The sequence below is a fragment of the Streptomyces sp. CB02058 genome (assembly GCF_001905505.1).
GTDB lineage: Bacteria > Actinomycetota > Actinomycetes > Streptomycetales > Streptomycetaceae > Streptomyces.
The window spans coordinates 976,379-1,630,915 of the sequence record NZ_LIPG01000003.1; the positions used below are offsets into that span (position 1 = coordinate 976,379).

General features: G+C 71.3%; 529 protein-coding genes, 3 tRNA genes, 13 pseudogenes and 2 riboswitches (1 of these 547 running past the window's edge). Of the genes and pseudogenes, 300 read left to right on the top strand and 245 right to left on the bottom strand.

Annotation, left to right across the window (positions count from 1 at the left end; translation table 11 throughout):
* A protein-coding gene (locus tag AMK10_RS17885; RefSeq protein WP_073748784.1) for a CatB-related O-acetyltransferase crosses the window boundary here: on the bottom strand, nt 1-626 show its 5' portion. The gene continues 28 nt to the left of window position 1, outside the view; the window shows 626 of its 654 coding nt (coding positions 1-626); it begins with the start codon at nt 624-626; its stop codon lies beyond the left edge, outside the window.
* Nucleotides 627-724: 98 nt separating this feature from the next.
* Here AMK10_RS17885 and AMK10_RS17890 point away from each other — a divergent pair, with 98 nt between their 5' ends.
* Nucleotides 725-1,339 (top strand): TetR/AcrR family transcriptional regulator, encoded by a 615-nt coding sequence (locus AMK10_RS17890; RefSeq protein WP_073748785.1) that lies wholly within the window; start codon nt 725-727, stop codon nt 1,337-1,339.
* A gap of 19 nt (nt 1,340-1,358) precedes the next feature.
* Here AMK10_RS17890 and AMK10_RS17895 read toward each other — a convergent pair whose 3' ends face one another.
* A complete protein-coding gene (locus AMK10_RS17895) occupies nt 1,359-1,925 on the bottom strand; it encodes a TetR/AcrR family transcriptional regulator (RefSeq protein ID WP_073748786.1) in 567 nt (188 codons plus the stop codon).
* 159 nt (nt 1,926-2,084) lie between these two features.
* Here AMK10_RS17895 and AMK10_RS17900 point away from each other — a divergent pair, with 159 nt between their 5' ends.
* Together AMK10_RS17900 and AMK10_RS17905 are read left to right on the top strand one after the other, a co-directional pair.
* Complete coding sequence (locus AMK10_RS17900) at nt 2,085-3,554, top strand: MFS transporter (protein ID WP_073748787.1); 1,470 nt, start codon at nt 2,085-2,087, stop codon at nt 3,552-3,554.
* Between the two features lie 163 nt (nt 3,555-3,717).
* Nucleotides 3,718-4,635: an arginase family protein gene (locus AMK10_RS17905; protein WP_073748788.1), complete on the top strand. Its 918-nt coding sequence runs from the start codon at nt 3,718-3,720 to the stop codon at nt 4,633-4,635.
* 19 nt (nt 4,636-4,654) lie between these two features.
* Here the strand turns inward: AMK10_RS17905 and AMK10_RS17910 are convergent, their stop codons facing one another.
* From AMK10_RS17910 to AMK10_RS17920, 3 genes are all read right to left on the bottom strand, one after another.
* Nucleotides 4,655-5,008, bottom strand: coding sequence for a VOC family protein (locus tag AMK10_RS17910; RefSeq protein ID WP_073748789.1), 354 nt, complete (start codon nt 5,006-5,008; stop codon nt 4,655-4,657).
* Between the two features lie 60 nt (nt 5,009-5,068).
* A complete protein-coding gene (locus AMK10_RS17915; protein ID WP_073748790.1) occupies nt 5,069-5,878 on the bottom strand; it encodes a class I SAM-dependent methyltransferase in 810 nt (269 codons plus the stop codon).
* A gap of 100 nt (nt 5,879-5,978) precedes the next feature.
* On the bottom strand, nt 5,979-7,475 hold the full coding sequence (locus AMK10_RS17920; protein ID WP_073748791.1) for a bifunctional phosphatase PAP2/diacylglycerol kinase family protein: 1,497 nt from the start codon (nt 7,473-7,475) through the stop codon (nt 5,979-5,981).
* A gap of 214 nt (nt 7,476-7,689) precedes the next feature.
* On the opposite strand from AMK10_RS17920, the gene AMK10_RS17925 reads away from it, so the two are divergent.
* The 4 genes from AMK10_RS17925 (at nt 7,690) to AMK10_RS17940 (ending at nt 11,741) form a co-directional block, all read left to right on the top strand.
* Entirely contained in the window at nt 7,690-8,463 is a 774-nt protein-coding gene (locus AMK10_RS17925; RefSeq protein ID WP_073748792.1) for an IclR family transcriptional regulator, read from the top strand.
* Nucleotides 8,460-9,305, top strand: a complete 846-nt coding sequence (locus AMK10_RS17930) for an SMP-30/gluconolactonase/LRE family protein (protein ID WP_073748793.1) — start codon at nt 8,460-8,462, stop codon at nt 9,303-9,305. The genes AMK10_RS17925 and AMK10_RS17930 overlap by 4 nt, the downstream gene beginning before the upstream one ends.
* Nucleotides 9,306-9,418: 113 nt before the next feature.
* Entirely contained in the window at nt 9,419-10,645 is a 1,227-nt protein-coding gene (locus AMK10_RS17935; protein ID WP_073748794.1) for an aminotransferase class I/II-fold pyridoxal phosphate-dependent enzyme, read from the top strand.
* Between the two features lie 70 nt (nt 10,646-10,715).
* Nucleotides 10,716-11,741, top strand: coding sequence for an MBL fold metallo-hydrolase (locus AMK10_RS17940; RefSeq protein ID WP_073748795.1), 1,026 nt, complete (start codon nt 10,716-10,718; stop codon nt 11,739-11,741).
* Between the two features lie 26 nt (nt 11,742-11,767).
* Here the strand turns inward: AMK10_RS17940 and AMK10_RS17945 are convergent, their stop codons facing one another.
* On the bottom strand, nt 11,768-12,388 hold the full coding sequence (locus tag AMK10_RS17945) for a DedA family protein (RefSeq protein WP_073748796.1): 621 nt from the start codon (nt 12,386-12,388) through the stop codon (nt 11,768-11,770).
* Nucleotides 12,385-13,161: an MBL fold metallo-hydrolase gene (locus AMK10_RS17950; protein ID WP_073748797.1), complete on the bottom strand. Its 777-nt coding sequence runs from the start codon at nt 13,159-13,161 to the stop codon at nt 12,385-12,387. The genes AMK10_RS17945 and AMK10_RS17950 overlap by 4 nt, the downstream gene beginning before the upstream one ends.
* Before the next feature lie 179 nt (nt 13,162-13,340).
* Here AMK10_RS17950 and AMK10_RS17955 point away from each other — a divergent pair, with 179 nt between their 5' ends.
* Both AMK10_RS17955 and AMK10_RS17960 read left to right on the top strand, forming a co-directional pair.
* Complete coding sequence (locus AMK10_RS17955; protein ID WP_073748798.1) at nt 13,341-13,757, top strand: hypothetical protein; 417 nt, start codon at nt 13,341-13,343, stop codon at nt 13,755-13,757.
* A gap of 102 nt (nt 13,758-13,859) precedes the next feature.
* Nucleotides 13,860-16,112, top strand: coding sequence for a phage holin family protein (locus AMK10_RS17960; protein ID WP_241839571.1), 2,253 nt, complete (start codon nt 13,860-13,862; stop codon nt 16,110-16,112).
* Between the two features lie 30 nt (nt 16,113-16,142).
* Here AMK10_RS17960 and AMK10_RS17965 read toward each other — a convergent pair whose 3' ends face one another.
* The 3 genes from AMK10_RS17965 to AMK10_RS17975 all read right to left on the bottom strand — a co-directional run bounded on the left by AMK10_RS17965 (nt 16,143) and on the right by AMK10_RS17975 (nt 18,828).
* Nucleotides 16,143-17,195, bottom strand: coding sequence for a LacI family DNA-binding transcriptional regulator (locus AMK10_RS17965; protein ID WP_073748799.1), 1,053 nt, complete (start codon nt 17,193-17,195; stop codon nt 16,143-16,145).
* Nucleotides 17,196-17,202: 7 nt separating this feature from the next.
* Entirely contained in the window at nt 17,203-17,808 is a 606-nt protein-coding gene (locus AMK10_RS17970; RefSeq protein WP_073748800.1) for a DUF305 domain-containing protein, read from the bottom strand.
* Between the two features lie 84 nt (nt 17,809-17,892).
* The gene (locus AMK10_RS17975) at nt 17,893-18,828 is read right to left on the bottom strand and encodes a DUF1996 domain-containing protein (protein WP_073748801.1); all 936 of its coding nucleotides are present in this window, start codon (nt 18,826-18,828) and stop codon (nt 17,893-17,895) included.
* Nucleotides 18,829-19,076: 248 nt separating this feature from the next.
* Between AMK10_RS17975 and ligA the strand changes: the two genes are divergently transcribed.
* The 5 genes from ligA to AMK10_RS18000 all read left to right on the top strand — a co-directional run bounded on the left by ligA (nt 19,077) and on the right by AMK10_RS18000 (nt 26,546).
* Complete coding sequence (ligA, locus tag AMK10_RS17980) at nt 19,077-21,185, top strand: NAD-dependent DNA ligase LigA (protein ID WP_073749334.1); 2,109 nt, start codon at nt 19,077-19,079, stop codon at nt 21,183-21,185.
* A gap of 156 nt (nt 21,186-21,341) precedes the next feature.
* A complete protein-coding gene (locus tag AMK10_RS17985; RefSeq protein WP_073748802.1) occupies nt 21,342-22,166 on the top strand; it encodes a rod shape-determining protein in 825 nt (274 codons plus the stop codon).
* A gap of 780 nt (nt 22,167-22,946) precedes the next feature.
* On the top strand, nt 22,947-25,238 hold the full coding sequence (secD, locus tag AMK10_RS17990; RefSeq protein WP_073748803.1) for a protein translocase subunit SecD: 2,292 nt from the start codon (nt 22,947-22,949) through the stop codon (nt 25,236-25,238).
* Between the two features lie 149 nt (nt 25,239-25,387).
* Nucleotides 25,388-26,131, top strand: coding sequence for a YoaK family protein (locus AMK10_RS17995; RefSeq protein WP_073748804.1), 744 nt, complete (start codon nt 25,388-25,390; stop codon nt 26,129-26,131).
* A 109-nt stretch (nt 26,132-26,240) separates the two neighbouring features.
* Entirely contained in the window at nt 26,241-26,546 is a 306-nt protein-coding gene (locus AMK10_RS18000; protein ID WP_073748805.1) for a 4a-hydroxytetrahydrobiopterin dehydratase, read from the top strand.
* Nucleotides 26,547-26,559: 13 nt separating this feature from the next.
* On the opposite strand, the gene AMK10_RS18005 is transcribed toward AMK10_RS18000, so the two are convergent.
* The 7 genes from AMK10_RS18005 to AMK10_RS18035 form a co-directional block, all read right to left on the bottom strand.
* Nucleotides 26,560-27,522 carry a LysR family transcriptional regulator gene (locus AMK10_RS18005; protein ID WP_073748806.1) on the bottom strand — a complete coding sequence of 321 codons (963 nt, stop codon included), beginning with the start codon at nt 27,520-27,522 and terminating at the stop codon, nt 26,560-26,562.
* Between the two features lie 128 nt (nt 27,523-27,650).
* Nucleotides 27,651-28,148 (bottom strand): MarR family winged helix-turn-helix transcriptional regulator, encoded by a 498-nt coding sequence (locus AMK10_RS18010; protein WP_073748807.1) that lies wholly within the window; start codon nt 28,146-28,148, stop codon nt 27,651-27,653.
* A 167-nt stretch (nt 28,149-28,315) separates the two neighbouring features.
* A complete protein-coding gene (locus AMK10_RS18015; RefSeq protein ID WP_073748808.1) occupies nt 28,316-31,213 on the bottom strand; it encodes a BTAD domain-containing putative transcriptional regulator in 2,898 nt (965 codons plus the stop codon).
* Nucleotides 31,214-31,446: 233 nt separating this feature from the next.
* A complete protein-coding gene (locus AMK10_RS18020; RefSeq protein ID WP_073748809.1) occupies nt 31,447-32,253 on the bottom strand; it encodes a shikimate dehydrogenase family protein in 807 nt (268 codons plus the stop codon).
* Nucleotides 32,246-33,295, bottom strand: a complete 1,050-nt coding sequence (locus AMK10_RS18025; protein ID WP_073748810.1) for a 3-dehydroquinate synthase — start codon at nt 33,293-33,295, stop codon at nt 32,246-32,248. Before AMK10_RS18025 ends, AMK10_RS18020 begins: the two co-directional genes overlap by 8 nt.
* On the bottom strand, nt 33,292-34,209 hold the full coding sequence (locus AMK10_RS18030; RefSeq protein ID WP_241839572.1) for an ROK family protein: 918 nt from the start codon (nt 34,207-34,209) through the stop codon (nt 33,292-33,294). Before AMK10_RS18030 ends, AMK10_RS18025 begins: the two co-directional genes overlap by 4 nt.
* 61 nt (nt 34,210-34,270) lie before the next feature.
* On the bottom strand, nt 34,271-34,705 hold the full coding sequence (locus AMK10_RS18035; protein ID WP_073748812.1) for a type II 3-dehydroquinate dehydratase: 435 nt from the start codon (nt 34,703-34,705) through the stop codon (nt 34,271-34,273).
* 161 nt (nt 34,706-34,866) lie between these two features.
* On the opposite strand from AMK10_RS18035, the gene AMK10_RS18040 reads away from it, so the two are divergent.
* The 8 genes and pseudogenes from AMK10_RS18040 to mhpA all read left to right on the top strand — a co-directional run bounded on the left by AMK10_RS18040 (nt 34,867) and on the right by mhpA (nt 63,113).
* Nucleotides 34,867-36,033, top strand: coding sequence for a DegT/DnrJ/EryC1/StrS family aminotransferase (locus AMK10_RS18040; protein ID WP_073748813.1), 1,167 nt, complete (start codon nt 34,867-34,869; stop codon nt 36,031-36,033).
* A complete protein-coding gene (locus tag AMK10_RS18045) occupies nt 36,030-37,160 on the top strand; it encodes a Gfo/Idh/MocA family protein (RefSeq protein WP_073748814.1) in 1,131 nt (376 codons plus the stop codon). Before AMK10_RS18040 ends, AMK10_RS18045 begins: the two co-directional genes overlap by 4 nt.
* A gap of 40 nt (nt 37,161-37,200) precedes the next feature.
* Nucleotides 37,201-37,902 carry an HAD-IA family hydrolase gene (locus AMK10_RS18050; protein WP_073748815.1) on the top strand — a complete coding sequence of 234 codons (702 nt, stop codon included), beginning with the start codon at nt 37,201-37,203 and terminating at the stop codon, nt 37,900-37,902.
* 304 nt (nt 37,903-38,206) lie between these two features.
* On the top strand, nt 38,207-52,003 hold the full coding sequence (locus AMK10_RS18055; protein WP_198959717.1) for a type I polyketide synthase: 13,797 nt from the start codon (nt 38,207-38,209) through the stop codon (nt 52,001-52,003).
* Nucleotides 52,004-52,054: 51 nt separating this feature from the next.
* Entirely contained in the window at nt 52,055-57,499 is a 5,445-nt protein-coding gene (locus AMK10_RS18060; RefSeq protein ID WP_073748817.1) for a type I polyketide synthase, read from the top strand.
* Nucleotides 57,500-57,538: 39 nt separating this feature from the next.
* Nucleotides 57,539-60,622 (top strand): annotated as a pseudogene (locus tag AMK10_RS18065) (type I polyketide synthase); the annotation flags it as partial.
* 5 nt (nt 60,623-60,627) lie between these two features.
* A complete protein-coding gene (locus tag AMK10_RS18070) occupies nt 60,628-61,512 on the top strand; it encodes an arylamine N-acetyltransferase family protein (RefSeq protein ID WP_079180754.1) in 885 nt (294 codons plus the stop codon).
* Nucleotides 61,509-63,113: a bifunctional 3-(3-hydroxy-phenyl)propionate/3-hydroxycinnamic acid hydroxylase MhpA gene (mhpA, locus tag AMK10_RS18075; RefSeq protein WP_073748820.1), complete on the top strand. Its 1,605-nt coding sequence runs from the start codon at nt 61,509-61,511 to the stop codon at nt 63,111-63,113. Before AMK10_RS18070 ends, mhpA begins: the two co-directional genes overlap by 4 nt.
* Before the next feature lie 85 nt (nt 63,114-63,198).
* Here mhpA and AMK10_RS18080 read toward each other — a convergent pair whose 3' ends face one another.
* Entirely contained in the window at nt 63,199-64,494 is a 1,296-nt protein-coding gene (locus AMK10_RS18080; RefSeq protein ID WP_198959718.1) for a 3-deoxy-7-phosphoheptulonate synthase, read from the bottom strand.
* A gap of 5 nt (nt 64,495-64,499) precedes the next feature.
* Complete coding sequence (locus tag AMK10_RS18085; protein ID WP_198959719.1) at nt 64,500-67,292, bottom strand: helix-turn-helix transcriptional regulator; 2,793 nt, start codon at nt 67,290-67,292, stop codon at nt 64,500-64,502.
* A 278-nt stretch (nt 67,293-67,570) separates the two neighbouring features.
* On the opposite strand from AMK10_RS18085, the gene AMK10_RS18090 reads away from it, so the two are divergent.
* Complete coding sequence (locus AMK10_RS18090) at nt 67,571-69,481, top strand: multicopper oxidase family protein (protein ID WP_073748822.1); 1,911 nt, start codon at nt 67,571-67,573, stop codon at nt 69,479-69,481.
* 130 nt (nt 69,482-69,611) lie between these two features.
* Here the strand turns inward: AMK10_RS18090 and AMK10_RS18095 are convergent, their stop codons facing one another.
* Nucleotides 69,612-70,973 (bottom strand): NDP-hexose 2,3-dehydratase family protein, encoded by a 1,362-nt coding sequence (locus AMK10_RS18095; RefSeq protein ID WP_241839573.1) that lies wholly within the window; start codon nt 70,971-70,973, stop codon nt 69,612-69,614.
* Between the two features lie 319 nt (nt 70,974-71,292).
* On the opposite strand from AMK10_RS18095, the gene AMK10_RS18100 reads away from it, so the two are divergent.
* The 9 genes from AMK10_RS18100 (at nt 71,293) to AMK10_RS18140 (ending at nt 81,762) form a co-directional block, all read left to right on the top strand.
* Nucleotides 71,293-72,339, top strand: coding sequence for a Gfo/Idh/MocA family protein (locus AMK10_RS18100; RefSeq protein ID WP_073748824.1), 1,047 nt, complete (start codon nt 71,293-71,295; stop codon nt 72,337-72,339).
* Nucleotides 72,339-73,646: a lipopolysaccharide biosynthesis protein RfbH gene (gene rfbH, locus AMK10_RS18105; protein ID WP_073748825.1), complete on the top strand. Its 1,308-nt coding sequence runs from the start codon at nt 72,339-72,341 to the stop codon at nt 73,644-73,646. Before AMK10_RS18100 ends, rfbH begins: the two co-directional genes overlap by 1 nt.
* Nucleotides 73,647-73,847: 201 nt before the next feature.
* Entirely contained in the window at nt 73,848-74,789 is a 942-nt protein-coding gene (locus AMK10_RS18110; protein WP_241839575.1) for an ABC transporter permease, read from the top strand.
* Nucleotides 74,789-76,471, top strand: a complete 1,683-nt coding sequence (locus AMK10_RS18115) for a dipeptide ABC transporter ATP-binding protein (RefSeq protein WP_073748826.1) — start codon at nt 74,789-74,791, stop codon at nt 76,469-76,471. Before AMK10_RS18110 ends, AMK10_RS18115 begins: the two co-directional genes overlap by 1 nt.
* 47 nt (nt 76,472-76,518) lie before the next feature.
* Nucleotides 76,519-78,132, top strand: coding sequence for an ABC transporter substrate-binding protein (locus AMK10_RS18120; protein WP_073748827.1), 1,614 nt, complete (start codon nt 76,519-76,521; stop codon nt 78,130-78,132).
* A 32-nt stretch (nt 78,133-78,164) separates the two neighbouring features.
* Complete coding sequence (locus AMK10_RS18125) at nt 78,165-78,560, top strand: PPOX class F420-dependent oxidoreductase (protein WP_073748828.1); 396 nt, start codon at nt 78,165-78,167, stop codon at nt 78,558-78,560.
* A 16-nt stretch (nt 78,561-78,576) separates the two neighbouring features.
* Nucleotides 78,577-79,761: a macrolide family glycosyltransferase gene (locus AMK10_RS18130; RefSeq protein ID WP_073748829.1), complete on the top strand. Its 1,185-nt coding sequence runs from the start codon at nt 78,577-78,579 to the stop codon at nt 79,759-79,761.
* Nucleotides 79,758-80,789, top strand: coding sequence for an LLM class flavin-dependent oxidoreductase (locus AMK10_RS18135; RefSeq protein WP_073748830.1), 1,032 nt, complete (start codon nt 79,758-79,760; stop codon nt 80,787-80,789). The genes AMK10_RS18130 and AMK10_RS18135 overlap by 4 nt, the downstream gene beginning before the upstream one ends.
* 4 nt (nt 80,790-80,793) lie before the next feature.
* Nucleotides 80,794-81,762, top strand: a complete 969-nt coding sequence (locus AMK10_RS18140; protein WP_073748831.1) for an ABC transporter permease — start codon at nt 80,794-80,796, stop codon at nt 81,760-81,762.
* Nucleotides 81,763-81,843: 81 nt separating this feature from the next.
* Here AMK10_RS18140 and rfbB read toward each other — a convergent pair whose 3' ends face one another.
* The 4 genes from rfbB to AMK10_RS18160 form a co-directional block, all read right to left on the bottom strand.
* Nucleotides 81,844-82,836: a dTDP-glucose 4,6-dehydratase gene (rfbB, locus tag AMK10_RS18145; protein ID WP_073748832.1), complete on the bottom strand. Its 993-nt coding sequence runs from the start codon at nt 82,834-82,836 to the stop codon at nt 81,844-81,846.
* Entirely contained in the window at nt 82,833-83,900 is a 1,068-nt protein-coding gene (locus AMK10_RS18150) for a glucose-1-phosphate thymidylyltransferase (protein WP_073748833.1), read from the bottom strand. The genes rfbB and AMK10_RS18150 overlap by 4 nt, the downstream gene beginning before the upstream one ends.
* A gap of 159 nt (nt 83,901-84,059) precedes the next feature.
* Nucleotides 84,060-84,617 (bottom strand): NADPH-dependent FMN reductase, encoded by a 558-nt coding sequence (locus tag AMK10_RS18155; RefSeq protein WP_073748834.1) that lies wholly within the window; start codon nt 84,615-84,617, stop codon nt 84,060-84,062.
* A gap of 135 nt (nt 84,618-84,752) precedes the next feature.
* A complete protein-coding gene (locus AMK10_RS18160) occupies nt 84,753-85,562 on the bottom strand; it encodes an IclR family transcriptional regulator (RefSeq protein ID WP_073748835.1) in 810 nt (269 codons plus the stop codon).
* Nucleotides 85,563-85,712: 150 nt separating this feature from the next.
* Between AMK10_RS18160 and AMK10_RS18165 the strand changes: the two genes are divergently transcribed.
* From AMK10_RS18165 to AMK10_RS18180, 4 genes are read left to right on the top strand one after another with little or no spacing between them, the layout of a single operon-like run.
* Nucleotides 85,713-87,287, top strand: a complete 1,575-nt coding sequence (locus AMK10_RS18165) for a GMC family oxidoreductase (protein WP_073748836.1) — start codon at nt 85,713-85,715, stop codon at nt 87,285-87,287.
* Nucleotides 87,284-88,489: an LLM class flavin-dependent oxidoreductase gene (locus AMK10_RS18170; protein ID WP_073748837.1), complete on the top strand. Its 1,206-nt coding sequence runs from the start codon at nt 87,284-87,286 to the stop codon at nt 88,487-88,489. The genes AMK10_RS18165 and AMK10_RS18170 overlap by 4 nt, the downstream gene beginning before the upstream one ends.
* On the top strand, nt 88,486-89,538 hold the full coding sequence (locus tag AMK10_RS18175; RefSeq protein WP_073748838.1) for an ABC transporter substrate-binding protein: 1,053 nt from the start codon (nt 88,486-88,488) through the stop codon (nt 89,536-89,538). Before AMK10_RS18170 ends, AMK10_RS18175 begins: the two co-directional genes overlap by 4 nt.
* Nucleotides 89,535-90,245 carry a class II aldolase/adducin family protein gene (locus AMK10_RS18180; RefSeq protein WP_073748839.1) on the top strand — a complete coding sequence of 237 codons (711 nt, stop codon included), beginning with the start codon at nt 89,535-89,537 and terminating at the stop codon, nt 90,243-90,245. Before AMK10_RS18175 ends, AMK10_RS18180 begins: the two co-directional genes overlap by 4 nt.
* 69 nt (nt 90,246-90,314) lie before the next feature.
* On the opposite strand, the gene AMK10_RS18185 is transcribed toward AMK10_RS18180, so the two are convergent.
* From AMK10_RS18185 to AMK10_RS18195, 3 genes are all read right to left on the bottom strand, one after another.
* On the bottom strand, nt 90,315-91,151 hold the full coding sequence (locus AMK10_RS18185; RefSeq protein ID WP_073748840.1) for an aldo/keto reductase: 837 nt from the start codon (nt 91,149-91,151) through the stop codon (nt 90,315-90,317).
* Nucleotides 91,152-91,263: 112 nt separating this feature from the next.
* Nucleotides 91,264-93,063: an AMP-dependent synthetase/ligase gene (locus AMK10_RS18190; RefSeq protein WP_073748841.1), complete on the bottom strand. Its 1,800-nt coding sequence runs from the start codon at nt 93,061-93,063 to the stop codon at nt 91,264-91,266.
* 227 nt (nt 93,064-93,290) lie between these two features.
* Complete coding sequence (locus AMK10_RS18195; RefSeq protein ID WP_073748842.1) at nt 93,291-94,184, bottom strand: LysR substrate-binding domain-containing protein; 894 nt, start codon at nt 94,182-94,184, stop codon at nt 93,291-93,293.
* A gap of 115 nt (nt 94,185-94,299) precedes the next feature.
* On the opposite strand from AMK10_RS18195, the gene AMK10_RS18200 reads away from it, so the two are divergent.
* Nucleotides 94,300-95,331: a bile acid:sodium symporter family protein gene (locus AMK10_RS18200; protein WP_073748843.1), complete on the top strand. Its 1,032-nt coding sequence runs from the start codon at nt 94,300-94,302 to the stop codon at nt 95,329-95,331.
* A gap of 87 nt (nt 95,332-95,418) precedes the next feature.
* On the opposite strand, the gene fdhD is transcribed toward AMK10_RS18200, so the two are convergent.
* From fdhD to AMK10_RS18225, 5 genes are read right to left on the bottom strand one after another with little or no spacing between them, the layout of a single operon-like run.
* The gene (gene fdhD / locus AMK10_RS18205) at nt 95,419-96,267 is read right to left on the bottom strand and encodes a formate dehydrogenase accessory sulfurtransferase FdhD (protein WP_073748844.1); all 849 of its coding nucleotides are present in this window, start codon (nt 96,265-96,267) and stop codon (nt 95,419-95,421) included.
* Nucleotides 96,268-96,272: 5 nt separating this feature from the next.
* The gene (locus AMK10_RS18210; protein ID WP_073748845.1) at nt 96,273-97,133 is read right to left on the bottom strand and encodes a 2Fe-2S iron-sulfur cluster-binding protein; all 861 of its coding nucleotides are present in this window, start codon (nt 97,131-97,133) and stop codon (nt 96,273-96,275) included.
* Nucleotides 97,130-98,998 (bottom strand): NAD(P)H-dependent oxidoreductase subunit E, encoded by a 1,869-nt coding sequence (locus tag AMK10_RS18215; RefSeq protein ID WP_073748846.1) that lies wholly within the window; start codon nt 98,996-98,998, stop codon nt 97,130-97,132. Before AMK10_RS18215 ends, AMK10_RS18210 begins: the two co-directional genes overlap by 4 nt.
* Complete coding sequence (locus AMK10_RS18220) at nt 98,989-100,944, bottom strand: molybdopterin oxidoreductase family protein (RefSeq protein WP_073748847.1); 1,956 nt, start codon at nt 100,942-100,944, stop codon at nt 98,989-98,991. Before AMK10_RS18220 ends, AMK10_RS18215 begins: the two co-directional genes overlap by 10 nt.
* A complete protein-coding gene (locus tag AMK10_RS18225; protein ID WP_073748848.1) occupies nt 100,941-101,930 on the bottom strand; it encodes a 2-dehydropantoate 2-reductase in 990 nt (329 codons plus the stop codon). Before AMK10_RS18225 ends, AMK10_RS18220 begins: the two co-directional genes overlap by 4 nt.
* Before the next feature lie 286 nt (nt 101,931-102,216).
* Here AMK10_RS18225 and AMK10_RS18230 point away from each other — a divergent pair, with 286 nt between their 5' ends.
* The 17 genes from AMK10_RS18230 to AMK10_RS18310 all read left to right on the top strand — a co-directional run bounded on the left by AMK10_RS18230 (nt 102,217) and on the right by AMK10_RS18310 (nt 124,163).
* Nucleotides 102,217-103,167, top strand: coding sequence for a beta-ketoacyl-ACP synthase III (locus tag AMK10_RS18230; protein ID WP_073748849.1), 951 nt, complete (start codon nt 102,217-102,219; stop codon nt 103,165-103,167).
* A gap of 74 nt (nt 103,168-103,241) precedes the next feature.
* Entirely contained in the window at nt 103,242-103,919 is a 678-nt protein-coding gene (locus tag AMK10_RS18235; protein ID WP_073748850.1) for a GntR family transcriptional regulator, read from the top strand.
* Nucleotides 103,920-104,219: 300 nt separating this feature from the next.
* Nucleotides 104,220-105,401: an ROK family transcriptional regulator gene (locus tag AMK10_RS18240; RefSeq protein WP_073748851.1), complete on the top strand. Its 1,182-nt coding sequence runs from the start codon at nt 104,220-104,222 to the stop codon at nt 105,399-105,401.
* Between the two features lie 337 nt (nt 105,402-105,738).
* Nucleotides 105,739-107,262: a sugar ABC transporter ATP-binding protein gene (locus tag AMK10_RS18245; RefSeq protein WP_073748852.1), complete on the top strand. Its 1,524-nt coding sequence runs from the start codon at nt 105,739-105,741 to the stop codon at nt 107,260-107,262.
* Complete coding sequence (locus AMK10_RS18250; protein ID WP_073748853.1) at nt 107,259-108,311, top strand: ABC transporter permease; 1,053 nt, start codon at nt 107,259-107,261, stop codon at nt 108,309-108,311. The genes AMK10_RS18245 and AMK10_RS18250 overlap by 4 nt, the downstream gene beginning before the upstream one ends.
* Nucleotides 108,312-108,389: 78 nt before the next feature.
* Nucleotides 108,390-109,427, top strand: a complete 1,038-nt coding sequence (locus AMK10_RS18255; protein WP_073748854.1) for a substrate-binding domain-containing protein — start codon at nt 108,390-108,392, stop codon at nt 109,425-109,427.
* Nucleotides 109,428-109,474: 47 nt separating this feature from the next.
* Nucleotides 109,475-110,695, top strand: a complete 1,221-nt coding sequence (locus AMK10_RS18260) for a Gfo/Idh/MocA family protein (RefSeq protein WP_073748855.1) — start codon at nt 109,475-109,477, stop codon at nt 110,693-110,695.
* A gap of 12 nt (nt 110,696-110,707) precedes the next feature.
* Nucleotides 110,708-111,712: a sugar phosphate isomerase/epimerase family protein gene (locus AMK10_RS18265; protein ID WP_073748856.1), complete on the top strand. Its 1,005-nt coding sequence runs from the start codon at nt 110,708-110,710 to the stop codon at nt 111,710-111,712.
* Nucleotides 111,713-112,097: 385 nt separating this feature from the next.
* Nucleotides 112,098-115,805, top strand: a complete 3,708-nt coding sequence (locus AMK10_RS18270; RefSeq protein WP_073748857.1) for a ThuA domain-containing protein — start codon at nt 112,098-112,100, stop codon at nt 115,803-115,805.
* A 96-nt stretch (nt 115,806-115,901) separates the two neighbouring features.
* The gene (locus tag AMK10_RS18275) at nt 115,902-117,020 is read left to right on the top strand and encodes an inositol-3-phosphate synthase (protein WP_073748858.1); all 1,119 of its coding nucleotides are present in this window, start codon (nt 115,902-115,904) and stop codon (nt 117,018-117,020) included.
* Nucleotides 117,017-118,186, top strand: a complete 1,170-nt coding sequence (locus AMK10_RS18280) for an SCO3242 family prenyltransferase (RefSeq protein WP_073748859.1) — start codon at nt 117,017-117,019, stop codon at nt 118,184-118,186. The genes AMK10_RS18275 and AMK10_RS18280 overlap by 4 nt, the downstream gene beginning before the upstream one ends.
* The gene (locus AMK10_RS18285; RefSeq protein ID WP_073748860.1) at nt 118,183-119,037 is read left to right on the top strand and encodes a sugar phosphate isomerase/epimerase family protein; all 855 of its coding nucleotides are present in this window, start codon (nt 118,183-118,185) and stop codon (nt 119,035-119,037) included. The genes AMK10_RS18280 and AMK10_RS18285 overlap by 4 nt, the downstream gene beginning before the upstream one ends.
* Nucleotides 119,031-119,660 (top strand): EboA domain-containing protein, encoded by a 630-nt coding sequence (locus AMK10_RS18290; protein WP_073748861.1) that lies wholly within the window; start codon nt 119,031-119,033, stop codon nt 119,658-119,660. Before AMK10_RS18285 ends, AMK10_RS18290 begins: the two co-directional genes overlap by 7 nt.
* Complete coding sequence (locus AMK10_RS18295) at nt 119,660-120,508, top strand: TatD family hydrolase (protein ID WP_073748862.1); 849 nt, start codon at nt 119,660-119,662, stop codon at nt 120,506-120,508. Before AMK10_RS18290 ends, AMK10_RS18295 begins: the two co-directional genes overlap by 1 nt.
* Nucleotides 120,509-120,511: 3 nt before the next feature.
* Nucleotides 120,512-121,687, top strand: a complete 1,176-nt coding sequence (eboE, locus tag AMK10_RS18300) for a metabolite traffic protein EboE (RefSeq protein ID WP_073748863.1) — start codon at nt 120,512-120,514, stop codon at nt 121,685-121,687.
* Nucleotides 121,684-123,075 (top strand): nucleotide pyrophosphatase/phosphodiesterase family protein, encoded by a 1,392-nt coding sequence (locus AMK10_RS18305; protein ID WP_073748864.1) that lies wholly within the window; start codon nt 121,684-121,686, stop codon nt 123,073-123,075. Before eboE ends, AMK10_RS18305 begins: the two co-directional genes overlap by 4 nt.
* Nucleotides 123,076-123,116: 41 nt before the next feature.
* Nucleotides 123,117-124,163 (top strand): sugar phosphate isomerase/epimerase family protein, encoded by a 1,047-nt coding sequence (locus AMK10_RS18310; RefSeq protein WP_073748865.1) that lies wholly within the window; start codon nt 123,117-123,119, stop codon nt 124,161-124,163.
* Nucleotides 124,164-124,234: 71 nt separating this feature from the next.
* On the opposite strand, the gene AMK10_RS18315 is transcribed toward AMK10_RS18310, so the two are convergent.
* The 4 genes from AMK10_RS18315 to AMK10_RS18330 form a co-directional block, all read right to left on the bottom strand.
* A complete protein-coding gene (locus tag AMK10_RS18315; RefSeq protein ID WP_073748866.1) occupies nt 124,235-125,626 on the bottom strand; it encodes an OFA family MFS transporter in 1,392 nt (463 codons plus the stop codon).
* A gap of 123 nt (nt 125,627-125,749) precedes the next feature.
* Nucleotides 125,750-127,906 carry an acetate--CoA ligase family protein gene (locus AMK10_RS18320; protein ID WP_073748867.1) on the bottom strand — a complete coding sequence of 719 codons (2,157 nt, stop codon included), beginning with the start codon at nt 127,904-127,906 and terminating at the stop codon, nt 125,750-125,752.
* Between the two features lie 2 nt (nt 127,907-127,908).
* Nucleotides 127,909-129,147 (bottom strand): formyl-CoA transferase, encoded by a 1,239-nt coding sequence (frc, locus tag AMK10_RS18325; RefSeq protein ID WP_073748868.1) that lies wholly within the window; start codon nt 129,145-129,147, stop codon nt 127,909-127,911.
* Between the two features lie 16 nt (nt 129,148-129,163).
* The gene (locus AMK10_RS18330) at nt 129,164-130,855 is read right to left on the bottom strand and encodes a thiamine pyrophosphate-binding protein (RefSeq protein ID WP_073748869.1); all 1,692 of its coding nucleotides are present in this window, start codon (nt 130,853-130,855) and stop codon (nt 129,164-129,166) included.
* Nucleotides 130,856-131,021: 166 nt separating this feature from the next.
* Between AMK10_RS18330 and sucC the strand changes: the two genes are divergently transcribed.
* The 3 genes from sucC to AMK10_RS18345 all read left to right on the top strand — a co-directional run bounded on the left by sucC (nt 131,022) and on the right by AMK10_RS18345 (nt 134,694).
* Nucleotides 131,022-132,158, top strand: a complete 1,137-nt coding sequence (sucC, locus tag AMK10_RS18335) for an ADP-forming succinate--CoA ligase subunit beta (protein WP_073748870.1) — start codon at nt 131,022-131,024, stop codon at nt 132,156-132,158.
* 2 nt (nt 132,159-132,160) lie between these two features.
* Nucleotides 132,161-133,042 (top strand): succinate--CoA ligase subunit alpha, encoded by an 882-nt coding sequence (sucD, locus tag AMK10_RS18340; RefSeq protein WP_073748871.1) that lies wholly within the window; start codon nt 132,161-132,163, stop codon nt 133,040-133,042.
* Nucleotides 133,043-133,122: 80 nt separating this feature from the next.
* A complete protein-coding gene (locus AMK10_RS18345) occupies nt 133,123-134,694 on the top strand; it encodes an aldehyde dehydrogenase family protein (RefSeq protein WP_073748872.1) in 1,572 nt (523 codons plus the stop codon).
* 10 nt (nt 134,695-134,704) lie between these two features.
* Here the strand turns inward: AMK10_RS18345 and AMK10_RS18350 are convergent, their stop codons facing one another.
* Nucleotides 134,705-136,015: a DUF2254 domain-containing protein gene (locus tag AMK10_RS18350; protein WP_073748873.1), complete on the bottom strand. Its 1,311-nt coding sequence runs from the start codon at nt 136,013-136,015 to the stop codon at nt 134,705-134,707.
* A gap of 242 nt (nt 136,016-136,257) precedes the next feature.
* Between AMK10_RS18350 and AMK10_RS18355 the strand changes: the two genes are divergently transcribed.
* Nucleotides 136,258-136,345, top strand: a tRNA-Leu gene (locus AMK10_RS18355).
* A 190-nt stretch (nt 136,346-136,535) separates the two neighbouring features.
* Here AMK10_RS18355 and AMK10_RS18360 read toward each other — a convergent pair.
* Nucleotides 136,536-137,828, bottom strand: a complete 1,293-nt coding sequence (locus AMK10_RS18360; RefSeq protein WP_073748874.1) for a caspase family protein — start codon at nt 137,826-137,828, stop codon at nt 136,536-136,538.
* Nucleotides 137,829-138,188: an effector-associated constant component EACC1 gene (locus AMK10_RS18365; RefSeq protein WP_073748875.1), complete on the bottom strand. Its 360-nt coding sequence runs from the start codon at nt 138,186-138,188 to the stop codon at nt 137,829-137,831. It lies immediately after the preceding gene.
* A gap of 355 nt (nt 138,189-138,543) precedes the next feature.
* On the opposite strand from AMK10_RS18365, the gene AMK10_RS18370 reads away from it, so the two are divergent.
* The 6 genes from AMK10_RS18370 (at nt 138,544) to AMK10_RS18395 (ending at nt 145,178) form a co-directional block, all read left to right on the top strand.
* Nucleotides 138,544-139,560 (top strand): LacI family DNA-binding transcriptional regulator, encoded by a 1,017-nt coding sequence (locus tag AMK10_RS18370; RefSeq protein WP_073748876.1) that lies wholly within the window; start codon nt 138,544-138,546, stop codon nt 139,558-139,560.
* Complete coding sequence (locus AMK10_RS18375) at nt 139,557-141,116, top strand: sugar ABC transporter ATP-binding protein (protein ID WP_073748877.1); 1,560 nt, start codon at nt 139,557-139,559, stop codon at nt 141,114-141,116. Before AMK10_RS18370 ends, AMK10_RS18375 begins: the two co-directional genes overlap by 4 nt.
* Nucleotides 141,106-143,070 carry an ABC transporter permease/substrate-binding protein gene (locus AMK10_RS18380; protein WP_073748878.1) on the top strand — a complete coding sequence of 655 codons (1,965 nt, stop codon included), beginning with the start codon at nt 141,106-141,108 and terminating at the stop codon, nt 143,068-143,070. Before AMK10_RS18375 ends, AMK10_RS18380 begins: the two co-directional genes overlap by 11 nt.
* A gap of 20 nt (nt 143,071-143,090) precedes the next feature.
* Complete coding sequence (locus tag AMK10_RS18385; RefSeq protein ID WP_073748879.1) at nt 143,091-144,020, top strand: ribokinase; 930 nt, start codon at nt 143,091-143,093, stop codon at nt 144,018-144,020.
* Complete coding sequence (gene rbsD, locus AMK10_RS18390; protein WP_073748880.1) at nt 144,017-144,406, top strand: D-ribose pyranase; 390 nt, start codon at nt 144,017-144,019, stop codon at nt 144,404-144,406. Before AMK10_RS18385 ends, rbsD begins: the two co-directional genes overlap by 4 nt.
* A 340-nt stretch (nt 144,407-144,746) precedes the next feature.
* Nucleotides 144,747-145,178, top strand: coding sequence for a VOC family protein (locus tag AMK10_RS18395; RefSeq protein ID WP_073748881.1), 432 nt, complete (start codon nt 144,747-144,749; stop codon nt 145,176-145,178).
* A 16-nt stretch (nt 145,179-145,194) separates the two neighbouring features.
* Here the strand turns inward: AMK10_RS18395 and AMK10_RS18400 are convergent, their stop codons facing one another.
* Complete coding sequence (locus tag AMK10_RS18400) at nt 145,195-145,995, bottom strand: N-formylglutamate amidohydrolase (protein ID WP_073748882.1); 801 nt, start codon at nt 145,993-145,995, stop codon at nt 145,195-145,197.
* A 173-nt stretch (nt 145,996-146,168) separates the two neighbouring features.
* On the opposite strand from AMK10_RS18400, the gene AMK10_RS18405 reads away from it, so the two are divergent.
* Nucleotides 146,169-146,885 (top strand): haloacid dehalogenase type II, encoded by a 717-nt coding sequence (locus tag AMK10_RS18405; RefSeq protein ID WP_073748883.1) that lies wholly within the window; start codon nt 146,169-146,171, stop codon nt 146,883-146,885.
* A 219-nt stretch (nt 146,886-147,104) separates the two neighbouring features.
* Here the strand turns inward: AMK10_RS18405 and AMK10_RS18410 are convergent, their stop codons facing one another.
* Nucleotides 147,105-147,983: a septum formation family protein gene (locus tag AMK10_RS18410; RefSeq protein WP_073748884.1), complete on the bottom strand. Its 879-nt coding sequence runs from the start codon at nt 147,981-147,983 to the stop codon at nt 147,105-147,107.
* A gap of 237 nt (nt 147,984-148,220) precedes the next feature.
* On the opposite strand from AMK10_RS18410, the gene AMK10_RS18415 reads away from it, so the two are divergent.
* Entirely contained in the window at nt 148,221-148,733 is a 513-nt protein-coding gene (locus tag AMK10_RS18415; RefSeq protein ID WP_073748885.1) for an anthrone oxygenase family protein, read from the top strand.
* Between the two features lie 30 nt (nt 148,734-148,763).
* Here the strand turns inward: AMK10_RS18415 and AMK10_RS18420 are convergent, their stop codons facing one another.
* On the bottom strand, nt 148,764-149,270 hold the full coding sequence (locus AMK10_RS18420; protein WP_073748886.1) for a hypothetical protein: 507 nt from the start codon (nt 149,268-149,270) through the stop codon (nt 148,764-148,766).
* A 241-nt stretch (nt 149,271-149,511) separates the two neighbouring features.
* Here AMK10_RS18420 and AMK10_RS18425 point away from each other — a divergent pair, with 241 nt between their 5' ends.
* Nucleotides 149,512-151,053 carry a hypothetical protein gene (locus AMK10_RS18425; RefSeq protein WP_073748887.1) on the top strand — a complete coding sequence of 514 codons (1,542 nt, stop codon included), beginning with the start codon at nt 149,512-149,514 and terminating at the stop codon, nt 151,051-151,053.
* A gap of 226 nt (nt 151,054-151,279) precedes the next feature.
* On the opposite strand, the gene AMK10_RS18435 is transcribed toward AMK10_RS18425, so the two are convergent.
* From AMK10_RS18435 to AMK10_RS18445, 3 genes are all read right to left on the bottom strand, one after another.
* Nucleotides 151,280-151,759: a hemerythrin domain-containing protein gene (locus AMK10_RS18435; RefSeq protein WP_073748889.1), complete on the bottom strand. Its 480-nt coding sequence runs from the start codon at nt 151,757-151,759 to the stop codon at nt 151,280-151,282.
* A gap of 75 nt (nt 151,760-151,834) precedes the next feature.
* Entirely contained in the window at nt 151,835-152,347 is a 513-nt protein-coding gene (locus AMK10_RS18440; RefSeq protein ID WP_073748890.1) for a hypothetical protein, read from the bottom strand.
* 73 nt (nt 152,348-152,420) lie between these two features.
* Nucleotides 152,421-152,945 carry a YbaK/EbsC family protein gene (locus AMK10_RS18445; RefSeq protein ID WP_073749337.1) on the bottom strand — a complete coding sequence of 175 codons (525 nt, stop codon included), beginning with the start codon at nt 152,943-152,945 and terminating at the stop codon, nt 152,421-152,423.
* 201 nt (nt 152,946-153,146) lie between these two features.
* Between AMK10_RS18445 and AMK10_RS38690 the strand changes: the two are divergent.
* Nucleotides 153,147-153,227, top strand: a pseudogene (locus tag AMK10_RS38690) (SAM-dependent methyltransferase); the annotation flags it as partial.
* Nucleotides 153,228-153,369: 142 nt separating this feature from the next.
* Here the strand turns inward: AMK10_RS38690 and AMK10_RS18450 are convergent.
* Nucleotides 153,370-154,473 (bottom strand): ATP-grasp domain-containing protein, encoded by a 1,104-nt coding sequence (locus AMK10_RS18450; protein ID WP_073748891.1) that lies wholly within the window; start codon nt 154,471-154,473, stop codon nt 153,370-153,372.
* 299 nt (nt 154,474-154,772) lie between these two features.
* Here AMK10_RS18450 and AMK10_RS18455 point away from each other — a divergent pair, with 299 nt between their 5' ends.
* Nucleotides 154,773-155,792, top strand: a complete 1,020-nt coding sequence (locus AMK10_RS18455) for an alpha/beta fold hydrolase (RefSeq protein ID WP_073748892.1) — start codon at nt 154,773-154,775, stop codon at nt 155,790-155,792.
* Nucleotides 155,793-155,830: 38 nt separating this feature from the next.
* On the opposite strand, the gene AMK10_RS18460 is transcribed toward AMK10_RS18455, so the two are convergent.
* Nucleotides 155,831-156,631 (bottom strand): SAM-dependent methyltransferase, encoded by an 801-nt coding sequence (locus tag AMK10_RS18460; RefSeq protein ID WP_073748893.1) that lies wholly within the window; start codon nt 156,629-156,631, stop codon nt 155,831-155,833.
* 133 nt (nt 156,632-156,764) lie between these two features.
* Nucleotides 156,765-158,111: an MFS transporter gene (locus tag AMK10_RS18465; RefSeq protein WP_079180758.1), complete on the bottom strand. Its 1,347-nt coding sequence runs from the start codon at nt 158,109-158,111 to the stop codon at nt 156,765-156,767.
* 45 nt (nt 158,112-158,156) lie between these two features.
* Here AMK10_RS18465 and AMK10_RS18470 point away from each other — a divergent pair, with 45 nt between their 5' ends.
* Nucleotides 158,157-159,476 carry an aminotransferase class I/II-fold pyridoxal phosphate-dependent enzyme gene (locus AMK10_RS18470; RefSeq protein ID WP_073748894.1) on the top strand — a complete coding sequence of 440 codons (1,320 nt, stop codon included), beginning with the start codon at nt 158,157-158,159 and terminating at the stop codon, nt 159,474-159,476.
* Nucleotides 159,477-159,491: 15 nt separating this feature from the next.
* Here the strand turns inward: AMK10_RS18470 and AMK10_RS18475 are convergent, their stop codons facing one another.
* The 5 genes from AMK10_RS18475 to AMK10_RS18495 form a co-directional block, all read right to left on the bottom strand.
* Nucleotides 159,492-160,148, bottom strand: coding sequence for a YceI family protein (locus tag AMK10_RS18475; RefSeq protein WP_073748895.1), 657 nt, complete (start codon nt 160,146-160,148; stop codon nt 159,492-159,494).
* Nucleotides 160,149-160,268: 120 nt separating this feature from the next.
* Nucleotides 160,269-160,538: a helix-turn-helix domain-containing protein gene (locus AMK10_RS18480; RefSeq protein ID WP_073748896.1), complete on the bottom strand. Its 270-nt coding sequence runs from the start codon at nt 160,536-160,538 to the stop codon at nt 160,269-160,271.
* Nucleotides 160,538-161,023: a DUF2975 domain-containing protein gene (locus AMK10_RS18485; protein WP_073748897.1), complete on the bottom strand. Its 486-nt coding sequence runs from the start codon at nt 161,021-161,023 to the stop codon at nt 160,538-160,540. The genes AMK10_RS18480 and AMK10_RS18485 overlap by 1 nt, the downstream gene beginning before the upstream one ends.
* 165 nt (nt 161,024-161,188) lie before the next feature.
* Nucleotides 161,189-161,599 carry a VOC family protein gene (locus AMK10_RS18490; protein ID WP_073748898.1) on the bottom strand — a complete coding sequence of 137 codons (411 nt, stop codon included), beginning with the start codon at nt 161,597-161,599 and terminating at the stop codon, nt 161,189-161,191.
* An 82-nt stretch (nt 161,600-161,681) separates the two neighbouring features.
* Nucleotides 161,682-162,074 (bottom strand): helix-turn-helix domain-containing protein, encoded by a 393-nt coding sequence (locus AMK10_RS18495; protein WP_198959720.1) that lies wholly within the window; start codon nt 162,072-162,074, stop codon nt 161,682-161,684.
* 84 nt (nt 162,075-162,158) lie between these two features.
* On the opposite strand from AMK10_RS18495, the gene AMK10_RS18500 reads away from it, so the two are divergent.
* Nucleotides 162,159-162,536 (top strand): hypothetical protein, encoded by a 378-nt coding sequence (locus AMK10_RS18500; RefSeq protein ID WP_073749338.1) that lies wholly within the window; start codon nt 162,159-162,161, stop codon nt 162,534-162,536.
* A gap of 42 nt (nt 162,537-162,578) precedes the next feature.
* On the opposite strand, the gene AMK10_RS18505 is transcribed toward AMK10_RS18500, so the two are convergent.
* Nucleotides 162,579-162,806, bottom strand: a complete 228-nt coding sequence (locus AMK10_RS18505; protein ID WP_073748900.1) for a hypothetical protein — start codon at nt 162,804-162,806, stop codon at nt 162,579-162,581.
* A gap of 249 nt (nt 162,807-163,055) precedes the next feature.
* Between AMK10_RS18505 and AMK10_RS18510 the strand changes: the two genes are divergently transcribed.
* The gene (locus AMK10_RS18510) at nt 163,056-163,748 is read left to right on the top strand and encodes a hypothetical protein (protein WP_073748901.1); all 693 of its coding nucleotides are present in this window, start codon (nt 163,056-163,058) and stop codon (nt 163,746-163,748) included.
* Between the two features lie 342 nt (nt 163,749-164,090).
* Nucleotides 164,091-165,083 (top strand): phosphotransferase, encoded by a 993-nt coding sequence (locus AMK10_RS18515; protein ID WP_073748902.1) that lies wholly within the window; start codon nt 164,091-164,093, stop codon nt 165,081-165,083.
* A gap of 160 nt (nt 165,084-165,243) precedes the next feature.
* On the opposite strand, the gene AMK10_RS37325 is transcribed toward AMK10_RS18515, so the two are convergent.
* Nucleotides 165,244-165,639, bottom strand: coding sequence for a hypothetical protein (locus AMK10_RS37325; protein WP_143194964.1), 396 nt, complete (start codon nt 165,637-165,639; stop codon nt 165,244-165,246).
* A gap of 257 nt (nt 165,640-165,896) precedes the next feature.
* Between AMK10_RS37325 and AMK10_RS18520 the strand changes: the two genes are divergently transcribed.
* The 8 genes from AMK10_RS18520 (at nt 165,897) to AMK10_RS18555 (ending at nt 174,914) form a co-directional block, all read left to right on the top strand.
* On the top strand, nt 165,897-166,196 hold the full coding sequence (locus tag AMK10_RS18520; protein ID WP_241839578.1) for a hypothetical protein: 300 nt from the start codon (nt 165,897-165,899) through the stop codon (nt 166,194-166,196).
* 187 nt (nt 166,197-166,383) lie between these two features.
* The gene (locus AMK10_RS18525) at nt 166,384-167,673 is read left to right on the top strand and encodes a cytochrome P450 (RefSeq protein WP_073748903.1); all 1,290 of its coding nucleotides are present in this window, start codon (nt 166,384-166,386) and stop codon (nt 167,671-167,673) included.
* A gap of 32 nt (nt 167,674-167,705) precedes the next feature.
* Entirely contained in the window at nt 167,706-168,893 is a 1,188-nt protein-coding gene (locus tag AMK10_RS18530) for a cytochrome P450 family protein (protein WP_241839608.1), read from the top strand.
* Nucleotides 168,894-169,171: 278 nt separating this feature from the next.
* Nucleotides 169,172-170,092 (top strand): arabinan endo-1,5-alpha-L-arabinosidase, encoded by a 921-nt coding sequence (locus AMK10_RS18535; protein WP_107428463.1) that lies wholly within the window; start codon nt 169,172-169,174, stop codon nt 170,090-170,092.
* Nucleotides 170,074-171,528, top strand: coding sequence for a family 43 glycosylhydrolase (locus tag AMK10_RS18540; protein ID WP_073748906.1), 1,455 nt, complete (start codon nt 170,074-170,076; stop codon nt 171,526-171,528). Before AMK10_RS18535 ends, AMK10_RS18540 begins: the two co-directional genes overlap by 19 nt.
* A gap of 127 nt (nt 171,529-171,655) precedes the next feature.
* Nucleotides 171,656-172,450: an ATP-grasp domain-containing protein gene (locus tag AMK10_RS18545; RefSeq protein WP_073748907.1), complete on the top strand. Its 795-nt coding sequence runs from the start codon at nt 171,656-171,658 to the stop codon at nt 172,448-172,450.
* A 182-nt stretch (nt 172,451-172,632) separates the two neighbouring features.
* A complete protein-coding gene (locus tag AMK10_RS18550) occupies nt 172,633-173,718 on the top strand; it encodes a pectinesterase family protein (RefSeq protein WP_382563361.1) in 1,086 nt (361 codons plus the stop codon).
* A gap of 188 nt (nt 173,719-173,906) precedes the next feature.
* Entirely contained in the window at nt 173,907-174,914 is a 1,008-nt protein-coding gene (locus AMK10_RS18555) for a LacI family DNA-binding transcriptional regulator (RefSeq protein WP_073748908.1), read from the top strand.
* A 182-nt stretch (nt 174,915-175,096) separates the two neighbouring features.
* Here AMK10_RS18555 and AMK10_RS18560 read toward each other — a convergent pair whose 3' ends face one another.
* From AMK10_RS18560 to AMK10_RS18590, 7 genes are read right to left on the bottom strand one after another with little or no spacing between them, the layout of a single operon-like run.
* Nucleotides 175,097-175,804: a GH12 family glycosyl hydrolase domain-containing protein gene (locus AMK10_RS18560; protein ID WP_073748909.1), complete on the bottom strand. Its 708-nt coding sequence runs from the start codon at nt 175,802-175,804 to the stop codon at nt 175,097-175,099.
* Nucleotides 175,805-175,837: 33 nt separating this feature from the next.
* Nucleotides 175,838-178,057: a glycosyl hydrolase family 95 catalytic domain-containing protein gene (locus AMK10_RS18565; protein WP_073748910.1), complete on the bottom strand. Its 2,220-nt coding sequence runs from the start codon at nt 178,055-178,057 to the stop codon at nt 175,838-175,840.
* Complete coding sequence (locus AMK10_RS18570; RefSeq protein ID WP_073748911.1) at nt 178,054-180,030, bottom strand: beta-galactosidase; 1,977 nt, start codon at nt 180,028-180,030, stop codon at nt 178,054-178,056. Before AMK10_RS18570 ends, AMK10_RS18565 begins: the two co-directional genes overlap by 4 nt.
* Before the next feature lie 15 nt (nt 180,031-180,045).
* On the bottom strand, nt 180,046-182,283 hold the full coding sequence (locus AMK10_RS18575; protein WP_073748912.1) for a sialidase family protein: 2,238 nt from the start codon (nt 182,281-182,283) through the stop codon (nt 180,046-180,048).
* Between the two features lie 55 nt (nt 182,284-182,338).
* Nucleotides 182,339-183,262 carry a carbohydrate ABC transporter permease gene (locus AMK10_RS18580; RefSeq protein ID WP_073749340.1) on the bottom strand — a complete coding sequence of 308 codons (924 nt, stop codon included), beginning with the start codon at nt 183,260-183,262 and terminating at the stop codon, nt 182,339-182,341.
* Nucleotides 183,263-183,279: 17 nt separating this feature from the next.
* Nucleotides 183,280-184,305: an ABC transporter permease gene (locus tag AMK10_RS18585; protein ID WP_073748913.1), complete on the bottom strand. Its 1,026-nt coding sequence runs from the start codon at nt 184,303-184,305 to the stop codon at nt 183,280-183,282.
* 1 nt (nt 184,306) lies between these two features.
* The gene (locus tag AMK10_RS18590) at nt 184,307-185,980 is read right to left on the bottom strand and encodes an extracellular solute-binding protein (protein WP_073748914.1); all 1,674 of its coding nucleotides are present in this window, start codon (nt 185,978-185,980) and stop codon (nt 184,307-184,309) included.
* A gap of 414 nt (nt 185,981-186,394) precedes the next feature.
* Between AMK10_RS18590 and AMK10_RS18595 the strand changes: the two genes are divergently transcribed.
* Both AMK10_RS18595 and yicI read left to right on the top strand, forming a co-directional pair.
* A complete protein-coding gene (locus tag AMK10_RS18595) occupies nt 186,395-189,286 on the top strand; it encodes a glycoside hydrolase family 3 C-terminal domain-containing protein (RefSeq protein ID WP_073748915.1) in 2,892 nt (963 codons plus the stop codon).
* The gene (gene yicI / locus AMK10_RS18600; RefSeq protein WP_073748916.1) at nt 189,283-191,550 is read left to right on the top strand and encodes an alpha-xylosidase; all 2,268 of its coding nucleotides are present in this window, start codon (nt 189,283-189,285) and stop codon (nt 191,548-191,550) included. Before AMK10_RS18595 ends, yicI begins: the two co-directional genes overlap by 4 nt.
* Before the next feature lie 121 nt (nt 191,551-191,671).
* Here the strand turns inward: yicI and AMK10_RS18605 are convergent, their stop codons facing one another.
* Both AMK10_RS18605 and AMK10_RS18610 read right to left on the bottom strand, forming a co-directional pair.
* Nucleotides 191,672-192,409 (bottom strand): hypothetical protein, encoded by a 738-nt coding sequence (locus AMK10_RS18605; RefSeq protein WP_143194965.1) that lies wholly within the window; start codon nt 192,407-192,409, stop codon nt 191,672-191,674.
* Nucleotides 192,399-196,823, bottom strand: a complete 4,425-nt coding sequence (locus AMK10_RS18610; protein WP_143194966.1) for a CHAT domain-containing protein — start codon at nt 196,821-196,823, stop codon at nt 192,399-192,401. The genes AMK10_RS18605 and AMK10_RS18610 overlap by 11 nt, the downstream gene beginning before the upstream one ends.
* Nucleotides 196,824-197,203: 380 nt before the next feature.
* On the opposite strand from AMK10_RS18610, the gene AMK10_RS18620 reads away from it, so the two are divergent.
* The 6 genes from AMK10_RS18620 to AMK10_RS18645 all read left to right on the top strand — a co-directional run bounded on the left by AMK10_RS18620 (nt 197,204) and on the right by AMK10_RS18645 (nt 205,271).
* On the top strand, nt 197,204-198,736 hold the full coding sequence (locus AMK10_RS18620) for an aldehyde dehydrogenase family protein (protein WP_073748920.1): 1,533 nt from the start codon (nt 197,204-197,206) through the stop codon (nt 198,734-198,736).
* A gap of 77 nt (nt 198,737-198,813) precedes the next feature.
* Entirely contained in the window at nt 198,814-200,385 is a 1,572-nt protein-coding gene (locus tag AMK10_RS18625; protein WP_073748921.1) for a GMC family oxidoreductase, read from the top strand.
* Nucleotides 200,382-201,434, top strand: a complete 1,053-nt coding sequence (locus tag AMK10_RS18630) for a quaternary amine ABC transporter ATP-binding protein (RefSeq protein ID WP_073748922.1) — start codon at nt 200,382-200,384, stop codon at nt 201,432-201,434. Before AMK10_RS18625 ends, AMK10_RS18630 begins: the two co-directional genes overlap by 4 nt.
* Nucleotides 201,434-203,416 (top strand): ABC transporter permease, encoded by a 1,983-nt coding sequence (locus AMK10_RS18635; RefSeq protein WP_073748923.1) that lies wholly within the window; start codon nt 201,434-201,436, stop codon nt 203,414-203,416. The genes AMK10_RS18630 and AMK10_RS18635 overlap by 1 nt, the downstream gene beginning before the upstream one ends.
* A 1-nt stretch (nt 203,417) precedes the next feature.
* The gene (locus AMK10_RS18640) at nt 203,418-204,407 is read left to right on the top strand and encodes an ABC transporter substrate-binding protein (protein ID WP_073748924.1); all 990 of its coding nucleotides are present in this window, start codon (nt 203,418-203,420) and stop codon (nt 204,405-204,407) included.
* A gap of 258 nt (nt 204,408-204,665) precedes the next feature.
* The gene (locus AMK10_RS18645; RefSeq protein WP_198959750.1) at nt 204,666-205,271 is read left to right on the top strand and encodes a maleylpyruvate isomerase family mycothiol-dependent enzyme; all 606 of its coding nucleotides are present in this window, start codon (nt 204,666-204,668) and stop codon (nt 205,269-205,271) included.
* A gap of 30 nt (nt 205,272-205,301) precedes the next feature.
* On the opposite strand, the gene AMK10_RS18650 is transcribed toward AMK10_RS18645, so the two are convergent.
* The 8 genes from AMK10_RS18650 to xylB all read right to left on the bottom strand — a co-directional run bounded on the left by AMK10_RS18650 (nt 205,302) and on the right by xylB (nt 215,633).
* Complete coding sequence (locus tag AMK10_RS18650; RefSeq protein ID WP_073748926.1) at nt 205,302-206,492, bottom strand: low temperature requirement protein A; 1,191 nt, start codon at nt 206,490-206,492, stop codon at nt 205,302-205,304.
* 207 nt (nt 206,493-206,699) lie between these two features.
* On the bottom strand, nt 206,700-207,794 hold the full coding sequence (locus AMK10_RS18655) for a zinc-binding dehydrogenase (protein WP_073748927.1): 1,095 nt from the start codon (nt 207,792-207,794) through the stop codon (nt 206,700-206,702).
* Between the two features lie 39 nt (nt 207,795-207,833).
* A complete protein-coding gene (locus AMK10_RS18660) occupies nt 207,834-208,301 on the bottom strand; it encodes a DUF4334 domain-containing protein (protein WP_073748928.1) in 468 nt (155 codons plus the stop codon).
* 123 nt (nt 208,302-208,424) lie between these two features.
* Nucleotides 208,425-210,317, bottom strand: a complete 1,893-nt coding sequence (locus AMK10_RS18665) for an ABC transporter ATP-binding protein (RefSeq protein ID WP_073748929.1) — start codon at nt 210,315-210,317, stop codon at nt 208,425-208,427.
* A gap of 97 nt (nt 210,318-210,414) precedes the next feature.
* Complete coding sequence (locus AMK10_RS18670; protein WP_073748930.1) at nt 210,415-211,782, bottom strand: cytochrome P450; 1,368 nt, start codon at nt 211,780-211,782, stop codon at nt 210,415-210,417.
* A gap of 160 nt (nt 211,783-211,942) precedes the next feature.
* Nucleotides 211,943-212,788 carry a hypothetical protein gene (locus tag AMK10_RS18675; protein WP_073748931.1) on the bottom strand — a complete coding sequence of 282 codons (846 nt, stop codon included), beginning with the start codon at nt 212,786-212,788 and terminating at the stop codon, nt 211,943-211,945.
* Nucleotides 212,788-214,074 (bottom strand): VWA domain-containing protein, encoded by a 1,287-nt coding sequence (locus AMK10_RS18680; protein WP_079180759.1) that lies wholly within the window; start codon nt 214,072-214,074, stop codon nt 212,788-212,790. Before AMK10_RS18680 ends, AMK10_RS18675 begins: the two co-directional genes overlap by 1 nt.
* A gap of 71 nt (nt 214,075-214,145) precedes the next feature.
* Entirely contained in the window at nt 214,146-215,633 is a 1,488-nt protein-coding gene (gene xylB, locus AMK10_RS18685; RefSeq protein ID WP_073748933.1) for a xylulokinase, read from the bottom strand.
* A 220-nt stretch (nt 215,634-215,853) separates the two neighbouring features.
* Here xylB and xylA point away from each other — a divergent pair, with 220 nt between their 5' ends.
* The gene (gene xylA, locus AMK10_RS18690; protein ID WP_073748934.1) at nt 215,854-217,023 is read left to right on the top strand and encodes a xylose isomerase; all 1,170 of its coding nucleotides are present in this window, start codon (nt 215,854-215,856) and stop codon (nt 217,021-217,023) included.
* Between the two features lie 100 nt (nt 217,024-217,123).
* Here xylA and AMK10_RS18695 read toward each other — a convergent pair whose 3' ends face one another.
* From AMK10_RS18695 to AMK10_RS18715, 5 genes are all read right to left on the bottom strand, one after another.
* The gene (locus AMK10_RS18695; protein ID WP_073748935.1) at nt 217,124-218,383 is read right to left on the bottom strand and encodes an ROK family protein; all 1,260 of its coding nucleotides are present in this window, start codon (nt 218,381-218,383) and stop codon (nt 217,124-217,126) included.
* A 101-nt stretch (nt 218,384-218,484) separates the two neighbouring features.
* The gene (locus AMK10_RS18700) at nt 218,485-219,816 is read right to left on the bottom strand and encodes a phytase (protein ID WP_073749341.1); all 1,332 of its coding nucleotides are present in this window, start codon (nt 219,814-219,816) and stop codon (nt 218,485-218,487) included.
* A gap of 153 nt (nt 219,817-219,969) precedes the next feature.
* Complete coding sequence (locus AMK10_RS18705; RefSeq protein ID WP_073748936.1) at nt 219,970-220,632, bottom strand: DUF305 domain-containing protein; 663 nt, start codon at nt 220,630-220,632, stop codon at nt 219,970-219,972.
* On the bottom strand, nt 220,629-221,279 hold the full coding sequence (locus AMK10_RS18710) for a DUF3105 domain-containing protein (RefSeq protein WP_073748937.1): 651 nt from the start codon (nt 221,277-221,279) through the stop codon (nt 220,629-220,631). The genes AMK10_RS18705 and AMK10_RS18710 overlap by 4 nt, the downstream gene beginning before the upstream one ends.
* A gap of 118 nt (nt 221,280-221,397) precedes the next feature.
* Nucleotides 221,398-221,820 (bottom strand): hypothetical protein, encoded by a 423-nt coding sequence (locus AMK10_RS18715; RefSeq protein WP_241839579.1) that lies wholly within the window; start codon nt 221,818-221,820, stop codon nt 221,398-221,400.
* Nucleotides 221,821-221,891: 71 nt separating this feature from the next.
* On the opposite strand from AMK10_RS18715, the gene AMK10_RS18720 reads away from it, so the two are divergent.
* Nucleotides 221,892-222,764, top strand: coding sequence for a phospholipid scramblase-related protein (locus AMK10_RS18720; RefSeq protein ID WP_073748939.1), 873 nt, complete (start codon nt 221,892-221,894; stop codon nt 222,762-222,764).
* A gap of 83 nt (nt 222,765-222,847) precedes the next feature.
* Here AMK10_RS18720 and pcaDC read toward each other — a convergent pair whose 3' ends face one another.
* From pcaDC to pcaH, 4 genes are read right to left on the bottom strand one after another with little or no spacing between them, the layout of a single operon-like run.
* Nucleotides 222,848-223,999, bottom strand: coding sequence for a bifunctional 3-oxoadipate enol-lactonase/4-carboxymuconolactone decarboxylase PcaDC (gene pcaDC / locus AMK10_RS18725; protein ID WP_073748940.1), 1,152 nt, complete (start codon nt 223,997-223,999; stop codon nt 222,848-222,850).
* On the bottom strand, nt 223,996-225,336 hold the full coding sequence (gene pcaB, locus AMK10_RS18730; RefSeq protein WP_073748941.1) for a 3-carboxy-cis,cis-muconate cycloisomerase: 1,341 nt from the start codon (nt 225,334-225,336) through the stop codon (nt 223,996-223,998). The genes pcaDC and pcaB overlap by 4 nt, the downstream gene beginning before the upstream one ends.
* Nucleotides 225,336-225,908, bottom strand: coding sequence for a protocatechuate 3,4-dioxygenase subunit alpha (pcaG, locus tag AMK10_RS18735; protein WP_073748942.1), 573 nt, complete (start codon nt 225,906-225,908; stop codon nt 225,336-225,338). The genes pcaB and pcaG overlap by 1 nt, the downstream gene beginning before the upstream one ends.
* Nucleotides 225,908-226,693 carry a protocatechuate 3,4-dioxygenase subunit beta gene (gene pcaH / locus AMK10_RS18740; protein ID WP_073748943.1) on the bottom strand — a complete coding sequence of 262 codons (786 nt, stop codon included), beginning with the start codon at nt 226,691-226,693 and terminating at the stop codon, nt 225,908-225,910. Before pcaH ends, pcaG begins: the two co-directional genes overlap by 1 nt.
* Before the next feature lie 231 nt (nt 226,694-226,924).
* On the opposite strand from pcaH, the gene AMK10_RS18745 reads away from it, so the two are divergent.
* Nucleotides 226,925-227,377, top strand: a complete 453-nt coding sequence (locus AMK10_RS18745) for a MarR family winged helix-turn-helix transcriptional regulator (RefSeq protein ID WP_073748944.1) — start codon at nt 226,925-226,927, stop codon at nt 227,375-227,377.
* Between the two features lie 61 nt (nt 227,378-227,438).
* Here the strand turns inward: AMK10_RS18745 and AMK10_RS18750 are convergent, their stop codons facing one another.
* On the bottom strand, nt 227,439-228,191 hold the full coding sequence (locus AMK10_RS18750) for a VOC family protein (RefSeq protein WP_073748945.1): 753 nt from the start codon (nt 228,189-228,191) through the stop codon (nt 227,439-227,441).
* Between the two features lie 162 nt (nt 228,192-228,353).
* On the opposite strand from AMK10_RS18750, the gene AMK10_RS18755 reads away from it, so the two are divergent.
* From AMK10_RS18755 to AMK10_RS18790, 8 genes are all read left to right on the top strand, one after another.
* Complete coding sequence (locus AMK10_RS18755; RefSeq protein WP_073748946.1) at nt 228,354-230,042, top strand: FUSC family protein; 1,689 nt, start codon at nt 228,354-228,356, stop codon at nt 230,040-230,042.
* Nucleotides 230,039-230,545, top strand: coding sequence for a MarR family winged helix-turn-helix transcriptional regulator (locus AMK10_RS18760; RefSeq protein ID WP_073748947.1), 507 nt, complete (start codon nt 230,039-230,041; stop codon nt 230,543-230,545). The genes AMK10_RS18755 and AMK10_RS18760 overlap by 4 nt, the downstream gene beginning before the upstream one ends.
* Nucleotides 230,546-231,148: 603 nt before the next feature.
* On the top strand, nt 231,149-232,771 hold the full coding sequence (locus tag AMK10_RS18765) for a sensor histidine kinase (protein ID WP_073748948.1): 1,623 nt from the start codon (nt 231,149-231,151) through the stop codon (nt 232,769-232,771).
* Nucleotides 232,768-233,175: a roadblock/LC7 domain-containing protein gene (locus AMK10_RS18770; RefSeq protein ID WP_014049573.1), complete on the top strand. Its 408-nt coding sequence runs from the start codon at nt 232,768-232,770 to the stop codon at nt 233,173-233,175. Before AMK10_RS18765 ends, AMK10_RS18770 begins: the two co-directional genes overlap by 4 nt.
* Nucleotides 233,172-233,540 (top strand): DUF742 domain-containing protein, encoded by a 369-nt coding sequence (locus AMK10_RS18775; RefSeq protein ID WP_073748949.1) that lies wholly within the window; start codon nt 233,172-233,174, stop codon nt 233,538-233,540. The genes AMK10_RS18770 and AMK10_RS18775 overlap by 4 nt, the downstream gene beginning before the upstream one ends.
* Nucleotides 233,521-234,135 carry a GTP-binding protein gene (locus tag AMK10_RS18780; RefSeq protein ID WP_073748950.1) on the top strand — a complete coding sequence of 205 codons (615 nt, stop codon included), beginning with the start codon at nt 233,521-233,523 and terminating at the stop codon, nt 234,133-234,135. The genes AMK10_RS18775 and AMK10_RS18780 overlap by 20 nt, the downstream gene beginning before the upstream one ends.
* A gap of 76 nt (nt 234,136-234,211) precedes the next feature.
* The gene (locus tag AMK10_RS18785) at nt 234,212-235,735 is read left to right on the top strand and encodes a cytochrome P450 (protein WP_073748951.1); all 1,524 of its coding nucleotides are present in this window, start codon (nt 234,212-234,214) and stop codon (nt 235,733-235,735) included.
* Nucleotides 235,736-235,811: 76 nt separating this feature from the next.
* Complete coding sequence (locus AMK10_RS18790) at nt 235,812-237,158, top strand: 6-phospho-beta-glucosidase (protein ID WP_073748952.1); 1,347 nt, start codon at nt 235,812-235,814, stop codon at nt 237,156-237,158.
* Nucleotides 237,159-237,161: 3 nt separating this feature from the next.
* On the opposite strand, the gene AMK10_RS37430 is transcribed toward AMK10_RS18790, so the two are convergent.
* The 7 genes from AMK10_RS37430 to AMK10_RS18825 form a co-directional block, all read right to left on the bottom strand.
* Nucleotides 237,162-239,315: a hypothetical protein gene (locus AMK10_RS37430; protein WP_158070878.1), complete on the bottom strand. Its 2,154-nt coding sequence runs from the start codon at nt 239,313-239,315 to the stop codon at nt 237,162-237,164.
* The gene (locus tag AMK10_RS18800) at nt 239,312-240,562 is read right to left on the bottom strand and encodes a VWA domain-containing protein (protein ID WP_079180761.1); all 1,251 of its coding nucleotides are present in this window, start codon (nt 240,560-240,562) and stop codon (nt 239,312-239,314) included. Before AMK10_RS18800 ends, AMK10_RS37430 begins: the two co-directional genes overlap by 4 nt.
* Nucleotides 240,559-242,970 (bottom strand): DUF5682 family protein, encoded by a 2,412-nt coding sequence (locus tag AMK10_RS18805; RefSeq protein WP_073748953.1) that lies wholly within the window; start codon nt 242,968-242,970, stop codon nt 240,559-240,561. The genes AMK10_RS18800 and AMK10_RS18805 overlap by 4 nt, the downstream gene beginning before the upstream one ends.
* Nucleotides 242,970-244,109 (bottom strand): ATP-binding protein, encoded by a 1,140-nt coding sequence (locus AMK10_RS18810; protein WP_073748954.1) that lies wholly within the window; start codon nt 244,107-244,109, stop codon nt 242,970-242,972. The genes AMK10_RS18805 and AMK10_RS18810 overlap by 1 nt, the downstream gene beginning before the upstream one ends.
* Nucleotides 244,106-247,732 carry a DUF4132 domain-containing protein gene (locus AMK10_RS18815; RefSeq protein WP_073748955.1) on the bottom strand — a complete coding sequence of 1,209 codons (3,627 nt, stop codon included), beginning with the start codon at nt 247,730-247,732 and terminating at the stop codon, nt 244,106-244,108. The genes AMK10_RS18810 and AMK10_RS18815 overlap by 4 nt, the downstream gene beginning before the upstream one ends.
* Before the next feature lie 113 nt (nt 247,733-247,845).
* On the bottom strand, nt 247,846-248,286 hold the full coding sequence (locus AMK10_RS18820) for a hypothetical protein (protein WP_073748956.1): 441 nt from the start codon (nt 248,284-248,286) through the stop codon (nt 247,846-247,848).
* A complete protein-coding gene (locus AMK10_RS18825; protein WP_073748957.1) occupies nt 248,280-248,738 on the bottom strand; it encodes an ATP-binding protein in 459 nt (152 codons plus the stop codon). The genes AMK10_RS18820 and AMK10_RS18825 overlap by 7 nt, the downstream gene beginning before the upstream one ends.
* 204 nt (nt 248,739-248,942) lie before the next feature.
* On the opposite strand from AMK10_RS18825, the gene AMK10_RS18830 reads away from it, so the two are divergent.
* The 4 genes from AMK10_RS18830 (at nt 248,943) to AMK10_RS18845 (ending at nt 251,407) form a co-directional block, all read left to right on the top strand.
* Nucleotides 248,943-249,803, top strand: coding sequence for a helix-turn-helix domain-containing protein (locus AMK10_RS18830; RefSeq protein WP_073748958.1), 861 nt, complete (start codon nt 248,943-248,945; stop codon nt 249,801-249,803).
* The gene (locus tag AMK10_RS18835; RefSeq protein ID WP_014049581.1) at nt 249,803-250,039 is read left to right on the top strand and encodes a DUF397 domain-containing protein; all 237 of its coding nucleotides are present in this window, start codon (nt 249,803-249,805) and stop codon (nt 250,037-250,039) included. The genes AMK10_RS18830 and AMK10_RS18835 overlap by 1 nt, the downstream gene beginning before the upstream one ends.
* A gap of 64 nt (nt 250,040-250,103) precedes the next feature.
* Complete coding sequence (locus AMK10_RS18840) at nt 250,104-250,913, top strand: SAM-dependent methyltransferase (RefSeq protein ID WP_073748959.1); 810 nt, start codon at nt 250,104-250,106, stop codon at nt 250,911-250,913.
* A gap of 50 nt (nt 250,914-250,963) precedes the next feature.
* The gene (locus tag AMK10_RS18845; protein WP_073748960.1) at nt 250,964-251,407 is read left to right on the top strand and encodes a YchJ family protein; all 444 of its coding nucleotides are present in this window, start codon (nt 250,964-250,966) and stop codon (nt 251,405-251,407) included.
* Between the two features lie 17 nt (nt 251,408-251,424).
* Here AMK10_RS18845 and AMK10_RS18850 read toward each other — a convergent pair whose 3' ends face one another.
* Together AMK10_RS18850 and AMK10_RS18855 are read right to left on the bottom strand one after the other, a co-directional pair.
* Nucleotides 251,425-253,497: an MDR family MFS transporter gene (locus AMK10_RS18850; RefSeq protein WP_073748961.1), complete on the bottom strand. Its 2,073-nt coding sequence runs from the start codon at nt 253,495-253,497 to the stop codon at nt 251,425-251,427.
* A gap of 55 nt (nt 253,498-253,552) precedes the next feature.
* Entirely contained in the window at nt 253,553-254,389 is an 837-nt protein-coding gene (locus AMK10_RS18855) for a hypothetical protein (protein WP_073748962.1), read from the bottom strand.
* Nucleotides 254,390-254,496: 107 nt separating this feature from the next.
* Between AMK10_RS18855 and AMK10_RS18860 the strand changes: the two genes are divergently transcribed.
* Complete coding sequence (locus AMK10_RS18860; protein WP_073748963.1) at nt 254,497-255,723, top strand: cytochrome P450; 1,227 nt, start codon at nt 254,497-254,499, stop codon at nt 255,721-255,723.
* 159 nt (nt 255,724-255,882) lie between these two features.
* On the opposite strand, the gene AMK10_RS18865 is transcribed toward AMK10_RS18860, so the two are convergent.
* From AMK10_RS18865 to AMK10_RS18880, 4 genes are all read right to left on the bottom strand, one after another.
* Nucleotides 255,883-257,097, bottom strand: a complete 1,215-nt coding sequence (locus AMK10_RS18865; RefSeq protein ID WP_073748964.1) for an acyl-CoA dehydrogenase family protein — start codon at nt 257,095-257,097, stop codon at nt 255,883-255,885.
* A 4-nt stretch (nt 257,098-257,101) separates the two neighbouring features.
* Entirely contained in the window at nt 257,102-257,575 is a 474-nt protein-coding gene (locus AMK10_RS18870; protein ID WP_073748965.1) for an SCP2 sterol-binding domain-containing protein, read from the bottom strand.
* 69 nt (nt 257,576-257,644) lie between these two features.
* On the bottom strand, nt 257,645-257,908 hold the full coding sequence (locus tag AMK10_RS18875) for a hypothetical protein (protein ID WP_073748966.1): 264 nt from the start codon (nt 257,906-257,908) through the stop codon (nt 257,645-257,647).
* 201 nt (nt 257,909-258,109) lie between these two features.
* Nucleotides 258,110-259,324 (bottom strand): helix-turn-helix domain-containing protein, encoded by a 1,215-nt coding sequence (locus AMK10_RS18880; RefSeq protein ID WP_073748967.1) that lies wholly within the window; start codon nt 259,322-259,324, stop codon nt 258,110-258,112.
* 660 nt (nt 259,325-259,984) lie between these two features.
* On the opposite strand from AMK10_RS18880, the gene AMK10_RS18885 reads away from it, so the two are divergent.
* The 17 genes from AMK10_RS18885 to AMK10_RS18965 all read left to right on the top strand — a co-directional run bounded on the left by AMK10_RS18885 (nt 259,985) and on the right by AMK10_RS18965 (nt 277,442).
* Nucleotides 259,985-260,623: a hypothetical protein gene (locus tag AMK10_RS18885; protein WP_073748968.1), complete on the top strand. Its 639-nt coding sequence runs from the start codon at nt 259,985-259,987 to the stop codon at nt 260,621-260,623.
* A gap of 432 nt (nt 260,624-261,055) precedes the next feature.
* Nucleotides 261,056-262,501 carry a DUF6801 domain-containing protein gene (locus tag AMK10_RS18890; protein WP_107428440.1) on the top strand — a complete coding sequence of 482 codons (1,446 nt, stop codon included), beginning with the start codon at nt 261,056-261,058 and terminating at the stop codon, nt 262,499-262,501.
* 158 nt (nt 262,502-262,659) lie between these two features.
* Entirely contained in the window at nt 262,660-263,613 is a 954-nt protein-coding gene (locus tag AMK10_RS18895; RefSeq protein WP_073748970.1) for a hypothetical protein, read from the top strand.
* A 698-nt stretch (nt 263,614-264,311) separates the two neighbouring features.
* Nucleotides 264,312-265,295, top strand: coding sequence for an ABC transporter ATP-binding protein (locus AMK10_RS18900; RefSeq protein ID WP_073748971.1), 984 nt, complete (start codon nt 264,312-264,314; stop codon nt 265,293-265,295).
* A complete protein-coding gene (locus tag AMK10_RS18905; RefSeq protein WP_073748972.1) occupies nt 265,292-266,137 on the top strand; it encodes an MlaE family ABC transporter permease in 846 nt (281 codons plus the stop codon). Before AMK10_RS18900 ends, AMK10_RS18905 begins: the two co-directional genes overlap by 4 nt.
* Nucleotides 266,138-266,140: 3 nt before the next feature.
* Nucleotides 266,141-266,944, top strand: coding sequence for an MlaE family ABC transporter permease (locus AMK10_RS18910; protein ID WP_073748973.1), 804 nt, complete (start codon nt 266,141-266,143; stop codon nt 266,942-266,944).
* Nucleotides 266,944-268,239 carry an MCE family protein gene (locus AMK10_RS18915; RefSeq protein ID WP_073748974.1) on the top strand — a complete coding sequence of 432 codons (1,296 nt, stop codon included), beginning with the start codon at nt 266,944-266,946 and terminating at the stop codon, nt 268,237-268,239. The genes AMK10_RS18910 and AMK10_RS18915 overlap by 1 nt, the downstream gene beginning before the upstream one ends.
* Nucleotides 268,236-269,267 carry an MCE family protein gene (locus AMK10_RS18920; protein WP_073748975.1) on the top strand — a complete coding sequence of 344 codons (1,032 nt, stop codon included), beginning with the start codon at nt 268,236-268,238 and terminating at the stop codon, nt 269,265-269,267. Before AMK10_RS18915 ends, AMK10_RS18920 begins: the two co-directional genes overlap by 4 nt.
* Nucleotides 269,264-270,283 carry an MCE family protein gene (locus AMK10_RS18925; protein WP_073748976.1) on the top strand — a complete coding sequence of 340 codons (1,020 nt, stop codon included), beginning with the start codon at nt 269,264-269,266 and terminating at the stop codon, nt 270,281-270,283. The genes AMK10_RS18920 and AMK10_RS18925 overlap by 4 nt, the downstream gene beginning before the upstream one ends.
* 1 nt (nt 270,284) lies before the next feature.
* A complete protein-coding gene (locus AMK10_RS18930) occupies nt 270,285-271,409 on the top strand; it encodes an MCE family protein (RefSeq protein ID WP_073748977.1) in 1,125 nt (374 codons plus the stop codon).
* Nucleotides 271,406-272,548 (top strand): MCE family protein, encoded by a 1,143-nt coding sequence (locus tag AMK10_RS18935; RefSeq protein WP_073748978.1) that lies wholly within the window; start codon nt 271,406-271,408, stop codon nt 272,546-272,548. Before AMK10_RS18930 ends, AMK10_RS18935 begins: the two co-directional genes overlap by 4 nt.
* Nucleotides 272,548-273,780, top strand: coding sequence for an MCE family protein (locus tag AMK10_RS18940; RefSeq protein WP_073748979.1), 1,233 nt, complete (start codon nt 272,548-272,550; stop codon nt 273,778-273,780). The genes AMK10_RS18935 and AMK10_RS18940 overlap by 1 nt, the downstream gene beginning before the upstream one ends.
* Complete coding sequence (locus AMK10_RS18945; protein ID WP_073748980.1) at nt 273,780-274,301, top strand: hypothetical protein; 522 nt, start codon at nt 273,780-273,782, stop codon at nt 274,299-274,301. Before AMK10_RS18940 ends, AMK10_RS18945 begins: the two co-directional genes overlap by 1 nt.
* Entirely contained in the window at nt 274,298-274,879 is a 582-nt protein-coding gene (locus tag AMK10_RS18950) for a hypothetical protein (protein WP_073748981.1), read from the top strand. The genes AMK10_RS18945 and AMK10_RS18950 overlap by 4 nt, the downstream gene beginning before the upstream one ends.
* A gap of 13 nt (nt 274,880-274,892) precedes the next feature.
* The gene (locus AMK10_RS18955; protein ID WP_073748982.1) at nt 274,893-275,423 is read left to right on the top strand and encodes a nuclear transport factor 2 family protein; all 531 of its coding nucleotides are present in this window, start codon (nt 274,893-274,895) and stop codon (nt 275,421-275,423) included.
* Between the two features lie 50 nt (nt 275,424-275,473).
* Nucleotides 275,474-276,184, top strand: coding sequence for a hypothetical protein (locus AMK10_RS18960; protein WP_073748983.1), 711 nt, complete (start codon nt 275,474-275,476; stop codon nt 276,182-276,184).
* 19 nt (nt 276,185-276,203) lie between these two features.
* Nucleotides 276,204-277,442, top strand: a complete 1,239-nt coding sequence (locus AMK10_RS18965; RefSeq protein ID WP_073748984.1) for a lytic transglycosylase domain-containing protein — start codon at nt 276,204-276,206, stop codon at nt 277,440-277,442.
* Nucleotides 277,443-277,446: 4 nt separating this feature from the next.
* On the opposite strand, the gene AMK10_RS18970 is transcribed toward AMK10_RS18965, so the two are convergent.
* Nucleotides 277,447-278,508 carry an ATP-dependent DNA ligase gene (locus tag AMK10_RS18970; RefSeq protein WP_073748985.1) on the bottom strand — a complete coding sequence of 354 codons (1,062 nt, stop codon included), beginning with the start codon at nt 278,506-278,508 and terminating at the stop codon, nt 277,447-277,449.
* Nucleotides 278,509-278,603: 95 nt separating this feature from the next.
* On the opposite strand from AMK10_RS18970, the gene ligD reads away from it, so the two are divergent.
* From ligD to AMK10_RS19010, 8 genes are all read left to right on the top strand, one after another.
* Nucleotides 278,604-279,614, top strand: coding sequence for a non-homologous end-joining DNA ligase (gene ligD, locus AMK10_RS18975; RefSeq protein ID WP_073748986.1), 1,011 nt, complete (start codon nt 278,604-278,606; stop codon nt 279,612-279,614).
* The gene (locus AMK10_RS18980; RefSeq protein ID WP_241839580.1) at nt 279,611-280,762 is read left to right on the top strand and encodes an ABC transporter permease; all 1,152 of its coding nucleotides are present in this window, start codon (nt 279,611-279,613) and stop codon (nt 280,760-280,762) included. The genes ligD and AMK10_RS18980 overlap by 4 nt, the downstream gene beginning before the upstream one ends.
* A 186-nt stretch (nt 280,763-280,948) precedes the next feature.
* A complete protein-coding gene (locus AMK10_RS18985) occupies nt 280,949-281,968 on the top strand; it encodes a LacI family DNA-binding transcriptional regulator (RefSeq protein ID WP_073748987.1) in 1,020 nt (339 codons plus the stop codon).
* Nucleotides 281,969-282,086: 118 nt separating this feature from the next.
* Nucleotides 282,087-283,439, top strand: a complete 1,353-nt coding sequence (locus AMK10_RS18990) for an ABC transporter substrate-binding protein (RefSeq protein WP_073748988.1) — start codon at nt 282,087-282,089, stop codon at nt 283,437-283,439.
* Between the two features lie 64 nt (nt 283,440-283,503).
* Nucleotides 283,504-284,388, top strand: a complete 885-nt coding sequence (locus AMK10_RS18995; RefSeq protein ID WP_073749344.1) for a carbohydrate ABC transporter permease — start codon at nt 283,504-283,506, stop codon at nt 284,386-284,388.
* 11 nt (nt 284,389-284,399) lie between these two features.
* Nucleotides 284,400-285,284: a carbohydrate ABC transporter permease gene (locus tag AMK10_RS19000; protein ID WP_073748989.1), complete on the top strand. Its 885-nt coding sequence runs from the start codon at nt 284,400-284,402 to the stop codon at nt 285,282-285,284.
* Between the two features lie 195 nt (nt 285,285-285,479).
* Nucleotides 285,480-288,044 (top strand): carbohydrate-binding protein, encoded by a 2,565-nt coding sequence (locus tag AMK10_RS19005; RefSeq protein ID WP_073748990.1) that lies wholly within the window; start codon nt 285,480-285,482, stop codon nt 288,042-288,044.
* Between the two features lie 144 nt (nt 288,045-288,188).
* Nucleotides 288,189-289,802 (top strand): glycoside hydrolase family 13 protein, encoded by a 1,614-nt coding sequence (locus tag AMK10_RS19010; RefSeq protein WP_073748991.1) that lies wholly within the window; start codon nt 288,189-288,191, stop codon nt 289,800-289,802.
* Nucleotides 289,803-290,049: 247 nt separating this feature from the next.
* Here AMK10_RS19010 and AMK10_RS19015 read toward each other — a convergent pair whose 3' ends face one another.
* The gene (locus tag AMK10_RS19015; RefSeq protein ID WP_073748992.1) at nt 290,050-292,290 is read right to left on the bottom strand and encodes an OmpL47-type beta-barrel domain-containing protein; all 2,241 of its coding nucleotides are present in this window, start codon (nt 292,288-292,290) and stop codon (nt 290,050-290,052) included.
* On the bottom strand, nt 292,287-294,785 hold the full coding sequence (locus tag AMK10_RS19020) for a ThuA domain-containing protein (RefSeq protein ID WP_241839581.1): 2,499 nt from the start codon (nt 294,783-294,785) through the stop codon (nt 292,287-292,289). The genes AMK10_RS19015 and AMK10_RS19020 overlap by 4 nt, the downstream gene beginning before the upstream one ends.
* Before the next feature lie 231 nt (nt 294,786-295,016).
* Between AMK10_RS19020 and AMK10_RS19025 the strand changes: the two genes are divergently transcribed.
* Nucleotides 295,017-296,006, top strand: a complete 990-nt coding sequence (locus AMK10_RS19025; RefSeq protein ID WP_073748994.1) for a multicopper oxidase domain-containing protein — start codon at nt 295,017-295,019, stop codon at nt 296,004-296,006.
* A 13-nt stretch (nt 296,007-296,019) separates the two neighbouring features.
* On the opposite strand, the gene AMK10_RS19030 is transcribed toward AMK10_RS19025, so the two are convergent.
* Entirely contained in the window at nt 296,020-298,200 is a 2,181-nt protein-coding gene (locus tag AMK10_RS19030) for a DEAD/DEAH box helicase (RefSeq protein WP_073748995.1), read from the bottom strand.
* A gap of 202 nt (nt 298,201-298,402) precedes the next feature.
* Here AMK10_RS19030 and AMK10_RS19035 point away from each other — a divergent pair, with 202 nt between their 5' ends.
* On the top strand, nt 298,403-299,194 hold the full coding sequence (locus tag AMK10_RS19035) for a VOC family protein (RefSeq protein WP_073748996.1): 792 nt from the start codon (nt 298,403-298,405) through the stop codon (nt 299,192-299,194).
* Nucleotides 299,195-299,342: 148 nt separating this feature from the next.
* Complete coding sequence (locus tag AMK10_RS19040) at nt 299,343-299,615, top strand: WhiB family transcriptional regulator (protein WP_073748997.1); 273 nt, start codon at nt 299,343-299,345, stop codon at nt 299,613-299,615.
* Nucleotides 299,616-299,670: 55 nt separating this feature from the next.
* On the opposite strand, the gene AMK10_RS19045 is transcribed toward AMK10_RS19040, so the two are convergent.
* The 4 genes from AMK10_RS19045 to AMK10_RS19060 all read right to left on the bottom strand — a co-directional run bounded on the left by AMK10_RS19045 (nt 299,671) and on the right by AMK10_RS19060 (nt 304,132).
* Nucleotides 299,671-300,561 carry a chitosanase gene (locus AMK10_RS19045; RefSeq protein WP_073748998.1) on the bottom strand — a complete coding sequence of 297 codons (891 nt, stop codon included), beginning with the start codon at nt 300,559-300,561 and terminating at the stop codon, nt 299,671-299,673.
* A gap of 139 nt (nt 300,562-300,700) precedes the next feature.
* Entirely contained in the window at nt 300,701-301,678 is a 978-nt protein-coding gene (locus AMK10_RS19050; protein ID WP_073748999.1) for an acyl-ACP desaturase, read from the bottom strand.
* 156 nt (nt 301,679-301,834) lie between these two features.
* Entirely contained in the window at nt 301,835-303,481 is a 1,647-nt protein-coding gene (locus tag AMK10_RS19055; protein ID WP_241839582.1) for an ATP-binding cassette domain-containing protein, read from the bottom strand.
* Nucleotides 303,482-303,715: 234 nt separating this feature from the next.
* Entirely contained in the window at nt 303,716-304,132 is a 417-nt protein-coding gene (locus AMK10_RS19060; protein ID WP_073749000.1) for an SsgA family sporulation/cell division regulator, read from the bottom strand.
* Nucleotides 304,133-304,325: 193 nt separating this feature from the next.
* Between AMK10_RS19060 and AMK10_RS19065 the strand changes: the two genes are divergently transcribed.
* The 5 genes from AMK10_RS19065 to mmpA all read left to right on the top strand — a co-directional run bounded on the left by AMK10_RS19065 (nt 304,326) and on the right by mmpA (nt 307,433).
* The gene (locus tag AMK10_RS19065; RefSeq protein ID WP_073749001.1) at nt 304,326-305,405 is read left to right on the top strand and encodes a WD40/YVTN/BNR-like repeat-containing protein; all 1,080 of its coding nucleotides are present in this window, start codon (nt 304,326-304,328) and stop codon (nt 305,403-305,405) included.
* A gap of 79 nt (nt 305,406-305,484) precedes the next feature.
* Entirely contained in the window at nt 305,485-306,174 is a 690-nt protein-coding gene (locus AMK10_RS19070; RefSeq protein ID WP_079180763.1) for a sugar O-acetyltransferase, read from the top strand.
* Nucleotides 306,171-306,458, top strand: coding sequence for a hypothetical protein (locus tag AMK10_RS19075; RefSeq protein ID WP_073749002.1), 288 nt, complete (start codon nt 306,171-306,173; stop codon nt 306,456-306,458). The genes AMK10_RS19070 and AMK10_RS19075 overlap by 4 nt, the downstream gene beginning before the upstream one ends.
* A gap of 67 nt (nt 306,459-306,525) precedes the next feature.
* Entirely contained in the window at nt 306,526-307,203 is a 678-nt protein-coding gene (locus tag AMK10_RS19080; protein WP_073749003.1) for an endonuclease V, read from the top strand.
* A gap of 83 nt (nt 307,204-307,286) precedes the next feature.
* Nucleotides 307,287-307,433, top strand: coding sequence for a morphogenic membrane protein MmpA (gene mmpA, locus AMK10_RS37890; RefSeq protein ID WP_206745296.1), 147 nt, complete (start codon nt 307,287-307,289; stop codon nt 307,431-307,433).
* Nucleotides 307,434-307,453: 20 nt separating this feature from the next.
* Here the strand turns inward: mmpA and AMK10_RS19085 are convergent, their stop codons facing one another.
* A complete protein-coding gene (locus AMK10_RS19085; protein WP_073749004.1) occupies nt 307,454-308,644 on the bottom strand; it encodes a saccharopine dehydrogenase family protein in 1,191 nt (396 codons plus the stop codon).
* Between the two features lie 205 nt (nt 308,645-308,849).
* Between AMK10_RS19085 and AMK10_RS19090 the strand changes: the two genes are divergently transcribed.
* The 5 genes from AMK10_RS19090 to AMK10_RS19110 are packed head-to-tail and all read left to right on the top strand — an operon-like array spanning nt 308,850 to nt 315,641.
* Nucleotides 308,850-310,001, top strand: coding sequence for a CaiB/BaiF CoA transferase family protein (locus AMK10_RS19090; RefSeq protein ID WP_073749005.1), 1,152 nt, complete (start codon nt 308,850-308,852; stop codon nt 309,999-310,001).
* Complete coding sequence (locus AMK10_RS19095; RefSeq protein WP_073749006.1) at nt 310,001-311,035, top strand: LLM class F420-dependent oxidoreductase; 1,035 nt, start codon at nt 310,001-310,003, stop codon at nt 311,033-311,035. Before AMK10_RS19090 ends, AMK10_RS19095 begins: the two co-directional genes overlap by 1 nt.
* A gap of 1 nt (nt 311,036) precedes the next feature.
* Nucleotides 311,037-312,179, top strand: a complete 1,143-nt coding sequence (locus AMK10_RS19100; protein WP_073749007.1) for an acyl-CoA dehydrogenase family protein — start codon at nt 311,037-311,039, stop codon at nt 312,177-312,179.
* Nucleotides 312,180-312,216: 37 nt separating this feature from the next.
* Nucleotides 312,217-313,431 carry an acetyl-CoA C-acetyltransferase gene (locus AMK10_RS19105; RefSeq protein WP_073749008.1) on the top strand — a complete coding sequence of 405 codons (1,215 nt, stop codon included), beginning with the start codon at nt 312,217-312,219 and terminating at the stop codon, nt 313,429-313,431.
* 38 nt (nt 313,432-313,469) lie between these two features.
* Nucleotides 313,470-315,641, top strand: a complete 2,172-nt coding sequence (locus tag AMK10_RS19110; protein WP_073749009.1) for a 3-hydroxyacyl-CoA dehydrogenase NAD-binding domain-containing protein — start codon at nt 313,470-313,472, stop codon at nt 315,639-315,641.
* 22 nt (nt 315,642-315,663) lie between these two features.
* Here AMK10_RS19110 and AMK10_RS19115 read toward each other — a convergent pair whose 3' ends face one another.
* Entirely contained in the window at nt 315,664-316,404 is a 741-nt protein-coding gene (locus tag AMK10_RS19115; protein WP_073749010.1) for a MerR family transcriptional regulator, read from the bottom strand.
* A gap of 262 nt (nt 316,405-316,666) precedes the next feature.
* On the opposite strand from AMK10_RS19115, the gene AMK10_RS19120 reads away from it, so the two are divergent.
* The 4 genes from AMK10_RS19120 (at nt 316,667) to AMK10_RS19135 (ending at nt 323,091) form a co-directional block, all read left to right on the top strand.
* Nucleotides 316,667-317,701, top strand: a complete 1,035-nt coding sequence (locus tag AMK10_RS19120; RefSeq protein ID WP_143194967.1) for a helix-turn-helix domain-containing protein — start codon at nt 316,667-316,669, stop codon at nt 317,699-317,701.
* Between the two features lie 139 nt (nt 317,702-317,840).
* Nucleotides 317,841-320,543 (top strand): M4 family metallopeptidase, encoded by a 2,703-nt coding sequence (locus tag AMK10_RS19125; RefSeq protein ID WP_073749011.1) that lies wholly within the window; start codon nt 317,841-317,843, stop codon nt 320,541-320,543.
* A 207-nt stretch (nt 320,544-320,750) separates the two neighbouring features.
* A complete protein-coding gene (locus tag AMK10_RS19130; protein WP_073749012.1) occupies nt 320,751-322,574 on the top strand; it encodes an AMP-dependent synthetase/ligase in 1,824 nt (607 codons plus the stop codon).
* Nucleotides 322,575-322,614: 40 nt separating this feature from the next.
* Nucleotides 322,615-323,091, top strand: coding sequence for a macro domain-containing protein (locus AMK10_RS19135; RefSeq protein WP_073749013.1), 477 nt, complete (start codon nt 322,615-322,617; stop codon nt 323,089-323,091).
* A 27-nt stretch (nt 323,092-323,118) separates the two neighbouring features.
* Here AMK10_RS19135 and AMK10_RS19140 read toward each other — a convergent pair whose 3' ends face one another.
* The gene (locus AMK10_RS19140; RefSeq protein WP_073749014.1) at nt 323,119-324,282 is read right to left on the bottom strand and encodes an acyl-CoA dehydrogenase family protein; all 1,164 of its coding nucleotides are present in this window, start codon (nt 324,280-324,282) and stop codon (nt 323,119-323,121) included.
* A gap of 129 nt (nt 324,283-324,411) precedes the next feature.
* Between AMK10_RS19140 and AMK10_RS19145 the strand changes: the two genes are divergently transcribed.
* On the top strand, nt 324,412-325,044 hold the full coding sequence (locus AMK10_RS19145; protein WP_073749015.1) for a TetR/AcrR family transcriptional regulator: 633 nt from the start codon (nt 324,412-324,414) through the stop codon (nt 325,042-325,044).
* Between the two features lie 7 nt (nt 325,045-325,051).
* Here AMK10_RS19145 and AMK10_RS19150 read toward each other — a convergent pair whose 3' ends face one another.
* Genes AMK10_RS19150 through AMK10_RS37435 form a run of 3 tightly spaced genes read right to left on the bottom strand, consistent with a single transcriptional unit; the run spans nt 325,052 to nt 327,553 of the window.
* A complete protein-coding gene (locus AMK10_RS19150; RefSeq protein ID WP_073749016.1) occupies nt 325,052-326,491 on the bottom strand; it encodes an aldehyde dehydrogenase family protein in 1,440 nt (479 codons plus the stop codon).
* A complete protein-coding gene (locus AMK10_RS19155; RefSeq protein ID WP_073749017.1) occupies nt 326,488-327,369 on the bottom strand; it encodes an oxygenase MpaB family protein in 882 nt (293 codons plus the stop codon). Before AMK10_RS19155 ends, AMK10_RS19150 begins: the two co-directional genes overlap by 4 nt.
* A gap of 31 nt (nt 327,370-327,400) precedes the next feature.
* On the bottom strand, nt 327,401-327,553 hold the full coding sequence (locus AMK10_RS37435; protein ID WP_158070879.1) for a hypothetical protein: 153 nt from the start codon (nt 327,551-327,553) through the stop codon (nt 327,401-327,403).
* Between the two features lie 394 nt (nt 327,554-327,947).
* Here AMK10_RS37435 and AMK10_RS19160 point away from each other — a divergent pair, with 394 nt between their 5' ends.
* A complete protein-coding gene (locus AMK10_RS19160; protein WP_073749018.1) occupies nt 327,948-328,826 on the top strand; it encodes an oxygenase MpaB family protein in 879 nt (292 codons plus the stop codon).
* A 15-nt stretch (nt 328,827-328,841) separates the two neighbouring features.
* Here the strand turns inward: AMK10_RS19160 and AMK10_RS19165 are convergent, their stop codons facing one another.
* Nucleotides 328,842-329,894, bottom strand: a complete 1,053-nt coding sequence (locus AMK10_RS19165) for a LacI family DNA-binding transcriptional regulator (protein ID WP_073749019.1) — start codon at nt 329,892-329,894, stop codon at nt 328,842-328,844.
* Between the two features lie 263 nt (nt 329,895-330,157).
* Here AMK10_RS19165 and AMK10_RS19170 point away from each other — a divergent pair, with 263 nt between their 5' ends.
* Nucleotides 330,158-331,897, top strand: coding sequence for a BCCT family transporter (locus tag AMK10_RS19170; RefSeq protein ID WP_073749020.1), 1,740 nt, complete (start codon nt 330,158-330,160; stop codon nt 331,895-331,897).
* Between the two features lie 38 nt (nt 331,898-331,935).
* On the opposite strand, the gene AMK10_RS19175 is transcribed toward AMK10_RS19170, so the two are convergent.
* On the bottom strand, nt 331,936-332,883 hold the full coding sequence (locus tag AMK10_RS19175; RefSeq protein WP_073749021.1) for an FAD-dependent oxidoreductase: 948 nt from the start codon (nt 332,881-332,883) through the stop codon (nt 331,936-331,938).
* Between the two features lie 115 nt (nt 332,884-332,998).
* Between AMK10_RS19175 and AMK10_RS19180 the strand changes: the two genes are divergently transcribed.
* Complete coding sequence (locus AMK10_RS19180; RefSeq protein WP_073749022.1) at nt 332,999-334,639, top strand: ABC-F family ATP-binding cassette domain-containing protein; 1,641 nt, start codon at nt 332,999-333,001, stop codon at nt 334,637-334,639.
* Nucleotides 334,640-334,744: 105 nt separating this feature from the next.
* Here the strand turns inward: AMK10_RS19180 and AMK10_RS38055 are convergent, their stop codons facing one another.
* The 6 genes and pseudogenes from AMK10_RS38055 to AMK10_RS19200 form a co-directional block, all read right to left on the bottom strand.
* Nucleotides 334,745-335,542, bottom strand: a complete 798-nt coding sequence (locus tag AMK10_RS38055; protein WP_382564044.1) for a pectate lyase — start codon at nt 335,540-335,542, stop codon at nt 334,745-334,747.
* Nucleotides 335,519-336,058: pseudogene (locus tag AMK10_RS38060) on the bottom strand (RICIN domain-containing protein); the annotation flags it as partial. The pseudogene AMK10_RS38060 and the gene AMK10_RS38055, both read right to left, overlap by 24 nt.
* Before the next feature lie 180 nt (nt 336,059-336,238).
* On the bottom strand, nt 336,239-337,231 hold the full coding sequence (locus tag AMK10_RS19190) for a LacI family DNA-binding transcriptional regulator (RefSeq protein ID WP_073749348.1): 993 nt from the start codon (nt 337,229-337,231) through the stop codon (nt 336,239-336,241).
* A gap of 360 nt (nt 337,232-337,591) precedes the next feature.
* The gene (locus AMK10_RS19195; RefSeq protein ID WP_073749023.1) at nt 337,592-340,051 is read right to left on the bottom strand and encodes a Tex family protein; all 2,460 of its coding nucleotides are present in this window, start codon (nt 340,049-340,051) and stop codon (nt 337,592-337,594) included.
* Between the two features lie 159 nt (nt 340,052-340,210).
* Nucleotides 340,211-340,342, bottom strand: coding sequence for an LPFR motif small protein (locus AMK10_RS38510; RefSeq protein WP_274535344.1), 132 nt, complete (start codon nt 340,340-340,342; stop codon nt 340,211-340,213).
* A 127-nt stretch (nt 340,343-340,469) separates the two neighbouring features.
* Nucleotides 340,470-341,333, bottom strand: a complete 864-nt coding sequence (locus AMK10_RS19200) for an SCO6745 family protein (protein ID WP_073749024.1) — start codon at nt 341,331-341,333, stop codon at nt 340,470-340,472.
* Nucleotides 341,334-341,468: 135 nt separating this feature from the next.
* Here AMK10_RS19200 and AMK10_RS19205 point away from each other — a divergent pair, with 135 nt between their 5' ends.
* Both AMK10_RS19205 and AMK10_RS19210 read left to right on the top strand, forming a co-directional pair.
* Complete coding sequence (locus AMK10_RS19205; RefSeq protein WP_073749025.1) at nt 341,469-342,425, top strand: GlxA family transcriptional regulator; 957 nt, start codon at nt 341,469-341,471, stop codon at nt 342,423-342,425.
* A gap of 56 nt (nt 342,426-342,481) precedes the next feature.
* Nucleotides 342,482-343,117 (top strand): DJ-1/PfpI family protein, encoded by a 636-nt coding sequence (locus AMK10_RS19210; RefSeq protein WP_073749026.1) that lies wholly within the window; start codon nt 342,482-342,484, stop codon nt 343,115-343,117.
* Here AMK10_RS19210 and AMK10_RS19215 read toward each other — a convergent pair.
* Complete coding sequence (locus tag AMK10_RS19215; RefSeq protein ID WP_073749027.1) at nt 343,104-343,904, bottom strand: enoyl-CoA hydratase/isomerase family protein; 801 nt, start codon at nt 343,902-343,904, stop codon at nt 343,104-343,106. The genes AMK10_RS19210 and AMK10_RS19215 overlap by 14 nt on opposite strands.
* A gap of 80 nt (nt 343,905-343,984) precedes the next feature.
* Between AMK10_RS19215 and AMK10_RS19220 the strand changes: the two genes are divergently transcribed.
* Both AMK10_RS19220 and AMK10_RS19225 read left to right on the top strand, forming a co-directional pair.
* Nucleotides 343,985-344,599 (top strand): HdeD family acid-resistance protein, encoded by a 615-nt coding sequence (locus AMK10_RS19220; RefSeq protein WP_073749028.1) that lies wholly within the window; start codon nt 343,985-343,987, stop codon nt 344,597-344,599.
* 148 nt (nt 344,600-344,747) lie between these two features.
* Nucleotides 344,748-345,203, top strand: a complete 456-nt coding sequence (locus tag AMK10_RS19225) for an ATP-binding protein (RefSeq protein ID WP_073749029.1) — start codon at nt 344,748-344,750, stop codon at nt 345,201-345,203.
* A 24-nt stretch (nt 345,204-345,227) separates the two neighbouring features.
* Here the strand turns inward: AMK10_RS19225 and idi are convergent, their stop codons facing one another.
* The 3 genes from idi to galE all read right to left on the bottom strand — a co-directional run bounded on the left by idi (nt 345,228) and on the right by galE (nt 348,197).
* A complete protein-coding gene (gene idi, locus AMK10_RS19230) occupies nt 345,228-345,821 on the bottom strand; it encodes an isopentenyl-diphosphate Delta-isomerase (RefSeq protein WP_073749030.1) in 594 nt (197 codons plus the stop codon).
* A 272-nt stretch (nt 345,822-346,093) separates the two neighbouring features.
* Nucleotides 346,094-347,035 carry a cation diffusion facilitator family transporter gene (locus AMK10_RS19235; RefSeq protein ID WP_073749031.1) on the bottom strand — a complete coding sequence of 314 codons (942 nt, stop codon included), beginning with the start codon at nt 347,033-347,035 and terminating at the stop codon, nt 346,094-346,096.
* A gap of 175 nt (nt 347,036-347,210) precedes the next feature.
* Complete coding sequence (galE, locus tag AMK10_RS19240) at nt 347,211-348,197, bottom strand: UDP-glucose 4-epimerase GalE (RefSeq protein WP_073749032.1); 987 nt, start codon at nt 348,195-348,197, stop codon at nt 347,211-347,213.
* A gap of 305 nt (nt 348,198-348,502) precedes the next feature.
* On the opposite strand from galE, the gene AMK10_RS19245 reads away from it, so the two are divergent.
* From AMK10_RS19245 to AMK10_RS37700, 18 genes and pseudogenes are all read left to right on the top strand, one after another.
* Complete coding sequence (locus tag AMK10_RS19245) at nt 348,503-350,257, top strand: DUF5941 domain-containing protein (protein WP_073749033.1); 1,755 nt, start codon at nt 348,503-348,505, stop codon at nt 350,255-350,257.
* Entirely contained in the window at nt 350,254-350,991 is a 738-nt protein-coding gene (locus tag AMK10_RS19250; RefSeq protein ID WP_073749034.1) for a phosphocholine cytidylyltransferase family protein, read from the top strand. Before AMK10_RS19245 ends, AMK10_RS19250 begins: the two co-directional genes overlap by 4 nt.
* The gene (locus AMK10_RS19255; RefSeq protein ID WP_073749035.1) at nt 350,979-352,040 is read left to right on the top strand and encodes an iron-containing alcohol dehydrogenase family protein; all 1,062 of its coding nucleotides are present in this window, start codon (nt 350,979-350,981) and stop codon (nt 352,038-352,040) included. The genes AMK10_RS19250 and AMK10_RS19255 overlap by 13 nt, the downstream gene beginning before the upstream one ends.
* The gene (locus AMK10_RS19260) at nt 352,018-352,797 is read left to right on the top strand and encodes a CDP-alcohol phosphatidyltransferase family protein (RefSeq protein ID WP_073749036.1); all 780 of its coding nucleotides are present in this window, start codon (nt 352,018-352,020) and stop codon (nt 352,795-352,797) included. The genes AMK10_RS19255 and AMK10_RS19260 overlap by 23 nt, the downstream gene beginning before the upstream one ends.
* 8 nt (nt 352,798-352,805) lie before the next feature.
* Nucleotides 352,806-353,678 (top strand): glycosyltransferase family 2 protein, encoded by an 873-nt coding sequence (locus tag AMK10_RS19265; protein WP_198959721.1) that lies wholly within the window; start codon nt 352,806-352,808, stop codon nt 353,676-353,678.
* Nucleotides 353,679-353,780: 102 nt separating this feature from the next.
* The gene (locus AMK10_RS19270; protein WP_073749038.1) at nt 353,781-354,710 is read left to right on the top strand and encodes an ABC transporter permease; all 930 of its coding nucleotides are present in this window, start codon (nt 353,781-353,783) and stop codon (nt 354,708-354,710) included.
* On the top strand, nt 354,703-355,488 hold the full coding sequence (locus AMK10_RS19275) for an ABC transporter ATP-binding protein (RefSeq protein WP_073749039.1): 786 nt from the start codon (nt 354,703-354,705) through the stop codon (nt 355,486-355,488). The genes AMK10_RS19270 and AMK10_RS19275 overlap by 8 nt, the downstream gene beginning before the upstream one ends.
* A gap of 401 nt (nt 355,489-355,889) precedes the next feature.
* Nucleotides 355,890-356,810: a squalene synthase HpnC gene (gene hpnC, locus AMK10_RS19280; protein ID WP_073749040.1), complete on the top strand. Its 921-nt coding sequence runs from the start codon at nt 355,890-355,892 to the stop codon at nt 356,808-356,810.
* Nucleotides 356,811-356,839: 29 nt separating this feature from the next.
* Nucleotides 356,840-357,760 carry a presqualene diphosphate synthase HpnD gene (gene hpnD, locus AMK10_RS19285; protein ID WP_198959722.1) on the top strand — a complete coding sequence of 307 codons (921 nt, stop codon included), beginning with the start codon at nt 356,840-356,842 and terminating at the stop codon, nt 357,758-357,760.
* A gap of 55 nt (nt 357,761-357,815) precedes the next feature.
* A pseudogene (hpnE, locus tag AMK10_RS19290) lies at nt 357,816-359,270 on the top strand (hydroxysqualene dehydroxylase HpnE); the annotation flags it as partial.
* Nucleotides 359,267-360,370, top strand: a complete 1,104-nt coding sequence (locus AMK10_RS19295) for a polyprenyl synthetase family protein (RefSeq protein WP_073749041.1) — start codon at nt 359,267-359,269, stop codon at nt 360,368-360,370. The pseudogene hpnE and the gene AMK10_RS19295, both read left to right, overlap by 4 nt.
* Nucleotides 360,371-360,474: 104 nt before the next feature.
* Entirely contained in the window at nt 360,475-362,487 is a 2,013-nt protein-coding gene (gene shc / locus AMK10_RS19300) for a squalene--hopene cyclase (RefSeq protein ID WP_073749042.1), read from the top strand.
* A 4-nt stretch (nt 362,488-362,491) separates the two neighbouring features.
* Nucleotides 362,492-363,145 (top strand): phosphorylase family protein, encoded by a 654-nt coding sequence (locus tag AMK10_RS19305; RefSeq protein WP_073749043.1) that lies wholly within the window; start codon nt 362,492-362,494, stop codon nt 363,143-363,145.
* 6 nt (nt 363,146-363,151) lie between these two features.
* Nucleotides 363,152-364,171, top strand: coding sequence for an adenosyl-hopene transferase HpnH (hpnH, locus tag AMK10_RS19310; RefSeq protein ID WP_073749044.1), 1,020 nt, complete (start codon nt 363,152-363,154; stop codon nt 364,169-364,171).
* 325 nt (nt 364,172-364,496) lie between these two features.
* Entirely contained in the window at nt 364,497-366,407 is a 1,911-nt protein-coding gene (gene dxs / locus AMK10_RS19315; RefSeq protein WP_073749045.1) for a 1-deoxy-D-xylulose-5-phosphate synthase, read from the top strand.
* Nucleotides 366,404-367,801: an aspartate aminotransferase family protein gene (locus AMK10_RS19320; RefSeq protein WP_073749046.1), complete on the top strand. Its 1,398-nt coding sequence runs from the start codon at nt 366,404-366,406 to the stop codon at nt 367,799-367,801. Before dxs ends, AMK10_RS19320 begins: the two co-directional genes overlap by 4 nt.
* Before the next feature lie 67 nt (nt 367,802-367,868).
* A complete protein-coding gene (locus AMK10_RS19325) occupies nt 367,869-368,486 on the top strand; it encodes a helix-turn-helix domain-containing protein (RefSeq protein ID WP_073749047.1) in 618 nt (205 codons plus the stop codon).
* A gap of 66 nt (nt 368,487-368,552) precedes the next feature.
* On the top strand, nt 368,553-368,726 hold the full coding sequence (locus AMK10_RS37700) for a DUF6126 family protein (RefSeq protein WP_198959723.1): 174 nt from the start codon (nt 368,553-368,555) through the stop codon (nt 368,724-368,726).
* A 12-nt stretch (nt 368,727-368,738) separates the two neighbouring features.
* Here the strand turns inward: AMK10_RS37700 and AMK10_RS19330 are convergent, their stop codons facing one another.
* Entirely contained in the window at nt 368,739-369,563 is an 825-nt protein-coding gene (locus AMK10_RS19330; RefSeq protein ID WP_073749048.1) for a tyrosine-protein phosphatase, read from the bottom strand.
* A 415-nt stretch (nt 369,564-369,978) separates the two neighbouring features.
* Nucleotides 369,979-370,137, top strand: a riboswitch (cyclic di-AMP (ydaO/yuaA leader).
* Nucleotides 370,138-370,141: 4 nt separating this feature from the next.
* Between AMK10_RS19330 and AMK10_RS19335 the strand changes: the two genes are divergently transcribed.
* Together AMK10_RS19335 and AMK10_RS19340 are read left to right on the top strand one after the other, a co-directional pair.
* Nucleotides 370,142-371,050 carry a M23 family metallopeptidase gene (locus tag AMK10_RS19335; protein WP_073749049.1) on the top strand — a complete coding sequence of 303 codons (909 nt, stop codon included), beginning with the start codon at nt 370,142-370,144 and terminating at the stop codon, nt 371,048-371,050.
* Nucleotides 371,051-371,212: 162 nt separating this feature from the next.
* Nucleotides 371,213-372,040 (top strand): SGNH/GDSL hydrolase family protein, encoded by an 828-nt coding sequence (locus AMK10_RS19340; protein ID WP_073749050.1) that lies wholly within the window; start codon nt 371,213-371,215, stop codon nt 372,038-372,040.
* A gap of 4 nt (nt 372,041-372,044) precedes the next feature.
* Here the strand turns inward: AMK10_RS19340 and AMK10_RS19345 are convergent, their stop codons facing one another.
* The 6 genes from AMK10_RS19345 to AMK10_RS19370 all read right to left on the bottom strand — a co-directional run bounded on the left by AMK10_RS19345 (nt 372,045) and on the right by AMK10_RS19370 (nt 378,429).
* Nucleotides 372,045-373,031 (bottom strand): STM4011 family radical SAM protein, encoded by a 987-nt coding sequence (locus tag AMK10_RS19345; protein ID WP_073749051.1) that lies wholly within the window; start codon nt 373,029-373,031, stop codon nt 372,045-372,047.
* A gap of 14 nt (nt 373,032-373,045) precedes the next feature.
* Nucleotides 373,046-374,425, bottom strand: coding sequence for an STM4012 family radical SAM protein (locus AMK10_RS19350; RefSeq protein ID WP_073749052.1), 1,380 nt, complete (start codon nt 374,423-374,425; stop codon nt 373,046-373,048).
* Nucleotides 374,422-375,234 (bottom strand): STM4013/SEN3800 family hydrolase, encoded by an 813-nt coding sequence (locus AMK10_RS19355; protein WP_073749053.1) that lies wholly within the window; start codon nt 375,232-375,234, stop codon nt 374,422-374,424. Before AMK10_RS19355 ends, AMK10_RS19350 begins: the two co-directional genes overlap by 4 nt.
* Before the next feature lie 106 nt (nt 375,235-375,340).
* On the bottom strand, nt 375,341-376,516 hold the full coding sequence (locus AMK10_RS19360; protein ID WP_073749054.1) for an STM4014 family protein: 1,176 nt from the start codon (nt 376,514-376,516) through the stop codon (nt 375,341-375,343).
* Nucleotides 376,497-377,465 (bottom strand): STM4015 family protein, encoded by a 969-nt coding sequence (locus AMK10_RS19365; RefSeq protein WP_073749055.1) that lies wholly within the window; start codon nt 377,463-377,465, stop codon nt 376,497-376,499. The genes AMK10_RS19360 and AMK10_RS19365 overlap by 20 nt, the downstream gene beginning before the upstream one ends.
* Nucleotides 377,466-377,472: 7 nt before the next feature.
* Nucleotides 377,473-378,429 (bottom strand): STM4015 family protein, encoded by a 957-nt coding sequence (locus AMK10_RS19370; protein WP_073749056.1) that lies wholly within the window; start codon nt 378,427-378,429, stop codon nt 377,473-377,475.
* Between the two features lie 151 nt (nt 378,430-378,580).
* Here AMK10_RS19370 and AMK10_RS19375 point away from each other — a divergent pair, with 151 nt between their 5' ends.
* The 3 genes from AMK10_RS19375 to AMK10_RS19385 all read left to right on the top strand — a co-directional run bounded on the left by AMK10_RS19375 (nt 378,581) and on the right by AMK10_RS19385 (nt 380,793).
* Nucleotides 378,581-379,126, top strand: a complete 546-nt coding sequence (locus AMK10_RS19375) for an SMI1/KNR4 family protein (protein ID WP_073749057.1) — start codon at nt 378,581-378,583, stop codon at nt 379,124-379,126.
* A 230-nt stretch (nt 379,127-379,356) separates the two neighbouring features.
* Nucleotides 379,357-379,683 carry a hypothetical protein gene (locus tag AMK10_RS19380; RefSeq protein WP_073749058.1) on the top strand — a complete coding sequence of 109 codons (327 nt, stop codon included), beginning with the start codon at nt 379,357-379,359 and terminating at the stop codon, nt 379,681-379,683.
* A gap of 108 nt (nt 379,684-379,791) precedes the next feature.
* Nucleotides 379,792-380,793, top strand: a complete 1,002-nt coding sequence (locus AMK10_RS19385) for a DUF6745 domain-containing protein (RefSeq protein ID WP_073749059.1) — start codon at nt 379,792-379,794, stop codon at nt 380,791-380,793.
* Between the two features lie 53 nt (nt 380,794-380,846).
* Here AMK10_RS19385 and AMK10_RS19390 read toward each other — a convergent pair whose 3' ends face one another.
* Entirely contained in the window at nt 380,847-381,458 is a 612-nt protein-coding gene (locus tag AMK10_RS19390) for a TetR/AcrR family transcriptional regulator (RefSeq protein ID WP_267078534.1), read from the bottom strand.
* Nucleotides 381,459-381,515: 57 nt separating this feature from the next.
* Complete coding sequence (locus AMK10_RS19395; protein WP_073749060.1) at nt 381,516-382,715, bottom strand: Glu/Leu/Phe/Val dehydrogenase dimerization domain-containing protein; 1,200 nt, start codon at nt 382,713-382,715, stop codon at nt 381,516-381,518.
* A gap of 185 nt (nt 382,716-382,900) precedes the next feature.
* On the opposite strand from AMK10_RS19395, the gene AMK10_RS19400 reads away from it, so the two are divergent.
* Complete coding sequence (locus tag AMK10_RS19400; protein WP_073749061.1) at nt 382,901-383,341, top strand: PPOX class F420-dependent oxidoreductase; 441 nt, start codon at nt 382,901-382,903, stop codon at nt 383,339-383,341.
* 147 nt (nt 383,342-383,488) lie between these two features.
* On the top strand, nt 383,489-384,685 hold the full coding sequence (locus tag AMK10_RS19405; protein ID WP_073749062.1) for an MBL fold metallo-hydrolase: 1,197 nt from the start codon (nt 383,489-383,491) through the stop codon (nt 384,683-384,685).
* A 284-nt stretch (nt 384,686-384,969) separates the two neighbouring features.
* On the opposite strand, the gene AMK10_RS19410 is transcribed toward AMK10_RS19405, so the two are convergent.
* Together AMK10_RS19410 and AMK10_RS38695 are read right to left on the bottom strand one after the other, a co-directional pair.
* On the bottom strand, nt 384,970-386,325 hold the full coding sequence (locus AMK10_RS19410) for a DUF11 domain-containing protein (protein ID WP_241839583.1): 1,356 nt from the start codon (nt 386,323-386,325) through the stop codon (nt 384,970-384,972).
* Nucleotides 386,326-386,330: 5 nt separating this feature from the next.
* Nucleotides 386,331-386,611, bottom strand: a pseudogene (locus AMK10_RS38695) (hypothetical protein); the annotation flags it as partial.
* 361 nt (nt 386,612-386,972) lie between these two features.
* Here AMK10_RS38695 and AMK10_RS19415 point away from each other — a divergent pair.
* Nucleotides 386,973-387,386 carry a hypothetical protein gene (locus AMK10_RS19415; protein WP_073749064.1) on the top strand — a complete coding sequence of 138 codons (414 nt, stop codon included), beginning with the start codon at nt 386,973-386,975 and terminating at the stop codon, nt 387,384-387,386.
* Here the strand turns inward: AMK10_RS19415 and AMK10_RS19420 are convergent.
* The 6 genes and pseudogenes from AMK10_RS19420 to AMK10_RS19440 all read right to left on the bottom strand — a co-directional run bounded on the left by AMK10_RS19420 (nt 387,376) and on the right by AMK10_RS19440 (nt 394,132).
* Nucleotides 387,376-388,173 (bottom strand): helix-turn-helix domain-containing protein, encoded by a 798-nt coding sequence (locus tag AMK10_RS19420; protein ID WP_073749065.1) that lies wholly within the window; start codon nt 388,171-388,173, stop codon nt 387,376-387,378. The genes AMK10_RS19415 and AMK10_RS19420 overlap by 11 nt on opposite strands.
* 745 nt (nt 388,174-388,918) lie before the next feature.
* A pseudogene (locus tag AMK10_RS19425) lies at nt 388,919-389,358 on the bottom strand (hypothetical protein); the annotation flags it as partial.
* A gap of 492 nt (nt 389,359-389,850) precedes the next feature.
* Nucleotides 389,851-389,979: pseudogene (locus tag AMK10_RS38515) on the bottom strand (sigma factor-like helix-turn-helix DNA-binding protein); the annotation flags it as partial.
* Nucleotides 389,980-390,711: 732 nt separating this feature from the next.
* Nucleotides 390,712-392,856, bottom strand: coding sequence for a cellulose binding domain-containing protein (locus tag AMK10_RS19435; protein WP_073749066.1), 2,145 nt, complete (start codon nt 392,854-392,856; stop codon nt 390,712-390,714).
* A 300-nt stretch (nt 392,857-393,156) separates the two neighbouring features.
* Nucleotides 393,157-393,315: pseudogene (locus tag AMK10_RS38075) on the bottom strand (IS5/IS1182 family transposase); the annotation flags it as partial.
* Between the two features lie 49 nt (nt 393,316-393,364).
* Nucleotides 393,365-394,132, bottom strand: coding sequence for an SDR family NAD(P)-dependent oxidoreductase (locus tag AMK10_RS19440; protein WP_073749351.1), 768 nt, complete (start codon nt 394,130-394,132; stop codon nt 393,365-393,367).
* A gap of 582 nt (nt 394,133-394,714) precedes the next feature.
* On the opposite strand from AMK10_RS19440, the gene AMK10_RS19445 reads away from it, so the two are divergent.
* The gene (locus AMK10_RS19445) at nt 394,715-394,969 is read left to right on the top strand and encodes a hypothetical protein (protein ID WP_241839584.1); all 255 of its coding nucleotides are present in this window, start codon (nt 394,715-394,717) and stop codon (nt 394,967-394,969) included.
* Here AMK10_RS19445 and AMK10_RS19450 read toward each other — a convergent pair.
* Nucleotides 394,886-395,287, bottom strand: a pseudogene (locus AMK10_RS19450) (transposase); the annotation flags it as partial. The gene AMK10_RS19445 and the pseudogene AMK10_RS19450 sit on opposite strands and share 84 nt — an antisense overlap.
* Nucleotides 395,288-395,426: 139 nt before the next feature.
* Here AMK10_RS19450 and AMK10_RS19455 point away from each other — a divergent pair.
* Both AMK10_RS19455 and AMK10_RS19460 read left to right on the top strand, forming a co-directional pair.
* The gene (locus tag AMK10_RS19455; RefSeq protein WP_241839586.1) at nt 395,427-395,816 is read left to right on the top strand and encodes a hypothetical protein; all 390 of its coding nucleotides are present in this window, start codon (nt 395,427-395,429) and stop codon (nt 395,814-395,816) included.
* A 744-nt stretch (nt 395,817-396,560) separates the two neighbouring features.
* Complete coding sequence (locus AMK10_RS19460; RefSeq protein WP_143194968.1) at nt 396,561-397,529, top strand: WD40 repeat domain-containing protein; 969 nt, start codon at nt 396,561-396,563, stop codon at nt 397,527-397,529.
* Between the two features lie 66 nt (nt 397,530-397,595).
* Here AMK10_RS19460 and AMK10_RS38700 read toward each other — a convergent pair.
* Both AMK10_RS38700 and AMK10_RS19465 read right to left on the bottom strand, forming a co-directional pair.
* Nucleotides 397,596-397,812, bottom strand: a pseudogene (locus AMK10_RS38700) (IS5 family transposase); the annotation flags it as partial.
* 226 nt (nt 397,813-398,038) lie between these two features.
* The gene (locus AMK10_RS19465; protein ID WP_073749069.1) at nt 398,039-398,767 is read right to left on the bottom strand and encodes an SDR family oxidoreductase; all 729 of its coding nucleotides are present in this window, start codon (nt 398,765-398,767) and stop codon (nt 398,039-398,041) included.
* Between the two features lie 75 nt (nt 398,768-398,842).
* On the opposite strand from AMK10_RS19465, the gene AMK10_RS19470 reads away from it, so the two are divergent.
* The gene (locus AMK10_RS19470) at nt 398,843-399,220 is read left to right on the top strand and encodes a MerR family transcriptional regulator (RefSeq protein WP_073749070.1); all 378 of its coding nucleotides are present in this window, start codon (nt 398,843-398,845) and stop codon (nt 399,218-399,220) included.
* 112 nt (nt 399,221-399,332) lie between these two features.
* Here the strand turns inward: AMK10_RS19470 and AMK10_RS19475 are convergent, their stop codons facing one another.
* Nucleotides 399,333-400,184 carry a helix-turn-helix transcriptional regulator gene (locus tag AMK10_RS19475; RefSeq protein WP_073749071.1) on the bottom strand — a complete coding sequence of 284 codons (852 nt, stop codon included), beginning with the start codon at nt 400,182-400,184 and terminating at the stop codon, nt 399,333-399,335.
* A 131-nt stretch (nt 400,185-400,315) separates the two neighbouring features.
* On the opposite strand from AMK10_RS19475, the gene AMK10_RS19480 reads away from it, so the two are divergent.
* The 8 genes from AMK10_RS19480 to AMK10_RS19515 all read left to right on the top strand — a co-directional run bounded on the left by AMK10_RS19480 (nt 400,316) and on the right by AMK10_RS19515 (nt 411,713).
* A complete protein-coding gene (locus AMK10_RS19480; RefSeq protein WP_274535345.1) occupies nt 400,316-401,158 on the top strand; it encodes an NADPH-dependent F420 reductase in 843 nt (280 codons plus the stop codon).
* Between the two features lie 434 nt (nt 401,159-401,592).
* Nucleotides 401,593-402,573, top strand: coding sequence for an AraC family transcriptional regulator (locus AMK10_RS19485; protein ID WP_241839587.1), 981 nt, complete (start codon nt 401,593-401,595; stop codon nt 402,571-402,573).
* Between the two features lie 279 nt (nt 402,574-402,852).
* Nucleotides 402,853-403,941 carry a hypothetical protein gene (locus AMK10_RS37330; RefSeq protein ID WP_143194969.1) on the top strand — a complete coding sequence of 363 codons (1,089 nt, stop codon included), beginning with the start codon at nt 402,853-402,855 and terminating at the stop codon, nt 403,939-403,941.
* Entirely contained in the window at nt 403,938-405,221 is a 1,284-nt protein-coding gene (locus tag AMK10_RS19495; protein WP_073749074.1) for a hypothetical protein, read from the top strand. Before AMK10_RS37330 ends, AMK10_RS19495 begins: the two co-directional genes overlap by 4 nt.
* Complete coding sequence (locus AMK10_RS19500; protein ID WP_073749075.1) at nt 405,218-408,640, top strand: WD40 repeat domain-containing protein; 3,423 nt, start codon at nt 405,218-405,220, stop codon at nt 408,638-408,640. The genes AMK10_RS19495 and AMK10_RS19500 overlap by 4 nt, the downstream gene beginning before the upstream one ends.
* On the top strand, nt 408,637-410,526 hold the full coding sequence (locus AMK10_RS19505) for a hypothetical protein (protein WP_073749076.1): 1,890 nt from the start codon (nt 408,637-408,639) through the stop codon (nt 410,524-410,526). Before AMK10_RS19500 ends, AMK10_RS19505 begins: the two co-directional genes overlap by 4 nt.
* Before the next feature lie 238 nt (nt 410,527-410,764).
* A complete protein-coding gene (locus tag AMK10_RS19510) occupies nt 410,765-410,968 on the top strand; it encodes a hypothetical protein (RefSeq protein ID WP_073749077.1) in 204 nt (67 codons plus the stop codon).
* 127 nt (nt 410,969-411,095) lie between these two features.
* Entirely contained in the window at nt 411,096-411,713 is a 618-nt protein-coding gene (locus AMK10_RS19515; protein ID WP_073749078.1) for a hypothetical protein, read from the top strand.
* 174 nt (nt 411,714-411,887) lie between these two features.
* Here AMK10_RS19515 and AMK10_RS37440 read toward each other — a convergent pair whose 3' ends face one another.
* Nucleotides 411,888-412,631: a LamG-like jellyroll fold domain-containing protein gene (locus AMK10_RS37440; protein ID WP_158070880.1), complete on the bottom strand. Its 744-nt coding sequence runs from the start codon at nt 412,629-412,631 to the stop codon at nt 411,888-411,890.
* A gap of 291 nt (nt 412,632-412,922) precedes the next feature.
* On the opposite strand from AMK10_RS37440, the gene AMK10_RS19525 reads away from it, so the two are divergent.
* Nucleotides 412,923-413,426 carry a cupin domain-containing protein gene (locus AMK10_RS19525; RefSeq protein WP_073749079.1) on the top strand — a complete coding sequence of 168 codons (504 nt, stop codon included), beginning with the start codon at nt 412,923-412,925 and terminating at the stop codon, nt 413,424-413,426.
* A 68-nt stretch (nt 413,427-413,494) separates the two neighbouring features.
* Here AMK10_RS19525 and AMK10_RS19530 read toward each other — a convergent pair whose 3' ends face one another.
* From AMK10_RS19530 to AMK10_RS19540, 3 genes are all read right to left on the bottom strand, one after another.
* Entirely contained in the window at nt 413,495-415,348 is a 1,854-nt protein-coding gene (locus tag AMK10_RS19530) for an ATP-binding cassette domain-containing protein (RefSeq protein ID WP_073749354.1), read from the bottom strand.
* Between the two features lie 373 nt (nt 415,349-415,721).
* The gene (locus tag AMK10_RS19535; protein ID WP_079180769.1) at nt 415,722-416,279 is read right to left on the bottom strand and encodes a uridine kinase family protein; all 558 of its coding nucleotides are present in this window, start codon (nt 416,277-416,279) and stop codon (nt 415,722-415,724) included.
* 29 nt (nt 416,280-416,308) lie between these two features.
* On the bottom strand, nt 416,309-417,328 hold the full coding sequence (locus AMK10_RS19540) for a LacI family DNA-binding transcriptional regulator (RefSeq protein WP_073749080.1): 1,020 nt from the start codon (nt 417,326-417,328) through the stop codon (nt 416,309-416,311).
* Nucleotides 417,329-417,581: 253 nt separating this feature from the next.
* On the opposite strand from AMK10_RS19540, the gene AMK10_RS19545 reads away from it, so the two are divergent.
* Genes AMK10_RS19545 through AMK10_RS19555 form a run of 3 tightly spaced genes read left to right on the top strand, consistent with a single transcriptional unit; the run spans nt 417,582 to nt 420,495 of the window.
* Nucleotides 417,582-418,727, top strand: a complete 1,146-nt coding sequence (locus tag AMK10_RS19545; RefSeq protein WP_073749081.1) for a Gfo/Idh/MocA family protein — start codon at nt 417,582-417,584, stop codon at nt 418,725-418,727.
* Nucleotides 418,724-419,758, top strand: coding sequence for a PmoA family protein (locus AMK10_RS19550; protein WP_198959725.1), 1,035 nt, complete (start codon nt 418,724-418,726; stop codon nt 419,756-419,758). The genes AMK10_RS19545 and AMK10_RS19550 overlap by 4 nt, the downstream gene beginning before the upstream one ends.
* Nucleotides 419,755-420,495, top strand: a complete 741-nt coding sequence (locus AMK10_RS19555; protein ID WP_073749082.1) for a cupin domain-containing protein — start codon at nt 419,755-419,757, stop codon at nt 420,493-420,495. The genes AMK10_RS19550 and AMK10_RS19555 overlap by 4 nt, the downstream gene beginning before the upstream one ends.
* Nucleotides 420,496-420,539: 44 nt before the next feature.
* On the opposite strand, the gene AMK10_RS19560 is transcribed toward AMK10_RS19555, so the two are convergent.
* Nucleotides 420,540-421,610: a LacI family DNA-binding transcriptional regulator gene (locus AMK10_RS19560; protein WP_073749083.1), complete on the bottom strand. Its 1,071-nt coding sequence runs from the start codon at nt 421,608-421,610 to the stop codon at nt 420,540-420,542.
* 223 nt (nt 421,611-421,833) lie between these two features.
* Here AMK10_RS19560 and AMK10_RS19565 point away from each other — a divergent pair, with 223 nt between their 5' ends.
* The 6 genes from AMK10_RS19565 to AMK10_RS19590 all read left to right on the top strand — a co-directional run bounded on the left by AMK10_RS19565 (nt 421,834) and on the right by AMK10_RS19590 (nt 428,507).
* A complete protein-coding gene (locus AMK10_RS19565; protein ID WP_073749084.1) occupies nt 421,834-423,843 on the top strand; it encodes a beta-galactosidase in 2,010 nt (669 codons plus the stop codon).
* Between the two features lie 719 nt (nt 423,844-424,562).
* Nucleotides 424,563-426,497, top strand: coding sequence for a sensor histidine kinase (locus AMK10_RS19570; protein WP_073749085.1), 1,935 nt, complete (start codon nt 424,563-424,565; stop codon nt 426,495-426,497).
* A 7-nt stretch (nt 426,498-426,504) separates the two neighbouring features.
* A complete protein-coding gene (locus AMK10_RS19575) occupies nt 426,505-426,939 on the top strand; it encodes a roadblock/LC7 domain-containing protein (RefSeq protein ID WP_073749086.1) in 435 nt (144 codons plus the stop codon).
* A 2-nt stretch (nt 426,940-426,941) separates the two neighbouring features.
* Entirely contained in the window at nt 426,942-427,313 is a 372-nt protein-coding gene (locus tag AMK10_RS19580; RefSeq protein ID WP_073749087.1) for a DUF742 domain-containing protein, read from the top strand.
* The gene (locus AMK10_RS19585; protein ID WP_073749088.1) at nt 427,291-427,929 is read left to right on the top strand and encodes a GTP-binding protein; all 639 of its coding nucleotides are present in this window, start codon (nt 427,291-427,293) and stop codon (nt 427,927-427,929) included. The genes AMK10_RS19580 and AMK10_RS19585 overlap by 23 nt, the downstream gene beginning before the upstream one ends.
* A complete protein-coding gene (locus AMK10_RS19590) occupies nt 427,926-428,507 on the top strand; it encodes a GAF domain-containing protein (protein ID WP_073749089.1) in 582 nt (193 codons plus the stop codon). Before AMK10_RS19585 ends, AMK10_RS19590 begins: the two co-directional genes overlap by 4 nt.
* A 23-nt stretch (nt 428,508-428,530) precedes the next feature.
* Here AMK10_RS19590 and AMK10_RS19595 read toward each other — a convergent pair whose 3' ends face one another.
* Nucleotides 428,531-431,566 (bottom strand): ThuA domain-containing protein, encoded by a 3,036-nt coding sequence (locus AMK10_RS19595; RefSeq protein ID WP_073749090.1) that lies wholly within the window; start codon nt 431,564-431,566, stop codon nt 428,531-428,533.
* Nucleotides 431,567-431,920: 354 nt separating this feature from the next.
* Here AMK10_RS19595 and AMK10_RS19600 point away from each other — a divergent pair, with 354 nt between their 5' ends.
* Together AMK10_RS19600 and AMK10_RS19605 are read left to right on the top strand one after the other, a co-directional pair.
* Nucleotides 431,921-432,292 (top strand): MmcQ/YjbR family DNA-binding protein, encoded by a 372-nt coding sequence (locus AMK10_RS19600; RefSeq protein WP_073749091.1) that lies wholly within the window; start codon nt 431,921-431,923, stop codon nt 432,290-432,292.
* Between the two features lie 121 nt (nt 432,293-432,413).
* A tRNA-Pro gene (locus tag AMK10_RS19605) sits at nt 432,414-432,487 on the top strand.
* A gap of 88 nt (nt 432,488-432,575) precedes the next feature.
* Here the strand turns inward: AMK10_RS19605 and AMK10_RS38520 are convergent.
* The 3 genes from AMK10_RS38520 to AMK10_RS19620 form a co-directional block, all read right to left on the bottom strand.
* Nucleotides 432,576-432,704 carry a hypothetical protein gene (locus tag AMK10_RS38520; protein ID WP_274535346.1) on the bottom strand — a complete coding sequence of 43 codons (129 nt, stop codon included), beginning with the start codon at nt 432,702-432,704 and terminating at the stop codon, nt 432,576-432,578.
* Nucleotides 432,705-433,116: 412 nt separating this feature from the next.
* Nucleotides 433,117-435,012 carry an alkyl/aryl-sulfatase gene (locus AMK10_RS19615; protein ID WP_073749092.1) on the bottom strand — a complete coding sequence of 632 codons (1,896 nt, stop codon included), beginning with the start codon at nt 435,010-435,012 and terminating at the stop codon, nt 433,117-433,119.
* A 236-nt stretch (nt 435,013-435,248) separates the two neighbouring features.
* Nucleotides 435,249-438,035 carry a M4 family metallopeptidase gene (locus tag AMK10_RS19620; protein WP_198959754.1) on the bottom strand — a complete coding sequence of 929 codons (2,787 nt, stop codon included), beginning with the start codon at nt 438,033-438,035 and terminating at the stop codon, nt 435,249-435,251.
* A 220-nt stretch (nt 438,036-438,255) separates the two neighbouring features.
* On the opposite strand from AMK10_RS19620, the pseudogene AMK10_RS19625 reads away from it, so the two are divergent.
* Nucleotides 438,256-439,265: pseudogene (locus tag AMK10_RS19625) on the top strand (LuxR family transcriptional regulator).
* 11 nt (nt 439,266-439,276) lie between these two features.
* Here AMK10_RS19625 and aztA read toward each other — a convergent pair.
* Nucleotides 439,277-440,020 (bottom strand): zinc ABC transporter ATP-binding protein AztA, encoded by a 744-nt coding sequence (gene aztA / locus AMK10_RS19630; protein ID WP_073749094.1) that lies wholly within the window; start codon nt 440,018-440,020, stop codon nt 439,277-439,279.
* A gap of 14 nt (nt 440,021-440,034) precedes the next feature.
* On the opposite strand from aztA, the gene aztB reads away from it, so the two are divergent.
* The 4 genes from aztB to aztD all read left to right on the top strand — a co-directional run bounded on the left by aztB (nt 440,035) and on the right by aztD (nt 444,426).
* On the top strand, nt 440,035-440,925 hold the full coding sequence (aztB, locus tag AMK10_RS19635) for a zinc ABC transporter permease AztB (RefSeq protein WP_073749095.1): 891 nt from the start codon (nt 440,035-440,037) through the stop codon (nt 440,923-440,925).
* 28 nt (nt 440,926-440,953) lie between these two features.
* Nucleotides 440,954-442,174 (top strand): hypothetical protein, encoded by a 1,221-nt coding sequence (locus tag AMK10_RS19640; RefSeq protein WP_107428447.1) that lies wholly within the window; start codon nt 440,954-440,956, stop codon nt 442,172-442,174.
* A complete protein-coding gene (gene aztC, locus AMK10_RS19645) occupies nt 442,171-443,130 on the top strand; it encodes a zinc ABC transporter substrate-binding protein AztC (RefSeq protein ID WP_073749097.1) in 960 nt (319 codons plus the stop codon). Before AMK10_RS19640 ends, aztC begins: the two co-directional genes overlap by 4 nt.
* Nucleotides 443,131-443,223: 93 nt before the next feature.
* Nucleotides 443,224-444,426, top strand: a complete 1,203-nt coding sequence (gene aztD / locus AMK10_RS19650) for a zinc metallochaperone AztD (protein WP_073749098.1) — start codon at nt 443,224-443,226, stop codon at nt 444,424-444,426.
* A 120-nt stretch (nt 444,427-444,546) separates the two neighbouring features.
* Here aztD and AMK10_RS19655 read toward each other — a convergent pair whose 3' ends face one another.
* From AMK10_RS19655 to AMK10_RS19665, 3 genes are read right to left on the bottom strand one after another with little or no spacing between them, the layout of a single operon-like run.
* The gene (locus AMK10_RS19655) at nt 444,547-445,422 is read right to left on the bottom strand and encodes a sulfurtransferase (protein WP_073749357.1); all 876 of its coding nucleotides are present in this window, start codon (nt 445,420-445,422) and stop codon (nt 444,547-444,549) included.
* A 23-nt stretch (nt 445,423-445,445) separates the two neighbouring features.
* Complete coding sequence (locus AMK10_RS19660) at nt 445,446-445,880, bottom strand: OsmC family protein (protein WP_158070881.1); 435 nt, start codon at nt 445,878-445,880, stop codon at nt 445,446-445,448.
* Between the two features lie 16 nt (nt 445,881-445,896).
* Complete coding sequence (locus AMK10_RS19665) at nt 445,897-446,322, bottom strand: transposase (protein WP_073749100.1); 426 nt, start codon at nt 446,320-446,322, stop codon at nt 445,897-445,899.
* Nucleotides 446,323-446,676: 354 nt separating this feature from the next.
* Between AMK10_RS19665 and AMK10_RS19670 the strand changes: the two genes are divergently transcribed.
* The 7 genes from AMK10_RS19670 to AMK10_RS19700 are packed head-to-tail and all read left to right on the top strand — an operon-like array spanning nt 446,677 to nt 455,649.
* Nucleotides 446,677-448,299, top strand: coding sequence for an ABC transporter substrate-binding protein (locus tag AMK10_RS19670; protein ID WP_158070882.1), 1,623 nt, complete (start codon nt 446,677-446,679; stop codon nt 448,297-448,299).
* Nucleotides 448,300-448,303: 4 nt separating this feature from the next.
* Nucleotides 448,304-449,233 (top strand): ABC transporter permease, encoded by a 930-nt coding sequence (locus AMK10_RS19675; protein WP_073749102.1) that lies wholly within the window; start codon nt 448,304-448,306, stop codon nt 449,231-449,233.
* Nucleotide 449,234: 1 nt separating this feature from the next.
* The gene (locus AMK10_RS19680; RefSeq protein ID WP_079180774.1) at nt 449,235-450,116 is read left to right on the top strand and encodes an ABC transporter permease; all 882 of its coding nucleotides are present in this window, start codon (nt 449,235-449,237) and stop codon (nt 450,114-450,116) included.
* Nucleotides 450,103-451,803, top strand: coding sequence for a dipeptide ABC transporter ATP-binding protein (locus AMK10_RS19685; protein ID WP_073749103.1), 1,701 nt, complete (start codon nt 450,103-450,105; stop codon nt 451,801-451,803). Before AMK10_RS19680 ends, AMK10_RS19685 begins: the two co-directional genes overlap by 14 nt.
* Nucleotides 451,803-453,263 carry an NtaA/DmoA family FMN-dependent monooxygenase gene (locus AMK10_RS19690; protein ID WP_158070883.1) on the top strand — a complete coding sequence of 487 codons (1,461 nt, stop codon included), beginning with the start codon at nt 451,803-451,805 and terminating at the stop codon, nt 453,261-453,263. The genes AMK10_RS19685 and AMK10_RS19690 overlap by 1 nt, the downstream gene beginning before the upstream one ends.
* A complete protein-coding gene (locus AMK10_RS19695; RefSeq protein WP_073749105.1) occupies nt 453,260-454,627 on the top strand; it encodes an NtaA/DmoA family FMN-dependent monooxygenase in 1,368 nt (455 codons plus the stop codon). The genes AMK10_RS19690 and AMK10_RS19695 overlap by 4 nt, the downstream gene beginning before the upstream one ends.
* Nucleotides 454,628-454,635: 8 nt before the next feature.
* Nucleotides 454,636-455,649: an aldo/keto reductase gene (locus AMK10_RS19700; RefSeq protein WP_073749106.1), complete on the top strand. Its 1,014-nt coding sequence runs from the start codon at nt 454,636-454,638 to the stop codon at nt 455,647-455,649.
* A gap of 53 nt (nt 455,650-455,702) precedes the next feature.
* Here AMK10_RS19700 and AMK10_RS19705 read toward each other — a convergent pair whose 3' ends face one another.
* Entirely contained in the window at nt 455,703-456,608 is a 906-nt protein-coding gene (locus AMK10_RS19705) for a sulfurtransferase (protein ID WP_338014655.1), read from the bottom strand.
* A 93-nt stretch (nt 456,609-456,701) separates the two neighbouring features.
* On the opposite strand from AMK10_RS19705, the gene AMK10_RS19710 reads away from it, so the two are divergent.
* Nucleotides 456,702-457,742, top strand: a complete 1,041-nt coding sequence (locus AMK10_RS19710) for an aldo/keto reductase (RefSeq protein ID WP_073749108.1) — start codon at nt 456,702-456,704, stop codon at nt 457,740-457,742.
* Between the two features lie 182 nt (nt 457,743-457,924).
* Nucleotides 457,925-458,530: a hypothetical protein gene (locus AMK10_RS19715; protein WP_073749109.1), complete on the top strand. Its 606-nt coding sequence runs from the start codon at nt 457,925-457,927 to the stop codon at nt 458,528-458,530.
* Between the two features lie 106 nt (nt 458,531-458,636).
* On the opposite strand, the gene AMK10_RS19720 is transcribed toward AMK10_RS19715, so the two are convergent.
* The 5 genes from AMK10_RS19720 to AMK10_RS19740 form a co-directional block, all read right to left on the bottom strand.
* Nucleotides 458,637-459,545 carry a DUF2510 domain-containing protein gene (locus AMK10_RS19720; RefSeq protein WP_241839589.1) on the bottom strand — a complete coding sequence of 303 codons (909 nt, stop codon included), beginning with the start codon at nt 459,543-459,545 and terminating at the stop codon, nt 458,637-458,639.
* A gap of 190 nt (nt 459,546-459,735) precedes the next feature.
* On the bottom strand, nt 459,736-460,950 hold the full coding sequence (locus AMK10_RS19725) for an FAD-dependent oxidoreductase (protein WP_073749110.1): 1,215 nt from the start codon (nt 460,948-460,950) through the stop codon (nt 459,736-459,738).
* Nucleotides 460,951-460,999: 49 nt separating this feature from the next.
* Complete coding sequence (locus AMK10_RS19730; protein WP_073749111.1) at nt 461,000-461,728, bottom strand: maleylpyruvate isomerase family mycothiol-dependent enzyme; 729 nt, start codon at nt 461,726-461,728, stop codon at nt 461,000-461,002.
* A complete protein-coding gene (locus AMK10_RS19735; protein ID WP_073749112.1) occupies nt 461,721-462,557 on the bottom strand; it encodes a fumarylacetoacetate hydrolase family protein in 837 nt (278 codons plus the stop codon). Before AMK10_RS19735 ends, AMK10_RS19730 begins: the two co-directional genes overlap by 8 nt.
* Nucleotides 462,554-463,639, bottom strand: coding sequence for a cupin domain-containing protein (locus AMK10_RS19740; protein WP_073749113.1), 1,086 nt, complete (start codon nt 463,637-463,639; stop codon nt 462,554-462,556). Before AMK10_RS19740 ends, AMK10_RS19735 begins: the two co-directional genes overlap by 4 nt.
* Nucleotides 463,640-463,726: 87 nt before the next feature.
* On the opposite strand from AMK10_RS19740, the gene AMK10_RS19745 reads away from it, so the two are divergent.
* Nucleotides 463,727-464,482 carry an IclR family transcriptional regulator gene (locus AMK10_RS19745; protein ID WP_073749114.1) on the top strand — a complete coding sequence of 252 codons (756 nt, stop codon included), beginning with the start codon at nt 463,727-463,729 and terminating at the stop codon, nt 464,480-464,482.
* Between the two features lie 70 nt (nt 464,483-464,552).
* Here AMK10_RS19745 and AMK10_RS19750 read toward each other — a convergent pair whose 3' ends face one another.
* Complete coding sequence (locus AMK10_RS19750) at nt 464,553-465,224, bottom strand: response regulator (RefSeq protein ID WP_073749115.1); 672 nt, start codon at nt 465,222-465,224, stop codon at nt 464,553-464,555.
* Between the two features lie 2 nt (nt 465,225-465,226).
* The gene (locus tag AMK10_RS19755; protein ID WP_073749116.1) at nt 465,227-466,180 is read right to left on the bottom strand and encodes a HAMP domain-containing sensor histidine kinase; all 954 of its coding nucleotides are present in this window, start codon (nt 466,178-466,180) and stop codon (nt 465,227-465,229) included.
* 262 nt (nt 466,181-466,442) lie between these two features.
* On the opposite strand from AMK10_RS19755, the gene AMK10_RS19760 reads away from it, so the two are divergent.
* The 8 genes from AMK10_RS19760 to AMK10_RS19795 all read left to right on the top strand — a co-directional run bounded on the left by AMK10_RS19760 (nt 466,443) and on the right by AMK10_RS19795 (nt 472,677).
* Entirely contained in the window at nt 466,443-466,709 is a 267-nt protein-coding gene (locus tag AMK10_RS19760; RefSeq protein WP_073749360.1) for a hypothetical protein, read from the top strand.
* Nucleotides 466,710-466,790: 81 nt separating this feature from the next.
* On the top strand, nt 466,791-467,522 hold the full coding sequence (locus tag AMK10_RS19765) for a FadR/GntR family transcriptional regulator (protein WP_073749117.1): 732 nt from the start codon (nt 466,791-466,793) through the stop codon (nt 467,520-467,522).
* Nucleotides 467,523-467,658: 136 nt separating this feature from the next.
* Nucleotides 467,659-468,255: a TetR/AcrR family transcriptional regulator gene (locus AMK10_RS19770; protein ID WP_073749118.1), complete on the top strand. Its 597-nt coding sequence runs from the start codon at nt 467,659-467,661 to the stop codon at nt 468,253-468,255.
* The gene (locus tag AMK10_RS19775) at nt 468,252-469,253 is read left to right on the top strand and encodes a DMT family transporter (protein ID WP_073749119.1); all 1,002 of its coding nucleotides are present in this window, start codon (nt 468,252-468,254) and stop codon (nt 469,251-469,253) included. The genes AMK10_RS19770 and AMK10_RS19775 overlap by 4 nt, the downstream gene beginning before the upstream one ends.
* A gap of 35 nt (nt 469,254-469,288) precedes the next feature.
* Nucleotides 469,289-470,056: a (Fe-S)-binding protein gene (locus AMK10_RS19780; RefSeq protein WP_073749120.1), complete on the top strand. Its 768-nt coding sequence runs from the start codon at nt 469,289-469,291 to the stop codon at nt 470,054-470,056.
* Complete coding sequence (locus AMK10_RS19785; RefSeq protein ID WP_073749121.1) at nt 470,053-471,597, top strand: LutB/LldF family L-lactate oxidation iron-sulfur protein; 1,545 nt, start codon at nt 470,053-470,055, stop codon at nt 471,595-471,597. Before AMK10_RS19780 ends, AMK10_RS19785 begins: the two co-directional genes overlap by 4 nt.
* Nucleotides 471,594-472,232: a LutC/YkgG family protein gene (locus AMK10_RS19790; protein WP_073749122.1), complete on the top strand. Its 639-nt coding sequence runs from the start codon at nt 471,594-471,596 to the stop codon at nt 472,230-472,232. Before AMK10_RS19785 ends, AMK10_RS19790 begins: the two co-directional genes overlap by 4 nt.
* Nucleotides 472,233-472,320: 88 nt before the next feature.
* On the top strand, nt 472,321-472,677 hold the full coding sequence (locus tag AMK10_RS19795; RefSeq protein WP_241839590.1) for a hypothetical protein: 357 nt from the start codon (nt 472,321-472,323) through the stop codon (nt 472,675-472,677).
* A 109-nt stretch (nt 472,678-472,786) separates the two neighbouring features.
* Here AMK10_RS19795 and AMK10_RS19800 read toward each other — a convergent pair whose 3' ends face one another.
* The 7 genes from AMK10_RS19800 to AMK10_RS19830 all read right to left on the bottom strand — a co-directional run bounded on the left by AMK10_RS19800 (nt 472,787) and on the right by AMK10_RS19830 (nt 481,281).
* Nucleotides 472,787-473,446: a fascin domain-containing protein gene (locus tag AMK10_RS19800; RefSeq protein WP_073749361.1), complete on the bottom strand. Its 660-nt coding sequence runs from the start codon at nt 473,444-473,446 to the stop codon at nt 472,787-472,789.
* A 349-nt stretch (nt 473,447-473,795) separates the two neighbouring features.
* On the bottom strand, nt 473,796-475,685 hold the full coding sequence (locus tag AMK10_RS19805) for a DUF2264 domain-containing protein (RefSeq protein WP_073749124.1): 1,890 nt from the start codon (nt 475,683-475,685) through the stop codon (nt 473,796-473,798).
* The gene (locus AMK10_RS19810) at nt 475,682-476,710 is read right to left on the bottom strand and encodes a hydroxyacid dehydrogenase (protein WP_073749125.1); all 1,029 of its coding nucleotides are present in this window, start codon (nt 476,708-476,710) and stop codon (nt 475,682-475,684) included. Before AMK10_RS19810 ends, AMK10_RS19805 begins: the two co-directional genes overlap by 4 nt.
* Before the next feature lie 37 nt (nt 476,711-476,747).
* Nucleotides 476,748-477,623 (bottom strand): carbohydrate ABC transporter permease, encoded by an 876-nt coding sequence (locus tag AMK10_RS19815; protein ID WP_073749126.1) that lies wholly within the window; start codon nt 477,621-477,623, stop codon nt 476,748-476,750.
* Nucleotides 477,620-478,621 carry a carbohydrate ABC transporter permease gene (locus AMK10_RS19820; RefSeq protein ID WP_073749127.1) on the bottom strand — a complete coding sequence of 334 codons (1,002 nt, stop codon included), beginning with the start codon at nt 478,619-478,621 and terminating at the stop codon, nt 477,620-477,622. The genes AMK10_RS19815 and AMK10_RS19820 overlap by 4 nt, the downstream gene beginning before the upstream one ends.
* A gap of 45 nt (nt 478,622-478,666) precedes the next feature.
* Nucleotides 478,667-480,034 (bottom strand): ABC transporter substrate-binding protein, encoded by a 1,368-nt coding sequence (locus AMK10_RS19825; protein WP_073749128.1) that lies wholly within the window; start codon nt 480,032-480,034, stop codon nt 478,667-478,669.
* A 101-nt stretch (nt 480,035-480,135) separates the two neighbouring features.
* Nucleotides 480,136-481,281 carry a substrate-binding domain-containing protein gene (locus AMK10_RS19830; protein ID WP_073749129.1) on the bottom strand — a complete coding sequence of 382 codons (1,146 nt, stop codon included), beginning with the start codon at nt 481,279-481,281 and terminating at the stop codon, nt 480,136-480,138.
* A gap of 146 nt (nt 481,282-481,427) precedes the next feature.
* Here AMK10_RS19830 and AMK10_RS19835 point away from each other — a divergent pair, with 146 nt between their 5' ends.
* Nucleotides 481,428-482,195, top strand: a complete 768-nt coding sequence (locus tag AMK10_RS19835; protein WP_073749130.1) for a sulfite exporter TauE/SafE family protein — start codon at nt 481,428-481,430, stop codon at nt 482,193-482,195.
* Nucleotides 482,196-482,274: 79 nt separating this feature from the next.
* Here the strand turns inward: AMK10_RS19835 and AMK10_RS19840 are convergent, their stop codons facing one another.
* On the bottom strand, nt 482,275-483,804 hold the full coding sequence (locus tag AMK10_RS19840) for an amino acid permease (protein ID WP_073749131.1): 1,530 nt from the start codon (nt 483,802-483,804) through the stop codon (nt 482,275-482,277).
* Nucleotides 483,805-483,866: 62 nt separating this feature from the next.
* A complete protein-coding gene (locus AMK10_RS19845; protein ID WP_073749132.1) occupies nt 483,867-484,874 on the bottom strand; it encodes a hypothetical protein in 1,008 nt (335 codons plus the stop codon).
* Nucleotides 484,875-485,243: 369 nt separating this feature from the next.
* On the opposite strand from AMK10_RS19845, the gene AMK10_RS19850 reads away from it, so the two are divergent.
* From AMK10_RS19850 to AMK10_RS19860, 3 genes are read left to right on the top strand one after another with little or no spacing between them, the layout of a single operon-like run.
* Nucleotides 485,244-486,677 (top strand): FGGY family carbohydrate kinase, encoded by a 1,434-nt coding sequence (locus AMK10_RS19850; protein WP_073749133.1) that lies wholly within the window; start codon nt 485,244-485,246, stop codon nt 486,675-486,677.
* A complete protein-coding gene (locus tag AMK10_RS19855) occupies nt 486,674-488,095 on the top strand; it encodes an FAD-dependent oxidoreductase (protein ID WP_073749134.1) in 1,422 nt (473 codons plus the stop codon). The genes AMK10_RS19850 and AMK10_RS19855 overlap by 4 nt, the downstream gene beginning before the upstream one ends.
* On the top strand, nt 488,092-489,393 hold the full coding sequence (locus tag AMK10_RS19860) for an NAD(P)/FAD-dependent oxidoreductase (protein WP_073749135.1): 1,302 nt from the start codon (nt 488,092-488,094) through the stop codon (nt 489,391-489,393). Before AMK10_RS19855 ends, AMK10_RS19860 begins: the two co-directional genes overlap by 4 nt.
* Nucleotides 489,394-489,414: 21 nt before the next feature.
* On the opposite strand, the gene AMK10_RS19865 is transcribed toward AMK10_RS19860, so the two are convergent.
* The 3 genes from AMK10_RS19865 to AMK10_RS19875 form a co-directional block, all read right to left on the bottom strand.
* A complete protein-coding gene (locus tag AMK10_RS19865) occupies nt 489,415-489,903 on the bottom strand; it encodes a hypothetical protein (RefSeq protein ID WP_073749136.1) in 489 nt (162 codons plus the stop codon).
* 63 nt (nt 489,904-489,966) lie between these two features.
* The gene (locus AMK10_RS19870; RefSeq protein ID WP_073749137.1) at nt 489,967-490,389 is read right to left on the bottom strand and encodes a DUF350 domain-containing protein; all 423 of its coding nucleotides are present in this window, start codon (nt 490,387-490,389) and stop codon (nt 489,967-489,969) included.
* Nucleotides 490,390-490,494: 105 nt separating this feature from the next.
* Entirely contained in the window at nt 490,495-491,028 is a 534-nt protein-coding gene (locus AMK10_RS19875; protein ID WP_073749138.1) for a DUF309 domain-containing protein, read from the bottom strand.
* A gap of 108 nt (nt 491,029-491,136) precedes the next feature.
* On the opposite strand from AMK10_RS19875, the pseudogene AMK10_RS19880 reads away from it, so the two are divergent.
* The 4 genes and pseudogenes from AMK10_RS19880 to AMK10_RS19895 all read left to right on the top strand — a co-directional run bounded on the left by AMK10_RS19880 (nt 491,137) and on the right by AMK10_RS19895 (nt 494,740).
* Nucleotides 491,137-493,798, top strand: a pseudogene (locus AMK10_RS19880) (ATP-binding protein).
* 50 nt (nt 493,799-493,848) lie between these two features.
* Nucleotides 493,849-493,922, top strand: a tRNA-Pro gene (locus AMK10_RS19885).
* 112 nt (nt 493,923-494,034) lie between these two features.
* A pseudogene (locus AMK10_RS19890) lies at nt 494,035-494,238 on the top strand (LysE family translocator); the annotation flags it as partial.
* A gap of 46 nt (nt 494,239-494,284) precedes the next feature.
* Nucleotides 494,285-494,740 carry a PaaI family thioesterase gene (locus AMK10_RS19895; protein ID WP_073749139.1) on the top strand — a complete coding sequence of 152 codons (456 nt, stop codon included), beginning with the start codon at nt 494,285-494,287 and terminating at the stop codon, nt 494,738-494,740.
* Nucleotides 494,741-495,830: 1,090 nt separating this feature from the next.
* On the opposite strand, the gene AMK10_RS19905 is transcribed toward AMK10_RS19895, so the two are convergent.
* Nucleotides 495,831-496,631: a maleylpyruvate isomerase family mycothiol-dependent enzyme gene (locus tag AMK10_RS19905; protein ID WP_073749140.1), complete on the bottom strand. Its 801-nt coding sequence runs from the start codon at nt 496,629-496,631 to the stop codon at nt 495,831-495,833.
* A 99-nt stretch (nt 496,632-496,730) separates the two neighbouring features.
* Complete coding sequence (locus tag AMK10_RS19910; protein WP_073749141.1) at nt 496,731-497,315, bottom strand: S1 RNA-binding domain-containing protein; 585 nt, start codon at nt 497,313-497,315, stop codon at nt 496,731-496,733.
* A gap of 101 nt (nt 497,316-497,416) precedes the next feature.
* On the opposite strand from AMK10_RS19910, the gene AMK10_RS19915 reads away from it, so the two are divergent.
* The 7 genes from AMK10_RS19915 (at nt 497,417) to AMK10_RS19940 (ending at nt 505,122) form a co-directional block, all read left to right on the top strand.
* A complete protein-coding gene (locus AMK10_RS19915; RefSeq protein WP_073749142.1) occupies nt 497,417-498,415 on the top strand; it encodes an MDR family NADP-dependent oxidoreductase in 999 nt (332 codons plus the stop codon).
* A gap of 17 nt (nt 498,416-498,432) precedes the next feature.
* Nucleotides 498,433-498,912 (top strand): MerR family transcriptional regulator, encoded by a 480-nt coding sequence (locus AMK10_RS19920; RefSeq protein WP_073749143.1) that lies wholly within the window; start codon nt 498,433-498,435, stop codon nt 498,910-498,912.
* Nucleotides 498,913-499,181: 269 nt separating this feature from the next.
* Entirely contained in the window at nt 499,182-500,396 is a 1,215-nt protein-coding gene (locus AMK10_RS19925) for a helix-turn-helix domain-containing protein (protein WP_073749144.1), read from the top strand.
* A 125-nt stretch (nt 500,397-500,521) separates the two neighbouring features.
* A complete protein-coding gene (locus AMK10_RS19930) occupies nt 500,522-500,938 on the top strand; it encodes an ATP-binding protein (RefSeq protein ID WP_073749145.1) in 417 nt (138 codons plus the stop codon).
* Entirely contained in the window at nt 500,935-501,096 is a 162-nt protein-coding gene (locus tag AMK10_RS37450; RefSeq protein ID WP_158070885.1) for a hypothetical protein, read from the top strand. Before AMK10_RS19930 ends, AMK10_RS37450 begins: the two co-directional genes overlap by 4 nt.
* Before the next feature lie 302 nt (nt 501,097-501,398).
* Nucleotides 501,399-503,774 carry a beta-galactosidase gene (locus AMK10_RS19935; RefSeq protein WP_073749146.1) on the top strand — a complete coding sequence of 792 codons (2,376 nt, stop codon included), beginning with the start codon at nt 501,399-501,401 and terminating at the stop codon, nt 503,772-503,774.
* 79 nt (nt 503,775-503,853) lie between these two features.
* Complete coding sequence (locus AMK10_RS19940; protein ID WP_073749362.1) at nt 503,854-505,122, top strand: cellulase-like family protein; 1,269 nt, start codon at nt 503,854-503,856, stop codon at nt 505,120-505,122.
* Between the two features lie 61 nt (nt 505,123-505,183).
* Here AMK10_RS19940 and AMK10_RS19945 read toward each other — a convergent pair whose 3' ends face one another.
* From AMK10_RS19945 to AMK10_RS19965, 5 genes are all read right to left on the bottom strand, one after another.
* Nucleotides 505,184-506,170 (bottom strand): sugar kinase, encoded by a 987-nt coding sequence (locus AMK10_RS19945; protein WP_073749147.1) that lies wholly within the window; start codon nt 506,168-506,170, stop codon nt 505,184-505,186.
* Complete coding sequence (locus AMK10_RS19950) at nt 506,167-506,835, bottom strand: bifunctional 4-hydroxy-2-oxoglutarate aldolase/2-dehydro-3-deoxy-phosphogluconate aldolase (RefSeq protein WP_073749148.1); 669 nt, start codon at nt 506,833-506,835, stop codon at nt 506,167-506,169. Before AMK10_RS19950 ends, AMK10_RS19945 begins: the two co-directional genes overlap by 4 nt.
* Nucleotides 506,836-506,869: 34 nt before the next feature.
* Nucleotides 506,870-508,015 carry a galactonate dehydratase gene (gene dgoD / locus AMK10_RS19955; RefSeq protein ID WP_073749149.1) on the bottom strand — a complete coding sequence of 382 codons (1,146 nt, stop codon included), beginning with the start codon at nt 508,013-508,015 and terminating at the stop codon, nt 506,870-506,872.
* Between the two features lie 52 nt (nt 508,016-508,067).
* Complete coding sequence (locus tag AMK10_RS19960) at nt 508,068-508,853, bottom strand: SDR family NAD(P)-dependent oxidoreductase (RefSeq protein ID WP_073749150.1); 786 nt, start codon at nt 508,851-508,853, stop codon at nt 508,068-508,070.
* Nucleotides 508,854-509,005: 152 nt separating this feature from the next.
* Nucleotides 509,006-509,737: a FadR/GntR family transcriptional regulator gene (locus AMK10_RS19965; RefSeq protein WP_073749151.1), complete on the bottom strand. Its 732-nt coding sequence runs from the start codon at nt 509,735-509,737 to the stop codon at nt 509,006-509,008.
* Between the two features lie 344 nt (nt 509,738-510,081).
* Here AMK10_RS19965 and AMK10_RS19970 point away from each other — a divergent pair, with 344 nt between their 5' ends.
* Nucleotides 510,082-510,699 carry an SUKH-4 family immunity protein gene (locus AMK10_RS19970; RefSeq protein ID WP_073749152.1) on the top strand — a complete coding sequence of 206 codons (618 nt, stop codon included), beginning with the start codon at nt 510,082-510,084 and terminating at the stop codon, nt 510,697-510,699.
* A gap of 66 nt (nt 510,700-510,765) precedes the next feature.
* Here the strand turns inward: AMK10_RS19970 and AMK10_RS19975 are convergent, their stop codons facing one another.
* The 3 genes from AMK10_RS19975 to AMK10_RS19985 all read right to left on the bottom strand — a co-directional run bounded on the left by AMK10_RS19975 (nt 510,766) and on the right by AMK10_RS19985 (nt 514,810).
* Nucleotides 510,766-511,506, bottom strand: a complete 741-nt coding sequence (locus AMK10_RS19975; protein WP_073749153.1) for an esterase/lipase family protein — start codon at nt 511,504-511,506, stop codon at nt 510,766-510,768.
* Nucleotides 511,507-511,815: 309 nt separating this feature from the next.
* Entirely contained in the window at nt 511,816-512,217 is a 402-nt protein-coding gene (locus AMK10_RS19980; RefSeq protein WP_073749154.1) for a hypothetical protein, read from the bottom strand.
* A 244-nt stretch (nt 512,218-512,461) separates the two neighbouring features.
* Nucleotides 512,462-514,810 (bottom strand): beta-L-arabinofuranosidase domain-containing protein, encoded by a 2,349-nt coding sequence (locus AMK10_RS19985; protein ID WP_073749155.1) that lies wholly within the window; start codon nt 514,808-514,810, stop codon nt 512,462-512,464.
* Nucleotides 514,811-515,271: 461 nt separating this feature from the next.
* Here AMK10_RS19985 and AMK10_RS19990 point away from each other — a divergent pair, with 461 nt between their 5' ends.
* Entirely contained in the window at nt 515,272-516,675 is a 1,404-nt protein-coding gene (locus AMK10_RS19990; RefSeq protein ID WP_073749156.1) for a glycoside hydrolase family 43 protein, read from the top strand.
* A 21-nt stretch (nt 516,676-516,696) separates the two neighbouring features.
* Here AMK10_RS19990 and thiD read toward each other — a convergent pair whose 3' ends face one another.
* From thiD to AMK10_RS20020, 6 genes are all read right to left on the bottom strand, one after another.
* Entirely contained in the window at nt 516,697-517,494 is a 798-nt protein-coding gene (thiD, locus tag AMK10_RS19995) for a bifunctional hydroxymethylpyrimidine kinase/phosphomethylpyrimidine kinase (RefSeq protein WP_073749157.1), read from the bottom strand.
* Nucleotides 517,491-518,168, bottom strand: coding sequence for a thiamine phosphate synthase (gene thiE, locus AMK10_RS20000; RefSeq protein WP_073749158.1), 678 nt, complete (start codon nt 518,166-518,168; stop codon nt 517,491-517,493). The genes thiD and thiE overlap by 4 nt, the downstream gene beginning before the upstream one ends.
* On the bottom strand, nt 518,165-518,974 hold the full coding sequence (gene thiM / locus AMK10_RS20005) for a hydroxyethylthiazole kinase (RefSeq protein ID WP_073749159.1): 810 nt from the start codon (nt 518,972-518,974) through the stop codon (nt 518,165-518,167). The genes thiE and thiM overlap by 4 nt, the downstream gene beginning before the upstream one ends.
* A gap of 65 nt (nt 518,975-519,039) precedes the next feature.
* The gene (locus AMK10_RS20010; RefSeq protein ID WP_073749160.1) at nt 519,040-520,446 is read right to left on the bottom strand and encodes a purine-cytosine permease family protein; all 1,407 of its coding nucleotides are present in this window, start codon (nt 520,444-520,446) and stop codon (nt 519,040-519,042) included.
* Nucleotides 520,437-520,531: riboswitch (TPP riboswitch) on the bottom strand. Its footprint overlaps the gene before it by 10 nt.
* 252 nt (nt 520,532-520,783) lie before the next feature.
* Nucleotides 520,784-521,350, bottom strand: coding sequence for a type 1 glutamine amidotransferase domain-containing protein (locus AMK10_RS20015; protein WP_073749161.1), 567 nt, complete (start codon nt 521,348-521,350; stop codon nt 520,784-520,786).
* 192 nt (nt 521,351-521,542) lie between these two features.
* Complete coding sequence (locus AMK10_RS20020) at nt 521,543-522,001, bottom strand: DUF5709 domain-containing protein (RefSeq protein ID WP_073749162.1); 459 nt, start codon at nt 521,999-522,001, stop codon at nt 521,543-521,545.
* Nucleotides 522,002-522,408: 407 nt separating this feature from the next.
* Here AMK10_RS20020 and AMK10_RS20025 point away from each other — a divergent pair, with 407 nt between their 5' ends.
* The 4 genes from AMK10_RS20025 to AMK10_RS20040 all read left to right on the top strand — a co-directional run bounded on the left by AMK10_RS20025 (nt 522,409) and on the right by AMK10_RS20040 (nt 526,601).
* Nucleotides 522,409-524,160, top strand: a complete 1,752-nt coding sequence (locus tag AMK10_RS20025; RefSeq protein ID WP_073749163.1) for a diacylglycerol kinase family protein — start codon at nt 522,409-522,411, stop codon at nt 524,158-524,160.
* A gap of 1 nt (nt 524,161) precedes the next feature.
* On the top strand, nt 524,162-525,115 hold the full coding sequence (locus AMK10_RS20030) for a YihY/virulence factor BrkB family protein (RefSeq protein WP_073749164.1): 954 nt from the start codon (nt 524,162-524,164) through the stop codon (nt 525,113-525,115).
* The gene (locus AMK10_RS20035; RefSeq protein ID WP_073749165.1) at nt 525,116-525,898 is read left to right on the top strand and encodes a phosphatase PAP2 family protein; all 783 of its coding nucleotides are present in this window, start codon (nt 525,116-525,118) and stop codon (nt 525,896-525,898) included.
* 76 nt (nt 525,899-525,974) lie between these two features.
* Complete coding sequence (locus AMK10_RS20040) at nt 525,975-526,601, top strand: alpha-ketoglutarate-dependent dioxygenase AlkB (protein WP_073749166.1); 627 nt, start codon at nt 525,975-525,977, stop codon at nt 526,599-526,601.
* Nucleotides 526,602-527,131: 530 nt separating this feature from the next.
* On the opposite strand, the gene AMK10_RS20045 is transcribed toward AMK10_RS20040, so the two are convergent.
* Nucleotides 527,132-527,536, bottom strand: a complete 405-nt coding sequence (locus AMK10_RS20045; protein ID WP_073749167.1) for a cupin domain-containing protein — start codon at nt 527,534-527,536, stop codon at nt 527,132-527,134.
* A 186-nt stretch (nt 527,537-527,722) separates the two neighbouring features.
* Here AMK10_RS20045 and AMK10_RS20050 point away from each other — a divergent pair, with 186 nt between their 5' ends.
* From AMK10_RS20050 to AMK10_RS20105, 12 genes are all read left to right on the top strand, one after another.
* Nucleotides 527,723-528,316 carry a carboxymuconolactone decarboxylase family protein gene (locus AMK10_RS20050; RefSeq protein ID WP_073749168.1) on the top strand — a complete coding sequence of 198 codons (594 nt, stop codon included), beginning with the start codon at nt 527,723-527,725 and terminating at the stop codon, nt 528,314-528,316.
* 38 nt (nt 528,317-528,354) lie between these two features.
* On the top strand, nt 528,355-529,893 hold the full coding sequence (locus AMK10_RS20055) for a sugar ABC transporter ATP-binding protein (RefSeq protein ID WP_073749169.1): 1,539 nt from the start codon (nt 528,355-528,357) through the stop codon (nt 529,891-529,893).
* The gene (locus AMK10_RS20060) at nt 529,890-530,903 is read left to right on the top strand and encodes an ABC transporter permease (RefSeq protein WP_073749170.1); all 1,014 of its coding nucleotides are present in this window, start codon (nt 529,890-529,892) and stop codon (nt 530,901-530,903) included. Before AMK10_RS20055 ends, AMK10_RS20060 begins: the two co-directional genes overlap by 4 nt.
* A 33-nt stretch (nt 530,904-530,936) precedes the next feature.
* Nucleotides 530,937-531,893, top strand: coding sequence for a sugar ABC transporter substrate-binding protein (locus tag AMK10_RS20065; protein ID WP_073749171.1), 957 nt, complete (start codon nt 530,937-530,939; stop codon nt 531,891-531,893).
* Nucleotides 531,894-532,069: 176 nt separating this feature from the next.
* Nucleotides 532,070-532,981: a LysR family transcriptional regulator gene (locus tag AMK10_RS20070; RefSeq protein WP_073749172.1), complete on the top strand. Its 912-nt coding sequence runs from the start codon at nt 532,070-532,072 to the stop codon at nt 532,979-532,981.
* 158 nt (nt 532,982-533,139) lie between these two features.
* Complete coding sequence (locus AMK10_RS20075) at nt 533,140-534,063, top strand: VOC family protein (RefSeq protein WP_073749173.1); 924 nt, start codon at nt 533,140-533,142, stop codon at nt 534,061-534,063.
* Between the two features lie 37 nt (nt 534,064-534,100).
* Nucleotides 534,101-535,549 (top strand): NAD-dependent succinate-semialdehyde dehydrogenase, encoded by a 1,449-nt coding sequence (locus AMK10_RS20080; protein ID WP_073749174.1) that lies wholly within the window; start codon nt 534,101-534,103, stop codon nt 535,547-535,549.
* 6 nt (nt 535,550-535,555) lie between these two features.
* The gene (locus AMK10_RS20085; RefSeq protein ID WP_073749175.1) at nt 535,556-536,344 is read left to right on the top strand and encodes a fumarylacetoacetate hydrolase family protein; all 789 of its coding nucleotides are present in this window, start codon (nt 535,556-535,558) and stop codon (nt 536,342-536,344) included.
* Between the two features lie 28 nt (nt 536,345-536,372).
* Nucleotides 536,373-536,744, top strand: coding sequence for a VOC family protein (locus AMK10_RS20090; protein WP_073749176.1), 372 nt, complete (start codon nt 536,373-536,375; stop codon nt 536,742-536,744).
* A gap of 30 nt (nt 536,745-536,774) precedes the next feature.
* Nucleotides 536,775-537,566 (top strand): alpha/beta fold hydrolase, encoded by a 792-nt coding sequence (locus AMK10_RS20095; RefSeq protein ID WP_073749177.1) that lies wholly within the window; start codon nt 536,775-536,777, stop codon nt 537,564-537,566.
* Entirely contained in the window at nt 537,563-538,033 is a 471-nt protein-coding gene (locus AMK10_RS20100; protein WP_073749178.1) for a GlcG/HbpS family heme-binding protein, read from the top strand. The genes AMK10_RS20095 and AMK10_RS20100 overlap by 4 nt, the downstream gene beginning before the upstream one ends.
* A gap of 3 nt (nt 538,034-538,036) precedes the next feature.
* Nucleotides 538,037-539,086 (top strand): methionine synthase II (cobalamin-independent)-like protein, encoded by a 1,050-nt coding sequence (locus AMK10_RS20105; RefSeq protein WP_073749179.1) that lies wholly within the window; start codon nt 538,037-538,039, stop codon nt 539,084-539,086.
* 62 nt (nt 539,087-539,148) lie between these two features.
* Here the strand turns inward: AMK10_RS20105 and AMK10_RS20110 are convergent, their stop codons facing one another.
* Entirely contained in the window at nt 539,149-539,436 is a 288-nt protein-coding gene (locus AMK10_RS20110) for a putative quinol monooxygenase (RefSeq protein WP_073749180.1), read from the bottom strand.
* Nucleotides 539,437-539,639: 203 nt separating this feature from the next.
* On the opposite strand from AMK10_RS20110, the gene AMK10_RS20115 reads away from it, so the two are divergent.
* From AMK10_RS20115 to AMK10_RS20135, 5 genes are all read left to right on the top strand, one after another.
* Complete coding sequence (locus tag AMK10_RS20115; RefSeq protein ID WP_241839592.1) at nt 539,640-541,088, top strand: aldehyde dehydrogenase family protein; 1,449 nt, start codon at nt 539,640-539,642, stop codon at nt 541,086-541,088.
* A gap of 32 nt (nt 541,089-541,120) precedes the next feature.
* Nucleotides 541,121-542,332, top strand: coding sequence for an L-2-hydroxyglutarate oxidase (lhgO, locus tag AMK10_RS20120; RefSeq protein ID WP_073749182.1), 1,212 nt, complete (start codon nt 541,121-541,123; stop codon nt 542,330-542,332).
* A gap of 132 nt (nt 542,333-542,464) precedes the next feature.
* Nucleotides 542,465-543,325 carry an amidohydrolase family protein gene (locus AMK10_RS20125; protein WP_073749183.1) on the top strand — a complete coding sequence of 287 codons (861 nt, stop codon included), beginning with the start codon at nt 542,465-542,467 and terminating at the stop codon, nt 543,323-543,325.
* Between the two features lie 13 nt (nt 543,326-543,338).
* Nucleotides 543,339-545,066, top strand: a complete 1,728-nt coding sequence (locus AMK10_RS20130; protein WP_073749184.1) for a thiamine pyrophosphate-dependent enzyme — start codon at nt 543,339-543,341, stop codon at nt 545,064-545,066.
* 20 nt (nt 545,067-545,086) lie between these two features.
* Nucleotides 545,087-546,169 (top strand): Ldh family oxidoreductase, encoded by a 1,083-nt coding sequence (locus AMK10_RS20135; RefSeq protein ID WP_073749185.1) that lies wholly within the window; start codon nt 545,087-545,089, stop codon nt 546,167-546,169.
* Nucleotides 546,170-546,407: 238 nt separating this feature from the next.
* Here the strand turns inward: AMK10_RS20135 and AMK10_RS20140 are convergent, their stop codons facing one another.
* Both AMK10_RS20140 and AMK10_RS37455 read right to left on the bottom strand, forming a co-directional pair.
* Entirely contained in the window at nt 546,408-547,463 is a 1,056-nt protein-coding gene (locus tag AMK10_RS20140) for a YncE family protein (RefSeq protein ID WP_073749186.1), read from the bottom strand.
* 141 nt (nt 547,464-547,604) lie between these two features.
* Nucleotides 547,605-549,422, bottom strand: coding sequence for a hypothetical protein (locus AMK10_RS37455; RefSeq protein ID WP_073749187.1), 1,818 nt, complete (start codon nt 549,420-549,422; stop codon nt 547,605-547,607).
* A 194-nt stretch (nt 549,423-549,616) separates the two neighbouring features.
* Between AMK10_RS37455 and fes the strand changes: the two genes are divergently transcribed.
* A complete protein-coding gene (fes, locus tag AMK10_RS20150; protein ID WP_073749363.1) occupies nt 549,617-550,873 on the top strand; it encodes an enterochelin esterase in 1,257 nt (418 codons plus the stop codon).
* Nucleotides 550,874-550,880: 7 nt separating this feature from the next.
* On the opposite strand, the gene AMK10_RS20155 is transcribed toward fes, so the two are convergent.
* The 8 genes from AMK10_RS20155 to AMK10_RS20190 all read right to left on the bottom strand — a co-directional run bounded on the left by AMK10_RS20155 (nt 550,881) and on the right by AMK10_RS20190 (nt 560,622).
* Nucleotides 550,881-551,075, bottom strand: coding sequence for an MbtH family NRPS accessory protein (locus AMK10_RS20155; protein WP_073749188.1), 195 nt, complete (start codon nt 551,073-551,075; stop codon nt 550,881-550,883).
* Nucleotides 551,072-555,001: a non-ribosomal peptide synthetase gene (locus AMK10_RS20160; protein ID WP_073749189.1), complete on the bottom strand. Its 3,930-nt coding sequence runs from the start codon at nt 554,999-555,001 to the stop codon at nt 551,072-551,074. Before AMK10_RS20160 ends, AMK10_RS20155 begins: the two co-directional genes overlap by 4 nt.
* Nucleotides 554,998-555,225 carry a phosphopantetheine-binding protein gene (locus AMK10_RS20165; RefSeq protein WP_073749190.1) on the bottom strand — a complete coding sequence of 76 codons (228 nt, stop codon included), beginning with the start codon at nt 555,223-555,225 and terminating at the stop codon, nt 554,998-555,000. Before AMK10_RS20165 ends, AMK10_RS20160 begins: the two co-directional genes overlap by 4 nt.
* 5 nt (nt 555,226-555,230) lie before the next feature.
* Entirely contained in the window at nt 555,231-555,863 is a 633-nt protein-coding gene (locus tag AMK10_RS20170) for an isochorismatase family protein (protein ID WP_073749191.1), read from the bottom strand.
* Nucleotides 555,864-555,910: 47 nt separating this feature from the next.
* Nucleotides 555,911-557,560 (bottom strand): (2,3-dihydroxybenzoyl)adenylate synthase, encoded by a 1,650-nt coding sequence (locus AMK10_RS20175; RefSeq protein ID WP_073749192.1) that lies wholly within the window; start codon nt 557,558-557,560, stop codon nt 555,911-555,913.
* A complete protein-coding gene (locus AMK10_RS20180) occupies nt 557,557-558,756 on the bottom strand; it encodes an isochorismate synthase (protein WP_073749193.1) in 1,200 nt (399 codons plus the stop codon). The genes AMK10_RS20175 and AMK10_RS20180 overlap by 4 nt, the downstream gene beginning before the upstream one ends.
* 100 nt (nt 558,757-558,856) lie before the next feature.
* Nucleotides 558,857-559,645, bottom strand: coding sequence for a 2,3-dihydro-2,3-dihydroxybenzoate dehydrogenase (locus AMK10_RS20185; protein WP_073749194.1), 789 nt, complete (start codon nt 559,643-559,645; stop codon nt 558,857-558,859).
* Entirely contained in the window at nt 559,642-560,622 is a 981-nt protein-coding gene (locus AMK10_RS20190; RefSeq protein ID WP_073749195.1) for an ABC transporter substrate-binding protein, read from the bottom strand. Before AMK10_RS20190 ends, AMK10_RS20185 begins: the two co-directional genes overlap by 4 nt.
* A 162-nt stretch (nt 560,623-560,784) precedes the next feature.
* Here AMK10_RS20190 and AMK10_RS20195 point away from each other — a divergent pair, with 162 nt between their 5' ends.
* The 3 genes from AMK10_RS20195 to AMK10_RS20205 are packed head-to-tail and all read left to right on the top strand — an operon-like array spanning nt 560,785 to nt 563,779.
* Nucleotides 560,785-561,870, top strand: coding sequence for a FecCD family ABC transporter permease (locus tag AMK10_RS20195; RefSeq protein ID WP_079180778.1), 1,086 nt, complete (start codon nt 560,785-560,787; stop codon nt 561,868-561,870).
* Nucleotides 561,867-562,952: a FecCD family ABC transporter permease gene (locus AMK10_RS20200; RefSeq protein WP_073749196.1), complete on the top strand. Its 1,086-nt coding sequence runs from the start codon at nt 561,867-561,869 to the stop codon at nt 562,950-562,952. The genes AMK10_RS20195 and AMK10_RS20200 overlap by 4 nt, the downstream gene beginning before the upstream one ends.
* Before the next feature lie 8 nt (nt 562,953-562,960).
* Nucleotides 562,961-563,779, top strand: coding sequence for an ABC transporter ATP-binding protein (locus AMK10_RS20205; RefSeq protein WP_073749197.1), 819 nt, complete (start codon nt 562,961-562,963; stop codon nt 563,777-563,779).
* Here AMK10_RS20205 and AMK10_RS20210 read toward each other — a convergent pair.
* The 3 genes from AMK10_RS20210 to AMK10_RS20220 form a co-directional block, all read right to left on the bottom strand.
* Nucleotides 563,763-565,121, bottom strand: coding sequence for an MFS transporter (locus tag AMK10_RS20210; RefSeq protein WP_073749198.1), 1,359 nt, complete (start codon nt 565,119-565,121; stop codon nt 563,763-563,765). The genes AMK10_RS20205 and AMK10_RS20210 overlap by 17 nt on opposite strands.
* 44 nt (nt 565,122-565,165) lie before the next feature.
* Complete coding sequence (locus tag AMK10_RS20215; RefSeq protein ID WP_073749199.1) at nt 565,166-566,086, bottom strand: amidohydrolase family protein; 921 nt, start codon at nt 566,084-566,086, stop codon at nt 565,166-565,168.
* 129 nt (nt 566,087-566,215) lie between these two features.
* Complete coding sequence (locus AMK10_RS20220; RefSeq protein WP_073749200.1) at nt 566,216-567,241, bottom strand: amidohydrolase family protein; 1,026 nt, start codon at nt 567,239-567,241, stop codon at nt 566,216-566,218.
* 210 nt (nt 567,242-567,451) lie between these two features.
* On the opposite strand from AMK10_RS20220, the gene AMK10_RS20225 reads away from it, so the two are divergent.
* Nucleotides 567,452-568,120: a GntR family transcriptional regulator gene (locus AMK10_RS20225; protein ID WP_073749201.1), complete on the top strand. Its 669-nt coding sequence runs from the start codon at nt 567,452-567,454 to the stop codon at nt 568,118-568,120.
* A 162-nt stretch (nt 568,121-568,282) separates the two neighbouring features.
* Here AMK10_RS20225 and AMK10_RS20230 read toward each other — a convergent pair whose 3' ends face one another.
* The 7 genes from AMK10_RS20230 to AMK10_RS20260 form a co-directional block, all read right to left on the bottom strand.
* Nucleotides 568,283-568,966 carry an alpha/beta fold hydrolase gene (locus AMK10_RS20230; protein WP_073749202.1) on the bottom strand — a complete coding sequence of 228 codons (684 nt, stop codon included), beginning with the start codon at nt 568,964-568,966 and terminating at the stop codon, nt 568,283-568,285.
* Between the two features lie 127 nt (nt 568,967-569,093).
* On the bottom strand, nt 569,094-569,501 hold the full coding sequence (locus AMK10_RS20235) for an SHOCT domain-containing protein (RefSeq protein WP_073749203.1): 408 nt from the start codon (nt 569,499-569,501) through the stop codon (nt 569,094-569,096).
* A 71-nt stretch (nt 569,502-569,572) separates the two neighbouring features.
* Complete coding sequence (locus tag AMK10_RS20240) at nt 569,573-570,067, bottom strand: FBP domain-containing protein (protein ID WP_073749204.1); 495 nt, start codon at nt 570,065-570,067, stop codon at nt 569,573-569,575.
* 62 nt (nt 570,068-570,129) lie between these two features.
* The gene (locus AMK10_RS20245) at nt 570,130-570,660 is read right to left on the bottom strand and encodes a nucleotide triphosphate diphosphatase NUDT15 (protein WP_073749205.1); all 531 of its coding nucleotides are present in this window, start codon (nt 570,658-570,660) and stop codon (nt 570,130-570,132) included.
* A gap of 154 nt (nt 570,661-570,814) precedes the next feature.
* Nucleotides 570,815-571,714, bottom strand: a complete 900-nt coding sequence (locus tag AMK10_RS20250; protein WP_073749206.1) for a hypothetical protein — start codon at nt 571,712-571,714, stop codon at nt 570,815-570,817.
* Complete coding sequence (locus AMK10_RS20255) at nt 571,711-572,724, bottom strand: SPFH domain-containing protein (protein ID WP_073749207.1); 1,014 nt, start codon at nt 572,722-572,724, stop codon at nt 571,711-571,713. The genes AMK10_RS20250 and AMK10_RS20255 overlap by 4 nt, the downstream gene beginning before the upstream one ends.
* A 207-nt stretch (nt 572,725-572,931) precedes the next feature.
* Nucleotides 572,932-573,606, bottom strand: a complete 675-nt coding sequence (locus tag AMK10_RS20260) for a TetR/AcrR family transcriptional regulator (RefSeq protein WP_073749208.1) — start codon at nt 573,604-573,606, stop codon at nt 572,932-572,934.
* Nucleotides 573,607-573,771: 165 nt separating this feature from the next.
* On the opposite strand from AMK10_RS20260, the gene AMK10_RS20265 reads away from it, so the two are divergent.
* Together AMK10_RS20265 and AMK10_RS20270 are read left to right on the top strand one after the other, a co-directional pair.
* Nucleotides 573,772-574,584: a phosphatase PAP2 family protein gene (locus tag AMK10_RS20265; protein ID WP_079180779.1), complete on the top strand. Its 813-nt coding sequence runs from the start codon at nt 573,772-573,774 to the stop codon at nt 574,582-574,584.
* Nucleotides 574,581-575,630 (top strand): DMT family transporter, encoded by a 1,050-nt coding sequence (locus AMK10_RS20270; protein WP_073749210.1) that lies wholly within the window; start codon nt 574,581-574,583, stop codon nt 575,628-575,630. The genes AMK10_RS20265 and AMK10_RS20270 overlap by 4 nt, the downstream gene beginning before the upstream one ends.
* A 107-nt stretch (nt 575,631-575,737) precedes the next feature.
* On the opposite strand, the gene AMK10_RS20275 is transcribed toward AMK10_RS20270, so the two are convergent.
* Together AMK10_RS20275 and AMK10_RS20280 are read right to left on the bottom strand one after the other, a co-directional pair.
* On the bottom strand, nt 575,738-576,322 hold the full coding sequence (locus tag AMK10_RS20275) for a PadR family transcriptional regulator (protein WP_073749365.1): 585 nt from the start codon (nt 576,320-576,322) through the stop codon (nt 575,738-575,740).
* A gap of 34 nt (nt 576,323-576,356) precedes the next feature.
* The gene (locus AMK10_RS20280) at nt 576,357-578,372 is read right to left on the bottom strand and encodes an NADPH-dependent 2,4-dienoyl-CoA reductase (RefSeq protein ID WP_073749366.1); all 2,016 of its coding nucleotides are present in this window, start codon (nt 578,370-578,372) and stop codon (nt 576,357-576,359) included.
* 209 nt (nt 578,373-578,581) lie between these two features.
* Between AMK10_RS20280 and AMK10_RS20285 the strand changes: the two genes are divergently transcribed.
* On the top strand, nt 578,582-579,121 hold the full coding sequence (locus tag AMK10_RS20285; protein ID WP_073749211.1) for a DoxX family protein: 540 nt from the start codon (nt 578,582-578,584) through the stop codon (nt 579,119-579,121).
* Nucleotides 579,122-579,194: 73 nt separating this feature from the next.
* Nucleotides 579,195-580,016 (top strand): DUF1206 domain-containing protein, encoded by an 822-nt coding sequence (locus tag AMK10_RS20290; protein ID WP_073749367.1) that lies wholly within the window; start codon nt 579,195-579,197, stop codon nt 580,014-580,016.
* Nucleotides 580,017-580,235: 219 nt separating this feature from the next.
* On the opposite strand, the gene AMK10_RS20295 is transcribed toward AMK10_RS20290, so the two are convergent.
* The 4 genes from AMK10_RS20295 to AMK10_RS20310 all read right to left on the bottom strand — a co-directional run bounded on the left by AMK10_RS20295 (nt 580,236) and on the right by AMK10_RS20310 (nt 584,600).
* Entirely contained in the window at nt 580,236-581,615 is a 1,380-nt protein-coding gene (locus AMK10_RS20295; protein ID WP_073749212.1) for a cryptochrome/photolyase family protein, read from the bottom strand.
* Nucleotides 581,612-583,123: an SDR family oxidoreductase gene (locus AMK10_RS20300; RefSeq protein WP_073749213.1), complete on the bottom strand. Its 1,512-nt coding sequence runs from the start codon at nt 583,121-583,123 to the stop codon at nt 581,612-581,614. Before AMK10_RS20300 ends, AMK10_RS20295 begins: the two co-directional genes overlap by 4 nt.
* 120 nt (nt 583,124-583,243) lie before the next feature.
* Nucleotides 583,244-583,480, bottom strand: a complete 237-nt coding sequence (locus AMK10_RS20305) for a twin-arginine translocase TatA/TatE family subunit (RefSeq protein WP_073749214.1) — start codon at nt 583,478-583,480, stop codon at nt 583,244-583,246.
* A 127-nt stretch (nt 583,481-583,607) separates the two neighbouring features.
* Nucleotides 583,608-584,600, bottom strand: coding sequence for a sporulation protein (locus AMK10_RS20310; protein WP_073749368.1), 993 nt, complete (start codon nt 584,598-584,600; stop codon nt 583,608-583,610).
* Between the two features lie 178 nt (nt 584,601-584,778).
* Here AMK10_RS20310 and AMK10_RS20315 point away from each other — a divergent pair, with 178 nt between their 5' ends.
* Together AMK10_RS20315 and AMK10_RS20320 are read left to right on the top strand one after the other, a co-directional pair.
* Nucleotides 584,779-585,273: a MarR family winged helix-turn-helix transcriptional regulator gene (locus tag AMK10_RS20315; RefSeq protein WP_073749369.1), complete on the top strand. Its 495-nt coding sequence runs from the start codon at nt 584,779-584,781 to the stop codon at nt 585,271-585,273.
* 94 nt (nt 585,274-585,367) lie between these two features.
* Nucleotides 585,368-587,497: an MMPL family transporter gene (locus AMK10_RS20320; protein WP_073749215.1), complete on the top strand. Its 2,130-nt coding sequence runs from the start codon at nt 585,368-585,370 to the stop codon at nt 587,495-587,497.
* A 172-nt stretch (nt 587,498-587,669) separates the two neighbouring features.
* On the opposite strand, the gene AMK10_RS20325 is transcribed toward AMK10_RS20320, so the two are convergent.
* Nucleotides 587,670-588,341: a VOC family protein gene (locus tag AMK10_RS20325; RefSeq protein ID WP_073749216.1), complete on the bottom strand. Its 672-nt coding sequence runs from the start codon at nt 588,339-588,341 to the stop codon at nt 587,670-587,672.
* Between the two features lie 170 nt (nt 588,342-588,511).
* Here AMK10_RS20325 and AMK10_RS20330 point away from each other — a divergent pair, with 170 nt between their 5' ends.
* The 3 genes from AMK10_RS20330 (at nt 588,512) to AMK10_RS20340 (ending at nt 591,059) form a co-directional block, all read left to right on the top strand.
* The gene (locus tag AMK10_RS20330; RefSeq protein WP_073749217.1) at nt 588,512-589,180 is read left to right on the top strand and encodes a TetR family transcriptional regulator; all 669 of its coding nucleotides are present in this window, start codon (nt 588,512-588,514) and stop codon (nt 589,178-589,180) included.
* On the top strand, nt 589,177-589,953 hold the full coding sequence (locus AMK10_RS20335; protein ID WP_073749218.1) for an SDR family NAD(P)-dependent oxidoreductase: 777 nt from the start codon (nt 589,177-589,179) through the stop codon (nt 589,951-589,953). Before AMK10_RS20330 ends, AMK10_RS20335 begins: the two co-directional genes overlap by 4 nt.
* 65 nt (nt 589,954-590,018) lie before the next feature.
* Entirely contained in the window at nt 590,019-591,059 is a 1,041-nt protein-coding gene (locus AMK10_RS20340; protein ID WP_073749219.1) for an NAD(P)-dependent alcohol dehydrogenase, read from the top strand.
* 73 nt (nt 591,060-591,132) lie between these two features.
* Here AMK10_RS20340 and AMK10_RS20345 read toward each other — a convergent pair whose 3' ends face one another.
* The 10 genes from AMK10_RS20345 to AMK10_RS20390 all read right to left on the bottom strand — a co-directional run bounded on the left by AMK10_RS20345 (nt 591,133) and on the right by AMK10_RS20390 (nt 604,445).
* Nucleotides 591,133-592,617 (bottom strand): SulP family inorganic anion transporter, encoded by a 1,485-nt coding sequence (locus AMK10_RS20345; RefSeq protein WP_073749220.1) that lies wholly within the window; start codon nt 592,615-592,617, stop codon nt 591,133-591,135.
* Between the two features lie 266 nt (nt 592,618-592,883).
* A complete protein-coding gene (locus AMK10_RS20350) occupies nt 592,884-593,276 on the bottom strand; it encodes a hypothetical protein (protein WP_073749221.1) in 393 nt (130 codons plus the stop codon).
* A gap of 276 nt (nt 593,277-593,552) precedes the next feature.
* The gene (locus tag AMK10_RS20355; RefSeq protein WP_073749222.1) at nt 593,553-594,584 is read right to left on the bottom strand and encodes a hydroxyacid dehydrogenase; all 1,032 of its coding nucleotides are present in this window, start codon (nt 594,582-594,584) and stop codon (nt 593,553-593,555) included.
* Nucleotides 594,581-595,510 carry a carbohydrate ABC transporter permease gene (locus AMK10_RS20360; protein ID WP_073749223.1) on the bottom strand — a complete coding sequence of 310 codons (930 nt, stop codon included), beginning with the start codon at nt 595,508-595,510 and terminating at the stop codon, nt 594,581-594,583. The genes AMK10_RS20355 and AMK10_RS20360 overlap by 4 nt, the downstream gene beginning before the upstream one ends.
* Before the next feature lie 2 nt (nt 595,511-595,512).
* Nucleotides 595,513-596,412 (bottom strand): carbohydrate ABC transporter permease, encoded by a 900-nt coding sequence (locus tag AMK10_RS20365; RefSeq protein WP_073749224.1) that lies wholly within the window; start codon nt 596,410-596,412, stop codon nt 595,513-595,515.
* A 73-nt stretch (nt 596,413-596,485) separates the two neighbouring features.
* Complete coding sequence (locus tag AMK10_RS20370; protein WP_073749225.1) at nt 596,486-597,805, bottom strand: ABC transporter substrate-binding protein; 1,320 nt, start codon at nt 597,803-597,805, stop codon at nt 596,486-596,488.
* 267 nt (nt 597,806-598,072) lie between these two features.
* Entirely contained in the window at nt 598,073-599,854 is a 1,782-nt protein-coding gene (locus tag AMK10_RS20375; RefSeq protein WP_073749226.1) for a glycoside hydrolase family 35 protein, read from the bottom strand.
* 37 nt (nt 599,855-599,891) lie between these two features.
* Nucleotides 599,892-600,950 (bottom strand): LacI family DNA-binding transcriptional regulator, encoded by a 1,059-nt coding sequence (locus tag AMK10_RS20380; protein WP_073749227.1) that lies wholly within the window; start codon nt 600,948-600,950, stop codon nt 599,892-599,894.
* 120 nt (nt 600,951-601,070) lie between these two features.
* On the bottom strand, nt 601,071-603,515 hold the full coding sequence (locus tag AMK10_RS20385) for a polysaccharide lyase 8 family protein (protein WP_073749228.1): 2,445 nt from the start codon (nt 603,513-603,515) through the stop codon (nt 601,071-601,073).
* A gap of 186 nt (nt 603,516-603,701) precedes the next feature.
* Nucleotides 603,702-604,445 (bottom strand): heparin lyase I family protein, encoded by a 744-nt coding sequence (locus AMK10_RS20390; RefSeq protein ID WP_079180781.1) that lies wholly within the window; start codon nt 604,443-604,445, stop codon nt 603,702-603,704.
* 366 nt (nt 604,446-604,811) lie between these two features.
* Here AMK10_RS20390 and AMK10_RS37705 point away from each other — a divergent pair, with 366 nt between their 5' ends.
* The 5 genes from AMK10_RS37705 (at nt 604,812) to AMK10_RS20415 (ending at nt 610,128) form a co-directional block, all read left to right on the top strand.
* Complete coding sequence (locus tag AMK10_RS37705; protein WP_274535347.1) at nt 604,812-605,189, top strand: SDR family NAD(P)-dependent oxidoreductase; 378 nt, start codon at nt 604,812-604,814, stop codon at nt 605,187-605,189.
* Nucleotides 605,190-605,475: 286 nt separating this feature from the next.
* The gene (locus tag AMK10_RS37710) at nt 605,476-606,258 is read left to right on the top strand and encodes a hypothetical protein (RefSeq protein ID WP_198959729.1); all 783 of its coding nucleotides are present in this window, start codon (nt 605,476-605,478) and stop codon (nt 606,256-606,258) included.
* 317 nt (nt 606,259-606,575) lie between these two features.
* Entirely contained in the window at nt 606,576-607,508 is a 933-nt protein-coding gene (locus AMK10_RS20405) for a hypothetical protein (protein ID WP_073749229.1), read from the top strand.
* Nucleotides 607,509-607,778: 270 nt separating this feature from the next.
* On the top strand, nt 607,779-608,216 hold the full coding sequence (locus tag AMK10_RS20410) for a DUF6882 domain-containing protein (protein ID WP_241839593.1): 438 nt from the start codon (nt 607,779-607,781) through the stop codon (nt 608,214-608,216).
* Nucleotides 608,217-608,643: 427 nt separating this feature from the next.
* The gene (locus AMK10_RS20415) at nt 608,644-610,128 is read left to right on the top strand and encodes an alpha/beta hydrolase (RefSeq protein ID WP_073749230.1); all 1,485 of its coding nucleotides are present in this window, start codon (nt 608,644-608,646) and stop codon (nt 610,126-610,128) included.
* Between the two features lie 129 nt (nt 610,129-610,257).
* Here the strand turns inward: AMK10_RS20415 and AMK10_RS20420 are convergent, their stop codons facing one another.
* On the bottom strand, nt 610,258-611,541 hold the full coding sequence (locus AMK10_RS20420; protein ID WP_073749231.1) for an amidohydrolase: 1,284 nt from the start codon (nt 611,539-611,541) through the stop codon (nt 610,258-610,260).
* Nucleotides 611,542-611,710: 169 nt separating this feature from the next.
* Here AMK10_RS20420 and AMK10_RS20425 point away from each other — a divergent pair, with 169 nt between their 5' ends.
* On the top strand, nt 611,711-611,881 hold the full coding sequence (locus AMK10_RS20425) for a thiazolylpeptide-type bacteriocin (RefSeq protein ID WP_030757923.1): 171 nt from the start codon (nt 611,711-611,713) through the stop codon (nt 611,879-611,881).
* 81 nt (nt 611,882-611,962) lie between these two features.
* On the opposite strand, the gene AMK10_RS20430 is transcribed toward AMK10_RS20425, so the two are convergent.
* From AMK10_RS20430 to AMK10_RS20480, 11 genes are all read right to left on the bottom strand, one after another.
* Nucleotides 611,963-613,882, bottom strand: a complete 1,920-nt coding sequence (locus AMK10_RS20430; RefSeq protein WP_073749371.1) for a TOMM precursor leader peptide-binding protein — start codon at nt 613,880-613,882, stop codon at nt 611,963-611,965.
* 29 nt (nt 613,883-613,911) lie between these two features.
* Nucleotides 613,912-614,667 (bottom strand): ABC transporter permease, encoded by a 756-nt coding sequence (locus AMK10_RS20435; RefSeq protein WP_073749232.1) that lies wholly within the window; start codon nt 614,665-614,667, stop codon nt 613,912-613,914.
* Entirely contained in the window at nt 614,664-615,641 is a 978-nt protein-coding gene (locus AMK10_RS20440) for an ABC transporter ATP-binding protein (RefSeq protein WP_073749233.1), read from the bottom strand. Before AMK10_RS20440 ends, AMK10_RS20435 begins: the two co-directional genes overlap by 4 nt.
* Nucleotides 615,642-615,685: 44 nt before the next feature.
* A complete protein-coding gene (locus AMK10_RS20445) occupies nt 615,686-616,822 on the bottom strand; it encodes a metalloprotease (RefSeq protein WP_073749234.1) in 1,137 nt (378 codons plus the stop codon).
* Complete coding sequence (locus tag AMK10_RS20450; protein ID WP_073749235.1) at nt 616,819-617,961, bottom strand: lantibiotic dehydratase C-terminal domain-containing protein; 1,143 nt, start codon at nt 617,959-617,961, stop codon at nt 616,819-616,821. Before AMK10_RS20450 ends, AMK10_RS20445 begins: the two co-directional genes overlap by 4 nt.
* Entirely contained in the window at nt 617,949-620,720 is a 2,772-nt protein-coding gene (locus tag AMK10_RS20455; protein ID WP_073749236.1) for a lantibiotic dehydratase, read from the bottom strand. The genes AMK10_RS20450 and AMK10_RS20455 overlap by 13 nt, the downstream gene beginning before the upstream one ends.
* 12 nt (nt 620,721-620,732) lie before the next feature.
* On the bottom strand, nt 620,733-622,358 hold the full coding sequence (locus AMK10_RS20460; RefSeq protein WP_073749372.1) for a nitroreductase family protein: 1,626 nt from the start codon (nt 622,356-622,358) through the stop codon (nt 620,733-620,735).
* 44 nt (nt 622,359-622,402) lie between these two features.
* Nucleotides 622,403-624,310, bottom strand: coding sequence for a TOMM precursor leader peptide-binding protein (locus tag AMK10_RS20465; RefSeq protein WP_073749237.1), 1,908 nt, complete (start codon nt 624,308-624,310; stop codon nt 622,403-622,405).
* Nucleotides 624,300-626,528, bottom strand: coding sequence for a TOMM precursor leader peptide-binding protein (locus AMK10_RS20470; protein ID WP_073749238.1), 2,229 nt, complete (start codon nt 626,526-626,528; stop codon nt 624,300-624,302). Before AMK10_RS20470 ends, AMK10_RS20465 begins: the two co-directional genes overlap by 11 nt.
* Nucleotides 626,529-626,716: 188 nt before the next feature.
* Nucleotides 626,717-628,603, bottom strand: a complete 1,887-nt coding sequence (locus AMK10_RS20475; RefSeq protein ID WP_073749239.1) for an AfsR/SARP family transcriptional regulator — start codon at nt 628,601-628,603, stop codon at nt 626,717-626,719.
* Between the two features lie 69 nt (nt 628,604-628,672).
* The gene (locus AMK10_RS20480; RefSeq protein WP_073749240.1) at nt 628,673-628,894 is read right to left on the bottom strand and encodes a hypothetical protein; all 222 of its coding nucleotides are present in this window, start codon (nt 628,892-628,894) and stop codon (nt 628,673-628,675) included.
* 282 nt (nt 628,895-629,176) lie between these two features.
* On the opposite strand from AMK10_RS20480, the gene AMK10_RS20485 reads away from it, so the two are divergent.
* From AMK10_RS20485 to AMK10_RS20535, 11 genes are all read left to right on the top strand, one after another.
* Nucleotides 629,177-630,184, top strand: a complete 1,008-nt coding sequence (locus tag AMK10_RS20485) for a helix-turn-helix domain-containing protein (RefSeq protein ID WP_073749241.1) — start codon at nt 629,177-629,179, stop codon at nt 630,182-630,184.
* A gap of 986 nt (nt 630,185-631,170) precedes the next feature.
* A complete protein-coding gene (locus AMK10_RS20490; protein ID WP_079180784.1) occupies nt 631,171-633,168 on the top strand; it encodes an AMP-binding protein in 1,998 nt (665 codons plus the stop codon).
* Nucleotides 633,169-633,260: 92 nt separating this feature from the next.
* A complete protein-coding gene (locus AMK10_RS20495; protein WP_073749243.1) occupies nt 633,261-634,139 on the top strand; it encodes a diiron oxygenase in 879 nt (292 codons plus the stop codon).
* A complete protein-coding gene (locus AMK10_RS20500; RefSeq protein WP_073749244.1) occupies nt 634,139-634,399 on the top strand; it encodes a hypothetical protein in 261 nt (86 codons plus the stop codon). Before AMK10_RS20495 ends, AMK10_RS20500 begins: the two co-directional genes overlap by 1 nt.
* Nucleotides 634,392-635,231: an aminoacyl--tRNA ligase-related protein gene (locus AMK10_RS20505; protein ID WP_073749245.1), complete on the top strand. Its 840-nt coding sequence runs from the start codon at nt 634,392-634,394 to the stop codon at nt 635,229-635,231. Before AMK10_RS20500 ends, AMK10_RS20505 begins: the two co-directional genes overlap by 8 nt.
* Nucleotides 635,228-640,774, top strand: a complete 5,547-nt coding sequence (locus AMK10_RS20510) for a non-ribosomal peptide synthetase (RefSeq protein WP_073749246.1) — start codon at nt 635,228-635,230, stop codon at nt 640,772-640,774. Before AMK10_RS20505 ends, AMK10_RS20510 begins: the two co-directional genes overlap by 4 nt.
* Nucleotides 640,771-641,694 carry a DMT family transporter gene (locus AMK10_RS20515; protein WP_241839594.1) on the top strand — a complete coding sequence of 308 codons (924 nt, stop codon included), beginning with the start codon at nt 640,771-640,773 and terminating at the stop codon, nt 641,692-641,694. The genes AMK10_RS20510 and AMK10_RS20515 overlap by 4 nt, the downstream gene beginning before the upstream one ends.
* Nucleotides 641,695-641,708: 14 nt before the next feature.
* Nucleotides 641,709-642,575 (top strand): 4'-phosphopantetheinyl transferase family protein, encoded by an 867-nt coding sequence (locus AMK10_RS20520; protein ID WP_143194970.1) that lies wholly within the window; start codon nt 641,709-641,711, stop codon nt 642,573-642,575.
* Nucleotides 642,572-643,636 (top strand): methyltransferase, encoded by a 1,065-nt coding sequence (locus AMK10_RS20525; protein WP_073749248.1) that lies wholly within the window; start codon nt 642,572-642,574, stop codon nt 643,634-643,636. The genes AMK10_RS20520 and AMK10_RS20525 overlap by 4 nt, the downstream gene beginning before the upstream one ends.
* Complete coding sequence (locus tag AMK10_RS20530; RefSeq protein WP_073749249.1) at nt 643,633-644,868, top strand: M20 metallopeptidase family protein; 1,236 nt, start codon at nt 643,633-643,635, stop codon at nt 644,866-644,868. Before AMK10_RS20525 ends, AMK10_RS20530 begins: the two co-directional genes overlap by 4 nt.
* Nucleotides 644,865-645,500, top strand: a complete 636-nt coding sequence (locus tag AMK10_RS20535; RefSeq protein ID WP_073749250.1) for a pyridoxamine 5'-phosphate oxidase family protein — start codon at nt 644,865-644,867, stop codon at nt 645,498-645,500. The genes AMK10_RS20530 and AMK10_RS20535 overlap by 4 nt, the downstream gene beginning before the upstream one ends.
* Nucleotides 645,501-645,699: 199 nt before the next feature.
* Here AMK10_RS20535 and AMK10_RS20540 read toward each other — a convergent pair whose 3' ends face one another.
* The 3 genes from AMK10_RS20540 to AMK10_RS20550 are packed head-to-tail and all read right to left on the bottom strand — an operon-like array spanning nt 645,700 to nt 649,105.
* Complete coding sequence (locus AMK10_RS20540) at nt 645,700-646,986, bottom strand: cation:proton antiporter domain-containing protein (RefSeq protein ID WP_073749251.1); 1,287 nt, start codon at nt 646,984-646,986, stop codon at nt 645,700-645,702.
* A complete protein-coding gene (locus tag AMK10_RS20545) occupies nt 646,983-647,222 on the bottom strand; it encodes an acyl carrier protein (RefSeq protein WP_073749252.1) in 240 nt (79 codons plus the stop codon). The genes AMK10_RS20540 and AMK10_RS20545 overlap by 4 nt, the downstream gene beginning before the upstream one ends.
* A complete protein-coding gene (locus AMK10_RS20550; RefSeq protein WP_241839595.1) occupies nt 647,219-649,105 on the bottom strand; it encodes an HAD-IIIC family phosphatase in 1,887 nt (628 codons plus the stop codon). Before AMK10_RS20550 ends, AMK10_RS20545 begins: the two co-directional genes overlap by 4 nt.
* A 578-nt stretch (nt 649,106-649,683) precedes the next feature.
* Here AMK10_RS20550 and AMK10_RS20555 point away from each other — a divergent pair.
* The 3 genes from AMK10_RS20555 to AMK10_RS20565 form a co-directional block, all read left to right on the top strand.
* Entirely contained in the window at nt 649,684-651,438 is a 1,755-nt protein-coding gene (locus AMK10_RS20555; protein WP_198959730.1) for a B12-binding domain-containing radical SAM protein, read from the top strand.
* Between the two features lie 20 nt (nt 651,439-651,458).
* Nucleotides 651,459-652,280 (top strand): Rossmann-like domain-containing protein, encoded by an 822-nt coding sequence (locus AMK10_RS20560; protein ID WP_073749254.1) that lies wholly within the window; start codon nt 651,459-651,461, stop codon nt 652,278-652,280.
* 134 nt (nt 652,281-652,414) lie between these two features.
* The coding region (locus tag AMK10_RS20565; RefSeq protein ID WP_158070886.1) for a non-ribosomal peptide synthetase at nt 652,415-654,537 on the top strand (2,123 nt) is incomplete at its 3' end.

Genomic DNA, 654,537 nt, shown 5'->3' on the forward strand with positions numbered 1-654,537 from the left:
TCCTCCAGTTCGGCGACGGTCCCCGACATGATCGTCCGTACGTGGCTGGTGATGTGCGCCACGGGCCAGTCCCACCACGCCACCGCGAGGAGACGGGCGATGTCCGCGGCGTCGTAGCGGGTGCGGATGAGACGGGCGGGGTTGCCGCCGACGATGCCGTAGTCGGGGACGTCGCCGGTGACCACTGAGCCGGCGGCGATGACGGCGCCGTGGCCGATGCGCACACCGGGCATGACCGTGACGCCGTGGCCGAACCACACGTCGTTGCCGACGACCGTGTCGCCCCGGCCGGGCAGGCCGGTGATCAGGTCGAAGTGCTCCGTCCAGGAGCCGCCCATGGTTGGGAACGGGAAGGTGGAAGGGCCGTCCATGCGGTGGTTGGCGCCGTTCATGATGAACCGGGTGCCCGTCCCCAGCGCGCAGTACCTGCCGATGACCAGCCGCTCGGGGCCGTAGTGGTACAGGACGTTGCGCGTCTCGAACGCGGCAGGGTCGTCCGGATCGTCGTAGTAGGAGAAGTCGCCGACCTCGATCAGCGGCGACTTCACCAAGGGCTTGAGGAGAACCACGCGGGGGTGCTCGGGCATCGGGTGGAGCACGGTGGGGTCGGCGGGAACGGGCGTCATCGCGGAAGCGGTTCCTCTCGAGTGGACCTAGAGCGACAACTGTCGCGTTAGGATGCTGGCACAGCCCTGCCGCCTTGATCAACCGAAATCGATGGCCGATGACAGACTCACTGGACACGACGCCGGACCGCCGTCCGGGCGGTCGCACCGCCCGCGTCCGCGCCCAGGTGCTCGACGCGGTGCGCGCCGAACTGGCCGAAGGCGGTCACGAAGCACTCACGATGGAGGGTGTCGCGACGCGGGCCGGAGTGCACCGCGCCACGGTCTACCGGCGCTGGCGCGATGTCGGCGGCCTGCTCGTCGACGTCATCGACGCCGCCGGTGAGATCGACTGGCAGCCGCCGGACACCGGTTCCCTGCGCGGCGATCTGACGGCCCTCAATCAGGAGATCCAGGAGTCCCTGGTCGTACAGCCGTCGTTCGCCGTCGCGTTGATGGCCGCCTCGTTCCACTCGGAACAGGCCGCGCGGGCCCAGACGCGGTTGTGGGCCGACCGGTACGCCCAGTGCGAGATCCTCGTCGAGCGGGCCGTCGAGCGCGGTGAACTACCCGCACGGCACGCGGACGCGCGGAGTCTGCTGATCGCCGCCACGGCCCCGGTCTACCACCAGCTGGTGCTCCTGCGTGACGCTCCGGACCCCCGGCTCCCGCAACGAGCCGCGGAGGCCGCGTTCCTGGCGGCTGCCGCGGGCGCCTTCCGTCCCACGGCTTGATCCCGTGAGAGGTCCCGGGTCACAGGAGCCGGTCGACCAGCCCGTCGATGTACTCCGGGGTGAGCGGGACCATCCCGAACAGGACGCGGATGTACATCGGGGCCAGGATGTGGTCCAGCACGCCGTACGCGTCGGGTGCCCGCTCGCCGCGTTCGCCGGCGCGATCCAGCATGGACTGCAGCTGCCGCATGCGCTCGTCGCGAAGGCTGTCACCGGCCTGAAGGCCCTCCCGGCCGTTGCCGGACAGGGCGACGGCCAGGCGTACCACCGCCACGCCGTCGGGCCCGGTGATCTCGCGGGCCACATTGGCCGCGTAGGTGCGCAGGTCGCCGGCGAGGCTTCCGGTGTCGGGCATCGGTGACTGCGCGTTGAGACGGGTGAGCGCCACTTCGGTGAGCAGGGTCTCCAGGCTGCCCCACCGGCGGTAGATGCTGCTGTCGGCCACGCCCGCGCGGGCCGCGACCTCGCCGACGGTGAAGTTGCCGTAACCGCGCTCACTGATCAGTTCGGTGACGGCCTGGTGCACCTCCGCGCGCACCCGGGCACTGCGCCCGCCGGGCCGCCGGGCAGGCTCTCGCTCGTTCATGGACCCACCTTAACGCAGGAGTTACTTGCGTTTGTGGGTGACCCTCCCTACAGTCTCCTAACGCAGTCACTGACTGCTTTAGAGCGCCCGCTTGTATCGCCATCCGCGTCAGCCACGTGGGCCGCGGCCGGGCGCGACCATCGATCGAGAGGAATCCCCATGGCTGCACCGCACGCGGCCGTCGGCAGTCGGTCACACCGGACCGCGCTGCTCACGGTGACCTGCTTGGGCCAATTCATGGTTCTGCTCGACAACACGATCGTCGGAGCGGCGCTGCCCGACATGCAGCAGCGGCTGCACACCGAACTGACCGGTCTGCAATGGATCGTCGACGCGTACGTACTCCTGGTCGCGATGCTGCTCCTGTCCGGAGGGATCTTCGCCGACCGGTTCGGCCGCAAGCGGGTGTTCCTGACCGGCGTGGTGGTCTTCACCGCCGCTTCGGTGTGGTGCAGCCTCGCGCCCTCGGTCGGCTGGCTCGTCGCCGGCCGTGTGCTGCAGGGCATCGGGGCCGCGGCGCTGAGCCCCGCCTCGCTGGCCCTGCTCGCCGCCGCCCATCCCGTGCCGCAGGAACGGGTCAGGGCGATCGGACTGTGGGCCGGACTCAGCGGAATCGGACTGGCCGCGGGGCCCGTGGCCGGCGGAGTGCTGACCGATGCCTTCGGCTGGCAGGCCATCTTCCTGGTCAACGTGCCCATCGGCGTGGTCCTTCTGCTGCTCGGTCTGCGCACCCTCGAAGAGGCACGCAATCCGGGCGCCCCCGCGATCGATGTCCCGGGGACTGTGCTGTCCGTCCTGGGGGTGGGGGCGCTGACCTACGGGCTGATCGAGGGCGGTGCCCGCGGCTGGACCGCCCCGGTGGTCCTCGCCGGCTTCGCCGCCGCGGTGGTCATGCTCGCCGCCTTCGTCGCCGTCGAAGCGCGTCGTTCCGCTCCGATGCTGCCGTTGCGGCTGTTCCGGCAGCGGCTGTTCACGGTGTCCAACACCGCCATGGTCGTGGTGGGGTTCGCGCTCATGGGTTCGTCGTTCTTCTTCTCCCAGTTCTTCGTGTACGTCCAGGGCAGCTCGATCCTGCGCGCCGGCCTGCAGACCCTGCCGGCCTCCCTCGCCATGGTGGTCGTCAGCCCGTACGCGGGCCGGCTCGCTGCCCGGTACGGCTTCCGCGTCGTGGTGACCGTCGGCCTGGCCCTGGCCGGCCTGGGACTGCTGGCGCTCGGCATGGTGCACGCCGACACCGGCTACGGGAACGTGTGGTGGCGGATGGCGGTCGTCGGCATCGGCTTCGCCCTCGCCATGTCCCCGCTGACGGGAGCCGCCATGCAGGCGGTCGGCACGCAGGAGGGCGGCCTCGCGTCGGGCATCAGCAGCACCACCCGGCAGATCGGCGCGGTGCTCGGCGTGGCCGTACTCGGAGCCGTCGTCCGCACCCGGCAGTCCGGCGGTGCCTCCTTCGAGACCGGGCTCAACAGCGCCTTCGTCGTGGCGGGCGCCCTCACCTTGGCCGGCGCCGTGTTCACCGGCCTGTGGCTGACGAGGTCCGAGCCCGCGACGGGCTCCGCCCTGCCGCGGCGCTCCACCGGTCCGGACCCGGTCACCGCCTCGAACGGGGCCTCCGTGCAGAGCCGTTGACGACGGCCACCGCCCGGCCGGAAGGCGGGCCGGTCAGCTGCGCCGGCGTCGCGCAGGACATCGGCGCGGCCGTCCGGGCACGGCCGACACGGCCCCGGCCGGGAAGCGGATGACTTCCGCCGACACGGAGACACACCGGCCGGGGGCGGTGAGGATGGGGCGTATGCGTACTCGTGTGGTCATCGACGCCCCCTCCAACCTCGGGCTGCGGCCTCCCGCCCCCGGCACCGTGCCCGGCTGCTACAAACTCGCCGGCGCGCTCCGCGAGCAGGGCATCGTGCGGCGGCTCGGGGCTCTGGAGGGCGGGGTCGTCGTACCGCCGCGCTACGACCTCGGTGACTGGCGGGAGGGCGACGGGGTCTTCAACGCCGCCGCCGTCGCCCGCTACACCCGCACGCTCGCCGACCGCATCGAACGGCACGTCAGGGCGGGCGAATTCCCCGTCGTCCTCGGGGGAGACTGCTCCATCCAGCTCGGCGCCACCCTCGCGCTGCGGCGCATCGGCCGGTACGGGCTCGCCGCGATCGACGGCTCGGCGGACTTCCGGCACCCGGGGAACAGCGACCGGATCGGCGCCGCGGGCGGCGAGGAACTGGCGCTCTCGACCGGGCGCGGACAGGCCGACCTCACCGACCTGGAGGGCCTCGGGCCCTATCTGAAGGACGAGGACATCCGCCTCTTCGGCATGCGCGACTACGACGAGGACCGCGCCGAGATGGCCGCCCTGAAGATCTCCAACGCGACCGTCGGCGAGATCAGGGAGTGGGGTCCCGCCGACATCGCCCGTGCCGTGGTGCTCAGCCTGGAGGTTCCCGTCCTCGACGGTTTCTGGGTGCACCTCGACGCCGACGTCCTCGACCCGAGCGTGATGCCCGCCGTCGACAGCCCGGACGAGGGCGGACTGTTCCCCGGCGAACTCACCACGCTGCTGCGCACCCTCGTCGGCTCGCCCCGCTGCGTCGGGCTCAACGTCACGATCTACGACCCCGACCTCGACCCCGACGCCTCGGCGGGCGCCCTGCTCACGGACATCGTCGTCGACGCCTTCGCCGAGGAGGGGCAGGGCGGGGAGCGGCGCTGACAGGACGCAGGGCGGGGAATCAGGCGGAGACGTTGCGGTCCACGTACTCGAAGACCGAGCCGTCCGGGTGCAGCGCGATCAGATTGCGGCCCGCCGGGGTGGGCACCGGGCCGGCGATGACCCGGGCACCCACCCGGGTCAGCGCCGCGTGGGCCTCCTCGACGTCCTTGACCGCGATCGTCGCCGACACCTTGCGCAGCACCTCCAGCTCCGACTCGGGGCCGCTCATCAGCAGGAAGCAGCCGATCGCGGCCACCGAGACCCCGCCGCGCTCGAAGCGCAGTGCCGGAGTGCTGGTCAGGCCCTCGTAGAAGGCCACCGAGGCCTCCAGGTCGTCGACGCAGATACGCAGCGTGGTTCCCAGGATTTCCATGCGTACGAGGGTAGTTGCCGACCAGGCGTGATGTGATCGGTTCCTCGCCCCGTCACCGGATCACACCCGGCAGAGCGCCTCGCCGTGCGGCACCATGAACCATCCGTCGGGCTCCCCGCCCCACGCGCGCCAGGCCTCCGCGATCGCCGTCAGCTCCTGCGCGCGCGCGTGCCCGCCCTCGACCGCCAGCTCGGCGTACACCGATGCCGTCGTGCGGTCCGCCCACAGACCGCTCCACCAGGCGCGGTTCTCCGGGGTGGCGAAGCACCAGGCCGCCGCGGTCGGGGTGATGTCGGTGAACCCGGCCTCGCGGGCCCAGGAGAGCAGCCGGCGGCCCGCGTCCGGCTCGCCGCCGTTGGCGCGGGCCACCCGGCCGTAGAGGTCCTGCCACTCCTGCATCCCGGGCACCTCCGGATACCAGGTCATCGCCGCATAGTCGCTGTCGCGGGCCGCGACGACGCCCCCGGGCCGGCAGACCCGCCGCATCTCGCGCAGCGCCTGGACCGGATCGCCCACGTGCTGGAGCACCTGATGGGCGTGGACCACGTCGAAGGAGTCGTCGGGGAAGTCCAGGGAGTGGACATCTGCGGTGGCGAACTCCACGTTGTCCAGACCGCGTTCACGCGCCACCTCCGCGGCGCGCTCCAGTACGTCACCACTCGCGTCGACCGCGGTCACCCGGCCCGGCGCGACCAGCTCGGCGAGGTCCGAAGTGATGGTGCCCGGCCCGCACCCGACGTCCAGGACCGCCTGGCCGGGACGGAGTTCACCGATCAGGTAGGCCGCGGAATTCGCGGCGGTCCGCCACTGGTGCGAGCGCAGCACCGACTCGTGGTGGCCGTGGGTGTAGACAGCGGATTCCTTCGGCATGGCCGTACGTCCTCTCTCGGACCTCAGTCTCAGGCGATGCGCTCGACGGTACGCCGGGATGTCGAATTATGAGATAGGCGTCTCAATATGTGGTCATCAGTCAGATGGGCATCGGGCAGTACACCGTCAGCGCCTCGGGCAGCTTGTCGATCAGCAACTCGCTTCCGGAGTGCGCCACTTCACCGTCGTAGGCATACGGAGTCCCCGGCTTCAGGCCGGACAGCCGCACCTTGCGGCGGCGTACCGCCGCGTGGACGGGCGACCGGGTCAGGGGACCGGCGACCGCCGCGGCCAGCAGCCGGAGTCCGGGTGTGCGGCCTCCGTGGACCACGCGTACGTCCAGCAGTCCGTCCGCCAGGTTGTGGCGGCGGCCCGGCGCCGGGCCGACCCGCTGGAACAGTCCGTTGCCGACGAAGAGCAGCCACAGCGGCCGCCGCTTACCCTGGAGTTCGGCGGTCAGGGGCCGTGAGCCGCGCAGCGCCTCGAAGGCCGCGAGGACCCCCGCGGGCCATCCGCCGATCCTGGGGGACCAGTGCTCCCGGGTCCGTACGAGCTCCGGATAGACGCCCAGGCTGAAGGCGTTGAGGAAATATCCGTCCGCGCCGCCCGGCCCCTGGGGTCCCGGCCGGAAGCGGCCCAGGTCGACCCGGACCGCGCCGCCCGAGGTGAGTGCCGTCACCGTGTCCTGCACGGTCTCGATGCCGAGGTCGTACGCGAAGTGGTTGAGGGTCCCACCGGGGAACACGGCGAGCGGCACACCGTGGGTCGCCGCGACGGCCGCCGCCAGGTTGACGGTGCCGTCACCCCCGCAGATGCCCAGGGCCTTGCCCTGCCGTGCCGCCTCCTCCAGGCAGCCGGACAGGTCCGAGGGTGCGCACTCCACCGTCTCCGCGAGCGGCAGCGCGTCGCGGATCAAGGTCGCCGCGGCGGTCGCGGAGCCCGACTCCCGGTTGACGACCACCACCAGGTCCTTGCCGGCCGGCAGCGCCGGAGCCTCGGCGGGCGGGCGGCCGGGGGCGGGCAGCTGGCCACGGGTCGGTACGACGCCCCGCAGTGCGAAGGCGGCCCCTATGCCCAGGGCCGCACCGGCCACCACATCGCTCGGATAGTGGACCCCCGTGTAGACGCGGGACGCGGCGACGGCCACCGCCACCGGTGCGACGACCGCGCCCCAGCCCTTCGACTCCAGGGCGACGCCCGTCGCGAAGGCGGCCGCGGACGCCGCGTGCCCCGAGGGGAACGAGGTGGTGAACGGCTGCCGGTTCAGCTGCCTCACCATCGGGACCAGGTCCAGTATCGGGCGCTCCCTGCGCACCGCGCCCTTGCCCACGGTGTTGATCGCGGCGGACGCGACGGCCAGCGAGGCGATGCCGCGCAGCGCGGCCCTGCGGGACCGGGCGCTGCTGCCCAGGGCCGCCATGCCCGCGGCGGCCCCGAACCACAGCAGTCCGTGGTTGGCGCTGCGGCTCAGCCGGGGAAGGACGGGCTCGGCGCCCGGCCAGTGTCTGTCGGCCACGCGCTGGAACGCGGCAAGGTCGCGCTGGTGGAACCAGGCCCGCAGGCGGCCGGGAGATGGGAAGCTGCTCGATGTCGACATGGGACAGCGAATACCCTGCGACCGGTCGGTGAACCAGGAGGCGCGCACGGACGGCGCCGACAGATCCGGCCGAATCGCGAAGTACGTGGGGAATTGCCCCCTGTCCGCCCGCTCCGGCCTGTCAAGGGCGTTGCCCGGACAAGTTCCCTGCCGTTAGCCTGCGTTCGTGATTCCGGTCATTGGCCGGAGTGTCGAACGAGATTGGCGGGCGATCATGGGGCGACTCGTCCCTGCGGTGACCAGGGCGCTGGATGTTCTCGAACTCTTCCTCCAGGGTGAGGGAACCCTCTCCGCCCCCGAGGTCACCCGCAAGCTCCAACTTCCGCGGACCACGGTCCACGAGCTGCTCACCACGCTCGCCGCGCGCTCCTACCTGGTCACGGTCCCGGAGCAGCCGGGCCGCTACCGCCTCGGCGTGCGCACGTACCAGCTCGGCAGCCGGTACGCCGAGAAGCTCGACCTCGCGGCCGAGGGCCAGCAGGTCGCCAGGGAGGTCGCCGAGACCTGTGGCGAGACGGTCCATGTGGCGATCCTGGAGGGCACCGAGGTCATCTACATCGCCAAGGTGGACTCCACCCACGCCGTCCGCATGGTCTCGGCCGCCGGCCGAAAGCTGCCCGCCCACTGCACCTCCGTCGGCAAGCTGCTGCTCGCCGCGCTCCCCGAGGCGGAGCTCGACGCCCGCCTCGACGGACGTGAGCTCGTCGCCATGACCGACAACAGCCTCACCGACGCGGCGGAGCTGCGGGCGGCGCTCGCGGTCGTACGCAAGCGGGGCATAGCGGTCGAGCACCGCGAGTCCAACCCGGACGTGAGCTGTGTGGCCGCGCCCGTGCGCGACCGGTCCGGAAGGGTCGTCGCGGCGCTCTCCATCTCCGTGCCGATGATCCGCTGGAGCGAGGAGCGCGAGGCGGAGCTCGCGCAGCTCGCCTCGGGCGGCGCCGACGCGCTGTCCGGCCGCCTCGGACACCACCGGGGGCAGGTGTGAGTTCCCTGGAAGTGGCCGTGCGCGAGCAGGCCGAGCTGGGCGAGGGCCCCACCTGGGACCCGGCGGGGGAGCGGCTGATCTGGGTCGACATCCTCTCCGCGCGCGTCCACACCTTCGCCCCTTCGACGGGGCGGCGCACGGTCATGGCCACCGGACAGCACGTCGGCGCCGCGAAGCCGCGGGCGGGCGGCGGCCTCGTGGTCGTCCTGCGGGACGGCGTCGGGCTGTACGACGCCGACGGGGCCTTCTCCTGGCTGGCCCACGACCCCGTACCCGGCCGGCGGGGCAACGACGCGGCCGTGGCGCCCGACGGCGCGCTCTGGGCGGGCACCATGCGCTACGACGAGGCGGAGGGGGGCGGCAACCTGGCCCGCTTCGCCCCGGACGGCACGGTGACGGGCGTACTGGACGCGGTGACGGTCAGCAACGGCACCGGCTGGAGCCCGGACGGCCGGCTCATGTACTACACGGACACCCCCACGCGGCGGATCGACGTCTTCGACGTGGACGGGGAGCGCGTCGTGAACCGCCGCCCCTTCACCGTCATCGAAGAGGGTTCCGGCTGGCCGGACGGGCTCACCGTGGACGCGGAGGGCTGCGTGTGGGCCGCCTTCTGGGACGGCGCCGCCGTCCGCCGCTACACCCCCGACGGGAAGCTGGACCGGGTCGTGGAGCTGCCGGTCCCACGCCCCACGGCGTGCGCGTTCGGCGGTCACGGGCTGCGCGATCTGTACATCTCCACCGCCCGTACGGGCCTGGACGCGCCGCCTCCGCTGGCGGGCTCCCTGCTCGTGCTGCCGGACGCGGGGCAGGGGCTGCCCGGGACGCCGTTCGCCGGATGAGCCCGCCCGGGCAGGAGGCGTATTTCCGCCGTCTCCCGCGCCGGTGCGGGGGCGGACCCCGGGGAACCTCCGTATAAAGGCCCTGAGGACACGCAGGCGGAGGGAGGCCCGGGATGCGCGGGAGCGAGCACCCGCTCAGGGAGGACCGCGGCCCGGTGCGCTACGGGCCGCCCGCCCCCGACCCCGGCCTCCCCGTGCTGCCCGAGCTCGCCGCCGTACTCGCGGCCGCCGCCGCGCGGCCCCGTCCCGAGCCACCCGGTGGAGGAACGATCCTGCGGGAGGCCGCCCGCGCCTACTGGGAGCGGCGGAGCCTGCGTGGCAGTCCCGAGGACATCGTGGCCGCCCCGGGCGCCCAGCCCCTCGTGTTCGCGCTGATCGCCGCGTACGGCGGCGATGTGATCATGCCCAGGCCCTGCCCCGCCGGCTGGATGCCGCAGGCGCGGCTGCTCGGCCGGCCCGCCTACCACGTCCCGACCCCCGCCGAGTGCGGCGGCATCCCCGACCCGTACGCCCTGCTGGAGACCGTGCGCAGGGTGCGGGCCGAGGGCGGCAGGCCCCGGCTGCTCCTGATCTCGGTGGCCGACGACCCCACCGCGACCCTCGCCCCGCCGGAGCTGGTCCGCGAGGCTTGTGAGGCCGCCGTCTCCGAAGGGCTGCACATCGTCAGCGACGAGACCTGGCGCGACACCCTGCACCGCCCCCACGACACGGTCGTCCTCAGCCCCGCCGAGATGTGCCCCGACGACGTCACCGTGGTCACCGACCTGGCAGGGGCGCTCACCCCGTCCGCCTGGCCGGTCGCCGTCGCACGCTTCCCGGCCACCGCGCGCGCCGCCGCCCGGCGGGCCCGTGTGCTGGACGTCCTCACCGCGCTCGGTGCCGTGGTCGCGGAACCGGTTGCCAGGGCCGCCGCCCACGCGCTGGGCGAGCCCGAAGCCGTCACGGACCGGATCCGCCGGGCAGCGCACCTCCAGTCCGAGGTCGCCTCCGCCGCGCACCGCGCGGTGCTCACCGCGGGTGCGCTGGCCAGGCCGCCGCAGGCGGGCCGCCACCTCTACGCCGACCTCGGCCCGCTGCGCACCCGGCTCGCCGCGCGGGGGGTCACGGACTCCCTGGAACTGGAGGAGTACCTGACGGAACGCCTCGGTGCCCCCGTTCCCGGCGGGCACCGGTTCGGGGACGAACTGGGCGCGCTGCGGGTGCGGCTGAGCACCGGCCCGCTGCTCGGCTCAACCCCGGAGCGGCAGATGGAGTCCCTCACTGCGGTGGAGCCCCTGAAATTGCCCCATGTCGCCCGAGCACTGAGCATTTTCGCAGCAGCCCTCGACGAACTCCGATGACAGCAGCAGCCCTCGATGACCACCGACGGCAGCAGCAGCCCTCGATGAACTCCGAGACAGGAGCCTCTCGATGACGGAACAGACCGAGCGCCCTCCCGCCGCGGCCGGCCACGCGCCCTCGGGCCGCCGCGCCGCCGCGCCGCGCCGCCTCGGCGAGCTCCGGACCTGGCCCCGCAGTTTCGCCGACCGGCTCACCGCCCCCCTTCCGGGTGTCAGGGGCATGACCCGTCTGGCGAAGGAGCGCGCGCTCCGGCCGAACGCCGAGGGCCTCCGCGGCATCCACCGGCTGCCCTACGCCCCCCGGCCGCTGCCCCGGGTGGACACGGACACCACCGCCGTCACCTGGGCGGGACACGCCAGCTGGATCGTCCGCATCGGCGGTCTCACCGTCCTCACCGACCCGGTCTGGTCGCGGCGCATCCTCGGCACCCCCGCCAGGATCACCCCCGTCGGCGTCGGCTGGGAGGAACTCCCACGCGTCGACGCCGTCCTGATCAGCCACAACCACTACGACCACCTCGACGCCCCCACGCTGCGCCGGCTCCCCAGGGACACCCCGCTCCTCGTCCCCGCCGGACTCGGCCGCTGGTGCCGGCGCCGCCGCTTCACCTGCGTCACCGAGCTCGACTGGTGGGAATCGGTGGAACTGGGCGGGGTCCGCTTCGATTTCGTGCCCTCCCACCACTGGTCCAAGCGCACCCTGCTGGACACCTGCCGGTCCCTCTGGGGCGGCTGGGTGCTCACGGACTCCCGGGAACGGCGGATCTACTTCGCGGGGGACACCGGCTACGGCCACTGGTTCGAGGAGATCGGCCGCCGTTACCCCGGCCTCGACCTGGCCATGCTGCCGATCGGGGCGTACGAACCGCGCTGGTGGCTCTCGGACGTGCACACCGACCCCGAGGAGGCCGTGCAGGCCTACCAGGACCTCGGGGCCCGCGCGATGGCTCCCATGCACTGGGCGACGTTCCTGCTCTCCGCCGAACCGGTGCTCGAACCGCTCACCAGGCTCCGTACGGCGTGGCAGCGCGCCGGACTCCCGCGCGCCGACCTCTGGGACCTGCCGGTCGGCGGCTCCCGGGTCCTGGACGCCTGACCGTGCCCGGCCGGCGCACCCGCCCCTCAGCCGGCCATACGCGCCCGGAGCCGCCTCCAGAGCGCGGGCGCCCCGCTGATCAGCAGCGTCAGCGCGATCGCCGCGAGCACGCCCTCCCACGGCTCGGCGAACAGCGAACCGCCCAGGATCCCGATCAGCTGATACGTGGCCGCCCACGCCAGACACGCGGGCACGTCACCCCGGGCGAACTGCCGCAACGGCATCCGGCCGAGCAGACACGCCAGCATGACCGGTATGCGCCCGGCGGGCACCAGCCGGGACAGCACCAGCACCACCGTGCCGTGCTCGTCCAGCTTCTGCTGCGCCTGCGCCAGCCGTTCGGGAGCCGCCCGGCTGCTGATCGCCTCCAGCCACTTCGACCCGTTCCTGGACCGCACCCCGCGCTGCCCCAGCCAGTACAGGCATATGTCCCCCAGGAACGCCGCGCCCGAGGCCACCGCGAACACCACGAGCAGGGCGAACGGTGACGTCTGGTGGACCGCCACCACGGCCGCCGTACTCACCAGGGCACCCGTCGGCACCACCGGCACCAGCGACCCCAGCGCCACCAGCAGGAACAGCGACGGATAGCCGACGGCCTGCTGGGTCGACTCCGTCGGCAGCTGCCGCAGCACCTCATCGATCACTTACGGGCCTCCGGCCTCACATGCTCGCCGTGCCCCAGCCGGTGCACCGCCACCTCCGGTGCCACCCGCGCCGCCTGCCGTACGAACTCGTCACCCGGCGAGTGGAACTCGTGCGGCCGGACCCCGTCCAACCCGATCGGCCAGTACGTGCCGTAGTGCACCGGCACCGCGGACCGCGGCCCCAGCATGGTCAGCACCTGCGCGGCGCGCGCCGCGTCCAGGTGGTGGTGACCCAGATTGGGCCCCCAGCCGCCGACCGGCAGCAGCGCCACGTCCACCGTCCCCACCGCGTCCGCCATGCCGTCGAAGAGTCCGGTGTCCCCGGCGAAATAGGTGCGGGCCTCGCCCTCGACCACGTAACCGAGCGCGGGCACCCGGCGCGGGCCGACCGGCAGCCGCCGCCCGTCGTGGAGGGCCGGAACCGCGCGGACCAGGACCTCACCGACCGGAACCACGTCCCCCGGGCCGACCTCGGCGACCCGCAGTCCACGCGCCCGGCGCAGCAGCCGCAGCCCGGGCACCGCCGCCACCGCGCCCCGGGGCACGATCAGCAGACTGCCGGGGGCGAGGCGGGCCAGGGAGGGGAGGTGCAGATGATCGGAGTGCAGATGGGAGATCAGGACCGCGTCGGCGACCGCGGCCTCGGGCGGCGGCACCTCGCCCCGGCGGCGGCGCAGATGCGCGAAGCGCCGCGCGAACAGCGGATCGGTCAGCACCCGGACCCCGGTGTCCTCGATCGTGCAGGTGGCATGACCCCACCAGGTGACCTCCACCGCCCTGCCTCCTCGCACACGCCCCCGTCATCCCTCTACGCGTACGAGGGTAGGCGGTCCGCGCCCCTCCCACGCCCGAGTGCTCCTTTCCGCCGGTCCCCCGGCGGATACGCACGACTACACAGGGCTACGCCGGGGGTAGGGTCGTGGAGAGCAGCCGAGCGCGGGGGGATCCGTTCATGGGGGACGTCGTCGGGGACGTACGGGTGGCGGCCATCGCCAGTCTCACACCACTGGAAGAGCTCGACGGCGATCCCTTCCTCGTCGACACCCGCAGCCAGCACGCCATGTGCGCACGCTGGGCCGCCGACCAGGGATACGTCGTCACCCGCCAGCTGCGCGTGTACGGGCTGCGCCCCGACCACCACGCCCTGTGGGCCGGAGCCGAGGGCGGGCAGGTCGACGTGTTCGTGGCCCCCAACGACCGGGTGCTCGCCAGGGCGCTCGTCTCCGTGCCGGACTTCGCCGCCGAGTGCGAGCGGCGCGGCGTGCGGCTGGAACTCGCCGGTCTGGAGGAGCCCGTCTACACCGCGCGGACCAAGGCCAGCGTCCACCGCAGGCTCTCCATGCCGACCGCGGGGTACGACGGCTGCTGACCACGTGCGGGTGCCCGGGGCGCCGATGGATCGCGGAAGGGCTGTGACAGGCTTGACGCGGGCCCATGACGAACACCGGGCCCGGACGTGAGGTGGAACGGCGTGAGTGACGGGCGATGGCGTACGGCGGGCAGAACGCTGATACGCGTGGTCTCGGTATGGGCGGTCTCCACGCTCACGATGCTGGCCCTCGCGGGCATCCTGCCCGACTTCCAGCTCCAGTCGGACGACGGCGACACCGTCACCAGGACCGCCTTCACCGCGGCCTGGGGTGCGGGCGCCTTCGGCCTGCTCTCCGCCCTGGTGTGGCCCGTGCTCGTCAGAGCGCTGCTCATCGTGCCCGCCCTCGTGCTGGGCGCCCTGGTCTTCTTCCTCAACGGCTCACTGCTGCTCATCGCCCTGCGGCTCATCCCGGACGGCCGGGGCGACGCCAACGCGGAGACCGCCGTGGTCGTGGCGGCCGTCATGTCGGCCGTCGCCTCCGCGACCTCCACCTCCCTCGCGGTCGGTGACGACGACGCCTACCGGCGCAGGCTCTCCCGCCTCGCGGACCGCCGCCGCAGACGCAGCGGCACGCCGGGCAGCGCGGACGGCGGTCGCGGCGGCCCGCCCGGCATGGTGTTCGTCCAGCTCGACGGCGTCGGCCACGACGTGCTCGAGAAGGCGGCGGCCGACGGCATCATGCCGACCGTGGCGGGCCTGCTGGCCGACGAGGCGGGCCACCGGCTCACGCCGTGGACCACCGACTGGTCCAGCCAGACGGGCGCCAGCCAGCTCGGCATCCTGCACGGCAGCAACCACGACGTGCCGGCCTTCCGCTGGTACGAGAAGGAGAGCGGCACCGTCATGGTCTCCAGCAGACCGGCGAGCGCCCTCGAACTCCAGCGCAGGGCCATCGCCCGTACCCGTGACGGCGGCCTGCTCACCGTCGACGGCGCGAGCCGGGGCAACCTCTTCAGCGGCGGCGCGGACCAGCTCGCCCTGGTCCTGTCGATGGCGGCCAGGCTCGGCAAGGGCCGCCGCTCACGGGCCGGCTACTTCGCCTACTTCTCCGACCCGGCCAACGCCGTCCGCACCGCGCTGTCCTTCGTCGCCGAGGTGGTCCGCGAGGTGGGCCAGTCCACCCGCGCCCGGATCCGTAAGGAGTCGCCCCGGGTCAAGCGCGGCGGCCTGTACCCCTTCATCCGGGCGTTCGCGACCGTCGTGGAGCGCGACGTGGTGGTCGCCGCCGTGATCGGCGACATGTTCGCGGGACGCACCGCCGTCTACGCCGACCTGGTCGCCTACGACGAGGTCGCCCACCACTCCGGGCCGGACAGCAGGGACGCCCGGAAGGTCCTGGCGCGGCTCGACCGCTCGCTGGGTCTCATCATGAAGATCGCGGACCACACCCCGCGCGACTACCGGGTCGTGCTGCTGTCCGACCACGGCCAGAGCCCGGGGGAGACCTTCGCCCGGCGCTACGGCCTCACGCTCAAGGACCTCGTGCGGGCCGGCTGCGGGCTGCCCGTACCCCGCCGGGCGCAGCGGACCCGCAGCGCGTCCGAGGCACGTGACGCCGTGCGCATCGCGCTGCACAGGCCCGTCGACGGGGAGCAGGAGGCCGAGCACCCGGCGAAGTCGTCCGACCCGGTCGTGCTCGCCTCCGGAAACCTCGGGCTGCTGTCGTTCCCCGACATCCAGGGCCGTGCCTCGCGCGAACAGCTGGACCGCCGCTACCCCGCGCTGCTGGGCACGCTCGCCGCCCATCCGGGGATCGGCTTCCTGCTCGTGCGCAGCCAGAAGCACGGGTCCGTGGTGCTGGGCCGGGACGGGGCGGAGGTCCCGGTGGCGGAGCTCAGGGACGGCGAGGGGCCGCTCGCCGTCTTCGGTACCGGTGCCGCCGACGCGGTGCGACGGACCGACTCCTTCCCGCACGTGGCGGACGTGATGGTCAACTCGATGTACGACCCGGAGACCGGCCGGGTGCACGCCTTCGAGGAGCAGATCGGCTCGCACGGCGGGCTCGGCGGCGCGCAGTCCCGGCCGTTCCTGCTGTGGCCGCGCACGCTCACGGACCCGATGGACGTCGTGGCGGCGGACGTTCCGGGGGTACCGGCCACCGCGGGGCCGGTCGGGGCGGAGGCGGTGCACCGGGTGCTGGCGCACTGGCTGCGGGAGCTCTCGGGTCCCCAGGTGCCGCTGCGGCAAGAGGGCTTCGCGGGGTCGGTGCGGGCGGACGAACGCTTCCCGGAGACGACCGCTCCGGACGGTTACGTCCGTCTCACCGGAGCCGACCACGACCGAAGCGACCACGGCCGAAGCGACCCCGGCGTGCCCGACTCCGGCGACGCCGTCCCCGGCGCGCGCGGCTGACGGCCCCTGGGCACGAGCCCCCGGCAGAAGTCAGGCCGACTCGCGTCGTACCAGCGTCGGATGGAAGACCACCGACGGCTCGGGCAGACCGGGACGGCCGATCTGCTTCAGGAGGAGCCGGGCCATCTCGGAGGCCATCTCCTCCACCGGCTGCCGCACGGTCGTCAGCGGCGGATCGCAGGCCACCGCCGCGTTGCTGTCGTCGAATCCCACCACCGCGACATCCCCGGGCACGTCCCTGCCCGCACGCAGCAGCACCGGCAGGGCACCCAGCGCCATCAGGTCCGAGGCGACGAACACCGCGTCCAGATCGGGCCGTTCGCGCAGCAGCTGCCGCATCGCCGAGGCCCCGCCCGAGTGCGTGAAGCCACCCTCGGCGGTCGCCACGTCGCCGATCCCGTGCTGCTCCAGCGCGTCCAGGAAACCGGTCAGCCGCACCTGCCCGGCGGGCATGTCCTGCGGGCCCGTGATCGTCCCGATGCGCCGGCGCCCCAGCGCGGCCAGATGGTCGGCCGCCATCTGCGCCCCGGCCCGCTGGTCGGCCTCGACATAGGTGAGCGGAGAGGGCTTGCGGGGGCGGCCGGCCAGCACGGCGGGCAGCCGGGTGTCGTGCAGCAGACCGGGCAGTGGATCATCGGCGTGGGAGGAGATCAGCACCACCCCGTCGACATGCCCCTGGCGCAGATACGACAGCAGCTGATTGCGCGAGGCCTCGTCGTCGGCCAGCATCAGGACCATCTGGATCCCGGCGGGGCGCAGCACGTCCATCAGCCCGCCGACCACGCGCCCGAAGTGCGGGTCGGAGAACATCCGGCCTATGAACGGCTCGGAGACGGGGCGCCGTTCACGCTCGGACACCACCAGGGCGATCGAGTCCGTCCGCCGCGTCACCAGCGAGCGCGCCGCACGGTTGGGGACGTAGCCCGTGGTGGCCACCGCCTCCTCCACGACCCGCCGCAGCGCCGGGTCCACCGTCGTCGCACCGTTGATCACCCGGGACACGGTGGCCCGCGAGACACCCGCCACCGCGGCGACGTCCTCCAGGGTGGCGGGGCGTGCGGGCGGCGAGACATCGGCAGTCATGCAGTCTTTATACCGGGTGATCCGACCCGCACGCGAAGGGTTCCGGCACGTCAGCGGCCTTGCCCGCGCACAGGCCGGCCACCTGCTCACCGCGCGCCGTCACGAGCTCCCGGGCCCGCGATCTGGCCTCCGCGGCGCTGCCCGCCGAGGACTCGGACCGCGAGACCTGCGCCGACTGGCGCAGATGGTCGTGGATCTGCGTCACGAGCAGCCGGTCGAAGGCGGCTCCCCGGGCCGCTCGGGCGCGTACGAGATCCTCGGCCGTCACCATCCCGGGCATGTCGTGCCCCTTGTGCACATCGGTGTCCGGCAGCCCCATCCGGTCCCGCAGCGCTCGTAACGAGGCCAGTTCGGTGGCATGGGCACTGTGCAGCCGGGCCGCCCAGGAACGCAGGCCCGGCCCGGTGGCCTTCCGCGCCGCGAGGTCCAGCAGGGCCATGGCCTGCTCGTCCATCGGGATCATCAGCTGGACCCACGCGGAGTCGGTCGGGTCCGCGGAAGGAGCGCCGGACGGTTCCGCGCGCGGGCTCTCCGGCTTCTCCCCTCCCTCCGGGGAGCAGGCGGTCAGCAGGGCGAACAGGAGGACCACGGCCGTGGTGCGACGAGCCGGCATCGGAAGGAGCTCCTTGCTCCCGGGGCGCCCGCCCGGGCCGCTCGGACCTGGACGGGCGCCTGTGGAAAGGGTCATGACGAAACGTCAGGGAGTGCCGTCCGCGCCGCACTTGATGATCGCGTTGATGCAGTCACGGACCCGCTGCGCCATCTCCGCCTCGGGCCATACGTTGAAGAAGTCCCCGTGCATCGTGTATCCGCGCCCCGACGCCAGCCGGAAGCGGGCCGGATCACCGTTGACCGGATAGCGCAGGACCTGCCGCAGTTTGGGGACCGGGACGGGGTGGGTCGACGGGCAGGCGCCACCCACGGGATAGGCCATGTGGCTCTTGTGGTCGGCCGAATCCAGGTCCTTGCCGTTCCAGCACTGGGGGAAGTCCAGATAGCTCTCCATCATGGAGCCCGGCGGGCAGTTGACGAAGTCGTGGGACGGATCGACCTCGCCGTGGTGCAGGCACGACCATCGGGAGATGGTGTTGTCGCCGGGGCCGGTCGCCTTCGCGTTGCCCGCGACGATCCGCAGTCCCCGGGGGAACGGCTTGATGGTGCGGATGATGTCGTCCCGCACGCCTTCGCCGAGGTAGTAGAACGTCGTGCCGGTCGGCTCCACCTCCCTGTCGCCGTCGTACAGGGTGGGGACCCAGTAGGCGGAGAGGTCGGTCACGGGCGCGCAGCTGGTGCCGGCCTTCTCCAGGGACGTCAGATCCGAGTGGGCGTCGGTGGAGTCGTTGCCGAAGAAGCTGTGCATGTGCGAGGCGCCGGGCAGGTTGGGCAGGACGATCGGGTCGTCGGGCTTCCGGTGCGTGTAGGGGCACTCGGCGAGGAACTCGGCGACCCGGACCACGTCGGCCGCGGCCTTCGGTCCGCTCTCCGCGGCCCGGTCGCCGGCCGCGTTGCCCGCGGTGGCCTGGATGAGGGACAGGGTGAGCGCGGCGGCGGCGAGCCCCGCGATGCGACAGCGCCAGGACGGCAGGGATCTGCGCCGGTCGTGGCCCGTCGTGCGTCGTCTGAGGAAGAGCACGGCACTCCTGTTCTGAGGAAGTGGGGTTCCTTCGGTTGCCTCGGCCGGTGCCCCGACCGAAGTGAGAGAGCGCTCTCTTCGAGAACGTAGAAGTGTGACGCAAGCATGTCAAGACTTCGCGTCGCACCCTCAATTACCTGCTGGATAAACCGAGTTGCGGATGGCTGATCATGGGAGAGCGCTCTCTCATGCACGTTGCGAAACGGGACCGGAGGGCATTGTCAGTGGTGGGCGGCAGGATGGTGGTCATGACGACGAACTCAGTTGGTGCGCTCGCCGATACCGCCGCCTACGCCGCCGCGGTGGACGAGGCGAAGCGTGCCGCCGCCGCGTACTACACCGCAGGTGAGAGCACGCTCGACGACGATGCGTACGACCGCCTGGTGCGCGGGATCGCGGCCTACGAGCAGGAGCATCCGGAGGAGGTGCTGGACGCCTCTCCGACCGGGAAGGTCGCGGGCGGGGCGGCGACGGGCGACGTTCCGCACACCGTGCCGATGCTGTCGCTGGACAATGTCTTCTCCGCCGAGCAGTTCGTCACCTGGACAGCCTCCGTGGAGCGCAGGATCGGCAGACCCGTCGCCTCCTGGAGCGTGGAGCCCAAGCTCGACGGTCTGGCGGTCGCCGCGCGCTATCGGCGGGGCCGGCTGGACCAGTTGATCACCCGCGGCGACGGGACGGCCGGGGAGGACGTCTCGCACGCCATCGGGACGGTGCTCGGCCTGCCCGAGCGGCTCGGTGCCCCGGAGACCCTGGAGGTGCGCGGCGAGATCCTCATGACCAACGAGCAGTTCGAGCAGGCCAACACGGTGCGCACCGGGCACGGCGCCGCACCCTTCGCCAATCCGCGGAACGGCGCGGCGGGCACCCTCAGGGCCAAGGACCGTCCGTATCGCGTGGAGATGACCTTCTTCGCGTACGGAGCGCTCGCGCTGCCCGACTCCGGTGAGCTGGCCGAGGCCCTGGCCGGACTCCCGCACAGCGAGGTCCTGGAGCGCGTCGCCGGGCTCGGTGTGCACACCGCCGCGGACACGGCGGTCGCCCCGCGCGTGGTCACCACGGCCGAGGAGGTGCAGGCCGGTGTCGAGGAGATCGCCGCCCTGCGCGCCTCGCTGCCGTTCGGGATAGACGGCATCGTGATCAAGGCGGACCTGGCGGCCGACCAGCGCGACGCGGGGTCCGGGACCAGGGCTCCGCGTTGGGCCATCGCGTACAAGCTGCCCGCGGTGGAGAAGGTCACCCGGCTGTTGGGTGTCGAGTGGAACGTCGGCAGGACCGGCATCATCGCGCCGCGCGCCGTCCTGGAGCCCGTCGAGATCGACGGATCGACCGTCAGCTACGCCACGCTCCACAACCCGGCCGACATCACCCGCCGTGATCTGCGCCTGGGCGACCAGGTGATGGTCTACAAGGCGGGCGACATCATCCCGCGCATCGAGGCGCCCGTCGCGCATCTGCGGACCGGTGACGAGAAGCCGGTCGAATTCCCCGAGGTCTGCCCCCAGTGCGGCTCGGAGATCGACATGAGCGAGCAGCGCTGGCGCTGTACACGAGGGCGGGACTGCCGCCTGGTCGCCTCCGTCGCGTACGCGGCCGGACGCGACCAGCTGGACATCGAGGGACTCGGCGCCACCCGGGTCGTCCAGCTCGTGGACGCGGGTCTCGTCCAGGACTTCGCCGACCTCTTCACGCTGGAGCGGGAGCAGCTGCTCACCTTGGAGAGGATGGGGGAGACCTCCACCGACAATCTGCTGGCTGCCATCGACATCGCCAGGACCCGCCCGTTGTCCCGGGTCTTCTGCGCCCTCGGGGTGCGGGGCACGGGCCGCTCGATGTCCCGCCGGATCGCGCGCTACTTCGCCTCGATGGACCGTATCGTCGCGGCCGACGCGGAGGAGCTGCAGCGGGTCGACGGCATAGGCAAGGAGAAGGCCGCAGGTGTCGTCGCGGAGCTGGTGGAGCTGGCGCCGCTGATCGCCAAGCTCGTGGCCGCCGGAGTCTCCATGACGGAGCCCAACGCGACCCCGCCGCCGGAGCCCGGTGCCGAGCCCGAGCCCGGTGCGGACGCTCCGGGGGGCGGACAGCCGGCGGACGGCCTGCCGCTCGGCGGAATGACCGTGGTGGTCACCGGCGCGATGACGGGTGTCCTGGAGAAGCTCTCGCGCAATCAGATGAACGAGCTGATCGAGCGGGCCGGAGGGAAGTCGTCCTCCAGCGTCTCCAAGCGCACGAGCCTGCTCGTCGCGGGCGAGAAGGCAGGATCGAAGCGTGCCAAGGCGGAGGACCTGGAGATCAGGATCGCCACGCCCGAGGAGTTCGCGGAGCTCGTGGAGGCCTATCTGACACAGGAGGCGTGAACGGTACACACAGAGGTGGGCCTTGGAATCGTAGAGGGCTGGCGTTTATATGTCCCGTATTGCATAGTGAGGGCTCGGACTGGCCTCATTATCCGGGGTTGGCGTGGCGGTAAGTGGTGCATGGCCGCAGCGGCGGGCGCCGGAGGGTGAGGGGCGATGCGGTCTCCACGGGACGGCCGACGGCGCGGCCGGCCGGTCCTCGCGCGACGGGACGCACACGCCGGTGCGGCGCGCGGGGTGGCCATCGACCTGGGCAGTTCCGGGGCCCGCGCCTGGGTTCCGGGCCGGGGACTCGTCCCCGGCCCGGCGGGCTGGGACGACGGCACCGGCCGGCCGGTCCGGCGGGGACGCATCGTCGACGCGGACTCCTGCGCACGACTGCTCGGCCGCCTCGCGGACACCGCACTGGGGGCCCACCGGCAGGACAGCGTGATCGTCCTCAGCCATCCCGTGCTGGCCGGACCCGCGCACCGTGCTCTGGCGAGAGAACTCCTCGCCGCACTGGGCCCGTCCGGTGTCCTGGTCCTCAACAGCGCCAGTGCCGCCGCCGCGTGCGCCGGGCCGAAGGACGGCGGCCCGGTGCTCGTCGTCGACCTGGGCGCCGAACTGACCGAAGTGGCCCTGCTCGTGGACACGGTGGTCGTCGACGCCCGCCAGGCCGAGACGGGGCTGAGCGACCTCGGCCCGGAGTCCCTGCCCGCCGCACTCGTCCGGAACGTCTTCGATATGGTCACGTCCATGTGGCGCGAGGACAGAGACGGCGCGGTACGCGGGGCGCTCCGCCGAGGCCCCGTGCTCACCGGCGGGGGAGCACTGCGAGCCGACGTGACCGAGCGCATCGCTGAGACCCTCGGTGTCCCCGTCCGCGTCGACGAAGACCCCTCGACCGCTGTCGTACGGGGTGCCGGGCTCATCCTGGACTCCGTCCTGCGCCCCGGTGGCGCGGGCGCGGTGCCCTTCGTCCCGGCCCGGCCGAGGTGAGCCGCCTCCCGGGGGCGCCCCTGGGGAACCCGCCCCCGCGCGGGCGGCCCGATGCGCTGCCGTACGTCCTCTCCGCACTGCTGCTCGCTGTCCTCACCCTGCTCGGCGGCACGCCCGCGGCTGCCGCCGCCGCGCTGCCTCCGGGCTCCACTTCTGCTTCTGGCCCGGGCCTGGGCGTACCTCCGGGCGTACCTCCGGCTGTTGCGTCCGCCGCGCTGCCTTCGGGCTCCCCTTCTGCTTCCCTCTTCGGCGCGGGCGCACGTCCGGCCGCGGCTGCCGCCGCGCTGCCTTCGGGTTCCAGCACTGCCGAGCTCCCCGCGTCCGCCTCCGTCACACACACCACTCCGCCCTCCGCTGCCGCCACGCAGGTCTCCGGTCTGCCCGACGCCGCGCGCTGGGCCGAGGCCGTTCCCGTACCGGGGCCGCGTGCGGGGGTGGATCGTCCGCATGGGCCGCTCCACGTCCCACCGCCCGGACACGGTGCCCTGCCGGCGTACGCGCCCGGCCTCCCCTTCCCGCGCGGTGCCGTCCCGGGCGCCGTGGGGGCCGCCCTTCTCGTGCGCGGCCGGATCACGGCGCTTCCCGGTGTGCGGGGCCCTCCCGGGGTGACGGCCGGTCAGCCGGCCCGTCACCGGTCCTGTTCCACAGACCTGTCGAACCGCCCGCGTCGGTCTCTCTGAGCCACGGCCCCGCCGGGTCCCGAATCCTCCGGGACCCGGTCTCTCCGGGGCCCCGCCTCCTTGAGTCCCGGGCGGACGACGCCCACTCGAGGGGATACCCATGTCTCGCGCCACCACGGTGCGAGCGGTTCTGGCTGCCGCCGTGCTGCTCGTGTCCGTGTTCATCACGCTGACCATGTCACCCAGACTCGGCCTGGACCTCCAGGGCGGCACCCGGATGGTGCTCCAGGCCAAGGACTCCGGCTCCGCGAAGGCGGACCGCGAGAGCACCGACCGCACCCTGGAGGTACTGCGGCAGCGCATCGACTCCCTCGGTGTCGCCGAACCCGTCCTGACCCGCTCGGGCGAGGACCGCATCGTCGTCGAACTTCCCGACGTCCAGGACCCGCGCCAGGCCGCGGACGTGATCGGCAAGACCGCCCAGCTCGGCTTCCACGCGGTTCAGCAATCCGGTACGGGCACGGACGCGCACACCACGCTTCCCGACGAACAGGGCACGCCTCTCGCCCTCGGGCCCGAGCGGCTCTCCGGCGCCGGGGTCAAGGACGCCACCGCACAGTTCGACGCCCAGCAGGGCGCGGGCTGGACCGTCTCGCTCGACTTCCACAAGGACGCCGGCAAGCAGTGGCAGCGCCTCACCGGGGACGCCGCCTGCAACCCGCCCGGGGACGAGAAGCGGCGCGTGGCGATCGTCCTCGACGGGAAGGTCATCTCCTCTCCGCAGGTCGATCCTTCGGTCGGCTGCTCGGTGGGGCTGCCCTCCGGTTCCACCCAGATCACCGGGTCCTTCAGCGCCGACGAGGCGCGCGATCTCGCTCTGCTCATCAAGGGCGGCGCACTGCCCGTACCCGTCGAGATCGTCGAACAGCGCACCGTCGGCCCGACGCTCGGCGCCGCCGCCATCGACGCGAGCGCCCGTGCCGCCCTCATCGGTGCCGCGGCGACCGCGCTCTTCATCACCTTCGTGTACCGCCTCTTCGGCGCTCTCGCCGCCGTCGCCCTGGCCGCGTACGGCGTGATCTCCTACGCCGCTCTCGTCGCCCTCGGAGTCACCCTGACCCTGCCGGGCCTCGCCGGGTTCGTCCTCGCCATCGGGATGGCGGTCGACGCCAACGTCCTTGTCTTCGAGCGGGCCCGCGAGGAGTACGCGGACCGGAGGAACCGCTCGCTGCGCTCCGCGCTGACCGCCGGATTCCGTAACGCGTGGAGCGCGGTCGCCGACTCCAACGTCACGACCCTCATCGCTGCGGGCCTGCTCTTCTTCCTCGGCGCAGGGCCGGTCAAGGGTTTCGGGGTCACGCTCGCCATCGGCGTCCTGGCCTCGATGTTCTCGGCGCTGGTCATCGCCCGGGCACTCACCGAGCTGGCCGCGGGCTCCCGGTTCGTCAACGACTACCCGGGCGTCAACGGCATCGGACGGCCCGGCCGCGTCCGCACCTGGCTGAGCGCGCGCGACCCGCAGCTGTTCCGCTCACCGCGCCGCTGGCTGATGATGTCCGGTGCCGTCGTCCTCCTCGCCGTGAGCGGCATCCTCGTGCGCGGGGTGGACCTGGGCGTCGAGTTCACCGGGGGCAGGCTGATGGAGTACTCCACCAGCCGCACCGTCGACGTCGAGACCGCCCGCGACGCGATCGCCGCCGCGGGATTCGACGACGCCGAGGTCACCACGGCGGACGATCGTGACCTCTCCGTACGCACCGGGAAGCTCGACAACGACGGGGAACACGCCCTGCGGGCCGCCCTGGCCGAGGTGGGCGGCGAGACCACCAAGGTGCGTGACGAACTCATCGGGCCCAGCCTCGGCGACGAGCTGCGGCGCAACGCGCTGATCGCGCTGGGCGTCGCCGTCTTCGTGCAACTCGCCTATCTCGCCGCCCGGTTCCGGTGGACCTTCGCCGTCGCTTCGGTCGGGGCGCTCGTGCACGACGTCATCGTGCTGGTCGGTGCCTTCGCCTGGCTCGGCCGCCCCGTCGACGGCATCTTCCTGGCCGCCCTGCTCACCGTCATCGGCTACTCCGTCAACGACTCGGTGGTGGTCTTCGACCGGGTACGGGAGCTCTGGGCGAGGAACCGGCGCTCACCCGTCGCCGACGTGGCCAACCGTGCCGTGCTCCAGACCGTGCCACGCACGGTCAACACGGGGATGGGAGCCCTGTTCATCCTGGTGGCCCTCGCCGTGCTGGGCGGGGACTCGCTCGCGGACTTCGCGCTCGCCCTCCTCATCGGCATCTGCGTGGGGACGTACTCCTCCGTGCTCACCGCGATCCCGGGGGCGCTCCTCCTGGAGCGGAGCAGCAAGGCTCCGCCCCCGGCCAGGAAGCGCGCACCCAAGCGCGGGGCGGCGGCCGGACGGAAACGCAGGGATCCCGCCGACAACGGGGCACGCGTGTAGGACGCCTGCCGTGTCCGTGCCGCCCGGGCGGCACGGACACGGTGCGCCGGGCAGGGGCGGGACCCGTCCCTGCCCGGCGCGTACGGGCGGTACGGGCGCCGGGCTGCGGCACAATCCTGACCACATCCAGTGATCGGAGTGTGCCGCTCATGCCCCTCGTGCTGCGTGAGGCCCGGGACACGCTCGTACCCGACATGGCCGGTCCGCACGGTCCGCTGCCGCCGCTGATGCTCGCCCTGACGGTGCTCACCGGGCTCGTCGACGCGTTCAGCTATCTGCTCCTCGGGCACGTCTTCGTCGCCAACATGACGGGCAACGTCGTCTTCATGGGCTTCGCCTTCGCCGGAGCCCCGGGCTTCTCGCTGCTCGCCTCGGCCGTGGCGCTCGTGTCCTTCTCGGCCGGGGCACTGGTCGGCGGCATCGCCGTGCATCTGGCCCGGGCGCACCGGGGCAGACAGCTCCAGCACGCCCTGCTCGCCGAGACCGCCCTCGTGGCCGCCGCCCTGGTCGTCACGCTCGTCTCGGGCGAGCCGTACACCGGCGGCGTCCGTTTCGCGCTCATCGCGCTGCTCGGCCTCGGTCTCGGCCTGCAGAACGCGGCCGTACGCGCGCTCGCCGTACCCGACCTCACCACCACGGTGCTGACGCTGACCATCACCGGCACCGTCGCCGACAGCCGGCTGGCGAAAGGGCCGGGGAGCAGGGCGGGACGCCGGGTCCTCTCGGCCGCCGCCATGCTGGCCGGCGCCTTCGCCGGGGCACTCGCCGTGCTGAACGGGCACCCGTCACTGCCCCTGCTGCTCTCGGTGGTCCTCCTGGCCGCCGTGAGCACCGCCGCGACCCTGCTGGCCCGCAGCGACGCGCCCTGGACCAAGCCGCCCGCCGGCAGGTGAAGGTGCCGTCCGGCCCCGGCGAGGGAACCGTGTCGCACGAGACAGCCGACGCCCCGGACCGTAACGTCACGGGCACCGTTGACCCACCGATACGCCGGGGAGCCGCCGTATGCCCACCGAACCGCTGTCCGCGTCCGACATCGACGCGGGTCTGCGCGAGCTGCCGGGCTGGGAGCTGGAAGGGGACAGGATCACGCGCACCTACCGGCTTACCTCCCACTTCGCCGCCGCCGCACTGACCGTCCACGTCGCCCAGATCCAGGAGGAGCTCAACCACCACTCGGATCTGACACTGGGTTACAACACCGTGGCCATCGCCGTGAACACGCACGACGCGGGCGGCGCCGTCACACGGAAGGACCTCGCGCTGGCCGCACGGATCGAGGCCGTCGCCGCCGGCCACGGAGCGAAGTAGCGGCGTCGCGGGCTCATGGAGCCTCGCCGAAGCGAGGGTGTGCGGCGAGCCAGCGCGCATAGCTGTCGCTGCGCCGCACCGCCTCCGTGTACGCCGCGCGGGTGTGCCCGGCCACCGCGGCGGCCGTGGCGCTCGCGGCGGGGGAGCGTGGGTGCCGCCCCAGCAGGTGGCGCCAGCTCAGCGGTGTGCCCGCCAGGGGCCGGGTCACCACACCGGGGGTCGGCGGGAAGGTGGCCCGGCACAGTCCGATGGCCCGGCCCACCTGGACCAGGTGGACGACGGACGCCGTGTCCGTCTCGTACACCGACAGCGGAGTGAAGCCGGCCCGCGCGCACGCGGCGGTGAAGCAGTCGGCGAAACAGCCGTCGCCCGGCACATCGGCCCAGCACTCGTCCGCCAGCGCGGAGAGTTCGAGCTCCGGCTCGTCGGCCAGCGCGTGGTTCTCGGGCAGCATGACGAAGACCGGGTCGATGCCGATGACCTGCCAGACCAGCCGGTCCGCCATCGGAGGCGGACTCTCCCCGCAGGCACCGATCAACGCGAAGTCGAGTCTGCCGTCGAAGAGCAGGGAGGCGATCTCCGCCACCGACCACGAGGTGTGCGTCGTCACCGGCGCCGTTGGATGCGCGGTGGCGAGCCTGTCGACGAGACCGCCCATGAGCGGGCCGTGCGTGCCGCCGAGCCGGAAACGCTCCACGGTGGCCCAGGCGTTGGCGAAACGCACCGCCTCCTCCTGGAGCCCGCTCACCGCGGGCAGCACCACCCGGGCCCGCTCCAGGACCAGTTCACCCAGCAGGGTCGGCCGGGCACCCGTGTGGTCCCGGTCGAAGAGCGACCCGCCGAGCGCCTTCTCGATCCGCCGGAGCTGGGCGCTGAGCGCGGGCTGCGCGAGCCCGAGAGCCGCCGCGGCCTTCGTGAGGCTGCCGGTGTCGGCGATGGCCCGTACGGTGCGCAGGTGACGCAACTCCAGCTCCATGGGCGCACGGTATGGCCGATGGAACCCACCGGCAATAGCGCCGTCGTCCCGCCCGGCGAAGTCTCCTGAGGCCTTTCGTCCGGATCGGGCCAGGGCACACGAGCCCGGCCAGATGCGAACGACGGTCCTCAGCCGCAGCCGCCCTCGGCTCCGTCCTGCGCGCCGTCCGTGGTGCGCAGGTGGGCGAGCATGGTCTCGGAGATCTCGGTGAGGGCGTCGATCTGCCCCTCGTCCAGCGGCGCCGTGAGCGCGCGGCGGATGTGCTCGGCGCGCAGGGGCAGCGCGGCCTCGATGGCGCGGCGGCCCTCGGGGCTCAGCGCGATCACGGTGCCGCGTGAGGCGCCCGGACACTGTTCGCGGGTGAGCAGACCGCGCCCGATCATCCGGTTCAGATGATGGTGCAGCCGGCTCTTCTCGAACTGGGTGACACCGCTCAGCTCGAAGGCCCTCAGCCGGGTGTCCGGTGCCTCCACCAGCGCGCTGAGGATGGCGAAGTCGGGCTCCGACAGGCCCGTGTCCTGCTGGAGCTGCTGGGCGAGGCGCCGCCAGAACAGCACCTGCGTCTCGAAGTACGCGCGCCAGACGCGGTCTTCGCGCGCCGAGAGGTGGTCCGCGGTGCTGGTCATGGCCGGTGATTCTACCGGGAGACAGCCGCGGGTTGACGTGTCACCCCGTACTGCGGGTCGTACGTCTGCCGGCCGCGCCCGTGACATACGTCCGCGGGCCGCGCGCCCCTGAACCGTACGCCCGTGATCCGTGGGCCCTCGGACCGTACCCCGCGGGCCGCACCCTCTCAGCAGCACATCGGGTGCGCCATCCCGGCGGTCATCGGCTCCGCGTCCCGCGAACTCAGCAGCAGAAGCTGCCGTCTGGCCGTGCCCGCGCTGGGCGAGAGTTCGGCGGCGCTTCGGTAGCAGCGCAGGGCGCTCCGGTGGGCGCCCGCGTCGAAGGCCCGTCCGCCCGCGTCGGTGAGGGCCTGGGTGATGTGCTGGACGAGGGCCGCGGTCGGCCGGCCCGTGGAGGCGGTCAGCGAGAGGATCCGCCGGTAGTGGTGGACGAGCAGATCGCCCTGGTCGGCGGGGAGCAGGGTGATCCAGTCGACGGCCCGCCGGTGCAGCAGCACCCGGTCGCGGCGGGGCAGCTGGGCGTACGCGACCTCGCGCACCAGCGTGTGGCGGAAGACGTATTCGGCCTCCCGTCGCAGCGTGCTGTTCCGGACGCGGCGCAGGAACTCCTTCCGTTCCAGCTGCTTCAGCCCCGCCGCGACCTCTTCGGGATCGCGGTCCGACAGGGCGGCCACGCCGTCGGCCCTGATCGGTCCCCCGAGGACCGCCGCGTCCCGCAGCAGGGTCTTCCGCGTGGGCGGCAGCGTGTCCAGCCTGGCCGCGACGATGTTGCGAACCCGGGGAGGCACCGGAGGCATTCTGTCGCGTGGGTGGTTCCTCAGCTCATGCGCGTACTCCTCCGCGAACAGCGGGATGCCGCCCACGAGGGAGAGGAGGTCCGCGTCGTCCACCGTGTCGACCGGCCGGCCGAGCAGCCCGGTCAGCATTCCGGCGACGGTCTCGTCGGGGAGCGGGTCGAGGACGAACGTGGTCGCATCGCGTTTGCCGCACGTCCAGCGCGGTCTGCGCTCCCTCAGCTCCGGCCGTGCCGTGACGACGACGAGCAGCGGCACGTGGCCCAGACGCTCGGTGAGGTCCTCGGCCAGGTCGAGGAACGTGCGGCAGGCCAGGTGCATGTCCTCCAGCAGGAGCACGGTGGGCCGTTCCGCCGCCACCTCCTCGATGAGGCGCTGCACGGCCCGGAGCATCTCCTCCTCCTCGGGGGCGTCCATCGCGGGCCAGGGAGGGGAGATGATGCGGCGCAGCAGGCCCAGCATCCAGTCCGCCTCGTCGCCGGGGCCGATCAGCCGGCGGACGGCCGTGGTCAGCTTCTGCTCGGCGAGCGCGTCCGGCTCGCGTTCGGCGATTCCGGCGTACGACCGTACGACGGCGGCCAGAGGGGCGGAGGAGCTGCCGCCGCCGAAGGCCGGGACACGCACCGAGAACTGCCGTACGGGTTCGGGCCGGTTCTGCAGCGACCGTCCGAACTCCGCGACCAGACGGCTCTTGCCGATGCCGGACTCGCCGAGGACGGTGGCCAGATGCGGCCGGCTGCGGCGTAGCGCGTCGCTCAACAGGCCCGACAGGATGTCCAGTTCACGTTCGCGGCCGAGCAGCCTCGTGGCCGGCGGCGGAGTGGCGGGGGAGGGAAGCACGACGGAGACCTGCCGTCCGTCACCCGTGTCGCCCGGAGCGGAGTGGTCGAACAGGTAGCCGCTGGCCCGGAGTGTCGTGTCGGAGATGCGGACGCCCTCCCGGCCGGCGAGCGCGAGCAGGGCCTCGCACTCGTCCAGCACCGAGCCCGATACCTCCGCCGGCTCCTCGTCGTCGGTGTCGCGGTACGTCGCGAGGACCTCACCGGTGGCGACGGCCATCCGGATGGCCATGCACCGGCCGGGCCTGCCGTGGAGCCGGTCGCGGATGGCGAGGGCCAGCCGGACGGCCCGCCTGGGATCGTCCTCGTAGGTGCGGGGGACGCCGAAGAGGACCGACCGTACGGAACCGACGGCGCCCCGGACCAGTCCGCCGAAGCGGGCCGCCTCCTCCACGACGATGCGCGTGAGCACCCTCAGCGCCTCGTCGACCTGCTCGGGGTCGTCCCCGGCGGCCTCCACCCGCGCGCGTACCAGCAGCACACTGGCCTGCTTGCGCTCGGTCATCGCCCGTGGCCGGTGCTCGGCCGGGGGCGCGGCGGCCGGGCCCGCGGCTTCGGCCGGCTGCCCGGCGCCGCACGGGCCCGAGGCGGCGGGGAGGGAGAGCAGGCCGGGCGTCGGGGCGGAGCTCTCCTCGGCGGGGCCGTCGGGCGCAGCGGGCGCGGGCGGCTCGGCTCCCGGGTGCCAGGTGAGCGCCGGGCGCTGGTTCAGGATCGCGCGTTCCAGGTCCTGGAGCTCGGGGGCGGGATCGAGGCCGAAGCCGTTGACCAGCCTGTCGCGGATGCCCTGGTACACGGCCAGCGCCTGGGGCTGGCGCCCGCAGCGGTAGAGCGCCAGCATCAGCAGCCCGCAGAGCCGTTCGCGTACGGGCTCCTCCTCCGCCATGGCGGCGAGCTCACCGACGAGTTCGCGGTGGCGGCCGAGCGCCAGTTCGGCCTCGGCGCAGTCCTCGAAGGCCGTCAGCCGTGCCTCCCGCACCACGGCCAGTTCCGGCCAGGTCACGCCCGTCTCCAGGACGTCGGCCAGCACCGGACCGCGCCAGAGCGCGAGCGCCTCGCGCAGGGACCGTGCCGCCACGGCCCAGGACTCCGCGGCGAGTGCGGCGCGTCCGTGCTGCACCAGTTCCTCGAAGCGGGCCAGGTCGATGTCCGAGGGGGCGAGCCGCAGCATGTAACCGGGCGGGGAGGTCGACAGCGACACGGTGTCGTCCCCGGCCAGCGCCCTGCGCAGCCCGGCGATCGCGTTCTGGACCATCTTGCGGGCGGTGGGGGGTGCCCCGGCGCCCCACAGCCGCTGGACGAGCTCCCCGGTCGCCACGACCTTGTTGGGGTGCAGCAGGAGGTAGCCGAGCACCGCCCGCTGGTTGACGCCTCCCAGCGGCACGGGAACCCCGTGGTCCGTGGCTTCCAACGGCCCCAGCAGATTGAAACGCATACGCCCCCCGTTCTTGGCCGGCCACGCGGAACGGGCGAGGCGCCGCGCACACGAAGCCGTCGAGCCGGTCCGACAGCCATGCCGAACGATCCCGGGCGCCCAGCATAGGAGGGGCATGCCGGAGCCGCCGCCGCGTTTTACGGTCTGTTCACAGTCCTGTCGTGGACGGGGCAACGGCCCGTTCACAGTCCGGTGGCGGATGCGTGAAATCGCTGGTCAGAGGCGTGGTGCGGTCACGGGTCGGGCGTGTCGAGGCGGAAGAACTCGCGGTAGAGACCCACCTGCCTGTCCAGCATGTGGATGCCGTGATGGACGGAGAGCCCTCGCGCCGCGGCTTCCCGCAGCAGGGCCGTGTCCCTCGGGTGCATCACGATGTCGGCCACGACGGACCCGGCGGGCAGCTCACCCGGGGCGAACGGCAGCGGATCTCCGGGGCGCAGCCCCAGCGGTGTCGCGTTGACGGCCAGCCAGGCGTCGTGGGGGCGCGGCGCGGTGGCACCGACGACGCGGGCGGGTGCGGTGCCGCGCAGCCTGCCGACCAGTGCCGCCGAACGGTCGGGCGCGGGGTCGTACACCGAGAGGTGCGCGACGCCCGAGTCCAGCAGAGCGGCGGCGATCGCCGTGCCCGCGCCACCGGCACCGGCCAGGAACACCCGCCTGCCGCGCGGGTCGTGTCCGGCGCCCCGCAGCCCCGCGACGAAACCGGCACCGTCGAAGTTGTCGGCGTACCAACGGCCGTCGGGATCGCGGCGCATCGCGTTGGTGCTGCCGGTCAGCGCGGCGGCGGGGCTCAGCTCGTCCGCGTACCGGCAGGCCTCCATCTTGTGCGGGACGGTGATGAGGAGCCCGTCGAGATTGCCGATGCGCTGGAGCCCCGTGATGACCGGGCCGAGCCCGCCCGCGGGTGCGTGGACGGGGAACAGCACCGCGTCCAGGCCCAGCCGGCGGAAGACCGGGTTGAGGAGCGCCGGGGCCTGGACCTGGCTCACCGGATCCCCGAGTACGGCGAAGAGCCTCGTCGTGCCGCTGATCTCAGGCATGCGGGGCCGGTCCCGTGGGCATGGCGTCCAGGGCGGCCGCCACCGCGCGCTCGGGGACGTCCCGCACCAGCTCCGCTCCGCGCGGACCGTCCAGGACGAACGTGAGCCCCGATGTGGCCTTCTTGTCCAGCCGCATCAGCGCGATCAGCTCCGCCGTGGCCACGCCCGTCGGCAGCGCGGTCGGCAGACCGTAACCCGCCACGACCTCCTCGTGCTCGGCGACGCGGTCCGCCCCGATCCGGCCCAGCGCGCCCGCGAGCCGCCCGGCGAACACGGTCCCCACGGCGACCGCTTCGCCGTGGCGCAGCGCGAACTCGGTGGCCCGCTCCAGCGCGTGGCCGAGCGTATGGCCGTAGTTCAGGAGATGCCGGGGACCTGTGTCCCGCTCGTCGGACACGACGACCGAGGCCTTCAACGCGACGCTCGCCGCGATCTGTTCGTGCAGCGGGAGCCCGCGCAGATCGCCCGCGCCGATGAAGTGGCAGCGCGCGATCTCGCCCAGCCCGTTGATCCGCTCACGCGGCGGCAGGGTCTCCAGGTAGTCGGTGTCGCAGAGAACGGCACGGGGCTGCCAGTAGGCGCCCACCAGGTTCTTGCCCTGAGGGAGGTTCACGGCGGTCTTCCCGCCCACACTGGCGTCGACCTGGGCCAGCAGCGAGGTCGGCAGGTGGATCACGGGGACGCCGCGATGGTAGAGCGCCGCGGCCAGGCCGACCGAGTCGGTGGTCGTGCCGCCGCCGACCGAGACGACCGCGTCCGACCTGCTGAGCCCGAACGAGGCGAACCGGGAGCAGAGCTCCTCCACCCAGGCCAGCGTCTTGTCCCGCTCGCCGTCCCGGGCGGGCACCGTCAGGAACGGCACGCCCGGATCGGGGGTCCACCCGGCGGGCCTCGCCGTGACCACCGCCACCCGTCGCGCGCCCGTCGCGGCGACGACGTCGGGGAGCAAGTGGCGTACCCCCGGGCCGATATGGACGGTGTAGCCACGCCCGGCAAGCGGCACTTCTATGCGCCGGTGCGCGACGACGGGTACGGCGGTCATGTCTCTTCTCCGATTCTCTGCTGCTGAGGGCCGCCCCGCGGCCCGGAAGCCGTGGAACGCGCCAGGGACACCGCTCCGTACAGCGAGGAGAGGCCGCCCAGGGCGGCGGGCCTCACCGGAACCGGAGGCGAACCCGGCCGGGCCAGTGCACGGGTGTGCGCGGCCACGGCGGGAACCAGCTGCGGCAGCCCGGCCGCGAAACCGCCGCCGATCAGGACGAGTTCGGGGTGGGCGAGCTCGCACAGGCTCACCACCGCCGCTGCGAGGGCCGCGCTGCTCTCCGAGACGGCGGCCACCGCCCATGCCGCCCCCGACGCGTATCCGTCGCGCAGGGCCTCGTAGTCCACCGGACCGCCGCGGATGCGGGCGGCCAGCCGCAGCGTCGCAGGGCCGGACGAGAGGGCCTGCACGCAGCCGTTCCTCCCGCAGTCGCAGCGCGCTCCCCCGCGCTCCACGACGATGTGGCCGACCTCGCAGGAGCCCCGGCCGGCGCCGGGGAGCGGCCGCCCGTCCACGACGACGCCGCCGCCGATGCCGGTACCCACACCGAGATAGACCAGATTCCGGCATCCGGCCCGCTCCGCCTCGGCCAGGGCCGCGAGATCCCCGTCGTCCGCGATCCGCACCCCGGCGCCGGGGAACAGCTCCGCCAGCGCGTCCCGCAGGCCGAGTCCGGCCCAGTGCGGACGTCCCGGCCACACGGAGACGCGGCCCCCGCCGTCCAGCGTCGCGGGCATCGCGACACCGACCGAGCGGATGGGCTCACCCCACGCGGAGCACAACGACTCGACGGTGTCGGCCAGTTGCTTCCAGTCCCGGGCGCTGTCCGAGGACGCCTGCCAGCGGAGGTCCGACTCCAGCGACCTCGTGCCGCCGCAGTCCTCCACCCGCAGCGCCACCTTGGTGCCGCCCACGTCGATTCCCAGATGGCCGATGACGACTCCCGGTCGCGGTAGTGGCCGGCCCGAGGTGTCCTCAGGCCGGAATCCTGGCCGACAGCGCCTGTGCGGCGAGCCGGTAGCCGTGCGCTCCCAGGCCGGCGATCACACCGACGGCCAGAGGAGCGAGCACCGACTCGTGACGGAAGGCCTCCCGCGCCCACACGTTCGACAGATGGACCTCGATCCAGGGCCGCGGATAGGAGGCCAGGGCGTCACGGAGGCTCCAGCCGGCGATCATCAGGGCGCCCGGATTGATGATGGCGCCGACGGTGTCGTACGACTCCTGCACCGCCTGGATCAGTTCACCCTCGGACTCGCGCTGGACGGAGACGACCTTCCAGCCCCGCCCCGCCACTTCCCGGGCCACCGACTCCTCGATGTCCGCGAGCGTATCGGTGCCGTACACCTCCGGCTCGCGTCGGCCGAGAATCCCCAGGTTCGGTCCGTTCAACAAAAGCAGCTCGGTCATGTCCCCGTTATAACAGCCCTTCTCCGAGGCTTCCGTAAAACCGCTGGAAAGGAATCGGAACAGGAGAAACATAGGGGGGTCGCTAGGGGAAGTGACGGCTTGCCATTGCGTGGGTTAGCGTGCCGAAAAACCGCGTCCTCGACAAGAAAGGCAGCGGAATTATGGGTACGACCGAACACCAGGCTCCGGTATTTCCCGAGTGGCCGCAGTACGACGCCGATGAACGCGAAGGCCTCATCCGCGCACTCGAACAAGGCCAGTGGTGGCGCATGGGCGGCAGCGAGGTCGACTCGTTCGAGAGGGAATTCGCCGAATACCACGGGGCCGAGCGGGCACTCGCCGTCACCAACGGGACCCACGCCCTGGAGCTCGCCCTCCAGGTGCTCGGCGTGGGACCCGGGACCGAGGTGATCGTGCCCGCGTTCACCTTCATCTCCTCCTCCCAGGCCGCCCAGCGCCTCGGCGCCGTGGCCGTGCCCGTCGACGTCGACCCCGACACCTACTGCCTCGACATCGGGGCCGCCGAGGCGGCGATCAACGAACGCACCCGGGCGATCATGCCCGTCCACATGGCCGGTCACCTGGCCGACATGGACGCCCTGGACAAGCTGTCCGCCGACAGCGGGGTACCGGTGATCCAGGACGCCGCCCACGCCCACGGCGCGCAGTGGCGGGGACGCAAGGTCGGAGAGCTCGGCTCGATCGCCGCGTTCAGCTTCCAGAACGGCAAGCTGATGACCGCGGGAGAGGGCGGCGCCGTCACCTTCCCCGACAACGCGTCCTACGAGGAAGCGTTCCTGCGGCACAGCTGCGGGCGGCCGTTCAGCGACCGCAAGTACTTCCACCGGACCTCGGGCTCCAACTTCCGGCTCAACGAGTTCTCGGCGAGCGTCCTGCGCGCGCAGCTGCGCCGCCTCGACGGGCAGATCACCACCAGGGAGCAGCGGTCGCCGCTGCTCAAGCGGCTCCTCGCCGAGATCCCCGGTGTGGTGCCCCAGGGCCGCGACGACCGCGCGGACCGGATTCCCCACTACATGGCCATGTTCCGCATACCCGGCATCGGCGAGGAGCGGCGCAATGCCCTCGTCGACGAGCTCATCGCCCGGGGACTGCCCGCCTTCGTGGTCTTCCGGGCGATCTACCGGTCCGACGGGTTCTGGGAGACCGGGGCGCCCCAGGCCTCCGTCGACGAACTCGCCCGCCGCTGCCCGAACACCGAGGCGCTCACCTCCGACGGCATCTGGCTGCACCACCGCACGCTGCTGGGCTCCGAGCGGAACATGCACGAGATCGCCGAGATCGTGGCCGACGTCCTGGCCGCGGCGTGAGCGCCGCGACGGGGGACGGCAGGCCGGTCAGGGTCGCCGTGGTGGGGCTCGGCTGGGCAGGACGGACCATCTTCCTGCCACGCCTGGCCGAGCACCCGGGATACGCGGTGACCGCCGTGGTCGAGCCCGACGCCGAGGGCCGCCGGGCGTTCGCCGGCAGCGGCGGCCCCCAGGTGTTCGCCGACGACCGTGAACTGGACGCCTCCCTGGTCGATCTGGCCGTCGTGGCGGTGCCCAACCATCTGCACACCTCCGTCGCCACCCGGCTGCTCGCCCGGGGCATCCCGGTCTTCCTGGAGAAGCCGGTCTGCCTCAGCGTCGAGGAGGCGGACCGGCTGGCCGAGGCCGAACGGACGGGCGGAGCGGTGCTCCTCGCGGGAAGCGCCGCCCGCCACCGGTCCGATGTGCGGGCCCTGCACGCCATCGCCGCGGACCTCGGCCGGATCCGGCACATCGACGTGTCCTGGGTACGGGCCGGAGGCATCCCGGACGCGGGCGGGTGGTTCACCGACAGGAGGCTGGCCGGCGGCGGAGCGCTGGTCGACCTGGGCTGGCACCTCCTCGACACGATCGGCCCGCTGCTGGGCCCCTCGGAGTTCGAGCAGGTCGTCGGCACGGTCACCGACGACTTCGTCAACAGCCGCTCCCGGCAGGCACCCTGGCGCGGCGAGGGGACCGGCCTGCCTGACGGTCCCACGGCATCGGGGACCAGGGACGTCGAGGACACCGCGCGCGGCTTCCTGGTCACCGGGCAGGGCGTATCCGTGGCGCTGCGGGTGAGCTGGGCGTCGCACGAGGCCCGGGACGTCACCCGCGTCTCCGTCGAGGGAAGCGCCGGCAGCGTGACGCTCAGCTGCACCTTCGGCTTCAGCCCCAACCGGCAGGACCCCGTGCTCACCCGCACCGGCGACGGCAGGACGACCGAGATCCCGCTGACCCCCGACCCGGTCGGCGCCGAGTACGCCCGCCAGCTGGACGACATCCTCGTCCGGCTCGGGGATCCCGCCGGCCGCGGCACCGCCGTCGCACAGGCCCGGCGGACGATCGCCGTCATCGAACGCCTCTACGCCTCCGCCCGTTCCGCGGGCCCGTCCCGCCCGGTGCCGGCCGGCCGTGGCGCCCACTGAGGCCCGGACGTGGGCCGCCCGACAACCTACGGAGAGCTTCATGTACACCCCGCTCCAGCCTTCCGCCACGACCCCCTCGGCCGCCCTTCCCGAGCCCCGCGCGGTGATCTTCGATCTCGACGGTGTGATCGTGGACAGCTTCGCGGTGATGCGGCAGGCGTTCCTGACCGCGTACGCCGAGGTCGTCGGAGACGGCCGGGCGCCCTTCGAGGAGTACAGCCGCCACCTGGGCCGGTACTTCCCCGACATCATGAGCATCATGGGCCTGCCGGGTGAGCTAGAGGCCCCGTTCGTACGGGAGAGCTACCGGCTGGCCCACCAGGTGACCGTGTTCGACGGCGTACCCGAACTGCTCTCGGAGCTGAGAGGGCGAGGGCTGCGGCTCGCCGTCGCCACCGGCAAGAGCGGGCCCCGCGCCCGCTCCCTGCTCGACCGGCTCGGGCTCCTCAGCTCCTTCGAGCATGTCATCGGCTCCGACGAGGTGGCCCGGGCCAAGCCCGCCCCCGACATCGTCCTGCGCGCACTCGACCTGCTCGACGTGCCGGCGGCCGAGGCCATGATGATCGGCGACGCGGTGACCGACCTGGCGAGCGCCCGCGCCGCGAACGTGACGGCCGTCGCGGCCCTGTGGGGCGAGGCGGACGCCGCGGCCCTGCACGCGGAGGGGCCGGACGCCGCCCTGCACGCCCCCGGAGACCTGCTGACCCTGCTGCCCGCGCCCTCCCACCGAGTGACCCGCTGACCGAGTCCACTGTGCACCGTGGGCCCCGACACGTCCGACGTGTCGGGGCCCACGGTGCTACGGGGCCTCTTCGCGCCGGGACGCCGTTTTCCATTCCGGCAGACCTGAGAACGGCCCACAAGCAGTGGTAAGGGCTGGCATAGGGGGCTGGTTAGGGGAAGCCCCGCCTTCCCGCGCGTCAACACTGGACGTGCGAACGGCGTTATGCAGGGCGGCATTGTGAATTCCATGTGTACGAAGTCCCGCCCACGCATCGGCTCAATTATTCCGGCGTTCCACGTTACCGAGGGATGTGAAGGCATTGTTGCGTACGGAGCTCATTCGGCCACTGCCCGAACTGCTGGCGGAGCACGCCCGGCAATTCGGCGACAAAGTGGCCTTCCGGGACGCCCTGCGCAGCGTGACCTACGCCGGACTCGAGCAGCGCACCCGCCACCTGGCCGGCCACCTGGCCGAGCGCCGCCTGCATCCCGGCGACCGCGTGGCCATCCTGCTCGGCAACAGCGTGGAGACGGTCGAGAGCTACCTCGCCCTCACCAGGGCCGGGGTGATCGGCGTACCCATCAACCCGCGGATCACCGAAGCCGAGCTGAGCTACCTCCTCGACGACAGCGGCGCCCGCCTCGTGATCACGGACCCGACGCGCGCGGAGCAGCTCGCGCACCTCCTGGCCGCCCGCACCGACCTGCGCGTCCTGGTCACCGGTGACGGCCCTGTCCCCGTGGGCACGGACTCCTTCGAGACGCTGGCGGCCACCGAGCCCTCCACACCGCCCCGCGACGACCTCGGCCTCGACGACCCCGCCTGGATGCTCTACACCTCCGGCACCACCGGCCGGCCCAAGGGCGTGCTCTCCACGCAGCGCAACTGCCTCTGGTCGGTGGCCGCCTGCTACGCACCCATCCCCGCCCTGAGCGCGGACGACCGGGTCCTGTGGCCGCTGCCCCTGTTCCACAGCCTCTCCCACATCGTCTGCGTCCTGGGCGTGACCGCCGTCGGAGCCACCGCCCGCATCGTCGACGGGTACGCCGCCGCCGACGTGCTCGACGCGCTGCGCGAGGAGGCGTCCACCTTCCTCGCCGGAGTACCCACGATGTACCACCAACTCGTGCGCGCCGCACGGGAGGAGAACTTCGAGGCGCCCGACCTGCGGATGTGCCTCGTCGGCGGAGCGGTCACGACGGCGGCCCTGCGCCGGTCCTTCGAGGAGGCGTTCCACGCTCCCCTCCTCGACGCCTACGGCTCCACCGAGACCTGCGGTTCGATCACCATCAACTGGCCCACCGGCGCCCGGGTCGAGGGCTCCTGCGGCCTGCCCGTCCCCGGTCTCGGGGTACGACTCGTCGACCCCGAGACCGGCCTCGACGCGCAGGCCGGTCAGGAGGGCGAGGTCTGGGTCCGGGGCCCGAGCGTGATGCTCGGCTACCACAACCAGCCCGAAGCCACCGCGGAAGCGCTCCGCGACGGCTGGTACCACACCGGGGACCTCGCCCGCCGGGACGACGCCGGCTACTTCACCGTCACCGGCCGCATCAAGGAACTCATCATCCGCGGCGGCGAGAACATCCACCCCGGCGAGGTCGAGGAGGTGCTGCGCTCCGTCCCCGGCGTCGCGGACGTCGCCGTCGTGGGCAAACCCCACGACGTACTCGGCGAGGTCCCGGTGGCCTTCGTCGTGCCCGGAGCGACGGGCACCGACCCGGAGGGGCTGCTCGCCGCGTGCCGTGACCGGCTCTCATACTTCAAGGTCCCCGAGGAGCTCTACGAGATCGACCGCATCCCCCGCACGGCCTCCGGCAAGATCACGCGCCACGTCCTGCTCGAACTGCCCGCCAGGCTCCGCGCCGGCGGCGGAAGCCACTACGAGCAGCTGTTCCGCCTCGACTGGATACCCCAGTCGTCCGTGCCCGCACCCCGGCCGCTCTCCCAGGACTGGGCGGTCGTCGGCGCCGATGCCTTCGGTGTGGCGGACCGGCTGCGCGGGCTCGGCAAGGGCGTCGCCGCGCACCCGACACTGGACGCACTGCGCAGGGACACCGAGGCGGGCGAGTCCCTCCCGGAGGTGACCGTACTGGCCTGGGGAGCAGGAATCCGCAGGCCCGGCCGCCTCGCCGACGCCGTACGGGACACCGTCCGCACCCTGGGCGAACAGCTCGAAGGCTGGCTGGCCGACGACCGCTCGGCGACGTCCACCCTGGTCATCGCGACTCGGGGAGCGGTCGCCGTCGGCGCCGAGGACGACGTGACCGACCTGATCCAGGCACCCCTCTGGGGCCTCGTACGCAGCGTCCAGGCCGCGAACCCCGGCAGGCTCGTGCTCATCGACCTGGACGTCGACGACGACAACCCGGCCCACGCACTCCCCGACGCGGTGGCCTCGGGAGAACCCCAGATCGTCGTACGCTCCGGCGTCTGCCTGCACCCCCGGGCATCGCGGGTCTCCGCCTCCGCCGACACCGAGCAGCCCGCCGCCACCTTCGACCCCCGGCGTCCGGTGCTGCTCACCGGTGCCGACGGGCCGGCCGGGGCAACGCTGGCCCGCCACCTGGTCGGTGGCTACGGAGTCCGCCGTCTGCACCTCGTCAGCCCCACCGGAAAGGCGGACCGGGCAGCCGCCGAACTGGGCGCCGAGCTCACCGCACGGGGCGTCGACGTGACCCTGTCCGCCTGTGACATCGCCGACCGGGAGGCGCTGGAGAAACTGCTGCACCGGACGGGGAAGCGCCAGGGCGGCAGGCCCGGTGCGATCGTCCACGCGGAGGGCGCCCACCCCCGCGACCTCACGGCCGCCCTGGAAGGCGCCCTCAATCTGCACGAACTGACCTCCGACGACGATCTGTCGGCCTTCGTGCTGTACTCCTCCGTCACCGGAGTCCTCGGCGTGCCCGCACAGGGCGCCCCGGGACAGGGACGGCTCGCCGACAGCGACGAGGCCGTGGCCGGAGTCTTCCTCGACGCGCTCGTCCAGCACCGCGCCGCACGCGGACTGCCCGGACTCTCCCTGCGCACCGGCCCGTTCGAAGGAGACGGCAGGACGGCACCCGTGGGTCTGGGACGGCTGACCGAGCAGCAGGGCACAGCCATGTTCGACGCCGCCCAGCTCACCGACCGGACCTCGCTCATCGTGATGCGACTCGCCCCCGAAGCGCTGGAGGCCGAGGCGGCGGGCACCACCATCGCCCCGCCGCTCCGGGGTCTGATCGACGCCCCCACCCGCAGCTCCGCCCCGGACAACGCCACGTCCGCGGCACTGCGGGAGCGGCTCGCCGGCCTTTCCGAAGCCGAACAGGAGCGCCTGCTGCTCGACCTCGTACGCAAGGAGGTCGCCGGGCTGCAACCGGAGGACCGCAGTACACCCGCGCGTGCCGACCGGCCGTTCAAGGCCCTCGGCTTCACCTCGCTCGCGGCGGTCGAACTGCGCAACCGGCTCACCACGGGCACCGGCCTCCAGCTCCCGGCCACCCTGGCCTTCGACCACCCCACACCTGCGGCAGTGGCCCGTCACCTGCGCACCCGGCTCCTCGGCGCGGCCGCGTCCGCCGCTACGAAGCGCCCCGTGGGCGCCGCCGGTGGTGTGCGGCGACGCGACGCGGGCGACGAACCCATCGCCATCGTGGCGATGGGCTGCCGGCTTCCGGGCGGCATCGCGTCGCCCGACGACCTGTGGCGCCTCGTCGCCGAGGGCGGTGACGCCATCTCTCCCTTCCCCGACGACAGGGGGTGGGACCTCGAGGGCCTCTACGACCCGGACCCCGACAGCCCCGGCACGTCCTATGCCCGGCACGGCGGATTCCTCCAGGACGCAGGAGCCTTCGACGCGGAGTTCTTCGACATCTCCCCGCGTGAGGCGCTGGCGATGGACCCGCAGCAGCGGCAGCTGCTGGAGGTGTCGTGGGAGGTCTTCGAGCGAGCGGGCATCGACCCGACCTCACTGCGCGGCAGCGGCGTCGGCGTGTTCACCGGAGTGATGTACCACGACTACGCCACCGAGCTGGGCCGTGTCCCCGACGGACTCGAAGGCTATCTGGGCACGGGCAACGCGGGGAGTGTGGCGTCGGGGCGGGTGTCCTACGCGCTGGGGCTGGAGGGTCCCGCGGTGACGGTGGACACGGCGTGCTCGTCGTCGCTGGTCGCGGTGCATCTGGCGGCCCAGGCCCTGCGGGCGGGCGAATGCGCGCTGGCCCTCGCCGGTGGCGTGGCGATCATGGCGAAGCCCACCTCGTTCGTGGAGTTCTCCCGGCAGCGCGCGCTCGCGGCCGACGGCCACGCCAAGCCGTACGCCGAGGCCGCCGACGGCACGGCCTGGTCCGAGGGCGTCGGTGTGCTGCTGTTGGAGCGGTTGTCGGATGCTCGGCGGTTGGGGCATGAGGTGTTGGCGGTGGTGCGTGGTTCTGCGGTGAATCAGGATGGTGCGTCGAATGGTTTGACTGCGCCGAATGGTCCGTCGCAGGAGCGGGTGATTCGTGCGGCGTTGGCGGGTGCGGGGCTTGTTTCCTCCGATGTCGATGTGGTGGAGGGTCATGGGACGGGGACGTCTTTGGGTGATCCGATCGAGGCGCAGGCGTTGTTGGCGACGTATGGGCAGGGGCGGTTGCCTGGTCGTCCGTTGTGGTTGGGGTCGTTGAAGTCGAACATCGGTCATACGCAGGCTGCTGCTGGTGCTGCGGGGATCATCAAGATGGTTCAGGCGATCCGGGAGGGTGTGCTTCCTCGGACGCTGCATGTTGACGTGCCGTCCTCGAAGATCGACTGGGATGCGGGCTCGGTCGAGCTGCTGACCGAGGCTCAGCCCTGGCCCGAGGTGGACCGACCTCGCCGGGCTGGTGTGTCGTCGTTCGGCGTGAGCGGCACGAACGCCCACGTCATTCTTGAGCAGGCACCGGTTCGTCCCGACGACGAGGCACCCGCAGAATCCGGTGTCACGCCGGCCGTCGTGCCATGGATCGTGTCGGCACGCACGGCGCAGGCCCTGCGCGCTCAGACCGAACTACTTGAGGCCTTCGCGCGACGGACCGACGCGACGCCTGTTGCGATCGGGCGGGCGCTCGTGTCGCGGGCGGGGCTGGAACACCGTGCGGTGGTTCTGGGTGACCTGGATGGCTTGTCCGCGCTGGCGCGTGGCGAGGAGCTCGGTTCGGTGGTGTCGGGCCAGGCGGATGTTTCGGGGCGCACGGTGTTCGTGTTCCCTGGTCAGGGTTCGCAGTGGGTGGGGATGGGTGCGGCGCTGCTGGAGTCTTCCCCGGTGTTCTCCGAGGTGTTCACGCAGGTCAGTGGTGTGCTGGAGTCGGTGAGTGGTTGGTCGGCCCTGGATGTGGTGCGGGGTGTCGAGGGTGCGGTGGCGTTGGGCCGGGTGGATGTGGTGCAGCCGGTCTCGTTCGCGGTGATGGTGTCCTTGGCCCGGCTGTGGGAGTCGTTCGGGGTGCGTCCGGATGCGGTGCTGGGGCATTCGCAGGGTGAGATCGCGGCCGCTCATGTCGCTGGTGTGTTGTCGTTGGAGGACGCGGCGCGGGTGGTGGTGTTGCGCAGTCGTGCGATCGCGGACGGGCTGGCGGGTCGTGGTGGCATGGTCTCGGTCGGTCTGCCGGTTGCCGACGTGGTCGAACGCCTGGGTGAGGGTGTGGAGTTGGCGGCGGTCAACGGTCCGTCGTCGGTGGTGGTTGCCGGTGACGTGGGTGCTCTGGAGCGTTTGTTCGGGGAGTTGGAGTCCGAGGGTGTGCGGGTGCGCCGGATACCGGTGGACTACGCCTCGCACACGTCTCATGTCGAGTTGATCCAGGGCGAGTTGTCGAGGGTTCTGGAAGGCCTGCAGCCTGGTAGGGCGAAGGTGCCGTTCTTCTCCTCGGTGGAGGGTCGTTGGCTGGATGGTCCGGAACTCGATGCCGGTTACTGGTTCCGGAATCTGCGCGGCACGGTCGGTTTCGCCGAGGCCGTGGAAGCGCTGGTCGGTGAGGACTTCCGGGCGTTCGTCGAGGTCAGTTCGCATCCGGTACTCGCGCACAGCGTCCAGGAGATCCTGGACGAGCACAGCGAAGCCCCGTCCGTGGTCACCGGCACCCTGCGCCGCGACGACGGTGACCTCGACCGCGTCCTGAAGTCCGCGGCCGAACTACACGTACGCGGCGTCCACGTCGACTGGTCACCCGCCTTCGGCGAACACAAGGGCACACACGTCCAGTTGCCGACGTACGCCTTCCAACACCAGCACTACTGGCTGAGGCCGGTGGGCGGCACGGGTGATCTCGCTGCTGCTGGACTGGAGTCGGGCGGCCATCCGTTGCTCCACGCGGTCGTCACGCCGGCCGGTGGTGGAGCTGCGGTCTTCTCCAGCAGGCTGACTCAGGCCGGTCAGCCGTGGCTGGCCGATCACCGGCTGGGGGACGCGGCGCTGCTCCCGGGCACCGCACTGCTCGACGTACTCCTCCATATCGGGGAACGTCTCCAGCTCCCGGCCGTGGACGAACTCACGATCTCCGCTCCGGTCGTCATTCCCGACGGCGGTGGGGTCGACATCCAGGTCACCGTGGAGGAGGCCACCGACAGCGGGCGGGCCGTACGGGTGTACTCGCGGGAGGGTGCCGACGACCCGTGGACCGAGAACGCCACCGGTGTACTGGTGGCCTCCGCGGCACCGGCCACAGACGCGGTCCCGTACTCCTGGCCGCCCGCCGACGCCCGGCCGATCGGCCTCGACGGGTTCTACGACTCCCTGACCGTGGACTACGGTCCCGCGTTCAGAGCGGTGGAAGCCGTCTGGGCCCAGGAGGGCCGGCTCTACGCGGATCTCCGGCTTCCGGAGCCCGGCGCGGGCTCCGCCGACGACCCCGACGGCTACGGGATCCACCCCGCACTGCTCGACGCGGCGCTGCACCCGCTCGGGGTCTCCGGCTTCTTCGAAGATCCTGAGCAACCCCGACTGGCGTTCTCCTGGTCGGGCGTCCGACTCCACGCCGCCGGAGCGCGTTCGCTCCGCGTGGTCCTGGACCGGGTGGGCCCCGACACCGTGTCGATCAGCGCCTCCGACGACACCGGGGCGCCGGTGCTCGACATCGACGCGCTGACCGTACGGCCGGTGGACCCGGCGCGGATTCGCGGGGGCGCCGGGCGCACGGGAGGTTCCCTCTACGAAGTCACCTGGGTGCCCGTGCCGGAGGCCGCCGGAGCCGCCCCCGAGGGTGAGGAGTGGGCCTTCCACCCGCACACGGGTACCGGACCGGTGCCCCCTGTGGTGGTCCTCAGGGCAGGCGGCGGAGATCCGGAGCAGAGTGTTCCGGCCAGGGTCCACGCTGTCGGGCTGGAAGTCCTGTCGGCGTTGCAGGACTGGCTGGCCGACCCGCGTACCCAGTCCTCACGCCTGGTGGTGGCCACCCTCCGGGACGATCTGGTCCAGGAGCCGGTCGGGGGTCTGATCCGCACGGCCCAGTCCGAGCACCCCGGCCGGCTCGGCCTGCTCGAAGTCGACCGGTTCGACACCGAAACGGTGTCGGTGGGGCTCGGCGAAGCCTTGCGGGACGAGCCGCGGATCGCCGTGCGGGACCGCCGGGCGTTCGTCGCCCGGCTGACGCGGCCGGACATACCGGCCGTCCCCGCGCCTGTGCGGCTGGCCGAAGGAACCGTACTCGTCACGGGTGCCGGGGGAGGCCTGGGCAGACTGGTCGCCGAACACCTGGTCCGCTCCCACGGCGTGGCCGAGATCGTGCTGCTCTCCCGTTCGGGAATCGCGGACGAGCAGCTCGCAGCTCTCTCGGCTTCCGGCGTCCGCGTCACGGCGGTGGCGGCCGATGCCGCGGTCCGGGAGGAGCTGGCGAAGGTCGTCGCCTCGGTGGCGGACCGTCTGACCGCCGTGGTGCATGTGGCGGGAGTGGTCGCGGACGGAGTGATCGGTGACCTGAGCCAGGAACAGTGGCACACCGCTCTCCGGCCGAAGGTGGACGCGGCCTGGCACCTGCACGAGCTCACCCGGAATCTGGACCTCAAGGCCTTCGTCCTGTACTCGTCGGCCTCGTCGACCTTCGGGGGAGCCGGGCAGGGCAACTACGCGGCGGGGAACGCCTTCCTCGACGCCCTCGCACGACACCGTCGTGACCAGGGCCTGCCCGCCGTCTCACTCGCCTGGGGCCTGTGGGCCGAGCAGGCCGGGATGGGCGGCCGGCTCAGCGACACCGACCTGGCCAGGATGGCCCGCGCCGGTACGCGCCCCCTGTCCGCCGAGCAAGGACTCGCGCTGTTCGACACGGCACTTGAGAGCGCCAGTCCGGCACTGGTGCCGATCAGGCTGGACCTCGGCGCCGTACGGCGCGGCAGAGAGGTGCCCGCGCTGCTCCGTGCGCTGGTGCCCGAGTCTGCGCGGCGGACCGTACGGCGCGACCGGACGGACAACGGCGGTACCGGTGCGGCGCTGACACGTCGGCTCGCTGGGCTCGAAGCCCCGGAACAGCAGGACGTCCTGATCGAACTGGTCCGCAGCAGCGCGGCTTCCGTCCTGGGCCATGCCACCGCGGACTCCATCGACGCGCAGCGCGCCTTCAAGGAGCTTGGCGTCGACTCGCTCACCGCCGTGGAACTGCGGAATCGGCTGACGGCCGCGACCGGGCTCAAGCTGCCGGTCACCCTGGTCTTCAACTATCCGACGGTCACCGGGCTCGCCGTCCACCTGCACCGCGAACTGGTCGGCGACGCGGAGGCTCCGCTCGTACAGAAGCGCTCCGAGAGCGCGCCGCGCCCGACCACCGGGGAGACCGCCCGCACCGACGACCCGGTGGTGATCGTGGCGATGGGCTGCCGCTTCCCGGGAGACCTGTCGTCCGCCGAGGACCTCTGGCAGCTGCTCTCCGACGGCGGCGACGCCATCACCGGACTGCCCACGGACCGTGGATGGGACCTGGACGGCCTCTACGACCCGGACCCGGACGCCCCCGGCAAGACCTACGTCCAGGGAGGGGGATTCCTCCAGGGCGTGGGCGACTTCGACGCGTCCTTCTTCGGGATCAACCCGCGTGAGGCGCTGGCGATGGACCCGCAGCAGCGGCAGCTGCTGGAGGTGTCGTGGGAGGTCTTCGAGCGTGCGGGCATCGACCCGACCTCGCTGAAGGGCACACCCACCGGAGTGTTCGTCGGCACCCACGGTCAGGACTACGGCACCGGGGACACCGCTGGACAGGCCGACGAGGGGTACCTCGTGACCGGCAACGCGGGCAGCGTCCTCTCCGGCCGCGTCGCGTACAGCCTGGGTCTGGAGGGCCCGGCGCTGACCGTGGACACCGCCTGCTCGTCCTCGCTGGTGTCCCTGCACCTGGCCGCCCAGGCGCTGCGCAACGACGAGTGCTCCATGGCCATCGCGGGTGGCGTCTCGATCATGTCGACGCTCGAAGGAGTCGTCGGATTCAGCCGGCAGCGCGGACTCGCCACGGACGGCCGCAGCAAGGCGTACGCCGACAGTGCCGACGGGTTCGGTATGTCGGAGGGTGTGGCGGTTCTGCTGTTGGAGCGGTTGTCGGATGCTCGGCGGTTGGGGCATGAGGTGTTGGCGGTGGTGCGTGGTTCTGCGGTGAATCAGGATGGTGCGTCGAATGGTTTGACTGCGCCGAATGGTCCGTCGCAGGAGCGGGTGATTCGTGCGGCGTTGGCGGGTGCGGGTCTGTCGGCGGTGGATGTCGATGTGGTGGAGGGTCATGGGACGGGGACGTCTTTGGGTGATCCGATCGAGGCGCAGGCGTTGTTGGCGACGTATGGGCAGGGGCGGTTGCCTGGTCGTCCGTTGTGGTTGGGGTCGTTGAAGTCGAACATCGGTCATACGCAGGCTGCTGCTGGTGCTGCGGGGATCATCAAGATGGTTCAGGCGATCCGGGAGGGTGTGCTTCCTCGGACGCTGCATGTGGATGAGCCGTCCTCGAAGATCGACTGGGATGCGGGCTCGGTCGAACTGCTGAGGGAGGCGCGGCAGTGGCCCGAGGTGGACCGACCTCGACGCGCCGGTGTGTCCGCCTTCGGAGTGAGCGGGACCAACGCCCACGTCATCCTGGAGGAGGCGCCGGCGGATTCCGACGATCGGACTTCGGTGGATTCCTACGATCAGACGTCGGTGGATCCGGCCCATGCCCCGGCCGTCGTGCCGTGGGTGCTCTCCGGGGCGTCCGAGGGGGCGCTGAGGGGGCAGGCCGCGCGCCTTGATTCGTTCGTGAGGGAGCGTCCCGAGCTGAGTTCCGCCGCTGTCGGACGTGCGCTGGCGACGACACGGGGCACCTTCGCCCACCGTGCGGTGGTTCTGGCCGATGACCTGGATGGCTTGTCCGCGCTCGCGCGTGGTGAGGAGCTCGGTTCGGTGGTGTCGGGCCAGGCGGATGTTTCGGGGCGCACGGTGTTCGTGTTCCCTGGTCAGGGTTCGCAGTGGGTGGGGATGGGTGCGGCGCTGCTGGAGTCTTCCCCGGTGTTCTCCGAGGTGTTCACGCAGGTCAGTGGTGTGCTGGAGTCGGTGAGTGGTTGGTCGGCCCTGGATGTGGTGCGGGGTGTCGAGGGTGCGGTGGCGTTGGGCCGGGTGGATGTGGTGCAGCCGGTCTCGTTCGCGGTGATGGTGTCCTTGGCCCGGCTGTGGGAGTCGTTCGGGGTGCGTCCGGATGCGGTGCTGGGGCATTCGCAGGGTGAGATCGCGGCCGCTCATGTCGCTGGTGTGTTGTCGTTGGAGGACGCGGCGCGGGTGGTGGTGTTGCGCAGTCGTGCGATCGCGGACGGGCTGGCGGGCCGTGGTGGCATGGTCTCGGTCGGCCTGCCGGTTGCCGACGTGGTCGAACGTCTGGGTGACGGTGTGGAGTTGGCGGCGGTCAACGGTCCGTCCTTGGTGGTGGTTGCCGGTGACGTGGGTGCTCTGGAGCGTTTGTCCGGGGAGTTGGAGTCCGAGGGTGTGCGGGTGCGCCGGATACCGGTGGACTACGCCTCGCACACGTCTCATGTCGAGTTGATCGAGCATGAGTTGGGCTCTCTGCTCGACGGTCTGAAGCCGGGCAGCGTAACGGTCCCGTTTTTCTCGTCCGTCGAGGGTCGTTGGCTGGATGGTCCGGAGCTGGACGGTGGGTACTGGTTCCGGAATCTGCGGAGCACGGTCGGTTTCGCCGGGGCCGTGGAAGCGTTGGTGGGTGAGGGGTTCCGGGCGTTCGTCGAGGTCAGTTCGCATCCGGTACTCGCGCACAGCGTTCAGGAGATCCTGGACGAGCACGGGGATGTGGCCTCCGTGGTCACCGGTACCCTGCGTCGCGACGACGGTGACCTCGACCGTGTACTGAAGTCCGCGGCCGAACTCCACGTACGCGGCGTCCACGTCGACTGGACACCCGCCTTCGGCGAACACAAGGGCACACACGTCCAGTTGCCGACGTACGCCTTCCAACACCAGCGCTACTGGCTTGAGGCGCCGCACGGTACGAGCGATGTCTCGACCGCCGGGCAGACCCCGGCCGGACACCCTCTGCTCGGGGCGGTCGTCGGACTGCCGGATGCGAGCGGAGAGCTGTTCACCAGCCGGCTGTCGCTGCGCGCCCAGCCGTGGCTGGCGGACCACACGGTCTCCGGCACTGTGCTGCTCCCCGGGGCCGCGTTCCTGGAGCTGGCGCTCCGTGCCGGGGAAGAGGCCGGCCTGGACACCGTGGACGAACTGGTCATCGCCTCTCCCCTCGCCCTGCCCGAACACGGTTCTCTGCAACTGCGGTTGGCCCTCGACGGGAAGGACGAGTCGGGCCATCGGCCCTTGCGCATCTACTCGCGCCCGGAGGAGTCCGGTCCCGACGCCCTCTGGGACAAGCACGTCGATGCCCTTCTCTCGTCATCCGGGCGGACGCCGGACTTCGGCTACGAGCAGTGGCCTCCGGTGGGTGCGGAGCCGGTGTCCGTCGAGGGGTTCTACGACGGTCTCGCGGCGAAGGGGTATGCGTACGGGCCTGCGTTCCGGGGGGTGCGGGCGGCGTGGCGGCGTGGGCGGGAGGTGTTCGCGGAGCTGGCGTTGCCCGACGACCTGGTCTCCGAGGCCGGCCGGTACGGTCTGCACCCGGCGCTGCTGGACGCCGCGCTGCAGGCGGCCAATTTCGGCGCGGCGCCGACCGCGGAGCCCGGGCATGTGCTCCTGCCGTTCTCCTGGAACGGCACCGCGTTGCACGCCGTCGGCGCAACCACTCTCAGGGTGCACGCCAGGCCGACCGGCGAGGACGGCGTGTCGTTCACCCTCACAGACGGTGCGGGCCGGCCCGTCGCCGAAATTGGATCCCTGGTTCTGCGCTCGGTGCCGGCCGACCGTGCCACCGGTCGTGGCCCTTCGGTCCGGGACTCCCTCTACCGACTGGACTGGACCCCGCTCGGCACCGCACTACCGCGAGGCGGCGAGTCCGTCACTCCTGACAGGGTGCTCGATCTGACGGCCGAGCATGCGGCCCAAGACCCGCAGGCCGCACGTGACGTGGTGGTGCGGGCACTCGATTCGCTCCAGCGGCACACCTCCGATTCCGACTCCCCCGGCAGCGGGCCTCTCGTCGTCCTCACGCGGGGTGTGGTGGGTGATCCGGGTGGGTCTGCGGTGTGGGGTCTGGTGCGTTCGGTGCAGTTGGAGCAGCCGGGTCGGATCGTGTTGGTGGATGTGGATGCCGACTCGGTTGTGGGTGTGGGTGGGTTGTTGTCGGGTGTGGTTGCTTCGGGTGAGTCGCAGGTGGGGGTGCGTGGGGGGCGGGTGTTCGTTCCTCGGTTGGTGCGGGTTGTGGGGTCGGGGGTTGTGGGTCGGGGGTTGGATCCTGCGGGGTCTGTGTTGATCACGGGTGGTACGGGGACGTTGGGTGGGTTGGTGGCCCGGCATCTGGTGGTGGTGCATGGGGTGCGCAGTGTGGTGTTGGTGAGTCGTCGTGGGGTGGCGGCTGAGGGTGCGTCGGGTCTTGTGGAGGAGTTGAGGGCTGCTGGTGCGCGGGTTGCGGTCGTGGCTGCGGATGTGGGTGATCGTGAGGCTCTGGCGGGGGTGTTGGGAGAGGTTCCGGCGGAGCATCCGCTGACCGCTGTGGTCCACACCGCCGGAGTACTCGACGACGGAGTGCTGTCATCCCTGACACCGGACCGTGTCGATACGGTGTTCCGGCCGAAGGCGGATGCCGCGTGGCATCTGCACGAGCTGACGCGGGACCTGGACCTGGCGGCCTTCGTCCTCTTCTCCTCAGGCGCCGGGGTGCTGGGCAATGCGGGCCAGGGCAACTACGCGGCGGCCAACGGATACCTCGACGGACTCGCACAGTGGCGCCGTACGCAAGGGCTGCCCGCTGTCTCTCTCGCCTGGGGACTGTGGTCGCAGGCGAGCGGCATGACGGGACACCTCGACGCGACCGAGCTCGGGCACATGGCCCGGGGCGGCCAGGCCGGACTCACGTCGGCCGAGGCGCTGGCGCTGCTCGATGCGGCTCTCGCATCCGAGGAGCCGCATCTCGTGCCGACGAAACTCGACTTCACGGCTCTGCGGGCCCAGGCTGCCGCCGGGGACCTTCCCCCGCTCCTGCGCGGACTGGTCCACACGCCCAGGAAGGCCGCGGGGCCGGTGGCTGCCGACGAGGACCAGGGCGGTGGGCGGTCACTGACGGGCTGGCTGGCCGCCGTCGGGGAAGCGGAGCAGATACGTCTGCTCGTGGAACTCGTGCGGAGCGACGCCGCATCCGTACTCGGGCTGGCCGCACACGAGTCGATCAAGGCGAACCAGGCCTTCAACGAGGTGGGATTCGACTCGCTGACCGCCGTCAGGATGCGTAATCGTCTGGCGACGTCGACCGGTGTGCGGCTGCCGGCCACGCTGGTGTTCGACCACCCCACTCCGGCCGCACTCGCCCGGTACCTTCGGGACCGGCTCGCGCCGACGGAGGCAACGCCCGACGCACCGGCTGCCCTGGCCGAGCTGGACCGGCTGGAGCAGGCCCTCGCCGACCCCGCTCCCGACGCATCGCTCCGGGCCCAGGTCACCGCGCGGCTCGAAGCACTGACGGCGAAGTGGGCCGAGGCGCACCGCTCGTCGGAGCCCGCGGGCGGCATCGACCTCGACACGGCCTCCGACGACCAGATATTCGAGCTGATCGACAGCGAGCTCGGCTCCTCCTGACCGGCCGAACCAGCCGTTCCGTACAGCCGACCCGACACAAGGACGAACCGCATGTCGAATGACGAGAAGCTGCGCGACTACCTCAAGCGCGTGGTGGGTGAGCTGCAGCAGACACGCAAGCGGATCCGGGAGATCGAGTCCAGGACGAACGAACCCATCGCGATCGTGGGGATGGGCTGCCGGCTCCCCGGCGGGGTCACGTCCCCCGACGACCTGTGGCGCCTCGTCGCCGACGGCGAGGACGCCATGACCTCGTTCCCCACGGACCGGGGCTGGGACCTCGAGCGGCTCTTCGACCCGGACCCCGAGCGGACGGGCACGACATACGCCGACGAGGGTGGCTTCATCGACGACCCCGGTGGCTTCGATGCGACGTTGTTCGGCATATCGCCGCGCGAGGCGCTCGCCATCGACCCGCAGCAGCGGCAGCTGCTGGAGGTGTCGTGGGAGGTCTTCGAGCGTGCGGGCATCGACCCGACCTCGCTGCGTGGCAAGGACGTCGGTGTCTACTCCGGACTGATGTACCACGATTACGCCCACAACATCGACTCGCTGCCCGAGGGCCTGGAGGGCTACTTCGGCATCGGCAACTCGGGAAGCGTGGCGTCGGGCCGTGTGGCGTACAGCCTGGGTCTGGAGGGCCCGGCAGTCACCGTGGACACCGCCTGCTCGTCGTCGCTGGTGGCCCTGCACCTGGCGGTCCAGGCGCTGCGCAACGGCGAGTGCTCCCTGGCCCTTGCGGGGGGTGTCGCGGTGATGGCCACGCCGGAGGTCTTCGTCGACTTCTCCCGGCAGCGCGGGCTGGCCCGTGACAGCCGCTGCAAGGCGTACGCCGACGCGGCCGACGGCACAGGACTGGCGGAGGGTGTGGCGGTTCTGCTGTTGGAGCGGTTGTCGGATGCTCGGCGGTTGGGGCATGAGGTGTTGGCGGTGGTGCGTGGTTCTGCGGTGAATCAGGATGGTGCGTCGAATGGTTTGACTGCGCCGAATGGTCCGTCGCAGGAGCGGGTGATTCGTGCGGCGTTGGCGGGTGCGGGGCTTGTTTCCTCCGATGTCGATGTGGTGGAGGGTCATGGGACGGGGACGTCTTTGGGTGATCCGATCGAGGCGCAGGCGTTGTTGGCGACGTATGGGCAGGGGCGGTTGCCTGGTCGTCCGTTGTGGTTGGGGTCGTTGAAGTCGAACATCGGTCATACGCAGGCTGCTGCTGGTGCTGCGGGGATCATCAAGATGGTTCAGGCGATCCGGGAGGGTGTGCTTCCTCGGACGCTGCATGTGGATGAGCCGTCCTCGAAGATCGACTGGGATGCGGGCTCGGTCGAACTGCTGACCGAGGCTCAGCCCTGGCCCGAGACGGATCGACCCCGGCGGGCGGGTGTGTCGTCGTTCGGCGTGAGCGGCACGAACGCCCACGTCATTCTCGAAGAGGCGCCCCCTGCCGTGGAGTCCGAAGAGAGCCCGCGCGCAGTCGCGCCGACCGGGTACGTACCCTGGGCGCTTTCCGGTGCATCGGAACCGGCGCTGCGCGCACAGGCGAAGCAGTTGCTCGATCACCTCGTCGATCGCTCCGAGGACACGTCATCCGCTGCGATCGGGCGGGCTCTCGTAGCGGGTCGGGCGGGGCTGGAACACCGTGCGGTGGTTCTGGCCGGTGACCTGGATGGCTTGTCCGCGCTGGCGCGTGGTGAGGTTGCCGGGTCTTTGGTGTCGGGCCGTGCGGACGTGGATGGCCGGACGGTGTTCGTGTTCCCTGGCCAGGGTTCGCAGTGGGTGGGGATGGGTGCGGCGCTGCTGGAGTCGTCCCCGGTGTTCTCCGAGGTGTTCACGCAGGTCAGTGGTGTGCTGGAGTCGGTGAGTGGCTGGTCGGCCCTGGATGTGGTGCGGGGTGTCGAGGGTGCGGTGGCGTTGGGCCGGGTGGATGTGGTGCAGCCGGTCTCGTTCGCGGTGATGGTGTCCTTGGCCCGGCTGTGGGAGTCGTTCGGGGTGCGTCCGGATGCGGTGCTGGGGCATTCGCAGGGCGAGATCGCGGCCGCTCATGTCGCTGGTGTGTTGTCGTTGGAGAACGCGGCGCGGGTGGTGGTGTTGCGCAGTCGTGCGATCGCGGACGGGCTGGCGGGTCGTGGTGGCATGGTCTCGGTCGGTCTTCCCGCGTCTGTGGTGCGTGAACGTCTGCTTGAGGGTGTGGAGTTGGCTGCTGTCAATGGGCCTTCCTCGGTGGTGGTCGCCGGCGATGTGGGTGCGCTGGAGCGTTTGTTCGGGGAGTTGGAGTCCGAGGGTGTGCGGGTGCGCCGGATACCGGTGGACTACGCATCCCACACGTCTCATGTCGAGCTGATCGAGCATGAGTTGGACTCGCTGCTCGACGGTCTGAAGCCGGGCAGCGCAACGGTCTCGTTCTTCTCGTCCGTCGAGGGTCGTTGGCTGGATGGTCCGGAGCTGGATGGTGGTTACTGGTTCCGGAATCTGCGGAGCACGGTCGGTTTCGCCGGGGCCGTGGAAGCGTTGGTGGGTGAGGGGTTCCGGGCGTTCGTCGAGGTCAGTTCGCATCCGGTGCTCGCGCACAGCGTTCAGGAGATCCTGGACGAGCACGCGGATGTGGCCTCGGTGGTCACCGGTACCCTGCGTCGCGACGACGGTGACCTCGACCGTGTACTGAAGTCCGCGGCCGAACTCCACGTACGCGGCGTCCACGTCGACTTGACACCCTCCTTCGGCGAACACAAGGGCACGCACATCCAGTTGCCCACCTACCCCTTCCAGCACGAGAACTACTGGCTCGCCGGCAACAAGGCCGGCGGCGACCTCGGCTTGGTCGGGCTCAGGTCGGCCGAGCACCCCTTGCTCGGAGCGGTCGTCCACCTGCCTGAGTCCGGAAACGTGGTTCTCACGGGCAGGATCTCGCTCAAGGAGCACCCCTGGCTCGCCGACCACGCCGTCGCAGGCACAGTCCTTGTCCCCGGCGCCGCGCTGCTGGAGTTCGCCCAGCGGGCCGGGGAGGAAGCTGGGCTGGACACGGTCGAGGAGCTGGTGATCGAGGCTCCGCTCGTCCTGCCCGATCACGAGGGGGTGCAGATCCGGGTCGCCGTGGCCGACGAGGCGAGCGGATCCGACGAGCGTGAGGTCCGGGCGACCGTGTCGGTGTACTCACGCCCGGAGAGCGCCGACCAGGCAGGGGCATGGACCAGGCACGCGCACGGGTTCCTGACCGCAAGCGGTGACGCCTCCGCAACGCCGCCCGAACCGTGGCCTCCGGTGGGTGCGGAGCCGGTGTCCGTCGAGGGGTTCTACGAAGGCTTCGCGGCGAAGGGGTATGCGTACGGGCCTGCGTTCCGGGGGGTGCGGGCGGCGTGGCGGCGTGGGCAGGAGGTGTTCGCGGAGCTGGCGTTGCCCGACGACCTGCTCTCCGAGGCCGGCAGCTTCGGTCTGCACCCCGCACTGCTGGACGCCGCACTCCAGGCGACCAGCCTGCTCGGCCATGTGGAGCCCGATCCTGGCCATGTCGTCCTGCCCTTCGCCTGGAGGGGAGTGTCCCTGTCCGCCGAGGGCGCCGCGGCGCTCAGGTTGCGCGCGACCCCCTCCGGGCCGGATGCCATCGCGCTGACGCTGACCGATGCGACCGGCGCTCCTGTCGCCTCCGTCGACTCGCTCACGCTGCGGTCCGTCGAAGCCGGCCGGCTGACGTCACTCGGTACGGCTGCCGACGACCTGCTCTACCGAGTGGAGTGGGTGCCACTCGCCCTGCCCGAGTCCGGTGATCCCGTGCCGGAGGCCGCCGTACTGGATCTGACCGCGCGCGGCGGCACAGGACCGGAGGCGGCTCGAGAACTGGCGGCGGCCACCGTCGAGTTTCTCCACGCACGGCTCTCCGACCCCGAATGGGGCTCCTCACCGCTGGTGGTCCTCACGCGGGGTGTGGTGGGTGATCCGGGTGGGTCTGCGGTGTGGGGTCTGGTGCGTTCGGTGCAGTTGGAGCAGCCGGGTCGGATCGTGTTGGTGGATGTGGATGCCGACTCGGTTGTGGGTGTGGGTGGGTTGTTGTCGGGTGTGGTTGCTTCGGGTGAGTCGCAGGTGGGGGTGCGTGGGGGGCGGGTGTTCGTTCCTCGGTTGGTGCGGGTTGTGGGGTCGGGGGTTGTGGGTCGGGGGTTGGATCCTGCGGGGTCTGTGTTGATCACGGGTGGTACGGGGACGTTGGGTGGGTTGGTGGCCCGGCATCTGGTGGTGGTGCATGGGGTGCGCAGTGTGGTGTTGGTGAGTCGTCGTGGGGCGTCGGCCGAGGGTGCGTCGGGTCTGGTGGATGAGCTGACGGCTGCTGGTGCGCGGGTGGAGGTCGTGGCTGCGGATGTGGGTGATCGCGAGGCTCTGGCCGCAGTGCTTGAAGGAGTTCCGGCAGAGCATCCGTTGACCGCTGTGGTCCACACCGCCGGAGTACTCGACGACGGGATCATGACCGCCCTGGACCCCCAGTGGTTCGACACGGTGTTCCGGCCGAAGGCGGATGCCGCGTGGCATCTGCACGAGCTGACGCGGGACCTGGACCTGGCGGCCTTCGTCCTCTTCTCCTCAGGCGCCGGGGTGCTGGGCAATGCGGGCCAGGGCAACTACGCGGCGGCCAACGGATACCTCGACGGACTCGCACAGTGGCGCCGTACGCAAGGGCTGCCCGCTGTCTCCCTCGCCTGGGGACTGTGGTCGCAGGCGAGCGGAATGACCGGGCACCTGGACGTTGCGGGGCTTGCCCGGCTCGCGCGCAGCGGACTGCTCGGCCTGTCGTCGGCGGAGGGCCTCGCGCTGTTCGATGCCGCGCTCGGCTCCGAAGAAGCACTGCTGGTGCCGACCAGGCTCGACTACGCCGCTCTGCGGAACCAGGCAGCGACCGGAGACCTACCCCCGCTCCTGCGCGGACTGGTCCGGGCGCCGAGAAGGGCGGCGCAGGGAGCGGAAGCGGTTCAGGACGCCGCGACGTACGCCGACCGGCTGGCGGCCCTCTCCGAGGAGGACGGACTGCGGGACCTGCTCGACCTGGTCCGCGACGCCTCCGCCTCCGTGCTCGGGCACGCCACCAGGGGAGCGATCGGGGCCCGCCAGGCGTTCAAGGACCTCGGCTTCGACTCGCTCGCCTCGGTCGAGCTGCGCAACCGCATCACCCGGGCCACCGGAGCGCGTCTCCCGGTGACGCTCGTGTTCGACCACCCGACTCCCACGGCGCTTGCCCGCCATCTCCGCGCGGAGCTGCTCCCGTCGGCCGAGGGCAGCGAGCCGGCCGGTTCCGCAGCCGAGCGGGACGTGGACGAGGCCGGCATCCGCAGGGCTCTGGCGGCCCTGCCGCTGCGGAAGCTCGAGGAGCTCGGAGTTCTGGCCGCGCTCGAAGCCTCATGGTCGTCGTCCTCTTCGGCCGACCGTACGGCAACCGTGCGAACCCCTCAGGGCGCGAGGCAGGAGATCGCGGCGATGGACGTCGCAGACCTCGTCGAGAGGGCGCTCGGGGGCAGTCAGTGACCGCACTTCGGAGATCGGAAGAAGGTTCCCATGACCACGTCCACTGACAAGCTCGTCGAGGCCCTGCGCGCAGCACTGATCGACAACGAGCGTCTCCAACGGGAAGCCGAGCAGCTTCGCGAGGTCGCGACGGAGCCGATCGCGATCGTGGGGATGGGCTGCCGGCTCCCCGGCGGGGTCACGTCCCCCGAGGACCTGTGGCGGCTCGTCGCCGACGAACTCGACGGCGTCGCAGGCTTTCCGGAAAACCGCGGCTGGGACCTGGAGAGCCTCTTCGACCCGGACCCCGAGCGGACAGGAACCTCGTACGTCACCGAGGGCGGCTTCCTCCAGGACGCCGGTGGCTTCGACGGAGCGCTGTTCGGGATATCCCCCCGGGAGGCCCTGGCGATGGACCCGCAGCAGCGGCTCCTGCTGGAGGTGAGCTGGGAAGCCGTCGAGCGCGCGGGCATCGACCCGACATCTCTCGGAGGCACGGCGACCGGTGTGTTCACCGGCCTCATGTACCACGACTACGCCGCGGGCCTCGACGCTGTACCGGACGGACTGGAGGGATTCCTGGGCACGGGGAACTCGGGGAGCGTGGCGTCCGGGCGGGTGTCCTACGCGCTGGGCCTGGAGGGTCCCGCGGTGACGGTGGACACGGCGTGCTCGTCGTCGCTGGTCGCGGTGCATCTCGCGTCCCAGGCCCTGCGCGCCGGGGAATGCTCGCTCGCACTGGCCGGCGGGGTTGCCGTGATGGCGCACCCTTCACCCTTCGTGGAGTTCTCCCGGCAGCGCGGGCTGGCCCGCGACGGCCGGTGCAAGGCGTTCGCGGACGCGGCCGACGGCACGGGCTGGTCCGAGGGTGTGGCGGTGTTGCTGTTGGAGCGGTTGTCGGATGCTCGGCGGTTGGGGCATGAGGTGTTGGCGGTGGTGCGTGGTTCTGCGGTGAATCAGGATGGTGCGTCGAATGGTTTGACTGCGCCGAATGGTCCGTCGCAGGAGCGGGTGATTCGTGCGGCGTTGGCGGGTGCGGGGCTTGTTTCCTCCGATGTCGATGTGGTGGAGGGTCATGGGACGGGGACGTCTTTGGGTGATCCGATCGAGGCGCAGGCGTTGTTGGCGACGTATGGGCAGGGGCGGTTGCCTGGTCGTCCGTTGTGGTTGGGGTCGTTGAAGTCGAACATCGGTCATACGCAGGCTGCTGCTGGTGCTGCGGGGATCATCAAGATGGTTCAGGCGATCCGGGAGGGTGTGCTTCCTCGGACGCTGCATGTGGATGAGCCGTCCTCGAAGATCGACTGGGATGCGGGCTCGGTCGAACTGCTGACCGAGGCTCAGCCCTGGCCCGAGACGGATCGACCCCGGCGGGCGGGTGTGTCCGCCTTCGGTGTCAGCGGCACGAACGCCCACGTCATTCTTGAGCAGGCGCCGCCGGTGGAGGGGGCACCACTGGAAGAGGGGCCTGCCGCGTCGTCCGTCGTGCCGTGGGTGCTCTCCGCGGCCTCAGGGGAAGCGCTGAAGGGGCAGGCTGCAAGTCTGCAATCGTTGGTGGGAGAACGTCCGGACCTGAGTTCCGCCGCTGTCGGACATGCGCTGGCGACGACACGGGGCACCTTCGCCCACCGTGCGGTGGTTCTGGCCGGTGACCTGGATGGCTTGTCCGCGCTGGCGCGTGGTGAGGTTGCCGGGTCTGTGGTGTCGGGCCGTGCGGACGTGGACGGCCGGACGGTGTTCGTGTTCCCTGGTCAGGGTTCGCAGTGGGTGGGGATGGGTGCGGCGCTGCTGGAGTCGTCCCCGGTGTTCTCCGAGGTGTTCACGCAGGTCAGTGGTGTGCTGGAGTCGGTGAGTGGTTGGTCGGCCCTGGATGTGGTGCGGGGTGTCGAGGGTGCGGTGGCGTTGGGCCGGGTGGATGTGGTGCAGCCGGTCTCGTTCGCGGTGATGGTGTCCTTGGCCCGGCTGTGGGAGTCGTTCGGGGTGCGTCCGGATGCGGTGCTGGGGCATTCTCAGGGCGAGATTGCCGCGGCTCATGTCGCTGGTGTGTTGTCGTTGGAGGACGCGGCGCGGGTGGTGGTGCTGCGCAGTCGTGCGATCGCGGACGGGCTGGCGGGTCGTGGTGGCATGGTCTCGGTCGGTCTTCCCACGTCTGTGGTGCGTGAACGCCTGCTTGAGGGCGTCGAGTTGGCGGCGGTCAACGGTCCGTCCTCGGTGGTGGTCGCCGGCGACGTGGGTGCTCTGGAGCGTTTGTCCGGGGAGTTGGAGTCCGAGGGTGTGCGGGTGCGCCGGATACCGGTGGACTACGCCTCGCACACGTCTCATGTTGAGTTGATCCAGGGCGAGTTGTCGAGGGTTCTGGGAGGCCTGGAGCCTGGTAGGGCGAAGGTGCCGTTCTTCTCCTCGGTGGAGGGTCGTTGGTTGGATGGTCCGGAGCTGGATGGTGGTTACTGGTTCCGGAATCTGCGGAGCACGGTCGGTTTCGCCGGGGCTGCGGAGGCTCTGGTGGGTGAGGGGTTCCGGGCGTTCGTCGAGGTCAGTTCGCATCCGGTACTCGCGCACAGCGTTCAGGAGATCCTGGACGAGCACGCGGATGTGGCCTCCGTGGTCACCGGTACCCTGCGTCGCGACGACGGTGACCTCGACCGTGTACTGAAGTCCGCGGCCGAACTCCACGTACGCGGCGTCCACGTCGACTGGTCACCCGCCTTCGGCGAACACGACGGCACACAGGTCCACTTGCCTACCTATGCGTTCCAACACCAGCACTATTGGCTGAAGTCAGCCCGAAAGGGGCCCCAGATCGTGTCCGGAGATGTCGGGACGGAAGCCCCTGCAACCGAGGAGGTTCCCGGGGCGGCTCTGGCCCACAAGCTGGCCGAACTCCCCGAGGGGGAGCAGCGTCAGCTGATCCTGGACGTCGTACGGTCCGAGGCCGCGGCCGTACTGGGGCACGAGACTCCGGATGCCGTCGAGGCGGGGAGCGTCTTCTTCGAGGTCGGATTCATCTCGCTGACGGCGGTCCAGTTCCGCAACCGGATCTCGGCGGTCACGGGCCTGGAGCTCCCGGCGATGCTGATCTTCGACTACCCCACCCCCGGTGAGCTCGCCGGTCATCTGCACGTACTCCTGAACGAGAAGGGTTGAGCGCGGTGTTGACGGTCGAGACCTATCTTGAGGCGTTGGACTACGACGGTCCTGTCGAGCCGACGGTGGAGACGCTGAGGGAGCTCCACAAGCGGCATCTGGTCGCCTTTCCCTACGACAGCTCCCTCAACACCGCCCGGGGGACTTCTCTGTGGGCCGAGGTGGACATCGATGTGGATGCGGTCTTCGACGAGATCGTCGTCGGTGGCCGCGGGGGTGTGTGCTACGAGCTGAACGGCCTCTTCCGGGTGCTGCTCCAGCACCTCGGTTTCGACGCCGGGGTGCTCGCCGCGGGCATCCGGCAGGTCGACGACTCGTTCGGTCCTGACCTGGAGCACGTCTTCAACTATGCGAAGCTCGACGGCCGGCTCTGGCTCGTCGACGTGGGGTTCGTCGGTCCGTCGTATCTGGAGCCGCTGCCCGTGGTGCCCCATCAGATCACCCATCAGTACGGCAACCGGTTCAGGATCGTCCTCCGCGACGGCTATCACGTCGTGCAGCGGAGGGGGCAGGCCGGCGGCTGGCAGGCGGTGTACCGCTTCAAGCCCCGGCCGAGGGAGCTGTCGGAGTGGCTGGCGCCTTCCGAGGATCTCGACGCCTTCGCCCGGCAGCTCATGGGCGCGGGGACGGTCGTCCGGGGCCGTGCCTTCGAGACCGGGCAGCGGATCCTCATCGGGAAGCGCCTGCTGACCGTCGACGGCGGCCATGACACGGTGCGGGGCGTGATCGGCGCGGATGATCACGCGGCCGTCCTGGCTGACATCCTGCGCACCGGAGACACCGGAGACACCGGAGACAGAAGAGACAGAGGAGACAGAGGAGGCACCGCGGGCACCGGGGGCGCCGTGCCCACCGCGGCCACGGCGGGCACGCGGGAGACCGAGCGATGAGCGTCGTCACGACCGATGTCGCCGTGGTCGGCTACGGACCGGTGGGCCAGGTCACCGCGCTGCTCCTGGCCTCGCGCGGCTGGAACGTCACCGTCCTCGAACGCTGGCCCGCGCCCTATCCGATGCCCCGTGCCGTCTCCTTCGACGGGGAGTCCGCCCGGATCCTCGCCGCCGCCGGGATCGGCGACTCGATGAGTGAGCTTGCCGAACCGTCGAGGGACTACGTCTGGACGAACGCCGAGGGGCAGACGCTCTTCCACGTCGACGTCGCCGCATCGGGCAGGTCGGGCTGGCCCGACTCGACCTCGATGTACCAGCCGGGCCTCGAAGCCGCGCTGGCCGCCCGCGGTGAGGCACTGCCGAATCTGCGGGTGCTGCGCGGGCACAGGGTGACGGGGCTGGAGGACCGGGGCGACCGGGTGGATGTGACCGTCGAGAGCCCTCAGGGCGAGCAACGCGTCTCCGCCGGCTGGGTGGTGGGGTGCGACGGCGCCAACAGCTTCGTACGGGATGCCGTCGGAGTCACCGTGACCGACTTCGGTTTCTTCAACGACTGGCTGACCTGCGACGTCAAGCTCGATGAGCCCCGTGACTTCGTGCCCAACAACCTCCAGATCTGTGACCCCGCCCGCCCCCGGACCGCGGTGTCGGCGGGCCCGGGCCACCGGCGCTGGGAGTTCATGCGGCTTCCGGGCGAGCCGGCGGCGGAGTTCGGCACGACGGAGAACGCCTGGGAGTTGCTGGGGCTGTTCGGGATCGCCCCTGGCAACGCCACCTTGGAGCGGCACGCGGTGTACACCTTCCAGGCGCGGTACGTCGACGAGTGGCGGGTCGGCAGGGTGCTGCTGGCCGGGGACGCCGCCCACCTCATGCCGCCGTTCGCCGGGCAGGGGATGTGCTCGGGGTTCCGGGACGCGGCCAACCTGGCCTGGAAGCTCGACCTCGTACTGCGCGGCACGGCGGGCGACGCCCTGCTGGACACCTACACGTCCGAGCGGCGGGAGCACGTCCGCCACGCGCTCAAGATGTCGATGGACCTGGGCCGGGTCATCTGCGAGACCGACCCCGTGGCCGCCCGCGACCGGGACACGGTGATGATCGCGGTCAGGGAACGGGGCATCGGAACGGCCCAGCCGAGGTCCGCCGTCCAGGCGCTGACCACCGGGGTCGTGCACGCTCCCGCCGGGGCGCCGCCCACCGTGCCGGCCGGTGAACTCGTGCTCCAGGGGCGGGTACGGCGAGCTGGGTCCACCGGGCTCTTCGACGATGTCGTCGGCCGAGGCTTCGCCCTGGTCACCACGGTGCCGCCGGGCGATCTGCTGGACGCCGAACGGCTTGAGTTCCTCCACGGCATCGGCACGCGCACGGTCCACCTGGGCCCCGCCGGAGATGCCCCGGCAGGGCAGGTGACGGAGCCCGGCGTCGTCACCGACGTGGACGCCGTCTACCTGCCCTACCTGGCCGAGGCGGGTGGGGACGCGGTGGCTCTCCTGGTGCGTCCCGACTTCTACGTGTTCGGAGCGGCGAGGGACGCGCGAGGGCTCGTGGCGCTCGTCGACGACCTCCGCACCCGGCTCCGCGCCGGGGCCCTCATCGGCTGACCGTCCGCCCCGTTCGTTGACGGACCGCCTCCTCCGGCCGATGGGTTGCCTCCGTCGGCCGCCTCCGTCGGCCGGAGGAGCGTCCTCAACGGGCGACCGGCGGCGCGCCCGCTGTCCCGCTCAGCAACCGCGAGACGTGTCCGGCGAGTTCGAGGGACTGGCGGGCGTTGAGCCTGGGGTCGCAGGCCGTCTCGTAGCGCAGCGCCAGCTGTTCGTCGCGGATCTCCTGCGCACCGCCCAGGCACTCGGTGACGTCGTCACCGGTCAGCTCCAGGTGGAGTCCGCCGGGGTGCGTCCCGAGGGCCCGGTGCACCTGGAAGAAGCCGTACACCTCGTCCAGGATGCGATGGAAGTGACGCGTCTTGTAGCCGGTGGGGGACTGGTGGGTGTTGCCGTGCATCGGGTCGCACTGCCAGATGACCTGGTGTCCCGACGCGGTCACCTTCTCGACGATCGGAGGAAGGGCGTCGCGGACGTGCTCGGCGCCCATCCGGCTGATCAGCGTGAGCCGGCCGGGCCGCCGGTCGGGGTCGAGCCGTTCGATGTACGCGGTGACCTGCTCGGGGGTGGCCGAGGGGCCGATCTTCAGGCCGATCGGGTTGGCGATGTGCTCGGCGAAGGCGATGTGCGCCCCGTCCGGATCGCGCGTCCGCTCACCGATCCACAGGAAGTGCCCGGACAGGCCGTAGAGACCCCCGTCGAGACCTCCGCCAGGGAACGGCGACCCGGCGGCCACGTCACCTCCGCCAGGGAGCGGCATCCCGGCAGTCGAGGGGCCGACCCGCGTCAGCGCCCTCTCGTAGTCCAGCAGCAGTGCCTCGTGGCTCGTGAAGATCTCCGAACCGGACTGCTCCGCCTCCGCCCTGACGATCTCCATCGCCTCTGCCGCGACGGCATGGGCGTCCAGCATCCGCCGAGGGTCGGGCGTACGGGAAAGGGCTGTGGGAACAGGGGAGTTGATGATGTCCCCACGGTACGACGGCAGACCGTCCGGGCCGAACGGACTGGACCGGGGCTTGGCGAACTGGCCCGCGACCCGTCCCACGGACACCATCGGAAGTCCTGCGGAGGCGGAGAGGATCCCGGCCACACACATCAGCGTGCGGAGGTTGCCGAGCACGTGCTCGTCGGTGTTCCCGTCGAAGGTCTCGGCGCAGTCGCCCCCCTGGACGAGGAACGCCTCTCCCCGCGCCACCTTCTCCAGCCGGACGGAGAGGAGATCGACCTCCGACGGCAGCACCGTGGGAGGCAGCCGGCTCAGCGTCCGTGCCGTCTCACGCGCTGCCCCGGGGTCCGGCCATTCGGGCTGCTGGGCCGCGGGGCGGGCCAGGGCCTCGGTCAGCCAACCGTTCGCGTCGCGTTCACCGAGCGAAATCGTCATGGGTCTCATCCCGTCTTCCGGAGGTTGGCCCAGAGATCGGCCGGGAGGTCCTTGCGGCGTCGGATCTTGAGTTTCCGGTAGACCCGGGTGAGGTGCTGCTCGACGGTGCTCGCGGTGATGTACAGCTTCACCCCGATCTCGCGGTTGGTGTAGCCGAGCACGGCCAGCGAGGCGACCCGCCGCTCGGAGTCCGTGAGTGACGCGATGCCCTCCAGCCCGTCCGCCATGGACTCGGCGCCGCCCAGGTCGGCGGAGACCGAGAGCAGTTCCTGCGCGAGCGGCTTCATCTCGCACATGTTGGCGACATGCAGCGCCTGCCGCAGAAGCAGCCGCGCGCGCCGCTTGTCGTTGTTGGCGCGATGAGCCCGGCTCAGCTCGGCCAGCACCCTGACCTGCTCGAAGCGGTCGCCGGACGCCTCGGCCAGATCGATCGCCTCGGTGAGCAGCGGCAGCCGGCGGCCGGGCGGACCGGCGATCGCGAGCAGGCGCAGCGCGGGACCGCGGGTGCGGGACGTGCCCGCGCCCGGGCGGGCCAGCTGCTCGTGGATGAGCCGCCTGGCCTGGTCCTTGTTGTCCAGGCGCAGCCACGCCTCGGCGGCGTTGGTGCGCCACGGCAGCAGACCGGCCGCGTCCAGCCCCCAGTCGCGCAGGAGTTCACCGCAGGACAGGAAGTCGGCGAGTGCGGCATGGCAGTGGTTGGTGGCGAGGAAGTGGTGGCCGCGCGCGTACAGGTACTGCAGCCCGAACCGGCTCTGGAACATCGTGTCGCCGACCGAGTGGGTGAGCTGTCTGGCCGCCTCCTCGTGCTCGCCCGTCCGGGTCGCCGCCAGGATCAGTGTGCTCAGCGGCAGTCCGACGGCCACCCCCCAGGACCGGGGCGTCAGCAGCTCCAGGGCGCTCCTGGCGTGCCGCCGGGCAGCGGCGAGGTCCCCCTGGTGCACGGCCACATCGGCGCGAGCGGCGGACAGCACCGCCCGGGTCGTCGTCGCGTTGCGGGCATCGGTCGTCTCCAGGAGCCGGTCGCACCAGGAGGCCGCCGCGCTCAGCCGGTCCACCTGGATCAGCACCCGTACGGCGATCATGGCGGCTTCCTCGGCCCAGGGGCTCCTGCGGTGGAGGGGCAGATCGCGCAGCACCTGCTCGGCGTGGTCGGCCGCCTCCTGCGCCCGGCCCCGGGACAGCGCGTCCGACAGCGAGGCGGCGGCCTGGAGCTGAGGGTCGGTGCCCGGAGTCACCACGCCGTAGCGCAGGTCGGCCGGGAGCACCGGGGTGCGCCGGCCGCGCGCCAGCGTGGGGTGCGTCCAGGCGAGCCACACCTCGATGTCGCGCAGCGCCCCTGCCTCGGCGAGATTCACCGGCCGGGCCGAGCTCGCCCGTGTCCGCAGTCGGCCGAGTACGTCGGCGGCCTCCTCCCCGCGCCCGTGCCACAGCAGTTGGCGGATGAGCACGAGCCCGTCCGACAGGCCGAGGTGGCCCGCGCCGACCGCCGCGGTCAGCGGTGACAGGTGCCGGGCGGCGGACGACGGGCTGAGCTGCCACTCGGCCTGCGCCAGCCGCGCCCTGAGCGCGGAGCGGGAACGCTCGTCGGCGGCGGCCCGGTGCGCGGGCTTCAGGCACTCGACGGCGAGATCCGGACGGTCGTCCAGGAGTGCGTGCTCGGCGGCCTCGGACAGGACCGTCTCGGCCCACGGGACCTGCGTGTGGCCGGCCTCGATGAGATGGCGGGCCACCTCCAGCGCCCCCGCCCCCCGGTCGTAGAGCAGGTGTGCCGCCCGCCGGTGGAGATCGGCCCGCTCCTGCGACGGCAGATCGTCGAGTACGGCGGTGACGGCGACGGGGTGCCGCAGACGGCTGCCGTCGAGGAACCCGGCGGCGTTGAGGGCGCGCAGCGCCACACCCGCGCGGTCCGCGTCGGCCGCCTCACCGGCCATGAGCCGGCCGGTCTCGGCGGGCGTGGCATCCGGACCGAGCACCGCCAGCGCCCGGGCCGCCTGGAGCAGGCCCGGCTCGGCGCGCTGGAGCGCGCTCACCAGGGCCAGCCCGTATCCCTGCGCGAGAGGGGCCTCGCCGTGGCGGCGGTGGTCGTCGACCAGGGCGTGGAGCAGCAGCGGACTGCCCCCCGAGGCGCCGAGGAAGGCCTCACCCACCTCCCGCGCCGTCTCCTCGCCGAGCGCGTCGGCGATCAGCCGCTCCGATCCGGAGGGGGAGAGCGGGTCCACGCACAGCCGCTCGGCGTACGGCGGCCGGGACAGCTCACCACGGAACCTGCGGTTCAGCGGCCAGGGCGTCGTCTGATCGGTGAGTACGAGCAGGATGCGCGCCTGCCCGATACGCCGGACCAGATGGAGCAGGAACTCCAGCGACGGCACGTCGGCGTCGCGCAGATCGTCCACCCCGATCAGGAGCGGGGCCTCGGCCGCGAGGCCGAGCACGACGGCCGCGAGTTCATGGCAGGCCCGCAGCAGTTCCGGGGCCGGGAGGCCGGTGGCGGATCCGTCGCCGAAGTCGCCCGACCGGAGGGAGTCCAGCAGCGCGTCGATCCGCCCGCTCTGCTCCGCGGGCCAGACGGTGCCCCGGAACAGCTGGTTCACGACACCGAACGGCAGCGCCCGCTCCGCGGCGGAGCAGCTGGCTCCGAGGAAGCGGGCCCCGGCCTCCGTCGCCTTCGCCGCGAAGGTCCGCAGCAGTTCCGTCTTGCCTCCGGCGACCGGCCCCTCCAGCAGTACGGCGTGCCCCCGGTGGGCGAAACAGTTGGTGAGCAGATGGTCCAGGCGACGTATATGTGCGTCTCGTTCCACCAGCGAAGCCACTCGATCCCCCAGGGCGTCATGTTCGTGACCAACCGTTCCCATCATGGTCGGGAGCCGCCAACTGCCCGGGAACCGGTCACCCACGCCCTGCCTACTGGGGTCCAGGGTGACGGTGAGGGGGGTGCCTCAGGGGTGGCTGGATCCGATCCCTGGGTCAAGTCGCCCGAATACCCCTAAGACCCACTCTTTCCCTTGAGATTCGCCTACACCGTGCTGACGATCGGCTCCGTCGCCGACACCCGGCGACGCCGACCGAGGAGCCTCGTATGCCCAGTCGCCGCCAGTTCATCGTGGGGTCCGCAGCAGCCACCGTCGCGGGAGTAGGAGGTGGTGCCGCGCTGCTGAGCAGCCGGGGACCATCGGAATCGAGCGTGCCGGGAGAGAGAAGACCCGGCAGCGGAGGTCCCGTCGCGACCGGGGTCCCGCGCGCCACCTCGACCGATCTGACCAAGTTCGCCGACGCGCTCCGTATCCCGCCCGTGCTCACCCCCGCGGTCGGCAGCCTGCTGACCGTCCGCCAGAAGGCCACCACCGTTCTTCTGCACTCACAGCTCCCGCCGACCCCGGTGTGGGCCTACGAGGGCTCCGTCCCGGGGCCCACCATCGAGGTGCGCAGTGAGAAGCGGCAGCGTGTGGCGTGGCTCAACGAGATCACCGGCGACTTCCCCGTGACCGGGGTCCGGGTGCCCTTCACCGGCCTCGACTCCATCCTCGGCCCCGGCCGCGGCAGCGCGCAGCCGGACGCCTCGGTCGCGGCCCTGCCGTCCTGGACGGTCGTCCATCTGCACGGCGGGGTCACCGGAGGGAACAACGACGGCTGGACGGAGAACGGGGTGTCGCCCGGCGACGCGCAGCTGTCCGAGTACCCGAACATCCAGAGCTCGGCGGGCCTCTGGTACCACGACCACGCCATGAACATCACCGCGTTCAACGTGTACGCGGGCCTCGCCGGGACCCTGCTGGTCCGGGATGCGGAGGAGACGGCACTCAACCTCCCCTCCGGGGCGTACGAGATACCACTGGTGATGAACGACCGGAATCTGGACACCGACGCCGACGGCATACCCAACGGCCGGCTGCTGCACAAGATCGGATTTCTGGACACCGGCACCGCCTCGGCCCCCGCGCGGCTCAACCTTCCGTTCATCGGCCCGTACAACCTCGTCAACGGGGTGATATGGCCGTATCTGGAGGTGACGCCGCGCTGGTACCGGTTCCGGGTGCTCAACGCCGCCAACACCCGTCCGTACACCCTGGAGCTCCACACGGAGAACGCCGACGGCACGACGACCGCCGTCACCGGGGCACTGGTGCAGATCGGCAGCGACCAGGGGCTGCTGCCCGAACCTGTCACACTCGACGCTCTGACGCTCGGCACCGCGGAACGCGCCGATGTGCTCATCGACTTCTCGCAGTTCCGCGGCAAACGCCTCCGGCTGCTCAACACCAATCCCAACGGCCCGTCCCCACTCGGTCCGGAGGTCATGCAGTTCCGGGTCGGTGCCACGACGGTCGACAACCCTTTCACGCTGCCCGCCACCACCTCACCCTCGTTCACCCGGCTGACCCGCGCCGGCCTGCCCGCGGACCACACCGACCGGTGGATCGCGCTCTCGACCGCCGACGGCACGGCGCTGGGGCACCCGGAGATGTGGGAACTGGAGGAGATCGCGGCGGGGTACGAGCCCGGCGACGGCGACCGGATCGTCGAGGTCACGGACGCCGGGGGAGCGGTCCGCAGGTTCCGCAAGGCCGCCGCGGCATTCGACGACAAGGTCGGCTTCTTCGTGGAGAGCAGTGGCTGGGAGGTGTGGAACTTCCTCCACCTGGTCGGGCCGGGCCACCCCATGCACGTACATCTGCTCGGATTCCAGGCGCTGAACCGGCATGTCTACACGGTCACCAGTGCCGGACAGTCCGGGCCGGACGTGGTCACCTGGAGCGCGGACTACGACAGGGCGGGGGCGCTCGGCGACGAGGAACAGGGGTGGAAGGACACCATCCGCGTCGAGGAGCACGAACTCGTCAGCGTGGCGGGCCAGTTCACCCGTGCCACGGGGCGCTTCGTCTACCACTGCCACATCCTGGAGCACGAGGACGAGGGCATGATGCGGCCCTTCGTCGTGGCGCCGCGCGCAGTGCTCGACCGCATGCCCCACACCGCGCACCACCACTGACCGCCCGGGAGGGACTGCCCGGGGGCGGTGCCTGTCCGGCCGTGACGCTGCCCGCGCGCGGCCGGGCAGGCCCCCCGGGCGTGGAGTGCCGCTGCCGCGCGGCCGGACAGCCACCTGTCCGCCGGCCGGTTCAGGCGGTGGCGGGACCGCCGGTCAGGCTGTGCAGGCAGGCGATCAGGCTGCGTGCCTCCACGTTGACGTAATGGCTGTGCCGCAGGAGCCCGACCAGCTGGTGCAGTGTCAGCCACCGGAAGTCCGGTCCGGGGTCGGGTGCGTGGTCCGCGTCGGTCTCGATGACGAGATAGCGGTTGCGGGCGTGGAAGAAGCGTCCGCCCTCCTCCGACAGCAGGCTCTCGAAACGGATCCGGTCGGGGCGGGCGTCCAGCACGTCGTCCAGGAAGCGCGGGCGCGCTCCCGGCGGCAGCCATGTGTAGTTGTCCGGGGTGCACTGCACCGTCGGTGCCAGCTCGATGACATCGAGGAAGCCCGGCTGGACCCGTGCGTTGACCAGGGCGTGCAGGACACCGTCCACGCGCTTGACGAGGAACGCGTTGATGCCGGTGCCGACCGGCTCCACCACCGGCTGGGTCCAGCCGGTGACCTCCCTGCCCTCCGTCTCGACCTCGATACCGATGACCTTGAAGAACAGCCCGGAGTCGTGGACCACGGCGTCCGGGCGCCGGGTCCAGCCCGTCACCTCCCGCAGCGGAATCCGCCGGGCGGACACCTCGTGGCGGGTCCGGGTCTCGGTGATCCAGCTCAGGATCTCGCCCACACCGTGCAGCCCGGAGCGGTCGGCGCTGCTCGAACGGATGACGGACCGACGGAATTCCTGGCCTGGAAACGAGAAATTGTCGGCGAGCCCCACACCCGAGAAAGGCAGGCACGACAGAACGGTCCGGGAGTCCATATTGATCACCGCGTCGCCCGCGAGCAGACGGTGTATCTGCCCCAGGGTCAGCCATCGGAACCCGTCGCGGAGTTCCACCTCCTCGTCGGTCTCGACAATGATGTTGCGATTACGTTTCTGGAAGAACCAGGCGCCCTGTTCGGACTGGAGGACATCGGCGAGAACCTTCTTCGGGTCCTGCTGCTGAAAGTATTCGACGTACGGTACGAAATTCCCTCGGTGGACCCGTGTGTAGTTGCTCCGGGTGGCCTGGACCGTGGGTGACAGTTCTACGCCATGGACGTTTCCGGGCTCGTTCTTCGCCTGCATGAGGAAATGCAGTACGCCGTCGAACTCCTTCGCCAGAATCCCCAGGATGCCGATCTCCGGCTGATGGATGACGGGCTGGGTCCAGGCCGGCACCTCCCCGTCGGGCACCTCGGCCGCGAGCCCTTCCAGGCTGAAGAACCTGCCGCTCTCGTGCACGATGTTCCCCGTGGCGTCATCCGTGCGCCACCGGACCAGATCGTCCAGCGCGATCCGCTCCACCCGTGCCACGTCCGTGCGCCGGCGTTCCGCGAACCAGTCCCGTATCTCCGTCAAAGGAAATACGCCGTCGATACGGACTGCGGATTCAGCGATGCGTTCGGCAGTTCTCTGTTCTGCCGCCAGAGTTGACACGATTCCGGACATCGAGCAGCCTCCCTGTATCGCGCGATAGTGGGGACCACTATGGCGGCAGGAATTTTACTCGGGCCGTGGGGTGCGCATACTCAGGGGGCGAGTAGGGGGGTGCGGGCGGGTTCTCCGGCGAGGGACAGGGGGTTGACGGTGGAGGACGCGGTGCCTACCGTCGAGCCGAATTCAGCGAATCGAATTATGCCCCGGTTCTGAGGCCGGTCGGCCCGATGGAGGTCAGGCAATGCCGCATTCTTCGGAGGGGAGCCTTTCGAATCCCCGCGAGAATCCGAGGCCACTGAGAATCGGTGTGATCGGATGCGCCGGAATAGCCTGGCGGCGCATGCTGCCCGCGCTCGTGCGGAACCCGGACGTGGACGTCACCGCGATCGCCAGCAGGAGCGGGGACAAGGCCCGCCTCTTCACCGAGCGCTTCGGCGGCGCTCCCGTGACCGGCTACGACGAACTGCTGGCCCGCGACGACGTCGACGCCGTGTACGTCCCGCTGCCCGCGCTGCTGCACGCCGAATGGATCGAGCGGGCGCTCCTCGCCGGAAAGCACGTGCTCTCGGAGAAGCCCCTGGCCGCGACCCGCGAGGAGGCCGCGGCACTCGTGGCACTCGCGGAGTCCCGGGGGCTCGTCCTCCTGGAGAGCTTCATGTTCCTGTGCCACTCCCAGCACGCCCGGATCAGGGCACTCGTGGCCGACGGTGCCATCGGGGAACTGCGCACCCTCACAGCGGAGTTGGGCTTCCCGGCCAAGGGCGGGGACGACATTCGCTACCGGCCGGACGTGGGCGGCGGAGCCCTCACCGACATCGGCGTCTACCCGGTGCGCACCGCGCTCCTGTACCTGGGCGACGAGCTGGAGGTGCTCGGGGCGTCCCTCCACGTCGACCACACTCTGGGCGTCGACCTCGGAGGGTCCGCGCTGGTGGTGAACCCCTCGGGTGTCTCCGGCCATCTGACCTGGGGCATGGAACACGGCTACCGGTCCGCCTACGTGCTGTGGGGGAGCGCCGGGCGGATCTCCGCCTCATGGGCGTACACACCACCACCCACCCACGGGGCGGTCATCCGGATCGAACGGCAGGACCATGTCGAGGAGATCACCCTGCCCGCCGAGGACCAGTTCGAACGCGTCACCGAGGCGTTCGTCGCGCGGGTGCGCCACGGTGTGCCGTCCGGTCTGGAGGGCGAGTCCGTCCTCTCGCAGGCCGGACTTGTCGACCGGGTCCGGGAGCGGGCCCTCCTGAACCCCTCGCCCGTACGTGAGCCGGTGGGGTCCTGATGGGAGACAACGAGATCGACCGGATACTGGAACTGGTCAGGAAGCTCCACCGCGAACAGGAGGCGGAGAAGCGGTTCGTGCCCGGCGAGACGCCGATCCTCCCGTCCGGCGCCGTGTTCGACGAGGACGACCGGGTGGCACTGGTGGAAGCCGCCCTGCACATGCGGATCGCGGCGGGGCCGGCCGCCCAGCAGTTCGAGCGGGAGTTCGCGGCGCTGCTCGGCAGACGCAAGGCGCATCTGACCAACTCCGGTTCCTCGGCCAACCTCCTGGCGCTGACCGCGCTCACCCAGAAGGAGCTCGGCAAGCGGCGGCTGCGGGCCGGCGACGAGGTCATCACCGTCGCCGCCGGATTCCCGACCACCGTCAACCCGATCGTGCAGAACGGCATGATCCCGGTGATGGTCGACGTGTCGCTGGCGACCTACAACACCACCGCCGAGCGGGTCGCCGAGGCCGTGGGGCCCCGCACCAGAGCGATCATGATCGCCCATGCGCTCGGCAACCCGTTCCCCGCCGCCGAGATCCGGCAGATCGCCGACGACAACGGCCTGTTCTTCATCGAGGACAACTGCGACGCGGTCGGCTCCTTCTACGGAGGCAGGCCCACGGGCGGCTTCGGCGACGTGGCCACTTCGAGCTTCTACCCGGCGCACCATCTCACGATGGGCGAGGGCGGCTGTGTGGTCACCGACCGGGTGGCCCTCGCCAAGGTCATCGAGTCCCTGCGGGACTGGGGACGCGACTGCTGGTGCCCGCCCGCCGCCAGCGACACCTGTCACAAGCGCTTCGGCCACCAACTCGGCAGGCTGCCCGCCGGGTACGACCACAAGTACACGTTCTCCCGCGTCGGTTACAACCTCAAGACCACCGACCTCCAGGCGGCGCTCGGCCTGACACAGCTGGCCAAACTGCCCGAGTTCGGCGCCGCCCGCCGGCGCAACTGGAAGCGGCTCAAGGAGGGGCTCGACGGCGTCCGCGGACTCCGGCTGCCCGAGGCGACGCCCGGCAGCGACCCCAGCTGGTTCGGTTTCGTGCTGACGGTCGACGAGGACGCGCCGTTCGACCGGGGCGAGATCATCTCCTTCCTCGAATCCCGGAAGATCGGCACCCGCATGCTCTTCTCCGGGAACCTCGCGCGGCAACCCGCCTATCAGGACGTCGAATTCAGGGTTGTCGGCGATCTGCGGAACAGCGACATCATCACCGAGCGCACGTTCTGGATCGGCATCTATCCGGGGCTGACGGCCGAAATGATCGACTACGTCGCCGCCTCGATACGGGAGTTCACCGCGGGACGGAGATGACACTCCTGAAACACGTCCGACACCTTTCCTCACGAGGTCAGGGTGGGGACAGGGGGTGAGGTAGGGGGGTCGGTCCCCACATTCTCGTACAGGGTCGTCCCGACAAGAGTTCTCTGCGATTCACCGAGCGCGGCCATTCCGAGCTGCCGGGCGTATTGCGAACGACAGCGAATTGCGTAAGTCCGCACATCTGGAGAGGCCGTGAGATTGCTACCCGATTCCCCGCCGGGCGCGGTGACCGGGCCGGAGGGCACCGCTCCCGTCCCGGACACCGGGCAGGCGGAGCGTCCCGAGGCGGCCCGGCCCCGGCGCCGCCTCCGGTGGCCGGCGGCGTGGCCCGTGCCGGTGCTCCGGCCGGGCCTCGCGGTCGCGGTGCTCTGGCTGCTCGCGGCGGTCACGGCGGCACTGGCACCCGAACTGTTCACCTCGCGCGACCCGCTCGCGGTGGACACCCCCGACCGGCTGCTCGGCCCCTCCGCCGAGCACCCGCTCGGCACCGACCAGCTCGGCCGGGACCTGTTCGCGCGTCTGGTGCACGGCGCGGGCGTGTCGCTGCTGTCGGCCCTGATCGCCACCGTCATCGGCCTCACGGCGGGCGCGGTGCTCGGACTGCTGGCCGGCTTCCTCAAGGGCGTCACCGACACCGTGATCATGCGGCTCGTCGACATGCTGCTGTCGATCCCCGGACTGCTGCTCTCCCTGGTGCTGATCGTCGCGCTGGGCCCCGGTACCCGTAACGCGGCCATCGCGGTCGGCCTCACGAGCATCGCCGTCTGCGCACGCATCATGCGGGCCGAGGTGCTCAAGGTCCGCGAGAGCCTGTACGTCGAAGCGGCGGCGGCAGGAGGTGCCCGCTGGCCACGGGTCCTGCTCCGCCACGTCCTGCCCAACACCCTGGGGCCGGTCTGGGCGCTCGCCGCCCTGGAGTTCGGCACCGCGATCCTCGCGGTGTCCGCACTCAGCTTCCTCGGATACGGAGTCCAGCCGCCGACCCCCGAATGGGGCGCGCTGGTGTCCGAGGGCCGCGACTCGCTCCGTGTCGCCTGGTGGCTCACCACCTTCCCCGGCCTGGCCGTGGCCGCCACCGTCGTCGCCACCAACCGGCTGGCACGCGCACTCGACAGCGAGCGGAGGGCGGCCTGATGAGCACCGCCGAAGTGCCACACCACGAGACCGCACCGCTGCTGGACGTCCGTGACCTGGTGGTCCGCTACCGTTCGCGCCGCAGCGTCGTCGACGCCGTCAGGTCCGTCAGCTTCACCGTCGCACCGGGCGAGACCCTCGCCGTCGTGGGCGAGTCGGGATCGGGGAAGTCCACCACCGCCCACGCCGTGCTCGGCCTGCTCCCGCCCGCGGCCGAGATCGGCGGCGGCAGCATCCGCTTCGACGGCCAGGACCTGACCCGGCTCGGCGAACGGCGGCTGCGCACCCTGCGCGGCAGCGAGATCGCCCTGATCCCGCAGGACCCGGGCACCGCGCTGAACCCCGTGCACCGGATCGGCCGGCAGGTCGCGGAGGCGCTCGTCACGCACGGTGTCACGGACCGGCGGGGAGCGCCCGCCGCCGTGCTGGACCTCCTCGCCGACGCCGGGATACCCGACCCGGAGTGGCGGGCCGGGCAGTATCCCCACGAGCTCTCCGGCGGTCTGCGCCAGCGCGTCCTGATCGCCATCGCCATCGCCGCACGGCCCAGGCTGATCGTCGCCGACGAGCCCACCAGCGCCCTCGACGTCGTCGTGCAGCGCCGCATCCTCGATCACATCCAGTCGCTGACCAGCGCGGCGGGCACGAGCATGCTGCTCATCACGCACGACCTGGGGGTGGCGGCCGAACGGAGCGACCGAGTCGTCGTCATGTCGCGGGGCGAGATCGTCGAGGACGGAGAGCCCGGGCAGGTCGTCATCGCACCCCGCCACCCCTACACCAGGGCACTGGTCGAAGCCGTCCCGGGCCGCGGCCCCCACCGCCCGGCACCTCCCGCTCCGCCCGCCGCCGGCGCACAGCGCGCCGTGCGGGTGAGCGCCGAAGGCCTGGTGAAGGAGTACCGGCTGCCCCGTGCCGCCGGGGACCGCGCCGTCCTGCGCGCCGTCGACGACGTGAGCCTGACCGTCGAACCCGGCGAGACCTACGCGCTCGTCGGCGAGTCCGGCTCCGGCAAGTCGACCGTGGCCCGCATGCTGATGCGGCTCACCTCCCCGACCCGGGGCCGGGTGCACGTGGACGGCGAGGACGTCACGGCCCACCGCGGACGCGAACTGCGGTTGCTGCGCCGGAGGATACAGATCGTCCACCAGAACCCGTACGCCTCCCTGAACCCCAGGCTGAGCATCCGGCAGATCGTCTCCGATCCGCCGGCGTCGTACGGGCTGGGCACCGGGCGGGAGCGCCGGCGCAGGGCCGAGGAGCTCATCGACCTGGTGGCACTGCCCGCCTCGGTGCTCGACCGGCGGCCGGCCGAGCTGTCCGGGGGACAGCGGCAGCGCGTCGCGATCGCGCGAGCGCTCTCCCTCGACCCGGGCCTCGTCGTGTGCGACGAGCCGGTGTCCGCCCTGGACGTGTCCGTGCAGGCCCAGATCCTGGAACTGCTCGCGGACCTCCAGTCCCGCCTCGGACTGAGCTATCTGTTCATCTCCCACGACCTCGCGGTGGTGCGCCAGATCGCCCACAGAGTCGGAGTCATGCGCGAGGGCCGTCTCGTCGAGGACGGCCCCACCGAGCAGCTCTTCGCGTGTCCGGGCCACCCGTACACCGAAGCGCTGCTGGCCGCCATCCCCGGCCGCAGGCAGCTCGGGCACGCCGGACAGCCGTCCGCCGCACGCCCCTGAGCAAGGCCCCCAGAACCTTCCCAGATCAATGAGGAGACAACCCCGTCATGCGCTTCCACGTACGAAGACTCCGCTCCGCGCTCGTGGTGACCACGAGCCTCGCCGTGCTGCTCACCGCCTGCGGCGGAGCGGACGAGGAGCAGGGTGACGCCGCGAACGGCACACCCAGGAAGGGCGGGACGCTCACGCTCGCCCTTTCACAGGCCCCGCAGAGCGCCAACCCCCGCGCGTTCACCGACACCGGTGCCGTGTACGTCAACCGTCAGCTCTTCGACTCGCTGGTGGGCCAGGACCCGGAGACCGGGAAGATCGTGCCGTGGCTCGCCGAGTCGTGGGACGTCAGCAAGGACGCCACGGCCTTCACGTTCCACCTGCGCGAGGGCGTCACCTTCTCCGACGGCACCCCGCTGACCGCCGAGGTCGTCAAGGCCAACTTCGACGACCTGGTCAGCAACAAGGCGAAGGTGAACCCGTCGATCGCCCCCGTCCTCGCCGCCTTCAAGGGCGCGGAGGTCGTGGACCCCTCGACCGTGACGGTGTCCTTCAACACCCCCAACGCGCCCTTCCTGGTCGCCGCTTCCCAGACCGGGCTGTCCATCGTCGCACCGGCCACCCTCGCGCTCCCCTGGGACAAGCGCGTCGACAAGGTGATCGGCTCGGGGCCCTTCGTGCTGGACGCCTTCGCACCCGCGCAGGTGACCCTGTCCAAGCGCAAGGGGTACGACTGGTCCCCCGCGGGCGTGAAGCACAAGGGCGGCGCCTATCTCGACAAGGTCGTCTTCAAGGTGGTCCCCGAGGCGAGCGTCCGGACCGGCAGCCTGGAGTCCGGTCAGGTCCAGGCGGTCAGTGACGTGCCCCCGGGCGACATCGAGTCCGTACGCGACAGCGGCCTCGAACTCGTCACCCGCCCCAACCCCGGCCTGGTCTGGGGGCTCGTGCCCATCTCGGCACGCAAGCCGCTCGACGACGTGCGGGTCCGGCAGGCCATCGCCCTCTCGGTCGACCGCACCGAGGTGCGCGACGCCGTGCTGACCCCCGACTTCCTGCCGGCCACCAGCGTCCTCGCGTCCACCACCCCCGGCTACACCGACCTCGCGTCCGTGGTGAAGCACGACCCCAAGGCGGCGGGCGAACTGCTCGACGCGGCCGGCTGGACGCGCAGCGGTGACGGAGTGCGCACGAAGAACGGCAAGAAGCTCTCCCTCGTCGTCGGATGGTTCCCCGGCTACACCGCCAGCCAGAAGACCCTGGAGCTGATCAAGGCACAGCTGGCCAAGACCGGTGTCGACCTGGAACTGCTCCAGCAGACGGGCCTCCAGATCCTCGACGGGCTCAAGAAGGAGAAGTACGACTTCTTCTGGACCAACGGCACCCAGGCGGACGGCGACGTCCTGCGCACCTCGTTCTCGGGCGCCCCGCCGAACTACTACCGGATCGACGACAGCACGCTGGAGCCGCTGCTCCAGGAGCAGGTCGCGCTCGGTGACCCCGCCGCCCGCAACAAGGTCCTCGCCGACGCCCAGCGGCGCATCGTCGAACAGGTCGTGTACCTCCCGGTGTTCGAGCAGACCACGGTGGTGGCCACAGCCAAGCAGGTGCACGGGCTGACGCTCGGCGCGGGCGCCGGCCTGAACCAGCTGACCGCCGTCTGGCTGTCCTGAACCCCCTGTCCCGAGAAGGAGACGACACCGCCATGCCGGTGACACTCGACGCACGGACCCGTGCGCTGTTCGACGGCCGCAACTTCCCGGTCATCTCCACGGTGAACGCGGACGGAAGCCCGCAGTCCTCGGTGGTGTGGGTCAAGCGGGACGGCGACGCACTGCTGTTCGTGGCCCCCGCGGCGGGCCTCAGGGCCCGCAACCTGCGGCGCGATCCCCGTATCAGCGTCTCGGTCTTCGACGCGTCCAACCCGTACGAGTCCGCCGAGGTACGCGGCGTCGCGCACCTCTCCGACGACGGCGTGCAGGAGCTGTCCGACGACCTGGCCCGCGCCTACCTGGGCGAGACCCACGCGCCGCCGGACGACAAGGCGCGCCTCGTCGTCCGTGTCGTACCCGAGAAGGTCATCGCCTTTCCCCGGACCTGAAGCCAAGGAGGACACCATGACCACCCGAGCGCTGATCATCGACATCCCGTCCAACGGCCACCTCTTCCCGAAGCTCGCCCTCGTCGCCGAACTGGCCCGGCGCGGACACCACATCACCTATGTGACGATCGAGGAGTTCGCCGACAAGGTGCGCGCCGCCGGAGCGGAGGTGCTGGTCTACGATTCGGTGAAGCCTCTGGAGAGCCTCGCCGGCGACAGCTCCATCACCCCGACCGAGGCCTTCTTCCGCGAGAACGTCGCCATCCTGAAGGCCGTCGAGGCGCACTACGGAGACGAGCGCCCCGACCTCATCGCCTACGACGAAGCGGCCTTCCAGGCGGGGCGCGTGCTGCGCGCGGTGTGGGGGCTGCCCGCGGTGCATCTGGCACCGAGCGTCGTCTCCAACGAGCACTACTCGTACTTCGGCAGGATCTTCGCCCTCGCCCCCGACTTCGCCCTGACCGATCCGGTGGAGGAGATCACCGCCCTTCTCGCCGAGTACGGCATCGCCGACCGGATCGGCGAGTTCCTCTGGACGAAGCGGGAGCCCGACGAACTCACCGTCGTCTTCGTGCCGAAGCAGTTCCAGCCCGCGCACGAGACCTTCGACGAGCGCTTCGTGTTCATCGGCCCCAGCCTGGGCGACCGGGGCTTCCTCGACGACTGGCAGCCCCCCGCCGACGGGCTGCCGACCGTCCTCGTCTCGCTCGGCACCGTCAACAACCAGCACCTCGGCTTCTTCCGTACGGCGGTCGAGGCCTTCCGGGACCAGCCCCTGCACGCGGTGATCTCCGTGGGCAACGGACTGGACCCCGAGCAGCTCGCCCCGCTGCCGCCCAACGTCGAGGTCCACCGCTGGGTGCGCCACGTGAAGGTGCTCGAACACGCGGCGGCCTTCGTCACCCACGGCGGCACGGGAAGCCTCTCCGAGGCCCTCCACACCGGCACCCCGGTCGTGGTCGTGCCCCAGGGCGTGGACGTGCTGCCCTACGCCGAACGGGTCACGCAACTGGGAATCGGCACCGTCGTCGGGCCCGAGAACCTCAAGGCCGCGGACCTGCGCGAGGCGGTGCTCGCCGTCTCGCGCGACGAGGACGTGGCCCGGCGCGTGGAGGAACTGCGCAAGCACACGCACGAGTCGGGCGGACCCGCGCGTGCGGCCGACGAGATCGAGAACTACCTCAAGCGGGAAAAGCCATGAAATTCCTTCTCCTTCCCCATCTGCCCGACCAGAACAAGCCCGACGCGCTCCAGCTGAAGGAGCTCGTCGACTACGCCCTGCTCGCCGAGGAATGGGGGTTCGACGCCTACGGGATCGGGGAACGCCACGACCGGCCCGCCGTGTCGTCCGCACCGCCCGTCCTCCTCAGCCACATCGCCGCGAAGACCTCCACCATCCGGCTCTTCACCGCGGTGACGACCCTGGGCATGCTGGACCCGCTGAGGGCGTTCGAGGACTACTCCACGCTCGACAACCTCTCCGGCGGACGCCTCGACCTCATCGTCGCCAAGGGCGCCTACCCGCGCTCCAGCAAGCTCTTCGGCGTCACCCGCGAGAACCAGTGGGACCTGCTCCAGGAGAACTACGAACTCTTCAGGCGCCTGTGGAACGAGGACGACGTCACCTGGAAGGGCCGGCTCGGCCGCTCCCTGGACCACGCCGAACCGCTCCCGCGCCCGTACCAGAAGAACATCCGCATCTGGCACGGCAGCGGCAGCAGCACCGGCTCGGCCGACTTCGCCGCACTCCACGGGGACCCGCTCTTCTCGTCCAACGGCAGCGGCCCGATCGAGCGCTACGCCAAGCTGATCCACCACTACCGGGAACGCTTCGAGGCACACGGGCACGACCCCCGCCGGGCCCTGGTCGGCGCCGGCACCGCCGGATACTTCGGCGCGCGCACGTCGCAGGAGGCCGTCGCGAAATACCGGCCGGTCTTCGAGGCGCGCCTCGCCGTCAACCGCGCCTTCGACGGCGCGTCCATCACGTACGACACGGTGGAGGAGTGGATCGAGCACAGCTCGGTCCTCGTCGGCAGCCCACAGCAGATCATCGAGAAGATCCTCGGCCAGCACCAGCAGTTCGGCCACGAGCTCCTCCATGTGCACGTCGACGGCGAGGTGCTCGACCGCGCCGACTACGACGCCACCCTGGAGCTCTTCTTCGACAAGATCGCCCCGGTGCTCCGCCGCGAGCTCCCGAGCCGCCCACTGGACGGGAGCAGCTGAAGCGATGGCGCGCTATCTGCTGGCACGGGCCGGACAGGCGGGCTTCGTGATCTGGGCCGCGTACACCATCTCCTTCGCGGTGCTGTTCGCCCTGCCCAGCGATCCGGTGGCGGTCATGGCCGGCCCCAACTCCAGCCTCACCCCGGAACAGCTCGACGCGATGCGCGCCGACCTCGGCTTCGACCGCCCCGTCGCCGAGCAGTACGTCACCCGGCTCGGCGCCATCCTGCGGGGTGACCTCGGCCAGTCCATCCAGAGCCGGGAGGAGGTCTCCCACCTCATCGGGCAGGCCCTGCCCCAGACCGCGCAGATCACCGCCGCCGGTCTGGGGCTCGGCGTCCTGCTGGGCACCGTACTCGCGGTGGGGGCGTCCCTGACCGGGTGGAGGTGGCTGCGGCAGACGCTCATGAGCCTGCCGCCGCTCGGCGTCTCCCTGCCGTCGTACTGGGTGGGACTCCTGCTTCTGCAGCAGTTCTCGTTCCGGTGGCACGTCTTCCCCGCGATCGGCAACGAGGGGATCGGGAGCATCGTCCTGCCCGCCGTCACGCTTGCGCTCCCCGCCGGAGCGCTCGTCGCCCAGCTGCTGGGCAAGAGCCTGGAGTCGGAACTGCGGGCCGGCTATGTCGACACGGCTCGGGCGAAGGGCCTGAGCCGGACCGCCGTCCATGTGGGGCACGCCCTGCGCAACGCGGTGCTGCCCACGCTGACGATGGTCGGGCTGCTCGTGGGCGGGATGCTCTCCGGATCGGTGGTCGTCGAGACCGTGTTCTCCCGCGACGGGCTCGGCCGGCTCACCACCCAGGCCGTCAGCGGCCAGGACCTCCCGCTGGTCCAGGCGCTGGTGCTGCTCGGGGCCACCGTCTTCGCCGTGGTGAACCTCCTGGTCGACCTGCTGTACCCGGTGGTCGACCCGCGCATCACGAGGGAGGACCGGCGGTCCCGGGCACCGGTCGTCGCCGGAGCCCCCGGCTGAGGCCCGCGGCCGGCCCCCGTCCACCTGCGGCGGGGGCCCGCGGCGGGCCTCGGCGGTTTCTTGGCTCGGAGACTCCCGCTCTCAGCGGCTCCCGGCCGTCGCCCGTGCCTTCAGCGGCTCCCACCAGCCACGGTTCGCGCGGTACCAGGCGACGGTCCGGGCCAGCGCCTCGTCGAAGGCCACCTCGGGTGCGTACCCCAGCTCGTCCCGGATCCTCGTCCAGTCCACCGAGTAGCGCCGGTCGTGCCCCTTGCGGTCCTCCACATGCTCCACCTGGTCCCAGCCGGCCCCGCAGGCGGCGAGCAGCCGGCCGGTCAGATCCTTGTTGGTGAGCTCCGTGCCGCCGCCGATGTTGTAGATCCCGCCCGGCCTGCCCAGGGTGCGCACCAGCTCGATACCGCGCACGTGGTCGTCGATGTGCAGCCAGTCCCGGACGTGGAGCCCGTCCCCGTAGAGCGGCACCCGCTTCCCGTCGAGGAGGTTGGTGATGAAGAGCGGGATGAGCTTCTCGGGATAGTGGTGGTGGCCGTAGTTGTTGGAGCACCTGGTCACCCGGACATCGAGCCCGTGCGTGCGGTGGAAGGCCATCACGAGGAGCTCGGCGGACGCCTTGGACGCCGCGTAGGGAGAGTTCGGCCGGAGCGGGTCGTCCTCCGGCCACGAGCCCTCGGCCAGTGATCCGTACACCTCGTCGGTCGAGATGTGGACGAAGGTCTTCAGCCCGCCCCGGAGCGCCGCGTCCAGGAGTGTCTGGGTCCCCAGGACGTTCGTGGCGACGAACTCGCCCGCGGACTCTATGGACCGGTCCACATGGGACTCGGCCGCGAAGTGGACCACCTCGTCGTGCTCCGCGACCAGCGGGTCCACGAGTGCGCCGTCCCTGATGTCCCCCCGGACGAAGCGGAAGCCCGGGTGGGCGCGGACCGGTGCCAGATTGGCGAGGTTTCCCGCGTACGTGAGCGCGTCGAGCACGGTGACCTCGACGCCGGGGGGCCCGTCGGGGCCGAGGAGGGTGCGCACATGGTGGGAGCCGATGAAGCCGGCGCCGCCCGTCACAAGGATTCTGGTCGTCATGAGGAGATCTGCACCTTGCTGTAGTCGCCGAGCACCAGCCGGTGGGCGGCGCGGACTCTCGGGGCCGGAGTCACCTCGACCGACCGGCCCACCAGGGACGCCTCGACACGGTGGACACCCCTGATCGAGGAATCGGCCAGGATGATCGAGAACTCGATCTCGCTGTCCTCGATATGGCAGTTCTCGGACACGGAGGTGAAGGGGCCGAGGTAGGAGTCGACCACGACGGTACCCGCGCCGATCACGGCGGGGCCGACGATCCGGGACCCGCGCACCACGGCCCCGGCCTCGATCCGCACCCGCCCGATGATCTGTGTCGCCTCGTCCGTCAGGCCTTCGTTGCCGGGCACCAGGGTCTCCAGCACGGTGCGGTTGGCCTCCAGCATGTCCGCGACGTTGCCGGTGTCCTTCCAGTAGCCCGTGATCGTCGTGGACCGGACGCGCAGCTGCTCGTCGATCAGCCACTGGATGGCGTCGGTGATCTCCAGCTCGCCGCGCCACGAGGGCTTCACGGCCCGGACGGCACGGTGGATCACCGGAGTGAAGAGGTACACGCCGACGAGCGCCAGATCGCTCCGGGGCTGCCGGGGCTTCTCCTCCAGCTTCACCACCTTCCCCGACGCGTCGAGCTCGGCCACACCGAAGGCGGAGGGATCGGGGACCCGGGTGAGGAGCACCTGGGCGTCGGGACGGTCCTCGCGGAACTGGTCCACGAGATCCGAGATCCCGCCGATGATGAAGTTGTCGCCCAGATACATCAGGAAATCGTCGTCGCCGAGGAATTCCTGCGCGATGAGAACGGCGTGGGCGAGGCCCAGCGGGGCTTCCTGCCTGATGTACGTGACGTCCAGTCCGAAGCGGGAACCGTCCCCGACCGCCCGCTCGATCTCGTCGGCGGTCTCACCCACGATGATGCCGACCTCGGTGATTCCCGTTTCCGCGATGGCTTCGAGTCCGTAGAAGAGAACGGGCTTGTTGGCGACCGGGACGAGCTGTTTCGCCGATGTATGGGTGATCGGACGCAGTCGGGTGCCGGAACCACCGGCGAGTACCAATGATTTCATGGTCCCATGCTTCACCGGCAGGACTCGGGCGCCTCCCCTGAGCATCCTTTCCGGAACCCCTAAGAATGGCGCCGGGCAAGCATACGAACGAGTCCCCTCCCGCGACTGGCGCGAGAGGGGACGGTCATTCCGCGACGGCGGAATACAGGCGGTCCGCCGTTATCCGCGTACGGCCTTCAGTGCGGTCGCCCAGGTCTCCAGCTGGTCGAGAACCCGGCCGAGCTCGTCCTCACGGGTCTCCGAAGGGGAGAACGAGGGGTAGCTCGGGAAGTCGACCGAGACCGGAAGCGGAAGCTGCGCCTGCACGGTGGCGATCTGCAGCTCCGACGCGATCTGGCGCAGGTGCTCCACGGCGCGCACGCCGCCCGCGGCACCGATGCTCACGAAGCCGGCGGCCTTGTTGTTCCACTCTCCGTAGATGTAGTCCAGCGCGTTCTTCAGCGCGGCGGGCGCACTGTGGTTGTACTCGGGCGTGACGAAGACGAAGCCGTCGAACTCGCCGATCTTCGCGGCCCAGCGCTTGGTGTGCGCGTTCTCGTACTTCCCGTACTGCGGCGGAAGCGCCTCGTCGTAAGCCGGCAGGTCGAAGTCGGAGAGGTCGACCAGCTCGTAGTCGGCCTCCAGACGCTTGGACGCGACGGTGTGCACCCACTCGGCCACCTCGCGGGTGACGCGACCCGGGCGGACGCTTCCTACGATCACGGCAATTCTGGGCATGGCTGCTTCCCTCATCCAGTGAGTTGATGTATCAACTCAAGGGTGTGGGGCCCGAGGTGATACGTCAACTCACTTCGGGATCTGTTCACGGGATCGAAGTGATCCGGCGTCTGTGAACGCCAACGGCGCACCCCCTCACCACCGTTCGGGATGGCCGGGGACCAGCAGGGGGCGGAGGCGATGGGCACTCTCCTGCACCAGTCGCGCGACCGACGCCGTCCTTGCGGCGGCGCCACGCGTCCAGGTGGTGCCGACGCCGAGGGCGAGGTAACTGCCCCCGTCCTGATGGAGGATCGGTACGGCCACGGTCAGCTGCAGCGGGTAGAGCTCCCGGTCCGAGAGCGCGTAGCCGCGCTGCCGGGTGGCTTCCAGTTCGGCCCGCAGCGCCTCGGTCGTGGTGATCGTGCGGTCGGTGAACCGCTCGAACGGGGCGAGCGATTCGAGGTCCGCCTCCTGTCCCGCCGGCCAGGCCAGGAGGGTCTTGCCGAACGCGGAGGCGTGCAGGGGGACGGAGTTGGCGACCGGAGCCCCCGGATCGTCCGGCTCCGCACCGTCGGCGGACAGGTCGCTGACCACCAAGGTCTCGTTCCCGTCGCGCAGGGCCAGGACCGCCGACCCGGACGTCTCGCCGGCGAGCCTGCACAACTCGGGCCGCGCGAGGTCGAACCGCCTCTGGTGGAACAGCACGCGGTTGAGCCCGGCTATCGCGCTGCCCAGGCGGTACCTGCGGGTGGTGGCGTCCTGTTCGAGGAATCCGGCGCGCTCCATCGCCCGGACCATCCGGTAGACGCTGCTGACGTTCAGATCGAGGCTGCGGGCGATGTCGGACACGCCGACGGGGCCCGGAGCGGTCTTCAGGCACTGGAGCACCTCGAAGGCCCGCTCCACCGTCTGGGCGCCCGCCGGGCGGGTCTGCCGGGGGTCCGGTGCGTCCTGGCGTGCCATGCGAAGTCCTGTCCCTTCGGCCGTCCCCGGTTGCCAGGGACGGGAGTCGGCGGTTCTGCGCTCCCGATTCCATCATGGCGAAGGTTGCCGCAATGTGAAATGTGCCTTCACTATTTGACAAGCTCTCCGGAGCTGGCTCAGCCTGCAGTCATGACATCCGCCGAAGGTTCGGACGATCAACACGCCTACGATTACGTGGTAGTTGGCGCCGGAGTCGCGGGTTCGATCGTTGCCGCGAGGCTGTCCGACGATCCGCGGACCACCGTGCTGCTGCTGGAGGCGGGGCAGGAGCTCGACGACACCCCGCAGACCCGGGACCCGGAGCGCTCCGCCGAACTCCTCGGCACGGACGCCGACTGGGCCCACACCACCGAGCCGCAGTCCGGGCTCGGCGGGCGGGCCGTGGGCTGGCACGCCGGGCGGGCCGTCGGTGGATCGTCCGCCGTCAACGCGTCGCTCTGGCTCAGGGGCGGCGCCGCGGACTACGACGCCTGGGCGGCCTACGGGCCCGGATGGGACTGGGCCGCGGCGCTGGACGCCTTCCGCAGGCACGAGGGCGGGGGCCGGGGGCCGCTGCCCGTACGGGCGAGTGGCGAACACCCTCTGAAGCGGGCCGTGTTCGCCGCCGCCGAGGAACTCGGCCTCGTAGGCGGCGATCACCTGTCCGCCCGGCCGGAGGGCGTGGACACGCTGCGGCTGACGGCGAGGGACGGCCGGCGCGTCACCTTCGCGGACGCGTTCCTCGGACCGGCCCGCAGACGGCGGAACCTGCGCATCCTAACCGGCGCGCAGGCCACCCGCGTCGAGCTCGCCGACGGCCGGGCCCGCGGTGTCACCTACCGCCGCGACGGCGGCCCTCCCGCCACGGCCGCCGCCCGCCGCGAAGTGCTCCTCGCCGCCGGCGCCGTACGGACACCGCACCTGCTGCTGCTCTCGGGCATCGGACCCGAGGACCACCTCGCGAGCCTGGGAATCCCGGTGGTGGCCGCGCTGCCGGGCGTGGGCCGCAACCTCCAGGACCACATCTGCGTCGGGGGCTCCTTCCGGGCCGCGGCGGACTTCCGGCCCGCGGGCGGTGCGGGGACCGGCGGCGCGAGCGCCGGAGCGGTCGTGCTGGCGCGCAGCGGTCCCGGGGCGGAGGACCCGGACATCGAGATCGTGCTCGCCCCGGCGGCGGGCGGCCGGAGAGCCGGTGTGACGCTCGGCGTGATCGCACTCCAGCCCCGCAGCCGGGGGACCGTACGGCTCGCCGGCGCCGACCCCCTGGTGCCCCCGCTCGTCGACCCCGGCTATCTCGGCGACCCGTCGGGCGAGGACCTCGCGGTGCTCAGGGCCGGCTCCCGGCTCGCCCAACGGCTCCTGCGCACCCGGGCACTCGCCCCGTACGCCGCCGACCCCGCCGACCTCGGTTTCCGCGACGGCGCGACCGACGACGAGGTGGACACCTTCGTGCGGCGCACCGCGAGCGGCATGTTCCACCCGGCCGGGACCGCCCGCTTCGGGCCGCCCGGGGACCCCGGCGCGGTGCTCGACGCCGATCTGCGGGTCCGGGGGATCGCCGGCCTCCGGGTCGTCGACGCCTCGGCGATCCCGCTCCTGAACCGCGGCCACAGCATGGCGCCCACGGCGGTCGTCGCCGAGCGTGCGGCCGGGCTCGTGCTCACGAACGACACGCACACCACCACAGACACAGGCGCACACGAGGCCAAGGAGCCGCAGCCATGACCGTGAAGATCCTCTGGTACCTCCAGTCCGCCGACGGCCCCGTGCCCTGGGAGGAGCACGGCGTCTGGCGCAACGACCTGCCCCGGCTGCGGGCCATCGCCGAAGTGGTCGACCGGGTCGGGATCTACGGTGCCCTGCTGCCCACCGGCCCGCACGAACCGCTCGCCCTCGCGTCGGCGCTGACACCGCTCACCCGGCGGATGCGCTTCCTGGTGGCGCTCTATCCGGGCCTCGTCTCACCCGCCAAACTCGTCGACATCGCCCTGGCCCTCGACAACTTCAGCGGCGGCCGGCTGCACTTCAACGTCGTCAACGGCCACGACTCCTGGCTCCCGGAGTACGGGATGTTCCTGCCCCACGACGAGCGGTACGCCTACAGCGCCGAGTACTGGGAGGCGTTCTCGCGGCGCTGGCGCAGCAGCTCCGAGGGCTACGAGGGCAAGCACATCCGGCTCGCCCCCCGCACGTTCGACATCCCGCTCACCTTCTTCCCCGAGGCGGTCCAGGAGCGCATCCCGCTCTGGGGCGCGGGGGCGTCCCCGGCCGGCGTCGAACACGCCGCGAAGACCGTGGACTTCTACCTCAGCTTCGCGGACCTGCCCGACCGGCTGGGCGCCAAGTTCCAGCAGGTCGCCGAGATCGCCGCGGGGCACGGCCGCACGCTGGGCTACGGCACCAGGCTCCAGGTCGTCGTCCGCGACACGGAGGAGGAGGCATGGGCGTACGCCCGGTGGCTCCTGGAACAGACCTCGCACGCCAAGGCGGTGGAACTCGTCTCCTACAAGCTCGGTGCCGGCTGGCTGGAGAAGGAGGTGGAGACCGACGACCCCCGGGTGCGGCGCTGTGTGGACGCGCTGCGCGCCGGGCGGCTTCCCGAGGTCGAGGACCTCGTCGTCGCCCCCAACACCTGGCTCGGCCCGAGCAACTTCGGCTTCGACTTCTTCGGCCCCGGAGCGGGCACCTGGCTCGTCGGCACCCCGGCCCAGGTGGCGGCGCGGCTCGACGCGTACGCGGCGCACGGCGCCGAGGCGTTCATCCTCTCCGGCTGGCCGCTCGCCTCCGAGGCGCTCCGGTTCGGACGGGACGTGCTGCCGCTCCTGGACGTCGACCACGAGTTCGAGGCCGAGCCGTTCGCACACGACGGCTACGACGATCTGCTCGCCCACTTCCCCTCCCCCCCGGCGCCCGCCGGTCTGCGATGACGGCTCCCGGCAGGCCCCCGGGGACGGGCACGGGGACCATCGACACGATCCGGCTCACCAGGTGCCCCGTACCCACGGCGAGCGGTCTGGCCCACCGTCTCGGTCTGCTCGACGCCGCGTTCGCGCCCGACGGAATCCGGGTCGCCCTCCTCCAGGACGGCGACCCGGAGTCGGCACGGCACCATCTCGACCACGAACTGCCGGGCCTCTTCCGGGAAGGGGGCAGCGTTCCCGCCGTCCTCGCCCGGGCGAAGGGCGCGCCCACCCGGCTCATCGGGCTGACCTGGATCGACGAACGGCAGGTCATCCTGGTACGGCCCGGGGAGGGCCTGGACACCCCGGAGGCCCTCGCGGGGCGACGCGCCGCCCTTCCGGTGCACGGCCCGCCTCCGGGCGACGGCATCATGCGAGCCATGGCGCTCCAGGGCTTCCGGGGTGCCCTCGCCCTCGCCGGGCTCGGCCTCGACGCCGTCCGGTTCACCGAGGTGCCCGACGCACGGGACACCCAGCCGGGGTGGACCGTCAACGGCCCGCTGGTCCGCCCGTGGACGGGCATCGACGCCCTCGCGCGCGGGGAGGTCGACGCCGTCTACGCCAAGGGCTCCGCCGCGCTCGACCACGCGGCGGCGGCCGGGGCGGTGATCGGCATCGACCTCGACGACCACGACGACCCCGCCTTCCGGGTCAACAACGGCACGCCCAGGCCGATCACCGTCCACGAGAGGACCCTGGACGAACACCCCGGGCTCGTGGCGCGCTTCCTTGCCGAGACCCTGCGTGCCGCCGACTGGGCGGCCGGCCACCGCGACGAGCTTCTCCGCGTGCTGCACGACGAGACCGGCGGCGCACCGGAGAGCGTCGCCGCCGCCCATCGCGGTGACTTCCACCGCCGTCTCCATCCCGATCTCTCCGACGACCGGCTCACCCTGCTGGAGCAACAGAAGGAGTTCCTCGTGTCCCACGACTTCGCCGCGAACGGCTTCGCCCTCGACAGATGGGTGGCGCACGAACCCCTCGCGCGGGCGCACGAACTGGTGGCTGCCCGATGAGCGCCGCCACCGACGTCGACTCGTTCTCCGCGACGCTGCTCGACGATGCCACGACCGCCTTCCGGGTCCTGCGCGAGACCGGAACCATCACCGCGAGCGCGACGCTGAGCTTCGTGGTCCGGGCGCCGGGCGATCAGCTGGTCGCCGCGGTCAAGCACCCCGACCCGCTGCGCCCCGGCACCTCGCCCGAGGTGGTGCTGACCTCCATCCTCGACGGGCCCGACGCGCTGCGCCCCTGGGGCGACGGGCTGCGTTACGCCGCCGTCTTCGCCGCCCACCCCTGGCTCAACGCGATCTCCCACGTGCACACCCCGCACCTCGCCGCCTGGGCCCAGACGCACCGCCCCCTGCCCCTGCGCTACGTGCCGGTGCAGCGCGACACGCTCGCCGAGGAGATCCCGGTCTACCTCGACCGCCGGGAGGCCGAGGACGCCTTCATCGTGCGGGTCCTGGACGCGGACCCCGAGGTACCCGGGATCCTCGAGGCCAACGGCGGTGCGACCATCTGGGGCCGCGGGGGACTGATCGATCTGGCGCGCACGATCCTGCTGATCGAGGAGGGAGCCCGCGCCCAGACGCTCGCCGAGCCGCTGGGCGGATCGAAGAACTTCGGCCCCGGCGTGCTGGAGCAGCAGTGGGGGGCCATGGGGCGTGCCGACAGCCCCCGGGCCCGTGCCCGCATCGCCGAACTCGACCTGGAGGACTGACGGAGGCGGACACACGACGGCGCCCCCACCGCGAACAGGCGGTGGGGGCGCCGGTGGTGCCCGAAGCGATCAGGCGCCGAGGTTGAACTCGGCCGGGTCGGGGCCGAGGCGCTTGCCCTCGTCGAGGGCCGCGAACGCGGCGAGGTCGTCGGCGTCCAGCTCGAAGCCGAAGACGTCGATGTTCTCCGCGATCCGGGACGGTGTCACGGACTTCGGGATCACCACGTTTCCGGTCTGGAGGTGCCAGCGCAGCACCGCCTGGGCCGGGGTCCGGCCGTGCTTGCGGGCGACGGCGACGACCGTCGGGACCTCCAGGAGGCCCTTGCCCGAGCCCAGCGGCGACCAGGCCTCGGTGGCGATGCCGTGCTCGGCGTGCAGGGCACGGAGCTCGGCCTGCTGGAGCTGCGGGTGCAGCTCGATCTGGTTGACCGCCGGGACCACGGAGGTCTCTCCCAGCAGGCGCTCCAGGTGCTCCGCGTGGAAGTTGGACACACCGATGGCCTTCGCGCGGCCGTCGGCGAGAATCCGCTCGAAGGCCTTGTACGTGTCGACGTAGGCGTCCTTGACCGGCACCGGCCAGTGGATGAGGTAGAGGTCGACGTAGTCCAGACCCAGCTTGTCCAGCGAGGCGTCGAACGCGCGCAGCGTCGAGTCGAACCCCTGCTCGCTGTTCCACAGCTTGGTGGTCACGAACAGCTCGTCACGGGCCACACCGGAGGCGGCGATCGCCTTGCCGGTGCCCGACTCGTTCCCGTAGATCGCGGCGGTGTCGATGCTGCGGTACCCGGACTCAAGGGCCGTGGACACGGCCGCCGTGGCCTCCTCGTCCGGCACCTGCCAGACACCGAAGCCGAGCTGCGGCATCTCGAGGCCGTTGTTGAGCTTGATGGTGGGGACCTGGCTCACGAGCAGTCGATCCTTACGTTGTCGATTGATACGTCCCAGGGACAACGATCAGCGGCGCCCAGACATTCCCACCTGCCACGATCCGGTGAACCGGACGACGACCCCGCCGGGCTCACCGGTAGAGGGCGTCGACCTCGGCCGCGTACGCCGTCTCGATCGCCTTCCGCTTCAGCTTGAGCGACGGGGTCAGCAGCCCGTGCTCCTCCGTGAACTGGTGCGCCAGGATGCGGAACGTACGGATGGACTCCGCCTGGGACACCGCCGTGTTCGCGGCCACCACCGCCCGGCGCACCTCCATCTCCAGATCCGGGTCGCGCACCAGCTCTCCCGGGCGCATCGGCGTACGACCCTGCATGGCGAGCCAGTGCTCCACCGACTCGTGGTCCACGGTGACCAGCGCCGCGATGTAGGGCCGGTCGTTGCCGACGACGATGCACTGCGCGACCAGCGGATGCGCGCGCACCCGCTCCTCCAGCCCCGACGGCGCCACGCTCTTGCCGCCGGACGTCACCAGGATCTCCTTCTTGCGCCCGGTGATGGTCAGATAGCCGTCCTCGTCGAGGGCGCCCAGGTCGCCGGTGGCCAGCCAGCCGTCGTGGAGCACGGAGTCCGTCGCCTTGGGGTCGCCCAGGTATCCGGAGAACACGTTGGCGCCGTGCACCCAGACCTCCCCGTCCCTGGCGATGTGCACCGAGGAGCCGGGGATCGGCTGGCCGACCGTGCCGTAGCGGGTGCGCTCCGGCGGATTGGCCGTGGCGGCCGCCGTCGTCTCGGTGAGTCCGTAGCCCTCGTAGACCGTGACACCCGCACCCGCGAAGAACAGGCCGAGCTGCCGGTCCATGCCGGAGCCGCCCGACATGGCGTGCCGCACCCGGCCGCCCATCGCCTCGCGGACCTTGCGGTAGACGACCTTGTCGAAGAACTGGTGCTGCATCCGCAGCCCGGCGGACGGCCCGGGGCCGGTGCCGAAGGCGCGCTCCTCCAGGGCCTCCGCGTACTTCACCGCGATCTCGACGGCCTTGTCGAACGCGCCGACGCGCCCCTCCGACTCCGCCTTGCGGCGCGCGCCGTTGAAGACCTTCTCGAAGATGTACGGCACCGCCAGGATGAAGGTCGGCCGGAAGGTCACCAGGTCCGGCATCAGTGCCTTCGCCGACAGCTCCGGCTGGTGCCCCAGCTTCACCCGGCCGCGCAGCGCCGCGATCTCCACCATCCGGCCGAAGACGTGCGCGAGCGGCAGGAAGAGCAGCGTCGCCGCCTCCTCGCCGGGCTTCGACAGGAACACGGGGTGCCAGCGGCTCACCATCGTGTCCGCCTCGAACATGAAGTTGGCGTGGGTGATCACACAGCCCTTGGGGCGGCCCGTCGTGCCGGAGGTGTAGATCACGGTCGCCACCGAGTCGGGGGTCACCGCGCGGCGGTGCCGGTGGACGACCTCGTCGTCGACCAGGGTCCCGGCGGCGACGAGCTCGGACACCGCGTCGGCGTCCAGCTGCCACAGCCGGTGCAGGTTCGGCAGCCGGTCGATCACCGAACCGATCGTCATGGCGTGGTCCTCGTGCTCGACCATGACCGCCGCGACCTCGGCGTCGTGGAGCATCCACAGGACCTGCTCGGCCGACGACGTCGGATAGATCGGCACGGACTGGGCGCCGACCGTCCAGAGCGCGAAGTCGAAGAGGGTCCACTCGTAGCGCGTACGGGACATCAGGGCGACGCGGTCGCCGAAGCGGATGCCGTGCGCGATCAGCCCCTTCGCGAGCGCGAGCACCTCGTCGCGGAAGGCGGCCGCCGACACGTCGTGCCACTGGCCCTGCTCGTCCTTGCGGCCGAGGGCCGTGCGACGGGGGTCCTCCTCCGCGAAGTCGAAGACGGTATCGGCAAGACCGCCGACTTGTGGGGCAGCGGCCATGGGTGGGACGGTGAACTCGCGCAATTGCTGCTCCTTGTGGCGCTCCGCACGGCGCCGCGACGCTACCTCACCGGACGAGCCCGCGGGAGGCTCCGGACACCCGCGAAAATGCGGCATCCGGCCAGGCCAACCGCAGAAATCGGGCCAGATGGGCAAGGCTCGGGCGCACTTCTGACCGCGGAGTAAGTAGCTCGGGCGGGAATCTCCACCGAATCTGTACGCGGCGCTTACCCCGGATCGGGATGCGTGGACACCACCGGGCCGCGGTGGAGCCGGTCCCCGCCCGCCAGGATCGCCGCCGCGAGGGCGTCCGCCGCCTCCTGCGCCGTGTCCCTGCGGCGGCCGTGCAGCAGCACGAAATCCACATCTCCGAGCTCGGGCAGCCCGGCCCTGGGCGGCACCGGGACGAGCCCCGGCGGGATGAGCCCCCGGGCGTGGGCCATCACGCCCAGGCCCGCGCGGGCCGCCGCGACCAGCGCGCTCAGGCTCCCGCTCGTGCACGCGAACCGCCAGGACCTGCCGTGCTCCTCCAGCACGTCCAGGGCGCGGGCCCGGGTGAGGCCCGGCGGCGGGTAGACGATCAGCGGCAGCGGACGCTCGGGGTCGATCCGCAGCTGCGGGGCGCCGATCCAGGTCAGCGTGTCCTGCCAGACCAGCTCGCCGTGGGTGTCCCCGGTGCGGCGCTTGGCCAGCACCAGATCGAGCCGGCCCGCCGCGAGCTGCCGGTGCAGCGCGCCCGACAGCTCCACCGAGAGCTCCAGCTCGACATCGGGGTGCTCGCGCCGGAAGGACTCCAGGATCTCCGGCAGGCGCGTCAGGACGAAGTCCTCGGACGCCCCGAAGCGCAGCCGGCCGCGCAGCCGGGTGCCGGTGAAGAACGCCGCCGCCCGCTCGTTGGCCTGGAGGATCGTCCTGGCGAAGCCGAGCATGGCCTCGCCGTCCTCCGTGAGGTCCACCCGGTGCGTGTCGCGGCTGAACAGCTGCCGGCCCGCCTCGGACTCCAGCCGGCGGACGTGCTGGCTGACCGTGGACTGCCGTACGCCGAGCCTGCGCGCCGCCTGGGTGAAGCTCAGGGTCTGGGCGACGGCCAGGAAGGTGCGGAGCTGGACGGGGTCGTACATGGCGCGAGGTTATCGCGAATCGTGATGACAGTCAGTGCGGTGTACCGGATTCCCGATCGCGATGATCAGGAGCACGATGGGGAGGGCACGATTCCACCGAGAGAGCACGGAGCACATGAGTCGCCGCACCAGCCGCCGAATCCCCTCGCTGCCGTCCTGGCTGCCGGTCGACCCGTACATCCTCGCGCTGATCGGCACGGTGGTGCTCGCCGCGCTGCTGCCCGTGTCCGGGACCGGCGCCGAGGTGGCGGGCGGCGCGTCGACCGGCGCGGTGGCGCTGCTCTTCTTCCTCTACGGGGCGCGGCTCTCGACCGCCGAGGCGCTCGACGGGCTGAAGCACTGGCGGCTCCACCTCACCGTCCTGGCCTGCACCTTCGTGGCGTTCCCGCTGCTCGGACTCGCCAGCCACGGGCTGGTGCCGTACGTGCTGACCCCGCAGCTCCAGGACGGCTTCCTCTTCCTGTGCCTGGTGCCCTCGACGATCCAGTCCTCGATCGCCTTCACCTCGATGGCCCGCGGCAACGTGCCGGCGGCCATCTGCGCGGGCTCCTTCTCAAGCATCGCCGGGATCGTGTTCACCCCGCTGCTCGCCGCCGTACTGCTCGGCGGCAGCGCGGGAGGGTTCTCGGCAGACTCCCTCGTGAAGATCGTCCTCCAGCTGCTGGTGCCGTTCCTCGCGGGACAGCTGCTGCGCCGCTGGGTCGGGGGCTTCATCGGCCGCCACCGCAAGGTGCTCGGCTACGTCGACCGCGGCTCGATCCTGCTCGTCGTCTACACGGCCTTCAGCGAGGGAATGGTGGCGGGGATCTGGCACCAGGTCACCCCGGCCAGGCTCGGCGCGCTGCTCGGCGCCGAGGCCGTACTCCTGGCCCTGATGCTCTCGCTCAGCTGGTTCGGGGCGAAGCGGCTCGGCTTCGGGCGCGCGGACCGCATCGCCATCCAGTTCGCCGGGTCGAAGAAGAGCCTGGCGGCAGGGCTGCCCATGGCCAGCGTCCTCTTCGGGGCGCACGCGAGCCTCGCGGTGCTGCCCCTGATGCTCTTCCACCAGATGCAGCTGATGGTCTGCGCGGTGATCGCCAAGCGCCGCTCGCGCGATCCGCTCCCGGAGGAGGAGACCGCGGCGCAGCGACCGGTGCCGGTGAGCTGACCCGGCCGGAGCCGGAGAGGGCCCGGCCGGCGCAGGGGGCGCTCCCCGCCGGCCGGACCCCTGCCCCGTGCAGCGGGCGGGGCCGCCTCAGCCCTGGCCCACCGCCGCCTCGAGGGCGATGCGGTGGTCACCCGCGTACACGTTCATGGACTGTCCCCGCAGGAACCCGACGAGGGTCAGTCCGCTCTCGGCCGCGAGGTCCACGGCCAGCGACGACGGCGCCGACACCGCCGCGAGCACCGGTATCCCCGCCATCACCGCCTTCTGCGCCAACTCGAAGGAAGCCCGCCCGGACACCAGCAGGATCACCTGCGAGAGCGGCAGGCGGTCGTCCGTCAGGGCGCGCCCCACGAGCTTGTCGACCGCGTTGTGCCGGCCGACGTCCTCCCGGATGTCCAGCAGCTCGCCCTCCGTCGAGAACAGCGCCGCGGCGTGCAGGCCCCCGGTCCGGTCGAACACCCGCTGCGCGTCGCGCAGCCGGTCGGGGAGAGCGGCGAGCAGCGCGGGTGTCACCCGGACCGGGGGAGTGTCGGCGACGGGATGGCGGGTGGTGGTGCGCACGGCGTCGAGGCTGGCCTTGCCGCACAGCCCGCAGGACGAGGTGGTGTAGACGTTGCGCTCCAGCGTGATGTCGGGGACCACGACGCCCGGCGCGAGCTTCACGTCCACCACGTTGTACGTGTTCACGCCGTCCGCCGTCGCCCCGGCGCAGTAGACGATCGACTGCACCTCGGAGCCCTCACCGATCACGCCCTCGCTCACCAGGAAGCCCGCCGCCAGCGCGAAGTCGTCGCCCGGGGTCCGCATCGTGATGGCGAGCGGCCTGCCGTTCAGCCGGATCTCGAGAGGTTCCTCGGCGACGAGGGTGTCGGGACGGGTCGTGACCGCCCCGTCCCGGATGCGGATGGTGCGGCGACGCTCGGTGACCCGTCCCATAGCCGTTAAACCCGATTCTGTACGTGTTGGAAGCCGAAACGGCCCTTGATACAGAGGTTGCCATGGGTCACCGGGTTGTCGTGCGGCGAGGTGACCTTGACGATCTCGTTGTCCTGCACGTGGAGCGTCACGTTGCAGCCCACGCCGCAGTAGGCGCAGACGGTCGTGGTCCGCGTCTGCGCGGGCTCGTCCCACGTCCCCGCCTCCCGCATGCCGAACTCTGTGCTGAACGAAAGCGCACCGGTCGGGCACACCTCGATGCAGTTCCCGCAGAAGACACAGGCCGAGTCGGGGAGCGCGGCATCGTGCTCGGTGGAGATCCGGGCGTCGAAACCGCGCCCCGAGACCGCGATCGCGAAGGTGTTCTGCCACTGCTCTCCGCAGGCGTCCACGCACTTGTAGCAGAGGATGCACTTGTCGTAGTCGCGTACGTAGAGGTCGTTGTCGATCTTCGGCTGTTCGTTGACCCTGGCGGCCTCCGCGCCGAAGCGTCCGGGCTTCGCGTCGTACTCCTTGATCCACTCGGCGGCGCGCGGGGTCGTCGACAGGTCCGTGGACGAGGCCAGCAGCTCCAGGACCACCTTCCGGCTGTGCCGGGCCCGCTCGGTGTCGGTGCGGACCGTCATGCCCGGCTCGGCGCGCCGGGAGCAGGCGGGGGCGAGCGTGCGGGAGCCCTCCACCTCGACCACGCACACCCGGCAGGCGTTCTTCGGGGTCAGCGTGTCCCCCTGGCACAGGGTCGGAATGTCCTTGCCCGCCGACCGGCAGGCGTCCAGGATCGTCGAGCCCTCGGGGACCCGGGTCTCGGCGCCGTCCAGCGTGAACGAGACGAGACGGCGCGGCGGCTGAAGCGGCACAGCGGTCACTTGTAGACCCCCAGACGGTCGATGGCGGACTCCACGGCATTCCACGCGGTCTGGCCCAGACCGCAGATCGAGGCGTCCCGCATGGCCCGGCCCACCTCCCTCATGAGCGCGATGTCCTCGGCGGCCCCGGCTCCCGTACGGTCGACGATCCGGTGCAGCGCCTCCTCCTGGCGGACCGTGCCCACCCGGCAGGGCACGCACTGGCCGCACGACTCGTCGCGGAAGAACTCGGCGATCCGCAGCAGCACCCGGGGGAGCTCCACCGAGTCGTCCAGGACCAGCACCACACCCGAACCGAGCGTCGTCCCCGCGGCGCGGGTGCCCTCGAAGGTGAGCGGGACGTCCAGCTCGTCGGGGCGTACGAAGCCGCCCGCCGCGCCCCCGAGGAGCACGGCCCGCAACCGCTCGGGCGAGCCCGCCAGTTCGAGGAGCTCGCGCAGGGTTGCCCCGAAGGGCAGTTCGTAGACGCCGGGGCGGTCCACCTGCCCGGAGACGCAGAACAGTTTCGTCCCGGTGGAGGTCTCCGTGCCGGTCGCGGCGTAGGCGGCGGCGCCCTGCTCCAGGATCGGCAGCACGTTCACCAGCGTCTCGACGTTGTTGACGGCGGTCGGTTTGCCGAAGAGCCCCTTCTCCACGGGGAAGGGCGGCTTGGAGCGCGGCTCCCCGCGCTGCCCCTCGATCGAGTTGAAGATCGCGGTCTCCTCGCCGCAGATGTAGGCGCCGGCACCGCGCCGGATCTCGATGTCGAAGGCGTAGCCCTGCCCGAGCACGTCGGGGCCGAGCAGCCCCCGGGTGCGGGCGCTCCTCAGGGCGTGGGCGAGCCGTTCGTACGCCCGGGGGTACTCCCCGCGCAGATAGACGTAACCCTGGTGGGCTCCGATCGCGTACCCGGCGATCGTCATCGCCTCGACCAGGGCGTAAGGGTCGCCCTCCATCAGCACCCGGTCCTTGAAGGTGCCCGGCTCGCTCTCGTCAGCGTTGCAGACCAGGTAGTGCGGGCCGTCCGCCTGCTGCGCGGTGGCCTGCCACTTGCGTCCGGTGGGGAAGGCCGCGCCGCCCCGCCCGACGAGCCCGGCGTCCAGCACCTCGCGGATCACGCCCGCGGGGCCCAGCGCGAACGCGCGGCGCAGAGCGGTGTAGCCACCGGTGGAGCGGTAGTCGTCCAGCGAGGCGGGATCGACGGTGCCGATGCGCCGCAGGAGCACGAGGGAGGGGTCGCCCGCCTGGGGGACCGCCGCCGGGGCGGGGGGTTCCGGCGGGGCGGCCTCGGGCGTACGGGCCGCCGCGACGAGGTCCGGGGCGGTGGCGGGGGCGACGACCGCCGCGGTGCGCGGCGCCTCCTCCGAGGGCTGACCGGGTTCCGGTCCGGACCTCAACAGGATTGCTGCCGGGGCTCGTTCGCAGAGGCCGAGGCAGGGGCTCTCCTGCCAGACCGCGCCCTCGGCGGGGGTGCCGGGCGGGCCGAGGCGCTCGGTGAGGTCCGCGCACACCGACGCCGAGCCGCGCGCCGCGCACGCCAGGTCCGTACAGACGTGCAGGACCTTCGCGGGGCGGGGCCGCACCGAGAACATGGCGTAGAAGGTCGCGACGCCGTATGCCTCCGCCGGGGCCACCGTCAGTCGCCGGCAGATGTAGCCGAGCGCGCCCTCGCTGATCCAGCCCACCCGGTCGTTCACCGCGTGCAGCGCGGGCAGCAGCTGGTCGCGGCGGTCCTTGGCCGCCGAGGCACCGCCCCTCGCCCAGCGCAGATCCTCGTCCGTGCGCTCGTCGGCACCCTCCCAGCCGGACGGCGGCGGGCCCAACAGGGCATCCACCGCGTCCCGTTCGGCCTCGGAGGGGGCGGCGTCGGTGTACCTCAGGTCCATGCGGGCACCAGCTTCTCTATCCGTACGGCGGAGGCCTTGAACTCGGCGGTGCCCGCGATCGGGCAGTTCGCCTCGATGGTCAGCTGGTTGGTGTCGACCTCGTCCGGGAAGTGCATCGTCATGAAGGCGAGCCCCGGCCGCAGTCCCGGATCGATCCAGACCGGCGCGGTGACACTGCCGCGCCTGGACGACACCCGCACCTCCTCGCCCACGGCGACGCCGTAGGACTCCGCGTCCTCCGGGCAGAGTTCGATGTACTCGCCCCGGCGCAGCGGGGATGCGTAACTTCCGCTCTGCACACCGGTGTTGTACGAGTCCAGCCGTCGCCCCGTCGTCAGCCGCAGCGGATAGGTCTCGTCGGTGAGATCGACCGGCGGGTCGTGCTGAACCAGGCCGAACGGGGCCGCGCGGCCCCTGAGCGCGGGGTCGGTCTCCCAGAGCCGGGCGTGCAGGAAGCTGGAGGGCAGCTTCTCCGTGTCGGGGCAGGGCCATTGGAGCCCCTGGTGCTCGGCGAGCCGCTCGTACGTCATTCCGAAGTGGTCGGGAGACAGGGAGCGCAGCTCGTTCCACACGGCCTCGGCGTCGTCGAACTTCCATTCGTGGCCCAGCCGTCCGGCCATCGCGCAGATGATGTCGATGTCCTCGCGGGCCTCACCGGGCGGGACGAGCGCGGCGCGCACCCGCTGGACCCTCCGTTCGCTGTTGGTCGTCGTGCCGTCCGTCTCCGCCCAGGCGGCCGTGGCGGGCAGGACGACATCGGCGAGTTCGGCGGTCCTCGTCAGGAAGATGTCCTGGACGACGAGGTGGTCGAGGGACTTCAGCCGGCGCACGGCCTGGTCGCTGTCCGCCTCCGACTGGGCCGGGTTCTCCCCGATGCAGTACACCGCGCGCAGCTCGCCCGTCTCCATGGCCTCGAACATCTCGGTGAGCGTCTTTCCGTACCTCGGCTGGATGACGGTGTCCCAGGACCGCTCGAACTTCTGCCGGACGGGCAAATCGAGGATGTCCTGGAAGCCGGGCAGCCTGTTGGGGATGGCGCCCATGTCGCCGCCGCCCTGCACGTTGTTCTGGCCGCGCAGTGGCTGGACCCCGGAGCCGTACCGTCCGACGTGACCGGTGAGCAGGCAGAGGTTGATCAGCGCGCGGACGTTGTCGGTGCCGTTGTGGTGCTCGGTGATGCCCAGGGTCCAGCAGAGCTGGGCGCGTTCGGCCGTCGCGTAGGCGTGGGCGAGGTCCCGGATCGCCTCGGCGGGGACCCCGGTCACCTTCTCGGCGGCGGTGAGGGTCCAGGGTTCGACGAGCGCCGCGTACTCCTCGTACCCACTGGTCGCGCGGTCCACGAAGGCATGGTTGACCAGCCCGGCGTGGATGATCTCGCGGCCGATCGCGTGGGCGAGCGGGATGTCCGTGCCGACGTTGAGGCCGAGCCAGCTCTCCGCCCACTCGGCGGTCGAGGTGCGGCGCGGGTCGACGGCGTGCATCCGGGCGCCGTTGCGGATGCCCTTCAGTACGTGCTGGAAGAAGATCGGGTGCGCGAAACGGGCGTTGGAGCCCCACATCACGATCAGGTCGGTGTGCTCCACCTCCGCGTACGAGGAGGTGCCGCCGCCGGAGCCGAAGGCGGCCGAGAGCCCGGCGACGCTCGGCGCGTGGCAGGTGCGGTTGCAGGAGTCGACGTTGTTGGTGCCCATCACGACCCGGGTGAACTTCTGCGCCACGTAGTTCATCTCGTTGGTGGCCCTGGCGCAGGAGAGCATCGCGAAGGCATCGGGTCCGAATGCCTCGCGGGTCCGCCGGAATCCGGCGGCGGCCCGGGTCAGGGCCTCGTCCCAGGTCGCACGGCGCAGCACGCCGTCCTCGGAGCGGACGAGGGGGTGGGTGAGGCGTTCGTACGTCTTCGGCTGCCGGCCCTTGCGGTTCCGGCCGCCTGTGCGGTCGCTGGTCATGGTGCGCTCCCTGCTGGGGCCGAGGAGGTGGTGGCGAGGAGATCCGCGAGCGCGTGCACGGCGCGCAGCGTCGGTACGGGCGTTCCGGCCAGTTCGGCCAGCTCGACGACGGCCGCGAGCAGCACGTCGAGTTCGAGGGGTTTGCCCTTCTCCAGGTCCTGGAGGGTGGATGTCTTGTGGTCGCCGACGCGCTCCGCGCCCGCGATGCGCCGCTCCACGGAGATCTCGGGGCGGCAGCCGACGGCAGCCGCCACATCGAGGGTTTCGCGCATCATCGACTCCACGAGTGCGCGGGTGTCCGGATGGCGGCAGATCTGGCCCATGGTGGCCCGGGCCAGCGCGCTGATCGGGTTGAAGGAGATGTTGCCGAGCAGTTTGATCCAGATGTCGTTGCGCAGATCGGACTCCACGGGGCACTTGAGCCCGCCGGCGACCATGGCCTCACTGAAGTCCAGACAGCGTGTGGAGACCGTGCGGTCCGGCTCGCCGATGGAGAACCGGGTGCCTTCGAGATGGCGTACGACACCGGGCGCCTCGATCTCGGTGGCGGCGTAGACCACGCACCCGATGGCGCGTTCGGGCGGCAGGGTGGCGCTCACCGAGCCCGCGGGGTCGACGCTGTCGAGTCTGCGCCCGGTGTAGGGGCCCGCCAGTCCGTGGAAGTACCACCAGGGGATGCCGTTCTGAGCGGCGATCACGGCGGTGTCCTCGTGCATCAGCGGGTGTACCAGCGGTCCTGATCGTGCGTACGAGTTCGCCTTGAGGCCGAGGAAGACATAGTCGACGGGCCCGACGTCCGACGGATCGTCGGTGGCGGCGGGCCGTGCGGTGAAGTCACCGCGCGGGCTGATGACGCGCACACCGTCGCGGCGCATGGCCGCCAGGTGCGGACCCCGGGCGATGAGATGGACCTCGGCGCCTGCGCGGTGGAGCGCGGCCCCGACATAGGCGCCGATGGCTCCGGCGCCGACAACTGCGACTTTCACGGGGCTCTCCGTTCGGTGAGAGGACCGAGCGAGGGTGTCAAGTCGACAGAATATTGTCTACAGTATGCCTTCGTGGAGGGTCAATACTCATGACAGTGGGTGCCTGGCCGTCTTGTCCCCGGCCACTTTTCCGGGGGACGTCGGAGTGTCCGCGTGAGTTCCCGGGGAGCTGTTCGAGACGCTCCAACCTCGGGCCCGTATTCCTGTGGGGTTACGTGCCCCTGTACCGATCGGTAGCAACCAAGACTGGATTGTTCCTGCCAAACGTAGCGAGGGGAACCCGTACATGACCGGCTCACGTGTCGTGGCGCTCGGCCACTATCAGCCCGCCAAGGTCCTCACCAACGACGACCTGGCGGCCATGGTCGACACGAGCGACGAGTGGATCACCAGCCGGGTCGGCATCAAGACCCGTCACGTGGGCGGCCCGGACGAGCCGGTGGACGAACTGGCGGCGCACGCCGCCGCCAAGGCCCTGGCGACGGCCGGGCTGCAGCCCGCCGACATCGACATGGTCCTCGTCGCCACCTCCACGGCGATCGACCGCTCGCCGAGCATGTCCGCCCGCGTCGCCGCGCGGCTGGGGCTGGGCTCGCCCGCCGTGATGGACATCAACGTCGTCTGCTCCGGCTTCACCCACGCGCTCGCGACCGCCGACCACGCGATCCGGGCCGGCGCCGCCACCCGGGCCCTCGTCATCGGCGCCGACAAGATGGGCGACATCGTCGACTGGACCGACCGCTCCTCGTGCGTCCTGATGGGCGACGGGGCGGGCGCGGCCGTCGTCGTCGCCGACCCCGCGGGTGGCGAGGCGCCCGGGATCGGCCCCGTCCTGTGGGGATCGGTGCCCGAGATGGGCAACGCCGTACGGATCGAGGGCACGCCCCCGCGCTTCGCGCAGGAGGGGCAGTCGGTCTACCGCTGGGCCACCACGCAGCTGCCGCCGATCGCCCGGAGGGTCTGCGAGCGGGCGGGGGTCACGCCCGAGGATCTCGCTGCCGTGGTGCTGCACCAGGCCAACCTGCGGATCATCGAACCCGTCGCCCGGAAGATCGGCGCGGTCAACGCCGTCATCGCCCGGGACGTGGTGGACTCCGGCAACACGTCGGCCGCTTCGATCCCGATGGCCCTGTCCAAGCTGGTCGAGCGCGGGGAGGTCGAGAGCGGTGCGCCGGTCCTGCTCTTCGGCTTCGGCGGAAACCTTTCGTACGCGGGTCAGGTGATCCGCTGCCCCTGAGGCCCCCGTCGTGGCATTGTGCTCGGTAGACTGTAGACGATAAGCAATTGCCGGGCGCCCGGAGGGGGACCGCGATGTTGTCCGCAGGACTGCCGCAAGGAACGGTGCCGAAGCTGGAGCGGCCGGGACCGTTGCGCGAGCGTGTGTACGAGGCGTTGCTCGAACTGATCACCACGCGCGCCCTCAGTCCCGGCCAGCACCTCGTCGAGAGCGAGCTGGCCGGCCATCTGGGGGTGTCCCGGCAGCCGGTGCGCGAGGCGCTCCAGCGGCTGAACACCGAGGGCTGGGTCGACCTGCGCCCCGCCCAGGGTGCGTTCGTCCACGAGCCCACGGAGGAGGAGGCGGACCAGCTGCTCTCGGTCCGTACCCTGCTGGAGGCCGAGGCCGCCCGGCTCGCCGCCGCCCACTCCGGGCGGCCGGGGATCGAGGCGCTGGAGGAGCTGTGCTCCAAGGGGGAGCAGGCCGTCGCCGCCGACGACGTGGATCTCGCCGTCGCGACGAACGCCGCGTTCCATGCCAAGGTCATGGAACTGGCGGGCAACGTCGTCCTGTCCGAGCTCGCCGGGCAGGTGGACCGCCGCGTCCGCTGGTACTACACACCGGTTGCGCGGCAGCGTGGGACCCAGTCCTGGATCGAGCACCGCGAGCTGATCGCGGCGATCGCGTCCAGGGACGAGCAGCGGGCGACCGAGATCATGCGGGCGCACACCGAGCACACCCGCCAGACGTACCACCGGCGCGAAAAAGCCTGACAGGGCCTGTTCTCCACCTGTTCTCCGACTGCGCTCCGACTGTTTTCCGCCGGACTTCCACCTGGATTCCGCCTGATTTTCCGACGATTGAAGGCCGGGGCCGACCACCCCGGCCTTCTTCCGTGTCCGAATCCATTCGGCCCGCGCCGTGGAGCCCTCTGATCGCATCTTTGTCCTGAGTGTGGAGAAAGTTGGATCGGATTCATGCGCAACTTCTTCCCACTCAGGTCAACCGCTGCTACGTTCCCCTCGAAAGCCCGACGGACTGGCCGATGTGGCGGGGAGGGACGCGTGAGACGCATGACGGCACGACCCGCGAACACGCACCAGGCGCGACTGCTCAGACTGTTGCGTGACGGCGGCCCCAACTCCCGTGCACAGCTGGGAGATCAGATCGATCTCTCGCGCTCCAAGCTCGCCGTCGAGGTGGACCGGCTCCTGGAGACCGGACTCGTCGTGGCCGACGGCCTCGCCGCTTCCCGCGGCGGACGCCGCTCCCACAACATCCGGCTCGCTCCCGAACTGCGCTTCCTCGGCGTGGACATCGGCGCCACCTCCATCGATGTGGCTGTCACCAACGCGGAGTTGGAGGTGCTCGGCCACCTCAACCACCCGATGGACGTCCGGGAAGGACCCGTCGCCGTCTTCGAGCAGGTGCTGGCGATGGCGGCCAAGCTCCGGGCCTCCGGGCTGGCCGAGCACTTCGACGGCGCGGGGATCGGCGTACCGGGCCCCGTCCGTTTCCCCGAGGGCGTGCCGGTCGCGCCGCCGATCATGCCGGGCTGGGACGGCTTCCCCGTCCGCGAGGCGCTCAGCCAGGAACTGGGCTGCCCCGTCATGGTCGACAACGACGTGAACCTGATGGCACTGGGGGAGCAGCACGCGGGCGTCGCCCGCTCCGTGGGCGACTTCCTCTGCGTCAAGATCGGCACGGGTATCGGCTGCGGCATCGTCGTGGGCGGCGAGGTCTACCGCGGTACGACGGGCAGCGCGGGCGACATCGGTCATATCCAGGTGGAGCCCGACGGCCGCGCCTGCGCCTGCGGCAACCGGGGCTGCCTGGAGGCCCATTTCAGCGGCGCCGCCCTCGCCCGCGACGCCGAGGACGCGGCCAGGGCCGGGCTGTCGGCCGAGCTGGCCTCCCGGCTGGACGGGGCGGGCAGGCTCACCGCCGTCGACGTGGCCGCAGCCGCGGCGGCCGGTGATCCCACGGCACTCGACCTGATCCGCGAAGGCGGGAACCGGGTCGGGCAGGTCATCGCCGGACTGGTCAGCTTCTTCAACCCGGGCCTCGTCGTGATCGGCGGCGGGGTCACCGGACTCGGCCACAATCTGCTGGCCAGCGTCCGGACCCAGGTCTACCGGCAGTCCCTGCCGCTGGCCACCGGCAATCTCCCCATCGTCCTGGGCGAGCTGGGGCCCGTCGCCGGAGTGACCGGCGCGGCCAGGCTCATCAGCGACCACCTCTTCTCACCGGCCTGACGCACGGGCCGGTGCGCCGTACGGCAGACGTTCCGCGACCACCTCGCCGAACAGCCCGCCGTATCCGCCAGAGCACGACAACAGCTCCGCCCGCACGACCGCACCGCACCACAGCTCCGCCCGCAGGACCGCACCGCAGCTCCTCCGCACCCGCCAGAGCACAGCGCCTCCGCCCGCAGGACCGCACCGCACCCGCAAGAGCACCGCGGGTACCACCCCCGCAGTTCCGTCAGCAGTACGGCACCGCCGGCACTGCCCCCTGCCCGCTCACCGGCCTTCCCCGAGCCTCTCGGCCCTCGCCGAGCAGGGGAGACCCCATTCGCCGAGGGGATTCGTCATGGCACCAGAACCACCTCTGCTCACGATGTCCGGCATCACCAAGTCGTTCCCCGGAGTGCGCGCCCTCGACGGCGTGGACCTGGAGGTGCAGGCCGGCGAAGTCCACTGCCTCCTCGGCCAGAACGGCGCGGGCAAGTCCACCCTCATCAAGGTGCTGGCCGGGGCCCACCAGCCCGACGGCGGTGCCATCACCTGGCGCGGCGACCCCGTCCAGCTCTCCTCGCCGATCACCGCGATGCGCCTGGGCATCGCCACGATCTATCAGGAACTCGACCTCGTCGAGGGCCTGTCGGTCGCCGAGAACGTCTTCCTCGGGCACGAACCCACCAGCGCGGGCTTCGTCGTCCGCACCCGAGAGGCCCGCACCGAGGCCGCCGCGCTCCTGAAGCGCCTCGGTCACCCGGAGATCGATCCCGCCCGTGCGGTCGGTGAACTCTCCGCCGCACACCAGCAGATCGTCTCCATGGCCCGCGCGCTCTCCCACGACGTACGGCTCATCGTCATGGACGAGCCGTCCGCCGCTCTGGACCCGGACGAGGTCGACAACCTCTTCCGCATCGTCGACGGGCTCACCGCCGACGGCGTGGCCGTCATATACATCTCGCACCGGCTGGAGGAGATCCGCCGCATCGGCGACCGGGTCACCGTCCTCAAGGACGGCCGCGCCGTCGCCGTCGGGCTCCCCGCCAAGTCCACGCCCACCCGTGACGTCGTCGCCCTGATGACCGGACGCAACGTCGAGTACGTCTTCCCCGAGCGCCCCGCGCCCGGCGCGAGGGACGCCGCCGAACCCGTACTGAAGGTCGAAGGGCTTTATCGGGAAGGCGAGTTCGCGCCCGTCGACCTGGAGCTCAGGCCCGGTGAGATCGTCGGCCTCGCCGGACTCGTCGGCTCCGGACGCTCCGAGATCCTGGAGACCGTCTACGGAGCCCGCAGACCGACCGGGGGCCGGGTCCTCGTCGACGGCACCCCGCTCCGCCCCGGCAGCGTCCGCGCCGCCGTGGCCGCCGGGATCGGCCTCGCGCCCGAGGAACGCAAGGCGCAGGCACTCCTGTTGACGGAATCCGTCACCCGCAACGTCTCGGTCTCCTCGCTGTCCCGCTTCGCCCGCGCGGGATGGCTCGACAGGACGGCCGAGCGCAAGGCGGCGAGGGCAGCCACCCGCGAGCTGTCCCTGCGCCCCGACAACCCGGACGCCGCCGTCCGTACCCTCTCCGGCGGCAACCAGCAGAAGGCGGTCCTGGCCCGCTGGCTGCTGCGCGGCTGCCGGGTCCTGCTGCTCGACGAACCCACCCGAGGCGTCGATGTCGGCGCGCGCGCCGAGCTCTACGCCGTGATCCGCCGGCTGGCCGACGAAGGCCTCGCCGTCCTGCTCGTCTCCAGTGAAGTGCCCGAAGTGCTTGGCCTCGCCGACCGGGTGCTGGTGCTCCGGGAAGGCCGGGTCGTGCACACGGCCGACGCCAGGGAACTCGACGAGCACCGTGTCCTCGACCTCGTCATGGAAGGGAGCCCGACGACATGACACAGCCCGCACCGTCGGCGCAGCACCACGGGCCGGAGAAGGGGACCGTGACCGGCCCCGCAGCCGCGCCGCCCTCGAAGCAGGGCGGTGGCCTGCGCGCTCTCGGCCTGCGCGCCGACGTCCGCAACCTGTCGCTGCTCGGTGTCCTCGCCGTCCTGATAGCCGTCGGCGGCATCACCGAACCGGACGCGTTCCTGGACACCGGGAACCTCCAGCTGATCCTGACGCAGTCCTCCGTCATCGGTGTCGTCACCGTCGGCATGACCTTCGTGATCACCAGCGGCGGGATCGACCTCTCCGTCGGCGCGATGGTCGCCCTCGCCTCCGTCTGGGCGACGACCCTCGCCACCCAGGAGTACGGCTTCGCGGGCATCCTCTTCACCGCGGTGGTCGTCGGACTCGCCGCCGGACTCGTCAACGGGCTGCTCATCGCCTACGGCGGCATGGTCCCCTTCATCGCGACACTCGCCATGCTCGCCTCGGCGCGCGGGCTCGCCCTCCAGATCACCGACGGCAAGACGCAGATCGTCACCGTCCAGTCGGTCCTGGACCTCGGACTGCCCGACAGCTACGTCCTGGGCATCCCGCCGCTGGTCCTCGTCTTCGCCGCGGTGACCGTGGCCGGCTGGCTGATCCTGAACCGGACGACCTTCGGGCGCCGCACGGTCGCCGTCGGAGGCAACGCGGAGGCGGCCAGGCTCGCCGGCATCGACGTACGCCGACAGCGCCTCTACCTGTACCTGCTCTCCGGTCTGTGCTGCGGCATCGCCGCCTTCATGCTCGTCATCCTGTCGGGATCGGGCCAGAACACCAACGGCAACCTGTACGAGCTCGACGCCATCGCCGCGGCGATCATCGGAGGCACCCTCCTCAGCGGCGGCCGGGGCACCATCGTCGGCTCCGTGCTCGGGGTCCTGGTCTTCACCACGATCACCAACATCTTCGCTCTGAACAACCTCCAGAGCGATGTCCAGCAGATCGCCAAGGGCGCCATCATCGTCGCCGCCGTCCTCGTCCAGCGGCGCACGCTGCGCGGCGGGGAGACCTGAGCACCTCTTCCGTAGCAGAGCACCGACCACCCACCCGCTGTTCCGTATGCGCCACACCGGATGAAGGGTTCGACAGCCATGCCAGAAACCAGCCGCAGAGGACTGCTCTTCGGCACCGCGGCCGTCTCCGCGGGAGCCTTCCTCACCGCCTGTACCAGCAACGAGCCCAAGGAGGCGTCGGCCGCACAGAGCAACCAGCCCGCCGCCGACGACAAGCCGGGCACGCCCGTCACCATCGGATTCGCGGGACCGCAGGCCGACCACGGATGGCTCAACGCCATCAACGTGCAAGCCAAGTCGCGGGCCGGGAAGTACTCCGAGGTGACGCTGGAGATCACCGAGGGCTCCAACGACACCGCCGCCCAGATCGGCCAGGTCAAGACCCTCATCAACAAGAAGGTCGACGTCCTCGTCATCCTCCCCGCCGACGGCAAGGCCCTCACCCAGGTCGGGCTGGAGGCCATGAAGGCCGGCATCCCCGTCGTCAACCTGGACCGCATCTTCGCCTCGCCCCAGGCCTACCGCTGCTGGGTCGGCGGCGACAACTACGGCATGGGGCTCAACGCCGGGCACTACATCGGCGAGCAGCTCAAGGACAAGGCCGACGCCAAGGTCGTCGAGCTCGCGGGCATCGACAACCTGGAGCTCACCAAGCAGCGCAGCCAGGGCTTCGCGGACGCCCTGAAGAACTACTCCAACATCAAGCTGGTGGCCCGTCAGGCCGCCGACTTCACCGTGGAGTCGGGCCAGGCCAAGATGGCGCAGCTCCTCCAGGCGCAGAAGCAGTTCGACGCGCTATGGAACCACGACGACGACCAGGGCGTCGGCGCACTCCGGGCCATCCAGCAGGCCGGACGCGACGAGTTCATCATGGTCGGCGGTGCCGGCGCCAAGTCCGCGATGGACGCCATCAAGGCGGACAACAGCGTGCTGAAGGCCACCGTGCTCTACCCGCCCACGATGGCCGCCTCCGCCATCGACCTGGCGCGTGCGCTCGGTCAGAACAAGGGCGTCGCGGGACTCGCCGAGATGGAGATCCCGACCTCGCTGACCCTGTACTCGGCCGTGGTCACCAAGGACAACATCGACCAGTACCTGCCGACCGGCTTCAGCTGATCCCGCACCGCCGCCGACACCGAACCACCGATGAGGAGGAAGCCCGCATGGCCCGTAGGGAAGAGACGGAGCAGGAGACCGAAGCACCGCCCCCCAAGGCGACGCTCGGCGTCGGCATGGTCGGATACGCCTTCATGGGCGCCGCCCACTCGCAGGGGTGGCGCACCGCGGGACACGTCTTCGACCTGCCGGTGAGACCCGCTCTCGCCGCGATCTGCGGACGCGACCGTACGGCCGTCGAGGCCGCCGCCGCCCGGCACGGCTGGGCGGCGGCGGAGACCGACTGGCGCGCCCTGATCGCCCGGGACGACGTGCAGCTGGTCGACATCTGCACACCCGGCGACAGTCATGCGGAGATCGCCATCGCGGCCCTGGAGGCAGGCAAGCACGTGCTGTGCGAGAAGCCGCTCGCCAACACGGTCGCGGAGGCGGAAGCCATGGCGGAGGCCGCCGAGCGGGCCGCCGCTCGCGGCCAGGTGGCGATCGTGGGCTTCAACTACCGCAAGGTGCCCGCCCTCACCTACGCCCGCGCCCTGATCGAGGAAGGGAGGCTCGGCACGCTTCGCCATGTGCGGGCCACGTATCTCCAGGACTGGCTGGTCGATCCGGAGTCGCCGCTGACCTGGCGGCTCCAGCGCGAACACGCCGGCTCCGGAGCGCTGGGGGACCTCGGGGCGCACATCGTCGACCTCGCCCAGTACCTGGCGGGAGAGCCGCTGGTGGGGGTGTCGGCGGTGAGCGAGACGTTCGTACGCGAACGGCCCGTGTCGGCGGGCCCGGGCGCCGGGCTCTCCGGCGCCGCGGACGGTACCGCACGGGGGGCGGTCACCGTCGACGACGCCGCGCTCTTCACGGGGCGGCTGGCGTCGGGCGCCCTGGCCTCCTTCGAGGCGACCAGGATGGCCGCGGGCCGCAAGAACGCCCTCTGCCTGGAGATCAACGGGGAGCTGGGGTCGATCGCCTTCGACCTGGAGCGGCTCAACGAGCTCTCCTTCCACGACCACACGGAACCGGCCACCTCGGCCGGCTTCCGCCGGATCCTGGTCACCGAGCCCGAGCACCCGTATCTGGAGGCGTGGTGGCCGCCGGGCCACGGCCTGGGCTACGAGCACACCTTCGTCCACCAGGCCCGTGACGTGGTGCGCACGATCACCGAAGGACGCACCCCGGTCCCGTCGTTCGCCGACGGGCTCCAGGTGCAGCGGGTGCTCGCCGCCGTGGAGGAGAGCGCCGCCAAGAACTCCGTCTTCACCCCGGTCCCCTTCTAGGAGGTTGTGCGCATGCCCCGTCCCTTCACTCTCTTCACCGGCCAGTGGGCCGACCTGCCCCTGGAGGAGGTCTGCCGGCTCGCCCGGGACTTCGGCTACGACGGGCTCGAACTCGCCTGCTGGGGAGATCACTTCGTGGTCGACAAAGCCCTGTCGGACCCCGGCTATCTCGACGGGCGGCGACAGCTGCTCGACAAGTACGGCCTCAAGTGCTGGGCGATCTCCAACCACTTGGTCGGCCAGGCGGTCTGCGACAGCCCGATCGACGAACGCCACCAGGGAATCCTGCCCGGCCGGATCTGGGGGGACGGGGAGCCCGAGGGCGTACGCCGCCGGGCCGCCGACGAGATCAAGAACACCGCGCGGGCTGCTGCCGCGTTCGGTGTCGACACCGTCATCGGCTTCACCGGTTCCTCCATCTGGCACCTGGTCGCCATGTTCCCGCCGGTGCCGCCACACATGATCGAACGCGGCTACGAGGACTTCGCGGAGCGGTGGAACCCGATCCTGGACGTCTTCGACGCCGAGGGCGTCCGCTTCGCCCACGAGGTGCACCCGAGCGAGATCGCGTACGACTACTGGACCACGCATCGCGCGCTGGAGGCCGTCGACCACCGGCCGGCGTTCGGGCTGAACTTCGACCCGAGCCACTTCGTGTGGCAGGACCTCGATCCGGTCGGCTTCCTGTACGACTTCCGGGACCGGATCTACCACGTGGACTGCAAGGAGGCCCGCAAGCGCCTCGACGGCCGCAACGGGCGCCTCGGTTCCCACCTGCCGTGGGGCGATCCGCGGCGCGGCTGGGACTTCGTCTCGGCGGGCCACGGTGACGTGCCCTGGGAGGACGTCTTCCGGATGCTGCGGTCCATCGGATACGCGGGACCGGTGTCCGTGGAGTGGGAGGACGCGGGCATGGACCGGCTCACGGGGGCGCCCGAGGCGCTGGCCTCGCTGAAGCGGTTCGACTTCGACCCGCCGAGCGCGTCGTTCGACGCGGCGTTCGGCGGGGGCGAGTAGCCCCGGGCGCGGCCCCCGGGACCCAGGGGGCCGCGCCGCCGGGGTCCCCGGGCGGAGCCACAGGCCCCCCGGGTCCCCGGGCGGAGTGCCCCGTCCACGGGCGGAGCCCCTCCCTCTCCGGCCCCCGCCTCGACCACCGGTTCCGGGGCCGCCGGGGCTGTCCGGCATGCCCTCGGGCGGCTTTGTCCTGGCCGGGGTGAAAGTTCGACCGACCCCCTGCGCAAGGGCTTTCCGGCAGGGACGAACACGGCTACCGTCCCAGACGTGTACACGACATGACTCGCGTCACCGGGGCACCGACGAGCCCCGGCGGCGAGCGCGGCAGTCCCCGCGCGGAACGGCAGAACGCACCCGCCCGACAACCGGCACACTCCGGAGGACGCACGTGCACATCAGCAGCAGACGGCTCCGCGCCCGAAAATCACTCGCCCTCTTCACCGGCGCACTGCTCACCGCCGCAACCCTCACCCTGGGCTCCTCGCCCGCCGCGACCGCCGAGGCGCGGACCGACGCGGCCGCGCAGGACGCCGCCGAGGACTTCCAGCAGGTCACCCTCGCCAAGGGCGCCGCCGAGACCGGCGAACCCATCTCGCTCGCGGTACTCCCCGACCGTAGCGTGCTGCACACCTCGCGCAGCGGTGAGCTGCGGATCACGGACAGCTCGGGCAACACCCGGATCTCCGGGACCATCCCCGTCTACTCGCACGACGAGGAAGGCCTCCAGGGCATCGGCGTCGACCCGGACTTCGCGGAGAACCGGGCCATCTACCTGTACTACGCGCCCCCGCTGGACACCCCCGCCGGCGACGCCCCGGAGAACGGCACCGCCGCCGACTTCGAGAAGTTCGACGGAGTGAACCGGCTCTCGCGCTTCGTGCTCGACGAGGACGGCACCCTCGACAACGCCAGCGAGAAGAAGGTCCTCGACATTCCGGCCACCCGCGGCATGTGCTGCCACGTGGGCGGCGACATCGACTTCGACGCGCAGGGCAACCTCTACCTCTCGACGGGCGACGACTCCAACCCCTTCGCCTCCGACGGCTACTCGCCGCTGGACGACCGGGCCGACCGCAACCCCGCCTTCGACGCCCGCCGCACCTCCGGCAACACCAACGACCTCCGCGGCAAGATCCTCCGCATCAAGGTCGCCGAGGACGGCTCGTACACCGTCCCCGAGGGGAACCTCTTCGCCCCGGGCACCGACAAGACGCGGCCCGAGGTCTACGCGATGGGCTTCCGCAACCCCTTCCGCTTCAGCGTGGACAAGGCCACCGGCGTCCTGTACGTCGGTGACTACGGCCCCGACGCCGGAGCCGCCGACCCGAACCGCGGACCGGCCGGGCAGGTCGAGTTCGCCCGGGTGACGAAGCCCGGCAACTTCGGCTGGCCCTTCTGCACCGGGGACAACGACCCCTTCCGCGACTACGACTTCGCGACCGGGACCTCCGGCCCGGCCTTCGACTGCGCCGCACCGAAGAACGAGTCGCGGTACAACACCGGCCTGGTCGACCTGCCGCCCGCGCAGGCCGCCTGGATCCCCTACGACGGTGCGTCCGTCCCCGAGTTCGGCACCGGCTCCGAGTCCCCGATGGGAGGCCCCGTCTACCGCTACGACGCCGGCCTCGACTCGCCCGTGAAGTTCCCCGAGGAGTACGACGGGGACTTCTTCGCCGGAGAGTTCGGCCGGCAGTGGATCAAACGCATCGAGCAGGACGCCGACGGCGCGGTGCAGTCCATCAACGACATCCCGTGGACCGGGACCCAGGTGATGGACATGGCCTTCGGCCCCGACGGCGCGCTCTACGTCCTGGACTACGGGCTCTCCTGGTTCGGCGGCGACGAGCACTCGGCGCTGTACCGCATCGAGAACGCCACCGGTGGCCGCTCTCCCATCGCCGAGGCGTCCTCGGACAAGACCTCCGGCGTCGCACCGCTCAAGGTGAAGTTCTCCTCGGCGGGCACCACCGACGGCGACGGCGACGCCCTCACCTACTCCTGGGACTTCGGGGACGGCGGTACGTCGAAGGCCGCCAACCCCACGTACACGTACAAGAAGAACGGCACCTACACCGCCACCGTGACGGCCGAGGACCCCTCGGGCCGCAGCGGTTCGGCGAGCGTGCACGTGACCGTCGGCAACACCGCGCCCACCGTCGTGCTCCAGGCCCCGCTGGACGGCCAGCTGTTCGAGTTCGGCGACGAGGTCCCCTTCAAGGTGACCGTCACCGACCCGGAGGACGGCACCATCGACTGCACCGAGGTCGAGGTCAAGTTCACCCTGGGCCATGACAGCCACGGGCACGACATCACGACCGAGCACGGCTGCGAGGGCACCATCAAGACCGCCATGGAGGGCGGCCACGACCCGAACGCCAACATCTACGGCGGCATCTCGGCCTCGTACACCGACGGCGGGGGCGGCGGCCAGGCCACACTGACCGGCCGCGACCAGGCGCAGCTCCAGCCGCGCCACCGCCAGGCCGAGCACTTCGGCGACTCCTCCGGCATCAGCACACCGAGCAAGACCAGTGCCCATGGCGGCAGGACCGTCGGGGACATCGACAACAACGACTGGATCTCCTTCGAGCCGTACGTCCTCGCCGGCACGACCAAGCTCACCGCCCGCACCTCGTCGGCCGGCGCGGGAGGCTTCCTGGAGGTGCGGACCGGTTCACCGACGGGCAAGATCCTCGGCTCCGCGCCGGTCCCCGTCACCGGCAGCTGGGACTCGTTCCAGGACATCGACGTGCCGCTGCGCGGTGCGCCGAAGCAGGCCACGAAGCTGTTCCTGGTCTTCAAGGGCGGAGCGGGAGCGTTGTACGACGTGGACGACTTCGAACTCTCGAACACCCCCGTGGACAGGACCGCCAAGCGCGTCCTGGTCTTCTCCAAGACGGGCGGCTTCCGCCACGACTCGATCCCCGAGGGCATCGCCGCGCTGAAGGAACTGGGCAAGGACACCAACATCACCGTCGACTCCACCGAGGAGGCCGGCCAGTTCACGACCAGCAACCTGGCGCGCTACGACGCCGTCGTCTTCCTCTCGACGACCGGTGACGTCCTCAACGCCGACCAGCAGAAGGCGTTCGAGAACTTCGTCGCCACCGGGGGCGGCTACATGGGCGTCCACGCCGCGGCCGACACGGAGTACGACTGGGAGTTCTACGGCGGACTCGTCGGCGCCTACTTCGACTCGCACCCGCAGATCCAGCCCGCGACCGTCCGCGTGGAGAACCACGACCACCCGGCGACCGCGCACCTGGACGAGGCCTGGGACCGTACCGACGAGTGGTACAACTACCGCACCAACCCCCGGGACAAGGCCCAGGTCCTCGCCACACTGGACGAGACCACCTACACCGGCGGCACGATGAAGGGTGACCACCCGATCTCCTGGTGCCAGGCGTACCAGGGCGGGCGCTCCTTCTACACCGGCCTCGGCCACACCAAGGAGTCCTACGCCGAACCGGCCTTCCGCCAGCACCTGCTGGGCGGACTGCGCTACGCCGCCGGCCAGGTCAAGGCCGACTGCAAGCCGGACACCGGCTACCGGTCGATCTTCAACGGCAAGACCCTCGAAGGGTGGAAGCAGGCCGGACCCGGCACGTTCGACGTCGTCGACGGCGAGCTGCGCTCCGTCGGTGGCATGGGTCTGTTGACCTACCAGGCCAAGGAGCTGAAGTCCTACTCGCTGAAGCTCGACTGGAAGATGGAGGGCGACGACAACTCCGGCGTCTTCGTCGGCTTCCCCGAGTCCGACGACCCGTGGTCCGCGGTCAACAACGGCTACGAGGTCCAGATCGACGCCACGGACGCGGCCGACCGCACGACCGGGGCCGTGTACACCTTCAAGTCCGCCAACATCAAGGCCCGTGACCAGGTCCTCCGGCCGCCCGGCCAGTGGAACAGCTACGAGATCAAGGTCCAGGGCGAGCGGCTGCAGGTCTTCCTCAACGGAGTCAAGATCAACGACTTCACCAACACCGACCCGGTCCGAAGCCTCAAGAACGGCTACATCGGCCTCCAGAACCACGGGGCCGACGACCAGGTGTCCTTCCGAGACATCCAGCTGAAGGAGCTGCCCTCCACGTAGGGCGGCCACCTCCTGCGCCGGCGGCCGGCGGGGAAAGCGCATGCCTTCCCCGCCGGCCGTCCACCACCCCTCTTCATCCCCCCTGGGAGGCAGCCCGTGACCGCACACGCCGCTCGTACCGGAATCTGGTTCATCGGAGCACGTGGCTCCGTCGCCACCACCGCCACCGCGGGGTGCGCGGCCATCGCGGCAGGGCTCCACCCGCCGACCGGCATGGTCACCGAGACGCCACCCTTCACCGACACCGGACTTCCGCCGCTGACCTCCCTCGTCTTCGGCGGCCACGACACGCTGGACTGCCCGCTGCCCAAACGGGCCGAGGTCCTCGCCGCCGGGGGAGTGCTCCCCCACGGGCTGCCGTCCGCCGTCGGAGCCGAACTCGCCGCCGCCGAAGCGGAGATACGCTCCGGAGGCCCGCTCCCCGGCGACACCCGCACCGACGAGGAGCTCATCACCGCCTTCGCAGCCGACATCGCCGACTTCACCCGGCGCAACGAGCTGGCCCGCACGGTCGTCGTGAACGTCGCCTCGACCGAACCCGCACCCGGCGAGGACGACCCCCGGCTGCCCGCCAGCTCCCTCTACGCGGCGGCGGCGCTCCGGGCCGGCTGTCCGTACGCCAACTTCACCCCGTCCACCGGACTGCGCAGCCCGCGCCTCCAGGACGCCGTCGACTCCTGCGGACTTCCCCACGCCGGACGCGACGGCAAGACGGGCCAGACGCTCCTGCGCTCCGTGCTCGCACCGATGTTCGTCCAGCGCGCGCTGCCGGTGCGGGCGTGGTCGGGCACGAACCTCCTGGGCGGCGGGGACGGTGCCGCGCTCGCCGATCCGGCGGCGGCCGCGGCGAAGAACGCGGGCAAGGAGCGCGTACTCGCCGACACCCTGGGGGCCGCCCCGGAGGGTGAGGTCCACATCGACGACGTACCGGCGATGGGGGACTGGAAGACGGCGTGGGACCACATCGCCTTCGACGGCTTCCTCGGCTCCCGGATGATCCTCCAGACGATCTGGCAGGGCTGCGACTCGGCACTGGCCGCGCCCCTGGTCCTGGACCTGGCCCGGCTGCTGGCCCGCTCCCACGAGACGGGGCTCACGGGGCCCCGGCCCGAACTGGGCTTCTACTTCAAGGACCCGGACGGAGGCGCGTCCGCGCTCTCCGAGCAGTACGAGGCGCTGCTCGCCTTCGCCGGACGCCTGCGGGCCGCCCGGTGAAGCCGCTGCGGCTGCTCATGGCGGTGACCGGACCGCCCCGGCTGCTCGCGGCCCGGCCCCCGGCCACCGCCCCCTCGATCGGCCTGTCCGGTACGGGTGGGACTGCGCCCGTACCGGACAGGCCTCGCCCCCGCGCTCGCCTGCGGGCCTGGGCGGAACTGCTCCGTGTGTCGGCCCTGTTCAGCGTGCCGGGCGACGCGCTCGCCGGCGCGGCGGCCACCGGTCTGCGCCCCGGCCGGGGCACGGCCCTCGCGGTGGGTGCGTCCCTGTGCCTGTACGAGGCGGGCATGGCCCTCAACGACTGGGCGGACCGCGAGGAGGACGCCGTCGACCGCCCCCACCGCCCGATCCCCTCGGGCCGCGTCTCCCCGGGCGCGGCCCTGGCAGCCGCGGGCGCCCTCACGGCGGCGGGCCTGGCCCTGGCCGCCCGCGCGGGCCGCCCGGCCCTGACGGTGGCGACCGCCCTGGGCGCCACCGTCTGGGCCTACGACCTGCACCTGAAGCACACGAGGCTGGGCCCGGCGGCCATGGCCACGGCCCGCGCCCTGGACCTGCTGCTGGGCGCCACGGCTACCGGGACCGCTGTACGGCGTGGGGGCGGTGTGGCGTCCAGCACGCCACAGGCACCCTGCACGGCCGATGCACCCCGCACGGCCCGCGCGCCCCGCACCCCGTACGCCCCCCGCACCCCGTACGCCCCCCGCACGGCGTTGCCCGCCGCGCTCGTCCTCGGGGCACACACCTACGCCGTCACCGCCGTCTCCCGGCACGAGGCGCAGGGCGGCTCCACGGTCGTCCCGCTGGCCGCGCTCGGCGCAGTCGCCGCGCTCGGCGCCGCCGTGCTGCGCGGGCAGCCGACGGCAGGCGCCCTCCGGTACCGGCAGCGCACTGCGGGGCCGCCGTCCCGTGACCCCGCCGCCGTCGAGCGGCTGCTGCTCCCCGCCTTCACCGGTGCCTACCTCCGTACCTCCGCGATCCCCCTCCTCCACGCCGCGCTCAACCCGTCCCCGCCCCTCACCCAGCGCGCCGTCGGCGGCGGCATCCGGGCGATGATCCCGCTCCAGGCCGCGCTGGCCGCCCGGTCAGGGGCGCCCCTCAGCGGGCTCGCCGTCATCGGGCTCGTCCCTCTCGCACGCGCGCTCGCACGGAAGGTGAGCCCGACATGACCCTCCGCCTCGGCTACGGCACCAACGGACTGACCGACCTCAGGCTGGACGACGCCCTCGGCCTCCTCGCCGACCTCGGCTACGACGGAGTGGGGCTCACCCTCGACCACATGCACCTCGACCCCCTCGCCCCGGACCTCGCCCCGCGCACCCGCCAGGTGGCGCGCAGACTGGCCGGACTGGGGCTCGGCGTCACCGTCGAGACCGGCGCGCGCTACGTCCTCGACCCCCGGCGCAAGCACGGGCCGTCCCTCCTCGACCCGGACCCCGAGGGCCGCGCGGCACGCACCGGGCTGCTCGTCCGCGCCGTGGAGGTGGCCGCCGACCTCGGTGCGCACGCCGTGCACTGCTTCAGCGGCATCACCCCGCCGGACACCACCACGGACACCGCCTGGCAGCGGCTGACGGACGCCCTCGCCCCCGTCCTCGACGCCGCCGCCCGCGCGGGCGTCCCCCTCGCCATCGAACCGGAACCCGGCCACCTCCTCGGCGACCTCGCCGGATTCCACCGGCTGCGCACCCTCCTCGGCGATCCGGAACCCCTCGGACTCACCCTCGACATCGGCCACTGCCAGTGCCTGGAGCCCGCACCGCCCGCCGACTGCGTCAAGGAGGCCGCCCCCTGGCTGCGGCACGTCCAGATCGAGGACATGCGGCGCGGGGTCCACGAACACCTGCCGTTCGGCGACGGCGAGATCGACTTCCCGCCGGTGCTCGAAGCCCTCGACGCCACCGGATACACGGGCCTCACCGTCGTCGAACTGCCCCGGCACTCCCACGCGGGCCCCGAACTCGCCCGCAGCTCCCTCGACTTCCTGCGCCGGACGACGAACGGAGCCGCACCGTGCTGATCAGCCGCGAGGAACTCGACGACCGGCTCGCAGGCGCCGCCAGAGCGTGGCTCGACGAAGCGCTCGCCGAGGCCGCGCATGCCGCCGCCCACCCCGGCGCGGACAGCGGATCACCCCCCTGGGAGCTGCGGTACGCCTCCGCGGGCAGACACTGCGGGCTCGAGTACGCCGACTCCGTACGCGCCCTGCTGCTCGTCGACGCCCACGCGAGCCTGCCGGCCGTGACCAGGCTCTACGAGCAGGGAACCGCGGCCGAACGCCGTGCCGTCCTCCTCACCCTGCACCGGCTGGACCTCGGCGCCACCGCACTCCCGCTCGTCGAGGACGCCCTGCGCACCAACGACACCCGGCTGGTCGCCGCCGCCGTCGGCCCGTACGGCGCGGCCCACCTCGACGCGCACGGCTGGCGGCACGCCGTCCTCAAGTGCCTCTTCACCGAGGTACCCGTCCAGGCCGTCGGCCGGCTCGGCGAGCGAGCCCGCGGCGACGCCGAACTCGCCCGCATGCTCGGCGACTTCGCCGCCGAACGCTCCGCGGCGGGGCGCCCCGTGCCCGAGGATCTGCGGACCGTCCTCGACCTCACCGCCCCGGCGCCCGCCCCCGCCCCCACGGAGGAGTCCTGATGCGCATCTTCGATCCCCACATCCACATGACCTCCCGCACCACGGACGACTACCAGGCGATGTACGACGCAGGCGTACGCGCCCTCGTCGAACCCTCCTTCTGGCTCGGCCAGCCCCGCACCTCGCCCGCCAGCTTCTTCGACTACTTCGACGCCCTGCTCGGCTGGGAGCCCTTCCGCGCCTCCCAGTACGGCATCGCCCACCACTGCACGCTCGCCCTCAACCCCAAGGAGGCGAACGACCCCCGCTGCACCCCGGTGCTGGACGCCCTGCCCCGCTATCTCGTCAAGGACTCGGTCGTCGCCGTCGGCGAGATCGGCTACGACTCCATGACCCCGGCCGAGGACACGGCCCTCACCACCCAGCTCCAGCTCGCCGCGGACCACGCCCTTCCCGCCCTCGTCCACACCCCGCACCGCGACAAGCTCACCGGTCTGCACCGCACCATCGACGTCGTCCGCGAATCGGACCTCGCACCGGAGCTCGTCCTGCTCGACCATCTCAACGAGACCACCGTGAAGGACGCCCTCGACAGCGGCTGCTGGGCCGGCTTCTCCATCTACCCGGACACCAAGATGGACGAGGACCGCATGATCACGATCCTCCGGAACTACGGCACCGACAGGATTCTCGTCAACTCGGCCGCCGACTGGGGGAAGAGCGACCCGCTGAAGACCCGGAAGGTCGCCGACGCCATGCTGAAGGCCGGATTCGACGAGGACGACGTCGACACGGTGCTGTGGCGCAACCCCGTCGCCTTCTACGGACAGAGCGGCCGGCTCCAGCTCGACACCGCCGCCCCCGCCCCGCTCCACGAGGGCAACTCCATCCTCCGCGGCGGGGAGTGAACCATGCGCTTCCGCCACCCGGACGGCTCCACCGTCCACCTCTCGTACTGCACCAACGTGCACCCCGCCGAGACCCTCGAAGGGGTCCGCGCCCAGCTGCGCGACCACTGCGAGCCCGTGCGCCGACGGCTCGGCCGGGACCGGCTCGGCATCGGCCTCTGGCTGGCCAAGGACGCCGCACGCGCCCTGATCAACGACCCCGCGGCCCTGCGGTCGCTGCGCGCCGAGCTCGACCACCGCGGCCTCGAAGTGGTCACCCTCAACGGCTTCCCCTACGAGGGGTTCGGCGCCCAGGAGGTCAAGTACCGCGTCTACACGCCGGACTGGACCGACCCCGAGCGGCTCGCCCACACCACCGACCTGGCCAGGCTGCTCGCCGCCCTGCTCCCCGACGATGTCACCGACGGCACCATCTCCACCCTGCCCATCGCCTGGCGCACCCCCTACGCCGGCGACCCCACGGCCGCCGTGACGGCGCGGAAGGCGCTCACCGCACTCGCGCAACGGCTCGACGCCCTCGCCGAGCTGACCGGCAAATCCATCAGGATCGGCCTCGAACCCGAACCCGGCTGCACCGTGGAGACCACCGCCGACGCCATCGGCCCGCTCACCGACGTCGGCCACGACCGCATCGGCATCTGCGTCGACACCTGCCACCTCGCCACCTCCTTCGAGGACCCCGACACCGCACTCGACGCACTCGGGACCGCCGGAGTGCCCGTCGCCAAGGCACAGCTCTCCGCGGCACTGCACGCCGAACACCCGCACCTGCCCGAGGTGCGCGCCGCACTGGGCGCCTTCGCCGAACCCCGCTTCCTCCACCAGACACGCACCCTCACCGCCTCCGGCCTGCGCGGCACCGACGACCTCGACGAGGCCGTCACCGGCGGTGTACTCCCCGACAGCACCCCCTGGCGCTCCCACTTCCACGTCCCCCTCCACGCACCACCCGCGCCCCCGCTCACCTCCACGCTCCCCGTGCTCCAGTCCGTACTGACCCGGCTCGTCGGAGGGGCCGCGCCCCTCACCCGGCACTTGGAGGTCGAGACGTACACCTGGCAGGCGCTCCCCGCCGAACTGCGGCCGCGCACCCGCACCCAGCTCGCCGACGGCATCGCCGCCGAACTCACCCTCGCCCGCGACCTCCTCGTCGACCTCGGACTGAAGGAGCTCCCGTGACCGCACCGGAATCCGGCACCCGCCCCACCCCCCTCCTCGTCCTCGATGTCGTCGGCCTCACCCCGCAGCTGCTGGAGCACATGCCGAACCTCCGGGCCATGGCCGGATCGAAGGCCCCCCTCTCCACCGTCCTGCCCGCCGTCACCTGCGCCGCCCAGTCCACCTTCCTCACCGGCACCACCCCCGCCGAACACGGCATCGTCGCCAACGGCTGGTACTTCCGCGAGCTCGGCGACGTCCTCCTGTGGCGCCAGCACAACGGGCTCGTCGAGGGGGACAAGCTCTGGGACGCGGCCCGGCGCGCCCACCCCGGCTACACCGTCGCCAACATCTGCTGGTGGTACGCGATGGGTGCCGACACGGACTGGACCGTCACCCCCCGGCCCGTGTACTACGCGGACGGCCGTAAGGAACCCGACTGCTACACCCGGCCCCCCGCGCTCCACGACGAGCTCACCGAGAAGCTCGGCACCTTCCCCCTCTTCCACTTCTGGGGCCCGGGCGCCGACCTCGTCTCCTCGCAGTGGATCATCGACGCCACCCGCCACATCCTCGCCACCCGCACCCCCGACCTGGCCCTCTGCTACCTCCCGCACCTCGACTACGACCTCCAGCGCTACGGCCCCGACGACCCCCGCTCCCACCGGGCGGCCTCCGACCTCGACCGGGCCGTGGCCCCCCTGCTCGACGACGCCCGGGCCCAGGGCCGCACCGTCGTGGCCCTCTCCGAGTACGGCATCACCCGTGTCGACCGGCCCGTCGACATCAACCGCGCCCTGCGCCGCGCCGGGCTGCTGGAGGTCCACACCCAGGACGGCATGGAGTACCTCGACCCGATGGCCTCCCGGGCCTTCGCCGTGGCCGACCACCAGCTCGCCCATGTCTACGTACGCAGGCCCGAGGACCTCGAAGCGGCCAGCGAGGCCCTCGCGGATCTCCCCGGCATCGCGGAACTCCTCGACGACGAGGGCAAGAAGGCACACCACCTGGACCACCCCCGCTCCGGCGAGCTCGTGGCCGTCGCGGAGAAGGACGCCTGGTTCACGTACTACTACTGGCTCGACGACGCCCGCGCGCCCGACTTCGCGCAGCTCGTCGAGATCCACCGCAAACCGGGCTACGACCCGGTGGAGCTCTTCATGGACCCCCAGGACCCCTACGTCCGGGTCAGGGCCGCGTCGGCGGTCGCCCGCAAGAAGCTCGGGATGCGCTACCGCATGGCGGTCGTCCCCCTGGACCCCTCACCTGTTCGCGGCAGCCACGGCCGCCTTCCCACGAGCGACGACGAAGGTCCGCTCATCCTCTGCTCCACCCCCCACGCCTTCGGCGGCCGCGTCCGGGCCACCGAAGTGAAGTCCTTGCTGCTCCAGCTTGCCGGACTGCACTGACAATCCGTTTCCGCCCGCACCCCACAGGGAGATTCGTGAACATGAGCCGTACCCCCAAGGACCCCGAGCTCGCGCGCAGGCTCAGCCGCCGCAACGTCCTGGGCGTCGCCGCCGGAGCCACGGCCGCCACCCTCCTCGGCGGTGCCACCGCCCAGGCGACCGGCCCCCAGGCCGCTCCCGGCAAGGGCAAGGGGCGCCCCGTCCTGCCTCCGGGGCGTCTCGGCATCCAGCTCTACAGCCTCCGTGACAAGGTCTCCACCCTCGGCTTCGCGCCCGTCTTCGCCGAACTCGAGAAGTACGGCTACGACGAGATCGAGTTCGCCGGATACACCCAGGGCTCCGCCGGCGCGATCACCCTCGCCCAGCTCAAGAGGCTGGCCCGGGACCACGGACTGAACCCCATCGGCAGCCACGTCGGCTACTACGACGACAACAACCCCGGCGCCTACACCTTCGCCCAGAACCTCACCAAGGTCCTCGACGAGGCCGAGGCCCTCGGCCTGAAGCACATCGGCACCGCGTCCGGGCCCTTCCGCTACGGCTCCACCGTGGACGGCTGGAAGCGCGCCGCCGACGACTTCAACACCTACGGCGCCGCCGCCCGCAAGCGCGGCATGAAGTTCTACCAGCACAACCACGCGGAGGAGTTCTCCTTCGCCACCGACAAGCCCGGCGTGCGCCTCTACGACGTCCTCCTCGCCGAGACCGACCCCGATCTGGTCTACCTGGAGATGGACATCTACTGGGCGTTCTGCGCCCAGTTCCGCTTCGGCAAGCGCGTGGACGGCACCCCGGCGCCCTTCAACCCCATCGACTACGTACTGAAGCAGCCCGAGCGCTACCCCCTCTTCCACGTCAAGGACGGCACGCGTGACGACTCCGCACGCGACGGCTACAACATGACGGACGTCGGCGACGGGGACATCGACTACAAGAACTTCCTGAGCAGGGTCACCACCCGCACCCGCCACGGCCGGACCTACCACCACTGGCAGACCGAGCACGACAACCCGGTCGAGTCCTTCGCCTTCGCCCGCAAGTCCAGCGAGCACCTGCACTCGCTCCGCGAAGGCCGCTGCGGGGACTGACGCACGTCGGCACGAACGCGTGGGGCCCGGTTCCAGGAACCGGGCCCCACGCGTGTGCTGCGGATGTGCGGTCAGTCGGTCTCCCGGACCACCGGACCCGGACTCGGTTTGGCCAGCAGATTGCCCCTGCGGTCGCGGCCGGGTGCCGCGAGGAACAGGGAGAGGAATCCCGCGAAGAACGAGATGCTGCCCGCCAGGATGAAGGCGCCGTTGAGCCCCCAGGCGTCGACGACCAGGAAGCCCATCCCGGCACCGAGACCGGACACGAGCTTGGAGCTGTAGACCATGCCGTAGTTGGTGGCGTTGTTGTTCTCACCGAAGTAGTCCGCGGTCATCGCGGCGAACATCGGGAAGATGGCACCGCCGCCGAAGCCGGAGATCGCGGAGAAGAGCAGGAACAGCGGAAGGCTCTGCATGTCGGCCGACCAGATGATGCCGAACTGGGCGAGCCCCAGGATGACGCAGACGTAGATCAGGCACTTCTTGCGGCCGTAGAGGTCGGAGAGCCAGCCGATGACGCCACGCCCGGTGCCGTTGACGATGGCCTTGAGCGACATGGCGGTGGCCACGATCCCGGCTGCGAAGCCCGCGTCCTGGCCGATGTCGACCTGGAAGGCGATACCGAAGATGTTGACACCCGAGGTACAGGCCAGACAGACCCACATCAGGGCGACCCGGCCGGTCCGCCACGCCTCACCGGGGGAGTACTGCTTGATGGCCGGCGGGTTCTTCTCCAGCGAGCGGCGGGCCCGCGGGTCCTCGGGCGGGTTGAGCGGGTCGATCTCCCGGGGCCACCAGTTCTTCGGCGGGTCCTTGAAGAAGAATCCGGCGCACGCCACCATCGTGGCCAGGAACAGACCCACCGACACCAGGACCCACCTGAAGTTGGTGATGTCCATGTAGCCGGTGAAGAGGAAGACGAACGGCACCGAACCGTAGGCGAAACCGCCGTTGACGAAGCCGGTCTTGCCGCCCCGGCGCTCCGGATACCACTTGCCGACCATGTTGACGCAGGTGGCGTACACCATGCCCGCGCCCATCCCGGAGAACACACTGAAGCCGATGTACGCGAAGATCACGTGCGGCGCGTACGCCAGTGACAGGTAGCCGAGGAGCGTGCCCGTCGCGCCGAGCATCATCGCCCAGCGGGCCGGCAGCCTGCCGGTCTCCCGCAGCCTGCCCGCGGGCATCGCGACCGCCGCCTGGAAGAACACCCAGACGGTCATCATCCAGTAGATGTGACCGCTGTTCCAGTTGTGCGCGTGGTGCAGCGTGTCCTCCGCCGACGCGAACGCGTACTCGGCGGAGCTGATGCCCATCATGCCGACCCACGGCAGGATGACCATCCACTTGCGCTTGCGGCCCATGATGTCGATGTCGCTCTCGCCAACCCGGTAGGTCCGGCCGTTGGCGTCCGTCACCTCCCTGTAGGGGACGGACGTCGAGATGCCTGTTGTCGTCATGTAGATCGAACCCCTTGCGTGGAAGAAGTCTGGCCAGCGCCCCCTGCCCGTTCTCACTTCGCGCCGGGGTCCGCGGCCGAGCGGTGGGCCGCAGACCCCGTGGTTCGAGCCGTCGTCATCAGGTCATCGGTCACCGCCCAACAGTCCTGCCGCCCTGGCCCACCGGTACTTCGCGCCGAGCACCGCGACGGGCCGCTCCGTGGTGTACGGGTAGGCGACGACGCCCCGCTCGAACAGGTACGCGCACGCCTCCTCGACCTCGGTGTCGCCGGCCAGCGACGCCACCACCGGCTTCTCGATCCCGCGCGCCCGGAACTCCTCCACCACCCGGGCCGTCAGCTCGGCGAAGACCATCGGGGGAGTGACGATCGTGTGCCAGTAGCCCAGCACCAGGGCGTGGATGCGCGGATCCTCCATGCCCAGCCGGATCGTCGCCTCGTAGGTCGACGGCGGCTCCCCGCCCGTGATGTCGATCGGGTTCCCGGCGGCGCCGAACGGCGGGATGAACGCCTTGAACGCCGTGTCCAGGTCCGGCGGGATCTCCATCAGCGAGAGCCCGTTGTCGACGATCGCGTCCGACAGGAGCACCCCCGAACCGCCCGCCCCCGTGATGATCACGACGTTGTCGCCCTTCGGCGCGGGCAGGACGGGCAGCGCCCGCGCGTACTCCAGCATGTCGTTCAGACCGGGTGCCCGGATGACCCCCGCCTGACGGAGGATGTCGTCGTACACCGCGTCGTCACCGGCCAGCGCCCCCGTGTGGGAACCCGCCGCCCGTGCGCCCGCGCTCGTCCGCCCGGCCTTGAGGACCACGACGGGCTTCTTCGGCACGGTCGCCCGCGCCGCCTCCACGAACGCGCGGCCGTCCTTGAGGTCCTCCAGATGCATCGCGATGCACGCGGTGCGGGGGTCCTCGCCGAACCAGGTCAGCAGATCGTCCTCGTCGATGTCCGACTTGTTGCCGAGCCCGACGATCGCCGAGACACCCGTCTTCGTCGACCGCGCGAAGCCGAGGATCGCCATCCCGATGCCCCCGGACTGCGAGGTGAGCGCCACCGGCCCCTTGACGTCGTACGGGGTGCAGAACGTGGCGCAGAGGTCCTGCCACGTCGAGTAGTAACCGTAGATGTTCGGACCGAGCAGACGTACGCCGTACTCCTCGCCCACCGCCACGATCTCGTCCTGGAGGGCCTGTTCACCCGTCTCGGCGAAGCCGGACGGGATGAGCACGGCGTTGGGGATCCCCTTGCGGCCCACCTCCTTCAGCGCCGATGCCACGAACTTGGCGGGGATCGCGAAGACCGCCACATCCACCTCACCGGGAACGTCGGTGACACTCTTGTACGCCTTGCGGCCGAGAATGTCATCGGCCTTGGGGTTCACCGGGTGGATCTCGCCCGCGAACCCGCCGTCGATGAGGTTCCGCATCACCGAATTGCCGATCTTGCCCTGCTCGTTGGAGGCACCGATGACGGCGACGGACCGCGGCTCCATCAGCCGGCGCATCGATCCGAGGATCTCCTCACGGCTGTAGCGGCGGCGCTCCTTCACCTCCTCGGTCGACAGCAGGATCCGGATGTCGGCGGCGATCGCCCCGTCCGGGGACGCGATCACCGGATTGAGGTCGACCTCCGCGATCTCCGGGAAGTCGGTGACCAGCCGGGAGACCCGCCGGATCTGCTCCGCCAGGGCCCACCGGTCCACGGCGGGCGCGCCGCGCACGCCCTTCAGGATCTCCGCGGCGCCGATCGAGTCGAGCATCGACTGTGCCTCTTCCGCGCTCACCGGGGCCAGCCGGAAGGTGATGTCCTTCAGCACCTCGACCAGCACCCCGCCGAGACCGAACGCCACCACCTTCCCGAACGTCGGATCGGTGACCGCCCCGACGATGACCTCCTGGCCGGGCGGCACGAGCTGCTGGACCTGCACACCCTCGATCCTGGCGTCCGGCGCGTAGGCCTTCGCGTTCTTCACGATGGAGCAGAAGGCCGCGCGCACCTCCTGCGCACCCGACACCCCGACCACCACGCCGCCCGCATCCGTCTTGTGCAGGATGTCGGGGGAGACGATCTTGAGCACCACGGACCCGCCGAGCCGGTCGGCCAGCGCCACCGCCTCGTCGACGTCCCGGGCCAGGCCTTCCCCCGGCACCGTGATCCCGTACGCGTCGGCGACGACCTTCCCCTCCGGGGCGGTGAGCGCGCTGCGCCCCTCGCCCCGGACGCGGTCCAGCAGTTCCCTGACGCGTTCCCGCTCCTGTGATTCGACTGTTCCGGCCATGCTCAGATGACTCCGTTCGTCTTCAGCAGCCGCAGTTCCTCGTCGCCCAGGCCCAGTTCGCCGACGTACACCTCCGCGTTGTGCTCACCCAGGAGCGGGGAGGTGACGATGTCGACGGGGGAGTCGGACAGCTTCAGCGGGCTGCCGACCGTCGTGAAGGCGCCGCGCTCGGGGTGCTCGACACGGACCACCATCTCGTTGGCGACGAGCGACTCGTCCTCGACGATCTCCTTGGTGGAGAGGATCGGGCCGCACGGGATGTTGTGGGCGTTGAGCTGTTCCAGGACGTCCCACTTGGGGAGCGCCGACGACCACTCCTCGATCAGCTGGAACATCTTGCCGAGCTTCGGCAGCCGGGACTCCGGCGTCGCCCACTCGGGGTCGTCGGCCAGCTCGGGCCGGCCGATCAGCGTGGACAGGGGCTTCCAGCCGACCGGCTGCACGATGACGTACACGTAGTCGTTGGGTCCGCCCGGCGCGCACTTCACCGCCCACCCCGGCTGGCCGCCGCCGCTGGCGTTGCCGCTGCGCGGCACCTCGTCGGCGCCGGCCGTGTCCTGCGCGTTCGGATACTCGGCGAGCGGGCCGTGCTCCAGCCGCTGCTGGTCGCGCAGCTTGACCCGGCAGAGGTTGAGCACGGCGTGCTGCATCGCCACGTTGACCCGCTGGCCCCGTCCGGTGTTCTCGCGCTGGAACAGGGCGGCGAGGATGCCGGCCACCGCGTGGATCCCGGTGCCGGAGTCGCCGATCTGCGCACCGGTGGCCAGCGGGGGCCCGTCCGCGAACCCGGTGGTGGCCATCGAGCCGCCCATGGCCTGCGCGACGACCTCGTACGCCTTGAAGTTGGTGTACGGGCCCTCGCCGAAGCCCTTGATGGAGGCGTAGACGATACGCGGGTTGATCTCCTGGATCCGCTCCCAGGTGAACCCCATGCGGTCCACGGCGCCGGGGCCGAAGTTCTCCACCATGACGTCGCTGCGGCGGATGAGTTCGGTGAGGATCTCCTTGCCGCGCTCGCTCTTGGTGTTGAGGGTGATGCTCCGCTTGTTGCAGTTGAGCATCGTGAAGTAGAGGGAGTCGACGTCGGGCAGATCGCGCAACTGCTTGCGGGTGATGTCCCCGCTCGGCGCCTCCAGCTTGACCACGTCCGCGCCGAGCCAGCCGAGCAGCTGGGTGGCGGAGGGGCCGGACTGCACATGTGTCATGTCGAGGACGCGCACGCCCTCAAGAGCTTTGGTCATGCCAACGGCTCCTCTGCTACTTGTACATGGTCTGGTTCATCGTTCCGGGGGCGTACGCGTCCGGGTCGACCCAGACGTTGATGAGCGAGGGCAGCCCCGACTCACGGGCCCGTCGCAGGGCGGGCGCGATGTCCGCCGGGTCGCGGACCTCCTCGCCGTATCCGCCCAGCATCTGGGCGAACTTGTCGTAGTGGACGTCGCCGAGGGTGTTGCCGACCCGCTCCCGCTCGTCCCCGTACTTCGCCTTCTGGCCGTAACGGATCTGGTTCATCGAGGAGTTGTTGCCGACGATCCCGACGAAGGGGAGGTTGTAGCGGACCAGGGTCTCGAAGTCCCACCCGGTGAGGGAGAACGCGCCGTCACCGAAGAGGGCCACGACCTCCTTGTCCGGCCTGGCCTGCTTGGCGGCCAGTACGAACGGCACCCCGACGCCGAGCGTGCCGAGCGGGCCCGGGTCCATCCAGTGGCCGGGGGTGCGGGGCTGGACCACCTGGCCGGAGAAGGTGACGATGTCGCCGCCGTCCCCGATGTAGACGGAGTCCTCGGTCAGGAAGTCGTTGATCTCGCTCACCAGCCGGTACGGGTGGATGGGCGAGGCGTCCGACTTCAGCTGGGGCAGCCGCTTCTCGATCGCGGTCTGCTCGGCGGCCCGCAGCTCGTCCAGCCAGGCCTTGCGCAGGGCCGATCCGCCGTTGAGGCGTCCGCTCGCGGCCTCGGTGACCGCCTTCAGCACGATCGACGCGTCACCCACGATCCCGAGGTCGATGTCGCGGTTCTTGCCGACGGTGCGGTAGTCGAGGTCGATCTGGACGACGGTGGCGTCCGGCGAGAGCCGCTTCCCGTACCCCATCCGGAAGTCGAAGGGGGTGCCGACGATCACGATCAGATCGGCGTTGGAGAACGCGTAGCGCCGCGAGAGCTGGAAGTGGTGCGGATCGCCCGGCGGGAGCGTGCCGCGGCCCGCGCCGTTCATGTACGCGGGGATGTTGAGGGTCCGCACGAGCTCGGTGGCCGCGTCCGTGGCCCGCGTCGTCCAGACCTGGCTGCCCAGCAGTATCGCGGGCTTCTCGGCGTGGACCAGCAGATCCGCGAGCTTCTCGATGTCGGCCGGATCACCGGCCGCACGGGTGGACGCGCGGTACTGGCCGGCCTCGGGGACCCGCGCCCTGGCCGCCGGCACCTTCGCGTCGAGCACATCGCGCGGGATCTCCAGGAACGACGGCCCGGGTGCCCCGTGGTAGCACTCCCGGAACGCCATCGACACCATGTCCGCAGCCCGCGCGGTGTCCGGCACCGTCGCCGCGAACTTGGTGATGGGCGTCATCATGTCGACGTGCGGGAGGTCCTGGAGCGAGCCCATCTTGTGCTGGGTGTGCGCTCCCTGACCGCCTATCAGGAGCATCGGTGACTCGGCCCGGTAGGCGTTGGCGACACCCGTGACGGCGTCGGTCGTCCCCGGCCCCGCGGTGACGACCGCGCACCCCGGCTTCCCGGTGATCCGGGCGTAACCGTCGGCGGCGTGGGCGGCGACCTGTTCGTGACGTACGTCGACGACTTCGATGCCCTCGTCGACGCAGCCGTCGTAGATGTCGATGATGTGGCCGCCACAGAGGGTGTAGATGCGTTCCACCCCCTCCGCCTTGAGTGCCTTGGCGACCAAGTGCCCACCGGAGATGAGGTTCTGGCTGTCCTGGCTGTCCTCGGGCATGGCGATGTCCTGTCCCTTCGTAGGGGAGTGCGGGAGCCGCTCCGCCGCTCTCGCGGTACATTGCATACAGTCGACGAATACTGTATGAAGCTTGTTATCCCGCATCCGGTGGGTGGTGTCCAGGGGGCGTGCGGCACTTTCACAATCGGCACGATCGGGAGTGGCTATGGATCTGTACGAGCACCAGGCAAGGCAACTCTTCGCGGACCACGGCATCGCGGTACCGGACGCCGAGGTCGTCGACCACCCGTCCGCGGCCCATGCGGCGGCCGAACGGCTCGGCGGCCGTGTCGTCGTCAAAGCGCAGGTCAAGGTGGGTGGCCGGGGCAAGGCGGGTGGGGTGAAGCTCGCGGCGGACCCAGATGCCGCGGTCGTCACCGCACGCCAGATCCTCGGGACGGACATCAAAGGCCATCGGGTCCGCACGGTGATGCTCGCCCAACCCGTCGACATCCAGGACGAGTTCTACGTCAGTTACGTCCTGGACCGGGCCGCCGGAACCTTCCTCGCCATCGCCTCCGCGGAGGGCGGCATGGACATCGAGGAGGTCGCCGCCACCCGCCCGGAGGCGGTGGCCCGCATCCCCGTCGACCCCGCCGAAGGCGTCACGGCGGCCAAGGCGGCGGAGATCGCCGAGGCGGCCTCGCTCCCGCCCGGGACCGTCCCGGTACTCCAGGCGCTGTGGCAGGTCCTCACCCAGGAGGACGCCCTGCTCGTCGAGGTCAACCCGCTCGTCCGCACCGAGGACGACCGTATCCTCGCTCTCGACGGCAAGGTGACCCTGGACGACAACGCGGCGTTCCGGCAGTCCCGTTGGGGCACGGACGCGACCGATCCGCACGGTGACCCGCTGGAGGCGGCGGCCACCGCCAAGGGGCTCAACTACGTCAAGCTCGACGGCGAGGTCGGCATCATCGGCAACGGCGCGGGCCTCGTCATGTCCACCCTCGACGTGGTCGCCGGCTGCGGAGCCCGGCCCGCCAACTTCCTCGACATCGGGGGCGGCGCCTCGGCCACGGTGATGGCCGACGGCCTCACGGTCATCCTCTCCGACCCCTCGGTGAGGTCGGTCTTCGTCAACGTCTTCGGAGGGATCACCGCCTGCGACGCGGTGGCCGACGGCATCGTCCAGGCGCTGGACTCCGTCCACCTGACCAAACCCCTGGTCGTACGCCTCGACGGCAACAGTGCCGCACGCGGCCGGTCGATCCTCGACGAGCGTGCGCACCCGATGGTCCGGCAGGTCACCACGATGGACGGCGCCGCGGACCGAGCAGCCCGACTGGCCCTGGGAGGTCACTGATCATGGCAATCCTCCTCAGCAAGGAGAGCAAGGTACTCGTCCAGGGCATGACCGGGGCCGAGGGCATGAAGCACACCCGGCGGATGCTCGCGGCGGGCACCCGGATCGTCGGCGGCGTCAACCCCCGCAAGGCGGGCCGCACGGTGGACCTCGACGACCGGGCGGTCCCGGTCTTCGGCTCCGTACGCGACGGCATGGAGGCGACCGGCGCGGACGTCACGGTCGTCTTCGTCCCGCCGCCGTTCGCCAAGGCGGCCGTCGTCGAGGCGGCGGACGCGGGGATCGGCCTGGCCGTGGTCATCACCGAAGGCATCCCCGTCCACGACGCGGTCTCCTTCCACGCCCACGCCAAGGCCCGCGGCACCCGCATCCTCGGACCCAACTGCCCCGGAGTGATCAGCCCCGGCCAGTCCAACGCGGGCATCATCCCCGCCGACATCGCGACGAAGCCCGGCCGCATCGGCCTGGTCTCGAAGTCGGGCACCCTCACCTACCAGCTGATGCACGAGCTCCGGGACACCGGCTTCTCGACGGCCGTGGGAATCGGCGGCGACCCGGTCATCGGCACGACACACATCGACTGCCTGACGGCCTTCGAGAACGACCCGGACACCGAACTGATCGTCCTGATAGGCGAGATCGGCGGCGACGCGGAGGAGCGCGCCGCGGCACACATCGCCCAGCACATCACCAAGCCGGTGGTCGGCTACATCGCGGGCTTCACGGCCCCCGAGGGCAAGACGATGGGCCACGCGGGAGCCATCGTGTCGGGTTCCTCCGGCACGGCGGCGGCGAAGCAGAAGGCATTGGAAGCAGCGGGAGTGGCCGTGGGCGCCACCCCGACGGAAACGGCCCGCCTGGCGGAGGAGAGGCTACGCGGCTGAGAACCGGGCCCGGTGCCGCACCCGCACCCCAGCCCCGCACACCCGCCCCAGTCACCCCGCACCCTCAGAGCGGAGACGCCATGACCAAGGCACCCACCCCCGCACCTCCCACCCCCGCCGCCCTCGTCCTCAAGCCAGGAACCGCCTGGCAGGACGCCTGGAACCGCTGCCTGGCCGCCGCCCCCGAGGCTTTCCAGGACACACGCGTCCACAACCTCTGGGCCGCCGCCTGGCACCCCGACGGCCGGACCCTCCCCGCCACCAGCCCCGTGGACGGCACCCCCATCACGGGCCCGCCCCGGCTCGACGCCCCGGCCGCCCGGCAAGCCGTACGCGCGTCCCTCGACGCGCACCGCGCCTGGCGCCACATCCCGCTGCCCGAGCGCCGCGCCCGCGTGTCGGCCACGCTCGACGCCCTCACCGAGCACCGCGAACTCCTCGCCCTGCTCCTGGTCTGGGAGATCGGCAAGCCCTGGCGCCTCGCCCGGGCGGACGTGGACCGGGCGATCGACGGCGTCCGCTGGTACATCGACCACAGCGACCGGCTCCTGGCCGGCCGCACCCCCCTCGCGGGCCCCGTCTCCAACATCGCCAGCTGGAACTACCCCATGTCCGTGCTGGTGCACGCGATGCTCGTACAAGCCCTGGCCGGCAACGCCGTGATCGCCAAGACGCCCACCGACGGCGGTGTCGCCTGCCTCACCCTGGCCTGCGCGCTCGCCGCCCGCGAGGGCATCCCGCTGACCCTTCTCAGCGGCAGCGGCAGCGAACTCTCCGAGCCCCTGGTCCGGTCGCCGGAGATCGGCTGCGTCTCGTTCGTCGGCGGCCGGGACACCGGCGCCCGCATCGCCACGGCCGTCGCCGACCTCGGGAAGCGGCACATCCTGGAGCAGGAGGGCCTGAACACCTGGGGCATCTGGAACCACACGGACTGGGAGTCCTTCACCGCGGTCGTCCCGAAGCTCTTCGACTACGGCAAGCAACGCTGCACCGCCTACCCCCGGTTCGTCGTCCAGCGCACCCTCTTCGCGGACTTCCTGGCGGCCTACCTCCCCGCCGTACGCTCCCTGCGCACCGGGCACCCCCTCGCGGTGGAGCACCCCTCCGACCCGCTCCCCGTCCTGGACTTCGGTCCGCTGATCAACGCCACCAAGGCCAAGGAGCTGCACGACCAGGTCACCGAGGCGATCGACCGGGGAGCGGTCCCGCTCCACCAGGGCTCGGCGGCCGACGCGCGCTTCCTCCCCGGCCAGGACACCAGCGCCTACCTCCACCCGGTCACCCTCCTGAACCCGCCGCCCTCCTCACCGCTCCACCACGCGGAACCCTTCGGCCCGGTCGACACGATCGTCCTGGTCGACACGGAGGCCGAACTCCTCGCCGCCATGAACGCGTCCAACGGGGCGCTGGTCGCGACCCTGTCCACCGACGACCCCGCGACGTACGAGCGGCTCGCGCCGCAGATCCGGGCCTTCAAGACCGGACACGGCAAGCCCCGTTCGCGGGGCGACCGTGAGGAGCTCTTCGGCGGCTTCGGGGCGTCCTGGCGCGGCGCGTTCGTGGGCGGCGAACTGCTCGTACGGGCCGTGACCGACGGCCCGGGGGAGGAGAGGCTGCCGGGCAACTTCCCGGACCACCACCTCATGCCGTAGCCGCACCCCGTCAGACGATCCCCTGACGGTCCGGGCGCAGGGCGAACGCCCGTCCGGCCGCCTCGGGCACCGTGCGCTCCACCGCCTCGACCAGGAGCGCACGGTGCCTGAGCAGCGGTCTCCTGCGTTCCCCGGCGGCCAGCACCAACAGATCGTCGAGCCCCGCCAGCAGCCGCCGGGTGACCTGCGGGCTCGCGGTCGCGCACCACCGGATCTCCTCGAACGCGAGATCCACGAGGTCCGTCCACCCGGGCACCTCCTGGACCAGCCGCACCTCGCCCCGCCGGTCCCGGTGGTGCAGAGGACCCAGCGGCAGATGTACGGCGACCGAGAGGAACTGCACGATCCGGTCCAGGCACTGCACCGCCGTGGTCGGATCGTTCACCGAGGGTGACAGGGCACGCAGCGCGATGTCCGACAGCTGCCGCAGCCCGAAAGCCGGATCGTGGTGCGACGCCCGCTCGACCCCGACCAGCAGCGGCCGGCCGAGGGCGCGCGAGGGCGGGGCGGCGCCGCCGTACACCGCCAGCACCGAGGTGCCCGGCACCACGAAATCCCCGATGCGAGGCACCAGACGCAGCACGACCCCGTGCCGCTCCGCGGCCCGCACCAGCCGCGGCACCCCCACGCCCCGCAGCACCCCCGCCCGCTCCCCGTACAGGACCCGCGCGGTCTCCGGGCCCCGCGTCGGCACCTCCGCGGGGCCTCCCGGCTGCCGCTCCAGCGCACGGAGCGACTCGCGGGCGATGTGGTCGAGCACGGGTCCGACCTGCATCAGCCGCAGGGTGGACGAGACATAGGCGACGAACAGCAGCAGGCTCAGGCAGACCATCCCCAGGGTCAGCAGGCTCTGGAGCAGCGGCACCGACGTCACCCGCCGGGGGTCCGGGGCGCTGCCTCCCTCGTACGAGGTCAGTACGAGCAGCGAGAACGCGAAGGTCGCCAGGAACACCGTGAGGGTGAGCTTGCTGATCCTGCTCCGCACGAAGATCCGGACCACGCGCGGGGTGAGCTGCCCGCTCGCCATCTGCACGGCCACCAGCGAGATGCTGAACACGACACCGATGAAGGTCATCATCGCGGCGCTGACCGTGGTGACGATCGTCCGCGCGTCCCCGGCGAAGGCGAGAAGATCCTCGATCTCGCGGTACGCGCCCTCCTCCCGCAGATACGTGACGATCCTGGTGTCCAGCTCGGAGATCCCCCACCAGAGGACGAAGGCGCACACGAGCCCCACCGTCGGCGCGAACCAGAAGGTGTCTCGCAGCCGCTCCCGGACCCCGGACAGCCAGGCCGGCGACACGTAAGGCACCGGCGGCATCGGCGAGGACCCCGAGGACGGCGTGCGGGGCGGCCGACCCGCACGCCCACTCTTCCCACTCATGCCCGCGAAGGTAGCCCGGAACCACTCCACGCACACGGCACGCCACGGAACGTACGCGATCCGGCGTCGCGCCCACCCGCACCGCACTGACCACCGAAAACGCAGGTGAGAGGCACCCCAAACCCCTGGTATTGTTTTCTTTGTCGCCACGGGGAACACCCCGGAACGACAGACACCTTGTCCGGGTGGCGGAATGGCAGACGCGCTAGCTTGAGGTGCTAGTGCCCTTTATCGGGCGTGGGGGTTCAAGTCCCCCCTCGGACACCATGGTCGATCGACCTTACGGAGCCGGTCAAAGCGACATCGCGTCGCTTTGACCGGCTTCGTCGTTGACACGGACGTCAGCCGTCCCTCTGCCGGTGCACTTCCATAGGCGGGCTCGACGGCATCGGCCGGCCGGGCGTGCCCCGCGGCCGAGGTGGTCAGGCCGCCGGCGGGTCGGGACTCCGGCCGCTGATCACTGTTCTCCCGTGGCTGTTTTGCGGATGGCGTTCAGAGCCGCGGCCAGGTGCCGGATGTCGTACCCGTTGGTGATCGGAGGGCTCGACCAGTGGACATCGGGCCCCCACACGGACAGGTACGTCTTGTCGATGGTGTCGAACTCGACGCCGGGCACGGCGAACTGCCGGTACTCGAAGGTGCACCGATGGAAGTCGGCGTACGAGAGCTGGAACGAGACGCCACCGTCCGACACCCGGATTCCCTGGTTGGTGAACACCAGGCTCTTCGAGTCGAACACCGACCGCTTCCACTGCCAGACGCCGATCAGCTCCTCCCTGCCGGACAGAAGGTGCATCTGCCTGGCCTTGGTCACCGGCCGTGACTCGGCGTAGCCGGGTCGCACCAGGTGGAAGCCCTTGACCCGTGGCATCTGCTCGAGCTCCGCCCGGACGAGCACCGGCATGCGCGGGGGCAGGGCAGGCACGGTCGCCGGAGCCTGCGGGGCCGGCGTCCGCCCTTCCGCCGGACGGGACGGGGTTTCGGCCGGCGGCGGTATGTAGGCGGTGTTCCTGGCGAAGCAGACCACATTGGTGGACCCGCGTGCGCCCAGATCCGGGAGCTGGTCGGGAAGGCGCCGCACGATCTCCCGGTGCAGGGTCTCCACGTTCAGGAGCGCGGGGCCGTCCGCGATCCCTGATTCCAGGACGCTGAGCAACTCTCCCGTGAACGCCGTGTAAGGGGCGCCGACGGGCGCCTTCGACAGTTTGTTGGCGGCGGAGGAGGTGAGCACCGCATGGCCCTTGATGTCCCTGAACTCACCGTCCACGACCTGGGCGAGGGTCTCACCGGCCGACATGTAACCGATGGTTCCCAGACCGCTGTAACAACTGTCGATGATCACGACGATGTGACGCACCGTGTTCCTCGTGCTGTTCAGCTTGTCGGCCACCCATTTGTAGCGGAGGGCCGTTTCCACGTATCCCTGCACCTGGCCCGGCAGTCCGAGATACAGCTCCCTCGTCCCGTGCTCGGGAGTGCCGTGCCCCGCGTAGTAGACGAGGAGGGTGTCGGTGGCCTTCTCGGCGGCTTCCTTGACCGCCCAGGTGAAGCGGCTGCCGACCTTCTCCGGTTCGACGATCTCGATCCGGTCGGGAGTGAGCCCCCACACGCCGCGGTCCGACAGGGTGGCTGCCAGCGCGGCCACGTTGTTCGCCACGGCGGGCAGGTCGTCGAGGTGCTCGTAGTGCGGTACGCCCGCGAGGACCGCGTACGACGCCGCGGGGTCGGCGAGTCTCAGATCGTCCGCCATCTATCGCACCGGTCCGCTTCCGCCGGCGGTGTCCGCGCCCAGCTCTTCGGGGGAGCGCTGCTCGTCGTCGTCCAGGACGACCGGCGGCGCTCCCGAGTCCGAGGTCACGGTGACCTGAGCGGTTCCTCGCGGGCGGGTCGAGCGCCACTGAACGATCCCCGAATACACCCCCGCCGCCGCGCCGACCGTCCCCGTCACGGCTGACACGAGCGCGACGATCTGGTCCAGGTCCATGCCCATCGCTCCGGGCTCGGGCTCCTCCTGGCCGATGCTGAACTCGACCAGCTGCGCCAGCTCCGGATCGTCGCTCAACCAGCTGTACAGCGAGGCGAGTTCGTCCGCGTCACGCTCGTCGGTCATCGAAATGCACAATTTCATGCCCAACCCCCAGTTCTCGGCCGCAAGCACCGGACAGCTACCCATTCCGCCGGTCGGTAAATCACTCTGCGTGATACGTGAACGGGCCACCGATCGGGGGGTCCGCGCCGGTCGGGGCACCTGCCCGCGACGGGACCCGGCGCGCCCGATGCCGCCGGCAAGGATCGGCCCGCGCCGCCCGCCCTGCGGCGGGCCTCCACATCACGATCCGGTCTCGTCCGATGCCCAGGCACTTGTTTTCAGCCATGTAATCGATTCCAATCATCCGTGTAATCGATTCCACGGCTCGTTCCGCTGGTTTCGAGACCCCCGGAAACCACAAGGAGGTGGCCCGGAAATGGCGAGCATCAAGGATGTCGCGGCGCATGCAGGAGTCTCTGTCGCCACGGTCTCCCGCGTTCTCAACAGCCATCCGTCCGTCAGTCCCGACGCACGCGCCCGCGTCCTCGCCGCCGTCGAAGCCCTCGGCTACCGGCCCAACGCCGTGGCCCGCTCGCTGCGCACCGACCAGACGCGCACGCTCGGCCTGGTCATCAGCGACGTGCTCAATCCGTACTTCACCGCGCTGGCCCGCTCCGTGGAGGAGGAGGCCCGCGCGCTCGGCTACAGCGTGATCATCGGCAACGCCGACGAGCGGACCGAGCAGCAGGACGACCACGTCCGCACGCTCCTGGACCGCAGGATCGACGGACTCCTGGTCTCGCCCGCCGACGGTGAGTCCCCGCTGCTGCTCGACGTCGCCCGCACCGGCACCCCGATGGTCTTCGTGGACCGCTGGATGCCCGGGGTGGACGTCCCTGTCGTCCGCGCGGACGGCCACCGTGCGATCCAGGACCTCGTCGCCCACCTGTACGCGCTCGGACACCGCAGGCTCGCCATCATCGCGGGACCGGCGGCCACCACCACGGGCGACGAGCGTGTCGAGGCGTTCCGCGAAGCGATGCGCACCCACGGGCTCGCGCTGCCCGACGCCTACATCGGCCAGGGCGACTTCCAGGCCGACAGCGGCCGACGCGCCACCGAGAGCTTCCTGTCGCTCCCCGAACCGCCCGAGATCGTGTTCGCCGCCGACAACCTCATGGCGCTCGGCGCCCTGGACGCCATCCGCGCACGCGGGCTGCGCGTCCCCGAGGACATCGGCATCGCGGCCTTCGACGACATCCCGTGGTTCGTCCACACCGGCCCGCCGATCACCGCGATCGCCCAGCCGACGGGCGAGCTCGGCCGCGCCGCCGTGCGCGCCCTGGTCGACATCGTCGAGGGCCGGCCCCCGCAGTCCGTCACCCTGCCCGCACGCCTCGTCGTACGCAGCTCCTGCGGCGAGCGGACCTCCGGCCCCGGGAGCAACGAGTGAGCGAATCAGTCGAGTTGCTGCGCATCGAAGGCGTACGCAAGACCTTCCCCGGCGTGGTAGCCCTGGACAGCGTCGACTTCGACCTGCGCAGCGGTGAAGTGCACGTCCTGCTCGGTGAGAACGGAGCGGGGAAGAGCACCCTCATCAAGATGCTCTCCGGCGCCTACCGGCCGGACAGCGGCCGGATCTTCGCCGGCGGCCAGGAGGTGCGCATCCACGGCGCGCAGGACGCCGAGAAGCTCGGGATCGCCACGATCTACCAGGAGTTCAACCTCGTACCCGATCTGACGGTCGCCGAGAACATCTTCCTCGGCCGGCAGCCCCGCCGCTTCGGCATGATCGACCGCAGGCGCATGGAAGCCGAGGCCGAGGTGCTGCTGCGCCGCGTCGGCCTGCACGTCTCGCCCCGGGCGAAGATCCGTGAACTGGGCATCGCCCGCCTGCAGATGGTCGAGATCGCCAAGGCGCTCAGCCTGGACGCCCGCGTCCTGATCATGGACGAGCCGACCGCGGTGCTCACCTCCGAGGAGGTCGACAAGCTGTTCGGGATCGTCCGGCAGCTGCGCGCCGACGGCGTCGGCGTCGTCTTCATCACCCACCATCTCGACGAGATCGCCGCCCTCGGTGACCGCGTCACCGTCCTGCGCGACGGCCGCAGCATCGACCAGGTGCCCGCCTCGACCCCCGAGGCCGAGCTCGTCCAGCTCATGGTGGGACGCAGCATCGACCAGCAGTACCCGCGCGAACGCCCGGAAACCGGACAGCCGTTGCTCTCCGTGCGCGGGCTCACCCGCGACGGTGTGTTCCACGACATCAGCTTCGACGTGAAGGCCGGTGAGGTCGTCGGCCTCGCCGGACTCGTCGGGGCGGGGCGCACCGAGGTCGCCCGCGCCGTCTTCGGCGCCGACCCCTACGACTCCGGTACCGTCGACGTCCGCGGCGAGCGCCTCGGCAAGCACGACGTGACCGCCGCCATGGGCGCCGGGATCGGTCTCGTCCCCGAGGACCGCAAGGGCCAGGGGCTGGTGCTCGACGCCTCCGTGCAGGAGAACCTGGGCCTGGTCACCCTCCGTTCGGCGACCCGCTCGGGACTCGTCGACGTCAAGGGCCAGCGCACCGCGGCCGCCCGCATCGCCGAGCAGCTGGGCGTCCGGATGTCGGGCCTCGGCCAGCACGTCCGCACCCTGTCCGGCGGCAACCAGCAGAAGGTCGTCATCGGCAAGTGGCTGTTGGCCGACACCCGGGTCCTGATCCTCGACGAGCCGACGCGCGGGATCGACGTCGGCGCCAAGGTCGAGATCTACCAGCTCATCAACGAGCTGACGGCCTCCGGGCACGCCGTCCTGATGATCTCCAGCGATCTGCCCGAGGTCCTCGGGATGAGCGACCGGGTCCTGGTCATGGCCCAGGGGCGGATCGCGGGTGAGCTCCACGCCCAGGAAGCCACCCAGGACGCAGTGATGGCACTCGCCGTCAGCGCCGCCCCCGTAACAGCCCCGTCCACCGAGGGCGACAAGCACACCGAGAACGACGAGGAGAGCCCCCGTGGCCACTGACACGCATCCGAGCAAGGCGGGCGCGGGCAGCGCCGGACACACCCTCCGCCGCCTCCTGCTCGACAACGGCGCCCTGAGCGCCCTGGTCGTCCTCCTGGTGGCGATGTCGCTGCTCTCCGGCGACTTCCTCACCACCCAGAACCTGCTGAACGTCGGTGTCCAGGCCGCCGTGACCGCGATCCTCGCGTTCGGTGTCACCTTCGTCATCGTCTCCGCCGGCATCGACCTCTCCGTCGGCTCGGTCGCCGCCCTCTCCGCGACCGTCCTCGCATGGTCGGCGACCTCCGCGGGCGTCCCGGTCTGGCTCGCGGTCATCCTGGCCGTCGCCACCGGCATCGCCTGCGGGTTCGTCAGCGGCGCCCTCGTCGCGTACGGCAAGCTGCCCTCGTTCATCGCGACGCTGGCCATGCTCTCGGTCGCCCGCGGTCTGTCCCTGGTCATCTCCCAGGGCCGGCCGATCCCGTTCCCCGAGTCCGTCTCCGTGCTCGGTGACACGCTCGGCGGCTGGCTGCCCGTCCCGGTCCTCGTGATGATCGCGATGGGCCTGATAGCTGCACTCATCCTGGCCCGCACCTACATCGGCCGCTCCATGTACGCCATCGGCGGCAACGAGGAGGCGGCCAGGCTCTCCGGCCTGCGGGTCAAGAAGCAGAAGCTGGCCATCTACGCCCTGTCCGGCCTCTTCGCCGCCGTCGCGGGCATCGTCCTCGCCTCCCGTCTGGTCTCCGCGCAGCCGCAGGCCGCACAGGGGTACGAACTCGACGCGATCGCCGCGGTCGTCATCGGCGGCGCGAGCCTCGCCGGCGGCGTCGGCAAGGCGTCCGGCACCCTGATCGGCGCACTGATCCTCGCGGTCCTGCGCAACGGCCTCAACCTCCTGTCCGTGTCCGCCTTCTGGCAGCAGGTCGTCATCGGGGTCGTCATCGCCCTCGCGGTGCTGCTCGACACGCTCCGCCGCAAGGCCGGTTCCGGTGCCGCGACCGCGGGCGGTTCGTCCGCCGCACCCGGCGGACCGGGCAAGGGCCGCAAGGGAGCGATGCAGGTCGGCATCGCGGTGGTCTGCGTGGCGGCCGTGATCGCGGCGGTGACCTTCTTCAAGTCCGGTTCCACCGGCACCACCACCAAGGTGGGCATGTCGCTCTCCACCCTCAACAACCCCTTCTTCGTGCAGATGAAGGAGGGCGCGCAGGCCGAGGCCGAGGCGGCCGGAGTCGACCTGACCGTCACCGACGCACAGAACGACGCCTCGCAGCAGGCCAACCAGCTGGAGAACTTCACCAGTTCCGGGGTGGACTCCGTCATCGTCAATCCGGTGGACTCCGACGCGGTCGGCCCCGGTGTGCGAGGCGCCAACAAGGCCGACATCCCGGTGGTCGCCGCCGACCGGGGCGTCAACAAGGCCGAGACCGCGACGCTCGTCGCCTCCGACAACGTGGCGGGCGGCAAGCTCGCCGCGAAGACGCTCGCCGACCGGCTCGGAGGCAAGGGCAGCATCGTCGTCCTCCAGGGCACGGCCGGCACCTCCGCCAGCCGTGAGCGCGGCGCGGGCTTCGCGGAAGGCATCAAGGCCTACCCGGGCATCAGGATCGTCGCCACCCAGCCGGCCGACTTCGACCGCACCAAGGGCCTGGACGTGATGACCAACGTGCTCCAGTCGCACCCCGGGATCACCGGCGTCTTCGCCGAGAACGACGAGATGGCCCTCGGCGCGGTGAAGGCCCTGGGCAGCAAGGCCGGAAAGTCCGTCGCGGTCGTCGGCTTCGACGGAACCCCGGACGGTCTGACGTCGGTCGGGGCGGGCACCCTGTACGCGTCCGTGGCCCAGCAGCCCAAGGAACTGGGGAAGATCGCGGTACGGAACGCGGTCCGGGCCGCCGAGGGCAAGAAGGTCGACAGCATGGTGAAGGTGCCGGTCAAGGTCGTCACCCGGCAGAACGTCGCCGACTTCTCCTGATCACGGAAGGCACGATCCAGATGTACGCGAATGAGGACTCCGCGCCCTCCCGCTACGACCTCCTGGTCGTCGGCTCGGCCAACGCCGACCTGGTCGTCGGCGTCGACCGGCGCCCCGGGCCCGGGGAGACGGTGCTCGGCACCGACCTCGTCGTCCACCCCGGCGGCAAGGGCGCCAACCAGGCCGTCGCCGCCGCCCGCCTCGGCGCCCGAACGGCGCTGCTGGCACGGGTCGGCGACGACGCCCACGGCCGGCTGCTGCGCGCCTCGCAGCAGGAGGCCGGCGTCGACACCGGCGGAGTCCTCGTCGGCGGGGCGCCCACAGGCGTCGCGCTCATCACCGTCGACCCCTCGGGGGACAACAGCATCGTCGTCTCCCCGGGTGCCAACGCCCGGCTGTCCCCCGGGGACATCAAGGCGGCGGGCCCTCTGTTCGCGGCGGCCCGCGTCGTCTCCGTCCAGCTGGAGATCCCGCTGGACACCGTCGCCGAGACGGCCCGCTCCCTGAGCCGGGACGCGCGTCTGGTCCTGAACCCGTCCCCGCCCGCGCCGCTCCCCGACGAAGTGCTGGCCGCCTGCGACCCGCTCGTCGTCAACGAGCACGAGGCGCGCTTCATCCTGGGGGAGGGCGCGGGATCCACTCCGGAGGAGTGGGCCCGGGGGCTCACCGCGCTCGGACCCCGCTCGGTGGTGATCACGCTGGGCGCGGACGGCGCGCTGGTCTCCGACACCCGTGCGGGCGAGCCCGTGCGCGTACCGAGCCCCCGGGTCGACGCCGTGGACACGACCGGTGCGGGTGACGCGTTCACCGCTGCCCTCGCCTGGCGGCTCGGCCTCGGCGAGGAGCTCGCCGACGCCGCGGCCTTCGCCGTGCGCGTCGGCGCGGCGGCCGTCACCAAGGAGGGCGCGCAGGCGTCCTTCCCTACCGCGGAAGAGGTCGCGGCACTGTGAAGAAGTCAGGCATTCTCAATCGTCATCTCGCGGGAGCGCTGGCCGAGTTGGGGCACGGCGACGGCGTCCTGATCTGCGACGCCGGCATGCCCGTCCCCTCGGGCCCCCGCGTCGTCGACCTGGCCTTCCGTGCGGGAGTCCCGTCCTTCGCCGAGGTCCTGGACGGGCTGCTGGACGAGCTGGTCGTGGAGGGGGCGACAGCGGCCGAGGAGGTGCGGCGGACCAATCCTGAGGCCGCCGACCTCCTGGCCTCCCGCCTCCCGGAACTGACGCATGTGCCCCACGAGCAGCTCAAAGTACTCACCGCCTCGGCCCGTCTGGTGGTGCGGACAGGGGAGGCGCGGCCCCACGCGAACGTGCTGCTGAGGTGTGGAGTGTTCTTCTGAGGGTCCGTCAGGTATGGGCGGTCCTAGTCCGTCCGCCCGTACCCGGCCGACGCCGGGCATCCGGTGGGCTGCCCATGGCGTGGCCGGCGTCCGCCCCGGGTCGGTGACCTCGTCCAGCACGTCGAACGCCTCCTTTCGGTGCGGCGCCCCGCGCTACGCACTGTTACGCTCCTTCCCGTGACTGCCGGGTCGGCCATGGGCCATGTACGAGTAGGGCGCCCGGCTGTGGCATGAGCGCGTGGCGGGCACGAGCCCCGCCCGCACCGTCGTGCAGTTCCGGCCGGCGCCCGCGACGAGGCGCCCCGTCCCAGCGGAATTCACGACACGGAGACGTATCCTCATGCCTCACACACCACCGCAGGACCCACTCGCCCAAGAGGGCGTCGACGTGGTTCAGTTGAACCACCTCGCCGTGTACGCCAGTGACCGGGCGCTGTCGGCGGAGTTCATCGCCGCCGTCCTCGGCCTGGAGGTCGGCCGCCCCTTCGGGCCCTTCCTGCCCGTCGACCTCGGGAACGGCGTGACTCTGGACTACTACGAGCTGCGCGGTGAACCGGTGCAGTCGCAGCACTACGCCTTCCTCGTCCCGGACGCGCAGTTCGACGGCATGATCACCCGGCTGGGCGCGCTCGGGGTCACGCACTACGCCGACCCCCAGCACGACGAACCCGGGCAGATCAACAGGCTCTTCGGGGGCCGGGGCACCTACTTCAAGGACCCGGACGGCCACAACATGGAGATCATGACCAGGCCCTACGCCCGGTCCAGGTAGCCGGCCCGGGCCCCGGTCACAGGTCGGTGAGGCCGTCGACCAGCTCGGCCAGCGCCGAGGCCAGGGCGTCTAGCCCCGGGCCCGAAGGGCCGCCGGGCTCGGACATGTAGAGGTCGCGCCGGATCTCGATCATCAGCGCGCTGACCCTCCGGTCCTTCCCGTAGTGCTTCAGCGGGACGTACGTACCGGGGAACGGGCTGTCCAGCCCCGTGCCGCCGAATCCGGCGAACGCCGCCTCCGCCCGGGCCAGGAGCCCGGGCGGGGTGTGGAAGCCGTCGGTGCCCAGGCAGACCGGCGGGCGCGGCCCGGCGCCGTGCAGTTCGTACGGGAGCGCCGTGGTCGGGTACGAGTGGACGTCGATGACGACCGCGCGCCCCGTGGCCGCCAGCCGCTCGTCGACAGCCGCCGTCATCGCTCGCGCGTACGGGTGGAAATAGCGGTCGAGCAGCGGGCCGGGGTCCAGCCCGGAGGCCCGGAGCTGCTCGCGGTGAGTGGTCCGCGTGTAGACCGCGCCCATGCCGACGGCCAGCATCTCCTCCCGGTCGTCGGGGAACCGCTCCGGGTCCACGACCAGTCGCGACAGGCCGTTGACGAAGCGCCAGGGTGCCGTGGCGCCGGCCGCGCAGGCCCTGGCGGCCAGCTCGGCGGTGTGGGCGTCGGTGATGTGGTCGAGCTCCGTCTCCAGCGCCGCGTCGTCGAGCACGATTCCGCCGCGCACCTCCTTCGGGACGACCCGGGAGGAGTGGGGGACGTGCAGCAGAACCGGCGATCCGACGGCACCGGGCACGAGCCGGAAGGGGAGAGGGGTGGTGCTCAACGGCGCTCTGCCTCCGTGAGTTCCGCGGCCTTCGTGTGTCCGGTGGATTGCGCGAGTCCGACGGAGTCCGGGCCCCGGACGGAGTCCGTGCTCATCGGGGCGGCCATGCGGAAAGTCTACGCTGGCACGCGTCCCGGCTCCGCACCCCTCTCTTCACCCAGGAGGCTCCGCCCATGTCGGACCTGGAGATCGATGCCGTCGTTCTCGACGTGCTCGGCACGCTCGTCGACGAACCCGCCGGCCTCCGCGCCGGAATCCGTGAACTCGTACCGGGGCTGCCCGAGTCGAGGGTCGAGGAGCTTCTGTCGCTGTGGCAGGAGCACATCGAACGCGAGCAGGGCCGCATCCTCGACGGGGGCCGGACCTACCTCCCCAGCGACGAACTCGACCGGGAAGCCGCCACCGTCGTGGCCGGTGCCGCCGGAGTGGACGACCCGGCCGCCGTGGCATCCCTGGCCCTCTCGGGCCGCCGGCTCCCGCCGTGGCACGACACGGAAGAAGGGCTCGCCCGGATCGCCGAGCGCTTCCCACTGATCGGCCTCTCCAACGCGAGCCGTACGGCACTGCTGGGTCTCAACGCCCATGCGGGACTGCGCTGGCACCAGGCCCTGTCCGCCGAGGACGCCCGGACCTACAAGCCGCATCCCGCGGTCTACCGGTTGGCCGTCACGGTCTCCGGACGGCCCCCCGAGCGGCTGCTGATGGTCGCCGCCCACGCCTGGGACCTGCGGGGAGCGCAACGTCTCGGCCTGCGCACCGCCTATGTCGCCCGGCCCGTCGGTGATCCGCCCGCGCCCTCGGACAGCTTCGACCTGTACGCCGACGGCCTGGCCGATCTGGCAGCCCAACTGGAGGAGTCCGGCCGGCCCTGCCCGGGCCTTTGGAGGTGAATCGCCGCGTGCACCGGTCCCTGACGCGATGACGGACGCCCGCCCCGAGCGGCTTCCTTTCGCACCGCGTCGAACTCCGGTGCGTGGAAGCCGCTTCGGGGCGGGCGTCACCGCTCGTCGAGGTGTGCGCGGACCGGTGGGGCCGCTGCGCCCGCCGACGCCTGGACGATGTCCGTCCGGGCGGGGCGGGTCCGTCGCCGTGCCGGTCCTCGGGAGGGGTCAGCTCGCCCAGACCTCGGCGTCGTCGGCAGGGACGGTGGTGGCGAGCTTCAGCTCCTTGCGGGCGTCGACCGACTTGTTCGGGTCGATGCCGGTGAAGGCCAGGTCGTACGCGATGTAGAAGGCGTCCGTGTCACCGGCCGACGCGGCGTCCTTCCACGCGTCGGCGGCGTTCTTGAGCTGCTTGGCCAGCTTGACGGTCTCCGGCTGCTCGATGCCCTCGAGGTTCGTGAGGTGGGCGTCCAGAGCCGTGGAGACGGCCTTGGCCTGCTTCTTGTAGCCGGCGAGGTCGTCCTCGATCTGCTCCGCCTCGGGCTGGTTCGCCCACAGGGCGTCGTAGACGGCGCCCGCACCCTTGAGGTACGCCTTCTGGTCGGCGTTCAGGGAGTCGTTCTTCAGCGACTCGGTGAAGGTGCCCGTCTCCTTGGCATACGTGCAGCTCACGGCCCGGTCGCCGGTCGCCCAGCTCTGGCTGGTGGGGTAGTAGTAGAAGAGATCGACGCCCGCGGGTATCGCCCAGGTGTCGGAGATGAACTTCTGCGACTCGGTCGGGCAACGCTCGTCCGCGATCTTCGACGCCCCCTCGTCACCGGGGTAGGCGGACTCGCCCTCGATCTTGAACTCGCCGACGACCTGGCCCTCGTGGGGCTCCTCGCACGGGACGATCTCGACGCTGAACTCCTCGCTCTCGTTCACCCCGCTGTTCGGGTTGTAGCAGTCGCCCGGGGTGAGCGAGAAGACCGAGCGCTGACGGACGACCTTCTTGGCGCCGGCGGTGGCGCTGTCGATGGCGTCGGAGCAGCCGACCGCGCCGATCGCGAGGAGGACGACAAGGGCGGACATGCCGCGGGCGGAGCGAGACGTGACACCGGGAAACATGGCTTTGGGCATCCTCAAACGGAAGTTCTGTGAACAGATGTGCGCATCGTATGGCATGCCTGTGACATGTCTGTGCACAGGTGATGCCCGGAGCGCTCCGCAACCATAACCCTTGTGAACTGAGTCAACAGCTGTCATCCTGGAGTAGCGGCAGCGTCGGGGGGCGCTCAGTTCGGCTTCACCTCCTCCGCCCGCGAGGACACCGGAAGTCCGGGCCGCACGAGAGACGGGGCGCGCATGAGAAGCCTGCAGACCGCGACGCTCCTCGCGTCGACGCTGGGAGCCGCCCTGATGGCCGGGCTCTTCTGCGCCTTCGCGTACGCCGTCATGCCGGGCCTGGCCCGAACCGACGACCGCGCCTTCGTCCGGAGCATGCAGCACATCAACCGATCCATCGTCAACGGCTGGTTCCTGACGCCCTTTCTGCTGCCGCTGCCCCTGCTCGTCCTGGCGACGGTTCTCGCGGCGAAGGGACACAGCCCGGGAGCCCTGCCGTGGATCATCGCGGCGCTCGCTCTGTACGCTGCGGCGTTCCTGGTCACCGGCGCGCGGAACGTCCCGCTCAACGACGCCCTCGACGCGGTGCCGCAGGATGCCGCGCCCGACCGGCTCACCGAGGCGCGGGCGGCGTTCGAGAGCGACTGGGTCACCTGGAACACCGTCCGCGCCGTCCTCCACACCGCCTCGCTCGGCGCACTGCTGTGGGCGGTCCACCTGCACGGCACGGGCGTGGGCGAGTTGAGCCCCTGACGAGGGCTCCCGGCGTCCGGTGCCGGAGTGTCAGGCCGCGACGGTGAGCGCCGGCCTGGCCGGCACGGGGGCACCGGCGGCCGTCATGGTCGCCGCGGTACCGGCGGGCCTCGTCGCCGGGGCGAGGACCACCACCCGGAGCAGTGCGAAACGCCCGACGCCGGCCATCGCCGACGCCGACAGATACACGGACTGCTCGACCAGCACCGATGGCGCCGACTGCACGGCGTGCAGAACCAGCAGAGCCCCGGTGGTGAACACGTAACTCACGGCCACCGTCAGACCGGACTGGAGATGCACACGCCATCCACCCCGGTTCGTCCGGAACGAGATCCTGCTGTGCAGCTCCGTCGCGATCACCGTGCCGACGACCGTGATCACGGCATTGGCGACGACCAGCGGCACGTGTGCGCCGAGCAGCACCAGTGCACCGCTCGACGCCAGGCCGACCCCGCCTCCGCACACGACGAAACGCAGGAACGCCGTGACGAGCGGATGAGCGGTGCGGCGCTTCGGCCGGTGCGCGGGGGCGGTCACGGAAAGCCTCCAGTCGGGGTGTGCGGAACAGTGCACTGATTGCACTCCACAGCCTGGACCCGGCGCGTCCCCCGGACGATACGGAAAGGCCCCTGATTCTTTGGGGGGTTGTCCCCCCTTGAAGCCCTGGGGGACAACCCCCTCGGAGGCGGGGACGCGGGGCGCCGCGTGACGCGGGGCACTGGCTCTCGTTTGACCAAGGCCGTCGCTGTCCGTCGTTCGGTCAAGGTGAGGAGCCGCCATGTACGCAGCCGGACGGGTGCGCCCCGCGCCGAGGGACATTTCTCCCCGGCCGGCCGGACGGGTGCCAGGTCCACTTCCCTGGCTGGCCGTCGTCGCCCTGGTGCTCGTCACCGTGCAACTGACCTTCGTCGTACCGGGATCAGGGCTTTCCTGGGACGAGACGGTCTATGTCAGCCAGGTGGGAGGCAATGCCCCTCCCGCGTTCTTCAGCGCACCGCGCGCCCGGGGGATCACCTATCTCGTCGCTCCGGCAGCGGCGTTCACCGCGTCGACCACCGTGCTGCGGATCCATCTCACGCTGCTCTCCGCCGGAGGGCTGGTCCTCGCCCTCTGGATCTGGCGCAGGGTCCTGCCCGCACCCGTACTCGTGGGCGCGGGCGCGCTGTTCGCCGGTCTGTGGCCGACGCTGTTCTACGGCCCGGCCGCCATGCCCAACCTGTGGTGCGCCCTGGGTGCCCTGGCCGCTACCGGGTGGGTCGCGAGGGCCCTCGGCGGTGGCGCGGGACGCGGCCCCGGCCGTGCGGAGGTGATCGGCGCCGGTGCCGCCGTGGCGCTGGTCGCCCTGATGCGGCCCTCCGACGGATTCTGGCTCGCGATGCCCCTGGCCCTCGCGGCCGTCCTGCTGCCCGGCCGGCGCCTGCCCGGCCTGTGCGCCGCGCTGGTCACCGGGCTGGTGGCAGGCTGCGCACCCTGGGCCGCCGAGGCGTACGCCCACTACGGCGGTCTCGGCGCCCGGCTCCACCGGGCCGGTGAGATCCAGGGCGGGCTGGGCTGGAACATCGCCGTCGACGACCATCTGCGGGCCCTCGCCGGGCGCACCCTCTGCCGACCCTGCGACATCGGCTGGGAGAACCCCGCCACCGCCCTCTGGTGGGCCGCGCTGCCCCTGCTCGTCATCGGCGGCATCCGTGCGGCCCGAAGGGCAGGCCGGGGCGCGACGGCGCTGCTGGCCACCGCGGCCGGGGTCTCGACGGCCGTGCCGTATCTGTTCCTCGTCGGCTACGCCGCGCCCCGCTTCCTGCTGCCCGCCTACGCGCTGCTGGCCGTCCCGGCGGCCGAATGCCTCGCGCGGCTCTTCGCCCGGACGCGGGGCGCCCGCAGACCCGTGGGCGCCGTCCTGCTGGCCCTGGCCCTGGCGGCGCATCTCACCGTCCAGCTCTCCGTCCTCAGCCATGTGGTCCGCACGAGCCGTGCCACGACCACGGAGTTCGCCGCCGCCGCCCGCGCGCTCAACGGCGCGGGGGTGCGCCCGCCGTGCGTGGTCAGCGGGGACCAGGCCGTGCCGGTCGCGTACTACGCGGGCTGCGCCTCCCGCCAGACCGACGGCCATGACGCGAGCACCACTCCGGAGGTGCTCCTCGCCGCGGCCCGCCGTCTCCCGACGGCCGTCCTGGTGACCGGGGGTGACGACCCGCCGGCCTTCGCCGAAGGACTGCCGGGCATGCCCCTGCCGCCCGGCCGGGGCCCCGGGACCGGTCGGGCGTATCTGCTGCCCGGCCCCGCCCAGGGACGGGAGGCGGCGAGCGGACCATCCGGCTGACCTCAGCCGCCGGCTCGCCCGTCGTCGACCTGATTCCCGGACGGGAGCCGGGCCGTCACATGGAGGTCGACGGTGCGATATCGCGAGCTGGGACGCAGTGGAACGGACCACTTCGACGTGGTCCGGTTCCACGTCCGGAACGACGTCCGGCTGGGCCGCGCGGACTGGCTGGAGACCGTCGCCGACCTGAAGAAGGAGGGCAAGCTCCGGCTCATCGGTGTCTCCGTCAACGACCGACTCCGAGGTCCCCGGGCGCGTCCGGGTGCGCCGTCCGCCACGCCGCCATCGAGAGGTCCCACTCGTCCCCGGAGAGCGCGGTCAGCGAGGCCGGGAAGAGGCCGTCCTCCTCCTTGGCGATGTGCCGGTGCAACTCGTCCACCGCTTCCCGCAGTTGTCCGACGTCCTCGGCGCGGCCCAGATCGACACGGCCCAGGAACGCGGCGAGCTCCCGGTGCTCCCGTACCAGCGCGTCGATGTAACCGGCGTACTCCGCGTCGCGGCCCATCACCGCGAAGAGCCCCTGCTCCTCACCCTGCCAGTGGGCGAGCAGTTCCCGCGCCATCCGCGCGACCAGCTCCCCGGCCAGAGCCCGATCGCCGTGGTCCAGGGCCCGCAGGGCGTCGCCGGCCGTGTCGGTCACGGACTCGTGCTCCGCGATGAACTCCTTGATCAGTGGGATCTCGCGGCAGCCGCAGTAGTGACACATGCGCCCACCGTAGTCCGACAGGCGGCATATGGGCCGATTGTGACGCCGGGGCCGCCGGCGTCTGCCGAGGGCCGGTCACAGCTTGTACAGCACACCCCGCCAGGTCCATCCCGCGTCGAGGACCGCCTCCCGCAGTGGGTCCTTCATCTCCGTGGGGTCGAAGCGGAACACCTCCGTGGCCTCCGCGCGACCGTCGGCTCCCCGCCCGATCCGGTACGACCGGGAGACCATGGTCACCTGACCCCGGGAGTACTCGCGCGACTCCTTGAGCCGGGGCGTGTCCCCGGCCCAGGTCACCTCCCACTGCTCGTCGAAGGTCCGCACCTCGTGCTTCTCCGGGACCAGGCGCATCCGGGTCTTCACGGTCCGGTCGAGCCGCGTCCGTACGAAGAAGGTGCGCATCGCCGGTTCCGTGACCCGCCACTCCGCCACGAGGCCGGCGCCCTCGTCGGGAGTGGCGTTGCGTACGCGGTACGGCACGTCGGGCCCGTTGATGGCGAAGAGGGCGGCCCGGACCTCCTCCGCCGAACGCGGAGCGATGCCCTTCTCGGGGTGCCTGGTGCCGGTCAACGTGTCGAAAATGCCCATCGGATCATCGTATCGGGCACCGAGTGCGTGTCCCGGATCGTTCCGGGCGCCGTGGAGGGCGTCCCGAGGGCTGCTACTTCTCCGCCGCAGCGGAGTCCTCGGCGGCGACAGGGTGGATGCGCGCGCCGGTCCGCAGCAGATGGTCCCGGTAGTCCTGCGTGTTCAGAGCCAGCGAGCGGTCCAGCCGCGCGGCGTTGAAGTACATCTCCTCGTGCTCCAGCACCCGCGGATCCACGATGAGTTCCAGATCCGTATGGAAACTGAACGGGAGGATCGTGCCGCTGACGCTTCCGGAGAGCTCCTCGGCCCTGTCCGCCGAGGCGAACGAGACGTAACTCCCCTCGGCCAGAGCCTTCAGGCCCTGCAGATCGACCCGGGTGTCTCCCGGGACGACGGCGAGGAAGTACTGCTTGGTGCGCTTGCCCGTCTTCACCATGACGACCAGGCACTTGGCCGCCTGCTCCACCGGGTTCCCACGGAGTCGGCTGACCTCCTCGGTGCGCCCTTCGGGGGTGTGGTCGATGACGCGGTACCGGGCGCCGTGCTCGTCGAGCAGCGACACCAGCCGCAGATAGGCATCGCCGCCGGTGACGTCCACGGAGACGACCACGGACTCCTGCTGGGCGGATGCGGACTGCTGGGGCACGTTTCCATCCTTCGTCGAATTCTGGGCGGTCCTGGTGACGCGCGGACGCGTTGCCGTCACGACGATAGTCCGTCCGTGCGCCGGCCCGCCCCCGAAGCGGCACCGGTGATCGATTGTTCGCCAACGGGCTTGCCCCCTGGGTAGGTTGGTGGCGCCCACGCGTGGGCCCTGCTCACCAGCACACCCGAAGGGGCCACCGACCACGTCGACGCGGACCTCTACGACCCGGAGAGCGCGAGCGTCCCCGCCGATGTGGACGCCTTCGGCGGAGCCGGATACAAGCAGTAGGGGACGGCCGTCGGCACGGCGGACCCGCCCGGCCCGCCTTCCGGCACGGCGGACCCGCCCGAAAGGCGGGACCTCCACGCCCCGTACGTCAGAGTGCCGCCCCGACCTCACCCGTGGTGGCGGCACGAGCCGTGGGCACCTCCGCGGGCCGCTGCGCCGGGACCACCAGCGGGCGCAGCGCCCGGGGCCCCGCGACGACCGAGTAGTCCTCGCCCAGGAAGCCGGGGGTCAGGTCGCCCGGGTCGTCACCGAGCGCCAGGCGCACCGCGGCCCACGGCGCGTTCAGGCCGCACTGGGCGAGCTGGTGCAGTCCGCCCGCCGGGCGGGTGTTGACGTCCATCAGGACGGGCCGGCCTTCGTACATCCGGAACTGAATGTTCGTCAGCCACCGCAGCCCGAAGGTCCGGGCCACCAGCCTGGCCGGCTCGATCCACGCGGGGCGGAGCGTGAAGCCCCGGCGTCGCCCGTTCTTCGTCCGTCCCACCGCCATCCTGACCTCGCCGTCGGGCCCGGTGAGGCAGTCCACGGACACTTCCGGCTCGTCCAGCCGGGGCATCACGAGCCAGTCGACACCACGCCCGCCACTGCTCCGCAGCGCATCGGTCACCAGGTCGAGGGGCACATACGGGCTCGGGAAGCCGCCCAGGTGCAGCAGGGAGAACGGGGCCCGCGTGACGATGCGGAACCCGACGCCACCGGCACCGGCGGCGGGCTTGAAGCAGGCCTTGCCGCCCGTGGCCTCGATCGCGTCGACGGCCTCGACCAGCTCCTCCTCGGTGCGCACCCGCCACCAGGGCGGCACGGGTATCCCCACGGCCGCCACCGCCTCGTACGCCGTCACCTTGTCCTGGAACAGCGTGCAGGCCTCGGCGGGCGGGGCGAGCAGCGTCGTGCCCCGCGCGGCGAACTCGTCGTGGTGCGCGGCGATCGCCGCCTGGTGGAGGACGGGTACGAAGACATCGATGGCGCGCCTGGCGCACTGGTCCAGCGCGTATTCGACGTATGCCGCAGGGGAGAGGCCCTCCGGTTCGGGAGCCGCCGTGTCGGCCGCGGCCAGCACGGGGGAGTCCGGATCCCCGTGGGTCGCGTGCACCAGGACCTGCCGCCCGTGCGGATTGTCCCGGAGCTGGTCGATGAAGAAGACGTTCTCCGCGTACGTGCGGTTGAGCCAGATACGTACGGGAGAGCCCATTCAGGCCGCCTTCCGGGTTCGTGGGCACGGCAGCGCTGCGGCCCGTGCCCGGGCAGAGAGGGGGACGCACGAAACCACGGCAGACCAAGGGAAGTTGCACGTGGCGGGTGTGCTGGGGCGATCATAGGGCGCGTCGGCCCGCTGGACTGCTACGCCCGTGTTACGAATGCCGGGGCCGACGGGAGGCCGCCCTCGGGCATCACAACGGGCGCCGACTGAAACGTCCCGGTAATCCGCTCGGCGCGGGAGTTCTCCAGACTCGCCGGGGAAGCGTCGGAGCAGCAGATGGAGGCGGTGCCGTGGCGGGCGCACCAGCACGCGGACGAGGGGCCGGAGGCGGCGAGGAGCTGTCCCACCGCACCATCCACGGCTACCGCCGTGCGTACCGGATGGCGGGCCGGGGGCCCGTCATCCTGCTCATCCATGGCATCGGCGACTCCTCCGCGACCTGGGCGGACCTGATCCCCGAGCTGGCCCGCAACCACACCGTGATCGCACCCGACCTGCTCGGCCACGGGGATTCGGACAAACCCCGGGCCGACTACTCGGTGGCCGCCTACGCCAACGGCATCCGGGACCTGCTCGGAGTCCTGGGTATCGAACGCGCCACCCTGGTCGGGCACTCGCTCGGCGGCGGTGTGGCCATGCAGTTCGCGTACCAGTACCCCGAGCGCACCGACCGGCTGATCCTGGTGAGTGCGGGCGGCGTGGGGCGGGAGGTCAACCCCGTCCTGCGGGCCGTGTCCCTGCCGGGCGCCGACCTGATGCTGTCCACGCTGCGGCTGCCCGGCATGCGCAGCCAGGTCGGCCTTTTCACCCGGCTGATCAAGCTGCTCGACACCGACCTCGGCCAGGACGCGGACGAGCTGATCGACCTCGTGGACGCCCTCCCCGACGCCACCTCCCGCAGCGCCTTCATCAGCACCCTGCGCGCGGTGGTCGACTGGCGCGGCCAGGTCGTCACCATGCTGGACCGCTGCTATCTGGCCCAGGGGATGCCGACGCTCCTGCTGTGGGGTTCACGGGACAGCGTCGTTCCCGTGCAGCACGCCTACGGCGCCCACGCCGCCATGCCCGGCAGCCGCCTGGAGATCTTCGACGGCGCGGGGCACTTTCCCTTCCACAGCGACCCCGTGCGCTTCCGCGCCCTGGTCGAGGACTTCATGAGCACCACCGCTCCGGCCGACTGGAGCCAGGAACGCTGGCGCGAGCACCTCCGCGCCGGCCGCCCGGGCAGCTCCGACGGCACGCCCGACCCCGCCTTCGACCGCGCGGTGGACCGCGACCTGCGGGAGGCGAGCGAGCGCAGCGCCACGTGAGGCCGGGGCGCGCCGGCCTCACGTGGCGAGGACCTTCCCTACGGCTTCCTGGCGACCGCGCACCACATGGGCAGGGTGTCGTCCGGGGTGTCGGACGGGCCCGGACGCCACCGGGTCAGGGTGACCACGCCCGGGTCCAGGATCTCCAGGCCGTCGAAGAAGCGCTCCACCTCCTTCTGGGTGCGCGGGGTCGCCGAAGCGTGGCTCGCGGCACGCTCGTTGTAGATCCGCATGGACTCGGCGACCTCGGGGGCGGTCACATCGGCGGCCGGGTGCGACAGGACCAGATAGCTGCCGGGGGCGAGCCGGTCCAGCAGCCGGCGGGCGATGTCCCACGGGTCCTCGGAGTCCTTGATGTACTGGAGGATCGCCACCAGCATGAGGCCGACCGGCCGGCTGAGATCCAGGGTGCGGGAGGCCGCGTCGAGGATCGCGTCGACGTCCCGCGCGTCGGCCTGCACATAGTCGGTCTGCCCCTCGGGGCCGCTGACGAGGAGAGCCCGGGCATGGGTGAGCACGATCGGGTCGTTGTCGACGTACACGACGCGGGAGTCGGGGGCGGCGAGCTGGGCCACCTCATGGGTGTTCTCCGCGGCGGGAATGCCCGTGCCGATGTCGAGGAACTGGCGGATGCCGGCCGAGGAGAGGTGACGGACCGCGCGCCCGAGGAACGCCCGGTTGGCCCGGACCGAAGGCACGATCGTCGGGTTCGCCTCCGCGGCGAGCTCGGCGGCCTCCTGGTCCACGGGGTAGTGGTCCTTGCCTCCCAGCCAGACGTTGTAGACCCGTGCGGGGTGGGCGTTCGTCGGGTGGGGGGTGGGCAGCGCGTATTCGTTCATCGTTCGTCACCTCGTGCGACCAAGACAGCCGGATCGGCCTTGTGTTCGGCCACGGTACCCCGGTGATCCACGGCCCAGCGGTGGCGGCCGGCCCGCTGCCCGCCACCTCACGAAGTGACGGGCCGGCCCGCCGTTAGCCTCCTTGCGCGGGCGGAGGCGGCGATGCTGCGGGGGGCCGTACGGCGTCCTCGGCGGCGCGGGTCCGCGGAGCGCCCGCGCCCATCTCCCCGGCCGGCGGCGGGACGTGCGGAGACGGCCCGACGAACCGGTGCTGGGCCAGGCACACCAGCGCCAGCGTGGCTCCGAGCACCGGCCAGGCGAGCGGCCCCGCGGTCACGGCGGCGCCGACGACGACGGGGCCGAGGCTGCGCTGCGCCGACTGCGCCAGGCCGTGCACACCGAGGTACGCGCCCTGTGCCTCCCCGGGGGCGAGGGAGACCGAGAGTTCCCAGGACGAGAGCGCGTGCAGGATCTCGGCGATCGTGAAGGCGACGGCCGCGACCAGGACCGCGACGGTGGCGAACCACGGGCCGCCGTCCGCCGACGCCGCGAGCGCCACGCCTCCGGTCAGGAAGGCCGCACCGATGGGCACCAGGAGCCGACGGGCCGCCGCCCGCGTCTCGCCGAAGCGGGACAGGGGCACCTGGAGCGCGATCACCAGCACGCTGTTCAGTACGAGGACCAGCGGTGCCAGCCCGACCGGGGCGGTGGTGGCGTGGACGATCCACAGGGGGAATCCGACCTGGAGGATGCTGTCGTCCAGGAACAGCCAGATCTCCGAACCGGTGAAGGCCAGGTAGCGGCGGTCCCTCCAGGGTGTCGGCCCCCTGGTGCCGGTGACGGGCACGCCGGGACCGGTGACGATCCGGCTCGGGGCCGGCGGTTCCGCGCAGCGGAGCGTCAGGACCGCGATGACCGCGTAGGACGCGACGTTGGCGAGCAGGAGCGCCCGGTAGGACGCGGCGGTGCCCACGGTGAGCGCGGCGGCGGCCCCGGCCGCACCCACCGCCCAGCCGATGTTGACCGCGGTGCGCTGGATCGCCTGGTACCGGATGCGGTGGGGACCCGCGACACGCGCGGCGAACAGCTTCGTCAGCACGCTCGACGCGCGGTCGGGCAGCGCGCCCAGCGCCGAGTAGAGGACGAGCAGCCCGTACTCGTTCGTGGACAGCAGGGCCAGGAGGGCAGCGCCACGGGCCAGTTGGGCGACGACCAGGATGCGGGTCACCGGGAAACGGTCGGCCAGCCGCCCCGCGATCGGCGGCCCGGCTATGCCGAGGATGCCGGACAGGCCCATCAGCACACCGATCTGGGCTACCGACAGATGCGCGACGTAGATGAAGTAGAGCGTCGCCGCCCCGGTCCACAGGCCCGTGCCCACCTTGTCGATGACAGCGACGACCAGCATCCGCCTGCCGTCCCGGCCGCCCGGCACGGCGAGCCGCCGGACGAGCGGTACGCGGCTCGGTGTCTGTCGCATCGGCCCCCCTTGACATCTCTTTTGTATCGGTACAATAATTTCTCTGTGGCAGAACAATATGGCATCCAAGGTGGTACGGCCAGAGAGATTTCCGCGTCCGTGGAGAGCCGCGTGGCCGACGGCACCCTCCGGCCGGGCTCCTCGCTGCCTCCGGTGCGGCGGCTCGCCGAGGAACTGGGCGTGAGCGCGGGCACGGTGGCGTCGGCGTACAAGGAGCTGCGCGGGCGCGGAGTCGTGGTGACCCTGGGCCGCGGCGGCACGGTGGTGGCGTCCGTTCCCGCCGTCACCTCACGACGGCCACCCCAAGTGCCCTCCGGGCTGAGGGATCTGGCGGGCGGGCACCCCGACCCCGACTGCCTCCCGGTGCTCACCCCGCCCGCGCGCGTGGACCCCGTGTCCGGCTCCCACCGAGCCTCGCCGAGACTCGCCGTTCTGGAGGACGCGGCCCGCGCCTGGTTCGCCCGGGACGGAGTGCCCAGCGAATCGGTGACGTTCGCCCACGGGGCGCTGGACTGCATCGGACGGCTGCTGTCCGCCGAGCTCAAGCCCGGTGACGCCGTGGCCGTCGAGGACCCGGGCTTCCATCATCTGCTCGACCTGGTGCCGGCCCTCGGGCTCCGCATGCTGCCGGTGACGGTCGACGACGAGGGCATCCGCCCGGAGGCGCTGCGCACCGCGCTGCGGGCCGGGGCCAGGGCCCTGGTGTGCAGCCCGCGCGGCCAGAGCCCGCTGGGCGGGCGCTTCACCCCTGCCCGCAGGGACGAACTCCTGGCCGTACTGGGCGACTTCCCTGAAGTGCTGGTTGTCGAGGACGACCACAACTCGGAGATCTCCGGTGCGGACGCGGTGACCCTCGCGTCCGGCGGACTGCCCCGCTGGGCCCATGTGCGTACGGTGTCCAAGCACCTCGGCATCGATCTCCGCTGGGCCGCGCTCGCCTGTGACCCAGCCACCCTCGCGCGGCACGACGGGCGCCTGCTGCTGACCTCCGGCTGGGTCAGCCACATCCTCCAGGCCACCGTCGCGGACCTGCTCACCGATCGGTCCGTGACCCGTCTGGTGGCGAGGGCGGCCCGGACCTACACCACCCGCCGAGAGGCTCTGGGCGCGGCGCTGGCCGGGCACGGCATCGCGTCCCACGGAGTCAGCGGGCTCAATGTGTGGGTGCCGGTGCGGGACGAGTCGGCCGTCGTCAACGGACTCCGCACCCGGGGCTGGTGGACGGCGGCGGGAACCCGGTTCCGCATCGCGTCCCCGCCCGCCGTCCGGGTCACCACGGCGACCCTCACCCCTGCGGAAGCCACACGTCTGGCACGGGACTTCGCGGACGCGCTCACGGAGTCGCAGGCGGTGTACGGCGGTTAGACCCGCCGCGATCCGTCAGGCGGGGGTGGGGGTGCGGATGGCGGCGATGTCGAACTGCAGACGGAGCCGCTCGCTCACCATGGCGCCGCCCTCGGCCAGCCGGGCGTTGTACGTCAGTCCCCAGTCGGAGCGGTTGATGGTGGTGGTCCCGTCGAACCCGACGCGCTCGTAGCCGAACGGGTCGGTGACGTAACCGATGTAGGTGAGGTCCAGGGTCACGGGGCGGGCGATGCCCCTGATGGTGAGGTTGCCGTTCATGCGGTAGACGTCCTTGCCGACGAGCTGCACGCCGTCGCTCACGAAGCCGATGCGCGGGTGGTTCCTGGCGTCCAGGAAGTCACGGCCGACCAGATGCGCGTCGCGCTGCTCCACGCCGGTGTCCACGCTGGCGGTGGCCAGCGAGATCTCGGCCCGGGAGAGTTCCGGGCGGCGCCCGTCGAAGTACAGACGGCTCTCGTACTCCAGGAAGGCGCCGCGCACCGTCGTCACCATCGCGTGCCGTACGGAGAAGCCGATCCTGCTGTGCGCGGGGTCGATCATCCACTCCCCGGTGAGCGCCGCCAGCCGGGGGTCCGGCGGAACAGCAGCACCGGCGGCCATCGGGGCGGCGGTCGGCTCCTCGGTGGGGGTCTCCGGACGGCGGAGCAAGGAGCTGCGGCTGAAGAGGTTCATGGAACAGTTAGTTACTCCGAGGTAAGTGACCCCCGCAAGAGATGATCAAGGAACCCCAACATTCACGGTCGGACCTTCACACGGTGGCGGTCCGGCGGTTGCGGAGGGTTGCCCACCCCTTCACGGAGCGGTCTCCTCGGCGACGTGCGGTGCGTGCCCCGAGGTGGGTGATCCGGCCGCGGCGTCCTCGCTCTCCCAGCGCAGGAGGTCGCCCGGCTGGCATTCGAGCACCTCGCAGAGCGCGGCGAGCGTCGCGAAGCGCACCGCCTTGGCGCGGCCGTTCTTGAGCACCGCCAGGTTGGCGGGTGTGATCCCGACGCGGTCCGCCAGCTCCCCCACGGACATCTTCCGCCGGGCCAGCATCACATCGATGTCGACGGCGATCGGCATCAGATCACCTCGTCCAGCTCGGCCCGCATCCTGGACGCCTCGACATCGCGGGCGACGGCTTGGGCCAGCAGCGTCCGCATGACGAGCACGAGGAGCGCGACCCCCAGGATGGCCACGCCCACCCCGCCCATGATGACGGTGACGCCCGGGTCCTCCCGCTGCCCCGGCGCGTTGAGAGCCGTGACCGTGAACCACAGGAGAGAGGCCGCCGTGATCGCACCGATCACGATGTCCACGTAACGGAAGGCGGCGTGCGAGAACACGGTTCCGCGCCGCACCATCGTCACCAGCCGCCATACGCAGACCAGGGCGACCTGGGCCGTCACCATGCCCAGGATCGTGACCAGGCGCAGCGGGGTCAGCGGGAGCGGCCCCTGCTCGGGGTCGGTGGCCAGCGCCCACACCATCGACGCCTGCACGAACACGGTGCCGGTCAGCACCACCACGAGAACGGCGCGCAGCGCGCGCACGGTCAGTTTCCCCACGGCTCACCCTTCCATCGATTTACGATATTAATCTATCGATTTTCGATAGGTTGGGCAAGAGTGGGGCGGGGGAGGGATGCGGCAGCAGCGGTGGCGGACCGTCCGGGGCGATGTCCATGCCGGTGGTCCGCCACCGCCGCGATCAGGTGTGTCCGGCCCCGGTCCTCAGTCCTTCAGCTGGGTGAACCGGAGATGGTTGCCGAAGGGGTCACGCAGGCCGCAGTCGATGCCGTACGGGCGCTCCGTCGGCTCGTCCGTGAACTCCACACCCAGGGCTTTCAACGTCTCGTACGTCTTGCGGCAGTCGTCCGTGGTGAGGATCAGCGCGGCGCCCATCGCGCCCTTCGTCACCAGCTCGCGGACCTGCTCCGCCGTCTCCTCGGACAGGGCCGGAGGGCCCGGCTTCTCCAGCAGGACCTGGCGGTCGGGGTGGCCTGGGACGCTGACGGTGAGCCAGCGCATGAAGCCCATGTCGACGTCGGCGTTGACCTCCAGGCCGAGCTTGCCGACGTAGAAGTCGAGGGCCTGGTCCTGGTCGAGGACGTAGATCTGTGAGTGCGTGATGGCGTTGAACATGTCTCTCACGCTAGACGGCCGGCTCGGCGAAAACTTATCCAGAACTGCTCGGTCGGTCACGGGCGCGGCGGGTGTGTGACGGTCATGCGCGCGGTCGCGTCCACGCCTTCGTGAAGCAGGTGGGGACGTCCGCGACCGCCGCCTCCTTGCGGTACGTCCTCGGTGACCGGCCCACGATGTCGCGGAACGTGCGGCTGAAGGTGCCGGTGCTGCCGAAGCCGACCTCGTAGCAGATGTCCGTGACGCTGTGCTCGCTCTCCCGCAGCAGGAACATCGCCCGCTCGACACGGCGGCGCTGGAGATAGCGGTGCGGTGTCTCGCCGAAGGTGGCCCGGAAGGTGCGCGCGAAGTGCGCCGGGGACACGTGGGCGATCCGGGCCAGGGCCGGGACGTCGAGAGGCTGGGCGTACGCACGGTCCATCGCGTCCCGCGCCCGGAGCATACGGCGGTTGGTCTCTTCCACGGTGCGGCTCACGAGCCCATCCCACCACGGCGTCCGTCGCCGGACGGCGTGCTCCGGCGCGGGGCATTGTCATACCCCCTCCGTACGCTCGGGGGCATGAGCGTTTCCCTCTACTACAGCGCGCGCCGGACGGTGCCGTCGACGGATGCCGAGACGGCCGCTGTCGCCCGCATCGTCGCCGCCCACATGTCGTCCTTTCCGTACGAGGACGAGGAGAGTCTGTACCTGTACGACGGCGGTGGCGGCGAGCCGTCCGAGATCCTGGCCGGATCCACCAAGATGCCGTTCGAGCCCGATCGCGTCCTGTCGGTGCTCGATCATGTGCTGGGCTCCGTGAGCGAGTTGCGCCGCGCCTTGCCGGGGGCGGAGTGGCACGTGCACCTGGACGACCTCGACGTCCCCTGGGACGAGACCGAGGGGTACGCCTTCCCCGGCATGCGCGACGCGGATCCCATAGCCGGGGCGGACGGCTGATCGGTCAGGTCCTCCATCCCGCCCCGGGTTCGAGAGAGGGCTTCACCCCAGCAGGACGTCGTCATCGCCGAGACGCTTGAGCTCGCGATAGAGGATGGCCAGACCGGTGGCGACCTTGGCGGCCGACACCACGGCGTCGACCAGCCGCAGCGTGTCGTTCTCCTCGCGAGCCATCCTGGCCTGCTTCGCGACGCCCAGTGCGCCGAAAGCAGTGGTACCGAGCGACAGGTACACCCTGGACCTGGTCTTCTTCTTGGCTTTTGCACTCATGATGAGGGCCTCCTTGCATGGCGGGTACCCCGAGACCGCACCGTGATCACGTCGTTTCCCACGCCTCAGGACCGCTCCGGCGCTACGACGACGGACACGGCGGCTGTGTCGACTCGCGCCAGCGGTGCGTGACCGGGTGGCGGTGAGGTCGCGGGCGTGACACTGGTGTCGCCCCTGCCTCCGGAGGTTTGCACCCCATCAAGTATCTTGATGATTGAAATACATTGAGTGGTGCGAGGGGAGTCCTGAGTGATCTCGTTGGCGTTCGCTGTGCTGGCGGCCGCGCAGTTGTGGCTGGCGGTGTCCGCGGGACGCCACTGGCGGGCGGCCCCGTGTCTTTTGGCAGCTGTGCCGACCTTGGTGTGCTCCGCGCTGGTCTGGGACAACGGCGTTATCGCTCTCGGGAGTTCGGTGGGCGCCGGGCCGCTGCTGGAGGCGATGAGCGTTCCCCGCTTCGCCGGGCACGCGCTGCTGACGCCCCTTCTCGTCCTCTGGTCGTTGTCGGCGGCCGACCGCGCGGGGCTGCCGTGGGCGCGGCGCAAGGGGGTGCGGGGCGTCGCCGTCGGCCTCACGGTCCTGCTTGTGGCGGCGGGTGTGCTCCACGACATCGTCGGTCTGACGCTGCGTACGGAGCGCTGGGCGGACACCCTGCGCTACACGAACGACGCCGCATCTCCGGTGGGCCCGATGCCGGCCATCGTCACGGGACTGGTGGTGCTCCTCGCCGGGATCGTGCTGTGGCGGTCCACCGGATTTGCCTGGCTGGCGGTCACCGCCGCTGTCATGGTCGTGGTCTCCGGGGCGGCCGCGCAGATACCCGTGCTGGGCAACGCTGCGGAAGTCGTCCTGAACGTGGGGCTGTTGCTGACCGTGCGCGCACTGCTGCCCCAGGAGCGGAAGACTTCGACCTTGTCCATGCGCAGCGGTCCTCGTTCACAGTGACGGAGACGGCCACCTCGACGTTCGACAGGGTGAACTCGGGCTCCGGCGGGGACGCGCTCAGGCGGTAGGCGGTGTCGACGGCCTCGGTGCAGACCTCGAACCGGTCCACCGATGCCTCCGCGTCCCGGTCACGCGCAGTCGTTCTGGGTAGCGGTGGCGCCGCTCAGGAGCGGGTGACAGGAGGGGATCCACGCGCTCCCACAGGTCATCCGGAACAGGATCAGCACGCACCCGGACGCCATGCAGACCGAGATCGCCAGGCGCAAGGCGCCACGGTTCAACTCATCCCGGCGACCGGTAAATCGGTTGCCGCTGAGGTGACGGGCGGGTTGGCTGACCGTTATGGACCTGGCATGCGCGGTCGAGCGGCTCGGGTTGGGGCAGTTGCTGGAAGCGCCGCTGCTGCTCAAGGCTGACGAGCAGGGCCCGGTGTGGAAGGCCGCTACCGACTCCGGTTCATGGGCGGTGAAACTCAACCGTCCCTGGGGCGACTTCTGGCTGCCCATGGCCGCTCAGGCAGGGGGGCTCGAAGTCGCAGCGTGGGAGACCGGTGTCGCGATGCCCGAGCCGCAGTCGACGACTCTGGCCGAAGCGGGTCTGTGGCGACCGATCGGGGACGGTGTCTACGCCCGCGCGGTGCGCTTCGTCGAGGGCTCGCATCCGACCACGCCGACGTCCGAAGCGTTGGCGGCATGGGCCGGCGGCCTCGTCGCCGACCTCGCTCGGTGCGCGATTCCGGCCGATCCGGCCGTCGACGGCGACTACCGGCCGTACTCCCGGGGGGAGTGGGAGGAATGGTTCGCCCAGGCCGAACGCCTTGAGGTCCTCGGCGCCGAGCACGTCCGTGTCCTCAGGCTGTCCGTGGAACAGGCCGAGGCCATGGTCGAGGATCAGCAGGAGCTGTGGCGGTCGAAGTTGGTCATGCACCGCGACATCCGGCACCAGAACGTCCTGACCGGCTCCGGTGGTCCGGTGCTGCTGGACTTCGATGCCGCCGGGGCGCAGGAGCCGTGGTGGGAGCTTGTCTTCACCGCTTTCGGTCTCGCCGGCACGGGCTGTGGACTGGAAGTGCCCGAGCGCCGCATCGTCGAAGCGTGCCTCTCCGGGTATGTCGCTGCGGGAGGGGCGGTCGGGGCGGTCGACGAGTCCGCGTTCACCGGTATGTTCGCCGGACGCGTCGGAGCGGCGGCCTGGCAGCTGTGGATGGCCTGTGGCCACCGGGGCGGGAGTCCGGAGTACCAGGCCGGCTTCGCCCGGACTCTCAGGGAGTCGGTGGAGGCGATGGCCGTGATGCGCGAGGCCATGCCCACCTGGGCCACTTGGCTCGCCGCGTGAGCGGAGAGTGCTGGGTGTGGCGCCGCCGACAGTCGATCCCATGCGGGAAGCGCCTTCAGCAGGCGAAACCGGTGCCGAGTTCACGCGGCAGACGCTTCCAGCCGGTCGCTCCTTCCGAAGCGGTGAACCCTCGCCAATACCGGCAGTCATGCATTCATCCTCATCTGCCGACTGCTGGATCAGATCCCCCTCGGCCGCCGTGGGGGCACCGCACATCGAGACCGGGCCACGTCTCGGACTTGAAGCGACCGCCCCATTTCTGCGCGGCTTGAGCGTCCTTCATCCAGGTGGCGCTGCACATGAGCTTGCCCTCGGGGCCGGAGTCATCAGAAATCATGATGGTGACCCACTCCGATCCGTTGATGGTGCCGGCGTATTCGCGGACTGCTGCTTCCGCTTCCTCGTCGGTGGCATCAGGCAGGGTCAAGTGGGCTATGGCCGAACCATCCTTGTTGCGATCCGTGCGGACTGTGTATGACGGGTCGCCACTACCGCACGCGGTGAGAAGAGCGAGCAAGCTTACTGCGGTGAACGCACTGATGATGCTGGTACGCATGGGTCCTCGGGGTGTGGCGTCGTGGAGGATCATCATGACGTCAGTGTGGGCGGAGTGAAGACATCGAGACGTATCCGTGATGATCGACTGGGGTGCCCGGTCTCGAGGTTTCGGAGCCGGGCGGCATGATGTCCCCCGTGATGAACCGTGGGACCTGATGCCTGCCCGGACAGCGGGTTACGGCGGTTGGCCCCCTCACGTACCAGGCCGGTCTCCTGGACGATCCGCTCTTCTGGCTGGGCCACCTCTCCTCGTGTGTGCAGAGCGAGGAGGCCGAGGAGCTGCTGCTCGGCGCGGACCATGACGCGGCCTGCGACTTCCGACGGCGGCTCCGGGAGCGGGCCGAGTGGCCGGCGTTCACGGTTCCGCTTGCTGCTGATCACCGTCTTCACGTGGTCTACCGGACTGTCGCGGACGACACCGGAGTTGACTACCTCCTCCACCATCCCGACTGGGGCCAGGCCGAGTTGCTCGAGTACTTCTTCCGCAACCCCGCCAGCCTCTTCGCCCTGTCGTCCGGTCGCCTGGCTCAGGTGGCTGCCGCGCCGGAGCCTTGACCCACGCAACGTCTGTCGACGCCGAGGGGTGGTGTTTCCGACGGGTCCGGGCGGACGGGTGCTGCGGGTCGTCGTCCGGTCGTCCGTGTCGCGATCCGTACCCAAAGCTTCACTCAACCTCCCTATAGTGGGCCCGCGTTGATCGTATGGCCGCAACGCGCGAAGCCGTCTCCCAGGAGTCCGTACGATGACGAACCCCTTCTTATCCGCCGCGCCCGCATCCGGCGGCGGCTGCCCCGCCCATGCCGCGAGCGCCCCCGTGCCGCTCAGCGGACCGGCGTTCCACACCGAGCCGCAGGCCCTGTACAGGTCCATGCGCCACTCCTACGGGCCTGTCGTGCCCGTCGAGCTCCCCGGCGGCTTTCCGGCCTGGCTGGTCATCGGGTACCGCGAGCTCCACCAGGTCACCAGCGACGGCGAGTTGTTCCCCCGGGACGTCGGCCTGTGGAACCAGTGGGAGCACATTCCCGAGGACTGGCCCCTGCTTCCCATGGTCGGACGCCCCATGCCCTCCATCTACTTCACCGCGGGCGCCGAGCACCGGCGTCACTCGCGGATGGTCGTCCCCGCTCTGGAGGCCGCGGACCCCTTCGACATCCGGAGGCACTGCGAGGAGCTGGCCGACCGGCTCGTCGACGACATCTGCGCGCGGGGGACCGCCGACCTCGTCGCCGAATTCGCCGAGCCGCTGCCCGTGCTCGTCCTCGCCCGCCTCGTGGGGTTCCCCGACGACGAGGGGGCGGACATCGCCAGGGTCCTGAAGGACCTGGCCGACGGAGGCCCCGGGGCGCAGGAGGCGTACGGCAGGTTCGGAGCGCACATGCGGCGGCTGGTCGACGTCAAGCGGGCCGCGCCCGGAGACGACGTCACCTCACGGATGCTCGCCGATCCGGAACCCTTCACGGACGAGGAGTACGCCCTCGACCTGATGGCCATCACGGCAGCCGGGCACCTCACCACCGCCGACTGGATCAGCAACTCGCTGCGGCTGATGCTCACCGAGAACGAGTTCGCCGAGTCCCTCGCGGGCGGCCGGCGCAGCGTCGGCGAGGCGATGAACGAGGTGCTCTGGGAGGAGAGCCCGACCCAGATCCTCGCCGGCCGCTGGGCGGTCCGCGACACCCGGCTCGGCGGGCGGGACATCCGGGCCGGGGACATGGTCCTGCTCGGCCTGGGCGCGGCCAACACCGACCCGCTCGTACGCCAGGAGACGGGCCTCGGCGGCGCGGGACGTCACGCGGGCAACGGGGCGCATCTGGCGTTCAGCCACGGCGAGTACCGCTGCCCCTTCCCGGCCCAGGAGATCGCGGAGACCATGGCCCGCACCGGTATCGAAGTGCTCCTCGACCGGCTGCCCGACCTCGAACTCGCCGTTCCCGCAAAGGATCTCGTCCGGCGGCCGTCGGCCTTCCTGCGCGGGATGAACGCACTGCCCGTCCGGTTCGCTCCCGTACAGACGACAGGAGACCTGCTGTGAACTGCCCGTACGCGACGGTGGTCGTCGATCCCATGGTCCAGGACCTCGACGGCGAGACCGAGAGGCTGCGGGACTCCGCCCCGCTCGCGCGTCTCGACCTTCTCGGGGTCCCCGCCTGGACCGTCACCCGGCACGCCGAGGCCCGCAGGCTCCTGGTCGACCCCCGCCTGGTCAAGGACCTGGACGCGTGGGGTCTCTGGCAGAGCGGGGAGGTCACGCACGCCTGGCCGCTGATCGGCATGATCGACGCGGGCCGGTCCATGTTCACCGTGGACGGCGAGGAGCACCGCCGACTGCGTACGAAGACCAGCCAGGCACTCACCCCGCGCCGGCTGGAGGCGATCCGCCCGGACATCGAGAAGTTCACCGAAGAGCTGCTGGACGCCCTCGCCGCACAGGGCAAGGACGGTGTCGTCGACCTCAAGGCCGTGTTCGCGCAGCCGCTGCCGATGCGGGTGGTCGGTCTGCTGATGGGCGTCGACGAGGCGCTCCACCCCATGCTGACCCGGCAGTACAAGGCATTCTTCTCCATGCTCACCCCGCAGGAGGACCGTCTCGCGCTGCTCGCCGAACTCGATGTCTTCTACGCCGAACTGGTGCGGGAGAAGACCGCGCGGCCCACGGACGACCTCACCAGCGCGCTGATCCTCGCGGAGGAGGGCGGGGAGCCGCTCACCGAGGAGGAGGTCGTCGGCAACCTCAAGGCGATGGTGGCCGCCGGGCACGAGACCACGATCGGGCTCGTCCTCAACGCCGTACGCGCGCTGCTCGCCCACCCCGACCAGCTGCGGAAGGTGCTGGACGGGGAGATCCCGTGGGAGACGGTGATCGAGGAGACGCTGCGCTGGGACACGCCCACCACGCACCTGCTGATGCGGTTCGCCACCGAGGACATCCAGGTGGGCGACCAGGTGATCGCCAAGGGCGAGGGCGTGGTGATCTCCTACCGGGCCATCGGCCGCGACACCGCCCAGCACGGGGAGGACGCCGACGCCTTCGACATCACCAGGCCCACGCCGATCCGGCACATGACCTTCGGGCACGGGCCGCACATCTGCCCGGGGGCCGCGCTGTCCCGGGTGGAGGCCGGCATCGCGCTGCCCGCCCTGTTCGGACGCTTCCCGGAGCTGAAGCTCGCCATCGAGGACGACGAGATACGCAAGCTGCCGGTGATGACGCAGAACGACATGGAGGCGTTCCCCGTGCTGCTGCACGGCTGAGGGGCGGTCGCCGCGCGGCCCGGACGCCCGCTCGAACGGCGGCTGTCCGGGCCGCAGCTGCCCGGTCAGCTGCTGTCCTGACCGCGGCCGGCCCGGGCCACTATTGTCCGAGGTTTCGAACGGCGTCCGATTCTTCGGCGAAAGTGGGCGCCGCGCGGCAACCCAAGCCCCGCCCGGTGGCGACTGCGGAGTGCACCACCCGCCCCCGACCCTCAAGGAGGTCCCTCGTGAGCCGCACTCTGAGGAGAACCCTCGCCGTGCTCCCCGCCGCGTTCCTGATGGCACTCGTGCCGGGCAGCGCGTCCGCGTACCCCAACCCGGGCGTCGTCAACGGCGACATCGTCGTCCACGACCCCAGCATGATCCGCAGCTCGTCCGGCCAGTACCTGCTGTACTCCACCGGTGAGGGCCTCCAGCTGCGCACCTCCACCGACCGCACCGCCTTCGGCCGGTCCGGCAACGCCTTCACCACCAAGCCGAGCTGGTGGAAGAACTACTCCTCGGCCTCCGACCCCTGGGCCCCGGACATCTCGTACCGCGGCGGCAAGTACCTGATGTACTACGCGGTCTCGTCCTTCGGCTCCAACACCTCGGCCATCGGACTCGCGGCCTCCACCACCGGCCAGGCCGGCAGCTGGAGCGACTACGGCATCGTCTACACGTCGAGCTCGTCGAGCGACTACAACGCCATCGACCCCAACCTGTTCGTGGACGACGACGGGAAGTGGTGGCTGTCCTTCGGCTCCTGGTGGACCGGGATCAAGATGATCCGGATCGACCCGTCGACCGGCAAGCAGTACGCGGGCGACACCGCGCGGCGCTCGCTCGCCTCCCGCCCCACCGGGACCAAGGCCGTCGAGGCGCCCTCCATCGTGAAGCGCAACGGCTACTACTACCTCTTCGCCTCGTACGACACCTGCTGCGCCGGCACAAGCTCGACGTACAAGATCAAGGTGGGCAGGGCGACCAGCGTCACCGGTCCCTACAAGGACAAGAACGGCGTCAGCATGCTCAGCAACGGCGGGACGCCCGTCATGGAGTCGCACGGCCGCTACATCGGCCCCGGCGGCCAGTCGATCCTGGCGGACTCCGACGGCGACCTGCTCGTCTACCACTACTACGACGGCCAGGACAACGGCACCCCGAAGCTCGGCGTCAACCTCCTGAACTGGAGCAGCGGATGGCCCGTCGCCTACTGACCCTGCTGAGCGCCCTGCTGCTGGCGCTCGCCCTGGGGCAGCCGACCTCCGCGTCGGCGGCCGAGGGCCGTCCCTACACCAACCCCGTCAAGACCCAGAAGGGCGCCGACCCCTGGATCTCGTACCACGAGGGCAACTACTACCTGGTGTCGACGAGCTGGACCGACGTCATCACCATGCGCAAGTCGCCGACCCTGGCCGGGCTCGCCACCGCGCCGAGCGTGCAGGTGTGGCAGGGTGACGCGGCCTCGCGCTGCTGCAACATCTGGGCGCCCGAACTGCACTTCTCGGGCGGCCGCTGGTACCTGTACTACGTGGCCGGGCAGAACGTCTCCGACTACAACCCCACGCAGCGCACCCATGTGCTGCAGAGCGCGGGCTCGGACCCGATGGGGCCGTACACGTACAAGAACCAGCTGGGCAGCACCTGGATGCTCGACCCGAGCGTGCTCACGGTCAACGGGTCCATGTACCTCCTGGGCAGCGCCAGCGGCGGCGGCACGCAGAACCTCGTGATCGCGCCGATGTCGAACCCGTACACCCTCAGCGGCTCCTTCTCGACGATCTCGACGCCCACCTACGACTGGGAGAAGTCGGGCGGCACGGTCAACGAGGGGGCCGAGGTGCTCCAACGGGGCGGGAAGACCTTCATCGTCTACTCCGCCAGCGGCTGCTGGACGCCCGACTACAAGCTCGGCCAGCTCACCCTGACCGGCTCCAACCCGCTCTCCGCGTCCTCCTGGACGAAGAAGTCCACCCCCGTCTTCCAGCGGAACAACGCGGCGGGGGTCTACGGGCCCGGCCACAACGGCTTCTTCACCTCACCGGACGGCACGGAGAACTGGATCGTCTACCACGCCAACGACTCGGCCTCCGACGGCTGCGACAACGGGCGTACGGCGCGGGCGCAGAAGTTCACCTGGAACTCCGACGGCACCCCGAACCTGGGCACCCCGGTCGCCCTCGGTACGACCCTGGCGGGGCCCTCGGGCGAGACGGCGGCCACCCCGACCGCCTACACCGTGGTCAACCGGGCCACCGGGAAGTGCCTCGACGTCAGCGGGGCATCGACCGCCGACGGTGCCGACGTCCAGCAGTGGACGTGCGACGGCAGCGCCAAGCAGCGGTGGCGCGTCGAGGACCGGGGCGACGACACCAGCAGGCTGGTGAACGCCGCGACGGGCAAGGTGCTCGACACGGCCGACTGCTCCACGGCCGACGGCGCGAACCTGCGGCAGTGGTCGTGGCTGGACAACACCTGCCAGCGCTTCCGCTTCGTCACCACGGAGGCCGGAGGCTGGGTGCGCATCGTCAACCAGGCCACCGGGAAGGTCGCCGACGTGGCGAACTGCTCGGCGGCCGACGGCGCCGACGTACGGCAGTGGACCTGGCTGAACAACACCTGCCAGCAGTTCAAGCTCCTGCCCGTGAGCTGAGGGCCCGCGGGCCCGGACCCCGGTCCGGGTCCGGTCTCGTGATCCGGCCCCCGTGAGGCCGGTCTCGTATCCCGGCCTCACGAGGGCCGCCGCGGCTGACGGGTCCCGGCCCGTAAGCTGCGGCGGCATGGCCGACCTCTTCGCCCTTGCCCCGCACCGATCCTCCACAGCCGTCCTGCTGGCCGGCGCGGCGCGGGAACGGGGCATGGATGTGACGGTCCTGCCGCGCGAGGGGCTTCTCGGCCGCCTCCCGCCGGGCACCGGCGCGCACTACTACGGGGGCCCGCACTTCGCCGCCTCGGCCGTCGGCCGGCTCGGTATCGCGCTGCTCGAACCGGCCGTCGGCTGGCTCGACGCCCTGCCGTACGCGTTCACCGGGCGTCGCGTCCGGTGCGTACCGCTCAGCGAGGCCCGCGGTACGGCGGGCCCTGTCTTCGTCAAGCCGCCCACCGACAAGAGCTTCCCCGCCGCGGTGTACGCGGACGGCTCGGCCGTGCGCGTCCCCGCCGGCGATCAGGGTGACCCCCTCGTCCAGGTCAGCGAAGTGGTCACCTGGGTCAGGGAGTTCAGGGTCCATCTGCTGAACGGGGAGATACGGACCGGCTCGCAGTACGCCACGTTCGGCCGGCTCGACACCGCGCCGCTCACCGGCCACACGGACGAACCCGCGGTACGCGCGTTCGTCCGGCGGCTGGCCGGGGCATGCGCGGACACCCTGCCCAGCGGCGTGGTGCTCGACGTCGGACTGATGCGCAGGGGCGACGACCCCGGGACGGGCCGGTGGGCGGTGGTCGAGGCGAACATGGCCTGGTTCAGCAACGTGTACGCCGCCGACCCGGCCCGCGCCCTCGACGTGGTCCTCCGCTCGGCCGGCCCGTACGTCGGCGTACGGGATGAGGACGCACCGTTCCGGCGGCCGTGAGGGCGGGGCTGGCTCCGGGCAAGTCATGGCGCCAGTGACCGCGATGCGCGAGGGCCCGGCGACCACGGTGTCCGAGGGCTCGACGACCACGGTCTCCGAGCGCGCGGCAACCTTTGGGGCAGCCGTGGCGACTACTCCCCGGAACCCCACCTCTTCCTCCTTCCGACCGAACGGATCACGCCATGTCAGCGAATCGACGACGCACGGCTCTCCGCCCCGGAACGCGCAGGGCGCTGACGGCGGGGACGGCCGCGGTCCTGGCCGTCGCGGCCCTCCAGACATTCGGGGCCGCGTCCCGCGCGGCGGCGGCCACCACGCTCACCGTCGCCAAGGACGGCAGCGGGCAGTACTCCTCGGTGCAGGCCGCCGTGAACGCGATCCCCGCGGGGAACACCGCGCGCGTCGTCGTCTCCATCAAGCCGGGCACCTACCGCGAACTGGTGAAGATCCCTTCCAACAAGCAGAACGTCACCCTCCAGGGGAGCGGATCCAGCCGCAACGACACCGTCATCGTCTACAACAACGCCTCCGGCACCCAGAAGCCCGACGGCTCTGGAACCTACGGGACCAGCGGCAGTGCGACCGTCGCGGCCGAGGCCAACGGCTTCCAGGCCCGCAACCTCACCATCGCGAACGACTTCGACGAGGCCGCGAACCAGAGCCTGAGCGGACACCAGGCGGTCGCCCTGCGCACCGCCGCGGACAAGGTCTTCCTCGACTCCATCATCGTCACGGGCGACCAGGACACCCTGCTGCTCGACACCGCGTCCAAGACGACGCTGGGCCGCGTCTACATGACCAACTCCTACGTCATCGGCAACGTCGACTTCATCTTCGGACGCGCCACCGCGGTGATCGACAAGTCCGTGATCACACTGAAGAAGCGGTGGGACGGCAGCTCCGCAGGCTACATCGCCGCGCCCAGCACGGCCGCCGACCGCAAGGGCTTCCTGATCACCGGCTCGACCGTCAACGGCGACGTCTCGGCGTCCTCCTTCTACCTCGGCCGTCCGTGGCACGCGGGTGGGGATGCCACACTCGACCCGATGGCCACATACCGGAGCACGACGCTCAGCTCGGCGATCAAGTCGGCACCCTGGACCGACATGAGCGGCTTCTCCTGGAAGGACGACCGTTTCGCGGAGTACAAGAACACCGGACCCGGCTCGGGGGCCGCGAGCAGCAACCGCCCGCAGCTCACCGATTCCCAGGCCGCGGACCAGGAGACCGCCGACTGGCTGGCGGGCTGGACACCCTCGGCATCCTGAGTCACCGTGTGCAGAAGCGAAACACATGCGGTCGAAGCGCTTCGACTCCGCTCTGGACAGTCCCTGTGAGCAAGTCTAGGCTCCACGGTGTCTGTGCATGTCAGAGTGCGAAGGGGAGCACAGCAGGGCGCTGTCGAAGCGCTTCACCCGCTCTCCCTTGCGGTCACCATCTGTAGGGGAGAAGCTGAATGGTCACGCTGGCCGAGGTCGCCCAGCATGCCGGAGTCTCGGCGAGCACGGTGAGTTATGTCCTCAGTGGGAAACGGTCGATCTCCGCGTCCACCCGGGAGCGCGTGGAACACAGTATCCAGCAACTGGGCTACCACCCCAACGCCGGTGCGCGTGCGCTGGCCAGCAGCAGGTCCAACATCATCGCGCTGATGGTGCCGCTGCGCACCGACATGTACGTACCGGTGATGATGGAGATCGCCATCGCCGTCGCCACCAGCGCGCGTACGCACGGCTACGACGTCCTGCTCCTCACCGGCGAGGAGGGGCCCGCGGCCGTCCGGCGGATCGCGGGGAGTTCGCTGGCGGACGCGATCATCCTGATGGACGTCGAACTGCACGACGAGCGGCTGCCGTTGCTCCGTGAGTCCGGTGGCACCGCCGTCCTCATCGGACTGCCCGCCGACACCTCGGGAGTGACCTGTGTGGACCTCGACTTCGAGGCCACCGGCGCCCTCTGCGTGGACCACCTCGCCGGCCTCGGCCACCGCGAGGTCGCGGTGATCGGCGAGGCCGCCGCCGTCTACGAGCGGCACACCGGCTTCGCCGAACGGACCGTGGACGGCATACGGGCCAAGGCCCAGGAGACGGGCACGCGCATCCTGCACCGGCCCTGCGAGGGCGGGTACGCGGCCATGGCCGGAACCCTGGCGCGGATCTACGACGAGCGGCCGGGCACCACCGGGTTCATCGTCCAGAACGAGGCCGCGGTCGAGCCGCTGCTCAACCTCCTCCAGCAGCAGGGGCGCGCCGTCCCCGAGGACGTCTCCGTCGTGGCCATCTGCCCCGACCAGGTGGCCACCCAGGCCTCGGTGCGGCTCACCTCCGTCGCCATCCCGGCCCAGGAGATGGGACGCCGCGCGGTGGACCAGGTGGTCGTGAAGCTCACCGGCCGGGGCACGGACGAAGTGGAGCTGCTGGAACCGGTTCTGACGGTGCGTGCGAGCACGGGTCCGGCACCGGCCTGATCCGGCAGGGGAGTTGGGCTCACGCGTGCGGGTCACTGCCGTGAGCCCGCCGGTGCTCCGCCTGGTCCGGCTGCCCGGCCGGACGACGCGATCCGCACGCCGAACGGGCCGGGGGCGCACCCCCGGCCCGTCCTGGCCGGCCCGTCGGAACGTGGAGCGTCGGGTCGACGGGGCGTCCTGCGTCAGCTCGACGAGACGTTGAACCCGTTCGTCGTGAAGTTCAGTCCGCCCGACGACGAGGTGATCTCGTAGCCGAACTGGACGTCGCCGATGGTCTCGTTGCCCCACCAGCCCTTGGTGTCCTTGATCCACTTCAGGATCGGGAGGATGTTCACCGTGCCGGACGAGGAGTCCGAGGTCCGCAGGAACGAGAACACCTCGTTGGCCCCGTTGCTGCCCTTGTAGACGGCCCAGGTGTGGCCGCCGAGGGTCACGTTCCCCTGGGAGGTCCCCAGGGGGCCGACCGCGCCGTTGTAGTTCACCCAGAGCATGACCTCGTAGTCGTAGTCCGTGTCCCAGATGTCGTAGGACGTGTTGTAGGCGCCGGACGACGGGACCGTCACGTTGTAGCTGCTGGTCAGCGAGGAGAGCGAACTGATCGGCTTGTTGACGATCTTCTTGGCGTTCGGGTACGACTTGATGCCGCCGGTGTTCGGGTGGTTGGCCGTCACGCCCCAGTTGCTGGACGAGTTGGCCCAGATGGACTGGGTGCCCGCCCCGGAGCCCCAGATGTTGTTGTAGAGGATGTATCCGTCGGACGTGGTGTAGTTGCCCCACTGCTCGGACGAGGTCCAGATCGCGGCGTGGGCCGGTGCCGCCGCGAAGCCGATCAGTGCGGCCACGGCTGCCGCCGGGGCGAGGAGCAGCCTGGTCAGGGTGGATCGTGCCATGGGGTGTTCCTTCCATGTGGGGATGGAGGACTGCTACCGCGCCTCCAGGATGAGGACGCGGTCCACGCCGGCCGTCAGCTCCAGGGGAGCCGTGGGGTTTCCGGCGGAGGTCTCGGTGAAGGTGAAGCCGTCGCCCGTACGCAGATCGACCCGCGCGTCGCGCGTGGGACGCAGAACCGCGGTGGCGCCGGTCTCGGACCAGCTCAGGTCGAGGTGTGCGCCGAACCGCGTGCGCAGGCCCCGTAGTTCACCGGCGGGGCAGGACGCGGGGACGGCGGGCAGCAGCACCAGGCGGTCCGGTGCCGACTGGACGAGCGACTCGATCACGGCGGCCGGCAGCGTGTGGGCCGCGTCCGCGTTGTAGACGTTCCGCGTGGGGTAGTGCGCGCTCATCAGCGAGTCGTGGAAGAAGTCACCGCACAGCACCGCGTCCATCGCCGACGACACCCGCGACGGGTCCCGCAGCCGGGCCGCGATCAGGGCGTGGTGCAGATGACCGTGCGCGGAGTCGTTCTCCGACCCGCGCAGTTCCAGGGCACGGTGAGCGGCCTCGGCCAGGGCCGGGGTGTCGTACGGGTTGATCTCGTCCAGCGGCCACACCGGGTAGAGATGGCTGAGATGGCGGTGGTCGTACGTCTCGCGCAGGCCCGGCCACGCCCACTCGGCGAGCGCGCCGTCCTCGTTCACCAGATAGTCCGGGAGCCGGGCCGCCAGGGCCTTCCAACGGTCGGCGGACGGGTGTCCGGGAGCGTGCTCGGCGGCCGTCGTCAGGGCGTGGCGGGCCGCCGCGATGTCCATCGTGGCGTTCACCGTGCCCCAGCTCGCGTTGGCCGGCCTGTTCTCCGGGGAGTACGAGGGCACGATCGCCAGACGTCCGTCCGGGTCCTCACGGCTGAGGAAGTCCTCGTAGAACAGCGCCACTTCGACGAGGGCGCCGGTCAGGAAGGCGTCCGGGGTGCCGGTCGTCACCTCCGCGTGCTCCAGGAGCGGCTGCAGCAGCCAGTCCGCCCCCGCCGTCCACAGATGCAGCGGATAGGCGCGCTGGAAGTGCCGGGTGTGGCCGGACTCGCCGTCGGTGTGGGACGGCGCGACGATGCCGCGGGCCCCGAAGAGCGCCCTGGCGTTGTCCCTCCAGTCGTCCAACTGTCCCTGCACGAATACGGCATGGGCCTCGGTGACCTCCGGGAGCGCGGCCGCGGCGGCCGAGGAGATCTGGAGGTTGAGGTTGGCGTTCGTGGTGAACGCCCCCGACCAGGCCGTGTCCCAGTCCCCGGTCCACAGCCCCGTCAGCCGCGGCGGCAGCAGCCCCGCGGAGGACAGCAGGTGGTAGCGGCCCGCCGCGAAGAGCCGCTCCAGCAGAGCCGGACTCTTCGGGGTGCGCAGCAGCTCGCTCCCGGCCAGCCCCCGCTCCGGCGCCGCGTCCCGCAGCGTGAAGGAGGCACGTCCGTACGCGGTCCGGTGCGCCGGGCGGTGCCGGTCCAGCAGGGTGGCGTAGTCCTCGTGCGGCAGCGCCGCCCACAGCTCACCGAGCTCGGGGCGCCCCCACCCCCGGACCACCCGGGTCACCAGGGTGAGGCTGCGCGCGCCCTCGATCCGGATGCCCTCGCCCGACACGGACACCCGGCCACCGTCCACCCGTGCAACGGTGACGCCCGTGTACCCGAGCTCGCTGCCCGGATAGCCCACCCGCAGGGCCAGATGGGCGCCGTCCGGGGTCAGCACGGTCGAGCGGCCGACGGCCAGCTGCGCGGGCGAGCCGGGCAGGGCGTGATCCAGGAGCAGATCGGCGGTCAGCCCGAGGTCGGTCACCTGCTGCACGACCACGTCGTCGGTCCGCGAGACGAAGACGGCGCTGCGCCAGGCCTCGTACGACGCCGTCACCTCGCCCGTGGTGAAGTCGACCTCGCGGCGGTATCCGGCGACCGCCTCGTGCAGACCGCGGTCTCGGCGGATCCGGGTCCTGAACGCCGGGTGGAAGGGCTGCACCCACACCAGGGGTCGCCCCGCGCCGAACTCCTCGGCCGCCTTCGTGTCCCCGGACAGCAGTGCGTCCTGGAGAGGGCCGAGCCCGTCGGCGAGCTCGGGGGGCGTGAGGTCCTCGCTGCCGTTGGGCCGCACCAGCGTGTGGTGGTTGACGATCACCCGGTCGTCGCCGGGATCGCCGAAGACCATCGCCCCGTGGCGGCCGTTGCCGCTGAGGAACGCGTCCTCCCAGCGGGTGGCGGGGCCGGGTTCCCAGGTGCCGTCGATCATGCCGAGGCACCTCTGAGCACGGCGACGCCGTAGCGCTCCAGCTCCACACCGCCGTCCGCCTCGGTGTCCGTGAGCAGGTCGAGGTACCGGCCGGGGAGCTTCACCGCGGCGGGTGAGCCGCCGTGGTTCAGCAGGAAGAGCAGCTCACCGCGGCGCACCGCCTCGACCCCGGAGGGCAGGTCCTCCAGCACGGGCCGCACACCGGCGCCGGCCGCCGCGCGGCCGAGCAGCTCGCGCAGCGCGGCGGGCTCCGGGAGCGTGGACACGTACATCGCGGTTCCCTTGCGGAGCACCGCGGGAAGGCCGTCCAGCTCGCCGCCGCGGTAGCCGGCCACGGTCTCCGCGGAACCGTCGTGCTCCAGCTCCTCCGACCACAGGGTGCCGCGGAACCCGTCACACTCCACCGTGGCGTCCGCGTCCAGAGGCCACCACTCGTGCACCGTGCGGATGCCGAACAGCTCACGCAGCCGGCCGTCCATGCCGCCCGGCCTGACCCGGTCGTCCACGTCCGCGACGCCGGTGAAGAACCCGCACACCAGGGTGCCGCCGCCCCGCACATAGGCGACGAGGTTGTCGATCGCCGCGTCGCTCAGCAGATAGAGCTGGGGAACGAGAACCATGCGGTAGGCGCTCAGGTCCGCCTCGGGGCGCGCGAAGTCGGTCCCGATGCCGCTCTCCCACAGACCCCGGTGCCAGGCGCGCACCAGCTCCGGGTACTGGACGAGCGAGGACGGCCGGTCCTTCTGCGTACCGGCCCACCAGGCGTCCCAGTCGTGGAGCACGGCGACCTCGGCGGGTACGTCCGTGTCGCTCACCTCGGCCCCGATCAGGGCGAGTTCGGCTCCGATGCGCTTGATCTCCCCGAAGGTACGTCCGTGTTCGCCCGCGTGGCTCAGCATCGCGGAGTGGAACTTCTCCGAGCCCTGCCGGGACTGGCGCCACTGGAAGTAGCAGACGGCGTCCGCGCCCCTGGCCACCGTCTGGAGCGACCAGAGCCGGTTCAGGCCCGCAGGCTTGGGGTGGTTGACCTCGCGCCAGTTGACCGAGCCGGCCGCCTGTTCCATGACCATCCAGGGCCCCCGGGCCTGCGAGCGGGTCATGTCGGCGAGCATCGCGTTGTACTGGCCGCCCAGCGGGTCCTTCGGGTCCGGATAGATGTCGACGGAGACGACGTCCTCCCGCTCCGCCCAGGCCCAGGCGTCCTGGCCCTCCCAGAGCGGCATGAAGTTGGTCGTCACCGGGATGTGCGGGGTGCGCCGGGCGACGATGTCCCGCTCGGCGACGTAGCACTCCATCAGGGCGTCGGAGGTGAACCGCTTGAAGTCCAGCTCGTGTGCCGGATTCCGCAGGTACTGCACCCGGCGGGGCGGCAGGATCTCGGCCCAGCTGTCGTAGCGCTGGCTCCAGAACGCCGTTCCCCACGCCTCGTTCAGCGCCTCCACGGTGGTGTACCGGGCGGCCAGCCAGCGGCGGAAGTGCGCGGCGGTCTCGTCGCACCAGCAGTGCGTGCAGTACTCGTTGTTGATGTGCCACAGGGTGAGCGCGGGATGGTCCGCGTACCGCTCGGCGAGGTCCTCGGTGAGGGCCGCGGCGTAGCGGCGGTAGACAGGTGAGCTCGGACAGAAGTGCTGCCGGGAGCCGTAGTTGACCACTGCGCCCTCCTCGGTGCGCGGCAGCGTCTCCGGGTGCAGCGCACCCATCCACGGCGGAGGCGAGGAGGTCGGGGTCGCGAGGACGACCCCGATCCCGCCCGCGTGCATGAGGTCCAGGAGCCGGTCCAGCCACCCGAACTCCCTAGCACCCGGGCGCGGTTCGATCTTCGCCCAGGAGAAGACACCGAGGGTCACGGAATTGACCCCCGCCTCCTTCATCAGCCGGACGTCGTCGGCCCACACCTCCTCGGGCCACTGCTCGGGGTTGTAGTCGCCTCCGAAAAGGACGCGGCCACGGGTGGCGTCGTGCAGGGACGGCATGGACGTCTCGTTCCTCTACTGGGGGTCTGCGTACTGGATGCCGCGGCCGTTGGTGCCCAGATAGACACGGCCGTGGACGCGGGGGTCGCCGGTGATGACCTCACCGGTCCACCCCCACCGGTGGGCGTCGTCGTTGATGCGGACCCAGGTCCGGCCCGCGTCGTCGGAGCGCAGCACGGCCACACCGTCGTACGTCGCGGAGACCCGTCCGGTCTGGAAGACCGCCGGATAGCCGGCCCGGCCCTTCGCGGGGACCGCCTTCCCGAAGCCGAGGGCGTGCGAGGCCTGGCAGCCGGCCACCGGGGTGAAGGTGAGGCCGCCGTCCGTCGAGCGCAGCAGGCCGTTGTCCTTGGCGGAGAGCCACAGGTCGCCGGAGCGACCGGGGGCCGCCGCGATCCGGAACTGCACATCACCGGAGGGGAGCCCGGTGGCGCCCTCGGTGAAGGTCGCGCCCCTGTCGGTGGAGCGGAAGACCGTGCCGGTGTCCGTGTCGTACACGTAGAAGCGGGTGGCGTCGAGAGGGTCGGCCACCGGGGTGCCGCCCTTGGGGAACGTGGCCACCTCGGCCCAGGTCGCCCCGTTGTCCGTGGAGCGGTGCGCGGCGTACTTGGTGCCGTCCCAGTGGATGAACGACCACAGGAGCACCGAAGCGTCGGCCGAGACCGCCACCGGTCCGGGGGCCGAGGGCGCGATGGCCGGCTGCGAGGCGAACGGCTGCCAGCTCGCCCCGCCGTCCCGCGAGTAGGCACCCGCGGACTGCGAGCCCGACGGCCAGCCGGTCCGCACCACGTACGAGGGCTTCCTGGTGGCCAGGGCGAGCCCGGTCGCCGTGCCGAAGACGGGGTTGGACGCCATGCCGCGCGACGGGGAAGCGGTCAGTGAGTCGTGGTACATGACCCCGATGTCGCCGAGGCCGCTCAGCAGCCGGGCCCCCGAGGGCGGTGCTATCAGCTGGCGTACGGCCGACTCCTCCAGACCCCGGATCTCCGGCGCCCAGTGCACCAGGTCACGCGTCCCGAAGAGGGTGGCGCCGGTGCCGTACACGAGGTGCTTCGAATCGTACGGATCCACGGCCAGGGCCTGGATCCACCAGCCGAACTTGGGCTCCCCGCCCCACTTCAGATACGGGGTCTCCGAGACGTCCAGCACCGCCGTGTCCTTGAGCGAGGTCCAGCTCGCCCCGCCGTCCGTCGAGCGGTACAGGGTGTCCACAGGACCCCAGCGGTTGTTCGTGGAGACGACGACCGTGCCGGGGCGCGCGGCGTCCACGGCCACCCCGCCGTAGCCGAAGGTGTCGCCGGGGCCGGGGGCCACCGGGGTCACGTCGGTCCAGGTCCCGGTCACCGTGTCGAGGCGGTGCACCGAGCCGTCGGACTGGTTGTTCGGTCCGGGCCCGTCCGCGTAACTCACGTACAGCGCACGGCTGCCCGCGTCGTACGCCGCACGGACCGGCACGCGCGTCGAGGCGCCGGCCGACGGCTGCCCCGGCACGGCCTCCCAGCCGCCGGAGGCCGCCGTACGGTAGAGGGCCGTGCCGCCGTCGCCCCAGCCCGCGTAGACCGTGCGGCCCGCGGCCACCAGCAGGGTGACGCCCTGGCCGCTCGCCGACGCGGTGGCCGGGAAGGAGGCGTCGGCCGACCACGTGGCGCCGCGGTCCGCCGACCGCAGCAGCCCGTCGTGGCGCGTCCCGAGCCAGAGGGTCTCGCTGTCGCGCGGGTCGACCAGGAGCCGCTCGCCGCAGCCCCGGCCGTCCTCGTTGGCGCCGAGGCGCACGGTGAGATCCGTACGCGCCCAGGTCGCGCCCCGGTCCTCGGACCTGAGCACCGCGCCCGGGGACGCCCATGCCTGCGCGTACGTCCCGAGGGCGAGGTACAGCCGGTCCGGATGCGCCGGGTCGACGGCCATCGCCTCGACGCCCAGCAGGTTCCAGTCGTCCCAGCCGATGTGGTCGGTCAGCGCCGACCAGCGCGATCTTCGGTCGTCCCACCGGTAGGCGCCGCCGATGTCGGTCCTGGCGTAGGCCAGGCCCTTGACGGCCGGATGGAACAGGACACCCGTCACGAAGCCCGTCCCGCCGATGGCAGCGGTGCGCCATCGGTGCGGCTGGGTCTTCCCGGGCCGGGGCGCGGCCGAGGCCGTCCCCGCCGCCGGCAGCACGGTGGCCGCTGCCGCGGCCACCGCCGCACCTGCCAGGACGGTACGGCGCCGCGGGTGCGGGGCGGGTTCGGGCTGCGGGACGGACGTGGCGCGCATGACGAGGACCCTCCGGTGGGGGAGTGACGGGTGACTGCGGGGCAGGTGCGGCGGCTCAGCCCTTGACCGCGCCGGTGAGCATGCCTTCCTTGAAGTGCTTCTGCACGAACGGGGACAGGACCGCGACAGGGATCAGCGCGAGCACCATGACCGCCATCTGGATGGCCAGCGGCGAGAGATGGCCCGTGTTGATGGCCTGGGCGAGACCGGTGGGCCGCTCCTGCTTCAGCACCAGCTGGTTCATCACGTTCTGCAGCGGCAGCATCTGGGGGTCGCTGATGTAGATGGAGGCGTTGAACCACGCGCTCCAGTACCCGACCGCGTAGAAGAGCGTGATCACGGCGATGACCGCGCGGGACAGGGGCATGACGATCTGCCACAGGATGCGGAAGTCACCCGCCCCGTCGATCCGGGCGCTCTCGATCAGTTCCTGGGCCGTGCTCATGAAGAAGGCGCGCAGCACCAGGATGTTGAAGACGTTGAGCGCGCTCGGCAGGATCAGCGCCAGATAGGAGTCGGTGAGACCGAGCCCCTGGACCACCAGATAGGTGGGGATGAGGCCGGCGCCGAAGAACATCGTGGCGAGCATGAACAGCAGCAGCGGACGGTGCAGCACCGAACCCGTACGGGACAGGCCGTAGGCGCACAAGATCGACACGGCCATGCTGAAGAGCGTCCCGACGATCGTCACACAGAGGCTGATCACCGTGGCCCGGGTGACCTGGCCGCCGCCCAGGAGCTCCTGGTAGGCGACGAAGGTGATACCGCGCGGGATCACCACCAGTCCGCCGGCCTCGGTGATGGACTTCACCGAGGAGAGACTGGTGACGATCACGACCCAGAGGGGGAAGAGCACGGCCAGGCAGATCAGGACCAGGACGACGCCCTTGGAGGCGAGCCCCGTCTTCGAGGGCTCCTCCTCCCACACCGGACGCAGACGGCCGCGGGTGCCCGGCTTCACACCGGCCAAGCCGGTCATGCCGGAGAGCAGGCTGCTCACTTCTTGTACACCCCCTGCTCACCCATGAGATGGGCGACCTTGTTGGCCCCGAGGACCAGCAGCAGTCCGAAGATTCCCTTGATGATTCCGACGGCCGCCGCGTAACTGAACCCGCCGTTGGTGATACCGACGTTCCAGACGTACGTGTCGAGCACCTCGGAGGCGCCCGGACCGACCGCCGTGCGCTGGAGCAGGATCTGCTCGAAGCCGACGGTCAGCGCGTTGCCCACCTGGAGCACCAGCAGCAGGGCGACCACGGGACGCAGGGCGGGCAGCGTGATGTGCCACATCCGGCGCCAGCGGCCGGCGCCGTCCATGGCGCTCGCCTCGTAGAGGTCGGGACTCACCGCCGCCAGGGCGGCGAGGAAGACGATGACACCCCAGCCGGCGTCCTTCCAGATCATCTCGAAGGTGATCAGGAACTTGAACAGACCGGGGTCGGTCATCAGGTCGAAACCCTCATGACCGTTCTCCCGCAGCGTCTGCGCGATGAGCCCCGCGCCGCCGAACATCTGCTGGAACACGGTGACGACCAGGACCCAGGAGAAGAAGTGGGGCAGGTAGAGGATCGCCTGCGCCACCGCCCGGACCCGGGGCCGCACGAAGCTGTTGATGAACAGCGCGAGCAGGATCGGCACCGGGAAGAACAGGGTCAGCTGCAGGAGGAAGATCGCCAGCGTGTTGCGCAGCGCCGACCAGAACAGCCGGTCGTTCGCCATCTGCTGGAACCACTCGAAGCCGACCCACGGGCTCTGCGCGATCGCCTGGAACGCGTTGTCCGCGATGTACGGGTCGTAGTCCTGGAACGCGACGACGTTGCCCGCCAGCGGGATGTACGCGAAGACCAGCAGCAGAAGCATCGCCGGCACGGTCATCAGGAGCAGCGTCCGGTCACGGCGCAGCCGGTGCCGCAGGGGCATCTTCGCGGAGACCGGGGCCGGCCCGCGGGCAGCCCCGTCCTTCTCGGCCGGCGGCGACGCAGGGGACCCCTGCGCGCGCCGGTCATCTGTGCTCAGAGACATGTCAGGAAGCCGACTCACCGGTCTCGTCGAGCAGCTTCTTGTACCAGTCGCGAAGCTTGTCGCCGCCCTTGGTCTTCCAGTCGGAGACCTGCTGCTGCATGTCGCTGACCTTCTTGCGGCCGCGCACGATGTCCTTCTCCAGGTCCTCGAACTGCGCGTTGAGCTCGGTGTACCGGGTGGGCTCCTGGATCTGCATGCCGTGGAAGAGCGGCTTCCTCATGTGCGCGCCCTGGCGCTGCTGCCACTCGATGACACCCTTGGCGACGTCCGGGTAGTCCGGGTAGGCGCGGTACGGCTTGGAGGTCGCTATGTACTCGTAGGTGGCGAAGACCTCGTTGTTGCCCTTCTCGTTCTTGACGAGCACCCCGTCCTTCAGGGTGTGGTGGGTGCCCTCCAGCCCGTACGCCCGCAGACGCTGCTCCTTGCTGCCGTACGGAGCAGCGGTGAAGTTGGCCAGCGCGAGGAGGTCCTCGACGACCTTCTTGTCGGCCTTCTTGCTGACGAAGCACCAGATGTTGGAGGGGGACGCCTCGTAGAGGACGGGGTCACCGCCGTCGTGGGCGAAGATGTCCATCGCCGCCATCCGGAAGTCCGGCTTGTCCAGCCGCTGCACGGCGGTCGCCGCGTACCAGTCCGAGATGTCCGCGTTGTACATCAGGACGTTGCCCGAGGAGAAGGTGGTGCGCATGTCGCCCGTCTCCGCCTTGGCGTCCGGGTGGACGAAGCCCGCGGAGTACAGCGAGCGCGACCACTCCAGTGCCTCCAGGTACTCCTGGGTCTCGTAGCGGTTCACCAGCTTGCCGTCGACCAGTTGCCAGTAGTAGGGCTTCTCCGGCAGCACCCCGAAGAAGTTGTACGCCGACCAGGTCATGTCGCTGCACGCCCACACCTTGCTCTTGGGGGCGTTGATCTCCTTGCAGAGGTCGTAGAACTCCTGCGTGGTGGTCGGGACCTCGTACCCCTTCTCCTCGAATATGTCGGCGCGGTAGAAGGGCGTGATGTTGGGCGTGCCCTCGGCGGGCATCGGAATCCCGCGCAGCTGGCCGGCGAAGACGCCGCGCTGCCAGGCGCCGGTGGGAATGGCCGCCAGGTTGGGGTACGCCTTGACCTTGTCGCCCGACAGGTAGGGGCCGAGGTCGGCGAACTTGTTGGCGATGGCGCTCGGGATCTTGCCCTGGAGCTCCCATCCCGGGACGACCACGGCGTCCGGGATGGCGCTGGACGCGAGCACCGCGCCGAGCTTCTGCCCGTAGACGTTGCCGTCCTGGTTCTGCCACTTGACCTTGACGCCGGCGGCCTCGTCCATCGCCGTCCAGTAGGCGTTGCCCGCACCGGGCGAGGTGCCCCACAGCGGGGCCATGATGCTGATCTCGCTGCCCTTGCCCAGCTTCTTCGGCACCGACACCGCCAGCTTGTCGGCGGGGAGCGCCGTGGTGAAGCCGTCGGCGGAGCCGTTCTTGCTGGGGATGTCAGGGGTGACGGTGTTCGAGGGGACGTAGGCCGGAAGGATGTCCTTCAGCTTGTTGCCCGTGGTCGTGCCCTCGTTCTTAGCGCCACCGGAACCGCCGCCGCAGGCGGCGAGGAGCGGCATCCCCCCGCCCACGGCTGCCGCGACAACCACGGAGGAGGCGAGGAATCGTCTCCGGCTGGGAGCGGAGGGGGAGTTCGGCGTCATTGCGTCAACCCTTCGTGGTGCAACAGGACGGCCCGCGGCGGCGACTGCCGCTCGGCCCTGTGTCTGAGGTAGGGGGCGTTACCGGCCGAGCCGGCGGCACTGCACCGGCTGAGCTGAAGCGGTCAAACGGGCTGCCTCGTCGAAGCGCTTCGATGTTGCAGCGAGATTAAGTGAAGGGTCACGGCCACACAAGAGTTCGTTTCGATATTCCTCCGACCTGTTTCCGAACCGTTTCCCGGCGTGATGTGACGCTGATGTGTCCGGAAGGGCCTCTTTGGGACGGTGGCACCCTTGACACTCGCGGGGTTGGCCGCAGAGCATCGAAGCGCTTCGAAAGATCTTCCTCCTCGCGTCGAGGGATCTTTCGCTGCCCGATGCCCTCAAAACCTCCCACCTCTCCAAGGGGACCCGCACGTGACGGACCATCCGTTTCCCTTCCGCGACCCGCAGCTGTCCTTCTCCCGGCGCACCGACGATCTGCTCGGACGGCTCACGCTCGACGAGCGGATCGCGATGCTGCACCAGTTCGCCCCGGCAGTGGAGCGGCTGGGGCTCGGCCCGTTCCGCACCGGACAGGAAGCCCTGCACGGGGTCGCCTGGATGGGACCCGCCACCGTCTTCCCGCAGGCCGTCGGCCTCGGAGCCACCTGGAACGACGACCTGGTCCGCCGGATCGGCGAGGCCGTCGGCAACGAGATCCGGGCCAAGCGCGCCCAGGACGACCGCGTCGGGCTCAACGTCTGGGCGCCGACGGTGAACCTGCTGCGCCACCCGCTCTGGGGCCGGGGCGAGGAGGGGTACTCCGAGGACACCGCCCTGACCTCCGCCATCGCCGTCGCCTACACCCGGGGACTGCGCGGCGACGACCCGCACTACTGGCGCACCGCTCCCGTGCTCAAGCACTGGCTGGCCCACAACAACGAGACCGACCGCGACACCACGTCCTCCTCGGTCAGCCCGCGCGTGCTGCACGAGTACGACCTGAGGGCCTTCCGCGACGCCGTGAAGGCCGGGGCGGTGGCAGGGGTCATGCCCGCCTACAGCCTGGTCAACGGCCGGCCCAACCATGTGTCCCCGCTCCTGGGGCAGTACCTGCGGAGCTGGACCGACCAGCCCCTCGTCGTCTGCTCGGACGCGGGCGCGCCCACCAACCTGGTCGACTCCGAGCACTACTTCGACACCCACGAAGAGGCCACCGCCGCCGCGTTGAAGGCCGGTGTCGACAGCTTCACCGACCACGGCACGGACTCGTCGGTCATGACCGGCCGCGTCCGTGACGCCCTCGCCAAGGGGCTCCTCGACGAGAGCGACATCGACACCGCGGTCCGCAGGCTGCTCGCCATGCGCTTCGCGCTCGGTGAGTTCGACCCGGAGCTGGACCCGTACGCGAAGGTCGACGACCTCGACACCGAGGAGCACCGCGCCCTCGCCCTGGAGGCCGCCGAGCAGGCCGTCGTCCTGCTCAAGAACGACGGCCTGCTCCCCCTGGAACCGCGGCAGGGCCGCACCGTGGCGGTCGTCGGACTCCTGGCGGACTCCTGCAAGCTCGACTGGTACAGCGGCGCGCTCATGCACCGTTCGACGCCGCTCGACGGCATCCGCGAGCGCTACGGAGCCGAGAACGTCCTCTTCGCCGAGGGCATCGACCGGATCCGGCTGAAGTCCTCCGACGGCTGGCTGCGGGTGCCCGAGGACGACGGCACCTCGGTCGCCGCGGTCACGGAGGCCCCGGCAGCGGTGGGCGCCCTCGACCCCGCACAGCTCACGGGCCGTACCGACCTGCCCCCGCTGGTCTCCGGCGAGGAGGCCACCGAACTGGGCCTCGTCGACTGGGGCGACGGCGTCCTGACCCTGCGCACGGACGACGGGATGTACCTCTCCGTCGCCGCCGACGGATACGTCAGGGCGTCCGCGGACGAGCCGGGCGGCTGGGTCGTCCAGGAGACCTTCCGCATGGAAGCGGTGGAGGGACACGACGGCGGGCACCGCCTTCTGCACATCGGGACCGGTGGGTACGTGTCTGTCGCCGCCGACGGCGCAAAGGTTGCCGCGCCCGGAGGACTGATTTCGAAGGACGACGCCACGGTCTTCGAGACCGAGACCGTCGAGCACGGCGTGGACGCCGTGGCCCTGGCCGCCGCCGCCGCGGACACCGTTGTCGTCGTCGCCGGCAACGACCCCCACATCAACGGCCGGGAGACCGAGGACCGCACGACCCTCGCCCTCCCCGTCCAGCAGGACCGGCTCTGGCGTGCCGCCCGTGCCGCCAACCCGCGCACGGTCCTCGCGCTGACCTCCGCCTACCCGTACGCGGTCGCCGACGCGGCGGACGAACTCCCCGCACTGCTCTGGACCGCGCACGGCGGCCAGGCCGCCGGCACCGCCCTCGCGCGCGTCCTCGCCGGTGACGTCTCCCCGGCCGGACGGCTCCCGCAGACCTGGTACACGAGCGACAGCGACCTGCCGGGCCTGCTGGACTACGACATCATCGGCTCCCGCCAGACCTACCTCTACTTCGACGGCACCCCGCTCTTCCCGTTCGGGCACGGACTCGGCTACACCGACTTCACCTACTCGGGGCTGAGCGTCGAGCCGGAGGGCGAGCGGCTGCGGGTCTCGCTGACCGTGACCAACGACGGCTCGGCCGCTTCGGACGAGGTCGCCCAGCTCTACGTCCGCCCGGCGGAACCGGGCGACACGGACCTGCCGCTGCGCAAGCTGGCCGGCCACCGCCGCCTGCACCTCGCGCCCGGAGCCGCCGAGCGCGTCGAATTCCTCGTACCGGTGGCGGAGCTGGGCCACTGGAGCGTGGCGCACGGCCGGTGGACGGTCGATCCGGGCGCGTACGAGCTCCTCGCCGGCGCGTCCAGCGCCGACATCAGGCTCACCGCCACCACGGTCGTCGACGGCGAGAGGCCGGGCCCGCGCCCCGTGGCGGAGCGAGGGCTGGAGGCGGCCGACTACGACCGACAGGAGAACACGGAGATCCTCGACCGCACGAAGACGGACGGTGACACGGTCGCTCCCGCCGGTGCGGACAGGGCCGGGCAACTCCTCTACCGGGAATGCGACTTCGGGGACGGCACGGACGGGCTGGTCTTCCACTACGCGGGCGGCGGCTCCCTCACCGTGTCGGTGGCCGGCCACCGCCTGGAACTGTCGCTCCCGGACACCGGCGGAACGTACGACTACCGCACGCACACGGCCGAGCTCGGCCTCCAGGGCGTGCACGAGCTGAGCATCGTCATCGAGGGGTCCCTGCGACTCGCCCGCGTCGACGTCGTCACCGGCAAGGAGACCGCATGAAGTTCACCGACGGCTTCTGGCTCATGCGCGAGGGCGTCCGCGCCTCCTACGCGATCGAGACCCGCGACCTGCGCGTCGACCCCGACCGCTTCACCGCGTACGCCGCGGTGAAGCGTGTCGAGGCGCGCGGCGACACGCTGAACACCCCGCTCATCACGGTCGAGTGCTTCTCGCCCGCCGAGGGTGTCATCGGCGTACGCACCACCCACCACGCCGGAAAGGCACGGCGCGGGCCGGACTTCACGATCCTGCCCGGCGAGACCACCGCGCCCGCGGCCCGCACCCGCCGTGACGGCGCCGTCACGGAGCTCACCAGCGGCCCGCTCACCCTGCGCATGGACGGCGACGGGCCCTGGGGCATCAGCTTCCTGGACGCCGACGGGCGGCGCCTGACCGGAGTCGACGCCAAGGGGACGGCGTTCGCCCTCGCGCCCGACGGCACCCACCACATGATCGCCCAACTCGCACTGGACGTGGGCGAGAACATCTACGGACTCGGCGAGCGCTTCACCCCGTACGTCAAGAACGGCCAGACCGTGGACATCTGGCAGGCGGACGGCGGCACCAGCAGCGAACTGGCCTACAAGAACATCCCGTTCTACCTGTCCTCGCGCGGCTACGGCGTCTTCGTCAACCACCCCGGCAAGGTCTCCTTCGAGGTGGGTTCGGAGTCCGTCGGACAGGTGCAGTTCAGCGTCGAGGACCAGTCGCTGGAGTACTACATCGTCGCCGGCCCGACGCCGAAGGACGTCCTCGCCCGGTACACGGCCCTCACCGGCCGTCCCGCGCTGCCGCCCGCCTGGTCGTTCGGCCTCTGGCTGACCACCTCCTTCTGCACGTCCTACGACGAGGAGACGGTCACCTCCTTCGTCGACGGGATGGCCGAGCGGGGCATCCCGCTCAGCGTCTTCCACTTCGACTGCTTCTGGATGCGTGAGTACCAGTGGTCGGACTTCCTCTGGGACCCCGATGTCTTCCCCGACCCGGAGGGCATGCTGGCGCGCCTGAAGGAGCGCGGACTGCGCATCAGCATGTGGATCAATCCGTACATCGCGCAGAAGTCCGCGCTGTTCGCCGAGGGTGCGGAGAACGGCTACCTCGTCCGGCGGCCCAACGGCGACATCTGGCAGTGGGACCTCTGGCAGCCGGGCATGGCACTGGTCGACTTCACCAACCCGGCCGCCCGCGCCTGGTACAACGACAAACTGCGTGTCCTGCTCGACCAGGGCGTCGACTGTTTCAAGACGGACTTCGGCGAGCGCATCCCGACGGACGTCGTCTGGCACGACGGCTCCGACCCGGAGCGCATGCACAACTACTACGCGCAGATCTACAACCGCACCGTCTTCGAACTCCTGGAGAAGGAGCGCGGCGCGGGAGAGGCCGTCCTCTTCGCCCGCTCCGCGACGGCGGGCGGCCAGCAGTACCCGGTCCACTGGGGCGGCGACTGCTTCGCCTCGTTCACCGCGATGGCCGAGTCGCTGCGCGGCGGGCTGTCGCTGTCCCTGTCCGGCTTCGGCTTCTGGAGCCATGACATCGGCGGCTTCGAGGGCACCCCCGACCCGGCGGTCTTCAAGCGCTGGCTCGCCTTCGGTCTGCTCTCCTCGCACAGCCGGCTGCACGGCAACGTCTCCTACCGCGTGCCGTGGGAGTTCGGCGAGGAAGCCGTGGACGTGGCACGGAAGTTCACCCTGCTCAAGCACCGTCTGATGCCCTACCTGTACGGGGTCGCCGCCGAGGCCCACCGCACGGGCATCCCGATGATGCGGCCCATGCTGGCGGAGTTCCCCGGCGACCCGACGACCCGCACCCTGGACCGTCAGTACATGCTCGGCCCGGACCTGCTCGTGGCCCCGGTCTTCACGGAGGACGGCCAGGTCGAGTACTACGTCCCCGAGGGCACCTGGACCTCCCTGCTCACCGGCGAGCGCGTGACCGGCCCGGCGTGGCGGCACGAGACCCACGGCTTCGACAGCCTGCCCCTGCTGGTCAGGGACGGCGCCGTGCTCCCGTGGGGCGCCGACGACCAGCGCCCGGACGGCGACTGGCTGGACGGACTCACCCTGCGGGTGTTCGGCTCCGGAGATGGTGAACAGACGGTTGCCGTACCGGACCTGACGGGTAATCAGGCGGCGGGGTTCCGTGTCGTACGGGACGAGGACGGCGTGCGGGTCACGGCGGAGGGCACGGACCGGCCGTACCGCGTGAGCGTGGAGGAGACCGGCGCGGCGGGGGAGGGGATGGGAACGGTCACCGTCGCCTGACCGGCCGGACAGGCCATGCGTCGAGAGGCCCGGTGCCCACGCATCGGGCCTCGGTCCACCCGGGCGCAGGGGCAGGGCGTGACGACCCGGGACGGTCGTGCGTTCCGTGCCGGACGGGACCTCAGGCCGACAGCCCCGGTACGTCGCCCTGGAGGAGATCCGGGCCGGCGAGACGGCACGACGTCTCGCTGGTTCCGAGCTTGCCCGTCAACCGTACGACCCTGCCGATGCCCCGTGCCATGACTCGGACGCGCATGGTCACCCGGGCGTCGACGGGGACGCCCACCGGGGCGTCGACGAGCAGCCGCAGCTCCTCGTTGACATGCAGGAATTCCTGGTCCGATGCCCTGAAGTCCCAGTAGGCGGTGGTGAAACCGATACCGGACGAAGTGATCCGGGGGCAGTAGAGCGTCCTGCGCCTGGTGATCTGGGGCATGAGTTCGGCGCCGACGGCCGAGGTCGCCACCTGGAAGGTGAGTCCACCGCCCAGCGTCGTTTCGACCTCGACCGGATGTTCCCCCTCGACGAGGGAGGGCGACATGTCCGCCACGACGGCACCGCCCGTGGCCGACAGGTCGATCACGAGCCGGGACCAGCGCACAAAGGACTCGGGGTGGGTCTGGACCACACAGATCAGGGAGATGTCGTGGCCGACATGCCCGGACACCTGGCTCTCCACCTGCCGGACCGGACCGCGTGCCAGGCCGATCCGGGTCTCGCGCCGCAGCAGCCGGACCGTTGCCTCGTCGAGTGGCTGGAGGTGTCTGTCGAGTTCGGGCTCCACCACGGCCGGCTCGACCAGGTCGAGCAACGCGTAGCCCTCGGGGAGTTCGGGGCGGGTCAGCATGTCAGTCTCCATGTCGGGGTCCCGTATCTGCCGGGGCGCGCCAGTCACCGAGCAGGCAGAAGGCCGCCCAGCGGTCCAGCCGGTCGCCGCCGGGACGGTCCCGTGCAGCGAGAAGTGCGGTGCGCAGCGCCGCCGCGGGAGCTTCACCGCCGAGGGCCAGGTCGTGGAAGTCACCCATGATGGCGGCGGTGGTGGAGTCCGGCACCCGCCACAGGCTCATCACCAGCGAGCGGACCCCGGCGAAGAGGAGCGACCGGCTGAGCCCCAGAGTCTCGTCGGTACGGCTGGTGCGGCCCACACCGGTCTCGCAGCCCGACAGAACGGCGAGCCGGACCCCGTGCCAGTCCTGCCGCAGGATGTCGCGCGCCGTCAGGACTCCTCCGGCCAGGACGAGGCCGGAGGAGAGCGGGTCCTCGGCGTCGAAGTGCGCGTGGCAGGCCGCATGGAAGACGGAGGCGTGCGGGACGCGGCGCAGCACTTCATCGCGTGTGGCGGCCTCGCCCAGGAGCGGGACGGTCTCCAGACTGCTTCCCAGCGAGACCGCCTCCCTGCGGGCGTACGGAAGATCGTTCCCGGGGTCGCCCAGGATCAAGGCACCGGTGCTCGCACCGGGTACGCGGTGGTTCAGGGTGCGCAGGAGTGAAACGGTCGGCAGATATCCGACCGGATTGCGGTCGAGGAGCGTCGCCGACCCTTCCACGGCGAGGGCGTGGAAGGGGACGTGGTGGAGTGCGCCGGTGGGAGAGATCAGAATGGTCTGCCCGGGCCTGGTGGCCGCCGCGAGGGGGGCCACCAGCGGCTTCAGGACGTGCTGGAAGAGGCCGGGTAAGTCCTCGGCCATCTCGCGGACCCGTCCCGCGCTGCCGAAGTGGTCCTCGACGAAACGCAGGAGCTGGGGTCCGTCCGCGTCGACGTGCGCCACCTGGAGCCCTGCTGCCCCACTGAGGACGAAGACGACGATCGTCCCGTCGTCCAGCATGGCGTAGGACGCCACGAGCACCGGCTCGTCCGCGAGTTCGGCCAGTACGTCCTTTGGGGCCAGGACGTCGGACTGTCTGATCGCCGCGTACTCGGCGGCTTCGGGACCGCTCGCCGTCATCCGTGCCCACAGGGCGGCGAGCTCGTCGGTCAGGGCACGGTGCTGCGCCCAGTCCACCGTGCCGCCGGATTCGACCTCGGTACGTGCACGCAGCAGCTCCGCCTCCCGCTCGACCAGCTGCTGCGGAACACCGTCGGGTGTTCTGAGCCGCACCGTGCTCATCGCGTCCAGCAGGGCGCGTGAGCGCTTCCTCTCGGACGCGGTGTAGGCGGCTGAGACATGCGTGGCCCGGTCTCCGTCCGAGCGCTCCGCCCGCCCCAGGCGGAACCGGGTCAGCAGTTCGAAGACGACGGCCCGTTCGTCCTGGACGCGCATGCGGAGGCCCGGGTCGGGCTGCGCCGCCCGTACCAGGTCCGCCAGACCGGCGCCGAGTTCCAGCACGTCCGTCGCGGTGTACAGCTCGCCGTAGGCCCACGCGGCCCGAGCCATCGGCAGGACGACGTTCCAGGCCCGCTCGACGGCGACGATGCGGCGCCCCGTGCGCGAGGTGGGTTCCTTGCGCGGAGCCCAGAAGAGACGGTCCTCGATGGTGCCGGGGACGGAGGACAGGACCAGCACCTGCTCGTAGGCCAGCATCGCGGGCCCGAAACGGGGCCATCGGTCGAGCACCTCCGCGGTGGCGATCCAGTCCCACGCCAGCCGGTCGGCGTTGCCCGAATTCAACTCGCGTGCCCTGCCGAGATGGTGCAGGGCCCGGCGTGGCAGGCCGAGCCACGTGAGGAGCTGCCCGTAGCCGTGCTGCACCGTGGCCTGCGTGACCTTGACCGGCGTGCGGGCGGACTCTCGCTCGGCGATGCGCTCAGCGGTACGCAGATGTCGCAGGGCCAGATCCGCGTCCTCGTCCTCCAGGAAGGCCGACAGCCCCGCGCTGACGATCTCCACGACGCGCTCGTGGTCGTCGGCGGGCAGCCCCTGCTCGAGATCCCGCTGCAGCCGGGCGTAGTGAGCGGCCCCCGCTTCGTCCCCGGTGCGCAGGGCCGCGGTGGCCAGCGACTCGTACAGGCCGGCTTTCGGAGGGCGGTTGTCGAAGTGGTTGTCGCCGACGCGCTGGGACCTGCCCGCGCGGGAGCGTTCCTCCTCGTCGATGTCGGCCCAGCGCTCGGCTGCCCTGAGGAGATCGTACGACTCCGAGTAGCGCCCCAGGGCCGTGTTCACGGACGACAGCTGTTCGAGAGCGTCGGCGAGCAGCCGGGCTCTGCCCATGTCCTCGTCGTCACCGTCGGGCCAGGGGCCTTCGAGCGCCTCCGCGATCTGCACCCGTCTGCGCGCCAGCAGCAGAGACCGTTCGAGATCGGTGCCCCGGGCCGACCACTGGTGGATGAGGACCTTGAGCACGGTCTGCGCCCGTGACCAGTGCAGGGGGGCGTGGCGCGCGAGCCAGTCGACGAAGTCCCCGTCGTCGGCGAGGGAGTCGAACAGTACTCCCAGAACCGGGTGGTCGCGGCGTACGGCGGCTTCCAGGCGGACGGGAAGGTCGGCCTCGATGCCGGGGCCGGCGGCGAAGCGTGACATGGGGATGCCTGGACGCCGTGCGGCTGTGTCCGCTTCGCGGCCTTCGTCGGGCGGGGGCGCTGCGACCGTGCCCGCCTTCGGTGGTGACCACGTGGGGCTCGCGGGCGGTGGCAGGTGTTCGAGTGCCTCCCTGGCCCCGCCGTAGTCGGGATCGAGGGCGACGGCCCGTTGGTAACAGCTGCGGGCCTCCTCGGTACCTTCCTCCTCGGCGCGGTAGGTGTCACCGAGGAAACGCCAGGCCATGGGAGTCTCCTCCACGGCCAGCGACTCCTGGAAATACGCCCGCGCCAAGCCCAGCTGCCGGTTCATGTAGTACACGTCGCCGAGCACGAGCAGGGCCGATGCGCTGTCGGGGTCGGACTCCAGCGCCCTGTGGTAGCAGGCAGCCGCCTCCGCGTACTCCCGCCGATGAAAGTGCTGTTCCCCCTGCGCGATGTGCTCCGCGGCCTCCCGGTGCGCCCGGGTCACCAGGGGCACACCCAGCAGTCTTGCCACGGCTGCCGCCCTCGCCGGATCGCTCTCGGCGAGATCACGGAGTATGCCGGCGCCGTCGGGGCTTCCTTCGATCATCGCGGCGAAGATCTGCGGACCTATGTCGCTCAGGTGGTCGATGTCCGGCGAGATGGTCAACGTCCCATCCACCAATGCGGCCATCGCGACCTGGGGACTGGGTGGCGTACCGAACACCTTGGGCAGCATGTCGCGAGTGCCCGCACCGGTCAGGCGGATCAACTCGCCCTCCCAGCGCTCCAGCTCCGGGGAGTTCTCCTGGACCAGCACCCGGACGAGCTGACCGAGAAGGTCCTCCTCACCGGGAGCTGGAGGGTCCGAGAGCCGTGACCGCAGACAGGTGATCGCGTCAGCCCCACGACCTGCGCGCTGGTAGGCGCCGGCGAGGGTGACCAGGACATCCTCGGCGGCGGGCTCATCGGTGAGTATCGACTCGAGCACCTGGATGGAGCGCTCCGCATCTCCCGTGGCAAGGAAATGACCGGCGAGCCGGGTACGGAGCGGACAACGCGGCTGCACCGGAGCGGTCAGCCGATCACCCCATTCCGCCCAGGCCACCGCCCAGTCGAGGTCTCCGTCATGGATGCCACGGCTCATCTCACCCCTCCAGGCGTGGGACAGCTCCACCGTGGCGTCCGGCGCGTTCACCGTGAGCCAGGAGCGGGCCAGGGACGACAGGGTCTCCGCGTCGTCTGCCCCCACTGCGGCCCGCACGACCCCGAACGCCTCGTAGCGCAGCTGGAAGGCATGCCGGAGCGGGCCGAGGTCGTCCTCGACGTACTGCGCCAGCTCATCGATGACAGCGTTGGCGATGTCCATGATCCCGGAGGGCTCGGCCACGTGTGCCTCGCTTCCGCAGGCCGTCCTGCCGAGAATGCCCAGTGCGCAGACCAGCCAGTCGCCGACCGTCTCACCCCGCCCGCTCGCCAGGTCGAACAAGCGGTTGGCCTCGTAGCGGTCCCCGGCCGCGTCGGCTTCGACGGCCCGGAGCAGCTGTGCCTGCGCCGTGAGCTTGTCCTTCACGTGCCGGGCGGACTCCCATTCCTTCCCGGGGCTCACCGGGACGCCGCCGGCGTACGCCTCCAGCGTGGACGCCAGCAGCCGCGCGTCGGCGTGGGTGTTCCACGGGTCTTCGCGGGTCGCGCCGTAACCGAACCCTCCGACGAGCAGCTGATGGCTCTCGTCCGCGGGAAGTGCGGCCACCGTGTCGCGTCGGGCTTCAGGAGCCAGGGCCGCCAGGTGACGGAGCCTCCGCTCGGCACCGGCGACGTCTTCGTCCGGCCGGCCGCCGAGTCGGCGGTGCATGTCACGAGCCAAGAGTTTGAGCATGGAATGACCGAGCACGACTCCCCCTGAGTTCTCGCAAGAACCAGCCGTTCGACTACACAGACGGTCGAGTCCCTCGCTCAGTTCCCCCGGTCGCCCCGGAGAGGCCGTGCGGAGGGGAGGAGCCTGGTGGGCCGTCCGGAGCGGGGGACCCGCCCGGAGCTGTGCGTGCGGGTTCGGTGACCGCTCGTGCCGTCCGAGTGAGGCACGTGAGTCATGTCACTCAGAGTGAATGTTCGGGCATACATCTGACCCGAGCGGAAAGGGTCCACCACTGTGCTGGTGCCGGACCCGGTCCACCGGCGCAGGTGCTCGGCCGGACCGGTGCGGAGCAAACAGCACGGAAGGCAGTTCACCCCATGTCGGCTCACCCCTCGTCGGCCCACCCCCCGGCCACCCTGGAGACCCTCCACATCGACGGCCGCTGGCAGCCCGCGGCATCGGGCGCGACACGCGACATCCTCGACCCCGCGGATGCCACCGTCCTGGCCGTGGTCTCCGAGGCCGGTACCGAGGACACCGACGCGGCCGTGGCCGCCGCACGCCGTGCCTTCGACGACGGTCCGTGGCCGCACCGGCCCGTCGCCGAGCGCGCCGAGCTGCTGCGCACGGTCGCGCGCCTCCTCCAGCGGGACCGCGAGGAGATCGCGATCACCGAGAGCCGCGACACCGGCAAGACCCTCGAGGAGGGCCGTGTCGACGTGGACGACGTCACCAGCGCCTTCCGCTACTTCGCCGACCTCGTCATGAACGAGAGCGGCGGCAGGGTCGTCGACGCGGGCGACCCCGACGTGCACAGCGTCGTCGTGTACGAACCGGTCGGTGTCTGTGCCCTGATCGCCCCGTGGAACTACCCGCTGCTCCAGGCCAGCTGGAAGATCGCCCCGGCCCTCGCCGCCGGCAACACCTTCGTGCTCAAGCCCAGCGAGGTCACCCCGCTCTCCACCGTCCACCTGATCCGGCTGCTCGCGGAAGCCGGACTCCCCGACGGCACCGCCAACCTCGTCACGGGCGCGGGCGACCCCGTCGGAGCCCGGCTCTCCGAACACCCCGACGTCGACCTGGTCTCCTTCACCGGCGGACTCGCCAGCGGCACGAAGGTCGCCCGGGCCGCCGCACCCACCGTCAAGAAGGTCGCCCTGGAACTCGGCGGCAAGAACCCCAACGTCGTGTTCGCCGACGCCTGCGTGACCGAGGAGGGCTTCGACACCGCCGTCGACCAGGCGCTGAACGCCGCCTTCTTCCACAGCGGCCAGGTCTGCTCCGCCGGGGCCCGCCTCATCGTTGAGGAGTCCGTCAGCGAGCGCTTCGTCACCGAACTCGCCCGCCGCGCCGACGCGATCAGGCTCGGCCGAGGCACCGTCGACGGCGTCGAGTGCGGCCCGCTCGTCTCCGCGCAGCAGCTCGCCAAGGTCGAGGCGTACGTGGCATCCGCCCGTGAGGAGGGCGCGGTCGTCCGCTCCGGCGGCGCCCGCCCCGAGCCCACCGGCACCCTCCCCGCGAGCGGCTACTTCTACCGGCCGACCGTCCTGGACGGCTGCCACCGGGAGATGAAGGTGGTCCGCGAGGAGACCTTCGGCCCGATCCTCACCGTCGAGACCTTCCGGACGGAGGAAGAAGCCGTCACCCTGGCCAACGACACGGACTACGGCCTCGCCGGCGCCGTGTGGACGACCGACGCGGGCCGCGCCCGGCGCGTCGCCGGCCGCCTGCGGCACGGCACCGTGTGGATCAACGACTACCACCCCTACCTCCCGCAGGCCGAGTGGGGCGGCTTCGGCAAGTCGGGCACGGGCCGCGAACTCGGCCCCACCGGGCTCGCCGAGTACCGCGAGTCCAAGCACATCTACCAGAACCTCAACCCGCGCCCGCAGCGCTGGTTCGCCGGCTGACCAGGAAAGTCCCCTCCCCGCCCGGCTGTTCGCAGCACCACGCACACGTAAGCACCTTGCAGAAGGAGCAGTGACCGATGCCCCCGTCCCCCAGCACCGCACGCCCCGAACCCGTCGACTACGTGATCGTCGGAGGCGGCACCGCCGGCTCGGTCATCGCCTCCCGGCTCACCGAGGACCCCGATGTCACCGTCACCGTCATCGAGGGCGGCCCGAGCGACATCGACCGGGAGGACGTCCTCACGCTCCGCCGCTGGCTCGGTCTCCTCGGCGGCGACCTCGACTACGACTACCCCACCACCGAACAGCCGCGCGGCAACTCCCACATCCGGCACAGCCGCGCCCGGGTCCTCGGCGGCTGCTCCTCGCACAACACGCTGATCAGCTTCAAGCCGCTGCCCGGCGACTGGGACGAGTGGGCCGAGGCCGGTGCCGACGGCTGGGAAGCCGCCGCCATGGACCCCTACTTCGCCCGGCTGCGCAACAACATCGTGCCCGTGGACGAGAAGGACCGGAACGCCATAGCCCGCGACTTCGTGGACGCCGCCCAGGCCGCCGCCGGTGTCCCGCGCGTGGACAGCTTCAACAGGAAGCCCTTCCACGAGGGAGCCGGATTCTTCGACCTGGCCTACCACCCGGAGAACAACAAGCGCTCCTCCGCGTCCGTCGCCTACCTCCACCCGCACATCGAGGCCGGTGACCGCCCCAACCTCTCGATCCTGCTGGAGACATGGGCGTACCGCCTGGAGTTCGACGGCAACCGGGCCACCGGAGTGCACGTCCGCACCAAGAACGGCGAGGAGATCCTCCTGCGCGCCGCCCGTGAGGTCATCGTCTGCGCGGGCGCGGTCGACACCCCCCGGCTGCTGATGCACTCCGGCGTCGGACCCGCGAAGGACCTCACCGCGCTCGGCATCCCCGTCGTCCACGACGCCCCGGGCGTCGGCGAGAACCTGCTCGACCACCCCGAGTCCGTCATCGTCTGGGAGACCGACGGGCCCATCCCGGAGAACTCCGCCATGGACTCCGACGCGGGCCTCTTCGTGCGCAGGGACCCCGAATCCCGGGGCCCCGACCTGATGTTCCACTTCTACCAGATCCCCTTCACCGACAACCCGGAGCGCCTCGGCTACGAGAAGCCCGAGCACGGCGTGTCGATGACCCCGAACATCCCCAAGCCGCGCAGCCGCGGCCGCCTGTACCTCACGAGCGCCGACCCCGAGGCCAAACCGGCCCTGGACTTCCGCTACTTCACCGACGAGGACGACTACGACGGCCGCACCCTCGTCGACGGCATCAAGCTCGCCCGCGAGATAGCGAAGACCGAACCGCTGGCCCACTGGCTCAAGCGCGAGGTGTGCCCCGGGCCCGATGTCACCTCCGACGAGGACATCAGCGAGTACGCCCGCAAGGTCGCGCACACCGTCTACCACCCCGCGGGAACCTGCCGCATCGGGGCCGTGGGCGACCCGGACGCCGTCGTCGACCCCCAGCTGCGGATCCAGGGCCTGGAGGGCATCCGCATCGCCGACGCGTCCGTCTTCCCGTCCATGCCCGCCGTGAACCCCATGATCGGTGTCCTGATGGTGGGCGAGAAGTGCGCCGAACTGCTCCGAACCACCCCGACCACCGGAGGCGACGTCCGATGAGCGAAGCCGGCACCCCCGTGTTCAGCGTCCGCAACCTCTGGAAGGTCTTCGGGCCCCGGGCCGACCGCATCCCCGGCAGCGAGCACGCGAAGCTGCCGCCCGCCGAACTGCGCGAGCGCACCGGCTGCACCGCGGCCGTGCGCGACGTCTCCTTCGACGTCCACAAGGGCGAGGTCTTCGTCGTCATGGGCCTCTCCGGCTCCGGCAAGTCCACCCTCGTGCGCTGTCTGACCCGGCTCATCGAACCCACCAGCGGCACCCTCGCCATCGACGGCGAGGACGTCCTGGGCATGGACACCACCCGGCTGCGCGAACTGCGCCGCCACCGGGCCGCCATGGTCTTCCAGCACTTCGGGCTGCTGCCGCACCGTACGGTGCTCGACAACGTCGCCTACGGCCTGGAGATCCAGGGCCTCGGCAGGGCCGAACGGCGCGCCAGGGCCGCCGAACTCGTGGAGAAGGTCGGCCTCGCCGGCCTCGAAGACCGCCGCCCCGCCCAGCTCTCCGGCGGACAGCAGCAGCGCGTCGGACTGGCCCGCGCCCTCGCGGTGGACCCCTCCGTCCTCCTCTTCGACGAACCGTTCAGCGCACTCGACCCGCTGATCCGGCGGGAGATGCAGGACGAAGTCGTACGGCTGCACCGCGAGGAGGGCCGCACCATGGTCTTCATCACCCACGACCTCGGCGAGGCACTCCGCCTGGGCACCCGCATCGCGCTCATGCGCGACGGCGGGATCGTCCAGCTCGGCACCCCCGAGGAGATCGTGGGCTCGCCCGCCGACGACTACGTACGCGAGTTCGTCAGGGACGTGCCCCGCGAGCAGGTCCTCACCGTCGCCACCGCCATGCGCCCGCCGACCGCCGGGGAGGCCGACAGCGGCCCCGCCCTGCGGCCCGGTGCCACCGTCTCCGAGGCCATCGAGGCCGTCTCACGCTCCGGCGAGCCGGTCGCCCGCGTCATGGAGGGCGGCAGGCTGCTCGGCGTCGTCGACCACGCCTGCCTGCTGGACGTGGTGGCGGGCGCGGGAGTCCGTGAGGTGACCGTCTGATGGCCACCGCCCGAGCCACCGCCGGTACCGCGTCCGGCCCCCCGGGGAACGCTCTGCCCGGGGCACTGCGCGGCCGTCCCGCCCTCGGCAAGGTCCTGGCGCTGCTGGTGATCGCCGCCGTCGCCGTACCCCTCGCGCACGCCCGCTGGGGCGGCGGAGCCTGGCCCTCCGCCCTGACCGTCGACCTCGGCGGACCCCTCGGCGAGGTCAACGACTGGATCATCGGCAACCGCGACAGCCACCCGCTCTTCCTCTACTTCTTCGGCCACATCAGCAACGCCGTCGTCCTGTCCGTGCGCGGCGTCTACCTGGCGCTCCTCGCCCTCGGCTGGGCCGGAGTCACCGCCCTCGCCGCGCTCGTCGCCTGGCGCACGGCCGGATGGCGCCTCGCACTGACCGCGGGACTGTCCTTCCTGGCCTGCGGACTGCTCGGCATGTGGGTGCCGACCATGCAGACGCTCGCCCTGATGGTCGTCGCGGTCCTCGCCTCCGTGCTGCTGGGCCTGCTCCTCGGGCTCGCCGCGGGCCTCTCGGACCGTACGTTCCGCGTCCTGCGCCCCGTCCTGGACACCATGCAGGTGCTGCCCGCCTTCGCCTATCTGCTGCCCGTCGTGCTGGTCTTCGGCATCGGCGTGCCCGGCGCGGTCCTCGCCACCGTCGTCTACGCGGCTCCGCCGATGGCCCGGCTCACCGCACTCGGACTGCGCGGCGCCGACGCGGGCGTCATGGAGGCCGTCACCTCGCTCGGCGCGACCGGACGGCAGCGCCTTCTGAGCGCCCGGCTGCCGCTGGCCCGCAAGGAACTCCTCCTCGGCCTCAACCAGACCATCATGATGGCGCTGTCCATGGCCGTCATCGCCTCCGTCATCGGCGCCGGCGGCCTCGGCGACCGCGTGTACCAGGCGCTCTCCTCCGTCGACGTCGGAGCCGCGCTCGCCGCGGGCATCCCCATCGTGCTGCTCGCCGTCGTCCTGGACCGTACGACCGAGGCGGCCGGCCGGAAGATCGGCACGGAACCCACCGGCCCCACCGCCCTGCGCGGGGCACGCGGCTGGGCCCTCGCCGCCCTGACCGCCGCGGCCGTCGCCGTCGTGGGCCGCTTCACCGGAGGCCGCGTCTGGCCCGACGGCGGTGTCCTCGCCATCGCGGGCCCGGTCAACACCGCCAAGGACTGGATGGTCGACCACCTCTACACCGGCATCCCCGTCATCGGCGGAACCGCCGACTGGGCGGCCCACTTCACCAACTGGATCCTCAACCCGCTGCGCGACGGGCTGCAGGGGCTGCCCTGGTGGTCCGTGCTGCTGATCGTCGCCGCGCTCGCCTGGACGATCGGCACATGGCGCACCGCGCTCACCGCCGTGCTCGCCATGGCGGCCATCGGGGTCCTCGGCGTCTGGGACGTGTCGATGGACACCCTCAGCCAGGTCCTCGCCGCCGTCGCCGTCACCCTCGTCCTGGGCTTCGCCATCGCCGTCGGCGCCGCGCGCAGCCGCCGCCTCGAACGGCTGCTGCGGCCCGTCCTGGACGTCTTCCAGACCATGCCGCAGTTCGTCTACCTCATCCCGGTCGTCGCCCTCTTCGGTGTCGGCCGCGCCCCCGCCGCCGCCGCGGCGGTCGTCTACGCGCTGCCCGCCGTCGTCCGCATCACGACCCAGGGCCTGCGGGGCGTCGACCCCGCCGCGATGGAATGCGCCCGCTCGCTCGGCGCCACCAGCGGCCAGCAACTGCGCCAGGTCCAGCTCCCGCTGGCCAGGCCCGCCCTGCTGCTCGCCGTCAACCAGGGCGTCGTGCTGGTCCTCGCGGTCGTCATCATCGGCGGTCTCGTCGGCTCCGGGGCGCTCGGCTACGACGTCGTGTTCGGCCTGGCCCAGGGCGACCTGGCCACCGGGCTCGTCGCGGGCGCCGCCATCGTCTGCCTGGGGCTGATGCTGGACCGGGTCACCCAGCCCACCGCCCGCCGCCAGCGGAAGGAGAGCTGACATGGCTCGCACCCGTACCCGCGCCCGCGCTCGTCTGCGGACCTCCGCGATCGTCGCCTCCTCGGCCGCCCTGCTGACCGTCACCGGCTGCGGCGCGGCGGACATGACCAAGCAGGCCTCCCCGTTCGCCGCCCCCGCGGACATCAGGACCGTCACGCTCTCCGTGCAGTCCTGGGTCGGCGCGCAGGCCAATGTGGCCGTCGCCCAGAAGATCCTGGAGGACGAACTCGGCTACCGCGTCGACCTGGTCCAGACGGACGAGGTTCCCGCCTGGGACGCCCTCAGCCAGGGCAGGGTGGACGCCATCCTGGAGGACTGGGGCCACCCCGACCAGGAGAAGCTGTACGTCCAGGACAAGAAGACCATCGTCTCCGGGGGCGACCTCGGCGTCACGGGCCACATCGGCTGGTACGTCCCCAAGTACTGGGCGGACGAGCACCCGGACGTCACGAACTGGAAGAACCTCGACAAGTACGCGGACGAGCTGCGCACCCCGGAGAGCGGCGACAAGGGCCAGCTGATGGACGGTTCGCCGTCCTACGTCACCAACGACAAGGCCCTGGTCAAGAATCTCGGCCTCGACTACACGGTCGTGTTCGCCGGCTCCGAGGCCGCGCAGATCACCCAGATGCAGCAGTTCGCCAAGGAGAAGAAGCCCTTCCTCAGCTACTGGTACCAGCCGCAGTGGCTGTTCAACGAGGTGCCGATGGTCGAGGTGAAGCTCCCCGAGTACTCCGAGGCGTGCGCGGCCAAGGCCCCGGCCGACATCGACTGCGCGTACCCGACGACCCCGCTCCAGAAGTACCTCAACGCGGGCTTCGCGAAGCGCGGCGGGGACGCGGCCGCGTTCCTGAAGAAGTTCCACTGGTCGGAGAAGGACCAGAACGAGGTCTCCGAGCTGATCGCCTCCGAGCGGCTGACGCCCGACGAGGCGGCGGGGCGCTGGATCCAGAAGCACTCCGACACCTGGAAGAAGTGGCTGGACCGGTGATCTGATCCGGGGCCCGGCCCCGTCCCGTTCTCAGCCGCCGCGGCACCGGTCGCGGCGGCTGACGGCGTTCCGGGCCACGCGTGGCCGCGCCTCGCCGTCGCGCGGCCTCCGGGGGCACCCGCTCCGCCATGACGCTCGTGCCGGCACCGTGAGCGTCGCGGCGGCGGGCCGGGCCGATGAGTTTCCGGGGCGCGGAGAGTCTGCCCTGGCAGAGACCGCGGTCCACCGAGGGAGGAAGCCGTGAAGGATGTCTGGCCGATGGTCCACGCGGAGCGTGCGGCGCTCATCGGTGATCTCGAACGCCTCGATGCCGAGCGGTGGGACGAGCCCTCGCTCTGCGCGGGATGGACCGTGCACGACGTCGTCGCCCACCTGGTCGACACGGCCCGGACGACCCGCCCGGGATTCCTGATCGGCCTCGCCCGGGCGCGGTTCGACTTCGATCGCCAGAACGCCCGCGGTGTCGAGCGCGAACGCGGCGCGTCGCCGGGGGAGACGCTGGAGCGGCTGCGGCGGGTGGTTTCGCGCACCTCGACCCCGCCGGCGCCCCTCGACAGCAGGCTCGTGGAGGAGATCGTGCACGGTGAGGACATCCGCCGGCCGCTGGGGCTCGCCCGCTCCTACCCGCAGGAGGCCGTCGTCCGGTCGCTCCGCCTGCAGGCCCGGACGTCGGCCTCCTTCGGCGGGGCCGAGGAACTCGTCGCACGCGTACGCCTGACCGCCGAGGATGCCGATCTGTCGATCGGTGAAGGCCCGGAGGTGTCAGGGCCCGCGCTCTCGCTGCTCCTGGCCGTCTCCCGTCGGCGGGTGGCCCTGGACGACCTGGAAGGGGAGGGCGTCACCGCTCTGGCCGCGGCTCTCTGACGCCCCCACCGGCCGTCCGGCGGACCCGCCTCAGGCTGTCGACGGATCCGCCCCGCCCCGTGCCCGCGATGCCACCACGAGCGTCGCCGCGACGAGCAGTGCGGCGAGGATGCCGGTGGCCAGGACCGGGACCGGAGTGAACGTCATCGCCAGTACGCCGAGGACCACCACGGGGTGGATGAGGTCGTTCCGGCTGCGGAGCTCCTCCGCCCGGTGGTGCAGCAGCCACACCAGGGTGATGAAGACGGCCACCGGGACGGTGAAGGCCGCCGCGGCGGCACGGTCGGAGAGGTGGCCGTGACCGGTGGTGTGGGCGACGTTGACCGCCAGCCCGGCGCCGACCGCGGCGGCCGAGGCGAAGACGGCGTAGTGGCCGTAGCCCCAGAGGATCGCCGACCTGAGGCTGTCGAGCCGCTGCGGGGCGTTCTGCGCGAAGTAGAGCCACCACAGGGCGAAGACGGTGAGTACTCCGCCGACGACCAGGGTCGCGATGTCGCCGAGCGCCGTCTCGTCGTCGAGGGCCGTACGGACGGCCGCGGTCGCCGCGGTCATGGTCTCGCCGAGGACGATGAGGGTGAACAGGCCGTACCGCTCGGCGATGTGGTGCGGGTGCCAGGTGGTCATGGCGGCACTCTCGGCCCAGACGGGTACGGCGAGTTCGGCCACCACCAGGACCGCGAACAGCGGCAGGCCCCAGTCCTCGGGCAGCGCGAGGCGGGCCACCCAGCCGACCTGCACGATCAGGATGCCGACGGCGTACCGCACGCAGGAGCGCCGCCGTTCGGGGTCGGAGCGGGCGGCGCGCAGCCACTGCGTCACCATGGCGAGCCGCATGACGACGTAACCCCACGTGATGACGGTGAAGTCCTCGTGCTGGAGGGCGTCGGCCGCTCCGGCGGCCAGGATGAGCGCACCGGTGATCTGGACCAGCGTCAGGAGCCGGTAGGGCACGTCGTCCGTGTCGTAGGCGGAGGCGAACCAGGTGAAGTTCATCCAGGCCCACCAGATCGCGAAGAACACCATCGCGTAGCCGAGGACCCCGTGGCCGATGTGTCCCTCGGCGAGTTCGTGCTCGAAGGCGGATGATGCCTGGGCGACGGCGGTGACGAAGCACAGGTCGAAGAACAGCTCCAGCGCCGTCGCCGTGCGGTGTTCCTCGCCGGCGAGGCGGGCGACCATCGGCCGGTGCCATGCGCCGACGGCGGAGTGTGACTGACTCATGCGTACCCGGTTTCAGCTGGGGGAGGGGCGGTGCGGCCCCGGCCGGTCCCGAGGACGGCGGGGCGCCCGCCGCGGCCGGTCCCGGAGGCGGGCCGCCCGGCGGACACCGTCACGTTACGAGCGGGCCCGGAGTGCGCGCAACGCCGACAGGCCCGTTTCCGCTGCTCACAGCCGTACCGCCCCGGTGCGAGGACGGCGGCGCGGGGTTCAGAACGACGTGATGACGACCCGGGCCACTTCGGGGTCCCGTGCCGCCGCGTAACCGGCGTCGATCTCGTCCAGGGCGATCCGCCGGGAGACGAGGCCGTCGAGGTTCAGGCGGCCCTGGAGGTACAGGTCCGCGTAACGGGGGATGTCCCGCCGGGGGTTCCCCGATCCCATGATCACGCCCTGGATGCTCTTCTGCTCCAGCAGCAGCCGGGGCAGCGACAGTTTCAGCTCTCCGCCGCCGCCCGCCAGGCCGACGATGTACACCCCGCCCCCGCGGGCCGTCATGCGCAGCGCCTGTTCCGTCGTCGCCGCCACACCGACGATGTCGAAGGCGTGCCGCACCCCGCCCCCGGTCAGTTCGCGGACGGCCGCGACGGCGTCCACGGCGGCGGAGTTGACCACGTCCGTCGCGCCGAAGTCGCGCGCCCGCCGGAGGGTGCCGTCCTGCACGTCGACCGCGACGACGCGGGAAGCCCCCGCGAGCCTCGCCGCGGCGACCGCGTTGAGCCCGACGCCCCCGGCGCCGATGACCGCCACGGTCTCACCCGCCCGGACGCGCGCGCCGTTGAGGACGGATCCCGCACCGGTCAGCACTCCGCACCCCAGGAGGGCGGCGGGCGCGAACGGCAGCCGGCGCGGGACGGCGGTCAGCTGGTTCTCGTGGACGAGGGCCTGCTGGGCGAAGGCGCCCAGCCCCATCCCCTGGGTGACGGGCAGACCCGCACGGCTGAGCCGGGGGCCGTCCTTCGCGGGGTCGCGCAGCGTGGCCCCCTGGTTCGCGCACTGGTACGCCCTGCCGTCGAGGCATGCCGGGCAGGTGCCGCACCACTGGACGAGGCAGCCCACGACATGGTCCCCGACGGAGAAGGAACCGGTGTGCGGGCCGACGGCGACGACGACACCCGCGAGTTCATGGCCCAGGACCACCGGCGGGGGAAAGCCCGCGAACGCGTGGGTGGCGAAGGTGAGATCGGTGTGGCAGAGACCGGACGCCCTCACCTCCACCAGCACCTCGCGGCCCTGCGGCTTCGCGATGTCGACGTCCTGCACGACGAATCCGCTGCCCAGCGCGTCCACCACCGCGGCTCTCACTCGCACTCCCTCTCCGTCGGTCCCGCCGCCCCGTCCGGCTCAGACGCGGTCGAGGTAGAAGTAGTAGAAGGGGCCGTCCGGGCCGGTGCCCTTGCGGTTCATGATTCCCATGAGGGTGCGCTCGTCGACCGCCTTGAAGTGGTCGAAGACCGGCTGGCCGTCGTAGACCATGGTGGCCGTCGACTCACCCCGGAACTCGATCATCCACAGGCTCGCCTCGCCCTTGCCCAGTTCGGTGTCGCTGTACAGCGTGCCGTCCTCGCCGCGCACGATCAGCGGCTTGGCGTCGGCGGCGGAGACGAACGTCTTGCCGTACCAACCGGCCTTCTGCAGGAACCCGTTGAGCGGGTGCCCGGTGTCGAACTCGCCGCCCCGCCACTCACCGAGGATCTCCTCGACGCGGATGGTCGGCAACACGGCCCAGACGGACTCGAGTTCCTCGACCGGGACGGCGGTTTCCTTGGCGCGCAGGACGGCGAACAGGGTCCGCGCCTCATCGATGCCCATCGGCTTCCCTCCTCAGCAGCATGAAACAAGCATCCGAAGTATGTATCACTGTTTCGTGCAGGGCCAGAGGGCGGACGGCGGTGAGTGGCGGGAGGAGCCGTCGGCCGTCCCGGCAGGGGCAGGTCAGCCCAAGGGCCGGGCCGCCTCCTGGGAGGCCGGCTTCTCGAACTGGGTCCGGTGCAGCTCCTCGTAGCGCCCGCCGATGGCCAGCAGCTCCTCGTGCGTGCCCCGTTCGACCACCCTGCCGTCCTCGACGACCAGGATCAGATCGGCCGCCCGTACGGTGGACAGCCGGTGGGCGATCACCAGGGCCGTGCGGCCCTCCAGGGCCTCGGTCAGCGCCTCCTGCACGGCGGCCTCCGACGTGGAGTCCAGGTGCGCGGTCGCCTCGTCCAGGATCACCACCCGCTGACGGGCCAGCAGGAGGCGTGCGATGGTGAGCCGTTGGCGCTCCCCGCCGGAGAGACGGTAGCCGCGCTCGCCGACCACGGTGTCCAGCCCCTCGGGCAGCGACGCCACCAGGCCGTCCAGGCGGGAGCGGCGCAGCGCGTCCCAGATCTCCTCCTCGGTGGCCTCCGGCCGTGCGAGCAGCAGATTGGCGCGCACCGACTCGTGGAAGAGGTGCCCGTCCTGGGTGACCATGCCGAGCGTCGCCCTGATGGAGTCGGCCGTCAGGTCGCGTACGTCGACCCCGCCCAGCCGTACGGTGCCGGAGTCGGCGTCGTACAGCCGGGGGAGGAGCTGTGCGATCGTCGACTTGCCCGCTCCCGAGGAGCCCACGAGCGCGATCATCCGGCCGGGTTCCGCCGTGAACGAGACGTCGTGCAGCACCTGTGTGCCGCCGCCCGCGTCGAGCGTGGCGACCTCTTCGAGCGAGGCGAGGGAGACCTTGTCGGCGGAGGGGTAGCCGAAGGACACCCCGTCGAACTCGACGGACACCGGTCCCTCCGGTACCTCGCGGGCGTCCGTCCTCTCCGCGATCAGCGGCTTCAGGTCGAGGATCTCGAAGACCCGCTCGAAGCTGACCAGGGCGCTCATCACCTCGACCCGGGCGCCGGCCAGGGCCGTCAGCGGGGCGTAGAGCCGGGTGAGGAGCAGCGCCAGGGCGACGACCGCGCCCGGCTCAAGGCTGCCGCGCAGCGCGTAGTACCCGCCCAGGCCGTAGACCAGCGCGAGGGCGAGCGCCGACACCAGCGTGAGCGCCGTGACGAAGGTGGACTGCAGCATCGCCGTACGGACACCGATGTCGCGGACCCGGCCCGCGCGGGCGGCGAACTCGGCGGACTCGTCGGCGGGGCGCCCGAAGAGCTTGACGAGCGTCGCGCCCGGGGCCGAGAAACGCTCGGTCATCCGGGTGCCCATCGTGGCGTTGTGAGCCGCCGCCTCCCGCTGGAGCCCCGCCATCCGGGTGCCCATCCGGCGGGCGGGGACGACGAACACCGGCAGCAGCACGAGGGCGAGCAGGGTGATCTGCCACGAGATGGTGAGCATCACGGCCATGGTCAGCAGCAGGGTGACGAGATTGGAGACCACCCCGGAGAGGGTGTTGCTGAACGCCCGCTGGGCGCCGATCACATCGTTGTTGAGGCGGCTGACCAGCGCGCCGGTCCTGGTACGGGTGAAGAAGGCGACCGGCATCCGCTGGACATGGTCGAAGACGGTGGTCCGGAGATCGAGGATCAGCCCCTCACCGAGCGTGGCCGACAGCCATCTGGTGAGGAGCCCGAGTCCCGCCTCCACCACGGCGATCAGCGCGATGAGCAGGGCGATCCGGGCGACCGTGCCGGCGTCGTCGCCCCGCACGATCGCGTCGACCACCCGGCCCGCCAGCACCGGAGTCGCCACGGCCAGCAGGGCGGTGACCATGCTCAGCAGCAGGAAGCGGCCGATCCGGGCCCGGTGCGGCCGGGCGAACGCCCCGATGCGGCGCAGGGTGGCCCTGGAGAAGGGCCTGCGGTCCTCCTGCGCGTTCATCGTGCTGTGCAGCGAATGCCACGCGGTGACTTCCATGTCCATGCGGGTGCCTCCAGGAGCGGTGGGTACGCACGGAACGCTAGGACCTCAAGCAAAGTTGAGGTCAAGGGTTCCCCGCCGCTGTCACCCGACCGTGCGCTCAGCGCGCCCGTACGGTCGCCAGGACCTCCCGGTCGGGCTGCAGCGTCAGCGTCGGCACGGGATTGACGGTGCCCGGGTCCACCTCCAGCTCGAAGCGCCGCGCCAGTACGGCGAGGATCAGCACCGCCTCGACCATCGCGAAGCGCGTACCGAGGCAGACCCGGGGCCCGCCGCCGAACGGATACCAGGCGTACTCCGGGATCTCGTCCCCCTCCTCCGCGTCCCACCGCTCCGGGCGGAACGCCTCCGGCTCAGGGAACCACCGCTCGTCGCGGTGCGTGGCCCACTGGCTGCTCCACACCCGCGTACCCTCCGGCATCGGTACGCCACCGATGCTCGCCCCCTCCTTGGCGATCCCGGTGACCAGCCAGATCGTCGGGTACAGCCGCAGGGTCTCCTTCACCACCGCCTGCGCGTACGTCAGCCGGGCGTAGTCGTCGATCCCGGGCTCGCGGTCGCCGAGCACCCGGTCCAGCTCCTCGGCCAGCGCCTCCCGGGCGTGCGGGGTGCGGGACAGCAGATACCAGGCCCACACCAGCGTCGAACTGGTCGTCTCGTGACCGCCGATGTAGAGCGTGACCGTCTCGTCGCGGATCTCCTTGTCCGAGAGCCGCGCCCCGGTCTCGTCCACGGCGGTGAGCAGCCGGCTCAGCAGATCGGGCCGCTCCCCGTCGCCGTCGCGGTGCCGGGCCACCACGCGCCCGACCTCGGCGTCGATCACGGCGGCGGCCTTCTTGATCCGGGCCCGGCCGGGTGTCGGGACCCAGTCCGGCAGGACGGCGCCCAGCCCGCTGAACTCCTTGCCGATCTCCTGCTGGGCGATGTCCATGGCCCGGCCCATCGACTCCGCGTCGGCCGGTGTGTCCACCCCGAAGATCGTGCGGACCGCGATCTTCTGCGTCAGGGCCGCCATCACCCGCTTGATGTCCACGCGTTCACCGCCGGACCAGGTGTCCGCCAGCTCCACCGCGCACGCCGTCATCGAGGAGGCGTACGACTTCACCTGCTTGGGCCGTACCGACGGCTGCACCAGCGACCGCTTGCGCCGCCAGTCCGGGCCACGCGCGACCACGACACCGTTGCCCATCACCGTGCGGAACGCGATGCCCAGCAGCGGCTGGTCGAAGGTCCGCTCCGTCTCGGTGAGCAGTTCACCGATGTACTCGGGATCCGCGATGAAGACGCACTGGTTGCGGCCGAAGCGCCAGCGGACCATGTCCCCGTATCCGCGCAGCCGCTCGAAGAAGGCGAGGGGGTCCTTGCCGAACTGCGGCAGGCTGCCGAGCAAGGGGAGCCCCCTCGGCCCCTGGACCGGCCGGTGGCCGCGCGGCTCGGTGTCGGGGGCCGCACCGGTTTCCGTGGACATGAGGGAACTCCTGTCATCTGCCTTACGGAGCAAGTGAGTTGCTGAGCCTAATGCCCGTCGGCCAGGAGTTCGACAGCGCCGTTGCGTGCGGCAGGGGCCGGGTACGGCCGAGGGCCGCAGACCGGTGGTCTGCGGCCCTCGGGCCGGGGGGACGCGCGTTTCAGACGCCCGGCGGCACCCGGGACGGGCGGCCGGATCCACGGGTCAGGCCGTAGCCGAACACCGCCGCCAGCGCGGCCAGCACGCCGCCGCCCACGGTCCACAGCCAGCGGTCCGTCCACCAGCCGGAGGACCAGCCGTCCTCGGGCTCGCCGGCGAGGGCCACACGGTCCTGCCCCGTGGCGTCGTCCTGCTGCGCCGAGGCCAGGGAGACGCCCGGCACCAGCGGTTCGCCGAGGGAGCCGTCGACGTCGTGCGCGCCGCCCTGGCCGGCGGAGGTGATCTCCGTCTCGACGTGGACCGGGAGGCCCAGGTCCTCCTCGGCCAGACCGACCACGGTCAGGCGTACGTAGTAACTCCCGGGCAGCGGATCGGACGCCCACGGCTCCGACCAGGCACGCACCGTACGCAGCACGCAGGACAGCTCGACGGTGCCCGCGTCCGGCGCCGCCTTCCTGGTCTGGTGGCCGTACATGCAGGCCTGCCGGCGGCGCAGCCCGTCGTACACGTCGACCTGCCAGGTCGACGCGCCGTGCCGGGTGGCGCTCTCGGGCAGGCTCACCTTCGTCCGGACGGTGGGCCGCTGGCCGGAGTCGGCGGGGAAGGCCCAGTACAGGTAGTCACCCGTGGACGCGTCCGCCGTGGCGGTCTGCTCCTGCTGGACGGGGGTCGCCGTACGGAAGGTGGTGCCCGCCTCCGTGGGGCCGGAGGCATCCCCGTCCGCCGGGCTCGCGCTCGCTGACGGGTCGTCGGCGACGGCGGCGCCCGCCGAGGTGAACAGGGTGGCTCCCGCCAGCAGCACGCCCGCACAGGCGCGCCCCAGCCGGTTCCTGCGAGAGGTACGCATCAGTTGGTCCTCCAGACCGCAACGCGCCAGCGCGAGATCCAGCCGAACAGCAGGCCGGCGATCAGTCCGGTCAGCACCATGACGCCCAGCAGCCACCAGCCGCGGCCCAGGCCGAACGCGGCGACGTCGGACGCGTCGTCGGGGCCCTCGACCAGGTCGATGGTGAGCTCGACGGGCATGCCCGGGGTGGTCTTCACGGACGAGGGCGCCGAGAAGGAGTTGGAGAGCTGGAGGCAGACGGACTCCGCGGCGGGCTTCAGATCCTCGTCGGAGACGTCGGCGTCCTCCTGCTCGGGCTTCGGATAGCGCAGCCCGGTGGAGATCGCGTCCGTACGCCCGGTGCCGGACTCCGCGCCCCGGACGATCTCACGGCCGTGCGTGGTCACCGCGCGCAGCAGCACCCCGTAGTCGTCGTTCACGGCGCGGTCCGCCGCCACGCTGACCGAGGCGCGCAGCTCCTGGCCGGGCAGCACGTCGACCCGGTACCAGCGGTGCTTCCCGATCTCCTGGCGGTCGGTGTAGAGCCCGGCCTTCAGCTGCGGGGCCGCGGAGCAGCTGCCCGCACCCTCGGTCGCCACCGGGGTGACGACGGGCTCGGCGGCCCGGTCGACCAACTGCTTGACGCGGCCGGAGAGTTCGTCGGTGTGCTGGACGGCGGTGTAGGTGCCGCCGGTGGCCTCGGCGATGCAGGTCAGCTGCTGCCGGATCTTGGCGTCGGGCACGAGGCCGAGCGTGTCGATGACCAGATGGATTCCCCGCGCCGCGATCTCACGCGCGACCTCGCACGGGTCGAGCGGTCCGCAGGTGTCCTCGCCGTCGGTGATCAGGACGATGCGTCGGGTGGCGTCCCCGCCCTCGAGGTCGTCGGCCGCACCGAGCAGGGCGGGACCGATCGGGGTCCAGCCGGTCGGCGTCAGGGTGGCGACGGCGGTCTTCGCCTCGGTGCGGTCGAGCGGGCCGACCGGGTAGAGCTGCGCGGTGTCCTTGCAGCCGACCTTGCGGTCGTCGCCCGCGTAGTCCGCGCCGAGCGTACGGATGCCGAGCTCGACCTCTTCGGGAACCGCGTCCAGGACGTCGTTGAACGCCTGCTTGGCGGCGGATATCCGGGACTGGCCGTCGATGTCGCGGGCGCGCATGGAACCGCTGACGTCGAGGACCAGCTCGACCTTGGGGGACGGGGCTGTGGAGGGTTCGTCGGCGGAAGCCGGGACGGCGGTGCCGAGCCCGGCGGCCAGGGTGGCGAGCAGAACGCACACCCCGGCCGTCAGCCGTTTTCTTATGATCATCGCCGGATCCTATTGAAGATCGGCGATCATCCCCAAAACCGCTCCGGAGGAAGCGATTTCGGGGCCGCCGCTCAGCCGCCGAGCAGCGGCCGCGCGGCCCTGTCGAGGACCGAACCGACGCGGTCCCACGTCTCGGTGTCCCGCTCCACGGCCGGGAGTTCGGCGTCGGCGTTGTCGGCCCGCTTGTTCCAGCGGGTCGCGATGGCGACGGGGTCGCCGCCACCCGCCGCGGACGCGGCCAGCGCCGCCGCGCCGAGCGCGACGAGTTCACCGCTGCCGGGCACGATGAGGGGCCGGCCGGAGAGACGGCGCACGGTCTCCACCCAGGTGCGGCCCTGGGCGCCGCCGCCGATCAGCCGCAGCGGCCGGCCGGCGACATCGGGGTCGGCGGGGTCGAGCCCGCAGGCCCGCAGCAGTTCGTCGAGCGCCCGCAGCACGGTGAACGCCGCGCCCTCGTACGCGGCGCCCAGAAGCTGCTGCGGCGTGGTGTCGTGACGCAGCCCGGTGAGGAGCCCGGACGAGGTGGGCAGGTCCGGGGTGCGCTCGCCGTCGAGGTACGGGAGGAGGACGGCCTCGCCGCCGGGTGTCGCGTCGTCGCGGTGCAGGCCGAGCAGGGTGGCCACCTTGTCGACGGCCAGGGTGCAGTTGAGGGTGCAGGCCAGCGGGAGGTACGTACCGTCCGCCGCGGCGAAACCGGAGAGCGAGGTGGAGGCCGGACGGGTCCCCGACGCGGCGAAGACGGTGCCGGACGTGCCGAGGCTCAGCACGGGGTGGTCCAGCAGCCCCGCCCCGCCCAGGCCGAGGCCCACGGCGGCGCTCATGTTGTCCCCGGTGCCCGCCGCGACGGCGATCCCGGCCGGCAGACCGAGCGCCTCGGCCGCGGAGGCGGTCAGGGAGCCGACGCGGGTGCCACCGGTGGCGGCGACCTCCGGCAGCATCGAGACGTCGAGGCCGAGGCGGTCCAGGAGCTCCGGGTCGTACGCGCCCGTCCCGGTCGAGTACCAGCAGGTACCCGACGCGTCGCCCGGGTCGGTCGCCGCGACGCCCGCGAGCCGCTCGGTGAGGAAGTCGTGGGGCAGCCGCACGGACACGGTCGCCTCGGCGGCTGCGGGGTCGTTCTCCCGCAGCCACCGCCACTTCGTCGCCGTCATGGACGCCACGGGCACGGTGCCGGTGCGCGCCGTCCAGGCCTCGGGGCCGCCCAGCTCGGCGACGAGCGCGGCGGCCTGCGGCGCGGAGCGGGTGTCGTTCCACAGGAGCGAGGGGCGCAGTGGCCGGCCGGACCTGTCCAGGACCACGAGGCCGTGCTGCTGACCCGCGACGGCGATGCCGACGACACAGGACGCGGAGAGCCCGGACTCCTTGAGCCCGGCCGCGACGGCGTCGCACAGCGCCTGCCACCAGACCTCGGGGTCGGTCTCGCGCGCACCGCCCTCGCCGGTGACGACGTGCGGGGCGCGGCCGACGGCGAGCAGCTCACCGGTCTCGGTGTCGGTGACTGCAGCCTTGGTGGACTGGGTGGAGCTGTCCACGCCGATGACGACGGTACGCGGCGGCATGGGCTACCTCTTCTCGTGCGGTTTCCGGTGGTGCTGGTTTTGGGAGTGCGACAAACAAATTACGTGATCGACGGCGTCCGGAACAGAGGCGGCCCCCGTTTCGTCGTCCGGGGGGTTACGCCCGCACGGTGCCGTGTGCATAATTAATCATGTCAGTGAACAAATAGGCCCGGGGGCTGACGACGACTCCGGACCCCAGGCAGGCGAAGGCGGACACACCATGACGGAACGCTTCACCCCCACTCCTTCGGACAGGTTCACCTTCGGTCTGTGGACCGTGGGCTGGCGTGGCAATGACCCGTTCGGTGACGCGACGCGTCCCGCGCTGGACCCGGTCGAGTCGGTGGAGCGGCTCGCGGAGCTGGGGGCGCACGGTGTGACGTTCCACGACGACGATCTGATCCCGTTCGGGTCGTCGGAGGCGGAGCGGGAGCGGCTGATCGGCCGGTTCAAGGACGCGCTGGGGCGGACCGGGATGAAGGTCCCGATGGCCACGACGAACCTGTTCACGCACCCGGTGTTCAAGGACGGCGGGTTCACCGCGAACGACCGCGACGTGCGGCGTTTCGCGCTGCGCAAGGTGATGCGCAACATCGACCTGGCCGCGGAGCTCGGCGCCTCCACCTACGTCGCCTGGGGCGGGCGTGAGGGCGCGGAGTCCGGTGGCGCGAAGGACGTCCGCGTCGCGCTGGACCGGATGAAGGAGGCCTTCGACCTGCTGGGCGACTACGTCACCGAGCAGGGCTACGACCTGCGGTTCGCGATCGAGCCCAAGCCCAACGAGCCCCGCGGCGACATCCTCCTGCCGACGATCGGGCACGCGCTGGCGTTCATCGAGCGCCTGGAGCGCCCCGAGCTGGTCGGTGTGAACCCGGAGACCGGCCACGAGCAGATGGCCGGGCTGAACTTCCCCCACGGCATCGCCCAGGCCCTGTGGGCGGGCAAGCTCTTCCACATCGACCTCAACGGCCAGTCCGGCATCAAGTACGACCAGGACTTCCGCTTCGGCGCCGGCGACCTGCGCCAGGCGTTCTGGCTCGTCGACCTCCTGGAGTCCTCCGACTACACTGGCAGCCTCCACTTCGACTTCAAGCCGGTGCGCACCGACGGCATCGACGGGGTCTGGGAGTCCGCGAAGAACTGCATGCGCAACTACCTCATCCTCAAGGAGCGCGCCCTGGCCTTCCGGGCCGACCCCGCCGTCCAGGAGGCCCTGACCGCCTCCCGCCTCGACGACCTCGCCCGGCCCACCGCCGAGGACGGCCTCAAGGGCCTCCTCGCCGACAGGTCCGCCTACGAGGACTTCGACGCCACCACCGCCGCCGAACGCTCCATGGCCTTCGAAGCCCTCGACCAGCTCGCCATGGAACACCTCCTCGGCGTCCGCTGACCCACCCCCGGGATGCCCGGAGCCCCGGGGCTCCCTCGCCCGGACACTCCGGCTCCGCCCCTCGCCGTTCGACGGCGGGGGGCGGAGCCGCCCGGCGTTCTCAGCCGTCCGTCGGCGAGGCGGGCCGGGCGTAGGCGGCCGGGTCGGCCAGCACGTCCTGGACCACCAGCGCCGCGGCGCCCCGAGCCGCGTCACCCGCGACGGAGGACGCGCGCAGCCTGCCGCCGCCCGGCGTCCAGAGCCCGGACACCACGCGGCCCGTCAGCTCCTCGTCGGCAGGCGGCGAGAGCCACGGCATCAGGCCCCGGTATATCCCGCCGAGCACCACCGCGTCCGGGTCGAAGAGATTCACCGCGCCGGACAGCACCTGCCCCAGCATCCGGCCCGCGTCGGCCACCGCCGCGAGCGCCACGGGGTCGCCCGCCTGGGCGCGCCGCTCCAGCTCCATCACGGCGGCGGCCCCGCCCGCCCCCTCGTCGATGCCCGCGGCCCGCAGCAGGGCCGACTGGCCGGCGTACTGCTCCAGGCAGCCGCGCGACCCGCACCGGCACTCCGGGCCCGCCGGGTCCACCACCACATGGCCGATCTCCCCGGCGAAACCGTGCGCGCCGCGCAGCAGCTCCCCGTCGAGCACCAGGGCGCCACCGACACCGATCTCGCCCGTCAGATAGAGAAAGCTGCGGACCGTGTCGAGCCCGCCGAACCACAGCTCGGCCAGCGCCGCGAGATTCGCCTCGTTCTCCGAACGCACCGGCAGCGGACCCGTGTCGGGCCGCTGGGCGGCGAGGGCGTCGGCGAACAGTTCCTCGGCCGGGACCTGGTTCCAGCCCAGGTTGGGCGCCTGGCGCACCGAGCCGCCCGATACGAGGCCCGGCAGCGCGAGGGCCGTACCGACCGGGCGGAGGTCCTGCTCCCGCGCCGAGTCCAGGGTCCGGGCGGCGATCGCCGCGGCCCTGGCCAGCACCTCTTCCGGGGGCGCTCCTCGGTTGTCCAGGTGCTCGGTCTGCCGGACCCGCCCGGTGCCCGCCAGGTCCACGACGCACACCGACACATAGTCGATGTTGACCTCGACGCCGAGCCCGGCGGGCCCGGTGCGGGCCACCTTCAGGGCTGTACCGGGGCGCCCGGCCTGCCCGCTGAACGTCTTGCCCGACTCCGTGAGGAAGCCGCTGTCCAGCAGCTGCTCGACCAGGGAGGACACCGCGGCCCTGGTGAGTCCGACCCGGGCCGACACCCCGGCCCGGGTCGCCTCGCCGGCCTCGCCCTCATCCCGTACGGCACGCAGCACGAGGCTCAGATTGTGGCGTCGCACGGTGTCCTTGTCGGCCTTGGACCCCAGGGGCGCGAGGTAGCTCTTCATATCGTCGACGAGCCTATGTGATGCCCGTCGGGGCCGGTCCCGCGGTGGTGGCGATGTGCTCCACCGGGGCCCGCGGGCCCGCCCTGATCCAGACGAGAGGCCTAGAGGTCCGCCGCGTCCTTCACCGAGCCCAGGTCGACGAACTTGAAGCCGGTCGCCTCCCTGCCCTCCTCGTCGCCCGCCGCCGAGGTCTCGTGTCCGTCCTGGACCACCAGCAGACCGCGCGGATAGCGGGAGCCCAGCGGCTTGTCGAGCACGGCGGCACCGTCGCACTCCTCGCTGCCGTCGAGGTCGGCCGAGACGGCGGTGACCCGGAAGCCGCCCTCGTACTCGTTGTCCTCGGAGACCTCGCGGTCGTACAGGGCGAAGCTGTTGTCGCCCTGGCCGGACGCGAGGAGGTAGCCGTCACCGCCGGACTCCTGGAGAAGGGTCAGCCCTTCCACGTCGGCCGCCAGCCGCTTGCCGCCGAAGCCCGGGTCCGTGCCCGGCGCGCACTCCTCGGTCTCCGGGTCGTACGTCCCGGGGACGCCGTACTCCCTGACCTTGTCCACCAGGACCGGGCGGCCCTTCAGTCCGGCCGGCAGACGCCAGATGCCGACGTCCTCCTGGCCCGCGTAGAGGGTGCCGTTCTCCGGGTCGACGACCATGCCCTCGACCTGCGGCAGCTCGCCCGGCTCACCGCACGGCGTCCACGAGGTGCCGTCCGGGAGCCGGAACGACGAGGGAAGGGAGAGCGTGCGGACGAGGCTGTAGCCCACCGTGCCCGCCGCCGTCGGCCGGAGTTCCAGCAGCGCGAGGTCCGTGGTGTTGCGGCGGCTGACGAGCGCGTACGCGCGCCCGGTCGACCGGTCCTGCCAGGTGGCGAGCCCGTACACCGTCCGCTGTTCGTTGATCTCGGCCTGGTCCGACGAGAAGACCGGGGCCGCGGCGGGGTCGGTGACGTCCTTGAGCGGACCGCCCGGCTGCGAGGGGTCGACGCGGTAGATCCGGAGGCGGTCGTTGCCCCGGTCGCTCACCACGGCGACGTCGGCGCGGCCCGCCGGGGTGCGGAGCCCGGTGAGCAGGTCGACGTTGTTGAACCGGCCCGGGGCGTCGTCCTCCGAGGCCGCCGCGGGTGCCGGGAGGGACTGGACCAGGGACGCGTCCAGGCCGTAGACCCGGAGTCCGCCCTCCTTGGCGGTGGCGACGACCAGGCTGCGGCCGGGGTCGGCGTCGTTGCGCCAGATCGCCGGGTCGTCGGCGTTGGCGTTGCCGCCCGCCTCGTCGTCGTACAGCGCCGCCGTCTCCGACGTCGCACCGACGGACGGCAGGGACCGCGCGTGGGCTGGGGACAGCGGGGCGAGGGTGATCAGTGCCGTACCGAGGAGGGCGGTGGCCGCCAGGCGAGGGGAGCGGTGCGTGCGCACAGATGCTTCCTGTCGTGAGAGGGACATGTCCATGACTCGTCAGGAAGTGTCGGGCGGCGGGGCGGTGCTCCGGTGTCACGCCCATGAGAAGGACGTGGGCGGCAGGTGAATTCGCGGTGTCGAGGGCCCGGGTCCGGTGGCGGCCGCCACCGGACCCGGGCCCTCGCGCTCCGGAGGGGATCAGGGCTTCGCGCCCCGGGCCTCCAGCATGTCCGCCATGAGAGTGATCTCGGACTCCTGGGCGCGGGCCATGCCCGCTGCCAGGTCCCTGATCTCGTCCGTCCGCGCCGAACCGGCCGCCGCCCGCGCCATGTCGGCGCCCGCGCGGTGGTGGACGGTCATCAGCCGCAGGAACAGCACCTCGGCGTCCCTGCCCCCGGCCGCGCGCAGCCGGTCCAGCTGGGTGTCGGTGGCCATGCCCGGCATGAGCGCTCCGTCGTCCGGGGTGGCGGGGTGGCCCATCCACTCCATCGGCGCCCGGTCGGAGCTCTTGGGCCTGTCCCACGACTCCAGCCAGCCCAGCATCATGCCCCGCTGGTTGGCCTGGGTGTTGATGATGTCGTACGCGAGCCGCCGTACGGCCTCGTCGTCCGTGCGGTCCCGGACGATGAACGCCATCTCCACCGCCTGCTGGTGGTGGACCGACATGTCCCGGGCGAAGCCCACATCGGCCGAGCTCTCGGCCGGGGCGGCCGAGGAGGTCCCGGAGCCGGATGTCCCCGAGCCGGACGGGGAGGCCTCCGACGGCCGTACGACCATCAGCAGCACCAGCCCTACCGCCACCACGAACACCACGGCCCCCGCCCACACCAGCGACCGGGAGGAGCGCGCGGACGAGGTCACTTGGCGATCCCGCCGGAGCACGCGGCGCCCGGCTCAGGGGTCTGCGCGCCCTGGACGTACTTGGTGAAGAACTGTGCGACCCGTGCGTCCGTGGCGCTCTTCACCGTGAGCTGCTTGCCCCAGGCGCTGAGCATCAGCGGGTCCTTCTGGTCGGCCACGGGGCTCATCAGCGAGTAGGGCGTCTTGGACACGCGCTCGGCGAGCGCCTCGACGTCGGCGTCCTTCGCCTTCTCGTTGTACGTGACCCAGACGGCGCCGTGCTCCAGGGAGTGGACGGCGTTCTCGTTCGGTATCGCCTCGGTGTAGACGTCGGCGTCGCAGTTCATCCAGACCGGGTTGTGGTCACCGCCGACGGGCGGGTTCATCGGGTAGTCGACGGCCTTCTCGACGTGGTTCTGGGTCAGCTTGTCCCAGGACTTCTCACCGGTGACGGGTGAGGTCCTGGCCTGCTCCTCGGCCTTGTCCTGCTCGTCGGCGGCCGACATCAGATAGCCGCCCCCCGCGACGAGGCCGACGAGCACGACGACGGCCGCGGTGATGGTGATGATGCGGCTGCGGCGCTCACGGGCCCGCTCCTTGCGGCGGGCCTCGTCGAGCTTGGCGCGGCGTGCGGCGGCGGAGCTGTTCTGGTTCTTGGCGGAAGCCATGTCTCAGGTCCTCGGATTCGGCGGATGGCGTGCGCGGGACGTGCGCTACGCGGGAAGAGGGCATAGGGACGTGCCGCCTCCGGCGCTCTCACGGCGCGGGAGGGCGGAGGTCCGGCCTCTAGATCCGCTGGACCTGAAGACGCAGATGATCGACGGCGTCCACGCTGTCGTTGCAGGGTCCCCGGATGGGCGCCGCGCCGGCGGGCGGAGCGGTACGGGGCGCGGCCGAGCCGCAGGGCAGCGCCACGGGAGCGGTGTGCCCGGGCAGGACGACGGCCGACGAGTGGTCCGTCGCGCCGTGACAGGAGCTGCCGACCCCGCGCTCGGCCGGTGAGTCGGCCACGACGACGGACACGACCGCCGACGGCACCGGGGTGAAGGCCCGGACCTCGGTCCGGGAGGAGGCGTCGTCGCGGGGCGCGGCGGTGGCGGTGTGCGAGCAGCAGAGGAACACGGCCAGGAGCATCAGCGCCCAGGCCAGGGCGACGGGCAGGCTGTTCGTGCCCCGTCGCCGTGCGGTCCGCCCGCTCTCTGTGGTCATCGCCGCCATCGTAATGGTGTGTGAATGTTCAATGAGTCCAGGCCCACAGCTTGGCAGGATAGTGTGCCGCGGTGACGACGCAATCGAACGTACCTGCGGGCTGGCATCCGGATCCGCACGGCGCACCCCAGCTGCTGCGCTACTGGGACGGTTCCAGGTGGACCGAGCACACCCACCCGGCCCAGACCGCCCAGCCCCAGACCGCCCAGCCCCAGGCCGCGGCTCAGCCCCAGGCCGCTCAGGCGCAGGCTCCGGTCCACGCTCAGGCCCCGGTCCAGGCGGCGCAGCCGCAGCCCGTGGTGCCGCAGCAGCAGTTCGCTCCTCAGCAGGGCGTGCCCGGCACCGGCCCGCTCTTCAGCCAGCAGGTCCTGGTCGTGAACCAGAAGGCCAAGCTGATCGAGCTCACCAACGAGTACAGCGTCTTCGACCAGCAGGGCAACACCGTCGGTTCGGTCGTCCAGGTCGGCCAGAGCACCGCGCGCAAGGTGCTCAGGTTCGTGTCCAGCATCGACCAGTACCTCACCCACCGCCTGGAGATCCGCGACGCCTACGGTCAGCCGCAACTGCTGCTGACCCGCCCGGCGAAGTTCATCAAGTCGCGGGTCGTCGTGCAGCGCCCGGACGGACAGCCCGTCGGCGAGATCGTCCAGCAGAACGCCATCGGCAAGATCAATTTCGCCATGATGGCCGACGGCCGGCAGGTCGGAGCGATCAAGGCCGAGAACTGGCGCGCCTGGAACTTCGCCATCGTGGACCACAACGACGCCGAGATCGCCCGGATCACCAAGACCTGGGAGGGCCTGGCGAAGACGATGTTCACCACGGCCGACAACTATGTGCTCCAGATCCACTATCAGCTGCCCGAGCCGCTGCTGAGCCTCGTCGTGGCGACGGCCCTGACTGTCGACACCGCCCTCAAGCAGGACGCCCGCGGCTTCGGCTGAGTCCCGGGGCACGGGGCCGGCACCCGTCGCGCACGCGTACGGGGCGGCGCCCGGCTCTGCCGGACGCCGCCCCGTACCGGTGTCTACTCCGCCTTCTCCGGTTCCGTCCCCGCCATCTCGGAGAGCACCCGCTCCGCCACCGCGAACGCGGAGTTGGCCGCGGGGACGCCGCAGTAGACCCCTGTCTGCAGGAGCGCCGCGCCGATCTCCCGGGGGCTGAGGCCGTTGCGTACGGCGGCGCGGACATGCATCGCCAGCTCGCCGTAATGGCCGTGCGCGACCAGGGCGGTCAGCGTGATGAGGCTGCGCTCGCGCCGGGACAGCGTCGGGTCGGTCCAGATCTCGCCCCAGGCGTAGCGGGAGATGAAGTCCTGGAACGGTGCGGTGAACTCCGAGGTCGCGGCCTGCGCCCGGTCGACGTGCGCATCGCCCAGGACCTCGCGGCGTACGACGGTGCCGCTGCCGCGCTCCCGGGGCGCGAAGTGGGCGCGCAGCGCCTCCCGCACGGCCGCCGGGCGCTCCGCCGGGGCCAGGTGCGAGGCGTGCGGCAGCTCGGTGAGCGCCGCGCCCGGGATTCCGTCGGCGATCTCCCGTGCGTGCGCGGGCGGCGTCGCCGGGTCCTCGCGCCCCGCGACGACCAGCGTCGGCGCCCGCACCTCGGAGAGCGCGTCCCGCAGGTCGAGGTCCGCCAGCGCGTCGCAGCACGCGGCGTAGGCCGAAGGGTCGGTGCCCAGGAGGTCGTCGAGCAGCCGGGGTTCGGTGAACCCGGGCGTGAACCAGCGGCCCGCCGCGCTCTCCGCGACCTTCCCGAGCCCCTCGGCGCGCACCAGCGCGGCCCGCTCCCGCCAGGGGCCCGGGTCGCCGAAGTGGGCGGAGGAACAGATGACCGCCAGGCGGTCGACGCGCTCGGGGTGGTGGGCGGCGAGCCAGAGGCCCACCGCGCCGCCCAGCGAGACCCCGGCGTACGAGAACCGCTCCAGGGACAGCGCGTCGGCGAGCTCCAGCACCAGCGCCCCGAGATCGGCGACGGACGCCCCGGGGCCGATCAGACCGGCGGGCGAGCCTCCGTGCCCCGGCAGGTCCCACCGCACGATCCGGTGGGCGGCGGAGAGTTCGGGGGCGACCCCGTCCCAGAGGGCGGTGGACGTGCCGAGCGACGGGCCGAGCAGGAGCGGGGGAGCGCTCGCCGGACCTTCGGCGTGGTGGTGGAGGAGACGGGCGGGTGTCGTGGTCATCGGCGCTCCAGAGCGCGGTCGGTGAGGGGCCCGGCGCAGCCGGTGTACCGGGCGGGGTCGGTCAGTTCTTCGAGATCGAGGCCCGCGAAGGCGGGCTCCGCCGCGAGGATCCCGGCGAGGGTTCCGCCCTCGTCCCGGGAGCGCGCCGCGGCCTCGGTGAGGATCTCCTTGGCGCGTGCGCGGCCCACCCGGGCGGCGGCGACGGCGGCCAGCCGCTCCGAGACGACCAGGCCGCCGGTCAGTCCCAGATGTCTCCGCATCGTCCCGGGGAAGACCCGGAGCCCCTCCGCGAGCTCCGCCGCGTCCCGGGCGGCGCCGCCGACCAGGCGCAGCAGATCGCGCAGTGGCTCCCATTCGGCGTGCCACGCCCCGGCGGGCCGTTCGTCCTCGGCGACGAGCGAGCCGTAGAGCGTGGCCGCCGCACCGGGCGCGCGGCGCGCGGCGGCGGCGATCAGGGTGGCGCGCACCGGGTTGGCCTTGTGCGGCATCGCGGACGAGCCGCCGCCGGAGCCCTCGGCGAGCTCGGCGATCTCCGTACGGGAGAGCGTGAGCACATCGGCCGCCGTCTTGCCGAGCACGCCCGCGGTGAGGGCGAGCGCGCCGGCCAGGTCGGCGACGGGGGTGCGCAGGGTGTGCCAGGGCAGCAGCGGTTCGGCCAGGCCCACCTCCCGCGCGTAGGCCGCGACGAGCCCGAGCCCGTCCGTGTACCCACCGGTCCCGGAGGCGTCCGTGGCGAACGCGGCCAGCGTGCCCGCCGCGCCGCCGAGCTGGGCGGGCAGCGAGTCCCGTACCGCACGCAGCCGGTCCCGCGCGTCCAGCACCGAGGACCGCCAGCCCGCGGCCTTGAGACCGAAGGTGGTCGGCACGGCGTGCTGCGTCAGGGTGCGGCCGGGCATCGGCGTGTCGCGGTGTTCGGCCGCCAGCCGCGCCAGCGCGCGGGCGGTCCGGTCCAGGTCGGCCAGGACGAGCGACAGGGTCCGGGACGCGACCAGCATCGCCGCCGTGTCCAGGATGTCCTGGCTGGTGGCGCCTCGGTGCACGTACGGCCGCGCCTCCTCGTCGACCGCCGCCGACAGCGCGGCGACCAGGGGGATCACCGGATTGCCGCCGGACCGCGCCCGCAGCGCCAGATCGCGTACGTCGAACCGCTCGGCCTCCGCCGCCCCGGTGACCGCCCGCCCCGCCCCCGCGGGAGCCAGCCCGCAGGCGGACTGGGCCCGTGTGAGAGCCGCCTCGGCGTCCAGGAGGGCCTGGAGAAAGGCATGGTCGCCGGTGGCGGCCTCGGCCGCGGAGCCGGCCCGCCCGGGGGCGAGAAGGCCGGCGTCGCTCTCGTGCATCAGCTGAACTCCAGGAAGACCGTCTCGCCGTCGCCCTGGAGACGGATGTCGAAGCGGTAGGTGCGGGGGTCCGTGCGCGTAGCGATCAGTGTGGCGCGCCGCTCGGCGTCCAGCGACTCCAGCAGCGTGTCGCCGGCCCCGGCCGCACGGTCCAGCAGGTCGGGGAGGTACACCCGGGTGAAGAGGTGGTGGACCAGACCGCGGGCGAAGACGGCGGCGCAGATGTAGGGGGCGCCACCCGGCGGCAGGGTGCGCACGACCCAGCGGCCGTCCGCGTCCGTCGGCGCCCGGCCGAAGCCGGTGAAGTCCACGCCGTTGCGCCCGATCACCTTCCCCGAAGAGGGGTCGTGGCGCAGCGATCCGGGGAGCCCGGTGCGCGATCCGTCGGGTGCGGGCTGCCAGGTCTCGACGATCGCGTCGGGCACGGGGACGCCCTGGCCGTCGAGGACGTAGCCGTGGACGGTGATCGTGTCGGGGTGGCCCGCCGGGGCGACCTCGCCGCCGCCGGGGAAGGGCAGGGCGTAACCGTAGAAAGGACCCACGGTCTGGGAGGGAGTCGGGGCGTGGGACATCAGGCGTCGCCTTCTTCCTCGGTCCAGGTGGCACAGGGGCCGTCGAGGACGATGTCCCAGCGGTAGCCGAGGGACGTCTCGGGAACGGACAGATCGTGGTCGTACGCGGAGACCAGCCGCTCGCGCGCGGCCTGGTCCGTGACGGAGCGGATCACCGGGTCGTACGGGAGGAGCGGATCACCCGGGAAGTACATCTGGGTGACGAGCCGCTGGCTGAACGACGTCCCGAACAGCGAGAAGTGGATGTGCGCGGGGCGCCAGGCGTTGGTGTGGTTGCGCCACGGGTAGGCGCCCGGCTTGACGGTCGTGAACGAGTAGCCGCCGTCGTCATCGGTGAGGCAGCGTCCGAAACCGGTGAAGTTCGGGTCGAGCGGCGCCGGGTGCTGGTCGAGCTGGTGGGCGTACCGTCCCGAGGCGTTGGCCTGCCACACCTCGACCAGCTGTCCCCGCACGGGCCGGCCGGCCCGGTCCAGCACACGGCCGGTCACGGTGATGCGCTCGCCGAGCGGCTCGCCGTGGTGCTGTGCGGTGAGGTCGCGGTCCAGCGCGGTCACGTCGGTGACCCCGAACGCCGGCCCGGAGAGCTCGACCGCTTCCGGGTCGCGCAGGGGGATGAGCGAGCGGTGCGGGTGGCGGTAGTGGCTGCTGCGGTACGGCGGGTAGTCGCGCGGCGGATGGGAGGCACCCGGCACTGCGGCGGCCTGCGCCTTGGCCACCTCCGTGTCGATCTCCTGCTGGGTCAGTCCGTCGGGCAGGGGCTGGGCGGGAAGGTCACGTGCGGTCATGTCACGGCTCCGTGAAAGCGATAATGCTCAGTACACTGAGTAAATGCGATGTCCGTGAAGCTATCCAGAGGTCGCTGTCACGGTCAAGACCCTCAGTGCACTGTGTATCTTCGACATCCAGGCCGGCGGAGGGTCCGGCCCACAGCGATCCGGGGCCGACGGGGCGCCCGGCCCACGGTGATCCGTCGGCCGGCGACGCCGGCGGCCGACGACCGACAGAGAGGGCGTGCCGTGCGGGCGGTCGACCTGAGCACCCACCCCGGGCATCTGGCCCGGCGTCTCCAGCAGGCGCACCACCTGCTCTGGAACGCGATGGTCTCGCAGGAGACCACCTCGCCCCAGTTCGCCGTGCTCAACGCACTGACCGCCGAACCCGGCCTCGACCAGCGCACGGTGGGGGAGCGGGTCGGCCTGGACCGGTCCACCATCGCCGAGGTCGTCAGCAGGCTGCTGCGCCGGGGGCTGCTCGACAAGGTGCGCGACCCCCACGACGGCCGGCGCTCCCTGCTGCGCCTCACGGAGGAGGGTGCGGACACCCACCGGAAGCTCGCCCTGCGTACGGTCCGGATGAACCAGGTCTTCCTCGGCCCGCTCTCGGCGGACGAGCAGCGGACGCTCTTCGACCTGATGCACCGGGTGGCGGAGGCCGCCGAGGCCCTCCGGGTGCCGGAGGAGGCCAGGTGACGGCGGACCGGGCCCGGAGGTTCGAGGGGACACCCGCGGGCCTTCGTCCGGAGGTGCTGCTCTAGGGAGTGCGGAGGCCGAAGCCCGCGCCGCGGGGGTCGCGGACGACGGCGACCCAGGGGCCGCCGGGGACGTGCCTCGGCGGTGCGAGCTGCTCGCCGCCCGCGCTCAGCACCGTGGCGGCGGTGGTCTCCGTGTCGGTGACCGTGAAGTAGGGCAGCCAGTGCGGCCCGGTCTCCTCGGCCTCGTCGGGCGACTGCTCCTTCAGGCCGCCGAAGGCCGCCCCGTCCACGCCCCAGTGGGTGAAGTGCTCCGACGCCTCCACCGTCCAGCCGAACACGGCCGGATAGAAGGCGAGCGCTCCCTGTGGGTCGGGAGTGCGCAGCTCGGTCCAGCCCAGGGCGCCGGGGGAGTTGAAGCGCCCCGCGCCCGGGAAGGCGCGCCCCTGCCAGAGACCGAACGCCGCCCCCGACGGATCGGCGGCCACGGCGAACCTGCCCTGGTCGAAGACGTCCATCGGCCCCATCAGCACGGTGCCGCCGGCCGAGCGCACCGCGTCCGCCGACGCGTCCACGTCCTCGGTGGCGAAGGAGACCGTCCAGGACGGCGGCTGGTCCCGGCGGTAGGCGGGGGTCAGGGCGGCGACCGCGTCCTCGCTGATGCGCGCCATCGTGTAGCCGCCCGCCTCGGGGCGGGGGTCGGTCTCGGACCGCCACCCGAAGACCGCCGCGTAGAAGGCCTGGGCAGCCGGTACGTCCGACGTGCTGAGCTCGACCCAGCAGGGCCCTCCCGGCACCGGCTTCATGAGCTTCATCCCGTTTCCTCCCGAGGCGCGGGCGAGTGCGCGCATTCCTACGCTGTTGTCCAGCACGCTAGAGCGGCGCGGATGAGGCGGCTACCGGAGGCGGAGCCGCGCACGGCTCAGATGTTTTACGGGTGTAACACCTGTTAAAGTAAATGAGTGAGTGATACAGCCATGCGACCCCGGAAGCCATCCGTCCACAAACTGCCGGTCGCCGGCGTCCTGCGGCTGAGGAGCCCCGCGGAGACCTGGTACAAGCCCGCGCTGAGCGTGGTGGTCGCCTCGGCGGTCCCGAATCTGCTGCTGTACTCGCTCGACCGGCTCGACCTCGTCATATACACGATGGCCGGCTCGCTCTGTGCGCTGTACGGGCACAACCTGCCGTACGCCCGACGGGCCCACACCGTCCTACGGGTGGTTCTCGGCATGGCCGCGGGCTTCGCCGTCGCCCTGGTCACGGCGTCGCTCACCGACTCGACCGCGGTCCTGATCGCCGTCGGAGCGCTGCTCGCCGCCGTGCAGAAGACGTTCTGCGACGCCACCCGCATCGGCCCGCCCGGCAACGTGATCTTCGCGTTCGTCACATCCGCCGCGCTCTTCGTCCCGCAGGAGCTGGGACAGGTGCCCGGGCACATGGCGCTCATGCTGGCCGCGGGCGCCTTCTCCTGGCTGGTCACGGCGGGGCCGGCCCTCTGGCGCAGGGAGGGGCCCGAGCGACTCGCCACCGCCCGCGCCCTCGACGCCGCCGCGGCGTACGCGGCGGAACCCGGCCACCGGACCCGGCACGCCGCCGCGGCAGCGGTCCAGGCCGCCTGGCAGGCGCTCCTCGCCTCCGGCCGGCCCACCCCCGTACGCCAAGGACTGGAGCGGCTCGTCGTCCACGCCGAGCGCGCGCTCGCCACCACGGCGGTCGACGGCCATGTCCGCGGCGGCGACCCCGGCGAGCTGCGCCGATGGGCGAAGGAGACCCGGGCGCGCGGCCCCGTACCCAGTCCGCCGCCCGCGCCCGGCACCGTCGAGCAGCTCTTCGGGATCGATGCCGAACGGGCCGGTCAGCGCATGCGGCGCGGCAGGCGCGAGGCGCGGCGCAGGCTGCTGCGCGCACTCGGCCCCGGCTCGCCCGTGCTGCCCGTCGCCTTCCGCACCCTCCTCGGGACCGCCCTGGCCGGCTATGTCTCCTGGGCGCTCGGCGTGGGCCACCCGTACTGGGCCATCGTCACCGCCGCCTCCGTCTACCAGCCCAATCTCGCCCTCTCCTGGAGCAGGGCCGTCCAGCGGACCGTCGGCAACCTCGTCGGCGTCCTGGTCTTCGCCGCGGTCATCCCCGTCGCCCGGGTCGGCCCGCTGGCCCTCGTGCTGTGCGTCCTGTTCTTCAACTTCGCCGCCGAGGCCCTCATCACCCGCAACTACTGGCTCGGCTCCATCGCCGTCACCCCGATGGCCCTGCTGATCCTGGAATTCGGCGGCTTCCAGCCGGCGGGCCGGCTCATCACCGACCGCGCCCTGGACACCCTGGTGGGCGTCGCCGTCGGCTTCCTCGCCGCGGTCGCCGTCACCAACCGGCGCGCCTCCGGCCGTGTGGAGCAGGCCCTCGCCGCGGCCGGGGACGCCAGGCGGCGCGCCGAACGGGCCGTCGCCGACCCCGAGGCGGACCCTCTGGCGCTCGAGACGGCCCGCCGCCGGCTGACCGCCGCGCTCGTGGAACTGCGCGACGCCAGTGATGTCGCGTCCGGCGAATGGTGGCAGCGCGCCCTGCCGGAGGAAGAGCTGCTCGCCGCTGAGCAGGCAGGACACCGTACGCTCGCGGCGACAGCACAACGGCAGGGGCTCATCACCCTGCCCCCGGCGAACGGAGCGGTGTGACCGACGACATCGTGGCCTCGGTGGTACGGCAGTGGCAGGCCGTCAAGCCGGGACTGGACACCGGACCGATGGAGCTCATCGGCCGCATCAACCGCTGCGCGGCCCTGCTCCAGCAGGCCGAGGACGCCCCGCTGCGGGCCGCCGGACTGACCCGGGCCGAATTCGATCTGCTCGGCGCGATGCGGCGCACCGACCGCGAGCTGACCCCGGGTGAGCTGGCCCGCGAGACGTTCTCCTCCGGCGCCGCCGTCACCAAGCGGCTGCGCGCCCTCCAGGAAGCCGGTCTGATCGGCCGCCGCAGTGACGCCCGCGACCGCAGGGTCGCCCATGTCGGGCTGACCGACGAGGGGCGCGACCTGGTCGACCGGCTGCTGCCCGAACAGCTCGCCTACGAGCGGTCGGTGCTCTCCGGGCTGGACGACGAGACGCGCGGCGGGCTCAGCGAACAGCTCGGCGAGCTGCTGGTGCAGTTGGAGGGCCGCCTCGGCGGAGGCCGCCGCTGACGGATCGTCGCTCCCTCGGCGAGGGGTCGAGCATGGGGGCCTGCCTCACTCTCCGTCACGATGCTGGGGTGTGGTGAGCCGTCGCTTCCGGCGGTCGGGCGGGCGTTCGACCGCGGCGCGGCATCGGGACGGCTGGGCGCCCGCGTATGCGTACACCCGTCCGTCGCTCAAGTATCTGCTCCTTTTCGATCCGATTCGATCGCATGTACCCCTGTCCCGTTGTGCGGGACGGGGGTTTTCGTATGTGCGGGAGTTTTTCGCTCAAATGCTCGCATTATTTGGCGTTATCGCTGGAAACTCATGAGTCACCCCGAGGTGCCTTCGTGAGATCTTGTCCTGTCCAGCAGGACAAAGTAGTCCGGTTTGGACTGATTCCCCGTGGGTGTCACTCCCTGCACACGCCTGACGGCGGTGAGTGCGAAAACTGGCGAGTGTATTACCGCCGGCGTGCTCGCGCAGGGGGTTGGGCGAATGTGCCGAAGCACTGATCTGATCTGGCTAGGCTCACGCGCAGTGAAGTCGAGTTGATATGAATTCGCGCACTCGTTCATAACTGTCCGAACAAGTGCGTATACCTCCCGAATCAACCGCCAGAGGGTTTAGATGGTCCGTGTTGAATCACCGCCGACCAACAGAGACATCCCCGTGATCCGCGCCGCACTCCTGCCCGTTGTGCTGATGGCCGGAGCCACCACCGCCGGCGCGGTGCCGGTCGCCGGGGACACGCGGGTGGCAGTCGTCCTGTGCGGTGCGATCGCCACCGTCGTGGTCGCCACGCTCGCCGTCGTACTCAACCGCCGCAGCCGGGCGACGCGTGTCCAGCGCGCGCAGTACGAACAGCGCATCGCGTTCCTGGAACACCGCATCGCCACGCACGACCAGGAGACCGTACGGCTCACCAAGGAGCTCCTGCCCGCCGCGATCCGCAGGCTGCGTGCCAGCAACTCGCCGCAGGAGGTGATGCGCGACATCGTCGACGCCGACGAGACCTACCGCAACCTCCCCAAGGCACAGCGCGCCCTGGTCCTCCAGGTCCTCGACATCATCGACAACGAGGAGGCGATGCGTGACTCCGCGCAGCGCGCCTTCGTCAGTGTCGCCCGTCGCGTCCAGGCCATCGTCCACCGGCAGGCCAGTGAGCTCAGGGAGATGGAGGACCACCACGGGCGCAACCCCGAGGTCTTCGACGACCTGCTCCGCATCGACCACGGCACCGCGCTGATCGGCCGGCTCGCCGACTCCATCGCCGTGCTCGGCGGCGCCCGCCCCAGCCGCCAGTGGCCCAAGGCCGTACCGCTCTTCAGCGTGCTGCGCGGAGCGATGTCCCGCATCCTCGAGTACCAGCGCGTCGACCTGCACTCGATCGCCAAGGTCGCCATCGTCGGCACGGCCGTCGAACCGCTGATCCACGCCTGCGCCGAACTCCTCGACAACGCGACCCGCTACTCGCCGCCCCAGACGCGGGTGCACGTCACCGCGGTCGAGGTGCAGACCGGCATCGCCATCGAGATCGAGGACGGCGGCGTCAGCCTCAGCGAGGAGGCGCGTGCGCGGGCCGAGAACATGCTCGCCCAGGCCCAGGCCGGCATCAACATGAACGACCTCGGGGAGTCCCCGCGCCTCGGCATGGCCGTGGTCGGCAGGCTCGCCCGGATGTACCAACTCCAGGTCTCCCTGCGGCAGTCCGCGTACGGCGGTGTCCGCGCCGTGCTCGTCGTGCCCCGCGACATGATCACCACCGGGCCCGCTCCCGGCATCGCGCACGGCATCGGCGCCACCTCGCGGCCCCAGAGCTCGCTCGACATGTCGCAGATGCAGCACGTCGTGCCCCCGCGCGGCAAGAACAAGGTGCGCCCCACCGCGACCGGGCCCGTCCCGTCGGTCGCCGCTCCGGCCGCCCCCGTCCCCGCACCGGCGGTATCCGCAGCACGGCCCGCCGCCCCGGCGGCCTCCATGGGGGACGACGAGATCGTGGTCACCGAGTGGACCGCGGGCGGGCTTCCGCAGCGCCGCAGCCGGGGCCGCGCACCGCTCGGCTCGCACAACCTCCCGCAGCAGTCCGCGCCGGCCGCCGAGCCCCCCGCCGCGCGCAACGGACACGGCGGCGACACGGCACCTCCCGGTCTCTGGCTGGAGGCATTCACCCAGGCGGTCAACGGTGTGCCCAAGGACCAGGACAACGGCGAAGACTCTGACGACGCGTGGGACAAGGGAGACCAGAAGTGATCCAGCAACGGGGAAACATGGACTGGATGCTCAAGGAACTGGCCGACGACGTACCGAGCATCCACCAGATCGTGGTGCTCTCCGCCGACGGACTGCGCATCGCCCGCCACGGCGGTGACCCCGACGTCGCCGACCGCCTCGCCGCCGCCTGCGCCGGGCTGCAGAGCCTGGCGGCGGCCGTCGCCACCGAAATCCCCTACAGCGACGGCCTGATGAAGCTCGTCGTCATCGAGGTCACCGGAGGGTTCTTCTACCTGATGGCGGCCGGAACCGGCGCCTACCTCGCGGTGCTGGCCGGGGAGACGGTCGACGCCGGCCTCGTCGGAGCCCGCATGCGCGACATGGTCGTCCGCATCGGCGCGCATCTGACGAGTCCTCCGCGCCACGACGGGCAGGCCGGATGAGCCCTCCCCGACGAGAACGCCGCAAGGCCGACCCGGAACTGAGCGACCCGGAACGGCTGTATGTGATCACCGGTGACACCGACGGCGAGAGAGCGGCACTCGACCTCGTCACGATGGTGGTGGCACAGGCCGATCCGTCGCCCACGGTCCAGCCCGAGCAGGCCGCGATCCTGCGGCTCTGCAAGGCGCCGCTGTCCGTCGCGGAGATCTCGGCCTATCTGAGCCTGCCCTTCAGCGTGGTCACCTCGCTCCTGACAGAACTCCTGGCGACCGAACTGATCGAATCGCGCGCGCCCATCGTCCGCGCCGCGCTCCCGGACCGGTCCCTCCTCGAAGCGGTGATGCATGGACTTCAGAAGCTCTGACACGATCACGGGCCCCCGCAGCCAGGACGTCCTTCCCAGCACGGCCACGGCCGCGGTGAAGGTCGTCGTCGTCGGAGGGTTCGGGGTCGGCAAGACGACCATGGTCGGCTCGGTGAGCGAGATCCGGCCCCTGACGACCGAAGAGACCATGACCCAGGCCGGCGTCGGCGTGGACGACAACGTCGGCGTGGAGACGAAGACCGCCACCACCGTCGCCATGGACTTCGGCCGGATCAGCCTCAGCGAAGAACTGATCCTCTATCTGTTCGGCACCCCCGGCCAGGAACGCTTCTGGTTCCTGTGGAACGGGCTCTTCGAGGGAGCGCTCGGAGCCGTCGTCCTGATCGACACCCGGCGGCTCCAGGTCAGCTTCGACGTCATCGGCAGGCTGGAGGAGCGCGGGGTGCCCTTCGTCGTTGCCGTCAACACCTTCCCCGACGCACCGCACCACCCCGTCGAGGCACTGCGAAGTGCCCTCGATCTGCCGGACGAGGTCCCGATGATCGACTGCGACGCCCGGCTGCGCGCCTCCAGCCGCGACGTGCTGATGACCCTGATGCGCTATCTGCACAGCCTCGCCGTGCCGCTCGCCTGACGACGGCACACCTACGCCTCCGAACGGGCCCTGTCCCCATGCGCCCGTTCTCGTACGCCTCATTCCTGGAGCCACTGTGACAACCCCCTTCCCGTACGAACCCGGATCGGCCACCGGTCCGGTGCCACCCCCGCAGTGCCCCGCGCACGCCTCGGGTACGGGCCCCGGCGGCCTGCGCCGTCTCTTCGGCCCCGAGGCCGAGGCCGACCCCGCCGGACTGTACGAGAAGCTGCGCGCCGAACACGGGACGGTGGCGCCCGTCCTGATGCACGGGGACGTTCCCGCCTGGTTGGTGCTCGGGCACAGCGAGAACCTCCACATGACCCGCACCCCCTCGCAGTTCTCCCGCGACTCGCGCCGCTGGCGCGCCCTGCAGGAGGGCACCGTGGCCCCGGACCACCCGCTCGCCCCGGTCTTCACCTGGCAGCCCGTGTGTTCCTTCGCCGAGGGCGCCACCCACGAACGGCTGCGCGGAGCGGTCACCGACAGCATGGCGCGCATCGACACCCGTGGGGTGCGCCGCCACATCAACCGGTACAGCAACCGGCTCGTCAACGACTTCTGCAAGGAGGGCCGCACCGAACTGGTCAGCCAGTTCGCCGAGCGACTCCCGATGATGGTGATGTGCGCGATCATCGGCATGCCGGAGGAGTACAACGACCGCCTGGTGCAGGCCGCCCGTGACATGACCCGGGGGTCGGAGACCGCCGTCGCGAGCAACGCCTACGTGATCGGCGCGCTGGACCGGCTGGTGGAGCGACGCCGGAAGGTGCCCGGCGAGGACTTCGCCACCTGGCTGGTCGAACATCCCGCCGGCCTCACCGACAAGGAGGTCAGCGAGCACCTGCGGGTGGTGCTGATCGTCGCCTACGAGACCACCACCAACCTGATCGCCAACGTGCTGCGCATGGTCCTCACCGACCCCAGGTTCCGCGCCCGGCTCAGCGGCGGGCACATGACCGTCCCCGAGGCGGTCGAGCAGACGCTCTGGGACGAGCCACCGTTCACCTCGGTCCTCGGCCGCTGGGCGGTGGGCGACACCGAGCTCGGCGGGCAGCAGATCAAGGCCGGTGACGCCCTGATCGTGGGCATCGCCCCCGCCAACACCGACCCCGCCGTGCGGCCCGACCTCACCGCCAGCATGGAGGGCAACCGCGCGCATCTGGCATTCAGCAGCGGCCCCCACGAGTGCCCGGGCCAGGACATCGGCCGCGCCATCGCGGACGTCGGTGTCGACGCCCTGCTGATGCGCCTTCCCGACCTCGAACTCAGCGTGGACGAGAGCCGGTTGAGCTGGGTCGGGAACTTCGTTTCACGGCACCTGGTGGAGCTGCCCGCGAGCTTTGCCCCGAGCCCGGAACAGGAGATCGACGCCGAACCGCTGCCCGCGGTCTCCCGTGCCCGGTCGAAGGCCGACTGGGAGGTGGCCTCGCCCGCGATGCCGCGGCCCTCGGGGACCGTACCGGCCGGCTACGCACCGGGCGGGGCCCAGGCACCCGCCCCGCACGCGCCGTCCGGCACCCCCGCAGCCGTCCCGGGGCAGCGGAGCGGGCCGCCGAAACTGTGGCAGGCCGTGGTGCGCTGGTGGAACGGACACTGACACCGGACGCCGTGCCGCGTGCCCTGGCCGTCCGGGTCCAGGGCACCCGGCCGCGTGCCCCGTACCATCGAGCAGCGTGAAGCTGACAATTCTTGGCGGTGGCGGATTCCGGGTCCCTCTGGTGTACGGGGCGCTGCTCGGCGACCACGCCGAAGGCCGCGTGACACGGGTGACCCTGTACGACACGGACGCCGACCGGCTCACCGCGGTCGCCCGGGTACTCGTCGAACAGGCCGAGGGCATCGACGACGCGCCCGCCGTCCTCGCCACGACGGATCTCGACGAGGCCCTGCGGGGAGCGGACTTCGTCTTCTCCGCGATCCGGGTCGGGGGACTCGAAGGCCGGGCGGCCGACGAGCGGGTCGCGCTGGACGAGGGCGTCCTCGGCCAGGAGACGGTCGGGGCCGGGGGCATCGCCTACGGGCTGCGCACCGTGCCCGTCGCGGTGGACCTCGCCCGGCGCGTCGCGCGGCTCGCCCCCGACGCGTGGGTCATCAACTTCACCAACCCGGCAGGGCTGGTCACCGAGGCGATGTCCCGGCACCTCGGCGACCGTGTCATCGGCATCTGCGACTCGCCCGTGGGACTCGGCCGCCGGATCGCCCGCGTCCTCGGCGCGGACCCCGACCGGGCGCGCATCGACTACGTGGGGCTCAACCACCTCGGCTGGGTGCGCGGGCTGCACGTCGGGGGCCACGACGAACTCCCGCGCCTGCTGGCGGACCCGGAGCTGCTCGGCTCGTTCGAGGAGGGCAGGCTCTTCGGCCCGGACTGGCTGCGCTCGCTCGGGTCGATCCCCAACGAGTACCTGCACTACTACTACTTCAACCGGGAAGCCGTCCGCGCCTACCAGGAGGCCGAGCAGACCCGCGGCGCCTTTCTCCGCGAGCAGCAGGAGGGTTTCTACGCCCGCATGAAGGACCCGGCCGCCCCACCGCTGGCCACCTGGGACCGTACGCGCGCCGAACGCGAAGCCACGTACATGGCGGAGAACAGGGACGTGGCGGGGGCGGGCGAGCGCGAGGAGAGCGACCTGGAGTCCGGCGGCTACGAGCAGGTCGCCCTCGCCCTCATGAGGGCCGTGGCCCGCAACGAACGCACCTCGCTGATCCTCAACGTCCGCAACAGGGGCACCCTCCGGGTGCTCGACGAGGACGCCGTCATCGAGGTGCCCTGCATGGTCGACGCCGACGGCGCGCACCCGGTGACCGTCGATCCGCTCCCGTACCACGCCGTCGGACTGGTGACCGCGGTGAAGGCCGTGGAACGCGCCGTGCTGGAGGCCGCGGAGACCGGCTCGCGCGCGGCGGCCGTGCGGGCCTTCGCCCTGCATCCGCTGGTCGACTCCGTCTCGGTGGCCCGCCGGCTGGTCGACGGCTACACGAAGGTCCACCCCGGGCTCGCCTACCTGGACCGGCCGTGACCGTCAGCCGCTCCCGGCGTCCAGGAGTTCACCGCTGACCAGGATGTGCAGCTGGGCCTCCAGCCAGGCGGCGGTCCCGGCGGGGCCGGGCGTGCCCGTCGCCTCCAGGAAGGCCCGGAGCAGGGCCGCGGCACGCGTCAGCCCGGTCCGTGACAGGGCCGTGGCGGCGCCGTCGATACGGTCCCGGGCCGGGACGGAGAGATGGCGCAGCCCGCTGTGGGCCACGGCGGCGAGGGCGCCCGCCGCCTCGTCCAGCGCGGCCGTCAGGGGATCCGGCGGACGGTGGCCCTCCGCCGCCGGAGCCGCCGCCAGGGCCTTCGAGCCGTCGCCGGGCGCCAGATCGGGCACCAGCACCCCGGACGGCGTCAGCACCGCCACGGGGTCGATCCGGATCTCCCCGCCCGCGACACGGACCGAACCGCTGAGGTGGGTGGCGCCCCCTTCCAGCGCGCCGGCCAGCGCGTCGAGCGCACCGGGGCAGGCCGGACGGTAGGCGGAGCTCACCCGTGCGCGGTTGCCCGACTCGTCCCGCACCACGGCTTCGAGCCGCTGCTCGGCGGGGTCGTAACCGACACGCTCCACCTCGGAGAGGGAGACCACGCGCATGGACTCCGCCTCGACCCGGGGGCGGATCAGCCGGGGCGGCCGGCTCTCCCAGGCCCCGGTCAAAGCCCTCAGATCGCGGACCAGCAGGGAGCCGGGCAGCTCGGTCCAGGAGGTGCCGACCGGGGTGACGCTCGTGGCGCCCACCCTGCTGCCGCAGATCGTCAGCGCGCGGCTCGCGGTGCGCCGGGCGCTCTCGCTGACCAGATTGCCCGTGGCCAGCCGGCTCAGCGTCGTACCGAGGTGACGGCGGGCGGACAGCCGGTGGCCCGTCAGCTCCTGTCCGTCGGCGGCGGCCCACTGCTTGTGGAGCACGAGGACGGCGGAGGCCCCCGGATGCGCGAAGTACACCTCGGCGGCGGCTCCGGCAGCGGTCGCGCGGACCCGGCAGCCGAGCGAGGTGAGCCGGACGCGCCGCAGCGGTGTGTCGCCGGGCTCCCGCACCCCGAGCACCGACGGCCGTGCGGCGGCCCTGCGCCGGGCATGGATCTCGGTGAGCAGCTCCGCGACGAGTTCGGGGCGGTAGTCGGCACTGCGGGCGGTGTAGGAGGTGAGCCGCCCCGCCAGTTCGGCGACGGCCCCGGCCGGCCAGTGCAGGGACTCGGCGGTGAGCGCCTCGGCGGCACGGGTCAGGGCTCCGGCGAGCACCGGGCTCGCGTGGGCGACTCCCGTCATCAGCAACTCGTCGGCCAGGGAGGCGGAGTGGTCCAGTGCGGGTGAACCTCCGGCGGTGGTGCGGGCCGTGGGGCGACCGCCGACCTGGACCGTGTCGTGCCCGCCCTCCTCGGCGGCGGCGCGGAAGGCCCACACGGCGAGTGCCACCACCTCGCCGCGCAGCGCGGCTGCGGCGTCCGTCAGCGCGTAGGCGATCTCACCGGGGACCGGGAAGCGCACGGTGCACGTGGGGAGTTCCACCCAGGGCTCCGGGCGGTCGGAGGTGGGGTGGTGCACGCGCGCACCGTAACCGCGCTCGAACGTGCGGCGGGCGGCGGCCAGGACGGGTGCCCCGAAGGCCCTGGTCAGCGCGGCGTCGTCCAGGGAGGCGGGGGACCAGGCGGCCGGGGTGCCGGGAGTGCCCGGGGTGTCCCGGTCCGCGGGGGTGTTCGGGGCCGGGGTGCGCGGAGTGCCCGGGGCCGGGGTGCCCGGAGTGTCCGGGGGAGCTTCGGTACCGGCGTCCTCGGCGGGGCCGGCGGCGGTTTCCGGGGCGGGTGCGGTGGCGACCTCAGGTGCGGCGGTGGCCCGAGCCGCTTCGGCCGTGCGCTGGTAGGCGAGGACCACGGTGATGAGGTGGCGGCAGACGCCGGGCGCGGCGCAACTGCACGAGCCGTGGTCCAGACCGGCGCCCGGCGGCAGCGACGTGGTCGTCCCGTCCGCGAAGCGGCCACGCACCGTGCGATCCGGCTCGGTGGTGACGGCGGGGGCGGCTCCCGCGTCCACCTCCTTCGTCGCCCGCTTGACCAGGCCGCGGTTGGCGAGCGCGGTGAGGGTGTCGGGAGTCAGAGCCAGCAGATCGGCGCGGGCCACCGGCCCGTTCGCGGTCGTCGTGTCCGTCACCGGCCCAGCCTCTCCGCCACGAACTCGGCGAGCCGCGCGGGCGTCATCGCCCCGACGTGCGCCCCTGCCTGCGCCAGCCGCCCTGCCAGCTGCCGGTCGTAGTCCGGTTCGGAGTCCTCGTCGAGCGCGGCCAGCCCGAGCACGGTGACGCCCTGCTCCGTCAGCGCACGTACGGAACGCTCCAGCCGGTACGGGTCGCCGCCCTCGTAGAAGTCCGTGATCAGCGCGATGATCGTACGACGGGGGTTCTCCACCTGGGCGGCGCCGTATGCCACGGCCCGGGCGATGTCGGTCCCGCCGCCGAGCTGCACCGACATCAGGAGCTCCACCGGATCGGTGACGTCCGAGGTCAGATCGACCACATCGCTGTCGAAGGCGACGAGATGGGTCTTGAGGCCGGGCAGTCCCCACAGACAGGCGGCGGTCACCGCCGAATGGATCACCGAACCGGCCATGGAGCCCGACTGGTCGACGAGCATGATCAGCTGCCACTGGGTGAGATGGCGCTGCGTGCGCCCACGGAAGTGGGCGCGCTCTATGAGGAGCCGCCGCTCCTCCGGACGGTAGTGCGCCAGGTTTGCCTGAACGGTACGGCGGAAATCGAAGTCCCTGGCCAGAGGTACCCGGCTCGGACGCCGTGACCGGGTGCCGTGGAAGGCCCGGCGGATCTCCGGCCGCAGCCGTGCGAGCAACTGCTCGACGACCGAGGCGACGATACGCCGTGCCAGGCCCAGCACCTGTGGGTTCATCAGGTGCTTGGTGCGCAGCACGGCACGCAGCAGCGTGGCGCTCGGCTCGACCCGCTCCAGGACGGCGGGATCCGTGACGATCTCCTGGATGCCGTACCGCTCGACGGCGTCGCGCTCCAGGCGCTCGATCGTCTCCTTCGGGAAGAGCCGGTGGATGTCGTCGAGCCAGTCGACCGCGGTCACCTGGGACGGGCCGCTCCCGCCCGTACGCCCGGTGGGCCGCACCCCGCGCGTGCGGAGATCGGGGTCGCGGCCGTAGAGCCAGTCCAATGCGGCGTCCCGGGCCCCGGCCTCCTCGCCCAGCGGGCCCGTACGGGACTCGGCGGCGGACCCCAGGATCAGCCGCCACCTCTCCAGCCCCGCGTCGGGCCCGATGGGTCCCGTGTCGGGTCCGACGGGACCCGAGTGAGGTCCGCCGGGAACCGCAGCGGACCCGATGGGAACCGCGGCGGACCCGGACGCCTTCCCGGGATCGGGGGCGGTCACAGGGCCGGTCATGAGGCGTCCCGCAGTCCGTGACGGGCCAGCACTCGGAACACGTTCTCCTCCAGGGCTCCGGCGCGGGCCAGCAGCAAGGGGTCGGCAGTGGTGCGCAGCAGGCCGCGCGCGGAGCCGCGCACGGCACGCCGCTCCAGGAGCACGGCCGCGATCCGCTCGCGCTCGATCGGCGGGAAGTAGGCGAAGGCCTGCCGCAGCGCGGGCAGCCCCGACAGGAACTCCTCGTCGGACAGGCCGCCGACGAGGCCGTCCAGGACCTCGATCAGGGATTCCCCGCCGATACCCGTACCGCCGCCCGTCACCTCCTCGCGGGCGAGAGCGAACAGCCCCGCCAGCCAGTCTCCGAGCCTGCTCGCGCCCCCGGCCGCGACCGCGCGCACGACCGAGGCCGGATCACCGATGCCGCCCGGTACGTCGCGTAGGGCCTGTGCGCCGTGTGTGCCCTGTGCGTCGTGCGGACCGTCGGCCAGGGCCCGGTGGAGACCGAACGCGGCGCCCCGCAGGTCGTCCGGCGCCTCGGTGTCCCGGCTGATGCGCAGGGCGACCCCGGCCACCGTCCCGCGCGACAGCGACAGCGGACCGGCCGCGTGCAGCAGGGCGTCCCGCACGGCGGCCACCGCCCGCAGACGGGGAACGTCGACCCCCGGACCACCCCGGGCGCCCTCCAGCAGCCACAGCAGACGGCCCGTCGCACCGTCGATCACCGAGGCGAGCAGCGGCCCGCGCGCCACCCCGTACACCTGGTCGTGCCGCCACAGGCCGAGCGCCGTGGACAGTACGTCGCCGAGCGGACCCGGGGACTTCAGCGCGCGCACCCGCGCGGCCAGTTCGCCGAGGAGGTCCTCCGAGAGCCCGCCGACCCCGCACAGCACGGCGTCGAAGAGGACCGAGGCCAGCGTGTCCGCCTCCGCCGCGCCGCCGTGCGCCCGTTCGGCCAGGGCCGTCGCGGCGGCCTCCGCCAGATTTCCCCCGTACGCTCCCGCCTCGACCAGAGCCGCGTCCCTCCCGGCCGCGGGCACGTGCTCCCAGCGTTCGGTGGACACCGGGTCCATGCCGTGCCGGGGGCCCTCGGTCCGCTCGTGTCCCGGGACGCCGAGGACACGCAGTCGGTGCAGCACCCTGCTGCGCTCCAGATCCCGTGCGTCCATCAGGTCCAGGCGGTACACGGCGTCCCGGCCGCGCAGCTCCAACCGGGCCAGCTCCGCTTCGACGTCGTGGACCAGCGGCGGAGCCGGCGTATCGGGATGCAGCCGACCGAAGCGCGCACCGCTGCACGCCGCGACCATCTCCACCACCGCGGGGTGGGTGCCCGCCGCCAGCGTGGACCGGGACGTCCAGGGCAGCGGCGCTTCCAGGTCGTCCGTGATCAGGGCACCGGCGAGTCCGTCCAGGACATCGATCCGGGCGGGGCTGGGGTGCCCGCGCAGTGCGGTGAGTCCCTGGGACAGGCTCCGGGCCGCCACCAGGTCCGCCGTGGACACCGGATACCGGCGCGACCGCAGCCGCTCGACGACAGCCCGCAGCAGGCCCTCCGCCGCGGCCTCGGGGCCCTCCTCCCACACCTGCTGGTAGTAGCCGGGCGACGGCATCCCCGACTGGTAGCCCGAGAAGGAGTCCAGCCGGCGGAAGGAGTACGGCACCAGGAAGCTGCCGGCCAGTGCTCCGGCAGGGGGAGCGGGCACCTCGGGCCAGCCGTCCGTGCCGACCACGGACCGGCCGCCACCGTGCTCAGGACCACCGTCCTCCTTGTGGCCGTCCTCTTCCGTGCCGTCGGACACCAGCGCGCGCAGTGCCGGCTGGTGGAAACCGCCGGTGACCACCAGCACGGGGCGCCCACCCGCCGACCGCACCGCCGCCCGGACCCAGCGCGCCATGTACGACTCGCGCGCACGGTCACGCGCATCGGCGACGGCCTCACCGCGCACCAGCGTGAAGTAGGCGTCGAGCCGCTCCGCGAGCCCTTCGTCCGGCTCCACCTCGAACAGGCGGTCCCAGAGCGCGTCAGGGGAGTCCACCGCGAACCGCGAGCACAGCCGGTCGGTCGCCTCGGCGTACCGCACCTCCGCGTCGGCGTACCTGTTGGTGCGCTCCGCGAACGCCGGGTGCCAGGCCGGCAGATCGATGAAGCGGACCTCGGCCCCTGCCGCCCGGCCCGCCCGCAGGGCCACCCACTCCGGTGAGTAGTCGCAGAGCGGTGCCCAGGACGTCGCCGCCCGCTCCCCGTCCCGGTAGTGGCTGAACACCGCGACCGGCAGTTCGTGCCCGAGCAGCAGCTCGTCCAGCCGGGGGTTCATCTCGGCCGGCCCCTCCACCAGCACATGGGCGGGGCGCAGTTCCGCGATGGTCCGCTCCACGAGCCGGGCGCAGGCGGGGGAGTGGTGGCGCACCCCCAGGAACACCGCGGACATCAGTCCGCCAGCAAGTGGCGCGCGTCGTACAGGGCCTGCCACTGCGGGCCCCGGCGGCGCGGCACCCGCTGCTCCAGGAAGCGGCGCAGTCTGGCCATGTCCTCCGGGCTGTCCTTCGCCGCCGTACCCGCGAGGCACGCCACCACATCCGCGGCACTGCCCGGCTCACCGCGCAGGAACCAGCCGCGCACTCCCACGGCATGGGCCACCGACACGGCCTCGGCCGTGCTCATCACGGCCGAGGAGGGACGCCCGCTGCCCGCACCGGACCCGTCCTTCGCGCCCGCACCCGCGCGCAGTTCGCGGAACGTGCCGACCAGGACCTCCAGCACATCGCGGTCCGGCGGCGGCTCCACCCCGGAACGCCGCAGAAGCGTGGCGGCCTCCGCCTCGACCAGGGCCAGCTCGGTGTCCAGGTCCGGGATCGGGAACACCGTCTCGAAGTTGAAGCGGCGCTTCAGCGCGGCGCTCATTTCGTTGACGCCCCGGTCCCGGGTGTTGGCGGTCGCGATCACGTTGAACCCCTGACGGGCGAAGACCATGCCGTCGGGGCCGGTCAGCTCGGGGATGGCGACCACCCGCTCGGACAACAGAGAGAGCAGCGAGTCCTGCACCTCCAGAGGGCAGCGGGTGATCTCCTCGAACCGGACGATCAGGCCCTCCGCCATGCCGCGCAGCATCGGCGCGGGCACCAGCGAACGCGTGGAAGGCCCCTCGGCGACCAGCAGCGCGTAGTTCCACCCGTACTTGATCTGGTCCTCGGTCGTGGCGGCGCCGCCCTGCACGGTCAGCGTGGACACGCCGCTGACCGCTGCGGCGATCAGCTCGGACAGCAGCGACTTCGCGGTGCCCGGCTCGCCCACCAGCATCAGCCCGCGGCTCGTCGCCAGCGTCACCAGAGCCCGGTCGACCAGTGAGGGGTTGCCGACGAACTTGCGGCTGATACCCGCGTCCTCGTCACCGATCACGAACCGCCGCGCCGCCCGCAGGCTCAGCTCCCAGCCCGGTGGCCGGGGGTCGCGGTCGTCGGCCCGCAGCGCCTCCAGCTCCCGGGCGTAGCGCACCTCGGCGGGTGGGCGCTGCACGGCCACCGGCCCGGCCACGCGCTCGGACCCGTTCGGCTCCGCCTCCCCGCTCACGCGGCCACACCCTCGGTGAGTTCGGCGAGATCGGCGAGCAGTTCGGACACGACGACCGGGTCCAGGCCGGAGAAGCGCAGGGGGTAGCCGTACCTCGCGGGGTAGTGGTCGCCCGGAGCGGACGCGAGCCAGACCGTCTCCAGGGTCTGGTCGGGGAACATGTCGACCACACCCACGGCGATGCCGGTGTCCAGCGCGATCACCAGGTACTCCTTGTCGCCGAGCCGCTTGGAGATCCAGCGCTCCACCCCGGCGTCCTGGGGTACGCCGCGCTCCCAGCCGCGCCGCTGGAGCCCCAGCACCTTGCCCGTCGTCACCTTGAGCCCCTCGAACCGCGGCAGCCGGTAGCTGTCGGCCTCCTCCGGGCCCAGTGCCGTCACCGCGCGGCCCAGCTGGGGGAACGGCTGGAGGATCTCGTAGTCCGCGAACACCTCCGACCACGCCGCGAGCCCGGATCCCAGGTGCAGCGGGTGCGCGAGGTACACGGTCGCACCGTCGGGCAGAGCGAAGGCATCGTCCTCGACATCGGCGAACGTACGGTCCTCCGCGACCCGGAACGCCGTGCGTACCCCGCCCGTCTCGCTCAGCCACACCAGACGGCGCACCAGGTGCCACAGCAGCGGATGTCCCACGAACAGCTCGCGGAACTCCTGCGCCGTCCAGGAACGCCCCGTCACCATCGCGGTCTCGAACCGCCGCACCTGGTCGGACGCGATCGTGCGCACATCCTTCTTCAGCGCCATGAACCGCTTGCGCTCGGCCGGAGCCAGCTCCGTGTCGTCCTTCGCGCCGGGCACGGGCAGGTCCTTGCGGCGCTTGCCTTCCCCGTCCAGGACGAACGGCCGCAACTGCTCGTCGAATCCGACCGTGAAGGTGCGCGTGCCGTAGTCGACGACCGTCGAACCGCCCGCGTCCAGGCCGAAGTCGGGGACGAGCCTGTCGGACAGCTGCTCGCCGGACAGTCCCAGTCCCGCGGCGACCTCGGCGATCTTCTCCTGGGCACGCGCCTTGAGGCCCTTGAACTTCACCCGCTGCGCGATGCCGTGCAGATGCAGCAGCGCGACATCGGTGCCGATCTCCGCCAGCACGTCCAGCCCCTCGACGGCCCGGTGGTGCGCCGCCTCTCCCGGCCAGGCACGGATGACCGGGGTGAGCCGCCGGACCGTCCCGTCGTCGCCCAGCAGTCCCAGGGCGTGCAGCGCCCATGCCTCCTTCGCCGGCTGATCGGCCTCCCTCCACCGCTCGAACAACGCCCACACGAACTCGGCGAGCGCGCCGGCCTCCGCCGCGTCCGTGAGCGCGGTGAGGCCCGGGTACGGGTCTCCGGGCCTGGACATTGCCAGCATGGTCAGGGCATGGCGCACCGAGTCCTCCGGCAGCGCGCCCCCGGCCCGTGCCGCGATCTGCGGCAGCAGCAGCGGCTGCGCCCAGCCGGGAAGCTGAGGCACCGTCGAGGGCAGGGCGAGCTCCAGCGGGTCGACCGCCAGCAGCACACCCACCGCGTCCGCCGCCTGCTCGCCGTACGTCGCTGCTGCCTTCCGCACCGTGTCGGGCCCGTGCAGGGAGGCGATCAGGACGAGGGCCTGCTCGGCGGCCCGGCGGGCGGACCCGGCCTTGCCCACGGCGTCGGGAACGAGGAACGCGGCAGCCGCGCCACCGTGCCGCCGGAACCAGGAACGCGCCGTCGAAGCCGTCGACTTCAGCCGCAGAGCCCAGCTCGCCATGTGACGGGCGACGGACACGTCGACGAACGGCAGCAGCAGCGGGGCGAGCGAGCCCGGCTGGCGGGGCACGGCCCGCAGCAGCAACGGCAGGGCGTCGAGCCCGAAACGAGCGACGACCGGCCTGAGGGTGTCCAGGCCGTCGTAGATGTCGGTCGGATCCCAGACGGCGAGCGCCTCGGCCACCAGCGTCTCCGGCGCGTTGATGTAGACCCAGGCGGACTGCAGGCTCGATCCGGTCAGACCCTGCCACAGCCCGGCGATGTCCCTCTCCCAGTCACCGCTGCTGTGCGCCTCGGTGTACCAGCTGGAGGACGCCGCCCAGGCGTCCCGCTCCCCGGGGAGCCAGTCCACCGACGGCGCGTGATCAGCGGTCAGCCCCGTCACGACGACGGATGAGGCCGTCGCGCGCGGCCGGGTCCACGGCGGGGAGGTCAGCACGGCCGGCAGGGCGCTCGCGTCGGTGTCGGGGACGCGGTCGGCGGGGTTGAGCAGCGGATCGATCACCGCGACCAGATCGTCCCCGAGCGTCGGCAGTACCGAGGCCACCAGCGCGGGGTGAGCGGCGACGTGGCTGAACAGCCATCGGCGCGCGTCCGTGGCCGATCGCTCGTCCTTGTCGCGCACATCCGCGGCAAGCAGACGCAACGCGCGCACGGGATAGCGCCGCATCGCTTCGAAGAGTGCGGCGCGGGTGGGCTTGGAGTCCGCGTGGTCGATCAGCAGGCGCAGCGCCTCGTCCGTCGGGATCTCGGCCAGGGCGGTGGCGGCCTGCTTCATCATGTCCGTGTAGTGGCTGGGTTGGAGACCCCTCGCCAGCAGCGGGGCGACGGCCGTGCCGATGCCCTCCGCCACCGTCCCGATCAGCGCGACGCTCTGGTGCACTCCCGCCGGGTCGGTGAGCGCCTCCAGCTGATCGGCGGAACGGAGCGAGCAGAGGAGCATCACGCCGGTGGTGTGGTCCCTGGAGCCGGTCGCTCCGGGGTCCGAGACGAGCTCGTCCACCCAGGCGGTCTCACTCGGCGCGAGGTACGAGGCGATGACCTTGCGCGATGTGTCCGTGCGGGACTCCGCGAGCGCGGCGACCGTCGCGCGGTACGTGTCCTCGTCGGCAGCGGCGATCAGCGCCCGGATGCGGTCGCCGACCGGGCCGTGCGAGCCCAGATGGCTGTACCGATGCGTGGTGAGGGGCGCGGTGCGCGCCTCCAGCCAGGGATCGGAGCGCCGCCCACCGGCCTGCATCCAGTGAGCCTCGACCAGGTAGTACTCCACGGCGGCACGCGCGGCGAACGGCAGTCCGTGCCGGGCGATCCACAGATCCGCCCACCCGGACGTCGGCGGGACCGCGACGAGCGTCGCCAGTACCGCCGCACCGGTCGGCGAGTGGGTGCCTTCCCGGTGGGCTCGCAGCGCGGCCACGAGCGCGTCGTCGCTGCGGGGCGCGTCCATGAACTGCTGGATCCAGCCCGTCTCCTCGGCCTCCCTGCGCTCCAGGGTGTCCAGCTCCTCGCGGCGCACCCTGCGCGGTGCACGCCGCACGCCGCCGCGCCGGGGATGGAGCGCCCGCTGCCAGGCGGCCGGCAGCACGAACGTGTCCTCGTCCGGGAGCGCCCCGGACTTCTCGGCGGCGGGCGGGGCCGAGGCGGCGGACACGGTCGAGGCGGAGGCGACGGAAGTGGCAGGCGTGCTCCCGGAGGCCCCCACCTCGAGATACCCCTTGCGCTCCTTCTCGGCGATCGTCCTCAGGACCTGGGCCTCGGCCGCCTCGGCCGACGGATACTCCTTCGACTGCGTCCGCCCGTCGCTTCCGCACCGGCCGTACCGCACGGTCACAACCGTGCCCTCCGCCCCGGTCTCCCAGAACTTCGACGCACTGCCCTCTACGAACTCCCAGCGGCGCACAGGCCTGCCCCCTCACCCGACCCCCGCTCCGCGGCGGGCTTGTGGATCAATGGGGCCAGACTAGAACCGGCCACTGACAACGCCCCTCGGGAGGTGCCGCCGCGGGCGTCCGGTCAGGGAGCGGGCACGGCCCTCGGCCCGCCGGCCGGGTCCCAGGACGGCACGACACCGGTGACCTGGCACACCATGAGGAAGAGCGGGATGGGCGGCGTGTAGGGCGTGCGGCTGTCCGGGGCGTGGATCAGCCGGGGGCGCCCGGCCGGGACGTACGCCCCGGTGGCGTACGACGACTGCTCCGGCCAGTCCAGATCGAGATCCGAGCCCGAGGGGACGATCCACCACCACTGGTCGGCGTCGGCGAACACGCATCCGGCGCGCGGCAGATGCGACATCAGACGGAACCCGTAACGCGCGGGAACGCCCACCGCGTCGTATCCGAGGCTCGCCGACAGCGCGGGCGGCAGCGGCAGCCGGACGCGGCCCCCGGGCCCGTCCTCCTCCACCGGGCGGGCCCGGCGCGCGCCGAGCAGATGGGACAGGGCGTTCTTCAGCATGCCCGCTCCATGTCGTACGGCAGTTCCGCCCATACGATGCGACCCGAGCCGTTCCCCGCGTCCAGGGAACCCCAGGCGGCGCTCATGGAGTCGACGAGCAGCAGTCCGCGTCCGTGTTCGCCGTCGGCCGTGGGAGACATCCGGGGGCCGCCGGGCTGATGACCCTGGTCCTGGACGGATATGCGCAATCGGTCCGCGTCGCACCTGAGCTCGCAGACGACCCGGTAACTGGCGGTGTGCACGACGGCGTTGGTGACCAGCTCGGAGACGATCAGAACCGCCGCGTCGTAGGCATCGCCGCTCACCCGCCAGTCCGCCAGCCGTTCCCGCGTGAGGCGCCGGGCACCGGCGACGGACTCGGGATGCGCCGGCAGCGCGAAGCAGTAACGGAGCGCTTCCGTCCCGGGGCTGAGGTCCAAGAGCCGGGGGATGAGCGCACTGCCAGGTGCCACGACCGATTCCTCACAGTGGGGGCTGTGTCACGCTTCGCACCGTCCCGAAACGGCCGGACGCGACTACGCGAACTTGGTTCGGTCACCAACTCTCCCCCTGACATGAACACTTGGCAAGGGGCACTCTGAAAAATTCAGAGTGGCTGTGTCCATGAAGCCGGGCGCATGGCACACTGCTGGCAACAGCGCATCGGGAGGTCTGAAGTGAGCGAACCGCGGTCCGCCCCGACCGTGGGCCAGGTCGTTCTCGGCAAGCGCCTGCAGGATCTGCGGGAGCGCGTCGGCCTGAGCCGTGATCAGGCGGCGAAGGTGCTCCGTGTCGCCCCCGGGACCATACGCAGGATGGAGACGGCCGAGGTCGGGCTGAAGATCCCGTATATCCAGCTTCTCCTGAAGGCGTACGGGATCACCGAGCAGGAGACCGACGCGTTCGTCGTACTCGCCGAAGAGGCCAACAAGCCCGGCTGGTGGCAGCGCTTCCACGACGTGCTGCCCGACTGGTTCAGCATGTACGTCAGCCTGGAGGGCGCCGCGAGCCTCCTGCGCATGTACGAGCCGCACTTCATCCCCGGCCTGCTGCAGACGGAGGACTACGCCCGCTCCGTCCTGCGCACCGGCGCCGTCGGCCAGACCAGGCCTGCGGACATCGAGCGGCACGTGGCGCTGCGGATGGAGCGTCAGTCGCTGCTCACCAAGGCGGAGGCGCCGAAGCTGTGGGTGGTGATGGACGAGACGGTCCTGCGCCGCCCGGTCGGCAGCGCGGAGGTCATGAGAGCGCAGGTCGACCGCCTGCTCGAAGCGACCGAGATGCCCCATGTGACGCTCCAGATCGCGGAGTTCTCGACCGGTCACCACCCGGGCACCTACGGCCCGTTCGTCCTCTTCCGCTTCGCGGTCCCCGAACTCCCGGACATGGTCTACAGCGAGTACCTCACGGGCGCCGTCTACTTCGACGCGCGTCCCGAGGTGGCTTCCTATCTCGAGGTCATGGACCGAATGGCGGCTCAGGCCGCAACTGCACAAGGCACCAAGGAAATCCTCCGGGACTTCCGCAAGGAGTTGTGATGAACCACATATACAACGGCATGCCGGCCGCCGACCTCGGCACCGAAGGCTGGTACAAGCCGTGGAGCGGTGGTAACGGGGGCAACTGCATCGAGGCGATGAAGCTGGCGGACGGCAGAGTGGCGGTGCGCCAGTCCGCCGACCCCGACGGCCCCGCACTCATCTACTCCAACGGCGAGATCGCCGCCTTCATCCAGGGTGCCAAGGCCGGCCAGGCCGACTTCCTCCTCACCTGACACACCGCCACACCTTCTCGCTCCACACGCTGTTCGCCGATCACCACGACCAACGGAGTGCGTCATGACCGGGCAGGACCCCCAGACCGTCGAGATCGACACGAGCAAGCCGCATCCGGCACGGATGTACGACTGGTTCCTCGGCGGAAAGGACAACTACCCGGTCGACGAACAGATGGCCAAGCAGCTCCTCGCACTGGACTCCCGGGGCCGGGACATGGCCCGGGTCAACCGGGCCTTCATGCACCGGGCCACCCGCTGGCTCGCCGAGAGCGGCGTACGCCAGTTCCTCGACATCGGCTCCGGCATACCCACCGAGCCGAACCTCCACCAGATCGCCCAGCGGACCGCCCCGGACGCGCGCGTCGTCTACTGCGACAACGACCCGATCGTGCTCGCCCACGCCGCCGCACTGCTGCGCTCCACCCCCGAGGGCGCCACCGAATACATCCAGGCCGACGCCCGGCGGCCCGACGCGATCCTGGAAGCGGCGGGCAAGACCCTCGCCTTCGACCAGCCCATCGCGCTCTCCCTCCTCGCGCTGCTCCACTTCGTGGACGACGAGGACGGCGCCGCCGAACTGGTCGACCGGCTCGTGGAGCGCCTGCCGTCCGGCAGTTACCTGGTGCTCTCGCACACCACGGGCGACTTCGACCCCGAGGGCGCCGCCAAGGCCCGCGCCATGTACAAGGCCCGGGGGATGACCCTGCGGCCCCGCTCGCGCGCCGAGCTCACCGCGTTCTTCCACGGCCTCGAACTCGTGGAGCCCGGCGTCTCGCTCTCCGCCGACTGGCGTCCGGAGCTCGGCGAGGTGATCGACGTCGCCGGCGTCGACCCCATCCCTGGCTACGCGGGCGTGGCGCGCAAGCGCTGATCCCCGGACCCGGCCCACCGCCGACCAGGGGCACGGGCGACAATGGGGGCATGTCACGACGTACCTCCCGCCCGCGCGCCTCGGCCTCCGCGGCACCGGACCGGACCGCCCCGGAATCACCGTGCCCGTGCGGTCTGCCCGCCCCCTACGCCGAGTGCTGCGGCCGGTTCCACTCGGGCGCGGCGGCAGCCCCGACCTGCGAGGCGCTGATGCGGTCGCGGTACGCGGCCTTCGCCGTCCGGGACGCCGGATACCTGCTGCGCACCTGGCACCCGGCGACCCGCCCGCAGACCCTCGACCTGGACCCGGCGACGCGCTGGGTCCGGCTGGAGATCCTGGCGGCCACCGAGGGCAGCGCCTTCCACACCACCGGCACGGTCACCTTCCGCGCCCACTACACCGACGGCGGCGGGCCGGGCTCGCTCCACGAGAAGAGCCGCTTCGTCCGCCACGAGGGCGCGTGGGTGTACGAGGAGGCGGTCTTCGCCGAGTAGGGACGGGTCCGGCCGGATCAGACCGCGGCCACGGCCGGCTCGGGCGGGGCCAGCTGCTGGGCCAGGTCCTCCGCGAGCAGCCGCTTGGCGATCACGTCGACCGCCGCCCGCAGCTGCCGGTCGTCGGGCCTGGCGCCGTCCTCGGCCAGCCGTTCGTTGAGCCAGCGGCCCCACGCGTCCGAAATGGTCGCCGCCTCCCGCGCGCCCGCCGCCGTATGGGTGAAGAGGTGGCCGTCCCCCGTGAGGTATCCCTCCTCGATCATCCGGTCGAAGACCGGCACCAGGACCTCGGGCGGGATCCGGTGGCGGGCGGCGATCAGCTTGAGCCCCGCGTGGCCCACCATCCGGGTGAACAGGTCGACCTGCATCACGGCCCAGGCCCCCGCCATGTCGAGGCGGGTGTCGGACCGGGCCACGATCCGCCGGGCGGTGTCCGGACCGGCCTCGTGGAGGATCCGCGCCACGGCGGATTCGAGCACCTTCTCCGCGTCCCCGGTGCTCGGCTGGGCGAAGCCCTCGCCCATGTCGGTCGAACCCGCCCGGGCGCTGTCGCGCAGCTTCACCTGCTTCAGGAAGAGCGAGACGACGAAGCCCAGCAGGGCCACCGGCACCGTCCACAGGAAGACCGTGTGCAGGGTGTCCGCATAGGCCTGGGCCAAGGGGGCGGTCTGCTCCGCCGGCAGCGCGTGCACCGCCTGCGGGCTCTCCGCGGCCCGCGCGAGCGTCGCCGGGTCGCCGCCCGCCCGCGCGGCCTCCTCGACGCCCTGCGTGAGATTCGGCCGCAGCGCGTTGGCGTAGATCGTGCCGAACACCGCCGTGCCGAACGAGCTGCCGAGCGTACGGAAGAAGGTCACGCCGGACGTCGCGGTGCCCAGGTCCGCGTAGTCGACGGTGTTCTGCACGGCGATCGTCAGCACCTGCATCGACAGGCCGATCCCGATGCCCAGCACCAGCATGTACAGCGATTCCAGCCAGACCCCGCTGCCCGGGCCCATGCGGGACAGCAGGTAGAGACCCGCCGCCATCACCAGGGAGCCGATGACGGGGAAGAAGCGGTAGTGGCCGGTCTTGCTCACCACGTTGCCGCTGAAGATCGAGGCGGCCAGCAGGCCCACCACGAGGGGCAGGGTCCGTACACCGGAGAGTGTGGCCGAGTCCCCGTCGACGTACTGCAGATAGGTCGGCAGATAGATCATCGCGCCGAGCATGGCGAAGCCCACGATGAAGCTGAGCACCGAGCAGACGGCGAACACCGGATTGCGGAAGAGCCGCATCGGCAGCATCGGTTCCTTCGCCCTGAGCTCCACCACGCAGAAGAGGGCCAGGGCGACGAGGCCGCCGATGAACAGGCCGATGATGACCGGTGAGCCCCAGGCGTACTCGTTGCCGCCCCAGCTCGTCCCGAGGATCAGGGCGCTGGCGCCGACCGCGACCAGCGCGATGCCCAGATAGTCGATGACCGGGCGCCCGGCGGCCCGCACGGAGGGGATGGTGCGGGCGGCGGCGATGACCACCACGATCGCGATCGGGACATTGACGTAGAACGCCCAGCGCCACGTCAGATGGTCGGTGAACAGTCCGCCCAGCAGCGGTCCGACGACCGTGGCGACACCGAAGACGGCCCCGATCGCCCCCTGGTACTTGCCCCGGTCGCGCAGGGGGATGACATCGGCGATCAGCGCCATGGACGTCACCATCAGCCCGCCCGCACCGATGCCCTGCACACCCCGCCAGATGATCAGGAGAAGCATGTTCGACGCGAGACCGCAGAGGAACGAGCCGGTGATGAAGATGATCGCGGAGATCTGGAAGATCAGTTTCCGCCCGAAGAGGTCACCGAACTTGCCGACCAGCACCGTCGCCACGGTCTCCGCCAGCAGATAGGCCGTCACCACCCACGACATGTGTTCCGCGCCGCCGAGGTCCGAGACGATCGTGGGGAGCGCCGTGCCCACGATCGTCTGGTCCAGGGCCGCCAGCAGGATTCCCAGCACGATCGTGACGAACACGATGTTCCGGCGCCGGGGGTCGAGGACGGGCGGCGCTGCGGCACTCCGCGCGGCGGGGGCGGTATCGCTGGCAGTCGTCACCTTCGCACCGTCACACCCGTCCCCGCCCCACGCATCCGGGGGACGGCCGGACGGGTCAGGCCAGAAGGGCCCGCACGGAGCCCGTCATCCGGGCCACGAAGGCGTCGCGCACGTCCTCGGTGACGCGGTCGAGGGAGAGATACGGATTGAGGTCCTCCAGCTCCACGAGCAGCAGTTCGCCCTCCGGCGCCCGGCAGGCGTCCACCCGCTGGATGCCGTGGGAGAGGGTGTTCCACTCCACGAAGCGCCGCGCGAACTCCAGGTCCCCGGGGCTCGGCGCGTACGGTTCGAGGACCCAGCGCCGCTCGGGGTCGGGCGCGTGCAGGGCGTACTGGAAGTCGTGGTCGACGAAGTAGAAGGACACCTCGTAGCTGAAGTCGATCCGGGGCTGGACGAGCAGGGTGCCGTCGGCGCCCTCGGGAAGCTCCGGCTCCTCGGTGAACCGCAGGCCCACGGAGTCCGCTCCGAGCTTGGGCTTCACCACGTATCCGGCGGCCCGGGGGAGCAGCCCGAGGTCCTCGGCGCGGTCCACCGTGGGGATCACGGGGAATCCGGCGCGGCTCAGATCGACGAGATACTGCTTGCCCGCCATGTCCGCGCGCCCGTCGAGCGTGTTGTAGACCCGCACCCCCGCCTCCCGCGCCCGGGCCCGGAACGCGTCGTAGGCCTCCTGGTAGTGCAGCACCGGACCGCTGTTGCGTACGACGACCGCGTCGAAGCCGTCGAGGAGCGCCGCCGCGTCCCGGGGGTGACAGAGCGCGACGTCGAAGGCCTCGCGCAGCCGGGACGTGAGGAAGATGTCCTCGTCGCAGTAGCGCCGGCCGCGTGCCTCGTAGGCGAGATCGGTGACGAAGAGGACAGCGGGGCGCGGTGTGCCGGGGGCGGCGTTCAAGGAATACTCCCAGGGGGTTCGGGATCGGGCTGCCGGTCAATAGCCTTGCTGGTGTTGCCCGTTCACTGTCATGAAGCACCTTGGTCTCTGCCCCACAGGAGTCACACGTGTCCCAGGCGTCGTCACCTCCCGACATTCTCTCGCCCGCCTTCGCAGCCGATCCCTACGGGGCCTACCGGACGATGCGTGAGAGCGCCCCACTGATCCACCACGAGGCCACGGGGAGTTACCTGGTCTCCCGGTACGAGGACGTCGAGCGCGTCTTCAAGGACAAGGCCCAGGAATTCACCACCGAGAACTACGACTGGCAGCTGGAGCCCGTCCACGGCAGGACGATCCTCCAGCTCAGCGGCAGGGAGCATGCCGTCAGGCGCGCCCTGGTGGCTCCGGCCTTCCGCGGCGCGGACCTCCAGGAGAAGTTCCTGCCCGTGATCGAGCGCAACGCCCGCGAGCTCATCGACGCCTTCCGGCACAAGGGCGAGGCCGATCTCGTCGCCGCCTTCGCGACCCGCTTCCCCGTCCTGGTCATCGCCGACATGCTCGGTCTGGACAGGGAGGACCACCAGCGTTTCCACGGCTGGTACACCACTGTCATCGCCTTCCTCGGGAACCTGGCGGGCGACCCCGAGGTGGCGGCGGCGGGGGAGCGCACCCGCCAGGAGTTCGCCGAGTACATGATCCCGGTCATCCAGCAGCGGCGCGAGAAGCCCGGGGACGACCTGCTCTCCGCGCTCTGCGCCGCCGAGGTCGACGGCGTACGCATGAGCGACGAGGACATCAAGGCGTTCTGCAGCCTGCTGCTCGCGGCCGGCGGGGAGACGACCGACAAGGCCATCGCCTCGGTCTTCGCCAATCTGCTGGCCAACCCCGAGCAGCTCGACGCCGTGCGCCGGGACAGGTCCCTGGTCGACCGGGCCTTCGCCGAGACGCTGCGCTACACCCCTCCGGTCCACATGATCATGCGCCAGACCGCGGGAGAGGTGGAGCTCTCCGGGGGCACCGTCCCGGCCGGTGCCACCGTCACCTGCCTGATCGGCTCGGCCAACCGGGACGAGGCCCGCTACGCCGAGCCGGACCGCTTCGACCTCTTCCGCGACGACCTGACGAGCACCACGGCGTTCTCCGCGGCGGCCGACCATCTGGCGTTCGCGCTCGGCCGGCACTTCTGCGTGGGTGCGCTGCTGGCCAGGGCCGAGGTCGAGACGGGCGTGAACCAGCTGCTGGACGCGATGCCGGACCTGCGGCTCGCCGACGGCTTCAGCCCGGTCGAGGAGGGCGTCTTCACCCGGGGCCCGGCATCGCTGCCCGTACGGTTCACCCCGGCCGGCGTCTGAGGGCCGGGGAGCGCTCCGCTCCGGTGACCGGCCTCCGCCACCCGACGGAGGCCGGTCACCGGAGCGGCCGGTGGTGCCCCGTGGCGTCCGCGGTGTCCCGAGACCGGATCGCCGGGCCGTCGCACGGACACCGGGTCGACCACCCGGGCAAGGGTCTCGTCAGCGGATGTGCCGCCCCGATATGGCGCGGGCGATGACCAGACGCTGGATCTCGCTCGTCCCCTCGAAGATCGTGTAGATCTTGGCGTCGCGGTACATCCGCTCCACCGGGTGCTCCCTGCTGTAGCCGGCGCCGCCGAGGATCTGGACGGCCTTCTCCGTGGCGGAGACCGCGAGCTCGCCCGCCCGGAGCTTGGACATGGACCCCTGCCCGGCGTCGAAGGTCCGGTCGTTCCGCGCCATCCACGCGGCCTGCCAGATCAGCAGGCGCACGACCTCGATCTCGGTGCGGATGTCGGCCAGCGCGAACGCGATCGACTGGTTCTCGATGATGGGGCGGCCGAACGCCTCGCGCTCCCCGGCGTACTCCAGCGCGTACTCGTACGCCGCCCGCGCGATGCCCAGCGCCTGCGCCCCCACCGTGGGGCGGCTGACCTCGAAGGTCGCCATGGCCGCCTGGCCCTTCGCGGTTCCCCCCTCGCGGGCGCGGGCGAGCCGTGCGTCGAGCTTCTCCTTCCCGCCGAGCAGACAGTGCCCCGGGACGCGTACCTCGTCGAGGAAGACGTCGGCGGTGTGCGAGGCGCGCAGGCCGAGCTTCTTGATGGTGCGGCTCGCCGCCAGGCCCTTCGTGCCGGGCGGCACGATGAACGCCGCCTGCCCCCGGGCGCCGAGGGACGGGTCGACGGACGCGACCACCACATGGATCTCGGCTATGCCGCCGTTGGTGATCCACGCCTTCTGGCCGGAGAGCACCCACGCGTCACCGGCCTCGTCGTAACGCGCCCTGGTCGTCATCGCGGAGACGTCCGAGCCGGCCTGGGGCTCGGAGACGCAGAACGCGGCCACCTTCGGGTCGTCCTCGTCGCCGTAGCACTGCGGGACCCACTCGGCGAGCTGGTCGGGCGTGCCGGAGGCGAAGATCCCCGCGACCGCGAGGGAGGTGCCGAAGAGCGCCATGCCGATCCCGGCGTCCCCCCAGAACAGCTCCTCGTTGGCGATCTGGAGGGAGAGACCGCTGGGGTCCCCGTACATGTCGGCGAGGGACTCGAATCCGTACAGACCGATCTTGGCGGCCTCCTGGATGACGGGCCACGGAGTCTCTTCCCGGGCGTCCCATTCGGCGGCCGCGGGGCGCACCACCTGGGCGGCGAAGCCGTGCACCCAGTTGCGCAGGTCCTGCTGTTCCTCGGTCAGGGCGAGGGAGAAGTAGCTCATGGGCTCAGGCCTTCGGGATGTCGAAGTAGCGGGTGAGCCCGGAGGCCAGACCGACGTCACCGGCGACCTTCAGCTTGCGCATCATGAACATCGTCACGGGATTGCCGTTGCCCGAGACCAGCTTGAGGAACTCGGCGTCGCCCATCACGAGCGTCGTACGGGGGTCACCGTCGGAGCGGCCCGCGCTCACGGTGCAGGCGCCGTCGGCTATCGCGGTCTCGTAGACCTCGTCCGTCTCGCCGGTGATCTTCCAGCGGATCAGCGCCGTCAGCCCGCCGGCGGCTTCCGGGCGGAACTGCTGCCGCATCCGGCCGAAGACCTCGCTCAGCACCCGGGTGCGCAGGTCGCCGCGCATGACCTCGCCGAGCTGCTGGGCGGACAGGCCCTTCACGATCCGCGCGAACTCCTCGGGGGAGACGGCGGCGAAGTCGAGCCCGGACAGTTCATCGGTGAGGTTGCCGCTGCTGTTGTCGGCCACGCCAAATCCTTACTCCAGAGTAAACTTACTTCTGAGTAAGGTAAGGGGGGCGTCGCCGCTTCGCAAGCGTCACCAGGCGCTGTCCGGACGGACCGGGAGACGGGGGTGATGGGCGGACAGCACCTTGTTGGCCCATGCCAGCTCGGACAGGGCCTGCTCGCGGTCGGCCTGGTCCTCGACGCCGAGCCTCGGTCCGCGGAACCGGCGCACCTCGCGGGCGGCGCAGACGGCGTCGAACTCCGCCTGGAGGATGTGCGGCGGGGTGCAGGAACCGATCAGCTCGGCGACCCGGTCCGGGATCGGCACGGGGACGAGGAGGTGCGAGGCGGTCATCGGGATTTCCCTCTCGGATGGTTGGCCAGGAGGTGGTGCTCCGCGATGGCCGGTGGGCCACCGCTCCTCCTCATGTAACGGGACGCAGTTCCTGGTTTCTCGTTGAGAACGTCTCCGTGTCGCAACCGTTTGGGACTGACCGTCTATTTCGCTTTACCAGAAGGTAAGTTGACTTCCCGTCATGTGTGTGGTGGTACGGCTTCAGTTGAGTGACTGGCCGCCCCGGGCGCGTAACTGCAGCGCACGCAGCACCGCTTCGGTGGAGAAGCGGCTCTCCGGATCGGTCAGCTGCTCGCCGAAGATGGCCTCCAGGCTGCGCATCCGGTACCGGACCGTCTGGGGGTGAACGTCCAGCAGCTCGCCCATCTGGGCGGCGGTCCCCCGGGTGTCGAGCCAGATCCGCAGCGTCTCGATCAGCCGCTCGCGCCGCGTGGTGCTGATGCCGGACACCGGGGCCAGCTCGCGCTCGGCGAGCTGATCGAGGAGGACGGGGTCGGAGAGGAGCCACAGCGTGATGAGGTGGTCCTCGCAGAGGATGACCGGTGCGTCGTCGATGACCCCCGCGTCGACCAGTTCGAGCACGCGGCGGGCCCAGCGGATCGAGTCCGCCGCGAGCGCGGTCGGCACGGTGAGCCCGATCGCCGCGCCCCCGCCCGGGATCGTCCGGTCGAGCATCTCCCTGCGCGCGTCGTCGAAGGTCCCGGGGATCAGCAGGTGCGGCTGAGGGTCTCCCGGGTCGATCAGGACGTCGTGATCCGCGCTGATCCGGTCGAGTCCGGCCGGTGCGCGCACCGCGACGAGCGTGACGGTCTCGGGCAGGGTCCACCCCGTCTGCTCGCACAGCTCGGCGATGGCGCTGCGGGGTACCGGCCGGCCGGCGAGGATCAGATGCAGCAGCCGCCGGCGCACCGCCTCGCTCTGCTGGTCGGACTGGGCCTGCACCTCCAGGAAGCCCTCACGGGACAGCGACTCGAGCTCGTCCACGTACGCGAACAGGGCGTCGGCGAAGCTGAGCATCAGTGCCGGCGAGAAGTTGTAGCTCCGGCCCACTTTCTTCGCCCGGCGCAGTGCGACCCGCGCGCCCAGTCGGTAGGCACCCTGGAGTGCGTCCATGGTGCGGCCCTCGTATGCCTCGAACCTGCCGAATCTCCGGCACATGTCGTCACGCAGGACCGTGGGGGACGAGGGTTCGGCCACCAGGTCGACGAATGAGGAAAGGCTCTGTTCGACGCCCATGCGGATGGACGTGCCATTGGGGCCGTTCAGTAGACGCGCGTATTCCGGATAGGCCCGGGTCACTTCCATGCCTATCTCTTTGATCAGGCTCGGCAGTTCGGGTCGCATGATCGCGGCGAACTCCTGGGGGAGGGGCCCCAGCGGGTCTCCGGTGTCCAGCGGCTGGATGAGTCTCGGCATGACCGTCCCCTTGCTTTCCTGGGCCCGGCTGAGTGGAGCAGGTGGGGGGAAAGCGCTCCCACGGACCGACAGGTGTATACCAACATCGGCGCCGAAGATAGACCAAGTCGGGCGGGGTGCACACAGCTTGGACAAGATCGAAGTGCAAGGGGCACACATCGTGGTGCCGTTGTGGTGCTCCCGTGCAGGTGGGGCGGTAAATGCTCACTTCCGGACAATGTTTTCGGCCGCAGGCCGCGTCGAGGTCGCAGATGAGCGGGTTCGACGGTCCCGCCGGCGGCCGTCGCGGGGTGGCGGCCGGGCCCTCGGCAGCCCCCGTGATCTTCTCCCGGCGCCCCGGCGTGAACACCGCGCCCGCGACGGGATTCCGGCACCGTGCGACATTCTCCAGAAATATTGCGCACCAAGTGACAAGTGTGCGCGCCGAATTAGTGACCCGTTGACGAGGAAAAAAACTTGCCGGACCAATCTTGACGCGCAGGATTGTGCTCCAAGTTTCCCGCAAGTAACGTCACGCCCTGTCACAGAACGTGTGTGGCTGAAAGAGCAGCACGGCCCCCACGCAACACGATTCTTCGCGGCACTCCCTGCACCTTTGCAGGAATGCGAGTGCCTTCCCCGCAACAGTGCACCCGCACTGCCGAATCGGAGGAACTCACTGTGCGCAACACCCTCAGAAAGATCGCAGTCACGGCCGGTGCCGCCGCGGCTGCCGTCACCCTCGGAGCCACCACCGCCACCGCCGGCGTCGCCGCTCCGACCTGGACCGTCACCCCCGCTCCCTCGCCGGTGGCCGTCTCGGCCACCAACTCCGGTACCGTCTCGCTCAGCCTCAACGGCATCCCGATGACGTGTACGACGTCGGCGGCCAACGCCGTGCTGGCGACCGCCTCCGGTACCTCGAACGTCACCGTCGGCACGATCGCTCCGCTGACCTGGAGCGGGTGCACCAGCCCCTTCGGCCCGGTGACGCCGTCCGCCAACACCTCCCCCGCGTGGCAGCTGAAGGCGAACTCCTACAGCGCGGGCACCACCACCGGGTACATCACCGGGGTGAAGGCCACGGTGACGGTCCTCACCTGCACCTTCACGGTGACGGGTGACGTCACGGGGTCCTACAACAACACCAGCGGCCAGCTCACCATCGGCAGCAGCGCCACCTACCAGCTGACGGTCGCCACGGTCACCCCGGGCTGCACCGGCATCGCGGCCGTGGGCCAGCACCCGATCTACACCGCCAAGTACAACGTGGTCAAGACGGGTACGACCACCAAGCCGGGCATCGTCTACACCCCCTGATCCGGTCACGGACCCGGTACGGGTGATGAGGGATCGCACAGCGGGCCCGCTGTGCGATCCCCGCGCCGGAGAGCCTGCGCCGCCCCGCTCCGCCGAATCGGAGAAGTGAACCGTGCGCAGGCGTCGGTGACAACACCACGTACGAGCCGACCGTCGGCACCGTCACGGCCGGATGCCCCGGGCCCCGGGGCTCCGGATGCCAACTGGACGTACAGCGCCAGGCACACGCTTGTCACCCCCGGTCGGGGGCACGGCCGTACCGACCGTCGGGTGCTCCCCGTGACCCGGCCGCACGCCTGGGCCGGGTCGGCAGGGAGCGCGCCGGGGCCCTCCGGCGCGCGGGGGAACATCCGGTTGTCCGAGAAGGGGACATCGTCAGTGAAGGGAAGTCGTATGGCGGGAACGCGTAGGCGCACAGCGCGCGGTGCGGCAGTGGCCACCGCTGTGCTGCTCGGGGGGATGATCCCCGGCGCGCAGGCCGCCTCCGGTGTGCAGGAGATCGACGCGGAGCTGGCCTACACGTGCGACTTCCCGGAGGGCGACCAGCCTGTGAAGGTCCGGCTGGCCGTGACGGTCCCCGAATCCGCTCAGGCCGGACAGACGATCCAGCCCGAGGGGATGGCACTTGACCTGACCCTGCCCGAGGCGGCGTCGGCAGCCCTGGCCGAGTCGGGAGCGGCGTCCGTGAGCGCGGAGGCGCAGCTCTCCGTCGACGTCGTCCAGGACGGCCGGCAGGCCCGGGCGGAGTGGATCGGGACTGCCGCCGAGGCGGCACCGGTACCCGAGGAGGGCGAGCTGACGCTGAGCACGGCGGGGAGTGTTCCCTACATCCGCCCCGGGGCGCCGGGCGACCTGGAGTTCAAGGCCTCCGGCCTCGCACTGGAACTGGCTGTGAAGAAGGCCGACGGAACCCCGGCGGAGCCGCCGGCCCTCTCCGTGCAGTGCGTCGTGGACGCGGATCAGGAGACGACCCTGGCGACGGTCGGCGTGGACGGTGACACCGGTGACACCGGGACGCCCACACCGGAACCGTCCGCGTCCGACCAGTGGCCCGGCGACGAGGAGCAGACGCGTCCCGGCGCACCCGAGGTCGGGAAGCGGGCGAAGGAGTCCGCGTCCGAGGCCGCACCCCCTTGCGTCGGTGACCCGTTCAACGTGGAGGGCCGCGACATGGTCGCCTACGTGGCCGGCTACGCGAACGTGACCAAGCTGGACGGCGCCACCAAGTTCCCTCCGGCCTGCGCCCGGATCCACACGTACGACGGCGAGAACTGGTTCGAGTTCCCCTATGTGCACGCGGTGCTGAACGCGGCGATCGTGCTGGACTACAAGGGGAAGCCCCAGCTGCCGCCCACCACGGGAACGTTCCTGACCTTCGGCTTCATGCCGACGACGGCCACCCTCGAGATGACGCAGATCCCTCCGAAGCCCAACTCCCCGGAGGACCGCAACGTGGTGTCCCACGGCATCACGGATCTCCTCAACGGGGGCTTCACCAAGACCACCACCAGCGTCGACATGGACTTCGTCCTCCGGCTGCACGACGTGAAGGTCAACGGCGTCGCGCTGGACGTGGGGGACAGCTGTCGGACGGAGCGCCCGTTCCGGCTCTCGCTCACCGGCCTGGGAACCTGGGACCCGGAGAAGGGGAACGAGGGCTACACGGTGATCACCGGAGGGGAACTGACCGGGTCGGCCGACATCCCGCCGTTCGAGGGATGCGGTGTGGGCGAGGACCTGGACAGCCTCTTCACCGCCTCCCTGTCCGGATCCCCCGGATTCGTCAAGCAGGTGCAGGGGGCGCCCTGCGTTCCTTCGACCGGTTCCGCCTGTACACCCGAGTACGAACCCCAGGACGTCCCCAAGGCGACGCGCTGACCCGCAGTCACACCCGGCCCTCGCGCCGAACGGCGACGCGCCGAACCGCGGTCGCCCTCGATCACCATTGCCCAACGGCGGCCGCCGACCCCGCGGCCGCCCCGAGCACCCTGCTGAGCACAGCACCTCCTCGCGCCTGCTACCGAATTGAGGGAACAATGAGACCTGCCCCGAAGACCTGGATCAAGGCCGCCGGCGCCGTTGCCGCGTCCGCCGCGCTGGTCATGCCGCTCACCGCGTCGCCGGCCGGTGCGGCCACGGCCGCCACCCAGCTGGGCGGCGCATGGGCCCCGTTCGACCGGTGTCCCGTGGACGCCCCCGCCATGCTCGCGACGGACGGCGACACCGCGGTCCCGTTGTGCGTGACGTCCACCTCGCCCAACGGGACGATCAAACTGGGTAACGTCACGGCGACGACCGGATCGACCAACCTGCAGTTCGGTGTCATCCAGCATCCGGCCGAAGGGACCTACACGGTCGTTCCGCCGCCCGCCGGCTCCATCATCAGCGGGAAGACCACGATCCCCGGCGGACTGCTCGGCATCATGTGCCCGAGCAACGTTCCCGTGGTCTCCGCCGTCTGCGGACAGATCACCAACGCCACACTGAACAAGGTGACCGCCACGGTGGAGTCGGCCGGAACTCCGACCGAGTTCAGCCTGGTCGCCGGGATCTCCACCGGGCCGATCGTCAAGCTGCCCGTCAAGATCCGTCTGGAGAACCCCCTGCTCGGATCCAACTGCTACATAGGGAGCAACAGCAGCCCGGTGCTCCTGCGCCCCGGAAACCTGAGTGCCCCGTCCCTGGCCGCCTCCAGATACAACGGTGACGGAACGGCGAACCCCGATGAGGGCTCGCTCATCAACCTCGCCCTGTCGGGGGCCGGGCAGGGCGACAGCCAGTTCTCCGTGCCGAAGGCCAGCGGCTGCGGGCTCGGTGGCATCCTCAGCTGGGCCATCGACCTCAAGGTGGGCCTGCCCGCGGCGGCCGGGTCGAACAACCTCGTCCTGAACGATGCCAAGACCTCGACGATCGGCCTCACCGCGCCGGGGCTCTCCGTGCCCAACGCCGGCAAGGAGCTCTCCCAGAACTGGCACTCCGCAGTGCAGTAGTCCCGGGTTCCGGCGCGTCGCGCACCTTGTCACTCGGTGCGTGCCGTCGTGCAGCCCCTCCGAGCCCGCCCCGACCGCATGCACCCTGGTCGGGGCGGGCTTCGGTGTGTCCGGAGGCGTCCGCGGAGCCCGCCGTCCCGCTCCCCAGGCCCTCACTTTTCGACAGGTTTCGCGCGCCGATTACTCATCGGGGCATAAGAAAACGGGGCTGCGCAATTACCTCGGAGAAAGTTCGTGAAGTGCTATTGCGGACTTAGGTTACTGGCCCGTAGCGTCCCGTCTGAGCAGCTGGGAAACACGTCCGTACCTGCTTGTTCGACGCACGTGGAGTCCTGGTCGAGCCCTCTTGAACCGGGATTCCGCCGGGAGTTCATCCGGCCCCGGACCTTCCGCCGGGGGCGGAGGACTTCCACCCCCGGGGTCTCGTGGCTCCGGCCCCCCTGGGCCGCGGGACCCCGGTGCACCCGGAGAGCTTGCGCAGTTTCCGACAAAGCCGCCGAGCGGGTTTGTCATTCGGTGACAAGTGATCCACACCGAGATCGACATCCGGCGATTTCCGCTGTTCAACGGCTTGTCCTGGCGGTTTCGACGGACATAACGTGCGCCTCCTGGTGCATGTGTGACAAGCCGTCGTTGCACGTACCGGAGCCGGAGCGCAGACAGATGACGTCGTTCACCACCACTTCGAGGGAGGGCCGATGGGAATCGAAGTAGTCGTCGAAGGCCTGACGAAATCCTTCGGCAAGCAGAACATCTGGCAGGACGTCAGTCTCACGCTGCCGGCCGGTGAGGTGAGCGTCATGCTCGGCCCTTCCGGCACCGGGAAGACCGTGTTCCTGAAATCCATCATCGGACTGCTGAAGCCGGAAAAGGGCCGTGTGCTCATCAACGGCGTCGACATGGTGAACAGCCCCGAGCGGGAAATCATGGAGACCCGGAAGCTGTTCGGGCTCATGTTCCAGGACGGCGCCCTCTTCGGCTCGATGTCCCTCTTCGACAACATCGCCTTCCCCTTGCGTGAACACACGCGCAAGAAGGAGTCGGAGATCCGGCGCATCGTCATGGAGCGGATCGACATCGTCGGACTGCTCGGCGCCGAGGAAAAGCTGCCGGGCGAGATATCCGGCGGTATGCGCAAGCGGGCCGGTCTCGCCCGCGCCCTCGTCCTGGACCCGCAGATCATCCTCTGCGACGAACCGGACTCCGGACTCGACCCCGTGCGTACCGCCTACCTCTCGCAGCTGCTCATCGATCTCAACGCGCAGATCGACGCGACGATGCTCATCGTCACCCACAACCTCGACATCGCGGCCACCGTCCCGGACAACATGGGCATGCTGTTCTGCCGCAACCTCGTCACCTTCGGGCCGCGCGAGGTCCTGCTCACCAGCGACATGCCCGTGGTCTCGCAGTTCCTCGCCGGGCGCCGCGAGGGGCCCATCGGCATGTCGGAGGAGAAGGACGCGGCCACCCTCGCGGCCGAGCAGACGAACGGCCACGGATACGCCACAGGGCCGCGCACCGTCGTCCCGCAGCTGGAGCCCTCGCCCGGGATGCCCGTACGGCAGGCGGCACTGCGCCGCAGGGAGCGGGTCATCTCCATGATGGGCCAGCTGCCGGAGGCCGCCCGTACGGCCATCATGAACAGCTACACGCCGACCTTGGACGGTGGGCGCCGATGACGGCACCACTGCCCGTGCGGCCTCCCGCTCCGGCCGCCGAGAAGACGCCGGAGCCCCCCGGACAGCGACCGTCCTCCCGGCTCCTCGCCCCGCTGCGCCAGACCGGGCAGCTCTTCGCCCTCGCCCTGGCCGTCGCCCGGGCCGTCTTCCGGCGCCCCTTCCAGGTACGGGAGTTCATCGAGCAGTTCTGGTTCGTCGCCAGCGTGACCATCCTGCCCGCGGCCCTGGTCTCGATCCCCTTCGGCGCGGTCATCGCCCTCCAGGTCGGCTCCCTGACCGAGCAGCTGGGCGCCCAGTCCTTCACCGGCGGCGCGAGCGTCCTCGCGGTCATCCAGCAGGCCAGCCCGCTCATCGTCGCCCTGCTGATCGCCGGAGCGGCGGGCTCGGCCATCTGCGCCGACCTCGGCTCCCGCAAGATCCGCGAGGAACTCGACGCCATGGAGGTCATGGGCGTCTCGCCCATCCAGCGCCTCGTCGTGCCGCGCGTCCTGGCCACCATGTTCGTCGCCGTCCTGCTGAACGGCCTGGTCTCCGTCGTCGGCACGCTCGGCGGCTACTTCTTCAACGTGATCATGCAGGACGGCACGCCCGGCGCCTACCTCGCCAGCTTCTCCGCACTGGCCCAGCTCCCCGACCTCTACGTCGGCGAGCTCAAGGCCCTCATCTTCGGCTTCATCGCCGGCATCGTCGCCGCCTACCGGGGACTCAACCCCCGCGGCGGCCCCAAGGGGGTCGGCGACGCGGTCAACCAGTCCGTCGTCATCACCTTCCTGCTCCTGTTCCTCGTGAACATGATCATCACGGCGGTCTACCTCCAGATCGTCCCCCCGAAGGGGGGCTGACCGATGTCGATGCTCGGCTGGCTCGACCGCTCGGGTGAGCAACTCACCTTCTACGTACGGGCACTCATCTGGATTCCGCGGACCCTGCGCCGCTATCTCAAGGAGGTGCAGCGGCTGCTCGCCGAGGTCGCCTTCGGCAGCGGTGGCCTGGGGGTCATCGGCGGAACCATCGGTGTGATGATCGCGATGACCCTCGCCACCGGCACGGTCGTCGGCCTCCAGGGGTACGCCGCCCTCGACCAGATCGGCACCTCGGCCCTGACGGGCTTCATCTCCGCGTACTTCAACACCCGGGAGATCGCCCCGCTCGTCGCGGGCCTCGCGCTCTCCGCGACCGTCGGCGCGGGATTCACCGCCCAGCTCGGCGCGATGCGGATCAACGAGGAGGTCGACGCCCTGGAAGCGATGGGCGTGCGCTCCATGCCCTACCTCGTCACCACGCGGATCATCGCGGGCGTCGTCGCCATCATCCCGCTGTACGCGATCGGGCTTCTCTCCTCCTACCTGGCGTCCCGCTACGTCACCGTGCTGTTCAACGGGCAGTCGGCGGGCACCTACGACCACTACTTCAACCTCTTCCTCTCCCCGGACGACGTGCTGCTGTCGGTGCTCAAGGTGCTGATCTTCAGCGTCCTGGTGATCCTCGCCCACTGCTACTACGGCTTCCACGCCACCGGCGGCCCGGCCGGCGTCGGCGTGGCCGTGGGCCGCTCGGTGCGCAACGCCATCGTGCTCATCAGCGTCACCGACTTCTTCCTCTCGCTCGCCATCTGGGGCGCGACGACAACCGTGAAGGTGGCCGGCTGATGCCTTCTCCCACGGCGCAGACGGTGCGCCGCAGACTCGCGGGAGTGGCCTTCGTGCTCGTGCCCGCCATGCTCGTATGGCTGTCGGTGTCCGTGTACGAGAAGGACTTCACGGAGGTGGCCACCGTGACCGTGCGCACCGGCAGCGTCGGCAACGAGATGCACGACAACGCCGACGTGAAGCTGCGCGGTGTCGTCATCGGCCAGGTGCGCGACATCGCGGTCGAGGGGGACGGGGCGCGCCTCACCCTCGCCATCCAGCCGGACAGGCTCGGACAGATACCCGACGACGTCACCGCCCAGATGCTCCCCACCACCCTCTTCGGCGAGCGGTTCGTCGCCCTCGTGCCCCCGGCCGTCCCGTCCGCACGGGCACTCCGGGCGGGCGCGGTGATCCCCCAGGACCGCTCGGCCAACGCCATCGAGCTGGAGGAGGTCCTCGACAACGTCCTGCCGATGCTGACCGCCGTCAAGCCGGAGAAGCTCGCCGCCACCCTCGGCGCCGTGTCCCAGGCACTCGAGGGACGGGGCGACAAGCTCGGCGACACCCTGGTCACCCTCGACGCGCACCTCAAGGAATTCAACCCGCAACTCCCGACGCTCAACGCGGACATCAAGGAACTCGTCAAGGTCAGCACGCTCTACGCCGACGCCGCACCCGATGTCCTGGACGCGCTGACCGACTTCACCACCACCAGCGGAACCATCGCCGAACAGCAGGCGGAACTCGCCGGTCTGTACGGCTCCACCACCGCCTCCGCCCAGGACGTCACCTCGTTCCTGCGCAAGAACAAGGACAACCTCATCCGCCTCTCCGCCTCGGGCCGCCCGACGCTGGAACTCCTCGCGGAGTACTCGGACGCCTTCCCCTGCACCCTGCGCACGATGGCGGGGTTCGTCCCCGCCATGGACAAGGCGCTCGGCAAGGGCACCGACCGGCCCGGACTCCACGTCACCCTCAGGCCCGTTGAGTCCAAGGGCAAGTACGTGGCCGGGAGGGACACCCCGGTGTACGGCGCGACCGGCGGCCCGCACTGCTACTCGGTGCCCTACACCGGGAGGCCGGTGCCGACCGCCGATGTGCGGTCCGCTCCCACCACGGACGCGGGCGCCCCCGAAGCGGACGTCCAGGAGCCCGGGGACACCGCGCTCGGCATGCCCAACTCGCCCGAGGAGAGCCGGCTCGTCAACGAACTGGTCGCCCCCTCCCTGAAGATCCGGCCCGAGACCCTGCCCGACTGGAGCAGCGTGCTCATCGGGCCCGCGTTCCGCGGTGCGGAGGTGAAGCTCAAGTGAAGCGCCGCTCCCTCACGGGACCTCTCGTGAAGTCGATCGTCTTCGTCGTGGTGACCGTCCTGGCCACCACCGTCCTGGGCCTGTCCATCGCCAGTACGGACGTCGGCGACACCACCTCGTACAAGGCGAGGTTCACCGATGCCACAGGGCTCGTCGTCGGCGACAGCGTTCGGATCGCCGGGGTCAAGGTCGGGCAGGTCGAGTCCATCGAGGTCGCCGACCGACGGGTGGCCGAGGTCGGGTTCGCCGTCCGCAAGGGCCGCAAGCTGCCCGCGTCGGTGACCGCGTCGATCAAGTACCTCAACATGGTCGGCCAGCGCTACGTCGACCTCGACCAGGGCGCCGGGCCCGTCGGCCGGAGCTTCAGGTCGGGAGCCACCATCCCGCTCTCCCGCACCACGCCCGCGCTCGATCTCACCCAGCTCTTCAACGGCTTCCAGCCGCTCTTCGAGGGACTGTCGCCACCGGACGTCAACCAGCTGGCCGGATCGATCGTCCAGGTCCTCCAGGGCGAGGGCGGCACCGTCGACAGCATCCTCTCCCACGTCGGATCGCTGACCGGCACCGTCGCGGCCAAGGACAAGGTGATCGGCGAGGTGATCAAGAACCTCAACACGGTCCTGAAGACCGTCAACGACCGCGAGGCCGGCTTCGACGAACTCGTCGTCACCCTGCAGAAGCTCGTCACCGGCTTCGCGGGCGACCGCAAACCGCTCGGTGAGGCGGTCACCGCGATGGGCGCGCTCACCACGGTCACCGCCGGTCTCCTCCAGGACGGACGCAAGCCCCTGAAGGACGACATCGCGCAGCTCGGACGTCTCACCGACCGGCTGGACAAGAACGCGCCCACGATCGAGAGCTTCCTGAGGAAGACGCCCGCCAAGATGGAGGCGATCACCCGCCTCACCTCCTACGGGTCATGGCTCAACCTCTACCTCTGCGAGGCCAGGGTCAGCGGTGTGACGACCGAGGACGGCAGCGCCCCGCCCACCGGCATCACGATCGCCCAACCGAGGTGCCAGGCATGAGAATCAAGCCCGTACGCGAACGCAACCCGGTCGCGGTCAGCATCGCCGGACTCCTCGTCCTGGCCCTCGTGGGCCTCGCCGCCTACCGCGCCGACAGCCTGCCCTTCATCGGCGGCGGCACCACCTACACCGCCGACTTCACCGAGTCGGCGGGGCTCGGCGAGGGAGACGAGGTGCGCATCGCCGGGGTGAAGGTCGGCGAGGTCACCGGCGTCTCGCTCGACGGCGCCAAGGTGAAGGTCGACTTCAAGGTCCAGGACGCCTGGATCGGGAACTCCTCAACCGTCGGGATCGCCATCAAGACACTCCTGGGCGACAAGTACCTCGCCGTCGACCCGCTGGGCGACGCCCCGCAGGACCCGGGCTCCCGCATCACCGCGAGCCGCACCACATCCCCGTACGACGTCACCCAGGCCTTCAACGGACTCGGCGAGACCATCGAGGAGATCGACACCGCCCGGCTCGCCCAGAGCTTCGAGACGATCTCCGACACCTTCAAGGACTCCCCACCCGACGTGCGCAGTGCGGCGGACGGACTCTCCGCGCTGTCGAGGACCGTGTCCGAGCGGGACGCCCAGCTCGCCACCCTCCTCAAGGGCAGCAAACAGCTCACAAAGACCCTCGCGAGCAAGAAGAGCAGCTTCGAGACCCTGCTGGAGGACGGCAATCTGCTGCTGGGCGAGATCCAGGCCCGGCGCGACTCCATCCATCTGCTGCTCACCGGGACCCGGGACCTCGGCACCCAGCTCAGCGGCCTCGTCAAGGACAACGACAAGCAGCTGAAGCCGACCCTGGACTCGCTCGGCCGGGTCACCGCGGTCCTCGTGAAGAACCGCAAGAGTCTCGACAAGGTGCTGTCCCTGGCCGGCTCCTACAACCGGCTGGTCGGCAACACGCTCGGCAACGGCCGCTGGTTCGACAACTACGTCTGCGGTGTCGTCCCGAAGAGCTATCTGCCGGCGGGCACGCCTCCGGCCGGCGGCGACTGCATGCCGCCGAAGCAGGGAGGGCGCTGACATGAGACGCACCCGCATCATCGGCATCGGCGCAGGCCTCGCCGTGGTCGCCGTCGCCGCCACCTCGGGGGTGATGGCCATGGACGACCAGGGGAAGACCACCATCACCGCCTACTTCGACCAGGCGACGGGCGTGTACGCCGGATCGGACCTGCGCATCCTCGGAGTCAAGGTCGGCACCGTCGAGTCCGTGCAGCCGCGCGGCAAGGAGGTCCGGGTCACCCTGAAGCTCGACGAGGGCGTCGAGGTCCCAGCGGACGCGCACGCCGTCGTCGTCGCCCCCAGCCTCGTCGCCGACCGGTACGTACAGCTCGCCCCGGCCTACACCGGGGGAGCGAGGCTCGAGGACGACGCCGTACTGCCGGCGGCGGCCAACGCCACGCCCATCGAGGTCGACCAGCTGTACGAGTCGATCACCGAGCTCTCCACGGCGCTCGGCCCGGACGGGGCCAACGCGGACGGGGCACTCTCGGAGCTGCTCGACACCGGCGCCAATAACCTTGACGGCAACGGAAAGGCGATCGGGGACTCCGTCGAACAGTTCGGCAAGGCCACGAAGACCCTGGACAGGAGCAGCGGCAACCTCTTCGACACGCTGGCCTACCTCCAGACCTTCACCACCATGCTGAAGGACAACGACGGCAACGTGCGCGCCGCCGAGCAGCAGCTGAACTCCGTCACCGGCTTCCTCGCCGACGACAAGGAGAACCTCAGCGCGGCACTGACGGAGCTGGGCAAGGCGCTCGGCCAGGTCAAGGGGTTCATCCAGAAGAACCGGGGCGCGCTCAAGAAGAACGTGGACCTCCTGGTGCCCCTCACCCAGACCCTCGTCGACCAGCGCGCCTCGCTCGCCGAGTCGCTCGACACACTGCCGCTCTCCGCGGGCAACGTGCTCAACGCCTACGACCCGGCGAACCGCACCCTCAACGGGCGCACGAACCTCAACGAGCTGTCGATGGGCGGACCGCTCACCGACCCCGAGTCCGCGGCCGGACCGGAAGGGCTGGCGCCGGTGGACACCGCCCGGCAGAAGGCACTGCCCGTCCTGCCGCTGCCCGCGGTCGGCACCGTCTACGGCACCCCCGAGAAGACCGGCACCCAGCAGAAGAAGGAGGGGACCGAATGAGCCCCGCCCTCCGCAGACCCGGCACCCGCGCGGTCACGGGCCTCGGCGCCCTGGTCGCCGCTGGCGTCGGCTTCGTGCTCGTGGCCACGACCGTCGGCCTGCCGTCGCTCGGGGGCATCGACCAGGTGCCGCTTCCCGGCGGGGCCGACCTCGGCGACCACCCGTACGAGATCACCGCCGAGTTCGGGGACGTCCTCAGCCTCGCACCCCAGTCGTCCGTCAAGGTCAACGACGTCGCCGTGGGACGGGTCACCAGGATCTCCCTCACCCCGGGCAGCTGGACCGCCAAGGTCACCATGCGCGTCAACGGCAGGATCGAACTGCCCGCCAACGCCTACGCCCACCTCGAACAGTCCAGCCTCCTCGGCGAGAAGTTCGTCCAGCTCTCGGCCCCGAGCTCCGGCACCGCCGAGGGCGCACTCGGCGACGGCGACCGCATCCCGCTCTCCCGCACCAACCGCAACCCCGAGGTCGAAGAGGTCTTCGGCGCCCTGTCGATGCTGCTCAACGGCGGCGGGGTCAGCCAGCTCAAGACCATCACCACCGAGCTCAACAAGGCGCTCGCCGGACAGGAACCCCAGATCCGCTCGATGCTGACGCGGGTCGACACCCTCGTGACCGACCTGGACGCCCACAAGGAGGACATCACCCAGGCGCTCGACGGCGTCAACCGGCTCGCCGCCACCCTCGCCACCCGTAAGCAGGACGTCGGCACCGTCCTCACCGGGCTCAGCCCCGGACTGAAGGTCCTGGAGAAGCAGCGCGGTTCGCTCATGACCATGCTGCGCTCGCTCGACTCGCTCTCCACCGTCGCCGTCGACACGATCAACAAGAGCAAGGCGGACATGATCGCCGACCTCAAGGCCATCGCCCCCACGCTCACCGCCCTCGCGGACTCGGGCAACGACCTGCCCGACTCCCTCCAGGTGCTGCTCACCTACCCGTTCACCGACGAGGTGCTGCGCGGGGTGAAGGGCGACTACCTCAACGTCTACCTGGATGTGACCGCCCTGCCCGGCACCCAGATCATTCCCGCGCTCACCGAGCCCGCGGAGTCCGGCACGGCGCGGAAGCCGAAGACGGCGCTGCCCCTGCCGCTCCCCTCCGTCACCACGTCAGGACAGGAGGGCACCAGCTGATGATCACGCTCGCCGTCAGGCTCAAGAACATCGCCTTCCTCGTCATCGCCGTACTCGTCCTCGGCTTCCTCGGGGTGCGGTACGCCGACCTCGGCCACTACGTCGGGATGCGCGACTACTACACCGTCACGGTCCAACTGCCGCAGACCGGCGGCCTGTACACCCACTCCAACGTCAGCTACCGGGGTGTCTCCGTGGGCAGGGTCGGCCCCATCGAGCTGACCGACGAGGGCGTCGAGGCCGAACTGCGCATCGAGAACGACGCACCCCGCATCCCGGACGGCCTGCGTGCCGTCGTCGCCAGCCTCTCCGCGGTCGGCGAACAGTACATCGACCTGCGGCCCACCCGCTCGGACGGTCCCTTCCTGGAGAACGGCTCCGTCATCGACCAGGCCGACACGACCATTCCCGCACCGGTCACCGACGTCCTCACCAGCGTCAACGACCTGACGAAGTCCGTGGACGCGGAAGCCCTGCGCACGGTCGTCGACGAGTTCGGCGCGGCGTTCGAGGGGCGTGGCGACGACCTCCAGGTCCTGCTGGACACCGGCAGCGAGTTCGTCCAGGCCGCCGACGAGGCCCTGCCGACGACCACGAAACTGATGGCCGACGGCGAGACCGTGCTGCGCACCCAGGCCGAACAGGGCGAAGCGCTCAAGGGCTTCGCCTCCGGAGCCCAGGAACTCGCCGCCGAGCTCAAGGGATCCGACACCGATCTGCGCCGGCTCATCGCGGCGGCCCCCGGCGCCACCGAACAGATCAGCGGGCTGCTGCGCGACCTCGACCCCGCGTTCGGTGTGGTCGTCGCCAACCTCCTCACCACCTCAGAGGTCGCCGTCACCCGGCAGCGCGGACTGGAGGAACTCCTCGTGAAGGTCCCCGCCGTCGCGGCGGCGGGCGCGAGCGCCATCGACACCGACGGAGCGAGGTTCGGCATGTCGGTCACCTTCTTCGAGCCACTGCCCTGCACCTCCGGATACGGCGGCACCACCTACCGCGTGGGCACCGACCTCTCGACGCCCCCCGCCGTCAACACCAAGGCACGCTGCGCCTCCGCACCCGGCAGCGGGATCAACGTCAGGGGCAGCGCCAACGCACCCAGGGGCGGTCCCGTGCCCGAACCGTTCGAGCCCGGCTCGGGCCTCCTCCCGGACGCACGCGGTACCACCGGGGACACCGCCGCGCCGCGCGCCGGCGGGATGGCCGGACTGCTCGGCCTGGGAGGCGAGTGATGGACAGGCGCACGAGGACGGGGCTCGGCTGGGCCGGCATGCTCGCCGCCGTACTGGTCTGCGCGCTCGGCGCGTGGTCGTACGCCGGCGCGCGCGGCGACGACACCCTGGCGTACGCGAAGAGCCGTGACGCCGCGCTCGCCGACGGCAGGACGCACCTCGCCCGGCTGACCAGCATGGACGGCAGGAGCGCCGCGAGCGTCAACTCCGGGCTGAGGGCCTGGCTCGCCGCCTCGACCGGACCGCTGCACGACCGGCTGGAGACCTCGCGGAAGAAGGACGCGGGCGAACTCACCGAGTCCGGCGCCACCGCGCGGGGCAAGGTCACCGACGCCGCCCTCACCGCGCTCGACGACCGCGCCGGAACGGCGGCGCTCATCGCGACCGTCGACGTCGAGGTCACCCCGCGCACCGGCAAGGGCGGCACGGAACGCAAACGCTTCGAGGCGACCCTCGCCCGGACCGGGGACGGCTGGAAGATCAAGGCACTTGACGCGCTACCGGTCGGGAGCGGCTCATGAAGCAGAGCACGGCGACGACGGCGGTCCTGCCGGATCCCGACCCGGAGACGGACCCCGTACCGGCGGACGGCCGCCCGCCCCGGCGGTGGACGCGCGTCCTCGCCGCTGTGCTGGCCCTCGTCCTGCTGGGCGCGGGCGGAGCGCTCTTCGTCCAGGGGCAGCGGCTGCGCGACACCCCGGCCACATCCAACCACGCGCTGACCGACTCCGAGGCGACCACCCGGGTCGCGGGCGATGTGAGCAGCGCACTGGGCAAGGTCTTCTCGTACAGCCCGGGGGCCACCGGCGCGACGAAGGAGTCGGCGAAGCAACTCCTCGCGGGCGATGCGCTCCAGCAGTACGCGGCCCTGTTCGGCCAGGTCGAGAAGCAGGCGGCGGACCAGAAGCTGACGCTCACCACCCAGGCCGTACGCGCCGGGGTCACCAGGCTCAGCGGCAGCAGCGCCCACCTCCTCGTCTTCCTCGACCAGGTCTACGAGCGCGAGGGGAAGGCCGCCACCACGGCGGCGGCCCAGCTGTCCGTCACGGCGGAACTGCGCGGCGGACGCTGGCGGATCGTCGACATCACCTCCAGGTAGGGGAGAGGCACCAATGGCACGGGTACGGATGACGACGAATCCGCTGCGGGCGGCGGCGGTCGCGCTGACGGTCGTGGCGGCCGTCGCCGCGGGATGGGGCGGCTGGTCGCGCTACGACGCCGCGCACGACGCATCGGCGGCCTACGCGCAGGCCCGCGACGACGCGCTGGCGGCGGGGGAGCAGGCCGTGCAGAACATGAACACGCTCGACCACGCGAAGCTCGCCGACGGGCTGGACAGCTGGGAGGACTCCACCACCGGCGACCTGCACCGGCAACTCGTCGACGGGCGCGACGCGTTCGTCAAGCAGATCGAGGAGGCCAGAACCGTCAGCACCGCCAAGGTCCTGTCCGGAGCGGTGACGGAGCTGGACGACCGGGCGGGCAAGGCCGGAGTGATGGTGGCGCTCCGGGTCACGGTGACCGCGCCCGAGGGAGAGCCCGCGGTCAAGGAGAGCCGAATGCTCGGGCAGCTCACCCGCACCTCCGAGGGGTGGAAGCTCAGCGCCCTCGGCCAGGCGCCCGTCGGCAACACCGGCGGCTGACCGCACCTGCCCTCCCCGCCCAGCGCCCCGCCTCCGAGAGGACCACCGCCATGTCGACCACCCGACACCTCGTCAACCGCCGCCGCAGGCTCGCCACCGTCGCCGCGGCCACCGCCCAGCCCCGGACGGCCACGGCCCCCGTGGAGGAGACGGAAGCCGAGTCACCCGAGGCCGTGGACCCGCCCCGGGCCGAGGAGGAACCACCGGCACAGGAGAAGGACGCCCCTCCGCGCAAGCGGCTGCCCCGCCTCCGCATCCGGCTGCCCGCCGTCCTCTGCGCCGCGACCCTGCTCCTCGGTGCCTTCGCCGCCTGGTCGTTCACCTCCGCCGGGACGCTGCGGGACGACCCGAGCCGGCAGAACACGGCGCTCACCGACATCGGCCGCACCAGCGAGGTCAAGGGACAGATCACCGAGGCCGTCGGCGCGGTCTTCTCCTACGACTACGCCTCGCCCGGGAAGGCGGACCTGGCCGCGAGGAAGTACCTGACGGGCAAGGCGGTCCAGCAGCACCAGGACATGCTCGCCGAGGTACGCGCACAGGCGCCCGAGCAGAAGCTCGTCCTCACCACGACCGTCACCCAGAGCGGGGTCGAGGTGCTCGACGGCGACCGCGCCCGGCTGCTGGTCTTCGCCGACCAGAGCAACACCCGTACCGGCAAGGAGGAGGAGACGACCTACGCGGCGGCCATGTTCGCCGTGGACGCAGTTCGCCGCGGTGACACCTGGCGGATCGCGGCCATCGATACGTTCGCGCGATGACCCAGGAGAGGGAGGACACATGAGGTTCGACGGAACCATGCGCCGCGGACTCACCGGCACGGCCACCGCGGTCGCCGCCATGGCGGCGCTCACCGCGTCCCAGGCCCCGGGCCTCGCACTCGGAGGCACCGCCGACAGCACGAAGAACGTGGCATCGGACGACGTCGTCTGGACCGAGGTGCCGAACGACGACAGCTACCACACCGAGCTGCCGCCCCTGGAGTCACCGGAGCCGCCGAAGACCACAGGGCGGAAACCGGCCCCCGCCGCCGCACGGTCCTGGGCGGAGGCGGGCATCCCGTCCACCGTCCTGGCCGCCTACCGCAACGCGGAGAGAGCCATCGGCCGCAGCGACCCCGGCTGCCGTCTGCCCTGGCAGTTACTCGCGGCCATCGGCAAGGTCGAGTCAGGCCACGCGAGCGGGGGACGGGTGGACACCGCGGGCACCACCCTCACACCGATCCTCGGCCCCGTGCTGAACGGCGCGGGCTTCGCCAACATCCCGGACACCGACGGCGGGGCCTACGACGGCGACACGCGCTACGACCGGGCCGTCGGCCCCATGCAGTTCATCCCCTCGACCTGGGCGCACTGGGGCGCGGACGGCAACGGCGACGGACGCAAGGACCCCGGCAACATCGTCGACGCGTCCCTCGCCGCCGGTCACTACCTGTGCGCCGGAACCCGCGACCTGTCCGTACGGGCGGACCTGGACCGGGCGATCCTCAGCTACAACCACTCGGACACCTATCTGCGTACGGTCCTGTCCTGGCTGGAGTTCTACCGCAAGGGCACCCACCCCGTCGCCGACGGAAAGGGCGTGATCCCGAAGAGCCCCGGTGCGGGAAGCCCCAACGAGCCGAAGGCCCCGGTCGGAGGACCGGGCAGCCCGAGCGATCCCGGGAAGGGCGGCGGCGGAATCATCGTCGGCCCTCAGCCCAGCGGCACACCGGGCCCCTCCGCCTCGCCGACCCCGTCGCCCTCGGGAACCGGCACTCCCGGCCCGAGCGGTACCCCGACACCCACGGACCCGGGCCCCGATCCCACCGAGACCACCACGCCCGATCCGACGACCAGTCCGGACCCCACCACGACCCCGGACCCGGAGCCCGGCACCACGGACCCCACCCCTGATCCGGAGCCCGGCACCACCGGTCCCGGCTGCCCCACACCCACCGCGGAGGCCGACCCCACGACGCCCACGGACGGGCCGACCGACGCTCCCTGCGCCACACCCGACCCCACCCCCGGCGCCTGAGGGGTCAGCCGGCGTCGAGCACCTCGGCCAGGTCGTACCGCACCACTTCCTCCAGCTGCGCATAGGTGCAGCCGGAGGGGGTGCGGTCCGGCCGCCACCGCCGGAACTGGGTCGTGTGACGGAAGCGGTCGCCCTCCATGTGGTCGTACGCCACCTCGCAGACCCGCTCCGGTGCGAGGGCCACCCAGGACAGGTCCTTCTTGCCCGACCAGCGGCTCGGAGCACCCGGCAGCCGTGATCCCTCGTGTGCCGTGGCATCCGCCCAGGCCGCCCACGGGTGGCCGGCGGGGTCGATGCGCAACGGGTCCAGCTCCTCGATCAGTTCGGCGCGCCGCTTCATCGGGAACGCCGCGCACACTCCCACGTGCTGGAGGGCGCCCCCGGAGTCGTACAGACCGAGCAGCAGGGAGCCGACCACGGGGCCGCTCTTGTGGAACCGGTAGCCCGCCACCACACAGTCGGCGGTCCGCTCGTGCTTGATCTTGTACATCGCGCGGGTGTCCGGCCGGTACGGCAGATCGAGCGGTTTGGCGACCACACCGTCCAGCCCCGCGCCCTCGTACCGCTCGAACCACTCCCGTGCGAGCGCCTGGTCCGTGGTGGACGGGGCGAGGTGGACGGGTGCCGACGCGCCCGCGAGCGCACCTTCCAGGACGGTTCGCCGTTCCGTCTGGACGGTGGCGAGAAGGGAGGCGTCGTCCAGGGCGAGGATGTCGAAGGCGACGAGACTCGCCGGGGTCCGCTCGGCCAGCATCCGCACCCGGGAATCGGCCGGGTGGATGCGCTCGCTCAGCCGGTCGAAGTCCAGCCGCCCCTCGTGCGGCAGGACGATCTCGCCGTCGATCACACAGCGCCGGGGCAGATTCTCCCGTACGGCGGTGACCACCTCGGGGAAGTAGCGGGTCAGGGGCTTCCCCGTCCGGCTTCCGATCACCACCTCGTCGCCGTCCCGGTGCACGATCGCCCGGAAGCCGTCCCACTTCGCCTCGTACTGCATCCCCGGGGGAATCGCGGACACGGACTTGGCGAGCATCGGCTTCACGGGAGGCATCACCGGCAGGTCCATGCCCCCGATTCTCGCCCACCGCACGGAGCACGTCCTCCGATATGCGGCATATGTGGTCCCGGCCTACGGTGTCCGACATGGGAGCAGGAGCAGCGGTGGAACTGGACGTGGACGGCCGGGCCGTCCGGCTGTCCAACCCGGACAAGGTGTACTTCCCGGAGAAGGGCTACACCAAGAAGGACGTGGCCGACTACTTCCTGGCCGTGGGGCCCGGAATCCTCCGCGCCCTGCGCGAGCGCCCCACCACTCTCCAGCGCTTCGTCGACGGGGTCCAGGGCGAGTTCTTCTACCAGAAGCGCGCACCCAGGAACCTCCCCGACTGGACCCCCACCGCCCGGATCGAGTTCCCCAGCGGCAGGCACGCCGACGAGATGTGCCCCACCGAACTCGGCGCGGTGCTGTGGGCCGCCAACCTCGGCACCCTGACCTTCCACCCCTGGCCGGTGCGCAGGGCCGACACCGACCACCCCGACGAGCTGCGCATCGACCTCGACCCGCAGCCCGGCACCGATTACAAGGACGCGGTACGGGCGGCCCACGAACTCCGCTCGGTCCTGGAGGAGAACGGACTGCGCGGCTGGCCCAAGACCTCCGGCGGGCGCGGCATCCATGTCTTCGTCCCCCTCGTCCCGGAGTGGACCTTCACCCAGGTCAGACGCTGCGCCATCGCCGTGGGGCGGGAGCTGGAGCGCCGGATGCCGGACCGGGTGACCACCGCCTGGTGGAAGGAGGAACGGGGCGAGCGGATCTTCGTCGACTACAACCAGACGGCCCGCGACCGCACGATCGCCTCCGCCTACTCCGTACGCCCCTTCCCGCACGCCCCGGTCTCCGCGCCGCTCCGCTGGGAGGAGATCGACGACGCGGAACCCCGTGACTTCGACCTGCGGAGCATGCCCGTGCGGTACGCCGAGGTGGGCGATCTGCACGCCGACATGGACGACCACGCCTTCCGGCTCGACCAGCTGCTCGAACTGGCGCGGCGGGACGAGCACGAGCACGAGCTCGGCGACCTGCCCTACCCGCCGGAGTACCCCAAGATGCCGGGCGAGCCCAAGCGCGTACAGCCCAGCCGGGCCCGCCGGGACGACGGCGACGGGGCATGAGCGAGCGGGCCGACGGCGGACACGGAGCCGAGGGCGAGCACGGGGCGCGGGGCGAGCACGAGGCGCAGGGCGAACCGGGAGCCCAGGGCGGGCGCTCGGCGCACGGGGCGCACGGGAGGCCGCCGACCCGGCGCGAGAAGTGGCAGACGTACAAGGACTCGCCCTTCTTCCCCGCGACGGTCCTGCTCTTCATCCTCGCGGCGGCGGCCGGGCTCTTCGCAGGTTCGTACACCTATGCGATGGCCAATCCGACGCCGCACCGCATCCCGGTCGCCGTCCTCGAAGGCTCCAGGACGCCCTACGCCGCCGAGTTCGTCAAGGAGATGGAGGAGGCGCTCGACGCCTCGCTCGAACTCCACAGGTACCCGGACATGGCACAGGCCGACGCGGCGATGAACGAGCAGAGGGTGTTCGCGATCCTGCGGAGCGAGGGCGACGGCGTGATGATGCAGGTCGCCGGAGCCTCCGGCGCCAGCGTCGCCCAGCTGCTGGGCGAGACCGGGGTGAAGGTGGCCGACACGATCGGTGTCCCGCTCACGGTCGAGGACGTCAAGCCGCTCCAGAAGGGCGACCCGCGCGGTCTCGCCCTCTTCTACATCTCGCTCGCCGCCGTCATCATCGGCTTCGTCGGAGCGATCCAGCTCAGCGTGCACGCCCGTGCCCTGCTCCCGATGGAGCGCATCCTGTTCACGCTCGGCTACGCGCTGCTCGGCGGCTTCGCCATCGCCGCCGTCGTGGACTGGGGGCTCGGCGCGCTCGATCTGCCGTTCGCCCAGTCCTGGCTCATCCTGGCGTTCACGATGTTCACGTCGGGCATGGTCTTCACGATGTTCAACACCCTCATGGGACGCTGGGCGATGATCCCGACCTGGGGTGTGATGGTGCTGCTGGGCAACCCCTCGTCCGGCGGCGCGGTGTCCTGGCCGCTGCTGCCCTCGCTCCTCGGACATATCGGGCGCTGGCTGCCGCCCGGCGCCTCGGTCAACGCCCAGCACACCGCCGTCTACTACCAGGGCCACCAGTACGTCTTCCCGTACCTGGTGCTGGCCGCCTGGGCACTGGTCTCCTGCACGGTCTTCTGGGTGTGGCGCCACCGGCACCCCGGAGGCCGCGACCGCGTGCCGGAGCACGCGGCCGCGGCTGACTGAGGCGTTTTCCGGAAGGCGCCGGTGCGCGCTCGGGGATTCGGGGCGTCCGATCAGAACCGGGGGACGCCGTCCCGCTGCTGGGCAGCCGGACGCCGTCCTGCTGTCGTGGCCGCTTCTGCCTTCCCCGCCTAAAGAGTATTTGCAAGATTATGATCAATTTTTGCGTCCGTACTGTACGGTGTGCATGTGAACAGAAAACTGGAAGACGTGGCGCGATACGCGGGTGTCAGCGAGGTGACGGCGCGACGGGCGCTCAACGGCAGCTCTCTGGTGGCACCGGCGACACGGGAGCGCGTGCTCAGGGCGCTCGACGTGCTCGGGGTGCCCCGTCCGTCGGAGCAGGACACGGATCGGAGCCTGCTGGTCGGTGTGGTGGTGCCCGACCTGAAGAATCCTGTGTTTCCTGCGTTCGCAGAGGCGATCTCCAGCCGTCTCAACAAGCGCGGCCTGGTGCCCGTGCTGTGCACGCGCACGTCCGACGGGGTCTCGGAGGCCAACTACATCGAGATGTTGCTGGCCCAGAATGTCGGCGGCATCGTCTTCATCGGCTCCAGCTACGCCGACGCCGGCCCGGTGCAGGGGGCGGCGCTGAGGGACCGCGGGGTGCCGCTGGTGCTGATCAACCCGGCCGACGAGAATGCGGATGCCGTGCAGATCAGCGCTGATGACGCCGATGCGGTGCACCAGGCCCTCACTCATCTGACCGGGATGGGGCACGAGCGGATCGGGCTGCTGGTAGGGCCGGTGGGGCACGTGCCCTCCGCGCGCAAACTGGCCGCGTTCGCCGCGTTCTTCAAGGCCCGTCAGGTGCCCTCGGAGGACTGGATGTCACTGGTCGGGCACGCCTTGTTCTCCATGGAGGCGGGCGTACTCACAGCCGGAAGACTCCTGCGGAACGGTGCGACAGCCATCGTTTGCGGAAGTGATGAACTGGCCCTGGGGGCGGTCCGGGGCGCCCGCAGGCAGGGCCTGGACGTACCGGGCGACGTCTCCGTGACCGGGTTCGACGACTCCCTGCTCATGGGGGCCGTCGACCCGCCGCTGACCACGTGCCGGCAGCCGGTGGAGCGCATGGCCGACGCGGCGATGGAAGCGCTGGTCATGCAGATGCAGGGGCAGCCCACGGAGCCCGGTATGACCCCGTTCCAGACCCAGCTCATTGTCCGGAACTCGACCGGACGCCCAGGTCACCGGTTCATCCGATAGGAATTTTGCAATGTGTCATTGACTTTTTACATGGATGACTTCTACCTTCTGCGTGTCAGCTGCACCCCGGTAGACGGGATCGGGAGAGTGCGGCATATCTCAGGAAGGCCGATCTGTCATGGCAGGTATGCAGAGCCGTCGCACGTTCATAGCCGCGGGCATCGCGTGTGCTCTCGTCGGGGGGCTGGCCGGTTGCGGCGGCTCCCCGGCCACGTCCAAGGACGGCGTCGTCACCATCACGGTCAACGGCATGCCGCCCAAGACGCAGCCGGTGGACCGCAAGTACTTCGAGGAGGACGTCAAGGCCTTCGAGAAGGAGCACCCGAAGATCAGGATCGATGCCCGTGAAGGGCAGATGGACCCCAAGACCTTCTCCGCCAAGCTCGCCGGCGGACAGCTCGAGGACGTCTACTACGTCTACTTCACCGACCCCGCGGGCCTCATCGCACGCCGCCAGGGCGCGGAAATCACCCAGTACGTCAAGGACATGCCGTACTACGACGACATCAAGAAGGACTACCTCAAGGTGTTCACCAGCCCCGACGGCGGCCTGTACGGCCTGCCGAACGGGCAGTACTCCCTGGGCCTGATCTACAACCGGGACCTGTTCAAGAAGGCCGGCCTCGACCCCGAGAAGCCGCCGACCACCTGGGAAGAGGTCCGCGCGGCCGCAAAGAGGATCACCGCGCTGGGCGACGGCACCGTCGGCTACGCCGACTACAGCAAGAACAACCAGGGCGGCTGGCACTTCACCTCCTGGGTCTACTCCCTGGGCGGGGACATCGCCCGGGAGGACAACGGCACGTGGAAGGCGGCCTTCGACGACGCCGCCGGACGCAAGGCGCTGCAGATGCTCCACGACATGCGCTGGACCGACAACTCCATGGGCACGCGCCAGCTCCTTCAGATCGACGACGTCCAGAAGATGATGGGCGCCGGCAAGCTCGGGATGTACATGGCCGGCCCGGACAACATCCCCACGATCGTCAAGCAGTTCGAGCGCAAGTACGAGGAGTACGGCGTCGCGGCCATGCCAGGCAAGGCGACTCTCGGCGGTGGCAACGGGTTCATGTTCAACCCCAAGGCATCCCCGGAGAAGATCAAGGCCGGCATCGAGTGGGTCCAGTGGAAGTACCTCAACCCCGAGCGCACCGAGTTCGAGGACAAGCGCGCCTCGAACAACGACGTTCCCATCGGTCTCCCACTCGACCGGTTGTTCACCGGTGAGGCCCAGGCCAAGCAGGACGTCGCGCACAACGAGTACGCCAACGTCCCCCAGGAGAACTACAAGCCCTTCATCGAAGGCAACGCGGAGACCGAGCAGAAGGTCGAGCCGCCGAACGCCCAGCAGATCTACGCCGTCCTGGACGGTGTGATGCAGGCGGTCCTGACCGACGAGGACGCCGACCTCGACAAGCTGCTCGCCGACGCCGCCAAGAAGGTCGACGGCATCCTCGCGACGGTCAAGTGACGTGACGGCACCGACCCTCACACGGGCCCCGGCGAAGGCCTCCCCGCAGCCGCAGAAGGACACCATGAAACAACCCGAGAGGCGTCGGCGCCGCATCCGCGAGAACCTGACCGCCTACGCCTTCCTCGGTTCCGGGCTGATCTGTTTCATCCTCTTCTCCTGGTATCCCATCGTCCGGGGCCTGCTCCTGGGCTTCCAGGAGGTCACCTTCGCCCAGCCCGCCACCTGGGTGGGCTGGGCGAACTACCAGCGCCTTTTCGACGATCCGCTGTTCGCCACCGCGTGGAAGAACACCGGCTACTTCACCCTCCTCGCGCTGGTCTTCGGCTTCGCTGCACCGTTGGCCACCGCTGTCGTCCTCAACGAGTTCCGCCACGCCCGGTCCTACCTGCGGATGACCGTCTACCTTCCGGTGATGCTTCCCCCGATCGTCACGATGCTGCTGTGGCGGTGGTTCTACGACCCGGGCCCGGGCCTGTTCAACACGGTCCTGGAGGTCTTCCACCTGCCGGCCCAGCAGTGGCTGGAATCGGCGAACCTCGCCCTGGTCTCCCTGGTCCTGGTCTCCACCTGGGCCAACATGGGCACCACCACCCTGATCTACCTCGCCGCCCTCGGGTCCATCCCGGGCGAGCTGTACGAGGCGGCCGAACTCGACGGAGCCTCCATCCGCCGGCGGCTGTGGCACGTGACCATCCCGCAGATGCGGTTCATCCTGATGATCACCCTGCTGCTACAGGTCATCGGCACCATGCAGGTCTTCGTCGAACCGTTCGTCCTGACCGGAGGCGGACCCAATGACGCCACCGTCACCGTCCTGCTCCTGCTCTACCGCTACGCCTTCGTCTACAACGACTTCGGCATGGCCAGCGCCATGAGCACCGTGCTGTTCATCGTCCTTGGCCTGTTCGCCGCGGTCTACCTGCGCCTGACCCGCAGCAAGGGCTGAAAGGAAGCACCATGTCCGCCCCTGCAGACCGCACCCTCATCGCACCCGCCGAGATGAACCGCCGCACCGGCCGGTACCTGTACCGCTTCGTGCTCATCCTGACGCTGGTCGGCTTCACGGTCGCGTTCGTCTTCCCGCTCTACTGGATGGCCAGCGGAGCACTGAAATCGTCCGCCGAACTGGCCGACCCCAACCCCACCCTGTGGCCGCACAGCTGGCACCCGGAGTCCTACACCGAGGCGTGGACCAACGTCGGCCTGGCCCAGTACTTCCTCAACACCCTGCTGCTGGCCGCCGGTGCCTGGCTCACGCAGCTCATCGTCGACGTCGCCGCCGCCTACGCCCTCTCAAGGCTCCGCCCCGTCCTGGGCAACGTCGTCCTGGGCATGATGCTGGCCACTCTCATGCTGCCGGTCTCCGCTCTGCTGGTCCCCACCTACCTGACGGTCACCGACGTGCCCCTCATCCACGTCAACCTGATCAACACCCCTTGGGCGATCTGGCTGCCGGCCTGCGCGAACGCGTTCAACATCTTCATCCTCAAGAGGTTCTTCGACCAGGTCCCCGGCGAACTGCTGGAGTCCGCCCGCCTGGACGGCGCAGGCCCCTCGCGGGTTCTGTGGTCGGTCATCCTCCCCCTGTCCCGCCCGGTCCTGGCCGTCGTGTCGATCTTCGCGGTCGTCGGCGTGTGGAAGGACTTCCTCTGGCCGATGCTGGTCCTGCCCGATCCCGCACGCCAGCCCATCACCGTGGCCCTCAACCGCCTGGCCGAGTTCATGCCCGCCAACCAGCTCCTCGCCGGCATGGTCATGGCCTCCATCCCGCTGCTGGTCATCTTCCTGATCTTCCAGCGGCACATCATCGCCGGTCTGACCGCAGGCAGCCTCAAGGGCTGAACTCCCCTGCCTCGCACCCTGTCCCGGCACGCAGCCTCCACCTTCTGACCGGCCGGTACACCCCTGCACGCCTTCACCGCACCGGCCACTCCTCAGCCGCCCGCCGGCCTTCGCCTGCCCTGCGGCACTCCCACCGGCACTCCCGCCGGTACCCCCAAGGGCCGCGCCGCCCCCGCACCGGAAGGACACACCGCTGTGTCGATCCACCGCCCCACCCCGCGCCCCAGGAACTCCGCCGCCGTAGCAGCCCTCCTCCTGGCTCTGACCGGCGCCGCCTCCTACACCTTGGCCGCACCGGCCCCCGCCCACGCCGCCACCGCCGTCCTGCAGGCCGAGACCGCCGTCCTCGCGGGCGGCGCCGAGGTGGAGAGCGAGCACGCCGGCTACACCGGAACCGGCTACGTCGGCGGCTACACCGACGCCAACAAGGGCAACGCCACCACCACCTACACCGTGCCGTCGCAGAACGCGGGCAGCGGGTCGGTGGAGATCCGCTACGCCAACGGCACCGGCTCGGCCAAGACCCTGACGCTGACGGCCGGTTCCGCCTCCGCGCAGGTCACCCTGCCGGCCACCAGTGGCTGGGCCGCCTGGTCCACCGTCGACGTGCCTGTCACCTTCACCCAGGGCGCCAACACCCTCGCGCTGAAGTTCACGGCCGCCGACAGCGGCAACGTCAACATCGACAGCCTCACCGCCACCACCCCCGAGACCTCCACGCAGCCCGGTCCCACCGACCCCTCCGAGGCCGAGGCCGCCGTCCTCGCGGGCGGCGCCGAGGTGGAGAGCGAGCACGCCGGTTACACCGGAACCGGCTACGTCGGCGGCCTGACCGACCTCAACAAGGGCCGCGCCTCGATCACCACCAGCGTCTCCTCCGCCTACGCCGGCTCGGGAACCGTGGCCGTCCGCTACGCCAACGGCACCGGCTCGGCCAAGACCCTGACGCTGACGGCGGGTACCGCCTCCGCGCAGGTCACCCTGCCGGCCACCAGTGGCTGGGCCGCCTGGTCCACCGTCGACGTGCCCGTCATCTTCACCCAGGGCGCCAACACCCTCGCGCTGAAGTTCACGGCCGCCGACAGCGGCAACGTCAACATCGACAGCCTCACCGCCACCACCCCGGCCAACGGCGGCGGAGGAGAAGGTGGCGGGGGCGACACCGACCCGTCCGGCGTGGGCGCCACCCTGCCCTTCACCACCTACGAGGCCGAAGACGGCACCTACAAGGGCACAGCCCTCAGCCCCGACCGCACCTACCTCACCCTCGCCTCGGAGGCCTCCGGCCGCGAGGCCGTCACACTGACCCAGACCGGCGACTACGTCGAAATCAAGCTCACCAAGCCCGCCAACGCCATCAACCTTCGCTACTCCCTCCCGGACAGCAGCGACGGCCGAGGCATCGACGCCACCCTCAGCGCCTACGCCGATGGCAAGGCCCTGACCGACCTCCAGCTCACCTCCCGCTACGCCTGGGTCTACGGCGCATACCCGTACACCAACAACCCCGGCGAGGGCCAGGGCCACCGCTTCTTCGACGAGACTCGCATCAACTTCGGCAAGACCCTGCCGGCCGGCACCGTCCTGCGCCTGCAGAAGGACGCCGGCGACACCGCCTCCTCCTACACCATCGACCTGATCGAGGCGGAGGAGACCGGCGTGGCCGCCACCCTGCCCAGCGGCTACGTCTCCGCCGCCGCCCTGGGCGTCGTGCCGGGCGAGCAGGACGTCACCACCGCCCTCAACAACGCGCTGAACACCGCCAAGAACCAGGGCAAGGGCCTGTTCCTCCCGGCCGGCACCTACAAGATCTCCGACCGCATCAACCTCTCCGGCGTGAAGCTGCGCGGCGCGGGCGTGTGGCACACGGTGCTACGCGGCACCGGCCTCAAGGGCGGCCTGTTCGGCCAGGGCGGCACCAGCACCGTCGAGAACCTGATGATCGACGGCGAGAACACCGTCCGCGACGACGCCGGCGGCCACGCCGCCTTCGAGGGCGACTTCGGAGCCGGGTCCCTCATCAAGAACGTGTGGGTCCAGCACACCAAGGTCGGCCTGTGGATCTCCGGCCCGACCACCGGCCTCGAAGCCAGCGACCTGCGCATCCGTAACACCTACGCCGACGGCGTGAACCTGCACGGCGCGGTGAAGGACACGGTCATCTCCAACAGCAGCATCCGAGGCACCGGCGACGATGCCCTGGCCATGTGGTCGGACGGAGCGGCGGTGACCAACAGCGCCTTCCGCGGCAACACCGTGCAGCTGCCCACCCTCGCCAACGGCGCCGCCGTCTACGGCGGCAGCGGCAACAGTGTGGAGAACAACCTCATCTCCGACACCGTCGTCGCCGCCGCAGGCATCACCGTCTCCACTCGCTTCGGCGAGCCCTTCAGCGGCACCACCACCGTCTCCGGCAACCTCCTGCGCCGCACCGGCAGCATGGAGGTCAACTGGAACGCCAAGCTCGGCGCCATCTGGCTCTACGCCGACCGCTACGACATCACTCAGCCGGTCGTCCTCAACAACAACACCGTCGAGGACTCCACCTACAGCGGCCTGCTCATCTCCTGGGAGAAGCAGGTCTCCGACCTGCGCGTGGACGGCCTGACCATCAACAGGACCGGTCACCACGGCATCGAGACCAACGCCGGCGGCAACGGCACCTTCTCCAACACCAAGATCACCGGTGCGGCCGCCGGAGCCCTCGACATCGCCGGCGGCTTCACCCTCCAGCGCGGAAGCGGCAACTCAGGCTGGTAACCCCGAACCGACCGCAGGCCCGGCCTTCCTCCCCGACCGGCCGGCCCGCGGTTCCCCGACCTCCAAAGACCCGCGGGCCGGGCCCCAGTCCCCGTCGGCCCGGCCCGCGCACTTGTTCCACCCCACTTCACGAAGGCAGGTCCCATGACCCCGCGCACCAACGACTGGTGGCGTCACGCAGCCATCTACCAGGTCTACCCGCGCAGCTTCGCCGACGGCAACGGCGACGGCATCGGCGATCTGGCGGGCGTGCGCTCCAGGCTGGAATACCTCCAGCGCCTGGGCATCGAGGCCATCTGGTTCTCCCCGTGGTACCTGACCCCGATGGCGGACGCCGGCTACGACGTCACCGACTTCCGCCGGATCGACCCCCGCTTCGGCACCCTCGCCGAAGCCGAGAAACTCATCACCGAGGCCCACGAGTACGGCATGCGCATCATCGTCGACGTCGTCCCCAACCATGTCTCCAACGAGCACGCCTGGTTCACCGCCGCCCTCGACGCCGCCCCCGGCTCACCCGAACGCGACCTGTTCTGGTTCCGCGAAGGCCGCGGAGCCGGCGGCGAGCTGCCCCCCAACGCCTGGCAGTCCATCTTCGGCGGCTCCGCCTGGACCCGCGTACCCGACGGCCAGTGGTACCTGCACCTCTTCGCCCCCGAACAGCCCGACCTCAACTGGCGCAACCCCCTGGTGCGCGCCGAGTACGAAGACATCCTGCGGTTCTGGTTCGACCGCGGCGTCGACGGCATCCGCGTCGACTCCGCCGCCATGTGCAGCAAGGACCCCGACCTGCCCGACTACGACCACACCGTCTTCCCCGACCCCCACCCCTACGTCGACCTCCACGAGAACCACGACATCTACCGCGGCTGGCGCGCCGTCGCCGACTCCTACGTCGAACCCCGCGCCCTGATCGGAGAGGTCTGGCTCGCCGACCCCGACCGCTTCGCCCAGTACCTGCGCGCCGACGAACTCCACTCCGCCTTCAACTTCGACTTCCTCGGCTGCAGCTGGGACGCCACCGCCCTGCGCACGGTCATCGACCAGACCCTGGCCGCCCACGCCGGCGTCGGAGCCCCCAGCACCTGGGTACTCTCCAACCACGACGTCACTCGCCACGTCACCCGCTACGGCCGCCCCGACACCAGCACCGCGGCCGGCATCCGTCAGTACAACCCTGTTGTCGACGAAGACCTCGGCCGCCGCCGCGCCCGCGCCGCCGCCCTGCTCACCATGGCCCTGCCCGGCGCCGTCTACATCTACCAGGGCGAGGAACTGGGCCTGCCCGAGGTCGAGGACATCCCCGCGGACCGCCGCGACGACCCCATCTACCACCGTACGAACGGCGAAGACCCCGGCCGTGACGGCTGCCGCGTCCCCCTGCCGTGGAGCGGCACCACCGAGCCCTACGGCTTCAGCCCCGAAGGCGCCGCGTCCCCCTGGCTCCCGCAGCCCGCTGCCTGGGCGCAGCTGACCGCGGCAGCCCAGGACGCCGACCCCGACTCCATGCTCACCCTCTACCGCCAGGCCCTCGCCCACCGCGCGGCCGAACCGGCCCTGGGGGACGGGCCCATGCAGTGGCTCGACTCCGCACCCGACATCGTCACCTTCAGCCGCGGCGAGAACTTCACCTGCATCGTCAACCTCTCCGACACCCCCGTCCAACTCCCCGACCACGCCCAGGTCCTCATCTCCTCCCAGCCGCTGAGCCAGGGCTTGCTGCCCGTCGACACCAGCGTCTGGTTCCGAACCGCCTAGGCCGCGTTCCAGGAACCGGGGTCCGTCTCTCGCCTCATGCCGTGATGATCTCGGCGTGGGGCGGGGGATCTTTTCGATGGAGGCGGCCATGAGGTCGTCGGACGCGACACCACCCGCGGCGAACACGAGGCCGTCACCGGAACCAGCATGGACCGTGACCTCACCTGGGTGGGCCGCCCGGGACTTCCCGGACGGCCCACCCAGCACACCAGCACCTTCCAACACACGCCCTGGGGCGAACCCGTCCCTACAACTCCTTGATCCGGATGTCGCGGTACGAGATCACGTCCGTGGTGCTGTGGACCTGGAGCCCGATGTAGCCGGAGGCGTAGCGCCGCCCGTCGGTGCCCGGGTCGTCGCCCCGCGGAGGCTCGAAGAGCTGCCCGCCGGTGTTGTCGAACTCGTTGATCAGGACACCGTTGCGGTAGACCGAGTAGTGCTGGTCGACCACCTTGACCTCGTAGTCGTTCCAGGTGCCCTTGGGAGTGACCCCGGCGCCGCCGAGGCCGACCCGGTCGAAGCCGTACAGGGACCCGGTCTTGTACATGTCGCCGTCGGGCCGGTCGTTGACCTGGATCTCATGGCCGTACTTGATGGCGACCCACTCCGGACGTGACTCCTCCGGGTGGTCGTGGACGTCCGGGAAGCGGACGAAGACCCCGCCGTTGGCGTTGCCGGCCCCGGGGGCGTCGTCGCGCCACTGGAGCTTCAGCGAGAAGTCCCCGTACTGCCGGGCCGGGAACCACAGCATCCCCATGCCGTCCACTGTGGTGGAGCTGGTGATCGAACCGTCCTCCGTGTTCAGCCCGAACTTCCCGCCGCCGACCTGCTCCCACTTGGCGAGCGAGGCGGCGGTGCCGTCGAAGAGCTTGCGGTAGCCCTCGTCCTGGCCCGGCTTGCCGATGCCGGACTGCTTGGCCGCCTTGTAGATCTTCTTGTGCTCACGGGTGTCGATGACCCCGTCGGCCAGCAGCTTGTCCAGGACCTTGTCGACGTGCTTGAGGAAGAGCGCGTGCGAGGACCAGTCCTTCTCGTCCTCGATGAGCTCGTTGACGGTGCAGCGGTTGCCGGTGATCCGGTTGGGAACACCGGTGTCCACCGTGCCGACGATGACCGTGAGCCGTACGTCGTACTCCGGGCAGTTGGGCGCGGGCACCCCGCCGCTCTCGGCGATGGTGAACGAGGACTGCTTCGCCTCCGAGGTGTTGCCCGCCTTGTCCGTCGCCCGGTGGGCGAAGGTGTGGCGGCCGACACGGTCGACGATCACGGGCGTGGTGTACGCGAGGTACGGGCCGCCGTCGAGGGAGTACTCGACCTTGTCCACACCGGAATCGGCGTCGGTCGCGGTGACCGTGGCCCTGGCGCTGGTGATGAACGCGCCGTCGGAGTTCTTGTCGCCCGTCACGGCGACCGAGGTCTCCGGCGGGGTCTTGTCCTGCGACGGCGGCTCGACGACGGTGAAGTCGACCGACTTCTCCGCGGCCGCGTTGCCCGACCTGTCGGTTGCGCGGTAGCGGACGGTGTGCGTCCCCACCTCGTGGACCATCACGGGCGCGGTGTACGGCTGCCAGGCTCCGTCGGCGCCGACGGCGTACTCGATGGTGTTGACGCCCGACCCGGTGTCGGACGCGGTCACGGTGACCGTGGCCATGCCGAGGTAGGCACCCGCGTCGTCCTTCTCGCCCGACACGGTCGCCGAGGTCTCGGGCGGGGTCTCGTCGTCCGTCGGCGGCGCGGCCACCGCGAAGTCGACGGACTTCTCGGCCGCCGCGTTGCCGGCTTTGTCCGTGGCGCGGTAGCGGACCGTGTGCGTCCCCACCTCGTTCACCACGACCGGTGCGGTGTACGGCTGCCAGGCTCCGGCGGCCCCGACGGCGTACTCGACGGTGTCGACGCCCGAACCCGCGTCGGTCGCGGCCACGGTGACGGTCGCCTGGCCGATGTACGCGCCGTCGGCGTTCTTGTCGCCGTCCACCGTCGCCGAGGTCTCGGGCGCCGCGGTGTCCTCACCGCCGCCGTCGTCCTCGGTCACGGTGAGGATTCCCTGCATGGAGCCGTGGCCGGGAATCGTGCAGTGGTAGAAGTACCGGCCGGGCGTGAGGGTGACCTCGACGCTGTGCTTGCCGCCCTCGCTGTCGCTCGGGTTGGCCAGGATGTTGACCGGTACGTCGTTGTTGAACTCCGGGTCCGACACGCTGAAGGTCAGTGTGTGCGGCATGCCCGTGGTGTTGCCCGTGGCGGTGCTGTTCTCGAAGACGATGGTCGCCGCGCCGGCCACAGCCGTCGTGGGCGCTGTCAGGTAGTGGTCGATGGGGTCGCCCGCGGTCCAGTTGAGGACCTGGTCGGCGGCTGCCGTCGACCGGTTGTCCTCCCGTCCGTACGCGGCTGTCGAGGTCAGTCCGAGGACCATCAGGAACGAGCCGAGCAGGGCGAGCCACCACCGGGCGGGCCCGTGCCGTCGTCGCGCGAGGAGCGAAGGGTGTCTCACTGCGCTGCCGCCTTCCTGGCCAGGTCTGCGGCGGCCGGGGTCGGACCGCCGCCCTTGTAGGTCACGCGCCACAGCGCGGACTTGGAGTCGGAGGTGAAGAAGCCACGCCCGTAGTCCAGGACGTAGAGCGAGCCGTCCGGGGCGAACTTCCAGTCCATGAGGTTGCGGATGCCGTCGGCGCCGACCGGGATGATCTTCTTCAGGGACTCGGCGTGCGTGGGCAGGCCGCCCTTGCCGACCGTCCTCGGGTCGGTGAGCACGGCGTGTCGCGGCTGGGTGTCGTCGTAGAAGTCACCCACGAACCACTTCCCGTCCCAGTACGAGGGCCACTTGGCCTCGCTCGTGCTCGACGCGTCGTAGCGGTAGACCGGGCCGTTCATCGTGGCCTGGCCGCCGCCCTTGAGCCAGGGCAGGAGCTGCTTCTGGTCGTCGACCTTGTAGCTCGGGACGCCGTTCGCGTCGCGCGGGTAGTCCACGCCGCCGCCCTGGGGCGAGTACCAGATGGTGTTCGACGTGACGGGAGGCAGCTTGACCAGACCGTCGTTGTTGGGCGACTCGTTCTTCGGGGCGTCGCAGTCGTACCAGCCGAGAGGCTTGGACGGGTCGGGCAGGTTGCGGTCCCGGTAGGGCTGCTTGTTGCCCATGCAGTACGGCCAGCCGTGGTTGCCGGCCTTGGTGATCGCCGCGAACGTGTCGTACTTCGCGGGACCCCAGGTCGTGCTCGGAGCGCCCGCGTCGGGGCCGACCCAGCCCGCGTACAGCGTGTCGGTCGACGTGTCGACGGAGATGCGCGCCGGGTTGCGGACGCCCATCACGTAGATCTCGCCGCGGGTCTTGCCGCCGCCCTCGTCCGGCTCCTTGCCGGTGAAGAGGTTGCCCTCGGGCAGGGTGTACGTGCCGTCGTCCTCGGGGTGGATGCGCAGGATCTTGCCGTTGAGGTTGTTGGTGTTGCCCGCGGTGCGCCGGGCGTCGGCGAACGACACGCCCTTGTAGTTCGGCTGCGGGTTGTTGCCCGAGTAACCGTCGCTGAAGCCGGACGAGTTGTTGTCACCCGTGGCGATGTAGAGATTGTCCTTCGAGTCCCACGCCATGCCGCCGCCCGCGTGGCAGCAGCTGTGGATCTGGACCGGCCAGTGCAGCAGCACCTTCTCGGACGCCAGGTCCAGCTTGTTCGTGGCGGGGTCGAAGGTGAAGCGCGAGACCTGGCGCACCGCCATCTGCTTGTCCCGGTCGATCTTCGCGTGCGGGGTGTAGTGCAGATAAACCCAGCCGTTGGTGGCGAAGTCCGGGTCCAGCTCGATGCCGAGCAGGCCCTCCTCGACCTTGACCAGCTCGTCGCCGCCGCCCTTGTTGCCGAAGACGCTCAGCTTGCCGGCCAGGGTGACCTTCCTGGTCGCGGGGTCGTACACATGGATCTCGCCCGAGCCCTTGCCGACGTCCGGGTCGTTCCAGTCGGTCACGACGGGCACGCTGCTGTCCGCGCCGCCGCGTCCGATGTAGAAGATCCGCCCGTCCTTCGCGGTGACGAGTCCGTGCGGCTCGCCGATCTGGTCGTTCTGTCCCGGCTGGTTGGGCTGGGTGAGCCGCTCGGCCGTGTAGTTGGAGTCGATGGTGGCCTTGCAGTCGGCCTGCGACAGCCTGCTCGTCCAGGCGAGCGCGCCGCGCAGATGGTCGCGGAAGTCGGTCTCGGCGAAGCTGCCGGCCGTACCGCCCATGGCGGTGTAGAAGGACCGGCCGCCGTCGTAGTCGCGGCACCAGGAGACCGGGTGGTCCCAGCCGTTGGCGCTCGCGCCCGGGGTGTACGTGGTCTCGCGCACCCGGGCCACGGTGTGGACGTCGCCGGACGGGTTGTCCTTCCAGTTCAGCCAGGTGTCCGGGCGCTTCCACTCCAGCGGGAGGTTCTTCGTCGCAGGGTGCTGCCGGTCGCCGATCTCCACGGTGGCGCGCTGGACGTTCTTCGGGCTGTCCGCCGCCGGACGCGCGCCGACCAGTCCGGTGAACCAGTCGGAGTACGGTTCGGTGCGCGCCGCGTCGTGGATGCCCAGGAAGCCGCCGCCGGCCTCCATGTAGGCCTCCAGGCCCGCCTCCTGCTCGGGGTCGAGCACATCGCCGCCGCCGGTCAGGAAGACGACCGCGTTGTACTTGCCGAGCTGCTTGCCGTTGGTGAAGACCGCGGCGTCGTCGGTGGCGACGGTCTTGAAGCGCCCCGCCTCCGGCCCGCTGAGTCCGATCTTCTCGATGGCCGCGATACCCGCGTCCACCGTCGGCGACTCCTCGCCCGCCGACGCGTGGAACACCAGGACCCTGACGTTGGCCCCGCCGGGCGGCGTGGGCAGGGACAACGTTGTCGCCACCCGCTCCTTCAGCCCCGGATCGGGATAGGGACTGGCGGTGGCCGCGTTGCCGCCGAGCAGGGACGCGGTCAAGGCGCCTGCCGCCACGGCCGCCGCGACGCCGCGACGCGATCTGGACCTGTGATGTGGTGTGCGCTGCATGTGGTCACCCACCCCTCTTGGTCGCTTCTCCGGTCACTTCTCTCTCATCGCACCTCTGAGCTCACTGCGACAGCGCACGAAGCTAGACCTCTTTTCGCGGCACGCCAATAGCTAAAGCAGCAATCGGACGAACTTTGTCCTGAGTGTGGATAAACGCTGGCCCCCCGGCTACGGTGTGGGCCGTCCGAGGCAGCAGTGCGTCAGTTTCCTTCTCGCAGTGGGGAGTTCGACATGGACCGAAGGACCTTCAACCGCCGGATGCTCGTGGGTGGAGGGGTGGCGGCAGCTACCGGCGTGACATCGATGTCGCTCGGCGCGGTGCAGGCCACCTCCGCGGAGAACCCGGCGAAGACCGCCCCCGCCGGAGGGGCCGTGCGCCATCTCAAGCTGTACGCGGAGAAGCTGGCGGACGGTCAGCTCGGCTACGGGCTGGAGAAGGGCAAGGCGTCGGTCCCCGGGCCGCTCATCGAGATCACCGAGGGCGACACGCTGCACATCGAGTTCGAGAACACCACAGACGTCGACGCCAGCCTCCATGTGCACGGCGTCGACTACGACATCGCGAGCGACGGCACCCGCATGAACCGCAGCCATGTCGAACCCGGCGGCACCCGTACGTACACCTGGCGCACCCACGCCCCGGGCCGCCGCAAGGACGGCACCTGGCAGGCGGGCAGCGCGGGCTACTGGCACTACCACGACCACGTCGTGGGCACCGACCACGGCACGGGCGGCATCCGCAAGGGGCTGTACGGGCCTCTCGTCGTGCGCCGCAAGGGCGACGTCCTGCCGGACAAGACGATCACGATCGTCTTCAACGACATGACGATCAACAACAAGGCCGCCCACGAGAGCCCGAACTTCGAGGCCACCGTGGGTGATCGCGTCGAGGTCGTCATGATCACGCACGGCGAGTACTACCACACGTTCCACATCCACGGGCACCGCTGGGCGGACAACAGGACCGGTCTGCTCACCGGCCCCGACGACCCCAGCCGCGTCGTCGACACGAAGATCTGCGGCCCCGCCGACTCCTTCGGCTTCCAGATCATCGCGGGCGAACACGTGGGAGCCGGCGCCTGGATGTACCACTGCCACGTCCAGAGCCACTCCGACATGGGCATGGCCGGACTGCTGCTGGTCGCCAAGGCCGACGGCACGGTCCCGGGATACGACCCGCCGCACCACGCGGCGGGCGCGGAGGAGACGCACGAGCACTGAGCCCGCGCCGGGGTCAGACCTCGGCGGCGAGCCGCAGCTGCTCCTCCTCGACGATGCGCCGTGCGAGGTCCCCGTCCGACACGTCCACCGCGTCGGGCGTGGCCTCGGCGACATCGCTGCGCCGCGCGTACGCGTCGAAGAGCCGGTCCTTGCGGGCCAGGATGTCCAGCATCCGCTGGTCCACACTGTCCGCCGCGAGGAGCCGGTGCACCTGCACGGTCCGTATCTGCCCCATGCGGTGCGCCCTGGCGACCGCCTGGTGCTCCATCGTCGGCTTGATCTGCGGCTCGCAGAGGATCACGACCGAAGCGGCCTGGATGTTGAGGCCGACGCCGCCGGCCTGTATCTGGCTCAGCAGCACCGCGTGACCGTCCACCGCGCCGAACGCGTCGACCAGCTCCTGGCGGCGCGCGGCCGGGAGGGAGCCGGAGACGGGGCCGAACACCCCGTCGCCCAGGGCCTCCTGGACAGTGCCGAGCACCTCGCGGAAGTACGAGAACACCACGACCTTGAGCCCGTTCTCCTCGGCCTCCGCGACGAGCTCGCGCAGCCGGTTCAGCTTCGCCGACGTCTCGGGACGGTCGTACGCGGCGCGGCGCATCCGCATGAAGTGCCCCGACCCGACCGCCTCGCGGTACGCCTCCAGATCGGCGGGGGAGAACTCCTCCCACTCGTCCGCCTGCACCAGCGCGGGCAGTTCACCGAGGACGTCGTCCTGGTTGCGGCGCAGATAGGCGGGGGCCACGGCCCTGCGGAACGCGTGCGAGCCGGCGACGCCGTGCGTGGACGTCACCAGCGGAGCCAGCTCGGGCCGCAGCTGGCGCACCAGGCTCCGGAACTCCTCGACCCGGTTCTCCATCGGGGTGCCGGTCAGGAACAGCACGCGCTCGGTGTGCTCCGTCCAGCCGCTCACGGCCCGGGCGCGCCGGGTCGCGGGGTTCTTCACGAAGTGGGCCTCGTCCACCACCACCATGCCGGGCCTGACCTCGCACGCCGGGCCGTCCGGCAGCGTGGACAGCACGTCGAAGGTGGTCACGGCGACCCCGCCCCGCTCCCGCCACTCGCCGAACGCCTCCTGCCGCTCCGGACCGTGCACCGGCACGGCCCGCAGGGTGGAGCGGGCGGCCACCTCCCGCCGCCAGTTGATCAGGACGCTCGCCGGGCACACCACCAGGAAGTGCGTCTCGCCCTTCGCCGCGAGATGGGCCAGCGCGGCGATGGCCTGCACGGTCTTGCCGAGCCCCATCTCGTCCCCGAGCACCACCCGCTTCTGGGCCAGCGCGAAGCGTGCGCCGAAGGACTGGTAGCCGCGCAGCGACACACGCAGACAGGTGTCGTCGAGCCGCAGTCCGCGCACCCGGTCGGCGATTCCCGCGGGCAGGAACCCCTCGGCCGCGTCCCGGTCGGGCCCGCTGCCGGACAGTTCGGCCAGCAGGCTGTAGTACTCGGCGGACCGCAGCTCGAAGTCGACCCACGCCTCCGCCTCCGACGCGGGCTCCCGCAGCAGGTCGACGGACGCCTGCCCGAAGAGCATCGGCAGCCCGCGCTCGGCGGCGTCCCGCGTCACCGCCCGTACGGACGCCACGGCGGCCAGCGTCCGGGCGGCGGCCGTCCGGCCCGTGAACAGCATCCGCAGCCTGCTCCGCGCCGGGGCTGCCCCGGCGAGCAGCGGTTCCAGCTCCTCGGCCAGGCGGCGGGCGGCGTCGGCGGCCCTGCGCACGTCCGGGCCGCCCTCCACCAGCCGGTGCAGGGCGACGAGCAGCGCGGTGGTGGCCGCGTCCGCCGCGTCCATGTCTATCCGCACGGCCACGGTGTCCCGGACGGCGTGCGCGATCTGGCGGGCGGCGGCCAGCGCCTGGTCCGCCGTGTGCGCGCCCACACCGGGGATCTCGCGGAGTTCGTAGCGCCCGGCTCCGTGGACCGTGCCGACCGTCGCGTAACCCGCCTGCTCCAGCGCGCCGAGCCGCAGCCTGCCCTCCGTGACGTCCGCCAGCCGGGACACGGGGATGGACGCCAGCTCCCGGGCGACCAGCGAGTCCAGCAGAGGGGCGAGCGTGGTGTGCGCGGCCTCGACGGCACGGCGGTGGTCGTCCAGCACCGCCCGGGCGGTTCCGGCGAGTTCCCGGGCGCCGTCGAGCAGCTCGCGTGCGGCTCTTCCCGTGGGCGCCCGGCCCGTGGGTCCGGCCTGAGTCATGTACGTCCTTCTGTCCCCCGCGACCGCGCTCCGCCGGCGCCGCGGCCCAACCACGACCGGAGCCATCGTCCCATGCGTCCCGCTCCGCCCCGCGCAGCGGCGAACTGCGGTTGTCGGTGCCTGCTGCAAGACTCGGAAGGAGCGACATCTCCATGTCCGACCGAGACGAGCGAGAGAACGGGACTCGCTGAAGGAGCACATCATGCCCGACCCAGCTTTCGTCACCGGCGCCCCCAACTGGATCGACCTCGGCACCCCCGACCTCGACGCGGCCACGGCCTTCTACAGCGGTCTCTTCGGCTGGGAGCTGGTGCCGGGTGGACCCGAGACCGGTGGCTACGGCATGTATCAGCTGCGGGGCAGTACGGTCGCGGGGGTCATGACCGTGCCGGAGGACCAGGGGAAGCCCGCCTGGTCGGTCTACTTCCAGACCCCCGACGCCGACGCCACCGCACGGACGGTCGAACAGGCCGGAGGCACTGCGGCGTTTCCCCCGATGGATGTGCTGGACTACGGCCGCATGGGCGGCTTCACGGACAACGCCGGCGCGTACTTCGGCGTCTGGCAGCCCGGTACGAACACCGGCCTCGGTCTGATCATGGAGCCCGGCTCGCTGATCTGGTCCGAGCTGTACACCCCGGACGTCCCCGCGGCCGCCGCCTTCTTCCACACGGTCTTCGGGTGGCAGACCCAGGTGATGGACTACCCCGGCGGTTCCTACACCGTCGTCCGGCCCGCCGGGAGCGACACCGAGGACGCCTCCTTCGGCGGGCTCGTCGCCTTGGACGAGGTGCCCGCCGAGGCCAAGGCCGGACCGCACTGGCTGCCGTACTTCGCGGTGGACGACGCCGACGCCGCGGTCGCGGCGACGGAGCGGCTGGGCGGCCGGGTCACCTCACCCGCTGCGGATGTGCCGGAGGTCGGCCGGATCGCGACCCTCGCCGACCCGGCGGGCGCGGCCTTCGCGGTGATCAAGCCCGCGCCGATGCCCTAGATCATGTCCGCGAAGTCATGCCTGGCCCTGCTTTGCGCGGGCTCCGGCCCCCGGGGAAGCGCCCGGCGGGAACGGGGGAGACCCCGTCCGGCCGCGCGTTGAACGGTTGTTGATCACTTGTTTATCGCCATCCGGCATCGTCTGCCTCATGCCGATCAACACGATGACCGACGAGCTCACCTGGCAGGAGACCGCGTTGTGCGCGCAGGCCGGGCCCGAGTTCTTCTTCCCGGCCCCCGGTAGCTCCACCCGGGAGGCCAAGCAGCTGTGCAACGCCTGCGAGGGCCGCCTGGCCTGCCTCGAATACGCACTCACCCACGACGAGCGCTTCGGCGTCTGGGGCGGACTCTCCGAGAAGGAGCGTGAGCGGCTGCGCAGGGCCCGCCCGGAGGGGTACTGCGCACCGGGCCTCGGGGAGTAGTCCTCCCGGGGCGCCTCGCCTCCCCCGGCCGCCCGGTTCGCGCGGTGCCTTCCCGTCACCCGATGCGGAAGGTCTCGCCGTACACCTGCCAGACCAGGGGCTTCTCAAGGTCGAGATTGCCCTCGCGCAGGAAGACGCGCTGCGCCGTGTCGATCCTGGTCGTGTCGCGCTGCACCTTCCTGGCCTTGATGGCGGACCTGCTCGCGTCGAGGAAGGCGTCCAGATACGCCTTCTCCTCGCCGCCCTCGGCGGCCGTGTCCGCCGAGCCCATCGCGGCGTCGCGGATGCCGTAGAAGCCGTCCGCCTCGACACCCGGCCCGTGCAGCACCATCGCGTCGTAGTAGATGAACTGCCCCAGGGTGCCGAGGCCGTCGAGCTTCGCCAGCCGGACCGCCGGATCGAAGTACAGCCGGTCGCGGGTCTCGTCCTGCGCCTCGCGGAAGGCCGCGTCCTCGGCCGCCTCGCGCCACGCGTCGGTGAAGCCGGGGTCCAGCCCCTCGTGCGAGTCGGTGCCGTCCACCTCGCGCAGGGCGGAGAGGAACGGGGCGAGTGGATTGTCCGGCTGCTCCTCGGTGTAGGCCTCGACCAGCTGCAGCATGTCGTTCGTGCCGGAGCAGAAGCCGATGATGCCCGCCGTGTAGCCGGCGCCGTCGCCGATGTCCTCGATCGCCCCGTACCGGCTGCGCCAGTCCAGGGTCGATGCCTCGGCGCTGGCCACCAGCCGGGAGGCGGTCTCCTTCATCTCAGGCGCGGCGAGGCCCGGCGGCAGCGCGTCGATCTCCTCGGACTGCTCGTCGGTCTCCGCTGCGGCCTCCGGCTCCGCCGGGCCGTTCTTCGTGGGAACGGCCGCCTGCGATATCACCGTGGGCGGCTCGGAGTCGCCACCGTTGAGCAAGATCGAAGCGACGATGACAATCGGCGCACCGAAAAGAAAAAGACGCGTCACAGGTTTCACCCGGCACAGAGTACGTTCCGTGAGGCTCGGGGGAAGACCTCATGCGAAAGGGCGGCGCACACGCACGTGTGCGCCGCCCTTTCGTCAGGGTGCCCGCGGCTCGGGGAGCGGAGCCCGAACCGCGTCCGCGTCAGGCGCCGGCGGCCCGGGCCGCCATGCGGGCCTTGCGCGCGGCGAGCTTCTCGTCGAACTTCGACGCCTCGCTGTCCAGGCCGTTCATGTACAGGCCCAGTTCCTCCTGCGCCTTGAGGCCCTCCGGGCCGAGTTCGCCGATGTCGAGGACCTTGAGGTAACGCAGCACGGGCTGGATCACGTCGTCGTGGTGGATGCGCATGTTGTAGATCTCGCCGATCGCCATCTGGGCGGCGGCCCGCTCGAATCCGGGCATGCCGTGTCCGGGCATGCGGAAGTTGACGACGACGTCCCGCACGGCCTGCATCGTGAGATCCGGGGCCAGCTCGAAGGCCGCGGCCAGCAGGTTGCGGTAGAAGACCATGTGCAGGTTCTCGTCGGTCGCGATGCGGGCCAGCATCCGGTCGCAGACGGGGTCGCCCGACTGGTGGCCGGTGTTGCGGTGCGAGACGCGGGTCGCGAGCTCCTGGAAGGCGACGTACGCCACGGAGTGCAGCATGGAGTGGCGGTTGTCTGACTCGAATCCCTCGGCCATGTGCGCCATGCGGAACTCTTCGAGCTTGTCCGGGTCCACGGCGCGCGAGGTGAGGAGGTAGTCGCGCATCACGATGCCGTGCCTGCCCTCCTCCGCGGTCCAGCGGTGCACCCACGTGCCCCAGGCGCCGTCGCGCCCGAAGAGGGAGGCGATCTCGTGGTGGTAGCTGGGGAGGTTGTCCTCGGTCAGCAGGTTCACGACGAGGGCGATCCGGCCGATCTCGGTGACCTTGGACTGGCCGGTCTCCCACGCCTCGCCGTCCTCGAAGATGCCGGGGAAGTTCCGGCCGTCGGAGAACGGTACGTACTCGTGGGGCATCCATGCCTTGGCGACTTTGAGATGGCGGTTGAGTTCCTTCTCCACCACCTCCTCCAGCGCGTACAGCAGTTGGGCGTCGGTCCACGCCTTCGAACTGCCGAGGTGGGGAGAGGTGATCGTCACGGGGGCTCCTGGGGACGGGAGAATTACCTACGGCTTCGTAGGTTACGTGACCGTAGGTTAAGACGGCGGTAAGGCCCGAGCCAACCCCCGCCCTCGCGATGCACGCTCACACACCGTTATCCGTGCAGGTAGGAAGCGTTTTTTCGGCAAGGCAAGTCAAGCCTCGGCGGAGCCGCCCCCCGGCAGCAGGCCGGGGTCGACAACGCGGAGTCCCTCCTCGTCCAGCAGGAGCCAGCGGGTGATTCCCAGCGACATGAGGAACGGCATGTCATGGCTCGCCACGACGAGCGCGCCCTCGTAGGCGTCCAGCGCCGAGGTCAGGCGCCCCACACCGGACAGGTCGAGGCTGTTCGTCGGCTCGTCCAGCATCAGCAGCCGGGGCGCGGGCTCCGCCAGCAGCAGCGCCGCCAGCGTCGCCCGGAGGCGCTCCCCGCCGGAAAGAGTCCCCGCCGCGCGGTCCGCGCGTGTCCCCTTGAAGAGGAAATGTGCCAGACGCGCCCGGATGCCGTTGGCCGTGGCGCCCGGTGCGAAACGGGCCACGTTCTCCACCAGGGACAGACCGTCGTCGAGCACGTCGAGCCGCTGCGGCAGAAAACCCACCGGCACCCGCGTGTCCGCCTCGCCCGACGCCGGGGCGAGCTCGCCCGCCAGGGTGCGCAGGAGCGTCGTCTTCCCCGCGCCGTTGCGGCCGACCAGCGCGATGCGCTCCGGGCCGCGCAGATCCCACTCGCCCGGCACCCGTATCCCGTGGGCCAGCCGGACGTCGCGCAGCAGCAGGACCTCGCTGCCCGGATGCACCTTCGTGTGCGGCAGCTCGATCCGGATCGCCTCGTCGTCGCGCACCGCGTCGACGGCCTCGCCGAGGCGCTCCTCGGCGTCCGCCAGCCGCTCGGTGTGCATGATGCGGTATCTGCCGGCCGATTCCTGTGCCGTCCGCCTGCGCTGGCCCATCACGGCCTTCGGCTCGTGCTTGGTGTCCCACATCTTCTGCCCGTACCGCCTGCGCCGGGCCAGCGTGACGTGCGCGTCGGCCAGTTCGCGCCTCTGGCGTCGTACGTCGGCCTCCGCGACCCGCACCATCCGCTCGGCGGCCTCCTGCTCCACGGCCAGCGCCTCCTCGTACGCCGACAGGCTGCCGCCGTACCAGGTGACCTCGCCGTCGCGGAGATCGGCGATCCGGTCCACCCGCTCCAGCAGTTCGCGGTCGTGGCTGACGGTGACCAGCACACCCGTCCAGGCGTCCACCGCGTCGTACAGCCGTCTGCGGGCGTACAGATCGAGGTTGTTGGTCGGCTCGTCCAGCAGCAGGACCGCCGGGCGGGCCAGGAGCAGCGCGGCCAGCCGCAGCAGCACGCACTCGCCGCCCGACAGCTCGCCGGTCGTCCGGTCGAGCCCGGTGCCGCCCAGTCCCAGTTGGCCGAGCAGGGCGCGGGCGCGCTCCTCGACGTCCCAGTCGTCGCCGACCGTCGCGAAGTGCTCCTCGCGGACATCGCCCGCCTCGATGGCGGAGAGCGCCGCGCGCTTCGCGGCGACGCCCAGCACCTCGTCCACCCGCAGCGTGGTGTCCAGGACGAGGTTCTGCGGGAGGTACCCGATGTCGCCGGCCGTGGCGACCCGCCCCGACGAGGGGGTGAGTTCACCCGCGATCAGCCGCAACAGGGTCGATTTTCCGCAGCCGTTGAGGCCGATGAGCCCGGTCCGGCCGGGGCCCACGGAGAGCTGGAAGGAGTCGAACACCTCGCTCCCGTCGGGCCAGGCGAACGACAGGGAGGAACAGGTGATCTGTGGGGCGGATGCAGGCACGAGGGCCTCCAGGAAGCGTCGGGAGAACACGGAGAAAGGGGCTCGGACACACCGGGGTCACGCGACGGGCACGCGTGCGTCAGGCACGCGGCACGTGGTGCGGACACCTCAGATGTGGAGCAACGTCCTTCTCCGATACGACGGCTGCAGGGGCGAGGACGACGTTACGGACGGGCGCTGCCGCCGCGCAACCGAATTCGGGCCGCCCCGCGGCCCGTCAGGGCCCCGCAGCGGTCAGCAGGACCCGCCCAGCAGATCGGTCAGCCCGCCGTCCAGGTCCATGAAACGGTACTCGTCGCCCACCGGGACCAGCTCCTGTGCCCGCTTCAGGAAGCGCCGCAGCTCGGAGGTCCGGACATGGACCATGGCGATGCCCTCCACGGCGTGGAACTCCAGCACCGTACGGTCGTAGCCGAACGGCCTGACCCGGACGTCCCCGACCCCGGCCGGCGCGTCCATGCCCGTGGCGAGCAGCTCACGCGAGAACTCCCAGGACACCTCCGTGCCTTCGAGGGTCGCCGGTGCGGGAAAGGCCATGCGGACGGCGAAGGGGTCCTTGCGGTCGTACTGCAGAGTGGCGGGCAGTGTCTCCATACGAGGTGCGGACGCGACCATACGGGCCTGCACGGACTGCTCGATAACGCTGGACAAGACCTGCTCCCTCTCGCCTCAAACGACGGTTCCCGGCATTGGAGTAGACGACGGAACGCCTCCATCCGTGCACTGGCGGGCGGCGTGAGCTGCGTCACCGCCCGTCCTTCCACCGATCTTCCGACGATCACCTGCCCCGATTCGCGCGGGGCACCCTGGACGCCTGCCTGGCGGTGCGTTAGCTTCCAGCGCCATGAGGGCCATGGGGAAGACGAGACGGCTGGTGGCACTGGGACTCTGCGCGGCGGCGGTGACCGCCGCACTGGCCGCACCACCGGCGCTCGCCGCCCAGGAGAAGCGGCCGGAACCCGGCTGGACGCTCACCCCCACGGGGACGGACGCACGCTTCAGAGGGCTCGCCGCCGTCGGCCGGGACACCGCCTGGGTCGCGGGCTCCGGGGGCACGGTGCTGCGCACCCTGGACGGCGGGCGGCACTGGAGCGACGTCTCGCCCCCGGCCGCGGCCGGGCTCGAGCTGCGCGACATCGAGGCCTTCGACCGCCGGCGGGCCGTCGCCCTGGCCATCGGCGAGGGCGAGGCGTCCCGGGTGTTCCGTACCGAGGACGGCGGAGCCACCTGGACCGAGTCCTTCCGCAACACCGACGCCCGTGCCTTCTACGACTGTCTGACCTTCTTCGACAGCCGCCACGGGCTGGCGATGAGCGACCCGGTGGACGGGCGGTTCCGCCTCCTGTCCACCTCGGACGGCGGGCGGACCTGGCAGGTGCTGCCCGACGCGGGGATGCCCGAGGCGCAGCCCGGCGAGGCCGGCTTCGCGGCGAGCGGCCAGTGCCTCGTCAGCTCGGGCGCCAAGGACGTCTGGCTCGCCACCGGCGGCGCCGCGACCGCGCGCGTGCTGCACTCCGCCGACCGCGGCCTGACCTGGACCCCGGCGGCTTCGGGCATCCCGGCGGGCGATCCCGCACGCGGGGTCTTCGGGCTCGCCTTCCGCGACCGTGCGCACGGCATCGCGGTCGGCGGCGACTACCGCGCCGACCAGGCGTCCCCGGACGCCTCGTCCGTCACGACGGACGGCGGCCGGAGCTGGCGGCGGGCGGCCACCCCGCCGCCCGCCTACCGGTCCGGCGTCGCCTGGCTGCCGCACAGCACGCGGTCCGCGCTGGCCGTCGGCCCGACCGGGACCGACCTCACCCGCGACGGCGGGCGCACCTGGCGGACCGTGGACACCGGCTCCTACGACACGGTGGACTGCGCACCGGACGGCGGCTGCTGGGCCTCGGGGGAGAAGGGCCGAGTGGCCCGGCTGAAGTAGCGGCCCGGGCGCCTCACGCCCGTACGCACCTCACGCCCGTGCGCACCTCACACACGTAAGCCCGAAGGGACCTCTCCGCGTGACCGATGCCGACCACGAAGAAGTTCTGGGAAGGATCGCCGAGGGGCTCGTCTACACCGAGTCGGAAGCGGCCTTTCTGGCCCCCGGGCGCCGAGCCGACCAGATCTTCGAGTACAACCGGACACCTCCCGGCCGGACGGAGGAGCGCCGGGCGCTGCTCGTCGAGATCTTCGGCTCGGTCGGCGAACGCACTGCGCTGCTGGCGCCGTTCCACGCGGCGTTCGGCAGCAACGTCCACATAGGCGACGACTTCTTCGGCAACGTCAATCTGACGTTCGTCGACGACGTGGACATCCACATCGGCAACGATGTCATGATCGCCCCCAGCGTGACCCTGACCACGACGGGGCACCCGGTGCATCCCTCGCGGCGCGCCGATTTCGGGCGGTTCTCCGAACCGATCCACATCGAGGACAAGGTGTGGATCGGCAGCAACGCGGTGATCCTGCCCGGCGTCCGTATCGGCTACGGCTCGGTCATCGGCGCGGGCAGCGTCGTCAGCCGCAGCATCCCCCCGATGTCCGTCGCGCTCGGGACACCGTGCCGGGTGATCCGGGCCATCACCGACGAGGACCTCACCACGCGTACGGCAGGAGGCCGGGGAGCGCGCCGGGCCGTGACCGGACCGCCGCCCCACGAGCCGGCGGTGGCCGTCCGCGCCGACCCGGGTGAGACCATCCGTCCATGAGCGACGACCTGGAAGTGAGTGCCCTGGCGATCAACGTCACGATCCCGGAGGTGCTCCGCTGGACGGACACCCGGCGCGGCGAGGCGTTCACGCTGACCACGCTCAACGTCCGGCTGCTCCCGGACGGCCGTCTCGCCGCCAAGGCCTACGGCCGGCCGGTCGGCGGCGGCCGGGGTGCCTATGTCTCCTTCCCCGTCCCTGACCGACCCGAGCTGGCGGCGCTGATCGACAGCGCCGCCGGCCGCGCCGGGGCGCTGTGGGCCGCTCACCGCGGTCTCGGCTGAGCGCCCCGGCCGGGACCGACGACGCACGGGGACGGACACGATCACCGGCTGCCTAGACTGACGCGTCATGACGACGTTCAGGATGCCCGCCGACGAGGCCGAAGCCCGAGCCGTCCAGGACGCGTTGCGCGAGCGGGTGGTGCTGGACGAGCCGGGGCCGCCGCCGGGTACCGGCCATGTCACCGGGGTCGACGTCGCCTACGACGACGAGCGGGACCTGGTCGTCGCGGCGGCCGTCGTCCTGGACGCGGCGACCCTGGAGGTGATCGCCGAGTCCACCGCCGAGGGCCGGGTGACGTTCCCGTACGTCCCCGGGCTCCTCGCCTTCCGTGAGATCCCGGCCGTACTGGCCGCGCTGGAGGACCTGCCCGTGGACCCGGGGCTCGTGGTCTGCGACGGCTACGGGCGCGCGCACCCCCGCAGGTTCGGGCTCGCCAGCCACCTCGGCGTCCTCACCGGGCTGCCCGTCATCGGCGTCGCCAAGAACCCGTTCACCTTCCGCTACGAGCAACCGGGACCCCGGCGCGGCGACTTCGCCCCGCTCCTGGACGGGGACGAGGAAGTGGGGCGGGCGTTGCGCACGCGGGACGACACGAAGCCCGTGTTCGTCTCGGTCGGCCACCGCACCGACCTGGACAACGCGTGCGCCCATACGCTCGCGCTGGCCCGCGACTTCCGTCAGCCGGAAACCACACGCCGGGCGGACGCCCTGTGCCGGACGGCGCTCCGGGACGCCATCAACTGATATCGGACCCGCGCGGCGATCTGTTGCCGACTGAGTACAAGTACGGATGTTGTTCGTCGAACATCAGGGGCAGGCTGGTACACATGATCGACCACCACACACCTCAGATGAGCGCCGGAACCGTACGTCTCTCCCAGCGTGGCGTCGCCGTCGGCATGACCCTCGGCGTCCTCGCGGGAATCGCCTGGACCGTGTCCATGATCGTCACGCTGGCGTCCTGGATGCTCTGACCCGGCGCCCGTCCTCCGGGTCAGCGCACCGCCGCGACCCGGAAGCGCAGCCCGGCCGCCTGCAGCCGCTCCAGCAGGGCGTCGCCCGCCGCCACGGCCGTGGTGACCTGCCCCGACGTGGCGGGCAGATCGTCGAACGCGAGGGCGAGGGCCGCCTCGGCGAGCATCTTCGCCGTCTCGTCGTAGCCGGGATCGCCCCCGGACACCTCCGTGTAGACCCGCCGGCCGCCGCCCTCGCCGACGAAGCGGACGGTGAACCAGCTGCGCCGCCTGCGCTGTTCGCTCGGGCCGGTGCCCGGTGCGACCCGCGCCGAGAGCCAGGACCTCGCGGCCGGGATCTGGGCGGCCCCTGCCAGCAGGCCCACGGCGGCCGTGCCCCCGAGCGCCATCGGCAGCCGCTTGACCGAGGCGAAGTGCCGGTAGCGGAAGTCGGGTCCGTAGCGTTCCAGTGCCCGCGCGGACCGCTCCACGACGCGGGGGTCCAGCGTCGGCAACGGCAGCCCCCAGGTGCCGGTCTCCGGGCTGAAGTGCGGTGAGCCCTGCGGGGCGCGGGCCCGGCGCCCGACCAGGCGCGGTTCGTGCAGCCTGCGTTCCCGCGCGGCCCGGACCATCTGCGGGCCGCGGCCCATGGCGGTCAGCGCCGAGGCGAACGTACCGCCGGAGAACACCGCGTCGGTGCGGACGTAACCGTCCACGGTCAGCGGCACCCCCTCGGGGAGCTGCCGCACGGTGAAGTAGACGCCGAGGTCGTGCGGTACGGAGTCGAAGCCGCAGGCGTGCACGAGCCGGGCACCCGTCTCGCGGGCCCTCGTGTCGTGTTCCAGATACATCCGGTCGACGAACTCCGCCTCTCCCGTGAGGTCGGCGTAGTCGGTTCCGGCCTCCGCGCAGGCGGCGACCAGCCCCTCGCCGTACCTGACGTACGGCCCCACGGTCGACGCGACCACGTGTGCGGACCCGGCGAGTTCGCGCAGGGCCACCGGGTCGTCCGCGTCGGCCGTCAGCAGCGGGAGGTCCGCGCAGGCCGGGTGCTCCGCGGCGAGTTCTGCCCGCAGCTCCTCCAGCTTGGCCCGGCTGCGGCCGGCCACCGCCCAGCGGCAGCCGTCCGGTGCGTGCGCGGCGAGATAGCGGGCGGTGAGTGCCCCCACAAAGCCGGTGGCCCCGAAAAGGACGACGTCATAGGGGCGTTCTGCCCCGTTCTGCCTGTTCATGAGTGCCTCCGCAGGGGCCGGCGCCGATGTAGCAGGCAGAGGCTAGCGGAGGTGTTCGTGGCGCTGTGAGGCCGGGCGGGCTCAGATGCGAGAGGATCCCCGGGAAAGAACTAAGCGCTTGCTCGGCCAAAAGGGTTGTGCGGAGCGCGGTCCGTTCTTAGCATCATCGATGTTACATCAGTTGTGTCACACCGCTGGGGGCTTGATGGCAACGACAGGACAGGGACCGCGTGGCCCGCTGGCCGGGGTGCGCGTCGTCGAACTGGCGGGCATCGGCCCGGGGCCGTTCGCCGCGATGCTCCTCGCGGACCTCGGCGCCGACGTGGTGCGCGTGGACAGACCGGGCGGCTCGGTGATCGGCATCGAACCCGCCTTCGACCTCACCAACCGCAACAAGCGGTCCGTCCTCGTCGACCTGAAGGCCGAGGACGGCGCGGAGACGGTCCTCGGCCTCGTGGAGCGCGCCGACGTACTCATCGAGGGATACCGGCCGGGCGTCGCCGAGCGGCTCGGCATCGGCCCCGACGCGTGCCTGAAGCGCAATCCACGGCTCGTCTACGGGCGGATGACCGGCTGGGGCCAGGACGGCCCGCTCGCCGACCGCGCGGGGCACGACATCGCCTACATCGCCCTCACCGGCACCCTCTCCATGATCGGCAGGGCCGGCGAGCCGCCCGCCGTGCCCGCGAACCTCGTCGGCGACTTCGCGGGAGGCTCGCTCTATCTCGTCGTCGGCGTGCTCGCGGCCCTCCAGCACGCCCGCACACCCGGCGGGAGCGGGCAGGTCGTGGACGCCGCCATCGTCGACGGCGCCGCCCATCTCGCGACGATGATCCACGGCATGCTGGGGGCCGGCAGCTGGCAGGACCGGCGCGGCTCCAACCTCCTGGACGGCGGGTGCCCCTTCTACGGCTCCTACGCGACCTCCGACGGCGAGTTCATGGCGGTCGGCCCCCTGGAGCCCCGCTTCTACGAGGAGTTCGCCCGCCTTCTCGGACTGGGGGACGAGGCCCCCGACCGCAACGACCCCGGGCGCTGGGAGGAGCTCCGCGCCCTCGTCGCGGACCGGTTCAGCACCCGTACACGCGCCGAGTGGACCGAGGTCTTCGAAGGGACGGACGCCTGCGTCGCCCCCGTCCTCTCACTCACCGAGGCGCCCCACCACCCCCATCTCGCCGCCCGCTCCACCTTCGTGGAGCACGGCGGGCTCACCCAGCCCGCGCCCGCGCCCCGCTTCTCCGCGACCCCCGTCTCCGTGCGCAGCGCACCCGCGCTGCCCGGAGCGGACACCGAGTCCGTCGCGGCCGACTGGGACCTGCCGGGCCTGCTGACCACCGGGAAGGAAACGACCGGCTGATGGAACTCTCCCTGCCGCTGAACTACGCGGGCGACCCGCGCGCCGCCTGCGACGAGGTCGCCGCGCTGGAGTCCGCGGGACTCGACGCCGTCTGGGTCGCCGAGGCGTACGGCTTCGACTCTCCCACCCTCATGGGATATCTCGCCGCCCGCACCGAGCGCCTGAAGATCGGCGCCGCCATCCTCAACGTCTACTCCCGCACGCCCGCCCTCATCGCCCAGACCGGCGCGGGGCTCGACGCCGTATCCGGCGGGCGCGCCCTGCTCGGACTCGGCGCGTCCGGCCCGCAGGTCGTGGAGGGCTGGCACGGCAAGCCGTACGACAAGCCGCTCGGCAGGACCCGCGAGACCGTCGAGCTCTGCCGCCGCATCTGGCGCCGCGAGGTCATCGACCACCACGGCATCACCGACATGCCGCTGCCCGCGGAGAAGGGCGGCAAGCTCGGCAAGCCGCTGAAGATCCTCACCAGGCCGGTGCGCGACACCATCCCGCTCTACGTCGCCTCCCTCGGCCCGGCCAATGTCAGGATGACCGCCGAGATCGCCGACGGCTGGCTGCCCACGCTCTACATCCCGGAGAAGGCCCAGCAGGTCTGGGGCACCGCGCTCGCCGAGGGCACGGCGAAGCGCGACCCGGCGCTGGGCCCCCTGCAAACCGTCGCGGGCGGCCTGCTGGCCATCGGCGACGACGCGGCCGCCCTCCGGGACCTCGCCCGCCCGCAGATCGCGCTGTACGTCGGCGGGATGGGCGCCCCGGGCAAGAACTTCTACAACGACCTCGCCGTCGCCTACGGCTACGAGAAGGAGGCCGCGACCATCCAGGAGCTCTATCTCTCCGGGAGGAAGAGGGAGGCCGAGGCCGCCGTCCCGGCCGAATTCTGCGAGCTCATGACGCTCTGCGGCCCCGAGGGGTACGTACGCGACCGCCTCGACGCCTTCCGCGAGGCCGGGGTCACCATGCTCAACGTCACGCCCGTCGGCTCCGATCCGGCGCGGCTGATCTCCACCGTCAAGAACTGGCTCCAGGGGGCTTGAAGTGCAGCGGCAGATCTTCACCGAAGAGCACGACGCGTTCCGCGAGACCGTCCGCACCTTCCTGGCGAAGGAGGTCCTCCCGCACCACGAGCAGTGGGAGAAGGACGGCATCGTCTCGCGCGAGGCCTGGCTCGCGGCCGGCCGGCAGGGCCTGCTCGGCCTCGCCGTCCCCGAGGAGTACGGGGGCGGAGGCAACTCCGACTTCCGCTACAGCGCCGTACTCGCCGAGGAGTTCACCCGTGCGGGGGTCTCCGGGCTCGCGGTCGGCCTGCACAACGACATCATCGGCCCCTATCTCACCGGCCTCGCCACCGAGGAGCAGAAGCGGCGCTGGCTGCCCGGCTTCTGCAGCGGCGAGACCATCACCGCCATCGCGATGACGGAACCCGGCGCGGGCTCCGACCTCCAGGGCATCCGCACCGCCGCCGAGGACAAGGGCGACCACTGGCTCCTCAACGGCTCGAAGACCTTCATCTCCAACGGCATCCTCGCCGACCTGGTGATCGTCGTCGCCAAGACCTCCCCGGAGGGCGGCGCGAAGGGCCTCTCGCTGCTCGTCGTCGAACGCGGCGCCGAGGGCTTCGAGCGGGGCCGCAACCTCGACAAGATCGGCCAGAAGGCCCAGGACACCGCCGAGCTCTTCTTCAACGACGTACGCGTCCCCAAGGAGAACCTCCTCGGCGAGCTCGACGGCGCCTTCATCCACCTGATGACCAATCTGGCCCAGGAACGGATGGGCATAGCGGTCGCCGGGATCGCCGCCGCCGAACACCTCCTGGAGATCACCACGCAGTACGTCAAGGAGCGCGAGGCCTTCGGGCGCCCGCTCTCCAAGCTCCAGCACATCCGGTTCGAGATCGCCGAGATGGCCACCGAGTGCGCCGTCACCCGCGCCTTCCTCGACCGGTGCATCGTCGACCACTCCGAGGGGACGCTCGACGCCGTGCACGCCTCGATGGCCAAGTGGTGGGCCACCGAGCTCCAGAAGCGCGTCGCCGACCGCTGTCTCCAGCTCCACGGCGGATACGGGTACATGACGGAGTACCGGGTCGCCAAGGCCTTCACCGACGGCCGCATCCAGACCATCTACGGCGGGACGACCGAGATCATGAAGGAGATCATCGGCCGCTCGCTGCTCGCCTGACCTCTCTGCCCAGCACCGACCCCGAAAGGCAGCTGCCTTGAGTACCGAAGCATTCGTCTACGACGCGATCCGCACCCCGCGCGGCCGCGGCAAGGCCAACGGCGCCCTGCACGGAACCAAGCCGATCGACCTCGTCGTCGGCCTCATCCACGAGATCCGCGGACGCTTCCCCGGACTCGACCCCGCGGCCATCGACGACATCGTCCTCGGTGTCGTCAGCCCGCTCGGTGACCAGGGCTCCGACATCGCCCGTATCGCCGCGATCGCCGCCGGACTCCCGGACTCCGTCGCCGGTGTCCAGGAGAACCGCTTCTGCGCCTCGGGTCTCGAAGCCGTCAACCTGGCCGCCGCCAAGGTGCGTTCGGGCTGGGAGGACCTCGTGCTCGCCGGTGGCGTCGAATCGATGTCCCGGGTGCCGATGGGCTCCGACGGCGGGGCCTGGGCCATGGACCCGATGACCAGCTTCGACACGGGCTTCGCCCCGCAGGGCATCGGCGCCGACCTCATCGCCACCATCGAGGGCTTCTCGCGCCGCGACGTCGACGAGTACGCCGCGCTGTCCCAGGAGCGCGCCGCCATCGCCTGGAAGGAGGAGCGCTTCGCCAGGTCCGTCGTCCCCGTCAGGGACCGCAACGGGCTGCTCGTCCTCGACCACGACGAGCACATGCGCCCCGGCACCACGGCCGACTCGCTTGCCTCCCTCAAGCCCTCCTTCGCCACCATCGGCGAGATGGGCGGCTTCGACGCCGTCGCCCTCCAGAAGTACCACTGGGTCGAGAAGATCGACCACGTCCACCACGCGGGCAACTCCTCCGGGATCGTCGACGGCGCCGCCCTCGTCGCGATCGGCTCCCAGGAGACCGGCGAGCGCTACGGCCTCACGCCGCGCGCCCGGATCGTCTCCGCCGCCGTCTCCGGCTCCGAGCCGACCATCATGCTGACCGGCCCCGCGCCCGCCACCCGCAAGGCGCTGGCCAAGGCCGGGCTCACCATCGACGACATCGACCTCGTCGAGATCAACGAGGCCTTCGCCGGTGTCGTCCTGCGCTTCGTCAAGGACATGGGCATCAGCCTCGACAAGGTCAACGTCAACGGCGGCGCCATCGCGCTCGGCCACCCGCTGGGTGCGACCGGAGCGATGATCCTCGGCACCCTCATCGACGAACTGGAGCGGCAGGACAAGCGCTACGGCCTCGCCACCCTCTGCGTCGGCGGCGGCATGGGCATCGCCACCGTCATCGAGCGTCTCTGACCGTCCCCCGGCCCCCTCTGCTTACGGAGAAGACAAGAATGACCGAGAGCACGACCATCCGCTGGGAACAGGACGAGACCGGCGTCGTCACCCTCGTCCTCGACGACCCCAACCAGTCCGCCAACACGATGAACCAGGGCTTCAAGGACTCCATCGCGGCCGTCGCCGAGCGCGCCGTCGCCGAGAAGGACTCCATCCGGGGCATCATCTACGCCTCCGCGAAGAAGACCTTCTTCGCCGGCGGCGACCTCAAGGACATGATCAGGATCGGTCCTTCGAGCGCCCAGGAGGCGTTCGACGCCGGAACCGCCATCAAGAAGTCGCTGCGCGTCATCGAGACCCTCGGCAAGCCCGTCGTCGCCGCCATCAACGGCGCGGCGCTCGGCGGCGGTTACGAGATCGCGCTCGCCGCCCACCACCGCATCGCGCTGGACGCCCCCGGCTCCCGCATCGGCCTGCCCGAGGTCACCCTCGGTCTGCTGCCCGCGGGCGGCGGCGTCACCCGCACCGTACGGCTGATGGGCATCACCGACGCCCTGCTGAAGGTGCTGCTCCAGGGCACCCAGTACACCCCGCACCGGGCCCTGGAGAACGGCCTGGTCCACGAGGTCGCCGCCACCCCCGAGGAGATGCTCGACAAGGCCCGCGCCTTCATCGACGCCCACCCCGAGTCGCAGCAGCCCTGGGACGTCAAGGGCTACCGCATCCCCGGCGGCACCCCGTCGAACCCGAAGTTCGCGGCCAACCTGCCGGCCTTCCCCGCCAACCTCAAGAAGCAGCTCGCGGGCGCGCCCATGCCCGCGCCGCGCAACATCATGGCCGCGGCGGTCGAGGGCTCCCAGGTCGACTTCGAGACCGCGCAGACCATCGAGGCGCGCTACTTCACCGAGCTGGTCACCGGCCAGGTCGCGAAGAACATGATCCAGGCGTTCTTCTTCGACCTCCAGGCCGTCAACTCCGGCGCCAGCCGCCCGGACGGCATCGAGGAGCGCCAGGTCCGCAAGGTCGCCGTCCTCGGCGCCGGGATGATGGGAGCGGGCATCGCCTACTCCTGCGCGCGCGCCGGCATCGACGTCGTCCTGAAGGACGTCTCCACCGAGGCCGCGGCCAAGGGCAAGGCGTACAGCGAGAAGATCCTCGCCAAGGCGCTCTCCCGGGGCCGTACGACGGAGGCGAAGCGCGACGAGCTGCTGGCCCGCATCACCCCGACCGGCGACCCGGCCGACCTCGCGGGCTGCGACGCCGTGATCGAGGCGGTCTTCGAGGACACCGCGCTCAAGCACAAGGTGTTCCAGGAGATCCAGGGCATCGTCGAGCCCGACGCGCTGCTCTGCTCCAACACCTCGACACTGCCCATCACCGTGCTCGCCGAGGGCGTGGAGCGGCCGGTGGACTTCATCGGGCTGCACTTCTTCTCACCCGTCGACAAGATGCCGCTCGTCGAGATCATCAAGGGCGAGAAGACCGGCGACGAGGCCCTGGCCCGTGCCTTCGACCTCGTGCGCCGGATCAAGAAGACCCCGATCGTCGTCAACGACTCGCGCGGCTTCTTCACCTCGCGCGTCATCGGCCACTTCATCAACGAGGGCGTCGCGATGGTGGGCGAGGGCATCGAGCCCGCGTCGGTCGAGCAGGCGGCGGCACAGGCCGGCTACCCGGCCAAGGTGCTCTCCCTCATGGACGAGCTGACGCTCACCCTGCCCCGCAAGATCCGCAACGAGACCCGGCGCGCCGTCGAGGAGGCGGGCGGCACCTGGGTCACGCACCCCGCGGATGAGGTCGTCGACCGCATGGTGGACGAGTTCGGGCGGCCGGGCCGCAGCGGGGGAGCGGGCTTCTACGAGTACGGCGAGGACGGCAGGAGGGGCGGCCTCTGGCCGGGCCTGCGCGAGCACTTCACCCGGCGGGACGCCGAGATCCCGTTCGAGGACATGAAGGAGCGCATGCTCTTCTCCGAGGCACTGGACAGCGTCCGCTGCCTGGAGGAGAACGTCCTCATGACCGTCGCCGACGCCAACATCGGCTCCATCATGGGCATCGGCTTCCCGCCGTGGACCGGTGGCGTGCTCCAGTACATCAACGGTTACGAGGGCGGCCTCCCCGGCTTCGTGGCCCGCGCCCAGCAGCTCGCGGAGCGCTACGGCGACCGCTTCCGGCCGTCCGCGTTCCTGGTGGAGAAGGCTACGAGGGGCGAGACCTTCCACGACTGACGGTGTCCCTCGCGGGCCGTGTTCACTTCCGCTCGCCGGTGTTGAACGCGGCCCGCAGTTCCTCCTTCAGGGACCGCTGGAAGGCCGTCAGGAGGGCCTGGAGCACCATCGGCTGCATGTGGACCGAGAGGGACTTCATCGCCTTCACGCGCTCAGGGTCAGACTCCCGCTCCCGGTAGGGGTGCCACACCTCGTCCCGGAACATCCGGGTGAGCTCGTGGGCCGCCGACCGGGTGTGCTCCAGCAGGACCGTACGCGCGGCCAGGATCGTCTCGTGCGCGATGGGGACGTCCAGGAGCTCCACCCCGAGCCGCAGCAGCCCCGGGTCCACGCGCAGCGGCCCCTCGGGCGTCGCGGGGCGCTCCAGCACGCCCATCGCCGCCAGCCGGTCCACGTCCTGCGCGCTGAGGGCCCGGCCCGCCCGGCGCTCCAGCTCGGCACGCTCCATGTCCTCGGCGGAGTCCGGGGCCCAGGACGCCACCAGGGCGCGGTGGATGGCCAGGTCCTTCGCGCTCAGGTCGGGCGGCAGCTGCTGGAGGTAGCGCTCGATCGCGGCCAGCGTCATGCCCTGGTGCTGGAGTTCCTCGATGAGGGCCAGCCGGGAGAGGTGGTCGGGTCCGTAGTGTCCCACGCGCCGGGGGCCGATCGCCGGGGGCGGCAGCAGGCCTCTGGTGCTGTAGAAACGCACGGTACGCACGGTGACGCCCGCCCGCGCCGCCAGCTCGTCGACGGTCAGCGTCGGCTCGTCGGTTCCGGTCGCCATTGCTGCTCCTTGTCGCGGACGGGCCCCGTCCTGCCGGGCCCTGGTCTACCAGGTGCAACAGTATTGCTGTCGCACCACTGTTGTGAAAGTGCCCGGGGGCTGTCCGCCCCCTGGCTCCGAGGTATCTGCGCACGTCGGCCCGGTTCATGCCCGGTGCCTGTGGATAGTGTGACGGCCGACGCGGGAACCGCGGTGAGGGGGGCGGCACGTGAGGGACGGCGAGGCGGCACGGACACGGCCCGGGCCGGAAGGGGTGATCCCCGTGCCCCTGGTCGGCCCGGCGGACTCCTCCCTGCTGGCGCTGCTCGGGCTGGAGGAAGCCGAGGACATCGTCTACCGGCTGCTCGTGGACCGTCCCGACTGTGAACCGCCGGCTCTCGAAGGGCCGTTGAGCGGCCCCGTGGTGGCCCGGACTCTCGAGTCGCTCGTCGAGCGCGGCCTCGCCAGTGCCGGCCGGTCCGACGAAGGCACCGTCCTGTACCGGGCCGCGTCGCCCGTGCTGGCACTCGGGTCGCTCCTGGAGTCCCGGCGCGCCGCGCTGCGCCAGGTCGAGTCGTTCGTGGGCGACCTCACCGAGCGGCACCGGTCCGCCCAGGCGCACGCCTCGGGGGTGCCGGTGGAGGTGCTGACCGGCCCGGCGGCGATCCGGCGCCGCCTGCTGACGATGCAGCACCAGGCCGTGAGCGAGGTCTGCACCCTCGTCCCCACCAGGCACGCCCCGGCCGTGCTCTCCTACGAGGACAACTTCGCCGAGGTGGACGCGGGGCTGATGCGCCGCGGAGTGACCGTACGCAGCGTGGTCGAGCGCGAAGGGCTGGAGCATCCGGACACTGCCGCGGTGCTGGCCTCGTGCGTCGAACTGGGCCAGCACATCTCGGTCACGGACAAGCTGCCGATCAAGCTGGTCATCGTGGACCGGCGGGTCGCCCTGCTGCCCCTGAACCCGGAACGGGAGACCGAGCCGGTCGCGCTCGTCGTGCACCGGACGGGCCTGCTCACCGCCCTCTGCTCGCTGTTCGACGAGCACTTCGAGAAGGGGTGGAGGCTGAGCGGTGCGGGGACCGGCCTGGAGGAGGCTCTCGCGCCGGCCGACCGGGAGATCGTGGCCCTGCTGCACACCGGCCTGACCGACGCGGCCATAGCCCGCCAGCTCGGCATGGGGCATCGCACCGTGCAGCGGCGGCTGCGGGCCCTGATGGACGAGGTCGGGGCGGCCACCCGCTTCCAGCTCGGCTGGCACGCCGCCCGGGCGGGCTGGCTCGACACCCCCGACCCCGGTGCGCCACAAGGGCTTTGAGGCGCAATTACGCCACGGCGCTTTCACGCCGCCGTCATCCCTTGTTGGCCGTCCCCGCGTACCGAAGGATCAACCCCGTCAACCGGTTGGGACGTACAACAGTGTGTCCTGCCGATGGGTGTGCGATGGGGAGGGTTCTGTGAGAACAACGAGGATCCGGCGGATACTGGCGGCCGGAGTCGTCGTCACCGCCACCGGCTCGGCGCTGCTGGCCGCGCCGGCCTGGGCCGGGACGAGCACGCAGGCCGCGACGACGGCGGAGGCGGACCCCGTCCCCGTCGCCCCGGCCATGACGCAGGGACTGGACGACACGGTGCGCGAGGGCACGCCCGCCGAGGCGGCCCGCGCCCACATCAAGGCGAACAAGGGCACGTACAAGGTCGCCGAGAGCGACCTGAGGACGGTGAGGACGACCAAGGACGGCAAGCAGTCCTCCGTCCGCTTCCAGCAGAAGCACGACGGCGTGCCCGTCTTCGGCGCCCAGTACGCGGTGCAGACCGAGGCCGGCGAAGGCGGTGTGCGGGTCACTTCGGCGACCGGCACGCTCTACACCGACCTCACGGTCTCCACCACCCCCCTGGTCGGCGAGGCCACCGCGAAGCAGCGGATGTTCTCCCTCGACCGCGGCCTCGACGGAGTCCAGCGGGCGCAGACCCGGGCACAGGGCCTCACCGTGCTGCCCGACGCCGACGGCGGCCGGCTGGCGTGGCACTTCACCGTGACCGGCGGCAAGCGGGACGGCAGCCCGGTGCGTCAGGAGGTCTACGTCGACGCGCGGGTGGGCGGCATCGCGCTCTCGTACAACAACATCGACGCCGCCGACGCCTCGCCCGCCGAGGGCACCGGCGTCCGCGTCGACGGCACCGAGGCGAAGCTGGGCGTCGACAAGGGCACGGACGGCACCTACACGCTCGTCGACTCGGCCCGCGCCATGTACGCCGAGACCGGCGGCCAGATCCGTACGTACGACGCGCAGCGCGCGCACTACCTGGACGTGGCGGGCGGCCCGGTCGGGGAGGGAATCGGGCTGGGCACCTCCACGAGCGACCGCTTCGACGGAGCCAACACCACCTCCGGCGCGGTGGACGCCCACCTCAACGCCACCAAGGTCTACGAGTACCTCCGCGAGCAGCTCGGCCGGGACGGCGTCGACGGAAAGGGCGGCTCGATCCACTCCGTCGTCAACGTCTCCAGCAGCGGCAAGGACTACGCCAACGCCTTCTGGGACGGCTCCAAGATGGTGTACGGCCACATGAACGGCGTCCCGCTCTCCGTCGGCCTGGACGTCGTCGGCCACGAGATGACGCACGGGGTCACCGAGCACTCCGCGGGCCTCGTCTACCTCAACCAGTCCGGTGCGCTGAACGAGGCGATCTCCGACTACTTCGGCAATGCCATGGAGACCGCCGACAAGGGCGTCGCCATGGACGACCCGACGTCCGGCCTCGTCGGTGAGTACCTCTGCAACGGCACCGTGCCGCTGGAGGAGTGTGCCCTGCGCGATCTGAACGACGGCCGCAGCGCCCAGAAGGACTACCTGCCCATCACCCTCGACATCGACAACGGCGGAGTCCACTACAACTCCACCATCGTCGGCGGGGCGCTGTGGGACATGCGCAAGAACATCGACAGCAAGCTCGCGGACCAGATCGTCTACCGTGCCGCACAGAACTACCTCACCCCGCTGTCCGGCTTCACCGCCATGCGCGACGCGGTCACCCTCGCCGCGAAGTCCCTGCACGTCTCCAAGGGGGACCTCGCCGCGATCGACGCCGCGTTCGACGCGCACGGCATCGAGAAGGACTGGGAGCACAGGAGCGGCACGCACGACGGCACGGTGATCGGCGCCGGCGTCCTGCCCGCCTACGAGGTCTACAGCGGCATCGACGAGCAGGCCGCCCAGATCAACGGTGACACGTACGCGATCCCGCACGGCGACGCCATCGCCTGGGACCGGGGCGGCGAGGCATTCGGGATCACCGTGGGCCGCTTCGGCAAGAACCCGCAGCGTGAACTCGCCCAGAAGGACGCCCATCTGCTCGACCCGTCCCTGGACGACGACCGCGTCGTCTTCACCCGCGTCGCCGCCGACGGTGTCGGTATCTACCGAGCCGGTGAGAAGGGCCAGGGCGGGATCAGGAAGCTCGTCGACCTGCCCGGCGCCGACGAGACCGAGCCGGTGACCGAGGACGGCGCCCTCGCCTACATCAGCACGACCGCCGACGGCGAGCAGGACGTCATGCTCCGCAAGGCCGACGGCACCACCGTCAACGTGACTCCCGAGACGGGCACCCACGCCTCCCGGCTCGCGATGAAGCACGGCCGGATCGCCTGGGCGGGCGGTGACGGCACCTATGTGTACGTCCACGACATCGCCACGGGCGCCACGCAGACCAAGCGCATCACCGGCTACATCTTCAACTACGTCTCCGACATCCAGCTGACCTCCGACCGCGTCTACTGGCGCGAGACCGGCGGCTTCCTCATCCCGAGCACCACCTTCATGTCGGCGCCGTCGGACGACCTGGCCAAGGCCGCCAAGCTGCGGTACCCGTCGAGCACGTACGTCGCCCAGTTCACGGTCAGCGACGAGTACTTCGCCTACTCCACATACGACCTGTGGGGTGCCCTCGGCTCCTGGACCGGGCCCGGCAAGGTCCGCGTGTCCACGACCGGTGACGTACTCGCAGGACTGAACAACTTCACCCGTGTCTCCTGCTCCTCCGGCGCCCAGCTGGCTCCCTCCCTCGGTGACGGACAGCGCATCGCCTGGCTGGACACCACCGCGGCGGACACCGACGTGGTGACCCGCCCGACGTTCGCCGGGAGCTGCGAGCAGTAGCCCCGCACCGACCGTCGTACAGGGCGCCCTCCGTACTTCCGGCGGGCGCCCTGCCGCATGCCCGGCCCCGCACCGGCGCGCCTGTACCAATCCAGTGCAACAGTATTGCTGTCTCACCACTGTTGTGAAAGTGTCCGGCAGCATTGAAGCGCAGTCCAACCCCCGGTACGGACCGCTCGGTCCGGCCGATGGCGACAGGAGGCGGCCGTGACCACGATCCTGCGACTTCCCGGTGAGCCCGATCAACTCACCCTCCCTGCCCTGCTGTTGCGCAATGCCGAGGACCACGGGGACCTTCCCGCCCTCTCCTGGCGCGCTTCGGCCGACGACGAGGGATGGACCACCCTCACCTGGCACGAGGTGCGCAGGGAGACAGCCGCGCTCGCCGCCGGCTACAGCGCGCTGGGGGTGGAACGCGGCGAGCAGGTCCTCATGATGATGGGCAACAGGCCCGAGCACTGGCTCAGCGACCTGGCCCTCACCCACCTCGGGGCCGTCCCCGTCACGGTGTACGGCACCGCGGCCCCCGAGCAGACGGCGCACATCGCCCGGCACAGCCGCGCCAGGTTCGCCGTGGTCGAGGGCGCCGGCGAGCGGGAGCGCTGGGAACCGCTGCTGGCGGACCCCACCGTGCCGCTGGAGAAGATCGTCGTCGTCGAGCCGGACGCCGCCGGTCCGCACCTGTCCTACGGCTCGCTGCGCGCGACCGGGGACCGGCTGCGGAGCGAGGAGGCGTTCGACAAGGCATGGCGGGAGATCCGCGCGGGGGACCCGCTCACCGTCGTCTACACCTCGGGCACCACGGGCGACCCGAAGGCCGTCCCCCTCACCCACCACAGCGTGGTGGTCAACGCCCTGGCCCTGGACCAGGTGGTGGAGCTGCCCGACCACGTCGAGCACATCTGCTACCTCCCCTTCGCCCATATCGCGGAGCGGATGCTCGGCATCTATCTGCCGGTCTTCCGGGCCTCGCACGTCCATCTCTGCGCGGACACCGCGGCCGTGGCGGTCACCGCGCGCACCCTGCACCCCGCCCAGTTCTTCGGCGTGCCCCGGGTCTGGGAGAAGCTCGCCGCGTCCGTGCAGGCCGCCCTGGCAGGGCTGCCGGAGGAGCAGCGGACCGCCATCGAGACGGCGGGCGCGACCGCCCGTGAGCACGTCGCCTGCCGGGAGCGCGGCGAGCAGCCGTCCGCCGAGCTGGAGGCCGCCTACCGGGCGGCCAAGGACACCGTCCTGGACCCCGTGCTCTCGCTGGCGGGCTTCGAGCGGCTGGTGTGGACGGCCAGCGCCTCCGCGCCGATGCCGCTCGACGTGGTGCGCTTCTGGGCCGGCTTCGGCATCGTCATCATGGACGCCTGGGGACTCACCGAGACCGTCGGCGTGTTCACCACCAACAGCCCCTCGGCCTTCCGCCTGGGTTCGGTGGGGCGCCCGCTGGAGGGGCTGGAGCTCCGGATCGCGGAGGACGGCGAGATCCTCGTGCGGGGCGCCACGGTGTTCGCGGGCTATCTGCGCGCCGACGGCACCGTGGAGAAGGCGCTCGACGAGGACGGCTGGTTCCCGACCGGGGACATCGGCAGGGTCGACGACGACGGCTATCTGTGGCTCACCGACCGCAAGAAGGAAATGATCATCACCTCGACCGGGAAGAACGTCTCCCCGGCGCTCGTCGAGAACACGCTCAAGGAGCACCCCCTGATCGGCCAGGCCCTCGTCCACGGGGACGGCCGCTCCTACCTGGTGGCCCTGCTGGTCCTCGACACGGAGATGGCGCCGGCCTGGGCGGCGGCCCGCGGCATCGAGGGTGATCCGCTCACCAGCCCCGAGGTCCAGGAGGAGATCGCCCGCGCCGTGGAGGCCGCCAACGCCCGGCTGAACCGCACCGAACAGATCAAGCGCTACCGGCTGCTGACGCGGGAGTGGGGCCCGGAGACCGGCGAGCTCACACCCTCCCTGAAGCTCCGCCGCAGGGTGATCCGCGACCAGTACGGCGAGATGCTCGACGCGCTGTACGCGGGGGACGGCGCCTGAACGACCGGGCGTTGTCGGAGGCGGCCCGTACGCTGATGACATGCCGGGGATCACATATGTACGGGGGGACGCCACCGCACCGCAGGGCAAGGGCGTCAAGCTGATCGTGCACGTCTGCAACGACCTGGGCGGCTGGGGCAAGGGCTTCGTCCTCGCCCTGTCCCGCCGCTGGCCCGAGCCCGAAGCCTCCTACCGCCGCTGGCACCGCGAGCGCGCGGAGAACGACTTCGGGCTCGGCGCCGTGCGGTTCGTCCAGGTCTCGCCGTACATCTGGGTGGCGAACCTCGTGGGACAGCACGGGATGCGCACCGGCAGCAAGGGCGTGCCGGTGCGCTACGGGGCGATCGACGAGGGACTGGGGAAAGTGGCCGTGCGGGCCGCGGAGCTCGGCGCCTCCGTCCACATGCCGAGGATCGGCTGCGGACTCGCGGGCGGCACCTGGTCCCGGGTCGAACCCCTCATCACCGAGCGGCTGGTGGGCCGGGGCATCGATGTGACGGTGTACGACTACGGTTGAGGGCCGCCCGGACCGCCCGGGGCTTCCTCAGAGGCCGTAGCTCTTGCCGATGATGTCGCGCTGGATCTCACTGGTGCCGCCGTACACCGTAGACACGACCGCCGCGCGCAGATGCCGCTCCATGTCGTACTCGGTCGCGTAGCCGTAGCCGCCCATCATCTGCATGCCCTCCAGCGCCGCGTGCTTGGCCGTCTCCGTGGCCTTGAGCTTCGCCATGGACGCCTCGCGGGGGAACAGCCTGTCCGGCTCGGCGTCACAGGCCGCCGCCACGTCGAAAACCAGCAGCCGGGCGCACTCGATCTCGGTCGCCAGATCCGCGACACGGTGCCGGAGGGCCTGGAAGGAACCGACCGGGCGGCCGAACTGCTCGCGTCCCCGCACATAGGCGACGGTGTCCTCCAGGACGCGTTCCGCCAGACCCAGCATGTTCGCCGCGAGGAAGAGCCGCTCCGCGTTGAGCCCGGCCATCAACTGGGTCCAGGCGCGGTCGGCCGTGCCCACCACGGCGTCGGCGGGCAGGTGGACATCGGTGAAGAAGACGTCGTTGACCTCCCGGCCGCCCATCGTCTCGATCGGCCGGATCTCTATCCCCGGTGTGCCGGCCGGGACGTGGAACATGGTCAGCCCGTCGTGCTTCGCTCCGCCCGTGCCGGTCCGGGCCACCAGCAGGATGTGCTCGGCCAGATGCGCGTTGGAGATCCACGTCTTGTGGCCGTTGACCAGCCAGCCGCCGTCGGGGGTGCGTTCGGCCTTGCACCGCAGCGCCGCCACGTCAGACCCGGCGCCCGGCTCCGACATCGCGATGGACAGCACCTGTCCGGCCACCGCACCGCCGATCGCCGCCTTGCACTGCTCCTCGCTGCCGAACCGCTCGTACGCCTTCGCCGTGATCACCGAGGTGATGAACCCGCCCGCCGGCACGAGGCCGCGCGACGTCTCCCGCAGGAACAGGCAGGCATCGGTCATCCCGCCGCCCGCGCCGCCGTACGCCTCGGGCAGGCACACCCCGAGCCAGCCGAGCTCGGCCAGCCGGGCATAGAGGGAGGGGGCGTGCGGTCCGCCCGTCTCCGCCGCCAGCGCGTCGCGCTGCTCACGCGTTCCGCACTCGCGCCGGGCGAAGTCGCGCAGTGCCGTGACGAACGCCCCCTGTTCGGCGGAGACGGAACGGGGAAGGGCGTGGGTGACGGACATTCAAGACCTCCATAAGGGTGTGACGACCTGTCGCCGGGGGGCGGCCAGGGGTAGTTACAAAGAAACGGAGTGGGTAACAGTGTTGCCTTGTCGGTAAGGTGGAGTGGTCACGGCGGACGGGGAGGGCTCATGGCGGCACGGGGCAAGGACGATTCACTGCTGGCCAGGGCGCTCGTGGAGACGCCGCCGACCGACGCGCTGAGCGAACAGATCCTGGACGCGGCCCGCGAACAGTTCATGACCTTCGGACTGCGCCGCTCGACCGTCGACGACGTCGCCAAGCGCGCCAAGGTCTCGCGGGTCACGGTGTACCGGCGCATCGGCAACAAGGACAGCCTGGTCTCCGCCTGCCTGCTCCGTGAGTACCGCAGATTCGTGGTGGACGTGGACGAGGCGGTGGCCGCCCTGCCCACGATGGAGGACCGGCTCGTCGCCGGCTTCGTCGCCGTCCTCAAGCACATCCGCGAACACCCGCTGGTGGGCGGCCTCCTGAAGCTGGAGCCGGAGATCATGCTGCCGTTCCTCACCCTGGAGAGCGGCCCCTCCTTCCTCGCGATGCGCGGATATCTGACCGACCGGCTCCGCCGCGCCCAGCGCGCCGAAGGGCGGCCGGAGACGGACCCGACACCGGTCGCCGAACTGATGGTGCGGATCACCGTCTCCTTCCTCCTCAATCCGCTGAGCTGCTTCGAACTGGACGACGACGAGCAGGTCCGCGACTTCGCCCGCCGCTATCTGGTGCCGCTGCTCAGCGCCGGGTGAGCGCCGGTCAGAACCGGGCGTGCAGCTTGCGGCCCAGCTCGACCGCCTTGGCGACCTTCTCCCGGGGCGTCGCGAACGACGTCAGATCCACCGCGGGCGCGAACCGCCGTACGGTGACCGAGCGGGGAGCGGCGAAGGACCGCAGCCCCTCGTCGCCGTGGATGCGGCCGTAGCCGGACTCGCCCGATCCGCCGAACGGCAGCGAGGGGATCGCGGCGAAGCCGAGCACCGAGTTCACCGACACCGCGCCGGAGTCGAGGCGCTCCGCCCAGGCGAGACCGTTTGCCCGGGACGCCGTGAACACCGCGGCGCCCAGCGCGTACTCCGAGGCGTTGGCACGCTCCACGGCCTCGTCCATGTCCCGCACCGGGTTCACCACCACGACGGGGCCGAAGGTCTCCTCCGTCACCGCCGGCGAGTCCTCCGGCACGCCCGAAAGCACCACGGGCCCGAGCACCCGGCCCCGCAGGGAGTCGGGACCGCCCAGCTCGGCCCTGCCGCCGTCCACCAGCGCCTGCTTCACATGGCGTTCCACCACGTCGAGCTGGGAGGGCAGGGTGAGCGGACCGTACGCCTCGCCGTGTACCAGCGCCCGCGCCCGGCTCACGATGCGGGAGCACAGGGCCTCGTGCACCGATGCCACCGCGTACACCCGCTCCACACCCGCGCAGGTCTGTCCCGCGTTGCCCATCGCGCCCCACACGATCGCGTCGGCCGCGGCGTCCAGATCGGCGTCGGCCGCGACCAGCACCGCGTCCTTGCCCCCGCACTCGGCGAGCAGGGGAGTGAGGGTGGCCGCGCAGGCGGCGGCGACCTTGCGGGCGGTGCCCGGCGAGCCCGTGAAGGCGATCTTGTCGACCCCGGACGGCCCCTCCGCCCCGGCCAGGGCGGCCCCGGTGGAACCGGGACCGGTGAGCGTCGTCAGCAGATCCGCGTGGTCCGGGAGGGCCTCCCCGAAGCTCCGGGCCAGCAGGACCCCCACCCCCGGGGTGAGTTCGGACGGCTTGAACACCACGGCGTTGCCCGCCGCGAGGGCGTAGCCGATCGAGCCCATCGGTGTGTACAGCGGATAGTTCCACGGCCCGATCACCCCGATCACCCCGAGCGGGCGGTAGGCCAGCAGCGCCCGCTGGTGGACGGACAGGAGGCCGGACGCCACACGGCGCCTGCCCAGCACCCGGCGGGCGTTGCGTGCCGCCCAGTCCAGGTGGACCAGCGTGAGCAGCACCTCGGAACGCGCGTCGTGCACCGGCTTCCCGGTCTCGGACGCGATCAGTTCGGCGAACTCGTCCACCCGTCCGGCGAGCGACCGCTTCCAGAGAAGCAGCGCGCCCCGGCGCTCCCGGGGCCCCAGCGCGGCCCACGCCCGGCCGGCGGTCCTGGCCCGCGCCACGGTGGCGCGGATGTCGTCGAGGCTGTGCTCCTGGCGGTCGGTCCGGGTCGTCATGAGGTCTTCTCCTTGGGCAGGGGTTCCAGTGGGCGGCTCTGCGCCCAGTGAGGTCCGAGGTCGTCGAGCCGGTAACCGAAGGGATAACTGCGCGGCCGGGGCCGGGAGGGCAGCCAGCGCGGCCGGGCGGGCATCAGCCGCACACCGTGCGACCGGGCGCGCACCAGCCGCTTCGCCGCCGCCCGCACCAGCCGGGGCTGGGGGCGGAAGCCGAGCGCCTCGAGTAAGGGCTCGTCCAGCAGGGCGAGTGAGAAGCGCGCCACCAGGGGGCGCAGCGGGGCCGGGTACCACGCGGCGATGACCCGGAAGGTGGCGTTGGCGACCCTGCGGTTCGCCGGATCGTAGGCGAACATCCGGGCCTCGTAGGAGTCGAGCAGTTTCTCGAACTCCTCGTAGGTGCCGGGGGCGCCCTCGATGCCCATCATCACGGCCATCCGCCGCCCGACCTCGGCGAGCGCCGCCGCCTCCTGGTGGCACAGGGGCCGCCACCCGAAGCGGTCGATCCATCGCTTCGGGCCGACGACGGTGGTGGCCAGCACGTAGAGGTAGTCCTCGTTCGGGATGCGGTACTTGCCGTGGATCCGGTTGAGATGGCGCGCGGCGGCCCTGGCCCGCTCCGAATCGAAGCCCTCGGCGGCCATCTCGTATCCGAACAGGACGGTGTCGTCGTAGCGTTTCTGGCCGTTGCGCTCGAACTCCTGGGTGCGGTCGAGGAGTACGGAGATCCTCGGTACGCCGTAGTCGCGCAGGAACGCGACGCTGATGCCCTGCCGGTAGTCCCAGGGGAACTCGTACTGCGACATCAGCCGGAGTATCTCGGCGCAGTCGCGGGCGGGATCCATCCGGCGGATCTCGCGGAGTCGGCTGTAGCGGCCCATGATGTGCGACCTCCTCTGTGGTCGGAGCCGTTCACGTACGGGGGCCGGCCGTGAGGCCGGTGAAGCGGACATCGCGGGCGTCGACGAGCACCTGGCCCGCCCCGGCGGACCGAGCGCCGAGCCGGAGCGGCCGGACCGTCACCGGGAGATCCGCCGGGAGCGGCGTCCGCACGGGCGACGGCATCGATGAAGGGGACGAGGAGGGGCGCGGTCAGCACGGTCGCGTGGACGGAGCGATGGCGACCGCCCCGACCGCGGTCACCGGCGGTGCGAGCATCACGGCCGGCCTCTTCCGGTGCGTGCGGCCCTCGGCGCGCAACTCAGCTGTACCAGCGGGCATCTGACGGTCCCTCTTGTCCCTGGAGAGTCAAAGTTACAAATACTATTGACTTGTTTCACGGGCGCGTCAACACTGCTGACAGAGATTCGAAGAAGGAAGGCCCGGAAATCGCCGGCCCGCCGCGTCCCCGGCTCCCTCCTCCGCCCCGGGCGTCGCCGCCGCACGCGTGATCGCATACTGGAACACACACGGGCCCGGCACCGGTCCGAGCATCCGCCGACCCCCCTGGGAGCCCCGCATGACCAGCACGGGAGAGCCCGCACCGCCCCCGCCCGGCGGCGTCCTGTGGAGCCTGGCGGGCGACGTCAGGGGGCTGCTCATGCTTCCGGCGGCCCTCACCCTCCAGGTCGCCCACCCGGCCGTCGGGGCGGGCGTCGACGACCACTCGGTCTTCCGCACGGACCCCTGGGGACGCGGCGAGAGGTCCCTGAGCTCCCTCCAGCTCTGGGTGTACGGGGGAGAGGCGGCGGCCGAGGAGGGGCGCAGGCTCAGGAAGCTGCACCGCACCATCCAGGGCACCGACACCCGGGGCCGCCGCTACCACGCGCTCACGCCCGCGAACTACGCATGGGTGCACGCCACCGGCTTCCCGGTCTACCAGCACGCCTCGCGCTATCTGGTGCGCCCGCTCACCGAGGCACAGGAGCGCGCCCTGTACCGGGAGTGGCTCCAGGTCGGCCGGGTCCTGGGCATCCAGGACCGGGACATGCCGCAGACGATCGAGGAGTTCTGGCCGTACTACCGCCGGATGCTGGCCGACGAGGTGGAGGCCACCGTCGTCGTGAGGGAGCTGGTCGCCACCGGCGTCCCCGTGCCCCCGCCCGACCGGGGTCCGCTCGTGCTGCGGCTGCTCCTGCGGGCGCTGTGGCCGGTGCTGCTGCCGCCGCTGGCCCGGTTCCGCGCCTTCATCACCGTCGGTCTCATGCCGCCGGACGCCCGTGCGGCCATCGGGCTCGACTGGACCCCTGAGCAGGAGCGGCGCCTGCGGCGCTTCGGCGCGGTGGTGCGGCGCGTCGTACCGGTGCTCCCGGAGCGGCTGCGCTATCTGCCGCTGGCCCGGAGCGCGCGGAAGGAGTGGCGGGCCCAGGGAGCGTGGCCCGGCGGGAACCCCCGGTGATCCGCCCGCGGAGCCTCAGGCCGACGCCCTGCGGATCAGTTCCGTCGGGGTGATCACGGACTCCGGCCAGGCGCCCGTGCCGCTGTTCAGCCGCTCCATCAGCAGCCGCACCATGAGCCGTCCCATGCCCTCCACGTCCTGACGGACCGTCGTCAGCGGAGGTTCGGCGGCCTCGGCCACCGCGGTCATGTCGTCGAAGCCGACCACCGCCACGTCCTCCGGCACCCGCACGCCCCGCTCGCGCAGCACCCGCAGCGCACCCGACGCCATCATGTCGTTGGACACGAAGACGGCGTCCAGATCGGGGTGCGCGGCCAGCAGTTCCGCCATGGCCAGGGCCCCGCCCTCCGTGGTGAAGTCACCGTCCGCGATCAGTTCCGGCCCGGCGTCCGGCAGCACGTCGTGGTAACCGGCGATCCGGTCGAGCGCCGAGGTCTGGTCGCGCGGTCCGGCGATGTGCGCGATGCGCCGCCGGCCCAGCGAGACGAGATGGCGTACGGCGGCGCGGGCGCCGCCCCGGTTGTCGCAGTCGACGTACGGCACCCGCGGCGCGTCCTCGTCGCCCGGCGCCGGGTGCTCGGGACGGCCCCCGTACACCGTCGGCACCCGGAACCGCCGGATGATCGCGGGCAGTTCGTCGTCGGTGTGCAGGGAGAAGGCGAGCACGCCGTCCACATGGCCACCGGCCAGATAGCGGGTGACCCGGTCGAAGTCCCCGCTGCCCTCCACCAGGAGCAGGACCAGCTGTGCGTCGTGGGCGTTGAGCTCGCGGCTGATTCCCCGGATCTGGCGCGAGAAGAAAGGGTCGGAGAAGACCCGGAACTCCGGCTCGTCGATGATCACGGCGACCGCGCCGTTGCGCCGGGTGACCAGCGTCCGTGCCGCGTGGTTCGGGATGTAGCCGAGCTCCTCCACCGCCTCGCGCACCCGCTCCACCAGGGGGCGGCGCACGCCCGCCCCGCCGTTGACGACACGGGAGGCCGTCGCCCGGGACACACCGGCCCGGGCCGCCACCGCCTCCAGGGTGGGCCGGACGTCACGCTGCGGATCGGAGGTCGGGTCGGGCAAGAGTCGCTCCTCGTACACGCGCGCCCCGGCGGGGGAACGGCTGGAACCGGCGGGTTCGGTACGCACGAACCGGCGGGTTCGGCCCGAACGCGGTCAGCCTAACCGCCCGGCCGGGACGGGCCCCGGCGATCTCCCGAGGAGTGGGTGACATACCGGCTCATAAACGGTCAAGGCGGAACGGCTTGTTGATCCCATGAGATGCACACTGTGTGTGGTACTGCCTACGGAGAGCGAATTTTCGCACTGCGTGAAAGGTGCCATCTGTGTCACAAGACGAGCAGAGTTCGGGCGGGCGGGGGGACTACCTCCCGGTCACGGCCGATCTACCCGCCGAGCCGGCCCACGGCCGGCGCCCCACGACCGACCGTGTGGTCTTCGGCGTCACGGCGGTGCTCACCGTCGCCTTCGTGATCTGGGGTTCCACGGCCACCGATTCGCTGGAGGACGTCTCCAGCACGCTGCTCAACGGGCTGATCCACAACGGCGGCTGGGCCTTCATGCTGGCGGCCTCCGGCTTCGTGGTCTTCGCCCTCTGGCTCGCGATCAGCCGCTACGGGACGATCTCGCTGGGGCAGGAGGGCGAGGAGCCCGAATTCCGCACGGTCTCCTGGGTCGCGATGATGTTCAGCGCCGGCATGGGAATCGGTCTGATGTTCTACGGGGTGAGCGAGCCGCTGGCCCACTTCGTGAACCCGCCGCCGGGGACCCGCCCCGCGGACGCCGCCGAGGCCATGCAGACGGCCATGGCCACCACCCTCTTCCACTGGACACTGCACCCCTGGGCGATCTACGCGGTCGTCGGGCTCGCCATCGCGTACAGCACCTACCGGCGGCGCAGAAGGCAGACGATCAGCTCCGTCTTCGTGCCGCTCATCGGTGAGAAGCGCGCCCACGGCACCCTCGGCCGGATCATCGACATCCTGGCCATCTTCGCGACCCTCTTCGGCTCCGCGGCCTCGCTCGGGCTCGGCGCGCTCCAGATCGGCAGTGGCTTCCAGGAGCTCAACTGGATGGAGAAGACCGGCACCGGCCTGCTGGTCGCGATCATCGCCGTGCTGACGGTCGCCTTCGTCGCCTCCGCCGTCTCCGGGGTCGAGAAGGGCATCCAGTGGCTGTCCAACATCAACATGGTGCTCGCCCTGATCCTGGTGGTCTTCGTCTTCATCGCGGGCCCCACCATCATCGTGCTCGACCTGCTCCCCACCTCCATCGCCGCGTACTTCGGCGACCTCGCCCAGCTCGCCGGGCGCACCGAGGCCACCGGCGCCGGGGAAGTGGCCGACTGGCTCGCCAGCTGGACGGTCTTCTACTGGGCGTGGTGGATCTCCTGGACGCCCTTCGTCGGCATGTTCATCGCGAGGATCAGCCGGGGCCGTACGATCCGCCAGTTCGTCGGCGGCGTGATCCTGGTCCCCAGCACGGTCAGCCTGGTCTGGTTCGCCGTCTTCGGCGGGTCCGCGATCCGGCTGGAGCAGGCGGGCGAGCTCAAGGACGTCGGGGACACCCCGGAGGCGCAGCTCTTCGGCGTCCTCCAGCAGTTCCCGGTCGCCACCATGATGAGCATCCTGGTGATGGTCCTGGTCGGCATCTTCTTCGTCTCGGGCGCCGACGCCGCCTCCATCGTGATGGGCACGCTCTCCCAGAAGGGCGTCCTCGAACCCGCCAAGTGGGTCGTGATCTTCTGGGGCGTCGTCACCGGCGCCGTGGCGGCCGTCATGCTGCTCGTCGGCAACGGCCAGGGCGACGCGCTGGCGGGTCTGCAGAACCTGACGATCCTCGTGGCCGCGCCGTTCACCATCGTGATGATCGGCATGTGCGTATCGCTGATGAGGGACCTGCGGCACGACCCGATGATCGTCCGCAGGGAGTTCGGTGTGGAGGCCGTCGAATCCGCGGTCATCGAGGGGCACGCCAAGTACGACGGGGACTTCGAGATCCGGATCGGCCCCGGCACCGCGGAGGTCACCACCGACGAACGCCACAAGGGCGGCCCGGCGGCCTGACGGGCGCCGCGCCCGTCGGGTGGCCGCCCGGCCGGAGGTCACCCGACAGGCGCTCGGCGCACCAGCCGGGCCGCGGCCCGCGCACAGCCCCAGGCCACCGTCACCCCGGCTCCGCCGTGGCCGTAGTTGTGCACCAGCAGACCGCCGCCCGGCAGCTCCTCCGCCTCGATGCGCACCCCCGCGTCCCTGGCGGGCCGCAGTCCCACCCGGTGGCCGATGACCCGGGCCCCCGCGATCTCCGGCCGCACCCGGGCACAGCGCGCCACGATCTCCCGCGCGGTGCGGGGGTCGGGTTCCGTCCGCGGATCGTCGGCCTCCGCCGTGCCGCCCAGGACCAGCCCGCCCGGCTGCGGGAAGAAGTACGTCGTCTCGCTGGACGCCGGGTCCGCCTGGACGAACCACTCGTCGACGCCCGGATTCTCCACCACCACCAGCTGGCCCCGGACCGGCCGCACCCCGGGATCGGGGGCCAGCTCGCGGGCGCCGAGCCCGGCGCAGTCGACCACCACGGGAGCCTCGGCCGCGGCCTCGGCGAAGTCGCGCACCGTACGCCGCTCGACCACCCCGCCCGCCTCGGCCAGCCTGTCCTCCAGCGCGCGCAGATGGACCGGCATGTCGATCAGCGGAAGGGTCACCCGCAGGCCCTCCGCCACCTCGGAGACCCCCTCCAGGCTTCGGGCCCAGGGCCCGAGGGCGGCCAGCCGCTCGCCCCCGTGCACCCCGGCGACCATGCGCACCCCCGTCCTTCCGGCGGCCGCCGCCATCTCCTCGTACACCCGGAGCGTCTCCAGGGACCACGCGCCGACCAGGGCCGCGGGCTCGATCCGGTACGGCCACCACAAGGCCCCGGCCACGGCCGACGTCGTGTCCTGGGCCGCGTCACGGGACCAGACCCGCACCCGCAGACCGCGCTCCGCCAGCACCAGCGCCGTGGTCAGCCCGCTGACCCCGCCGCCCACCACGATCACGTCCGACACCGCGCTCACCCCTGTCTCCCTGCAGTCACCGCGCTCGCCGGTGCCCGGACGGCCATGGTCGCACCCGGGGCCCTGCGTCCGGCGGGAAGGGGGACCGCTCCCGTTCGTTAGGATCGGCACCCTGATGACTGCCACTCTCGTCGCCAAGGAACTCGCCGCCGGACACGGTGACCGCACGCTCTTCGCCGGGCTCGACCTCGTCGTCGCGCCCGGAGACGTGATCGGTCTCGTCGGAGCCAACGGCGCCGGCAAATCCTCGCTGCTGCGCCTGCTCGCCGGACTCGACCGCCCGGAGGAGGGCGAGCTGCGGCTCTCCCCGCCCACCGCCACCGTCGGACACCTCCCGCAGGAGCCCGAGCGCCGTGCGGGGGAGTCCGTGCGCGAGTTCCTCGCCCGCCGCACGGGGGTCGCCGACGCCCAGGCCGCGATGGACGCCGCGACCCAGGCGCTGGTCGACGGAGCGCCCGGCGCGGACGACGCCTACTCCGAGACGCTGGAGCGCTGGCTCTCCCTCGGCGGCGCCGACCTGGACGAACGCGCCGAGGAGGTCGCCGCCGAGCTCGGTCTGACCATCGGCCTCGACCTCCCGATGACCGCGCTCTCCGGCGGCCAGGCGGCCCGCGCCGGACTGGCCTCGCTGCTCCTGTCGCGCTACGACGTCTTCCTGCTCGACGAACCCACCAACGACCTGGACCTCGACGGCCTGGAGCGCCTGGAGCGCTTCGTGTCAGGGCTGCGGGCGGGCACCGTCGTGGTCAGCCACGACCGCGAGTTCCTGATGCGTACGGTCACCAAGGTCCTGGAACTCGACCTCGCCCAGCAGCAGATCAACCTCTACGGCGGCGGCTACGCCTCCTACCTGGAGGAACGCGAGCGCGCCCGCACCCACGCCCGCGAGGAGTTCGAGGAGTACGCCGACAAGCGCTCCGCGCTGGAGGGCCGCGCCCAGATGCAGCGCGGCTGGATGGACAAGGGCGTCAAGAACGCCCGCCGCAAGGCCACCGACAACGACAAGATCGGCCGCAAGTTCCGCAGCGAGGCCAGCGAGAAGCAGGCCGCGAAGGCCAAGCAGACCCAGCGCATGATCGAGCGTCTCGACGTCGTCGAGGAACCGCGCAAGGAGTGGGAGCTGCGGATGGAGATCGCCTCCGCCCCGCGCTCGGGCTCCGTCGTGGCCACCCTCCGCGACGCCGCCGTCGTCAGGGGCGACTTCTCCTTCGGGCCGGCCACCCTCCAGATCGACTGGGCCGACCGGGTCGCCATCACCGGCGCCAACGGGGCCGGGAAGTCCACCCTGCTCGCCGCCCTGCTCGGCAGGCTTCCGCTCGACGCGGGCCATGCCACGCTCGGATCGGGCGTCGTGGTGGGCGAGGTCGACCAGGCGCGCAAGCTGTTCCACGGCACGGAGAGCCTCCTCGACGCCTTCTGCGCCGCCGTCCCCGACACCGAGCCCGCCGAGGTGCGCACCCTGCTGGCCAAGTTCGGCCTGCGTGCCGCCCATGTGCTGCGCCCCGCGACGACCCTCTCGCCCGGTGAGCGCACCCGGGCGGGCCTGGCACTGCTCCAGGGCCGGGGCGTGAACCTGCTGGTTCTGGACGAGCCGACGAACCATCTGGACCTGCCCGCGATCGAGCAACTCGAATCGGCGCTGGAGGCGTACACCGGGACGCTGCTGCTCGTCACGCACGACCGGCGGATGCTGGAGGCGGTCCGCACCACGCGCCGCGTCGAGGTCGCCGGCGGCAAGGTCACCGAGTCCGGCTGACGACGCGGACCGCCCGCCGGGGAACCGGGACGGGCCGGCGACGCGGACCTGCCCGCCCCGGGAGCCGGGGCGGGCAGGCGTCTCGCGTGCGGGGCTGCGGGTGCCTCAGTCGACGTAGGTGATCTCCGACGAGGAGTAGATGCAGTTGGTGCCGTCGGCACCCGAACCGATCTCGCTCGGCTCGCCGCTCGTCGTGCCCTTGTACTTGGTGCAGATCTTCATGTCCCGGTCGCCGTCCTCGTAGATCGTGACGTCCGAGATCCTTGCCGTGTCGCCGTAGTTGGTGTTGATGCCGACCAGGCTGGTGCCGGGCGCGGTGGCCCAGATGTTCTGCAGCTGGATGTGGCGGGCGTTCTGCGTGGAGCAGTTGCCGCAGGAACGGACCAGCTTGCCGAAGTCGTCGACCTGGAAGTTCTTCACGACCAGGGTGCCGACGCCGTTGTGCTGGAAGACCTTGTCCTCGGCCAGCTTCGCGCCGCCGCCGTCGATCGTGCGCACCGTCGAGGAGGAGCCGCCGCGGAAGGTCGCGGCGTCCTCGCCCACGTCCTCCCACCAGACGTTCTTGATGGTGCAGGTGCCCGCGCAGTGCACACCGTCGGCTGCCGGGGCGCCGAGGATGACGTTCTGCAGGGTGGCGCCGTCCGCCAGCTTGATCATGGGCGGCTGGTCCTCGTCCTGGTCACCGCTGCCCAGGTCACCGGTGCCGTACAGGCGCTTCATGCCGCCGTCGTACGTGCCCGAGACCTCGATGGTCGCGGAGACCGCCTGGCTGCCGTTGGCCGACGGCCACGACGGACGGTCCGTGGGCGGGTCCGTCGGCTCGGTGGGCGGGTCCGTCGGCTCGGTCGGCGGGTCCGTGGGGACGGTGCCCGACGCGGTGAAGGTCCAGCTCTTGCTGGTCACCGAGTCGCAGGAGTTCTGCTGGACCAGGGCGCCCGAGGCCGTCGAACTGTCCTTCACGTTCAGGCACTTGCCGCCGTTGCTGTTGACGACGCGGTAGGTGGTGCCGCTGACCGAGGTCAGCGTCCACACCTGGGTGGCGGCGCTGCCGCAGGTCTGCTGTTCCACGGCCTTGCCCGCGCTGGTGGAGGCGTCCCGCACACCGGCGCACAGCGAGCTGCTGGCGGCGGCCAGCTTGTAGCCGCTGCCCGACGCCGTGAGCTTCCAGGTCTGGCCGGCGGCTCCGTTGCACGCGGCCTGGGCGAGCTGCGTGCCGGCGGCGGTGCTGGAGCCCGGTACGCCCAGACACAGACCGCTCGCGACGTTCTTCAGGCTGTACGAGCCCGCGGCGGGGGCCGCCGAGGCGGAGCCGGTCGCGAAGAGTGCGGTGAGGCCCGCCGCGAGCAGTGAAACCACGGCGACAAGGGTGGCGGCCGCACGGCCGCCGCGTCTCCTGACGTGCTGATTCTCGGTGCGCACTGGCTATTCCTCTCACCGCCTGCGGCGTCCTCCGCAGGCACCTGTCGTGGGGTTGGTGCGGTGGTGAAGGTGGTTCCCAGCTTCGGAACAAGATTCCGTATGCTGAACAGAGTTCTTGTATGCGAACAGCGGTGACGGTACGACACGAGGATCGAGCGGTCAATAAGTTCGGACGAAGGATCAGTCGCGCTGTTGTTCCGGTGCTGCCGTGGAGTCCCTGACGACCAGTGAGGTCGCCAGCGTGGTCTGCGCGGTGGCCGGTTCGGGGTCCGTGGACTCCACGGTCTGGATCAGCAGATCGACCGCCGTCCGCCCGGCCGGCGCGGTGGGCATGGCGACCGTCGTGAGCCTCGGCCGGTTCAGCCGTCCGGCCACGGTGTCGTCCACGCCGATCACGCTGACGTCGCCGGGGACCCGCACCCCGCGTTCGTCCAGCCCCTCGACGAGGCCGATGGCGACCAGGTCGTTGTAGCCGATCACACCGGTGGCGCCCGTCCCGGCCACGGCGGCCGTCGCCTCGATGCCGCCCTGCTCCGTCGGCGCGTTGGGGCCCAGCACGTCGAGCCGGAGGCCCGCGTCGGCGGCGGTCTTCCCGGCGGCCCGGCGCATCTGCGCACTGGTCCACGAACCGCGTGGACCGCAGACCAGGGCCAGATGCTCATGGCCGAGGCCGGCCAGGTGCTCCACCGCCAGGGCCGCGCCGTGGGCCACATCCATCAGTACGGCGGACAGCCCCGCGACCTGGCGGTTGACCAGCACGAAGGGCAGCTCCCCGCCCAGCCGCGCGATCACCTCGTTGGGCAGCCGGGGGCTGACCAGGACCACGCCGTCCACCTGACGGGACAGCGTCCGGATCAGCTCCTCCTCGGCCCGGGCGTCCTCGTCGGTGTCGGCCACGAAGACCTGGTAGCCGCGGACCCGGGCGTACGCCTGGGCCGACTTGATGAGCGGGGGGAAGAACGGGTTGGCGATGTCGGACACGATCAGCCCGAGATTCCTGGTGCGGCCCGTGGTCAGCGCACGCGCGGACTCGTTGGGCCGGTAGCCCAGTCGCGCGGCCGCGGCGACGACCCGCTCCCTGGTCTCCCTCTTCACCAGAGGGGACGAGGAAAGGGCGCGCGAGGCGGTGGAGACATGGACCCCGGCGGCCTCTGCCACATCGCGGATGGTCATCGCCACGATCGCGTCCTCCTGTCCGCTTCCCGGCCGGCCGCTGCGGAGTTGTGCAACCGGTTGCCCGGGGCGGGGACGTCAGGGAGCCGCACGGGCCCGGAACGGCGGGGCGGGCCTCCGGTGTGCGGGCGCCATCGAAGTCCTCTCCGTCGGCGGAATGCAACCGGTTGCAATCCGGCTGGCATCAGAGTGGCGGCGCGTCCTGGGCATGTCAATGCTTGGGTCGATACCCGTGCCGGGTCACGGTTCTGACCCCCACTCACATGGTCCGCGCCCCTCCTCCTGCCGGAAGGGCGGGTGGAGGGGCGCGGAGGAGCGCGGCGGGGTGGACGGGGCCCGGAGCCCCGCCCACCCGCGGGGTCAGCGCTTGCGGCCGCCCCCGTCGGGGCCCGTCAGCCCGGCGCGCCGCAGCGCGTCCGCCATGGCGCTGTTCGCCGGTGCGGCACCCTGGCGAGGGGAGCCGCCTCCGCCACCGCCACGCCGGTCACGGCCGCCCTGGCCGCCGCCCTGGCCCTGGTTCCGCCCGCCCCGGCCGTCCTGCGCCTGGTTCTGGCCGCCCTGACCCTGCCGCTGGCGCGGCGGCCGGTCGCCCCGGCCGCCGCCGCGCTCGCGCTTCGGCCCCTGGCCGCCGCCCTGTCCCGCCGTCGCCTCGTCGTCGAGCCGCAGCGTCAGCGAGACGCGCTTGCGCGGGAGGTCGACCTCCATGACCTTGACCTTCACGATGTCGCCCGGCTTCACGACGTCCCTGGGGTCCTTCACGAACGTCCGCGACATCGCCGACACATGGACGAGCCCGTCCTGGTGGACGCCGATGTCGACGAAGGCGCCGAACGCCGCCACATTGGTGACGACTCCCTCCAGCACCATCCCCGCCTCCAGGTCGCCGAGCTTCTCGACGCCCTCCTTGAAGGTGGCCGTCCTGAAGGCCGGGCGCGGGTCGCGGCCCGGCTTCTCCAGCTCCTTCAGGATGTCCGTGACGGTCGGCAGCCCGAACTTCTCGTCGACGAAGTCGTCCGGCCGCAGCGAGCGGAGGGTGTCCGTGTTGCCGATGAGCGAGGCGACGTCCCCTCCCGTCCGCTTCACCATCGTCCGCACCACGGGGTAGGCCTCCGGGTGCACGCTCGACGCGTCCAGCGGGTCGTCGCCGCCCCTGATCCGGAGGAAGCCCGCGCACTGCTCGTACGCCTTCGGACCCAGTCGCGCCACGTCCTTGAGCGCCCTGCGGGAGCGGAACGGGCCGTTCGTGTCCCGGTGCGCCACGATGTTCTCGGCCAGCCCCGAGCCGATGCCCGAGACCCGTGAAAGCAGCGGTGCCGACGCCGTGTTGACGTCCACGCCGACGCCGTTCACGCAGTCCTCGACCACCGCGTCCAGGGAGCGGGACAGCTTCACCTCGGACAGGTCGTGCTGATACTGCCCGACACCGATCGACTTCGGATCGATCTTCACCAGCTCGGCCAGCGGGTCCTGGAGCCGACGCGCGATCGAGACCGCGCCGCGCAACGACACGTCCATGTCCGGGAGTTCCTGCGAGGCGAAGGCCGACGCCGAGTACACGGAAGCGCCCGCCTCCGACACCATCACCTTGGTGAGCTTCAACTCAGGGTGCTTGTCGCAGAGTTCACCCGCGAGCTTGTCGGTCTCGCGGGACGCGGTGCCGTTGCCGATCGCGATCAGATCGACGCGGTGCTCCTTGGCGAGCCGCTCCAGCGTGGCCAGCGACTGGTCCCACTTGTTCGCGGGCACATGCGGGTGGATGACGTCGGTGGCGACGACCTTGCCGGTCGCGTCCACCACCGCCACCTTGACGCCCGTACGGAAACCGGGGTCGAGGCCCAGCGTCGCCCGGGTCCCGGCGGGCGCGGCGAGCAGCAGGTCGCGCAGGTTCGAGGCGAACACGCGTACGGCCTCGTCCTCCGCCGCCGTGCGCAGCCGCAGCCGCAGGTCGATCCCGAGGTGCACCAGGATCCGGGTCCGCCAGGCCCAGCGCACGGTGTCGCCGAGCCACTTGTCGCCGGGCCGTCCGCGGTCCGCGACCCCGAACCGGCGGGCGATCATGTTCTCGTACGAGGAGGGGCCGGGCTGCTCCGAAGGCTCCTCCGGTTCGAGCACGAGGTCGAGCACGTCCTCCTTCTCGCCGCGCAGCATCGCGAGGACCCGGTGCGAGGGCAGTGCGGTGAACGGCTCGGCGAAGTCGAAGTAGTCCGCGAACTTCGAGCCCGCCTCCTCCTTGCCCTCGCGCACCTTCGCGAGGACCCTGCCGCGTGACCACATGCGCTCGCGGAGCTCGCCCGTCAGGTCGGCGTCCTCGGAGAAGCGCTCCGTCAGGATCGCCCGGGCGCCCTCCAGCGCGGCCGCGGCGTCCGCGACCCCCTTGTCGGCGTCGACGAACGGCGCGGCGGCGGCGAGCGGGTCCACGGACGGGTCGTCCAGCAGCCCGCCGGCCAGCGGTTCCAGACCCGCCTCCCGCGCGATCTGCGCCTTCGTCCGGCGTTTCGGCTTGAACGGCAGGTAGATGTCCTCCAGCCGCGCCTTGGTGTCGGCCGCCCGGATCTGCGCCTCAAGGGTGGCGTCGAGCTTGCCCTGTTCGCGTACGGAGTCGAGGACCGCCGTGCGGCGGTCCTCCAGCTCCCGCAGATACCGCAGCCGCTCCTCGAGCGTGCGCAGCTGCGCGTCGTCGAGCATCTCGGTCGCTTCCTTGCGGTAGCGCGCGATGAACGGCACGGTCGAGCCGCCGTCGAGCAAGTCGACGGCCGCCTTCACCTGACGCTCACGTACGCCGAGCTCCTCGGCGATCCTGCCTTCGATGGACGTCGTCACGGTTTTCCCGACTCGCCTTCTCGTACTGGCTGTGCTGGCTGTGCCACTGGTGTGGTCCACACCCGGGTGGGCCCCTTCGCCTGCATTGTGCCGGGTGGCCGGGGGCCGTGTCGCGTGACCTGCTCGATCACGGCCCCGGCGTCCTGCCGGAGGGCGAGGTCACGCGCGCCGGGTACGGCCGCCGCGCGACGCGCCTCCGAAGAGGCTCGCCAGGAGCCGGAAGGGCAGGGTCACCACGGTGGCCACGGCGGAGCCGACGGTGCCGAGAGCGTGTGCGATCGCACGGAACACGGTGTGCCTCCTTCGTAGGGTGTACAAACCGCGTAGCCGCTCCGGAGCGTCGCAAACATCCCCGGCCCTCGCGTCCGGATCGTGCGGCACGCGCGCGGCGCACGATCCGGACGTGATGCCCCAGGGTTCAGCCCTTGCCGACCAGGTCCGCCGGGAACGCTCCGGCGGACGCCGCCGCGAACAGGAAGCCGCGCCCCAGTTCGGTGAGCCGGGCGACGTCGTCGGCGCCCAGGTGCTCGTAGGGCGCGGCGTCCATCCGGTCCGTCGCCTCCTCCAGCTCGGCCCGGAGCGCGGTGCCCGCTTCGGTCAGCTCGCCCTCCGCGTCCAGCACCCCGCGGTCCCGCAGCCGTGCCACCGCGGCGTCCCAGTCCGTGCGGCGCCAGCCGCGCGTGGCCAGGATCCAGCGCGGCGCCATGCCCTTGCCGGTGGCGGTGTGGCTGACCAGGGCCTCCAGCGGGTCGAGACCCGCCGTGAGCAGCGCGGCCAGATGCCCGTCGCCCCGGTGCTCACGCAGCAGCGTCGCCGCGTGCCAGTAGGCCAGGTGCGGTTCGTCGGGCACCTCCAGATCGGCGTGCGCGGCGTACAGCGGACGTGCGTGCCGGGTGCACGCCTCCGCGGCGCGCAGCGCCAGCGCGGCGGCCTCCGCCATCTCCGGGGAGCCGACGGCCTCCTCGCCGAGCACCCGGCGCAGCGTCGAGTCGGCCGCCCGCAGCCGGGCGTCGAGCGCGGCCCGCGGCGACACCTCCGACCAGACGGACGGCAGATGGCGGGCCACCAGCTCGTGGTTGAAGTTGTAGAAGGTCGCGGTCACGGTGCCCGCGCCGGCGGCCCCCAGAGCCGCGCCGCGAGCGGCGAAGTAGACGCGGCTCTCGTCCGTGACGCCCAGCAGACCGAACTCCTTGCCGAGGTCCGGCGAGAAGTAGACACAGGAGTGCAGCGGGTTGAGTGCGTTGTGGCAGCGGCGCCCGGCGCGCGGCGGAAGAGTGCTCATGCCCGCACGTTACCGACTGGTTGGTACGTCTGGTAGCCCCGGGGTCGCGGGCATCCGGCCCGTGCGACACCCATGGCAGGAAAGGTGGGGTACTCGTCATTGCGGCCATGAGGCCCGCCGCCCAGGATGGCGGTCATGAAGCAGCGATCCGTGCTCGTCGTCCTCTTCGAGGGCGTCCAGAGTCTCGACGTCAGCGGCCCGATGGAGGTCTTCGCGGGCGCCTCCCGCCACCCCGGGATCTCCTACGAGCTGCGCACCGCCTCGCTGGACGGCGCGCCGGTCCGCTGCTCCAGCGGCCTCACCCTCGTCCCCGACGGCGCCCTCGCCGACGCCCCCGCGCCCGATCTGCTCCTCGTGCCGGGCGGTACGGGCACCCGCGCCCCGGACCCGGCGCTGGTGGACTGGCTGCGCGCACACGCCCCGTCGGCCCGTCAGCTGGTCTCGGTCTGCACCGGCGCCCTGCTCCTGGCCGAGGCGGGCCTGCTCGACGGCCACCGGGTGACCACCCACTGGTCCGTGTGCGCACGGCTCGCCCGCGAGCATCCGGCCGTGGAGGTGGACCCCGACCCGATCTTCGTGCGCGACGGACGGCTGGCCACCTCCGCGGGTGTCACCGCGGGCATCGACCTCGCGCTCGCCCTGGTCGAGGAGGAGCACGGGCGGGAGGTCGCGCTCGGCATCGCCCGCCATCTCGTCGTCTTCCTGCGACGCCCGGGGAACCAGGCCCAGTTCAGCGCCCAACTCACCGCCCAGACCGCCGTTCGCGAGCCCCTCCGCGAGGTCCAGCACTGGATCGCCGGACATCCGGACGCGGACCTCTCGGTGGAAGCCCTGGCAGCCCGGGCCAGTCTCTCGCCCCGCCACTTCGCCCGCGCCTTCCAGGCCGAGACGGGCCTCACCCCGGGCAAGTACGTGGAGCGCGTACGCCTCGAACAGGCGCGCAGGCTGCTGGAGGACACCACCGACGGCGTCACCGGCATCGCCCGCGCCAGCGGCTACGGCACCCCGGAGGCGATGCGCCGCGCCTTCGTCAGAGCCCTGGGGACGGCGCCCGCCGAATACCGGCGCCGCTTCCGCACCCAGTCCGTATGACCGCCCGCCGGGCCGCCCGCAGGACCGGCCGGCCACCCCACGCGAAAGGAACACCCATGCAGATCGCCATCGTGCTCTTCGACCGCTTCACCGCGCTCGACGCCGTCGGCCCGTACGAGATGCTCGGCCGCACTCCCGGGGACGAGATCGTGTTCGTCGCCGAGCGCACGGGGCCCGTGCGCAACGACCGGGGCAGTCTCTCGCTCGTCGCCGACCGGACGCTCGCCGACGTACCCGCCCCGGACCTGGTCGTCGTGCCGGGCGGCCCCGGCCAGAGCGACCAGATGGAGAACGAGGCCCTGCTCGGCTGGCTCCGTACGGCCGACGCCACGAGCACCTGGACGACCTCCGTGTGCACCGGCTCGCTGCTGCTCGCCGCCGCCGGGCTGCTCACCGGCCGCCGTGCCACCTCGCACTGGCTCGCCCTCGACGTCCTCGAGGCCTACGGCGCCGAGCCGACCGGGGAGCGCGTGGTCACCGACGGCAAGTACGTCACCGCCGCCGGAGTCTCCTCGGGCATCGACATGGCGCTCACCCTGCTCGGCAGGATCGCGGGCGACGAACACGCCATGACCGTCCAGTTGCTGACCGAGTACGACCCCCAGCCGCCCTACGACGCCGGATCGCCGCAGAAGGCCCCGGCGGACATGGTCGAGACATGGCGGGCCAGGAGCCGGTTCATCCTGACGTAGGCGTGCCGCCGCAGGAGTCCGTGGTCCAGGTGAACCGGGGCGCACGGCGCTCCAGGAAGGCGGCGACCCCCTCCGCGGTGTCGCCGCTGCCGTGCGCCTGCCGCGACCAGTAGGCGTCCCGGTCCTCACGGCCGTCGGCGAACTCCTTGGCGGCGGCCTGCGTCAGCTGCGAGCGCGACGCCAGCACCCGAGCGAAGGCGAGCACCCGCTCGTCCAGCCCGCCTGCGGGCAGCACCTCGTCCACCAGCCCCGTGCGCAGCGCGCGCTCGGTGCCGATCAGCTCGCCCGAGAACAGCAGGTACTTCGCCGCCGCCGGGCCGACCAGCGAGACGAGCCGGCGGGTCGAGGACGACGGATAGACGATCCCGGGCTTGGCCGGGGTGACGCCGAAGGAAGCGCCCTCCTCCGCGAACCGCAGATCACAGGCGGCCGCGAGCTGGCTGCCGCCGCCCACGCAGTAGCCGCGTACGGCGGCCAGCGTCGGCCGCGGGAAGGCCGCCAGGGCCTCCTCGGCCCGTACCGCGAGCGCCTGCGGCCTCCCGCCGGGGTCCCGGAGGGAGGAGATGTCCGCGCCCGCGCAGAACGTCTCGCCCGCCCCGGTGAGCACCAGGACGCGCACGCCGGGGTCGGCCGCCAGCCCGTCCAGCAGCACGGGCAGGGCCAGCCACATGTCCGCGGTCATGGCGTTGCGCTTGGCGGGGTTGCTGATGACGACGGTGGCGACCCCGTCCACGACGGTGTGCTCCAGCCGGGGTTCCGTCCGCGCCGCCCGTTCCGTGAGGTCCATGCGCCGGATGCTATCCGTACGGCTCGAACCTATGATCAAGAAGGGGTCGCCGAGCGAACACGCACCGTGAGGAGCCGTCGATGGCCGGACCCATGACCGACAGCAGAAAGCTCCGCAGGAGCTTCGGCGGGCTCGTCCTGCTCGGTGCCCTGCTCGTCGTCGCAGGCCTCGTCGGCCTCGTCTACACCGGCGTCGCCACCCTCACCTCGATGATCCTCTTCGGCTGGCTGCTGCTCGTCGGCGGACTCGTCGGCCTCCTCCACGCCGTCCAGGCACGCGGTACCCCGTACTTCTGGCTGGGCGTGGTGGTCGCCGCGCTGAACCTCGCCGCGGGCGTCGTCGTCATCCGGCACCCGCACGGCACGGCCGAGGCGCTCACGATGTTCGCCGCGCTGCTCTTCCTCACCGGGGGAGTGTTCCGGCTGGTCGGCAGTGTCGTCGTACGCGGCCCGCAGTTCGGCTGGACCCTGCTCCAGGGGGCCTTCGGACTGCTGCTGGGCCTGCTGGTCCTCTTCGACTGGCCGCACAGCAGCCTCTATGTGCTCGGCTGCTTCTTCTCGCTGGCCCTGCTGTTCGACGGACTCGGGCTGATCGCGATCGGCGTCGGAGGCCGGCACGTCGTCAGCATGGTGACGGACCAGATGAGGCCTGAAGAAGGTGAGAACCAGATGACGCCTGAAGAAGGTGAGAAGTAGTCCATCCTCCTGACGCGGACATACCCACTCGGTCAAATTGCTTCCATAAGAAGCCACTTGCGATCAGCGTCGCAGTCCGGACCATCCCGTTCCCGACACTCATTACCCGATGGTCAGTGACGTGCGAGTCGAGAGCGGGTGCCGGTCTATGGAGAGCCGCGGGAGTGTTCCGGCCCGACCGGTGTCGTACGAGGGAGTGTGGCGCTTCACGGCCCCCGCCGTCGACGCCTCGGTGCCCCAGGCCCGGCACGCGGTACGGGACCTGATCGACCGGCAGGCGGTGCCCGTCGAGGACGACATCCTCCAGGGGCTGCTGCTGATCGTGTCCGAGCTGGTCACCAACGCGGTCCGGCACGCGGCGCTGCTCTCGCCCGAGCTGGCCGTCGAGGTGGCCATCGGGGCGGAGTGGATCAGAGTGTCCGTCGAGGACAACCACCCCTACCGCCCCACGGCCCTGGTCACCGACTACGGACAGACCGGGGGCCGGGGGCTGCTGCTCGTACGCGAGATCACCGCCGAGGCGGGCGGGGTCTGCGACGTGGAGCACACGGCGGGCGGAGGCAAGATCATCTGGGCGGCGCTGCCCCTGGAGACGCAGCTCTGACCGCCCCCTGCGAGATGCCCGGCCTCACCAGCCCGCGGACGGACCCGTCAGCTCCCTGATCGCCGGCCGCGCCGCGTCCAGGACGGTCATGAACCAGGCCGAGAACGGTGCGGCGGCGTGCCGTTCCGCGAGCTCGGCGGCGCTCACGAAGGCCGTCTCGCCGACCTCCTCCGCGTCCGGCCGCAGCTGCTCCTGGGCCAGCCCGACGAACAGGTGGTTGAACTCCTGCTCCACCAGCCCCGACACCGGGTCGGGGTGGTTGTAGCGGACCGTGCCGGCGGCGGCGAGCAGCGAGGGCGAGATCCCCAGCTCCTCGTACGTGCGCCGGGCCGCGGCGGCGAACGGGGCCTCACCCGGGTACGGGTGGCCGCAGCAGGTGTTCGACCACACGCCGGGGGAGTGGTACTTGCCGAGCGCCCGGCGCTGGAGCAGCAGCCGTCCCTGCTCGTCGAAGAGGAAGACGGAGAACGCCCGGTGCAGCTGACCGGGGGCCTGGTGAGCCGCGAGCTTCTCCGCGGTGCCGATGGTGGTGCCGTTCTCGTCGACCAGTTCGAGCATGATCGCGTCTGCTGTTCCGTTCGACGAGCTGTGCGCCGCGGTTGCTGGTGTGCTCGGCATACCCATCCTTCGCTTTGGTTCCCGGCCTCGTGCGCCGGACCCCTCGAGTGCGGTCAAGTCTGCCGTACAAAAGCCGCCTGTCCGTACTTCGGGTGCGGGCATGTCCGCCCCGCCGTGTCCCGGAGAGGGGGCTGCGCGGACACCGCGTCGGAGTCCGGGGCCTCCGGGCAGTGGATCATGCCCACCGGGACCCGCGCGGAATCCCCGGCGCACTCCCGCCCCGCCGGGAACCACCGAGCCCGGCGGCGGCGGGCCCGGGCCGTCGAGGCGGCTCAGTGGCAGAGCCGCGCCTCGTGCTCGGCGTGCCCGCTGGGCTCCAGCTGGAAGGTGCAGTGCTCCACGTCGAAGTGGTGGCCCAGGCAGCCCTGGAGGTCGTGCAGGAGCTTCTCGTGCCCGATCGAGTCCAGCATCTCCTGGTGCACGACCACATGGGCGGAGAGCACCGGCATGCCCGACGTGATCGTCCAGGCGTGCAGGTCGTGGACGTCCAGCACACCGGGCAGCGCCGTGATGTGGGCACGCACCTCGTCCATGTCGACGCCCTTGGGGGCCGACTCCAGGAGTACGTCGAGCGTCTCCCGCAGCAGCTTGACCGTGCGGGGCACGATCATGAGGCCGATCAGCAGCGAGGCGATGGGGTCGGCGGCCTGCCAGCCGGTGGCCATGATGATGCCCGCGGACACCAGCACCGTCACCGAGCCCAGGGTGTCCGCGACGACCTCCAGATAGGCCCCCCGCACATTGAGGCTGTCCCGCTGCCCGCGCATCAGCAGGGAGAGCGAGACCACGTTGGCGACCAGCCCGACGGCGGCGAACGCGATGGCCAGGCCGCCCCTGGTCTCGGCCGGGGTGATGAAGCGGTCGACGGCCTCGAAGACCAGATAGCCGCCGACGCCCAGGAGCAGCAGACAGTTGGCGAGCGCGGCGAGGATCTCGGCGCGGGCGTAACCGAAGGTGCGGTTGGGGCCCGCCGGCCGGTTGGCGAAGTGGATCGCCAGCAGCGCCATGCCCAGGCCCAGCGCGTCGGTCGCCATGTGCGCGGCGTCCGCGATCAGGGCGAGCGAGTCGGCGAGCAGCCCGCCGACGATCTCCATGACCATGACGCCGAGCGTGATGCCGAGGGCGACCCGGAGCCGGCCCCGGTACGCGGCGGCCGCCGTCCCCGTCGGGGGCGGCCCTCCGTGCGTATGACCGTGATCGTGGCCAGCCCCCATGAGAACGCCTCCGGATAACGCGTCGTAAGCCTCGGACAGCTCGGACGCACCTCGCCCGACGCCGCCAGTGAACTACGGGTGCGGGGTACGGGGCAACACGGTACTGAACACCGTTGTCATAGTCTCTGACCTGCGGAAACGTCCGCAGGTCAGAGAGCCGGAGGCAGCAGCTCCGTCACCGTGCGGCGCGGACCTCCGGGTGGCGCAGGCACCAGCCCTCCCAGGCCGACTCCACCATCTCGCGCATCCCGCGCCGTGCCGTCCAGCCCAGCTCCTCGGTCATCCGGGAGGCCGAAGCGACCGCCCTGGCCGCGTCCCCGGGCCTGCGCGGCTCGACCACGGGCTCGACGGGCCTGCCGGTGACCTCGGCCACCAGCTCGGCCAGCCGACGCACCGAGACGCCCTCGCCCCGGCCGATGTTCACGGTGAGATCGCCGCCGTCCGCGTCCTTGTCGAGCTGCCGGGCGACCGCGAGATGCGCGTCCGCGAGATCGGCCACATGGATGTAGTCGCGGACGCAGGTGCCGTCGGGCGTCGGGTAGTCGTCACCGAAGATCCGGGGCGCCTCCCCCCGCGTCAGCCGGTCGAAGAACATCGGTACGACGTTGAAGACGCCCGTGTCGGCCAGCTCGGGCTCCGCCGCCCCCGCCACGTTGAAGTACCGCAGACAGGCCGTCGAGATGCCGTGCGCCCTGCCCGTGGCGCGCACCAGCCACTCACCGGCGAGCTTGGTCTCGCCGTACGGGTTGATCGGCGCGCACGGCGTGTCCTCGGTGATGAGCTCCACGTCCGGCACGCCGTACACCGCGGCCGACGAGGAGAAGAGGAACCGCCGGACCCCGGCCGCGACCACGGCCTCCAGCAGCACCGCGAGCCCCGACACGTTCTCCCGGTAGTAGAGCAGCGGCTTCTCGACCGATTCGCCGACCTGCTTCTTCGCCGCGAGATGCACCACACCCGAGACGGAGTGCTCGGCCAGTACCCGGTCGAGCACCGGGCGGTCGGACGCCGAACCGCGCACCAGGGTGATGCCCTCCGGCAGCCGCTCCTCGACGCCCGTAGAGATGTCGTCGAGCACGACGACTCTTTCCCCGGCCGCGGTCATGGCCTTCGCCACATGTGCCCCGATGTAACCGGCCCCGCCTGTGATCAACCACGTCATACGCGTCAGCTTATGCGCTGCGCGGACGCGGTTTGTGGGGTGAGGCGTTGATCGACGATGATGATCGCGAACGGCGCCGCATCATGGCCGGTTCGCCCGAACGGAGCACAAACGGGCGGTGAACTCGGTCTTCCGTTCATCCGATAGCCTCAGCCGACGTGCCGCCGGCCCACCCCCGGGCCGCACTGTCGCGCGCCGTTCCCGTCAGCGCCAAGGAGTGAGTTCGTCTGTCGACCGCCATCCTCTCCGGTGCGCCGGTACCCGGATCGTCGCTCGAGGACGATCTGAGGTCACTCGGCTTCGACGTGACCGCCGCAGCCGACGCCTCCGAGGCCGCCGAGCTGCTCGCCGCGGTCCCCGCGAGCAGGCGCGTCGCGCTCGTGGACCCACGTTTCGTCGGCCATGTCCACGCCCTCAGGCTCGGACTCACCGACCCCCGCTTCGCAGCGGCCGCGATCCCCGGCGCGCTCACCGCGCAGCCCGAGGCGCGCCCCGCGCTGCTCCGGGCCCTGCGCAGGGCCGTCGTCGCGGTCGGCGCGGGGAGCCCCGTCGCGCCGCCCGGCGCCGAACCCGTCACCGAGGACCGCACCGTGCCCGGCCGGCTGGCCGTGGCGCTGGACGCGGAGGGCACCCATGTGCAGCGGCCCGAGCTCGGTTCGCTCACGGCGGCGGTGCCCACAGGACCCGAGGAGCGGGTCGCCGCCAGGGCCGCCGTCGACGCCGTCGACGACGAGGCCGTACGGCTGCGCAGCGCGGTGAAGGCCCACGACGGCTTCTTCACCACGTTCTTCATCAGCCCGTACTCCCGCTACATCGCCCGCTGGTGCGCCCGCCGGGGCCTCACCCCCAACCAGGTCACCACCGCCTCGCTGATCACCGCGCTCATCGCGGCGGGCAGCGCGGCGACCGGCACCCGCGGCGGCTACATCGCGGCCGGAGTGCTCCTGCTCCTCTCCTTCGTCCTGGACTGCACCGACGGGCAGCTCGCCCGCTACTCGCTCCAGTACTCGACGATGGGTGCCTGGCTGGACGCCACCTTCGACCGGGCCAAGGAGTACGCGTACTACGCGGGCCTCGCGCTCGGCGCCGCCCGTGGTGGTGACGACGTGTGGGTGCTCGCGCTCGGCGCGATGGTGCTCCAGGCGTGCCGCCATGTCGTGGACTTCTCGTTCAACGAGGCCAACCACGACGCGGTGTCCAACACGAGCCCGACGGCCGCGCTCTCCGACAAGCTCGACAGCGTCGGCTGGACGGTGTGGCTGCGCCGGATGATAGTGCTGCCCATCGGCGAACGATGGGCCATGATCGCCGTGCTGACCGCCGTGACCACGCCCCGCGTCGTCTTCTACGCCCTGCTCGTCGGCTGCGCCCTGGCCGCCTGCTACACCACGGCGGGCCGGCTGCTGCGCTCGCTGACGCGCAAGGCCCAGCGCACCGACCGCGCCGCGGGCGCACTCGCCGACCTCGCCGACTCCGGACCGCTCGCCGAGGCCGTCGCCGCCGTGCTGCGGCGTCCGGGCGGTGGCTTCACGGCCCCGTTCCTGGCGTTCGCCGGTGCGGCCGTGCTGGTCGCCGCGGCCCTGTTCGCCCCGTACGGCAGCTGGCTGACCGTGGGCGCGGCGGTGCTCTACGCGGTCGTCTCCGGCCTCGCCGTGTCACGTCCGCTCAAGGGCGCGCTCGACTGGCTCGTACCCCCGGTGTTCCGGGCCGCCGAATACTGCACGGTCCTCGTGCTGGCGGCCCGCAGCGACGTCCCGCACGCCGTTCCCGCGGCATTCGGCCTGGTTTCTGCGGTCGCCTACCATCACTACGACACGGTGTACCGCATCCGGGGAGGCACCGGAGCGCCGCCCAGGTGGCTGGTGCGCACCATCGGCGGGCACGAGGGCCGGACCCTGGCCGTGACCGTACTCGCCGCTCTGCTGACCAGCGGTTCAGGATTTACCACGGCACTCACCGCCCTCGCGGCGGCCGTGGCTCTGGTGGTGCTCGTGGAGTCCATCCGCTTCTGGGTGTCCTCCTCGGCGCCCGCAGTACACGACGAAGGAGAACTCGCATGATCGGCCTCGTACTGGCTGCCGGTGCCGGACGCCGTCTGCGTCCCTACACGGACACGCTGCCCAAGGCCCTGGTGCCCGTGGACGGCGAGAAGACGGTCCTGGACCTGACGCTGGCCAACTTCGCCGAGGTCGGGCTCACCGAGGTCGCGGTCGTCGTCGGCTACCGCAAGGAGGCCGTCTACGCCCGCAAGGCCGAGTTCGAGGCCACGTACGGCGTGACGCTGACGCTGATCGACAACGACAAGGCCGAGGAGTGGAACAACGCCTACTCCCTCTGGTGCGCCCGTGAGGTCCTGAAGAAGGGCGTCATCCTCGCCAACGGCGACACCGTGCACCCGGTCTCCGTCGAGAAGACCCTCCTGGACGCGCGCGGCAAGGGCCAGAAGATCATCCTCGCCCTCGACACGGTGAAGAGCCTCGCCGACGAGGAGATGAAGGTCATCACCGAGGACGGCAAGGGCGTCCGCCGGATCACCAAGCTCATGGACCCGGCCACCGCGACCGGCGAGTACATCGGCGTCACGCTCATCGAGCCCGAGGCCGCCGAGGAGCTCGCCGACGCCCTGAAGGCCACCTTCGAGCGCGACCCCGACCTCTACTACGAGGACGGCTACCAGGAGCTGGTGAACCGCGGCTTCACGGTCGACGTGGCGCCCATCGGCGAGGTGACGTGGGTGGAGATCGACAACCACGACGACCTCGCCAGGGGCAGGGAGATCGCGTGCCGGTACTGACGCGGCTCATTCCGTCGCCGGTCGTCGTCGACATCCGGTGCGGCGCCATGGACGGCCTGGCCGCCCTCCTCGCCGACCAGCGGATCTCCACGTCGGGCAAGCTCGCCATCGCGATCAGCGAGGGCTCCGGGCGCGCCCTGCGCGAGAGGCTCGCCCCGGTGCTGCCGGGCGCCGACTGGTACCCGGTCACCGACGGCACGATCGACGCCGCCGTGCGGCTCGCCGACGGCATCAAGGGCAACCGCTACGACGCCGTGGTCGGCCTCGGCGGCGGCAAGATCATCGACGTGGCGAAGTACGCCGCGGCGCGCGTGGGCATGCCCATGGTCGCCGTCGCGACGAACCTGTCCCACGACGGGCTCTGCTCCCCGGTCGCGACCCTGGACAACGACAACGGGCGGGGCTCCTACGGGGTCCCCACCCCGATCGGCGTGGTCATCGACCTCGACGTGATCCGCGAGGCGCCCGCACGCTACGTGCGCTCGGGCATCGGCGACGCGGTCTCCAACATCTCGTGCGTCGCCGACTGGGAGCTCGCCCACAAGGTGCGCGGCGAGGACATCGACGGCCTCGCCGCGGCCATGGCCCGGCAGGCCGGCGAAGCGGTGCTCCGCCACCCCGGCGGGGTCGGTGACGACGCCTTCCTCAAGGTGCTCGCCGAAGGCCTCGTCCTGACCGGCATCTCGATGTCGATCGCCGGTGACTCGCGGCCCGCTTCGGGCGGCTGCCACGAGATCAACCACGCCTTCGACCTGCTGTACCCGAAGCGCGCCGCGAGCCACGGCGAGCAGGTCGGCCTCGGCGCCTGCTTCGCGATGCACCTGCGCGGCGCACGCGAGGACGCGCTCCACATGGCGTCCGTCCTGCGGCGCCACGGGCTGCCCGTGCTGCCCGAGGAGATCGGCTTCACCCCCGAAGAGTTCGTGCGGGCCGTCGAGTACGCCCCGCAGACGCGTCCGGGACGCTTCACGATCCTGGAACACCTCAACCTGTCCACCGACCAGATCAGGGACGCGTACGCCGACTATGCAAAAGCCATCCATAGCTGAACTCCGTCCGGTCGTGCACCCGCCGGGTGTGAAGGACCGGCGCAGCGGCGAGCACTGGGCGGGTCGGCTCTACATGCGCGAGATCTCGCTGCGCATCACCCGGCGCCTGGTGACCACGAAGATCACGCCCAACCAGCTGACCTACGTGATGACCGTCGCCGGCGTGCTCGCGGCACCGGCCCTTCTGGTCCCCGGCATCCCCGGGGCCCTGCTCGGCGTGCTCGCGGTCCAGCTCTACCTGCTGTTCGACTGCGTCGACGGCGAGGTCGCCCGGTGGAAGAAGCAGTACTCGCTGGGCGGGGTCTATCTGGACCGGGTGGCCGCCTACCTCTGTGACGCGGCCGTCCTGGTCGGCTTCGGCCTGCGCGCCGCCGACCTGTGGGGCACGGGACGCATCGACTGGCTGTGGGCCTTCCTGGGCACGCTCGCCGCGCTCGGCGCCATCCTGATCAAGTCCGAGACGGACCTCGTCGGGGTCGCCCGCCACCAGGGCGGGCTGCCGCCCGTCAAGGAGGCCGCCTCCGAGCCCCGATCCTCCGGCATGGCGCTGGCCCGCCGTGCGGCCGGCGCGCTCAAGTTCCACCGGCTGATCCTCGGTATCGAGGCGTCCTTCGTCATCCTGATCGTGGCCGTACTCGACACGGTCAGGGACGACCTCTTCTTCAGCCGTCTCGCCGTCGCGGTCATGGCCGGCATCGCCCTTCTCCAGACCGTCCTGCACCTGGTGTCGATCCTGGCGTCCAGCAGGCTGAAGTGAGCTCTCCCATGAAACTCGGCGCGGTCATCATCACCATGGGCAACCGCCCTGAGGAACTGCGTGCCCTGCTCGACTCGGTCGCCAAGCAGGAGGGCGACCGGATCGAGGTGGTCGTCGTCGGCAACGGCGCCCCGGTCCCCGACGTCCCCCCGGGCGTACGGACCGTGGAACTCCCCGAGAACCTGGGCATCCCGGGTGGCCGCAACGTCGGCATCGAGGCCTTCGGCCCCTCGGGCGCCGACGTGGACGCGCTGCTCTTCCTCGACGACGACGGGCATCTGCCGAACACCGACACCGCCGAGCTCTGCCGGCAGGCGTTCGAGGCGGACCCGAAGCTCGGCATCATCACCTTCCGCATCGCCGACCCCGAGACCGGGGTCACCCAGCGGCGGCACGTGCCGCGGCTGCGCGCGTCCGACCCGATGCGCTCGTCCCGTGTCACGACGTTCCTCGGCGGCGCGAACGCCGTGCGCAGCCAGGTCATCGCCGAGGCCGGTCCGCTCCCGGGCGAGTTCTTCTACGCCCACGAGGAGACCGACCTCGCCTGGCGGGCCCTGGACGCCGGCTGGATGATCGACTACCGCGCCGACATGGTGCTCAACCACCCCACCACCGCTCCCTCGCGGCACGCGGTCTACCACCGCATGGTGGCCCGCAACCGCGTCTGGCTCGCCCGCCGGAACCTGCCCGCCCCGCTGGTCCCCGTGTACGTCGGGGTGTGGCTGCTGCTCACCCTGGTGCGCAGGCCCTCCCTGCCCGCGCTCAAGGCATGGTTCGGAGGATTCCGGGAAGGCTGGACGACGCCCTGTGGTCCCCGGCGCCCCATGCGGTGGCGTACGGTATGGCGGCTGACCAGACTGGGCCGGCCGCCGGTGATCTGAGAGGCTCTCCTCTGAGACCATGAGCCGTATTCATTCCGTACGGGGAACCTGTCCGCATCGGCCGCGCCCGGCTGCGCATTGTGAAGACGAGAGTTCTTAACTGTGAGTGACACGACCCACGACGGCGGGATTGCGCTGAGCAGCCCGCCGTCCGCCGACGAGGGCCTCAGCGCTTCCCAGCTGGCCGACAAGTACGGCCTGACGGTGAGCGGGGCCCGCCCCGGGCTGTTCGCGTACCTGCGGCAGCTCTGGGGCCGTCGGCACTTCATCCTGGCGTTCTCGCGGGCGAAGCTGACCGCGCAGTACAGCCAGGCGAAGCTCGGCCAGCTGTGGCAGGTGGCGACGCCGCTGCTGAACGCCCTGGTCTACTTCCTGATCTTCGGGCTGATCCTGGGTACCCGGAAGGGGATGACCCAGGAGGTCTTCATCCCGTTCCTGGTGACCGGGGTCTTCGTCTTCACCTTCACCCAGAGCTCGGTCATGGCGGGGGTGCGCTCCATCGCGGGCAACCTCGGCCTGGTGCGGGCCCTGCACTTCCCCCGGGCTTCGCTGCCCATCTCGTTCTCGCTCCAGCAGCTCCAGCAGCTGCTGTACTCGATGATCGTGCTGCTGGCGGTGGCGGTGGGCTTCGGCAGCTATCCGTCGCTGTCCTGGCTGCTGGTCGTCCCGGCGCTGGCGATGCAGTTCTTCTTCAACACCGGCCTGGCGCTGGTCATGGCCCGGCTGGGCAGCAAGACCCCCGACCTCGCCCAGCTGATGCCGTTCGTGATGCGTACGTGGATGTACGCCTCGGGCGTCATGTTCTCCATCCCCGTGATGCTGGCCGACAAGCCGCAGTGGATCGCCGACGTGCTGCAGTACAACCCGGCGGCCATCTACATGGACCTCGTCCGGTTCGCGCTGATCGACGGATACGGCTCCGAGAACCTGCCGGACCACGTCTGGGCCGTCGGGCTCGCCTGGTCGCTCGTGGTGGGCGTCGTGGGCTTCGTGTACTTCTGGAAGGCAGAGGAACGGTACGGCCGTGGCTGAGGAATCGTCCCAGGGACACATCCCCACCGTGATCGCGGACGACGTGCACATCGTCTACCGGGTCAACGGCTCGGGCGGCGGCAAGGGCAGCGCCACCGCGGCGCTGAGCCGGATCGTGCGCCGCGGCAAGGGCGAGCCCCGCGGGGTGCGCAAGGTGCACGCGGTGCGGGGTGTCTCCTTCACCGCGTACCGGGGCCAGGCCATCGGTCTCATCGGCACCAACGGTTCGGGCAAGTCCACCCTGCTCCGGGCCATCGCGGGGCTGCTGCCGACCGAGCACGGCAAGGTGTACACGGACGGCCAGCCCTCGCTGCTCGGCGTGAACGCCGCGCTGATGAGCGACCTGACCGGTGAGCGCAACGTCGTGCTCGGCGGTCTCGCCATGGGCATGAGCCGCGAGGAGATCCGCGCGCGCTACCAGGACATCGTCGACTTCTCCGGGATCAACGAGAAGGGCGACTTCATCACGCTGCCCATGCGGACGTACTCCTCCGGCATGGCGGCCAGGCTCCGCTTCTCGATCGCGGCGGCCAAGAACCACGACGTCCTCATGATCGACGAGGCGCTGGCCACCGGTGACCGGAAGTTCCGGGTGCGCTCCGAGGAGCGGATCCGCGAGCTGCGCAAGGAGGCGGGCACCGTCTTCCTGGTCAGTCACAACAACAAGACGATCCGGGACACCTGCGACCGGGTCCTGTGGCTGGAGAAGGGCGAACTCCTGATGGACGGCCCCACCGAAGAGGTGCTCAAGGCCTACGAGCGGGAGACCGGCAAGTAGCTGCCGCCCGCGGTGGCCCCCGCCCGAGCGTCGCGGCGGGGGCCACCGTGCTGTGCTGCGCCGGGGGTGTACGGCGATCTCCTCCCGGCGGATGACGTCAATGGACCGCGTTCCGGGGAAGGTTGACGGGAGCCCAGGTGGTGTACCCGGGCGCGCTGTACCCCTGACGAGGTCCTGTGAGCTGTACAACGTAAGCTGTACCGGTGCTGATTCGCGCCAATGTGGGGTGATACGCCCCCCGGCACATCGCCCGTTGTGCGCATGTCGCACTCGGGAGGACGAGCGGCGTGTCCGAAAAGGGATGTTTTGGGTCGGCAGTGTAGAACGGGAGATATGACGGCAATGATGGACAATCTCCAGCTCCGACGTGGTTTCGCCGTCCCCGCGTCGGGTGGTACGCAGTGACCCGTACCCAGCAGGCGCGCGCCGACGCCGCCGCAGCCGGCACGCTGGACAAGGCCGCGGACGAGAACTTCCCCGTGGCGCCGTTCTTCCTGCCCCGTGCCTGGCGCGACGACCTGATGGCCGTCTACGGCTTCGCCCGGCTCGTCGACGACATCGGCGACGGCGACCTGGCCCCCGGCGGTGCCGACGCCCGCCACCTGGGCCTCGAACCCGGACAGGACGAGGACCGCCTCGCCGCGCTCGACGCCCTCGAAGCCGACCTGCACCGCGTCTTCAAGCGCACCGGTCAGGACCCGCGCCACCCCCTGATGCGCGCCCTGCGCCCCACCGTGCGGCGCTGCGCGCTCACCCCCGAGCCCTTCCTCGGCCTGGTCGAGGCCAACCGGCAGGACCAGAAGGTCCGCCGCTACGGCACCTACGGCGAGCTGCTGGCCTACTGCGAGCTCTCCGCCAACCCCGTCGGCCGGCTCGTGCTGCAGATCACCGGCACCGCGAGCCCCGAACGGATCCGCCGCTCCGACGCCGTCTGCACCGCGCTGCAGATCGCCGAGCACCTCCAGGACGTCGCCGAGGACCTCGGCCGCGACCGGATCTACCTGCCCGCCGAGGACATGGAGCGCTTCCACGTCTCCGAGGCCGACCTGGCCGCACCGTCCGCGAACGCCTCGGTGCGCGCACTCGTCGCCTTCGAGGCGGGACGCGCCCAGGACCTGCTGGACGAGGGCATCCCCCTCGTGGACAGCGTCCACGGCCGGCTCAAGCTGCTGCTCGCCGGATTCGTCGGCGGAGGGCGGGCCGCCCTCTCCGCGATCTCGGCGGCCGGATTCGACGTACTGCCCGGACCGCCCAAGCCCACCGCGCCGAGACTGCTGCGCGAAGTGGGAGCCGTCCTGCGACGAGCGCACAGAGAGGGGTGAGCCGGACCGTGGAGGGACAGACGCCGTACATGTCGGCACCGGTACAGGCCGCGTACAGCTACTGCGAGGCCGTCACCGGACAGCAGGCCCGCAACTTCGCGTACGGCATCAGGCTGCTGCCGTACGAGAAGCGTCAGGCCATGTCGGCGCTGTACGCATTCTCCCGCCGCGTCGACGACATCGGCGACGGCGAGCTGGACGCGGAGACCAAGCGCGTCCGCCTGGAGGAGACCCGGCAGCTGCTCGACCGGATCCGGGACAAGGCGGTGGACGAGGACGACACCGACCCGGTCGCGGTCGCGCTCGCCGACGCCGCGCACCGCTTCCCGCTGCCGCTCGGCGGCCTCGACGAGCTCATCGACGGCGTGCTCATGGACGTGCGCGGGGCGACGTACGAGACCTGGGACGACCTGAAGCTGTACTGCCGCTGCGTCGCGGGTGCCATCGGCCGCCTCAGCCTGGGCGTCTTCGGTACGGAGACGGGCGCGCCCGGCTCCGAGCGTGCTGCCGAGTACGCCGACACCCTGGGACTCGCCCTCCAGCTCACCAACATCCTGCGGGACGTGCGCGAGGACGCCGGCAACGGGCGTACGTACCTCCCGGCCGACGACCTCGCCAAATTCGGCTGCTCCGCCGGTTTCCAGCGGGCCACCCCGCCCCCCGGCTCCGACTTCGCGGGTCTGGTGCACTTCGAGGTCCGGCGCGCCAGGGCCCTCTTCGCCGAGGGCTACCGGCTCCTGCCGATGCTGGACCGCCGCAGCGGCGCCTGTGTGGCGGCCATGGCAGGGATCTACCGCCGGCTCCTCGACCGCATCGAGCGCGACCCCGAGGCCGTCCTGCGCGGCAGGGTCTCACTGCCCGGCCACGAGAAGGCGTACGTCGCGGTGCGCGGCCTCTCGGGGCTCGACGCGCGGTACATCTCGCGCCGGACGACCCGGGGGAGGGCCTGATGGCGGCGCCGGACCGGCTCCGGCCCGTGCGGCGGGCAACCTCCCCGGGTCCCCTCGCGTCCCCCACTGCGACGACGCGACGGACGCCGCCGGACACGACGGCACGGCGAAGGGGGCAGTCATGACCGGCCTCGGCACCCGCCCGTCCCGCGCGGTCGTCGTCGGCGGCGGCCTCGCCGGCGTCACCACGGCGCTCCGCCTCGCCGAGGCGGGGGTTGACGTGACCCTGCTCGAAGGTCGTCCGCGGCTCGGCGGTCTCGCCTTCTCCTTCCGTCGCGGCGACCTCTCCGTCGACAACGGCCAGCACGTCTATCTGCGCTGCTGCACTGCCTACCGCTGGTTCCTGGACCGGATCGAGGGGACCCACCTCGCCCCTCTCCAGGACCGCCTCGACGTGCCCGTGCTCGACGTCGGCCGTCAGGCCGGGCCGCGGCTCGGACGGCTGCGCCGCACCGCGCTGCCCGTACCGCTGCACCTCGCCGGAGGGCTCGCGGCCTACCCCCACCTCTCCCTCGCCGAGAAGGCCGGCGTCGCCCGCGCGGCACTGGCACTCGGCAGGCTCGACCCGGCCGACCCCGCGCTCGACGGCATCGACTTCGCCACCTGGCTCCGCCGCCAGGGCCAGTCGCAGCGCACCATCGAGGCGCTCTGGGACCTCGTCGGCGTCGCCACCCTCAACGCCACCGCGCCCCACGCCTCCATGGCGCTGGCCGCGAAGGTCTTCAAGACCGGCCTCCTCTCCGAACCCGGCGCGGCCGACATCGGCTGGGCGGCCGTGCCGCTCGGGGACCTCCACGACACCCTCGCCCGCAAGGCGCTCGAATCGGCGGGTGTCAGCATCCGTCTGCGCACCCGGGCGTCCTCCCTCACCCGCGCCGAGGACGACCGCTGGGCCGTCACAACCGACGGCGAGCGTTTCGAGGCGGACACGGTCGTCCTCGCCGTACCGCAGGGCGACACCCACCGGCTGCTGCCCGACGGGGCCCTGGACGAGCCCGGCCGGCTGCTCGACCTCACCGACGCGCCGATCCTGAACGTCCACGTCGTCTACGACCGCAAGGTGCTGCGCAGGCCCTTCTTCGCCGCGATCGGCTCGCCCGTGCAGTGGGTCTTCGACCGCACCGAGTCCTCCGGGCTCCAGGGCGCCGGTCAGTACCTCGCGGTGTCCCAGTCCGCGGCGGGCGACGAGATCGACCTGCCCGTCGCCGAGCTGCGCGAGCGCTACCTCCCCGAGCTGGAGCGGCTCCTCCCGGCCGCCCGTGGGGCGGGCGTCCGCGACTTCTTCGTCACCCGGGAACGCGCCGCGACGTTCGCGCCCGCGCCCGGCGTGGGACGCCTGCGGCCGGGTACGCACACGCGTGCCCCCGGGCTCCACCTGGCGGGAGCATGGACCGCCACCGGCTGGCCCGCCACGATGGAGGGTGCCGTCCGCAGCGGTTTCACCGCAGCGGACGCCGCACTCCGGGCCCTCGGCCGGCCACACGAACATCCGCTGCAGGAGGCGGCATGAGCAGTACCACCGGAACAAGAGGAGAGTCTGTGACCCCGGCGAATCCGGCTTACGACACCGTGGCGGACACCACGGACGTCACCGCGCTTCTGGAGCGCGGAAGGGCCCTGTCAGCGCCGGTGCTGCGAGCTGCCGTGGACCGGCTGGCGCCGCCCATGGACACCGTCGCGGCCTATCACTTCGGCTGGATCGATGCCCAGGGCAGGCCCGCCGACGGCGACGGCGGCAAGGCGGTACGTCCCGCGCTGGCCCTGCTGTCCGCGGAGGCGGCGGGTGCCCCGCCCGAGGCCGGAATCCCCGGCGCCGTCGCTGTCGAACTCGTGCACAACTTCTCGCTGCTGCACGACGACCTGATGGACGGCGACGAGCAGCGCCGTCACCGCGACACCGTATGGAAGGTCCACGGCCCCGCGCAGGCCATCCTCGTCGGCGACGCGCTCTTCGCGCTGGCCAACGAGATCCTGCTGGAGCTCGGCACCGCCGAGGCGGGCCGGGCGGCCCGACGGCTGACCACGGCCAGCCGCAAGCTGATCGACGGTCAGGCCCAGGACATCTCCTACGAGCACCGCGAGCGGGTCACCGTCGAGGAGTGCCTGGAGATGGAGGGCAACAAGACGGGCGCCCTCCTCGCCTGCGCGGTCTCCATCGGCGCCGTGCTCGGCGGTGCCGACGACCGCACCGCCGACGTCCTGGAGGCCTACGGCTACCACCTCGGCCTCGCCTTCCAGGCGGTCGACGACCTGCTCGGGATCTGGGGCGACCCGGAGTCCACGGGCAAGCAGACGTGGAGCGATCTGCGTCAGCGCAAGAAGTCCCTGCCCGTCGTGGCCGCGCTCGCCGCGGGCGGACCGGCCTCGGAGCGTCTGGGCGAGCTGCTCGCGGCCGACGCCAAGAGCAGCGACTTCGACAGCTTCTCCGAAGAGGAGTTCGCCGCGCGAGCGGCACTCATCGAGGAGGCGGGCGGCCGCGAGTGGACCGCCCAGGAAGCCCGACGCCAGCACGCGGTCGCCATCGAGGCGCTGCACGGCGTCGACATGCCGGAACATGTGCGCGCTCAGCTCACCGAGCTCGCCGACTTCGTTGTCGTACGGAAGAGATGATCACCATCCAGATATGACTCGCAGTCGCCGGCGGGCGCCCCACGGGGCGCCCGCCGACGGAGACCCCAGCACAGCAGAGGACCACACTGCACGAAGGGGAAGCCATGACAGCGACGACCGACGGAAGCACCGGAGCCGCGAACCTCCGCGCAGCCTCGGCAAGCGATCCGACCGAATCAACCATCGCCGCGGACGACACGCTCACCGTCGCGCGGCGGGCCGCGGAACGCTCGGTTGAGCACCTCCTCGGCAGACAGGACGAGCAGGGCTGGTGGAAGGGAGACCTCGCCACCAACGTCACCATGGACGCGGAGGACCTGCTGCTCCGTCAGTTCCTGGGAATCCAGGACCCGGCCACCGTCCAGGCGGCCGCCCGCTTCATCCGGGGCGAACAGATGGGCGACGGCACCTGGAACACCTTCTACGAGGGCCCGCCGGACCTCTCCGCCACCATCGAGGCGTACGTCGCCCTCCGGCTCGCCGGGGACCGTCCCGACGACCCGCACATGATCCGCGCGGCGGGCTGGGTCAGGGAACAGGGCGGCATCGCGGAGTCCCGCGTCTTCACCCGGATCTGGCTCGCGCTCTTCGGCTGGTGGAGATGGGACGACCTCCCGGAGCTTCCGCCCGAGCTGATGTTCTTCCCGAAGTGGATCCCTCTCAACATCTACGACTTCGGGTGCTGGGCCCGCCAGACCATCGTGCCGCTCACCATCGTCTCCGCCCTGCGGCCCGTACGCCCCGCCCCGTTCCCCCTGGACGAACTGCACACCGATCCGGCCTGCCCGAATCCCGCCAAGCCGGCTGCCTCGGCGGTCAGTTGGGACGGTGTCTTCCAGCGCCTCGACAAGGCGCTGCACCTCTATCACAAGGTGGCCCCGCGCAAGCTGCGGCGTATCGCGATGAACGCGGCGGCCCGCTGGATCATCGAGCGCCAGGAGAACGACGGCTGCTGGGGCGGCATCCAGCCGCCCGCGGTGTACTCCGTCATCGCCCTGCACCTGCTGGGATACGACCTCGACCACCCGGTGATGCGCGCCGGGCTCGAATCGCTCGACCGGTTCACCGTGTGGCGCGAGGACGGGGCCCGGATGGTCGAGGCCTGCCAGTCCCCGGTCTGGGACACCTGCCTCGCCACCATCGCCCTCGCCGACGCGGGGGTCAGCCCCGACCACCCGGCGCTGGTGAGAGCGGCCGACTGGATGCTGGGCGAGGAGATCGTGCGGCCCGGCGACTGGTCCGTACGCAGACCCGAACTGGCGCCGGGCGGCTGGGCGTTCGAGTTCCACAACGACAACTACCCCGACATCGACGACACCGCCGAGGTCGTCCTGGCGCTGCGCCGCGTCCGGCACCCCGACCCCTCCAGGGTCGAGGCCGCCATCGAGCGCGGGGTCCGCTGGAACCTCGGCATGCAGTCCCGCAACGGCGCCTGGGGTGCCTTCGACGCGGACAACACGAGCCCCTTCCCCAACCGGCTGCCCTTCTGTGACTTCGGTGAGGTCATCGACCCCCCGTCGGCCGATGTCACCGGGCATGTAGTGGAGATGCTCGCCGTCGAAGGGCGGGCCGCGCATCCCCGTACCCGCAGGGGCATCGACTGGCTGCTCGCCGAACAGGAGGCGAACGGGGCGTGGTTCGGGCGCTGGGGCGTCAACTACATCTACGGGACGGGCTCCGTGGTGCCCGCGCTCGTCGCGGCCGGGCTGCCGCCCGCGCACCCCTCGGTGCGGCGGGCCGTCGACTGGCTGAAGTCCGTCCAGAACGACGACGGCGGCTGGGGCGAGGACCTGCGCTCCTACCGCGAGGAGAAGTGGATCGGCCACGGCAGCTCCACCGCGTCCCAGACGGCCTGGGCGCTCCTCGCGCTGCTGGCCGCCGGTGAGCGGGAGAGCCGGTCCGTGGAGCGCGGGGTCGCCTGGCTCGCGAAGACCCAGCAGGCCGACGGTTCCTGGGACGAACCGCACTTCACCGGCACCGGCTTCCCCTGGGACTTCTCCATCAACTACCACCTCTACCGGCAGGTGTTCCCCCTCACGGCGCTCGGCAGGTACGTGTACGGCGACCCGTTCGCCCTCGCGGCCGGGCCGGGCGTCGAGACCGGCGAGGGGGCTTGATCCCATGGGCGGTACGCACGAACCGTCCGCCCCTGCCACCCCGCTGCTGATCGCCTGCGCGCTCGGCATCGAGCGCCTCGCCCTGCGCACCGGCAGGGCGGGCGCCGCCTCCGGGCCCGTGAGCGTCATCAGGACCGGGATGGGGCCCCGGGCTGCCGAGGCCGCGGTGCGGCGCGCACTGGGACGGCGAGGGGCCGAGGACGCCGCGGTCATCGCCTCCGGGTTCTGCGCCGGGCTCGCGCCCGGTATGCACCCGGGCGACCTCGTGGTCGCGGACGAGACCAGGGACTCCGGCTCCACCACGGTCTGCGTGGGGACCGGTGTGCTGGTCGACGCGCTGACCAGGGCGGTGCCCGGACGTACGGTCCACACCGGCCCGCTCATCGGCTCCGGGCACGTCGTCCGGGGGCCGGAGCGGGCCGGGCTCCGGGCCACCGGTGCCATCGCGGTGGACATGGAGTCCGCCGTCACTCTTCGCACCGCCCTGCGGACCGGGCCACGCCCGGTTGCGGCCGTACGGGTGGTCGTGGACGCTCCAGAGCATGAGCTCGTCCGTATCGGCACGGTCCGCGGTGGAATATCGGCATTCCGCGTTCTTCGTGCTGTCCTTCCCGCTTTTCACGAATGGCACCGATCTTTGCTGCTCCCCAGGAGGTGAGCCCAGATGGCCATGCCGCTCCGTCAGTCCATCAAGGTTGCGACGTATCTCTTCGAACAGAAGCTCCGCAAGCGGGAGAAGTTCCCGCTGATCGTCGAGCTGGAGCCCTTGTTCGCCTGCAACCTCGCGTGCGAGGGCTGTGGGAAGATCCAGCACCCGGCAGGAGTGCTCAAGCAGCGCATGCCCGTCGCCCAGGCGGTGGGCGCGGTGCTCGAATCAGGTGCCCCGATGGTCTCCATCGCCGGCGGTGAGCCCCTGATGCACCCTCAGATCGATGAGATCGTCCGTCAGCTGGTGGCGAAGAAAAAGTACGTCTTCCTCTGCACCAACGCCATGCTGATGCGCAAGAAGCTCGACAAGTTCACGCCGTCGCCCTACTTCGCCTTCGCCGTGCACATCGACGGACTGCGCGAGAGGCACGACGAGTCGGTCGCCAAGGAGGGCGTGTTCGACGAGGCGGTGGAGGCGATGAAGGAGGCCAAGCGCCGCGGCTTCCGGGTCACGACCAACTCCACCTTCTTCAACACCGACACCCCGCAGACCGTCATCGAGGTGCTCAACTTCCTCAACGACGAGCTGAAGGTCGACGAGATGATGATCTCGCCCGCCTACGCCTACGAGAAGGCACCCGACCAGGAGCACTTCCTGGGAGTCGAGCAGACCCGCGAGCTCTTCAAGAAGTCCTTCGCGGGCGGCAACCGGAGCCGCTGGAGGCTCAACCACTCCCCGCTGTTCCTTGACTTCCTGGAGGGCAAGGCCGACTTCGCGTGCACGGCCTGGGCTATCCCCAACTACTCGCTCTTCGGCTGGCAGAGGCCCTGCTATCTGATGAGTGACGGATACGTCCCCACCTACCGGGAGCTCATCGAGGAGACCGACTGGGAGAAGTACGGCCGGGGCAAGGACCCGCGCTGCGCCAACTGCATGGCGCACTGCGGCTACGAGCCCACCGCCGTGCTCGCCACCATGGGGTCCCTGAAGGAATCCCTGCGAGCGGCGCGGGAGACCGTCGGCGGGAGCCGGTGACGTCATGACCACCGGAGAGCCCGTCGCGACGGGCCTCCCCGCACCGCCGGCCCGGCCGCTCGCGGTGCGCCGCCCCTCGCGGCGCATCCAGGTCGGGTCGGTGGCGTTCGGCGCGCCGCTCCGGAGGGCATCGGGGGCACGATCCGTGTCCCGCCGTCGGCGCCTCCGGCGCAGGAGGCCGAGGCCGGCGTTCAGATCCTGGAGGCGCCGCACGTGAAGCAGCGCCGCCCGGAAGACCGCGGAGGGTATGGAGGAGGCAGGAATCCCCACCGGGGCTCCGGCCGTGACCGTGAGCCGATGACAGGACCAGAGAGAGGGCCCGAGCGTGACGATGCTGGAATCCATCAAGGGGCCGCAGGATCTCAAGGCACTGAGCCAACCGGAACTCGGTGAACTCGCCGAGGAGATCAGGGCGTTCCTCGTCAGGGCGGTGGCGAGAACGGGCGGTCATCTCGGCCCGAACCTCGGGGTCGTCGAGCTCTCCATCGCCCTGCACCGGGCCTTCGACTCACCCGTGGACCGCATCCTGTGGGACACGGGCCATCAGAGCTACGTGCACAAGCTGCTGACGGGACGTCAGGACTTCTCCAAGCTGCGGAGCAAGGGTGGTCTCTCCGGCTACCCCTCCCGCGAGGAGTCCGAGCACGACGTCATCGAGAACTCCCACGCCTCGACGGTCCTCGGCTGGGCCGACGGCCTCGCCAAGGCCAACGAGGTGCTCGGGCGCCCCCACCACGTCGTCGCGGTGATCGGCGACGGTGCGCTCACCGGAGGCATGGCCTGGGAGGCGCTCAACAACATCGCCGCGGCCAGGGACCGTCCCCTGATCATCGTGGTGAACGACAACGAGCGCTCGTACGCCCCGACCATCGGCGGCCTCGCGAACCATCTGTCGATCCTGCGCACCACCGACGGCTACGAGCGCTTCCTCTCCTGGGGCAAGGGGGTGCTCCAGCAGACCCCGGTCATCGGCCCGCCGCTGTACGGCTCGCTGCACGGTGCGAAGAAGGGCTTCAAGGACACCTTCGCCCCGCAGGGCCTCTTCGAGGACCTGGGCCTCAAATACCTCGGCCCCGTCGACGGGCACGACACCGGGGCCGTCGAGTCCGCGCTGAACCGGGCCAAGCGCTTCCACGGTCCCGTGCTCGTGCACTGCATCACCGAGAAGGGCCGCGGCTATCCGCCCGCGCTGGCCGACGACGCCGACCGCTTCCACACCGTCGGCAGGATGGACCCGCTGACCTGCGAGCCCCTCGTGGTGCCCGCCGCGCCGTCCTGGACCTCCGTCTTCGGCGACGAGATCGCGGAGATCGCCGCGGAGCGCCCGGACGTCGTCGCGATCACCGCGGCGATGCTGCACCCGGTCGGGCTGACCCGCTTCGCCGAGGAGTTCCCCGACCGTGTCTGGGACGTGGGCATCGCGGAGCAGCACGCGGCGGTCTCCGCCGCAGGGCTCGCCACCGGCGGTCTGCATCCGGTGGTCGCTGTCTACGCGACCTTCCTCAACCGGGCCTTCGACCAGCTGCTGATGGATGTCGCCCTGCACCGGTGCGGGGTGACGTTCGTCCTGGACCGGGCCGGTGTGACCGGCACCGACGGCCCCTCGCACAACGGCATGTGGGACATGTCCGTGCTCCAGGTCGTCCCCGGCCTCCGGATCGCCGCCCCGCGCGACGCCGAGCGGCTGCGCGAGGAACTGCGCGAGGCCATGGACGTCGACGACGCGCCGACCGTGATCCGCTTCCCGAAGGAGTCGGTGGGGGAGCCGGTCGAGGCCGTCGGAAGGATCGGCGGGATGGACGTGCTGCACCGGGCGAAGGACCCCGACGTCCTGCTGGTGGCCGTCGGCGCGCTGGCCCCGGTCTGCCTCCAGGCCGCCGATCTGCTCGCGGGTACGGGAGTCCGCTGCACGGTCGTCGACCCGCGCTGGGTCAAACCGGTCGACGACCAGCTGCCCGCGCTTGCCGCGCGGCACGGCCTGGTGGCCGTCGTGGAGGACAACAGCCGTACGGGCGGCGTCGGTTCGGCCGTCGGGCAGGCGCTGCGGGACGCGGGTGTCGACGTACCGCTGCGGACGTTCGGCATCCCGGAGCAGTTCCTGGCGCACGCCGGGCGTGGCGAGGTGCTGGCCGAGATCGGGCTCACCCCGGTCGAGATCGCGGGGCGCGTCGCCGCCACGCTGGAGCGCCGCGCGGCGGCGCAGGAGCGGACCACGCCGAAGGAGAACGGGGCATGAAGGACGAACGGCCGGAAGGCTTCGATCTGGCGCGGCTCCTCGCGGAGCGCGGCGCCGAACGCTACGAGCTGCACACCCGGCACCTCAACCACCAGCTGCCCCGCATGCTGCGGACCATCGGCTTCGACAAGGTCTACGAGCGGGCCGAGGGCGCGTACTTCTGGGACGCGGAGGGCAACGACTACCTCGACATGCTCGCCGGCTTCGGGGTGATGGGGCTGGGCAGGCACCACCCCGTCGTACGCAAGGCCCTCCACGACGTCCTGGACGCCTCGCTCGCCGACCTCACCCGCTTCGACTGCCAGCCGCTGCCGGGACTGCTCGCCGAGAAGCTGCTCGCGCACAGCCCGCACCTGGACCGGGTCTTCTTCGGCAACAGCGGTACGGAGGCCGTCGAGACCGCGCTGAAGTTCGCGAGGTACGCCACCGGGAAGCCCAGGATCCTCTACTGCTCCCACGCCTTCCACGGGCTGACGACCGGCTCGCTCTCGGTCAACGGCGAGAAGGGGTTCCGCGACGGCTTCGCGCCGCTGCTGCCCGACACGGCCATCGAGCTCGGCGACCTGGACGCGCTGCGGCGCGAGCTGAAGCGCGGCGACGTGGCCGGGCTGGTCGTGGAGCCGATCCAGGGGAAGGGCGTCCACGCCTCCCCGCCCGGATTCCTGCGGGAGGCACAGGAGCTGCTGCACCGGCACAAGGCCCTGCTGATCGCCGACGAGGTCCAGACCGGGCTGGGCAGGACCGGCGACTTCTACGCCTACCAGCACGAGGAAGGCGTAGAACCCGACCTGCTCTGTGTGGCCAAGGCCCTCTCCGGCGGCTATGTGCCGGTCGGAGCGACGCTCGGCAAGGACTGGATCTTCAAGCGCGTCTACTCCTCCATGGACCGGGTCCTGGTCCACTCCGCGAGCTTCGGATCCAACGCCCAGGCCATGGCGGCCGGGCTCGCCGTCCTCGCGGTGATGGAGCGGGAGGAGACCGTCGCGAACGCCAGGCGTACCGGCGACCTGCTGCGTGAGCGGCTCTCCGCGCTCGTCGGCCGCTACGAGCTGCTGCACGAGGTGCGAGGGCGCGGGCTGATGATCGGCATCGAGTTCGGCCGGCCGGCCTCACTCAAGCTCCGGAGCCGCTGGACGATGCTCCAGGCGGCGCGCAAGGGCCTCTTCGCGCAGATGGTGGTGGTGCCGCTGCTCCAGAAGCACCGCATCCTCACCCAGGTCTCGGGGGACCACCTCGAAGTGATCAAGCTGATCCCCCCACTGGTCATCGGAGAACCGGAGGTGGACCGCTTCGTGACCGCCTTCACAGCCGTCATGGACGACGCGCACAGCGGCGGCGGGCTGATGTGGGACTTCGGCAGGACCTTGGTGAAACAGGCCGTCGCCAACCGTTGAGCACCAGGAGATTTGCCCCTGAGGCAAGAAATTTGCCTCAGGGGAAAGTTCCTGGCCCAATGGAGACATGAATCCTTCCGACGAAGGGGCGGCCGAAGAGCTTCCGGGGGTCGCGCCACGCCTGCGCGACCTGCGCCGCAACCGCGGTCTCACCCTGGAGGCCGCGGCCGGGCGGGCGGGACTCTCCCCGGCCCACCTCTCCCGGCTCGAAACGGGCCGGCGGCAGCCCTCGCTGCCGATGCTCCTCGGTCTCGCCAGGGTCTACGGTACGACCGTCTCCGAGCTCCTGGGCGAGATGCCACCCGAACGTGACGCGATCGTCCGCGGCGGCCCCCTCGAAGGACCTCCGGGGGGCGACGCGGGCGGCTGGATCTACCGGCAGGCCGGCGGCTCCGGCCGGGCGATGCAGGCACTGCGCGTCCGCGTGCCGTACGGCACCGAGGGCGACCTCGTGCGCGTGCACCCCGGCGAGGAGTGGCTGTACGTCCTCGACGGCAGGCTGCGGGTCGTGCTCGGGGAGACCGTGCACGACCTCGATCCGGGCGACAGCGCGCACTTCGACTCGCTCACCCCGCACCGGATCGCGGCGCTCGACATCGGCGGGGCGCGCCTGCTCTTCGTCCACACGCTGCTGCAGAGCCCCGCCGCGGAGCTGTGCCTCGGCAACGGGATCCACCGGCTCTGATCCGGCACGCCCCACAGCCTGCCGCCCCCTTGTCACCCGGCTGAACAGCCGGAAGAGAGGACCGTCATGTCCGATTCGGAAGACTTCGACCCGCTGACCCCGCGCGGGGCGAAGAGCGCGGACACGCACGAGCGGAGGATGCCCCGCGGTGTCGTGATCCGGCTCATCGCCTACCTGGTGGCCGGACATGTCGTCGCGGCCTTCCTCTTCCTTCTCTTCAGCGTGGCCGGCAAGGGCTGAGGGCCGTCGGCGCTACGCGTCCTCGACGAGGCGCTCGCGGAGCTTCTCGCGCGTCTCGGGGCTGATCCCGAGGCCTTCGAGGAGATAGCGGTCGGTGCCGCCCCAGATCTCCTCGATCGTCGCGAACGCGGCCGCGAGGTAGTCGGAGTGGGCGCCGAAGAGCGGATTGAGCAGCTCCATGACCTCGTCGGACATGCCGACGGGCGAGGTGTCGCTGCGCCGCACCTTGTAGCGGCGGTGCGCGTCGTTCGACTTGAGGTAGTCGGCCTCGATGGCCTCCCTCTCGACACCGACGGCCAGCAGGGAGACCGCGACCGACAGCCCTGCCCGGTCCTTGCCCGCGGCACAGTGCATCAGCGCCGGCACGCTGTCCTCCGCCAGCGCGTGCAGCACGCGGCTGTGTTCGGCGGTGCGGTCCTTGATGATCGAGCGGTACGAGGCGACCATGCGTGCCGTTCCCCTGCCGTCGGCCAGGATCGAACGCAGCTGCTCGATGTTCCCGTCGCGGACCAGCCGCCAGAACTCCGCGCCGTCGGCGGGGTCGGAGAGCGGAATGCTGACGTTGCGGACACCCGGCAGCTCCACGTCGTGACCGTCGAGCTTGTGGTCGGCCGCGTTACGGAAGTCGAAGACCGTGTGCAGACCCAGTCCGGAGAGGAAGGCGGCGTCCTCCTCGGTGGCGTTGGCGAGGTGGCCGCTGCGGAAGAGGCGCCCGTACCGCACCGTGCGGCCGTCCACGGTCGGGAGTCCGCCCACGTCGCGGAAGTTGCGGACACCGGTCAGCTCGACGTCACCCGACTCGGCGTCGGCCGGCGGGACCTCTGGCAGCTGCGTCACAAGGGCTCCTGGGGTGTCTGGCGTCGGCGCCGCTCGCCGACGGGGGCACGCCCGCGACGATACGACATGGCTGCATCGGGCAATCGTCTCGGGCATGACTCCACTCGCACCGTTTCGCACTTAAAAGCAGTGACATGTCCGTATTGGTGTATTTAACAGAACATGCCCCGCTTGTACGGGAGATGGGGGGAGCTGGGTGAGCGGGATCATATCCGTGACGGTGTGTGGCGGAGTCGCCGGTGGGTATTCCTGACGCCGCCCGGAAAGCCAAGATCCGTAATCCACGGAGTGTGACCGGAATTCTTCGAGTGAATTGAAGCCCTGATTCCGGTACGCAATCCGCGGCTTGTTCCCGGCGTCCCCGCTCGCTTACGGTCACGGTCAATCCGGACGGAACGCCTAATCCTGCCGCCGTCCGGAATCCGCACCGACCTACGTGTGGCAGGAGCGGGGGAACCAGGTAAGCCGCCGTCCGGAGCGATCCGGAACGGCTCGGGGTCAAGACGCGCACAGCGCGGCCGGGCATCTCCAGTCCGAACCCGACAGCTCACCTCGCAGGCGCCGGAGAGGAATGCCACATGCCCGCAAAGGGTAAGCACCGCCGTACCAGGACCGGCCCGATCTCGCGCGGCATCCTCGCCGCGGGGACCGGCGGCGCCGTTCTCGCCCTCCCGCTCATCGGCGCCACCGGCGCCAACGCCGCGGAGCAGGCCGCACCGGCCGCCAAGCCCGCCGCCCAGAGCGCGCCCGCCGCGGCGGCGAAGAGCACCCCCAGGACCTACTCCGTCGTCGCCGGCGACTATCTGGCGAAGATCGCCGCGAAGAAGCACATCAAGGGCGGCTGGCAGAAGCTGTACAAGGACAACCGCGAGGTCGTCGGCGAGAACCCGAGCCTGATCCTCCCGGGCATGAAGCTGACCCTCGGCGCCAAGGCCTCCGCCGCCGAGGCCACCCCCTCGAAGGCCTCCGCCCCCGCGGAGAAGCCGGCCGAGAAGCCCGCCGAGAAGACCGCGGCCCCGGCCGCCGAGAAGACCGCGACCACGGCCTCCTCCGACTCCGGCGCCTCCGAGAGCACCAGCTCCGGCTACGCCGCCCCGGTCGAGAACCCCAACGTCACCACCCAGTACCGGGCCTCGGGCGCCAGCTGGTCCAGCGGCTACCACACCGGCTCCGACTTCCAGGCCGCCTCCGGCACCAGCGTCCGGTCCATCGGCCCGGGCACCGTGGTGTCGGCCGGCTGGAGCGGTTCGTACGGCAACGAGGTCGTCATCCAGCACAGCGACGGCATGTACTCCCAGTACGCGCACCTGTCCTCGCTCGAGGTCTCGGCCGGCCAGACCGTCACCGGCGGCCAGCAGATCGGCCTCTCCGGCTCCACCGGCAACTCCACCGGCCCGCACCTCCACTTCGAGGTCCGCACCGGCCCGAGCTACGGCTCCGACGTCGACCCGATCGCCTACCTGCGTTCGCACGGCGTCTCCATCTGAGACACGGCACCTGACGGTGCGGAGAGGGGCGGTGCGCCGAGGCGCACCGCCCCTCTTCTTATTCCGGCTTTACCAAAAACTGACCGGGTGGTCTTTATCACCACCCGTCAACCCCTTATTACGGTCGCGTAGGTCACATTCGAAGGTGCAGGATAAGCCGTTGTGGCAGACGATTCGAGAAACAAACAGCACGGCATCATCGGGTCGTACGCAGCGATTGGCGACAGCTTCACCGAGGGTGTCGGAGACCCCGGCCCGGACGGAACGCTCCTCGGCTGGGCCGACCGCTTCGCGGTCCTCCTCGCGGACCAGCTCCCGGTACCGGACGCGGCGGTCGGTCCTGTGGACGACCCGCACGGGAACTTCCGGTACGCCAATCTCGCCGTACGCGGACGTCTCCTCGACCAGATAGTCGAGGAGCAGGTCCCCCGCGCCAAGGAGCTGGCACCTGATCTGGTGAGCTTCTGCGCGGGCGGCAACGACATCCTCCGTCCGGGCTCCGACCCGGACGACGTGGCGGAGCGCTTCGAGCGTGCCGTCGCCGAGCTGACCGGGTCCGTCGGCACGGTGATGGTCACCACCGGCTTCGACACCCGCGGCATCCCGGTGCTCAAGCACCTGCGGGGCAAGATCGCCATGTACACCGCCCATGTCCGGTCCATCGCCGACCGCTACGACTGCCCGGTCCTCGACCTGTGGTCCCTGCGGTCCGTGCAGGACCGGCGCGCCTGGGACAACGACCGGCTGCACCTCTCGCCCGAGGGACACACCCGGGTCGCGCTGCGCGCCGCCCAGGTCCTCGGTCTTGACGTGCCGGCCGACCCGGACCAGGCGTGGCCCCCGCAGGCCCACCGCGGGACCCTGGAGGTGCGGCGCGACGACGTCCAGTGGGCGCGCGAGTATCTCGTGCCCTGGATCGGCCGGCGGCTGCGCGGCGAGTCGTCGGGGGACCACGTCGAGGCCAAGCGCCCCGACCTGCTGCCGCTCTGACCCGTCAGCGGCTGACGACCGGGAGCAGGCGCCGGACCCTGTCCGGAGCCACGGGCCCGTCCGGGGCGGATGTCCGCGACGGACGGGCGGGCGGCCCGGCCACGTCCACGCCGGCCCGGACGCGCGTCGGGCCGGCGGGCATCCGTACCGGAGCGGCGGGTATCCGTTCCAGCACGCCGCCCGCGAAGACGTCGTACAGCGGCAGCGTCTCCAGGTGCACATAGCCGATGTGGCAGTCGCAGACATCGAGCGGGCAGCCCCGCGGGCCCAGCGCGTCCCGGAAGCTGCCGTCGTACAGATTGCCCAGCTCCGCGCGGACGAAGTGGCAGCGGCGCACCGTTCCGTCCCCGTCCACCGAGATCACCGACTCGCCCGTCCGGCAGGGCAGTCCGGCCGAGCGGTGCGGAAACCGGCTGAGGGGGAACAGCGGGTCCAGCGCCGTCCAGCGGTCGGCCTCCTCGTCCGTGTAGGTGTGTCCCTCCGCGGCGTTGACCCAGAGATAGACCTCGGACGGCAGCGCCGAGCGCAGCCGCCTCGCCTCCTCCAGGTGCTCGTCGATACCGACCACCCCGACGCTGTAGCGGACCCCGAGAGCGGTCAGCTCCCGGCACCGGCCGAGGAACCGCTCGTACGGTGTCTGGCCCGGGTGGTACGTGCACCACAGGGCGACCTTGTCGCGGTCGGCAGCCGCCAGCCAGCCCGTACGGCCGCTGAGATTGGTCTGGATCGCCACCCGGCGGACGTGCGGCAGCCGCGACAGGTCGACGAGCGCACGCCGGTACCAGGACCGCACCAGGCCCTCTCCCCACGGCGTGAACAGCACCGAGAGACCGTCACCCGTCCGACCCGCTGCCCAGGCGGTGAACCGCTCCAGGGCCGCACGGTCGGTCCGCAGCTGCTCGACGCTGTCCCGCCGCTTGGCGAACGGGCAGTAGGGGCAGTCGTAGTCGCACGAGGCCAGCGGGCCCCGGTAGAGAATCGTCAGGTCCATGCTCCCCGCCCTGCTCACTTCGCCTCGTACGCGGCCATCGCGGCCCGCACCTCGGGGGAGAACAGCTCCGGGCCCAGCGCGTCGGAGTGGGCGAGGCCCTCGGGGGAGAGGCGCAGCAGCTCCGGGCGCGCCTCCTCGTCCAGCCAGCCGCGCGCGGTGAAGAGAGCCAGCTCGGCGGGGAAGTCGTCGTACGGATCCGTGCCGAAACGCTCGCGGTACTCGGCGGGCCGCATGCCCTGCGCCTGGAGGAGCGACTGGAGGAGGTGGCGCCTGCGGGCCTCGCCGCCGTCGACGTACCGGCCTACCTCCGCCCGGGAGAAGTCGTCGGTGGTGGTGAAGCCGTCGATGATGCCCCGGATCTCCCGCATCTCCACCGCGTAGTCGAAGGAGTAGTGCAGCGAGGAGGTGTACGAGCGGGCGCCGCAGCCGAGCCCGATCATGCCGTCCGTCTGGCAGGCGTAGTCGTCGGGGCCCGCCTGCGGGGCGTCCGCACGGCGGAACATCCGCATCGACACCTGCTCGTACCCCTGGGCCAGGAGATGGTCCCGGCCCGCGCGGTACAGCCGCAGCCGCTGCTCGTCCCACGTGGCGTCGGGGTCTTCCGGCCCGTCCGCCCCGGTGCCCAGCCGCCCGAGTCCGGTCAGCGGGCGTACGTAGAGCGGGTAGAGATACAGCTCCTCCGGACGCCAGGCCAGGGCGGCGTCCAGCGAGGTGCGCCAGCTCGCCTCCGTCTGGCCCTCGATGCCGTAGATCAGATCGATGTTGAGCACCGGGATGCGGGCGTCGCGTATCCGGCCGAGTGCCGCCTCGACCTCGGACCTGTGCTGCGGGCGGACCGCGGCGCGGGCCTCGGCGTCGACGAAGCTCTGCACGCCGATGCTGATACGGGTGGTGCCCCGGTCGGCCAGCACGGACAGCCGGTCCGCCGTCGCCGTCGACGGCGAGGTCTCGACGGAGAGCGGCACCGAACGCAGGTCGGCCCCCATCCGCTTCTCCGCGATGTCGCAGAGGCGCTCCAGCTCGCCGGCGGTGAGGAAGGTGGGGGTGCCACCGCCGAACGCGGCGGCGGCGAACCGGACCGGCTCACCGTCGCCCAAGGCGTCCCGGACGGCGGTGGCCTGCCGGTCGAGGGCGTCGAGATAGCGCGTCGTCAGCTCGTCCGGGGCACCGATCCGGGTGAACAGATTGCAGAAGCCGCAGCGGATCTCGCAGAACGGTATGTGGAGATAGAGGGAGAGCGCGTCCTTGCGTTCCGCCGCCCAGAGCTCGCTCAGCAACGGCCTGCCCGCCGGGTGCCCGTCGAGCGGGCGGTAGGCGGTCTTGTGCGGGTAGGCGTAGACGTAACTGCGATACGGGCCGGTGCTGTTCGCGGTCGAGTGTGCGGTGGCGGTCATCGGGTGGCCCCCGGTTCGAGGAAGAAGTGGGCGTAGGGCACGGTCCACACGGCCTCGTGTCCGAGCCGGTGACCGGTGTATCCGTCGTCGCCGTAGGCCGTGCCGTGATCGGAGCAGACGATGGCGAAGCACCTGCGGCGGCTGCTCGCGGCGGTGAAGAGGCGCCCGATGTGCCGGTCCACGTACTCCAGGGCGGCGGCGTGGGTGGCCCGGGAGTCACCGGCGCCGGCGTCGGCGCCGGGCGTGTGGAACCAGTTGGGCTGGTGCAGCGCCGACACATTGACGAAGAGGAACAGCTTCTGGTCGCGGGGGAGTCCCGCCACGACCCGCTCGGCGCACGCGACCTGGTCCTCGAAGGACGTCGGCGAGGCGACGCCGAACCCGGGCTCCCAGTGGCTCTCCTGGAACATGCCGGGCAGCACCGAGCCGAGCGGCGGGCGGCGGTTGAAGAAGCCGACACCACCGACGCACACCGTGCGATAGCCGACCTCGGCCAGGCCCGAGAGGATGTCGGGCGTGTCGTGGACGAAGGTGTGCTCGGCGGTGGACTCGCTTCCGGCGAAACGCGCGGCGAACAGCCTCGGGTGAGGGCCCGGCGCGGCGGGCGTCGGCAGGAAGCCGGCGAATATCGCCTGGTGGGAGGCGTAGGTGAAGCTGCCGGGCGCATGCCTCTTCTCCCAGACGCCGCCGGGCAGATGCCGGACCAGATTCGGGATGCGCCCGGCCGCGGCCAGCTCCTCGGCGACGTCGAACCTCAGGGTGTCCAGGGTGACGAGCAGAAGGTCGTGACTGCCCACGACCGCGTTCATGTCTGGGTCGGTCGTCGTGCCCGGGCCCGTCGCTCCCGGGCCGGTTGTCGTGCCCGGGTCCGTGGGCACGGCGGGGGCAGCGGTCCGCGCATCACGGGCCGGTGTTTCAGCGGGTGTCGGTGACACGGTCGTTCCTCGCTCGGTCGTTCCTTGCTCGGTCGTTCCTTGTTCGGTCCAGTAGGGAGGCGATCTGCGCGCCATAGGTGTCCAGGCCCTCCGCGCCGCTGCCCGGCAGGCCCGTCAGGCGCGGCAGGAGGTCGCCGAAGGCATTGGCCTCGCCGACCGCGAAGCGGCGCCAGCCGGTCGCGGGCAGCAGATCGACGCCCACGCACAGCGTGTCCGGGAAGCACGCCGCCGCCTCCTCGCACACGGCCAGTGCGGCGCGCCAACTGCCTCCCGCGTCCTCCACGGCGGCCCGCACCTGGTCCAGGTCACCGCGGGTCCCGCCGAGATGCAGATTGGTCATCGGGGAGCGGCTGGTCCGCACGACGGCGTGCGTCGCCCGGCCGGCCACCACCACGACCCGGAGGTCGGCGACCCGACCGCCCTGGGACGCCTTCGGCAGCCAGCGTTCGATGTGCAGCCCGTCCGGGGCCAGGGCGTCGACGAGGGCCCCCACCTCGTGCTCCGACGTGAGGCGGCACACCCGCAGCGAGTTGAAGAGCCTGCCCTCCTCGTCACGCTCGACGGAGGTGGACGCCCGCAGCCTGCCGGGCCCGGCCGTCTCCAGGGCCACCACCCCCGAGGCGGAGGAGCCGTGCGCGGGCTTCAGGAACACCCTTGGCATGCGGTGATCCGCCATCAGCCGGCGCACATCCGCCCAGCCCCGCACGGGGGCCGCGTCGGGCCCGGACGTGGGGGAGTCCGGCACCGGGACCCCCGCAGCGTCCAGTACGCCGTGGCAGAGCCGCTTGTCGAACAGCACCTCGATGTCCCGGGGGCCGTCCAGCAGCACGGCCCCCGCCGTCGTGGCAGCCCGGGCGATGTCCCGTACGGCCGAGGTGAAGCGGGCGTACCAGAGGGCCGAACCCTCCACCCTCGTGGGGTCGTCGGCCCCGCGCAGCAGGCGGTCCACCTCGGCGTCCTCACCGGGCGACTCGATGCGCACCGTCTCGCCCGGCAGGAAGGACGGCCCGCCGCGCAGTACCTCCAGCCACGGCACCACGCGCGCGGCCGGCAGCCCCGCCGCCCGTACGGCCTCCTGGAAGAGGCCGACCCGGCGGTTGGAGGGGATGCCGACCACCGCGAGCCGCGGCGTCGCGCTACTCGCTGACGGCGACATAACGGGACTCGTCGTCCTCGGGGTCCCAGTCCTCCGCCTCGGCCAGATCGACACGGACACCGGCCCGGGCGCAGAGATCCTGGACGCGGGAGACGAACGGGGCCGAGAGGTAGTGGTGGCGCAGATCCAGCGCCGACAGATGGACGAGCGGCTGGCCGTCGAGCAGGGCCTGCGCGCCCGTGTCGCCGAGGGTGCCCATCGAGAGCGAGAGCGAGTCCAGCCGGGCGACCACCGGGGCGGAGGCGACGGCTGCCGCGATCTCGTCCTGGATCTCGCTGTTCTGCAGCCCGAGATGGCGCAGCCGGGGCAGCGCGGCGCCGGACAGCACGGGGGCCAGATCCGCCACCGTGGCGTCACCGCCGTACGACGCGGAGCCGAACCAGAACTCCAGATGCTCCAGGGCGGGCAGATCGCACGCCCCCACCGCGCTCACGACATGGCCGGGCAGGCCGCCGGACTCGAATCGAAGCGACCGCAGCGCCTGATGGCGGACCGGGCGCAGCCGGAGCTGCTCCTCCTCGGGACTCCAGCTCCCGCAGCCGCGCACGGTCAGTTCCTCAAGGAGAGGGAGCGCCTCCAGCACCGGAGTGATGTCGCACATCTCCAGCCAGGAGAGCTCGCACTCCTCGCTCACCACATCGGCGAGGAACAACGCGCGCAGCGCCGGGAAGCGGTGAGCGTCCGAGACGATCGCCTCGACCACCGGGGAGAAGTTGACGTAGTCCTCCTCCCACCAGGGGCCTATCAGCAGGGCGCGGACCCGGCCGGGATCGACCGACGTGAGGAAGTGCTGCCAGACCGCCCCGAACTCCGACTCGTCCCACTGGCAGTCCAGCCGCCATGCCACCCCGTCGGCCTCGGGGAGCGCTGCCGCGTCCGGGCCGTCCGGCAGGGTCAGGGTGTGGACCGGCAGGCCGTGGAAGGTGTCGGGGTGAGTGATGTCGATCATCGCGCCATCACTCCGCGACCGCGGTGTAGCGGCCTTCGATCCCACGGCCGCCCCACGGCTCGTTGCGCCCCGAAAGATCGACGGACACACCGTACGGCTCCAGCGCCTCGGCGAGCCGGGTCTCCATCGGGACGGTCAGGAAGTGGTGGTGCAGGTCGAGCGACGTGAGATGGGTGAGCGGCTGGCCTTCGAGCAGGGCGGCCGCGCCCTCGTCGCCGAGCGTGCCGTTCGACAGATCGAGGGTACGGAGCTGCGCGACGACCGGCGCGGCCCCGATCGCCACCGCGATCTCGTTCTGCAACTCGCTGTTGCGAAGGCCGAGGTGGTGCAGCCGCGGGAACCGGGTACCGGCGAGCAGGGGCGCCAGATCGGGGAGGACCACGTCACCCCCGTACGCGGAGACACCGAGCCAGAGGTCCAGCCTCTCCAGTGCCGGGAGCTCGCTGTCCAGGACGCCGCGCAGCGCCTCCGCCGGGAGTCCGCCGCTCTCGATGGTGAGCGACCGCAGGGACTCGTGCTTGACGGGCGGGAACAGCAGGCCGGTGCCGCCGCGCACACCGAGATGCGTCAGGCCGGGGAAGGCGGTGAGCAGCACGGTGACGTCCGAGTGCTCGATCCACGAGATCTCGGCCTCCTCCGCCATCAGATCCCCGACGAACACCGCCTTGAGCGAGGTGAGCCGGTCGGCGGCGGCGGTGACGAGGCCGATGGGGTGGGACGAGTCCGTCTCGTACGTCTCGCCCCACTGACCGATGATCAGGGCCTCGACTCCGGAAGGATCGACGGCGTCGAGGAACGCCGCGAACTCCTCCTCCCACGGCCCGTTCCGGTCGTCGCTGTAGGGGTCGACGCTGATGCGCCAGGCCGCCGAGTCGGCCGCGGGACGGGCCGATCCATCGGTCTCGCGCTGGAAATCGACGGCCGGAAGGCCGAGCAACTCGTGCAGACGGTCCGCGTCGGACATGGCACTGAGCTCCTGATAGTGGGGACGGCTGATGTCCGCAAGGTTTATCAAGTGCCACTGACAACGGCGCGACCGGGCCAGCCGCAGCACCCTCGGGCCGCCGGTCGAAGCCCATGGATCGTCAAGCGGGTGCGGCCCCTAGGATGCGTCCGTGACGGGGTTCGATGAGGTCAGGGCGACATTCTGGGGCGACGGACTGTACGGGGCCCAGCCGCCGTTGACCGACGAGGCCGTGGAGGACGCAGAGCGTCTGCTCGGTGTCCGTCTGCCGACCGCGTTGCTGGAGGTCCTGCGGGTCCGGAACGGAGGTGTGGTGGCGGACGCGTGGAACGCGATCCCTACCGATGGGCCGACGTCGTGGAGCGAGGACCATGTCCCGTTCGACGAGATGATGGGCATCGGCCGTGAGGACGGCCAGGTGTCGCTGCTGGACTCTGCCTACCTGATCGAGGAGTGGGGTCTGCCGTCCCCTCTGGTCCTGCTGTCCGGGGACGGCCACTGCTGGGTCGCTCTCGACTACCGGGCGTGCGGGCGGCGGGGCGAGCCGTCCGTGACCTGGTTCGACGTGGAGGACGGCACGGAGCTCCCGCTGGCTGCCGACTTCCGGATGTTCGCCGAGCGGCTGACGGCGTCCGAGTCGCTCGGACCCGACCTCGATCGCGCGGACGACGGCCCGTCGGAGGCACGTCCGCACTGATGTTCCTCGCCCCGCACCGGCCGGAAGCATCCCGGGCACGGCGGGTCGCGGGACCCGTCGGACAGGCCCCGGATCAGCCGGTCCCGATGGGCGGGACAGCCCAGTCGGGCATCCGTCGGCCCTTCGGCCGCGACCACCGGGACCCCGCCACGAGCATCGATGTCAGACCCCTCTCGTAGCGTTTTACCTGTGACCGGCACAGAGGGTGCCGGGACGGAGGGGAGACATCTGTGTACCGGCAGGGTGACGTACTGATCGTGGCGCTGGGGGAGTCGGAGGTGCCCGCGCACTTCCTCGAAGCACCGGGTGAACCGCGTGACGGGCGCGGGAGGCTCGTGCTCGCGCTGGGCGAGGTCACGGGACACGCGCACGCCGTGCAGGGACCGGGCAGGCTCATGCGGGAGGCCGGGACGTTCGGTCCGATGCTGCTCCATCTCCCCGAGGGCGGACGCGTGGTGCACGAGGAGCACGCGGCGATAGCACTGCCGACGGGCTGGTTCCGTGTGGTGCGCCAGCGGGAGTACGCCCCGGGTGCGGTCAGGATCGTCGCGGACTGAGGCCCGCGCGGCGGGGCGATGGTGCGCAGTGGTGCCGTGAGGTGCGGACGGTCGCGCGGTGACGCGCGGTCAGGGAACAGGACCAGGAACAGGGGACGGGGAATACCGATGCAGTACGTGAACGCGTGGCGGGCCGTGGCGGCGGCGACGGGCCGGGGCGACCGGAGCGCCGCGGAGGACGGGGTGCGGCTCGCCTACCGCACCGCGGGGCTCGCCGAGCCCGAGCGCATCATCTGGACCGACTCGCCGAAGGCGGCCGTCGAGGTGGTGGAGAAGTTGACGGACGCGGGGCGCTCGGTCCGCGAAGAGGTCCGCACCCGCCCCTGGGCGGCGGAGCGGCGCCGGGTGTACGACGAACTCGGCCCGGCCGGCTGGTCGTCGCTGTGGTCCGCCACCGGCGCCCAGCTGTGGGAGACCACGGCCGGGCTGGCCGAGCGGATACGCACGGGTGTCGTCGCCGAGCTCACCACCCGGCCCGAGGACGAGCCGGACGTACGCCTGGTGCTGCTCGACGCGGTCCTCGGCCAGCACGACGCCGCCTGGCTCGCCGCCTTCGACGGCCGGGGCGACCGGTTGACGGGGCTGGCGGAGGTCGCGAGGAACGCCGGCTGGTGGTGGCCGTACGAGCGCGCCGTGGTCATCAGCGAACGCCCGTCGGTACTCCACCGCGACGAGGCGGGGCGGCTCGACAGGGGTGACGGCCCGGCGCTGGCCTACCCCGACGGCTTCTCCCTGTACGCCTGGCGCGGGATGCCCGTGCCGGTGGAGTTCCTGGAAGGCCTGTCGGGACTGACTCCCGAGCGGATCAGGGCCGAGGAGAACGCCGAGCTGCGCCGGGTGATGCTCGAGTACTACGGCTACGACCGCTATCTCACCGAATCGGGCGCCGAACCGGTGCATCGCGACGAGACGGGCATCCTCTGGCGCATCGCGATGGAAGGGGACGAGGACGTCGTGATGGTCGAGGTCGTCAACTCCACCCCGGAGCCCGACGGAACCCACCGCACCTACTGGCTGCGGGTACCGCCGAGGATCCGGACATCGAAGGAGGGCGTCGCGTGGACCTTCGGGCTAGAAGGAGAGGCCTACGCCCCGGTGCGCCAGACCTGATCGGGGCGAGGGCCGGGTCAGCGCCGGACCGGCGGGCCGGCGGCCGGACGTCGTCAGCTGGTCAGGACCTCGTGATCGATGCCGAGTTCGCGGGCGAGCGCCTCCTCGGCCCACTGCAGCATCGTGGCCCGGGAGAGCGGACCCGCGTACGACGTCATCTGGACGGCCAGACCGTCCAGCAGCGCGGTGAGGCGCCAGGCGACCGACATCGGGTCGTCGCAGTGGAACTCACCGCCCGCCGCGCCCTCCTCGATGACCTCGGCCAGCTCCGCCTTCCACTGCTGATCGAGATCACCGGCGACCTCGCGCAGTGCCGGGTCGCGCAGAGAGGACGCCCAGCCCTCGATCCACAGGCGCCAGCCCTTGGCCTGACCGGTGGGGGCGTACCAGCGAACGGCTGCGCGCAGCCGTCGCACCGCGCTGGTGCGGCGCGTCAGCAGCCTGCGCAGATGGGCGAGGTCGGCCTCCGCGGCGTACGCGAACGCGGCGGCCATCAGCTTCTCCTTGGACGAGAAGTGGTAGAGCACCAGGGCGTTGCTCACCCCGAGGACGGAGGCGACGTCGGCGATCCGGACAGCCGCGACGCCCCGCACCTCGATCTGTTCGACGGCAGCGCGCAGGAGTTCTTCACGACGTTCCGCCACGCTCAGCCGCACTCTCGCCACGCGTTCACCCTAACCAACGCCCCGTGCCGGACACGGGACCGTCCGGCCCCGTGGATCTCAGCGGTACCAGCCGAACCGCTCCGCCATCAACGGCAGCCGGTCCGCGACGAGCGCGTGCGCGGCCTCCCGCGGTGCGATCCCTTCCGCGTCGGCGCGCTCCAGGACACGGCCGACGAGGGCGCGCATCGCGCGGCGGGTGTGCCCGAACGCCTCATCGGCATCGGCGCCGACGTCCCCGAACAGTGTCCACCACCACCACGCGTTCGTACCGGAGTTGACGACGACATCGGGCAGCACGGTGATCCCGCGCCGGGCGAGCAGCGCCTCCGCCTCGGGCAGCACCGGCATGTTCGCCGCTTCGACCACCCAACGTGCCCTGACCGAGGCCTGGTTCACCGCGTCCACGGCGTAGGACACGGCGGCGGGTACGAGTACGTCGGCATCGGCGGCCAGCCAGGCGTCGGCCGGCAGCTCCCGGTCGGCCTCCCGCAGTACCGAGCGGTCCACCGTCCCGTGCGCGTCCCGTGCGACCAGCAGCGCTTCGACGTCCAGGCCCGCCGGATTGGCGATCGTGCCCTTGACGTCGGCGACCGCGACGACGGTGAGTCCCGCCCCGGCGAGGAAACGTGCCGTGGCCCCTCCCATGGTGCCGAGCCCCTGCACGGAGACCCGGGCGTCCCCGGGGGCCAGGCCGGCCCGGTCCAGTGCCACCAGCGCGGCTTCCGCCACCCCGCAGCCGCCGACCAGCTCGTCGAGACCGATCCCGTCCACCGTGACGGCGAAGGCGTCCGCCAGGCGTCGGCGGGCCGCCGCCTCGTCGTCCAGCAGCGGATAGACCGCCTGGATCGTGGACACGAGCCCGGCCTCCGCCGCCGCCCGGTCGACCAGGTCCTGGCTGAGCCCGAGATCCTCGCCGGTCGTCCAGACGCTCTCCACGTACGGCCGCACCGCCCGCAGATAGCGGACGAGGACCCCGTAGGCACGAGGGTCGCGGGGGTCGCAGTCGATGCCTCCCTTGGCGCCGCCCAGTGGGATGTACCGCGCCCGGGCGTCGTCGGCGTCGTAGTGCAGGGCCTCCTTCATGCTCATGCCCCTGGCCAGACCGGTCACCTCGGCGAGGGTGCAGCCCTCCCGCATGCGCAGCCCGCCGCTCGACACGCCCCGTACGAGCCGGTCGACGACCAGATACCCCTTGGTGCCTGTGACGTGGTCCGTCCAGGTCAGCGAGATCAGAGGGGCGGGGGAGGGGTCGGTCATCGGGCGGCTCCTGGATCCGGTGGAGCTCCTGGTGTGGACTCTCCGGGATCTCCTGGGTGTATTTACTGAACAGCGGGTCAGTATCAGGATGGTGCGCCGCGCCTGTCAACGTGGCGTCGTCAGGATGTGACATCACCGTCCGCCGAATGTGGAATCCTCCGGCGGGCACGGACGTTGGAGTTGGCATGACGGACATCGAACCCGGACGCGAGGCCCTGCTCCGACTCTTCGGCGAGCACGACGGCGGGGTGCTGGTCACGCTCAAGCGCGACGGCAGGCCCCAGCTGTCCAACGTGAACCACGCCTACTACCCGGGCGAAGGTGTGATCCGGGTGTCCATCACCGAGGGCCGGGCCAAGACCCGCAACCTCCGCAGGGACCCCCGGGCGAGCTACCACGTGACCAGCGACGACCGGTGGGCCTGGGCCGTCGCCGACGCCACCGCCGAGCTGACCCCGCCCGCGGCCGATCCCCACGACGAGACCGTGGAGCAGCTGATCACGCTCTACCGCGACGTCCGCGGCGAGCATCCGGACTGGGACGACTACCGAAGGGCGATGGTCCAGGACTGCAGGGTCCTCCTCACCCTGCGAATCGAGCATGTGTACGGGCAGCCGCGTGTCTGACGCCACACCGCTCACCCTGCCGCCGGCCCCGCAGCCCGTCGCGCCGCCCCTCTCGCCGCTCCGCAGGAGTGCGCGACCGCGTCGAGCCCGCGCCCTGTCGCACCTCCCGACCATAATGAGACGACACCGACTCCCTCAGGAGATGCTGTGACCGGCGCCGACAACCAGCCCTCGCTCCGCGCGCGACTCCGTTCGCTGCGCCCCGACGCCTTCGGGGCGGACCCCGCCGGGGCCCGGATGGAGCGAATCCGCCGCTCGCCGAATTTCGCCGACGGAGTCTTCCAGAACCCGGAGGGTGCCCGGACCAGGCCCAGCGGATCCATGATCGAATTCGCCAAGGGCTACTTCCGCAAGGAGGAACGGGCCCGCAGATCCCCGCTCGGCACCGTGCCCGTCCACGCCACGACACTGGCCGACCTCTCCGCCCCGCCCGCGACGGGGCTCCGGCTGACCTGGATGGGTCACTCCAGCGTGCTCACCGAGATCGACGGCCGCAGGGTGCTCTTCGACCCGGTCTGGGGCGACCGATGCTCCCCCTTCGACTTCGCGGGCCCCAAGCGGCTGCACCCCGTCCCGCTGCCGCTCGCGGCGCTCGGCCCCGTCGACGTCATCGTGATCTCGCACGACCACTACGACCACCTCGACCTGCCCACGATCAAGACCCTGGCAGGCACGGACACGGTCTTCGCGGTCCCGCTCGGTGTCGGCGCGCACCTGGAACGCTGGGGCGTGCCCCTGGACCGCATCCACGAGCTCGACTGGAACGAGACCGCGCACATCGCGGGCATCAGCCTGACCGCGACGCCCGCACGCCACTTCTGCGGGCGCGGCCTGCGCAACCAGCAGCACACCCTCTGGGCGTCATGGGCCGTCGCGGGCCCCGAGCACCGGGTCTACCACAGCGGGGACACCGGCTATTTCTCCGGCTTCAAGGAGATCGGTGCCGAGCATGGCCCCTTCGACGCGACGATGATCCAGGTCGGCGCCTATTCGGAGTACTGGCCCGACATCCACATGACGCCCGCCGAGGGCGTGCGGGCGCATCTGGACCTCCAGGGCGGCAGGCCGCACGGCGCGCTGCTGCCGATCCACTGGGGCACCTTCAATCTCGCTCCGCACCCGTGGTCGGAGCCCGGGGAGTGGATGAAGGACGCCGCCGAGGAGGCCGGCCAGGCGGTGGCGTTCCCCCAGCCGGGCGAGCCGTTCGAACCTGCGGGTGAGATCCCCTCGGACGCCTGGTGGCGCGCGGTGTCTGCGCCGATCGCGCGCCCCTGGCGGAGCGCGGAGGCGGCGGATCCGGCGCCGGTGCAGCGGGAGGAAGTGGACCTCGCGGGCGAGCGGTGACGGCAGACGCCGAGCTGCCGCAGCGGGCCGGGACGGATCCGCCGATTGCTTGAGGCAGCATGTGCGAGAACGGGCAGATCGTCGTGACCCAGTTGTATGCGACAGGTGTCGCAGTCTCCCGGGCCTGCCCCAGCGGTCCGCCCGTGCCGGCCCGTTCCGCCCTGGGCGGGCCAGCCGCTCACGGGTGGTGCGGCTGGGGGTCACAAGGGCGGTGCGGGGTCGGCTGCCCGGCTCGTACAGGGCCGGGCTCAAGGGCCGGGCCGGGCAGCCGGAGGGCGCGTGCGTCAGCTCGTCGAGGGGTTGACGGTGAGGGTGGCCGTGTTGTTCGTCAGGTCGGGGTCGAAGGTGCGGACGGCGGGTTCGTAGGCGTCGTTGTAGACGGCGGCGCGGGCGGTGGCGTTCGGTATGACCTCGTCGATGTGGAGGGTGAAGGCGAAGGTGTGGGTGGCGGCCTTGCCGGACTCGGTGAGGTAGATGGGGGTGTTGCAGCGGTAGCGGGTCTCGGACTGGGACCAACAGGCGTCGGGGGCGGAGGCGACCGAGGTGCCGGCGGGGATGTCGATGTCGACGGTCGCAGCGGGTTCGCCCGCGCCGAGGGAGGCGACCCAGGCGGGGCCCGCGTTGTGGACGGTGACGGTGGCGGGGACGGTGTCGCCGGCCGCGCCGGAGACGGTGGAGGCGGTCAGCCGGTAGTCGGCCTGGTTGACGGTCTTCACCGTGAAGCTGCGGTACGGCTGGAGCTCGTCGGAGGGGGCGGCGGCCGGGGTGAGGTTCAGCTCCGGGCCGGCGCCCTGGGTGAAGGTGCGGCCGGCGCGGGCCTCGGCGAGCGCCTGCTCGGAGTAGGGCTGCGCAGAGTAGTCGACGCGGTCGAAGAGGGCGATGTCCTTGGTGCGGAACTTCAGCGGGAGGGAGTGGTAGGAGCCCGGGGTTGTCCGCTCGTCCAGGACGCAGAGAAACGTACGGCCGGTAACGGCGTTCGTGGACTCGCAGTTGGAGGGGACGGACATGCCGAGGCGGATGCCGCGGGAGGTGAAGACGGTGAGCAGGGTGCGGTCGGCGGTGCGGTTGCCCTGGTTGCCGAGGACGACGGGGGAGTCGAAGGGCTGGTCGGGTGCCATGCCGGTGCGGTACTCGGCCTGGGTGAGGCCGAGCGCGGGGCCGTCGTTGACGGCGACGTAGGTCTCACCCGGGTAGGCGTTCATGCCGCCGGCCTGGGCGGTGTAGCGGACGTAGCCGTCGTTGCCGTCGGTGGCGTCCGGCTTGGTGGTCAGGCCGATCTGCGCGGCAGGGGCGTTGGCGCCGCCGGGGAGTTCGGGGGTGGTGCAGACGGCGGTGGTCTCGTTCTCCGGGCGGCAGTTCGCGGGCCAGGTGACCTCGGCGAACGAGGCGACTCCGGAGGCGTCGACGGTGAGCGTGCCGGCCGGGACGGTGGTCGCCGTGTTGTCGTGGCTGATCTGCACGGTCAGTGACTGCGACGGTGCGGGGGAGCCGTCCTCGGACGGGCCCGCGAGGGTGATCTCGTACGGGTCGGACCAGAGCCACAGGGCGTCGGAGGCGGCCGCGGCGGGGGCCGCGGCCGGGCCGGTGACGGCGGCGAGTGCGCCGAGTGCGGCGGCGGAGGCGATGAGCGTCTTCTTCACTGGGATCAAGACAGCGGAGATCGGCGGATGGTTGTAGGGGGAGGAGCGCCGGTTTCAGTCCGCCGGGTCCGCCGTGCGGTCGTTGGGATGCCCGAGTGGGCGATGAGGTGGCCGAGGTGGGCTTGGCTGCCGAGGGCGGCGGAGAGTTTCGGCGATGTGGCTGCGGCAGGCGGACCTTCATGCCGAGGCGGCGGGCGATCGCTTCGTCGACATGGCCCTCGACGAGGAGATGGGCGATGGCCGGCTGGGTGCCGGTGATCCTGTCGGGGCGGGCCCCGTAGGGGGATTTTTCGAACCAGGGCCTGAACTGGCTGAAGTCAGGCTCGGGGAAGAAGTGTCCACGCTGCCACGGCATGCCTGCCTCGTCGACGGTGATCGTGCCGACGAGAGTGCCGCCGTTCAGGAGCTGGCACTCGCTGTCTCGACCAGTCATCCTGCCCTTCCTCGATCATTCCCGCGCCCACCGCACGCCCCCGCCGCCGGCCCCGCACCCGGCCGACAGCCATCAACCTTGTATTACCTCTGGGGTAATCGCCTCGCTTCACGTCGACGGGCATGGTGGTCCCACCGGGTTCCGAGGCGGCTGCGGCCACCTCGGGACGCGGCTCCCGACCAGCGTGTACGCACCCGATGGAGGCTGATCTCCGATGTCCGCGACCACCCTTTCCGCTGTCGCCCGCACCGCCGAGCCACTCGGCATGCTGCGCCGCTTCCTCGCCCTTGACGCCGTGGTCACCGGGGTGAACGGGCTCGCCTACGTGGCAGCGTCCGGACCGCTGGGCCGTCTGCTGGGCGTCGACCCGACGCTGCTGCTCTGGCTCGGCGTCTTCCTCCTGGCGTACGCCGCCGACGTCGGCTGGCTCGCCTCCCGCCGCGAGCCCTCCGGCTTCCTCACCCGGGTGGTGATCGACATGAACGTTGTCTGGGTGGCGGCCAGCCTTGCCGCACTCGCCCTCTGGCTCACGCCGACCACGACCGGCGTGGTGTGGGGACTGATGCAGGCGGGCACCGTGGGGGGCTTCGCGGCCCTGCAGTTCGGGGCTCTACGGCTCATCCGCTGAGCGAGTGCAGATAGGTGGCGGTCGCCCGGTCGGCAGGCAGGAAGGTCTCGATGGCCAGCTCCGCCACGGTCACATCCATGGGCGTGTTGAAGGTCGAGATCGACGAGATGAACGACAGCACCCTTCCGTCGTGCTCGATCTGGAGCGGCAGAGCGAAGTACGGCACCGGCTCGGTCGGTTCGGTACCCGCCTCCCGCACCGGATACGCCGACACCTCCTCGTACAGATCGCGCAGCGCGTCCGAGCGGACCAAGGCGATCTGCCGCTCCATCTGGGCGAGGAGGTGGCCGCGCCACTCCCGCAGATTACGGATCTTCGACGCGAGGCCCTCAGGATGGAGAGTGAGATGCATGGCGTTGAGCGGGGGAGCGAGCAGCCGCTCCGGCACGCCCTCCAGGATCATCGCGATGCCGTTGTTGGCTGCGACCACGTTGTAGGTCGCGTCGACCACGAGCGCCGGGTACGGCTCGTACCCGGCGAGCAGTTGCAGGAGCCCGGAGTGCAGGGTCTCCAACGCCGGGTCGTCGAGCGGAGTCTCCGGGTAGGTAGGGGCGTAACCGGCAGCCAGAAGCAAAGAGTTACGCTCTCGCACCGGAATGTCCAGATGCTCGGACAGCCGCAGGATCATGTCCTGGCTGGGGCGTGAACGGCCCGTCTCGACGAAGCTGATGTGCCGGGCCGAGGAGTCGGCGCGCAGTGCGAGCTCCAGCTGGCTGAGACGGCGGCGCTCACGCCAGCCGCGTAGCAGTGGTCCTACTCCCGTACTCACCTGGGCAGTTGGGGTCATGCTGCCACCGTAGCGCGCTGGTCCTGACCGCAGCTGCACGGCGGCATGGAGCCCCCAGCCCCGCGGTGATCCGGCCGGGCGGTGGCGTCAGTCGGGGCCTCGCACCGCCTCCCCTCGGAGACCCTCCCGGCCCGTTCCTTCATCACTCGCCCCGCCCCCACCGGCTACAAGGGATCCACGTCCAGCTCGACGGTGTCCCCAGCCACGCCCTGCCTCTGCTCTTGGCCGCCTACCAGCACAGGTTCCGACGAGATCTGGACGGGACGCCGGACACGGGCCGCCGGACAACGGCCTGATGCCGGGATCACGGGGCCTTCGCGCCCTTGCGGCTCCGCGCCTGCCGCGCGGGGCGCTGTAGCGGCTACGGACAAGGGCTCCCTGGCGCGACCTTCCCGAGTGTTACGACCCTTGGCAGACCGGCACCTACCGTTGAGCTGTGCTGAACCAGCGGCTACTTGAAGCCTGACGGAGCGTCATACTTGCGCTGGGTCGCCGGGGACTCAGGAGCCGTGCGGTCTGCCGCGGGAAGTGCCGTCCACGTAAGGGCGTGAGTCCTGGGAGGCCAGGGGCGGGGGAGCAGGCCCAGCACTTTGGCTCATGGACCCGTGGGGTCGCAGTTGCATGGTTCGCGGCGGCGAGTCGAGGGCCGCAGGCGAGCCGGAACTCAGATCGCTGATACTCCCGGCCCGGCATTCGACGGGACTGTCCTTGTCGCGAAGTTCCCTGACAGCGGGTCCGATTGATCGGCTGAGAGCGCGGCGTTCGCGCTTACGAGGCCGCGGCGATCGAGCATGAGGTCCATGCCGTGAATTCCGTGAGCACCACGGCGGTCCGCTCGGGCGCCCACGGCAGTGCATCGGGGTTCTGCTGCTCCGTACTGCTGCGGCGCGCCCACTCGCTTGCGGGACGGGTCATGCCGAGATCCTCGGCGGTCACGACTCGACCGAGACGCTCGGTGAACAGGGCGGCGAGCAGTTGTGGTACGGGATCGCGTGGGATCTCTCCCTGGTCGAGCCAACGGCGCACCCGCGAGGTGTCTGTCGTGAGCTGCCGGTACCCCAGGGCGGCAGCCTGCCGGTTCACCATTCTGGCGAGTTCGCCTCTGGACCAGCCGGTCAGGTCGAATGCGTTCCGTAGCCGACTGCCAGGGGAACTCTGCTGTCGCGACGAGAGGCCCCCGAACAGTTCCAGGTGAACGATGCGGCCCAGCTTTCGCTCCATCAGGATGGTCACCGCCTCCGAACCCTTCAGCACGGCTTCGGCGGAGAGGTCACTCGGGGCCACGAAGACGATCGCGTCGCGGGTGAATTCGCGAGCGGTGAAGGGCAGCCCGAGTTGGTTGGTCGAACTCTGCCAGGCCTGGCCTGTCCGCCGGAGGCCCCACCAGGTGCCGAATGGTGTCTCGGCCCTGTCGTGGGCTCTGAAGCGCCGCCACAGCCAGCAGACAACGCCACACGTGACGATCAGCGCCGGCGGGCCGAACACCGGCCAGTGCGCGTACAGGGCGGACAACAGGGCTGGTTTCCCGGACCACCACTGTGGGGAAAGCGGGCTGGAATCCATACTCGGCTCCCTCGCGGGAGGGGTGCCCTGCAGCGGCTCGTCGATGAAATGGCCCACCACACAGACGATGCCGGCGACGACGGCGGCAACGAGGCTCGCGCGCAGAAGTGCCATGCCACGCGAGACATGAACGGCGACAGTGCCGGGCGCCTTCTCCATCATGACCGCAGTCTCGGCCTGGGTGCAGTCCAGCCCTTTCGTTGCCCATACCGCGGCGCGTTGCGAGGGAGTCAGGGCGCCCATGGCCTGCTCGACGGCACAGCGGTTGGCCACCAACGCGGCCACGTCCGGGGACTGCAAGGGGTCGAAGCGCAGCGGATCAGCCGCGCGCCGCGCTTCCAGCCCACTGTGTCGGGCCTGCTGACGCGCCCGGTTGGCTGCCTCCGTGCGGATCACCACGCGCAGATAGCTGACGGGGTACTCGACAGACGTCGGACGGCGCAGCACCTTGGCGAAGGCGTTCTGCACGAGATCCTCGGCCGAGACGACGGACTCCGGGATGCCGTGGGCGAGGAGCGCCTACTGAGCGGTGCTTGTGAGGCTGACCCGGTAGTCGGCGTACAGAGTACCCAGAGCCTCAACGGGCTCCACTTCACGCTCAGCCATTGCCTTCCTCCGATTTCCGTTCCGCGGCCGTACCTCGGGAGGCGTCCTGATGGGCCGACCGAGCACGGATTTATCCGGGCCCGGGCCGAAGTCCGGTTGCGAAGCGCCATGCTGTCCAGCCAGCGCTTTACCGCAGGGACCAGAGGAACAACCGCGGACAAGAGTGCGGCAGTGAGCTCCATCGTCCAACCTCCCGTGCACTATGGGCCGTGGCGCTCAGGACGCGCGGTGGCCGTTCACAAGAGAGAGGCGGCAGTTCGCCATTCTCATGACGTCACGTTCATGATTCTTCGGCATGGCTTGCCCGCTCAGGAAGTCCTCTCCCGCAGCCCGGCCCGTCGGAGGACGGGACGGGCCGAGGGCGGTGGATCAGGAGGTGCGGCAGACCGTGCCGTTGAGGGTGAACGTCGTCGGGGTGGGGTTGGCGCCGTCGTTGGCTCCGACGAAGCCGAAGGTGGCGGTGGAGCCGCCGCGCGGGGCCAGCTCGGCGTTGGTGCCGTTGTCGGTCACATGGACGCGCGTGCCCGAACTGGTGAGGTTAGCGTTCCAGGAGCTCTGCACGGACTGGCCGGTGGACGGCCAGGTGAAGTCCAGGGTCCAGCCGTTGATCGGGGCGTCACCGACGTTGGAGACCGTGACGGTGGCGACGAATCCGCTTCCCCAGCCGCTGTCCACCCGGTAGTTGACCAGGCAGCTGCTGTCGCGCGGAGCCGTGGTGGCGAAGGTCAGCGGTTCCGAGGGGCGCGAGAGGCGGCCGTCGGCGTCCCGCGCGAGAACGTTGACCGTGTGTTCGGAGCCCGGCGGCAGGTTGTGCAGCGTCGCCGAGGTGGAGGTCGAGCTGGCGAGCAACTGGGCGTTGGTGCCCAGGCGTTCGTACACCTCGTAGCGCACCGCCTTGCCGGTCGCGGGGGCCGTCCAGCTCACCGTGGCGGTCGAGCTGTCCACGGCGGTGGTCTTCGGCGCGCCGGGCGCGCCGACCGAGGTCGTGGCGGCGTGCGGGGCGACGGTGATCGTGGTGATCGAGTACGGCGGCAGGACCTGGTCGCCCCCGGCGGTGGCGGCCACCCGGGTGACATCGGTGTCGCCGCGGCCGTAACGGTGTACGACCGGTGCCTGATCAGTGGGCGTGTATCCGGCGTAACCGATGTCCGCGGTGTGGGAGTTCAGCGGGTCCTTGTTGATCAGCATCACGCTCAGCGTGCCGTCGGCCCGGTGTACGGCGTGCGCGGAGACCTGGTCGCTGTCGGTGGAGGAGGCGACCATCGTGTCCCCGGGACGGCCCAGCTTGGTCAGCGACTTGATGCCGAAGTACGGGTGGAACGGCGTGTTCACCGCCGGCTGGCAGACGTCGCCGACGCAGCCGCCGCTGGAGAGCAGGCCGAAGTCGTTGAAGTCGGTGTCGCCGTCCACCGTCTCCGCCGATGTGGGCCCGTTGTGGACGTTCCACCAGTCGACGTTGAAGACGCCGTTCTCCAGTGCCGTCATGTAGGTGTCCGCGGCGAACAGGCCGTTTGGGCGGCTGTTCATCTGGACGTTGGAGTTGACCTCGGTGAGCGCGATGCCGATCTTCGGCGAGCGTTCCCCGGCGTAACGGTCGATCTGCCGGCGGACCTCGCGGAGCTGTCCGGGCAGCCGGGCGGTCCGGTCCAGGGCCTCGTCGGCGGTGGCGCCGCCCGGGTAGGAGTGCACGATGGCGAAGTCGATCGTCCCGGCGACCGCTGACAGCACGGTGTGGTTCCAGTCGGCCGAGTCACCCGGGCCGGTGATGCCGTCCGGCCAGTCGCCCGGCGTGGTCAGCACGGCGCCGATCTTGATCGACGGATCGACCGCCTTCATCGCTTCGGCGTAGGCGAGGACGTTGCGGGCGTACTCGTGCGGGCTCTTGTCCGGGTGGTCATCGGCCTCCCAGCCGCCGCCGTAGTGGCCGTTGCCGTAGATCTCGTTGCCGATCTCCCAGTACTTCGCCCCGTAGCCGCGGGTGACATTGGCGTAGCGGACCCATTCGGCGGCCTCCTGCGGGGTGCCGGTGCCGTAGTTGGCGATGATCATCGGCTGGGAGCCGGTGGCGCGGACGCTGCCCATGAACTCGTCGAAGGTGGTGCCGGGCGCCACGTAACCGCCGGGGGCGGTGTGGTCCTTCCAGTGGTAGATGTCGCCGTAGGAGCCGCCTGGGTAGCGCATCACGCCGACGCCTGCCTCGCCCAGCAGGCCGGTCACCTCGGGGTCGTTCATGTGCGAGTCCCAGAGCGCGTGGTTGACGCCGAACGCCGCCTTGTCGATGGTGCCGAGGCCCACCCCCGCGTTGACGGAGACCTCGACGGCCGACGCCTCGTCGGCGGCCGTCGCCGTGGCGGTCCGGCCGGTGGCGGCGGGCGCCGGGGGAGCGGTGGCGAGGGCGGCGACCGTGGCCAGGGCGCAGACGAGCGCGGCGGCGGGGCGTCTGCCCGCTGATCTTCCGGGTCTGCGACGTGGCCGGTTCGACCGGCCGGTGGCGGGGAGTTGCATGAGAGGCATGACGTGTCCTCCTCGGGCGAGCGCCGCGTCGATCGGCAGGACGCCCGGTGTGAGTGGTCGGTGGGGTGCCTTCGGTGCGACGCTCGTGGGAGCGCTCCCAGGATGATGTGGGGGAGGCGTGACCGCGTCAATGGGGCGGACCGTCCCGCTTGGCGCCGTTCGCGAGCCGTACTGCCTCGCCGTGCCACCGGGCGGACGGAGACGGGCAGGTGACGGGGGCGGTCGGCTGGTCCGGTGCCCGTCCCCTGCGGGGTGAGGCGGGTACTTCCGCCTCACCCCCGCAGATCGGCAACTGCGCCCGAGAGGGAGCGAGGCGGCGGTGACGGTGCCGTGGAAGAGGTGGGCCCGGATGTCCAAGCGCGTCGCCACCGCTCCGGAGTGCTCGATCGGTTGGATCGTCCGCTCGACCTCGTTGCGGCGCCGGTCCGTCGGCTGGTCGAAGCCGACCGGCCGACGCCCTGTGCTGATCACGATCCGCCGGACAGGCCCCCGCAGGGCTCCGGGCGAATCAGAGCTTGTAGCCGCCGCTTGCCTCGATCACCTGCGCGGTCACCCAACGGCTCTCGTCGGAGGCCAGGAAGGCCACCACGGCGGCTATGTCGGACACTTCACCGAAGCGTCCCAGAGCGGTGTCCGCTTCGATCGCTGCCGTCATGTCGGAGTTCTCGCGGACTGCGGCGTTCATGTCCGTGCGCACCCAGCCGGGCGCAACGGCGTTCACCGTGATTCCCCTGGGGCCCAGCTCCATGGCGAGCGCATGAGTCAGATTGTTGATGCTCGCCTTGGCCATGGAGTAGACGGGGACCGCCTGCATCGGTCGCGAGGCCGCGCCGGAGGAGACATTGACGATCCGTCCACCGTCGGAGAGCCGGCTCAGAGCTGACTGGACGATGAAGAAGGGTGCGCGGGCGTGGACCGCGAACATGGTGTTCCAGCTGTCCGGTGTGGCGTCCGTGAGGCCGCCCCAGCCGGAGTTTCCCGCGTTGTTGATCAACAGGTCCAGGGCCGTGCTTTCCTTGCGCTGCGTGAATTCGTCGTCGAGTCGGGTGAACAGGTCCGGGACGGACTCCACGTCGACGAGATCCGCGTGAATCGCGAAAGCGCTGCCACCGGCCTTCTCGATGGCCGCGACCGTTTCCTCCGCGCCGTGCTTGCTCGCGTTGTACGTCAGGGCGACAAGTGCGCCTTCCTTCGCGAGCCGCTCGGCTATCGAGCGCCCGATTCCGCGCGAGCCTCCGGTGACGAGAGCGGTCTTTCCAGCCAGTGACTGTGACACGAGCATTCCTCAAGGGGTGAGTTCATTTCGTTGATCGGGCGTCGATGCGCGCCCGATGCGCCGTGCCGGACAGCCGGTGACCGACGGAGCCTGGCTTTATCGGCGTCCGTTGTGATCGGTGGCTTCCGGGCGGCTCATGTCCTCACTCTGCAGGAAAGAGCTCAGTGCATTCCATAACGTGAAGTCCGGAAATGTTTACGGATCGTCCAAGTGTCCTGAGATGTAGCGTCCAGTACTCCAGTCGTAGTCGTGGATCTTGAAGGGTGAGGCGGTGGGAGCGGACGCGCGCCCGCGAGTGCCCGCTCCCACCGGCGCGTGGCCACGGCAGGAAGATCCACGACCGCGCATCGAGTGACCGGCCTCAAAAGAGCGTTTCGTCCCGGCAGGGCTGTTTGATAACTCGGGTGACGAAGCCGCTTTGATCAGGTGATCGCGCGTGTGACGATCGGGTCGTGTGCGCCCGAAGGGGCTGCGGTTGAACGCGGGATCGTCCGTAGAGGCGAGGAGGGGTACCGGGAAGGGTCACAGGGGAACAGCGCGGCTGTTTCTCAGTAACGGCGGGGAGGTGCGCTGGAACTGACCGTGGAGCCCCGGGCGGATACGTACCAACTGCTCCCGAAGCAGACGTGGGTCGTTGCCACCCACTCGCCTGCAGCGGATGGATCATGGCCGTGGACTCTGCGTGGTGACGAGCCGTTCCAGGTCGACCATCGGCCCGAATCGGTCACGGTGTGGGTCAACGGCAACTGCTTCGGTGTCGACGCCGATGTGCCGTTCGCGGCCTGCGATCTTTTTGCCCGCGTCGATGCCCTGACCGGTGCCGGGCACGTTGGCTGAAGTCTTGACGCTCTGAGTGTCGAGGATGCAGGCGGTGGGTTCTGCGTCGCGGCCTTCGGCCTTTCGGGCCAGTCGGCGGAGGAGTCCGTTGAGCTGGTCGAAGACGCCATCCTTCTGCCAGGTGGCAAAGTATCCGTAGACGGTTTCTCACGGTTTCCCACGGGGCGAAGTCGTGCGGCAGGTACCTCCACGGGGTACCGGTGCGGTCGACGCAGGGGGTGGCGTCCATGATCCGGCGCAGGTCGTGTTCAGGTGGCCGACCGATGTCCAGGCCCTTCTCTCTTCGTTCGGCCCGCCAGGCTGTAACAACGTGGGGCGCGATTGAGGAGGTCGGCCGTCAGCGGTGGAAGATGGCCCTGTGCATGCTCTCTTCGATCGCCCCGGGCCCCGTCGCGTCTCGCCGGGCGAGTACCCCTTGTGGGAGGAGGCTCTCGCGCTCCTCAACCGGGACTTGGCGGTGACTCTTCCTGAGCAGGAGCCCCTTCAGCTGCTGGCTCTGCCTTCCTGTGAGGCGGACGAGCCGGAGCATGTTTACGTTGCCCTGGCCAACGGTGAGTGGCACGGCAATCACTTGTACCCGGAATCGGCAGAAGACCCTGCTCATGCCCTGGCGGACATCGCCGACGCCGCGCAGGAGACCGTTGCTGAGCGTCTATGGCAAGCGTGGCCCCTGTGCGCCGAACACGATCTGGGCATGCATCCGCGCGATGCGGAGGGGCAGCTCTCCTGGTGGTGCGCCGGTGATCGGCTGTGCCGCGGGCCGGCCCACATCCGTGCGGCCGTGGGCGCGCTCGACACGTTGGTTCGCCCGCACCGCCCCAATCGCAAGCGGCGGAGAGCGGAATGACTTCATGTCGCGCGACAGTCGCAGCAGGTGCGTCGTGACGTGAAGGGGGTCGTGCGGGTGGGGTGCTCTTGTGACGCGATGCCTTGGCCGCACGGCCTTGTCCCAACCTGTCTTCACCGGCCTTCGGCGCCGTCGACTCGGCGTGCTGATCGGCGAGTTGGCTCATGCATGGATGACCTCCGATGTTTCTGTAGTACCGATGCCCGCCGTCCCGTGGCAGAGTGCAAACAGGTGCGACCAGGGGCGTGATGGGATCAGGCAGGAGCGAAGGAACCGAAACGGGCCTTCGCGAGCCGCCACCCTTCCCACCTGCCACAGCAGGCATTCGCACCTCGGTCGATCCAGCATCACCCGCCACCCGAACCGCAACGAGACGCCCATCGAAGGACCGAACGCTCTTTCAGGGGGGCGTCCGGTTGTTTCATCCCGTATCGCGTGGTTGCGGATGGTCATGCACCGCGCCATGTCGGCGTGGATTCCGCGGGTCATGATGTGATCATGGCGGCTGGTCGGTGGGGGTGGGTTTCGTGGTCGCGGGCCGGACGTCGGTGGCGCAGGAGCCGGCCGAGGGTGAGCACCGGACCTGAGGACCTGGCTTCGTTGGCCAATGCCGAGATCCAGCACCTGTTCTCGCCGTCGCCGTTCCGCCGAGGAACGGTCTCGCCCACCCCGGCTCGCCTGGCGCCCCCGTCACCCTGCGTTCACCGACCGGCCATTGGCCCGCCGACAAGCCACAGTCCAGAGATGAAGAATGGGGTGGTGATGGCGGGGGAGGAACCGATGCGTTCGAAGATGGTGGGACCTGGGATCGAGATCGCGGGTTTCGACGGTCCGGTAGCCCCGCTGATCTACCGTTCTCCTGCGGGTGGGATGGAGTTGGTGACTGCGTCTTCCGGGCGGCTGACCCGGTGGGATGCCGAGTCCGGCCGCCCAAAGGGCAACCTCCAAGTCCCCGACAACGCTTGCACCGACACGTTTGAATTGACAGCGCTCGTACTCCCGGACGGGCGCGTGCGCATTGCTGCTGGGGACGAGCGCGGCCTCTGCCTGTGGGACGGAGTGAGCGGACGGCTGTTGGCCAACGCGGTCGGGGAGGACCAGATCTTTCAGGTCGCCGGAGGAGTGACGGGCCAGGGGCAGGCTCTGTTGGTCGGAACAGGGGTCAACGGGCTGCACATATGGGACCCCGTCACAGGCGCGCCCCTCACTCCTGTGCTGGAACATGTGGGAGATGCGGTTGCCGTGACCCTCGCAGAACTGCGCGGCGGGCCCTCCTTGATCGTGACGGGAGACTACGAAGGAGTACGGCGCTGGCAGGGGGACCACTGTGAGTCGTCATTCGGCGCAAAGATCAACGCTCCTCACATCGACATGCTGACCACGGCGTACGACGACGAGCGACCGCTGATCGTCGGAGTGGTGGAGGAGGGCGAGGCCGTATGCCGCTGGGACGCCGAGACGGGGCAGGAGGTAGGACCGCCGATTCCGGTCGAGGGGGAATCGGTGAGAATCGCGACGGCGACGGTTTCGGGTCGGATGCGACTGTTCACTGCCGATCAGGACATGGTGCGCCAGTGGGACCTGCTGTCCGGCGAATCGCTCGAACAGACTTTCATCGGGTCCAATGTCTCCTTGGTGCCTCTGCCGGACGGTAGTGCTCTGCTTGCCGCCGGGACGAAGGGCGGGAAGCTGACCACCCACCACCTGGTCTGAGCGTCGAGGGTCTGCGGGGGTGTTCCGTCCCGTTGTTTCATCACGAATTGATGGAGTGTGTGCAGTTCATGCTCCGCGCCGTGCCGGGGTGGATTTGGCGGTGAGTCCGCGGGGCATGGGTCGATCATCGCGAGGTTGACCATTGCTTCGGGCCGGTGTGGGTGTGCTGCGTAGTCGCGGGCCAGGCGTCGGTGGTTCAGGGGCCGGCCCGGGGTCTGCTCGACGGCCCAGTGGCGGGGCAATCGGGTAGACCCCTGGTGGTCGGGTCACGGCAGGCGATGTGCGTGCGTCAGGCGCGCGATGTGAACGTTGCGCGACGGGGCGTCCTGGGATGCAGCAGGAGGAGTACAGGCGAGACCACGGCATTTACGCCCCACTTGTACCACCTGTATCTCGAGTAGCACTCACCTCATCAAGGCCGAGTCAGATAGCACCCGAAACCATGTCAAAAGACGTGTACGCACCCTCTCCTGAGCAACCAGCCGAAGTCGGCGCTGCCCGAGGGCCTCTCAGGCTGCCGTGAGCGCCGCCAGAGCTCGGTCCATCGCGACGTTGAACTCTTCCGGCGTCAGTGGCAGCCGGGACTTTACGTCCCGGCTCCACTGGTCGGCGAGGACCTCGGCGGAGCCCGCCTCGACACCGTCGAGCGCCGCATCGGCCAGGTCCGACGGCGCGATCTTGTCCACGGGCCAGCCCGCGGCCATGTCGGTGTCGGCCAGACCGAGGTGCACCGCCGTGACGAGCGTGCCCTGCTCGGCGAGCTCAAGGCGGACGCCGTTGGTCATGGCCCATGCGGCGGCCTTGGTCAGGTGGTAGGCATTGGCGCCCGCGCCCCCGAACCACGACATGGCGGAGAGGATGTTCACGATCGCGCCCCCGTCGTTCCTGGCGAGCGCCGGCGCGAACTCCCGGATCATTCGCAGGTGGCCGAACATGTTGGTCTCCAGCTCGTGCTGCACCGCGTCCAGAGAGCCGGTCACCAGGCCGGTCCCCGTCTGGATCCCCGCGTTGTTGACGAGCAGCGAGACGTCCGGGGCGGCCTCGGCGGCGGCCCTCACGGATGCGGGATCGGTGATGTCAAGGGGCAGCACCTCGACCCCGGGCAGGTCCACGGTCTCCGGTCGGCGGGCCGTCGCGTATACCTTGCGGGCGCCCCGTTCGAGCAGGCGCTGGGCGAAGGCGCGGCCCAGGCCACGGTTGGCTCCGGTGACAAGGGCGACTGAGTTGTTGATGTCCATGTCCGTTACGCTAAAACCTGACGTTGACGTCAGAGGCAAGCGCTGGTCGTCGGGGACGAGGTGAGAGGAGTCACCATGACCGTCACGGAGCCCGCGGCCGAGCGGCTGGTCCGCATCGGCGAGGTGGCGCGGGGCGCCGGCGTCTCGGTGCGCGCGGTGCGCTACTACGAGCAGCAGGGACTGCTCACCGCGGAGCGCAGCCCATCCGGTCAGCGCCTCTACCGGCAGGACGCCGTCGCCCTGGTGCGCTTCTTCCAGCAGATGTTCGCCGCCGGCCTGACCAGCCGGAGGATCGCCGAACTCCTTCCGTGCTGGGACTCCGGGCACACCGACGCCGAGCAACGAGCCATGCTGCGCACCGAGCGGGACCGCATCCAGGCCAAGGTCGACGACCTGCAGGCCGCCCTGGACCGCCTCGACGAGGTCATCGCGCTCACGGACACGCACCCGTAGGCGAGGCCGGCCGGACGGCGCACCAGCGATCTCCGGCTGGAGTACTGACCGAACGCGCACTTGCGTCCGGTCCTGGCCCGGCGTCGCCCGCAAGGGGGCGCGGCACCTGGGCTCAGTGTGCCGCTGCGGACACCCGCTCGCGCAGGACGGCGAGCTTCTCGGCGGCACCCGTATCCGGAGCGGCCCAGTTCAGCACGATGTGCAGGTCCGCGCGTTCGATGGTCATGATGTCGCAGTCCAGGACGATCTCGCCGAGCTCGGCGTGGACGACTGTCTTGTGCGAGCGTCCGATCGGCCGGGTCTCGTAGCGGGTCCAGAGGTCGGCGAAGCGGGGGTCGGCCTCGCGGAGCCCGTCGATCAGTTCGGTGACGGCGCGGTCGTCCGGGTACCGGTCGGCGGCCCGTCGCAGGTCGGACACCATCATGCGCTCGAAGGCGTCGGCGTGCACGGCGTCGCGCTCGATACGGGATGCGCCGGCGACGTGGGGAGCAGCGAAATGGCCCCAGATCAGATTGCTCGACCGGGCATCGGACCCGGCCGTGCCGCCGAACAGCTCGCCCCAGAGCGGGTTGCTCTGCACGATGTCCCAGGCGGCGGTGAAGACGGCCAGCGGAGTGTCGCTCATCCGGTCGATCATGCGCTGTACACCGGGCGGCACCTCGCGTGGCATCGAACCGGACGGCGGCACCACCGAACCTGCCAGCCGGTAGAGCAGTTCGCGGTCCACGGCATTCAGCCGCAGGGTCTGCGCGAAGGACGCGAGGACCTGGGGCGACGGATTCTTCGCGCGGCCCTGTTCGAGCTGCACGAGGTAGTCGACGGAGAGGCCGGCCAGCACGGCCAGTTCCTCACGGCGCAGACCCGGAACCCGTCGGTTGCCCGTGGTCGGCAGGCCTACGTCGGCCGGACGGATGCGCTCTCTCCACGCGCGCAACGCTGGGCCGAGCTCTGTGTGCGTGCTCATGGACTCAGTATGAGCCCGCCCGTCAGGAGCTGGGTGGTACGCGGACTACCAGGGACGACAACGCCTGGTGCGCCCATACGGCCGGGCCGAGCATCGACTCATACGTCCGAGCGCGTCAGGCACACGGCACCTTGCGGCCCGCTGGCGCCCTTTCGAAGAAAGAGACATCGGTGATGACACACACCATCGGGATCATCGGCTCCGGCCTGGTCGGCGGCGCCGTCGCGCGTCTGGCCGTCGACGCGGGCTACCAGGTCGTGCTCAGCAACTCGCGCGGCCCGGAATCACTTTCGGAACGCGTTCAGGAGCTGGGCCCGCTCGCGCGTGCCGGAAGTGTCGATGAGGCGATCGCGGCGGGCGACATCATTGCGCTCTCCGTGCCGATCGCGAGTTTCGAAGCACTGCCGGCCGACAAGCTGGCCGGGAAGGTGGTCATCGACCAGACGAACTACTACCCCGAGTTCTGGCGCAACGCGGAGCTCGACACCGGGGAGCTCACCTCGAGTGAGCTCGTACAGCGGCACCTCGAGAACTCCCTCGTCGTCAAGGGGCTGCACAACCTGGACTGGAACCACATGTACTCCAACGCCCGTCCGAAGGGCGATCCCGGACGGACGACCATGGCGATCTCCGGCAACGACGCCGGTGCCAAGGCGGTCGTGACGCGGTTCCTGGAGGAGGTCGGCTACGACGTGGTCGATGCCGGCTCGCTCGCCGACAGCTGGCGCATCGAACCCAACACGCCCCTCTACTTCTGGCCGTACGCCCCCGCCATTCCGGACGGGCTCGCCGCGGACGAGGAGAAGAGCTTCTACCTCGAGCAGCCGGTCCCGCCCGTCTCGCCCGAGGCCGCCAGGAAGCTGATCGAGAGCGCGGAGCGGCCGTCGCCGATCGGGGGCACACTGGCGGCAATGCCTCCGGCCCATGTCGCCATCTTCATGGACCAGGCGAGCGCGAGCACCGTCCAGAAGTAGCACCCGGGCGCGCTCGGGTTCTGTCGTCCGGAGTCCTTGAGGCTGCCCTGCGGGCCGGGTGACCCCGGCCCCGTCCGGGCCAGGACTCGGCATGACGGCGCACAGGCCCTCCGGTTTCCGAGACCGGACCGCAGTGCGGGAAGGGTCTGTGTGCCGTCGTGCCGCGCACGAGGTCTCGGCTGGTGCGGCCGGCCGAGACCTCGCGCGTCGCAGTGTGGGAGCCTGCCCCCGCACCCCGCACCCCGCACCCCGCACCCCGCAGCCCGCACCCCGCAGCCCGCACCCCGCACCCCGCACCCCGCACCCCGCACCCCGCAGCCCGTACCGCGTGGGCAGTTCGGCTGTGGTGCCGGTGCCTGTTGCGCCCGTTGCGGGCACCGCCTTCGCGTAGCTCATGGGCTCACGGAGGAGCGCTGTCGAGTACGATGAATGATGTGAAGTCCGATAAAGCTTACGCATCGTCCAAGCGGAGCAGGGGCGTCGGCGCCGGTGACCCGATCGTCGACGTACTGCGGCTGCTTCGCACGCAGGCGGTGGTTCCCGCACGCGTGCACGCCGCTTCGCCGTGGGCGGTGCGCTTCGATCCCTACGCCCATGTGAAGCTGGGCGTCGTCCTCGAGGGTGAGTGCTGGATGACCCCCGAGGGGTGCGAGCCGCTGTGCCTGCGCAAGGGCGACTTCTTCCTGCTGAACAACCCGCCGTCCTACACGCTGACCAGCACGCCCGACGGGGCGCGGGGCCGGGCCGCTGCCTTCCGGGAGCGTGAGAACGACGGTGAGGTGCGCATCGGAGCCGAGGCCGACGAGGACACCTATGTGTGCTGCATCGACTTCGTGTTCGAGGAAGCGAACGCCTCGGTGTTGTTCGATGTGCTTCCGCCCCTCGTCCTCGTCCGGGCCGGCGACCCGCGTGGCGCACTGCTGACGAACCTCTCCGCACTCACGGTCGCGGAGATGGAGTCCGCCGGTGTCGGTCGGACCCTCGTCCTGGAGCACCTCGCGCAGCTCATTCTCGTCCACATGCTGCGGGTCCATGCCGATGCGACGGAAAGGCCCGTCGGCTGGCTCGGTGCGCTGGTCGAGGACGGCATCGGGGCCGCGCTGCGCGCGATGCACGCCGACGTGGGCCGGCGCTGGACGCTCGACGAGCTCGCCGCGATCAGCCACATGTCACGGTCCGCGTTCGCCGCGGCGTTCAAGGCCAAGGTCGGCACGGCCCCGTTGACCTACCTGATCGAATGGAGGATGAGCCTGGCCCGTGATGCCCTGCGCAGCGACACGCGCTCCATCTCCGAGCTTGCCGCCGCGACGGGCTACGAGTCCGAGAGCGCCTTCAGCACGGCGTTCCGGCGCGTGGTCGGGGCGTCGCCCCGGTACTTCCGCGACGAGGCACGCCGGCAGGCAGAGGCGGGATAGCCAGGCTCCGGCACCCGGCCCCCCCGGCCCGAGCCGGGATGCCCCGGCTCCCTGCCCGGACGCGCACGCCTTCCGGATCGGCGGTGGGGCGCCCGGCTCCCGCCCGGCCCGGACGCGCCCACCTTCCGCTCTTCGGCGGTGGCGCGGCCCGGCTCACGCCTCGGCGTCGTACGGTGCCGTTTCGGGCCCAACTCCCCACATCAGCCGCACAGTCGACCCATCCGCCCGATAGGGTGAGTGAGGTCTCAGAAGGGACTTCGGCCTCGCCGGAGGTGGTTCATGGCCAGAGTCGCAGGTCGCGCCGAGGTGTTCGACGCCTACGCCCGTTCCGCGCACGGCCCCGTCGCGCGAGGTGACCAGGTGGACGGGCGGACGGTCGCCGGCTTCACCTTCGATCCCCACCCCGTCTCCGGAGCGCCGGGCGACCGACTGCTCCTCGACGGGGATCACCGCTTGACCGGGCCGCCCGACCGGACCGTGCCCGCGGCCGAGGACGAGTCGGTCCGGATCATCCGGTCGGGCCCTTCGCCGGTCGACAGCCTGAGTGGTGACGCCATAGCCGCCGCGCCGCCGCATCTGCGGGCCGGCTTCGAGCGGGTGGTCGTCTCCATGGAGAGCGGAGGCCGGTTCGTGGAAGCGCTCCTCGACGCTCTGGCGGCGCGGCACCACACGACGTGGCTGGTGGGCGGGGCCGTGCGGGACCTGCTCCGCGACGGCGAGGACGCCCGGGTGAACGACCTCGACTTCACCGGGACGGCCGGACCGGGGGAGCTGACCGAACTGGCCGAGGACCGCATGCTCCGGCGCCACGATCTCGGCGATGTCGACTGCCGTGTCTCGCCCCGGTTGGTGTGGTCCGTCGCCCCGGCCGAGTTTCCGCCGGACCGGCTCATGGAGTACCGGCCCCTCGCGCTGGACGAGTTCGCCTTCCCGGCATACGGGGGAGACCTGGCGGCCGATGCCGTCACCCGCGACCTGACCGTCAACTCCCTCTACTACGACCACCGGCGCAACGCGACCGCTGATCCCACCGGCCAGGGGCTCCGGGACCTGGAGGCCGCGCCACGGGTCCTGGCCGTCGGGTACGAGGGGGACGACCCCGTGGCGCAGGCCTGCGTCATCCTCCGCTGCCTCAAGTTCCGGCTCCGCTGGCCGGAGGCCGACACGGCCAGGGCGGCGAAGTGGGTCGGCGCGCTGCCGGCGGACCTCACCGGCCGGATACCGGCGGACGGCTGGCCCAGGGTGCGCGCGGCGCGCGAGAGCTGTGTCCCGGTGGGGGACCGCGGGGAGCGGGAGTCCGCCATCGCCCATGAGTTCGGGCCCGCCGCCGCGAGTCTCGTCAGGACGATCCAGGAGCGGACCGGGTGACGGACCATCGACCGCTCAGTATCTGGACGGCGACGGCGCCCGTGCCCGCGTCCACGACCGGAGCACCCGCGTGGCCGCGCGGAGCCGTGGTGAACGACGGCGACGAGCGGGCCGACGCCCGTCGGCTGCCCAAGTTCGCGCACGGCTGGCAGCGCCGGGGCGTCCCGATGGAGCAGGGACGGCAGGCGCTCGGCCTGGTCCACCGGTCGACCGGCGAGGCGGTGGTCGAGCTGGACGAACTCGCCATGCCCGTCCCGGTCACCGAAGCCGGACTGCGGGTCATCACCCGGCTCGAGGAAGGGTGGCCCGATGTGCCCCCGAGCGCAGCCGAGACCGAGGTGCTCGCCGGTGAACAGATCGAGGTCCGGCGTCTGCTGCTGGCCCGCCTCGCCGACGAGGGAAGGCCCCCCGCCGAGCTGTTCCACATCCTGCCCTGGCACCGGGTGACCCTGCTGGCCGATGAGATCGACGCCCTGCTCCACGGTGGCGTGCCCGGCGAGGTGATCCGGCTGCGCCACTGGTTCCGGCCGGTCGGCCCCCGCTTCACCGCGTCCCTGGAACAGCTCGACGAAGGAGTGCGGGACGACGACCCCGGCCTGGTCCGGGTGGCCGCCACCAGCCTGTGCGCCCGGCTGACGGACCTGGACGCGGCCCGGCTGCCCGCACACGCCAGGGTGTCGCTCGCCGCGCTCGTCGAGGTGCTCGCGGAGGGAAACAGATTCCTCGGCCACACCGCGGCCCGGGTCACCGGCAAACTGCGCGGAGAAGGCGGGTCCGCCCCCGCGGCACCGCGCATGGACACGGTGCTGCTCGACGCGGGGGCGTCCGACGGGATCCGGCGCGAGAGCCAGGAGTTCGAACGGGCCCCGTTCACCGTCCGGGTGGCCGTCACCAGTACGGGACACGTCACCGTCAGCGCGCACGCCGTGCTCCGGCCGGGCGAGCACCGGCTGCTCACCGAGGGGTACGGGGTCATGCTCCTGCCGTTCCGGATCTTGGCGGCAGACGGGGCGACGCGGTACTGGGTCGTGCTGGAGCCGTCCGGCGCCTTCATCGGCGGGAGCCTGCCCCTGCCCATCCCCACCGGTGATTTCGTCGAGGCCGACGTGGACGGACCGCCGATCGGCGTACGGGAGGCGGCGTCACTGGGAGCGGAGGAGGTGGAGCGCTCGATCGCGGCGGTCGACACCGGCAGCTACCTGGACCTCTGGGAGCGGATCGCGGACGCGCTGCCCCCGTCGCACCCGTTGCGGGACGTCATCGGCCGGGCCGTCCAGTGACCCCTGCCGGCCTGCCGAGAGACCTCGGCCGCCATCTCGTGGAGGAGGCGCCGCCCCACGAGGCGGACGAGATACGCCAGGAGCTCCTCGGGCCCGGGCAGCCGCTCTTCCGGCTGGTCGAGCGGTTCGTCGAGCGCGCCGACAGCCACGCGCTCAGAGCGCTGCACGAGGAAGTGACGCCGCTGCACCGGCTGTTGAACGACGGCCGCGGGGCGCGGAGAGTGCCCGAGACCAAAGCCGTCCTCGGCGCACCGTTCCGGCCCGAGGAGGACGCCGCCGTCAACGCCCTGCGCTCGCTGGCCGGCATGGGACTCGCCCTCGTCGACACCGACGCCGCCCCCGATGTGCTGCCCGCCGTCCTCGGCCGTATCGAGGCGGCCCGGGTCTTCCCACTGGGTACGCAGTCCTCCGGATGGACCCCCGACGCACTCGCACAGGGGAACACTCCCCTCCATCGCTGCCTCGACGCCCTGGCGGTCGCGGCAGCCGACGCCGGACGCCGGGACGGGGCCTCGCTCACCGCGGCGCTCACCCTCCAGCGCCTGGCCGGGGCCGGCCCCGCGTCGCGGCGTTCCCCGCAGCGGGTGGAGGTGTTGACCTCCCGCGGGGTCCACGGCCGCCACGCGACGCTACGGGCCCGTCAGCTGCCCTCGGGCCCGCCGGCACTCGTGCCCGACCCCGCGAGGATGAGCCTGTTCAGCGCGGACCCGCTCTTCCAGACATCCCTGGAGCGGGCGTGGGAGTGCGCGGGCGCCGGACACGTCGAGGGAACGGTGCTCTGGTGGCTGGAGAGCGAGGCCGGCCCCGTCCACTACGTCGAGGACGAGTCACTGGGCGCCGCCTTCGCCGTCGTGCTGGACGAGATCCACCGGCTCCGGAACTGGGGCTCCGCCCGGCGTGCCGTGCGACGGCTCGCCGACGACGTGGCGGTGGTCGGGAAGATCGACGGACTCGGCAACCTCGGCCGGGTCGACCAGTACCGTGCGAAGCTCGCGGCGGCGAAGGTGAGCCGGGTCATCGTCCCCGTGGGCGACCAGGAGGACGCACTGGGCTTCGCCCGCCCCGGACTCACGGTCGAACCCGCCGGGAACTGGGCGGAGGCCGCCGGGCGGGCACGCCGCCGTGACGGCCGGGTGATGGCGGGAAACGCGCTGCTCCTGGCCCTGGTCGTCGCGGTCCTGTTCGGAGGTGTCGCGGTGTGGCTCCTGATGGGGGAACAGGACCGCAGCGACGAGCGCCAGCGGGTCGCGCGGTCCCGTCAGCTCGTCAGGGAGGCGGCCGAGCTGGAGGCGACCGACCCGGGGCTGTCCCGGCAGCTGCTCCTGATGGCGTACGACGTCTCGCGGACCGACCAGGCACGAGGCGCTCTGCTGAACAGCCTCACCCTGCCGGGCTCGTACACCCATGACGTCCGGACGCAGGGATCACCCGTGACGATCGCCTTCCAGCCCCCGGGGGAGCTGCTGGCGGTGGGCGGGACCGGCACCGTCGTCCTCCAGGACGTGCAGCACGGCCGACAGGTCGCGGAGCTGACGGGAGGGACCGGGGACGTCGGGGCGCTGGCCTTCAGCCCGGACGGGCGGACGCTGGCGGTGGGCCATGGATTCGGCGACTACGGCATGACCCTGCCCGCCGGGAGCATCCAGCTCTGGGACGTCTCCGAACCCGGACACGCGCGCCGGCTCGCCTCGTTGCCGTACAGCTACTCGGTCACCGCCCTGGCCTTCAGCCCGGACGGGGAGCAGCTCGCCACGGGAAGCGCGGGCGGGCCCACGCGGCTGTGGGACGTCGGCCGGCCGGGAAGCCCCACACCCGTGAAGACCCTGGACGCCGCCGCCGACGTGTACTCCGTCGCCTTCGCACCGGGCGGCCGGTCCACAGCCTGGGAGTTCGAGGACCGGGTCGTCTTCCGGGGACCCGACGGCGAACGGCTCGCCACGCTCAGGAGCAAGGCCGGTGGCATGTCGTACGCGCCCGACGGCACCCTGTTCGCCACCACCGGCCGACAGGACCACGAGATCACCGTGTGGGACGTCACGGACGCGGGCAAGCCCCGCTCCGTGACCACTGTTCCTCAGAGCGACGGATTCGTGCGTTTCGCCCCCGACAGCCGGCACCTGGTCACCAGCTGGGACGGCGAAGCCGTACTGCGCCGCCTCACCCGTCTCGACGACGGCCGGCTGATCCACGACCCCAACTTCGAGGCACCGCTGAGCCGTTCGGCGGCAGGCTCCGACAGCTCCGGCATGGACGTCAGCCCGGACGGCCGGACGGTCGCGACGGCCACGTCCGCCGACGGCACCGTCAGGCTCTGGGACATCTCCGTGCCGCAGCAGCCCGGTGCGCTCTCGGTGGCCGCCGACCCCGACCCGCAGCGGTCGGTGGGCAGAGGCATCGACATCGACCTGTCCGAGGACGGCGACCGCATGGCCGCCACCTGCGGACAGGCCGTCTGCCTCTGGGACATGGGCGACCCGAGGAAACCGAAGTACGCCGGCGTCCTCCCCGAGGAGCCGTTGGGAGGGTCGGACAACCCCGTCTTCAGCGCGGACGGCGGGGCACTGTTCGTGTCCAGCCAGCAGGACCACGTGACGGTGTGGGACGTCGAGGACCTCGACGCCCCCGCGCGGATCGGGAGCTTCGAACCGGGCGAGTCCAGCTCGTACACGTTCAGCGACGACGGAACGCTGCTCGTCTCCGCGGTCGACACGGCGGACTCGTCCACGGACCCGCGCAACGTCCTCGTGCTCTGGGACCTCGCCGATCCCCGGCGACCGCTGCGCACGGCCACCCTTCCCGGCGTGTCGGAGGAGTTCACGATCGAGGAGATCGCCATCAGCCCGGACAACTCCGTGGTGGCCGTCCTCGACTTCGCGAAGGACCTGAGCCTGTGGAACATCGAGGAACCCGCGAAGCCCGTCCGCCTGCCGGGACGGAAGGTGGACCAGGAGAACGCCGACCACATCGTCTTCTCCGGTGACGGCCGTCGGCTGATGGCCGGGGGCAGGAACGGGACCGGCCAGATCTGGGACCTTGACGATCCGCCGGAGGAACCGGCGGCTCCACTGCTCGCCGGGTCCCTCCCGCACTACGCCAGGCTCGCCGTGTCACGCGACGGGGGCCTTCTGCTGACCGAGGGGGAGAGTGCGACGCAGCGCGTCTGGAACGTCCAGGACATCGAAAAGCCACGGCACCTCGTCATGATCCGCGGCGCCGGACCCTACGACTCCGGGTGGGAATTCAGCCCGGACGGACGTCTGTTGGTCGCGGGCTCCACCGAAGGCGTCGTGAGCGTCTGGCCGTTGGACATGAAGGACATCAAGTCCCGTCTCTGCAGCCGCCCCGGAGAGCGCATCACCGAGAAGCAGTGGGATCAGTACCTCCCCGAACGCGACTACGCCCCGCCCTGCGCCCCGTGACGCCCACGGACCTCGGTGCCGCCGAGCAACGGCTCTGGACCGCGTATCCCCACGGTGGGTGGGTCGACGCGGCCGATACGGCCGCACCGGCGGGCGACGGCCCTGCACCGTCCGTGCGCGCCGAGGTGATCAGGGCCCTGCTGCTCGGTGCCAGGGAACCGGAGCCGGGGCAGGTGGCCGGACTCCGGCTGCGCAACGCCCGGATCACCGGCACGCTGGACCTTCTGCACGCCACGGTCGACTCCGCCGTGGTTCTCGAAGGGTGCCGCTTCGACGAACCGCCGCGACTCGCCCAGTCCACGCTGCGGAGCCTGCGCGTGTACGGCTGCCGGATGCCGGGGTTCGACGGTGCGGGGATGAGAGTCGAGGGTCGGCTCGACCTCCGCGCGGGGGTGGTGGCCGGCGGAGTCCGGCTCGACCGGGCCAGGATCGAGGGCGAAGTCATGCTGGGCGGTGCCCTGCTGGGCGAAGCCGGCGACGGTCTCGCGCTGGGCGGCGACGGAATGACCGTCGGCGGCGGCCTGGACTGCGGAGAGGGATTCGTCGCCGACGGCCAGGTCCTGCTGCGAGGGGCCAGGATCGAGGGACCGGTCAGCCTCGAAGGCGCGACCGTACGGTGTCCCGGGGCGGACGCGCTGATTCTCGACCGGGCGGTCGTCAACGACCGGATCCTGGCCCCCGGACTCACGGTGATCGGCCGCTTCAGGATGTTCAATGCCACGATCGCGGGAAGCATCCAGCTGTCCGGGTCGCGGCTGAGCAATCCGGGCGGCATGGCGCTGGGCGCCGGTGGCCTGAGCGTACGCGGCGCCGTCTGGTGCTCCGACTCCTTCGCCGCCGAGGGCGAAGTCCGGCTGATCGGAGCCGAGATGGGGGCGAACCTCACCCTCGACGGAGCCGTGCTCGGCAATCCGGGAGGCAGTGCGCTGACTCTGGACCGGGCCACCGTCACGGATGTGCACGCCACCGGCATGACCGTCGACGGAGGCCATGTCACGCTCGTCGGCGCGCAGATACGCGGCCGGCTCGACCTGAGGCGGACGCGGCTCGGCACCGACGGTGAGGACGTCGCCCTGGACGCCGAGGCGGCGACCGTCGGCGACAGCATCCTGTGCCAGGACATGCGTTCAGCGGCAGCGGTGCGGTTGTGCGGCGCAGTCGTCGCCGGGTCGGTGTTGTTCACCGGCGCCCGGCTGGCCGCGCGTGACCACCTGGTGCTCGATCTGCGCCTGATCCGGGCCGTCGAACTCCTGCTGAGCCCCGCCGAGCCGATCAGGGGCATGGTGAACCTGGAACACGCCCAGCTCGGCGTCCTCGGCGACGATCCTGAGCGCTGGCCCGCCGAACTCGGCCTGGACGGACTGACGTACGAGGCGCTGAAGCCGGAACTCCCCGCCACGTCACGCCTGCGCTGGCTCGCGCGAGACCCCTCCGGACCCCGGCCCCAGCCCTACGAGCAGCTTGCCGCGCTGTACGTCCGCGCGGGCGACCAGGCCGAAGCACGCCGGGTGCTGTACGCGAAGGAGCGGCGGCAGCGCCGGGGCCGCCCGCCGCTCAGCCGTACCTGGGGTGCGCTTCAGGACGTCACCGTCGGCTACGGCTACCGGCCCTGGCGGGCGGCGCTGTGGCTGTTGCTGCTGCACGGAATCGGCAGCGTGGCGTACGCGGTCTCGCCGCCGCCCCCGCTCAAACCGGACGAGACCCCGCACTTCAACGCGGTGGCGTACGCGACCGATCTGCTGCTGCCGCTCGTCGACCTCGGGCAGGAGCGTGCCTTCAATCCCGCGGGCTGCGCCCAGTGGCTGTCGTACCTGCTGATCGCGGGAGGCTGGATCCTGGCCACGACGGTGGCCGCCGGGGTCGCCCGCGCGCTCTCCCGCCCGTGAGGTGGTGTTTCCGCACGGTCGACCCGAACTGCGCCATCGCCCCCGCGGCACTGATCGCCGAGGGCCCCGCACCGCCGGAGAGAAGCCTTCGCAGGTGCCGGGACGGACGGGCATCATGGCGGCCATGAGCACTACCGCTGCCGACTGGGTCACCATCGCGCACTACGAGCACACGTCCGGCTGCCTGCATCCGAACGCCGCCGCCCGGGCTTGACTGCGGGAGCGGGGTATCGACTGGATGCCCTTCACCGCAGGCGAGTTCTACTTCGACCTGGCCTGCGGCATCGCGTCCGACGGCCACTGGCACGGCTGGTTCAGTGTCCGGATCGCCGCCGATGCCCTCCGCCGCCTCGGCCTGCATCCCGACCAGCCGAGCGCCGAGGTTTCCGACCAGAGCCCGCCCGGCTGGTGGCACGCCGCCGCGGAACGCCGCGGATGGTGAGGCCGGGGCCGGTTCGGCGCTTCAGTACCGGCGACCGAGGTCACCTCCTGGCCAGGCTGCTCACGTGCACGAAGGCCGTCGATCCGATGCAGACGAAATCATTTGACGGCGTCGGGACAATGCCTTCATGGGTACGGACATCAGCGGCTTCGTCGAGTATCGGGCGCCGCGAGGAGATCGGAAGCCGGTCTGGTACAGCGCACACGGCCTCAGCTCCCTCAACGATGTCCGCAACTACGACGCGTTCGGTTGTCTCTTCGGGGTCCGCAACTATGCGAACTTCCGTCCCCTGGCCGCAGGCAGAGGGCTCCCCGTCGACGCCTCGGCCACCGTGAGTGCCCGGTTCGCCCAGCTGGCCGAGTGGTACGGCGGAGACGGCGTACACAGCACCACGTGGATCACGTGGGCCGAGGTGAAGGCCGTCGACTGGGACGAGCCCGCAGAGAAGCCCGACAGCCGACTTCACCAGTACCGCCGGACGCCGAGCGGACTCGGAATGACGGGCAAGTCCTCCTGGAGCCGGGAGTTTGCCGAGGCCGTCGGACTGGAGAGAGGCGAAGACCGGGAGTGGCCCGAAGGAAGTGAGTGGCTCGTCGGGGACACGCTCTACAGATCAGTCACCATCCTCCGCAGGGATGCCGTCACCGAAACCGGCGAGTGGCAACCTGTCTGGGAAGCCATGAGGGAACTCGCGGAACAGCACGGCGACGACAACGTGCGCCTCGTCGTGTGGTTCGACGACTGAGCAGGGCACTGCGCCCGCGCACCGCTGTGGGTCACACCTTCCGGATCATGTCGCCGGCCAGATGATGATGGCGGCGATGCGGAGTCCGGGGAGGTGTACGGGTCCGGACCGAACGGGACGGCCAGGGCGGACCACGAACAGCCGACGACCCGCATGCGGGGTTCACCACCAGGGTCAGCCGGCGGTCATGACGGCGTGGTGCTCGGTGAGGCGTTGCTCGGACAACTCCCGGGGATAAACGGCGACCTTGCCGATCCCGCCGAGGAAGGAGGAGCGCAGGGCCGCGCTGCCGATGCGCAGCGGAGAGGTGGTGTTGCCGGGGACGATGGTGTAGTCGGCCAGCGCGTCCCGGTCCCGCAGGCGCCCGTCCCGGAAGATCTTGGTGTGCCCGGGCGGCTGGGCCGGGCCGTCCGGTGCGGTCGTGATGACGAGGGCGTAGTGGATCCACTCACCGGGCCGGATGGCGTCCTGGAAGTAGGAGCCCGCGCCCAGGCCGCCGGGAGGGTTGAAGGCGTAGCCGGAGATGCGGTTGGCGCGGCCCTCGGTGTTGTCCGCGGAGTAGATGCGGGCCACCCACTCACACTGGTTGACGGTGGCGTAGGTGAGCTTGCCGAGCCAGTGGACGTAGCCGGTGCCCTCCGTGCGCGGGAAGACGAGGACGTCCGGGCGCAGCCAGGCCTCGATGGTCAGCGCGCCCGTGGTGGGGACGGACAGCACATCGTTGTCCGGGACGTCGATGTACTGCTCCGAGGTGCCGTCGAACAGCGTGGCCGGGTCGCCGTTGGGCAGATGGGTGTGTCCGGGGGAGCCGTGGAACGTGGCGGTGAGCCCGCCCGGGGACACCTCCGTTCCGGCGCCGCCGAGGCCGAGGTACAGCACCGGGTCGTCCGACAGGATCAACTGGTCGTAGCTGCTCAAGAGCACTCTCCCTGCGACAGATCGTGCGACGGGTATGCGCAGGGCCGCCCCGTACGACGGGCCTGGTGGGGCGGCGGCATGCGGTGGCGGACCGTCCCACTCTAGGAGGGGAAAGCCCCTGCCGTAACGGGCGCGTAGACGTGGAGCGGGGTGGGTGGGATGCGCCGGAGCGTTCTCCTGACGTTGCACGCCGGGGCGCTGCACCGGGGCCCGCGGACGTGGGAATGGCCCAGGGGAAGCACTTCTGAATGGCCCTGGGGAGTGGGCATCTACGGTTCTAGAGTTGTCCCCATGACGGACGACAAGACCACCTCGAACACCCCGGTTCTCACCCGCCACGCCGATGCCGAGACCTGCGCCGACCCGAGCAGTGTGATGCGCCTGCTCGGTGAGGGCGCCCACGGGGACAGCGGCTTCACGAGCTACCGGTCCACCTTCGCCGAAGGGGCGGTCGGGGCGCCGGCCCACTTCCACACCAGGGCGACGGAGATGTTCTTCGTCCTCGGCGGTGCCCTGCGGGTGCTCGTGGACGACCAGGTGACGGTCCTGCGGGAGGGCGACTTCCTCGCGGTGCCGCCCGGCACACCGCATGCCTTCGCCGCTGCCCCCGGAGCCACGGCGGACGTCCTGTTCGTTTTCGACCGCCACATGGACCGCTTCGCGTATCTGCGACTGCTCGGCAGGGTCATGCGCGGCGAGGCGGACCCGAAGGAGATCGCCGAGTCCGCCGAGCGCTTCGACAACCACTACGTGGAGAGCGCGGCCTGGCGCGCCGCCTTGGCGTCCTCGGCCTGATCCGGGGGAGGGAAGGGGAGAGGTCAGGTGCCGGGGCACCGGACCCCTCCCGATGCAAACGAAAGGCCCTAGCGGTCCTTGGCCAGCGCGACGAGTTCGGCGAACAGGCCGCCTCCGTCGACGAGTTCCTCGTAGCCGCCCTGTTCGATCACGCGGCCCTCGCTCATGACGACGATGCGGTCGGCGAGGCGGGTGTTCTCCAGCTGGTGGGTGACGACGATGGTCATGCGCTCCGAGGCGATGCGCTTGATCTCCAGGAAGATCTGGTGCTCCCCGCGCGGGTCCATCTGCGACGTGGGCTCGTCCAGGATCAGCAGCGGTGTCCGCCTGTACAGCGCACGTCCGCACACGAGCCGTTGCCACTGGCCCCCGGACAGCTCGGCCCCGCCCCAGAGTTCCTTGGCCAGGAGGGTGTCGAGCCGTGCGGGCAGCTTCTCGACCGCCTCGCGCATGCCCACGGCGTCGATCGCCTCCCAGACCGGCCCGTCGTCATGCGTCCTGGGCTGCCCCAGGGTGATGTTCTCGCGCGTACGCAGCGGCCAGCAGGCGAAGTTCTGCGGGACCAGAGCCGTCCGCTTCCACACCGCGTCCGGGTCGGCGTCGGCGAGGTCGGTACCGTCCCACAGCACGCGGCCCTTGTCGGCGAGGAGGATGCCGGTGATGAGCTTGGCCAGGGTGGACTTGCCGGAGCCGTTCTCACCGACGATCGCCAGGATCTCGCCCCGCCGCAGGGTGAGCGAGACGCCGGCGACCGCCGGTTCGCTCTTGCCCGGGTAGCGGTAGACGACCTCGTCGAGCCGGATCTCGTCGACCCGGTCGGGGATGGTCAGCTCGCCACGAGCGGGTGCCCGTTCGCCGGCCATGTCGAGAAAGGTCCGCATGTCCGCGAGGTAGAGCGAGGTGTGGAACATCGCCGCCCCGTGGATGACGAACTGCGACAGCGCCGCCAGTGTGGTCTGCACGGCGACCACCGCGGTCGCGGCCACCGGGAGTGCGACACGCCCGGTGGTGGCCAGCCAGGCGAGCGTGGCCCAGGTGGCGAGCAGGAACACGCCGCCCAGGGCGCTCGTGGTCAGGACGATACGCAGCATGCGGGGCGCGGCGGTGAGGGTGCGCCGGTCGATCCGGTCGGAGAGGGCGCGGTACCAGTAGAGGAGGTAGCCGGTCATGCCGTTCGCGCGCACCTCGTCGCCGTACCGCGAGTAGGTGGCCCACCAGCGCATCATGGAACGCACGTTGCGGTCACCGACGTTGAGGTAGTGCGTCTCGTAGTCCACCCTCGCCGAGAGCACGGCGCCGGCGCCGGCGGGGAGCACGGCCAGCAGGAGAAGCGGCAGCATCATCCAGTGCAGGGCGGTGATGACACCGGTCGCCGCGATCATGCGGACCAGGGCGGCCAGGAAGCGCTGGGCGTCCTGCACCATCATCCGGGTCCTGGTGACGCCGACCTCGGCGGCCTCCTGCCGGTCGGCGAACCCGTCCTCTCCGTACGCGGACGACTCGACGCGGCACACCGCGGAGACCAGCGCGATGTCCGCCTCGGTCGTCAGCAGAGGAGTGATCCGCCCGTCGGCGTACGAGGAGAGGGCGCTGCCGACGCGGCCAACGCCGGCGGCCGCGGTCACCGCGATCAGGGCGGGCAGCGCCTCATGCAGGCGTTCGGAAACAGGGCCGGAGCCCAGCAGGTGCGCCATGGCCCGCGCGGTGAACGCGAGGACCACGGCCGCCGCGGCGCCGGTGAGGAGCTGGCAGACCACCAGCAGCACGGCCCCGGTCCTGTCGACCTCCCAGGCCCTTCGGGCGGTGTGCCCGATGACGGCCGGCAGACGCATGCACAGGGCCCCGAAACTGGCCTCGGCCAGGGGGTTCTTGCCGTGCTTGCCCTCGAAGGTGATGGCGGCCGGTGGCGGAGGGGGAGGCATCTCCGCGCTTGCGGCCGAGGTGTCGGTCACAGTCACCCTGCATCTCTCCTTGGGTCGGTGCCGCACCGGATCGGCTCGGCAGTGCCCGGCATAACGACGGCCCCGGGGAATCGAACGCGCTCGATTCCGGACGGGCTGGAGCCCTTGAGCGGCACGGTGCCGAGTGGATGGCCGCGGTGCTGAGGCCGCCGTCGGACCGCGAGGAATGGCCGAATCGCCGGTGTCCGAAACGCATGGGGCGAACGGGGTCAAAGGGGCGGCTGCGAGCGGTGTGGGACGAGGTGTTCCGGTGACGCTCCGGTTCCCCGCCGGTGCTGGTCCGGTACTGCTCCGCAGACGCGGCGGCGAGGGTGACGGAGGCGCGCGGGCGCCGTCAGAGTCCCAGCATCGCGACGATCTGCCCCACGAGTTCACCGCTCGGACGGGTGCCGTCCACGACCAGCCCGGCCGTGCTCCGCAGCGGTTCGACATGGCGGTCGTGGGCATCACGGCCGTGAGCGAGGTAGCCCCGGAGGCTGATCTCGGGGTCCACACCTTCGCCGGCCTTGCGGAGCAGCTTGCGCGCGAGACGCAGGTCGGCCGGGGTGTCGACGTACACACTCCAGCGCGCCACGGAGGCCAGGGCGGGCAGCAGCGCGAACGTGCCCTCGATCAGGAGCAGGCGCGTGTCCTCTCCGGCACCCGCGTCGAGTGCGTCCCGCACCCTGTCCCAGTCCAGGGAGAGGGGGTCGCTGAAGTCGATGACGAAGCCGTCGCCCTCGACCGCCGCGACGACCGGCGCGAGTTCGGGGCTGGTGTGGAAGCAGTGGTCCAGATGCACGATCCGGGTGCCGGGCAGGGCGCGGGCGATCCCGTTCGCCAGGGTGGTCTTTCCCGATCCGGCGCCCCCTGAGACGGCCAGCACCGGTACGGGCGGGGCGGACAGGAACACGTCTCCTCCTCGCGCGCGCCCGGCCGGGGTCACCGGACCGTCGGGCGGGCGGCCGCGGTGGACCCCCGCCAGAACACCCTGGTCACCGGGCCGGCCGGTTCCGTCACCTCCGTGCCGCGCAGGACGGAGACCAGCCGGTTCAAGGCCCGTCGGCCCAGCGCCTCGTAGTCCATGTCCACCGTCGTCAGGGTGGGCGGGAGCCAGGCGGCGACGGGGTTGTTGTCCCAGCCGGTGACGCTGAGGTCCTCAGGTACCCGCCACCCGCGCTCGATCGCGCCGCGGACGGCGCCCGCGGCGAGCAGGTCGTTGGCGGCGATGACCGCCGTGACGTCGGTGCCTGAGGGCAGGCCGAGGACGGCCTGCCGCGCGGACTCGGGGGACCAGTCGGCGCCCGCGACCCCGGCCGAGCGCAGGCCGAGGCGGTCGATCGTCTCCAGATAGACCTGCTCGCGCCCACGGGCGGAGGCGTGGGTGCGGTCGCCCGCCACGTGCAGGAAGCACCGGTGGCCGTCCTCTGCGAGCCTCTCGATGAGCTCGGCCACCGGCGACGCGTCGGCCAGCGCCCCCAGTGCCCGCATCTCGCTGTCGTAGTCGGCGGCCACGACGACGGGAACCGCCGGAGCGCTGGACGCACCGGTGTCCGGGAGCAACGGTGTGAAGGACAGCAGTCCTTCGAACTGGCGCGAGTCCGCCAGCTCGTTGACGCGTTCCGACCGGGGTCCCGCCGTGCGGTCGAGTGTCACGACCTCCAGGTGGTAGCCGGACGCGTGCGCCGCCGTCGTCGCGCCGCCCAGCATGCGCAGCGAGCTGGCGGCCGACCCGGCGGGCAGGAGCGCGGCCAGGCGTCCCGTCCTGTGGGTGCGCATGGCCCGCGCGGTGAGGTTCGGCCGGTAGCCGAGCTCCTCGATGGCCGCGCCGATCCGCTCGCGGGTGCCGGTCTTCATCCCGGCGCCGCCGAACCGGATGTAGCGCGACACGGTCTGGTGGGAGACGCCCGCGGCCTGGGCGACCTCGCGGATCGTCGGCCGTCGCCGGCTCTCGGCTCCCATGGGCACAGGCCGACCTCCTCATCCCGGTGCCAGGACGGAACCGGCTGTTGTGATCGTTCGCGATCGTAGCCCACGGCCGGATCGCACTCGGGCGGCCGGTCCTGCCCCACCGTCCCGGGTCTTCCGTGAGAACGGCCTCTTGACGGACAGAAAGTGAACGTTCACCATCGTGGTGAACGTTCACTGAATCCGCATCCCGTCGCCTTGGCAACACCCGAGAGCATGGCCCCCGGGCCACACCCGAGAGGAAACCGTGAACAACCCCAGCCCCTCCGAGCCGCATCCCGGTGCGAAGCCCCTACGGCGTCATCTCGTCGTCGGAACCGGCTCCATCGCCCACGCCCACGCCGCCGCCGTCACGGCCCATGCGGGGCGCGCGGCCGTCGTCACCGCCATCGACATCGATGCCCGCCGGGCCGAGGACTTCGCGGCCGGGCACGGCATCGCACACTGGAGCACCGACCTCGCCGAGGCGCTCGTGGCGCGGCCCGACCTGGCCCATGTCTGCACCCCGCCCGGCTCCCACGTGCCGCTGGCGCTCCAGTGCGTCGAGGCCGGGGTGCCGGTCCTGCTGGAGAAGCCGCCGGCCCTCAGCCTCGCCGAGATCGACAGGCTCCTGGAAGCCTCCGAGGTCAACGGCGTGGAGGTCGCCGTCGTCTTCCAGCACCGCTTCGGCGCATCGGGGCTGAAGGTCCGTCAACTCCTGCAGGAGGGCGCCCTGGGGCGTCCGCTGGTCGCCGTGTGCGACACCCTCTGGTACCGGCCCCCGGAGTACTTCGCCGTGCCGTGGCGCGGCAAGTGGGATGTCGAGGGCGGGGGGCCGACCATGGGCCACGGCATCCACCAGTTCGACCTGCTCCTCGCGCTCATGGGCGGCTGGACCGAGGTCAGTGCCATGGCCGCGCGCCTGTCCCGGGAGACCGCCACCGAGGACGTCTCCACGGCTCTGGTGCGCTTCGACAACGGCGCACTGGCCACCCTCGTCAACTCGCTGCTGTCGCCGCGCGAGACCTCGCTCCTGCGGATCGACACGGAACGGGCGACCGTGGAGGTCGAGCACGTCTACGGCTACGCCAAGGAGGACTGGAGGATCACACCCGCTCCGGGACACGAGTCGGTGGGCGACAGCCTGGCAGCGGTCACCGGCGGGGGGCGGAGCTGCCACCAGGACCAGATGGGTGCCGTCCTTGACGCGCTGGACACCGGGAGCCCCTTGCCGGTCCCGCTGCGCGAGGCCCGGGACACTCTGGAACTCGTCGCGGCGGTCTACGCGTCGGCGTTCACCGGAAGGACCGTACGCAAGGGCGAGATAGGCCCCGGTCATCCCTTCTACACCCGCATGGACGGAACCGGGGCCCCGTGGTCCGGCAACCTCGCTACGGAAGGCGCCTCCCTGTGATCCGCGACGACACCCGCACCGCGCACGAGCCCCGTACCGCCCGCAACGGCGTCACGACACACAACACCGGCGCGGCACACACCACCGGACTGCACGCCCTCCACGACGTCGGCCGGGCGGTCACCGTCACCCGCGACGGCGCACCGCTGCTCACCTATGTCTACGCCCCGGACGACATCCAACTGGAGTCGCCCAGGCCGTACTTCCATCCCGTGCACACCCTCGGTGGCGATCTCGTCACGACGTTCAGGCCCTGGGACCACGTCTGGCACAAGGGGATCACCTGGTCCCTGCCGAACCTGGGCGACCACAACTTCTGGGGCGGGCCGACCTACGTCCACGGCAGGAACTACGTACAGCTCGACAACAACGGCTCGATGGACCACGAGGAGCTCACCGGCCTGGACGTCACCCGGGCATCCGTGAGCCTGGCGCACCAACTCACCTGGCGCGCACAGCCGGAGCCCGGTGAACCCCTGGGCCGCGACATCGTCACGGAGGAGCGCCGCTGGTCGGTGATCGTCCCCGGGACCGAGGACGCCTGGGTGCTCACCTTCTCCTCCGCCATGACCAACGTCAGCGAGGGACGGCTCGACATCGGCTCGCCGACGACGAAGGGCCGCGAGAACGCGGGATACGGAGGGTTGTTCTGGCGCGGCCCGCGCTCCTTCACCGGGGGCACCGTCCTGGCCCCGGGCATGGCCGGAGGCGAGGAGGTGCGCGGAACCCGCGCGGAATGGATGGGCTTCAGCGGGCAGCACGACGGCCCGGGCGGCGCGTCCACCATCGTCATGGTCGACGACACCGCCAACCCCCAGCACCCGCCGCAGTGGTTCATGCGGACCGAGGCGTTCGGATGCGCCAACCCGGCGCCGTTCTTCAGCGAGGAGGTGCCGTTCGCCCCGGGGCAGACGCTCGCCTTCCGCTACGCCGTCGTGATCGCCGACGGCGCGGGCGACCCCGACCGCGCCCGGCTGCTCGCCGGGCTGGGCAGGGACGCGCTGTCCCGGGACGCGCAGGGGGAGCGATGAGCGGGAGGCCGCCCTTTCCGGGAGCCACCTCCATCAGCCGGCTCACCGTCTACGACTGGCCCGCCCCTGACGGCGCGGGCCTGGTGGGGAGCGGTACGCCGCACCTCCACACCGCCTCGTCCGAGGGCTACGTGGTCATCGGCGGCGAGGGAGCCGTGCAGACACTCGGCAAGGACGGTTACGCCGAGCACCGGCTGTTCCCGGGCGTGACCGTGTGGTTCACCCCAGGAGTGGTCCACCGGCTGGTCAACGACGGTGACCTCGACATCCTCGTGGTGATGTCGAACGCCGGCCTGCCCGAGGCGGGCGACGCCGTGCTGACCTTCCCGGACGAGGTGCTCGCCGACCCGGCGGCGTACCGCGCCGCGGCGGCGCTCCCCGACCAGTCGCAGTCGGCCCCAGACGACCCCCAGGTGGCCGAAGCCGCGCGCCGCCGCCGCGATCTCGCCCTCACGGGTTACGCGAAGCTGCGGGAGCGCGTGGACGCCGAAGGGGGCGCCGGACTGGCAGGCATGCACGCCGCCGCGGGCCGCCTGGTCGCCGACCGGGTGCCCGCCTGGCAGGCGATCGTACGGTCGGGTGTCGAGCGGAGTACGGCCGACACGGTCTCCGCGCTCGCGGCACTGGCCACGGGCGGAGCCGGGCACCTCGCGGGCGCCGCGGTCGCGGCCCAGGAGGAACGGCACGGGCCCGCGCGCTACGGCATGTGCGGACGCCTGCGGACCTGGCCGGTGTGACCGACGGCAGGCACAGGCCGAAGGCGGCTCCGACCGCCGACAGCTCAGGCCGGCGGGCCGGCGCCCTCCGGCCGGTGGGTGGCCGGCCCGGCGGTGCTGCTCCGTACGGTCAGCCGGGGGGCGACGCCCGTGTACGCGGCGGGCGGCCCGCCCTCGATCTCCTGCACCAGTGCGTCCACGGCGGTCCGGCCGATGGCGGCGAAGTCCTGGTGGACGGTGGTCAGGGGCGGGATGAAGTTCCTGGCCTCGGGCATGTCGTCGAACCCGGCGACGCTCACGTCCGCCGGGATGCGCAGGCCCGCCTCCGTCAGCGCGCGCAGCACCCCCAGCGCCATCTGGTCGTTGGCGGCGAAGACGGCTGTCACTCCCGGCTCGGCGGCGAGTCGCCGGCCCGCGGCGTAGCCCGAGTCCGCGTACCAGTCGCCGTGCAGCACCTCGGGCACCCGCCGCCCGTGGGCCCGCAAGGTCTCACGCCAGCCCCGCAGGCGCAGACCGGCGGAGTCGGAGTCGCGCGGCCCCGCGACGTGCCAGACGGTCTCGTGGCCGAGTCCGAGCAGGTGCTCGGTCGCCAGACGGGCGCCCGCCAGCTGGTCGGTGTCCACGACGGGGGAGTGGCGGGCGACCCGCGAGTCCACGGTCACCACCGGGACGCCCCGGCGGAGTCGGGCCTCGGCGCCGCCGGTCAGACGGGACTCGATCAGCACGATGACCCCGTCGACGGCCTGCTCGCCCAGCCGGTCGAGGGCCACGCTCACATCCGCGTGGGTGGGGTGTTCCAGGGGCATCAGTGTGATCGTGTACCGCCGCTCGGTGGCCGCCGCGGCGACGGCCTCCAGGGTCCGCAGGTTCCCGTACGACGTGAGGGTGAAGACGATGACTCCGATGCTGCGGAACTGCCCCGATCTCAGCGCCCTGGCCGCGCTGTTGGGGCGGTAGCCCAGTTCCCGCATCGCCTCCAGCACGCGCTCCCGGGTGGCGGCCCCCACATTGCTGCGGCCGTTGGCGACGCGGGACACGGTCTGGCCGGAGACCCCGGCGCGCCGTGCCACGTCGTCGATGGACGCCTCGCGTCTCCGCTGCCGCGCCTGCCCGGAATCCGCTCGCGCGCTGTCCATGGCCTCCTCCGGGCGTCCGGGCCGAGGACTCGGCCGGTGATCCCGCCAGGGTAGGCGAGCGGTCGCCATGCCCCCGAACGGAGACCTTCCCGCACGGATGTTGACGTCAACACAGGGGCCTGCCTAGGCTCCTGTGTGACGTCTTGAAACGTTACAAGACCGCCACGTCGCACACCTCGTTCACCGGTAGGGCATCCAGATGCCCGCAGAAGGACGGACCAGCATGCCCACCGAAAGCCTCTGGCCCCTGAACGTCCCCGGAATCGCGTACGGGGGTGACTACAACCCCGAGCAGTGGCCCCTGGACGTCCAGCTGGAGGACGTGGAGCTGATGCGGGAGGCCGGTGTCGGCCTCCTCAGCGTCGCCATCTTCTCGTGGGCCCAACTGGAGCCCCGTGAAGGCGAGTTCGACTTCGAATGGCTCGACGCGGTGCTGGACAGGCTGCACGCGGCGGGCATCCGCGTCGCCCTGGCCACCGCCACCGCTTCACCGCCGCCGTGGCTGACACGCAAGCACCCCGAGATCCTGCCCGAACGCCCCGACGGCACCGTCCTGAACCAGGGTTCCCGGCAGTCGTACGCGGTCTCCTCGCCGCTGTTCCGCGACTACGCCCTGCGGATGACCCGCCGGATGGCCGAGCGCTACCGCGAGCACCCCGCGCTGGCCCTGTGGCACGTCGACAACGAGCTCGGCTGCCATGTGCCGCACGACTGCTCCGAGGCCGCCGCCGCGGCGTTCCGCCGGTGGCTGGAGAGCCGCTACGGCACGATCGACGCCCTCAACACCGCATGGGGCACCGCCTTCTGGTCCCAGCGCTACGACTGCTTCGAGGAGATCCTCCCGCCGAGGGCCGCCCCCACCTTCGTCAACCCGACCCAGCAGCTCGACTTCGCCCGGTACTCCTCCGACGAACATCTCGCGCACTACAGGGCCCTGCGCGATGTGCTGCGCGAGGTCACCCCGCACGTGCCGACGACGACGAACTTCATGATGACCACATCGAACAAGTGGGTCGACTACTTCTCCTGGTCGTCCGACATGGACGTGGTGGCCAACGACCACTATCTGATCTCCCGCGACCCCGAGGCCCACATCGGGCTCGCCTTCAGTGCCGACCTCAGCCGCGGAGTGGCGGGAGGCGCGCCGTGGATGCTGATGGAGCACTCGACCTCCGCCGTCAACTGGCAGCCCCGCAACGGCGCCAAGCGCGCCGGCGAGATGCTGCGCAACTCCCTCTCCCATGTGGCGCGCGGCGCCGACGCCGTGATGTTCTTCCAGTGGCGGCAGTCCGTCGCCGGGGCCGAGAAGTACCACTCCGCCATGGTCCCGCACGCGGGCCGGGACTCCGACGTGTGGCGCAACACCGTGGAACTGGGCCGGATCCTGCGCGCCCTGGCACCGGTGAAGGGCAGCCGCGTCCGGGCGGAGGTCGCGCTCGTCGTCGACTACCCCTCCTGGTGGAGCGCCGAGGCGGAGGGCCGCCCCACGGACGCCCTGGACTACATGGCGGAGGCCACGCGCTGGTACCGCGCCCTGTGGCTCCGCGGTGTCGCCGTCGACATCGTCTCCGCGGGCACGGACACGGCCGGCTACCGCGCCGTGGTCGTCCCCACCCTCCACACCGTCACCGACCGGGACGCGGCACGCATCGCCGAGGCCGCCCACGCGGGCGCGAGCGTGCTCATCACCTTCCTCAGCGGGATCGTGGACGAACACGACCACGTCAGGCTCGGCGGCTACCCGGGTGCGTTCCGTGACCTCCTCGGCGTACGCACCGAGGAGTTCCACCCGCTCCAGGAGGACGAGGTGCTCACCCTGGACGACGGCACCCGCGCCGACCTCTGGAGCGAGAAGACCCACCTCGCGGGGGCGAAGACCGTGCGCGCGTGGGCCGACGGCCACCTCGCCGGACTGCCCGCCGTCACCCACAACAGCGTCGGACGGGGCAGTGCCTGGTACGTCGCCACCCGTCCCGACGAGGAAGGGGTCGCGGGCATCGTCGACGCCCTCCTCGCCGAGGCCGGGGTGAGCCCGGTCGCCGCCGGTCTCCCCGAGGGCGTCGAGGCCGTGCGGCGGTACGCCGACGACGGCTCCAGCTTCCTCTTCGTCATCAACCACACCGACCACGACGCCGAGGTGTCCGCCGCAGGACACGAACTCCTGCGCGGCGAGGACGTCGCGGGCCGGGTCACCGTGCCCGCGCGGGAGTCCGTGGTCGTCCACGAACGCTGACGCGCGTGTCCCCGGCGGGCTCCCGCCGGGGACACGCGCGGTGTCCCCGGCGGACTCCTGCCGGGTCCGACGTGCGTGCTGCCCAAGGCCTTCCGTGCCGTCCGACGCTCGCACTCCCGCCGGGCACGTCCCGAACCCCGTACGGCTGCACCGTGCGCGACGCCGCGACGGGCGAGGTCCTCCTCGGGCGGATACACCGGCGTCGGCACCGGACGCGGGACGATCGGTGGCATCGGCCCGACCGTCTTGGACTCGAAGTCTGGTCCAACGCCGTGGAAGGCACCGGCGGCGATCCCGTCGGGCGCAGCAGACCCGTCCACAACCAGCCCAGCTGTCCGAGCGTCCACCTGGCGTCGGACACCGGCTTCTCCCGGATGCCCGTTCCGCGGCTCGACCGCTCCCTCGCGAGCCCGGTGCGTCCGTCCCCCACAGCTCCCGGAATCGTTCGGGAGAGCGATTCCCGGGCTTCCGTGCGGAGTTGGGTGCGGAGGTATTCGGCTGCCCGTGCGAGGTGTCATACCAGAGCGGGACGCCTGGCGGGCAACTTCGACAACTGCACGCCGGGCGTGGACGATTGACGACTACCGTGTGTTGCCGGTGATCAACGGTGGGCTCATATCGGTCGAGCCTGCCCCAGCCGTTGACCCGGGCCTGACCGACCACCGTAGGTGTCACCACACGAATGCCGATTCCTGGTGCCCCACGTACCGAGGACGATGATGTCTCAACTTCGCGCACCCACCGCGCGACCCGAACGCCGCGAAGGCGGACGGCACGGCCGTCCGGGCGGCCGTTCACACTCGGCCCCGAGCCGGCCGCGCGCGACGCAGCCCGCTCCCGACGCCCGTCTGCGGCCACAGCTGCTGCGCACCGCCCTCCTGCCGACCGTGGCCGCCGTGCTCAGCGGGGCGGCTGCCGTCATCTTCACCATCCGGTCCTCCGGCGTACGCCCGTCCGGCAGCCTCCTGGCGGCGCTCGGCGGATCCGGGGCGCTCGCCGTGGCGGCGGTGGCGGCGGCCTTCCTCGGCGCGAGCCGGGTGGCAGGCGGTGTGCACGACCGCTGCCTCGCGCTCCGGCGCACCTGCGCCCAGTACCACGCCGAGCTGCAGCGCGTCGTGGAACAGCTCCGCGACGGCGAACCGGTGCCGGAACGCCGCCCCACACCCGGTGCCGCGCCCGGCGCCGACGCCTTCGACCTGCTGGCCCACGAGATGGGCCGCGCACAGGACGACGCGGTGGCGGCCGTCGTCCAGGCGTCCCAGCTGTTCCAGGGCAACGGCAACGAACAGAAGGTCGAGGTCTTCGTCAACCTCGCCCGGCGGCTCCAGTCCCTCGTGCACCGCGAGATCCAGATCCTCGACGAGCTGGAGCACGAGGTCGAGGACCCCGACCTGCTCAAGGGCCTCTTCCACGTCGACCATCTCGCCACCCGCATCCGCAGGCACGCCGAGAACCTCGCCGTCCTCGGCGGCGCCGTCTCCCGCAGGCAGTGGAGCAACCCCGTCACCATGACGGAGGTGCTGCGCTCCGCGATCGCGGAGGTCGAACAGTACCCGCGGGTCAAGCTCGTGCCGCCCATCGACGGCACCCTGCGCGGGCACGCCGTCGCCGACGTGATCCACCTCCTCGCCGAACTCGTCGAGAACGCAACGGTGTTCTCCGCGCCGCACACCCAGGTCCTGCTGCGCGCCCAGCGCGTGACCGCCGGGCTCGCCCTGGAGGTCGAGGACCGTGGGCTCGGCATGCCGGGACCCGAGCAGAAGCGGATGAACACGCTGCTCGCCGACCCCGACCAGGTCAATGTCGCCCATCTGCTCCAGGACGGCCGGATCGGTCTGTTCGTCGTCGCCTCACTGGCCCGGCGGCACGGCATCGCCGTACGGCTCCAGAGCAACATCTACGGAGGCACGCAGGCGGTCCTCGTCCTGCCCGAGGTCCTCCTCGGCATCGACATCGATGCCACGGCGGAGCCCGGTGCGGCGCCGGTGCCTTCCCCCGGAGCCGTGCACCGCCCGCCCGCACAGGAGGATGCCCCGGCCTCCTCCGCGCAGGTCCCGCCCCAGCTGGACCAGCCGCCCCGGCAGGCCCGGCGTGCCGAGGAGGGGCCGCCGCTGCCGCTGCGCGCCGAGCGGGTGGACCGCCCCAACCTCGCCGCGTCCCCGCCGGTCGCCCGGACGGCCGCTCCTGCCCCCTCGGCCGCGCCGGTCCCGCCGGCGCCGGACCCGGGCACTCCCGCCGAGGCGTCGTCCATCGCCGCGGACGGTGCCGTGGGGCGGCCTCAACTCCCCAGGCGCAGCAACCAGGAGCATCTGGTTCCGCAGCTGAGGGAGGCCCCCGTCCCGCGTGCCGAGGACGAGAACGCCCTGCACGACCCGGGGCTGATGGCGGCCTTCCGGCGGGGTGTCGGCCTCGCCGAGGCACAGACGGCCGAGGAGCCCGGACCGGTCGCCGCCTACGGAGCACCGGCCGCCGTGCCCGCCGAAGGGCCGGGCCTGACCGCGGCCGTCGGTGCGCAGCGGTCCCACGGCCTCGCCCCCCTGCCGTTCCGCGGCGCCACCACCGCGACTCCCGGCGCGGAGCGACCGGACCCGGGCCACCCGGGACCTCGGCACTCCGAACCGGATCCACGTACCGAGAACATGTTCAAGGAGTAGATGAACCATGACGAGCGAAATGCCGTCCGGCCAGGTCTCGGACCTCGACTGGCTGCTGAGCGGACTGGTCCAACGCGTTCCCTACACCCGTAGCGCGGTACTCCTCTCGGCGGACGGCCTGGTGAAGTCGGTCCACGGCATGGACGCCGACAGCGCCGACCACATGGCCGCCCTGGCCGCCGGCCTCTACTCGCTCGGCCGGAGCGCCGGTGCCCGCTTCGGCGACAACGGCGATGTGCGGCAGGTCGTGGTGGAGCTCGACTCCACGCTCCTGTTCGTCTCGACCGCCGGAGCCGGCACCTGTCTCGCCGTCCTCGCGGGCCGCGAGGCGGACGCCGCCGTCCTGGGCTACGAGATGGCCATGCTGGTCAAGAGCGTGCGCCCCTATCTGATGACGCCGCTCCGGCAGCCGGCCGGAGCACCGTTCACCCCGGGGCTGTGAGGATGCCGGCCCCGCAGGACGGGCCGTTGCTCGACGACGCGGCCGGCCGGCTCATCCGCCCGTACACCGTGAGCAACGGCCGGACGAGGCCGACCACCGTGCTCGATCTGCTCTCCCTGGTCATGGCCACGGGCCGGGGTCTCCAGGCCCATCTGGGGCCCGAGCACACCGTGGCCCTCGAACTCTGCGACGGCCCCACGTCCGTCGCGGAGGTCGCCGCCCATCTCCGGCTCCCCGCGGTCATCACCAAGGTCCTCCTGTCGGACCTGGTCGACTGCGGGGCGGTCACCGCGCACGCCCCCGCATTCCATGACATGCCCACCGACCGATCCCTGCTGGAGGCAGTGCTCGATGGTCTACGACGACAGCTCTGACAGCTCGCGCGGCTCTCACGGCTCCGGAAGCTCCGAGTACTTTCCCGTCGCGCTCAAAGTCCTGGTGGCAGGCGGGTTCGGCGTCGGCAAGACCACCTTCGTGGGTGCCGTCAGTGAGATCGCGCCGCTCAGCACCGAGGAGCTCCTGACACAGGTCAGCGCGGCGACCGACAGCCTCGAAGGCATCGAGTCCAAGACGGCGACCACCGTCGCCATGGACTTCGGCCGGATCACCCTCTCCGAGCAGCACGTGCTGTACCTCTTCGGCACACCGGGGCAGGAGAGGTTCTGGTTCATGTGGGACGAGCTGTCCAAGGGTGCCCTCGGAGCGGTGGTGCTGGCGGACACGCGGCGGCTGGCCGAATGCTTCGCGGCCGTCGACTTCTTCGAACGGCGCGGCATCGGATTCATCGTCGCCGTCAACGAGTTCGACGGTGCCTACCGCTACGAACCGGAGGAGGTGAGGGCGGCGCTCGACCTCGGACCCGAGGTGCCGGTCGTGCTCTGCGACGCCCGGATCGCCAGTTCGGGCACCGGCGCACTGGTCACGCTGGTCCAGCACCTCATCAACGCGACCGCCCCCGTCCCGCTTTCGGGCTTCGGGGCCCATTCGTGACTCCGTACGGGAGCCTCCGGCCGCTGCTCACGCCCGCCGACCAGGACGGTTCCCGCCGGAGCGCGCGGCTGCGCAGGCTCGGTCTCGGGGAGCGCGCGGACGCCTCGTTCGACAGCTTCGACGCCTTCGCCGACAGGGTGGCCGAAGTGACCGCGAGCCCGTTCTCGATGGTCAACTTCATCGACGAGAACCGGCAGTTCTTCGCCGGGCTGCACACCCCGTCCGGTACCGCCAAGGGGGCCGACCTGTCCGCCGCCGCCGCGGGCAGCGGCGGCCGCAGACGCCACATGGCCCGGGACCACGGCTACTGCCCGCACGTCCTGGAGAGGCGCAAGGCTCTCGTGCTGGAGGACGTCTGCGACTACCCGAGGTTCGCGGGCAATCCCGTGGTCGACGACATAGGCATCCGCTCCTACCTCGGGGCACCGCTCATCGACCGTACGGGTCTTGCGCTCGGCACGGTCTGTGCGGTGGACACCGTGCCGCGGCCCTGGGGCAGGCCGGGGCTCGACGTCATCAAGCTGCTGGCCAGGGAGATCGTGGCGCAGATCGAGCGCAGGGAACTGTTCCGGCCCTGACGCCCGCGGCTGCCCGGGGGCCCTCAGCCCGTACGCGGTCCCTCGAAGCGCAGCCAGTCCACCGCGAACAGATCCGGGGTCTCACTGCTCCAACGGGGGTTGGTGAACACCATGTAGAGCTGGGTCCCGCCCCCACCGCGCCCCAGGAGGGCCGCCCGTGTGACGGCCTCGCCCGCCTCCCGTTTCCCCGCGCCGGGGAGTGACAGCGAACCGAGCAGCGGGCCGGTCGGGGACCCCGATCTGAACTCCACGCTGCCGCCGAGCCCGCACGGGGTCGCGCCGACCGTCACCGACCGGACCCCTCGCAGATCGACGGGGTCGAAGGCGATCCAGTCACCGTCCTCGATCTCCGTCAGCGATCTGCCGCCCGAAGCACCCGGACGGTTCCCGGCCACGGCCCCGCCGTGTACGCCCCCGGTCGAGGTGAACCGCTCGGCCTCCTGGAACGCCGCGCGCAGGGTGAGCGAGGCCGATCCGGTGAGCTCGGGGGCACCGGGCGCTCCCTCGTCCGTGTACCGCACCGTGATCCGATGGGTGCCGGACCCGGAGTCCGTACCTGCCCCGGGCCTGGAGTCCGTGCCGGCCTCCGTGACGATCGAGCCCCGGCAGCCGGACGCCCCTTCCAGGGGGAACAGGCGTGTGGGTACGCCGAGTTGGGAGCGCACGAGCAGCCGTGAGCAGTCGATGCGGGTGTTCCCTCCGGCCCCGTCCTCCTCGTCCCGCACGTCCACGGTGAAGTCGACGCGGTCGCCGAAGCGGAACAGCCCTCCGTCCGGCCGGTGGACGGAGACCCGGGGCCGGGTGTTGCCGACGGCGATCTCCCGTCCGGCCGTCGCGGTCGTGCCACCGGGCTCCGTCACGGTGAGGCGCGCCGTGAACAGCCCTGGAGTGCGGTAGGTGTACGTAGGGCTCGCCTCCGCCGAGTCGGTGTCGCCGTCGCCGTCGAAGTCCCAGGCGTACGTCACCGGTACGTCGGCGGGAACGCCGGAGCCCCTGCCCGTGAAAGCCACGGTGAGCGGTGCCTTGCCGTTGTCCTGGTCGGCGGTGAGGTCCGCTCCCGGCAGCCGGCCGTCACCGACGTGGTCGATACGGAAGACCCCCGCGCCCTCGCTGCCGCCGTCGCTGCCCGTGCCGCCGCCGAGCCCCGAGTCGATGACGTAGAGGGCGCCGTCGGGACCGAAGACGGCGGCGGTCGGACGAACCCACTCCATCTCCTCGAACACGCCGTTCACCGACTGGAGTTCACCCGAAGCGACCGGTGCGAGCTCCGGGGCGGAGAACGTCTGGTCCGACCGCTGGAAGGAGAGCGTCTGGAAGCGCCGCGCGCTCCGGTCGTAGGTCAGCCACTTCCCGGCGAAGTACTCGGGGAACTTGGTGCGGTAGAGGTTGCTCCTGTCGTAGATGTAGACGGGACCGGCCATCGCCCCGCCGACGGCATCCCGGTCCGTGGTGCCCGGCGCGCCGCCCGCCCGGGGGGCGCACGCCGGCTCCCCGGAGACGCCGCCCGTGCAGTACGGCCTCCCGGCCCGCCCCGCCTCGGTGATCCTGGAGTACCCCACCGCGCCGCCCGCCCCGTCGTCGGCGATCAGCAGCGCGCCGGTCCCCGGCTCGACGGTGACGCGGTACGGGTTCCGCATGCCCATGACGTAGATCTCCGGTGCGGTCCCCTCGGTGCCCGGGGCGAAGAGATTGCCCTCCGGCACGGTGTAGGTGCCGTCGTCCTGCGGGGTGATCCGCAGGACCGCGCCGCGCAGGTCGTTCGCGGCGGCCGAGTCGGAGGAGAGCGTGGTGTCGCCCGTTGCGGCGTAAAGATGACCGGCCGCGTCGAAGGCGAGCGAGCCGGAGGACGAGGAGTCGCCGCTCGTCGCGGACCTGCGGCCCGGAAGGGCGAGCATGCGCTTCTCCGATGCCGGATCGACCGTGCTGCCGTGGACGGTGAAGCGGGAGAGGAGCAGCCGCTCGCCCGTCGCGTCGGAGCGCAGCAGATAGAGCCTGCCGTTCTCCTCGAAGCCGGGATCGAGGGCCAGGGCGGTCAGCCCGTCCGAGCGTGCGGCCGTCTCCGGTGTGTAGGCCAGGTCGAGTGCTGTGGAGACCCGCATCGTCCGCTGGTCGACGACCTTCAGTTCGCCGGTGCGCTGGGCGACGAACACCCGGCGGTCGGGGGCGACGGCGGCATCGACCGGCTCGGTCAGCCCCCCGGTCACCAACGGCGTCCGCTGGAAGGAGCCGGCCCGTGTCGCGGTGCAGTCGCCCTCTTTCGCACCCGCCGCCCACGCGATTCCGCCCAGCAGATGGGCGAGGAAGGCCTCCTCCCGGAAGTCCGACGGGGCGGAGCCGCCCGCAGTGAACCAGGAGCGCCCGCCGTCGTAGTTCTGGCACCAGGACCAGGGGTGGTCGACGCCCTCGTCCAGCCCGGTGATGCCGTCGCGCACCCTGACCTGGGCGAGGGTGTGCACGGTGGCGGTCGGATTGGTGCGCCAGTTCGGCCACCGCTCCGTGCGTTCCCAGAGATCGGGAAGGGCGACGGTGGAGGGATGTGCGTGGTCCAGGACCTTGACCCTGCCCGGCTGCACCGCCGTGCTCCGGTCGAGCACGGCGCCGACCAGCCCCTCGTACCAGTCCCAGTCACCCATGCCGGCGGACGTGTCGTGCAGCCCGACCCAGCCGCCGCCCGCCCGGATGTACCTCCGCAGGGCGGCGCGCTCGTTCCCGTCGAGCGTGCCGTCCCGTGTGGACGCGGTGTTGTTGAAGACGACCGCGCCGAACCCCGCCAGGTCGATGTCGTTGAAGACGCCCGGATCGTCCGTCGTCTGGACCTCGAATCCGTTCTCGGCACCGAGAGCCCTGACCGCCGCGATTCCGGCAGGGACCGGGTCCGGCGACGCGTGCGCGGCCCCGGAGAACACGAGGACGCGGTAGTCCGCCTCCGGCTCCCTCGGAAGCGCGGCGCCGGCCACCGAGCAGACGATCAGCGACAGGAGCGCGACGAGGGTGATGAGGGCGATCGACGCCGGGGAGAAGGCCTGGGGCGTGGAGCTGCGTAACGGACTGCTGCTCATGAGGGCGCTCCCGGTGCGGGGTGGGGGCCGGGCATGGGGGTAGAAAGCGCTTTCTGATGTGCGTGGTTCAGAGTAGGTTCACGACATGTCCGGGTCAATGGTGCGTGGGAGCCGGGCGTCGGTGCCCGCGGGCCGGGGTGTCCGTACGTGTGCGGGGGCCGGGGCGTTTGTGCGCGTGCGAGGACCGGGGCGTCCGTAGGCATGCCCGGCACCACGGCGGATCCACGCGTCGGCGCACATGCGGGCGCCACCCCCGGCTACGGTCGGGGGACCCGCGCCCCTGGGCGGCGTCGGAGGGACCGCACCCCCCGGCTGTGGCCGAGGGGCCGCATCCCCCTGGACGGGAGACCGTGCATGGCCACCACCGCCGATGACGTCCGTACGATCGCGCTGTCCCTGCCCGACGCCACCGAAAAGCTCGCCTGGGGCAGTCCCACCTTCCGGGTGGCAGGGAAGATCTTCGCCGCGCTGGGGGACGACGACTCGACGATGGGTGTGAAGTGCCCCGTCGAGGACCGCGCCGAGCTGATCGCCGCCGAGCCGGAGAAGTTCTTCCTGCGCGCGGGGCACGACGACGGCTACGCCTGGCTGCGGGTGCGGCTGGCCGCCCTCGACGACACGGCGGAGCTGACCGCGGTGCTCACCGACTCATGGCGTCAGGCGGCGCCGCGCAGGCTCCTCGCGGCCCACCCCGAGCTGGCCGCACCGCCCGCCGGGGACGGCTGAGAGGCCCGCGTCCGAGGGGTCGAGCCGGGGCTCCCGGCAATGGGTTCGTGAGCACCCGTTCAAGTGCGGTATTGTTCTCATGCGCGTTCGGCCAGGGCGAAAGCCCAGGTCAGACGGACAGCGGGACGTGGCGCAGCTTGGTAGCGCACTTGACTGGGGGTCAAGGGGTCGCAGGTTCAAATCCTGTCGTCCCGACTCGAGAGAGTCGCAGGTCAGGGCCTGTTTCGGAGAAATCCGGGACAGGCCCTGACTCGTTCTCGGGGGCCGGCCTCCTCGACCGGCGTCAGCGGGTCATGACGACCCGGCCCGGCAGGGAGCGCGGTGCGCGGAGCACGCCGAGGCGAGTGGAGAGTGCTGTGCCGGCTGCCGTGATCTCGTGTGCGTCCGGATGCAGGCAGTGCTGCGTGGTCATCGGTGATCCGTGGCCGGCGATCATGCGAAGGACGTGTATCCGGACCCCGCTGTGTTGCCGAGAGCCCCAGGGCACTTCATCACCGTGAAGGTCACCGACGGCCGGCTGGACAGCGCGTTCAAGGCGGTCACCGGCACGACGCTGGTCAATTCGGTCCGGGTGACGCGGCGCCCTGATCTGACGAGCTGATCCGGCACGTCCGCAGGCACGGACGGGGCCCGTCCCGGACCCTTCCGGGGCGGGCCCTGCCGCATCGGCCAGGGCCGTTGCCGCGCGTCGTGGGCTCGTCCCGGAAGGGCAGGGGAGGGAGCCCGGCCGGCGCTTTTGCCCGGGCCCGTCCATCCGTCCGTCGAGCACCTCCGCGAGTCCAGGCAGGCTGCCCGTGCCCAAGGGGCCGCCGTGACCCCTCGGATCAGGGAGTGACCACGGCGAAGTCCGGGTCCGGAGCACCGAGGTGGCCGAGGAGTTCGGTGATCTTCGCCGCGTCGCCGGTGATGGTGGCGCGTCCCGGGAGCTCCGACGGGGGGAGGCTGCCCAGCAGGACGGCCCGCAGAGTGGCTTCGTCCAGAGCCACCTCGACATCCGGGGAGGCGGCGGCCGGTCCGGTACCGGCGAGGTGGGTGAGCACGCCGTTGTGCAGCCGCAGGGTGACGGGCGCCCCGCCCGTCACGTTCCAGCGCACCGTGATGTCCGCGTCCCAGCTGCGGGGGCCGTCGACCCGGATCGACAGTGCGTCGAAGAGCTGGTCCAGCGACAGCGTGCGGAGGAAGTCCTCGGACGCGGTGGTGGTCGGCGACCCGACCGGGCCCCGCCGAAGCTCCAGAGCGCCCGTCAGGTAGAAGTTGCGCCAGGTGCCGTTCTCGCTGCCGTACCCCAGTTGCTCCAGCGCGTCCGCCTGGAGAGCGACGCCCTCCGCATGCGTCGGGTCCGCGAAGACGACGTGGTTCACGACCTGCGCGACCCAACGGAAATCGCCTTCGGCGAACGCCTCACGCGCCCGGCGCACCACCTCGTCGGCACCGCCCATGAAGTCCACGTACCGCTTCGACGCCTCTACGGGCGGGTGCTCCCACAGATGGGCCGGGTTTCCGTCGAACCATCCCATGTACCGCTGGTAGACGGCCTTGGTGTTGTGACTGACCGAACCGTAGTAGCCGTGGGTGTGCCAGGCCCGCTCCAGAGCCGGAGGCATCTCCATCGCCTCGGCGATCTCCAGGGCCGTCATGCCCTGGTTGATCATCCGCAGCGTCTGGTCGTGCAGGTAGGCGTACAGGTCGCGCTGTTCGGCGAGGAAGACCTGTGCCTTCTCCCGTCCCCACACGGGCCAGTGGTGGGAGGCGAAGGCCACGTCGGTGGAGTCGCCGAACAGGGTGAGCGCCTCGGTCAGATGGACGGCCCAGACCCGCGGGTCGCGGACCTCCGCACCCCGGAGGGTCAGCAGGTTGTGCAGGTTGTGGGTCGCGTTCTCGGCGAGGCACAGAGCCGAGTGGTCGGGGAAATGGATGTTCAGCTCGGAGGGGGCCTCGGTTCCGGGGGTGAGCTGGAAGACCATACGGATGCCGTCGACGGTCTCCGTCTGCCCGGTACGGATGATGTCGAGCGTCGGCGGGATCAAGCCGACCGACCCCGTCGAGGTCGTCTGCCCCAGACCCGCGCCGATCTGCCCCTGCGGGCCCTTCGGCAGGGCGGCCCCGTACATGTAGGCGGCGCGGCGTGCCATCGCCGTGCCCGCGTACACGTTCTCGCTGACCGCGTGCTCCAGGAAGCCCTCCGGCGCGATCACGGGCACGCCCGCAGCGACCTCCTCGGCGGTGACCACGCCCTTCACCCCACCGAAATGGTCGACATGGCTGTGCGTGTAGAGCACGGCGGTGACCGGACGGTCGCCGCGATGGCTGCGGTAGAGCGCGAGGGCCGCGGCGGCGGTCTCGGAGGAGATCAGCGGGTCGATCACCAGGACGCCGCGCTCGCCCTCGACGACCGTCATGTTCGACAGATCGAATCCGCGGATCTGGTAGATGCCCTCCACGACCTCGAACAGTCCGTGGTCGGCGACCAGCCGGCTCTGCCGCCACAGGCTCGGATTCGCGGTGGAAGGGCAGTCCTGGGCCAGGAACCCGTAGGCGTCCAGATCCCATACGGTCGTACCGTCGGCCGTACTGATCTCGCTGCTCTCCGCCGTTCCCATGAACCCGCGACGGGCGTCGTCCATGTCCTGGGTGTCATCGAACGGGAACCGGTTCAGAACCTCCTCGTTGGCCCGACTGATCGAAGGCTGGGCAGGCTTGGACTGGGTGTCCCCGGACATGGTGCGCTCCCTCGCGGCAGAACGGAGGCAGCCCGTCGGCGGCCCCGTCCGCCAGCCTTGCCGCAGAGTCACTCCGCTGCCAGCAGGGCTGATCCGAACGGATCACACGCGGGAAGGGGCGGCGGCGGGACGGATGTGGGCAGAGAAGGACGGGCCCCTCCCCCTCGGCCGGGCACATGAGGAGAGGCGGCCGGGCTCCCCGAAGCCCGGCCGCCTCTCCCGTGGTCAGTTCCCGATCAGCAGGTGCCCGCCGGGCGGTCGCGCTTCACGAGGTTGGTGTAACCGGTCGTACCGTCCAGCCACAGGACCCGCCGGCCCTCGTCCGCCGCGCCGAACACCTGGTCACCCCGGTTGCAGGACATGCGCTGGGCGCCACCCTTGCCGTCGGGCGCGATCTGGTAGAGCTTCGGCAGCGTCTCGTTGGCCCACCATGTGGCCGGGGGCAGCGTGGTGACGGTGACGGCGTCGTTCGAAGCGGTCAGCGAGTAGGCGTACAGCGAGTCGTCGCCGGCCTCCGGGGTGACGGTGACCGGGTTCGTGCCGTCGAAGTCCGCCCGGCGTACCGCGGCCTGGCCGCTGTCGGTGATGTCGTCGTCCTCGATCCAGAAGACGCCGTCGTCGGTCACGGCCGTCTGGCCGACACCTCCCACCTCGGTCGGGTCGACGGGCATCAGCGTGCTCTTGCCCGTGGCGGTGTCGAGGACCTCGATGCCGAGCTTGTAGCCGTCCTTCTCGGGCCACAGCTTCGCGTAGGCGATCTTGCCGTCGTGGACCGAGGCAAGGGCGGTGGAGCTGATCGGGTTGGCGAACAGCTCCTTGGTCTGCGACGTCCGGATGTCGATGTAGCGGCCCTGCGTCATCCCGGTGCTCGGGTTGACGTAGGTGTAGACGAGGTAGTTCCCGTCGATGGCCACCGAGTTGACGTTGGCGCCGACGCCGCCGACGACCTTGTCGAGGCCGCCCTTGACGGGGCGCACGTGGAAGCTCACAGCTGTCGGGCCGTACTCGGCCCACGCGACGTTCGTGCCGTCGGTGTCCGCGTACACGTTGTAGTTGCCGTTGTTGGGGCTGACCAGCTGCGGCTGGCCCTTGCCGCTGGTGTTGCCGACCCAGACCGAGTAGGGCTCGCTGCCCTCCTCGTTGGAACGGGAGACGGCGTACTTGCCGCCACCCGCGCCCAGGCCCGTGCCCGCGATGTTGTTCCTGGTCATCAGGGTGTCGGTGTCGACACCGAGTGCCTTCTCCCAGCCGGGCACGATGCCGTGCGCGTCGAAGGAGCGCGTCACGATCTTCAGCTGGGCCTTGGTGGCACCGAGCTCCTTCGCCGCTGCGATGACCGCGGCTCGGCCCTCCGTGAAGCCGTCCAGGGGCGTCATGTACGCGGACAGGGCGCGGTAGACGATCTGGTCGGCCAACTCCGCGCCGAGGTCCTGGCGCATGTCCCAGAGGGCGCCGGAGAAGATCGTGGAGTTGAGGTGTACACCGCCGTTGTCACCGCGGTAGGTGGTGCCGATGAAGTTCTTCGACGTGGTGGCGCCGTCGTTGAGGTCGCGCAGGGCGCACTCACGCGGGCTGAGGGTGGTGCACAGGTCCTCACCGAGGAGGCCGGCGTCCGGGTCGTCCATCGACTGGTGATTGGCCTCCAGGTCGATCGCGTTGCCGAAGTAGTCGGCGATGGCCTCGTTCATGGCGCCTGACTGGCCCGCGTAGACCAGGTTCGCGGTGTGGGTGACGACACCGTGGGTCATCTCGTGGCCGACGACATCGGTGTCGGCGGAGAAGGTGCGGTAGTCGCCACCGCCCTGGCCGTACACCATCTTGGAGCCGTCCCAGAAGGCGTTGTTGTACGGCTGGCCGTTGCTGACGACTCCGACCAGGGAGTAGATGAAGCCGTCCTTGCCGTCGAGGCTGTTCCGGCCGAAGTGGTTCTTGTAGTAGTCGTAGACCTTGCCCGCAGCCCAGTGGGCGTCCACGGCACCGGAGTCGGTGTAGTCCTCGCCCAATTCGGGGGAGGAGGGGCGGAAGGTCTTGATACCGCTGGGCCAGGCGCCGGACGCGGTGTAGGCCTCGCGGCCACGCGCGTCGTAGGTCGCGATCATGGGACCCGCGTACGGGGAGTCGGCCGCCCGCTTGCTGTAGTCGATCGTCTGAAGGGCACCCGTGGTGTCCTTGTACAGGTTGATGTCGACCTTGTCGCCGTTGTAGCGGACGCCGCTGCCCTTGACGACGAGCTGGTCGGCGGCTGCGGTGGAGGCGTCGGCGGGTGCCGCCGCGCCCTCCGTGGCGCCGGATGCCGTGTTCGTGGCGCCGAACGTCTGGATGCCGCTGTACTGCATGACCGGGAAGCCGGAGTGCGCGTCGATGTACACCTCCTGCTGGACCGGCGAACCGTCGGCCGGGTTGGTGCCCGTGACGGTGATGTGCCGGGTCAGCACGCCGGTGCCCTGCGGAAGTACGGTCACGGCACCCGCCGTGCCGGACAGCTCGATCTTGCCGGGCTTCTCACCCTTGGCCGGCGCCCGCAGCAGGTCCTGGCCCAGATGCGAGGAGACGGCGCCGATCGCCCGCTCGATCGCGGTCTTCTCGGAGACCTTCGGCGTCACCGTGTCGAGCTTGAGCTCGGTGAAGTAGCTGCCGGACGTGCCGGTGACGGTGCGCTTCCCGTCCTTCTTGGTCATTCGGACCAGGTACTGGCCGCCGAGAACCTCGACACCCTTGTACTTCTGCTGGAGGCGGACCGTCTCCTTGCCGCCCTTCCCGGTCGTGGTCCCGGCCGAGGCCAGGTCCTTCGCCGAGGTGTCCGTGATGTGGTAGCGGCTCTTCTTGGCCTTGAGGTGACCGCGGGCCGCGTCCACAGCGGTGCCGGTGGCCGTTGTCTCCTCGTTCAGTCCGGTGACGAGCGACGGAGTCTCGGTCTCGGCACCCGGCGTCACCTCGGACGAGGCGGACGCGGTGGCGCTGTCCGCGTGGGCGGCCGGTATCGCCGTCATCAACAGGCCCGCGGCCGCCAGCACTGCGGCCATGCCCTGGCCGACGATCACGTTGCCGGACCCCTGTCCTGCTCTGGCTGATCTTCTGCGCACTGAACTCCGCACGGTGCACCTCCGGTGCCACTGCTGCATGAACGAATATCGGATAGGCACATGCAAGTACCGGGACAGGGATGTGAACAATGCGTTCCGGGTGCGCACTTGTGGACGTCCACACTTGTGTGGCCTGCATTGACAGGTGAGAATCCAGCCAGTGGGGCTGACTGGGTGGGACACGCAATGGCAGGCGCTCGGGCTCGGAGCGGACGAACTCCGGGTGTACGAAGCGCTGCTCGACGCACCCGGACACAGCTCCCGCACCGCGCTCGCCCACTCTCTCGGGCTGACCGTGCGCCGGGTCACGGACGCGCTCGACCAGCTTGTCGAGCACAGCTTCACCCACCCGGCCCGAGAGGCCTCCGGGCTGCCCGTCGCCGTGGCCCCCGCCACCGCGCTGCGTAACCTGATCCACTTGCGGCAGGCGGAACTGCTGCACAGATCAGCCGAGTTGGAGGAGCTCACCGGGTCGGTCGACCGGATCGCCGCCCAGCTGCTCAGCTCCGTGAACGCCCCCCCCGTGCCACCGGCATCGAGACGGTCCGCGGCGGTGCTGCGATCGCCGCGCGGGTGGCCTCTCTGCTGGTGTCGGCGAGTGAAGAGGTGGCACTTCTCGACCGGCCGCCCTACGCGGCCAGCCAGCCGGACGGAATGCCGGCGCCCCTCGACGTGGCCGAACCCGTCCGACGCGGTGTGCGGGTGCGTGTCGCGGTCGATCGCGAGGGGCTGAGCTTCCAGGGGCGCGCCCGGGGGCTGGGCGATCTGGCCGTGCAGGGTGTCCAGATTCGGGTGGGAACGGATCTGCCGACGAAACTGATCATGGTGGACCGGCGGGTGACTCTGCTGCCGCCGACCGACGCGGCAGATCCGACGGCCTCCGCACTGGTGGTGAGCGACTCGCTCCTGAGCAACGCGCTGGTGCCCCTGTTCGAGATGGTCTGGGAGCGGGCCGTACCCATAGGGTCCGTCGACCGGATCACGGACGAGGACCGGGAACTGCTGACCATGCTCGCCTCCGGCCTGAAGGACGAGGCGATGGCCCGGCGACTCGACATCCACGTGCACACGGTCCGCCGCCGCATCACCCGCCTGATGCAGGCCCTGAACGCGGAGACCAGATTCCAGGCCGGGGTGCAGGCGGCGCTGCGGGGCTGGCTGACGGCGTAAGGGCGGGCGGTTCAGGCCGGCTGCCAGATCCGTGACAGGGCTTCGGTGGTGAGTACCTGATCCGGTGGGCCCTGTCCGGCCAGCCGTCCGTCACTGAGGAGCAGGCAGGCGTCCGCCGAGCGGGCGGCATCGAGATCGTGCGTGGCCTGGACGACGGTCGTGCCGTCGGCGACCAGGTCGGTCAGCAGGGCAGTGATCCGCCGGCGCGCCTCGGGGTCGAGCCCGGTGGTCGGCTCGTCCAGGAGCAGGAGGTCGGACTGCTGGGCCAGGCCCTGGGCTATCAGGACGCGCTGACGCTGCCCACCGGACAACTCACCGAGCTGGCGGGCGGACAGGTCGGCGACGCCCAGTCGTTCCATGGCGGAGTCGACCACGGCCCGGTCCCCGCGGGTCAGCCACCGCCACGGCCCTCGCTCGCCCCAGCGCCCCATCTCCACCGTCTGCCGTGCCGTGAGGGGGAGCGTGTCGCCGACGGCGCCGCGCTGCGGGACGAAGGCGGGAGGGCGTCCTTCTGTGTATCGGACCTGCCCTGATGTGGCCTCGATCACGCCGGCGAGGACTCCGAGCAGGGTGGACTTCCCGCTGCCGTTCGGTCCGACGAGCGCTGTCATGGCCAAGGCCGGTATGCGCGCGCTGAGTTGACGGAGTACCGGGCGGCCGGGGTAGCCCGCGTCCAGGTCGCTGATTCGAACGCGATCGTTCCCGGGCTCGTCGGCGGGCGAGGCGAGGGGGTTGTTTATGAACATGATTTTCATTGTAGTGTCCTCGCATGGAGTGGTTGACGGCCCCCTTCGAGGTGGCTTTTGTGCAGCGGGCCCTGTGGGCCGGGATTCTCGTATCGGCGATATGCGCCCTCGCGGGCACGTGGGTGGTGCTCCGGGGAATGGCGTTCCTCGGTGACGCCATGTCCCACGGTCTGCTGCCGGGCGTCGCGGTCGCCGCGCTGCTCGGGGGCAACCTGCTGGTGGGGGCGTTGGTGAGCGCGGCGGTCATGACAGCCGGTGTCACCGCCCTCGGCCGCACCCGCCGGCTCTCCCAGGACACCGGCATCGGCCTGCTGTTCGTGGGGATGCTGTCCCTCGGCGTCATCATCGTGTCGCGCTCGCAGTCCTTCGCCGTGGACCTCACCGGCTTCCTCTTCGGAGACGTCCTGGCCGTGCGCGAGAGCGACTTGATGCTCCTCGGTGTCGCGCTGCTGCTGGCCGTGCTCGTCTCGGCGCTCGGCCATCGGGCCTTTCTGGCCCTGGCGTTCGACGATCGCAAGGCCCGGACGCTCGGCTTGCGTCCGCGGCTGGCGCATGCCGTACTGCTGGGCCTCCTGGCGCTCGCCATCGTCGCCTCGTTCCACATCGTAGGAACGCTGCTGGTTCTCGGTCTGCTCATCGCCCCGCCGGCGGCGGCCCTGCCCTGGGCCCGTGGCGTGAGCGGCGTCATGGCCCTGGCGGCGGTCCTCGGTGCGGTGGCCACCTTCGGCGGGCTGTTGCTCTCCTGGCACCTGAGCACCGCGGCCGGCGCGACCGTCTCGGCTCTGGCGGTCAGCCTCTTCTTCCTGTCCCACCTGGCATCAGGCTTCCGCTACCGCCGCCGTGCGCACCGCGACGCTCTCCCCGCCCGCACCGTCACCCCGGACGCCCCCACGACCCGACCGAACGAAATCTGAGGCGATCTCCTTGCCCGTCCGAAAAGACATGACATCCCTGGCCGCGGTACTGGTGGCAGCGACCCTGCTCACAGCGGGCTGCGCGGGCCGTACCGACCCCAAGTCCGGCTCTCGGGAACCGGCTTCTCCCGTCGTACCCCATGGCTATGTCGAGGGTGCCAGCGAGGCGGCCGAGCAGCAGTCCAGGCTTGTTCTCGGTGACCTCGGCACCGGTGACACACGGGTGCTGGACCTGACCACCGGCAAGGCCCACGAGACGGAACGCAGAGAGGGAGTCACCGGCCTCACGACGGACGGGCGCTTCGGCTACTTCCACGGCGCGGCCGGCACCCACGTCCTCGACAGCGGCGCGTGGACGGTCGACCACGGAGACCACGTGCACTACTACCGCGCGAAGATCCAGGAGGCCGGCGAACTGCCGGGCGGCGCCGGTACGAGCGTCCGCAGCGACGCGGGCGTGACAGTGGCCACGGCAGCGGACGGAAAAGCGGACGTGTACCCCCGTGAGGATCTGGAGAAGGGCGAGCCCGGCACCCCCGACCGACTCCCGGGCGTCCATGCCGGAGCCGTCGTGCCGTACGCGGAACACCTGATCACTCTCACGCACGACGGCGACGGCCCCGCCGGTGTCGCAGTGCTCGACCGGTCGGGCAGGAGTGTCGCCGCCCCGGAGTCCGTGTGCGAGGACCCGGCGGGGGACGCGGTCACCCGGCGGGGGGTCGTCTTCGGCTGTGCCGACGGCGCCCTGCTCGTCGGAGAGGACGACGGCACCTTCACCGCCGAGAAGATCCCGTACGGCGAGGCCGTGCCGAAGGCCGAACGGGCCACGGATTTCCGGCAGCGTCCGGGCAGCGCCACGCTCACGGCACGCGCGGGGAAGAACGCCGTCTGGATCCTGGACGTCACCGAGCGCGCCTGGGCCCGGGTCGCAACCGGTCCCGTGGTCGCCGCCAACACCGCCGGTGAGGGCAGTCCGTTGGTCGTCCTGGAGACGGACGGAGCACTGCACGGCTACGACATAGCCACCGGTAAGGAGACCGCGGTCACCGGACGTCTGCTGAAGGACATTCCGACGGGCGCCACCGGAAAGGCCGCGGAACCGGTGATCGAGGTCGACCGGAGCCGGGCCTACCTCAACGACCCATCGGGCAAGCGTGTGTACGAGGTCGACTACAACGACGGTCTCCGTGTCGCCCGCACGTTCGACCTGGACATCCAGCCGTCCCTCATGGTGGAGACGGGCCGATGAGCGTACGTGTGGGAGCCGCCCGGGTCCGCGCCCTGCTGCTGACCCTGGTCACCTTCTGCGTCGTCGCCACCACGGCCACGGCCTGCGCGCCCGGTGACGAGCGGGCCAGGGTCGTGGTGACGACCAACATCCTCGGCGACATCACCCGGGAGATCGTCGGGGACGAGGCGGACGTCAGCGTTCTGATGAAACCCAACGCCGACCCGCACTCCTTCGGACTGTCGGCCGTACAGGCCGCCGAGCTGGAGAACGCCGACCTGGTCGTCCACAACGGCCTGGGCCTGGAGGCGAACGTACTACGGCACGTGGAGGCAGCCCGCGCATCGGGTGTGGCCACCTTCGCTGCCGGCGAGGCGGCCGACCCCCTCACCTTCCGCGCCGGCGAGGAGGGCGGCTCCGACGACGAGGCCGGCGAGCCGGATCCGCACTTCTGGACCGATCCCGACCGCGTGCGCAAGGTGGCCGGCCTCATCGCCGATCAGGTCGTGGAACACGTCGACGGTGTTAACGAGAAGACCGTCCGGGGCAACGCCGCACACTACGACGAGCAACTCGCCGGGCTCACCACGTGGATGGAGAAGTCCTTCGCGGACATCCCCGACGGGCACCGCGCCCTGGTGACCAACCACCACGTCTTCGGATATCTGGCCGACCGCTTCGGCTTCCGCGTGATCGGCGCGGTCATTCCCAGCGGCACGACACTCGCCTCACCCAGCTCCTCCGATCTGCGCTCCCTCACCCAGGCCATGGAGAAGGCCAAGGTGCGGACCCTCTTCGCCGACTCCTCCCAGCCCACCCGGCTCGCCGACGTCCTGCGCCAGGAGACGGGCGGTGACGTCCAGGTCGTCCCGCTGTACTCCGAGTCGCTGACCGAAAGGGGCAAGGGCGCCGGCACCTACCTGGAAATGATGCGCGCCAACACCTCGGCCATCGCCCAGGGGCTCACCAGGGCCTGAACGACCCTCCTCCGCCACCCGGCCCCGCCAGGGGCCGACGACGCTCCCACCCGGAAAACCGCCCCCCACGGGGCAGGAAAGGAAACAACCTCAATGAACAAGCCGACGCGCGCCAGAATGCTCACCGGCACAGCACTCGCTCTGGCGGCCTCGATGGCGCTGACCGCCTGTGGCGGCAAAGACGACGCCTCGTCCGGCGCAAAGCCGACGCAGCAGGCGAAGAACAGCGAAGCCGGCACCGTCAAGGACCCGCTGGTCGCCTCCTACGACGGGGGGCTGTACGTCCTCGACGGCGAGACGCTGAAGCTGGCGAAGACCATCGAGCTGCCCGGCTTCAACCGGGTCAACCCCGCAGGCGACCAGGACCACGTCGTCATCTCCACCGACACCGGCTTCCGCACGTTCGACGCGACCCGGCAGACCTTCACGGATGCCGAGTTCGAGGGCCCGAAGCCGGGTCACGTCGTGCGGCACGGTGGCAGGACGATCCTCTTCACGGACGGTACGGGGGAGGTGAACGTCTTCGACCCCGCCGACCTGGCCGGCGGCAAGAAGCCGGAAGGCCGGAGCTACACCTCCGCCGAACCGCACCACGGTGTCGCCATCGAGCTCGCCGGCGGTGAACTCGTCACCACCCTGGGCACCGAGGAGAAGCGCACCGGCGCCCTCGTCCTGGACAAGGACGACAAGGAGATCGCACGCGCCGAGAACTGCCCGGGCGTACACGGCGAAGCCGCCGCCAAGGGTGAGGTGGTCGGGCTCGGTTGCGAGGACGGCGTACTGCTCTACAAGGACGGGAAGTTCACCAAGGTCGACGCCCCGGGTGACTACGCTCGCATCGGCAACCAGGCGGGCAGCGATGTCTCCCCGGTCCTTCTGGGCGACTACAAGACCGATCCCGACGCGGAACTGGAACGCCCCACCCGCATATCGCTGATCGACACCCGCACGGCGCAGATGAAGCTGGTCGACCTCGGCACCAGCTACTCCTTCCGCTCACTCGCCCGAGGCCCGCACGGAGAGGCCCTCGTCCTCGGCACCAACGGTGTCCTCCACGTCATCGACCCGGAGACCGGGAAGGTGGACAAGAAGATCGACGCGGTGGGCGACTGGACGGAGCCCCTGGACTGGCAGCAGGCCAGGCCCACCCTGTTCGTCCGTGACCACACGGCCTACGTCTCCGACCCGGGCCAGCGCCAACTGCACGCCTATGACATCGAGTCGGGAGAGAAGCTGTCGTCCGTGACGCTGCCGAAGGGAACCAACGAACTGTCCGGGACGGTGGCCGGTCACTGACCAGCCCTGGTGAGCCCTCCTGATGGAACGCCCGTCGGATCTGTGCCGACGGGCGTTCCGTGCTGCCCGGGCCGAACCGTCAAGCGAGCTCCGACATGGCGGCACGACCTCCGTATCCCCCTACGCGCAGTCGGTGTCGACGGCCGCCGAACGGGTCAGCGCCGTGCCGCGCTCGACGGGCAGGGATTCGTCGCGTGACCAGGCCGACCATGAGTCCACGAACAGGCCCACCTGCTGTCCGAGCAGGGCTCCGGCGAACACCAGCAGCGCACTGGACACACCGCCGCCGCAGTAGGCGCCGACCTCGTGGCCGCCTATGGCCCGTCGGGACAGGAACCACTTGCGTATCTCTGTCGGCGACCTGAGCAGTCCGTCGGGAGCCACGAGTTCGGCCGAGTTGGCGTGGACCGCGTGCGGGACGTGGCCGGTCCTCGGGTCGTCCGTAGCGCCGTTGTACGCGCTGACGGGGCGCGAGTCGAGGAGCGTGCCGAAGTCCGCGACGTCGAGGACCTCCGCAGCCCGGAGCACGCGTCGGCCGCCGTCCGGGGGAAGGAGGGGAGGCGCGGCCGGCGAGCCGTCTGCCGACGGGGCGGTCGGCGGCGTCCCACGCGGGGGGCCCGTCGGGCCGCCGGCACGCGACCAGGCGGGCAGACCGCCGTCCAGGACGCGCACCGAACGGAAGCCCGCCCAGGTGAGGACGAACCAGGCGCGCGCGGCGGACGACAGTTCCTCGATGCGGCGCGTGTAGAGGACGAGGTCGTCGGCGGCCCCGACGCCGTGGGCCAGCAGGCCCGCGTGCACGGCACCCTGCTCCGGCAGGGGAAGGTGCCCGCTGCTTGCCGTCGGACGGCCGGCGAAGTCGGTCCTGACCGAGGTCAGGACGGCACCGGGGATGCTTCCCGCGATCGGATCCGGTCCTGGTGCCATCACCCGCCAGGGAGCGACCTCGATGAACACCGAGTGCGCCCGTCGGGCGTGAGCCGTCCGGGCGCTCACGAGGTGCGAGGGTTCGGCCGCCGTCACCCCGGGTGTCCCGAGGTGTGCGGGACGAACACCACCGGGAGGCTCTCCTTGAGGGCGTTGTAGATACGGCACCGCTTCTTGTACTCGGAGACGAGTTCATCGGCCGTGACGTGGTCGACCCCGTCGATGAAGCACTCCATGATGAGCGTGCCGAGATAGTCGCCCTCGATCTTGCGCTCGATACGGGCGAAGATCTCGACCTGGCGCTCAGGCTGGCCGCCTTCGAGGAAGTCGTGCCGGAACGCGTTGAGCGCACAGGAGACCAGGGAGGCGACCAGGAGGTCGAGCGAGCTCGCCTCCTCACCAGGGCCCCCGCTGCGCACCGACCCGTCCGACGCGATCTCGAATCCGGGCCCGGCGATGGCGTAACGGCCGCGGACGTCGGTGGTCCGCCCGTGCAGGTTGCTCACCACGGTCACTCTGTCGTTCACCTCGGGAAGTCTAGGTTCAGGGGGCGTGGCGGACCGTGGCGTCCGGGATCTGGACACCCCTCGTGGTGGCGTCCCGCAGCTGGTCGGCCAGCAGCGAGACGACGCGAGTCAGGGACCGGTTGTCCTCCTCCAGTACGGCGATGTGGTGCTCCAGTTCCGCGATCCTGGCGTGCAGGTCGCTCTGGCTCGTTCTGCGATCCGGGCGGTCGGCCGGTGCGGTGCCGGGGTCCCGGCCGTCTCCGTGGCCATCGGCGGAGTCGTAGTCGTAGCTGCCGTCGTCGTAACGGGCGAGCCATTTGCGCAAGGACTGCGGGCCGACCTCGAACTCCTCGGCGACCTCGCGGACGATCGAGCGGTTCTCCGGCTCGGTGAGCCGCCTCTGCCGGACGCGCTCGACCGCGCTCTGCCGGACCTCGTCGCTGTACTTCTTGTCGAACACCATGCCGGTTTCCCCGTTCAGGAGACTGCAACATTGTCGTCACGATACTTACTGCGTGCCCGTGTAAACATATCGGCTACGAGGTGGTCGTATCCAGCCGCTACCACGTGACATCCTCGCCCCTCCCGTCCGGGTGGCGCCCTGCAACGGCCTGAACTGCAAAGACTCTTAGGCCGAGGGGTGGTGATGCGCAGTTGTGCGTATCGCGGGGATGTGAGAAGCGGGCCGTGATACCGGAAGTTCTATGTATCACTGCCGCATCTGCGCCCAAAGTACGTACAACTTCGTAGCGCTGCCGGTCGAGGACCGTGCGGCCGCTACCGCTCGCTCCTGAGCCGATCGAGAGGAAAACAAGCCGTGTTCAGTTCACGTCCGTGGCGCCGGCTCGCCACAGTGGGGATCGCGTCGGCGCTTCTCGCGACCACCGCCTGCTCGGGGAGCGATGGGCAGAGTGACGCAGCCGCCGGCGTGGCCAAGAAGGACCGCTACGGAGGCACGCTCAACATCGGCCTCAGCGCCGACCCCGGAGGCGTCGACGCCGCCGTCGTCAACCAGGTGTGGCGCACCGTGGCCCGGTCGCTGGCCGATTCCCTCGTGTTCTACAACCCCGAGACCAAGAAGGTCGAGCCCTGGCTCGCCACCAGCTGGACGGTCAGCGAGGACGCGCGGACGTATGCGTTCGAGCTGCGTGACGACGTGACCTTCCACGACGGCACCGAACTCACCGCGGAGGTGGTCAAGGCCAACCTGGAGAGTCTGAACAGGCCCGGCATCCACTCCAGCGCCAAGACCATCGTGCAGGGCATCAGCAAGATCACGACGCCGACGGAGCACCGGATCACCGTCGAGTTCGCCGAGCCCAACGCCGCCTTCCTGACGTCCCTGTCCCGTGCGTACGTCGGCATCGTCTCGCAGAAGACGGCGGAACTCCCGGTCGAGGAACGGCAGAAGTGGCTGGACGGCTCCGGTCCCTTCTATCTGGAGGAGTACGTCCCCAACCAGCGCATCGTGCTGAAGAAGCGCAAGGACTACGACTGGGCGCCGACGTACTTCAAACACAGCGGCGCGGCCTACCTCGACGAGGTGGTCTACAAGATCATCCCGGAGGACTCGGTCCGCAACGGCGCGGTCATCGGTGACGACGAGCTCCAGTTCATCTACTGGGTGAACGCCAAGTACGTCTCGCAGCTGAAGAGCTCCGGGCTGACGATCTCCAAGACGCTCAACCCCGCGACCGGGCTCGAACTGCCGCTGAACACCTCCTCCAAGTTCCTCAAGGACGTACGGGTCCGCCAGGCGCTTCAGGTGGGGGTGGACCGGGAGCAGTTCGTCAAGATCGCCTCGGGTGGGGTGGACCAGCCCGCGACCGGTCCGCTGAGCAAGGACAACCCCTACTACTCCGACCAGAGCGCGCTGCTGAAGTACGACGCCAAGAAGGCGAAGTCACTCCTGGAGCAGGCCGGCTGGACCGAGGTCGGCTCCGACGGCATCCGTCGCGACGCCGACGGTCAGCGGCTGTCGCTGCGCGCCCCGCGCGACGACGCGGCCCTGCAGGTACTCCAGGACCAGTGGAAGAAGCTCGGCATCGAGCTCGTCCTCGACCCGCCGCTGGACGCCGAGGCGAACGAGAAGCTGCTCAGCGGTGAGTACGACGTCGCCTACTGGTACGCCTCCTCGCCCGACCCCGACGTGCTGCGTGCCAACTACGGCACGACGGACGGCTCCGACCGGAGCTTCGTCGCGGACGACGACGAGACGGGCAAGGAACTCGACAGGCTCCTCCAGGAGCAGAACCAGACGATCGACAAGGACAAGCGTCAGGAACTGGTCGACCAGGCGTCCCGCATACTCGTCGGGCAGGCCTACGAGGTGCCCGTCTCCAACGACGTCGACATCTGGGCCCACTCGCCCCGGCTGCACGACATCACACCCGTGGGGCTCGACCAGTACCTGATCAATGCCTGGCTGGCGAAGAAGTAGACCGATGAAACGATACGGTCTTCGGCTCCTGTACGGCGTGATCGTGGTCTGGGGCGCGTTCACCGGGGCGTTCTTCCTGCTGTACATCGTCCCCGGTGACGCGGCGGGTGGTCTGACGGCCGGCGCCGACGGCGCGGATGTCAAGCAACTCCTGGCCGAGCAGCGAGAGTTGCTCGGCCTCGACCGCCCGGTGCTGGTGCAGTACTGGGACGCCCTGACAGGAGCTCTCCAGGGTGACTTCGGCCAGAGCATCTACCAGCGCCGGCCGGCGGTGGAGGTGTACTTCGAGTCCTTTCCCGAGACCCTCCAGCTGGCGTTCCTCGGGCTGTTCCTCGCGGTCGTGCTCGGGGTGACGCTGTCGGTGGTCATCGAGCTGACCGACTGGAAGTGGGCGCGCGAGCTGCTCATCTCGCTGCCGCCGGTCGCGGTGTCGCTGCCGCCCTTCCTGGTCGGCCTCGTACTGCTCCAGGTGTTCTCCTTCCAGCTGCACTGGATCAAGGCGGTCAGCGACCAGGGGTTCCTCGGGCTGCTCATCGCCTCGGCCGCCCTCGCGGTCGCCGGCGGCGGCAGCATCTCGCAGCTCCTGACGGCCAATCTGCGCGGCGCCCTGACGTCGCCGTACGTCGAGACGGCCCGCAACTGGGGGCTCAGCCGGTTCGACGTCGTCGTCCGGCACGCCCTGAGGAACGCGGCGCTGCCGGTCATCACCTCGCTGGGCACCACCGTCGGCGTGATGGTCGGCGGGACCGTCCTGACCGAGACGGTGTTCTCCAGGCTCGGCGTGGGGCGCCTGGTGGTCGACGCCGTCAACGGCCGCGACATGCCGGTCGTCCTGGTCGCCGTCACCATCAGCGCGGTGATCTTCGTCGTGGTGAACCTGGCCGTCGACGCCGTCTACCCGCTGCTCGACAACCGCATCCGATGGGAGGGGTGACATGACGACTCTCGAAGCGACGGCAGCCACGCCGTCGTCCGGGCGGCCGCGCGAGCGGAGCGGACGCCTGTCCGCGCTGCTGCGCTCGCCCGGACTCCTAGCGGCGTACCTGTGGGTCGCCGTGATTCTCGCCGCCGCGATCCATCCCGGCCTGTTCACCTCGGGCGATCCGCTGCGCCAGGACGCCTCGCAGATGCTGCTGGCCCCGGGCCTCGACCATCTCTTCGGCACGGACGACTTCGGGCGCGACCAGTTCACCCGCGCGGTGTTCGGCACCCGGCTGTCCCTCCAGGCAGCGGTCGTCGCGGTGGCGATCGGACTGGTCAGCGGCTCGCTCATCGGTCTCGTCGCGGGCGCGCTGCGCGGCAGGACCGACAGCGTCCTGATGCGGATCATCGACATCATGCTCGCGGTGCCGAGCCTCATCGTCTCCCTCGCGATCATCTCCGCGCTGGGACGCGGGACGCTCAACATCGCCGTCGCCATCGGCATCAACAGCACGGCCGGCTTCGCCCGCCTGATGCGCTCCGAGGTGCTCAAGGTGAGCAACGCCAAGTACGTCGAGGCCTCGGTCTTCGCGGGCCACGGTTACGTCCGCCGCCTGTTCAAGCACGTCGTGCCCAACGCGTCCCGGTCGGTCCTGGCCGCGGCGACCATGGACATCGGTACGGCGATCCTGACCGTCGCCGCGCTGAGCTTCCTGGGCCTCGGCGCGCCCCCGCCGACGCCCGAGTGGGGCCTGCTGGTGGCGGAGGGGCGCACATTCATCGGCGTGCAGTGGTGGCTGAGTCTGCTGCCCGGCCTGGTCATCGTGCTGACCGTGCTCGCGGTCTACCGCATCGGCAGGTCGTTCAACCGAGGGAGGACCCGTGTCGTCGCCTGAGCGGCAGAACACACCGTTGTTGCGCCTGCGGGACGTGAGCGCCGAGTTCACCGTCCCCGGCCGCCCCGCGGTCCCCGTGCTCGACGGAGTGAGCCTGGACGTCGCGGCCGGCTCGGTGCGGGCCGTCGTCGGCGAGTCCGGATCGGGCAAGTCCACCCTCGGCCGGGTGATCACCGGCACCCTCGCCGAGAACGGGCGCGTCACCGGGGGCGAGGTCGTCCTGGGCGGCCGGACGCTCACGGGGTTGACCGAGCGGCAGTACAGGGCCGTGCGGGGCAAGGAGATCGGATACATCCCGCAGGACGCGCTCCTGGGCCTCAACCCCCTTCTCCCGGTGGGTGTCCAGGCCGCGGAACCGCTGCGCGCGCACGGCATCGGCTCCCGCGCGGAGCGCCGCGAACGGGTCCTGGAGCTGTTCGCGAAGGTCGGACTGCGCGATCCCGCCCGGCTGTCCGGCCGCTATCCGCACGAACTGTCCGGGGGAATGTGCCAGCGGGTGCTGATCGCCGCCGCGATGAGCACCCGGCCCCGGCTCCTGATCGCCGACGAGCCGACCACCGCGCTCGACGTCACCGTGCAGAAGACCATTCTCGACCTCCTGTCGGGCCTGGTGGAGAGCGAGGACCTCGGAATCCTGCTCATCACCCATGACCTGGGGGTCGCCGCGGAACGGGCCGACGACATCGCGGTGGTGAAGGACGGACGGATCGTACGCAGCGGGCGGACCGGTGAGGTCGTCGCCGACCCGGGCGATCCGTACACGGAAGAGCTGCTGCGCTCCTCCTCCCTCGGGTTCTCGGGGAGACGGGCCGCGACCGCCCGGCTGGAGTACTTCCGGACCGTGCCGACGGACTCCCCGGTGGTCGTCGAGGCCCGGGAGGTCTCCAAGTCCTTCGCCTCGCACCGGGGTGCGGACACCGTCACCGCGGTGGCCGATGCCTCGTTCCAGGTGCGCGGGGGGACCACGCTGGGGATCGTCGGCGAGTCCGGGTCGGGCAAGACCACCCTCGTACGCATCCTCGCCGGGCTGACCGCGCCGGACGCGGGTTCGGTCGAGATCGACGGTGAACCGGTCGTCCACCACCGCCGGGGCGCCGGGCAGGCCGGTCTCTACCGCAAGGTGCAGATGGTCTACCAGGACCCCTTCGCCTCGCTGAACCCGCGCTCGACGGTGCGCGCGATCCTCGACGAACCGCTGCGGGGCCACGGTTACGGACCGGCGCGCGAGCGTGCCGCCAGGATCAGCGAACTGCTGGAGCTGACCGGCCTGGACGCCGCGCTCGCCGACCGGTACACCGCCGAGCTCTCGGGCGGCCAGCGGCAGCGGGTGGCCATCGCCCGCGCGCTGGCACCGAAGCCGGACGTCGTCGTCCTGGACGAACCGGTCTCCGCCCTCGACGTGACCGTGCAGCGCCAGATCCTGGCCCTGCTCGACTCGCTCCAGCGCGAGCTGGGACTGACCTATGTGTTCATCTCGCACGACCTGGGCGTCATCGCGGAGGTGTCCGACGAGATCGTCGTCCTGCACCACGGACACATAGTCGAGCGGGGGCCGGCCCTGGGCGTACTGACGGACCCGCGGACCGCCTATGTCAAGGAACTGCTGAGCTCGATCCCCGGTGCGGCCGAGTCCGACCCGGCCGTCCTCGTCGGGCCCGGCGGGTCCGCGGAAGAAAGGAACACATGATGCCCGAGCGACAGCTCCATCTGGGATACATGCACTGGCTCAACGGCACGCACTGGGGCGGCTGGCGCCATCCGGACGCGCCCACGGCCGGGGCCTTCGAGCTGGAGTACGCGACCAAGGCACTGAAGATCGTCGAGGACGCGAAGTTCGACTTCTTCTTCCTCGGTGACACGCTCCCCGGCGACATCGTGGGGGAGCAGTGGATCACCACCCACAACACCGGACGTCTCGAACCCTTCACGCTGGGCTCCCAGCTCGCCCTCAACTCCTCGAAGATCGGGCTCGTCGTCACGGCGCACCCGACGTTCTACGAGCCGTACATCCTGGCGAGACTGACCGCCTCCCTCGACCACCTCAGCGGCGGACGACTGGCGTGGAACGTCGTGCTGGGCGCCTCCGACCTGGCCGCCCGGAACTTCAGCCTCCCCGACCTGGGCGGGGCCGACCGCTACGAGCGCGCCGACGAGTTCATCCACGTCGTGCGACGGCTGTGGGACAGCATCGAGGACGGCGCCTACCTCCAGGACAAGAAGGCCGGGCGCTACATCGACGAGACCAAGGTGCACCGGCTCGACTGGCAGGGCAGGCACTTCCAGGTCGCCGGCACACTGCCGCTGGAGCGGCCTCCGCAGGGCCACGTGCCCCTGCTGTACGCCGGGGCCTCAGAGCTCTCCCGTGAGCTGACCGCGAAGTGGGCCGACGTGAACTTCACGGGTCCCGCGACGCCGGAGGAGTCGATCGCGTTCAACACCGATGTACGCCGGCGTGCCGAGCGCCTGCGCGGACGGGTGGACCCGATCTTCTTCCTGCCGGGCATCACGCCCCTCGTGGCGGACACCCGGGCGGAAGCGGTCGAGCTGTACGAGGAGTTGAACGACCTGCTGCCGTTCGACGACGACGTCATCGAGGGCGACCAGGAGGAGTCCTACTGGTCAGGGCCGGAATGGGCCCGGATCAGCGGCTCCCGGTTCCCGCTGCCGAAGGGTGTCCGCAGCGTCCGGGCACTCTCGGAGAGGGCCGGGGCCGATCTGCGGCCGCTGGGCATCGAGGGCACCGTCAAGCCGGACGTCGCCGACCGGTTCAACGACTACGGCCGCACCCTGCTGACGGCACTGGCACAGCGCACGGGCCGCACCGTGGACAACGGCGGTGTGCGGGTCAAGGACGTGCTGGGCGCGTCGATCGCGGGGAACTTCCCACTGGTGATCGGTACGGCCGCGGAGGTCGCCGACACCCTGATCGACTGGTTCGACCGCGGTGCCGCCGAAGGGTTCAACGTGAGCGTGCCCTACCTGTGGGAGCCGCTGGAGCGCTTCGCGAACGAGGTGGTCCCCATCCTCCAGGAACGCGGTGTGTACCGCTCCGAGTACACGACGGACACCTTCCGCGGCCACTTCGGCCTCGGCATACCCGCCAACAGCTTCGCCACGACGACCGGCCCGGAGGAACGATCCGCATGAGCACTCGCCGCACACTCCGCCTGGGCCTGGCCGCCTACGGCACCGGCTGGGACCTGGACGCCTGGCGGCTTCCGGAGGCCACCAACGCCGGACTGCGCGACCCCAGCGTCATCCTCGACATCGCCCGGACCGCCGAACGGGGCAAACTGGACTACGTCTTCGCGGGCAGCGCGCTCGGCAGCGAGCCCGACCGCCTCAACCGGATCCACCGGTGGGACAACTTCGTCTACGCCGGACACGCCGCGGCGATCACGAAGAACCTCGGGTTCGTGATGTCGGTCAACTCCTCCTTCGAGCACCCCTACTCCGTCGCTCGTCAGCTGGCCACGCTCGACAACTTCAACCAGGGCCGCACCGCGCTGAACGTTGTCTTCGGGATCGACCGCGACGGTGACCCGGTCGGCAACTTCGGCAGGAACCCGGTGCCGACCGAGGAGACGAAGTACGCGCGCGCCCGGGAGTTCACCGACGTCGTGAACCGGCTGCTGTACGACAGCTGGGACCACGACTTCCTGCTCGACGACAAGCCGGGCGGCACGCTCGTGCGACCGGGCTCCTGGCACCAGATCGACTTCAGCGGGGAGCACTTCGACGTCCGTGGCCCGCTGAACGTTCCGCCGCCGGTGCAGTCCCACATCCCGATCGTCCAGGTGGGCCTCTCCGAGGAGTCACTGCGGTACGGCGCCGACCTCGCGCAGCTGCGCTTCTCCCCGTACTTCGGCATCAGCCGGGGCAAGGAGGAGTACCGCAGGCTCAAGGAACGCGTGGCGGCCAACGGACGCGACCCGGAGAAGTTCAAGATCATCCCGGGCATCACCTTCTATCCGGGCGGCACCGCCAGGGAAGCGCGCGCGAAGTTCAACGAGATCAACGCCCTGCAGCTGACGGAGGCGCTGCCCGCCGCCTTCTCCCAGGCTCTCGGCATCGACCTGTCCGGGGTCCGCGACAGCGAGCGCGTCCTCTCCGTCGTCGACATCGACAAGCTCCCCGACGACGCGCTCTCACCACTGCTCAGCGACCGTGTGCGCGACACCAAGGACGACCGGGAACTGCTGCGCCAGATCCTCGGCACCCAGATCGGCGAGGACGCCACCCTGCGCGAGCTCTACCACTACGTCCAGCGCGCCCGGCACGCCCAGCAGCCCGCCGTGGTCGGCGATGCGAAGGCCATCGCCGACTGGCTGGAGGAGAACCTGGAGGAGGAGGTGCTCGACGGCGTCCAGCTCTTCCCCCCGTACCACCGCGGACCGGCCGACCTCTTCGTCGACCTCGTCGTCCCCGAACTCCAGCGCCGCGGGATCTTCCGGACCGAGTACGAGGCCCCGACGCTCCAGGGCCTGCTGGACACCGACGACACCTACTGAGGAATACCGTGCCCCCTGCGACACAACTCCCCGAAGGACACCGGAGGCTCGGCTCGTCCGGCCTGGTCCTGTCGGAGATCGGCATCGGCGCCAGCACCTTCGGCCGGTCGGGCATGCGCGCGGCCGGCCAGGAGGCGGTCACCGCGATCGTCGACCGCGCGCTCGAACTCGGCGTCACGTACTTCGACCTCGCCGAGGGCTACGGCGACCGGCCCGGACAGAGCGAGGAACTGTTCGCCGCCGCACTCGGCACACGCCGTGAACAGGTCGTCATCGGCACCAAGTTCGGCCTGAACCTGAGCCGGGAGCGCGGCGCCGCCTACAGCCGGCCCGGATCCCGCACGTACATCCTCGCCGCGGTGGAGGAGTCGCTGCGCCGGCTGCGTACCGACTACATCGACCTCTACCAGATCCACTTTCCGGACCCCTTCACCCCGGTCGAGGAAACCCTGTCGGCGCTCGACATTCTCGTGAAATCCGGGAAAGTGCGCTACGTCGGCGCATCCAATTTCAAGGCCTGGCAGATTACCGACGCACACCACACGGCCCGCGCCCAGGGACTCACGCCATTCGTGTCGTCGACCGACGAATACAGTCTTCTGTGGCGCAAGCCGGAGGAGGAACTGATTCCGGCACTCGCCCACCACGGTCTCGGGTTCATCCCGTACTTCCCTCTGCAGAACGGACTGCTCACCGGAAAGTATTCGGCGGACCGTGCCCCTGAAAACGCCAAGATAACCAATCTGAAACGCTATCTGCTGCATTCGGCGCCCTGGGAGGCCCTGGCGAAGTTCGAGCGGTTCGCACGGGACCGGGACATCACCCCGAGTGCGGCGGCGCTCGGCTGGCTGCTCGCCCAGCCGACGGTCACCAGCGTGATCGCCGGGGTCACCGTGCCGGAGCAGCTCGACGAGAACGTCCGGGCCTCCCGGTGGATCCCGTCGGCCGGTGAAGAGGCCGAACTGCGGGGCCTGTTCACCGGCGACCTCTCGGGCGGCCCCGGTGTGGTCGACCGGGGGTGAGACGCCGGGCGTGCCGGGGGCCGGGGGTACTGCCTTCCCCCCGGCCCCCGGCGTCACCGCGCCGTGGCCGGATGCGCGCCCGGCTGGTTTCCGGTCACCGCCGGCCGCGCGGGGTCGGTGATCCATGCCGACCAGGAGCCGGGGTAGAGAGCCGCCTCGACGCCCAGGGAGGCGAGGGCCAGCACGGTCGTCGTCGCCGACACCCCGCCGCCGCAGTACACACCGATCGTGAGTCCGTCCAGGTGGGGGGCGTAAAGAGCCCTCAACTCCGTGGCATCGCGCAGTGCCCCGGCGGAGAAGTTGTCCGACCCGGGAACGCTGTGCGCGCCCGGGATGTGGCCGGTCCCCGTCCGCTGCGGATCACCGGCGTACGCCTGCGGGCCACGCGCGTCGATCAGGTGGCCCGAGGCCGCCAGCCGTCCGGCGTCCTCGGCGGTCAGGACCGGAAGCGAGCCGGGCCGCACCACGGCCGTCCCCGCGGCGGGCGTGGGAACGTCGGCGTCGAGCGGCCCGCCGAGCGCCTGCCAGGCCGCGAAGCCGCCGTCCAGACAGCGCACGTCCGCCACACCGGCCCAGCGCAGGACCCACCACGCGCGAGTGGCCACGGCGGGGTTCTGCCGGGTGTGGACGACGACGGTGCTGTCGTCGTCCACACCCCAGGCGCGCAGCCGGTCCTGGAGGTCACTCACCTCGGGGAGCGGCCCGTTGCCGGTGGTTCCGGTGGGCCGTCCGACGAGATCCTTTTCGAACGCCACGTAATGAGCACCGGGTATGTGTCCTTCCGCGTAGGAAAGCCGGGGACCATGGCCTTCCCCCGTCTCTCTTCCCACCTCCAGGACAATGACCGGCACATCTTCGCGAAGTGCGGAATCGAGCTCGCGCGCTGAAATTACGACGTTCCCGGCAGAAGCTGGGCACATTATTCTTCCCCTTCCCTGGAGCACCTCATGAAGATACATCGCGGAAGTCGCGCGGCTACATAACTTTTATTACACCCAGACGAATTCGCTCGACCTCGCTCCCTCGCTCACGACCAGGAATGGAAAAGCCATATGTCAGCCATTGCCACACCGGAAGGAACGTACCGGGCAGCAGCCGACCGGTACGACACCACACTGGCCTATCGTCGTGCCGGGACGTCCGGACTCGTCCTGCCCGCCTTCTCCTTCGGCCTGTGGCAGAAGTTCGGCACCGACTACCCCTACGAGACGCAGCGCGACATCGTGCTGCACGCCTTCGACCTGGGGATCACGCACTTCGACAACGCCAACCGCTACGGGCCGCCGCACCGCGCCGCCGAGAAGTTCTTCGGCCAGGTCCTGCGCAGGGATCTCGCCCCCCACCGGGACGAACTGATCCTGTCGACCAAGGCCGGCAACCCGATCGGCCCCGGCCCCTACCAGCGCGGCGGCTCCCGCAAGTCACTGCTGACCTCGCTCGACCACAGCCTGCGTGACCTCGAGACCGACTACGTCGACATCTTCTACAGCCACAGCCCCGATCCCTCCACCCCGCTGGAGGAGACGGTCGGTGCGCTGGCGAGCGCGGTCACCTCGGGGAAGGCGCTGTACGCGGGGATCTCCAACTACCCCGTCGAACGCGCCCACGAGGCCGCCGTCCTGTTGCGCGAGGCGGGGGTGCCCCTGCTCGTCCACCAGCCGCGCTACTCCCTCTTCGACCGGCGCCCGGAACACGACGGGCTGATCGAGCTGGCGGACCAGGACGGCTTCGGCCTCGTCGTCTACAGCCCTCTGGCCCAGGGCCTGCTCACCGACAAGTACCTCACCGGTACCGTCCCCGAGACCGCGCGGGCCCGCAACAGCGCCTTCCTGTCGCCGGACGTCATCGACGACACCTACCGGGAGCGGGCGACGGCGCTCGACGAACTGGCCAGGGAGCGCGGCCAGTCACTGGCCCAGCTCGCCCTGCAGTGGGTCCTGCGGCTGCCACAGGTCACCAGTGCCCTGATCGGAGCGAGCTCGACCTGGCAACTGGACCACAACCTGCGGGCACTGGACTTCCCGCCGCTCACGGAGACGGAACTCGCGCTGATGGACACGTACGGAGTCCACGGAACCGCGCTGCGGATCTGAGTGCTCAGGACCCGGCAGCCCCGGTCGAAACGCCCTGAAGGCCAGGGGCGTTGGGGCCCCTACGGGCCCGGCCTGGCCCGCAGACTACGGGCCCGGCCTGGGAGCACGCGTAAAAAACACCTCGTAGGCATCGCCGGCGCATAACCTGATCGGTTCTGTTCACACACGCTAGGAGTACGGACATGAGTGGGGCCGACGGACCGTGGCGGCCGACCGAGCATGGCGCGAACATCGGCCACTCGTCGGCCTGGATGGCGCACCGGAAGGTGGCGCTCGACGTGCACAGGATGCTCCACGAGGACGACCCGGAGCGCGCGATCCTCGACGCGCCGTACACGGTCATGGCGCTCAGGCAGGTTCTTCGCGGGGTCGAGATGACCCGGCGGCATCTCAGGTCCGACGCGGCACGGGCGCTGCTGGACGACGGACTCGCCGCGTTCGACCTGGCTGTGCCGGGCGGAAAGGAGGCGCGGGACGTCATCGAGCACTTCGACGAGTACGCCATGGGCGTCGGCAGGCTGCAGCAGCCTGATGTGCGTACTCCCAGGGCCCGGCGGCCGGATGACGCGTTGTCCGAGAAGTACAACCACCGGCTGGAGTGGGACCGGAGCGGCGACGAGCCCCGCCCGGCGTACATCGTGGGCCCGTACAGGATCGACCTCGTGGCCGCGGAGGACGCCGCGTTCCGGTTGCACTGCGACGCGTACGAGGCACTGCTCCTCGACGAGGGCAATCCGGTCCCACGGGGCTGGACCTACCGACTTCAGCGCGGCGCACGGCACGGCTGACCGTACGGCCGGGCCGATGCGAAGTTCCGCGATGCTGCCGCCGCCCGGGGGCTGTACCGGACCGGGAGCGGTCCGGTACAGCCCCCGGAGGTGTCGTGGGACCGGCTCAGGCGGTCCGGCCCGAGCCGTCCACCGATGCCTTCTTGATGCCCTTGGTGATGTCGTCCAGCACCGACAGCTTCGGCGCCTTGTCGTTGACGTCGAAACCGGAGCGGATGACGACCAGCATGTCCTTTGAGTTGGGGGAGGGGAAGGCGAGCGACTCGACGTAGCCGTCGTCGCCGTTCTTCGTCACCACCTTCCAGCGCACCCGGTAGCCCTTCTGGCCCGCCACGGTGACCGCTTCGGACTTGAGCTCGTCGTGCGAGGTGATCCCGCCGTAGACCTTCTCGCCGTACGAATCCTCGGCGTTGGCCTTGATGTCGGCCTCGGCCGCGGCCTTCGCCGTGGTGGCCTCGATCTCCAGGGCCTGCGCCGGCGCGGAGAACACTCCGCCGCGCACGCACGTCTGGCTCTCGTCGCCGGGGCAGGCGTACTCGCCGGTCGTCAGCCCGGCACCGATCGGCTGCGACTGCCCGGTCCAGCCGTCGGGCACGGGGATGCTGATCCCGCTGGCCGCGTCGGTGGCGTAGCCGTCCTCGGCCTGCGGAAGCTGCTGGTCGGGGGTCTGCCCCTGCCCGCCGCCGTCCTGGCCGCCGTCCTGTCCACCGTCCTGGCCGCCCGGGAGGCGGGGGCCGTCGGAGGGGCCGGAACGGCCTGAGGGGGCGTCGGCCGAGGTGCCGGGGTGGTCGTCGGAACTGTCCCCCAGCATGTACGCGCCGCCGCCGACGGCCGCGAGCAGGACGACACCGGCGGCGATGCCCGCACCGATGCGTATGCGACGACGCCTGACCGTCGCGGGAGATATCCGGAGCTGGTCGGTCCAGTGGCTCCCGTCCCACCAGCGTTCCTGGGCGGGGCCGATTCCTGAGTGCCCGGGGTCTGGATGCCAGCCGGGCGGGGTCATCTGGGTCACAGGAGCACCGTAGGCGCACTGGGTGAGAAACGTATGAAACGCACAGCGTGGTCGTAGTCACGTCCCAGGCGGATGTGCCCGCCCCGCCGCACACCGGTACGTCATGACGCACGCGGACGTGTCCGTTCCGTCCCGGAAACGGCATGTGCCCGTGCCCCCTCGCCAGGGGGCACGGGCACGGACGGGAGCCTCAGAGCGCCGAGGCGGAGGGTGTCTCCGAAGCCCCGTCCCACAGCCACTCGGCAGGACTCAGGTCCTCCGGGGCGCGCTTGCGGAACACCTCGTCGCGGAGGACCGCGGCCACGCCGTCGACGTGCCACATCTCGCCCCACACCCGCGCGGTGGTCTGCACGCGGGCCGTGCGCTCCGTCCGGCGTCCGGCGTACGTCTCCAGCGCGGCGGCCCAGTCGGCCGGGGCCGCACAGGCCGGGACCTGCTCGTCGAGCGCGTCGGCCAGGGTCACCGCGTCCTCCAGGGCCTGGCAGGCCCCCTGCGCGAGGTACTGGAGCATCGGGTGCGCGGCATCGCCCAGCAGGGCGAGCCGGCCCTTCGTCCAGGTCCCGATCGGCGCGCGGTCGGCCATCGGCCACCAGCGCTCCCGGCCGAGGCCGGGCAGCGCGCGGCGGACCTGCTCGCAGGCCGCGGTGAACACGCCGTCCAGCTCGTGCGGACCGCCCCAGCCCTCCTCACCCGTGGCGAAGCCGGGGCTGCGGAAGACCGCCACCTGGTTGTAGAGGCGCCCCGAGCGCAGCGGGTACTGCACCAGGTGCAGACCCGGGCCCATCCAGACCACGACGTCGCGCAGCGACTCGCCGCCCTCGACCTCCTCGATCGGGAGGGTGCCGCGGTAGGCCACATAGCCGGACTGGACCGGCTCGTCGTCCGCGAACAGCGCCCGGGCGCGCGAGTGCAGCCCGTCGCAGGCGATGACGGCGGACCCGGTGTGGACGGTGCCGTCCTGGCACACCACCCGTACCGAGGAGGGGAGTTCCTCGATCTCCTGGGCGCAGGCGTTGTTCACCAGCTCGACACCGGCCTCGCGGGCGGCCTCCAGCAGGATGTCCAGCAGATCGCTGCGGTGGACGACGACGTACGGACCGCCCATCCGGCGGCGGAACTCCTCGCTGTCCAGCCGCACCCGGGTCAGCTCCGCACCGGTGACCGCGTTGCGGAACACCAGGTGCTCCGGGAGCACCCCGGCGGCGACGACCTTGTCCAGGACGCCGAGCCGGTCCAGCAGGCGCGTGGCGTTCGGGGCCATCTGGAGGCCGGCGCCGATCTCGGTGAAGGCCGGGGCCTTCTCCAGGACCTTGACGGTGCGCCCCGAACGGGCGGCGGCGAGCGCGGTGGCGAGGCCGCCGATGCCGCCACCGATGACCAGAAGGGACTCCTCGGCCGTACTCATGTGCGTACTCCTTCGTGCTGCGCGGGTGGGCGCGGTGGGACGGTGTGGTTCAGAGCCAGGCGGGAAGCACGGCCGTGGTGGACGCGGCGACCGCTCGCGCGGAGGGTGTGGTGCGGCCCAGGAGCCACGCGCACAGCGCGGACGCGGGTGCGCCCACCTCGATCGCCGTGCCGTCCGGCGGGCCGAAGGACCAGGTACGGTCGCGGTCGCCGGGCGCCAGCCGGACCGAGGGGCATCCCTCCTTGCGGCCGACGGTCGCCGACGCGTCCTCGATCAGGGCGTCGACCAGGTCCGCCGGGAAGCGGTCGAAGTCCGGGACCGCGTCCGTGCCGAGGTCGACGGTGTGGATCCACAGCTCGCGGGTGCGCATCCAGGGGATCTCGGAGGCCGGGACCGTACGCCCGAGAGCACTGCGCACCGTGACCTGCCAGGCGTCGGCGGGCAGGGCGTCGATCGCCGCCATGAGCCGGGCGTCGGCGTCCCGTACATCGCCGAGGATCGCGCCGGCGGTGCGCTCCGCACCCCGCTCGATGTCGTCGAGGCGGGTCGAGGGGTCCGCGTACATGGGGGTCTCGATGCCCGTACGCGCCCAGGTGAGCAGGTTGACCAGGGCGTCGGCGTTGCGCGCCAGGTGCGTCAGCACGTGGCCGCGGGTCCAGCCGGGCAGTGGGGACGCCCCGTGGACGTCCGCCGCGCCCAGGGCGGCGACCGCGCCGTGCAGCAGTTCCGAACCGTCCCGCACCCAGGTCAGGGTGCGGGCGAAGCCGACCTCAGCCAACGGACTTCTCCTCGCGGGCCACGTTGCGGCTCTCGCCGAGACCGGAGATGCGCGTGGTGAGCACCTGGCCGTCCGTCAGATAGCGCTGCGGCTTGCGGGCGTGGCCCACTCCGCCGGGGGTGCCGGTGGCGATCACGTCGCCGGGGTTCAGCGTGAACATGGTGGAGACGTACGCGATCAGCTCGACCGGGTCGAAGACCAGGTCGGCGGTGGAGGCCTTCTGGACGCTCTCGCCGTCCACCTCGCCCTCCAGGTCGAGGCCGGCGAGCGCGTCGGCCTCGTCGGGGGTGACGAGGAACGGGCCGAAGGGAGTGGTGGCCTCGAAGGTCTTGCCCTGGTGCCACTGGGTGGTGCGGTACTGCCAGTCGCGCGCGGTCACGTCGTTGAGCACGGCGTACCCGGCGACGGCTGCCTTCGCCGTCTCCTCGTCGGCGTGGCGCACGGTGGCGCCGACGACGACGGCGAGCTCGGCCTCCCAGTCGATCGCGTCGGAGGCCGCGGGGAGCACGATGTCGTCGTTCGCGCCGATCAGCGCCTCGGGGTACTTCGCGAAGAGGGTCGGGTACTCGGGGAGATCACGGCCCATCTCCAGGATGTGGTTGCGGTAGTTGAGGCCTACGCAGACCACCTTGCCGGGCCGGGGGACGACCGGCGCGTAGTCGAGCCCGGCCGTGCGGTGCGTGGCGCCGGAGGCGTTCCGCGCGATCTCGCGCCAGGCCGGGTCGGCGAGCAGGGCGCCGAGGTCCGGGTGGCCGGTCTCGGTGGCGGTGTCGCCGTCGATGCGGACGGCGGCGGTGCCGTCGCCGGTGCGGATGGTGGCGAGCTTCATCGGAGGGGTCCTTCGGTGGTGGCGGGGTTGGTGCGGTCGGTCAGATACAGGTGCAGGCGTTCCATCACCGGGTGGTCGCCGAAGCGGAACAGGTCCAGCTCGCCGCGTGCCTCGATGCGGACCTCGGTCCACGACGGGACGGTGACCACGTCACCGCGGCCGACCTCCAGCCGCTCGCCGTTCAGCAGGAACACACCGTCGCCCTCGAAGACCTGCCAGACCGAGCTGGCGGACTCGCGGGACTCCGGCACGACGGCCCCGGCGCGGATGCGGTGCATCTCGGTGCGGATCGTCGGCAGGGCGTCGTCACCGGTGGTCGGGTTGGTGAAGCGGATCGCGGCGTGGCCGGGGGAGGCCACCCCCTCGTGACCCTCGTCCTCCAGCTCCAGCTGGGCGGTCAGGGCGGCGTCGGTGTGCTCCCAGCGGTACGCCGCCAGCGGGGACTTGGGCAGATCCGTGAGCGCGGAGACCGGGCGCAGACCGGGCTGCCCCCACAGCCGCTCGGCGCGCGAACGCTCGGGCGTGGAGCGGTCGTCCAGGGTGGCCGGGCCGAACTGGAAGAACTCGGTGTCGAGCGCGGAGGACAGCGGGATGTCCAGGCCGTCCAGCCAGGCCATCGGCCGGTCGGTCGGGTTGTGGTGGCCGTGCCAGGCCCAGCCCGGTGTCAGCAGCAGGTCGCCGCGGCGCATGGCGACCGAGTCGCCGTTCACCACGGTCCAGACGCCGTCGCCCTCCAGGACGAAGCGGAACGCGTTCTGCGCGTGCCGGTGGACGGGCGCGACCTCGTTAGGGCCGAGGTACTGCACGGCGGCCCAGAGGGTCGGCGTGGCGTGCGGCAGACCCGGCAGGCCCGGGTTGGCGAGGGAGATGGCCCGGCGCTCGCCGCCCCGCCCCACCGGCACCAGATCCCCGGCGCGCACGGCCAGGTCGTAGATCTCCTTCCAGCGCCAGCGGTACGGCACGGCGGCCGGCTGCGGCGTGGCCGGCATCAGATCCTCGCGCTGGGTCCACAGCGGAAGCAGCCCGTGGGCTTCGAAGTCCTTGTAGAGCTGGGCGAGTTGAGGATCGATCTCTGCGGTCATCTCCCGGCACCTCCTCGATGCGTTGCTGGTCGGGACGTTACGGCCCGGTTTCCGCAGAGTGAAGCAACAATGTTCTAGAATTCCGCTGTGAAGAATTCAGCGAACGGAAGTCCCGCCCCCGGAAGCCTCGAATCGGTCGACAACGCGCTCAGCCTGCTGCTCACCCTGCGTCAGGAGGGCAGGCTGCGGCTCAGCGACGCCGCGGACTCCCTGGGCGTCGCCCGCTCCACCGCGCACCGGCTGCTCACGACGCTGCGCAACCGGGGCTTCGCCGTCCAGGGCGAGGACAAGGCGTACCGGCCGGGACCCGCGCTCTACCGCCTCGGGATGTCCCAGCGCACCGACTACGAGCTGATCGAGACCGCCCGCCCGTACATGCTCCGGCTCAACGAGGAGCTCGGCGAGACCGTCCATCTGGTGGTGCGCAGCGGCACGCAGGCCCGCTTCCTGCACAGCGTCGAGGGCGTCCACGCCCTGCGCGTGAGCACCCGCGCCGGTGCCTCGCTGCCCGCGCACCTCGCCTCGGGCGGAAAGGTGCTCCTGGCGGGCCTCTCCGCGCAGGAGCTCGCCGACGTCTATCCCTCCGGCCCGCCCGAGGGACACGCGGACCTCGCCGCCCTGCACCGCTTCCTGGCGGGGGTGCGGAGAGCCGGTTACGCGGTCAACCGCGAGGACACCGAGCGCGGGATCACGGCCGTCGGCGCCGCGGTGCACGAACCGGGCGGGCGGGCCGTCGCCGCCCTCACGGTGTCCGCGCCGACGCTCCGGCTGCCGCGGTCCCAGGTCGAGCCGGCCGCCGAGGTGCTCACGGCGGTCGCCCGGAGCATGACCGAGGCGCTGTAGGGCTCGGGCGGAGGGGGCCGGGGGTCCCGGCACGGCCCCGGAGAGGGCCGGGACCCGCTTCCGGGCCGGGCTACGGTTCGATCAGCCCCGCCCTGATCGCGTACCGGGTGAGCTCCAGGCGGTCTCGGAGTCCCAGCTTCTGCAGCAGGTTCGCCCGGTGCCGCTCCACGGTCTTGACGCTGATGACCAGCAGCCCCGCGATCTCCTTCGACGAGTGGCCCTCGGCCACCAGCTTGAGGATCTCCTCCTCGCGCTCGGTGATCGCCCTGTCCGGTACGTCGCCGCCGTCCCTGACCCGGTCGAGATAGTTCCGGATCAGCGCGGTGACCGCGCCCGGATAGAGGAAGGGCTCGTCCCGCATGGCCGCCCTGCACGCCTCGACGAGGTCCCGGTCCGCCACGGACTTCAGCACGAAACCGGAGGCGCCGGCCTTCAGCGCCTCGAAGAAGTACTGCTCGTTGTCGTACATCGTGAGCATGAGGATGCGCAGCTCCGGCATGACCCGGGACAGCTCCCTGGCCGCCTGCAGGCCCGTCAGGCGTGGCATGGCGATGTCGAGCACGGCGAGGTCGGGCCGCTCCGCGCGGGCCATCTCGATCGCCTCGGCGCCGTCGCCCGCCTCGGCGACGACCTGGAGATCGGGCTCGCCGTCCAGGATCAGCCGTACGCCCCTGCGTACCAGGGCGTGATCGTCGGCGAGCAGGATGCGGGTCTTCGCGGGGCCGGTGGGGGAGTGGGACATGGTCAGGCGCCTCCGTTCCGTACGGGCACATCGAGTCGTACGTCCGTGCCGCCCGCCGCACCCGTGCCGAGGGTGAGTGCGGCGCCGATGAGCAGGGCGCGTTCACGCATGCCGCGCAGACCCGCGCCCTCGGGGGCGTCCCCGATGCCCCGGCCGTCGTCACGGATGCGCAGCCGGACCCCGCCGGGGCAGCGGCGCAGGGAGAGTTCGAGCAGTGTGGCCCGTGAGTGCCGGACCGTGTTGGTGAAGGCCTCCTGGGCGATGCGGTAGACGACGAGCTCGGCCTCCTCGCCGATTTCCGGAAGGTCCTTCTCCATCTGCCGCCTGACCGTCAGGCCCTTGGGCGTGGGCGTCTCGGTGGTCAGGGCCGTCAGCGCGCTGACCAGCCCCAGCTCCTCCAGCACCCCCGGGCGCAGCCGCCGGGCGATCCGCCGGATCTCGTCCAGGCTGCCCCGGGTGATCTCCTGGACATGGCCCAGCTCCTCGCGCAGCGGCTCCGGGGCGTGGTTGGTGACCCGCTTCAGTTCGAGCAGCACCGCCGTCAGCGTCTGGCCCACCTCGTCGTGCAGCTCCTGCGCGACCCGCTTCCGCTCGGCTTCCTGAGCCCACAGAGCCCGGGCGCTGCTGGTCGCGCGCTCCGCCTCCAGCCGGTCGAGCATGCTGTTGAACGTCTCGATCAGAGCCGCCACCTCGCCCTGCCCGGCGACCTCGGGGCGGGGTCCGGGGCTCAGCAGATCGATGGTCGTCATCGCGCGGGTCACCCGCTGGAGCGGGGCGAGGCCCAGCCGCAGGAGCAGCGCGTTCGCGCCGAGCATCAGCGTGATCCCGCCGGCCAGGATCAGGGCCTCGGTCAGCACCACCGGCGCGGACACGGTGATCGGGCCGAGCAGCAGCAGGGCCCCGGCCGCCACCAGGACGGCGGCGTTGAGCAGGAAGATGCGCCAGAACAGGGACAAGACCGCACGGCCTCCTTCGGACGGGTACGCGGACGGGCGACTGCCTCCACTATCGCCGGTCGGCGGCGGCGCACGGTCCTGCCCGGTCCGCGTGGGTGCGTCTGCATGGCGGACCCCCCGGAAGATGGGTGTCATCCCCGATGGTCCCCGGGGGGTGCCCTCGCCGACGATGGACTCCGGCCCGACGGATTCCGAAGGCGACACGGATCCCGAAGGCGAGGGAGTCCGGCCCGACGGGCTCAGAATCCGGGAGGGAGTCACCATGCCCCACTACGACGAGAGGCTGCGCGGCATCGAGGACCGGCTCGGCCACCACGGCCCCGGCACCCCGGAGCGGGAGGCCCCGCGCGGATCGCGCCGCGGCCTGGTCTGGCTCTGGCTCACCGTCGGAATCGTCGCCCTGGTGGCAGGGATCGTCGTAGGCCACGGTCTGCTCATCGCCGCGGGCCTCGTGGTGGCGGGGATGGCGGGGCAGCTCTTCGACCCGCAGCGCGCCAGGCCGCGCGGCAGGGTGCCCCGCCCCCGCTGAGCCCTGCCGGGCTTTGGTCCGACCACACCTCCTGTGTGACATAGTCGGTCCATGCGTATCGCCCGGACCAGGGAGTAGCGGATGCCCGTCGAGTGGCAACCCGTACGGCAGTCCAGGACCCATGAGCTCGTGCTCCAGAGCATCGAGGAACAGGTCTTCGCCGGAGAGCTCAAGGCGGGCGACCGCCTCCCGCCCGAGCGGGAGCTAGCGCCGGTGCTCGGCGTGAGCCGTTCCGCGCTGCGTGAGGCGCTCCGGGTGCTGGAGACCATCGGGGTCCTGGTGGCCCAGCCCGGCCGGGGCCCGGACTCCGGGGCGCGGATCGTGCGCAACCCGGACGACGCGCTCGGCCGGCTGCTGCGCCTGCACTTCGCGCTCGGCAGCTACAGCCTGCACGACGTCCTGGAGGCACGTGTCGTCCTGGAGCGGTCGAGCTGGGAGGCCGCGGCCCGGCACGCGTCCCCCGAGGATCTCGACGAGGCGGGGGAGCTCGTCCGGCGGATGGGTGAGCCGGACGTGGACGTGGCCGAGTTCAACGACCTCGACACCCGCTTCCATGTCCTGATCGCCGGCAGCTCGGGCAACGCCCTGACCTCCACGCTCACTTCGGCCGTACGCGAGTCCGTCCGCCCGCTGATCCTGCGGGCGCTCGAAGAGGTGGACGACTGGCCGGCGACGTCCGGCGCCCTCAACGCGCAGCACGAACAGCTCCTGCGGCTGGTGCGTGACGGGCGCGGGGCCGAGGCCGCGGACCTGGTCGAGAAGCACATCAGGGGCCTCCACGGCGCGCTGGTCGACGACAAGGAAGCGCCGTGACCGCGCGGTAGTACCCGCGAAGCGCCCCGCCTCCGGTCCAACGGGCCGGAGGCGGGGCGCTTCGCGCGTCCATGCCCCTGGGGGCTCCTCCCGCCCTACTAGGTAGACTGACCTACCTAGTAGAGGGAGGCCCCCGATGACCGAGACCCCCACGCCCGCGGGGAGGCGGGGAACCGCGCGCACCCGGCTCCTCGCCGCCGCGGCGCGCCGCTTCTATGCCGACGGTGTGTCGGCAACAGGGATCGACGCGATCACCGCCGAGGCGGGCGTGGCGAAGATGAGCCTGTACAACAACTTCGACTCCAAGGCCGACCTCGTGCTGGCCTACCTCGATGCCCGGCACGAGGAGTGGCTGGACCTGTACCGGCGCCGGATGGCGGCGGCCCGGGACGGCCGGGACGGGGTGCTGGCCGTCTTCGACGCGTACGAGGACCACGCCGGCTTCGCCTACGCGCACGGATTCCGGGGGTGCGGACTCCTGAACGCCGCCGCCGAACTCCCCGTCGGCCATGAGGGACGCGCCGTCGTGCGCCGGCACAAGGAGGAGGTCGAGTCCCTGCTGGCCGGGCACCTCGAGGACCTCCTCCCCGGCCGGCCCGAGGAGGCCCGCGCCACGGCGGAGCATCTGGCCTTCCTCCTGGAGGGAGCCATGGCGCGCGCCGGGCTGGAGGGTGGCGACACGCGTCTCCGGCATGCGCGGACCATGGCGGCCGGCCTGCTGGACCGGCTGTGACGCGGCCCGCCGCACGCGCCGCCGGCTCGGTGGGCATGGGCTCGCTGTGCGTGCTCATGGCGTCGGTGCTCTGGGGGACCACGGGTACGGCCGCGACCTTCGCCCCTGCCGTCGGGCCCCTCGCCATCGGCGCCGCCGCCATGGGGCTGGGCGGACTGCTCCAAGCCCTCGTGGCCGCTCCCCGTATGGCGGAGGAGCGGCCCGCGCTGCGCGCGCGGCGTGGCGTGGTATTCCTCGGCGCGCTGGCGGTGGGCGCCTATCCGCTGGCGTTCTACTCCTCGATGCGGCTGGCCGGGGTCGCCGTGGGCACCGTGGTCTCGATCGGTTCGGCCCCGCTCGCGTCCGCGCTGATCGAGCGCGTCGTCGACGGCCGCCGCCTGACGCCCCGCTGGACGGCGGGCGCCGCGCTCGGTCTGACCGGGACGGTCCTGCTGTGCGCCGCCGAGGCCGCAGGGGCGCACACCGGTGCCGGGGCCCGCTCCGCCGGGGCGACCGTGCTGGGGGTGGGGCTGGGGCTGGTCGCCGGTCTCACCTACGCCCTGTACTCCTGGGCGGCTCACCGCCTGATCAGCCGGGGCGTCAGCTCCGGCGCGGCCATGGGTGCCGTCTTCGGGCTGGGCGGCCTGCTGCTCCTGCCCGTGCTGCTGGCCACCGGAGCGCCGCTCCTGCACTCCTGGTCCAACGCGGCCGTCGGTGTCTACATGGCCCTGGTGCCGATGTTCGCCGGCTACGTCCTCTTCGGCTGGGGCCTGGCCCATGTCCCGGCGAGCACGGCCACCGCCCTCTCGCTGTTGGAACCCGCCGTCGCGGCCGTGCTCGCCGTTCTGGTCGTCGGTGAGCGCCTGCCCCTCCTCGGGTGGGCCGGAATCGGCCTGGTCGTCGGCTGCCTCGCCGTGCTCACCACGCCGACGCGCCGTACATCGGCCGCACGGGCGGCAACGACGGCCCCGTCGGCCATCGTGAACGACCACATGCTTCCCCAAGCGGACCGAGGCTAGTATGGTCGGACCATAAATCGATCCGGGGAGGCCCCATGCGCATCGGACTCTTCGCCACCTGTCTGGGAGACACGCTCTTCCCGGAGGCGGTGAAATCCACGGCGGTGCTGCTCGCCCGCCTGGGCCACGACGTGGTGTTCCCGCCGGGCCAGACCTGCTGCGGGCAGATGCACGTCAACACCGGCTACCAGCGCGAACCCGTCCCACTGGTGCGCAACTTCGCCCAGCAGTTCGGGGACTCCTCGATCGACGCGGTCGTCATGCCGTCCGGATCGTGCGCGGGCTCCGTCCGCCACCAGCACGAGATCGTCGCCGAGCGGTACGGGGACGCCTCGCTGCGCGCCGGTGTCGCCACGGTCAAGGCCAAGACGTACGAGCTCTCCGAGTTCCTCGTCGACGTCCTCGGCGTCACCCGGGTCGGCGCCTGGTTCCCGCACCGCGTCACCTACCACCCCACCTGCCACTCCCTGCGCATGCTCCGGGTCGGCGACAAACCGCTGAAGCTGCTGCGTGCCGTCGAGGACATCGACCTCGTCGAGCTCCCCGAGGCCGACTCCTGCTGCGGCTTCGGCGGCACCTTCGCCGTGAAGAACGCCGAGACCTCCACCGCGATGCTCCAGGACAAGATGCGCAACATCGCGGACACCAAGGCCGATGTGTGCACCGCGGGGGACTCCTCCTGCCTGATGCACATCGGCGGCGGGCTCTCCCGGATCAGGTCCGGCACGCGCACGCTGCACCTCGCCCAGATCCTCGGATCCACCCGTACCGCGCCGTACGCCCCGATGGAGGCCGCCCGATGAGCACGTTCCTCGGCATGCCCGCAGCCCCGCCCCGCTCCCCCTACGGCACGGGAAACCTGCGCGGCGACCGGAAGTTCCCGGAGGCGGCCCACGACGAACTCCGCAACGAGCAGCTGCGCCGCAACCTCGGCAGGGCCACCCGCACCATCCGCACCAAGCGCCTCAACGTCACCGGCGAACTCCCCGACTGGGAGCAGCTGCGCGACGCCGGATCGGCTGTCAAGACCGACACCATGAACCGGCTGCCCGAACTCCTGGAGCAGCTGGAGCGGAAGGTCACCGAGCGCGGCGGCACCGTCCACTGGGCCCGCGACGGCGTCGAGGCCAACGAGATCGTCACCCGGCTGATCCGTGCGACCGGCAGCCGCGACGTCATCAAGGTCAAGTCGATGGCCACCCAGGAGATCGGCCTCAACGAGCACCTCGAAGCGGCCGGCATCACCCCGTACGAGACCGACCTCGCCGAGCTCATCGTGCAGCTCGCCGACGACAAGCCCTCGCACATCCTGGTGCCCGCCATCCACCGCAACCGCGACGAGATCCGGCAGATCTTCCTCGACGAGATCCCCGGCATCGACCCGGACCTCGACAACGTGCCCGCACACCTCGCCGCCGCGGCCCGCGCCTATCTGCGCGAGAAGTTCATGACGACCAAGGTGGCGGTCTCCGGCGCCAACTTCGGCATCGCCGAGACCGGCACCCTCGCCGTGGTCGAGTCGGAGGGCAACGGCCGCATGTGCCTGACGCTGCCCGACACCCTCATCACCGTCATGGGCATCGAGAAGGTCCTGCCGCGCTTCCAGGACCTCGAGGTCTTCCTCCAGCTGCTGCCGCGCTCCTCCACGGGCGAGCGGATGAACCCGTACACCTCGATGTGGACGGGAGTCACCCCGGGCGACGGGCCCCAGGACTTCCACCTGGTCCTCCTCGACAACGGCCGCACCGCCGCGCTCGCCGACACGATCGGACGCGAGGCCCTCAACTGCATCCGCTGCTCGGCCTGTCTCAACGTCTGCCCCGTGTACGAACGCGCGGGGGGCCACGCCTACGGATCGACCTACCCCGGGCCGATCGGCGCGGTGCTCACCCCGCAGCTCGCCGGGATGCACGCGGCGAAGAACGACCCCAACAGCTCGCTGCCGTACGCCTCCAGCCTCTGCGGCGCGTGCTTCGACGCCTGCCCTGTCAAGATCGACATCCCCTCCATGCTCGTCGAACTGCGCCACCAGCACACCGAACAGTCCGGAACCACCGTCGAGAAGCTGGCCATGAAGGCCGCCGCCTCGGTGATGAAGCAGCCCGGGCTCTTCACCGCCGCGCAGAAGGCCGCGTCCCTCGGCAGGGTCGTCGGCGGACGCGACGGCACCATCGCGCGTCTGCCCGCCCCGTTCAGCGGCTGGAGCGACAGCCGGGACACCGCCGCACCGCCCAAGCAGTCCTTCCGCTCCTGGCTTGCATCGGCCGAAGGCGCTCAGACCATGCGGGCAGCGGCCGAAGAAGGCACACGCCGTACGGCCGAAACCCTCGAGGAGGACCAGTGACCACCCCCACCGCACGCGACACGGTGCTCGGCCGGATCAGGGACGCCCTGGCCCTCGCGCCCACCCCCGACGCCGAGATCCCCCGCGCCTACCGCACCGGCCGCACCCTTCCCGACGACGAGCGCCTCACGCTCCTGACCGACCGCCTCGTCGACTACAAGGCACAGGTCCACCCCTGCACGGCGGACCGTACGGCCGACGTGGTCGCCGAGGTGCTGCGCGAGCACGGCGCCCGGCGGATCGGAGTGCCCGCCGGGCTGGACGAACAGTGGCTCGGCTCCTACGACGGCGAGGTCCAGCGGGACTCGGCGGACATCCCCGCGGCCGGCCTCGACACCCTGGACGGCGTGGTGACCGCCTCCGCCGTCAGCTGCGCGGAGACCGGCACGATCTTCCTGGACGGATCGCCCGACCAGGGCAGGCGCGCCCTGTCCCTCGTGCCCGACCTGCATGTCTGCGTCGTCGACCTGTCCTCGGTCGTGGCCGGTGTCCCGGAAGCGGTCACCCGGCTGGTACCGGAACGGCCGACGACCCTGATCAGCGGTCCCTCGGCCACGTCCGACATCGAGCTGGAACGGGTGGAGGGCGTCCACGGCCCCCGGACCCTCGCGGTGGTGATCCGCACCGACGTCTGAGGGCCGACTGATACGGCATGTGTCGTATCCGGGACCCTCTGATGCCGAATCACCCTCGAACAGACGTCCGTTGTGGGACAGTCGGCGCGTGATACGTCTGGCGGACCCGCTGCGTTTCTTCAGCATGCTCGTCGCCTGGGTCGCCACGCCCTGGGCTCTCGCTCCGTACTCCGTGCTGCTCGCCGTGGTGTCGGTGATCCTGCTGCTCGGCGCGCTGACCGTTTTCGTCACTCCGGGTGACAACGGGATGGAGAGGGAGAAGATCCTCGTGCCCGTCCCAGGAGCCGTGACCATCGGCCTGGTGCTGCTGCATCTGGCCGCGGCCGTCGTCTTCTCCTGGGCGGCGTGGCCGACATGGGCGGCCGTCGCCGCGACGCTGCTGGCCTCGGCCAGCCTGATCGCCGAGCAACCCCGCTGGCGGCACCTTCTCGCCGTACGGAGCTGAGGGCCGGCCCGTACTCCCCGGCAGGCGCTGGGAGTACGGGCCGGCCCTTGGCCCCGGCGCGGCGCTCGGCGGCCCCCGCGGCGACCGTGGTGCGGGGCTGGGGAACCGGTCAGGCGCCGATGCCGTAGAGGGTGAACTCCTCCCACGAACCGGTGATCGCGGTCGAACGGGCGCGCAGCGCGTACTGGAGCGACCCGGTGTAGCTGTTCTCCATCGCGACGAAGAGCCCGTTCAACGTGGACTGGAGCGCGTAGCGGTCCAGGTCCTCGTTGTAGTACAGGTAGAAGCGCTCCCAGCCGCCGACACTCGCGGAACGCGCGCGCAGGAGGTTCTGCGCGCTGCCGGTGTAGTTCTTCTCCACCGCGACGTACTGGTTGTTCGCGAGGGATCTCAGGGCGTACGTCGCGGAGGTCTCGTCCCACTCGAAGGCGAAGCCCTCCCAGGAGCCGCCGACCTCGGTGGAACGGGCCCGCAGCGCACCGGTGTTGGGTGCCGCGTAGTTGACCTCGGTCGCGGTGAACCGGCCGTTGCGGGCCGACTGCAGGGCCAGGAGCTCGGGCTCCTCGGCGGCGGCCGGGACGCTGTCACGCGTGGTGGCCTTCGGGGTCTCGGCCTGCCCCGCGATACGGGCCAGTTCGGTGCCGTCCACCGCTTCCCAGCCACTGGGGGCCGCGGCCGGCCCGGCGTTTGCCGGCGCCGCTCCGGCCATGGGCGCGGCCAGCGCGGAGGTGGCGAGCAGAGCGCTCAGGGACAGGAATACGGATGTGATGCGTCGCACGGGTCATCCTCACGAATCGTCGGAAGAATTCCGGAGGCGGCGACACACCGGGCCGCGACGGAATTCCTCCGTGCGCCGGCGAACGTTCTCCTCGCATGGCGAAGCCGTCTCCGGACCCATGTGCACCCCCCCGGGAGCTGCTGCGCCACGTGGCGAAGCGGCCTCAGACTAACGGCGGTTCGCGATCTCCGACGATTATTTTGGTGCCTTTCCCGATCAATTCGAAGGAGGTCGTGCCGCATTATCGGTTCCGCAGTTCGCCGTTAAGGCGAGCGATACCCTCCGTTCGAATTCCGGCGTTGCCGCCGGCGCGTGAGCACGACGCGCCGGCGGCCTGACGTCAGCCGTGGGTGACCTCCAGTGGCGTGAAACCGACGCGGGTCGTCGAGCCGTCGTCGGCCCAGCGCACCGCGACCGTCTCCCCGGCCACGTCCACCGCGCTCACGGCATCGGCGAGCGGCCCGGCCTCCGGCTCACCGGTGAGCGAGGCCAGCGCCACCAGCACCTCGGTACCCTCCACCTCCGCGCCCAGCCGGGGCAGCACCGCCCACCGTGTGAACGCCGTGCCCTGCGGAGCCCGTACCTCCTCCTGCTCCGCCCAGCCGTGCAGCCCGTGCAGCGTGGAACGCACCGGGCCCCCGGGCTCCGTCGCCCAGCCCGTCTCCTCGGCCCGGGCACCGGCGGGGGCGCCCAGGACGCGGTGCACCCGCAGCTCGTACCGGCCCCGTACGACCGTCACGCTCTCCACCCGCAGGCCCGGCCAGGTCGGCGGGCCCCCGGGGAAGACCGGGGTGTGCCAGGACGCCGCCCAGCCCCAGCCGTCGCCGTGCCCCGCACCCAGCGGGTGGATGCGGACCCGGCTGCTGCGGGAGCCCGCGACCCGCACCGAGAGGTGGTTGTCCGCGGTGTTCGCGGCGGACGTCGGGCCGGTGGCCGTCGAGTACGCGAGGCGCGCGTACAGCGGATCGGAGATGTCCGCCGTCTCGCCCTCGTGGGGCCGGACATGGTCGCTGCCGTGGTTGTGCAGCCTCACGATGCCGTCCGCCCGGGTCGACTGCACCAGCAGCCCCGGCGACGGAACGGCCAGCACCCGGTCGGGGCCCTCGCTCGGGGCGGGTTCCTCGGTCGCCGTCCACAGCGGATGCTCCGAGGGGGCCAGCAGCGCGACGAAGGCCTTCGACGCCCAGTACGGCGACGACGGCCCGGAGTACACCTGGAGCGTCGCGTCGTGCGGACCGTGCCAGCCGAGACTCAGCAGGCCGTCCTCCCCGGCCGAACCGCGCTCCAGGAAGTAGCGCAGGGAGCCGCTGACCAGCCGGCGCGAGACGCCCGGCGCCAGCGGGGTGTGCCCGGACACCGCGCCCATCCCGACCGCCGCGCCCGCCGCGAACCGGTAGGTCAGGGAGCGCCCGATGTGCATCGGGGCGCCGTCCGCCCCGAACATCAGCGAGAAGCTCTCCAGATGTTCGCGCAGCCGTGCCCCGTAGAGCGCGGACAGCTCCGCGTCGCCCGACAGATACGCGTCGAGCACGGGATACAGGTGCAGCGCCCAGCCGTTGTAGTGGTCGAAGGCGCGCCCGTCCCCGTCGGCGTACCAGCCCTCGCCGCGATACCAGACCTCCAGCAGGTCGAGCGCCCGCTGCCTGGCCCGGGCCGTCTCGGCGTCGCCCCGGCCGACCGACTCCAGGAAACCGGCGACGGAGAAGGGGAAGAGGTACCAGTTGTTGGGCGCGGGGGAGTGCCGCAGCGCGCCGCGCAGCCACTCCTCCGCCCGGTCCTGGGTGTCCGCGTCCAGCCGGTCCCACAGCCAGGGGCGGGTCAGCCGCAGCCCGATCGCCACCGAGGCGGACTCCACCATCGGCTGGCCGAAGACCGTGTGGTCACGGATCAGCGGCCAGGACTCGGCGTCGTCCCGCCCCGCCGTGCGCGTGCCCGCGCCGAGCCCGTCGGCGTACCGCTCCAGCCAGTTGTGGGGGTCCTTGCCCTCCGCGCCGGCGACGCGGAACGCCGCGGTGAGGAAGGTCCGGGCGTAGCCCTCCAGGCCGTCGGAGCGGACACCGGAGCGGGACGGGCGCCCCGGCAGGTCGAGCAGGGCCCGGCCGGGGGTGGCCCACTTCCACGCGGCGTGGAGCAGTCCGTCGGCCGCCGCTTCCCAGTGGTCCCGGGTGTAACCGGTGAAGGGGCTCGACCCGCGGTCGTCGGCGGGGAGCCGGAAGGGGATGGAGGTCATGCGAGGAATGCCAGCCTTTCGCGTCGTACGGGATGGGCGAAGCTGCCGCCCTCGGCCCAGCGGCGGACCTCACCGACGGCCAGATCGGCCAGCCGCCGCAGTTCGTTCCCCTGGGACCCCGCGAGGTGCGGGGTGATGGTCGCGTTGCGGCAGTCCCACAACGGGTGGTCCGCCGGCAGTGGATCGGGGTCGGTGACGTCGAGCACCGCCCGGATGCGCTCCGCGCGCAGCACGTCGACGAGGGCGTCCTGGTCGACGACCGGGCCCCGGGAGGTGTTGACGAGGACGGCGTCGGGCCGCATCGAGGTGAGCAGTTCACGGCTGACCAGCCCCGTCGTGGCGGGGAGCAGCGGTGTGTGGACGGTGACCACGTCGCTCTCGGCGAAGAGCCCGGCGAGAGTGACGGGGGTGACCCCGAGCGCGTCGGCCTCGGCATCCGTGACGTACGGGTCGTGGAGCAGCACCCGCAGGTCGTACGGGCGCAGCAGCTCGATCACCCGCCGGCCGATCAGGGAGGCGGACAGGATGCCCACCGTACGGCGGTAGTTGCCCACGTCGGGCGGGGTGGCGAGCCAGGCGTCGCGGAGGCGCGTGGCACGGAAGTCGCGGGCCCGCTCCAGGACCCGTTTGCCGGACAGAAGGATCATCGCGACGGTGTACTCCGCGACCGGGAGCGCGTTGGCCGCGGCGGCGGACGACACCTCGATGCCCCGCTCCCAGCAGGCCTCGGTGACATGGCCGCGTACGGTGCCCGCCGTGTGCACGACGGCCCGCAGCGCGGGTGCGGCGGCCAGGACACCCGCGTGGACCGGCGGGCAGCCCCAGCCGGTGATCAGGATCTCCGTGTCCGCGAGCGCGGCACGGGCGGCCGGAGTCGTGAAGTCGTCGATCGGGGGCAGCGGCGCGAGCGTGCACACCTCGGCCAGCGCTGCCAGGGAGTCCGGGGAGAGCACCGCGGCCGCGGCGTCGGCGCTCATGGCGAGCGCGGCGCGCGGCAGACGGTGGGCGGGGGGAGTGCTGGGCATGGTTCTCCTGTGCTGTGGTCCGGGCGGGGCGGCACGGCTACTTGACGGCGCCCGCCGTCAGGCCGGACCGCCAGAAACGCTGGAGCATGGCGAAGGCGAGGATCAGGGGCAGCACCGCGAGCAGCGAGCCCATGATCACGGCGGGGTAGTACTCGGGGGAGACGGACGCGGCGCTGTTCCAGGAGTAGAGGCCGAGGCTGACGGGATAGAGGTCCTGGTCGGACAGCATGACCATGGGCAGGAAGAAGTTGTTCCAGATGGCGGTGAGCTGGAAGAGGAAGATGGTGACCAGCCCGGGCCCCAGCATCCGCAGCGCCACGCGGAAGTAGGCGGCGAGCTCGCCCGCGCCGTCCATCCGCGCCGCCTCCAGCACCTCGTCGGGCACGTATCCCTGGCTGAAGATCCGGCCGAGGTACACGCCGAAGGGGTTGAACAGGACAGGGATGAAGACCGCCCAGAAGGTATTGACCAGTCCGGCGCCCGACGCCATCAGATAGAGGGGCAGGGCGAGCACCGTCTGAGGCACCATCACGGCGGCCAGCACCAGGCCGAACAGCTTCTCCTTGTGCGCGAAGCGGTACTTGTCGAAGGCGTAGCCGCACGCGATGCTCACCAGCGCGCCGAGCGCCGCGCCGAGTACCGCGTACAGGAGGCTGTTGCCGTACCAGCGTCCGTACAGCCCGCCGTCCATGGCGAACAGGTCCTTCATGTTCTGCACGAAGGAGAAGTCGGTCAGGGACAGGAAGTTGCTGCTGAACAGGGCGTCCCTGTTCTTGGCCGACGCCAGCACCAGCCACAGCACGGGCAGCAGGGTGTACAGCACCGACACGAACACCACGAGGTTGACGACCGAGCGTCCGAGGAGCCGGGGCCGCAGGGGCGAGGCGGTGCGGGATACGGTCGACGCGCTCATCGGGCGCCCTCCTCGGCAGCGTTGGCGCGGTTGGTCCAGCGGGTGACGCCGTAGGAGAGGGCGATCGTGCAGATGAGCAGGATGACCGAGGCGGCTGCCGCGAGACCGTAGTTGTTACGGGTGAAGGCGGCGTCGTAGATGTACATGCTGGGCGAGAAGCGCGAGTTGATCATGGGGGTCGACTGGCTGAGCAGCATCGGTTCCGTGAAGAGCTGGAGCGCGAAGATGAGCGTGAACATCGCGACCATCACGATCGACGAGCGGACCAGCGGGGCCTTGACCTGGAGCGCCGTGCGGACCGGTCCGGCGCCGTCGACGACCGAGGCCTCGACGACCTCGCGGGGGACCGCCTGGAGGGCGGCGTAGAACACGACCATGTTGTAGCCGAGGTTGCTCCACAGCGCGATGTTCACGATGGACGGGAGCACCATGTGCACCCCGAGGAAGTCGATGGTCAGATCGGCCTTGCCGAGCAGGTCGATGACCGGGCTGATGCCGGGGGTGTACAGATACAGCCAGATCAGGGCCGCGATGATGCCCGGTACGGCGTGCGGCAGGAACAGCGCGAGCTGGACGGTGCCCCGCAGGCGCACCACGCCGGAGTCCAGCAGCAGGGCGAGCACGAGGGCGCCGATCACCATGAGCGGGATGTAGACCAGGCAGTACAGGGCGACGACCCCGAGACCTCCGAGGAAGGTCGGGTCGGCCAGCACGGCGGTGTAGTTGCGGAACCCCGCGAACACCGTGCGCTCCGGGCCGAAGCCGAGCCCGGGCTGGTCGTCGCTGAAGAAGCTCAGGTAGACGGCGGTGGCGACCGGGATCAGGAAGACGGTCACCAGAAGGACGAAGAACGGCGTCATCAGGACACCGCAGGCGCCGAGTTCACGCCGGCGGGCGGACCTGCGGCCCGACGACGGGGGCGCGGCGGCGGCCGGACTCTTCGGCGACGGCCGCGCGGGGGCGTCCGCCTCGACGGACACGGGGGTGGCGCTGGTCATGCTGTCACCTGCCTCTCTCTGCTGGGAACGGATGCGGGACGCCGGTCATGTGGAGCGCTGCGTGGTGGCGAGGCCGAGCGCCCTGAGGTCGGGCATCGTGCCCTCCTGGGCCGCCCTGACGGCTCCGAGGATGGAGCCCTGGCCGCCGCTCGCCCGCGCCAGCCCGTCCTTCATGATCTTGCCGGTCGCCGTCATCCGGGGACCCCAGACCCAGCCCGGACGGATCTTCTGGGCCTCCTGCTCGAAGAGGGTGTAGATGTCCTGCCCGCCGTAGTAGGCGCGGTCGAACGCCTCGCGGCCCACCTCGACCAGGCCGGGCGCGGCCGGGTACTGGCTGCTCGCCCCGCTGGAGAGCCGGGCCCGCAGCGCGTCCGGGTGCGAGACCTGCCACTCGATGAACTCCATCGCGGCCTCGGGGTTCGCGCTGTCCTTGGTGACCGCGAAGGTCGAGCCGCCGTGGGTCCCGACACCGGGATCGGCCGTGTCCCACTGGGGGAGCGGCGCGAGCGCCCACCGGCCCTTCTGGGCCGGCCGTGCCTTCATCTGGGCGCCCGCGTCCCAGGCGCCGCTGAGCCTGCTGAGTACCAGTCCGTTGCCGATCTGGACATCGCTGTGCCGGCTCTCCACCGCGTTCATGAAGACCAGGTCCTGGTCGGTGAGCCGCTGCCAGTACGCGGAGACACGACGGGTCGGCGCGTCGGCGAGCGAGACGTTCCAGGCTCCGCCCGAGGTGTCGAACCACTGCGCGCCCGCCTGCCACGCGAACGCGGCGAGATGGGTGTCGCCGTCCGTGGGGAAGAGCGCCATCCTGCGCTCACCGCTCCTGCGGTGAACGGACTTCGCCGCCTCCTCGAAGTCCTCCCAGGTGCGCGGGACGGTGAGGCCGTACCGCTCGAAGAGGTCGGTGCGGTAGTGCAGCACCATGGGCTCTATGTCGAGCGGGACGCTGAACACACGCTTCTCGAACGTGGTCAGCCCCAGCGCCTGCGGCAGCAGCTTGGCCCGCAGCCCTTCGCTCACCAGGTCCGTGATGTCCCGGCAGACCCCGTCGATCGCGAAGCCCGGGACCTGCGGGTACTCGATGGTCGCGATGTCCGGGGCGTTGCCGGCCCTGGCCGCGTTGCTGAGCTTGGCGTAACCGCCCTGGGCCCCCGAGGGGACCTGCTGGAAATCGACCTGAAGAGTGTCGTGCCCGCGGTTGAACGCGTCCACGACCTCCTGACTGCCCCGCAGGGCGGACCAGAACGTGATCCGCGTCTTCCTGCCGGTCCTGCTGCTTACGGCCTTGCCGGTACTGCTCGTACCGCCCGATCGTGTGTCTCCGCCACCTCCCTGGCAGGCACTGAGCGCGCCTGCCAGGGGAAGTGCGGCGATCGTGGCGAGCACGGATCGACGGCTCTGTCGACCAGGCATGTGCGCCTCCCGCGGCTCCTGATTCGAGACACGGGAATACTGATCGCCTGATCGATAGCGGTCAATAGATCGATCAAAAGAAGATTGAAGTGTTCAATCGATCAGATTGTCGAGGGGGCGTCCGCCGCGTCCGCCGTGCCGGGCAACGCACGGGTCGACCCCCGCACTTCGAGGCCGGGCAACAGCTCCATCCGGCGCACCGGACCGGTCGCGCCCGCCGGGTGCGCCAGCCGGTGCAGCAGCAGTTCGGCCGCAGCCCTGCCGATCTCGCCCCTCGGCGGGGCCACCGCGGTGAGCGAGGTGCTGCCCAGGGCCGCGACGACGTCGTCGTAGGCCACCACCGAGCAGTCCCGGGGCACCCGGAGCCCGTTCTCCGCGAGCTTCTGGACCAGCATCAGGGCGTCCTCGTCGCCGTGCAGGACCGCGCCCGTGGAACCCCGCTCGCGCAGCAGTGCCGCGAGGTCCGGCGCCTCCTCGCGGCTGCCGGGCTCCCCGGGGCCCGCGGTCGGTGAACTGAGCACCACCGCCCAGTCCTCCACCTCGGGCCGCGCCGCCGCGATGTCGGCGAACGCCGCCCGGATGGCGCGTGCGGTCGGGCTGTCGTTCCTGGCGGCCAGCACGATCCTCCGGTGGCCGAGCGAGACCAGGTGGTCCACGGCCAGATGGATGCCGTACCAGTGGTCCGAGCACACCGAGTCCACGGCGTGCAGCGCGCTGCCGCGCCGGGCCCGCCGCTCCATCAGCACGGTCGGCACCCCCACCTCGGAGAGCCAGCCGTAGTCCGCCTCCTCGCCGGCGGCACTGCGCCACCGGGGCGCGATCAGCAGCCCGCGCACCCCGTCGGCCAGGGCTCGTTCCACCTGCGGCCGTTCGGCGCTGGCCATCTGCGGCGCGATGCGCAGCGTGATGCGCTCGCCCGCCTCCTCCAGGGCCGTCCGGGCGCCGTGCAGGGTCTCGTACAGATAGGAATGGCGCTCCGGGACCACCAAGGCGATCGCCCCGCCCTCCGGTGCGGGTCCACCGCTCCGGGGCACCGGCACCGCTGCCGGGCGCTCGATGCCGCCCATCGGACGCACCGTCCCGTGGCCGCGCCGCAGCATCCCCGCCCTGGCCAGCTCCTCGACGTCCCGCCGGAGCGTGACCGGCGACACGTCCAGTTCATCGGCGAGCGAGCTCACCTTGACGGCGCCGCGCGCGTGCACCACCGAAAGGATGCGCTTGCGCCTCTGCTCAACCGGCTCCCGCATGCTGGCCCCCTTGCCTACCGCTGTGCCGTGTTCGTTTGAACGTTTTCATGAGCGATCGCAGCATAGCCAGCGGAACGCCTTCCGGCGGGTCCGGGGACGGAACGATGATCCGCCGAAAGGAAGATGTGTCTACCATCTGATCCGGCATGGACACCATCACACTCTGGCAACTGGCCGCACTCGCGGCGGCATCCACCCTCGTCGGCTTCTCCAAGACGGCGGTCAGCGGTGCCAATACGATCAGCCTCGCGGTCTTCGCGGCCGTCCTCCCGGCCCGCGAATCCACCGGAGTGCTGCTCCCGATCCTGATCGCGGGCGACATCCTCGCCGTGCTGGTCTACCGCCGCCACGCGCACTGGCCGACCCTGCTGCGGCTCTTCCCCGCCGTTGCGGTGGGCGTGGTGGCGGGCACGTTCTTCATGATGTGGGCCGGCGACGACGCCGTACGCACCTCGATCGGCGCGATCCTGCTCTTCATGGCGGGCGTCACCGTCTGGCGCAGACGCACCGGCTCCCACCCGCCACCGGAGGAGGACGGCACGGACACGTCCACGCGCGGAGGGCGGATCAAGGCGCGTTCGTACGGGGTGCTGGGCGGATTCACCACCATGGTCGCCAATGCGGGCGGCCCCGTGATGTCGCTCTACCTGCTGTCGGCGGGCTTCCGGAAGCTGGGCTTCCTGGGGACCTCGGCGTGGTTCTTCCTGATCGTCAACACCTCGAAGGTGCCTTTCAGCGTCGGGCTCGGCCTCATCGACGCACAGTCGTTGCTGCTGGACGCCGCCCTGGTGCTGTTCGTCGTTCCGGGCGCCTGGATCGGCCGTGCCTGCGTCGGGCGGATCAACCAGAAGATCTTCGACCGGATCGTGATCGGCGCCACCGTGCTGGGCGGCCTCCAACTGCTGTTGATCTGAAGGCCGCCCGGGGGTGGGGCTCCGTCCTCGTCGGGCCGGGGACGGGCCCCGCTTGTGTAGGGCCGGGTACCGGCCTTCCTCAGACGATGCCCTCGGCGATCTCGGCCTGCTCGCGGGCGTTCCCGTACGCGGCCGGGGTGCTGTACGTGCGGCGTGCGACGAACCACCAGACCGTGGCCAGCGCCAGCACCACGACCAGGGCGATCGACGCGTAGTTCATCGAGTCGATGGTCACCGGAGAGGACTGGGGGAGCAGGAAGATCACGGTCACGATCGCGACCCACGTCACCGCGATCCAGCCGATCGGCTTCGACCAGCGGCCCAGATGCCAGGGGCCGCGCTGGAAGCGGTCACCGGCGCGCAGCTTGAGGTAGATCGGAATGGCGTACGCCGGAGTGATCCCGATGACGTTGATCGCGGTCACCGCCCCGTACGCGGTCGCGGAGTACAGCGAGGGCACGGCCAGCAGCGCGGCGACACAGACCGACAGCCATACGGCGGGCACCGGCGTCTGGGTGCGCGCGCTCACCCTGCGCCACAGGGCGGAGCCCGGCAGGGCGTTGTCACGGCTGAACGCGAAGACCATCCGGCTCGCCGCCGCGACCTCGGCGTTGCCGCAGAACAGCTGTGCCGCGATGACGATCAGCAGCATGGCGGTGGCGCCCGACGTGCCCAGCGCGTCGATCAGGATCTGCGCCGGCGGCACCCCGGTGGCACTGTCCTGGGTGCCCGCGTAGTCCTGGATGGCGAAGGTCAGCCCGGCCAGCAGGACGAAACCGGCGATCCAGGAGACCCAGATCGCCCGGACGATGCCCTTGGCCGCGGTCACCGAGGCATTGGAGGTCTCCTCGGACAGATGGGCGGAGGCGTCGTAACCGCAGAACGTGTACTGCGCCAGCAGCAGCCCGATCGCCGCCACGTAGATCGGGTTCTCCCAGCCGGTGTCATTGACGAACTCGGTGAAGACGAACGACGGCGACTGGTGGTTCGAGGGGACGACCGCCAGCACCGTCACGATGACGGCCACACCGGCCAGATGCCACCAGACGCTGATCGAGTTGAGCACACTGACCAGACGCACCCCGAACAGGTTCAGCACGGCGTGCAGCAGCAGGATGCAGAGGAAGATCACCATGGTGGAGCCGGGCGTCGGATCGAAACCCCACTGCAGATTGAGCAGCGCGCCCGTGAACAACGCGGCGCCGTAGTCGATCCCTGCGATCGCTCCCAGCAGCCCGAGCAGGTTCAGCCACCCGGTGTACCAGCCCCACTTGCGCCCGCCGAGCCGGTCGGCCATGTAGTACAGGGCGCCCGACGTCGGATACGCGCTGGTGACCTCCGCCAGGGCCATGCCGACGCAGAGCACGAACAGGCCGACGCCCGCCCAGCCCCAGAGCATGACGGACGGGCCGCCCGTCGACATGCCGAAGCCGTACAGCGTCATGCAGCCGGAGAGGATGGAGATGACGGAGAAACTGATCGCGAAGTTCCCGAAGCCGCCCATGCGGCGTGCCAGCACCGGCTGATAGCCGAGTTCGCGCAGCCGCTGCTCCTCGTCCTTCTGCGGCGCGGGTTCTGTGCTCGACGGGGTCGAGGCGGATATGGACACGGAGTTGACCTCCAGGTGGGGGGACGGGGGGACGGAGGAAGTACGCGGCGGGCGGCGGCCGGTCAGCCGTGCGGGCCCGTTCCAGGCTCGCGCTCGGAGCCCAGACAGCGGCCGCGGGCCCGCAGGAACACGTCCTCGGCGCCGGCCGGATCCTGCGGGGTGCGCGTGCGGTAGGACCAGGGGACCGAGGTGTAGTACGGACCCATCGCCCGGAACACCGGCGCCGCGTCGGCGAACCGGAGCGAGCCCCAGAGCGCGTGCGCCAGATGGTTGAGGTCGAGCAGGGACAGCGTGGCCGGATCCGCCGCGTCGAACCAGATGTGCAGGGCGCGCCGGGCGTCGCGCTCCCCGTCCTCGGTGACCCAGTGCAGGTCGAGCGCACGCTCGTTGCCGCCTCCGCGCCGGTAGCGCTCCACCCTCACGTACAGGGGGAGCACATGGAGCGGTGAGCCGCCGGGTGCCGCAGAGGCGGCCCACTGGACGAAGTTGACCGCCTCGGAGAGTGTGCCGCCCGTCTGCCTCGCGTAGACGAACTGGAGCATCCGGTGGTAGGCCTCGCGGTTGAACGGGTCGCGCTTGTCCGCCTCCGCCAGCAGGCCCCAAGGCCCCGGGAACAGCATCGGGCCGGGCGGAAGCAGCCGGTGCTCCTCGAGGCGCTGCCCCTCGTCGAGCTGTGAGAGCGCCAGCAGGCAGACCCAGGGCACCGGGTCCTCGGGCGAGGCGTAGGCCGCGGCACGGCACCCCTCCCACGCGGAGTTCCACAACTCCTGCGCGCGCGGGTGCCTCTCACGGTGGGCGCGCACCGCACGCTCCACCGACACCCGGGCGTGCATCACGGCGGCGGCCGCACTCCGCGGCTCCTCCGCCTGCCAGGCCTGCACGGTGTCCGAGCCCGCCGCCACGGCCGCGAGGACCTGGGTGCGCTGGGTCCACAGCGACCAGTCCGGTGTGTCCTGCAGCAGGTTCCGCATCGCGAGCCAGCGGCCGGTCCTCAGATCCTGCAACGCCACACGTAACGCGTGGTCGTGTCCGGCGGGATGGTAGACCGGCCGGAAATCACCGGGAGCCATGTGAGCGCCCCGGCCCTGGACGAGCGGAGAGGGCGGGGCGGTGCGCCGGGCACGACGGCGCGGCGCAGATTCTTCTCGTCATGAATCCTCAGAACGTGGGGGGTTGAGTTGTTCAGTTGTGAACTGCTGCTGTTGATCGTCCGGTTGTGTTCGCGCGGTGAGTTTAGGGGGCCCCGCACCCGCCCCTCGCGGTTTTGCGGATCTTACTCAACTGCGTTACCTGTGAAGGACATTGATCGGTCCGGTGGCTCCTCGGCCGGATGACCTGGCGAGGGTTGACGCAGGGCGTGGACTGCACGACTGTGGTCCGCTGGACCAGATGATCACGATTCCGCCCGGCAGTGGCGGCCCGCACGGCTGGAGTGTCGATTGACCGGACCGGTACTCGCCCTCGACCAGGGGACGTCCGGAACCAAAGCGCTGGTGATCTGCCCCGAGCGCGGTGTGATCGGTTCCGCCGCGGCACCCGTGCGCCCGCGCTACGGCGAAGGCGGCCTCGTGGAGACCGATCCCGCCGAGCTGCTCGGGTCGGTCGTCGACGCGGGCCGGCGGGCGGTGGCGGAGGCGGGCGAACCCGTGAGCGCGGTGGGCCTCGCCAACCAGGGCGAGACCGTGCTGGCCTGGGACCCCGCGACCGGCCGGCCGCTCACCCCCGCCGTCGTCTGGCAGGACCGGCGCGCCTCAGGCGTGTGCGAGGAACTGGCCCCGCACGCGAACGAGTTGAGGCGCCTCACCGGGCTGCCGCTCGATCCGTACTTCGCCGCGCCCAAGATGGCGTGGATACGCCGCGAGCTGACCCGCGAAGGCGTCGTGACGACCAGCGACTCCTGGCTGGTGCACCGGCTGACGGGCGCGTTCGTCACCGACGCCGCCACCGCGGGACGCACCCAGCTGCTCGGACTCCACGACGTCGGCTGGTCGCCCGCCGCCCTGGAGATCTTCGGCCTGTCCGGCGAACGGCTGCCCACCGTCGTCGACTGCGCGGGCCCCGTCGGCACCACCACGGCATTCGGCGGCGAGATCCCCCTGACCGGCCTCGTCGTCGACCAGCAGGCCGCACTCCTGGCACAGAACGCGCTGGACCCCGGCAACGCCAAGTGCACGTACGGAACCGGGGCGTTCCTGCTCGCCCAGACCGGCAGCCGGCCGAGCGCCGGCTCCAGCGGCCTGGTCAGCTGTGTCGCCTGGCGGCTCGGCGGGCGGACCGACTACTGCCTGGACGGACAGGTCTACACGGCCGCGTCCGCCGTGCGCTGGCTCACCGACCTCGGGGTGATCTCCGGAGCCGCCGACCTGGACCCGGTCGGCGCCACGGTCCCCGGCACGGGCGGTGTCACCTTCGTACCCGCGCTCGCCGGTCTCGCCGCACCCTGGTGGCGCAGCGACCTGCGCGGCTCCGTGACCGGCCTCGGGCTCGACACCACCGCGGGCCATCTGGTCCGCGCCCTGTGCGAGGGCATCGCGGCGCAGGTCGTCGCCCTCGCCGACGCCGTCACGGCCGAGCTGGGCGCACCGCTGACCGCGCTCCGGGTCGACGGCGGCCTGACCCGCTCCGCCCTGCTCATGCAGACCCAGGCCGATCTGCTGCAACGGCCCGTCGAGGTCTCCGCGCTGCCCGATGCGACCGCGCTGGGAGCAGGCGCGATGGCCCGGCTCGGTCTCGACCCGACGCTTCCGGTACGACAGGCCGTCCCACGATGGCAGCCCTCCGCCGTCCACGAACCACGGATCGGCGCGGACGAGGCGGCCGAGCGCCTCGCGGGCTTCCGTGCCGCCGTTGACCTTCTCCTGGAGCGCGCATGACCGTCACCGTCACCACGGCGGGCCCGCCGCAGCCGGACGACGGCCACGAGACGGCGTACGACGTCACGGTCGTCGGCGCGGGCGTCGTCGGCGCGGCCATCGCCCGCGAACTGGCCCGGTACGAGCTGCGGACCGCCCTGGTCGAGGCGTCCGACGACATCGGCAACGCCACGTCCAAGGCCAACACGGCGATCCTGCACACCGGTTTCGACGCCGTCCCCGGTTCGCTGGAGGCCCGCCTCGTACGCGAGGGGAAGGACCTCCTCACCGCGTACGCGGCCGAGACCGGCATCCCCGTCGAGCGGGTCGGCGCCCTCCTCGTCGCCTGGGACGAGGAGCAGCTCGCCGCCCTGCCCCGGCTCCTCGACAAGGCGGAACGCAACGGCTACGACGCGGCCCGCCTCATCGGCGCCGACGAACTGCGCGCGAAGGAACCCAACCTGGGGCCCGGCGCGCTCGGCGCGCTCGAAGTCCCCGACGAGAGCATCATCTGCCCCTGGACCACCCCGCTCGCCTTCGCCACCCAGGCCGTCCGGGCGGGGGTCCATCTCCATCTGAACTGCCGGGTGGAGGACATCACCCGCGACGGCGACGGCCATCTCCTCACCACCTCGCGCGGACCGTTGCGCACCCGAAACCTGGTCAACGCCGCCGGGCTGTACGCCGACGAGATCGACCGTCTCCTCGGCCACGAGGTCTTCACCGTGACCCCGCGCCGGGGCCAGCTCATCGTCTTCGACAAGCTCGCACGCGACCTCGTCGGCCACATCCTCCTGCCGGTCCCCGGCCCCGGCGGCAAGGGCGTCCTCGTGGCGCCGACCGTGTTCGGCAACGTCCTCCTCGGCCCCACCGCGGAGGAGCTCGACGACAAGACCGACACCGGCTCCACGGCCGACGGTCTCGGTCTGCTGCGGGAGAAGGGCCGCCGGATCGTGCCCCGCCTCCTCGACGAGGAGGTCACCGCGGTCTACGCGGGCCTGCGCGCGGCCACCGGGCAGGAGGACTACCGCATCCAGGAGTACCCGGAACTGCGTTACGTCGCCGTGGGCGGCATCCGTTCCACCGGACTCACCGCGTCCATGGCGATCGCCCGGCACGTGACCGGACTGCTCGCCGCCACCGGTCTGGAGACCGACGGCCCGCGCCCGCTCCCGCCGCTCACGATGCCCAACATCGGCGAGGCGTTTCCCCGGCCCTACCGCAGGGCGGAGCTGATCGCCGAGGACCCGGCCTACGGCACCCTCGTGTGCCACTGCGAGCAGGTCACCCTGGGGGAGATCAGGGACGCCCTGTCCGCGACCGTCCCGCCGCACTCGCCCGACGGCCTGCGGCGCCGTACCCGTGCCCGGGGCGGCCGGTGCCAGGGCTTCTACTGCGGCGCGGCCGTCCGCGCCCTCTTCGAGGAGGCGCGACCATGACCGTGACCGCACGGGAGGTCGACGTCCTGATCGTCGGGGCGGGCCCGGCCGGCCTGTCGGCCGGAGCCGAACTCGCCGCGGCGGGCGCGGGCCGCGTGGAGATCCTGGAACGCGAGCAGGAACCGGGCGGGGTGCCCCGCCACTGCCACCACGGTGGCTTCGGCGGACGCCTCGACCGGTCGGCCTACGCGTGGGCGACGGCCGGCACATCCGCGTACCGCCGGTTGGCGGTGGGCGAACCGGACTACATCCCGGGAGGGCTGAGCGGACCCGCGTACGCCGTGCGGAGTGCCGAGGCGGCCGTCCGCGCGGGAGCCGCCCTGCGCACCGGAGTCACCGTCACCGGCTGGGCGGGTCCGCGCACCGTGGAGACCACCGGACCCGGCGGGCTCGAACGCATCACCGCCCGGGCCGTCGTCCTGGCCACGGGAGCGCGGGAACGGCCGCGCAGCGCCCGGCTGATCCCCGGGACCCGGCCGCCCGGCGTCTACACCACGGGCGAACTCCAGCAGGCGGTGCATCTGTACGGACAGCGGATCGGCACCAGGGCCGTCGTCGTCGGTGACGAGCCCGTCGGCCGCGCCGCCGTCGCCACCCTGCTCGCCGCCGGGGTGGAGATCGTCGCCGTCGTCACCGACCAGCCGTCCCGCCCGGTCCGCGCCCGGAGCCTCCGGGTGCCCCTGCTCACGGGGGCCACGGTCACCGGCCTCACCGGCAGGTCCCGGCTGTCCGGGGTGGCACTGCGCCACGAGGACGGACGTACCACCACACTGCGCTGCGACACCGTGGTCCTGACCGGGGACTTCATCCCCGACCACGAGCTCGCCAGACGCGGCGGGATCGAGCTGGATCCCGGCACCCGGGGACCCGCGTACGACGCCGCGTACCGTACGTCGCGGCCGGGTGTCTTCGCGGCCGGGAATCTGCTGCACGCCGTTGAGCGTGCGGGAGCCGCGGCCCAGGAGGGCCGGGCCGTGGCGGTGCCCGTGCTGCACCACCTGGCAGGTACGGGCGAGCCGGCCGGAAGCAGACGGCCCCTGCTCGTGGACGCGCCGCTGCGGTGGATCGCCCCCAACGTGACGGGACCTGACGGCGCGCGACCGCAGGGGGACCGGTTCGTGCTGCGCACCGCGCGACGGCTGTCCCGGCCACTGCTCGTCGTCACCCAGGACAAGCGCGAACTCCACCGCCGCAGGCTGCTGTTGCCCGCGGTTCCCGGCAGGCCGTTCCATCTGTCGGCGGGCTGGCTCGACCAGGTGGACCCCGGCGGGGCGTCCGTGCGGATCACCGCGCTGTGACCTGCGCGAGCCGGACTCGGTTCAGGGGATGAGCAGCCAGTCGGCGCCGATCGCGGCCACCAGACCGATGCCCAGCAGCCAGCTGCCGAGCCTGGTCCGGCCGTTCCTGCTGAGCTCGATCACCACGCCGCAGAGGATGAGCGCGAGGCCGTAGACGCCGACGACGAGTACGGAGGAGCGGCTGGCTATCCGGAGGGCGAGGACGACGGCCATGGCCGCCATGCCCACCGAGGAGAGGACGATACGGAGCCGCCGCGCCTGACGTGGTGTGAGTCTCGCGTCCGGCGCGGCGGGCCCGGAGACCTCGTCGGCGCCTGGGGCCCGCGCCGGTTCCTCCGGCGCGTTCTCCTGTGCCTCGTCCGGTGCTCCGTCCGGCGTGTCCCGTCCGGTGTCCTGCTGAGGAGCCTGCCCGGCGTCCGGCCGGGTGTCCTGGTTCTCGTCCCGAGGGTCCTGCCGCGCGTCCGGCCGGGTGTCCCGCCGTGTGTCCTGGTCCTGGTCAGAAGTGCTCATGACGCCGGATCGTAATGGCTGCGCACGGTGTTGTTCGCCGGACCGCGGGATCGGCCGGCGCGATCAGGCGATCGACGCGGACACGATGGCGGAGACCGCCAGATTGCAGGAGGCCGTCACCCAGACCGCCGGGTGCGGCTCCCGCTCGACGAGCGTGGCTCCGAGCTTCCCGGGCGTGACCAGGTCCACGACGAGGAAGGCGACGGCCATCATGATCAGGCCGAGCAGCCCGAACGCGGCCGTCGAGGCGAGTCCCTTGCCGAAGTCCTCGTACGTCGTCCAGATCGACGTGAACACGATGCCGCCGATGCCCAGCAGGGCCGAGCTCAGGAGCAGCGCCGCGTTGCGGTTGCGCTCCTCCCATATCTGGCGGCCGAGCTTGCCCGGTGTCAGGGCGTCGATCAGAAATATGCCGAGAACGAGCAGTACGACGCCGAGGGCCCCGTATGCGGTGGCACGGCCGAGGCCGTTGATGATGTCGGTCATCGGGGCGTCCGTCTCCTGAGCGAGTGGTTCGGAAAAGGGAACGTGCTGTGACAGGCGTGATCAACACGCTGTCAGGAAGGAGCAAAACCTATCGCACGCACGTGCCTACTTCCTGGGCCGGTCCCCACGCAGCAGCCAAGGGGCCTCCGTCGTGGCGTCCACGACGGACGTACCCCCGTGCCCCGAACCCGTTTCCTTCTGTTCGAAGGCGTCCACGCGCCCTGCCAACTCCCGCGCCCAGCCGATCAGTCCGCTCACGCCGATCCCGTGCGGATCCGTACCGCCGAACCCCTCGACAGCCGAGGCTCCCCTCCTCAACAGCCGTGCCCCGCCTGCCGCGTTGCCCCGGGCGGCATGGGTCAGCCCCACCGCCATCTGTGCGAGACCCCGCCACAGCTCGCGCTCCGCGTCCGGCCCCGATTTCCAGGCGTCCTCCAGGACCTCGTGCGCGTGGAAGGGCATCCCCGCGTCCAGCAGCCGCTGTGCCTCCCGCACGGTCTCGCCGGGGGAGCGCACCACACCCTCGGGCTGGCGCTCCACCCCCGGAGTCCCGTACGGCAGGGGGCGCCCGAGCCCGTCACGGGGGCGCGCATTGCGCGCCCGCCCTTCCTCGTCGCGGTCCCTACGAGATTCGTCCACCCTCCGATTGTGCCTCGCACCTGCGGGGAACGTGGTGAACCCTGTCCGTGGGCACCCGCGCACGACTAGGCTCGGAACCCTCCGCACACACCCTGGGAAGGGGAGGGCATGAAGCCGTCCCGGCCGTTGTACGAGCGCGAACCGGAACTCGCCGCCGCCGCACAGGCGGTGGACGGACTCTGCGGCGGACAAGCAGCCGGCGGGCTGCTCGTCTTCAGCGGCGAAGCGGGCATCGGAAAGACCGCCCTGCTCTCGGAGATCCACGCGATGGCGGCCGACCGCTGCACCGTCTGGTCGGCGCGCGGCGGCGAGACCGTGACCTCGGTACCGTTCCACGTCGTACGCCAGCTCCTCCAGCCCGCGCTGGACCGGTTCCCCGCCGACGAGACCCGCGCCCTGTTCGGCGACTGGTTCGAGGTCACCGCGCCCGCTCTGGGCCTCGCCGAGCCCAGCGGCCCGCAGGCCGACCCGCAAGGTGTCAGGGACGGCCTCGACTTCGTCGTGGCACGGCTCGCCTCCCGCCTCAGCCACAGGCCGCTCCTCCTCATAGTTGACGACGCTCACTGGGCGGACGGCGAGTCCCTGGCCTGGCTCTCCGGGTTCACCGCGCGGCTCTCCGAGCTGCCCGTCCTGATCGTCCAGGCCCACCGCCCGCAGGAGTTCGCCGACCGGAACGCCGACTGGGCCATGGCCCGCACCCCGGGCGGCGGTGCCGACAAGGGCCACCCCGCCCTGATCAGGGTGGCCCTGCGCGCCCTCACGCCCGACGCCACGGCCGAGCTGGTCCGCGCGGGGCTGGGCGACCACGCCGACGACCCCTTCTGCCGCGAGGTCTGGGCCGTCACCGGCGGCAACCCGTACGAGGCGGTCGAACTCGTCGCCAAGGCACAGGACCGCGAACTCGCCCCGGTCGAGGAATCCGCGGGACTGCTCCGTGAGCTCGGCGCGTCGGCACGCGGCAGCGGTCTCGTCGCCCGCCTCGAACGCCTGGGCACGAACGCCAACCGCTTCGCGTGGGCGGCGGCCGTGCTCGGCACCGAGATCTCCCAGGAACTCGCCGCGACCCTGGCCGGGATGAGCTCGGCGGAGGCCGCCGACTGCACGGCGCGGCTGCGTGACGCCCGTATCGTCAGCGGATTCGACCCGCTGGAGTTCGTCCACCCGCTCATCGCGAGCGCCGTCTACCGCTCCATCCCGCCGGCGACCCGCACCGCCATGCACGGACGGGCGGCCTGGGCCATCACCCAGGCGGGACTCGGTGCGGCGGCGGCCTCCCGCCATCTGCTCGAGGTCCACCCGGACGACGACCAGGAGCTGGTCGCGCAGCTCCGCGAGGCGGCCCGCCAGCACCTCGCGGTCGGCGCCCCGGAAGCCGCCAGGCGTTGCCTCGAAAGGGCCCTGGAGGAGCCGCCGCGTCCGCACGACCGGGCGGAGCTCCTGTACGAACTGGGCTGCGCCACGCTGCTCTCCTCGCCCGCCACCACGGTGCAGCACCTGCGCGCCGCACTGGACACACCGGGACTCGACGAGGCGCTGCGGATCGACGCCACCTTCCGGCTCGCCTCCGCCCTGTCCCACAACAACCAGCTCAAGGACGCCGGCGCTCTCGCTGGCGGCCGAGGCGTCCCGCACGCCACCCGGCCCCGGGCTGATGCGACTGCAGGCCGCGCACTTCCTCTGGGAGGGCATGCAGGAGTCCGAGGACGACGGTCCCGGCCGTTCGGCCCGGCTCGCCCGCAACGCCGACCACCTCAAGGGCCGCGACAACGCCGAGCGCGCCATGCTCACCCTCCGCGCGTTCGACGCGATGCTGCGCGGCGAGGACGCACAACTCGTCGCGGACTTCTGCGAACGCGCCCTCGTGGACGGGCGCCCCGCCCGCGGGCTCGGCTGGACCGACTCCGAATGGGGCTTCGAACTCCCCGCCATGGTCGGCATCACCTACGCCTTCACCGACCGCCTCGACCGTGCCGAAGCCCTCTTCAGCGAGGCCGTACGCGCCTTCGAGATCTCCGGCTGGAGCGGCGCGCACCTCGCGTTCGCCCACACCCTCCTGGGGCTCGTCCATCGCAGGCGGGGCCGGCTCGCCGAGGCCGAAGGCTTCCTGCGCGAGGGGCTGCGCCTCGCCGACCGCGCGGGCAGCGGCCTGCCCATCCACTGGGACGCCACCTGCCTGCTCGTGGACACCCTGCTCTCCCGGGGCAGGACGGCGGAGGCCCGGCTGGTCGCCGACCGCTACTCCTTCGGCCCGCCGTACCCCACCGCCATGGTCCTGCCGGACGCCCCGTGCGTACGGGGACGGCTGCTCCTGGCCGAGGGCCGCACCGAGGAGGCCGTGGCCGAGCTGGAGTCGGCGGGAGCCGCACTGGAACCTCGCGGCCGGTTCAACAACATCTGGGCACCCTGGGCGGGCGACCTGGCCCGCGCCCTGGCCGACACCGACCCGGTCCGTGCCGCCCAGCTGGCCGCCCGGGCCCGCGTCCACGCGGAACGCCTCGGCACGAACACGGCCATCGGTGAGGCCCTGCGCTGCGTCGCCCTCTTCGCGCCCGACGAGGAGGAGGCCAACCACCTGAGGGCCGAGGCCGTACGCCACCTGGAGGCATCCCCGTCCGCCTACGAGCACGCCCTGGCCCGCTTCGAGTACGGCCAGGCCATCCGCTCCCGACGTGAGCTCGCCCGAGCCATGAAGCTGGCCACCGCCTGCGGCGCCGAGGGCCTGGCGACGCGCGCCCAGCAGGTGGGGGCGTCGATCCGGTCCTCGGAGTGAGGTAATGTTTGTCCTGCGCGGCCACCCGGGAACACCGGGAGGAAACGCATCGGGACGTGGCGCAGCTTGGTAGCGCACTTGACTGGGGGTCAAGGGGTCGCAGGTTCAAATCCTGTCGTCCCGACTGGAGACAGTCGCAGATCAGGGCCGGTTTCGGAGTAATCCGAAACCGGCCCTGAGTCGTTCTTGGGGACCAGTCGGGGACCAGATGGAGGTCCGGCGTCCTTGACCCGGCCACGAGCTGGCCGGTCGCCGCGCAGACCGGGCTGCTCAGCACCGTGCACCTGACCGCGTGCGCGGTCGTCTACCTCACCGTCGGCGTCCTGGCCCGCACGGTACTGAGCACCCGGCCCGCGGCAGCCCGGGCCGTCACCCGCGTCAGCGGCGCCATGATGATAGCCATCGGCGCCGTCCTGCTGATGGAACGCCTGACCGGCTGAGGATCCCTTTCACACCCACCCGGCACGAAGACGAAGGAGCACCGACATGACAGAGCAGACCCAGGAAAAGGCGAGCCCCACGGTACAGAAGCGGATCCGGGACAGCTTCGAACGGCAGGGCCTAATGACCCACCTCGGCGCGCGCCTCACCCACATCGGCCGCGGCCGCGCCCACATCGTGCTGCCGGTTCGCCTTGAGGTGACCCAGCAGCGCGGTTACGTCCACGCCGGTGCCACCAGCGCCATCGCGGACAGCGCCGGCGGCTACGCCGCGCTCACCCTGCTCGACGAGGACTCCGACGTCCTCACCGTCGAGTACAAGATCAACCTTCTCGCGCCGGCCGCCGGCGACCACCTGGAAGCGGTCGGCACCGTGCTCAAGTCCGGACGCACCCTGACCGTCTGCCAGCTGGAGGTCTACGGTGTCCAGGGCGGTGGTGCGCGCAAGCTGGTCGCCAACGGGCAGCAAACCCTGATTCGCGTGACCGAGCCCGCCCGGTAACGCCCTGTCGGCCGCATGCGGGACCTGGAGCCGATACGCCCCAAGCGTCCACCAGCGGTGAAGCGCGGCTACTTCCGCTGGGGCCACCGAACCCCGCTTGTCCTCAACATGGACGACGTGAAGCTCGGTGCCGTCCTTGTGACGCCTGGAACGTCCGAACAGCCCGACGATCGGACAGCGGCCCTCGCAGACTTCCTCCACACCTACAACCACCACCGCTGCCACACCGCACTCGGAGGCCAGCCCCCGATCGGCCGAGTGAACAACCCTGCGGGTCAATACACCTAGCACCAGGGCTTCTTCGACCCGTCCCCTCCGGAGCAGGATTGCGGCGCCCACCGTCACGGCAGGCAGTCAGCCGGTTTCCGCAAACGGACGTATGACCCCTCCCAGGCCCGCTCAAACTCCCCTGCCACCCGCAAGTGGCGCACCGCGCCGCTCGGCAGAATCAGTCCTCACGCTCGCCGGCATCCTGCACCACCAACTCCAGATGCCCGCGTTCCAAAAGGGAGTCCACAACACAACCTGTGGATTGACTTCTCCGTAGGAGTCTGTCTGCCACTCAAGATCTTCAATGTTCCCGAAGCAGGGTTGGAGCCGCCACTGACAATGCGGTACTCAGCGACAAACTCTGACATCGGCCGTGAGGCGGCCCGTCCTGGAACGACACCACCCTCGACTCACCCAAGCACCAACTTCAGATCCGGGACATCGCACCCTTGGAATGAGCTCCCCGACAGTCGGGGACGATGCCTGGACAGCGGCCCGACGTGAGGCATACGCGAATGATCAAGGTGTGGCGGCATCCGTGGTCGTGGTGACGGCTCGCATGCGCCGGCGACGAGGGGGCGGCCTCGGCCATGCGAACCGTGCGGCCCCGCCTGCCCCTGGCGACGGTTGTGCGGCCTGCTGGTTTCAGGTGGCCCGGTGGACCATGACACGCGTGGTCATGAGATCCGGCCTCGGCTCGCCGACCGCGGCTGTCGTATGGAGGTCTGCGATGCGCACGCCTGCCGATGTGATCACGCATCCCGGAGCCACCGGCCGGACCGTACCGGCTCGAGGTACGGCCAACCGCCCACGCCACGTCCTACTTCTCCTCCGGCTCCCAGGCGCGGAGCAGGTCGAGCAGCCCTGTGTCTCCGTCAACGTGCAAGGAGTGGGCCTGGATGCGGTCGTACAGGTAGAGGACCAGCTCACTGGCCGTGCCGTGGACGGAGGCGCCGGCTGCGTCCGAGTCCTCACCGGTCGCGGCGTCGGGCGCGGGGATGCGGGTGGTGCGTGCGCCGTCGCCGTCGACGGTGAGGCGCCAGGAGAGGCCCTCGGCGGCGTGGAAGTCGAAGGCCGTGGCCTTGTGCGGCCAGGCACTCGGCGTTCCGCAGACGGTGAAAAGGAACTCCTCCACACCGTCGAGTGCCAGGTCGACCGGCAGCGGCTGCGGGGCACCCACAGCGAGTTGGGCGTCGTAGGTGTGCACCGCGGTCTCCTGGACCCGGTGCCGGGCGGTGCCGCCCGCGGTCTGCGGTGACTGCGACGCGGGCCACCAGGTCCAGCAGCCGCTCTCCGGTCCCGCCGCGCGCAGAGCGTCCAGCAGAAGCCGCGTCGACGCCTCCAGCCAGGCCAGCAGGGCCTCACGCTCCGTCGGCACTTCCAGCGCGGCGCGCGCGGCGACGGCCTCGGCCGGGGGCGCGTCGGCGGTCCCCGCGTCGACGATGGCGGCCCAGAAGCAGTCTCCCCCGCCCAGGTGCTTCACCAGATCGAACAGCGTCCACCCGGGGCAGGTCGGCACCTGCGCGTCGAGACGGGGCGCGGCGGCGACCACAGCGCGGAAGGCGGTCGACCGTTCATCGATCAGTCGCAACAGGTCGGGAAACTCAAGATTCTTCTGCACGGCGGATGTCTATCACCGTGCTCCGGTGATCGGACAGCGATTTTCACAGCCGCTGCCGTATGGCCGTTGCGCACGTCGACGATTCGGGCAGGGTGGCGGTCACGTGGGGAGTACGGCATCCGCGTACCGGCTGTTCTCCGGCCTGGCGAGGAACACCCGGCGCTTCGGCAGCTCGATCTCCGTGACGACGACGGCGATCTGGTCTCCGGCCTCGAAGTCCTCTGCCGGGATCGCCGCAGGGCGGCCGTCGATCTCTCTGAAGGGGACCAGTCCGAGGATCCCGTCTCCGAGGTCGACGAAGATGCCGATGGGCACCACCTTCGCAACCGTCCCGCAGAATTCCTGGCCCACCACCGTGCGCTCGGCGAAGGCGTGGAGGGGATCGGGCTCCAACGCCTTCAAGGACAGTCTGGCCTCAGCGTTGTGGGTGTCGGACCCGAGGAACTGGCACGAGACACGCTGCCCTACCTGAACGACATCGGAGGGATCATCGAAGCGCCGCCAGGACAGTTCGGGGACACCGAGGAACCCGACACCGGGCAGGGTGGGGTGTGCAGGCCCGTCGTCCAGGGCCACGAAGACCCCGAACCGTTCGATCGCCACGACGGTGCCGGACAAGATGTCGCCGCGGTGCAGGGACTCGAGAAACGCCCGGAGTTCCGGGCTCTCGGACTGCCATTCCATACCCGCAACCATGGCACACGGCGTGCCGTGCCGGCCATGTCCCGTATCCCCTGATGCTGAGCCTTGCCCTTGACCCGTGGGTCAAGGTCTAACGTCCAGCCATGAACGCAACTCATCGTCTTGTACGCCTGGTTCGCCGCAGGGACGGACTGCCGACCGCGGACGACTTCTCCTTGGTGGAGGCGCCTGTTCCCCTGCCCCAGGCCGGCCAAGTGCTGGTGCGCAACACCCAATTCCTCGTCTTTCCCGGTCTGCGTACCCTCATCGGGCGCGAGACGCGTGACGTTCCGCTGCCGCCGATCAACCCCGGCGACACCTTGTTCGGGCCCGCGATCGGCGAGGTGGTCGATGGAGCGCTGAAGGGGCGGCAGGTCCTGCACCTTCAGGGCTGGCGGGAGTACGCGACGCCTGCCGCTGCCGAGTACCGGCTGCTGGACGGCATCCTGCCCAGCCCGGTGGCTCATCTCGCCCAGGGCTCAGCGGCGTACGGTGCGCTGACCCGGCTGGCGGAGGTCCGGGAGGGCGATACCGTGTTCGTCACCGGAGCCGCGGGTGCTGTGGGCACCATGGCGGGCCAGATCGCACGGCTGCTGGGTGCTGCCCGGGTCGTCGGGAGCACCGGCTCACCGGACAAGGCCGAGCGCCTGGAGAAGGAACTCGGCTACGACGCCGTCGTGCTGCGCGGCGCGACCTCGCTCGCCGGCCGGCTTGCCGAGGCGGCACCGGACGGCATCGACGTCGTCCTGGACACCGTGGGCGGCGAACAGCTGACGGCTGCCGTGCATGCGGCGAACCGGGGCGCCCGGTTCGCCCTCGTCGGCGCCTTGGCCGGTCAGCTGTCCCCGGACCGGGCGGGCGGGAGCGCGCCGACCGTGCTCGACAGCTACCGGTTGCTGACCCGGGGCATCACGATCGCCGGCTACAGCGGCGTGGACCACCCGGATGTCGAGGCGGAGTGGGAGGCCCGCTTCGGAGCCTGGCTGCGGGCGGGCGAGATCCGTTTCCCGTACACCCCGGTCCGCGGAATGGAGCGCGCCCCAGGCGCGTTGCCCGAACTGATCGCCGGGCGCTCCTTCGGGGCGTCCGTCGTGGAGTTGTAGGACGGGACGGAGTGGCCATGCGAATCGGCGAGGCAGCGGCGGCAGCCGGAACCACACCACGTGCCCTGCGCCTGTACGAGGCGCGTGGCCTGCTGCCACCCCCACCCCGCTCCACGTCCGGTCAACGTGAGTACGACTCCACCGCGGTGGCCCGCGTGAAAGTCATCCGCACCCTCCTGAATCTGGGCCTCACCCTGGAAGACATCCGTCGCCGCGCCCACCGCCTGGACGTGCTCGTCCGGAAGGGGCCGTCGGCTTCCTGTGCCGGCCGCCCTGGCGAGTTCAGCGACGTGGTCGCCGATCGTCTGGCGGTCCTGGACGCCGAGATCGCCCGCCTCACACACCTACGGCAGAGACTCGCCGCAGCCGCAGGAGAGGGGCAGAGCGCGCCTCGTCCCGGGCCAGGATCGGAGCGCCCCGCGATCCACAGCCACTGGCCGGCACTGGCCGGGCGGCCGGCCGGACCGATCGCCAGGAAGGACGCAGCCAGGGGATGACTCCGCCTGCGGTGGCTCGGCGGCAGTGCCGAAGTGCCACTTGGCGAAACCGGCGGTCGATGCGGAACACCTCCGGGTCGGCAGGGAGGACTCTCGCTGTATCAACGGCAACTTTCGGCGCTTTCCAAGCGGCACCCGGCTGACGGATGAAGCCCGCCAGAAGAGGTCGGGCGACCACCTGAGGGCCCTTTACGGGGCCGAGACGCAAGTAGGGCTGATCCGGCGGGCACTTCGGTCATCTGCGAAGCACGGCAGCGTACCGTGGCAGCGTGGCAGACGAAGACCTGGGGAAGACGCTGCGCCGACTGCGGCGGCTGGCCTCCCTGACGCAGGAAGAGCTGGCCGAGCGCTCCGGTGTGTCCGTCGATGTGATCCGTCAGCTCGAACAGCGGCGGAAGCACTCCGCACGCCTGCCCACGCTGCACGCACTCGCCGACGGCTTGGGCGTGGAGCTGACGACACTGCTGGGTGATCCTCCGGCGGTCACGGCAGGCGGAGAGAGCGACGGCCCGCGCTTCGTCGCCGTACGCCGGGCCGTCATGCCCGCGCTGTGGGGGCCGCCGCCGGAACCGACCGGCCCGGACTTCTCTCCGGACCGGCTGCGAGAGCGGATCGCAGACGGGTGGTCGCAGTATCACGCAGCTGAATTCGACTCCGTGATGAAGAGTCTCCCCGACCTGATCACCGACGCGCGTTCCGCCACTGTGTCCGGGGACGGTGACGACCGCAACGCCGGCTTTGCAGCCCTGAGCAAGGCGCTCCAGCTCGCCGGACACGTCGCCGTGCGTATGGGCAAGACAGACCTTGCCCTGACGAGCCTGGAGCGGGCCATAGGCGCAGCGGAGCAAGCCGCAGATCCGCTCCTGGTCCCCATGGTCGTGAACTCTGTCGCGTGGACCTACCAGCGGCAAGGCCGTCTGGAGGACGCCCTGGGAATCGCTCTTCGCTCGGCTGAGGCGATCGAGAGCGGAGGGCGCACAGACACAGCCGACGGGCTGAAGGTGTGGGGTGCACTGACCATGAGCGCCGCCACCTCTGCCGCACGGAGCGGCGACTACGAGCGTGCGGCTGAGCTGATGGCAGGAGCGGAGAAGGAAGCTGCCCGCGTCTCCAAGCTGCCCGCGGGCAGTGACAACCGCATGGTGAGCGTCTTCAGCCCGTCCTCCGTGCGCATCGAACGCGTCCGTCTCGCCGTGCAGTACGGGCATCCGGAAGACGCCCTGGCGCTAGCCAAGGGCATGCGCCTGAGCAAGGACACCCCGCCGTCGTGGCGCACGTGGCTGTTGCTGGACGTGGCCCGGGCCCACACCGACACCGGGGATGCGGCCGGAGCGGTGAAGACCCTGGAATCCCTGCGCCGTGTGGCGCCGACCTGGATGCAGCACCACACTTTGGCCGTGGCCATCGTGCGCGACCTGTGGGCACTGCCCAATCACCCCTCGGGCCTGCGGCCGTTGGCGGAGTTCCTGGGAATCTGCGAATAGTGTGGTGAAAGTGGGACGTTGCGCCCCTGTCAGCGTTCCGGGCATGTCGCTTACATGAGCGGACAGCGCCCCGGCGGCCGTGCGACCGGCCCCGGGGCTCGGCCGATCTGAGGAAGCAGACCGACATGCCGCAACCTACAACCTGTGCCCGCCCGACCGGCTACCCCGGGTACAGCGAGACCCTGCCGAGAGAATCCGAGAGCGCCGACGACGCCCGGCGTTTGGTGCGCGTTGCCTGCGCGGTCTGGGGGTTGGACGAGTTGGCCGAGGACGGGGCGTTGATCGTGTCCGAGTTGGTGGCCAACGCTGTGCAGCACGCACGGCGGGAGTCCATCCGAATCGTCGTCGACCGTCCCGACGCCGCGCGGGTGCGGGTCGGCGTCGCCGATCTCTCCCGGGCGCGGCCGGTGGAGCGCGAAGCGGACGACAACGAGGAGGGCGGGCGCGGTCTCCGTCTCGTGGCGGCACTGGCCGCCGACTGGGGCACGGATGAGCGGCGCTGGGGCAAGATCGTCTGGGCGGACTTGGAGGTGCGCGGGTGACCACGGGAGAGACCCCCGGCCGCAGTGGGGCCCGTACCCATCTGTCGCAGTTGATCCAACTGTTCGGCGCCGACGGATGCCTGCGGATCAATACGGCCCCTGCTGAACCCGGCCCGCCCGCTGTCGGCGGCGAGTCCGAGGACGACGAGCAGGACTGACCGCCCCAGGGTGCGGCGATGCCCCGGCCGGTGAACTCCACCGAGCCGGGGCTTCACCTATGACGGCCGTTTCGCGTAGCTCACCCATGGTGCGGCACCCGTCGGTGGTGCGGCCCCTGCTCCGACACCCATCCCACCACCCCGGCATGGACCAGGCCGTGACGGTCGGTCAGCTCATAGACAGCTGAGAACAGGCGACGCGCGGGCGTCGGAAGCCATTAATTATGAATACATCTTGACAGGCTTTCCGGCCGCGCACACGATGAACCCACTTCACCGAGTCGCCGCAGGAGCCGCACGTCATGTTGTCTCTGCATGCTCACGACCCCTCCGAGCCCTTGGCCGGACACCTTCCCCAAGGCAGTTCCGCCGCCGTCCCCCGTCCGATAGCCGTCGACAGCCAGAGTCTGTCGCGTGACGGCCGCAGGTGGATCCCGGTCATGGGGGAGTTCCACTTCAGCCGCTACCCCGCCGCCGAATGGCGTGAGGAGCTCCTCAAGATCAAGGCGGGCGGCATCGATTTCCTCGCCACCTATCTCTTCTGGAACCAGCACGAGAACGAGCGCGGCGTGCACCGCTTCGACGGCGACCTGGATCTGCGCCGCTTCGTCACCCTGTGCGCGGAGCTCGACCTGGCCGTGGCCGTGCGCATCGGGCCCTGGTCTCACGGCGAATGCCGCAACGGCGGCTTCCCCGACTGGCTGGCACAGGCCGACTGCACCCCTCGCACCGACGATCCCGCGTATCTCGCCCTGGTCGAGCCCTACTTCCGGCACATAGCCGACCAGCTGCGCGGCCTCTTCCATGAGGACGGCGGCCCGATCGTCGCCGTGCAGGTGGAGAACGAGCTGTACGACCAGCCCCAGCACTTGGTCACACTGCGGCGCATGGCGGAGGACGCCAGCATCCGCGCGCCGCTCTGGACGGCGACCGCCTGGGGTGCCGCCGAGATCCCGGCCGACACCCTCCTGCCGCTGTACGGGGGCTACCCGGAGGCATTCTGGGAGGACGCGCACGACGGGTGGGCCCGCGAGATGCGCCGGCACTACTTCTTCACGCCGATCCGCGACGACCACGCCATCGGCGCCGACCTGCGGTCCAGCGCACCGACCGGCACTGGCCCCGACCCGCGCCGCTACCCGTACGCCACCTGCGAGTTGGGGGGCGGCATGGCGATCGCCTACCACCGCAGGACGATCGTGCCGGCCAGGGACATCACCTCGCTGGCGCTGGCCAAGCTCGGCAGCGGGTCCGTGTGGCAGGGCTACTACCTGTACCACGGGTGCTCGCAGCGCGTGGATCTCCAGGAACCCAACCAGGAGAGCCACGACACCGGTTACCCCAACGACCTGCCGACGGTGACCTACGACTTCCAGGCCCCGCTGGGCGAATACGGACAGGTCCGGCCGTCCTTCCACGCGCTGCGCCGGCAGCACCTGTTCCTGCACGCCCACGGTGCGGACCTGGCGCGGATGCCCCTCCAGCTGCCCGACCGGCAGCCGGAATCGCTGGACGACCGCTCCACGCTGCGCTGGGCCGTTCGCTCGGCCGGTGACGAGGGCTTCCTGTTCGTCAACAACCACCAGCCACACGAGACACTCCCCGACCACGACGGTGTCCGGTTCGACGTCACCCTCCCCAGCGGGCGCACCGTCACCGTGCCCCCGGAGCCGGTGCGCATCCCCTCCGGCGCCCACTTCGTCTGGCCCATCGGCCTGGACCTCGGTGCCGGTCTGCGCCTGGAGTGGGCCAGTGCCCAGCCGGTCACCCGGCTGGAGGCCGACGGCCTCCCGCTGACCGTGCTCGCGGCGAGCGACGGCATCCCGGTGTCGCTGGCGCTGCCCGCGGACGTGGAGGTCCAGGGCCCGGCCCAGGTGGACAGCGCCGACGGGGCCACGCTGGTCACCGTCACCGAGCCGGGAACCTCGGCGCTGCTGACCCTCGACGGCCCTTCCGGCCGGGCCCGCGTCCTGGTGCTCTCCTCCCCGCAGTCGCTCCAGCTCAACCGGGTCCAGGTCTTCGGTCAGGACCGGCTCGTCCTCAGTGACGACGTCGTCCTTGCCGACGGCGACCGGCTGCGCCTGCACATCGCCTCCGACGCCCCCTCGGTCGCCCTGCTGCCGGCCCCCGCCTCCCTGGACGGAAGCGGTGCCGGGGCCCCGGTGGCGGACGGCGTCTTCACCCGCTGGCCGCTGGCTCCGGCCCCAGGGCTGCCGCAGCCGGTCCTGGAGACCGTGCAGGAGCAGGCCGTCGCCGCACCCGCGCACACCGGCGGATCGCACGACCGGGCCTCCGCGCCCCGCGAGGAGGACTGGGACAAGGCCGCCGTCCACCACCTCACCGTCCCCGCCGTCGCGCTGGACGGCGACGGCGAGGTGCTGCTGAGGCTCCGGTACACCGGTGACGCCGCTCGCGCCTACCTCGACGGGCAGCTCGTCGCCGACCACTTCTGGTACGGGCCCGACTGGGAGATCGGGCTGCGCCGCTTCGCCGACACGGTCGTCCTGCACGGCCTGGAGATCCGCGTCCTGCCCCTCGACCCCGCCGCCCGGATCCACGTCGACGCCTCGGTGCGCACCGGGTTCGACGCCGCCGCCACCCGCGCCGCCGTCGAGTCGGCCGAGCTGGTGGCCGTACCCCGTGTCAGCCTGAGGAGCGAAGGGGCAGGGCGTGCCTGACCTCAGCCGCCGAAGCCTGCTGCGCACCGGGACCGGCGGCCATGTCCTCCTCCTCCCGCACCGAAAGGGTCTCCTCCGCATGCCCGTCGCGCCTCCCGCCCATCTGCCCGGCACACTCGCCATCTGTCTGTGGGACTTCAGCTGGTACACCCGCACCGGACCAGGCGAACCCTTCGCCGACCTCGACAGGGCGTTCGCCGAGACCGTAGAACGCGGCTACAACACCATCCGCGTCTGCGCCATGCCCCTGCTCCTGTTCGGGCCGGGCGGCCCGCGCGGACCGCTCACGCTCGGCCCCCTGGGCGGCCGGTACGGCCAGGGCCTCCGCTGGTACGACGTGCGCGCCACCACCACCCTGCCCGACCCGCGCGCCCATCTGCTGGCTCTGTTCGAGGCGGCCCGCCGGCACGACGTCCACGTCATCCTCTCCAGCTGGGAGTATCAGCAGAGCCCCTCCTTCGCCGGTGACCGGGCCTGGTTCGACGCCGTCATGGCCATCGACCCCGAGGAGAGGGCCGAGGCCCTCGCAGGCGCCCTGGCCGACCTGATCGACTTCCTGGCCGCGCACGACGGTCTCGACGACCGCGTCGCCTTCACCGAACTGCACAACGAGGTGCAGGCCGGCCGTCTCACCGACGGGCTCACGGGCGACGACACGGTGGCCGCGCTGACACCGCGCCTCGAGCGCGGCCTGGCCCGCTTCCATGAACGCCACCCCGGCCGGCCCGTCACGGTCAACTACGCCCAGGTGCCCGTGGGGTCCCTGCACGCCCTGCCCGAGGGCATGGACGTCGCCGCCTTTCACCCCTATGTGTACGGCGTGCTGGACGAACTGCTGGACACTTTCGCCCTGCGCGACACCTCCCGGCCCTTCCCGCAGGAGCGCGCCCGGCGGGAGCTGCTGCGCGCGGACGCTCCCCCGCTGGAGGAGTGGACACCGCCCGAGGCCGACCGCTGGCGCACCGAGGCCACCGTCGTGGGGCCGCGCGAGGTCTACGTCCACGACTGGTGCGACCCTCGGGCCTGGGACGTCTGGCTGTACGAGCGCTACGCCACCCACCGTCTCGCCATGGAGCAACGGCTCACCGACTGGATCGCCGCGGCCGCGGACTGGGCCGCCATGAGGGAGATCCCGCTCGTCTTCGGTGAGGGCTGGATCGGATACACCCCGCTCCACGGCACGTTCGAGGAAGGCCCCGTCGGCGCGGCCTGGTGCCGGCGTGCCGTCACCGAGGCCGCCCGCAGGGGAGCCTGGGGCGCGGTCGTCTGCTCCAACGCGGCCCCACACCACCCGATGTGGCAGGACACCGCCCTGCAGCGGGAGTGCAACGACCTGCTGCGCGGCTGAGAAGCCTGCCGCGCCGGCCGCGCGCACCATCGGAGGTGCGCGCGGCCGGGTCGTGGGCGAGTCAGCGGATCGTGGTGCCCGGGGCGGCGGAGAGCAGGCCCAGTTCGTCGCGGTGGGGGAGTCCCTCCCAGTCGCCGTCCGAGGCCACGGCGAACGCGCCGAGGGTGTTGGCGCGTTCGAGGCGCCCGTCCGGGGACAGTCCGTCGAGCAGTCCCGAGAGGTAGCCGGCGCAGAACGCGTCGCCCGCCCCGACCGTGTCCCGTACGGGCACCGCGAGGGCCGGGACCGTGTACCGGGAGCCGTCCCGGCCGTGGAGGGCGGCCCCCTCTCCGCCGCGCTTGACGACCACGTCCCGCACCCCGGCCCCGAACAGGGCGTCGACGGCGGCCTCCTCCCCCTGCGGTGGTTCGCCGAAAGCACCGGTGACGACGGGGAGTTCGTCGTCGGAGGCGATCAGGACGGTCACGTGCTCCAGCAGCGGCAGCAGGGCCCTGCCCGCGTCCGTCGCCGTCCAGAGGCGCTGCCGGTGGTTGACGTCCAGGGCGACGGTCCAGCCGTGTGCGTGCGCGTGGGCCGCGGCCTCGCGCACCGCGTCCAGCGGGCCGGGGCCGAGAGCGCAGGTGATGCCGGTCAGGTGCAGGACACGCGCACCGGCACCCAGGGCGGGCGCGAGGCCGGCCGGGGTGAGCAGGGAGGCGGCCGAGCGGCTGCGCCAGTAGTGGACCCGTACGAGGTCGGCGACGCGCCGCTCACGCAGCATGCCGCCGGTGGGTGCCTCGGGGCGGACACCGGCGTGAGAGATGTCGACGCCTTCGCCGCGCAGGGTGCGCAGGACCAGGCGGCCGGGCTCGTCGTCGCCGACCAGTCCCGCCCAGGCGGCACGGTGGCCCAGCCGGGCCAGGCCGATGGCCACGTTGGACTCGGCACCGGCGATGGTGGTGCGGGCCTCGGCGCCGATCGCGAGCGGTCCGGGCAGGTGTACGGCGAGCATGGTCTCGCCGAACGTGAGGACGTCGGCGGCCTGTCCGGTGCCGGGACCGGCGCTCATGCCCGCCCCCGCGAGGAGCCGGCGGCGCAGATCGCGACGAAGCGACGGGCGCGTTCGCGCAGGGCCTCCAGATCGCCGCCGCGTGCGGCGTCGCCCACCAGCGGGGAGCCGACACCGACCGCGACGGCGCCGTGCGCGAGGTACTGCTCGGCGCTGCTGACGTCCACCCCGCCGACCGGCACGAAGGGCAGGTCCGGGAAGGGGTCGCGCAGCGCCTTGAGGTAGGCGGGGCCGCCGATCGAGGCGGGGAACAGCTTGACGGCGTCGGCTCCGGCGCGCCGGGCGGCGAGGGCCTCGGTCGGGGTGAGCGCGCCTGCCAGGACCGGCAGTCCGGCGCGTACCGAGGCGTCCAGGGACTCGGTGAGCGCGGGGGTCACGATCCAGCTCGCGCCCGCCTCCTGGGCGCGGGCGACGTCGTCCTCGGTCAGCACGGTGCCGGCTCCCACGAGGGCCGTGGGGCCGGCCTCGGCGACGGCCCTGCGGATGACCCCGAGGGCGTCGGCGGTGTTGAGGGAGATCTCGACGAGGGGCACGCCCTCGTCGAGCAGGGTCAGGACGGTGCGCAGCGCGGCGTCGGCGTCCGGGCCGCGCACGATGGCGGCGAGCCGGGTGCGCCGCAGTACGGCGGAGAAGTCGTCGGTGGTGCGGGTGTGCGGGGTGTTCATGTTCACGTCCAGGAAAGTCGGGGCCGGGCGGGGGTCACCATTCCGCGAAGGAGCCGTCGGTGTGCCGCCACAGCGGGTTGTGCCAGTCGGCGGCGGTGTTGTCGGCGGCACGGACCGCCTTCTCGTCCACCTCGATACCGAGGCCGGGGGCGGTGGTGCGCAGCAGGTGGCCGTCGTGGAAGTGCAGCGGAGTGGTGTCGACCAGGTAGTCCAGAGGGCCGGCGCCGACGTTGTAGTGGATGCCGATGCTCTGCTCCTGGATGAGGAAGTTCGGTGTACCGAAGGCGACTTGGAGGCTGGCCGCGAGCGAGACGGGCCCCAGCGGGCAGTGCGGGGCCAGGAGTACGTCGAACGTCTCGGCGAGCGCGGCGATCCGGCGGACCTCGGAGATGCCGCCGGCGTGGGACAGGTCGGGCTGGATGACCGCCACTCCGGCGGTGAGGGCGGGCAGGACGTCGGTGCGGGAGTAGAGGCGCTCCCCGAGGGCCAGCGGCACCGGGGAGGCGCCGGCCAGGTCGCGCAGCCGGTGGGTGTACTCGGGGAGCAGGGGCTCCTCGACGAACAGAGGGTTGTACGGGGCGAGATGCGGGAGCACCTTGGCCGCGTTGGCGACGGTGAACCGGCCGTGGAAGTCGACGGCGAAGTCCCGGTCGGCACCGAGGGCTTCGCGGGCGGCGGCGGCACGGGAGACGACCTCGTCGATGTCCCGGGTGGTCGCCAGCCTGTTGATCCGGCCGCTGGCGTTCATCTTGACGGCGGTGAAACCAGCCTCCACCTGTTCCCGGACCGCTTCGGCGATCTGGGCGGGCTCGTCACCGCCGACCCAGGTGTAGGCCCGTACCCGGTCGCGCACGGGACCGCCGAGCAACTGGTGGACAGGGGCGCCGTACACCTTGCCGGCGATGTCCCACAGGGCCTGGTCGAGTCCGGCGACCGCGCTGGAGAGTACGGGGCCGCCGCGGTAGAACGAGCCCTTGGTCATGGTCTGCCAGTGGTCCTCGATACGCAACGGGTCCTTCCCGACGAGGAGTTCGGACAGCTCGTGCACGGCGGTGCGGACGGTGGCCGCACGGCCCTCGACCACCGGCTCCCCCCAGCCGACGACGCCGTCGTCGGTCTCGATGCGGCACAGCAGCCAGCGGGGCGGCACGGCGAAGGTCTCGACGCGGGTGATCTTCATGCTTCTCCTTGGTGCGGCCGGGCACGGGTGCCCGCCGCGGAAGGGCGCGTTCTCAGGACGAGGTCTTGTACGTACTCCAGCCGCCGTCCACGACCAGCGAGGCGCCCGTCACGAAGGAGGCGTCGTCGCTCAGCAGGAAGGCGGTGGCGCCGGCCACCTCCTCGGGGCGGCCGAGCCGGCCGGCCACTGTCTGCTCCGCGCTGGCACGCCGGTCCTCCTCTCCGATGCCGTCCCAGGCGCGGGTCAGCACGGGGCCGGGCAGCAGGGCGTTCACCCTGACGCCGGGCCCGTACTCGACGGCCAACTGGCGGGCCAGGCCGGTGAGTCCGGCCTTGGCGGAGGCGTAGGCGGGGCGGCCCGGGAGGCCGACGAGGGCGTGTACGGAGGAGATCAGGACGGCGCTGCCCCGGGTGGCGCGCAGGTCCTCCAGACACGCCTTGAAACCGAGGAAGGCTCCGGTGAGGGTGACGCCGAGCTGCTGGTTCCACTGGTCGAGGGTCGTGTCGTGAGCGGGGGCGACGCGCACGGCATAGGCGTTGGAGACGAGGGCCGAGACCGGACCGTACGCCGCGCGCACGGTCTCCAGTGCCGAGTCCCAGGAGGCCTCGTCGCTCACATCGGTCCGGTGGAAGAGGGCCTCGCCGCCGGTGTCCCGGATGGCGCGGGCCGTGCGCTCGCCCTCGGCGGTGTCGATGTCGGCGACGAGGACACGGGCTCCCTCGGCCGCGAGCCGCCCGGCGGTCGCGGCTCCGATGCCGCCGGCAGCTCCGGTGACGACGGCCACGCGTTCGTCGAAACGGCGCCCTGTCCGGGGAAGCTGCGGATGGGTGGACGACATGGAGGCTCCGGAGGCTGCGGCGCGGACGGGCGTAACGGCCCGGCGGGACGTGATCATCCCACCCGCGTCATTAAATATGAATTATTGAGCGAGGCCAAGGGGCCCGGCTGAATCGCAGGTCACGGCGCACCCTCGGGGCGGCGTCCGCCGGGTCAGCGGTTCCCGGCGGAGGGCAGGGGGGTGACCGAGCGTCGGGTGAGCTGGTCCAGGTCCTCGACGGCCTTTGCCAGCAGGTCGAGCATGGCGAGTTCGGCCCGGACCGGGTCGCCGTCGCGCACGGCGTCCAGGACGGCGCGGTGGCTGGGTACGGGGTCGTCGGCGGAGGCGTGGGAGTGGACCAGGCGGTCGCGCTCGCGCAGACCGGGTTCGAGCAGGAGGTCCATGCGGGCCAGCATCTCGTTCCCGGTGGCCGCGAGGAGGGCGCGGTGGAAGGCTGCGTCGGCCTCCCCGGCGTCGGCGGAGTCCGCCTGGGCGCGCCCCATGGACCCGAGCGCCGCCTCGAGTGCCTCCAGGTCGGCGTCCGTACGGTGGAGGGCGGCGCGGCGTGCGGCGGCGGGCTCGATGATGGAGCGGACGTCTGCGAGGTCCCGCATCAGCTCCTCGCCGGCGCCTCCCTCGACCCGCCAGCGGATGACGTCGGCGTCCAGGAGGTTCCAGTGCCCGCGCTCCCGGACGAACGTGCCTCTCTTCTGCCGCGCGTCGACCAGGCCCTTGCCGGCCAGCACCTTCAGCGACTCGCGCATCACGGTCAGACTGACGTCGAGTTCCTCACCCAGGGCCCGCACCTCCAGGGTGGAACCCTCGGGGATGGCGCCGCCCACGATGCGCGCTCCGAGCGACTGGACCACCTGACCGTGCACGCCTCGGGTGCTGTAGGCCGCCATGCCGTCATCTCCTTGACGCCGGGGCACGCTCGGGGCGCGCGGGGGTGAGGCGCTGCGAGCGCGCAGGCCCATGGTAGCCGCATATTATTCATTATTAATGCTGATGTTTGGCGGTTCCGTGACCCCGGGGCTTCCCGCGCGTGCGGCCGAGTGCGGTTCTCCCGCAGCGTTGTCGGCCCCACCGTACCGGCAGCCGGGCCGGCGCCCCTCTCCCGGTGCGCACCTCCGCCGTCCCGTTCGCCCGGTGTTGTGAAAGCCTCGGTCCGCGACGCCGTTGTCGCGTCCGTTTCCATCCGTCGAGGTCCCACGGCGCCCGTGCCGCCGCGGAGTTCGGAGTTCAGGCAGTGCTTTTCGACGTCACCCGCGACGGACTCGCAGACATCTTCGGTGAGGACCGGCTCATGGTCCTGTCCGCCGCCGCTCTTCCGCCCTCCAGCGTGGACACCGAGGGCGCCCGCCTGCTGCGGACCGTCGGCGTCCCCCGCGGGACCGTCCTGCTGTGCGAGCCCGACGAGGAGTCCGGGCGGCTGTCCCTCGTCCGGGACGTCGTCGACGTGGAGGACTTCGAGGTCGCGGCGGAGGGCGCGGGTGAATGGCCCGTCATCGGCTGGCTGCTCGACGCCCATCTCGTCCTCGACCCCGGTTCCGGGCGGGTGTACGCCTTCGACGCCGACGAGGGGACCGCGCGGGCGCTGCACTCGGACGTCTCCTCGCTGGTCCAGGTCGCCCTGCGGTTCCAGCGACTGCTCGACGAGTTCACCTTCGGCGGCGACGACGCCGACGAGGAGGCCGGGTTCGAGCGTCTGGAGCGTGAGGTCGGGCGCATCCGTCAGGAGACGAGCGGCGTCGACCCCCTTCCCTTCCAGGACGACGAGACCCTCTGGTCCGTGGTCGGCGACGAGATCGCCGCCGGTCAGCGCTTCAAGGGCGATAGCCCGGGGGCCCGCTCGCTGTACGGGTGACCGGAGGCCGGACACACCGAGACCCCGGGCCCGCGGGGGCCCGGGGTCTCGGTGTCGAGCGCCCGGTCAGGAGGCGACGAAGCGTGCGATCTGGCCCAGTACGACCGTGTCCGCCAGGAAGCCGATGTGGGTCTGGCAGAGCACGTTGTTGTTCGTCGCGCCGGTCAGCCGGGTGCTGGTGTACGGGATGATGACGCCGTCGCAGGCCGAGTACCAGGTGGCGTACTTGGTGTCGCCCGGTGTCTCGTCGCCCGAGGTGATCTGGGAGATGAACGAGGAGCCCGGGTACATCTGCTGACAGGTCACGTAGACGAGGCAGGCACTCGCGAACGTGGTCCCGTGGTTGGCGCCGGCGATCGAGGCGAGGTGGCTCACGCTCGTGTTGCCGCCCAGCACCTTCAGGTAGTACTGGCTGACGAGGCCGCCCATCGAGTGGTTGACGATGGCGACCTTGCTCGCGCCCGTCCGCGCCTTCACGTTGTTCACGAAGGTCGCGAGGCCCTGCGCGTTGGTGACGTTGTTGCCGTAGGAGTTGTACTCGTAGGCGAACAGGCTGGAGCTGGACCAGCCGTTGAGCTGGAAGACGCTCATGCCGGTGACCCAGTTGGAGGCGTTCCCGGTGTAGCCGTGGACGAAGACGACCGGAGTGCTGGTCGACAGCGGCGCCACGGCCGCGGCGGAGGTACTCGAGGAAGCCGAGGTCGCGGTCTCGGCCGCGCCGGCCGCCGGCGCCGCGGAGAACAGGGTGAACGCGGCCGTGACGGTCGCGAGGACGCCGAGAATCCGGCGCGGAAGACGACGACGCATGGAGCTCTCCTGACGAGATGCGGGGATGCGGGTGCCTGACCCGACAAGAGTCGTGGGACGGGAGCCGGACGCCATCGGTGAAATCACCGGTGAACGAGGACGGCCGCCGGGCCGGTGGAGACGGCCGAGGCTGCCCGGCCTCCGGTGCGTCGGGCGGGGCCGGCCCGTGGGTCTTCACCACTCACGGCCACCGCGGACCCGTTCGACCCGCTCGTCACCGCGGCATGCGAGCTTGTGCCGCACGCCTCCCAACGCCGAAGCGGCCCTCGCCGCGCACGGGCGAGGGCCGCTTCGAATCAGTACATGTGCTCAGGTCACCGTGAGATCGGCCGGACCGCAGGTCGATGTCCAGACATCCCGGGTACCGTATTCCCCGATGCATGCCTCGTAATAGACATACGCCCCCTCGGGGAGCGCGTAATTACAGTCGTTGTAGTTGCCGTTCGCGCCGTCGGCGTCCCAGCAGTAGTGGTACGTGGAGTCCGGGCCGGTCTGGCGCCACCGCCCGACGGCGGAGTGGCCGTCCGAAGCGACGTCCGTGACCCTGAAGTGCTCACCGTAGGAGAAGAACTTGGCTTCTGCGGAGAAAGTGGTGTCGTAGACCCAGACCCCCTCCGTGGCGGACGCGCTTCCGGACATGGCCACGCTGATCGCGAAGGCCCCCACCGTAGCGACCAGACCCCGGGTGATCCTCTGGAAGGTTTTCCCCATCGTGCTCCCTTTCCTGCGTGCCCCCGCGGTCGCCGAACTGCGCATTTCGCCGGGTCGTCGATTTACCTCTTCTCGTCATCGCGTCGAGAATTCGCGGCGATGATCTTGAGGATGCGTGCGACAGGTTAATGGGAGGGGAACTTCGAAGGCAAATGTAAGGTGCATTCATTCGCGAATGTCCCTCCTGTCGTCTATTTCCCCCGGGTCATTTCATCCCGGGAACGGAGTTTCGCACCAGAAGCCGCTACCGGACATTGAATTCGTTCGCGTCCTGGGCCCCGTCCCGCACGATCCGCCACCGGTTGTCGGCCGAGCCGTCGTCCGGGGCCTGGACCGCGAAGGCGCCCGGCGCGGTGGAGTTGTTCTCGACGGCGAGCAGTTTGCCGCTGTTCGCGTTGCGGATCTTGTACGTGCCGTCCCCCTGGTCGAGCAGGGTCCACCGGTGGTCGGCGGTGCCGTTGTCCGACCACTGCAGGACCGTCGCGCCGTCGGCCGTGGACATGTCCTGGACGCCGAGCACCTTGCCGCTGTTGACGTTGCGGAAGCGGAAGGAGTCGCCGTCGGCGACCATCTCCCAGTCGTGGTCGGCCGTGCCGGAGTCGTTCCACTGCAGGGCGCGGCCACCGTCGGCGGTGGACATGTCCTGGATGCCCAGCACGAGGCCGCTGCCCGCGTTGGCGAGGCGTACCGGCGCGATGCCGCTGGTGTTCCAGTAGACCGTGTAGTTGTGACCGTGTGCGTCGTGGAAGGGGCCCAGTCCGACGGTGGAGCCGCCCGCCGTGGCGGTGAACGCGAGCGCGCTGGTGCTGGTGCGCCGGATCGTCGACGTGTCCAGCAAGGGGAGCGAACCGAGCGCCGTGTTCCCGTAGTTGCCGGACAGGACCACCGGGCCGTACGAGATCGCGGCGACGCCGGGGTTGTCGTTGGCCGGCCGCATCACGACCCGCATGGGGAGGCGCACGGTGACCGTGTCGCCCGAGGCCCACGCGCGGGTCAGGGTGGCGTAGCTGCCCGGGGTGGTGGTGACGGACTGGGCGACGCCGTTGACACTGATGGTGGCTCCGCTGGTCCAGCCCGGGATGCGGACGCGCATCGCCCAGGTGCCGCCCGCGCTTCCGGTGACGCGCAGGGTGGTGGTGTCGCTCGCCGGGTACGACGTGGTCTGGGTGACCGTGATTCCGCGCTGGGACCAGGTGAGGACCGACGGCACGAACAGGTTCACGGTCAGTGTGGTGCCGGAGTGGAAGTAGACGGAGTCCATGAGCCTGGTGTGCATCTCCAGGCCCGTGCCCTGGCAGCACCAGAAGGTGGTGTAGTCGGTGCTCCAGGTGCCGCCGCCCCACGCGGGCCCCACACCGCGCCGGCCGCCCGGGTTGAGCGGGGTGAAGTACGTGACGTGGCCGTGGCCGTCGGCGGGGTTCTGCTGGCCGATCATCTGGTTGAGCCAGGCCTGCTCGTAGAAGTCGAAGAGCGTGGCACGGTCCGGGTCCAGGGCGAACAGCTCACGCGTGAGGGTGAGCATGTTGAAGGTGTTGCAGCTCTCGCACGTGTCCTGGTTCAGATAGGCGGCGATCGCGTTCGGGGCGCGGAAGTGCTCCGCCTGGCTGTTGCCGCCGATGGCGTACGTGTGGGCCCCGACGCACATGTTCCAGGCGTTGGTGGAGATGTCCCGGTAGCGCGTGGTGCCGGTGGCCTTGTACTCCCGTACGGCCCCGATCCACTTCGGTACCTGGGTGTTGGCGTGCAGCCCGCTCAGCTTGTCCTGGCCGGCGGCCAGCGGGTCGAACACCGCGGCGTGGTCGAACCGCTGGGCGACGGTGAGCCACCGCGCGTCACCGGTCTGCTGGTAGAGGTCCGCGAGCACGGTGTTCATGCCGCCGAACTCGGTCCCCAGCATCGCCTGCGTCTGCTGGGCGCTCAGCCGGCCGGTGCGCGCGTCGACCCAGCCCGCGAGGGCCAGCAGCACGTCACGGGCCTGCGTGCTGCCGATGAGGCGCCATACGTCGAACAGGCCGGTCAGGGTCTTGTGGATGGTGTAGTACGGCACGTTGCCGTTGGTCAGGGTGCGTGCCTCCAGTGCGGTGAAGTCGGACTCGGGATAGCCGGAGAGGTATCCGGCGCCGAAACCGGCTGCGCCGTTGTTGGCCTGGCACTTGGCCAGTTCCGCGACCATGTGGAGGGCCTTGTCGCGGCAGACGGTGTCCCCGGTCACGGCGTACAGCTGAGCCCAGGCGGTGAGGAAGTGACCCTGGACGTGCGTGCGGAAGGGGAAGTCGGGTGCGTCCCAGCCGCCGGTGGCGGCGGCGCCGTTGGTCGAAAGACGGTGGTTGGCCCGGAAGTTGTAGAGGAGTCGGTCCACATCGACGAACCGCAGGTACTCCCGTGTGCGGTTCTGGTTGTCCAGCCATCTGCTCGCGGTCAGCCGGACCTGTCCGAGCTCGAAGGCGAGCGCCTGGGCTCCGATGTCGGACCTGACCGGGGGTACGGCCGCCGCCTGAGCGGAGGAGGCGCCGAGGAGGGGGCCGGCGGCGGAGGCGGCGGCTGTGGCACCGGCGATCTGCAGGAGGCGTCGTCTGCTGACGAAGGAGGACATCGAGCACCTTTTCCGTGAGGGCCAGTGCGGAACTGGCACGTGGGGGTGGGTGTTTCCGATCGGCCGGGGAGTCACGTTCCCGGCGCTCCGCACGGCGCACGGGGGAGGGGCGGGAGCCGAATGCGGGGGTACGGCGCCGGGTGGAAAGCCGGGTGTCGCAGGGCCCGGAACAGCGGCGACATGACGATAGGGTGTTCGCTATTTCGAACATTGTTCGTCATGTCGCCGGAACCATAGTTGCCCCGTCATGCGCCGTCAACGCTGTCGACGTCAGCAACTGGCAGTCAGGGAAGGGGGGTTGGTAATTCGGGCGCGGCAAGGGAAAGCGCTGTCGGAGGCATTGACGCGTCCCTTTCAAGGCTCTACTTTTCGACCGGTCCATCGAACTCTGTTCGAAATCTCGACCCGTGGTGGAAGTCGCCGCGGTCCGCTCGCCCGACCCGCAGACATCCGGAGAGCTGATGAGCGCACACCCCCGCCCCCACCCCGCTCCCTCGCGCAGGCTGTTCCTGGGCGCCGCCGCCGCCACCTCGATGGCGGTGGCCGCCGATCTGACGCTGGGTGCCCGTCCCGCGCACGCCGCGGACGCCGCCTACGTCATGGGGTACTTCACCGAGTCGCCGCAGGGAGCCGGCACCGACTACGGCCTGCACCTGGCCGTCAGCACGGACTCCCTGAACTGGATGCCGCTGAACCAGAACAACCCCGTCGTCACGCCCACCCAGGGGGCGGGCGGCCTGCGCGATCCGTTCATCATGCGCAAGCGCGACGGCACCTTCGTGGTGCTGGCCACCGACCTCAAAGGCACCGACTGGGGCTACAACAGCCAGTACGTCCACGTGTGGGACTCCACCGACCTGCGCACCTTCACCAACTACCGCCGCCCCAAGCTGCACTCCATGGCCACCCACAGCTGGGCGCCCGAAGCCTTCTGGGACGCGGGGCGCGGACAGTACGCCCTGATCTACTCGGCCGTGAACGCCACCGGCCACAACGTCCTGATGGTCAACTACACCGCCGACTTCACGACCGTCTCCGCGCCCCAGGTGTTCTTCGACCCCGGGTACGACGTCATCGACGGCGACATGGCCGTCGGAGTGAACGGGGTCAACTACCTCTACTTCAAGAGCAGCAGCACGGGCGGCCTGGTCGGCGCACGCTCGACCTCGCTCGACCCGGGGAGCTTCGTCCCCTTCAGCACCTCGGTCGCCCACGGCGGCACCGAGGCCCCCACCCTGGTGAAGTCCCTGACCTCCAGCACCTGGTACCTGTGGGGCGACACCTACACACCCAACGGCGTGTTCTACGCCTGGCGGACCTCCGACCTCGCCGCGGGCAGCTGGACCCCGGTCGACCAGAAGCTCTACACCCACCCGGTCAACGCCAAGCACTGCACGATCGCCCCCATCGCGGCCGGCGAGTACAACAACCTCGTCAGCCGCTGGGGCGCCCCCGCCTGGAACCGGTTGAAGTCCTACAACTACCCGGACCGCTACGTCCGCCACGCCGGCTTCGTCGCCCAGATCGACACTTACCCCTTCGACCCGTACACCGACTCCCAGTGGCAGCTCGTCCCCGGTCTCGCCGACTCCTCGGGCGTCTCCTTCCGGTCGGTCAACTACCCCACCCGCTACCTGCGGCACTACGACTACCAGCTCCGGCTGGACGCCGACGACGGCACCACCGCCTTCGCCCAGGACGCCACCTTCCACAAGGTCGCCGGTCTGGCCGACGCCTCCTGGGCGTCCTTCCGCTCGCACAACAACCCCACGCGCTACATCAGGCACTCCGGCTACGCGCTGCGCATCGATCCGGTGTCGACCGCCACGGACCGGGCGGACGCCACGTTCTCCGTCGGTCACTGAGCAACGGCCCGGCCCGGAACGTCAGTTCCGCCCGCGGATGGCCCAGCCGTGGTCCACGGGTCCGATGCCGGTGCCCAGTGCGAAACCCGCCGCGATCGCGGCCGTGACGTAGTCCTTCGCCCGGCGCACCGCGTCCGGAACGGGGCGGCCCTGCGCCAGGCCCACCGCGACGGCCGACGCGAGGGTGCAGCCCGTGCCGTGGGTGTGGCGGTTGTCGTGGCGGGGGGCACGCAGCCAGTGCTCCTCCGTGCCGTCCGTCAGCAGGTCCACCGCCTCGCCCGGCAGATGACCGCCCTTCACCAGCACCCAGCGGGGGCCGTACGAGAGGAGTCGCGCCGCGGCCCGGCGCATCCCCGCCTCATCCGTCACCACGAGGCCCGTGAGCTGTGCGACCTCGTCGAGATTCGGCGTGGCCACGGTCGCGACCGGCAGGAGCTCGTTCCGTACGGCGTCCAGCGCCTCGTCGGCCAGCAGTCTGTCGCCGTGCTTGGACACGCTCACGGGGTCCACGACGACAGGGGCCGCCGAGTCCGCCAGCAGCTCGGCGACCTCCGTCACCAGGCCGGGCGAGGCGAGCATCCCCGTCTTCACCGCCTGGACGCCGATGTCGTCGACGACACTGCGGTACTGGGCGCGCACCGCTTCCACGGGGATCTCCCACGCACCCTGCACGCCCAGGGAGTTCTGGGCGGTGACGGCGGTGAGCACGCTCATTCCGTGGGCGCCGAGCGCCAGCATGGTCTTGAGGTCGGCCTGGATTCCGGCTCCTCCGCCGGAGTCCGATCCGGCGACGGTGAGTACGCGGGGCGGCGCGGTCATGCGCGGCTCTCCTCTCGTTCGTGGTTCCAGGCACCGGCGTACGCGCGGGCCGATGCGAGGGGGTCCTCGGCGGCGCAGATGCCGGACACGACGGCGGCGCCCACCGCCCCGGCGGTTCGCAGGACCGGCAGGTCGGCCGGGGTGACCCCGCCGATGGCCACGGCGGGCAGTGCGCTGATCCGGGCGAGGCGGGTGAAGCCCGCGTGGCCGAGCGCGGCAGGGGCGTCCGCCTTCGTACGGGTCGTGTGCAGCGCGCCGATGCCGATGTGGTCGACGCGCGCCGGGTCCTCGGCGGCGGCGCGCAGCTGCCCCGGGGTGGCCGCGCTCAGGCCCAGTACCGCGTGCTGCCCGATCAGTTCGCGTACGGCGGCCGGCGGCAGGTCCGACTGGCCGACGTGTACGCCCGTCACGCGCGCCCCGGCTGCCCGGGCCGCGAGGAACACGTCCACCCTGTCGTTGACGATCAGCGCCACCCGTCCGGGGAGAACCGCGGCCACCTCCAGGACCGTACGCAGGAACTCCCGCCCCGTGGCGTACTTCTCCCGGACCTGTACGGCGGTGACGCCCCCGGCCACGGCCAGGGCGACGGTCTCCGCCACGCTCCGCCCACGGGACGCGCACTGGGCCGCGTCCGTGACGAGGTAGACCGACAGATCCACCGGCGTCCGGGTCATGAGAGCGCCGCCCGCGCGGTGAGGTCCGCTTCGTTCAGCGCGTCGAGCGCGTCCAGGAACGCGACGGCGAACCCGCCGGGCCCCGACGCGGTCCTCGCGGCGAGCTCGGCGGCGACCGTGTACGCGGTGGCGGCGGTCACCACCGCGGCGAAGCGGTCCTCCTCGACGGCCGCGAAGGCCGCCATCACCGCGCCCAGAGCACAGCCGCCCCCGGTCACCCGGGTCAACAAGGCGTCGCCGTTGGCTATCCGGGCATCGCGCACCCCGTCGGTGACGAAGTCCACGGGCCCGGAGACGGCGACCACCGATCCCGCCGTACGCGCCAGTTCGCGCGCCGAGTCCTCCGCGGCCTCGACACTGTCGGACGCGTCCACGCCGCGTCCGCCACCGCCCGCTCCCGCGAGCGCGACGATCTCGGAGGCGTTGCCCCGGATCACGGTCGGCCGCAGCGCCAGCAGCTCCCGTGCCAGCGCGGTCCGCACCGGCAGCGCGCCCACCGCCACCGGGTCGAGGACCCACGGCGTACCCGCCGAGGCCGCAGCGTGCGCCGCCTCGGCCATGGCGATGCGCTGCTCCGCGTGCGGGGTGCCGAGATTGACGAGGACACCCGAGGCGATCCCGGCGAAGGGACCGGCCTCCTCCGGGATGTCGACCATGGCCGGTGAAGCGCCCAGCGCCAGCAGGACATTGGCGGTGAAGCCCGTGACCACCGCGTTGGTGAGGCACTGGACCAGAGGGGAGTCCGCCCGCACCCGTGCGAGGGACCGCGGGGCGAAGGACGGGTGATCGGCGGATGTCGGGGGCATGCGATGTCGCTCCGTCAGGGGGAGAGGAGAGGGGACGAGGAGAAGGAGGCCGGCGGCCGTACGCGTCAGGCCCGCCCGCGGGCGCGCAGCCGCAGCGGCGCGTAGACGGCGAGTGCCACGAGGAAGGCGACGTAGTACGAGAGGTCGGCGCCGTGCAGAGCCGCCGCCACCGGGCCCACGTACAGGCTGGTGTCCATGAAGGGCACCGCCGCGGCGAAGGCGACGGCGAACGCCAGCAACGGGGGCCATCCCGGCTGGGGCCGCGCCGTCTCGGCGGCCAGATCGACCGCCGCGCCGCCGCGCGCCCGGGCCCGGGCGAGCCAGTCCACGACGACGATCGCCACGAATCCGGGAATCCAGTAGCCGACGAACAGCAGTACGTTCTGGAAGCGGGCCGTGGTGTCGGCGGCGTGCATCCACAGCACCAGGGGGAAGCCGAGCACGGCGGCGAGGGCGGCGGCGGCCGGGCGTGGGATGCGTACTCCGACGGTCTGCAGGGCCAGGGAACCGCTGTAGTCGTTCATGGCGTTGCTGCACAGCGCGGCCAGGGCCACGGCCAGCAGCCCGAACGCGCCGAGCGCACCACCGCCCAGCAGTTCGTCCACGCCTGCCGCCGTCTGGTCGGTCAGCACGGAAGCGCCCCACAGACCGATCGCCTGGACGGCCACGAAGGACACCACGAGGCCGAGCAGCGTGCACCAGAACATGCGGGTACGGGAGGTCGTACGGGGCAGATAGCGGCTGAAGTCGCTGGCGTACGGAGCCCAGGACAGCGACAGGCTGAGGGCGATGGTGCTGGTCAGGACGAACGCGCCCGCCTTGTCGGCGCCGTGTGCCGCACCGCTGTCGGCCACCGGGACGCCGTCGAGCAGCCGCCAGGCGATCAGGGCGAACGCGGCGGCGAGCACGAAGGTCATGATGATCTGGAGCCGGTGGATCGCCTCGTAGCCCAGGACACCGAGAGCGCCCTGAGCCACCATCATGACCAGGACGCCGAGCCAGAAGGGCCAGCCGCACAGCCGCGCGAGCGCGTCCCCGCCGAACAGCCCGATCAGCGCGTCCCAGGCGACCGAGGACAGCCACTGCAGGACGCCGGGCACCGCCACGGACCGCCCGAAGGCGAGCCGGGCCAGCGGTAGTTGACCGGCACCGGTCAGGCTGCCCCAGGTGCCGAGGTAGGCGGTCGGCACCGCGCCGATCACGGTGCCCAGCACGACGGCGGTGAGCGCGGCAGTGAAGTCCAGTCCGAGGGCGATGCCGACGGTGCCGGTGAACACGCCGGTCATGGTCAGGTTCGGGGCGAACCACACGGTGAACAGGCGCCCCGCGCCGCCGTAACGGTTGCTCTCGGGGACCGGCTCGATGCCGTGCGACTCGACACGCAGGTCGCCGGGGGCCGCAGGCATGCGGCCGTCGAAGACGGCCGGCCGGCTGTCGGCGGGCAGCCCGCCGGAAACATGCGTCAAAGGCATGGAGACATCCCTCCGCCAGTACGAACTGGTTCAGGTTCGACGGGTGTGATCTCAGCCCTCGGATGGGGCACCCCGTGTCCGGTACGACGAACAGACTAGCCCCATCCCTCCGGCTCCCACATCGCCGGGACCGGTACTCAGGGAGGAGCCGGGAGCGGAGCGGGCCGCTCGAAGCCGGACGGTCAGGGGGCCGTCCGGCGTGTGTGAGGGGCCGTCCGGCCTGGGCGGGGGCAGCCGGAGGCCGGGGCGCCCGTGCGGCTGCGCCCCGGTCGACGGATCCACGGCATCAGTGAGGGCGCCGACGGCACGGGCCCACCGGCCGCCGCCGCGCACCCCCTCAGGACCGGGCCGAGAGTGCCTTGTCGATCGCGCCGAGGAAGGCTTCCAGGTCACCCGGATCGCGCGAGGTGATCAGAGTCCAGCCGCCCGAGCCGTCGGTCACCACCGGCTCGTCGGTCCACTCGCCGCCCGCGTTGCGGATGTCGGTGCGCAGCGAGGCGTAGGACGTCAGCCGCTTGCCGGCGACGGCACCTGCCTCGACCAACGCCCAGGGGCCGTGGCAGATCGCGGCGACGGGACGCCCCGAGTCCGTGAAGGAGCGGACGATCGCGGTGGTGTCGCGCTGGAGGCGGAGGGTGTCGGCGTTCAGGGTGCCGCCGGGGATGAGCAGCAGGTCGTAGTCCTCGGGGTCGGCATCGGCCAGGGTGAGGTCGGGGCGGACCGACTCGCCCCGGTCCTTGTCGCCGACCAGCGTCACGATGTCGTCCGTCGAGACGGCCGCGACGTCGACCCGCGCCCCCGCGCCGCGCAGGTGGTCGAGAGGCACCATCAGCTCGTCCTGCTCCACGCCGTAGTTGGTGACCACGGCCAGTACCTTCGGGTGTTTCGTGCCGTTTCCGGTCATTGCCTGTCACCTTTCCTGCCGTGGGCCACCGGGTCGTGGCCCACGATCGTGGGCTTCCTCCGCTCGATGGAGCCATGCATGCCGGATCGGGGACCCGGGCGGGGGCCTGGCTCACGCCGGCTCGGGCAGCGTGCGGGGCTCACATCGGCTCGTGGGAGCGGGCGTGAGTCCCACATCGACCCGGGACGTGGCTCACGCCTCGTCCTCCTCCTGGATGTGCACCGCCGCCTCCTCGGCCGAGGCCGCGCCGCCGTCGATGCCCACGTCGTGGCCCAGCACCCCGTTGTTGCGCTGGGCGCGCGCGTCCTCGGCGGCGGCGACGCGTCCGGCGCGCACGCCTCCGGCATCGTCCTCCTCCGGGCCGTTGTCCTCCGGCCCCGCGTCGGCCGGGTCCGCCGCCAGCGGGTCCTCCTCGGGCCGCTCCTGCGCGAGGCGCTGGTCGAGGGACTCGCCCTCGCGCTGCTCCTCACCGGTCGTGCCGTACTTCGACACGCCGAGGGGCTTCTCCGGCGGGGAGTACCCCGTGTCCAGCATGTCGTCGAGACCGGGCTCGTCGAGCACGTTCTCCGGATCCAGCTCGTCCGTCGGCCGGTCGTCCGCGTCCGATGCGTCCGGCTGGTAGACGTCGTCACCGCGTCCTGCGTCCGACACCGGCTGCTCCTTCCGTTGGGGTATGCCGCATCCGCCGTCGCCCGTACTCCCGGGTCGTGCGGCGTCGCCGCTCTCCTGCCCACCCGAGTCGCGGTCATTGATGCGAACCGGCCGGATTTCGCCCGTGGCCGTTCCGCTCGTCCGGCGCGCACGCTCCGCGGTCCGTGGGCGGGGGCCGGGCAGAGGACCTGGTCAGCCCCGTACGGGCCGCCACCGGTCGGCCCCGGCAGCTTATGACCGATATCCGGCCGGTGCGACCGGGCGACGACGCTCGCCGCGGCGAGCGGGCGCGGAGACAGTGCGCGGCGGCAGGTCTGCCCGCGCGCAGCGGGGGCAGACGGCGAACGCCGGGGCGGGCCGCCCCGGCCCCATCCGAGGCCGAGAGGCACTGGAACGACGGGAACGCCATGCCCACCGACATACCCGAGAGACCCGCAGCACTCCTGCACGCACCCGCCGGGGTGCTGCCCCACAGCTCCGGAGAGCGCCGGGACACCGAAGCCGCCCGCCCCGCACCGCGGACCGCCGGGGGCATGGGACGGGCTGCCGGAATCATCGCCTCGACGGCGACGTGCCAGGCGGCGTTGATGGTGGGCCTCGGCCTCCTCATCACCGGCCCCGGGGCCCATGTGTGGCCCATGACAAGCGAGGACGCGGTCGCCCGGACCCTGGAGCGAGCCCGTACCGGCACCCTCGACACGGTCTCCTTCGTCGTGTCCGAGGCGGGCAACACGGCCACCGTCGTCGCCGGTACCCTCCTCAGCTGTCTCGTGCTCCTCGTGGTCCCGCGGCTGCCCCGGTGGAGGGAAGCGGTCTTCCTCGCCGTCGCCGTGTCGCTCCAGTCCCTGGTCTTCCTGCTGATCACCGAGGCCGTGGACCGTACCCGGCCCGACGTCGAGCGTCTCGACGCCTCGCCCCCCACCTCCAGCTACACCTCCGGCCACACCGGCGCGGCGACGGCGCTCTACGCCGGTCTCGCCGTCCTGGTCCTGCGCCGGGCCAAGGGCCCGTGGCGCCGGCCCGTGGCCGTACTGCTGCTGCTCGTGCCGGTCCTGGTGGGGATCGCCAGGGCCTACCGGGGGATGCACCATCCGACGGACATCGCGGGAGGCCTGCTCAACGGCGGGCTGTCCCTGCTGGTCGTCGGCAGGGCCCTCCTGGCGGGCCCGCACGTGCCCGCGCCCGCCCCGTCCGGTCAGGCGCCGCTCGCGGGGCCCGCAACGGAGGCGCCGCAGGGCGAGGCGTCCGGCCGCACCGCGGTGGTCTTCAACCCCACCGTCACCGACGAGGGCGACCGCGCCGCCCTGCGCGAGGTCCTGGAGCGTCACGGCCACCGGGCCGCGGAGTTCCTTCCGACCACGGCCGACGACCCGGGCACGGGCCAGGCGGCCGGCGCGGTGCGCGCGGGGGCCGCACTGGTCGTCGTCTGCGGCGGCGACGGGACGGTCCGGGCGGTCTCCGAGGCCCTGGCCGGCACCGGGGTACCGCTCGTGGTGGTGCCCTGCGGCACGGGCAACCTCCTCGCCCGCAATCTGGGCCTGCCGGTCAAGCCCGCCGAGGCGCTGGCCGCCGCGCTGGGCGGCGCTCCGCGCCGGATCGACCTCGGCCTGATCGAGGGCGACGGCATCGCCCCGGCGCACTTCACCGTGATGTCGGGGGCGGGGCTCGACGCCGCGATGCTGGAGAGCACCAGCGACCGCGCCAAGGCCGTGATCGGCTGGCCCGCGTACGTGGTCGGCGGCCTGCGCGAACTGCGCGCCCCCAGGATGCGCCTGACAGTGGGTCTGGACGGTGCGCGGCCCCTGCGCCGCAGCGCCCGGATGGTGCTGATCGCCAACACCGGCAAGGTGCAGGGCGGAGCGGCCCTCGTACCGGCGGCCCGGCCCGACGACGGTCTGCTGGACCTGCTGATCCTCGATCCGCGCGGCCCGGCGGGCTGGCTCGGCGCCGTCGTCTCGCTGCTGCGCGGCGACACGGGCGGGAAGGGTGCCGAGGGTTCCCGCTCCGTGGAGTACTTCACGTTCCGCCGCGCGGACATCCGCTTCGACGCGCCCCAGCCGCGCGAGCTGGACGGGGACCCGGTGCCACCCGGCCGGCAGTTCACCGCCCGGGTCGTGCCCGGCGCGCTGACGGTCCTGCTGCCCGTGCCGGGGGAGTGACATGGGAACCGCCACCCGCGTCCCGCAGACGCGGGACATGATCGGCAGCGAGCTCTCCGGTGACGAGGCGCTGGCCACCCTGAGGCGATACGGCCGCTGGCCGCTGCTGCGGGACTCCTTCGTGCGCTTCCGCTACGCCGACGGCTTCAGCCACTCCCGCGCCCTCGCCCTGCAGACCGTGCTGGCCGTGGTGCCGCTCGTCATCGCCTTCGTCGGGCTGTCGACGGCCCTGCACACCGAGGACCTGGGGCGGGTCGCGGAACTGACGATCCACCGGATCACGGCCGGGCCGAGCGCCGAAGTGGTCGACGACGCCCTGGACCGCAGCCGCCGGAACGCCGACGAGGGGGCCCAGGTGGCGCTCTGGTTCGGGCTCGTCTTCTCGCTGGCCAACACGACGACGGCCATGTGCCAGATAGAGCGCGGAGCCAACCGGATATACGGGGTCGAGCGCGACCGCGTCTTCCACCTGAAGTACCTGCGAGGTCTGGTGATGTCGCTGACCGCAGGCATACCGCTCGGCCTCGGTTTCGTCACCATGGTGGCCGGACGCGACCTGGTGGCGGCGGTGGTCGACGTGTACGGCCTGGGCGCCGACGCCCGGTCAGCCTGGGACCTGCTGCGCTGGCCCGTGGGCGTCGGCCTCGTGCTCCTCTCCGCGAGCGCGATATTCCGCCGCTCGCCACGACGGCGGCAGCCCGGCTACACCTGGCTCGCCTTCGGCGCCGCCGTCTACCTCGTGCTCTGGACCACGCTGACCTGGCTGCTCAGCCTCTACCTCCAGGTCAGCGGGTCCTTCGACACCGTCTACGGGCCGCTCACGGCCTTCATGTCCCTGCTGCTCTGGGCCTATCTCACCTCCATCGCCCTCTTCCTGGCCCTCTCCTTCGCGGCCCAGCTGGAAGCGGTGCGGGCCAAGCGGCCCGGACCCGTACAACCCGACCCTGGAGCCTGAATGCCCGCACGACCCCCTGCCCCCGCCCTGCTGCCGAGGCGCCGTGACGCCGACCGGCGATTCGGGATCCGGCTGTTCGGTTCCGCCGCCGTCGCCGCCGTGGCCGCCGTCCTCTTCGGTCTCCTGCTCGTCCTGGTGGAGAGCGGATGGCACCCGCTGCGGCGCCTGGACGCGGGCGCCGCACGGTGGCTGAACCGGGCCGCCCTGGACCACCCGGCGTGGACCGGCACCCTGCGCTTCCTCTCGGACGTGGTCTGGGACCCCGTCACCCTGCGCGCCGCGGTCGCGGTGCTCACCCTGTGGCTGCTGCACCGCCGTGCCTGGCGGCTTGCCGCGTGGTCGGCCGTCACCGCCGTGGCCGGAGGCCTGACCGGGCTGCTGGTGAAGGTCGTCGTCGAGCGGGCGAGGCCCGCCCTGCCGGAACCGGTGGCGCACGCTCCGGGCTTCTCGTTCCCCTCCGGTCACACGATGACCGCCACGACCTCGTTCGCGATCCTGCTGCTCGTCCTGCTGCCGATGGTGCACCGCGGGCTGCGTCCCCTGTTCTGGGCGGTCGCCGTGGTCTCGGTGCTGGGTGTCGGATTCACCCGTATCGCGCTGGGCGTGCACTGGTTCAGCGACGTGGTCGGCGGCTGGACCCTCGGGCTGGCCGTGGTCGCGCTGACGGGCTGGTCCTTCGAGGCATGGCGCGCGGACGCGGGACTGCGCCGCAGCGAGGTGGCCGAGGGACTGGAACCGGAGCTGAGCGGTGACGACGACCCGGAGGGCCCCGGAGCCGGCTGAGGGCACGCGCGGGTGGGCGGGGTCCACTCCGTCGCCAAGGGAACACTTGTTCTAATCGGCGCGTAGACTTGTCGCCATGTCTGTTCATCTCCAGGGTTCGCTCTTCGACCAGGCCGACGGCCCGTGCCTCGGCCCACTGACCGGGCTGCGGCGGACGGTTCTCGGTGACGGCGCCTGGACGGACCTGCTGCCCGGCTGGCTCGGCGGCGGCGACGAGCTCTTCGCGGAACTCGCGGCGGACGTCCCCTGGAAGGCCGAGCGCCGCCAGATGTACGACCGGACGGTCGACGTGCCCAGGCTGCTCGCCTTCTACGGCGAAGGGAACCCCCTGCCCAGCCCCGTGCTGCGCGAGGCCCGCGAGGCGCTCTCCTCCCACTACGGCGACGAGCTCGGCGAACCCTTCGCCACGGCGGGCCTCTGCTACTACCGGGACGGCCGCGACAGCGTCGCCTGGCACGGCGACCTGCACGGGCGCAGCTCCTACGAGGACACGATGGTGGCGATCCTCTCCCTCGGCGCCCCGCGCGACCTGCTCCTGCGCCCGTGCCGGGGCGGCGGCACGGTGCGGATGCCGCTCGGCCACGGCGACCTCGTCGTCATGGGCGGCTCCTGCCAGCGCACCTGGCAGCACGCGATTCCCAAGACCGCCCATGCCCGGGGGCCCCGGATCAGCGTCCAGTTCCGTCCGCGTGGCGTGCGCTGACTCCCTGACCAGGCAACTCGCCGGGTGAGGTAAACCTTACCCGGCACCGGACATCCACAGTCAACAATCTCGCGGAACATCTTGCCGACATCCGGTTCGTGCGATTACGGTCGCCGCCAAGAAGCTGACGCCGCACGCACCCCGCCCGAGGCAGTCGCCCCGGCCGGACCCGCATTCGGCAGTCGTGGCGTACCCCTGTGCGGGCGGTCCGGCCCCGTGCGGGCGCTTCCGGTCCCGGACCGGTGCGTCCGCCGGTCCTGACCACCGCCCGCATGATCGAGGAGCAAGTCATGGACCGCCGCCCCGCCACTCCATCGGACCGCCGCCCCGCCACCCCGTGGGCCCGTCGCCCTGCCACCCCGTCAACCCGTCGCCCCGTACAGCGCCGCCCGTGACGACGCGCCCGCCCCGAGACGTCCGCGTCCGGCCCGGCCGCGCGGCACGGGAGCGCCCGCGTCCAGGCACCGGTGTCCACCCCGTGCGGGCCCGCGCCGCCGGCCCGCCCTGCCGCGGACGGCCGGACCACGCGGTCACGCCATCTGGTCGGCGGCCGACAGGTGTTCCACGGTCACGCCCGTCTCGGTGAACGTCCGTGTCACCGTCCCCGACGTGTAGACCCACAGGATGCGCAGGGGAGTGTCACCGACGTTCCGGAAGAGGTGCGGTATCGGGGAGGGGATGTACGTGGTGTCGAACCGTTCGAGCCGGGTCACCTCTCCCTCCACCAGCACCTCGGCCTCGCCTTCGAGGACCGTCACGTGCTCGTCGCAGTTGTGCGAGTGCATCGGGGCCCCGGAACCCACCGGATACACGCTCATACCGCTGGTGATCAGATTCTCGCCGTCCGACGCCGGAGTCGTGACCAGCGGGGTCGTCACGATCGAACCCCCTCGGTCCAGAAGCCGGACGGAAGCGGTCTTGATGATGACTGTCATGCGGAATCCCTCTCGAAGTCGGTGCGTCGTCCGACGTTAGGCGCCGTACCGGTGGATGAGAGGCATCCGGCGTGCAGCTTTACCTTGCATTCCGAGGAGGGTGAGCCTCGGCGACACGGGGGTACGGTCGGCTCCCGTTACACGGTCGAAGCGCTCGTGTCACCGAATGAAAGGCAGCCAACTCCCATGAGAATCCCGGTACTCGCCGCCGAAGAAATGAACGAGCATCAGCAGGAACTTCACGCCAGGATCACTGCGCGCCGGGGCGGCGTCCGCGGGCCTTTCCGGGTGTGGCTGCAGAGTCCCGAACTGTGCGAGCGGGTGGAATCGCTCGGTGCCTTCGTACGATTCGATTCGAGCCTGCCGAAGCATCTGCGCGAACTCACCCTGCTGATGGCCGCGCGCCACTTCGACGCGCAGTACTCCTGGAACGCGCACGTGGCCGCCGCCGTCGAGGCCGGCATTCCGGCTGAGGCGATCCAGGCCATCGCCGAGCACCGGGCGCCGGTCTTCGAGGACGAGGGGGACGCCGCCTTCCACGCGTTCTGTCAGGAGCTGCTGGAGACCCACTTCGTGTCGGACGACACCTTCGCCCGCGCCCACAAGCACTTCGGTGCGCAGGGCCTGGTCGACACCATCGGCTCCCTGGGCAACTTCACCATGCTCGGCATGTGCCTGAACGCCTTCCAGGTCGACCTCCAGGCCGACCGGGAGCCCCCGTTCCCCGACATCCGCGGCTTCGAGCGCGTCACCGGCGGCGGGGACCGGTCCCAGCCGTGACAGCCCGTCCCGAGCCACGTACGAAAGGGAGCGAGGACGTGTCTGCCACGACTGCTCTTGGGTCCCCGGACACCGCGGTCAGGCCGGCGTCCGAGCCGGTGGTCCGCATCCGCGACCTCACGAAGAGCTTCGGCGGGGCCGTGGCTCTCAAGGGTGTCTCGCTGGACATCCACGCCGGCGAGGTCCATGCCCTGATGGGGATGAACGGTGCCGGGAAGTCCACCCTCGTCCAGCTCCTCTCCGGGGCGCACCAGGGGGACGGCGGCACCATCGAGATCGGCGGTACGAGCCAGTCGGGGCTGACCCCGCGCAAGGCCCGCCGGCTCGGCATCTCCACGGTCCCGCAGCGCCGCGAGCTGGTCATGACGCTGACGGTCGCCGAGAACATCCTCCTCGGGGACCTCCCGGTCTCGCGTTCCGTCGTGTCGTGGAAGTCGGTCGAGCGGCAGGCCCGCAAGGCCCTGCTCGACCTGAACATCGACATCGACGTGAACCGGACCGCGGGCGAACTGACCGTCGCGGAACAGACGATGGTCGAGGTGGCCCGTGAGGTGCGGCGCGGCGGCAAGGTGCTGATCCTGGACGAGCCGACCGCCTGCCTGGGAGCGGCGGCGGCGGACCGGATCAGGAACCTGGTGCGGACCCTGCGCGACGAGGGTATGGCCGTCGTCTACATCTCGCACTACATCGACGAGGTCCTCTCCGTCGCGGACCACGTCACCGTGCTCCGCGACGGGGCCGTCGTGCACGGCGGACCCGCCTCGGAGACCGACTCGGCCGGACTCGTCCGCCACATGGCCGGCCGCGACGTGGTGTCCCGGCGCCCCGAACGGCCGGCACCCGCACCCACGGTGGCCCTGACGGTGCGCGGCCTCTCCCACGGCAGGGACATCCGCGACTTCGGCGTGCGGGTGCGCAAGGGCGAGATCGTGGGTGTTCTCGGCCCGGCGGGCGACGCACAGTCCCGGCTGTTCGACCTGCTGTCCGGCCGCCGCCGTCCCGACGCCGGGGAGATGGAGGTGGGCGGGACCGGAGTTCCCTTCGGCCGCATCTCGCGCTCCCTCGCCAGCGGCCTGCGCTGCGTCACGGGCGACCGCCGGGCCCTCGGGCTGATCCCGGGTCTGTCCCTGGACGAGAACCTCATGCTCGCCACCGACCGGCTGAGCAGGCGCCGGCTCCAGCGCTGGACCGACATGACCCGCCGCGCCGCACCGCGCAGGCAGAGCTACGGGGTCGTCTCACTGACCCGCAACCCCGCGGTCGGCAGCCTCTCCGGCGGCAACCAGCAGAAGGTCCTGCTGGCCAAGTGGCTGGAGACCTCGCCCGTCGCCTGCTTCCTCGAAGACCCCACCAACGGTGTCGACGTGGCAGCCATAGCCGACATCCACGCACTGATCGACGAACTCGCCTCCCGGGGTGTGGCCGTCCTGCTCGCCTCCTCGTCCGCCGAGGAGGTCATGCGCCTGTCCGACCGCGTGATCGTCGTCAGCGCCGGCCGTGTGGTCGCCGAGCACGACGTCAACGCCATCACCCACGACGAACTCGTCGCCACCGCCCTCGGAGGACAACCCCGATGAGCATCACCGCTCCGCCGGAGTCACCCGGCACCAGGATCACTGCCAAGGGCGACGCCCGGAAACCCGGCCCCTTCCGTACGCTCGGCGGCATCCCGCACGCCGGTCTGATCGCCGTACTCGTCGTCGTCATCGTGTTCGCCGGAGTGGAGACCGACTCCTTCGCCACGTCGGTCAACCTGGTGAACGTCCTCCGGCAGGTCAGCGTCGTCGCCGTGCTGGCCGCCGGGCTCACGCTGCTGATGACGGCGGGAGGCATGGACTTCTCGATGGGCAGCAACGCCGCCGTCACCACCGCCGTGGCCGCGCAGTTCCTGGCGGACGGCAGGTCGACCACCTTCACCGTGGTCGTCGCGCTGCTCCTCGCCACGGCGATCGGACTCGTCAACGGCATCGTCGTGACCTACACCAACGTGGCACCCTTCGTGGCGACCCTCGCCACCGCCACACTCCTGGACGGTGTCGCGCTCCTGGTGCTCAACGGGCTCAGCGTCTCCATCGGGGACCATCTGTCCGCGCTGGGCTCGGAGAAGACCCTCGGCCTGCCCAACCTGCTGATCGTGGCGATCCTGGTCCTGCTGGTCGTCGGTCTGGTCATGAAGTTCACGGTCTTCGGCCGGGACGCCTTCGCGATCGGCGGCAACGAACACGTCGCCCGCCTCAGCGGCATCAACGTCAACCGGCAGAAGCTCGTCCTCTACGGTCTGGCCGGCGCCCTCTCGGGCCTCGCCGGGCTGATGCTGCTGTCCCGGCTCGGAGCGAGCAGCCCGGGAACCGGCGGCCTCCAGCTCCAGCTCACCGCGGTCGCGTCGGTCGTGATCGGCGGCACCATGCTCGCCGGCGGCTACGGAACGATCATCGGCACCTGCCTGGGAGTCGTGCTGCTCGGCGTCGTCGCCAACGCGCTGAACCTCCTCCAGGTGTCCAGCTACTTCCAGCAGATCTCCGTCGGCACCGTGCTGCTCATCGCCGCGATCGCCAACCAGCTCCACAAGAAGTCCTCACCGCACTGACCCTCTTCCCGTACGCATCGAAAGGCCCGACCCATGACCCTTTCTGCTCGTTCACGCAGAGCCACTGCCGCCTCTGCCGCCGGACTCGCTCTCGTCCTGAGCGGCTGCGGCGCCGGTGCCTCCGACGACGGAGCGGTATCGCTGGGGTTCGTCAACGGTGGTGACACCGAGTTCCACACCTGTCTCCAGGCGTCCATCAAGGACACCGCCGAGGCGAAGGACGCCAAGCTCTACACGGCCAACTCCCACCAGAACCCGGGTACGGAGCTGTCCAACATCGAGGACATGATCTCGCGCAACGTCGACGCGCTCATCGTGCAGACGGTCAACGTCGACGCGCTCAAGGGGGACATAGCCAAGGCCAAGAGCGCGAACATACCCATCTTCCTGACGTCCGTGGTGACCGACGACCCCACCGACATCCTCGGAGCGGTGGTCGTCGACCTCAAGCAGGTCGGCGAACTGGACGCCGGCTGGATCGAGAAGGACGCCGCGGGCAAGCCCGCCGAGGCCGGAGTGATCGCCGGCGCTCCCGGTGCCGCGTCCGACCTGCTGGTCAACGGCTTCACCAAGGCGCTGCCCGACAACGTCGAGGTCGTCGCCAACCAGCCGGGCATGTTCAACGCGGCCAAGGCGCAGGACGTGGCCGAGAACATGATCCAGGCCCACCCGGACCTGAAGTACGCCTTCGTGGCGAACGAGGAGATGGCCTTCGGCGCCCTCAAGGCGTTCCAGGCCGCCAAGGCGGACGTGAAGATCGTGACGGTCAACGGAACGGACCGCGGTGTGGCCGCCGTCAAGGACGGACGCTTCGCCGCGACCGTCGCCAACTCCGCGATGACGACCGGCCGCATCGCCATCACCAACGCCATCGCGCTGCTCGACAAGAAGAAGACGGACAAGATCGCGATGACGCCGATCAGCCTCATCACCGCCGACAACGCAGGCAGCGCCCCGCAGTACTGCTCCGCCGAGAAGAAGAAGTCCTGACCCCTCGCCCACGGCGCCGGTGATTCAGGACACCCGCGCCCCGCTCGGCCGCACCACCCGCACCTGGAGCCCCACGCCCATCCGTACGAACCGCACAAGGGCCCCCACGCTCGACCGCACCAATCACACCTGACACGGCCGGAGGCGCCTCCGGCCGTGACGGGGCCGGAGGAAACATGGACCGTCTGCTTCTGATGCGAAGCTTCGTGACCGTCGCCAACGTAGGCAGCTTCAGCGGAGCCGCCAAGCTGCTGAGCTCCTCGGGATCGCTCGTCTCGCGCCATGTGGCCGAACTCGAGCGGCAGATCGGCGTCCGGCTGGTCAACCGCACGGCCCGCTCCGTGAGCCTCACCGAACCGGGCCTGCGCTACGCCGAGTTCTCCGCGCGCATACTCGAGGAGATCGAGGCGGAGGACTCCACGATCGCCCAGCGGCACGACAGGGCGGAGGGTTCGCTCAGCATCATCTGCCCCAAATGGATCGGCAGCCTGGACCTCGGCGACGCCATCGCGGCATTCTCCGCCGCGCATCCGAAAATACTCGTGCGTTTCGAACTGGGCGGAATGTCGGACCGGACCTACGATTTCCTCGACAGCGGATTCGACGTCGCTTTTCACACCCGGGACCTACGGGATTCGAGCGTCCGTCTCAAGAAGGTCTCCTCGCTCCCCTTCGTGCTGTGCGCGTCGGAGGATTACCTGGAGAAGCACGGCACGCTCTCCCACCCGAACGACATCGCGGCGCACGACTGCCTCGTCCATGTGAACGACCCGGTCTGGCGGATCGGGCACGGACACGCGAGCACCCTGCACAAGATCCGCAACGTCGCGTTCTCGTCCAACTCCTACATCGCGCTGCAGAAGGCCGCCCTGCACGGCCGCGGCATCGCGCTGCTGCCGCAGAGGCCGGCGTACGACGACCTCATCTCCGGGGCGCTCCAGGTGCTCCTCCCCGAGCTGGCCGTGCCCGACCGGCCCCTCTACGCGATCTACGGCCCGGGGCAGGACACCCCGCGCAAGGTCACCGTCTTCCTGGACTTTCTCACCCAGTGGTTCTCCAGCAATCCCATCGCCGCGATCACCAGATGAAGAGGGAGCGCGCCGCCCGTGAATGCGACCGGCTGCGCAACAAACGATTGCGGCATCCGTGATCAGGGGCCGTTGAGGCGCCCGTAACGGGAAATTACGATCAGCTGAGCCGGCGTCCGCGCAGATTCCACGGACGCTGTCCGCGAAATGAGGAGTTCATGGGAATCCAGAGAATCGAATCGGTGACCTACGGCGTCGACGATCTCGACCGGTGCGTGCGCTTCTTCGAGGACTTCGGTCTCGCGCTCGTGGAGCGGACCGGGGAGCGCGCCACGTTCGAGACGCTCGTCGGGCAGACCCTGCACCTCGACACGGCCCCCGACCCGTCGCTGCCGCAGCCTCTGGAGGCGTCGCCGACCATCCGCGAGGTCGTCTGGGGCGTCGACACCCCGGAGCGGCTGAGGGCGCTGGTGGCCGCCGTCGCCGCCGACCGTGAGGTCGTCACCACCGACGACGGGACCCACCACAGCGTGGACGAGACGGGCTTCGGCCTGGGCCTCACCCTCGCCAGGCCCCGTGAACTCCCCGTGCCCGAGGTGCGCCGGCCGAACGTGTCGGGCAGTGTGCGCCGCTGGAACGAGCCGCTCGGCCCCGTGGGCCGGGTGCGGCCCCTGCGCATGTGCCATGTCGCCCTGAACATCCCCAAGGAGGGCCAGGAACGGGCCGTCGCCTTCTACACCGACCGGCTGGGTTTCCGGGCGACCGACATCGTCAAGCCGATGGGCACCTTCATGCAGTGCGAGGGCGACGACGACCAGCACAACTTCCTGCTGTGCCACCGTCCCGACCGGGCCGGGGTCAACCACGTGTCCTACGAGGTACCCGGCTTCGACGACGTCATCGAGGGCGGCAACCACATGATCGCCCAGGGGTGGACGGAAGCCCGCAGGCTCGGCAGGCACACCGTCGGGTCCAATGTCTTCCGGTTCATCCACGCACCGTGCGGAGGCCGCGTGGAGTACGCGGCGGACATGGACAGGGTCGACGACTCCTACGGGACACGCGTCCACGAGACCACGCCGCCGCACCACATCTGGACCCTGCGCAGTTCCCGTGACGCACCCGGGAACCCCGCCTCCTGACCACCCACCCGCCGAGCGTGAGAGGGCACACGCACCCATGACGACGCATCACGACTACCCCGCCATCCGTATGTACATAGCAGGCGAATGGTGCGAGGGAGGGACCGGACGCACCGCGCCGGTGCTGAACCCGGCCACCGAAGAGGTGATCGGGCACGTACCGCTCGCCACCGCCGCGGACCTCGACCGCGCGGCCGACGCGGCCACCGCCGGCTTCGCGGTCTGGCGCGACACACCGGTCGCCGAGCGTACGGCGATCCTGTACAAGGCCGCCGACCTGCTGGTCTCCCGCAGCGACGAGGTCGGCCGGATCATGACCCTGGAGCAGGGCAAGCCGCTGCGCGAGGCGAGCGGCGAAGCCAAGCGCGTCGCGGGCGCGCTGCGCTGGGACGCCGACGATGCCCGCCGCGCCTACGGCAGGGTCATCCCCTCCGAGCAGGGCACCCTGCTCACCGTGCGCCGCCGGCCCGTCGGCCCGGTCGCCGCCTTCACCCCGTGGAACTTCCCCGCCGGCGGGCCCATGCGCAAGATCGCCGCGGCCCTCTCGGCCGGATGCTCGATCATCATAAAGGCCTCCGAGGAGACCCCGGGCACCGCCGTGCAGCTGGTCCGGTGCTTCGAGGACGCGGGCGTCCCCGCCGGTGTGCTCAACCTGGTGTTCGGCGAGCCCGCCGAGGTCTCCGCCCATCTCATCGGGCACCCGGCGACCCGGCTGATCGCCTTCACCGGCTCCGTGCCCGTCGGCAAGCTCCTGTCGGCCGCGGCCGGCGCCGAGATGAAGCCCTCCCTCATGGAGCTCGGCGGTCACGCCCCGGTCATCGTGTGCGAGGACGCCGACCCCGTGGCCGCCGCCCGCCGTGCCGCCGCCGCCAAGTTCGCCAACGCCGGACAGGTCTGCACCTCGCCGAGCCGCTTCCTGGTGCACGAGAGCCTCCTCGAGGAGTTCACCGAGGAGTTCGTCCGAGCGGCCGAGGCGGTCGTCGTCGGCGACGGGCTCGACGAGGGCGTCACCATGGGCCCGCTCGCCAACGAGCGCAGGCTGAAGGCCGTCGAGGCGCTCACGGCCGACGCCGTGGCCAAGGGCGCCAAGATACGCACCGGAGGCGAACGCCTGGACCGCGCGGGCTACTTCTACGCCCCCACCGTGCTCACCGGCGTACCGCACGACGCGACGCTGATGTCCGAGGAGCCCTTCGGTCCGATCGCGCCGATCGTCCCCTTCAGCGACCTCGGCGAGGCGCTGCGGATCGCCAACTCGCTCCCCTACGGACTCGCCGCCTACGGGTTCACCCGCTCCACCGCCACAGCCGAGCGCCTCACCCGGGAGTTCGAGGCGGGCATCCTCTCCATCAACCACTGCGGGGGATCGGTCCACGAGGCGCCGTCCGGGGGAGTCAAGGCCAGCGGTTACGGCCGCGAGGGCGGCCCCGAGGGACTCGACGCCTACCTGGTCACCCAGCGCGTCTCCCACCTGCTGGCCGGCTGAACCGCCGTGCGATACACCCGAGTCTCCATCGGCGGGCGCGCGGTGTGGGGCCGTGTCGAGGACGACGCGGTGCGCCTGCTGTCCGACTCGCCCCTGGAGGGCGACCCCACGGTCATCGGCACGGTCCCGCTCGCCGAGGCGTGCTGGCTGCCCCCCGTCGTCCCGCCCGTCTTCTACGCCGTCGGCATGAACTACCCGCGCCACATCGAGCACGCCCGGCTGCTGGGCGACAAGGCCGCGGTCACCCCCGAACGGCCGGAACCCGGCTACCGGGCCAACAACGCGCTCACCGGGCACGGCACGGCGATCGTGAAGCCCGCCGGGGTCCGGGGCAGGTTCGAGGCCGAACCCGAGCTGGTCGCGGTCATCGGCCGGACCCTGCGGCACGCCACGTACGAGGAGGCGCGGGACGCCGTCTTCGGCTGGACGATCGGCAACGACGTCAGCGCCCGCACCTGGCAGCACGAGGACCGCTCGTTCTGGCGCAGCAAGAACAGCGACACCTTCAAGCCCATGGGCCCCTGGATCGAGACCGATGTCGACGCCCTCGCCCAGACCACGACCCTGCGGGTCAACGGCGAGGTCCGCGCCACGTTCCCGACCGGCGACATGGTCTTCGACCCCTTCGACTACATGGCCGAGATGAGCAGGCACCTCACCCTGCACCCCGGTGACGTCCTGTGGATGGGCGCCGAGTCCACCTGCCGGATCGAGGCCGGCGACACCGTCGAGGTCGAGATCAGCGGGATCGGCGTCCTGTCGAACCCCGTACGGGCGGAGAGCGCCCACCCCTGACCACCGCACCCCCGAAAGGCAGCAAGCCGTGAGCAAGGAACCCCGCTACATCCACCACGTCAACTTCCCCACCACCGACCCCGACCGCACCGCCGAGTGGTACACCAAGGTCTTCGGAATGAAGAGGATCATGCCGAAGTCCAACACCCGTGTCGTGCTGATGACCCGCGGCAACTTCGACCTGCACTTCACCCCGGTCGAGGAGATGGACCGGATGGCGCCCTACCACTTCGCCGTCGAGGTCGACGACTGGGACGACTTCATGGAACACCTCGCCGAGCTCGGCATCCGCCACACCCGCCCGATCGAACGCCCCGAGAACCAGTCGAAGTTCTGCTACATCCACGACCCCGACCACACCATGATCGAGCTGGTCTTCCACGGCAGGCGCCCCAACTGAGCCGCAGCGCTCGCTAAGGAGATCCCTTCCATGCCCTACGTCGATTCCGACGGCGCTTCCCTCTACTACGAACGCCACGGCAGCGGCCCCGCGATCGTCCTCGTGCACGGCTCCGGAGGTCATCACGCGGCCTGGTGGCAGCAGGTGGCCGCGCTGCGCGACGAGTTCACCGTCGTCACCCTCGACCTGCGCGGCTTCGGCAGGACGGAGCTGTCCGCACCGCAGACCGAGTTCGACGGCCAGGCCTTCCACGGCGACGTCGTCGCCGTACTCGACCAGGAGGACCTGACCGACGCCATGCTGGTGGGACAGTCCATCGGTTCCGTCGCCGCCCTGCGCGCCGCGCTGGTGCGCCCCGAGCGGGTGAGTTCCGTGGTGCTTGGCCACTCCCTCGGCGGGATCAGCCACCCCGAGCTGAGGGAACTGGCCGCGGCCGACCGCGCCGAGGCCGTCAAGCTGCCCGTCATCGACCGGCTGCTCACCAGGGACTTCCAGCGGGAGCGGGCCGACCTCACCTTCCTCTTCCAGCAGATGGGCACGTTCAACGTCGCCACCATGCAGGACCTGCGCAACCTCGACACCGACGGTCCCGGCCTCGACGAGATCCGCGAGGCGGGCGTCAAGGTCGCGTTCCTCGCCGGGGAGAAGGACGCGGTGCTCAGCGTGAAGACGGTGACCCGCGCCCACGAACTCGTGGAGGGCTCCCACCTGGAGATCGTCCCCGGGGCCCCGCACTCCATGTACTGGGAGACGCCGCAGCGCTACAACGCCGCCCTCGCCCACCTGCGCCGCACCCTCACCGCCCCGAAGGAAGCAGCATGAGCAACATCACCCTGGCCGCCGCCGAAGAGATCATCGACGCCGCCCACCAGCGCGCCATGGAGCTCGGGAAGGCCGTGAGCGTTGCCGTGGTGGACGCCGGAGGCTTCCCGGTGGCCATCCGCCGCCCGGACGGGGCCCGCCCGCTCACCCCCGACATCGCCAGGGCCAAGGCGTACACCGCAGCCGTCATGCAGCGCCCCGGCAAGATGCTGAAGAAGTGGCAGGAGAGCCAGCCCGTCTTCTTCTCCCAGCTCTCCCAGCTGCCCGGCGCGGCCCTGCCCATCCTCGCCACCGAGGGCAGCATGACCATCAAGAAGGACGGCGAGATCATCGGCGGCCTCGGCATCGCGGGCGGCACCGCGGACGAGGACCAGCGGATTGCCGACGACGTCCTCGAATCACTCGGCTACGAACTGGAGTTCGCCGCCTGGGGCGTCTCCGGCAAGCCCGCCGGAAAGGACGCCTGAGCCATGGCGGACACGTTCAACTACCGCATCGACCACCACGGCAGCCTGGTCCGGCCGGCTGCCCTGCTGGCCGCCCGCGACCGGGCCGCCGCCGGCGGCCCGGACACCGAACTGCACGAGGCCGAGCTCGCCGCGGTCAAGGAAGCCGTCGTCTTCCAGCGCAGGCTGCGCTCCACGGTCGTCACCGACGGGGACATGCCACGCGCGGACTTCCGCAGCGCGGTCCTCGACGGGGTGTCCGGCTTCCGGCGCACCGGCGAGGAGTCGGGCGGTCTGGCCCGCTGGGTCGCGGAGTCCCTGCCCAAGGCCGACGGCCCGCTGCTCGCGGACTGGGCGGACCGGATCGGTGAGCTCACGCTGATCGCCCCCAAGGCGTCCCTGCCCTCGCCGGCCTACCTCGCCGCCACCTGCTTCGACCCGGACGCGGCGGGTCGGGGCGGCCCCGCCTCCGCCCGTGAGCTCGGTGAGGCGCTGGCGGAGATCATCCGCGCGGAGATCCAGCTGCTCATCGCCCGGGGCGTCCGGCTGATCCAGCTGAACAACCCGCTCCTGCTCGCCCACACGGCGGCCGATCGCGGTGGGGAGGGCGCGCTCTCCTTCGAGGACGCCCTCGCCGTCGATGCCCTGGCCGTCCCGACGGGGGAGCGCCCCGAGGGTGTCCGGGTGGGCCTCGCGCCCGGCTGGGCAGCCCCCGAGGCGGTGGACACGGCCAGGGCCGAGCGCCTGTACGCCACCGTTCCCGTGGACCGGTGGATCCTGCCGTACGACAAGGGAACCGGCGCCGAACTCGACCTGCTGCGGGCCCTGCCCGAGGACCGGGACGCCTGTCTGGGGGCGGTCGACGCGACCAGCCCCGAGATCGAGGAGATCGACACGGTGATGGCGCGGATCGACGCCGCCGCCGAGGTCAAGGACCTGGAGGACATGGCTCTCTCGCCCTCCCGGGGCTTCGAGGACGTCGCGGGCCGCCCGCTCCTCGGCGCCGAGGACCAGAACCGCAAGCTGATCCAGGTGGAGACGCTCGCCCGCTACTGCTGGGGCAACGAGTTCTGACACACGGCCGCCGGGGCCGGCCCACGGGAGGCCGGCCCCGGCGGCCGGAGCGCCGTCCGGTGCTACAGGACGTCGGCGAACGTGACGGACCGCTCGGTCAGCAGAGGGCGCACCGTCCGCACGATCAGTTCGTCGAAGTAGCCGGCCCCGGCGTGGGCGTCGAAACCGGCCCGGTCGGCGTACCGCTCGTACAGGACGAAGGCGCCCGGCCTGTCCACCTCCGCGTGCACCTCGTACCCCTGGTTCCCCGGCTCGTTCAGGGTGTGCTCCCGCATCGAGAGGAGCGCGGTGCGCACCGTGCCCTCGTCGGCGGGGTCGCAGCGGTAGTGGGCGATGACGGCGAAAGCCATGGGTCGTTCTCCTTGTCGGATACGGCGTCGAGCGTGCCGATTCCAGCACAACGCACGCCCGCGGGGCCGTGCGTGACGTGCAAGCAATGTCTGCCGCCGCGGCCCTGGTCACCTCTCCGGACTTCCTGTGTTGTCGTCACGACCACACACCGACCCCTCTGCACACCGCGGACCGCCGCGGTCGAACGGGAGCAATGATCCAGATGCGCACCATGGAAACCCTCCTCGGCGGACAGTGGGTGGCGGCCGACGAATGGCTGCAGGTCCACGACCCGTCCGACACGCGCACCCCCGTCGCCCGGGTCCCCGCGCTGGGAGCCGGCGAGGTGGCCCGGGCCTACGACGAGGCGGAGAAGGGCTTCGCCGTCTGGCGCCGCACCAGCCCCTTCGACCGGGCCAGGATCTTCCACGAGACGGCCCGGCTGCTCAGGGAACGGGCCGCCACGATCGCGGAGGCCGTGGTCGCCGAGAACGGCAAGACCCTCCAGGAGGCGGGCGGCGAGGTCCAGAAGTCCGCCGACTTCTTCGAGTACTACGCCGGGCTGGCCCGCAACGGCTACGGCACCCTCATCCACGACGCCCGCCCCGACACCCGGACGAGCTTCCACCACGAGCCGGTCGGCATCGTCCTGGCCATCACACCGTGGAACGACCCGCTCCTGACGCCCGCCCGCAAGCTGGCGCCGGCGCTGGCCACCGGCAACGCCGTCGTCCTCAAGCCCGCGTCCGAGACTCCGATGTCCGCTCTCCACCTGGCCCGCGCCCTGCACGACGCCGGTCTGCCCGCCGGGGTGCTGGGAGTCGTCACCGGGCGCGGCGGCAGGATCTCCGCCCCGCTGGTCGGCGACCCGCGCGTCGCCGCGGTCACCTTCACCGGCTCCAACTCCGTCGGCGAGGGGCTCCGCGCCTCCCTGGCCGACCGCAACGTCCGCTTCCAGGGCGAGCTGGGCGGCAAGAACGCCACCGTCGTGCTCGCCGACGCCGACCTGGGAGCCGCCGTGAAGGCGCTGATGGTCGCGGGATTCGGACAGGCCGGCCAGCGGTGCACCGCCACCAGCCGGGTCCTCGTCGAACGCCCGGTGTACGAGGAGTTCACCCGCCTGCTCCTGGACGCCGTCGCCGCGCTCAGGCTCGGACCCGGCGCCTCCGGCTCCACCGGCGTCGGCCCGCTCGTCAGCACCGGCCAGCGCGACAGCGTCCTCAGGGACATCGAGCGCGCCGTGAAGGAGGGCGCGAGGGTTCTCACCGGCGGCGAGGCCCCGCAGGACGAGGAGTACGCCCACGGCTGCTACGTCCGCCCGACCGTCCTGGGCGACGTCACCCGGGAGATGGCCGTCTGGCGCGAGGAGGTCTTCGGACCCGTCGTCGTCGTGCGCCCCGTGGACGGCTTCGACGAGGCCGTCGCCGAGGTCAACGACTCGGACTTCGGGCTCGCTGCCGCCCTCTTCACCCGTGACCTGCGCTCCGCGCACCGCTTCGCCGACGAGGCCGACTGCGGCCAGGTCGCCATCAACACCGCGACGACCGGCTGGGACGTGCACCACCCCTTCGGTGGCTTCCACGACTCCGGCTCGGCCTTCAAGGAGCAGGGCACCGAAGCCCTGCGCTTCTACACCCGCGTCAAGACCGTCGCCTTCAACTTCGGTTGCTGAAGGACGGGTCACAGCAAGAAAGGAGGATGCCGATGGCGGACGAAACGGTCGGCATCGTCGGCGCCGGCATCGTGGGTCTGGCGACGGGCCGCGAGATCGCCCGGCGCCGTCCGGGCACCCGGGTCGTGGTGTTCGAGAAGGAACAGCGGGTCGCGGCCCACCAGACCGGACACAACTCGGGAGTCGTGCACGCCGGCATCTACTACGCGCCGGGCAGCCTCAAGGCCGACCTGTGCGTGCGGGGCGTGTCCCTGCTGAAGGAGTACTGCCGGGAACGGGGCGTCCCGTACGAGGAGATCGGCAAGCTGGTCGTCGCCGTACGCGAGGACGAACTGGGCCGGATGGAGGCCCTCTACGAGCGGGCCAGGAACAACCACGTGCCCGACCTGCGGAAGATCTCCAAGGACGAGATCAGGGAGATCGAGCCGAACGCGGGCGGTATCGCGGCACTGCACTCGCCCCGGACCGCTATCACGGACTACCCGGCGATCGCCCGGCAGTTCGCCGGGGACATCGAGTCCTCGGGCGGCGAGGTGAGACTCGGCTTCCCGGTGACCGGCCTCACCGAGGTACCCGGGGGCGTCGAGGTGGCCTCCGGCGATGAGCGGATCAGGGTCGACCGGCTGATCCTGTGCGCGGGACTCCAGTCCGACTCCGTGGCCAGGCTGGCGCGGGACCGGAAGGACCCGCGGATCGTCCCCTTCCGGGGCGAGTACATGCTCCTCAAACCCGACAGGACCGACCTGGTCCGAGGCCTGATCTATCCCGTCCCCGACCCGCGCTACCCCTTCCTCGGGGTGCACTTCACGCCCCGGGTCGACGGCTCGGTGGAAGTCGGCCCGAACGCCGTCCTGGCACTCGCCAGGGAGGGCTACAAGCTGTCCGACGTGTCCCTGAGGGACCTCGCCGGACTCGCTCTGTACCCGGGTGCCTGGAGGATGGCCGCCCAGCACTGGCGGACGGGCATCAAGGAGTACCGGGGAGCCCTGTCCGTCGCGGCCTTCATGCGGGACGCGGGCGACTATGTGCCCGGTGTCGGCACCTCGGACGTGATCCGGGGCGGGGCCGGCGTACGGGCCCAGGCCCTCGATCGCGACGGCTCGCTGGTCGACGACTTCCGCATCCACCGCAGCGGCCGCGTGACCGCCGTACGCAACGCCCCCTCGCCCGCGGCCACCGCCTCCATGGCGATCGCGGAGCACATCCACGACGCCGTCTTCGCGAGCGCCGGCGACCCGGCATGACGTGCCGCGACCTGGCTGTCCGCGCAACAACTGCTTGCACGCCGGGCTCTCCGCAAACGGCACCCACCAGCTCTAACGTCTGACGCGCACCACCGCCAACACCCCAGATCCCCGAAACGAAAGAGGCACATCATGTTCGTGGTCGACACCCAGATCCACATCTGGAAGGAAGAGAGCCCGGATCGTCCCTGGGTCCCCGGAGCCCGCGAGCGGATCCGCCTCAACGGCCACCGCGAGGAAGCCTTCTCCTACGAGGAGGCCCTGGAGCTGATGGACGAGGCCGGCGTCAACCGCGCCCTCATCCTCCCGCCGTCCTGGGAGGGCAACCGCATCGACTACGCCCTGGAGGCGTGCGAGGCCCACCCGGACCGCTTCGGCATCATGGCCCGCGTCCCGCAGGACGACGAGGCCGAGGGCACGGCCCTGCTGAAGGACTTCGCGCAGAACCCGCACATCAAGGGAACGCGCCTCACCTTCCACCGGCCGCAGGACCGCAACTGGATGATCGACGGCACCAACGACTGGTACTGGCCGATCGCCGAGGAGCTGCGCATCCCGACCATGGTGCACGCGCCGATCTGGAAGCGGGAGCTCGGCGAGATCGCCGCGAAGCACCCCGACCTGAAGATCATCATCGACCACATGGGCATCATGGCCCGCTGTGTCGACGACGCCATCGGCTACTGGGTCTCGGAGACCGCCGACCTCGCCAGGCACCCCAACATCTACGTCAAGGTCTCGGCCCTGCCCGGCTACTCGACCGAGGCCTTCCCGAACAAGAACATCGAGAAGTACGTCCGCGAGATGGTCGACAAGATGGGCCCGCAGCGCTGCTTCTACGGCACCGACATCACCCGGCTGCTCGGTCACGGCATCACCTACACCGACACCATCGAGCAGTTCACCAAGCACTGGGACTTCACCCCCGAAGAGCTCGAGTGGATGATGGGCCGCGGCATCAGCGAGGTCCTCGACTGGCCGGTCGAGGGCTGAGGACACCGCAGAGATGACTGACAGCAGGAACACACCAGGCGCCGGCGGCGGTGACGGCGGTGATGCTGTCGTATCCGCCTTCAACGCCGTCGGCGCCGACTACATCTTCTGCTCATCGGGGTCCGAATGGGCCCCGGTGTGGGAGTCCCTGGCCCGCCGTCACCGCGACGGCGAACCGGCACCCGCCTACCTCGACCTCACCCACGAGACCGTCGCGGTCGGCATGGCGACCGGCTACGGCCTGGTCACCCGCCGACCGCAGGGCGTCCTCCTGCACGCGGCCCCCGGGCTGCTGCAGGGCTCGATGGCCATCCACGGAGCGCTGCTTGCCGGCGTACCCATGGTGGTCACCTCCTCGGAGTCGAGCACCTACGGCGACGGACCCGGGCAGGACCCGGGCGGTCAGTGGTACCGCAACCTCTCCATCGTGGGCGGACCGCACGGCGTCGCGCAGCCGTTCACCAAGTGGGCCAACGAGGCCGCCAGCGTCCACACCCTCCCCACCATGATCACCAGGGCCGCCGAACTCGCCTGGCGGGCACCGGCGGGCCCGGCCTATCTCAACATCCCCCTGGAGATCCTCCTGGAGGACTGGGACGGCCGGGAGGCCAAGCCCGTTGTCGCGCCGGGCTCCACGCACAGCTCGCCCGAAGAGGTCGACCCCGTCGCCCGGATGATCCGCGAGGCGGAGAACCCCGTGATCGTCACGGAGACGGCAGGCCGGGAGGCGGGCGGCTTCGAGTCGCTCGTCGCCTTCGCCGAGGCCTGGAACATCCCGGTCGTCGAGCCGGACTCGGCGGTGTGCGGCAACTTCCCCCGCAACCACCCGCTGCACGCGGGCAGCGACATCGGGCCGTGGATGGACGAGGCGGACCTGATCCTCCTGGTCAACTGCCGCGTCCCGTTCTACCCGCCGAGCCGGCGCCCCTCAAAGGCGACGATCGTCGTCATCGACGAGGTGCCGCAGCGGCCCCACATCGCCTACCAGGTGCTCTTCGCCGACAGGTACCTCGAAGGCAACGTCGCCAACACCCTGCGCCAACTGGCCAAGCGCGCGAAGGACTTCGACGACGCCCACGAGGCGGCCATCGCCGTGCGCCGCGCGGCCCAGGAGGAGCGGTACGCCGCCGAGCAGGCCGCCATCGCCGGGGCCGAGGCCGAGGCGGAACGGGCCGAGGGCATCGACCCGGTGCTGGTCGCAGCGACCCTGCGTACGCTGCTGGACGGCAAGGACCCCATCGTCGTCGACGAGACCATCACGCACAGCCGCGTCGTCAAGCGCCATCTGAAGACCTCCGACGCCGACTCGTACTTCTATGTGCAGGGCGGGCTCGGACAGGGCATCGCGGTGGCCCTCGGTGCCAGACTCGCCGCCCCGGACCGCCCGGTGGTGTTCACCGTCGGGGACGGCGCCTTCACCTACAACCCGGTGATCCAGTCGTACGACGCCTCCAAGGCGTACGGACTCCCCGTGCTGATCGTCGTCTTCAACAACCGTGTCTACAAGTCGATGAATCTCAACCACCGGCGCTTCTACCCCGAGGGCGCTGCCGCCGAGACCGGCGAATGGCTCGGCACCGACCTGCACCGGCTGCCCCGGCTCGCCGCGTTCGCCGAGCCGTTCGGGATGCACACCGAGACCGTCGACACCCCCGACGCCCTCACCTCCGCCCTGGAGCGCGCGCTCAAGGCGGTCGCGGAAGGCACCACCGCCGTGGTCGACGTACTCGTCACCCGCTGAACCAGGAGGCATCAGCCACCATGACCGACACCCCCGCACCCAAGCCGGGCAGGACCCTGGTCGCCGCCGGCGACCTGCTGGACTTCGCCGCGGCCCTCCTGGAGAAGGGAGGCCTCGGCGCCGAGGACGCCCGCACCACTGCGGACGTCTTCGTGTGGGCCGCGCAGCGCGGAGTCGACTCGCACGGCACCGCGCGCGTCCCCGCCTATCTCGACCTGCTGGCCAAGGGCGTGGCGAACGCCAGGCCCGAGATCACCGTCGAGTCCACGACCCCGGCCGCCGCGGTCCTGGACGCCGACCGCGCCCCGGGTCCGGTGGCCCTCACCGCGGCCGCGAAAGAGGCGGTGAGCCGGGCCAGGACGACCGGCATCGCCACGGTGGGCGTGCGCCGCACGGTCCACACCGGCGCGATCGGCTACTACGTGTCCAAGATCGCCGAAGCGGGCCTCGTCGGCATCGGCTTCGTCTCGGGCATGCCCAACATGGGCTACACCGGCGTGAAGGGCGCGGCCGTCGCCACCGCCCCGCTCGCCGTCGCCGTGCCCGCCAGGAGCCACGCCCCGCTGCTCCTGGACATGGCCACCGCCACCATCGCCCTCGGCAGGATCCGCCAGGCCAGGGTGAGCGGGACCCCGCTGCCCGAAGGGGCCGCCGCCATGGAGGACGGCACGCCGACGACCGACCCGGAGAAGGCGGTCATGCCGCTGCCGCTCGGCGGCGTCAAGGGCTCGGGGATGTCGCTCGCCTTCGAGCTGCTCACCAGTGTGCTGGTCGGCGCGCCCATCTTCTCGTCCTTCCACTCGGACGACCCGCAGGGGCGCAAGCACCGTCAGAACGCCCTCCTGATCGCGGTGGACCCGTCGGCCTTCGGCGACCCGGACGACTTCACCGATGCGGTGGACGCCACGCTGGGCACGCTCAAGGAACTCCCGGCCGCGGAGGGCGCCTCGGGCGTCTTCTACCCGGGCGAGCGTTCGGCCGCCCTCTCGGCGGAGCGCGGGCGGTCGGGCGTGCCCGTCGCGCCGAAGGTGTGGCGGGAACTCCTGGAGCGGGCCGAGGCCCTCGGCGTCGTACCGCCGGAGCCGGTGGGCGGCGCCGGCTGAGAGCCGGGCCCCGCGCACACGACCCGGCGGTGCGGACCGGGTCGTGCGCGGCGCGGGGCACGGTGTACGGAGGAGGGGCACGGCCGCGGCTGTGCCCCTCCTCCGTACACCCGTCGGGCCACGCGGACGCGCCGGGTGCCCGGCCCACCGCTCCTCGCGGTGGGCCGGGCACCCGGCTGCGGAATCGTGTGGGGGAGGGGAGCCGCGCTGAGTGGGGGGAGCGGCTGGGCGGCGGGTGTCAGCGGGTGACGCGGAAGCTGTGGATCTGGTCGGCGCCGTCGAGGCCGGCTCCGGACTTGTCGACCACGTAGGCGGTGCCGTCGCTGATCTCGACGTGGTTCGGGTTGGTGCCCGTGGTCACGGTCCTGACGACCGTACCGGCCTTCGGGTCGACGACGGTCGCGGTGGCCGCGGTGCGGTTGACGACCACGAGGTTGCCCGTGCGGTCGTCGTTGGCGACGGACAGGGCGCCCGCGCCCGTGGCGACGGACTTGGTGACGAGCCCCTTCTTGAGGTCGATCACCGAGACGTCGCCGCCGGTCTGGTTGGCGGTGTAGGCGGTCTTGCCGTTCTTGGACAGGGCGATCGAGATCGGGCCGTCACCGGCGGGGATGAGCCGCGGGGTCGCGGACTTGGCGGTGACCTCGATGACCTGGTCGTTGCTGAGGTCGGCGGCGTAGGCGGTGCCGGTCCGCTCGTTCACGACGAGACCGGTCGGGCCGGACCCCTCGACGGTGATCCGCTGCTTCTCCTCGAAGGTCTTCGAGTCGAAGGCGACGAGCGTGCCGTCGGAGAAGGCGCTCGCCCACACGGTGTTGTGGCGCTCGTCGACGACGATCTCGCGGGCGTGGTTCACGTTGGGGAGGGTGACGAGGTGCTTACCGGTGCGCTGGCTGTAGACGGCCACCGTGTTGTTGCGGGTGTTGGTCGTCCAGACGGTGTTGTGCTCGTCGTCGACGGCCACGCCGTAGACGGCCTCCAGCGCGCCGGTGGCCGCGTCGGTGACGGGCGGGGTGATGGTCTGCTTCACCGCGAGGGTCCTCGGGTCCACCTTCAGCAGGCTGGAGCTCACGACCGGCGGACGGCCCACGGCGGAGGTCGTCCACAGGACGTTGTTCCGCTCGGAGTACGAGGACTGGTAGAGGCCCTTCACCAGCGGCGCGACGGTGACGGCGTCGCTCGCGGTGTGCGCGGAGGCGGTGCCCGTCAGCGCGGCGGTGGTGCCGGCGGCGATCACGACGGCGACGGCGGCGCGGGTGACGGTGCGACGGCTTCTGCGGTTGGACGTGGTCATGCGGGGGTCAACTCCCTGACAGGGGTCTCAGTAGGAACAAGTACAACTTAGCTTAGGCTTACCTAACTAACGCGCTTTCAGGTGTGTGACGCATGCAACAACTTCCCTGTGGAAGCGCTGTGTTGGGTCACACGCGCGGCATCAGCCCTGCGCGACGGGTCCGGAAGGCCCGGCGGGTGCGGCCGTTCCGCCCGGACGGCGGCGGACGACGAAGAGCGTGGTGGCCGCGGCTCCCGCGGCCCCTCCCACGGCCGCGGCGGCGGCGGACCAGGCGATCGTCGGGTACGAGACGGAGCTGTCCGAGGATGCCGTCGTGAGGGCATTCGGAACGGCCTCGGGCGTGTCGGCCGTGGAGGCGTCGCCCGCGGTGGCCGTGGCGCCGGGCTCGGTCACCGTGAAGTCGACCTTCAGGGTGGTGGACGGGTTCGGCGCGAGGAAGCGCAGCCAGTGGGCCCCGGCCGGGGTTTCGGCCGGGATCTCCACCTCGCCCGTGTACGAGCCCGAGGCGTCGGCCTTCCACTGGCCGAGGATCTCCTCGTCGTCCAGCTTGATGGTGACGGTCTGTCCGGCCGGGAACTTCGTGACCTCGAAGGGGATCTTCCCGCCCGGCTGCACCTCGCTGGCCGAGATGGTGGCCTTGGCGCCCCGTGAGTTGGACGCGCTGGCGGGCGCGCCCGTGGCCGCGGGCACCTCGGCGGTGCCGGCCGATCCGCCCGTGGAGTTCGAGGAGGCGGCCGCGGCCTGTTCCGCCGAGGTGCCGGAGGTGACGGTGAAGTCGGCCCTGAGGCTCGTCGACGGGTTCGGCGCGAGGAAGCGCAGCCAGTGGGCGCCCTTCGTGGCGTCCGCCGGAATCGTGACGGTGCCGGACATGGAGCCGTCCGCCCCGATGCCGTTCGCCCACTGGCCGATGATCTCGGAGTCGTCGAGCTTGACGGTGAGCTGCTGGCCCGCGGGGAAGCCCGTCACCCGGAAGGACACCTTGCCGCCCGCGGCCACCTGCGACCCCGCGGTGATCGTGGCCGACGTGCCGCCGGACGTGGTGCCGGACCCGGACGACCCGCCGGTGCTGCCTCCCGTGCCGCCGGTGCCTCCCGTGCCGGTGTCCGTGCCTCCGGTGCCGGACGTGCCGCCGCTCGTCGATCCGCCGGTGCCGCCCGTGCCTCCCGCACCGGACGACGTCACGGTGATGTCGGCCTTGAGGCTCGTCGACGGGTTCGGTGCGAGGAAGCGCAGCCAGTGCGCTCCCGCCTTGGCCGACTTGGGGACGGTGACCGTCGCGGTGAACGTGCCGTCGGCCTTCACGGCGGAGGGCCACTGGCCGATGATGTCGGCGTCGTCCAGCTTGGCCGTGACGCTCTGGCCCTTGCTGAAGCCGGACAGGGTGAAGGTGACCTTGCCGCCCGCCGCCACCTCGGAGTCCGTCAGGCGCACCGCGGGGTCCGGGGACGCGGGCGGCTCCGTCGTCGGGTCCGGGGTGGGGGTGGGGTCCGGAGTGGGGGCCGGGGTGGGCGTGGTGCCGGTCAGTGTGAGGTTCTCGCTGCGGACGCTGGTTCCCGGTGCGAGGAAGCGGAGCCAGTGCTCCCCGCCCGGGGTCGCGTCGGCCGGGACGGTCACCGTTCCCGAGACGCTGCCGTCGTCACCGATCGCGAACTGCTTGAGCAGGGTCTTGTCGTCGAACTTGACGCTCAGGGTGGCTCCGGCGGGGAACCCCGTCGCCTCGAACGGCACGTCGCCGCCGGGCTTCACGGTGGTGGTGCCCAGGGTGACCGCCGGTGCGACGGTGTCGGCGACGAGGGCGACCGTGCCGGTCGCGTCCGCTCCGGAGGGGCCGGCCGCGACCGGCGCCCCGGCGAGGGCGCCGATGCCGAGCGTCGCGCCCGCGGCGAGAGCGGCCATGCGGCCGAGCCGGGGCCGGGAGAGGGCGGACGCGGAGATGCGGGAGGGTCTGGCAGGGTTCATGGTGAGCTGCTCCTGGCAGGCGGCGAAGAGAGATGAAGGGGAGGGGGTGCGGGACAACGGCCTTGGGAATCAGCCGGTCCGAGCCTCCGAACTCGCTTAGGTTAGCCTGGCCTTAGTGGGTAGGGCGCCCCTGGGGCGACCTTGAAGGTAAGGTGACCCTAAGTTGCTGTTCCTTCATGTTCGGAGTCCCTCCCGTGATCACCGCAGAGCCGCCGCAGGGCGCCCCTCGCAGGCCGCCCCGTACCGTGCGCCCGGACGACGTTCCCAGGCTCCGGCAGCCGGGATGCCGGCTCCCCGGGCCGGGGGAGGCCGAGGCCTTCTGGGCGGACGTGCGCGCCTCCGGCACACCCCTGATCGCACCGGACCCGCACGGCAGCCCCGACCACCACGCCGTGACGTTCCTCTGGCGCGGCACCCCCGCCACCCGCGCGGTGCAGGTCCTGCCCAACAAGCTCGGCGACCCGCGCGCCCCCGAGGGCAACATGATGGAGTGGGTCCCCGGCACCGACGTCTGGCACTGGACGCTCCGGCTGCGCCACGACTGGCGCGGCACCTACGACTTCTACGTGGACGAGAGGGACGGCCCCGAGCCCGGCACCCCCGACTACTGGCAGTGGCTGCGCACCCGGCGGCGCCATGACCCGCTCAACGCCCGTACGCTGCCGAAGCGCTGGGACGGGGAGCCCGTGTCCTACGCCGAACTCCCGGCTGCTCCCGGCGGACAGGAGTGGCAGTGGAGGCCGGACGTCGCCCGTGGCCGGGTGGCCGCCCACCAGGTGCCCGCCGAGAAGCTCGGCGGCGGCACCCGCCGTGTCTGGCTGTACGAACCCCCGCTCGCTCCGGGGCACTCGGCCGACCTCCCGGTGCTGGTCCTCCTCGACGGGGAGCACTGGCAGCCCCACCTGGGTCTGGCGAACCTCCTGGACAACCTCATCGCCGACGGACGCATCCCGCCGCTGGTGGCCCTGCTGCCCGACTCCGTGGACTCGGCCACCAGATGGGCGCACCTGACGTGCCGTCCCGAGTTCGTGGCGTTCCTCGCCGACGAACTGCTGCCCTGGGCGGCGGCGCGGCTCCCGGTCACCCGCGACCCCGCGCGCACCGTCGTCGCCGGCCAGAGCCTGGGCGGCCTCTCCGCGGCCCACGCGGCGGTGTCGGCCCCCGCCAGGTTCGGCAACGTCCTCGCGCAGTCCGGCTCCTTCTGGTGGCCCGACGGGCCGCAGTCGCAGTGGCTCACCGACCGGATCGCCCAGGCACCACGCCTGCCCGTCCGCTTCCGTCTCTCCTTCGGGGAACAGGAATGGGTCGCCCTGCCCGCCGCCCGGCGTCTTCGCGACGTCCTGGCGGCGGCGGGCTACGACGACGCCTCCTACCGGGAGTTCAACGGCGGCCACGACTACCTCTGCTGGCGCACGGAGCTCGCCGACGGCCTGGTCGAACTGCTGGGCTGAGGTCCCCTCACACCCGTTCCCGGTCCGGCTCCAGCACGTCCGCACAGGCCTCGTGCGGAGCCGGACCGAACCGCACGGACCATCCCGGGGGCACCTCCCGCCAGACCGGCCAGAGCGACAGCAGGCCCTCGTCGTTCTCCAGCACCAGATGGGTGGCGACGCCCTCGGGACCCGGGTCGAACGGGCCGTTCCTCGTACTCATGCGTCCAGCTCCTTCAGACGGGCCGCCAGGACGGCACAGATGCCGTCGAGAAAGCGGTCCTGCATCAACTGCGGGTGCGTGCAGTCGAGATCGTGGTTGTCGATGGCCCCGGTCACATGCGCTCGCCACGCCTCACGGGTCAGCCAGTCCTCCGTGCGCGGGGCGGCGGCCGTGAAGAACAGCAGATTGCCCTCGTAGCCCCGGTGGTGGTGCTCGCGCATCATGCGGGCATGGTTCGGGACGATGTCGACGATCTTCGACAGCGCACGGTCGCTGAGCCCGGCCAGCGGGCTCCCCGCCCGGCGCAGCGTCGCCAGCACGTCCTCGCGGTTCCGCTCGTGCGTGCGCTCGAAGCCCGCCATGCGCAGGACGGCGGTCAGCGCGTCGCCCTCCTCGGGGGCGGGACGCTCGCGCCACTGCTCGGCGGGGAACGAGTCCAGCAGGGCCAGCAGCTCGACCTCCTCGCCCGCCTCCTGGAGCAGCACGGCCACGGTGTGCGCCAGCACCCCGCCGACCGACCAGCCCAACAGCCGGTACGGGCCGTGCTCCTGGATCGCGCGGATGTGCCGGAGATAGTCCGCCGCCTCCTCCTGGAGGGTGCGCGGCAGCTCCTCGTCCCCGGTCAGGCCGCGGGCCTGGATGCCGTACACCGGCTGCTCGGCGCCGAGGCGGGCCGACAGTCCCGCGTAGCACCAGGCGATGCCGCCGGCCGGATGGATGGCGAACAGTGGAGGCCGTCCGTCCCCGCCGCGCAGCCGCAGGACGACGCCGAGCGCGTCCTCGGACGCCTCGCCGGTGGACTCCAGCCGGGCGGCGAGCGCCGCCGGGGTCGGGGACTCGAACAGCGAGCCGATGGTCAGCTCCGTCCCGAACTCCTCCCGGACACGGGCCACGAGCCGGACCGCGAGCAACGAGGTGCCGCCCAGGTCGAAGAACGCGTCGTCCGGGCCCACCGTGGCGACGCCGAGCACCTCGGCGAAGAGCCGCGTGAGCGCCTCCTCCCGCGCGCCGGACGGGCGCCGCGAGCCCGCCCCGCCGCTGAACACCGGTGCGGGCAGGGCACGCCGGTCCAGCTTGCCGTTCGGGCTGAGCGGGAACGCGTCCAGGGCCACCACCGCCGCGGGCACCATGTGCTCCGGCAGCTCCCGTGCCAGCGAGGCGCGTACGGCCACCGGATCGGCGCCGCCCGTGATGTAGCCGACGAGCCGCTGCTCACCCGGCCGGTCCTCCCTCACGAGGGCGCAGGCCCCGTCCACCCCGTCCCGCTCCGTCAGCGCGGTCTCGATCTCGCCGAGCTCGATGCGTTGCCCGCGCAGCTTGACCTGGTCGTCCGTGCGGCCGAGGTAGACGACCTCGCCGTCCTCGGTCCAGTGCGCCAGGTCGCCGGTGCGGTACATGCGTTCGCCGGGCCGCCCGAAGGGGTCGGCGACGAAACGGGACGCGGTCAGCCCGGGACGGCCGAGATAGCCCTCCGCGAGCTGGCGCCCGGAGAGATGGAGCTCTCCCGGAACGCCGGGCGGACAGGGGTGCAGCGCCGCGTCGAGTACGTGCAGACGCGTGTTCCAGACCGGGCGGCCGATCGGCACGGGGCCCGTGGCGTCCGCCGCGCACGCGTGGTACGTGACGTCGACGGCCGCCTCCGTCGGGCCGTACAGATTGTGCAGCTCCACGCCGGGCAGCTGCCGCCCGAAGGCGTCGGCGGTCTCGCGGGGCAGCGCCTCACCGCTGCAGAAGACCCTGCGGAGGCTGCCGCGGGACTCGGCTCCCGTCTCCGTCTCCGCCAGGAAGACCTGGAGCATCGACGGCACGAAGTGGCAGGTCGTGACCCCCTGTTCGCGGATCAGCCGGGACAGATAGGCCGGGTCCTTGTGGCCGCCGGGCTCGGCGACGACGAGCACCGCGCCCTGGCGCAGCGGCCAGAAGAACTCCCACACCGACACGTCGAACGACGACGGGGTCTTCTGCAGCACCCGGTCGTCCGAGGTCAGCCCGTAGGCGCTCTGCATCCAGCGCAGCCGGTTGTCGATCGCCCCGTGCGAGACGACGACGCCCTTGGGGCGTCCCGTGGAGCCCGACGTGTAGATGACGTACGCGGGATGGGCCGGGGTGAGGGGCCGCGAGGGGTTCACCCAGAGGTGTCCGGAGACGTCGAGGCCGTCCAGGACCACCAGCGGCGTCCCGGTGTCCTCGGGGAGCCTGCCCGCACGGTCGGTCACCGCGCACACCGGTGCCGCGTCCTGGAGCATGTAGGTGAGCCGCTGCTCCGGATAGTCCGGGTCCAGCGGCAGATACGCGGCCCCCGCCTTCAGCACGGCGAGCAGGGAGACGATCAGCTCCACCGAGCGCGGGACCGACACCGCCACCACCGCGCCCGGCCGGGCACCGAGCGTCCGCAGGTGCCGGGCCAGCCGGTTGGCCCGGGTGTTCAGCTCCTCGTAGGTGAGCGAGGTGCCGCCGTACACCACGGCGGTCGCGTCGGGGGTGCGCGCGGCGCGCGACTCGATCGGGCCGATCAGGGTGGTGCGCGGGAGCGACCGGCCCGTGTCGTTGAACGTACCGACGACCAGGTCGAGTTCGGCCGGGGTCGCGATCCCGTGCGCGGCCGTCGGCAGATGCGGGTCGGTCCGGCTCAGCCGCTCCACCAGATGCAGGAACCGCTCCTGATGGGCGGCCAGCTGCTCGTCCCCGTACAGGGCGGGATTGCCGTCGTGGTCGATGCGCAGGCCGCGCCCGTCCGCGCGGTCGTAGATGTTCAGCGTCAGATCGTCGACCGGTCCCGCGGACAGGTTCCGGGCCCGCGCCGGGGCGCCCGCGAAGTCCACGTCGTAGTCGAAGGGCATGACGTTGACGAGGGGCCCGACCAGCCCGCGGTTCTCCCCGAGCAGCCGCAGGTCGCGGCGGATGTCCTCGTAGCGGTAGCGCTGGTGGCGGCGGACCTCGCGGATGCCCAGCACGACCTGGCGGACCAGCTCGGCGAAGGTCGCCTCGGGGGACACGTCCAGGCGCAGCGGCAGGACGTTCATCACCATGCCCGGCACCCGCAGCGACACGGACCCCATGCGGCCCATCATCGGCAGGCCGAGCACGACCTCCCGGTGACCGGTCGCCCGGGAGGTGTACAGGGCCTGAGCGGCGATCAGCACGTCGGGCCAGGTCGCCCTGAGCCGCTCCGCGAGTTCACGCACCGCCTCCGTCGTCCCGGTGCCCAGGTGGGCGGTGCGGCGGAGGAACGTCCGTGACGGGAGCGCCCCCCGGCCGGCGAGCCGGGCCACCTCGGGGCGGTCGGAGAAGGCCTCGTTCCAGTGCCGGCGGTCGGCCGTGAAGGCCTCCGACGTCCGGTACGCGGCGTCCTCGGCCACCAGGTCGTCGAGCCGGCCGAAGGTACGGGGACCGGGCTCCGCGCCGCCGGCGAGCGCCGTGTAGACCTCGGCGGTGCGGCGTACGAGCAGCGAGTAGCCGAAGCCGTCCATCACGAGGTGGTGGATGCGCTGGTACCAGAGCCACCGCTCCTCGCCCACCCGGAACAGGGCGTGCCTGAACAGCGGCCCCGCGTCCAGGTCGAAGGGCTCGGCCAGATCCGCGCGCATCCACTCCTCGGCCTGCCGGGAAGCGTCCGGCGCCTCGCGCAGATCGTGGGTGGTCAGCGGGAGCACGACCGAGCCCAGGACACGCTGGCGCGGTCCTTCGGGGGAGTCCTCGACACGGACGCGCAGCGCGTCCGCCTCGGAGGTCACCCGGCGCAGCGCCCCGGCGAACAGCTCCGGGTCCAGGGGTCCTTCGATCTCCAGGCACTCCGCCGTGTTCTGCGCGGGGCTGAGCGGGTCGAGCGACTGCGCGTACCACATGCCCGACTGCGCGGCGGTCAGCGGCAGTACACCGGACGCCCCGGCCGGTCCGGGACCGGCGTCGGTGAGCAGGGCGGTCATGACACCCCCAGCAGCGGTGCCCAGGCCTCGACGGCGGGCTGCTCGGCGAGGTCCGCGAAGTCCGCCTCGACCCCGTGGTCCCGCCGCCAGCGCCCCAGCAGCGCCATGATGCGTACGGAGTCCAGGCCGTAGTCCAGGAGGTTCTCGTCCAGGGGGATGTCCGCGGGGTCCTCGCCGAGGGCGTCGGCGACATCCCGGCGGATCAGTTCAAGGGTGAGCGCCATGGTGTTCAGATCTCCTTCAGAAGCGCGTCGGTCGTGGTGACGACCGCGCAGCGGCCCGCCGCCCAGCGCAGCGCCATGTCGTGGTCCTCGCGCGAGAAGTCCGCCACGGCGTCGGCCACGACGAAGGCCTGGATGTCGCGCATCCACGCGTCGCAGGCGCTCATGAGCACCCCGATGTGCGCGTACACACCGGTGATCACCAGCTGGTCGCGGCCGGAGTCGCGCAGCAGGGACTCCAGTTCGGTCCGCGCGAAGGCGCTGTACTTCCATTTGGTGAGCACGGTGTCCCCGTCGGCCGGTGCGACGGACGCCGGGATCGCCAGCGCCTCGGGGTCGTCGGCGGCGCCGGGGCCCCAGAAGTCGAGCTGGAGTCCGCGTTCCTCCGGCGTCTGACCGCCGCGCTGGACCGAGTAGACGACCGGCACGCCGAGGCCGCGGGACCGCTCGATGATGCGGGAGGTGTTGTCGAGCATGCCGGTGAGCGGCTGCTCGCCGGAGGGGAACGCGCCGAGGAAGTGGTTCTGCAGGTCGTGGACGAGCAGGACGGCACGCGCCGGGTCGACGGTCCAGCCGACGCGGTTCGCGGGCAGCTCGGCGTCGGTCGGCAGTGCGTAGGAAGCGATGGCGGGAAGAGCCATGGGGTGGAACCTTTCGGTGCCGCGCTGGGCGGAACTCGGTGCTGATCTCAGTGCTGGGCGGACACGGCGCGGCCGGGGACGGCCTCGGACCGCAGTCCCTTCTTGCTGACCTTGCCGATGCCGGTCTGCGGGAACGCCTCGACGAACTCGACGAGGTCGGGGATCTTGTACGCGGCGACACCGCGCTCACGCACGAGGCGTTTGACCGCGGCCGGTTTCAGGGCCTCGGCGCCCTCGCGGAGGATGACGTAGGCGAGGGTGCGCTCCCCCAGGTACTCGTCGGCCACGCCGACGACGGAGACGTCGTGCACCGAGGGGTGGGCGAGGATGATGTTCTCGACCTCCTCCGGAGCGACCTTCTCGCCGCCCCGGTTGATCTGGTCCTTGGCGCGTCCCTCGACGACCAGATGGCCCGTCGGGGTGCGGCGCACGATGTCACCGGTGCGGTAGAAACCGTCCTCGGTGAAGGCCCGGCGGTTGTGCTCGGGCGCACGCCAGTAGCCGCGGATGGTGTACGGGCCGCGGGTCAGCAGATGCCCGAAGCCGCCCTCGGGGACGTCCTCGTCCGCGTCGTCGACGACGCGGACCTCGTCGTCCTCGGAGATCGGCCTGCCCTGGGTGGTGACCACGGTCTCGTGATCGTCGTCCAGGCGCGTGTAGTTGACGAGACCCTCGGCCATGCCGAAGACCTGCATGAGCCGGCACCCCAGTGCGGGTTCCAGACGGCGGGCCGCCGACTCGCTGTACTTGGCACCGCCGACGAGGACCAGCTCCAGGCTCGACAGGTCGTGCCCGGTGCCGGGGCCCGCCTCCGTCCACACCAGGGCGAGCGGCGGCACCATCCCGGTCATCGTGACGCGCTCGCGCTCCACGAGTGCGAAGGCCGTCGCCGGGTCGGGACTGGGGCACATCACCACGGTCCCCCCGGCGTACAGCACACCGAGCCAGCCGGGCGAGCTCATCGGGAAGTTGTGCGCGGCAGGGAGCACGACGAGGAAGCGGGTGGAGCCGTCCACCCCGCAGATCTCGTTGGATCCCCGCAGCGAGTAGATGTAGTCGTCGTGCGTACGGGGGATGAGCTTCGGCACCCCGGTCGTGCCGCCCGACAGCTGAAGGAAGGCCAGGTCGTGCGGCTCGGGCTCGTACCCGGTCTCCGAGGGGTCGCACGGCACGTCCGACAGAGCGGTGTGTCCGCCGGGGGACCCGGCCACGAACACGTGCTTCAGGGACGGCGTGCGCTCCTTGACCTTCGAGGCGAGCGCCAGGTGGTCGAAGCCCGCGTGCCGGTCCGGGACGACGTAGGCGACGGCCTCGGTGAAGGAGCAGAAGTACTCGATCTCCGTCTCCCGGTGCGCGGGCAGCGCGTAGACGGGCAACGCGCCGATCCGGAACAGCGCGAAGACGACCTCGACGAACTCGGCGGTGTTCGGGAGCTGTACGACGACCCGGTCGCCCCGGGAGATCCCGCGCGCCGCGAAGCCGGCCGCCATCCGCGAGGCACGCTCGTCCAGTTCCCCGTACGTCCACTCGCGGCGCGCGGGGGAGGGGTCCACGAGCGCGACGCGGTCGGGGTGCGCGGCGGCGCGCTCACGCAGCACACCGCCGAACGTCTCGCCGCGCCAGTGGCCCGCGGCACGGTAGCGCTCGGCGAACTCGGCGGGCCAGGTGGGGGCGTCGGCTTCCTGGAGGGTGGTCACAGGGCTGCTCCCACGGCGCTCAGGAACGTCCGGAACTTGGCCCCGGTCTCCGCCGTCTCGGCGGCGGGCGAGGACTCGGCGACCACACCGGCCCCGGCGAACAGCCGCAGGGTGCGGCCCTCGGCCTCGGCGCAGCGGATCGTCACGACCCAGTCGCCGTCGCCGTCCGCGTCCTGCCACCCGACCATGCCGGTGTAGGCGCCGCGGTCGAAGGGTTCCGAGTCCGCGATGACCTGCCTGGCCACCTCGGTCGGGGTGCCGCAGACCGCCGGGGTGGGATGCAGGGCGGAGGCCAGGTCCAGGGCGGTGGACCCGGGGTCGCGCAGCTCCCCGGTCAGGGTCGTCGACAGGTGCCACATGGCGGCCGTGCGGATGAGGGTGGGGCGCTCCGGCACGTCCAGGCCGGCGCAGAACGGCGCCAGCGCCTCGCGGATGGCGTCGACCACGACCGCGTGTTCGTGCAGGTCCTTCGGCGAGTCCAGCAGCGCGGCGGCCCTGCGGACGTCCTCCGCCAGATCACCGCTGCGGGGTGCCGAGCCCGCCAGCGGATTGGCGACGAGCCGGGCGCCCCGGCGGGACACGAGCAGCTCGGGGCTCGCGCCCACGAGGGTGCGTCCCGGTCCGCTGGGCACCGCGAAGGTGTAGCCCTCAGGGTCGCGGCGCGCCAGCCGGCTCAGCATGGCCGGCAGATCGAGGTCACGCGCGGAGGTCAGCTCCAGGGTGCGGGCGAGGACGACCTTGTCGAACTCCCCGGCCCGCATCCGCTTCACGGCGGCGGCGACCGCCTCGGCGTACTCCTCGGCGGCCGGCACCTCACGTATCCGCCAGTCGTCACCCGGCTCCACCTCAGGGCCGTGCAGGGCGATGAGCGGGTCCGCGCGCAGCGCGCCCGCCCACCGCAGGGTCTCGGGGACGGCCAGGGCAGCCGTGCCGTCGGGGGCGAACGGTACGGCGCCCACGACGACCGGCACGGGACCGCCCGCGCCCCGGGAGGCGTCCAGGACCTCCCGTACCCGCAGGGTCAGGGGGCGGTCGTCGTGCGGCACCGGCGCCCGGGTTCCGGAGCCGAGCAGGGTGTGCCGGGGCGTCGCGAGGAAGCGGTCCGTGCCGGGCCGGTAGGCCTCCAGCAGGGCGGTCGCCGCGCCGGGGGCGGTGTGAGGGGGAGGAGCGGCATGGACGCGCAGAGAGGCAGACATGGGTGGTCTCCAGGGGGGATGGCTCGAACTGCGGCAGGGTGACGGCGGAACGGGTTCAGGCCCGCAGGGTGGCTCCGCCGTGGACGAGGGCGGAGCGGGTTCAGGCCCGCAGGGTGGCTCCGCCGTCGACGTAGAGGTCGTGCATGGTGATGTGGCGGGCCCGGTCGGACACCAGGAAGGCGACCGCGTCGGCTATGTCGGAGGGTTCCGCGATCCGGCCGAGGGGGATTCCGGTGCGGTACGCCGCCGGGTCGCCCTCGACGACGGCACGGGCGGAGGCCTCCTCCGCACCCGCCGTCCACATGCCGCGCTGCATGTCGGTGAGGGTCGATCCGGGGGACACGGTGTTGCACCGCACGCCCTTGGGCGCCACTTCGAGGCCGAGGCACTTGGTGAACATCACGGCCGCCGCCTTGGAGGCCGCGTACGCCGCCATGTTCGTACGGGGGATGCCCGCGGCGTTGGACGCGACGGTGACGATGCTTCCCGAACCCCGCCCCGCCATGCGGCGGGAGACGGACCGCGACACGTGGAAGACGCCGTTCGTGTTGACGGCGAAGGTGGCCGCCCACTCCTCGTCCGGCATGTCCGCGACCGCCGAACCGCTCAGGACTCCGGCCACGTTGACCGCGATATCCAGGGGGCCGAGGGTGTCCTCGGTCCGGGCGACGAGACTTTCGACGGCCGAGGAGTCCGTCACGTCGAGCGCCCGTGCGGCCACCCGGCCGTCGTACACCTTCGCGAGGGCGGCGACACCGTCCTCGGTCAGGTCGGTGGCGACGACGCGGGCCCCCAGGCCGGCGAGGGCGTGCACGACCGCCTCGCCTATGCCTCCGCCGGCACCCGTCACGAGGGCGAGCCGGCCGGTGAGTTCCTGCCCTGTGCTCACTTGACCATGGCCTTCCGGATGTCTTCGAGCACCGATACGGCCGCCTGGGCGCCGCCGAGGCTGGTCCACTTGGTGCCGTCGACGACCGTGGCGTGCTTGTCGCGCACGGCGCCCAGCTGCTGGTAGGCGGGCTTCTCCGCCAGCTGGTCCAGGAGGTCGGCGTCGGTGCCCGCGTCGAGGGAGCCGATGAACAGCCAGTCGCCGTCGATCTCCTTGAGGTTCTCGTCGCTGAGCGGCGTCGAGTGGCCCTCGCCCTGGTCCTTCTGGATGCCCGGGCGGGTGAAGCCGAGGTCCTTCAGGACGTCGCTGATGAAGACGCCCTGCTGCATGACGGCGGTGCCCTTGGCCGAGTAGCGGGCGACGGACACGCTCGCGCCCGCCTGCGAGCCGAGGTCGGTCTTGAGGGCCGCGGCCTCGGTCTCGTAGCCGGCGAGGAACTTCTCGGCCTCGTTGGCCTTGCCCAGCGTCGAGCCGGTGAGCTGGAGGGCCTTCTTCCAGTCCTTGGTGCTGCCGATGGTGACGACGGTGGGCGCGATCTTCCGGAGCTGCGCGAGCACCTGCTCGTCGGCGAGCTGCCCGGCGAGGATCACGTCCGGCTTCGCCTGCACCACCTTCTCGATGTCGGGGCCGGTCACGGCGCCCACCACGGGGATGCCCTTCGCCTGGTCCGCGAGGTACTGGGGCGCGCCCTTCTGGCCGCGTCCCGCGGTCAGGCCCACCGGCTCGACACCCAGGGCGAGGGACGCGTCCAGGTCCATCTCGCTGAGCGCGACCACGCGTTCCGGCGCCGCGGGAACCTTCACCTTGGTCCCGGTGGCGTCGGTGACCTGGGTGGTCGCCGAGGCGTCCGCTCCGGCGGTCCCGGCTTTGTCCTCGGATCCACAGGCGCTCAGGGCGAGAGCGCCAAGGGCGAGCAGCGTGGCGGATGCGACAGGACGTGCGATAAGGCGGGACGAGAAGGACGAATACGGCGCCATGGCCTTGGATCTCCGTTTGCGTTCGGACGATTCCCGTTCCGGCCGGGGTGCTCTCCGAGGTCGTACAAGGAGAGAAGCAGTGCACATCACGCCACTTCAGGGCATGGGTGTGCCCTGGGACCCGGCGGAACCGGACGAGCTGACTTAGGTTAGGCTACCCTTATGTCGATAGCGCAAGGGGGTCCGGGGAGAACAGCCGGATCCCGCCCCTCGGAAGTCCCCCCGCCCCAGGGGCGGCCAACTGCATGGTTCGCCACGGGACTTCTCCTTCTGCTCGCGGCCCTCGTGCTGCTCTCCCTCGTCATCGGCACCGGCGCGAGCACGGTCGGACGCGCCTGGGACTTCGTCCTCGGAGACCCCGCCGCCCGCGCCGACGCCCAGGTCCGGCTGGCCGTCATGGACGTACGCCTGCCGCGCACGCTCGCCGCCGTCCTCGTCGGCACCTGCCTCGGCGCCGCCGGATGCCTGCTCCAGGCCGCCACCCGCAATCCGCTCGCCGAGACGGGCCTGCTGGGCGTCAACTCGGGCGCCGCGTTCGCCGTTGTGCTCGGGCTCACCTTCTTCGGCGCCGACTCCCCGGGCGCGCTGCTCGTATGGGCGCTGACCGGAGGCATGGCCGCGAGCGCCGTCGTCCTGCTCTTCGCCGCGTCGGGACGCACCGCGGGCTCACCGCTGCGTCTCGTCCTGGCCGGATCGGCACTGGGCGCCACCTTCCACGGATGCACCTCCTACGTCCTGCTCGGCACCCAGTCGACCTTCGACACCTACCGGTACTGGACGATCGGCTCGCTCGCGGGAGTCGAGACCTCCGACCTCGTCCCCCTGCTGCCCCTGGTGGCGCTCGGCCTGCTCACCGCGCTCGGCTGCGCCCGCCCCCTCTCGGCGCTCGGCCTCGGGGACGACGGCGCCCGCTCACTCGGCCACCACCCGGGCCGCATACGGCTCGTCGTCGCCGGAGCGGTCTCGCTGCTCGCCGGCTGCGCGGTAGCGGTGGCCGGTCCCATCGCCTTCCTGGGCCTCCTCGCCCCGTACGCCGCGAGGGCGCTGACGGGGCCGCGCATGACGGCCCAACTCGTCCTGTCCGCACTGATCGCGGCCGACATCATGATCCTCGCCGACATCCTCGCCCGGATCGTCATCCGCCCCTGGGAGACCCCCGTCAGCGTGCTGCTCGCCTTCGTCGGCGGTCCCCTGCTCATCTGGATCGCCCGTTCCTCCCGCCTGTCCACCGCGGGGGCCGAGGCATGACCGCCCCCGGGACGACGGCGGCCCCGGCTCCCGTCGCGGACGTGACACCCCCCGACAGCACCGTGCTGCGCACCGGGACGCTGTCCTGGCTCGTGCCGCGCCGCAGCGCGCTCGCCGCCGCGCTCCTCGTGCCGCTGCTCGCGGTCCTCGTCGCCCTCGCGGTGATGGCGAGTTCGACCGGCATGAGCCTGTCCCAGACCCTCTCGGGACTCCTCGGCACCGGGGACGCCGGAACCGTCATGATCGTGCGGGACTTCCGGCTGCCCCGGATCTTCGCCGGGCTCATGGTCGGTGCCGCAATCGGCATCGCGGGCTGCCTCACCCAGACCCTGGCCGGCAACCGCCTCGCCACCCCCGACCTCGTCGGCGTCAACGACGGTGCCACGGCCGCCGTGATCGCCGCCGCCGCGGGCTCCACCACCGGCATGGTGGGCGACTGGTGGCTCGGCCCGATCGGCGCCGTCGCCGCCGCCGCGATCGTCGTCCTGTGCGCGGGCGGAGCCGGAACCGCCGGATACCGCGTCCTGGTGACCGGCATCGGCGTCTCCACCTTCATCGGCGCCGTGAGCGACCTGATCATGTCCCGCGAGAACGACAACACCGCGGGTGGCGTCTTCCTCTGGACCGTGGGCAGCCTCAACGGCCGGGACTGGGGCGTCGGTACACCCCTGGCGCTCGTCCTGCTGTTCCTCGTCCCGCTCGCCCTCGCGGTCGGACACCGGCTCCAACTGCTGCGCTTCGACGACGACGTGGCCGCCTCGCTCGGCGTGGACCTGCGCCGGCTGCGTGCCTGCGCGCTGGCACTCGCCGTCGCCCTCGCGGGCACGGCCGTCGGCGTCGGCGGTCCGATCGCCTTCGTGGCCCTCGCCGCCCCGATCCTCGCCCAGCGCCTGTCGGGACCCACCCGGGTCCCGGTCATGGGCTCGGCGCTGACCGGTGCCGCCCTGATCGCCGCGGCCGACGCGCTCGGACGTGTCGCCGCCCCGGTCGAACTCCCCGTCGGCGTCGTCACCAGCGTCCTCGGCGGCCCCTTCCTGCTCTGGGTCCTGTTCCGCCCGGACCGTGCCACCGGAAAGGCATGACCACTCCCATGACCGAAACCTCCCGTGAGACCGCCCCCGGGCTCGAGATCACCGCACTGCACGCCGGATACCCCGGCCGGCCCGTCGTCGAGAATGTCGGTCTCACCGTGCCCGCGGGCCAGGTCGTCGCGATCGTCGGCCCCAACGGCTGCGGGAAGTCCACCCTGCTGCGCACCGTCGCACGCCTGCACCGCCCCGACTCGGGAACCGTCAGGGTCGGCGGCGAGGACATCTGGGGGCTCGGCAGGCGCCGGGCCGCCCACCGCGTCGCCCTGCTGCCACAGTCGCCGCGCGCCCCCGAGGCCGTCACCGTCGCGGGGCTCGTACGCTACGGCCGCCACCCCCAGCAGGGCCTCCTGCGCCAGTGGTCCCGGGAGGACGAGCACGCCGTACGCGACGCGCTGGAGGCCACCGGAACGACGGAACTGGCCGCGGAGCGCCTCGACAGGCTCTCCGGCGGCCAGCGCCAGCGGTGCTGGCTCGCGATGGTCCTCGCCCAGCACACCCCGGTCATCCTGCTCGACGAACCGACCAGCGCCCTCGACCTCGGCCACGCCGTGGAAGTCCTGGAACTGGTACGGGAGGTCGCCGCCACCGGACGCACCGTCGTCATGGTGCAGCACGACCTGGTGGCCGCGTCCCGCTACGCCGACCTCCTCGTCGCCATGAAGGACGGACGGGTCGTCGCCCGGGGCAAGCCGGACGAGACGGTCGACGAGACCCTGGTGAAGGAGCTCTACGGGCTGGACGCCGACATCCTGCGCGCACCCGGCGACGCGGCGCCCGTCGTGGTGCCGAGGAGCCGCGCCCTCACGAAGCGGATGTGACGGCCTTCGGCTTCCGTGCCACCGGACGCGACGGCCTGGTGCGGGGGCCGAAGACGGCCAGGGCGACCGCGCCCACCATCCAGACACCCGCGATGAAGTAGAAGACGCTCTGGTAGCCGGTGCGGTTGTAGAGCGCGGCGATGATCAGCGGGCCCGCCGCGTTCGACAGCCGGCCGATCCCGTAGGTGATGCCCGTGCCCAGCGAGCGGCTCCGGGTGTCGAAGAGCTCGGGGGAGTAGGCGTACGCGAGGGCGGTGTAGCCGCGCTCGAAGAGGTTCACCAGGAAGCCGAAGATCACGATCAGGACCGGGTCGAAGGTCAGCCCGTACAGCAGACCGCAGGTGGCGATGACCACGCCGAAGGCGACGAGACACCACTTGCGCTCGAACCGGTCGGTGACCAGGGAGGCCAGGAAGGAGCCCAGGGGCGCGCCGACGGTGGTGAGGGCGATGTAGAAGACGGACTTCTCGACGCTGAAGCCCTCCTCGGACAGCAGGGTCGGCGCGAAGCTGGAGTAGCCGAAGAAGCCGATGGTCTGGGTCACCCACAGGACGGTCAGCAGGAGCGTCGGCGCGAGGTACCGCTTCTGCAGCAGCAGACGCACCGGAGCCTTGACGGCCGGGGGCTCCTCCACCGGCTCCGCGGGTTCGGCCAGCGGCCCCTTCTCGGCGATCACCGAGGCCTCGATCTCACGCAGGACCGCGTCGGCCGCCGCGTGGTCGCCCCGGCTCTCGTGCCAGCGGGGGGACTCCTTGAGGTGCCTGGCGAACAGGACGAGGACGACGCCGAGGGCGCCCCACAGGTACACCAGCCGCCAGGACCAGTCGCTGAGCGGGACGACGAAGCTGGCGATCAGATTGGTGGCCGGTGTGCCGCAGATGCCGATGACCATCGCGTACGCCTGGTACTTGCCCCGGACCGCGGCCGGATACAGCTCGTTGACGTAGATGACCGCCACGACGGTCATCGCGGACAGGCCCGCCGAGGTGAGCACCCGGAAGACGCCCAGCGAGAAGATGTCCCACGAGAACACCGACACGAACGAGAAGAACCCGAAGAACAGGATGGTGCGGAGCAGGGTCGTCTTGCGGCCCCACCGGTCGGCCAGGGCTCCGGCGACGATGGAGCCGATGAACATGCCGACGAACGACAGCGAGGTCACGTAGGCGACCTGGCTTACCGTCACGCCCCACAGGTCGACCAGCTTGGGAGCGGTCGTCGCGAAGCTGTTGATGTCCGCGAACTCGAAGAAGTAGGCGAACGCGATGGCGAGCAGAGTGGTCTTGTGGAAGCGGGAGATCGGCAGTCGGTCCAGCCGGTTCGCCGAATTGGCGTGCTGCATGGGACGGTCCCTGTCGGAGTGCGGGTGCGGGGGTGCGGAGGGGGTCAGACGTCTTCGCCGGGCCAGTAGAGGCGCATCGGGTTGTCGACGAGGAGCTTGTGCTGCTGCTCGGGCGTGACCGCGACCCGCGGCACGTGGTCGACCAGGAGCCCGTCGTCGGGCATGTGACCGGTGAGGTTGGGGTGGGGCCAGTCCGTGCCCCACAGCACGCGGTCCGGGAACTCCTCGATCACACGGCGGCCGAAGGGCACCACGTCGGTGTAGGCGTGCCGCTCCCCGTCGAGAGCGGGGGGCCCGGTCACGCTGAGGCGCTCGGGGCAGGTCACCTTCACCCAGACGTCGTGCGCGCCGACGAAGCGCAGGAAGCGGTCGAACTGCGGTCCGTCCGCCGGAAGGTCCACATCCGGCCGGCCCATGTGGTCCACCACGAGGGGAGCGGGCAGGGAGCCGAAGAAGCCCTCCAGCTCGGGCAGATCAGCGCTCTCGAAGTAGAGCACGATGTGCCAGCCGAGCGGAGCGATCTTCTTCGCGATCGTCCGCAGGTCCTCCTTCGGGGAGGTGTCGACCAGACGGCGCAGGAAGTTGAAGCGCACTCCACGCACCCCGGCGGCGTCCAGCTCCCGCAGTTCGGCGTCGGAGATGCCGGGCCGTACGGTCGCGATGCCGCGTGCCCTGCCACCGGACGCGCGGACGGCGTCCGTCATCGCGGTGTTGTCCGCACCGTGGCAGGTGGCCTGGACGATGACGGCACGGCTCACGCCCAAGTGGGCGTGCAGTGACGCGAGTTGCGTCTTGCTCGCGTCACAGGGCGTGTATTTGCGCTCCGGCGCGAAGGGGAACTCGGCCTGCGGCCCGAACACATGGCAGTGGGCGTCGACCGTGCCCCGCGGCAGCCGGAACGACGGCGTGGACGGATCCTGGTACCAGTTCAGCCAGCCCGGTGTCCTGGGCGAAGGCGCACTCATGAGAACTCCTGTGGTTCATGGGGGGACGTCGGTGCGGTGGTGCGTGTCCGTCCGGACGCGCGGAGCGGAGCGGCGCCCAGGTACGCGGGATCGGCGAGCGTCGGCCACGGGCGGGCTCCGCCCGCGGGTTCAGCGGCCCTGGAGCTTCAGCAGGGCGTCGAGGCGCGGGTACACGGAGCGGGCATTGTGCTCCTGGATGTCGGAGAGGTCCTTCTCGGGCAGCCCTGCGGCCTCGGCGTAGCGGCGGGTGTCGTCGAAATGATGGCCGGTCCGGGGGTCGATGTCGCGGACGGCGCCGATCATCTCCGAGGCGAAGAGGATGTTCCGGGTGGGCACCACGTCGAACAGGAGGTCCGAGCCGGGCTGGTGGTAGACGCAGGTGTCGAAGAAGACGTTGCCGAGGACGTGCTCCTCCAGGGACGGCTTCCCGAGTGCCATGGCCAGACCGCGGAACCTGCCCCAGTGATAGGGGACGGCGCCGCCGCCGTGCGGGATGACCAGCCGGAGGGTGGGGAAGTCCGCGAACAGGTCGCCCTGCACCAGTTGCATGAAGGCGGTGGTGTCGGCGTTGAGATAGTGCGCCCCCGTCGTGTGGAACGCGGGGTTCACGCTGGTGCTGACGTGCACCATCGCGGGGACGTCGTACTCGGCCATCTTCTCGTACAGGGGGTACCACGAGCGGTCGGTGAGGGGCGGCGCGGTCCAGTGGCCGCCGGAGGGGTCCGGGTTGAGGTTCAGCGCGACGGCACCGTACTCCTCGACGCACCTGGTGAGTTCCGGTATGCAGGTCGCGGGGTCGACGCCCGGCGACTGGGGGAGCATCGCGGCGGGGACGAAGCGCTCCGGGAAGAGCCGGCTGACGCGGAAGCACAGCTCGTTGCAGATGGCGGCCCACTCGGAGGAGGTGCTGAAATCACCGACATGGTGGGCCATGAACGACGCCCTCGGCGAGAAGACCGTCATGTCGATGCCGCGCTCGTCCATCAGCCGCAGCTGGTTCGACTCGACACTCTCGCGCAGCTCGTCGTCGCTGATCCTCAGATCTGCCCTTCTCGGCGCGACGGACGGGTCCCCGAGACCGGTGATCTGCTGGTTCCGCCAGGCCTCCAGCGCGGGCGGGGCCGTCGTGTAGTGGCCGTGGCAGTCGATGATCATCGCTGTTCCTCTTCGAAGTGCCTGCGTGTACACAGCCGGAGGGCCGCTCCCAGGGCCGTCCGACCCGGCCGGCTGTCACGTCACCGTAACCGTCGATGAAATTGTTGACAATATGCCTGACGAGAAAGTTTCGGGCATCATCGCTGATGGCGCAGCCGTGGAGTCCACGCGGCGCGCGGATTTTCCCGACGATGTACGGAAGGCGGAGGGGTGACGTCGAATCAGGTCACCGGCCGGGCGGGCCGGAGCGCGGTCTCCAGCGGTATCCGGGCGGCGCTCGCGGCGGGGGACATGGTGCCCGGTCAGCGTCTGGTCGAGCAGGAGCTGTCCGAGGTCTTCGGGGCCACCCGGAGCTCGGTGCGCGAGGCGCTCCAGGACCTGGCGGCAGAGGGGCTGGTGGAGCTGATTCCCCGGCGCGGGGCGCGGGTCCGGGTGATCTCCGTCGAGGAGGCGATCCAGATCACCGAGTGCCGGGCCCTGCTGGAGGGGCTCTGCGCCCGGCGGGCCGCGGAGTACGCGTCGGACGAGGTGCGCCAGGAGCTCAAGGACATCGGCGCGGCGATGAGCCGGGCGGTGGCCGAGGGGGACCCGGACGCCTACTCGGTGCTCAACCGCAGGCTTCACGAGTGCATCGGCGAGGTCAGTGACCAGAAGGTCGCGCAGGAGCTGCTGGACCGGATGAACGGGCAGATGGTGCGCTACCAGTTCCGTCTCGCGCTGCGGCCCGGCCGCCCCGCGCAGTCGCTGCCCCAGCATCTGGCGATCATCGACGCCGTGATCGCGGGTGACTGCGCCGCGGCGGAGGCGGCGGCGCGTGCGCACGTCGACAGTGTCGTCGAGGCGCTGCGCGAGACCCCCACCCCGGCCCGCCTGCACTGACCCGGTGGCGGCGGGCCCGCGCCGGTACGGCCACGTGGCGAGCGTTCCGGCCGAGCCGGAACGCGCCCGCCTCCGTCAGGAGCCGGGCGTGCGCCGGGGCACGGGTCTCATCCGGGGCGGCGGGCCGTCGGCAGCGGTCCGCCCACGTGCCCGGCCGCGGCACTACGCACGCGCGGCCTCCGCCAGGACGCGGGCGAGCTCGCGGGGGCGGGTGGTCATCGGCCAGTGGCCCGAGTCGAGATCCACGTAGGCCAGGTGGGTGGCCCGGGCGAGGTCGGGGCTCTCGCCCGCGGCGATCCACTCCTTGGCCTGGGCGGGGGTGAACTCGGGGCAGACGATCACGACGGGAACGTCGAAGCGGCGCTCGTCGCTCAGGCGCACGACTCCCCTCGCGACCTGTTCGGGGACCGGGACGGCGGCGGACGCGAAGCGGTGCCGGGCCCGCTCGTCCAGGTCGGCGGCCTCCGGCCCCTCGAAGGGGCCCCAGCCCGGGAAGGGCATGACGCCGCCCTCCATCGCGAAGTAATCGGCGTACGCCTGCCCGTCGGGGGCGGGGAAGCCGCCGATCAGGGCGACCCCGGCCACCTTCCCGGGGCGCGCGTCGGCGGCCAGCCAGGCCAGGCTCGACGCGGCGGAGTGCCCCACCACCAGAGGCTTCCCGGGCGTCGCGTCGACGGCGGCGAGCACCGCTGCCACCTGGTCGTCGAGTGTCGCACCGGCGTTTCCGTCGCCCTGGCCGGGGAGGGTGAGCGGCACGGGACGGTGGCCGAGCGCGATGAGTTCGGGCACGACGTCGTCCCATGCGGATCCTTCGAGCCACAGGCCGGCGATGAGCAGGATGTCCACGGTTTTTCTCCCGGAGAGGCGTCGGAGCTGGCTGCCGGCACGCTATCGGGAGGCTCTGACAAGGGGCCGCACACGCCTCTCCCGCCCGGTTCGGGTCCCCGGGCGGGAGAGCGGAAGGTGCGTCTGCTCAGACGAGGAGCTTGGCCTTGGCCTTCTCGTACTCCTCCTGGCTGATGTGGCCCTTCTCCTTGAGCTCGGCGAGCTTGGCGAGGTCGGACACGTGGCCGCCGCCCGCCTCCGGCCCGCCCTCCGGCCGTGCCGCCTGCCGCACGTAGTCGCGGAAGGCATCTTCCCGCTCCTTGGCCTGCTTCGCCTCGCGCTTGCCCATGCTCTTGCCCCTGACGATCAGGTAGACGAGCACGCCCACGTAGGGCAGCACGATGACGAAGATCAGCCAGGCCGCCTTGGCCCAGCCGTTCAGCGAGTGGTCCTGGAAGATGTCCGTGACCACCTTGAAGAGCAGGAAGAACCACAGCACCCAGAGGAACACGTACATCATCGTCAGGAAGAGGTTGAGCAGCGGATAGTCGTCCATGGGGCTACTCCGATCGTGCGGACAGTCCCTTATTGGTACATCCGCAAACGAAGTGCCGCATTTCCTGTGATTCAGGCGGCGAGTGTCTCCAGGAAGGCCGAGAGCTTGTTCCTGGTCCGTTCGATCTGCTGCTCCACCGTGAGCGACTCCTCGAAACGGCCGCCGGGGGCCGGCTTCTTCTTCCCCCGCACGTACAGCGAGCAGTCGAGGTCGGTGCAGAGGTAGATGCCCACCGAATTCCCGTCCCTGCCGGCCTGACCCCGCTTGCGGGCGGTCATCAGCGAGACGCCGCTGCCGGGATGCGTGGTCAGGCAGACGGAGCACATGCTGCGGTGCAGGAAGCCGCGCTGCTGGGAGGGGAAGCGGAGCGTGATGCCGGTCAGCTCGCCGCCCGTCTCCGTGACGATGTAGCTCCGGTCCGGCGCCGAGAGATCGCGCCAGCCCAGGAAGTCCAGATCGTCCCAGGGCCGCTCCTCCAGGTCGCGGGGGAGCGGCAGGCGCTTCGCCTCTCCCTTGGAGCAATTGACGAACGACGCGCGGATGTCCTGTTCGATGACGGCTCTCATGTCATCGACGCTAAACCTGCCTATGACACCTAGGCAAATAATTATTGGAGCTAGGCCATGTTCTAGGCCTCTGTCCTGCGGCTCCGGTGCCAAGGGTGGTCCCTCCGGGGAGAGACGACCCGGAGGTGGTGGGCGGCGGGATGCGCGATGCCCAGGTCGGGGCGCCAGACGGCCAGGATCTGGGCCGAGGGGTGGAAGAGCGGGCCGGGCAGTTCGTCGGGAGCGGTCCAGCGCCATGCGCTCATGAGGTGCGGCTCGGTGACCCGGGCGACCGCCGACTCCACCGTCACCAGCGCCGCCATGCTGATCCGGTTGATGCCCCCCACCACGTCGTGCACCATCGCGAAGACGTCCACCTCTTCCTCGGTCACCCGCAGTCCGGTCTCCTCGCGCAGCTCGCGGGCCGCCGCCGCCGCGACCGACTCGTGCGTCGGGTCGACCTTCCCTCCGGGCAGCTCCCATGTGCCGTCGCGGTGCCTGCCGAGCAGGATCCTGCCCTCCGTGTCCTGTACGACGACACCGACTCCGAACGCGGCCTGGGCCAGCGGCGGACGGGTGTTGCGGGTCGGGACGTTCGCGAGATCATCGGCCATGCCCGCCATCCTCGCACCGGCCGGACGGCTCGTGGGAGCCCCGGCCTCCGGCTCCACCCCTGGCCCCCGGCCTCCGGCTCCACCCCTGGCCCCCGGTGAACGGAGGTCCCCGGCTGAGGTGCGCCCGTGCCGGCGGCCGGAGGGGCGCGAGCCGTCAGGCCACCAGATTGAGCGTGGTGTCCGAGACTCCCAGCCGCACCGACTGACCCCATGTCAGCTCCAGCGCGTCGGACTCCATCCCGTCGCCGAACACCACCAGGCGGTCCGACTCGACGGTGAGCGTCAGCCCGTCCCGGCGCCCCAGCTCGCCCGAGACCATCGACGTACCGGTGGCGGGGGACGGCCAGGCCTCGCGGACGAACCAGACCAGCCGGGGATCGGACGGGGCCGGCAGCCGCAGCCGGCTGCCGCGCTCCAGCCAGAGGGAGCGCAGCCAGCCGGTGGAGCCCGTGCCCGTTCCGACCAGGACGCCCGAGGACGCCTGTGACTCACCGGCGGTGGGCGTGCCTTCGGGGCCGATGCGGTACCGCGCGGTCTGGTGGCCCGGCGGTCCCAGGTAGATCTCGTTCAGGGCGAGCAGCCGCTGGGTGTCGTCGGCGACGGCCTCCGCCATCGTGAGCGCGTCCACCTTCCCGCCGCCGTCGACGGCGGCCAGGCACAGTGCGGCCGCGTCGCGCGGGCGGTGGCGTACGAGGACGCCGGGGTTGCGGCCCGGATCGGTGTCGATGCCCACGACCGGCTGCCCGGACAGGTACTTCGCCGCATTGGCGACCAGGCCGTCCTGCCCGACCACGACCACCACGTCCTCCGGGCCGAACAGGAAGCGGTCGAGATCCGCCCGCTCCACCCGCGTCCTGCGCCACCGCAGCGGCAGGGCGGCGGCCACTTCCGTGAGCGCCTGCTCGTTGCGCCGGTGGCGCTCGGCGACCTCCTCGACGGACCGGCCGCGCCCGGCGAGCACGAACGCGGCCTGACCGTGCGTACCGTGCCGGGCGAGCAGTTCCTCGTACTCCGTCGTGCGGTGCACCAGCACCGCGCGGGGCGCGAGGCTCACGCCCGTGCCTCCGGTTCCGGCCTTCCGAGCCGGGCGAGCAGGCCCGTGAGCACGTCGGGGGAGAGGGTCAGGCTGTCGATGCGGGGCAGGTTCTCCGCCAACCGGGTCGCCGCCAGGGCGCGCAGGGTGGCGGGGTCGACGTCCCCGTGCGCCCGCAGCCAGGCCGACTGCGCCTCGGCGCGGGCCGCCCCGACGTCGCGCGCAGCCTCGGCCTCCGCGCGGGCCAGGCGGACCTTGCGCGCCGCCTCGGCCTCCGTGCGCACCCCGTCGGCCGCCGACTTCTCCTCCGCCTCCCGGCGGGCGTTGGTGCCCCGCTGGTCGACGAGCTGCTCCTCGCGGCGCGCCAGCTCGATCTTGCTGGCGAGCTCGTTCTCGGCGATGGTGCGCTCACGCTCCACGGCGACCGCCCGGCGTTCGTAGACCGACCTGTCGGCCTCCTGCTGGATCTGCTCCCTGGCCGGGGTGCGCAGGGCGCGCTCGACCTCCGCCTCCGGGCGGATGGCGACCACCCGCACGGCGACCACGTCGATGCCGGTGGCCGGCAGCCGGGGCTCGGCCGCGAGCCCGGTCGCGACCCGCTCCCGTACGGCGGCGACGCCGTCCACCAGCGCGGTGGCCAGGGGGGTGCGGGCCAGGACGTCGAGGGTGTGCTGCTGCGCGGTCTCGGTGAGCAGGGTGGCGATCTGTTCCAGAGGCGCACCGCGCCAGACCCCGGTGTCGGGGTCGACGGAGAAGTCGAGCCGCGCGGCGGCCTCGGCGGGGTCGCTGATCCGGTAGGTGACGGTCGCCTGCACGGTCACGTCCTGGAAGTCGGCCGTGCGCGCGTGGAAGGCCATCGCCAGCTCCCGGTCATCCACCGGGACCTCGGACAGCGCCGCGGACAGCGAGCGGTACCAGAAGCTCAGCCCCGTCCCGTCGTGGGCGAGCCTGCCGCGCTTGTGGTGGCGGATGTGCGTGGTGGGCGCGGAGCGCAGATGCCGCCAGCCGAGGCGCCGGGTGATGTCGGCCATGTCGGGACCCCCTCTTTCTCGTCATGACGACGATAACGACGGCCTCCATATGTCGTCAAGGGGACGAGAAGGGGGTGGCGGTACGAACGCGGCCGGCCGGCGGCTTCCGAAGAAACCGCCGGCCGGCCGGTTGTGCGCCGACCCCGTCCCCACGGTGCGGCGCGCGGGTGGGCCGTCGTCATCCGCTCGGGTGACGGCCCACGTTCATCAGGACCCGCTCTCCCCGCGAGCGGGTGGACCGTCCCCGTGTTCCACGGGATCCGGCGGGGACGAAGGGAGTCCGAGTGCGGGAAGCACGGCGCACTCGATGAAGCGGGTCAGGAAGGCTTCGTCGGCGTACCGCCCCTCCAGGAGCGGCCGGGCGCGGATGATGCCGAGCACCTGGGCCGCCACGTAGTCCGTCGCGGGGTTGTCGGCGTCGATCTCGCCGCGCCGGACGGCCCGCTCGACCATCGCGTCGATCGCCGCGATCGACGGCGCGATGAGCGTGGAGCGCAGCGCGCAGAGCAGGTCGGGATTCTGGAGTGCGGCATGGCTGAGCGCGTGCATCAGCGGGGTGTCCTTGCCGGACGCCGTCTCCACGGCCCGCGCCGCCGCCCTGAGGTCTCCGCCCAGGCTGCCCGTGTCGATGTCCGAGAGCAGGGTCTGCCGGGTGCCGTGCAGCGCGGCGACGACCAGCTCCGGCTTGGAGCCCCACTGGCGGTAGAGCGTGGACTTCCCGCAGCGGGTGCGGGAGGCGACGCCCTCCATGGTCAGCGATTCGTAACCGCTCTCCCTGAGCAGGTCCAGCACGGCGGTGTAGAGCTCCTGTGCCCGCTCAGGTGTGATCTTCGACCTGCGTGAAGCGGGCGGTGACTCCTGTGCTGAACCGGGCGACGGCATCTGCTTCCCTCTCTGCGGCTGTGCGGCTGGGGACCCTCGATACGCCAGTGTACCGATACGCTCGTGTACCGATACGCCTGCGTATCGGTACACTGGCGTATCGATACGTCCGGACTGGCCGGACCGATGTCGTAACAGCGCACCGTCAGCAAAGGGGCACGGGTGATGCACACCCGCAGGGAGCCTGCGGAGCGGGAGCCGGACATATCAGCCCGACCGCCCCTCGTCCGTGAGCTGCTTCTCGTAGCCGGACTCTTCCTCGTCTACAAACTCGGCCGGATGGCCGCGACCGGCCATGTCGACGAGGCCTTCCACAACGCCGGACAGGTCTGGGGCTTCGAACGAGCCGCAGGGCTCCCCGGCGAAGGCGCCGTGCAGGGCCTTCTGCTGCACAGTCCCACCCTGATCCAGGCGGCGAACACCTACTACGCGACCGTGCACTTCCCGGCGACGCTGGCGTTCCTGATCTGGCTGTACTGGCGCAAGCCGCGCCACTACGTCTGGTCGCGCCGCATCCTGACCGCGCTCACCGGCGCGGCACTCGCCGTGCACCTGCTCTTCCCGCTCGCGCCGCCGAGGATGCTGCACGCGGCGGGCCTCGTCGACACCGGCCAGGTCTACGGCCCGACGGTGTACGGGGACAGCCCCGCGACCGACCCGATGGCCAACCAGTTCGCCGCCATGCCCTCCCTGCACTTCGGCTGGGCCCTCGTGATCGCCGTCGGGCTCATCGTCGCGACCCGCTCCCGGTGGCGCCTGCTGTGGCTGCTGCACCCCCTGATCACGCTGCTCGTCATCGTGGGTACCGCCAACCACTACTGGCTCGACTCGATCGTGGTCTCCGCGATGCTCGCCGTCGCCTACGCCGCGATCAGGCTGCCCAGCACCCCGATCACCCCCCACCTCCCGTGGCCGGCCGCCGTCCCCGCCCAGCGCTACGCGTCCCCGGCGTACGCACGACAGGGGGTACGCCGATGAACGCCACGCTCATGGCCGTCGCGCTCTCCCTGGTGTCCGCCGTCGCCTACGCCTCCGCCGCGGTGGCCCAGGCCCGGCTCGCCGGCCGAACCGACCCCTCCACCGGAGCGCTGCGGCTGATGGCCCGCGGAGCCTGGTGGTCGGCGGTCGGCCTGAACGCGGCCGGGGCCCTCCTGCACGTCGCCGCGCTGAAATACGGACCGCTCACCCTGGTCCAGCCGCTCGGCGCGCTCACCCTCGTGGCCGCCGTCCCGCTGGGAGCCCGCTCGGCGGGGCGCCGCGTCAGCCGTACGGAATGGCGCGGGACGCTCCTGACCCTCCTCGGCCTCGCCGCGCTGCTCCTGGCGGCCGGAGGCACCGCGCCGCACGACACGCTGACGCTGCCCGAGGCCGTGGGCGTCGGGGCCGTGACCATGACGCTCGTCGCGGTCCTCAGCCGCCCGGGCACCCGGCCCGGCCTCCGGCACGCCGCCGCTTCGGGCATCACCTCCGGGGTGGCCTCCGCGCTCACCCAGACGCTGACGGTCGCCGCCACCGACCACTCGGGGCCGCTGCTCAGCTGGCGGCTGGTGACCGTGGCACTGCTCGTCTCCTTCTTCGCCCTGGGCGGCCTGCTGCTCTCCCAGACCGCCTACCGGGGCGGCCTGGGCGCCCCGCTCGCCGTGGTCACCCTCACCAATCCGGTGGCCGCCGCTGCCATCGGTCTGGTCCTGCTCGGCGAACGTCTCCAGGGCGGGCTGCTCGGGGTGATCCCGGCGCTCATCGGGGCTGCCGCCGCCGTGCGGGGCGTGATCCTGCTCAGCCGCGCGCAGGCGGAGGGCGAGCCCGAAGCCCTGGCCACGGCACCGGTCCCGGCCGTGTCACCCGCGCCGAGCGCGCCACCCGCCCCGGCCGTTCCGGTGCTGCCCGTCCCGGCCGGGCCACCCGCGCCGGGTGTGCCGTCGCGGGTCGTCATCGCCGTGCCGTCCCTCTCCGTCCCCCGCCCCGCCGAGCCGATCCTGCTCAGGGCGGAGCCGGTCGGGACTCAGGGTGGCCCCGGGCAGTAGTCCTGGCCCATCCCCTCGGGCCGACAGACGGCCCGAGGGGGAGCGCGGAGCCGCCCGAAGCCCGGAGACGTGCTCGCCGGCGTCCGGGACGCAGGGGAGCGTCCGACCTAACCGGCGTCCGAGAACCCGGCCCCGGCGCCGCCCTCCGTCCCGGAACGCCCGGACCCCTCCAGATCGTCGATCGCCCTGGTCAGCCAGCCGGTCCAGAACGTCTCCAGGTCGATCCCCCCGCGCAGCACCAGATGACGCAGCCGGTCCTCGTCGGCGGTCCGCTCCGGAGGGAAGTCCCGCCGCTCGATCTCCAGGTACTCCGCCAGCTGTCCCTGGTGCAGCACGAGATGCCTGCGCAGCTCCCCGGCGAGACCGGGCGCCCCGACCACGGCGGCCGCCCTCATCCTGAGCAGCAGCGGATCGCGGACCGGCCGCGGGTCCTCGGCCAGCGACACCCAGCCGGCCAGCTCCTCGCGGCCCGCGGCCAGCACCTCGTACTCCTTCTTCTGCCCACGGGCCCGCTGCGCCGACGGCAGGACCCGGATGTGCCCGGCCTGTTCCAGCTTTCCCAGCTCGCGGTAGATCTGCTGATGCGTGGACGGCCAGAAGTAGCCGATCGACCGGTCGAACCTCCGCGTCAGTTCGAGACCGGACGACGGCTTCTCGAGCAGGGCCGTGAGGATCGCGTGCGGCAGTGACATGGTGTGCATCCTAGGGACGGCGTGTCCCGCCCCGTCACAGCTCCGCGGCCAGCTCCGTGCCCTGGCGGATCGCGCGCTTGGCGTCCAGCTCGGCCGCCACGTCGGCGCCGCCGATCAGATGCACGGGCCGGCCCGCCGCGCGCAGCTCCTCGTACAGCTCACGCCGGGGTTCCTGGCCCGCGCACAGCACCACCGTGTCGACCGGAAGCAGATGCTGCTCGCCGTCCACCGTGAGGTGCAGCCCCGCGTCGTCGATGAGGTCGTACGAGGCGCCCGCGATCATCGTCACGCCCCGGTGGCGCAGTTCGGTCCGGTGGATCCAGCCGGTGGTCTTGCCCAGGCCGGCCCCGACCTTGGTCGTCTTGCGCTGCACCAGGTGCACCGTGCGCGGTGTCTTCGGGCGCTCCGGGGCCCGAAGCCCGCCCCGGTCCGCGTAACCGGTGTCCACACCCCACTGCCTGAAGAAGACCTCGGGGTCCAGGCTCGCGCCGTCGCCACCGTCGGTCAGGAACTCGGCGACGTCGAAACCGATTCCGCCCGCGCCGATCACCGCCACCCGGTCGCCGACCTCCGCGCCGTCACGCAGGACGTCCAGGTAGCTGACCACGCTCGGGTGCCCGACGCCGGGGATGGCGGGGGTGCGCGGCTCGACTCCGGTGGCGAGGACGATCTCGTCGAACCCTTCGACCGCGGCGGCCGTGGCCGGGGTACCGAGCCGCAGCTCGACGCCCTCCTCGGCGAGCCGCGTACGGAAGTAGCGCAGCGTCTCGTCGAACTCCTCCTTGCCGGGGACCCGTCGCGCGACGTTCAGCTGGCCGCCGATCTCGTCGGCCGTGTCGAACAGCGTCACCGCGTGACCGCGCTCGGAGGCCGTGACCGCGCACGCAAGCCCCGCGGGCCCGGCGCCGACGACGGCGACGCGCTTGCGCGTACGGGTCGGGGACAGCACCAGCTCCGTCTCGTGGCAGGCGCGGGGATTCACCAGGCAGGAGGTGATCTGCAGGCTGAAGATGTGGTCCAGGCAGGCCTGGTTGCAGCCGATGCAGGTGTTGATCGCGTCGGCACGGCCCTCGGCCGCCTTCGCCACGAAATCCGGGTCGGCGAGGAAGGGCCGTGCCATCGACACCATGTCCGCGCGGCCCGAGGCGAGCACCTCCTCGGCCAGTTCGGGGGTGTTGATGCGGTTGCTGGTCACCAGCGGAACCGAGACCGCGCCGCGGACCCGCTCCGTCACCCAGGTGAAGGCGCCGCGCGGCACCGAGGTGGCGATGGTCGGGATACGGGCCTCGTGCCAGCCGATGCCGGTGTTGATGATGGTCGCCCCGGCGGCCTCGATCTCGCGGGCTAGGTGCACGACCTCCTCCAGGGTGGAACCACCCGGCACCAGGTCCAGCATCGACAGCCGGTAGATCAGGATGAAGTCGGGGCCGACCCGCTCGCGGACCCTGCGCACGATCTCGACGGGGAAGCGGATGCGGTTCTCGTACGAACCACCCCAGCGGTCCTCGCGGTGATTGGTCGCCGCGACGATGAACTCGTTGATCAGATAGCCCTCGGAGCCCATGATCTCGACCCCGTCGTAGCCGGCGCGGCGCGCGAGTTGTGCCGCCCGCACGAAGTCCTCGATGGTCTCCTCGACCTCGTCGTCCGTCAGCGCGTGCGGGGTGAACCCGCTGATCGGAGCTTTGAGCGCACTGGGCGCCACCAGGTCCGGGTGGTGGGCGTAGCGCCCGAAGTGCAGGATCTGCATCGCGATCCGGCTGCCCGCCGCGTGCACGGCCGAGGTGACTTCGGCGTGCTGCTCCGCCTCCGCCTCGGTGGTCATCTTCGCGCCGCCGGGGAAGGAGCACGCACGCTCGCTGGGCGCGATCCCGCCGGTGACGATGAGGCCCACCCCACCGCGCGCCCGCGCCGCGTAGAACGCCGCCATCCGCTCGAAACCACGCTCGACCTCCTCGAGGCCGATGTGCATCGAGCCCATCAGCACCCGGTTGGGGAGCGTGGTGAACCCGAGATCGAGCGGGCTCAGCAGGGTGGGGTACGGGCTCATCCGGGTCTCCTCGCAGGTGTCGTCGAGCCAGTTGTAGACCACCCGGAACGCTTTATGCAACTAGTTGCACAATGGCGTACGTCGCAGTCCTCGCAGGGTCGGTCCACGAATGGCGTAACACCACCGGACCTCGCTTCCCGGCCCGGACGACAGTGGATGCGTACGCCTTCCCTCCCGCGCGCACCCTCCTCGCCGACAGGAGCCACCCCATGACCTGCATCAACCGACGTGACCTAGGACTCCTCGTGCTCAGGGTCGGGACGGGGGCGGTCCTCGCGGCCCACGGCAGCCAGAAACTGGCCGGGTGGTTCGGCGGAGGCGGCATCGAGGGCACCACCGCGGCCATGGAGGCCATGGGCTTCGACCCGCCGAAGCACAGCGCCATGGCCGCCGGACTCGGCGAGACGGGCGGCGGAATCCTGCTGGCCCTCGGACTGGCCACCCCGGCCGCCGGCGCTGCCGCGGCCGGCACGATGGCGGGTGCCGTCGCCGTACACGCGCCCGCGGGCTTCTTCGCGACCGCCGGCGGCTACGAGTACCCCGCGTTCCTGGGCTTCACCGCCGCCGCGATCGGGGTGACCGGTGCCGGACGCTACTCCCTGGACCATGCCACCGGGCATGTCCTGGACCGGCCCTGGGTCGTCGCCCTCGCGTTCGCCGGAAGCGCGCTCGCGGCGGCAGCCGTCGTCGGCCGACGCGCCAAGGGGCAGACGGCCGCCGAGGGCGAGCCGACGGACGACAACGCCTGACGCGCCCTGACGCCCCCGCATTGATCTGCGTTTCAGGGGCATCCGGCAGTGCATGAATACGAACGCAATGTCGATGAACGCACGAGGTCAGGCCAGACGGGCGGCCAACAGCCGGGCCGTGGAAGCGGGAGCCCGCGCCGGGTTCGTGGCCCGTGGAGTGATCTACCTCCTGGTGGGCCTGCTGGCCCTGCGCATCGCCTTCTCCGACGGGGGCGGGAAGCAGGCCGACCGAGGCGGCGCGATCGCGGAGATAGCCGAGAAGCCCTTCGGGAACCTCCTGCTCTGGGTGCTGGGCGTGGCCCTGGCCGGGATGGCGCTCTGGCGGCTGTCCGAGGCGTTGTTCGGGCAGGCCGGCCCGGACGGACGCAAGGCGGGCAAGCGGGCCATGGCCGCGGCCCGTTTCGTCTTCTACTCCTTCGCGTCGTACTCCGTCCTCTCCTACGCCGCCGGTGACAGCGGCAGCGGCAGCGGATCCAGCGACCGGCAGACCGACGACGTCACGGCGCGCGCCCTGGAGTGGACCGGTGGCCAGTGGATCGTCGGGATCGCCGGAGCCGCCGTGACCTGCGCGGGCCTGTGGATCGCCGGACGGGCCGTCATGCGCAAGTTCCACAAGCATCTGAAGATGGCCGAGATGACGAAGAAGGTCCGTCAGGCCGTCGATGTCACCGGTGTCTTCGGCGGAGCCGTCCGGGGTGCGGTCTTCGCGACGGCCGGCGGGTTCGCCGTGGCCGCCGCCGTCCAGCACGAACCGGGCCGCGCCAAGGGCATGGACGACACCCTGCGCTCCTTCACCGAGACTCCCGCGGGGCCCTGGCTGCTCGTGCTGGTCGCGCTCGGCCTCGCCGCCTTCGGCCTCTTCTCCTGGGCCAACGCGCGCTGGCGCAGGGTCTGAACCGCAGCCGTGACGGACAGGGTGCCCGGCCGACCGGCCGGGCCCGGCTTTACCAGGGTGTCCGACCGGCAGGGGGTGGGGGGCTTCGCCGGGACGGCCGACCGGCCGGGTGCAGGGGCTTCGCCGGGCCGACCGGTTGGGCCCGCCGGTCGCAGAGGGGCTTCGGTGCGGCCCGGCTGCCCGCCGGTTCCGGTGCGGTCCGCTTCGGCCGAGCCGGCCTCAGTCGAGTCCGCGTGCGTCCTTGAAGCGCGCCAGCCCTTCCGGCAGTCCGACGACCGGATCCGGATAGTCGTAGGCGGAGCGCTCCGAGCCCGGCAGCTTCCACGGCTCATGGACGGCGGACCCTGCGATCCCCGCGAGTTCGGGCACCCAGCGGCGTACGTACTCACCCTTCGGGTCGTACCGCTTGGCCTGCGTCACCGGATTCAGGACCCTGTTGGGCCGGGTGTCCGTGCCCGTGCCCGCCACCCACTGCCAGTTCAGCTGATTGTTGGCGATGTCCCCGTCGACCAGAAGCTCGAGGAAATGACGCGCTCCGGTGCGCCAGTCGATGTACAGCGTCTTGGTGAGGAAGCTTGCCGCCAGCAGCCGTCCCCTGTTGTGCATCCAGCCCTGGTGGAGCAGCTGACGCATCGCCGCGTCGACGATCGGATAGCCGGTGCGGCCCTCCTTCCAGGCGGCCGTGTCCTTCTCCGCCGCCCGCCCGGTGCGCCAACGGTCGTCCCGGGGGCGGTAGTCGGAGCGGGATGCCTCCGGGTGCGCGGCCAGGACCTGGTGGTGGAAGTCCCGCCAGCACAACTGCCGCACGAACGCCTCCGCCCCCGGACCGCCCGCAGCGCGGGCCCGGTCGACGAGCTCGGTGGGGGAGAGGGTGCCGAAGTGCAGATGCGGCGAGAGCCGCGAGGTCGCGTCACCTGCGAGGTCGTCGTGACGGTCCTCGTACGACGCGAGACCGTTCCGGCGCCAAGCGCCGAACAGCTTGCGCCCCTCGGTCTCCCCGCCCTTTGCGAGGCCGGGGGAGAGTCCCGTGAGCCCGGACCGCGAAGGCAGCGGCACGGACCCGGGGTCCTTCGGTACGCGCACGGTACGAGGAGCCCCGAACGGGGAGCGGGTCCCCTCGCCGGACCAGCGCCGGAAGTACGGGGTGAAGACGGCGAAGTGGTCCCTTCCCGCCCCCGAGGGCACCACCGCGCCGGGTGCGACCGCCGTGACGACCGCGTCGTGCACCCGCAGCGGGCAGCCCATCGACGAGAGCGTTTCGCGCAGCCGCTCCTCGCGTCGCTGGGCGAACGCGCTGACGCCGGCCGCCACGTGAACCGCGTCCGCACCGGTCTCCTTGACGACCCTGCCGACCTCGTCGGCGACATCACCCCGGCGGACGACCAGACGCCCGCCCCGCTCGCGGAGCCCCGCGTCGAGGTCGTGCAGGCAGTCGGAGAGGAACGCGCGCCGGTTGGGCGCGTCGTACCCGGCGTCGTGGACGGCGTCGTCCAGGACGAACAGGGGGACCACCTCGTCGGCCGAGGCCAGGGCCGCGTGCAGCGGTGGATGGTCGTGCAGCCGGAGGTCGGAGGTGAAGAGGACCACTGCCACGGTCATGCCCGGCCACCCGCCGTTCCCTTGATCGCGGCCTGTGCGATGTTGCGTGCCATCCCGCCGAAGACCACCGCGTGGAAGGGGGAGACGCTCCACCAGTACGCGTGCCCGAGCAGGCCGTTGGGGTGGAAGACCGCCCGCTGGCGGTAGTGGGACCGGCCGTCCTTGCCCTGCTCGGCGTACATCTCCAGCCAGGCCAGGCCCGGGAGCCGCATCTCCGCGCGGAGCCTGAGCAGCCGGCCCGGCTCGATCTCCTCGACCCGCCAGAAGTCCAGCGAGTCGCCGACCCGCAGCCGTTGGGCGTCCCGTCGGCCCCGGCGCAGGCCCACTCCGCCGACCAGCCGGTCCATCCAGCCCCGGACCGCCCACGCCAACGGGAACGAATACCAGCCGTTGTCGCCTCCGATGCCCTCGATGACCCGCCACAGGGCATCGGGTGACGCGTCGACATCGAGCTCGCGCACATCCGTGTACAGACTCCCGCCCGCCCAGTCGGGGTCGGTGGGCAGCGGATCGCTGGGGATGCCGGGGGTGGAGGCCGAGGACCACCGGGTCGTCACCCGGGCCTCGCGGATTCGCTGCAGGGCGAGCGAGAGGGCGGTGTCGAAGGAGAAGGGCTGTCCGGGGCCGTCGGGGACGTGGTCGGCGATGTCGTGCTCGTGGCACACGACCTCGTAGCGCAGGGACTCCGCGAGGGGCCGGGCGATCGACGCCGGCACGGGGGTCACCAGTCCGACCCAGTGGCTGGACAGCCCCGGCGACAGCATCGGCACCGGAAGGATCAGGCGGTGGGGGAGCCTGGCGACCTTGGCGTACTTCTGCATCATGTCCCGGTACGTCATCACATCGGGACCGCCGATGTCGAAGGTGCGGTTCACCTCGGCCGGCATGTCCGCACTGCCCACGAGATAGCGGAGCACGTCCCGGACCGCGATCGGCTGGATCCTCGTCGACACCCAGCTCGGGGTGACCATGACCGGGAGCCGCTCGGTGAGATAGCGGAGCATCTCGAAGGACGCCGAACCCGAACCGATGATCACCGCGGCGCGCAGCACGGTCGACGGCACACCCGATTCGAGGAGGATGCGTCCGACCTCGGCACGGGAACGGAGATGGGGGGACAGATCCCGCTCGGGGACGTCGGCGGGAGTGAGACCGCCCAGATACACGATGCGGCCGACTCCGGCGGCCCGCGCCTGCTCGCCGAAGATCCGGGCCGCCTCGCGGTCGGTCTTCTCGAAGCCCGAACCGCTGGTGAGGGCGTGCACCAGGTAGTAGGCGACGTCGATGTCCCGCATCGCGGCGCGCACGGACTCGGCGTCGGTCACGTCCCCCTTGACGACCTCGGCCTCGCCCGCCCAGGGATGGTCCCGGAGCTTCTCCGGCGTGCGCGCCAGGCAGCGCACCCGGTGGCCCGCGTCCAGCAGCTCGGGTACGAGGCGTCCGCCGATGTATCCCGTCGCGCCTGTCACCAGACACCGCAGTCCGCCGGTGTCGTCCTTGCTGTCCATGGCCCCTCGCTCCGGCTCGTGTGTCCTTCGTCCACGGTGTCCCCTCCGGGGGATTCCGCTCGACCACGGGACCCTGACACGCCGAAGCCCACCCCACCGGGTGGCGGGGCCGATCGAACCTCAGTGCTGTCCGGTCCTCTCGGTGGCGGTGCCCTTGATGACGCGGGGGCCCGCCGTACCCGACCCGTTCTCCGCCGGATCGGCGGGAGAGGCGCCGTCGCTCTTCAGAGCCTGCGCCTCGCTCTTCAGGATCCGCGCCGACTTGCCCAGGGAGCGGGCGAGTTCCGGGAGCTTCCTGGCGCCGAAGATCACGACGGCGATGATGATGAAGAGGGCGATCTCGCTGATTCCGAACATGACGGCAGTCTCTCCCTGGCGGTCCGGGACGCCTGCGCGGCGACCTCGACGATGCCCTGGGGTGGCCGGGGCGCGCCAAATCTACAGCACTGTAGAAGACTGTGGCAGGGCGTCTCCCGGCCGGACCTCAGCCCTCGTCGCCCTCGTCCTCCTCCTCGTCCCCCTCGAAGAAGTCGCCCACCTCGTCGATGACTTCGGCGGCCACCATCCCGCCCACCACGCCGACGGCGACGCCCGCCGCACCGGCGGCCACGGCGGTGCCGAGGCCGGGGCCCGAACGATGTGCGTGCCCGTCATCGTGTCCGTGGCTCTCGGCGGCGCCGTACGCCTCGGGGGCGCCGAGAGCCGAGCGGGCTTCGGCCAGCGCCTGGACCCACCCGTCGACCTCGGTGGCCCAGTCGCGCCCCTGAACCTCGTGATGGCCGATGGTGAAGCGGCTGACGGCGTTGCCGCCGCCGGAGAAGAGGCCTCCTCGCTTGTCCGCCTCCAGCACGACGTCCAGGTGGTCGGCTCCGGCGAGGAACGTCACCTCGATCTCGTTGATCCGGTCCGCGTAGCGCGGTGAGGGTGACAGCTCGATCTCCTGGTAGAAGGGAAGCCGCTGTCCGCTGCCGTGGATGTGGCCCAGCTCCAGATCGGCCGACCTGAAGCCGAACCCGAGCCGGCCGAACGCCTCGAGAACGGCCTCCTGCGCGGGCAGCGGGCCCACCGTGAGCCGGTCGAGGTCCCCCTTGTCCCTGGCGCCCGCCACCGAGAGCTCCGTGCGCACGCCGAGTACGATCCCGAGGTCCTGGCCGTAGAGCTCGGTGACCGGGGTCTCCCAGGGAAGCGTCACGCTGAAGGGCACGATGTGCTCCGCGCCCTCGGCCAGCACGAAACCACCGCTCACGGTGAAGCGGTCGAAGGCGACGGCGCCCTCGGACTCGCCCTCCTCGTGCTCCGCCTCGACGTGGGCGACGAGCTCCAGTGTGATGTGCTCGACCGTGAAGTCGGCGCCGCCGCCCTTCAGGCGGACCTGGCCGCTGAGGCTGCCCCCGGGAATCACGGCCCCCGGCTCCAGGACCGTGTCCACGGTCGGTCCCCCTACGCCGAGCGAGCCGAGCAGCTTCTTGAACACCATCGTGGCGTCCACTCCTTCTTCCGTACACGGAGAACGTGTGCAGTTGATTTCTACACAACTGTAGAAGTATAGAGGCGAGATGATCTGCTGATTCGCTTCCGGCGTCCGGGGGAAGTGTGCCCGGCGCCCGTCGGGGGAGGGATCTCTCGTGCGCCCGTCCGCGTCCTACTATGGGCCGGTGAACAGTGCGGACAACCCTCGTGACGGATCACGCCCGGCCGCGAGCGGGGTGTCGGAGCTTCAGGCGCTCGCGGTGGAATTGCGCCGGATGAACGGCGAGATCAACCGCCTGGTTCACTCCTTCGCGCACGCGCAGGGTCTGCACGCCACGGATGTGCAGGCGCTGGGGGCGATCCTCGACGCGGACCCGCCGCTGACTCCCGGCAGGCTCCGTGAGCATCTCGGCCTGACCTCGGGTGCGGTCACCGCGTGTCTGGACCGGCTGGAGCGCGCGGGCCACATCCGGCGGGCGAGGGAGAGTGCCGACCGGCGTGTCGTGCACCTGTACTACGAGCCCGGGGCCAAGGCGGTCGCCCGCTCCTTCTTCATGCCCCTCGCGGAGGCGGCGGCGGGCGCGTGCTCCGCGACCGAGCCCGAGGAGCTGGAGGCCGTGCTCCGTTTCCTCGGCCGGATGAACGGTGAACTCAACCGAATGCAGGTTCCCCGGCGCTGAATCCCCCGCCGGTGACGAGTGGTGCTGCGGAGCATGTAATCTCAATCATTGAGATACATCATGATTGAGAGATCGCGGCCGACCCAGGAGCGCCATGTCCACCGCATCGAAGCCGGTTCGCCGGCTGTTCCTTGTCCCTGTATTCCTTGTTCTCGCCTGGCTCGTCGTCGGCGGTACGTTCGGCTCGTATGCCGGGAAGCTCGGTGAAGTAGCCACCAACGACCAGGCCTCCTTCCTGCCGCAGAGCGCCGAGTCGACCAGAGTCGTCGAGGCGCAGAAGGCGTTCAGCCGGCAGCAGACCGTTCCCGCCATCGTGGTCTGGACGTCCGACAAGGACGGCGGGGAGCTCGGGGCGGAGCAGCAGGAGGCGGCGACGGCCGCACTCGCCTCGATCCAGGGCGGCCCTGGCGTGACGGGCGAGGTGAGCCCCGCACTGCCGTCGAAGGACGGTCAGGCGCTCGAAGGCATCGTCCAGTTGAGGCCGGACCTCGGCGACGAACTCCCCGACGCCATCGCGGAGATCCGCGACGCGGCGGAGAAGGTTCCTGGAACGGTGGTCGGCCTGGCCGGCCCCGCGGCCTCCCAGGCCGATCTGTCCGACGCCTTCGCCGGCATCGACGGACTGCTGCTCGGCGTCGCCCTGGTGACCGTGCTCGTCATTCTGCTCCTGGTCTACCGGAGTGTCCTGCTGCCGTTGATCATCATCGTCGGCGCGGTCTTCGCCCTCGGCGTCTCCTGCGCGATCGTGTACGTGCTGGCGGACCACGACATCGTCCGGGTCGACGGGCAGGTCCAGGGCATCCTGTCGATCCTGGTCATCGGCGCCGCCACGGACTACGCCCTGCTGCTCACCGCGCGGTTCCGCGAGGAACTGGGCCGGCAGGCCGACCGGTGGACCGCGATGCGGGCGGCGCTCCGGGAGTCCGCGGGGCCCATCACGGCCAGCGCCGCCACCGTCGCCCTGGGGCTCCTCGCCCTCCTGCTCAGCGATCTCACCAACAACCGCGCTCTCGGCCCCGTGGGCGCCATCGGCATCGTCTGCTCCGTCCTCAGCGCTCTCACCTTCCTCCCCGCCGTCCTGGTCCTGCTCGGCAGGGCCGCGTACTGGCCGGCCAAGCCCAAGAAGGGTGACGCCGAGCCCGAAGCCGGCTCCACGGGCATCTGGTCCCGGATCGCCGGCCTGGTCGACCGCTCTCCGCGCAAGGTGTGGGCCTTCACGCTGATCGGCCTCCTCGCGTGCGCCGCCTTCATGCCGACGCTGAACTCCAAGGGCGTGCCCCTGAAGGAGATCTTCGTCAACGACGCACCGTCCGTCACCGCGCAGGAGACGCTGGGACGGCACTTCCCCGGAGGTTCGGGCAACCCCGCCGTCGTCATCGCCGACGCCGCCGGTGCTCAGAAGGTGGTCGGCGCCGCCGAGGACGTGTCCGGTGTCGACAGCGTCTCCGTGGTGACCGCCTCCGGACGCCCGGGCAGCGGGGAACCGCTCGTGGTGGACGGCAGGGTGCGCATCGACGCCACGCTCACGGACGCGGCCGACAGCGACGCCGCCAAGGCGACCGTCACCAGGCTCCGCGAGGCGGTCCACGCCGTGCCCGGTGCCGACGCGATCGTCGGTGGCTACACCGCGCAGCAGTACGACACCCAGAAGACCGCCGAGCACGACCGCAACATCATCGTGCCCGTGGTGCTGGTCATCATCCTCGTCATCCTGATCGGACTGCTCCGCTCCCTGCTCATGCCGCTCCTGCTCGTGGCGACGGTGGCGCTCAACTTCCTCGCCACGCTCGGAATCGCCTCGCTGGTCTTCGAGCACGTCTTCGGCTTCAGCGGCACCGACTCGTCCGTGCCGCTCTACGGATTCGTCTTCCTCGTCGCTCTGGGCGTCGACTACAACATCTTCCTGATGTCCAGGGTCCGCGAGGAGTCCTTGATCCACGGCACCCGGCAGGGCGTACTCCGCGGGCTGACCACCACGGGCGGGGTCATCACCTCGGCCGGTGTCGTGCTGGCGGCCACCTTCGCGGCCCTCGGCGTCATCCCGCTGGCCTTCCTGGTCCAGATCGCGTTCATCGTCGCGTTCGGCGTGCTGCTCGACACGCTCGTCGTGCGCTCGCTTCTGGTGCCCGCGCTCGTCCGGGACATCGGACCCAAGGCCTGGTGGCCGGGCGCGCTGAGCAAGGGTGCGGAGGAAGCGCCGGAGGGGAGCAAGTCCCTTTCCTAGCAGGGCCGTACGGCCACGGACGCGGATGTCGGCGTTCGCGGGAAGGGCGCCGCGAGCGGGGTCGGTCATGAGATCGGTCATGAGACAACCGTGACAGCCGACGATCCGTCGGACCTCCCCCGTGGGGGCGGCCTGTCTCCCCCGCCCGGGGGAGACAGGCCGCCCCCACGGCCTATTCCCGCCCGAGTGGGGTGCAGACGCAGACCTTGTTGCCCTCGGGGTCGGCGAGCACCGTGTACGACGGGGCCTCCGAGTCGTCGACCAGCGTGCCGCCCGCGGCGAGAGCCGCCGCGATGCGCTCGTCGGCGACTTCGGGAGCCAGCCACAGATCCGGGTGCCAGCGCTGGCGCGGCGTCCGGTGCGCCTCGGTCGGCTGGAACCAGACGCCGGGGACCCGGTTCGACGGATCGAAGAGTGTGTCGGCCACCAACCGGCCGGTGCTCCCGGTGAGCAGCGCCGCCCAGAACGCCCCGGCCGCCGCGTCGTCGGCGGTGTCGAGCCCGAGCTCCACCTGGGTCACCTCGCCGGGCAGCGCGGTGAGTCCGCACGCGCGGGCGATCCCACTGATCACGCCCGCGAGCTCGAGGTCCTCGGCGGTCACCCGGCGGTATCCGGCCGCGTCCGTGCTGAACAGGAACACATCGATGACGGAGCGCCCCCACCTCGACTCCGGTACGTCGTGCCCCGCGGCGGCCGCCGCCTGCGCGACCGCCGCCACGAAGGATGCCCCGGCCACCGGATCAGCCGCGCGATATCGAGCGGCGAGGGGCTGAGCCATCTTGCGCCAGTCGCCGAGTCCGTCCGAGATCCTCGCGAGGATTTCGGGAGTGCTGAGTCCGTCCATGCCCCCATGGTCCCCGTCCGCGTGCGCCACGGGCGGCGACATGCCCGTATCCCCCGGACAGGTGTGGCGCGCACGGTCCCGCAGGGGCTGGACCGGCCACTCCCCGCAGCCGACCGTGTCCTGTTGAGACAAAAGTCCCACCGGGACATTTTCAGGTGTACGATGCAACTATGGATTCGACAGGGAACGGCCCGGACCGGCGCAGCCGCAAGGCGCGCAGGACCCGGGACGCGCTGGCGCAGCACGCGTTCGACCTGGTACTCGAGCGCGGACTGAAGAGCGTGACGGTCGAGGAGATCGCGGAAGCGGCCGACGTCGACCGGCGCACCTTCAGCCGGTACTTCCCGAACAAGGAGGCCGCCGTCCTCGACGTAGTGCGGGGCGACGGCGACAGAATCAACCGAGCGCTCCGCGAGCGCCCCGCGGCCGAACCGCCGCTCACCGCCTACCGCCGGGCCGTCCTGGACTGGCTCGACGACCCGGAGGCGGAGCCCTGGCATCTGCGGCCGCGCATCTTCGACCTGCTCGTCATGGCCGAGGAGGAACCCACTCTGTACGCGGCGTACCACCACATCCGTGTGGACGCCCAGGAGGGGTCGGTCAGGATCATCGCGGAACGGCTCGGTGTCGATCCACGGCAGGACATCCGTCCCGCCGTGGCGGTCGCCGCGGGAGCCGGAGCGCTCCTCGCGGCCCAGGCGGCATGGGTACGAGGCGGCCGTCCGGCCGCTCTGCCCGAGTTCGTCGTCCATGCCTTCGACGCCCTCTCCACGCACCTGCTGGAATCCCGGCAGGACGGGCCGGCGCCCCACAGCACCACGCAAGGAAGCACACCATGAGCACCAACCTCCCCACCGCCTACGAGGCGGAGTTCGCCGGCAAGGTCGCCCTCGTCACCGGCGGAGCGTCCGGCATCGGCCTCGCCCTCTCCCGGCGGCTCGCCGCGAGCGGCGCGGCCGTCGTCGTGGCCGACTACAACGAGGAGAGCGCCACCAAGGCCGCCGAGGAGCTGAAGGCCACCGGCGCCCGCGCCGCCGCCGTCGCCCTCGACGTCACCGACCCCGCCTCCGTCGAGGCCGGTGTCGGCTTCGCCGTCGACACGTTCGGCGCACTGCACCTCGCGGTGAACAACGCCGGCATCGGCGGCCCCGCGCAGACCACCGGCGAGTACGGGATCGAGGACTGGAACAAGGTCGTCGCCACCAACCTCAGCGGCGTCTTCTACTCCATGCGCTACGAGCTCCCCGCCATCCTGGCCGCGGGCGGCGGCGCGGTCGTCAACATCTCCTCGATCCTCGGCACCAACGGCTTCGCCAACTCCCCGGCCTATGTCGCCGCCAAGCACGGCGTCGTCGGCCTCACCAAGACCGCGGCCCTCGAGTACGCGGCGCAGAACGTCCGGATCAACGCGGTCGGCCCCGGCTTCATCGACACCCCGCTGCTCCGCAACACCGACGGACCGGCCCGCGACCACCTGATCTCCCTGCACCCGGCGGGCCGCCTCGGCACCTCCGAGGAGGTCGCCGAGCTCGCTGCCTTCCTGCTCTCGGACCGCGCCTCCTTCATCCACGGCAGCTACCACCTGGTGGACGGCGGCTACTCCGCCTCCTGATCCCCCGAGTGGCGCACAGCCACCCCGCGGGTCACAAAGGGAGTACGGAGAAACGAAGGAGAGTCATGAAAGCCGTCCAGTACCGCACCGTCGGCGCCGCGCCCGAGGTCGTCGAGATTCCGGAGCCCGTCGCGGGGCCCGGCCAGATCCTGCTGAAGGTCAGCGCAGCCGGTGTCTGCCACTCGGACATCGCCGTGATGAGCTGGCCCGAAGAGGGGTTCCCCTACGAGCTGCCGCTCACGCTCGGCCACGAGGGGGTCGGCACCGTCGCCGCCCTCGGCGAGGGCGCCGAGGGCGTCTCGGTCGGCGATTCGGTCGCCGTCTACGGCCCCTGGGGCTGCGGCACCTGCGTGAACTGCGCGGAAGGCCGTGAGAACTACTGTCTGCGCGCCGCGGACCTCGGAATCAACCCGCCCGGGCTGGGCACCCCCGGCGCCATGGCCGAGTACATGCTCGTCGACGACGCCCGCCACCTGACGCCGATCGGCGACCTGGACCCGGTCAAGACGGTCTCCCTGACCGACGCGGGCCTCACCCCGTACCACGCGATCAAGCGCTCGCTGCCGAAGCTGCTGCCCGGCGCCACCGCCGTGGTCATCGGCACCGGCGGCCTCGGGCACGTGGCCATCCAGCTGCTCCGCGCCATGACCGCCGTCCGGGTCATCGCGCTCGACGTCACCGAGGAGAAGCTCGCGCTCGCCCGCACCGTCGGCGCCCACGAGACGGTGCTCTCCGACGAGCACGCGGCCGCCAAGGTCCGCGAGCTCACCGGCGGCATCGGCGCCAAGGTGGTCTTCGACTTCGTCGGCGTCGAACCGACCGTGAAGACGGCCGGTGCGGTCGCCTCCATCGACAGCGACGTCACCATCGTCGGCATCGGCGGCGGTCTGCTGCCCGTCGGCTTCGGCGTCCTGCCGTTCTCCACCTCGGTCACCGCGCCGTACTGGGGTTCGCGCAAGGAGCTCGCCGAGGTCATCGAACTGGCCCACGCCGGTGCCGTCGACGTCCATGTCGAGACCTACTCGATCGACGAGGCCCCGCTCGCCTACGAGCGGCTGCACGCCGGCAAGATCAACGGGCGCGCGGTCATCCTGCCCAACGGCTGACCGCCCCGAGCGGAGAGCCGGCGACGACTCGCCGGGACGCCTTCCCGAGGCGCCCGGCGAGTCGTCCGTGTGGTCAGCGAGCCGCGGTGACCGCTTCCGTGCGGGTCAGCCGCACGGGCTCGGTGCCGGACGAACTGTGCCGCTCCGCCCAGTTCTCCAGCGCCGTACGACAGGCGTGGTCCAGGTGGTGCAGTCCGGACAGGTCCAGCGCGATGGGACGGTCCGTGGGCAGCGCCTCCAGGCTGTCCAGTATCTTCGGCAGGCGCAGGAAGGTCGCGTTGCCCGAGAGACGGGCCCGGACACGGTCGGCATCGCTGTCGACGACCTCCAGTTTGATGTGCGAGGCGTCCCAGGCGGCCTTGGCCACCGACAGGGCAAGACCGGTCAGCACACCCTCGAACATGTTCACCGTGACGATCGCCACCGCGGTGACGACCAGGATCACCGCCTCACCGCGGTGCGAGCGCCACAGCGCCACGAGCGCGCGCACCGGGATCAGCTTCCAGCCGGCGTGGATGAGGATGCCCGCGAGGGCCGGAAGCGGAATGAGTCCCAGCGCGGACGGGAGCAGCGCCGCGAACAGCAGCAGCCACACCCCGTGCAGCACCCGGGACGCCTTGGTCCGCGCGCCGGCCCGCACATTGGCGGAGCTGCGCACGATGACCGCGGTCATCGGCAGAGCGCCCAGGAAACCGCTCACGGTGTTGCCGGCGCCCTGAGCCATCAGCTCCTTGTCGTACTGGGTGCGCGGCCCGTCGTGCAGCCGGTCCACCGCCGCCGCGCTGAACAGGCTCTCGGCGGACGCGATCAGGGTGAAGGCCGCCACGGTGCCGAGCAGACTCACGTCCGCGAGACCGCCGAACTCGGACAGGGCGGGGATCTGTACGGCGTCGACCAGCCCTTCCACCTGCACGGTGGCGACCGGAAGGCCGAAGGCCAGCGTGGCGAGCGTGGCCAGTACGACCGCGGCGAGTGCTCCCGGAACGGCCCGCACCCGCTTCGGCATCCTGTTCCAGAGCACCACCAGCGCGATGGTCGAGGCGCCGACCGCCAGTGAGGTGAGAGCCGCCGTACTGGAGACGGCCCCGGCCAGGAGATCCGGGATCCCGGCGATCTTGCCCGTGCCGGTGAGCGGAGCCTCGACACCGGCGGCGGCGTAGAGCTGGCCGGCGATCAGGACCAGCCCGATGCCTGCGAGCATGCCCTCGACGACCGAGACCGAGATCGCCCGGAACCAGCGGCCCAGCCGCAGTGCGCCCATGGCGAGCTGCAGCAGCCCGGCGGTGACCACGATCACCCCGAGCGCGGCGAGCCCGAAGGACTGGACGGCCTCGAACACGAGCACCGTGAGCCCGGCGGCCGGCCCGGACACCTGGAGGCTGCTGCCCCGCATGAGGCCGGTGACGAGACCGCCCACGATGCCGGTGATCAGACCCAGTTCGGCGGGGACCCCGGATGCCACGGCGACGCCGACGCACAGCGGCAGGGCGACGAGGAAGACGACGAGTGAAGCGGCGAAATCCTGCCGCAGATGAGGAAACTTCGCGACACGGTCCATGACGGCCCTCATCCCGTGCGGAAGGGGGCCGAGCGCACGTCGCCGGGCGGAGGTGCCCAGACGACGCTGTCGCTGATCCGTAGGACGTGTTCCGCGGGGTGGTCGGCGAGAGATTGCATACCAGTGGTTCCTCCTGGCGCGCCGACGGACGGCGCGTCGGTGTGTGTGCGAGAGCTGAGTGCCTGGAGGGCAGGTACGGACCACCCGTGTCGCCGGGTCCCGCAGGACGTCGGACGGGGGCTGGTCCGCGAGCGCCTCGGGTCAGCTCAGCAGCGGAACACCTGAAGGACCGTGGAGGAATGCGCGGCCGATGATCTGGAGGTGTGGTGCGCGTCGCCCGTCGCGGCGACGGCCGCCGGGGCGAGGACGCCGTCGGCGGCCCCCGCCACCGCGGAACGCTGCGGCGCCTCGGGCGCGGGCACGGTCGCGGAGCGGTGCCGGTCGCGATGGCGCAGATGGCCGTTCGGCTCGCTCCCGCGATCGGGCGTACCGCAGTTGGCGTACTCGCCCTGGGGAACACCTGTGCCCGCGACCGGGAAATGTTCCGCTCGATTTCCCTGGGCAGAAGCCCGGTGATCCGGCGAGGACGCGCCGGAGTACGGGGCCAACAGGAAGCCGATCAGGAACGCGAGTACGAACCGGACTGCCGCTGCTCGCACCCTTCACCTCCTGATGGACTTCATTCGTCCTTCGGGACGCTAACAGGATGAAGGGCTTATGGAGTTAACCCCTTGTGAAGAGTCTGAAAGTCGATGCCCGACGAGTCGAATCATGCGCTGAACCTCTGTGGCCTGGGGTTCTATCACACAATAGGGTCGCGGTATTCGAGGTCGCCCATGTCTGCGTGTCCCCTGCATATGCCAGTCGACCGGCATTCTCCGTATTCGTACAATGGTTCGGTCTGTGCGGGTGAATTGACCCGCCGGGAACAGCGCTCACGCCATGTGTGTCAGCGTCTCTCCCCGGACTGGATCGGCGTACGGAAGACGGTTCCCGTACCTCTCCAGTTCATCCAGCGCGGCATGTGTCAGGCGGGTCAGCTCATTGCCGAGCGAACCCGCGATGTGAGGGGTGAGCACGACGTTCGGAAGGTCGTACAGCGGTGAGTCCGCGGGCAGGATCTCCGGCTCGGTCACGTCGAGCACCGCGTGGAGGCGGCCGGACACCAGCTCGTCCGTCAGCGCGGCCGTGTCCACCAGCGACCCCCGTGCCGTATTGATGAGAGTGGCGCCGTCGGGCAGCAGCGCCAGCCTCTCCCGGTCGAAGAGGTGCCGGGTCTCCGGCAGCGCGGGTGCGTGGATGGTCACCACGTCACTGGTGCGCGCCAGTTCGTCGAGCGGTACCGCCCGTACGCCCAGTGCCGCTGCCCCGGCCTCGTCCACGTACGGGTCGTACAGCAGCACGCGCAGGTCGAAGGGGCGCAGCAGTTCGATGACCCGCCGCCCGATGCGGGACGCCCCGACGACCCCGACCGTACGGCCGTAGTTGCCTCCGGAGCCGATGACGTCGAGGGCGTTCGTCCGGGCGCGCAGACGTTCGTACACCCGCTGAGCGGCCAGGACCCGCTTGCCGGCGAAGAGGATCGCCGCCACGGTGTACTCCGCGACCGGCAGCGCGTTCGCCCCCGCCGCGGACGCGACGGTCAGATTCCGCTCCCAGCAGGCGTCGGTGATGTGGTGCTTCACCGAACCGGCGGCGTGGATCACGGTGCGCAGACGCGGGAGCCGCTCCAGCACATCGGCCGTGAGCGGGGGACAGCCCCAGCCGGTGAGGAGCACCTCGGCCTCGTGGAGCGCGCCCGCCACCGCCGGGTCACCGAAGTCGTCGACCACGAGCGAGGGATCGGTGTCGGCGACAGCCGTCAGACGGGCCAGTGACTCCTGGTCGAAGAGCGCGTCCCGGACCTTCGGCTCCATGGCGAGCACCGTGCGGGGCCGGTGGTAGGGGGCGTGCGACGGGGGCGTCATTTGACGGCTCCTGCGGTGAGGCCCGAGCGCCAGAAGCGCTGCAGCGCTATGAAGGCGACGGCGAGCGGGACGATGGACACCAGGGACCCGGTGATGACGAACGAGTAGAGCTGCGGCTCCTGGGGGAGCGTGGCGTTCCAGTTGAACAGGCCGAGGCCGACGGGGTAGAGCGCCGAGTCGTTCAGCATCACCAGGGGCAGGAAGAAGTTGTTCCAGCTGCCGGTGAAGGAGAAGAGGAAGACCGTGACGAAGGCGGGCGAGAGCATCGGGAGAGCGACGGAGCGGAAGATGCGCAGTTCGCCCGCGCCGTCGAGCCTGGCCGCCTCCAGCGTCTCGCCCGGGACGTAGCTCTCCGCGAAGACGCGTGCCAGATAGACACCGAAGGGATTGACGAGGCCCGGAATCAGCACCGACCAGTACGAGTTGACGAGGCCCACCTCGGACGCCATGAGGTACATCGGCAGGGAGATGACCGTGTGCGGTACGAGGATGCCCAGGAGCACCAGGCCGTAGAGCTTCTCCTTGCCCCACCAGTCGTACTTGTCGAACGCGTAGCCGGCGAGCAGTGAGATGAGGGTGGAGGCCAGCGCACCCACGACGGAGTACAGCATGCTGTTGGCGAGCCAGCGGCCGAACACGCCGTCCTGGTAGCTGAACAGGTCGGCGAGGTTCGTCAGAAGACTGAAGTCGCCGAGCGCGAAGCCGGGGCTGGCGAACAGGTCGCCGTTGTTCTTCGTCGCGTTGACGAGCAGCCAGCTCAGCGGCATCAGTGTGTAGACGGCGACGATGCCGAGCAGGGTGGTGACGACCGCCTTGGACGACCAGGACGGCATGGGGACCCGGGAGTTCCGGGACGGCCTGGTGGTGTCCGGGCGCTTCGCGGACCGGGTGGGCGGCTGGGTGCGCGGGGGAGTCGCGGTAGCCATGGTCACGCCTCCTTCCAGCGGTTGCCGAGCTTGGTGATCACGAAGGAGAGGCCGGCTCCGAGCAGGGCGAGCAGCAGTGAGGCGGCTGCGGCCAGGCCGTAGTCGTGCTCGGTGAAGGCGGCCTGGTAGATGTACATCACCGGGCTCCAGTCCTGGGAGACGGCGGACGACCGGCTGCGCAGCACCTCCGGCTCGTTGAAGAGCTGGATGGCGCCGACGGCGGTGAAGAGCATGGTCAGGACGACGGAGGAACGGATCATCGGAAGCTTCACGGACAGGGCCGTACGCAGCTGGCCCGCCCCGTCGACGGTGGCGGCCTCCAGGGTCTCCTTCGGGACCGCCTGAAGCGCCGCGTAGAAGATCACCATGTTGTAGCCGATCCACTGCCAGGCGGCGGCGTTGGCCATGGAGAAGACCACACCGTCCGGACCGAGGAAGTCCCACTCCACCCCTACGGTGCGCAGGAGGCTGATCACCGGGCTGAGCCCCGGTGTGTAGAGGAACCCCCAGATGATCGCGGCGATCAGGCCGGGAACGGCGTGGGGAAGGAAGTACGCCAGCTGGAAGAACTTCTTCGCCCTGGCCATCGCCGAGTCCACGAGCAGGGCCAGCGCCAGAGCGCCGCCGACCATCACGGGGATGTAGATCAGGCAGTAGAGGGCGATGTGCAGGAAGCCCCTGTGGAAGGACGGGTCCCCCAGGGCACGGAGATAGTTGTCGGCGCCGACGAACAGGGTCTCGGTGCCCCCGAACCCGAGCCCGCTGGTGGCCTGTTCGCGGAACAGGCTCATCCACAGGGAGTAGCCGATGGGAACGACGAGTGTGGCGACGAAGAGGATGAAGAAGGGGGCGACGAAGAGAGCGGGGGTGCTGCGCTGCCCGCGGCCGAGCCGGGAAGTCATCGGCGGTAGCTCCTTGGGTGGGTGATACGCCGGGGCGGGAGCTGGTCCCGCCCCGACGGCGCGCGATCGCGGGCTACTTGGCGAGCTTCAGGCCGCGGTCGGTGATCGCCTTCTCCGCCGCCGCCTGGCCCGCCTGGAAGGCCTGCCAGAACTCCCCGGTCTTCTGGGCCTTGCCGAACTCCGCCTGCATGGTCATGGTCGTGGAGTTGTGCACGGGGCTCCAGGTCCACCCCTCGGTGATGAGGGGCACCTGGGCGCCCGCGACGGCGTAGATGTCCTGGCCGCCGAAGTACGAGGCGTCGAAGGTGGACTTGGCGGTGGCGCGCAGGTCCTCGTCGGCGGGGAGGCCACTGGACGTTCCGGCGGCGAGGCGCGCCTCGACCGCTTCCTTCCGGGTGGTGGCCCACGTGATGAACTCGGCCGCGGCGTCGGCCTTCTCGCTGTCCTTGGTCACGGCGAAGGCCGATCCGCCCACCGACCCGGTGGCCGGGGTGCCCCAGTGGGGCAGCGGGGCCTCGGCCCACTTGCCCGTCTGCGCGGGGTAGGTGGTCTTGAGGGACCCGGCGCTCCACGAGGCCCCGATCAGGGCGATGGCCTTGGAGTCCGTGACGGCCTTGGTCGCCTCGGGGCTCCACGCCTTGTGGTTCAGGACCAGATCGTCCTTGACCAGGTCCTTCCAGTAGTCGGCGACCTTCTTCGTGGCGGGGTCGGTGATGTTCACCTTCCACGCGTCGCCGGTCGTGCCGTACCACTGGGCCCCGGCTTGCTGTGCGAGGCCGGCCCAGGTCGCGGTGTCGTCCCCCCAGAAGTCGAGCAGTCTCGCCTCGCCCTTGGATGCGGTCCTGACCTTCTCCGCGGCGGTCCTGAACTCCGCCCAGGTGGTGGGGACCTCGATGCCGTACTTCTCGAAGAGGTCGGTGCGGTAGTAGAAGGTCTGGGGGCCGACGTCGTAGGGGGCGGCCCAGGTCTTGCCCCCGAGCGTGACCAGGGACCGCACGGACTCGGGGGCGTACTCCTCGACCGGCTTGCCGAGTTCCGCGCTCGAGTCGCGCAGGAGACCCTGGGTCACGAGGTCGGGCAGCGCCTGGTACTCCAGGTTGACGACGTCGGGGGCGTTGCCCGCCTTGACCGCCTTGGCGATCTTGTCGTAGCCGCCGTTGAGGCCCGCGGGTATCTCGGCGTGGGTGACCATGATGCCGGGGTGCGTCTTGTTGAACGCGGCGGTCATGTCGGCGGTGCCGGGCATCCAGGACCAGTAGGTGATCTCCACGGGCTTGCCGTCCGCGCCGGCCGTGTCCGCGCCGGCCCCCTCTCCTCCGCAGGCGGTCACCAGGAGGGCCAGGGAAGCGGCGGCGGCGAGGGCGGTGGAGGTCGAACGAGTGGTGCGCTGCATGGCGGTACTCCTACGAGAGGCCTACAGAAGGCGGCGAGTTGACGCACATCTTTCGACCACGAGCGATCAGAGTCAATAGTAAATGAACAAACGAACATCAAGAAGCGATATCGATCGTTCGTCTGTCCGTCTGTGTGTCACCCATGGGAGTACCGGAAGGAAGAAGGCGTGAGACGACAGTGCTCGGGGCACCGGGACATGGCGGTGCCCCGGGCACGGCCCCCTCGGGGAGCCCCGCCCGGGGCCGGACAGCGGTCACCCGCGGGTTCAGCCGAGTTCAGGGGCCTCGCGCAGTTCCACGGACGGACGCGCGCAGTCATCCAGTTCGAGCACCACGATCTCGTTGCGTCCCGCACACAGCAGCGGCCACGGCACGTAGAGGGTGCGCTGCGGGCCGCGGGACTCCCAGTAGCGGCCCAGGCAGAACCCGTTGACCCACACGTAGCCCTTGCCCCAGCCGGGCAGCGCCAGGTACGTGTCGCCGGGCTCCGCCAGCTCCAGGAACCCCCGGTGGAACACGGGCCCGGGCCCGGCGCCGTCCTGCGCCGTCCCGCTCCGCGTGTCCCAGGGGAGCCCGTCCGGTGTTCCGTGGCCCAGCGGCACGGCACGCGCGGTCCAGCCGTGCAGCATCTGCTGGGTGTGCAGCACCCGGCGCACCCCCTTGCGGTCCCCGAGCCCGGCCCCGTAGTTGACCCGGCCCATCGACTCCACCAGGAGCTCCACACGGGAGAGTTCCCCGTCCACGCGCACCCCGTCGAGGGACTCCGTCCCGCTCCGCTCCAGTACCCCCACGGGTACGCCGTCCACGTAGACGTGCGCACGGTCGGCGAGTCCCTGCACGGACAGCGGGTACGGCCCGCGCGGACCGGGGATCGAGGAGGCGTACAGCACCAGCCCGTGACCGATCCCGAGGTCCTCGAACGACGGCGGCTCGGCCGCCCGCACCTCCTCGCCCGCCAGCACGTCCAGGACGTCGAAGAGCCCCAGCGCCTGCGTGAGTGCGACGGTCGCGGCCGGGAGCAGGGGCGCGGGGGCCTCCGGCTCGGGCGGCGGCTCGGGCGCGTACCTCGCGAGGACGTCGCGGAACGCGCGGAACTTGTCCGTCACACCGCCGCGTTCGTCGATGGGAGCGTCGTAGTCGTACGAGGTCACGGTCGGCGTGTAGTGCTCACCGGTCGCGGGGTCCTTCGTGTTGGCCCCCGCCCAGGTCGAGAAGTTCGTCCCGCCGTGCGCCATGTAGAGATTGACCGAGGCGCCCGCCTCCAGGATCTCCTCCAGCGTCCCCGCCGCGTCCCGAGGCTCCCGTACGACGTGCTCGGCGCCCCAGTGGTCGAACCAGCCGCACCAGAACTCCATGCACATCGGCGGGTCCTCGGGACGTATCCGCTGCAGCCCGGCGAACGCCTCGGTGGCGCGGCTGCCGAAGTTCACGGTGGCCAGATGCCCCGCGGACGTACCGCCCGTCAGGAAGAAGTCGTCCGGTCCGTCCGAGGTGAACAGCGGCACATCGACCCCGCGCGACCGCATCCCGTCGGCCAGGTGCTCCAGATAGCCGCTGTCCGTGCCGTAGGAGCCGTACTCGTTCTCGATCTGCATCATCAGGACGTTGCCGCCCCGGGTGACCTGATGTGCGGCGACCAGCGGGATCAGCCGGTCGAACCAGCGGTCGACATGGGCCAGATACGCCGGGTCCTGGCACCGCAGCGCCCGCACCTCCGGGTCGGAGAGCAGCCACCAGGGCAGGCCGCCGTTCTCCCACTCGGCGCAGATGTAGGGCGACGGCCTGACGACCGCGTGCAGCCCGGCCTCACGAGAGGCGTGCAGGAAGCGGTCCAGGTCCGCGATCCCGGTGAAGTCGTACTCCCCGGGGCGCGGCTCGTGGAGATTCCAGGGAACGTACGTCTCCACGGTGTTGAGCCCCATCGCGCGCAGCATCCGCAGCCGGTGCGGCCACTGCTCGGGCAGGACACGGAAGTAGTGCAGCGCGCCCGAGAGGATGCGCAGGGGACGGCCGTCGAGGGAGAAACCCTCGGGCGATATGCGGAACATGAGGGTTTCTCCGGTGGACGTGCCGTGCGGACGTGGGTCAGCTGGACGAGCGGACGTGCAGCTCCGGGAGGATCGACACGAGGTGCCGGGGACGGGTGGGGTCCGCGATGCGCTCGGCGAGCAGTGCCACCGCGGACGCGCCGACGGCGAGCTTCGGCGGCGCGACGGCGGTCAGGGGGATGTCGGCGAGGGAGGCGACCTCGTCGTCATAGGCGACGAGGGCCAGATCGCCGGGTACGTCGATCCCGCGCGCCCTCAGGCGCTGGAGCAGCACGATCGCGTCGTGGTCGTTGTGGATCAGGCCGCCGTCCAGCAGCCCCGTGGCCGCGGCGTCGGCGAAGGCGTCGAGGATCTCCTCGCGCCGGGCCGCGTCACCGGCCGGCGGCGGCATACGGAAGAGCCCTTCGGCGGGTGCGTCGAGCCCCGCCGCTGCCAGGCCCCTGCGGTACCCCTCGACGAGCGGGCCGCTGTGCGGACTGTCGTCGCGCACGAGGAGCCCGATCCGGCTGCGGGTCCGCGCCAGATGACGCACCGCGAGCCGGGCGCCGTGGACGTGGTCGGTGACGACCCGCTCCGTGTCGGACAGGTCGTCGCCCGGCCGCCGCTCCACCAGGACGTGGGGAATGGTCAGTTCGCCCAGCCAGGGTGCGGCGGCAGCCGGGTCGCAGGTCGCGACGAGGAGACCGTCGAGGCCGTCGGCGAGCATGCGCCGGGCCTGGGCCCGCTCCTCGTCCGGGTTGTACTGCGAGATGCCCAGGACGAGCCGGACGCCGCGCTCACCGGCGGCCTCCTGGGCCCCCTTGATCACTTCCGGGTAGTAGTAGTCGGCGGCGGGCACGATCAGGCCGAAGGACAGCGGCCCGTGGGCCGCCGCCGGCCGGACGGGGGCCTCGGCGCCCGTCGTCTCCGCGCGGGTCTCCGGCAGGACCGCGCCGCCGTGGACACGGGCGACCAGCCCGCGGTCCGCGAGGGTTTCGATGTCTCTGCGCACCGTGACCGGCGAGACGCGCAACTCGTCCGCGATGTCGCTGACCCGGAGCGTGCCCCGCTCGCGCAGCCTGCGGAGTATCGCCTGATGCCTCTCTTCGGCGTGCATTGCTTCGACTTCCCCTCTTCCCGGCCGGACTACCCAGCAGTGTAGCCGCCCGATGAGCGGATGTGTACGTTCTTGTTCGAACAATCAGGTAAGAACGTCCACGCCTCCGCTCCTCGCGTGCTACCCGAGCCGGACCGTGGTCCGCAAAGTACTCCCGGCTGTCGACGAGAGATCGCCGAAGGAGAGCTCCAGTCCGGAACCGGTGGAGGAGTCCGTCAGCGGGCCGGGCCTGGTCACGACCGAGCGGACGGGCCGGTCCCAGGCGATCCTGACACTCTTCCGCAGCCGTGCCGGGTCGCTGACGCAGACGACCGCGGTGCCGTCGCGCCGTTCCCTGACCAGGACGGAGACCGGAGCGCTCACGGACAGGCCCCCGAAGCGGCCGGCCGCCCAGAAGTTGGCCGCGGTGAGCCCGAGCGCCGGGATCCGGACACCGTGGACCTCCGGCGTGTGGGTGTACTCGGTCAGCCAGCGGCCGAGTGCGCCGGCACGCCGTGCGGTGGTGGAGGCGGAGGCCCCCGGCAGGAGGATGTAGGCATAACCCTCGTCGACGGGATCGGTGCCGTGGTCGAACCAGAGCGTCGTGTACCGGCTGGTGATCGGGGTCGTCGACCCGGAGGCGCTGTTGATGTCGCGCCAGGCGCCCGTGCGCTCCTCGCGCAGCGCGTTCAATGTCCCCCGTTCCGGGAGGACGTAGCCGCCGTGCCCGGCGATGTGAGCCCAGCCGGCGCGGGGGATGCTCGCGGACCAGGGGAACGCCGACGGCCGTCTGCGGCCGTCGACGGTCAGGGCGTTGGTGCCGCCCACCCCGAGGTGCCGGTTCTCCACGACGGTCTCGACGGACGTCCCGTCGGAGGCGCTGATGCCGGACCCGAGACAGATGACGGCGTCATCGGTGAAGAACCAGGACTTCAGGGCCTGGAGACTGGAGGACAGCCCCTTCAGCTGCTGTCCGAGCACCGCGTACGAACCGTCGCCCGTACCCCCGACGAAGTCCACATCCGGGCGTGAGGCTCCCCAGATCCCGCCCTCGCCGTCGGCCAGGCGCTTGGCCGACGCGGTGGTTCCCGGCAGTCGGTACGGGTCGACCGTCGGCCAGAAACGGTCGGAGAACTGGTCGTTGGCGAAGTCACCGCCCCACCAGTACAGCATTCCGGAACCGGTGTGCCAGCCGCGGAGGTTCTCGCCGTTGCCGTTCTCGTAGTACGTGATCCGGCGCGACGCCATCGAGACCGAGGCCACCCAGTCCTGCCGGCGGTGCACGGCCCGGTCCATGGCGGGGAAGACCAGGCTGCTGTCCGGCTGCGGCAGCGGGGTGACCGAGCTGTCGTCCAGAACGCCGTTGAGCAGCGAGAGTTTGGCCACGGAGAGCATGGGGTCGGTGACCGGCGAGCGGTACGAGCCGCGCTGGATCCACCCCCGCACCAGGCCGCGCCAGCGCTGGTTCTCCTCGGCGCTCGCGGCCTGGCCGAGCGCGACGACGGAAGCCATGATCGCGTGGCCGCGGAGCTGGTCGTCGTTCTGCCCGGCGGCGCTGCCGGGCGGCAGTCCACGGGCTGTCGCCCGGCCGGAGACCCCGTCCATGAACAGGCCGTTGTGCAGGAAGGGCGCGTAGGCCGCCTCCACGGCGTCGAAGATGATCTGCCGGCCGGGGTCCGTTGTCTCCCAGGCGGAACCGCTCAGCAGGGCGAGCAGCTTGCTCAGCCCGTCCAGGAGGACGGCGCCGTACGAGCCGGTGTACGGCACGAAGGTGTGCTGGATGATCGAACCGTCGGCGTAGAGACCGTCGCCGCTGGTGACGTAGGGGAAGACCGGGGCGATGGCGCTCGCCGCGAGCGCGACCTTGGCCGCCTCCTCGCCCAGGATGCCGCGGATCGCGAGCACCCGGCAGAGGTCGATGCGGTTGGCACCGGTGGAGGTGCCCGCGTACGAGGCGACCGCGCTGTCCGGGACGAACGCGTCGACGGCGCGGCAGTAGGCGGCGATCTGTTCGGCGGAGAGCTCGTCACGGACGAGGAGGGCGGTGTCCAGCAGCGCCTGGGGGCCGCCGATCTGCCAGTTGTACCAGTTGCCGTACCTCGGCTGTCCCTCGTTGTAGATCCGGGCGTACATGTGGTCCAGCCCCGCCACGATCTTCGCGGCGACGGAGGGGTCCCCGGTGATGCCCGTGCCGGGCTGCGACCATGCCTCGGCCATGGTGTAGAGCCGCTGGAAGCTGGTCTGGATCCTGGACGAGTAGGTGTAGGACTCGGTGTCGAGGTCGGGATCGGGATCCGCCCAGACCGCGTCGGGGAAGAGGGAGCCGTCGGCCGGGGCCATCAGCTCCGCGTAGGCGGTGGCCTGGGCGCCCAGGGCGGCCAGCTTCGTGCTGAACGGTTCGGCCGTCGGTTTGAAGTCCTTGCCGAGGAGCAGCGAACGCCATGTGGCGCGCAGTGCCGCGAAGTCGGCGGCGGACGAGGGGACTTCGGCAGCGACGGCATTCGTGTGGCTCAGTCCGGCGAGGCCGATGGCGGTGGCGGCGCCTGAGATCTGCACGAACGTGCGACGGGAAAGCGGGGACGACATGGTGCCTCCGAGCCCGGGAGATCGATGGTGGGTCCCTCGAGCGATTCGCCTGCTGTGCCGACGGCGATGGGTTGCTCAAGAGCGACACGTTTCTAGCATGTTCGATCGGAACCGACAATGAATCGCGCTATACGAAAGTAATCGCACATAAGCGAAGGGGTGGAGGGGCCTGTTCGGCGGGAGCGGTCAGTCCACGTCGCTGTAGGCGGTCCCTGCCTTGAGGCTGCCGACTCGGTTGACGATCTCGGTGGTGGTGTTGTCGCGGTCGTAGGCGCCCCACTTGGGCTCGTTGGCGGAGTCCCAGGTGCGGCCGGCGTAACGGGTGCTCCCGTCGGAGAACGTCTGCCTGACGCCGTTGTAGTACAGCTCGGCCCAGCCCGACTCCACCGAGGTGGACGTGTGGATCCCGATGGCCACCCGGTTCCACGCGAAGGCCTCGACCGGCTGGGACCAGATGGTCTTCCAGTCCTCCCCGGGCCCGACGTACACGAGCCTGACCAGGCCGTCGCCCACGGTCATCAGCAGGGGGTAGTTCTGGGTCGCGTCGGGATACGACTTCCACTGCCAGGGAACCCAGTCGGAGCCGGTCGGCACGACAGAGAACTTCTGTTCCCAGCCGAACCAGTACGTGCTGTTGTTCGCGAAGGCGTAGCGGGAGCCGTCCACCTGTATCCCGCGTGACTCGCAGCGGTAGGTGCCGACCGATTTCGTGTAGCGGAACACGGTGCCGTGTCCGTCGTCCTGCGCGGCGGTGACCAGGCTGCCCGGCGACGCGCACTCGACACTTCCGAACACCGCGGTGCCCTGTGACGCGGCACCGTCCCACACCACGGCGGCCTGGGCCGGCCAGGAGTTGAGCAGGACCATGCAGGCGGCGGCTGAAGCGGCGAGCAGGGGGGTGCGGGACTTCCTGTGGCCATGAGCGGACATGAGATCTCCAGGGGCGAAGTTCCTTTACGCTTCGAACAGTTGAGTTTTCTATCAGAGGTGATCGAACGGCTCAATGGATTGACCGTATCGGATCGATCGGACACTCTGTGATCGCCGGATCGCCGGATCGCCGGATCGCCGGATCGCCGGATCGCCGGATCGCCGGATCAGCCGATCAGGCCGACGGCTGCGGATGGGCGGCTTCGAGGCCACCCGCACCGAGACGGACCGGCGACCACCAGCCACCGAGGGGCGGCCCCCTCGCCTCGCCCCGACCAACGAACACGGGCCGAAGCGTTGCGAGGGCGGCCTGCGGACCTGCTCCCTCTTCCGAGTGGCTCCGTCGTCCGCACTCCTGCCGGGTGCGTGGAACCGGCGTCAGAGGGAAACGGACGCCCTCGCGGGTGTGGCGGCAGGTGCGCCCGACGCGAGGCGCTCGCCGGCCCCGGGCAGAGCGCCTACTCGGTGTCGAAGGCCGCTGTCGTCGCGCTGACGAAGTCCCTGGGCAAGGAGCTCGCCACAACCGGTGTGCTGGTCAACGCCATCGCCCCCGCCGCCGTCCGCACCCCGATGAACGCGCACACCGACGCCCCGGTACTCGCCCGCTCCCAGGCACCCACCCCCACGGGCCGCTTCGGCCGGGCCGAGGAGATCGCCGAACTGGCCGGGTGGCTCTGCTCGGAACAGGTCAGCTTCTCCAACGGCGCGGTCTACGACACCAGCGGCGGCCGGGCGTCCTACTGAAGGCCAGGATTCGTTCCACCGGGCGAGGCGGAGCCCTCGGCGGACTGGGGGGCGAACCTGGCGAACGTGCCCGACGAGCAGTACTTTCGCTGCGGCCCGCGCAATCGTGACGACACGGCGTACGCACGGAGTACGGATCCGTCGTACGTGAAGCAGGCAGGAACTCTGCGGGCGTCCACCGGGTGCGTGACCATGGGATCTTCATGCGTTCCCGCACGTGCCCCTATGCTCGAGCAGCAGGCTCCGTACACCGGCAGTCTGCAGTCCGTACTACACGGGGGGCGTCGTGGACGTGCCAACGCTGATCCTGCTGGGTGCGGCGGGAGGTGTGCTGCGCGGACTCCTCGACGCCTACAACCGGTTCCTCGCCTGGCAGTCCGACCGCCGTGCCCGCCGGCAGTCACCCACCGGGCAGGAAGGCGAACCGGCCAGGTTCCAGGACTACTTCGATCCCGTCGCCGACCCGATCGCAGCCGTCGTGCACAGCGCTCTGGGCGCCGGGGCCGCGGTGCTCCTGGGCACCACGGGACAGGTCAGCGGTGCCTACGCGGCCATCGTGGTCGGCATCTCGGCCCCGGTGATCCTCACTCAGCTCGGCGGCGTCCAGTCGGTCAGCGATGCGGTCAACGGAGCGCCGCAGCCCGGGACGGTCGCCGACGAGGGCGCCGCGGAGGCTTCCCCGCCCGCCGTGCCGCCCGCCCAGCGGCCGGCACCGGCCGGTGCCGGGCCCCAGCTCCCGGACACGCAGCCGTACATGGCCGGTCCCACGCAGCTGTCACCGACGGGGCAGGCGGCTCCCGAAAGCATCGACGAACGCCCCCGGGCGAGCTTCACAGGCCGGGACTTCGCGAGCCCGGACCTGGACCTTGTCGGCCGGGACCTCCCGGGTCCGCATCTCGGGGACCCGGATCTCGCCCACGGCCTCCAGCCGGGCGCCGCAGCCTCCGACCCGCAGCCGAACGGCCATCCGCTGGACCTCACAGGCGGACCGGGCGGTGCACCCGACGATCATGATGCGCCGCTCCGCCGGCACGGACCGACCGTCGGTGAGGAAGGGACGACACGATGACGCGGCCCTCCGTGAGCCGACGCATTGCTGCGGCGATCCTGGGCGCCGACCGCCCGGGCGACCGGCCGTCCGCTGTCGCCCGCCAGCGCAGGCTTCCCCTCGGGCGCCGTCTGCTGACGTCGGTCCTGGGTGTCCAGGCCGGCCCTTCGGCGTTCCCCGACTCCCCGCGCGACGAGCCGCAGACGCAAGCGGCGGCGCCGCATCTCGATGTCACAGGCCGCCGCGCCGCCTCCCCGCCGGACACACCGAGCCCGCCACCACGGGCCCAGCGCCCGCGGGGCCGCACCCCGTACAGCGGCGGCGGCGTTCGGCCACGCATGCCGAGTGCGGAACACCAGGAACACGGCTCGCGCGGGGCCGGCCCGAGTCTGCCGTACCTGCTGAGCGAGGACCGCCAGGAGTACGAGCGGCTCCTCGGTGACGGGCTGCGTCGGGCTTACGAACGACCGGTTCCGTATGGGACCGGCGAACTCCTCGCCCCGGAGCAGCTGCGCACCCTGGCGCTCAACGCCACCGTACGCATCACGGCGACTGCGGCGGCCGAGTACGACCACTACGTCAAGGTCCGCCAGGAACTGCGCGGCGAGGCGTCGTCCACCCTGTCGTCCGAGTCCGAGTCCGATTCCGGCTCCCCGGATCCGGGCACGGGTGCGCTGGGGCTTGCCGCCGTGGAAGAGGCCGACGAGACAGGCGGCGCGGGCCTCGTCGCCGTGGTCGCGGTGCTCATTCCCGTGCTCACGGGCGGGGTCGCGGTGCTTTCCCTGCTCGTGGGTTTCGTTCTGAGGATGCTCGCCCCCGATTCTGCGCTCGCCCAGATCCTCCTCCCCATCGGCTGGATCTCCGGCGCGGTCGCGGGAGCGGCGACACTGGCCGCCGTCATCGGACTGCTCGTCACTGCGATGCGCAACGCGCCGACTTCACCGCGTGCAGCGGAAGCCGACGGACTGCCGGATGACGTGGCGCGAGCCCGGGAGGCCTGGCGACATGCGCTGCTCGAGCGGGGCATCCTGCCGTTCGTGGACGATGTACTCGCCGGTCCCACCACGTCGCACACACCGTTTCCGTCGGCCCATCGCATCCCGAGGCTGGGCTACACCAGTCCGGAATTCTCCGGCCCGGACGAGAGGTCGGCAACTGGCCCCCGCCCGTCGTTCGCGAGCCCGGACTTCACGAGCCCGGAATTCGGGGGGCCGGACTTCGGAGGGCCGGCCGAGAGCACCCCTTCCACGGGTCCCGACCAGTCCGACTGAGGAGCAGTTCGGGCTTGCTTCAGCTCCACCATCGGCCCAGGCACAGGCGTCGACGTGACCGCTGCTCATCCCGGGATCTTGCAGGAACCAAGCCCCGACGGACAGGACGAGCGACACGTGGTCCATCCGGACACCGGCAGGTCCGGGCGGGGAGAACCGGCCGGGGAGTCCTGCCCACAGGCGGGGTGGCAGGATCTCGTGGACAGTTCTGCACGAGGAGGCACCGTGGACGACCGATCGCAGCATGACCACTCCGGCTAGGAGGCCGTCGTGCTCGCGGCTCGTGAGCGTGCCCGCTCACGGCAGGCACTCATGGTCGAGCGTTTCGGCCTGTCCGGAGACGTGCAGTACGACTGGTCGATGGACGACGCGCAGATCACGTGGTCGCGCGACGGGAAGGTGTTCCTCACGGGCCGGCTCACACTGATCGGCAGCGTCAGCGTTGCCCAGCAGACCTGGCTGTGGTCCTGGGCGAACGAGTCACTCCCGCACGCCGCCCTGGGTGACATGGAGAGGGTGCGGCAGTTCGGCGAGGAGAACGACTACCCCGTCCTTCCTTGGCCGGGCTTCGAGTACGACCCCGAACTCGTCGCCGAGGCACGGATGGTCGCGGCCGCCGTGGTCGACGCCGAGGGACTGTGGGCGGAGTCGACGGACGACGTGCAACTCCACTTCATGATCCATGACCTGGCGCTCGCTGCCGAGTGACCGTGACGGTTGCACGGATCTCCAGGCTGCTGGTGCCGGCCGCCGGACGGTGACTCTCCGCAGAGAGGCGCGTAGGAGCAGGCCGACGAGGCAGCTGTCCAGCTTTTTCTCTCATCGGGTGGCCGATGCCGCGGCCTTGAGCTTGCTGATCAGCCGCTCGGTGGTGTTTCCCTCCTCGTAGAGGCCGGCTGACGGGCCGACGGGCTGACGGGCTGACGGGCCGACGGAGACTGCGGCGAAGCCCTTTCCCTGATCCGGCCCGGACCTTGTTCGCCCTGGGGCCCCGATCGCCCCTGAGCGGTCCCCGACCAGACCCGGAGAAGACCCTGACAGGGGCTCCACATGGTCGACCGTGCACCTAATGTGACGACGGTGCCCGGGCCGGCCCGCACGCCTGACACAACCGCTCTCTTCACGAGGAGGATCCATGCCGTTAAGGGCCAGATCCGCACTGCGGCGCAGTGCCGCGCAAGGCACGGCCATGGCCGTGGCAGCCGCCATGGCCGTCATCACCGGCCTCGCCGCCGCTCCCGCGGTCCACGCGTCGCCGTCTGCCACCGGGGCCCTGCGGTGGGCACCGTGTGACGACCCGGAGGAGCCGGGAGCCGAGTGCGCCACTCTGTCGGTGCCGGTCGACTGGGCTCATCCGGACGGGCCGAGACTCGACCTGGCTGTGGCCCGCCGCAAGGCCACCGACCCCGGCGCACGCGTCGGCTCGATGGTGTTCGGTCCCGGCGGGCCGGGCGACTCGGGTGTGGAGATGGTGGTGGGCAGTATCACCCGGTTCAGCCCCGAGGTTCGCGGCAGGTTCGACATCGTCAGCTTCGACCCGCGCGGCGTGGGCGGCAGCAACCCGGTGACCTGCTCCGGCGCCCTGCTGGCCGAGCGGCCGTCACCGGAGCTGAGGAGTCAGGCGGACTTCGACGCCACCATGGCGTACAACAGGCGGCTTCGTGCCGACTGCCGGGACCGTACCGGCCCGGTGTTCGACCACCTTGACACCGCCCGGACTGTCCGGGACGTGGACGCCCTCCGGGCCGCCCTCGGCGAGCGGAAACTGACCTTCCACGGCAGCTCGTACGGCACGCTGCTGGGGGCACAGTACGCCGAGACCTATCCGCGCCGTGTGCGGGCGATGGTGCTGGAGAGCGTCATGGACCACAGCGTGCAGGCCACCCGTGACTTCCTGCGGGCCGAGGCGGCCACGGCAGAGGACTCGTTCCAGGAGTTCGTGAAGTGGTGTGATGGTGCCGCGCACTGCGCGCTGCACGGCCGCGATGTCCGCGCCGTCTGGCAGAGCCTGTTGGCCCGGGCCGGTCGCGGCGAGCTTGAGGACCCTGCGAAGCCGGGCATCTCGCTGTCGTCTTCAGGCCTGGTCAACAGGATCGCGTTCCGGAAGTTCTACGAGGCCGACTACGGGGGCCTGGCCACGACGATCGCGAGGATGGACGCGAGCAAGCGCCTGCCCGCGTCGTCCACCTCGATAGCGCCGCTGCCTGCGGCCACGCCGGTCTTCTGCTCGGACTGGCACCTGCCAGTGCGCGACTACAAGGAGTACGCCTCGCTCGTCGCCATGATGAACAAGACGGCGCCTGACCTGCCTTACCTGCTGCCGATCCACATGGTAGCGGCGTGTCTGGGCGCGCCGGCCGCCAATCCGCAGCACCGTCTGGACGTACATGGCGCCCCGCCGATCCTGGTGTCCAACGCGCTGCACGACCCCGCCACCGGCTACCCGTGGGCAGTCTCGGTGGCCCAGCAGCTCGGCCGCAACGGCGTGCTCCTCACCTACGAGGGCCACGGCCACGGCAGCGTCACCAGCGGCCCGTGCATGGAGGACGCCGTGGACAACTACCTCACCGACCTGACAGTCCCATCACGGGGCACCAGCTGCCCCGCCGTGCCGTCCTGACAACTTACCGACGGCAGGACGGACTTGTCCCCGGTCAGCGTCGACTCTGCAACCGTCCGTGCTCACCACGACGCCGCCGGGATGATCGTCGGCTTCTGATGCGGATGGGACAGCGGCTCGGCGGAGGAATCATCGGTCCCGCAGGATCGAATTCCGAACCTCGTGCGCCGAGCGCCCCACCTCGCCCAGCTGGTTCAGTGCCGCCGCCGTCAGCGCCGTGATCGCCGCCGGGAGCGCCGTGCGGACGGCCGGGGCGAAGTGCGAGGAGTGGTTCGGGGGGACTCGGGTCGGTGAGGCCTCCCACTGTGCACGGCCCGTCGTGCCCAGCATCCAGTAGACCAGGGGGATTCCGGGTTCGCCGTGTACCGCCAGGCCCGCGTCGCCGTAGAGCGGGAAGTCCTCGGCAGCCATCGACGCCGGCCAGGTCGTGACCCGTTCCGGGCCGTACAGGGTGGTGTGCGCGGACCGGACCGCCTCCGTCGTGAGCGGGTCGACCCGGAGCGCCGGGGAGCGTGACAGCGTCGTCAGGTCCGGTTCACGCGGGCAGGCGGAGGCCGCGCACTCGGCCCGGACGATGCGGTCCAGCGCCGCCAGCGCACGGTCCAGGGTCTCGTCGGTGAGGGCGCGCAGGCCGATGCCGAGTTCCACCGTGTCCGGGACGACGTTGACCGCCGTGCCTGCCTTCACCGTGCCGACGGTGAGGGTGAGCTGGTCCGCGGGGGCCGTCTCGCGCGAGGCGATGGTCTGGAGGCGGCTGATCACGGCTGCCGCCGTGACCACCGGGTCGACCGTGAGGTGCGGGGTCGCGGCGTGGCCGCCGCGTCCGTGCAGGATCACACCCAGGGCCGCGCTCGCGGCGGCCATCGGGGTGTGCGGGCCTCCGTGGGCGATCATTCCGGCGGGCAGCGGCGCCGCGTGCTGGGCGAGCACGGCGTCCGGGCGGCCGCAGCGCTCGTACAGGCCGTCCGCCAGCATCGCGCGGGCCCCCGTGAGCGTCTCCTCGGCCGGCTGGCCGACCACGACCAGGGTGCCGCTCCAGTGGTCCGTGGTGCGGGCCAGCAGGTCGGCCGCGCCCGTGGCCGCGGCGAGATGCAGGTCGTGGCCGCAGGCGTGCATGGCCCCGTTCACGCTGGCGTACGGCAGGCCCGTCCGTTCGGTCAGCGGCAGTGCGTCCAGCTCGGTGCGCAGGTACACGCGGGGACCGTCGCCGTTGCGCAGGACGCCCGCGACACCGTGGCCTCCGATGCCGCGTACGACCTCGAACCCGACGGCGGCGAGCCGGTCCGCGAACAGGGCGGCTGTGCGGCTCTCCTCACCGGAGACCTCCGGGGTCCGGTGGACGTCCAGGTAGAGGGTGAGCGCGGGACGTACTGCCAGGTCCGGGTGGGCGAGAGCGGGGTGCTGCGGAGTCACAGGAATCCTCCGGGACGGGGTTGGTGGCGGCCCGCTGGCGCCGCGTGCCAGCGATGTGTGAGCGAGGGACATGCCGAACGGTGAGCGGCCGGCGGTGGAATGGGGTCGTACACCCCACGCAGGCGGCCTTCCCCACAGTCGGCGGGCCCCCGATACGGAGGAGACACCCATGAACAAGGACCTGAGCACCCTCGCCGACGAGATCCTGGAGCTCGAGGCGGAGACCTTCGAGATCTCCGACTACTCGGACGCCAGCGAGGTCGTGCTGGCCGGTTCCACCAGCACCAGCTCGACCTCGACGTGCAGCTCCACCACCAGCACCACCTCCTGCTCCGCCTGACCGGGCGACAGTCCGTTCACGGGACGCGCCCGGTATCCGTTCGCTCGACGGATACCGGGCGTTTCCCGTGCCCGCCGGGCGTCACGGGAACGGGTGCGGCACCATCCGGATCTCGGCGTCCGCGAGGTCCGTGGTGCGGTGGCCGCCGCGCCGCAGTGCCGTCCGCAGCCTGGGCATCAGCGGGGCCCGCTGACGGTTCCAGCCGAAGTCGATCGGCAGGAGGCCGGGCACCAGGGTGCTGACGGTGCGCAGGCCCATGCGTACCTGCTCCGGGGTGGTCTGGTCGACGACGATCACGTCGTGGCCGGCCGCCCCCAGTTCGCCGACGACCGCTCGTACGTCGTCGCCGAGGTCCCCCGTGCGCGGGCGCTGGACGTTCTCCCACCGTCGGTAGACCTCGTCGAAGGGGCGTACCGCGAGGGGCTCCAGATAGCTGCGGGCGTGAACGGCCATCCTGGGCAGCCCGTACAGCTGGGCGTGGTCCTTGAGGTGACGGACCCGGTGGAAGTCGTCGGCCATGGCCTCCAGTTCGGCACGGCGCTCCTCGGTCTGCCGGGCGAGGTGCGGGATGTAGGTGAGGACCTCCGAGAGTGCGCCCTCCACGGCGGACCGGGGGTCCAGCGATGCCGCCGCGGCGAACGACAGGGTGCCGGGGCCGCCGTCGCGGCGTACGGCGACGGCGGTGGCGACCGGGATCGCCAGGTCGACACGGTTGTCCAGGACGTGGACGTCGTAGCCCTGCAGCGCGGCCCGTCCCGCCATGGCGGCAGCGGGGCCGCCCACGGTCGCAAGGTCGATCTCGGTGAGGCGGGCGTTGCCGTACCAGGCGTTCAGGAAGGCGTCGCGTTCGACGAGTTCCAGGAGACCGCCGAGGACCGCCTCCTCCAGGCAGCCGCCGATGGCACAGCCGTTGGAGCACTCGAAGACGAAGTTGTCCGCGGCCAGCCCGGCGCTGTAGTAGACGAGGCGGGAGGGCACGAGGAGCGGGCGGTCGTCGCGCAGGGACCAGCCCCATTCCCATGGGATGGGCCGGTCCGGGTCGAAGGGGTCGACCAGGGGGTCGTCGCGATAGGTGCGCGGGTCGTAGAAACCGCAGGTGGCGGGGTCCACGGCATCGGCCTTGAGGTCGTTCCAGGAGCCGGTGACCGGAGTGGTGCGGCCCCGCCGGTGGGTTCCCGCGTAGCGCTCCAGGCCCTCCAGGAAGGCCAGCGTACGGCTCGTGGAGAAGGCGTTCTCCTGACCGCTCCAGGTGACGTCGTTGAGCCCCGCGTAGCCGCGTACGAAGACGCTGCCGGCGACCGGTGCCGTGGTCGGTGAGGTGACGTTCAGCCAGGTGCCGCCGCCGAGGACGCCGCAGACCGGGTTGGCGAGGGCGTTCTCGGGGATCGGGTACGAGGAGGCGGCGCGCAGCCGGTAGGTGCCGGGGTCGGCCTTGGGACGGGTCTCCAGAGTGAGCGGGCGAGGCCGTGCCGGGGTGACCGGCGGGGCGCAGTCCGGGCAGAGGGGGTCCGCCAGGAGAGGGTACGTCCTCACCCGAAGGGTCATCAGGTCGAGTCGGGAGACCTGGGGCAGTGCCCGGTCGGCCGGGTCGGTGGCGGGAGGCGCGGCGGCCGGGCCGTCGTGCAGCAGCGCGGTGCACAGGGCGGCGACGGTGTCGTAGACGTGGCCGGTGAACAACGGCCAGGCGCCCGCCGGCCGTGGTCCGTCCGGCCCTCCGGTCTCCAGGGCGTCCCGCTCCGAGCGGCTGCGCAGCCGCTGCCAGCGCAGGGCCAGGCAGCGCCCGCACGCGGGGGCGGTGCCGTCGCCGCCCCAGGGGCCGATCAGTACGGCGGAGGCGGTGAGGTGGACTCGCGCACCGGCCCTCAGGTGTGCCCAGGGGTCGGGGGCGCCCCGGCCGCCGAGCGTGGCGGCGGCGTCGGTGGCGCCGACCGGGACGACGGGGAGGTCCTGGCCCAGGCGGTCGGTGAGCGCCGTGTGGAGCGCGTCCCGCGCCGCGTCCATCGGCTGCGGCCGCGGCCGCGTGGGGGCGGTCACGAGGACCTCGTCCAGCGGAACGTCCTGACAGCGACCACGCCGAAGACGAGTGCGAACACGGCGAGTCCGGCGCAGCCCACCGCGACGTCGGAGCCGTCTCCGCGTCCCGTGAGCGCGTGGGAGACCGCGTCGTTGAGGTAGCGCAGCGGCATGACCAGGGACACCTTCTGCAGCCAGGTGGGCATGGCGTCCAGCGGGAAGAACGAGCCGGACAGGAACGCCATGGGCAGCATCAGGAAGTTGGCGACGGCCGCGACCGACTCGGGGGTGTTGGCGAACGAGCCGATGATCACGCCGAGCAGGAGGAACGTCGTGATGCCGAGGGTCATCACCGGGATCAGCAGCGGCCATCCGGAGGCGGGCTCCAGCCCGAACAGGGGGAGCATGGCCACCCCGATGAACAACAGCGACTGCACCAGGCCCACGGCCAGGGCGATGACGTAGCGGGAGCCGATCACCGCGGACAGCGGGGCCGGGGACATCCGGATCAGCCGCAGGATGTCGTCGGAGCGCCACTGCATCAGCGTGAACGCGATCCCGAAGACAGCGGCGTTGGCGACACCCCAGGAGAGCACCCCGGCGGCGGTGTACGAGATGTAGGACAGGCCGCTCTGCTCGACGGCCTGGCCACGGAAGATCAGCCCGAAGACGACGAGGAAGAGGAGCGGGAAGGCGAAGGTGAAGAACAGAGTCGTCCTGTCACGGACCTGGGCGCGGTATCCCGCTCCGGTCAGTGCGGCGTACGCGCTCATGGCTGGTGCTCCGTGGTGGTCTCGGCGGTACGGCGGGGGGTGTCCGGGGTCTGGGCGAGCCGGGCGGTGAGGTCGAGATAGACGTCCTCCAGGCTGGGGGTGCGGGTCTGTACCCCGTCCAGGCCGACGAGTCGGTCGAGGGCGCTGAGGACCCGGCCGGTGGTCCGGGTCTCCAGGACCAGGGAGCCTCCCTGGACGGTGACCCGGTCGACGCCGGTGATGGCCGCCGCCTTCCGCTCGTCCAGCCCGCCGAGCGGCAACAGCAGCCGGCTCGGGGCGCGGGAGGCGTCCACGAGGTTGTGCGGGCTGTCGGTCACGGCGATCCGCCCGTCCACCAGGATGGCGATGCGGTCGCAGAGTTCCTCCGCCTCGTCCAGGTGGTGGGTGGTGTAGACGATGGTGCGGCCTTCGGCTTTGAGCCCGCGCAGTACGTCCCAGAGGGCACGCCGGGCCTGCGGATCGAGGGCGGCGGTCGGCTCGTCCAGGAAGATCAGCTCGGGTCCGTGGACGAGGGCGGAGGCGATGGCGAGGCGCTGGCGCTGGCCTCCGGAGAGGTTCTCCACCTGGACGTCGCGCTGCCCTGTGAGTCCCACGGAGTCGAGGGTGGCGTCGGCGGCATCCCGCGAGGCCCCGTAGAGGGCGGCGACGGTACGCAGGTGCTCGTGCGCCGTCTGCCGGACGAAGAAGGCGGAGGACTGGGTCTGAATGCCGATGCGGGGCAGCAGGGCTGTGTTGCGCGGCCACGGGGACTCGCCGAAGAGGGCGACCGAGCCGGTGTCGGCGTGGCGCAGCCCTTCCATGATTTCCACCAGGGTGGACTTGCCGGCACCGTTGGGGCCGAGAAGGCCGAAGAACTCACCCCGGCTGATGTCCAGCGACACGTCATCGACAGCCTGCCGGTCCCCGTACCGTTTGGAGACCCCCTGCACGCGGACGGCGGTGGGTGTGGATCGCATGGCCTGTTCCTCACTCATGTGGTGCGTGGTTCCTTCGGTTCGGGGGCGGTCGCCCGGCCGGGTCATCCGCGCAGCAGCAGGAACGCCACCGCGCAGGTGCCGGTCATGGCGAGGAGAAGAAGGAGGGCCGACCCGGTGCCGTACGCCGTGTAGATCAGCCGAGCGCGGCGGGGGTAGGCGGCGGTCGCCCCGGAGCCGGTCCGGCGCAGCGCCAGATAGGTCCTGGTCTCGGGCGCCAGGTGGGCGGTGCCGAGGAGGTGGCCGAGCATCCGGTAGCCGTCGAGCGGGGGCAGCGGGACGAGGTTGCTGAGTGCCTGGACGCTGCCGAGCAGCAGCAGCCCGGCGAGCAGCGGGCGGGCCGGGTCGTCCACGGGCAGCGTGTACCACCTGATCCCGAAGGGGAGCAGCAGCACCAGGTTGATGTACGCACCCGCCCCGGCGATCACGAGTTTGGCGCGCCTGCCGGGGATGAAGAGGTAGTCGTCGACCGTGCAGTACAGCATCGCGGCGGGGAACCGCCAGCGCAGGCCGATCTCGGCGACATGCCCGCCGTAGTGCTGGGCGGCGATGCCGTGGGCCAGCTCGTGGACGGTGATGCTGAACCACAGGAACAGGGCGACGGCGGCCAGGACGACCGGTTGCCGGATCAACTCGCCGGTTCCCTCGATGAGTTCTCCCGTGTGCAGGGCGAGGCCCAGCACCAGGGCGAGGACGGCGGCCAGCAGCGGCAGCTGGATCGCGCGGTGCAGCAGGGGGCGCAGGACCAGATGCAGCCGCGCGGTGATCGCGTCGGCGTCGTCGACCATGCGGCGGGTGCCGCGCCAGAAGGTGACGGGCCGGGGCGCGGCGTGCACCGGGGTCGGTGGGTCCGGCGCACCGTCCAGCAGGCCGCGTGTGCCGAGGAGGCCGAGGAGATGGTTCCAGCTCTCCTCTGCGAGGCGGCGGCCGAAGCGGTCGGCGTACTCGGGGGCCAGGTCGTCCAGATTCCTGGTGCCGTCGAGCCGACGGATGACGAAGTGCTCCTTGGGCCCGATCTCGGACACGGCGCCGGTCGCGGGGTGGCGGACGAGATGCACGGTGCGGGGGCCGCGCAGCAGGGGCGGGCCGATCCGGACCCCGGCCCGCAGTGCGGGCCGGTACGCCCGGGCCGCACCGCGGGCGGCGGACACGGGAGCCGGGGTGTCGGGGGTGGCGGTCATGTGCCGGCCGCCCTCGGCGAGCCCGCCAGGCCCGGCTCCCTCAGCACCTGGCCCAGCATGAAGGAGAGGTACGCCTCGTCCCGGATCGTCACATGGAGCCGGTTGTTGGTCATGTGCATGTAGGGGGAGAGCAGCCGGGGCAGTACGGCCGGAACGTGGGTGACCGCTTCCAGCGGCGCCGCGTCCGAAGGTTCCGCGCGCTCCTGGCCGGCGTCCTCCCGGGCGGGCCCGTCCCAGACGGGGAAGACCAGCTCGCCCCGGGTGGTCAGGTCCTCGATGCGGCCGCGCAGTTCCAGGCAGTGCTCCGCCCAGCCTCGCAGGAAGCCCGGCAGCCGCCCCAGTTCGCCGCTCGTGACGGCGGTCCGTATCTCGGCGAACCGGCGGCCCAGCTGGGGCGCCGTCCTCGCGTACGTGGCCTCGTACTCCTCGGAGCCGATGAAGCCGGTGCCGGGGAAGGCCCGGTGCCAGAAGGCGTAGTAGCCGTCCAGGTAGTCCGCGAGCCGGTCCTCCTCGGGCAGGAAACAGCCGGCCATCACCATCATCAGCTGGGCCGATGTGCCGAGCAGTACGGTCCGCAGGTGCAGGTTCATGGTGCGGAAGGCTTCGACGACCAGGTCGCTGGAGTGCCGGAAGTGCCACTCCGCGAGCTCGACGCCGGCCGGGCCGCCGTACTTGGCGTACTCCGGGGCGTAGGGCTCGTACGCGAAGGAGTTGTTCGGCCGCAGGTTCATCCGGCCGTCCTCGCCCATGTAGCGGGCGCGGTCCTCGCCGGGGAACTCGATGTCGAACAGCTCGTTGTAGAAGTCCTTCAGGAAGCCGGAGTCGACCTCGTACAGGGCAGGGCGGACCCGGAGGAACTCGGTGAGCGCCTCCTCCGCCCGGCGCTTCACCTCGGGGGCGGCTCCGGGGTGGGCGGGGCGCAGCCGGAGGCGTACGTGGGGGCCCTCGAGCCAGTAGTTGATGAAGAAGTGGCCCGCGAGCAGCCCTTCGGCTGTCAGCCTGTCCACCAGCGGGCGGACGCAGTTGACCAGCATCGGCTGAGGGCTTGCGGCGTAGAAGACGTGCAGCGCGATCCACTCTCCCGGCGCTGTGGGGGCCGGGTCGGGGGTGGTGGGGCTCGGCGGGATCAGTTTCTGCATGTGGGGCCGTCCTCGGTACGGGAGGGGCGGGAGGTGAACGTTTCCACGGCCAGTTCGGCCACGTGTCTGCCCTCGGCGGACGTCAGGTGCAGTCCGTCCTCGGCGGGGAGCATCTCGCGCAGGATCACCGAGGCGCCCGGGGCCCGGTCCACAGTTGCGTCGAGGACCGTCAGCGACAGCGGACTGTCGAAGTCCACGTACAGGGGCTTCGCGCCGGGGGAGCGGCGACCGGCCTCCTGGACCGTCGCGAAGACCTGGTCGGGCAGCCCGTGAGCGCGGCGCCAGCGCTGCCAGGACAGGTACCACCGCGCCTCGTCCGTCCCGGGGGTGCGGTCCGGGAGGGCGGTGGCGTCCGCCGTCCAGCTGCGGCGGCTGATCACGACGTCGCCGTGGGCCACGCGCGGCCGGCGGGTGACGCCGCCCACGGCCGCGCTCCGGGGGACGCCGCCCCAGACGTCGGCCGGCGTCATGGTGCTCGGCGACAGGAGCAGCAGGGTGCGGGGTATCTCCGGCAGGGCCACCGGGACGAGGTAGCCGAGGTAGACGGGGATGACCTCACACTCCAGTCGGCGCGAGCGGAGGACCAGGCGGTCGGCGTCGTCATCGTGGACGAGGTAGAGGTCGTCCAGGTGGAGCCGGTCGGCCTCGGGGACGGTGGAGATCTCGCCGGGGCAGACGATCTGATAGTCCGTCATGCGGCCGTGCAGATTGAGGTTGCTCGTTACCTGACCACCCGTCACCTCGGCGAACACGGCGCCGTGGGGCTGGTGTTCGCGTAGTTCGCCCCTCAGCCGAGCCGAGAGCCCGGGCTCGGAGGGGTCGCCTGCGCCGTCGTAGACATGGGTGAAACGGCTGAAGGGGAAGGCGAGACCGCCGTACGAACGGTTGAGGACGACCAGGGGGCCGGTTCGGTGACCGGGGACGGGACCGGACACCTGGATGTGGTGACTCTGCGGGGTGAAGTCGCCGGTCAGAGGCGCGAGCTGACCGGCGACGGAGGCGAGGAGGCCGTCCGGCAGCTGTATCTCCTCCGCCGCGCCCTCCGCCTCCCACAGCTCCCGCATGCCGGCCACGAAGCTTCGACGCGCGTCGTCCAGGGTCCGCAGCGCGCTCTGGCCGAGCCAGTTCTCCTCCGGGACGTAGCTCCCGTCCTCGCCGAAGGAGGTGCGCTTCGACGTGAACGAGATGTACTGGTCGAAGAAGTCCTCGTGGAAGTCGTGCACCAGCCCGAGCAGATCGTCGCAGCGTCCGCCGCGCCCGTACCGGGCCGTGAAGAAGCCGCGCAGGGTGATGCGCTGGGGCAGCGTGATGTCGAACATGGGCAGGACGCCCTCCACCGACCTCAGGGCCCGCCCGGTCTCGCCGGCCAGCAGGCCCGGCGGGCAGACCAGGTCGCCGCCCGCACTCGCGTCCTCGTACAACAACGTCTGCGGCAGGGTCGGTTCGGCGGCCCCCAACTCCCTCTGCACCTGGAGGAGCTCCGCGCGCAGGGTGCGCAGCAGCACCCGGCGGGTGGGGACGTCGGCGGCCGGATAGGCCGCGAGGCAGGCGGCCGGGCCGTCCAGGGCGTCGGCGGCGGTGTCGGCCCACGGGGCGCCCAGCCCGCGCAGGCCTTCCTGGAAGGAACGCAGCGGGTCCGCGCTGTGCACATCGGTGCGCAACCCGGGCACCCGTACCATGCCGAGCTGGAGCAGCGCGGTGGCGTAGCGCTCGCACTCGGCGCGGTCGGCGCCGTGCTCGGCCTGGAGCCAGTCGACCAGATCGCGGTGGCGGAGCCCGTCGCGGCTGCCGAAGAGCTCGAGCATCCGTTCCAGGGTGCCGCTGGTGCGCAGGTAGAACAACCGGTCGCGCACAGCGTCGAAGGTCACCGCAGCACTGTCGTCCCCGGCGGTCACCCACTGCCGCACGTAGCGGACGCGGTCAGCGTCGCGGCCCCAGCCCGGGGAGAGGACGACGGCAAGGTCCTGGCGGCGCACCGGGTCGGCCAGGATCAGGTCGGCGATCCGGCCCAGGGCGACGACGTTGAGCCGGACGTGGCTGGTCCACTCCTCGCCGACGTACAGGGCGGCGGTGGCGTCCGACGGGTCGCCGTCGAACGTTCCGGCGGCCACGGCGGTAAGTGTGGAGAAGGGACTGGTCTTGCACGCGGTGCGGTAGAGGTAGGTGAGCGCGGACCGCTCGATCTTCCGCATGCGGCCGCCGGGTCGGGCGCTCGTGTCACCCAGGTAGCCGTCGATCCGGCCGTCCAGAGCGGGCGATGCCAGCAACAGCCCTTTACGGAAACGGTCATGGGCCAGCACGCCCCGCAACTCGGTTCGCGCGGCGCGCAGCTCCTCGGCCAGCACCACGGCCCCCTCGTCCAGGAGGTCACCGAAGCGGGCGCGGGCCTCGATCCAGGCCGAAAGGCTCGCACCGACGGCCTCGTCCAGGCCGGCGACCAGACGCGTGGCGGCCGGAGGGTCGGCGGGCAGGCGGTTGTTGAAGACCTGGCGGCGCAGGGCGAGCAGGGCCCGGCGGGCCTCGCCGCTCACCGAGTCGGCGGCCGGGACCAGACCGTGCAGCAGGTCGCTCAGCGCGGCGCCGTCCCGTGCGAGGCGCGCCTCTTCAGCCAGGAGCTCATCGGCCCAGCGCCGGGTACGGCGGCAGCGCAGGCCGTGGACCGCTTCCACCGGCAGCCCGGCGGCGCGGAGCACGAAGCGCCGGCCGGGCTCCCATCGGCTGGTGTCGCTCCGGGCTGTGTCGGAGGTCAGGAGGGTCATCGGTTCTCCCCGTCAGGCGATCTCGTGGCGGAAGTCGGCGGGCCGGGGCCGTTCGTTGCCCAGCGGCATGATCAGCAGGGGCGCCTCGTCGCCGTCGCCCAGGCCGAGCTTCTCGATGAAGGAGATGTTGTCGAAGCCCAGGGCCACGCCCGCACCGATCCCGAGGGCCGCGGCGGCGACGTAGAAGGTCTGGGCGACGGCGCCCGCCGTGCCGACGGCGAGCCGGTAGCCGCGGTCCCCGACCGCGTCCAGGACCGCGGTGGTCCGGACGGTCGGCACGAGGACGGCGCCCGCCTGCTCCAGGTTGTAGTTGGCCAGGAAGTAGTTCTCCTGGAGGAACGCCCCCTGTGCGCCCTCCTCGACGAGCCGCAGGTCCCCCGCGTCCGGGTCGTACACGTACGCGCCGGGCTCGATGCCCTCCACATGGCTGACGAAGACGTAGAGCCGGGCCTGCCGCACGGTGCCGGCCGGGTCGGCGTCGCTCTCCAGCGAGGCCGCGGCGCAGGCCGCGAGGACCGCCGAGAGCTGGGCCCGGGTGAGCGGCCTGGCGGCGTCGAAGCGGCCGAAGCTGCTCCGCCGCCCGCGCAGCGTCCGGCGGACGGGTACGTCGGGGAAGGCGGGGGCGGGCAGGGCGGCCCGGGTGCCGCCGTCGGGCACCGGCAGGGCGGCGGCCGACGCCAGCGCGCCGGGGCCCGGACGGCCGGCCGCATGTGCGGTGGTCGCGGCGTGCATGGCGCGGACGGTCGGGAAGTCCAGGACGGTGCGGGACCGTTCGACGTCCCGGTGCCGGACGGCGGGGTCGGGGCCGGACGGCGCGACCGCCGCGGTGGGGGCCCGCTCATCGGCCCAGCGCAGCGGGACGACGGCGAAGACGCCCTCCTCCTCCCCCCTGGTGCCGAGCAGGCCGTTCAGGCGGGGCTCGTCGAACCACAGCACGGGCGCTGTCCGCAGCCCCCGGGCCCCGGCCCAGATCCGCCAGGTCTGCACGAGCGTGCCGAGGTCGGTGGAGACCACGTGGTAGGAGAAGCTGTTGTACTTGAACGAGTTCTGCCAGTACTTGACGCCGAGGATCAGATACTGGTCGGTCTCCAGCGCCTCGGCAGGCGCGTCCGGGCCGAGCGACTCGCGGATCCGGGCCGAGACGTCACCGGTCAGCAGCCGCTGCACGGCATGCCGGTGGATGTCGTAGTAGTGGATGCCAGGGGTGAGCGGCCCCGACGGGCCGGCGGCCCAGTAGATGCTGACCGGGTAGAGGCCGCCACCACCCGCCGTGCCCCGCGACCAGTTGGCATGGGTGTAGAAGGGCAGGCCGGCCAGGTCGCTGTTGGCCTGGATGCCGAGGCGGCGGCCCGTCAGCCCGTAGGAGTCCTTGAGCATGGCGGAGAGCAGCGGCAGCGTGAATCCCGCCGGGCCGGGCGCGGTGGCGGGGGCCGGGCCGGGAGCGCCGGCCGGGAGCAGGCCGAGGGCTGCCGGCGGGTCGAGGAGACCGTCGCCGTCGGGCAGGGCGTAGGACTCCACGCCGGGGTAGAACTTGCCCTTGCGCGGCCCGTCGGGCCAGTCGGGCACGAAGTCGGCGGGTTCCATCGGGACGCGGCCCCGGTGCAGGACGGCGTCGGCGTACTCGTGGGCGTACCCCATGAGGTCGGCCCCCTTTCGGATGGGCGTGCGGTACGGACGGGCCGTCACGGGAACGGGTGCGGGGCGGGGTTGAGTCCGGCGGCGCCGAGGACGGTGCGCATCCGGGGCATGCGGCGGGCGCGCTGACGTGACCAGCCGAAGTCGATGGGGACGAGACCGGGCACCAGGACCTTCACGGTGTGCAGCCCGACGGCGCGCTGCTCGGGCAGGGTCTGGTCCACCACGACGACGTCGAACCCGGCGGCGGTGACGGCGCCCACCGCGCGCAGCAGGTCCTCGCGCAGGTCCGGCGCGGCGGGGGCGCCGTCGGCGTCCGGCCACACCAGGTCGGCGACCGCGAGCGGAGGCTTCGGGGCCTCCTGGCGCAGCAGGAAGTCGGCGTGCCGCCCCATTTCCGGTACGCCGTAGACCAGCGGGTGGTCGTGCAGGGTGGTGACCCGGTCGAAGTCGGCGGCCATGGCGCGCAGCCGGGGCTCGTCGCGCAGGGTGCGGCCGACCAGGTTGACCGAGTCGGTGGCGATCTCGCACAGTGCGGAGTCGAGAGCCGATTCCGGGTCGAGCCCCGCGCCCGCCCCGAAGCACATCCGGCCCGTTCCCCCGTCGAAGCGCTCGGCGACGGCGGTGACGACGGGGACGGGGAAGCTGATCCGGGTGTCGAAGAAGCGGGCCCGGTAGCCGTACATGGCCAGCCGGTCCACCATGTGCCGGGTGCCGGGGCGGGCACTGGTCGCGGGGTCGATCTCCCTCAGCGGCAGCTGCCCGTACCAGGCGAGCAGGAAGGCGTCCCGCTCGACGGCCTCCATCAGCCCGAAGTAGACAGCCTCCTCCGTACTGCCCCCTGAGGCACAGCCGTTGGAGCTCTCCTGCACGAACCGGTTCTCCAGTCCGGGTGCGTGGTAGTAGGCCAGGATCTCGGGGACCGGGCGGGGCTTGGCGTCGCGCAGGGACCAGCCCCACACCCAGGGGATCTCCCGGTCCGGGGTGAAGGGCCTCACCCGTGGGTTGGCGCGGTGGAACTCCTCGGAGTAGAGGCCGGTTTCGCGGGGGTCGACGGCGTCGGGGCCGAGGTCGTCCAGCGAGGCGGTGAGCCGGGTCGTCCTGGCACGGGCGCGCATCCCGGCGTAGCGTTCGAGCCCTTCCAGGACACCGATGCGCTGGCTGTGCGCGTAGGTGCCCGCATGGCCGCCCCAGAACGTCTCGCGCAGATACTCCCCGGACCGGGTGGAGAAGCAGCCGACGGTGGCGGAGGTCGTGGTGGAGGCGACGTCGCAGACGACGGACGGGCCGAGCGCGCCCCAGTGCGGGTTGGCGAAGGCGTCCACGGGCAGCCGGTAGTCCTCGATCCGGCGCACCCGGAACGCGCCCGGCCGGTACTTGGGCGCGGGCTCGGGAGCGTAGGCGGCGCCCTCGGCGGTGTCCTCGCCCGGAGCTGCGCAATCAGGGCACTCCGGGTCCGGAACGAGGGGGTGGCTGCGTACGGTCATGGCGTCCAGGTCCAGCAGATGCACCCACGGGTACGGTCCCGGTTTCGGCCGCTCGGCGCCGAGTCCCGCCAGGAGCGCGGCCACGGCGGTGGCTGCGAAGGGGGTGGCGTACGGCCAGTCACCCACCGCCCGGGTGCCGGAGCCGAGTTCGAGCCCTTCGCGCAGCGGCACCGAGCGCACGCCCTGCCACCGCCGCGCCAGGCAGGTCCCGCAGCCGGCGGCCCGGTCGTCGTCGGGCCAGGGACCGACCAGCACCTGACGCCCGTACAGGTGGACGGGCACGGCGCCCCGTTCCGACGGCGCGGTGGCGGCGGTGTACGCGTCATGGTCGCCCAGCGGGGCCACCGCCACGGCGGGCGCGTCGGCGGGGGAGACCTCGTCGAGGGCGTCGCTCAGGACCCCCGCGAACCGCCGCGCCGACCCGCCCCGCGCGGTGGTCCCGGGGCGCTCGGTGGGCTCAGCCCGCATCGGTGACCCCCCGGGTGAGCAGGACGCGCACGGTGTGGATGCCGGCGGTGGGCAGGTCCGCCGCATGCGTGGGCACGACCAGCGCGTCCCGGCCGACGGTGCGCAGGCCGTCCAGGAGGCGGGCCCAGTCCGTGGCAGGGCCGGGCGGCGCGGGCTCGGTGCGGTCGACCGCGATCAGGGCCGCGTCCAGGTCCCGGAGCAGGGGGTCGCCGATGTCCGGGGCGGTGTCGGCTCCGCCCTCGGCGTCGGCCGCGAACTGGGCCTCGCCGAGCAGGTCCCGTACGGCTTCCACGACGGCCCCCGCGCGGTCGAGGGCGGCGCCGACGGCCCAGCGGGCGGGTCCGGTGGCGGCCCGGGCCAGGACGGCATGGGCGCCGCTGTGGGCGGGCTCGCCGAGGTCGAGGAGTTCGACCGTGAGGCCCAGGTGGGCGGCGGAACCGAGCAGGAACGTCACCTCGGGGTCGTCACCGAGTTCCTCGTGCGGGATCACGGACACGTTCCCCGACTGCCGGACGGCCCGGGTCAGGGCGTCGTGGGCGAGTGCGGAGAGCAGCCCGCAGGCGGCGGCCTCGGGAAGGTCGGCCCCGGCGCCGGCACCGGCCCGGGTGGGCTCGAAGCTCCGGTCGGCGTTGTCCCGGCCGAAGGGGCGTACGGCCGCGGCGGGCACCCGTATCCGCTCCTTGGTGACGAGTGAGGTGGCCAGGGTCCAGGCCGCGTGAGCTCCGGTGCCGGTACCGGAGGCGATGGTGAGGGCCGCCGGATCCACGGCGGGCACGGTGTCGTCCGGTGCGGGGACGGCGGGCACCACGTGCTCGGCGTAGACGGACGCCGCGGCGTTCAGAGCGCGCAGCCGGGCCCCGGCCGTGTGGTGGACGTCGAAGGCCGTGATGGTGCGGAAGCCGCGTGGGCCGAGACCGAGGGCGACGGATCCGACCTTCAGCGGGGTCTGTGTCAGGGGCTCGTCCGCGTAGTGGGTGAAGACCCCGGCGTGCGGGCGGACCAGCGCGGAGCGGCGCTCCAGTTCGGCCAGCGGGCCCTGGGCGGCGTCGTCGTCCGGGGCGGTGGCCACGGTCGGCAGGAACGCAGGGCGTACCGGTGCCGATGACACGTCGACCGGTTCCGGGGCGGTCGGGGCGGTGGCGCAGTGCGGGCAGCGGGGGTGCGGCAGCAGCGGCTCCGAGGCGACGTCGAAGGACTCCATGTCCTGGATGAGCAGCTTGCCCCGGGTCTCGGCCGGGAGCGCCTCGGTGATCAGGCGGAAGACCTCGAAACCGAGCAGGTTGCCGAGCATGGCGGCGAGCGGTCCGGCAGGCTGCGCGCCCGAGGTGCCGGTGCCCAGGGCGAGCCCGCTCCAGAGGTCGGCGGCGGCCGGGCCGCCGGAAGCGCCGAAGCGCAGGGCGGCGCAGGACCAGCAGCCCGTCGATCCGGCCGTCATCACCGGCCCGACCACGGCCCGGGTCCCGAACGTCCAGGCGGGCAGCAGCGTCCGCCCCTCGGGGACGCCCTCCCGCAGCAGGGCGAGCACGGCCGCCGGTACGCGGGGGCCGGCGGCGGCCACCACGACGTCGTACCCCTCGTACGCCGCCCAGCCCGCCGGTTCGGCCCGGGCGCCCGGCAGCACGGCCAGCGTCACCGGGCAGTCCTGGTCGGTGAGTTCGGCCACCTCGCGGTGGACGGCCGCGATCTCCGCGGGCGTGACACCGCCGGAGCCGTCCAGGAGCGCGGGGTCGACGGCCACGGTGGCGCAGCCGTTGCGGATCAGCGACAGCGCGCACCAGCGGGCCACCGGGCCGTCGCCGAGGACGGCGACGCGGGCGGCGCGATAGCGGGCGAACCGGGCGCCCGCACCGTCGGCGTAGTGGTCGATGTAGGCGATCTGCTCGGCGAAGCGGGCGGTCGCGGCCGGAGGGACGGCGGCGGCCGCCTCTTCGGCCGGCGGCACCGGACGGGCGAAGCCACGCGCGTAGAGTGCCGCGACGAGTTCGCCCACCATCGCCTTCTGGCGCTCTCCGAAGCCCTGACAGATCTCCTCGACGGATCTGCTGCCGTCCAGGTGCGGCACGAGGAGGGTGGCGAACCGGTAACCGGACTTGGCGGTGAGCTGGAAACCGCCGTCCGCGTTGTGGAAGATCACCCCGTTGGGAGTCTCGGTGAACAGGACGTCGCGACGGACTCGCGGCCGACTTCCGGCGGTCTCTGCGTACGGCGTTGTTGCCATGCGTGCGTCACACCTCTTGTTCGGGGGCGGAATGGGGCGGCCCGGGGTTCGGGCCTGTTCGGTTGTCGTGCCGGGCGCGGGTCTCGCGCTGACGGGGTGTTACGGGTGGTGCGGATGAAGCTCGTGGTGCGCTGAGTGGCGCACAGGGCGTACGCCGGGGGTTCCGGCGCCTTGCCGGGTGGTCCGTATCAGCGCAGGGCGGCGGCGCTGCCCAGCGGGGGGATCTCCTCGCGCCGGGGCGGGCGCAGCAGGGCGGGTGCGTGCCTGGTCGCTGGTGCCGCCGCACGCCGGGCGTGCGCCCGGAGCAGGTCATGCATCCGAAAGGCCCCGGACGGCCCCTCCTCCAGGAGGCCCGCGTCGAGGAGCCGCTCCATCACCTCCTCCGCCGTCTCCTCCGGGATGCCGAGGACATCGGCCGCCCCGCCGACGGTCAGCGGATCAGGGGCCCCGGCCCCGAGCCGCAGATGCGCTTCGGCCAGCGCCGGGGGCAGTCGCTCCAGGGCCTCGTCCAGGGTCAGCGGCACCGACATGCGAGGGTCGTCTGCCAGGGTGAGGCGGGCGGGCATGTCGCGGCGCAGCCAGTCGGCGCATGCGGCCAGCGGCAGCCGGGGCCGGGTGAGCAGCCGAGCGGCGGCGATCCGCAGGGCCAGCGGGTGGTGCCCGCACACGGAAGCCAGCAGGTGGGCGGCCGAGGGCTCGGCTTCGACCCGTTCGCGGCCGAGCACGGCAGTGAGCAGGGCGTAGGACTCCCACGGTTCCAGGGCGCCCAGGCGGTGGACGGTGCCGCCGTGCGTGGCGACGAGCGCGGCGAGCCCCATCCGGCTGGTCACGATCGCGGCGCCGTCCGCATGGGCGGTCAGCAACGCGCGTACCTGGTCGGGGTGGACGACATCGTCGAGGATCAGCAGCGTCCGGCCGCGCCCCGAGGCGGGCGCGGGCAAATGCCGGCGCACCTGTTCGGTGGCCTCGCGCACGGGCAGTGGGGTGCCGTCGGGGCGGGTCAGCGTGAGCAGGACGCAGCCGCCCGGGTAGCGGGCGGCCACCGTATGGGCGATGTGCAGGGCGAGCGCGGTCTTGCCGATGCCGGGCGCCCCGGACACCACTGCGACGGGGGCGCGCCCCGAGGAGTCCTGATTGCCCGTCAACAGCTCTACCAGGGCGGCGACTTCACGTCCCCGTCCGGTGAAGCTGGGCACAGCGGGGAGCGGGGCCACCTCGACGGTTCCGTCGTCGCACCATCCCGCGTCGTGGGCCTCCTCTTCTTCGTTCGCCGGATCCGGCGACCCGGCGAGCAGCTGCGGAGCGAGAGGGGCGGATGCCCGTCCCACGTCAAGGCCGCCGAGGTCGTCGCCTCGCAGGATGGCCAGTTCGAGCCGCTGGAGTCCGGCTCGCGGGTCGACGCCGAGTTCGCGCCGCAGATACCCCTTGATCCGGCGGTACTCCGCCAGCGCCTCGGTCTGCCGACCGGTGCGGTACAGAGCAAGCATGAGCTGCTCCACGAACCGTTCACGGCCCGGGTATACGCGCGTAACCTCCCAAAGATCAACGAGTGTTTCACGGCAGCGGCCGTGCTCCAGTTCGATGTCACAGACCCTCTCCAGCACGCGCAGCCGCTCCTCCGCGAGCCGGGGCACCTCGTCCCGGTGCAGCAGGTCGGAGGGGACGTTGGCGAGCAACGGGCCCTGCCACAGGGCGAGTGCCTGGCGCAGGGTGTAGAGCTCGGCCTCTCCACCGGAGGTTCCGGCCCGGTCCACGAGCTGCCGGAAGTGCAGCAGGTCAAGGGTCTCGGCGTCAGCGCTCATGCGGTATCCGCCCGCCATCGCCACGACGGCCTGGTCCTCGATGCCGTACTTGGCGAAGATCCTGCGCAGCCTGAGGACGCAGCTCTGGAGCGCGGCCTTGGCGGTGGCCGGCTGTTCCTCACCCCAGACGATGCCGCGCAGATGCTCGGTGGAGACCACGGAGCCGGGGCGGATGAGCAGCGCGGCCAGCAGCGCGGTCGGCTTGGAGGGCGGGAGTACCACGACATCCCGCCCGTCGGTGATGCTCAATGGCCCGAGCAGTTGGAATCGCACCCTCGTCCACCTTCCGTCCCTGCCTCGCCACGGCCGTGTCGGGCCGTACGGATGCCTTGCCCACCTGGCCTACTGCCAGCCGAAGTCGTGAGGGCCACGGCCGGGAACGGGAGGGGTTACGAAGTCGGGGACCGTGCCGGGGAGGAGGACACCGGAGAACGGGACACCGTGGGGGACGGTGGGCGCGCTCGCGGTCGCGGCCTGGGCCGGAACGACGAGGGCGGCGACGGCGAGCCCGGCGACGACGAGGGTTCTCAGTCCCGGACAGGAGGTGCGGTGGAGGCGAGTCATACGGGGGCCCTTCCGACTGTCTGTGGGAAGCGGTCTACAACATGGCGAGTTTTGTATGAAGTGATCCAACGGTGAAGCTCGGGCTGGTGGACCGATGAGGCCATGGCCCCTTCCGTCCAGCCACTGGAGCCCCGGCCGCACCAGCGCGGAAGGCCCTCTGCCCGAAGGTGCACGCTCGTGCCATGATCTTCACCGAAGCACCATCGGAGAGTCGAAGAGAATCCATCGCGACCTGCGGAAAACAACCACCCGGAGGCGCATGTCCCCTGGCGAGGAGGGACGATGCTGGGCCCCTTGGGTCTGGACGCCGCTGCGGAGGCCGTGTACCGCGCACTGCTCGACCGGCCGCACGACACCGTGACGGAGTACTGCTCCCGGCTGGAGATGACGTCCGATCAGTTCGATTGCGCACTAGCGGAGTTAGAGAACCTGTCGCTGGTCCGTCCGGCTTCCGGCGCCGGCCCGCGCCGGGTCCACGTGGTCAACCCGCGACTCGGCCTGGAGACGCTGCTGGCCCGGCAGCGAGCCGACCTCGCGACGCGCGAGCAGCGGGTGCGCGCGGGCGAGGCGGCGGTCGCCGGCCTGCTCAGCGGACTGACCGCCTCGGACCCGGGCACGGGCGATTCACCAGTGGTGCACCTCAACGGTGTGGACCATGTGCGGGACTATCTCGACCGGTTGCACGAGGAGGTGGAGGAGGAGATCCAGACCTTCGCCACGGGTGGTGCGCAGACCGAGGAGAACATGCGCGCCTCCCGCCCGCTCAACCAGCGGCTGCTGGGACGCGGGGTGCGGATGCGTACGGTCTATCTGGACAGTGTCCACAACCACGCCCCCACGGTGGCGCACGTCACGTGGCTTGCCTCGCAGGGCGCCGATATCCGCACCGCGCCGTCGCTCAGTACGCGCATGATCATCACCGACCATCGGCTGGCTCTGGTGGCTCTGGACGACCAGGACTCCTCGCTGGGGGCTCTGGTGGTGACCGGGCGAGGGCTCATCGCGGCCCTGGAAGCGCTGTTCGAGAGTGTCTGGGACAGGGCGGAGCCGTTGGGCAGGCAGGAGAAGCACGAGGCCGACACGTTGACCCGCCAACAGCACGAGACGCTGCGGCTGCTGGCGCGGGGATACACGGACGAGGCCATAGCCAAACGGCTCGGAGTCTCCCCCCGCACGGCCCGCCGCATAGCCACGGGCCTGCTCGGACATCTGGACGCCCGCAGCCGCTTCCAGGCAGGCGTCCACGCGGCCCAGCAGGGCTATCTGCGCACGGGCGGACCGAAGCCGTAGGACGTGCCGTCACCGTGCCGTCGTGCGGTCGGAGCGAGCCCGAGCCGGGCTGTCCACGTCACACGTGATCACAAGGAGGCGGATCGCTCCGAAATCCCCCGATATATCGGCAGTTCGGCAATCCGCCCGCCATCCGGCCCACTTGTGGCGGTCGCCCGCCACCGGGGTGGACGGCGACCGGGATACTTGCTCTGTGCCGTTGCTGCGGGCGGACGGGGCGTGGTCGTGGTGACGGGAGTCGCCGGCTTCGCCGAACAGGGATGCGCCGCTGAGAGGTGTCCCGTGACTCCTGATCGAGGCGGCGGCCTCGGACAGTGTGCGATCACGTCTGACCGGCGCGGTTGGTCCGGCTCCGGCTCATGCCGTCCGTGGCCTGTCTCTTCCGCGGTGCGTCGGGTGCCGGTGAGCTGTCGAAGCCCTGGTTGAGGCATCGCCCCCGTGTCCGCGTACCCGTAGCGCACCGCGTACGACCTTCCCTCGCGATGCCGGTCGCTGGTGGGCCGGTGGTCCGCGCCCGATACCTGTCACCCGACCGTCGGTATCGGCCCGGTTGCCTCCCGCTCGCATGTCATGTTTCGGACAAGGTCCGGATCATGGTCGCGCCGGAGTCGTCCCGGGTTGTGGTCCGGCCCTGCCGTGCCTGCGGCACGGGTGCTCGACGGACGCGGCGGGGCGGGCATTCCTGAGTGCGGCCCTGGCGGCGCCCCCGCAGCCTGCGGAAACGGCGGACGGCCGGGGCGTCCGTGGGGTGCGACAGTGGGGCATCCCCGATTCGGCCGCCGCCCGCACGGTGTCGGCGACACCGTGCGGCAATACTGCCGAAACGATCGAGGAAAGTGCCGAGGTGGCAGGATTTCATCGGCCATTGATCGATGAAACTATAGGCCCCGTTGACGCCCTGTGGGGAGTGTTTTAGCGTGGTCCCTCGTGCGACCAGCCGGTGGCTTAAATATAGGTCTTATCGCGTCCCCCTAGGAGCGGTGAGCATGTCTGCAGAACAGATATCAGCGCTGTCGGATCGTGAATTCCCCACGCTCGTCCATGTGCTTCGGCACCGGGCGGAAAAGCAGCCGGACGACACCGCCTACGTCTTTCTCATCGACGGTGAGGAAGAAGAACTGCGCATCGGGTACGGCGAGCTCCTGCGCTCCGCCGAGCAGGTGGCCGGCATGCTGGCCGCCCGGCACGGGCCGGGCGAACGAGCGCTGCTCCTCTTCCCGCCGGGGCCGGACTACGTCGTCGCGTTCTACGGCTGCCTGCTCGCAGGCGTCGTCGCCGTGCCCGCCTATCCGCCCCAGGACGCCCGCGGCCTCGGGCGGCTGGACGCCATCGTGGCGGACGCTGGCGCGAGCATCGCGCTGACCACGAAGGATCTGCTGCCGGTCGCCCGCACCGCGTTGCGGGCGCCGCTGGCCTGGATCGCCACGGACGCCCCGCGGGAGGAGACCGCCGAGGCGCCCGCCGCCGCGGACCCCGCCGGACCCGAGCCCGGGCAGGTCGCCTTCCTCCAGTACACGTCGGGTTCCACCCGGCTGCCGCGCGGGGTGGTACTCACCCACGCGAACCTCACGCACAACGTGGAGAGTATTTACCGGGCATTCGCCGGAACGTCGCGCGACGTCATGGTGAGCTGGCTCCCTCCCTATCATGACATGGGCCTTATCGGTGCAATTCTCGCGCCGCTCCACGGCGGATTTCCCGCCGTCCTGATGGCGCCACTGCATTTTCTTCAGAATCCTTATCGGTGGCTCCGGGCGATATCGCTGCATCGCGGCAGCATCAGCCCGGCACCGAATTTCGGTTATGAATTATGTATCCGCAAGATCGACGACGAGCGGCTGGCGTCGCTCGACCTGTCCTCCTGGCGCGCGGCGGTGAACGGGGCCGAGCCGGTGCGGGTGGAGACGGTCGAGCGGTTCGCGCGGCGGTTCGCCCCGGTCGGCTTCGACCCCGCCGCGTGTCGCCCCAGCTACGGACTCGCGGAGGCGACCCTGTTGGTGACGGGTGACCCGCTGGGCCAGGAGGTCCGGCGCTTCCCGGTGGAGGGCGTGGAGCGGATCGCCTGCGGGACAGCCCGGGGCGGCCAGTCGGTCGTCGTGGTGGACACCGCCACCCTCGCCCCCGCCGCACCGGGCCGGGTCGGCGAGATCTGGGTCGCGGGTCCCAGCGTCGCCTCCGGCTACTGGGGCCGCCCCACCGAGAACGAAGCGCTGTTCGGCGCGACCCTGCCCGACGGCCGTGGCCCCTACCTGCGCACCGGCGACCTCGGGACGCTGGACGAGCACGGTGCCCTGGCCGTCACCGGGCGGCTCAAGGACCTCATTGTCCTGCGTGGCCGCAACCTCTATCCCCACGACGTGGAGCACGCCGCCGAGGTGGGCCACCCCGCGGTACGCCCCGGCTGCGGGGCGGCGTTCACCGTGCCCGTCGACGGCGAGGAACGGCTCGTCCTGGTGGTGGAAACGGCGGACGGGGCGGACCTCGAGAACGTCGCCCCGCACGTCCGGCGCGCCGTGTGGGAGGAGTGCGAGGCGGAACTCCACGAACTGGTGCTCCTGCCGCCCCGCACCGTCCCCAAGACTTCCAGCGGGAAGATCCAGCGGCGCGCGACGCGCGACGCGTACCTCGCCGGGGAGCTGCCCCGGATCGGAGGGCTGCGGCCCGACGCCGCGGCGACTCCCGGAGGACCCGACCGCACGCCCCCGCGCACCGCCCTGGAATCCCTGATCGCCACGGTCTGGGCCGAACTGCTGGAGCGACCCGGTGTCGGGGTCCACGAGGACTTCTTCGCCTCGGGAGCGCAGTCGTTGCTGCTCGCCCGGCTGGCCGCGCGGATCGAGGCCGAGCTGCCGGTGCGCGTCACCGTCGGCGATCTTTTCCAGGCGTCCACCGTGGCCAAGCTGGCCGCGCTCCTGGAGAGCCGGCCGCTCGCCGTGGACGAGGAGCACGCCGCCGGTCTCCTCGTCCGGAGCGACGACGGCTGAGCCGGCCCGCCCCCCGGCCCGGCCGCCCCGCGACCGGCCGCCCGCCCCGCACCTCTCGTACGCATGCCGACCGCCGAACCGCAGGGGAGACCATGGACACGTCAGTGGCGGAAACGCTCGACCACTTGGTCGCCGACGCGACCGATCACCACTACAGCCCGTACACGCGCTTCGACTGGGTCGACGAACTCGCCGAGGAGCAGTGGTGGATGACGCCCGACCTGCTCAGCGTGGCCGGCACCCGGTACGCGCACGAGCTGGACGAGAAGCAGCTCATGCGGCTCAGCAAGTGGGAGAGCGTCAACTTCTTCAGCCTGAACATCCACGGAATCCGTGAGCTGCTCATCGAGGTGACCCGGCGCATCCACACCCCCGGGTTCGAGCTGCCCTCGGAGTTCTTCCACCGCTTCCTGGGCGAGGAGAACGGGCACATGTGGTTCTTCGCCCAGTTCTGTTCGCGCTACGGCGGCAAGATCTACCCGGACAAGTCGCTCCCCGTGACGAAGGCGGAGGAGGACACCGATGTCGCTCACTTCCTGGTCTTCGCCCGCATCCTGATCTTCGAGGAGCTGGTCGACCACTTCAACCTCCGGATGGGGCGCGACACCACCCTGCACCCCCTGATCAGAGAGGTGAACCAGGTCCACCACGACGACGAGTGGCGCCACATCATCATGGGCCGCAAGCTCGTCGGGCTGCTCTACGAGCCACTGCGCGAGCGCGGCGACCAGGAGCTGCGCGACCGCCTCGACCTGTACCTGCGGCGCTACGTCACCGCGAGCGTCCAGTCGCTCTACAACCCGTCGGTCTACCGCGACGCGGGCATCCCCGAGCCCCTGGCCTTCCGCGAGGAACTGTTGAAGGACCCGGCGCGGGCCGGGTATCACGAGACCTTCTTCAAGCGCATCACCCGATTCCTCATCAGCCAGGGGATCATCAGCGGTTCCCCGTTCGAGGGGGCCGGGGTCTGATGGCGGACGAGGCGATCGAGCGGGTGCGCGTCTGGTTGCTGGCCCGCAACCCCGAGGTGTCCACGATCGGCTGGGACGAGGACCTCATCGACAGCCGGCTCATCGACTCCCTCGACTTCCCCCAGCTTCTCTTCCTGCTGGAGGACCTGGCCGGACAGGAGTTGGAGCTGACCGTGGAGAACGTCACCGGCTTCCGGACCCTGCGCGGCATCCGCGACAAGGTGCTGGCCGGCGTCACCGGTGGGGTGGGCCATGAGTGACCTCTACACCGCGCGCGGCGGACTCGTCACCCTGGGGCCGGAGCTGGTCCATCTCATGGACCTGCTGGACGGGCAGTTCCGGCGGTGGGCGGCCGAGGCCGGTGCCGCCCCCATGCTCTTCCCGACCGTGATCGGCGCCGCCGACCTGGCGTCCATCGACTACTTCGACAACTTCCCCCAGCTGGCCCTCATGACGGCACCCTTGAGGCTTCCCGCCGAAAGCGGCGCGGACGGCTCAGGCCCGGTGGACGGTCCGCTGGTCCCTGCGGACCGGCTCGGACCGAGCGAGTACGGGCTTGTCTCCGCGGCCTGTTACAACGTCTACCTGCACCATCGTTCCGCCAGCCTCACCGGGCCCACGTTCGTGACCACGGTCGCCAAGTGCTTCCGCAACGAGGACCACTACGACGGGCTGCGACGGCTGCGCGGCTTCACGATGCGGGAGATCGTCTGCCTCGGCCCCCGGGAGGCGGTGCTGGACCACCTCGCCACGTTCCGCCCGAAGGTGGTCGAGTTCGCGTCCGGCCTCGGGCTGGGACTGACGGTCGAGGCAGCCTCGGACCCCTTCTTCGAGAAGGACGGCGGACGGGCACTGCTGGCCCAGCTCTTCCCGGTGAAGGAGGAGTTCGTACACGGCTCCACCCTTGCCATCGGCTCTCTCAACTTCCACCGCAACTTCTTCGGCGAGCGCTGCGACATCTCGCTGGCCGACGGGGGCCCCGCCTACACCGGCTGCGTCGCCTTCGGCCTGGAACGGTGGATCGCGGCCCTGCTGGAGACCCACTCGGACCTCGACGAACTCCTCGTACGGGTCGCGGAGGCCACTTCGTGAGCGACCTCCTGGGCCGGCTGGCGTCGCTGCCCGCAGCGGAACGTGCCCGGCTGATGGACCGGCTGCGGCAGGGGGGTACCGGTCCCGACGCCGGTCCTCCCGCAGCGGCCGACGCCGGTCCGGACGCCGCTCCTGCCGGGGTATCCGCGGAGGTCGCCGGTCCCGTCGCCTCCGACGCCCAGCGGCGGCTGTGGCTGCTGCAGCGGCTCGACCCCGCGAGCCCGGCCCACCACCTCTCGGCCGCGTTCCGGCTGGCCGGGCCGCTCGACACCGGGGCGCTGGGCGAGGCGCTGACGGAGATCGGCGCACGGCACCCGGCCCTGCGCACCGGGTTCCGCGAGCACGGGGGTCAGCCGGTCCCGTACGTCGTGGAGCCCGCCGCCGTCGCGCCGCGGACCGTCGACCTCGGCGCGCTGCCGTCGGAAGACCGGGAACCGCGGGCGCACGCCTTGCACAGGGAACACGGCACCCGCCCGTTCGACCTGGAGCGTCCGCCCCTCGTCCGGTTCACCCTCTTCCGCTGCGCGGACGACCACCACGTGCTGACGGTCGTCGCCCACCATCTGGTCTGCGACGGCTGGTCGCTGGCCGTCTTCGCGGAGGAACTGGCCGCGCTGTACGGGGCGTTCGCCGAGGACCGCCCGTCCCCGCTGCCGGCCCCGCCGGCCGCCCAGGGCGAGGAGCGGCGGCCGGGCGACGCGGAGTACGCCCGCTCGGCCGCGTACTGGCGCGCCGCGCTCGACGGCGACCTGCCGGTCCTCGACCTGCCCGCCGACCGGCCGCGCCCGGTCCGGGCAACCGTACGGGGCGCCCGCCACGGCCTTCGGCTCCCGGCCGCGCTGCTCGACGAGGTGCGCGCGGCGGCCGGCCGGGACCGTTCCACCGTCTACGCCTTCCTGCTGGCCGCGTACGCCGTGACCCTGTACCGCGTCACCGGCGGGCAGGACCTGGTGATCGGCGCGCCCGTCGACGAGCGCCGGGGCGCCGCCGAGGAGCGGCTCATAGGTTTCCGTGTCAACACGCTTCCGCTGCGGGTGCGGCTACGGCCGGACCAGACCCACGCCGACGCGGCCCGGCACGCGGGCGAGGTGCTCTCCGGAGCGCTGGCCCACGCCCTGCCCTTCGGGGACATCGTCAGAGAGATCAACCCGCCGAGGCCCCCCGGCCGTCCGGTGCTCCGGCAGACGGCCTTCTCCCTCCAGCCGGCCGTCGCCGGCAGCCTCCGGGCGGGCGGGATCACCCTCGCCCCGGAGGCCCCGGACGCCTTCCACCTCGGCGTCTCGCCGCTCGAACTCGCCCTCCATCTGCGCGAGCAGGACGGCGAACTGCTCGGATGCCTCGAATACCGCACCGATCTCTTCGACGCGGTCACCGTCGCCGGATGGGCCGAGGAGTTCCAGAGGACCGTCCGCCGGGCAGTCCGGCTTCCCCGGGCCCTCGTCGCACCGCCCACGCGCGAGCCCGTCCTCATCCTGCCGACCACCACCGCCCCCACGGCCCCCGAGGGCGCTTCGCCCGACGAGGGTCCGGAGACCAACCTCACCGACAGCCAACTCGCCCTGTACTTCGGAAAGAAGACCTCCGGCGACGTGCGGCTCTACTACGAGAACGTCACCGCGTTCTTCACTCTCACCGGGGCCCTCGACCACCCGCGCTTCCAGCGGGCGTTCCAGAAGCTGGTGGACCACAGTGACGCCCTGCGCTCCACCTTCCACGAGGTGGAGGGCGTCCCGGTGCGACGGGTGAGCGAGACCGTGCCCGCCCCGGTGGACCTGGTGGACCTGTCCGGGGCGGCCGACCCGCGGGCGGCGGCCCTGGCCTGGGCCCGCCGGCGTACGGCGACCGGCCTCGACCCCTCCCGCGCGGTGTTCGACTCCGCCCTGCTCCGGCTCGGCCCCGATGCCTGGGCCTGGTACCTCGACGTCGACCACCTGGTCTGCGACGCCTGGTCCATGGCCCTGATCCTGCGCACCCTGTCCGACTACTACGACCTGGACAGGGAAGGACGGCTCGACGAGGCCGAACCGCTGCCGCCGTTCCAGGCGTACGCCGACCACGAGCGGGCGGGCCGCGGCACCGAGCGCCGCCGGCGGGCGCGGCGCCACTGGGAGGCGCTCGCGGCCCGGCCCGTCGAGCGGCTCGCCTTCCACGGCCGCGAGGAGGACCTCGCCGGGCAGACCCGCACCGCCCGGATCAGCCTCGACCTCGGCGCCGGACGCAGCTCCCGGATCACCGAGTTCGTCCGCGCGGAAGGGTACGCCTCGCCCGCCACCGCCTTCGGCGCGGCGCTCTTCGCCTATCTCCACCGGGTCGGCGGCGGCGAACTCCTGCGCATCGGGACGCCGTTCGCCAGCCGTCCCGCGGAATTCCGCTCCACCATCGGCCTCTTCATGAACGTCCTGCCGCTCCAGGTGCGGATCGACGGGGACACCACTCTGCGCACGCTCGCCCGGGAGGTCCAGCGCGCCTTCCTCGACGCGGCCCGCCACCAGGACCACGTCCCCCGGCACCGCGGCGGCACCCGTCTCTACGACGTCTACCTCAACTACCAGAACGCCGTTTTCGAAGGGTTCGGATCCCCGGCCGGATTCGACCTCGTCGACACCGGCCACTCCCCGGACCGGCTCACCCTGCAAGTGCGCGAGTTGCACGCGGACACCGGCGCGGAGCCCCGGTTCGTGCTGGACTTCGATTTCCACACCGCCTGCTTCGACGAGGCCGAACGCGAGCGCGCCACCGGCCACTACCTCGCCCTGCTCGACGCCCTGACCACCGATCCGGAAGCACCGGTGTCCGCCCCGGCGATGCTGTCGGACGCGGAGCTGGCCCTCCTCGACGCGTACAACGACACCGCACGCCCCTACGACCTCTCCGTCCCGCTCCACGCACGGGTGGAGCAGCAGGCGCGGCGCACCCCCGACGCCCCGGCGGTGGTCTTCGAGGGCAGCACCCTCACGTACGCCGCACTCGACGCGGCCGCCGACCGGCTGGCCCGGCGCATCCGGGAAGCCGTGAGGCTTCCCGAAGGCGGCCGGTTCGAGCCCGGCACCACGGTGGCGGTCCACCTGGACCGGTCCGCGCACATGGTCGTCGCCCTGCTCGCGGTCCTCAAGGCAGGCGGCGCCTACCTCCCCGTGGACCCGGCGACCCCGGCCGAGCGGATGGCGTTCATGCTGTCCGACGCCGGAGCGGCCCTCGTCCTCACCGTCCGCCCGCTGCCGGACGGCGGCCTGCCCGACGTCCCCGTCCTGTGGGTGGACGAGGCCGGGCCGGCGAGCGCCGGCACACCCGACGGGCCCGACGAAACGGCCGGCCCGGCGGTCATGACCGATCCCGACCTGCCCGCCTACCTCATCTACACCTCCGGCTCCACCGGCGTCCCCAAGTGCGTCGAGATCACGCACCGGGCCATCTGCAACCGGCTGCTGTGGATGCAGGAGACGTACGGACTCACCGCCGCCGACGCGGTGGTGCAGAAGACCCCGTTCACCTTCGACGTCTCCGTGTGGGAGTTCTTCTGGCCGCTGATGGCCGGCGCCCGGCTCGTGGTGGCCCGACCCGAAGGGCACCGCGACCCCGCCTACCTGTCCGGGCTGATCCGCAGCGAGGCGGTGACGACCGTTCACTTCGTGCCGTCCATGCTCCGCGTCCACCTCGACGACCCGGCGACCGCGGACGGCGGGAGCCTGCGCCGCGTCTTCGTCAGCGGGGAGGCGCTGCCCCCGGATCTGGTACGCGCGTTCTTCCTGCGGTACCCGGAGGTCGAACTCCACAACCTCTACGGCCCCACCGAGGCGGCCGTGGACGTGTCGGCGTGGCGGTGCGCGCCCGAGGACGCCGACGGGCCCGTGCCCATCGGCCGCCCGGTCGCCAACACCACCCTCGACGTGCTGAACGACCGGCTTGGTCCGGTGCCTCTCGGCATCGTCGGCGAACTCCACATCGGCGGGATACAGCTCGCCGCCGGTTACCGCAACCGGGAGGAGCTCACCGCCGAACGGTTCGTCCCCGACCCCCGTCGGCCGGGCGGACGGCTCTACCGCACCGGCGACCTCGTACGCCAACGACGCGACGGAGCACTGGAGTTCCTCGGCCGCGCCGACGGGCAGGTCAAGCTGCGCGGGTTCCGGATCGAACTCGGCGAGATCGAGACCCGTCTGGCCACGCACCCCGGCGTACGCGCTGCCGCGGTCCGCACCTCGCAGGACCGTCTGGTGGGCTACGTGGTGCCGGCCGCGGGGGCCGACGCGGCCCCCGGCCGGGACGAGCTGCGGGCGTTCCTGGCGCGATCGCTGCCCGACCACATGGTGCCGGCCGCCTACGTGCTCCTGGACGCGCTCCCGGTCACCGCCAACGGCAAACTCGACCGCGCCGCCCTCCCCGAACCGGGCCCGCATCCGGCCGCCACCTCTTCCGGAACCGCCGCGTCGGCGCGGACCCCGGTCCAGCGCGCCGTGGCGGAGCTGTGGGGCGAACTGCTCGGACGCGACCCGGAGGCGATCGCCCCCGACGAGGACTTCTTCGAACTCGGCGGCCACTCGCTGCTCGCGGCCCGCCTCGTGGCCGCGGTGGGCCGCCGCTTCGGGGTGCGGCTTCCGCTCACCTCCCTCTTCGAGGCGCCGACCGTGGCCCGGTTCTCCGCGCTGCTGTCCGCCGGATCCGCACACGCCCAGATCCTCCCGCTGCGAGCGCCGGTCACTCCGGCGCCGCTGTTCCTGTTCCACCCCGCAGGCGGCGACGTCATGGCGTACCGGGAACTTGTCCACCTGCTGCCGGGGGGACGGGAGGTGCTCGGCATCCGGTCCCGCGCCCTGTCCGGCGAGCCCGAAGCGGAGAGCTTCGCCGCGATGGCCGCCCAGTACGCCGAACTGGTCCGCGGCCACCGGCCCACCGGCCCCTACCACCTGGCCGGCTGGTCGATGGGCGGCGCCCTCGCCGTCGAGGTGGCGGCACTGCTGGAGGCGGCGGGCGAGGAGGTCGCACTGGTCGCGCTGCTCGACTCGTCCGTCCCCGGCGGGGGCGACCCCGACCCGCTGCTGGCCCCCGCCGTAGCCCTCGCCGACACCCTCCGCGACCTGGCCGTGACCCCGCAGGAAGCCGCCGGGCTCCGCGAGCGGCTGCGCGGACTGCCGCTTCAGGAACGGCTGAAGCTGCTGGTCGCCCGTGCCGAGGAGCGCGGCCGGCCGGCCACTCCCACCGAGGCCCTGCTGCACCAGGCGGAACTGGCCGAACACCACGAGCAGGTGGTCCTCAGCCACCGGCCCACCGCTGTCGACGCCCCGCTCACCGTGTGGTGGGCGCGCGACCGGCTGCGCGAACCCCGCGCGGACTGGGCGCCGTTGACGCGCGGCGGCATCCGGGAGGAGGCGACCCTCCCCGGAGACCACTTCACCCTGCTGCGCCCGCCGTACGTCACCGAGGTGGCGAGGCGGCTGGCGGCGGCCCTGGACCCGGGGCCGCAGGGCCGGGACACACCGCCGCCGGTCTCCCACGACCCGTCCACCGGTAACGAGCCAGAACGAGAAGGAAGTGAGCAGCTGTGACCTCTGCGCAAGCCAATCAGGGGACCACCCCGCCGCCGGAGAACCCCGCGCCCGCAGCGGGCACGCCCCCGCTGGCGGTGGTGGCGGGAGTGGTCACGGTCGTCCTGTGGGCTTCCGCGTTCATCGGCATCCGGGCCGCCGGCGACGACATCGGCCCGGGCGCCCTCACCCTCGCCCGGCTGTTCATCGGAGCCGTGCTCCTGGGTGCGGTGGTCCTGGCACGCCGGGTGCCGCTGCCGCCCCGCTCGGACGCACCGCGCCTGATCCTCTGCGGATTCCTCTGGTTCGGGGTCTACAACGTCGCGCTCAACGCCGCCGAGCAGCGCATCGACGCCGGCACCACCTCGATGATCATCAGCCTCGGTCCGGTGCTCATCGCCGTGCTGGCCGGGCTGCTCCTGAAAGAGGGGTTCCCCCGCTCGCTGGTCGTCGGCGGCAGCGTGGCGCTGGCCGGCGTCCTGCTGATCGGCCTGGCCACCTCCAGCGAGGGCCTGGACGCCGGGACCGGCAGCCTGCTCGCCCTGCTGGCCGCCGTGGCGTACGCGGGCGGTGTCGTCACCGAGAAGCCGCTGCTCGCCAACAGCTCGGCCCTCGTGGTGACCTGGCTCGCCTGCGTGGTGGGAGCGGTGCTGTGTCTGCCGTTCCTCCCGCAGCTCATCGACGACCTCTCGCACGCGAGCGGCGAGTCGATCGCCTGGACGATCTACCTCGGCGTCTTCCCGACCTCGGTCGCGTTCACGACCTGGGGCTATGCGCTGGCCCGATCCACCGCCGGGAAGATGGGCGCGCTCACCTACCTCTCGCCTCCGATCGCCGTCACCCTCGCCTGGCTGATCCTCTCCGAGACCCCGCCGTGGCTGGCGATCGTCGGCGGCGCGCTCTCCCTCGGCGGCGTCGTCTTCAGCCAGCGCAAGAAGTGAGAGCGGTGCGCGACATGGCGGCTGAGCGGCACCAGGGCGGCGGAGAGCGCCCGGCCACGGTGCCGGGCGTACGGGGCCCGTCCCCGCGCCCCGAGGCCGCCGCCCCGACCGTCGCGGTCGCGGATACCCGGGACGTGCTGGCGCTGCCCGGCGCCCAGGCGTTCGTCCTCACCCCGTCCGAGACGCTCCGCCTCGCGGACGCCCGTACCGAGGCCGCCCGTGCGGACTTCGTCGCGGCGCACTTCCTGGCCCGTCTGTGCGCCGCCCGCCGGACGGGAGGCTCGCCGCTCGACGTCGTCCTGCACCAGCTCTGCCCCGACTGCGGCGGCCCGCACGGCCGCCCCCGCGTCTCCGCGCGCGGCGGGGGACCAGCAGCGGAGATCAGTCTCTCGTACGCGGGCGGGGTGGTGGCCGCCGCTGCCGCGGACCGCCCGGTCGGCGTCGACGTCGAGCGGCTCCCGCGCCGGGGCGTGCCCGGCCGCGACATCCGCGCACTGCGCCGCTTCCTGACGCCCGGCGAGGCCGGGCGGATCCGCGTATCCCCCGCCCCCGCGGACGCCCTGCTGCACACCTGGGTCCGCAAGGAGGCACTGGTCAAGGCGACCGGCGACGGCCTGCCCGTCATGGCCGGCCTGGACCTCTCGGACCTGCCGTGCGGCCCGACGGCCCCCGGCAGGGCGTACCGGATCCGCGTGCCCGGCAGCCCCGGACCCCACGACCTGACCGACCTGACCGACGTACCGCCCGGAGTGATCGGTGCGGTCGCGGTCGCCGTACCCGAAGTCTCGTACCGTCCCTGTTCCCCCGCCGCCTCCGGCGTGCGGTCGCTGCGGCCCCGACGAACCGACGACACCCCTTCAGACCAGGGAGACACATCATGACCGAGGTACAGAACCCGTTCACCCCGCACGAGAGCGTCGTCCCCGATGCCCTGACCACGGTGCTGCTCGGACACAACGCCTTCCAGTTCATGCGTGCCGGGGTCGAACTCGGCCTCTTCGACCTGCTGGAGCGCAGCCCCGGAGCCGGCCGGCAGCAGCTCCTCGAAGAGCTCGGTCTTCAGGAGCGGGCCCTGGACATCCTGATCCTGGGCGTCAGCTCGCTGAAGCTGGTGGAACGAAAGGACGAGGGCTACTTCAACACCACGTCCGTCGCCGACCTGTTCACCGGCGGCCACTGGGAGCTGGTCAAGGCGGTCGTCGGATTCGAGGCGTACGTGACCTACCCCGGACTGGTCGACTTCACCGAGTCGCTGCGGGACAACACCAACGTCGGCCTGCGCCGCTACCCCGGAGACGGCGCCACCGTCTACCACCGGCTGAGCGAGGACCCCGAACTCCTGCGGGTCTTCTACCACTTCATGGGCACCTGGTCGGCGGTGGCCTCGAAGCACCTCATCAACTACGGGGACTTCAGCACTTCCCGCCGCATCCTCGACGTCGGCGGCGGCGACGCCACCATGGCCATCGCGGTGGCCAAGGCGCACCCCGAGGTCGAGGTCACCGTGCTGGAGATCCCGAAGGTGGTCGAACTGGCCCGCAAGCGGGTCGAGGAGGCCGGCCTCAGCGACCGCGTCAAGGTCGTCGAGGGGGACATCTTCGAGGACGCCTACCCCGAGGGGTACGACACCGTGATGTTCGTGCACCAGCTCCAGATCTGGCCGCAGGACCGCATCCGGGTGCTGCTGGCCCACGCGCACGCGGTGCTGCCGGACGGCGGCCGGGTCATGATCCTCAACTCCATGTCCGAGGACGGCTACGACGGTCCCCTGATGGCCGCCCTCGCCAGCCCCTTCTTCGCGGCGGTCGCCGGCGAGGGCGGGATGCTCTACGCCTGGGAGAAGTACGAGGAGTCCCTGAAGGAGGTCGGGTTCGACTCGGTTCTGCGCACCCGCTGCACCGACGCCATCACCCCGCACGGCATCATCACGGCGACCAAGTGACCGGCCCGCTGCCCGCGTACGGCCCGGTGGAGGACCTCGTACGCCTGCGGGAGAGCCTCCACCAGGAGCCGGAAGTCGGTCTCGACCTGCCGCGGACCAAGGCGAAGGTGCTGGCCGCGCTCGACGGACTGGATCTGGAGATCACGACGGGCAGCGCCCTGTCGTCCGTCACGGCCGTGCTCCGCGGCCGTGACGGCGGCACGGCGGACGGCCCCCCTCCGGTGGTGTTGCTGCGCGCCGACATGGACGCGCTGCCCCTGACGGAGACGACCGGCGTCCCGTACGCCTCCGCCCACGAGGGCAGGATGCACGCCTGCGGGCACGACCTGCACACCGCCATGCTGGTCGGCGCCGCCCGGCAGCTCGCCGCGCAGCGGGACGACCTGGCCGGCGACGTGATCCTCATGTTCCAGCCGGGGGAGGAGGGACACCACGGCGCGCGGCTGATGATCGAGGAAGGAGTCCTGGACGCGGCGGGGCCCGGCCGCCGCCCCGTCGCCGCCTACGCCCTGCACGTGGCGTCCTCGCTGCTCCCGACGGGCGCGGTCCTCACCCGCAAGGGTCCGCTGCTGGCCGGCGGCGACGCGCTGCGGGTGACCGTACGGGGCCGGGGCGGCCACGACTCCCAGCCGCACCTGCTCCGGGACCCGGTCCCGGCGGCCTGCGAGATGGTCCTGGCCCTGCAGACCTACGCGAGCCGGGGCTTCGACCCCTTCGACCCGGTGCTGCTCTCCGTCGGCAGCATCCACGCCGGCACGGCGGCCAACATCGTCCCGGACGAGGCCGAGCTGAAGATCGGCGTACGGACCTTCGGGCCGGGCGCCAAGGCGCAGGTGCTGTCCGGTGTGACCCGGGTGCTGGAAGGTGTCGCGGCGGCCCACGGGGTGACGGTGGAGGTGGACCACGCCATGGACTACCCGGTCACCGTCGTCGACCCGGCGGAGGCGGACTTCGCCGCGGCGGTGGTCGACCGGACGCTGGGGCCGGGCCGGCTCGTCTGGTCCCCGATCCCGCTCAGCCCCTCGGAGGACTTCTCCTTCGTGCTGGACCAGGTGCCCGGCGCCATGCTCTTCCTCGGTGCCTGTCCACCGGACCGCGACCCCGCGAAGGCGAGCTTCAACCACAGCCCGGACGCCGTCTTCGGTAACGAGGTCCTCGGCGACGGCGCCCGTCTCCTCGCGGGTCTGGCCGCGGACCGGCTGGCTGCGGCGGCCGGACGGGCACCCGCATGAGCCGGTACGCCCAGGTGGCCTTCACCGGGAACGTCCGGCGCGTGCAGGAGGAGAGGGGAAGCGTCCGCGCGATGGACCGGCTGCGGGACGGGCCGGTGGAACCCGACCGGCTCGGCCCCCGCGAGGCGGAATTCATCGGGGCGCGGGACGGCTTCTACCTGGGCACGGTGGGCGAGGACGGGTGGCCGTACATCCAGCACCGGGGCGGACCGGCCGGATTCGTGCACGTCGTGGACGAGGGAACGCTGGCGTTCGCCGAGGTACGGGGCAACCGGCAGTACATCACCGCCGGCAACCTCCGGGGGGACGACCGGGTCTCGCTCTTCTTCATGGACTACGCGCACCAGGCTCGGTTGAAGGTGCTCGGCCGCGCGGAGACCAGGGAGGCCGACGACTACACCGGGCTCCCGCAACGGGTCGCGGAGGAGATCGGGAGGCTCGGCACCGACGGCCTTCGGGAACGGCTGGTGCTCGTCCGGGTCGAAGGGCTGGCGTGGAACTGCGCCAAGCACATCACTCCCCGCTACTCGCAGGCGGAACTCGCGGACGCGCTGCAAGAGGTCGCCGAACGCCTCGCGGAACTGGAGGCGGAGAACGAGGAGTTGCGGGAGAAACTGCGGGAGCGAAGCTGACCGGCCGGGCCGACGGCCCGGCCGGTTGCGCGGCCCGGGACGCTCTCCGGGCGGTGAGGGCGTCGATGCCAACCACAGGTACTGGCGACGGCCGGACTCCAGCAGGACGCATGCCCGTGTGCACCGCATTTCCCGGCATGCCGCCGACGTCTGCCCAGGTCATCCTTCGACAACGCGCCGAAGAGATCAGCAGGCGTCTTCACTCGGACTTGCCGGCCTTCGTATGGACAGGGCCGTTGGTGGATGGGAGGCGAGGTGCGGCGGGCTCGGACGCTTCGGTGCGCAGGATGCGGGTGAGCAGGGGGCCGGTGATCGCTGTGGTGGTCACCGCCATCACCACCATCAGGGAGTAGAGCCTGTTGTCCAGTACGCCCAGTTCCAGGCCCACGCCGAGCACCACGAGTTCGGTGAGCCCGCGAGTGTTCAGCAGGGTGCCCAGCGCGGCGGCGTGGCGGTTGTCCAGGCCGCCGAGCCGGGCTCCGAGGTAGGCGCCGAGGAACTTGCCGGTGACGGCCACGACGAGGATGGCGGCCAGTTCGCCGAAGTCCGACGCGTTCAGCCGGGAGAGGTCGACCTTGAGGCCGGAGAGCACGAAGTAGACGGGCAGCAGGAGCAGGACGCACAGCGGTTCGACCCGTTGGAGTACGCCCGCGCGCAGCCTGCCGCCGCTGCCTCGAGGCATGACGGCACCGAACAGGAACGCCCCGAAGATGTAGTGCAGGCCCAGCCACTCGGTGCAGGCCGCCGAGACGAGTAGCCCGCCCAGGACCAGGGCAAGGAAGTCCCGTCCGGATCCCGGACCGTCCGGCTGCGAACCGGCGCCCCGCTCGCTCGCCCTGCGGAGCAGCGGGCGGACGACGGTGACCATCAGAGCGGCGTAGGGCACCAGAAGCGCGAGGCGCCAGTCGAGTTGCTTGCCCGTGGTGACGGCCACGACCACTGCCAGCAGGGTCCATGCCAGGAGGTCGGTGATCGCCGCGCACGTGAGCGCGGTCGTGCCGAGCCGGGTATGGGCCAGATTGCGGTCGGCGATGATCCGGGCCAGTACGGGGAACGCCGTCACGGCCATCGAGACCGCCAGGAACAGCACGAAGCCCACGGACGACACATGTTGGTGCGTGCCCATCAGCGGCCACGCGAGCGCCGCGCCCAGACCCAGTGGCAGCGCGGTCGAGAAGAGGGTGGCCCACAGGGTGACCGGGCCTCCTCCACGCAGGATGCCGAGATCGATCTCCAGGCCGACGATGAACATGAAGAGGGCGATGCCCACACCGGCGAGCGCACCCAGCAGCGGCCGCACCTCGGTGGGGAAGAGGACGCCGGAGAGGTGTTCGCCCAACAGCGTGGGCCCGAGCAGGACGCCGGCCAGGATTTCGCCGATGACCGACGGTTGGCCCAGGGCGCGCGCCAGCGCGCCCATGACACGTGCCAGGCCCAGGATGAGGGCGAGGTCCAGGAGTAGGTAGACCGTCTGCGAGGTCGTCACCTGGGGTCGCCGCCCTCGATGACCCGTTGGTACACGCCTTCGAGGGACTGCTCCGTGAGCAGCCGGCTCACGGAGATGCGGTGGCCGGTCTCACGCTCCAGTGCCACCACAAGACGCAGCACGTGAAGCGACTCCCAGTGCAGCAACTGATCGAAATCAGTGTCCAGTTCGATCTTCGTCAGGGGGAGCCCCAGCTCGTCGCACACGATGTCCAGGAAGGCCGAGCGGGTGATCACGAGGGCTCCTCGAAGTCGTTGGCGAGCTGGAGGTGGTCGGGGACACCGGGCACCTCTTCGAGGCTGTGGCGGAACTCGGCCTCCGCCTCGGTGCTGTCGCCGCGGGTGAAACCGAGCGTGGGGTAGAAGTCCGCGAACCGGCGGTTGCGTTCGGTGGCGCGGTACGTCCCGGTGACGGCCGTGCGGCCGAGTGCGCGGGCGTGGGTCAGGAGGGACACCATGGCCGCCGTCTCGACTCCCCGGTCGAAGACGCGGCAGCTGAGCAGCATGTTGTCGATGTGCAGTGCGCTGCCCCGGGGGCGGGCGAAGATGGCGCCGATCAGTCCGTTGTCGCCGAAGCGGTCGGCCGACCGTACGGAGAGCACCAGGCACTCGGGGTCCGCGCACCGCGTCGTGACCTCGGCCGCGCTCAGGCGTTCACCGGTGAGGTTGAACTGGTTGGTCCGCAACGTAAGTTGTGAGAGCCGCTCGGCTTCGAATCCTTTGGCGCGCGATACGGTGACCGTGACACCGAGGTCCCGGAGGTAGGACTCCGCGGATCCGGCGGCGTCACGTAGCTGCCGGCGCGCCGCCAGTGTGTGGTAGCCCTCGATCCTGCGCCGGTCCTCGTCGGTGAGTCGAGGGGTCGCGAACCAGTCGTCCATGAGCAGACGTTCGACGTGCAGGGCGGGTTCGTCGTTCAGTCCCACCACGGCGACCTGGGGCAGCGTGGACGCGACCAGGCCGCACTCGGCCGGAGAGTCGTCGACGAAGACGAAGCTGTCCAGGCCGAGATCGAGGTCCTGGGCGATGAGGCGCAGATTCGCGTCCTTGGGCTGCCAGTTGGCCACGATCTTGACAAAATCTTGCTGACGTAACGCCATGTCCGGGTGTGCGGACAGGACTTGAAGGACCGGCGTCTCTTCGTTCTTGCTGCACACTGCTAACAGCACGCCCTGCGAGGCCAGTTGGCGAACGACGCGCTGGAAGGCGCCGAACGCCTCACCGCGCAGCGTCGAGGCCGCCGTGATGCCGTCCGGGCCGTCGTCGCCGAGTATGCCGTCCCACAGCGTGTTGTCGAGGTCCAGAACCAGGACCTTTCTGCTCCGGCCACGGAACGCACGGAGCAGGTGGGCCACTTCCCGGGCGTAAGCGGCAAGCAGCTCGTCACTCAAGCGCATCTTCGCGTACTGGGCCATCCGCGCGTCGCTGAGGGGACCGCTCGCGGCCATCAGCGGCTCCATGTCGATGACCGCGATCCGGTCGGAGCGGGCGGCGAGCCTGAGAAGCCGGATGTTCAACTCCCGCCAGACAATACCTATCTGGCAACGCGTCGCGTGATCGATGACCTGATGGGTCAGCGAGCGCGGCAGGGCGATCGTGTTGAGCACCAACCGTCCGGAGCCCTCGGTGAGGTAACGCTCGGTGAGCTCTTCGAGTTCCGTGCCGAAGTCGGAAGCCGCCGCCTCCACCTCGGAGGCGGTCCATGGCCCGGGGAGTCGGTCGAGTACCGCCTGGGCGTCCAGGACGCAGAGCACGGCTTCGAAGCTGCCGGTGTAGAGCCGGCCTGTCGTGTCGCTCAGATCCTTGCGGTACGAGGCGAAATCGCTGACGTCAGGCTCGAGTACCCAGCCATGCCTGGCGAGTTCGGCGGTCAGGGGAGCGATCAGGCCATCCAAGGTGGAACAGCCCGTCACCGCGAGTGACACCGCCTGTGTCCCGGGGTGGCGTTCTTTGACCAGGTCGGGGTCAAGTCGTTTCAGCAGCGTCCCGGCACGTATCAGGTCGGCGACTGTGCCGTCTGCCGCGATGTCGGCCAGAATCCCGGCCACCGAGCCGTAGTGCTCGGCGAGATCACCTTGGCCGGCAAGGTCGCGCAGGCGGGCGAGTGGCGCTTCTGTCACTCGTAACTCCTCGTCGTACAAAGGAAACTGACGCGACCACACGACGCGACGGAGTTGATCGTAGGCGGTCATGAGATAGTCGCCAAGGATCAAGTTGGGCCATGTAAGATCCAAAAATTGCTTGCCGACCGGTGGACCTCTGTCCCCGGGGACCTGAGGGCGGGCTGCGACAGTTGGGGGGCTGTGGTGACGGGACCGTGTGCGGCCAATGGGGCCGGCAATACGTGTGTTCGCGTTGCTCAGCCCCTGGCCCGGCCGTCGAGACCGTGACATCCACGCCCCGTTCACTCCGCGATCGCTCTTTCACTGCTCCCGTGTTCGTCCCGCTCGCCGCATGCCGATGAACGGCAGCAGGCTCACCGGAAGGGGAAGTCATGCTCGCTCGAAGGGTCATCGTTCACTCCTGTTACGCAACGCCGAGATCCGACGAGACGTCAACAGAGTCAGCCAAAAGGGAAGTCGGGCTTCTGAGGGATGGCCGACTCGCGGAACTGGCGGCTCTGTCGGGGCACCGTGATCCGGCGCGGATCAACTGGAACGCCCGACGATTCCCGGTCCTCGCCGCGCTCGCTCCGGTGATGACCTCCGTGGAGGGTGAGATCACCTATCCCGGCGACCCCATGTGCCTGTACGCCGCGCTGAGCGTGGTGGTGGACAGCGGGCTCCGTTCGGCACGGCACGGCGCGGGCGACGGCTCACCGTTCTCGGACCTCTGCCCGGACTGGGGCACTCCGGTGACGAAACGGCAGCGGCTGACAGCGGAACACGGTCTTCGCGCCTGGGACGAGAACGACAGCACACCCGACCACACCGTCTTCGACCCCAGGGTGTGGGACGAGCGGGCGCAGGCCGACCTGCGCGCCGAACTCGTCCGCCGTCAGCCGCGTGTCTTATTGATCAGCACGGTCTCGCCCGGGCATCGCTACGCCCTGGAGATGGCCGCCGTCGCGCGCGACGTGGTGCCCGACTGCCTGGTCGTCTTCGGTGGCCGCCACATCGACGAGACCATGCGGTACGTGCCCGCCGGGAAGACCCTCGCCCTGGAATACAGCAGCACCCTGCGTGCGATGGACGACGGCCGGGTGGGTCCGGTCGTGGACTTCCTGGTCTCCGGCGAGGGCTACTTCGCGCTCGACCTGCTGATGCGGGCCATCGCCCTCGCCATGGACCTGGGGCGCACCCGGGCTCGCGTTGGCGATGTCGTACGAATGCTCGACCTGCTGGGAGCCGCCGGTGAGCGCATACCCGGGTCGTCCCTGATCTGCGCCGTGCTGCCCGAGGCCGTGGAGGCCTTTCCCGTCCGTGGCCCCCAGTTCGACCTGGCCGGCCTGCCCTCCCCGTACCAGGGCTTCGCCGTCCGCTCCCGCTTCCCCGTCTTCCCGCTGGCCGACGGCAGCGCCGCCCGCACGGCCCATATGACCGTCTCCAACGCGTGCCCGTACCACTGCGACTTCTGCTCGGAGTCGGCGGTACTCGCCGGCGGCCTCAAGCGCTTCGTCGAGTCGCCGGCCGAGGCGGCGCTGGAGCGGGTCTGCGAGTACGTGAGCTACGGCGCGGAGGCCGTCTTCTTCGACGACTCCATCTTCTGGAGCGGCACCTTCCCGGCCATCCGGGCCTTCTGCGCGGCGCTGCGGGCCGCCCGCACCGCGTCGGGGTCCGACGAACTGCCGGAGCGCTGCCGGAAGTGGATCACGGACGACGCGGACTGGGAGCGCCTGCGGAACCTCCAGGTCGGCTGTCAGGTGACGGTCGACCTGCTGACCACACTGCACAAGGAGCAGGACGTCCGGGAGGTCCTGGACGCGCTCCGCGAGGCCGGATGCACCTACCTCTACATGGGCATCGAGAGCATGTCGGCCGAGGTGATGCAGCACGTGCACAAGAACGTCCGCCGCAGCACCGACTTCCCCTGGAACGCCAAGGTGCGCATGGCCCTGGAACGTATCCGGGACGCCGGCATCCCCGTGGGCAGCTCGGTGCTGTTCGGCCTGGAGGGCGAGACCAGGCTGTCCATCGAGGAGACGATCTCCGAGGTGGGGCAGCTCATCGACGACGGTCTGCTGGTCCTGGCCAGCCCCAACATCCTGACGTACCACCCCGGCACCCCCATCACCAGGGCGCACGGGATGACGGAGAAGCTCGACTACCACTCGCCGGACGTGGAGAACCGCCCGCCCTACACGTTCTTCGAGGAAGCGTTCCCGGGCGTGGTCTCGCTGCGGCTGAGCGAGGAGGAGGTCTGGTTCATCCACGAGGCCACCGCGAAACGCTGGGGCACCGTGCGCAACTCCGCCGAGCCGGAGACCCGGACCGCCGCCGCGGTGACCGTATGAGGCATGAGGAGAGCATGGGCATGGAGAAGATCCTGGACACGCTGCGCGCGGTGGTAGCCGAGCGCGGCAAGGGGCTGCCGGACGAGGATTTCGTGCTGCGCAGCATGTGGGGGGTGGACTACCGGTCCCAGCCCACGGCGTACGAACGGTTCATGGTCTACAGCTTCGTCATGGCGCAGACGGTGCGCCAGGGCTGTTGTTACGTCGACTTCGGAACCGTCGATCTCGGGGAGTCGCACGACGCGCTGATCGGCCGGGACGCCCGCGAGGTGCGCGGCCGCACGGTCGCGGAGGACATCGCGATCCTCGATGCCGCCTTCGGCGTCCTGCCCCGCGAGCCGTACCGGACACTGAGCATCGACGGCACACCGGAGCGCAAGGCGCTGGCCCGGGCCGAGGTCGTGGTCGGCGAGGCGATGGAGCAGCTGCGCCGGAGCGGGGGGCGCCGGGTCGCTCAGGTCGGGGTCATGGGCAATCTGATCCATTTCCTCCAGAAGGAGGACGTCTCTCTCACGGCGAGCGACTTCGACCCGGAGCTGATCGAGCGCGGGGTCCTCGGAGTCCCCGTGGTGTCCGGCGACGAGAGCGCGCGGCTCGTCGCGGAGAGCGATGTCGCGCTGGTGTGCGGGGAAACCCTGGCCAGTGAGACGCTCGAAGAACTCGTGCTGACGGCGCGTCTGCACCACACGCGACTGGTCGTGTTCGCGGTCTCCGGCTGTCACTTCGCCCAGGAGTACTGCCGCACCCTCGGAATCGACGCCGTCATCTCTGAACCGCAGCCGCAGTATCTCTTCCAGGGGCCCTCGACGCTGGAGGTTCACCGCAGGGACGCCTTGGCGTGAACTGCCGTGTAGTGCAAGTAATTTGACGCACCATCAGTATTTTATTTCGCCAATTCGTTCGACAGCACATTGATACGATGGTCATTCGAACCGACGGTGGTTCAGCCGCTGACTCGTCGCTAGGAGTGCAAGACATGAGCCTCGGTGAACTGTTCGAGGAGCGGGCGCGGCGCAGTCCGTCCGCGATCGCCGTTGTCTGCGGCGACGAGCGGCTCTCCTACGCCGAACTCGACGCCCGGGCCAACCGGTTGGCCCGTAGGCTGCTGGCCGGGGGAGCGGGGCCCGAGCGCCTGGTCGCGCTCGTCCTCGGCAGAGCGGCGGACACCGTCGTGGCCCTGCTCGCCGTGGTCAAGTCGGGTGCCGCGTACGTGCCCATCAGCCCCGGCCATCCGGCCGAGCGCATCTCGCTGATCGTCCGAGACTCCGCGCCCGTCTGCGTACTCGCCGACGCCGCGACGGCACCCGGCCTGCCCTCGCTCGACGTCCCCGTCCTCGTGCTGGACGGCCAGGACACGGCCGATGACCTCGCCGGGCTGAGCGACGGACCGGTCGGCGACGACGAGCGCGGCGGCACCCGCGACGCCGGCCAAGCGGCGTACGTCATCTACACCTCCGGATCGACCGGCGTCCCCAAGGGCGTTCTGACCACGCACGCCAACGCCCTGCGGCTTTTCCGCCGTGAGGACCACTGGCTGGAGTGCAGCCCCTCGGACGTCTGGGCGTGGTTCCACTCGTACGCCTTCGACTTCTCCGTATGGGAGATCTGGGGAGCCCTGCTCACCGGGGCACGGCTCGTGGTCGTACCCCGTGACGTCAGCCGCTCGCCCGGCGAGCTGCTCGACCTGCTCGCCCGGGAGCAGGTCACCGTCCTCAGCCAGACGCCGTCCGCCTTCGACGAACTGCTGGCCGCCGGTGCCGGGACGGGGGTCTGGCCCCGGCTCGCCCTGCGCCGCGTGGTGTTCGGCGGCGAGGCCCTGTCGGCACGCGCCGTCTCGGAGCTGCACGAGGTGCTGCCCGACTGCCGCGCGGTCAACATATACGGACCGACCGAGACCACCGTCCACGCCACCGTCGGCTACGTGGAACCGGACGGGAACCCTCCGTCGATCGGGCGTCCGGTCGACGGCTCACGGGTCTTCGTCCTGGACGCGTCGCTGCGCCCCGTGCTCCCCGGAGTCACCGGCGAGCTGTATGTCGCCGGAGCCGGACTCGGCCGCGGCTACCTCGCCCGCCCCGGCCTGACCGCCACCCGGTTCGTGGCCAACCCCTTCGGTGAACCCGGCGAGCGGATGTACCGGACGGGTGATCTCGTCCGCTGGCGCTCCGATCGCCGCCTGGAGTTCGTGGGCCGTGCCGACGGCCAGGTCAAGCTGCGCGGCTTCCGTATCGAGCTGGGCGAGATCGAAGCGGTGCTGGCCGAGCATCCCGCCGTGGCCCGGGCCGTGGTGGCGCTGCGCGAGGACCGGCCCGGGGACAAGCGCCTGGTCGGCTACGTCGTCGCGGAGCGGGACGAGGAGCTGGCCGAGCGCGAGTTCGCCTTCGCCAGGCTGCTGCGTGACTACCTCCAGTGGCGGCTGCCGGAGCACATGGTCCCGTCCGCCTTCGTCGTCCTGGACACCTTCCCGCTGAACGCGAACGGAAAGCTCGACCGCTCCGTGCTGCCGGAACCCGACGCCGGGACGATCTCGATGGGCCGCAGACCCCGAAATCCGCAGGAGGAGATCCTCTGCGACCTCTTCGCCGAGGTGCTGGGTCTGCCCTCGGTCGGTGTGGACGACAGCTTCTTCGACCTTGGCGGCCACTCGCTCATGGCCACCCGCCTGATCAACCGCATCCGGGCCACCCTGGGTGCCGAACTGACCATCCGGATGCTGTTCCAGTCGCCCACCGTCGAGGGCCTCTCCCAGCGCATCGACAGCTCCGGCACCGTACGTCCCCCGGTGCGGCCGATGGAACGGCCCGGTCCGGTGCCGCTGTCGTACGCCCAGCGGCGGCTGTGGTTCCTCCAGAAGTTCGAGGACTCGCCCGCCTACAACATCCCTCTGGCGCTGCGGTTGTCGGGGGAGCTGGACCGGGAGGCGTTGCGGGCGGCGCTGGGTGATGTGGTGGGCCGGCACGAGAGCCTGCGCACGCTGTTCCCGGAAGCGGACGGTGTCCCGGCTCAATCGGTACTGACAGACATCCGGATACCTTTCCTGGCGACAGAGATGTCCGAGGAGGAGTTGCCTGCGGCGTTGGCGGCTTCGGCTCGGCGGGG

What these genes read in the sequence shown, in the direction of transcription:
- AMK10_RS19095 (WP_073749006.1), top strand. Translation starts at nt 310,001, where the DNA reads ATGGAACTCTCCCTGCCGCTGAACTACGCGGGCGACCCGCGCGCCGCC.
- AMK10_RS20075 (WP_073749173.1), top strand. Translation starts at nt 533,140, where the DNA reads ATGGGAATCCAGAGAATCGAATCGGTGACCTACGGCGTCGACGATCTC.
- AMK10_RS18435 (WP_073748889.1), bottom strand. Translation starts at nt 151,759, where the DNA reads ATGTGTCACTACTGCGGCTGCCGCGAGATCCCACTGATCAAGGAGTTC.
- AMK10_RS18820 (WP_073748956.1), bottom strand. Translation starts at nt 248,286, where the DNA reads ATGCTGAAGAACGCCCTGTCCCATCTGCTCGGCGCGCGCCGGGCCCGC.
- AMK10_RS20050 (WP_073749168.1), top strand. Translation starts at nt 527,723, where the DNA reads ATGAGAATCCCGGTACTCGCCGCCGAAGAAATGAACGAGCATCAGCAG.
- AMK10_RS20295 (WP_073749212.1), bottom strand. Translation starts at nt 581,615, where the DNA reads ATGACCGTGGCAGTGGTCCTCTTCACCTCCGACCTCCGGCTGCACGAC.
- AMK10_RS20060 (WP_073749170.1), top strand. Translation starts at nt 529,890, where the DNA reads ATGAGCATCACCGCTCCGCCGGAGTCACCCGGCACCAGGATCACTGCC.
- AMK10_RS20080 (WP_073749174.1), top strand. Translation starts at nt 534,101, where the DNA reads ATGACGACGCATCACGACTACCCCGCCATCCGTATGTACATAGCAGGC.
- AMK10_RS18750 (WP_073748945.1), bottom strand. Translation starts at nt 228,191, where the DNA reads ATGAAGCTCATGAAGCCGGTGCCGGGAGGGCCCTGCTGGGTCGAGCTC.
- AMK10_RS20160 (WP_073749189.1), bottom strand. Translation starts at nt 555,001, where the DNA reads ATGACCGCCCTGCTCACCGACGCCGGTCCCGGACCGGCCGGGGCGTCC.
- AMK10_RS18240 (WP_073748851.1), top strand. Translation starts at nt 104,220, where the DNA reads ATGACGGCACGACCCGCGAACACGCACCAGGCGCGACTGCTCAGACTG.
- AMK10_RS18680 (WP_079180759.1), bottom strand. Translation starts at nt 214,074, where the DNA reads ATGATCATAAGAAAACGGCTGACGGCCGGGGTGTGCGTTCTGCTCGCC.
- AMK10_RS37700 (WP_198959723.1), top strand. Translation starts at nt 368,553, where the DNA reads ATGTCCGATTCGGAAGACTTCGACCCGCTGACCCCGCGCGGGGCGAAG.
- AMK10_RS18630 (WP_073748922.1), top strand. Translation starts at nt 200,382, where the DNA reads ATGAGCGAAGCCGGCACCCCCGTGTTCAGCGTCCGCAACCTCTGGAAG.
- AMK10_RS18540 (WP_073748906.1), top strand. Translation starts at nt 170,074, where the DNA reads ATGGCCCGTCGCCTACTGACCCTGCTGAGCGCCCTGCTGCTGGCGCTC.
- AMK10_RS20140 (WP_073749186.1), bottom strand. Translation starts at nt 547,463, where the DNA reads ATGACCACGTCCAACCGCAGAAGCCGTCGCACCGTCACCCGCGCCGCC.
- AMK10_RS19225 (WP_073749029.1), top strand. Translation starts at nt 344,748, where the DNA reads ATGGAGAGCCGCGGGAGTGTTCCGGCCCGACCGGTGTCGTACGAGGGA.
- AMK10_RS18925 (WP_073748976.1), top strand. Translation starts at nt 269,264, where the DNA reads ATGAGAATCAAGCCCGTACGCGAACGCAACCCGGTCGCGGTCAGCATC.
- AMK10_RS19180 (WP_073749022.1), top strand. Translation starts at nt 332,999, where the DNA reads ATGACTGCCACTCTCGTCGCCAAGGAACTCGCCGCCGGACACGGTGAC.
- AMK10_RS20405 (WP_073749229.1), top strand. Translation starts at nt 606,576, where the DNA reads ATGCCGAGTGCGGAACACCAGGAACACGGCTCGCGCGGGGCCGGCCCG.
- AMK10_RS18370 (WP_073748876.1), top strand. Translation starts at nt 138,544, where the DNA reads ATGGCGAGCATCAAGGATGTCGCGGCGCATGCAGGAGTCTCTGTCGCC.
- AMK10_RS19780 (WP_073749120.1), top strand. Translation starts at nt 469,289, where the DNA reads ATGCGCATCGGACTCTTCGCCACCTGTCTGGGAGACACGCTCTTCCCG.
- AMK10_RS17940 (WP_073748795.1), top strand. Translation starts at nt 10,716, where the DNA reads ATGACGGAACAGACCGAGCGCCCTCCCGCCGCGGCCGGCCACGCGCCC.
- AMK10_RS20215 (WP_073749199.1), bottom strand. Translation starts at nt 566,086, where the DNA reads ATGAGTGCGCCTTCGCCCAGGACACCGGGCTGGCTGAACTGGTACCAG.
- AMK10_RS20325 (WP_073749216.1), bottom strand. Translation starts at nt 588,341, where the DNA reads ATGGACGGACTCAGCACTCCCGAAATCCTCGCGAGGATCTCGGACGGA.
- AMK10_RS20385 (WP_073749228.1), bottom strand. Translation starts at nt 603,515, where the DNA reads ATGTCGTCCCCGCTTTCCCGTCGCACGTTCGTGCAGATCTCAGGCGCC.
- AMK10_RS20235 (WP_073749203.1), bottom strand. Translation starts at nt 569,501, where the DNA reads ATGGACGACTATCCGCTGCTCAACCTCTTCCTGACGATGATGTACGTG.
- AMK10_RS20560 (WP_073749254.1), top strand. Translation starts at nt 651,459, where the DNA reads ATGGAGAAGATCCTGGACACGCTGCGCGCGGTGGTAGCCGAGCGCGGC.
- AMK10_RS18460 (WP_073748893.1), bottom strand. Translation starts at nt 156,631, where the DNA reads ATGAACGAATACGCGCTGCCCACCCCCCACCCGACGAACGCCCACCCC.
- AMK10_RS18755 (WP_073748946.1), top strand. Translation starts at nt 228,354, where the DNA reads ATGCGACCCCGGAAGCCATCCGTCCACAAACTGCCGGTCGCCGGCGTC.
- AMK10_RS18840 (WP_073748959.1), top strand. Translation starts at nt 250,104, where the DNA reads ATGACCGGGCAGGACCCCCAGACCGTCGAGATCGACACGAGCAAGCCG.
- AMK10_RS18200 (WP_073748843.1), top strand. Translation starts at nt 94,300, where the DNA reads ATGAGTCGCCGCACCAGCCGCCGAATCCCCTCGCTGCCGTCCTGGCTG.
- AMK10_RS18605 (WP_143194965.1), bottom strand. Translation starts at nt 192,409, where the DNA reads ATGGAGACTGACATGCTGACCCGCCCCGAACTCCCCGAGGGCTACGCG.
- AMK10_RS20425 (WP_030757923.1), top strand. Translation starts at nt 611,711, where the DNA reads ATGAACAAGGACCTGAGCACCCTCGCCGACGAGATCCTGGAGCTCGAG.
- AMK10_RS18350 (WP_073748873.1), bottom strand. Translation starts at nt 136,015, where the DNA reads ATGCCGCCGGTGCCTTACGTGTCGCCGGCCTGGCTGTCCGGGGTCCGG.
- AMK10_RS19895 (WP_073749139.1), top strand. Translation starts at nt 494,285, where the DNA reads ATGACAGAGCAGACCCAGGAAAAGGCGAGCCCCACGGTACAGAAGCGG.
- hpnH (WP_073749044.1), top strand. Translation starts at nt 363,152, where the DNA reads ATGGCCATGCCGCTCCGTCAGTCCATCAAGGTTGCGACGTATCTCTTC.
- AMK10_RS19150 (WP_073749016.1), bottom strand. Translation starts at nt 326,491, where the DNA reads ATGACGACCCGGACCGACCGCCAGGAGCACAGCCTCGACGACATCCGC.
- dgoD (WP_073749149.1), bottom strand. Translation starts at nt 508,015, where the DNA reads ATGAAGATCACCCGCGTCGAGACCTTCGCCGTGCCGCCCCGCTGGCTG.
- AMK10_RS19785 (WP_073749121.1), top strand. Translation starts at nt 470,053, where the DNA reads ATGAGCACGTTCCTCGGCATGCCCGCAGCCCCGCCCCGCTCCCCCTAC.
- AMK10_RS20095 (WP_073749177.1), top strand. Translation starts at nt 536,775, where the DNA reads ATGCCCTACGTCGATTCCGACGGCGCTTCCCTCTACTACGAACGCCAC.
- aztB (WP_073749095.1), top strand. Translation starts at nt 440,035, where the DNA reads ATGGAGTGGTTGACGGCCCCCTTCGAGGTGGCTTTTGTGCAGCGGGCC.
- AMK10_RS18590 (WP_073748914.1), bottom strand. Translation starts at nt 185,980, where the DNA reads ATGACGCCGAACTCCCCCTCCGCTCCCAGCCGGAGACGATTCCTCGCC.
- AMK10_RS17995 (WP_073748804.1), top strand. Translation starts at nt 25,388, where the DNA reads ATGCCCCTCGTGCTGCGTGAGGCCCGGGACACGCTCGTACCCGACATG.
- AMK10_RS20335 (WP_073749218.1), top strand. Translation starts at nt 589,177, where the DNA reads ATGAGCACCAACCTCCCCACCGCCTACGAGGCGGAGTTCGCCGGCAAG.
- AMK10_RS19470 (WP_073749070.1), top strand. Translation starts at nt 398,843, where the DNA reads ATGACCGTCACGGAGCCCGCGGCCGAGCGGCTGGTCCGCATCGGCGAG.
- AMK10_RS19345 (WP_073749051.1), bottom strand. Translation starts at nt 373,031, where the DNA reads ATGGACCTGACGATTCTCTACCGGGGCCCGCTGGCCTCGTGCGACTAC.
- AMK10_RS19620 (WP_198959754.1), bottom strand. Translation starts at nt 438,035, where the DNA reads ATGGCCGCAGTGCTGGCGGCCGCGGGCCTGTTGATGACGGCGATACCG.
- AMK10_RS20110 (WP_073749180.1), bottom strand. Translation starts at nt 539,436, where the DNA reads ATGGCTTTCGCCGTCATCGCCCACTACCGCTGCGACCCCGCCGACGAG.
- AMK10_RS20435 (WP_073749232.1), bottom strand. Translation starts at nt 614,667, where the DNA reads ATGAGCGCGTACGCCGCACTGACCGGAGCGGGATACCGCGCCCAGGTC.
- AMK10_RS18385 (WP_073748879.1), top strand. Translation starts at nt 143,091, where the DNA reads ATGTACGCGAATGAGGACTCCGCGCCCTCCCGCTACGACCTCCTGGTC.
- AMK10_RS19825 (WP_073749128.1), bottom strand. Translation starts at nt 480,034, where the DNA reads ATGCCTGGTCGACAGAGCCGTCGATCCGTGCTCGCCACGATCGCCGCA.
- AMK10_RS19575 (WP_073749086.1), top strand. Translation starts at nt 426,505, where the DNA reads ATGACGAGCGAAATGCCGTCCGGCCAGGTCTCGGACCTCGACTGGCTG.
- AMK10_RS17955 (WP_073748798.1), top strand. Translation starts at nt 13,341, where the DNA reads ATGGGGGACGTCGTCGGGGACGTACGGGTGGCGGCCATCGCCAGTCTC.
- AMK10_RS18465 (WP_079180758.1), bottom strand. Translation starts at nt 158,111, where the DNA reads ATGCGACAGACACCGAGCCGCGTACCGCTCGTCCGGCGGCTCGCCGTG.
- AMK10_RS19950 (WP_073749148.1), bottom strand. Translation starts at nt 506,835, where the DNA reads ATGAACACCCCGCACACCCGCACCACCGACGACTTCTCCGCCGTACTG.
- AMK10_RS18295 (WP_073748862.1), top strand. Translation starts at nt 119,660, where the DNA reads ATGCGCATCTTCGATCCCCACATCCACATGACCTCCCGCACCACGGAC.
- AMK10_RS18710 (WP_073748937.1), bottom strand. Translation starts at nt 221,279, where the DNA reads ATGGCTTCCGCCAAGAACCAGAACAGCTCCGCCGCCGCACGCCGCGCC.
- AMK10_RS20195 (WP_079180778.1), top strand. Translation starts at nt 560,785, where the DNA reads ATGTCGATAGCGCAAGGGGGTCCGGGGAGAACAGCCGGATCCCGCCCC.
- AMK10_RS18440 (WP_073748890.1), bottom strand. Translation starts at nt 152,347, where the DNA reads ATGGGCATTTTCGACACGTTGACCGGCACCAGGCACCCCGAGAAGGGC.
- AMK10_RS20345 (WP_073749220.1), bottom strand. Translation starts at nt 592,617, where the DNA reads ATGGACCGTGTCGCGAAGTTTCCTCATCTGCGGCAGGATTTCGCCGCT.
- aztA (WP_073749094.1), bottom strand. Translation starts at nt 440,020, where the DNA reads ATGAAAATCATGTTCATAAACAACCCCCTCGCCTCGCCCGCCGACGAG.
- AMK10_RS19640 (WP_107428447.1), top strand. Translation starts at nt 440,954, where the DNA reads ATGACATCCCTGGCCGCGGTACTGGTGGCAGCGACCCTGCTCACAGCG.
- sucD (WP_073748871.1), top strand. Translation starts at nt 132,161, where the DNA reads ATGGCAATCCTCCTCAGCAAGGAGAGCAAGGTACTCGTCCAGGGCATG.
- AMK10_RS18405 (WP_073748883.1), top strand. Translation starts at nt 146,169, where the DNA reads ATGTCGGACCTGGAGATCGATGCCGTCGTTCTCGACGTGCTCGGCACG.
- AMK10_RS18100 (WP_073748824.1), top strand. Translation starts at nt 71,293, where the DNA reads ATGCCGCATTCTTCGGAGGGGAGCCTTTCGAATCCCCGCGAGAATCCG.
- AMK10_RS19565 (WP_073749084.1), top strand. Translation starts at nt 421,834, where the DNA reads ATGCCCACCGAAAGCCTCTGGCCCCTGAACGTCCCCGGAATCGCGTAC.
- AMK10_RS18645 (WP_198959750.1), top strand. Translation starts at nt 204,666, where the DNA reads ATGGTCCACGCGGAGCGTGCGGCGCTCATCGGTGATCTCGAACGCCTC.
- AMK10_RS19920 (WP_073749143.1), top strand. Translation starts at nt 498,433, where the DNA reads ATGCGAATCGGCGAGGCAGCGGCGGCAGCCGGAACCACACCACGTGCC.
- AMK10_RS19025 (WP_073748994.1), top strand. Translation starts at nt 295,017, where the DNA reads ATGGACCGAAGGACCTTCAACCGCCGGATGCTCGTGGGTGGAGGGGTG.
- AMK10_RS19035 (WP_073748996.1), top strand. Translation starts at nt 298,403, where the DNA reads ATGCCCGACCCAGCTTTCGTCACCGGCGCCCCCAACTGGATCGACCTC.
- AMK10_RS18565 (WP_073748910.1), bottom strand. Translation starts at nt 178,057, where the DNA reads ATGATCGACGGCACCTGGGAACCCGGCCCCGCCACCCGCTGGGAGGAC.
- AMK10_RS20465 (WP_073749237.1), bottom strand. Translation starts at nt 624,310, where the DNA reads ATGCGGGCTGAGCCCACCGAGCGCCCCGGGACCACCGCGCGGGGCGGG.
- AMK10_RS19415 (WP_073749064.1), top strand. Translation starts at nt 386,973, where the DNA reads ATGTCCGCGACCACCCTTTCCGCTGTCGCCCGCACCGCCGAGCCACTC.
- AMK10_RS18260 (WP_073748855.1), top strand. Translation starts at nt 109,475, where the DNA reads ATGGCCCGTAGGGAAGAGACGGAGCAGGAGACCGAAGCACCGCCCCCC.
- AMK10_RS20190 (WP_073749195.1), bottom strand. Translation starts at nt 560,622, where the DNA reads ATGGCGCCGTATTCGTCCTTCTCGTCCCGCCTTATCGCACGTCCTGTC.
- AMK10_RS17985 (WP_073748802.1), top strand. Translation starts at nt 21,342, where the DNA reads ATGCGGTCTCCACGGGACGGCCGACGGCGCGGCCGGCCGGTCCTCGCG.
- idi (WP_073749030.1), bottom strand. Translation starts at nt 345,821, where the DNA reads ATGCCGAGCACACCAGCAACCGCGGCGCACAGCTCGTCGAACGGAACA.
- AMK10_RS20200 (WP_073749196.1), top strand. Translation starts at nt 561,867, where the DNA reads ATGACCGCCCCCGGGACGACGGCGGCCCCGGCTCCCGTCGCGGACGTG.
- AMK10_RS18425 (WP_073748887.1), top strand. Translation starts at nt 149,512, where the DNA reads ATGTACGCAGCCGGACGGGTGCGCCCCGCGCCGAGGGACATTTCTCCC.
- AMK10_RS17970 (WP_073748800.1), bottom strand. Translation starts at nt 17,808, where the DNA reads ATGCCGGCTCGTCGCACCACGGCCGTGGTCCTCCTGTTCGCCCTGCTG.
- aztD (WP_073749098.1), top strand. Translation starts at nt 443,224, where the DNA reads ATGAACAAGCCGACGCGCGCCAGAATGCTCACCGGCACAGCACTCGCT.
- AMK10_RS18500 (WP_073749338.1), top strand. Translation starts at nt 162,159, where the DNA reads ATGAGCGTTTCCCTCTACTACAGCGCGCGCCGGACGGTGCCGTCGACG.
- AMK10_RS18220 (WP_073748847.1), bottom strand. Translation starts at nt 100,944, where the DNA reads ATGACCAGCGACCGCACAGGCGGCCGGAACCGCAAGGGCCGGCAGCCG.
- AMK10_RS18715 (WP_241839579.1), bottom strand. Translation starts at nt 221,820, where the DNA reads ATGACCACAGAGAGCGGGCGGACCGCACGGCGACGGGGCACGAACAGC.
- AMK10_RS20440 (WP_073749233.1), bottom strand. Translation starts at nt 615,641, where the DNA reads ATGAGTGAGGAACAGGCCATGCGATCCACACCCACCGCCGTCCGCGTG.
- thiM (WP_073749159.1), bottom strand. Translation starts at nt 518,974, where the DNA reads ATGCCCCCGACATCCGCCGATCACCCGTCCTTCGCCCCGCGGTCCCTC.
- AMK10_RS19985 (WP_073749155.1), bottom strand. Translation starts at nt 514,810, where the DNA reads ATGTCCTCCTTCGTCAGCAGACGACGCCTCCTGCAGATCGCCGGTGCC.
- AMK10_RS19585 (WP_073749088.1), top strand. Translation starts at nt 427,291, where the DNA reads ATGGTCTACGACGACAGCTCTGACAGCTCGCGCGGCTCTCACGGCTCC.
- secD (WP_073748803.1), top strand. Translation starts at nt 22,947, where the DNA reads ATGTCTCGCGCCACCACGGTGCGAGCGGTTCTGGCTGCCGCCGTGCTG.
- AMK10_RS20255 (WP_073749207.1), bottom strand. Translation starts at nt 572,724, where the DNA reads ATGGCCGACATCACCCGGCGCCTCGGCTGGCGGCATCTGCGCTCCGCG.
- AMK10_RS18555 (WP_073748908.1), top strand. Translation starts at nt 173,907, where the DNA reads ATGGTCACGCTGGCCGAGGTCGCCCAGCATGCCGGAGTCTCGGCGAGC.
- AMK10_RS20245 (WP_073749205.1), bottom strand. Translation starts at nt 570,660, where the DNA reads ATGGCCGATGATCTCGCGAACGTCCCGACCCGCAACACCCGTCCGCCG.
- AMK10_RS20220 (WP_073749200.1), bottom strand. Translation starts at nt 567,241, where the DNA reads ATGATCATCGACTGCCACGGCCACTACACGACGGCCCCGCCCGCGCTG.
- AMK10_RS18905 (WP_073748972.1), top strand. Translation starts at nt 265,292, where the DNA reads ATGACGGCACCACTGCCCGTGCGGCCTCCCGCTCCGGCCGCCGAGAAG.
- AMK10_RS20370 (WP_073749225.1), bottom strand. Translation starts at nt 597,805, where the DNA reads ATGCAGCGCACCACTCGTTCGACCTCCACCGCCCTCGCCGCCGCCGCT.
- AMK10_RS19155 (WP_073749017.1), bottom strand. Translation starts at nt 327,369, where the DNA reads ATGGGCCGCTACAGCCGACTCCGCGAGATCCGCCGGATGGATCCCGCC.
- AMK10_RS20040 (WP_073749166.1), top strand. Translation starts at nt 525,975, where the DNA reads ATGTCTGTTCATCTCCAGGGTTCGCTCTTCGACCAGGCCGACGGCCCG.
- AMK10_RS19030 (WP_073748995.1), bottom strand. Translation starts at nt 298,200, where the DNA reads ATGACTCAGGCCGGACCCACGGGCCGGGCGCCCACGGGAAGAGCCGCA.
- AMK10_RS19160 (WP_073749018.1), top strand. Translation starts at nt 327,948, where the DNA reads ATGACCAGCACGGGAGAGCCCGCACCGCCCCCGCCCGGCGGCGTCCTG.
- AMK10_RS19190 (WP_073749348.1), bottom strand. Translation starts at nt 337,231, where the DNA reads ATGACCATCCGCGATGTGGCAGAGGCCGCCGGGGTCCATGTCTCCACC.
- AMK10_RS20380 (WP_073749227.1), bottom strand. Translation starts at nt 600,950, where the DNA reads ATGCACGCCGAAGAGAGGCATCAGGCGATACTCCGCAGGCTGCGCGAG.
- AMK10_RS17895 (WP_073748786.1), bottom strand. Translation starts at nt 1,925, where the DNA reads ATGAACGAGCGAGAGCCTGCCCGGCGGCCCGGCGGGCGCAGTGCCCGG.
- AMK10_RS18660 (WP_073748928.1), bottom strand. Translation starts at nt 208,301, where the DNA reads ATGGGCATCGATGAGGCGCGGACCCTGTTCGCCGTCCTGCGCGCCAAG.
- AMK10_RS18130 (WP_073748829.1), top strand. Translation starts at nt 78,577, where the DNA reads ATGACCACCCGAGCGCTGATCATCGACATCCCGTCCAACGGCCACCTC.
- AMK10_RS19395 (WP_073749060.1), bottom strand. Translation starts at nt 382,715, where the DNA reads ATGACCGACCCCTCCCCCGCCCCTCTGATCTCGCTGACCTGGACGGAC.
- AMK10_RS19820 (WP_073749127.1), bottom strand. Translation starts at nt 478,621, where the DNA reads ATGACCAGCGCCACCCCCGTGTCCGTCGAGGCGGACGCCCCCGCGCGG.
- AMK10_RS20065 (WP_073749171.1), top strand. Translation starts at nt 530,937, where the DNA reads ATGACCCTTTCTGCTCGTTCACGCAGAGCCACTGCCGCCTCTGCCGCC.
- AMK10_RS18315 (WP_073748866.1), bottom strand. Translation starts at nt 125,626, where the DNA reads ATGACGACAACAGGCATCTCGACGTCCGTCCCCTACAGGGAGGTGACG.
- AMK10_RS18765 (WP_073748948.1), top strand. Translation starts at nt 231,149, where the DNA reads ATGGTCCGTGTTGAATCACCGCCGACCAACAGAGACATCCCCGTGATC.
- AMK10_RS20205 (WP_073749197.1), top strand. Translation starts at nt 562,961, where the DNA reads ATGACCGAAACCTCCCGTGAGACCGCCCCCGGGCTCGAGATCACCGCA.
- AMK10_RS18215 (WP_073748846.1), bottom strand. Translation starts at nt 98,998, where the DNA reads ATGGACCTGAGGTACACCGACGCCGCCCCCTCCGAGGCCGAACGGGAC.
- AMK10_RS18475 (WP_073748895.1), bottom strand. Translation starts at nt 160,148, where the DNA reads ATGAACCTCTTCAGCCGCAGCTCCTTGCTCCGCCGTCCGGAGACCCCC.
- hpnD (WP_198959722.1), top strand. Translation starts at nt 356,840, where the DNA reads ATGTCGGCACCGGTACAGGCCGCGTACAGCTACTGCGAGGCCGTCACC.
- AMK10_RS19385 (WP_073749059.1), top strand. Translation starts at nt 379,792, where the DNA reads ATGCAGTACGTGAACGCGTGGCGGGCCGTGGCGGCGGCGACGGGCCGG.
- AMK10_RS18545 (WP_073748907.1), top strand. Translation starts at nt 171,656, where the DNA reads ATGGCCGACCTCTTCGCCCTTGCCCCGCACCGATCCTCCACAGCCGTC.
- AMK10_RS19135 (WP_073749013.1), top strand. Translation starts at nt 322,615, where the DNA reads ATGCCGGGGATCACATATGTACGGGGGGACGCCACCGCACCGCAGGGC.
- AMK10_RS37330 (WP_143194969.1), top strand. Translation starts at nt 402,853, where the DNA reads ATGGCCAGAGTCGCAGGTCGCGCCGAGGTGTTCGACGCCTACGCCCGT.
- AMK10_RS18640 (WP_073748924.1), top strand. Translation starts at nt 203,418, where the DNA reads ATGGCTCGCACCCGTACCCGCGCCCGCGCTCGTCTGCGGACCTCCGCG.
- AMK10_RS20210 (WP_073749198.1), bottom strand. Translation starts at nt 565,121, where the DNA reads ATGCAGCACGCCAATTCGGCGAACCGGCTGGACCGACTGCCGATCTCC.
- AMK10_RS19265 (WP_198959721.1), top strand. Translation starts at nt 352,806, where the DNA reads ATGAAACTCGGCGCGGTCATCATCACCATGGGCAACCGCCCTGAGGAA.
- AMK10_RS20180 (WP_073749193.1), bottom strand. Translation starts at nt 558,756, where the DNA reads ATGTCTGCCTCTCTGCGCGTCCATGCCGCTCCTCCCCCTCACACCGCC.
- AMK10_RS19085 (WP_073749004.1), bottom strand. Translation starts at nt 308,644, where the DNA reads ATGAACAGGCAGAACGGGGCAGAACGCCCCTATGACGTCGTCCTTTTC.
- AMK10_RS19765 (WP_073749117.1), top strand. Translation starts at nt 466,791, where the DNA reads ATGCCCGTCGAGTGGCAACCCGTACGGCAGTCCAGGACCCATGAGCTC.
- AMK10_RS20275 (WP_073749365.1), bottom strand. Translation starts at nt 576,322, where the DNA reads ATGTCACTGCCGCACGCGATCCTCACGGCCCTGCTCGAGAAGCCGTCG.
- AMK10_RS19960 (WP_073749150.1), bottom strand. Translation starts at nt 508,853, where the DNA reads ATGTCGTCCACCCATCCGCAGCTTCCCCGGACAGGGCGCCGTTTCGAC.
- AMK10_RS20105 (WP_073749179.1), top strand. Translation starts at nt 538,037, where the DNA reads ATGGCGGACACGTTCAACTACCGCATCGACCACCACGGCAGCCTGGTC.
- AMK10_RS20290 (WP_073749367.1), top strand. Translation starts at nt 579,195, where the DNA reads ATGAACGCACGAGGTCAGGCCAGACGGGCGGCCAACAGCCGGGCCGTG.
- AMK10_RS18585 (WP_073748913.1), bottom strand. Translation starts at nt 184,305, where the DNA reads ATGTCTCTGAGCACAGATGACCGGCGCGCGCAGGGGTCCCCTGCGTCG.
- AMK10_RS19010 (WP_073748991.1), top strand. Translation starts at nt 288,189, where the DNA reads ATGACCCCGCGCACCAACGACTGGTGGCGTCACGCAGCCATCTACCAG.
- AMK10_RS19335 (WP_073749049.1), top strand. Translation starts at nt 370,142, where the DNA reads ATGCCCGCAAAGGGTAAGCACCGCCGTACCAGGACCGGCCCGATCTCG.
- AMK10_RS20320 (WP_073749215.1), top strand. Translation starts at nt 585,368, where the DNA reads ATGTCCACCGCATCGAAGCCGGTTCGCCGGCTGTTCCTTGTCCCTGTA.
- mhpA (WP_073748820.1), top strand. Translation starts at nt 61,509, where the DNA reads ATGAGCGTCGTCACGACCGATGTCGCCGTGGTCGGCTACGGACCGGTG.
- AMK10_RS19870 (WP_073749137.1), bottom strand. Translation starts at nt 490,389, where the DNA reads ATGACCGACATCATCAACGGCCTCGGCCGTGCCACCGCATACGGGGCC.
- AMK10_RS19580 (WP_073749087.1), top strand. Translation starts at nt 426,942, where the DNA reads ATGCCGGCCCCGCAGGACGGGCCGTTGCTCGACGACGCGGCCGGCCGG.
- AMK10_RS18875 (WP_073748966.1), bottom strand. Translation starts at nt 257,908, where the DNA reads ATGACCGCCTCGCACCTCCTCGTCCCCGTGCCGATCCCGGACCGGGTC.
- AMK10_RS18360 (WP_073748874.1), bottom strand. Translation starts at nt 137,828, where the DNA reads ATGGCGGACGATCTGAGACTCGCCGACCCCGCGGCGTCGTACGCGGTC.
- AMK10_RS20070 (WP_073749172.1), top strand. Translation starts at nt 532,070, where the DNA reads ATGGACCGTCTGCTTCTGATGCGAAGCTTCGTGACCGTCGCCAACGTA.
- eboE (WP_073748863.1), top strand. Translation starts at nt 120,512, where the DNA reads ATGCGCTTCCGCCACCCGGACGGCTCCACCGTCCACCTCTCGTACTGC.
- AMK10_RS19750 (WP_073749115.1), bottom strand. Translation starts at nt 465,224, where the DNA reads ATGTCCCACTCCCCCACCGGCCCCGCGAAGACCCGCATCCTGCTCGCC.
- AMK10_RS19710 (WP_073749108.1), top strand. Translation starts at nt 456,702, where the DNA reads ATGTCAGCCATTGCCACACCGGAAGGAACGTACCGGGCAGCAGCCGAC.
- AMK10_RS19810 (WP_073749125.1), bottom strand. Translation starts at nt 476,710, where the DNA reads ATGCCCAGCACTCCCCCCGCCCACCGTCTGCCGCGCGCCGCGCTCGCC.
- AMK10_RS19965 (WP_073749151.1), bottom strand. Translation starts at nt 509,737, where the DNA reads ATGGCGGCCTACAGCACCCGAGGCGTGCACGGTCAGGTGGTCCAGTCG.
- AMK10_RS18570 (WP_073748911.1), bottom strand. Translation starts at nt 180,030, where the DNA reads ATGCCGTCCCTGCACGACGCCACCCGTGGCCGCGTCCTTTTCGGAGGC.
- AMK10_RS20355 (WP_073749222.1), bottom strand. Translation starts at nt 594,584, where the DNA reads ATGACGCCCCCGTCGCACGCCCCCTACCACCGGCCCCGCACGGTGCTC.
- AMK10_RS18665 (WP_073748929.1), bottom strand. Translation starts at nt 210,317, where the DNA reads ATGGACATGGAAGTCACCGCGTGGCATTCGCTGCACAGCACGATGAAC.
- AMK10_RS18955 (WP_073748982.1), top strand. Translation starts at nt 274,893, where the DNA reads ATGGCACGGGTACGGATGACGACGAATCCGCTGCGGGCGGCGGCGGTC.
- AMK10_RS18020 (WP_073748809.1), bottom strand. Translation starts at nt 32,253, where the DNA reads ATGCCTGAGATCAGCGGCACGACGAGGCTCTTCGCCGTACTCGGGGAT.
- AMK10_RS19065 (WP_073749001.1), top strand. Translation starts at nt 304,326, where the DNA reads ATGAGGGCCATGGGGAAGACGAGACGGCTGGTGGCACTGGGACTCTGC.
- AMK10_RS20505 (WP_073749245.1), top strand. Translation starts at nt 634,392, where the DNA reads ATGAGTGACCTCTACACCGCGCGCGGCGGACTCGTCACCCTGGGGCCG.
- AMK10_RS19475 (WP_073749071.1), bottom strand. Translation starts at nt 400,184, where the DNA reads ATGAGCACGCACACAGAGCTCGGCCCAGCGTTGCGCGCGTGGAGAGAG.
- AMK10_RS19110 (WP_073749009.1), top strand. Translation starts at nt 313,470, where the DNA reads ATGACCGAGAGCACGACCATCCGCTGGGAACAGGACGAGACCGGCGTC.
- AMK10_RS18140 (WP_073748831.1), top strand. Translation starts at nt 80,794, where the DNA reads ATGGCGCGCTATCTGCTGGCACGGGCCGGACAGGCGGGCTTCGTGATC.
- AMK10_RS20375 (WP_073749226.1), bottom strand. Translation starts at nt 599,854, where the DNA reads ATGTTCCGCATATCGCCCGAGGGTTTCTCCCTCGACGGCCGTCCCCTG.
- AMK10_RS19570 (WP_073749085.1), top strand. Translation starts at nt 424,563, where the DNA reads ATGTCTCAACTTCGCGCACCCACCGCGCGACCCGAACGCCGCGAAGGC.
- AMK10_RS18935 (WP_073748978.1), top strand. Translation starts at nt 271,406, where the DNA reads ATGAGCCCCGCCCTCCGCAGACCCGGCACCCGCGCGGTCACGGGCCTC.
- AMK10_RS19865 (WP_073749136.1), bottom strand. Translation starts at nt 489,903, where the DNA reads ATGAGCACTTCTGACCAGGACCAGGACACACGGCGGGACACCCGGCCG.
- AMK10_RS19940 (WP_073749362.1), top strand. Translation starts at nt 503,854, where the DNA reads ATGCCCGTCGCGCCTCCCGCCCATCTGCCCGGCACACTCGCCATCTGT.
- AMK10_RS20500 (WP_073749244.1), top strand. Translation starts at nt 634,139, where the DNA reads ATGGCGGACGAGGCGATCGAGCGGGTGCGCGTCTGGTTGCTGGCCCGC.
- AMK10_RS18175 (WP_073748838.1), top strand. Translation starts at nt 88,486, where the DNA reads ATGACGGCTCCCGGCAGGCCCCCGGGGACGGGCACGGGGACCATCGAC.
- AMK10_RS20130 (WP_073749184.1), top strand. Translation starts at nt 543,339, where the DNA reads ATGACTGACAGCAGGAACACACCAGGCGCCGGCGGCGGTGACGGCGGT.
- AMK10_RS18195 (WP_073748842.1), bottom strand. Translation starts at nt 94,184, where the DNA reads ATGTACGACCCCGTCCAGCTCCGCACCTTCCTGGCCGTCGCCCAGACC.
- AMK10_RS18165 (WP_073748836.1), top strand. Translation starts at nt 85,713, where the DNA reads ATGACATCCGCCGAAGGTTCGGACGATCAACACGCCTACGATTACGTG.
- xylB (WP_073748933.1), bottom strand. Translation starts at nt 215,633, where the DNA reads ATGCCGCCGCGTACCGTCGTCATCGGCGTGGACAGCTCCACCCAGTCC.
- AMK10_RS20240 (WP_073749204.1), bottom strand. Translation starts at nt 570,067, where the DNA reads ATGAGAGCCGTCATCGAACAGGACATCCGCGCGTCGTTCGTCAATTGC.
- AMK10_RS19320 (WP_073749046.1), top strand. Translation starts at nt 366,404, where the DNA reads ATGAAGGACGAACGGCCGGAAGGCTTCGATCTGGCGCGGCTCCTCGCG.
- AMK10_RS18990 (WP_073748988.1), top strand. Translation starts at nt 282,087, where the DNA reads ATGGCAGGTATGCAGAGCCGTCGCACGTTCATAGCCGCGGGCATCGCG.
- AMK10_RS18135 (WP_073748830.1), top strand. Translation starts at nt 79,758, where the DNA reads ATGAAATTCCTTCTCCTTCCCCATCTGCCCGACCAGAACAAGCCCGAC.
- AMK10_RS18670 (WP_073748930.1), bottom strand. Translation starts at nt 211,782, where the DNA reads ATGTCCACGGAAACCGGTGCGGCCCCCGACACCGAGCCGCGCGGCCAC.
- AMK10_RS18880 (WP_073748967.1), bottom strand. Translation starts at nt 259,324, where the DNA reads ATGCCGAGACTCATCCAGCCGCTGGACACCGGAGACCCGCTGGGGCCC.
- AMK10_RS19740 (WP_073749113.1), bottom strand. Translation starts at nt 463,639, where the DNA reads ATGACCGCAGAGATCGATCCTCAACTCGCCCAGCTCTACAAGGACTTC.
- AMK10_RS19400 (WP_073749061.1), top strand. Translation starts at nt 382,901, where the DNA reads ATGACGGACATCGAACCCGGACGCGAGGCCCTGCTCCGACTCTTCGGC.
- AMK10_RS19250 (WP_073749034.1), top strand. Translation starts at nt 350,254, where the DNA reads ATGATCGGCCTCGTACTGGCTGCCGGTGCCGGACGCCGTCTGCGTCCC.
- AMK10_RS18610 (WP_143194966.1), bottom strand. Translation starts at nt 196,823, where the DNA reads ATGCACCGCCGACTCGGCGGCCGGCCGGACGAAGACGTCGCCGGTGCC.
- AMK10_RS18415 (WP_073748885.1), top strand. Translation starts at nt 148,221, where the DNA reads ATGAGAAGCCTGCAGACCGCGACGCTCCTCGCGTCGACGCTGGGAGCC.
- AMK10_RS19235 (WP_073749031.1), bottom strand. Translation starts at nt 347,035, where the DNA reads ATGGGGGCTGGCCACGATCACGGTCATACGCACGGAGGGCCGCCCCCG.
- AMK10_RS17925 (WP_073748792.1), top strand. Translation starts at nt 7,690, where the DNA reads ATGGGGCGACTCGTCCCTGCGGTGACCAGGGCGCTGGATGTTCTCGAA.
- AMK10_RS18250 (WP_073748853.1), top strand. Translation starts at nt 107,259, where the DNA reads ATGACACAGCCCGCACCGTCGGCGCAGCACCACGGGCCGGAGAAGGGG.
- AMK10_RS19980 (WP_073749154.1), bottom strand. Translation starts at nt 512,217, where the DNA reads ATGGGGAAAACCTTCCAGAGGATCACCCGGGGTCTGGTCGCTACGGTG.
- AMK10_RS19325 (WP_073749047.1), top strand. Translation starts at nt 367,869, where the DNA reads ATGAATCCTTCCGACGAAGGGGCGGCCGAAGAGCTTCCGGGGGTCGCG.
- AMK10_RS18695 (WP_073748935.1), bottom strand. Translation starts at nt 218,383, where the DNA reads ATGAAGAGCTACCTCGCGCCCCTGGGGTCCAAGGCCGACAAGGACACC.
- AMK10_RS19420 (WP_073749065.1), bottom strand. Translation starts at nt 388,173, where the DNA reads ATGACCCCAACTGCCCAGGTGAGTACGGGAGTAGGACCACTGCTACGC.
- AMK10_RS19080 (WP_073749003.1), top strand. Translation starts at nt 306,526, where the DNA reads ATGACGACGTTCAGGATGCCCGCCGACGAGGCCGAAGCCCGAGCCGTC.
- AMK10_RS19020 (WP_241839581.1), bottom strand. Translation starts at nt 294,785, where the DNA reads ATGCAGCGCACACCACATCACAGGTCCAGATCGCGTCGCGGCGTCGCG.
- AMK10_RS19930 (WP_073749145.1), top strand. Translation starts at nt 500,522, where the DNA reads ATGCCGCAACCTACAACCTGTGCCCGCCCGACCGGCTACCCCGGGTAC.
- AMK10_RS19680 (WP_079180774.1), top strand. Translation starts at nt 449,235, where the DNA reads ATGACGACTCTCGAAGCGACGGCAGCCACGCCGTCGTCCGGGCGGCCG.
- AMK10_RS18005 (WP_073748806.1), bottom strand. Translation starts at nt 27,522, where the DNA reads ATGGAGCTGGAGTTGCGTCACCTGCGCACCGTACGGGCCATCGCCGAC.
- AMK10_RS19145 (WP_073749015.1), top strand. Translation starts at nt 324,412, where the DNA reads ATGGCGGCACGGGGCAAGGACGATTCACTGCTGGCCAGGGCGCTCGTG.
- AMK10_RS18230 (WP_073748849.1), top strand. Translation starts at nt 102,217, where the DNA reads ATGACCGGCTCACGTGTCGTGGCGCTCGGCCACTATCAGCCCGCCAAG.
- AMK10_RS20360 (WP_073749223.1), bottom strand. Translation starts at nt 595,510, where the DNA reads ATGGCTACCGCGACTCCCCCGCGCACCCAGCCGCCCACCCGGTCCGCG.
- AMK10_RS19140 (WP_073749014.1), bottom strand. Translation starts at nt 324,282, where the DNA reads ATGTCCGTCACCCACGCCCTTCCCCGTTCCGTCTCCGCCGAACAGGGG.
- AMK10_RS20490 (WP_079180784.1), top strand. Translation starts at nt 631,171, where the DNA reads ATGTCTGCAGAACAGATATCAGCGCTGTCGGATCGTGAATTCCCCACG.
- AMK10_RS20010 (WP_073749160.1), bottom strand. Translation starts at nt 520,446, where the DNA reads ATGCCTTTGACGCATGTTTCCGGCGGGCTGCCCGCCGACAGCCGGCCG.
- AMK10_RS20305 (WP_073749214.1), bottom strand. Translation starts at nt 583,480, where the DNA reads ATGTTCGGAATCAGCGAGATCGCCCTCTTCATCATCATCGCCGTCGTG.
- AMK10_RS18530 (WP_241839608.1), top strand. Translation starts at nt 167,706, where the DNA reads ATGGTCCAGGACCTCGACGGCGAGACCGAGAGGCTGCGGGACTCCGCC.
- AMK10_RS18120 (WP_073748827.1), top strand. Translation starts at nt 76,519, where the DNA reads ATGCGCTTCCACGTACGAAGACTCCGCTCCGCGCTCGTGGTGACCACG.
- frc (WP_073748868.1), bottom strand. Translation starts at nt 129,147, where the DNA reads ATGACCAAAGCTCTTGAGGGCGTGCGCGTCCTCGACATGACACATGTG.
- thiD (WP_073749157.1), bottom strand. Translation starts at nt 517,494, where the DNA reads ATGACCGCGCCGCCCCGCGTACTCACCGTCGCCGGATCGGACTCCGGC.
- AMK10_RS20030 (WP_073749164.1), top strand. Translation starts at nt 524,162, where the DNA reads ATGGGAACCGCCACCCGCGTCCCGCAGACGCGGGACATGATCGGCAGC.
- AMK10_RS18575 (WP_073748912.1), bottom strand. Translation starts at nt 182,283, where the DNA reads ATGCGCGCCACGTCCGTCCCGCAGCCCGAACCCGCCCCGCACCCGCGG.
- AMK10_RS18865 (WP_073748964.1), bottom strand. Translation starts at nt 257,097, where the DNA reads ATGAGCTACTTCTCCCTCGCCCTGACCGAGGAACAGCAGGACCTGCGC.
- AMK10_RS19815 (WP_073749126.1), bottom strand. Translation starts at nt 477,623, where the DNA reads ATGAGCGCGTCGACCGTATCCCGCACCGCCTCGCCCCTGCGGCCCCGG.
- AMK10_RS19725 (WP_073749110.1), bottom strand. Translation starts at nt 460,950, where the DNA reads ATGAGTACGGCCGAGGAGTCCCTTCTGGTCATCGGTGGCGGCATCGGC.
- AMK10_RS18160 (WP_073748835.1), bottom strand. Translation starts at nt 85,562, where the DNA reads ATGGCACGCCAGGACGCACCGGACCCCCGGCAGACCCGCCCGGCGGGC.
- AMK10_RS18550 (WP_382563361.1), top strand. Translation starts at nt 172,633, where the DNA reads ATGTCAGCGAATCGACGACGCACGGCTCTCCGCCCCGGAACGCGCAGG.
- AMK10_RS19435 (WP_073749066.1), bottom strand. Translation starts at nt 392,856, where the DNA reads ATGCCTCTCATGCAACTCCCCGCCACCGGCCGGTCGAACCGGCCACGT.
- AMK10_RS20115 (WP_241839592.1), top strand. Translation starts at nt 539,640, where the DNA reads ATGCGCACCATGGAAACCCTCCTCGGCGGACAGTGGGTGGCGGCCGAC.
- AMK10_RS37435 (WP_158070879.1), bottom strand. Translation starts at nt 327,553, where the DNA reads ATGCCGTCGCCCGTGCGGACGCCGCTCCCGGCGGATCTCCCGGTGACG.
- AMK10_RS19855 (WP_073749134.1), top strand. Translation starts at nt 486,674, where the DNA reads ATGACCGTCACCGTCACCACGGCGGGCCCGCCGCAGCCGGACGACGGC.
- AMK10_RS20100 (WP_073749178.1), top strand. Translation starts at nt 537,563, where the DNA reads ATGAGCAACATCACCCTGGCCGCCGCCGAAGAGATCATCGACGCCGCC.
- AMK10_RS19690 (WP_158070883.1), top strand. Translation starts at nt 451,803, where the DNA reads ATGCCCGAGCGACAGCTCCATCTGGGATACATGCACTGGCTCAACGGC.
- AMK10_RS19215 (WP_073749027.1), bottom strand. Translation starts at nt 343,904, where the DNA reads ATGGACCTCACGGAACGGGCGGCGCGGACGGAACCCCGGCTGGAGCAC.
- AMK10_RS18515 (WP_073748902.1), top strand. Translation starts at nt 164,091, where the DNA reads ATGGACCTGGCATGCGCGGTCGAGCGGCTCGGGTTGGGGCAGTTGCTG.
- AMK10_RS18015 (WP_073748808.1), bottom strand. Translation starts at nt 31,213, where the DNA reads ATGCGTTTCAATCTGCTGGGGCCGTTGGAAGCCACGGACCACGGGGTT.
- AMK10_RS19935 (WP_073749146.1), top strand. Translation starts at nt 501,399, where the DNA reads ATGTTGTCTCTGCATGCTCACGACCCCTCCGAGCCCTTGGCCGGACAC.
- galE (WP_073749032.1), bottom strand. Translation starts at nt 348,197, where the DNA reads ATGACGTGGTTGATCACAGGCGGGGCCGGTTACATCGGGGCACATGTG.
- AMK10_RS20365 (WP_073749224.1), bottom strand. Translation starts at nt 596,412, where the DNA reads ATGACTTCCCGGCTCGGCCGCGGGCAGCGCAGCACCCCCGCTCTCTTC.
- AMK10_RS20455 (WP_073749236.1), bottom strand. Translation starts at nt 620,720, where the DNA reads ATGACCCTCCTGACCTCCGACACAGCCCGGAGCGACACCAGCCGATGG.
- AMK10_RS20415 (WP_073749230.1), top strand. Translation starts at nt 608,644, where the DNA reads ATGCCGTTAAGGGCCAGATCCGCACTGCGGCGCAGTGCCGCGCAAGGC.
- AMK10_RS19695 (WP_073749105.1), top strand. Translation starts at nt 453,260, where the DNA reads ATGAGCACTCGCCGCACACTCCGCCTGGGCCTGGCCGCCTACGGCACC.
- AMK10_RS19830 (WP_073749129.1), bottom strand. Translation starts at nt 481,281, where the DNA reads ATGCGGGAGCCGGTTGAGCAGAGGCGCAAGCGCATCCTTTCGGTGGTG.
- AMK10_RS20390 (WP_079180781.1), bottom strand. Translation starts at nt 604,445, where the DNA reads ATGTCCGCTCATGGCCACAGGAAGTCCCGCACCCCCCTGCTCGCCGCT.
- AMK10_RS18900 (WP_073748971.1), top strand. Translation starts at nt 264,312, where the DNA reads ATGGGAATCGAAGTAGTCGTCGAAGGCCTGACGAAATCCTTCGGCAAG.
- pcaDC (WP_073748940.1), bottom strand. Translation starts at nt 223,999, where the DNA reads ATGACCACGACACCCGCCCGTCTCCTCCACCACCACGCCGAAGGTCCG.
- AMK10_RS17965 (WP_073748799.1), bottom strand. Translation starts at nt 17,195, where the DNA reads ATGACTGCCGATGTCTCGCCGCCCGCACGCCCCGCCACCCTGGAGGAC.
- AMK10_RS18000 (WP_073748805.1), top strand. Translation starts at nt 26,241, where the DNA reads ATGCCCACCGAACCGCTGTCCGCGTCCGACATCGACGCGGGTCTGCGC.
- thiE (WP_073749158.1), bottom strand. Translation starts at nt 518,168, where the DNA reads ATGACCCGGACGCCGGTGGATCTGTCGGTCTACCTCGTCACGGACGCG.
- AMK10_RS18345 (WP_073748872.1), top strand. Translation starts at nt 133,123, where the DNA reads ATGACCAAGGCACCCACCCCCGCACCTCCCACCCCCGCCGCCCTCGTC.
- AMK10_RS18995 (WP_073749344.1), top strand. Translation starts at nt 283,504, where the DNA reads ATGAAACAACCCGAGAGGCGTCGGCGCCGCATCCGCGAGAACCTGACC.
- AMK10_RS18780 (WP_073748950.1), top strand. Translation starts at nt 233,521, where the DNA reads ATGGACTTCAGAAGCTCTGACACGATCACGGGCCCCCGCAGCCAGGAC.
- AMK10_RS18450 (WP_073748891.1), bottom strand. Translation starts at nt 154,473, where the DNA reads ATGGGCTCTCCCGTACGTATCTGGCTCAACCGCACGTACGCGGAGAAC.
- AMK10_RS19305 (WP_073749043.1), top strand. Translation starts at nt 362,492, where the DNA reads ATGGGCGGTACGCACGAACCGTCCGCCCCTGCCACCCCGCTGCTGATC.
- AMK10_RS18945 (WP_073748980.1), top strand. Translation starts at nt 273,780, where the DNA reads ATGGACAGGCGCACGAGGACGGGGCTCGGCTGGGCCGGCATGCTCGCC.
- AMK10_RS18235 (WP_073748850.1), top strand. Translation starts at nt 103,242, where the DNA reads ATGTTGTCCGCAGGACTGCCGCAAGGAACGGTGCCGAAGCTGGAGCGG.
- AMK10_RS20555 (WP_198959730.1), top strand. Translation starts at nt 649,684, where the DNA reads ATGACCTCCGTGGAGGGTGAGATCACCTATCCCGGCGACCCCATGTGC.
- AMK10_RS20485 (WP_073749241.1), top strand. Translation starts at nt 629,177, where the DNA reads ATGCTGGGCCCCTTGGGTCTGGACGCCGCTGCGGAGGCCGTGTACCGC.
- AMK10_RS18560 (WP_073748909.1), bottom strand. Translation starts at nt 175,804, where the DNA reads ATGGCACGATCCACCCTGACCAGGCTGCTCCTCGCCCCGGCGGCAGCC.
- AMK10_RS18040 (WP_073748813.1), top strand. Translation starts at nt 34,867, where the DNA reads ATGGGTACGACCGAACACCAGGCTCCGGTATTTCCCGAGTGGCCGCAG.
- AMK10_RS19360 (WP_073749054.1), bottom strand. Translation starts at nt 376,516, where the DNA reads ATGTCGCCGTCAGCGAGTAGCGCGACGCCGCGGCTCGCGGTGGTCGGC.
- AMK10_RS20165 (WP_073749190.1), bottom strand. Translation starts at nt 555,225, where the DNA reads ATGGCGCTCACCCTTGAACTGATCCGCCGGGATGTCGCCGACGCCCTC.
- AMK10_RS20035 (WP_073749165.1), top strand. Translation starts at nt 525,116, where the DNA reads ATGCCCGCACGACCCCCTGCCCCCGCCCTGCTGCCGAGGCGCCGTGAC.
- AMK10_RS20025 (WP_073749163.1), top strand. Translation starts at nt 522,409, where the DNA reads ATGCCCACCGACATACCCGAGAGACCCGCAGCACTCCTGCACGCACCC.
- AMK10_RS18150 (WP_073748833.1), bottom strand. Translation starts at nt 83,900, where the DNA reads ATGAAATCATTGGTACTCGCCGGTGGTTCCGGCACCCGACTGCGTCCG.
- AMK10_RS20430 (WP_073749371.1), bottom strand. Translation starts at nt 613,882, where the DNA reads ATGGACGCGGCGCGGGACGCGCTCCACACGGCGCTCACCGACCGCCTG.
- AMK10_RS19295 (WP_073749041.1), top strand. Translation starts at nt 359,267, where the DNA reads ATGAGCAGTACCACCGGAACAAGAGGAGAGTCTGTGACCCCGGCGAAT.
- AMK10_RS18625 (WP_073748921.1), top strand. Translation starts at nt 198,814, where the DNA reads ATGCCCCCGTCCCCCAGCACCGCACGCCCCGAACCCGTCGACTACGTG.
- AMK10_RS18930 (WP_073748977.1), top strand. Translation starts at nt 270,285, where the DNA reads ATGAGACGCACCCGCATCATCGGCATCGGCGCAGGCCTCGCCGTGGTC.
- AMK10_RS20470 (WP_073749238.1), bottom strand. Translation starts at nt 626,528, where the DNA reads ATGGCAACAACGCCGTACGCAGAGACCGCCGGAAGTCGGCCGCGAGTC.
- AMK10_RS19735 (WP_073749112.1), bottom strand. Translation starts at nt 462,557, where the DNA reads ATGAAGCTCGCCACCATCCGCACCGGCGACGGCACCGCCGCCGTCCGC.
- AMK10_RS18915 (WP_073748974.1), top strand. Translation starts at nt 266,944, where the DNA reads ATGCCTTCTCCCACGGCGCAGACGGTGCGCCGCAGACTCGCGGGAGTG.
- AMK10_RS18980 (WP_241839580.1), top strand. Translation starts at nt 279,611, where the DNA reads ATGAGCGAGCGGGCCGACGGCGGACACGGAGCCGAGGGCGAGCACGGG.
- AMK10_RS20445 (WP_073749234.1), bottom strand. Translation starts at nt 616,822, where the DNA reads ATGACCGCCACCCCCGACACCCCGGCTCCCGTGTCCGCCGCCCGCGGT.
- AMK10_RS19595 (WP_073749090.1), bottom strand. Translation starts at nt 431,566, where the DNA reads ATGAGCAGCAGTCCGTTACGCAGCTCCACGCCCCAGGCCTTCTCCCCG.
- AMK10_RS18125 (WP_073748828.1), top strand. Translation starts at nt 78,165, where the DNA reads ATGCCGGTGACACTCGACGCACGGACCCGTGCGCTGTTCGACGGCCGC.
- AMK10_RS19675 (WP_073749102.1), top strand. Translation starts at nt 448,304, where the DNA reads ATGAAACGATACGGTCTTCGGCTCCTGTACGGCGTGATCGTGGTCTGG.
- AMK10_RS20260 (WP_073749208.1), bottom strand. Translation starts at nt 573,606, where the DNA reads ATGCCGTCGCCCGGTTCAGCACAGGAGTCACCGCCCGCTTCACGCAGG.
- AMK10_RS18180 (WP_073748839.1), top strand. Translation starts at nt 89,535, where the DNA reads ATGAGCGCCGCCACCGACGTCGACTCGTTCTCCGCGACGCTGCTCGAC.
- AMK10_RS20450 (WP_073749235.1), bottom strand. Translation starts at nt 617,961, where the DNA reads ATGCAGAAACTGATCCCGCCGAGCCCCACCACCCCCGACCCGGCCCCC.
- AMK10_RS18035 (WP_073748812.1), bottom strand. Translation starts at nt 34,705, where the DNA reads ATGACCGAGCTGCTTTTGTTGAACGGACCGAACCTGGGGATTCTCGGC.
- AMK10_RS20135 (WP_073749185.1), top strand. Translation starts at nt 545,087, where the DNA reads ATGACCGACACCCCCGCACCCAAGCCGGGCAGGACCCTGGTCGCCGCC.
- AMK10_RS18845 (WP_073748960.1), top strand. Translation starts at nt 250,964, where the DNA reads ATGTCACGACGTACCTCCCGCCCGCGCGCCTCGGCCTCCGCGGCACCG.
- AMK10_RS19205 (WP_073749025.1), top strand. Translation starts at nt 341,469, where the DNA reads ATGAAGCAGCGATCCGTGCTCGTCGTCCTCTTCGAGGGCGTCCAGAGT.
- AMK10_RS19560 (WP_073749083.1), bottom strand. Translation starts at nt 421,610, where the DNA reads ATGGACAGCGCGCGAGCGGATTCCGGGCAGGCGCGGCAGCGGAGACGC.
- AMK10_RS37325 (WP_143194964.1), bottom strand. Translation starts at nt 165,639, where the DNA reads ATGCGTACCAGCATCATCAGTGCGTTCACCGCAGTAAGCTTGCTCGCT.
- AMK10_RS20520 (WP_143194970.1), top strand. Translation starts at nt 641,709, where the DNA reads ATGGCGGCTGAGCGGCACCAGGGCGGCGGAGAGCGCCCGGCCACGGTG.
- lhgO (WP_073749182.1), top strand. Translation starts at nt 541,121, where the DNA reads ATGGCGGACGAAACGGTCGGCATCGTCGGCGCCGGCATCGTGGGTCTG.
- AMK10_RS19515 (WP_073749078.1), top strand. Translation starts at nt 411,096, where the DNA reads ATGGGTACGGACATCAGCGGCTTCGTCGAGTATCGGGCGCCGCGAGGA.
- AMK10_RS19990 (WP_073749156.1), top strand. Translation starts at nt 515,272, where the DNA reads ATGAGCGCACACCCCCGCCCCCACCCCGCTCCCTCGCGCAGGCTGTTC.
- AMK10_RS17900 (WP_073748787.1), top strand. Translation starts at nt 2,085, where the DNA reads ATGGCTGCACCGCACGCGGCCGTCGGCAGTCGGTCACACCGGACCGCG.
- AMK10_RS20480 (WP_073749240.1), bottom strand. Translation starts at nt 628,894, where the DNA reads ATGACTCGCCTCCACCGCACCTCCTGTCCGGGACTGAGAACCCTCGTC.
- AMK10_RS19860 (WP_073749135.1), top strand. Translation starts at nt 488,092, where the DNA reads ATGACCGTGACCGCACGGGAGGTCGACGTCCTGATCGTCGGGGCGGGC.
- AMK10_RS18960 (WP_073748983.1), top strand. Translation starts at nt 275,474, where the DNA reads ATGTCGACCACCCGACACCTCGTCAACCGCCGCCGCAGGCTCGCCACC.
- AMK10_RS18115 (WP_073748826.1), top strand. Translation starts at nt 74,789, where the DNA reads ATGAGCACCGCCGAAGTGCCACACCACGAGACCGCACCGCTGCTGGAC.
- AMK10_RS18965 (WP_073748984.1), top strand. Translation starts at nt 276,204, where the DNA reads ATGAGGTTCGACGGAACCATGCGCCGCGGACTCACCGGCACGGCCACC.
- AMK10_RS19075 (WP_073749002.1), top strand. Translation starts at nt 306,171, where the DNA reads ATGAGCGACGACCTGGAAGTGAGTGCCCTGGCGATCAACGTCACGATC.
- AMK10_RS19200 (WP_073749024.1), bottom strand. Translation starts at nt 341,333, where the DNA reads ATGAGCACTCTTCCGCCGCGCGCCGGGCGCCGCTGCCACAACGCACTC.
- AMK10_RS19460 (WP_143194968.1), top strand. Translation starts at nt 396,561, where the DNA reads ATGAAGAATGGGGTGGTGATGGCGGGGGAGGAACCGATGCGTTCGAAG.
- AMK10_RS17935 (WP_073748794.1), top strand. Translation starts at nt 9,419, where the DNA reads ATGCGCGGGAGCGAGCACCCGCTCAGGGAGGACCGCGGCCCGGTGCGC.
- AMK10_RS18265 (WP_073748856.1), top strand. Translation starts at nt 110,708, where the DNA reads ATGCCCCGTCCCTTCACTCTCTTCACCGGCCAGTGGGCCGACCTGCCC.
- AMK10_RS19040 (WP_073748997.1), top strand. Translation starts at nt 299,343, where the DNA reads ATGCCGATCAACACGATGACCGACGAGCTCACCTGGCAGGAGACCGCG.
- AMK10_RS18410 (WP_073748884.1), bottom strand. Translation starts at nt 147,983, where the DNA reads ATGTTTCCCGGTGTCACGTCTCGCTCCGCCCGCGGCATGTCCGCCCTT.
- AMK10_RS20155 (WP_073749188.1), bottom strand. Translation starts at nt 551,075, where the DNA reads ATGAGTACGAGGAACGGCCCGTTCGACCCGGGTCCCGAGGGCGTCGCC.
- AMK10_RS18330 (WP_073748869.1), bottom strand. Translation starts at nt 130,855, where the DNA reads ATGCCCGAGGACAGCCAGGACAGCCAGAACCTCATCTCCGGTGGGCAC.
- AMK10_RS19540 (WP_073749080.1), bottom strand. Translation starts at nt 417,328, where the DNA reads ATGGGAGCCGAGAGCCGGCGACGGCCGACGATCCGCGAGGTCGCCCAG.
- AMK10_RS17920 (WP_073748791.1), bottom strand. Translation starts at nt 7,475, where the DNA reads ATGTCGACATCGAGCAGCTTCCCATCTCCCGGCCGCCTGCGGGCCTGG.
- pcaB (WP_073748941.1), bottom strand. Translation starts at nt 225,336, where the DNA reads ATGCACGAGAGCGACGCCGGCCTTCTCGCCCCCGGGCGGGCCGGCTCC.
- AMK10_RS18700 (WP_073749341.1), bottom strand. Translation starts at nt 219,816, where the DNA reads ATGTCCCTCTCACGACAGGAAGCATCTGTGCGCACGCACCGCTCCCCT.
- AMK10_RS17890 (WP_073748785.1), top strand. Translation starts at nt 725, where the DNA reads ATGACAGACTCACTGGACACGACGCCGGACCGCCGTCCGGGCGGTCGC.
- AMK10_RS19665 (WP_073749100.1), bottom strand. Translation starts at nt 446,322, where the DNA reads ATGGTGTTCGACAAGAAGTACAGCGACGAGGTCCGGCAGAGCGCGGTC.
- AMK10_RS18395 (WP_073748881.1), top strand. Translation starts at nt 144,747, where the DNA reads ATGCCTCACACACCACCGCAGGACCCACTCGCCCAAGAGGGCGTCGAC.
- AMK10_RS18505 (WP_073748900.1), bottom strand. Translation starts at nt 162,806, where the DNA reads ATGAGTGCAAAAGCCAAGAAGAAGACCAGGTCCAGGGTGTACCTGTCG.
- AMK10_RS20265 (WP_079180779.1), top strand. Translation starts at nt 573,772, where the DNA reads ATGCACACCCGCAGGGAGCCTGCGGAGCGGGAGCCGGACATATCAGCC.
- AMK10_RS20170 (WP_073749191.1), bottom strand. Translation starts at nt 555,863, where the DNA reads ATGGCTCTTCCCGCCATCGCTTCCTACGCACTGCCGACCGACGCCGAG.
- sucC (WP_073748870.1), top strand. Translation starts at nt 131,022, where the DNA reads ATGGATCTGTACGAGCACCAGGCAAGGCAACTCTTCGCGGACCACGGC.
- AMK10_RS19805 (WP_073749124.1), bottom strand. Translation starts at nt 475,685, where the DNA reads ATGACCTCCATCCCCTTCCGGCTCCCCGCCGACGACCGCGGGTCGAGC.
- fdhD (WP_073748844.1), bottom strand. Translation starts at nt 96,267, where the DNA reads ATGGGACGGGTCACCGAGCGTCGCCGCACCATCCGCATCCGGGACGGG.
- AMK10_RS19370 (WP_073749056.1), bottom strand. Translation starts at nt 378,429, where the DNA reads ATGTCCGACGCGGACCGTCTGCACGAGTTGCTCGGCCTTCCGGCCGTC.
- shc (WP_073749042.1), top strand. Translation starts at nt 360,475, where the DNA reads ATGACAGCGACGACCGACGGAAGCACCGGAGCCGCGAACCTCCGCGCA.
- AMK10_RS19975 (WP_073749153.1), bottom strand. Translation starts at nt 511,506, where the DNA reads ATGCGTCGTCGTCTTCCGCGCCGGATTCTCGGCGTCCTCGCGACCGTC.
- AMK10_RS18800 (WP_079180761.1), bottom strand. Translation starts at nt 240,562, where the DNA reads ATGACCGGCCCTGTGACCGCCCCCGATCCCGGGAAGGCGTCCGGGTCC.
- AMK10_RS19845 (WP_073749132.1), bottom strand. Translation starts at nt 484,874, where the DNA reads ATGGCTCCCGGTGATTTCCGGCCGGTCTACCATCCCGCCGGACACGAC.
- rfbB (WP_073748832.1), bottom strand. Translation starts at nt 82,836, where the DNA reads ATGACGACCAGAATCCTTGTGACGGGCGGCGCCGGCTTCATCGGCTCC.
- AMK10_RS37455 (WP_073749187.1), bottom strand. Translation starts at nt 549,422, where the DNA reads ATGAACCCTGCCAGACCCTCCCGCATCTCCGCGTCCGCCCTCTCCCGG.
- AMK10_RS17915 (WP_073748790.1), bottom strand. Translation starts at nt 5,878, where the DNA reads ATGCCGAAGGAATCCGCTGTCTACACCCACGGCCACCACGAGTCGGTG.
- AMK10_RS19350 (WP_073749052.1), bottom strand. Translation starts at nt 374,425, where the DNA reads ATGACCGCCACCGCACACTCGACCGCGAACAGCACCGGCCCGTATCGC.
- AMK10_RS19465 (WP_073749069.1), bottom strand. Translation starts at nt 398,767, where the DNA reads ATGGACATCAACAACTCAGTCGCCCTTGTCACCGGAGCCAACCGTGGC.
- AMK10_RS18320 (WP_073748867.1), bottom strand. Translation starts at nt 127,906, where the DNA reads ATGGCCGGAACAGTCGAATCACAGGAGCGGGAACGCGTCAGGGAACTG.
- AMK10_RS18650 (WP_073748926.1), bottom strand. Translation starts at nt 206,492, where the DNA reads ATGAGTCAGTCACACTCCGCCGTCGGCGCATGGCACCGGCCGATGGTC.
- AMK10_RS18940 (WP_073748979.1), top strand. Translation starts at nt 272,548, where the DNA reads ATGATCACGCTCGCCGTCAGGCTCAAGAACATCGCCTTCCTCGTCATC.
- mmpA (WP_206745296.1), top strand. Translation starts at nt 307,287, where the DNA reads ATGATCGACCACCACACACCTCAGATGAGCGCCGGAACCGTACGTCTC.
- AMK10_RS18155 (WP_073748834.1), bottom strand. Translation starts at nt 84,617, where the DNA reads ATGCCCAGAATTGCCGTGATCGTAGGAAGCGTCCGCCCGGGTCGCGTC.
- AMK10_RS19090 (WP_073749005.1), top strand. Translation starts at nt 308,850, where the DNA reads ATGGCAACGACAGGACAGGGACCGCGTGGCCCGCTGGCCGGGGTGCGC.
- AMK10_RS18895 (WP_073748970.1), top strand. Translation starts at nt 262,660, where the DNA reads ATGAGACCTGCCCCGAAGACCTGGATCAAGGCCGCCGGCGCCGTTGCC.
- AMK10_RS18025 (WP_073748810.1), bottom strand. Translation starts at nt 33,295, where the DNA reads ATGACCGCCGTACCCGTCGTCGCGCACCGGCGCATAGAAGTGCCGCTT.
- AMK10_RS19220 (WP_073749028.1), top strand. Translation starts at nt 343,985, where the DNA reads ATGGCCGGACCCATGACCGACAGCAGAAAGCTCCGCAGGAGCTTCGGC.
- yicI (WP_073748916.1), top strand. Translation starts at nt 189,283, where the DNA reads ATGAAGTTCACCGACGGCTTCTGGCTCATGCGCGAGGGCGTCCGCGCC.
- AMK10_RS18080 (WP_198959718.1), bottom strand. Translation starts at nt 64,494, where the DNA reads ATGACGATTTCGCTCGGTGAACGCGACGCGAACGGTTGGCTGACCGAG.
- AMK10_RS19525 (WP_073749079.1), top strand. Translation starts at nt 412,923, where the DNA reads ATGACGGACGACAAGACCACCTCGAACACCCCGGTTCTCACCCGCCAC.
- AMK10_RS18835 (WP_014049581.1), top strand. Translation starts at nt 249,803, where the DNA reads ATGAACCACATATACAACGGCATGCCGGCCGCCGACCTCGGCACCGAA.
- AMK10_RS20460 (WP_073749372.1), bottom strand. Translation starts at nt 622,358, where the DNA reads ATGGGGTACGCCCACGAGTACGCCGACGCCGTCCTGCACCGGGGCCGC.
- AMK10_RS20340 (WP_073749219.1), top strand. Translation starts at nt 590,019, where the DNA reads ATGAAAGCCGTCCAGTACCGCACCGTCGGCGCCGCGCCCGAGGTCGTC.
- AMK10_RS19115 (WP_073749010.1), bottom strand. Translation starts at nt 316,404, where the DNA reads ATGGCGACCGGAACCGACGAGCCGACGCTGACCGTCGACGAGCTGGCG.
- AMK10_RS18190 (WP_073748841.1), bottom strand. Translation starts at nt 93,063, where the DNA reads ATGGCCGCTGCCCCACAAGTCGGCGGTCTTGCCGATACCGTCTTCGAC.
- AMK10_RS19365 (WP_073749055.1), bottom strand. Translation starts at nt 377,465, where the DNA reads ATGATCGACATCACTCACCCCGACACCTTCCACGGCCTGCCGGTCCAC.
- AMK10_RS19355 (WP_073749053.1), bottom strand. Translation starts at nt 375,234, where the DNA reads ATGAACGCGGTCGTGGGCAGTCACGACCTTCTGCTCGTCACCCTGGAC.
- AMK10_RS18010 (WP_073748807.1), bottom strand. Translation starts at nt 28,148, where the DNA reads ATGACCAGCACCGCGGACCACCTCTCGGCGCGCGAAGACCGCGTCTGG.
- AMK10_RS19945 (WP_073749147.1), bottom strand. Translation starts at nt 506,170, where the DNA reads ATGAGCGCCGGTCCCGGCACCGGACAGGCCGCCGACGTCCTCACGTTC.
- AMK10_RS18480 (WP_073748896.1), bottom strand. Translation starts at nt 160,538, where the DNA reads ATGCCGATCGCCGTCGACATCGATGTGATGCTGGCCCGGCGGAAGATG.
- pcaG (WP_073748942.1), bottom strand. Translation starts at nt 225,908, where the DNA reads ATGTCCCACGCCCCGACTCCCTCCCAGACCGTGGGTCCTTTCTACGGT.
- AMK10_RS18365 (WP_073748875.1), bottom strand. Translation starts at nt 138,188, where the DNA reads ATGACCGACGAGCGTGACGCGGACGAACTCGCCTCGCTGTACAGCTGG.
- aztC (WP_073749097.1), top strand. Translation starts at nt 442,171, where the DNA reads ATGAGCGTACGTGTGGGAGCCGCCCGGGTCCGCGCCCTGCTGCTGACC.
- AMK10_RS18050 (WP_073748815.1), top strand. Translation starts at nt 37,201, where the DNA reads ATGTACACCCCGCTCCAGCCTTCCGCCACGACCCCCTCGGCCGCCCTT.
- AMK10_RS38520 (WP_274535346.1), bottom strand. Translation starts at nt 432,704, where the DNA reads ATGACCACGCAGCACTGCCTGCATCCGGACGCACACGAGATCACGGCA.
- AMK10_RS19705 (WP_338014655.1), bottom strand. Translation starts at nt 456,608, where the DNA reads ATGTATCTTCATGAGGTGCTCCAGGGAAGGGGAAGAATAATGTGCCCA.
- AMK10_RS20270 (WP_073749210.1), top strand. Translation starts at nt 574,581, where the DNA reads ATGAACGCCACGCTCATGGCCGTCGCGCTCTCCCTGGTGTCCGCCGTC.
- AMK10_RS20125 (WP_073749183.1), top strand. Translation starts at nt 542,465, where the DNA reads ATGTTCGTGGTCGACACCCAGATCCACATCTGGAAGGAAGAGAGCCCG.
- AMK10_RS20280 (WP_073749366.1), bottom strand. Translation starts at nt 578,372, where the DNA reads ATGAGCCCGTACCCCACCCTGCTGAGCCCGCTCGATCTCGGGTTCACC.
- AMK10_RS19210 (WP_073749026.1), top strand. Translation starts at nt 342,482, where the DNA reads ATGCAGATCGCCATCGTGCTCTTCGACCGCTTCACCGCGCTCGACGCC.
- AMK10_RS18255 (WP_073748854.1), top strand. Translation starts at nt 108,390, where the DNA reads ATGCCAGAAACCAGCCGCAGAGGACTGCTCTTCGGCACCGCGGCCGTC.
- AMK10_RS19910 (WP_073749141.1), bottom strand. Translation starts at nt 497,315, where the DNA reads ATGGAATGGCAGTCCGAGAGCCCGGAACTCCGGGCGTTTCTCGAGTCC.
- xylA (WP_073748934.1), top strand. Translation starts at nt 215,854, where the DNA reads ATGACGGAACGCTTCACCCCCACTCCTTCGGACAGGTTCACCTTCGGT.
- AMK10_RS19260 (WP_073749036.1), top strand. Translation starts at nt 352,018, where the DNA reads ATGCAAAAGCCATCCATAGCTGAACTCCGTCCGGTCGTGCACCCGCCG.
- AMK10_RS18060 (WP_073748817.1), top strand. Translation starts at nt 52,055, where the DNA reads ATGTCGAATGACGAGAAGCTGCGCGACTACCTCAAGCGCGTGGTGGGT.
- AMK10_RS18620 (WP_073748920.1), top strand. Translation starts at nt 197,204, where the DNA reads ATGTCGGCTCACCCCTCGTCGGCCCACCCCCCGGCCACCCTGGAGACC.
- pcaH (WP_073748943.1), bottom strand. Translation starts at nt 226,693, where the DNA reads ATGACCGCACGTGACCTTCCCGCCCAGCCCCTGCCCGACGGACTGACC.
- AMK10_RS18525 (WP_073748903.1), top strand. Translation starts at nt 166,384, where the DNA reads ATGACGAACCCCTTCTTATCCGCCGCGCCCGCATCCGGCGGCGGCTGC.
- AMK10_RS18950 (WP_073748981.1), top strand. Translation starts at nt 274,298, where the DNA reads ATGAAGCAGAGCACGGCGACGACGGCGGTCCTGCCGGATCCCGACCCG.
- AMK10_RS18580 (WP_073749340.1), bottom strand. Translation starts at nt 183,262, where the DNA reads ATGACCGGCTTGGCCGGTGTGAAGCCGGGCACCCGCGGCCGTCTGCGT.
- AMK10_RS19530 (WP_073749354.1), bottom strand. Translation starts at nt 415,348, where the DNA reads ATGCCTCCCCCTCCGCCACCGGCCGCCATCACCTTCGAGGGCAAGCAC.
- AMK10_RS19555 (WP_073749082.1), top strand. Translation starts at nt 419,755, where the DNA reads ATGAGCGGGAGGCCGCCCTTTCCGGGAGCCACCTCCATCAGCCGGCTC.
- AMK10_RS17905 (WP_073748788.1), top strand. Translation starts at nt 3,718, where the DNA reads ATGCGTACTCGTGTGGTCATCGACGCCCCCTCCAACCTCGGGCTGCGG.
- AMK10_RS18170 (WP_073748837.1), top strand. Translation starts at nt 87,284, where the DNA reads ATGACCGTGAAGATCCTCTGGTACCTCCAGTCCGCCGACGGCCCCGTG.
- AMK10_RS18490 (WP_073748898.1), bottom strand. Translation starts at nt 161,599, where the DNA reads ATGTTCAACGCCATCACGCACTCACAGATCTACGTCCTCGACCAGGAC.
- AMK10_RS20015 (WP_073749161.1), bottom strand. Translation starts at nt 521,350, where the DNA reads ATGACCGGAAACGGCACGAAACACCCGAAGGTACTGGCCGTGGTCACC.
- AMK10_RS17910 (WP_073748789.1), bottom strand. Translation starts at nt 5,008, where the DNA reads ATGGAAATCCTGGGAACCACGCTGCGTATCTGCGTCGACGACCTGGAG.
- AMK10_RS18805 (WP_073748953.1), bottom strand. Translation starts at nt 242,970, where the DNA reads ATGTCCGCGGTGTTCCTGGGGGTGCGCCACCACTCCCCCGCCTGCGCC.
- AMK10_RS20310 (WP_073749368.1), bottom strand. Translation starts at nt 584,600, where the DNA reads ATGGTGTTCAAGAAGCTGCTCGGCTCGCTCGGCGTAGGGGGACCGACC.
- AMK10_RS20535 (WP_073749250.1), top strand. Translation starts at nt 644,865, where the DNA reads ATGAGCCGGTACGCCCAGGTGGCCTTCACCGGGAACGTCCGGCGCGTG.
- AMK10_RS19770 (WP_073749118.1), top strand. Translation starts at nt 467,659, where the DNA reads ATGACCGAGACCCCCACGCCCGCGGGGAGGCGGGGAACCGCGCGCACC.
- AMK10_RS18635 (WP_073748923.1), top strand. Translation starts at nt 201,434, where the DNA reads ATGGCCACCGCCCGAGCCACCGCCGGTACCGCGTCCGGCCCCCCGGGG.
- AMK10_RS18675 (WP_073748931.1), bottom strand. Translation starts at nt 212,788, where the DNA reads ATGCGTACCTCTCGCAGGAACCGGCTGGGGCGCGCCTGTGCGGGCGTG.
- AMK10_RS18245 (WP_073748852.1), top strand. Translation starts at nt 105,739, where the DNA reads ATGGCACCAGAACCACCTCTGCTCACGATGTCCGGCATCACCAAGTCG.
- AMK10_RS20045 (WP_073749167.1), bottom strand. Translation starts at nt 527,536, where the DNA reads ATGACAGTCATCATCAAGACCGCTTCCGTCCGGCTTCTGGACCGAGGG.
- rfbH (WP_073748825.1), top strand. Translation starts at nt 72,339, where the DNA reads ATGGGAGACAACGAGATCGACCGGATACTGGAACTGGTCAGGAAGCTC.
- AMK10_RS19000 (WP_073748989.1), top strand. Translation starts at nt 284,400, where the DNA reads ATGTCCGCCCCTGCAGACCGCACCCTCATCGCACCCGCCGAGATGAAC.
- AMK10_RS19915 (WP_073749142.1), top strand. Translation starts at nt 497,417, where the DNA reads ATGAACGCAACTCATCGTCTTGTACGCCTGGTTCGCCGCAGGGACGGA.
- ligA (WP_073749334.1), top strand. Translation starts at nt 19,077, where the DNA reads ATGACGACGAACTCAGTTGGTGCGCTCGCCGATACCGCCGCCTACGCC.
- AMK10_RS18090 (WP_073748822.1), top strand. Translation starts at nt 67,571, where the DNA reads ATGCCCAGTCGCCGCCAGTTCATCGTGGGGTCCGCAGCAGCCACCGTC.
- AMK10_RS18285 (WP_073748860.1), top strand. Translation starts at nt 118,183, where the DNA reads ATGACCCTCCGCCTCGGCTACGGCACCAACGGACTGACCGACCTCAGG.
- AMK10_RS19600 (WP_073749091.1), top strand. Translation starts at nt 431,921, where the DNA reads ATGGCCACCACCGCCGATGACGTCCGTACGATCGCGCTGTCCCTGCCC.
- AMK10_RS19715 (WP_073749109.1), top strand. Translation starts at nt 457,925, where the DNA reads ATGAGTGGGGCCGACGGACCGTGGCGGCCGACCGAGCATGGCGCGAAC.
- AMK10_RS18970 (WP_073748985.1), bottom strand. Translation starts at nt 278,508, where the DNA reads ATGGACCTGCCGGTGATGCCTCCCGTGAAGCCGATGCTCGCCAAGTCC.
- AMK10_RS18775 (WP_073748949.1), top strand. Translation starts at nt 233,172, where the DNA reads ATGAGCCCTCCCCGACGAGAACGCCGCAAGGCCGACCCGGAACTGAGC.
- AMK10_RS18310 (WP_073748865.1), top strand. Translation starts at nt 123,117, where the DNA reads ATGAGCCGTACCCCCAAGGACCCCGAGCTCGCGCGCAGGCTCAGCCGC.
- AMK10_RS20495 (WP_073749243.1), top strand. Translation starts at nt 633,261, where the DNA reads ATGGACACGTCAGTGGCGGAAACGCTCGACCACTTGGTCGCCGACGCG.
- AMK10_RS18910 (WP_073748973.1), top strand. Translation starts at nt 266,141, where the DNA reads ATGTCGATGCTCGGCTGGCTCGACCGCTCGGGTGAGCAACTCACCTTC.
- AMK10_RS20285 (WP_073749211.1), top strand. Translation starts at nt 578,582, where the DNA reads ATGACCTGCATCAACCGACGTGACCTAGGACTCCTCGTGCTCAGGGTC.
- AMK10_RS18535 (WP_107428463.1), top strand. Translation starts at nt 169,172, where the DNA reads ATGGCACTCGTGCCGGGCAGCGCGTCCGCGTACCCCAACCCGGGCGTC.
- AMK10_RS19510 (WP_073749077.1), top strand. Translation starts at nt 410,765, where the DNA reads ATGCCCTTCACCGCAGGCGAGTTCTACTTCGACCTGGCCTGCGGCATC.
- AMK10_RS19760 (WP_073749360.1), top strand. Translation starts at nt 466,443, where the DNA reads ATGCCCCACTACGACGAGAGGCTGCGCGGCATCGAGGACCGGCTCGGC.
- AMK10_RS20300 (WP_073749213.1), bottom strand. Translation starts at nt 583,123, where the DNA reads ATGGACAGCAAGGACGACACCGGCGGACTGCGGTGTCTGGTGACAGGC.
- AMK10_RS19835 (WP_073749130.1), top strand. Translation starts at nt 481,428, where the DNA reads ATGGACACCATCACACTCTGGCAACTGGCCGCACTCGCGGCGGCATCC.
- AMK10_RS19615 (WP_073749092.1), bottom strand. Translation starts at nt 435,012, where the DNA reads ATGTCCGGGGACACCCAGTCCAAGCCTGCCCAGCCTTCGATCAGTCGG.
- AMK10_RS20525 (WP_073749248.1), top strand. Translation starts at nt 642,572, where the DNA reads ATGACCGAGGTACAGAACCCGTTCACCCCGCACGAGAGCGTCGTCCCC.
- AMK10_RS20330 (WP_073749217.1), top strand. Translation starts at nt 588,512, where the DNA reads ATGGATTCGACAGGGAACGGCCCGGACCGGCGCAGCCGCAAGGCGCGC.